Raw genomic sequence first — 922,746 nt, 5'->3', positions numbered from 1 at the left:
AACCCTTAACTATTCGGCGCCTGCATTTGGCAGTTGGGCTGATCACCAAGGCTTTTTCATTGTTCGCTTAAAAGATTGGAGTGAGCGCAGCCAAGACGCTGCCGAAGTGGTAGAGATGATCCGCGATGCAGCCCATGATGTCGCCGATGTTAAAGTGTATCCTTATCAACCTAGTTTTGGTGGGCGAATGGGCGAGCCGGTGCAGTTTGTATTGCAAGGTGACGACTACAGCCAGCTCTACCAATACGCCTTAGAATTAGAGCAGCAAGCCAAAGACAGCGGCCTAATGCACGGCGTGCAGTTGGACTACAACCCCACAACACCAGAAATTTTATTGCATGTTAATCGACTAGCAGCCAGAGAGTTAGGCATTAGCGTTAATGACATTGCCAGCACTTTAGAGGTGCTGCTAGGAGGACGTGCTCAAACCCGTTTTGAAGAGTTTGGTGAAGAGTACGACGTGTACTTAAAAGCCGATGAAAACCAATTTCAATCACCCAGTGATTTAAGCAAAGTGTATTTGCGCAGTGATAATGGCGCTTTGGTGTCTTTAGATACTTTGGTAGAAGCACAAGATGTTGCTTCGGCTCGCGGTTTGTTCCATTACCAGCGTAAAAAGTCGATTAACTTAAAAGCCAACTTAAGTGACAACGTAAGTTTAGGCGAAGCTCTGAGCTTTTTAAATCAAGCCTCTAGCGAGATTTTGCCCAGTGGTTATACGGTTGATTACGCGGGCGAATCAAAAGAGTTTTACGATAACCAACGCGAGATCTGGTTGTTATTCGCTTTGGCCTTGCTGGTTTGTTACTTGGTATTAGCGGCTCAATTTGAAAGCTTTATTAGCCCAGCCATTGTAATGCTTACGGTGCCCTTAGGTTTGCTGGGAGGTTTGTTGGGCTTACTGATTACCGGAGAGAGTTTTAACATCTACAGTCAACTTGGCTTGTTGATGTTAATTGGCATGGCAACCAAGAATGGTATTTTGATTGTAGAGTTTGCTAACCAGTTGCGTGACCAAGGTTTAGCGGTTAAAGAAGCCATTATTAAAGCTGCCACCAATCGCCTACGCCCGATTATTATGACTGCCATGACCACCTTGTTGGGTGCGGTGCCAATGTTACTAGCAACGGGAGCGGGCGCCGAAACACGCTTTGCTATTGGTATAGTGATATTTAGCGGCATGTTGCTGGCCACTTTAGTCACGCTATTTGTGGTACCGTGTTTGTATCATTTACTCGGCGGTTTAAGTGGTTCGCCAGAAGCCCGAGCCGACCAGCTTAATCAACAGCTTAAAGCGCCAAGTTTATTAACAAGTAATGACAACTAGTGGCAAATAATTTAAACGAGCAAGCAAACTAATGCGAAAGATGGACAAAAAACGCGATAAGGATATCGTAGCGGCATTAACCGAGGTATGTGAGGACGCCAAGCAACGCTGTGAGGGCTTTGCGTGGATTAGCCACAGTGTTAGCTTTCAGCGCTTTCCCGACAGCCTGCTAGTGAGCTGCGCCTATGCAAGCCAATCTTTGTTAAGTGAGGCGAATGAAAGTGGTGAACAACAGGAGCTTACTCAGCAAGTGGTGGCTGCGTTAGCTAACAAAGGGATAGTGATAGCAAAACCGCTACGGCAAATTAGGTTTATTAGCGAGTAACGGGCTTACTCGCTAATGGCTGAAGTTTATTCAGACTCTGGCCAAACAGTTTGTTGCTCAGATGGGCCTTTTTCTTCGGCAAACTTAACTCGTATTTTATTACCTGCTTGCTTGGTTGAATTTAGCGCGGCAATAGCTGCATTGGCTTCTGTTTCGTCAAGCATGCTGACAAAGCCAAAACCTTTAGATTTGCCTGTCTCATTATCCAATACCAAATCGCAGCTTTCTACAGCGCCATGGCTTTCGAATAAAGCGAGTAAGTCGGCTTCTGTAATGCTGCGAGCGAGGTTACGGACAAGTATTTTCATGGAACACCTATAATTGCGGGTGAATGTGTGCAAGTGAATATGGCGGCGGGAACCTCGCGTGTTGCAATAGCCCAAGCTTGGCGCAAATTCATGGTTTGTTTTATCTCACATATTGTTACGCAATTTTGTGTAAAAAGCTCGCGACATTTGCTTTGCTCTTACGACTAATTTGCTGCATTAGCGCAAAGCTTGGATTTATTAACGAATAGTGTTGCTCTAATTGCTCGAGTAAACACAGCCAAAGCTTGGCTGTCATTTCAGAATCGGCTAAGGCACGGTGAAAAACGCCGTCATTGTCGATGTTATTGTAAGCAACTAAGCTGCCCAATTTGTGGTTGGGTGCGTCTTGAAATAGGCGGCGTGACAATAACATCGAACAAGCAAAGTCGCCGTTAAGTCGTCGGCCTATTTTGTCAAACTCGGCTTCTAAAAAACGCTGATCAAAGGATGCGTTATGCGCCACCATATTGTGCTGGCCAACAAATTGATAAAAGCGTTCCATTACCTCATCGCAAGGAGCTGCCTCTTGTAGCATGGCATTAGTGATACCCGTGTAGTCTTCGATAAAAGAAGAGATGCGAAAGCCAGGGTTCATCAACTCTTGAAAGCGCGCTGTAGCTTGGCCATCTTCTAGTAATACGGCACCAATTTCTATGGCTCTGTCGCCTTGAGTTGGCGATAAACCTGTGGTTTCAAAATCGAGAACAACAACGGTATTGGCAGGGGCTTGAGCGGTCAATGGTGCGAGCTTCTAGTCATTAATTTGAGCCCACAATGGTAACTCCGCTCAGCGAAAAGGCAATGGTTAAGGGGGGCAATCCCAATTATTCTTTGTGGTCTTCGCTATTTTGGAATAGCGGTAGCTCTAGGGTAAATAAAGCGCCGCCTAAATGGCTATCGCTTACACTGGCTTTGCCGCAGTGGTTGGTGACAATTCGCTCGACAATAGATAAACCTAAGCCATGACCACCGCTCTGGCGGCTGCGGCTATCATCTACCCGAGCAAAGGGCAGGAAAATTGATTCGCGGTATTTCTCTGGTACACCGCTACCATCGTCATGTACTTCAAAAATTACCGATTTATTAACCACATAAGCACGGATAAGAATGAGCTTTTCGGCATACTTTTGCGCATTAACGATCAAGTTGTTTAAGGCGCGGCGCACTAGCTTTTCATCGGCCATTAAACTCAAACCCACCGGACATTCAATTTGAATCTTTAATTTGGGGCTAAGCTTAGAGAGGCGCTCACACATGTTGTAAAGCAGTGGGTAGGGGTTAATTGATTGCGGGTTTATTTCACGCGCTTTGGTTAACTGAGAAAAACTAATTAACTCGTGAGTTAAGTCTTCCAAGCTATCTAAGTCTTCATCCATTTCTTGTATATGCTCGTGCATGGTTTTCATGTCGGTAATTGAGCGAGTCATATCTAAGGCAAAACGCAGATTGTTAATCGGGGTTTTTAATTCGTGAGACGCCGCCATGGTCATTGAGTCTTGCTCTTGGATCAGCGACTTAAGTTTAGCGGCCATGCTATTTAGGCTGCGCGCCATGTGATTAATCGGCGAAGGCGCTTTCTCGTTGGCGCTTACGTCAAAATCTCCGTCACCTAAGGCTTTGGTCACTTTAGCTAGGCGATAAGTATGGCGAGTAATTGAGAAAGAGAACCACATTACGGTAGCGGCTAAACAGCCACCCATTAGCGCTACCATGTACCAAAATAGCCAATCACCGTAATCCACAAACTCTTCGTCTAAATCTAACTCGAGAACCTGTTGGTCGGGCCATTGGTAATAAAGAACGATGTCGTCGTCATCTAAAAAATTGCTTTTAACCGATATGTATTCACCGTTTCGCATTAGCTTTAAGCGGGCTTCTGCGTCTAGTTCGGTAATTGGAAAAATGCGGATAAAGAAAGGGAATTCTTCTTGGTAGCGAGTGAGTACTTTGTCTACATCTGGGTTCTCTGCTTGCAGCAGATCTCGGTCTAGCAGGTAGTAAATAGGCAGCACAATTTGGCGTATTTGTTCGCGCTCAATGTGCTGCACCTTTTCTTCAATAATCACGCCGTAAATAAAGGTGGCAGCAATAATTGATAACACCGAAGACAGAAACAGCTTTAGAAATAAAGTAATCAAGCGGGGTTAGCTCGCTATGCTGCTTTTACAAATAAATAGCCTTTACCACGCACCGACTTAATGTAGCGATAAGGTGGCGTATTGTCGTTTAGCTTTTTACGTATAGTTGATACTCGCATGTCTAGCGAGCGGTCGAGGCCGTCGTAATCAATGCCACGCATTTCTCTAAATAGTACATCGCGCGGCAATACGTGGCCTGCGTTGTCCATAAGAAAGTAGAGTAGGTCAAACTCGGCGTCGGTAAGCTCTAGCAGTTGCTCTCCTAGCCAAATACGGCGCTGAGTTTTGTCGGCAATCAGCTCTTGGCAGATAATTCGGTTGGGGTGGCGAACCGGTTCGCTATTGCTTAGCTGTAAAGCATCGATGGCACTGGCGCGTTCACTGCGGCGCAGTGCAGAGCGAAGCCTAGCGAGCAAAACATGTGGGCGCAATGGTTTACTTAAGAAGTCATCAACCCCCAAATTTAGGGCTGACACTTCGGTTACATCGTCGCCTTGGGCGGTAACCATTAAGATCGGCCCTGAATAAAAGTCACGAACCACTTGGCATACTTGAATGCCGTCCATGCCTGGTAGCATTAAATCTAGCAGCACTGCATCTGGAGAATGTTTGGCAATTAGCTCTGGCGCTTGATCGCCACGCTCTGAAGAAATAACCTCAAAGCCTTCGCTGCGCAAGAACGTAGCCACCAACTGTTGTTGGCGTGAATCATCTTCAATTAATACGATTTTTTTGTGTTCTTGGCTCAACTTGTTTCCCTGCATAGACAACTCCCTCAGCTGGCTCATTTTAGAGAGCCCTTAGGCCGATGCAATTACCACTTACAAAACTACGACAAATATCATTTAAATGTAAACTAATTCTCAATATCCAGTTTGGAATATCGGAAAACTGTGACTATCCCTGACATAAGACTGACTGAGTGAGAATTTGTCGCATTTTACAATGTGCTCAACAAGTGGTTGCTCGGCATGCAAAAGCATGCTTGAAAGTCTATTAAAGGGATAGGGAACAGGATGAAAAAATTTCACACTAAGCGTCTATTAACAAGCAGCGTACTAGCTACGTTTGCATCTGTTGGTGCTGCCAATGCTACTGGTTATGTAGACGATGAGGCTGGGTTTGGTTTTGAGTTATTGCTGGGTGGTATGGTGGGCCAGCAACAATCTCAGTTTGATACTGATGACGATAACGCTGTGACTCAGGATCTTAATAACTCAGGCAATAAAAGTAGCGGTGTAAGCCCAGCTGTTTTAGCGGAGCTAAACTACACCTTCGCTAACAAGAAAACTCAGATTTTCTTAGGTCAACAAGAAGAAAATATTGTGCGTGGCCAAGACCAAGTTGAACTGGGTATTACCCAAATGGTGGGTGAGTATTCACAGTTAGAACTGGCGTATTTCCCTAAGCTGCCAGGTTTTAGTGAGACCTGGCAAGATCCATATTTAACCGGCAGTGCGCGGCAAAAAACCGATGCTGATAGCAGTGGCTTTAGGGTGGCTTGGCGTTATTTATTTGATACGCCGCTAACCTTGCGTTACGGCTTTGCGGCGGCAGATATAGAAAATGAGCGTAGTGGTCAAGCCTTTGGTTTAGATGCTAACGAACAAAAGTTAATGCAACGTGACGGCAAGTATCACCGAATCTCTGCCGAGATCTTGGCTTACGATGAAGATGGATTTACCGTGACACCTCAGCTTACCTATACCAAGGCTGATACCGATGGTGATGCAATGGCCTTTGATGCTTATGCCTTTGGCTTAGAAACCACCTACAGCTTTGCCGAGCGCCATTTCACTAGCCTTTACATTAATTATGCTAAGCGTGATTACAAAGGCCGTAATCCGATATTTAACCAAACTCAGGGTGATGACGATTTTGGTATAAACGCCATTTATGGATATGCCCAACCTTTTGATTTTGAGAATACCTCGGTTTACCTGATGGCATCTTACGATAAAGGCGATAGCAACATTGAGTTCTATCAAAGCAAATCGTTAGGTTTGTTAATGGGTGTCGCTTACGAGTTTTAACAACTAGTAGGCTAAGGAGTAATTGTAATGTGGATAGCGCAACTTTCTAGGCTTAGTTTGATATTGGTGATGGTTGCTACATTTGGGGCTGGTATTGCAAACGCCGCCCACGAGTCTAGAACCATTATTTATCAAATTGCTGTGGAAGGTGATGTGGTTGGCGTTTACCAACGGAACCGAATCATCGATAACCAAATTCCTAATGGCTTAGTCATTGAAGAAGAGGTGGAGTTAGATTTTAGTTTTCTGTGGTTTAAGGAGTTTTACCAGCGCAGCGGAAAAGTGATGCTGGATAATGGAGCCTTGAAGCAGTTCGCTTTTAAGGTTGATGAAAATCAAGAAAGCTATTTAATTTTTGGTAATGATAAATTAGAGCAAGGTATCCATATTAATGCCTTAGAAAACCAAGCTAGCAGCAACTCCACATGGACCAATAAGCTGTTGCAGTTGATTGAGAATGAGCATAACTCTAATGGCATGGCTCTATTGCTAAACCGTTTTGAGCAAGCTCCTGATGCTATTTTACAACGCAGCGATTTTGATTCTGATTCCTTGAGTTTTCCTGATTACTTGATGGCATCCATTGATCATCAAAACACCCAGGTATTCAAAGTGCTAGACCTTGATGAGTTTGACATTATTCAGTATCAAGTTAAGTACTTAGGAGAGAAACCATTAAGTGCTGCAAACCGGGTGTATGTTAGCCATGGATTTGCTTTGAATACCGAAGGAGAGAGCAGCGAACTGTGGTTAAGCAAAGATAAACTGGGGGCATTTATTGTGCAGCAAAGTGGCGTAGATGATGGAGACCATTACTCGGTGAACATGCAACAATATCTATTCTGAGTTTGCATCAAGTGAACAAATATAAATGAAGCACCCACTTAGCGTGCTTCATTTTTCTATATAGAGTGTGATTGAAAACGTTTTAATCACACTATTTAATCTTAAATTTCCCCCTCTTTGATTTTTAATAACAAAAATCTGTTTTATTTAGATATTATTGTCATTAAAGTCTTTTGACTTATTAATTTTCAATTAGTTAAACATCAGGATTTCTTGGCATGGAAAGTCAGCACTTAAGTGAAAACCGTTTTAAATTTCATGGAAAAACCGACGAGTATTTTGGAATTTGGATCGTTAATGTATTGCTCAGCATTGTTACCTTGGGTATCTATTCAGCTTGGGCAAAAGTGCGAAATAAACAGTATTTTTACGGCAATAGTGAACTAGCGGGTGAGCGATTCGAGTATTTAGCAAAACCCTTACAAATCTTGCTGGGGCGGATAATTGCAGTGACTCTGGTGATTATTTGGGCTGTGTCGCCAATGATAAATGAATTGCTTCAAGTTGTTCTAATGCTGGCGTTTGTGGCAGTGATGCCAGTTTTAGTAGTGAAAAACTTACGTTTTGATTCTCGGGTAACCCGCTACAGAAATGTTCGATTTGATTTTGTAGGCAGCTATGGCGGAGCCTACATGGCGTTAATGGTGATGCCGTTTTTAGCTTCCGTCATTTTTGCTTTAACTGCTGGATTAGTTATTGGACTTGGTAGTGTTATTTCACCTTTAGTAGCAGGTGTACTAGGTGTAGTGGTTATTGGCGCTGGGTGTACTTACTTGTATGCCTTTATGGCTACTTACATGAGCCGCTATGTATTGAATAACTACCAATGGGGCAGCATGAAGTTTACTGCAGATATTGAGTCTGCGGCTATGTTTAAAATTTTCTTAAAAGCCGCAGCGGTTGGTTTGGGCGGTGTACTGGCTTTATGTCTAGTGGGAGCTTTGCTGGCGTTTGCTCTATTTAGCGCAGACTTTAGCCAACTCGGCGCTATGTTTGCTTCATTGGAGCAAGGCGGTACTGAAGACCTAGCAGCCGGCGGCGCGTTGGTTGGGATCTTCATGCTGATTTATCTCAGCTTCTTTTTGCTGGGCTGGTTTGTAACTGCCTACTTAAAAGCTTGTTTGCGAAACTATCAGTTTGGACAAACAGACATAGAAGGCCAATTGTTCATGGTGTCATCAGTAAAGCCTTTGGCATTTATGGGCGTAATGCTTAGCAATATGTTGATTATTGTATTCTCATTTGGTTTAGCGACGCCTGTTGCAAAAGTGCGTATGGCGAAGTTTTTGGCACAAGCCACGGCAGTACAGGGTGATATCGAAAGTATTGCAACTAACAACCAAGTAAGTGATAGCAAAACAGCCATTGCTGATGAGGTTGCTGATGCCTTTAGCGTAGAAATTGGCGTGATTTAAGCTCCATGATCATTACCGGAAAGGTTTTTGTAGAAAATAGCTCTGTGTCTAGAGCTGCCAAGTTGCATTGCTCTGATGAAGGCTGGCTTGAGCTAAGTGATGAATTTGGCGCTATTCGAGCGCCGGTATCTGAGCTAGATATTGCGATGTCGATTGGCTCGCAAGCACGTGCCATTGGTTTTAGCAATGGCAGTCGCTTTGTTGCCGATGAACCAAGCCGTTTGAATAGTTGGCTGGATAAACAAGGCCAAGGCTCTTGGCTAAAAACCTTAGAGCGCAATGTCTTGATGATTATCTTAGCCTTTGTAGTGAGTGCGGCGGCTATTTACGCGGCTGCTAGCCAAGGGCTTCCTTGGTTAAGCCATTATTTGGCCGGCAAAGTGCCGGTTTCCATTAGCCAAGAGCTAGGCGAAAGGACGCTGCAGCAATTTGAAACTTTAGGTTTTAGTGAAACTAAAATCAACCCAGAGCAACGCCAAGCAATAGAGCAAAACTTTAATAGTTTGGTAGAACAAATCGATAGCCTACCCATGCAGCCTAAGTTGTACTTCTACCGTATGGGCGAAGACGCAAATGCTTTTGCGTTGGCCGATGGCAGTATTGTGGTGACCGACCAATTAGTAAAACTGCTAGATAGCCCAGAACAACTCAATGGCATTTTATTACATGAGTTAGCCCATGTGGCTCATAACGATGTGATGGCAAGCTTAGTGCGTTCGGCATTGATCAGTACAGCTGTGGTGTTAGTTGTTGGCGATAGCAGCCTACTGGTAGATGGCCTAGTAAGCGCCGCAGTACTAGGGGTAAGCCTTGGTTACTCTAGAGAAGCTGAGCAACAAGCCGATTTGTTCGCCTGTCATTGGAGCAAGCAGCTAGATTTACCTAAAGAACAACTACTCACCGGCTACCAGCATTTATTCGAAGACCACGAGTCACACATTCCTACTTGGATAAGCAGCCACCCAGGAGATGAGGAGCGTTTAAAGCGTCTAATGGAGTGCGTTAATAGCTAAATAATTCCAACCTTAGTGATTACCAAATTTACATGGATTGTAATAAGGCGTTGTACAAAGGCCTATTTGTAGAAAGGAGATTAGATGTGAGTTCTTATAATCCAAAGAAGAACGTATTAGGGATATCCCATATTAATGTGGTTGTTGATGACATTGAAAAAGCTACAGAGTTTTACGCTCGAACTTTAGGCTTCGAGCCAGCGTTTAACGATGAAGGGGAAATGTATTATAGCGATGTAAATATGCCTTCGTTTGCTAATAACGCAGGCTTTGTGGGGCAAGAAGTCATTGTTGATGTACGTTTTCTGCAGCACAAAGATTCTGGTTTGTATCTAGAGCTAATGCATTATCAAAGTCCGCAAGGAAACCAGGAAATAGAAGTAAAAGCTACAAATGATCTAGGTGGACCGAGGCACATCGCTTTAGAAGTCTCCAATATCGATGAAGCATACAGATTTTTAAAAGCTCAAGCAGATGTTAGCTTGATTAACTCCTCTAAAGATTACGGACCACCTGAAGAGCTTACTCCTTTCCCAATTAAATTTTTCTATTGGATTGATCCTTGGGGCGTGCAATGGGAAATGGAACAAGGTAGACCGATGGGAACTGCTGTAGGTATTTGTGGCTAACATTGGGCATGAGTAATGAGCGTTATCCCCTAATTATAGATACTGATATTGGCTCTGATTGTGATGATACTTGGGCGATTAATTTGGCCTTAAAGTCACCCGAGATTGACCTACTAGCCCTAACAACCGTCGGTTATAAGCCGAAGGTAAGAGCTCGTATCGCTAAGAAGTTATCTTTGTTAGCAAAGCGGCCAGAGGTGCCCGTTTTTGCCGGTTTGGCGAAGCCGATTGGCAAAAGCCCAAGATTGTGGAGTCGGTTGTGTGGAGGTTTTCCTAGTTTTTTTGTTGAGAGGCTAAATTTGCGTATTCAACGCGCTAGCCTTCGAAAAGAGCTTGGACAAAAGAAGCTACCTACGAGCCTATTGCATGTAGGGGATGATTGTGCGGTTGAGAAAATAATAAAGCTAGCCAAGCAGCATCAGGCTATTGAGTTTGTCGCTATCGGGCCTTTGAGCAATTTGGCCACAGCCATTCAACGTGCTCCGGAACTAATAGAGAATATCAAGCGGGTTACGATAATGGGAGGGTACCTTGGCCAGCTTCCCACTTATCCGAATGTTCTTTGTGGAAGACGTGAGATGAGCGTAAAGCATGATTATAACATTCAAGCTGATCCCGAGGCTGCGGAAATCGTCTTTCTTTCTGGTTTGAATATTAGGCTGGTTACCGCCGATGTAACACTTAAGACGTGGCTGAACCCGAAAGATATTCAGATGTTGAGAGAGATAAAAAGCAATGCAATGAGTGCAGCATTAAAGCAATGTAAATGGTGGTCTTTTCTACAATCTTTGCTCCTTAAGACATGCTGTACTAACAACTTAGGTTTTATGCATGATCCCTTAACCATTTCGGCTTTGATTAATGAGAAACTGTGTGAATTTAAGCGGATTAAGGTAAGGCTTTATCAGGAACAGGGATTACTAAAGTTTGGCTTAATCCCTGAGAATGGCACCTCAAGTAAAGAAGTTAGTGTTGAGTGTGCCATTTCTGTAGATTGTAAAACCTTTAAGCGGTTTTTTATTTCGCGAATCTCAATGTTGGGAGAGCGTTAAAGTTAACGAGTAATCCGTTTAGCGGCAGCATTTAGGGCCTTATCTACGGCCTGTCTACCGGTGGTGATGTTAGTGAGGCTAGTGGCCATAGCGGCCCAAAACTTACCCATTGCTGCAGCATTTGGCATAGGTTCGCCTTGCGCTGCACTGGCATAAACGGCCTGTACTTTGGGGTCGTTAATTAACTCTTGCTGTAACTGCAAGTTTGCCATGGCACCAATGTCTCCGCTGCTAAACAGTAAGCGTTGGTTGTCTACATTCATTAAGTAGTAGTTTAGAAACTCGTCTACCAATGCGGGTTGGTTAGTTGCGCTATTCACCATGGCGCTCCAAATACCTACAAAGGCTTTGGCCGGCTTACCATTAATTTTAGGTAACGGCGCAACGCCAAAATCCATCCCTACACTTTCCAACTCATCCCAGTACCAAGGTCCATTAATTACCATGGCCACCTTGCCTTTAACAAACTGCATATCCATGATTGAATAATCCGCGTTACGCGGCATTATTTGTTGGTCGAGCATGTCTTTTAGTAGTTTGCCGGCATACATCGCGCTGGGGTGATTAACCCCGGTGTCTTTTACATCGTATTGCCCACCTTGCTTGCCGAATACATAAGCGCCATTTGCTGCAAGTAGTGGCCATGTATAGTAGGTATTGTTGTAGTCCCACAAAATGGCTTTGGTTTGTTGCTGCTCTTGAAGCTGCTTATCTAGAGCGAAAATTTCCTCAAAACTAGTAGGAACTTCCTTAATTAGCGCTTTGTTATAAATCAGGCTTATCGCTTCTACGCCTATCGGGTAGCCATAAATTTTGCCTTCAACTTTCACTGCGTCCCAGGCGTAGTCTACCGCGGAATCTTGTAGCGCTTGGCTGGGTTTTAACTGTTTAATAAGGCCAGCATTTGCCCAATCGCCCATTCTGTCGTGGGGCCAAAATACGATGTCTGGTCCTTCACCATTACGAGCTTGAATTTCAAAGTTTCCAGTGATGTCGACGGGTTGTTTCACCTCAACAATAATGCCGGTATCTGCGCTAAATTGTTTCGCAATAAGCTGCATTTGTTGGTGACTTTTGCCTGTCCATATAGTGAGCTCTGGCTGCTGAGTGTCGGCCAGAGCTAGGCTTGAAAACGCCGCTAAAGCACAGCTTAGCGTTATGCTGGTTATCCCTATTTTCATTATGTTTTTCCCGATAGCTTGCCAACTCAGCATTGAAAAAACATGAGTGATTTGCAAGAAAAAGCAAAGTGGCTATAGAGAAAGCTCACATTCAAGATTAACTTGTTGATAGATTTGCGATCTTAAGCTGCTTATTTAGAAACTGTTAACAATTGTGTCACTTTTCTTTACAAAAGCTGCGTTGTGGATTTTTGTTCAAAAATTAAACATGTTGATTTAACTAACTATGTCGCTCTAGGTACTAAATATGCATCAAGTCATTAGATAAAGTTATCATCAGTTTAAGAATTCACATGAGTGATAAGAGTCTTTCATCTGTTAAGCGGTTCTTTCGTTGGGTTGATTTACATCACGGCGTACTAGGGTTTATCGCTACAGTTGTCACAGTCATTGTTACGGTGGGTGTTGCATACAAATCTATTCAAACGTCGGCAGATCTTTTTTCTGAGGAGCTTAAGGCGCAAAAAGATGCTGCCCAAGTGGCAAACGTAGCAAATTATGTTTCCGCAATTAGCGAAGCGCTGTTGGTGTTTAAAGACTCTGATGAAGAAGCTTTAGATAGATTCGTAGTATCTCGTTCTGAGTTGCTTTTGGAGAGTTTAAGCACATCTACTTTATTAGCTCAGGTCATTCAGTTCATTTCAGATAATGACTTTGCCAAGTTGTTTGATACCACAAGGTATTTTCAAGAGAAGAAGTTTCTGTCTTTAGCAGGCAAGGATCTTTCTTATATCGAGTTAAACGACATCACATTTACAACAACCAGTTTGTATTGCGTGAACCTGACGGGTTCATATTTATCTAGAACGACCTTTAATTTCCCTGATTTTAGCTATGTAAATATGGAAAACTTAAATTTTAACGAAACTAAGCTTAATGGCGCTCGAGTCTATTGGAGCAACTTAAAAGACGTATCCATAGAACTTTCAGGTCAGGAAGAGAATCTACCACTAATATTTTCTCAAACCAGTTTTATATTTTCTAATTTACAAGGCTTACGTTTAGGTAAGTCTAATTCACAATCTGAATCGCTTGACCCAGACAAATTAAAGAAACAACAGCAGGAAGATCTAGAAGTGTTGGCTAAGATGCTATTCAACTCCAAGTCTCTCTATGGATCTCTTTTAGATAACGATTTAAAGCAGTCAATGATAGACATTGACGCTGAGAAGTATGAAAAGCTAGTGAGCTTGGAGTACTTCCTTAAAGTTGACTCTGTACCCGACGCTAGCCTAGAGGCTAGTCGAAAGACCTATAGCACTGAAGCGCAATTGATTGCGCAACAAGAGGGGTGGAGACAGCGATGGCAAGCTAAGATAGAAAGGTGGTGTAAAAAATGATGAAAATGATCTTTTATCTACTTCCCTTAAGTTTTGCTGTGAGTGCCAATTGCACCTTGCAAGGAGATGTATATCAAGAGGGAGCCCAGCTAGGTAATCTGAAATGTTTAAATGGAAATTTTACTTTAATAAATCCAGACCCCGAGCCTACGTTAATTACAACGATGGATTTGACTGAACGCAATGGTATTCACGTTGAAACTGCAGAACAACCGCCAACGGATAGTACCGAGGAGAAATAGCCATGAAAATACTTAAAATAGGGCTTGTGCTAGTGACACTATTACTTAGTTTGCCTAGCTTTGCTGATTGCGTACACGGCGGTAATGTGTATCCAGAAGGGGCGACCATAGGTAGCTATAAATGTGTAAATGGCTCGTGGGTGGGCAATTAATTTTACCTGTGTTTACCTACGTTCACAGGAAGTACAGCCGCGACAAGCCGAGCGGGTATGTTTGTCTAAACGCTCACGCTGAGTTTTGCAGTAAGCATTCTTTAAGGCTCGGCGTGCCGAAAACCAGTCATCTGCTTTACTTAAGATGAGGTTGCCGCCAAAACGTTTAACTAACAAGTCTCGGCATTCATCAATAAAACCCTTATCAAAGTCGATTTCGAAGTAGCACAATGCTTCTTCAATGCAAGTGAAGTTATCAATTGTCTTGTTGATTTTGGTATCAGTCATTAATGAGTCCTAAAGCTTGGGGAATAGGCTAGCAAAATCACCGAGATCTTTTTTTGATGTGACTTAATTAAGCTTCGATTCAGCGTCTTTCGAAAAAACAGGATGACTTTGAACTAAACTCAGACTAAGTTTGTTAAGCAAATGTTGCATTGGGACCAAGTGATGAAATCTGCAATTCCGGTAATATTCTGCGTACTTATTTCAGCCTGCTCTAGCCAAGCTACCATGAGCAGCGGCGACAATAGGGCAGAAGATAATCAAAACTATAATCAGGATTTGTTGGCCTCTATCAAGCAATCTAATACCAACAAGCAAGGCGCTTTTCTTACCGAAGAGCAAATTGATATGTGGCAGAACTCTGGCTGCGGAGGCGCTCATAAATAGTGTTAACTAAAGAAACTCGTCTTATCCTCACCCCATTTATTTTTCCTATAGTAAATATTTCTTGCCAGTTGATCAGGCTTCAAGTCTTAGTTAACGATTATTGATAGCGGGCACTATAAGTACTTCTTTCATAAACTTTATTTATCAGCTTAGCTAAGGCCTTACTTAGCTAACTCGGTGAGTTTGGTTATTTTGGAGGTGTAGATGCCCTTAAAGCCCGCGATTGACCCAGAACAATGGATTTTATCCAACCCAAATGACCTAATATCTCTTACTAAATGGCAGCGTACTGTTAACTTGCTAGCTAAATTATTTGATGCGCCTGCTGGCTTTTTAGTACAACACACACCAAGTGGTTACCAAATCACTATTGCTAGCGAGCAGAACACTAATCCCTACAGCGCGGGCATGGTGGTAGAGCCGCAGGCCAATATCTTCTGCCGCAAAATTGTTGAAACGCGTAAAAGCTTGTATGTGGCAAATGCGATGATAGATCCTTGCTGGGATAGCAATCCAGAGGTGCATGGCGATGGGTTTCGCTCATATTTAGGTGTACCGGTATTTTGGCCAAGCGGAAAAGCTTTTGGCACTTTTTGTGTGATGGATTATCGAGAAACCAATTACGATGATACTTACTTTGAACTTATCGAGCAGTTAAAAGATATTTTAGAAGCCGACTTGTCTTTGCTTGAGTTATACACTCATATGCAAAAGTTGGCGGTTACCGATCCTTTAACCGAGTTAAACAACCGCCGCGGATTTTGCTCTTTAGCTCAGCAGCGGATCCGCTTAGCAAAACGCATGGGCTCTCGCTTGGGCGTATTTTACCTAGATGTAGACAAGTTTAAGCAAATTAACGATAACTACGGGCATGCCGTAGGGGATGAAGTATTAATTGATGTGGCTAAAGCGATGCACAAATGCGTACGTAGCTCTGATGTGATTGGTCGCATGGGCGGGGACGAGTTTGTTGCTTTAGTGTTAATTGAGCACGATTCTGATTTTGATGCCATTGCCCAGCGTTTTACCGACCAGTTTGCTCAATACTCTGAGCAAGACTTGCCCTTGTACACGGTGGCTATCGGCTATATTGATGTTGACTTAAACATGGAGGTTGAGGGCATCCTGGCCTTGGCAGACCAAGATATGTATCAACATAAAGTTGAGTAATTATTTGATTGTATTTTGACCAGTTAGCGTTGCTGGTGTATCATCGCGCAGCTTTTGAATTACTCACTAATTTTTGCCTGCACTAATGGTATGACTGTTCGCCTCGGATGGCGCGTTTTGGCTATCGGAGATTTACTTGGAACAGTTTATTCAATTTTTGTATCCCTTCAGTTGGATCATTTCTATTTTGTCCTTCAGCCCGCAAATCATTCGCTTAATGCGGATAAAAGGCCCCGCTAAAGATATCTCGTTTTTAAGTTGGATTATGTTCCAATGTAATGCGGTATTAGCCTGGTCTTATACGGTGTTTGTAGTGGGCGATCCTCTGCTGTCAGTTACTACTACCTTGGTACTAACTGCCAACATTACCATGGTTATGGTATTGGTTTACAAGCGCATTAAATATCGAGAAGTAGTAGTGGAAGAAGCCTTAAGTGCCTGATTTTATTTGCCTCTCTAAAAAAATCTCAAAGTAAAAACTGCTTTTAAGTGGGAATGACGCTGGTCTTATCAGTCGTCATTCGCGACCTCGCGCAACATTTTGTATGAAACAAGCCTGATTTTTTCCTTTTCATTTCATCACAAAAATCTTTTCCTTGATTAGTTTCATATTTGTCAATAAAGGCCTTGAGAACTGCTTTTTGCTTGCTAGTTTCATTATTGAGTAAAACCTCAAAGTAAGGTTTGCCAAAAATGGTGTGAGGCCTAATGAGAGCGTTCATGAGTTAGCATGGCATGGTTAAGCTCTTCGTTTGCAGCGGTTTACACACCAGTGTGCTTCTTACCTTCACAAAGATGAAGAGGAAGAAAATAGCTAATTTTGCAAATATAGAGAGATACGCAATGATGTTAAGGAAAACACTTCTCGCTACGGCGATGGTAACCAGTGCGGTGTCGGCGCACGCAGCCAATTATGGTGAAGCGCTACAAAAATCCATTTATTTTTACGAAGCTCAACAATCGGGAGTTTTGCCCGAATGGAACCGAAATGAATGGCGTGGCGATTCGGCACTTGGTGACGGTAGCGACAACAATGTAGATCTAACCGGTGGTTGGTATGATGCAGGTGACCACGTTAAGTTTGGCTTCCCAATGGCGTCTACCGCCACAATGTTGGCTTGGGGGGTAGTGGAATACCCAGAAGCTTATGCGCAAACCAACCAACTAGAACACATTAAAAACAACCTACGTTTTGTGGCCGACTATTTTGTTAAAGCCCATACCGCGCCAAATGAATTATGGGGCCAAGTAGGTAAAGGCAGCGTAGACCATGCGTGGTGGGGTTCTGCCGAAGTAATGCAAATGGAGCGTCCATCATACAAAATTGATGCAGCTAATCCTGGTTCTGATTTAGCGGGGGAAACCGCAGCAGCGCTAGCAGCCATTTCCATGGTGTTTAAAGACAGTGATCCTAGTTACTCGGCGATGTTGTTGGAGCACGCCAAGCAGCTTTATTCCTTTGCCGATAATTATCGTGGCAAATACTCAGATGCTATTACCGATGCAAAAGCCTTTTATAACTCATGGAGTGGTTATCAAGACGAGTTGGTGTGGGGAGCAATTTGGTTGTATCAAGCCACTAACGATGTTGCTTACTTGGATAAAGCCAAACTCGAATATCCTAATTTAGGCACCGAGGGACAAACGGAGTATCGCGCTTATAAATGGGGCCAAGCGTGGGATGATAAGTCTTATGGCTCTTATGTTTTGTTAGCTAAAATTACTGGCGAGCAAGTTTATCAGGATGATGCAGAGCGCTGGTTAGACTATTGGACCACCGGCTTTAACGGTGAAAAGATCACTTACACGCCGGGTGGCTTAGCCTTTTTGGATGTTTGGGGCGCAGCGCGCTACACCTCTAATACGTCATTTTTAGCGCTGATTTATTCCGACTTTTTAAAAGCCAATAACCTTGCAGCAGGCAAGGCGGAAACCTATTACAACTTCGCGAAAAGCCAATTAGATTACATTTTGGGTGATAACCCACTGAACATTTCTTACCAAATTGGCTATGGCGATTACCATCCAACCAAACCTCATCACCGCACGGCCCATGGCGCTTGGGCTGATAGCTTATCAAGCCATCCAGAAGAAAACCGTCACTTGTTAGTGGGCGCATTGGTAGGCGGCCCTGGCGACGATGATTCTTATGCCGATGACCGTGGTGACTACTATAAGAACGAAGTTGCAACCGACTATAACGCCGGCTTTACTTCAGCCCTAGCGCGCTTATGGCTAGATCATGGTGGAGCGCCAATAGCTGAAGCCGATTTCCCGGCTAAAGAAGTGCGCGACACCGAATTATTTGTTGATGCAAAAGTAAACTCAGAAGGGCCGCGCCATATCGAAATTAGCGCCCGGGTCCACAACCACACAGCTTGGCCTTCTCGTGTTACTGATGACCTAAGTATTCGTTATTGGGTTGATTTAACCGAGGTGGTTGCTGCGGGTTACACCGTTGACGATGTAACTATCTCAACGGCTTACTCCCAAGGTACTGGTTATAGCGGCTTACATCCATGGGGGAATGATGGTGACAACATCTACTACGCAGATATTAGCTTTGCTGGTGTAGACATCTACCCAGGTGGTCAATCGCCATCGAAAAAAGAAGTACAGTTTCGACTAGCCTTGCCAACCAATACCAACGATCCAGATTGGGATAACGCAAACGATCCTTCTTGGGATAACTACACTAATGCACATGAACTGGCACCGAAAATCGCCATGTACGATGCAGGTGTTTTAGTGTGGGGCAGTGAGCCAAGTGCCGCGTGTGGAGGTGCTACCGGTATTAACTGTGCGCCAATTGCCCAAAACCAATCGGTAGATACAGCCTTTGATACTCCGGCGTCTGTCACCTTATCTGCTACCGACAGTGACGGTTCTATAGCAAGTTATGCCATTGCTAGCCAGCCAAGTCAGGGTACGGTAACACTAACAGGGAATGTTGCTAGCTACGTACCTAATGCAGGTTTCTTTGGTAGCGATAGCTTCACCTTTACCGCAACTGATGATCAAGGTGAAGTCTCTCAAACAGCGACGGTAACGGTTGAGGTTGCTGCGCCAATAATCCCAGCGGTAGCTATTAGCTCACCGGATAACGGCACAGAGGTTAGCCCTAGCAGTGACGTTGTGTTGCAGCTTGATGTTGCCAACGCTTATGGCGCTAATGTTTATCTTGATGGCGCATTAGCCGCCAACCGAGTTGGCAGTGGTGCGGTAACTATTAGCATGCCTGCTACAGAAGGTGCTGTGGCTATTTTAGTCATTGCCACTGATGAACAAGGAAGCGAGTTAAGCGCAGAAGCCAGCTTAAGCTTGGTGGTTAAGCAAGGTGCAGAGCCTCCAGTAGGTGATGGCTTAAGCTGTGAAGTAGGTAAAGCTGACACTTGGTCTACCGGCTTTGTGATTAACAGTATCACGGTAACCAATGCAGGCAGCGAAGCGGTAAGTGGCTGGAAAGTGAATCTAGTATTTACCGACCCAGTGAGCCTAGCTAACGGTTGGAATGCCCAGCTTAATGCCTCAAGTGATGGTTTAGGTATTAGCGCTAGTAACGAGGTATACAACGGTCAGCTTGCGCCTAATGCGAGTGCCTCGTTTGGTCTACAAGGCGAGCATTCAGGCACCTTTGTTGCCCCTACCTGTGAAATTTTACCTTAGAACTTAACACCCCAAAGCGGCCTTAATTGGCCGCTTTTCTCATTGGGAAATGTTATGGAGAACAAAATGAATACATCTAAAACACTACTCGCTAAATGTGTGGGTTTTGCTGCGGCCTCGTTATGCAGTGCAAGTTTATTGGCGGCACCGCTGCCTGGCGATGATTGGCTTCATGTAGAAGGCAATCAAATTAAAGATATGCAAGGCAATACGGTTTGGCTTACCGGGGCTAACTGGTTTGGCTTTAATACTACCGAGCGAGTGTTGCATGGTTTGTGGTCGGTGAATTTGGAGAGCACCATTCAGGATATTGCTACTCGCGGTGTCAACTTACTGCGGGTGCCTATTTCTACCGAGTTACTTAAAGAATGGAAAAATGGCCAGTTTGTGCCAATTCAAGTGAATGCTTCGGCTAACCCAGATTTAGCTACAGCTACTTCATTGGAAGTGTTTGATGCCTTAATTGCCGCTGCTAAAGCGAGTGGTATGAAGATCTTGCTTGATGTTCACGGTGCCGAAGCCGATAACATGGGGCATATTGCGCCGCTTTGGTACAAAGGCGATATTACTTCAGAAGATTTTTACTCCACTTGGGAGTGGGTAACCGAACGTTATAAAAATGATGACACCATCATCGCCTATGACCTAGAAAATGAACCTCATGGTAACCCTCAGCAAAGTGCCGCTGGTGAGTTTGCCAAGTGGGATGACAGTACCGATGAAAACAACTGGAAGCATGCCTGTGAAACAGTATCTAACCGTGTGTTAGATATTAACCCTCACATCTTAGTGATGTGTGAAGGCATTGAAGCGTATCCCGTGGAAGGTAAAAACTGGGAAAGCAAAGGTAAAGACGATTTTCACTTTAATTGGTGGGGCGGCAATTTACGTGGCGTACGCGAATTCCCGATTGATTTAGGCGCACGCCAACAGCAATTTATGTATTCACCACACGACTATGGGCCTTTGGTATTTGAGCAAGAGTGGTTCTATCCAGGGTTTAACAAAGACACCTTGTACCAAGATGTGTGGAAAGATAACTGGATGTTTATTCATGAAGAAGGTATTGCACCGCTGCTAATTGGTGAGTGGGGCGGCTTTATGGATGGTGGTCCAAATGAAGCGTGGATGGTAGCAATCCGTGATTTGATTATTGAGCATCAATTACACCACACCTTTTGGTGTATTAATCCTAACTCTGGCGATACCGGAGGCTTGCTAGGCCACGATTGGACTACCTGGGACGAAGATAAATATGCTTTGTTTAAGCCTTCTTTGTGGACTAACGATGCTGGCAAATTTATTAGTTTAGATCATGAGGTTGCACTAGGAGGAGAGGGCAGCACCACTGGTATTAGTTTGAATGATTACTACCAAGGGCTAAATCCTTCGGTAAGCATTAATTCTCCGGCTGCAAACAGCATTGTGCTTACAGGCTCACAAGTCGTGCTTGGTTACTCGGTGAACAAAGCGGCTTCGGTTAATATTTATCTTGATGGAAGTTTGGTGAAAAACGCACCTACTGCAGGTAGTGCTAGTATCACTGCTCCCGCGGCAGAAGGTGATTTCACCATCATGATTGTTGCCGTAGACAGCAACGGTACAGAGATGGCGGTAAGTGACAGCATTACTTTAAGTGCTCTGAATGAAGTACCGCTGCAGCCAGAGGTGAGCTTAAGTGCGCCTGCCAACAATACCAGTATTGAAGCCGGTAGTAGTTTTAGTGTGGTAGTAAGCTTAAAAGATGCCGCAGGGTTTGAAACTAACCTAGCCGGACAACTGCAATCGTTTAGTGGTACCAGCGGTGAGTTAACTGCGCCTGCAGAAGTAGGGGATTACACCTTAACGGTGACTGCGCAAGACGAGCAGGGGCAAAACCTTAATGCTACAGACAGTATTAGCTTAAAAGTGCTTGAACCGGCAGCAGCAAACTTGAGTTGTGAAGTTGGCGCGGCAGATTCTTGGGCTAGCGGTTTTGTGATTAACAGCATTACGGTTACAAATACCGGCTCAAATACTGTTTCAGCTTGGAACGCAGTGCTTGAATTCTCGCAAAGCGTAACGCTAGTGGGTGGATGGGGCGGCGTGTTTAATGCTTCTGCCCAAAGTATCGAAGTTACCAATGAAGCATACAATGGCCAATTAGCACCAGGGGCGAGTATCTCCTTTGGTTTGCAAGGTGGTCATTCTGGTAACTTTGCTGCACCGAGCTGTCGTATGCGTTAGTAAGACCTTCAATTTATTGACTAAATTAGCAGTATAGCTGTAAAGCCCTCATTACAATTTGAGGGCTTTTTTACTTTTTTAGTAAACGCTTTGTTTAACGCTAGTGTTATATGCTGTTTATTTTATTGTTGGCTTTGTTGTTTAGATAATAAAACTACCCTTCCTAAACTTTTCACAGTTTCAGCTGCTGAGTATTTTTTAGCACTGGAAATAAAAAACTCTGACCAACTAGGGTAAGCTCTTGCGGGTTTACTGATGAATAACATATTTGTTGGTCATTTAAGAAACCTAAGCTTCAATAGCTGTGCGGTGAACTTGCACAACACCAATGGTTATTGGGCAAAGAGTTTAGTTTTCGGTAAACGGCATTACTTCTTACCGCTACAAAGAATAGCTGAAGAAGGATTACGTTCTAAATTTTTGTGAGATAACTAAAGATGTTAAGGAAAACCTTACTAGCAAGCGCGATCATTTCCAGTGCAATGTCTGTTCAAGCAGCAAATTATGGTGAAGCGCTACAAAAATCGATTTATTTTTATGAAGCCCAGCAGTCAGGGGTATTACCTAGTTGGAATCGTACTGAATGGCGTGGTGATTCTGCGCTAAAAGACGGTAGCGATAACAACGTAGATCTTACCGGTGGTTGGTACGATGCAGGTGACCACGTAAAATTTGGTTTTCCTATGGCGGCCACTGCCACCATGCTTGCTTGGGGGGTAGTTGATTACCCACAAGCTTACGAGCAAACCAACCAGCTTAAACATATCAAAAACAATTTACGCTTTGTTGCCGACTACTTTGTTAAGGCTCACACTGCGCCTAATGAGTTTTATGGCCAAGTTGGCAAAGGTAGCGTGGATCACGCTTGGTGGGGCTCGGCCGAAGTGATGCAAATGGAGCGTCCTTCATACAAAATTGATGCAGCTAACCCTGGCTCTGATCTAGCGGGTGAAACCGCAGCGGCGTTAGCGTCTATTTCTATGGTGTTTAAAGATAGCGATCCAAGCTATGCCGCTATGTTGTTAGAGCACGCCAAGCAGCTGTATTCATTTGCCGATAACTACCGTGGCAAATACTCAGATGCAATTACCGATGCCACCGCTTTTTATAACTCTTGGAGTGGTTATCAAGATGAATTGGTCTGGGGTGCCATTTGGTTATACCGCGCAACTGGCGACGACAGTTACCTAAATAAAGCTAAAACGGAATACGGCTCTTTAGGTACTGAACCGCAAACAGATACGCGTTCTTACAAGTGGGGCCAAGCGTGGGATGATAAGTCTTACGGCGCCTATGTATTAATGGCAAGCCTAACTGGAGAAGCGCAATATCAAGCAGATGCTGAGCGTTGGTTAGATTATTGGACCGTTGGCTACAATGGCCAAAAAATTCGTTACACGCCAGGTGGTTTAGCGTTTCTAGATACTTGGGGGGCTGCACGTTATACCTCAAATACCTCATTCTTGGCTTTGGTGTATTCTGATTATCTTAAAGAAAACACCAACAAAACAGCTAAAGCCGATGTGTATTATAACTTTGCTAAAAGCCAGCTGGATTACATTTTAGGTGATAACCCACTTAATATTTCTTACCAAATTGGTTATGGCGATTACCACCCAACCAAGCCGCATCACCGTACTGCGCATGGTACCTGGAATGACAACTCTGGCGACCCAGTTGAAAACCGTCACTTATTAGTTGGTGCATTGGTTGGTGGCCCAGGTTTGGATGATTCGTGGGCTGATGATCGTGGCGACTACGTGAAAAACGAAGTGGCAACCGATTACAATGCTGGCTTTACTTCCGCGCTAGCGCGCCTGTGGCTTGACCATGGCGGTGATCCCATTGCAGAAGCAAACTTCCCAGCTAAAGAGGTTCGCGATACCGAGCTATATGTAGAAGCTAAAATTAACTCACAAGGCACTCGCCATATTGAGCTAGCGACTCGTGTACACAACCATACTGCGTGGCCTTCACGGGTAACCGATAAATTAAGCTATCGCTACTGGGTAGACCTAACAGAAGTGTTTGATGCTGGTTACTCGGTTGATGATGTACGTTTATCAACTGCTTACAGCCAAGGTTCTGGGTATAGCGGTTTACACGCTTGGGGTAATAACGAAGACAACATCTATTACGCTGAGATTAGCTTTGATGGCGTAGATATTTACCCCGGCGGTCAATCAGCTTCTAAGAAAGAAGTACAGTTCCGTTTATCGTTACCAACCAATACCAACAACCCAGATTGGGATAACAGTAATGACCCATCTTGGGAAAACTTTAGCAATGCATACAAGCTAGCAAATAACATTGCTTTGTATGATAACGGCGAGTTGGTATGGGGTAATGAACCATCGGCTGCTTGTGGCCCAACTACCGGCATCAACTGTGCGCCTATTGCGCAAAGCCAAAGTGTTAGCACTGAGTCTGACACTGCTGTGTCTGTTGAGCTAAGCGGCAGTGATTCTGATGGTGATGTTGTTAGTTACGAGATAGCCTCTCAGCCTGCAAACGGCTCGGTTAGTCTAAGTGGTAAATTTGCAACCTACACACCTAATACGGGTACTTTTGGTAGCGATAGCTTCACCTTCGTGGCGATTGATGACCAAGGTGCTAAGTCAGCAGAAGCTAAAGTCACAGTTACAGTTGCAGAACCGATTGTACCTGCAGTAGTGATTAGCTCTCCTAGCAATGGCAGTGAAGTTCGACCAGCCAGTGAAGTTCAGCTTCGTCTTGATTTAGCCAACGCTTATGGCGCGAATGTATACGTAGATGGCGCATTAGCAACTAGTCGAGTTGGCAGCGGTAACGTAACGCTGACAATGCCAGAAACAGAAGGGCAGGTAGTGATTGTTGTAATTGCTACCGACGAGCAAGGTGAAGAGTTATCAGCAGAAGCTAGCTTAAACTTGAATGTTAAAGCGGGTGAACAGCCTCCTGTAGGCGGTGGTGATTCTGAGCTTACTTGTACTGTTGGTGAAGCCAATGTTTGGAATACTGGCTTTGTATTAGGCAACCTTAAGGTGACTAATGCCGGCGGTGAAGAGGTAACCGGGTGGAAAGTTCACCTAAGCTTCCCTCAACCAATTAGTTTGGTAAATGGTTGGAATGCTAAATACCAAGCCTCAAGTGATGGTTTAGGTTTAACCGCTGTGAACGAAGTTTACAACGGTCGTTTAGCGCCTAGCCAAAGCACCTCATTTGGTCTTCAAGGTGGATACAACGGAAGCTTTGAAGCGCCAAGCTGTGAAGTGTTACCTTAGTATCATTACCTTTTGAACAAGGCGGCTCAGGCCGCCTTTTTTAATGCCAATTTGGTAGCCGCTTTATGACGCAACTAAATAATCACTATAAAGCACTCCGGCTTAAACATGGCATAATAAGCCGATTTTTAACTAGCTTAGGGTTAACAAGTAATGTTTCAACTGCGCGACTACCAGCAAGCCTCGGTAGATGCCGTTCTCGCTCACTTTCGAAAAAGTGACGATTCCGCTGTGTTGGTGCTGCCAACTGGTGCTGGGAAAAGCATCGTGATTGCCGAACTTGCGCGTTTAGCGCGTCACCCTATTCTGGTGTTAGCCCATGTAAAAGAGTTGGTCGAACAGAATCATCAAAAGTTTAAAGACTATGGTTTTGAGTCAGGCGTTTATGCCGCAGGTTTAGGCTTAAAACAAAGCCAACTTCCAGTTACCTTTGCCAGTGTGCAGTCTTTAAGTCGCAACCTTGAAGCTTTTTCCGGCTACTACTCTTTGCTAGTGATTGATGAATGTCACCGGGTAAGTGAAGACGATGACAGCCAGTATCAGCAAATTATTCAGCATTTAAAGCAACAAAACCCACAACTAAAAGTGCTAGGTTTAACGGCTACTCCGTACCGTTTAGATAGAGGCTGGATCTACCAACATCATTATCACGGTTATGTTCGTGGCAGCGGCCAAGCTTGGTTTAAAAAGTGTATTTACGAGCTGCCGATGCGCCATCTCATTGCTAAAGAATACTTAACTAAGCCGCTGGTGGTGGATGCTCCCGCGGCGCGTTATCAATTTGATGATTTACCGCAGCAATACAGCGAGGCACAGCTCGACCAGTTTTTAGCTGCTTGCCCGCGAGTTACTCAAGCCATATGCAAACAGTTGGTTAAATTGGCAGAGCAGCGTAAAGGCGTAATGGTGTTTGCTGCTTCTGTTAACCATGCCAAGGAAATTGCACACTATTTACCAGAAGGACAAACTGCGGTCATCACCGCTGCTACCGCCAATACTGAGCGAGACAGCTTAATTGAACAGTTTAAGCGCCAACAGCTTAAGTTTTTAGTGAATGTATCGGTGTTAACTACGGGTTTTGATGCGCCGCATGTGGACTTAATTGCTATTTTGCGGCGCACTGCTTCGGTAAGCTTGTATCAACAAATCGCCGGCCGAGGTTTGCGTTTATTCAAAGACAAAACCGATTGCCTAATTGTTGATTATGCAGGTAATAACTACGATCTCTATCAGCCAGAAATTGGCGAAGTGAAACCCAACCCTAACAGTACATTGGTACAGGTAAGTTGCCCGCAATGCCAATTTGCCAATATGTTTTGGGGCATTACCGATAAAGATGGTGATGTTATTGAACATTATGGTCGACGTTGCCAAGGGTTAGTGGCAGACCCAGATGAGCCAGCAAAACAAATCCAATGTACTTACCGCTATAAATACAAGCAATGCTCACAATGTAATGCCGAAAACGATATTGCAGCACGGCAATGTCAAAGCTGTGGCTTTCAATTAATTGACCCAGACAAGCAGCTTAAAGATGCGCTGCAGTTAAAAGACCGTAAAGTGCTAAGGTGCAGCGGCATCTCGGCTAGCTGCGATGGCAATAAACTTAAATTGGTTTATCACGATGAAGATGGCGCAGAGCTTAGCGAATCCTTTAACTTTGATTACGCCAAAGCCAAGCAACAATTTAACGCTGTGTTTAGTCGCCGAGTCTCTGAGCAAGCAGCTCTTATTGACGATGCAAAAGAAGCAGAAGCATTAGTAACAAAACTTGTAGCCCCCGACTTTGTTATCGCTAAAAAGCAAAAGCACTACTGGGTTATTGAGCACCGGATTTTTGATTACCAAGGCAATTATCGAAGAGCTAATCAGCAGTATTAGATTTCAAAATGCAAAGGGGAGAATATCCAATTTTAGCTTAGCCCCAGTGCGCAGAAAAAAGCGGCTTAGTAGCCGCTTTATTTTTATCTGAAGAATTTTACCCCAATAATTCTGGTTTAATCAGTGGTGCTACAAAGCCTTTGTGTTGCCGTATTTCTTCTAAGCTCAAGCCGGTTAATTCATAGGGGAAGACCAGCCATTGCTCGGTTTGGTGCAGGCAAAAATCGGGCTTTAACGATGTTTGGTTAAACTTAGGTCGCTCCCATAAGGTGGCTATTTTTACTTGGCGCGGCATATTGAGTTTTAACTTGGATTTTAAACGTTTAATCACTGCTTCTACATTGTGGCCACTGCTAAACACGTCATCCACTATCAACAAGCTATCATCAACGTTTAGGTTTTCCAGTAAGTACTGAATACCATGAACTCTTATCGACTCGGGCTCTTGGAGTATTTGATGATAATTGGCTTGCCCTTGGTAGGAGGTGCGTACCGAAATATGGTCGGTTTTAACTCCTAAGGTTTGCAAACATTCTTGCACGTAAATGCCTACAGCACTGCCTCCGCGCCACAGGCCAACGATAAAAGTAGGGCGAAAACCACTCTCGAAAATATGCACAGCTAAACGAAAGGAATCTTGAATTAAACTATCTTCATCTAAGTAGTGCTTTTGTAATTGGGCTGTCGGCTGGCTCATTGGCATGAAAAGTGTCCTTGAGTTTACGAGTTCTATAATGATAGTTTTATACTACACCTTTGACCAAAAGGTCAGTTTTAATCGTAGGTAATTATGAGCGACAAACTTTACATCACCGGGCAAGAGCTACTCGAAGATTCATTTCGCTTGGCCGAAAAAGTATTGGCAAGTGGTTTTAAACCTAGCTTTATTATTGCCGTGTGGCGCGGCGGTGCACCAATTGGTATCGCGGTTCAAGAGTTTTTGGCTTATCACGGTATTGCTAGCGATAATATTGCCATTCGCACATCTTCGTATGCTGCAGCTATAGATAATCAAGCAAAGCAGGTTAAGGTATTTGGACTAAACTACCTGGTGAAACATGTACAGCAGCATGACCGTTTGTTGATTGTTGATGATGTATTCGATACCGGCCGCTCTATTGAAGCGATTATTAATGAGCTGAGCCGCTTAGCGAGGTTAAATACCCCCAGTGATATTCGAGTTGCAGTTCCGTATTTTAAGCCAGAGCGCAATAGAACCGACCGAGTGCCAGATTACTATTTACATGAAACCAAGCAATGGTTGAAGTATCCGCATTCTCTTGAAGGCTTAAGCCCAAAGGAGATCGCCGAGCGTAGACCAGAGTTGTATCAAATAATAAAAGCGCATTTACCTAAGTAATGACCAATTCATAAATGCTAGATCTTGTGGGTAAAGCATTTGGCTACTAAGGCCGTATACCGCTTAAAGCTTGCTATAACTTTTGTCTAAAAACAAAATCATAAATCCGCAATAATAAAACTGCTAAATTGCACCATACTTGCTTAATGAGAGACTACTAATTAAGCGGAGCAAGCCATGGCGGTGAAATTTTCTGTAGCGACAGCGAATACTTTAAACCTCAATAGACCCAATTTACCGATGTATAGGGATCGACAAGGTTGGTTGCCAAACGAGTACGACAATAAGGTGCGTTGGTTAGTAAATCAGTTGCAAACTATTGGTGCGGATTTATGGGGTTTTCAAGAATTGTGGCATGCCGATGCTTTATTAGATTTGTTCCAAAATGCTGGGTTAGATTCTCAATATCACTTACTGGTGCCCGATGGGCATCAAGGTAAAATTGCTTGTGCAGCAGCAGTGCGTAATGAATTGCTGGTAGGGCAAGCGGAGTGGATTAGTCAGTTTCCGGCAAGCTTTAAGTTAGCCAGCCAAGGGGATGATGCGCAAACCGGCGCCTTAGACTTAGATATCAATAGCTTCTCTCGCCCGGTGCTGCATTTTCAAATAAAACCTCATGCCGATGAGGAGAATGTACATGTATATGTTTGCCATTTTAAATCGAAACGACCCACACGAATAGATAATGAAGATTGGTATGACGATGCGCAGCATAAACCGCATCGTAATGCCTTAGGTTATGCCATCTCTACTTTGCGCCGCACCGCGGAGGCTGTAGCGTTAAGAATGATCTTAACTGAGCAAATGAAACACACCGATACGCCAGTGATTGTGTTGGGCGACTTGAATGATGGTCAAGCCAGCAACACCTTGAATATTCTTACCGAGCAACCGCGCTTTTTATTAGACGGCGATGCGCGAGGAGGGGCCGATAACGCCTTGTATTCAGCGGGTACCATGCAGCAATATCGTAGTCAGCGTGATGTTTATTACACCCATGTGCATAACAACCAGCTTGAATCCTTAGACCATATATTACTCAGTGAGCAGTTTTACGATAAAAGCCGAGATAGAATTTGGGCCTTTAAAGGTTTAGAGGTATTTAACGATCATTTAAACGATGAGCATTACGAGCAACTAGGTGCTACAGACCACGGCATTATTAAAGCAAATTTTGTTTATAAGCCTTTAGATTAAACCAATTTTAGGGGGCTTAAGTGCAACGCTAAGCCCCCTAAAGCTCTATTGGGGGGCGTTGTGCTGGTAGCCAAACTGTTCAATAAACTCGGCCACCTTGGGAATGTGTGGTTGCAAGAATTGTTGGTAGTTAAGCCACTTGTAGCGTGACTCTGTATAAATCGGTTTAACTACTTGGTTACTTGAGGCAGACATAACAATTTTTTGTTGGGCGTGTTTCTCAAACTCTAAATAGCTACTGTTTGCAGACATCCCGAGGAACTCAAACACTTTGCTGGCTTCTTTCTCTAAATCTTCAACTAAGTCTTCGTAACGTACAAAATGAATATTTAAGGGTAATTCAGCTTGGTAGCGATTAAACAGCTTGAATACTTGCTGATAGCGCTTAAAGCAATCGCCTAGTTGGTTAAGCCAGGCTTGCTCTTGGTTATTGGCTGAGTTTTGCTGAAAGTTACTCAAGCATGTGTCGATTGGATGGCGTAAACAAAAGATAATCTTCGCTTTAGGGAAGAGCTGCAAGATGAATGGCAGATCTACCGTATAAAGCGGAAACTTGTCCACAATAAGACTATTGGCCTGCGGAGCCAAACCTAAGCTTTGGATGTAGCTAAAGTATTGCTCCCGCAATTGTTTTAACTCATCTTCTGTTAGTGTGGCTAGATCTTGCGGATAGCGTTTATTAAATTGGCTAGTGATGCTTTGAGTTAAATTATAAATAGAACGTGTTTCACTTAAGGCAACGATGTTCGGCTGAGTATCTAATATGTTCTCCAGCAGAGTAGTGCCAGAGCGATTAAAGCCCATCATAAACACCGGTTGTGGTTCATTGGCCTCAGCTTGTTGTTTGATGAAAGACAAGTCTAGCTTTTGAAATTCTGCCACTTTGTCTGTGCGCGTTTGCCCTTGAACGCGTTGGTGATTCAAACTCGCCATGGCCGAAAAATCGGCAAAGGCTGCTGAGTAGTCTTTCTGTTTATCGAAGGCCTCTGCCCGTAGTTTAAAAGCCGCCTTTTGGCGCATAAAGTCGAGACGGTCAATCAGTTCGTCGCTCAATAACTCTATAACGTGTTCGCTGTGACCGTTCCTTGCGCTTAGTTCTGCCTGGTAAAAACTTATCCAAGCTTTATTTACAAAATCAATTTGCGCTTGCTGCAACAATTGTTCGGCTTGTTGGTGCTCGCGAATGAACATTAGGGTGTCTATGGAAAATTCTAGCTGCCACTCTTCTACAAACTTGCTGTGGCTCAATAACTCTTCAATTAGGCGTAATATGAGCGCTCGTTGATTTTGACGTTTAGCGCTAGAGATGAGTAATGCTTGAGCTGGTGCAAATTGCCCTGGCCACGTTTTCATTTTTTCTGCCAAGCTGCTTAAATCTTGATATCTATCTTCTTCTAAGTAGCACTCGCCCAGAGCTGCAGCTACATCGGCATTATTTGCCTCACCAGTTAAGCTAAAGCTTTGTTCAAAATGCTCAATTGCCGATGAAAACAAGCCAAGTAGTTTTTCTGCCTTAGCCATGTTTTTGTAAGTGGCGCTTCGTTGTTGTTGGTGTTCGCATAGCGCTAATAAACTTTTATAGCTGGCTAAAGCACGCTCTAGTTTCTGCTGTTGAAAAAGTACATACGCCTCTAACTCTAGGCTTTTATAGTCTTGCTGAGACTTAAGCTTATTGATTTTGCCAATGGTAGATAAGGCTTGGCTATATTTACCCGCTTGTAAGGCCTTTACGGCTTTTTCCATAATGGCGTGGCGCATCTCAGGCTTCATTAGTGCTTCCTATCATGTCGAGCGTTTACTTGTTTGGCATTACTTTAAAGCAAAATAACAGTTTTTGATGCGTAGTTTATCGCAGTGCTAAAAGCCAATGGTGTTTCATGAAGAAGTGTTAGCTAGCGGTTAATTTCATCATTGAGCTGCCCAAGCTTGGGGAGTTGCGGCAGTAGCCTACTGCACCAACTTGTTGATTGTCCTTTATTGGTGCAATTATCAACATCTCGGTGCAAATCCAGTTAAATAAACACTTTTTGTTTTGCCACATTGTATTTGAAAATCAGGCTGCAGTTGCCGTGGTGTTAGGGTTTTGTGTGTTTTTTGTGGTGCTTGGCTTAACAATTGCAATTTCCCCTTTGTAGGTCAGGGACAGGCCCAAGCAGCAAGGAAGCAACGAAATCCGTTCTACTTGTAAAGGTGAACTCGCCAAGGGAAACCTAGGTGAACAGAACCAGCCAACAGTTTTTATCTACTACTTAAGCAATATAGGGAAATATTATGTCTTATTTAGCTCCTGCGGAGTTCGTAACCAAAATGGTTGACGCTGGTGAATCTAAAGTATTCATGTCAACACGAGATACTCTTATTCGAGCCTTTATGGCTGGCGCCATCTTGGCATTGGCAGCAATTTTTGCCATTACCATGGCAGTGAATACAGGCAACTTCCTCATTGGGGCTATTTTGTTCCCTGTTGGTTTCTGTATGCTTTATTTAATGGGTTTTGACCTTTTAACGGGTGTGTTTGTACTGGTGCCTTTGGCCTTGTTAGATAAGCGGCCTGGGGTTGATGTTAAAGGCATGCTAAGAAACTGGGGCTTTGTATTTTTAGGTAACTTTGCTGGTGCACTTACCGTTGCCTTCATGATGGCCTTTATCTTTACCTACGGGTTTAACATTGAAGCGGGCGCTGTAGGTGCTAAAGCTGCCGCCATTGGTGAAGCACGTACTGTAGGTTACGCAGAACATGGTGTTGCTGGTTGGTTTACTATTTTCATCCGTGGCATGTTGTGTAACTGGATGGTATCAATGGGCGTAGTAGGCGCAATGATTTCTACTAACGTTAGCGGTAAAGTAATCGCCATGTGGATGCCAATCTTCTTGTTCTTCTACATGGGCTTTGAGCACTCTGTAGTTAACATGTTCCTATTCCCATTTGGTTTGATTATGGGCGGTGATTTCTCAATCATGGATTACTTCCTATGGAACGAAATTCCAACTGCATTGGGTAACCTAGTAGGTGGTTTAGCCTTCACTGGTTTAACACTTTACACCACCCATGTAAGAACTGCGCCTAAACGCAAAGTAGCTAAAGCAGCAGTTGAAGCGCCAAGTAAAGCGGCTACCAGCAACGCTTAATTAAAGGACAGTAGATGACGAGCCAGCTGAGTATCTCCATCGGTCAGTGTTCTGATAAAGGTCGCAAAGACATTAATCAAGACAGTTATGGAAGCTATACTCCGCGTGGCTCTCTGCTCAATCATAAAGGCTTTGCTGCTGTGATGGCCGACGGCATAAGCAGCAGCGAAGTAAGTCAAATAGCCAGTGAAACTGCAGTAAAAACTTTTTTAGATGATTACTACTGCACCTCCGAGACTTGGTCTGTTCAACATGCTGCCGAAAAGGTCTTAGACGCCACCAACTCTTGGCTATATAGCCAATCGCAACAAAGCCCTTACCATTACGACAAAGACAAAGGTTATGTTTGTACGCTTAGTGCTTTAGTGATTAAAGGCAATAAGGCGCATATTTTTCATGTTGGTGATACCCGAGTGTATCGCCTCAATCAGCAGGGCTTAGAGTTACTCACTAAAGATCACCGACTATGGGTGAATGACAATAAAAGCTACCTAAGCCGTGCACTGGGTATTGAAGAATATTGTGAGTTTGATTACCACACGCTGCCTGTGAGCCCTGGTGATATTTTTTTGTTGGCTACCGATGGTGTGTACGAGTTTGTTGATGCAGAGCTTATCAACAATACTATTGCCCAATGTGCCAACGATTTAGAAGCAGCGGCAGCGCAAATTGTTGACAAAGCCTATCAGGCAGGCAGCGACGACAACTTAAGCTTACAAATAATAAAGGTAGAGCAACTAGCAGAACAAAGCTCTCAGCAGCTTAAAGAGCAAATAGAGACCTTACCTTTTCCCCCAGAGTTAAGTGCTCGTATGAGCATAGACAACTACACCATTGTTCGACAAATTCACGCCAGTAGTCGAAGCCACGTGTTTTTAGCATTGGATGAACAAAGCGGCGAGCAAGTGATACTAAAAACACCTTCGGTAGATTTGCGCGACGACCCCGATTATTTAGAGCGCTTTTATACTGAAGAGTGGATAGCGCGGCGTATTAACAGTGCCTATGTGTTAAAAGCAAGCCGCAACCCACGCCAACGTAACTACCTTTATACGGTATTTGAATACATAGATGGGCAAACCTTAGCCCAATGGATTACCGATAATCCCAAGCCAGAACTGGCTAAGGTGAGGGAGGTTGTAGAGCAAATTGCCAAAGGCCTACGTGCCTTTCATCGCATGGATATGCTCCATCAAGATCTTAAGCCAGACAACATTATGATTGATAGCTCTGGCACCATTAAAATTATCGACTTTGGCTCGGTATGGGCCGCAGGTCTTGCAGAGCAAACTCAAGATATTACCCAGCAACATTTGCTAGGCACTGCGTTATATTCGGCGCCGGAGTTGTTTTTGGGTATTGGCGGCAGCACCCGCGCAGAGCAGTTTTCGCTGGCAGTAATTACTTACTACATGATAAGCGGCCGCTATCCTTACGGTACTAAAGTGGCGGGTGCAAAAAGCCATGCAGCGCAAAAGCGCTTACGCTATCAATCGGTAATTGACAGTGACAGCGAAATCCCAGCTTGGATTGATGATGCCCTAGAAAAAGCGCTGCACATAAACCCCTTAAAACGTTACGAACAAATCACCGAATTTCTCTGTGATTTACGCCAACCCAACAAAGCTTTTTTGAATAAGGCTCGTGCTCCATTGGTAGAGCGCAATCCGGTGGCGGTATGGCAAGGGATCTCTGCAATTTTGGCGGCTATGGTGGTGTACCTATTACTTAGGTGAACACCGAGTTGTCTCGTTTTTCAATCAAAGGAAGGAAGCAAAAAATGATATCAAGTAGAGAAGAAGTAACTCAACAAATTGTATCAACCAAGGTGAGAAAAGGCATTAAGTGGAGTGAGGTTGCCAGCGCTATTGGTTTATCGAAAGAGTGGACAACTGCAGCGTGTTTAGGGCAAATGACTTTTGATAAAAGCCAAGCTGAAACCGTGGGCGATATTTTTGAGCTAAGTGACGAAGCCATCGCTTGGTTACAAATTGTGCCTTACAAAGGCTCACTGCCTACCGCTGTACCAACCGATCCGCTTATCTACCGCTGGTATGAAGTAGTAAATGTATACGGCAGTACTATTAAAGAGCTCATTCATGAAGAGTTTGGCGATGGCATTATGAGCGCTATTGATTTTTCGATGGACATTAAGCGTGAAGCCGATCCTAAAGGTGATAGGGTAAACGTAGTGTTGTCGGGTAAGTTTTTACCTTACAAAACCTACTAGATGCTAGCTTCATGAAGCATTAGAGCCAGCACCACGCTGGCTTTTTTTATGAACGACATGGCGAGATACTCGACCCGTAATCTACAAAGTTGTTGTTATGAGTACTGGTCAATTCCATACCTACAAAGCTAAACTGTCGCCTAATTTTATTTAGTCTAAAAGGTAATGTGATGAACCCAATTCTTACCATGTTGAGAGAGAACAATATTAGTGACCAGCAAATCAGTGAGCTTTTTGAAGTGCTTACTCAAAACCCCCTTGCTGCTATGGCGACTATTAGCCAATTAGGTTTGCCTCAAGAACAATTGCAATTGCTGATGGGACAGGTGATGCAGAACCCTGCTTTGATTAAAGAAGCAGTAGAAGAATTAGGTTTAGACTTTGCCAAAGTAGAGGCAGCTAAAGAACAGCTTAATAAATAAGACAAAAGCACTAAAACCGTCGGTTTTAGTGCTTGAAGATTAGCTGTTTGCTTAAAGTTTTGTTTACTTAAAGCTACTTTTGCTTCTAGGCTCGTTAGAACTTAGCGGCTATAGCGTTGGTTTTTGCTGCGTAAACGGCGTAACCACTGGAAGCGAGCTAATCGTTGCATGTCTTCAATGGCATCGGTTTCGTCGGTAATCTCTTGGCCTAACAGGGTTTCAATAATGTCTTCCATGGTAAGCAAGCCTTGTACTTCACCGTATTCGTTCACTACCGCTGCAATAAGCTCTCGAGCCTGTAACAAGCTTTGATAAGCATGCCTAACACTTACGCTAGCTGGCAGCATTAGCAACTTACGCGAGTAATCACTTATTTGTGTGTCGCCATTGCCGCTTGCAGCAGCGCCTAAAACATCTTGTTTATGCACGTAAGAGACAAAGTTGTCGCGCTCGCCTTGGTACACCGGAAAACGCGAAAACGGCTGGCTTAAGTGCTCTTCAACAAAGCTTGCCACGGTGCTGTTTAGTTCAACACGTTGCACTACCGCGCGCGGGGTCATCACTTCAGTAATCTTTAACTTTTCTAGTTGAAGTAGATTACGTAATACTTGCGATTCCCCTTGCTCAATCACACCTTGCTGGTGGCCAAGTTCGGCTAAGGCACTAATCTCGTCACGCAAGCTTGAAAAATCTTCTTGTTGTTTACCAATACGTGCAGTGATGCGATCACTTAACCACACAAAAGGGTAAAACACTTTAATCATCAAAGGCAGCAACCAAGAGGCAAACGGCGCAAGCTGGCGCCAGTAAGTTACTCCTAAGGTTTTAGGCACAATTTCAGACAATACTAATACCAGTACCGTCATAATTGCTGATGAAATGGCTAAGTATTGTGAGCCATAAAGCTCTGCTACTTGTGCTCCCACACCAGCGGCTCCGGCAGTGTGAGCAACAGTATTTAGGGTAAGAATCGCCGCCAGCGGCTTATCGATACTCGCTTTTAGCTTGGCGAGCCGCTCTGCAACTTTAGGATATTGCTGCTGTTGCAGCTGAATATAGCTAGGAGATACGCTAAGTAGCACCGCCTCTAGCACAGAACACAAAAATGAAACAATAATAGCAAGACACAAAAAACTTACTAAAAGAAACACTTAATCCACCATTTTATAAACCCAAATACACTGTTGGGCGTGCAGTAACGCTGCCACAAATAGTCTTGCCGCTGTCGTTAGCCGCAGTTTATCAAGTTATATCAACAAAAGGGCAGAAGAATATTTAGATTTACATAACTTGAGCGGTAAATATAAGGCACAAAAAAAGACGCCCTTAGGTGTCTTGGTTGACGGCACTTATGAATTAAAGGGGCTGAGTCACTTTATTTTCAGTTTGTTAGTGTTTAGGCCAGTTTAGCAGGCTGGTAGTAGCCTTGCTTGTTTAGCTTAACAGTGTAAATGGCAGCAAAAGTAAGGAATAAAAACTCGATTAATACCATTGCCCATTGCTGTATGCCTAAGTGTGCAAGTGCAGAGCGCATGTTAATGATGCTATGTAGGTTCATAACAACGCTGTAGCCGAAAATTGCAAAAATAAGCAAGCGGCTAATACCTATTCTAAGTATTAAGGTGAAGGCTGCCCCTAAGTAAAGAGAAGTAAAGCCTATATGGGGTAATAACAAGGGGATAGGTGCATTACCTAAGCCTGTTACAACATAAAACAGCTGTATTGTGCCTTGGTAAATAAAATAAGCAGCAATTAGCCAAACCAGTAGCGGTTTGTTATTAGTCATTATTTAATCATTCCTTGATATCTATTTTGAGTTGACGCTAAAGCAGCGAAGCGACTACCCAACTGTTAATTCAGTGAGGGGTAGGCGTTTTTAAGGCTCCCTAATTGTCTCATTGAGTTTTAGATCTATGAAAAGGTTTTGCGGCCAATCATACTCTAGGCTGCGGTCGTTGGGGGTAGGGTTGTAGTAGTAGGTGAATTCTACAAAGCCATTTGCTCTGCCTTGGGCTTTGTTTTGCTTTGTTCATGTAAGCGTGTACCGATACAAACCTGCGACGAAGTGCTTTTCTTCAAAGGCGTTCCCCTCGTCACGAAATCTCCTTAATGCGCGAGTAGCGCTTATTTCCGAATCGCTAGACAGCAGATTTTTCAGTTAATTATCGACTTCTTCAATACTATTGCGTTTACGCTTTGGGGACTGAACCATTTCAGGTAGTCCTCTTGTGTAAGTAGTAATTTTTTCTTTGACTACAGAAGCGCTTAGGGCCTGACGAAGTTCTAACAGTGCATGCCCAGCAAGACGAATATTGAGTGTGGTGTCGCCACCATCAAGCCAATGCTGGCTCATCTTTCGCTCGGCGCGGATGAGATATGGGGCAAAAGTGGCAGCCATAGTTGAATCCACTTTGCTTGTTACAATCAATAGCTGTTCTTGCGGTACTCGCAAGTGCTGGGTGGCTCTTAGCAGATCATGCTTCACGGCTCTCAAGTAGGGTATAGACCCCGCGATGACAAAAAAACTGTCTCGGTTGGCCTCGAACAAGGCGGTGAGAGAGTTAGGTTTTTGGGGCTTAAGTTTGGCCTTTCTTGCACATACTAACTCCCACCAACGCTGCTCTAATGTTGGTTTGTCCGAACAGCTATTCTTTTGTGTGGGTTTGTTTGAACGGTCGAACGTCGCTTGATAGCCAGGAATTTGCTCTGTTGAGTGCAACAGGCCTAATTCTGCAGACAAAACCCACAGTTCAGCGTCGGCATCTTCAGCAGACTTTTTGCGAAACTCCAGTGAGGCCCTTTATACATCTCTCCAGCAGGTAGGGATTCTTCGGCGCCTGCTTTCTCGGATGCTCTTATCCAGTCATCAGTCAACTGCTCCAAGTATTGATAGTCTTGGTACTCGTGAAGACATCCTCCAGCTTTCGCAGCTTTCGCAGCTTTTGCTTTGGCTTTGGTGCAGGTGGTGATTAGGTGAAGATTAGACATTGAAGCAATCGGTGATTAATAAATTCCAAATTCTGATTATTATGTAACAAATCTCCGCTATCAGCTACTCCAGATTGACTTGTTGTCGGTAGTATTTGTGAAAATGTCCAATAAATCGCAGTAAATGGTCAAGTTTGTAAGTAGCATAGTGGTTTTGAGATTCTGGATTGTACCACCATATTAGGAGTAGGCTGATTCGATGGGAGGCAAGGTGTCAATATTCGATCGGATTTCTCTCGGCGAGATTTGTGATGTGAGCGGCATTGCGGTTGAAGCAACCTACCGAGAGTTTTTGCAGAAAGTCGTCTCGGGGCAACTTTCTTTGAAAGATTCTGATTTAGATTGGTCCTCTTACTTACACCAAGTTATGGAGTCCTAACTCACAGAAGAAGTGTTGGATTACTTAGCTAATTGTTTTCCTGATGAGGAGTTATCAAAAGCTTGGACTCTATATATAAAGGTGTATGCAGGCTCGGATTCCACATAATAGTGTGCTCATCATAGAAGAAGACTTATTCAAGTTGGTTTGACGCCTATCAAAGATGTTTGGTCTTTGAGTTGTAAATATAACAGGTACACCGACTTGCTGTCCCGCTTGTCATAGTTTATTAGTTATCTCTATACGAAGTACTGTCCTTTTTTCTTTTTCTTTTTCTTTTTCTTTATGTGCTTTTATGTTTAATAAAAATGAGTTAGTTTTAGCGAGAAACGGACTTGGCATTGGTAAGATTCTTGCCTCAGAGACGGACTTTGTCACCGTTAGTTATTTCGACTCTCCGATGTCGATTAACGCTCACAGTGTTGAAGTATCTTTGGGTGATGTGAAACCTGCTGCGTTAAATCAAGAATCCCTTGTCTTTTATTTCAACCTGGAAAGCAGTGCGTGGGAGGTTGGACGAGTTATTGGACCTGCTCCATATCCCAAAGACTACCGGATTCAGTTTCCAAACGACGTTTTGAGGGATTTATCGGAGGCCGAGATTTATGTGCGGTGGGATAAACCCATCCAAAATGCTATGGAGTGGTTAGCTAATCAGCAAACGTACACACCTTTTTTTCAAGATTCGCGCTTGGAGTTTCAAAACCACATGCTCGCTCAGCGAGAAGCGTGTGCAGGGGTTACAGCGGCACTTTCTTCGTCGATTGCGCTTGAGGCTCATCAATTGGCAGTCGCGCGCCGGGTGTTATCTGATCCCATTCAGCGCTACCTTCTGGCTGACGAGGTTGGATTAGGCAAGACGATTGAAGCCGGGTTGATACTGCGCCAGCACGTCTTGGAAAACCCGCAGCTGCACCAGGTATTAGTATTAGTGCCGGATCCCTTACTGCAGCAGTGGCATACAGAACTAACTGAGCGTTTTCACTTGGCAGAGTTGTTGGACATTAGTATCCGGATCAGGACCTACGACCAGTTTGTAACCGATGACCAAGAGTTTGAACAGGCAAACTTGGTCGTTATCGATGAAGCGCACCAGGTCGGTGAATGGGCCTGGTCAGTGGAGCGCGTCGCGCACTACGAAGCCATTGCCGACCATGTCCACGCCAGTGAAAAGTTACTGTTGCTTTCGGCAACGCCGCTGGTGGGCAACGAACGTAATTTCCTGGCTATGCTGCACCTGCTCGATCCACTGAGCTACCAGTTGAGCCAAGAGGGGGTAGCAGAGTTTCGCCAGCGGGTCGAAATGCGTGAACCGTTGGGTGGTATCATCCAATCTTTCCGTACCAATAACGGTAACCTGCAGTTGAGAAACAGCTTGAACAACTTGCTGCAACTGTTCCCATCTGATGAATACCTTCAAGAGCAAGGCCAGGCGCTGTTGACGTACCTCACGGCCAATCCGTTCAGCAAAGAGCGTCCGGATGAAGCGAACCAACTGGTTCAACAGGTACGTCACCATATTGCCAACCGCCATGGCGTTCATCATCGCTTGCTGCGTAATCGCCGCTCGATGCCACAAGTTGGCAGTCTGCTACCTGGCTTGGATGGGCTTGAGCGCAGGGAATATCAAAGTGCCGACGTCGGTGAGAGCCTGTCTGCCTGGCGAGAGCACATGATGTTAAACGACGCCCATAGTGCTTGCTTCGCTTCGATTTATCACTTGTTTGTGGAAGCGAGCCTCGGTGCTCCTGCAGTTCTGTCTGAGTTTGCGTCCTCGCGCCTCGAGCAACGTAGTCTCGATGAGAATGATTTTTACCTGTCCCAACAGCAACGCATGGCTCTGTGCTCCCCGCTGTCAACGGGCGAGGCAGAATTGCTGCTAGAGTTGATTGGGCGTGCACAAACAGAGCAGCCGGCTCTTCAGCAGCAACTGAATCGACTGCTCGAAGAGTTACTACGAGAAGAACCGCTTGGCGTAGTGATTTTCTGTGACCATCCGTGGTCAGCTGACCAGTTGTTTATGAATATCGGCATTAAGTATTCAGGACAGATCCAACGACACAACCCGAGTAAGCCGTTACGGTTTGGCGACGATGAAAACTGTCGGATTTTGATTTGCGATCGCCGGGCGGAAGAGGGAATTAACCTTCACGGCAGTCACCGCGCAGCAATCCATTATGATGTGTTGTTTTCACCCAACCGGATGGAGCAGCGTAACGGGCGAATGAACCGTTACTACGCCGATCATCACGCAAAAGCTGTTCGCAACTTTGTCATTCTGGGCAATGATCCGCAGTCACTGGCTACCCATTGGATCAATATCCTCGAGCGCTCGTTTAAAGTATTCGACCGCTCTATCGCTGGTTTGCAGTTTATTATTGAAGAGCAAATGGAGCAGGTAGATCAGGAACTGTACTTGGAAGGTCTTGCTGCGTTACTTGCGCTGGATGAACGTTTAGTCGGTGAGCAAAATCTCCTGGTTACCGAACTGGAAAAGATCCACAACCTCGAAGCCTTGATGTCGGTTGATGCAGAAGTGATTGAAGCCAAACATTTTGTGCGCAAGTTGCAGACAACGGATGGGCAGGAAGAGGAGTTCCAGTCGGCTGCAATCAGTTGGATCAAGAAACAGCTTGGCTTTAAGGTTAGCGAAGGGGAAAGCCCGGGTATGATCCGATACCGTTTCGATCATGGCGGGGCCGCACGTGGCACCATGGTCAGCCTGCAGATGCTGATCAAGCATTGCCTTCTCGGCTTTGACTTCGAGAATGGGCACTGTGATGCACCGGTTACATATGAAGTGAGTTATCGCCGAGCGCTTGCTCAAAACAGTCGTCAACGGGTTGCTCGCTTGGGAGAGCCTTTCCACGACGCGATGTTCTCGATGCTGCCTTTCGAGTCACGTGGCATGGCCAGTGCCATGGTGCGTCAGTTACACGGCCTGCCAAATGACAGCATGCCACTGTTTTTTCGCTTGGATTACGTTATCTCCGCTGGCGTTGATGAAAACGCCGGCGCATTGCGCCGTTTGGCAGACCGTTTGATGCCGCCGAAGCAGTACACTGTATGGCTAGATGACAAGGGCAAGCAGGTCTCCAACCAGGATCTTCTGAATATCGTAGGGCGCCAGTACTTGAGCCATGAAAAAGGTGGAAGCGATAAGAACTTGGCCAAGCGTTGGCCGCTTGTCGAGGCGTTGTACAGCAAGGTCCAGTGGAAAGACATTTGTCTGTCTGTCGGACAGCAAGCGCAGCAGGTGGTTGCCGGTGATTACCAGGACATTCATCAGCAAGGTATACATAACCTTGGTAATTATCTGGCCTCCAGTGTTCAGATACCAGAAGGTTATTGTGCGCAACTGCGTCAGGCAATTGAGAGCCCGCAACACCAATGTTTGTCTGCGCGAGCAGTCTTCTTGGCTTCGTCTGAAGTCTTCAAAGCAATCTAGGCAGGGCAGGCAATGACGTGGAACAGATGCTGATACGCGCACTGGCTGAAGGCAGCAATGCTGGATTAGAAAAGCCACTGGACATGGTGGGTGTTGATAAACGGTTATGGCAATGCTTAGGTGAGGGAACAAAACCGCTGGATCGACGCAGCGCGGTCGCCCATTGGCTAAAACAGCAGGCGGCACAGGATGCTGGTTTCGAGATCCAGGTACCTATTGCAGGTACAGGTGCAGGCTCCTGGCTCACAAGAGAGCAATGGCTACAGTCGGGGATCCAATGCCAGCAACTGGGGCAGAGCTATTTGCTTCTGGCCGGTAGCCCTTGGAAACCGGACTGGTTAACTGATGCGCAGCGTCCTGTGTTTGCAGCCACGCTGGCTCAGGCAGAGCGACGCAAGTTCAGTTGGGTACCCATGGATGCCGGGGTAAGCAGCCTGCTGGGTAAGGGCTATAACCAGTACCAGGCGCCAGGCCAGCGAGAGGCCGTAAGGGCTGCACTGTTGAGTGAGCCCGGCAGTACATTGCTGGTTAATCTGCCAACCGGCACCGGCAAGACCCTGGTCGGCCAAGTCATGGCGATGGTGGCACCTCGCGAGAATGCGCTTAGCGTGGTTATAGTCCCAACTGTTGCGTTGGCCCTGGAGCAGGCTGAGCGCTACCGCGATGAGATTCTCAAGCAGGGCGGGGCGTTTGACGATGTCGTCGCCTGGCATTCTGGGTTGGATGTTGAAGAACGACGTGATGTTCGTAGCCGGATCCGCGAAGGGACCCAGCGTGTGATCGTGACCTCACCTGAGGCTGTTTGCAGTTCGTTGACCCCGGTGCTGTTTGATGCCGCCGAGAACGGTGGCCTGCGCAACTTGATCGTCGATGAAGCACACCTGGTGATTCAGTGGGGCACAGGCTTCCGGCCCGAGTTCCAGCAATTAGGGGGCCTGGTTAGAGGGCTGCGAACTGCGAGCGAAGCACAGGGGGTTACTCCCTGCACCACGATCCTGATGACAGCCACCTTGACCGAAGATACCCGCCAGGGTTTACTGGAAACGTTTGGCGCAAAAATGGCAGAAATCCATGCCTGTCACCTGCGACCCGAGCCTGCTTATTGGTGCGCCAAGGCTGAGAGCCAGGAAATCAAACAGCAATGGGTGATGGAAGCACTGGCCCATGCGCCAAGGCCGCTGATCCTCTATTGCACACGCCCGGCTGAAGCGAGGCAATGGCACAGCCTCCTGCAGGAGGCGGGCTACGGCCGCGTGGGAGTCTTCACGGGGTTAACCAAGACAGAGAGGCGTATCGAGTTACTCGACCAGTGGCGTGAAAACCAACTGGATATCATGGTGGCCACTTCGGCGTTCGGTGTCGGTATGGACAAGAACGACGTGCGTTGCGTGATACACGCCACAGTGCCGGAAAATATGGACCGCTATTACCAGGAAGTTGGTCGCGCCGGTCGCGACGGCCTGGCCGCGACGTCTATATTAATCTATACCAACGACGATATGAAACTCGCCGATCGCATTGGTGGGGAAACCGTTATCGGTGTCGACCTTGGTCATGAGCGCTGGTGCAGCATGTGGCAACGTGCTGAGTCCCTTCCTGGCGGTTACTTCAGGCTCAATCTAGCTAACCTGGTTCCTCGACTGCACCGTCTGTCGAAACAGAACAAGAGTTGGAACCTCAGGACTATTTTGCTGATGGTTCGTGCTGGCGTGATCCAGTTGGATGCGGTCAGGCAGCAGATACCACAGCAACAGGAGTCACAGTCTGATGTTGATTATGAGCGTGTTGTTCAGGCCGAAATGAAGAAGTACCAAGACTCGCTGGTTGTGCGGCCCCTGGTGACAAACCATACGGTTCCGGCATTTTGGCGGTCAAACGTGGAGCCGATTCGTAAAGTCATAGCCGAGTCAGCCAGTTCAAACTTGGCCGCCTTAAAAAACTGGTTGGCTACGCCGGATGAGGTATCGTTGTGCCGGACGCTGACATCGCTTTATACCTTGTCTGATGCATTCGCCGACAAGGCGTGTGGTGGCTGCCCTGCGTGTCGCAAGCGCTCGGTTGCGGTGCTTGGTTATGTGATGCCGAGTGCCAAGCTTAACCGTGAATTTGCCGTAGAGTCATCTGCTTTGCGTTGGCACGAACTGACCGGTCTAACGTCTACCCGATGCTTCATCATGTATCCACGCCTCGATGGCAGCACCAAGTCACAACGTGAATGGGCCAGAGCCACGGTGCAACTGATCAAAGCCTTGGCCCAGGCTGGGGTGATTTGCGCCATTCGCATCGCGGATAATGATTTTGCGCCGTTGCAAAAAGCAATTGCGCGCACAGGCGGCGTCAAACCGGAGCTGTTGACCCGTTATAGCAATCAGACTACTGAGCCTGCTGCGGCACCATGGCCGGAGTTGTTGATCCCTTCCAGCTCTGAGCATGAATCTGGGTATGCCTTTCCAAGACCGCTCAGACCCTTTAACGGTCCGCTGCAGTTGGCTCTGGTGCCAGAAGATATGGTGGATCGGAATCATCATGCCAGAGAGCTTTACGTTAAAATGGATCACAGCAACTGGGTGCGAAGAGACACACTGATGCAAGCGCTAGCGAAACGTTAACGGTAATAGCAACAGCGTGAGTACAGGGACCAAAGCTGCTCGGCTATCGGCCCTGTTCTTCTGTTAACAATGTGCATTGGCTCCCATTCTCAGAAGGTCTAGGTTGCATGAACGCCATCTTGGGCGTAGACTTACTTCGGTTACCTTGGCGTAGTCTACGTCGGCTTCCCTACTTACTGTGTCTGGCCCTATTTTCCTCAGCCAGAGCAAGAATAACAACTTTCCAAATTCAGACCAGCATCTCTAAGCAGGAATTCTGACTTAGCAACTGCGCCTGTTTATCCAGTTTGCCCAGAGCCGCACACAGCGCTTGAAGGGCAACTGGGAATAGGCTTTTGTTTTGCAGAGGAGATGGTGGACAGTGTCGATTGTCAATAATGATCACGGGGGCAGCCAGTTTGAAGTGCTGGCAGCCATCTACAGCGTGCTCAAGGGAAACAAAGAAAATCCCATGGAGCAGGAGGAACTCATCGCCTGGTGTCGCCCTCAAGCTCTGATACCCGAAGGCAAGAAGAGTGCTCGAAGCAAGCTTGACAAAGAAGTGAAAGCTTGGAGCGAGCTTGGGTTGCTGGAGACTGCAGATACCAGCATTAAGTTAAGCTCTAACTATTTCACTGACTCAAAGGTACGACTGACAACAGGTGCACGTCGTTGTTTGCTGGCCTCGGAAAACAATAAAGACTTGATTTCAAGAGATCAGCGTGCAGCCGATTTCACCGTCCTGCTCAGTATGCTGCTTGCCTTGGATGTCTACCGTTATCCGGAAATCAAGTCGAATAACCTGGCTGAGATCGTCGATCGTTATCTCAGTGATTTTCGAATCAACTCCAACGAAACGTCTGTTGTGCCGGGATACGCCCATTGGTTAGGGTTTATGGTCCGCACCGGAAACAGCGTCTACAGCATTGATCCGACGTTAGCCATTAGAGAAGAAATTGCGGCTAGCACCAGCGTTTTTAAGCCGGATACACAAATACCAATTGACACATTTATTGGGCAGTTGGCTAAGTTGATGCCTGTGCTTGATGGTGGTGCGTATCGTCAACAAGTCGAGCAACGCATTGAAGGACAGAGTTGGACAAAACCTAAAGACAATGAGTTGTCGACCTCTCTTTCCAGGGCTCTTTTGCGTTTGCACCATGGCGGTCAAATTCAATTGCAGAAACTGTCAGATGCTGGGCTACGCAATTTAAAGGGGCCTAAGGGCGAAATTCTGATGCCTGTAACGCATGTAACGGTACGTGGAGAGTAATGATGACAGCGTTAGCGACTTACTGGCCGGATAATAACCGGATCAATGACTGCATCATGACCGAGGCCGAGTCGCTCTCGGGCAGTTTGCTGATGGCCGTTCATGAGCCGATGCGCCTGATCAAGCGACAGCACACCACGGGCAACGAGGTGCGAGCAGACGAGCAGGCGCTGTTTGACTTTCTGCTGAAGCACAACCGACCGATACCTATTACGGGCGCAGCAGGGGTTGGTAAATCCCATATTATTCGCTGGTTGGGGGCGCAGTTAGAGCGGCTGCCAAACGCCAACAAATACAAGACTATCTATATTCCCAAGAGCTCTTCAATTGCTGATGTGCTGCGATTGATCACTGAAGGTCTCGAAGGCGAAGTTTACAATGACATTCGCCAGTCGATCGATGGAATCAGTCAAGCCATCGATGTCCAGCACATCGCTGAGCATTTGGCACTGAAACTGCGTCTGGCACTGAGCGAAGAGTTCGAGCAAGTTTGCGCGCACATCGAAGCAGGCAAGCCGGTAAATTCTGAAGATGAGCGGCGCTTCGAGTGTGTTTATCAACACGCAGAAGGTCTTCAGGCTCTATTGCAGGATAGCCACCTGACCAAGCACTTTACTCGCCCGGGGGCTTGTCTTTACAACATTGCCCAGAGGCTTTATCAAGGTGTCAAGGAGGAGCAAGGTTTTGAGCAGGACTACCAGATGTTCGCTCATGACTTTGAGATCCAGTTGGAAGTGGCTGCCGCGGCACATGACGCGCAGACGTATATTCAGAATGAGCAGATCCTGATGGTTCCAAGCGCACGAGAAAATGCCGCCTGGACCATTAACCAGGTGCTGTATAAAGCGTGCGGCAAGACCATTGAAGAGCTGCTGAAGATCAGCCCGACGAGCGTGCAGCAGGTCGTGCGCGGTATCCGTAAGCAGTTGCTGGCTGACGACAAAGACAACACTCTGGTGATCTTGATCGAAGACTTCACCACCACCTCGGCAATCCAGAAAGAGTTCATCGAATGTCTGATGGAAGAGGAGGTTCATCATGGTGAACAGCGCCTGTGTCCTCTGAAGTCGGTTATTGCTGTTACCGAAGGCTTTGCCGGTTACCTGCACGTTCGTGACGGTATCCTGGGCCGTACCGGCTATGAATGGCTGATTGAGTCAGCCAGTCAGAATGAGTCCGAGACCCTGGAGCGGATCTTCGATTTCTGCGGCCGCTACCTGAATGCAGCGCGCCATGGCGTCGAGGATCTGGAAAGTGCTTTCAAAAACGCCGGCGCTGAGCATGACTGGCTGACTACCTGGCACGATGGTGAAGTGCAGGAAAGTGAGTTTCGCTCGCGCCTAGATGCATTTGGCTTCAGCCGCCAGGGCGACCCGCTATTTCCATTTAATAAGCTGGCATTAGACAAGCTGGCACATGAACACTGCGTTGCCGACGGCCAGTTGATTTTTCATCCGCGCTCAATTTTGCACTATCTGCTGCGTACACCGCTCAAAGACGGGCGGAGCGCATACCTGGATGGGCAGTTCCCACCCGCCAAATGGGAAGGCTTTATCTGTAATCCGGCGATCGCAACTCAGTTCAGTGTATTGTCGGAGCAAGAGCGGGCCAAGGCACTGGCGGCTGTTTGGGGGGGCAATCCTAGCTCCTTGACCCAGCTGGCTGGCTCGTTGCCTCTCGGCGTATGCGAAGAGTTTGGCTTGGCTGAAATGAGTCAGGTACTTGGTGAATCACCAAAGTCCATGCCAAAGCCAACAATAGAAGACGAAACCAAGGATACAGCCAAGGGTGAAACCAAGCCCCAGGTAAAAGTGACCGTCGAGGACGAAACCGACCAAGTGACCGCTCCTGAAGCTCCCAAAGAGCTAATCGAATGGATCACCAAACTGAATTACTGGTATCAGGGGACCGCAGGTTTACCACAGCCGGATGCTGCTCAACTGCGTAAATGGATCTGTGAAGGTCTTAATGCCGTGATTGACTGGGGGCACTACCTGTGCCGTCCTCAGGCTGTACTGGGTAGCGCTAAGCTCCCGGCCGGTCGGATTCACTTGCCAGTGAAAACGGGTAACACGGGTGCTCCGCTGGTGGATTTGAGCGATCGCAAAGCTTTTGCCCGGCATGGTGAGCAATGGATCAATGCGTTTAACGCCATGGCTGCTTATAACCACTACGGAAAAAGCTGGGACTTTCCTGGTGGCGCAAGCGCATATCTGCATTATCACAACTTCTTCGACAGTATTGCGCCGCAGGTAGCGGACAATGTTGTTGCGCTGGAGCGTGAGCGACTTGGCGCGGTAGCTGCCAAGCTATTGCAGGGGGCGGGATTCCTGGGAGCAGAAGGCGCTAGTGCCAACGGGCTCGTCAAGCGGCTTAATGCATTGCTGTTTTCGGCCGACCAAAAACCAGAGTACGAGCTGCTGGGTGAACTTGATACCCAATGGGAGCTGGTGACCCAACGGCATAACGAACTGCGCAGTGAACTGCTGCAGTTGTCTGCTGCTAAAAAACCGGGCGCAGATCCTTACGCCATCGACGGTAGGTTGGTCGTCAAAGCCCTCAAGCAGCCAAAAGGTGCTGAGCCGGATGTGATTGACCAGGTACTGCGCGATTTGCCTAGTCTTCGGCAGAAAGTACAGCCAGTGACCAGCGCGTTGCAAGAGTTGTTCGCCGGCGATAAAACGGCCATTGTTGAAGCCAGCACCCAGATCAAAGACGTACTGACGTTGGCGGTAAAAGCCGATGTCGTACGGCCGATTGATATGACCTCAGCGCTTAAGCGTACGCTCAGGCGATGGGACAGCGAAGAGCGGGTTGAAGCCGTTAAGCTGCTGAGCCGCCTGCAATTGCCTGAAGAAAATTCTGTACGCCTGATGCAAGAGCTCATTTCTGTTGATGCTAAGCAATTGGATGATGTCCGAGAACTATTGGTCCAGTTCAGTAAATTCGACTCGGCGACGACTAAGCACTTGAAGAATAAAATCGAACAGCAGGGTGGTGCTGAGATTGAACAGGCTCAGCAGGATGTATTTGCACAGCTGGACGAAATTGAAAATCAATTACTGCAGCTCGAACCCGAGCAGCTTGAACCCGAGCAAAAAGAGGAGGTGAACTGATGAGTGAACTACCAATGGCGTCACCCGATGAAACCCTGGCTCCGGTTGAGAGTGGACTGAAAAAACGTTGTGCGGCGTTGAAAGAGCAGCTTGACCGGTATGGCCAATTGCAGCGCAAGACCCTGATCCGGGACACCTACATAGGTATTGCTAACAAACTGAGAAATGCGGGCACAAAGTTGCAAAGCCAAACCATCTGCTATCTGTTGCTACTGCAAAACGAGCGACTGGATGGTGATGGCGCAATCCTGCATACCATGGACAGTGAGCCTGTGAGCAAGGCGCGTGTATTGATTGGATTGTTTCGGCAGGCTTTTATCAACCAAAAAGAAAACGTTACCCAGTCTGACGATCAAGAGTGGCCGAATCTGCTCGATAGCATGGCGTCGCTGACCAAGGAACTGAAGCAGCATGTCGAGCCGGTGTGGTCTTCCTATACCGAAGATCTGCGGCGTAGTTGGCAGATCGACGAAAGCTTGCTGCATGGCCAGATGCTTATCGAAGAGCGCAAGAAAATCTTCGAAGCGTACCAGGTGGAGCGCGAACGCTTTGTGGAAGCAGCGCAAAATCCTCCGACGACGCAAGAAGAGTTGGATGCTTTTCACCAGTTGCAACGGCGTTTGGAAACCCTGCGCGGGAAGATGGATCTGAATATTCCTCCTGCTGTGAACCGCTTTCTCATGGCTTCTGGCCGCCGCGGTGCATCGTTGGATTTGCTTACTGACGAAGTCTTGGAGTGGTTAGATAACAATGACGATACTGCCCGCTACCGGATCACGCGACACTAAGGAATTGCATGAAGCAACTAATTTTACAACTCTTGGATCAACTCGAATCCCGGGAAGCTTCGTTGCTGACTTGGGGAAACAGCCAGGGGTATTTTTCAGAAGATGAAGTGGTTGAGGCCATCGAGCAGCTTCAACTGGCTGCTAACGGCGGTGCTGACCAACCACATGATCCGTATGATGTTATTGACACCATGCAGGAGCAGGGCTTGCTGGTAAGTTGGACAAATGCAGATCAAGAGATTTGTTACCGCAGCCGTATGGCCGAGTCGGTACGCTTGTTTAGGGCATTGCGCCAGCAGTTTCCCAAGCACGCCCGCGGTGACGCCTGGAAACAGGCACCAACCCTGGTTTCTGACTATCGATTCTTACGCCGCAAGCGTAATTATCCGCGTCGCGACCTGACTACAGTGCAGGTGCTTGATACGCTGAGCGAAGCGCCTGGTTTGTCAACGGTCGAGCGTCGGCTGCTTGGTGAGTTGCTCAAGCATGAGCATGGGTATTATGACCTGGCGACCTTCCAGCAGCGGGCTTGCGATACGGTGCTGCGTGGGGGGCGACGTAAGGGCGCGTCAGGCTCGATTGTCTGTGCGGGTACCGGTAGCGGTAAAACCCTGGCGTTCTATCTGCCTGCCTTGACGCACATAGCAGGCCACCTGATTGCCAATCGCGGTGGTCATGTGCAGGCGCTTGCCATTTATCCACGTAACGAACTGCTTAAGGATCAGTTTATCGAGACCTGGCGTCAGGCGCGCAAACTGGATGTTGTCTTGGCGGAGCATGGCAAGCCCAAACTGCGCATCGGCGCGTACTTCGGCATGGCACCAACTTCGAAGAACTCGATTTTCCAGTCCTACATGAAAAAGGCCTGGCAACGCCGCAAGACGGGCTTTGTCTGTCAGTACATTCCGTGCCCGGATGAGAAGTGCAAAGGCAGCATGGTCTGGCTCAACGATGATCACAGTAAAGGCATTGAGCGCTTGTGCTGTGATAGCTGCAACCAGCGCATCGAGTCCGATGAGGTGATTTTGACCCGCCGTCGCATGGAGAAACATGCCCCGGATCTGCTGTTCACCACCACCGAGATGCTGAACCGACAGATGGGTAACCCGCACAGTCGCCAACTGTTTGGCATTGGCAAGCACGTTATTCCGCCTGCTTTGATGCTGCTGGATGAAGTGCACACTTACAGCGGTGTGGGTGGAGCCCAAGCCGGCATGTTGCTGCGGCGCTGGCGGCACTTGGCTGACGCGAGTCCCCACTTTGTCGGCCTCTCGGCCACCTTGGAGCAGGCGCCGAGATTCTTGGCCACATTGGTAGGGGTCAAAGAGTACCTAGTGGCGGAAGTGAGCCCGCTGGAAGACGAAATGGAGCAGGAAGGAGCAGAGTACATGCTGGCACTGCGCGGCGATCCTGCCTCGCGCTCCAGTCTGTTGTCTACCACTATTCAGGCTTCCATGCTGGCCAAGCGGGTGATGGATAACGTGCAGAGCCCGGCGAGTGAAGGCTTGTACGGTACCCGTAGCTTTGTGTTTACTGACGATATCGATGTGATCAACCGCCTGTACTACCAGTTGTTGGATGCGGAAGGGCGCTATTCCAACGGTAACATCAACGCCAAGAAGAAGCCGTTGGCTTTGCTGCGCCAGCCGGTTTACGGCGATAGCGAGCGATTTGCTTATGGCCAAAGCTGGGATCTGCCATTGGCTATTGGTCATGACCTGGATAATAACGATCGAGCCAATATCAAACGCACTTCATCGCAAGATGCCGGGGTAGATCAACAAGCTGACGTGATCGTAGCTACAGCCTCGCTGGAGGTGGGCTTTAACGACCCAACCGTAGGGGCGGTGATCCAGCATAAGGCGCCGCGCGACAACGCACAGTTCTTGCAACGCAAGGGCCGGGCGGGCCGTCAGCGCCGCATGCGTCCGTGGACGGTTGTGGTGCTGTCTGATTATGGCCGTGACCGCATGGCGTTCCAGTGCTATGAAGATTTGTTTGATCCTGAACTGAAAGCACGCCGGCTGCCAGTACATAACAGTTATGTGCTGCGGATCCAGGCGGCATTTGCCACCATGGACTGGCTATCTCAGCTGCCAAGTGTCGCTAACGCTGGCGGATGGGGCGGGATATGGGAGGATCTCTCGTGCCCGCAAAGTGATGATGCCGCGCTGTCCGGGCGCCAGGAATCCCTCAAACGGGAGATTCAGCAATTACTGAATGACCCTGCCCGGGTTGCGAGCCTGACTAAGTATTTAACCGGTGCGCTTGGTCTGCAATCTGCCAACCCCGAGCATAATCGACTGATCCAGTCTCTTTTGTGGCAACCGCCGCGGGCAATTTTGACCGCGTTTCTGCCAACGGTGCTCAGGCGTCTAGCCACCAGTTGGGAAAAAGCCGGGGTTAAGCAAAGCGACAACTGCCGTCGTAACGCGCCGATGCCAGAGTTCGTGCCCGCGGCACTGTTTAGCGAACTGTGTTTGCCAGAGTTAACGGTGCGGTTACCAGAATTTGACTCGGAAGACGGCGCTCCGGCGCCGCAAATGCCAATCTTGCAGGGCATGCGTGATTTTTCTCCGGGACGCATCAGCAAGCGGTTTGCTACCGAGAGTATTCGTCAGCGGCACTGGGTGGTACCCCAGGACTTTGAGTTGGTAGCCGGAGATCGAGTGTTCCCTATTACCGACTACTGCCCACCAGAGCGACTTGAAGCGATGGGCAGTTGCCAAATAGACACCGGCGCTGGGGTTCAGACTATTCCTTGCTTCCGCCCCTACGAAGTGAATACTTCCACGCCTCCTGACGAATGGGACCTGCAGGATACTTCGCAGGCGTTTTTGCAGTGGCATACGGAGATTCGGCCACCTGCAGAGCGCAAAAATGCGGAACTACCTGAGCGTAACATTTGGCGCCGGGTGTTCACTGGTGTCGAGTTCTTTACCCATCAACAGCATCGCCCAGTGGAGGTAGTGCGCCTAGCCGCCGGATCCCGGGCAGAACTCAAGTTCAAAGGCGGCCAAGAGAGTGCGGCGGTTAATTTCGAATTTCAGCATGAGGGCCAACCGGCGAGCTTGGCATTTTCTCTGTGGGTTGATGCTGTGGCGTTTCGTTGTCGTATGCCGGAGTTCCACCTTGATACATTGATGCAGGATAAAGCGCTGCTTTCCGGTGTGCGAACGGCGCGATTTATCGATGAAGTTCGCACCGATAAAACTCTCACCGAAAACGTGTTCCTAGCAGGGTGGTTGGCTGAGTCATTGCTGGCTGGTATGTGTTGTGAGGCCCTACTGAGTCAGTGTTCGCTGGAGCAAGCCCTGGAGGCGTTACGTAATGGCAAGGCGCAGGTTGCGCTGAAAGATATCCCGGCTAAGATCTTCCAGACGCTGCCGGGGACTTCAGGCGATGAAGGCGAGCAGGATCTGCAGCAAAATCTACGCGACCTGCTGGGCCGAGGTGGCGTCGTTGCCAAACTCGCCCGTTGGGCAGAGTTGCTTTGGCAGCAGCCGGATGCCAGTTGGCTGGATTGGCTGAGAAAGGTCTTTCAGACCTCCTTGGGTGCAGCGTTGCAGCAAACGGCAATGCAACTGTGCCAGGATGCCGACGAACAAGATGTGGTATTGGATCTGGATCCGGGCCCTGCCCGGCGCCAGGTTCTGGCTGAGGATGAACTGGAGATATGGCTGTCGGAAACTACCGTGGGCGGCGGCGGGATAATCGAGCGCATTCAGCAGGTGTACCGGGAAGATCCGCGGCGATTTTTTGAGTTGTTAGACTTTAACCTGCGCGCTGGTGATTACGAGACGATGGACAGCCATGTTTATCAGTTGCTGAATACTCTGCAGCAAGACGCCGAAGTGGCGACGCGAGTAGAAGCTATGCGGACGGCAAACGACCATCAAAGCCAACTGCAGGCGCAGCGTGGCCTACTTGGCTTACTGCAGCAAAACGGGTTCATGACCAGCCACAATTTCATGTCGGCAGTGAACTCCCGCTTGTTGCGGCCGGGCAGTAGCCAACATAGCGATTTTTTGCTGCTGCAATTGCAACAGGGGTGGCGGGATGAAGAGAAGCGTTTGGGAATTGAACTGCCTCAGCGTGTTTATGCGTTTGCCTGTTCGTTAAACGATGAACTGGATCAGTTGTTACCGCAGGCTGCTGCAGGGCAACAGGACGTGCAAAGTTGGCGCTTCAATGTGTGCAACGGATTACTTTGGCCCCGGGGCTATGTGATTCGCGATGCCTGGCTGAGTTACTACAATCCTTTCGCCTTTGCCGGACCCACCGAACGATTGCTTGTGAGAGCGTCTATTGGTGCTGCCTGTGAACAAGTCGATCTGTCCGATGGTGACTGGATGGCACAATGCCATGCGCTGCTGGACAAGCATGGCAAATGTGAACTGGTGGCAAAACCGGAGTTGGACATTAACCAGGCGTTGGCCCAATTGCTGGTCAAGCCTGTGGACATGTATGGATTATTCTTCTATCCGCGGGTGGCATCGATTCGCCGTGAGCAGCACCTAGTCTGCGCCCAGGTAGAAATCGCGGAGGCTGTGCAATGACCACTCGTCGTATCTTCAAATCCCGTACTTCACGCCAGGCCGAGATCCAGGATGTGTTGTGCGGTTTGCTGACAGCCGAGGTGATTAGACCTAGTCACACGTTGTGGCTGGTATCACCCTGGGTGACAGATCTCGAGCTATTGGATAACCGCACGGGCAACTTTGATTACCTCGAGCCTGCCTGGGGGCAGCGTAAGGTGCAAATCACTGAACTGTTGACCCGCATGTTGGCCAACGGTGGTCGTTTGAAGTTGGTGACAAATCGCGATGCGCACAATGCGCGTTTCTTGCGTCACATAACAGACCGCGCCGAAGGCTATGGGGTTTCCGAGCGACTCAGCGTGCTGCAGAAAGATAAATTGCACACCAAGGGGATCTTAGGTGAGCACTACTATCTTCATGGTTCGATGAACCTGACCATCGGCGGCGTTGAAATCAATGATGAGCAGATAAACCTGAGTACCGATAAGCAATCCATTGCCGAAGCGAGACTGACGTTCCGCAAGCATTACGGCCCAGTTGACGTGAACACTGGAGGTACGGAATGAAACTGCCGCAACAGCATGAGTTTCTTGAGCGCTTTTTTGCTACTGGTAACCGGATAACCTGGCCGGAGATCGTCAACCGTACGCTCAACCCCAGTACCTTGGCGCGGCTTGAGCCGTGGCTGGAAGACGTGATCAACGAGCGTTTCCCGGTGATCCTGCCGAGAGTCTATCAAGGCGGTATTTGTTGGTATGCGCTAACCGATTCTGAAACGGCACGGGTTGAACTTGGTGAGTTACTGGCGGCACATGTCGGCGCATCTTATACCGACTTTGACAAACAGCCGTGTGAGCTTAATGCGCAAGATCCTATTGAGCGCGCCATTATTGATACTTTTGGCGACATTCGCACGTGTAAGGTGTTTCGTTTTTCTGCCAGCAGTAGACCACATATAGACGCGATATTCAGCGCGCTGGAAAGGCTACGCCAGCAATTGGCTCAACGACCGGCGTTGAAGCAACACCTGGTCCGACATCGTGGGCGCATCTTGCGTGATATCAACCAGGCGCTGTATCGTCATGACAGCCAACAGGCGATGAAATACCTAGCTGAGTTGCGCCGTGCTGGTGGCATAGGTGATCAGAATGAGTTGTTCCTGGAGTTGCGCTGCCACGCCATTGCCGGAGAGTGGCAGCAGATCATGGAGCACCCGGATCTGCGCATCGTGTTGGATCTGCCGCGGCCACGTGCCTTAACTGAAGCTTTAATGGAAGCCGTCTACGGCTCCGAGTTATCGAATTTCGAAGTGCATGATGACTTAGGCGGCCAGCGAGAGTTCTTCCAATCCTCTGTGGCAAAACGGCTCCTGGGATTGTTTTCTGCTAATCCCCGGGTCACTTCGGCCAATTCTGTCAAGAGCTGCTTGCTTTGGTTGTTGTCAGAAGGCGACGCAAAACCAGACGTTGTCCGCCGCCGTGCTGAGCAGTTGGCACAACACGCTGTTTGTCACACGGAAACTGATCGGCAGTGGATCGTTCAATTGCTTGCCGAGTTCCCTCCGCTTCCAACACCAAAAGATACTGCATTAGAGCGGCTTGTGGACGCTGAACATCAGGTGACGGCAGCTTCGTTTACAGACTTTGAGCGATTGCGCCTGGAAGCCGATGACGACCCTACGGCCGTGCTGGAGGCTTTGACTGAGTCACAATGGTCGGACACGCCTGCGATACAACTGGCTGCTTTGGCACTGAAGTGCGCGTGGGGAATTTCATCGACCAAGTCCGCGCAACAAGCAAATGAGCTAATTGGGCGTCTTGGCGAGGCCGAGCGCGGGCAACTCTTAGCCAAGCCTGCCTACGGAAAGTACTTCGAGGAAATCAGCGCTAAGTTGCCTGATCGAGCTGCTGATGTAGAGACATGGCATGAGTGGTTGCAGCAGTTGCTGGTGCAACCAACCTGGCATGGTGCAAAAGACGTTGCCGAGGAAGGAGCGCTGGATTGGCCTGACACTGCGCTACATAGTGAGTCGTTTACCGAGTTGGTCATGCAATGTGGTGATAGCGCCCATGAGCAGGCTGCCCTGGTCGTACGAGAATGCTTGCCCTATCTGGCGGCCTGGTTATACCGACATGAGTCGGCAACCCGTTGGCAAACCGTTTGGTTGGCGCTCATAGAGTTGTTGTCCTTGGACGAGCAAAGCTCATCAGAAGACATGATCTTTGCTATCGACCTAGCACGTGGTTATTTGCATGGCACGGTAACGGCTGACGGCTACAGTGACTTGATTGACTACCTTAGTGAGTTGCAAGCCAGTAGCGGATCGGGAGCTGATAGCGGTGACATTTGGTTGGATACGCTGGAGCTGCTGGTACTGAATCCATGCCCACAACAGCAAAAACGCGAAGAATTGTTCGCCAGTGTTTACGGAGCATTCTGCGCCAATGCCAGTCGCTATAAGGCAGTTCAGTGGGGGTATCTTGTGCTATTTGCCAAGGAAGTTGGTCTCGATTATTGCGAGCCGGAATCTGTGTCAGAAGGTGAACAGCAGCCCGATGGTAAGCTACAACCTGTTGCCTCACTGAATGGCAAAAAGATTGGCCTCTATACTTTGACCGAGTCTGTAGCTAAGCGAGTAAAATCTGAAGTACAGAAGCTTTACCCGCAAGCTGATGTTCGGATCAATAGTGACAAGGCCTCAACCGAGCCGCTAAAAGCTTTGGCCAAAGATGCCGATCTATTTGTATTTGCTTGGTTGAGTGCTGCGCATCAGGCGTATTACGCTATCAAAGATGCCCGTGGGGATAAGCCTCTGTTGCAACCGCAGGGAAAGGGAAGTTCTAGCATGATGCGGTGTTTACTAGAGTACATAGACCAGTAGGCTTCAGTGGGATTTATGAAGACGTGTATGAGCTGTTGGTTTTGCATTTATGCAAAATGGCTCAGCGTGCACCAACTGCATTCGCGCGGCACCGCTATCGGCTGCACTCCAAAATCCGTGGGAGCCTGCACTGCCAAGCAATTATAAATGCTCAACCAGCAATACTCCTCCCGTTATCGTCGAGGACTGTTTAATTTTTACTTCTAGAGACCAGGGCTATCTCGAATGAGCGAAGCTATTGCTTTGGGAGGTGACAGTTTTTGCAGGCTTTCGCGTGAGGCTGATAATCACACAGCAAATCCAGAGCTATTGGTATTGGTTATTGCTTCAAGGAGTTAAACGTATTGCTATTCACGTACAAGCCGGCGACATCCATCAAGCTCCCTCGATGTTCAGGGGAGCCGAGCACGTCAGCTGGTGCAGCATCTAAGTCGTGGTTAAACGAAGTGAACCAGTTAAAAGTAGCCCAATCTGACAATGGCTCCAAGTAGGCCAACAGCGTTGGTACACATTCATGAATTTGTCCGTGGGCGTTGAACTGAAACAAGGGAAACCGTGGATTAGAAGGTTGGCTAAAGTTAAAAGCGAGGAGTTGATGCTTATCCACCAAACCTTGAAGAATATCCAGTCGGTTAGCTGTGTCATTGATTCCCAATTTGTTCAGCATTTCCTCGACATTTAAGCAAGGGTACTCATCCTGTTTAGCTTCGATCGCTTTCAGACTGGCTAAGATTGAATCTCTTGTTGTTGTCTTCTTGGTATACATAAAAATCGGTAAATAGTTCCGCTCGCTTGGTGAAGGTTTACCTGCTTTGTTTGAAAGCTGGGCACCATCCTTCTTATAAAGTAGCCAGATTTACTGAGCGATTTCGCAGCGTAACTTTGCAGCTTTACTGCATAAATATAGTCTAGATTAGGGGCGTGAAAAAGACGAATAGTGGCATCTTTATCGCGACCAGCTGATTGATTAACTCGCGAAAATAAAAGAATCTCATCCGCAAATCTGAAGTAAGTGTTGCGCAAAAGTACCTGGCGTATTGCCTTTAAGTTTACCGCTTGGGCATTTTTTACTTCAGTGTGTGTTAAAGGTTTTACTACTCTTGCCATTTAGTGGTCCAAGTGCTGGTTGTTTTTTGATCGGTACGCTATAAGTAACACTAAAATAATGAGATGTCACGGAATCAAAAAGAATCAATTAGGACAATGTGGTGATTTATAAGGTGTTGAAACATATATAGTTATATATAATTTGGTGCTTTTTAGGCACAAAAAAAGACACCCTTAAGTGTCTTCGTTTGTAGAATTGGTGGAGCTGGCGGGTTTCGAACCCGCGTCCAAAACCATTCTAACCAATGGCGCTACATGCTTAGTTTGTCTTTATTCTCGTTAGCAAGCTGCGAACAAACACGCCACTTACTAACATACCAGAATTCTATTTCGCGGTTCAGCTCTCTAGTCAAAGCATCCCTCGCTATCTTGTTTGGGTTTGAACTTCTATGATTCCCCGTCTTACAAGCGGAAGCTAGGGTAGAAGTGCTCTAGCAGGTTATTAAGCTGCTAGTGCGTAGTTTTCGTCGTTTGCGACTATTTTTTTGCGGCTTTTTACGTGGCAAACCGCCCCACGACATGCTCCACAAGCCTTCCTGATCCTGTCGAATCCAATTCAGCCCCGGAATTTCTCAAGCATTGTAACACAAGCCAACGGCGTGCGGATATACAGTGCTGTTCAAACGCTGCTTATTTACCCAATAGGGTAAAACTATCTGAAGCTGTGCTTCATTACGCGGTCTTTAGTACGTTGCCATTCGCGATCTTTTTCATCTTCACGCTTGTCTTGATCTTTCTTACCTTTGGCTAAGCCCACTTCTAGTTTGGCCCAGGAGCCTTTCCAGTACAAAGCCGTTGCAACAATGGTATAGCCTTGGCGCTCAACCGCACCAATAAGCTTATCTAGCTCTCGGCGATTAAGAAGCAGTTTGCGAATGCGTGTTGGATCTGCCACAACATGGGTTGAGGCTGAAATTAGTGGTTGAATGTTTAAACCAGAAACAAAGGCTTCACCGTCGCGTACGTATACGTAGCTCTCGGCGATATTTACCTTTCCGGTTCGCATGGATTTTACTTCCCAGCCTTGTAGTTCCATACCCGCTTCAAATTTGTCTTCGATACGGTATTCATGACGCGCTTTTTTGTTTAGCGCAATGGTATTAGAACCAGCTTTTGATTTTGATTTTTTCTTACTCATGGCGGCTATTATACCGATGCGGCGGGGCTTTAAAACTGATAATGTGCGGATTAGCTCAGCTAATGATAAAATGTGTACAGATTTGATGAAAGAGTGGGTTCATGCCGCAAGTAAACCGTAGTGCCTTAGTGATGTTTAGCGCTAAGCAAATGTACCAATTAGTTAATGATATAAACGCCTACCCCGAGTTTTTACCTGGGTGTGTGAATAGTGAAATATTGGAAGAAAGTACTTCAAGTATGGTAGCCGAAGTTGGGGTTGCCAAAGCAGGCATAAAAAATAAGTTTGTGACTAAAAACACCCTCACTGAAGATCAGTCCATTCAAATGAAATTGGTGGATGGTCCGTTTAAATCGTTAACTGGGGTATGGAACTTTGTGGCCTTGGACGAGCAAGCTTGTAAAGTGATGTTGGATTTAGATTTTGAGTTTAGCAACAAACTAATAGCGGCGGCGTTTGGCCGTGTATTTAATGAATTAGCTGGCAATATGGTGCAAGCCTTTGTTGAGCGGGCCAAGCAGGTATATTAACGGTGTCGGATCTAATAAATGTAGAAGTGGTTTACGGCTTGCCAGAGCATCAAGTATTGTTGGCGCTAAAGGTTGAGCAGGGGTGCAGTATTTTGGAGGCCATTCATCAATCTGGCATAGTGCAGCATTTTCCTGAAATTGAGCCTGAGAAAGCCTCGGTTGGCATTTTTAGCCGAGCAGCAAAACTCGCTCAGGAGTTAAGAGATGGTGATAGAGTTGAAATATATCGCCCATTGATAGCTGACCCTAAAGAGTTGCGAAAAATTCGTGCTGAGAGGGCCAAAGCAGAAGGGCGAGCCAGTAAGGTAACTGGCGGTAGGCCAAAAACGAAAAAAGCAGATAGCTAGAAACAAAAAGGCCAGATGATTAATCTGGCTTTTTAATGATGTTTTGTTTTTAACCAGCGTCGAGTGGTTGCATAAAGTCTTCGCTGACTTCGTAGTCACCTTCGATGAAGGCTAAGTGGTCATTCACAAACTGAATCACTAAATCGCGCTTCTCAAAATCACCGTTGCCACTTTGATAGCTGTATAAGTAATACCAACGTTCTTTATCGAAGGCGTCAATTAACATTGGAGTACCTAGTACAAAACGCACTTGCTCCTTAGTCATGTTAATGCGGAGCTGTTCTACTTTGGCATCATCAATGTAGTTGCCTTGTGGAATATCAATTTTATATACCATCCAGTCGAAGGCAGAACAGCCACTTAGGCCAATGCTGGCTAGTAGAACAAAAATTTTGGCAGTAAAACGCATGTGAATCGAAGCTCCTTGTTAAGGCAAGCATCATAACGAAGCCTTGCCATAAAAAGAAGCTTGGAATGCTAAGAATTCAATCCTTAATCAATAATTCTTGCGCGTTTGCTAGCGCCGAAGCGGTAATTTCATCACCTGCAAGCAAGCGGGCTAGTTCTCCAAGGCGCTGTTCAGTATCCAAGGCTTGCATGTTTGTTATCGTTTCGTTTTTCTTTTGCTGTTTGCTTACCAGCATTTGTTGATGACCGTGGCCTGCAACTTGCGGTAAGTGAGTGACACACAATACTTGGCATTGTTTACCTAGCTGACGCAACATGCCGCCAACTACTGCAGCGGTTGGGCCGCTAATACCCACATCCACTTCATCAAAAATTAGTGTAGGGGTTAAGATACTGGCAGAACAAATCACCTGAATTGCTAAGCCTATGCGTGAGAGCTCGCCGCCGGATGCGACTTTTTCGATGGCCTGCATCGGTTGGCCTGGGTTAGTGCGCACCAGTAGTTCAACTCGGTCAATACCGTTGGCGTTGGTAAATTGCTCATCACTTTGTAAAGAAAACTCACACTGGGCTTTTGCCATGCTTAGTTTGTGAATTTCTTTGGTGATTTGTTTGCTTAAGCTATTAGCGGCGCGCTCACGACTTTTAGACAGCTTGTTAGCTTTAGCTAAATATTGTTGCCATGCCTTATCAATATCTTCGGCAAGGTGTTCAAAGCGTTCTGTTTGTTGGCTTAGTTGTTCTAGTTGATGTTGTAACTGTTGATGCAGCTCTGGCAGTTGTTCTGGGTTTGTTTGGTGTTTCCTTGCAAGCTCTAAGGCTTGGCTTAAACGCTCTTCTAATTCTGCAAATAACTCTGGGTCGTAATCCAATTGCTCACTGTAACTACTTAACTGCTGAGTGGCTTCTTCTACTTGGATTTGAGCTTCGTGCAATAGGTTATTGATTGCATCTAGTTTAGGGTCTAATTCGAGCAGTTGGCTGGTTGTTTTGCAGGCTTGGCCTAGCATATCTAATACGTTTACTTGCTCATCGTGGCCAAGTAGCTGAGTAAGTTGATAGCTAGATTGTTGTAGCTCGGTGCTATGAGACAAACATTGGTGCTGCTGCTCAATAGTTTGGTATTCACCCGGCTGTAGGGCGAATTCATCTAACTCTTTGACTTGGTATTCAAGTAACTGACGTTGTGCAGCCAATTCATTTTGCTGTTGTTCTGCTAGCTCTTTCTCGTTACATAAACTTTTCCAAGCTTGATAGGCTTGTTTTACATCTTGGATAAGTTGAGGGTGAGCTGCATATTGGTCAACAATGCTTAACTGCTGACTTGGTTTTAATAATAGTTGATGGGCGTGCTGGCCATGAATACTGACAAGGTATTGGCCCAAGCTTTTTAATTGCGCAGCGGGTACCGCTGTTCCATTAATATAGGCTTTCGAGCGTCCCTCTTTGGTGATCACTCGGCGCAGAATACACTCATCGTCACTTAGCAGTTCATTTTGTTGCAGCCAAAGTTGGGCACCTTGGTTATTGCTTAAATCAAATTGAGCACTAATTTCGGCTTTATCTGCGCCTTGCCTAACTACAGAGGCTTCGGCGCGATTGCCTAAACATAGGCCTAGCGCATCAATGGCAATAGATTTACCAGCACCAGTTTCACCGGTGATGGTGGTCATACCTTGGTGTAAGTCGAGTTCAAGAAACCGAACAATCGCAAAATTTTGTACGCTTAATTGAGTGAGCATATCCTTACCTGACTATTTATACAGTAACTGTATAAATATATAGTTCTATTTTTAAACATGCAAGCATCAAAGCTTAAATGTTGTTCGGCATTACTTTGAAGATATACTGCGTATCATTTTCTTTGAACAGATTTGAACTCTTACTCTTGTTGTTTAAAAACCTCCAAAGAGGGTAAGGCATTACCTTCAAAATCAAACAAGGCTTGGTTTTCCCATGAGTTCCCTAGGCCCCATTGATCGCCGCTGTATTCCATGCCTGCGTTTGTCGACCAAGTGGCCCCTTGAATAGGTAGCCACGCGGGCTCCCAGTAGTAGATGCCTAAGCCCATATTATTTGGAAGCTCGTTAACTAACGACATAATGTCTACTAGAAATTGTGCTTGCCCACTTACGTTTATTTGATAGCCTTCTATTGGATCTGCACTTGAGTAACTATTGGCTAATGAGTCGCCATTTTCATGTGTGAAAGGGAAGGCTGTTTCAACAAGTAACACTGGCTTGTTATAACGAGCAATTAGATCTTCCATGTTGGTTCTTACGTGTTCTACCGGGCCATGCCACCACGGGTAGTAAGACATGCCTATAATGTCGAAGTCGACACCTTGCGCACTTATTTCATCAAACCACCACCGAAAGGTTTGGTTGTTACCTGCTTCTGCTAGGTGCAATATGATTTGAATTTCTTTGCCACTGTTGTTGTCATGTACAGCTTGAATTCCTGCATTGAGTAGTTGCGATAAGCGCTCAAACTCTTTGCCATCTTGTCCCCAGCTTTTTCCATCTGGCCAAAGCATTCCTCCATTTAGTTCGTTACCAATTTGCACCATGTCTGGCATAACACCTGCGGCTTGGTGGGCTTGCATTATCTCGGCAGTATAGTCGTATACTTTCTGTTTTAGGTTATCAAAGGTAAGGGTTTCCCAGCCTTTGGGTTTACTTTGTTTTTTAGGATCTGCCCAAAAATCGCTGTAGTGGATATCTAGCAGGAATGACATATCTTGCTGATGAGCACGTATGCCAAGTTCTATGGAGTGCGCAAGGTCATTGTTGCCACCCCCAAATGGTTCACCGTTACTAGAGCTAGGGTCAACCCATAATCTTGCGCGAATAGAATTTACGTCATGGTTTTTTAGGATGGTCACTAGGTCTTGCTCGATACTGTTTTGGTAGTACTTTCCACCCAGCGCTTCAATCTCAGGCAGCATCGAGATATCCATTCCACGAATGAAATTATCTCTAAGATCTGGAGCAGTGATGCTGGCATTGTTATCACTGCTAGTAGGTTGGTTCGCAGACTGGCAGCCGGCAACAATAAACACCATAAACAAAAGCGCTGTATTTATTTTTGAGTTCATTGTTTGCCTCGTTTTATAGCCAATTGTTTGGCGATTACCGTGGGTATTTGTGCTCTGTTTTGCAGCTAAATAAGTAAAACACAGAGTTTTGTTTGTGAAAGATGCATTGGAGCGGTTTAACATCAATATAGCTACTGTTTTTAAGTGAGATTGCGAGCTGGAAAAAACTTTTCACAAAAACTGTTTGTTACCTCCAGGGCGCTATTTAATTTACCTTAATTTGCTGTGGTTAATTTTTTCTTTCAAGTTCTTTGCTGTTTAAAAATTTAGCGACTACGCTTTTGCTTGTCACATTAGTGTCATTAAATTGGTGCATGTTTATCAAATACTTGTTGTAAATAAGCCGCTTTTGTCGGTAAACCATTTAACCGTAGAACTACATGGAAGAGATTATGTTGAATAAACGTTTATCATTAAGTGCCTTGGCACTTAGCATGGGCGCAATGGTAAGTGCGCAGGCCAATGCTGAAACTTTACGTTTGCTTACTTGGGGCGGCTATGCACCACAAGAAGTTATCGAAATGTTTGAGAAAGAAACCGGCATTGAAGTAAAAGTGACTAAATCAAACAACGAAGACATGATCTCTAAACTTCGCGCTACTGGCGGCTCGGGGTTTGATTTAGCCCAACCTAGCCAAGACCGCATCACCGGTGTGCAACAACAGTTTGGCATTTACCAGCCTATTGATTTAGCCCGTATTGAGCAGGCCCAAATTATTACCTCAATGTTAGATGCTACCAAAAAGAATACCGCTGTAGGTGATCAAGTGTTTGGTGTTCCTCATGTGTGGGGAACCAGCGGCTTGGTAGTAAATGGTGAAATGGCAAAAGATGTGGCCGATTACACCGACCTATGTCAGCAGCAGTACCAGGGTAAAATTTCTTATCGCTTAAAGCGCCCTACCTTAATCGGTTTTGCTTTTGCATTGGGTGAAGATCCATTTGCTGCTTACGCTGATCCCGTTAAGTACCAAGAAATATTGAACAAAGTTGAAAAGACTCTGGTGGAATGTAAGCCTTTGGTTAAGACTTACTGGTCTGGCGGCGACGAGTTAATGAACTTGATGCGCTCTAATGAAGTAGTTGCCGCTATGGCTTGGGATGCTGGTGGTTGGAAGCTAAATCGCGATCAACAGAATATTCAGTTTGTAGCACCTAAATCTGGAGCTTTGGGTTGGATTGATACTTTTGCCATTCCTAAAAAATCTAAAGCAGTAGATGCTGCGTACAAGTGGATTAACTTTGTTATGCGCCCTGAAGTAGCAGCTAAAATTACCGAAGCTGCAGGTAACTTCACCGCTTCTAAAGGTTCAGACGCTTACGTAAACGAACTGGCGAAGTCGCAGTTTAACGCCAGCTTTAGTAGCGACGACATCGACAACATTAAGTGGTACCCCGCTGTTCCTGCTGGTTTAGAAGCAATGGAAGGCAAAGTACTGGATCGCGTACAAGCGGCCAACTAGTTTTATTGGGGCGCTCGCGCCCCTCTGCTTTATTTGGAAGTACTATGGCGGCAAACGCTAAATATGATCTTGAATGTAAACACCTTTCGAAGCATTTCTCAGAATTTACAGCAGTAGATAAGCTTAATTTTTCGGTTGAGGCTGGCTCGTTTTTCTCTATTTTAGGCCCTTCTGGCTGCGGTAAAACCACCTTATTAAGAATGTTGGCTGGCTTTGAATCACCCAGTGAAGGTGAGATTCAGATCCATCAAAAGCGGGTTAACGAGCTAGCGCCAAATAAGCGCCCAGTGAATATGGTGTTTCAGCACCTGGCTCTTTTTCCGAACATGAATGTGTCGGAGAACATTGCTTACGGCTTAAAGCGCCGCGGTATTAAAGCCAACGAGCGACAGCATAAGATTAAAGATGTGTTAGAGCGAGTGGGCTTAGATGGCAGTCAAAACAAGCAAATTACTCAGTTATCGGGCGGGCAAAAACAACGCATTGCGATTGCCCGCAGCTTAGTACTGGAGCCTCGATTACTGCTGCTTGATGAGCCGTTAGGCGCACTAGATTTAAAATTGCGTGAAAAAATGAAAGTTGAGCTAAAGCACTTGCAGCGTGAATTTGGCACAACCTTTATCTACATTACTCACGATCAATCTGAAGCCTTAGTGATGTCAGATAAGGTGGCGGTAATGAACAATGGCCGCTTTGAACAGGTGGCCAGTCCACAGCAGCTGTATTATCAACCGAATACGGCGTTTGTAGCCAAATTCGTTGGCCAAACCAACGCGCATTCAGCAGTGGTGTGTGAACAACGACAAGGTGTTGCTTTACTTAAAACCGCTCGAGGTCGCCACCTGATTGTAGCGACTACTATTGATCAAGCAGAAAAGTCGGTGGTGGATGTATTTGTACGGCCTGAAGCCATTGGAATTTGTGAAGCGGGAAGGGAAGTTCAAGCCGATAACCAGTTTGATGTAGAAGTTGAAGAATGCTTGTTTGATGGCGCCAGTTCCACATTGGTAGTTAAAGATACTCACCATCAAGACAGTTATCGAGTGGCTCCAGGTGCGAGTTTTTCTTTGCAGCACATCGTTCCGAGCAGTAAGTTGCGAATATTTTGGGATGCTAAGCAAGCAATCTGTATTAGCCAAGAGGTGAAGGGTGAAAGCTAAAGGGCTTGGGTTTTACTTATTACTGCTTCCTTTTGTGCTGTGGTTTGTTCTGCTTATTGTATTGCCACATTTGCAGATGCTAGAGCTGTCTTTCATCAAACGGGATTATGTGGCAGGGGACAGCGTAGGTTGGTACCAATACCAACAGTTTTTGGGCGAACCGCTCTATTGGCGAACCTTGTTGCGTACAGTGTGGATGTCGTTGTTAGCCACTTTTATAACCTTGTTAGTGAGCTTTCCAGTGGCATTTTTCATTGCAAAAGTGGCTCAAGGTAAAGTTAAACGTTTGCTGTTGTTAAGTTGCTTGCTGCCTTTCTGGGTAAGTGAGTTAGTGCGCACTTACGGTTGGATGATATTGCTACGTGAGTCGGGGGTGGTTAGCCAAGGTTTAATGGCTCTGGGTTTAACCGAGCAACCGATTGAGTTTTTGTACAACGATGTGAGCATGTTGGTAGGGTTGGTGTATACCTCAATGTTGTTCATGGTGGTGCCATTGGTAAGTACTTTAGAGGGCTTAGATCAAAGCTTAATAGAAGCGGGCTACGATTTGGGTGGCAATGGTTGGAACGTTACTACCTCAATAATTGTCCCTTATGCTATGCCCGGCATTGTATCGGGTTGTATTATGGTGTTTATGCTTTGCTTAGGAAACTATTTAACACCGCGTTTATTAGGTGGAAAAGATAGCCTTTGGTTTACCGAACAAATTTTCACTCAATTTATTACGCGTTTTAATTGGGAATTAGGCGCTGCCTTTGGGGTGATTTTATTGCTGGTTTCGTCTTTGGTTGTGGCGCTGGGTTTAAAGCTAAGTGGCCAATCATTTAGTCGTACTTTGGGACGTTAGGAGAGCCTTATGCTGCATCAATTACGTGGCCCTGCTAAATCCCTTTATCAGTTCTATATGGTGGGGTTCTTGGTCTTTTTGGCACTGCCATTAAGCATTGTGGCGGTGTTTGCTTTTAATGATAGTTTGTTTGCAGCACTACCTTGGCAAGGCTTCACCTTTGATTGGTTTATTGGTCAAACTGAACCTAAGCTGGGCATCCTTTATGATGATGGTTTGTTGTCTAGCATTGCAGTGAGTGCTTCGATAGCGTGTTTTGTTACCTTGTTTTCCTTACTGCTTGCCACGGCCAATGCGTGGCTGTTCATTCGTTTTGATTTCCCAGGGAAGAACTGGTTATACATTGGTTTATTGTTGCCTTTAGTGATACCTGGAGTGATTTTAGGGGTGGCGATTTTGGTAGCCAGTAGCAGCTTAGCGAACAGCATTGAGAACAGTTTTGCTTGGGAGTTAGAGTGGTTAAGACCGGGGTTTGTGTTGGTAGTGATTGGCCAAGTAGCGTTTATTACCACCATTGCTACCTTGGTGGTGTTAGCGCGCTTACGCAAGTTCGACTTTAGTTTGGAAGAGGCGGCGCTAAACCTAGGGGCTAATTCGTGGGTCGCTTTTGTTACTGTGGTATTGCCGTTTCTTAGCCCTGCATTAATTGGAGCTGCGGTGGTTAGCTTTTTAATGTCTTTCGAAAACTTTAATACTACCTTAATGCTGGTGGGGTCCGACGCGCCACTGACTATTGCTATGTATGACCGCTTGCGAGAAGGGTCAACACCAGTGCTCAATGCTGTGTCATTATTATTGATGCTTGGCTCTGCTTTTATTGCTTTGGTATCGATGTTATTTGATGGCAAAAGTAAACAGGATTAAGTTCTTAGTGTTTAAAAAATAACAACGTTTTGTTGTGGCTTATGCACTTAAGTTGACGATAAAAGTTAAAAATTAGCTGCGCTGTTATTGTTTATCGCTATTGCGATTTGAGCGTGATATAACCAACAGCTCACTGTTGTACTAGGGAGTAGTTGGTGAAACACAGCAGTACCCACTCTAAAGCCTTTATTATCTTACTTGCAGGTATGATGTCGTTGGTGGCCTTGTCGGTTGATGCGATGCTACCGGCGCTGGTAGCTATTGCCGAAGATTTCGAACTGGCTAATTCCGCGCATGCCCAATGGACCATCACATCACTGTTTATAGGCCTTTCGATTGGCCAACTTGTTTATGGGCCATGGTCAGATGCGGTTGGCCGAAAACCTCCAATCTATGTTGGTTACCTACTATTTATTGTAGGTAGCATTATCTGTGTATTGTCTAGCTCGTTTGCTTGGCTTATCGCCGGGCGAGTACTGCAAGGTATGGGCGCAGCTGCGCCAAGAATTATTACCATGGCCTTAGTGCGTGACAAGTTAAAAGGCGCTGAAATGGCGCGCATTATGTCTGTGGTGTTTTCGGTATTTATTGTGGTGCCGATTTTGGCCCCCGCGGTGGGCCAAGTTATTTTAGGTCTGGCCCACTGGCGTTGGATCTTCGGCATGTTATTGCTAATGGCTATTGCTACTGGTCTTGGGTTTTGGCGGGGACAAGAAGAAACCTTAACCTTAGATAAACGTCGCCCTCTAACATTACAGAGCTTTGTAGAAGGGCTTAAGTATTTACTGCAAAAGCGCAGTGCGCTGGTTTACACCATTGTATCTGGTTTTATTTTTGGCGCTTTTATGGGTTACTTAAATAGCGCGCCATTGTTGTTTATTCAACTCTACAATCAAGCAGACAACTTTGCGCTGCTATTTGCTTTAGCGGCAATTGCCGTAGGCGTTGCATCGTTAGTGAATGGTCGCTTTGTACTTAAGTTAGGCATGCGCTTAATGATTAAGGCTGCGTTGTGGGGCTTACTTGCCCTTACGAGCGTATTTTGTTTATTACTAATAGCTAGCAGCGGAGTGCCTCCTCTTTGGTGGTTAATGGCTTATTTAATCCCAGCATTTTTCTGCATTGGTATTTTGTTTGGTAATTTAAATTCTTTAGCCATGGAGCCTTTAGGAGCAATTGCAGGAATGGGCTCGGCGTTTGTCGCGAGTATTTCTACGCTGGTGGCTATTCCCATTGGTAGCCTTATCGGCCTTAGCTTTAACCAAACCTGTTATCCGGTGGTTATTGGATTTGGGTTAGTGGCAGCGAGTAGCTTGTTGCTAATCAAGTGCTTCGATAATCCAGATGTTGAAAGCAAGCAATTACCGGCTTCTTAAAGCACAAAATATCGTTTTTAATCTACATTAAATCAGCGACTTAAGGAAAAACCGGAGAGTTTTTCTTTAATTCGCTGACTAGTTGTTATGGTTTGGTGTTTTAAGTAAGTGTTGGGGGTATTTGTTGGTTTTAAATGTTGAATTTATGGTTTTTTGTGATTCTTAATACTGCTTGGTGTGGCGCTGGCGGCTGTTTATTATTAGTCTTTATGTTATCACTTTGTTAACCAGAGATTGAGCCATGAACACTCACGCAGATTGTTTACTACAGCTAAACCATTTAAGCGGTGCCGCAGTGCACGATTTATCGTCTTCATTTGATAATCTTCCTCATACTAAGCATGCCGATGGGCAATACCGTTTACGTCGCTATTCTGTTGTTCATATTAATGATGGAAAAGTGCAAGCTCTGCCAGGACGGAGCTTTGTGCAAAGTGAACAGGTGAATCACTTTCAAGGTGATGTTATTCGTCAGTTTGAGGATATTGAGCAGAGCATTATTGCTTCTAAAGGCATGTATGAAATGTGTGCCCTTTTCTTGGAAGCAAATAGCTTAAGTGAACAGCAAGAGATTGAAATTCATCAAATTAGAATTGCCGCACAGGCTTCCGATACACCAGTTGCCCCTGAAGGAGTGCATCAAGATGGATTTAGCCATATCGCCGTAGTGGGCATTCGTCGTCATAATATTGATGGTGGAGATTTCATGGTGTTTAAAGATAAACATCAAGCACCGATTATGACCTTAGCACTAGACAGTGGCGAGGTGGCCTTACTTGATGACAGTAAACTTTGGCACTATGCAAGGCCCATTCGTGCTCATCGCCCAAGTGAACCGGGCTTTATGGATGTATTTGTATTAACAGCAAAGGATGAAGCATGAGTTTTTCTGTAGAGGCTGCACGCAAGCTGTTTCCTGCCTTAAATGCTAAGGGGGATGAAGAGCCCTTAACTTATCTGGATGGGCCAGGGGGTGCGCAACTGCCTGCTTCGGTGCTGCAAGCCATGAACGATTATTTTATAAAAGGTAATTCCAATCTAGGCGGCGCTTTTGTTAGTAGTAGGCATACCGAACAAGTTTTAGAAAAAGGGAGGCAGCAGGCTAAAACCTTATTGAATGCCGCTAGCGCTAATAACATTGTGTTTGATGCCAATATGACATCCTTAACCTTTAAGTTGAGTAGGGCTATAAGCCGAGACTGGCAAGCTAATGATGAAATACTGGTGACCGCACTTGATCATTATTCCAATGTGTCGAGCTGGCAACAGGCAGCTGCCGACAAAGGGGCTAAGGTTCACCAAGTGAGAATTGACCCAGATAACTGTAATTTGGATTATGCGCACCTAGAGTCACTGATCAATTCTAATACCCGCCTTATTGCGCTTACTTATGCCTCCAATACCAGCGGTAGCATTGTTGATTTACAAAGAGTTATCCAAAAAGCGAAAAGCGTAGGTGCAATGGTATATGTGGATGCGGTGCATTATGTGCCACACCGTTTAGTGGATGTGCAACAACTGGGCTGCGACTTCTTGCTCTGTTCGGCTTACAAGTTTTTTGGCCCTCACCTTGGTATTGCCTATGTGGCCGATCCTTGGCTGGACTTGCTCAAACCTTATAAAGTTGAGCCAGCAACCAATATCGGCCCAGGTCGTTTTGAAACCGGGACCCAAAGCTTTGCGGCTATTGCAGGCATGAGTGCAGCAGTTGACTACTTGGCTGATTGGAACCCACAGCAAAATAAACGAGCAGCGTTAACCGCCAGCTTTGAGCAGTTTGCCGCGCATGAACAAGCTTTAAGTGAGCACTTTTTGGAGCGCTTGGCAGCCCATCCGCAAGCCACGCTTTATGGTGAGAGTAGCTTGCAGCGTAGCCATATGCGCACTGCAACGTTCTCGTTACGCTGGCCAAATACTCAGCCGCAGCAAATTGCCGCTATGTTGGGCGAGCATAATATTGCTACGTGGCATGGGCATTTTTATGCGCAAGGCATGATGGAGCAATTGGGATTAATGAATAAAGGCGGGGTGCTACGTGTGGGTTGTATGCATTACAACACTCATCAAGAAGTGGACCGCTTATGGGACCTTTTAGATAGCTACTGTGCCTAGTAACCTTTTTATACGTCCAATGCTAGGTGAGCAAATAGCTCATCTAGGTCGGTAGCACCTTCAAACTTTATACCCACTGCAATATGGTTATGACCATCTCGGCTTTGGCTTTTAATATTGCCTTCGATTACTGTGTCATTCTCTGGTTTGCCAGGAATTCGAATGTACACAAACACGCTATCCAGTAATAGTTTGCCATTGCTTTCTGGCCACGCCATTTTGAAGCGGCAACCACCGGCGGATAAATCGAGAATAATGCCGTCAAAGCTTAAATCGTTTTCGATTTGCTGGTCACTTACAGAGGAGCGGTGAGTAACGGTTGCTGGAATGCGTGTACTCGCGCGTTGCTGTTTGCGTAGGCTAAAACGCTCTACTTCAGATGGGTATTTAACAAACAATAAGTGCTTAGGGGATTTGATAATGTCGGTAATGATGCTGCGAAATGCAATACATTGACCGGCTTCTCCTTCAATGATTGAACGGATCACGCAAGCCATGCCTTCCACTAATACATCACCATGGCCTTGTTGAGCATATTTAGGCACAGCAAAGATAAGAAAGTTAGCGTCATCTAAGCCAATAAGCTTACATTTAATTCGTACATTACCTACTTTTACAAACTGCACATCTAAAACGTCGCCAAAGCGCAGTTGTCGCATTATTTCTACAACTTCTTGGCGTTGGTTAACGCGAGGGCTTGGTGTAGCTGGCAAAATAAAACTTCCTTATTACATGTTTGCTTAAAACAGGCGGCTTCCCCAGCCAAGCTTGGTCCGTAATATCTTAAAGTAATCATAGCTTTTAGGATGAACTAGGCGCAACGGGTGATTTTGCTTACGAATAATAACCTCGTCCCCAGGCATTACCGGTAGTGATACATGACTATCACAGCTAATGTTCATATGGTCGCTATTGTCGTGAGACAGCTTGAGCTTAATTTCACTGTCGCTGTCTACAACTATTGGCCGTGAACTAAGGGTGTGTGGAAACATCGGTACCAGTGCTATGGCATCCAAATTAGGAGTAAGGATCGGCCCGCCAGCAGATAAAGAGTAAGCAGTAGAGCCTGTTGGCGTGGTAACAATTAGGCCGTCGGCTCGCTGGCTAAGCATGAAATGGTCATCAATATATACTTCAAACTCTAGCATTGTGGCCACTTTGTCGAGGTGAAGTACCACTTCGTTCACAGCACTATTGCGGCTTTTTACTGCGTTATGACGCAGCACTTTGGCTTCTAATAAGCAGCGTTTCTCGGTAATAAACTCACCTTGCAACACTTCCTTTAAAGGGTGTTCAAAGTTGAAAGGGTCTAGATCGGTTAAAAAACCAAGGTTACCGCGGTTAACACCAAGCACTGCTATGTCGTAGCGCGACAATACTCGCGCGGCCCCCAACATATTGCCATCACCGCCAACCACAATCGCTAAATCAGCTTGTTCGCCTACTTGGTTAATGCTAACCAGATTAAGCCCATCAATGCTGAGTTGTTGGCCGGTCTGCTCTTCTACCAATACGCTGTATGATTGTTCAATCAACCAATGGTAGAGCGCTGTTAAGGTATTATTGGCTCCCTCGTGGTGGGGTTTGCCAATTAAACCAATAGTGTTGAAGGTTTGAGTCATAACTTGTTGATTTAACATTGTGTTGCTAGTGATTATAACGTGTGGTTTTACTACTCAGCCAGTTTTATCGTGACTATCACTTGAAAGCGGCGGTTTGATCCCCATAATATGCAACAGATTTAAGTTATTTGTGAAGAATTACGGAGACCCTGCATGAGCAGTGAGCAAAACAAACCACAAGCCGAAGAAGTGGTAGCGGAAAACGAAGTAGAGCAACAGGTTGAAGCGATAGACGCTGAGCTTGAAAGTGAAGTGGAAGAAGAAGCTGCAGAGTCTGCTGGTGAAGAAATTAGCGTAGCTGAGCTACTTGAGCGTTTAGCAACAGCCGAACAAACTGTGGCTGACCAAAAAGACGGTGTTATTCGCGCGAAAGCAGAAGTAGACAACATTCGCCGCCGCTCTGCTCAAGAAGTAGAGAAAGCACGTAAGTTTGCTTTAGAAAAGTTTGCTAATGAACTGCTACCGGTTATCGACAACATGGAAATGGCTTTGCAACACGCTAACCGTGAAGACGAAGCCTTAACTTCGATGATTGAAGGTGTTGAGCTAACCCTTAAAACCTTGATTGATGCCGTGAAGAAATTTGGTATCGAAGTTGTTTCACCGCAGGATGAAACCTTTGATCCTGAGAAGCACCAAGCGATGGGCATGCAAGAAGTTGAAGGTGTAGCGCCAAACACCGTGGTTGCAGTACTACAGAAAGGCTACGAATTAAATGGCCGTCTATTGCGTCCAGCAATGGTTATGATTTCTAAAGCTGCCTCGGTAGACACTAGCGCATAGTCATTATTGTTTAGAGAAAAAGGGCCTTATGGCCCTTTTTTTGTGGCTGAATTTTAGCGTGTTTTTGGATCGAGATTTGGCGAATTCTTTGACCTAAGTTGCTTGGCTATGCCATTGTAGAGGTATGAATAAAAATTATTCGTATTGCTCAAAAGGTAAGCATTGCAGCAAATGGAACAGTTAGAGATTTTCGACATCCCCAATCCTTGTCGTGGCATTTGTCAAACAAATAGCCGCGGTTTGTGTATGGGCTGTTTCCGAAATCGCGATGAACGTTTTGCTTGGCAAACCTTAGAGCCTGCGCAGCAGCAGAACATATTACGGCTAACCAAGCAGCGCAGGATGCGTTTTATTCGTATGCAGCGTAAGAAGTTAGCCGAACAACAGCAGCAAAACTCGGTGCAAGATGAACTGCCATTTGGTGAGTAAATGCTGCGCTAAATAGTGGTAGTTATCTATCACATCGGGCAATATATGCCTCTAGTAGTAGGGAAGTGTTGTTAACTAGAGGTCGTATGAGTGATTTAAATCAGCTGATAAGTAATAATCGTAGCTGGGCTAAAAATATAAAAGAACAGAATCCAACCTTCTTCTGTGATTTGTCTGAACAGCAAAACCCTGAATTTTTGTGGATTGGTTGCAGTGACAGCCGAGTACCTGCCAACCAGATTGCTGGATTACCCCCTGGTGAAGTATTTGTTCACCGCAATATTGCTAATGTGGTAGTGCATACCGATTTAAACTGCTTGTCGGTTATTCAATATGCTGTAGATGTACTTAAAGTTAAGCACATTATTGTTACCGGTCATTACGGTTGCGGTGGCGTGTTAGCGTCGATGGAAAACGAACAGTTTGGTTTGATTGATAACTGGCTACGCCATCTTAAAGATGTTTACCGTTACCATGAAGCGGAGCTGGATGCTATTGAAGACAAGAAGCAGCGTGCCGACCGTTTATGTGAGTTAAATGTGGTGGAGCAGGTTAAAAACGTATCGCAAACTTCTATCGTGCAAAATGCTTGGAGTAAAGGCCAAGACTTATCGGTACATGGTTGTATCTACTCTATTCAGAATGGCATTTTAAACAATCTAGATATCTCGATATCTGGCAACAGTTAGACTGTATTATTAATGATAAAAAAACGCGGCCATGGCCGCGTTTTTTGTTGGTGTGTTTGTAAGCCTAGGCTTTTTCGGCCGAGGCCAAGCTGGTATCTGATTCACCGTGAGGAAGATGTACTTCTTCTTCAGATAAGCCTGCTTGAGGATTGTTGTAAGTCTCTACGTTTAAATCGCCTTCCGATTTAGCTACAGCAACCGTCACCATGCTATCACCAGTAATGTTTACCGCTGTGCGCACCATATCTAACAAGCGGTCTACACCAATAATTAGCGCAATACCTTCTACCGGCAAACCAACTTGTTGCAATACCATTGCTAAGGTAATTAAACCAACACCAGGAACACCTGCGGTACCTACTGACGCAAGCGTTGCCGTAACAATAACCATTAAGAAATTGCCTGCGGTTAGGTCAATGCCATACACCGTTGCAATAAAGATAGTGGCAACACCCTGCATAATTGAGGTGCCATCCATGTTGATGGTAGCGCCTAAAGGTACGGTGAACGAAGCTGTTGAGTTACGTACGCCTAGCTTATGAGTAGCTGTTTCCATAGTGACTGGAATAGTTGCATTTGAAGAGGCAGTACTAAAAGCAAATACGATAGCTTCACGCATTTTCTTAATGAAAATAAGCGGGTTTAAGCCAGTCAGTACTTTTAATAGTGAAGGGTAAACCAACAAGGCATGCAGCAGTAATACAACCAATACCACCATGAAGTAGCTGAGTAAGCTAGCAATCGCGTCAAAACCAATTTCAAAGAACAGCTTCGCTAGTAACGCAAATACGCCGTAAGGGGCTAGGTTCATTAAAATGGTTACTAACTTCATGATTACTACATTGAAGTCTTCAAAGTGTTTACCAATGCGCTTGCCTGGCTCACCAGAAATGGCAATTGCGATACCAAATAACAATGCAAACACGATGATTTGCAACATGTTGCCTTGAGCCATCGAGGCAATAGGGTTATCGGGGAACATATCAATGATAACTTGGCTAATGCTTGGCGCTTCTTTCGCAACAAAGGCTGCTTCGGTAGTTAACTCTATGCCAGTACCTGGGCGAATAAGCAGTGCAACTGCCATGGCCAGTGAAATGGCTATCGCAGTAGTGGCCAAATAGAGTAGTACTGTTTTACCGCCAAGGCGGCCTAAGCGAGCAGTGTCTTTCATTGAAGAAACACCACACACTAAAGAAACAAATACCAATGGAACCACTAACATCTTCAAGCTTGATACGAAAATCGAGCCAGTGATATTGAGGATGCCGTCAACGATGTAATCTTTGACTAAGATAGACTCAGCAAAAAAGGTTTGTAAGAACACCCCTAAGCCAATACCGGTAATCATACCTATTAGTATTTTATGAGTAAGACTCAGTTTTGAATCGTTTTTCATTTCCCTTCTCTCTGTATTTTATGCAGGATTTAACTCTGCATATAACCTAAAGTTGCGCGCATAGTATCACAGGTTATAAAAATAGCCATTTTTAGCACTGCGACGGGTAATTTTGTTGGTTTTATGAGCTAAATGTGTGATCGCTTGCTCAATACCTAAGCACTCTTGGATAATTTGCGAGAATAGGTTTTTAGTGAGTTTTTTTTATTTTTTCCCTTGAAAAGCAATTTGCCGCCCCCACTTAGTTCTCAACAACGAAATATTAGTTACAACCAGAATTTGGAGAACACCATCATGGGTAGAATTATTGGTATCGATTTAGGAACCACTAACTCTTGTGTTGCAGTACTAGACGGCGACACCCCTAAAGTAATTGAAAACGCAGAAGGCGATCGCACAACGCCTTCAATTATTGCGTTTACCGACGACGGCGAAACTTTAGTAGGCCAACCTGCTAAGCGCCAAGCGGTTACTAACCCAAAGAACACTGTATTCGCTATTAAGCGTTTAATCGGCCGTCGTTTTACCGATGACGAAGTTCAACGCGATATCGAAATCATGCCTTTCAACATTGTTAATGCTGACAACGGTGATGCTTGGGTAGAAGCCAAAGGCGACAAAAAAGCGCCACCACAAATCTCTGCAGAAGTTTTGAAAAAAATGAAGAAAACTGCAGAAGACTACCTAGGTGAAGCGGTAACAGAAGCAGTTATTACTGTTCCTGCTTACTTCAACGATTCACAACGTCAAGCAACTAAAGATGCTGGCCGTATTGCTGGTCTAGATGTTAAACGTATTATCAACGAGCCTACTGCCGCTGCATTTGCTTACGGCGTAAACAACGCTAAAGGCGACAACGTAGTTGCTGTTTACGACTTAGGTGGTGGTACTTTCGATATCTCAATCATTGAGATTGACGAAGTTGATGGCGAGAAAACCTTCGAAGTATTAGCAACCAATGGTGATACTCACTTAGGTGGTGAAGACTTTGATAACCGCTTAATCAACTACTTAGTAGAAGAATTTAAGAAAGACCAAGGTTTCGACCTTAAGCAAGATCCACTGGCTATGCAGCGCTTAAAAGAAGCGGCAGAAAAAGCTAAGTGTGAGCTATCTTCAGCGCAACAAACAGATGTAAACCTACCTTACATCACAGCTGATGCTTCAGGTCCTAAGCACTTAAACATCAAAGTAACTCGCGCTAAGCTTGAGTCTTTGGTTGAAGAATTAGTTCAACGTTCACTAGAGCCATTACGTATTGCACTGCAAGATGCTGACCTTTCAGTTAGCGACATCAACGATGTAATTCTTGTTGGTGGTCAAACTCGTATGCCACTAGTACAAAGCGCTGTAACCGAGTTCTTTGGTAAAGAGCCACGTAAAGACGTTAACCCTGATGAAGCAGTTGCTATGGGTGCTGCTATTCAAGGTGCGGTATTGTCTGGCGACAAAACTGACGTACTACTACTAGACGTTACTCCATTATCTCTAGGTATTGAGACAATGGGCGGCGTAATGACTCGCGTTGTAGAAAAGAACACCACCATCCCAACTAAGGGTTCACAGGTATTCTCAACTGCCGACGATAACCAAAGTGCGGTAACCGTTCACGTAATTCAAGGTGAGCGTAAGCGTGCTGCAGACAACAAATCTTTAGGTCAATTCAACCTAGAAGGTATTCGTCCTGCACAGCGTGGCGTGCCACAAATTGAAGTAACCTTCGATTTGGATGCCGACGGTATTTTACACGTGTCTGCTAAAGACAAAGATACCGGTAAAGAGCAGAAAATTACCATTCAAGCATCATCTGGTTTGTCGGATGACGAAATCAACAAGATGGTAAACGAAGCTGAAGCAAACGCTGAAGAAGATAAGAAGTTTGAAGAATTAGTTCAGGCTCGTAACCAAGCTGATGCACTTGTACACGGTACTCGTAAGCAAATTGAAGAAGCTGGTGAAGCACTTCCTGCTGAAGATAAAGAGAAAATCGAAGCTGCAGTTAGCGAGTTAGAAACCGCTAGCAAAGGCGAAGATAAAGCAGAAATTGAAGCGAAAACTCAAGCTTTAATCGAAGCGTCTCAAAAACTAATGGAAGTAGCACAGCAACAAGCTCAAGCGAATGCTGGTGAAGCAGACGCAGAGCAAGCGGCTCCTGCCCAAGACGACGTTGTTGATGCTGAGTTTGAAGAAGTGAAAGACGACAAAAAATAATTTGTCTAAACACTTTTAGTAAGTAAATAACGGGCGTTGTGTGAACAACGCCCGTGTGTCTATCAAAAGCCATTACTTTCAACTGGTTTAGTTGCGAGAAAGTAGAACACCCATTATGTCAAAACGCGATTATTACGAAGTTCTTGGTCTAGGCAAAGATGCCGGCGAGCGAGAAATTAAAAAAGCCTACAAACGTCTGGCGATGAAGTTTCACCCTGACCGTACTAAAGGCGATAAAGCTTCTGAAGAGAAATTCAAAGAAGTTAAAGAAGCCTACGAAGTACTGAGTGATGCTCAAAAGAAAGAAGCTTACGATCACTATGGTCACGCTGGGGTTGATCCAAACCGTGGCGCTGGTGGTTTTGGTGGCGGACATGGCGACTTTGGCGATGCGTTTGGCGACATCTTTGGTGATATTTTTGGTGGTGGACGCGGTGGCGGCGGTGGCCGTCGTCAGCCTCAACGTGGCTCGGATCTTCGCTACAACTTAGAGTTGAGCTTAGAGCAAGCGGTTAAAGGCGTTAAGAAAGAAATCCGCGTACCTACTTTAGTACACTGTGAGCAGTGTAATGGTAGCGGCGCTAAAAAAGGTTCAACACCAAAAACTTGTGGTACCTGTCATGGCCAAGGCCAAGTGCAGATGCGTCAAGGCTTCTTTGCTGTTCAGCAAGCCTGTCCTACCTGTAAAGGTAAAGGCTCAATTATTTCAGATCCTTGCCATAAGTGTCATGGCGAAGGTCGTTACGAGCGCTCAAAAACACTATCAGTTAGCATCCCTGCTGGCGTTGATACTGGTGACCGCGTTCGTTTATCGGGTGAAGGTGAAGCGGGCGAGAGCGGTGCTCCAGCCGGTGATTTATATGTACAAGTACATGTTAAAGAACACCCAATCTTCCAACGTGAAGAAAACAACCTTTACTGCGAAGTACCGATTAGCTTCACCTTAGCTGCCTTAGGTGGCGAGATTGAAGTACCAACCTTAGATGGTCGAGTTAATCTAAAAGTACCTAACGAAACGCAAACTGGTCGTATGTTCAGAATGCGTGGCAAAGGAGTTAAATCGGTACGTGGTGGCCCAATTGGCGACTTAATCTGCAAAGTAATTGTAGAAACGCCGGTTAAGCTTAACGAAACGCAAAAGCAGCTACTTAAAGACTTTGAAGAAAGTTGTGGTGGTTCTGCGAGCAGCAAGCACAAGCCTAAGGCTGAAGGCTTTTTCGACGGTGTTAAGAAGTTCTTTGATGACTTAACCAGTTAATCAAAAAACTTAAAGAAAAGCGGCTATAAGCCGCTTTTTTTATGCTTATTGCTCACTGATATTGTCTCATTACCAACGTTCCAAGCAGCCCTTTGACTATGTTATTCTTTGTTAAAAATCATTAGGTAGCATGATGATAAGTCTTGTTTTAGGTGGCATTAGAAGTGGCAAAAGCGCTTGGGCTGAACAGCAGTTTCAAAGTAACAGTGAGCTTAAGCCTGTATATATCGCTACAGCGAAGGCGAGTGATGAAGAAATGAGCCAACGGATTGCTCATCATCGCTCTTTGCGTAAAGCTTCTTTTAAGACTCATGAATTGGATTATTCTAAAGAAGTGTTAAGCCAAGTGGTACTGAGTTACGCCGCTAAAAAGCAGCCAATATTGTTAGAATGCATGTCTACTTGGTTAGGGTGGTGGCTATGCACCAATAAATCTGTAGACCAGCAGTTACTCGATATTCAACAGCAATCTGCCGCATTACTGGCAAGCTTGGATCAACTGGATAGTGATGTTGTTATCGTGAGTAACGAAGTGGGTTTGGGTTTGGTATCAGACAATGCCTTGGGGCGTAGGTTTGCTGATGAACTTGGGCGACTAAACCAAGCCTTAGCAGCAAAAGCCGATAAAGTTGTATTTGTTAGTGCTGGCTTACCGCTAGTATTAAAGGAGTGATTGCCGATATAGGCAGTAATGAAATGGAATGCATGAATGAATAAGATCTTAAAAAACGCCATTATTGTTAGCTCAATTGCAGTTTTGCTTAGCTGCTCTGCTTCTCCTACTGGGCGCAAACGGGTGTTACTTTATGATGACTCAAAAATGAGTGCCTTAGGCGCTCAGTCTTTTGAAGAAATCAAAAAACAAGAAAAGATTTATACCGACAAAGCCACTAATGATTATGTTGCTTGTGTTTCAAACGCGGTTACTGCAGAAATCCCCGGTCATTACGGTGATGAAGACTGGGAAGTAGTGGTATTTGATTCTGACCAAGTAAATGCGTTTGCCTTGCCCGGTGCACATGTGGGCGTATATACCGGTCTAATCAAGGTGGCCGAAACTCCAGATCAGTTGGCAACGGTTATAGGCCATGAGATAGCACACGTATTGGCGGAGCATAGCAACGAGCGCTTATCACAAAATCAAATTGCTGGAATAGGCACCGCAGTAGCGGCAGTGGCGATTGGCGTAAGTGATGATGTAAAACATAAGGGCGCCGCTATGGCTGCACTTGGTTTAGGAGTGCAATACGGCGTGCTATTACCTTATGGTCGTACCCAAGAAAGCGAAGCAGATTTAATGGGCTTAGACTTAATGGCCAGTGCCGGTTTTGATCCTCGTGCAAGTGTTTCTCTTTGGCAAAATATGGCTAAAGCGGGTGGTGGTTCAGTACCAGAGTTTTTGTCAACTCACCCTTCAAATCAAACGCGTATCTCTGATTTAGAAGAGCGGATGCCACGTGCCATTCAACTAGAAAAGCAAGCCATTGCCCAGGGTAAATCACCGCAGTGTATTCGACCCGCGAGTTTTGATGCTAAAGAGACTTCTAAAGAGTCCGATGTCGATAAAACTAGCTAGTCTTAGTGATGCCGAAGACATCTGCCGGGTTCAGCGACGAAGCTGGCAGCATGTCTACTCTCAGCAACTCATTTCCGATATGTTCCAAGCCCTACCATTTGAACTGCATCAGCAACTGTGGTTGCAACGTCTTAGCAGTGAAGAAAACCAAATTTGGGTATTAAAAACGACTGGCATACAGGGCTTTTTAATGCTGGAAAAGCAAATGCCAGAGGTTGAATTGGCGGCACTGTATTTACAACCAGATATCATTGGCCATGGCTGGGGCAGAGCTTTATTGGAACAAGCTTGTCAGAGCACTGCGCAGAAGGATGTGTACTGCTGGGTGATGCAAGATAACCCGCGTGCAGAGGGCTTTTATCGCCATATGGGCTTTAAATTTACTGGTGAGCAACGCCAAGTAGAATTTGCCAGCAGTTACTTTGTTCAAAAAAAGGCGCATTTAGCCGCAGACCAACGGTTTTTCTAGTGACTTTGTGGTAACCTTTTGGCTCTTTTTAACGATCAGAATTAAGAGTTCAAATGAGCGATAAATATCAAGGCGCAGCAGCGCAAGCAAGTTACGGCTACGGCCTTCAAATTGGTGAGCAAATTGAGCGTGCAGCATTCGACGGCTTAGAAGTGAATGCAATGCTTGACGGTATTCGTGACGTAATGCAAGGCGCGCAACCACAGCTTGATGAAGCAGTTATTAGTGCGGCTTTCCAAGAAATTACTAAAGAAATTGAAGCAAAAAAAGCTGAGCAACATAAAGAAGCTATGGCTGAAGGCGAAAACTTCTTAGCTGATAACGGCAAACGCCCAGAAATCAATAAAACTGAATCTGGTCTTCAATACGAAGTATTAGTTGAAGGTGAAGGCGAATCGCCAAGTGCTAGCAGCAAAGTACAAGTTCACTATGAAGGTACCTTAATTTCTGGTGAAGTATTCGATAGCTCTGTACAGCGCGGTCAACCTGCAGAATTCCCAGTAAATGGTGTAATTAAAGGTTGGACTGAAGCACTACAACGTATGAAAGTGGGTGACAAATGGAAGCTATACATTCCTCAAGAGCTTGCTTACGGCTCTCAAGGTGCGGGTGCAGCAATTCCACCATTTGCAGCCCTAGTATTTGAAGTTGAGTTACTAGCTATTCTTGGTTAATAGAAAACTCAATTAAAAGAAGCCGGCTTTAAGCCGGTTTTTTTATGCGCCAAAATTGTGCGCGCCTGTTCTAAGTTAGTGAATTTTATGAAAAAACACGAATACTCCTTTAGGGGTAATAGTGTTTGTAAGTTAATGATTTTTGGTGTTAAAAAAATGTGATCTAGATCTTGGCACATCCTTAGCTACTCCCTAAGTGTTATCACAAATTAGTTACTTCCAAATGGGTATTAGGAGCAGGGAATGCAGAAATCAGCACCATTAAGCTTACAAAAAATCATTAAGACGACCATCGCCGCTGCAGTGGTATCAGCCAGTTTTATTGGCTTTAGTCACGCAGAAGTGGGAGAGCCAGAGAAGGAAGATCTTAAGTTTGGTTTTATTAAACTTACCGACATGGCTCCACTTGCAGTGGCGTATGAAAAAGGCTACTTCGAAGACGAAGGATTGTATGTTCAGTTAGAAGCACAAGCTAACTGGAAAGTATTATTGGACCGCGTAATTACCGGTGAGCTAGATGGCGCTCACATGTTGGCTGGCCAACCTCTAGGGGCAACCATTGGCTTTGGTACTAAGGCCGACATTATCACCGCGTTTAGCATGGACTTAAACGGTAACGCTATTACCGTATCAAACGACATTTGGGCACAGATGAAACCGCACGTGCCACATAAAGATGGCAAACCTGTTCACCCAATTAAAGCCGATGCGCTTAAGCCGGTAGTTGATAGTTACATCGACCAAGGTAAGCCATTTAACATGGGCATGGTATTCCCAGTGTCTACGCATAACTACGAGTTACGTTACTGGTTAGCTGCTGGCGGTATTCACCCTGGTTACTACGCGCCGCATAAAGGCGATACCTCAGGCAAAATTGATGCTGATGCGCTGTTGTCTGTAACGCCACCTCCGCAAATGCCATCAACCATGGAAGCAGGCACTATCTACGGTTACTGCGTGGGTGAACCTTGGAACCAACAGGCCGTATTTAAGGGTATTGGTGTTCCAGTTGTTACCGACTATGAGATTTGGAAAAACAACCCAGAGAAAGTATTTGGTGTAAGTAAGGGTTGGGCTGATGAATATCCAAATACTCACATTCGCGTAGTGAAAGCGATGATTCGTGCAGCCAAGTGGTTGGATGAAGAGAACAACAAAAACCGCCCAGAAGCCGTTAAGATTCTTTCTAAAAGCCAATATGTTGGTGCCGATTACGACGTAATTGCCAACAGTATGACGGGTACCTTTGAATACGAAAAAGGCGATAAGCGCGAAGTGCCAGACTTTAACGTGTTCTTCCGTTACAACGCGACTTACCCTTACTACAGTGATGCAATTTGGTACCTAACGCAGATGCGTCGTTGGGGACAAATTTCAGACAACAAACCAGACTCTTGGTACATGGATATTGCTAAGAAAGTATATCGCCCAGACATTTACGCAATTGCTGCTAAAGAGCTAATTGCTGATGGAGTGATTGATGCTAGCGAGTTTCCTGATTTTGCTACCGAGAGTGGCTTTAAACCGCCACAAAAACACTTCATTGATAACATTGTTTACGATGGTTCAAAACCCAATGCGTATCTTGATAAGTTTTCGATTGGCCTGAAAAAAGACGACAAGATCTAAGCCGAATCGTTATTGAGAGCAGCCGGGCTTAAGGGCCCGGCATCGAGATTTGCAAAAGGAGTTGTAGAGATGAAAGACAAGTTAATTCACTCTTTAGAAACTGTAGGATTAAGCCCTATGGTACCAGTGGTTCGCTTGGCCAGCGGTGAAAACCCAAAGCAGCAATGCACCGAAATATTTGAACGAATAGGGCTGCCTATTTTGGCCATTGCTTTGTTCTTGTTGTTGTGGAGTGTATCGGCGGCAAAAGTACAAACTAGCCTAGGTACCTTGCCTGGCCCAGCCCAAGTGTGGGAGCAATATCAAGGCTTAGTGGTTGAGCATAAAGAGGAGCGTGCGAAAGAAGAGGCCTTTTATGAACGCCAAGAGGCTCGCAATGCGAAGAAACTGGCTAAAAATCCTGATGCAAAAGTAAAAATACGACCTTACACCGGTAAAGAAACCTTTTTTGACCAGATACTTACCAGTTTATATACAGTGTTTACCGGCTTTATACTAGCCAGTTTAATCGCTATCCCAATTGGGGTTGCCTGTGGTTTGAATAAAAAACTCTATGGCGCAGTTAGCCCGATTATCCAGATTCTCAAACCGGTTTCGCCATTAGCGTGGTTACCAATAGTTACCATGGTGGTGAGTGCGGTTTATGTAAGCAGTGACCCAATGTTTTCTAAGTCATTCGTGACTTCGGCCATTACAGTAACTTTATGTTCGCTATGGCCAACACTAATTAACACCGCGACCGGCGTTGCATCTATTGATAAAGACTGGTTAAACGTTGGGCGAGTGATTCAGTTACATTGGTCTAAGCAAGTGACTAAAATTGCCATTCCAGCTTCTCTGCCAATGATATTCACCGGCTTGCGTATTTCACTCGGTATCGGTTGGATGGTACTTATTGCTGCAGAAATGCTCGCGCAAAACCCTGGTCTAGGTAAGTTTGTGTGGGATGAATTCCAAAACGGTAGCTCTAACTCACTGGGCCGTATCATGGTGGCAGTAGTAGTGATTGGTTTAATTGGTTATGTACTTGACTGGTTAATGGTAAGCCTACAAAAAATCATTTCTCATTCAAGCCCAGAAAGTGCTCGATAGGATAAGGAAAACATTATGTCTCAGTATTTAGAAATCGATCACGTTAGCATCGATTTTCCAACTAAAAATGGTCCTTTCCGAGCGTTAAATGGGGTGGACTTAAAAATTGCAAAGGGTGAGTTTGTATCCTTAATTGGCCACTCAGGTTGTGGTAAATCTACGGTGTTAAACATTGTTGCGGGTCTATATAACGCAACAGAAGGTGGTGTGGTATTAGAAGGTAAAGAGGTTTACCAACCGGGCCCGGACCGCGCTGTAGTGTTTCAGAACCACTCGTTGCTGCCTTGGCTTACTGCTTACCAAAATGTTGAGTTAGCTGTAAAAGAAGTGTTTAAGGGGCAAAAATCTAAGGCTGAAATGAAAGACTGGATTGAGCACAACCTAGAGCTTGTTCATATGAGCCACGCCTTGCATAAACGCCCTGATGAGATTTCGGGTGGTATGAAGCAGCGTGTAGGTATTGCCCGTGCATTAGCTATGCAACCAAAAGTGCTGTTAATGGATGAACCGTTTGGCGCGCTAGATGCGCTAACTCGTGCTCACTTGCAGGATTCTTTAATGGAAATCCAGCAAGAGTTAAACAACACAGTAATCATGATTACTCACGATGTAGATGAAGCGGTATTGTTGTCTGATAAAATCGTGATGATGACCAACGGGCCAGCGGCAACCATCGGCGAAGTGCTTGATGTTAAACTTGAGCGACCGCGTGACCGAGTTGCTCTCGCTGATGACCAAGAGTACAACCATTATCGCTCGCAAGTGCTTAAATTCCTTTATGAGCGTCAACGTAACCCGGCACAAGCTACAGAGAAAGCTAAACCAAAGTTGGTTAAATCAGGTGAAGCCGCGTAATTATTACTGTTTAAACCGCTGTTACTCAGTTTTTTCCTAACAAGAAAGGCCACTACTTGTAGATAGTGGCCTTTTTAGTGCGTGTGCTTCTCAATAGAACAAATAGGTTTTTAAGCACTTTAGGTTCATATTTAGGCTAAACCTCGTTTTATATAGCTTGCTTTGTTATAGTCGAGCCACAAATTAAGACGGGTGTGGCCGGTTTCAAAGGAGAATAAACATGTCGCAAGTTAGAGTGGCAATTGTTGGTTGTAATGGAAGAATGGGTAAGAATTTACTCGAAGCAGTAAATCAAAGTTCGGCCACAACCTTAGGTGCGGCAACAGAACGCCCTGGTTCAAGCTTAATCGGTGTTGATGCTGGTGAGCTAGCTGGTTTAGGCAAATTAGATATCGCCATTGTAGATAACATTGAGCAAGCAAAGGATGATATCGATGTAATCATTGATTTTACTGCACCTGTTGTTACTTTGGCTCATGTTGAGTGGGCACGCGCCAACAACAAGAAGATGGTTATTGGCACAACCGGATTTAGTGATGAACAAAAGCAGCAGTTAAAAGATGCAGCCGAAGATATAGCTATTATGTTTGCGCCTAACATGAGTGTTGGCGTTAACCTAGTATTTAAGCTTTTGGAAGTCGCCGCTAAAGTGATGGGCGATTACACTGATATCGAGATTATTGAAGGCCACCATCGCCATAAAGTAGATGCTCCTTCAGGAACGGCCCTGGGTATGGGAGAGGCGATTGCCGATACACTGGGGCGTGATCTTAAAAAAGTAGCTGTATATGGCCGCGAAGGCATTACTGGCGAGCGCGATCGAGACACTATTGGCTTTGCTACTATTCGCGCCGGTGACTTAGTAGGTGAGCATACCGCTATGTTTGCTGATATTGGTGAACGCGTAGAGATCACGCATAAAGCATCGAGTAGAATGACCTTTGCTAATGGAGCAGTACGTGCCGCATCTTGGTTACAAGACAAGCCAAAAGGTTTATTCAACATGCGAGATGTGCTCGATTTGAATGATTAATAAATAAGCTTTATTTATCTTTAATAGTGAACGTCGCTAAGCGGCGTTTTTTTATTCCCTAAATTTAATGGCAGTGCTTTATCCTGAAAAAGATCTTGAAAACGTTATCAAGGCTTTCTTTGAAATCGTTTTCAAGAATTATGTTCTTTGAGCAGTCTCACAAAGCCTATAAAAAACACACTAATGTAATATTGTGTTACTCAAAGTAACGTTGCCGTCACAGTCCTTTTGGTCGCGAAATCCTACCTTATGTGCATCTCGTCCAACGGAAGGCGAGAGTAATTAAAACCCAAACATAAAAACAGTAATTTACTGAATATCGGTTCAGTAAAAGGAAAGGAAAGGCTGACATGGATATAAAAATCAATAAGCTAGCCAAGCTTACCATGCCCATTCTAGCGACAGCTTTGCTGGCTGCTTGTGGTAGCGACGACGACAATGGTAACGGTGGCGGTGGTAACGTCATTGATGGACTGTACACTGCAGGCGAAAATGAAGTTGTAATTTATTATAAGCGAGATGAAGCTCATGAGCGTGTAGATGAGTCTGCTTATGAAGGCTGGGGCTTACACCTCTGGAATGGCGAAGGTTGTACTAGTACCGACCTAGAAGCTATGGGTATTGCTGATGGCGGTACTGATTGGGGATCTCCTCATCCTGCCACTGGTATTAGTGAAACTTACGGCGCTTATTACGTATTAACTGTTGACCCTGATGCCTCTGACCCACATGAATGTATGAACTTTATTTTGCACAATGGTGACGATAAAGCCTTTGGTAGTGCAAACTCAAAAGTTGAATTAACTAAACTTGAAGATGACAAAGGTATTTTTGGTTTCCACGGTAGCAGCGAGCTATTTTACGCACCAATTGCTGAGCGCCCAGTCGCCATTGATGGCGCAAAAGCGCATTGGGTTGATGCCAACACCATTGCTTGGGAAGCTGCGGGCAATGCTACTCAGCTAGAACTTCGTTACGACCCTGAAAATGGCATTGCCATGGACCCAGAGACTAAAGAAGTTACCGGTGGTACTGCGGTTGCACTTTCTACTGGCAGCTTAACTGATGAAGCTAAAGCGCGTTTCCCACACTTATCTGGTTTGAGTGCAGCAGAAATTGAAGTTGATGATGCAACTTTAAAAGCAATTCTTAAAAGCCAAATTGTTGTAGTTGCCATGGACGCTGAAGGCGTTGCAACTGCAGCCACTCAAGTTCAAAAACCTGGTGTAATTGATAAAGTATTCGTAGAAGGTGAAGGTGGTGCACTAGCTGAAGAGCTAGGTGCTATTGTTAGCGGTGATGACGTAAGCTTTAAAGTTTGGGCTCCTACAGCGCAAAGCGTTAAATTGTACTTGTACAACGAAGAAGACATGAGCTCAGCCGGTTCATTTGTTATGGAAGAGGCCGCAAATGGCGTTTGGTCTTCTGAGCAAACTGGTGCAGTGGGTAAATACTACCGCTACGAAGTGACTGTTTACCACCCAACCACAGAAACTGTTGAAACCCGTATGGTTACTGACCCATACTCACTAGCGCTTTCAACTAACTCTCTATACTCTTTAGTTGTTGACTTAGATGCCGATGAGCTTAAGCCTGCTGATTGGGACAGTTACACACGTCCTGAAATGGCTGAAGATGTAGACCACGTTTTATACGAATCACATCTACGTGATTTCAGTGTTAGTGATACTCAAGGTACTGCTGCAAACAGTGGTAAATACCTTGCATTAACAGAGCCAGAGCGTGAGTCGGTTACTCATCTGCAAGAGTTAAAAGATGCTGGTTTAACCACATTACACATTCTTCCTGCTTTTGATATAGCAACAGTAGATGAAGAAGGTGCTATTGATATTGACGCACCGTTGTCTGACCTATGTGACAAAATTCAGAAAACTGATGATTACTGTGCAGATGCTTCAGGTACTATTGAAGCTAAATTAGCAAGCTTCGACCCGACTACAGGTGATGCTCAATCACTTATGAATGATCTGCGCGGTTTAGATAGCTTTAACTGGGGGTACGACCCATTCCATTACACCGTGCCAGAAGGCAGCTATGCCACTGACGCTGAAGGCACTACACGTATCTTAGAATTCCGTGAAATGGTCAAAGCTACACATGACATGGGTCTTAAGATTGTTATGGATGTTGTATACAACCATACCAATGCTTCAGGTGTGAATGATAAGTCGGTTCTAGACAAAATTGTCCCTGGATATTACCACCGCCGTGATGCAAATACCGGTGGGGTAGAAACCTCAACTTGTTGTGATAATACCGCAACAGAAAACCTTATGATGGGTAAACTAATGACTGATTCATTGGTTACTTGGGCGAAGGAATACAAAGTTGATGGTTTCCGTTTTGACTTAATGGGTCACCAACCAAAAGATTTAATGGTAGATTCATTGGCCGCTGTTCGTGAAATTGATGAAGATACCTTGTTCTACGGTGAAGGTTGGGACTTTGGTGAAGTAGCCAACAACGCGCGTTTTGAACAAGCCACGCAGTGGAACATGGCTGGTACAGAGATTGGTACCTTCTCAGACCGTTTACGTGACGCAGTTCGTGGTGGTAGCCCATTCGATAGTGGAGAAGGCATTCGTAAAACTCAAGGTTTTGGTAATGCTGATACACTAAATGAGTTAAACACTGATGCAGATAATTACCGCACTGAAGCCCTTCATAACCAAGATTTGATTCGTGTTGGTATGGCGGGTAACTTGCAGAAGTTTGTATTACTTGATTCTCAAGGAAATACCAAACGCGGCCAAGATGTTAACTACAATGGTGCTAAAGCAGGCTATACCTTAAATCCATCAGAGAACATCTCTTATGTGTCCAAGCACGATAACCAAACTTTATGGGATAACAATGCCTATAAAGCTACTACGGGTACCACTGCTGCAGATCGCTCACGTATGCAAGTAGTGAGTTTGTCTACTGTTATGCTAGGCCAAGGTATTCCGTTCATTCACATGGGTTCAGAGTTACTTCGCTCAAAATCTATGCAACGTGATAGTTACGATTCTGGCGATTGGTTCAACCGTGTAAGATTTGATGGTTCAGACAATAACTGGAACGTTGGTCTACCACGTGAAGATAAAGATGGCGGTAACTGGGATTTAATCAAGACCATTATTGCTGACGAAACGGCTAAACCTACCCAAGCTGATATTAAGCTTGCTAAAGATCAGTTCTTAGAGTTGCTAACCATCCGCTCTAGCAGTGACTTATTCCGTTTAACTACCGCTGAAGAAGTACAAGCACGTGTTGACTTCCGCAACGTTGGTGAAGATCAAGTACAGGGCTTAATTGTAATGTCTATCGACAACGGCACTGGTGCCGGGGCTGATTTAGACGAAAACAATGACGCGATTGTAGTTGTACTAAATGCGACTGATGCAGAACAAGAGTTTGAAGTAACTGGTGCAACTGGTTTTGAATTGCATGAAGTTCAACAAAACTCTGCGGACTCAGTTGTAATGGGCGCAACCTTTGCTGATGCAACCTTTACAGTTCCAGCACGTACAACAGCCGTATTTGTTCAGCCACGAGATGGTGCTCGCGGAACGGGTCTTCCTGTAGACACCTCTAACAAAGACTTAAGTGCTATCCCACCTCTAGGTGATACCCAAGTATTTGTTCGTGGCTTAGGCGGTGAATGGGGAGCTGTTTATGAGTTGGAATTCACTAAAGATGGCTTGTACGAGTATACAACTACGCTAGAAGCGGGTAGTTACGGCTTCAAAGTAGCGGATGCTGACTGGGGAGATGTTAACTACGGTGCTACTGAGGGTGAACTTACTTTAGGTACAGCAAAAGCCCTTGAGTACAATGCTGGTGATTTAAGCTTCGCGATTGATACAAAATCAGTTGTGAAATTTGTCACGGATTTCTCAACGGTTGATGCTCCTACAGTTGTGGTAACTGCTGAAGAAGTAGCAAGTTGTGGTCTGCTAGACGATAGCGCAGACGCAGGGCCTTTGGCCACTCAATTAGCGGTTCGTGGTAGCCACTCTGGTTGGGGTTGGGACGAAATGTACGCACTATCATACAAGGGTGAAAATACCTATCAGGTATCACTTGCCGCTGGTGCATATGAGTTCAAGCTGGCTTCCGATGCAGATAACTGGGATCCTCAAATGATTGCCTACTCAGATGGCGCTCGCGTAGAGAACCTTGTTATGAATGTTGACTACCAAGCGTGGGCACGTGTTGGCGATAGCGCCATTGGCGACCCAGGCAACAATAAGATTACTTTAGCTAGTGATAGTATTCTTACTCTTACTGTGAACGGTGAGTTAACTGACAACGTAGACAACGGTACAATTAGTATTTGTGAAGTTGAATAATTAACGACTAAACCGTAATGTAAAAGCCAAGGCGTGTTGCCTTGGCTTTTTTATTTGGTCAAATTGCTTTATGGCAGCTAGGGTTGATACTCAAAAATGCTAGCTAATGCAACTTAGACAAAACATTCTATTTTGAGCCCTTTCTGCTTCAAAAAGACTATAAAGCTTATTTTTATAAGTTTGTATAAAAATTGATAGACCTTTCTCAATATCTCTTCTATAATCCGCGGAATTTGCCAAAATTTTATCGTATTGGGCTAAAGTTTACCCTTTAGTTCAACTTTGTCGTGTCGACAGTTCTTTGTTAGGAGGTTGCCTTGAGCAAATCAGCGCTGCTGGTATTAGAAGACGGTACCGTGTTCCGTGGAACCGCAATCGGAGCCAATGGTTCTGCCGTTGGAGAAGTTGTTTTTAATACTTCGATGACCGGATACCAAGAAATTTTAACTGACCCCTCATATGCTCGCCAAATTGTCACCCTCACTTACCCCCATATCGGAAACTACGGAACCACCCCAGAAGATGAAGAATCGAATGCTATCCACGCTTGTGGACTAGTTATTCGTGATTTGCCTTTAGTGGCGAGTAATTTCCGAAGCCAACAAAGCTTAAGTGAATATTTGGAAGCAAGAAACGTAGTAGGTATTGCGGACATAGACACCCGTAAACTAACGCGTATTCTTCGTGAAAAAGGTGCACAAGCGGGTTGTATTGTAGCGGGTGAAGATTTAGATGAAGCACAAGCTTTAGCTGAAGCGAAAGCCTTCCCTGGTTTAAAAGGGATGGATCTCGCCAAAGAAGTTACCACGGCTGATACTTACACTTGGGCACAGGGCTCTTGGGATCTTAAAGCTGGGCTTCCCGCCGATAGTGAAGATAGTAAGTTTCACGTAGTTGCTTATGATTTTGGTGTTAAACGCAATATTTTGCGTATGTTAGTGGACCGTGGTTGTAAACTAACCGTGGTTCCGGCTAAAACATCAGCTGAAGAGGTTCTTGCCTTAAACCCTGATGGCATCTTCTTGTCTAATGGCCCTGGTGACCCAGAGCCATGTGATTATGCAATCGCAGCTACCAAAACCTTCCTTGAAACAGATATCCCAGTATTTGGTATTTGTTTAGGTCACCAAATTCTCGCTTTAGCCAGTGGTGCTAAAACAGTGAAAATGAAATTTGGCCATCACGGCGGTAACCATCCGGTTAAAGATATCAAACATGACCGCGTAATGATTACTGCGCAAAACCATGGTTTTGCAGTAGATGAAAAAACCTTGCCAGAAAATCTAACAATGACTCACTTCTCTTTGTTCGATCAAAGCTTGCAAGGCATTCATCGCACAGATAAGCCAGCGTTTAGCTTCCAAGGTCACCCAGAAGCCAGCCCTGGTCCGCATGATGCAGCGCCATTGTTTGACCACTTCATTGAATTAATTGAGCAGCGCCTTAACGGCCAAGCGTAGGTAGAGAGCAGCAGAACTTATGCCAAAACGTAGTGATATAAAAAGTATTCTAATATTGGGCGCAGGCCCAATTGTTATCGGCCAGGCTTGTGAATTTGACTATTCTGGCGCTCAGGCTTGTAAAGCCTTGCGTGAAGAAGGTTACCGAGTCATCTTGGTTAACTCTAACCCCGCTACTATTATGACTGACCCAGAGATGGCTGATGCAACTTACATCGAGCCAATTCACTGGGAAGTGGTAGAGCGAATTATTGAAAAAGAACGCCCAGACGCAGTATTGCCAACCATGGGTGGCCAAACCGCATTGAACTGTGCGCTAGAGCTTGAAAGCAAAGGCGTGCTAGAGAAATACAATGTTGAAATGATAGGTGCGACTGCTGACGCGATTGATAAAGCAGAAGATCGTAATCGTTTCGACCAAGCGATGAAAAGCATTGGCTTAGCGTGTCCCAATGCGGGTATTGCTCACTCAATGGAAGAAGCCTACGGTGTATTAGAAGAAGTTGGTTTCCCATGTATTATCCGACCTTCTTTTACTATGGGCGGCACCGGTGGCGGTATTGCTTATAACAAAGAAGAGTTTGATGAGATTTGTGCCCGCGGCCTAGATCTTTCGCCAACCAGTGAGCTGTTGATTGATGAAAGCTTAATCGGTTGGAAAGAGTACGAAATGGAAGTGGTACGTGATAAAAACGATAACTGTATTATCGTTTGTGCCATTGAAAACTTCGACCCAATGGGTGTGCACACTGGTGACTCAATTACCGTAGCACCAGCACAAACGTTGTCAGATAAAGAATATCAATTGATGCGTAATGCGTCGCTTGCAGTTCTGCGTGAGATTGGTGTTGAAACGGGTGGTTCTAACGTACAGTTTGGTATTTGTCCAAATACTGGCCGTATGGTTATCATCGAGATGAACCCTCGAGTATCTCGTTCTTCTGCGCTAGCGTCTAAAGCAACTGGTTTCCCAATTGCTAAAATTGCAGCTAAATTGGCTGTAGGTTTTACGCTTGATGAATTGCAAAATGACATTACTGGCGGCCAAACACCTGCTTCGTTTGAGCCTTCAATCGACTATGTTGTAACAAAAATCCCTCGCTTTAACTTCGAGAAATTTGCTGGTGCTAACGATCGCCTAACCACTCAAATGAAGTCGGTGGGTGAAGTTATGGCGATTGGTCGTAACCAACAAGAATCGCTACAAAAAGCCTTGCGTGGCTTAGAAGTTGGCGTTGATGGTTTTGACCCAATTGTTGACTTAAATGCATCTGACGCAATGGAAACCATTCGTCACGAACTACAAAATGTCGGTGCTGACCGTATTTGGTATATCGCTGATGCTTTCCGCGCTGGCATGTCTGTCGAAGATGTATTCTCTCTTACTAACATCGATCGTTGGTTCTTGGTTCAAATCGAAGACATTGTATTACTAGAAAACCAAGTAGCTAAAGAAGGTGTAGCCAGTTTAGATGAAGCAACACTGCGTAAGCTAAAGCGTAAAGGTTTCGCCGATGCTCGTTTAGCTAAATTAACCGGTGTATCGGATAAAGAGATCCGTAAGTTACGCCATCGCTTAGAAGTGCTGCCAGTTTACAAACGAGTGGATACTTGTGCTGCTGAATTTGCTACCGACACGGCTTACATGTATTCAACTTATGATGAAGAGTGTGAAGCTCAGCCATCTGATAAGAAGAAAATCATGGTGTTGGGCGGCGGACCTAACCGCATTGGTCAAGGCATCGAATTTGACTACTGTTGTGTACATGCTGCGCTAGCGATGCGTGAAGACGGTTACGAAACCATTATGGTTAACTGTAACCCTGAAACGGTTTCAACTGACTACGACACCTCAGACCGTTTGTACTTTGAACCGGTAACGCTTGAAGACGTACTAGAGATTGTACGTGTAGAGCAGCCAACCGGTGTTATTGTTCAATATGGTGGTCAAACTCCACTAAAACTGGCGCGTGAATTAGAAGCGGCTGGCGTGCCAATTATTGGTACGTCTCCAGATGCGATTGACCGCGCTGAAGACCGTGAACGTTTCCAAGTTGCAGTTGATCGCTTGAAGCTTAAGCAACCAGAAAACGATACGGTTTCAACTACTGAAGAAGCTGTTATCTCAGCAGAGCGTATCGGTTATCCATTAGTTGTTCGCCCATCTTATGTACTAGGTGGCCGAGCAATGGAAATTGTTTACGATGAGCAAGATTTACGTCGCTACTTTAAAGAGGCTGTAAGTGTGTCTAACGACTCACCAGTTCTTTTAGATAGCTTCCTAAATGATGCGGTTGAAATTGACATCGATGCAATCTGTGATGGCAAAGATGTGGTTATCGGCGGCATTATGGAGCACATCGAGCAAGCGGGCGTTCACTCTGGTGATTCGGCCTGTTCATTGCCGGCTTATACGCTAAGCCCACAAATCCAAGACCGTATGCGTGAGCAAGTTCGTGCTCTAGCCCTAGAGTTAGGTGTAATTGGTTTAATGAACACCCAGTTTGCGGTTAAAGATGACGAGATTTACTTAATTGAAGTAAATCCACGTGCTGCGCGTACTGTACCGTTTGTATCTAAGGCAACTGGCGTACCTATTGCTAAAGTAGCAGCACGTGTAATGGCCGGTATTTCTTTAGCCGAGCAGGGAATAACTAAAGAGATTATTCCACCGTTCTACTCAGTTAAAGAAGTGGTATTGCCGTTTAACAAATTCCATGGCGTAGACCCAATCTTAGGCCCAGAAATGCGCTCTACTGGTGAAGTGATGGGAGTTGGTGCCACGTTTGCTGAAGCCTATGCAAAAGCTGAATTAGGTATTGGTAACGATGGCCCTAAAGGTGGTCGAGTATTGCTTTCGGTTCGTAACTCAGACAAGAAACGAGTTGCAGAGCTGGCTGCTAAACTGCTTGAACTTGGCTACGAATTAGATGCTACTCACGGCACTGCAGTTGCCTTGGGTGAAGCTGGCATTAACCCTCGCTTGGTGAACAAGGTTCATGAAGGTCGCCCGCATATTCTTGACCGTTTGAAAAACGGTGAATACAGCTACGTGATTAACACTACCGAAGGTCGTCAATCTATTGAAGATTCACGTCAATTGCGTAGAGCTGCGTTAGCGCAAAAAGTCAATTACACGACTACGCTTAACGGTGCCTTTGCGACTTGCCAGGCTCATAATGCTGATGATCGCGGCACTGTGACTTCTGTTCAAGATTTGCATAAACGTATCAGCTAATTGGCGAATATCGTTATAAGCAAAGCGGTGAAGATCTTCACCGCAGCGTAAAATAGCGTTACACTGCAATTATTAGTACAAGTAAATTTGGCTGTCATCGACAGCCAAATTTTTTTCTGTTTTTCTAGTTTTGTTGAGTTATTAAGTATGAAACCAGTTCCTATGACGGTGCGTGGCGAAACGCAATTACGTGAAGAGTTAGAGCATTTAAAAACAGTGGTTCGTCCAAAAATTATTGACGATATCGCGGTAGCTCGTGAGCATGGCGATCTTAAAGAAAACGCTGAATACCACGCTGCACGAGAGCAGCAAGGTTTTTGTGAAGGGCGTATTCAAGATATTGAAGGTAAGTTAAGTAACGTTCAAGTTATTGATGTGACCAAAATGACCAACAACGGTAAGGTGATTTTCGGTTGTACAGTTACCTTATTAAACCTTGATACAGATAAAGAGGTTACCTACGGCATTGTGGGAGATGATGAAGCTGATATTAAGCAGAATCGTATTTCTGTTAACTCGCCAATTGCCCGTGGACTTATTGGCAAAAATGTAGAAGACGAAGTCACCGTGGTTACACCAGGTGGTGAAGTTGAGTACGAAATTGTAGCGGTTGAATATATTTAGATTCAGAACTTGTTAAAAAACGCAGCGTTATGCTGCGTTTTTTATTGGAGAAGCACCTTGTTAGCAATAGATTACGCGAAGTATGACGCCTTCATTTTTGATATGGATGGCACCTTGGTTGACTCAATGCCAGCGCACCTAGCAGCTTGGGAAGACGCTTTAAACAAGCAAGGTTTACCTGTTCATATTAATTTTGTAGCTGAGCGCGGTGGTATGCCAACACTCAAAATTGCAGAGCAATATCAGCAACATTACCAAGTAAATATTGATGGCCCAAAGCTATTAAACGACAAACGCGCGGGGTTTGACGCTTTGTGGCATAAGGTCGAGAGGATACCTGCAAGCTGTAAAGTACTGGCTGAATTCGCAACCAGCAAAAAGCTGGGCTTAGGCACTGGCGCTGAGCGCGTTAACATGGACCGTATTACCAATAACCTTAAGCTTACTGACTATTTTCAGGCTATGGTGTGTGCTGAAGACGTGGCGGCGCACAAACCGGAGCCGGACACTTTCCTGCAAGTAGCGCAGCGTTTAAACGTTGAGCCAAAGCGCTGTTTAGTGTTTGAGGACACTCCTTTTGGTATTCAAGCAGCGCACAATGCGGGAATGGATTGTGTAGTTGTTAAAAATTTCCAATTGGCTGAGTTTTTACCTTTGGCTTAACCTTGGTTTAAACGTCTGCTAAAAAGTTATTTAGTTTAGTTATTCTGTTGGCTTATTTTAGATATGCAGATGATTAATTGTGTGCGAAGTTGATGTTTGTTATAGTATAAAAGTTCACCATGGATTGGTTGTTTATTAACTGATTTAGAGGTGGCTTAATGTCTATGCAAGTAAACTCCAATTCGATGTATGCTTATTCTCCCGCTGCTACATCGACCTCAACTGCTATATCTAGTACCTCAAATAAGCCAAGTTATGGCGATATTGTTGATAAAATCTCCGATGAATATGATCAATTATCCCCAGAAGAGCAACGTAATGCGCGGCTATATGTTGGTGGAGAAGTTGAGAGCTATCAGCAAAAGCAACAAGCCGAAATAGATGCTAAACGTAACACTGTTGTTGGTGTTTCAGCCGTTAATCATCAGCAAAACTTATTAGATATTTACTATACTAGCTCTACGGGTAACGAAACCAAAAGCAGTGAAAGCAATCCAGTAAGCTATAAAGCGTTAGAGAGCATTAACAGTAATTTAGAGCAGCAAAAGCAAGTTAATCAGCAATTAGCGATTGCTGAGTTTTATGCCAAGTATGGTGGTAGTTCTGGTTCAGACCCTCAGCCGGAGCCTTATCAGCCAGTCTCAATTGCAGTTTAGTTATAAAAAAAGCGGCTAAAGCCGCTTTTTTTATTTGCGTGGTAATTCAATCTTTTTATCTTCACTAGGGCGATAGATAATCAATATATGGCCAATCACCTGAACCTTCACTGCTGAAACTTTATCTGCAATGGTATCGGCAATAAGCTGCTTCATTTCACGATCGTCGGTAGCAATTTTTACCTTAATCAATTCATGATGAGCAATGGCGACTTCTATCTCTGCCAAAATTCCTTCGGTCAATCCATTTGAGCCAAGCATTACCACCGGCTTTAAGTTATGAGCCAAGGATTTCAGGTGCTGTTTTTGTTTGTTGGTTAGTTGCATGAAACTTTCTGCTTACTCGGGGTTGAAAAAAGCACATTCTAGCGCCATCTAATCACTAATACTATTTTATAATCATGATACCGTGCGGTTTTGTAACTATAGTGGAAACTATTTGTGACCAATAAAAAACATACTGCCAGCTCTAAACGCTGGTTAACTGAACATTTTGATGACCACTATGTGCAAAAAGCCCAAAAACTTGGCTTGCGTTCAAGAGCGGTATTTAAAATTGAAGAGATTCAAAATAAAGATAAGTTACTAAAACCGGGCATGACCGTAGTTGACCTTGGTGCTGCACCCGGTGGTTGGTCTCAATACTGCGTCGAGCAAGTCGGTTTAGACGGCCATGTAATAGCTTGTGACATTTTACCTATGGACCCAATTGCTGGCGTGGACTTTCTTTGTGGCGATTTTCGCGAAGAAGAGGTGCTAAACGCTTTGCTCGAACGAGTGGGTGAGAAGAAAGTGGATGTTGTGTTGTCAGACATGGCGCCCAATATGAGTGGCAACAATAATGTTGACCAATCACGTGCAATGTATTTAGTTGAACTAGCATTAGATATGTGTCGTGAAGTGCTTGGGCCAAAAGGCAGCTTCGCAGTAAAGGTATTCCAAGGCGAAGGCTTTGATCAATATCTCCAGCAAGTACGTTCTATGTTTACCAGTGTGAAAACTCGTAAGCCAGATTCCTCGAGGGCTCGCTCTCGAGAAGTCTATATAGTGGCTAGTGGCTTTAAACTATAGTACGCTAGATAATAATTCTTATTTAAAAATAACCGGTGAGGTTTTCGTCTTGAGTGACATGGCAAAAAATCTGATTCTGTGGCTGGTAATAGCTGTGGTTTTGATGTCTGTATTCCAAAGCTTTAGCCCTGATTCAAGCAGTGGTCGGCAAATGGACTATTCCACCTTTGTAAAGGAAGTGAATCAAGAACAGATCCGCGAAGTGCGTATTAGTGGGCAAGATGTTAAAGGCATCAAGCGTACTGGTGAGCAATTTAGCACTATTATTCCCTTGCACGATAAAGACCTACTTAATGATCTTATCAACCACAATGTAAAGGTATTGGGTGAGCAACCAGAAGAGCAGGGGCTATTAACCTCTATCTTCATTTCTTGGTTCCCGATGCTATTGCTAATCGGTGTATGGATATTCTTCATGCGTCAAATGCAAGGCGGTGGTGGTAAAGGCGCTATGTCTTTTGGTAAGAGTAAAGCACGCTTAATGAGCGAAGACCAAATTAAAACCACTTTTGCTGACGTAGCAGGTTGTGATGAAGCCAAAGAAGAAGTGGGTGAGTTAGTCGATTACTTACGTGATCCAACTAAGTTCCAAAAGCTTGGTGGTAAAATTCCTACTGGCGTATTGATGGTTGGTCCTCCAGGTACCGGTAAAACCTTACTTGCTAAAGCTATCGCTGGTGAAGCAAAAGTGCCTTTCTTTACTATTTCTGGTTCAGACTTTGTAGAAATGTTCGTAGGTGTTGGTGCTTCACGTGTTCGTGACATGTTTGAGCAAGCTAAAAAGTCTGCTCCGTGTATCATTTTTATTGATGAAATTGATGCCGTAGGTCGCCAGCGTGGTGCCGGTTTAGGTGGTGGGCACGATGAGCGTGAGCAAACACTAAACCAAATGCTAGTTGAAATGGATGGGTTCGAAGGTAATGAAGGCATTATTGTTATTGCTGCAACTAACCGCCCAGACGTATTAGACCCAGCGTTATTGCGCCCTGGTCGTTTCGATCGCCAAGTAACGGTAGGCTTGCCAGATATCCGTGGTCGTGAGCAAATTCTAAAAGTGCACATGCGTAAAGTACCTTTGGGAGATGGTGTAGATGCCGCGGTAATTGCTCGTGGTACTCCTGGCTTCTCTGGTGCAGATTTAGCAAACCTTGTAAACGAAGCTGCATTGTTTGCCGCTCGCGGTAGCAAGCGTACTGTTTCGATGGAAGAATTTGAAAAAGCTAAAGACAAGATCATGATGGGCGCTGAGCGTAAATCGATGGTTATGACCGAAGCTGAAAAAGAGATGACTGCTTATCACGAAGCAGGCCATGCAATTGTAGGTCGTTTAGTACCAGAGCATGATCCTGTATATAAAGTGAGTATTATTCCGCGTGGTCGCGCTTTAGGTGTAACAATGTACTTGCCTGAGCAAGACAGAGTGAGCCATAGCAAACAGCATTTAGAAAGCATGATCTCTAGCTTGTACGGTGGGCGCTTAGCTGAGCGTATTATCTACGGTGATGAGAAAGTATCGACCGGTGCTAGCAATGATATTGAACGAGCAACTGAAATTGCCCGTAAGATGGTTACTCAATGGGGTCTTTCAGAGTCTATGGGGCCACTGCTTTATGCTGATGAAGAAGGTGAAGTATTCTTAGGACGCAGTGCTGCTAAAACTAAGCATATGTCTGATGATACCGCTAAGGCCATCGACTTAGAGATTCGCTCTGTCATCGATCGTAACTATCAGCGCGCTGAATCTTTGTTGACCGAAAACATGGATATTCTGCATACCATGAAAGATGCGTTAATGAAGTACGAAACCATTGATGCTCGACAGATAGACGATTTGATGGAGCGTAAAACTCCTCGTCCACCGGCTGATTGGGATGACTCAGACAAGCCAACACCACCTGAATCTAATGACAAAGGTGATGAAGCTAAAGCTGACGACGCAAAAACTGATGCACCTGAGCCACCTAAAACCATAGGTGAAGATCCTGCTCAGTAAGGCTTAAATTAAGTTGTTAGCCCTGTAAGTCGCTTACAGGGCTTTTTTGTAAGTAAAGAAAAATGACTATTGCACTCAATATTGGTCCTCATCAATTCAAACGCCCGGTGATTATGGGCATTCTCAATGTTACGCCTGATTCCTTTTCCGATGGCGGCGCTTATGTTTCTCATGAGCAGGCACTAGCACGTGTAGAGCAAATGCTTAATGAAGGTGCTGATATAATTGATGTGGGCGGAGAGTCTACGCGACCAGGCGCTGAGGATGTTTCATTAACCGAGGAACTGCAACGAACCGTTGGTGTGATTAAGGCTATTAAGCAGCGTTTTGATTGCTTGGTTTCGATAGATACCAATAAAGCTCAAGTGATGCAGCAAGCCGTTGAAGCGGGCGCTGATATCATTAACGATGTTTGCGCCTTAACTAATCCAGGGGCGCTAGAGGTTGCGGCTGATTCAGGGGTGCCAGTGTGCATTATGCATATGCAAGGTAAACCTAGAAGTATGCAAGCTAACCCTCAATACGATAATGTCGTGAGCGAAGTAATTACTTACTTAAAGCAACGAGTTGAGAGCTGTGTAGCGGCAGGCATTGTTGAATCGAATATAATAGTTGACCCAGGTTTCGGTTTTGGTAAAACTCTTGACCACAATTTTCAGCTGCTTGCTCAATTAAATGAGTTTAAGCAGCTCGGCTTGCCGATTTTGGCAGGCGTCTCCCGCAAGAGCATGTTCGGTAAGCTGCTGGGTAAATCTCCAGATAGCTTAATGGCAGCTAGTGTAGCTGGTGCTGTATTAGCTGCTCAACAGGGAGCACACATATTTCGTGTACATGACGTTCAAGAAACGGCTGATGCACTAAAGGTTTATTCAAAAGTACAGATGAGTAAGTAATGACAAGACGATATTTTGGCACGGATGGTGTTCGCGGTAAGGTGGGTGAGTACCCAATTACCCCTGAATTCGCTTTAAAACTAGGATGGGCAGCCGGTAAGGTCTTGTCGAGCACGGGAACACGTAAGGTACTAATCGGTAAAGATACACGAATCTCTGGCTATATGCTGGAATCTGCTCTAGAAGCAGGCCTTTCCGCCGCGGGTGTTCAAGCAAGCTTTGTAGGCCCTATGCCTACACCAGCAGTTGCCTACCTAACTCGTACTTTTAGGGCTGAAGCGGGCATTGTGATTAGTGCTTCTCATAACCCTTACTACGACAATGGTATTAAGTTTTTCTCTGCTAATGGCACTAAGTTACCCGATGAAGTGGAGTTAGCGATTGAAGCTGAGTTGGATAATCCAATGACCTGTGTAGATTCGGCAGCGTTAGGTAAAGCTCGCCGTATTGAAGATGCAGCGGGTCGTTACATTGAGTTTTGTAAAAGTACTTTTCCTAATAAATACAACTTATCAGGCCTTAAGATTGTAGTGGATTGCGCACACGGTGCCACTTATCACATTGCACCAAAAGTATTTAGCGAGTTGGGTGCAGAAGTAGTTGCTATTGGTAACCAGCCTGACGGTCTGAATATCAATGAGAAATGTGGTGCTACCGATACCGGCTTATTAGCTGAAAAAGTTTTAGAACACAAAGCAGATCTTGGTATCGCGCTCGATGGCGATGGTGATCGTGTCATGATGATCGATCAACATGGTGTACAAGTTGATGGTGACGAGATTCTCTATATTTTGGCCAAAGACGCTAAGTTAAGTAATCACTTAAGTGGCGGTGTTGTTGGCACACTAATGAGCAATTTGGCTTTAGAGCAAGCCTTTGCCGAAATGGATATTCCGTTTAGCCGAGCTAAAGTTGGTGACCGCTACGTTATGGAGCAATTATCTGAGCGCGGCTGGACTTACGGCGGCGAAAACTCTGGTCATATTATTTGCTTGGGTCATACCACAACAGGTGATGGTACCGTTGCTGCACTGCAGGTTCTAGCTGCTATGTTGGCACAAAAACAGAGTTTGCGAGGTTTACTAAGTGACTTAACGCTTTATCCTCAATTACTGGTCAATGTGCGCTTTAAAGGTGATAGCGATCCATTAAGCAGTGACTTAGTGAAAAAAGCTCAAGCTAAAGCCGAGAATCAACTAGGTGACTCAGGCCGAGTATTGCTTCGCAAATCTGGTACAGAGCCATTACTGCGCGTAATGGTCGAAGGGGCGGATTCTGCTCTAGTAGAACAATGCGCTAACGATATCGCTGATGCTGTAAGAGCTGCTTGCAACTAAAGCGAACAATAATTAAACGGTTGAACACAGAGTAGAAGTTTTTTGAGCTTGGCGCTTGTATTAGTAGCAGAGGTTCGCTAATATTCGCCCGCTTTGGTGACTTGTGTTTCACTAAATGACGGTCGGAATGAAGACCGACCCACACTTAGGTGAAAGAGAATGTACGAAATTTTATTAGTAGTTTATTTAGTTGTTGCACTGGCTTTGATTGGTCTAGTGTTAATTCAGCAAGGCAAGGGTGCTGATATGGGCGCATCTTTTGGCTCTGGCGCATCTAACACAGTATTTGGTTCTTCTGGTTCAAGTAACTTCTTAACTAGAGCAACCGCTATTTGTGCAACGTTGTTTATTGTAATCAGCTTGGTGTTAGGCAACCTTTCAGCCAAACAAACCCAACAAGTTGATGAATGGAGCGATTTGTCTCAGCCTGCTGCTGAACAAGTGCTTCAAGATGCTGATGTTCCAGCATCACCAGCAAACCCTGGTAGCGACGTACCAAACTAATTTTAGCCGAGGTGGTGGAATTGGTAGACACGCTATCTTGAGGGGGTAGTGTCCTATGGACGTGCGGGTTCAAGTCCCGCTCTCGGCACCAATAGTTATTTTTGCATCCTGTCAGAGTGATTGATATAATCCTCGGCAATCGGACGCGGGATGGAGCAGTCTGGTAGCTCGTCGGGCTCATAACCCGAAGGTCGTCGGTTCAAATCCGGCTCCCGCAACCAACTATCAAATACTTAGGTAGTGATAGTGTTAAAGGCTCAGAAATTTTAAAGCCCCGCTTCATCGGGGCTTTTTGTTATTTTCTCGCCGCACCTTAGGTGCTAGAACTGGGCTTTACGCCCTTTTTTTGTTTCTGGAGGGGAACCTTGGCAACTGTAGAACAACGATTAACTGACATGCTTACTCCAGCGGTTGAAGCGCTGGGTTTTGAGCTTTTAGGTATCGAATATGTTAGTGCTGGCAAGCACTCGATCGTGCGTTTGTTTATTGACCACGAAAACGGCATTAATGTCGACAATTGCGCCGACGTAAGTCGACAAGCTAGCGCTATTTTGGATGTTGAAGATCCAATTAGCACTGAATACAACCTTGAGGTGTCATCTCCTGGTTTAGAACGCCCTCTTTTTAAAGCGGAACACTATCAACGTTTTATTGGTGAGATTGCTTTTCTACAGGTACGTATGCCTGTAAACAATCGCCGTAAATGGCAGGGTGAAATTATTGCTGTTGAAGACGACACTGTCGTTTTAGCAGTAGACAAAGAACAACATCGGATCGCGCTAGGTAATGTACAAAAAGCGCATCTGGTTCCCCAGTTTGACTAAAGAGGGTCAGGAATGAACAAAGAAGTCTTGTTGGTTGTTGATGCGGTATCGAACGAAAAAGCTCTACCGCGTGAAAAAATCTTTGAAGCTATGGAAATTGCTTTAGCAACGGCAACCAAGAAAAAGTATGAAGGCGATATTGAAGTTCGCGTTGATATCGATCGCAAAGACGGTAGTTTTGATACCTTCCGTCGCTGGATGGTTGTTGAAAATCAAGAAGCGATTGAAAATCCATACCGTGAAATTACTTTAGAAGCTGCCCAATACGAAGAGCCAGAAATTGAACTTGGTGATTATGTTGAAGAGCAAATCGAATCTGTAGTGTTTGACCGCATTACTACGCAAACTGCTAAGCAAGTTATCGTACAGAAAGTACGTGAAGCAGAGCGCGCTCAAGTTGTTGAACAATATTTTGACCAAGTGAATGAATTGGTAACAGGTGTTGTTAAAAAGGTAAGCCGTGAAAATATCATTGTTGACCTTGGTAACAATGCTGAAGCAGTTATTCATCGCGAAGAATCACTTCCTCGTGAAGCTTTCCGCCCGGGTGACCGTGTTCGTGGTTTGCTGTACGAAGTGAAACCAGAAGCTCGTGGCGCTCAATTGTTTATGAGCCGTACTCGCCCAGAAATGCTGATCGAGTTGTTCCGAATCGAAGTGCCAGAAATTGCTGAAGAGATGATTGATCTTAAAGCTGCTGCTCGCGATCCAGGTTCACGAGCAAAAATTGCTGTGAAAAGTAATGACCGCCGCATCGATCCGGTTGGTGCTTGTGTTGGTATGCGCGGCGCGCGTGTTCAAGCCGTTTCAGGTGAACTTGATAACGAGCGTGTAGATATTGTGTTGTGGGACGATAACCCAGCTCAATTCGCGATTAACGCCATGGCTCCAGCTGAAGTTGCTTCAATCATCGTAGACGAAGATAGCCACTCAATGGATATCGCTGTTGAAGCTGATAACCTTGCCCAAGCTATTGGTCGTAATGGTCAAAACGTACGTCTAGCGTCTCAACTTACTGGTTGGGAACTAAATGTAATGACTGTTGAAGATGCAAACAATAAACACCAAGCTGAAGCTCAAAAAGCTATCGATACGTTTGTTCAATACCTAGATATTGATGAAGAGTTCTCAACCGTTCTTGCTGAAGAAGGTTTCACTTCTTTAGAAGAGATTGCTTACGTACCAGTAAGCGAACTACTCAGCATTGACGGCCTAGATGAAGATATCGTTAACGAGTTGCGTGAGCGTGCTAAAGCGGCACTAGTCACCGAAGCTCTAGCTAAAGAAGAGTCTTTAGATAACGCCGAGCCAAGTGAAGAGCTACTTGCTCTTGAAGGTATGGAGCGTCACCTAGCGTTTGTACTGGCAAGTAAAGGCGTAATTAGCTTAGAAGATCTTGCAGAGCAAGGTGTAGATGAGCTGGAAGATATTGAAGAGTTGTCGGAAGAGAAAGCCGGCGAACTGATTATGGCCGCCAGACAGATTTGCTGGTTTGGCGACGAAGAATAAGGTCGACGGAGGACAATAGCCCGATGACAGAAGTTTCAATTAAACAACTCGCGACCGACGTGGGAACAAACGAAGATAAATTAATTCAGCAATTTGCAGATGCTGGTATTAAAAAGTCTTTAACCGACAATGTTACTCAAGAAGAGAAAACTAAGCTTCTTGAGCATCTAAAATTACAGCATGGTGAAGAAAGCTCGCCAAGCCGCATGACCTTAAAGCGTACAACCAAGAGCACCTTAAGTGTATCTGGTACTGGCGGTAAGTCTCGCGCAGTTCAAGTAGAAGTGCGTAAAAAGAAAACTTACGTTAAACGCAGCGCAGTTGAAGAGCAAGCGAAGCAAGAAGCCGAAGAAAAAGCACGCCTAGAAGCAGAAGAAGCAGCTCGTGTTGAAGCTGAAGCCGCTGCAAAGAAAGCCGCTGAAGATAAAGCTAAGCGTGAAGCAGAAGAGAAAGTGAAGCGCGAAGAAAAAGCGGCAGCTGCTGCAGCCGCTGCGGCTAAAGCTAAAGAAGCTGAAAAACAGTCTGACGCAGAAAAATCTCCTGAGCAATTAGCTGCAGAGAAAGAAGCTGCCGATATCTTGCGTAAGCAAGAAGAAGCTGCAATTGCGAAAGCTGAGGCCGAAGCTGAGAAAAAAGCAGAAGAAGCGAAGAAGCTAGCAGAAGAAAATGCCGCGCGTTGGGCCGAAGAAGAAAAAGCCCGTAAAAAGCGTGAAGAATCTGCCGATTACCACACAACTACATCTACTTATGCTCGTGCTGCAGAAGATGAGCAAGAGCAAAAAGCTGAAGCTCCTCGCCGCAAGAAGCGTAAAGCTAAGCAAAACGACGATAACAATAACAATCGTCGTGGTGGCCGCAAAGGTAATAAGCGTCAAGTTGCAACTCCAACTACTATGCAGCATGGCTTCAACAAGCCTGCGCAACCGGTTGAGCGTGAAGTACGCATTGGCGAAACCATTTCAGTTGGTGAATTAGCTAGCAAAATGGCAATCAAAGCCACTGAAGTGATTAAAGCCATGATGAAGATGGGCGCAATGGCGACCATCAACCAAGTTATCGACCAAGAAACTGCAACGTTGGTTGCTGAAGAACTTGGCCATAAAGTGGTTCTAGTTAAAGAAAACGCGCTTGAAGAACAAGTTATGCAAGAAGCGGAATCAACCGGTGAGCAAACAACTCGTGCACCCGTTGTAACTATTATGGGGCACGTTGACCATGGTAAAACCTCGCTACTAGATTACATTCGTCGCGCCAAAGTTGCCGATGGTGAAGCTGGCGGTATTACCCAGCACATTGGTGCTTACCATGTTGAAACTAACGACAACATGATCACCTTCTTAGATACTCCAGGACACGCTGCGTTTACCTCGATGCGTGCTCGTGGTGCTAAAGCAACCGATATTGTTGTATTGGTAGTGGCTGCAGATGATGGTGTAATGCCACAAACTATTGAAGCGATTCAGCACGCCCGTGCTGCTGAAGTGCCATTAGTTGTAGCGGTAAACAAAATCGATAAAGAAGCCGCCGACCCTGATCGCGTTAAAACTGAACTATCACAACACGATGTTATTCCAGAAGACTGGGGCGGCGACGTGCAATTTGTTCACGTATCAGCGAAAAGTGGTGAAGGTATTGATGACTTATTAGAAGCGATTGTGCTTCAGTCTGATGTACTAGAGCTTACAGCTAGCCATGTTGGCGCTGCATCGGGTGTAGTAATTGAATCTCGCCTTGATAAAGGTCGCGGTCCAATTGCATCTATCTTGGTACAACACGGTCAGTTAGAAAAAGGCGACATCATTCTTTGTGGTCTCGAATACGGTCGTATTCGTGCCATGAAAGATGAAAACGGTAAAGACATCGAAACTGCCGGCCCTTCAATCCCTGTTGAGATTCTAGGTCTATCTGGTGTGCCACAAGCTGGTGACGAAGCTACTGTGGTTCGTGATGAGAAGAAAGCTCGTGAAGTTGCACTTTACCGTCAGGGTAAATTCCGTGATGTTAAATTAGCGCGTCAGCAAAAATCTAAACTTGAAAACATGTTTGCCAACATGGAAGAAGGTGAAGTTCAAGAGCTTAACATTGTACTTAAATCTGATGTACAAGGTTCGCTTGAAGCGATTGCTGATTCTCTGTCTAAGCTTTCAACTGACGAAGTTAAAGTTAACATTATCGGCCGTGGTGTTGGTGGTATTACCGAAACTGATGCAACGCTAGCCGCTGCGTCTAACGCTATCGTACTTGGCTTTAACGTTCGTGCCGACGCAACTGCGCGGCGTATCATCGAAACTGAAAGTGTAGATCTACACTACTACAGCGTAATCTATGACTTAATCGATGAAGTTAAGAGTGCAATGACCGGCTTGCTTGCTCCAGAATTTAAACAACAAATTATGGGCTTAGCTGAAGTTCGTGACGTATTTAAGTCACCTAAGCTTGGTGCTATTGCAGGTTGTATGGTACTTGAAGGTCAGGTTAAGCGTTCTAACCCAATTCGTGTTTTACGTGAAAACGTGGTTATTTATGAAGGTGAGCTAGAGTCACTTCGCCGCTTTAAAGATGACGTAAACGAAGTACGTAACGGTATGGAATGTGGTATCGGCGTTAAGAACTATAATGACGTTCGTGCTGGTGACCAAATCGAAGTATTTGAGATTGTTGAAGTTAAGCGTAGCTTGTAAGCTCGCCACTTAATTAATCTCTAAGATGGGGGCTTGCGCCCCCATTTGTGTTTTCAATACTCCCTTGGGAGTGGTATCAGGAGAAATGTGATGCCTAGAGAATTTAGCCGCCCAGATCGGGTAGCCCAACAAATTCAAAAAGAAGTTGCGATGATTTTGCAACGAGAAGTACGAGACTCACGTTTGAGCTTAGTGACAGTATCTGCTGTTGAAGTAACCCGTGATCTTGCTTACGCTAAAGTGTTTGTGACCTTTTTAGACGATAGCGAAGAAGCGGTAAAAGCTAGCTTAGAAGCCCTAGAAGAGCACGTGGGCTACGTTCGTCATTTGTTAGCAAAAGCAATGCGCCTGCGTGCTGTACCAGAATTACGCTTTCAATATGATGGCTCACTACGTGAAGGTTTGCGAATGACTGAGCTGGCGACTAAAGCAGTTAAAGATGACCAACAAAAAGCCGAAGCATCAGGTCGTAGCTTGGGCAACGGTGAAGAGCAAGAGGGCGAGTAATGGGACAAGGACGCAGAAAAAAGGGTAGAGCTATTGACGGTATCCTTCTGCTGAATAAACCTACTGGCGTTTCTTCAAACGGAATTTTGCAGCGAGTTAAGCGAATTTATTTTGCTCAAAAAGCCGGACATACCGGGGCTCTAGATCCGCTTGCCACTGGTATGCTGCCAATTTGCTTAGGTGAAGCCACTAAGTTTTCACAGTTTTTGTTAGATTCAGATAAGCGTTATCAGGTTACTGCTCAACTCGGTGTTCGAACTAATACCTCTGATTCCGATGGGGAAGTGGTTGAACAGCGTGATGTGAATGTTAATCAAGCCGAGATTGAAGCTGCATTAGCATCATTTCGTGGTGCGATAAATCAAGTACCTTCTATGTTCTCTGCGCTAAAGCATAACGGCAAGCCTTTGTATTCTTACGCCCGTGAAGGCATTACGATTGAACGTGAAGCGCGGCCAATTACTGTTTATGAAAACAACTTTATTTCATTAGATGGCGATATGCTGACCTTAGATGTTCATTGCAGCAAAGGTACTTATATTCGCACCATTATTGATGATCTAGGTGAAATGCTAGGTTGTGGTGCGCATGTAGTTAAATTGCATCGCTCACAGGTAGCGACTTACCCAAGCGAACGAATGGTGACACCAGAACAGTTAGAGACGTTATTAGAACAAGCTAACGAGCAAGATATTGCTCCTAAAGAGTTGCTTGACCCTTTATTGTTGCCAATGGATTCAGCCGTCGCCCATTTGGCGGAAGTGAATATTCCCGAGGCATTAGGTGGATATTTAATGCAAGGCCAAGCGATGCAAGTCGCTGGCGCGCCGTTGAATGATGTGTTCAGGCTGACTATTGGCGAGCAACGTCGATTTGTTGGAATTGGCCAGCTAAACGATGATGGTTTAGTGGCACCTAAACGCTTGATTCAAAATAGCGATAGTTAGGCGAGTTGCTTGCAACTCATTAGGACGCACTATATAATGCGCGTCCTTCTTCGCTGAGTTAGTGATTGGCGGAGAGTAAATTTACATTTTTAGGAGTTAGTATGTCACTAAGTAGCACTGAAAAAGCAGCAATCGTTGCAGAATACGCACGTGAAGCAGGAGACACTGGTTCTTCTGAAGTTCAAGTTGCTTTGTTAACTGCACAGATCAACCACTTGCAAGGTCACTTCAAGAAGCACATCCACGATCACCACAGCCGTCGTGGTCTACTACGCATGGTTAGCCAGCGTCGTAAATTACTTGACTACTTGAAGCGTAAAAACCAAGCGAGCTACGCTGAATTGATCGCTAAATTGGGCCTACGTCGTTAATTTTAACGTCGCCAAGAAAGAATACCGAAAGGGAGCCGAATGGCTCCCTTTTTTGTTGCTTAAATAAAAGTCACAAAGTGGTGTGATAACAGTGGTTTTAGTAAGGATAAAGTTATCTTTTGACAAGCCATTGCTTTATACTTTAGCGCGAATTGAAAAGAGAACATAAATTAAAGGAAATTCACGTGAATCCTATCGTAAAAACGTTTAAATACGGTGAGAATACAGTCACCATTGAAACTGGCGCTATCGCTCGTCAAGCTACAGCTGCCGTAATGGTTACTATGGACGATACAACAGTATTTGTATCAGTAGTGGGTAAAAAAACTGCTACACCTGGCCAAGATTTCTTCCCGTTGACTGTGAACTACCAAGAACGTACTTACGCAGCAGGTAAAATTCCTGGTGGTTTCTTCAAGCGCGAAGGTCGTCCTTCGGAAGAAGAAACGTTAATCGCACGTTTGATTGACCGTCCAATCCGTCCATTGTTCCCAGATGGCTTCGTAAACGAAGTACAAGTTGTGGCAACAGTGGTTTCTGTAAATCCACAAGTTCAACCAGACATCGTGGCGTTAATCGGTACTTCTGCGGCGCTAAGCCTTTCAGGTATTCCATTTAACGGCCCAATTGGTGCTGCTCGTGTTGGTTACATCGATGGTAACTACATCCTTAACCCAACCACTGAAGAGCTACCAGAAAGCAAGCTAGACCTTGTTGTAGCAGGTACCGAAAGTGCCGTTCTTATGGTTGAGTCAGAAGCAGAATTACTTTCAGAAGAAGTAATGCTTGGCGCGGTTGTTTATGGTCATGAGCAATCAAATGCGGTAATTACTGCCATTAACGAACTGTGTGAAGAAGCTGCTAAACCTGCTTGGGAATGGGAAGCGCCAGAAGTTAACGTTGCACTTAAAGATAAAGTAGCAGCATTAGCAGAAGCTAAGTTAACTGAAGCTTACCAAATTACCGACAAAGCAGAGCGTTACGCTGAAGTTGGCGAAATCAAAAAAGCGGTTGTTGAAGCATTAACTGCTGAAGACGAAGCGCTAGACAGCCAAGAAATTGGTGACGAGCTAGGCAAGTTAGAGAAAAACGTAGTTCGTTCACGCATTATTGCTGGTGAGCCGCGTATCGATGGTCGTGAACCAGATATGATCCGTGCGCTAGACGTAATGACTGGCGTATTACCACGTACTCACGGTAGCTCTGTATTCACCCGTGGTGAAACTCAGGCTCTTGTAACATGTACACTAGGTACAGAACGTGATGCACAGATGATTGACTCGCTAGCTGGCTTGCAAACATCTCGCTTCATGCTTCACTACAACTTCCCTCCTTACTGTGTTGGCGAAACGGGCTTCATCGGTTCACCTAAGCGTCGTGAAATTGGCCACGGTCGTTTGGCTAAGCGTGGTGTTGCTGCGGTAATGCCAAGTGCTGAAGACTTCCCATACACTGTACGTGTAGTATCTGAAATCACTGAATCAAATGGTTCTAGCTCAATGGCTTCTGTTTGTGGTAGCTCACTAGCGCTTATGGATGCGGGTGTACCAATTAAAGCTTCTGTTGCGGGTATCGCAATGGGTCTAGTAAAAGAAGGCGACAAGTTCGTTGTTCTTTCTGACATTTTAGGTGATGAAGATCACTTAGGTGACATGGACTTTAAAGTGGCTGGTTCTTCTGAAGGTATCTCTGCATTGCAGATGGATATTAAGATTGAAGGTATCACTAAAGAAATTATGGAAATTGCCCTACGCCAAGCGCAAGGTGCACGTTTACATATTCTAGGTGTGATGGACCAAGCTATCGGTACTTCTCGTGAAGAGATTTCTGAGTTTGCTCCACGTATCCACACGCTTAAGATCAACCCAGAGAAGATCAAAGACGTAATTGGTAAAGGTGGTGCAACTATTCGTGCACTTACTGACGAAACTGGCACTACTATCGAAATCGAAGATGACGGTACAGTGAAAGTTGCAGCAACTGATAACGCGCAAGCTCAAGAAGCGATTAAACGTATTGAGCAGCTAACTGCTGAAGTTGAAGCGGGTCAATTCTACGAAGGTAAAGTTGTTCGTCTTGCAGACTTCGGTGCATTTGTTGAAATCTTGCCAGGTAAAGATGGCCTAGTACACATTTCGCAAATCTCTCAAGAGCGTGTTGCTAATGTTTCTGACCACCTAACTGTTGGCGACATAGTGAAAGTTAAAGTACTAGAAGTAGACCGCCAAGGCCGTGTACGTCTAAGTATTAAAGAAGCGGCTGCGCCTAGCGAAGCACCAGCAGAAAAGCCTGCTGAATAAACGTTTCAATAAATAGCTAAGCCGGCCTTGTGCCGGCTTTTTTGTTTTTGTTAAAGAGTAGGGGGCTTGTTGGGGGCTTTAGTCAGGCAGCTTTCAGGTTTACAATGTGGCGAGTAAAACAGGCAAGGATAAGTACTTGGACAATACCGATATTGACTGGATGAAACATGCACTGCTGTTAGCAGATAAAGCAGAAGCACAAGGAGAAGTGCCAGTTGGAGCAGTGGTTGTTTACCAAGGCGAAGTAGTGGGAGAAGGCTGGAATCAAACGATTACTCTTAACGATGCTACTGCCCATGCTGAGATACTAGCACTGCGAGAAGCAGGCAAGAATATCGGCAATTACCGGCTATTAGATACCACGCTTTACGTTACTTTAGAGCCCTGCTCTATGTGTGCGGGAGCCATGGTGCATGCACGCGTGAAACGATTGGTTTATGGTGCAAGCGATCTTAAAACAGGCGCTGCGGGAAGCGTGTTTAATATTATTGATTGTGAGCAGTTAAATCATCGAGCTGAGGTAGAAGCTGGAGTATTAGCGGAACAGTGCAGTGAGAACATTAGTCGTTTTTTTCGCAAGCGTCGTGAACAACACAAGCTGCGAAAAAAACAACAGAGCAGTGGTTTACTCAGCGACGCTGACTAAACCCATTTCAGTCAAAACAAAAGAACGTTGTCTTAACAAAACCTTACGGTGCTGACGAGCCAATTGAATTCGGCGACGTGGCGAGTGAAGGGTAACGCGTTTCTTTCTAATCATACTATCCTCTCCATTGCGTAGGCAGGACGCTTTACAGTTTTTAATCTCCATTACAGATTAAGCATAAAACATGACAGTTATGTGACAAATCGTCAAGATTATTCTTTAGTTAATGGTATCAACTTCTGTTTTATTTGGTTCACTAGCCTCGACGCTGGGATTATTCACTGGATAAGGTGCACGATTCTTCATTAACTCCTGACGGCGTTGCGACTCTTTTTTCTGAGCATCTAGCCACAAAAGGCTTTGATAATACTGCCTAATGTTGTTTACATAGTTGTAGGCTTCTTGCCCGCGAGCGTAACCATAACGAGTTTGTTGGTACCATTTTTTACGCATAAGCAGTGGCAGGTTTTCTTTAACATCTACCCAAGCATCTGGATCGCCGCCACGCATTCGAGTAATTCGCCTAGCATCTAACATATGGCCAAAACCTATGTTGTAAGAGACAAGAGCAAACCATATTTTGTCATCTTCACGGACGCTATCGGGCACTCGGTTTATTAGCTTTTGCAGATATTCAGCGCCGCCGCGAATGCTTTGTTCTGGATCTAAACGATTAGTGACTCCCACAGATTTAGCTGTTGGCAGAGTTAACATCATCATGCCGCGCACACCGGTGAAAGATTTAGCATGCGGGCGCCAGTGAGATTCTTGATAAGACACTGCTGCGATCAGGCGCCAGTCTAACTTACCTGCGTATTGCTTAAACCAATCTTCGTATTTAGGCAGGCGGGTGCTAGTAGAGCGCAAGAAGGCCCGAGTATCGACATAATCGAAACGTTGAATATGGCCAAAATAGCGTTCGTACAAACGAGTAATGTCACCATTGCTGTGTTTATCACCAATAAATTCGATTAGCGCGCTGTATAAACTGTCATCACGCAGGCGGTTTACCATCCAAACTACAGACGTAGATTCGCTTAAGGTAAAAGCTTCAGCTAGGTCTGGGTAAAAACGTTGATGCAAGGCGAGGGTGGTGTCATCCACCAAGGCGAAGCGGATGTCTTCATCAACAATGCTTTTGAGTAATTCGCTACTGTCTAGGCGGTCTGTGGCTTCAATGGCTAATTCTGGGTGTTCTTTGCGGTAGCTCTTAAGCAAAGGTTGATGATAGCTACCTGTGGTAATCCATAATGGAGAATCCACTTGGCTAATATCACGCGGTCGGCGCGTATTTTTTTTATAAACAACCTTGGCGTCTACTTTATATATCTCTGGAGAAAAGCGAAAGTTTTCGCGTAGCGCATTAGTTGGCGATAGCGCTGCAGCTAAAAGATCTACCTGATTGTTATGCAAACCTCGATAAAGCTCTGTTTGGTTATATAAAGGCACCATTTGCAACTCAACGCCTAAGTAGTTAGCAAAGTCTTCCAATAACTCGTATTCCATGCCCGTTGGTTGTTCATGTTGGTCGTAATAGAAGATTTGCTGGCTATACAAGGTGCCCACGCGCAGTTTTCCACGTTGGCGAATTTGCTCTAGCTCTGAGACAAAGGGGTTGGGTTCGCAGCCTTGTAATACAAACAAAGCGAGCAACGCTAGAAGCAGGGTGAAGCGTTGCTGTTTAATCATCAAATCTGGTTTCCACGCTATTATTTTTATTCGATTTTAGGGATATACGCTTGGCTGTCTAGCTTTAAGCGTTGTTTTCCTCGTCAAGCTAACGTTTTGTTTACCATTGTCGCAGTTTTTATCTATAATACGCGCAATTTTCCCCCTCCCACCTCCATCTGGAAAAGCGAGCACATAAATATGTTGGTACTACGTGGTGCACCTGCACTGTCTGAGTTTCGAATTGCGCAATTGTTAAAACGCTGCGCAGAGCAAGACCTTCCTGTTACAGCTATCTACGCTGAGTTTATGCATTTTGCTGATATCTCAAGTGATTTGACTGATGCTGAACAACAAGTATTAGATAAGTTATTGACCTACGGCCCTACTATTGCCGAGCATCAGCCTACTGGCCAGTTGCTTTTGGTAGCTCCCCGTCCAGGTACAATTTCTCCTTGGTCTTCTAAGGCAAGTGATATTGCACATAACTGTGGTTTAGCCAATGTAACGCGCTTAGAGCGTGGTATTGCTTACTATGTAGATACCAGTAGCGAACTAAACGAGCAACAAAGCAAACAGCTTAAAAGCTTAATTCACGACCGTATGATGGAAGTGGTATTTGCAGAAACCGAACAAGCTAGCGCATTGTTTGAACACGCAAGCCCTGCACCGTTTGAGTCGGTAGACATTCTATCTGGCGGTAAACAAGCCTTAGAACAAGCTAACCAAGAATTAGGTTTGGCCTTGGCCGATGACGAAATTGACTACCTAGTCGAAAATTTCGAAAAAATGAAGCGCAACCCTAATGACGTAGAGCTAATGATGTTTGCTCAAGCAAACTCAGAGCACTGCCGCCATAAAATCTTTAATGCTGATTGGACAATCGATGGGGTAAAACAGCCAAAATCATTGTTCAAAATGATTAAGAATACCTATGAATTGAACAGCGACTACGTACTGTCGGCGTATAAAGATAACGCAGCGGTAATGACAGGTTCAGTGGCTGGCCGCTTCTTCCCAAATGCTGAAACCAAGCAATACAACTACCATCAAGAAGATATTCATATCTTGATGAAGGTAGAAACGCATAACCACCCAACGGCTATCTCTCCTTACCCAGGCGCAGCAACTGGCTCTGGTGGCGAAATTCGTGATGAAGGTGCAACCGGTCGTGGTTCTAAACCTAAAGCTGGCATGGTTGGTTTTACCGTTAGTAACCTACGCATTCCAGGTTTTGAGCAGAGCTGGGAAAGTAACTTTGGTAAGCCAAGCCGTATTGTAGATGCTTTAGAAATCATGATTGAAGCCCCATTAGGCGGCGCGGCGTTTAACAACGAATTTGGTCGCCCTAATATTTTGGGTTATTTCCGTACCTACGAAGAGCAAGTAGAAAGCTTTAACGGTAGTGAAGTACGTGGTTACCACAAACCAATCATGTTGGCAGGTGGCCTAGGTAACATTCGTGAAGACCACGTTGAGAAAGGTGAGATTCCGGTTGGTGCTAAAATCATCGTACTTGGTGGCCCAGCCATGAACATTGGTTTAGGTGGTGGTGCTGCCTCTTCAATGGCTTCTGGTCAATCGAGTGAAGATCTAGATTTTGCCTCAGTACAGCGTGAAAACCCAGAAATGGAGCGTCGCTGTCAGGAAGTTATCGACCGTTGTTGGCAGCTAGGTGATGCTAACCCTATCGCATTCATTCACGATATTGGTGCTGGCGGTTTATCGAACGCTTGCCCTGAACTGGTCGATGACGGCGGCCGTGGTGGTATTTTTGATTTGCGCAGCGTGCCAAATGATGAACCAGGCATGTCACCACTAGAAATTTGGTGTAACGAATCTCAAGAGCGTTACATGCTGGCTGTTGCACCTGAGCATTTGGAAGTGTTCGACGCCATTTGTAAGCGCGAACGTGCCTTATATGCAGTTATTGGTGTAGCAACCGAAGAGCGTGATTTGATTCTTCACGATTCTCACTTTAACAACGATCCTATTCGTATGCCGCTAGAAGTACTTTTAGGTAAAGCACCTAAAATGCATCGCGACGTTAAAACTGCAACGTTTAATGGCCCGGCCTTTAATGGCGATAAGCTTGATTTAGCAGAAGCCGCAGAACGTTTGTTACGTTTACCAGCCATTGCAGAGAAAACCTTCTTAATCACTATTGGTGACCGTAGTGTTACCGGTTTAGTGGCGCGTGATCAAATGGTTGGTCCTTGGCAGGTTCCGGTTGCTAACTGTGCGGTAACAGCGGCAAGTTACGATACCTATCATGGCGAAGCTATGTCGGTGGGTGAGCGCACACCTGCAGCACTGATTGACCATGCAGCCTCGGCACGCTTAGCGGTAGCGGAAGCATTAACTAACATTGCAGCCACTAACATTGGTTCGTTAAACAACATTAAGTTGTCGGCTAACTGGATGTCAGCAGCTGGTCACCCAGGCGAAGACGCAGGTTTATACGCTGCTGTTAAAGCAGTAGGTGAAGAGCTTTGTCCAGCATTAGGTCTTACTATTCCGGTAGGTAAAGACTCGATGTCGATGAAGACTGCTTGGCAAGATGAAGGCCAAGACAAAGCGGTGACTTCACCACTTTCTTTAATTATTAGCGCCTTTGCTAAAGTTGAAGATATTCGCTTAACGGTTACCCCGCAATTACGAAATGATGCTGGCGATACCGACCTAATTCTTATCGACTTAGGCCAAGGAAAGAACCGCTTGGGCGCCTCTTGTTTAGCGCAGGTTTATAAACAGCTTGGTAACAAAGTACCGGATGTAGATTCACCTGAACTACTAAAAGGTTTCTTTAACGCGATTCAAGTACTTACTGCTGAGCAGAAACTGCTTGCTTACCACGATCGCAGCGACGGTGGCTTGTTCACAACTATTGCTGAAATGGCTTTTGCTGGCCATTGTGGTGTAGACGTAGCGCTAGACTTATTGGCTGGTGATACTTTAGACGTGCTCTTTAGTGAAGAGCTTGGTGCGGTGATTCAGGTTAAAACTGAAGAAAAAGAAGCCGTACTAAACGTTCTCGCTGGACACGGTTTAGCCTCTTGTAGCCATGTTATTGGCTCACTAAACGATGATGATGCGATTCGCTTCACCCGTAACGGTGAAGTTGTACTGGCGAACACACGCACTCATTACCGCGGTATTTGGGCTGAAACAACTTATCAAATGCAAGCGCTGCGTGATAACCCAGAATGTGCCAAGCAAGAATTTGATGCCAAATTTGATGCCGCAGATCCAGGCCTAAATATCGGTTTAAGTTTCGACATCAACGAAGATGTGGCCGCGCCTTACATTGTTAAGGGGCTAAAACCTGAAATGGCTATTTTACGTGAGCAGGGTGTTAACTCGCATCACGAAATGGCAGCCGCCTTTGACCGAGCTGGTTTCGCAGCAGTAGATGTGCATATGAGCGATATTTTGGCTGGCAGAGTGAGCCTAGATAAATTCGCAGGTTTAGTGGCTTGTGGTGGCTTCTCTTACGGTGACGTACTTGGTGCTGGTGAAGGTTGGGCGAAGTCGATTCTGTTTAACAGCCGAGCGCGTGAACAGTTCAGTGCATTCTTCGAACGTAACGATTCTTTTGCTCTTGGTGTATGTAATGGCTGTCAGATGCTATCAAACCTGAGCGAGCTAATCCCAGGAGCTGATTTATGGCCGCGTTTTGTACGCAACGAATCTGAGCGTTTTGAAGCTCGCTTTAGTTTGGTAGAAGTGCAGCAATCACCTTCTATCTTCCTAAATGGTATGGCAGGTTCTCAAATGCCTATCGCGGTTTCTCATGGTGAAGGCCGTGTGGAAGTGCGTGACCAAGCGCATCTAGATGCCTTGGCGAGCAGTGGTACCGTGGCGCTACGTTATGTAGATAACTATGGCGAAGCTACAACTCAATACCCAGCTAACCCTAATGGCTCGCCGCTAGGTATTACTGGCCTTTCTTCAAAAAATGGCCGAGTAACCATTATGATGCCTCACCCAGAGCGTGTATTCCGCACGGTAGCGCACTCTTGGCACCCTGATGACTGGCGCGAAGATAGCCCTTGGATGCGTATGTTCCGTAATGCACGGGTTAATGTTGGTTAAACAGCACTAAATAAAAAAGCCACCTTAGGGTGGCTTTTTTGTTATTAGAAAGGTTGTTTGAGCTTACAAAGTAAAACGTTTTACCAGCTCTTCTAGTTGCTCGGCACGTTCGTTAAGGTTCAGGCTGCCTGCGCGGTTTTCTTGAGCGAGGCTGGCTGATTGACTCGATTGATCGGCAATTTGCACAATACGCTGAGATATCTCTTGGCCAACGTGGCTTTGCTCTTCGGTAGCGGTGGCAATAAGCGCATTCATATCCATGATGTGTTGAATCGACTCTTTAATCAGCTGCAGCGCATCACTGGCGGCATTGGCGCCACTAACGGCTTCGCTACTGCGTTCTTGGCTCGTATCCATTGCCGTTACCGCTGCGTCAGAGCCACTTTTTAATCGTTCAATCATTTCATGAATTTCACCGGTGCTTTGTTGGGTGCGGCTGGCCAATTGGCGAACCTCGTCGGCAACAACTGCAAACCCTCGTCCTTGCTCACCAGCGCGCGCAGCTTCAATGGCAGCGTTCAGCGCTAATAGGTTGGTTTGTTCGGCAATGCCTTGAATTACCCCTAAAGCCGAGGAAATATTCTGTACATCGCCTTCTAACTTGCTAATCACTTCACTGGCTTGACCAATCTCATCGGCTAGATGTTGCACAGTGGTAACTGCGCTGCCTACCGTAGTCATAGCTTGACCTGCGTTGTTATCAACTTCTTGTGCCGAGTTGGCTGCTTGATTAGCGTTGTCGGATACGTCATGAGCCGAAGCGGTCATTTCAGTCATCGCCGTAGCCACTTGTTCAGTTTCTTCACGTTGTTCCACAAGCAGTTGGTCAACGCTGTTGGCGCGATCAGACATCGATGAGGTTTCTTTGGCTACATCAGAAGACACTTTACCTACCATGCTAATAATGTCGTGAAGAAGCGAGATGAAGGCATTAAAGTTATTGGCTAATTGACCAAACTCATGAACATAGTCGGTTCGCAGACGAGCGCTTAAGTCTGCATCGCCACTGGCGAGCTTTTCGAAGGACTGATTTAAATCTTGCAGTGGGGCCATAATGCTGCGGTTAATAAAGTAACTAATCACTACAGCTAAGCCGAGCAGGGCAATACCGGTAATAAAGATAAATAGCATTGACGACTCAAGGCTAGCTTGGGCTTCGGCTTCCAGTTTTGCAATTACAGCGTCAACATCATCGGTATAAAAACCAGTGCCGATGAATAAGTCCCATTTATCTAGGTAGATGGCGTAACCTAGTTTTGGTAATGCTTCACTACCACCTGGTTTAGGGAAGTAGTAAGTATAGAAATCACCGTTTTTTGATGCTTTTAGTAAATCACGAATTATGTATTGGTTGTGTTTGTCTTGCAGTGACCAAAAGTTATCGCCAATGCCTTTATCACTAGCGCCAAGTAGCTTTCGCACCCCGGTCTTGTCATAGCCAAATATGTAACCACTCTCGCCATACTTTAACCGTTTAAGCGTTGGCATCGCTTGCTCTAGGCTACCCCCACCTTCATAGATATCGGCTATCGATGAATAGGCCATATCTAAATAAGCCTTTAGCTCAGCTTTTTTCATCTCCATCATGTTTTCTTGTGTTTCTGATGATTGAGCCTGGCTCAGAGCTTTAGTTTCGGAGTAGCTTAAAAAAAGCATACTGGCTGCCAAAATAAGAACCGGCCCTAAGGCCAAAATAAGTAAACGTTGGCGTATAGTAAGAGACATAGTTCGCTCCCTGCGGTTGATATATTTTAGAGGTATTGTTGAGTTATTATCGGCAGACTAGCACAAGGATTTAAGCTTTTTTGTGAATTGATTCTGCTACTTAGCAATAGATATAAAAAAGCCCCTTTAATTTAAGGGGCTTTGCTAAAAACTCTTTATAGAGTGAAGCGTTTTACTAATTCTTCAAGTTGTTCTGCGCGTTCATTAAGGTTAACACTGCCACTACGATTTTCTTGTGCTAGACCGGCAGATTGACTAGATTGGTCAGCTATATGCACAATGCGCTGGGAGATCTCTTGGCCCACATGGCTTTGCTCCTCAGTTGCCGTTGCGATGAGGGCATTCATGTCCATGATGTGTTGAATAGATTCTTTAATCAGCTGCAGCGCATCACTGGCCGCGTTAGCACCGCTTACAGCTTCACCACTGCGCTCTTGGCTACTATTCATAGCTGACACAGCTGCATCGGAGCCGCTCTTGAGGCGTTCAATCATGCCATGAATTTCACCGGTGCTTTGTTGGGTACGACTGGCTAATTGACGAACTTCATCGGCCACCACTGCGAAGCCTCGGCCTTGTTCACCTGCTCGGGCCGCTTCAATGGCTGCGTTCAAGGCCAGCAGGTTTGTTTGTTCGGCAATGCCTTGAATCACCCCTAAAGCAGAAGAAATATTTTGCACATCCCCTTCAAGCTTACCTATCACCTCACTCGCTTGGCCTATTTCATCGGCCAGTTGCTGCACAGTTGTTACCGCGGTTCCCACGGTACTCATAGCTTGACCAGCGTTAGTATCAACTTGTTGGGCAGAGTTTGCCGCTTGATTTGCATTGTCAGAAACATCGTGAGCAGATGCGGTCATTTCTGTCATAGCAGTGGCCACTTGCTCGGTTTCTTCACGTTGTTCTACCAGCAATTGGTCAACGCTATTGGCGCGGTCAGACATTGAAGAGGTTTCTTTGGCAACGTCGTGGGCAACATTACCTACCATGCTGATGATTTCGTGGAGTAATTCGATGAAGGAATTAAAGTTAGTTGCAAGTTGCCCAAACTCATGCACGTAGTTGGTGTCGAGTCGGGCGCTTAAGTCTGCATCGCCACTGGCGAGTTTTTCAAAGGAATTATTTAAGTCTTGTAGCGGCGCCATTATGCTTCGATTAATAAAGTAACCGATGATAAGTGCAAAGCCGAGTAAGACAGCAGCTGTTAGCCCTAAGAACATTAGAGATGATTGCAGGCTGTCTTTTGCATGTTCTTCTAAGCTTGTAATTACCGCTTCTACATCATCGGTGTAAAAACCGGTGCCCATCATTAAATCCCAGCGGTCTAAGTAAATGGCGTAGCTGAGTTTCGGCAAGGCTTCGCTGCCGCCAGGTTTAGGGAAATAGTAGGTGTAAAACTCGCCTTTTTTCGAGGCTTTAATCAGGTCTTGAATTAAGTACTGGCCTTGTTTGTCTTGCAGTGACCAAAAATTATCGCCAATGCCTTTATCTAATGTGCCCATAAACACCCGAACACCTTTATTGGTATAACCGAACATATATCCTGTTTCGCCATATTCTAGGCGTTGTAATATGGGTAAGGCTTGCTCTAAGGTTCCACCATTTTCATAGATTTCGGCCACCGCAGAGTAGGCTAAACCCATATAGGCTTTTAGCTCATCCTTTTTCATATTAACCATGTTTTCTCGGGTTTCTTTAGATTGCCCTTGGGTGAGCTTTTGGGTCTCGGAGATGGTCAGGAGCAAAATACTAACGGCCAAAATAAGCACGGGCGCTAGTGATAAAAAGAGTAAGCGTTGGCGAATAGTTAGTGACATAGTCTACGTTCCGAATTGTTTATTTTTTTGGTTTTTTTAAGTGTAGACGGCTATGCGCTTTACAGGCTGTGAAGCGGTTTTAGTAGCTTGAAAACGTGATCAAGCCATTGTTTTAAATATGTTTGTTGTCAGCTTGCGGAGCCGGGTGCTGTTGGTGCCATATTTTAGCGGGCACGATGTTAATGGCAGTTTGATAACCGGTGTCGAATAAACGTAACTTTGCTTCATCGTTGAGGTGAAAATCGACCGGTGAGGTATTGCCAGTATTTACTACGATGGTTCTATGCCAAAACTTCTCGTTAACATACTCTCTTGAAATGGTGGTCATGAAAGTTCTAATTAATAATGAAATGTACGCGGCAAGGGGGAAAATTCCATTAGTTTGCAATGGCTTTATGTCATTGTCGCCTCGTAGTCTAAAGCAAATGACAGGGGTGCCATCTTCAGCCCAATCTTGATGAAGAGCATCTTCCGACAATATGCTGCCATCTACCATTAAGTGGTCTTGGTAGGGCTTAAAAGAAAAAATTAGTGGAATAGACATAGAAAAACGCACTGCTCGCGATACTTTTTCGTGAGGGGTGCGAATAGCATCAAATACAACTGGTGAGCCAGAGCGTACATCGGTGGCTACTACATGTAACTGCATTGGCAGCTGACTAAAGGTAACGCCATTAAGTAAGTCATCGATCCATTCTTCAAACTTGTCGCCTGAACAAAGCCCGCCATTTCGTAGTAAGCTGATCAGCGAAAAACCTTTGAACTGCTCGAAGTCGGTATCTAAGGCAATGGCTTTTATTTGCTCTACATCCATACCGCTAGCAAATAAGGAGCTGATAATACTGCCCCCAGAAACGCCCACAATATGTGAAAAATGAACATTTAGCTCTTTTAAGCCGGCTAGAATCCCAATATGGGCGGGTAGGCGGGTGCCACCGCCAGCAAATATGGGAACTAGTGTCCTTGGCTCTTGAGATTGCATTTGTTTATCCATTATTTGATGATAGCTCAAGTATGTCGCAAATTTGCCAAGCCGCTAGGCTTTGCCAAAATATCTTTCTATTTACGGGCTGTTTTATCGGTTTTGTTTTTGTATCTAAGTTTTGTATGAGGGCTTAATGTGCGAGTGATGCGTTGGTTTTTCCAAGCTATGTTAATAAGCACTTTATTTGTCTTATTAAGCTCTGCTGCTTATGCGCAGCTGCCAGTTTGTGAGAATCAAACGCTAGATTACCACCCTGCGAATATACAGAATATTCAAGCTTTGCCTGATACTGCAGACTTTTCTGTTTTAGTATGGAATAGCTATAAAGGCCAAAATCAAGGCTGGACAGAACAGCTAGAACAGTTCTCACAACAAGCCGATTTTATGCTGCTTCAAGAAGCCAGCAGAGAGCGCATGTTGGCTTGGTCTGAAGGACCTCAATGGCACCAGTATCAAGCTATCGCCTTTGAGTGGCTTGGTGATGGACTAGGAGTAATGAACTTGGCCAAGTTTGCTAGTGAGGAAAACTGTTTGGCTTTAAGTACCGAGCCGTGGATAAGAGTACCGAAATCAGCGTTATTGCAGTTATACCAATGGCAACAGCAGCAATTATTGCTGATCAATATGCATAGTATTAATTTCACTCTCAGTGAAGAAGATTATTTGCGGCAACTCCAGCTGCTTGGTCCGTGGCTGGCGGGGTACCATGGCGCTGTGATTTTAGCTGGTGATTTTAATACTTGGAGCAGTGCGCGTTTAGCAGTGCTAGAGCAGTTTATTACTGCGCACCAATTAAAAACGGTGAGGTTTAAGCCAGATAGGCGAACTCGCTTTTTTGGAAAAGCTTTAGATCACGTGTTTTATCGTGGATTACGGGTGAATCAGAGCGAGAGCATTGTGACCGAGAGTTCCGATCACAATGCCTTGTTGGTGCACTTCCGTTTTGCTAAGCGCTAACTTCAGCCACGTTGATATACAGCTTTAACTTCTGACCTGGCTGTAAATAGTGATTTTTGTTTAGGTCATTCCACTTCAATAAATCGGTCACTGACACTTTAAATTTTTGGGCGATGCGAGACAGTGAATCTCCGTTGCGTACTTTATAGGTAACGGTTTGAATATGGTTTTTATTGGCTTGAGATTTTTGCCAAATCACCAGCTTTTTACCCGGTTTTAAAGTGTCGGTTGGCGCCATGCTATTCCATTTTGCAATGTTGCGGTGCGACACCTTATATTTCTGCGCAATGCTCCAAAAGCTATCCCCTGACTTCACCGTGTAATTTAGCTTAATGTCGCCACGAGGTTTGTTTTGTTGGCTAGCTAAACGTTGGCTTTGGCTAAGGGTGTAAGCATTCTGATTACGCGAAGATACTGGTACCAACAAATGTTGACCAATGCGAATAGTATTGCTGGTTAGCTGGTTAAGCTCTCGGATCTGTTTGCTGGTAGTGTTATAACGCTTGGCGATGACACTAAGGCTGTCACCTGACTTCACTTTATAACGCGCCCATTGCATGCGCTCTTGTTTAGACAAAGAGGCAAGGGCTACTTCAAAATTAGGTACATTTTTCTTTGGCACTAACAAATAGTGCGGGCCATCAGGTGCTGTAGCCCAACGGTTAAAACCTGGGTTCAGTTTATGTAATTGATCAAGTTTAATATTGGCTAAATCGGCCGCTAGTGCTAAGTCGATTTGGCTATAAGTATCAACTTTTTCAAAATGCGCTTTGTTGGCGATTTCAGGGATATTTAGCTGGTACTCATCGCGATGTTGTAACATTTGGCTTAGTGCCAATAGTTTAGGCACATAAGCGCGAGTTTCTCTAGGTAGGTTTAGCGACCAAAAATCAGTAGCTTTGCCAGCGTTAGCGTTGGCGCGAATAGCACGTCGAACGCGACCTTCGCCAGAGTTATAGGCAGCAAGAGCATGTAACCAATCGCCATCAAAGTATTTATGTAGATACTCAAGGTAATCGAGTGCGGCATGAGTAGAGGCATATACATCGCGGCGTCCGTCGTACCACCAATTTTGCTCAAGACCAAAGCGTTTACCTGTACCAGGGATTATTTGCCAGATTCCCGCTGCACGCCCATGGGAGTATGCAAAGGGTTGAAAAGCACTTTCTACGATGGGTAAAAGCGCGAGCTCCAAAGGCATTTGCCGGCGTTCAATTTCTTCAACAATAAAAAACAAGTAAGGGTCGGCTCTAACTGATACACGGCGCATGTAGTCGGGGTGTTTTAAAAACCAGTTAAGTTGAGCTTGTAGGCGTTTGTTGTTCTCTGGCAGAGGAATGGCCAGTTGGTCCTCAATTCTAACCCAAACGTCGTGATAAACCGGAGCTTGAGGCTCTGGCTCTGCTTCCGGTTGTACCTGAACCTTCGCTTCTTCAACTTCCTTTACTTGTTCTGCTTTAGTTTGCTGCTCGCTAGCGTCTACAGCATTAGCATCTACTAATTGTTCAGTAACTTGAGGATTAGTGAGTTGGCAAGCGCCCAATAATAAAGAAAAAAGGCCAACAGTGAGCGCTTTCATGATTTATCCATTTACGTAAAATTCAGTGCTCAATGGTATTGAGCTAAAGCTAGTTTGGCAAGTCAGAAGCGGTCTTTCCATGATCTTAGGCCAGCGAATACTGCTATCTCATTGTTTAATGGTTGTAATTCAGCCAACTCAACCGCGGCTTTAATATTTGCATTGTTGCAGCGTAAAAAGGGATTTATTGCCAATTGCTGATTTAAGCTGGTTGGCAGGCTGGGTAGGCCCATTTGGCGTAGCTTACTTACTTGCTGCTGGTAACTCAGTAAGTCTGCATTATCTGGTTCTACACTAAGTGCAAATTGTAAGTTGGCTTGAGTATATTCATGCGCTGCATAAATTAGGGTGTCGTTTGGTAAGTCCTTAATTTTTTCTAAAGACTGGTGCATTTGTTGGGCGCTGCCTTCAAATAACCTTCCACAACCCGCCGAAAATAAAGTATCGCCAATAAACAAGTGACCCTTGCTTAGGTAGGCAATATGGTCAAGGGTGTGACCTGGCACTTCAAGCACCGAGAAAGGCTGGTTTAAACCTTCGGGAGTGAAGCTATCTGATTGTTTAACTGCTTGATGTTTAAACGTGTATCTAGCGTTTTTTGGGGCATAAACCTTAGCCTGCGGATAACTGGCCAATAGCCTTTCAACACCGCCAATATGATCGGCATGTTGATGAGTAATTAGTATGGCGCTTAACTGGCCGCCAATATCTTTAAGTCGCTGTTCTACTGGCGCAGCGTCTCCTGGGTCGACCACAACACAATCGTTTGAATTTGCCTCTTTTATTAACCAGATATAGTTATCATTAAAGGCGGGTATATGGATGATTTGCATTATGATATCTCTGTCGTTAAAGTCGATGACACATTATTGCCTTAACTGCAGTAGATTGGTACGGGGAATTGATGAAGCCGGCGAAAATTCGTGAAGTAATTGCAAGCCCTGACTTCTGGCAAGATCTGCCATTAGGCGATTGGTTAATGGAGCAGCAGCAAAGTTTGCTTGACCAGCACCTGCCTGTGGCCTTTGGTTATCACATGTTAAAACTGGGTAATTTAAGTGCTCAGTTAAACTGCCATGCCTCGATGATACGTCACCAATTAAATGTGGCAAAGCAAGGGCACTTAATTGGCTTACGTGCTCACCCGGAGCAACTACCTTTTCAAGAAAGCAGTATCGATTTATGCCTGCTAGCCCACAGTTTGGATTTTTCGAAAGATCCCCATCAAATATTGCGTGAGGTAGAGCGAGTACTCACAGCCGATGGTTACCTGATTATCAGCGGTTTTAATCCATTTAGCTTATTGGGTATGCGTCGTTACTTTCCCTTCAGAAAACGTGGAATGCCTTGGTCGTGTCGCATGTTTACCCCTGCGCGGGTGAAGGATTGGTTAAACCTATTAGGTTTTGAAGTGCTTAATGATGAGCGTTTTGCTTATACCTCGTTTGTTAATAGCCGGCCCGCGCCGCAATGGTTTGAGCGTTGGGGCAAGCGTTATTTTCGCGCTACGGCATCGGCGTATTTTATAGTGGCCCGTAAACGCCGCGCACCGCTAACCCCGGTCAAAAAGGCCTGGAGAGTGAAACAACGCATTCCGGTGCCTTCGTCAATTAGTGGCTAGGTTTGTTGCTCGTACACTTCGTCGATTAAGCAGGCGTTGTTAGTGGCCGCTTCGCGGGCGAGGTCGTCTACTCGTTCATTTTCTGGGTGTCCAGCGTGGCCTTTCACCCAGTGCCATTCAACTTGATGGCGTTGACAGGCTGCATCTAAGCGCTTCCATAAATCGGCATTTTTTACCTCGGCTTTTGCAGCGGTTTTCCAATCACGCTTTTTCCAGTTGTGGATCCATTGAGTTATTCCTTGGCGAACATATTGACTATCGGTAGTTAATATCACCTTGCAGGCTTGAGTTAGGCTTTCTAGGCCAATAATGGCCGCTAGCATTTCCATTCGGTTGTTGGTGGTGAGTCGGTAGCCTTGGCTAAGCTCTTTGCGATGAGCTTGGTAAACTAGCAATGCTCCATATCCTCCAGGACCTGGGTTACCTAAACATGAGCCATCGGTAAACAAGTGGACTTCTTTTGCCATATTTTTGTTAAACTTGCAGGATTATCTGCTTAGTGTCGCATAGGAGTTGTTGTGAACCAATCCAAGAGCCATCGCTTAATTGTATTTGATACTGAAACCACCGGTATGAATGATAGTGGCGGACCTATCTACCAAGGGCACCGCGTTATCGAAATTGGCTGTGTTGAAGTTATCGACCGAAAGCTAACCGGCAATACCTTTCATGTTTATATCAACCCCGAGCAGTTGATTGATGAAGAGGCGATTCAAGTTCACGGTATTACCGATGAATTTGTCGCAGATAAGCCTTTATTTAGAGATGTTGCCCATGATTTTGTTGAGTTTATTCGTGGCGGCGAGTTGGTGGCACATAACGCAAACTTCGATATTAGCTTCCTAGATCACGAGTTTGAAATGATGTCGCGAACCTTGGCTCAAGCGATGCCCAAATGTGCCGATATCTGTACTATCACCGATTCATTATTGGTGGCGCGGCGTGGTGAATACAATAAACGTGAAGTGCAAATGGCGGGCAATAAGCCTTTACCTTCACGTAAAAACTTAGACTCCTTAAGTGACTACTATGGTGTAGATCGCACATCACGGACTTACCACGGCGCATTATTGGATGCCGAATTGCTGGCCGACGTTTTCTTAAAAATGACCGGTGGCCAAAATAAGTTAAATTTAAAGCAAAAGGGCAGTGGGGATGGAGTTGGCGTTCGTTTGATTGATTCTAATCGTGCCCCTCTAAAAGTAGTATTTGCAACAGAACAAGAGCTCAGCGAGCACCAGGAGCGCTTAGACCTTGTCGAGAAAAAGGGAGGCCAGTGTCGCTGGCGCAACTGAACTTGATGATAAAAAAACTTTTGTGGCTGTTGTTGTGTATTGTGATTCCTGTACAAGCATCAACCATTTTCGAAAATCGAGATATTCCTTTAATCGATAATCGTTTTCGCCTCGATCAAACTATTGATAAGGCGACCTTTCTTTTATATCGCTCTCCCGGTTCTCCTGCCGCTATTTTGGTGCGCCCCGATGGCAGCAAAATTTATGCTTGGGATGTGCCGAAAAATGTCAGTTGGCTAGAAACCGACGAACTCGACATTGTAACCATTGAAAAACCGATGCGAGGCCCTTGGCAGGCGGTGGCTGAAAACAAAGGCCGTAACCGCATTCGTATTCTCAGTGATATCGACTTAACGGTTGATCCTATCCCTCATCAACTTTATCAAGGAGAGCGTTTGCGTGTAACGGCGCGCCTAAGCAGTAAAGGGGAGCGGATTGACTTAGAAGTCATGCTACAAGAAGCACTAATGAATGTTGCATTAATGCGCCAGCAATTGCTCGAAGACCAAACTGTGGAAGTGCGTCGCGACGAGTTAGGTAAGTTTTTTGACGATGGCAAAGATTATGATGAGTATGCCGACGATGGCGTGTTCACTACTTTTATCAAGTTAGAAGCTCGCCCCGGCAAGTACGAAATGATCGTTAGCACCTTAAACCAGATTTTTACTCGTGCTCAAATCTCTCCGGTGCTGATATATCCTAATCCTGTAGAAATAAAGGTTATGTCGCCAAAAGACGAAGAGCGTCAAGCGCGGATGGCCTTGGTGATAGATACCGACGAAATTAGGCCAGAGTCGGTAGTGATTAGCGGTAAGGTTTATAACAATGTAGGTTGGGAGCAAGACTTCCAAACTTATGCTGAAAGTGATGAGTTTACCGTAGACCTTCCCACTCCCACCGAGCAAGGGCGCTATCGTGTTATGGGCACCTTACTAGCGACCACTATTCAAAATCGCGAGATAGTTATCGACTTGCCTGAGGAAGACTTTGTGATCCTTCCTCCGCCGCCACCGCCTCCTGAGCCAGTGGTAATAGAAGAGGTGGTTGTTCCAGAGCCAGAAATGTCGCTGTGGCTAGTTATTTTACTTTATGTCTTTGGATTTTTGCTGTTAGCAGGCGCTGCTTTTGGGTTTATATGGTGGCGAAAACGCAAGGCCTTTGAGGCTGCATTAAAAGGCGCTAGAGAAGCTCCCGCAGCAGAGCCAAGCGCAGAACCAAAAATGGATGAAGCCAGTAGCTTAAAGATGCCATCGGAGTGATTTATAGGCTGGTTTGGCTAAAAGCTCGACGCTTTGGCTAAAACATCAGCGCTTGAACGAATTTTTAAAGAAATAAGACAATTCTTTGTTGACTCGTAATAGGCATAACCGTATTATCTGCGCCGCACCAGACGAGATGGTTCTGCGGAGTGGTAGTTCAGTTGGTTAGAATACCGGCCTGTCACGCCGGGGGTCGCGGGTTCGAGTCCCGTCCACTCCGCCAAGTCTGTTTAGTCTGTGTGTAATGTTTCGATGTAGCGGAGTGGTAGTTCAGTTGGTTAGAATACCGGCCTGTCACGCCGGGGGTCGCGGGTTCGAGTCCCGTCCACTCCGCCAACGACGAAACAATTTAATGCGTAGGAGTGGTAGTTCAGTTGGTTAGAATACCGGCCTGTCACGCCGGGGGTCGCGGGTTCGAGTCCCGTCCACTCCGCCAGCATTAAAGTAGTAATACAATCGTGACGTTAGTATATGCGGAGTGGTAGTTCAGTTGGTTAGAATACCGGCCTGTCACGCCGGGGGTCGCGGGTTCGAGTCCCGTCCACTCCGCCACTACTAAACAAGAGCCTCGTTAAGCGAGGTTTTTTTGTGCCTGAAATTTGAGGGGTTAGGCTTTAAGGTTTACTCAAAGCCTTAATTGGTAGGCTTAGTCTTGATACTTATCTCTAATTTTTACAAATCGCGCAAAGTTGTTGAGCAGCGCATCCACAAGCTGTGGATCAAACTGTTTACCGCGTTGTTGTTCTAAATACTCAATAATCTCTTGGTCATTCCAGGCATTTTTATAACAGCGTATGCTGCCTAGCGCATCAAACACATCAGCAATGGCGGTTAAACGCCCGCTAATTGGGATCTCTTCACCTTTTAAGCCTCTTGGGTAACCACTGCCATCCCATTTCTCGTGGTGCGAGCCAGCGATTTCTGAAGCAAGTTGCATTACTTCAATATTTGAGTCTTTAAGCATGTTTTCGCCAATGGCTGCATGGGTTTGCATTACTTCCCATTCCTCGGGAGTAAGCTTGCCCGGTTTGTGCAGTATTGCATCGGGAATCGCCACCTTGCCTACATCATGTAAGGGTGATGCCAGCTTTAACTGTTCAACTTTCATGGCTGGTAAATCAAGTAACTCGGCGAGTAGTGCGGTAAAAAGGGCAACTCGGCGAACGTGCATGCCCGATTCTTTAGAGCGGGTTTCAACTATTTCCCCAAGGCGATACAGTACTTCTTTTTGGTTGGTGCTAATCACTTCGTTAAGCCGAATGTTTTCTAACGCAACCACGATGTTTTCACTAAGCAAGTTAATAAAATGCTGATCTGCTTGGTTAAACGGCGTATTCCTAGTGATATAAAACAATAAATTGTAAGCGCTGTTTTCACAGTAAATTGCCAAGGCATTATCTTGGAATACATTGGTTTTTTGATCTATTGCTTGGCTGAATATTTGCTGTTGATTACTGGGGAATTCTGATAAATGTTGATGTGCTTTACTAGGGCGTTGTTGCCCTTGATAAGCTAATAACTGCAATTGAGTAGAGTTAACTTTATAAGCATATTGTTCTACTTGATAGATACAGCTGTCTTCTAAATTTAGTATTACGGCCAGTTGTTCTAAGGCGCCTTCCACAAAAGTAAACAAGGCATTTTTTTCAAATATGCCGCGCGAGGCCTTAACGACTTTTTCTAGACCCAGTTTATGTTTCTCAAGTGAACAAATATCTCGGTAGGAGCGCAAGCTAGCTCTAATAAGGGTACGTAGTTTTTGCGAGGTGAGCTCGGTTTTGTCTTTGTAGTCGTTAATGTCGTAGTTTTCTACTACTTCATCTTCGGGAGCTTGCCCAGGCTGGCCGGTGCGTAAAACGATTCGAACGCTTTGGTTATCCAGATCTTGGCGAATATGACGAACTAAACATAAGCCTGCATCGTCTGTTTCCATAACCACATCTAATAGGATTAGGGCTATGTCGTTGTGTTCGGCCAATATAAGTTTGGCCTCTTGGGCTGAGTTGGCATGTAGAAATAATATCGATTTGTTGTCAAAAACAAACTGCGACAACGTCATGCTAGTGATGTGGTGAACTTCCGGCTCATCGTCAACAACCAATAATTTCCATTGATCCTGTTGCTCTTGAGTTTCGGTGGCTGTGTCATCTAGTAAAAAGATGTCGTCGCTCATTCGCTATCCATTGCTTATGTTTTTCTTTTAGTTAAGTGTATTTTAGACTCAAATTCAATGCCTTGCTTCTGATACTGATAAAAAAAGCGAGCTATTGTTGCTCGCTTATTTTTGATTGATGAATTTTTGTATTAAGCGACGGAGTCTAAATCAGCTGCGTCTGTTTTGGCTAGGTTAGGGCGATTCTCTAATTGCTCATGGTCAAAGTCATCTACGTTAATTGCAGCCAACCTGCCTTGCTCTGTTCGGCGCATTAAGGCAGCTTCTTCAGCGTTAATTACACCAAGTTTTATACCTTCGTCGGCAAGTTTATCTAGCTGGGTGAAGGGGCGTTTCTCGCCAAGTGCTTTACATACTTTGTCGTATAGCGCTTCGCAAGCCAGTACATCCTCTAAAGTTTGCTCTAACTCACCATAAACATTGCCTTCTACTCGGCTATCAAAGCGGCCTTGTCCTACACGATTACGAGTTTCACTTGGCTCTTGTAGAATACGTGCAAGTTTATGGTCTAACACATCACTTGGTGCGTGGAAGGGCTTACCTAGCGGGAACATCACTAAGCGCATTGCTTTACCTACCCATTTATTCGGGAAGTTAAGCAGTAACTCATCTAAGGCGTTCTGTAATTGAAACAGAGAGTCTTGCATGCTCCAGTGCAATAAGGGTAAATCTTCTTGTTTGCGGCCGTCATCGTCAAAACGTTTTAAAGTGGCCGAGCACAAGTAAAGCTGGCTTAACATGTCGCCTAGGCGAGCTGATACGCGTTCTTTACGTTTTAAGTTACCGCCTAGCGTTCCCATAGCTACATCAGACAACAGCGCTAAATTGCTACTAAAACGAGTTAGTTGTTTGTAGTAGGTAGCCGTTTGGTCGGAGTAGGGAGTGCTAATTAAACTGTTGCTAGTTAGGCCAAACCAAAAACTGCGAACAAAGTTGCTGGTGGCAAAACCAAGGTGGCTAAATAGCGCTTTATCAAACTGCTGTAAGCCTTGGTTAAAATTGGGGTGTTGAGTAGCTTCCATTTCTGCAAGCACGTATGGATGACAACGAATAGCGCCTTGCCCGTAAATAATCATGCTACGAGTTAGAATGTTTGCGCCTTCAACGGTAATGGCAATTGGTGCACCTTGATACGAGCGAGCCAAAAAGTTTTTAGGACCTAAGCAAATCCCTTTACCGCCCACAACGTCCATTGCATCAATGCTAGCGCGCTGGCCTCGGTGGGTTAGGTGGTATTTTACTATGGCAGAAATAACCGATGGTTTTTCGCCAAGGTCGATGGCGGTTACGGTTAAGTCTGAAGCCGCTCCCATCATATAGGCGTTGCCTGCTAGTCGAGCTAAAGGCTCTTCCACACCTTCCATTTTACCAATAGGTAATTTGAATTGGCGACGGATACGGGCGTAAGCACCGGTAGCTAAAGCCGCATTTTTAATGCCGCCTGTTGCACTAGAAGGCAGGGTAATTCCGCGACCAACCGACAAACATTCCACTAGCATGCGCCAACCTTGGCCCGCCATTTCTTTACCACCAATGATAAAGTCGATAGGCACAAATAGGTCGTTAGCGCGGGTAGGGCCGTTCATGAAAGGAACGTTAAGTGGGAAGTGACGACGACCTACTTCAACCCCTTCAATGTCGGTTGGAATAAGTGCGCAGGTAATACCAAGCTCTTCTTGCTCGCCAATTAGTTTGTCGGGATCTGATAATTTGAATGCTAGGCCTAAAATAGTGGCCACTGGTGCTAAGGTGATATAGCGTTTATTCCAAGTAATTCGCATACCTAGTACTTGCTCACCTTGCCATTCACCCATGCAAACTACACCTGCATCAGGAATAGACCCGGCATCTGAGCCTGCTTCTGGGCTGGTTAAGGCAAAACATGGAATTTCTTTACCTTCAGCTAAGCGAGGAAGGTAGTGGTCTTGTTGTTCTTTTGTTCCGTAGTGTTGCAATAGTTCACCTGGGCCAAGTGAGTTAGGCACACCTACCGTGCTAGATAGTACTGCTGAAATACTGGCTAGTTTTTGTAGCACACAAGATTGCGCGTAGGCAGAGAACTCCAGGCCACCGTATTTCTTTTTGATGATCATGGCGAAGAATTTGTGCTCTTTCAAAAAGTCCCAGATTTCTTCGGGTAAGTCTGCTAATTCATGGGTTATTTCCCAGTCTCTAGTCATCGCACATACTTGCTCAACCGGACCATCTAAAAAGGCTTGTTCTTCTGCACTTAGGCGTGGCGCCGGGTAGCTATGAAGCTTTTTCCAGTCCGGCGCTCCGCGAAATAGCTCGCCTTCCCACCATGTGGTACCTGCCTCGATGGCTTCTTTTTCGGTACGTGACATTTCGGGCATGATTTTTTTGAAGGTTTTGAACAGCGGTTTAGAGATCAGTTGTTGACGCAAAGGCTTAAAATTCAACCCACCAACAATTAACAAATAGGCTAGCCAGAACAGCTCGCTAAATGGCGAGACAAAACTGTAAGCAGCCAGTGAGGCGGTAAGCACTAAGCTAAATGCCAGTAACGACGCTCTAAAATAAGCGAGCCCGCCCATTAAAAATAGGCCACCTATGGCAGCAAAAAGGGGTAAGTAACTTTGCATCAATCTCTCCTTGGACTTGTAAGAGGTCTGACCTCTTTGGGTATTTGTAACGCAGTGGTTAACAAACTTCAAGTCTTTTACAAAATTTCAACATAAGTTTAGTTGTATTTTTTAGTTAACAAATTGAGATATGCGCTGAATAGAACGCTGATCCTTACTAAAAAAAAAGTTATAGTGTGCAGCTAATAAGCCTTGCCCAGATAAGGGAACCTAGATGAAAAATTTGATAGTTGAAGAGTTACAAGAAGCTGTAACTGTTCTAAATGCTTTTATTGCCGATGAGAAAAACATTGATGCGATTGAACAAGCGGCTCGTTTGTTAGCCGACAGCTTTAAGCAACAAGGCAAAGTATTATCTTGTGGTAATGGTGGTTCTCATTGTGATGCCATGCATTTTGCCGAAGAGTTAACCGGCCGCTATCGTGAAAACCGCCCTGCTTACCCTGCTATTGCTATCTCAGATCCTAGCCACTTATCTTGCGTGAGCAATGATTACGGCTACGAGTATGTATTCTCGCGCTATATTGAAGGTTTAGGTCAAGCTGGTGATGTTCTCTTTGGCATTAGTACTAGTGGTAACTCAGGTAATATCATCAAGGCGATAGAAGCGGCTAAAGCCAAAGGCATGAAAGTGATTATTTTGTCTGGCAAAGATGGTGGCAAAATGGCTGGCCAAGCGGATGTAGAGATTAGAGTTCCGCACTTTGGTTTTGCTGACCGCATTCAAGAAATCCACATTAAAGTGATTCATATTTTGATTCAGTTAATCGAGAAATACATGGCCGAGTAAGCCTGTTTTTTCCGTAATGTAAGTAGCGAGTAGTTGTATGTGTGAGTTACTAGGAATGAGTGCCAATGTTCCTACTGATATTTGCTTTTCCTTTACCGGCTTGGTTCAGCGCGGCGGCGTTACTGGACCGCATGTAGACGGCTGGGGTATTACTTTTTATGAAGGTAAAGGCTGTCGCAGTTTTAAAGATCCTGCACCAAGTTGTAAGTCTAAAATTGCAGAGTTGGTTCAGGCTTTCCCGATTAAAAGCCAGGCAGTAGTAGGACATATTCGCCAAGCAAACCGCGGGTGTGTCTCTTTAGAGAACACCCATCCTTTTACCCGTGAGTTATGGGGACAAAATTGGACCTATGCTCACAATGGACAACTAAAAGGATACAAGCAGCTTGATACTGGCTTCTTTAGGCCAATTGGCGCAACCGATAGCGAGCGTGCTTTTTGTTGGATCCTCGAACAGCTGCGTATTAAGTACCCACGTAAACCCGCTAATATGAAAGCTATGTTTAAATTTGTGGCGAGCCTAGCCGATCAGCTGCGTGCAAAAGGCGTATTTAATATGCTGCTGAGCAACGGCGAGTTTGTGATGGCTTATTGTTCAACAAATTTACATTGGATTACTCGCCGTGCTCCTTTTGGAGAAGCTCAGCTGGCCGATGCCGATGTTACTATCGACTTTTATAAAGAAACTACGCCAAATGATGTAGTGACAATGATTGCAACTCAGCCTTTAACCAATAATGAGCAATGGCAAAAAATTGCTAGCGGCGCTTATGTATTGTTTAAAGACGGTGAAGTGCAATAAAGCTTTTAAGCTAACTAAGCTTTAAGCGAAAACAAATTGAAAAAAAGCGCCTTTAGGCGCTTTTTTTATGAGTTAGCGTAACCGCTACTCGGGAGTACATTACCGTCGAGTAGGGCGCTGTCATTTTCCATGCTCAAGCGCCCTTCAACAAACCAGTTAACGACCAATGGGTATATGGCATGTTCTTGCACTTGTACCCTTGCTGCTAGTGTTTCGGCATCATCATCGCTAAATACGGGAACTTTGGCCTGTAAAATTACCGGGCCACCGTCTAACTCGGGGGTGACGAAGTGAATGCTGCAACCGTGTTCTTGGTCTTGGGCATCAATGGCGCGCTGATGGGTATTTAAACCTTGGTACTTGGGTAGCAAAGAGGGATGAATGTTTAGCATCTTGCCGCTAAAACGTTCCACAAATGCTTGGCTAAGAATACGCATGAAGCCAGCCATCACTATTAAGTCAGCATTATACTGCTCAATCACCTCGGCCAAGGCCATATCATAGCTTTCGCGATCGCTATACTCTTTAGGGTTTACAAATACCGTGTTAATGGCTGCCTGCTTAGCGCGCTCAAGGCCATAAGCGTCGGCCTTGTTACTTACTACAGCAGAAATAGAGGCGTTGATACGCCCCTCTTTACAGGCATCAATAATGGCTTGCAGGTTAGTCCCTGAACCTGAAATCAATACAACAATGTTGCGTGCCATTATTTACCCTATTTAAATTCTACTTGGCCTTCGCCTTCAGCTACATCTTCAATGTGGCCAATTTTCCAAGCTGTTTCGCCGTGTTCTGCTAGTAAGGCTAGAGCAGCGTCTACTTCAGCTTCTGGTAAAGCGATAACCATGCCTACACCACAGTTGAAGGTGCGGTACATTTCTTCACGAGCCACGTTGCCATTCTCTTGCAACCAGTTGAATACTTCAGGCCATTGCCAGCTATTTTCATCAACCACAGCTTTTGCGCCAGCTGGTAATACGCGAGGAATGTTCTCCCAGAAACCACCACCAGTGATATGTGATAAAGCATGTACTTCACATTGCTTAAGCAGTGCAAGCACAGACTTAACGTAGATTTTTGTTGGGGTTAATAGGGTTTCACCTAGCGTGCTATCACCTAAAACTTGTTTAGGGTCGGCATTAGATACCTCTAGGATCTTGCGAATTAGCGAGTAACCGTTTGAGTGAGGGCCACTAGATGCTAAAGCGATTAACGCGTCACCGCTTGCTACTTTAGTGCCGTCGATAATTTCTGACTTTTCAACAACACCCACACAGAAACCTGCGATGTCGTAGTCGTCGCCATGGTACATGCCAGGCATTTCTGCAGTTTCACCACCAATTAAGGCACAGCCAGATTGCTCACAACCTTGACCAATCCCTTTAACTACGTCTGCTGCAGTATCAACTTCAAGCTTACCAGTTGCGTAGTAGTCTAAGAAAAATAGCGGTTCAGCACCTTGTACAATAAGGTCGTTTACACACATTGCTACCAAGTCGATACCAACGGTGTCGTGTTTTTCCAAATCTAACGCTAAGCGTAATTTAGTACCTACACCATCGGTGCCAGCAACTAATACAGGCTCTTTGTAACCAGTTGGCAATTGACACAATGCACCAAAGCCTCCTAGTCCACCCATTACTTCTGGGCGCTGGGTACGTTTACTAACACTTTTGATACGTTCTACTAATGCATTACCAGCTTCGATATCAACGCCAGCATCTTTATAACTCAGAGGGGTGTTTTGTTTGGTCACGGGATTACCTTGCAACGAACATGGAAAAAAATTTCGCGATATTTTAGCAGTGTTAGCTGTCCGGTAACAGTAATAAACGATAACTAAGACATTTTGTTGATATTTGCTAACATATCTCCATTGAGCCTGATTTAAACTAGCGGCTCACAATTCGGTAAATCAAAGGAATAGAGATGAAAGTTGTTGAAGTAAAGCATCCTTTAGTTCGTCATAAAATTGGCCTAATGCGCGAAGCAGACATTAGCACAAAGCGTTTTCGCGAATTAGCACGTGAAGTATCTGCATTACTTACCTACGAAGCGACAGCCAACTTAGAAATTGAAGAAGTGACTATTGCCGGTTGGAATGGCCCAGTAAAGGTTGAACAAATTAAAGGTAAAAAGGCTACGGTTGTGCCTATTTTGCGCGCGGGCCTTGGCATGATGGACGGTGTGTTAGAGCATATGCCTTCAGCAAAAACCAGCGTGGTGGGGATTTATCGTGATGAAGAGACTCTAGAGCCGGTTCCTTACTTTCACAAGCTAGTGAGCCAAATTGATGAGCGTTTGGCTCTTGTCGTAGACCCTATGCTAGCTACTGGTGGCTCAATGATTGCCACCATCGACCTACTTAAAGAGCAAGGCTGTAAAGACATTGTAGTATTAGTATTAGTTGCTGCTCCCGAAGGTTTAAAAGCTTTGGAGGCTGCACACCCCGATTTGGTCTTGTATACTGCGTCAATTGATGAAAAGCTAAATGAGCAAGGCTACATCCTTCCTGGTTTGGGTGATGCCGGCGATAAGATTTTTGGTACTAAATAGTACGCAAAAATAGTTAATTGAATCTCTAGGAGAGCGCAGTGATTAGAAAGTGGTTGTTGGTACTTAGTTTGGCAGTTGTGATGTTGCCGGTTCAAGCCTCGCTGCAAGAGGAACTTTACCGAGTTGAAGCACAAGCCACTGGCGATACCCAACAAGATCAGCAACAAGCTTTTGAGTTATTGGTACTGCGCTTAACTGGGGAGCAAGCTAGCAATGCTAACCCATTAGTTGCTAAAGCTAGAGCCAATATTAACCCGTATATTCAACAGTTTGCTTATCGCGACGATGCGATTTCGGTGCTGTTTAACGAAGCAAAAGTAAATCAACTGTTGATGCAAGCTCAATTGCGTTTATGGGGGAAACAACGCCCAGACATCGTATTGTGGTATGCCAATGAGCAGAATTTTAATCGAGAATTGTTAGCCGATAGTGCTCAACAAGGTTGGTTAGAGGCTGGCCGCCAGCAGGCGCAGTTATTAGGTTTGCCTGTTCGCCTTCCTGTTATGGATTTAGAAGATAGCATGGCGGTAAGTGTCAATGATGTATGGGGTGGTTTTGATGGCCCATTGTACGCAGCTAGCGAGCGTTACTCTGTGCCACTTATCCTGAGCTTTCGCCAATATCCTCAAGGTCAAAATTGGCAGATCCAATGGCGATTGTTAGACAGTGCAAGCCAAGTTCAACTTGATAGCGGCCAAGTACAAGCGCCATTAGCAGACGTTAGCGCAGCCGCTATGAGTGCGGTAAGTGCCAGTTTGGCCGAGCGTTATGGCGTGATATTAGGCGAGAATGCTGATGAAGCGATGTTAGTTAGTTTTGCCAACATAACCAGCATGAACAAATATGTTGAGTTGGAGCGCTTTCTTAACCAGCAACCTAGTGTGGCAAGAGTCACCTTACACAATGTAAAACAAGATACCTTTACTTTTGAGGTGCAATTGCTTAGCCCTTGGGAAGACCTTAAATCTTCACTTGATATCGCTCCGCGCTTGCAAGCGGATGAAACGCGAACAAAGTACTACTATTACCAGTAGCAAAAATTTTTCATCTTAATAACGAGCTGGTACAATGCCTCTAGACTTGTATCAGCTTTGATTTATCACTTTGAGTTTTTCCCCGCAATTATCACTTCCTGTACTGCTACCTGACGATGAAACCTTGGTAAGTTTTTACCCGGGCGACAATCAACAGTTACTAAGTGCACTGCGCAATCTTGCTTTAGATAAAGGCGAGAGGATGCTTTATTTATGGGGCAGTGAGGGATCGGGTAGAACCCATTTGTTGCATGCCAGCTGCACCGAAATGGCAGATGTGGGCGCGGCAAGTGCTTACTTACCGCTCGAGATGCACGCAGCAATGTCTCCTAAAATGCTCGAGGGTCTCGAGAGCATGGCCTTAGTTTGTTTAGACAATATTGATGCGATAGTGGGCATTTCGGCCTGGGAAGAAGCGATTTTTGATTTTTATAATCGTCGTAAAGAATTAGCGTCTACCACCCGTTTAATTGTTACCGCCAATGCGCCAGCCCCTCAGTTATCTTTTGCTTTGGCTGACTTACAGTCTCGCTTAAATTGGGGTGTTACCTATAAGTTGCACGAGCTAGATGATGAGCAAAAGCTAAGTGCTTTACAGTTACGCGCGGAACTACGTGGTTTGAAAATGCCGTTAGAAGTCGCCAGATTTTTATTGAAACGTTTATCTCGTGATATGCCTACTTTGTTGAACAAGCTTGATCTGCTCGACCAAGCCTCAATCACTGCTCAACGTAAGCTAACCGTTCCTTTTGTTAAAGAGATCTTAGAGCTTTAGTCTTTAGATTTATCTTTTAGCTTCTTTAAGCCTATCCCCAGCTCTTTACCGCGAAACTTCGCGTACTGTAATCCAAACCAAAACGCACTGAGTACTAATACTAGCTCTACTGCCGCTAACCAGCGTTCGGTGTCGGATACTACTAACAGCGTGGTGCTGTGAAGCACGTATAACAGCAGCACAAAACAACTCCAAGCATAGGTATAAGGTTTACCGGTCAAAATGCCTTTTAGCGGGAACAGCAATGGCACGACCCAAAAGGTCAACATTAAACCTAGGCTAATATCAATCGGTGGTGATAGCCATAAATGCCATAACAGCACCCAAGCAAGAAGCGCCAAGTAACTACTCTTGGCAATTAGCAATAGTTGAGATGTGCTTAGCTTAGACAATCTCTAACACCTGCTCTGGTGGTCGGCCAATGCGTGCTTTATCTTGATTAATCACAATTGGGCGCTCAATCAGTTTAGGGTTTGCGTGCATAGCGGCTACCAGTTGAGCAGGAGTGAGTGATGCATCGGCTAAATTCAATTCTTTGTAGAGCGCCTCTTTAGTGCGCATTAACTGGCGAGGCTCAAGTTGCATCATGTCGAGCATCTTGGTGATATCCGCTTCGCTTGGCGGAGTTTCTAGATAAAGCACGATCTCTGGCTCGATGCCTTTTTCTTGAAGAAGCTGCAAGGTTTGGCGACTTTTAGAGCAGCGCGGGTTATGAAGGATCTTAATAGTAGACATGCTTATTCCTTGTATACATCTAGTTGAGCGACTCGAGCTCTTGCTCAGCAGCTTTAAATTGTTCAATTCTAGCTTGGATGCGAGCTTGCTCAAGATTGTTTTCTGTTAGGTTGTAGGCGCTATGCAGTTCGTCAATGGCGCGGCGATAATCTGAATGCAATGAAAGGTACTCGGCTCGCGCAGTATGGCTAGCAGCCATGTTTTTGAGACGTCGTTGGCTGCGGCTAAGTTCTCCCCAAGCTAGAGCATCGTTGGGGCGCTCGCGTAGGTAACGATCAAGCAGTTTAGCACCTTCTTCAAATTGGCCATTTTCGCTAAATGCGTGTGCTAAGTTGAGCACAATTACTTGGTTATTGGGGTAGCGAGTCTGCGCCACTTGCAAACGCTTAATTGCAGGTTGGTAGTTCTTCATTGCCAAATCGATGTCAGTTTGGGTATCGATTACAAAAAGGTTGTCGGGATGGCGTGTGGCAAGACCATCAACGATTGTTTTCGACTCTTTGTATTTACCCATACCAAACAGTGCTAAGGCTTTGCCATAGAGAGCTGCATCTTCAATCCTGTATTCTTTGCGTTTTATTACTCGGTTGTAGTGCTCTAACGCTTCGGAAGGAGAAAGGGTGCCATGGCGTACAATAATCCGTGATTTGGCAAATTGGAACGAAAGGGAAGGCGCAACGTAACGATTAGGGTATTGATTTGCCCGAGCGCGCGCTTCACTAACCCGCGTTTCTGGCAATGGGTGAGTGATTAGCATTTGTGGAGGCTTGCTCGCGTAACGGTATTTCTCCGAAAGCTTACCAAAAAAGTTACCCATTCCTATTGGGTCATAACCGGCATTGGCCAAGGTGCGAAGACCAATTCGGTCTGCTTCAAATTCGTTGGCACGGGTGTAGTTAATTGAGTTTTGTACACCTGCCGCCATGGTAGCTTGTAATGCTGCGATACCTGCAACCGGGTTGGCAATGCCTAGCAATAAAGAGCCTAGCATACCGGCCATAGACAGGTTTTGCGCTGCAGCTTGGTTTTCAATACTTCGGGCAATATGACGTTGAGTAACGTGAGCAATTTCGTGAGCAATTACAGAAGCGAATTCACTTTCAGTATCGGCGTATAAAAATAAGCCCGTATGAATTTTTACGTAGCCACCGAGAAACGCTGCAGCATTAATTTCATTATCGGTCACTAAAAAGAAGTTAAAGGGAGTACGCACTAAATCAGCTTTGGCAACCAGGTGGTTGCCTAGCTCGGTGACATATTCAGATAACACTGGGTCATTGGTCATACGGCTACTAGCGCGAATAATTCGCATGTAGGCATTACCGTATATAATTTCTTTGTCGATGGATAAAGCCGACGCACCGGCGGTACCTATTTCAGGTAATTGATTATTGGCAGACATAAGAGGGGCGTAGCCAAACAGCAGGCCTGCTAAAACAAAATGTGCGAAACGCGTCATTGAAATCCGATAACTTTCCATTTGTATCGCGAGAATACCCCGATTTTGTTTGTTATTCAAAAGCTATAAATTGAGTCCTGATCAATAGCCTGTAATAATGTCATAGTTATTTTATGGTAATTATTACAAATGCTTTGCCTCGATTTACAAAAACACAACTGTCCTTACCCATTATTGGAAAGTAAGCTTTGGCTAAAACAAGCTAAAGTAGGTGATCAAATTCAGTTGCTGTTAGGGGACAGCGGATCACGTAGTGATATCCCCAAGTACTTTCGCCGATTAGGGCATGGCGTAAGTATTGAGCAAGGCGCCCGTGGTTTTTGCGTCACCATAACTGTCCACCCGCTAAAGGATTAAAGCTGTAACTATGTTTAAAGTCTTATCAAATTGGTACCGCCGCATGTTTTCTGATCCGGAAGCGGTGGCGATGGCTCTTGTGTTGGTTATTGGTTTTGTGCTGCTGTATTTCTTTGGCAATTTACTCGCACCATTACTTATTGCTTTAGTACTTGCTTACTTGTTGGATTGGCCAGTGAGCTTTTTAGCCAATCATGGGTTTCGCCGGGGCTTCGCCAGCGCCTTAGTGCTACTCATATTTTTCCTGATTGCCACATTTACTGTGTTACGCATTTTACCCACCGTGTGGGGGCAGGGGATGAACTTACTCAGTGAATACCCGGTGATGCTCAACAGTACTCAGCAATGGCTTGAGTCTCTGCCACAGCAATACCCAGAGTTTATCGACGGTGCCTTAGTAGAAAGTGTGGTAGACAATGTTAGAACCCGCTTAATGGGCGTGGGAGAGCAATTGTTGCAGTCTTCACTTTCGTCAATTATCAACTTAGCCACCGTGCTGGTGTATAGCGTGTTGGTGCCGTTGATGGTGTTTTTCATGCTAAGTGACAAACAAGTGTTACTGAATAGCGTGTCGCGCTTTTTGCCTAACGATCGTCGTTTGTTAACTCAAGTATGGTCAGAAATGAATGGCCAAGTGATTAATTATATTCGCGGCAAAGCGATTGAAATACTGCTCGTGGGCGGTGCTAGCTATATTGTGTTCGCAATTATGGATCTGCGTTACTCGGCATTACTTGGCGTGTTAGTGGGTTTGTCGGTACTTATTCCCTTCATTGGTGCCTTTGCAGTAACCCTACCGGTTGCTATGGTTGGCCTATTCCAGTGGGGGTTAAGCCCTCAATTTGGTTACCTTATCCTGGCTTACGGCATAATACAGGTGATTGATGGCAACGTATTGGTGCCCATTTTGTTCTCAGAAGCGGTTAACCTTCACCCCTTGGCAATTATTGTCGCGGTGTTGGTGTTTGGAGGTTTGTGGGGATTCTGGGGAGTATTCTTTGCAATCCCACTAGCCACTTTGGTGAAAGCGGTAATGAATGCCTGGCCGCACCATATAGAAAAGGTTGAGGACAGCGAGCCCTCAACCTCTGCTGAATAGTTATTGGTTTAAGTAATCGAGCACTACTTGATGGTGCTCTTTAGTTTTAAACTTATTAAACACATGCTCAATTTGGCCTTGCTCGTCGATTAAAAAGCTAATGCGGTGAATACCATCGTATTCTTTACCCATAAACTTCTTTAACCCCCAAACTCCGAATTGGTCGGCAACTGCATGATCTTCGTCAGACAGTAAATCAAAGTTAAGCTGATGTTTTTCTATAAATTTAGGTAGGCGTTTTACTGGGTCTGGGCTTACCCCAAATACTACAGTGTTTGCATCTTTGAGCTGTTCAATGCTGTCACGCAAGCCACAAGCTTGGGTAGTACAGCCTGGAGTTAGGGCTTTAGGGTAAAAATACACCAATACTTTTTTACCTGCGTAGTCGCTAAGTTTAATGCGCTTTTCATCTTGGTTTGGCAAATCAAATTGCGGAGCTGCAGCTCCGGCCGTCAATGTGTTCATTAAAGGTGTCCTTTATAGTGGTACTTAATTTGACAAAATTTGTAAATCGAACTGCTCGCTGCCTAACTCTTGGCATAGTTGTGCAAACGCCTGTTCAATTTGTTCTGGTTGATGGGTTTGGTTTAGCTTCACGTCAAATTCAGCGTGTAACATCTCAATATTATTCTTGGTGAACAGATTCGATTTTAAGCTCACCATATTCATTTGATGGTCGCTGATAAATTGGGTCACTTTGCTAATCACCCCGGTTGCATCAGGCAAAGTTAATTGCAAAACGGCGGCATGTGAGTAATCGATCAATTCGTGGCGCGAGGTTTTTTTCATTACCGTTAATAGTTGTAATTCTTGCGCGGTTGCGGGTAATCGAGTCTCGATTTGAATAATGGCATTATGAGTACCGGCCACTAGCATGATTAAGGTAAACTCAGAACCAAAGAGTGCCATTCGGCTATCTACAATGTTACAGCCGCAGCTAGAAACCAGTTGAGTTAATTGATTGACGATGCCTGGCCGATTACTGCCAACAGCGGTGACCACAAGATGTTGACTCATATTCCGTTTTACATATTTAGCTAGATTTAGTGTGTCAGGATACTTGCTTAAAGCTGGGAATTCTAGCGCATATAAATTTAGCAGAAAGTAAAAGGTGAGTTTGTATCAAGCCCTGAATGTTTTCGCCTTGTGTTTATGAAAGTGGCTAAGTAGTATAGCGCCCTTACTCTGGATTGTTTTCGTATGACGAAATCGCTTACCAGTAAATATTTTTGTTTGTAGATGTAGTGGGATATGCAACTAGTTTCTTTTCCAACGATGAAAGTCGTGTTTTTTGGCAGCCTAGTAGCGACTCTGGCAGCATGCTCTAGTAGCGGTGAGAAACACCGTCAGGCTGAGCGAGGCTTTGAGTATTTAGAAGCTACTCAAGTAGAGCCTTTAGTGATCCCAGAAGGGATAACACCACCTGAGCAAAGTAGTGAATTTGTTATTCCAACACCGCAAGCTAAAGAGGAAGTTTTAGTCGGGTCGGCGGTAGATGTTCGCGCACCTGTGCAAATTATACCGCTCATCGCGGGAAGCCGTATCGAAAATACCGAAGACGGTCTGATTTTTTGGTTTGATATTCTACAAGCCCAAACCGCTACCGAAACAACAGCTACGATGATGCAAACCATTAGTGACTATATTGCCTATCGTAACTCTTCTATTGCTCGCCGTGATGACCAGCAAGCTATAATCGAATCAAATTGGTTAGTTGATGCCGAAACAGTAGAAGGCAGTTGGTGGTTTTTCTCCAGCGACACGGTAATGGAGCAACGCCAAAAATTTACCTATCAGCTAGATGTTAAACCTCATGGTCGAACCGCTGGTCTAAAAGTAAGCTTTATCGACGGTGAGATTTATCGCGACGGTGGAGATTTAGCGATTGATTTAGATGAGTTCGACAAGCAGCGCCTTGCAGTGGTAGAGCTTAATCGCTTAATTGGTTATATAAGTGACCGACGTGAAGAGCTAGAAGAACAGCTTGCGGCGCAACGTGAAGAAGCGCGCTTGGCGGCCATGAGTGAAGCCGAGAAAGAACAGCTTTACGATGAGACGGTTAACTTAGTATTAGTAAACGATAGCGGTGCTGCTTACTACAAAGCGCGTGCTAACATGGAAAAAACCATGAAGCGTTTGCGTTTAGTATTACCTCTAGCGGGTTTCACTATTACTGATTACATTGCTAACTCTGGCAGCTTGTACTTAACCTACGAGCGCCCACCGGAGCAAGTTCTTGAAAACTATGGTTTAAGCACCATGGAGTTTGAAGAAAAAGACTACATCTTTACGGTGGGGTCAAATGGCAATGTTACTCAAATTACCTTAAGTGATAATGAAGGTGTTGTACTTAAGCCAAGTGAAGTACAAGCGCTGTATCCGTACTTAGCCATTCTGATGAAGATGGGTTTAGATACAAGCGATAGCTTGTCTCGATAATACTCGCTCGCACTTAGCTAGATTTATAAGGCCTCTTTAAGAGGCCTTTTTTATTAGCCTTTTATGTTTTTTCTTGCGCCTTTGCCCTTTAGGCAATTGACTATTACAGTGTGAAAAGCCATTTGTTTTTAGTTGAGAGTTCTTCCATAGCTTAAAGTGGGCTTATCTACTCTCTCTTGGCTAAACTTATTTTGGCTTGTATTCGTATTAAATAAGTAACTGATAGACTAAAAGGAAGATGTTATGAGATTTATACTAATTATTGGTGCTGTATTCGTTCTAAGCGCATGCAGTAGCCAAAATGTGGATACAGCTGAAAATAGCTCTACAGCAGTTGAACCCAGTCATTCTAGTGTGGAAAGTGTAGGCGCTAATTCTACAGAAACAACTGCTCCCACTGTTGCTGGGGAAGCAAGTAACTCTAGCGTAGATACTATTGGCGCAAATGAGGCGACAAGCGAAACGACAACGCCGGTCATTGATCCAGAGGTAGACGCAATGTTTGGGCAGCTAATTCGACAGTCTATCGCGAATGGAAATGAACAACAGGCCTTAAAGCTTGTAGAAGATGCCGAGCAAGCCGGTTCACTCAAGGCCAGAGATGTTTATTTACAGGCTTTAGAAAAGCAAAAGGAACAGCAGCAGTAAAGCTTGGGGAGTTTGTGATTAATGGGCGATTTAACGTTGCTCTGAGTCGTGCGACTTTTTTGATTTAGGCAGTTTTGTCTTGATGTTAAATCGGTCCATGTGCCTGAGCAGCATCAAATTGCCAAGGATAAACCCCAGTACCAGAGCAATGATAAGAATAACGTATCCGATGGCCATGGTAAGTCTCCAAATCCTGCTATGTGGGCATTCAAACTAGCTGTGCCAAAGCTAGTTTAGCTTGTTAAACGTTGAGTGCTTGAAGGTTAAGGCTAGAAATAAAGCTGATAAACGCCACGGCCAATAATAAAGGGGCTGGCGGGGCTGTTTTCTTTAGTTGCGGGAATAACCACAACAGAGTCGCTAGCAATAACAAGCTGCTCATTACTACAAAGTGCTTAACTGTATCAGCTTGTTCCAAGAGTGTTTGGTTTAAAACGAGATAAATACACACTGCCACAAGGCTACACATTGCCGCAGCAAGCCCAGCAAATGGCAGCAGTTTATCAAAGCTTGCTAAGCGGTGTTTAGCCTTAACCATTAGCCAGTGGGCAATTGCCGCCGCAGATGCAATAAAGCTAAAGATCCCAATACTATGTTGCAGCAAAACAACCGTAGCGGCTAATAACAGTGGCATACCCATTAACCACCAAAGGTTAATATTTAGGCTGCGTTTGTGTTTAAGCTTGTTAATTTTGAAAGTAAGCACCCAACCGATTAAGGCACTGGCGAAGACTAAGCCCACTAACCAAGTCGCTTGTTGGCTTTCAAATCCACTTAAACCTGCCAAGGTTATAAAGCTAACAAGTGTGCTTAATTGGCGTTGAATTCTGCCTGTTTGCCCAGGGCATAACTCTCCCTTATGTAAAACCAGCATCAATACAAGAAAGGCCAGTGCAGAACAACTAACAAGGCTAACAAACAAGGTGGCATACAAGCTTGGCATTAGGTCTCCGGTAAACAGATATTGGTAACGTATTGGCTAAAAATTTGTTCGATGTGCTGTTCAATACAAGCGAAGCCTGCCACCTGGTTATTTCTTAAGTGTTCTAGGGTTTGGCTAGCATCGAGTTTGCTCATCATTGTTTGGCTGGTGGCTAGGTGGCTCAAGTGCCATGGTTCAAACTCTACGCCGCCCTTAAAGCGCAGATAAGGGTAGAAAAAACCAAAATCTTGAGCATATTCATTTAACCATATCGATAAGGCGTGCTGGCAACCTTGCTCCGCATACTCTTGGGGGATGAGTTCTAAACGAGTTCCTGATGGTAGTAGTTTGGGGTCGTAAAAATCAAAATCGGTGCCCCAATGATGGCGGCTGGTGCCAGGCAAAGCAGACCAACGCAAAATAGCATGCAGCTTTTGCTCATCGCTTAGGCTTGAGATATCCAGTGGGCGACTATTGGCATCAAGAATTGGACGCAGACCATTCCATTTGTTATTCCAGATCGCCAGTTGGCGGTGAAAATCCCGATAACCACTAAAAATGCTTAGGTTAAACCCAGCCTGCGCAGCCGCTTTAATAAGCTTTTTGAGGTCAGATAAAACTAATTGATGAACCCAAGCAAGCTCGGGGTCATCAATTAGTTCGCTCTTGTCTAGCCCATAAAGGGCTAGAGGCTTGGCAAGTTTACTCATTGCCGCCAAGAACGTTTACTAACAGCTCGTAGTACATATCTGCTAACTGTTCTAAATCTGCCACTTTAACGCACTCATTCACTTTATGAATAGTAGCGTTAACTGGGCCAAGCTCGACCACCTGTGTCCCCATTTTTGCAATGAAACGACCGTCAGACGTGCCTCCAGTAGTGAGTAGCTCAGGAGCTTTCTTGGTTACCTTGCTTACCGCGTTGCTCACAGCAGACAAGAAGTCGCCTTCCTCAGTTAAGAATGGTTGGCCATTGTAGGTCCAATCTAATTGGTAATCTAAGCCGTGGCTATCAAAGATATTGTGTACCCGTTTTACAATCTCGCTATCGGTTAGCTCAGTTGAGTAGCGGAAGTTAAACTGAACATCTAACTCACCAGGAATCACATTCGAAGCACCTGTACCAGCGTGAATATTGGCAATTTGAAAGCTTGTTGGTGGGAAGAATTGATTACCGTTATCCCAATGCATTGCCGCAAGTTCTGCAAGAGCTGGTGCTGCATCATGAATAGGGTTTTTAGCTAGGTGGGGGTAAGCCACATGGCCTTGCACACCTTTTACTGTTAAATCTCCAGTTAATGAGCCGCGGCGACCATTTTTAACTACATCACCCACGTGATGAGTAGAGGATGGCTCACCCACCAAGCACATATCAATCAGTTCGTTACGTGCCATTAAGGTATCGACCACGCGGGTTGTACCATTAATAAAAGGACCTTCTTCATCAGAGGTGATTAAGTACGAGATAGAACCTTTGTGATTAGGGTAATCAGCCAAAAATCGCTCAGTAGCTACGACCATGGCAGCTAAAGAGCCTTTCATGTCAGCCGCTCCGCGCCCATGTAGAATGCCATCAATAACAGTGGGCTCAAAGGGTGGGGTATGCCATTTTTCTGCAGGCCCAGGAGGTACTACATCGGTATGTCCAGCAAAACAAAACAGTGGGCCGGTATCACCTTTACGCGCCCACATATTGGTGGTGTCTTCAAATACCATTTCTTCAATGTTAAAACCAACAGCAGTTAGTCGGTCGGCCATTAGTTTTTGGCAATCGCAGTCTTCTGGGGTCACCGACGGACGGCTGATAAGATCTTTTGCTAAGTGTAAAACTGGGCTATCTGACATGGATTTATGCTTCCGGAGAAAAGAGTTGTTGGTATTGGTCGGCTTTAAAACCAAGCGTAAAAGACTGGTCAACTTGAAGTAATGGGCGTTTAATCATTGCTGGGTGCTCGGCCAGCAGTTGAATGGCTGTATCTTTATTTAGGTCAGCTTTTTGCTGGTCGCTTAGCTGGCGATAAGTGGTTCCACGTTTGTTCAAAACGGCTTCCCAACCCAGCTGTTCACACCAATGGCTAATTTGTTCAACACTAACACCATCTTTACGATAGTCGTGGAAGCTAAATTCAATGTTGTGTTCGTTTAACCAACGGCGGGCTTTTTTAATAGTGTCGCAGTTGGGGATCCCGAACATTACTATGTTTGTTGCAGACATGTATGTTCCCTTTTTTATTTTGGCTAAGAATACCAGAGCTGAAGGCAAAGCTCATCGACCAATTAAGCTGGTAAAGGAAATATACCAATCGTACTAAGTAACTGTTCATTTTATCTGGTTAAAATACTCGATAACTGCGTTAGAATTTTTGATTGTAGAATAACTACTTATCGAAAAAATCCTGCCTTATTCTCGAGTATTTTTCCTACGTTATTTCTGATCACTTACTTAGTGTGATTGGTATTAAGGCTTTGAGTGAATTTAAGGCAAAAAAAACCACGCTAAATAGCGTGGTTTAATCACTTAGGCAAAAGCCCAATTTATTTAATAATGGTTAGTACCGGCGTTTCGCTAATGGTTACAGAACCTGATTTTTTCACTAATTCTTTAATCTCGTCCATGTTAGAGATAACCACGGGCGTTAGCGTTGATTTTGCTTTTTCTTCTAGCACGGCTAGATCAAACTCAATAATCACATCACCTTGTTTCACTTCTTGGCCTTCAGCCGCGATACGAGTGAAACCTTCACCTTTTAGCTCAACGGTATCAATACCGAAGTGAACAAACAGTTCTACGCCGTCGGTTGATTCTAGTGAAAACGCGTGGTTAGTTTCAAAAATCTTACCAATGGTACCGTCACATGGCGCTACCATTTTGTTACCGCTTGGCTTAATCGCGATACCATCGCCCACGATTTTCTCAGCAAATACTACATCAGGCACTTCTTCAATAGGAACGATTTCACCTGATAGTGGGGCGATAATATCGATCCCGCCTTTGCTTGAACTATCATCTGAAACCATTTTCTTGAATTTGTCGAATAGACCCATTATGGCGCTCCTAAATTCTTATGTATTGTGCAGTTGTAACTATCTTAACAGACGGAATTTTGTTTAACAAAAGTGTCAACTAACGTTTCAATTTCAGCGGCTGTTGGCAACGCTAAAGCTTGATCGGCTAATTTCTTCACATCAGCATAGTTTGAATTACGGATCAGTTTTTTGATCCTTGGTATAGAAATGGCACTCATTGAAAATTCATCTAAGCCCATTCCCATTAATAACAAGGTGGCAGTTTCATCACCAGCCAACTCACCACACATACCTGTCCACTTACCTTCAGCATGTGAAGCATCAATAACTTGCTTGATTAAAGTAAGGACAGCAGGTGACATTGGGTTATAGAGTGAAGAAATAAGCTCGTTGCCACGATCTACCGCTAGAGTGTACTGAGTTAAGTCGTTGGTTCCAATACTAAAGAAGTCTACTTCTTTAATTAAATGGTGAGCAATAGCTGCCGCTGCAGGTGTTTCAACCATTACGCCAACTTCAACTTTCTCATCAAAGGCGATGCCTTCAGCACGTAACTCGGCTTTTAGTGTATCTAGCACACCGTTTAACTTGCGAATCTCTTCAACCGAAACAATCATCGGGAACATGATGCGCACTTTACCAAAAGCAGACGCACGTAATAGCGCACGAAGTTGAGCATTCATGATTTCTTCGCGGTCGAAGAAGATACGAATTGCACGCCAACCCAAGAATGGGTTCATCTCTTTTGGCAAATCTAAGTAAGGTAAGTCTTTATCGCCACCGATATCCATAGTACGGATAATCACTGGGTGGCCTTGCATCGCTTCTACTACTGCTTTGTAAGCTTCGAACTGCTCGTCTTCGCTAGGTAGTGAGTCACGATCCATGAACAAAAACTCGGTACGGTATAAACCAACACCTTCTGAGCCGTTGCGGTGAGCGCCGTCTACATCTTTAATGGTGCCAATGTTGGCACATACTTCAATTTGATGGCCATCTAAAGAAACCGCAGGTAGGTCTTTTAACTTGGCAAGTTCAGCTTTTTCATCGATGTAGCTTTGTTGGCGCTGTTTATAGGTGGCTAGTTGCTCATCGCTTGGGTTGATAACAACTTCATTGTTTAGTGCATCTAACGCAATGATATCGCCATTTTTAACCTGTTGGGTTACGTCGTTGGTACCAACAACAGCTGGTAGCTCTAAAGAGCGAGCCATAATAGAAGTGTGAGAAGTACGACCGCCGATATCAGTAACAAAACCTAGTACTTTATCTAAGTTAATTTGAGCTGTTTCTGAAGGGGTTAAATCGTTGGCGACTAAAATTACTTCTTCAGTAATGGTACTTAAAGAAACAATCTCGATGCCTAGAATGTTTTTAACTAAACGAGAACCTATGTCGCGAAAGTCCGTTGCGCGTTCTTTTAGGTAAGGGTCGTCTAACTCGGCTAGCATCTGCGCGTTTTGCTCGATAATGGTATGAGCTGCATTGTCGGCGCTAAGCAAGTTATCTTTGATGCAGGCTAGAATTTCCTCTTCAAGCTCTTCATCTTCTAACAGCATGATATGTCCTTCGAAGATAGCTTCTTTCTCTTCACCGAAGGTTTTACCTGCCATTATTTTAATTTCTTCGAGCTGTGCAGAAGTTTTATTACGTCCATCGAAAAAGCGTTGTACTTCGCTTTCTACCTGCGCTGCGTCGATATTTGTTTGGTTAATCACTACTTCTTGTTCCGCAAGTAGCAGTGCTTTACCAATTGAAATTCCTGGAGATGCCAGAATACCTGAAATCATAACCTACACCTATTTAGTTGAACTGATTAACGGACTTATAAAAATGCTGACTTATTCAAGTTCATCCATTAACGCAACTAGTTTTTCTACAGCGGCAGTTTCGTCTTCGCCTTCAGCGCGAATCACCACACTAGTGCCTTTAGTTAGGCCAAGAGTTTGCAGTTTAAAAAGGCTTTTGGCACTGGCAGATTTGCCATTGCTCTCAACAGTGATATCGCTAGAAAATGCTTTTGCTTCTTTTACAAATTGTGCCGCAGGGCGAGTATGAAGACCATTTTCGGCGGTGATAACAACACTTTTCTCAAACATACAATCATTCCTCAAGTTAAATTATGTCGCCTATAGCTTGATATAAGCTTAGACGCTTATTAGTAAAACGTTTTCGAGAAAAAAATAACGTAAAAGCCTTTGGTAAAGTTTAATCTACGTCAAATTTTCCTATTTAGTTGTACAGTGTTACTTAATATTACATAGGGGTTTTGTGTGTAACTCTATGTAATTTAATAAATAATACTAATTTATCGAAGTGAACAATGTGTCAATTTTGATACCTTTTGTTACAAAGTGATACATTGTGAAGCGCATTATTTAGCGGTTTGGAGTATAGTTTTTGCAGTTTTGTTGCACAAGTCTTAATGGTTAATTTTCTTTGAAAATAAAGTCTTTGTCGCAAAAAAAAGCAACCTTCACAGGTTGCTTATTGATTACTTGCTTAAATTTACTTATTGAACGTTTTCTTGTTCAGTGAAAATGTTAGCAAATAAAGCACTTGATAAGTAACGCTCACCTGAGCTTGGCAGTATCACAACAATCGTTTTATCTGCAAATTCTGGCTTTTCAGCGATACGGTTAGCAGCTACAACAGCGGCGCCTGAAGAGATACCCGCTAAAATACCTTCTTCTTCCATTAAACGTTGAGCCATGGCTATAGCGTCTTCGTTAGTTACTTGCTCAACCGCGTCAACCATTTCTAAATCTAGGTTGCCAGGGATGAAGCCTGCACCAATACCTTGGATTTTGTGTGGACCAGGAGTTAGATCTTCACCCGCCTTAGCTTGAGCAATAACTGGAGAATCAACGGGCTCTACTGCAACAGAAGTGATGCTTTTGCCTTGTTCCAGTTTAATGTAACGGCTAACACCTGTAATTGTACCACCGGTACCCACACCCGCTACAAACACATCAATTTCACCGTCTGTATCTTCCCAAATCTCTGGGCCAGTTGTTTTCTCGTGAATTTCTGGGTTAGCTGGGTTATCAAATTGACCTAGTAATACGTATTTATCTGGGTTGCCATCACGAATTTCTTCCGCTTTACCGATAGCGCCTTTCATGCCTTTAGCGCCTTCAGTTAGTACTAAGTTAGCACCCAATGCTTTAAGCAATTTACGACGCTCTAAGCTCATGGTGTTTGGCATAGTAAGGGTGATTGGGTAACCGCGAGATGCTGCAACAAATGCTAAAGCAATACCGGTATTACCACTGGTAGGTTCAATGATTTCTTTACCTGGACCCAATAAGCCTTTCTTTTCTGCATCCCATACTAAGTTTGCACCAATACGACATTTAACACTGAAGCTTGGGTTACGGCTTTCTACTTTAGCCAGTACGTTACCTTTGCTTACGCGGTTAAGGCGAACTAGCGGAGTGCGACCGATAGTCAGGGAATTGTCTTCGTAAATCTTACTCATTGAAACGTCCTTTTTAAGGTTAATAGGCTTGCTACAATCAGTGGTTATTGGCACTTAGCAGCATTACTGTGTTACTAGCATAACGCGCTATTTGGGAAGGGGAAGTAACGTTTATTTATAACGTTATGTAATTAAGAGATAAATTGATATGCCATTAGGCGTAGTGTTGTTGGAAATTTGTGAAGAAGCATTGCTACAACAAGGTTTACTTCAACTAAGCTAAAGTTGATTAACTAATTCTTTGGTCACTAGTAGCGAGGACGCTATGTTTATGTGCGATTGTGTATTGCGATATAGCTCAAAAATTGTCTTTTTTATGCTGCTGGTTTTCGCATTGCTGGCGTGCAAGGATGTCGAACAAAGTTCAGATTTATTAAATAACTTTGAGCCAGAATTTGTTGCCCAGTGGCAAACTGTCGTTGAGGCCAGTGAGCCTCCTGCGGAGTTCTCATTACAAGCTGCATGTATCCCTCAGGTAATTGAAGCGAATCCTCAGCAAGCCTTAAAAGGCACCTTAATTGTCGTGCACGGCTTTACCGCATGTAACCAACAATTTTTTGATTGGGGCTTGCAGTTAGCGGCTGCCGGTTATCATGTTGTGTTGCCAGCTCTTCCTGGTCATGGTCTTGAGGCAGAACAGCAAGATTTGCTGTTGGAAGCTAGCGGTTTAGCCAATAATGCCCAAGTGTATTCAGATTTTGCTGACCAATTGGTATTGCTAGGGCAGCTGTCTCCGGGGCCTTCAAAAATCATTGCAGGTCTAAGTGTTGGCGGAGCTGTGGCGGCTGCAGTTGCAATACGCGGAGAACAGACCTTTGATAAAGCTTTGCTAATGGCTCCTTTTTTGGCCATACCAATGACTTACTCTACAGAACCGGGGCCGCAGCTAGCACCGCTTAGCCCACAAGAAGAGCTCGACTTGCTGGATTTGCTCAATGCTGAAACTGATAATTCCGAGCAACTAGAGCAGGTCTGGCACCAGTTTGCTCAGTTACTGGAGCAATTTCGCACCGGGGTGGCGCAATCCTTATTAGCACTTCTAAAACTTAGCACCTTTATTCCCCAATTGGATTATAGCTGGGGCCCTGCCTGTGAAGATGAACGAGCCGCTGGCCGAGCTGGTATATGTAATTTTAAAATAAGCAATTTGTTTGCGGTAGACAGTTTTGGTCGAGAAACCCTAGTAGCTTATCAGCAAGCTGAGAGTCTTGCTGTGCAAGTTCAATTGGTGGCAGTTGAAAATGATAGTGGTGCAGACCCACTGGCTATTCAAACGCTGGCGGAACGCTTAAACAGCTTAGTTGGAGAGCAAGCTTTAGGTTACTGTTTGTATGACGGTGAGATTGTGCCGCACTCCTTCATATCAAAATATGACAACATCGTATTGGCAGACGCAGGCGCTACTGATGTACTCAGTTCTGCTTTAGCTAATATGGAAGCGCTTTGGCTAAGCCGGTTTTATAGCGAAGCCTTAGAGTTTATTGATTCCGATACACCTAACTTTTTTGAGAATGAACAGGGCTTTTGTATACAGCAACCCAAGTAGCTTACAATTTGCTATCGCTAGGTAAAATCAATGTCTAGTGGCTGGCTATTAATTTTGTGGCTTGCACTTTGAGTTTAACGCACATCACTAATACCACTTTGATGGCTTTACTTATTTCAGTTTCATTGATTATTGTTTAGCAGTTTAAAATTACTAACAAACTGAGCCTTAACAACGGGAGAGCCTAATGGAGAAAGTTGCGCGTTTAGCAAGTAAACACTGGCTAATTGCCATGGTGTTGTTTTCTATTTATGGCGTTCAAGTTTGCCCGTTTTTGGAAGCTCAAACGCCTCTTCAATTATTACTCCCTATCATTATTAGTTTTCTTGTCACCTTGTTGGCGAGGCGCTTTGCCTGTTTGGCAATAGAGAAGAAGCCAAAAGAACAGCAAGTAAGCGCCCAGTTCACTCTCGATTTTTCACTGTTTTTAATCATGGCCTTAAGCGTCGTTAGTTATAACTTAATGATGTTTGAGCCGCCTTGGGAGTCAAACTTAAAGGTTATTTTAGGTTTGGCTGCTTTGGGCTTTTATGTAGCGGCAGATTTAGCCTTGTTTAAGGAGTGGCAAATTGCTCAAGACTTAGAGAGTGCTGGCCAACACTTACAGATTAAGCCGCAACCTTATTCTGTTAGTCAAAAGTTTTCAGCCTTCGCAGCGGCCAGCGCTTTCGTGCTAGCAGGTGTTATCTTTTTGGTGATTAATAAGGATTTAGATTGGTTGGTAAATGTTGGTTCAGATCTCTACCCGATTGAAGTGGCTCAGCGTTATATTGTTATCGAACTAAGCTTTGTATTGCTGGTGGTATTGGCCTACGTGCTAAGAGTAATAAGCAGTTACTCACGCAACCTAAAGCGTTTGCTAGAAAACGAAAATCATAGCTTGGCTAAGGTACAAGCCGGCCAATTAGATACTCAGGTCACCATTAGTAGTAGTGATGAATTTGGCTTGATAGCACAGCGCACTAATTCAATGATTGCTAGTTTACAACGCAGTACTTTGTCGCTTCAGCAAACGCGAGATATCGCCATTCACAGTTTGGCGACACTAGCAGAAACCCGTGACAATGAAACCGGCGCGCATATTCTACGTACCCAGTACTACGTTAAAGCCTTGGCTGAGGCGCTGCAAAATGAGCAAGGTTTTAGCAATTTATTAAGTCCTCAGATTATTGATTTAATCTATAAGTCAGCCCCCTTACATGACATAGGGAAAGTGGGGATCCCCGACGCTATTTTACTTAAGCCCGGCCAACTTGATGACGAGCAGTGGCAGATCATGCGCCAGCATCCTGAAATAGGAGCCGATGCCTTAGCCGAAGCTGAACGCCAGTTTGGCAGTGAGGATGCGGCCTTCCTGCAATACGCTAAAGAAATTGCTTTATCTCATCACGAGAAATGGGATGGAAGTGGTTACCCCGAAGGGTTAGCTGGAAATGACATTCCCTTAAGTGCGCGCTTAATGGCCTTGGCAGATGTTTATGATGCGCTCATTTCTAAGCGGGTATACAAACCTGCTTTTTCTCACGACAAAGCTAAGCAGATTATTTTAGAAGGGAAGGGCTCGCATTTTGACCCTGCAGTAGTTGAGGCATTTTGCCGATGCGAGCAGCAATTTGTCGAGATTGCTGCTCAATACAGTGATAAACCAGAGTGTGCAGCTTAGTTGCTGTAAACCACAATGGATACGCGGTAGCGATCTCTTTTCGGACTGCGCTCTACGGTGTAAACCGAGTAGTGGCTAGCGTTTTGGGTACTGGCCCATTCCACGGCTTCTTTTTCGGCTATGTCTAAATCTAAGTTGCTCAAAAAGGTTTTTTGGGCCACTTTGGTTAAGTTCATTTCCTGGGCTTCGCCGTAGTTTATCTTTTGTAGTGTACTGGCTGCTGCCATCACAGAGCCCGCACTCAGTAAGCTGAGGCTTAGTACTAAGCCCGATAATAGATGTTTGGTTTTCATTACTGCTTCTCCTCGACCAGCTTGTCTCGATAACTATCGACCCAAATTGCTGTGGCACCACATACCGCCACCGGCATGATAATTAAGTTTAATAGGGGTACGGTACTAAAAAATAAAACGATCGCCCCAAAGCCACTGTTGCGAATGCGGTCTTGCTTAAGTTGATCGCGCATAGTAGCAAATGGAATGCGATGATTGTCAAAAGGGTAATCAATGTACTGAATGCACATCATCCAAGCACAGAATAAAAACCACAGTACAGGCGCAATAGTTTGGCCAATGGCAGGGATTAAAAACAGCAGTAATAATCCCAAAGCTTTGGGTAGCCAGTACCACAGCTTTTGCAGTTCTCGAGAGAAAATGCGTGGTAAATCTTTGATGAGATCAACTATCGACATGTCGTCGACTTTTTTGCCACTAAGGTGCATTTCTACTTTTTCGGCTAATAAGCCGTTAAAAGGCGCTGCAATCCAATTTCCAATAATGCTAAAGGTAAAACCAAACACCATCAGAATAGCGATTATCGCCGTTGGCCAAATTAACCAGCTTAGCCAATCTAACCAGCTTGGTAGGTAATCAACAATCTGCTGAACCCAAGTGCCTAACTGTTGGTATAAAAAGAAGAATGCTGCACCAAACAACAAAATGTTAGCGATTAGAGGAATCATCACAAAAAGCCGAAGACCAGGTTGAGTAATTAAGCTAAAACCCTGGGCGATGTAAGAAATTCCGCTGCGAGAAGCAAGCGAATGCTGCGTCATTGTTGTGATCCCTCGTTTGTTTATGGACTCATATATTACAAAGCGTTGATAGCTCTGGTAAAGTCTTGCTTAACAATAGCAACAAATTAAGCAAAATCATTTATGCGCTTGAAACAAATCCGCCTCGCCGGGTTTAAATCTTTCGTTGACCGAACCACCATCCCTTTTCCCACCGATATGACAGCCATAGTAGGGCCAAACGGCTGTGGCAAGTCAAACGTAATCGACGCTGTTCGCTGGGTATTAGGAGAGAGCAATGCCCGCCATTTGCGCGGTGGCTCTATGACTGATGTTATTTTTAATGGTTCAACCAAGCGCGCCGCTGTATCTAAAGCCATGGTGGAATTGATTTTCGATAACCAGCAAGGGCGAATTGGCGGTGAGTTTGCTAGTTACGCCGAGATTGCCGTTCGCCGAGAAGTTAGTCGAGATGGTCAAAATAACTATCTGCTAAATGGCGCTAAATGCCGTAAACGCGATATTACCGATTTGTTTTTAGGAACGGGCCTTGGTCCGCGCAGTTACGCGATTATTGAACAAGGCATGATTAGCCGTTTAATCGAGTCAAAGCCACAAGAACTGCGGGTGTTTATTGAAGAAGCAGCTGGCGTGTCTAAGTATAAAGAACGCCGACGCGAAACGGAGTTACGCATTAAACACACCGATGAAAATATTCTGCGTCTGCGAGATATCGAATCAGAGCTTGCGCAACAAGTCAGTAAGCTTAAAACCCAAGCGCAAGCGGCTAAGCGTTATCGCCAGTATCGAGAGCGTCATCGTGAACTAAAGGCGCTTATTTGCCTTCAAGAGTTGCGCCAGTTGGACGCGAGCATTGATAAAGGCAATCAGGGGAATGATCAGGCCGAACAGCAGCAAAGGCACGAAGAACACCTGATAACTCAAACGGAAAACCAGCTTAGCTTGCTTAACCACCAAATTGCAGAGCAGCAAGAACAGATTCAAAATCTGCAGCAGCAAAGTTACCAACTTAAAACTGAGTTGGCGAAACTTGAGCAGCAACAATTACATACCAAGCAACAACAGAGTCAGTCGCAACAAAGCCGCGACCGCAACTTAACTCAGCAAGCTGAAATTAAGGCAAGCTCAGAGGTGCTAAGTGAGCAGTTAGCGCTGGAGCAAGAAGCCATCGCAGAACTAGAGTTGCAACAAGAAATGCAGCAGCAAGTGTTGTTAGAGTTAGAGCCACAGCTGGAAGACGCCGAGCAACAGCATGCCGATGCCTTAGCTGAGAGTAATGCCTTTTTAGCTGCGAGCCAACAGGCGCGTCACTCTGTGCAGCAGTGCGAAGCTCAATTGCGTCATTGTGAGCAAATGCAGCAGCGCCATAAGCAGCAGATTGCTCAATTAGAGCAAAGCTTAAGTCACACCGCCGATGGTGATGAAGCTGCCTTGCAGCGTTTAACTCAGCAGCTCGACGAAAGCGAACCCAAACAACAAGAGCTTGAGACGCAGTTGGCTCAGGCCGAGGTCTCTAAGCAGCACTTAGCCGACAAACTAGCGGCCTGCCAACAACAATTGCAACAAACGCAATTACAACAAACTGCTGAAGAAACCCGTTTGCAGGGTGTTGATAAATTGCTCGGGCAAGTTGAGCAGACAGCCCAGCAGCCACTGCTTGACGTTCTGGGTGTGAAGGAAGGTTGGGAACAGGCTGCAGATGTGGTTTTAAGTACATGGCTACAGGCGGAGTGGTGTGAGCAACTAGACGCCCAGTTTCCCTTAGCATTAAGCGCAGTTGCGCCTGCGGTAAGTCATCAGCTCGCCCCTCAGTTAGCAACGTTGAGCAGCTTAGCCGAGCAATTAGAGAATGTTGAGCTTGGATACTTATGTGGCCAAGTGCTAGTGGTCGATAATCTTGAGCAAGCGATAAGCTTGCGAGAGTATCTAAGTAATGAACAATCATTGATAACTGCCAGGGGCGAGTGGGTAGGAAGATACTGGCAGCAGTTGAGCCCACCGAACTACCAACATTCTTTGTTAAGTCTGCAACAAGAGCGCCAGCAGCTACACGAATTATTGGCTCAGTTGGAGGAAAGCGCTACTCAGCTAAAGCTTGAACAACAAGACCTACAGCAGCAATCTCAGCAACAGGCTGAACAGATAAAAGGGCTAAGCCAGAATTTAGTGACAGTGAAGGCCGAGATTGCCGACTGGCGCAGCCGCTTAGCCTTATTAGAGCAACAGCAAGCCTTTGCCAAGCAACAAACCGAGCAAATACAGCAGCAAATCGCCGAACTGCAGATTACGCTGGAGCAAGATCAAGAATTGCAGTTATTGCTCGAAGAGCAACTTGAACAGCATCAGGCTGAATTAAATCAGCAAAGCGAAAAGCAAAAATACTTGCAACAACAAACTGCACTGGCGACAGATGCTCTAAAGCAGCAACGCTTGAGCTTGCAGCAACAGCAACAAGCTAGTCATCAGCAGCAATTGTTATTGCAGCAACAGCAAGCAAAACTTCAAGCGCAACTGCAGCAGCAAAGCTATCAGCAGCAAAAGTTGGCAGAGCTTGAACAGCAGTTACAGGCGCAGCCCGAAGAGCACGATGAGCAACTAGCCCTGCTTGGTGAGCAAATAGAACAGTTGCTAGAGCAACACTTAGAATTGGAAGAGCAGCAAACAGGTGCTAGCGAAGCACACCATAAAAGTGTTGAACAACAGCAAGCTTTGGCTCAGCAGTTAAAAGATGCACAGCTACGTTTAAAAGAATTAATTGAGCAAGGTACGCAACAACGAATTGAGCAACAAAGTTTGTTAGCGCGTCGAACCGTATTGTTAGAGCAACTAGCGGAGCAAGGTGAAAACTTAACACACCTTGAGCTATCGTTGCCAGAAGCCAGCTTAGAAGACGACTATGCCAGTGAGCTAAGTCAGGTAGATGCGCGCTTGAAGCGATTAGGCGCGGTGAACTTAGCTGCGGAAGACGAATTTGAACAGCAGAATGCACGCTATCAAGAGTTAAGCACGCAACTTACTGATCTAGAAGCCGCCATTGAAGTGTTGCAAACGGCAATCGCCAAAATAGACCGTCAAACTCGTTCTAAATTTAGTGAAACTTTTGCTAAAGTAGATGCAGACTTACAACAGCTTTTCCCCAAGGTTTTTGGTGGGGGTAAGGCTTGGCTTGAACTGTCTTCCGACGACTTGCTCGAAACTGGCGTAACTATAATGGCGCGACCTCCGGGTAAAAAGAATGCTAGCATTAGTTTATTGTCGGGCGGAGAAAAAGCGCTGACTGCCTTGGCCTTGGTTTTTGCTATATTTCGCTTAAATCCTGCGCCATTTTGTATGCTTGATGAGGTAGATGCACCGCTAGATGAAGTAAATGTGGGACGTTTTGCCGATTTAGTGCATAGTATGTCTGATACGGTTCAATTTATATTTATCAGTCACAATAAAGTGACAATGGAAAAGGCCTCGCAACTTGCTGGGGTAACAATGCAGGAGCCAGGCGTATCACGCTTGGTAGCAGTGGATATCGCAGAAGCGATAGCCATGGTGGAATAATAGCTTTAGAGAACAGTTAAATGCAGGAATTACGCATCGTACTTATCGTTGTTGGAATCATTTTAATTATTGCTTTGCTCGCTCATGGTTTTTGGAGTAGTCGCAAACAACGACCTGAAAAACTGGTTAGTCCCAAAAAATCTTTAGGGGCTCAAGAATCTTCAGCAACACGTGATGAACAAGGTTTTGATGATCTAGGTGTAGGTCAAGCTCGGGTTATTGGTGACCCTATTGAAGACGCTATTACTCAGCAAGAAGTAGCTCCAGCCGCAAAACCTGCGGCCAAACCAGCAGAAATAAAAGCAAGCCCAGATTTTGCCGCTGAGCCAAGCGCGCCAGTGCAGCGAAAAGAGCCTGAATTTAGCTTTTCTGCAGTAGATGAAGCGCCAAGCATTAGTGATAGCCAAGGTTTAGAGGGCTTAGAACCTAAGGCCAATCCAGAGGCTGTGAGTGTTGAACCTGAGCCAAGTACTTTGTCTAGCGAACCAGAGTTTGCCTTTGATATGGACGAAGTAAAAGAAGAACTTGTAGAGCCTGTGGTTGAAGAACCACAAGAGCCGGTTAAAGATCCTAATGCACCCGATGATGTGTTTATCTTAAATGTTATGGCTCAGAGTGGCCGTTACTTAAAAGGTGCTGCGCTGTTAGCAAGTTTAGACAAAATTGGTTTGCGCCATGGTGACATGGATATTTTTCATCGTCACTTAGATAACAGCGGCACTGGTCCGGTGATATTTAGTTTGGCGAATATGGTTAACCCTGGCACTTTTGATATTAATGCCATGGACCAACTAGAAACCCGTGGTGTGAGCATCTTCATGACTGTGCCATGTAAGGGCGAACCAACTAAAAACTTTGCCTTAATGTATAACGCAGCCATGACCTTGGCTAAAGATTTAGACGCGATAATGTTAGATGACCAGCGTAATCCTTTGACCAAGCAAACCGTTAATCACTATGAGCAACGGGTGCGTGAATACGAGCGTAAGCAACTGCTCGTAAACTAATAAATTGTGTGTACTTTTAAGCCTTTCCAATACATGTATTTGGGAAGGCTTTTTTATTTGAAAGGTCTCTCATGGACAAGCCAGAACAACAAATTGAGCAGCTAAGAACTCAACTCGAGCAATATAACTATCAATATTACGTATTGGATGAGCCTTCGGTTCCTGATGCTGAATATGACCGCTTATTTCGAGAATTACAGAGTTTAGAAAAGCAGCATCCAGACTTATTGCGAAGTGACTCGCCTACCCAGCGTGTTAGCGGAACGCCGCTATCAGCCTTCGATCAAATTCAGCACGAAATGCCAATGTTGTCCTTAGACAACGTATTCAGTGAAGAAGACTTAAGTGCCTTTAATAAACGTTTGCAAGAGCGATTGGTGACTGCCGATGCAATTACCTATTGTGTCGAACCCAAGCTTGATGGCTTAGCGGTGAGCATCTTGTATGTTGATGGTGTGCTGCAGCAAGCTGCAACACGTGGAGATGGCAGCACAGGCGAAAATGTCACCGAGAATGTGAAAACCATTCGCTCTATTCCTCTGCGTTTACGGGGTAATAACTGGCCCGCCAGATTGGAAGTGCGCGGTGAAATATTTATGCCTAAGGCGGGTTTTGAAAAACTTAACCAGCAAGCAATCGAAAAGGGTGAAAAAGGCTTTGCCAACCCACGCAATGCAGCAGCAGGAAGTTTGCGACAGTTAGACTCGCAAATCACTGCTACGCGTCCTTTGGCATTTTATGCCTACTCCTTGGGCGTGGTGAGTGAAAGCTTAAGTCAAAGCCATTATCAGAACTTACAAAGCTTAAAAGACTATGGTTTACCGGTGTGTCCTGAAGTGCGCACTGTTAGCGGCAGTGAGGCGTGTTTTGCCTATTACCAAGAAATTGGTGAGCGCCGCAATAGCCTCGCCTATGAAATTGATGGCGTTGTTTACAAAGTAGATAGTTTGGAACTGCAGCAACAATTGGGTTTTGTTGCGCGAGCGCCTCGCTGGGCAACGGCCCATAAATATCCGGCTCAAGAAGAAATCACAATATTGCGAGATGTAGAATTTCAGGTTGGGCGAACTGGAGCGATAACTCCCGTGGCCCGTTTAGAGCCAGTTTTTGTTGGTGGCGTTACGGTGAGTAATGCCACCTTGCACAACGCTGATGAAATTGAGCGTTTAGCGGTGCGTATTGGCGATAGTGTGATTGTACGCAGAGCTGGTGATGTGATTCCGCAGGTAGCCGGAGTCATCCTTGAGCGTCGCCCAGAAGATGCAAAAGAGATAGTTTTTCCCGAAAGCTGCCCGGTGTGTGATAGCGCCATCGAGCGCATCGAAGGTGAGGCTGTTGCGCGTTGTGTAGCAGGCCTGCGTTGTGGTGCGCAGCGTAAAGAGGCACTAAAACACTTTGTTGCCCGTAAAGCTTTAGATATAGACGGTATTGGTGACAAGTTGGTAGAGCAGTTGGTCGAAGCGGAGTTATTGCAAACCCCCTTAGATTTATTTCACCTTGCGCAGCAACGAGACGCTTTGTTGGGCTTAGAGCGCATGGGCGAGAAGTCTGTCGATAAGTTGCTAGCAGGTATAGAAGCAGCACGAGAGACCACTTTGGCGCGCTTCATATACTCCCTAGGGATCCGTGAAGTAGGTGAGGCGACAGCTGGTAACCTTGCTCAACATTTTAAAAGCTTACCCGCAATAGCCGATGCCAGCCTTGAACAACTGCAAGATGTGCCCGATGTTGGTGAAATTGTTGCTAAGCACCTGCGTTTCTTCTTCACTCAAGAGCAAAATGCTGAACTAGTGAATGCGCTGGCCGAACAACTCAGTTGGCCTGCGATAGAAGATAAGGCGGAAGAAGACTTGGCCATGAACGGCAAGGTAATTGTACTTACCGGCACCTTAAGTCAACTTGGCAGAAGTGAAGCTAAACAAGCGCTGCAAGCCTTAGGCGCTAAAGTAACCGGCAGTGTTTCGAAGAAAACCGACATTGTGATTGCCGGTGATGCGGCAGGCTCTAAACTCACTAAAGCCCAAGATTTAGGCATTGATGTATGGAATGAACAGCAATTAGTTGATTTGCTGCAAAGCTAAGTGAAACTCTCTCACTACTATAAAGGCCCGCTAGTTTGCTAGCGGGCCTTTTTGTTGAATAGTCACTAACAACCACTTTGATTGCTTGGCTTAAATGGCTTGTTATATGTCGATTCAGCTACGCTTAATTAACCACCATCAATTAAGTGATCCCTATGAGTCAATTCGATTCCTTGCTTCCACCCCAAATGGCTGAACGCGCTGCCGACGTTGGAGTAAGTAAAGCCACCAAAGATCCGCTTAAAGCATTTTTACTGGCCCTTACTGCTGGCGCACATATCGGCATAGCCTTTGTTTTTTATACCACCGTAACCACTGGTGCGGGAGATTTTCCTTGGGGTTTTACCCGTTTAATCGGCGGTATGGCATTTAGCTTAGGCCTGATTTTTGTGATTATTACCGGTGGTGAATTGTTTACCAGCTCTGTATTGACGCTGGTGGCAAGAGCCAGCGGTAAAATCTCATGGAAAAGCTTATGTATTAACTGGTCATTGGTTTACTTAGGTAATTTGGCTGGTGCTTTTGTCTTAGTCTCGCTAATGCTAATGACCAAGCAATATACTTTTGCCGAAGGAGAGGTAGGTATCAATACCATGCGTATTGCCCAGCACAAGCTGCATCATGATTTTTTTCAAGCGGTAGCCCTGGGCATTATGTGTAATGTGTTGGTATGTATCGCAGTGTGGATGACGTTTAGCGCCCGAAGCTTAACAGACAAGGTAATGGTGATGATTCTGCCGGTAGCAATGTTTGTCTCGGCGGGCTTTGAGCACTGTATTGCCAATATGTTCCAAGTACCTATGGCTATTGGTATTAAAAATCTCGCAGGCCCCGAGTTTTGGCAAGCAACTGGCTTAAGCCCAGCAGACTTTGCCGATCTCACCTTTGGCAACTTCTTCATCAACAATTTAATTCCGGTCACTCTCGGTAACATCATTGGCGGAGGGGTATTTGTGGGACTAGGCTATTGGCTTATTTATCTACGAAAGCCCGATTAACCCGTTTGTTGCATCGTTTGGGTGCGATTGTTGAGCACTAAACTAAGCCTGCGACTAGCCAGTATTTACTGCGATTAACTTAGCCGTAGCTTAGATTTGCTGAGCATTGTGGTAAGAATATAGCGCTAATAGTGATTCCTCTGAATTATTACCTCTTTTGGTGTATATTTTGCTTCGTTAATTCTTGAGTTTAGTTGTTGTACTTGGTGATTTAGGTAGTTTATGTCGGTTCTTTCTCCAAATAGTGTTTTTACTTCGCTTCAGCAAGATGGCCCCTTTGCGGTAAGCCGTGATGCCTTTGTGGCGCACCCATTTTCTACTGGCGTTCGCAGCTGGGTAAAACGCTTGCAGCAAGATAGTAATAATGTGTCTAAATATCGGGCTCTGCGTAGCCAGATATTCGAGTTTTTGGGCATCGACAGTTTTTCACAAATTCAGAACTTGATTGACGACGTGAGCTTGCGTAAACAGCGCAGCGAACGAGCATTATCTCTATTGGGCAATATGTTTGGTATTGATGGCAACTTAAACGAAATTGAGAGCCGAGTTGATGAATATGCGCGTACTGCAGATGCGGTCATTCACTCAATTAAGGGAAAAATTCTTTCTCCTTATGCTTCGCATATTGAAAATACCAACGAAATTGAAGTGACCAATAATCCAGTAGAGTTATTGCTGATTATGTTCAATGATGACTACCACAAAAAAGCGCGCTTTGAAGCGCGACGTAAACTGATTTTGATGACCCTAGCTGGCAGCATCGAACAGCGTGAGCGAGAAACTGAAATCGAAAACAAGTTTTCAGCATTTCTTGAGTTTTTAAACGGCTACGTGTGGAGTAAAGAGCTCAAGATTGGGGAGCTAGACCCGGTTTATTTACACTCAAAACACCTTAACGACGATTACGCCTGTAGCGAGGTGAAAGTATTAAACCCTCAGCAGGCCAAGCTTATTCAACGTGGCGAGCGTGAAAAACTCACCTTGTTAAAGCGCCGAAGTTTTACTGTGGGCGAGCGTAAAATTCCAATCTACGTTTCTATTCGTAAAAAGCCGCCAGAAGCAAAAGTATTAAAGCTATTGCGCAAAAATCAGAAGAATCCTGCGGTGGCGGTAGATGACGAGCTTGGCTTAATGGCGGTTCTAGATTCGGTTAGCGATATTAAAGCCTTTCAAAAGCACCTCACGCGCAGTGCTTCTAGCGCAAATTCCTTAATGGTGCTAGAAGACATTTCCGATACCTTAACCGATAGATCTGAATATCGCGGTAGGGCAGTGGGCTCTAGTGAAAAAACGCCAATGATGAAGTTTTTTGCGCGTTTAGGCGGAATGCGGGTGGAGTTTATTATTCATACCAACCGTACTTGGCTTAATTATATGTATCAACAAGATGTTGCTCACAATGAGTATGAAGTGAAACGAATGTTCGATACCGGGGTCATTGAGCTACTATTCCCTATGGATATTTTCCATTTGAATCACCGAAAGACCCGCGATGAAATGATTCAATTTTTTAGGAAACAAATTGAGGCTTAAGCCTTAAAGTCTGCGGCAAGTCTAATAACGCCATCAAGCCAGCGAGCTGGCTTGCAATGGTATATTGGCGGCGCTAGAGTGTTGGTTAAATAAAGTTGTTGGTTTTGTGTTGTTGAATTTGGCGCGTTTTTCATTAGTGGTTTATACAGCTCTGGCATTTGCTTTAACTAGCATTTCTGCAAGTGCTGGCGCGCTCATCGAGCAGCAAAACACGGTTGAAGATATCTTGGTAATCGGCCACTCACCGATGCAAGATTGTCATGTAAATGCTAGTTCTTCTGCGGCAGTAAATATCGATGGACATGCACTAACACACACAATGCCTATTGGCGGCAGTTGTTGTAGCGTAAGCTGCATGGCTCCGCCGCTGATGAATTTGCTCAAACTCAATATTGCAGAATCCCCGAGCAGCCTTTTAGCTTTTTCTTCTACCCGCAGTATTGCCCTATTCAATACTGCTGAACCTCTATATCGCCCTCCAATTGGTTAAGTTCCCAAGATTATAAGCATTATCAGTTTTTGGATTGATAGTGGAAGCATTAAGCCCCTAGTTAGATGGGCCAAAAGTGGAACAACAATGAACATATCTTTTTATAGATTAGTAGCTGCGATACTGCTTACCGCCTATGCAAACTTAGTTTATGCGGAGCCGAATGAAACTGCACTTGGTGAAAACCTGTATTTAACTGTTGGCGGTTACGGATGCGCGGCCTGCCATGGCAAATACGCCAATGGGGCGGGGAACGTGGGAGGTAACATTCGTGGTGCCAGCTTAGAGCAGCTTAATCACGCCTTAGAAAATGAACCAACTATGCAGTTGTTAAGCGAAGTTATAGCGCCAAAGCAACGAGGATTGATTGTGCAATATCTCGCCAGTTTAGGTGCAATGCCGCTGTTGGAGTGGAGCATCGGTGAAGATACCGACATTAAAGCTCAGCAGCTTATACCTAAACAGTTGAGCCAGTTGGTTGTTAAAAATGACACCTTAGTTGCTATAGCGGTGGATCTTAGTCCCTTGGCAATAAATCAAACATTACATATAGAGCCTTTAGATACCCAAGCTGTGCAGTTTATTGCGCCTGCGTTTTCGGTAAGCCTACAAGTTAATGGGCAGGCTCTACATTTACTAGTGAATGAATAAGAGAATAATGATGAAAATACTAAACAAAATACTACTAAGCTTGTTGGTCTGCTTCAGCAGTTCGGTATTGGCTAAAACTAGCATTGAGCTATATAAGTCACCCACTTGTGGTTGTTGTACAAAGTGGGCGGAAATAATGGAGCAAAAAGGGTATCAGGTGAATGTGCATCACAAACAACAGTGGAATGTACTAAAACAAAGTTATGACATGCCTCCTCAGCTGCAGTCTTGCCATAGTGCAGTGATTGATGGCTATTTAATAGAAGGGCATGTACCGGAAAGTGACATTGCCCGCTTGTTAAAAGAACGCCCCAAAAACATCAAAGGCTTAGCTGCGCCTGGAATGCCACAGCATTCGCCGGGCATGGCTAAAGAAGGAGCTGCTTATAAAGACTTTAAAGTTATCGCTTTTTCAGAGGACGGCTTAAGTATTTATAAGCAGTATTAAGGTGTTGTAGGTGCTCTAAACTTAGGCCAGCTCGTTGCTGGCCTTTTCATTGTTAGTTGCTAACAATGAGAGTTCGCGTTTGACAGAGGAGTGAATTAAGCTTTATCTACGTAGATAACTGAAATTGAAGACATTCAAATGAAGCTATTATTAGTCATGGTTCTGTTGTTTTCTTGGTCAATACATGCCAAATCTCAATCCGAAACAACAACCATGTATTTCGCTAATATCCCCAATAATTTTACCGTAGCTATAGGCGCAGAGGTTATTAAGACTGCATACCAAAAACTGGGCATTGCGGTCGAGTTTGTTGATATGCCCACTAAACGCGCACTGAAACAATCTAATGAAGGAAAAGTTGATGGTGAAATTCACCGTGTTTGGAGTATCGTCGATAGTTATCCAAACCTGATTCGAGTACCCACTCCAATTAATTACATAGACCAGGTTGTATTTAGTTCGATACAGAATGTAGATATAAAGCAGTGCGAAGATTTAGCGCCTTATACTGTTGGGATAGTGAGAGGGGTGAAGCATGCTGAAGAATGCACTCGAGATCTTCCTCTTCAAAGGGTTTTTAATACATCTACCAAGATGATGACCATGTTAAGTGCACAAAAAATTGATTTTGCTATTTCATCTTGGGTCAACGGTATGTGGTTAAGAAAAACAATGGATATAGATAATGTACATGTGGTTGGCCCTCCGGTAAGTCGGCAATTGCTCTATCACTACGTGCATAAAAAACATGCCGATTTGGTCGAGAAAATCGACGCGGTGTTTATCGATATGCAAGAGAGTGGCGAGCTTGAGCTGCTTAGGAAGCAAGTGATAAATGATTTATTAAAAAATGCACCTTAAAATCTGAATACCTCGTTCTTGCACTAAGCCAAGTGTTCTTCTTTTAGCTGCAAAGTGAGCAATACGACCCAAGCAAATCCAGGTGAGTATAGTGAAACAGAATCCTCTTTTACCGCACCTTAGCAGTAAACTCTTTGCCTGTTATACCGGGTTGGAAACCGAGCTGGTTTATCGCCGTGGTTTTAATTTACCCGGTTTTGCCGCTTATCCGTTGTTAACCACTCCCAGTGATAAACTTTTGCTTGATGCTTATTACAAGCAGCTGATCGAGTTAGCGAGAGGGTTGGGCGTAGGGTGTATTCTTGATTCAGTGTCTTGGGCGGCAAATCGAGACCGAGCTTCAGCTCTCGGCATCACTATTGAGCAGCTGAAACGGTTCAACATAGAAGCAATAGATTTCATAGCGAGTATTAAGCGGGAAACCCCTGATGTGCCAATAGTATTATCAGCGCAAGTAGGCCCGCGTGATGATGGTTATGCCCCCCGCCATTTAATGAATGTGCAACAGGCTTTTGATTATCACTGTGAGCAAATATTGGTGTATTCCAGCACCGAAGCAGATTTTGTCAGCGCGTTTACCATTTGCTATGCCGAAGAAGCTATCGGTATCGTCAAAGCCGCGCAGAAGTACGCTATGCCTGTTGCCATCGCGTTCACCTTAGAAACCGATGGCTGTTTACCTACAGGTATGGCCTTGAGAGATGCTATTGCTATGGTGGATGCGGAAACAGATTCAGCAGCGCTTTATTACTTAATAAACTGTGCTCATCCTAGTCATTTTGCTCAGATTTTTGATGGTGGCGCTTGGATGCAGCGCTTGCGTGGCTTGGTTGTGAATGCCTCTTGCTGCAGCCATCAAGCACTTGAACAAGCCACTGACTTAGATGAAGGAAACCCGGTCGAATTAGGTAGCCAAGTTGCAGAATTCCATCGCCGGTATCCCCAACTCAATATTCTAGGCGGCTGTTGCGGTACCGATATGCGTCATATGAAATCAATATTTGAAGCGGTGAAAGCAATTGGCTAATTCGTGATTTGTAGAACTTTAGTAATAAGAATAATAACTCTTTATGGCTAAGCGATGAGTTCGGGTTTTCTGTTTGGCGGAAAGCAAAAAGGCCTGCAAATGATGCAGGCCTTTTTAATATGGTGGTCGCTACTGGGCTTGAACCAGTGACCCTCGCCTTGTAAAGAGGAGGGCGTTGTTCTCCCGCTCTTTATGGCTAAGCGATAGGTTTGAGCTTTCTGATTAGCAGAAAGCAAAAAGGCCTGCAAATGATGCAGGCCTTTTAAATATGGTGGTCGCAACGGTGCTTGAACCAGTGACTCTCGCCTAGCAAGAGGAGGGCGTTGCTCTCCCGCTCTTTATGGCTAAGCGATGAGTTCGAGTTTTCTGTTTGGCAGAAAGCAAAAAGGCCTGCAAATGATGCAGGCCTTTTTAATATGGTGGTCGCTACTGGGCTTGAACCAGTGACCCTCGCCTAGCAAAGAGGAGGGCGTTGTTCTCCCGCTCTTTATGGCTAAGCGATAGGTTTGAGCTTTCTGATTGGCGGAAAGCAAAAAGGCCTGCAAATGATGCAGGCCTTTTAAATATGGTGGTCGCTACTGGGCTTGAACCAGTGACCCTCGCCTAACAAAGAGGAGGGCATTGCTCTCCCGCTCTTTATGGCTAAGCGATAGGTTCGAGTTTTCTGTTTGGCAGAAAGCAAAAAGGCCTGCAAATGATGCAGGCCTTTTTAATATGGTGGTCGCTACTGGGCTTGAACCAGTGACCCTCGCCTAGCAAAGAGGAGGGCGTTGCTCTCCCGCTCTTTATGGTTAAGTGATGAGTTCGAGTTTTCTGTTTGGCGGAAAGCAAAAAGGCCTGCAAATGATGCAGGCCTTTTTAATATGGTGGTCGCTACTGGGCTTGAACCAGTGACCCTCGCCTTGTAAGGGCGATGCTCTCCCAACTGAGCTAAGCGACCGAATTTTGTGTTACTCGTAAACCGTTCAAAGAACCATTTACTTTAAATATGGTGGTCGCTACTGGGCTTGAACCAGTGACCCTCGCCTTGTAAGGGCGATGCTCTCCCAACTGAGCTAAGCGACCGAATTTTTTCTTACTAGTAAACCGTTCAGAGAACCATTTACTTTAAATATGGTGGTCGCTACTGGGCTTGAACCAGTGACCCTCGCCTTGTAAGGGCGATGCTCTCCCAACTGAGCTAAGCGACCAACGGGTTTCGTTGCTATGCAACTGGAGGCTAATTTACATTAACACCCAATAAATATGGTGGTTGCTACTGGGCTTGAATCGGTGATTCTCGCCATATAGAGAGTAGGGCGATGCCCTTACCAACCACTAACACTTCATGCTAAGTGTTTAAATATGGTGGTCGCTACTGGGCTTGAACCAGTGACCCTCGCCTTGTAAGGGCGATGCTCTCCCAACTGAGCTAAGCGACCGAATTTTGTGTTACTAGTAAACCGTTCAAAGAACTATTTACTTTAAATATGGTGGTCGCTACTGGGCTTGAACCAGTGACCCTCGCCTTGTAAGGGCGATGCTCTCCCAACTGAGCTAAGCGACCGTCTTGTGGGGGCGTATTATAGGGTGGTCTGCGTGTGTGTCAACGCAAATTTTAAGGAAACTGACTGCTTGCACAAATTCTCGTCAAAATGCCTATTTAGGCCGCTGTATTGGCCAGAATGTTAGCAAATTAAGCGTATTTTGAGTGTGGCTCTTAGCTAGCGAATTTTGTTGGGTGTGGTAAAATCCGCGCCATTCAACTCGGTCAACTATTTAACTAGAGAATAAACATGACAGTTCGTACTCGCGTAGCACCTTCACCAACGGGTGACCCACATGTAGGTACCGCCTATATCGCATTATTTAACTACTGTTTTGCCAAGCAACATGGTGGCGAATTTATTCTACGTATTGAAGATACCGACCAAGCACGTAGTTCGCGTGAATCTGAACAAGCCATCTACGACAGCCTAAGCTGGATAGGTTTGAACTGGGATGAAGGCCCAGATTGTGGCGGAGCCGCTGGCCCATACCGCCAGAGCGAGCGTAGTGACATATACAAGAAATACGCTCAACAGCTTATTGATGAAGGTAAAGCGTTCTACTGTTTTGCTACGTCGGAAGAGCTTGATGAAATGCGTAAGCAGCAAATGGCAGAAGGCCTACAGCCTAAATACGATGGCCGAGGCTTAAAACTTAGCGCTGAAGAAATTGCTGCTAACCTAGCAGAAGGTAAACCTTACGTAGTGCGTATGAAAATACCTGAGTCTGGTAGCTTTAGCTTTACAGACTATTTACGTGGTGAAGTTGAGATCCCTTGGGAGCAGGTAGATATGCAAGTGCTACTTAAAGCCGATGGTTTACCCACTTATTTCTTAGCTAATGTTGTAGACGATCACCTGATGGGCATTACTCACGTATTTCGTGGTGAAGAATGGCTAAACTCTGCGCCAAAACTGCTGAAGTTATATCAAGATTTGGGTTGGGAAGCGCCAGTGCTTGGCCACATGCCGTTGTTGCGTAACCCGGATAAGAGCAAGCTGAGTAAGCGTAAAAACCCAACCAGCGTTAATTACTATCGCAAAATGGGCTTCTTGCCAGAGGCAATGCTTAACTATTTAGGCCGCATGGGTTGGTCTATGCCTGATGAGCGTGAAAAATTCACCTTGGCAGAAATGATTGAGCATTTCGATATGAAGCGTGTATCGCTTGGCGGTCCAGTATTTGATGTAGAAAAACTCAAATGGTTAAACGGTTTGTGGATCCGTGAAGAGCTAAGCGATGAGCAGTTAGCTCAACGTTTAGTTGAGTGGGCTTACAACCAAGAAACCTTGATGAGCATTATTCCGCAAGCAAAAGCGCGTTTAGATGTATTAAGTGACTTAGCACCGCTTGCTGGGCACTTTGTATCGGGCATTCCAGAATATGCGCCAGAGCTGCTTACCGCAGGTAAACTTGAAGAAGAGCAAGTTCGTAGTTTGTTGCAGATGTTTATTTGGCAACTAGAAGAGCAGCGCCAATGGGACAAAGACACGGTATTTGCGGTAGCTAAGCAACTGTCTACTCATCTAGATGTTAAAATCCGTGATTTCTTAGAGCCTATTTTTGTGGCAATTACTGGCAAAACCAGTTCTACCTCGGTAGTTGATGCTATGGCTATTCTTGGTTCAGATATGAGCCGAGCACGTTTACGCTTTGCACTAAGCCATATTGGCGTAAGTAAGAAGCAAGCTAAGTCGTTAGATAAAGCATATCGCGCATACAAAGCTAGCTGGTAAACCGCCGTTAATACTTAAAAAGCCAACGCTAAGCGTTGGCTTTTTTATTTCTTAGCGTAAATAGTTTGTTTATACCAATAACATGCTGCCACAAGCCGCAAGCAGTAAACCTAGCGCCAGCAAGAACTGCAATTGAAGTCTAATACTCATCGTGTTCCTATATTATGCATCAGTAGATAACTCATCTTGCATCAAGCACTGCAGCGATTACCTTGAATTGCTTCACAGTTTGTTTTTTGACCAGTGCTTATACATTAAAAACCTTCTTTAGATCTCATTTATATTGCGTTTTAATGCCAATCTTGTAACCAAATTGACACAATGGCATAACATGCTGAAAGCCTAGTATGGAGCCAAAGCTGGTAAGCCTATTTGTAAGATGCTTATTCACAAATGACTTATTTATAAATAAAGTCTTGAGCATCTAGTATTTGGCTTTTTTTTTGCTATTGTTGTGGTTGCGATAAGCTTGATTGTGGATATTAAGCAATAAGTTATGACCGGGTGAACATGAATAAGTTTGAAGCAAGGAACGCTTTAGCACTTGGTTAAGTGAAATCAACTAAATTTGGTTTTTAGCATAAACCAATAGTGATCGTTACAAGGAGATTCGATGTCTATTAGTAGTCAGTTAGATCAAGATTCAGGTCAGCTTATTATTAGTGTGGCCGGTAGGTTTGATTATTCTTTGCACCGTGACTTCAGAGCTTGTTACGAGCACGTATCGGTAGAGGGGATTCAGCTTATTCTTGACTTAAGCAGTGCTGATTATATGGATAGTTCTGCATTAGGCATGATGTTATTGCTCAAAGAACATGCTGAGAAAAGCCAAGCTGAAGCCCTTACTATTCGTAAACCCTCACCGGCAATTTTGAAGATTTTAGAAATAGCCAACTTCGATAAACTACTTAAAATCGAAAATTAGTGTTTGAAGTTGATACGCTAAGTTTTCTTAACAAGGCGGTTAAAGGCACAGCCCTAGTGGTTGACGATACCCGCATAAACCGTTTGTTGTTGGGGAAAATACTCAGTGATATTGGCTATCAGGTGGTATTTGCTGAACATGGCCGAGAAGCGGTAGAGCTGTTTCAGCAGCAAGATATCGATATTGTGTTCATGGATGTCTTGATGCCAGTAATGGATGGTTATCAAGCAACCGCCGAAATTAAACGTTTAAGTACTCACAAATTTACCCCAGTTTTATTTGTTACCGCGCAAAATGAAGTGGATGCATTGGTTAAGTGCATTGCCTGTGGCGGAGACGACATTCTATTTAAGCCTGTTCATCAAGCGGTACTCAAAGCTAAAGCCCTTGGCTTTGAACGTACTAGAGCTATTTACAATGAAATAAGCCGACTGCATAACCAGCTTCAAGAGGAAGAAGAGCTAGCCGAGCGAGTATTTAGTAGCGCGGTGGCTAACTCACATTGTGCCGACCAAGAACTGCTTGTATCGCTCGATAGTGCGTCTACTTTTTCCGGGGATGTTGTTTTTGCAGAGTATCGCCCAAATGGTGATATTCATGTTTTACTGGGTGACTTTACCGGGCATGGGTTGCGAGCAGCAATAGGCGCAATGCCCGTTGCCGATATTTTTAGAGGCATGACTCGCAAAGGTTACACTGGTGAAGCCATTCTTCGGCAAATTAACCGTCGCCTGCATCGCTTATTACCCACCGGTATGTTTATGGCCGGTATATTTGTAGAGCTTTCGCTTCAGCAAAAATCCTTAACAGTGTGGAATGGCGGCATGCCAGAGCTACTTGTTTACAATACGCAACAACAAAGTATTCGTGAGCGCCTAAGATCTGAATCAATTCCTCTAGGTATTCAAAACGAAGTAGAACTCAACCTTAAAACGCTACCTTGGTTACCCTATGACCATGTGGTGTTATTAAGTGATGGCGTGACCGAAGCGCTTAGTGTTAGTGGCGAGATGTTTGGCGAACAGCGTTTAATAAATGCAATTACTGATAAGGCGAGCCATCCCTCTTTTATTGCCAGCATTCAGCATGCGCTAGAAGGGTTTTGTGAAGGTGCTGAGCAACTCGATGATATCAGCATGGTAGAAGTGCCCGATTTATTGAATAGGCCAAACCAACACGCAGCCGATACTTATAAGGCTGGTCCACTGGCTGCAGGGCAATGGAGCTGGCAATTAGAGTTAGACGCTATCAGTCTTAAAAAATTTACGCCTATCCCCCTATTAATGACCACCTTGCAAGAGCTGTCGGTACACCAAACCGACCGCAATATCTTATTTACCGTTGTCAGTGAATTGTTTAACAACGCTTTTGAACATGGCGTATTAGGGCTGGATTCGGCGATAAAAACTTCTGCTAGTGGTTTTGAGGAGTATTATCGCCAGCGTAAACGCAGAGCCAAAAAACTTACCGAAGGCTCGGTAGGCATTGCGATTGAATTTGATGGAAAGCAGACTCGACAATTCACTATTCAAGTTGCTGACAGCGGCAATGGGTTTGAAGCCTCACAAGTCGCTGAAAAAAGTGCTGAACAGCAATACTCGGGCAGAGGCTTGCGTTTGGTAGAGTCTCTTTGCGAAAGCATGACGTTTAATCCGCAAGGCAACTGCGTTACTGCGGTTTACCGCTGCCAACATTAAACAAAATTCTATAAATGGTCTTGAATTGTTGGCTAAATGAGCAAGTGGCTCGTTTCTTAGTAAAAACGGTTGACACTCTAGTTCCCGCTGCTTAGAATTCTGCTCGCTTTCGGCAGATATTGTGTTGAAAGCAGTGTGATTTTGGGGCTATAGCTCAGCTGGGAGAGCGCTTGCATGGCATGCAAGAGGTCCGCGGTTCGATCCCGCGTAGCTCCACCAATTCACACCCTACCGTATATCGGGGCTATAGCTCAGCTGGGAGAGCGCTTGCATGGCATGCAAGAGGTCCGCGGTTCGATCCCGCGTAGCTCCACCAATTTTCCTTCTTATTCTGTATCGAACAACTAACAGTAGTTGTAATTTTCTGTTTCTATCTATTGTTGCTTTAAGCCGCTACTTACTACACTCAAAGTCTGATGTATTACCTTGAGTACCGCTTATGTTTATCCGCAATCTTGGTTTACCGTGCTTATTGGCCGCTGGTTTAGCGACCTTTACGACAGCCTCTTTAGCCGAACCACTACCCACTCGAGACCAAGCTGCACAAGCTTTAGCAGCTAGTTATAACCAGCAGCAACGCCAGTTCATGCTTGAGTCGGTTAATGCTACCGCCAGCGCTCAAGGAGACTTGGTTCACTACCACCTTACCTTAGCTGAGCAAGGCTCTAGTGCTAAAGACATCGAACTGCTCGCCCAACAAGTAAGGGCCGATATTTGCAAAGTCGACCAGCAGTCTTTGTATCGCGGAGTAAGAGTTAAACTGGTGATAAACGCTAGCAATGGAGATTCGCTGTATCAAGCCATTCAAAGTGACAACGACTGCTCTCGTTTGCCCTATTAACACGCTATAAAAACAACCAAACAACACCATCGCTAAAACGGTTAATTCTTCTTTGCTGAGGAATTGACCGCTTACTTGTTTACTTATCGTCTATCCTCTTGATAAGACGTGTGAATTGAGGAGTGTTATGTATGTCTTTAACCAATACCATCGAGTCAATGTGTCCGATTGCTCGCGGGCCCGACCATCGAAACTCACCGATCCCAATGGAAGGAAAGTGGGTGAATGCCATTGAAGTTACCGACATCTCGGGTTTATCAAATGGGGTGGGTACTTGCGCGCCTCATCAGGGGGCAACCAAGGTTTCCATAAATGTTAAAAACGGCATCATTGAAGAATGTTTAATTGAAACTGTAGGCTGCTCTGGTATGACCCATTCAGCGGCAATGGCATCAGAGATCTTGACCGGGAAAACCTTGTTGGAGGCCCTGAATACCGATTTGGTCTGTGATGCAATTAATGTAGCTATGCGTTCTATTTTTGAAAATCTCGCTTATGGACGCAGTCAAACCGCTTTTTCTGAAGGGGGCCTGCCTGTTGGAGCGGGCTTAGATGATTTAGGTAAGGGTTTACGTTCGCAAGTAGGCACAGCCTATGGCACCAAAGCGAAGGGGGCACGTTATTTAGAACTAGCAGAAGGTTATGTTACACGTATGGCCTTAGACGAAGACAACGAAATCATCGGTTACGAGATAGTGCAAATGGGCAAAATGATGAGTGCAATTGCCGATGGTGTAGACGCAAATCAAGCCTTAAGCGACAGTAAATCTCATTATGGGCGCTTCGAAGATGGTGTTCAATACGTTGATCCGCGAAAGGTATAGGGAGCAGTATCATGGCAGAATTTGAAGGAAAAGAGCGCCGAATTGAGCGGATTGAGCAAACCTTAGCCCAGTATCAAATTGAATCGTTGGAAGCGGCTCGAGAGCTGTGTCAGTCTCGCGGGTTTGACCCACATGACATTACCTTGACCACTCAACCAATTGCTTTCGAAAATGCCGCCTGGGCTTATGTATTGGGCGGAGCCATTGCAATTAAAAAGCAAGATAAAACCGCTGAGCAAGCTGCTCTCTCTATAGGTGAGGCCTTGCAAAGTTTTTGTGTGCCAGGCTCGGTAGCCGACCAACGTAAGGTGGGGTTAGGGCATGGCCAACTTGCTTCTCGCTTGCTTTCTACTCAGTCAGATTGCTTTTGCTTCTTGGCTGGCCACGAGTCTTATGCCGCTGCAGAAGGGGCGATTAAAATCTCTGAATATGCAAACCAAGTAAGAAGCAAACCGCTGCGCCTGATTCTTAACGGCCTTGGTAAAGACGCCGCCTATATGATTGCGCGTATGAACGGTTTTACTTACGTGCAAACGCAGTTTGATTATCAAACCGGCGAGCTCAATATCACTCGTGAAAAAGTGTTTGGTAAAGGCCATCGAGCCACTATCCGCTGTTATGGCACCGACGACGTGGTTGAAGGTGTGGCAGTCATGCATCACGAAGGCGTGGATATATCCATTACTGGTAACTCTACCAACGCAGCGCGTTTTCAGCATCCCGTTGCGGGCACCTACAAAAAGGAGCGCTTGTTACTGGGCAAAGAATACTTCTCGGTAGCTTCTGGCGGTGGTACTGGGCGAACCATGCACCCAGATAACGTTGGTGCAGGGCCAGCTTCCTATGGTTTAACCGATACCATGGGCAGAATGCACTGCGATGCCCAATTTGCGGGCTCTTCTTCAGTACCGGCGCATGTTGAGATGATGGGCTTAGTCGGTATGGGTAACAACCCTATGGTGGGTGCCAGTGTTGCGGTGAGTGTGGCGGTAGAGCAATCGCAATAAAGTGCAGGTTCCGCAAAAATTATATTAAAGCTACCTATTGGGTAGCTTTTTAGTGTTAGTGAACTGCTAGTAAATGTTTTGTTTAGCTTGAGTGTGCATAAAAATTTTGAGCGTTAATAACAAAAGGCTAATTGAGCTAGTTTGGGGTATGCCATAATTGCTTGATTGGTTTTAATCCCTTCATGTTGCCGCTTGCTTAGCGATAGAGTTAAGGCTGTAAAATGATAATTGGAGAGTGAATGGGCGATAAAGTTGTAGAGCAAGCAATCGATAATGTCAGAAAGAAGTCTAAAGGGCACTCCACACCAGGTAACTACCGAGTAACCATAAACTTTCATCCCGATCGTTATACCATCACAGGTATCCCTTTACTGCTTGCAATCGCTCAAGATGGCTGTTTGAAATCTCAGTTTGAAACAGCAACTAGCAACGGCGGGCTTAGTGCTTATAAGGGCGGCGAGCGCTGGCTATGGGAGCAAAAGGCATTTGATGGCGCTTATAATAACGCCGATAATAGTCTTAGGCCTAAATATGGCGCACTTAACTTTCGAGAGTATCAAACAGGGGCTTCTTGCCGATTTGGCTCTGCCTATTTTGAGTTAAAGCCACAGGTACTAGAACGCACTACCTTTTGTTATCCCGACAGTTATTTTACTCCCGAAGACTTTGCTGTGTGTAGCCAGTTAAATAGTCTTATCGACAAAGCGAATGCCTCAAATGACGACTTGCTTGATGATTATATCGAAGCGCACATTCACGGAGTCCTATCGGTAAAAGATGATATTGAATGTTTGGTACTTGATCCCTGTTATCACTCTAGCGTTGTTGAAGAGCATGCTTTAAAGCTAGGTGTTCCAGTTAAATGGCATAAAGGCTATGAGCTGAGTCTTGAGAGTATGAGTCTTTATCCAGATTATCGAGGGCAACGGTTTATTGAGCTGGCTAAAGAGATTGCGCAGAACGGGTTTATTAACCCAAGATTGCTAGGGATAGCGATAACCCAGCAGGCTTACGATGAACAAGACATAAAGAAAATCTGGCACTACCTTGCTAGATTTGGGTATTCATCTATTTGAACCTTTATCGCTGCGTAGTAGTTAAACAAGCAAAAGGCTTAGCATCGCTGCTAAGCCTTTTTTGATAGCTATATTACGCTATTACTTACTCGTAATCAGAGGCATACGTGTCTTCGTAAGAGTGCGAGTAGAACTCAAATAGGTTACCAAACGGGTCTTCTAGGTAAACCATTTGTGCTTGCTTAGAATCATCTTCTGGGTGATAACGGTGAATGTCCATGCGAACTTTACCGCCAAACTCTTCAACACGTTTGATTGCTGATTCAAACTGCTCTTTGGGTAGCTGTAAACAGAAATGGAAGATACCAAGGCGAGAGAAGTCTACTTCGTGACGCTCATCGCGCTCTTTCATTTCAAACAGTTCTACTCCAATACCGTCAGAAGTTACAAGGTGTGCAATATTAAAGCCTTTGAAGCCTTCACCAAATACTGCGATACACATGCGACCAATTGCAGACTCGCGCTCTTCAATTACTTTAGTGTTATTCATTACAATGCGAAGGCCTAGCGCTTTAGTGTAGAACTCTACCGCTTTGTCCATATCGCCAACCATGATACCTACGTGATTCATTTTCATAATTCTTCTCCAAACCTTACTTGTTAACTGTTGCGTTGTTTTGCTTCGATGGAGAAAGTATATGCAGCTCGGTAAATTTTATGAAATTATTAAAAATTATTAATTTGATAATTTTTTGTTATCTAATTTGAAGCGGAAGACAAGCTGTGTTGTAGAGTTATTGGGGCCGAATCTAGCCGTGTTTAGCTTAGTTGAATAGCAGCTTTATCGCGGCAAACAAAATAAGCACTCTAATAGCCCAGGTCATTTGTTTTAAGTTTATCTTTTTGAGTATAAGAAAACCCAAGGCGCAACCAACTAGCAGACTAGGCAGAGCACTTAAACTGGTTTTTGCTGTTTCTATGTTGAGCAAGCCAATACTGATTAGCATAGGAACCTTGGCTACGTTAACTAAGCCTGCTACCCAGGCACGGGTGCTTACATAACTGGTTTTACCTAGTTGTTGCTGCATCATGTATAAACTTATTATTGGGCCAGCAGAATTGGCGGTCATGCTAATAAAGCCGGCAAATACGCCGCTGCCAGCAGCTACCGCAGGTGTTTTCATGCATTGCGAGTTGCTGCGTTCCAAGTAGATACTTAAAACCAGCATACCAAGAATGATAGAGCCAATGGCTAGGGTAAATTCGCCAGGATCCAAATAAGAGAGCAGCAGTGCACCAAGCCCACAGCCCAACACCATAAATACCAACAAACGCAGTAGAATTCGCCATGCAATTTTGTGGCGATATACCGCCATGGTGAGAATATCGGTGAGTAAAAACATTGGGATGAGTATCGCTAGCGCTTGCCCATCAGGATAGGCAATGAGTAACAGGGGCAAGATAAGTGCGCCCATTCCACCAATAGAGAATTTAGAAATTCCGGTTAATAAAGCGACCAGGTGCAAGATGATGATTGTGCTATCCACTTTACCTCTTTCAATGTAAGCCATTGAGCTTGTGAATGTGCTGCGCAGAATAGCAAATACTATGAAAGATAAATAATCACTTATTTGGATAATCTTGATTGTAATTATCTATATAGATTAAGCTGTTTGTAAGGGTATCTATATCGAGAGTGAGTATGAATCATGAGCAGCTACGCGCCTTTGTGAGTGTTGCCCAACTGGGAAGTTTTCGGGCAGCAGCGCAGCATTTAAATAAAACTCAACCTACCTTGAGCGCTTCGGTTAAAAGCTTAGAGCAGCACTTTTCTATTACTCTGTTTAATCGCTCTAGTTATCGCCCCACACTTACCGCAGAAGGGGAACGCTTTTTAGTTAAAGCCAAAAGTTTGCTTAAACAAGCTAATGAGTTAGAGCTGTTAGGCCATGAGCTTGCGCAAGGCGCCGATCCGCAGCTTGCTCTCACCTTAAGCCCTATGTGCTATTTGCCACCGCTGGTAAGCAAAATAGAGGCTTTTTCAAAACACTACAGTAAGTTGCAACTTAACTTAGACTCTGGCCATTTATCGGGCATTTTAGAAGCTCTGTTAAAGCAACAATCTGATCTAGCCTTGGCACCCAACATAGGCTTAGATGGGCGCTTTGATTTTGTAGAAGTAGGCAAAGTTCACATGATAACGGCAGCGGCGCCACATTTGTTTGAGCAGCACGAGCAAGTGCTTAAACAAAGCATGTTGCGTAACAAACCACATATTTTATTGGCTGATTCTGGCTCCGAGGCTCGCTCAGACAATATTAATGTGATTGCTGGTGGCCAACGCTGGTATGTAAATGACTATCATCTGAAAAAGGAATTGCTGTTAGCAGGCTTAGGTTGGGCAAGAATGCCCGAGCACATTGTGCAGCAAGAGCTAGAGCAGGGCTTATTGGTAAGCTTAAAAGTGGAGCAATTTGCTTATAGTAGCCAAGTACCCATTTATTTAATCAAGTTACGTGAGCGAGCTGATAAAGAAATTGTGCGGGCGTTTTGGCAGCAATTTGGTTGAAGATGTTGGTGTAACGCCTGCAAACAAAAAGGGAGCTTAAGCTCCCTTTTCTGTCGTGTAATTCAAGTTCACGTTAAAGAACCATCGACAAAAACTGCTGCAGCCTTGGGTGGCTAGGCTTGTCGAAAAACGCTTCTGGCGTAGCTTCTACTAAGAGCTCGCCATCTTCCATAAACAATACTCGGTCTGCCACTTCACGGGCAAAACCCATTTCGTGGGTAACTACCACCATAGTCATGCCGTCGGCAGCGAGGCCTTTCATTACATCTAAAACTTCGCCTACCATTTCTGGGTCAAGCGCCGAGGTGGGCTCGTCAAACAACATAATGTTGGGTTGCATCGCCAGTGCTCGTGCAATCGCCACGCGCTGCTGCTGACCGCCAGATAGGTGAGAAGGGTAGTTGCCCATTCTATCTGCTAAACCTACTTTAAGTAGCAAGGCTTTAGCTTCATCTTCGGCTTGTTGTTTGGGGCGTTTGGCCACTTTTAGTGGTGCCAGCATTACATTGCCTAAGGCTGTTTTGTGTGGGAACAAGTTGAAATTTTGGAACACCATACCTACTTCTTCACGCAGGCTATTAATGTTGGTGCCTTTAGCGTACATATCGGTACCATCAATATGAATGGTGCCGCTGCTTACGGTTTCTAGCTGGTTTAAGGTACGCAAAAACGTTGACTTACCCGAGCCAGAAGGCCCCACAATCACTACTACTTCGCCACGGTTTACTGTTGCCGATACGTCTTTTAATGCGTGGCAGCCATTGGGGTAAATTTTGTTTATGTTCTTTGCAACAATCATGTCGTTGCCTTGGTAATCTTTAGTCACTGGCAGCTAACCTCTTTTCTAAGCGTTGAATAGCCCAAGACAGGCTGCTGGTAAGTACCAAGTAAAGTAGGGCTACAGTAAACCATACTTCAAAAGGTGCAAAGCTACCGCTAACCACCTCACGACCGGCTTTGGTTAAGTCAGTAATGGATATCACCGATACCAATGAAGAATCTTTAATCAGGTTAATAAACTGGCCCGCCATTGGTGGCAAGGTTCGCTTAAAGGCCTGCGGCAAAATCACGTTCACCATGGCTTGTGGGTAGTTCATACCCAAAGAGCGGGCGGCTTCCATTTGGCCTTTAGGAATAGATTGAATACCTGAGCGGATGATCTCCGCTACGTAGGCAGCAGTAAACACCGATAAAGCAATCACACCTGCAGTAAAGCGTTCTAAGTCGAATACGGTGCCAATGAAGAAGTACACAATGAAGATTTGTACCAGCAGTGGTGTGCCGCGAATAATTTCAATATAGGTGATAGACAGCTTACGTAGCGCTGGGTTGTCGGCGATACGCATTAAACCAATCACTAAGCCAAGCAAAATGGCAAATACCAATGACCACAATGAAATTTTAATCGTAACAATTAAGCCTTCGGTGAGCGGGCCAATTCGCCACTCTTCAGAGGAGGCTAGTTGGTCGCCTTCAAATACTAGGTCACCTTCGTATACTGAGATGTTTTCAAACTCAGCGAGATTTACTAATACCTCGCCACCATCAGACACTAGTTGCAGTTGGCCTGCTGCATTACTTTCAATACTGCCGTCTTGCGGCGCAGTAATGCTAGCTGCTTCGTTATTTACGATGTAAGGAACAACACGTTGCCAGTTCCAGTTATAGTCAATTTTTTCGCCCGACAGATAAATGAGTCCGCATAGGCTAAGTAAAATGGCAACAAAAACACCATTCCACAGAATTTTGCTTGCTTGAGTTTGCATCTGAAGCTCTTTTATTAATATTTGGTTTTACTTTACTAAGCACGCCTAGGGCGCGCTTAGTAAAGAAAAGTGGCTGCTAAGGGCAGCCACTTAAGTCTTACTATTGAACTTGTTTTAACCAAGCGTCGTCTTTAAACCACTTGTCGTAAATGCGGTCGTAGGTGCCATCACCTTTAATTTGACGCAAGTAACCGTTCAAGAAGTTTAAGAAATCAGGATCGCCTTGGCGAACAGCCCAACCTAGTGGTTCAAAAGTGAACGGTTGATCTAGGTGAGTTAGTTGACCTTGGTTTTCTGCCGCATAAATCGCGTTAAACGGTAAGTCGTAAATGAAGGCATCGGCTTTGCCGTTAGTCACTTCTAGTACCGCTTCAGATTGGGTTTCAAATAGGTTTACTTTAGCTTTAGGAATGTAGCGCTTAATTGCACCTTCACCAGTAGTACCTAATTTAGTTACCACAGTGTATTGGTCGCTGTTTAGGTCACGGTAGCTGGTTACTTTGCCTTCTAATTTAGGGCTAAGTAGGATTGATTGGCCAATGACTACGTATGGGTCTGCAAAGTTAACTTGCATGTTACGTTGTGGCGTAATGGTCATGCCGCCCATAATTAGGTGACACTTACCAGTAAGTAGGGTAGGAATAATGCCGTCCCAAGCGGTGTTTACTGGTACGTATTTAACGCCCATTGCACGCGCCATTTGCTTACCTAAATCAATATCAAAACCAATGAACTGGCCGTTTTTGGCCTTCATTTCAAATGGCATGTAGCCCGCATCAAAACAAGCGCGTAGCTCGCCAGATTCGGTGATTTCTTGTAACAATGTTTGCTGAGCAAAAGCAGCACTTGATAACAGTGTAACTGCGGCAATCGCAGATTGAATGACACGTTTCATAATGGTCCTTGTTGTGTTTTTAATTCGTTATTTTTATTGAGTTCATATTCTGCTCTATCCTTGCAAAACAGCGTGAACCCTTAGTGTTTCAGGGAAGTTATAGCAGAATACACTAGAAAAAAATAGCGGCGGTTTTTTGCATCTTGTTTACAAAATAAACGATGCTTTCAAGTTTAGTTAGCCGCATGGACGTCTAAATGCCCGCAAATTAAGGCTTTAGTCGTGCTGCTTGTTTAACTGTTTTATTTGTTATTAATGATAAAAAAATTTTAGGCCACAAAGAAAATCTATGGTTATCAAGGCTAAATGTAGAATATTTAGGCAGTGCTAAATGAGCAGAGCGCTAAAAAATGGGTACTAATTGGTAGCGCTGTTACTTGCAGTTTTAAGCGACAGCCCCCATGCTGAGGTAAGATCTAAACTCTTGTATGGAAACAGGAATGGCCGATAGTTTTTTGTTATTTGAGCCCGATGCTAGCGACATGGTAAGTCAAAAACTCGTTCCGCTGTTCGACGATGTAATATTGCCAAAAATGTGGGATGCGAACCAACCGCCCGAATTTAAAGCTGAAAGCCTGGTTTATTGTTATCTCAGTGATGAAAGCTTAACTACTGCCATTGGGCTAGCTGTGGAGCAACAATGGGTGGTTGCAGTATTGCCTCACCCTAAAGCAAACCATGCCCGCCGGGCTTTTAGTTTGGCTAACTCTCCAGAGAAAGCATTGGCGGAGTTTCAGCAAGCCGAAGCCACAAAAATAGATGTGCTGCGTTGTAACCAGCAAGTGGTGTTAAATCACTTAGTGGTAGGGAATAGCTTTAACCTGCGACCTGGCGGGCACAATGCCTCGTGGCGACAGCGCATTGCCCAGACTTGGCAAAACATTCGAAAAATTAGCGATATTAAACCGCAAAAACTCAGTTTAACCACCGGTAGTGACACCTGTTTAGAAACCTCGTTGGTGGGGCTAGTAATTATTGAACATGCCCAAGGCTCGATGTTATCTAAACGAATACTTACCGATACCCACTGTAACGATGGCATGTTAGAAAGCATGCTGCTAGCCCCCCGTAGCATTATGGAAATGTTCCGCTTTTTAGTGCTTGCTATGTTTGGCAGAGTGGTTAAAAAGCCGCGCTTTCTTAGCTTAATTAAATCTAAATCGATACAGGTTAGCGGTGAGAGTGAACTGGAGTACTGGCACGATAGCATCCCCTCAAAAGCCAATAGCTTAACCATTGACTGCGAACACCGCGCCTTGAGTATTTTACCCTCTGCAGACATGCTCTGCCAAGACAGCGCCACTGCAGTAAAAGAGAGCCGCAAAATTGCCAACTTGCCGGAGGGCGAGGCGATAAATGCCTTAGCAGCCAAGCCATTGCCTTGGATTGCCCATGCCGCCAAAGAAGAATTTAAAGATCTCTACCAGCTGTTACGTGACAACGCCACTACCTCGCCAGCCTTTTTAACCCTAATGGTTTTGTCTACTTTATTAGCTACTATTGGCCTTTATGCCAGCTCGGCACCGGTGATAATTGGTGCGATGATTTTAGCGCCGTTAATGGCACCGATTATCTCACTTTCTATGGCGCTTACTCGCCAAGATCCCAGCTTAATGACCGCCAGCTTAGGTACTTTGTTTACTGGCTTGTGTGTAGCCCTGGGCTTTGCTGCAAGCGCCAGCTTTATTATCCCAATGGAAGTGATTACACCAGAAATCTCGGCGCGCCTAAGCCCCAATTTACTTGATTTAGGGGTGGCGATTATCTCCGGCATTGCCGGTGCTTATGCCCATGCGCGGATTGATGCAGCCAAAAGCTTGGCAGGCGTTGCTATTGCGGTGGCGTTGGTGCCGCCTTTAGCAGTAACTGGCATAGGCTTAGGCTGGCTTAATATTGGCGTGGCATCTGGCGCCTTTTTGCTGTTTTTAACTAACTTAGCCGGCATTGTATTTTCGGCCGCTTTAACTTTTTTGGCCTTAGGTTTTGCTCCGTTCACTCGCGCCAAAAAGGGACTCGGCATCGCATTAGTCGCAGTGACCCTTGTGAGCATTCCACTGGTATTTAGCTTTAACCGCCTATCAGAAGAGGCGAAAATAGTGCAGCGCCTGCAAGGTAAAACCTTTAACCAGGTATTACTGCGAACAGTTCGCGCACAAAGCACCAAGCCGCTCACTTTACATTTGCAGTTGGTTAGTGAGCATTCACTAAACGACCAACAATTAGATGGGCTTAAAGCGCGCATTGAACAAGAGCTTGGGCGTAGCTTTCAGTTAGAAGCTTCAATCATTATTCGGCGTTAATGTCTTTTGTTATTGCTCTGAATATATTTCTAAAAAGGCTATAAGTGATGCAACACATAGCCTCTTTCTTACTCCTACTTATAAAGCGCCTAAAGGTTTGTTGGTCAATCTGGTTTTACTATTAATTAGGCCATTGCAATTTACCTCGAACATAAAATCAAAATAAGCCTTGAATTACAGTTATGATATAACGTAACATTTTGTCGCGGGTTATTTTTAAACCAAGTAAAACAAAATGTGAGCAAACTTATGATGCAAATTGATAGCGTTATTCAACATGCCGAGCAACACTGCAAGCAAAGAGGTGTTCGCTTAACTACAAAACGCAAACAGGTGTTATCTGGCTTGGTGCAGTCAAACAAAGCGCTCTCTGCTTATGAACTCACCGATTATTGTAAGCAACTATTCGACCAAAGCATTCCTGCCATGTCGGTGTATCGCATCCTTGATTTTCTAGAAACCGAGCACCTTGTGCACAAACTTAGCTTGGCCAATAAATATGTCGCTTGTGCGCATATTTGCTGCAGCCATAGCCATGGGGTACCGCAATTTTTGATATGCGGTAAGTGCAGCAAAGTAAAAGAAATCAGCATCGCTGCTTCAACTATTAACGAGTTAAAACACAATGCCGAGCAGGCTGGTTTTACCTTAGTTAGTCAGCAATTGGAAATGAACTGCCTGTGCGAAGACTGTATTCAGCAAGCGGCTTAATTTAATCAACATTTAAAACAAGGAAAGTTAATGAAAGTCACTCAAGCAATCGGCGATAAGTTCGCCATTGGTTTATCATTTGCGTGCGCCATTCATTGTTTGGCGTTACCTCTGTTGGTTGTCTTAGTGCCCAGCATGGTTGCGCTACCTTTACACAACGAGGCTTTTCACCTTTGGATGGTAGTGGCGGTTATACCCATTAGCGCTTATGCACTCACCATGGGGTGTAAACAACACAAACGAACCAAAGTGTTGCTTTGGGGTGTTGCAGGTTTGGCTCTATTGATTTTGGCAGTCGCCCTTGGTGAAGACAGTATTGGGGAAATTGGCGAAAAATCGCTTACCTTGTTAGGCGCAACGTTGGTAGCTGTTGGCCACTGGATGAACTATCGTTTGTGTCACCAGCATGATCACAACAATTGCGATTGCCCAGAGCATTAAGGCTTTCAGCTTTTTTAACCTGTATTACTTGTTTAGCCCCATCATTAAACCAAGTCTTAAACTTAAAGGCTTGGTTGAGTTAGTCTAGTAATCAACGTTCTTTCCTCAGTTAAGTAATGCTATAACCAATACTTAGTTTTTGCAGCAATGCTTACCTTTTTTAATTAATTGGAACACAAACCATGAGCAGTAAGCGCCAACCCATTAGCGCCGTACCAACTAATATCATCACTGGCTTTTTAGGTGTAGGTAAAACCTCAGCTATTTTGCAGCTAATGCGCAATAAACCAGAAAACGAACGCTGGGCGGTACTCGTAAATGAGTTTGGCGAAATTGGTATAGATGGCGCCTTACTACAAGGCCAACATCAGCAGCAACAAGTGTATATTCGTGAAGTACCAGGAGGCTGCATGTGCTGCGCTGCGGGCTTGCCAATGCAAATCGCATTAAATCAATTGTTAAGTGAATCAACCCCAGACAGGCTACTCATCGAACCTACCGGATTAGGTCATCCCAAAGAAGTGTTACAAGTGCTCTCATCCAAGTATTACCAACAAGTGTTAGCACTAAACAAAACCATAACCTTAGTGGATGCCAGAAACCTTAGTGATGCCCGTTACACTAACCACGAAACTTTCAACCAACAAATCGCAATAGCCGATACAGTGATAGGCAATAAGTTAGACCTTTATCAAACAGATGAGCAGCAACAGCTACGTGAATATGTTGCTCAACACGGGCGCAAAGGTGCGCAAGTTCTGTTTAGCAAAAACGGCCAGATGGACATTAGCTGCCTGCAAGGCGTTACGGCGGGTAGCTATGCACCTGATGAACATCATCATCATGGGCACGATAAACCTCTAGCTTCCGAGCAAGTTATTCCAGAGAGTGGTTACTTAAAAGCCAGCAACCAAGGCGAAGGGTTTAACAGTATAGGATGGCGTTTTTCACCTAATAAAGTATTCGACCGCGAGAAGCTGTGTTTGCTGCTATTAAGCTTAAAAGTAGAGCGCATTAAAGCCGTATTTATCACTAGCAGCGGCGTATTTGGCTACAACTACACCAGCGATGGTCTAAGCGAAGCTGAGCTAGATGACTGCCTAGAAAGCCGCATAGAAGTGATCGCAGATCAGCTAGATGATGGTTTAGAAGCAAGGTTGCTGGAGTGTTTGTTAGAGTAGGTAAGGGGGGGCGAAGTTTAGCTATGCTAGGATACTATTCTTACATTCCTAGTTTAGTTGTTTGAAAGTAAATGTTACATCTTTGCATCCTTAAGTGATAAAAAAATTAATTGCTTGATAGTTTTAAATATATATCTATTATTTATGGCCTTTCGCTGGCCATATACAAGGATGTGTAATGAAGTTGATGAGTCAACTGCTACCAGGTTTTTTGCTTTTTTTATTTAGTTTATATCACTATCAAAGGAGCAACCTTCCAATTCCTAGCTTTAATCAACTCGAGCTTCATCAAGGTAAGGTTTTATCTACTCGTAAATCAAATTCAATTGGAAAGAAGAGCAGTTGTAGTTTTGGGGTGAAGCTAGACTCAGACACGTCAAACTACCTTAGTTTACCGTGCTTTAAAGGTTATAAAGAGGTACTTTCCTTGGTTGGAAAAAGTGCTGAGATAAGAACCCACTCCACAGAAATGTGGGGAGTTTTTTATGATGTAGAAGTTTGGGATGTAGTGGTTTCTGGAAAACATTACTATAAATATGCTAATAGAAGCTATAATCAGGCTACTTCTCGTTTGTGGGTGATTATATCAAATTTCGCTTTGTGGGCAGGATATATATATTGGCTGTATAAGAATAGAGAGTCTTCGGTAGGCCGGCTAAAAAAAAGGCATTATTTTTAATTAAAACCCCTTTTTATTCATGCTTTGAAATATAACTACTCAGTAGTTTTTACTTTTCGTGAAGCGTTAAGAATGAATAAAGCATCATGAATAAATTGAGTTTAAAGCAAATGCTAATTCGTTGATTAGAGCTTATACTCAAAAGCCATTTACTCGGAAAGTGAAGCCTATTTGTGAAGTTTTACAGGATTATGTTTAACTGCTGTACCTTCTCTACAAATGCAACGGCACCATTTCTCGCCAGTAACGTCCGCGGTGGGCGCGGCCTTGCCATTCAATCATTCGATGATTTAAGCCTTTGTGATTAAGAATATGGCTTAGGGTGTGGTTGTTTTGCAGGAAGGGATCTTGATTACCAATAATGAACAGTAAATCGGTATTGGCTAGCTCGGCTAAACGTTGAGGGCAGTTTAGGTTTACTAGGTAGTGGGTGGGTGTGTGAAAATAGACGTTGTCGTTGTAAAAGCCTTCGAATAAATCACTGAAAGATTCAACCTGCCAAGTAAGGTCGAAACGGCCAGAAAAAGCCGCCAACTTGCTAAATAGGTGAGGGTGGCGAAATACAATGTTAGCGGCGTGATAAGCACCTAAGGAGCATCCGTGAGAGATGGTGCAAGGGTGGTCATTTTTCTGCGCCATTAAGGGCAGCACTTCGCGTAGGATGTAGTCTTCGTATTGCTGGTGGCGCTGGATACGCCCAGCAGGGTGGGCCCAAAAACAATACATGCTTTCTATATCGATGCTATCTACACAATACAATTGCAGCTGTCCGGCATTTATTTTGTGAGCGATTGAGTTAACGAGTCCTAGGTTCTCGTATTCATAAAATCGCCCGCCGCGAGTAGGAAACACCAGCACTTTAGCCCCTGCGTGACCAAAAACCAACAGCTCCATATCGCGATGTAAATTAGGGCTCCACCAACGATGATATTCTCTATTCATGCTTAGTGAGCTCAGCAAAAAATGTAGCCAATTGTTGATTTACCTGCTGGCGCTGCTGTTGTTGTTCTGGGTAGTCGAAATGGCCTGCTTTTAGCACTGTAAGTTGTTTAGGCTGAGGAGCGTTGTTATATGCCGAAAACTGCCCAGGTGGCGCGACAAAAGGGTCAAATAAGGCCAAGGCCCAATGGCTAGGACACCTTAAGTAAGTGGCTGCGGTGGCTGAGTCAAAATAGCGTAATGTACTTAATGCGAGTTTGGGTTGCTGTTGGTAAAAGTCTTGTAATGCTTTGCCACTGCCGTGGGTAGCCATCTTTAAACGCAGTGCTACGTTACCAAAAGTGGGAACATGAAAGTGAGCACGCTGAATGCGTGGGTCAAAGGCGCTAGCAAATATGCCTAGTCCGCCACCAAAGCTGCTGCCCATTAAGCCTATTTTATTGGCAACTTGTGGGAATAGACGTAACAGGGCGCTAACTCCGCACCATAAGTCTTGAACACAACCGCCAATAATGTAGCGGTCTTTATCTTGAATGTTGTGCAGTACGTGCCACATAGGGTTGTCTGAAATAGGCGCTTTGGCACTTAAGCCAATGCCCCGTGAGCAGGGCATTAACACTGCTGTATTTTTAAGCGATACTGGGCAGTCTACTTGTTCGATTCCACCATAACCATGGGCACTAATGATAGCTTGTTTTACTACGCCCGAGTGGGGAAGTAGCAGCCAGCCGCCGCAGCGCATTTGCTTAGTAGAGTTGTAATAGCACTTGAAAATGCGCCAGTTGGGAGTGTCTTGGTGGCAATCTTGAATCGCGACGTCGGGTCTAATTTGCAGGGCATGCTGATATTTGTTTTGCCAAAAGCTTTTAAAACCTCTGGGTCGATCATCAGGGCATAGCGCTTTAAGTTGCTTTAAGGAGTATCCGTAGTCTGGCTCAAACTCAAAATCATGTTTAAGTTTGCTGGGCATATTTCGCTATCTTCATTTAGGTTTATGAAAACTATAACGCTTTTATGTTACAGATTTCTAATGTTAAATATTTTTGTCAGTGTGGTCGAATCAGTTGTTGTTTAAAAATGCTAAACAACAGGCTTTAGTCAATAGTGCTAAGCGGTATAGAATAATTCTCACTTAGGCATCTCTGATTTAACAAATAAGGATTGATTGTGGTTGAAGACTTTTCTTCTATTTGGCAACGAGCCGCGGAGCGTAAAGGTGGCGATGCTGCGTTACAACATTTATTGACTACCCCTTTAAGTAGTGAACATTTAGCTGGCATTAGTGATGACCGCTGGTTGTCGGCCATGACTAAAACCATATTTCAGTCTGGCTTTGTGTGGCGAGTGGTTGAAAATAAGTGGCCAGATTTTGAGCGGGCCTTTTTCGACTTTGACCCAGAAAAAATGCTGATGCTGGACGACAGCCATATTGAACGTTTATGTAACGATGCCAGCATTATTCGTAATCGCCAAAAAATCATCACCGTGCCACATAACGCCCAGATGATTTTAGACCTTGCCAGCGAGCATGGCAGCTTTGCCAAGTTTGTTGCGCAGTGGCCTTGTGATGACATTGTAGGTTTATGGTTATTGCTTAAGAAACAAGGTGCGCGCCTTGGCGGTAATTCCGCCTCTTATACCTTACGTCGCATGGGTAAAGATACCTTTATGTTGTCGAATGATGTGGTGGCTTACTTGGTTAACCGAGGGGTGATTAATAAAGCGCCTACCAGTATTAAAGGGCTAAAAGCAGTGCAAGAGGTGTTTAATAGTTGGCAGTTACAAAGCAGCTTACCTTTAGCAGCTATTAGCCAAACCGTGGCCTACTCTATCGGTGAAAACAACTTATAAAGCCTAGGGCAATTTGCTGCTGACAGAATCAACACAAACTCTGCTGAACTAAGCGCGTTGCCATCAGTCTATTGGTTTTTGTGGGTAATAGGCTTTCAGGGATGGCAAAGCGTGGCAACAGCTTTTGGAATTCGGCGCTGGTGGTTTCTACCTTGGCGCATGTGGGGCTGTTATATGTATTGGTGAATCAATTGTATCAATTTCGCGAGAGTAAGCCTGCCAGAGCCTCTCGCCCGATTATTCAAGCCAGTTTGTATAAAGTACCAAGTCTGGCATTGACTACGCAGCAAGACTCTAAGCAGGTCCAAACACTTGAAGCCCCTAAAGATGCCAACCTGTTGGCGGAGCCCAAACGGCACACGAGTAAACTCACCGATAAACCAAGTAACCTGCAAAGCAACTCTGGCAATCAGCTACCAGTTAACAAGCCTAGCAGTGCAGAGCCAGCAGAAAGCCCCACTGCAAACTTAAAACCAACTAAACAGTCCGATATAGTCACCCAAGCTTTCAAAAGTAAAAGTGTTGTTCAAGCGCCAGTTTCACGAACTGCTCCCCCGCAACAACCGCGCTCAGCAGCGTCATATCTAGAGGGTTACCAACAGCAGCAACTGGATAAACTTGCCACAAAGCGGGCTAAGCGCTTTGAGCAACAAAAAAACGCTCCGGCTTTAGCTAATCCCAAAAAGCACAAATCCAGCTTGAGCGCAGAGCAGCAGTTTAAGCAAAGCCTAGAAGTTAAGGTGGATTGCAGCAATTCGGCTAAGCGGGCTGCGACTATCGCCGCGGGTTTATTTGGCGGCACTTTACGTTGTGAGCCTGAAGCCGAGTTGCAGCAGTTCCTTGATGCAAAGCGCCAACAAATGTTTGATGAAAAGCAGAAAAGGCCGTTGCGCTCGGTAGTGATTGAGCCCTAGACGTTGTTAGCGGCGCAGCAGTATTTCTTTGAAGGCATGGTCTAGCTCTTTGTAGCGAAAGTTAAAGCCTTCTCCGCTTAGCCGTTTCGGCAGTACCTTTTGCCCGCCAGTAATTAAGCTGGCCATTTCGCCCATTGCGGTATTTAACACCCAAGCTGGTGCCCGAAATAAGCATGGGCGTTTAAGTTGCTTACTTAGCGCTTGGCTAAATTGTTGGTTAGTGACTGGGTTAGGAGAGGTTAAGTTGTAAGCGCCATGGCATTGCTGATTGTTGAGCAGAAATATTATGGCGTCTACCATGTCACTAATGTGGATCCACGACATTTGCTGTTGGCCATCGGCCACTGGGCCGCCTAAACCTAAACGAAAGGCTGGCAACATTTTTGCCAATGCTCCACCTTCTATGCCAATTACCACGCCAGTGCGCAAAACACATACGCGGGTATGCTCGTTAGCCGCTTTTAATGCGATTTGCTCCCAGGTTTTGCATACTTGATGGGGGAAGGAGTCGTCTTCTATGATGCTGGTTTCGTCTAAGGCTTGTTGGCCTTGCTCGCCGTAATAGCCAATGGCACTGCCACTAATAAAGGTTTCTGGTGCTTGCTCACTTTGTTCAAATAGCTCTACTAGGCGCTCGGTGAGTGCCCAGCGGCTATCGCAAATACGCTTCTTTTGTTGCTCGGTCCAACGTTTGTTGGCGATGGGTTCGCCTGCTAGGTTAATAACGGCATCGTATTCGTTAAGGTTATTGAGATCTTTAAGAGAAGGAATGGCCAGTAAGTTATGCCCTAGCTTTTGATAGGCGCGAATAGGGTTGCGTGACAATATCGTCAGTTCATGACTAAATTGTAAATGTTTTACTAAGCGGCTGCCGATGAAGCCAGTTCCACCGGTAAGTAGTATTTTCATAATGTTGAGCAGTCCTTGTCAGGGCTAGCCATGTTACTCTTTGATTTAGTTAACAATAGCAGAGATTTATAGGATGGAAAGCAAGATGAAGACTGTTTTGATTACCGGGGTTGGTCGACGTTTAGGTTTTTTTCTTGCGCATCAGTTTGTTGGCTTAGGTTATCGGGTTATTGGTCAATATCGAAGTGAGCGCGCAGAGCTAGACGAACTAAGAGGCTTAGGGGTCACATTAGTACAAGCCGATTTTAGTCAACGCACTCAGCTATTAGGCTTTGTGGAGCAGCTACCACAGCTTTGCGACAGCTTGGACGTACTCATACATAACGCTTCGTTATTTGTTAGCGATGAGCCAAATCACAGCCCTGCCGAGCAAGCTGAGTTCTTTGATGCAATGTATGCAGTGCACATGTTAGCCCCAAAGCTAATTAACGAGACTATGCATAGTGCATTATGCAGGGCCAAAGGTTGCGTAGTAATGATGACCGATATTTATGCTCAGCAACCACATGCTAAGTTTCGCTCTTACTGCGCTTCTAAAGCGGGCTTAGCTAATATGCTAAAAGCTTATGCTAGCCATTGGGCACCAGAGGTGAGAGTTAACGGCATAGAGCCAGGGCCGATGTTATTTTTGGATGAGCATGATCAACAGCATCGAGAGCGGGTACTGGCGCAAACCCCCTTAGCTAAAGAAGGCGGTATAGCGCCGGTTTGGCAAACCATTGAGTTGCTGATTAACAATGAGTTCCTAACCGGATGCTCGATTAAAGTGGATGGTGGTAGGTCGCTTACCCAGTGGTAGGCACTGCTGTGGGCTTAGTTGCAGGTTTATATCTAGCGCTTGAGGAAGCGTTTTTGCTGCGGTGGTAAATAGTTGCTGTTGTAGCGTGTGCAAAAAAGGGTCTATTGCTAAATAGGCGAGGGCGGCTGGCTGTTCTACCGGCCCAATTAAATCTATGTCTAAGCTTCTATCTTTAGCGCTAGATAGTGGATCGTTGCGATTGCGACCGTGCCTAGCTTCAAGTTGATTAAAAAACTGTTTAAGTTGGCTGGGGCTTTGCCTCGATTCAAACCAGCCTAAGGCATTCACAAATTTATGTTCAGTTTTAATATCAAAAGGTGTGGTTTCGATAAACGAGCTAATGGTGAGTGTATGCAAGCGTTCACTAAGTTGGCATAGCGCAGCAGGAAGGTGCTCGAGTGGCTGAATGTTGCTCCCAAGGCTACATAAGTAAAACATCTGGTTACTCCCGTTTGCTATTGGATTTTATTTAGCCTTTTCGCCAGCGCTTATGCAAGCTAAACTGCTGAGCATAATCAGTTATTTCTAGGAGTGAGTGGTGAATCAACCCACCTCGATGCGCCATGGCTTAGTCACAGCCGCTGCCTTAGTGGTTTTACTGGCAGGGCTTAAAGCTGCAACACCGGTATTAATTCCATTTTTGATGTCGATGTTTATCGCCATTATTGCCAGTCCCATTGTTAACTTTTTAACCCGATTAAAAATTCCACGGGTATTGTCAGTAATGATGGTGCTGTTGCTAATTGTATTTTTAATCATGCTGTTAGCAGGCGTTGTAGGTAGCTCGATTAGTGACTTTAGAGCCTCTATTCCGGTTTATCGAGAGCAGTTGCTGGTGCAGTTGGCCGGTTTAAGCGCATTTGCTGCGCGCTTTGATATCGACCTGTCGATGAGCATTGTGACTGATTACTTCGACCCAGGCATTATTCTGGGGCTATTTGCTAATACTTTAACTGGCTTAAGCGGGGCAGCAGCTAACATCTTCATTATTTTGCTAGTGACGATTTTCATGTTGCTAGAAGCCGATACCATGCCTCAACGAATGCACGATGCGATTCATAATCCTGGTGTGCGTATGTCTCAGGTGAATAAGTTTTTAAAAGCGGTTAACAGCTACATTGCAGTTAAAACGTTGATCAGCTTATTTACCGCAATTCCTATCACCATTGTGCTGACCTTGCTGGATCTAGACTATGCGATTTTGTGGGGTATTTTGGCCTTCTTGCTTAACTATATTCCTAATGTGGGTTCGCTTATTGCCGCCATTCCACCGGTATTATTAGCCTTATTGCAATTAGGGCCTAGCCAAGCTTTGGCTGTGGCGGGTTTATATGTGGGCGTAAATTTGGTGATGGGCAACATAGTTGAACCACGTATTATGGGCAAAGGTTTAGGTTTGTCTTCGCTGGTGGTGGTGCTGTCGTTAATATTCTGGGGCTGGTTGTTTGGCAGTGTTGGCATGTTGTTATCGGTGCCCTTGACCATGATTATCAAAATTGGCTTGGAATCTAGTAACAGTGGCCACTGGTTCTCGCGTATCCTTAGCCACCCAGACGATTTAAAGAAAGAGAGTGAACCGGTAGATGAAGCTTAAACTTCCGCAGCTAAGTGATAATGCATTACGTGTTGTGCATGGTCGAGGCCACTGCCTAGAAGGTGCTGAATCCTTCAATATTGAATGGCTGCCACCAATCATGCTGATTGTGGCTTATGCGCCTCTCAGTGAAGAGTTGGTGAGTCGGTTAGTGGAACAATTAACTGCCGAGCCTTTGGTTGAGGGCGTATTTTTGCAACAGCGTGACCAAGCCATGGCCCCAGTAAGCCACTTATGGGGTTGTGAGCAAACGCCGAGTGAAGTGAGTGAACAAGGTTTACGCTACAAGGTTGAAGTTGGCACTCATCAAAACTTTGGGATCTTTTTAGATATGGCCAAAGGACGAGAATGGGTAAAGCAGCAAGCCGAAGGCAAACAAGTACTTAACTTGTTCTCTTATACCTGTGGCTTTGCCGTAGCGGCGATTGCTGGTGGCGCTAATTCGGTTGTTAATATCGATATGAGTAAAGCAGCGTTAAGTGTTGGCCGCGACAACTTGCGGCTAAACCAGCTGGATGACAAAAAAGCCCGTTTCTTTGGCCACGATTTGTTTAAATCTTGGGGTAAGTTGCGCAAACATGGCCCTTATGAATTGGTGATTGCTGATCCGCCATCAATGCAAAAGGGCAGTTTCTTGGTTGAAAAAGATTACCCGCGGATTATTCGTCAGCTGCCTAGTTTGCTCACAGAAAACGGCATAGCCATGTTGTGTTTAAACGCGCCGTGGTTAAGGCGTAACTTTTTGCTCGATGCCATTGCCACAGAAGCTCCCCAATTAAAGCTTATTGAAACGCTAGCAAGGCCTGATGCGGTAATGGAAAAAAGCCCAGATGATGGCTTAAAAGTGCTTATCTTCCAAAATAAGCCTTAGCTACAAATATCACAAATTGGCGCTTTACTGGCCCTCTCTACTCTGCCTTAGCTAACGCTCTGCTAAGCTTGTATTAAGCCTTTAATTCAAAGGTTTAATTCAAAGGTTTAATACAAGGAGCGTATATGGGGTTTCGTTTTTCTCACCTATTTTCCTCTCTGCTTAAAAGCCTTCGCGATATCTCGCCGATTGTTGTGGTTGTTTTGTTTTTCCAATGGGGAGTGCTAGACAGCAGCTTACCTAATGTTTTAAGCATCTTAAGTGGTGCTGTGATGGTTGTTGTTGGTTTAAGCTTTTTTGTGATGGGCTTAGAGCTAGGGCTGTTTCCTATAGGCGAAAACCTTGCCCATGCCTTTGCCAATAAAGGTAGTTTGGTAGCCCTGCTTAGCTTTGCTTTTTGTTTGGGCTTTGGCACTACCATCGCCGAACCGGCCTTAGTAGCTGTAGCAAAAGAGGCCGCAGAGGTAGCCGCACAAGCCAAGCATATTGAAAATACCGAAACCAGTATGCAGGAGTATGCTGCTGGGCTGCGTTTAAGTGTAGCCTTTGCCGTTGGCCTAGCAATTGTGATTGGCGTTATTCGCATCATAAAAGGTTGGCCGCTGTATCTAATTATCATTGGCGGTTATCTATTGATTGTGTTGCTTACCATGTTTGCCCCTCAAGAAATCATTGGTATTGCCTACGACTCTGGCGGAGTGACAACCTCTACTATCACCGTACCTTTAGTCACCGCCCTTGGAGTTGGTTTAGCTTCGGCCATTAAAGGCCGTAACCCCTTGCTTGATGGCTTTGGTTTAATTGCTTTAGCCTCGTTAACCCCCATGATGTTTGTGATGCTCTACGGGATAGTCTATTGATTAGCGCAAGCCTAAATTTTTTAGAGACGCTGTTTGGCACTTTGGGGGACATTTTCCCCATTGTTGTGACCATATTGGTCTTTCAGTATTTGGTGATTAAACGGCCGATTAGCCAGCCAAAGCAGCTGTTACTGGGCACGCTATTTGTTGTGTTGGGCATGGTGTTATTTTTGTTGGGCTTAGAGCAGGCACTATTTCCACTGGGCGAGTCTATGGCAAAACAACTCACCAGCGCAGAATTTTTGGGCTTAGATGAGTCTGCGGTTTATGTGGTGTCGGAACACTGGGCGGCTTACGCTTGGATTTACCTGTTTTCTGCAGCTATTGGCTTTAGCACTACGATTGCCGAACCTTCTCTGTTAGCGGTAGCCATTAAAGCTAATGGCGTGTCGGGCGGAGCTGTATCAATAGGTGGTTTGCGGATCTCTGTAGCCATAGGTGTGGCTTTAGGCTTGGCCTTAGGCAGTTATCGAATTGTGGTAGGCGACCCGCTGCATTACTACATTATTGCAGGTTATATTTTGGTGGTGATACAGACCCTGTTTGCTCCTAAAGCGATTGTACCCTTGGCATACGACAGTGGAGGCGTGACCACATCTACGGTTACTGTGCCTTTAGTGACCGCACTGGGTTTAGGTTTAGCTGAGTCGGTGCCTGGGCGTAGCCCCTTGCTTGACGGCTTTGGTTTAATTGCGTTTGCCAGCTTATTCCCCATCATTTCGGTGCTTGCCTATGCGCAAGTTACTAGTTTCTTAGCAAGTTCTAGTTTGTCAGGAGATGACGATGAAATTTAAATTGATTCTTGCCTTTGTTGATGATCAAAAAACTACTTTGGTGCTCGATTCCGCACGTGCTGCTGGTGCTACCGGTGCAACGGTAATAAACAACGCGCGGGGTGAAGGGGTACATCGCAAAAAAACCTTCTTTGGATTGAATTTAGAGGCACAGCGAGACGTGTTGCTGTTTGTTGTGGAAAGCCACCTTGCCAAACCGATCTTAAATACCATTAGTGCGGTGGCAGAGTTTGACCAAGAAGAAGGCCAGGGAATTGCTGTATTGCTAGACGTAGAAGAAGCCGTTGGGGTGGCCCATCAAATTCAGGCCTTAATTCACAAAGTACCTACAGATGAAGAGTAAGTGGGGATAATGTGAATAAATAGTTATGTAGAGCTCAATAATTGCCTTCTTCTGTGTATAACTATTATCTTTTTATTTTTTTATCCACACATTCTGTGGATTAAAGTGTGTATGAAACCGCTGTTTGTAAATATCTTATTGTTTTATATGACTTTTTAATGTTGTCTAAAAAAGAAGCGATGCTTTATGGTGCCATTTTAGTAGTTGCATTTTTTAGAAAACTGTAGACGAATTCCCGAGTTGTAATGTGGTAGTGGCTATTCCGTCCTGTCTATTTAGTTTAAAGCTACCTCTATTCTTAATGATAAATAAAAAAAATCTCAAAAGCTGCAATCAAACGTGGCGTTGATTCGTTACTGCTAAGTAAAGTCATTAATGGAATAGAGAATAAGATGGAACAAAAACAATTAGACAACGTAGCATTATGGTTGCGTATAGGCCTTGGGTTGGTGTTTATTATTGGTGGTACATCGAAACTAAGCTTGTTATTAGACTCCAGCACCGAAGCGGCAATGGTTGCCAACTACATGGGGACTACCGGTTATATTAATGAGTTATTTCAAGACTATCTGTTTTCTGCAGGATTACTTAGCCCTTGGGCATTTTTAACTACTTTATCGGTTTTTGAGCTATTGTCGGGTGTGGCTTTGGCTGCAGGTTTTTTGGTTAGGCCTTTAAGTTTATTCTACGGGTTTTTACTATGGACTTTTGTGGTATCACTGCCTGTTGATACCGTACCAGGGGCATCGGTAGGCGTGAGTACTTATACTTCACCGGCGATATTTGTGCAGATTAGAGACATTACCCTGTCGGGTATGATGTTTGTGTTGTTTAACCTAGGCGGCGGTGCGCTGAGCATTGATGAACGGCTGCGCAGTAAACGTGGGGTAGCCAGCAAAAACTCTCAAGACTGGCAAACGCTAGGTCTGTTGTTACGCTTTTCTTTAGGTATGACCTTTATCGTCGCAGGCTTTTTCTCAGGCTATGCAAAAATCCCTAGTTTTGCTACTCATCAGCTAGTTTTAATGGTTTTGGGTCTAATTTTTATTTTTGCTCATGGTAAAACTCTAAAAATGGGAGCTGTAGCCTGCGTATTAGTGATGATTTGGTTTATGCTTCAGAAGTTCTCTATCGATAAGTCACTGATTAAGAACTTAAATGGAGTTAAACGAGAGTTCGCTTTAGCAGCGGCAGCCATAGTGTTGGCAAAACTGGGTGGGGGAAACCGCTTTAGTTTGCAAGACATGTTGCTAAGAGTGAAATCTTACTACTTGTTTAACCGCGCAGTGAGTAAGTGATAGCTTGTTCGGCGTGAAAGCGCCGTGTTACTTGAATAACAAAGGAATGTCTGCTGGATAGTTAGCAGTAAGATAGCATGCTGAAATTGTTTAAACGTAAAGCCCGACCGGTATTTTCGGACGCGCTGCTTAACCAGTTATATCGCTATAGTTTTTCACTATGTCACAATAGTGAGCAGGCTTATGACCTATTGCAAAGTTGCTGCGAAAAAGTGCTGCAGAAAGATCCTCCTCCAGAACCTCTTAAACCCTTTATGATGCGAGTTATTCGCAACGAATTCATTGACAACTTTCGCCGTAAAAAGCTGGAGTTGGTGGTGGATGAGGACCAATACATTGATGCCAGTATTGTTGAAGAGAGTCTACAAGACATGGAGTTGCTACTTATAGACCAGCAACATGTTGGCTTAGTGATGGAGCGTTTGTCTGAAGACGAACGCGAACTTTTATACTTATGGGCGGTAGAAGGTTTTAGTATTCAAGAAATTGCCACCACTAGCGGAGTTGCTCGAGGCACCTTGTTATCACGCGTTTCCCGCTTGAAAAAGCGTTTAAGTGATGAGTTTGGTCACTTAATTGAGGAGGTGTCTTAAGATGAGCTTTAGTGCGCAAGATGGCAGCTTCAAACAACTTACTCGAGATTACTTTCAAGAGCTGCAGCTTTCTAAGAAGCAAGTTAACAAATTGCAGGGTTTAGCCAAAAGCAAGCAAATGGATGCTAGCCAATGGGCTTGGGCAAGCGCGGTCTCTTGTGTGCTGGCCGTAACTATCTATTTGGCCTTCTTTGCCGGCATCAACTATTCCGCTATTTCAAAAGAGATTGCCTATAACCATAACAGCCAAATGCAAATGGAAGTTATGTCATCATCAATTAATGATATTCAAAAGCATCTTAACCGTTTGGATTTTAAGCTCATTCAATCTCAATTATTAGATAAAGATAAATGGGAGCTAATGGGGGGGCGCTACTGCAGTATTGATGGCCGTATTGCCGCTCAGCTAAAAGTAAGAAACCGTCAAAGCCTGCAAGTACATACCTTTTATCAAGCCAAGTTGCCCGAAGAGTGGCTAAACATTACTAAGCAAAAAGAATTAGAAGTGGATGGTGTTAAGGTAAAAGTTTGGCAAGAAAAGGGCTTGCTTATTGGCCTAGCTATTTAGAAAACTAACAAAGAGACACAAAAAAGCCGATCTTACGATCGGCTTTTTTATTGCTTAGCAATAACTTACTTGCTTTGGCCTGCTTGAATTGCGGTTAGTGCAATGGTGTAAACAATGTCGTCTACTAATGCACCACGTGACAAATCGTTTACAGGTTTAGCCATGCCTTGCAGCATAGGACCAATACTGATTAGGTCGGCACTACGTTGAACGGCTTTGTAGGTAGTATTACCGGTGTTCAAATCTGGGAAGATAAACACAGTAGCCTTACCTGCTACAGGGCTGTTAGGTGCTTTGCTCTTAGCAACGTTTTCCATAATTGCGGCATCGTATTGAAGCGGGCCATCAATGATTAACTCAGGGCGGCGCTCTTTAGCAATTTTGGTCGCTTCACGTACTTTTTCTACGTCTGAGCCAGAGCCAGAACTACCGGTAGAGTATGAAATCATTGCAACACGTGGCTCAATGCCAAAGGCAACAGCAGACTCTGCAGATTGAATGGCGATATCTGCCAATTGTTCTGCACTTGGGTCTGGGTTAATTGCACAGTCGCCATATACCAATACTTGATCTGGTAGCAGCATGAAGAAGATAGAACTCACCAAGTTGTAACCTGGCGCAGTTTTAATTAACTGTAGCGGCGGGCGAATGGTGTTGGCTGTGGTGTTAACTGCACCAGATACCAAACCGTCTACTTCATCGTTAGCTAACATCATAGTACCTAGTACTACGTTGTCTTCTAATTGCTCTTTGGCTACTACTTCAGTAAGGCCTTTGCCTTTACGCAACTCAACCATTGGTGCAACGTATTTGCCTTGAATTTCAACCGGGTTGAAAATCTCAACACTTTCGCCAAGCACTACGCCTTGTTGGCTAGCAATGCGCTGAATAACCTCTGGGTTACCTAGCAATACTGGGCGAGCAATACCACGTTCGGCACAAATAGCTGCAGCTGCGATAGTGCGTGGCTCTTCGCCTTCTGGCAATACGATACGCTTGTTAGCGTTGCGTGCCATTTCGGTTAACTGATAACGGAAAGCTGGTGGCGATAAGCGACGAGCACGCGCTGAGATAGCGGTAAGTGACTCAATCCAATGTTTATCAATGTGACCAGCAACGTAGTCTTGTACTAACTCGATGCGTTGAGAATCATCTACTGGAATTTCTGCATTAAAGCTCTGTAGCGCTAATGAAGTTTGCCAAGTATTTGAATTGATAAGCATAACAGGTAAACCTGTCGCGAATGCACCTTCACATAACTTAAGTACTTGTGGCTCAGGTTGGTAACCACCAGTAAGCAGCAGGGCTCCAATCTTAACGCCGTTCATGGCAGCTAAACAGGCTGATACAATTACGTCTGAGCGATCGCCAGATGTTACCAACAAGCTGCCTGCGTTAAAGTGTTCAACCATGTTTGGAATGCTGCGCGCGCAGAAGGTCACACGACCTAGGCGAGTATCCATGTCACCTTCGTTAATAATGGTGGCATTTAAGTGGTTAGCTAAGTCGCGAGCACGTGGCGCAACGAGCGGTGCATTCCAAGGCACGCAACCTAAGATACGCAGTGGGCTCTTGCCAAACATTTGCAGTACTTCAAGGTTGGTAGAGTGATCTGATTTGTTATCGAACATTTCAGTCAGATCTGGACGAGTGATTTCGTGCTCGTCGATTGGCGCGCCAACTTTGTTAATAATGCAGCCGATAATGCGTTTGTTCTTCAAGCCGCCAAAGTTGTTACAGGCAATTTCCATACGCTCTTTTAGCTGCTGAGAAGTATCGCTACCAGGGTTAGTAACAAACACCATGTCTGCGTCTAGCGCTTTAGCAATACCGTAGTTTACGTTGGTTGCGTAAGGCGACTCTGAGGTAGGCACTAAGCCTTCCACTACGACAATTTCGGCACCAGAAGTTGCAGAATTAAAGCGCGCTACAATGCCTTCGAGTAAATCGTCGATTTGGTTAGCACTGATGAGGTTTTCTGCGTAAGCCTGAGTGAATGGCTCTGGAGGAATAATGTTTGATGCTTGACGGATAATAGCGGTAGAACGTTCTGCACCTTTCTCACGGGTTTTAGGCTGTGCGATAGGTTTGAAAAAGTTTACGTTTACGCCATTACGTTCCATAGCGCGAACCATACCAAGGCTGACGGATGTTACACCAACACCAACGCCAACTGGAATTAACATAATTGTACGAGCCACGGCTGTACCTCTTAAGTTAAGTGATAGAACAAGGCTGAGTATTACTCAGCCTTGATAAGAATCTGCATTAAGCTTGAGTTAATGCCACTGCATCTTGTGCGATTACCATTTCTTCGTTAGTTGGAATAACTAAGATTGGGCGACTTGAGCTAGTGCCAATATTACCTGAATTACCAAAACGTGCATCCAAGTTTGCTTGCTCGTCCAAGCTAAAGCCTAACAGGGCTAGTTTTTCGATGGTTAGTTTACGAACTAGCGCTGAGTTCTCACCAATACCGCCAGTAAATACTAAGGCGTCTAGCTTACCGTCCATTGAGGCAGCGTAAGACATAATGCTTTTCGCTAAGCGGTAAGTGAATACGTTCATGGCGCGAATGGCTGGTTCTTTACCTTCGCCATAACCTTCTTCGGTGTAGCGACAATCACTGCTTGCTTCAGTTAGGCCCATTAATCCAGACTGCTTGTGCAGCATGTTGTTAACTTCTTTTAGGGTGTAACCTTCGCGATCAACAAGGTGGAAGATAATGGCTGGGTCAATGTCGCCGCTGCGAGTACCCATTACCAAGCCTTCTAACGGAGTTAAGCCCATGCTGGTATCAAAGCTCTTACCGTTTTTAACTGCACAAATTGATGCGCCATTACCTAGGTGAGCGGTAATAACGTTAGTTTGTTCGATTGGCTGTTCTAACATTGCAGCAGCTTCACGCGATACGAATAGGTGGCTGGTACCGTGCATGCCATAACGGCGAATACCTTTTTCGCGGTATAACTTGTAAGGCAGTGCGTACAAGTAAGAGCTTTCTGGCATAGTTTGGTGGAAAGCTGTGTCAAATACCGCAACGTGTGGGCGCTTAGGGAAACAAGCTTGTGCTGCGCGAATACCAATTAGAGCCGCTGGATTATGCAAGGGTGCAAGTCCAGAACATTCTTCGATACCTTCTACAACCGCTTCATCGATGATAGCTGATTTGGTGAATTTTTCTCCACCATGAACAACGCGGTGACCAATAGCAACAATGTCGTTTAGGATTTCAGGGTTAGCTTCTAGAATATTTTTTACGATGAATTCGATGGCTTCGCGGTGAGCTGCGTAAGCGCCTAGGCTTGATTCGTTTTTCTCACCTTGCGCTTTCCATTTAAGGCGCGCATCTTCTAAATTAAAACATTCCGCTAAACCAGAAATAATCTCTTCGCCACTTAACGCATTAAGAACTGCAAATTTAAGTGAAGAGCTACCACAGTTAAGAACGAGTACCAGCTTGTTGCTCATTTATAGACACCTGTTGTTGAATTTGTTCAATTATAGACAGTGAAAGAAAAAACGTCGGGCATTGCGAGACACGTTTTTTGTTTCAGATTTTCAGTCTCTGACTAAGGCAAATTAGATTTGACCTAGTGCCTTGGTCTCAATCAAGCTACACTTAACAAATAAGCTGATTTATATGAAACCGTTTGCCGGACCAATGATAACCGAAAGCAAATTTTATTCATATATGTCATACTAATAACTAGCCAAAAATGTAAAAAAATTACTAGTTTATTGGTTTAAGTCAATTTTGAGTGTTGAGGTGCCCATGGGCAAATTCTCTGAAATGTTAAATGATGGTCGTGAATACATGAAACGCTGGCCTAATCAGCGTGTACTGGCCCCTATCTTTCCTGAGAATCGCGTTATTTTTGCTACTTCACTGGCGATGAAAACCATGCCTGCGATTGCAGTTGTTACGGTAATGATGCCGTACATGGCTAATTTGACTGAAATATTACCACAATCAGTAATGATGGCGATGGTGATATTTTTAATGCCTTTGCACGGATTATATTGGCTAGGTAAACGTGCTAACTCACAACTGCCGCCGAGCCTTGCGACCTGGTATCGTGACCTGCATCACAAGTTGGCCGAAGCGGGTGAAAGTATTGCACCGGCTGTTACTCAGCCCCGTTATGCAGAATTAGCAGATTTACTACGAAAAGCCTTTAAACGTTTTGATAAAAGCTTTGTGTTAGCCGACGACTTTAACGATTATTCCTAGTCTTTATTTGTAATACAATTAATCGAGCTTATTGAGCAAGATCGCTAGTGTATTTTGTTCTTGTTCAGTTGGTTTTTTGTCGCTAATTTCAGAGCCTATTTCCTTTGTATGTTTTTTCTTCCTTGATTGTGTTTTTATATTCATTCCTCTCGTTCATTTTCTTCCTAAATCCCGTTAGCTAGCTATACAATAATATCAACAACTTACGTATATCGCTAAACACCAAGAAACTGCCTTTTGGACAATTCATTAGTCGCTATTTGTAAATATTTATTCGGCTGTCGAATTATTTAATCTAGCTCCCATCTCTTGCGTTGAGTTAACAAATTATATTGATGTTTTTGTCATTTTTGCTTTAGGTGAATCTAGGTGCTGCTTAGGCTAATCAACATTCACTTTATTACTTGTTAATGTTTTTAACATTGTATGACATATCAATAAATACTGATGAGGCTGGCCAATAAGCAGAGGGTAACTACAACTACAATAGCGGAGCGCTATAACAATGAAAGCCAAATTCGTCGGTGCTTTTTCTCAATCAATCACACTTATTGGTGCACTATTAGTGTCTAGTAACGTGATAGCTGAACCTGCACCAGCTAGTCCTTCAGTCGAACCACCTGCTGGATACAAGTGGGAAATGGTAGAGGCGTTAACAGATAACTTTAATGGAAACTCCTTAGATTCTAATAAGTGGTATGACTATCATCCAGTTTGGTCTGGCCGATATCCTTCAAGGTTTAAAAAGGGGAATGCCTTTGTGCAAGACGGCGTGTTGTTTTTGCGCAGCACTAGTCAAATAGATACCCCATTAGCCGATCCTGAATCTAGGGTTTGGGTTGATGCGGCAGCGGTGGTATCAAAAGAGAAATTGGCAGAGCCTGGTTGGTACTATGAAACCTCTATGAAAGCTTCTGACACAGCAATGAGTTCGTCATTTTGGTTTCGCATAGGTAAATACTCAGAAATTGATGTGATTGAACATATTGGTCGCGCAACCAAAGGCAATGTTGATGCGACTAAATCCTTTTTATATGAAGCTAATACCCACGTTTATGGTGAGCAATCTGGCGCTTCTATTCCTGAGTCTTACAAAATGGCGACTCGAGGTAGAGATGAGTTTCATCGCTATGGCTTATGGTGGAAAGATGCCAATAATCTTTGGTTCTACCATAACGGGGTAAAAGTGTTTGAGATCCAGCCATCGGTGGCTTTTAAAGAAAAGCTACACATGATTTTTGATACTGAAACGCTAGCGTCTCAATGGGTGGGCTACCCAACAATTGAATCGCTTAAAGATGACTCTCGTAATGCGATGAAAGTTGATTGGGTTAAAACATGGAAGTTGGTACCTGGGGAACCAGAGCCGCCAGTTGCTACCGAACATTCGATTCCTGGGAAAATAGAAGCAGAGCAGTTTTCTAACCAAAGTGGAATTCAAGTCGAGCCCACTTCAGACAGTGGCGGTGGTGACAATATTGGATATATCGAAAATGGTGATGTTGCCGAATATAAAGTTAATGTTGCCCAAGCTGGGAAGTATAAGCTTAGTTTTCGAGTTGCCTCGGCGACCAACGGTGGAAACTTAGTGATTAAAACCAACAGTTCCACATTGGCTTCACTGGCAGTGCCGGGCACTGGGGCTTGGCAAAACTGGCAAACCATTGAGCAGGAAGTGACTTTAGCCAAGGGAGTGCAAACGCTGTCTTTAGATTTCACTGGAGGAAGCGGCTACCTATTTAATCTAAATTGGCTAAGCGCAGAGTTACTCGAGAGCAATACCGGAACAGCCTACAAAACGCATGTTATTCCAGGCCTTATTCAAGCCGAAGATTATGATAATGGCGGCGAAGGGGTAGGGTACTCTGATAGTAATACCAGTAATTTGGGTGGCCAATACCGTAGTGACGGTGTTGATATTGGCAATGCTGCAGATATTGGTGGCGGACAATTTGTTGGTTGGGTAGAAGCTGGAGAGTGGCTGCAATACACCATTAGCAATGTTACTCAAGGCAATTACGATGTGAATCTTAGACTTGCAGCGGCCGGCACAAGCGATAAATCGGTTAGCCTAAACATAGACGGCAACACCTTAGGTAGTGTGAACTTTAAAGCTACCGACGGTTGGCAGAATTGGCAAACGCAAACCTTGAAGAATATATATTTTTCTGGGGAGCCAAATCAGCAGCTACGAGTACACATGGAAACGGGTGCCCTTAACCTAAATTGGATTGAGTTTGTGCCAGTAAGCAACGTGAGTGTTGATCAGTGCAATAACACTCAACAGTGTCGAAACGAATTTGGCAGTCAGGCGACTGATTGTTTAAACAGCCAGTCGGCAACGAGCATATGCATGTGTGGCACAAGCCAGTGTTTGTAGTGTAGGTAATTGCACCCATCTGGCTTGTAACTCGGGTGGGTGCTTTAGTTTACTTTGTATCGATATTATTGCCGTTGATAAACTTGCAGCACAAATTCAAAATTCATTTCGAAATCATCCTGCGAATTAAGGTGCTGTTCTAACTCTTTATTTTTCTTCCACGCGAAGGGAGTCATCATGCACAGGGCGTTCATATCTGGACGGTTTAAGGTAGCTAGCTGCGCAATTTTTTGTTGTTCTAACAATTGCCATCCGGGCATGTCTTCTGCTTGTTCAGAGTGAGCTTGTAGGTCTTTGTATAACAGCGTGCGTAGCTTAGATAAGTGCATCGCGCCTGGGACTACTTTTAGTAGGTAAGCCTTGGGCTTACTGATACGCAATAGCTCTTGATTATCGCTGGGGGCAAACACCCTTACGGTAAAGTCGATGCTGTTATCTGCAATAGGAAGTCGATGGTTACTAGCCACAAAAAACTGTGCTTGCTTGCAGCGTTTGGCTGCCATGCGAATACCATCTTTTGCTATATCAATACCGATAACACTGTTGGCATTACTTTGTTGTTTGCTAATAGTTTGCGTGTAATAGCCTTCTCCGCAGCCTAAATCCACAATGTTTTGGGCAGAATACTGGCTAAGCATCTTATTGATGGCTGTTGCCAAAAACGCAAAGTGCCCTTGATTAAGAAAGTGCTGCCTAGCCTGCAGCATGGCTTTACTATCTCCTGGCTGTTTAGAGTGTTTATGCTGAACCGCCAGTAAATTGGTATAACCTTCTTTAGCTTGATCAAAACAATGGCCCTTATCACAGGACCATTGTTTATTTTGAAGGCTCAACGCGCTTTGACATATAGGGCAAATAATCATGTATAGCTTATTCTCGAGAGGCTATTAGTAAATCACTTTATCGTGATACTGCTTTAAGATGCCGCTAATGGTTTCCATGGTGTCTTTGCTAGGTGGTTTAACGCCAGCAAGTGGGTAATCTTCGCCCATGGCCGTCCATTTGTGCTTGCCTAACTCGTGATAGGGTAATAATTCAATTTTTTCTACATTATCAAAAGGCGCTAAAAATTCACCTAAGTCATGTGCTGATTGTTCGTCGTCGGTAAAGCCAGGAACAACAACATAACGTATCCAAGTTTTTTGACCTACCTTGTGCAAGTAGCGAGCAAAATCTAAGGTACGTTTATTACTTACGCCCACCAAATCTTGGTGCACATCATCATGTATTTGTTTAATGTCGAGCATCACTAAGTCTGACACTTCCAGCAGCTCGTCAATGACCTCGGTATGTTTACGCACATAACCGTTGGTATCTAAGCAGGTATGAATACCTTGAGCCTGACATTCTCGAAATAGGTCTCGCACAAACTCAGCTTGAAGTATCGCTTCTCCACCACTGGCTGTTACACCACCACCACTGGCATTCATAAAACGTCTATAAGGGGTAAGGTCACTCATTAGCTCACTAACGCTAACTTCTTTACCGTCGTGTAAATCCCAAGTATCGCGGTTGTGGCAGTATTGGCAACGCATTAAGCAACCTTGCATAAATACAATAAACCGGATCCCTGGTCCATCAACGGTTCCGCAAGACTCAGTAGAGTGAATTCGCCCAATCTTTGACATTTGTTTCTCCAAAAAAAAACCTTGCCCAAAAACTTGGGCAAGGTTAATTATAACCGTAGTCTCTGCTAAGCAGAACTACTTAACGTTCAATTACATACTTTGTGTGAAAGTACGAGTGATTACGTCTTGTTGTTGTTCTGGCGTTAGCGAGTTAAAGCGCACTGCATAACCAGATACACGGATGGTAAGCTGAGGGTATTTCTCAGGATTTTCCATCGCATCAACTAACATTTCACGGTTCATAACGTTAACGTTCAAGTGTTGACCACCTTCTACGTCAGCGTTGTGGTAGAAGTAACCGTCCATTAAGCCAGCTAAGTTAGACTTCTGAGTATCGTCATCTTTACCTAGTGCGTTTGGCACGATAGAGAAGGTGTAAGAGATACCGTCTTGTGCGTTAGCAAATGGTAGTTTAGCTACTGATGTTAAAGACGCTACCGCACCTTTTTCATCACGGCCGTGCATTGGGTTAGCACCAGGAGCAAAAGGAGCGCCTGCTTTACGACCATCTGGAGTAGTACCTGTTTTCTTACCGTATACAACGTTAGAAGTAATAGTAAGAACTGACTGAGTAGGGATCGCGTTACGGTAAGTTTTAAGCTTACGGATCTTAGTCATGAAGCGGTTTACTAGGTCAACGGCAATATCATCTACGCTGTCGTCGTTGTTACCAAATTTAGGGTAATCACCTTCAATTTCAAAGTCGGTAGCAATACCGTCTTCGTCACGAATTGGCTTAACTTTAGCAAATTTGATAGCAGACAATGAGTCAGCTGCAACTGATAGACCAGCAATACCACAAGCCATTGTACGGCGAACGTCACGATCGTGAAGTGCCATTAATGAAGCTTCGTAGCTGTACTTGTCGTGCATGTAGTGAATACAGTTAAGTGCGGTCACGTATTGCTCTGCTAGCCAATCCATAAAGGTGTCTAGGCGACCCATTACGTCGTCAAAGCTTAGAACTTCGTCAGTGATCTTGTCAGAAACAGGACCTACTTGGATCTTAAGCTTCTCATCCATACCACCGTTAATTGCGTAAAGCAGTGTTTTAGCTAAGTTAGCGCGAGCACCGAAGAACTGCATGTGCTTACCAACAACCATTGGTGATACACAACAAGCAATTGCGTAGTCATCGTTGTCGAAGTCAGTACGCATTAGGTCATCGTTTTCATACTGGATAGATGAAGTATCGATAGATACCTTGGCACAGTATTTCTTGAAGTTAATAGGTAGTTGCTCAGACCATAGAACAGTAATGTTCGGCTCTGGAGAAGGACCCATTGTGTATAGCGTGTTCAAGAAACGGAAAGCTGTACGGCTTACTAGCGTACGACCGTCAGTACCCATACCACCGATAGACTCAGTTGCCCAGATTGGGTCACCAGAGAACAAATCATCGTATTCAGGCGTACGTAGGAAACGAACCATACGTAGCTTCATTACTAAGTGGTCTACTAATTCTTGCGCTTCGCTTTCTGTTAGTGTGCCAGCAGCGATATCACGCTCAATGTACACGTCTAAGAAAGTAGTAGTACGACCAAACGACATTGCAGCGCCGTTTTGTGATTTAACAGCAGCTAGGTAGCCGAAGTAAGTCCACTGTACTGCTTCTTTTGCGTTTTCTGCTGGGCGAGAAATATCACAGCCGTATTTAGCTGCCATTTCTTTAATTTGGCCTAGTGCACGGTGCTGTTCGCTGATTTCTTCGCGAAGCTGCATGGTAGAAGCTAGGTCAGAACCGTTTACAAAGTCACCTTCCAAAGAACGGTGTTGCTTAACTTTGTCAGCCATTAAGAAGTCGATACCGTAAAGTGCTACGCGACGGTAGTCACCAATAATACGGCCACGGCCGTAAGCGTCTGGCAAACCAGTTAGTACACCTGACTTACGACACTTCATGATAGCGCCAGTGTAAACGTCAAATACACCTTGGTTATGGGTTTTACGGTAGTCAGTGTAAATCTTGCTTACCATTGGATCTAATTCGCGATCGTAAGCTTTACAAGAACCTTCAATCATACGAATACCGCCGTTAGGGATAATCGCACGTTTTAGTGGCGCTTCAGTTTGTAGGCCAACAATTTGCTCTAGATCTTGGTTGATGTAACCAGCATCGTGAGCAGTAATGGTTGAGATTACTGAAGTATCGAAGTCTACCGGCGCGTGAGTGCGGTTTTCTTCTTTAATGCCTTCCATAACTTTGTCCCAAAGCTTATCCGTAGCTTCGGTTGCTCCAGCTAGAAAGCTCTCATCGCCTTCATATGGAGTGTAGTTAGTTTGAATAAAGTCACGAACGTTAACTTCATTTTGCCATTCGCCGGTTTTAAAACCTGACCAGGCACTAGCAAAAACATCGTTCTTCTCTGCCATTTCTTGTCCCACCTATAAGTTGGTATACAAATAAATATTCTATGGTTTATCAGATAGCTAAAGAGCCACTATCTTAAGCCCTTGGAACAAGTATAGTGCTAGTTCCAAGGGGTAAAAATTTAAATTACAACAGTGCTGGAATTCCGTATTTACCTTCCAGCATACCTACAGCCATCATGGCTACAAAACAAATCAATAATACGGTAGCAGGGATAATAATGCGGTCTGCAAAAGACAGCTTCTTCGGACGTTCTTTATCACCAATTAAGCCATTGTTATCTAACAACATAGTTAGTGCCCAAGCTAACACTGGGTTAGTTACCGCTGCAGCAAAGATACAGATACCAGCAGATTGTGAATCTTTAGTGTCTTTAATCATTTGCATGCCTGCTTCTAGTAACGGTAAGAACACACCTACTAGTAGAGCAATTTTCATTACTGGAGGCCAAACCGCAACGTCCATTGGGAAGCCTAAAATTGCAATGATGATACATAGTGAACCAAGCAAAATTGCACCGCCAGGAATTGGGCGTTTAGCAATAGCGGCTGGAATCATGTAAGTACCCCAGCTAGAAGTAATGTTACCACCACCTACAGCTGTACCTACAATCTGGCGAACTGAACAAGTAGTCATGGTGTCATCAACATCCATTAATACTTTGTCTGTACCGCGTGGGTAGTTCAGTTCTTGGAAAATACGATGACCTAGGAAGTCTGGTGACCACATCGCTACAGCTAAAATTGCAAACGGTAGTGAAGCGATAAAGTGTTCCATATTAGGTAAACCTAACTGCCAACCTTGCTCAGTAGAGCCCCACCAGTAAACTGGGTTTAGATTAGGTAGGCCCATCTCGGTTTTAAAGGTAAGGTCAAAACCTGCGCCAAATGCTAAGGCAATTGCTAGACCCATAACCGCACAGGCTGGAATCGCTAACCAACGTTTACCGATTTTTGCTAAGAATGCATACAATACAATGGTAGCGGCTAAAACAACTAAGCCTACATAGCCCATCTCGCCTGCAGCAATACCTGCATCAACAGATTCAAGACCTTTAGACCAAGATTGAATGTCACCAATCATTGACATGGTGCCGCCAAAGCCAAGGAACACCAGCAAGCCGCCAGCAACACCTTCACTGGTTAAGTTCACCAGTTTAGAGCCACCTTTAAAGAAGCTAAGAAGTAAACCAAACACACCAAGTAAGATTGCTAATGCAAGCGGGTGAGCACCTGCTAAAGCGATGGCGCCAATCAATGGAATCATTGGACCATGGTTACCTGCAAGGTTAGCGCGCGGGTTAAATATCCCCGAAGCTAATACACAGAAAAGTAACGCAGGGATAAGCATTTCTACACGAGCTACCTCAATAGCAAACTCGGTACCTAGATTAATGTGGTCCCAACGTTCGGTTAGGCCATCTGCCCATGCCATCATTACTGCTGAGTACATTGCAATAATGCCAATAGTACCGGCAATGGCTGGCACCAAATCTTCCCATTCGAAGCGGAAGTCACGACCTGGCAAATTTAAGCCCCAGCGGCGAGGCTTCATGATTTTTAGTTCGTGGTCTAAGTAGTCGGAACGAGTTTCAAACTCAGAAGCAGGGCGGTGTGCTTCTGAATAGCTCAGTTCTTCGTCTTGAGACTGGTGGTTGTTACTAGACATAGTTTCCTCAAAAAACAAATATAAAAACCGGTAAATCGCAGGTGCTTATTAGGTGTTACTAAGCCTGAGATCCTTCTCACTCGCGATAATCGTCTCAATGGGACGAACAACATATAAGGATAGTGAGTATAAAACGTGAATTAACAGTATGCAGCTAAAGTTAGAAAGTGTTGTGATTAACTGTATTAAAGAAATATGAAAGAAACACAAAATTCGGCAATTTTGAATATTGTTGTTAGTAATACTTAGGCCGCTTGTTTTGTAGTTCTTAACCACAACTTCTACCTGCTACTTTTGATAGCAAAATTGTATCAAAGTAAGCAAGATCCGGAATTTGATCTGTGTCAAAAAAGCCCATAATTTGTGTAATTTTACTACTTATTTGCAGGGTAAAGCGAAACATAGTCGAAGTTATGGGCCTTATTCTGTAATTTACTTACTAAAATAGTGGGCTTAGTAATGAGAGCTGGCTCACTTATTTATGCTTAATCTTTGAGTGCTATTTTACAATTACGCAACAGCAAATGCGGCGCTAACCGCAAACTGAACTAAAAGGCCTATTATTGATGTATATCGAGCTAAAATTCTAAAACTGAAATTAAATTCGTTGCTCGGGCGTTATATAGCGTATCTATGCAGACTGGTTGAATATAAAGATGCTAATAAAATCGCTTAATAGGGTGTTTTGTAATCATAAGAGCGCCAATTGCCCCATAAAATGTTGAGTTTTGTCTTTCGCGATGATACTTTTCGTTGGGTTGAACGTGTAACAAATTATTTAACAATAACTACGCGCCTTAGGAAACAAGGCTGGTTGCTTAGGCAGTCATTAACAAGGTAAACATAAAATATGAGTGATGTGGCTGCACTAGAAGCATCAAATATCCACAAGGTGTTTGGCGATAACGAAGTACTTAAAGGTATTGACCTTACCGCTAACAAAGGCGATGTGATTTCTATCATCGGTTCTTCTGGTTCGGGCAAAAGCACTTTTTTACGCTGCATGAATCTACTTGAGATCCCAACTCAAGGCGATATCGCACTTCACAGTGAAAAAATTGGCTTTAAGCACCTACGCAATGGTGAGCGTTTACCCTCTGACAATAAGCAAGTTGAACGAATTCGCTCTAAACTCTCGATGGTGTTTCAAGGCTTTAATCTCTGGTCACACATGACCGTATTAGAAAACATCATTGAAGCGCCGGTTCATGTATTGGGTATCCCCAAGAAAGAAGCCATCGAGCAAGCTGAAGGCTTGTTGGAGCGCGTAGGTTTACACGACCGAAAAGATTACTACCCAGCCCATATGTCGGGCGGACAGCAGCAACGGGCTGCAATTGCGCGCGCCTTGGCAATGAACCCTGAAGTGATGTTATTTGATGAGCCAACTTCCGCACTTGACCCTGAATTGGTGGGAGAAGTGCTTAAAGTAATGCGTAGTTTGGCTGAAGAAGGACGCACGATGTTGGTTGTGACTCACGAAATGGCCTTTGCGCGTGACGTATCCAATCAGGTGTTATTCCTCCATCAAGGCATAGTGGAAGAGCGTGGTTCCCCACAAAAAGTATTCGAAAATCCAGATTCTGAGCGCATGAAACAATTTCTAGCCCCAAAATACTAAAATTATAACTATGGAAGACAAGCGTTAACTCGCTTAAAGCAAACAACACGGAGTAAAAAATGAAAAAAACATTAGTCGCGATGATTGGTGCAATTGCACTAAGTACTACAGCAGTTGAAGCAAAAGACTGGGAAGTAGTTCGTTTAGCTGTAGATGTGCCTTACGAACCGTTTGAGTACAAAGCTCCTGATGGCTCACTAACTGGTTTTGAAATTGACCTAGGTAACGCGGTTTGTGAAGAAATGAAAGTTAAGTGTGAGTGGGTTATTCAAGCATGGGATGGCATCATTCCTGGCCTACTAGCACGTAAGTACGATGCAATTTTCTCTTCTATGTCTATTAACGAAGACCGTGCGAAAAAGGTATTGTTCTCAGAACCTTACTACAACACACCTACCGGTTTCTTTGGCCCTAAAGCAAGCGAAGTTGACCCAGCTAAACCAGAAACCTTAAAAGGCCTACGTGTGGGTGTTCAGCGCGGTACTATTCAAGATACTTACGCAACAGACAACTACTCAAAAGTAGCTGATATTAAACGTTACACTACCGGTGATGATCTAGTGGTTGATCTACACGGCGGCCGTTTAGACGTTGTAGTTATCGATTTCCCTGTAGGCGTTAGCACGATTATTGAAGTTGAGAAAGGCGCAGACTTTAAAGTGTTAGGCGACAACGTACAGCTAGGTGAAGGTGTAGGTGTTGCTGCACGTAAGCGCGATGGCGAACTAATTGAAATGTTCAACAAAGCCTTAGCTACCGTTAAAACAAACGGTGTATACGACAAAATCAACGAAAAATACTTCGATTACAGTATTAAGAAGTAAGCCTTGCACTACCATTAACCCGAGCCCAGCTCGGGTTAACTTTCTAAGAGACTCATTATGTTAGATCTTCATGGTTACGGCCCTTCAATATTTATGGGGGCGATTGTCACTATCGAAGTTGCCTTCTTATCATTGGCTGTAGCGCTAATTTTAGGCATGTTGGCAGCGGTGGCGCGTTTATCAAAAAACCGTATTGCTAATGGCGTTGCTGTGGTTTACACCACCGTTATTCGCGGTGTGCCCGACTTAGTGTTAATGCTGCTTATTTTCTTTGGCGCTCAAATCATGATGAATGTGTTTTCTGATTGGTTATACGACAACTTTGACATCGATTATTACATCAATATCAATGAGTTTGTGGCGGGTGTAACCACCATTGGATTTATTTTTGGTGCCTACATGGCGGAAACCTTTCGCGGTGCTTTTCTCGCTGTAGATAACGGCCAAATTGAAGCAGGCAAAGCTTATGGTATGAGTAGCTTGCAGGTATTTCGTCGTATTACGGTACCGCAAATGATGCGTCACGCTATTCCGGGCATTGGAAATAATTGGTTGGTATTAGTGAAAACGACAGCGCTGGTTTCGGTAATTGGTCTAGCGGATATGGTACGCCTAGCCAAAGAAGCTGCAGGCGCGGTACACGAACCATTTTTGTTCTTTATTCCAGTGGCCTTTGTATACCTTGCACTTACTAGTGTTTCTGAAATTTTCCTAAAACGATTAGAAATTCGTTTTAGTGCTGGCACGGTGAGGTAAGCGCTTAATTATGTATGAAACTATCGAGAACTTACTCGCCAATAATGACATTTTTACTTTAACCACCGTGTTAGGGTACTGGGACGGTTTAGTGATGACCGTTCAATTGGTATTTTTGTCGCTAATATTAGGCCTAATTCTGGCAATTCCCCTTGCCATTATGCGTGCCTCCGACAACTTTTTAATTAGCCGCAGTGTTTGGGTATTTACCTATATATTTCGTGGTACTCCCTTACTGATTCAGCTATACATCATCTACTATGGCGTGACCTATATTGAGGGTATTCAAGATTCAATGTTTTGGCCGATAGTGCGAGAAGCGTTTTATCCTTGTTTATTGGCCTTTGTATTGAACACCGCGGCATATACCACCGAGATTTTTCGAGGTGCGATTGTTGCAACGCCACGTGGTGAGATCGAAGCTGCCAAAGCTTACGGTATGTCTAATGGTAGAGCGATGCGCAGGATTATTTTGCCAAGTGCGCTTCGCCGAGCATTGCCCGCTTACAGCAACGAAGTAATTTTTATGCTGCATGCTAGTTCGATTGCGAGTGTGGTAACAATTATTGACCTTACCGGTGCTGCCCGTGATGTATATGCTAAATACTACGCGCCATTTGAAGCCTTTACTTTTGCAGCGCTTATCTACTTATCGGTGACCTTTTTGCTGGTATATGGCTTTAAGCATTGGGAAAAACGCTGGCATCGTCATTTACGGCCGCTAAGTTAAGTTTTACAAAGGGGCCTAGGCCCCTTTTTTGTTTGGGATTAAGAAGATAGCTATGCTCACTTTACTTAAAAATGCACAGGTGTACGCACCAGAAGCTCTAGGCTTAATGGATGTTTTGTTGGCTAATGGTAGCATTTTGCAGCTTGCACCGAATATTGAGCTTAAGGCCAGTCATGGCTTAGTAGACAGTATTGATTTATCAGGTAGCATCCTAGCCCCTGGTTTTGTTGATGCCTTAGTCCACTTTACCGGCGGCGGTGGTGAAGGGGGCTTTGCTCATCGCACTGCAGAGCTTAGTTTTGAAAATGCCGCACCCACTGGTGTTACTACTTTAGTAGGCGCATTAGGTACCGATAGTGTTACCCGCACTCCAGCGCAAGTATTAGGTAAAGCACGAGAATTAAGTGCAATGGGCTTAAGCTGCTATTGCTACACCGGCTCCTATCATCTGCCGGTTAAAACCATCACCGGAAGCATCGAGCAAGACATTGTATTAATTCCTGAGATGATAGGTGTAGGTGAGCTAGCCATTGCTGATCATCGAGCCAGTCAGGCCTCGGTACAAGCTTTTACCGCAGTGGCCGCCGAGGCGCGCGTAGCCGGACTATTGTCGGGTAAAAAGGGTATTAGCTTTTTCCACGTTGGTGATGGAAAAGGAAAATTAAATCTACTGCGAGAGATTGTTAAGCAATCTGATTTATTAATCACCCAGCTCTATCCAACCCATTGTAATCGTAATCAGGCCTTGTTTAACGATGCCCTCGCGTTTTTGAGTGAGGGCGGTGTTATCGATTTCACCACTAGCACTATTCCGCAGTTTATCGAAGAAGGCGAGGTAAGCTGCCCTAAAGCGCTTAAAACCATTGTTGATAAGGGCTTAGATTGGCAACGAGTGAGCTTTAGCTCAGATGCTAACGCGAGTTTACCGCTATTTGATGATGCTGGTGAGTTAGTGGGTATGCAAGCGGGAAAACTAGAGAGTTTATATCTGGCTGCTAAAGAAGCTGTTCAGTCTTATCAAGTGCCTCTAGACATTGCGCTGTCGGTGATTAGTCGTAACCCTGCTAAGATTTTGGGCTTAAGAAATAAAGGTCAATTAGCAGTAGGCTTTGACGCCGATTTAGTAGTTCTTGACCAGCAATCTTTAGCGATCAAGCAAGTGTTTGCCAAAGGCCAAAGTATTTGGGCTGAGTAGAATTTGCTAGAGCCACTGGCTGAGGGCTGCTCGTTTTTAGACCTTGGCTAAGGCATAATAGCGGCACTTGGTTTTTACTAGAAGTAGCCCTATGAGCTTTAAAGGATTCACAACACAGCTGGTTCACTGCGACCGTTTAGCTGGCGTAGAGGAAGGCGCTGTTCACGCGCCAATTCATAACTCGGTACCTTATGGATACGCTGCCACTCAAGACTTGGTGGATGTATTTCAAGGCAAGCAAGTTGGCCATGCCTATGCACGCCAATCAACTCCTACTCTCGATTACTTACAACGCAAAATAGCCATGCTTGATGAAAGTGTTGCTAGCTTAGTATTTGGTACCGGTATGGCGGCCATTGGTACGGTGTTTTTAACCTTGCTAAAGGCTGGCGACCACATCGTAGCGAGTCGTTTTTTATTTGGTAACACCAGCAGCATATTTGGCACGCTAAAAGGCTATGGCATTGAGGTGACCTTAGTGGATGCCACAAGCTGTGACGCAGTAGAGCAGGCTTGCCAAGCCAACACCAAAATGGTATTTGTCGAAACCATTGCTAACCCTGCCACCCAGATAGTTGATTTAGCGGGGATTGGAAAGTTATGTGAGCAACGAGGTTTGGTTTACGTAGTGGATAATACCTTAACCTCTTCTTACCTTTTTCAGCCTAAGTCGGTAGGCGCGAGCTTAATCATTACCTCTTTATCAAAGTATGTTGGCGGCCATGGTAATGCCTTGGGTGGCTCGGTAAGTGATACAGGCTTATTTGATTGGAGTGCTTATCCCAATATTTTTGAAGGTTATCGCAGTGGCGATCCTAAGATGTGGGGCATTAACCAAATTAAGAAAAAAGGCCTGCGAGACTTTGGCGGCGCTTTGAGCTCGCAAGCTGCGCATTTATTGTCGGTAGGGGCAGAGACCATGGCCCTGCGTATGGAACGCCAATGTGCGAATGCCTTGGCCTTAGCCAAGATGTTAGATGAGCACCCTAAAGTGGCTAAGGTGTATTACCCAGGCTTGGCTTCTCACCCTCAGCATCAACGAGCCAGTGACTTGTTTAAGCACTATGGCGCTTTGGTGAGCTTTGATTTAGTTGATGGGATCAACAGCACAGAGTTTTTGGATAAAACCAATATCGTAATTAACGCGACCCATTTAGGGGATAACCGAACTTTGGCCTTGCCTGTTGCCCAAACCATTTACTTTGAAATGGGCTTAGAGGCACGCCAAGCCTCGGGAATTAGTGAAACAATGATCCGCTGCTCAATTGGTATTGAAGATACTGAAGACTTGCTCAATGACTTTGAGCAAGCATTAGCCAGTTCTTAGTAAAGAAAGCTGATACAAAAAAGCCTTGGTCATGCCAAGGCTTTTTACATTTACCCGAAATATCCGATAAGTTTACTTACTATCTATTGATAGCAATTCCACTTCAAAAATTAAGGTAGAGCCAGCTGGAATGGATGACACACTGCGGTCGCCGTAAGCTAATTGGCTAGGAATAAAGAAACGGAATTTCTCGCCCACACTCATATATTGTAAGCCTTCGGTCCAGCCCGCGATAACTTGCCCTAGCGGGAACTGAGCAGGGCGTTGACGTTCTACCGAACTATCAAACACTAAGCCGCTTAACAAAGTTCCATGGTAATGAACGGTTACTGTGCTGTTTGCTGAAGGTTTCTCAGCGCCTTCTACAACATCTTCAATGATTAGGTACTGCAATCCAGATTCTGTGGTTATTACACCGTCTTTTTGAGCGTTTTCAGCAAGAAAGTCGTGGCCTAACTGACGGTTTTGTTTAACCGCTTTGGCGTTATTATTGGCGCGGAGAATAAATACAATCACAAAAATAGCGAGTAGAGCGAGAACCACAAATTTCAAAGTCGATTCCTTACTAGGGTGTTGAGTAAAAGATAAATGTTAATCTAACTTTACGAAAGTGCTAGTTAAAAAGCACTGCTTATCTAAGAAAACTCGCTTCAAAAGCGCTAGCGGGTCATTTTTTTTACAAATACCACAACAAACAAGGCAATAATAAAGCTGCCACTAAAGGCCTCTATGGCTGCGAACATGCGGGAAAGTCCAACCGGGGTAAAGTCGCCATAACCAAGAGTAGTAAAAGTGACCACGCTGTAATACAAGCATTCAAAAAACGCTACAACGTTTTGTCCAAGGCTTTGATTAACACTGAGAGAAACAATATTTCCGTTGAAATGAATCCCGGTAAACGAGTAAATAATAGCGCAACTCAAAATGATTAACAGAGAGGTGTATACCACGCGGATCGGCAGTTCTCCGTAGCCGCATACCAAATCAACCAGCTTGGATATTCCGCGCCGATAAGAGAATTTGGGCATTTGATAGCGTCGCATGGTGAGCTCTTTACGCAAAAACACACCTGCAGTAGTAAACAAGCCTTCCGATTCGGCTGTTTTACGGAGACCGCGATACACTTCCTCGGCTTGTTGGTAGTAGTCGGCCATGGCTTCTTTATCTTGCTGTTGCTCAGCGGCACTGCCTAATTGCTCTTGAAGCACTCTTTCGCCAACGCACAGACTATCGCATTTACATTGGTCCATTTTGGCACCAAGCAAATTGGTTTTTGTTAGATCGGCATGATTTAAATTAGCTCCTCGCAAATCGGCTTTCATTAAGCTACCGCTTTGCAGGTTGATATTAAAAAGGTGTGCCCCTCTCAAGTCACTTCGATAGAGGTCGGCGCCAGAAAGGTCGTAACCTTGCTTGCTGTTGTAGTGAACTAAATCAATACCAGCTAGTTTGGCTTTTTTTAGGCTGATACCTTGAAGCATGCCGCCGCTTTTAGCATGGTTTTCTAGCTTCTCTTTGATTTCTTCACCGCATTTGTCCTCGTCTGGATCATGCCAAAAACACAACCCGCTTTCTAAAGCAGGTTCCTTGCAGTTGGCTCCAGAACTATCTTGGTACAGACATTGACCGCACTTCTCCATATTTGGCTAACGCTCCAGCTATTAATCAACAATTTGATTATTAGCCAGTTTTATTCACTGGCTTTAAGCTAAGTGTATTTCAAATGGAGGATTTTGCGAGCAGCCTTAAAATGTGGGGCTAACAAGACTTGCTTGCTATTTTTTGTTGCCGCTACCGAGTTGCTGGAACTCACTTTTTAAGGTTGAGTAACGCTCGGCGTGGTTGTCGTTTAATTTAAGACCATCGAGTAACTTAATGGTAATTTTGCAGTCACTTAAAAGCTGCCCACTGAGCCCTTTTTCCGATTGATTAAGTTGTTTTAGAATGGCTTGGATTTTATTCAAGATTGCGCCGGTGTTTCCAGGGGCCACTTGCAAAGCCTTGTCGAAATAGCTCGTCGCCTCGTGAAAGCGATTTTCTTCATAGGCTTCGATGCCCATTTTGTTGTATTCACGAAACTGGCCAAGTTTGAGTTCAAAATCTTCAGCTTTTAATACTTTGTGCGCAGAGGATAAAGACATGGGGTCGATGTCATCGCGTTTTTCTAGCTCTTCGGCAAAGGGCATTGCGTATTCAAACTCGCCTACAGAGTTTAGGGTTAAGAAGGTGTCGGGTAATAGTTCACCACTTACTTTGCTGGGGGCATCTAACAAACCGTCGTGGCTATCAAACAGCAATCGTTTGGCTTTGTTTAGCTCACCTTTGGTGGCGTGCACGCGAGCTTGGCTTATGCCTTCAAAGGCATCAAAATTAAAGTCATCGTCTTTGCCTTCTTCACGCCTAGCATGAAATAGCACAGAGTTAACTTCTTGCAGTAAGCGATTTTTTCGATACAAATCATCTTCACTTTGCGCTTCGTCTATTAGGCTGCGTACATAGTTACACAGGTGATGAGGGCCACGATGTATAGACCGCCTAGCAAGCTGCAAAATGGTAGAAAAGGTTTCTTTGGCTAGGGTTAAATCGCCAGCTTCCATAGCAAGCTCGGCTAACAGCTGTTGGCGCTCAATACTATTTACCGCCAACTTAGAGGCTTTAAGCACAGTTTCTAGGGCTTTGTCTAACTCACCGTCTGCTCGGTAAGCACGAGCTAGCCAGTCATAGCCGGTGAGCAGCAATGGGCTCTCAGCAATAGAGCGATTAAGTGTTTCAATCGCGCTTTTATTGTCTTTTAGTAACAGGTGAACACGGCCTAAGGTAGCTTTTGCCCAGGTTTGTTTCCGCTCTTCTAGAATGGCTTCTAGTGCTTCTTTAGCTGCCACGTATTCGCCTAAGGCTATTTGCGCTTCAACGCGTAAGTTACGGCAATAGTTGCTGTAACGGCTTTCGGCTTCAATCTGTTTGTCACACAGTTCAATAACTTGCTGATACTGTTTTTTTGATAATGCGTGATAAACCTCGCGTAAACTTTGACGCTTTACATGGGCTCTTGCTAGGCGGTTGTGTAACTGAAACTGAGAAAATGGTTTGGTTATGAACTCGTCTGGCTCCATTTCTAGAGCACTAAGCACCATACTTTTATTATTGTCACCACTAATAATAAAAAACAGAGCATCAACTTCTAACAACTCGCTAACACGAAGCTCTTCTAAAAGCTGGCCACCATTCTTGCCAGTGCCAAGGTTATAATCCACTAGAAGGATGTCGAATTTTCGTTTTTTGCACGCCCTTACAGCGGCTTCGCCAGTGTTTGCAAAATAAACGTCGGTTGCGCCAAAGTTTTGCAACATGGCCTTAAGCATAACCTGAAAGGCTCGCTGGTCATCAACGATGAGTATTTGCTTGTCGCTGTAATTGTATTGCGTTGCCATTACTGAGTGTTCTAATCCTTTTGGCTTATCCTAGCATAAGTTACCAAGCGATAAAGTAGTGTAAGTATAGACAGTTAGCGCAGTAGTAGTATCTGCTATTAAACCTTGCAAAAACAGCTAAGCTTGATTTAATATTGAGGTGTTGATGAGTCTTTTGGTCTCATCAGCGCTGAGTCAAAGCCAAACTTGGAGTGATCCAAGGTCGGAAAGTTACAGGTCTTTAGGGCAACCTTAAGATGGCTGGACCGCCTTAGTTGAGTGGTTAGATTTGCACAATGTACATCTTTCTACTTAGTAAGTTAGTCTATTTACCGTTTATTACTTTCCGTATTTGGTTGGAACGCCAAGCTAAAATTAGCTTGGCGTATTTGTTTCCGCTGCCTTATCTTGTTAAGCATTTGTTTCTAAATGCTGTTACTCCTAAGACTTTTAAATCTATTGGTTATTGCTCAACTTAATATTTTTGTTGTGCGCTAATTGCATACTTAAGGCAAATTTCGGGTATAAAAAAAGACATCCTAAGATGTCTTTTTTTATCAATATGGTGGAGGGAGGTGGATTCGAACCACCGAAGCTTTCGCGACAGATTTACAATCTGTTCCCTTTGGCCACTCGGGAACCCCTCCTGCTTGTGGAGCGGCATATTACCAGAACTTGGTGGGCTGTAAAGCAAAAACAGCGACATTTTTATTGGTAGATAACTGTTTGCTTATTATCTGTGCATTTGGCCGAAATTTGCTAAAGTTTTAGCCTGCTTTTCCGATAGCTATAAAGGTAATGGAGGAGCAATATGTTAGTTGAGCAAATTAGACAAAGTAGCTTGTGTGATGAACTGCAGTTGGGCGATACGCTTAACCAAAGTGCCTTGCAGGGTGATCAGGCTCATTTTCATTTATTGCTTAGCATGCTTAGCCAAAACGTGTGCGATCAAGCTCAGTTTTCAATGCAAAAGCAACAGCATGAACAAGTTCAGCAAGATTTACGTGATAAGTTTCAACTGGCTCAAACTCGCGCTCTTAAAGCGCTAGATGATGAGTTTCCAGTGCAAGCTAATTGGAGTAAGCACCTACATGCTGGTGAGCCGTCGCGAATTCGTTTAGAACAGGCTCTAGGCGGCTATGCGGCGTGTGCAGAAGACAGTGTCGACGGTTTACCTCACGAGGTAATGAACAACGTGGATTTGTTAAGCCGGGTAAAACACCAAGTGGCTAAGCCAGATCAGCAACAAGAAATAGATAAGGAAGTGAAGGGTACTGACATGTACAAGCTACTAAGTGACTTCGATTACTCAAAGCCACTTAGCGTTAAGTACTTTAATTAACGAAACACCACGGTACGGTTTCCGTATACAAATACTTTTTCATCAAGCACTTGCTGCAGTGCTTTACTTAATACTGCTTTTTCTACATCACGGCCAGCTTTGGCCATTTCTTCGGCGCTGTAAGTATGATCAACATGGATTACATGTTGCTCTACTATTGGCCCTTCGTCTAAATCGTTGTTTACAAAGTGGGCGGTGGCACCAATAATTTTTACGCCTCGGTCGTAAGCTTGTTTATAAGGCTTAGCACCAATAAATGCTGGCAAAAACGAGTGATGAATGTTTAAGATTTTGTTGCTAAAGGCTTCAACAAAAGCTGGCGTAAGAATACGCATGTACTTGGCAAGTACTACGTAGTCTGGTTGGTACTGCTGCACTACCTTAATAACTTGTTGCTCATGCTCTTCGCGGCTTAAATCTACATGGCTAATATGATGGAAAGGAATATCAAATTTTTCCGTCAAGGTACGTAGGCTATCGTAGTTACCAACAACTGCAGCAATTTCTACATCCATATCACCGTAAACGGCTTTCATGAGTAGATCGCCCAAACAATGTGCTTCTTTGGTTACCATGATAACAATACGTTTGCGCCCAGCACTTTCTAGCCGACGGGTGCTTCCAGCTGGAAGTGCGCCATCTAAATCGGCAAGTAAAGTTTGGTCGTTAAAGTAGCCTTCTAATACTGTACGCATAAAAAAGCGATTGGCATCGTTATCAACAAACTCGTTGTTTTTAATAATGTTAAGCTGGTGCTTAGCACATATATTGGTAATGCTTGAGATTAAACCTTTTGCGTCTGGGCATTCGGTTAATAGAATTTTTCTTTCCATTGTGTTTTCGATTTATTCAGTTTTAAAGTTAAGATTTATTACAGCACTGTTTAAACTTTTTGCCGCTTCCGCAGGGGCAAGCTGAATTACGCGCCAAGGCTTTTGGGGCGAACTCTCCATCAGTATAAAACCAACGCTCATTAACTTTCTTAAAGTTAGAGCGCTCGTGCAAAATTTGTCGTTGACCCTGTTCGCGATAATGAGCTTTAAACTCCACTATGCCTGTTTGGCCATCTTTAAAGTCACAGCTAAAAATTATTTGTAGCTTTTCCCATTGCCCTAAATCTTCTTTAGTTGAAGGTTGTGGGGCATCGCCTTGTCGATAGTCCGAGTGGTGCGTTTGCCATAAATAACTAGCATCGCCCAGCGTAAACGCGGTGTAGCGAGAACGCATTAACTGCTCACAACTTGTTGGTAAGCAATCACCGGTGATGATGGGCTGACAGCACTGAAGAAAATCGTTGCCGCTACCGCAGGGGCAAACTAACACAGGGAAACCTCAAATTTGACTAAGGGCGAAGTGTAGCAAGAAGCTGCCGATAAGGCAGCTGAAACTTGGTGATAGTTTGGCCAAATTGGCCTTATTAATCAGGATTTAACATGTGCTTAACCGTAAATGTGGTTAATTGAGGATCAAAGTGTGGGTTGTTGGCTAAATCAAGCTGAGCCAAACTTGCTTGCTGGTCTGTTTGTTCACTTAAAAATACCGCTAAAGCGACAATACGGGCGTAGACATGAATGGCTTCACCACTTAGGCCTAGTGGTCGGCCACTGCCATCCCAATGTTCTTGGCTTTGATTAGCTACGATAAGGGCTGCATCTATTTGCTGTTGCACTGCGGGATCTTTAAGTGTATCTGGTAGCTCGCAATGTTCGGCAATGCGCTGCCAACTCCCTTGGCTTAACATGTTACAGCTAAGCAGCACGTCGGGTAAGCCGTGGTTAGCTAGGTCATAAAAGCTAGCGGCTTGGTTTAATGCTTCACACTGTTGGTCGCTGAGCGAATAAGCCACAGCAAGTTCAGCGCAATAACGCTCTATAGTGCTAAGCTGCTCGGTATTATATTGTTTGGTTTGAATGGCTTGATGAATTAATTCCACCAGGCGCAATTGACCGTGAGCTAGTTGTTTTTGCAAGTGTTGGTTTTCTAGGCGCACAGCCGTAGTTTGGATCAAATAGTTAAGTGGTTCTAGCTGCAACTGCTGGGTGTCGCTCCATCCTTCTAGATAGAACATCAAAGGTTCGCTATCAGTATTTTGCAAATAAAATACCGCATTGTTCTCGCCAAAACTGTGCTGTTGATTTTGCTGCGCTTGGTTAAGCAATGACTGAACTCGGCTTGGTAGCTCATGTAAGCTGCGAACTTCTTCTAAATAGGCCAGCTTCCCTTCGCTATGCAGTACTTTAAGCTTGGAGCGGTAAACACTTAAGGCTAAGCCACTGAGCGTAAGTTTGGCATCTTGCTGTGTTAACAAGTCAATTAGCTCATGAAACACGCCTATAGCCAAGTTTTGCTCGTTTTTACAGTTTTCAATATGGCTAGAGGAATTGATGACCGCACGCAGGTTATTACGTTGTGAATGCAGTTCGGTAATTTCTTGGTAGGCACGAAGGGAGGCGCACATTAAAGTGTCTAAATTTACATCGCTTAACTCGGTTTTGTTTTTGTAGTCACTCACATCGTAGCGGCGAATCACCTCTCTAATGGGCGCTAAGCCGGGTTGCCCGGTGCGCAAAATTAATCGTATTTTGTGGTTGTTAAGGCGTTGGCGAATATCATCGATAAGCAATAGGCCCGCATCGTCACTTTCCATGACAACATCTACTAAGGCAATCGCAACATCGCCGTGTTCACTGAGTAATTGATAAGCCTCGGCAGCGTTATAGGCGTCAATAAAGCTGAGTTTTCGATCTTGATAAGAAAAGTTGTTTAATACTAATTTTGTGACGGTATGCATTTCGCTGTCGTCATCAACAATTAGCACCTTCCAGGGAGCTGGCTCTAGGGTTTCGGTAGCGGTATCGTCTTCTTCATCAAACAGGAATAGTTCAGCACTATCATCCATTGCTACTGTCCTCACTCGTTAATAAGGCCTCTATCATCAGTATAGGAAATTACTAGCGATTCTTAGGATATTTTTCTTAAAACTGGATATTAAACACGCTAAGCTTAAGCAAATGCACTTATGTTGCTAGGAAATTGATTTTGCATAATAAATTCGTCATTGAAGCGCTAGACCAAGGCTTAGCTGAAGCCTTAATCAATAAGATTGATTTAAAAACTAAGCCACAAGGTTCTCTTGGCCAACTGGAAAGTTTAGCCTGCCAAATAGGGCAAATTCAACAGACCTTAGAGCCTGAAATTCGCCAGCCTAAAATGATTGTATTTGCCGCTGACCATGGTATTGCGCTTGAGGGTGTGAGCGCCTTCCCACAAGAAGTTACTGCTCAAATGGTACAAAATTTTGTTAATGGTGGAGCCGCCGTTAATGTATTTTGCCGTCAACATGGTTTGGGCTTCGAGATCGTTGATGTTGGGGTGGGCCAGCTTTTGTCTGAGCAAGGGGTACAACGGTGTAAGGTAGCAAACGGCACCAAGAGTTTTTTGAATGCCGATGCAATGAGCAAAGAGCAATGCCTTCAAGCAATCGACGTTGGCGCTGAGCGAGTTGCCCAAGCTGCACGTGAAGGTTCGAACTTGCTGGCTTTTGGCGAGATGGGCATTGCTAACACGGCTAGTGCTGCTGCCATTATGGCGGGCTGCTTGGGTCTGGAAGTTAGCGACTGTGTTGGTCGCGGAACTGGCTTAGATGATCAAGGCTTACAGCATAAAACGGCAGTGTTACAGCAAGCGATGCAATACCATCAAGGTGAATACAGCGCGCAGCAATGGCTAGCCAAAGTAGGCGGATTTGAAATTGCTGCCATGGTGGGAGCGATGCTAGAAGCCGCTCATCGGCGCATCGTTATTTTGGTAGATGGCTTTATCTGCTCAGCGGCTGCCTTGGTGGCCAGCCAGATAAACCCCTTGGTAACACAATACATGATTTTTTGTCACCAAGGTGCAGAGCATGCTCACAAAAGGTTACTTGAAGCGCTAGAGGCCAAGCCTTTGCTGGATTTAGCACTGCGCTTGGGTGAAGGAAGTGGCGCAGTGCTGGCTTATCCACTGGTTGAGTCTGCCCTGGTGTTCTTAAAAGAAATGGCCTCGTTTGACTCAGCTGGCGTGAGTCGTGAGCGTGATTGAACGCGCCAAACATGAGCTGAACTTAGTGTTTAATGCACTCAGTTTCTTTAGCCGGATCCCGGTCCCGAAAAATGTAAGATACAGCGGCCAAAGTCTCAGCCAGTGTGTGGCGTATTTCCCCTTGGTGGGCTGGATTGTTGGTTTAGTTAGCGCCGGGCTCATTGTATTGCTTATGCCCATACTTGGCGCGCCCTTAGCTATATTACTCTCGATGGCCGCTAGCTGCTGGCTTACCGGTGCATTTCACGAAGATGGCTTTGCTGATTGCTGTGATGGCTTTGGCGGTGGCTACACTCCAGAGCAAATGCTGCGAATTATGAAAGACTCCCGCCTAGGCACCTACGGAGTGCTAGGTTTGTGCAGCATATTGGCGATTAAATTTAGTGCCTTATTGAGCCTTAGTCAGATGCTCATTAGCACCGATCTCTTATTGGTGCTGTGGTTAGCGCATAGCTTAAGTCGTTTTAGCGCGGTGCTTATTATCTGGAAACTTGATTACGTTCGTGAACCGTCTGAGCCGAGTAAAGCCAAAGCTGTTGCTCAGTCGATTGGTTCTAAAGAGCTTCTTTTAGCCTTGTTTTGGGTTGCGGTGCCAGCAGTTTTATTAGAGCTAAATATGTTAGCTTTTGCGGTGTTAAGTTGCTTGCTAGTCACGCTATTGTGGGCTCGCTACCTAAAGCTTAAATTAGCCGGCTATACAGGGGATACCTTAGGGGCACAGCAGCAGTTGAGCGAAGTGGCCATTTATATCAGTTTGCTTGCAGCTATTAATGCAGGCCTGATTCCGTGAATCGAGTGCTATTGGTGCGCCACAGCCAACCAGATATTGCCAGCAACCGCTGTTACGGCCAACTAGATATGCCAGCAATACCAGAACAACTACAACAAGCCACAGTACGATTACAAAAATTATTGGCCGAGTACTCGGTAGCAGAAGTGTATGCTAGCCCTTTGTTACGTTGTCGCCAGTTGGCCGAAAGTCTTTTTGTTCCGGACGATATTGCGTACCAAGACTCTCTGAAGGAAATAAGTTTTGGTCAATGGGAAGGCTGTAAGTGGGATGACATTCCTCGCAATCAACTGGACGCTTGGGCTGATAATTTAGAGGGTTATCGCCTTGGTCAATCTGGCGAAACAGTTGCAGAGTTTAGCCAGCGCGTACTAGGCTTTTGGCAAACCCGCTTATCTACAATTAGCGAAGCGAATACCACCCAAGTGTGGTTCACTCATGCTGGAGTTATTCGTACCATTGTTGGTGATATTCAAGCTTTACCTGTGGCTGAGTCCAGCAAAATAGCACTAAAATTTGGATCTTTAACTTGTATAACATTTGCCTCTAATGGAGCCGCCATTGAATACCTTAATCGCTAAACTTGTTATCTTATGTGTGCCTTTAACATTTGCTCTGGGGCAAGTTCAAGCCAGTGAAGAAAGTACCTCGGCCAATAAACCTAAAGTAAACATTATTGGTAAGTGCTGGCAGCGTGCTACTAAACCAGAAGTAAATACATGTTTAGAGAACAGCCTAGCCCAACTTGACCACCAAGTAAGGCAGCGTTTGGTCGTTCTGCATAAGCAAGCTATGGACTTAGAGTCTATTAGTGAAGGGGCTCAAGGCGCAGTTCAAGCTTTAGAAAAAGCCAAAATAGAGTTTAGTGAGTTTCGACAATCTTTGTGTGCTTGGGAAAGCTTAATGATGGCTGGCGGCAGCGGTTCGGGTAGCCAGTATTTAAGTTGTGAGATAGAGCTTACCCAGCATTGGTTAAGCCGTTTGCACCAGTGGTAAGGTTGAATTTTAGATAGCAAACAGCCCGCTTTTAGCGGGCTGTTTGTTGGTAAGCTTCCACGAAAGATAAACAGCCTCTGGGCAATTACGCTTCTGCTGCGCGTGCTTCTTGGCAACCTTTAATGGCGGGGGCCAAAATCTCCAAAGCGGTTTGCTCACAAGGGCTTAAACTAGCATCTGATTCGGCGATAGGTGTAACACGCTGACCCCAGCGAATCGCAGCCGCTCCCCATGTTAGTCCAGCACCAAAAGCGGCTAGCAATACATTGTCACCAGGCTTGATTCGGCCTTGCTCTAAGGCTTCACATAAGGCTACTGGAACAGTGGCCGCTGAAGTGTTCCCGTATTTTTCAATGTTCACCATAATATTGTCATAAGGAGCATCAATACGTTTGGCTAGGGCATCAATAATGCGTAAGTTGGCTTGGTGGGGCACGATGAAGTTGAGCTCATTGTTGGCGATGTTAGCCTGCTCTAATACGTTACTTGCTGCTTCACCCATGCCTTTTACCGCACGTTTAAAAATCTCAGGTCCTTCGAACTGAAAATTGTAAAGCGTATCTACGCCTGAAAAACGTTTACGGTTAGTGCCAAAATCTGAAATAAACAGGATCTCTCGTTTCTCGCTATCGCAGCCTAGTTTTGCGGCAAGAAATCCTACTTTTTCCGCTTGGTCGTTTGCTTCTAGAATCACTGCGCCAGCACCGTCGCCAAACAATACTGCAGTATCGCGTTTAGTCCAGTCGAGTAATTGGGTTAATCGCTCGGCGCCAATCAACAGAATGCGCTTCATCGCTCCGGTTTGAATTAAGGCAGAGGCTGTTTGCATGCCGTAAACAAAACCTGAGCAAGCGGCATTCATATCAAATACGGCGGCTTGTTCTGCTTTAAGTAATTGTTGTACACGGCTGGCACTGCTAGGTACCGATGTACCAGGGGTGCAGGTACACAAAATAATCGCATCGAGTTGTTCTGCTTTTAGCCCTGCAGCAGCTAAAGCTTGTAAGCCAGCGGTAGCTGCGAGTTCAGCAATATCTACATGAGAAACACAGCGCTCTTTTATGCCTGTTCGGCTACTAATCCACTCATCCGATGTGTCGAGAAAAGTACTTAAGTCGTGGTTAGTGAGTCGTGCTGGTGGCATACATTTGCCCCAACCGGTAATTTCAGCATTGTACATAGCGTGCTTAAAACTCTGGCTAATTGAAGTTGCCAAGGATTATGCCTTATGCATTGCAAATAACCAAACTAGAACAAGAATTAGTCTCAAACAGTGGCTTTTTGTGGCTAAAGCTCACATTTTAGCTTTAGCTGGTGTTTTATTGGTCAAGTTGTGCCATAATCAGCCCATATTGATGGACTAGACCTAATAATATGTAGGTCAATTTATGTAACAGGGACGCTCAATTACTCTCTGAATTACGTAAATGGGGTCTGTTATGACTGCGCAACAACACAATTCTGTATTGTCTCCACCTGGTGATGATAATACTCAAATATCTAGTTTTACTGATAATACGCGTTTTTTTGAATTAACCGTTGATTTCTACGCAGATTCACTAAGCCTACTAGCTTTTGGTGGCGATGTTATTGGCAACCTACCACCTAAAAAACTGGTGGCTGTAAATGGCCAAATAGATAATGAAGAAGCCTTTTTCAAATCTATGTTTATTTGGACATTTTCTGCTATCGATGAAGTAGAAGCCCCATTAGATCCTAAGCCACAAGACTGGTTATTGCTGAACGCAAACGAGCAGTAAAGCCTTAGAAATAAGGCTTAGCCAAGGCACATTGGGCAAAGCCTTATTGGTTTAAGCTTATAAAAACATTCCTCCCGAAGCTTCTATCCGCTGGCCATTTACCCAAGAAGCTTGGTCGCTGAGTAACATGGAGAGGGCGTCGCCAATGTCTTCTGCAATACCTACTCGGCCTAGCGCAGTGTGTTGGGCTAGTTGCTGATTAAGTGTGACATTGTCACGTACAACTCCGCCACCAAAGTCAGTTTCTATCGCTCCTGGCGCGAGCGTATTTGCCCTAATCTGCTTGTAGCCTAGTTCTGCTGCCAAGTAGCGAGTCATTACCTCTAATCCTCCCTTCATCATGGCATAAGCACAAAAGCCTGGCATGCTAAAGCGCGTCAATCCGGTAGAGATATTGACTATTCGTCCTGCTGTTTCAATCATTGGCAGCAGGGCTTGAGTAAGAAAGAAAGTGCCTTTTAAATGCACATTCATTAATTGATCAAACTGTTGCTCGGTAGTTTCAGCAAAGCTGTTATTAATGCCGATTCCTGCGTTATTAACCAGGTAGTTGATTGAGTCTCGTTCAAATTGTTGCTGTAAGGCCGTTCTTAATCTACTGATAAAGCTAGGGAAGCTGCTGCTGTCTGCCAGATCAAGTTGAATGGCCGCGGCGTTTACTCCAAATTGGCGAATTTCACTCACTAGCTGCTCGGCTTTGTCTTGTTGGCTATGGTAAGTGAAGACTATATCCACTCCACTTTTAGCTAAGGCTAAAGCAGCGCTGCGCCCTAAGCCTCGGCTTCCACCTGTCACCAATAATAAGTTGTTCATAAAGTCTCTCCTGTTTGTATCGACATGCAGGATAGAAAAAATACTGTTAGTGAAAAACACACTAAAATAGATATCATTGTTTCTTTTAGGCGAACAGTAGCGACTTATGGATAAATTTGAGGCAATGCAACGTTTTGTGGCGGTTGCACAAAGTGGCAGTTTTACGCGAGCAGCAGAATTACTTGATTTACCTAAGTCGAGCATTTCCAATGCGGTGCAATTCTTGGAAAAAAAGCTAGCAACTCGCTTACTTCATCGCAGCACGCGCAGCGTTACGCTTACTCAGGATGGTGAAGTTTACCTTCAGCAGTGTAGGTCTATTTTGCGGGAGTTAGACGCTGTAGAAAGCCAATTTCGTCAAGCGGATGAAATACGCGGTGTCCTTCGGGTGGATATGCCTAGCCGGTTTGCTAGCACCATTGTGCTGCCTCACTTAGCCGAATGGCTAGAGCGTTACCCACAAGTTAAAATCAAAATAAGCAGTGCTGATTACCAAATCGATCCGGTGAAAGAGGGCGTTGATTGTTTAATTAGAGTGGGAGAGCTGCAAGACAGCCAACTCATTGCAAAACCCTTATGTAACTATCAAATCTACAGCTGTGCTAGTCCCAGTTATTTGCAGCGTTATGGCGAACCAAAGCAGCTTAGCGAACTAGCTAAGCATTATTTAATCGATTATGCGCCTAAAATGGGCAATAGCGCTGCCGAGTTTGAATACCTTGATAAAGGGCAGCGCCGAGTATTAGAAATGCCCAGTAGGTTGGCAGTAAATGGCACCGATGCTTATATGGCAGCATGTGAGGCTGGCTTAGGCATTATTCAAGTTCCGGCTATGGGAGCGGCGTTACAGCTTAAAAGTGGAGCCATACAACGTATTTTGCCAGATATTGAGGTTCCATCGATGCCGGTCTCAATTCTCTATTCGTCACGTCGACAGTTGCCGCAGCGATTAAGTTTGTTTATGGAATGGCTACAAGATTTGATGAAGCGTCTAGCAGCAAGCAGTTTGATATGAAAAAGAGAGAACTGCCTGACGGTTGTCAGGCAGTCATATAGAGCTTATAGGTAACGCTGGCGCAAGTGTTGCTCGAAGTAACGGGTGTTTAAGGTTTCTCCGGTAGCACGGCTTACCAGCTCATCGGTGTCGTAGATACTGGCTTGTGACCAAATATTTTGTTGCAGCCAAGCAAATACCTCATTGTAGTTGCCCTCTGCCACCGCTTTGGGGGTGTTGGGTTTGGCTTTAACTAAAGCCGCATGAAATTGTGCGGCGTACATTGCGCCTAGCGAGTAAGAAGGGAAGTATCCAATTAACCCTGCTGGCCAATGCACGTCTTGCATGCAGCCATCGCGATAATTTCCTTTGGTAGACAAACCTAAATATTGCTGCATTTTTTGATCCCACAACTCGGGGATATCTGCCACTTTAATATCTTGATTGATTAGGTCGCGTTCTAGCTCATACCGCAGCATCACATGGGCAGGATAAGTCAGCTCATCGGCATCTACTCGAATATAACCCGGCTTAACACTTAAATAGTGCTGCTTAAGTTCTTCAAGTTGCATTGGCTGCTGCTGGCATAAGTGCTGATTAACTAAGGGTAATAGTTGCTCAACAAAGGCTTGGCTGCGGCCTAATTGCATTTCAAAGAATAAACTCTGGCTCTCGTGTATACCCATAGAACGGGCTTGTCCCACCGGTAAATCAAGGTAATCTAGCGGTAAGTTTTGTTCATACCTTGCGTGACCTGTTTCGTGCACAATGCCCATTAATGAACGGGTGAAATCTTCATCTTCGTAACGCGTGGTTATACGTACATCACTGGGCACTCCGCCACAAAATGGATGAGCGCTTACATCTAGTCGGCCATGCTTAAAGTCAAATTGCAGTTTTTCCATCACTGCTAAACCAAGTTTTTTTTGTTGTTCACTAGGGAAGGGGCCATTTAACGTTAATTCCGGCCAATTAGCTTGTTTGTCGACCACTTGAGTTATCAAGTCTGGCAGCCAAGATTGCAGCTCACCAAATACTTTATCTAAGCGCTGCATTTGCATGCCTGGTTCGTATAAATCGAGCATGGCATCGTAAGGGTTTAAGCCGGTTTTATCTGCCCGGATTTGCGCCTCTTCAATGGCTAGCTGCATTACTGCTTGCAAGTTAACTTGGAAGGCTTTCCAATCATTAGCACCGCGCTGCTCACGCCAAGCATGCTCACAGTGGGCAGTGGCGAGTGATTTAGCTTTAACCAAATCGGCGGGAAGGGCGGTTTGATTGCGCCAGCTACGAGACATTTCTCGCAGCGAAGCTTGTTGCATTGGGTTAAGGTTTTCCTGATGTGCTTGTTCTAGCCATTGCTCCATTTCTGGGCGGGTGGACTTTTCATGAATAATCACCGCTAGTTCTGCTAAGGCTTCGGCGCGAGCTTGGTTACCGCCATCTGGCATCATGGTGGCCTGATCCCAGCCACAAATTGAATTTAAGTGAGAGAGTTTTGACAGGTGTTTAAAGTGCTCACAGAGCTGTTGATAAGCAGTTTGCTTAGTCATAGTTGTTCCTAGCTTAGGCTAAACGGCGAGCATGACGCTCACGGTTATCGAGTTTTTGTAACTCACTTTTTTTGAGTAGTACGTAAATGGCGCCAGTACCACCGTGCATTGTTTGGGCGCTGTGAATGGCCAACACCGCGTCTATTTGTGGTAACCACTGGCTCACATAGCTTTTTAATAGTGCTGGTGGGTCACTGTTATGGCCTTTACCCGGAATAATTAGTGCGCTACGGATATTGAGCTTTTGGCATTGCTTAATAAAACTAATTATTTCGCTGCGGGCTTTTTCTAAGCGAAATTTATGTAAATCCAATTTGGCTTGAATTTCATATTTGCCTAAGCGTAGTTTTTTAAATACGCCTTGTTGTAAGCCTGACTTTTTGAAAGACACCACATCGTCGGGGTGCAGTAACGTAACATTCTCTAAAGAAAGGTAATCTTGAGATGTAGCAAGGTGCTCTGCAGCGGCCTGTTGTCTAGCTTTTTTGGCCGCTTCGTTAAGGCTGTCGCCAGCCGACACTACGGCATCTTGCTTTAAGGGTTTTATTCCAGCCACTTCCTGCTGGAACAGATCAAATTCATCAGACATAAAAGAACTCCTGAACAACGAAGTTCCTTCTTTATAGATGAGAGCAGACAGCGGTGCAACCGCTGCGTAAGCTTATTTTTGCTGAGGGTCGCTTTGGCGGATTTTTTTCAAGAAATAAAATGTATAAAATCCCATCAAAGCAATGGTGGTGGCAATCACCGTCACCGACATTAATCCAATGCTATTACCAAAGAGTAAGTCTAACCAAAGTTCCATTGCTAATACTCCTTTTAAGTAGGAGTAATTAGCATAAATTGCTCAAGTAAAGGTCAAATTGATGCTGGTCAATTTGTCGCCGGATCAACTTCACGGATTGAGTAACCCAGTTTTTTTAGCTCATCGAGTAAACCTTGTTCTCCGTATAAGTGCATAGCACCAACTACCACAAAACTGGTATTGCTTAAGTTGGTAAGTTGTTGCATCCATTTGTGGTTGCGCTCAAATAGCAATTTTTCCAATACGTATTCTGCATCGTGTTGGAACATCGGGTCGTCCTCAAGTAATGCCAGTAGCTTTTGGTTCTCACCGTTATTCCAGTGGCTTACGAGTTGATTGAACAAGCTAGGTACTTGCTCAAAGTCATCCAAGGTTTGCTCTAATAAAGCTACTTGAATTCTGGCTAGGCTGCTTAAAGCTTCTATTTGCTCGGCAAAGCTTTCTAATTGATGGATCGAAAGCTGACTTTGTTGCGCCCGCTGAATGAAATGTAGATCAAGCCCTAACTCAGGCTCAAAGCCGAGGGCTTGCATTTGCAACTGGCTAAGTACCACAGCTACATACCAGGGCTGCATGTTATCGAAAATAGAAGGTGAGATCCCAAGCTGTTGGCTGCGTTGCTTAAGTTGGTCTAAATAATCAGCACTTATTTTGTCCGCTAATTTTTCACCGCCCGGCAATTGGCTAGCGTGCTGCAATAGCTGTTGGTCGCTGCCGGAAACAGACGATACGTCCATTTCTATCACTAGGCGCTCACTGCGCTCAAAGGCATCAATAAAGGGTTTAGGTAAGGGATAAAATGTTTCGCTGCCTAGATGAATAGAGCCAAACAAGTAGAGCTGTTGCTGGTCTTTACTGGCTAGCCAAAGAGAGGGTTCTGCAGCTATTTGGCTGCTAGAGAACAGCAGCAATAAAGTGCTTAAGCGATTAAGCCAAGGTTTCATAGTTTATCCATGCTTAGGAACAGAAAACCACTTTAGCATGAGTCGCTTAAGTGGTGACAAGAGACTGTTAACCTTTCGAGCTGGCTTTTGCAGCAATTTGTGGCTTATTTATACAAGGCAGAGGTTTTAAAGTGTAGCTAGCCTACACATGCCTTGCCGCGCCTAAAGCGATTTTTCCTCGAACAAAATTTAACCGCGAAAGTTCAACAGCCCCTGGCTTTAGCCTTTTTTAAGGATATTATCGAGCAAAGAAACCGGTAATATTCGACGAAGCCAAGCAAACAAGTGGGTAGGGAAGGTAACGTAGTAACGCGCTTTAGGTGTTGGCTTTTCAAGTGCGTGCAATAGGGCTTTATACACCGCGCTAGCGGGTAGCGTAAATTTACTGCTTGGGCCTTCTTGCTCTAGGCGTTCTAGCGTTTTCTGGTAAGCGCTTTGGTGGCGAGTATTGTTGGCATCAATGTTTTGTTCAAAGGCGGCTTTAGCATTTTGCCTAAACAAGCTGGTAATAGGGCCTGGTTCAATGAGCGAAACATGTAACGGGGTATTGGCTAATTCTAAACGTAGGGTATCGGTGTAGCCTTCTAGGGCGAACTTACTGGCGTTGTAGGCTCCGCGATACTTCATCGCTACTAAGCCAAGTACCGAACTGTTTTGAATAATCCGCCCGTGTTGCTGCTGTAACATATGGGCTACTGCTAAACGGCTTAAGTGATGCCAGCCAAATAGATTGGTTTCGAACTGTTGGCGAAGCGCTTGAGTGGGCAGATCCTCTAGCGCCCCGGGTTGACCATAGGCACCATTATTAAACAAAGCATCTATTTTACCGTTAGCTAAGGCTAGGGCTTGTTGCCAGCCTTGCTCAATAGAGCTTTCGCTATCTAGATCAAGTGTTACACATTGCAAACCACTTGTTTGTAGCGTTTTCACATCGTCGTCTTTACGGCAAGAGGCGATAACATTGTAGCCGCGCTGTTGTAATTCTTTGGCGCAATAAAGGCCAATGCCACTACTACACCCGGTGATTAAAATGCTGTTGATTGGTTTGCTCAAGCAATGCCCTGTATTTTCTTTTCGTAGGCTTTATCAACAAGTTGGTATTCAATTTGTTGATTAACAAGTTCGTAATCTTGAACAAATTGACAGCCCAGTGCAAATTCATTTCGCTCGTTAGGGGTATTTTTTATTTGGCAGGTAAGAATTACTGGCTCGTCGCGCTTAGGAAAGCGGGTTTGTAGCTGTAAGTTCTTGTCTTTTAATACATTGATATTGAACTTGTTGGCAGCGCTTGGCACAAACTTACAACCACGTTCAGAGATATCTTTTAGTACTCCACGCAACACGTGTTTTGAATCAAGGTGCAGGGTTGCTGGCTGATAACACTCATAACGGTCATATTTACGCAGTGGCATAGACATAACGTTTTGAGGATATTGCAAAATCATCCAACGAGCGGGCTCATTAATCAATGCCACAATTTCAGAGCGGAAGGCGATGAGTTTACCGTCCCAATGAAAGCGCGCATTTACTTCACAGCCTTCACTAATAAGGTTGATGCCAGTACTTGAATCGGCACCATTAAGGCGGCAAATAATGTAGCTCTTTTTGTCTACGCCTATCCAGTAACCTTTGTAATCGGCTGCTTTTTTAAAGCGAGTGGTAATATTAAGGCTTAGTCCGCAGTTGGGCGGCACTTTGTGAAACTGTACTTGATCCATAAGGGTAAAACTTCAAATCCGTTTGTGCGATCATTCAGGTTCGACCACTTCGATATGTGATCAGTTGGGCTGATTCTAGCGGATTCATTGTCAAAAAAACATCTTGAAAATTCATTGAAGCGTGCAAGTTTTATTCGCTTAAAAGTCAATAGTTGAAAGGCCTAGATAAAGCTTAGTTACATCAACACCTTAGTATTAGTAGAAGCTCGAAAGGTATTTCGCGTAGTTAGTAAGCAAGCTATTCTTCATCAAAAAGAATAGTTAGAACGAGCTTAGAATAGGGGCTATTGCTTGCTTCAAGTCGCGCTAACAATTTAAAGCTAGGGCTAGTCAAGCTTTGGCAATACCCCCCTATTGATCGATTTAAGTGGCGCTAAGACTGCCAAAATGATTTCTCGGCTTCTCGTAATGCATCTGCTCTACTCACACCAATGTCTTTTAGCAAATAGTCGGGAAGCTTTGCTAACTCTCGACGGCTTTTTCGGCGCGCCAATAGCATATCCAATTTACTAAGCATGTTGCGTAAGTTTAGTTTAGGTGATGTGAAGCCTTGGCGTTGTAGGCTTGTTTTTGTTTGGCTAATGATATTCATAACAAAACTCCTTTTAGCTGCTGACGGTTAAAAAGTACGCTATATTGGAGGTCAATGACAAACGACTTAAATTGACTCTTAGTTAAGGAAAACTTAAGTGAGTGACCGAATGCCTCCCTTGCAAGGGCTTTATTACTTCTATTTGGCTGCAGAAATGGGCAGCTTTAAAGCAGCTGCAGAAAAGTTATTTGTGAGTGCGGCGGCTATGAGCCAGCAGATCCGTCAGTTAGAAGAGAGAATAGATGTACAGCTGTTTGAGCGTCAGCATCGTAGAGTAGTGTTAACCGCTGAGGGTGAAACCTTACATCATTACGCTAAACAAGCATTTAGAACCCTACAGGACGGCGTTCGTCAAGTAAGTCTTGATCCCGATCCAAACAGCATGTCTTTGTCGGTGTTGCCGTCTTTTGCCCAGCATTGGCTAGTGCCTCGGTTAGGTGAGTTTAGCCAACTACACCCAAATCTATCGGTAATGCTAATGCCAAAAAATAGTTTGATAGATTTTCGCCAAGATAGGGTCGATTTATGTGTGCGTTATGGCTTGGGAGATTACCCAGGCTTACATGCCGCTAAGCTAATGGATGATCATCTATATCCTGTTTGTCATCCATTGTATTTAGAACAGCATCCAGAGGTGTGTTTAAACGATTTGAGTAAACACACGCTGATTGATGATGCGAGGCCTGATATGAATTGGCAGTACTGGTTAGAGCTAGCTGGTTTTAACTCTAGTGTGCCCAAGGCCAACTTATTGTACCAAGGGGCTCATGTGGTGATTGAAGGCGCGCTAGCTGTTCAAGGTATCGCTTTAGTAAGGCACAGCTTGGCGTGGAAGTATATCCAACAAGGTTTACTGGTTAAGTTGGGCAATGTAGAGGTAAAACCTCGTTATCGTTATTACTTGGTTGCCCCTCAACCTTATTTTAAACGAGAGAAAATAAAGCAATTTAGTGAGTGGATTAATCAGCAAGCTCAGCAGTTTTGGCTAGAGGGGGAGGCGCAGCGAAGTAAAAGCAAAATTGTTAACGCGCCACTAATAAAAAATTGAATACAGCTCTATCTGCAGCAACAAGCCTTGTGATTAACAAGGCTTTATAATTGCAAACGCAAGGTTGGTTAGTTGCTAAGCTCTGCTTCGTTGTTAGCGGCTTGCTTAGCTAACATTGGTTTTTCTGGTTCAACAATATCAATGCGGGTGGCCTCTAGGGTAGCCCAGCTTTTACCGTTGCGGATAATTTCTGCTTTAACCAAGTGATAATCTAATTCAGGCGCTAACCATAGCCAGGTGCTGCGGCCTTCTCGTTTTTTCTGCTCCACTTTTAACGCTTCAAAAGTACCGAGTATGGTCTCTACGGTTTCTTCGGCGACGACGGTGAAGCGATAGTTATCCACTTCATCAATCACATTGTAGTGGTAGTCTAAATCTTTTAAGCCTTTCTTTAAGTCGTTTTGTAATTGCACCGAGAAGCCTGCTGCATCCATTAATTGGTGAACGTTGTCTGGTGCTTCAAAGTGGTGCCTTTCACCATCAACATCAACGATTAAGCCGCCTTTACGATCTGGGTGGCCGGTAACTCGTGTGGTGGAAAATAGGTTACTTTGTTTGAGTACAAAGCCTAAGGTTTTTACATCTTGTTGGTGATAGGTAAAACGAGATGTATCGTCGTATTTCAGGCCGCCGGCGAGGGCTGTACCAATACTTTTAATTTGAAAGGTATCGTTACCCAAATCAATCAGTTGGCGATAGCCTTTGGCAATGGGGATGCCTTTAAAATCTGCGCGGTATTCGGCCTCAAAGGGCAGTACCTCAGCAATACTGGTGGTGGCAACTAACAAAGCTGAAAGTGCTATAGCTTTTGAATACGACATAACATTAACCCCAAACATCTTCGACTAATTATAGCCGCCATAGTATGACAAAGCTTAGCGCGAAAATGAAAATAAAAAAAAAGGCTCCGTAAAGGAGCCTTAGTATTCAGTGCTGTTTAGTGATTAAGCTTTTGCTTTAGTCGCTTTTTTAGCAGCTGGTTTTTTAGCTTTTTGAGACTCAGCTTCTGCACTATCTGCTGCTTCGGTGTATGGACGACCGTAGTAAGAATCAAGTAGAACTTGTTTCAATTCAGCAATTAGTGGGTAACGAGGGTTTGCACCAGTACATTGGTCATCAAACGCGTCTACCGCTAGTTCGTCAACTTTAGCTAGGAAGTCAGCCTCGTTCACGCCTGCATCTTTAATAGATAGAGGAATGTTCAATTCAACTTTCAACTCGTCTAACCAAGTTAGAAGGGCGTTAAGCTTAGTTTCAGTGTTACCTTCACGGAAGCCTAAGTGCTCAGCAACTTCTGCGTAACGAGCACGTGCCTTAGGACGGTCGTACTGAGAGAACGCAGTTTGTTTAGTTGGCGTGTTAGTCGCGTTGAAACGAATTGTGTTAGTTAGCAACAATGCGTTAGCCAAACCGTGTGGTACGTGGAACTCTGCACCTAGTTTGTGAGCCATTGAGTGACACACACCTAAGAAAGAGTTAGCAAACGCGATACCAGCGATAGTAGCGGCATTGTGTACTTTCTCACGAGCTACTGGGTCAGCTTTACCGTTTTGGTAAGAGCTTGGTAAGTATTCTTTAAGCATCTTAAGTGCTTGCAGAGCTTGACCGTCTGAGTATTCGTTAGCTAGTACAGAAACGTAAGCTTCCATAGCGTGAGTAACCGCATCGTAACCACCGAAGGCACATAGTGACTTAGGCATATCCATTACTAGGTTAGCATCTACAACAGCCATGTTAGGCGTTAGTTCGTAGTCAGCTAGTGGGTATTTCTGACCAGTAGTGTCGTCAGTTACAACCGCAAACGGAGTTACTTCTGAACCAGTACCTGAAGTAGTAGTAATACATACTAGTTCAGCTTTTGAACCCATTTTAGGGAACTTGTAAATACGTTTACGGATGTCCATAAAGCGCATTGATAGGTCTTCGAAGTCAGTTTCTGGGTGCTCGTACATTACCCACATGATCTTCGCAGCATCCATTGGTGAACCACCACCAACAGCAAGAATTACGTCTGGCTGGTAGTTGTGACAAGCTTCAGCGCCTTTCTTCACAATAGACAGAGTAGGATCTGCTTCTACATCGTGGAATACTTCAACTTCCATGCCTTTCTCTTTAAGGATGGCACGTAGGTCGTCGATGTAACCGTTGTTGAATAGGAAGTTATCAGTAACAACCATTGCACGTTTCTTGCCGTCTAGGTCGTCCATTGCGATTGGTAATGAACCACGACGGAAGTAGATTGACTTAGGTAGTTTATGCCACAACATGTTCTCAGCTCGCTTCGCAACAATTTTCTTATTGATAAGGTGTTTTGGACCCACGTTTTCAGAAATCGCGTTACCACCCCAAGAACCACAACCTAGCGTTAGAGAAGGTGCTAGTTCGAAGTTGTAAAGGTCACCAATACCACCGTGAGAAGAAGGCGTATTGATAAGAATACGTGCAGTCTTCATTTTGTCGCCAAAGTAAGCGATACGGTCAGCGTTAGCGTCTTGGTCTGTGTAAAGAACAGACGTGTGACCAACACCACCGATGTCTAATACGATACCAGCTTGGCGAACAGCGTCTTCAAAGTCTGTCGCTTTGTAAACACCTAGAGTTGGAGATAGTTTCTCGTGTGAGAACTCGTCATCGTAAGATGCTTCTAGGCCTTCACCGATTAAGATCTTAGTTGCTTTTGGTACAGTTACGCCAGCTAGCTCAGCAATTTTGTATGCTGGTTGGCCAACGATTTTAGCGTTAAGCGCGCCGTTAATCATAAGTACTTTACGTACTTTATCTGCGTCTGCTTTGCTTAGTACTGCTGCGCCGTATTTAGCGAAACGAGCAATTACTTCGTCGTACTTAGATTCAACAATGATAGCTGCTTGCTCAGAAGCACAGATAACACCGTTATCAAAAGTCTTAGACATAAGAATAGAAGAAACAGCACGTTTAACGTCTGCAGTTTCGTCAATTACTACTGGCGTGTTACCAGCACCAACACCAATAGCAGGCTTACCTGAAGAGTAAGCAGCTTTAACCATACCTGGACCACCAGTTGCAAGAATTAGCGCGATGTCTTCGTGCTTCATTAGTGCGTTAGATAGTTCTACAGAAGGAGTATCGATCCAGCCAATAATGTCTTTTGGCGCGCCAGCAGCGATAGCAGCATCAAGTACTAATTTAGCCGCAAAGTTAGTTGCGTTTTTAGCACGTGGGTGTGGAGAGAAGATACAACCGTTACGCGTTTTAAGGCTGATTAGCGCTTTAAAGATAGCGGTAGAAGTTGGGTTAGTGGTTGGTACGATGGCACAAACAATACCTACTGGCTCAGCGATAGTAATAGTACCGCCTTCGTCGTTACGTTCGATAACGCCACAAGTTAGAGTATCTTTGTATTTGTTGTAGATGAACTCAGAAGCGAAGTGGTTTTTGATCACTTTATCTTCCATTATGCCCATGCCAGACTCTTCAGCCGCCATACGAGCTAGTTCAATACGTGCTGTAGAAGCAGCGAGTGACGCAGCGCGGAAAATCTTGTCCACTTGTTCTTGGCTGTAAGATGCGAATTCAGCTTGCGCCGCCTTCACTCGAGCAACCATTGCGTTTAACTCATCAATATTACCTACAGGCATCCTGTTCTCCTCATTTAAACTAAAACTAATTAGTAAACCAACACTGATAGTTCAATCCGCCTCAGTATAGACCGTAAATCACCGTTCTAGTGGTTTAGTAATTAACTTTCACCAGCAATTATAGGTAGCCCTTTAGTGGTACAACTTGATCCAGATCATGTGTTGCTAAGTTACAAATGTAAAAAAATCACGAAATATTTTCGGCTAATTTTACAGAATCAATCAGTATTCAGGCAAAAAGTGTAAATTTTTTACCAATTTTGCTACTCCGATCAAATTTGTAGTTTCTTCTCAACTTATCTACGTTAACAGTAAGTTTTGACGTTTTTTTTAGATGCTAGCTTAACCTAGTGAATTAACAATAAAAACCTAATAATTCTTGAGAATAATCAGGAATCTTCACTAATAAAAGGCAACTTATTATTTGTTGTTTCTTTGATTCGGGTGTAGCATCTGGCGTTGATGTGCGTTTTATTAGAATATTGTACTGATTTAATATTCATGTAAAGTGAATGGAAATTTCACAAACGGCCTAGTTATAGCCAAATGTGTCAATATGGAGATGAAAATGAAAACTGCTAAAACTTTAGCTGCCAGCCTCGTTAGTGCTGCGATCCTAAGTTCTTTCACCACTGCCTCTTTTGCTGCTGATGTTCCTGCTGGCGTTAAACTTGCCCCAGTACAGGAACTAGTACGTGGTAACGGCACCGAGCCTGCTTCCCTAGACCCTCACAAAACCGAAGGTGTGCCTGAATCCAATGTGATTCGTGAGCTACTTGAAGGTTTAGTAAATCAAGATGGCGACGGAAACCTGGTACCTGGCGTAGCAGAATCTTGGGAAACTGAAGATAACCTTACCTTCGTATTTCACCTTCGCAAAGATGCAAAATGGTCTAATGGCGATGCATTAACCGCCCACGATTTTGAATATAGTTTCAAACGCGCGGTTGATCCAAAAACCGCAGCGCCTTATTCGTGGTACCTAGAAATGACCACCATGGTAAATGCTGCAGACATTATCAATGGTAAGAAAGACGCCTCTGAATTAGCAGTTAAAGCTCTTGATGACTACACCTTAGAAATTAAACTAGAGCAAGCTCTACCATACTTTGTTGCGATGACGTCGCACACTACGCTGAAGCCAGTGCACAAGGCTACTGTTGAAAAGTTCGGTGATAAGTGGACTTTACCAGCTAACTTTGTGGGTAACGGTGCATACAAAGTATCTGAATGGGTAGTGAATGAAAAAATCGTTATGGAGCGTAACGAAAACTACTGGGATAACGACAAAACGGTTATCAACAAAGTGACTTACCTGCCGATTGAAAACCAAGTTACTGACATGAACCGCTTCCTAGCGGGCGAAATTGACATGACTTACGAAATGGCTAACGAGCACTTTAAGCGCATGCAAAAAGAGCAGCCAGATTCGTTAAAAGTAACGCCTTACTTATGCTCTTACTACTACGGCTTTAACAACAAAAAAGCACCATTTGATGATGTTCGCGTACGTAAAGCGTTGTCTTACGCCATTGACCGTGACGCAGTAGCTAAGTTTATCGTGGGCAAAGGTGAGCTACCTGCTTACAACTTTGCACACCAAAAAGTGGCTGGCCTACAAGTAGATACGCCAGATTACGCTACTTGGTCGCAAAAAGAGCGTAATGCAAAAGCTGCTGAGCTACTAGCCGAAGTAGGTTACGGTAAAGATAAGCCTCTAGAGTTTACCTTGTTGTACAACACCAGCGAAAACCACAAGAAGATCGCTATTGCAGTAGCTTCTATGTGGAAGAAAACCCTTGGTGTTAAAGTAAACCTAGAGAACCAAGAGTGGAAAACCTTCCTAGATAACCGTCGTAACGGTAACTACGATGTAACCCGTGCCGGCTGGTGTGGTGACTACAACGAAGCGTCAACCTTCCTATCGTTAATGCAAAGCAATAACGGTAACAACGATCAGTTCTACAACAGCCCAGCTTACGATGGCTTTATGAATGCCGCTATGTCAGCGGTTGATGATGCTGTTCGTGGCGATAACTACCGCCAAGCAGAGGCACAACTTGCTCAAGATATGCCACTTGCTCCAATCTACCACTACGTAAATGCGCGTTTGGTTAAGCCAACAGTTGGTGGCTACCCTATGAACAACGCCGAAGACAAAATTTACACTAAAGATCTATACATTATTGCCAAATAGTTGATGGTCTTTTGTAAGGCACCTTATGCTTAAGGTGCCTTATTTTGTTGTTAGCTACGCTAATTCAATTACAGCAATAAACATAAGCTGGAAAATCGAATGATTAAGTTCATCTTAAAACGAATGCTAGAAGCAATACCTACGCTATTGGTATTGATTACTATCACCTTCTTTATGATGCGTTTTGCCCCGGGAAGCCCATTCTCTGGTGAGCGCTCACTTCCGCCTGAAGTATTAGCCAATATCGAGGCTAAGTACGGTTTGGATAAACCGGTACTGGAGCAATACTTCTCCTACTTAGGCAACTTGGCACAAGGCGATCTTGGGCCATCATTTAAATACAAAGACTACACCGTGAATGAACTTGTGGCGCAAGCCCTGCCGGTGTCAGCAAAAATCGGCTCTATTGCCTTTATCTTTACAGTGTTGATGGGGGTGTCTGTAGGCACGCTGGCAGCATTAAAACAAAATACCTGGATGGACTTTAGCATTATGTCTACGGCAATGGCCGGGGTGGTGATGCCCTCCTTTGTGTTAGCGCCCACCTTGGTTTATATCTTTGCAATTAAGTTGCAATGGTTACCCGCAGGGGGCTGGAATGGGGGGCAGTGGCAATACATTATTCTACCCATGTTGGGTATGTCGTTGCTTTACGTGGCCTCGTTTGCCCGGATTATGCGCGGCAGCATGATTGAAGTATTAAGCTCTAACTTTATCCGCACCGCCAAAGCGAAAGGTTTGCCATATCGTTACATTATTGTGCGCCACGCGCTGCGCCCAGCTTTGTTACCAGTAGTGTCTTACATGGGCCCAGCTTTTGTTGGCATTATTACTGGCTCGGTAGTGATTGAGACCATTTTTGGCTTGCCTGGTTTTGGTAAGTTGTTTGTGAATGGAGCGCTTAACCGAGACTACTCCTTAGTGTTAGGTCTCACCATTTTAATTGGTACCTTTACCATTGTTTTCAACGCGATTGTAGACATCTTGTATGCCTTCATCGATCCAAAAATTCGCTACTAGGAGGCTGCAATGTTAGATAACAAACAAAACAGCGACGCTATTAGTGAATTCGCAGATAAGTTAGAAATTGAAGGCCGCAGTTTGTGGCAAGATGCGCGTATGCGTTTCATGCGTAACCGCGCTGCGATGGTAAGTTTAGGCATATTGGTATTCATCACTTTGCTAGTGATGTTTGGCTCTCACCTTAGTGAGTTTGCTTTTGACGATACCGACTGGGGCGCCATGCACCATGGACCATCTATTGAAAGTGGCCATTATTTTGGTACCGACTCGTTAGGCCGAGATATGTTTGTTCGTACCTTGTTGGGCGGACAAATCTCGTTGCTGGTAGGTGTGATGGGCGCTTTTGTCGCGGTACTCATTGGTACACTTTATGGCGCTACTTCTGGCTTTTTAGGCGGCACAGTAGATCGAGTAATGATGCGTTTGCTAGAGATCCTCTACGGCATTCCATTCATGTTCTTTGTAATTTTGCTGGTGACCTTTTTTGGCCGCAATATTTTCTTGGTGTTTGTTGCCATTGGCGCAGTGTCTTGGTTAGACATGGCGCGTATTGTTCGTGGCCAAACCTTAAGTCTTAAAAACAAAGAGTTTATTGAAGCTGCCGAAGTGTGTGGTGTATCCAAATGGAAAATTATTACCCGCCACATTGTGCCTAATGTATTAGGCATTGTTGCGGTATATGCCACGCTGCTAGTGCCACAAATGATTCTTACTGAATCGTTTTTAAGCTTCTTAGGTTTGGGTGTACAAGAGCCAATGACCTCGTGGGGAGCTTTGTTGCAAGACGGCTCACAAACCATGGAAATTGCCATTTGGCAGCTATTATATCCAGCTGCATTTATGGTGGTCACGCTGTTTAGTTTTAACTATGTAGGCGACGGTTTACGTGATGCCTTAGATCCAAAAGATCGCTAAGGCAGGGGCAGAGTAATGAGTTTATTAAATGTGAAAGACCTTCGTGTAGAGTTTTCTACCCCCGAAGGCAGCGTAACCGCAGTGAACGATTTAACTTTTTCACTGGAAGCTGGGCAAACCTTGGGTATTGTTGGTGAGTCAGGTTCAGGTAAAAGCCAAACCGCTTTTGCCTTAATGGGCTTACTGGCAAAAAACGGTACTATTAGCGGCGAAGCCTTGTTTAACGGCCAGCAAGTTCTTAACTTGCCAGAACAGCAGTTAAACGCCATACGCGCCGAGAAAATCTCGATGATTTTCCAAGACCCCATGACCTCGCTAAACCCTTATATGAAAGTGGGTGAGCAGCTAAAAGAGGTGCTTCGCTTACATAAGGGCATGAGTAATCGCGAAGCCCACGTGGAAGCCGTTCGTATGCTTGACGCAGTTAAAATGCCAGAAGCTGAAAAGCGCATGGCCATGTACCCCCACGAGTTCTCGGGTGGTATGCGCCAGCGAGTCATGATTGCTATGGCTTTGCTGTGTAAGCCTCAGCTGTTAATTGCCGACGAGCCAACAACGGCCTTAGATGTAACGGTTCAAGCGCAAATAATGACACTGTTAAACGAACTGAAGAGTGAGTTTAATACTGCGATTATTATGATTACTCACGATCTAGGTGTAGTTGCTGGTATCTGTGACAAAGTGTTGGTTATGTACGCTGGCCGCACCATGGAATATGGCACGGCTAAAGAAGTGTTTTATCAACCTAGTCATCCGTATACTGAAGGTCTGTTAAAAGCAATCCCACGCTTGGATACCGAAGGCGAAATATTGCCGACTATTCCGGGTAATCCACCTAACTTACTTAAACTTCCACAGGGCTGTCCGTTCCAAGAACGTTGCCATAGAGTGAGCGATCACTGTCGTCAGCAAAGCCCTGAACTAAGCACTTTTGCTAACCAGCGTCAGCGTGCTTGCCACAATGATTTCCACTTAAGCGGAGGCCAATAAGATGAGTGATAAAGCCTTATTGCTAGATGTAGTGGATTTAAAAGTCTATTTCAAAATTAAGAATGCCAAAGCCTTACCTTGGACACCTGCTGCCACCTTAAAAGCGGTAGACGGCGTGTCGCTTAAGCTTTACCAAGGTGAAACTTTAGGGGTAGTAGGTGAGTCGGGCTGTGGTAAGTCTACCTTCGCCCGTGCGGTGATTGGTTTGGTGCCAGCCGAAGCAGGCAAGGTGGTGTGGTTAGGGCAAGACTTAACCGAGCTCGATCAAAAGAATCTGCGCGAAAAGCGCAAAGAGATTCAAATGATCTTCCAAGACCCGCTAGCATCACTAAACCCAAGAATGACGGTTGGCGATATTATTGCCGAACCGTTACGTACTTTTTACCCAAACCTCAGCAGGGCTGAAGTAAAACAAAAAGTGCAAAAAATGATGATGCGGGTGGGCTTGTTACCAAACGTAATCAACCGTTATCCGCATGAATTCTCGGGTGGTCAGTGTCAGCGTATCGGTATCGCGCGAGCGTTAATCCTAGAGCCTAAGATGATCATTTGTGATGAACCTGTATCAGCACTAGATGTATCGATTCAGGCGCAGGTAGTTAATCTGCTTAAAGAGCTGCAAGCAGAAATGGGCTTAAGCCTTATCTTCATCGCTCACGATCTTTCGGTAGTGAAGCACATCTCTGACCGCGTATTGGTAATGTACTTGGGTAACTCGGTTGAATTAGGCACGGCTAAGGCCCTGTTTGATAAACCCACGCACCCTTATACCAAAGCGTTGATGTCGGCAGTGCCTATTCCCGATCCGGATTTAGAACGCGGTAAAACCATTGAACTGCTAGAGGGCGATTTACCCTCGCCAATTAGTCCACCTTCGGGTTGCGTATTTCGCACGCGCTGCCCCATAGCCACCGAGCAATGTGCTAAAACTAAACCCGCTTTAGTGGGGAGTGATGAGCACTCGGTAAGCTGTTTACACACCTCGGTGTAGCAGTATTGTTGTGATTAAAAAGCCAGGTTAAACCTGGCTTTTTTGTAGCAGTTTTCGGCCTTACTCTAAATCGAATTGTGCTACCAATAAGTTTACTATCAAGATTTCTTTATTAGTTACAGGGTGAATGTCGCCTGCATTACTTTCTTCACACCGTTGGTAGCGCTGAAGTACTCAGAGAAGCAGTCATTGGATAGCTTACTTTGTTGAGTTAGTTGTTATTATGGTTGGTTTTGTTAGGGTATGATTTCCCAAGCATTTGGTCTTAAGTGCTGCACAGTACTGTTAAGTGACCATTACCAAACAAACTAGATAAGGTTTGAGTTATGGGGAAGTTTATTGTCGTGCTGTTACTCTCGTTGTCAGCTAACTCAGCCTTAGCTAAGGAATGTGTTGTATTGCTACATGGAATGGCACGTTCAGAAGACTCTATGGAAAAAATGTCCAAACAACTTAAAAGTGACGGATACAAAGTTTCAAATTATGGTTACCCATCAACTAGCTTAGAAATAGAAGACATAGCCTCGAAACATGTACCTCAAGCAATAGCGGATTGTGGTAATGCAAAGGTGGTACATTTTGTCACTCATTCGCTAGGCGGTATTGTGCTGCGAAAATATTTAAGTGAAAACAGCATAATACCACTTGGCCGGGTTGTAATGTTGGGTCCTCCTAACCGGGGTAGTGAGGTAGTCGATGCGCTAAGGCATGTCCCGGGATTTGAGTTTATAAATGGTCCCGCCGGCTCGCAGCTTGGCACCGAGGAAGATAGTGTTCCTAATTCGCTTGGACCTGTCACTTATCCGGTTGGCATTATTGCGGGGAGTTCCACTTTCAATCCGTTACTGTCGCAAATGTTGCCCAACCCCGATGATGGAAAGGTGTCCGTTGAACGAACCAAAGTAGCGGGTATGACTGACCACGTGGTTTTACCTGTCACGCATACATTTATGATGCGTAATGATGAAGTTATAAGCCAAGTAAAGCGCTTCCTAAAAACGGGAGAATTCGAGCACTAGTGTCGCAGAAGCTAAGTTCTGACTGGTAGGTATTAAACACCAAGTAAGTTTTAAGTTCTAAAGCCCCAGCATGCATCAATTAGTTTGATCATCAGTTCTTTAGAAACGCCATCATGATCAAGTTCTGGTAAATACTCGACAAAATCAGCGCCAATAAATTTACTGCTGGAAGCTAGAGTATGAACAAGGTGAATGGCTTCTCTAGCGCTTAAACCCCCTACATTTGGAGTAGCGCAGGCTCTAAAAGTACTTCCCTCTAAGGCATCGTAGTCAAAAGATAAATAGAGGTGATCATAATGGCTTTCGATGTGTGAGCTTAGTTCCTTTAAAACTGTGTTGATGCCTAGGCGGTCAATACTCGCCATATCATAATTGGTGATCCCATGGTCATTGATAAGCTGGTGCTCATTTGGCATTAAGTCTCGTATCGCCACATAAAAAACGTCTTCTGGCTTTATTGCAATGTCGGGGTTAATTGACCAACCATTGTGCGGATATTTATCCATTAACATGGCTAATGGTTTGCCATGCAAATTACTGGCAAGGCTATTGTTACAATCGGCATGGGCATCAACCCAAATCACAGCCACCTTCTTGCCTTGCTGTTTTTGATAATACTCCATTGTTGCTTGCAGCGTACCTACTGCAATCGAGTGGTCGCCGCCTATAGTGATAGGTGTGCGTCCAACGCTATAACTGGCCAGCAGTTTGGCTTTCAACTCAGCACTATAGGCTGATAAAGCTGCTTCTTTCTTACCAGCAGCGATTAAAGACAATACTTCTGCCGATACTGCTACATCACCAAGATCTTGAATATCACAATTCCAACGGGTATTTCTAACGCTTATCCACTCGCTTAACCCAATCCAAGTCTGCTGATTTAAGCAACGAAGCCCGTCCACCGTATTTTGTTTAGTGGTGACGTAGCCCAGTTGATTAAAAGGCGCACCAATTATATCGAAACATCTACTCATGAACTGCCTTGTATAAATGAAAATGTATTCTCATTACAATCAATAATGTGAGTCATCAACCCACCCCAACATTGCTTTTCTGGGGGGCCGGTAAATACAACACCGCGTTTAGATAATGCGCTGTAAAGTTGAAGAATGTTGGATACTTCAATACTGAATCCTAAAAATCTAGCACTTTCAAATTCGCCTTTTTCTTCAAGCTCTAGCAATAGTTGAGCATTATCTAACTGGTACCCAATGTAGCCTTCTGATACAGCACCAAACACTTTGGTTAACCCGAGTTTTTCTGTATAGAATTTTTCTGATTCTATGAGGCATCGGCAAGGGATCCGCAAGGTACTCACTTTCATTTTCTGCTCTCCGAGTGTTAACTCTTAGAATCATTTTGTTGGTTTAAATGGCTTGATTCATATAACCACACCATACGATCTAAAAACCACATTTTAGTGAGGTAGATATAGACAACACCTTGCAATGTAACGCTTATATTTAGGCTCCACAAGCCATAGATAAGGACTAAACAACTGATCCCTTGTAGGATGTTTAGTATGTTTATAGCTGTTGCGTGAGAATCTGGAATGGGCTTAGATTTACGGTTGATTAATATGCGCTCACCCAACACAGCTTTGGCTGCCCAGCTGCTGTAATCCTTTGGTTTAGATAACAAAGTTGGGTTTATCCAAAGCCAAAAAATAAGTATCGAAATAGGGACAAGGCAGTACCAGCCGATCCAAACTCGTGACCAAATGCCTAATACAATAAATGGCAATGTGGCAAATCTTGTCCACACAGACCAAGGGTTAGCATGTTTTAGCCAACTCTCGTCTTTGGGAAGAAACAGTTTGGATAAGGCTTTATCTAGTTTCAAGTAAGACTCCGGTTAATGCTTCAGCATTATATAAGCATCCTTTTAATACTCAAATTGGCTTTATGTTATCGGCAAGCATGTCTAAGTATTTGGTAAAGCGCTTTTGTCTGGTTTCGGGCCTTTTGGCGCTAAGTAATCCATTAGCTATAACATAGCGACTTGATTTAGTGAGTGATTCATAAAACTGTTGCGCCTGTGGTTTTAGCGCTAATGCCGTTAAAAAGTCTGCGGGGACTTCCATTTCACTTACCGCGTAGGCATTCTCCCACCTTCCGTCAGCTTTAGCTGCCTCTACTTGCAATAGGCCGGGTTTGGTCATTCGCCCCTCGTTTATTAACCGCTCTACGTGTTTTCTGTTTCTTTTCGACCAAGTGCTACGGGGTTTTCTGGGAGAAATTCGCTGTAAGTATGCATGCTCGTCAATCGACTTTTTTACTCCGTCAATCCAACCCCAGCAGAGAGCTTCAATTACCACTTCATCCCAAGTTACGCTTGCTAGGTTTGTTTTCTTCTTGAATATTTTTATCCACAGTTCAGTTTGGGTTGCGTGATTAATTTCGAGCCAACGACCAAGCTCTTGCGGCGTTGTAAAGGTAATAACTTTGCTTAAATCTGGTTTAGGCATGATGGTTGGCTCTCTTCAACGACATGATCGTTAGTGCAATTTGTGCTGTGCTCAAATTGCACTAACGTGATTTTTTATAACAACAAAACAATCAATGTAGCATAAGGTAATTGCCTAAATAGCGTGTTTTTGTAAGTAAGCTATTGGTATTAGCTGTGTTGGAATTTTTGTTTTTCTGAACAGCAATTGTTGTTACGTTTTTGTTTTATCGAGTTTTTACAGCACGCTTTATGGCTATGCTTTTTTGAATGTTGTAGGGAAGGGCGAGCAAGCTCTAGCGATTTAAGTTCTATCATTGGGCTTTGGCTTACCGTATTCAACGCCACGCTAGCGTTGGTTTTAAACACTTTAATCCCCATTGCAAGCAATCTATTTAGAGCTTTCTCTCCAATATTTTTAACAATCACAGCGTCTACGTTTAGCTGGCATAGCTGTTCAAAGATGGCTATTTTGCTGTTGCATGACAGCTCATGGTTAGCTTGGTGAGTAATTTCATCGAGTAGCTCGGTATCGCTAAATACGCTAAAGCTTGGTGCTTTCATAAAATGGTTAGCTACTTGGCCTTGGTTATTTGGAACGGCATAAATCATAGTTCAGATTCCTCATCGGCAAAAACAAGGGCTTTTCCTTCTACCAAACATGTCGCTATTTTAAAGCGTGCTTGGCTAACTATATTGCCAAAGGTTTGTCGGGAAACGCCCATTTCTGTGGCTGCTTCTAATTGGCTCATCTTGAGTTGGTCGGCAAGTCGTAGGGCTTCAAACTCTTCCGGTAGAATTTCTAGCTGACTTAAACGATTCATAGGTACGCCATTGGGTTTAAAGCAGTTATGTGCTGGTCGCCCGCAAATGCGGCGGCATTTTTTGGGTCTGGCCATGTTATCTCCTAAGCTTAAGTTCATTTTCACTATAGATAAATTATTAGCATATGCCAATAATTTATTGATGTTTATTTTTGGCATATGCTATAAATAAACAGGTTTTTACACTTGAGAATTGATGATGGACATTGCTATTCCTTATTCACATAAGCACTGTTTTGCCTGCGGAACGAGTGACTCTTCTAATACAGCTTTAAACTTACGCTTTATTCGCAGCAAAGCTGGGGGTGTAGAAGCAGCGGTTAGTTTAAATAAGCTTTATCAGGGATATAGCGGGGTGTTGCATGGTGGTATTATTTCTACTCTGCTCGATGCCGCAATGACACATCGTTTATTCGCCGAGGGTGTGGAAGCAATGACTGCTGATTTACATATTCGGTTTGCTAAACCAGTTCCGGTTAATCATGAAGTCATACTGAGCGCAGATATAGATAGCACTATAAGAGGGGTGTTTACGCTATCAAGCAAACTGTATTGCGAACAAAGCATTTATGCCTCAGCGAAGGCAAAGTTTATGCGAGCCAACGCTAGTGCATCGAGTTCATTTCTTTCAAGTGATTGTTGAAGAGAGAAGTACCATTAACAGCTGATTATGCATCACTAAATTGCTGGTTGAGTTTAAGGGCTAAAATCTGCTTGGCTAAGGTGGCATTGCTGGCATACAACACGCCTTTTTGATTCATAAAGCTGCTAGTTGGGTTATTTAGCTTTAAGGCTCGGCCGTTGCTGTCGCTTACCCAAGCATTGCAGCCTTGGGCGATGCATGAGCTGGCGGCGAAATCCCAAATGCTGCCGCCACCTTGTGTTCGTTTGGCGAGTTTTAAATAAAAGGCGTTCGATTCATCAATTACTGAGCAAGCGTTTACTACGGCTCCAGCGCTACTGTTAATTAGCAGTTCAGAATAACCTAAGTGTTTGGCAAGCTGTTCTAATTGCGCCTTAAGTTGCTCAAAATAAGGCAATTTAAGGCTGCTTCTATCACAATAAAATGTTAGCGAAGTAGAGCCTAAGTCGCATATATTGCTTGGTGTTTTTTGCTCAAACGCAAGCTGTTGCTTAAAACTGTGGTGTTGTTGGGAGTCAGGGTTAAAGTAGCTGTGGTAGAGCGTGTTACTAAAGGGTAGGTAACATACCCCCAGAAGTGCTTGACCGGCTTTATTTACTAAAGCAATTGATACTGCGCAACCATCGCCTTCTTCGATAAAGGGCAGGGTGCCATCTAAGGGGTCGATTGCCCAAAAAGCTTTACTGCTAAACCGCGGGTGTTGCGTTAAATCGAAGCCTTCGGTGTTTTCTTCGGCTAGAGTGGCTAGTTGGTTCAACTGAGTGATTGGCTTAAGCGTGTTTAAAATTATCCTTTCACAATGTCGGTCTACTTCGGTAACCACCTGCGCGCTTAAACTCAAATCTTGGGATTTATGTTCTACCTTTAGTTGCTCTCTTGGGTAAGCGGCAATGTATTCGCCAGCTTGTTTGGCGGCAGTTATTGCAAGGCCTACAAACTGTTGCAGTTGAGCTGAACTAAAGTGGCAATTTATCTTAGACTTAGTCATTGCTATTTTCTGCCAAAATTTGGAGAGCCAGCTGGGTTTGTTGGTGGCTGTAACTATTTAGCTTCCAATGACCTGGGCTCCAGCCTTCAAGAAAACGTTCAAAGTCAGCCCAAGCAAAAGGATACAAATCTCGCCATTGTTGCTCCAGCTCTGTAAAGTTAACTTCAGGAACAGCATAGTGTTCAAGGGCTTGTTGTAGCATTCCAAAGTAGTAGTCAAGAATGTTTTGTTGTTGCTCAAAGCACTGTTGTTCACTGAGGCAACTACCTACAAGCAGGGCCAAATCTTGGATACCACAACCCCTACCAACGTACTGAAAATCTACTGCTGCTACTTGGCTTAGTGTTTGATTAAAGCAAAAGTTGGCAAGTTTGGCATCGCCATGAATAAGGCAAAAGTAATCGCTAGATTGTAGGTGTTGGTCTATCGCCGACGCTGCTTGTTTAAGAGGTGACTCGGCCATAGCGGCGAGTTCGTCGGGGCGAGTCGCTAAGTGCCAATAGCCGCCTTGAGGCCAAAGTGAAGAGGCTGAGCGTTGCATAAAACGGGCATGAAAATAGGCTAACCATCGGATACAAACCAAAGCTTGCTTGAAGTCTACTTGTTGTCTTACTTCGCTGTAACCCAAGGTATGTAGGTCTTCCAATACAATACTTTGCTGGTCATCATGCTGGCTTGAATCGATAAGTTGGGGCATATAACAGTGCTGGTCACAATCTTGGGCGAACTGTTGGTACCATGCCAACTCAACTTGGTATGAATGAACTTTGCGTTGGTGTGAGAGAGCGGTATTCCATCCTCGCGGATGTTTCGTTTGCTCTGGAAAAGCTATGTTTTTCACTACCATGCTTGGGCGAATACCATGCTTAAACTTCACTCTAACTAGTTCGCCATAGCCTCCCCAGAGGGATTGAATCGTCATTACCTCAGAAATGCTGCCAGCTTGATTTAGTTGCTTAAGTTTTGCTTGTTGTCGTTCAGATAAAGACATTAAAATAGTGCTGTTTGGTATGAATGGTCATGGTACGACAAGCGAGTTGACGTATCGAGTTTTTCACTAAGATTTTTGAGCGAGATAATCTTGCCTAATTACGCTTTGTTAGTATTTATAGTATAAGAATATTGACCAACTTATCAGATTTTGCCTTATCCCTGTTTATTAACAATTTTCCAGCCATTTTATGTGACCATCTTGGCATCGAAATCTAGGCAAATAAATTAGTATATTAGCGGTAAATTTAGCCTAGGAGGGCGATTTCAACCATGCCCCAAATGGACAGTTTTGCGAAGCGTTTGTCGATTGATTGGCAGCGTACTTTAGGGGGAGCAACCAGCTTTAGTTTTTTTCAAAGCTCGGATCCCGACAATTTGGCCCGTTGCACCTCTGATTTTGCAGAACAACAGGGCGCTCCTCTATACATGATAAGCCTCAACAATTTGAGTGCTTACTCCCCCTATAGCTCGCTATTTGCCTTGCTTATCCGCCGTTTTGAACAATCCAGCTTAAGTGCAGAAGAGCTTGCTGCCAGCGTGACCGACTTTGTACCGCTGCAACAAAATTTATGCGCAATGCTTAAAGGCGAACGTTTTGAACGCAGTGAGCTGGTGTTGGTTGATGATCTTTATTTCGAGCAACAGTCTATTGAAAAAGCGATTATTGCTTTAGTTGCTAAGTTATTTGTAGAGCCCGCTATTGTGGTAGTAAGTGGTTGGCACTTTGCTTCTGCTTCGGCGATTAAAATGCTGCAAGCCTTGGTGTCTAGTGAACTTAGTATTCCTGTTTTAGTGCTTACTTCTGTTGATACCCAATATGCTCTGGCTAATCGCCAAGACGATGAAGCCTGGGAAGGTTTCTTAGATTGGCTTGATGACACGACATTGTTGCATAACGTGCCTACTAGCCAATCACCATTAAAAGTACATTGGCAATATCGAGACTGTGTAAAAAGTGCAGAGTTGTTAGTTGCTGAAAATATAGCATTTATGGCGTGGCCAGAGGCCGAAGTTGCCGCCCGTTTAATGCTAGAAACCACAGATTTAGAAAGCAGTTTAAAAGTAAGACTACAGTTATTCTTGGCAGAAGCGCTGTTGTATCAAGGCGAACTAAATACGGCGGTAACCGAATTAGAACTTCTTCAAGTTTTCCAAGAGTCTTTAAACAACACTTACGACAAGGTGCGCTTGTTAAATCTGCTCAGCGTTACCTTGGTGCAACAGCAAAGTTTTGAAGAAGCGATGCAATGCTCAGAAGCTGCCTTAGAGCTTGCAGGCCAAGCTACAAATGGTCATTTGGTGGCGCAATCCTTGTTCGTAAACTTTTATGCTCACGATAAATCGTCTACACCGCTAAAATTGGCTGAATTTGCCCATTTAGACAGTGAGCTGCAGCAATACAACATGGACTGCTCACGGCTTTATGCCTTGCGTAACTATTACACTTATTTGCGTTTTTACGAAGATTTAGATTCAAGCATTGCTTTAGATTTTACTCAAAAAGCGGTGAAGCTTGCGCGCAGAATTGGTCATCGACAAGGTATTGCAGCTAGTTACCATAGCAAGGGCATTATTTATTCTTATATCAGCCGTTACCACGCCACCTTCCGCTGTTTTGGTATTAGCTCGCGTATTCGAGAAGAGCTAGGGGAAGCCAGTGAGCGGGTACGCATGTATAACGGCACCGGCTACTTTAATACTCTCTTAGAGAAATACCCAGAAGCCCAAGAGCAGTACTTGGCTGCTTACGATATTGCTCGGCATACTGGTGATTACTCGGAGCTGGTAGTGACCTTGTACAACTTTGCCTGGTTATATTTTTGCACCCGCGATTACCAACAAGCCTGTGATGTATTGGAGCAATTGGTAAGAATTTGTCGAATTAGACAAATGACTCACTTCCCCTTTAGAAACCTCTACGACGTATTTAGCTTAAAGGGTTTTTGTCATTCTAAACTCGGCGAGCGTGCTCGTGCTCAGCAATGTTTAGAGCGTATGCAAGGTTTGCCTTTTAAGCCCTCTGGTACCGGCGCATTTTTAAAAGCCTTGTTGCAAGGTGCGCTTGAGGTAGTAGATGGTCGCTTAAATAAAGCTGAAGAGATATTTGAAGCAGCGCCGGCCTTACTTGGTGAAGTGGTCGACATGGACAGCCGTTTGTTGCCGCAGTGCAGCACCGAGTTATTAGAAGTGTATAGCCGCCGCGGTAAATGGGAAGCCTGTGATAGCTTGCTAAACCACAGCTTAGCCATGTGTGAAGTGCTTATTTTGCCGCGATTCACCGAGATCTTTAATAGTATTAAAAGCATCATTGATAAGCGCCAAGTATTTTACGCTAAAGATATTGATAGCTATAAGCTTGCACCAATTCATCTTAACCTTGATGATTTAGTGCGTAGTGCCAAACAAGACACACAGCTTCGCCAAGTTCAGCAGCGCTTGCGTGAAATGCAATTAATTAGCCGCATGCAATCGTTGCCTGAGCGATTTGATAGTACCGTAGATTTAGCTGTTGAAAGCTTAAAGCTGGTTTGTGGTAACTTCACTGTGCAAGTGGGAATGGTGCACCACTTAGCTAGTGACGCATGGGAAGAATGGGCGCATGTAGGTAAATTGCTAAGCAAAGAACAAGTTGATCAATACCTAGCGCATGTTAAAGATAACCAGAGCACTTGGATAAACAATAGCTTTAGTTCAAAAGGTGAAGATGGCAAACGAGCGACCTATAACTCGGTTGCCTGCTTACCAATATTTGTAGATGAACATTTATATGGCGCCTTAACCCTTTGTAACTTTAACAGTAATCGTTATTTTGACCGCCAAGACCAAGACACACTTAATTTAATTAGTCGCCAGTTAGGTAGCCAGTTACAGCAGCTTAAACACCGAGAAAACCTGCTTAAGATGTCTACCACCGACTCGCTTACCGGGCTGCTAAATAGACAAGCATTGTTAGCGCGTTTAGAGCAAGAGCTGGTGATGTTTGAGCAACAAGCTGGTACTTATCACTGTTCCTTGGCTTATATTGATTTAGATAACTTTAAAATTGTAAACGATTTGCTAGGCCATGATGTTGGTGACAAAGTGCTTTCGGCTTTCTCTGCTTTATTAGTGGACACCATGCGCGCTGGCGATATTGTTGCTCGTTGGGGCGGTGATGAATTTGTCGTGGTTTTCCCAAGTGCCAAACACGACCAAGCCAAGCTCACTGCTGAACGCTTGTTGGCCAACCTGCACAAGAAACATTATTTTAAAGAGCAGTTACGTGCTTGGGCAGAAAAACCAGAGTTGGTGGACAACTTACCCGATCTTAGTTGCTCAATCGGTATTACCGATTGCGGTGGTGTAGAGCACAATGATTTAAGTGAGGATTGGTTACTTAAACAAGCTGACCGAGCCCTATATCGCGCGAAAGCAGAGGGCAAAGGGCGGGTGAGTGTTATGAGTTTAAGCAAAGAGTTTGAGCTGGACTAAATAAAACAGTATTGCGAGAAAGCGCTGGTAAACCTCAGCGCTTTTTTATTGCCTAATATCACTCACACCAAATAAGTGATCAGAAATAACGCAGGAAAAATACTCGAGAATAAGGCATGATTTTTCGATAAGTAGTTATTCTACAATCAAAAATTTTAACGCAGTTATCGAGTATTTTAACCAGATAGAATGAACAGTTACTTGCTACGATTGGTATAACGACTTGCCAAAGCTTGTGACTAGACACTAGAGTGGACTTTCTTGGAAAAGATTTAAGGGATGTAAAGCGTGAAGTTAATTGTAAAGCTGTTGATTTTGGCCGCTGTGGGCTTAGTCATCGCCTGTAGTTCATCAGATAAAGAATACCAAAATAACCATCTTGAGCCGATCGCTAAAAACCCTTTTAAGTTTCTTTATGTTCGATTTTTTGGTGATACTCGTTGGTCTGATCAAGCGGCCGAAGCTTACCGCGTACCACGCCAAGATGTTGATCTAGAGCTACTTAAAGATGAGCACGCAGGTACAAAGGTGACTTGGTTAGGTCATTCTAGTTTCTTAGTGCAACTGCCAGAGCTGACCTTTCTTACAGATCCGGTTTTTAGTGAACGGGTATCGCCTGTGAGTTTTGCCGGGCCAAAACGCTTAGTTCCACTTACCTTTAAACCAGAAGACCTACCCAGTGTCGATTTTGTAGTGATTTCCCATAATCACTATGATCACTTGGATAAAAAAGCCATTAAGCACTTTGGTAATTCTACTCATTACTTTGTGCCAGAAGGCTTGGGTATTTGGTTTGAAAAAATGGATATTAAACCAAGCAATATTACTGAACTGCCTTGGTGGGGCTCGCAGCAAAAAGGCGATGCCTTAATCACTGCTACGCCTAGCCAACATTGGTCGGCACGTGGCTTGTTTGATCGCAATAAAAGCCACTGGGCGAGTTGGTTAATTGAGTTTAAAGGCAAGCGCTATTGGTTTGCAGGAGATACGGGTTATAACCCCTATGACTTTAAAGAAATAGGTGAGCGAGCGGAAGAAATCGATTTGGCCTTTATTCCTATAGGTGCATACTCACCACGTGGCTTCATGAAAGATCAACACGTTAACGTGCCTGAGGCTATAAAGGTGCACAACGACGTGCGTGCTAAGTTATCAATTGGTATGCATTGGGGCACTTATCCTCTTACTGCTGAACCAGTGATGGAACCCGCGGAGCACTTGGAGCAGCTAAGTTTGAAAGATCTTAAACAAGGTGAATTTGTCACCATGGCAATTGGTGAAACCCGAATTGTTTTTTAGCCTTTAGTTATATGCATTTAAGGCATACTGATTAGCACTTTCCAAGTCTCAGCTTTAGATCGTGCTAGTCGCTAAAAGAGGTAATCATAACGGAAGCTATATTCTCTTAAAGCTTCAGTTGGAACCGACTTGCATCAACATCCTTCCAATATAGTAAACGCTTAAGAAGCAAGGGGAAATTTAACCAGATTGTGAGCTGGATTCACACTGTCCTGAGGTATTTATTGTTTTTGTGCGGACTTAACAGAGTTTGCAATCATTTTATTCATCAAGGTGTTAACGAAGAATTAACAATGAATTCGCTTTATTCTTTCTTTTTTGGGTGTTTATTTACACCTTCTTTTTATTTACAAATAAATCACTAAAATTGTTTTTGTTTTAATTTTATTGCTTATTGCTTATTTTTTTTCACTTTAATGATTAAACTATAAATTGAGGTGGGGATGTTTTTTCAATGTTTTGGTTTTATTTAACTTGTTGTTTTAAAATGATATTTTAACGATTTTTATGTTTGCATCCTATTCCGGAATATTTTCTTATAAATGTGTTGTTTTATATTTTAATTTCTTTTTTTTGCGTAAAAATTAAGTGAACTCCCAACTTTTTGCAGAAGTTATCTGATTAAACTGTAACTTTTATCCATTTGTTTTTATGTTTAAATCCTTTCTCGAAATTTTTTAAAATATCCATATTAATAAGTCGTTTAGCTTAATTGCTGACAAAAATATTTCTTTATCTATAGGGTGGTTTAGGTGCTTTATCACGGTTATCGTCATTTTCTTTCATTTACGATTATGGGGGTTTTACTTAGTGGTTGTAGCTCTGTGATTACACAGCCTGTAGCGAGTCATCATTTAGTTAGTGAATCTGCCAGTATAACAGGTGAGCGTGTTGCTCAACATTATTGGCCTGTTTTCGATAATCCTCTTTCATCAGACATTGACGTTGATGGCTCCTTTATTCTGCTACAGAGTCACTATCGAGCCGCTAGTGGTAGACAGTGCAGAATGTTCTTAGTTGTCGATGTAGGCCAACAAATACAACAGGAAAGAGTAGCTTGTAAAACTGCACAAGGGAGTTGGTATGTTACTCAGGCTATTTTTGTAGATTCGTTAAACTCCGAGCAGGTATTACCTAAGGGCTTATTTGAGGCTGAACAATGAGTTGTAAAGCAGCAAATAAGCGCTTTAAGCTGGCAGCTATGTTTGTGCTGTTGTTTAGCTCTCCCACTTACAGTGATGAAAACCTGCTACTTAGCGAAGCTGCCAGTAAGCATGTTTCATCAAGAGACCAATTAAACAAAGTGGCGGAAACATCGGGCAAAGTATTTACGGTTTTTGGAGAAAACCTGTTTAAAGGTGGTTATGAAGCTGAGCGCTTTGATGGTTTGAATGAGGACTATGTGATTGCGCCAGGGGACAAAGTTTCTATTGAAGTTTGGGGGACTAAAAGTCTTTCAACTGTAGCTACGGTTGATAATCAAGGAAATGTGTTTATTCCTGATGTTGGTCCGGTGCGTTTACAGGGGGTTAAGGCCTCAGACATCAACGTAGTTGTTACCTCCCAAATTCGTACAGTGTACAAAGATGCAGCCCGAATTTATGTGAATTTGTTAAATGCTACTCCTGTTAGTGTATTTGTTACGGGAGGTGTTGATAGGCCTGGACAATATGCAGGCATGGCTTCAGATAGCCTTTTATATTTTCTTAATCGTGCCGGCGGCATCGATAGCCTGCGAGGCAGTTATCGAAGCATAAAGGTGTTGCGTGACAGTAAGGTGGTGTTTGAGGCTGATCTTTATGAGTTTTTGCGAGCAGGCAAAATTGCTCATCAAACTTTTAAGGACCGAGACGTTATTTTAGTTTCACGGCGTGGAGCCGTTGTTGCGGTAGAAGGCAGTGCTCGTTACCCATTTGAGTTTGAGTTGAATAATGATGCAAAGGTGGGCGCTGATATCATTGAACTTGCAATGCCGGTGCCTAGTGTTAGCCACGCAAAAATTGATGGCACAAGAGACAAGAAACCTTTGCGCGAATACTTGTCGCTGCAAGCTTTTAGTCACAAGGCTTTGTCTAATGGCGATAAGGTTACCTTCGTGCCTGACCAACAAGCTCAAATGATTGATATTACGCTCAAGGGTAGCTACTTAGGGCCCTCTCATTATGTGGTTAAGCAGCACACTACCCTTCAAGAGTTACTTGACAATGTCGCGATTGATCAACGCTTGGCTGATGCTTCTAGCATTTACATCCAACGGATTAGTGTTGCTAAACAACAGCAGCAGTTATTGAATGATTCTTTAGATCGTTTGGAGCGAAGTTTGTTTACGGCTCCAGCTTCTTCTGATGGAGAGGCTTCTATTCGGGCTAAAGAAGCCGAGTTAGTGATGCAGTTTGTTAATAAAGCCCGCTCGATAAAACCATTAGGAAAAGTCATCGTTTCTTCAAATCAAATAGTTGGTGATTTACGACTTGAAGATGGAGATCAAATTGTTATTCCCGAACGGTCTCAACTGGTTCAAATTGGCGGCGAAGTCGTCATGCCACAAGCTGTATTGCATAACGCAAACATCGACGCTGAACCAAGCGACTATGTAGCATGGGCTGGTGGTTTTACGGAACGAGCAGATGTTAATCGAATTGGCATTATCAGAGCCAGTGGCGAGATTGACTTTGGGTCTTCAACGGTAAATCCGGGCGACCAGATTTTAGTCATGCCACGAGTAGATGCCAAAACCATGCAAAATGTGAAAGACATTACTCAAATTATTTATCAAGTCGCCGTTGCTGCGAATGTAGTTTTGTAATCATGCTTATTGAAACTGTTCAATCTCGTTCTCCCATAAAAGTGCAATTTGACGTGATTGTAGCTCTCTATAAGCGCGAGCTAAAAACTCGCTTTGGTGTTTACCGCTTAGGGTGGCTTTGGGCGATATTAGAGCCTCTATTGTTTGTGTCGGTATTAAGCATAATGTTTGATCTTAGGGGCAAAACTAATGGCTTAGGTAATGCTGAGTTTCCGGTTTTTGTTATGACTGGAATTGTTCCGCTATTGTTGTTTAGAAACGGAGTTAAGAGTGGCTTAGGAGCTGTTCAAGCTAATAAAGGCCTATTCAGCTATCCAATGGTTAGGCCGTTTTCATCTATTTTAGCTCGGCTAATTTTAGAGTTTTCAATTTACCTTTCGGTTTTAGTGATTCTTTCCAGTGGGTTTACATGGCTTGGTTATCAGGCGGTGCCAACAGATTTACCAAAAGTAACGGCATCGTTGTTGAGTGTGACTTTCTTAGCTTGGGGAGTAGGACTAATTTTATGCGCAGTGCGTTGTTACATGGAATCGATCACTAAGGTGTGGGCAGTAGTGACTATGCCGTTGATGATAATAAGTGGAGCCGTAGTGCCTATATTACAGATTGTGCCGAGCAATTATCATCACTGGTTGACATGGAACCCGGTGCTGCATGCTTTAGAGTTGCTTCGTCAAGGGTGGATTGAGCAATACCCAATATACGTAGATGGTTTTTCGTTTCTATTGTTGTCAGCCCTTTCAGTAATGTTTGTTGGCATGGTTTTGTACCGACTTAACTGGCAAAAAATGGTGTCATCGTAATGGCTGTGTCTAGCATAGAGCTGCTTAATGTGACTAAGTGGTACCCAAGTAAGTTAGGGCGTCGTTATGTGCTAAACAATGTCAGTCTTAGGCTACCTAAAGGTAGAGATATTGCGATTATGGGGGCCAATGGTGCGGGCAAATCCACCTTGCTACGTATGTTAGGGCGCACCGACTTTCCAAATCGCGGAACCATTAATAATCCATTTAAAACATCTTGGCCTTTAGGTTTAAGTGGCGGCACGCAAGGTAGTATGAGTGGTAGAGAAAACACTCAATTTGTATGTCGTATTTACGGAGTTAAAAGATCTGAAGTTATTGAGGCGTTTGTGCAAGAGTTTTCTGGAATTGGGGATAATTTCGAACTGCCGGTGAAGTCTTACTCCTCGGGGATGCGTTCTAAGTTTTCTTTTGCTTTGTCAATGGCGTTTGATTTTGAGGTCTATCTTATTGATGAAGTGCTTGCGGTGGGAGACCAAAGTTTCCAACGTAAGTGTCGCGAAGCGTTAGAAGAAAAACGCGAATTAGCCAATATATTGTTGGTTGCTCATAGTGCTAAAAAAATGAAGCAGCACTGTGATTATGGCTTGGTGATTCATCAAGGAAAAATTTCTACGTATGAAGATATAGATGAAGCAATTCATATATATAAGCGATTATGACGATCACGGTTTCCCCTACACCTAAAAGTGGTTGGCAGCGTAAACTAACTAAGCTAAGGAAGAATCCAAAGCTGTTTATTATTGACTCTAAAGCCGCCAAAACTGCCAACTTAGCAGTAGCAGAAACACGTTACAGATGGCAGCAAATGGGTGGGTTTTCTTTTGTTATATTAGCTTTTTTTAGTGCTGTGGTTTATTTCACAATGATCGCTTCTGTGCGCTATGAAACTGAATCCCGAGTGCAAGTGCGCGATGCTGATAAACCTGCTACGCCTAACGATTTTATTCCTGTGTTAAGTGGAAGCAATAGCCTAGGGAAAGCAGATGCTTTGCTTATCAGGGATTACCTATATTCCAATGGACTTATTGTTGAGCTAGATGAACTATTAGATTTACGAGGTCATTATCAAGCGAACGACTGGGACCTCATTAGTCGGCTAAGCTCCAGTGCAAGTCAGGAAGAATTTTTTGACTTTTATCGTGAGCATATAGATGTTCAGTTTGACGATATGGCTGCTGTGTTAAGCATTAAGGCACAAGGCTTTACTCCTGAATTCTCTATGGCTTTGGTATTGGCAATGCAAGCAGCCAGTGAAGAGTTTATCAATCGGATTGGTCATGCCATGGCGCAAGAACAAATTGCTTTTGTTGAGCAAGAGCTAGATAAATCCAAGCAAACTATGAAGCAGGCTGAGCTGGCATTACTTGCATTTCAAAATCAACACCAGTTATTGGATCCGGAAGCTCAAGGTGCTGCGCTTCAAGCGCTAATTAATCAACTTGAAATGGATATCGTTAAGGTGAAAACCGACTTAGCGGTTAAACATAGTTATTTGAAGCCATACTCAGTAGAAATCACTCAACTAGATAATCAGTTACGTGCACTAACTAGCCAGTTGCAAGAACAAAAAGAAAAACTGGTTTCAGATGACCCAAAAGCAATTAATGAGACAAGTATTGCGTTTAGGCAAGTTGAACTGGATGTGCAATTTGCTTTAGATGCTTACCAAGCAGGCTTAATAGGCTTAGAGCAAGTGCGCACTGAAGCGTACCGAAAGCTGAAACATATAGTTGTTATTCAGCCGCCAATGCTAGCAGAAGATCCCACATACCCTTTAAAAATAAGAAATTTAATTACAATCTTTATTGTATTGAGCATGTTGTATGGCGTCTTCTCGATGGTAATAAAAACGATTAAAGAAAATTATTAGCAATTATAAAAAATAACTTAAGGCGTGGTTATTAACTATGCCAAGTATAAAGAAACTGAGGTAAAAATGAGTCCAACTGCACTAACCAATTTAGATTTAAAGAGCTTTTATGATGATATACCTTTTGAAGGTTCGATTTTAGAGAGTATAAAAACTACATTCAGTGAGCAGGCTTTGGCGTTAAATAAGATTGCTGATAACTTCAATGATATTCAATATCAAAAGTCATTAAGCTTCATGGTCCAGTGTAAAGGGCATGTGATTGTATCAGGCATGGGGAAGTCTGGTCTCATAGGACGAAAGTTAGCGGCGACTTTGGCATCAACTGGAACACCTAGTTTCTTTCTACATCCTGGAGAAGCCTTTCATGGTGACTTAGGAATGATAACAAAAGATGATGTTGTGATTCTTATTTCTAATAGTGGAGAAACAGATGAAGTATTGCAGCTTATTCCTTCACTAAAAAGTTTTGGAAATCCAATTATTTCTATCTGTAATAACACTGAGTCGACAATGGCCCTTAATTCAGACTCGGTATTAGACCTCATGATGGAAAAGGAAACGTGCCCTAACAACTTGGCCCCAACTACTTCTACCACTTTAACTCTTGTTGTTGGAGATGCCTTAGCTGTAGCGTTGATGCATAAACGCGGTTTCCAGCCAAATGATTTTGCAAAGTACCACCCCGGAGGAAGCTTAGGTCGTAGGCTACTGACTCGGGTGAAAGATCAAATGGTGTCAGAAAACTTACCGTTTGTTTCTGCTGATTCTCCTATGTCTGAAGTGGTTTTGACAATGACTCAAACTAGCATAACTGGCTTGGCTATTGTTGTTGATAAGCAAAATAAACTATTAGGCGTTATAAGTGATGGAGACATTCGCCGATTATTAGCTGAAGGTGAAAATCTTACCCAATATTCTGCTAAACAATTAATGACAGAAAATCCATATACCGTATTACCAGATACTATGTTGGGTAAAGCAATTGAAGATGTAGCAGAAAAAAACTTCACAAAAGTATTGGTTGTAAATAAAACTGAATTAGTTTTGGGTGTTTTGGCAATCGGCCCTAATGTGTAGAACTTTTAATATGTTAAATATTAATCATATAAATATTAGAAATTTTAAAGGAATACCGTGTGGTTAAGTTAGCAAGCAATCTTATTGTTAAGAGAGTAGGTCGATTGGCTAAGCGCGCTGTTGGTTACTATTTTTTTCGCAATTTAATCCGAAAGATGTTTAAGGTTGGCAATGTTAATGTGAAACCCTTGGCTCATGCAATTCGTATTAACGACTGGAAAAGAGAATATATTAGAGAGCGCTATAAGGAGTATGAATGGAAGTTCTATTCTTTTAAGTCAAGCAGTAATGATGTTTTTAGTGAAATAAAGTGTAATTCTGATAGAGACAATATCATTATTGTTTGGGGCTATAATGAGCCAGCAGGTATGGCAGATATCGCTTTTTCTAAGAAGATCCCAATTTATCGAATGGAAGATGGTTTTGTTCGTTCTGTAGAATTGGGAGCCAATCACAATCTTCCTCTCTCTTTAGTTATTGATAAATCTGGCTACCTGTATTTTGATTCTAGAAACGAGTCGTATTTAGAAAAGCTATTAAACAACTATGATTTTGACAGCCATCAAAGTTTAATGCTTGAAGCTAAGCAAAAGATAGAAAAGATTGTGTCTTTAGGCGTGAGTAAATATAACCATGTTCAGCAGAGATCTGGGCTGGATGTCTACAATCAACTCTGTCAGCCAGAAGAAGGTAAAAAACGAATACTGGTTATTGGCCAAGTTGAAAGTGATGCTTCAATTACATTTGGCTGCGAAAAACCTTTAACTAACGGCGGTTTGGTTTGGCAAGCGCGGAGAGAAAACCCTGAAGCTCAAATATTTTTTAAGCCACACCCTGATACATTAGCTGGAAAGCGAAAGCTTGTTTCTTCTCTCGATGATATAGCCAAAATAGCTTTTGTAGTTTCAGAGCCCCTAGCATTGGTCAACGCTTTTGAGTCTATCGATGAGGTTTATACAATCACTTCACTAGGTGGCTTTGAAGCCTTATTACATGGATTAAAAGTGACCACACTGGGCAGTCCTTTCTATTCCGGTTGGGGGCTAACAAGAGATCTACAAACCAATCATCGAAGAAAAAGAACTCTTACTGTAGAACAAGTATTTGCGGCTGCCTATATTTTGTATCCAGACTATTTTGACCCTTATACGCCAGAGCGTTCTTGTTTAGATAACATCATCGACGTGTTGAGTCTTAACAATAAGCATGCGAAACCTGACCTTAAAGATAAAAAGCAAAAAACTGCAGTTACAAAAATAAAACCTGTCGACCCTCGTCCGATAGCTCATGGCTTAAGAGTTAATGATTGGAAACGCGACTTTATTAAACAACGCTATCCTCAATACGATTGGGTATTTTATCGATTTAAAACAACCACGGCCTCGTTGCTTAAGGAAATAGAGAAACAGGATAAACGTGAGCACCGAATTATCGTTTGGGGATATAACGAACCTGCTGATTTAGTTGAGCAAGCTAAAGAACTGGCTATCCCTTTGTATCGTATGGAAGATGGCTTTGTTCGGTCGGTAGGCCTTGGAGCCAACCATGAATTGCCAATGTCTTTAGTTTTAGATAAATCCGGATCTCTGTACTTTGATGCTAGGCAGGCGTCTCATTTGGAAAACATTCTGAATACTTATGATTTTGCAAATGACCAAGCGCTAATCAATCAAGCTAGCGACGCTATTAAGGTCATTAAGTCAAAAGGCATTAGCAAGTACAACCATGTTGGACGGTCGTCTGCCTTAAGTGTGTACGCTAAATACTGCAGTTACGACGAGAATACCAAGCGTATCTTAGTTATTGGTCAAGTTGAAAGCGATGCTTCGATTAAGTATGGCAGTGATAGGCCTTTAAATAATGGCGCTTTGGTATGGCAGGCCAAACGAGAAAACCCAGATGCGCAGATATTCTTTAAGCCACATCCAGATACGTTAGCAGGTAAACGGGAGTTGGTTACTCCCTTAGAGGAAATTGCAAAAATAGCACATGTAGTCACTGAGAATTTAGCGCTGTCAGATTCATTTGAAACGATTGATGAAGTTTACACTATTACTTCGCTAAGTGGTTTTGAAGCGCTACTCCGCGGCCTGAAGGTAACTACATTAGGGTGTCCATTCTATTCTGGATGGGGATTAACGAGGGACTTACAAATCAATGAGCGAAGAGGGAGAAAGCTGAGCATCGAAGAAGTTTTTGCTGGCGCTTACATTCTCTACCCTGATTACTTTGATCCCTACATGCCAGAGAAAACTAGTCTTAACAATGTTATCGATGCTTTGAGTTTAAACACTGCAAGTCCTAGAGCTTTGGGAGATAAACAGGCCGAAAACCAGTCAAATTTAATCGCTGTTAATACTCCAACTAAACCAATTGCTCATGGGCTAAGAGTTAATGAGTGGAAGCGTTCGTATATTGAGCAACGCTATCCTGAATACGATTGGGTGTTTTATCCATTTAAAACAAAGTCATTAGATATAGTGAAGGAAATCCAAAAACAAGCTGACCGCGAGCACAGGATTATTATTTGGGGTTATAAAGAGCCAGCTGATTTGGTTGAACAAGCTAAACAACTAAGTATTCCGATTTATCGCATGGAAGATGGTTTTGTTCGCTCGGTTGGTTTGGGCTCTAATCATGAGTTGCCTTTATCACTAGTACTAGATAAAAGTGGCACCTTGTATTTTGATGCAAGAACTCCGTCATCTTTAGAGACTATCTTAAATAGTTACAAATTTGCTGAGGATAAAGCCTTATTAGAGCAAGCAGAAATTGCAATGAATGCGCTAACTGCGAAAGGTGTGAGTAAATACAATCATGTTCAAAAATCTTCCGCATTAACAACGTACGGAAAATACGCTAGTTATAGCCCTCTACGCAAGCGCATTTTGGTAATTGGCCAAGTAGAAAGTGATGCCTCGATTAAGTATGGCGCAGACCGCCCACTTAACAATGGTGCCTTAGTGTGGGAGGCCAGAAAGAACAATCCTGACGCTGATATTTTCTTTAAGCCTCACCCTGATACCCTAGAAGGTAATCGAGACATTTCAACACCTTTAGAGCTTATCCGTAAGTTTGCTTATGTGGTGGCTGACCCACTATCGATAAGTGATGCTTTTGACACCATTGATGAGGTATACACCATTAGCTCATTAGCGGGCTTTGAAGCCTTGTTGAGGGGGAAGAAAGTCACCACTTTAGGCTGCCCATTCTACTCGGGATGGGGCTTAACAAATGATATTCAAAAGAATCCAAGAAGAAGTAGAACACTAACTTTAACAGAGTTATTTGCTGGTGCTTACATTCTTTATCCGGACTATTTTGAACCATTTTCTACTGGTAAGTCAGACGTGTTATCGACTATCACATTAGTTAATTTGGTGGCTAATGATGCCTTAACCAAAGAACCTGAGGTTGTAGATAAAAAGGTATACGACCATCGGAAGAATACCCCTTATTCATCTTTTAATGAGTTTAACTCAGTAGCGTAAAATTCAACAAATATAATAGGTTATCTATGTTTTTAATTGCTGGTCCATGTGTTATCGAGTCCGAAGGTTTAGTGATGGACACCTTTGGTAAGCTACAGGAAATTACAAATAAATTAGGCATTGAATATATTGCCAAGTCTTCATTTACTAAAGCTAACCGTTCAAGTGCTACAGCTTTTACCGGCCCTGGTATTGAAGATGGTTTAAGAATATTGGAAAAAGCCAAGAAGGAGCTCGGAGTAAAAGTATTAACGGATGTTCATGATGACACTCCGTTAGAAGAAGTGGCGTCGGTTGTTGACGTATTACAAACCCCTGCGTTTTTGGTTCGTCAAACTAGCTTTATTCAACGAGTTGCAGCTCAAGGTTTGCCAGTCAATATCAAAAAGGGTCAATGGATGGCTCCTGGCGATATGGCTCCGGTTGTTGAAAAGTGTAAAGCGGTAGGCAATAGCGATATTTGGTTATGCGATCGTGGCACTAGCTTTGGTTTTGGTGCGTTGATCAACTACATGCCAGGTTTGGCTATTATGCGAGAAACTGGTTGTAAAGTTGTTATTGACGCTACTCACAGCGTACAAATGCCAGGAGCTCTTAATGGTTCTACGGGCGGTAATCGAGTGTATGTTCCATCTATTGCGCGTGCTGCTGTTGCAGTTGGTGTAGATGGAGTTTTCATGGAAACTCACCCAGATCCGAATAATGCTCTATGTGATGGTCCAAACATGTTGCCGTTAGACAAAATGGAAGAAATGCTTCAAGTATTGGTGGATATAAACCAAGCGGTAAAAGCACGACCATATCTAGAAGATTCCTTATCGTGAAAGAAGTAAAACTAGTTGCCTTTGATATCGATGGCGTGCTTACAGATGGGCGTTTGTACTATGGTCAAAATGGCGAAGAATCGGGCTTAAAAGTATTTAATGCTCAAGACGGTTTGGGGATTACGTTGCTTCGAAATGCAGGTTTTAAGGTTGCGGTTATTTCCGGCCGCTCAACCACTTCATCTCGTCGTCGTATGGAAGACTTGAAGGTCGATTTCATTGTATTGGGTGAGACCGATAAAGCCGCCGCCTTACGCAAGATTCACCAGCAAATGCATATTGGTTTTGAGCATACGGTCTACATGGGAGATGATCTTATTGACATAGCTGCTATGCAGCTAGCAGCTATTGCCTATGCTCCTCAAAATGCAGTAAAGCAAGTTAAGCGACATGCAGATTACGTATGTGCACATTCTGGTGGAGAAGGTGCTGTGCGAGAGGCCATTGAGCATTTGCTTGCTGGTTTAGGTATTGACTCCTTGACACTGTTAAGCAAAAGGGTGGTTCAGTGAGTAAAGTTCATATTGTTATTCCCGCAAGATACGGCTCTAGTCGGTTACCTGGTAAACCACTGCGTGATATTGCTGGAAAGCCCATGATTTGGCACGTTTGGCAACGAGCAGCGGAATCTGGTTATTCGAGCATTGTAGTTGCCACCGACGACCAACAAATTGTAGATGCTGTTGAACGATTTGGAGGTAAGGCTGTAATGACTTCTCGCGAGCATGCGTCTGGGTCTGATCGTCTAGCTGAAGTAGCCACTAAATTTGCTTGGGATGATCAAGATATTGTGGTGAACTTACAAGGCGATGAACCGTTGTTAGATCCTGCTTTACTTGTGAGGGTTGCTCAGTTGGCCGAGTCTGCGACTAATGCTGGTTTGGCTACGCTAGTAAGCCCAATTTATGCAGTGGATGACTTAGTTAATCCTAATGTGGTAAAAGCGGTATTTGATCAAAATAAGACCGCACATTACTTTAGCCGGGCACCCATCCCTTGGCCTCGAGATGCGTTTGCTATTAGCAAAAATGCTATGCCAGAAGGTGACTATTTTAGGCATATCGGCTTATATGCTTATCGAGTTGGTGTACTAAAATCTATCCCGCAGATGCCTGCTTCACCCTTGGAGTCAATCGAGTGTTTGGAACAGTTGCGTCCTCTTCAACATGGTGTGGAAATTAAAGTTGCTGTCGTAGATAAAGCGCCTGAGCATGGCGTTGATACCGAGCAAGACTTGGCTAGAGTCATTGAACGTGTTGAGCGCCAGCTTATTAGTGCATGAGATTTAATACTGAGAAAACATGTTTATGTAGCTCCAGAAAAATAGCTGAATCTGCCGAGATTCGGCTATTTTTGGGTTCTCCTACAATGCGCTATCATTCTCGTATTAAAGACTTTGTTGCTCCTAAAACGGCACAATGCCTAGCCGTAGGATGGGGTAAGAAACCAAATACAAAAATGCTCAACACTTATGCTAAGCAACATGGCATTGATTATTTTCGACTGGAAGACGGATTTATTAGTTATCTGAAGCATCCATCTGAAAATGACTCTAGGTTATCCTTAGTTATAGATTCTACTGGGATTTATTACGATGCCACCGCTCCCTCTGATCTGGAGAATTTACTTAATGATAAGCAAGAACTGCCTGATGATTTGATTTCTCGTAGTCAGCGTACTATGACAGCTATAACATCTAATAAGCTCAGCAAGTACAACCATCACTTAAATCAGCATTTGTCGGATAGTTTACATAAAACGCTTACTAATGTTTCGGGAGACAAGGTCCTGCTTGTTGATCAGACGTACGGAGATATGTCGGTTGAGTATGGACTTGCAGGTGAACATTCTTTTACTCAAATGCTTACCGCTGCTTTACAGGAATATCCCGAAACTAACATTTTTGTGAAAACTCATCCTGATGTACTTAAAGGCCTAAAGCAAGGGTATTTAGCGCACTTAAAAGAAACTAGAATCACACTGATTACCGAAGATTGTAACCCCATAGTTTTGCTTGAGAAATTTACCCATGTGTATGTAGTGACATCTCAGCTGGGGTTTGAAGCGTTAATGTTGGGGAAGCGAGTGAGTTGTTTCGGTATGCCTTTCTATGCAGGCTGGGGCTTAACTGATGATCGAGTAAAGTGTAAACGGCGAGTACGAAAACGCACTTTGCTTGAAGTTTTTGCCGTTAGCTATTTGCTCTATTGTAAGTATATAGATCCGCGCACAATGAGATTAACTGAACTAGAAAGCATTCTCGATTACTTAGTTGATGAGACAAATGATTGAAGTAGTTGCGAATCGAAAGTATCGCACGCTTTACTGTGTAGGTTTTTCTCTATGGAAGCGCTCGTTTGTTTATAAATATGTGCGTGACCGTGCTAATTGTGTGCGGTTTATCCGTTGTGCTTCATTGTTGACCAACCTTGAGCCGACTGATGCTATTTTAGTTTGGGGGAGAAAGTCGGATCTTTTCGTAGATTCAACTTTTAATGGCGTAGATGTTTTGCGAATGGAAGATGGATTTCTTAGGTCTGTTGGTCTTGGGTCAAATTTACGTAGACCTAATTCTTTGGTGATTGATGAGCAAGGTATTTATTACGACCCAACTAAGCCTAGTAAGCTAGAAACACTATTATCCACTCATTGCTTTAGCGAGCAGGAAATAGCCAGAAGTCGTGCATTGATAGAAACTATCCGTCGCTCAAAACTTAGTAAGTACAATGTAGGACAAACGGGTGAAGTAGACTTTCGTAAAATTGCTAAGGGAAAAGTGCTAATTCTGATACCTGGTCAGGTTGAAGATGATGCCTCTGTAACACTTGGTTGTGTTAACGTAAAAACAAATACTCAGCTAATTCAATCCGTTAAAACTAGTCATCCTGATGCATTTATTATTTATAAGCCTCATCCAGATGTACTATGTGGTAACCGTAAAGGGGGAGTAGCAGAGGCGACGTTAAGTAAATACTGTGACTTAGTGGTAACGGATATCGATGTTATCAGTTGCATCAACGCCGTTGATGAGCTGCACACAATGACTTCATTATCTGGGTTTGAAGCCTTACTCCATAAAAAGAAAGTAACCTGTTACGGCTTACCTTTTTATGCTGGTTGGGGTTTAACCAAGGATATAATTAAACACCCCTATCGTAATAGAATTCTCAGCTTGTATGAGCTTGTATTTGCTTCTCTCGTGCTCTACCCGAGTTACTACCACTGGAAGAAAGACCAATTAACAACGCCCGAATTGACTATTGATTCATTAGAAAGCGAGCGCTTACTTAAAGGCGCATATAAAGCTGACAGCGCATTCTCAAGCAAAATAAACACATTTATTGAGAAAACTAAACGGCTTATTGAAACGGTAATGACATAATTTATGATGCTCCAAAATGTCTCTTCTAATGTACTTTTTTTACAAGGCCCTCTAGGGGGCTTTTTTGCTCGCTTAGCCCGTTTTTTAAGTTGTAATGGTATGGTCACATACAAAATTAACTTTAATGGAGGTGATCGTTTATATGCTTACGCGGACCAATTAGATGATTTTGTCGGGAAGCCTGAGGAATGGTCTCGTTACCTAGAGAGTTACCTACGTGATTACGATATTTCACAAGTGTTTATGTATGGCGATTGTAGAATGTATCACAGGGTTGCTATTGAGGTGGCAAATCAGTTAAGTGTGAAAATTTGGGTATTTGAAGAGGGCTATTTAAGGCCAGACTACATCAGTTTAGAAGCAGATAACGTAAACGCGGCAAGCCGTTTGCCACGAGCTCCAAGTACAATTCTCAACGATGGATCCTCTAAACCCCAAAGAGATAGTTCTGTTGGTCAAACCTTTTTTCACAAGGCGTTTTTCGCGTTAAGCTATTATTTCATCTTCTTCCTCAGGCAAGCACAATACCCTTATTATCAGCACCACAGGTCAGGAACACAGTGGTTTGAGCTTTGTTGTTGGGCAAGAAGTTGTTACCGAAAAGTTAAGGCATACTTGTTTCATCGTAGGAAAGTGGCAGGTTTTGCAGAGCAGCATAAAAACAATTTTTATTTTGTTCCTCTGCAAGTGCATAACGATTCTCAAATTCATCACCACTCCAAATATCAATCCAATGAGTCTTTTATTGAGGAGGTATTAGTATCTTTTGCTGCTTGTGCTCCAAGAGACAGTGCAATTGTTATCAAACATCATCCAATGGATAGAGGGTTTACTCACTATGCCAATTATATTGAAGACTTAATAAAGGAGCTCAATCTAAAGAAGCGAGTGATGTACTGCCATGATGCACATTTACCTACACTGCTTCGTCAAGCGAAAGGAACAGTTACAATTAATAGCACCGTTGGGTTATCTTCAGTTATTCACCTAACTCCGACAAAAGTCATGGGACAAGCTATTTATGACATTGAGGGGCTTACTTCACAGTTATCCTTAGACGAATTCTGGCATTCACGATGTGCTGTTTCAGAAACACTAATGCGAAAGTTTTATTGTTATTTAAGAAACAAAACTCAAATAAATGGCAGCTTTTATAAGAATGTAACGGGCTGCTTTGAAGAAATTTATCGCTTAATAAGTCCTTCATCGAAAGAAAAGTAACGTTTTGTATTTCCTTGGATAATCAGTGCTGAGTTAAATTTTATTAAATGGAGTTTTCTTGGTTGGTTAATGAGTGATCGAAAATATATAATTAATGAGTAAAAAAAATATTTATCCATATTTAATTATAAATAAATGTTGTGGTTAGCTAGTAGACGTCACGTTATTTGTTTTTAGTGTTTTATTATTGATTCGCGCCTGTTAACTTGTTGTTATTAAATGGTTTTGTTAGATCGTTAATGCAACAGCGTTTCGAGGTTTGATCATGGATGATGTTTTTCGAAGTATTAATAAGTTAGTTTTAATTGCTATGGTTTTTTATTCTAAGGCATGTCACCCGTCTTATTGGTTTGATGAGGTGGCTATGACGATTGGAAAAGAGACAGATTCCAGAGTGGAAATGCAACAGTATTCTTTGGATTTTAAATGGAACAAGAACGAGCCTTTGCATTATTCTGACACTTATTCAATTGATTATGCCACCGAACTTAATCTCCTTTATCTAGATAGCACTATAGGTTCTGATCAAGCGCGCTCTAAATCCGGTTCAGATCACGCTTATGGCTTGGCTCTGGTTCCTATATTGAGTGTTCATTCGTCAAACACTGTATTGGGTGTTACTCCTTATACTGAAATAGGCTTGGGGGCAGGTTGGTTATCAACTGATACCTTAGAAAAGAAGACTAATTCTGCTATAGATTTAGGTTCAAATGTACAGTTTAGGATCCTCGCTGGTGCGGGCTTTAAGTTTGGTATAGACAATAGATTTACTCTGAGATATCGCTTTATTCACCACTCCAACGGAAATCTCGCTTCAATTAATGAAGCACTTAATTTTCATACATTAGGGTTTAGTTACCGATATTAGCGTTGAGTTCGTTGTTACTTTTTTTAGTTGAGATTAGGTAAGAAAGGGCCAAGCATATCGCTGACCCTATTATTAACATTTAGTTTAATGCTGGTTTATAGGTGTTTCCGGTTAGAGTTAGTGCGTATAGAGCCGAAAGGGCCATTCCGTAGTAATCGTTATTGGCATTTTCATAACCGTTAGCGCCAATGTTCCAAGGCAGGCTGCCATTTAAGGTTTCATCAACCCAATGCTCGGTGTAATTGTTAGCATTGTCTGGATACCAGTTATAGAGCATTGCCGCTACTGCAAATCCTCCAGAGAAAGAACGGCCGTTATAGCCAGCGGAGTCACCGGTCGCTTGGGAAATATCTGCGTTAATATCGGCAATGCCGCCATTATTGGAGTTGTTTACCAAGTCGTTGATTAAACGACGAGTCCAGTTTTGCGATTCACTGGTTCCATACCAGGCATAATCCATGGTTACCCGCCAAGGAATGCGTGAGGCATCTGAGCCATAGTTAGTGCTTCTGCCAGTTACCGCGCTTCCATCTAACTTCATCCAATCGGGAACAAAGGTTTTATCACCATTTGGGCCTGCTTTTTGTTTGTCGAGTAACTTGCTGTATAGATCTCGTGCGGCCGAATTCCAGCGGTCATTGGCATTTTTTACCGAGCTGTCTACCGAAGCCACCTCAGCAAAGTAGCGGAAAAATGCGGGTATAGAATAAGAAGCATCGATTTCATCTTTACACGGGTCGAAATTAGATTTTCGGTAAGGTTTTACCACCCACGTGCCGCCGTCATCGGCGCACCAATGTAACCAGTTATCGTGCAGCTCATTAACTATGTGAATTGCCTCTGCGCGATAATCAATATCTGGGTTGTCCCATTTATCAGCGGCAACAAACAGTGCCATGGCGATATCAATATCACCATCGGTGGCTGGGCCACCGCCACCTGCACCAAAACAGGTTTGGTTTTGGCCAACAATGCCATAACAAATTTGGTTGGTTACTGGAGAGGCATTACCCCAAACTAACCAAGGCATTAGATCAGCATTGTTATCATCCAAGGCTTTACGATAAAATCGGAAAAGTTTGTCGAAACGAGTTTTGTCGTCACCGTAGGCGGTAACTAGCATACCGTAACCCATTCCTTCAGAGGCCGTTGCGTAGGCATCTTTACTTACATTGCCGCTACCATCGCGCAGTGCTCCGCCCGAACCCCACTTTACACGCGCCATATTGGTACCGGCATCAACGATGTAGTTATCTACAAAGCGGTTATATATGGTGTTTAGCTCTGATGCGTTAATGGCTGTGTTGTTGGGGAGCAAAATACCGCCCCAATATCCAGAGTTCGCTAAATTCTGTTTAGTTAATGCCGCACTGGCCGAAAAACTGGCGCAACTTAACATTAATGCCGAACTGATTAATGCACAGCTGAGCATGGGGCGCGTAGTTGAAAAAACTGTCATTGTTCATCCTTACAATTGATCATTATTATTTTTGTTAGCGCTAACAGTCATAGTTTATATTTTGTGCTGATCAAAAAGTGTTCAGAATGAGCTTTGGTCTTAGTGAATGTGATCTAGATGTGTGATATTGGTTGATAGTAATTTGTTAAGTTGTTGATAAAAAAGGATTGATTTATTTCATGGCGTTTGCTGCTTTTGAGAGGCTGGAAGCTATTTGCTAAAAAATAGTTACTTAGCTTGTGAAATAAAATAATTGTTTGCTTCGATTTATAAGGGATTTTTTACTTAAAAATCGGTTTATATCACAGCCATCTTTATACCTAATCATAATGATTGCCTATACCTGAACTGCTTGTTAGTATTTGTTTTTCAAGATGAACAGAGCGAAGTGAAAATGGATTTGAACGAACTGAACCATGGACAAAGAAGCCGACTAGCTTTTATTGATTTTAGCCTAGAGTACTTTGGCGAAGTGAGCCGTGCCGACTTAATTAGTCGATTTAAAACAGGCCTTGCAGCTGCAACTCGTGATTTAGCCAGCTATAAGCAACTTGCACCTAATAATGCTTTTTTAGACCATAAGGCGCGCAGGTATTTACGCAGAGATAAATTCTCTCCTTTGTTTTCTCATAATCCAGAAGCGATCTTAACGGGGCTGTCTCATGGCTTTGGTGATGGCTTGTCGTTTCCTCTAGAGCCCAGCGATACCTGCTTTGATGCGGTGAGGTTGGTGCACCCAAAGGCCGATTATATTGCCTCGATTATGCGCGCTATTCATCACCGCGTGCCGCTAAAATGCAGCTACCTGTCTATATCGTCTGGCGAAAGCAGCCGAGAAATAGTGCCTCACAGTTTAGTGAACAATGGTCACCGTTGGCATGTTAGAGCTTTTGACAGAGTAAGTGGGAGCTTTAGAGACTTTGTATGTACTCGCTTTACCCAACTCGAAGTGCTCGATCAGTCAATTGCTACGCTAGAAGCTCGTGATTATGACAAGCAGTGGAATCACATTGTGGAGTTGGAGCTGGTGGCTCATCCAAGTTTGCAGTACCCGCAGGCTATTGAACTTGATTATGCGATGCATGAAGGGGCACTTAAACTTGAAGTACGCGCCGCGCTGGCGGGGTATTTGTTACGCCAATGGAATGTTGATTGTTCAAAACAACACAGTTTGAGTGGTGGTGAATATCAATTAGCCTTAAAAGACAGCAAGGTATTGGCAAATGTATCTGGCTTAAGTATTGCGCCAGGTTGGCAGTCAGAGGATTAACAAGAACGATGAGAGCAAGCTTACGCAGCCATGTTATTAAGGTTTGCCAAAGCAAAATTGACGCTAAGGGCAGTAATGTAGGTTTGTCTTTCTATGCGTTTTTTGCCAATAAAAATGATAATCCCGAGCTGCTGATGGAAGCAGCCAGGTGGTGGATTGAAACTCATCAGCTCGATCATTTCGAAAAAGCGCATAAAATTAAAGCATTAGTTGAGTCTGAAAATTAACGCTCACTTGTAGGCTTGTGTTGCTGCTCTCTACTGCTGGTTTTGCAGTGGAAGCTTCGGCTTGTATGTGGATTATTTAACCACTACAATAGCGAACTTTTATTGTTTGATAGAAGGTTGTGGTGCCAAAAGGTGTCATAAGTAGTTAAATGTTTCGCTCCGCTGTAACAGAAAAAACGCTGTTAAGTTTTTCTAGTTTTTCCTCCTTTTTGTTCGCTTTACTCGGTATCAGCCTTGGTTTATGGGCCGGTTCTTTAGTGATTGTATTTGATGGTGCCTATTCATTGGTGAGCCTAGCTTTAACGCTAGTTTCACTGGGCTCCCTAGCGCTTAGAAAACACCCTGTATTTGAAGAGCAGCCCAATAAAGCATTAATGATAGAGCCGGCGGTGGTAGCCTTCAAAGGCTTGGCTATTAGTGCTATGTGTTTGTTTTCATTTGGGTCTGCGGTTTTGGCTATAGTAAATGGGGGCCGCGATGTGGATACCGGTTTAGCTTTGGTGTTTGGGCTGCTTAATGTTGTTGGTTGTGTCGCGACTTACCTGATACTAACAAAAGCCAGTAAACAGTCTTTGTTACTGGACGCAGAGGCGAAACAATGGTTAATGGACAGTGTGATAAGCGGGGCGGTATTGGTCGGTTTTGTGGTGGCTATGTTAGTAAGCAAAAGCGCCTATGCTGCATTTGCTGTTTATGCTGATCCGGCAATGGTGATTATTGCCTCAGCATATTTCGTTTGGGTTCCGCTTAAAATGACCTTACGAGCGCTAAATCAGCTAAACAGTATTAGAAAGCTTGAATTTAGTTATTAGCTGGAAGCGAGCTGTTAATATTTGGCGAATCGAGAGCAAAAAGGCGTAAAGTAAAAACTTACGCCTTTTTTGTTTGACTTAGTTGCTGTAGCAGCTATCCCAATCGCCGTAGTTTGCGTCACCGGCAAGAACTTGCAACTCAACGTCACCTAGTACTTTAACAATGGCGGCATTGGCCAGCTCGATCACCGCATCTAACTCTGCTTGCTCGGTGAAAAAGTTAATGGCTACATGGTACTGTTCGTTAAAGTAGGCGATAAACAGCTCCCAGCCTTGCTGTTGTTGGGTATTGGCTAGCTCAGCATCTACTTCATCAAATTTTTCAATGTCTGCTACAAAACGGATTTCGGCACAGGTTTGTGCGAAAGGCCCAATCGCCATCTTTTTTAGGTGGCGGGCTTTATGGTGGCTTTTAACTTGTGGTTTGGCTAAATCAGGAACAGAGATAACAGTCATTTTAAGTACCTAGTGGAAAATAGTAATTGGATTCAGCTAGGCAACATTTTTATGCCAAGCTGTTTGAGCGCGAGCTTAGTCTAGCTGCCGCATTGGCGCAAGCTAAAGCTGAGAGTCTAGCTATTTTTGTACTAGCATAAATCACTGTACATCAAAGCTTACAGTCAAGTTTTGCCAATTGAGCTTGCTTTGCCTGAGATGGGTTAATATTAGACGGTGCTAGCGAAAAAGTTGTCAGTTTGAGCCGCTGCGCTAGGCAAGACAGATGCAAGCATACTGGTAGCTACCAAACATACTTTTTGGTGTTGTTGCGGGTATGAGTTGTCGCGCTCTTTTTCGTTTTTTTGAACTTCTATTGTTTTTAAGTATTCACGTTCTCGCGTGACTCCCACCTAAGGCCACTGGCCTTAGGTTTTTTTTGTCTGCAGTTTGCTGCTTAATGATAAGCAGCGAAAGGGCAGCTAGCGCTGCTCATCATCGAACTGTTTGATCAGTACTGACGTGTCGGCGCGAGAATAGCCACGTTGTTGTAACTTGGCATATTCATTATCAACTTGTTTGGCTAATGGTAAGGCAACGCCCAGTTTGTCGGCTTCATCAAAACATATTGCTAAGTCTTTTCTCATCCAATCAATGGCAAAGCCAAAGTCAAACTCATTGGCGGTCATGCTGCTAGCTCGATTGCTCAGTTGCCAGCTTCCTGCTGCGCCATGCTGCAGCACTTCCACTACTTTGTTTATATCTAGCTTAGTGGCTTCTGCCAGTTTTAAGGCCTCGGATAAACCTTGCAAGATTCCAGTGATACAAAGTTGATTAACCATTTTGCAGCGCTGGCCATAGCCTACCGGCCCTATCAAATTAACGGCCTTGGCATAGCAATCAAAAACAGCTGCTACTTTGCTTAAAGTGGACTGCTCTCCACCTACCATTACTGTTAGGCAGCCGTTAACGGCGCCGGCCTCGCCACCAGATACTGGTGCATCAAGAAATTCAAGTTGATGGGCTTTGGCCGCGCCATCTAGCTCGCAGGCAATTTCTGCCGAGGCAGTGGTATGGTCAACTAAAATGCTGCCTGGTTTTGCTGCGCCAATAATGCCCTGTTCACCAAGATAAACCTGCTGCAGATCTTGATCGTTACCTACACAGCTTAAAATAACATTTGCTTGGCTAGCGGCTTCTGCCGGGGTAAATGCTTGTTTACCTTGATTCTTGGCTAGCCACTTTTTAGCGGTGGTATCGGTGCGGTTATAAACCACCACTTGGTAGCCTTGTTGGCTTAAGTGACCAGCCATAGGAAAGCCCATTGTTCCTAAGCCTATAAACGCAACGGTAATTGAAGATGATGTCATAACGGTTGTCCTTAACAAGTCAAACTAAGTGCAGCAACCCGTGCTGATTCATTAACGATAGTTGCATTGAACTAGTTCATTGGCAAATACTTGAGTGTATATTTAACCATTACCCAATAATTGACTTGTTTTGCTAGTTCAATTGGTTTGCTTAGCTGCTAAAACCACATGAGGCTGTAAATCATCTAGGCATTCGGTGATACCATTCTTGTAAATGGTTATTCTATAAATATCATGCAGATAGCTATATTCAGCTAATTGTAAACAAGTGAGTGAGCGCAGAGTTGCTAGACACAATATTGCTAGGTTTTAACCCAAAATCTCGACCTCTATATCTTGAGATTGCTCGGTGCATCGAGAACGCCATCTTGAAGGGGCAGATAGCCTATCAAGATAAACTGCCATCGCATCGAACCCTCGCCAGCGAAATTGGCAGTAGTGCCGTAACGGTGCGGCAGGCTTACCAAGAATTAGAAAACAAAGCTTTGTTAAGTTCTGGGGTGGGTAAAGGCACCTTTGTTTCTTTTAATGTAAACCTTAGTGCTGGCATTAAAGGACGTACTCAAAACGAGCTTAACCTTTCGTTGGTAGCGCCATTAAATGGCCCCTTACTTAAACCTTTAAGCGTTCAGCTAAGCGCGCTTGCCAATGCTGATTTAAGTGCCTATTGCGATTATGAGGCAGATGCCGGTAACCCAGAGCAGTTGGCCGTTCTGCATCAATGGCTGAAAACTCAAGGCATTGATTGTGAACAGAGCCAAGTAATTGCCTGCCATGGTGCGCAGCATGCTTTATTGGTTGCAGCATTGGCCTGTACTCAAGTAGGGGATAGGGTTGCAGTAGAAAGCTTGTGTTATCCGGGGATCCTCTCGGTGCTCCGCCAAACTGGCAGAATACCTGTGCCAGTGGCGCTTGATGAGCAGGGTTTAGTGCCTAATTCTTTAGAACGGCTGCATGAGCAACAAACTATACGGGCGTTAATGCTGGTGGCTTCGTGTCAAAACCCAACTGGAACGGTAATGCCGAATCAGCGGCGTAAGCAACTGGCGAAGGTGGTTAAGCGTTGCGCTATTCAAGTGATAGATGACGATATTTATGGTTTTTTGGCTGCAGAAGAGATCAAACCCTTTTATCATTTTGCCCCGCAGCAAAGCATCTATCTAACGAGTTTGTCTAAGTGTGTATCGCCGAGTTTGCGGTTAGGGCTGTTGGTGGTACCTAAAAGTAGTCGTGACGATTATATAAATTTGGTGAGAACAACTGTTTGGTTGCCATCGCCCTTACTTATGCAACTAGCTTGTCAGTTAATTAGCAGTGGAGCTGTAGCCAAAATAACCCAATGGCAAAAGCGCCAAGCGTTGGCGCGACAGAATTTGGCAAAAACAATGCTCAATGAATTGGAGTTTGTTAATCAGCATCTGGCTGACCATTGTGCCTACCACCTGTGGTTATATCTGCCACTGGGCTGGACCAGCCAAGCCTTTGTAGAGGTAATGCTCGGCCATCATATCCATGTAAGTGGTGAGCAGCATTTTAGCTTCGAGGGTAAACAGCGACCGGCAGTGCGCATTAGCCTCATGGCCACGCAAAATCTATCCGATCTAAAACATGCGCTGGGTTTAATTCGTGATGTTTTGCTACGGCGAATTTAAGCTACTCGTGGGCCTTTTGATAGGCTTTTCCCCAGTCACAAAGCAAATCTAAGGCCGGATTTAATTGTTCGGCTAAAGCGGTTGGGGTGTACTCAACCCTTGGTGGCACTTCGGCAAATACTTTGCGTTCTATCAGCTTATCTTTTTCTAAATCACGCAGTTGTTGGGTTAAGGTTTTTTGAGTGATTTTTGGGATCTCTCGTTTTAGTTCACCAAAACGTAGCGTTTTACCACGTAGTTGATACAAGATAATCACCTTCCATTTACCACCAATTACTTCAATGGCCGTCGAAACAGGGCATTCATGCTTTTGCTCTGTCAAAGAAACTTCACAATTTTTTTCTGGGCTAGAAGCCGCTGAATCCAACATTAGGCACCTCGAGGAAACTAAATATCTAATTAGTGCGTACTTGTAGTTCGCTAAAAGCGTTCTTATAGTTACCAAAAGATACTATGTTTCGTTTGGATACAAAAGTTATATCGATTGGCCAAGCGCATATTTGTTAATTTATACAAGGAATCACTCGATGTCAGCCATTTATAAGCCGAACCAAACCATTGAACTGATAAGTTTTAAGCTTTGCCCCTTTGTGCAACGCTCGGTGATTACTTTATTACACAAAGGTATCGATTTTGAGATTAAGTACATTGATTTGGCCAACAAACCAGACTGGTTTTTAGCGCTGTCTCCTTTAGGCAAAGTGCCGGTGCTTAAGTACGGCGACGATGTCTTGTTTGAGTCTGCGGTGATAAACGAATTCTTGGATGAAATTACCGAAGGTTCTTTAATGCCAAGTGACCCTCTACAAAAAGCCAAAGATCGCGCATGGATAGAGTTTTCAAGCCAAGTATTAATGGCGCAGTATCAAACTTCATTAGCTAAAAATCAGGATGACTTTGCTCAAGCAGAAGCTGGGCTAAACGACAAGCTCTCGCGTCTAGAAGCTTTAACCAGTGATAAGGGCTTTTTTAATGGCGAAGACTTAGCCTTAATCGACACCGCATTAGCGCCATTGTTTACCCGTTTTGCGGCGATAGAAAGCTTGTTTGAGCGCGACTTACTTGCAAACTTTCCCAAGCTAAAGGCGCTAGGGCAACGCTTGCTAGCCTTGCCGGAAGTATCGGGCTCGGTAGTTGAGAACTTTAACTCACTGTTTGCCGATTACTTAGGTAATGCCGAGAGTTGGCTTACTAAGTAGCTCGCTAAAACGTTTGTTTATTACTTTTAATGATCTTAAAGGATAAAGATATGTCTCTAAGCCAACTGTTTACACCAATCAAACTGGGCGATATAGAACTGAAACATCGTGTTGTTATGGCGCCGCTTACCCGTTCTCGTTCTGCCCAACCGGGCGACTACCCTCATGAGCTTAATGTGGAATACTATTCACAGCGAGCGAGTGCTGCTCTTATTATTAGTGAAGCTACGCAAGTGTCACCTCAGGCCAAGGGTTATGCTTTTACGCCAGGTATTCACAGCGAGCAACAAATTGCCGGTTGGAAAATAATTACTGACGCTGTGCACGCCAAGGGCGGAAAAATTGTGCTGCAACTTTGGCATGTTGGCCGTATTTCTCATTCGGTTATTCAAGAAAATGGTGAATTGCCGGTTGCGCCGTCGGCGATAGCCGCAGAAGGACAAGCCTTTACTGAACAGGGATTTTTAGATTTTGAAACGCCACGAGCGCTTGAAACCGAAGAAATAGCGTCAATAGTTGAGCAGTTTAAACAAGGCGCTATTAATGCTAAAAAGGCCGGATTCGACGGTGTAGAAATTCATGCTGCCAATGGCTATTTACTGGATCAGTTTCTCAAAGACGGAACCAACCAGCGTGACGACATCTATGGTGGTTCAATCGAAAATCGAGCGCGCTTAAGCTTGGAAGTTACCCAAGCTGTGACCGAGGTATGGGGAGCGGGTAGAGTGGGGATTAGAATCTCGCCAACCGGCACCTTTAACTCGATGTCTGATAGTAATCCTCAAGCTTTGTTCAACTACTTGGTTGAGCAGCTTAGCCCCATGAAGCTTGCTTATCTTCACGTTGTAGAGAATTTTGCTGGAGCAAGCAGCGAAGGTTTCGACTTCACTCAGTTACGCAGCCGCTTCGCGGGCGCATATATGGCAAATGGTGGTTATAGCGCGAACAGTGCAGAACAAGCCATTGCAGAAGACAGCGCCGACCTCGTCTCGTTTGGCTCCCCGTTCATTGCCAACCCTGATTTACCCGAGCGCTTTAAACAAGGTGCGGAGTTGAATGAGTTAGACCAAGACACTTTATATGGTGGTGGAGCGAAAGGTTATACCGATTACCCCTTTCTAATGAGTGTAAGCTCTTAAGTTTTCATTTCTTTGCGAAAAAGCTGAAGCAAGAAATGTTTGTGCAAGTCCACAATTCCCTGTGGTGTTTGGCCTCGCGTGCGAGGCCTTTTTTTGTATTATTGAATCGAGCGATAGGCTTGTTGAAAACCATTAAGAATCACTGGAAATGCAGTTTGTTGTTGGCTGCTTTTAACAATGTAAGCCACCGACATAACTTGGCTACTTTGTAAATCTTCTATTAGTTTCTTATCCGCTACAACATTTACCTCACACAGTTTTTTATCGCAGTTTGTAATGGGCAGATGTAATGGTTTTTGTTCATCTATTTTTAAACCAATTCCCTTTTTGGGGTCTGCTTTGGCACTAATTCTAATTTTTAGAATAGGTTGTTCACTGTGATCAAAATAGCTTATGCCTGCGATTACATCAGCTGCATCTCCTTGCTGCTTCATCACCATTTGGGTAATAACACAAGGCTTTCCTACTGGGCATTTTACTGTCCAAGCTTCAAAGTCTTCAGCATAGCTAGAAAAAGATATTAAAGCAGAGCACAGAATTAAGATTAGATATTTCATCAGTTTTCCATAACAAAAAAAGGGAGCAATATGCTCCCTTGTTTAGAACATCAATCTTATGCTGGCAATAGAGTTGATGGCGCAGATTTGCTGCGCTTGCGAGAGCTTAGCAACAATACTACTGCGACTAACACCAATAACCAAGTGCTAGGCTCTGGTACTGAAGCACCCGGCCCAGGAACAAATTCTACAATTGGCAGTTGGCGCATTGTTACATTGCCGTCTTCGGTAAAGGTTAGCCCTGTAACAAAAGCGGCGGTGTCTGTTGGATCTACTTCATTACTAATATCGATACCAGTAACGCGGAAACGGTCAACGCCATCAATACCAAAGTCATAGGCGGTTCCTGCTGCAACATTAGCAACTTGCTCCCATTCAACACCATTCCAAAGCCAAATAAAGAACATATCGTCATCAAAACCAATCGGTAAGGTAACTGTACGGATGTTTGGACCTTGGTCAACGATGTAGTCGTAACCCACGGCAACGTCTGGATCAATAAACACTTGTTCATTAGCATTTACATTGAAATCGAATGACCAACCGCCATCTACAACTACTGGCATAATTGGGTTCTCTGGCGTAGCGCCAGGTAATGCGCCTTCGCGTATCGCAAAGCGCCAAACACCGTCTTCGCCAGTATTTGAGCTAGATACTAAGTCTAAAATGTCTTCACTGAATGAGCCCGGCAATGCAAAAAAGTTTTCGCCGTCTCCTGCGTCATAGCCAGCTTGAGCGGGTGTGCCGCCTAAGCCATTTTCACCGTCAGACGCATCACCGGTGGTCCACTCTAGCTTGTCGTAACGAAACTCTACGTCAAAGTTGCCTGCGCCAGTGTCAGAGCGGTCAATCAGTACAGCCTGAAAGCTGTTCGATTTGTCGCTATTCTCGTCGTAGTAACCAACGTTATCCCAAGTCACTGCAACTACACCGTCACTAGGACTACCTACGTATACTTCACCACAGCTGTCACAACCAGTATCTACATCTGCCCAAAATGGCGCGATTATTGGTTGTTCAGCGATAGGGAACGGGATTGGGGTATAACCAGATAACGAACTTTCAAAAGTAATGTTGCCGTTATTGTTTATGAAAAACTGATCATAGCTATTACCGAAATAATTGATTTCGAATGGTAGGTCTAGTTGATTAGAAGAACCATCATCGTTTCTGTCCATTGCCAGTTCGCCGTAGCCGGCATCGCCGCCAAATCCACTTAACATAGTGGCTTGAGCTGCAAAGGAGCCTAGCAGTAGGCTGGCTGTTGTAAATAACGCCAAAGATGTCTTTTGCACAAGTATATTCCTTTAAAGTGGTACAAAGATGTTTAGTTAAGCTAATGTTTTATAATAATATTTTCGGAACGACTAATTGCAAAAATCAAGCCTATCCAAACTAGTCTTTGTAATTCATAAACTTATGCTAGATTGGTTGGACCTCTATAGTAGGAGTTGTAAAGTTTATCGACATAAAAGTTTATAAATACAATGCTTGATAAACCTCGGTAAGGTATCAGTTGCTTGTAAACCGCTTTGTTGCTAAATTCGCCAGCCAATTTTCTACCGTTTGGTGCTATGCGTTTATTAAAGTCTACTGTTCACCCTGATCTAAGTTCCCTTGATGGGAAGGCTTTGGAGCGAGTTGCTGCAAGAGCAATTGTGCTGAAGGGGGAAGAGATTTTGTTAATGTATACCGAGCGTTATCATGATTACACCTTGCCTGGCGGCGGTGTTGACCAAGGCGAAAACCTGATTGAAGGCTTAAAGCGGGAGCTGAGTGAAGAAACTGGTGCACAAAATGTGCGCGATATTCAGCCCTTTGGCTGCTATGAAGAATATCGCCCCTGGTATAAAGATGATGCTGATTACATGCATATGCTGTCCTATTGCTACTTGTGCAAAATTGATGATGAACTTGCCGAAAATGCCTTAGAAGACTACGAAATCAACAATGGAATGAAGCCCGTCTGGTTGAACATTCATAGCGCTATCGCCCATAACCTAGAGACTATCGCCAGTAATCCTAAAGCGGGTATGTCGGTTGAGCGCGAGACCTTTTTACTGCAAAAAGTGGTGGCGGAATGTTTGATAAACTCGCCACTTAAACAGGCGGTTTAAGTTCGCGCCACCAAAAATACTGATAGGGCTTTCTCTGGTCGCCACTTGGTGTCGATGCTAAAGCCTTGCTGTTGAATGCTATCCAGCAGCTCTTGCTCGGTAAACACTCTTACTAGAGGCATCAGGCCGAGTGCTTTACCAATTGGGCCAATTAGCTTAAAAAATTTCATTCTGTCGCCTAAACAAGGGGTGCTACTGATTAGTACTCCACCTGGTTTTAGCCAACTCTTTATGGTTGCTATAGCGGTTTCTTTGTCTTCCAATAGATGAATCAGGTTAAGTGCAAAGACGATGTCTACCGGTTCATCTACCACTAGCTCTTCGACCGTTGCTTGTTGAAAACTTAGATTGTCTATTTGCTGTTCTTGGCGTTTTCGCTCTGCAATATCTAACATTGCGGCTGAGATATCGGTGGCGAGTATGTGCTTTAGATAAGGGGCATGCAGTAATGCGGTTGAGCCGGTACCACAGCCCACTTCAATGGCCGTAGCTTCTTTAGAAAAGTACTCGCGGCTAAGTGCCAGTTTTTTCTCATAGCTGGGAATATCTGAAATAGCGCGCTTAGCGTAAGAGCTAGCATGTTTGTCCCAAAACTTATTGCGAGTATCCATCAATAATTTCCCTAATGAGTTGCGTTTAGCGCTGATTGAGTGAATAGTAATCATGCTTAAAACAGGTAGCAATAATCAATAATGCATCTTAGGTATACGTATTTGTATGGATAGGCGTTCTATAAATTTTGATTGGAATAGGGCTCGGGCTTTTTTGGTCACCGCTGAAGAAGGCTCTTTATCCGCAGCTGCACGAGCATTAGCGATGACTCAGCCTACTTTAAGTCGCCAAGTGGCGGCCTTAGAGCAAGAGCTAGGGGTTTCCTTGTTCGAGCGAGTGGGGGGCAGGCTAAGCCTCACCACCAGTGGTGTAGAGTTATTGGCACACGTTCAAGCCATGGGCCAAGCGGCTAATAATTTGTCTTTATCCGCTTCTGGTAGGGCAGAAGCCATTGAAGGTGACGTATGCATTTCGGCTTCGGAGGCCGTGGCAGCTTTTGTTTTGCCGAGTATTGTTGAGAAGCTACGGTTACACGCCCCAGGTGTGCGGGTAGAGATTATTGCCAGCAATGATTCTAGTGACCTATTACGCCGAGAAGCAGATATTGCCATTCGGGCATATCAACCTACCGAATTGGAGTTAATCGCCCGTCGCGTTGCGGATATTGATGTGCATTTATATGCGGCTAAAAGCTACTTAGCTAAGTGGCCACAGCCTCGCACTATTCAAAGTCTTGCTGATGCAAAATTTCTCGCTTTCGATAAAAACGATGAATTGATTAATGAGCTGGCTAAGCTAGGTTTCTCGCTTAAACAAAGTAACTTTCCGGCGGTAGTGAGCAACCATTTAGTGCAGTGGGAGCTGGTGAAACAGGGCGTTGGTATTGGCTTTATGTTAGAGCAAGTAGGCGACAGCGAGCCTTTGGTCGAGCGCGCCTTTCCTTCTCTAGCTGCAATCCCTACACAATCTTGGCTGGTGGTTCATCGAGAGCTAAATACCAGCCGACGACTGCGTATGGTGTATGACTTTTTGGCCGAGCAGCTAAGCTAGCTGTAATTCTATACTTTCACTTAGTTGCTGTTCTACACAATTGGCTTCTTCGCCGCTTCGGTCAATCACCAAAAAGTCGCTAGTTTGCTGCAAGCTAATCAAGGGGTGATGCCATACCCCGCTGTGGTAGTTAACCCCTTGGTCAGGCTGTGCCCAAAAGGCGCAAATGCTATCTTCATCCAGCTCACCAGGTTTTGCCACCACTACCACGTAGGGGCGTTGGGACAAGGGCATAAATAGCTGGCTGCCATATGGATGGTGTTCCAGCATATCTATGGCTAATGGCAGCTGAAAGGCTTGGCCGCGAAATATCGAGACAATCAGCTTGGCTTGGCTGCCACTGGCTTGTAATTCGGCCAAGTCGTGGAAGCGACTGGTGGTTCCACCATTGATTGCAAAAGGTGAAACTCTGTCGCAGGCCACTACATCACCAAAGGGTGCAAAGGCCGCTTGAGTAAGCGGCTGTAAGCTGAGTTTTTTCATTGCCATTCCTTAAGCTGATTTACCCCATAAGCGCAGGCGACTGATGCCGCCATCGGGATAAATATTCACTCGCATATGCGTGATGGTGCCAAGCGAGTTTAGCTCGTTAAAGTGATGGTCATTGTCGGCGCTAAGTGACTTAGCGGGCAATAACTCCTGCCAAAACATACTTTGGCTGATCAAGCTTAAATCGTTAGGATCTTGAATATTGGCTGCCTGTATCGACAGTTTGTCGGGGAAGTTACCTTTAAAGTGAGTGGTGGCCACTTCAATTTTATCAACCTCGCCAGCTTGGCCTAAAGCGATAATGCACCAATCGTTACCCGGCTCTCGGCGGCGGCGGGTTTCCCAGCCATCGCCCATATTAACGCCTTTGCCTGGAGCAAGTAGATTGCTGGGTGTACCGTAATGCGCATCATTGTATCCAATGACTCTGCCACCATTTTTAAGGGCAACTAGATCAATGCTTTGCTCACTTGAGTGTTGTGGGATGGGGTGGCCAAATACCCGTAAACGGGCAATGCCACCATCGGGGAAAATATTAATTTTTAGATGACTAATCGGCTGCTCAGTGTCTACTGCAAAAAAGTGATGGTTATCGGCACTTAAAGCACTGGCAGAGAGAATACTGTGCCATTGGGTATTACTTGGTGGTGTATCTTGCTCACAGTAGCAGGCTTCAACACTGGCCGCTGGAGCAAAATTACCGGTAAAAAAGCTAGTGTCTAATTGTAGTCCTTTAACCTTGCCTGCAACCCCTAGTTTTACAATGCACCAGTCGTGGCCTGCATCACGACGGCGGCGGCTTTCCCACCCGTCCATCCATTTGCCGTTATCATCATATTTGTCTGGGTAAAACAGAGCGGGCAAGTGGTTAAGCATGCGTTCGGCTTTGGCAAAAAAATCGTCACTTACTGCGATGATTTGACTGCCTAAACGGTTGTCGGCTAAGTTTACACACTGTTGGCTAAAGGCTGGCGCATCGGTGGCAGCTGGGGCAGTTATAGCTTGGCTCATAGTTATCCTTAAATTTGTTGAGAGAATGCGCTAATTGGCTCATCGTCTACTTGTTTGGTTCAATTGTTTCACTGCTGCTTAGTGCTTCCCCTTGTTGGGATCTGTAAGTAACAGTGAGGTAAATGTTTAGTGGTGAGCTTCTAGCTCATCAAGTAATTGATAATTATTGCTGACTTGGTTGCTATGGGTTTGGGCTGAATGCGCTAAGTAATCGTAGACCTTGTTGCTTAAATGGGCGAGCAAGCTCATCGGTGCGGCATAGCTGTCTAAGGCTGAGTGATTGCTCATTGGGCAGACCAATAACTGGCTCACTTGAGTGCGATAGCACTGGCCACTTTGGTCGGTAATTAGCAGGCAATTAAGGTTTTGTAATTGCTCTATAAGCGCCGTAAACAATTTGGGTCTGCGGCGGATACCTATCACTATTACTAAGTCTTTATCGTCAAGTTGCGCTAGTTCCTCACCAATGCTTTGACCCGGAACCGGCAATAAATACACCTGTTTACGGCATTGCATTAATTGCTGGCGAAAGTGCAAAGCCAGTGGATAGCTGTTGCGATAGCCAATAATGGTTATCCGTTTGGCTTGGCTAATTTGCTTAACTAAAGCCTCACAATCAATCTGTTCTAGCTGCTTAAATACCTGGCTAATGGCGGCTAAATCGCTGTGTTCACTAGTATCGCTCGCTTCACTGGTTAACAGTGGTTGTCCCCATTCGCGCTCTTGGCGAAGCTCGTCACAGACTTGTTGATGATCTTGGTAACCCAGTTGACGGAAAAAACGGCTCACACTGGCTTTGGAGACTTGGCAAGCGCTAGCAATTTCGGCGGTTGATTGAATCAATACTTTATCGGGATGATGCTGCAAGTAATCTGCAACTACCCGTGCTTTGGCCGAAAGCTGCGGATAGTGTTCAACAATACGTTGGTTAAATGCACAGGCCGATTTTGTCATGATTACTTAAGGTCCTTTTAATTTCATTATTGCTTACAGCTTATAACACTGCAGAAATAAAGCTTTGTAACTCGGTGGTTTGGGGCTGAGCAAACACCTGTTTGCTGTCGCCGGTTTCCCACACCTTTCCTTGGTGCATAAAGACCACTCTATCACCAACGTCGCGAGCAAAGTTCATTTCGTGGGTGACTAAAACTAGCGTCATGCCTTCGGCGGCTAGTTGTTCAAGTACTTTGAGTACTTCACCTACCAGCTCAGGGTCGAGAGCCGAGGTGATTTCGTCACACAGCAATACTTTAGGCGACATAGCCAAAGAGCGGGCAATCGCCACGCGTTGTTGCTGGCCGCCCGACATACTAGTGGGGTATTGATCAAACTTGTCGGCTAAACCCACTTTTTCCAGCACTTCTTTTGCTAGCTTGCGACATTCTTGCTGGCTTTTCCCCAGTACTAGCTTGGGCGCTAACATAATGTTTTCGCCAGCGGTCATATGGGGGAAGAGGTTAAAGTTTTGAAACACCATACCTACACTACGGCTAAGTAGCCTAAGCTGTTTTTCGTCTTCGCTTACCGCTTGTTTATCTACAATAATGGCACCACTTTGAAAGGGTTCTAAGCCATTAATGCAGCGCAATAGGGTGCTTTTTCCAGAACCGCTGCGGCCAATAATAGAGATAACTTCGCCAGCCTTTATTTTTAAGTCTATGCCTTTTAGCACATGGTGTTGGCCGTAATACTTATGAATTTGTTCAATACTAACCAGTGACATTGAGCTTCTTCTCCAAATGCTTGCTGTATAAAGACAGCGGGAAACACAACAAAAAGTACAGCGCTGCCACTAAGGCAAACACTTTAAAGGGTTGGAAAGTGGCATTGTTAAGCATGGTGCCGGCTTTAGTTAACTCTACAAAACCAATAATGGATGTGAGTGCAGTGCCTTTCACCACTTGCACCGAAAAGCCTACGGTAGGAGCAATGGCCACGGTGAGTGCTTGCGGCAAAATAACGTAGCGCATGGTTTGAAAGAAGCTCAAACCCAAGGTGCGAGATGCTTCCCATTGTCCCTTGGGTAAAGATTCAATACAGCCGCGCCAAATCTCACATAAAAAGGCACTGGTGAACAAAGTTAAACCAATGATGGCAGCGCTCCAAGCGCTCACATCAATGCCAATTAGCGATAAACCAAAGAAGGTAACAAACAACTGCATTAACAGAGGTGTGCCTTGAAACAGTTCTACATAGCCTTTAACGAAGGCGCTTAACACTGGGTTTTTGCTTATGCGCATAAAGGTTAGTAGTAGGGCAACCAAGCCACCGCTGGCAAAGGCAATGAGTGATAACAAGACCGTCCAACGCGCTGCCAGTAGCAGGTTGCGTAAGATGTCCCAATCGGTAAATTGCATCATATTAAACTACTCCTACAATGCAGGGTTTTTGAAAAGGCGACGAGCGGCCAGCTCAAACAGTTGGCGCATGGCTATGGCTAGCAGCAAATAAATCAGTGCGGTGAGCAAGTAAGATTCAAAGCTTAAAAAGTTACGCGACTGAATAAAGTTGGCTGAGAACGTGAGCTCTTCGACAGAGATTTGCGAGACCACCGCCGAGCCCAGCATCACGATAATGCATTGGCTAACTAAGGCCGGATAGATACGTTGAAACGCAGTGGGTAATACAATGCGGCTAAAAATGTGCCAGTGGCTTAAGCCTAAGGTTTTACCCGCTTCCCACTGGCCTTTAGGCGTGGCTTCTATACCTGCACGAATAATCTCGGTGAGGTAGGCGCCTAGGTTAATCACCATGGCCAAGCAGCCTGCTTGCCAAGCACTTAGTTTTACCCCCAAGGCTGGCAAGCCAAAAAAGATGAAGAATAACTGCACAATAAACGGTGTATTGCGAATCACTTCTACATAGGCGCTTATGAGCCAGCGCAACCAAGCTTTATTACTTATTTTACCTGCAGCCCCCGCAGTACCGAGCAAGATCCCAGCAAAGGTTGAATACAAGGTGAGCTCGGCAGTGGTGAGTAAACCCTTGGCAAGCTCAGGCATGTAGGGCAGTAAGCCACTAAAGTCTAGTTGGTAGCTCATGGCGCGCTCCTTTAGTACAACTCTTTAGGTAACGATGTTTTAAACCATGCAAGCGAGAGTTTCTCTAACTCACCACTTTGTTTTGCTTTAGCAATTAGCTCGTTTACTTTGGCAACCAGTGCAGGCTCGCCTTTAAGTACACCTACATAACATGGTGAGTTTTTAAGTAAGAACTTAGTCTCTGGCTTACGGTTTGGAACGCGTTTGGCAATTTCTGTGGCAACTAAATTACCAGTGGCAATAAGCTCTACTTGGCCTGATAAGTAAGCTGACAGGGTGGTGTTATTGTCTTCAAAACGTTTAATGGTGGTAGAACTATCCACCAATTTGCTTAACTCTATGTCTTCTACCGCGCCACGGGTAACACCAACGGTTTTACCTGCCAGTTGCTCCGCAGAATCAACGCTTACCTCTGCGGCACCAAATACACCAAGGAAAAATGGTGCATATGCATCACTAAAGTCGATGGCTTTTTCACGCTCGGCGTTTTTACCTAGGCTAGAAATAACCAAATCAACCTTGCGGGTTTGTAAGTAGGGAATGCGGTTAGCGCTAGTTACTGGCACTAATTCTAGTTTTACATCCAGCTGCTCAGCTAGGTAGCGAGCCATATCAATGTCGTAACCCATGGGTTGTAAATCACTCCCCACCGAGCCAAACGGAGGGAAGTCTTGTGGCACGGCTACTTTTAATACGCCGCGCTCCATTAAAGTAGCTAGTTGGTCGGCATGGCTTACGGTGCTGCTTAGAGCGCAAAGTAAAATGGCTGCGCTAGCAAATAGTTTTTTGAAGGTATACATAAAGCTTCCTTAGCGAGTTTACTTGTTGTGAAACGAATGAATCTTTTGTTTTTTATTTGCAACGCACGAGCCATCAAGCCGGAAGTGAAGTAAGTATTTAATAATTCCTTTAAATACATATGGTTATAGCTTTTAGTTTGATGGATAAGTGAAGGTGCTCTAGCGGATGGTGTTTAATATTTACCCATCTTGGTGCTGTTTGGGATCTGTTTGGTGCATAAATTACTACTAAAGTGGTATTTATGAGTTTATTTAAAACAAATCGCAAATATTTGTCTAAATCTCGCTTTTTCAAACAATTTTTTAAGTTTAACTATTTGTTTTAAATGGGCTTTAATGCCTGTGATAGAAAAGTGATAAGTTCGTGAATTGGTTGGGACATGTGCTTCTTATACTGGATTTGACTGTTAAATAAGGACCGCAAAAGGAGCGAACCATGGATCTCAAGTCATCTCTGTTAGCAATGCCGTTTATTGCTGTAAGTACATTAAGCCAAGCCGCGGTAGTAGACGTTAAAATTACTAACTTAACGCAAGGTATTTACTACACCCCTTTACTAGTAACTGCACACACTTCTGACGCCCACCTATTTGAAGTAGGTTCTGCGGCATCGCCAGCCCTACAGATGATGGCAGAGGGTGGAGACATCTCTGGTTTAGTCACTATTGCTGATGGTATTGGCGCAGTGTCGTCAGCAAATCCAGCGGCTGGTTTATTAGCACCAACCGATTACGTGATGGTGAGTGACCTAGATACTGGCAGCAACACCCATTTGAGTATTGTGGCCATGTTATTGCCAACCAATGATGGTTTTGTAGGTAAAGACAGCTGGGAAATTCCAAGTGAAGAAGGCACTTATACCTTCTACATGAATGGTTACGACGCTGGCACCGAAGCCAACGATGAGATTGTAAACGGCGGCGGAGCTTCTGGTACTCCTGGTATTCCTGCAAACCCTGGCATGAATGGTGGAACTGGCGGCAGTGGCGTAGCTACAGCATCAAGCAATACCAACATTCATATTCACCCTGGTAATGTGGGTGACCAAGATGCAACGGGCGGCATGAGTGACCTAGACAGCCGTATTCACCGCTGGTTAAACCCAGTTGCAAAAGTGGTTGTTACCGTTAAGTAATTAAGGAGGATCTATGGCTATCTCAAGTTTTAGTAAGAGAGCCTTGGCCGTAGCGGTAATGGCGGCAGGACTAAGTGCATGTGGCAGTGATGATGAACAAATCGTTATTCTTCCGCCAGATACGCTAGAGTATGAAGTAACCATTTACAACGACACCTCGGCGCAGCCCTTATCACCAGCTGTAGTGGGTATTCATAGTGCAACCATGAGTTTATGGACATTGGGAACTTCTGCCAGCGTGCCCTTAGAAACCATGGCCGAAGGTGGTGACGCCTCTGACATTGCAGCTATGTTTACCGATGACAATGTAGCAGTAACTGGTGCTGGCGCTATTGGCCCAGGTGCTTATGAAACCTTAATGATAAGTGCTTCTGAGCGTAGCGATATGCAGTTGTCACTAGCCACTATGATGGTAAATACTAACGATGCATTTACTGGGCTAAATGGTATTGATATTGGTGGCTTAATGGTGGGTGATAGCATGACCTATAGCTTGCCAGCCTATGATGCAGGAACCGAGCAAAACAGCGAAGCGGTGGGAACGATTCCTGGCCCAGCTGATGGCGGTGAAGGGTTTAACGCGGCACGTGATGATGTAATGAATAAAGTTTCGCGTCATCCCGGTCTAGTTACACAAGCCGACGACCCTGCGTCAGTATTGCTGCCAGATCATCGATTGTCTGGCACAGTGGGAAGAGTAGTGATTACTCGTACCAACTAGCGCAGAGAACACTACACCCGTACTTAGGTGCGGGTGAGTGCCTTACTCATTGTGGTCGTTCATTACAAGGAAAGGAGCCTATATGTCCCCGCGGATCCTGGTCATTGAAGACGACCACGATATTAATAACCTGATCACCATGAATCTAAACGACATGATGTATCAAGTAGAAAGCTGCGAGAATGGCGCGCAAGGTTACGCCAAAGCCAGCAGCTATAACTTCGACTTAATTGTGCTTGATTTAATGCTACCCGGCATGGACGGTTTAGACATTTGTCGGCAACTTCGCGCCCAACAACACAACACGCCAATTTTAATGCTCACCGCACGCGACTCAGAGGCCGACAGGGTAGTAGGTTTAGAAATGGGCGCAGATGACTACCTCACTAAACCCTTTAGCGTGCGCGAGCTGCAAGCAAGAGTGAAAGCCATGTTGCGCCGCGTTGATATGCTAGTGCAAAGCCAGCAACAAACCGACGCCACTACCATGCAGTGGAAGGACTTATCCATCGATATTGGTCGCCGCCAAGTATCGGTGCGCAATCAGGCGGTGGAGCTTACCTCTACCGAGTTTGATTTACTACTGCATCTGGCGAAATCACCGGGTTTAGTATTCAGCCGAGCTCAGCTATTAGACCAAGTTTGGGGCTATAAACACAGCGGCTACGAGCACACCGTAAATTCGCATATCAATCGACTACGCACCAAGTTAGAAAGCGACCCTTCTAATCCTGAATACGTGCTAACTGTGTGGGGAGTAGGGTACAAGTTTAATGATGTTTAGATTTATCAGTTCTTTTTACAGCAAGTTAATGCTGGCTGTGGTGGTGTGTTTTATTTTAGCGGGTGGCTTATTACTGGGCTTGGCCCATCAAAGCTCGCAGCAGTATCAAAACGAAATTGAACAAAAACTGCATTTACAATTAGCCGAACATTTAGTTTACGAAAGCCAATTGTTTAAAGATGGAGAGCTTGATCCTAAAGCGATTAAGCAGGCTTTTCATTCGATGATGATCTTAGGCCCAAGTTTTGAGTTCTACATTCTTGATACCGCTGGCAAGGTGGTGACTTACTCAGCCGATCCCAGCAAAATCAAACGCAGGCAATTAGATCTAAAGCCAATTCGAGATTTTATCGACGGGTCTAGAGCCATGCCGATTATTGGCGACGACCCTCGTTCTCCCTCAAGAAGTAAGATTTTTTCGGTGGCCGAAATTCGCGAAGGCAATAGCTTAAAAGGATATTTGTACATCATCATTGGTGGCGAGATCTACGACAGCGTTGCCGAGCTGCTGCAAAGCAGTCACATTATGAAATTAAGCATGCTGGGGCTTTTGTTCATTTTAGGTTTTAGCTTGTTAGTGGTATTTCTTATCTTCGGTTTGCTTACCAAACCACTGCGTCGCTTAGCCAAGGATATTGATCAGTTTCAGCATGTTGGCTTGGAGCAAACCGCCAACATTGCAGGGCATTGGCAAAATAACTCTCACGATGAAGTGCAAAAGCTAGGCGCTGCCTTTAGTGATATGGCCACCACCATTAAGGGCCAATATCAAAAGGTTAAAGACACCGACCAACTGCGTCGAGAGCTTATTTCTTATGTTTCTCACGATCTGAGAACACCGCTAGCATCACTGCAAGGTTACTTAGAAACTTGGCAGTTAAAACACCGAGACTTATCTCCAGAAGAAGGTGAGCAGTTAATTAAAGTAGCTTTAAGCAGCGCACGTAAAACCTCTAGCTTAGTGGAGCAGCTATTTGAGCTGGCTCACCTTGATAGCGACCAAGCTACGATTAATGAAGAGTCAGTCGCAATTGCTGAATTAGCCCAGGACGTAATTCAAAAGCTCGAGTTAGCTGCCCAGAAAAAGCAGGTGGTAATGAGCGTAGAGCCGCAAGACCCATCCTTAGTCGCCTGCGCCGATATTCAACGTATTGAGCGAGTGTTTACCAACTTGTTGGAGAACTCGATCCGTCATTGCAGCGAAGGCGACGAGATAAAAGTAACAATCGACCAAGAAGAGCAGGGCAACAAATTAGCCATTACCGTAAGTGATACTGGCACTGGGATCCCTGCCGATGATTTACCGCATATCTTCGACGCCCACTATCGAGCAGCTAATCGAGCGAAAGATAAAAGCTCACATGGTGGCTTAGGTTTGGCCATTGCTAAACGAATAGTGCAACTGCATCGTTCATCAATTAGTGTTGAGTCCACTTTAGGCGAAGGCACCCGTTTTTGTTTTACCTTAGATAAACCTATGTAATTTTGCATTTTTCACTGGGCTGGCGCTTATCGGTGTAGCCCAGTGAATGTTGATAGATAGGCGCTGGTTTGTGCAGTTTCTAACTTCTTGTTGTGGCTGCTTCTTGCTCTATATAACTACTGATTAAGCTATGCGTTCTGTGCATATATCTCCTGAGTTAAATTCATTAGTTTGAGGAAACAGAACTGCGTACACTCCGCGCTTCTTTTGGTTATCAGCAAATAAATTACCCTATGTTTTCGCAATCTATTCTGGCTCAAATGCTGAGAATACTGCAGTTATTAAGCTTAACGCTGCTAGTTGTGCATCACTCACCAGGCTTATTAAAGCTGTTGGCTGAACAGGCTATGAATAGCGGCTGCCACCAAATTAATGACGATGCATCGCAGCATCACTCTCACCACCATTCTCATCATTAAGTAAGAGGCTTACATGAGTATTTTTCGCTTTCCTGCATTGGTTTGGCTAGGCATTGGCATTTTGGTTATCTCGCTCGGTATTCGCCAGTCCTTTGGTATTTTCATGATGCCAGTATCAGAGCACTTTCAGTTAGGCAGAGAGTTTTTTAGCTTTGCCATTGCCTTGCAAAACCTGTTGTTTGGCATGTTCCAACCTTTTGTGGGTATGGCCGCAGACAAGTGGGGAGCAAAACGAGTGATAGTACTGGGAGCGGCTGCCTATGCACTGGGTTTATATTTAAGCTCAATCGCCACGCTGTCTAGCATGTTGTATCTATCCTTGGGTGCATTGGTAGGGTTAGGGCTTAGTGCCACGAGTTATGTGATTGTATTAGGTGCAGTGGCTAAAGTTGTACCTGCTAAACATGCCGCAAAGGCTTTTGGCTTAACTACCGCAGCAGGCTCCTTTGGTATGTTTGCAATGATTCCAGGTGCGCAACTTATGCTAAGCCAAATGGGCTGGCAGCAAGCCCTGCAAGCTTTTGCTTTGTTATGCGCCTTAATGGTGGCGTTTGCCATGTTTATGAAAACCGCTAAACCTAGTACTGAACATCAAGCGGTAGTAGATGATAAGCAAACCCTTAAAGAGTCCTTACAAGAGGCGTTTTCTCATAAAGGTTATTGGCTTATTCATGCCGGCTTTTTTGTCTGTGGTTTTCATGTGATGTTTATAGCTACGCACTTGCCTAGTTACCTCGCTGATAAAAACTTAAGTGCCACAACCGGGGCCATGGCTTTGGCCTATGTGGGGATATTTAATATCTTTGGCTCGTATTTTTGGGGCGTAATGGGCGACAGATTTAGCAAGCGCCATGTTATGTCTGCCTTGTATCTTATGAGAACTATCGTGATCGCAGGTTTTGTGAGTTTGCCGGTGACCGAGAGCACAGCGGCATTATTTGGTGGCGCTATTGGCTTTTGTTGGTTAGGTACTGTGCCGCTTACCTCGGGTTTGGTTAGGCAAATATTTGGCGCTCGCTACTTATCTACCTTGTATGGCTTGGTGTTTTTTACGCATCAAATCGGTAGCTTTTTAGGAGCCTGGGTGGGTGGGCGTATTTATGATTACTGCGGCTCTTACGAACCTATCTGGTGGTCAACTGTGGCACTGGCTTTTATTGCAGCACTGATTCATTTGCCGATTAATGATAAACCGGTAATGCGTTTGGCAGCTGCGAGTTGATCCTATCAGGGTGATATAGGTTTACCTCTTCTTAACACGTCTTTGGACAAAAGCGTGTTTGGGTGATGACTTATTCAATGGTGTTTCGGATTAGCGAAAGTATGGAACAGTTGGTGTTAACGCCGCATTAAGGCTTGGAGTAACGTGCGCTACACTTGAGCGAAGCGAAACCAGCGCACGTTACGAAATCGCTCTTGAATGCATTGTTATGAAGCTTTTCTATCCGCTGGGTGATTTACCCCATCTTTAGTCACCACATCGCCAAGGTCAAACGGGTTAACGCCTTCCAAGCAACCTATGTTAAAGCCGTATTCGTTAGGATTTGAACGCCTTTGGTGATGAGTGTAAATACCACAATTTGAACAAAAATAGTGGTTCGCTGTATTTGTATTGAACTGATAGAGCTTGAGAAATTCTTTACCTTTGAGGATTTGGATACCACTAAGGTCAACAGAACCTACAATAGCACCCTTTCTTCTGCAAATTGAACAGTCACAGCGTCTTGGGTTTTCTATACCATTAGGCAACGTAAGCTCTAAAACTATCGAACCACAATGGCAAGTCGCCTTATGTTTGGGCAAAATTTTCGTATTGCCAACCTTTTTGATCATGTTGAAGCCTCCTCGTTTCATAACGCTTCAATCAGCCGGAGCGTCAGCGATCGGCTGAATTGGCTTGTTAGGGCTGAACATTGCCATAATCCTGCATTTTATCCAAGAATGGCTGAGTTAAGTCTGCTCGCCCAGCCATACCGACTAACTGCCCAGCTGCGATAAATCCAAGGGCTCCGGCAACGCCCAATGCATGATTTAGTTCTGTTGCATCGTAGTCAGCTGAAATTTTTCCTGGTAGATGCCTGCGACTGACCTGCATAAAGCCGGTATGAGTAAAATCATTCATTGACTTCCAAGCGACACCTTTGAACTTAGAGAGAACAAAATCTTTGTCATCAATCTTACTTTCGTACTCCGACACCAATGTACCAAAGGATTTATCTATTTTTCCCTTCTTAAACTTCTTCAATTCTATGTCTCTAGCACAGTACAGGATCCATAACCCTCTTACGACTGACTCTGTTAGTACTCTCAAAATCGACATGACAGAACCATATAGCTGAGATGAGTACAACAGACCAATTGCTGCCTGATGCTCTAGAGCCACATCAAAACAGCCAGAAGCCAACAACGACCTTTCATCGGCAGGTATAACAAGACCTGACGTTGTTTCGTCTATCCAGAACACAGCGTCCATGTATTTTTCGTATTCAGTTGACATATCTTGTGGCCCTAACGCCGCGTTAAGGTGTGAGCATCGTTTGGCTAAACTTGAGCGAAGCGAAAATGGCAAGCGTTGCGAATCACTCTTAAATGCTTTGTTATTTTTGTTTACCTTGGTGCTACCCAAGACTTTGTTTCATAGTCATATACCGTACAATTAGCGAAAGTCTTATCGATATCACTCAGGTGCCTATAGTTTACACTTGGCATAAAATGAACAATGTATGTTTCGACTATCGAGCTATAACCCTCACCATAATCGTCAATATCATCAAAATAAGCCTCTAAAAACGCTTCGTCACTCTCAGCAGTACCTAGAATCAGAGAGCTATTATTCGAGTAACGTATGAGTTTGACCTCAAGCTTTTGTTTTTTTAGATCAAAATATAGCTCTTCCCCTATTGGAAACACTTCCATGCTTCCAATTTTACTCACTTTTTGAGGTGATCCTCCGAGAGAGGATAAATGAAATTTAAGCAATACATCCACTTGCTGTCGTGCTAATTTTGAATGCTGACTAAAAACATCTTCTTGAATTGAACGAGGGTCAATCGTAGTGTTTTTTAGCAACAAATAGCTAAGCGTACCCTTTATATTTATCTCAAAAAGGTGAAACTCATTGATTACTGTTTTACGTACCAAATTTGCCTCCCATGAGGATAAACATAACGTCCCAACCATGGGCGGATTGAGCAGGTTAAACTAAGAGCGGAACAACGAAAGCCTGCGAAAATCCGTCCGCGTGGGTTGGTTTGTTATGTGGATAGTTCACGAGTGATTACGTTCCATATAGGTTCAAAGAACGCAATTTCATCAGCATTCTTTGGCATCCTTTTCCACACACTATCAATTGGATAAGCAACAGCTCCATTGTCGAACAGTACTGCCAGCTCAAAGTCTTGATCATCTGTAGCTGCCATCCACTTACCACCCGCCTGTTTGAGCATATAGTCACCAAACAAGACTCCCAATCCATAGCCTACAACAATTTCTGGCGGTTTTTTATCACTTGCGGACTCAGACCAGTTGTTAAAAGCTATATCTAAGTTCTCTGGTGTAACCACATCAGTAGATGCATAATTCCGTAGCAATTTCATGCCATTGCTACGGGGAGTAGCAAACCAATCTTCTTTTTCTGGAGATATATTTATTAAGCCATTTTGCATGAATCACCTCGTACCACATAACAGTTTATTAAGAGGAAAAATTCCTTGTTTAAACAAGGAACTTTTCCTCTTATCATACATTTGATATAACCAAGGTTATCACCTTTCCTAAGCTGCATCAGCCACCTAGCTCGAAAAATAACAAAAGCATCAGCAATAAAGAATGCAAGCCTTTGTGGAAAGAAGGAATCACAATTTACATGTGTATATTCACAGTGCTTTGTCCACAAAAGTAGAGAGATTAAAGGTACATAAGTTTACTAATAGTAATTTTGAGGGAGCGGTAACACGTAACGGGGCAAAATGTTTCACACACTCGATAGCCAAGATTGTGCTTTTCAATCCCATCATCTTCGCCGAGTAGCGCAAATAAACAAGGGAGCAGAGTTGAAGTCTGTTTGAGTGTAGCGAGTTACTTCAACTCCCTTGTGAATGCGCAACGGAGGATCTAAGAAGATGCAGGGCGAGTTTTCTTTTTGCTTAGCTAAGCTTTGCTCGTTAAAGCTTAATGACGTCGCCGAGAGGCGAAATTCGGCACAACGGCCAAGGGAAAACAGCAACATCTTAACTAGCTTTGAGACAAAAACATTGAAGAAAAATTAAGTTTTTCCAACTTTATTGTCCTTCGAAAAAAGACTCTAATACTAAAAAGGCCGCTTAACTAGCGGCCTTTGTCTGCTTGTTAGATACTCTGAAAGCTCAACTTATGGGTTGTAGTTATCGTGAGTATTGGTCAATTTGTAGAACGTTACTTTTGCGTAGTCGCTATCGTTACTGCTGTTGTCTTGCAGGTAGATACCGGCTTTAAAGTACATGTAGTTGCTGGAATCATCGTAACCACTGCCAGACATGTTGATAGTTTTGCTGGCGAGTTGGCTGCCATTTTGGCTGATCTTGGCAGTAAGTGAGTCGCCATTCACCGTAATGGTATAAGAGAACTCTTCGTTCAAGGCGATACCGCTTGATGGGTTAGAGGTGCTGTTTAAATCACCGTTTGAACTCACCATGCTGCCTAGTAGGTTGTACCACGTTTCGTTACCACCGTCTGATTTCGACGTTTCGTGGGCAAAGTAAATAGCGCCATTACTGTTACCCGGTAGTTTGTGGTAGTAAAGGCGGATAGGTTCGTTCCCTTCTGCATGAATTTGCCCAATTACAATTCGGCCCACTTGCTCATTGTTTGAGCTTGTTGTGGTGACGTGATTTACCGCAAGGGTGGCGTCTAGTACACCGTCGATGCCGCCAAAGGCGCTTTGGCTGCTGCTTGGTATGCTTGAAAATGCCCAGTTGTTGTCTTTACCGCTAGTTGAATACGAGGTATCTCCGCGGCGTAGCATTTCGCGTAATTCGGTGCGTACATATTTGGTACCACTAGAGGTTGTTACCCCTTTAACTGGCGTGTAAAACACCATACCGCCGTCGCTACCGGTGTAGAAGTAGCTATCTTCGTAACTTGCCGCTAGCTCTACTTCTTTAATTGAAGTGGCGTAACCGTCGCCTTCATCTACAGGAATGCTTAGGTACCAGTCCAATAGATCAAAATTGCCAGAAGGTGCTTTAGACGCATCAAGATTGTGGTCACCGCCGCCGCTACCGCCACCTGAACCGCCGCCAGATGTATCATCGGTTCTGGTTAGCTCCCATTGCTGGTTAATGTTGCCGCTGCTTGATGTCCAAAGGTAGAGTGATTGGCGCAGTGCGGCGCCTCCATTGCCATCGATAGAAAAGCCTGGTGCATTGCGTTTTTCAAAACGGTAGATCTCGGTGCCACTGGTTACTTTAACTTTCTTCCAGTGTTGGTCGTAGTTGCTGGAATCACATACCTCTAGGGTAACGGCTTGACGCTTAGCACCACCCGTTCCACCATCCCAACAAAGGCTAGTACCCTCTTTCTTGTAAGAGTAGTAACCACTTCCATGACTAATTTGTACCCAGTTTTGATTTACATTGGTGGTTTTGGTTGTCCATAGGTAAAGCTGCTGTCCTTGAACAGCGCCGCCGTTACCGTCCATTGAGTAGCCCGTTTCCATCTTTTGCATGTTGAAAGTTGCAGCAGTCGCCAACGAAGAAGATAGCGCTAGAACAACAAAGCAAAGTGATTTTTTTAGTGCTTTACCATTAACGAGTGTCTTGTTCGAATCAGTGCATTTATCAATAGGTTTCATTACTCATTTCCTTATTTTTAAAACCTTGTTGCTTATTGTGAAGTTACATTAAGGCAGACTAAGACGAGCGGGTTTATCCTTAGTTGCCCAGCCTTCTGCAGGCCACGGCTTACCAACTGCTTAAAAGTAAATGACCAACAGTGTTCATAAACGTGATGATTTGTTTATGAAATTTGATGTTAGCTTTGTTGATGATGAAAAAATCAGCGATGCACTGCAATAATGTGTTTTTATAATACAATTGTTGTTATTTTGTGAACTAGTCATACAAATATGAAATTAAATGTTGCTTTGCTTGTTTTTTAAGCTAAAGCAAGGTTTACCATTTTTAGCCTTATTTGGTGGGTTTTTAGCCTTTTTGAGCTGGATTACTGGTTAAGTTTGAGCTGAAGGCTCTTTTGTCACCTATACAAAAACCTAAAATTGTATGATTTATATGGGCTTTAAGTTTGTTGAATGCTGGTCGATGTGCTTAGCGGGTAATAAGCAAGTTACTTTGCTTTATGTAACTTATATGGGTTACATTTTACAAAGTAACTAATTTGGGTTACTTTGTTCTCAATGAAGAGGATAATACTATGCAGCAGGTAGCCGTTCTTACTGGGGACTTAGTTGGCTCTAGTGAGTTAAACAGCCAAGATTTTGCAAAAATTTTGCAGCGATTAAGTGCTAGTTTGGCTTTAGCCAGCGAACGCTACCAATGTCGCTACGAAATTTTTCGCGGTGATGCTTTTCAGCTGGTGCTCAATGATCCACGCCAAGCATTAGAATGTGCCTTAGCAATTCGTTTAGATTTAAAAGCGTCTGGCGATAAACACTTAGCCTTTGATGCACGTATTGGAATTGGTATTGGCGAGATAGATCCTTTGGCAGAATTTGTGTCACGCTCAAATGGTGAAGCCTTTGTATTGTCTGGGCGCGGGCTAGATAGTCTTAAACGTCACTATTTGGGAATATTTAGCAACGACACTAAGTTTACGCAACGTATTGAATTGCTCACCAAATTTGCCGACCATCAAGTGCAAGAACTTACCATTAAACAAGCGCAAGCCTTGTCGTTATACTGGCAGCTAACTGAGCCAAGCCACGCAGCACTGGCGGCGCAACTTAATAGTTCACGGGTTAATGCTACCAAGTTGCTCAATCAGTCTCAGTACCAATTGCTAGAAGAATATAAACTGTTTTTTATCCAACTTATGGAAGAGTTTTATTATGGAAACACTGGCGCAATTCGCTCTTAGTATTGGCTTAGCTTATCTGTTGTTAGAGTTTTATTGTTTACCAAACTCTTGGCTAGAAGCCATTCAGCAAAGCAAGTTTGCAGCTGGTGGTTTGTATTTTCGCGCGCTGCTTATCACGGTGTTGTTTGCAGGTATAAGCATGTTGTTTGTATCAGCACTTGGCCCTTTGTTAGCAGCTATAGCGGCATTGTTTATCGCCAGTGTGTTAATTGCTGGGGTAAGTGCTTACTTGCCCGATAGAAGCCGTTATTACCTTGGCCAGCAACTAGCCCAGCTTGCAGTATTGTTGCTATTGGTTGTGGAGTTAAGCCAAGCCTGGCCGCTAGTGAGTGTGCTCTTCGAGCAAGCGATGCAGGCCAAAGTATTAGTAATTATTTTTGCTTATTTACTTATTTGGGGGCCATGTTCAAAGGTGCTTGGTTTAATCTTGCAGCGCTGGAGCCCACTTACTGAACAGCCAAAGCAAAATTTACCGATGGCTGGGCAGGCGATTGGCATGGTTGAGCGTAGCTTGGTGCTCACTTGTGTATTGCTCAATCAATTTGCCGCAATTGGCTTTATTGTTACCGCCAAATCGATTTTTCGTTTTGGCGACCTAAAAGATCATAGCGACCGAAAACTTACCGAATATGTAATGCTGGGTACTTTGCTTAGTGTTGCCGCCAGCGTGTTTATTGGCTTGGCTGCACATGCCTTATACCACGCCCTATAGTTTAATTTATTTAACCACTAAGAGCTTACCTACATGCCTCAAAATTTATCTGCTCAGTTAAAACAACATTTTGGATTTGACGGTTTTCGTCAAGGGCAAGCACCGGTGGTGGAGCGCTTATTGGCTCAGCGTTCTTGTTTAGCGATTTTTCCCACAGGGTCGGGTAAATCGCTATGTTATCAATTTACCGCCTTGCAACTGCCGCATCTTACTTTGGTGGTGTCTCCGTTATTGGCTTTGATTAAAGATCAGCTGGCTTTTTTACAGGCTAAAGGCATTGCTGCAGCCAGTTTAGATTCCACCTTAACTGCTGAACAAAGTAAGCAGGTAATGAGTGAGGTGCGCAGCGGCAAAACTAAAATATTAATGGTCTCGGTAGAGCGTTTTAAAAACGAGCGTTTTCGTCAGTTTATTGAATCGGTAGCTGTGTCTATGTTGGTGGTAGACGAGGCGCACTGTATCTCTGAGTGGGGCCATAACTTTCGCCCCGACTACTTAAAGCTGCCGCAATATCGTCAAGAACTTAACATTCCTTTAGTGCTGCTATTAACCGCCACGGCCACCAAAAAAGTAAAACTCGATATGGCTGCGCGCTTCGCTATAGCAGAAGATGACATCGTGCAAACAGGCTTTTATCGAAACAACTTAGATCTGAGTGTGCAAGCCTGCAGTAGCAACGATAAGCAGCAACAGCTATTAGCATTTATTCGCCAACAAACGGGTGCTGGCATCGTTTACGTTACTTTGCAAAACAGCGCTGAACAGGTGGCAAGCTTTTTACAGCAACAAGGCATAAATGCAGTTGCCTATCATGCAGGTTTTGCCAATGAGCAACGCCAGCAAACGCAAGATGATTTTATGGCGGGTAAGGTGCAGGTGGTGGTAGCCACCATAGCTTTTGGTATGGGAGTAGATAAAAGTGACATTCGCTTTGTAGTGCATTTTGATTTGCCTAAGTCTATCGAAAACTATAGCCAAGAAATTGGCCGAGCAGGGCGCGATGGTCAGCTTTCGCACTGTTTAACCTTGGCGAATTTAGACGGTTTAACCACGGTGGAGAACTTTGTATACGGCGATACGCCCGAGCAAAGTGGCATAGAAGCCTTGTTGGCAAACATTCAGGCTGAATCTCAAGGTGAGCAATGGGAAGTGCAAATCAACAGCCTGTCTAGCCTTACTAATATTCGCCAACTGCCACTTAAAACGCTATTGGTGCAATTAGAGATTCAAGGTCTTATTAAGCCTTTATATGCCTATTATGCTGATTTTAAGTACAAGTTCTTAGTAGACAAAAGCGCAGTGCTAGCGCGCTTTTCTGGCGAACGCTTACAGTTTATTGAAGCGATTTTCTCTCATACCCAAATGAAAAAAATATGGGGAAGCCTTAACTTTGATGGCCTGTATCAGCAGTATCAAGCAGAGCGCTCCAGAGTAGTGGCCGCCCTAGAGTATTTGGCAGAGCAGGGCTTAATCGAGTTAGAAACCAAGAAGACTACCGAGGTATATCAAGTAAACGCAGCGGGTTTGGCCGACCCTCAACTTGCCAGCCGTTTAAGCCAGTACTTCAACGATACGCAAACTAAAGAGATTAAACGGATTGCCCAGTTGGTTCGTTTCTTTGAACTAGATTCTTGCTTAAGTTACCAGTTAGCGCATTACTTTGATGACCACAACGCGCCTGCACAATGTGGCCATTGTAGTGTATGCCGCGGGCAAGTGGCTAAGTTGAGTTATTCTGCGCCGCTTAAGCAGCTAGACGATGCTCAAGTGTTTAATTACTTACAAGAGCTTAAACAACATTTAAGTGCCAGCCAACAAGCGCTGCTTAGCCCCATAATGGCCTGTCGATTTTTAACTGGGGTGACCAGTCCGTGGTCTACAAAATTTAAACTTCGCCAGCTGGCTGGGTTTGCCTGCTGTGAAAAACAGCCATACGCAAATACCTTGCAGCAAGTAGAGAGATTGTGGGAGCAGCTTGGTTAATAAGCTTGCTTAACAGCGGAGCGCTAAGACAAAGATGGTGCTTTAGCTCGAGGCGTTTTAGCGTTACTCACTAGGAATAGGAAGCTTATGTGCTTTAAGAAAACTAAGCTTGTCCCAGTAGCCGCGTTGTAACACGATTATGCCGTTTTCAAATTGAAAGAAGCCGCATCCTCGTAAACCGATGGGATCTTTCCATTCCAGTATTGCCCACTCACCATCTTGGAATATGTTTTACTAATGGGTAATTGCAATGGAAGTTAGCTTCTAGGCCGGTGCGTTTGGCTAACCCTCTACATTCAAGCTCTAATATTCAGCAGAGTGCTTAATGGTGGTCTCTCCCTGTTAATTGGTATTGTTTAGGGGTCATACCATATTCCTTTTTAAACAGGCGGATGAAGTGTGAAATATTATCGTACCCTGTTTCAAAAGCGGTATCTGTAACCGACATGTTCTTAAGGTGAAGCTTGGATCTTTTTAGTCGCAGCTTAGTCATATACTCCTTCGGAGTATAGTTTGTCGTTTGCTTAAATTTTTGACTGAAGTTAGACAAAGACATTCCTACTTCTTCGGCCACCTGTGACACCGATATACCGGCGTTATCATTAGAGCCAAAGATACGAATAGCGATATTTATTGGATGGTTTTTGTGGTGCTGAATAATCTCGTTACAGCTTTCAAGTTTCATCAACTCGTAGACCATTTCCTGGCAGGTTAGGTCGATAAGAAAACGCATGTTCTTATCCTTATCCTGCAAAATCTCTTGAATTCGCTGGTGCAGTACCGCTGTTCTTTCTGAGTAAGCGCTAAGTGCAAAGGTCGAATCACTAAATTGTTGGGGAGGATCTAATTGCAGGTTGTCAGCGACTCTTTGGCCCACATAGTCAATGATTTGATCGCCAAACTCGTATACCAATGCTTTAGTCGATTCTGGCATTGTCATGTGTACGCTAGCGTGTGGAGGAATGAGGATAAACTGGTCTTTTGTGTAAACAAAATTCTCTGATTGGTTCACACTCACCTTTTTCTCTCCGTCTAAAATTGTACACAAACGGGGTGCATCGTAAGAGCGGTACTGGTCAGAAAAGTGTTTGGGCAAGGCATAAAACAACATGTTTAGGCTATCTGTTGAGAGCGCATATTCGTGTTCGGCGATCCGACTAAAATTGTTGATTCTGTGCATAGTTCGCGTCTGCCTCGGTTAATAGAGTACGAAATATATACCGATCGTTGAATTGGCTTTTTGATCCTAGCCAGATTGCGGGCGTAAAGTAGCAGTATGGGGTGGGGGATTAACCTAAAAAGCGGCGAAGTTACCAAGAAATTCGCCGCTTATTGTTTTTGCTGATGCCTAAGCATCAAGCTAATTTTGCGTTACATTGCTGAAGCAAGAATCTCTACGATTTCACTATGGCTAGCTTGTTTAGGGTTAGTAAAACCACAAGCATCATTGAGTGCGTTCTCAGCCAGTACTTTAAAGTCATCAGCCTTAACGCCTAAACCTTCAAGTCCTGCTGGTATGTTTACGTCTTTTGATAATTGACGAATCGCTTCAAGCCCTGCTTCTGCAGCTTGCTCGGCACTTAGCTCAGCGATGTCTACGCCCATTGCTTTGGCTACGTCGGCAAGGCGCTCTGGTACTACTTGCGCGTTATATTGCTGAACGTGTGGCAATAAAATAGCGTTACATACACCATGTGGCAGGTCGTAAAAACCACCTAGTTGGTGAGCAATAGCGTGTACATAGCCTAGAGAAGCATTGTTAAATGCCATGCCTGCCATAAATTGCGCATAGGCCATGTTGTCACGTGCCGATAGATCACTACCGTTTGCAACTGCAGTACGTAGGTTAGCTTGAATCATTTCAATGGCTTTAATGGCAACAGCGTCAGTTACTGGAGTAGCAGCAGTTGAAACATAGGCTTCAATAGCGTGGGTTAGGGCATCCATACCGGTTGCAGCTGTTAAAGAAGCGGGTTTTGCTAACATTAATTCTGGGTCATTTACCGATAGTAATGGGGTTACATTTTTATCAACGATGGCCATCTTAATGTAGCGGGCTTCATCAGTAATGATACAAAAACGCGTCATTTCTGAAGCGGTGCCCGCTGTAGTATTGATCGCAATCAGCGGAAGCTGCGGTTTTTCTGATTGGTCTACGCCTTCGTAGTCTTTGATTTCGCCGCCGTTAGCCGCAAGCAGTGCAATGCCTTTTGCGCAATCGTGTGGAGAACCACCGCCAAGAGAGATAACGCAGTCGCAGTTGGCTTGCTTTAGTAGCGCTAAACCTTCATTAACGTTGGTAATTGTTGGGTTTGGCTTGGTTTGATCGTAAACCACTGCAGAAACGCCAGCATCAGCAAGCATGGTTTCTACTTTGCCTACAATGCCTATCTTATTAAGAACTTCATCGGTAACGATTAACGCACTCTTAAAACCAGATGCTTTAATATTAACAACTGCTTCAGAAAGGCAGCCTGCACCCATTAGGTTTATTGCTGGAATATAGAAAGTACTTGGCATGATATAGCTCCACAAAAGTTATTGGATTGTTTTATGATCTTCTGGAAATGGATGCTAACAACAGGCCGAATTTGCAACTAGCTCAGCTTTTAAAAAAGTAGCTCGTTTTTTAGTAAGGGCTTCGAGTGCAGGTTTGCGAGCAACAAAACCTTTGTAAAATGTGATGGGCGTCTTCACTTAGGGTTTTGTATGCTCAGTAGTGACTCTTCATATTTTCATCATATATATACTGCTAATTTAATAATATATTTGAATTTTTATTCTACTAAATCTTATTAATATTTTTGTTCATAAAATAAATAATTGTTGGTAAAAAGGTCACTGCTGGTGATTTGATATCGCTTTCAAGTGGTGTTTATTAAGCTCAGCGTAAAATAAAAATAACATAGTAACAGGTCAACTAGCTTTTCAATCTGGGTGGATATTCACCAAGCTTGCATAGTTCTTCCTAAATACATCGTTCTTCGGTGGCTACCTATTGAGCTACCGGTTTAGTGCTAACTGATCTCACTTTCGGGTGAGCTAATCGGTGCTGCGTAAGTGTGCACTATTCATTTATACCGCATAAAAGAAGCGGTGATATTTAAGGACGAAAATCATGTCTACACAATGGCCTAAGTCGCCAATTGCACTGGCTATGTCGAGCGCGCTAGCACTGGCTTTTAGCAGTGCACCGGTACAGGCAATTTATACACCTTGGGAAGGCTCTTTCCATCAATACCCCGATAGCTACTATGATGTTGATGGCCAGCTAGTAGAAGAAGCTTATGAAGAACCCGAACAAGTGCCAGGGAACGGCCTATCGCCTTGGGATCCAGCTGATGCAATTAAGCGCACCAGCCCAGAACATCAAAACTACCCATTATCTGATTTAGCTAACCAAGGTGGCTGGACGATGGTTGAAGAACTCAGCGATGAGTTTGATAGCCCGCAGTTCAATGAATACAACTTGATGGGGAAAGAAAATGGCAAATGGTTGCCTAACAACCATATTTGGGGAGGCCGAGCGCCTGCTGTTTTTGCTCCTAAAAATGTGAAGCAAGAAGGCGGTAAACTGCACCTAAGTATTGCCAATGATGAGTCTTATACTCCGCATGGATTTTGGAACGAATGGTACTACGGCTGGACTTCGGCCAGCGTTCAAAACGTAAACCCTATTCGTTATGGCTACTTTGAAGTTAAATCTAAAGTAGGCATTGGCTCTAGTGGCTTTTGGTTATATGCCGAAACCTTAGAAGATAAAGAGTACCTATCGCAGTTTAATGAGCCCGGACATGTAAAAAGCAAGCTTGAGCTAGATGTTTACGAGCAGTCGGGTCGTCGCTCAGAGTGGGCACCTTACTACAACATGAACTCTTGGGTATTTATTCACCAAGGCGAAGAAATGTCTTACGTGAATGAAGAGGGTAACGAGTACACCGCTTATCAAAACGGTGGTCACTGGAAAGCCGACATTGATTTTGCAGACGATTTCCATGTGTACGGTTTTTACTGGGGGCCTGAAGAAATTATTTGGTACTTTGACGGTAAACCGATTCGTTCAATGAAAAACCGTTACTACCACACGCCACTATATTTGTTGTTAGATACCGAAACCATGCCCGATTGGTTTGGCATGCCTAGCGCAAATGAGCTCGATTTTGCTCACCAAATTGAGTACGTGAGGGTATGGACCAACGATGAAACAGAGCAAAACTGGCGCGGTCGTTACTTTATGGACCCAACCATCAAAACCGGTGATGGCCTAAATGGTAAACCCGGTGAAAACCGAGTTGCAGCCGAATATGGTGGCACTGAAGCTTATCGCGAGAAGTGGGGGAATCCGGTAAGTGGCTCACCTGAAGTGGTAACGCTGCAAGGTATCGCCGCTAAGCAAAGCCATATCGAGATTCAAAGCGATATTCCTTATGTATTGGTGCCGCAGTTTACCCCAAGCAACGTTACCGACAAGCAAATGAACTGGCTGTCTAGCGACCCTAGTATTGCTGATATCAATCGCTCAGGCATGGTTAGTGCGAAAGCCGCAGGCAGTGTAACCTTCACGGGTTCACATGCAGACCTTCCTAATCAAACCATTAGTGTTACCGCAGATATTCTGCAAATTGGTAAGCGTTTTGACCTAGAGCTGGTCAACTATGGCGCTACTGGTAAAGAAGGGGACGAAGTAGAGAACGATAACGTTTATGGCTGGGGTGTTGGTAATGGTGTGGTTACCTTTAATACCCGCGGCGATTATGGCGACTTCTTTGATGTAGACTTTGGCAGTGGTGGCACTTACATGGCAGGTATTTCTGCTGGTACCGACATCGCCAGCGGCATCGGCGCTACCATATTCATTGATGGTGTTGAGGTGCTAAGTGGTGATATTGCTTCCTCTGGAAATTGGAACGTTAATAAACGAACCGATTTAGCTGGGTCTTTCGAAGTAGAGCCTGGTACGCATACCGTGCGGATTATGAGCTCGGGCAGCTCAGGTTGGCAGTGGAATGGTGCGCGCGCCCACTTTGTTCAAGTATTAGAAGGCGATGTTGATCCCGGCGACGGCGGTACAGACCCAGGTGACGGTGGCACTGACCCAGGCGACGGTGGCACAGACCCAGGTGATGGCGGCACTGATCCAGGCGACGGTGGCACCGACCCAGGTGACGGTGGTACAGACCCAGGCGACGGCGGCACAGACCCAGGCAACGGCGGCACAGACCCAGGTGATGGCGGCACCGATCCTGGTGACGGCAGCACCGACCCAACAGCTGTAACGCTGCAAGCTCAAAGCTTTGTTGCTACTGGCGGGGCAAATGGTGGTTTTGAAGTTTATGATATTGCCGGTGGGCAAGGCATTAACTTTAACCAAACCGGTGATTATGCTGATTACACAGTAAATCTTGCAGCAGGCAGCTATAGCGTAAGTTTGTACGCAGCTACACCGATGAATGATGCTGGCGTAGAGCTAATACTAAATGGTGAGTCTATTGCGGTAAGCAGCATTAGCCCAACCGGTGGATGGGATAATTTCCAAAGCCGTGTGATTGCTGCCAATTTAGTGGTAGCCACTGGTGGTGAGCAAGCCTTACGCTTAATCAGTGTGGGGGCAGATAATGCTTGGCAATGGAATGCCGACAAGCTGGTATTTACCCCTAATTCCGACAACGGTTCTACTAACCCAGACCCTACACCCGGTGAGGTAGTTATTTCTGTTGAAGCCGAAAGCTTTGCTGATACTGGCGGCAGCTACGATGGTTTTCAGGTATATGCTATTAACGGTGGCTCGGCGATTAACTTTAATCAGGCCGGAGATTATGCCGATTATCTGGTAGCTATTGAGCAAGCCGGTACTTATAGCATGAGCATTGAAGCGGGTACTAACTTAGCTAATACTGGCATTGAAGTATGGGTGGATGGTGAGTCACAAGCCAGCTCAGCCATTACCAATACCGGTTCTTGGGATGTATTTGCGAGTAACTTGGTGAGCAACAACATTAGCTTGAGTGAAGGCCAACACACTATTCGTATTATGGGAGTAGGAGAAGCAGGTTCTTGGCAGTGGAATGCTGACAAATTCACCCTAACCAAGCAATAATCTGGTTAGCTTAAACCTTAAAAAGCCACGGCGTTATGCTGTGGCTTTGTTATTTAAAGCTCTGCATCAAAACGGGCTAGCCGGGCTTCGGCTAATGAGCAATCGGTTTGCTCAAGTAGCTCCGCCAAGGTGATATTAGGCTTTTCCTTTATTAATCGGGCGAGACGTTCGCTTTTAGGTTCTACTTGCTCTTGGTAGGCTGCTAAACGCAGCTCAAGTTTAGTGAGTAAATAAGTAAAATTGTTACTTTCTAGATTTTTAATATGTGTTGATAAAGCACTAAGGGCAGAAGCTTCGCCGATTAGCTGCCAGTTTCTAGAGCGGCGTATTCGTTTTAACTGGCAAGCCGATTCCAATGCCAGCAGTTTAGCTTGTTTGGTATTGTCACCACCAATGCGATGAATCAGCGAAGGCAGAGCGACAGTGATTGCGAAGTCTTTGTTTTTCATAGGCGAATTTTGCATTCAAAGCTATCTAAATACAATCGCCAAGTGAAGCGCTGCTTATTGGCCCTAAAACTGCTCATATAGGCTTGAGAGTGGGCAAATCTCAACCATACTGGTAAGGCAAGTTTGGACTAACAAGGAACTCAATATGACGATTCGCAGACACGGCATTACCGTGGGCATCGAGCGTGTAGAAACGCGCTTATTAGTCTCGTTTAAAGCCTGCGGTACACTCACTCATCAAGACTATCAAACCATTACACCGATCCTCGAATCAGCCTTAGCAGAGGTTGAACATCCGCAAATACGCGCTTTTTTTGATGCTAGCGAGCTAGAGGGTTGGGAGCTAAGGGCAGCGTGGGACGACTTAAAACTCGGCTTAAAACACGGTCAGGATTTTGAAAGAGTGGCTATTTTAGGCCATCAACAGTGGTTAGAGTGGGCTTCAAAAGTGGGTAATTGGTTTATCGCAGGTGAAGTACAGGTATTTGAAGACGAGCAAAGCGCGTTGGCTTGGTTAGAAAGCTAAACACACTAGGCTAACAGCCAGAGTATAGCTCTGGCTGTTAGGTTTATAGGCTTAAGCGATTAGGTGTTTTGCTGTTGTGCCTGTTGCATAGGGCTAGCCTCTTCTTCCAATATTTCTGAACTGGCTAAATACAAGAAATGTAAGTGGCGCTCGTATTGGCTAATTACGTCGGCAATGATCTGGTCTTCGGTATAGCCAAACACATCGTATTGCTGGCCGCCTTGCAACAAAAACACCTCAGCTCGGTAATAGTTGTTGTGTTGTTCGTCGGCATAACTTGGCATCACAAAGTGGCGTAAACGGATCCCATAAGCGAAGTTTTCAGCTTCTTCTTTGTAAATCGTTAGCCTAATTTTATCGCTGTCTTCTATCAGTTTGGCGCTTAAGCCATTGGCTGAGAATTGCTCCACTAATTGAGTGAGTGCTGGGCGAGCTACTTGGCTTAAAAAGCTTTCTGCTTCTGGCTTTAAAGGGTGAACCAGCAAAGCATCTAAGCGCTCTTTCCAAGATATGTTGGCTTTAGAAAACTGCACCGAGGTATTGTGAGTTTGCACGCTGTTTTGCAGCATGTAGTCGTGTTTAAGCGCTTTAAACAAACCATAACAAAAGCAAAGCAATACAAACATAAATGGAAAAGCAGAAGCAATGGTTAAGGTTTGTAGTGCCGATAAGCCGCCTGCAAACAGTAGTGCAGCGGCGATAAAACCTATCATTGAGGTCCAAAAAATACGTTGCCACAAGGGTGTATTACTCTCGCCGCCGGCCGTGATGGTATCAATAACCAAAGCGCCAGAATCGGCAGAAGTAATGAAAAATGTGGTAATTAGCAGAGCAGCAATCAGTGATAGTACCGACGATAAAGGCAGTTGCTCAAAGAATACAAAAATTGCCGTTGCTACATCGTTATTAACTGCCACAGCTAGTGAGCTCATGGCATCACCGGCAATCATGTGTATTGCGGTGTTGCCAAAAATGGTCATCCATAGGAAGGTAAAGCCAGCTGGAATAAACAATACGCCAACAATAAATTCACGGATCGAACGACCCCGCGATACGCGGGCAATAAAGGTGCCCACAAATGGCGACCAAGATACCCACCACCCCCAGTAGAGTAAGGTCCAACCGCCAATCCAATCTTCTTTTCTATCGTAGGCGTAAAGGTTAAAGGTGCTACTTACCAACTCGCTCATGTAGGTGCCGGTATTCTGCACATAGGATTGCAGTAATAACTCAGTTGGGCCAAATAGCAATACAGCTACCATTAGCACTAAAGCCAAAATTACATTTAGGTTTGAAAGGCGCTTAATGCCGCCGTTTAAACCAAGTACCACCGATACTGTAGCAAGTGCAATAACAATCACCACAAGGGCTAGTTGAATCCACTCAGTTTGTGGCAAGCCAAATAAGTAATGAAGGCCCGCGTTAAGTTGCTGTACCCCAAAACCTAGAGAAGTAGCCACGCCGAATATGGTTCCCACTACTGCAAAGGTGTCGGTAGCATGGCCAATAGGGCCATGGATCTTGTCACCAATTAAGGGGTAAAGGGCTGAGCGTGGTAGCAAGGGCAATTTGTGGCGATAGCTAAAGTAAGCTAGCGATAGCGCAACTACTGCATATACCCCCCAAGCGTGTAAGCCCCAATGGAAAAAGCTAATACGCATGGCATCTTTGGCTGCTTCTATGCTCATGGCATCACCTAAAGGCGGTGACATGTAGTGCATAACTGGCTCGGCTACGCCAAAGAACATTAAGCCAATTCCCATACCGGCAGAAAACAGCATGGAAAACCACGATAAGTTGCTGTAATCGGGTTCTGAATGGTCTGGCCCAAGTTTAATATCGCCTAAGCGACTTACCATCACACACACTACAAATATTAGGAATATGGCGACTGATAGCACGTAAATCCAACTTACATTGGTGCTAAGCCAAGTTTGTATTTGGTTAAAGTTGCTTGCAGAAATATCTGGAAACATTGCTGAAAATAGTGCGATGGACAAGGCTATAACTAAAGAAGAATAAAAAACAGGAGGGTTTATCTTGCTAGTGATATTCATAAAAACTCTGTGTTAGTTCGCGTGTTCAGCCCAACTGACGCGCGATGACTGCTTAGTCATTGCAAGGTGTTAGCCTGCAAATGTGTAAGCTGGGCATGTTACAAACTATGCCAAGTAAACAGCCAAAAAAGCACCTTGGTATTTAGCCACAGCAAAACACCAAACTTACATGTGCGTTGGAGGCCAGCACACTAACACAGTGTTGCTATATTATGCTTTGATCTACCTACTTGTAGATATCTTAAAGTGGTTACCACTGGCTAGTGGTTAATGAATAAAGAAAAACACTGCCATACTCACCACGGTAGTTATTAGAGCATTACGGGTGAAGTAGGCTAATAGCGCAGCTAGCACGGCGGCGAGCAGATAGGGATTGTCTAAGGATAATGCCAATTGTTGATCGCGAATAAATACAATTGGAGCAAATATGGCCGTTAGCACTGCAGGGGCTGAGTAGCTTAAAAACTGCAACGTTGTCTTGTTCAACCTAAGCGGAATTTTTGGCTCTAAGAACAGGTAACGGCTGGCAAACACAATTGCGGCCATAGCTAAAATAGTAAACCAAATCATTGCTCTTCTCCGCGCCACTTAGCGTAAGCTGTGGCTAAACCCATTGCCAGCAGAGCCGAAATGAGTAGGCCTCCAGGCACTGCATAAAGTTCACACGCTACCGAACTTACTAAAGCGATAAGCACACACAGTAAGCCCGAGCCATGTTTTATGTTTGGCACAACAATGGCAATAAAAGTAGCCGCAATGGCGAAGTCTAGCCCCCAGCTGTCTAGGTTTTCGATATTTGCGCCAGCCACAATGCCCACCGCAGAAGCGATATTCCAACCAAGATAAAAACTTAAGCCGCCCCCTAATGCGTACCAGCGATCAAAGCGTTCAGCTTTGTCTTGATTGGCAATGGCAAACAATTCATCGGTAAGCAAATAACCCAGTAATAGGCGCCACTTTAGCGGTAAGCCACTAATTTTTGGGCGCATAGCCATGCTGTACAGAAAGTGGCGCGAAGTAATTAGCATGGTGGTAACCAGCATACTTAACAGGCCTGCTCCCAGCTTAAACATGCCGGTAGCTACCAATTGGGCTGAACCCGCGAATAAAATGGCCGACATAGCTTGGCTTTGCAAAGGGCTAAGGCCTGCTTCCATTGCATAAGAGCCCGCTAATATTCCCCAAGGTACAACGGCAATGGTGAGCGGTAATACCGCTAAGGTGCCTTTGGCAAATGCGGTGAGTTTATTAGACCAAGTTAGATGGTTTATATAGTCTGTACTGTTCACAATTTTCCTTGAGAGGGTAAAGCGACAGGCAGCAGCTAAGCTGCAAGTTCCTTGGCATAACGGCCAGGAGAAACACCCAAAGCGCGTTTAAAGTGGCGGCTGAAATGGCTTTGATCATGAAAGCCACAATCTAAAGCGACATCCAATTGCTTGTTACCTTGGCGCAACAGTTGTTTAGCTAAGCGTAATCTCGCTTGAATTTGGTAAGCATGTGGCGGAAGACCGTAGCGCTTTACAAACTGCTTCACTAAATAACAAGGGCTCAAATTCACTAACTTAGCCAGTTCGCTGAGAGAGACATTAGCTTGAGGCTGCTCATCCAAAAACTGCTTCACTAAACTAAGGTGATTGCGCTCATTAAAGGTAGATGTGGTTGTTGGGCGAGTTTTAGCGTGCCGAGTCATCAGTAAGCTCAAGCTCGCGTAAACCATACTCTCACGTTGTAAGCGATTATTAGAGTTAGCCAGTAATGCAAGGGTAGCGCGTAAAGAGCCAGCAACCACCGAGTCTTGCACCACTGCTTGGCTAAAATAGGGAGCGCCTTGTTGCTTAATACCTAAGTCTTGGCTGAGTTGTTCAAATTGTTCAGGAGTGGGGTACATGGCCTGATAAGACCAGCCTCCTTCCGAGGCCGAGCAGCCAGTATGTACTTCATCTGCGTTCACCAAGATAATACTGTCTTGTGGGGCTATATGGTTGCCACCGGTGCGGTAAAACTGTTGCGCGCCACTTTCAATCACACCAATGGTGTAGCCTTCGTGACTATGTCGCGAAAAGTTTTGCTGTTGATAGCGGGCATTCAGTATTTCTATACCGCCTAACTCGTCGGCAAGCTGATAACGTGCTTGTTCTTTTGTCATTGGCTTGCCTCCTTACTGGCCGGAATAATACCAATCGTACCAAGTAACTGATCATTCTAACTGGTTAAAATGCTCGATAACTGCGTTAGAATTTTGATTGTAGAATAACTACTTATCGAAAAATCCTGCCTTATTCTCGAGCATTTTTCTTGCGCTATTTCTGACCACTTACTTAGTGTGATTGGTATAAGCTGTCATCATAGCGCAGAATTAGCAGAAGGTTTTGTACAAAATTGTTCGCTTTGGGCTTAATTTGCTGAGTTAGTGCTAGGGCCTGTTGATCTTTGGTGTTGAAATTTTATTCAAGATAAGCGGGCTTTAATCGCGGCGAGCACTTTGAAACCTAGTGGGCTAAGTGAAAAGTGTTCAACGAAGAGTAAAGTTCGCTTATCTGAACCCTTCGGGCAGCATTTCTTAGCCATTTATTCGGCGTTAGCGAGTGATTATTAAGCCCAAACTTCACACTCACTGCCTTGCCTAAATTGCTGTAAAAACCATCAGCAAAGATCAACAGGCCCTAGTTACTCTGCTGGTCGTGGAAAACTGTGCTCTGGATGAGGTAATTGTCTAAACTAAGGCGAGCTCATCGGCGGGTTCACTTAGTGCTTGAGTATCGATGCTGCTCTCAACCTCCATGCATAACTGGCTAAGCTCGGCGCATAACCAATAGTGTTTGTATTTTGCTGCCTTATAACTCTGTTCACAAATGAACATATATTGCGAGGGTTGAATAGTGGGGGAGAAGTCCAGTACGCCGCCATTCCAGCCTTCGATAAACTCAGCCAAGTTAGGGTATTTAGGATCTGGTAGGCTAATGTTTTTCGCTTCAATGGCTAAACGCTTAGTTTCTAAGGCGCACAAGTTTGTTTGCGCTAATAGTCGAGAATGAATTTTTGATTGCCATTCATCGTCTAGGTTGATTAGCGTATCGAGGATAAAGTGAAAACGCTCTAAGTTATTGATAATAGGCTCCAGCTTAGCCATGCCTTGGAGAGCGTTTAATAAGCTATCTAGCCGGGCACTTTGTTGGCTCGACATCAACGAACGACACAGCATAATGCGGTGATGTAACAGCTTATCAAAGGGTTTAAATTCATTTTGATGTTGCTTTATTGCCGCCGTAGATTCGGTGATTAAATTACCTACATCAACTCGATTACTCGCAGGCAGGTCAAACTCTTCCGGCGCTATATTTAAGTTAGCTTCATAATAAAGCTTTACTAAAGAGGCGACACGCAAGGTGTCTAGCTGCTTAAAGTAGAGCTGTTCCTGATTGTTGATTTGTAGATGTTGGGCATTAATCTGCGCGATACAGTCGCTTAAACCGCTGGGTTTATTGTCCACAAGGTTGGAGAGATGGAAAAAGCGTCCGCTGTAGATCTCTCCAAAAAACTGCTTTAGGTACTCGGCAGTTTGTTGTTTTTGTTGTTCATTCTCAATTAAGCTGTCGTTACTCACTGTAAATTTGCTGGGCTGCTTTATGCCTTGCTGAGTATAGAAAAAAGCACTTACCGACTCGCTTAAGGTGTCAATATCACCAATTAGTAAAGCTGCAGGTAATTCAGATTTAAAAATACCTTGGTCGCCTCGTGATGTAACAAAAGCAATACGATCTTTATCTGCTGGGTGACTATCCCAAGTTGAGCTGTCTGTGCGCTGCATTTGCTGTTCTATTTTGTTCATTTGCGCTTTGCTGGCTTGCTTGGCCAAATTAGCAACCGCCAACGGTATATTTGCCAGTAGTTTGTTGTCATTCCAGGCTAGTTTATTGATGTCTGCTACTTTTTGCGCGGCTAAGGCCAGCTTACGCAGTTCAATGGCGGTGTTCTCAAACTGATCGCTACCCACAAAGCGGCTTTCGTAGCTGTCGGCGTCAAACTCCATTGCGCGAGACATATATTGAGTGAGCTTAAAGTTGAGATTAAACAAACCTTTAAAAATGAATCGAGTAAAGCCTATAGAAAGCTGAGCAGCAATAATTGCGATATTCATAACAAAGGGCATGTGTTCTTGTTTAGCCCAGTTTTGCAGGCGTAAATCCCATTCGTCGGGCTGGTAGGCTCGGCTATAAAACCAATGGTTAACGGTTTGCACAATATAGCGGGTTTGCATCGCCTGGGTTTGAGCAAAATGGCCAAACTCGTGCGCCAAAATGCCACTTAACTGGCGCATATTCATGCCGGTTAGTAAGGGCATGCCTATGGTTAGGCGTAACTCGCCTTTACGTAGGCTAAGCCAGCCGTTTAGGCCTCCGGCAGAGGCATTTACTTGGGTATCTAAGCAAATTTCTGTTGGGCGAGGAACCGCTAGTTTGTCGCACATTACATCAACTAGATTGAATAATGCCGGGGCTCTTTTGGTTTGTAGGCGATATAGTTTGGGTTGCTGGTAGGTGGCAAATAAAGGTTTAAGCAAAAACAGAAACAGCACAATAACAATAAAATAAGGAACAACGAGGAGAAATTGCTTAGCAATGCCACCAGAAAAATCACCGATGTTTTCAACTAACACCGAGAAGTAAAACACCGAAAAACTGATTAAACCCACTAACATAAGCAAGTAAATAAGCGGAGCAATTAGGCTAATAAGTAGCGTGCATATCATGCCAATTCGGTACTCTCGGCTTACGCTAGAGCGAGGGAACTCTCCACTAAGCAGTTTAATAAAGTCTGCTTTTAGTTTAGGTGCACTATTTTGTTGAGCTTTGCTATGAGAGGCAGTAGGTGCAGCGCTGTTTGTTTCAAGCACTGCCATTTCTCTTAGCTCTACTCGTAGGCCATGCTCGCTAAATACTGCGGCAAGGCTTTTTGCCAAACTTAGTGAAAGGCTCTCTTTAAGGACATGTCCTTCAACCAAGTATTTTTGAGCTGTAGCGGGTGTGATATCTAAGGCTTTACACAGACTATGTACCACATGGTTATCGCGATTATTTCCATTTTGAGCGCCTAAACTCACTAACTCATATTTAGCCACTCACATTTCCTTGTGTTTATAGTGATAAATTTGTCGCCAGAATTTTTGCAAATAAGCTAATCAGATTCAATAGCTTGGCTTTAGGGTATCAAAGCTAATTGCAAACTATTCGAGCTAGCGCAGAATACTGGTCACAAAATAAAACGCTGCTACTGAAACCCTACTGACAGGTAGTTGTCAGTAGGGGGGGACTATAGTTATCTCACTGGCTGGCCATGGGGGCTAGCCGGTAACAGCAAGGAGATAGTTATGTTAGCAGTTGCACCTTTAGTATGGGCAGAGATCGCCGTTGCCAATATGGACCGCGCGTTAGCGTTTTACGCCGAGCACTTTGATCTAACCTTTCGCCGCGAGAATATGGGCGATATGGATATGGCCATTTTAGAAACCGAAGATCCAGAGGCTGCTAGTTTTGGTTTATGTCAGCATGAAATGATGAAGCCAAGCATGGATGGCAGCACCGTTTATCTGCATTTAAGCGAAAAACTTAGCCCATTGGTGGATAAAATTACTCAATCGGGCGTGCAAATCTTAATGCCTGTTACTGCCATTCAAGATGGCGAGCATGGTTACTTCGCCTTATTTGTGGATAGTGAAGGTAATAAAATAGGTCTGTGGTCTAAGTTCCAGTAATATCGACGTTGTTATGCAAGCAAATTTAGCTAGCTCAGCCTTTAAAGCTGGGCTAGTGTTTGCTCTGCACTTTGGCAGGGATGATTTATGAGACGGGCAGACAGGCTTTTTCAGATAGTACAAATTTTGCGTATGCGGCGACTCACCACTGCCCAAGATTTAGCCGACCGTTTAGAAGTATCAACTCGCACCATCTACCGTGACGTACAAGATCTTTGTTTAAGTGGCATTCCCATTGAAGGAGAAGCTGGCGTAGGTTATTTGTTGCGCCAAGAAGTTAGCGTACCACCGCTAATGTTTAATGAAGCGGAGCTAGAGGCCATTCAAATTGGCATGCGTATGGTGCAAACCTGGGCAGGCAAAGAACTGTCTTCGGCTGCCAAGCAAGCAATGATTAAAGTAGAAGCGGTATTGCCACAACGCCTACAAGCCTATCAATCTTTAATGTTTGCCCCCGATTTTTATATCGACAGCGACCAATTCAAATATTTAGATCCTTTGCGTATTGCTTCGCAACAGCGTGAATACCTAGAGATTTGCTACCAAGATGCCAAAGCTGACTGCACCAAACGAGAAATTCGTCCACTGGCCATTTATTTTTGGCGAGGCACCTGGACCTTGCTAGCGTGGTGCGAGTTGCGCGATGATTTTCGTAGCTTTCGGGTTGATCGAATTACCGAGCTTAAGCACCAAGAACGGGTGTTTAGCCATAGTCCTGGAAAAGAGCTTGATGACTTTGTAGAGAAAATGGAGCAAGAAGGGCACTAAATTTGTGCCTTATTGTTTATTCGTTTCTTGATATTTCAGAGCTCGAATCAGATTTTTCGCAGCTAGCTTAACCTTCATCAAACTATCATTTAGCTGACATGCCCTTTCTCTGTTTGTTTGCGGTATCATTGTTTAACTTGTCACTAATATCGCATTCACAATGATCCGACCTTATCAATCAGGTGATACTGAAACAGTATTGAATATATGGCTGGCCGCTTCGATAAAAGCGCATGATTTTGTAGATGCCAGCTTTTGGCATTCGCAAGTAGATAATATGCGTAATCTCTATCTACCTAATGCCGAGACTTACGTATATCAGCAAGACAACCAAGTACTTGGGTTTTATGCGCTTGACGAAAAGCATATTGCGGCTATTTTTGTGGCACCCGATTCACAAGGGCAGGGTATTGGAAAACAGCTCATTGCTCATGCCAAGCAACAGCGCAGTGTTTTAACTTTGTCGGTGTATAAGCAAAACACCGCTAGTTATCAGTTCTATTTGTCTCAGGGTTTTAGTCTAGTGAAAGAACAAATAGACCCACATACTGGTTTGCCAGAATACACCATGAGTACCGGTATCTAGAGCTGCAGAAAGTAAAAGGCAGAAAGCAAAAAGCTTGGCCAATTGAGCCAAGCTTTTTTGTTATTTGCTTACTTAGTTAAGTCTAGCTTTGGTTCAAGTCTTTATCTTTCCAAAACTTGGTGCCTTTTACGGTCGCTTCTAACGATAAGCCAGCTTCGGTCATTTGATAGATATCTACGTCACCGATAGCACCTTCGCCTTCTGCAGAGCCGCCTTTATCGCCAGCTTTAGCTGAGGCATCCGCTTGTGCGCCAAACAACCAGCCAGATTCAACAAATTTGTCATAAGACTCGCGAGTATTAAACACCATTAAGGCTCTAAAATCTTTAACACCAGCACCAAAGCCTACACCCGCTTCACCCATATTCATGTAAGTGCGCTTGCCAGTTGCATTATCGATGGCTACACCATGGCCGCCGCCAGCAGAGATAACAAACAAGTTGATACCGGCATTGCTAAATACTGCGTAACCTACAGCGCCGTTGATTTTACCGGCAATGTCGCTATTTTCTTTCTTAAAGTCTACCAAGGTTTCTTGAACCATTTGGTCTGATTCTGCACGTTCTTCTGCTGCGCTTTTACTAAATGCAGGCATGCTAATAGTCATGTTTAATAGTGCGATGGCGAAAATAGCTTTAAGTGATTTTGTCATTATTGATCCTAAATATGTGCTGGGTATGGCCAGCAAAAATTAACAATCTGAAATACAACTCGGCCTTTCAACTTGCTGCTATTTTAATCAAACCATGGCGGTAAATTGACATTTTGCGAACAAGTGCAAAAATGATGATTATGGTTCATAGGGAAGTGGCGGCGAGATGCAGGAATATCAATTTCAGTTACCAGCCTTGAAGTGGGTTGTAGACATATTGGAGCAGCAAGGTTTAGACAGGCACCGACTGTTAGCTGCTGCAGATATCTCGCCGAGTTTATTGCGTCAAACCAGCGGCTTAATTAGCCAGCTTAAAGTGGCAAAGTTAATGACAGCTGCAGATCGCGCTAGTCAACAGCCTTTGGCCAGCGCACGTTGTGGCTTGTCGATGCCTTTGCGTAAGCAAGGGGTACTAGCCATTGCGGTTCAAAGCATGCCTAATCTAGAAGCGATGATCCAAATGTTGAAGGCATTCTTGAATGCTCAGTCGAGCGGAACTGACCTAGATTTAGTGAAGGAAGGGGACTTAGTTAGAGCCGAATTTAGTTTACGTTTTGCTGATCAACTTAGTTGTGACTCTATGCATAGGGCAATGCTGTGTAACTTATTTAAAACCTTCCAAACATTGTTTGGTGAGTCGTGGCGAGCGACCGAAGTATGGTTAATGCATAGTTTTAGTCACACTAAAGAGCTATCCCAACTTCTTAATTGCCCGGTAAAAGACAATAAAGCTATTAATGCGATTGTGTTTGAACAGCGTTGGGCCCACGTTACTGGCGCGCAAGTTTACCCTGCAGAAGCACTGCGTAAACAAAGTAGCGAAACCTTACAGCGGCTTGAAGACTTGGATGATCTTATTTATCAAATTTTGCCGCCATTAATCTACGATGGAAACACCAGTATTGAGCATGTAGCGGAGTTATTTGGAGTGCATGTTCGAGTGTTGCAAAAGCGCTTAAAAGCCAAAGGAACTAGCTATTCAACCTTGTTAGAAGACGCCAGAAAAACCATGGCAGTGGACTTTTTAGTTGATAGCCAGCTATCAATTGCAGATATCTCTTTGCAACTGGGTTTTAAAGAACCGGCCATTTTTATCCGCAGCTTTAAAAAGTGGTTCAAGCAAACGCCACTGCAATGGCGTAAATCGGCGAAAGGCTATTAATAAATATATTTTCTTTATTATTGTATTTCATAATTACTGATTTGGTGACTCAACTTGGTGATTATTGCTTCATTATGGTGTGATTTGGAATTTAGATTCTGTCATTGCTTTGAAATATATGGTTTTTATATTTGGCATACAAAATGCGACTTAGATCACAAGGGAGTAGGTTTAACTCCTAAGTTGTCGTAATAAGCCAAGGATGAAAATCATGAAAAAATTACTTATTTGGTGTGTGGCCGGGCTAAGCCTAGCTTTGAGTAATAGCTTTGTGGCTTCTGCAAAGCCAAACGCTACTAATGAAGATCAGCGTTTAAGTGCTTGGTGCACCCAGCTTAAAAAACAGCAGAGCTGTTATAACTTACACCAGCAGTTAGCAGAGCAAGGCAGACCAGAGTCGGCTTATTGGATAGGTAAAGCTAGTGCAAGAGGCATGTTTGAAGCAGCCGATTTAACTAAGGCACTTGGTTATTATCAAGTGGCTAGCCAAGAAATGCACCCAGCAGCCAGCCGTGAATTGGGTTTGCTCTACTACCATGGAATAAGTGGTGAGCGAGATTTCGCAAAAGCGCAGCGCTTATTTGAACAGGCTATCGAGCAGGGTAACCCACAAGCTATTTGGTCACTGGCCCGCATGTACCATTACGGTCGTGGAGTTGAGCAAGATTATAACAAAGCCTTTGAACTGTTTAGTTTAGCCGCTGATAAAGGCTCTAAACCTGCTGCTAGTACTTTGGCTTACTACTATAAAGTAGGCTTGGCCACCGAGCCTAACCCGCGCTTAGCCAGTTATTGGCGCAACAAAGCTAATGATAAAAAGTTAGTGACCTGGAATCGCAGCATTCCTGATTATCGCTAGTTACTAGGGTCTGTTGATCTTTGGTGCAAAAACCATCAGCAAAGATCAACAGACCCTAGAATCAACTAAAATCAACAAAGCCAGCATAGTTATTGCTGGCTTTGTTGCTTTTACAAGCCGTTCATCTTTGTGACATAAATCTAACATCAATTTTTCATCACTTTGTCACCCGGTGAATCTTTACTGGTTAGCTCTTAAATCGATGTTATTCACCAACAATAAGGACGTTAACCAATGAAATTCTCTCAGCTAGGGCTATTTCTCTGCCCACTTGTACTATTAAGCGCCTGTAGCGACGACGACAATCCTATTCAAGCGGCCAACACTGGGGCTATATCAAAAGTGCAATTAGGGCCTCGTCCAGCATTCTTAGTTGATCAGCTCGCCGACGGAGAGCTAAAAACAAGCTTGCAAGCGTGTGTAGATGACATGACAACTTACAGTGTAAGTGACTTCTCCATTGGTCACCGAGGCGCGCCACTCATGTTCCCAGAGCATACTAAAGAAAGCTATATGGCTGCAGCGCGTATGGGAGCAGGTGTGCTTGAGTGTGATGTAGCCTTTACTAAAGATGGCGAACTAGTTTGTCGCCACTCACATGCTGATTTACACACCACCACCAACGTACTGGCAGTGCCAGAGTTAGCTGCTAAATGTTCAGTTCCCTTCACTCCGGCAGACGCTGCTAATGGCGTAGAGGCCACTGCCGAGTGTCGTACTTCAGACTTTACCTTGGCTGAATATAAAAGCCTTACCGGTAAAATGGACGCGGCTAATAAACAAGCAACCACAGTTGAAGAATACATGGACGCAACGCCAAGTTTCCGTACCGATCTTTACGCTGAGGTTGGCACATTAATGTCGCATAAAGAGAGTATCGCCTTGTTTAAGGAGCTAGGCGTAAAAATGACCCCAGAGCTTAAAACACCCGCTGCGCAAGACCTAGCAGCAGCAGGGATTACCCAGCAAGAATTTGCCCAAAAAATGATTGATGAATACATTGAGGCAGGCATTGAGCCTAGCGAGGTTTATGCTCAATCTTTCTCAATTGACGATGTTGAATACTGGGTCGCCAACACCCCAGAGTTTGGGGAGCAAGCCGTTTACCTTATTTACTTGCTTGATGGTGTGCCTAGCCCAACAGAAATTGCCGCTAAAAACATCAATATTGTTGCGCCCATTTATACTGCGCTTGTTGAAGAGCAAGATGGAGCAGTAGTTGCTACCGACTATGCCAAGCAGCTAAAAGAAGCGGGTTTAGATTTAATTACTTGGACCATCGAGCGCAAGTACACCTCTATGCATGAATTTGAAGTACTTAATGTACTTAAAAAAGATCTTGAGTTAGTTGGCGTATTTTCTGATTGGCCAGCCACTGTGACCTTCTTCGATAACTGCATAAAATAGTCACTATATTCATCGAACTGTTGCTGTTAATGCGTATTAGCAGCAACTTTGTGATCGCAATAGCACTTTTTTCTGTATTTCCCCTGCAATTGATTAATCGCAACAAAATAATTATTCACTATTTTCTTCGAGCGATTGTGTGGTAGCGTTGCTGCCGCTGCCTTCTTTGGTCATTAGGCAGTGGTCAACAAAGGAATAATAATGAAAAAATCAGTTTATTGTTTAGCAAGTTGTATTGCCGCCGCGTTTATCGTTGGCTGTAGCAGCAACAATCAAACTAGTACTAGTGAAACACCAGCTGCAGTTGTATGTAGCGGCGTGTGTGGCGAGCAAGAGTTTACTCGTGCTCAGCAACTACACCACGGTGACGGCGTAGAGCAAAACTACGATGCAGCCTTGGCAGAATATTTAAAAGCTGCCAAAGCAGGCAATGTAGCTGCCATGACGCAAGCTGCGGTGTTATACCAAGAGGGCTTAACTAGCCAAGGCAGTAAGCCTGAATTGGCGGTTGAGTGGCTAATGGTTGCTGCTAAGCAGCAAGATGCAGAAGCGCAATTTCTGTTAGCAGAAAACTTTTGGAATGGCGTAGGCACCGAGCAAGATTTCGGCAAAGCCGAGTTTTGGTATAACCAAGCTGCATTAAACAAACACCAAGAAGCTGCTTACCTATTAGGTTTGTATTACTTCGAAGGCGAAAACATGGATGAAGATCCAGAGCAAGCCTATGTGTGGATGTCGATTGCTGCGCTGTTAGGCCATGGTAATGCACCTGGCGATCGCGACTTCTTAATCGGCGAAGAGCTAGACATGACGCAAAAAAAAGCGGCTTGGAAAGAAGTAGATCGATTAATTAAAGAAATGGGCATCGAGGTGCCTTGGTAGGCGTAATGCGCTACTAAATCTTAGATGAACTTACTGTCATCACAATAATAGTGAGTTGGTATTGATTGAAGGTTAAGTCGGTCAAATATTCGTCAATACTAACTCCTTTTTACAGTGCTTTATTGTATAGTTGAACTACCCCTTAAGTGGAGGAATGACGATGCTATATTTAATAGAGTTTTTGTTATTTTTACTGCTAGTGGCAGCCCTTGCCTTACCCTTTTATCGCAATCAAGAAGTGTTTGAAATTGCCGATATTGACGCCGACGACCTTCCCGGAAAACACGTACAACTTAGTCATGGTTTAGTTCACTTTCATCGAGAGGGGCAACGCACTGCGCCTGTTGTTGTGCTAATTCATGGATTTTCTGCATTTTCTTATGTTTGGGAACGTAACGTAAATAGTCTACTTAAGCAGGGTTACCAAGTGATTAGCGTTGATCTATATGGCCGAGGTTATTCGGCTAGGCCAAATACTGCTTATACTCGGCAGCTGTTTGTGGAGCAAATAAAGGAGTTGCTCGATGACCAGCAAATAGATGAACCGGTGTATTTAGCAGGTTTATCTATGGGCGGGGCGATTAGCGTAAGGTTTGCTGAATTGTACCCCGATAGTGTCGCAGGGCTTATCTTACTTGCACCTTTAACTACCACTCCCAAAATTGCGCCTTTGCCTATACCGATTATCGGTGAATATGTGGCCTATAGCTTTGTGATACCTAGTTTGCCTAAACGACAGTTAGACGATTTATCTAACCTAGAAAAAGCACTCGACTGGGTGGCACAGTTCGAGCCTCAAATGCGCTACAAGGGCTACCGAAAAGCAATGCTGGCAACCGTAAGAGGTTTGATGCAAGAGCCAATGCTAGATGCTTATTTTGCAGTGGCTAAAACTAATATACCTAGCTTGGTTGTGTGGGGAGATGCCGACAAAGTATTGCCATATCGCCAAGCGCAGGGTGTTCAAAAAGCCTTAGGCGAGCATTGTCAGCTAGTCACCGTTGAAGGGGCAGGACACGCTTTGCAGTATGAATATAGCGAGCAAGTTAATCAGCACATTGCCACATTTTTAGCATCTATCAATAAGCTTAAATAGCCACCAAGCTGGTTTATTTATCTCGTTATAGAAGGCGCTGTCAGAGCGCCTTCTCTTATACTTTTGTTATCGAATAAAGATACATTTGTTATTTATAAACTTGCCATTTACAGCATTGCCATAGATACTAAATTTGAACATTTGTTAACGGCAACAAAGTTTCTAGAGCGTTGATTTATCAACTTATAGTTTACTTTTTGCCCTACTAGAAGTTAGCTATGCAAGCACCAAGTACACCTATTGGCGAAGCAAGTCGCCTTAAAGCTTTAAAAGATCTCGATATTTTGGATACGATGCCAGAAGAGCGTTTTGATCGGATTACTCGAATGGCCAAACGGCTATTTGATGTGCCAATTGCTTTAGTGAGTTTGGTTGATGAAAACCGCCAATGGTTTAAATCATGTTTTGGTGTTGATGCCAGTGAAACGCCTCGTGACATCTCTTTTTGCGGTCACGCCATTTTAGGTGACGATACCTTTCAAATTGAAGATGCCCTAGCAGATCCGCGCTTTGCCGATAACCCACTGGTAACTGGCTACCCGCACATTCGCTTTTATGCCGGGCACCCACTTACTACTCCAGATGGAGAGAAGCTAGGTACCTTATGCATTATCGATACTAAGCCAAAAAGCCTAACTAAAGATGACCTCATTGCATTGGATGATTTAGCGGTAATGGTGGAGCAAGAACTGGCTGCACTGCAAATGGCGATTACCGATGAATTAACCAACATCTCTAATCGTCGTGGCTTTATGAAGCTAGCACATTACTCGTTCGCCATGTGCCGCAGGCAAGTTATTCCGCTTACTATTGCCTATATGGATTTAGACCAGTTTAAACCCATTAACGATCAATACGGTCATGCTGAAGGTGACAATGCCTTGCGTTTATTCGCCGAGCAAATGCGTGTTTCATTTCGAGAGTCTGATCTGTTTGCCCGCATGGGCGGAGACGAGTTTGTAGTAATGTTTACCGATACCAACGAAGCGGATGCAACCGAAATACTACAACGATTCGCCAGCGATCTTAGTGCAGCTGCCAAGCAGCATAAGCTCGCTTACCCTCTATGTTTTAGTTACGGTTTGTTGGAAGTAGACTTTACTCAATATCCTTCTATCGACAGCGCGTTAGAGCAAGCTGATCAGTTAATGTATCGTCATAAAAGTTGCCAGCGCTAGAAATATCCTCGCGGTTAACCAATTTCTTGTTTGATTGTTAAATATTCGGTTTTTATTAAATCAATATGTTTGAATGTTTTGTCGATCTCTAACGCGACTCTTCTGGTATTACCTCTTAAAAATGTAAAGTGTTATTGTTTTAAAGCTGGCTGAGTGCAGCTTTAATCGCCAAAGAAAGGCTTTTCTTGGCATTGTTTTTAGATTTTTATAGTGATCCTTGTCTCAGATTTTTTAATGCAATAGACAAATAAAAATTTATGCAGACAGGTTAACAAAAGATCAAATTGGTAATCCAATTGTGTTTTATTTGTTGATGTGTGGTGTTAGCTTTGCCTTGAATTTAACTCAAGGAGATGCAGTTCATGTTAAAGCGCCACCAAGCTTCAAGGAAGGTTTCATCATCATTAGTGGCTTTGTTAAAGCCTTCGGCCATTGCGGTTCTAGCAACCGTTGCTTTGGCTAGCGGTGCAAATGCCGCTAACTATACTGCCAGCAATGCCAGCCAGTTAAGTGCGCGTTTGCAAGATGCAGCCAACAACGGCACCGGCGTAGATGTGATTACCATTCAAGGCAGCATATTTACCGACCAGCAAATTGATATTCAAACTCCGGTAACTATTCAAGGTGCAGCTGGGTTTCGCGTAAGCCGTATCATTCGTACTTCTGACGACGGTTTTCAACCTTTGTTTAATATTCAAAGTTCGAATGTGACTATTCGTAATTTGCTGCTAATTGACGAGAAGGGCCAAAATACTAATACCCAAGTGGCCAGTGAAGCAGGTAACGACCACTCTAATGCGCGCTTAATTAACATTCCTTACGAAGATGCTTACCAGCAAATTGCTAACATCACTATCGAAAACAATACCTTTGAAAACACCGCTGTTGGTGTGGCGTCTTCGGGTTTAATTCCACGTAATTTGTCGATTACCAACAATGACTTTATTAAAGTGAATCGCAGTGTAGAACTGCTACGAGATGTTGGCCGGGTATACAACGTGTGGAATGTAAGTGCCAACAACGTAGTGCTTAACGGCGGAACACTAAACATTTCAAATAACCGTATTCGTGGTAATCGAGTGCGTTTAGGGATCTCTGTAGATGCGGGTAACGACGGGGTATACGTGCCGCCAAGCTTTACCAATATTCCGTTTTTTGATGCAGCAGCCCGCGCTCAGTTTAGTGATAAACCGGTCGTGTTTGCCAATGGCTCGCAAGTTAACTCAAACACTGTAGAGGGGGCCAACGAGTTTGGCATTGCTTTGGCTACTGTGGCTAACGTAACTGTTGCGGGTAACACAGTGAGTACAACGGAAGATGATATTAACTCGTCTGACGATATCGAGAACAACTTTACAGCAGGCATCAATGTTGAACATAACAGCCGCGATATTGTGGTAGATAGCAATACCATTACCGTGGGTGCTTCAGGCAACTTTGCTACGGGTATTAACGTATTGGCCTTTCAAGATCACCACGCCCCGTTAAACCATGCTCAAGCTAGCAGTAACATTACTTTGGTTAGAAACATCTTTAAAGGAACGGGTGAGAACACCATTTTAGCCTTTGGCTTCTCTAACTTAGTGGTTGAAGACAATAATGCCTCGCAGTTTACAACGCGTAACCCTTACCAAGTAACGGCGTCTTTTTACAACGTGCCTTGTGGTTTAAGTACTAGCACTGCACGCGGTACTAACAACAATATTCGTTACAACCAAAGCTCGTTTAACGGCACCGGCAATGCGCCGCAGTACTACGACAAAAACGGTAACGTTGTATCAGGTTATACTTGCCAATAGGCGTAGCTAAAATAAAAAAGCAGCACCTAGGTGCTGCTTTTTAGGTTCTATTTTGCAGTTAGTCTTCGCGACTCATTAATCGAATGTCATCAAAAAAAGCTTCGCTAGCAGCATCTGGCGCTGCTGAGTAGCTAAGTTTGAACTCATCTATCCGCACTTCTAATTCGTCGTCAGTAAATTGTTCATGCGCATAAATTGCAGCATCGTTGTAGCTTGCCGTGTCAATTTGCATATAAGCAAATACCTCTACGCTACTATGTGCAGCAGAGTTAAAGCTTAACGTTACTTGTTTAAAACAGCTTTTAACGCTGCCCTGCGGGGCATTGCTTAAGTCTTTCACATGGGCAAAGGCTTGGGCGATTATTGCGCCAGTGCTGTCTTTTGCGCCGTAATGTAAGGTACTTAAAGAGCTATCACCTTTGTTGTCACAGTAATACAGCGAGTACTCTAACTCGGTGTTTAGTGGAATATTAGCAACGGTTTGGCTCAAACCTGGGGTGGCAGTAAAATCGTGATTGCTGGCCGAATTTTTGAAGCGGATCCGCGCCGAGCCACTACTAGTAGAGCCGCTGTCGCTAAATGCGCTGTCGCCAGAGCTACCAACATCGCCTAAACCGGCACCACTATCTTCGTGTTGTACCCAAGCATCACTCGAGCCACTATTGCTGCGAAATTCACCTAAGTTTCCATCAACCAAATCGGTATCGGTGGTTACTGCGTCGGGTAGGCTTAAAGTAAGTAGCGCTTCGGTAGCATCGCCAGAGTTAAACTCGCTACTTACCCAACTATAGTCATCGTCGGTAACTACGCCTGCTTGTTTCGCTATCTCACCCAAGGCCAGCTGATAAGTGCCTTTTACAAAAGCCGACAGAGCGTATGGAGTATTAGCCTTTAACTGAACTGTTTGGCTTAAGCTGCTACTGCCACTAAGTTGGGCGCTAGCACTTCTCGAGAACGATTCACTTGCCTCGGCGATTTGAGCACCGTTGTTAGTCCAAGCGTCTAGCTCATCGTCAAAGGCAGGGTTAATGATCTCTGCTTCTAACATGGTGGCTTGAGGCTTGCTGATTTGATAACTGCTTGGCCCTACATCAGCAAAACTCAGCGCTTTTAAACTAACACTGCTTGTTAGCGGTTGATCTGCGCCAACGCTGCTTGGCTCGGTGCGGGTTTGCCCATCCATATCTAGATTAACCTCAGCAAAATCTCCTTTGTTGTAGTCACTTACTGCATCTAAGTTAGGTGAGCTATCCGAAGGGCGATATAGCTCATCAGTTCCTCTTTGTAAGTTTGCAGAGTAAAACTCAATGCCGGCAGTGCCTAACGGCACCGCGTCGTCATCAGAAAAGGCCTGCCCGTGGAAGATGTTTCCTACCACGGTTGAATCAGGCAGCATGCCGCGCTCAGCTTGGGTAATCACCGGCCCAATGGCTTTATCGATAAGGTTATTGGCCAAATAAACCGTTTTAGGCTGCTGCGGTTTGCCGCCGCCGTCAATATTTAAGCTGTTTACGCTATCAACAATGGTGTTGTTAGCTACGTGCACATTCTCTACCTGTTGGTAGCCGTTATCACCATCGCCCGCGCCGTCGTATCCTAATAATACTATGCCGCCGTGGTGGCTAGTATTTTGGTAGCGTGCGCCTTCAATGTAGTTATTCACTACCGAGTGGCCGTCGTCGGCAATTCGAATACCGCCAGCTAGTGGGTAGTCTTCACTTAAAATAAAGTTGTGTTCAATTTTGTTGCTGTTGCCGTGGCGGTTGGTTAACGAGCCATAGCTATTGCGAATGGTATTGTAAGCAATAACGTTATTAGAACCTTTGTTAGAGATAACCTCGGCTTCACCTTGGATCCGCTCAAATACATTGCGCACAATAAATGAATTACCAGGGTAATGGTGGGTAAAGCTTAAGCCGGTGCGAATGGCCTCATAATCGTTGTCGCTGCTTCCCGCATACATTTTGTTGTTGGCGGGCGGGCGATTAGCAATGTAGTTGTTGTACACCACAATGCCTTGAGCAAGTTCGGCCAGTTTAGTGGCTTCATCCCAGCTATCATCTACCCAACGGTTAAAAGAAATCATCGGGTTTTGCACGGTTTTACCGCTAATTACGCTATGGTCTAGCCATACATCTTTGCCGTATATATGTACCAAAATGCCGTAGTCGTCTTGTGCTTTGGCATCAATAATCGCAATTTCACTAATTCGGCAATTGTGGCATAAATCGTTAGTGCCAAAACGGGTAGCAATTAAGTTGCTTCCGTATTCCACGCCATCAAAAATTAGCCCTTGCAATTGGGCAAAACTGCCGCCCATGTTTATCGCTACTTCACCGCCTTTTAAGATGGCCTTGCCAGGATGTTCGGCAGCTACTTTAATAGGCTGCTCCAAGGTGCCATTGCCACCAAAACTAAGTTGAAAATCACCACTGTATTCACCATCGGCTAAACAAAGCGTGGTACCTGCGTCCATTTCTTTAGAAGCTGCATCTACTAAGGCTGAAGTGGAAGAAAACACCTGAGTACAGTTTACGCTAGCAACGGTTAACACACCTTCCGGTAAGCCAAAGCTAGGCTCATTAGGGGTGGGCTCTGGGTCAACTGGCGGGTCAACAATCACCGGCGGGTCCACGGGTTTTGTTGGGTCTAGTGGGGTGGCAGGGGAGTCGCTACTGCTATTACATCCAACAACTATTAAGCCAAGAACAACTGGCAGGTACTTCTTAAAGTACATGGGATCTCCTTTTCACTGTTTGTTAATGGTAAGCGGGTAAAGCAATAAGCGACATTTTACTCAATAGTTATCAACAAAAAGTGATCGTATTAATATATTTTAATAATACATATAAAGATTTGGTGATTGAGCTCGGGTTATAAAGCCTTTAGATGAAAGCTTTGTTCATGCTTAGTTGCAAGATTACTCAAATATCTCTCTTTATAAGTAGTACAAAATAGGTGAGGCTTGAGTTGAAAGACTAAGGCGGTGGGTAGTTATAAGCGCTTGAGACTTAAGCTATTCAGACCTCTGTAATTCAATTCCTTCTTTCTACAAGGGCTTGCATCTTTTTATGCTGACTTTTTTATCAATTTTTGTTCTAGATTACTAATTGGTCATATAAATGCTGTTAGGCTGGCTTTTTGCAATAGGTCAAAGGAAGAGCACTTCTTTATTTAAACAAGGAAATATTCTTCTTAATAAGCGGTTACGAGTCACCTAACATCAACTTTTACATTCAATACTCGAGAAGCAGCATGAAGCTAGAGAAGTTAATAATAGAAAATTTCCGTGGTTATCAAGGAAGAACAGAAATCATTCTTGATGACTTAACTGCATTAATTGGAAGGAACGATGTAGGTAAAACAACTGTTCTTGATGCTTTGGGTGTCTTCTTTGGACATAAATTATGCAAGTATGATATTAGTGATAAATGCGTTTACGCTGAAGAAAATGATGATGTGAAAATCGGTTGTGTATTCTCAGGTGTTCCCGAAAACCTTGTCATAGACGCAACTTCCGAAACAACATTAAACGATGAATATCTTCTTAATGATGATGGTCTATTAGAGCTACACAAAATATTCAGAAAAGGTAGGGGGACGGGCGCAATTCATGCTTACTGTAGCCACCCTTCAGTAAGGGATGCAAAAGGAATTCTTTTAAAGAAAAATGATGAACTAAAAGCAATTGCGGAACGCTTGGCCATTGAAGTTGAAGACCGAAGATCTAATGTTGTTTTACGCCAAGCTATTTATCGTGAAAAAGGTGAACTTCGACTGACCCTCCAATATATTTCATTGGCAAAAGAGGACGGAAAAACTATCTGGGAGCAGATTCAAACATATCTTCCACACTTTGCTCTTTTCAGAGCAGATCGTCCAAGTACAGATGAAGAATCTGAAGTTCAAGACCCGATGAAAGCAGCTGTTGTAAATGCACTTAATGAAATTGAAAGCGATCTCAATGAGATAAAGGTTAAAGTAAAAGAAAAAGCTCTTGCGGTAGCGACTAATACGATAAGCCATTTGAATGATATCGACTCAGATTTAGCTCAGCAACTTCAACCTGAATTTAAAGCCGAACCCAAATGGGATAGCATTTTCAAACTTTCATTAGTTGGCGATGATGGCATTTATATCAACAAACGTGGCAGTGGTGTAAGAAGACTTGTACTAATCAGTTTTTTTAAGGCAGAAGCAGAAAGAATTAAAAATGAGAACTCTGGGCGAGGTGTCATTTATGCAATCGAAGAACCGGAAACTTCACAGCACCCAAATAATCAAAGACTATTATTAGAAGCATTTAGTGAGCTTTCGAGTCTCGAAAACTGCCAAGTGGTTCTTACTACTCATGTACCTGCACTTGCTGGTCAGCTGCCCCTAGAGAGCATCAGGCATATTTCACGAAATGAAAGTAGTGAGCTAGTCGTTGCTCAGAGTTCTAACAGTGTATATGACGTTATAGCAAAAGATTTAGGTGTTTTACCGGACAGTCGAGTACAAGTATTTCTTTGTGTTGAAGGTCCAAATGACGTTAACTTCTTCAAAGGCATGTCAACAATACTCATAAGAGATGGGGTAGATGTGCCTGACCTAAATAATGATCCAAGAGTTGTATTACTACCACTCGGAGGCTCAACATTAAAAGACTGGGTAAATTCACACTACTTAAAGCATACCGGTAGACCAGAAGTTCATATATATGATCGTGATACAGAGCAGCCACCAAAGTATCTACAAACTCGCGACACAGTAAATGGTCGAGATGATGATTCTATTGCATTCCTGACCAGTAAACGTGAGGCAGAGAATTATCTCCATGTTGATGCAATCAAGGACGCATTTCAGCTCGACATGGAGTTAGAAATTGATGCTCAAACGGATATACCAAGTTTACTTGTAGACCTTACCCCCTACAAAGAAAGCAATGTAAAGAAAAAGCTAAATACCCGTGCTGTAGCAAGAATGAGCTATGCCCACCTTCAAGAAGTAGATGTAAATGGTGAAGTCCTTGAATGGTTCAATGCTATTAGCTCAAGGCTCACATGAACTAAGCACCATAAGTCACTTCAATATATAGGATAAATTTGAAATGGATGTCATTAACGAAATTGAACATTTGGTAATTAAAGAAATGGAATCGGCTCATTCCTTTTATGATTCACATGTCAAAGGCCCCAGATTAAGCTTTAGAATATTAGGGGTAACAACATTAGCTTTAAGTGTGATTATCCCGTTTATCTCACAAGACAGCTTAGAAATTCCAAATAAATTATTATGGATAACAGGGCTATCGTTATCGATTACTTTAGTTACAGGTATTTCTACTTTTTTTAAACCTGATGAAATATGGAAGCTCAATATGGGAGCTAAGTTGAATCTGGAAGCGCTATTTGCGCTGTGGAGGTTGGAGTACTTAGAAGCAAAATCTTCTAAAGATCCAGATGAAGCAGTCAAAAAATGCCTTATAGTGTCAAAGAGATTTTTGCAATCAGCACAGAAAATTACAGCCGCGAATACCGAAGGTTTTTTTGCAAATATTAGTCTTCCTGAAACCAAATGATAAATAAATCTTTGGTAGTCAAAAACGGAGTGACTCGTTTTAGGCGCTTGCTAACCAATCGCATTGTTATAAAAAAGCCGCTTACCCTTGGGTAAACGGCTTTTTGTTTAGCTGTATTTAACTGCCTTGTGGTTAAGGGCTTAGTCTAATTCAACCAGCTGTTTTTCGTATTTAGCGTGAATGCTATGAATTGCTGGTGTTGCGCCACCTGTGGCTTTGCTCACTGCAATAATGGCAATGCTGGCGAACAGGAAGCCAGGAACAATTTCATAAATGTCGAACAAGCCGCCACTTAGTTGTTTCCACACTACTACGGTTACGCCACCTAACACTACGCCAGCTAGTGCGCCGTTGCGGTTCATGTCTTTCCAGAACAAGCTAAGTAGTAGGGCAGGGCCAAAGGCTGCGCCAAATCCTGCCCATGCATAAGACACCAAACCTAGTACCGAGCTTTCTGGATTCATGGCCAGAATTAAAGCCACTATCGACAATGCGACTACGGCGATACGACCAACCTTAACAATTTCTTGTTGGCTGGCTTGCGGGCGAAAAACTTGTTTGTAGAAGTCTTCGGCTAAGGCAGACGACGATACTAATAATTGCGAGTCGGCGGTACTCATAATCGCGGCCAAAATAGCGGCTAATAGTATGCCGGCAATTACAGGGTGGAAAATGGCATTTACTAACAGCATGAAGATGGTTTCGCCATCTTTAATATTGCCACCTAGGTGAGAATCTACATACACAATGCCCACTACACCAATGAGTAGCGCGCCAGCCATAGAAAGAGCTGTCCAGCTTACTGCAATGCGACGGGCAGTGCCGATGTCTTTGTTGCTTCGAGTGGCCTGAAAACGCGCCAAAATATGTGGCTGACCAAAGTAACCTAAACCCCAAGCCACTAGCGAGATAATGGCAATGGCCGATAAAGGCTCGCCTTTTACGTCGGTCCATAGGTTAAGTAGTTCTGGGTTTTTAAGGGTGAGGGCTTGGCTTAAGTCTCCAAAAGAGCCTTCCATTGCGGCAATTGGCACGATCATTAAGGCGGCGGCCATTAATAAACCTTGCACTAAATCGGTCCAAGATACTGCTAAAAAGCCACCAAATAGAGTGTAAGACACCACACAAATGGTGCCGACAATAACTGCGGTGGTGTAGTCTAAACCAAATACTGTTTCAAACAGTTTGCCGCCAGCCACTAAGCCAGAGCTGGTATAGAACAAGAAAAACAGCAAGATAAAGAAGGCAGAGATTGATTGCAGTAATTTAGATTTATCTTCAAAACGGCGCGCAAAAAACTCAGGAATGGTTAAGGCGTTATCCATCACGATGGAGTAGGTGCGTAGGCGTTTGGCGCAAATCAGCCAGTTTAACCAGGTGCCAACGAGTAAGCCGCCGGCCAACCAAATGGCCTCGATACCGGCTGCGTAAGCATATCCAGGTAAACCAAGCAGTAACCAACCACTCATATCTGATGCACCAGCCGATAAGGCTGCGGGCCATGGGCCTAGTGAACGACCACCTAAGAAGTAGTCTTCTGAGTTGGCGGTGCGTTTATAGGCGTAAATGCCAATTGATAGCATAACGATTAGATAGGCTATAAATGTAGCACTGATAGCAAAGCTATTTTCAATCATTCCTTTTTCCTTTTATTGCTGAGTTCAGCATGTTGGTTTATTTGGGTTGTCGCTGCTAATGGCTAACCAGGCCTTTAGGTTTATTCGCCGCAGCCTAGCTCAAGCAAGCTGGCGTTACCACCAACGGCGGTAATGTTTATGGTTCGTGTGCGCTCGGTAATAAAGCGCAAACAAAGTGTTGGTTCACTGAGTTGGCTAAGGTTGCGCATATCAGTCTCATAGACGAACTGCGCAAGTTGGCCATCTCGCTCTGCTGCCAACTGGTTGTAGTGGATGCAATTTTGCTTGGTGCCTGCTAATGCAATGCCCGCTACCAGACTGTTTTGTGCAAGTTGCGGCCCCAAGGTGTAAGCCAAGGGCTGTGCCACCCTATCCGGGCAGCCTGCACGCAGTAGGTCGCTCAGTAACTCATCTACAGGGCTATTTGCAGCACAACAAATAACGGTATTACCAGCCACTAACGCTGCGGCCATTAAACCTACTAGTGCTTCGTTGCTGGCTGTTTCATCGGCCACCAACAAAAAGCAGCCACGGCCAGCGGTGTATAGCTGGTTGCTTTCGCCCGTAGGCCCTTGTAGCTCATGCTCGTTAGCAATAAGCGCTAGGGCTTGTTGGCATTGAAAACGGATCATTGCTGCACATTCGTGGTAGCTCTGGTCTCGTTGGCCAAGCAATTGTGCCCAAGTAAGCAGTAACTCGCTACGTTGAGCCACCGTGTTTTGCTGCCAAGCATCTTGCACAGCAAGACTTTGTTTTAGAACTTTGTTAGTCGTGGTCATATTAGTGCTCCTGCTGGGCAAGGGTGGTGCTTATGTTCGCCTTAGCAAAACGGTACAAATAGTGCGGGCCACCCGCTTTAGGACCAGTGCCTGAAAGACCCTGACCACCAAAAGGCTGTACCCCTACAACGGCACCTACTTGATCTCGATTTACGTAGCAATTACCCACTCGAGCACGCCGCTCGATATGCCGATAGGTACTTTCATTACGACTATGTACGCCCAAGGTTAAACCAAATCCACTTTGATTTATTTGATCGATCACCCTATCAAGTTGATTTGATTGATATTTAATCACATGCAAAATAGGGCCAAAGTGTTCTTGTGTTAGTTGAGCAATGTCTTCGATTTGATAAGCGCACGGCGCAACAAAGCTGCCTTTGCTGCAATTTTCAGGAAGCGCTACTTGGTAAATGAGCTGAGCGTTCTTTTCTAACCAGCTAATATGAGCCTGCAGTTTTGTTTGAGCTTGTGGGTCGATCACCGGGCCTACATCGGTACTTAGTTTTTCTGGGTTACCAATGGCCAGTTCTTGCATAGCACCAGCAATCAGCGAATAGACGCGTTCGGCAATATCTTCTTGAACAAATAGTACCCGCAGCGCCGAGCAGCGCTGGCCTGCCGAGGCAAAGGCTGAGCGTAGTACATCTCTTACTACTTGCTCGGGCAGGGCGGTGCTGTCTACGATCATGGCGTTTTGGCCACCGGTTTCGGCGATAAACGGCACTGGCAAGGCATCGCGTTTAGCCAGCTGTTTGTTAATGGCTTGCGCAGTTGGCGTTGAGCCGGTGAAGGCAACACCTGCGATTCGTTTATCGCTGCATAAGGTTTGCCCTAGCAACGCGCCATTGCCCAGTATGAGTTGGATAACCTGCTTAGGAATACCTGTTTCTAGTAGCAACTCGATACAGCGAGCAGCAATAAGGCTGGTTTGCTCGGCAGGTTTGGCGATGACGCAATTGCCGGCAACCAAGGCGGCAGATACTTGGCCGATAAAAATGGCTAAGGGGAAATTCCACGGGCTAATGCACACAAATATGCCGCGTCCTTGGTAACTGACTTGCTGCGCTTCACCGCGAAACGAGTGTTGCTGCATAGGCGAGCTAAAGTGTTGAATGGCTTGCTGCGGGTAGTAGCGTAAAAAATCTACTGCTTCGCGAATTTCGTCAATGCTATCTAATACGGTTTTGCCCGCTTCGCGGTGGCACAAGGCCACTAACTCTGGCATGTTTTGTTCAAGCTTATCGGCTAATTGCAGCAAGTAACTGGCACGCTGGCTTACTGGTGTTTGTTGCCATAATAGGCAGCCTTGTTCTGCTACATTAATTGCTTGCAAGGCCTGCTCTGCATTGGCCCACCTTACCTCTCCAACCTGCTGAGGTCGCTGGTAAGGCGCTGTTATAAGATGGTGTTCACCACTTTGAGTTTGCCCTTCAATAAGTGAGCTGGCTTGCCATTGGTGATTGCCTAAAAACTGGCTGACTTGCTGTTCAAAGGGCTGCCATTCACTTTCTATGTCGGTGGCGATACCTTGGGAGTTTTGTCTTTGCTCACCAAACAAGTGTGGAGGCAGGGCTATTTTGGGGTTATGTAAGCAGCTGCGTGATTGCAATAAATCTACTGGATGCACGGTTAAATCGGTGACCGGACAACGGGCATCTACTAAGCGATGAACAAACGAGCTATTAGCGCCATTTTCTAATAAGCGGCGCACCAAATAAGGCAGCAAATCTTTATGGCTGCCTACAGGGGCGTAAATACGTACTTCGCTATTTAGCAGTTGTTTGGCATGGCTATATAGCGCATCGCCCATGCCGTGTAAGCGCTGAAACTCAAAGTCTTGGTGAGTCGCCATCGCCGACACCGCCGCAATTGTTTGTGCGTTATGGCTGGCAAACTGCGGGTAAATAAGCCCACGAATATGTTCGCTAAGTAATAAACGCGCACAGGCCAAATAGCTCACGTCGGTGGCTTCTTTGCGCGTAAATACCGGATAGCCGTGATGGCCATGTTGTTGAGACAACTTTAACTCGCTGTCCCAATAAGCACCTTTTACTAAGCGCATGGGAATGACATCGCCTTGCTGCTTAGCCAGTGTAGCTAACCAAGCAATTACTGCTAATGCTCGCTTTGAGTAGGCCTGCACCACTAAACCAAATTTGCCCCAGCCTTTAACTGCTTGGTGCTGGTAGAGTTTGGCAAATAGCTTTAAGGATATTTCTAGGCGGTCGGCTTCTTCGGCATCAATGGTAATGGCAACATCCTGTGCTCGGGCATGTTTTAGCAGTGCTAAAACCGTATCAAACAACTCTTGTAGTACCTTTTCGTGGTTGGCTGCTTCGTAGCGAGGATGTAAAGCCGAGAGCTTGATTGATACTGAGGCCGCAGGATGAGCTTCACTAGTACTTGAACGTTGCTTAGCCACAACGCTAATAGCTTGGTGATAGTCGTTAAAATACTTTTGAGCATCTTGGCGGGTAAGGGCCGATTCGCCCAGCATATCAAAAGAATAAGCAAAGCCTTGTTGTTGCAAAGGCTCGCCATTGTTTAAGGCTTCTTGAATATTGCGGCCTAGTACAAACTGATGCCCCATTATTTTCATGGCTTGATGCATGGCTTGGCGGATCACTGGCTCGGAGAATTTGTTTACTAGCTTGTTGAGCACCTTGCTGGCTTGGCCATCTTGCGGGGTATCTAAACTCACTACTTTGCCAGTTAGCATTAGGCCCCAGGTAGAAGCATTTACAAACAGTGAGTCTGAGTTTTTGAGGTGAGACTTCCAGTCTGCCACGCTCATTTTGTCACGAATTAACGCGTCGGCGGTGGCACTATCGGGAATTCGCATTAGCGCTTCTGCCAAGCACATCAGCAGAATACCTTCGCGGGTATCTAGGCTGTATTCAAGCAGTAAGGCGTCGATCATTTGCACGGCATTTTTGTCGGCGCGAACCCGCTCGATAAGTTGAGTGGCCAATACCGTAGTTTGGGTTAATTCACTTGGGCTAGGTTTAGCGAGTGGGATAAGTTGGCTTAACCAGCTTGATTCGTTTACAGCGTAAAGCGGCGAAATGTATTGCCAAACCTTGGTTAAAGGCTGCTCGATAAACGAAGCTTGGGTCATGGCCTTAGCATCGAGTTGCATAGTGTTGTGCATGCTGGGTCCTCGTGTTGCCATCCTCTGCGAGGGGACAGAGGATGTTACGGCTTTGTTATTTAGAGGCCGATTGTAGAGCGCTTTGGGCGTCGCGTATTTCGAAAAACTCCGCGTTTTTTTCGAAATTCTCTGTTGATGAACAAAAAGCGAAGCAAGCGTTTAACAATCTATTTAACCTGAACTCGCGATAAAGGAGTGACAATAACTCTCCTACCCAGTGCTTAATTTAGCTTTATGTTTCTGGCGAGATAGTTTTACTTAGTTCTAGGCGAAGCTGCGCGCCAATAGTTAGCTTATTGCAAGTGGCTTCAACACTGAAATAAGTAAAAATAGCCCTTCGAAATCGGTTTGTTATCCCGAGCTCAGGTTATTGATGTTGCTTATTTATAGTGTAGTCAGCCTAGGCGGGGCGAGCGAAGGCGACGTGGATGTTTTAGCTTTAGCTGGCTTGTTTGCGGTAGCGAGCAGGCGTGATGCCATAAAAAGTGCTAAAGGCACTGGTAAAGCTACTTTGGCTAGCAAAACCACAGCGATGCGATATTTGCTCAATGCTTAATTGCTGTGTAGCTAAAAGCTGTTTAGCCGCGATAAAGCGTTTGCGTAGCAAATATTGATGTGGGGTTAATCCGGTTTGCTGGCGAAACAATAAATGAAATTGGCTTTCGGCTAAAAACACACAACCCGCAAGTTGCGCCACGGTAATTTTTTGCTGCAAGTGTTGTTGAATGTAGCGGTCGATATGCTCCATTTGCAGGCGGGTGACCTTAGCTTGGTGTTGTTTGCTTTGAGCTAAGTGATTTTGCAGTACACACAACAGGGTATTGGCGCAGGCCTCGGCTAGCATGGTGTCTTGCGGCTTAGTTAGCATTTCCTGACAAAGTGCATTGACGAGAACTTGCGACTGGTTGGCTAGCTTGAAGTAGGATTGATGTTCGAACAATTGCTCGATTTTGGTCTGCAAACTAGCGTGTTGAGTATCGGCCAGATTAATAACCAAGATTTGATTTCTGCCTACCCCGGTAAAAGCATGATCCGCAGAGGCTGGCACTAAACAACCTTGACCTGGCCCAACCAAATTAGCTTGACCTTGAATGTCAAACTCGGTTTGTCCTTGCAAGCCAATCACCACCTGAAAATACCTGTGGCTATGGTGGTGAGAGTGGCTGGGTAATGCCAGCACTTGAGCTAAGTTGGCTGATTCATTCATATCTGTTTGTTTAAAAAGTAATAAATAGATTTAAATGACAACATATACAGCAATGCTGAAATCATGAGCTAGATTAACGCTCACCGATAGTGAATTAGTTTTGTATTTGTGTCAATTTTGTTAATGAATATGTTGAGGCTTATTCGCAGGCTTAAATAAAAACTTACGAAAAAAGAAAAACTTCGATTATTTGCTAGGCTTATCAATAACTCATCGCAGTGTTTATTGAGAAAGGAAGCCAGCTAAATGAGGTATGCGTTAAGCTTATTGTTTCGAAACCGGTCAGCAATCGATGTATTGCTCTCTTCTACATTTATAAACTTACTCTCGCTCGCTTTGCCTTTTGCCATGTTGCAGATTTACGACCGCATATTACCCAACCAAGGCTACGGCACGGCTACGGTTCTTATGCTCGGTGTAGCGGTGGCTATTTTACTAGAGCTAGTGTTGCGATACATACGTAGCTGGTTATTGGCTTCGGCAGCCGCTAACTTTGAGTTGCATACCACTATTGATGCGGTGAAAACGCTACTCGCCAGCAGTTTTGATCCTATCGCGAAACTTGGCAGGGGCGGGGTATTTAATGGCTTAAGTTCAATAGCAGGTATGCGAGACCTATATTCTGGTCAAGCGGCCTTAGCCCTGATTGATTTCCCATTTGTTGTTATTTTCTTAGCTTTAGTGGCTTACATTGGTGGGCCCTTAGTTTTTATTCCGATTGCCGTATGGGGATTAATTAGCTTACTTGTATTGCTGCTTGGCAAGCAGCTAGCCCAAGCCACTAAAGATTTAGCGCTTAGCGAGGCTGAACGTTCACGATTGTTGATTAACGTATTGTCTGGGCTAACCACCACTAAAGCCTTAGCTCTAGAAAGTGGCATTGCCGCAAATTACCGAAAAATTAACTATAAGCGTTTGCAACAACAACAGCGGGTTGATTGGTTATCAGCCAAGCTGCAAGAGTTTATTCAAGGCGCCTCTCAGGGAACTACCTTAGTATTGGTATTGTTGGGGTGTTTAATGGTGTTAGATGGACAGTTAACCACTGGTGGCTTAGCGGCTTGTTCTATATTAGCGGGTCGAGCGGTTGCTCCTTTAAGCGCCATTATTAGCCTGCGCTCTCGAATGGTTACCGCTAAGTCTGCGATGCAACAAGTAAAGCAGTTGACAAGTTTAGAGGGAGAACGCTTTAGCGCCGAACATTGCTATCAGCAAAAGTTACCAGCAGGGCCCATTGAATACAGCCATCTAAGTGCTAAAACTTCGGTGGCCTGTATTGAAAACGCGAGTTTTAGCTTGCCCGCTGGCAGCATGGTGGTAGTGCAATCTAATCCTCTTAGCCACGCCAGTTTAGTATTAAGTACGCTGGCTGGCTTTCATCAGTTGCAACAAGGCAGCATTAATATTGCTGGTGTTGAACTTGGCCAGCATGACGCAAATGAGTATCGCCAATCCGTGGTGTATTTAGCGCCGTGGCCTACCTTGTTTGCCGGCAGTTTGATGGAAAACATGACCTTGTTTCGGCCTGAATTAGAAGCTAATGCCATGGTGTTAGCAGAAGAGTTGGGTTTGAGTGCTGCCATTTCCTTGTTACCAGCCGGTTATCAAACCCGCGTGGGAGACAGCGGTAATCAAATGCTTAACAAAGGAGCGATTAAACTTATCGCTTTGGTGCGCGCGTTAGCGCAGCAACCGTCGATATTGCTGCTAGACGAGCCTATGTTGTCTCTAGATGCTGATGCTCAGCAGCGTTTACTGACCTTGCTAAGTAAGCAAGGCGATGACATGACGGTGATGATCGCTTCGCATTTTGACGAAGTAAAAGCCCATTGCGACATACAACTGCAAATTGCAGAAGATGGCTTAGTCAAGCTGTTAAAACAACAGAGGGGGGCTTAACATGGAGCAGCAAAATCCTGATTTAAAACCCACCTTAATTAGTTTGTTGCAGCAACTTGGTTTGTACTCTCAAGCAACCAATATAGAACAAGACCAGCGCATAGATTCGCTAGATGTTATGGGTTTTGTGGGGCTGCTTAAAAAACACCATATTGCCTATTCGGTGCATCGTCACTTGCCTTCCTTAGTTTCTCAAGCGGCTCATCCTTTTGTACTGATATCTGATCATCATGCTCCTAAGTTGTTGCGTCGCCATGGTGAGCAACTGGAACAGTTTGAGCAGCAGTGGCAAGCCTGTGACCCCGCAACTATCGGTGAAGACGCGCATCTAATTATGATTGAGCGCTTGCCTCAGCAGGGATCTTCTGCGAAAGCTTTTGCCGAGCAAGTGAGCAAGCGAAGTAAATGGTATCGGCCGGTATTTTGGCTCAGTTTATTGTCTAGCTTGACGGGATTAGCCGTGCCGCTATTTACAATGGCAGTTTATGACCGTGTAATTGGCGGTCAAACACCTGAGGTATTGCCCAGTATTGCTTTAGGTGCGGCATTGGCCTTAAGCATTTTAGTTGCATCTCGCTTGATTAGAGCAAGAGTGATGTCCTCAGCGAGTAATCGCATGGCGAGAGATTTGTCTGAACTTACCTTTCACCGTTTGCTGAACATGCCGTTAATGGTGTTATCGCGAGTGGGCATTGCCAATCATGTGGCGCGTATGCGTAATGCAGAAAAAGTTCGCACTGTGTTATCTGGTCCTGCTGCAGGTGGCTTAATCGATTTACCTTTTACCTTCATCGCCTTAGCGACCATTACTTTGTTAAGTGGTTGGTTGGTGCTGGTTCCACTGCTGATGTTACTGGTGTTTTACCTACTTATGCGACTAATGCGCAGCTACATTCAAAGCGCTTCTCCTACGGTATCTGGTGAGTATCAAAATGCGCTTAACGAGTTGGCTAAAAATCTCACCCAATTAAAAGCGGCCGGGCAAGTCGATGCTTGGACCACTAAGTTTGCCCGTTTATGCCGTGAGAATAGCCGGCAGAACTTTCGTTATGCGGCGCGCAATGGGCTAATGGCTGCCGTTGCTCATGCTTTAAGTCTATCCACTGCCTTGGTCACTGTTTTCTGTGGCATTTTCTTGGTGCTTAACCAGTCAATATCTGCTGGGGCGTTGATTGCCTGTGTCATGCTGATTTGGCGAATTACCGGCCCAGCGCAACTAGCGTTTAGCTCCACCCAAAAGTTCACCTTGCTAAAGGGGGCCGCTGAGCAGTTTGACCGATTTATGCAGGTGAAAACCGAAAATAGCGAACTGCGTTTAGATGTACCCGATATGAGCTGCGCACCTAGTGTGTCTTTTCAACATTTAACCTTGCGTTATGGAGCCGAAATGGAGCCGGCATTATCGGCCGTTAATGCTGAAATAGACGCTGGAGAAATAGTAGCAGTCATTGGCCCTAATGGCTGTGGTAAAACCTCATTGTTGCTATCAGCTTTAGGGGTAATTGAACCTCAAGTCGGTTATGTAGCAATAAACAACAAAAACATTCGCCAGTACGATCCGGAGCTATTGCGCTCATGGGCGGCTTATTGCCCGGCAGAGCCAGATTTATTTCCGGGCACTTTGGCTGAAAACCTACGAGTAGCAGATCCTGATGCCAGTGATGAACAATTAATTGATGCGTTGTTGGCTGCTGGTGGGCAAGCGTTATTTAGCGCGTTAAATGAACAGTTAGATGCGCCAATTGCAGGTGATGACAGTGCCATGCTATCGGCGGTAGAAGGTGGCTACATTTCTTTAGCAAGAGCACTACTAAAAGGGGCTCAGTACTTGCTGTTAGACGAGCCTTTAGCAAACCGAAATCCAGATGCTAAACGCCAATTTATTCGCACCTTAGAAAGCTTGCGAGGCAAAGCCACAATTATCTTCACCAGTCATGATCAAGAGCTAATTCAACTAGCCGACAAGGTAATAATTTTAGACAAAGGTACAGCCGCTTATGTTGGACCTATTCCTTCACAGCAGCCTCAAACCAACAGTGATACGGAGCAGTAAATATGGAACAGCGTCAATTGTCTAATCGTATTTGGCCAGAACATGAATTTACTGATGCCATCGAAGCCCCCGCGGAGAGAACGCTGATTAGGCGTATTGCGTGGTTTATCGCGTTGTCGGTATTGGGGATGCTGTTGTGGTCGATTTTTACCACTGTGGAAGAAATTGCTAAAGCCAAAGGGCAGGTGGTGCCACTGGGTCACCGGCAAGTTATTCAAAGCCAGCTGGGTGGAACTTTAGCCTCTGTGAGTGTAGAGGAAGGTGACGTGGTTAAGCAGGGCGATGTACTGGCAAATTTTGTGGCCATTGATAGCCAGTCTTTAGAGGAAGAATTAGCCAGCAAACAAGCCAACTTAGAATTACGTATAGAGCGTTATAACGCCTTTGTTGAGCAGCGCCAAGCTAACTTCTCGGCATTTGAAGCAGAGTATCCTAAATTGGTGGCGCAGCATGTTTCAGCACTTAAAAGGATGAATGCTGAGTTAGCTGCAACCTCGGCATTAACAGAATCGGAGATAGCTAAAGCTAAGGCAGAATTAGCAGCAGTAGAGAATGAAGTGCCAGCATTAAGTGATCAAATAGCGGCTTCGCGTAAAACTATCAACATGATGAAATCACCTGGTGGCATCCAGGTGGTTTCTAAATTACAGGTACTTGAAGCTCAACAAAAGCTCGACTCTTACATAAGAGAGCTAAAATCTTTAGAGGGTAAAGAACAAGTTTTAAGTAAAAGTCTAACTAACCTCAGTAAGCAACTAGATCAGAAAAATGCTGCTTTGTTCAATCAAGTAGGTGAAAAGCGAGCTGAGGCTCAAGCCGAACTGTTAGGGGTTGAGGCGCGTTTAAAGTCTTCCGGTTCACAAGTTTCTCAAACTACTGTTTTGGCGCCGGTTGATGGGATTGTGCAATCTATTCCGACTACCTCCTCAGGCAGCGTAATTGCACCAGGCGGAACTGTCGCAGTAATTGTTCCCACTACCAAGGAAGCGCTAATCGAAGCCAAACTATCTCCACGTGATATTGGTTTTGTTACTGAAGGACAGCCTGCAAGGGTGAAAATAGACGCCTTTGATTACAGCCGATATGGGGCATTAGATGGAATTGTTCAGCGGATTTCTCCTTCTACAGATACCGATGAGAAAGGAGGTGTTTTCTATAAGGTGAAAATCAGCATTGAGAGACCGTTTTTTAACAATGATCCCGAGCGCTTTGGTTTAATTCCAGGGATGACTGGTGAGGTAGATATTGTGACGGGTGATAAAACGGTATTTCAATACTTATGGAAGCCAGTATTTACCAACATAACCACTGCCTTTGGCGAACGTTAAGAGAGGTTTGTTATGACTAAGCCGCAAGATAAATCAGCCTCAAATGCCAAAGGCAAACTCTCTAAAAGCAGTAACAGCGTCAACAAAGATAAAGGCATAAAAAAAGCCAAGCGTATCGATGAAGATGTAGCACGGCTTAAGGCAAAAGAGTTACGGGATGTAAAAACCGCAGGTTTAAGCAATCAAGATTTGGTTGCTGATAAATCCCATCAGCAACAGCTAAGTGAGCAGCAGGCTTTACCAGACGAGGGATTATTGTCAGAAGCCACAAACCCGTCAGAGACAATTTCGAAAACTGGTAAAGGTGGGGAATCTGCTAATGCTAAATCCTCCGAATCCGACGACACTTCAAAAGCCGTTGCTGGCGCTGCCTTGGTGGAAGCTGCCTTAATTGATGATAGCAAAGCGACAGCAAGAGTGGGTAAAGGAGGGGGTAGCAGTGCCAACTCTCATTGGTTTGCTGCACATTCACTTCTTAATCATGTTGGGGTTAAGGGTTTAACGAGCAACCAGTTGGTAAATGTTGAGGGTAATCATTATAAGCCCAGTGTGACAGTACAACAGCTTACTAAAGTTAATCACTCTCAAACTGACCAGCAGCAAGCACCGGTTATTCATGCTGAAGGGGCACAGCAACAAAGCGGATCAGTAAAAGAAGATAAAGTGAGCGAGGTGAGCGGTCAGTTGCATGTTGCTGGTGTTGACGCTAACCAAGTAAGCTGGTCAGTTGAGTCTGGAAGTGGGGTATATGGCCAGCTGGTTGTAGACTCTCATACTGGGCAGTGGCGTTATCAGTTGGATAATGTACTAGCTACGACCAATGCTTTGGCTGAAGGAGAGCACCATAGTGAGCAATTTGTTGTTTTAGTTAAAGACAATCTGCAGCATCAAATCAAAATGGTGGTTTCAATAGAGGTGGAGGGCAGTAATGATAAACCCCAAATCTCTGGTTTGCACCATGCCAACGTTACTGAGATGGCTGCACTTTCTGAAGTTGATGGTCAGTTATTCGCTAAAGATCCAGACCACAATGAGCAACTACAATGGGCAGTTAGCCACTCTCAAGGTCAATATGGCCGATTAACTATTAACCCTGATAATGGGCAGTGGCAATATCAGCTTGATAATAAGCAACCTGCAACCCTTGCGTTAATCGAAGGGCAAAAGGGGGTTGAGCATTTTGTTGTTAGTGTAACCGACAGTGCTGGTGAAGTAGTTAAGCAAGACTTAACTATTCAAGTTCTTGGCACTAATGAACAGGCGATCATTGGCGGAGGGTATAGTGGCTTACTCAGCGAAGATAAAGATGTTCATCAAGGGCAACTGCGCGCAGATGGTGTATTAACAGTTACGGATCTGGATAGCGGTCAAAACCAGTTCCAAGCCAATGTGCTACAAGGGCAGTTTGGTAGCTTATCTATTGACGAACTTGGCCATTGGACATACACAGCTGACAATTCTCAGACCGCCATTCAAGGCCTTAACAGTGGCGAGTCACTCACCGACACATTGTTGGTGCATTCAGTTGATGGCACTGAACAGAAAATCACTGTCACTATTAACGGCACCGATGACAAAGCTGTGATAGGAGGTACTGCAACCGCCACATTAACCGAAGGCAAAGACCTTCATAGCGGACAGCTTCGCGTTGATGGCGCGTTAACAATTACTGACGCAGACAATGGCGAAGCCCAGTTCCAAGCAACGGCTTTGCAAGGGCAGTTCGGTACGCTGACTATCAATAATCTCGGCCATTGGACCTACACAGCGGATAACTCACAAGCCACGATTCAAGGTCTAAAAACGGGTGATTCGGTTACGGATACGTTATTGGTTCACAGCGTCGATGGCACTGAACAAAAAATCACTGTCGCGATTAACGGTACTGATGACAAAGCAGTGATTGCAGGCACCAGTACAGCTACGCTCACCGAAGATAAAGACGTGCATGGTGGTCAACTGCGTGTTGATGGCGCACTTAACATCACCGATGCTGACAACGGCCAAGCCCAGTTCAATGCCGAGAGCCTGCAAGGCCAATTCGGTACGCTTTCTATCAATAATTTGGGTCACTGGACCTACACAGCTGATAATGCGCAAGCGGCGATTCAAGGGCTTAAAACAGGTGAGTCACTGACTGAGACCCTAATCGTTCACTCAATTGATGGCACTGAGCAACAAGTGACTATCAAAATCAATGGCACAGACGATAAGGCTGTCATTGCAGGTACCGCAACAGCCACAGTAGCCGAGGACAAAGATGTTCAGCAAGGTCTACTACAAACCCAAGGCCAGCTAACAGCTACAGATGCAGACTCGGGACAAGGGTATTTTTTGGCTCAAACGAGTACAACCCAATATGGCCAATTTCAAATCGATGTCAATGGTCATTGGCATTATCATGCCGACAATAGCCAATTAGCCATTCAATCTCTCGCCCAAGGGCAAAAGCTCACCGATTCCGTCATTATAAAAACGGCTGACGGTACAGAACAAACCTTATCGGTAGATATCCTTGGCAGTAACGATAACGCTGTAATCAGTGGCAATCATAGCGCTACCATTACCGATGCAGCCAATGCGCCGAATATCTTACTCGCTAACGGGCAATTAACGGTTACCGACACTGACGTTGGAGAAAATCACTTCCAAGCTCAATTGATAGCTGGCAGTCATGGTAGTTTCTTAACAATTGATGCAGACGGTGCTTGGATATACAGTGTCGATAGATACAACACCGATATAGTCAGTTTAAAAGCAGGCGAAAAGCTCAATGAGAGCTTCACTGTAACCAGTGTCGATGGGACTTCTCAAGTTATCACGGCGACCGTATTAGGCAGTAATTCTCCAGCAATTATTACTGGCCAAAACGTTGCGCTGCTAAAAGAAGATACGGCGCAATTATCGGCTAATGGGCAGCTCAATATATTCGACCCAGATAAAGGTGACATGCAGTTCACAGCTGAAACACTGCAGGGAAAATATGGTCAACTGCTGGTCAATGATAAAGGAGAGTGGCACTACCAACTCAACAACAGCTCGCAAGCGGTTCAGTCATTACAAGAAAACCAGCTCGGATTGGAAACCTTTTTTGTAAAATCTACTGATGGCACTCCTCATGGCATACAAATTCAAGTCCTTGGCAGTAATGACAGAGCCGATATTCAAGGTGTTGATACCGGGACAGTGACCGAAGATAAACTCACTTCAGGATTATTAACGACCTCAGGGCAACTGACGATTACCGATGTAGACGCCGGGCAGAACATTTTCCCGTCAGGGACTCAAGATGGCCTATTTGGGCAGCTTGTCATCAGTAATGATGGTCATTGGCAATATCTCGCAAATAATCAACAAAATGCCATTCAACAACTCCCAAAAGGTGCCACCCTTCAAGAAACATTTATTGTTCACTCAATTGATGGGACCGAGCATAAAATTCAGGTTAATGTCGCCGGGGAAAACGATATTGCCACAATTAGTGGTGATAAAACTGGTTCAGTGTCGGAAGATTTACACGTTAATCATGGCTACCTGCAAACCGATGGGCAATTAACGGCTTTAGATGTAGACAGCGGGGAGTCGCAATTTATTGCCGCCTCTTACACTGGTACTTATGGCACAGTAAGCATAAATACTTCAGGCCATTGGCAATACACAGCTGACAACGCACAATCTGCTATTCAAGAGTTAAAAGCCGGTGAATCACTAACAGAAAACATTTTGGTTAAATCAGCTGACGGAACCGAGTCCGGTCTTAGCATTACCATTAACGGCACAGAAGATAAAGCAACCGTCACCGATGCTCAAACGGACATGAATTTACGCGGCGTTACTGAAGATCGCGGCTACATAGATACCCATTACGATCTGCACTATGACGGTCAATTAAACATTCAAGATCCCGACAAAGGCGATAACAGTTTTGACCCTAATATAGGTCCACAAACTTACCAAGGTATTGGTTACGATACTAAACTCGGTGGGCATATCTTACTCATGCAAGATGGCCACTACACCTATACGCTGGACAACCGTCATATTCAAGACCTTGCCGCCGGCGAAACAAAAACAGATTCGGCGATTATCCGCACCGCTGACGGCACTGAGCATACCATCAAACTTAGTGTACACGGCACCAATGATACTCCCACAGTGAGTGCACAGTCACAGTCTGTCACTGAAGGTGGCGCCATCCTAAATGGGCAGATGATAGGCCATGATATTGATACTGGTGCACAACTACGTTACTCAGCACCACAGATAGATGGACTCACATTAAACCCCGACGGCAGCTACAGCTTTGACCCTAGCCATGCAAGTTATCAATCACTAGCCTCAGGGGTAACAAAAACGCTAACGATTCCAGTCACCGTCACTGATGAGCATAATGCCAGCGCCACACAAAACCTTTCTATTAGCATAACCGGCACCAATAATGCTGCCGTTATTGGTGGAGTTGATACTGGCGATGTCAGCGAGGGAACTGCTGGACAAGATATGTCGCCAGATTATGCTCAGCCAGGCATGGCTAAGTTCGGGCAAGCAGCATTAACAGCTGATGGCAAGTTAGATATTGTTGACCCCGATACAGCAGAATCTCAGTTTGATCCTAAAGGCGGTGCCTGGAATAACTCTTACCACGGACAATATGGACACTTACTCTTAAACACAGATGGTACTTGGCATTACGACGTGACGGTTGGAAGCGTTGATTGGGTCGGAAATCGTAAGACAACAATCGGCACTGCCATTGATAAATTAGGTGAGCATCAAACGTTAACTGATACCATTACTGTATACGCTAAAGATGGCACATCTCACGATATTATTATTACTATTCATGGTGATAATGACCGCCCATATTGCTCTTCAGAAGTGCTGCTTGCTAGTGGCAAAGAAGATCTAGCTCAAACCATCTCTGTCGTTGATCTTTTAGCAAACACCATAGACGTGGATGCCAATGATGCAGGCAAACTCACCATTGCCAATCTACATGCTGATCATGGCTCTATTCTCACTAACCAAGATGGAACCTTTACCTTTACTCCAGACAAAGACTACAACGGTCAAGTCCATTTCACCTATGACGTCTTAGATGCTCACGGTGGTATCACCCACACCGGAGCGACAACAACACTTAGCGCGGTGAGAGACAGTGCTGTCATCACAGAGGTCAGTAGTGGCAGTATTACTGAAGATGGGGCCCACAGTAGTAATGTTAATGGCACCGTCACCGAGATTGCTAATGGTACCCTCAATGTCGTTGATCCCGATAGCGGTGAAAATGCATTTAGATATAGTCAATTTGGCGAAACAAAAATTCATGACCCGTTTGGTGGTCAGCTACGCATTGACAGTGCTGGTAGCTGGGCCTATAGCGTTGATAACGCCAACCTGCAGCATCTAGCACAAGGTCAAACTGAAATCGTAGTATATCGTGTGCATAGTAAAGACGGTACGCCTTACGATCTGCATATTAATGTTACCGGAACCAATGATGCACCAACGATCAATCAGGTACATTTAACCAACGGTACTGAAGATGTCAGTTACCAGATGCAAGCAAGTCAGTTTGGCTTTACTGATATTGATACTGGCGACACCTTACAGGCTATTACCTTAACTAACTTGCCAAGCTTAGCAGCAGGTAAATTTGTACTTGATGGACGTGATGTGTCTGTAAATCAGATTATCGATGCCGGAGATATCAGTAAGCTGCAGTTTGTTCCAGCGAAAGACTTTAATGGTGATGTTCATTTCAGTTATACCGTGAATGATGGCCATGCCGATTCCGCTCCCGCTCAGGCATCCATCAATATCGCAGCAGTGAATGACCCATTAACTGACAGTGGTGCCCGCAATTTAGGCACAACGGATGAAGACCATTCGATTCATATTACACAGGCGCAGCTACTTGAACATTTGTCAGACCCTGACGGTTCACTGCAGATTGTTGGTACCCCAACTTCATCCCACGGAACCTTTAATGGCGACGCAATTCACGGCTACACGTTTACGCCTACTGCCAACTTTCATGGCGACAATGTCGATATTATTTACCAAGTTACCGATGGCACCAACCAGAGCACGGCGCATGCAAATATTGACATTACCTCTGTGACCGATAGCGCTCATGCAACACTAAGCTTTACCACTGAACAACAGGTAATGAAGTTTGATAGTAGTGGTCAAGGTTCGGTAATGAACAATGGCGAACTACAAACAGGCGACACGATCTCCAATATTGCCGTGGAGTTCAACGTCATCGGTGGCAATCAGGTTGCTACACAAGGTATACATGGGGCAACGTTTATTAGTTATGGGAACAGCCATTCCACCAACGAACTTTACGCTTGGAAACCATCAAATCTAACCGTATCGATTTGTGGCACTGAGTATGCGACAGGTATTGACACTACTGCTGACAATTTAACCCACCGTTACACACTATTGTGGGACTCCCACTCTGGCATCTTACAAGTATTGCAAGATGGTAAAGTAAAATTCACCCAAGATAATGTCCATCAAGGTGATACGATGCCAGGTAAGGGGATGCTGTCGCTAGCGCAGGATCAAGATGGCAACTTAGTCCATGAGGATGGCCACCATCAAAATCATGGTTTTCAGCCCAAAGATGCATTCCATGGGCAAATATTCAGTGCTGCAATGGTCACTAATCATCCCGTTGATGCCAGCTTATTATCACAAGCCCCGTTAAATAGCGTTGTGGATAAAAATAATGGCTTGGTTATTGATATTAGGATGGCAAATGGGGTCGCGAGCGATCTTACTGGCCATCATCAAATCACAACAACAGCTACTGGAGTGATATCAGAAGTCGTGCAAGTCGACAGCACCTTGGTCCCACCAAATCCTGATGCGCTCATTCGCTTAAATCCTGTCATCACTCCCCCTACCGATACTGACGACAAAATTGTCAAAACAGAGATTACTGGATTACTAAAAGGTACTGTTATCAGTGATGGACATGGGCATAGTCACACTATTAATGGAATGACAGATAAAGTCGATGTTAAAGATTGGTCGTTAGCCGATTTAACTGCACAATTGCCTGGTGGCGATAGTCACAATATGAATATAGGACTCATTGTCACCACCCAAGGACCAGACAATACTCAAGCGATAGACAGCCATTTTCAGGCATTAGTTCTGGATCCAACCAAACCAGTTCCCAATGCCCAAATTGGTGGTGATGATCTTGCCAATACTGATGAAGATACCAGCATCTCTGGCGTGCTAAGTGTGCAAGATACAGATACCGCGCAAATGCACTTTAATGTTGCTGCTCTAGATGGCACCTATGGCCACCTCGATATGTCAAGCAATGGTCATTGGACTTTCACACCGAATGCCACCGCTAATGCGTTAACCAAAAATGATCAGGTACACGAAACCTATACCGTTTCTAGTATTGATGGCACCCAACACCAAATCACCATCAACATTGATGGCCGTGACGATAACCCAATCGTTACTGAACTCGCAGCACCTAAAACCGTTATTGAAGACGGCGGACACGACCACGTTCGCACTTCAGGCATGCTAAGTATCAGCGATCCAGATACTGGAGACACCCATAGCATTACCGAACAAACCGATGTGTTGGGTACATATGGACACTTTACAATTGCAGCCAATGGCGGCTGGCATTACGAACTTGATAATGCTTTAGCTGCTACTCAAGCCTTAACCGAAGGGCAACACGTTACCGAAACATTTAATGTAGTCGTTACCGATAATGAAGGTGGTCAAACAACTCACACCATGCACTTTGACGTACAAGGTAGCAATGAAGCACCAACGATTGCGACACAAGTCATCCATGCTATTGAAGATGTTAGTTATCACTTTACTGATGTTGACTTTGGTTTTACTGACAGCGATGGCGGCAGTTTAAGCAGTATCACCATTACGGAATTACCCGCTGCCAGTTTAGGTGTGCTGCATCTAAATGGTGCTGCCGTAACGGTTAACCAAGTCATTAGCCAAACGGATATTGCTAACCTGATATTTACCCCTGAACAAGACGTTAACGGTAGAGTTAACTTTAAGTACTCAGTTAATGATGGCCATGACAACTCATCGGTAGCAACGGCTGAAATTGATATTGCAGCAAGAAATGATGCACCGACCTCAGTTCATCTAAGTGTTAGGGATATTGAAGACCATAGCCATACTTTCAGTAAAAATGAATTCAGTTTTGCTGATGTTGATACGGGCGATACATTGCAGCACATTACCATCACTCACCTGCCCAACCCTGCACACGGTAGTTTATTATTAGATGGTCGAGCAGTGGTTGCTGGCCAGCAAATTGATGCTGATAACATTGATAAATTGGTCTTTACGCCAGTAACAGATTTTAATGGCGAGTCTGCGTTTAAGTACTCAGTAAGCGATGGCAGCCTAGACTCGAAAGAGTACACTGGCGCAATCCACATTTCAGCAGATAACGATGCGCCAACTTTCTTAGCAGGTGGGCAATTTGCATCACTGCCCATCTCGGCGGCTTACGAATTTTCGGGTAATCAAGGCACCGATCTATCAGGCCGAAATAATCATGCCGTGCTAAGTGGCACCATCACTGCCACCACAGGTGCTGATGGCACGCCAGATTCAGCAGTGCAATTTCATGGTGATAGCGGTGCCAAAATCGAAGTCCCGGATTTACAATATGGCCAAGGTATTACGGTATCCGCCACGGTAAAATTTGACTCAATAGCTGACAGTTATTCCAGAGTGTTTGATTTTGGTAATGGCCAAGCCAAAGACAACATTTTGCTCACCCATAGTGGCACCACCGATACACTACAGCTCGAATTCATCGACGCTGCGGGTCAAAAGCATGACCTAATGGTGCCTCATGGGGTCACCCCGGGCCAATGGATGAAACTGACCGCGACCATTAGTCATGATGGTCATATGGCACTGTATAATAATGGCCAGCTATTAGGGGAAACCGATAGCGGCGCAGAGCTTCCCGCTACCGCTAGAAGTCAAAATTTCATTGGCAAGAGCCACTGGTCACAAGATGGTAACCTGCATGGTGCTTTTGATAATTTTGCGGTGTTTGATCAGGTCATTTCTCCTGCACAAATTAAAGCACTTGCTGCAGCAAGTAACTTGAATGATCTGCTACATAAGTACGATCAAATAGACCACGACCAATTTCACGCAACAGTTAACGTCAATCAAAGCTTTACCATCAATCAAGATGATATTTTAAACCAAGCCACTGATATTGATGGTGACACCTTATCGGTATCCCACGTATCCATTGCTGGGAATCACGGCACGATTCACGATAATGGTGATGGCACTTGGACCGTTACCCCTCAATCCAACTATCGCGGTGAATTGAAAATCGAAGTCGACGTGACCGATGGGCAAGAAACACTACCTGCGCACCTTACAGTTCAAGTAGGGAATGCCAGCATCACAGGCGATAGCAAGCTAACTACCGACGAAACCCATGCCGTTTCGGGTCAACTTACGGTGACCGACCCCGATACCAACCAAGATCACTTCATCGCTCAAGTGCTGCCTAGCAGCCACGGGGAATTTAGTATCGATACCACTGGTCATTGGCAATATACGCCTAACAAAGCCGCACAAGCGCTGTCACAGGGCCAAAGTGCCACCGATATCGTTACAGTTAAGACTGCCGATGGCACCCAACATCAAATCAGCGTCGACCTCACTGGTAGCGACACCGCGCCAACCACCGTCACCACCGATTTAGGCAAGGTTGAATCTGGCCACACCCACGACTTTCAAGCAACTGATTTACTTGCGAATGTTACCGATGTTGATACCAGCACCGCGGGATTATCGATTGTGGCAGGTTCACTGCTCTCTCCCCATGGAACGGTAGTAACCAATCCTGACGGCAGCTATAGCTTTACTGCAACCCCAGGCTTTGTTGGTAACGATTTAGCCATTAGTTTCCAAATCAGCGATGGTCATAACACTATTGATGCCAACGCAATAATTGATGTCACGCCGCCTCTGGCAATTACCAGATTAGAATATGATACCGGTGTCAGTGACAGTGACTTTGTTACTAGCGACGGCCACATAATCTTATACGGAACTGGCGAGCCCGGTAGCACTATCATGGGCAGTGGGATTCTCAGCGGTCCTAAAGCAATTGTCGATGCAAATGGTCATTGGAAAATGGATGTCAGCGCAACAGATCGCGCCGATGGTACCTATACGCTGACCGTATTTGAAGTAAAAGCTGATGGCAGCTATGCCCAAGCCCATCATAAAATCACTATAGATACTGCTAAACCAACGCTGTCTATCGACCCTATCTCCAATGACGATTGGGTAAATCATCATGACCATCAGCAGGATTTAACTATTACAGGTGCCACAACCCATGTGGCTGATGGCAATTCGGTTGATGTGATTGTGGCTGGTACACACTATAGCGCCAGCGTTAACAATAACCATTGGCAATTGACCATTCCTGCCAACCAAGTTGCCAATATTGGCGACAACGCCTATCAAGTTCATGCTGAGGTTGTCGCTACAGCAACTGGCGATAGCGCTCATGAACAGAGGCAACTGGTGGTTTCAGCTGATCTCAGTACGCTGGTACAAACTCAAGCTGTCGAGGAGGACAGTAAGACTACTGCGACAGGAACTTTATTTGCTGTTGGCGCTAGTGAAACCGTAACCACTACCGGAGTGCTACAAGGCAACTATGGCACCTTACACATGAACGCCGATGGTAGCTATCACTACACATTGGACAACCAAGCTGCCGCGATTCAGCAAATGGGGCAAACAGATAGCCATGCAGATAACTTTTTCATCAGTTATACCAATAACCATGGCGACACCAAGCATGCCGTGGTCAATATTGGTATTCATGGCACCAACGACGCGCCTCTACTAACAGGAACCTTTGAAATATCCCGTTCAATTACCACGGGCTCAATGACCAACACCCACTCTTACGGCTATATCAATATTGATGACATTGATAACGCTGACAACCTCAACGTCGAGTACATAGATAATCAAGGCGGCCACCATCAATTGGATTTCACTCCAGGCAACCGCAATATAATTGATGTACAGGGCATTGGTTACTTTAATATTGATGCCGACGGTCGCTGGGACTTTACCTTTAGCCACAGTGGTCCGGAGCGAGACAAACTCAATCAGGAGGTGGCTGCAGGTAAAATTCATACCGAAACCGTTACCCTCAAAGTTACCGATGGCAGCGGTGAGAGCCGAGAAGAACATCTAACAGTACACATTGGTGACGGTAAAACCGGGCCGCAAATTTTCGGCGCGTCCGAGTCTGTGGTTACCGAAGATAAAGTCACACGCTCGCACGGTTTACTCGATTTATTAGTTGGTGATGTCAAAGTCGCCAGCGGTGTCACCTGGGCATTGCAAGCCGGAACACGTCCGCAATACGGTGACCTAACCTTAAGTAGCGATGGCAGTTGGCAATATCAGGCCCACAACGATTCGGCTCGTGTGCAGGCCTTGGCTCAGGGTGAGCGACTTGAAGAAACAATAATGGTGACCGCTACCGACTCTCTTGGTCACAGCGTAGACCAAGCCATGAAGTTAGTGATCATCGGTACCAATGATGTACCTGTTGTTGGTCATGCCCTTGCTAATACGGTTGTTGAAGATCATCTGCTCACTCTGAGTAAAGCTGATTTACTTGCTAACGTTCACGATACAGACGCTAAAGATGTGCTTGATGTAAGCCATTTATCAATAGTCGGTGGTGGTACTATCACCCAACAAGGTGACCATTGGGTTATTAATCCAGGGGTAAATTATAATGGGGAATTACGCTTAAATTATACGGTGACCGATGGTCATGTAGCGATAGATAACACTATGGCGATTCATGTGTCGCCTGATGCCGATACTCCTACCATGATATTTACTAAGCATGTCGGTGATTTAGCTTCGCCACTCGATACTATGGCGATTTCGGGGAATGAAAATTCTGATTTAGCACTTAATATTAACGTATCCAGTCCAGATACAAATGAAACGCTCACAGTTGAAATCACAGGCGTTCCACCAGGGGCTTCGCTATCTGCGGGGACTGAAAATAACGGCATATGGACACTGCAACAAAGCGAATTAACTAACCTCAAAGTTATTCCTGAAGCTGACTTTCATGGCCATTTTGATTTAAATGTTTCAGCAATTAGTCATGATGGCAGTGAACAGGCTTCGGTTAGTCAAACTATTGGAGTTGATGTACTAGCGGCACCTGTACTCGCCGGAATAGGGCAATCAGATGCTCCACAAAGTGACACTGAAACAGATACGCTGACCTTTAGTTCAAATGTTGATGCCGATTTATCCAACGTGGCAAGCACTGGAGTTCTCAATGATCCTATTGCTCCGGTAGACCACTACTTTCAAATGTTGGGAATGACCAGAGATAACACGCCATTGGAGTCTTCTGATGGCGACCAAACAGATCTACTACCTGAATTTAACGTAGACAACCCTTTAGCTGATGCAGATGATTTAGCATTACAATCGTCGGATCCGTTTGACAATCCATTGGCTGAAGGTGAGGACCAACATCATCAACTTGATGATGCCCAAGACAATAATCATAGCCAACTTGTTGATGATAATACGGTTGTGGATAGTCATGATGATGAGCTGTTGCATTCGGCGCTCAACAATATGCATAATCAATGGTAAATATATCGAATGTTGTTTGAGCTAAATGAATATCAAATATTGCACTAAAATAAGGCGATATGTTAATTTTTAGCAAAATAAACTAAAAGGGGATGGTGAGGTAGTTTTTTCTCTTGGTGTTCACTAAGTGGCGTGGCAAAATGCCGCCTTACCCTCATATGAAGTTGTTTAGTTAAAGGACTCAACATGAAATTACGCCTCGCTGTTGTTGGCGCTGCTATGTTCGCTGCTCTTCCTGCTCAAGCCGATCTACTAGGTTTAACACTGGCTAGCCATATCGCTCAAACCAATACTGACCCAAAAGCCTCGTCGGCTTGGCAAGGTGATTTAGAGCTGCGTTTTAAGCATCCTATCCCGCTAATTCCAAATGTGGCAGTAGGTGCTAACAAACGTAAGCAAGGTGATGCGGCAGATGGTTCTAGCTACCAAGGTGAGTTGTATTACAACTTGTTTGATACTGCAGGCCTTTATCTAGATGTGGGTGCGGGTTACGAGCGTTGGGACAGTGCCAACACTGCCTTAGCTGGCTCTGATGACGGTGAGCAAGTATACGCTGTAGGGCGTGTGGCTTGGCGTTTCCCTGGTTCTGGCTTAGGTTTGGAAAGTGATTTAAAACTGTCGCTTACCGATGAAGATTACAAAGCTAACCGTTTCCGCGCGGGTGTTAACTACGAACTGTTTGATTTAGTGGCGAGCACTATTGATATCTCTGCCGGTTACCAGTACGAAGATATTGCAACACGTAGCTACAGCACCAGTAATAGCGGCGCTTACTTAGGTTTAGCTGTTAACTTCTGATAGCGAGTTATTTTGGCAGTTTGTTGCAAACAACAGGCTGCCATTGCCATAAACCCTAGGCCTGCACTAAGGCTGACTAAACCAAAAATACCCTGCTGCTGATTTAACTGCCAAGCAAAAGCACCAAGAAATGGGGCACTTGCGCTGGCGAGTAAATAGGGCACGGCCAACATTCCCGATATCGCTCCAAAGCCTTGTTCACCGAGTAATTGTTTGGTTAACACTGGCCGCAAAATACTGGTCACACCATAAGCACTCCCTTGTAATACGACAAACAGCCAAATAAGGTGCTGGAGATGATCGAGCTGCCACAATAAACCGGCGGCAACGAGCAAACTGCCAAAACACAGCATGGTTATAAGGGTATTCGATAGCCGTTTATCTACACTGATCATTGCGATGCGCCCAAGCACTTGCATTGGGCCAATCATCGCCATGACTAACACGGCATTATCTGCGCTAAAGTTGAGAGCGTGCATGCTTGGTAGTAAAAAGTTGACCAATACCGTGTGGTTAAGTGCGCTAAGAGAAAAGGCTAAGGCAATAAACCAGAACACTGCGTTTTTAAGCTGAGCATTTGGCGCGCTCGATTGCTTAATGTTTGCGATGGCTTTCGTTTTGCCAAGCTCTGAGCTTTGGGCCCCTTGAATTAACTTGGCGCTAATAAACAGCAATGGTGTAGCGATGAGCAAAACAATCAAGGCCAAACTCATGGATGTCATTCGCCAGCCTAAGAGGTCGATAAGGTAATGGCAAAGTGGAAAGCTTAGGGTACCTGCAAAGCCAGCATATAAGGTGACTTTGGTGATCGCCGATTTAGCGTTGTCCCCGCGATAACGGGTAAGAAAAGCAAAACAAGGTTCGTATAAACACCCAGCGCTAGCGCAGCCTAGCACTAACCAAGCAGCATAAAACTGCCATAAGCTCTGCACTTGGCTAACGGCCAGCAAAGCCATTCCGCCCAGCATAGCGCTGCAGCTTAAAACCCGTGGGCCAAACCCTTTGTCGATTAAACGGCCAATAAATGGCGAGCAAAGCGCAGAGGCGACTAAGCAAATCGTGAATGCTAACGAGACATCGGCAATCGACCAAGCAAGCTGCTGATGCCAAGTGAGCAGCGTGGCAGGAAAGCTATAGTAAAGGCATGCCCAAAGCAGTGTTTGGGCAATGGCCATTCCATGAGTGGCTAAGCGAACTTTCGTTGGGGTTAGTGCCACTAAACGCTTTCGCTTAACAGTTGTTTCTCATAATGCTCTAGAAAGCTTAAGCAGTCTTCTTGGAATAATGGCAGGGCCTCGGCAAGTTTTTCATGCGACCAATCCCACCAGGCGAGTTTTTCTAGGCGCTCGCCAGTGTTTGGTTCATCAAAGCGCGGCCTCAATACCTTGGCAGGATTACCCACCACGATGTGCCAAGCGGGTACATCTTTAGTAACAATACTGCCAGAGCCTACAATGGCGCCATTACCGATGTTTACACCCGGCATAATAATCGCACCGTGGCCAATCCATACATCGTGACCAATCTTCACTTTGTTATCTGCGCGCCAATCAAATACCTGTTCGTCTACTTTTGCTGCCATTCCATACTTTTGCGGGCGGTAGCTAAAGTGGTGCAGGCTTGGTCGCCACCACGGGTGGTTGCTGGGATTTACCCTTACGCTTGAAGCAATAGAGACAAACTTTCCTACTTCGCATAAAGCAATATCTACGTCATTTTGAGCGTAGCTGTAATCACCAAATTGCACGTTGTCTAATAGGCAGCGCTCGCCAATTTCAGTCCAGCTACCTAGTTTAGAGCTAGTTATCTTACTGTTATTAGCTACGCTGGGCTGGCTGTTTAAATTTGCGCCGGGATCTACTATCGCCATGGTTATTCCTTTGAAGTTATAGGCTTAGGCATAATTCATCATGCCCAACCAGCACATTGCTGGGAAAGCAGTTGGGGTGTTGCATGAGGTATTCGTCTAAATCGTGGCCAATGTGGGTGAGCACCCAAGTGCTGTCGGGCAGTGCATGTGCTAACTCAAGCACATCGCTAAGATTATTGTGATTGCCTGAACGATGCAGAGGAGAGTTACTGCAATCAATCACTACATACTTTGGCGGCTGGCGCAGCAATTGTTGCCAGCTTTGGTCTGGGATCCCTAGGGTATCGGTTAGGTAGGCAATCCGGCCATTTTCGCTGGTAAACAAGTAGCCTAGAGTAGGTTTTGAATGATTTAACGCTAGCGGAGTTATGTTGATATCGGCTAACGAAAAGCTATGCAAGGCCTGCCTAGCTGGCTGAAAATCTAGTAAACCAGGGTGCTTAAATAGGTCATCACACCCTAAGGGATCATCCGGGTGATAAACCGGAATTGGCTCGGCCACTCCCCAGCGTAATTCAAATAAAGCTTGTACATGATCCATGTGAAAGTGGGTGAGTAACATGGCACCAATAGACCCAGCCGGAAAGCGGGTTTGTAACTGCGGATGGTTGGCATCGATGAGTATTCGTTGGCCGTTTACTTCTAGCACCGCTGAGCAAAGTAATCTTGCTTTGCTGGGGTCTAAGCTTGCTCGCTGGCAGGCGAGGCAATCGCAGCCGTACACTGGACAGCCTGTTACATTGCCGGTGCCAAGTAGGGTTAGTTTCATTGGATATATAACTCGGTCGTTTCGGTTTCAATGTATTTGAGCAGCTTGCTCACGGTGCAGTCTAGATTGCGGTTGTTGTCTAAGCGCCAACACTCTTCTGGTAGAGAAGCCTGATATTGTTCGCTGCGGCGCAGCCGTGCTGAGATATCGTGTTCAGATTCACGACCGCGCTTGCGCAGGCGTTCGGCCAATATGCTGGGGTCTACATCCAAGGCGATTATTCGCAAGCGCTCCCCAAATAACTCTTCAGCTAAGGGGATCTGTTGGCGAGAGCCGTTGAAAAGCACCGAGAACCCCATGCTCAACCAAGTATTTACTTCATTACCCACTGCGTAATTGCAGCCATTGGCCTGCCAGTCCATCGCAAATAAGCCGCTGTGTTTACGATGGGTGAACTCTGGCACGCTTAAGGCAATGTGATTTTCACCGCTATCATCTACCGCGCGGGTGATGTAGCGATGAGCAATCAGCAGGTTGCTGTCCGCTTGCAACTGGCTACGTAAGCCATTAATTATGCTGTCTTTACCTGAGCCAGAAGGCCCCACCAAGTAAAACAACTTGGCTTCGCCGTTTAGTTCACTGGCAGTTAGCGAAGTCATCAAAATACTCGCTCTCCTTCGCGCCATACTTGCATTACTTGCAAGCGCTCATCATTGGGTTTGGCTAATACCAAGTCGGCCCGTTTACCCTCGCAAATACTGCCTCGGTCGTCCATGCCTAAGGTATGTGCTGGAGTTAGGCTAACCATTTGAATGGCCTGACAAAGATCGTAGTTGTTATCTTCCATGTTAGCCACCATATATGCGGCATCGAGTAAACTGGCTGGGTAGTAATCAGACGACAAAATATCCAGCACGCCTTCGCGAGCCAGCTCTGCCGCGGCTACATTGCCAGAGTGAGAGCCGCCACGCACAATATTTGGCCCGCCCATCATTACCTGCAAACCCGCTTCGTGCGAGGCTTTAGCCGCAGCAACAGTGGTAGGGAACTCGGCAACAGCACAACCTAATGATGCAGACTCTAGGGCGTGTTCAAGTGTGGCGTCGTCATGGCTGGCCAAGGCAATGCCTCGCTCGCGAGCAGAGGCTGCAATGTGTTTACGATTTGCGTCTGACCACTGCTCGGACGCGGCAGTTTGCTCGGCTTCAAAAGCTGCCATTTCTTTATCGTTTAAGCCGTATTTGCCCATGTAGTAAGTGCGATACTTTTCGCTGTCTACAAATTGGCGTTGGCCTGGTGTGTGGTCCATTAACGACACCATGGCTACTGGCCCTTGCTCAACCAAGGTTTCGAATATGTTGGCGGTATCAGCATTCGGTAGTTCGCAGCGTAAGTGCAGCATGTGCTCTGCGCGATTAACGCCGCGTTGCTGGCTATTCACAATGGTGTGTAGCATCCGCTCAAGGTTGGCAAGGCGAGTGCCGTGGTCGTTAATGTAGCCCAGTGCAATGGCATCAAGCACGGTAGTGATACCGCTGGAAATCATTAAGGCATCGTGGCTGGCCATGGCCGAACCGCTGGGCCAGCTCACCTTAGGCCGTGGGGTGAAAAACTTCTCTAAGTTGTCGGTATGCAATTCAATAAGGCCTGGCAGCAGGTAAGCGCCGTCGCCGTTTATGGCACTGCTGTGTTGGCTTTGAGTATCACTAAGCGCCACGATGCGGCCTTCACGAACTTCTAGTGACCCTGTTACTACTTCATGTTCCAGAACCATATTTACATTGGTAATAATCATCACACTATCCTGCTAATTGTGCTGGTTGTTGCATGTTGTGTAAGCGGTCTGCGACTAAATCGCGCACCCAAACATCGTGAAATATGCCAACAATGGCTGCGCCGCGTTGTTTGGCGGCCAAAATTAATTCAACCACTTGCTGGGCATTGTGTTTGTCTAATGAGGCGGTTGGTTCGTCTAGCAACAATATTGGGTAATCGAGGGCGAAGCCGCGGGCAATGTTGACCCGTTGTTGTTCGCCACCAGAGAAGGTAGCGGGTGCTAGGCTCCATAAGCGCTCAGGCACGTTTAGATGGCTTAATAAGGTTTCGGCTTTAGCTTTAGCTTGGCTATCGCTAATGCCATTTTCTAACATCGGTTGCATTACGATATCTAAGGCCGATAAACGTGGAATAACCCTTAAAAACTGGCTTACCCAACCAATGGTATTGCGGCGTAAAGCAATAATTTCTCTTGCTTGAGCGGTAGCTAAATCTAGCCACTGTTCACCTTGGCTAATCAGCAATTCACCTTCATCAACTTGATAGTTGCCGTAAAGGGAACGTAATAGGCTAGATTTACCAGAGCCAGAGCTGCCGTTAAGCACCACACACTCTCCGGCAAAAATCTCTAGATTTTGCTGGCGTAAAACCGGTAAACGCGCAGCACCTTGATTGTGTAATACAAAGGTTTTGTTGATGTTTTTAGCGATCATGACGGGTTTCATGATGAATCCTTGTAAGCTAGGCGTTTATTGTTGAAGAACCGATGAAACCAACAATTGCGTGTAGGGGTGACTAGGGTCATCCAATACTCGATCGGTAAGGCCGCTTTCTACTACTTGGCCTTGTTTCATCACCATGATTCGGTGCGCCAACAACCTTGCTACCGCTAGGTCGTGAGTAACAATAACCACTGCGAGTTGCAGTTCGGTGACGAGATTACGAATTAAATCTAATAAGCGCGCTTGCACCGATACATCTAAGCCGCCAGTGGGTTCATCCATAAATACCAAACGCGGATGGGTAACCAAATTGCGCGCGATTTGCAGGCGTTGCTGCATGCCACCGGAGAAGGTGAGGGGCATGTCGTCAATTCGGCTTTGATCTATTTCTACCGCTTTTAGCCAAGTGAGTGCTTGCTGGCGGATCTCGGCGTAATTGCGCCAACCGTTTTCCATTAAACGCTCGCCGATATTGCCGCCCGCCGACACCCTTGGGCGCAGCCCATCTAGCGGGTGCTGATGTACAATGCCAAAGTTTTGCCTGATTAAGCTGCGACGTTCCGCTTCACTAATTTGGTATAGCTCTGCAGTGTTGCTATCGCTTTGAAAACTAATGCTACCGGTTTGTGGAGCAAGGCGACCCGATAAGGTTTTGAGCAAGGTAGTTTTACCAGAGCCCGATTCACCCACAATGGCCAATACTTCACCGGGATAAAGGCTTAAGTTAACGTCTTCAAAGCCTTTGCCTGGCGCGTACAGCATGCTCAAGTTTTGGGCTTGGAGTAGGGCTGGCTCGGCTTGGTTCGCGGCGTTTGCGCGAGGTTCTTCAAGTTGCTTAGCTAACTGAGTCATGTTCAGCTCCTAGTTGCGCGGCTTGTTGCTTTTGGCAGTAGTCGGTGTCTGAGCAAATGAACATGCGTTGCCCTTGGTCATCGATCAGCACTTCATCAAGAAAGGTGTCGTGACTACCACATAGGCTGCAAGGCTCATCCCACTGCTGAATGCTAAAGGGGTGGTCGTCGAAATCGAGGCTGTGCACATCGGTGTAGGGAGGAATGCAGTAAATGCGTTTTTCTCGACCCGCACCAAAAATCATTAAGGCTTCCGATTGATGTAGCTTTGGATTGTCGAATTTAGGAATTGGCGATGGGTCTATAAGGTAGCGCCCATGCACCGTTACCGGATAAGCGTAGCTGGTGGCGATGTAGCCATACTTCACAATGTCTTCGTACAGTTTTACCTGCATCGAACCGTACTCTTCCAAAGCGTGCATTTTTTTTGTCTCGGTTTCACGCGGTTCAATAAAGCGCAGCGGCTCGGGAATAGGCACCTGAAAAACCAGAATTTGGTTGTTGCTTAGGGCTTGCTCTGGAATGCGGTGGCGGGTTTGAATAACACTGGCTTGTTCGGTTTTTTCGGTAGTGGCAATGTCGCAAACTTTGCTGAAAAAATGACGAATAGATACCGCATTGGTAGTGTCGTCGGCGCCTTGGTCAATCACTTTAAGTACGTCTTGCTGGCCGAGAATCGAGGCACTAAGCATAATGCCGCCGGTTCCCCAGCCATAAGGCATTGGCATTTCGCGTCCACCAAAGGGCACTTGATAACCAGGAATGGCGACACCTTTTAAGATGGCGCGGCGGATCATCCGTTTGGTTTGCTCGTCTAAGTAAGCAAAATTGTATTGCTGGCTACTATCATCTAGTGCAGTAGCCTGTTGGCTAAAGCTGGTCATGGCTGGCTCCTTGCTGGCGCATTTTTCGTAGCAGTTCTAGTTCGGATTGGAAGTCGACGTAATGGGGCAATTTAAGGTGAGAAACAAAGCCGGCGGCTTCTACGTTGTCGGCATGGGCTAGCACAAACTCTTCATCCTGCGCTGGGCTGCTTACTGGCTCGTTATAGCGCTCGGTTTGCAAAGAGCGGTCGAGTAGGGCAACCGCCATAGCTTTGCGTTCGCTAAAGCCAAAGGCTAAGCCATAACCTCGAGTGAAGTGAGCGTCTTTATCTTGTGGGCTAACAAAGCCATTGACCATTTCACATTCGGTGAGGGTAATGCTGCCTATCTCAACCTCAAACCCCAACTCTTCTGGGCAGATTGCGATGGCTACTTCGCCGCTACGAATCTCGCCAGCAAAGGGGTGGTTACGCCCATATCCACGTTGGGTGGAGTAGGCCATTGATAGTAAAAATCCTTCGTCGCCGCGGCTTAGCTGTTGTAAACGTGCAGCCCGTGAGCAAGGGTAACTAATCGCTTGCTGGGTTATGTCGGCGGGCTCTGCGCCACTGTCTGATTCAGGCTCGGCTAAACCTTGTTGTTCTAGCAACGAAAACACCTTGCTAAACGCTTGCTGCTTGTTGCTAGTTAAGGCTTCATCTTCGCTTGGTGTTGGTTGCGAGATTGAGTGTTGGCTTGGTTGACTGTGCTCCGCTTGCTGCTCGGCCAATAAGCTGAAATCTAATAGGCGGTGGCTATAGTCGTAGGTGGGGCCTAACTGCTGCCCGCCCGGTAGATCTTTATAGGTGGCCGAAATTCGCCGTTGCACCTGCATGTTGCCGGTGTTTAAAGGGAGACAAGTGGCTAACAGCGGCAGCGTAGTGCGATAGGCGCGAAGTAAGAAAATGGCTTCTATTTGATCACCGCTGGCTTGTTTGATTGCCAGAGCCGCCAACTCACGATCGAAAATGCCGCCTTCGGTCATAACTCGCTCTACCGCTAAGCTAAGTTGTTGGCTAATTTGCTCAACGCTAAGCTCGGCAACATTGGTGTCGCCGCGGCGACGTTTAGCTTGCAGTTTATGTGCTGCGGCAATGGCTTTTTCGCCACCTTTTACTGCTACATACATTAGCGTAACTCCAGCTTGGTGGTGCGACTAATTGCCACCAGTGATTGTTGATGACAAAACATAAAATCGAGACCCAGTGGAAAGCGGTGGCTCGGCTTTAGCAGGTAATCAACGATGCTGGTGCTTAGGTTGCCTAACTGCAGGTCAAGCTTATGTTTTATGCCTGGCCCAGATAGTTGAAAGACCGGCCCAGTGCGCAAACCGTTGGTTTGAATTAACACGGTTGCGCTTTGTTCTGGGCTGGAATCTGTACCGGCTTTTAGCTGGCTTAAATCCAGCTCTTCTTGGGCGTCTAGCACAACAAAATCGGCTTGATTAATGGGCGCCGGGCTAAGGCCGTTATGAAAGGCTAAGTTTTGTAAGGCTTGCTCAATTGGCTGCTCTGAGTTTTTTGCTAAAGCTGGGCTTAGGTAAAGCGCAGTTTGCTGGTCACATAAACTCATAATAACTTGGCTAGCTGCGGCATTAAGCGGCGCAAAACCTAAGTGATGTTCAAGTGTTACTTGGCTGCCTGGTTCACTAAGCGCTTTGAGTATTTGTCTAAAGCACTGTTGAGCGTTGTGTACGCTGTTAGGAAAGCCCGCTTCAATTGTGTGCATTAGTCTTCTCCTCGAACCACGGTGAAGAAATCTACTTTTGATTCTGCTGCTTGAGCGGCAGTTTTTGCTTGTTCCGCTTGTTGTTGCTCAGCCAAAGGTTGAATCACAGCTTCGTGTAAACTGGGCGCATGCTCGCCGTTTTGCATTAAGGCATCAATTAAGGCTGAAAGCAGGGCGTGTTGTTTGGCCCGACCGCGTAAATAGCCGTAACCTAAAGTGCCATCGCTTAAGCGCACAGCAGCGCGAGTGATGGTGGTATCGCCTAGGTTAAAGCGTTCGCCCTTGCCACCGACTCGGCCTTGCAATTTGGCTAAACCGATCTCTGGTTGGCGAATAATTTCACATTCTGGGTCTAGCTTTAGCTGTTGCCAGCGACTAGATAAGTCTTGATAAGAAGCCTTGGCGAGTACTGCCATCCAGTGTTGGCGCGCGGCTACATCTGCCGCTTGGGTAGATTGTTGGGTAGTCATTGGGGGTGCTCCAAGCTTAGCTCTACGAGCTCGGCTCTAATATGGGAGATTGAAAATTCGAAAGGCTGTTGCTGTTGGTCTACGTTAACCGTTTGTAGGGTTAACAAGGGCGTGCTGCCATCAATTTGCAAACAGGCGCAGTCTTCTCGATTAGCCATTTGCGCACCCACTACTGTGTGGTGTCGGCGTAATTCAAGCTGGCAATGCTGTTGTAAAAAACCGTGCAGTGAGCCCTGCTGATATTGGCTTAAATGATTTTCATGCTCGCCCATGCGCAAGTGGTGAAAAACAATGCTAATGGGCATTTGGTCGATAAAACGCAATGTTTTGAGCTGCAAAATGGGGCTGGCTAATTCAATGTTTAATCCTTTAGCCACCTGCTGATTGGCGTTGGCGCGGCCAAAGCTTAGTACTCGGCTAATCGGTTTTGCCCCGGCATTTAGCAAGTTGTCGGTGAACTTGGACCCGGCATGAAGTGGGTAGCGAACCGGTTTGCTTAATACCATTACCCCTTTACCTTGCTGGCGCAGTAACCAACCTTTAAGCACTAGTTCGTCGATGGCGCGACGCAAGGTGTGGCGATTTACTTGGTAGCGTTCTGCCAAGCGTTGCTCGGGCGGCAAGTATTGGCCTGCTTGGTAAGCGTGGCTAATTTCTTTTTCTAGGCTTAGCGCGATTTCTTGGTAACGGGGCATCTTAAGCTCGCTTAAATAAACAGTTTTCTAACGCGTTGAGAGATAAAGTCGAGCAGACTTACAGTGACTACAATGATGATCATCACTGCGCAGGTTTGCGGAAACATAAAACCGCGAATACTTTCCCACAGAATTACCCCAATGCCGCCAGCGCCTACCATGCCTACAACGGTGGCTGAGCGAACGTTCGATTCGAAGCGGTATAAGGAGAATGAAATCCACAGTGGCAGTACTTGCGGAATGACCCCATAAACAATTTCTTCCAGCTTGTTTGCGCCAGTAGCTCTTACCCCTTCTACTTGGCCGGGATCGATGGCTTCTACTGCTTCGGAAAACAATTTAGCCAGCACGCCGGTGGTATGGATAAACAAAGCCATTACACCTGCAAACGGGCCTAAGCCAACGGTAACCACAAACAGCATGGCAAATACCATTTCGTTAATTGCTCTGGCTGCATCCATTAGTCGACGCATAGGCTGATACACCCATGCTGGAACCATGTTTTCGGCACACATCAAACCAAAAGGAACGGATAAAAAAATTGAGAAAATGGTGCCCCAAATGGCGATGTGCAGGGTCACTAACATTTCTTCGAGGTAGTAATTGATGTCGGTAAAATCTGGTGGAAAGAAGTCACTGGCTAACTCGGCCATGTTGCCGGCATCGTTATAGATCTTCATCGGGGCAATTTCAGCACCTTGCCAGCTCCAAGTTAAACCAGCGATGGCGATGGCCCAAAAAAGTAGGCTTAACCAAGATGGTTTGGAATTTTGGTTAAGAATTACAGCTTCGGTAGTCATTTAAAGTTCTCAACATGTCTAGATAAGTTGCCTAAAGAAAAGCTGGGTTTGCACCCAGCTTGTCGTTCGCTATTGGGCCATTGCGGTAATAGCGCTTTGCTGGCGATTTAAATCAGCAAGTTGGGCGTCAATTACTGCTAGCTCAGCGGCTTTTTCGGCTTTCGACAACTTGGTGTCGTTTTCTGTAACAATGCGGTTTTTGAACAATACCAATTGACGAATAGGTAGTAGTTGAAGGTCGCTAGAGGCTTTGAACGGGGCCCACTGTAGCGCTTCTAATACTGCTAGCTCTTGAGCATCACCAGTGGTGCCGTACTCCATGAAGAAGTCATATACTTCGCCTTTCACACTTTCTGGTAGGTTTTTACGCCATACAATTGGGTCTGAAGGAATAAGTGGTGACTTCCAAATAACTTTTAACTGCTCAAACTTTTTAGGTGCAGTAATTTTTAAGCGGTCCATGTTTTCGGTGTTGCCAGTTGCTACATCTACTTGTTTCGCTGCAGCGGCTAAAGCGTTCGCTTCGTGGCCAGAGTTCATGCTGCGTTTGAAGTCAGACACTGAAATGTTGTTTTGCGCAAATACGTAGTACGAAGGTACTAAGAAGCCAGACGTTGAGTTTGGATCGCCGTTACCAAAAGTAAGGTCACCACGTTTGGCGATAACATCTTCAAGGCTGTTAAGCGGGCTATCTTTATGAGTAACTAATACACTCCAGTAACCTGGGTTACCTGTAGCATCAACTGTCTGTGCGAAGATTTCGCCACCGGCGCGGTCTACTGCTTCCATGGCTGATTTGTTGCCATACCAAGCTACGTCTACTTTATCGAAACGCATGCCTTGAATGATGCCTGCGTAATCTGGAGCAAAGAATGCTTTTACCTTGTAACCAGTTTTCTCTTCCATCGCTTTTAAAAACGGTGTCCAAGTGGTTTTTAAGTTTTGCTGAGACTCAGTAGAAATAATCCCAAAGTTGATGGTGTCCATCGCTTTTTCAGCAGCTGAAACCATGGTTGAACTTAACGCTGTCGCAACAACTGCGGTTGCAAAGGCTGTCTGCTTGATTAGCTTTAACATGCCATCTATCTCCTTATTAATTGGGTTTAGGCCATCTGTGGCCAAAGTTGTGGTACTGCTTGGTCTTGATTTTCGGTGGTTGTTAGTTGAGCTCGCGAGCCGTATAACGCTGCAAGTTTTGCTTCGTTTAATTGCTCGCTAGGTCCGTCGTAAAATACTTCGCCAAGTTTTAGAGCCACAACTCGTGGGCAATAACGTTTGGCGTAGTCAACTTGGTGTAAGGTCACCACTACTGCGATGCCTTCTTGTTTATTGATGTCGGTGAGTATTTCCATCACGATGCGCGACGACTCTGGATCTAAGGAAGCAATCGGCTCATCGGCTAAAATGATCTTAGCGCGTTGCATTAAGGCGCGAGCAATCGCTACGCGTTGTTGTTGTCCGCCAGATAGTGTTGAAACGCGCTGTAAAGCAAATTGCTCAAGGCCTACGCGTTTTAAAGCTGCTAAAGCTTGGCGCTTTTGCTCAAAAGTAAAACGGCCAGTAAGGCTGCGCCAGCTAGGAGTAGCGCTTAGTGCGCCAATCAAAACATTTTGCAAAACGCTAAGGCGTGAAACCAAATTAAACTGCTGGAAGATATAACCTGTTTGGCTGCGGCTTTTGCGTACGGTGTTACAAAACTTGCCGTCACGTTGCACTGGCATGCCAAGAACTTCGATGTAGCCTTTGCTGTTTTTGTCACTGCTAACCAAGCCATTTAAGTGGCGTAATAGAGTTGATTTTCCTGAGCCTGACGGCCCAAGTAATGCCACCATTTCACCTTGCTGAACACTTAAATCTACGCTTTTAAGGGCGTGGTTGTTTTCAAAGTGTTTGTTCAGCTGCTTGACTGTGATTACTTGATTGTTCATTACAGGATCCTGCCGTTGTTTTGAACAATAACTTAGGCTTGTAATGTGACAGTTAGCTTATCTAGACATGTCAGTTGGGTGACTTATTTGTGGCGATTTGGTTACAAAGTGTTCAGGATTTAGTTGGCTAAGTAGACTGGAAGATTTTTCTTAGAACTTGCTTATGAGCAATAAAAACCCGTTTTGTGGTGTTAAACCAAAGAGGAAGTTGCAGTTTGAGGGTTAAACAATGACGAGTTAGTTCCTAAATGCTTCTACTAAATATCGAGGGCTTGTTTATAAGGACCAACAGAAAGGTCTTTCTTGAGTTTATTGAATAATCCGAGTGGGCTTAGTCACTCGGATTTTTTATTGAGTTTACTTAATCGAATGCTCTCTATATAAACGGAATTAAGTGAGCATTGTTGATTTAAATTAAGCTGCTTTGGTGTTTTCTTCAGTGGCGGTTTTTAGCATGTAAACACCACCTACAATGGCTGCTATACCAAATACAATAAACCCATAAGCTTTGTTTTTTTGTGCTTCTAATGCCGCATCTAAACCTAGCCCGCCCAGTAAATCATTCCCAGCACCACCAAATAAACCGCCTAAGGCTTGTGCTTGTTGCTCTGCGACTGCGATGTCATTAAGGCTAAAGCCACCAATAGCAATTAGAATTACACCAATTACTGCCACAACGATACCTACGGTTTTCTTAGTGCTCATTTTAGAATTTCCTTATTAATCAGTTATCTGAGCGCGAAATATAGCATCGGTAAATCTAATGGCAATATGCCGAGAATCGGATGCTTGTTTGCTGTTCGTATAACTAAAATAGCTAAAAAAATTCGTTGGATTTTGTAAGGGTTGTGACTTATTTGTCTTGTGTGATGGTGTTTGTTTGCTGTTGTTTTTATAAAACTTGTAAATTAGTCAAACAGATTTTAAATGGAAGGTTTAGGACTTGTTTATGCTAGGAATGAGAACGGTACATAATAGATAAAGGCGAAACTAAGGGTTTTAGTTTCGCCTTGATTACTGTTTGCTTACCGTTTAGCTTAACTGGTTGGGCAAAGCGTATTTAGTACATTTTCTTCAATGGCTACAGCAACACCATCTTCTTTATTGCTTGGGGCTATGTAATTAGCCATTGCTTTAATTTCAGGATCTGCGTTTGCCATCGCAACTGCTAAACCTGCGTATTGCAGCATGTGGCGGTCGTTGTCGGCGTCACCGGCACACATTACCTGAGACGCATTTAAACCTAAAATATTGGCTAGCTGTTCTACACCTACACCTTTGTTGCTGTCACGGTGTAAAAACTCTAAGAAAAACGGCGCACTGCGCACTACTGTGTATTGCTCGCGTAACTCAGCAGGCAAGTTGGCAATAGCTTTGTCGAGTATGCTTTCTTCAGCTACAAACATAATTTTGGTAAGTGCATCGTTTGCTTGCAGTGAGGCAAAGTTAACTTCACTTACATCCATGCCGTTAATAGAAGATTCTATATCAGTCCAAGGGTTGTGCTGTTGAGTAATAAGGCCATGCTCTGCAGAGAAAGCATGGATAAAAACACCTAATTGCTCCGCTACTTTGGCTAGCTGTGTACCATCGCTGCCATTGAGCGTGGTTTTATGAATAATTTCTCCACTGCCTACACGCTGTACTAAGGAGCCGTTGTAGGAAATAACAAAATCTTGGTCGCTGGTTAGCTCAAGTTGCTCTAAATAAGGACGTAAACCTTCTAGCGGACGACCCGATGCAAGTACTACTTTTACACCCGCTTGCTTAGCTTGCTGAATGGCTTGATAAGTGCGCGGAGTGATTTTTTTCTCGTCATTGAGAAGTGTGCCGTCCATATCTAGGGCGATAAGTTTAATCATATATGGGCAAACCTTTAGTGAGAGCTAAACAAGCCGAAGTAGGCTAACAGCTAACGTTGTTCAAATGAGCGGCGATTCTACCTTAAAACTGTGACATTGGTGCAATTTAGATCAATCTATCCTTAGCTTTGTGTTTTTGCTGCTGCTTGGTAGGCCTTGGTTCTCATGCTAGGGTGCGCTTAGGATAATTAAGCGGCGGTTAATCGTGGCTATATATGTTGAAAAAAGGAGGTAGAGTGTTTCATCAGGTAAGTAATCAACATGATATTCAACAGCTTACAGAGTTGGCCAGAGAGATATGGCTAGAGCATTATACGCCGATTATTGGTGTTGAGCAGGTGGAATACATGCTTAGGACATTCCATTCTGCTACCCGCGTAGCTGAGCAAATGGAGACCGAGCAGTATTATTACTATCTGTTGCAGAGTGAAGGTGAAAACCTTGGTTACCTAGGGGTTCAGCGACAAGAACAGCAGCTATTTTTAAGTAAGATTTACGTACATTCTCGTTTTCGAGGTCGAGGTTTTGCTAAACAAGCAATGAACTTTGCCAAACAACTCGCCAATGAATTTGGCTTGCAGCAAATAACGCTGACAGTAAACCGACATAATCATGACTCTATAGCTGCATATCAAAAAATGGGTTTTGTTAAAGTAGCTGAGCAATGCACCGATATTGGCCAAGGTTATGTTATGGACGATTGGGTAATGGCATTGGCGTTGTAGCTAGAAAGCTTATTAGGTGGGTATTGTTTTAGGAATCGGGTTATGGAAAAAGCTCAGTTTACAGTTCAACAAGGCTGGCCAGAACATCACAGGAAGACGGTGGCAGCCTTGTACGAACAAGCCTTTGGCCAAAAGTTTCACTTGGCGGTTCCCAATCAACAGCTGCGTATCGCGCTGTTGGCCCAGTCTTTTAAGCCTGAATATGCACTGTCGGTAATCGACCAAGGATGTTTAGTTGCGGTGGCGGGTTTTCAAACCCCCAAAGCAGGGTTTACCAGCGGAATTGGCTGGCAAGGTTTGGTTGATTTGTTGGGCTACGTAAAAGGCGCTTGGGCAGCTTTAGTATTTAGCTTGTTTGAACGTAAACCAAGTCAGCACACTATGGTGATGGACGGCATCGCGGTGGCAGAAGAATACCGGGGTAAGGGTTTAGGTTCTATGCTGTTAGACGGCATTATTCACCAAGCGCAAGAGCAAGGGTTTTCTAAGGTGCGCTTAGATGTCATCGACAGTAATCCAAGAGCTAAAAAGCTTTACCTTGCTAAAGGTTTTAAGCAAGTAAAACGAGAATATTATCCCTATCTAAACTGGTTGTTGGGCTTTAGTGGCTCAAGCACTTTAGAATATTCAATTCACCCACAGCTTTCTCAGCTTCAAGGCGCTAACTTAAAGGCTAAATCGATGCCTCAAAAACCTGCTATGTATTCCACTTATGCCAAAGAATACGATGTGGCTATTCAAGACAACATTTACAACGCGCATTACGAACGCCCCTCTTTGCAAGCCATGTTAGGTGAAATGGCGGGTAAAACAGTGCTCGATTTAGGCTGTGGCTCAGGCGTGTATGCAGAGTATTTATTGGCTAAGGGCGCTAAAGTAACGGCGATTGACAGTTCAAGTGAAATGGTGGCCTTGGTAAAGCAAAAATTGGCTACTCAGTTAAAGGTTTATCAGCAAGATTTAGCCTCGGGATTGCCAGAGGAAGCTGATGCCAGTTATGACTTAGTGATCTGCCCTTTAATGCTGCATTATCTGCAAGATCTAAATCCGCTATTTGCCGATGTGAAGCGCGTACTAAAGGTTGGTGGTAGTTTTGTGTTTTCTACTCATCATCCGATGGTTGACATTGAAGCGAGCCCCAGTGGTAACTACTTCGCAACCGAGCGAGTAACAGAAATGTGGGATACGGTTGGCAAACCGGTTGAGGTGAGCTTTTACCGCAGGCCGCTCTCTGCTTTGATAACTGCGCTTACCGATCATGAAATGGTGATTACCGAGTTAAGCGAAGGTAAACCTAGTGAAGCACTAAAAACAATCTCGCCCGAGCATTACCAACGTTTAAGTGAGCACCCACAGTTTTTGTTTATTAAGGCGCTAAGTTAATCACAGAAAACATAATAAGTGGCGGTGCTAGATTGCATCCTGTTGTTTTAAATGGCTTTTCTATATAGATTGAAAGAATAAAAAAGCTTATAAATTTACAACAGCAAGGAAAGGTATCGTGAAAAACTGCATACTCGGCTTTTTGTTGGCGGCCTTGGTGGCTGCCTGCTCTTCGACCCCTCAACCAAAATCTGGGTCTGTCACTGCTAATAAGTTGGCAGATCCTAAAGCCTATAAAGAACAGATTGAAGTTATACCTGCAAGTAGCAGTCTGCCAGAGCGTTGGTGGGAAAGCGCTGTGTTCTATGAAGTGTTTGTGCGTGCTTACTATGACTCCTCCGGTGACGGGCACGGAGATATCCAAGGATTAATTGCTAAGCTGGATTATTTACAAGACTTAGGGGTAACAGGGCTTTGGTTAATGCCAGTGACTGAAAGCGAATTTAACAGCAACGGCTACGATGTGAAAAACATTAGAGACATCGAGCAAGTTTATGGAAGCATGGAAGATTTTCAGCAATTGATTGATGAAGCCCACCAACGTGGCATTGGCGTCATCATGGATTTTGTGGTTAACCATAGCAGTAGCGCAAACCCCATCTTTCAAGACGCAGTGCGTAATCCAGAAAGTAAATACCGAGATTGGTTTATATGGGCTGATTCTGATCTAGGCTGGGGCCGACCTTGGGACCGTTCTGCTAGCGTTTGGCATCCATCTGAACATGGCTATTACTATGGTTTGTTTTTTGATTTCTTACCCGACTGGAATTTCCGCAACCCTGAAGTTGTTGCCTACATGAAAGACAGCGCAAAGTTTTGGCTTAATATGGGAGTGGATGGGTTTCGGGTAGATGCTGCGAGCCACCTTATTGAAAACGGTGATGGAGCTCAGGAAAACCAGCCCGACAACCACCTTTTTTATGCTGAGTTTAGACAGTTAATCAACCAATACCCCAATGCATTTATCGTAGCTGAAGCACCATTCACCGGCGATATGTACATGGGGGATGGCAGCAATGAGTTTCACTCTGCCTTTTGTTTTAAATGCAGCCAAAAGCTAATTTATGGTGTAAAAAATAGTAGTAAGCGAGCGGTGCAGTCGTACCTTTCTATGGTGAATAGCGCACCAGAAGGGGCTAATTTTGCAACTTTGTTGTCTAATCACGACCCCTTTGCTGGGGAGCGAACCGCCACCGCGATGAAGGGAAATCTTGATAAGGCCAAGTTCGCTGCTAGCCTAATGCTCACAGGACCTGGCATCCCTTTTGTGTATTATGGTGAAGAGATAGGTATGACGCTGATTGATCGCTCCTTAGTGCCTTGGGATGACGCGGTAGCACGTATTCCAATGCAATGGGACGCCAGTGACAATGCCGGATTTACCGCTGGCAACTCTTGGCGAAACGTAAATCCCAATTACCCGCAAATCAATGTTGCTCAGCAAGTCGAAGATCCTGATTCGATGTTAAGCCACTATCAAAAGTTAATCTCACTGAGAAACCAGCATCCAGCATTGGCTAGTGGAGAATTCGAATTGCTTAAGACTACTGGGAGTAGCAGCCGTCACTCGATTGCATTTTTACGTAAACACAGCGATGAAACCCTGTTAGTGGCTGTAAACCTTAGTGATGAAGAAATAGTGGCTGGGGTAAAACTGGCGGGAGCCAGTTTGGCTAATAAGCAAATTAAACTAGGCAAGGAGTTGCTTAGTGGCATTAGCTCAAACGAACACGTTGCTAACCAAGAGCTCAAGCTCAACATTCCAGCTTATAGCATCAAGGTTTTCTCTTTATCCTTTAATTAGCCAAGTGGTTAAGTGATTAAGTTTGAGAAGTTAACTCTAGGCCATTTAGCTAAGTAAATGGCCTATTGAAGACTGCGTTCTTAGCCTTTTAGCTTCTGTTTCACTTTGTCTAACAGTATGCCTTTTAGCTGTTGAGTCTTGGGTTTGTTGTTGAGTGTCCAAGGTATCGGCCTAACTTGCTCCATGGTTTTGAAACCAAGGCGGGCAGTAAGTAACCCAGCACCAATGCCCTGTGCTGCTTTAGCAGATAACTTGGCAGTCAGTTCTGCGCCCAATAAGTCACTACCTACATCGGCTACAACTTCGCTCGCTGCAGCGTAAATCATGTTAGCAAATACTTGTTTGATAAGCCGAATTCGGCTTAAGTAACCCAGTTCTATGCCATAAATTTTGGCGACGGCTTCAATCATTTTAATGTTGCGCCAAAAGATAATCAGCATATCGACTAGCGCTAAGGGGCTTATTGCAACCAATACTGCCGCTTCGCTAGACCATTTGCTAATCACTTGTTTGGCGCGATTATCTAAAGGACTTAATACCGTTTCGCTGTATAAGCTTACGATCTCTTTGTTGGTATGACTGTCACTTAGCCAATTCTTCCAGCTCAAGTATTCTTGGCTGTCGGTTAAGCCTTGTAGTTTGGCCAGCTTTTCACAGTAGGCTTTAGCTTTTGAACCATCACTGCTTTCTTGGTCAAGTAAGGCTGCGCCTAATTGGTGTTCTTTTTGATAGTGTTTTAGGCGGCGTAGTTTGGCGAATTCTCGAAAGCTTATTGCTCCTAAACCCATCACAATGCTGGCTAATACTGCGCTATATATTGCCGCGCGAGTTGGCGAGCTTTGCCAAAGTTCACTAAGGCTTAGCGCCATTTCTCCAAAGGCGATAACTAAGGCGGCGCTAAAACCGTATTTTAACCAAGGGCTGGCTTTTTTCGGATGCAGTTCAATGTCTAGAGGTTCTAATTGCTCTTGAGTGTCGTCTTCTTGCCAATTGAGTTCTTCATCGAGCACTTGTTTACTGGCCAATGGGGCAGGCTTGCCTTGGGTCTCTGTAACTTGTTCATTTAGGATTTCATCGGTATGCAGCACTTGGCGCTGCTTTATTGGGGTGTTCATTTAAATTTATCTCCTAGCAAAAACTCAATCGCTTGGTCGATACGGTGATGAGGTAGAGCCTGATAAGGGCTAGTGATTGGCGCTTGAAAAGGACTAAACTCGAAGCCTTGTTGCTGCCAAAAATCTTGCTGGGGTAACTGGCTAGGCACTTCACCAGGAAACAAGGTGGTTTGTTGCTGACTTTCTACATCACTTTGCAATATACCTTTAATGGCAGAAATACTTTCTCCATTCAGCTGGGCTTTTCCGCTTTGTGTGGCTTTAATAGAGGCTAAGGCCATAGTGTCGGTGGTAATACCTTCAAATTTCACATGGCGTTTGCCTTCAGCGACGACTTCACTTAGCAGTTGCACCAAGTTGTTGTGTTGATCGATGCTTACATGGTCGGCTTTAGTAGCAGCAAACAGCAGTTTGTCGATTTTGGGAGCAAACAAGCGTCGCAGTAAACTGGTTTTCCCATAGTTAAAGCTGTGCAGTATTTGGTTTACTGCTAACTGCATATCGCAAAAACTATCGTGGCCGCTATTGAGAGGGCTTAAACAATCCACCAGCACGATTTGTCGATCAAACTTGATAAAGTGCTGCTGGTAAAACTGCTTTACTACATGCTCTTTGTAGTATTCAAAACGTTGTTCTAACAAGCCCAGATATGATTGTTTATGTTGTTTTTTGTCTTTGCTAGGACTATTTGCCAGCGCTGCTGGTAGCGGAAAAAATGCCAGCACTGGCGCACCCGCCAACTCACCGGGTAGTACAAATCGACCCGGTTGAATGTGGTGCATGCCTAGTTGTTGTTTGCATTGGTGCAAGTAGTCGGTGTAAGTATTAGCAATGTCGGCCATGCGATTTTCGTCGGCAGTGCTATGAATATCGAGGTCCTGCACCATAGTTTGCCAAACGCTGGCGAGTTCGGTTTTACGCGAGTCCTGCAAACTGTTTTCTATATGTTCGCACCATTGAGCATAACTTTGCTCAAGTAAGGGCAGATCAAGTAGCCACTCGCCAGGGTAGTCAACAATGTCTAGGTTGAGTGTGGCAGTGTTGTTGAGCTTTCTCCACAGCATTGATTGTGGGGTATATCGCAACTTGAGGCGTATTTCACTCACCCCATGAGTGGGCGAAGGCCAGCGTGGTGGCTGGCTTTGTAGCGCGTCCATTCCGCCTTGGTAATCAAAACTGGCTACATGCAAGTGCGGCTGCTGGGTGCGTTTAGCCCCTAAAAAACGGTGTTCACGGGCTAACTTCCATAAGGGCAGTTGGTGGTTCTCTGCACCCAATAGCAACTGATTGACTAGGGAGGTGATAAAGGCGGTTTTGCCTGCGCCACTTAAGCCCGTTACCGCTAAACGCATGTGTTTATCCATAGTTAGCTTAGCTAGGTCATCGGCTTTCGTTTTAACGCTAGTTAGTCGAGAAAAATTCATGAATACAGCTGCAACCTTTTATGGGTGATTACTAGGGTCTATTGACCGCTCGCGGCAAAATTGAGTTCGAGACAGCATCATTTTCAGCGCACTTCTAATCTGTTACTGGCTTCTTATTTAGGCTAACCGCACACCAAGCTTCTGCCTTGGATAAACAACTCTGCTTACTGCCGAAAATAACAGCTCGAATGATCAACAAGCTCTAATTAATATCAGGGCTTATCACCCAAGATTCAAGTTAGGGGGCTAACCTCAGCTGGTTTTCGCCTAGGCCCTAATGTACCAAAGTTTGGCTGGTGGCAAGATTAAACTTTGTTCATCTAAGGGCTGGCTAGCTGCAAGTGTTGTTTCCTTGCAAGCTTTTCACAACATCCCATTGAGGTAATTTGATAGTAACGATAAATAAAGAAGGGAATAATATTTTTAAGTGTAAAAAATAAATGTAATTAAAAATTTCAATATTTATAGATGTTTTAAATATTGTATGTTGAGCTCGATTTTATTAGCAGTAAAAGCTTTGCTTTAATTGTTTGATTACTTTCTTCTTAGGTAATATTAAATAATTCCTCGCTGTAATAGGCACTTGCTTCACACTTTAGAATATCTCCTTTGCTCTTCGTTGACACACACCGATATGTCAGTAAATTACCTGAAGTTGATGTTTTGTTGATGTTATCGGCGTCGATAAGGCAGTAAACGAAAGAGTTATGAACTCTCTATTAGCCACAAGGACCAGTGATGCAGCGTTAAAATAGTGGAGATCTCCACAATGCAGATATTATGGCTTAGCTTGCAAGCAAGATTACAGAGCAGTTTTGTACAGCTCACTTAAAGTAAAAGAAAACAATAGCACTAAGAAATAATGTATTGAATGCTTCTGCTGTTTTAAACGTTGTCGTAACAATATAATTTAATTCTATAAATTGGTCTTTGTGTTCATTAAATATAGTAATCATGGGAAAGGATTTACTAATAATGAAATACAAAACTAAAGCGAATGCAATAAATACGTGTCTATTGGGTACTTCATTGGCTGTGTTTTCACAGCTGGCTAGTGCCGATGTTATTTTACATGCCTTTGATTGGCGATATTCAGAGGTAGCCGAAAAGGCAGCTGAAATCGCAGATATAGGTTACAAGAATGTCTTAGTCGCGCCGCCATTGAAGTCTGATAGTAGCAACACCCAATGGTGGGCACGCTATCAGCCACAAGATTATCGAGTCATCGATAACAACCGCGGTAACAAAGAAGATTTCCAAAACATGATTAATGCCTTGAAAGCACACGGAGTAAATACCTATGCTGACATCGTGATTAATCAGATGGCCAATGAGCGCGGAAACTCTACCTACTTCCCAGGCAGCGATACTCTTAATGACTATGCAAGTAACAGTGATTACTGGAATAGACAAAAACTGTTTGGTGATTTAAATAATAACCTGTTTTCTCCTGGTGATTTCCACGCCGGATTCTGTATCACCAACTGGACAGATGTTTGGGAATCAATGAACGGCCGTATTTGTGGTGGTAATGGCGACCCAGGTTTACCAGATTTAGATCCTAATGACTGGGTTCGTGCGCAGCAAAAGAACTATGTTCAAGCAATTAAGAACATGGGGGTTACTGGTTTTCGTATTGATGCTGCCAAACACATGACTACTTGGCATATCAACCAAGTGTTCGACGCTAACATCAAGCAAGACATGTATTTATTTGGTGAAATTATCACTGGTGCTGGTGCAGGTAACGCCGATTACGATACCTTCTTAGAACCTTACTTACGTGAAACCTCGCATAGTGCTTACGACTTCCCACTATTAAAAACATTACGTGATGCCTTTGATGTTAACGGTAGCTTAGAAGCCTTAGCTAACCCTAAGTCTTGGGGCGGAGCGATTGATGGTATTCGAGCTCTTACCTTTACCATTACCCACGACATCCCAAGCAATGACGGCTTCCGCTACCAGATTATGAGCGAAGCTAATGAACACCTTGCTTACGCTTATATTATGGGTCGCCAAGAAGGTGTGCCAATGGTATTTAGTGATGCGACCGGTGTTGATAATGGCCGTTGGGTAAATGATTACAAACAAGACAACCTTAAAGCCATGGTTAAATTCCACAATGGCGTTCAAGGTGCTGACGAAGAAGTATTGTATACCGATCAATGTGCCATTGTTTTGCGCCGTGGCGATGCTGGCGTAATGGGTATTAACAAATGTGGTTATGCTAAAGACATTAGCATTAACGCGAGTAATTTAAACAGCGCTAAAAACTATGTTGATGTATTCAGTGGTTCAAGCTTTAAGGTTAACAGTTCTTACCACACCGTTAATGTGCCTGCTGGCTCAGCAAGAATGTGGCTGGCAGAAACCGGTGGCGTAATTGACCCAACAGATGAAGTTGACGTTAGCTTCACTTGTAACAACGGCAATACCAACATGGGCGATAGCGTTTATGCGGTTGGTAACAACGCTGCATTGGGTAACTGGCAAGCTGCTAGCGCAGTGTTATTAAGCCCAACAAGCTACCCAACTTGGACTGGCACCATCAAGCTTCCTAAAGCGACGGATATCGAATGGAAATGTATTATTCGTAACGAAACAGATCCTAGCAATGTTATTCAATGGCAATCGGGTGCTAATAACGCGGTGAACACCGGTAATGGTGCTTCAACTGCAGGTAGCTTTTAAACCAAGGCTTGCTTTGTAGTACTACTGTATCGCGAGTCAAAGCTATGGCTAGGCAGTAGCTAAAAAACAAATCCGAGTGTAATGATTTACACTCGGATTTTTTGTTACTCACCATTGCTATTTTGTAGCTGGTGCTCAATCACGAGTTGCTGGCTTTGGCTGATTTAGCGTTTAGCAACAATAGCGGAATTGCCAGTGCAGACAAGCCGCCCATGATTAGAAAAATCCCCGAACCCATTGGTTCATATAAGGCACTACTGAGGAATGTGAGTAGGGCGGTTCCCATATTTAGCGCAATAGCCGAGTACAATGCCTGCAGTGGGATAGCTTGAGAGCTTGGTGCTTCTGATGCGATGTACTTAATCGCAGCGAGTTGGGTAAGTGCAAAAGTTAAGGCGTGCAAGCCTTGCGATAGCATCATCAGTGGCAATGCTTCGGTGCTACCAAAAATACCCCAGCGGATAACTCCGCCCATTGCCGCGAGCAAAAACATTTTGTTGGCATTCCAGCTTTTAAACCATTTACTGCCAAAGATAAGAATGCTCATTTCTAATGCCACACCGATAGACCATAGGTAACCGATGGTTGATTCTGCATAGCCAATGCTTTTCCAGTAAAGCGTGCTGTAGGCATAGTAAGCAGCGTGTGAGCCTTGAATTAATGCCGTTACAGCCACAAATTTAAGCGCGTGTGTTTGTTTAAGTACTGGCCATAGTTTGCTGCTTACCGATTCACCATCACTCTCATCGTCGACTAACGGGCTGGCGGGCGATAGCAAGCTTAAGCCCCACATCACAACCAAAGAAGCAAGCGTTGCATATAAGATTAATGAGTGAGAAAAATAAGTGAGGCCAAGCCCTAAAAGGGTAGAAGAGACAATAAATGCAATAGAGCCAAATACCCGAACGCGGCCGTAGTCTAGTTGCAGCTGGCTTACCCATTTAGTGGCGACAGCATCACCGAGGGGAATTAAGGTGGCAATAAAAAAGTTAGCGGCAAGCGTGAGCACAGTTAGCCAAAAGTAGCCGTTTAACCAGCATAGGCTAGCCACTACCAATATGCTGGCAAAGCTCACCCAGCGAACGCCTGGCAAAAGGTGTTTAGCAGATTTAATTCGCGGCATAAGTAGCACATTGCCAAGAAAACGTGCCAGCATGCTAAAGCCAAGTAAAATACCAATTTGGCTAGGGTCTAAGCCTTCGCTTTCGAGCCACAGCGCCCAAAACGGCAAAAAGATCCCCCAGGCAAAGAACAATCCTGAAAAATATAAACTTATCCAACTGGCTGCTTTAGGTTTAAACACACTACCGAACCTTGTACTGCAATATGGCGGCATTATAGCCTTTATCTCCAAATAACAAAGCGAATACTAAAGTGAAATTTGTCTTAGGGTGGATTGGTTGGGTGATGTTTATTTGATGCTTTTGTGTGGTCTGCTCAGTGTAGGCTAGGCGTGCCTTGCAAGCTAGTTCGTAACGCTATTTAGCCAACAAATGTAAAACAATCATGCTAAAAATACTTTATTTATCAATTAATAAAACTGAAACCTGCGGTCTCTATGGTGTAGTCGATTTTTACACTACCTTAACTTAGAGATTGAAATGGATAATCATTTTCCGCTGAATAAACTGCTGCTTGCATCAGCCATTACCGTGAGCTTGACTGCATGTTGGGACAACTCCAGCAACAATTCTTACAATGAATTGGAGATGGAGCTTCGTTTGATGGAAACCACCGATTTGCACTCAAACATGAAGCCTTATAATTACTTCGCTTCTCCAAAAGACAATGCCTTGAGCCCTCAAGATTATGGCTTAGCTCGTACAGCGGTATTGATTAAGGAAGCGCGAGCAGAAGCGCTAAACAGCATGTTGTTTGACAACGGTGACTTGATTCAAGGTAGCCCGATGGGTGATTACGTTGCCAACTTAGGAGTCGCTTATCTCGAGCGAAACGTTCACCCGGTTTATAAGGCCATGAACTATCTAGGCTACGATGTGGGTAACATTGGTAATCATGAATTTAACTATGGGCTAGATTACTTAGCCGCAGCAACTTCAGGCGCTAATTTTCCTTACATTAACGCTAACGTTTATCAGTTTGAAGGCAAACAACCAACCAATAATGTTGCTGTCGATGAAGAGACTTGTGCGGTAGATATCGATAAACACTTTGCGGGTAACTACGCTGCATTTTTCGACCAATTTGAACCTTACTTTACGCCTTATGAAATTCTTGAGCGTGACTTTACTGCTACAGATGGCGGCACTTACACGGTCAAAGTTGGGGTTATTGGTTTCACTCCGCCTAATATTTTGAATTGGGATAAGCGCTACCTTGAATGTAAAGTAATGCTTGCTGATATTAAGATGACTGCTGAGCACTATGTGCCAAAAATGAAAGCTGAAGGCGCTGATATCATTGTTGCTATTCCGCATTCTGGTTTGTCTGGTGGCGATCGAGATGAAGACTTTATGGACAACGCTTCTTGGCAGTTAGCGCAAGTTGACGGTATTGATGCCTTGATGTTTGGCCATGACCACAACAATTTCCCAACAACTAGCAATACCTACGACGGTATGGAAGGTGTTGATGCGCCTAATGGTAAAATTTTTGGTAAACCCGCCGTAATGCCAGGCTTTTGGGGGAATCACCTTGGGGTGATTGATTTAACCTTAAGAAGCTCTGACAGAGGTGAAACTTGGGCCGTTAAATCGAGCAGCGCGAGTTTACGTTCATTAAAAGAGGACCCTTATCTGCAAGATGAAATGGTCAACTATTTAGTGAGTTCAGACCATGAAGGAACCATGGACTTCATGGCTGAAGAAATAGGCAATATTGATGAGCCAATTAACAGCTACTTTTCGGCCGTTGAGTCAGACATTTCTGTGCAAATCGTGAATGAAGCGCAATATTCTCAAGGCTTGTCTTGGCAAGATGATGGCGTGTTAGATTCAAGTATTACTATGTTGTCGGTATCTGCTCCCTTTAAAGGTGGTCGCGGAGGTCGCGAAGACTATACCAACATCGACGGTGATGCTTTAACTCGCGCGAGTGTGGCAGATCTTTACGTATTTGATAACAACACCCCTGCTGTACTTGAGTTAACAGTGGCTGATCTTATCGAGTGGATGGAAGTGATTGTTGCTCAGCAATACCAAACCGTTGCTGAAGAGGGTGACCGCTTATTGCATCAACAGTTCCGTAGCTACAACTTTGATGTGTTCTTTGGCGGTTTTGACACCGATGGCGAGAGTCTTCTCACTTATAGCATTGATGTTAGCCAAGCTCCTCGCTACCAAGTTAACGAAATAGGCGAGTTAGTCTACGATGCAAATGGTAACTTAATTCAAACGGACAGCCGCAGAATTAGTAACATTATGTATGCTGGTGAAGCGTTAGAAAATGACTTAACTAAAAAGCTTTATGTTGTAACAAATAACTACCGCGCATCGCAAAGTTGGATGCCTGGTGTGGCAAACGCGCGCATTGCTCATGAAGATGAAGTGGATTCTAATCGTGACCTAGTGAACAACTACTTGAACGCAAAATCTGATGATCTTGCCGACCCTAATGACATATTAGAGTTTCCCAATGCGCATAACTTTACGCTGATAGGTCCAAGTGGAGTTACCGTTGAGTTTCTGTCTTCGCACCTAGAGGCGGCAGAGAGTTTTGCAAATACCTATTTGCCTCGGGTTACGCCGACTCAAGAGTTTGACAACGTGGCAGACAATGAAGGCTTTAGGGTATTTACCTATACCTTCGATTAAGTTGATGTAAGCACTCAAAAGCTTGCTTGCAGTAATGACACAAGGCGCACAACGGTGCGTCTTTTTTTGTCGGTCGGTTAACCAAGCTTAGTCTAATATTAGTGGAGAACTTATTGGTTAATCTTGATAAGTTCGCTAATCATAAGGAGTGGGGTATTCGTCAAATTGCGCTTGTTTTCTGTTTTCTATTTTGTTCTTCGGTCTTTGCCGAGGGCCCTTATAAGTACGCCGCTATTGAGCACCTATTTGAGCAAAAAGTTGGAATTGTTGTATTAACTGCGATCTACAAAAAATTGGGTTTAAGCATAGAGGTGAACCCTTTACCGGCTAAACGAGCCCAGTTAGAAGCATCAAATGGCATGCTCGATGGTGAAGTGATGCGAATATGGAGTTATGGAGAGCAGAACCCGCAATTGGTTCGTGTACCAACTCCTTATTATTCACTGAACACCACCGCGTTTTACTTGAGCGAACGAGCGCTAGCAATATCTACCTTGTCTGACTTAGAGCGATATAAATTGGTAGTAGTGAGAGGGGTTAAACATACTGCCGATGTTACTGCTAATCACAAGTATGTTGAGCAATTAAGTAGTACTGACAAACTCCTAAGCTTTGTTCACCGAGGGCGAGCAGATGTGGCACTCACTAATAAAGTTGATGGTTTAGTCGCTTCGAAGCGATTAAAACTTAACGAACACATCGCTTATTCGGCGCCGTTGGCGGTGTTCCCGCTTTATCATTATATTCATGAACGAGAGCGCCACTTAGTCGCGAAAGTGGATGAGGTGATTCAAGCGATGCTTAGGTCTGGCGAGTTAGCCCAAGTTATCGAACAAGCTGAACAACAGGCGTTGAATTCTGGCTACTAACCAAAAGGTGCTTGCTAATTTTACTGCTCAACATTTCCTAAACTCTTATTTTGCAATTATCGGGTCGAGCCTATGATTCAATTAGGTTAAAGTTGCGATTAAAGGCTAGTGAGGAAACGTTATGGAGCAAAGTCCATTGCAATCGCATCGAGAGTATCAGCAAATAAGCCAAGCAATGGCCTATTTAGTTGAACACCAACAGCAGCAACCAGAACTTAAAGATTTGGCCGAAGACTTAGGGTTGAGCGAGTCTCACTTGCAGCGTTTATTTAGCCAATGGGCTGGGGTATCGCCAAAGCGCTTTTTACAGTATCTCACTTTGCAAAAAGCGCGCGAGCAGTTGTTTGAATCACGCTCGGTATTAGAGCTTGCTTACGATGTTGGCTTATCAAGCGGTGCCCGTTTATACGACTTATTTGTAAACATTGAAGCGGTAACACCTGGTGAGGCTAAGGCTCAAGGTGAAGGTTTAACTATTCATTATGGCTGGGGAATCACGCCCTTTGGTTGTGCATTTATTGCGACTACGCATAGAGGGATTTGCCAGTTAAGTTTCTGTGAAGCAGAGCAGCAGCAAATACCAGTGGATGAGCTCACTAAGGCGTGGCCTAAAGCCAAATGTATTCATGATGATGATGCGATAAGGCCCTTGTTAACTCAGATATTTAGCCAAAAAGCGCCTCCGAAACAAGCTTTATCGTTATGGCTAAAAGGAACAAACTTTCAGTTGCAAGTGTGGCAAGCTTTGTTAAAAGTGCCTAGCGGCAGTTTGTGTTCTTACCAGTTTTTGGCGCAGCAGGTGAGCTCGGCCAATGCAACTCGCGCAGTTGCCAGCGCCGTCGCAAAAAATCCCATCGCATTTATTATCCCTTGTCACCGAGTGATTCGCAGCAGTGGTGCTTTGGGTGGCTATCGCTGGGGGCTAGATAGAAAACAACTAATGATGGGCCGCGAAGCGGTATTAGCTGAGCAAAGTAATCAATATGGGGAGAGTGCATGAGGCCAGAGATGAATTTACAGCCTTTTGCAGAACAATATGTAGCGAAGGTTTTGGCGCTACAAGTTGCTCCGGAGCAGCAAAACTACGTAAAAAACATCACAGATATTTTGCAGCTGCTTAGTGAGCAACAATCGGCACATTTGATGATGGTAGATAAACAATTAGTCGGTTTTTTTGTGATTGATCAGCATTATCCATATCACCAAAATTTGCCACTGAATAAGGCTGTATTGTTGAGGTCATTTTTCATCGACCATGGTCACCAAGGAAGAGGTTACGGATATCAAGCGGGTTTGCTGCTTAAGGATTATGTCTCTCGGTTACATTCAGGTTTTGAATTTTTATGCTTAACGGTCAATTGCCGCAATCACGCTGCGCAGGGTTTATATAAAAAGTGTGGATTTAAAGACAGTGAAGTATTGTATCGGGGAGGGCCTGCGGGGCCACAGCATATTTATACAATGAAGCTAAAGTAGGGCAGTAAAGAAATAGGAAGCATAACCTAATCCCAAGGTTATGCTTCTAGAAGTTGTTTATACAACCTCAACGTTGGCCGCTTGTGGGCCTTTTTGACCGTCTTCAACGTCAAATGCTACTTTCTGGCCTTCTTCAAGTGATTTAAAGCCATCTCCTAAAATTGCACGGAAGTGTACAAACACATCTGCGCCAGATTGTTGAGAAATGAAACCAAAACCTTTCTTTTCGTTAAACCACTTAACGGTACCAGTGCTCTTAGACATTATGTCTCCTGAAACAATTGAAATAATACTCTATATTTTTAAGTTTGCTTGCTCTGCAGGGCTTAGTAATTTTGTTCAAATTATGCGCTGTCTTATCAAGCGACAACATCATAACAACAACTAAAGGCCTAGGCATAGTGACAAAACGTGGCAAAAGCACTTTTGCTTGATAACGTTTTCAATGCGTGATGTATCTCACGAAAGTAGTAGTTTAATTCGCTGTTAAATTGAGTAAAAACTGGTGGTTAACACTAGGGGCCGTTTACCCTTGCTGGTTAAGTTTTGTTCGAGGTGACGTCGTTTAATGCATGGCAAGGAGTGTGCAGTCCAGCTACTTATCAAAGCCGCGATCTTGTATTAAATACCCGACAAACTGCTGTATAAGTTAGCTTAGAAGATTAACCGACTCGGTTAGCTGTTTCTACCTGCGAGAGTTTGCTGAGTAAATTGACTAAAACGCTGCGCAAGTTGTTTGCCATTACTTTCTTCACCGCTCATCGCTAACAACTGAGCCGCCACTTCAGCGGTGGCCCATTGACCCTTTATTGGCCGAGAACGCAGCCCATAGCTGGAAGCTTGTTCAGGGTTAATTGAAATCACAGGAAACTTGTCTAACCAAGGACTTTGGTGAAACATTTTTCTGGCCTCGCGCCAGCTGCCATCGAGCATAATGAATAGCGGCTTTTGGCCTGCTTTAAGCTCTACCTTGTAATGAACTCTCTCTGGTTGGCTAAACGCGGCAGGGAATACCACATAGGGTTGCCATTGTTGTTGCTGGCAAAGTGCTAATAAATCTTCACAAGGTTCGGTTCGTTGCCAGATGAATGCGTAGGTGTCTGGGATTAGGTCCGCAATAAATCGGCCAGTATTACTGGGGCGCAAAACCTCCATGTTGTGCATGAGTAGCACAAAACCACAATCACTATCTTGTAAAATAGCTTGCTCACAAAAGCAGTGCTGCTGAGGCATTTGACAGGTTTGGCAACGCACTCGGCGTGCCCCTCGGCCTTTAAATTGGGTAGTGGCAGCAGCTTTGCGCTGAGCGTAGAGCTCTAGAAAGCGATTCACAAGATTGGGTAAGTAGCTGGAGTGGCCGATTAGTATAACTGAGAGTGATCTTTAACTCTATTTATGCTTAGCGAAACAAGAACTGCCTGGGGTAACCAAAGTAGCGGCGAATTTTGTAATGCTGGAACAATAAGGCTGTGGCGAGGTGCAACAAAGAAACAGCACCTAGTATCAATGCCATGCGTAACCAAGGTTGGTCATAGGCGCTGCGAACAACATAGATTTCTGCGATGGTATTAATCCACTCGGCAGTGAGTAGCAACATGGCACATTGGTTTAGTCGTAAGCAAATTGGGTGGCGAATCAAAATACTACACAGTCCCATAATACATAGCGCAACGTAAATTTGCTGGTGAGCGTGGTAGAAGTGGGCAGCACTAAGCAGAAAACAGATACAACAAGGGGCGAGAAACCAACGAATTGAAGATTGCATACTGTGCTGCTTAGTGGTTAAAAATGATGCAGCGAGTGTGGCAAGCTCTATAAAGCAAGATACTGATTTAAATCAAAATAACCGTTTTATACTTAGTTCAATGGTTGAAACTAAGAGTTAGATCGCACTAGCTAGTACTCTAAATAGCGCAATCTAACTGGGGTATTTTCAGACTAACTTAATGTTTGATAGTCGAAGTAATCAAAGTCGGCTTCAATCTGCTTACCTGTTAGGTCACAAGCAAATAAACCGACAAATGAGCCTGTGAAGCGAAACACATCGTTGCTGCCTTCATCTGATAAGTGAGTGGCATTTAAAGGCTCACCAATGGTTTGCCAAACTTTTCCGTCTAAAGAATAACTAAATTGATACCACTGAGTACGTTGTTCTAGGCGCATGTAAACCCGTTTACTGCGGCCAATAACGATTTCGTCAGTGTATTCTTGGTACTTATTATCAATGTCGCCCACAACTTGAATGATTTGTTCGCCAGCATCGTTAGCAGAGGTTTTTAAAAAGTAGTGTCCGCCACGTGAGTAGTAAGCTACCAAACCTGCCATTTGCCGTGGTGAGCGGGGATCAAACTCTACAGCGGTTTCGCTGTTGCAGTTAAATGCGGTAACTCGCTGCGCCAACATGCTTTGGTTGTAGCGTGAGAACAAGTAGTCACGGCCAGCTAGGCGCAGATAACCCGGTCGCTTGCTTAAAGATATCCATGATTCTTCAAATGGGTCTTTTAGTGATTGGTATTTTACCGCTAAGGTGTTGCCATCAAAGTCATCACGGCTCGCTTCAACCGGCCAAGGTTGAGCCGCTAGTTTTGGCGCTTGGATCTCCAGCCTTGGGGTTGTACCGCCTACAACATATGGCCAGTTATCACGCCACTCTACGTTTTGCAGGGCGGTTTCTCGACCTAAGGTACAGCGACCTTGGGCATATTTTGATGTCTCTTTAGGATTTTCTGGGTCGCTAATTGGGCGGCCACAAAGATGCGATAAATACCATTCGCCATTTTGGGTTTCTACTAAGAAGCCATGCCCCGCACGTTGCAATTCGGCGTCATCTTGGTGGCGAGACGTTAGAATGGGGTTTTCTGGGTGCAGCTCATAGGGGCCCCAAACATTTTTGGCGCGGCAAACAGTGACTGCATGGTCGTATGATGTACCGCCTTCTGCGGTGATAAGGTAATACCAGCCATCTTTTTTAAGAATTTGTGGCCCTTCAGTACAGCCCAGTTTGGTACCGTTAAATACTATTTTTTCTTCGCCAACTAGTTGGCCTAACTCGGCATCAAATTCTTGCAGAACAATGCCACCAAAAAAGTCAGTTTTTTTACGGCCATCCCACACCATGTTTACCATGTATTTTTTGCCATCGTCATCATGAAACAGTGATGGGTCGAAGCCATAATTACCTATAGATACAGGTTTACTCCATGGGCCGCGAATGTCTTCGGCGCTAACCACATAGCTGGGAGTAGACATCCAAGTACCGCCACGACAAGAATGCACGTTAGAGAAGCAGCACCAAAACTTGCCATCGGCATAACTTAAGGCTGGGGCATATACACCTTCGGAGTTATCCATGCCTCGCATATCTAGGTGGTCAACGGTGTTAAGTACATGGCCGATAATTCGCCAGTTCACTAGATCTTTAGAGTGGTGGAGCATGATGCCCGGAAACCATTCGAAAGTAGAGGTAGCAACGTAGTAATCGTCTTCTACGCGGATAATCGATGGGTCGGGACGAAAACCAGTAAGAATAGGGTTAGTAATAGTAGCCATAGTTACTCCTAAAGTTTGTACTGGTAATTTATTGCTTTAAATTGTGCTTATATGTAAGTTATAGGCTTTAAAGTATAAAAATATTGCTATTATGGCTGCGCATCCTCTCAGTTTTGAAAACATCCACCTTCCTCAGGGAAAATCCTACTATTTGCGCCGCTTTCACTTCATTGATGAACCTAGTTTAGAGATCCCAACTCACTTTCACATGCTATGCGAGGTTATGCTGTTTAAAAAGATCAAAGGGCAGGTGGGGATCGACGGGCAATCAATAGAGTTAAATGATAATTCACTGGTATTTGTTCCTTCATTGGCGATGCACGAAATGGAGATGCAAGGTGAGGAGCGAGAGTTTAGTCTGCTGCAGTTTCAGCGATATTTATATAGCGAGTTAGCCTTATTGGATGTGGCCTCTCAATTAGAGAAGCCTTTAGTGCTGCAACTTAATGACCAGCAAGCAGGGTACTTACATAGCCAATTTGCTTGGTTAGAGAACGTAGATAACAACAATGATGGACGGAATTTGGCGCATAGCTTATTGCGCACTATATTTTTGTTTTTGGCCGGGCAGCAATCTCGCTGCCAATTTAGTACCGAAAAAAATGCTACTGTATTAAAAGAAAACAAAGGCTTGGCAAAAATCATCCCCTTGCTTCACCACCTAGAGAACCACCAAACACTTAACTTAAGCTTGCAACAAGCCGCTGATATTTGTGGTATGTCGAGATACCATTTTTCACGGGTATTTAAGTCTTTGTTTGCCCAAAACTATAAAGATTATTTACTTAAACGAAAAATTAATACCGCAGTTGCTATGCTCAGCGACAGTAAACAAAGCATTACCCAAATAGCTTATGCTTGTGAGTTTTCCGATAGCGCTTATTTTTGTGCCAAGTTTAAGCAAGTAATGGGCATGTCACCGGGTCAGTTTCGCCAATCCACTCAAACTGTGTTGTCTTTTGGCTAGGTAACCTGAGCTCGAGATAATTAACCGGTTTCTAGCGGCTACTTTTACTTATTTCAGTGTTGAAGCTACTTGCAATAGGCTAGCTATTGGCGTGCAGCTTCGCCTTGAACTAAGCAAAACTATTTCGCTAGAAACATGAAGCTAGATTAAGTACTGGGTTGCAGAGTTATCGTCACTTCTTTATCCAGAGCTCAGGTTAAGTAAGACGGAATAGCTAATCCGCTATAATTTTGGTGTGCATCAATAAGCATTAAACTGTTGCAAGTTGCAGCCTCCAAGCCTTGTTAGTTAACCTTCATAATCCAGCTAGAAAATACTGTTATTTTAGTTGCTTAGAAAAACTTCTCTTAAATTGTGAGAAAATTCAGCTAGGCTGTAGTTAACAAATTTATACCAATCACACTAAGTAAGGGATCAGAAATATCGCAGGAAAAATGCTCGAGAATAAGGCATAATTTTTCGATAAGTAGTTATTCTACAATCAAAAATTCTAACGCAGTTATCGAGTATTTTAACCAGATAGAATGAACAGTTACTTAGTACGATTGGTATTAACAGTAGATTAGGGTTGTTTAATGCGAATACTGGTTATTGGAGCATTGGGTACTATTGGCCGAAAGCTGGTGCCGGCTTTGGTTGGTGCTGGTCATCATGTGAGTGTTAGTTCGCGCGATCCTAATAAACCAGTGCCTTGGCCAGAGTTAAGTTGTCCGCGATTTACCTTAGATTTGCTGGAGCCTAGTAGCCTGCCAGATGCACTGGAAGACATTGATCTTGTGTATTACCTAATGCATGGCATGAGTGATGGTCAGGCACATAGCGAACTAGAAGCTATTGCCGCCAAAAACCTGGCAGATGCAGCAGCTACGGCCAAGGTCCAGCGTATTATTTATATGGGCAGCTTAGTGTCGGTTAAGCCTAAGTCTGAGCACATGCTCGCACGTATAGCGACTGGTGAAGCTTTGGCCTCAAGCGGCGTTGCAGTTACCGAGCTGCGCGCTGGCATTATTATTACACCGGGTTCAGCAGCTTTTGAGGTGATGCGCGACTTGGTGGGGCATATGCCTTTAGCATTTGTACCTAAAGCCATTGAAACGAAAGCCCCGCCAATAGCCTTAGAAAACGTGCTCCATTACTTGGTTAAACTCGCCAATATGCCAGAAACGGCCGGGATGGTTTTAGATGCTGCAGGCCCAGAATGGTTAAGCTATCGACAGCTTATGTTACGCATAGCTAAGCATTTAAATAAGTCGATAAAAATCATGGTGCTACCAGGTCTTCCAATTAAGCTTGCTTGCACCGTTTTAGGTTTAATAACCTCTGTGCCACAAAGTTTGGCTAAGGCTTTAATTGCTGGATTAGCTGAGCAGCTAGAGGCAAAACCAGACGTGTTACGTGGCTTAATTCCTCAAAAATTAATGCCGATTGATGATGCCATTGCGCAGGTATTTGAAGAGGAGCAAGTACATACTTACCCTAAGCGCTGGCAAGATGGCGTGCCCACGTTCAGAAACTTTTCCTCGTTGCATGGCTTTTATGCCAAAGCGGCAAAAAAAACCGTCACGGTGAATGCCTCTGCAGCAAATATCTGGCGAGTAATAAATCTACTAGGTGGTAAGCATCGTTACTTTTATCTCGATGTGCTGTGGGCTATGCGCGAATGGATGGATTTTGCAGTTGGAGGAAAAGGCAGAGAACACGGGCGCAGTGATTATCGAACACTACGGGTAGGAGAGCGAGTCGATTCTTGGACCATCTTGAGTGTTGAAGAAAATGAATGCTTAGTGATGCGTTTTGGTATGAAGGCGCCCGGCGGCGGCGGTATGCAAATTAGTATCGAGCCTTTGAGCGAAAATAAACATCAACTGGAAGTGGCTTTGTATTGGCATCCGGCCGGTTTTTGGGGCTTAGTATATTGGTACTTTTTTGCGCCTTGGCATGGCTGGTTGCTCTGGGGTATGACTAAAAACATGGCCAAGTTGGCAGAGCAAAATCAGCAAGCTGAAGAACAAAAGTAATCCACCATTAATCACGAAAAATGGTGGACTTAAACCCTAGTAAGGTGCTGGGTAGCGTTTAAATACTTCGCCTATGTCGGCCATTGCCTTCTCACTTAAAGGCATAGCAAATGCGGCAATGTCTTCTTCTAACTGCTGCATGCTGGTGGCACCAATAATGGTAGAGCTCACTCCGTCTACTTGGTCACACCAAGCTAAGGCCAATTGCGCAGGCGTATAGCCATAATGGGCTGCTAAGTCGGCATAGGCTGCAACCGCTTGGTGAGCAAGTTCGGTATCACGGAAAATTCCGTTGCGTTGCATAAAGGTCCAGCGGCTGCCTTCCGGGCGAGCGCCGTTGGCATATTTACCACTAAGCATCCCCCCTGCCAGCGGAGACCAAGGCAAATAGGCAATATCCTCTTGCACACAATTCTCAATTAAATAAGGCCAATCTTTAGCGTGCAACAAGCTAAACTCGTTTTGAATTGACACCATACGCGGTAAGTTATGTTGTTCACTCAGCTTTAGGTAGGTATTAATACCCCAAGGGGTATCATCAGATAAACCGCAGTGACGAATTTTTCCGGCTTCTACACAGCGTTGCAAACCTTGCAGAATATCTAGCATCTGCGCTTGATGGTCGGCTGCATCTATTGCGGTTGGTTGAATATGGTTCGGCCAGTGTTTACCAAAGTGTGGAGTGGAGCGATTAGGCCAGTGCAGTTGGTACAAATCAATATAGTCGGTTTGTAAACGCTTTAATGAGGCATCTACTGCAGCTACCACTTCTTCACCATTAATAGGGCCGCCATTACGCACCCAAGGCAAGCCAGCACCGGCAATTTTAGTCGCAATAATTACATCGTTACGTTTCTGCTTGTTGGCCGCAAGCCAATTGCCAATAATGGCTTCGGTTTTGCCGTAGGTATCTGGAGAAGGTGGAACGGCGTACATTTCTGCTGTATCAATAAAATTAACCCCTTGGCTTAGGGCGTAATCAATCTGTTGATTAGCGTCTTGCTGATTATTTTGTAGGCCCCAGGTCATACTGCCTAAGCACACTCGCGAAACTGATAAGTTACTGCTGCCAAGTTTAGAAAAATTCATGTTAGGTCCATTAATCGGGTTAGCGCACAAGCAGTTAGCTTAGGTGATGGCTAATTGTGAAAGCAAGTACAAATAATTCTTGATGGTAGATAAGCTGATTCACATGGCTAGTATTCGCGATAAAGTTTGCTTAAGGGTAATATGCCAACGTTTCAAATGAGCTATCGGATATTACGTGAGCAACTACAAACCCTCGTCATTACCTATTGATTCCCTGCAAACGCGTTTTGTTGAGCAACTTGCTCATGATCATTTGGTGGTAGAAGCTGCCACCGGCTCGGGCAAGTCCACCCGTTTGCCGGTGTGGGCGGTTAACTTAGGTAGAGTGCTGGTGGTGCAACCACGGCGGATAGCGTGTGAGGCCTTATCCACTTATGTCTCTGAGCAGCTGGCTTTAAGCGGCTCGCCACATAAGGTGGGTTATTCAATTCGCTTCCACTCAAGTGTTAATGAAAATACTGATATTGCTTTTGTCACTCCCGGGATCGCCCTGCGTTGGTTAGCGGAAAATAAACTTGCTGACTATGCGGTGCTGATTATTGATGAGTTTCATGAGCGCCGTTGGGATTCTGATTTGTTGCTAGCTTTAGCTAAGTCTTTACCGCTTAAAGTGGTGGTCACTTCTGCTACCTTGCAAGGCAACAAGTTGAGTGAATATTTAGCTGCGAAGGTGCTCAAAACTACAGGGAGAGAGTTCCCAGTTAGTGTGAGTTATGAAGCGCGAGAGTCTCATCACCTACCAGATAGCCGACGGGTTACCGAATCAGTTAAGCAGGCTGTTGAGAAGGCTTTGCTAAAGGATGAGGGCGATATATTGGTGTTCTTGCCAGGCCGAGCAGAGATTCAAGCTTGCCAAGCTAGTTTGAGTGGGCTTGAAGCAGAGGTATTGCCACTGCACGCAAGTATTAGCGCGCAAGAACGTAAAACCCTATTAGACAACAGCAGCGAACAGCGGATAAGGCGAATTATTCTTGCAACAAACGTTGCCGAAACCAGTTTAACCATTCCAAGAATTACCAGTGTAATTGATTCTGGCCTAGAGCGGCGAACCAAACAACGCGCCGGCAGAACGGTATTGAGTTTAGAGCGGGTGTCGCGCGCCAGTGCCGAGCAGCGACGCGGCCGAGCAGGGCGAGTATGTGCAGGCCATTGTTACCGTTTATGGGGGGAGTTTGCGCCGCTAGAAAGTGTAACGCCGCCACAATTGCAGCGTGAAGAGTTGTTAGAGCCGATGCTTTTTGCGGCAAGCTGTCATCACGCTTTAGCAAAGCTTCAATTTCTTGAAGTATTGCCTGAAAAGTCATTAAGCATTGCTAGTGAACGGCTCAATCGAATGCAGGCATTGCAAACCGAAGACTGTTTAAGTGAACATGGCCAACGCTTATTAAACTTACCAATTGACAGTTATTTTTCGCATCTGGTCAACCTTGTCCCCAAGGGGCCGGAGCGCGAGGCTATGCTCGACTTGGCTGCGGCCTTAAGTATTAATCGTAGCCTTTATCAAAAGCCAAAATCGGAACATGCTTTAAAAGTATTGAGCCAGTGGCAACCTTTACATTGTGATATGAGCATTACACTAGATCTGCTACGCGGGAAAACTTGGCCAGATGAACTAACAGTAAACCAAGACGCTTTAAGTCAAGCGCAGGAGTTAGCCGATCAATTGCGTTCAGTAATGGCTTTAGATGATCTTGCTTATGCGAAAAACTATAGCCGCGAAAAACTGCTAGAAGCCTTGTTAGTCGGGGCTAAAGAACTGGTATATGTGAGGCGAGAAAAGCGCACCAATGCGATGGGAAATGGAATTGCAGAGTTGCAAGTTGGCAGAGAAAGCTTATTTGATGATGCTCAATTGGCTGCAGTGGTGTTTGACCTCTACAGTTTACCCGGGCGAGGAGTAAAGCAGCTAAACAACATTGGTTTGTGCTTAGCGCCGGTGAGTGTAGAGCTGTTAGCAAAACACAGCTTTGGCGAGCTACAAAGCAAAACCAGTGTTGCTGCTGATGGCTCTCAGCTCATGCAACGAGTGTATGCAGGCAGGGTGATAGGCAGTGAGAAAGTGGCCTTAAGTGCTGAAGACTATCGCCAAGCGCTGGCTAAGCGGATCCTCGCCAATCAACAGTCTGGCTTTAGCCAACTAGGTTGTATTCAAGATATTGCAGCTTGGAACTTATGGGTAAGCCTTGGTGAGAAACACGGCGGTGGAGAAGGTGACCAAGTAGATTCTCTAGAGTGGTTGAGTTCTCAATTGGCTTTATTAGGCGTAGAAAATGCCGAGGACTTTAGTTTAATCGAAGCTACAGATTTTGTCTTTGAGGGGATCCCCCAATGGCAACGCGAAGACTTTGAGCAACGTTACCCGCGACAGTTAGTATTGGCAGACTTAAAACTGGATGTTGAGTATAAAGCAGGCTCAAAACAAGTGATTGTTCACTATGCTTCTGGCGGTCGTAAGGCGGGGCCTAAACGTTGGGAGCTGCCTACATGGGCAGGCTGGCGAGTGTTTTATGTTAAAGCAAGTAAGCGAGTGGCACTTACTTAGTGTGATTGGTATTAGTTGACGCTCGCAGCAAGCTGTTTGGCTTAACTGCGAGTCGCTAATAAAGGTGTTTTCTATTTAGAGGTCATTCGTTTTAGCGTGTCGTCTTTTAGAATGAAGTGGTGATATAAAGCTGCGAGTACATGCACTGCAAGCACCACATAGAGAAGCTGGCCGCCGTAATGGTGAATAGCCGAGCCAATCTCGTTAAGCGATTCATTTTTTTCTGCAAAACCCGCTATCGTGAACAAGCCAAAAAATTTCACATCATGACCGCCAGACAACGACATAATCAAGCCAGAAATAGGCATTGCTAACATCAGCAGATATAAAGCAATGTGGCCTAGATGCGCCATCTTAAGCTTGATCCCTTCACCGATAGGAGCGGGTACTTTGCTTACGCGATGCCAAACAATTCGTATTGCTATCGCTGCTATGGCAAGTAAGCCTAAACCTTTATGAAGGTCATATAGTTCAAACTTCTCTGGCCCTCTAGGCAAGGTATCCATATAAAGTGCAATGGCAATTAAGCTTAAGATAAGTAGTGCCATCAACCAGTGAATGAGTTTACTGAAAAGTCCAAAGCGCTGCGGGCTATTTGTTAAGTTCATATGTTAAATACCATTACTTTAATTGTGGCTTAAGTTAGCAAATTATCTGTTTATGTAAACTATTTTTACGCTTCTTTACGAAGCCTTTGAAACTTGCCAAGGTATTGTTGATAAAACTTTTTTCTAACAAAAACCTTCCTAGTCACTGGGTTGCCAAGTTTGGCTATGCTAGCATGGCTTTAATTGTAGATTATGGTCGGAGTACATGCAGTGAAACGATTCCTTGGCGTGGTGTTGCTGATGGTTATCGTAGTGCTGTCTTGCCTAGTGGCTGTAGACCGTTACATTTCTCGCCAAGTTTCCGGGCAGTGGTTTCGCGATATGCAACAACTGCCGCCTCAGCCTGTTGCTTTAGTATTGGGCACAAGTAAGTATGTGGGTAAGCGACTAAATACTTATTATACCTTTAGAGTTGAAGCTGCAGCTAAGCTATACCACACCAATAAGGTTCAAGCGCTAATCTTAAGTGGCGACAATGCTACCCGCTATTATAATGAACCTATAACCATGTTAAACGACGTGCTACGTTTGAACGTGCCACGTGAGCATATTGCTTTGGATTATGCAGGGTTTCGTACTTTCGATTCTATTGTGAGAGCTAAAGAAGTGTTTGGCCAACAGGCTATAATTATTGTGTCGCAGCAATTTCATGTGGAGCGGGCTTTATACATCGCTAATCAATATGGCATAGAAGCTTATGGTTATGTGGTAGACGATGCACCGCAAGCTTTTCATTGGCGGGTGAGGTTACGAGAGGTATTAGCGAGAACTAAGGCCTTAATTGATTTACATGTATTGCAAGCTGAACCGCATTTTTTGGGTGATCCTGAACACGTCACAATTCGTGAAAACAACGAAGAATAAGCAAATGAAGATTACAAAAGTGTGGCTAGTGGTTTTGTCCTTTTTGTTGGGTGTAAGTACTTCGCTTAAAGCTGAATCCGATATTGTCCCATTTATTGTTGGTGGTAATGATGCACCAGCTAATTATCCTTGGATGGCTCAAGTGTTTCTTGGCTCATCACGCTGTGGTGGAGTGTTAATTGGCGAGCGCTGGGTGTTAACAGCCGCTCATTGTACCTATGACTCCAGCAGACTAAATCGAACGATTGCTGCCTCAGAAGTCAAAGTGTTGTTGGGCAATTATCAGTTTGCCAATAGTGCTCATCCCGATGCCTTGCAAGTGAGTGAGGTATATCAGCACCCAAGCTATGTTAATCCTTCCGATTCTGGTCCTGCTTTTGATTATGATGTTAGCCTATTACGATTAACTGAAGCACAAAGCGTAACGCCGGTTATTCTCAATGCGAATAAGGTAACCGATGCGCTCAATATTGGTGGCTTTATGCAGGTGGTTGGCTTTGGGCGAACCAATACTGACCCTTTGAACCCAATTTATCCAGATGTGTTACAACAAGGTAACCTGAGTTTAATAAGCGAGAGCCGTTGTGAAGATGAGTGGTCCGCTTCTTCAATTACCGATCAAATGTTTTGCGCCTATGGTACTAACCAAGATGCCTGTTCTGGTGATAGCGGTGGTCCGGTTTTTATTGAAGAGCAAGAGCAACATCGTTTATTAGGTTTGGTGAGTTGGGGGAATCTATCTTGCCAAGGCAGTGCAGGTGTCTATGCCGATATAGGCACAGTTTGTACTTGGATCACCGATACAGCCAGTATTGCCGGCGATAGCAGCTTAAATTGCAGTATAGCGGATACTCCCGCGTCAAGCGGTGGTGGCGCCAGTTGGTGGCTATTGATTTTGAGCTTGCCTTTGTGGCTATTGCGACGGTCTAGCAAAGCACAGCATTTCAAGCGCTAATCCTTGCTATTACAGGCCGCAATCACTAAAATTGCGGCCTTGTTTATTATTGAATAGCCCACAGAGTTTTTAGCCTAATGCGTGTTGCCGATTTTTCTTTTGAACTCCCTGATGAGTTAATCGCTCGTTATCCAAAACAGCAACGTCGTGATAGTCGTTTATTGTGTCTTAATGGTAATACTGGTGAGCTACAACATCAGCAGTTTCCAGACCTACTAAACCATATTCAAGCTAACGATTTATTGGTTTTTAACAATACTCGGGTTATTCCTGCGCGTTTGTTCGGTCAAAAAGCCAGCGGCGGAAAACTTGAAGTGCTGATTGAGCGTGTTTTAGATGAACATCGAGTGCTTGCGCATGTTCGTTGCTCCAAATCGCCTAAACCCGGTTCGGCCCTGCGCTTGGCTGATGCATTTGACGCTACTATGCTAGCTCGCCATGATGCCTTGTTCGAATTACGTTTTGATGACCAGCGAACAGTGCTAGAACTACTTGAAGCCTACGGCCACATGCCATTACCTCCCTATATTGACAGACCCGATGAAGATGCAGATAAGGAGCGTTACCAAACGGTTTACAATGAAAAGCCCGGTGCTGTTGCAGCGCCAACGGCGGGCTTGCACTTTGATGACGCCTTGATGCAACAAATCCAAGACAAGGGTGCGGATATTGCCTTTGTTACCTTGCATGTTGGTGCTGGTACTTTTCAGCCAGTAAAAGTTGAGTCGGTAGATGAGCATGTGATGCATTCTGAATACGCCGAAGTTGGCGAGGATGTTGTGGCTAAAATCGCTAAAGCTAAAGCCGCTGGTGGCAGGGTGATTGCGGTGGGTACAACTTCAGTTCGTTCGTTAGAAAGCGCGGCTAAAGATGCCAAAGCCAAGGGGCAAGCTTTACAAGCCTACGCGGCAGAAACCGATATTTTTATTTATCCTGGTTATCAATTTGAGTTGGTTGATGCCATGGTCACCAACTTCCACCTGCCTGAGTCTACATTGATCATGCTGATTTCGGCGTTTGCCGGTAAAGATAATGTGACGAAGGCTTATCAAGCGGCTATAGAGCAGCGTTACCGGTTTTTTAGTTATGGCGATGCCATGTTTATTGAGCGAAAAGACGCTTAGTTAATCCTATTTTGGCGATTAGACAATTATCTAAGCGCTTATTTGAAGCAATCTGAATCGGACTGTTTTTCCGATCTGAGGTAAGTTATGAAATATGAATTATTGGCGCAAGACGGTAAAGCACGTCGCGGCCGTTTAGTGTTTGAACGTGGCACAGTAGAAACCCCTGCATTTATGCCTGTGGGTACTTACGGCACTGTAAAAGGCATGACGCCAGAAGAAGTAAGTGCCACGGGTGCAGAGATATTACTGGGTAATACCTTCCACCTGTGGCTTCGCCCTGGCCAAGAAGTGATGAAAGCCCACGGCGATTTGCATGATTTTATGAATTGGCAAGGTCCTATTCTTACCGACTCAGGCGGTTTCCAAGTATTTAGCCTGGGCGATATTCGCAATATTACTGAGGAAGGCGTACATTTTCGCAACCCAGTAAACGGCGATAAAATCTTCTTAACACCAGAAAAATCTATGGAGATCCAAAATGATTTGGGCTCCGACGTAGTGATGATTTTTGATGAGTGTACGCCTTACCCTGCAACTGAAGAAGAAGCGGATAAGTCGATGCAAATGTCCTTGCGTTGGGCAGCGCGCTCGCGCCAGCGTCACGACGAGTTGGAAAACAAAAATGCCTTGTTTGGCATTATCCAAGGCGGTGTTTACGAGCACTTGCGTGATGTTTCGTTGGAAGGGCTAACTAATATTGGTTTTGATGGTTATGCGATTGGCGGCTTAGCAGTTGGCGAACCTAAAGAAGATATGCACCGCATACTTGATTATGTGGCGTATAAAGTACCTGAAGATAAACCAAGGTACTTAATGGGTGTTGGTAAACCTGAAGATCTGGTTGAAGGTGTGCGTCGAGGCGTGGATATGTTCGATTGTGTAATGCCAACTCGAAATGCGCGAAATGGTCACCTATTTACTAGTGAAGGGGTGATTAAAATTCGCAATGCGCGCCACCGTGAAGATACAAATACACTGGATAAAGAGTGTGATTGTTATACCTGTCAAAATTATTCTCGTTCCTACTTGCATCATTTAGACAAGTGTAATGAAATCCTTGGCGCTCGTTTGAATACCATTCATAACCTGCGTCACTATCAGCGCTTGATGGAAGGGTTACGTGGTGCAATTGCAGCCGGTAAGTTAGACGATTTTGTAGCAGAGTTTTACGCAAAGTTGGGGCGTGAAGTCCCACCTTTGGCGGAATAATGCCCGATTGAGCAAGCAAAGCCTTGTTTTTGCTTGCTCTGTCTCCATTTAATAAGGTAGTTGTATAGATTATCTTAAGTTTTTAATTTTTTTAATGAGGGTAACAATGAGCTTATTTATTTCTCCAGCATACGCAGAAGGCGGTGCAGCGGCACCTGCAGGTGGCGGCATGGAATTAATTTTCATGATGGTGATTTTCGCGGTAATTTTCTACTTCATGATTTACCGCCCGCAATCTAAGCGTGTTAAAGAGCATAAGAATTTGATGTCTTCATTGTCTAAGGGTGATGAAGTACTCACCACTGGTGGCTTGGTAGGTAAAATCATCAAGATTTCTGATGAAAATGACTACTTCCAATTAAGCCTAAGCGATGACACCACTGTTACGCTTAAGAAGGACTTTGTATCAGCGGTATTGCCAAAGGGCACGCTGAAGTCGCTATAGTAGCTATTCGGTCACTAGGGATAAGATTTTGTTAAATAGATACCCTTGGTGGAAGAACGTGATGGTAATCGCTGTGATTGCCATCGGCTTTCTTTACGCCACGCCAAACTTGTACGGTGAGGATCCTGCAGTACAAGTGTCTGGCACTCGGGGCGCTCAAGTAGAGCTGGCCCAATTAGACGAGATTCGCAACTTCCTCACAGAGCAGTCTATCGACTTTCGCTCTGTTGCCTTTGAAGATGGTTTAGCCTTAGTACGTTTACGTAACGATGCTGACCAACTTAAAGTAAAAAGCCTCTTACACGATTTATTGGGTGACGATTACATCGTTGCGTTAAACCTTGCTCCAGCAACGCCTGGTTGGTTAGACGCCATCGGTGCAGGTCCGCTTAAACTTGGTTTGGACTTACGTGGTGGTGTGCACTTCTTAATGGAAGTGGATATGGATGCCGCAATCAGTAAAGCCCAAGAAGGCATGATTCAAGATTTTCGAAGCGATTTACGTGAAGAAAAACTGCGTTATGCTGGGGTAAGAGCGCAAGGCGATTCTGTGGTAGTTCGTTTTCGTGACGAAGCCACCCTAGATAAAGCCATTAGCTTTTTAGACCGCAAATACAATGAATACCAATTCAGTGATGCTAGCCAAGGCGACCAATTCCGTCTTAGCGCTAAAATGACTGATGAGAAGCTAAAAGAAACTCGCGAGTATGCGCTGCAGCAAAACATTACCATTATCCGTAACCGGGTAAATGAATTAGGTGTTGCTGAGCCACAGGTACAGCGACAAGGTTCTGAGCGTATTGTGGTGCAATTACCAGGTGTTCAAGACACCGCACGTGCCAAAGAAATTTTAGGTGCAACCGCTACTCTTGAATTTAGAATGGTAAATACCGACGCTGATGTGCGTGATGCGGCCGCTGGCCGAGTGCCTCCTGGTTCTCAACTCGCAAAACGTGTTGATGGCTCGCCAGTAGTATTGCGTAACCAAGTTATCTTAACTGGTGACCACATCGTTGGTGCACAGTCGGGTTTTGATGAGTACAGCCGTCCGCAGGTTAACATTAGTCTTGATAGTCAAGGTGGTAGCAAAATGGCTGCCTTCACTAAAGATAATGTTGGCCAATCTATGGCGACTTTATTCATTGAGTACAAACCTACTGGCAATAAAGACGCTGAAGGTAAAACTATTCTAGAGCGTCAAGAGGAAGTAATTAACGTTGCTACTATTCAATCGCGCCTTGGCCGTAGTTTCCGAATTACTGGTATTGACTCCCCTGCAGAAGCACAGAACCTAGCACTACTGTTACGTGCTGGTGCGCTGATTGCGCCGATTCAAATTGTTGAAGAACGAACTGTTGGCCCAAGCCTTGGTCAAGACAACATTGATAAAGGCTTCATGGCGATTGTGGTTGGCTTATTAGCATTATTAGTATTTATGCCTATTTACTACCGTAAGTTTGGCTTGGTGGCTAACTTTGCTTTGATTGCAAACGTAGGGGTAATTATTGGCGTAATGTCGATGATTCCTGGTGCTACCTTAACCTTACCGGGTATGGCGGGTATTGTACTAACCGTTGGTATGGCGGTTGATGCTAATGTGCTTATCTTTGAGCGTATTCGTGAAGAGCTAAACGACGGCCGCAGCCCTCAACAAGCAATTCACTACGGTTATAGCAACGCACTTTCAACGATTTCTGATGCTAACATCACTACCTTTATCACTGCGTTGATTCTTTTCGCGATTGGTACTGGCGCTGTAAAAGGCTTTGCTGTGACGCTGGCGATTGGTATTGCAACATCTATGTTCACTGCCATTGTAGGTACCCGTGTAATTGTTAACTGGGTATGGGGCGGTAAGAAAATAGACAAGTTGTCTATCTAGGAGCTACGACGTGTTTTATTTATTTAGACCAAAAGGCACCGTGCGCTTCATGTCGCACCGCAAACCATTTATTTGGTTTACTGTTTTGCTGATGGTGGCTTCGGTAGCTAGCTTAGCGATTAACAAAATCAATTGGGGGCTCGACTTTACTGGCGGTACCTTGATTGAAGTTGAATTCTCTCAAGCGGCTGATCTTACAGAAGTGCGCGAAGTGATGGGCAACAATGGTTACCCTGATATCGTTGCACAATACTTTGGTTCTCAAACCCAAGTATTGTTGCGCATGATGCCGCGTGAAGGAATTGATAGCCAACATTTAGGTGACAGCATCATGGGTTTGCTTCGTAGTGAAGTAGATTCTGATGTAGAAATGCGCCGTATTGAGTACGTAGGCCCAACGGTAGGTAAAGAGTTAGCAGAGCAGGGTGGCTTAGCTATTATAGCTGCTTTGGGCTGTATCTTGCTGTATGTGGCAATGCGCTTTGAATGGCGAATGGCTTTGGGTGCGGTGCTAGCTTTGGCTCACGACGTAGTGGCAACCTTAGGTTTGTTCTCACTATTACAGTTAGAGTTTGATCTTACGGTTATTGCTGCGCTGTTAACCGTAGTAGGTTACTCCTTGAACGATACCATTGTTGTATCTGATAGGATCAGGGAAAACTTCCGTAAGTTACGTAAAGGTGACCCTGAAGAGATTATCGATGTTTCTTTAACTCAAACCTTTAACCGTACAATTGTGACCTCGTTAACCACCATCATGGTACTTGTATCTTTGTTCATGTTGGGTGGTGAGTTGATTCACAACTTTGCTACGGCTTTATTGTTTGGTGTATTCATTGGTACTCACTCTTCTATTTACGTTGCTAGTACGCTGGCATTGTACTTAGGCATTAAGAAAGAAGACTTTATGCCCAAAGAAATCGAAGAGAAAGAAGGTGCCGACCAGGACCCTATCGCATAATTATCTAAACCCGCTTCGGCGGGTTTTTTGTTGTTAAGGAGAAAACAAAATGGCCCATAACCCTCGATTCTTAGCGTTGGTTGATGATTGTCGCAGCCGTATTAAAGAGTGCGATGTGCACCAGGTTAATCAATGGTTAGAACAAGGTTTAGCATTCACCTTGATTGATAATCGTGAACAAGATGAATGGCAAAAAAGCCGTATTCCAAATGCCAAGTATATGGGGCGTGGGGTAATGGAGCGTGATGTTGAAACGCTTATCCCAGATTTAGACACTATGATAGTGATCTACTGTGGTGGTGGTTTTCGCTCTGCATTAAGCGCCGATAATTTAGTGAAGATGGGGTACACCAATGTGATTTCTATGGATGGTGGGATCCGTGGCTGGAAGGAAGCTGGCTACCCCTTAGAAGGCGCATAAAAAGATGACTGACCAGGTTAACCCAACTATTTACGCTTTTGATATTGCCGAAAATACCTATTACTTTTTTGACCAGCTTGAGGCCGAACAGGCTTTTCAGCAAGCCGAAGCTAAAGGCGACTATCCAGAGTGGCGAGAGCCCACGCCAATGCTTGAGTTACTAAAAATAAAGGATGCGCTGTTAGGCGAGTTTGCCAAGCGCATCGCATTTTTAGAGCTGCAACTAGAGCGGGCTGAATTAGGTTCAGATAGCTTTGATTTGGGTGCTAATTAGTATCAAATTCCCAGCCTAGTTCTTGGCTAATTTTTGATACTTGAGGCGCTATAAGATCTATGTCACTTTGTGGCACAGATTGCAGTTGGGTAAACCATTGGTCGCCGATTTCGAATGATTCCAACAGTTGTTGTTTCTGTTCAGCAGATAGCTCGGGGTTATCTAACAACTGTTGCTTCATGTTCTCGTAGACTTCAAGCTGCGGTTTATATTCTTCTAAATTAACGGCCAAGATAGCAAATATTACTTGCTCGGTAGTTGCTGCCCAGTTCTCTAAGTCTAAGTTGTATTTATCTAATACTTGTTTCACTTCGTTAGCATAAGCACTTTGATTGAGCTGAAGAACCATCTGTTCGGCTAACTCGCTAGGGTTTTCTACTTCTTCTAATGTGTTTTCTTCTTCGATTTTTTCAACAATTGGTTTAAGCATTTTGCTCGCTTCAAACCAGTTGTCTATTGTCTGTTGGGTTAAGTTAGCGGCGTTTGCATAAGCGCCTATCAGCAGAAGCAGTAGAGGTAGCAATCTCATAAATACATCCTAAATATGGTGTCTATTTATAAAATAGTGGTCTTAAAGACAAAAATAAAGCGGGCAGTGCCCGCTTTAAGTTGTTTCTGCTTAATTTTATTAAGCTTTAATTGCATCCGTTAAATGCGGACGAATTGTAGATAACATATGTTTTAGTACTTTAGGGTTTGCACATACAACATTTCCACTTTGGTAGAAATCTGTGTTGCCGCTAAAGTCTGTAACAATGGCACCTGCTTCGCGAGCAATTAGTTCACCTGCTGCGATGTCCCAAGGCTTCAAGTTTAATTCAAAGAAACCGTCTAAACGACCAGCGGCTACATAGGCTAAATCTAAAGCGGCAGAACCAGCACGGCGCATGTCTCCACACTCGGCAAAGATTGCTCCGAACATGGCTAAATAGCTGTCCATGTAGTGTTTGCGTTTGAATGGGAAGCCGGTGCCAATTAGTGTGCCTTCTAAATCTTTAGCTTTAGTAACACGTAAACGGTAACCGTTTAATTGCGCGCCTTTGCCGCGTGAAGCAGCAAATAACTCATTGCGAAGAGGATCGTAAATCACACCATGCTCTGTTTTCCCTCGAACGCGTAATGCGATAGAGATAGAGAAGTGAGGAATACCTTTGATAAAATTGGTGGTTCCATCCAATGGGTCTATCACCCATTGATATTCATCATCCTTGCCAGCTGTTAAGCCACTTTCTTCACCAATAAAAGAGTGATCTGGGAAAGCGTTTTGAATGGTGTCGATAATGCTTTTCTCAGCGGCTTTATCAACATTAGTTACGTAGTCGTTAGCGCCTTTTGTTGTCGCTTCAACTTTATCTAACTGTTCGTAAGCTTGAGTTACGACCTTACCTGCGTTTCGCGCAGCGCGAATCGCAATGTTTAGCATAGCATGCATGAATTACCACCAATTTGTAGAAAGAACATAAAATAACCGCCGGATTATAGGGAAAACCAAAAACAAACACAATTGATTATAGGCACTCCATATAAACTTTTTCCAATCTAGCTGCTAAGGCTATGGCTATGTTACAATCCCGCGCATCAAATTTAGGGTGAAGTAAAAGTAATGTTGGAAAATGTTCGAGTGGTTTTAGTTGGCACTAGTCATAGTGGCAATATTGGCTCTGCAGCCAGAGCAATGAAAACCATGGGAATTAGCGATTTGTGCTTGGTAGCTCCAGAAGCTGAGATTGATGGTAAGTCAGTTGCGTTATCTGCAGGTGCATCGGATGTGCTTGGTGGTACCACAATTGTCTCAGAGTTATCAGAAGCAGTTGCAGACTGTCAGCTAGTTATTGGCGCCAGTGCCCGTTCTCGAACTTTAGATTGGCCGATGGTTGATGGGCGAGAAGCCGGCGTTAAACTCGCCGCAGAGGCCCAACAGGGTAAAGTAGCTATTGTGTTCGGTCGTGAGAGCAGTGGTTTAAACAACCCAGAGTTACAGCAATGCCATTATCACGTTTGTGTACCCGCTAACCCCGAATATAGTTCGCTAAACTTAGCAATGGCTGTTCAGCTATTATGCTACGAAGTGCGTATGGCATTTTTAGACCAGCAAAACACACACCCAGAAGCTGCTCCCGAAGATTACCCTCATGCCGATGATTTAGAGCGTTTTTATGAGCATTTTGAACAGTCTATTGCTGACTCAGGTTTTATCATCAAGCCACACCCGGGCAAAGTAATGGAAAAAGTACGACGAATGTTCAACCGTATTCGTATGGAAAAACAAGAGCTTAATGTAATGCGTGGTATTTTAACTTCTTTTGATAAGCATATTTCCAAACCTGAAAAATAAACCTGACTAATTTAGTAGGTTTTATACTTGACTAAATTACTAGGGTATGGAAAGATTGTGACCAAGTTCACGGGAAAAAATAGGTTTGATATGCGCTTAACTTCTAAGGGACGCTACGCAGTTACAGCGATGTTAGATGTTGCTCTTCATATGGAAGAAGGGCCGGTCTCTTTAGCTGACATTTCTGAGCGACAGGGTATTTCTTTGTCTTATTTAGAGCAGCTGTTTTCAAAATTACGTAAACATGGCTTGGTAACCAGCGTGCGTGGCCCTGGTGGCGGATATCGCCTAGGTATGGACGCTGATGATATTGCAGTAGGCATGGTGATTCACGCTGTTGATGAGTCGATTGATGCAACACGTTGTCATGGTTCTGCAGACTGTCAAGGCGGCAAACCTTGTCTTACCCACTCATTGTGGAATGACTTAAGTGAAAGAATCGCCGACTTCTTAGATAACATAAGCTTGGGTGGCTTAATGCGTGAGCGACAAATTGTTAATGTAGCGCATAATCAAGACCAACTTCAGCACGTTGATAACAACACGATACAAATTAGTTTATGACGCTCGCTTTCGCCGAGTAGTAACGGAGAACTTTAATGAAATTACCAATTTATCTTGATTATTCAGCAACCACTCCTGTTGACCCTCGGGTTGCTGAAAAGATGATGCAATACCTTAGCGTAGATGGTATTTACGGTAACCCTGCTTCACGTTCACACCGTTTTGGCTGGCAAGCAGAAGAAGCTGTAGATATTGCCCGCAACCAAATTGCTGACCTAGTAAATGCTGACCCACGTGAAATCGTATTTACCTCGGGTGCTACAGAATCAAACAACCTTGCTATTAAGGGTGCTGCTCACTTTTACAATAAAAAAGGTAAGCACATCATCACGTGTAAAACTGAGCACAAAGCTGTGCTAGATACTTGTCGCCAATTAGAGCGAGAAGGTTACGAAGTGACTTATTTAGACCCAGAAAGCAACGGTGTTATAAGCCTTGAGATCTTAACCGAAGCATTACGTGAAGATACGGTTCTTGTGTCTATCATGCACGTGAACAACGAAATTGGCGTAATCCAGGACATTAAAGCGATTGGCGAGTTATGTCGCTCTCGTAAAATTTTGTTCCACGTTGATGCGGCACAAAGCGCAGGTAAAGTTGAGATCGATCTTCAAGAGCTTCCTGTAGATATGATGTCTTTCTCAGCACACAAGGTTTACGGGCCAAAAGGTATTGGTGCTTTGTACGTGCAACGTAAGCCACGTATTCGCCTAGAAGCGCAAGTACATGGCGGTGGCCATGAGCGTGGAATGCGTTCTGGTACCTTACCTACCCACCAAATTGTTGGAATGGGTGAAGCCTTTGCTATTGCTAAACAAGATATGGCAAAAGATAACGAGCACATTCGCGCTTTACGTGACCGCTTTTGGGCAGGCATTAAAGATATTGAAGAAACCTATGTAAACGGTGACTTTGAGCAACGTGTAGTGGCTAACTTAAATGTGAGCTTTGCGTATGTTGAAGGTGAGTCATTGATAATGGCGCTTAAAGATTTAGCCGTTTCATCAGGTTCTGCGTGTACGTCTGCAAGCTTAGAACCGTCGTATGTTCTGCGCGCACTAGGCTTAGATGACGAACTCGCACACAGTTCTATTCGTTTCTCTTTTGGCCGTTTCACTACTGAAGAAGAAATCGATTACGCAGTTAAAGTGATTAACGAAGGTATTGGCCGACTCCGCGAAATGTCCCCACTTTGGGACATGTTTAAAGACGGCGTAGACCTCAGCCAGGTTGAGTGGGCACACCACTAAGTATTAAAAATAACGGATTTGGAGAGATATCATGGCTTATAGTGAAAAAGTAATTGATCATTACGAAAACCCGCGTAACGTTGGCGCTTTCGAAGATAAAGATGATAGCCACATTGGCACCGGTATGGTGGGAGCACCAGCTTGTGGTGATGTGATGAAGTTACAACTTAAAGTAAGCGACGAAGGCGTGATTGAAGACGCTCGTTTCAAAACTTACGGTTGTGGTTCAGCAATTGCGTCTAGCTCATTGGTTACCGAGTGGGTTAAAGGTAAGAGTTTAGATGAAGCCCAAGCGCTTAAAAATACCGATATTGCTGAAGAATTAGCCTTGCCGCCAGTGAAGATTCACTGTTCAATTTTGGCAGAAGATGCCATTAAAGCCGCCATTGCTGATTACAAAAAGAAAAACGCGTAGTAGATTTAAGGAGCCATCATGGCTGTATCACTAACTGAAGCTGCAGCAACACATGTAAGTCAATTTTTGAACAACCGAGGCGCGGGCACTGGCGTGCGCCTAGGGGTAAAAACCTCTGGCTGTTCGGGCATGGCTTATATTTTGGAGTTTGTAGACCAATTAGCTGAAGACGACAAAGTATTTGAAAGCCACGGTGTAAATGTCATCGTTGATGAGAAAAGCTTACTTTACATCGATGGCACTGAATTAGACTTTGTTAAAGAAGGTTTGAACGAAGGCTTTGTATTTAACAACCCTAACGTAAATGGCGAATGTGGTTGTGGAGAGAGCTTTAGCGTTTAAATGGAACACGCTATGAATCATTTTGAGTTATTCTCTCTACTTCCGTCTTATCAGCTAGACCTAAATGGTTTAGCTGATAGCTACAGAGAGCTGCAACAACAATACCATCCCGATAATTTTGCTGCTGAGTCTAGCGAACGCCAGGCTAAAGTGATGCAAAAAGCTGCGCAAATCAACGACGCTTATCAAACGCTGAAAGACCCTCTTAGCCGAGCGCAATACTTATTAAGTTTGCAAGGTTTAGAGCTTGGAGGCGAACAGCAAACTATCAACGACGTTGCCTTCTTGATGAGTCAAATGGAGTTAAGGGAGCAATTGGCTGAAATAGAGCATGCAGCCGATCCTGAAGACGCTATTGATAACTTCTCAAGGTTATTGAAGCGGCAACGAAGCGACTTGAGCTCAAGCTTTGAAAAAGCCTACAATGAACAAAATTTTGAGCAAGCTGCAGACGATGTTCGCAAACTCAAATTCTATGCACGCCTGCAACAGCAGCTGCTTCAACTTGAAGAGAAAATTTTAGATTACTAATCTATATGGCATTACTACAAATAGCAGAGCCTGGGCAATCGGCTGTTCCTCACCAACATAAACTGGCTGTAGGTATCGATTTAGGTACCACTAACTCTTTGGTTGCAACTGTACGTAGCGGCAAAGCCGTTACTTTGGCCGACCATAGTGGTGATACCTTGCTTCCTTCGGTGGTTCGCTATCACAAAGGTGGCGTAGAAGTTGGCAAGTTAGCAAAAGCACAAGCGGTTACTGATCCTCATAACACCATTACCTCGGTTAAACGTTTATTAGGCAAAGATAGCGCAGATATAGACCGTGAACTGTTTCCCTATAACTTTAGCGATGCTAAAACCCCGCATATTCAAACAGTAGCGGGCGATGTTAATCCTATTCAAGTTTCTGCTGAAATTTTAAAAAGTTTAGCAGCGAGAGCTGAAGAGTCATTACAAGGTGAACCCGATGGCGTGGTTATTACTGTGCCTGCATACTTTGATGACGCACAGCGCCAAGGCACCAAAGATGCTGCTCAGCTCGCCGGTTTACATGTACTGCGTTTACTTAATGAACCGACAGCCGCGGCTATTGCTTATGGATTAGATAGTGGTGACGAAGGCGTAATCGCGATTTATGATTTAGGTGGTGGTACCTTTGATATCTCCATCCTGCGTTTATCTAAAGGTGTATTTCAAGTACTAGCCACGGGTGGAGATTCTGCTCTAGGTGGTGATGACTTTGATGATGCTTTAGTTGAGTGGATAGCCGAACAAGCGCAAGTCAGTGGTATTCGTTCTGCCCAGTTACAGCGCGAATTATCACGCATAGCCAATCAAGTTAAAGTAGCCTTGACTGATCAAGACAGTGCCAATATCAATTTGGATATTGACGGTATTAATTGGCAGGGCAGCATTAGCCGCGAGTCATTCGATAGCCTCATTGAAAGTTTGGTTAAGCGCACTATTCGCGCTTGTCGCCGCGCTTTACGTGACGCTGAAGTAGAGCTAGAAGATGTTAACAATGTAGTTATGGTTGGCGGCTCTACCAGAGTGCCAAAAGTGCGTAGCGACGTAGCGAACTTTTTTGATAAGCAGCCTTTAACTAACATTGATCCTGACCAAGTTGTTGCGATTGGTGCAGCCATTCAGGCAGACACTTTGGTGGGGAACAAAAAAGATGGTGAGCTGTTACTGCTTGATGTTACGCCTCTTTCTCTAGGTATTGAGACAATGGGAGGCTTGGTCGAAAAAGTTATTCCACGCAATACCACTATTCCGGTTGCTCGAGCCCAAGAATTTACGACGTTTAAAGATGGCCAAACAGCAATGGCGATTCATGCGGTACAAGGTGAACGCGAGTTAGTAGATGATTGCCGCTCTTTGGCAAAATTTGCGCTAAAAGGTATTCCTCCTTTAGCAGCTGGTGCCGCTCATATTCGAGTTACCTTCCAAGTGGATGCCGATGGTTTGTTATCAGTTACAGCGATGGAAAAATCAACTGGGGTGCAATCGTCTGTTGAGGTCAAACCTTCTTATGGCTTAGCCGATGAAGAAGTGGCAAGAATGCTTAAAGACTCCATCACCAATGCTAAACATGATGTCACTATGCGCATGTTGCGTGAGCAACAAGTTGAAGCCGCTCGATTCATTGAAGATATGAGTGCTGCATTAGTCGAAAGTGGCGAACGTTTGCTGCAAGATGAAGAGCGTCTTGGCATTGAACAAGCCATGCAGCAATTACAAGCTATTGCCGAAGGTGACTCTGTTTCAGAGATAGAGCAAGCCATTAAATATTTAGACAGTATCAGTCAAGATTTTGCCGCAAGGCGAATGGATGATTCCATTAAACAAGCCCTAAGGGGCCAGCAAGTAGATAGGATTTAAGATGCCTAAAGTGATTTTCTTGCCTAATGAGGACTTATGTCCTGAAGGCTCAGTAGTAGAAGCAAAACAAGGTGAGAGCGTATTGGATGTTGCCTTGCGCGAAGGTATCGACATTGAGCACGCTTGTGAAAAATCTTGTGCTTGTACTACCTGTCACGTAATTGTTCGCGAAGGCTTTGATTCGCTTGAAGAAAGCGATGAGCTAGAAGACGATATGCTAGACAAAGCCTGGGGTTTGGAACCCGAGTCTCGTTTAGGTTGCCAAGCAATGGTAAGCGATGAAGACTTAGTGGTAGAAATTCCTAAATACACTATTAATATGGTGTCTGAACAACATTAAGGAATAGGCTGATGGGGTTGCGTTGGATAGATGTTGAGCAAATAGCAATAGAACTGGCCGAGCAATTTCCAGAGCAAGATCCTAAGCAAGTTCGGTTTACCGACTTACACCAATGGGTTTGTCAGTTAGATGATTTTGACGATGACCCACAGCACAGCAACGAGCGCATTTTGGAAGCAATTATTTTAGCCTGGATGGATGAACTAGACTAAGTTCCAAGGGCTCGTTGTCGATTACTCAAATGAGGAAGTATTGATGACCGCCGTTATGGATCTAGTTTTATGCGCCAAACCTGCCGCTGCTCAATGGGGCCAAAATGCCTTAGTTAGCTTTGAAGCTAACCAAGTTAATATTCATATCAATTCTGAAGGCGTAGCCCGCCTTCAAGATATTCAAAAAGCCGGCCGAAAATTAGATGCGCAAGGCCTAAAGCACCTTTCTTTTATTGGCGATAGCTGGGATTTAGAAGCATGCTGGGCTTTCTATCAAGGTTATTACAACGCTAAACAAGATAACCAATTAGATGTAGTGGTACTAAGTGATGCTGACCAGCAGCGTTTTGACGCTCTTAAGTCTGCTGCTGATTGGACACGTAAAACGATTAATCTTGGTCCGGCCGCTATTTACCCCCAAACTTTATGTGAATCTGCTGCGAGCTTCTTAAGTGGTTTATCTCCGGAACATGTTTCTTATGAGATTATCTCTGGAGAAGACTTACTGGAACAAGGCTGGGTAGGGACTTATCAGGTGGGCAAGGGGAGCAGCCAAGCACCAGCGATGTTGCAGTTAGATTTTAATCCTAGTGGAAACCCAGACGAGCCAGTGGCCGTAGCCCTAGTAGGTAAAGGTATTACCTTTGACTCAGGCGGTTATAGCCTTAAGCCTTCCGACGGCATGTCAATCATGAAAAGCGACATGGGGGGCGCTGCCACGGTTACTGGAGGTTTAGGTTTAGCAATTGCTAACGGCTTAAACAAACGTGTGAAACTGTATTTGTGTTGCGCCGAGAACATGGTTTCGGGAGAAGCTTACAAGCTGGGCGACGTCATTACTTACAAAAATGGTGTTACGGTAGAAGTGCTTAACACTGATGCAGAAGGTCGCTTGGTATTAGCTGATGGTTTAATTGCCGCTAGTGAGCAGAAGCCTCAAGTTATTATCGATGCAGCTACCTTAACGGGTGCAGCTAAAATGGCTTTAGGTCGCGACTACAATGCAGTGTTTGGCTTTGATGATGAGTTGGTTCACCAAGCCTTACAAGCTGCTAAACAGGAGCAGGAAAAAGCTTGGCCTCTGCCCTTAGAACCTTTCCACAAAGGGCAAATTGGCTCTAGCTTTGCTGATATTGCCAATGTTTCTTCAGGCGAGGGCATGGCCGGCGCATCTACTGCTGCAGCTTTCTTAGCTCACTTTGTTGATAACGCAGAAAAAAACTGGCTGCATTTCGATATGTCTGGCTCTTATCAAAAATCTGGTAATGCACTTTGGGCAACTGGGGCAAAGGGACATGGTATTCGCACCATTTCACGGTTGTTAACTGAGTTGAGCTAACTTATCATTCACTTACAATATCAAAGAGTGGTATTCACCAAATTTTAGATGGAGCTAGTTAATGGCCTTAGAACGTACTTTTTCTATACTTAAACCCGATGTAGTGGCGAAAGACGCAATTGGTGCAATTTATGCGCGTATGGAGTCTGCCGGTTTACGTATTGTTGCAGCCAAAATGGTGCATTTGTCGCAAGAACAAGCTGCAGGCTTTTATGCAGAACATGAGGGTAAACCGTTTTACCCACCGCTGATTGAGTTTATGACATCTGGACCAATCATGGTGCAAGTGCTTGAAGCTGAGAATGCGGTGCAGCGTTACCGTGAACTATTGGGTGCAACTAATCCGGCAGAAGCCGCTGCCGGTACCTTACGTCATGACTTTGGCTCGGGCATGCCACCAAATGGCACCCACGGCTCTGATTCACCAGAGTCAGCGTCGAGAGAAATCGCCTATTTCTTTGAAGACAATGAGATTTGTCCTAGATAAGTCAAACGGGGCAAAAGCTTCTTTGGCAAATGCAGCTTAATAGTTAAAAACTTATTAGCTGCCAATTGGCGCCGAGTACAGAGATTAACTGGCTTTCTGCTGTTATTATTTGTACAATTCGGCGCTTTTTTTATTTGGTCGATCGTGGAGTTAAGCGATGAGTGAAACAAAAACAAATTTACTTGATTTTAATCGAGCGGGTTTACGTCTGTTTTTTGCCGAGATAGGCGAAAAACCATTTCGTGCCGATCAGGTAATGAAGTGGATTTATCACTTTGGTGTTGATGACTTCGACCAAATGAACAATATCAATAAAGCCTTACGCGAAAAGCTTAAGCGTTTGGCTGAAGTGCGTGCACCAGAAATTAGCACTGAGCAACGCAGTGCAGATGGCACCATTAAATGGGCGATGTTAGTGGCTGGCCAAGAGATCGAAACCGTTTATATTCCTGAGGGTGACCGCGCGACATTGTGTGTGTCTTCACAAGTTGGCTGCGCGCTGGAATGTACCTTCTGCTCTACTGGCCAACAGGGGTTCAACCGTAACTTAAAAGTGTCTGATATCATTGGTCAAGTTTGGCGAGCAGCTCAAGTGATTGGCCACAAAGGCATCGAAGGAAAACGTCCAATTACCAATGTGGTAATGATGGGTATGGGTGAACCGTTGCTAAACCTAAACAACCTGATCCCAGCCTTAGAGTTAATGTTAGACGATAACGGCTATGGCCTGAGCAAGCGTCGGGTAACAGTAAGTACCTCTGGTGTGGTGCCTGCTTTAGATAAATTAGGTGATAAGCTCGATGTTGCGCTGGCTATTTCGCTGCACGCTCCTAACGATAAGCTGCGTAGTGAAATCATGCCGATCAACGATAAATACAACATCGAAGCATTTTTGGCTGGTGTAAAACGTTATATCGATAAATCAAACGCTAATAGAGGCAAGGTAACTGTTGAGTATGTATTACTCAATGGCGTTAATGACTCTATGGAGCAAGCGCATGAATTAGCGGAAGTTTTACGCGATACTCCATGTAAAATTAACTTAATTCCATTTAATCCATACCCTGGTTCGCCGTTTACCAAACCGAGTAATAGCCGCGTAGATCGTTTTAGTAAGGTCTTGATGGAATATGGCTCAACTGTAGTGGTTCGTAAAACCCGTGGCGATGACATTGATGCGGCTTGTGGACAGCTAGCAGGTGACGTTGTCGACAGAACCAAAAGAACCATGAAAAAACGGATGCAACAGCAAGAAATTTCAGTCACAATTCAATAACTAACCTTATCGAAGGACGGATATGAAACGCTGGTTGTACTTGTTTTTGGTGGTATTTTTGGTTTCTGGTTGTGTAACTGAAACCCGTGTAAATGGCCAAGAAGTAAACAATAAAGATAAACAGCTTAATAAAGACGCTGCCGCTAAAACCCGAATTAGCTTGGCGTTACGTTATTTAGAAGCTGGCGATGCAGAACAAGCAAAACGTAATTTGGAGCTAGCGCAAGAGTTAGCGCCTAATCTAGTTGATGTTTACATCGCCCAAGCCCACTTCTACCAAAGTGTTCGTCAGCCTGAGCGAGCCCTAGATGCCTATAAACGTGCTAAGTCTATCGCGCCACGCAATGGTGATGTACTTAATAACTACGGCGTGATGCTGTGTAAGCAGAAAGAGTATGACCAAGCCGAGGAGTTATTTAAGCAAGCTTTAGCTAATCCTGAATATGTTCAAGTAGCGGGAACCAATGAGAACGCGGGTTTATGTGCTTTAACTGCTGGCGACTTGGATAAAGCCTTAGATTACTTTACCAGTGCTTTAGCCTATAACATTCGCCGCCCTGCTTCTTTGCTTGGAGCCACCGAGGTTTACCTACAAAAAAATAAACCCGAGCAAGCCCGATTATATCTGCAACGGTATGATAGTATGGCTGAAACTACGGCGGAAAGCGCCTTCGCTTGGGTTCGCTTAGAAAGTGCAGCCGACAACTTTGCTGAAGAAGCACGTTGGGGCTTAACCTTACAACAGCAGTTCCCTAAATCAGAACAAACTAAACGATACATCGCTAATGACTACTAAAGCCGAATCAGAGCAAACAGAGCTAAGTGAAGACATTGAAGTGGTTAGCCCTGGGCAAATGCTGCAAGAAGCACGTGTTGCCGCCAAGCTAAGTCAAGCTCAAGTTGCCGAACGTTTGAAACTGCGTTTGCAAGTAATCAAAGATATAGAAGGCGATAGCTTCGATAGTGGTTTATCGAGTACTTTTATTAAAGGTTACTTACGTGCTTATGCGCGTTTACTAAATCTTTCTGAAGATCTAGTGCTTTCTAGCTACACGCATTTGCACGATGCCCATGAACAACGCACAGAGATGCAGAGTTTTTCTGGGCGGATAAAGCAAGAGACTCATGACAGTCGCTTGATGAAGTTTACCTACTTAGTGGGCCTTGGCATTGTTGTTTTGCTGGTGATTTGGTGGTGGCAAGAGAAGAGCCAACAAGTAGATTTTAGTCAGGCTAGCACCGCTAGTTCAGAAAGCCGAATTCTAGAGCCGACCAGCGAGCCCGAAGTTGATGTAATTCCAGAACCTAGTGCTGAAAATGTTCAAGCGCTAAACACTGTTGAAACTCCTGAGGTGCCATCGGCACAATCAGTAGAGCCTGTTTCAGAGCCTGTGGTAGAAGTTAACAATGAAATTGATGCTGAACCAAAAGTTAAGTCTCAAACGGTTCTAGAGCCAGTCGTCGAGCCCGCTACTGAATCTGCGTCAAATGAGCCTGCTTCGCAAGCATCTGAGCCCAATGTAATAAACAGCCCAGATCCTGAGCCAGAAGTAGAAGCGAACCAAGCGGCAGCTTTAACTGCCTTAAACATGAGTTTTGAAAATGAGTGTTGGGTAGAGATTAGAGATGCCACTGGCAAACGCTTGGTGGCAGACATTAAACAGCCTGGTCAATCACTCTCTGTAACTGGTCCTTCTCCTTATAGTATCGTGCTTGGCACTAATGCAGGCGTGAGCGTAAGTTACGGACAAGAATCAATCGACTTATCGTCATTTACGCGCGGTAAAGTTGTGCGAATGCAAATACCAAACAATTAAGATCTTTCGATTATTATGAATCAACCAACTCCAATTAAACGCCGTAAATCAACACAAATTATGGTGGGTAATGTGCCAGTGGGCGGAGACGCGCCCATCACTGTGCAGTCTATGACCAATACACGTACGACTGATGTTGCTGCAACGGTTGAGCAAATAAACCGAATTGCTGCAGTGGGTGGCGATATTGTGCGCGTTTCAGTTCCAACCATGGATGCTGCCGAAGCCTTCAAACAAATTAAGCAGCAGGTATCAATTCCTGTAGTGGCTGATATTCATTTCGATTACCGCATTGCCTTAAAAGTGGCGGAGTATGGCGCAGATTGTCTACGTATTAACCCGGGTAATATTGGTAACGAGCAGCGCATTCGCTCGGTAGTGGATGCTGCACGTGAGCGCAACATCCCCATTCGTATTGGTGTGAATGGCGGTTCCTTAGAAAAATATTTGCAAGAGAAGTACGGCGAACCCACTCCAGAAGCCTTAGTTGAGTCTGCGATGCGTCATGTGGATATACTCGATCGCTTGAACTTCGACCAGTTTAAAGTGAGTGTGAAAGCCTCTGATGTTTTCCTTGCCGTAGGCGCTTATCAAGGATTGGCCGGCCGAATTGACCAACCTTTACATCTTGGTATTACAGAGGCCGGTGGCTTACGCAGCGGCTCGGTTAAATCGGCAGTTGGCTTAGGTATGTTGTTATCACAAGGTATCGGCGATACCTTGCGAGTCTCTTTAGCAGCCGATCCCGTTGAAGAAATCAAAGTAGGTTTTGATATTCTTAAATCTCTGCGCATTCGCTCTCGCGGTATTAACTTTATTGCTTGCCCAAGCTGTTCTCGCCAAGAGTTTGATGTTATTTCAACGGTTAACGCTCTCGAGCAGCGTTTAGAAGACATTGTAGAGCCAATGGATGTTTCCATTATCGGCTGTGTGGTAAATGGCCCAGGTGAAGCGCTTATCTCTGATTTAGGCATTACAGGTGGCAACAAAAAAAGCGGCTTTTATCAAGATGGCGTGCGCCAAAAAGAGCGCTTCGACAATGACGACTTAGTAGATGCTTTAGAAGCGAAAATCCGCTCGCGTATCGCGATTAAAGACATTACCGAAAGCTAATCTGCATTTAAATTTACCTCTTTGCTTAAAGGCCCTATAATCGAGGGCCTTTAATAATTATTGACCTGTTTTATTCGAGATTAATGTGGCTAAACAAATACAAGCAATACGTGGCATGAATGATTGCCTACCAAGTGATACACCCGCTTGGCAGAAGGTAGAATCAGTAATTCGAGAGGTGGTGGCAGCCTACGGTTACAACGAAATAAGAATGCCGATTGTAGAAAGCACTGATTTGTTTAAGCGCTCTATCGGTGAAGTAACCGATATCGTAGAAAAAGAAATGTATACCTTTGAAGATCGTAATGGTGATAGCTTAACCTTGCGACCTGAAGGCACAGCCTGTTGTGTACGTGCAGGCAACCAAGCAGGTTTGTTGTACAACCAAGAGCAGCGTTTGTGGTACATGGGACCAATGTTCCGCCATGAACGCCCACAAAAAGGTCGTTATCGCCAGTTTCATCAAGTAGGCGTTGAGTCTTTTGGTATTGCCAGCGCCGATATCGATGCTGAAGTAATTATTTTGTCTGCGCGCTTTTGGAAAGCCTTTGGCTTAGAGAACCACGTTACTTTGCAGCTTAACAGCTTAGGTTCGAATGAAGCTCGCGCTAACTACCGTGATGCTTTAATTGCTTACTTAGAGCAACATAAAGAAGCCTTAGACGAAGACGCAAAACGTCGCATGTACAATAACCCTTTGCGTGTTCTCGACAGTAAAAATCCTGAGGTGCAAGCGGTGTTAGTCGACGCACCTAGCCTTAGTGAATACCTAGACCAAGAAAGTAAAGATCATTTCGAACAACTATGTGCGCTGCTAGATAACGCAGGCATCGCTTATGAACTAAACCCGCGTTTGGTTCGAGGTCTTGATTACTATAACCGCACTGTGTTTGAGTGGGTAACATCAAGCTTAGGTTCTCAAGGTACTGTATGTGCTGGCGGCCGTTACGATGGTTTGGTAGAGCAATTGGGCGGCAAAGCAACGCCTGCTGTTGGTTTTGCCATGGGCATGGAACGTTTAGTTCTATTGCTGGAAACACTCGAGTTACTGGGTGATTTACCATCAAGTGCCGATGTTTATGTGATCAATGCTGGAGAAGGAACACTTGGCGCAGCATTTTCGTTAGCCGAACAATTGCGAGATGCGTTACCCTCTGTTCGGGTTATGAGCCACTGTGGTGGTGGAAACTTTAAGAAACAATTTAAGCGAGCTGATAAGTCAGGCGCTAAAGTGGCATTGATCATCGGTGAAGATGAGTTAGCCAACCAGCAGGTTACTGTAAAGTACCTACGCGAAGATATTCAACAGCAGTGCATCGCTCAATCAGAGTTAGTTGCTTTGCTTAATACCGTATTAGTTTAGTTAAGGAGACGCTGTGGACATTTATTCCACTGAGGAACAGCAAGTTCAAGCCATCAAAGACTGGTGGAAGAAAAACGGAACATCAGTTATTGGCGGTTCGGTACTAGGTTTAGCTGCTGTATTTGGCTGGCGCTATTTTGGCGAATACCAAATTGAGCAAAAAGAAGCGGCTTCAGATGCTTTTCAACAAGTGGTTAGTCAACTAGCCACAAATAATGAAGAGTTAACTCCTTTAGCAAATTTTGTAGCAGCTAACCAAGGTGACAAAAACTATTCAGTGTTTGCATCATTGTTGTTAGCAAAAGAACTAGTGGTTAAAGAAGATTATGCTCAGGCGCAAACTCAGCTTAACCTAGCGCTTGAAGGTGCACCCGAAGAGCTTAAAGGCATGATCTATACTCGACTCGCTCGTGTACAAGCTCAATTAGCCGAGTTTGATAATGCCTTAGCCAGCCTAGATAAAGTTACTGAGCCTGCTTTAGTGGCAACCGTTGAACTGATTAAAGGTGATATCTACTTACAACAGGGTGAGCAAGCATTAGCTCGTCAAGCATATCAAGCGGCTGTTGCTGCTGGTGCAGCAGAGCAAGATCCTAGTGTAAACCTAAAACTTAATGATTTAACTGAAGTTGAGGCTGCTAATGGTTAAAGCTTGGCGTGCTGCTAGCTTAGCTTGTTTGCTCGTTGGCTTGTCGGCGTGTTCTTTGTTTAACTCTGAAGAAGATGTTGTGCAAATGGCCCCGGTGCCTGAGTTTGAAAACCAGTTTACAGTAGGCAAACAGTGGGAAACCCGCGTAGGTAAAGGAGTTGATGATTACTTCTCGGCGCTGTCGCCAGTTGTCGCTTACGATTCAGTGTTTGCCGCTGCCCGCTATGGTCAAGTGCGTGCCTTTGATTTAGAAGGTAAACGCTTATGGGACCAAGATTTATCTCGAGTTGAAAGTAACAATCGCTTCTCGGGTAATACCCCTAATGCGCGTGTTTCTGGTGGCTTAACTGCTGCGTATCGCCGCATATATTTAGGCACCGAAAACGCCGACGTATTTGCGTTAAATGCAGAAACCGGTGAAATAGTTTGGCAGGCAGAAGTGGCTGGTGAAGTGCTAGCGGCTCCTGCTGTAGAAGACAGTTTGGTGGTAGTTATCACCAGTAACGGCCATTTAGTTGCACTAGATGCTCACTCTGGTGAGCAAAAGTGGGATATTAAAATTGACCAGCCAGCACTGTCGTTGCGCAGCAAAGCGCCACCTATTATTTCTAACGGCGCGATAATTTTAGGTCGTAGTGACGGTAAGATTGGCCTGTATCTTTTAGAAAGTGGTCAATTGCTGTTTGAAACAAAGTTAGCCCAGCCTAAAGGGTCTACTGAGATTGACCGAATTGTAGATGTGGATAGTAAGCCAGCCTTGATTGGCTCCCAGCTCTATGCGGTTGCTTACAACGGAAACCTTATTTCGGTTAATTTACGCAGTGGTGAAGAAGACTGGAAACGTAGTTACTCTGCCTACCAGAATATTGCTTCTTCGGGTTTAAACCTATTTGTTACTGACGTTAGCGACAATGTATACAGCATTGAGCGCAACAACGGCATAGAGAAATGGACCCAAGGTGCTTTGTCTTACCGTATCGTTACTGCCCCCGCAGTAGACGGAAATAAGGTATTAGTGGGTGACAGTGAGGGCTACTTATATTGGCTTGATCGTGAAACCGGCGAGTTTGCTAGCAAAATGTTAGTAGATAAAAGCGGCTTATATGTTGCGCCTGTGGTAACCTCCGACAAAATTATCCTTCAAACACGAAGTGGTAAGTTAATTGCGCTAGATCGCAGTTAAGTTGTTATAATTGTGTACAAAAGGCTCATGGTGAATTAACCATGAGCCTTTGTCATGTCATGTATTCTAGAAAATGAGGCCCTTATGCTTCCTGTTGTCGCCTTAGTGGGACGCCCAAATGTTGGCAAATCTACTTTATTTAACCGCCTTACACGCAGCAGGGATGCCTTAGTCGCTGATTTCCCAGGACTGACTCGTGACCGTAAATATGGTCAAGCTAAAGTCGCGGAGCAAGAATTTATTGTTATTGATACCGGCGGTATTGATGGCGATGAAGAGGGTATCGACGCAATGATGGCGCAGCAGTCTTTGCAAGCTATTGAAGAAGCTGATGCTGTTCTGTTTTTGGTAGATGCGCGTGCTGGAATGACCATTGCTGATGAGGCGATTGCTCATCATTTGCGTAAACAAGAAAAGAAAGTTTTCTTGGTGGCCAATAAAACTGACGGCATTGATGCCGATACAGCTTGTGGCGAGTTTTATGCCTTGGCGATAGGTGAAGTTCATCAAATTGCTGCTGCCCATGGCCGCGGCGTAAACATGTTATTAGAAGAAGCTCTGCGTCCCTTTGTTACTGAGCAGGCTGAGAATCAAGCGGATGAGCCAGAGTTAGAGCAAGCTGATACGCAAGAAATGACCGAGTCAGAGCTTGATGAGTTAGCGCAGAAGTTTGCAGACCTTCCAATTAAACTGGCCATTGTTGGCCGCCCCAACGTGGGTAAATCTACGCTGACTAACCGGATTCTGGGTGAAGACCGAGTGGTAGTGTACGACATGCCAGGTACTACCAGAGACAGTATTTACATTCCGATGCAGCGAGAAGATCAAGATTACATCTTGATTGATACAGCAGGGGTACGTAAGCGCGGTAAGGTGACAGAAACAGTAGAAAAATTCTCGGTTATTAAAACCCTTAAAGCGATTGAAGACGCTAATGTGGTGATGCTGGTAATCGACGCAAAAGATGGCATTTCAGATCAAGATTTAAGTCTGCTTGGTTTTGTGTTGAATGCCGGTCGCGCCTTAGTGCTTGCCGTTAATAAATGGGATGGTTTAGACAACGAACATAAAGAGCGGATTAAAACTGAACTGGATAGACGTTTGGGCTTTATCGACTTTGCGCGCGTTCACTTTATTTCAGCGCTACATGGTACTGGCGTTGGCCACCTTTATGAATCGGTTCAGGAGGCTTACGCAAGCGCCACTAAGCGCGTTTCTACCTCTATGTTGACCAAGATTATGCAGATGGCTCAAGACGACCACCAGCCGCCGTTAGTGCGCGGTCGTAGGGTTAAATTACGTTATGCCCACGCTGGCGGCTATAATCCACCTCGCATCGTTGTACATGGTAATCAGGTTAATTCTTTACCAGACTCTTATAAGCGCTATTTAATGAATTATTACCGCAAAGCGCTAGAGATTATGGGGACGCCAATTCGCGTAGAGTTTAAAGAAGGTGAGAATCCATTCTCAGATAAGAAGTCAAAACTTACCATGGCTCAAGAACGCCGTCGGAAAAAAATGCAAAATGTAAGTAAGTACAAAAAATCGTAGAGGGATACTATGACTATTGAAGTTGCTTGCCCAGAGTGTGATGGACAGTTACAACACGAACATGACCATTGGTTGTGTGGCGCTTGCCACCATAAGTTCTCGCAGCGTGTGCATTGCGATAAATGCGATGCCGAGCTTGAAAAGCTAAAGGCCTGCGGTGCAGTAGATTATTTTTGTAATAGCTGCAACGAGTTAAAATCTAAGCGAGCTGTTATTCGGCGTTTCGAGCGCTTAGACAGTTAATTAAAAAGGCGGCCATTGGCCGCCTTTTTTGAGAGTAGAGCTAGCAACTTAGTTACTTGCAACACTTTTTAGTATTTCAGGCCACTGTCGATAAATCATGTAATGACCTTGTTCAGGAACGACAGTGAGCTTAGCGTTGGCTGCGCGCTCGATAAAGCGCTCGGCAAGCACTAATGGAATATGCCTGTCTTGCTCGCCATGAAATAGCTGCGTAGCAACTTTAACATCTTCAATGTTAAAGCCCCAAGGTGACATTACTTGACGAACCTCATCAGAAAAAGCATTACCGCCTTGGATCTTTGATTCTTTTAAATAGCGGCCAAACTTTTCCCTAAATTGTGGGCTCTCAAATAACTCAACATCGGCACCTTCTAGATCGCGGGCTAATACCTTAAATAATTTGTTAGGGTCTTTGTGCAAGCCCTTATCAAGAATATTAGTAAACAGGCGATGCATACTCGGGAAGTCACGAGCCAGCTTCATGTGCATGCGATATAGCTTGGCAGTGGCCTCGTAATCACTGTCGTAAGTGAGGGCATCACCTGAGCTCACAATTGTCATGTTGCTGATCCGCTCAGGAATGGTGGCTGCGCAGCAGGCTGCGTAAACGCCTCCTGTGGCATAGCCAAGTAACTGGACCTGCTCTAGCTCTAAATGGTCGAGTAGCGCCGCTAAGTCTTTTGACCAATTTACAAAGCCGTAGTTTTCGCAGTAGTCAGAACCACCAAACCCGGGCCGGTCGATGCTGATTAAGCGCAATCCTAGGTGTTTTGCTAAATCAACATCATCAAAAAAGTTTTCTAAGCGACTACCTAAAATACTGTGGCAATAAACCACCGGTTTGCCCTTTGGACTACCGTATTCTTGGTAACACAGCTTACGTTGGTCGGGCAAAGTAAAGTAGCGTGCGTTAAGGTCGTGGGCTTCGGTAAAGTCAAAGTGGCGGCTACTTTGCGATAGCATTCCCCAAGGTCCAGTTAGCACCAAACTAGCTAATTCGCTTTGGCTACTAACGTTGGTTTTCTTGAATACTGATTTAAGCTGGGTACGCACGGTGTTGTAACTAACAAAAATTTTGTCAGCAATGTCAGGTGGAGACATACCTTGCGCAATATAATTAACGATGCGCGCTTCTTTTGGGGTTAAGTTGTAACCGTCGGCAAAGGCGGCTAAATCAAGCTCTACATCGGGGCGAGAAGGGGAGATAAACACCACCACACTGGCATTTCGCTCTAAACTGGGGTTTTGCAGATGGTTTACCGGGCTAAGAATTACCATGGTTTGTACATCTGTTTCTTGACCAATTTGGATCGGTAAACCCCGGCTGCTGGATTCGTTAGGTCCCAGTGAAGACAGCTCTTCTACATATTGATTAAGTAAGTCAGTTGATTCACTTTGCTGAGTTACCAAGTTCTTATTACGTTGGTATAGTCCTTGGCCGAGCTGCAGTGTTTCTTCTGCTAGTTCGTTGGTGAGCAAAATTTCACTTTTAGCATTCACCAAAATTACCCCAACCGGAATGTGGTCGAGCAAAGAGTTAAGCGAATGGTTTTTTTCTTCAAGCTGGTAAATACGCTTTGCGATATTTAATGCTTGGTTAAAGTGTTCAAGTAAAATCTGGTTCCGTTCGGAGTATTGGTTCTTAGCCATCGATAGTTGCGGAGATACCGCATCGAGCATTTGGCTTAATTGTGCCGAAGAGGAGTCTGAGTGGCCATGATCTTCTGTGCTTTGAAGTTCTGGCATCATGTATAGGTGCTCAAGCAAATCGGGCCAATATTCAGGTTCTGCCGCCGCACGGTAAATCATACCGATTAACTGTTCCCTGTTATCGACACTGGTTAGCTCTCGCTCCTTGGTGCTATCCAATGAATTCATAGTATTGCTGCTAATTTACTTTTTATATTGATATCTAGTTAGTTACCCGAATGTTCGCTTTACCTCTTTGTGGGTTTAGTCGACATTCTAGCTAAACTGCGAACCAACTAGGTATTCGGTTTAGTCCAGTCAATCTTATGTCAGAATTAACTAAAATCCCATCAATTTTGATGACTAACTCACTAGATGTGACCTTGGCGTTTAAAACGCTAGGGGCTGTTAGTCTTTCGTGGTTGAGTTTTGTTCGCGAAAAAAATCGTTTTAGGCGCGGCAAGGCGTGTGTAGCCTAGCATTCTAAGTGAATACGCCTTAACAAAGCATAAAACGATTTTAGCCGAACCCTTCGGGCAGCGTTTGTGGCTTATTTCTACTGCGTTATCAGCTTCTCATGTAGGCTCACTACACATTAAAGCTTCTGCCTTGCATAAATAAGCCACAAACTGCTGCAAAAAACAGCTCGAAAGATAAACAGCCCCTAGAGCTTATTCAATAATTGTTGCGTTATGGTTTCCATCGGCAAACTTGATATTGACTTGGTCACCAACGCTCAAATCTGCAGCTGATTTAACGATTTTCTGTTGCTGAGTCACTAAGCTAAAACCTCGTTCCAATACACGCAGTGGGCTCAAACTGTCCATTTGTCGACAAACATTTACTAAGGCATTTTGCTGGTGTTGAAGGTTCTTATCACTGGCTAGGTTTAGCCGCTGCTTAAGCTGAACTAACAGTTGCTGATGACGGCTTAGCTTTTGTTCTAAAAGTGAGTGTTTTAAACGTGAGTGCGCTTCTAGATGGCGCTGCTTGCAGCGGTTTAAGCTTTGTTGATGAGCAAAGCTTAAACGGTGGCTAAGCTCGTCAAAGCGTTGCTGTTGCTGTTCTAATAAATGGATAGGGGATTGGGTTTCTACTTGGTGATGAAGCTGCTTGAGGCGGATCTGTTGCCGACTAAGCATATGTAAGTAGCTTTGCTCTAACTGTTGGCTTAGTTTGTTTAAGCTTAACGCAAGGTGGCTAGCTTGCTGGCTAACAATTTCTGCGGCAGCTGAGGGGGTTGCGGCGCGAATGTCGGCAACTAAATCACAAATGCTGTCGTCCACTTCGTGGCCTACCGCAGATATAATTGGAATGTTTGAATTAAATACACAGCGAGCGAGGGCTTCGTCATTAAAGGCGGATAAATCTTCTTTTGAGCCTCCACCGCGGCCAACAATAAGTAGATCTACTTCTTCTCGTTGGTTCGCAAGCTCAATCATCTTGCTAAGTTGGCTTGCAGCGGCATCTCCCTGAACGGCTGCAGCATAAACAATCACTTTAATAGCGGGTGCGCGGCGTTGAAGCACTGATAAAATATCTTGTAAAGCAGCCCCAGAGGCGGAGCTTACCACACCAATGGTGCTAGGGTATTCGGGCAGGGATTGCTTGTCAGCTTGGCCAAATAAGCCTTCGCTGGCCAACTTCATTTTTAGTTGCTCAAATGCTTGCTGCTGGGCGCCGTCTCCAGCTGGGTGAATGGCTTCTGCAATAAGCTGATAATCACCGCGTGGTTCATACATGGTGATTTTGGCTTTCACTAATACTTGCATGCCGTTTTCTGGTGTGAAGACCGCCTTGCGATTAGCGCCCTTAAACATGGCACAGCGGACTTGGGCGCCATCGTCCTTTAAACTGAAGTACCAGTGCCCTGAAAATGGCGTAGCAAAATTAGATATTTCACCTGCTAACCAAACTGTGCCTAGAGAGTTCTCTAGCAATCGCCTAACTTGCTGGTTTAATTGACTTACGCTGAGGATATTTTGGGCGATTTGATTGCTTTGCATTAGCCAACTCGAAGCTAAATTGAAAATAATGTAAGAAAATAACATTTTTCAATTTACCTTGGCCAGCTTTATACCTATAATCCGACCGCAATATTTTATCCCTTTATTAACTGATTTAGGCGAATGTTGCTATGTTGAGAATTTCCAAAGAAGCCTTAACCTTCGATGATGTACTACTACTTCCTGCTCACTCAGAAGTACTTCCTAATACTGCCAATTTGGCGACACGTCTAACCAAAGATATCCCGCTTAGTATTCCAATGGTGTCTGCTGCCATGGATACGGTAACCGAAGCTAATTTTGCTATTGCACTAGCGCAAGAGGGCGGTGTTGGTTTTATTCACAAAAACATGAGCATTGAGCAGCAAGCAGCTGAAGTGCGTAAAGTGAAGAAGTTTGAAGCCGGTATTGTTCTAGAGCCAATTACTGTAACGCCTGAGTTAACCTTGGGCCAAATTGCAGAATTGCGTCAAATCCACGGTTTTGCTGGCTTCCCTGTTGTGACTGAAGCGAATGACCTAGTGGGTATCGTAACTGGCCGTGATTTACGTTTTGAAACCGATTTTTCTAAAACTGTTTCTCAAGTAATGACACCTAAAGAGCGTTTAGTTACAACTACCGATACATCGCGTGACGTTGTTGAAAAACTGATGCACGAACACCGCATTGAAAAAATGCTAGTGGTAGATGAGGCTTTCAAACTGACCGGTTTGATTACCGTAAAAGATTTCAAAAAAGCGGAACGTAAACCTAATGCTTGTAAAGATAGCTTTGGTCGTTTGCGTGTTGGCGCTGCTGTAGGTGCTGGTGCCGGTAACGAAGAGCGTATTGATGCCTTAGTTGAAGCTGGCGTAGATGTATTGTTGATTGACTCGTCTCACGGTCATTCTCAAGGCGTTCTTGATCGCATTAAAGCCACCCACGAAAAATACCCAGACCTACCAATTGTTGGTGGCAATGTGGCAACTGGCGCAGGCGCTTTAGCCCTAGCTGACGCAGGTGTAAGTGCGGTAAAAGTAGGTATTGGCCCTGGTTCAATTTGTACTACGCGTATTGTAACGGGTGTGGGTGTACCGCAAATTACCGCAGTAGCTGATGCTGTTGAAGCGTTGAAAGGCCGTGATATTCCGGTTATTGCAGACGGCGGTATTCGCTTCTCTGGCGATATTGCAAAAGCCTTAGTTGCTGGCGCTTCTTGTGTAATGGTTGGTAGCATGTTTGCTGGTACCGAAGAAGCGCCAGGTGAAATTGAACTTTATCAAGGACGTTCGTTTAAGTCTTACCGCGGTATGGGCTCGCTTGGCGCAATGTCTCAAGGTTCGTCAGATCGTTACTTCCAAACAGACAATGCTGCCGACAAATTAGTTCCTGAAGGTATTGAAGGCCGCGTAGCTTACAAAGGCCCAGTAAAAGCGATTATTCACCAGCAAATGGGCGGTTTACGTTCGTGCATGGGCTTAACCGGTTGCGCTACAATTAACGAGTTAAATACCAAAGCAGAATTTGTGCGGGTAACAAGTGCAGGTATGGGTGAAAGTCACGTACATGACGTAACCATTACCAAAGAAGCCCCTAACTACCGTATGGGCTAAGCCTAATAAGTTTGTTTTTCTTCTCTAAGCGCCGAAAGGCGCTTAGTTCTATCAGCCTATTTTAAGTAAGTGATTATGAGCAGAGATATCCACGAACATCGTATTCTAATTTTAGATTTTGGATCGCAATATACCCAACTTATCGCGCGTCGAATCCGCGAAATCGGTGTGTATTGTGAATTGTGGGGCTGGGATGTAGAAGAAGCCGATATCCGCGAGTTTGCGCCTAACGGTATTATTTTGGCCGGTGGCCCAGAAAGTGTTACGGAGAATGATTCTCCGAGGGCTCCTGAGTACGTATTTAATGCTGGCGTTCCTGTTCTAGGTATTTGTTACGGCATGCAAACTATGTCTGAGCAACTAGGTGGAGCGGTTATTCAAGGCGAGGGCGAGCGTGAGTTTGGTTACGCTCAAGTTGAAGTGGTTGCGCAATCTCCATTATTTAAAGCAATCGAAGATGCAGTAGCACCAAATGGCAATGCCTTGCTAGATGTTTGGATGAGCCATGGCGATAAAGTGTCGGCCATTCCTGAAGGTTTCACCACCGTTGCGCAAACTCCAAGTTGTGAGTTTGCTGCCATGATGAATCAAGATAAGCATTTCTACGGTGTGCAGTTCCACCCTGAGGTGACTCATACTCGTCAAGGCTTGCGCATGCTAGAGCACTTTGTAAAAGACATTTGTGCTTGTGAAGCTTTATGGACTTCTGAATCAATCATCGAGAACGCCATTGCTCAAATTAAAGAGCAAGTGGGCGATGACGAAGTTATTCTTGGTCTAAGTGGCGGCGTTGACTCCTCGGTTGTGGCAATGTTGGTTCAACGCGCAATCGGTGACAAACTTACCTGTGTATTTGTAGATAACGGTTTGCTGCGTTTGAATGAAGGCCAGCAAGTGATGGATATGTTTGGCAACCACTTTGGTTTAAACATCGTTCACGTAAATGCTGAAAACCGCTTTCTAGATGCAATGGCTGGCGAAAGTGACCCGGAGAAGAAGCGTAAGATTATTGGCCATGTGTTCATTGACGTGTTCGATGAAGAGGCTAAAAAGCTGAAAAATGCTAAATGGCTTGCGCAGGGCACGATTTACCCTGACGTTATCGAATCAGCGGCATCTAAGACCGGCAAAGCGCATGTGATTAAATCTCACCATAACGTAGGTGGCTTGCCTGATGATATGGAAATGGGCTTAGTAGAGCCGCTTAAAGAACTGTTTAAAGATGAGGTGCGTAAAATTGGCTTAGAACTAGGCCTACCTTACGATATGTTATACCGCCATCCCTTCCCTGGGCCTGGTTTAGGTGTACGCGTATTGGGCGAAGTGAAGAAAGAATACTGTGATTTACTACGCCGTGCAGACGCTATCTTCATTGAAGAATTACACAAAGCAGATCTTTACCATAAAGTAAGCCAAGCTTTCACCGTATTCTTGCCAGTTCGCTCGGTAGGTGTAATGGGCGATGCGCGTAAGTATGACTGGGTTGTATCATTGCGCGCAGTTGAAACTATCGACTTTATGACTGCACATTGGGCGCACTTACCTTACGACTTCTTAGGTAATGTGAGCAACCGTATAATCAACGAGATTGATGGTATTTCTCGTGTTGTTTACGACATCTCTGGTAAACCGCCTGCAACCATTGAGTGGGAATAAATTTCCCTTCGTTGAATAAAGCGCCGTAATGGCGCTTTTTTTTGCCTCACATTCAGCAAAAGGCTTTCTCTGGGGGGCTCCTTGCTATTTAAAGCTGAACAACTAATTCACGTTCTCTATTTTTAAGATCTGCTCTATGATGATGTTTTAATACCAATCACACTAAGTAAGTGAGCAGAAGTAACGCAGGGAAAAGGCTCGAGAATAAGGCAGGATTTTTCGATAAGTAGTTATTCTACAATCAAAAATTCTAACGCAGTTATCGAGTATTTTTAATCAGTTAGAATGATTAGTTATTTAGTACGATTGGTATAACAGGGAGAGTTATGGCGTGAATGTTTTTGTATGGATGCTGGCTATTTGCCAAGCCTTATTAACCACCGGAAATATTTTGCTCGTGGCAGTCACCGGCTTAATTGGCCAGCAGCTCGCTCCTTCCGCTGCTTGGGTTACCTTTCCTGTTGCTATGCAATTTTTAGGGCTAATGTTAGCCACCATTCCTGCGTCTCTTATTATGGGGGTAACTGGGCGCAAGAAAGGGTTTGTACTTGGTAACTTGGTTGGCATTAGTGGTGCACTATTAGCTACTTATGCGCTATACCACCAGCAATTTATGCTGTTTAGTTGCGCAACCTTTTTATTAGGAATAGGCATTGGTTTTGGCATGTTGTATCGCTTTGCGGCGGTAGAGCTTTGCTCCGAAGGGCAACAACCCCGAGCCATTTCAGCCATTATGGCTGGCGGGGTGATCGCCGCGGTGATTGGGCCAAGCCTAGCGGTGTATAGTCAGGCATGGTGGCCTAATCAGCCTTTTATTGGCGCATTTGTTGGTTTACTTGCTCTGTATATTATCGCCTTAATATTGCTGCTGATGATTCGCTTCAATGATACTGAAGTAAGCAGCCAGCCGACAATCGATGCTCGACCCCTAAGGGAAATAGTTAGTTCGGCCAATTACATCGTTGCAGTGGTGGCTGGCGTTGTTAGTTACTTTGTAATGAATCTCTTAATGACCGCAACGCCTTTAGCGATGCATCAACATGGCTATCACTTTGCTCAATCTGCTTCGGTCATTGAATGGCATGTATTAGGCATGTTTGCCCCTTCGTTTATTACCGGCAGGCTAATATTGAAAATGGGGCTTTTCCCAACCATGCTGCTTGGTTTAGCGCTAATGTTTGCTTGTGTTGTTGTTAATTTAATGGGCACTAGCTTTATTCATTTTGCAGTTGCATTAACCTTGCTTGGAGTAGGGTGGAACTTTATGTTTATTGGTGCGACCCAAATGCTAACTCAATCTTATCGTTTAAATGAGAAGGCTAAAGCTCAAGCTGTTAATGAGTTTGTGGTGTTCTCTTTAGTGGCTATTTCTGCGCTGTCTGCTGGCTGGTTAGAGCAAAGTTTGGGGTGGCGAGTGGTAAATGTTAGCGCCTTACCCATATTGATGCTTGGTTTGATTTGCTTGTTGTTTTATCAGCGTCAACATAAAAGGCAACTATCTGTATGAGGCTAATTAAAGCCTGGATTTTTGTGCGTAACATCAAAGATTAATTTTTTTAATGCTAAAACCATGAGGTTTTTATTGATTAATACCACTGATGTGTTTGCTGATAGGTCTATCTCTATGAATTTCAGGTAAAAAAAAGCCACTGCATAAGCAGTGGCTCAAAATTCTTTTTGACAGACAGGGTCAAAATAAGAAACAGGGAAGTCAGCAAAAGGGCTGACAAATGCAAACACAACATAGCAATCAAAGTAATTACAAATCCGGTAACTACTCAAAGAGGCCTGACATAACACCTTGATTTTAGGTGCTGCGTCAGACCCCTTCGCCTGATTGCGGGTGCATAGTAATCTGCAACTGGTCCTACAACAACAGATAAATTATAATGACCATAGATTAGAAAAACTTATCCGTTAATAGGATGTAAAAATGGCGCGTCGTTTGCCTCCACTTAATGCCTTAAAAGCCTTTGAAGCGGCAGCAAGGCATCTTAGTTTTACCCGAGCAGCAGAAGAGCTTTTTGTGACTCAAGCCGCTGTTAGTCACCAAATTAAAGCCTTAGAAGAGTTCTTAGGTTTAAAGCTTTTTAGAAGGAAAAACAGAGCCTTACTGCTAACCGAAGAAGGCCAAGGTTATTTTCTCGATATTAAAGATATTTTTATTTCGTTAACCGAGGCTACCGACCGTTTGCTCGCTCGTGGCGCCAAAGGAACGATAACGGTTAGTTTACAACCCAGTTTTGCCATCCAATGGCTAGTACCACGTTTATCTCAATTTAGTGAGATGCATCCCGATATTGATGTTCGTATTAAAGCGGTTGATTTATACGAAGGTTCATTAACGGAAGATGTTGACGTTGCAATTTATTACGGCAGAGGTAATTGGTCTGGCCTGCGAGCCGACAAGTTGCACACAGAGTATTTGGTTCCGGTATGCGCCCCCAGTTTGTTAGTGGGTGATAAAGCTTTAACTAAGCCCGAGGATTTGCAATATCACACCCTATTGCATGATACCGCTCGCCACGATTGGAAAGCGTGGTTTAAATTGGTGGGGCTGCGACAAATGAATGTGAATCATGGGCCTATATTTTCGCATTCAACCATGGTGCTACAAGCGGCGGTGTATGGGCAGGGTGTGGCACTAGGTCATAGCGTATTGGCTAAACCCGAAATTGAAGCCGGCCGTTTAGTGTGCCCCTTTGAGCAAGTTTTACTGAGTAAAAATGCTTATTACATGGTGTGTAAACCCAGCCAAGCTGAACAAGGTAAGTTGGTTGCCTTCCGTGAGTGGATGATTTCTTTGGTTGAGCAAGAGCAGCAAGAGTTTGTGAATGAAGGTTTGGTAGACGCGGAGTGAATATGTTGAATCAAACGGCTTGGCCCATAAGGCTGCTGTTGGCTGTAAGTGGCGCTGTTACTGTGATTATGGGCGCGGGCGCTGCGCATGGTTTCAGCCGTTTTTTGGGTGAGGCGCAATTATCGTGGATTGAAACCGGCGTGTTTTATCAAATCATTCATTTAGTGGCTGCTTTGGTAGTGATAGATAAACGCCGAACAACTGCTTTACTTTGGATTTTGGGTGGTTGGTTATTTGCCGGTAGCTTATACTGCTTAGCTTTTTTTGGTTCAAAGCTGTTTGGGCCAATAACCCCAATTGGTGGGTTTATTTTGATTATTGCTTGGCTGAGCCTAGCTTTGCCGACAAAGAGAAGTGTAAATGAGTAGTATAATTTTGTATTGTCGCACTGGCTTTGAGAGCGACTGTGCTGCAGAGATCCAATTTCATGCTGAGCAGCTAGGCTTTTTTGGTTTTGCCAAAGCGAGCAGTGGTACCGGTTTTGTGGAGTTTAGCTGCTATCAAGCTGAGCATTCACAAGCCTTGTATCAAGCGATAGATTTTCGTCATTTAGTGTTTGCTAGGCATTGGTTTTTAGCGCTTGCAGAATTACAACTCGATGAGGCAAACCGCGTCGCATCTATACTTGCCATTGAGCAAAAGCTACCCAAGTGTGGCAGCCTACGTTTGGAGTACCCTGACACTAATGACGGTAAAGCTTTATCTAGCTTTTGCAAAAAATTTACTCGCCCCCTAGAAAATGCATTGGTGAAGCATCAATGGTTGACTAAAAAAGCGAATCCTAAGTTGCCTGCCATGCAGTTATTTTTTGTAAGTGGAACCCATTGCTGGATAGGTTACTCGGATACCCGCAACGGTAATGCTCAGCATAATGGTATATTACGTCTTAAGTTTCCAGCAGAGGCTCCAAGTCGCTCAACCCTTAAACTAGATGAAGCATTTATGGTGTTGTTGAATGACGAAGAGCGAGAGCAGTATATTCAAAATGGCCAGCATGCTGTTGATTTGGGAGCATGCCCGGGTGGTTGGACTTACCAACTGGTAAGGCGAAACATGTTTGTGGCTGCTATTGATAATGGCCCTATGGCGCAATCGCTAATGGATACTGGCCAAGTGCAGCACTTTCGAGAAGATGGTTTTAAATATCAGCCAGAGCGCAGCAATGTAAGCTGGTTAGTTTGCGACATGGTAGAGCGTCCTGCTAAGGTAAGTCGTTTAATGTTGAAGTGGTTGGCAAATGGCTGGTGCCAATATGCAATGTTTAATTTGAAGTTGCCAATGAAGCAACGCTTTGCTGAGGTGAATCAGGATCTTAATTTGCTTAAAGAGGGCTTGAGTGAGTTAGGATTTGAGCATGAAGTAAGGGCAAAGCACTTGTACCATGACCGAGAAGAAATTACCGTTTTTGCGCGTGTTTATTAGGGCAGCAAGACCGAGCATTAAAAAGGCAGCCTGGGCTGCCTTTTTTGGTATTTATGCTGCTATCAGCTTTATAGGCGATCTAGAATTGCTTGTGTAAACTCTTTAGTACCGGCTGTGCCACCTAAATCGCGAGTGGTTCTGTCACCGCTGGCAATAACGTCTTTCACTGCGTTTAGAATATTGGCCGCTTTGTCTTCCATACCTAAATATTCAAGCATTTGAATACTGGCTAGAATAACCGACGTTGGGTTTGCAATATCTTGGCCTGCGATATCTGGCGCGCTGCCGTGCACGGCTTCAAAAATTGCTGCTCGTTCACCAATATTAGCGCCTGGCGCCATACCAAGGCCGCCCACCAAACCAGCACACAAGTCTGACAAAATATCGCCAAACAAGTTAGTGGTAACCATTACGTCGAAGCGCTCTGGGTACATCACTAAGTTCATACATGCTGCGTCAACAATCATTTCTTCAGATTCGATATCTGGGTATTGTTTAGCGATTTCACGAGCCACTTCTAGGAACAGGCCTGAAGTTGACTTCATGATGTTTGCTTTGTGAACTGCCGTTACTTTTTTTCGGCCTTCGCGGCGGGCAAGCTCGTAGGCAAACTTTACAATACGCTCTGCGCCGTCTCGAGTGATTACACTCATTGCTTCTGCGCTAGTGCCATCTTCACTACGTTTTTGGCCAACACCTGAGTACATGCCTTCGGTGTTTTCACGAACGGTAATAATATCTACGTCTTCGTAACGCGCTTTAGTACCAACAAAAGAGCGCACAGGGCGTAAGTTGGCGTAAAGGTCAAAGTGTTTACGCATAGACACGTTGATTGATGTAAAGCCAGTGCCAACCGGTGTGGTTAGCGGGCCTTTTAAGGCGATGCCATTTTGCTCGATAAGTTGCAGTGATTTTTCAGGCAACAGGCTGCCATCGCTTTCTAGGGCTGCTAGACCTGCGTTGGCAAAATCATATTCGAAACCACAACCCGCTTTATCCATAATCGCGATTGCACTTTCGATAATACTAGGGCCAATACCATCTCCAGGTATGACGGTGATTCGTCTTGTTGACATATCTCTTCCTAATTCGTAGGCATTTTTATTATTTAAGGGGGAGGAGGTAACACTCCGTGTTAATGCCCGAAGTTTGAGGTGTTCGGGCAACACAGAGTTTACAATTTTTTAACGCAATACTCAAAAGGAAATAGCTAATACTAAGGTATTAGCTTGATTACAATACAAAAATCTATTAGCGCTATTGAGCCTAGTTAAAACTTGAATACTTCTACTGATTTATTCAAACGCGTGGCAATATTGCTTAATTCTTCAACCATTTTGCTATTGTTTTCTGAGCTATCAAAAGTGGTTTTCGCTAAGTCATTTATGCCTACTATGCTGCTGTTTATTTCTGCTGCTACTAGGGTTTGCTGCTCTGCTGCTGTCGCTATTTGAGCGTTCATATCGTGGATTACCGAAATTGAATCGCTAATAGCATTAAGCGCTTGATTGGCTAGCTCAGATTTTTCTGAAGTTTGTTGGGCATCTTTTGCATTTGTCTCCATCAGAGACACGGAGTTCTTAGCTTCAGTTTGCAGATTAGTGATCATTTCTTGAATTTCATTGGTGCTGTCTTGAGTTCTATTGGCTAAGTTTCTTACTTCATCGGCCACTACCGCAAACCCTCGGCCTTGTTCTCCAGCTCGAGCAGCTTCAATTGCAGCATTAAGCGCCAGCAAGTTGGTTTGTTCAGCAATACCTCTAATTACTTCCAAAATCCGACCAATGCCTTCAGTTTCCATTTCAAGTTTACCAATTACTTGCTGTACTTCTTCGATGCCTGACACTAATAAGCTTATGTTACTGTTCATTTCATTGACTACGCTGATACCTTGGCTTGACTGCTCATTTGCTTCTGTTGCTGCGCTAGAGGCCTGTAGAGCGTTGCGAGCGACTTCATCAACGGTCACGGTCATTTGGTTCATTGCAGTAGAGGTTTGCTCTAGTTGCATCATTTGTGATTCTGAGCTGGTATTTACAGACGTCGCTGATTCATGAATGCGTGAAGAGGATTGATTGAGCTGTTCGGTTGCAGTGTTTATTCCGGTAACAATGTTGGTTAGGCTATTTACCATCGATAATACCGCTTGGTAAATGCCTGTTTCCTGGCCAGATTGCTGGGAAGAGTAACGCAGATCTCCTTTTGCAATATTTTGGACTACGGTTTCGATGGTGGCAGGCTCTCCACCAATAGGGCCATACATAAGCTTCATTACCACCCAATAACACACGGCTAATGCGAGCAGCAGCAGGAAGATTGCAATCGAGATAGTAAGCACAAGGTTCTCATTGGATGCGCGATTAATATTTTCCCATTTGTCCCACGCCCATACCGTCCAATTTAGGTTAGCAACTTTTGCTGACACAACAGAGTACTCATTTCCATCAAATTCGTAGTCATGCTGGCTGGAAGCTTGATCGTTGTATTGACGATAGGATGGACGTAATTCAAATAGGTTTTTGCCGATGTAGTCGGTGTACTTCGAAGCGATAACAAAGCCGTCTTCTCGGCTCACAAACAATTGGTTATTTTCCGATAGACCGTCAATGAAGCTAGTGATCTGATTAAGTGCAAGGTTGACTGACAATATGGCTACCGGCTTACCATTTCGAATAACTGGCACTGCCACCGCCATCACTACATCACCGGTACTACTTGTATAGGGAGTGGTCACGATCTTAGGCTCATTGGCCATGCCTCTTCGATACCATTCCCTATTTAGTTGCTTTGCGTTGAAGTTAGGAATGATACCGTCATTACTTGCAGCGTAAGTGTCGCCATTTTCCAAACCTACATAAGCATTAAGTACTTCTAAGGCGTCTTGTATTTTGTGCAGGCTAGCGACTAGCGGCTTTTCATCAATTTTTCCGCTAGCACTTAAAGGGAGCTCAGAAGCTTTGAGCTTAAGCGTATCGAAGTAACGATTCATTTTTTGTTCAATGGCTTTAGAAATTAAAAACGCCTGGTTGTTTAGTTGGCTGCTGTAATTAACTTCTGATGCAGACTTAAAATTTAAAAAACCGATGACAGAAATGAAAATGATGATGGCTGAAATGAGTAAACCCATTAGTGAAAGGATTTTGGCCTTAGCGCTCATAGAGTTAGTCCCTTAATTTTTACAAGAGAAATAGCAGTAATAAATAAAAACTGTTCTTACACTATAGTCCACAAAAACGGGTGTTAAGTAGCTTGATAGTTTTTAAGGCGTTAAATTAAAAACGCCGCTAAAAGGACTGCCACTTAATGAGCCTGGGGATTTAATTGCTGGGCACCTGTTGATAGCGCAGTTGTTTGAGAGAAAAGCCTAGTTGTAAATCAGTTCGCAGGCTTAATAGCTGCTTAGCTAAGTTGAGCTGTTCGGCATTGGTTTGTACTTTCTTGGCGAGCTTGTCGGAGGTAGGGGCATCTAATATAGCTTGTGCATCGGAATAGTTGTTTAACAGAGTTTTAGCGCTTTTAGCGCCTATTCCTGCAACGCCAGCAACATTAACGCTGCTAATACCAACAAGGGCCCAGTAGTCGGTAAGTTGGGAGATGGTAATGCCAAATTTGTTTTCTACTTCATCTATGGATATATATTCACGGCGAAAATAGTCGTACAGATTAACCCCGTTGTTGAGCAGGCTGTAATAGCCTCTGTCAGTAGACACTATGGTTACCGGGTAACTAGCCGCAGCTGCTTTGCTGGCAATAGTGGCACAGATATCGTCGGCTTCTTCATCTGGAGCTGATACTGAATCAATGCCGAGATCTAATAGATGGTCTTTTAAGCTTTCTAACTGTTTGGCAAGTTGCTCCGGCATGGGCGAACGGTTTTGTTTGTAATCGGGAAAAAGCTGTTCACGCCAAGCGCAGCGTTCTCCATCGAATACCGCAATAATGTGTGAAGGTTTCAGGGTAGCAATAATGCGCTTACAGGCGCTGCTTAAGGCCATGGTGGTGGCATTATCTAAAGCCCCATTAGGCGTTCTTTGCTGCTGCACAGCATAGATACGTCTAATGAGGTTTAATGCGTCGATGATGACAAGTTGCTTAGCCAATTTCGAACTCGCCTATGGCAAATGTCATTTAGCTTTTCCAACCCTGTAGCAGGGCTCGTAATTGCTTCCTGGTAGCTTCATACGGTGTTGAGAAACAAAGTCTTTTAAGAGTTTATCTAACATTTTCATTATTTTAGGGTCACCGTCAATAATAAAAGGACCGTGTTTTTCTATTTGTTTGATGCCTTCATCTTTTACATTGCCACTTACAATGGCAGAAAATGCTCTACGTAAGTTAGCCGCTAGATCTTGCGGTGCTTGGTCGAAGTGCAAATTAAGCTTCTCTACATTCTCGTGTAGCGGCTCAAATGGGTGTTGAAAGTCACTATCAATTTTTAGGCTCCAGTTAAATGAATAGGCGTCACCAATTGCGCGGCGGTAGTCTTTCACTTTCGGCATCATCTGTTTAATAACTTGTGCAGCTCGAGCCGAATCATCAATGATTATTTGATAACGTTGTTGAGCTTCGTGCCCTAATGTTGCACCAATAAATTCATCGATGCTTCTAAAGTACTCCTCGCTGGATTTTGGGCCGGTAAGTACAATAGGCAAAGGCTGGCGGGCATTTTCTGGGTGGAGCATAATGCCAAGAATATATAACAGTTCTTCAGCCGTTCCGGCACCACCCGGGAAGATAACGATAGCGTGTCCCATTCGAACAAAGGCTTCTAAGCGCTTTTCAATATCGGGTAGAATGATCAGTTCATTAACTATTGGATTGGGTGGCTCGGCCGCAATAATACTGGGTTCGGTTAAGCCAATATAGCGACCGTCGTTTACCCGCTGTTTGGCATGGCCTACTGCTGCTCCTTTCATTGGACCTTCCATAGCGCCTGGGCCACAACCAGTGCATATGTTCAGCTCTCGTAATCCCAGTTGGCTGCCTACTTCTCGTGTGTACTGGTATTCAACATCATTGATAGAATGGCCGCCCCAGCACACGACCAAATTTGGCTCGGTTCTAGGGTGAATAACTCGGGCATTTCGCAGCATCGAAAAGACTAGGTTAGTAATGTGCGATGATTGATTGAGATCGAGGTGGGCTTGCTCTTTAATTTCGTTAGAAACATATAAAATGTCGCGAAGTACGCTAAACAGGTGTTCTTGAATACCGCGAATAATTTCGCCATCAACAAAGGCATCTTCAGGGGCATTGGCGAGTTCGAGCTTTACTCCTCGCTCTCGGCTTAATACATTTATCTCAAAGTTTTTGTAACGTTCTAGAATTTCACGGCTGCTATCAGTTTTACTGCCGGAGTTGAGCACTGCCAAGCTGCAGTTTCGGTACAATAGATAAATATCTTCTGAGGCACTTAAGGTGAGTTGATCTACTTCGAGCTTTGACAGTAAGTTCATACTGCCCACAGGGTTTATATGGGTAATCATCGACACCTCACGGTTAATTTGCGGATCGCAACTTAGAGTATAGCGTGAGGCGTCAAGTTAGCGTTGAGTTTCTCAACCCAACGCTAAACTAACTAGCTGATTATGTTAACTTTGTCACGACCACTGCTCTTCGATTCATACAGAGCTTGGTCGGCGCGTTCAAAAGCATCTAGTGGTTTGTCGCTTTCTTTAAATAAGGTTGCACCAATAGACACAGTGATAGATACCTGTTGGTCTTTAAACCTAAACGGCAAGGCTTTTATCTGCTCTCGGATATTGTCCAGTGGCACCATTACCGCGTCGGGTGAAATATTTGGCATAAGTAGCACAAACTCTTCGCCGCCAAAACGTGCCAAGAAGTCGGTGTCTCTTAGGTTGTTTTGCAAAGCACGGGCAATCACTTTAAGTGCTTTGTCTCCTGCCATATGGCCAAATTTATCGTTAATTGATTTGAAGTGGTCAATATCAATAACGGCCATGCCTAGGTTGTAGCCGTAACGCTTCCAGCGTTTGTACTCAAGCTCAAGTCGTTCATCTAAAGCCGCGCGGTTATACACTTGGGTTAGGCTATCAATAAACAATTTGTGCTTGTGAGCATTAAGGCGTTTTTTGTACTCGTGAGTTTCTTCACGAACCAGACGAAGTTTTAGCTCTACATTGCCTAGTTCATCTAACAATTCGCTAGTACGTTGCTCAAGTTGTTCTTTCTCTTTGAACACGTCGGCAATTTGAATCAAGCGATTTTGAATAGAGCTTTTTAGGGTATCTAGGTCGTTGCTTGAACGAACTTCGGCACCTAACTCTAACAATCGATTCTTAAGTAGGCCGTCACTTTGCTTTTGGTCTTTATGAATAGACTTCGATTGACTCAAGGAGTCATTAAATTGGTCGTGAACACCGCCTAAGCTCTCATTAAGGGAATATAAGAACTCTTGTGAAGCTTTACGTTCTTCACGGCTACCTTCAATAACTAGTTGAATAACTTTAATGCACAAACTTGGCAGTTCTTCGGGCTCAATGCCTACTAATAGGTCTGAGCGAACTTGGCCAAGTTTGGTTCCTACATCACCGGTATAATCTAGTTCGGTAATTAGCCGCTGAAGGTCATCGCAAATTCGCTTGTGAAGGCGATTATTGAGAATGCTTTCTTTAGGTTTTACAGCTGGTGTTGCGTCATTTGATAAGGGAGCACCACCAAGAGCAGGTTTGTTGATTAATGCTTGGTAGTAATAATTTAGCAGCTGTTCAAGGCGTTGCTGATTGTCATTGTGAGAATAAGCAGGCTCTTGTTCTAAAAAATCGGTTAGTTTACGACGTAATTGTGGTGGCAAACCGTTAATACGTTTAAGTGATTCGCCCGACGTTTTAATGATTCGTTGATTGTGCGCCAGTAGTGTTTTTAGTGTTTCGCTGTGTTGCTTGAACAGCCCATCTAATTCGTTTTGGTATTGAGAAATAGCCGACAGGTCTTCATTACTTTCAACTTCTTGGATAAGTTGTTCAAGTTTTTGATCGAGCTGTTCGTCTAGACCATAACAAATTTTTGACAGGCGAGAAATTAGCTGGCTTATTGCTTTTTTTTCCATTCTAACCTTTGCATCTTGGTTTGAAGGATTTTTGTTGGAACTGTCAATTTCGTTTCTCACCAACGCAAGTCGCTTCTTAATAGTGATGATATCGCTCATCGTTTAAACCAATACTTCCTAGCGTGCCTAACATAATAAAATTAGCATAACATGAGATCTTTGATAACTACAGCAGCTCAAGTGTCATAGTTTTTGGCTGCTGTTTGCATAAGTTTACCAATTTATTAAGCTCTTATCGCTGGAAGCGTTTACTTTCACCAAGCCTTTGGCAATCGCTTGTTTTACATCTTGGGTAACGTCACTACAGAAAAATGCAGCATGTGAACCACTCATTGCTGTAAGTTCAACCCATTGGTTTTGATTAGTGTGTTTACAAAGCTGTTGAGCGCCTTCAAGAGCTAACCATACAACTTCGGTCATTCCTTTATCGTCAATTGCATCTTTAGCTTTAGCTAAAAATGGCAAGCTACAACATCCAATGGCCATAATTAGTTTTATTTTTTGTTGTTCTGCACATATTTTGGCTCGACCACTAAGCTGCTCGCCTAATTCTTGTGGACTTAAATCTGCTTGTTCTATGCATAACACCAACTGCTTGTCGCTAATATGACCTAAGTGGAAATCACCTTCTATGTCTTCAATCAATTCTTCAATAAAGCGTTTAATTAGCTCGCGCTGAGCTTTAAAGCCAAGTGTTTGCTGGCTGGCAAGGCTAATGCTCTCTATAGAAAGCATTAATAAAATACGAGCTTGTTGTTTGTTGGACAGTTTGTCACGTAAACATACTAATGGTGCGTCGCTGTTCGCTAGCTGTTGTAGCCCAGTTACCGGGTGGTGATTGAGTTGATGGCTTATGTCGTTAAGCGAAGCGTTTCGACTCAGTAGCTTTTGACGGGTTACTAAGAATAGGAACAGCAGCATGATGCCAAATACGCAAACCAGCACAAGTACCAATTGCTGAAAGTTACTTTGCTGCAAAATAATCGCTTTTTCACGAGTAAGGTCAGATAGCTGCTGGGCTTGCTCGATGTATTGATAGTGTTGTTTAAACTGCTCGCGTTTAAGTTCATTACGAATTTGCTGATACTGCTGATTTAGGCTGTGGTAAACCTTAAACTGCTCTAGTGCTAACGCGTAGTTGCCATTTTTCTCATAAGCTTGAGTAAGCAGTTTATACACTTTACTATGGCTGCTACTTAGCCCCATGGTGTTAGCCAATTCTTCTGCTTTTTCTAGCTGCAAAATAGCTAAGCCGTTTTCATTATTGTTGATGTGCAATTCACCTAACAACAATAAGCTGCGCAGTAATTTGCCAGGCTGATTTAAGCTAATAAAAAGCTGTCGAGAAATTTGTAAGTGAACCAGTGCCGGTGTGTAGTCTGACAACTCCATATAGGTTTTGCCTAGTTGCAGCTCAATGTCTGCTAGCAGAGGGAGGTTGTTATTGGCTTTGGCTATCTCTTTCGCATTGAGGTAGTGCACTAGAGCTGCGTCTATATCTCCGGCTAACTCAGACATATTGCCTAAGGTGGCAATCTCTTCGGCTTGTAAATCAAAATTTCCTAAGTCAACCGCATTGGCTATAGCATCTTGTTGAATTTGTTGGGCTATTGCCAACTCTCCTTGCCCAAGGTACACCCGAGCGATATTGGCTTGTAGCATGCTGGTGAGCAACAGTGCTTCATTACTATTAATGTCTTGTTGGTCTAATTCGGCTTCACTTAAATGGCTAAGTGCTAATTCAGGTTGACTGTTCGCTAGGTAATAATTAGCGAGTAGTGCCTCGGACCAGGCGCGTAATATGGGTGACTTACTGGCGTACGCTTCTTCTTTTGCTTTAAGTAGGTAGGTTTTTGCTTCGTTGCTTTTACCTTGGTTTAGATGATAAAGCGCCAATACTTTTTGAAGTTGAAAGCGCATGTTAGGCAAGGGGAAGATTTTGAGTTTGTCTAAATTAGTTTGTGCCAGATTGAGGTAAGTTTCTGTTTCACTTGCTCGGTTAGGATCATTGCTCAACACTAATGCGGCAATGATGTAGGCTTGAGTTAAGTGAGCTTGATGTTGCTGTTGTTTCGCTAGCTCGATAGCTTTATCAATGTATTGCTGAGCCTGTCGGGTATCTTTGATTCGATAGGCGCATAGCGCACCGAGTTGATAACTTAGTAAGGTAACGCTTTGCGACTCTGCATTTTGAGGGGATTGTTGCTGATTACTTAGCTGCTGCTCGGTTTGCCTTATGCATTCTCTAGGGTTGGCAATTAGTAGCTGGCGCAGTGGCTCTAGTGCTTTGGGTACATGAACAAAACCGTGCTCGTAAGCAGAACTATTGAAGCTTACTAAGCACGTAATTAAGGCCAACAATCCAGTTAAATAAGCTTGAACTCTCAAGAAATAATTACCTTTTATTGGCGTAATAAACGCCAGTTACCTAATTTTTCGTCAACCTCAGGGTCATTAGAGCGCATAGGGTTTATGTCTAACCCTCCGCGGCGGGTATAACGAGCATATACAGTTAAGGTACTGGGTTTACAAAACTGCATAATGTCACAAAAGATCCGCTCGACACACTGCTCATGAAACTCGTTGTGTTGACGAAAAGATACCAAATAACGAAGTAGTGCTTCTTGGTTTATTTTTGAGCCCTGATAATCAATGTAAACACTGGCCCAATCTGGCTGATTAGTGATTAGGCAGTTTGATTTTAATAGATGGCTATTTAGCGTTTCATTGACTACTTGCTGCGGGTCAGCTGCATTTTCTAAGAGGCTAGGGTCTAGCTCATAGTTGCTAATGCTAATCTCTTGTTGGTCAATATTAATGCCGGGAATAGGCCTAGAGTCCATTTCACTGGAGATAGGTAACAGTTTTACTTCTACATCGCCTTCAGCACAATGTTGTAAATCTTTCTCAAGGGTTGCAGCAACCTCATCAAAGTTTTTAAAATGGCTTTGGTTAAAGCTATTTAAGTATAACTTAAATGATTTTGATTCGATTAAGCAGCGCGAACTAGCAGCCACTTTTACCTCGGCTACCGCTACAACGGGTAAACCCGATGGGGTTAACCAAGATAGCTCATACAAGTTCCACAAGTCGTAGCCGGTAAAAGGCAAGGCTTGGCTTTCATCCAAATTTATTTGCTGGCGATTTAAGGTTCTAGGTACGCCTTGTAATAACTCGGGAGAGTAGTGACTAATGTAATCGGTAGGTTTACCGAGACTCAAACTGTCTTTTAACTGTTGCGAAGTGTTTAAAGGCTGCTTTTTCATGGTGTTGTTACATGGAATTAGTTAGGCTTAGTCTATCTTAATTCTTAGTGAAACACATCCATGAGCAGCGTCATATCACAACCATTATCTCTCGTTTTTAATAAGTTTGAACGGCATTGGCAAAGCAGCTCCTATCCGAAGGTTGAGTATGATGAGCAATGGTTGTCTCCTTGCATCATTGGAGAGCCCGAGCAACAAGAGGTGAGTTGGAAACCGGTGTTACGTGAGGATAAAGGAGATTTCTCTGGCATTGAGCGCGCCTTAGAAATAACTTTACACCCCAGTATTAAAGCATTTTACGGTGATTACTTTTCTGAAACCCTAGCGGTAGACTTTCAAAACAATCGCATTGAGTTGGTTCAAGCCTGGAATGAGCAAGACTTTGAGATGCTACTAGAGAACATTATCGGTCATGTATTAATGCAACGTCGTTTGAAGCAAAAAGAAACGGTGTTTATTGCTAGTACAGAAGACGAGATGCAAGTCGTTAGCATCGATAATGATTCCGGAGAGGTTGTATTGGAGCAGTTAGGAAAAGGAATTGATCGAGTGCTGGCAAAAACACTGGAAGAGTTTGTTGCAAAATTTGAGCTGTGTGACTAAGCCAATTAACCTTTCGCGGTTAAATTTTGTTGGAGGTAAAATCGTTTTGGCTGTGGCTAATAGAGCGTAGCCTAGCTACTTTAAGTATTCACTTATTAACTAAGAATAAGCATAACCAAAAGCATAAAACGATTTTAGCCAAACCCTTCGCGCAGCACTTGTGGCTGTTCTAATACCTTAGAGGCTTTTTGTTCTGGTTCAAAACCTCTAACTTGTATAAACAACCGCAAATTGTTGCAAAGAGTTGCTCGAAAGAGCAACAAATTTTAGCGCTTAAAATCCCAAGAAATATTGGACACCAAACGGCAGTTATCACATTTGAAGTCAAAAATATCATGAACGGTGTTTTCTAATAACCAATCGCCACCGCAATTTGGGCAGCATCGTTCTTTTTCTGTTTCAAGGCTTTCGCCACCAACCCTATAGAGATACAAATAAGTAGGTACTTTACTTAAGTATTCCAAACGTTTAGTTAGGTCTGAGCCTCTGCGATAAAGGCGACTAGTGATATCACTCATCTCTTTTAATGCAGAATGTTCTAATATGCTGCCATTCATTTGCAATTGGTCGCAGGCTGACCAATCTTCTTGCCACTTAATTAGCTGCTTATGATCGCCATTGGCTACTGCGGGCAAGTGGTAAAGCGGAATGGGGGTAAAGTGGTCACCACAGCGAACTGGAGAACAACTTTGCAGATAATTAGTATACAAGACCTGCCAGCTAGGTGTTTCGCAAGTATCACTGTCATCTGAGTTGATGTCTCGGCCAAGGTTTTTAAGTTTTGGGCTGAGTAAACCTGCCTCACTTAATGCTAGTTTGGCGCATTTTACTTGCTTACTTTGAAAACTGTCTAATAGGCTATTTTCTTCGGGGCAAACAACTCGCACTGAAAAAGTGGCGTCTTTTAATACAATAGGGAACTCGCGGCCAATGATTTGCCCATGGTAACGCCAACTATCTAACAATAGGTTTATCGCTTTTTCAGCGCGGGTAATAGTTGTGTCGGTATAGCATTCAAAGGTTACTTCGCTTAAGTACATCGTTAGTTCTTCGCTTCTAGTTGTTCGATGCGTTGCAATAGTAGCTGAACTTGGCTTTCTAGCTCCATCACGCGTTGTTCAATAGCCTTTGGTGCCTCTTTAACTGGAGGCGCTTCAGCCACAAGGTTTTCAACGATAGAGGGATCTTTCTTATAAGCATTTAGCGCTGCAATTACCGTAGGCATTGGTAGCCTGGTGGTGAGCTTACCTTTTACTAAAGCAAGAGTAGGTTGTTTGTTTTCATCCAATAAGGCTTTTATCGCGATCAATGCAATTTGCTGAGACATAACTAATCCTTAGTGGTGTTTAGGTGATTGATACAGTTTAATCAACTGCGCAATGGATAGCTGCAGAGCTTCTGAGTTATTGGGGTCACGAAGCTGGGCTAATACAAAACTACGTAAGCTTGGAATGAATACTAAATCAGCGAAAATCTGTTGAAACAGCTCCGGGTCGTTTTGGTCCGCAATCGTTTCTAAGAAATATTTGAGTAAATGTGGATCACTCAAGGATTGCCACAACCTTCCTGCCACCGCGATAAAGCTATGAATCGAGTTTGCATTTGCAAGCTGTTGCTTAATTGCTTGATGGGTCAGCGGCTTAACAGAAGCCCCGGCTAAAGCTCGAAGGTACAAGCTTGCAAGCTCTTCATTGCTTAATAATTGCTGCTGATGCAAAGATGCAATTACATGACTAAGCTGCTGATCTAACTTAGCATGTTCTAGTAATTCTAGGGTTTTGTTGGCAACTTCTAGTGGCAGATGTGGGAAGGCTTGACTAAGCAGTTTACTATTATCATCTCTATCTAACCTTGCCACTAAGTCTGCAATGCCTTGCAGTGCTAGGTTCTGCCAATTTTCCCATTCACCATCGTTTTGCAAATAGCGACGAACAGCCAAGTAATGCTCCGATGGCGCTAACTGAGTATCTCTTTTATATAAGGCATTAAAAAAAGCGAGCTTTTCTTCAATGGGTTTATAGATATATTGATTGTTGGCTAATGCCTGTTGTTGCTCTTCACTCGGTTTCAGATTTAGTTCTTGGCCTAGTGCTTCAATAACCAGTTGGATGAACTGATCGCGCGCAGCAAGATTGATAAAACCTTGCTCGTTAACAGGTAATTGCAAAAACCATATATAAGGTGTTGTAGATTGTTGCTTTTGCCAAAAACAAACTGCAAATCTAGCGTGTTGTTGAATGGGGGCAGGGTAGGGCTGCTTTGCTACTTCCATTTGGTAGAAGTCTTGGTTACTGATGTGATGGATCTGTCGACCCATTTCATACACCCTTAGGTCACTGCCCGAAGCCTGAAGGATTTCGCTTAATGTGCTTAGTTTATTCATTGTTACTGTTCGATCCACAACATTTGGCGTCAGTATCCACATTTATAGTGGAGAGGGCAATTATCTCAGTTTGGTAGGTAATGTTAGAGTGGAATGTTACACTGCGATTTTTGCTTTAATGAATACGATGCCGCAACAAATCATGCCATTGCTTTTGGAACTTGAGCAGTGCTTAAAACAAGCTAATAGTTGGCAAAACACCCTACTAAGTAACGAGCTACTTGCTAGTACTCAGCCATTTTGTATCGACACCTTAAGTTTGCCGCAATGGTTACAGTTTATTTTTATCCCTAAAATGCGTGAACTCATTGAACTAGGTGCCCCGTTACCTCAAAAAGTTGAGATAAGCCCTTATGCAGAAGAGGCGGCAAAGCAATTGGCATTTGACGCTAAGCCCTTGTTGGACGTTATAAAAACAATCGATGAGAGTTTTAAGTAATGACTGACGACTTTAAGCCTAATGAAGAGCTTGTTGAAGCTATTCCAGAACAACTTCAGATCTTGTTTGAAGATGACCATTATGTAGCGGTATATAAACCGGTTGGATTGTTAGTTCACCGAAGTTGGATAGCTAAAGACGCCACCCAATTTGCTTTACAGATTTTGCGTGATCAAATTGGCCAATATGTTTACCCAGTGCACCGCTTAGACAGACCAACCAGTGGTGTACTTATCATGGCTAAGTCATCTGAAGCTGCCCGCAGGCTTTCCGAACAATTTGCTGCACAACATATAGATAAGCAATATCTTGCTTTGGTTAGAGGTTATATAGAGGGGGAACACCAGCTAGATTATCCATTGAAGGAAAAGCTAGATAAAATAGTGGATGCTAAGGCACAGCAGGATAAACCTGCCCAGTCAGCCCTTACTTTTTACACTGGATTACAAAAAGCAGAGTTACCTTATCCATCAGGTAAATTTGCAACTTCTCGGTATAGTTTGGTGTCACTTAAACCTAAAACTGGAAGAAAGCACCAATTACGCCGTCACATGCATCACCTAAGTCATCATATTATTGGTGACACTACTTATGGTGATGGTCGTCACAACCGCTTATTTCGTGAGCTGGGGCTACCTGGGCTTTGGTTGTTTTCTAAGCAATTAAGCTTCGCTCATCCTTATATTGACAACGAAATCATCATCGATTGCCCCATGCCCGAGCGCTGGAAACAGCTATTTAAGCGAATGTCTTGGAAATAGTTCCCTTTTTATTGGTGATCTACATCACACTTGTGAAAGGTAATTGGAACTTTGAAAAGGCTTTCATGGTCGTGAAAAAAAATTACTTTTTTTAGGTCTTAACCTTAAATATTAGTTCAAATTTTGGTTTTTTTTAGTAATTAACCTACTGAAAGCCTTTTCTTTGTGATTGAAAGCATTTTCAAGGCTTTTCTTATGGTCATTGGATGATGTGATCCACACCTTGTTTTCACCCATGAAACCCTTGTTTTCAAGCGATTTTCAGAAAAATCATTCTGTGAGCTAGTTCAAAGTTGTCTGGAAATAGGCTCCCTATAATCCATCTCAGTTAGCGGATATAAGCACACTTACAAATGCACCGCTGGCTCTTACTAAATAAGGTAAGGGACTTAGTAGTTCTAAAGGAAAAGGAAAGGATTATGAAACTGAAAACACTTGCTGTTGCAGTTACTGCGGCAACAATTTCTTCAAGCGCATTCGCTCTTGATTTCAACGGTTACTTCCGTGCTGGCTTCGGCTTGAACGCTGATGGTGGTTCACAGTACTGTTATGGTGATGGTGGCCCTAACGCTCACGTTGTTGGTCGTTTAGGTGATGAGTGTGATACTTACGCAGAGTTAGCATTGAGCCAAAACGTTGTAGAACGTAACACTGGTGAAAAGTTCTCTATTCACACTTTAGTTGCTTACGGTACTCAAGAAGGTAACACTGACCAACGTGGTAACTCTTGGCAGGGCGTAGGCGAAGCTTCAGACCCATGGTCTGGTCAGCGTCTATCTTTCCGTGAAGCTTACGCTAAGTACACTATGGCTAGTGGCACAGAAATCTGGGCTGGTAACCGTTACTACGGTCGTAAAGATGTACACATCAACGACTGGTACTACGTAAACGGTTCTGGTTACGGTGCTGGTGTTGATAGCATTGACCTAGGCTTCGCTCGTTTGGGTGTAGCTGTACGTCATAACAAATGGCATGATGTAGGTGGTGACGATAGCCAACCTTACACTTCAACTCCTCAATTAGACGTTCGTTTAAGCGGTATTGATATTGGTTTAGGTTCTATTGATTTAATCGCTATGGGTGGTAAAGCTAACCTAAGTGATGCTCAAGAAGATGCTCAAACTGATGGCAGCTACAACGACAAAACTGGTGTTCAGTTAACTGCTGAGTGGGCTGTTGGTCTACCTGGTGGCTTCAACAAGTTAGTTGCTCAGTACTCTACTGAAGGCTACGGTTGGTCTGGTTACGGTATGAACAACCATTTAGGTGATTCATACAACATCGGTGGTGGCGGTGACTTAGGTCGTAAATCATGGCGTATCATTGACCACGGTGTGGTTAAATTTGGTAGCAATGTAGATATGGGTTGGTCTGCTTTTTACTCGCAACTTGATCAAGACGACGCGGGTGATAACAACAAGAGCGATGGTACTCGTTACGGCGTAACAATACGTCCTCGTTACTTGTGGAACAACACCATGAGCACAATCCTTGAAGCTGCATACTACAATGCAGAAGACCCATGGATGAGCGAAAGTGCTGACCTTAACAAGGTTGCATTAGCTCAAGCTTGGTCTCCTCTTCAAGAGAAAGGTGGTTTCTGGGCACGTCCTGAAATCCGTATCTTCGTAGCGAAGTTCGGTGGCGACATGGCTCAAGAGAAAAATGACCTTATGTACGGCGCTCAAGTTGAAGCTTGGTGGTAAACACTGCTTTTTAACTTAAATAGTTAGAACGCTAGTCAAGACCCTTAAAATAGAATATTTTAAGGGTCTTTTAGTTTTGAGGAGGTAGTAATGAGAACGAAACTTGGTGTAGTAGTTCTAACTTCAATGATAGGTTTGACAGCGTGTAGCTCTGGCTCAGATAGCTCTATGCTAAGCGGAGGAGCTGATACTCGGTACCTATACGCCGATACCCTTGTTACAGGGCGTACATTAGACTCGGCACCAGTTTGTTGTAATAGTTTTCAAGATATCAGCTATAAAGCCACTAGTTATAACTACCAAGCTGAAGAAGCAATAGACCAAAATCGTCAAGCATTTCAGTTCAATACGGGAAAAAGTTTTGTATTAGCTTATAAGTTGCCTGATCTGGGCGAAGACATTCCTATTACGCTAGAAGCGCAGATTGGTGAAACTGTATTTGCTCCCACAGTTGCTTTATTAAATGAGAATTTTGAAGTATTAAGAGTATTGCCCGCTGATTTTTTTAAGTATGTAGAGGCTAAGCACTTTAAGCCCAATATGTTAGCGGCTACTTTTAAGATCCGCTTGGCGTCGGGCTTACCAGAAGAGCGTGAGCGCTACATGATTGTATATACAACAGATCAATCATTGAGCGATGAGACTCAAATTGTGCACCCAGCTAGGACATATGCTAAAGCTCAGGCTAAAGCTGATCCAGGTCTACCTGATCCACTAATTCCACATTCTGCTATGGGAATGGTGAATATGACATTCAACTCTGCCAACTCTTCGGTTTTTTCTGATCAAGCTTGGTTTGGTGGGAATAAAGAAGAGCCTCTTCCTTCTCCCTCTAGTCAGGGAACCGTGGCAGCAGCAAGCTCCGCTGGAGCAGCCGTGGCCGTTTCATCAACAAATTCAAGCGGCACTGATAATAGAACCCTTAAAAAAGCGATGCTTCCTGAAACAGAGGCTTTTTACAATAAGTTAATTGAAGACATGATTAACAATGATGAAGTAGAGAAAGCGCTTAAATTGGTTGAAGAAGCAGAATACGCAGGCTCACGCTCCGCAAGAAATACTTTTATTGAAGCTGTGAAAAACAAATAAGGTTTCTTTTCGTTTGATATTAAGCCAGCGTTAAGCTGGCTTTTTTGTTGCTAGCTATCCAGTATAAACGGTGTGTGCTAGATATGTTTAGTTGTTGTGGCCTTAGTAAAACATTTTGTGCGGTGAGTAGAGTGGGGAAAGGCTTATCTGGGCTCAGTCAAAAAGGCAGTTCGCATAATTCTTTGCGTTAATCAGTGTTGCTATTTTACGAGGCTTATCGATGAGAGCATTTTTTGGGGGGGAGTGAGGGTGAGAGACTTACTAGCAATAAAAAAGCCCTCTTTACGAGGGCTAAAAATAGGCATTTTTATTGTTTGGTGTTTACCACCAAGCTTCGGCTTGGAAACCAAAGGTTACTTCATCTTTCGAGCTAGAGTCACGAGAGATGTATTGGTCTGATTTTGCGTAAGTAGCAAATGCACGAAGAGCTGGGCGTGCAAATACATTTGGACCAGCTTGCCACTGCTGGGCAATAGTTACTTTAGCTAGCTTGTTATCTTCGCTACCATTAGCTTTAGCAGCATCTTGGAATTCAACTACATCGTAGCCTAGGTCTAAGATAGTAGATAGGTTATTGCTCCAGTTGTACTGAGGACGAACACCAACAGTGAACAAGGTAGAGCCTTTGTTATCATCTTTATCGTAGTTTTCGTAGTTAACTACGTAAGACATGGCTGTTGACTCACCTAAATCAACCACACCCCAGTTTAATAAGCGGTACCAGCTGCCTTCATTGCTGTCGGTGCGGTAAACCGGATCATCACCTTCGTCAGCCATATTTTCGTAGCCAAATCCGCGAAGTTGTCCACTTGCGCCGATACCCGCCATAGCGTCTGTTGCGTAAGATACAGAGAACTTGTTAAAGCCACCAAAGAAATCACCTTGAGTGTGCTCAGCCATCACGAACACGCCGTTGTCTTTTTGGTTTTCGATGTTGAAATCTTGGTCGGCCGCTTCAGAGTACATGCCGTAAATACCTACTAAGCTCAACTCGCCGTTTGAGTTGGTAGAGATGCCGTCTAGGCGTAAATCTAAGTTGTTACCAGAGAAATCAGCCATAGTTTGGCCAGAGCCGGCAATGTTGGCATCAAATAATGCTTCAGAAGTATTACGAACCCATGCAGCAGAAAGCTTAGCAAAGCCAACATCGATATTTTCGATACCAGCACCTGCACCAGCATTTGCTAAGTAGTAGTAATCAATTTGGTGAACGTCACGACGTTGGTAAAAACGCTTACCAGCCCAAAGGTTTGAACCTTCGAAAGATTCAACCATGTTTTGGCCAGAAACGTACATTTCGCGCACTGCAGAAGGGCTTTCTTCCCAATCGTTACGTTGATCTACAGAGTGAGCAAGTAGGGTATGTACACCCATTGCTTTGTTGCCTTCTTCATACAAAGGCGCAGATAATGCGATTTCAGCATAGGTTTCACATTCGTTACCCAAACGGTGCTTATATGGTGAGCCGTCGGCTTGGAAGCACATTTGCTCGCCGCCTGAACCGGTGGCGCCAATTCCTGAACGCATGTAACCGTTAAATTCTGGTGTTGCGGCAATTGCTTGAGTTGACATCGCGGCTGATGCTACTGCGATCGAAAGTGTTTTTAATTTCATTACATAAACCTTATGTGTATTAATTTCCAAATTAGGACATAAATAAGCACCCTGTTCTGTAAATTCCAATTCCTGCGGAACATTATGTCGAAGGCATTGTCTCAGTAGTTTTGTAGTTTGTCGTGTGAGGAAACTCACAGTTGCAGTGTGAAAACCCTTTCTTGTGCTTTTTGCTGTTTGTTTGGTGGTTTTTTATTCTTGCATTGGCTGAGAGTTTGGTTTTATATGCTTTTGGTGTGCATCTTGGGAGAAGCTAGTAGCTTGTTAATTTATGGGGAGCTAGAAGGTGAATAAAACGAAATGGTTACTCGATGCGGCATTTTTATCTGAATTGAAATTAAGTGTTACAAAGTGTTACAAAAAGTGAGGTTTAACTTGTGCCAAATCGCATTTTTCTATTCCGTACCCGCCTAAACTAAGGCCCTGAAATCGTAAGAAAACGAATTTAGCGGCAACATCAAAATAATTATATTTAAGCCGCTTAAAAATTGGCCTTTTGAAGGAAAATGGCTAAGGCTTTATTTAGTTTACTATCAGCCCCTAGGAGCTCACTATGTTTGGAAATTTGTTTGCACAAGCGCAAAAGGTAGGTAAGGCACTGATGCTACCAGTATCAGTACTACCTGTTGCGGGTATTTTATTGGGAGTCGGCGCTGCAGACTTCAGTTGGATGCCGCATATCGTATCTCAATTGATGATGAACGCAGGTGATGCTGTATTCAGTAACATGGCATTGTTGTTTGCCGTAGGTGTTGCCTTAGGTTTTACCAACAACGATGGTGTCGCAGCATTAGCGGCTATTGTTGGCTTCACCATTATGGAAAAAACATTGACCGTTATGGCGCCTATAATGGACGTTGAAACGATCAATACTGGTGTGCTTGGTGGGATTTTAGCGGGTGCTGTTGCCGGTTGGGCATTCAATCGCTTCTTCCGCATTCAACTGCCTGCCTATCTAGGTTTCTTTGCGGGTAAGCGCAGTGTGCCAATTATCACTGGCTTCCTAACTATTTTCTTAGGTGTGCTACTAGCGTTTATTTGGCCTCCTATTGGTAGTGGTATCGCAGCATTCTCTCACTGGGCAGCAGAGCAAAACCCAACGCTAGCCTTTGGTATTTATGGCATTGTTGAACGTTCATTAATTCCATTTGGTTTACACCATGTATGGAATGTACCGTTCTTCTTTGAAGCTGGTCAGTGTAAAACGGCTGCTGGCGAAGTGGCTAACGGCGTTTTAACCTGTTACCTACAAGCAGATGAAGCTACTCGCGCTGCGGGTAATGGCTTTGGTCAACTAGCTGGTGGCTACATGTTTAAGATGTACGGCTTACCTGCTGCGGCAATTGCCATTTGGCATGCTGCTAAACCTGAGAACCGCGCTAAAGTTGGCGGTATCATGATCTCGGCTGCGCTTACTTCATTCCTAACAGGTATTACCGAACCTATTGAATTTGCATTCCTATTTGTTGCTCCTGTTCTTTACGTAATTCACGCACTACTTGCTGGTTTAGCATTTGTTATTACAAACTCTTTGGGTATGGTTCACGGTACATCATTCTCTCACGGTTTAATTGACTTCATCGTTCTATCTACTAATGCTCAGAAGTTCTGGTTATTCCCTGTAATTGGTTTAGGTTATGCAGCTGTTTACTACACTGTATTCCGTGTGGTTATTGCTAAATTAGACCTTAAAACCCCAGGCCGTGAAGACGAAGACGAGTCTGCTAGTGCTGCAGCTCCGGTATCTGAAGACGAAATGTCTAAGAACCTAGTAGAAGCGTTTGGCGGTAAAGCTAACATTGTTAGCCTAGATGCTTGTATCACTCGCTTACGTATTCAGGTTAAGTCGGTAGAATCTGTTGACCAACCAAAGCTTAAGAGCTTAGGTGCAGCTGGTGTAGTAGTTGCTGGCCAAGGTGTTCAAGCTATCTTTGGTACTAAGTCAGACAACTTGAAAACTGATATGGAATCTTACCTAGCAACCGTTTAGGTTTAGTGTAAGTGTTAAAAAGGAGGCTTAAGCCTCCTTTTTTGTGTCTGCTTTTAGCTTTATAAACGTTCTAGTTTAGCCTCAATTTCTGCAATTTTATTAGATACTACCTTTTCCAAATGTCTTAACTCAGAAAGCACTTGTTGTTTGGTATCTTTTTCTTGTTGGTCTCTGCGAGTAATTTTATCCAGTTCTTCTACGATAAAGCGTAGGTTAGCATTTATTTCAGTAGTGTCTTTGTAAGTGCCGCGACCACCATCAATGAGTACCGTTTTTTTCTGCCTTGGATATTTGAATTTTACACTGCGGGTGAGAAAGTCACCTTTTTCCTTATGGAAGTAAATCTTGAGCGTATCAGAATTGGCTTCTTGGCGGAGGCTGTAACGTTCAATGTCGCTTGGATTGGTAATGCCAATGCTTTTTAGATTTTTGTACATACAATTTCCTTCATAACGAATTGTCATTCTAGTGCTAGAAACAGTCGCCGCCGCATTGTTCTGCAGAGCCTGTATATTGCAGCATAGCTCATTACGCCTAGAAGGAGTGTGAACTAGTGGGCTTTTTATGTGGAGGAATTAAAGAGGGAAAGTAGGCCCAAGCTACCGTAGTAACTTGAGCCGTTTTAGCTTAGTTGTGTGCGTGTAGCTCTTCGTTTAAGGCAATCGCTGTTTTGTTGGTTAAACATTCGATTGCGCCAGTAAGGCTATTACGGCGGAATAGCAGATCTGATTTACCTGCAAGCTCACGGGCTTTAATGGTGCCTGCTTGTTGCTTGTTTTCGTCTATTAGTACTACTTTGGTACCCGAGGTTATGTATAGGCCAGACTCAATGGTACAGCGGTCTCCTAGTGGGATGCCAGTACCAGCGTTTGCACCAATTAGCGATTCTTCACCTACTGCGATAACAATGTTACCACCGCCTGACAGAGTACCCATGGTTGAACAACCACCACCTAAATCAGAGCCTTTACCTACAAATACTCCAGCAGAGATACGGCCTTCGATCATGCTAGTGCCTGCAGTACCTGCATTAAAGTTACAGAAACCTTCGTGCATAATTGTAGTGCCTTCGCCGATGTAAGCACCTAGACGCACGCGTGAAGTTGCTGCAATGCGCACGCCACTTGGTACCACGTAGTCAGCCATTTTCGGAAACTTATCTACAGAAGTAACTTGTAGTAATTCACCTTTAGCGCGGGCTTCTAACTGGCGGGCTGGTAACTCGGCTAGATCAATAGCACCTTGGTTCGTCCACGCGACGTTAGGGAGTACTGCAAAGATGCCACTTAAATCGGTACCGTGAGGTTTAACTAAACGGTGAGAGAGTAGGTGCAGTTTAAGGTAAGCTTCGGGAGTTGAGGCTGCTGCATCATCTTGGCTTAGTAAACATAAAACGCGAGGCTGTTTGCTGCCTAATAAAGCGTTAAGCGCTGTTACTTGCGCTGTTAAACCTAGAGCTTCAGCATTAGCGATTAGCACGTTCAATGCTGCATCGTCTAGTTCAATGTCTTGTTTTCCATTGTTGTAATCTAAACCTTTAGTTAGGCCTGATACTTCTGCTTCGCTTGGGTTTAAAACCGGAGCAGGGTAAAAAACTTCTAGCCATTGGCCATTTGCGTTTTTACTTCCCACACCAACGGCGTAACTAAAAAAGTCTTTAGACATAGTTGTCTCCAAAATAGTGGTTGAGCTTGCTAAATATTATTGTTTGAGTGCTTGTTCCAAAATGCTCTTAAGCTGCTGCTTTTGCTCTGGACTTAGCTTTTCACGTTCACAGTTACTAATACTGAAGAAATCTTCTGCTTTCTCACCAATGGTGGTGACTTTAGCTGCGTGAATCGTGTAATTAAAGGATTGAAATACGGCGCTAATTTTAGCCAATAAACCAGGCTTATCCAAGGCGACAACTTCAATCAAGGTTCGATTACCTTTAGTGGGCAAAAACTCTACACGAGGTGCGATAGAGAACTGCTGCACTTGGCGTGGCACACGGCGCTGTTTTAAATCAATTGGCGCAGCAACATGGAGCTTTTCGGCCAATGTTTGTTGCAGTAAAATACCGCGCTCTAGTGAGAGAGGTTCGCCCTCATGATCGAGCACCACAAAGGTATCAAGTACAAAACCATCACGGCTCGACATGATCTGCGCATCATGAATATTCAAATTCTTTTGATCTAGTTCAGCGGCTACTGATGCAAATAAATGCGGTATGTCTTGGCAATGGATAAATATCTCTGTGCCGCCGCGAGTTGCGCGGCGACTAACCAATACTAAAGGCTGGTCTTCACTGTGGCCCCATAAGTGGTCGCTGTGCCAAGCAATTTGCTGAGGAGTGTGGCGCAGAAAGTAGTCGGCCCTAAAACGCTGCCATAAGCCGCGCACTTGCTCTTCTGAATAGCCTTTAAGTTCTAATTGCTGAATGGCTTTCTTCTGCTTATCTCTAATCACCCCACGAATATCGACCGGGTTTTCCAAGCCTCTTCGTAAGGCTTTTTGTGTCGAATTATAAAGTTCGCTTAATAAGGTTCGCTTCCAGCTGTTCCAGGTATCGTCATTGGTTGCGCAAATATCTGCTACCGTTAAACAAAGCAACATGTCTAGGTGGCGTTGATCACGTACAACCTTAGCAAATTCGGTTATCACTTCAGGATCATAAATATCGCGGCGTTGAGCGGTTACCGACATCAATAAGTGGTGCTTAACTAGCCACGCTACGGTGCGAGCGGAGGGTTTACTAAATCCATGAGCCAAACAGAACTCTTCGGCATCTACCGCACCCAAGGTTGAGTGATCGCCTTTGCGTCCTTTAGCAATATCATGAAAAATGGCTGCTAAAGCCAGTAAATCAGGTCTCTCTAAACGCGGGTATACTTGGCAACAAAGAGGGTGAACCTCTTTGGTTTTTTCATCATTAAACGAATGAATTTTGTTAATCAGGCGATGGGTATGTTCATCAACTGTGAAAGCATGGAATAAATCAAATTGCATCTGACCAACAATGCGGCTCCAAGCAGGAAAATAGGTTGATAAAACCCCATAGCGGTGCATTAAGGTCAGCGGTAGCCCAGTCACGTTAGGATGTTTAATAAGGCGTCTAAAGTAGCGGCGACACTCTGGTATATCTTGCAACCAATGGGTTAGTCGGCGTCTTGCTTCGCGTAACTGGCGCAAGGTTGCTGAGTAAATACCGGTAATCTTCGGATTATCGGCAATGTGTAAAAACATCACCAAAATTTGTTCAGGTTGCTCTAAAAACAGCTGGCCATTCGCGCTATCAATTAGGTTGCCACGTAGCATGAAGTTTTCATCGACTGGCTGAACATCCATGGCGGTGTTACCAAGGATCGCCTCATCGAAGAGCTGCAGTAGCATTTCATTTAATTCAGAAATTCGACGCACCGTTTGGAAGAAGTGCTTCATTAAGCGCTCAACGGGCGCATTGTGCTCACCGCTATAACCCAGTGATTGAGCGACTGCTAACTGGCGATCAAATAACAAACGGTCATCACTTTTAGGCAAGTGAATATGCAGCGCAAAACGCACTCGCCACAAAAAATCTCGACAATCTTGAAGTTCTCTACACTCTGCTAGAGTAAGGAAGTTTTGTTTGGTGAGTTCATCTAAATCGCTGCTGCCAAAATGGCGGCCGGCTACCCAACAAATCGTTTGAATATCTCGTAAGCCGCCAGGGTTGGCTTTAATGTCTGGCTCTAAGGAGTACGCATTACCTTTGTATTGGCGGTGACGACTTAGTTGCTCGTCCTTTTTGGCGCGGAAAAAAGCTTCGCTAGGCCAAAAACTGTCGGCGCAAACGGCCATACAGAGCTCTTGATATAGCGCTTTATCACCAAACAGCAAACGTGACTCTTGCAAGTTGGTGGCAATAGTAATGTCTTCTAGACCTAGCTCTAAACACTCTTTGAGCGTGCGAACACTTTGGCCTACATCTAAGCGTATATCCCACAGTAAGGTAATAAATGCTGATATTTTGTCTGCTATTGCTGGTTTAACTTGCTCTCGAGTGAGAATAAGAATGTCGATATCTGAACGAGGGTGTAGTTCGCCACGGCCATAACCACCTACGGCAAGCAACGAGAGCTCTGGGTGATCGGCTAAACCAAAATGCTTCCACAAACAGTTAAGTAACAAGTCCATTTGTTGAGAGCGCAACTGCACTAACTCAACGACATGCACGCCCTGATTGAACTGATCTGCTAAGTACTCTTGCAGTTCGTCTAGATATCGCTTACTACTTTTAAGCGATATCTCTTCTACGCAGGGCAAAGGCGGTGCTGCTAACGTCGTTTCCATGACTATACCTCTAAGACCCGTTGGTTAGTGTTTAATAATACGTGGTAAGTCTTCTTCGTCACGAAGTGTTAACACCTCAACACCGTCATTAGTGACTAACAGCGTGTGCTCCCACTGAGCAGAGTTTTTGCCGTCATTGGTGCGCGCTGTCCAGCCATCTTCTTCGTCAACCCAGTTGCCTTTTTTGCCCTGGTTGATCATCGGTTCAATGGTAAAGCACATGCCTGCTTTTAATACTGTTCGGTCGTTGTTGCGGTAATGCATGATTTGTGGATCTTCATGGAAACCTTCGCCAATACCATGGCCACAAAAGTTGTCGACAATGCCGTAGCGATAGTTGCCTTTTTTCAAGTATTTTTGAATTGCATTACCAATGTCGCTGACTTTATTGCCAGGTTTTACCACTTTAATGGCTTGGTAGAGCGCTTGTTGAGTCACGCGGCATAACAGTTTATCGGCAGGTGAGGCATTGCCGACTAAAAACATTTTGGAGGTATCGCCGTGATAACCGTCTTTTATTACGGTGATATCGATATTGATTACATCGCCATCTTGCAAAATATGGGTGCTAGATGGAATGCCATGACATACCACATCGTTTACCGAGGTACAGATTGATTTAGGAAAGCCATGGTAATCTAGTGGCGCAGGAATAGCACCTTGCTCGTTTACTATGTAGTCATGGCAGCGTTGATTAAGTTCATCGGTGCTAATGCCAACCTTAACATAAGGGGCGATCATGGTGAGAACGTCAGCCGCTAGACGACCAGCAACGCGCATCTTTTCAATTTGTTCAGGGGTTTTTATTACTATGCTCATGAGTACTAATAGTTGAGTGTTTACCTTGGTTTTGCCGCTAGTTTACCGTAAGGGCGAGGGGAGTTGTAGTAGCTAGAAAAATTAACGAAAAGTTTAGCCTTAGCTTTATCAATATTGCTATTTATGGTATAAAGCGCGCCGTAAGTCATTACTCTAGTTTTCGAATTAGCGTGGATGCTTACATAAATTAAATATTTATATTTTAAACACACACACACATCGTCACGTTTTCCGGGGTGCTGGGCAATTTAGTCTGGTCGGTAAAATGGGATGTGTGGAGGCCTAACCCCATTTGAGGAAATTATAATGGCAAACGTTTCAATGCGCGATATGCTTCAAGCAGGCGTACACTTTGGTCACCAAACTCGTTACTGGAACCCAAAAATGAAGCCTTTCATTTTTGGTGCTCGTAACAAAGTTCATATCATTAACTTAGAAAAAACTGTACCTATGTTTAATGATGCAATGTCTGTTCTTAAGAAAGTTGCATCTAAGAAAGGTAAAGTTCTTTTTGTTGGTACTAAGCGCGCTGCTGGTGACACCATCAAAACTGAAGCACTTCGTTCAGATCAATTCTACGTAAACCACCGTTGGTTAGGTGGTATGTTGACTAACTGGAAAACAGTTCGTCAATCTATCAAGCGTCTAAAAGATCTAGAAGCTCAAAGCCAAGACGGTACTTTCGAAAAGCTAACCAAGAAAGAGGCGCTTATGCGTACTCGCGAAATGGAAAAGCTTGAGAAAAGCCTTGGCGGTATCAAAAACATGGGCGGTTTACCAGACGTATTGTTTGTAATCGATGCTGAACACGAGCACATCGCTATTCGCGAAGCAAACAACCTAGGTATCCCAGTTATCTCTGTAGTTGATACTAACTCTGCACCAGACGGTGTTGATTACATCATTCCTGGTAACGACGATGCTATCCGTGCAATTAAATTGTACCTTGGCGCAGCTGCTGATACTGTTATCGAAGGTCGTCAAGACGACATCGTAGTACAAGCTGAAGAAGATGGTTTCGTAGAGGAAGCTGCTGAGTAATTAAATGCAATAAACTGCATTTATACTGAGTAAGCTTGATGATTAGCAGGGGACAAGCTTGTCCCCTGAGTTTTATCCGATAAACAGTCGAGGATCAAACAAATGGCAATTACTGCTGCCCTAGTAAAAGAACTGCGCGACCGTACCGGCGCAGGCATGATGGATTGTAAAAAAGCGTTGACTGAAACTGATGGTGACATCGAGTTAGCGATTGATAATATGCGTAAGAGCGGTGCTGCTAAAGCGGCTAAAAAAGCGGGCAACATTGCAGCTGACGGCGCGATTATTATTAAAGAAGGCGCTGGTTTTGCAGCCCTACTAGAAGTTAACTGTCAAACTGACTTTGTAGCTAAAGATGGCAACTTTACAGCGTTCGCTGAAAAAGTAGCTGAAGCTGCAGCTGCAGAAAAAACTGACATCGAAACTTTGAAAGCAAACTTCGAAGAAGAGCGTGTTCAACTGGTTGCTAAAATCGGTGAAAATATCTCAATTCGTCGCGTTGAGTACTTAGACGGTGCTCCAATTGCTTCTTACCGTCACGGTGAGCGCATTGGTGTTGCTGTAACAGGTGAAGCTGATGTTGAAACTCTTAAGCACGTTGCAATGCACGTTGCTGCTTCTAAGCCAGAGTTTTTATCTCCTGAAGACGTACCAGCCGACGTTGTAGAAAAAGAGAAAAAGCTACAAATCGAAATTGCTATGAACGAAGGCAAACCAGCTGAGATCGCCGAGAAAATGGTGACTGGCCGTATGAAGAAATTCACCGGTGAAATCTCATTAACTGGTCAAGCATTCATCATGGAGCCTAAGAAAACTGTTGGCGCTATCTTGAAAGAGAAAGGTGCTTCTGTTGCTGGTTTCATTCGCCTAGAAGTTGGCGAAGGCATTGAGAAGAAAGAAGAAGATTTTGCTGCAGAAGTTGCTGCACAAATCGCCGCAGCTAAAAAGTAATTTTAGTTGTTCTTCAGGTTGCGGTATCATGCCGCAACCTTCTTGTATTTCTAGATAAGAGAGATCATCATCGCTATGAGCACCAATCCTAAACCTGCATATCGTCGCATTCTTTTAAAACTTTCAGGTGAAGCCCTAATGGGTGATGAAGGTTTTGGTATTGACCCTAAAGTATTGGACCGTATGGCTCTTGAAATTAAAGAGTTAGTAGAATTAGGTATCCAAGTTGGGCTAGTTATTGGTGGTGGTAACCTGTTTCGAGGCGAAGGCCTTGCAAAAGCAGGTATGAACCGTGTAGTGGGCGACCACATGGGCATGCTAGCAACCGTGATGAACGGCTTAGCTATGCGTGATGCATTACATAGAAATTTTGTGAACGCGCGCTTGATGTCGGCCATTGAGCTAAATGGCGTGTGTGATTCTTACAACTGGGCAGATGCTATTAGCAATCTTAAAGCCGGTAAAGTTGTTATTTTTTCAGCGGGTACGGGTAATCCTTTCTTCACAACAGACTCTGCAGCGTGTTTACGTGGCATTGAGATTGAAGCTGAAGCAGTGCTTAAAGGCACTAAAGTAGACGGCGTATTTACCGCTGACCCTGTAAAAGACCCTGCAGCCACTTTATACAGTGAGCTGGATTACGCTGAAGTACTAGACAAAGAATTAAAAGTGATGGATTTAGCTGCATTCACTTTAGCGCGAGACCATAACTTGCCAATTCGTGTATTTAACATGAACAAACCTGGCAGTTTAAAGAATGTTGTTATGGGCGCAGATGAAGGCACCACTATCTGTCACGTATCAAATAAAACAGAAACAGAGTAGGGATAGTTATCGTGATTAACGAAATCAAACAAGATGCTCAAACACGCATGGGTAAAAGCATTGAGTCTTTGAAGTCTCAAATGTCTAAGGTTCGAACAGGCCGCGCCCACACAAGTCTGCTAGACGGGATTATGGTGCCATATTACGGCGTAGACACGCCGTTAAAGCAAGTTGGTAATGTATCAACTGAAGACTCGCGTACGCTAACCGTAACCGTTTTTGATGCTAGCCTCATTAGCGCAGTTGAAAAAGCCATTATGAGTTCAGATTTGGGCCTAAACCCTTCTTCTGCTGGTACGCTAATTCGCATTCCATTACCAATGTTAACTGAAGAGCGCCGTCGCGACTTAATTAAGATTGTTCGCGCGGAAGCAGAACAAGCACGTGTGGCTATTCGTAACATTCGTCGTGATGCCAACAGCGATGTAAAAGAACTGCTTAAAGAAAAAGAAATTGGTGAAGATGATGATCGTCGTGCACAAGACGAAATTCAAAAAATCACTGATGCAGCCGTTAAGCAAGTTGATGAAGCATTAGCCGCAAAAGAAGCTGAATTGCTGGAAGTTTAATCGATTCAACGATTGAAAATAGCCGTGTCTTGTTACACGGTTTTTTTTTGTAAGTAAGAGTAGTGAATTATGACCTTACCTGAAGCGCAGCAGTTAGCCGTAAAAGATGCTATGCCAAAGCACGTTGCCATCATTATGGATGGCAACGGGCGTTGGGCTCAGCAACGCGGTAAATTGCGCATGTTTGGCCATCAAGCAGGGGTGAAGTCTGTAAGGCGGGCTGTAAGTTTTGCCACCCAGCTTGGCGTAAAGTCATTAACCTTGTTCGCCTTTAGCAGCGAGAACTGGCGACGTCCAGAAGAAGAAGTGTCAAGCTTAATGAACTTGTTTTTGACAGTTTTGCAACGAGAAGTTAAAAAACTGAAAAACAATAATGTACAACTAAGAATAATTGGTGATACTTCTCGCTTTAGCGAAAAATTGCAAAAGCGTATTGCCATTGCTCAAAATGAAACTGCGACAAATGATGGTTTGGTGCTAAATATTGCGGCTAACTACGGCGGTCGTTGGGACATTGTAAACGCTAGCCAACAACTTGCAGAGCAAGTTAAAAAAGGACACTTAGATGCGCAAGATATTAGCGAAGAGCATATCTCGGCATTAATGGACAGTGATACGGTTGGCGATGTGGATTTATTAATCCGTACCGGTGGCGATCACCGAATTAGTAACTTTTTGCTATGGCAAACCGCTTATGCAGAGCTTTACTTTAGTGATGTGTTGTGGCCAGATTTTGACGAAGATGCATTTGGCGAGGCCATTGCTGCATTTGTTAGCCGCGAGCGTCGCTTTGGTTGTACTGGGGAACAGGTACAAGCTTTGTTGATAGATAATCAAAAAAATGAGGATCATTTTGCTTAAGCAAAGAATCATAACGGCGCTGATATTAGCGCCTTTGGCCCTAGCTGCAATTTTCATGTTACCACTGTTTGGCTTAGCGGTGGTGTTTGCATTAGTGCTGGTGTTAGCAGCCAGAGAGTGGGCGAGAGTGGTGTCTGACCAAGGTTCAAAGCGTTTGAGCTTTTTTGTTGTTTTTGCTTTGGTTTTTGGTTTTAGCTTGTGGCAACTCCCGCTAGACAGTTTGGCACATTCAATTTGGTTTAGCGCCATGCTGGGCCTTGCTGTAGCTGCGTGGCTAAGTAGTTTGTATTTGCTCTCCAGCTATCCTCATTCGGCGACGTTTTGGCACAACAGCAGCGTTTTTAAGCTGTTGGTTGGGCTGGTAGTGCTACTTCCATTCTTTTGGTCTTTAGTCTTTTTACGCTCAGTAGACCCGAATAATCCAACCGTTGGTGGTGCTTGGGTGCTTTACGTATTGCTGCTAGTTTGGGCCGCAGATACCGGGGCATACTTTGCCGGTAAACGTTTTGGTAAACGTAAGTTGGCTAAAAATGTTAGCCCGAAGAAAACCATTGAAGGTTTGCTAGGTGGCTTTGCGGTTGCGGCGTTGGTTACTTTGGGCGCATTTATCTTTTTAGACATACCACAAGGCAAAGAGTGGGTATTGGTGATAGCCAGTGGATTTACCGTTTTAGCCTCGGTAGTGGGTGATTTGGTTGAAAGCATGTTTAAGCGTCAAGCCGGAATAAAAGACAGTGGTAGTTTGCTTCCTGGCCATGGCGGCCTGCTTGATCGCATTGACAGCATGACTGCAGCGATGCCGGTATTTGCTTTTTTCTTCCTTCATTGGATGTAGCCCTTGATGAGCAAGCAATTGGTTATTCTTGGCGCCACCGGATCGATTGGTAGCAGTACCCTTAAAGTTATCCGTGAAAACCCTGAGAGCTTTGCTTTATTTGGTGTGACTGGTGGCAAAAACCTAAGCGCTATGTTGGATATTTGTCGTGAGTTCTCACCTCAATATGCACTAATGGCCGATGAATCTAGTAATCAAAAATTACGTGAAGCGATTGAAGCGGAGTCTCTTAAAGTAGAGGTACCTAGCGGCAGCAACGCCATTACTGATCTGGTTAAAGCCACTGAAGTTGAATTGGTGATGGCTGCAATTGTTGGCGCTGCTGGATTATTACCTACGTTAGCTGCTGTAGAGGCTGGTAAAACAGTGTTGTTGGCTAATAAAGAGGCTTTGGTAATGAGCGGCGCTATCTTTATGGAAGCAGCGCAAAGAAGCGGTGCTCAAATACTACCGGTTGATAGTGAACATAATGCTATATTCCAATGTATGCCGGAACAAGTTCAACAGCAACTTGGTTATTGTAATTTGTCTGAGGCTGGCGTAAGTAAAATTTTGCTTACCGGTTCTGGTGGGCCTTTTAGATACACCGAGTTGGCCAGCTTGTCGTCGGTAACCCCTGCGCAAGCTTGCGCACATCCAAATTGGTCGATGGGGCAAAAGATCTCGGTAGATTCAGCCACCATGATGAACAAAGGTTTAGAGTATATTGAAGCTAAGCGCTTATTTAATACTCAGCCTAATCAAATTGATGTAATCATCCATCCTCAGTCAATTATTCACTCTATGGTGCAGTACTGTGATGGGTCAGTGTTGGCGCAAATGGGCCAACCGGATATGGCTACACCAATCGCCCATGTGATGGCATACCCACAACGGCAGGTTTCTGGGGTAGAGGCTTTGGATTTCTTCAGCATTGGCGAATTGAGCTTTATTCCACCTGATTACGCCAAATACCCTTGTTTGAAATTGGCTATCGATGCCTGTTATGACAGCCAAACTGCTACAACTTGCTTAAATGCGGCTAACGAAGTTGCCGTACAGGCTTTTTTGGCGGAACGGATAAAATTTACTCAGATTGCCGAAGTTGTCGCCACTTGCTTGGATAAACAGAGTTATATGGGCGCCGAAACTGAACTTTCAGTTTTACTAGAGGTCGACCAAAGGGCGCGAATGCATGCTGATGCAGCGGTTAAAAGGATCTGTGCATGAACGAAGTGATTTGGAACACCAGCTTTTTTATTATTGCCCTAGGCATCTTGGTAACGGTGCATGAGTTTGGCCACTTTTGGGTTGCCCGTCGTTGTGGCGTTAAAGTAGAGCGTTTCTCAATAGGTTTTGGTAAAGCGCTTTGGCGTAGAACTGCCAAAGATGGTACTGAATATGTAGTGGCAATGATCCCGCTTGGTGGCTACGTAAAAATGCTCGATGAACGAGTTGCCGAAGTGCCTGCCGAGCTTCGCTCTCAAGCCTTTAATAATAAAACATTGGGTCAGCGCAGTGCGGTTGTCGCGGCTGGTCCTATTGCTAACTTCTTGTTGGCTATATTAGCTTTCTGGCTGATGTTTATTATTGGCGTTCCTTCGGTCAAACCGGTTCTAGGTGGCGTTGCACCTAACAGCATTGCTGAGCAAGCGGGCCTTCGTTCGGGTCACGAGATTATCATGATTGACGGCCAGAAAACGCTGGATTGGGAAAGCGTTAACTTAGCCTTGGTTAGCCAGCTTGGTAATGAGTCGATGGCCGTGGAAGTGCAAGACACCGAGACCCAACAAACTCAAATAGCTTATTTAGACATTCGTCAATGGCAGTTGGACAGTGAGCAGCAAAGCCCGATTATTAGTTTAGGCCTACAACCATTCAGCCCAAGCATCTCGATGAACGTTGCCAAGGTAGTTGCTGGTAAACCTGCTGCAGAGGCCGGTTTGTTAGAAGGCGATAAGCTGGTAGCACTAGATGGCGTTAGTCTCGCTTCTTGGCAAGATTTTGTTACTTATGTTCAGGCTAGGCCGCATCAGTCAATTGTTGTTGATGTGGAGCGTTCTGGTAGCCCTGTACAGCTAACCATGACTCCTGAAGCCAGAGAATACCAAGGGAAAGAAAGCGGTTATGTGGGCTTAGCGCCTGAAGTATCCGAGTTCCCAGAAAAGTATAGAATTGATTTGCATTACGGTTTTTTTGATGCGTTTGGCAAATCTCTCGAACGAACTTGGCATTTAAGCAAATTGACCGTATCTATGATCGGTAAATTGGTGACAGGCGTGGTTTCATTAGATAACCTTAGCGGTCCAATATCTATCGCTAAAGGTGCTGGAGCTACCGCCGACTACGGCTTGGTTTATTTTTTAGGTTTTGTTGCCTTGGTGAGTATTAACTTAGGCATTATTAATTTGTTTCCCTTGCCAGTGCTAGATGGTGGCCACCTAGTATTTTTTGCCATTGAGGGCATAACTGGTAAACCCGTGTCAGAGCGTGTGCAGGAAATTGGATTTAGGATTGGTGCAGTGTTAGTGATGGCTTTGATGAGCCTTGCTATTTTTAATGATTTTATGCGCTTATAACAATTAAATAGGACGTTCTTTTTTCTTATGTTCAAAAAGCAGTTGGTTGTTGGACTTTTACTAGCCTGCATCTCCGGAACGACTCTCGCCGCTGGAAATTCGGCGTTTACTGTTGCAGATATTCGGATCGAGGGATTACAACGGGTATCGTTGGGTGCCGCGTTATTGCAAATACCTTTACGTATTGGCGATGAGGTAGACAGTTCTCAAGTTAGTGACAGCATTAAGCGCTTGTATCGCAGTGGTAACTTCGAAGACGTTCAAGTTTTCCGCGACGGCGATGCATTGGTATTCAAAGTTCTTGAAAGGCCTACCGTTAGCAATATCGAGTATTCTGGCAATAAAGACATCAAGACCGAACAACTCGAAGAGTCTTTACGTTCATCGGGCATCAAAATAGGCGAGCCCTTAGATAAAACTAATCTTCGTAATATTGAAAAAAGTCTTGAAGACTTCTATTACAGCGTGGGTAAGTACAGTGCGCGGGTTAAAGCGATTGTAACGCCCTTGCCGCGCAATCGAGTTGATTTGAAGTTTAATTTCCAAGAAGGTTTGTCTGCAGAAATTGAACAAATTAACATTATCGGTAACCAAAAGTTTTCATCTGGTGAGCTAATTAAACGTATGACGCTCACCGATAGTGCCCCTTGGTGGAATGTACTCGCTGACCAAAAGTATCAAAAACAAAAGCTAGCCGGTGACTTGGAAACCATTAATAGCTTTTACTATGATCGCGGTTATATCCGCTTTAAAGTTGATTCCACTCAAGTTGCTTTAACGCCCGATAAGAAAGGTATTTACATCACCATTAACGTTGATGAAGGTGAGATCTACACAGTAGAGAAAGTCGAGTTAGCGGGTAACTTGCTGGATAAGAGCGCTGAGTTAAATGGCTTAGTGAGCATTAATCAAGGAGACACTTATAGCGGTGCTGAAGTCACTAAAACTGAAGAATTGCTGTCCAAATTCTTGGGGCGCTATGGCTACGCCTATCCTCAAGTTAATGTTTTCCCAGTAATTAATGATGAAGATAAAACAGTAGTTCTTAACATCAATATAGATCCTGGTAATCGAGTTTACGTTCGCCGAATCAACGTGAGCGGCAACACTATCACCAAAGACGAAGTACTGCGTCGAGAGATGCGCCAAATGGAAGGTACTTGGTTATCAAGCCGCTTAGTTGAGCAATCAAGAGCCCGCTTAAGCCGTTTGGGTTTCTTTGAAACGGTTGATGTAGAGACAGTGAAAATTCCTGGCTCTGATGATCAAGTGGATGTCAATTTTACTGTTAAAGAGCAACCTTCGGGTTCGTTTAATGCTGGCGTGGGCTTTGGTACCGAATCAGGCTTAAGCTTGTCAGCTGGTGTACAGCAAGACAACTTCTTGGGCACCGGTAACCGAGCAGGTATTAATGTAAGCACCAACAAATACTCTAAGAATTTTGATGTGAACTTTACTGACCCTTACTTTACTAAAGACGGGGTGAGTTTTGGTGGCCGTTTCTACTACACCGACTTTGAAGCGTCAAAAGCCGATATTGTAGACTATAACAACGAAACAATTGGTTTACGCGGCACCCTTGGTTTCCCTGTTAACGAGTACAACCGTTTGAGCGTAAGCTTAGGCCTAGAGCAAAACAAAATTTCGCAGTTAAATGCTTATGCACAGATCCAACAGTTTTGGGATATTTATGCCCCACACCGAAATGATGATGGATCTTTAACCTTTGGTTCTTTAGATACAACCTTGGGTTGGAGCCGCAACACTCTAAACAATGGTTCTATGCCAACAGCGGGTTCTTCGCAGAAGTTCGATACTAAGATAACCATTCCTGGCTCAGATATTCAGTATTTTAAGATGAGCTTTGACACGCGTCACTTCTTCCCTATTACCACCAACCACGATTGGGCTTTTGCAGTAAGAGGTAAAGTTGGCTACGGCAACGGTTATGGTCAGCTTGAAGGTAATGACCAAATTCTGCCTTTCTTCGAAAACTTTTATGCCGGTGGTTATTCTACCTTACGTGGTTTCCGTTCAAATACCGTCGGCCCACGAGCGCTTTATTTAGTAGATAATAATGGTAGTTCGTATGTTACTGCGTCTGACGACTCTGTGGGCGGTAACGCTTTGGCGGTAGGTTCAGCAGAGCTTATCTTCCCAACACCATTTCTTGATGAAGCCTATATTCGTCAAGTTCGTACTACTGCCTTTATAGACTTCGGTACTGTTTGGGATACCGAGTTTGATTATGAACGTTATAGTCAAATGCAATGTATTAGGTATTGTGACCGTTTTGGTGATTATTCATCACCGGACCGAATTCGAGCCTCAGTAGGTGTGTCTATTCAATGGTTCTCTCCTATGGGACCGCTGGTATTCTCATTTGCTAAGCCAATTAAGAGTTATGAAGGGGATCGATCTGAAGCCTTCTCATTTAACATTGGCCAAACTTTTTAACTTTTGATTTTAGGAGTAAATCTTTTGAAAAAACTAATTGCTGCTGTTGCCCTTGCTGCAACTATCGTAACCCCTAGTTTTAGTGCGCTAGCAGAAACCAAAATTGCTGTGATTAATATTGCTGAAGTTTTTCAACAATTGCCTCAGCGTGACACTTTACAAAAAACGCTAAAAGACGAATTTGAAGTGCGCGTGCAAGAAGTTCGTGGCTTGGAAGCTGAAATGCAACGTCTTTATGACAAACGTGAGAAGGATGGCGAGCTGCTAGGTCAGCAGGAAGTCACTAAGATTACCCGTCAGCTTGAAACTATGCAGGCTGAATACAAACTTAAGCGTAAAAACTTAGAAGAAGACCAACGCCGTCGCGGCGCTGAAGAGCAACAAAAATTGATGATTAAAGTTCAAGACGCAATTGTTGAAGTATCTAAAGCACAGGGCTACGATTTAGTATTACCCTTAGATGCAACAGCGTATGCATCTGACTCTTTGGATATTACCAAGCAGGTTGTTCAACAAGTGAGTAAGAGTAAGTAAATATGACACTAAGCCTTGGCCAAATCGCTGAGCAACTCGGGCTTACCCTTCAGGGTGATCCCGAGCTAGTTATTTCAAACATCGCTCCCTTTGAAAAAGCAGGGGCGCAAGAGATAAGCTTTTTAACAAACGCAAAGTATAAGCCTATGCTGGCCACTAGTAAGGCCGGTGCGCTTATTTTGTCTAAAAGCCATGCTGATGCTTTTTCTGGCAATACCTTAATTAGCGAAGATCCTTATGTTAGTTATGCCCAATTAGCGCAGTTACTAGATACTACCCCAGCTTGCGCAAGCGGTATTCACCCCTCCGCTATTATCGAAGATGGCGCGAAAATTGGTAACAATGTCTCTATTGGTGCTAATGCAGTTATTGAATGCGGTGCTGTTTTAGGTGATAACGTGCAAATTGGAGCGGGTTGCTTTGTCGGTAAAAATGCAAAGATTGGTGCAGAGACAAAATTATGGGCCAATTGCAGCATTTACCATGAGGTTCAAATTGGCCAACAGTGTTTGCTTCAAAGCAACACGGTGGTTGGTTGTGACGGTTTTGGCTATGCCAATAAGCAAGGCCAATGGGTGAAAATTCCACAATTGGGCACGGTGATTATTGGCGATAAAGTTGAAATCGGCGCTTCGGTCTCTATCGACCGAGGAGCGTTAGACAATACTGAAATTGCGTCAAACGTGATTATCGATAATCAAGTGCATATCGCTCACAATGTAACGATTGGCACCGGAACTGCCATTGCAGGTACTACTGGTATTGCTGGTAGTACTAATATTGGCCGCTATTGCATTATTGGTGGTGGAGTTGGCATTAACGGCCATATCGATATATGCGACCAAGTGACTATCACCGGTTACTCAATGGTCACTAAATCAATTAGTGAGCCAGGCACTTATTCTTCAGGTATGCCAACGCAAGCGAATCGTCAGTGGCGAAAATCAATGGCTCGCCTATCTCAAATAGATGAGATGCATAAACGCATTGTAAGCTTGGAGCGCAAAAACAGCGCTGAAGCTGACTAAACTAGGAACAGATTTTGACTAAACAACTTAACCGCTTAGAAATTCAAGATATCATGGAGCTTTTGCCCCACCGTTACCCATTTTTGTTGGTAGACCGGGTATTGGATTTTGAAGAAGGTAAAACCCTACACGCCATTAAAAATGTAACTTTTAACGAACCGTTTTTTACCGGTCACTTTCCGCAACAACCCGTTTTCCCAGGCGTATTGATTCTTGAAGCTCTAGCTCAATGTACCGGAATACTAGCGTTTAAATCTACCACTAAGCCAGCCGACAACGAGCTTTACTATTTCGCCGGTATCGATAATGCGCGCTTTAAGAAGCCGGTTGGTCCTGGCGATGTATTGCATCTCGAAGTTGAATTATTACGCGACCGTCGCGGCATCGGTAAATTTAACTGTGTTGCCAAGGTAGAAGGCGAAGTAGTATGTAGCGGCGAAATCATGTGCGCACGTAGGGCCTACAAATAAGTGGAGCTGAATATGATAGATAGCACTGCAAGTATACATCCAAGCGCCATCATCGAAGGTAATGTAAAAATTGGTGCCAACACTACAGTTGGTGCTTTTACCATTATTCGTGGTGACGTAGAGATTGGTGAGAACTGTCAAATCGCTTCACATGTAGTGATTAAAGGCCACTCTAAAATTGGCAATAATAACCGCATTTTTCAATTTGCCTCGGTAGGTGAAGATTGCCAAGACTTAAAATATGCCGGTGAAGAAACCTATTTAGAAATTGGCGATAACAATACTATCCGCGAGAGTGTGACGATTCACCGAGGCACTACCCAAGACCAGAGCATTACTAAGATTGGCAGTAACTGCTTGTTTATGATTAATGCCCACGTTGCCCACGATTGTGTTGTAGGTAACGGCTGTATTTTTGCTAACAACGCGACTTTAGCAGGTCACGTCACTATTGGTGATAACGTTATTTTTGGCGGTCAAGCGGCGATTCATCAGTTTGGTAAAGTTGGCTCTTACGCCTTTGTAGGTGGCTGCGCAGCTGTTAACAAAGATGTTCCTCCCTATGTGATGGCTGTAGGTAACTATGCTCGCCCAGTAGCAGTTAATACCGAGGGTTTATTGCGTAGAGGTTTTAGTAAAGATGCTATTAAGGCGATTCGCCAAGCTTACAAAACGCTTTACCGTAGTGGCAATACTTTAGAGGAAGCCCTAGGCCAGATAGAGTTATCTGCTGAGCAATACCCAGAGGTTAAGTTGTTCGCCGATTTTCTAAAAGAAAATGGTCGAGGCATTGTTCGCTAATGGCTCAGGCGGATTTGCATATCGCTATCGTCGCCGGGGAAGTCTCCGGCGATATTTTAGGTGCCGGTTTAATTTCAGCACTTAAACAACAATACCCCAATGCGCGCTTTTCCGGCATAGCTGGACCACTAATGCAAGAGCAAGGCTGTGAGGCCTTGTTTGATATGGAAGAGCTGTCGGTAATGGGGCTAGTGGAAGTGCTAGGGCGCTTACCGCGTATACTCAAAATCCGCAAACAACTGCTCCAACAATATATTCAATCTCCACCAGACATCTACATTGGCATTGATGCTCCAGATTTTAACTTAGGCGTAGAACATAAACTGCACGCTAAAGGTGTTAAAACTGTTCATTACGTTAGCCCCTCCGTTTGGGCATGGAAACAAAAGCGAGTTTTCAAAATTAAAGAGGGCTGCAATAAAATTCTGGTTTTCTTGCCATTTGAAAAAGCCTTTTATGATCGCTTCGAAGTGCCTTGTGAGTTTGTTGGACACACCTTGGCTGACCAAGTTCCTCTTGAAAGCCCCCAATTGCCTGCCATTGAACAGCTTGGCTTAGATAGCTCCAGAAAGGTGTTGGCAATTTTGCCTGGTAGTCGAAATGCCGAAGTGGGCTTGCTTACACCAGTCTTCCTTGAGTCAGCTAAAAAATTACTTGAGCAGTACCCAGATCTACAGCTGGTTGCTCCTTTAGTTAATCAGCGCCGTCGAGAACAATTTGAAGCTTTAGTCAATGAGCATGCGCCAGAGCTAGATATTAAAGTTATCGACGGACAAGCTCGCACCGTAATGACTGCCGCCGACGCTATTTTATTGGCTTCTGGCACGGCAACGCTGGAAGCGATGTTAGTAAAACGGCCTATGGTAGTGGCTTATCGTTTTAAGCCTTTGACTTATCGAATTGCAAAGTTAATTGTTAATGCCAAGTTTGCTGCCTTGCCTAATTTGCTTGCCGACAAAATGATTGTGCAAGAATATGTACAAGAAGACTGTACCAGCGACAATATTGTGGTCGAGTTAAGTCGCCTACTTGAAAGTGATAACAGCAAACTCATCGATAAGTTTACTGAATTGCACCAACAAATCCGTTGCGATGCTGACCACAAAGCAGCGCAAGCGGTTATTGAAGTAATAAATAGTTAGTTTTCCTTATACGCGTTTTTTGGAGTTGTCATGACGCCTTTTGTTTATCCTTCTGGTTATTCTGTTTTTGCTGGCGTCGATGAAGTAGGGCGGGGCCCTTTAGTGGGTGATGTGGTAACCGCAGCGGTTATCCTTGATCCTAAGCAGGCAATTGCAGGACTAAACGATTCCAAAAAGCTCTCTGAGAAAAAACGTTTGGTACTAGCCGAAGAGATTAAGCAGCATGCAATAGCCTGGGCGATAGGCCGGGCAACTCCTCAAGAAATAGATAAGTTGAATATTTTGCACGCAACCATGCTGGCTATGTCTAGAGCCGTTGCGGCTTTGAGCGTTACACCTGAGTTTGCGTTGATCGACGGCAACCGAGAGCCTCAGTTAAGCATCCCATGCCAAGCGGTGATAAAAGGTGATGGTTTGGTGGCCGAAATAAGTGCTGCTTCAATTATCGCAAAAGTGGCACGAGACCAAGAAATGGTCGAATTAGATGCCCGTTACCCAGATTATCAGTTTGCCAAGCATAAAGGCTACCCAACGGCCTTACACCTTGAAATGTTGGAGAAACACGGTGCTATTGCCGAGCACCGGCGCAGTTTTAAACCCGTACAGCGGGTACTAGGAGAGCTGTAGTTTTGTCAGAACCTACACCAAATCCATCTTTCATTCACCTTCGGGTCCATTCAGACTTTTCGATGGTTGATGGCTTAAAAAAAGTAAAACCCATTGTTGCAAAAGCGGCCGAGTTAAACATGCCGGCCATTGCTTTAACCGATCAAACTAACCTCTGTGGTTTAGTTAAGTTTTACGGCGAAGCTCATAACCAAGGGATTAAGCCCATTGTCGGTTGTGATTTTTTTGTTCAGTCAGATGAATTGGGTGATGATCAGTTTCGATTAACCTTATTAGCTACTAATAACAAAGGTTATCAGAACATCACTATGCTTATCTCACGGGCTTATTTGCGAGGGCAGCTGCAGGGTAAGCCGGTTATTGATAAACAATGGCTGAGTGAACATGCCGAAGGTGTGATTGTTCTCTCTGGCGGTCGCCAAGGTGATGTGGGCAAAGCCTTACTTAAAGGTAACCACGATATCGTTGAGCGAAGTCTTGCATTTTACCAACAGTATTTCCCAAATCATTACTTTTTAGAGTTAATTCGCACCGGCCGCCCCGACGAAGAAAACTACCTGCACATGGCCGTTGCGTTAGCGGGCGATAAGGGCTTGCCAGTAGTCGCTACCAACGAAGTCGTTTTTTTAGAAGAAGACCAGTTTCAGCCTCATGAAGTGCGGGTTGCCATTCACGATGGTTTTGCTATTGATGATAGCCGCAGACCTAAGAAATATAGTGCGCAGCAATATCTTCGCAGCGAGCAAGAAATGCAGGAGTTGTTTGCAGATATTCCCGAAGCACTGCAAAACTCAGTAGAAATCGCCAAACGCTGTAATGTGACGGTGCGCTTAGGTGAGTACTTCTTGCCTGACTTTCCCACCGAAGGCCTGCCCATTGAAGAGTTCTTCTGTAAAGTATCTTGGGACGGTTTAGAAGAGCGCTTAGAGTTTTTGTTTCCCGACCCTGAAGAGCGAGCAAAACGTCGTCCGGAATACGATGAACGTTTACAAATTGAACTTGATGTAATTAACCAAATGGGTTTCCCAGGTTACTTCCTCATCGTAATGGAGTTCATTCAGTGGAGTAAGGATAACAATATTCCGGTTGGACCCGGCCGGGGCTCGGGCGCTGGTTCGTTGGTAGCTTATGCGCAAAAAATTACCGATTTAGATCCGCTTGAATTCGACTTACTATTCGAGCGATTTTTGAACCCCGAGCGGGTATCTATGCCCGACTTCGATGTCGATTTTTGCATGGATCGTCGTGATGAGGTAATCGACCACGTAGCTGAGCTATATGGACGAGATGCGGTATCGCAGATTATCACCTTTGGTACTATGGCTGCTAAAGCAGTAGTGCGTGATGTAGGTCGGGTATTGGGTCATCCTTTTGGTTTTGTTGACCGGATCTCCAAGTTGATTCCACCTGATCCGGGAATGACCCTAGAAAAAGCCTTTGAGGCTGAACCGCGTTTGCCAGAGCTGTATAACGCTGACCAAGAAGTTCGCGAGCTAATCGATATGGCTCGTATTCTTGAAGGGGTTACGCGTAACGCGGGTAAACACGCCGGTGGCGTAGTAATTTCGCCCACCACTATTACTGACTTTGCACCCTTGTATTGTGATGCAGAGGGTAAAAACCCAGTTACCCAGTTTGATAAGAATGATGTTGAATATGCCGGCTTAGTGAAGTTTGACTTCTTAGGCTTGCGTACACTGACCATTATTCAATGGGCTTTGGATATGCTCAACCCAGTGTTAGAAGCTAAGGGTGAGCAGCCGATCGATATTGCGGCAATTTCTACCACTGACCCAAAGTCATTTAGATTACTGCAAGATTGCAAAACAACCGCGGTATTCCAGTTGGAATCTCGTGGTATGAAGGATTTGATTAAGCGTCTTAAGCCCGACTGTTTTGAAGATATGATTGCACTGGTGGCCCTGTTCCGCCCTGGCCCGTTGCAGTCAGGCATGGTAGATAACTTTATCGAGCGTAAACATGGTCGAGAAGCAATTTCTTACCCTGATGAAACTTGGCAACACGACAGCCTGCAACCTATTCTAGAGCCTACCTACGGTATTATTCTTTACCAAGAACAGGTAATGCAGATTGCTCAGGTTCTAGCAGGTTATACCCTAGGTGGCGCTGATATGTTACGCCGGGCTATGGGTAAGAAAAAACCTGAGGAAATGGCCAAGCAGCGGGCAGTATTTGAAGAAGGCTCTATTAAGAATGGGGTTGATGGCGAACTGTCCATGAAGATCTTTGACTTGGTAGAAAAGTTCGCTGGCTATGGTTTTAACAAGTCTCACTCCGCTGCTTACGCCTTAGTTTCTTATCAAACCTTATGGATGAAGGCGCATTACCCTGCTTACTTTATGGCTGCGGTGATGTCGGCCGATATGGATAACACCGACAAAATTGTTACTTTGGTAGATGAATGTAACAACATGGGGCTTAAGCTGGTGCCGCCCGATGTAAACACTGGCTTGTTTAAGTTCTCGGTGAATGCCGATGAGGAAATTGTTTACGGTATTGGCGCGATTAAAGGGGTAGGTGAAGGCCCCATTGAAGCGATTTTAGAGGCCAGACAAAGTGGACCATTTATTGATTTGTTTGATTTTTGTTGTCGCTTAGATCTCAAGAAAATCAATAAAAGGGTGATTGAAAAGCTGATTATGGCTGGAGCCATGGACAAGCTAGGCCCGCATCGTGCCGCAATGATGGTGACATTGCCAACAGCTATGCAAGCCGCTTCACAACATGCAAAAGCTTCAGCTCGGGGTCAAGAAGACTTATTCGGTATAATTGCTGAAGAAGAGGATGAACGCCCAGAGTTTATCGATGAACCAGTTTGGACAGAAAAAGTCTGGTTAGAAGGGGAAAAAGAAACCCTTGGTTTATACTTAACCGGTCACCCAGTTAATCGCTACTTAAAAGAGTTTCGTCAATATACAACGGGACGCTTAGTTGATATACGCCCCACCGGCCGAGGTACTACATCAACGGTAGCGGGCTTAGTGTTATCTACACGGGTAATGCTTACCAAGCGGGGCTCAAAAATGGGCATCATTCAACTCGATGATCGCAGTGCCCGTTTGGATGTGATGTTCTTTAGTGAAGCATTCGATACCTACCAAGAATTATTAGAAAAAGATCGCATGTTGGTGATTCAAGGAGAGGTCAGCGTTGATGATTTCTCCGGAGGCATTAAAATGACTGCTCGTGAAGTCATGGATTTGTCGATGGCCCGTGAACGCTGGATGAAAAAACTGCGTTTGCGAATGTGTCGCGACCAGCTAGATGAACTATTTTGGCAAAGATTTTACGAAGTATTAGAGCCTTATCGAGCGGGAACCTGCCCAATAGCAATAAGTTATGAGGGCGATAATGCCAGTGGCATGTTAAGCTTAGGCACCGATTGGCGAATTACGCCGAGTGAAGATTTAATAGAGGCGTTGACCCAACTGCTGGGACAACAGCAAGTCACCCTAGAATTTAATTAAGAAAAAGATTATATGAATCCGAATTTTCTAGAGTTTGAGCAGCCGATTGCTGAGCTGCAAGCGCAAATTGAAGAGTTGTGCATTGTAAATGAAGAATCTGGCGTAGATGTAGATTTACAGGAAGAAATCTCTCGTTTGCAACAAAAGCAAAACGATTTAACCCAAAAAATATTCTCAGACTTAGGTGCTTGGCAAGTCGCCCAGCTAGCGCGTCATCCTAATCGCCCTTATGTGTTGGATTACATCGAGCACATTTTCACTGACTTTGATGAGTTAGCTGGTGATAGAGCTTACGCTAACGATGAAGCTATTGTTGGTGGTATGGCACGTCTAGATGGCAAGCCAGTAATGGTTATTGGTCAACAAAAAGGTCGCGAAACCAAAGAAAAAATCCGTCGTAACTTTGGTATGCCAAAACCAGAAGGCTACCGTAAAGCGCTGCGTTTGATGGAAATGGCAGAGCGTTTTAACATGCCAATCATTACCTTCATCGATACCCCTGGAGCATATCCAGGCGTAGGCGCTGAAGAGCGTGGACAAAGTGAGGCAATTGCTAAAAACTTGTTGGTTATGGCTGGCTTAAAGGTGCCAACTATTTGTACAGTTATTGGTGAGGGTGGCTCTGGCGGCGCCTTAGCAATTGGTGTAGGCGACCGCGTTAACATGCTTCAGTACAGCACTTACTCGGTGATTTCTCCAGAAGGTTGTGCTTCGATTTTATGGAAGAGTGCTGATAAAGCGCCTGTTGCAGCCGACGCTATGGGCATTACTTCAGAGCGCCTTAAAGAGTTAGATTTAATTAATGACATTGTTCCAGAGCCATTAGGTGGTGCGCACCGTGATGTTGCAGCTATGGCGCTTAATCTAAAAACTAAGCTAGTGAGCGATTTAGAAAGCCTATCAGCATTAGACACTGAAACCTTGTTAGAGCAGCGCTATCAGCGCTTAATGTCCTACGGATATTGCTAAAAATGATCTAGGGCATTGGTATTTCCAGTGCCCTATTAAGAGGTTAATTTGTCCCTTCAATCTCGCTTTTCTCACTCCCTAGTTTCACTTCCTTCAACAACTCAACGTATTGTTATTGCCCTTAGTGGCGGCTTAGATTCAAGCGTTCTACTGCACTTAGCAGCCCAGTATCATAAATCTCACCGGCACTTAGAGTTGCTAGTTGTGCACGTAAACCATGGCTTGCAAGAGCAAGCAAATAGCTGGCAACTTAGCTGTCAGCAGCAAGCTGAGGCTTTGGGTTTACCCTTTGTGGCTGAGATGGTTGATGTTGAAGTAAAAGCACGCTCTAGCTTGGAAGCAGTGGCGAGAGAAAAGCGTTATCAAGCTTTAGCTAAACATATGGATGCACATAGCTGTTTGCTAACTGGACACCATGCCGACGACCAGTTCGAGACCTTTATGCTAGCGCTAAAGCGGGGAAGTGGCCTCCAAGGCTTAGCTGCCATGCCGCCAATGCGTAATTTTGCTGCTGGATGCTTGTTAAGGCCTCTGTTATTGGTAACACGAGCAGAGTTAGAAGGCTATGCTAGGCAACAGCAACTCAGCTGGATAGAGGACCCAAGTAACCAGTCTTTAGAGTTTGATCGTAACTTTTTGCGGCATAAGGTATTGCCAGAGCTAACACTGCGCTGGCCACAATGGTTAGCTTCCACTCAACGTAGCGTTCAACTACTACAAGAATCAGTCGATTTGCTGGAAGAGCTGGCTGAGTCTGATTACCAAAAGCTTGATCGTGAGCAAACGCTGTGTTGCAAAAGCTTGTTACTGCTTTCGCCAAAGCGCCAAAGAAATGTGCTCCGTTACTGGTTTAAACGTATGAATTGGGCTTACCCAAGCCAAGCGCAATTAGCGCAGATCATCACTCAAGCCTCTGCACAACAAGATGCCAAGGTAGCTGTTACATTAGCAGAAGGGGAGTGTCGCCGCTTTCAAGCTTGTTTGTATTTGGTGAGAAAAGTTGAATTGCTTGAGTCAAACTTAGTGACTAGCTGGAAGCTTGCTAGCACACCAATATTAACCTTGGATAATGGCAGTCAATTAGCTTGGCAAAATGGTGGCAAGTTATTGCCGCCTTCAAGTTCCCAACAAGTTAGCGTTAAATTTAGAACTCATCTAGGGCAAAAAGAGTTTAAAGCGTTTGGGCGCTTGGGTAGTAGAAGCATTAAGAAGCTACTGCAGGAATGCAAGTTACCGCCATGGCAGCGCAATCGCTTACCTTTTGTATTTTATGATGAGGTACTAGTGGCAATAGCTGACATTTACATTCAGCAAGATTATGCATGCCCAAATAATACGGGCATTGCTCTTAACTGGTTGCCGACTTGTTAGCGTAAAGCTGTTCGTCGGCGCTTTGGATTAGGCTTTCGCTATTGCTGCCAGGTGTCCATTCGCTTACTCCAATACTCGCTGAAATATCGTATTGAGCTAGTAATGGAGACTCTTCAAGTTTAGCGTGTAAGCGTTTAATCACTTTTTGCGCAGAGTACTCGGTGGCCGGGCGCAATAACATGGCAAACTCATCACCACCTACTCTAAAGGCTTGATCGCCGCTTCTAATTACCGACTCGAGTACTTTGGCAAAGCTAATCAATACTTGGTCGCCAACCGGATGACCAAGCGAATCATTCACTTGCTTAAACTTGTTCAAGTCTAACAGCATAAGTACTAAGCCACCTTGTTGCTGGCTTTGACGGGTTTGCTGTTCGATAGACGTATGTAAAGATTCATCGAAATGAGCTCGATTACCGATACCGGTTAAGTAGTCATTACGCACCCGTTCTTGTAATCGCGCTATCTGCAGGGCATGTTTTAATGGAGCCTGCAGCAGTTGCGTTAGCTGGCGGAGTTGATGAATTTCATTACGCTGAAACGGCGTATCGCGGGTAAAGGTAACAATCGCTAAGGGTTGGCTTTTATTGTTGAGATTAAAACTACGGTAGTAGCGCTGGCCTTCAAATAGGCTAACTTCGGTTTGCAGGCTATCACTAACTAAACGCATGGCCGAAAACTCAACGTAATTCGTTGCCATAGCGGCAAAGTTTTGCAGTAACTCATCTAACTGTAAGCTTTCTTGCAAAGACTCAAGAATACTCAGCTTCTGAACAGCACTAAGTTTAGCGTCATTAGAAAAATGTGATATTTTTCTTGGGCTTACAATATTGTTCTGCGCTAATTGTAGAGAATCCATAGTTACTTTACTCTTATCTAATCTTGCTGTTTAGCGTCAAAAAACGCCGCTAGTTAAGAATAAAGCAATTTGTAGGCCAGCTAATCTTCCAAAAAAGCCAAAATTTTGTCAATTTGCTGCAGAGTGTTTTGGTATCCCTCTCTTATCAAATAGTTAGTGTAATCTTGCTCGAACATTAAAAAGCTGGTGATTGCCGAAGGTTTGTCTTTTTTAATGCCTAAGGTAGCCAGCATCAGCCGAACCGAAAGAGGCAATATACTAAAGTGGTTGTGTGCGGTTTGTTCGAAATCGATATTTGGTTTGATACTTAAAGAGTTAATAGGGCGCAAATCTAATTGTTTTTGCTGTTGTGGTGTTAATAACTCAATAGTTCGATTAATACGTTGTAAGCGCTCTAAATCTGAATTGAGGGTATCGGAAAACACCGAGTCGAGAAGATGACCTGCAATGGTTGCGCTATTCGGCGGAGGACAATCTATCGCGCAGTTGGGTTTGCGAGCTTGTTCTAAATGAATCGCCAATATTTTATCAGCACCTAAATGGATTGCTGGGCTAAGTGGGCAAAGCTGATGAATGGAGCCATCGCCGTAGTAATCTTGACCTACTTTCTCCGCCGGAAATATTAGAGGTATGGCTGTTGAAGCAAGTAGGTGGCTGGTATGGATTTGGGTTTTTCGCCCCAGCCGCCTGGCGCGTTGCCAGTTTTGTTGATGCTGCTTGGCTTGAAAAAAAGATAAAGACTGACCGTCTTGGTAATTTGAAGCGGTAACCGATAAGGCATGCAAATAGCCGGTGGCAATGTTCTGATCGATTCGCTTGTAATTAAGGTAATCGTTTAATAAGGCTTGTAAGGGCTGGTTATTGAGTAGGGAAAAGCCTTGTTGCTGGCTATAGTCTGCATGCAGGCTTTTGCACACCATTGATGATAATTGCTTGGCTATGGCTAAACTGTCGGTTCTAAAAACCTGCTTACATTTAAAGTTACGCCAAATGTATTCAAGCTTTTTAACCCCTAATCGAAAACAGGACGCATAGACGCCTAGCGCGGTAGCGTTTATCGCCCCCGCGGATGTACCACAAAGTATTGAAAAGGGACTGGCATGGTTTCTTGGGTATTGCTCTGCAATTGCTTTTAGAACCCCAACTTGGTAGGCCGCTCGCGCGCCGCCGCCGGTAAGAACAAGAGCGACTTTGGGTTTGTTTTTAGTGCTAGCCTTTTGATTCATAATAATATCTTAGCACAGCGTTTTATCACTGCTTGCTGGTGATATCACACTCCCAAAAACAAAAAAAACCGGCGAAGGCCGGTTTTTTAATCAATCTACAGATATCAGAATTGGTCGAAGATTTGCTCTACAGCCACTTCAACTTTTTCTCCGCTGCGACGATTTTTGTATTCAATCACACCTTTGTCTAGGCTGCGGTCACCAATAACGATAACGTGTGGAATGCCAATTAATTCTATGTCGGCAAACATGACACCTGGACGCTCTTTACGGTCGTCAAACAATACATCAATACCACGCCGCTTGGCTTCTTCGTAAAGCTTGTTAGCCACTTCTTGAACGCGATGAGATTTGTGCATGTTCATCGGTACAATGGCTAGCTTGAATGGCGCAATTGCATCTGGCCAGGTAATACCGTATTTGTCGTTGTTTTGTTCAATGGCTGCAGCAACGATACGAGATACACCCACGCCGTAACAACCCATGGTTAAGGTTTGGTTTTTACCTTGCTCATTAAGCACCGCTGCGTTCATTGATTTAGCGTAGGCATCACCTAGTTGGAAAATATGGCCAACTTCGATACCACGTTTTATTGACAAATTACCTGAACCGCAAGGGCTTGGATCGCCTTCTACCACATTGCGTAGATCTGCCACTTCGCCAAGTGCTACATCTCGCTCCCAGTTGATACCGAAGAAGTGTTTATCATCTACGTTAGCACCTGCACCAAAGTCACTACAGTGCGCGGCAGCGCGGTCTACAATAACTGGCATTGGTAAATTAACTGGTCCTAAAGAGCCTGGGCCTGCGCCAACTGCAGCGCGAATTTCTTCTTCACTAGCAAACTCAAGCGGTGAAGCTATCTCAGTTAAGTTTTCTGCTTTAATTTCATTGAGCTCGTGGTCGCCACGCAAAATTAATGCAATAAGTGAATGCTCAGATTCTTCACTGGCTTTCACAATCAAGGTTTTAACTGTTTGTTCAACCTTAATGTTGAACTGTTCAACGAGCTCTGCAATGGTTTTAGCATTTGGCGTAGCCACTTCTTGCATCTCTTGGCTAGGTGCTGGGCGCTCACCTGTAGGGGCTAAGGCCTCTGCTTTTTCAATGTTTGCCGCGTAGTCGCTGTTATCAGAGAATACGATCGCATCTTCGCCAGACTCGGCGAGAACGTGGAACTCATGGGATACGCTACCACCAATACTGCCAGTGTCGGCCAATACTGGGCGGTACTCTAAACCTAAACGCTCAAAGATACGGCAGTAAGCTACGTACATTTCATCATAAGTGCTTTGTAAGCATTCATCAGATAAGTGGAAAGAGTAGGCATCTTTCATTAAAAATTCGCGAGAGCGCATAACGCCAAAACGCGGGCGAACTTCATCACGGAACTTGGCTTGAATTTGGAACAAGTTAAGTGGAAGTTGCTTATAGCTATTCACTTCTCTGCGGACTAATTCGGTAACCACTTCTTCGTGGGTAGGGCCTAGTACAAAATCGCGCGAGTGGCGGTCTTTAAAGCGAAGCAGCTCTGGGCCAAACTTATCCCAGCGGCCGGTTTCTTGCCATAAATCTGAAGGTTGAACAGTAGGCATGTGGATCTCAATAGAGCCACTGGCGTTCATTTCTTCACGAACAATTTGTTCTACTTTTGAAAGAACACGCAAACCATTGGGCAGCCAAGTATATAAACCTGAGGCTAATTTTCTTACCATGCCAGCGCGCAGCATTAACTGGTGAGATACAATCTCTGCATCGCTCGGAGTTTCTTTCTGAGTTGCCAGAAGATATTTGCTAGAACGCATATCTGTCCTTTCATTTAGCTATTAAATTGCGGCGATTGTAACAGGCTAATTTAGCTCTGTCAGGCCTTGTCACGGCGGTCGCCGATGATTTTTGCAGGGTTACCGGCAACGATAGCCCATTTAGCCACATTTTTAGTGACTACAGTCCCCATTCCCACCACCGCATGGTCGCCAATTTCAATGCCATCTACAATACAAGCGTTAGCACCAATCCACACATCTTCGCCAATTATGACGCCTTTGGATCGGCTGTTTTGCCGCCAAATATCTTGCTCTGGTTGCATGCCATGGTTGAAGGCATAAATTTTAACGCCGTTGGCAATACGGCTGTTGTTGCCAATGCTTACGCCTTTTTGTCCGCCGTCGATGGAGCATCCGTGGTTTATGGCTACATGGTCGCCAATGGTTATTGGGCCATGCAAGAAACTTTGGGCTGCCACAAATGAGCTGTTGCCTAGCGAGACTAAACGCCCTGGCTCGGCAAATATATTGGCGTCTGGAGCAATGAAACAGTTCTCACCAACTTGTACGGTTTCTAGTGCTTGCAAATGTTGTTGGATATCTTTTTGCCAGGGCTTGGCCCATTGCAGGTGTTTAGCTTTTAAACGGTAATAAAGCCATGGCATCCAAGCAAGGCGCTGTTTATGTTGTTGCTGATAGTCCTGAGGTTCAAGCTGCATGGGTCACCGAAACAATTTCTACTTGTGACTCACTTGCATTAACTTCTAGGATTCGCCAGCGGATATTGAATTGATATAAGGCCACACCGTACTCTCGGTCGTCAGTTTTGTTTTGTTTGTATGCTGGGCGTGGATCTTGGGCTAATACCTGCTCTATCACCAGCCGTTGAGTTTGTTCTATGTTTAGTTGCTGAGCTTGTTGCAAGGCTTGCTGAGACCAAATCACTAGTAACTGTTGCTGTGGTGCTTGCTGTGCGTAACCAGCCTGCGCTTCTGGAATGCTGTCAGCGTAAGGTAAGTAGGGTTTTACATCATAAATAGGAGTGCCGTTAACTAAATCGCCACCTTTGAAATGCATGGCCAACTTACTTGGGCTGCGTTCAACGTGACTAAGTTCAAGTAAGGATAAACCTAAGTGATTAGGGCGAAACGACGAACGAGATGCTAATACGCCCACTTTTTTGTTTCCGCCTAAACGTGGTGGGCGTACCTTTGCTTTCCAGCCAGATTTAATATTTTGATGAAAGGCAAACACTAACCAAAAGTGACTAAACTGCTCCACACTGTCTAGTAAATCAGGATCATTAAAGTCGGAGTTGAAGACTAAGCTGCTGGTTGTTGCATTAACCAAGCCGGGTTGACGTGGCACCGAAAACTTCTCTTGATAAGGGGAGTGGATAAGGCCCAAAGGAGATAGCTGGATATTCATTACTTTTCAATTCTGTAGGCTTTGCCAAAACAACTTAACATGGCAATGCATGCTGCAGGTTCTTCAATTGGGTAGCATTGTTGAATAGTGACTACATTGGCCCCAATTCCGGCAGCTTGCTCGCGAAGATTATTGCGTGCATCCACTTTTTGCGGTGGTGCTTGATTGGCTTTTTCTTGGCAACTTAGCCCTTCTACAATGCCTAAGTATTCTGCTTGCAGGGGATCGATTTGTTCATCGTTCACAATTTCCACTTCGGTGGCAGGTAAATAGTTTTCAAAGTTTTCTTTATCTACGTTGGTATTAAAACTGTAGTTGCCACTACAAGCTATTAGGCTGCTGCTAAGCGCCATTATTAGAAAAACACGCATACACTTCCCTTGAATCAAATACTTGAAGCTGGTCATTAGCTGGTAAAATTGACATGTACTTATTGATAATACTGGGTTTATTATAACATCACTTAGTTTCGCTTGTTGTTTCAAGTTAATGCTGAATAGCGAAAAAGTTTTTAGGATGTTTTACCAAGGATATAGGTAATGTCTAAACCTAACATCAGCATGTTTCGCAATTTAGATTTAGCATGGCGGCACAGCATTGGCTTGCTATTTTCGCTGGTGTTGGTGGTAGCGCTGGCCTTTTGGGGGCGCCAGTCTTCAGCGTCAGTCGCTCCCTTAGTTACTGTTATGGTGGCGATGCTTAGCATTATTCTGCCGCTTTTTGTTGGCTTAATGTGCCGCAGTTTTTACCGTAAGAAATACAGTTACACTATGTTGGTTTTTGGCGCCGCCTTTTTCTCGGTGTCGGGTTTAGAGCTTTGCTACTTTATTCTCAACTATCCCTCCTTTTTAAGTGTTCAGCCACTATCTTCGAATACTGTAGCGATATGGTCTGGGCTGATTACACGTGGCTTTTTAGCTGCTGTGTTGCTCATTTGCGGGGTGCTGCTTAGCCGTTACGAGCGCTTAGCCAACGGTGGGAAAATGAGCATTGCAGTGCTGGCTATCGGTAGTGTGATATTTTCTTTTTTAAGTGTCGCCTTTCTTTATGTAGTGTCATTACCTTTTATGCAGGTTGCTTTAGCCCATCTTCATTCAGTGTTGGAATTATTGGTTACTGCGGTATTTGCCATTGCTATCGCTTATTTTGGCTGGCGTGGCCGTTGGCTAAATTGCACCCTTGAGTGTGGCGTATTTGCGTGTGTGTGCATTCAATTTATTTTGTACTTTTGGCCGGTGTCAGAAGACTTAGGTGTTAACAGCTTTGCTGTGTTTTCTTTGTCGTTAATTAAGCTAAGCAGTTACCTGGTGGTTGCCGTTGCTAGCTACTTGGAGTTAAGAGCGCCTGCGCCAGTCACTACTATAGAGCGGGAGCGACGCCGCGAAGACCGGCTGATTCGCTTAATGGAGCGAGCTAGGGGGAAGCAGTACTCGTGGTTTAAACGCAGTAAAAGCTCCATTAGTACTTACGTTACCTTGCTCAGCGGTTGCTTGGTGATAGCCGGGGTTACGGTAACTTACCTTATTTTTTATTTTTCTTTTGTTGCCAGTTTAGAGAGCGAGCGTGAACAGCAACTAAGTTTACGAAATGCAATTCAAGTTGAGCGCCTAGATCGAGAAATATCTCATGCTTATGAAGAGCTCAGCCATCTAGCTGAGCAATCCTTACTTGATGGGTTTATTCAGCAGCAATTTGTAGACGAACGCTTCATCAATGTTGAACCCGATTTTTGGCATTCGCGCTTGAGTAGCGATATTCGTCAGTTACTTAAACGGGAAAAAGCTTTACTGGCCGCGCATCTTATTGTGGTTAGCCAAGGCCAACAATTTGAATATCTCTCAGTAGGAAAGCGAATTGGTCAAACGCCGCCGAAGGCATTGCTATTAGACGCAGAAAAGTTGCCAGACAGAGTGCATGCTCAAACAATTAGACAAAATAGCCAAGGCGTATGGTACTTGGCAACCAGTGTGCAACATAGCGATGGCGGTGTTGCCGCTATATGGCTTTTTGAGTATCGCCTTGATGATTTATTTAAAGTATCGCAGCAAGCGTCATCAAATCGTTCTAGTCAACATGCTGAAACCACCATTGGGCCTTTGTTGGTGTTCGACATTAATGGAGAGCGATTGTGGCGCAGTGAGCATGGCAGAGGGCAGTCTACGAGCTTTCAAGCCTCAGAATATCAACGCATCAAGCAGCTAATCAATTCTCCCGTTAGAGATTTGCCAGAACAAGTGGTTAAGTTTGGCTCTTACATACTAAGTATTCAGCGCCTGCCTTATTTGCCGTCGAACGATCAAGAGTATTTGGATTTAGTGCAAATAACTGATTACGAGGAAACTATCGCAGCCTCACAAATGGCGGCTAAGCAAGCTTTGTTAGCGGCAGCTGTAGTCATCGGCTTAATGGTGCTAGTAGGTTGGTTTTTTGCTCACACTATAGTTGCGCCATTGCGCTACATAACCAACGCAACGTTGTTGTTTGGTGAGCGCAATATACAGGTGACCTTGCCAGATAAATCTAATGATGAAGTGGGCGTATTAGCCCGAGCCATAGGCCAAATGACGGCAAAAGTAGATGCGCGTACTGAACAGCTCAATGATGAGATTGCCGAACACCAGCGTAGCCAGCAGCAGTTAAGCATTGCTAGGCGAGATGCAGAAACAGCTTCGCAAGCAAAAAGCGACTTTTTGGCAATGATGAGTCACGAGATCCGTACCCCGCTAAACGGTATTTTAGGAATGACTCAGTTACTTAGTGCTTCCTCGTTGTCTGAAGAGCAAATTGAGCACGTAAATACTATTCGCCTTTCTGGCAAAGCTTTATTGGTGATTGTTAATGACGTATTGGATTTCTCTAAGGTAGAAGCCGGTAAAATGGAGTTACGCTTGGATGCATTTAGCTTGCATTTAACCTTGCTTGAGGTGGTTAAGTTATTCTCTCCTCAAGCTAAAGCCAAGCATTTGAGTTTGCATCTCGATTACCCAGAACATTTACCTAAGGTGTTCATTGGTGATCAGGGCAGGGTGCAGCAAATATTCATTAACCTCGTCAATAATGCGATTAAGTTTACCGAGGTGGGCACGGTGAATTTAAGTGTTGAATACAGTCAACAGCCAGGTGCCGAGGAAGCTGTATTAGTAAGAGTAACCGACAGCGGCATTGGTATTGCCGAAGAGTCTATCAACAATTTATTCATGCCTTTTGCTCAGGCAGATAGCTCAACAACCCGTCGTTATGGCGGCACTGGTTTAGGGTTGGCCATTTGTCAGCGCATTGTTACCTTAATGGATGGCGATATATCGGTGACATCGGGTTTAGGGGTTGGCTCAGAGTTTAGTGTGAGCTTACCTTTGCAAAGTGTTGAAGATGATGTCCTAAGCGTAAGTGTTACCGACAGTCGTGAACAGGCTGTATTAAGCAAGTTATCTGGCCACGTATTGTTGGTTGAAGACACTGTGGTTAATCAACGTGTTGCTAGCCATATGTTAGACAGTTTTGGCCTTAAAGTTATGATCGCTCGTGATGGCCATGAAGCCATAGATCTGTTTAAGCGTTGGGGCTCAAAACTTTCTCTCATTTTAATGGATTGCTTGATGCCTGACATGGATGGTTATGAAGCCACTATGGTTATTCGGGAACTTGAAAACCTCGCTCAGCGAATTCCCATTATTGCGTTAACAGCAAGCGTTAGCTTAGAAGCAAAACAGGCTTGTTTTGATGCTGGAATGGATGACTATGTGACTAAACCATTTGACCGAGTAGGCTTATATGTTTGCCTACGTAAATGGTTGAATACAAAAAATGCTAGTGTTGAGCAAACGTTGCTAACAAGCAGCGATGAGCTTTCTAACGTTCAATATCAACGTATTTCACCAACTGAGCTTACTAAGCTGTCAGAAAGTATGGGGGATGAGTTTGATGCCTTATTGCAGGAATATCAAAAGGGCGCAGAGGCAATGATTGAAGAGCTATTGCAAGCTTTAAAGGTTAAGCGTTACCAAGATGCAGTACGTTTAGCGCATGGCCTTAAATCTAGTAGTAGTTATTTCGGTGCAAGCAGTTTACAAGCTCAGTGTTTAGCGCTTGAAGAGGGCTTGAAAAAACAACCGGTTTTGGATGAGCATATAGCACTTGCTGCTGGTTTATTTGAAACTCTTAGTGAAACTATGCTGGAAATCGAACAGCATATCCGCTTATATTCTAAATAGATTGGTATTTTTAGGTTTGCTGGATGTAAACCACGATGCGTTGTAGCTTTAGGCAAATAGACTAGCCTTAAACAACAGCATCGTTTTTTTGTGGAAAGGAGTTCTCTTCGTGTCTATCTCGAATAAGCTGTTATCGGCTTTTGGTTTCGTTGCTATTTTGATGTTTTGTTCCGCCGTTATCGTGTTTATTCAACTAGATAAAATTGCTCAAAAAGAGCGGCAAATAGTTGAAGTTAGTGTTCCTGTAGTTGCCCAAAGCAAAGAAATTGAGCGACACCTTCAGCAATCGCTTAGTGCTCTTCGAGCCTACCTCATCCATGGCGCAGATAAACAACGCGCCGAGCATTTTCAAAGCCTATTTGAACAGTCTTGGCTAAACATTGACTTGGCCGTAGAGCAAATCCAACTGTTAAGCGATATAGCGGTTCCAGAGCAAACCTTAACTAGCTTTTTAGCCTTAAAAGAACTGCAGCAACAAATTATTAAAATTTCCAATAGCGAAGATAACCTACCTGCCCACGCTTTATTGCTGTTTGATATTGCTCCCTTAGCTGAAGAAGCGATGAACCAGGTTTCTAGTGCAGTCACCGAAGAAATTTCTCAACCCGGCTTATATAGCCCCAAAAAACGGGTACGCTTGTTAGCAGATATGAGCGAAGCGCGTAATGAACTGGCCAATGCCCTTACTAGCTTGCGTAGTTTTATTATTACTGGCGATAAATATGAACAAGAGAAATACCAAGAGTATTTTGCCAGGCATAAACAGCGGGTAGCCGACGTAGAGGCCGCAAATAATTTATTTACGGAAGAGCAAGCTCGGCTGTGGCAACAATTTGTCGAGTTAGTTGATATTTTTGTTCCCCTAGTCGATGAGATGTTTGTGATACGAGCTGCACCTGACTGGAATATTGCCAACCACCGTATGGCCAACGAAGTTATTCCCTTAGTGGCCGATATTGAATTGCAACTTAATGACTGGAATATGCAGCAGCAAAATGTGTTAGTTAGCCACCAACAGGAACTAGAGCGTTTAGGCGAGCAAGTTGTGCTGGTGGTATTTGCTGGTGCTGCTATTGCCGCGTTATTGGGTGGCTTGGTGGTGCTTTGGTTAACTCGTCAAATTAAATCCAACCTGGCTCTAGTCAATCAACGAGCAATGCAAATAGCCAACGGAAACCTTTCGCAACCGGCGTTAAAGGTTAGCGCTAAAGATGAGGTGGGGCAGCTTACTGGCTCCATCAATGCGATGGCAGAACAGCTAAAAGGATTAATAACAGAGGTTAATCAAACTGCTGCAGATGTGAGTCAAAGCAGTGTGAAGGCCTTTGATAAGAGCTCGGGCATTGGCACAGCTCTTGATGAACAGCGTTCGAAAGTTGACTCAGCGGCTACTGCTATTGAAGAGATGTCTGTAGCAGCTAGGGAAATAGCGCAAAACACTTCTCAAGCTGCTGACCATGCAAGAGATTGCGGAGACGTCGCAAGCCAAGGTGGGCAAGTGGTGACAGATACCATTTCCATTATGCAAAAAATCGAAGGTTCTGTAAGTGATAGTAATCAGCACATCGCTAAGTTAAACCTGGCCGGTGAAGAGGTAGAAAAGATTACCGATGTTATCGCTGGTATCGCTGAACAAACCAACTTGTTAGCGCTAAATGCAGCCATTGAAGCAGCTCGTGCTGGCGAGCAAGGGCGTGGTTTTGCTGTAGTTGCTGACGAGGTGCGTAGCTTGGCTAGCCGAACTAGCCAATCCACAGAAGAGATTGCTCGAATTATCAACCAAATTCGTAGCCTAACTGAAGCGGCTAACCAGAGTATGTCAAAGAGTACCGAACTGGTTTCTAGCGGCCGCAATGTAGTTAATAAGGCAGGAGATGCGTTGCATCAAGTTATCGACACTACTCAGGGTGTTACCGAAATGGTTACCGCGATTGCAGCAGCCACCGAGGAACAATCTGCAGTGGCCTCCGATGTAGCCGCAACACTGGAAACAATTGCTCTTATTGCTCAAGATTCAGTGAGCGAAGCTCAATCTAGTGTAAATGATGCAAAGTCGTTAGAAGAAAAATCCAATCAACTCAAGCAACAAATTCAACGCTTTGTATTGTAGAATGAGCCCTTAATTGACCTAGCAAAGAAAAAATTAATGAAACAAGCCGCAGTGTTTTTGGACCGAGATGGAGTTATCAACCACGATCGGGCCTATGTATCCCAAGTTGATGACTTTGAGTTTATCGACGGCGCTATTGAGGCGATGCAAAAACTCAAAGAAGCAGGTTGGTTGCTTGTGGTTGTAACTAATCAAGCGGGTATTGCGCGTGGCTACTTTAGTGAAGAGCAGTTCTTAAGCCTAACCGAATGGATGGATTGGTCGCTTGCTGATCGCGGCGTCGATTTAGATGGTATCTACTACTGTCCTCATCATAGCGAATACGGTGATAAAAATTACCGCCAAGATTGTAACTGTCGTAAACCTAAACCAGGTATGTTGCTAGAAGCCGCAGCAGAACTAGATATTGATCTAGAAAAGTCTTGGTTAGTCGGGGATAAAGCTTCAGATATCTTGGCTGCCCAAAATGCCGGAGTGCCAAATAGATTGTTGGTAAGCGGTCAGTACGATGTGAGCGAACAAGATAAAGCTTTAGCGACTGCTACGATTTCGTCTCTAGCTGAAGCGACTAAGTATATTCTAAAGGGCTAGATCAATTTTCTTCCTTTTATCTTTACTTTCTAGTAACTCTTAGGGGATAGATTTATGCAAATAAGCTATCCTTTTAAAGCTTTCTTGTTCACTATCTGAACACTTAACCGTGTTTCTGTGATTTTCTTCAAAAAACGCTTGCGCCGCGGGAATCGATCCCTATAATGCACCTCCACTGACACGGCACGCAGCGCACTAAAGCGAAGCAAGGCTACGTCAGGGTTAGCAAGGCCTAGGGCTGAGTTAACCGGCTCTCAAACTTCTTTTTAAAATGTTTTAAAAAGCGGTTGACAGCCACAGAGGAAAGCGTAGAATGCGCACCTCGCTTCGGCAAGAAGCAACGCTCTTTAACAATTTATCAAGCAATCTGTGTGAGCACTCACAGGGCCTTAAGCGAAAAAATTAAGCTTAAGTGAACTGGAGTCTTGCACTGTAAAACACAGTAATAATTTCAGTTTTTAACTTTGAGCGAAAAAACTTTTGATTGAAGAGTTTGATCATGGCTCAGATTGAACGCTGGCGGCAGGCTTAACACATGCAAGTCGAGCGGTAACATTTCTAGCTTGCTAGAAGATGACGAGCGGCGGACGGGTGAGTAATGCTTGGGAATATGCCTTTACGTGGGGGACAACAGTTGGAAACGACTGCTAATACCGCATAATGTCTTCGGACCAAAGGAGGGGACTCTTCGGAGCCTTTCGCGTAAAGATTAGCCCAAGTGGGATTAGCTAGTTGGTAAGGTAATGGCTTACCAAGGCGACGATCCCTAGCTGGTTTGAGAGGATGATCAGCCACACTGGGACTGAGACACGGCCCAGACTCCTACGGGAGGCAGCAGTGGGGAATATTGCACAATGGGCGAAAGCCTGATGCAGCCATGCCGCGTGTGTGAAGAAGGCCTTCGGGTTGTAAAGCACTTTCAGTCGTGAGGAAGGGGTATAGCTTAATACGTTATATCTTTGACGTTAGCGACAGAAGAAGGACCGGCTAACTCCGTGCCAGCAGCCGCGGTAATACGGAGGGTCCGAGCGTTAATCGGAATTACTGGGCGTAAAGCGTACGCAGGCGGCTTGTTAAGCCAGATGTGAAATCCCCGGGCTCAACCTGGGAATGGCATTTGGAACTGGCAAGCTAGAGTTTTGTAGAGGGTGGTAGAATTTCAGGTGTAGCGGTGAAATGCGTAGAGATCTGAAGGAATACCAGTGGCGAAGGCGGCCACCTGGACAAAAACTGACGCTCATGTACGAAAGCGTGGGGAGCAAACAGGATTAGATACCCTGGTAGTCCACGCCGTAAACGATGTCTACTAGTTGTCTGTGAGTTTAACTCGTGGGTAACGCAGCTAACGCATTAAGTAGACCGCCTGGGGAGTACGGCCGCAAGGTTAAAACTCAAATGAATTGACGGGGGCCCGCACAAGCGGTGGAGCATGTGGTTTAATTCGATGCAACGCGAAGAACCTTACCTGCCCTTGACATACTGAGAATTTACCAGAGATGGTTTAGTGCCTTCGGGAACTCAGATACAGGTGCTGCATGGCTGTCGTCAGCTCGTGTCGTGAGATGTTGGGTTAAGTCCCGCAACGAGCGCAACCCCTATCCTTATTTGCCAGCACGTAATGGTGGGAACTCTAGGGAGACTGCCGGTGATAAACCGGAGGAAGGTGGGGACGACGTCAAGTCATCATGGCCCTTACGGGCAGGGCTACACACGTGCTACAATGGCATGTACAGAGGGATGCGAACTCGCGAGAGCAAGCGGACCCCAAAAAGCATGTCGTAGTCCGGATCGGAGTCTGCAACTCGACTCCGTGAAGTCGGAATCGCTAGTAATCGTAGATCAGAATGCTACGGTGAATACGTTCCCGGGCCTTGTACACACCGCCCGTCACACCATGGGAGTGGGCTGCAAAAGAAGTGGGTAGTTTAACCTTCGGGAGGACGCTCACCACTTTGTGGTTCATGACTGGGGTGAAGTCGTAACAAGGTAGCCCTAGGGGAACCTGGGGCTGGATCACCTCCTTATTATGATGCTTAGGTTTTGTGACGTGTTCACACAGATTGCTTGATGAAAAAGAAAAGAGAGAAGTTCTAGTGTGGTGTAGAACCAACGAGAACAGCTACTGCAGTGTCCCGTTCGTCTAGAGGCCTAGGACACCGCCCTTTCACGGCGGTAACAGGGGTTCAAATCCCCTACGGGATACCATTTTCTCTCACTGGTTTGAGAATACAAAGCTAAGCATTTGTTTATATAGTGCTTAGCTTTGGTTTCTAAGGAACCAATTGCTCTTTAACAATTTGGAAAAGCTGATAAAAAAATATCTCAAGAATATGAGTTTAATAACAAGTGTTCTTGGTATTCAAAAATAAGGTGATCGTACTCGAATGGCAGGAATTATACAGCCTGACCATTCAAGTGATTTAAGCGACAACATTTAGGTGTTGTATGGTTAAGTGACTAAGCGTATACGGTGGATGCCTTGGCAGTCAGAGGCGATGAAGGACGTGTTAATCTGCGATAAGCCATGTTAAGTCGATAAAAGACGTTATAGACATGGATTTCCGAATGGGGAAACCCACTGCATTTTATGCAGTATCGTAACGTGAATACATAGCGTTGCGAGGCGAACCCGGGGAACTGAAACATCTAAGTACCCGGAGGAAAAGAAATCAACCGAGATTCTGGTAGTAGCGGCGAGCGAACCCGGATTAGCCCTTAAGCTTTTAGGTGATTAGTGGAACATTCTGGAAAGGATGGCGATACAGGGTGATAGCCCCGTACATGAAAATCTACTTTAAGTGAAATCGAGTAGGACGGCACACGTGATATGTTGTCTGAATATGGGGGGACCATCCTCCAAGGCTAAATACTCCTGACTGACCGATAGTGAACCAGTACCGTGAGGGAAAGGCGAAAAGAACCCCTGTGAGGGGAGTGAAATAGAACCTGAAACCGTATACGTACAAGCAGTGGGAGCCCCTTCGTGGGGTGACTGCGTACCTTTTGTATAATGGGTCAACGACTTAATTTCAGTAGCAAGGTTAAGCGAATAGCGGAGCCGTAGGGAAACCGAGTGTTAACTGCGCGCATAGTTGCTGGGATTAGACCCGAAACCCGGTGATCTAGCCATGGGCAGGTTGAAGATTGGGTAACACCAATTGGAGGACCGAACCGACTAATGTTGAAAAATTAGCGGATGACTTGTGGCTGGGGGTGAAAGGCCAATCAAACCGGGAGATAGCTGGTTCTCCTCGAAAGCTATTTAGGTAGCGCCTCGAGCGAATACTGATGGGGGTAGAGCACTGTTAAGGCTAGGGGGTCATCCCGACTTACCAACCCTTTGCAAACTCCGAATACCATCAAGTACTACTCGGGAGACACACGGCGGGTGCTAACGTCCGTCGTGGAAAGGGAAACAACCCAGACCGTCAGCTAAGGTCCCAAAGTGTATGTTAAGTGGGAAACGATGTGGGAAGGCTTAGACAGCCAGGATGTTGGCTTAGAAGCAGCCATCATTTAAAGAAAGCGTAATAGCTCACTGGTCGAGTCGGCCTGCGCGGAAGATGTAACGGGGCTAAACATACCACCGAAGCTACGGGAGCATGCTTGCATGCTCGGTAGAGGAGCGTTCTGTAAGCCGTTGAAGGTGAATCGTAAGGTTTGCTGGAGGTATCAGAAGTGCGAATGTTGACATGAGTAACGATAAAGGGGGTGAAAAGCCCCCTCGCCGAAAGACCAAGGTTTCCTGTCCAATGTTAATCAGGGCAGGGTGAGTCGGCCCCTAAGGCGAGACTGAAAAGTGTAGTCGATGGGAAACAGGTTAATATTCCTGTACTTCGTATAATTGCGATGGGAGGACGGAGAAGGCTAGGCCAGCGTGGCGATGGTTGTCCACGTGAAAGGCAGTAGGCGGTAAACTTAGGCAAATCCGGGTTTACATTACGCTGAGAGTTGATGACGAGTGTCTACGGACACGAAGTGGTTGATGCCCTGCTTCCAGGAAAAGTCTCTAAGCTTCAGATTATACGAAACCGTACCCCAAACCGACACAGGTGGTTGGGTAGAGAATACCAAGGCGCTTGAGAGAACTCGGGTGAAGGAACTAGGCAAAATGGTACCGTAACTTCGGGAGAAGGTACGCTCTTGATGGTGATGGGACTTGCTCCCTAAGCTGCTGAGAGTCGCAGATACCAGTTGGCTGCAACTGTTTATTAAAAACACAGCACTGTGCTAAATCGAAAGATGACGTATACGGTGTGACGCCTGCCCGGTGCCGGAAGGTTAATTGATGTGGTTAGCGTTCGCGCGAAGCTATTGATCGAAGCCCCGGTAAACGGCGGCCGTAACTATAACGGTCCTAAGGTAGCGAAATTCCTTGTCGGGTAAGTTCCGACCTGCACGAATGGCGTAATGATGGCCAAGCTGTCTCCACCCGAGACTCAGTGAAATTGAAATTGCCGTGAAGATGCGGTGTACCCGCGGCTAGACGGAAAGACCCCGTGAACCTTTACTACAGCTTGACACTGAACATTGACCCTACATGTGTAGGATAGGTGGGAGGCTTTGAAGCGTTGTCGCTAGATGACGTGGAGCCGACCTTGAAATACCACCCTTGTAGTGTTGATGTTCTAACGTTGGTCCCTTATCGGGATTGCGGACAGTGTCTGGTGGGTAGTTTGACTGGGGCGGTCTCCTCCCAAAGAGTAACGGAGGAGCACGAAGGTTGGCTAAGTATGGTCGGACATCATACGGTTAGTGCAATGGCATAAGCCAGCTTAACTGCGAGACAGACACGTCGAGCAGGTACGAAAGTAGGTCATAGTGATCCGGTGGTTCTGTATGGAAGGGCCATCGCTCAACGGATAAAAGGTACTCCGGGGATAACAGGCTGATACCGCCCAAGAGTTCATATCGACGGCGGTGTTTGGCACCTCGATGTCGGCTCATCACATCCTGGGGCTGAAGTCGGTCCCAAGGGTATGGCTGTTCGCCATTTAAAGTGGTACGCGAGCTGGGTTTAGAACGTCGTGAGACAGTTCGGTCCCTATCTGCCGTGGGCGTTTGAGAATTGAGGGGAGCTGCTCCTAGTACGAGAGGACCGGAGTGGACGAACCGCTGGTGTTTGGGTTGTTATGCCAATAGCATTGCCCAGTAGCTACGTTCGGAACTGATAACCGCTGAAAGCATCTAAGCGGGAAGCAGGCCTCGAGATTAATTCTCACTAGGACTTTAAGTCCTCTGAAGGGCCGTTGGAGACTACAACGTTGATAGGCAAGGTGTGTAAGTGCTGTGAGGCATTGAGCTAACTTGTACTAATTACCCGTGAGGCTTAACCATACAACACCTAAAGGGTGTTGCTTATAGATACTTTATTTTAGAAACCATGAATACTTGTTAGTGCTCATGAGATGTTTCAGCTTTTTCGAATGTTAAAGACAACAGTTTTTGCCTGGTGGCAATAGCGTTGTGGACCCACCTGACTCCATGCCGAACTCAGAAGTGAAACGCAACTGCGCCGATGATAGTGTGGGGCTTCCCCATGTGAAAGTAGGTCACCGCCAGGCTCTCATACTAAGCCCTCGTCTTACGACGAGGGCTTTTTTATTGCCTGCGATTTAGTCTCTCAGGCATATCAATCATTCAATCCTCAGTCATTTCATTAACAGCACTAACCTAGCGCATCACAGACATCACCCTCTTGCACATACAAGGTCGACCAGTGATTACGCTTGGCTGTTTCTAAGCAAGGCTAGCCCGCTTAAGTGGAAGAAAATATTTCTATCAATTAGGAGGTTGTCGATTAAAAAAGCCTGTTTGTTAAACAGGCTTTTTTAATCGAGAAAGTGATTGTGGATTTACTAGAGCTTCAGCTCAGACAAGTATTTCTTGAATCGGTCTCTTAGTTCTGGGTGGCGTAAGCCAAATTCAACGATGGCTTTCATATAGCCAAACTTACTACCACAGTCATGGCTTTTTCCTACCATGTAGTAAGCCTGAGTAGTTTCTTTCTTCATTAAACTAGCGATGGCATCTGTTAATTGAATTTCATCTCCAGTCCCAGGAGGGGTTCTTGCGAGCTCCTTCCAGATTTTAGCTGATAATACATAACGGCCCACAACAGCAAGATTAGAAGGAGCATCCTCAACAGCGGGTTTTTCTACAGAACCAACCATGTCTGCTGAATTTCCGGGTTTAAGCTCGCTGCCGTTGATGTCTACAATACCAAACTTGCTAACATCTTCCTGAGCTACTGCTTCAACCATTACTTGGCTAGAGCTTGTTTGATTAAACTTCGCTACCATGTCTGCCAAGTTTTCAGCGCGAAGGTCTGAGGTTGAGTCATCCAGCACTACATCTGGTAGAAGTACGGCAAAAGGTTCGTCGCCAATAAGTGGGTGAGCGCATAGAATTGCGTGTCCAAGACCTTTTGCAACGCCTTGTCGTACATGCATGATAGTAACGTCTTTTGGGCAAATAGAACGTACTTCATTAAGCAATTGACGCTTTACCCGTTTCTCTAATGTAGCTTCTAGTTCGAAGCTGGTGTCAAAATGGTTTTCTATTGAGTTCTTACTAGAGTGGGTTACTAAAATGATCTCTTTAATGCCTGCAGATATTGCTTCTTGAACAACATATTGAATTAGCGGCTTGTCTACAATGGGTAACATCTCTTTAGGGATGGCCTTGGTGGCGGGTAGCATTCTTGTTCCTAGTCCTGCTACCGGTAGTACCGCTTTTCGTACTTGTTGGGTCATTTTCAGTCTCTTGAAAAAGTAAGGTTAAATGCCCGTGCACTGTAACATGCCAAAATGACATTTTAAATTGAGATATTTGCGAATAGATATCCCCGTGATAATTTTTTGAAGTGGAAAAGCCATCGCCCTCGCAGTGGTAGCGAGCTACGGACGATGTTGTGTGGGTAACTTAGTCTACGTAGATTCGGTCTTTGTTATCGAGGTAAATCTTTTCACCAATGCCTGGCACTAGCACAATTTGTTCAATGTTCTTGAAGTTACCATGTTGCTGGCGGTACTGAACAATTGCTGTTGATTTCGACTCACCTACGCCTTTTAAAGAATCTAGTTGTTCTGCGCTGGCAGTATTTAAGTTGATTGGTGTTAAATTTTCATTAGCTAAGGCTGATTGCATATTAATTAAACTAAATACGAGCACCAATGCCAGCTTAAGTAATTTCATGGTTCATTCTCCTTTTTGATAAAACCATGAATAACAGTAGAGGATATGTTTTATATGCGAATCACTCATTTGGGCTAAATTGTGACACTAAAATGACAAATGGGCGATAGCTCGCCCAATTAGATTAAGGAAGTACTTTTTTGAAGGGCTTTACACTTACCTTTGCGTAAACGCCTGCAGCCACATAAGGGTCTGCGTCTGCCCATGCTTTTGCATCTTCTAAGCTTGAAAACTCTGCTATTACTGTAGAGCCTGTGAAGCCTGCTTCTGCTGGGTCATCAGCATCAATAGCGGGCATTGGGCCAGCAACTAATAATCGTCCTTCGTTGAGTAAAGCGTTTAAACGCTCTAAGTGAGCTGGTCGCGCTTGTTTGCGTTTATCTAAGCTATTAGCCACATCTTCCGCATAAATTACATACCACATGCTATTAATCCTTTTTCTCTGTGAGTGATTCTTTTTGTTCTTTAGGTAAGTGTTTGTATAAGTAAACGACAGTGCCTACTGTAAACACCAAGGTTAAGCCGAGTAGGCCAAACACCTTAAAATTAACCCAAAATTCTTCTGAGAAACTGAATGCAATATAGAGGTTTAGTGTTCCGCAAGCGATGAAAAAAAGTGCCCATGAGACATTCACTTTTGACCAAACGTTATCAGGTAAGGTCATTTCTTTGCCTAGCATCTTTTTGATCAGTGGGCTGCCAAATACAAACTGACTCACTAACAGCACCAAACCAAAGATCCAGTTAATAACCGTAGGTTTCCACTTAATGAAATCGTCATCGCGTAGGATTAGGGTTAAGCCACCAAAAACCAATATTAGAACAAAAGAGATGAGATGCATTTTCTCAACTTTTTTGTTTTTTAAGTAGGAAATAGCTAATAGAACCGCCGTAGAAATAATTAATGCAAGGGTTGCTGCGTAGATATCCTGCATTTTATATATAGCGAAAAATATAATTAAAGGGATAAACTCGAAAAATTGTTTCATAGTTCCTCAGCGTAAGCTGTTAATAAAAAAGCCGCTAAAAAGCGGCTTTTGATAGTAGCAAGATCTTTAACTAAACGGTAGCCGCTTTCATGTCACTGGCAAATTGCTTGAGTGTTACAAGCATTTGCGCTTTGTCATCAAGGTTGTTTTCGATGATCTTAACTACGGCTGAACCCGATATCGCACCAGCTGCGCCAGCTTCAATGGTTTCTTTAACCTGTTGAGGAGTTGCGATGCCAAAACCCAGTAAAGCTGGCGGCGCATTATGTTGCTTAAGTTTGTTTAACAACTCTCCCACTGGCGCGCCTGCTTTGGTTTCTGTACCGGTTACGCCTGCTCGGCTAACAAGGTAAGTGTAACCTTGTCCATACTCAGCAACTTTAGCCAATGTAGCTTCATCGGCGTTTGGTGGCGCAATAAAGATACTTTGCAAGCCATGTTTATCAGCCGCTTTTCTAAAAGGCGCTGATTCACGAATTGGCACATCTGCAACCAGCACCGAGTCTACGCCTGCTGCTGCCAGCTTTTGATAGAAAGAATCAATACCGGTTGAATACACGAGATTAGCGTATAACAAAAGACCAATAGGTACCTCTGGATGTTTTTCACGAATAGCACTTAGCATTTCTAAACATTTAGGAGGGGTAACATCAGCTGCTAATGCGCGAACGTTAGCTCCTTGAATGGTAGGGCCGTCAGCTACTGGATCAGAGAAAGGGATACCCAACTCTAAAGCATCCGCACCACCTTCAACTAAGGCATCAACAATGGCTAGAGATTGCTCTAAATTGGGATCGCCAAGTGTTACAAAGGGAACGAAGGCGCCTTGTTTTTCGCTTGTTAGACGTTCAAATAGATTAGCGTAACGTTGCGTCATTATAAGCTTCCTCTTTGTTCGAATATTTCGGCTACGGTAAAGATGTCTTTGTCGCCACGCCCCGATAGGTTTACCAACAATATCTGTTCTTTGTCTTTATCTTGCTTAGCGAGTTTTAGCGCGTAAGCCAGCGCGTGAGCAGACTCTAGAGCGGGAATAATACCTTCACTCTCAGCTAGAGTTTGGAATGCGTCCAAGGCTTCTTCATCGGTAGCTGATTCATAATCTGCTCTGCCGATTGAATTCAAATAAGCATGCTGCGGGCCTACTGATGGAAAATCTAAGCCAGCTGAAATTGAATAAGACTCTTCAATTTGACCATTTTGGTCTTGCATCAATAACGAATGCATACCAAAAAACATACCTTTGCGGCCATGTTTAAGTGGAGCGCCATGTTGGTCGGTATCAATACCTTTACCCGCAGGTTCTACGCCAATTAGTTTTACATCTTCTTCTTTGATGAAGTCTGCAAACATGCCGATTGCGTTAGAGCCACCGCCCACACATGCAATTACCGCATCAGGCAAGCGACCTTCGGTCTCAAGAATCTGCTGTTTGGCTTCTTCGCCAATCATTTTCTGGAATTCGCGAACAATGGTTGGGAATGGGTGAGGGCCGGCTGCTGTACCTAATAAGTAGTGAGCGCTGTCATAACTGGCTGCCCAGTCACGCAAGGCTTCGTTACAGGCGTCTTTTAGGGTAGAAGAGCCGCTGTGTACTGGGATAACTTCTGCACCCATTAGCTTCATTCTGAACACGTTAGGCTTTTGGCGTTCACAGTCAATTGCGCCCATGTAAACACGGCACTTTAGACCAAGTAAGGCACACGCTAAGGCGGTCGCTACTCCATGTTGGCCAGCACCGGTTTCAGCAATAATTTCTTTCTTACCCATGCGTTTTGCTAATAGGGCTTGGCCTAACACTTGGTTGGTTTTATGTGCACCACCATGTAATAAGTCTTCACGCTTTAGGTAAATTTTGGTTTTAGTACCCGCAGTTAAATTGCGGCACAAGGTTAGAGGTGTTGGTCTGCCAGCATATTCGCTTAATAGCCCGTTGAACTCTTCAATAAAGCTAGGGTCTTCTTGGGCGTCGATAAAGGCTTGTTCTAGTTGATCGAGCGCTGGCACTAAAATTTGTGGAACAAACTGCCCGCCAAACTCGCCGAAATATGAATTTAGTTTACTCATTGTTGACTCTTATTCGTTAAAAATGGTTAACGCTTACTAATCTGCTTGAAACTAGTACTGTCTAATCTGTTCAAACGCAGCATTAATTTTTGCTGGGTCTTTTACCCCTGGCGCTTGTTCTACACCGGAGTTTAAATCTAAGCCTGCAGCGGCGTAGGCTAGTGCATCTTGAATGTTACTTGGGCTTATACCACCTGCTAGCATCGCACCATGACTGTGCTCACCTAACAGTTGCCAATCGAAGGTTTGCCCTGTACCACCGCATTGTCCGGCGACTTTGCTATCAAATAATACTTTGTCTGCGTTGCTTGGCGCTTCTGGTAGCGCTTCACTCACGCCAAGCGCTTTCCAAACTAGGCTGTTGTTAAGTTTTTCTTTTAGCTGCTCGATGAATTGCTCGTCTTCATCACCATGCAATTGCACTGCATGAAGTTTAAGCTGATTGGCAATATTGGCCACTTCTTCAACCGAGCTATTTACAAATACACCCACAAAATTAAGTGGTGCCGCTTGGCTGAGTTTTTCTGCTTGCGCTAGGTTTACGCAGCGCGGCGATTTTTCGGCGAAAATTAATCCGCCGTATACTGCGCCCGCTTGATAAACCGTTTTAACATCTTGTTCGCGTGTTAAGCCACATACTTTGTTTTCACCAAGTATGAGTTTACGACAAGCCATGTCTACATCATCTTGGCTCATTAGCGAGCTACCGACTAAAAAGCCGTTGGCGTATTTGGCTAGCTCACGCACTTGTTGGTGCTGATAAATGCCTGATTCTGAAATGATGATGCGATCTTCAGGAATTTGTTTGGCCAGCTCCGGTGTTCTATCTAAGGTAATCGACAAGTCACGCAAGTTACGATTGTTAATACCTATAACTTTGGCATTTAGATCAATGGCACGCTCAAGCTCTTGTTGATTACTCACTTCAGTAAGTACGCCCATATTTAGCTTGTGGGCTACTTCAGCCAGCAAGCGATACTCGTTGTCATCGAGAACCGATAACATCAGTAAGATGGCATCTGCTTTGTGATAACGTGCTAGATAGATTTGGTACTCGTCAATGAAGAAGTCTTTACATAACACAGGCTGCTCAACTTGCTCTCTAACCTGAGTTACATAGTCAAACTCACCTTGAAAATACTTAGTATCAGTAAGCACCGAAATGGCTGCAGCATAGTTTTTATATACGCCAGCAATTAGGTCCAAGTCGAACTCTGGGCGAATCAAGCCTTTAGATGGAGAAGCCTTTTTACACTCAAGAATAAACTTAGCGGGTGAGCCTGATAGCGCATCATAAAAACTGCGCTCTGTGGGCTTAACCTGATCTATAAAGCTTGCTAGTGCTTGGCTTTGCATACGCTCTGCTAACCAAATTTCTTTGTCAGCCACAATTTTATCTAGAATGGTGGCTTGTTTTGTTTCTACTTGGCTCACTGACTCATCTCCGCCAATTGGTTTGCTAGGGTTAATGGACGACCAGAGGCCATTTCATCTAAGGCCATTTTAACGCCTTGAGCAACATCATCAGCTTTACCTGCAAGCTTAAGTAACAAGGCAACATTAACTGCAACAGCTGCTTGTTGTGCAGGTGTCGCGGTGCCTTGCAATAACTGTAAAGTGATGGCTTTGTTTTCTTCAGGAGTGCCACCTTTAATGGCATCTAGATCGGCTTGCTCAACACCAAAATCAGAAGGGGTTAAGCTATATTCGGTAATCTTGTCGCCGTTAATTTCGGCAATTTGAGTTTCACCATGAATGGCTACTTCGTCTAAGCCTGCACCGTGAACCACCATGGCTTTTTTCATACCTAATTGTTGCAAGGTATGCGCGATGGGCGAAATAAGCGCGGGGTCATAAACGCCCATCACTTCCATACTTGGATGAGCTGGGTTAATTAGCGGACCTAGTACATTAAAGATGGTGCGGGTTTTTAAGGTTTGGCGCACCGGCATGGCGTGGCGTACACCTGCGTGATATTGCGGTGCAAACAAAAAGCACAGGCCCAATTTATCTAAACATTTGCGCGCGGTCTCTGGGGGCATTTGAATGTTAATTCCCAAAGCGGCCAATAGGTCTGAAGAGCCTGACTTACTTGATACACTGCGGTTACCGTGCTTGGCTACCTTAACCCCTAAGCTTGCTGCAACAAACGCAGAGGTGGTCGAGATATTAATGGTGTTGTGGCCATCACCGCCGGTGCCAACAATATCCGCAAAATCATAATCGGGGCTTGGAAAAGGCGCCGCATTCGCTAATAAAGCCTTGGCTGCTCCAGCAATTTCTTGGGGTTGTTCACCTTTAATCTTTAGTGCGGTTAGCAATGAAGATAAAACGATAGGCTCAACTTCACCCTGAATCACCTGACTAAACACCTGCTGTGCTTGTTCAATGCTTAAGTCTTTTCCTTGATATAGCTGCTCTAAAATAGCCTGCATTACGCTTGCTCCTTTTGGGTGGCCCAGTCTAGGCTGCGGGCTAATAGTGTTGCCCCTTCGCTGGTTAAAATGGATTCGGGGTGGAATTGAAACCCAACAATCTTGTCTTGTTCGTTGATTATCGCCATTGGCATGTTTTGATAATGAGCATTCACCACAACCCCATCTGGCATTGTAGTGGCTACTAACGAGTGGTAGCGCGCTACTGGCAGAGGATTGCTTAAACCTTCAAACATAAGGCGGTTGTCGTGCTCAATTGCCGACGATTTACCATGAACAATTTCATCTGCTTTACCCACCACACCACCATAACTTTCTACTAGTGCTTGGTGGCCAAGGCAGATTCCAATAATAGGTACTTCGCCTTTACATAAATCGATAAGCTCTAACATACAGCCCGCTTGTTGGGGGTTACCAGGACCTGGTGATAAAACCAATACTGGCGGAGTAGGGCTATTATCAATATGTTGCTTAATTTCTTTAGCGCTTAAGTGGTTACGGTAAATACTAACCTCTAAGCCTTGACTACGAAACTGATCAACAAGGTTGTAAGTGAACGAGTCAAAGTTGTCTAACAAAAATACACTATGCGTCATCACTAACATCCTTCAAAGTAGAACCGTGAGCGCGGGCAATGGCATTTAGCACCGCAGCTGCTTTGTTGCGAGTTTCATCGGCTTCGGCTTGAGGCTGTGAATCATACACCACACCAGCTCCAGCTTGAACATGCGCGACCTTTTCTTTAACAAAAGCAGAACGAATAACGATACAGCTATCCATGTCGCCGTTACCTGCAAGGTAACCAACTGCGCCTCCATAACTGCCTCGGCGCTGCTGTTCTACTTGGCGAATTAACTCTGAAGCACGAATTTTTGGTGCGCCAACAAGGGTGCCCATGTTCATGCAGGCTTGGTAAGCGTGAAGTGCGTCTAGGTCATTACGTAAGGTACCTACTACGCGCGATACTAAGTGCATTACGTGGCTGTAGCGGTCTACTTTTAGTAAATCAGCTACATGGCGAGTGCCTGGCTCACTGATGCGAGCGACATCATTACGGGCTAAATCAACCAACATAATATGTTCAGCGGTTTCTTTTTTATCTAGGCGCAGCTCAAGCTCTAGGCGACCGTCTAAATCTTGGTTAATTGAACCATCGGCGTTAAAGCCACGTTTGCGCGTGCCGGCAATTGGGTAAATTTCTACATCTCGGCTATCAGAGGAGTATTTAATTGCACTTTCAGGAGAGGCGCCAAACAATACAAATTCACTGTCTTGCAGGTAGAACATGTAAGGGCTTGGGTTGGTAATTTTTAATTCGCGGTAAGCGGCGAGGCTGTCAGGGCAAGAGAGTTTAAAACTGCGAGATGGAACTACTTGAAAAATGTCACCTTGGCGAATGTAGTCTTTCATGGTTTCTACATTCTGGCAGAAGTCTCGGTCGCTAATGTCAGCTTCAATCTTCCCTTGGTAATCACTAAAATCTGGCTGCGCTTGTTGGTGATTTTTATGCTCACATAATTCTACTAAGTGGGCTAAACGCTGATTTATTCTAGCTTGCTCACTTTCGTTATATACCGAGCCAATTAAGTGAGTCACTTGTTCTTGGTGGTCTATTAGTAGCAATGTTTCGGCGAGGTAGAACTGGTAGTCGGGGCAAATGTTGGTGCTTTCAGCGACGTCTTGTAGTTGCTCAAAGCTGGCGATGAAATCATAGGCAAATACACCGCCGATAAAAACGCCTTTATCATGAGAGGCTAGCTCACCGTAAAGTGTGGTTATTAACCGTAAGGCATCAACAGGAGAGCTCGCTTTTAAACGAGAATCCTCATCCAAATTAGCGGCTGGGAGTGGGTAATCTAAAACCAGTTGAGTTGCACTATGTTCGGTGATTAAGCTGTTGTCACTGTGTTCTACAACCGCCGAGATAACCGCTTCACCATTGAGTGATACCGCAGTAAACGTCACTTGACGACCTTTACAAGTGATCTTTAAGGCTGCATCGGCCAAAATTAAACTTTGTAGATTTTCTTTGCTGTCTATTTCGCAAGACTCTAGCAAAACATTGTGTTGACTCTCTTTGCAAAGCTCTTGATATAAGCTTAGTGGGTCAAGCACGTAGCTAGCATCAATTAAGTTGTTGCTTAGCTGCACCCTAGGGTGATTACTCATGGTTCGTTACTCCTCGTTAAGGCCGTAGCGCAAATATAAAAAAAGCCCGCATTAAGCGGGCTTTTTGTTGTTCTGTTCAATGTATTGGAAATACAACAACTCACACCCGTTTATTTCGGAGTGCGCCACCACCAAGATTTGTTGGTAAGAAGAAAAGTTGTCATGCTTATTCCTAGTCATTTTGATAGACTAAGTTAACTGTAAATGACATCACCAAGTCAAGAAAAAATTTAGGAAATTTAATGCGATTTGATTTGCATTGCCATACTACTGCCTCGGATGGTGGCTTAAGCCCAACTGAAATAGTAATGCGTGCCGAAAACATGCAAGTCGACGTGTTGGCTATTACCGACCACGACACCACAGCTGGCATTGCAGAAGCAAAAGCTAATGCGAAGCATGTGCAAATTATCACTGGCACTGAAATTTCTACTGCTTGGCATGCTTTTGATATTCATATTGTAGGCTTGAATATTGACGTGACGTCTACAGAATTACAAAGACACTTAGCTGAGCAACGAGACAAGCGAGAAGTTCGCGCTCAAGAAATGAACCTCCGTTTAGCAAAAGCCGGTATCCATGATGTTTACAGTGATGCGAAACAATTGGCAGGCAATGCCCCGATTACCCGTTCTCACTTTGCCAAGGTATTGGTGGAACGTGGTATAGCAGCTAACTTTAATAAAGTATTTGATAAGTATTTAAGCCGTGGTAATACCGGTTATGTGCCTAATAATTGGATGAGCATGGGCGATGCTATAGAGATTATTCACCAAGCCGGCGGCGTTGCTGTATTGGCTCACCCAACTCATTATGATTTGTCGAATAAATGGGTGCGTAAGTTGTTGGCCGAGTTTGCCGAATTGGGCGGCGACGGCGTAGAAGTGGCAATGCCGCAAATGTCTAAAGACCAATTACTGTGGCTAGCCGATTTAGCCGAACAAAATGGATTACGTGCTTCTCAAGGCTCTGATTTTCATCATCCCTCTCCTTGGCGTGAATTAGGTAGAGGCTTACAATTACCAGAAAAGTGCCAAGCTATTTGGCAGTTGTGGCCTGGCTTCTCTCCTGAATCCAATCGCTAGGCCCATTAATCGCAGGGACAGTTATGAGTCAGTTTTTCTATGTACACCCCGACAACCCTCAACAGCGCTTGATGAACCAAGCGGCTAATCATATTCAACAGGGCGGGGTGGTGATCTACCCAACCGATTCAGGTTATGCCATTGGTTGCCATATTGGTGATAAAGCCGCATTAGAGCGCATTTGCCGTATTCGTCAGCTAGATAAAAACCACCATTTTACTTTAATGTGTCGCGATTTATCTGAGCTCTCGGAATATGCGCGAGTGGGTAACCAAGCTTATCGCTTGTTACGCAACAATACCCCAGGACCATATACCTTTATTTTTAAAGGTACCAAGGAAGTGCCACGTCGTTTACTCAACCCTAAACGTAAAACCATAGGTATTCGAGTTCCCGACAACAAAATTGCATTGGCGATGCTGGAAGCTCTTGGTGAGCCACTAATGTCATCGAGCTTAATTTTGCCGGGCAATGACTACACCGAATCTGATCCGGAACAAATACGCGACCTATTGGAACACCAAGTAGATTTAATTGTTAACGGTGGCTATTTAGGCGAGCAGCCTACTACTGTTATTGATCTTTCAGAAGATGAGCCAGAGATATTGCGCAGTGGCTCCGGTGATACGAGCCCATTTGAATAATGTCTGAACAGGCTTCTCCTACTCAGCAATTAACCCTAGCCAGCGTAAATGGTGAGCCTTGGCTAGATATGCCGGAGGATTTGTTTATTCCGCCGGATGCCATGGAAGTGATTCTGGAGCAGTTTGAGGGGCCTTTGGATTTATTGCTGTATTTAATCCGTAAGCAGAAGTTGGATATTGAGCACTTACCAGTATTAGCCATCACCCAGCAATATATGGAATATATTGAAGCAATGCGAATGCTCAAATTAGAGCTCGCAGCAGAGTATTTGGTAATGGCAGCGCTGTTAACCGAAATTAAATCGCGTAGCTTGCTACCAGTACAAGAGCACGAACAAGTTGAGGAAGATCCAAGGGCTGAGCTTATTCGGCGTCTTCAAGAGTATGAATTATATAAAGATGCCACCGAAAAAGTAGATAGTTTACCAAGACAGCAACGAGATACTTACACGGCTATCATTGACCGCCCTCAAGATATGCCAATTAATGTTATTTACCCAGAAGTGACGATGGATGAGTTAATCCAAGCTATGCGGGGTATTGCTCAGCGAGTGGCTAACTTTGAACATCATGAAATTAAGCGTGAAAAACTGTCTACTCGGCAAAGGATGAGCGATATATTGGCCAGGTTACAACAACACCAGTTTGTCGAATTTAGTCAGTTGTTTTCCTTATCTGAAGGTCGTAGCGGTTTAGTGGTAAGTTTTTTGGCAATACTTGAGTTAGTCAAAGAAGGTTATATCAAGTGTGTGCAAAGTCAGCCTCTGCAGCCTATTCAAGTATTATTGGTTGATGCGGAGATCTCTGAGCATGGCTAAACCCAATTTAGTTAAGTTAGTTGAAGCCGCTTTGTTTGTTGCTGGCAGACCGCTCAGCGTTAAAGAGCTGCAAGCCACGGTGTTGGCAGATGTAGGCTTAGCTAAAGCACAAGTGAATATGGTGCTTGAAGAGTTGTCGTTGCGTTATCAAGATTCGGGTATTGAGTTGGCCGAAACCGCATCCGGGTTTCAATTTAGAGCGCGCCAAGAATATGCGCCACAATTAGCCAACTTATGGGCTGAAAAAGCCCCGAAATTTAGCCGAGCAATGTTAGAAACACTCACTTTAATTGCTTATCGCCAGCCAATTACTCGCGGTGAGATTGAAGCGATTAGAGGAGTGGCCGTGAGCAGCCATATCATAAGTGTATTGAGAGAGCGCAATTGGATCCGTAGCGTCGGACATAAAGAAATTCCCGGCCGTCCTACCTTATTTGCAACAACAACAAGCTTCTTAGATTACTTTGGTTTGAAAGATCTGGCCGATTTGCCAGAATTAGATCAATCTTTACTTGAAAAACTGCCGCAAGACTTTCAGACTTAGCGCACTTTACCACCCGGATAAGAAATATGAGTGAAAAACTTCAAAAAGTCCTGGCCCGCAGCGGTTTAGGCTCACGTCGTGAGATGGAAGCTGTAATTGACGCAGGGAGAGTAAGCGTAGATGGGAGTATTGCCACTTTAGGTGATCGCATCGAAGAAGGGGTTGAAGTAAGGGTGGATGGCCGTATCATCGATATTCAAAAAGTCGAAGATACCATTTGTCGTGTATTGGCTTACCATAAGTCAGAGGGTGAAATCTGTTCTCGCAATGATCCAGAAGGGCGAGAAACCGTATTTGACCGTTTACCACGCTTGCAACATGGTCGCTGGATTGCGGTAGGTCGATTAGATATCAATACCTCTGGTTTATTGTTATTTACTACCGATGGCGAGTTGGCTAACCGTTTAATGCATCCAAGTTTCGAAGTTGAGCGCGAATATGCAGTACGGGTATTTGGTGATGTAGATGACGAAGTAATTCGTAACTTGCGCACCGGTGTTGAATTAGAAGATGGCCGAGCAGCATTTACCACGGTTAAGCGCCAAGGCGGCGAGGGTATTAATCAGTGGTACTCCGTGACACTAAGCGAGGGTCGTAATCGCGAAGTGCGCAGAATGTGGGAATCTCAAGGCATGCAAGTGAGCCGTTTGATTCGGGTTCGTTATGGGCTTATTCCTTTACCTAAAGGTTTACCACGCAGCGGCTGGCAAGAAATGCCCTTAGATCAGGTAAACTACTTGCGTAAGTTGGTGCAGCTAAATAAAGAAGAGAATACGATTATCAAGGTGGAGGATCGCGTTCGCAGTACTCAGCGTATTAGAAAGTCGGTGCGTAAACATCGCTCTCGCACGCAAAGCCAAGCGGCAAAAAGAAGGCGTTTAAAATAGCCCTTTAGCCAATAAAAAAGCTCGCTTAGTTGCGAGCTTTTTTGTTTTGGTCTTGCGTCAATTCGCAAAGATGGGGCCTGCTCCACTAGACCATAAAATAACAGTTGAGATGAGCACGGTCACTAACATCACCAAGCCCACAGTGACTAGACTACTGGCAAAGATGAAGCCTCGCTCTTCAGGGATGTGCATAATGATAGGCACACCCGTGTACAGCAAATATACGGCGTAAGTGACACCAACTAAGCCGGCAACCATAACAAACCAAGGTTCTGGATAAAGCGCGGCAAAACCTACCATATAAATTGGCGTGGCTACGTAAGCAGATAGTTCTAGGGTTTGCTGGTAGGTGGTATCGGTGTTAAACGTTTTTGCCATCCAAAGCGCTGCATAAGCTAAGCACAACACTACGGTAACCATGGCAGCATACATAGCCACAGACATGAAAATGGCACTGTCGCTGGTTAATGAAAAGCTGTTTGCTCCCACCTTCCAACCAATGTGTACGGTAGAAAAGTAACCACAAATGGCAGGAATAAGTGCCATAAGTAATAAGTGCGACAAGCTCGCTCCGATCCCTTCGTGGTGCTTGTCAATGTCTTGCCATTCTTCTTTTGTATGTGAAGCTAGTCCCCAAACATGACTAAATAACATAGGCGCGTCCTCGCTAAAATTAACATTAATGCAACATTAATGATTAAGTTATGCGCGATGTCTATGAAATCGTCAAGTAGTTTATTAATTAAACGATTCTGCTGAGAATCTGGGTAAGAGTAGAGTATTCAAGTGCTTGGCTTGGTTTATTAACAATTTACCTAAGCAAAGTGCTAGTACTTAATGTTTAAATTATTGACCAAGCTCAAGCTTCTGTAGCTGACCTTTAGCGCTAAGTTCTAAGCCGTTTCGATCAATTTTTAACACACTCATTTGTTGGTACCAATCTCCAAGTACTACCCGATACTTGATTGCATTATTGGTTTGCTTAATAGGATGAATATCTGGCCGGTGGGTATGACCGTGGATCATGTAGTCGATAGCCTGACCTTCAAAGCGTTGTTCAACGGCTTGTTGGTTAACATCCATAATGCCAAGCGATTTGCTGGTATTGGCTTGTTTGCTTTTACTGCGGATTTTGTTGGCAATTTTTTGCCGAACAAATAGAGGCAGCAATAAAAATAAGCGCCTAAGCCAAAGCTTTTGAGTTACCTCGCGGTATTCTTGATAACCTACGTCGTCAGTGCACAAGGTATCGCCATGCAAAATTAAGACTTTATGACCGTAAAGATCTACCAATTTTTCTTCTTCAAGCAAGGTCATGCCGCAGCGTTTTGCGTAAGCCTTGCCTACCATAAAGTCTCGGTTGCCATGAATAAAGTAACTTGGCACACCCTTATCAGATAAAGCTTTTAACGCTTGCTCTACTTGCTTGGCCACCGGTGTTTTATCGTCATCACCAATCCAAAACTCGAATAAATCGCCCAAAATGTAGAGGGCATCGGCCTTAGGGGCTTGTTGTTGCAAAAAGTCGAGAAAGGCCTGAATAATGTCAGGCCGATCTTCACTTAGATGTAAATCTGAAATGAAATAGGTGTGCACGTAAGCTTATTCCGCAACACTTACAGAAGTGATTAGTACTTCTTCTAAAGGAACGTCTGAGTGAACGTAACCAAAGTTACCAGTGTCTACGCCTTTGATTTTGTTGACTACATCCATGCCTTCAATCACTTCACCAAACACGCAGTAACCCCAGCCTTCGGTGGTCTCTGCTTTAAAGTCTAGGAAGGTGTTGTCATTCACGTTAATGAAAAACTGGGCAGATGCTGAGTGAGGATCCATGGTGCGAGCCATTGCCAAGGTGCCAGTTTTGTTAGATAAACCGTTGTTCGCCTCGTTTTTAATTGGCGCTTTGGTTTCTTTCTCTTCCATGCCAGATGCAAAGCCACCGCCTTGAACCATAAAGCCATCGATTACGCGGTGGAAGATAGTGTCGTTGTAAAAACCGTCTTTTGCATAAGCAAGGAAGTTAGCAGCTGTTTCAGGCGCTTCAGCGGTGTTTAGTTTAACCACGATGTCGCCAAAATTTGTATGTAAAGTAACCATTGTTTCACCCTTTTTTGGTAAGTGCACCGATTCTAAACTTTCCCATGTCTACTGACTAGTCACAGCGCTTAATTCGGCTGTTTTTCCTCAAGCGCAGTGTTAGAATAGCCAACCTTAGCAATAGTCAGTAAATGGAACAGGAAACCAATTAGATGTTACAGATATACAATACTTTAACCCGCAAGAAACAAGCGTTTAAGCCCTTAGTCGAAGGGAAAGTGGGTATGTATGTTTGTGGAGTTACCATTTACGACTACTGTCACATTGGCCACGCGCGTACGTTTGTTGCTTTTGATACGGTTGCTCGCTACTTACGTTGGTCGGGGTACGAGCTAAATTTTGTTCGCAACATTACCGACGTAGACGACAAAATTATTAAACGTGCTGCTGAAAACGGCGAAAGCTGTGATGCCTTAACCGAGCGTTTTACTAAAGCAATGCATGCTGACTTTGATGCACTGAATATGCTGCGCCCAGATATTGAGCCTCGGGTAACAACGCATATGCCAGAAATCATTGAGGTGATAGAAAAGCTTATTGCTAATGGCCATGCCTATGTTGCCGACAGCGGTGATGTACTGTTTGAAGTAAGCACCTTCGCCGATTACGGCAAGCTGAGCTTACAAAACTTAGAAATGCTACAAGCAGGCGCGCGAGTAGAAGTAGAAGAAGACAAGCGTAATCCTCTTGATTTTGTATTGTGGAAAAGTGCCAAACCTGGTGAGCCTATGTGGGATTCTCCATGGGGTAAAGGTCGCCCTGGCTGGCACATTGAATGCTCAGCAATGAATATGAAGCACTTAGGTGATGTATTTGATATTCACGGTGGTGGTTCAGATTTAGCTTTCCCACACCATGAAAACGAAATTGCTCAATCTTGCTGCGCCCATAAAACCAATTACGTGAACTACTGGATGCACTCTGGCATGGTTCAAGTAAACAAAGAGAAAATGTCTAAGTCTTTAGGTAACTTCTTCACCATCAAAGATGTGTTAGAAGTGTATGATCCTGAAACGGTGCGTTACTTCTTGTTGTCTGGCCATTACCGCAGCCAGTTAAATTACTCTGAAGACAACTTAAAGCAATCTCGCTCGGCACTTGAGCGTTTGTATACTGCCTTGCGTGGTATTGAGCTGGTAGCTGTAGACGAACAAGTAGCAGCTGCTTATCGTGAACCGTTTAAGGCCGCGATGGATGACGATTTTAATACGCCAGAAGCCTTGCCTGTTTTATTCGAGTTAGCAAAAGAAATTAACCGGGTTAAAGACAGCAATGCAATGTTAGCCGGCCAGTATGCTAGCTTGTTGTTAGAACTTAGCGCGGTGCTTGGCATTTTGACTCAAGATGTAGAAACCTTTTTGCAAGGTGAGCACGATAGTGAAGTGGCTGAGATTGAGGCTTTGATTGCTGCGCGTAATCAAGCACGAGCTGATAAAGATTGGGCTGCAGCAGACATTGCGCGTAATCGCTTAACCGAAATGGGTATTGTGTTGGAAGACGGTGCAGCAGGCACCACTTGGCGTAAAGCCTAAGCAAGGTTTACGGATAACAAAAAGGCAGCCTAGGCTGCCTTTTTTACATCTTGTATTTCTTTAACAAGCCCTGATATTGCTCGCCAGAGGTCACTTTGCTTAGTGCGGCTCTAAAGCGTTGCAAATAATCTGGGTCAGTCCCTTGGCTAAATGCATAACAACCCTCTAACTTACCCAGCTGATGAACAGGTTCAAATAGTTCACTTTCAAATCCTAAGGCTTTAGCCGTTTGCTCGACGACCTCGGGTTCAGAAGCAATAACATCAACACGCTCGCGCTTTAACATGCGTAAGGCTTTTTCTAAGTCTTCGGTAAGTGATATCTGCTCAAACTCAACGCCTTTATAGAGCAAGAGTTGTTCGCCAACGCCGGCCTTCATAGCGCCAAATAGGAGTTTTGAATTTGGTCCAATTTGGTCAATTTTGATAGCGCGTGACTTTAAAGCGATGAGCTTAATATTGGAGGTGGTTATGGGGCAGGCCCAGTGAAACATGTGTTCTCTACGGGGGCTACGCATGGTAAGAAACAATGCCATATTGGGGCGATGCTGTAGCAAATAGTAGGCTTTTTCCCAGGTTTGCACTTTAATAGGTTGAGGATCTTCGCCCATCTCTTGCCACACTAAACGCAGTAGTTCTACAGAAATACCGGTTAGGTGAGCATCTTCTACATAGTTAAAAGGGCGCAGGTTTTCCGTTACAAAGCTAATGTTTTCTGCACGAGCGGCAAAAGGTAAGGTTAAACACAGCAATAATAAGTAACGGTGGAGCATAAGTAATCCTAATCTAGTCCCTTTGTTAAAATTAGCTTACTTTTGATTAAGTTGCAGTGAAAATGGCGAATACTTGATCTGAGTATTCGCCCAGCCAACTATTTGTCGTGGAACTCTTCACAGGCTTCTAAGGTGTTTTGAATAAGTGTTGCTACTGTCATTGGGCCAACTCCACCAGGTACTGGCGTAATAAACGCGGCATTTTGACGAGCAACTTCATATTCAACATCACCAGCTAGTTTACCGTTGTCTAAGCGGTTAATGCCTACATCGATCACCATTGCGCCGGGTTTAATCCATTCGCCAGGAATAAATTGCGGTTTACCTACAGCAACAACTACTAAATCGGCGCGACGCACATGCGCTTCTAGGTCTTTAGTAAAACGGTGACAAGTGGTGGTAGTGCAGCCAGCTAGCAATAACTCTAAGGTCATTGGTCGGCCAACAATGTTCGAGGCACCAACAACCACGGCTTCTAGGCCGTAAGGGCTGACACCGGTTGATTCAATAAGGGTAATAATGCCTTTGGGAGTACATGGGCGCAGTGCTGGAATACGTTGAGCTAATCGACCAATGTTATAAGGATGAAAACCATCTACATCTTTGTCTGGGCGAATACGCTCAACCACTTTGGTTTCATCGATACCTTCGGGTAAAGGCAATTGCACTAAGATTCCGTCGATTAGTGGGTCATCGTTAAGTTTGTCAATTTCGGCTAATAGCGTTTGCTCATCAGTGTTGTCATCTAAGTCGATAGACTTCGAAATAAAGCCAACGGCTTCACATACGCGGCGTTTGCTGCCTACATAAACTTGAGAGGCTGGGTTATCGCCTACTAAAATCACGGCTAAACCTGGAGCACGTTTCCCTTCAGCGACTCTTTGCTTAACACGCTCAGCAACTTGATCTTGAACTTGTTGAGCGATTTTTTTTCCATCAATTATTTGTGCAGACATTGATTCTTCTTTAACGAGTGATTGACCATGCTAGAGGGCGCTATTTTGGCATGATAGGCGAATAAATGTCAGATCTTTTTTTTAGCAAAAAGGATGGTTTTAAAAAGAAGTTGAGCGAAACGGGGGAATTTATAAGGCGGATAAAGAAAAAGCCTGCTTGCACAGGCCTTTATATAACTAAGCAGCAACCCAGAGTAATACAGCGATTACTTGCGGTGATAAAATCCGTAAACACATTACCAAAGGGTACACCGTAGCGTAGGCTAAGGCCGAGGCACCGCTGGTACTGTGGATAGAGTTAGCAAATGCCAACGCTGGTGGATCGGTCATCGAACCTGCCATCAAACCACATAGGCTTAAGTAATTCACTTTTAGAACGTAACGCCCAATAAAGCCGATAATAAGCAGGGGAATAAGGGTTATAAAAGCGCCATAGAACATCCAGCTAAGGCCATCGCCCTCGACTAAAGTTTCAATGAAGTTAGCACCCGAGTTAATACCTACAACCGCCAAAAATAGCACAATTCCTATCTCTCTAAGTGCTAAGTTAGCACTTGGTGGCATAAACCAGTAAAGGCGGCCAATACTGCCAATTCTCGCAAGAATAATTGCCACAATAAGTGGGCCTCCAGCCAATCCTAGCTTAAGAGGAGCCGGCAAGCTTGGAATTGCTAAAGGCAAAGAACCCAGTAAAACACCTAAGCCAATACCGATGAAAATAGGCAGCATTTGTACATGCTGTAACTTGCTACGCACGTTGCCTAGGCTTTTGGCTACTTTTTCAATGTCTTGGCTAGGACCTACGATATTAAGAATGTCGCCAAACTGCAAAATGGTGTCTTTATTAGCAACCAGCTCAACACCGGCACGGTTTAGGCGCGAGATAATTACGTCAAAGCTATGTTTTAAATCTAACTCACTGAGTTTTTTACCTAAAATCCGCTCTTCGGTGACTACAACCCGCTCGCTGCGAAGCAAGGTCCCTTTAGTAGAAAGAGATTCATTAATCTCTTGGCCAATGATTAAGGTGGCTTGTTCTAGTTTATTGCGGTCGGGACCAACTAAGTGCAGGTAGTCGCCTAGGTGCATCAGCATATCGGCACCAGGTACTTTTAGCTCGCCATCTGATTTTACTCGCGAACAAATTACATCTTCGCCAATTAGTTTACTTAACTCAGAGAAAGCAATGCCATTTAGGTTGGGGTTTTCAATAATAACGTTTATATCGAGTAGGCTTTGTTTCTTTTTACCTTTGGCATTATCGAAGTCTTCTGCTTCTTGTTCGATATCAACGCGAAAGGCAAGGCGGATGATCCACATAGTGAGCAAGATGCCCAAAATACCAAAGGGGTAGGCCATGGCATAACCTAAACCGAGTACGGTGGTTTCTTCGGTAGCCATACCTAGTTCTTGCAAAATTTGCTGACCAGCTGCTAGAGAGGGGGTATTGGTAACCGCGCCGCTATATATGCCTAAAAATACGTTTAAAGGCAGGTCGAAAATAAAATGAAGTGCAACTGCAGTAACGCCGCCCAATACGACTATGCCAACGGCTAGTAGGTTTAATCGTAAGCCGCTTGCTTTAAGGGAGGCAAAAAAACCAGGACCTACTTGGATACCAATGGTGTAAACAAATAGGATAAGGCCAAACTCTTTAATAAAATGTAGTGCGTGTGGATCAAGGTGCCAGCCAAATTGTTTGATGAAATGGCCAACAAATAGGCCTCCAAACAATACACCGCCTATGCCCAAGCCAACACCACGAACCTTTATTCCACCAAACCATAAGCCTATAACAGCCACTGCTGATAGCACCAAGATGGATAACGCAACTTCACTCATGAGATTCCATTCCAATCGTAAAAAACATTTTGTGTTTAAATAACCAGCACGAGACTACTACTTTAGTCGTAGTTAACTATTGATTTGGATTAATAAATAACAATGATCTAAATAAACAGTGCCTACGTAAAAAATGTGGAAGTGCAAAGCTTGTTGATTGGTACATGACGTTTGTTTGCTGATAAATAGCGCTAGATATTGTTGAAATTCACCCATTTTGGCTATGCTGTAACCAATCGGTAAATATCAGTAAAAAACTGTTTGACGCTGACCAATCAAGTGGGTAGTATTCGCCTCCGTTGAAGGGCACAATCAGTGCTTTAAACAAATCGGTGAATAGCGTAGTTTGATAGCGCATCGCCGCGAAGCTCATAAAGAGCGGGACCAGAGGGTATAGCCTTCTAAAATATCAAAGCAATCGGTGATTAGCGCAGCTTGGTAGCGCATCTGGTTTGGGACCAGAGGGTCGGGAGTTCGAATCTCTCATCACCGACCAAATTTTTGAAGCCTAGTGTTTACACTGGGTTATTTGACGCTAAAGATGCGCCCTTAGCTCATCTGGATAGAGCAACGGCCTTCTAAGCCGTAGGTAGTAGGTTCGAGTCCTACAGGGTGCGCCAAATACATGCTCTAGTAGCATAAAAGTTTGTGGTGGGTATAGCTCAGTTGGTAGAGCCCCGGATTGTGATTCCGGTTGTCGTGGGTTCAAATCCCATTACTCACCCCATTATTCGACTACATTGCCATAGCAATGTTGCGAAAATAGTTTTGCGGAAGTGGCGGAATTGGTAGACGCGCTAGATTTAGGTTCTAGTATCGCAAGGTGTGAGAGTTCAAGTCTCTCCTTCCGCACCATTATTGGTGTAAGCGTAGGTAACGCTAAAAAAATACCAACAAGTTTTCGGTGATTAGCGCAACTTGGTAGTGCATCGTCGCGAAGCTCATAAAGAGTGGGACCAGTGAAGGTCTGGTAAACATACCAAGTCAAATTTCGGTGATTAGCGCAGCTTGGTAGCGCATCTGGTTTGGGACCAGAGGGTCGGGAGTTCGAATCTCTCATCACCGACCAATACATGAAGCCTCGTCAGCAATGACGGGGCTTTTTTGTATTTGGTGTTTATTGAATTTTGAGTGTTGGTGTCGGGAGTTCGCCTATTAAGCTTGGCTTATCATCGACTATTATCTAAAGCCTTGCCCACAGTGGTAAGGCTTTCTGTATTTTACGTTTATTAAAATCTGAATGTTTGTGTTGGTGGTGTGCTCGACTTAACACACCTACAAATACAAAAGAGGGCCGTAGCTCTCTTCTGAGGTAAAGTTTAAAGTTATTGCTAGTGATGCTTTTTCATTGCTTCAACCAAGGCATCGCGGGCTGAGATTGAACCTGCACGCTCTGCTTCTTCCACAAAGCTTAACGCTTTATCAAAGTCACTGGCTTTTACCGCATTTTCGATAAGTTGATTAAACATTGCTTCGGTTTCTGGTTGTATAGGACTCGTCTTGGTTTTTGCTGAACTTACCGCAACAGCGGTTGTAGTGCTGACTGCTGCTGGCTCTGAAATTAATGCGTCTGCAGAGTTTTGCTGTTCAACCATGTCATTAGCTGAGCTAGCTGCCCCTGGTGCGTAATCGAAGGCTAAGCGGAATACACCGGTAGCTGTGTGTGCAATGGGCTGGTTACTGTACATTTTTACTACATCGGCCTCTCTACCTAACTCCACTGCTTTTGGATCGGGTGGGTCGAGTTTAGTGGTTTGTTGCATCGCTTGGTCTGTTGTAAGCACCACTAGGTACTTAGCTTGTCTCCCATCTCGAAACACTGCGGGTAATTCCACATTGCCAAAAAAACGGTCAATACTTAATAGCGAGCCGTTCTCGTAATTGATAGTTTCTTCCCCGTAAACATCAATGGGATCGAAGTTTTTGTCGAGTACTAATAGGGTAGGAGCAAAAACACTGGTAACAATGGGGGAAGATACCGCAACCTTAATGGGGCCATTTACTTCTGGTAATTCAACGGCTTTAACAAAGGATTTACCTGTTCTGAACTGAAAAGCGGGATCTTGAGTAGTGAGGGTAAAGTCAACTTTACCTGGCGCCGATATTTTTTGGTAATTGAGCTGTGACAAGTTAGAGCAACACACAGGCGCTTGCTCTAAGGCTTGGTAACCAATGCTGGGATCTATTTTCTGTACGGATTTTGCGTCGGCAGCACCATAATCAATAATCATACTCTTATTACTACTACAGGCCGCTGTTAACGCAACCATAGTTATTACTAGTAACTTTTTCATCATATCTTCCTTGTTGCTAAGCAAAGATCATTGCCTTCACCTTTATTTGTTGTTTTTGTTTTATCTTGTTGCTGTTTGTTGACTAAGTTATTGCTAATTCACAAAGGCTTAGCGTAAAGTAGGCAAGGTGAGTATTCGCCACAAATATTTCACCTTGCCTATTAGGGTTAGTAAAGCTTCGTCATCACCCGAAGTTTTACCGGAGTGTTTGAAGTTGGTGCCACACTAACTCCAATCACTTCTTCCTAAGGGCTCGTTTCTACCACCACATGTCCGCTTGAACACCGTAAACAAACTCACCTTTTTGCTCACCATTTGCATTGGTATTATCTTGGCCATTTGTCTTACCGTCGATGTAACTTGCTAACAAGCGGATCTCAGGAGCAGGGCCAGTACCAGTACCAATTACCCAAGTAGGAGCTATGGTTGCTTTGTACTGTGAAGATTCAAACAAAGTGTTACCGCCTGAGCCTTCTACGTCTGTTTCTGTGTAACCAAATTCAGTAGCAATGGTGAAATTGTCGATAGAGTTAATTAAGAACACCGGGCGAGCCATTGCTGACCACCATAAGCTCTTGTTGCCATTATCTAAATCGTCATACTGCATTTGTACAGACGGGAAGATCATAACGCTGCTGCCAAACCAGCCACCATAAGCTAAAGCGCGGTAAGATTTATCGCCTTTATCTACGTGAGCCATGCCAACAGGGCCTTTACCAGCGCTGCCTGGCGCATAGCCGTTGTAGTTAGTGAATGACTTACCAAGCATGCTACTAGCACCTAGGCCTGAACCGGCTTGAACAGAGATTTTTGAGAAACCATTGCCCAACCAGAAGAAGTCTTTTGGTGTGTATTGAACATGCGCTTCAATACCATTAGTGGCAAACTCAGAAACAGTAATATTGCCATTTCCGTCATCACTGCGAGACACGTTGTCAGCCATGTATTTACCCACTAACTCTACGCGCCAGTTGCCGTAATCAGCACGAGCGTGACCTAAGTGAAGTGGGGCGCTTTCGTCGCTGCCATAGCCGTTGTCATCGGGGCGGTTACTTGCTAAGTAAGCAAAATCCCACTTTCCGCCGCCTAGTTCCATTTGCTGAACACCTAAACCCGTGCCCGACCAATCTGTGTAGAAAAAGTCAGTCATGAAGATGTAGTTATCACGGCCGTAGTAACGCTGACCACCCCACATTTTGCCGGTGTTTGTTAAGCCTTCAAACTCTACAAATCCCTCTAGTAAGCCAGTAGCTGAACCGTTAATCGAGTAGTTCTGCTGAGCTTCAAATGCATCTTCGCCAGTGTTGTGCTGACCTAAACGCGTTTTGATAGCAATTTTTTGACCGTTGTCTAGGGCCCATGTTTTGTTAAACGCTAGCTCGTAGAAGTCATCACTTTCAATACCTAAGCGACCTAAGCTTTCTTTAGATGCAGGGTAAAGTGCTTGGTTGCCGCCAGTTGAGCCAGTAAATAGCGCGCCAGAGCGAAAGTATCCGTGGAATTCGAATCCTTCTTCAGCTGCAACAGTTGTGCTAACTGCGCTAGCTGCAAGTGCCATTGAACATGCAACAGATAGTGCTTTAATTTTCATTTTAATTTAACTCCCTAAATATATTTCCGTATGTCTTCATTGGGCTTCCTTAAACATCGCTGTTTTGCCAAAAGACGATTCGATTATAGGGATCTGAAACCGGTTTTATTTTGAACTTCGTCACAATGATACCGGTTTCAATGGTGTGTGGATCACAGTTCTATTTCGATTTTTAAAATTCATAAGCAAAAGTAAATTTTTGTTAACGCTGCGGAGCGTTAGGGCAAAAATAAGCGATTTTGAATGGTAGCGTTAACATGTGATGTAGGGCGGTTTTTAGCTTGCTAATTAGATTATGCATCACCTTTACAGTGTTTTATTGGATATCTTAATTAATATAATCAATTACTTACGGTTAATTATTTATTGTGGGGGCTTATTCATTACCACGTTATTCCAAATTGCTTGTAACAACCACGAGCAAATATGATTTTTAAAAGCTTGAATAACAAAATATTAACGTCGTGTTTGGTGCGAGTGCAAATGAATAGTAGAGCGATGATATTTTAGGCCTAGTGGCTAAGCGTTCGGCTTTAGAGTGTTGCTCGAAATGACCTTGTTTGTTTGCTACCTATGGCATTGCCGAGTGGTGCTTATTCTGTGTTTTTAATATAAGTATTTGTTTTATAATTATTAAATTTCCAATGACAATCTGAAATTAGCAACTACCTTCTCACTTTCAGCCACAAAAGCTCGCTCCTTTATTTATAGTTCGATGATTTTACTTTTAAGCAACATTTTGATGAAACCGGTTTCATTTGTGTGTTTGAGTTCACGGTTTTAATTAGTTTGAGTGGTAAAGTAAAAGCGTTATTACGAGAACTTTATGGAAGAGCGATATATGAAGAAAAGGACAACTACCTCGGCAATACTGGGTGTTTCTCTAGCGGCGTTGTTAGGTGGGTGCGGAGCAACCAGTAAGGTTGAGCCTAATCTAGATGTAACATCGTACAAGCGTCATCAGTTTTTGCCTCCGCAGGGTAAAACCTTAATGTTTATTGGCCAAGACATACAAACTATTAATGAGTTTGTTGCTGACACAGGAGTGCAGCCTGCTGCAGTTACAGCTTACGCCTCGGCCGACTTAACTGGTGTGCTTAATGCTTTTCCTGAGTCGCATGGGTCTTTGGATATTCCTGGTTATGCCGAGGATTACCCAAACGCTACGTTGGCGATAGGTTTGTGGCTAAAAAACACCTATAAGAAGTTAGCAGAGGGGCACCCACGTAGCGTCAATAATGTAGACCGTTTAGTAAAACATCTAAAGGGTTTGAATAGGCCAATTATGCTCAGAATTGGCTATGAAGTAGATGGTTACTGGAATAACTACCACCCAGAGGAGTTTAAAGCCGCTTGGAAGGTTATCACTGCTGCTATTGCCAAGAATGACGCGCAAAATATTACTACTGTTTGGCAAATTGCTGGCTATTGTGCATCTATGGACAACTCGGTGTTTACCGAAACTCAGAACAGTTTTAAGGGCTTAGATTATGACGCCTGGTACCCAGGCGATGAGCATGTTGATTGGCTGGGGCTTTCATATTTTTCCCAACCTCGTGATTGCCTAAGTGATACAGCTAAAAATGCCGCTGGTGGTTTGCCGAGTGCTTTTGGCTCCTTGAGTGATGTTGACGAGCAAGGCAATAGTTTAGCTTTGGACAACATCATCGCTTACTTAAATGCAAAAGATAAACCTATCTTTGTTGCTGAAGCTAGCCCTAAATACTATTGGATTGAACGTGGCGAGTACAAACCCGATGCAGATACCACGGTGAATAACTTACAAAAAGTTAGTGGCGAGCAAATTTGGCAAGATTGGTATGAGCCGTTCTTTGATTTTCTGAAACGTCATCAGCAATCAATTCGCGCAGTGTCTTACATCAACATGCATTGGGAGTCATTTGCTGGCTGGAGTTGCGACATTAAAAACACCCGCGCAGTTAAGCTTGGCTTAACCTGTAAAGATGGCATATGGGGTGATGCCAGAGTGCAAGTTAATCCATATATTAAGCAGCAGTTCTTTAATCGCCTAGACAACGGTAAGTATATTTATCGCCAAGAAGACGGCGGCTTTGATCAATTGAGTGGTTGGACTGAAGCCAGTGTTGCAATAACGGCAGTAACAGCCGCTAAGTCAGAAATAGCCAAGGTGGTTAAATCAAGCCCATTTCACGATAAACCTGCTGCAATTCCTAGTCGTATTCAAGCACAAGAGTACGATAAAGGAGGCGAGGGCGTAGCTTATAAAGATAGTTCGGGCATAAACCACGGTGCGAACGAATGGGGGATCCGCTTCCGTGAAAATGAACTTGTTGATATTGGCAAAGATCCCGAGACCGAAAGCTTCGTAGTTGGCTGGACAGCCAAAGGTGAGTGGTTGAATTACTCGGTTAGCGTGGCCGAAACAGGCACTTATACCGCTAACTTTAGGCTGGGACATGGTGGGAGAAAAGCCGGCTCTTTCAAAGTGCTGTTAAATGGCGAAACACTCATCGAACAAGTAAACATTCCGGCAACTAAGAGCTGGGAAACCTACCAAGTAGTGAGTCTTGAGGAAATAACGTTAACTCAAGGTGAGCACTTACTTACCATCGAATTTACTGCAAGTGGTGACTATAACACGCCAGGAAACATCGACTGGTTCGAATTTGTTCAACAATAGGAGGTGCCTTAGTCGGATCTATTTCATTCCTCTTCCTTGGCTATATTAGCAATTGCATAGCCTTTGTTTGCCCGCATTGACTGCGGGCTTTTTTTTGCCTTAATCAGCTTCAAATAAATGTTAATGCTTAGTTAATTATTACTGATCAAGATCTCATTTCTCTTTTAGATTACTTGTTTGTTTTCATAATCAATAATATTCTGAAACCAGTTTCAGGAACCGGTTTCATTTTGTGTTTTTTAATCGGATTCTGGGTTAAGGGAATAAGGTAAACTGGAGAAGAAATGGATCTTAAGGCACTTAGTGATCAGTTCTGGCGAGATGGCTACTTACTTATTGAAGACTTCTTTTCAATGCAGCTAATGGACCAAATGACCAATGCTATAAATGAGCACTATGGTGTAGATCCAGAATTTTGGCACACCAATGAATTTTTAGATCGTGCCAAAACCGAAGTGATTCCTTGGTTTCCGCAAAATGAAGGTTGCTTGTTGTTTAACGAGGTTGATCAGCACCCTTACTTCAAAGCACTTTCAAAAGCCGTGCTAGGCGAAGACAGCCAAACACTTTACTGCATGGTGATGTTTTCTAAACAAGGTACGGTAGGGCAGGCTTGGCATCAAGACTGCGACCCCGATGACCCTAAGCGTTTCAATATTAATCGCCTCATCTACACCTCGGACATTCGCCAAGACATAGGTGGTGAGGTGGTGGTTGTACCTCGCTCTCATCTGCGTGGCGAAATCCCGATTGGAGACCCAGAGGGTGAGTTACCAGGGCAATTAGTGCTGCGCCCCAAAAAAGGCAGCCTGATTTTCTTACATGGCCATACTTGGCACCGAGTACTGCCCATCCATGGTGGAAACCGTATATCGACTAATTATCGCGCAGTTCCTAAAGGCACGCCTTTAGATATTACTGACATTTGTGTCTACCGGAATATGCGTTACCACTTTGGCAGCAACAAAGTGGTAGAAGAGCGACAGTGATAGCGTTAACATTTTTCACGACAAAACCCATAGAAATTGGTTCTGCAATTGCTAGTGACTGAAAATAAAGGTCTTATTAGAGCTAGCTGTGAAACCGCTTACGGAGAGCGTTGTGAATAACAAGAAAGTTACCATTAAAGATGTAGCCGCGAGGGCGAAGGTATCTCGTGCGTCAGTATCACGGGTATTAAACGATTACCCAGGCGTGAAACCAGAGTTGCGAGAGCGAGTTAATCAAGCCATGGATGAGTTGGGTTTTGCGCCCAACTATTTCTCTCAAGCCTTGGCAAAAGGGCGTTCGCAAAGTGTTGGTTTAATGGTTCGCTCTTTAGGCGGTTTCTTTTTTGGCAGCATCATGTGCGAGGTAGAAGAAGTTCTCACCAAAGCTGGTTATCAATGCATGGTAACTAGCGGGCATGGCACTTATGAGTCTGAGCGTGCAGCCATGGAATTTATGGTCTCGCGCCAATGTGACGCGATTATTGTGTATTCCGATTGTTTATCGGACGAAGAAATTATCAAGATTAACCAAGCAGGAAGCCCAGTAGTATTGATTTCCCGCTTTATTGAAGAATTGGACAGCCAGTGTATACGCTTCGACGACACCAGTGGAGCTTACCAGGCTACCAAGCACCTGATTGCTAACGGGCATAGTGATATTGCCACCATCACCGGACCTTTAAGTAATCAAGACGCGAGAGATAGGTTAACCGGTTACCGCAAGGCTTTAGAGGAATTCGCAATTCCTTATCGTCCTGAGTTGGTATTGGAATCTAACTTTCAAGTCCCTGGCGGAAAGCTAGCAACTGAAAAGTTGTTAGCGGCTAAACATCACTTTAGCGCCGTCTTTTATGGTAACGACGAAATGGCGATTGGCGGTATTCAAGCGCTTAATCATGCTGGGTTGTCGGTACCAGAAGATGTCTCAGTGATTGGTTTTGAGGATGTGCCACTGAATGAATTCCTTAAACCCAAAATGAGCTCAATGAGGATACCTGTTGCAAGCATTGGTAATTTGGCCGCTAAACGCGCGTTAAGTTTGATTGCACAGGAAGAACTGGATTTAGCCCTTGAGGTTGATGTTCAACTGATGGAGCGCGAATCCGTTAAAACAATCTAGTTGTTCACTCCTACTGTGCAAATTAAGCAGTTTGAGTGACGCCCATAAGGATTTGAATAATGGAACTCAAAAAGCTTAGTTTAGCGCTAGTTATAGCAGGCACAGCCGTGGCGGCACAGGCAGAAACAACCATTCGTTATGATTGTTGGCCAAACCACGATAAAACCGCCGTAGAAAAGATTGACGATTTTTACAAAGCCAACCCTGGCATTAAAGTTGAAGTACTGTCTAACAACTGGGTTGACCACCACAACAAACTGACCACGGCTCTAGCTACCGGCGATGGTGCTGGCGACGTGGTATGTATCGATGTAGAAAAGATTGGCGCCATTGTTAACCAAGGCGGTTTTGCCAACATGAGCAAAGCTTTTAACGCTGATCAGGATGAAAACAAATTTGCTCCATTTGCATGGGCACAAGGTAAAGGCGCTGATGGCGAGCAATATGCACTGCCGCTAAACGTTGGCCCAGGTGTTATGTACTACCGCCGTGAGCACATGCAAGATAAAGGCTTCAACCCTGAAGCCGTGACTAAAGATTGGGATGCATTAATGGCTTGGGGCGAAGAGCTAAAAGCTAAAGGTGTTCCGTTAGTGGGTCATGCTGGCTCTATCGCTCAAGCAATCATCAATACCGAAGTAGAAGCGGGTAATAGTATTTACTTCGATAAAGACGATAACCCAATTGTAACTAACGAACGTTTTGTTAAAGCCTTTACTTACGCCAAAATGGCGCGTGAAAAAGGCCTTGATGCGCGTATTGGTGACTGGAGTTCTGAGTGGTTTGAAGGCTTGAAAAACGCCAATTTCGCTATTCAATTTTCGGGAGCTTGGTTAGCGGGTTTCCTAGAATCTTGGATTGCGCCTGATACAGGCGGTAAGTGGGGCGTAAGTGGTTTACCTGCGGGTAACTATGGTTCTTGGGGTGGGACATTCCTTGCGATCCCTGAGCAAAGCAAGAATAAAGAAGAAGCCTACAAATTAGTTGAATACTTAACTAAAAACCGCGACATCGTGTTGTACGAATTTAAAACCAATGCTGCTTTCCCTGCATTAAAAAGTTCTTACGACGCGCCAATGTTCCAAGAAGAAATGCCTTTCTTAGGTGGCCAAAAAGCTCGCCTATTGTGGACAGAAATTGCTGAAAACATTAAGCCAATTAAACCTTCTAAAGCCGATAACATCGCACGCGCGATTATTTTAGAGCAAGCGTTACCAGCGGTAGTAGAAGAAGGCAAAGATGTGAAAGAAGCCTTGGCTGATGCCGAGAAGCAAATAAAACGCCGCATGCGTAGTTTGTAAGCTTCACCGTCTCTTTCTAATTACTGGGCGACTGTCGTCGCTCAGTTCACCACAATATGAGTAAGTAACATGAGCAGTTCTCACGCATCCGCACCTCTTTCCGAGGTAGAGGGCGATAAGAAGGCTAAGTCTGCACGCAAACGTTCGTTTGCCAAGTTAGGCCAAGTGTTCGCCCCTTACGGTTTTTTAATGCCGTTCATCATTCTATTCTTGGTTTTTCAGGTTTTTGGTTTCGCCTTTTCTTTGTATTTGTCGTTTCACCAATGGAACCCGGTTGCTGGATTAGATTCAATGCGCTTTGTCGGCATCGAAAACTACACTTTTTCTTTAGAAGACGAAGACTTTTACCGTTCTCTATATAACACCATTTGGCTGGGATTAGCCTCTGGGATAAGCCAACACTTAGTGGCAATTCCAATGGCTTATTTGCTGGTGAACCTTGGCAGCAAGTTTCGCCACTTTATGACCTCAGCCTTCTTTTTACCGTTTATCACCTCTACCGTTGCGGTGAGCCTGATTTTTGTAAACCTGTACTCTGCAAATGTAGGGATTATTAACAAGGCTTTGGTAGCACTAGCTAATGCGCCTGGTTTGGGGTACATCTTTGGCTGGTTAAACGACTTAATGCCCTTGCGCTGGCTAGAAGATCGTTTGTTGATTAAACCTGCCATTGCCTTTTTACAATTTTGGAAATACACCGGTTTTCACTTAGTAATCTATATTTCCGGCATATTGACTATCTCAAAGGAAGTGGAAGAAGCAGCTTTGCTAGATGGTGCAAACTTCCGCCAACGTTTCTGGTATATCGCCTTGCCTCATTTACGCCCATTTATCTTCTTTGGGGTCACTTTAACCATTATCGGTAGCCTACAAATGTTCGAAGAACCGTTCATTCTAACTAACGGTACCGGTGGTATTGGTAACTCTGGCTTAACGATTTCTATGTTCCTCTATAAAGTCGCTTGGGAATGGCTAGACATGGGCTGGGCATCGGCAATGTCGTGGTTACTGTTTTTAATCATTGCAGCGGTAACGGCGGTGCAGTTCTTATTCTTTGGCCGCAAAGGATTAGGGAGCCATTCATGAATATATTCGCAAATTCTACTCTGCCTCGTCGTCGTAGACAGCAAACCAAGGGCGGAGAATTAGCCGCCCAAATTTTTGGGGTAGTGGGCACTATTGGTTTTTATGTCTTTTTAGTGTTGTGTGCTTTTTTAAGTATATTCCCGTTTATATGGTCGAGCATTTTATCTACTCGTACCCGAACTGAGATTTTTTCCTCAGAGCTTAGCTTGGCGCTAGGCAATGCACTGTTTGAGAACTATCAGTCTTTGGTTGATACCTTGCCGTTCTGGACTTCAATGCTGAATAGCTTATATGTCACTGGCTTGGGGACGGTGGTGTCTATCTTGTTTTGCTCTATGGGCGGTTATGCCTTTGCAATCTACAAGTTTAGAGGGAAGAATTTTATATTTGGAACCATGGTAGCCTCCATGATGGTACCGCCTATCTTAGGTTTGATTCCTTACTACATGATTGTGCAGTTTTTGGGTTTATTAAATACTCACGTTGCCTTGTGGTTGCCGTTTACCGCTACCCCTTTTGCGATATTTTTGGTGCGTCAATATGTGGTGAGCTCAATCCCTCGAGAGTTGATTGAATCCGCACGAATTGATGGAGCGGGCGAGTGGTCAATTTATTTTCGCATTGCATTACCGCTGATGAAACCAGTATTGGGAACCGTTGCCATTGTGCAATTTGTTTTCTTCTGGAATAACTTCCTAGGACCTTTGGTGATTTTGTCTAGCCAAGATAAGTATGTGGTAACACTTGCTCTGCGAACCGTTCAAGGTTTGCCAAATACTCCATGGGGCGCGGTGATGTTGGGAACTACCATTTCCATTTTGCCGATTGTGACCTTTTACTTGTTTGCCTCTAGGCAAATGATTTCTGGGCTCACCAGTGGTGCGGTAAAAGGTTAAATCAACAATGCAAAGAAAAACCTTTAACTGGGGCATTATTGCTCCAGGCCGTATTGCTCGGCGTTTTGCCGAGGGCTTAAGCGCCATTGAAGACGCCAAACTGTATGCAGTGGCAAGCTCTAATGAGCAGCGTGGCAAAGCCTTTGCTAAAGATTTTGGCGCCGCTACTAGCTATTTACGATACGACGAATTACTCGCCGACCCAAAGGTTGATGCAGTATATATTGCCAACCCCCATCGTTTTCATTACGAAACGATTCGGGCTTGTATTCTAGCGGGTAAGCCAGTGCTGTGTGAAAAGCCCTTAACGGTGAATGCCGCGCAAGCTGAACAACTTATGGCGTTGGCCGAACAGCACCAAGTGTTTTTAATGGAAGCTATGTGGAGCCGTTATTTGCCTGTATGGCAGCAGGTAAAGCGTTGGCTAAATCAAAACATGATTGGTGACATTAAGTTGCTGCAATCTAGCTTTGCGTTTCCCATTCCAAGAGATGAAAGTGATCGCTTACTTAATATAGATTTAGCGGGCGGGGTGCTACTTGATTACGGAGTGTATAACGTTGCTTTATCGCAGTTTGTGATGGGCAGACACCCTAGTAAGGTTTTAGCCGATGGCCTGGTTGGCCCTACAGGTGTTGACGAGCGTTGTAGCGTTATTCTTAACTATGGTGGTGCAGTTAGCCAATTCACCTGTTCTTTCCAAAGTTATACCGAAAACAGTTTTTGCATTTACGGTGATAAAGGCAAAATTGTGGTACCAGCGTATTTTTGGGATAGCAACAAAGTAGAGCTTCATTTATTCGACAAGCGCCCAGAGCTATTAGAGCTGCCGTACTTAGCCAGCGGTTTCGAATATCAATCAAGTGAAGCGATGAGTTGCATTCGTCAGGGGAAGTTGCAAAGCCAGTTAAATACTTGGCAAGACACCCTAGGCACCCAGCGAGTAATGGATGAGATTCTGGCTCAAGTAGGCGTTAGTTACCCATTTCTTTAGTCGGTCGTTAATGCATTTAGCAAAAGCCCCGTCTTAGGGGCTTTTTAGCAACCGTCGTCAACTAGCTCGTACTGCGGAGGCGTAGTTGCGTTACTGGCTTGGGTATATTGAAAATAGCAGTTGTCGTCAGTGACTTGGCCATTACCGTTTCTGTCGTAGCCCAGATAAGTGAAAGCAATGCCTTGCTCTTGTAAAACAAAAACATCATCAATGTCGATGCGTTTAGTAATGTCGGTATTATCAAGGTATCGCCATTTTAGTCTTACGTCAGGACTATCGGGGTTAAATACATCAAAAGTGCCATCTCCATCCATGTCTACGTCGATTAAGTCATCGCGATTAGGCACCTGTTGCGACACATAACTTGGCATGTAGGATTTAAGGGTGAGGAGGTCGTTGGCGGCTTTTACACTAACGCTGATTTGTTCAATGGTTTTTATTCGGGCATCACTGGATAGATTTAGTAGCTTAGGTGCAGCAGTAACCGCAAGAATACCGATCACGATAATCACTACAACCAGTTCTATTAAGGTAAAGCCTTGGTTTTTCATTAATCCCTAAACATTTTTACCGCATCCGTTTTCGGCGAAGTATAAAAGTTTGCTTATCGCTTGCCTAGCTTTGTAGAGTCATTGGTCTAATTTTGTGCGGGTGCGCTAATTATAAGCAAGCGTTATATCAACAAAGACCTGTTTTTTGAGCGGGAGCTTTGAGCTTAATGTAGTGAAAATCGCCAAACAGGTATGCGTAGCAGCAAATATTTACGCGATATCTGCGATTATCTAGCAATCAGTCTCGACCTTGGCGAAAACCATGGCTATAATGCGGCGTTTTGAAATTATGGGTCCTTAACTAAGGACAGCTAGTTCGCCAATGCGAACCGCTAAATTCCCATTGTTTACGTAAGTAAATTGTCAGCAGGGTGCTGACTATAGCCGAGGTAATAAAATGCAGGTTTCAGTAGAAACAACTCAGGGCTTGGAGCGTCGTGTTACGATTTCGATTGACGCTACGCAAATCGAACAGCAAATTGAGCAAGCGCTTAAGCAAGAATCACGTCGCGCTCGCATCGACGGTTTCCGCCCTGGTAAAGTGCCAGTAAGCGTAATCAAGAAACGTTACGGTGCAGCTATTCGCCACGATGTAACTGGTCAAGCAATGCAGCGTTCATTCTACGAAGCTATCATGCAAGAGAAGCTAAACCCAGCAGGTGCTCCAGCACTTCAGCCTGGTGATACTAAAGATGGCGAGTTCAGCTTTAGCGCTACTTTCGAAATCTTCCCAGAAGTAGAAGTTGCTGGTCTAGACGCAATCGAAGTAGAAAAGAAAACTGCTACCGTTAACGACAAAGACGTTGACAACATGATCGACACGTTGCGCAAGCAGCAAGCTACTTGGAAAGAAACCAAGGGCATGATCAAAAACGAATTCCGCGTAAACCTAGACTTCTTAGGTAAAATCGACGGTGAAGAATTTGAAGGCGGCAAAGCTGAAGGTTTCGACCTAGCTATGGGCGCTGGCCGTATGATTCCTGGTTTTGAAGACGGCATCATGGGTAAGAAAACTGGCGAAGAGTTCACTATTGAAGTTAACTTCCCAGAAGATTACCACGCAGAAAACCTAAAAGGTAAAGCTGCAACTTTTGATATCAAAATCAACAAAGTTGAAAAGCCTGAACTAGCTGAAGTTAACGAAGAATTCGTTAAATTGTTCGGTGTAGAGTCTGGTGAACTAGACGCACTTAAAGCTGAAATCCGTAAGAACATGGAACGTGAACTTGAGCAAACGCTAAAAGCGGGTGTTAAAGAGCAAGTTTTAGCTGGTCTTATCGAGCAAAACGAAATTGACGTACCAGCTGCTCTAGTTTCTCAAGAAGTTGAGCAACTTCGTAAGCAAGCAATGCAACGTTTTGGCGAAAACGCACAAAATGCTCCAGAGCTTCCAGATGAGCTATTCACTGAGCAAGCGCAGCGTCGCGTTCGCACCGGTCTTCTATTAGGTGAGTTAATCAAAGTTAACGAACTAGAAGCTGATGATGAGAAAGTTAAAGAGCACATTGCTTCTTTCGCTTCTGCTTACGAAGATCCAACTGAAGTTCTTGACTACTACGCGAAAAACGAAGAGTTGATGAACAACGTTCGTAACGTAGTTTTAGAAGAGCAAGCGATTGAATTTGTGCTTGGTAAAGCAAAAGTGACTGAAAAAGAAGTAGCTTTTGATGAAATTATGAACAAGCAAGGTGCAAACTAAGGTCTAATTTGACTTAGCCACCTTTATCTCGCATATAATGGCTCGTATGTACTACATACGAGCCATTTTTTTTAAGGAAGAGCGCATCAATGTCTAAAGAAGTTAATCAGTCTGCATTCGACCCCATGGCGGCTTTGGTGCCAATGGTTATTGAGCAAACCTCTAAAGGGGAACGCTCTTATGATATTTACTCTCGTCTATTAAAAGACCGAGTTATTTTCTTAACTGGTCAAGTGGAAGACCACATGGCCAACCTAGTGGTTGCTCAGTTGTTATTTTTAGAATCTGAGAACCCAGAGAAAGACATCTTCATTTACATTAACTCGCCAGGTGGCTCAATTAGTGCTGGTATGGCGATTTACGACACCATGCAGTTTATTAAGCCTAAAATTAGTACCGTGTGTATGGGTATGGCAGCAAGCATGGGCGCATTTTTATTGGCTGGTGGCGCTAAAGGCAAACGTTATTGTTTACCAAACGCCAAAGTGATGATTCACCAGCCACTAGGCGGTTATCAAGGTCAAGCATCTGACATTGAAATCCACGCCAACGAAATTATTAAAACAAAACGTCGCATGAACGAGTTGTTGGCCGAGCATACTGGCCAAAGTTTTGATACTATCGCTGCAGACACTGATCGCGATAACTATATGACAGCTGAACAGGCTAAAGAATACGGTATCGTCGATGATATCTTTGCGCGTCGTGAATAATTAGTTCCAATTCACGGTCTGTACAGATAGAGCATAGAGAAAATAGCATTCTTCGCGGTTTGATTTACACTGTAGATAAAAGCGTAGAATGCTACATAGTTTGAGGTTAGCGAATGACAGATAAGCGCAAGGGTGATGGAGATAGCAGTAAGCTGTTGTATTGCTCCTTCTGCGGTAAAAGCCAGCATGAAGTGAGAAAGCTGATTGCCGGTCCCTCCGTCTATATTTGTGACGAATGTGTTGAGTTATGTAACGACATCATTCGAGAAGAAATAAAAGAAATATCGCCAAATAAAAAAGAAGGCAACGCCTTACCGGTTCCTAAGGAAATTAGAGAACACCTTGATGACTACGTAATTGGTCAAGATCACGCCAAGAAAGTATTAGCAGTAGCGGTTTATAACCACTACAAGCGCCTTCGTAACGGTGATGTGGCTGATGGCATTGAGCTTGGTAAGAGTAATATCCTTCTTATTGGCCCAACTGGTAGTGGTAAAACGCTACTGGCGGAAACGCTTGCTCGTTTACTCGATGTACCGTTTACCATGGCTGATGCTACCACCTTAACCGAAGCAGGTTATGTGGGTGAAGATGTTGAAAACATCATCCAGAAGTTACTGCAGAAATGTGATTACGACGTTGATAAAGCGCAACGCGGTATTGTTTACATTGATGAAATTGACAAAATTTCTCGTAAATCAGATAACCCGTCAATTACTCGTGATGTTTCTGGTGAAGGTGTACAGCAAGCCTTACTTAAGTTAATTGAAGGTACTGTAGCTTCTGTTCCTCCTCAAGGCGGACGTAAGCATCCTCAGCAAGAGTTTTTACAGGTTGATACCTCTAAAATCCTATTCATCTGTGGTGGTGCATTTGCTGGCTTAGATAAGGTTATCGAGCAACGAGCTTCTACCGGAACCGGTATTGGTTTCGGGGCTGAAGTGAAGGGCGAAGCAGATAAAAACTCGCTAAGCGAAACCTTCTCTAAAGTTGAGCCAGAAGATCTAGTTAAGTACGGTCTTATTCCTGAGTTTATTGGCCGTTTGCCTGTAGTGGCTACGCTAACTGAGCTTGATGAAGACGCATTAATCCAGATTTTAAGCGAACCTAAAAATGCCCTTACTAAACAGTACGGTGCTTTGTTCAAGCTTGAAGATGTTGAGCTAGAGTTCCGCGAAGATGCACTTCGTGCTATCGCTCACAAAGCGATGGAGCGTAAAACCGGTGCTCGTGGCTTGCGTTCAATTGTAGAAGCAGTATTGCTTAATACAATGTACGACTTACCATCGATTGATAATATTTCAAAAGTAGTTATCGACCAAACGGTGATTCAAGGTGAGAGTGACCCAATCTTGATTTACACCAATGAAGATAAAGCTGCTAGCGCAGAGTAAACTGTGCGAGTATAAAAAAAGCCAGTCTTATGACTGGCTTTTTTGTTAGTTAGGCTTTTTGCCAAACTAACAATAGGTTGTTAGCTGGCATAGCTATTGTTTCTTTGAGATGTAAATCATGTTTGGCTGCCCAAGACTGCAATTGCTCAATGTCTCGAAGGCCTCCGTAGCCTTGAGCTTGCAGCATCAAATCGAACTCGCGATTACTCTCGCTACTGTATTGGCCAGCTTGCTTAAACGGACCGTAGTGAAACAGTTGTCCTTTAGATGGTAAATTGTCACCGATGTTCGAATACATTAGCTCTACGAGCTCTTTAGGCATTATGTGTGCGGTATTGGCGGTATATACTGTGTCGCAATCACATGGCCATAGATCTGTACCTACTTGATAGTTAAGCGGCGGCGGTTGCTCACTGAGTATCATGTACTCTTGCCAATATCTAATGGCTGGGTCATTGGTTTGTTGGTCTGAGGTCTGCCAACGAAGTTGAGGTAGGGCTTTAGCAAAAAAAGCAGCGTGTTGTCCGGTGCCTGAACCAATCTCAAGTAGGCACCGCGATGATGTTAGCCTTGGGGCAAGCTGCTCTAAGATTGCCTGTTTGTTATTATCGGCGGCGCGGTTAAAAAACGCCGCCGGATGTTGATTACTCGTCATTCGGGTTTTGATGCAAATAAGCTTTGTTGGTTAAGTGTTGCTTATGAGTGTTGTCCTTAAGCTTCACTTTGTAGTGCAAACCGGCTTTAGCTAGCATGTGCGCTGCAATAGGCGCAGTAATTAGCAAAAACATGGTAATCAGTATTTCTTTTAAATTAACCCTGCCTAACTCAAAGCTAAAATAAACCATTGAGGCAATTAAAATGCAGCCGACACCCAATGTGCTCGCCTTGGTAGGGGCGTGCAAGCGGGTGAAAAAATCTGGCAACTTGGCTAAACCAACTGAGCCAATCAACATAACTACTGCGCCAAGTACAAGCAGAATACTTACAACAATTTCTAATAAACTGGTCATCTGCTAATCCTATTCGATGATGTCGCCGCGAAGTAAGTATTTACAAAATGCAGCAGTACTAACAAAGCCCAATAGGGCAATTAGCAATGCACTTTCGTAGTAACTTACCGAGCCTTGGTACAAGCCTAACAATATAATTAAGGCGATGCTGTTGATATACATAGTGTCTACCGCAACAATGCGATCAGGTGCGGTAGGCCCAATAATTAAGCGCCAAGCATTAAGCGCTAAGGCTATACAAATTAAGCCGCTGGCAAAGAGAGTGGCATAAGCTAACATTTGAAAATCTCCTTCAGTGGGGCTTCATAGCGCTGTTTAATTTGTGTAATTAGCGCTTGCTCATCCTCTAGGTGAAGCACGTGTACATACAGCCATTGTTTGTCGTCAGATAACTCGACACTGCAGGTTCCTGGGGTTAACGACACACTGCTTGTAAAAATGGTTAATGGCAAAGGTTCGCTAAAAGAGATGGGCACTGCGATAAACGCAGGGTTAAGTTTTTTGTTACTTTGTAAAACTCTTTTCGCAACATCAAAGTTCGAAACTACAATATCGATAATTAGACGAAAAGTGTAAGAGATTACTTTAAGTGGGTTTTTAGCAACCGGTTCTTTTTCACTTAGAGGCGCAACGATCCAAGGGATTACAATAGCGAAGATTGCACCTAGTACCATATGTCCGCGGCTAAACTCATGTAAGATTTGCCACACTAACCACAACAGTAAGCTGTGGTAAGGGGTTGGAAACCAAACAAATTTCTTTTGAGTTTTAATCATTTGGCTACCTCGTTAAGATGTTGCAGGCTTAAACCTGCATTGAGTTGCTCTGCGGCAAGCTGAGCGTAATCGGTTAATGGACCACCAAAGACCACCATTAAAGGTAGTAAGCCCACTAAAATAGCGATGGCTAAATATTGAATAGGGTGCCCTTGTAAGGCAGTGGTGTTTTCGCCACTGGTACGCCAAAACAAAGAGGTTCCGGCGCGAGATAAGGCAATTAGCGAAATCAAACCTGCACCTAAAATTAAAGACCATATCCACGCCATTTGATTGGTATCGGTTACCGATTGCAAGATAAGGGCTTTGCCAACAAAACCAGACAACGGTGGCATGCCGATGAGACCAATTGCAAGCAGCGCAAATACAAAGCCTAATTTAGCTGATTGAGGCATCGCTCTTGCTGTTACAAAGCGGTCTTCTGCTTTTCCTCGCTGTTGCTGAATGAGTCCCGCCAGCAAAAACATCGCAGCACAAGCGATGGTACTGTGTACTAAGTAATAAATACCGGCAGTGCTAGCTTGTACGCTATTTAGGCTAATTGTAACCAACAAAGTACCAACCGAAACTATCACCAAGTTGCTACATAATACTCTTAGGCTTTGGCTCGCTAATACTGATATCGCGCCAATGGCGATGGTCAATAAGGCAATTGGCCAAAGCCACGGAAGTGCGATATTGGCCAGCTCACCCGCTTGTTCACCAAACATTACTCCGTGGATCCGCCAAATACTGTAGATACCAACTTTGGTCATAATGGCAAATAGCGCGGCTACTGGGGTGCTGGTGCTTGAGTATGCTTTAGGCAACCAAAAGTGCAGCGGAAGCATTGCTGCTTTCAAGCCAAACACGGCAAGTAACAGTAATGCACCAGACTTAGTAATTAGCTGTTCACTGTGTGACAGTTGCGGAATTTTGTCAGCCATATCGGCAAAGTTGAGGGTACCTAAGGTGCCGTATAAGGTGCCTAGGGCAAACAAGAATAACGATGAGCCAATTAAGTTTAAAAATACATAATGGATGTTGGCCTGAATTTTTTGTTTACCGCCTCCGTGGATCATCAAGGAGTAGGAAGCAATCAGTAATACCTCAAAAAATACAAACAGGTTGAACGCATCGCCAGTTAGAAAGGCGCCGTTAATGCCCATTAGTTGGAACATAATTAATGGATGAAAAAATGCTCCATTTTTATCTTCACCGGCACTGGCATACAAAATGACAGTTAGGCCTAATACGGCGCTCAAGGCAATCATTAATGCAGAAAAGGCATCAGCCACTAATACAATACCAAAGGGCGCCGACCAATCACCTAAGGCATACATTTGAATACCTTGATTTTGCACTTTTAAAAGTAAGGCTATTGCCACAACAACCATTAATAAATTGGCTGCAATCGTGAAAATACGTTGCTTACTTAACGATGCGCTTAGGCTTGGAAATAGCAAAATCACGCCCACAAAAAACGGGATTAGAACGGGGAAAACAACTAAATGATCAAACAAACTCATTAGGCTTTATCCTCCCGCGCTAAACGGTCTATAGGTTCTTCTCCATCAACATGGTCATTACCCAAATCGGCACGTCCGCGCATGGCCAAAATAACGGCAAAAGCGGTCATTGCAAATCCAATAACAATCGCTGTTAGTACTAAAGCTTGAGGGAGTGGGTCGGCGTAATTGTCTCCGCCATTTAGCACCGCTGGCGCGCCAATGGTTAACCCGCCACTGGCAAACAAAAATAAATTAACAGCGTAAGACAACAAGGTTAATCCTATAACAAGGGTAAAAGTGTGGCCACGTAGCATTAAAAAGATGCCACAAGCGGTCATAAAGCCGACACACACTGAGTAGACTACTTCCATTATCTTTCTCCTACGGTGAGTCGTTCTTTGGTAGTGAGTTTGCCTAGATTAGCCAAAATCAATAAGGTTGCGCCGATTACCGTTAAGTACACGCCTAAATCAAATACCAAGGCGCTGGTAAGCTCAAACTTGCCTATCCAAGGTAGTGAGAAGTAATCAAACCAAGAGGTTAAGAATGGGCGACCAAAGGCCCAGCTACCTAAACCGGTGATTGCTGCGGTGACTAAACCAATGGCAATAAAGTAGTGGTAACTAACGCTTACCCGCTTGCTCATCCAATCTACGCCGTGAGCCAAATACTGCTGAATTAGTGCAATCGAGGTAATTAAGCCTGCAATAAAGCCACCACCGGGTAAGTTATGTCCTCGCATGAAAATGTAAGCCGATACCAATAGGAATAAGGGCAGTAAGCTTTGTGATACTACCGACAGCAGAATTGGGTATTTGTCTTTAGCCCATAAGCGGCCATCGTGATCTTTAGTACGCATCGATAAACGCATTCTTGCGATCAGCTTATAAATACCTAGTGCCGCAATACCCAAAACGGTAATTTCGCCAAAGGTATCAAAACCACGGAAATCAACCAGAATAACGTTAACCACATTGGTACCACCGCCGCCAGTTTTAGCATTAGCAATAAAGAAATCTGAAATGCTATCTAGCGGATGAGTCAGTAAGGCAAAACAAATACTGCCAACGATACAACCAATTGCCGAAGCTACCGCTAAGTCACGAACAAAGTGGCTGGGGCGGCTTTTGCTGGTAGGAGTATGTTGAGGGAAAAAGTACAAAGCTAACAACAGCAGGATTACCGTTACTACTTCTACAGATAACTGCGTTAAGGCTAAATCTGGCGCAGAGAAGTAGGCGAAGGTAATAGATACCACCAAACCCACTAGCGATAGCATCAGCAATGCTATCATCCGGTAGTGGCTCCAGATAATGGTAGCGAGTGAGCCTGCAATTAACAGTATCGCAGCAATCACAACTGCGCCATTAAGCGGCGTGTTTGGCAAGCTTCCTTGAGTTGTCTCTAAATCCAGTAGCGGTGGTGCCGTTAGGGCTAGTGCAAAAAAGCACAGCCAAAATGCGTAGCGCTGTAACGATCCAGACTCTAAATAACCATTCACTTTTTGCGCCCATACTACGCAGCGTTGAATGGCGCCTTCAAATATCAGCTTGGCATCTAGTGCGGGGAATAAGCCTTCAAACCTAAACAATGGTTTGCGATTTAAATAAATGGCTAATCCGCCAGCAATAGCGAGACCGCTCATCAGCAATGGAATGTTAAAGCCGTGCCAAAGAGCTAAACTAAATTCGGGTAAGGGGTGGTTCAGTACTGCCAGCGAGGCACTGTCTAACAAAGGGCCAATGGTGAAATTAGGGAAGATTCCAACAATCAAACATAGGGCTACCAAGATTTCGACGGGCACTCGCATGTAGCGCGGCGGCTCGTGCGGTGTTTTGGTTAAACCTTTCGGTTCCCCGTTGAAAAATACATCGTGAATAAAGCGTAATGAATAGGCTACTGCAAACGCACCACCAATGGTGGCAAGAACAGGAATAAGCCAAGATAGTGAGCCTAAAATGCTTTGGTCGAGAGTTTCGGCAAAAAACATTTCTTTGGAAAGAAAACCATTTAACAGCGGCACACCGGCCATCGAGGCTGAGGCCACCATCGCCAGCGTGGCGGTGATTGGCATGTACTTCCATAAACCATTAAGTTTGCGCATATCACGCGAACCGGACTCATGGTCAATAATGCCAGCTGCCATAAATAGTGAAGCTTTAAAAATGGCGTGGTTAATAATATGAAATACTGCTGCAATTGCCGCCAGTTGGGTATTTAAGCCAAGCAGCAATACAATTAAACCCAAGTGACTAATGGTTGAATAAGCCAGTAAGCCTTTTAAATCGTGCTTAAATAGTGCTGTGTAAGCACCCAATAACAACGTAAACAAGCCAGTAAGAGAAACCACCGCAAACCAGGTTTCGGTTCCTGCTAGCACTGGGTAAAAACGTGCTAATAGGAAGATACCCGCTTTAACCATGGTAGCAGAGTGTAAATAAGCACTTACCGGTGTAGGGGCTGCCATGGCATGTGGTAGCCAAAAGTGGAACGGAAACTGTGCTGATTTAGTGAACGCGCCTAATAGAAACAAGGCCAAAATGGCAAAGTAATAAGGGTGTTGCTGCACTAATTCGCCGCTGTTTAATACCACATCAAGTTCGTAGCTACCGACAACTTGGCCCAGTAACACAATGCCACCTAACAGGGCTAAGCCGCCAGCGCCAGTAATGGTAAGCGCCATGCGAGCGCCTTTTCTTGCGTCACTGCTATGAGACCAAAAACTAATAAGCAGGAAGGAGCTGATACTGGTTAACTCCCAGAAAAACCAAAGCTGCAACATGTTATTCGACATCACAATGCCTAGCATTGCTGTCATAAACATAATTAGGTAGCAATAAAAGCGGCCCATGTGGTCTTTTTCGCTCAAGTAGTAGCGAGCATACAAAATGACCAACAAGCCTATGCCCAAAATCAGTAAGCTGAACAGCACTGACAAGCCATCAAGGCGAAAAGAGAGGTTAAGCCCTAGCTGTGGGATCCAAGCGATACTTTGGGTGAAAAATTGGCCCCCCAATACCGCAGGCATGTCGAACAAAATCAAGGCCAGTGCAAGCGCAGGTAGCAAGGCGGTGGCCAGTGCACAAGTACTTCGGCTGAATTTGTTGGTTAGCAAAGGAACAATAATTCCTAGCATGGGTAAAAACGGTACCCAGAAATAGTGCATTTAACGCAGCTCCATCAGCTAATTGTTTGGTATTTATGAAAAATCATAGTCATTATTCGAATGAATATCCACGCTTAGTTTACACTACTTGGCTAAAGTTACTCAGCGATTAACAACAGTTATTTTGTTTCTTGAGCTTAAGGGAAATGAGTCATAGACTAGGCGCAAACCCCTACAATAAAAGGTGTTTTTGATGGTGCTATTTAAACGCGGTGTTAGTTTACTGTTGTTAAGTTTGTGCATGTTTAGTCAGTTTGCCTTAGCTGAAACAGCAAGCGACTCAAATTGGTTACAACAGCAGCAACGAATTGAAGTCCTTTTACAAGCCATTGAACAAGCCGATCTCACTTTTGTTCGCAATGGATCTGAACACAATCCTCAGCAAGCAGGCGAACATTTAAGAATGAAGCTAAAGCGCGCGCAAAACAGTTGGTTTGCGCCAGATAAAGAGAGCTGGACCGCCGAAATGTTCATCGACAAGCTTGCTAGCAAGTCTTCTTTGAGTGGCAAACCTTATCAAATCCGGTTTGCCAATGGCGAGCAAGTGGACTCATCTATTTGGCTTTATCAACAGCTCGCCCTATATGATCAGCAGCAGGGAGCACAATGAGTAAAACTAATTATCACCGTAAGTTTGTACCGGTGATTCGTTACTTAGAAAAAAACTACGATAAAAACCTTAATTTGAATGAAGTGGCGGAGATGGCCCATTTATCTCCTTACTATTTTCACCGTGTGTTTAAGGCGGTAACGGGAGAGACTCCCGCCGATTTCATTCGCCGCTTAAAACTTGAGAAAGCCGCCACCCAGCTATTTTTTCATAAAGAAGCGGTCACCAAAGTGGCTTTAGATTTTGGTTTTTCTAGCTCGCAAGCCTTAGCTAAGGCTTTTCGAGGCTACTTTGCACTAAGCCCTAGCGAAGTTAAAAATTGTGAAAGCATGGAGCATTACACTCAATTGCTAAGAGACAGCAAGATTGGACACCTGTTACGCAACAATGGACACGCTTTAGCAAACGGCACGCAATATGATGACTCTGCAAATCAAACAAGGAGTGAAATCATGAAAACTGAACATTTTGAAGAAAAGAACTTGGCTTATATTCGGGTAACTGGGCCTTATGGCGAAGGTTACGATGTTGCCAGTGAACGCCTTTATGGCTGGGCGGGACCAATGGGTTTAGCTGAGGGTGAGAGTATTTTTATTTATCACGATAACCCAGAGTTAACTCCAGCTGATAAATGCCGTACCGACGTTTGCTTGGCTATACCTGCAGGGGTTACTCCACCTGCAGGCATCGAGTTGCAAACCTTACCTGCGGGGAGTTATGCCAACTTGCGTAAATTGGTAACGGATAAATCGCAATATGCGCTCTACTGGCAGCAGCTGATGACCCAAGTGGTAGACGCAGAGTTAACGGTTGATAACCGCCCATGTTTCGAGCTTTACCATAGCTACGATTTAAAGACTCACCATGCCGATGTAAGTTTTTGCACCTCTATTAAGTTGTAAGTAGTTCAAGCAACTAAAGTTGCTTACCGTGTTTTTGAGTTCATTTTGTTTTGCAGCCCGTTCGGGCTGCCTTTTTTGTTCCCCAAAATAAAAAATGCTTATAAAGCTCAAGGCTATAGGCTCTGCTATGCTCTGGTAACTGCATGTTTAAATTGCTTATCTATTAGTGAAGGAATGTTATGGATACCAGTAACTTTATTAAATCTCGAGCCGCTATTGCTTGGGCACCCAATCAGCCGCTTTCTATCGAAACCGTAGATGTTATGCCACCAAAGAAAGGAGAAGTGCTGGTTAAAATTATTGCTACAGGGGTATGTCATACCGATGCTTACACCTTGTCGGGCGCCGATTCAGAGGGGGTATTCCCTTGTATTCTTGGCCATGAAGGTGGCGGCATCGTTGAGCAAGTGGGTGAGGGGGTTAACTCGGTTAAAGTGGGTGATCACGTGATTCCGCTTTATACCCCAGAATGTGGCGAGTGTAAGTTTTGCTTGTCGGGCAAAACCAATCTTTGCCAAAAAATTCGCTCAACTCAAGGGCAAGGTTTAATGCCAGACGGCACTACCCGCTTTTATAAAGACGGTAAACCCATCTTTCATTACATGGGCTGTTCTACATTTAGTGAATACACCGTGCTGCCAGAAATATCACTGGCCAAAATAAACCCAAGTGCCGACTTAAAAGAAGTCTGTTTGCTGGGCTGCGGCGTTACCACCGGCATGGGCGCGGTGACAAAAACAGCCAAGGTGCAAGCTGGAGATACGGTGGCAATATTTGGTTTAGGCGGCATTGGCTTATCAGCAGTGATTGGCGCAGAAATGGCTAAGGCTTCACGCATTCTAGCCATTGATATTAACGAATCTAAGTTCGACTTAGCCAAACAGCTTGGCGCTACTGACTGCATAAACCCACAAACCATCGATAAACCTATTCAAGATTACATCGTAGAACTTACCGATGGTGGTGTGGATTTTTCATTTGAATGTATTGGTAACGTAAACGTAATGCGCTCAGCCTTAGAGTGTTGCCATAAAGGTTGGGGTGAATCGGTCATTATTGGGGTTGCTGGTGCGGGCGAAGAGATAAGCACTAGGCCGTTTCAATTAGTTACCGGCAGGGTTTGGCGCGGTTCGGCATTTGGAGGAGTAAAAGGGCGCAGTGAGTTACCAGAATATGTAGAACGTTACATGGCAGGCGAGTTTAAACTTAGTGACTTTATTACCCATACCATGGCTTTAGAAAAAATTAATGAGGCATTTGATTTAATGCATCAAGGTAAGAGTATTCGCAGCGTAATTCACTATTAAGGTAGCGTGCAATGACGATTAAATTACTTGCCAGCAACAAAGTGTTTGGTGGTATCCATCAGCGTTATTCTCATCAATCAGAATCCACGCAATGTGAAATGACTTTTGCTGTGTATATGCCGCCGCAAGCTGCCGAGGATACACCGGTACCCTTGTTGTATTGGTTGTCTGGTTTAACCTGTAGCGACGAAAATTTCATGCAAAAAGCCGGAGCCTTTAAAGTAGCTGCCGAGCTAGGTATGGCGATTGTAGCCCCCGATACTAGCCCACGAGGTGAAGGCGTTGCTGATGACCCAGAAGGTGCTTACGATTTAGGCTTAGGTGCTGGCTTTTATGTTAATGCCAGCCAAGCGCCTTGGGCTAAACACTATCAAATGTATAGCTATATTTGTGAAGAGTTACCGGCATTGTTAGAGCAGCATTTTCCCATTACCCAACAGCGAGCTATTGCCGGGCACTCGATGGGCGGGCATGGCGCTTTGTCTATAGCCTTTAAAAATCCCCAGCGTTATTCGTCGGTTTCAGCATTTAGCCCAATCTGTCAGCCTACTAATTGCCCTTGGGGACAAAAGGCTTTTGCGGCTTATTTAGGTGATGACCAACTGCGTTGGCAAGAGCACGACAGTAGTTTGTTGATTAAACAATTAAAACCCGAGCAGCAATTGCCGCTGCTGATTGACCAAGGCAGCGATGACAATTTTCTTGCTGAGCAGCTCAAGCCCGAAACCCTTGTTGATGCCGCCAAGCAACTTGATTACCCAATAAACTTTAGAATGCAGCAAGGCTACGACCATAGCTATTTCTTCATAGCTAGCTTTATCGAAGATCATCTGCGCTTCCACTTTAAGTACTTTTAGTTAACTAGGGTCTGTTGATCTTTGCTGATGGTTTTTGCAGCAATTTATTAGCTATTTAGGCAAGGCAGTGAGTGTGCAGTTAAGTGGGCTTAATAATTACTCGCTAACGCTGAATAAATGGCTAAGAAATGCTGCCCAAAGGGTTCGGATAAGCGAGCTTTACTCTTTGTTAAGCACTTCTTGCTTAGCCCACTAGGCTTCTAAGTGCTCGCTGCGATTAAAGCCCGCTTTTCTCGAACAAAGTTTCAACACCAAAGATCAACAGACCCTAGCTACTATCTTTTACGCTAAACCCGCAACTAACACTGCGGGTTTGTTGTTTTTTCACATTCTTTGATGTTTTGTTTGAAACAAATTTGAGCATATTTTCATTGGTGCTTTATTAATGTGAGAACCTACAAATTCTGATTACTGAACAAAGCTTTAGCCTAGGTCAGCCCGGGCTAATCAGTTAGCCTGCTTAGTAGTAATAGGTAGTTGTTTAGAAGGTAAAGCATGGAAGTGATTAAGAAATGTCTTCAAGGTGGTGTGTTGCTCAGTAGTTGTATTCTACTTGCGGCATGTGGCGGCGGTAGCTCTGTGGGCGCGCCAAGCGATGCAGAAGTTGAACTGGATAGCGCCTACTATACCGACCTGTATGGTTGGAATGCCAGCGGCGGACTTAGCCAAACCCAACTTGGCCGAGGACTTAACTTAGGTAACTACCTAGAAGCGCCGAATGAAGGAGAGTGGACGGGTGGAAGACTGCTGGTTCAAGAAGATCTACAAATTATTGCTGACGCTGGTTTTAAAACAGTACGCATACCAGTGCGTTGGTCAAATCATGCTGGTGAAACAACACCTTATCAAATAGATGCAAGCTTCATGGCTCGGGTTAAGCAAGTGGTAGACTGGAGTTTAGCTGAGGATCTGCAAGTCGTGCTAAACGTTCATCACTACGAAGAAATGATGAACGACGGCGAGAACATGCAAGAAAACCATATACGTCGCTTAGTGGGGATCTGGCAACAAATCAGTGAAGAGTTCACGTTAAGTGAGTATGGCCAAGAGCAAGTAGTATTTGAGCTACTTAATGAGCCAAATGGCACCATTGATTACGATGATTGGAATGACATCATTGCTCGCCTAACTCAGTTGATTTGGACCACTATGGCCGATCAGCAAAACAATGGTAGTGAGCAGCGTACTATTATGATTGGTACCGCCAATTGGGGACATCCCGATGGCTTAACGCAATTGCAATTACCTAGCAGTGTTAATTCAGATAACACCATTATTACCGTTCACTATTACGAACCGTTCCACTTTACTCACCAAGGCGCTGATTGGGTATCGGGCTCTAACGATTGGATTGGCACACCATGGTTAGGTACTGCTTCAGACCAGCAACCTTTGATTGATTTGTTCGATAGGGTAACGGCTTGGAATGAACAAGCTGGGCGAGGCTTTGAGATCTTCATGGGAGAATATGGCGTGTATTCACTGCATTCTGATCCCGACCATCAACGTGCCTGGACAGCGTTTATTTCTCGCGAGGCAGAAAAGCGCAACATAAGCTGGGCCTACTGGGAGTACGCCTCTGGCTTTGGTGCTTACGATCCAGAAGCTGGCGCGTGGCGACCAGCGCTAATTGAAGGATTGATACCTACCTCGCTTTAAGCATTACCCTCAGGCGTTAGTCAGTCTTGGCTAGCGCTAAATATTTCTCTTCTAACTATTATCTTATTGCTAATCAAACACTATAGTTTGTTAGTAGGTTTACAATATCAACATTAAATTCAAGCTATTAGCCGGTGTGCTAGTGGCTTTTTCTGTTATTTAAACGTGACTGTAGTGATGAAAATGAAGCCCTGGCTAAAACGAAGCTTAATTGGTTTAACTGTATTGTTGCTTATTGTCCTGCTACCCATTGCAGCTTTAATGGTGGGTGTGAAGGTAGAGATTGGTGATAGCCGTCAATTGGTTACCAAGCTACTTAGCGAGCAACTGCAGCGAGATGTTCGTATTAACGGAAATATCCAACTAGAGCTGTCTTTTCGTCCAGCGATTACCGTAGAAGATATTCATATTGCCAATCCTAGCGGCTTTGGTGAACAAAGCTTTGCTCAAGTGCGCAAAACCAGTGCTCAGGTTCAAGTATTGCCATTACTAAGGCAGCATCTAGAGATCGAGCAAGTACTGCTAGATGGCTTTTATTTAGAGTTAATAAGAACCGAGGAAGGGGATAACAATTGGCAATTTGCTAGTTCTGCAACCGCGCCAAGCAATACAGCCTCTCATCCAGAGCTTAGCAAATCAGAGAGTAACAATGATTTCACTTGGCAAGGTATTAACTATAGCTTTGAAATCAAAGAGCAAATTTTAATTAGTGATGCCAGAATTAGCTACACAGACCAAGCTGCTGAAGCAGTGCTAAGCTGGCAGCTCGAAGAGCTAAAACTAACCTCCTTAGATAGCGAGACCTTGGCGATGACAGCCAAAGGCAGCATGCTAGATGAGCGTTACTCCTTAGATTCAACCTGGCAGTTAGAGCCCTTATTGCAGGGGCGAGCTGGCGACGTTCAACTGAATATGCAGGTGGCAGATGCTAGTTTGGGCCTATCGGGCCAGTTGGCGCCGCAAAAAGAAATAAACAGCTATTTGGAGCTGAAACTTGATTGGCAAAATGCCGATTCGATTGCCCGTTTGTTAGGTGCAAATTTATCGCATATTGCACCCATTAAATTAGCGACCCGTTTTGATGGTAAGCCTGGTAGCTATAGTTTATCGCCAATTTCGGCCACTTTAGGGAGTAGCCAATTTTCTGGTGAGTTAGCGCTTACCGGGCACCAGCCAGTCGCTATTAATGGCAACGTAGATATAAACCAAATTGATTTAGGCGTTTGGCTTCCCAGCGTTGAGCCTAATCAGTCTTCAGAAGAACCTTTAGTTGATACTCGCACACAGCCTAAGCCAAATAAGTCCGCTGTCGCGCAAGTTCAAGAAGCAGAAACACAAGCTGAAGCTTTACCGCTGTTGCAGATTATTCGTTACTGGTTAAATCAAGCAGATGCAGATTTGTCGTTAAGCATTGGTGAGATAATCGGGCTACCGCAAGAAATATCATCCATTAGCCTAGGTTTAAAAGTAGAAGGTGAACAGTTAAAAGCACCGCTGCGCGCAGTAGTCGACGACATTCGCTTTCGCGGTAACTTAAAAGCGAATGTGCAGGACGACCGCTTAACAACGTCAATGCGTTTGGTCGCGCAAAAATCTCCGCTAGATAAACTAGCCAGCCGCATTCCAATGTTGGCGGGAAGTACTGGAAGCATTGGCCGCTCGGTATTACGCATTAATGCGGCGGGTAGTGATGTTGCTGAGCTACTAGAAAGTAGCCAGTTTAACTACAAAATTGAAGACAGCCGTATGACCTTACCCGCTGGCACCAGTTTTGATATTGCCAGTGCTAACATGAGTGCCGGATTAGCGAGTGAAGTAGCCGTTAATCTTGATGGTGTGTTGCTAGATATTCCGGTTAGCGCGGTAATTCATACCAGCCCTCTAAGAGCCATGCTCAATCAACAAGCGTGGCAAGTGCGCATGCAGTTAGACTCGCCCGCAATAGAGCTAAACCTAAATGGAGAGCTACCTAGTGGCGTGTGGCAGCAGGGAGCAAGTCTGCAGTTAAATGCAGATTCGCCACGTATTGGTTTGCTCGCGCCATGGCTAGGCGTAGATAAAGAAGCGCAGGGGGTTTTTAAGCTCGATCTTGCATTGCAGGCAGCAAAAGGGCGCTCATCACTTAATATTAATCAGCTTCAATTAGCCGACAGCCAAGGCAAGTTACAAGCAAGTTGGGATAAAAGCAAAACTGAGCAAGGTTTAGTGAGCATTAGTTCCGATTGGCAACGCATTAACGTAGCCCAGTTAATGGCATTTATGCCTAGCGATTCTGCACTGCCAGGATTAAAAGAAGATAAAGCTGCTACCCAACCGGCTAGTGAAAAAAAGGCAATAGATATTAGTGTGCCTATCTTGCCGCAAGGTGTGGCTATTCATGATGCTGATCTTGATATTTCGGTAGCGCAACTTTTGTTAGGTGAACATCAATTTAATCGAATAGCACTGCAAGCTTCTGCGCGTGATGGCTGGTTGCAGCAAGCGCCATTTAGTGGCGAGTTTGCTCAAAGTAAAATAGCGGGGAACGCAGTATTAGATTTACGCGGTTCACCACTAAAACTAGATTTTACTATTGCTAGTGAGCAGCCAAATATCCCTCAATTGCTTAAACAACTCAATATTGCAGAACAAGCTAATTTAGCTTTGGAACGTGCAGAACTAGATTTGTCTTTAAAGGGCGACAATATAGCCCAGCTATTAGCGAGTACCACGCTCTCGGCTAAGCTGATTGGCGGCTATTGGGACTTAATTGATCCCAATACTCAAGCGAGCGCAAGAGTAGAGCTTAATCAAGGTAGCTTAACTGCTAGCCCGCAGCAGCCCTTGGCTTTGGCCCTAACAGGTCACTTAAAGCAGCTTCCGTTAAGTGTAGAGCTAAGCACTCTCAGTTTGGCCGAGTTTAGCCAACAACCTCGTGAGCTACCAATTCAGCTTAATTTAGATATAAACCAGGTTAATTTAGAGGCAGAGGCGACACTTCCACGTCCCGTTTCAAGCAATAACTTAAGCCTTGCTATGCGCTTAAAAAGCCCTAGTTTAAGTCAGTTAGACAGCTTGCATGGTATTCAACTGCCACCGTTTGGCCCGATAGAGCTTGCTGGTGAGTTGCAGATAAACGAGCAAGGCTACGCTATTAATAACATGCTATTAGCGGTAGCAAATAGCGAGCTCACAGGCTTAGCTAACTTAAGTACCGTAAACGTAAAACCCCAACTCGATATTGCGATTAGTGCCAATAATATTCAGTTAGATGATTTTAAAACGGGAGATTGGCAAGGGCTTGAGCAACGCACTGATTTACCAGCTGAACAAACGCAAAGTAATGCTGAGGAGAAAAATCAAGTTGATTCAAACGAAGTCGCTCAGCCTTTGTTGAGTCAAGCTGTGTTCCAGCGTTTAAACGCTAATTTTTCTTTAGATGTTGAGCGGGTTAAATCTGGTGAAGATTGGTTAGGCGAGGGCAAATTGCATTGGCAGTTACACGATGGCAGCTTACGTTTAGCGCCTCTATGGTTGGCCCTGCCAGGCGGTGAAATTAACCTTAGTGGCGAGTTAAGCGCTTTAGAAAATGGTTTTTATAGTCAGCTTAAGGCGGATATCGAAAATTTTGATTATGGCTTGTTGGCAAGGCGGATAAAACCCGATACCGAGATGCGTGGTAGTTTTAGTCTACATCTAGATGTAAACAGCGAGTTTGAACAGCTTGAGCAATGGTTAGAGAGTGCCAACGGTAAGGTAGGCTTTGCGGTTTGGCCTAAAGAATTTGAAGCCGGAATTATGGACTTATGGGCGGTAAGCCTGGCCAGTGCTGTGGTTCCCGAGCTAGATGATTCCGACAAATCGGTACTTAATTGTGTGGTTGCTGCCTTTGATAGTAACGATGGTGAACTAGTTCAAAATGTCTTGTTGGCAGACACTTCCCGCATGAGAGTGCTAGGTGAAACCGAAGTGGATTTTAAGCAACAACAAGTAAAAATGGTGTTGCGACCAAAAGCGAAACGCGCCCAAATCTTTGGTTTGTCTACACCGGTACAAGTTACTGGAAGTTTTGAAGATTTCAAAATAGGCATCGCAAGTGGTGGTTTAATTGGCACCACCATTCGCTTTGTAACCAGCCCGGTTGTTTCACCTTTGCGCTGGATAGTGGAAGCGCCGCTGGATGCAGATGGCAGTGAGCTTTGCCGTCAAGCTTGGCAGCAAGCCAAACAGGTGAATACCGATACGCAAGCGGATTAGTTTGGCAGGCTCACTACATCCTTAGCTAGTTTATAAAGCGGATGCTGACAATGAGCCTTAAGCTAAATTGGAGTCTGGTCACTAAATACAAATTTTTCAGTTGCTTAGCATTAAGCAAGCTTGCTAACTAAGTACTTAGCGCTAACCTTAAGTACAGGTTGTATTTAAGGAAGCTACGCAATGTCCGCGTTTACCAAAACCTTATTCTTAATTGTTGCACTCAGCAGCTCTCAGTGGGTGTCAGCCTCCGAGCTAACTATTTGTAATCGATTAGTGGTAACCGGTAATGCCGAATATCCCCCCATATTATGGCGAGACCAAAATCATCCCGGCAAGCTTACTGGCCTAGCCATAGAACTACTTGAGTTAGCGTTAATGGACACTGAAATCAGTGTTGACGCTCGGGATCGAGGCGTATGGGCAAGAGCATTGCAAGAAGCCAAACATGGTGAAATAGATATGTTAGCGGGCGCCTTTCTAACCAATGAGCGACAAGAATACATGGACTACATTGTGCCGCAGTTTACTGACGTTCCCAGTGTTGTTTGGACCAAAAAAGGTAACGAATTTAATTATCAAAAATGGGAAGACTTGTTAGACCGCCGTGGAGGCACCTTAGTAAATAACAGCTTTGGTCAAGACTTTGATGCTTACGCCAAAAAGAACCTGAAAATACTTAGCAGTGCATCGGCAGAGCGCTCTTTTGCCATGTTGTTGGCCGACCGTTTCGATTATGTTCTGTATGAGTTATACCAGGGTTTAACCATCTTGGAGTCGGCGGGCTTAAAATCAAAGGTTGTTGCTTTAGATAACCCAATCTCAATTGAAGGCTTGTATTTCACTTTTTCAAAAAAATCAGGTTGTAATAGCGAAGCATTAAGGCGCCATTTAAGTGAACGAGTCACTCAGCTTACTAAGTTTAATACCTTTGAACGTTTATTCGATAAACACATGCAAGCATGGTTATTGCAGCAATCTAATTTTGGCGTGGTGCAGCGAGATTAAGTACTCAATTGGGCTTAGTGACTAAGCGTCCCCCACCTTAGCTTTTCACATTCTCTGCACTGACTGCGGTGTTGGCTTCTTGCCAACCGCGGGTTTCATTAATAAGCTGTTCAACCATCTCGGCATTACCAACAACAACCCCTTCTTCTAAGACCACCAAGCTATTGTTCTGCTCTTCAATCTGAAAACTTGTGCGGATGATTTCGTTGTCACGATATCCGGCAGAATTGAAAAAACTAATTTTGTAAGTATTCATGCCTTCACCTCTATTTGAAGAGCAAAGAATTGCCTTTCATCATTAACTGAGAGTTTTGTTGTATTTTATGAGAGAAAATTGCTATTAAGCAATCGGAGTGAAGAGTATTGTTCAGTTACTTTGATGTTCATCTGTCTTACCTAGTGAGTAACTGAAATGATATTGCTGTTAGCGATTATTTACCTTGCGTTTATTAGCCTTGGTTTGCCCGACTCACTATTGGGGTCATCGTGGCCAATCATGCGGGGCGACCTAGACGCCAGCCTCGAATTTGCCGGCGTAATTTCTATTGTTGTTAGCGCGGGAACAGTGGTGTCGAGTCTATTGTCTACTCGGCTTACTCATTACTGTGGCACCGGTAAAGTGGTAGCTGTAAGCGTACTAATGACTGCGATTGCTTTATTTGGCTTTAGCTTAACTTACAACGTTTGGTTACTGGTGCTTTTAGCTGTGCCTTTGGGTTTAGGTGCGGGCGCAGTTGATGCCGCTTTAAATAACTTTGTCGCGATAAACTACAAAGCCAAACATATGAATTACCTGCATTCTTTCTGGGGTGTTGGTGCCACTGCTGGTCCTTTGATTATGGCGCTTTATCTGAGTCAGCAACAAGGTTGGCGCAACGGTTACGCCAGTATTTCTTATATTCAGTTTGCCTTAGTTGCTGTATTGCTGTTGGCTTTGCCCCTGTGGCGACGCGCAACCAGCGAGAATTTAGCAGCAAGCGGCGAGCAGCATACACCGCTAAGCAATGCTACAGCCTTTAAAATGAAGGGCGTTAAGCTGCAATTGCTTACTTTTTTTTGTTATTGCTCCTTAGAAGCAGGGACTGGCTTGTGGGCCGCTAGTTACTTAATTAGTCAGCAGCAAGTAAGTGCTGCCAATGCTGCTTTTTGGACCGCTATGTACTTTTTGGGGATTACGCTGGGGCGCTTTATATGTGGATTTGTTTCTGAGCGAATTGCAGAAGATAAACTAGTTCGTGGTGGAGTATTAACTATATTTGTAGGTGTAGTGTTCTTGCTGATACCAGGTTGGCCAATGCTGGCTAAAATCGGCTTAATGTTTATCGGCTTTGGTTGTGCGCCTATCTATCCAAATACTATTCATCTAACGCCACAAAGGTTTGGCAAGCAAGCATCGCAGACCATTATTGGTTTATCGATGGCTTGCGCCTATGTTGGCACTACCTTAATGCCTCCGTTTATCGGCTTATTGGCTGCATCAAGTTCTTTTGTGGTCCTGCCAATCGCATTGCTAGTGTTTAGTGGTTTAATGATGTTTAGCACTGAGCGACTGAAACTCTGGCCGCAGTCGCAGGCAACAAAAAGCGATCAGCCAGCCATCACTTAGTTCAAGTACAAAGGGTTTTTATGGGAAACGAACACATCGGCGAGCTGGTGTTAAGCCAGCAACAAATTAGCCAAGGAGTAAGCACGGTAGCTAAGCAACTCAATCACTTGTATGCAGGCAAAACGGTTGTGCTGATTACGGTAGTTCCGGGGGGAATTTTATTTACCGCTGATCTGGTGCGCCAGTTAAACTTTCAAGTTGAAATGGATTACATCTCTTGCCCACATACACCTGGCGATCGGCAGAACAACTCCACCATTGTTTATCATCAAAATATCGAAATTAACAATAAGCCAGTGATTGTAATTGATGATGCCATAGAGTCTGGCGGCACAATGCAGCGGCTTATTGACCATCTAAGTACTCAGTTCTCACCCTCATCTTTGGCTATAGCTAGTTTGTTGGTAAAGCCCGGTCGAGTGGATATTCCAGTAAAGCAACATTTTGCGCATTTAATGGACAGCGACGATATGCTGGTGGGTTATGGTTTACCTTGGAACAATTTAAACCGCAACCTTCCTTATATCTCTAAACTAAACACGGTAGTTGATAAGCAATAATTCTAACTACCCAAAGGAGTTAAAGACTTAGGGTAAGCTAACAGATAGCTTGAAATGTTCGTGGGGAGTGGGGAAACCACTAAGTATTTTGCTCATGGTTTTATACAATAAAGGTGCATTCACAAAAGGATTTTGCCAGCATGTCAGGAATTACAGATTTAGATGAGCTCTTAAGGTCTATGCACCCTAAGTTGATAGATGCAGAATTTGTATTTTGCACGGTTCCCGGTGGTATTAGCGAATACTTGGAACTAGAACCTGTAGCCACTTTTATAGAATCTGAAGGTTTAACACTTGTTGTTAAAAAGGCAGCGGCTAAAGCAGCGGGTTTGGAATATGAGGGCTCATTCAGCCAGATTACCTTAACAGTGCACTCTAGCTTAGAGGCTGTTGGGCTAACCGCAACTGTTGCCAACAAGCTCGCATCAAAAGGTATTAGTGCGAACGTAATTGCTGCCTATTATCACGATCATGTATTTGTGCAAACCGACAAAGCAAAAGCAGCAATGCAGGCCTTACAAGAGTTTGGCGTTTAGGGTTGCTAAGTGCGGTTTAAAGTCTGCAGTCATTGCCGAGTAGTGCTACTTTTTGAGAGGGCTCTGAGAAGCGGTGGAGATGATACTAGCGAAGTAAAAAACCGCATTAAGCGGCTTTTTACGTTTTAAGCTTTAAGGCTTAAGGCAGGTTGGCTGAAGCTAATGCCATCCCAACCGTTTTTAATAAACTGGCGAATATTTTGGTGGTCGTCACTGTATGGCGTAGACAATACATCTTGGTAGTATTGGCCAAACAAGGCTAGGGTTTGTTGTTTACTTAATCCGTTTAATTGACCAAAAGCAAATACTTTGCATGAACCTGAATTTTCACCTTCGGCATTATGTTGCTTGCCGTTGCTAAATGCACTTGGCGTGAACTCGTAGTTTGCATCAATAATTTTCATACTATCTTCAAAGCGAATTTGATCGGGATCTTTAGTAAGAACTTCAACAAAGTTAGCGATATCTGCCTGTGCCATGAGTTACGTCCTGTAGTATTGGTTTATTCGCGCTTACCTTATTTGAGAATATTGCCTCGGGTCAAGAAAAAATCATCTGTTTTAACTATTGTCATTTTGAATAATTAGCATTGCAAAGAACACCAGTATTGCGCCAGGCAATAATCGCCATGATAGTTGCTCAAACCCCATGCTTACCGTAAGCACTAAAACCAATAGAGGCGTTAAGTAACTGTAGGCTGCCACTTTGGTGGGGCCAAGGCGCACCGTACCTATTTGCAGCAAGAAGAAGGTAGTTAGGGTGGTGAACAAGGCTAAATAGCCAATGCCAGCATAAGCTTTTAGGGGGACTGCTAACCAATTAATCTCATTTAAGCTGGTGAGTGAAAGTAGCATCAAAAACAGGCTGCCAAACGCTAAGACCCAAAATGTCATTAGCTCTTGTGGCTCGCCTTGGTAAAGCTTTTTCATTAAGGGGTTATAAATACTTAAAGCAACACAGCCGAGCAAAAACAGCAAGTCTCCTTGATTTAGCGTTAATGCAAATAGCGCATTAACATCACCGCGAAATACAATCCATAAAGCACCCAGAGTACCCATTGTTAAACCTACCGCTCTCTGTAGTTTTATGGCTTGGCCTAGGATAAAAAAGCTAGTAAGGGCGGTAATGGCAGGCAATGTTGTATATAAAGCACCGGTGTTTAACGCGCTGGTATGGCGCAGCGCTTCAAACATACACCAAAAAAATATCACCAAGGGTACGCTTAGCAATGCATATCCCATTAAGGCTTTACCTGAAGGTAGCGTTAATCCGTTTCTGTACAACACATAGGGGGCAAATAACAAAGCCGCAGTGAGAAAGCGCAAAAACATCATCACTACTGGAGGTAATGCGTGGGTAATCGCGGCTCCGACTGGGAAAGAGCTAGCGACTAGCGTAACCATTAGCAGCATCAAGCCATGAGTCGCTAAATGGCTGTTATTTAAGCTTGACTTAGTGTGAGTGTAGCTTGGGTTTAGCATGGAAAATACCGCGTTATTCAGTCATGTCGTTAGTGTAATAATATTTATATTGACTGATAATCCGTCTATTTTGATAATAACTGTTGAGATTAAGTTGACAGTGGTGAGTTCATGGACGGATTTGCAGCAATTCCTGTATTTGTAGCAGTAGTTGAACATGGCGGGTTTTCGCCTGCAGCGCGTAGTTTGGGGATCTCTAAGTCGGCAGTAAGTAAGCGGATTAATTTACTCGAACAGCAACTTGGGGTTAAATTACTGCACCGTACTACCCGTAAACTGAGTTTAACCGAAGCGGGTAAGCATTATTTTGAGCATGCGGCAAAAGCTAATAATGCTGCAAAAGATGCCCAAGATGCGGTTGCCCAATTGCAGGGGGAGCCACAAGGTTTGCTGCGCATCAATACGCCTATGTCTTTTGGCCGTTTACATATAGCACCACTGATAGCCAAGTTTTTGCAGCGTTATCCCAAAATTACTATTGATATGGTGATGGACGACAAAGTTGTCGACTTGGTCGCCGAAGGTTTTGACGTAGCAATAAGAGCTGGAAACTTGCCCGATTCATCATTAATTGTGCGTAAACTTGCCCCATTAAAAAGCGTGTTATGCGCCTCTCCAGAGTATTTAAAGCAACAGGGTATACCGCAAACTATTGAACAATTAGCCGCCCACAATTGTCTGCAGTTTAGCTATTCTCGTGATGTAAAAGAATGGACATTTATGCGTGATGGGCAATCACAATCAATAGACGTAAAAGGCAATTATCGAGTGAATAATAGTGAAGCTTTGCACGAAGCCATGTTGCAAGGATTAGGCATTGGCCGTTTACCCACTTTTGTGGCTGGGCCAGATATTGTAGCGGGGCGTTTAATTAAGCTGTTAGACCAATACCAAATGCCAAATCAGAGCATTTACGCAGTGTTTTCAGAGCGTCAATTTTTGCCTGCCAAGGTGAGAGCTTTTGTCGATTTTGCCATAGAGCACTTAGCCGCAGAACAGCCATATTGGGAGCTTAACCCCAGCTAGCGGCTAAGTGTATTGCTATCGTTTTACGTGAATACTGAGCTAATTACTATTCGCCGTTACTAGCCCCAGCTATCGCTTTTTCTAACCAAGATTGTGCATGTTTAATTGGGCCTTGTATGCCTTTTAGTGGGGCGTCGGGGCGGTCGGCTCTAACTTTTGGATGGTTGTTGAGTTTAAGTAAAACTTGCTGAGCATAAGCTAAGGTTTGTTGATCCGGCATCGGTGCTACACCATCGCGAATACAGGCAATTAGCGTACGATGTAAGCCGCTGGTCAAGGTCCAAATGGTGTTTAGCCTAAACCCTCCTAGCTGGCTGTCACTCGCGAGTTCATCTAAAAAACGGATCAGCTCTGGCAACAGGGATACTGGTCTTTTCTCCCTAATGCTTATAGCAGCAACGTAAAGCTCTTTTGCTGAAGCATTTAAGTGAAGGTAATCTGCTAGGGAATCAGTTTCTGATAAATTGCGTGCTTCGGCGATGATTGCTTGTCTAGCTTCAGCTAATTGGCTAACCGGGGCATGAGGGTCAAAATTTTGCAGAATATCGTCGAACTGGCGCCTATCATTTTCGATCTCCGCCTCTAGTTCCACAATCTTTTCCTTACCTTTCTCCACTTCTTGTTTTAGGCTTTGTAGCTCTAGTTCAAATTCGCCAAACTTGAGCTTAGTGATCCGCTTACGAAGCTCTGGCTGAGTCGCAATGTAAATCACTGCCGCTAGTACCATAAGCTCCCAAAGAGAGGTATTACTTAAAATATTGCTAATGATGCTCATGCTAAAACCTAGTTATTTATAAGGCTCTCTAGATCTTAGACCAAGCTGGATAAATACTGGTGTTTTCAGTGCTTGTGCGGTTTATTCACTTCGCCATTTAGGATTAATAATCGCCCAGCGTTCGTGGTCTTTCCATCCTTTACCACCAATGTTTAAGTAGTTTTTTGATAGACCTTCTTTCACGAATCCTGCTTTTGCTACTAATGCTATTGAAGCTTTATTGGCAGGTTGGATATTGGCTTCTAAGCGATGCAGGTTGAGTTCTTCGAAGGCTTCTTTTAATACTAAGCGGATGCCTGCTCGCATATAGCCTTGGGCTTGGTGAGGATGAAAGACTTCGTAACTAAGGTAAGCTGATTGAAAATGGCCGCGAATGATAGCCGAGATATTAAAAGTACCCACTATTTCACCCGTTGCTTGTAGGCAAACAAAATAGCGGTGTTCTTCTTCTAAGTAAGCACGCACATTTTTTGGCGGATAGCTCCAAGGGCGGTGAAATATCTCACTGTTTTGATAGCACTCGCTTAGCTCTTCTAAATCGCTACGCTCGGGTTTTCTTATATACAGTTCTTGGCTCACACCTTATACCTTAGCTTGCTAAAACGTCGCTAGAAACTTAAGTATTTTAGCGAATTATTTTTGCTAAAGGCTAATCAATATTCCTGTTATTGCTCACAATTTTTGTTGAATATAAAGGACGCTAAAAGCACTTTTCTAAGACAATTGTATAGTTTTTCTCAACAGTTTCTTTTGCAAAAGCAGGATTATCATTTAAACCCTGTGGAATTAAGCTGGTGGCAACTTAAGTCAAGGTCTTAAGTTTCACCAAATTACTTACAAAGCTTAAGGAACAACCATGGAACTATTTACAGCCATTGAGCAACGTCGCGCCGTTAAGCATTTCGATTCAGGCGAACAAATGAGTGAGCGAGATTTCCAGAAAATGATGGAAGCTGTGTTGTTATCGCCCACCTCTTACAACATTCAGCATTGGCGATTTGTAAGAGTGAGCAATGCCGAGGTGCGAGAGCTAGTTGGTGAAGCTGCTTGGGGCCAACCACAAGTGACAGAGGCTTCGGAGCTATTGGTGTTATGTGCTGACACTCAAGCTTGGGCTAAGCAACCAGAGCGCTATTGGCAAAATGTAGACGCTAAAGCGCAGGGTGTTTTGGTAGATATGCTAGCTAGTTTTTATCACGGCAAAGATCAGTTGCAACGTGATGAAGCGATGCGCTCGTGCGGCATGGCAGCGCAAACTTTGATGCTAGCAGCGAAAGGCTTGGGTTACGATACTTGCCCAATGATAGGTTTTGATGCTGGCCAATTGGCTGAGGTTATTAACCTGCCTCAAGATCATGTGATTGGTATGATCATCGCTATTGGCAAAGCGGCTAAACCGGCAGGTGTTCGCGGGGGACAATTAGCGATACACCAGGTGTTGATGCAAAACCATTTTGTTTAAATATAAAGATAGAGATAAACCCAGGCTGTATTTGTAACAGCTTGGGTTATATATTCCGTTGAGATCAGCTTTAGTTGCTTAAATGTTGATTAAGTAATTTTCGTTCGCTATCAGTCATTTGGGTTTTGTTCAAAAACGGCATATCTTGGCTAACAAATGAGCGTTCTACAATCCGTGCTTTCCAGCGCTCTACATCTTGCCAAGTATCTAAATTTACCCCGCCTGGTGCTGCGGTGAAGGTGTCGTCTGTAGGCATGCGGCTGTGACAAGTGGTACAGCGCTGCTGAATAATTGCCATTACTTGGCCCTGCTCGGCGTTTAGCTCATTGTTGTTTTGATCTTGAACCTGCACTGAGCGATTAGCGTTACTCCAGCTTAAAAACACCGCCAGTAACAGCAAACCTGCAGCGCCGCTGACAATAATGCTGGGCTTTTGAACGCCCTGGTGCTTTAGGTTGAAGTAGTGGCGTATCCAAGCGCTTAAGCCGATCAGCGCACAGAGGATTAACCAACTATGGCTGTGCTGATAAATCATTGGATAGTGGTTACTAATCATCAAGAAAATGACTGGCAAGGTGAGGTAGTTATTGTGCACCGAGCGCTTTTTAGCTTCTAGACCTGGCGCAGGGTCAACGGGTTCGCCAGCGCTAACTTGCGCCACCATTTGTCGCTGTCCTGGGATGATCTTGATCCACACATTAGCCACCATAATGGTGCCAATTAATGCGCCCATATGGATAAAGGCACCACGGCCGCTAAATACTTGAGTAAAACCAAAACAAAACAGTGCACCTATAACGATTAAACAAAGGCTTAAGGGCAAAGGTTTGTTAGCAATGGGTGAGCGTAGTAAACCCTCATAAATGGCAAAACCAAGCGCAATGCCGCCAATACCCAAACCAATGGCTTGATAGCTGCTTAAAGCCATAACTTGTGGATCAATTAGGTAGGCATCGGCGCGAAGGTAGTACATCCAAAACAGCAGCAATGTGCCACTAAGCCAGGTGCTATAGGCTTCCCATTTAAACCAATGGAGTTTTTCTGGCATTTTTTCTGGGCCCACTTGGTACTTGGCTACTTCGTAAAAACCGCCGCCATGCACCGCCCACAAATCGCCTTTAATGCCTTTTTGCTTTTTCCATTCTGGCGGCGTTTTTAGGTTGTTATCTAACCAAACAAAATAAAAGCTAGCGCCTATCCATGCAATGCCTGCAATGACATGAAACCATTTAATAAAGAGGGCTAACCATTCATACAGCTGTGGCCACATAGTGTTGTCCTTTTTTGTAAACTTGCTTACCTGCTACATAGGTGGCGTTTATAACGCGGTCATCACCTAGGGTATTAATGGCAAATAATTTCTCACTTAAGCTGCTGGCTTTATTTAAGCGCTGGCTAAGCATCGGAGTAGGGTGCATATCTAGTTCAATAAAATCGGCTTCGCTGCCTACATTTAAATTGCCCACTTGCCTTTCAATACCCATTGCCACTGCTGCGCCTTGAGTACATAAATACAACGAATCGAAAGGGCTTAAGCTGGCTTGTTGCAGTTGGCAAACTTTGTAGGCATCGGCTTGGTTAGCAAACATACTTAAGCTGGTGCCACCGCCTACATCACTAGCAAGCGCTACAGCCACGCCATTGGCTTGGGCGCGTTGGTAGTTAAATAAACCGCTACCTAAAAACAAGTTAGATGAGGGGCAAAAGTTGATGGTTGCACCTGAGCTTGCCAAGGCTAAATATTCACGGTCGGTAAGATGAATGCCATGGCCAAATAGTGAACGCTCTCGCACCAAGTCATGCGCTTCGTATACTGCCAGGTAGTCAGAGTAATCGGGGAATAGCTCGTTAATCCACTGTACTTCGGTGGGGTTTTCCGACAAGTGGGTTTGAATAAAGCTATCTGGGTGTTCCTTGGCTAACTGCCCCGCTTTAGCTAACTGCGCTTCGCTACTGGTAGGCGCAAAACGCGGCGTTATCGCGTAGAGTTGCCGGCCATTTTTGTGCCATTGCTCCAGCAGTTGTTTGCTCTCTCGGTAGCCTGATTCAGCGCTATCTTGCAGCGCGGTGGGGCAGTTTCTGTCCATTAATACCTTGCCGCAAATCATTCGTGCATTGTAGCTTTCTGCCGCTTCGAAAAAGCTGCTTACCGATTGCGGGTGAACGGTTGCATACACACTGGCGGTAGTGGTGCCGTGGGCAAACAGTTGTTGCAAAAAGAACTCGGCTTGGGCACGAGCATAGGCAGCTTCAACAAATTGTTGCTCAGCAGGAAAGGTGTAAGTGTTTAACCAATCCAATAATTGCTTGCCATAGCTGGCAATAATCTCTACCTGGGGGTAGTGCACATGGCTGTCGATAAGCCCCGGAATAATAAGGCCGTGATGCTGAATAACAGCCGCTTGTACTTCGGGGTTGTTGCGTAAGTAATCTTGCGCATCCCCAAGGTGTTGAACAAGACCATCCTCAACAACCAACATGCCATCATGTAAATATTGGTAGTTATCGCTCGGTGCAATAGTGGCCTTAGGAAAGTGTAAAATACTCCCGCGGTGGAACTGTCGCGTCATCTTAGCTGCCTCGATAAGTGGAATAGCTAAAGGTGCTTAACAACAGCGGGATGTGGTAATGGGCTTGTTGCTCATCACTAATAAACACCACATCGGCTAAAGGAAAAAAGCATTGCTGGAAGTGCGCTAGGCAGTATTCTTCGGTAATAAAGCGTAGGCAGTAGCAATCGCTAGGCAAGTCTAATTGTTCAAACTTATAACGCCCGTCTAGATCGGTTAAGCCTTTGGCTAAGCTTTGGCTTTCACCAAAGCGATAAATTTCTACCGCAATACCTGCTGCGGGCTGGCCACACGTGGTATCGAGTACATGACAGCTTAAGGTGCTCAAAATAAGTTCTCCATTCTACGCAGGCTAATGCGTTGTTGTTGTTCGGCTGCATTGCGTAATTCTTGCTCGCGACTATTACCGTAACGCTGCTCCAATATGTGCAGCATTTCCTCGGCGGATTTACCACTAGCAAATACGATGAAAATGAAGCCATAACGGCTTAAATAGCGCTGATTAAGGTCGAGTAAAGCACTAAGAGTGGCTTGCTGAGCATGGTTAACTTGTGCTTGCTCTGCTTCGCTTAAATGCTTGGCTTGGCTGTATTTTTTTTGCAGGCTGGTTAAATCACCAATCATTGGATGACCCGCAAAAGCCTCCAGCCAATCGTTCTCTGTTAGCTGACTAAAGGCTTGTTTCGCCATAGACATAAACTGCTCAACCGACTGAAAAGGGCGCAATGTTGCCATGGTGCTTTGCCATGTTTTGCTACTGCAAATACTGGCCATTTCACTGACGAATTGACTGTGCGGAAGATTGTTTAACTGCTTAAGATGTTTTTCGTCATCATTCATTGAGCTGTTCTCCCGCAAGTTGTTTTCGCAGAGTATTGCTAGATTCCCATTGGTGTTTTTGCTGGTCCCTGTCACTGGTTTTAGCGTGTTTTTCTAGCAGCGTGATCAGCTGGGCACTAATCGATACCGCGACTTGCATGGGTAATTTCCCACTCACGTCGGCTAGGCCAATAGGGCAAGTTAGTTGATCACACTGTGCCGGATTTTCAAGTTGTTCGGCTAAGCGATACCTAAAACGTTGGGCTTTAGTTTGAGAGCCAATCACGCCTACAAAGGCTAAATCTCCTCGGCGCAGCGCAGCTAAGCTGAGGGCGAAATCTAAGCTGTGGTCTTGGCTTAGAATGACAACATAAGAGTTGGCTTTTAGTTCTGCTACGCTATTTTCTGGCTGTGCGTGATAGTGGGTGTTCACACCAAATTGGCCAATTGAATCTAGCCATTGCTGGCGATTATCAATGACTTGTACTTGTACCGGCAGTTTCGCCAGTATTTCACATAAACAATGGCTTACATGTCCCGCCCCATAAATGGTGATAAGTGGCTGATCAACCAAGAAGTATTCGAACAATACTTGTACTGCACCCCCGCAACATTGGGCTAGATCCGCTGCTAAGGAGAAGCGCTCAATGTGATTAGACTTTGCACCCTTTTCCAGTTGCTCGCGGGCGTGCTTGATCACCGAGAACTCTAAATTTCCACCGCCTAAGGTATCAAATTGTTGTTGCTGACTTATCACCATTTTAGCGCCTGTTGCTCGCGGCACAGAACCAGCCTCGGCCACAATGGTCGCAATACAAAATGGCTGCTGTTGCTGCTTAAGATAACTGCAGGCATCTAACCAGTTATTAGGTAAAAAGCGAGATTGCCAATCACTCATCTTGCGTCTCCATAAACTCATATTGCTTTTGGCAAGCCATTAAAATGCGCTCGCTGGTGGCTGGAGAATCTAACTGCGCTGGCAGCTTATGTTGGCTGATTGACGTCACTGCATCGTAAATGGCACACCAAGCGCTAATGGCTAACATAAAAGGTGGCTCGCCCACTGCTTTAGAGCGGTAGATGCTGTGCTCAGGGTTGGCTTGGTCGAACAAGGTAATGTTCATTTGTTCGGGGTAGTCGCCAATGGTGGGGATTTTGTAGTTTGCCGGGCTATTACTCAGTAATTTACCTTTTTTGTCCCATACCAGCTCTTCGTTAGTAAGCCAGCCTAGGCCTTGAATAAAGGCGCCTTCTATTTGGCCAATGTCGATGGCCGGATTAAGGCTGGTGCCTACATCATGCAGTATGTCTACTCGATCTACGCTCATTTCCCCAGTTAGTGTATCAATGCTCACTTCGCTAACGGAGGCGCCCAGTGCAAAGTAGAAAAACGGCCGCCCCTGCGCTTGTTCACGGTCGTACCAAATTTTAGGTGTTTTATAAAATCCAGTCGCTGAGAGTGACACTCGCTGCATATAAGCTTGTTGCACTAACTCCGCCCAGCTAATGGTTTGCTCGGCAAGTTTAACTTGGCCTTGGTTTATGGTGATTTGTTCTGCTGCAAGCTGGTAATGTTGCTGGGCAAATTCAAGCAGACGTTGTTTGATTTCTTTTGCTGCATTATGCGCAGCCATCCCGTTTAAATCACTGCCTGAAGAAGCCGCCGTGGGTGAGGTATTAGGTACTTTGTCGGTGCGGGTAGACGTAATCAGCACATAACTAAAAGGAATGCCTAAAGTTTGCGCCACAATCTGCTGAACCTTGGTATGCAGGCCTTGGCCCATTTCGGTGCCGCCATGATTCAACTGAACACTGCCGTCGGTATATACATGCAGCAGTGCGCCTGCTTGGTTAAGGTGTTTGGCGGTAAATGAAATACCAAATTTTACTGGGCTTAAGGCAAGGCCTTTTTTGATCAGCGAGTTAGAGTTGTTCCATTGAATTATTTGCTGACGACGCGCGCGGTAATCTGCGTTCACTTCTAATTGTTTAATTAAGTTAAGCTGGTCTTGATATTGCTCTACCGGCATGCCGTAGTGGGTGGTGGCATGTCCATCGCGATAGAGGTTTTTGTAACGCACATCTAAGGCATCTTGGCCGGTAGCAATTGCGATGTCTTGCATAGCCTGTTCAATTAACATCATGCCTTGCGGGCCACCAAAGCCGCGGAAGGCAGTATGTGAAACGGTATCGGTTTTTAATCGATTACCTACGACTTCGGCTTCACCTAAGCTGTAGGCGTTGTCGCTATGAAACATCGCTCTATCCACAATCGCATCGGATAAATCAGGCGAGTGGCCACACAAGCCATTCACTTCTAACTTAGCACTTTCAATGATTCCCTCGGCGCTTAAACCTAGTTGGTATCGGTTGTAAAAAGGATGGCGCTTGCCGGTTACAGCCATATCTATACTGCGCGGTAGGCGTATTTTCACAGGTTTATTGCAATGCCAGGCAGCAAGGCTGGCTAAGCACGCCCATTGAGCGGCTTGGGTTTCTTTACCGCCAAAGCCGCCACCCATGCGGCGCATGTCTACAGTTACTTGGTGAAACGCAATGCCTAATACTTCGGCTATTAGTTTTTGTACTTCGCTAGGGTGCTGTGAAGAGGTATAAAGCATAATACCGCCATCTTCGGTTGGCTGGGCGAGGCTGACTTGTCCTTCTAAATAAAAGTGTTCTTGTCCGCCAATATGTTGTTCACCACTTAGTTGCAGTTCACTGCGATCTAGCTCGGCAACGGCTATTTGCTTACCCATGCAATGGCTTGGGCGCACCGTTGCATTGGGCTGGTTGAAGTCGCCAATATCTTGCTTATTTAGCGCTGGCGTATCGGCGCTTTGGTATTGCACTAGCTCTTGATTGGCTTGGTGGGCAATTTGCCATGCGAGCTGGTGACTATGAGCAAGAACTAGGGCCACAGGCTGCTGAAAGTAGCTAATCTCGTTCTCGCTCAACAGTGGGTCGCCTTTAAATATCGGACCAATATCTTGGTGTCCAGGGATATCCCGGCAGCGAATTACCGCAACTACATCGGGTTGTTGTTGCAGCGAATCTAATTGCTGAGCAAGTACTTTACCTTTGGCTACTTGGCTAGTGATTACTGCAGCATGCAAGCAACCACTTGGCAGGTTGTAGTCGTCGATGAACTGCGCTTCGCCAGCGACTTGTTTGGCTGCACTCTCATGGGGAATCGATTTACCCACTACTTGGCTTGGCGCAGTTTGCTCGAGGTGCTGAGTCGTTAATTTACGCATGGGCGGCTAACCTCGTGGGTAATTGTTGGCTATAGAGGTAGAAGCGTTTTAATAGATTCTGTACTAGCAATACCCTGTAAGCTGCGCTGGCTCGCACGTCATCAATGGGTTTTACATATTGCGGCACTAGGGCTTGTAGCTGCTTGAGTTTGTTGTTGTTGAAGACTTCACCCAACAAACAATTTTCAAGTTCAGTTAAGCGCACCGACTTAGCCGCCACGCCACCTGCTGAGATCACGCAGTGGCTTACTCTGCCTTGGTTATCGCACTCCATAGCTACCGCCAATACCACGGTGGCGATGTCGTCTTCATAACGTTTACTCACCTTGTAGATTTGATGCTTAAGTGTTGGAGACAAATCTGGCAGGTGAATGGCGCTAATCCATTGTTGCGGTTTTAAGCGCGTTTCGCGGTAGCCAGTGATGTAGTCTTCTGGTGCGTAAAGCTCGGTAGTGGTGCCATCATCTACTTCAATTTTGCCGTTTAGGCTAATTAGCAATGGAGCTATGTCACCAATGGGTGAGGCATTGCCTAAACTGCCACCAAGGGTGGCGCGGTGACGAATAGTAATACTGCCCAAGCGAGCAAAAATTTCGTCGGTAGTGGGGTAGTGCTGCGCCATAAATGCATGAACTTTATCTAAGCTTACCGCTGCCCCTATGCGCCAGCCATTGTTGGTGCGCTCGATGCCTGTGAGCTCAGGAAGGGCGGTTAAGTCGATAATTTCATCAATGCGTTGATACTGTTGAGTAACTTCTAATGCTAAATCGGTACCGCCGCCTATCCATTTGGCGTGAGGGTGTTTTGCGCGAATGCTGGCTAACTCACTGCGACTCGTAGGTTGCCAGTAGTGGTCACTTTCTAGCTTGTCGCATTGCCCCATCCAGTACTGCACGGCGGACTCATTTTCTTGGATATGATCCTTGGCCGCTGGCGCTGCTGCTACTTGCTTAGCCGCTTCGATAAGTGGCCCATAGCCAGTGCAACGGCACAAGTTGCCAGCTAAAAATTCCTCGGGATGTTCGGGTTTAGTTGTTTGACGAGATAAGGCATATAAAGACATTACAAAACCAGGCGTACAAAAACCGCATTGGCTGCCATGTTTATCTACTATGGCTTGTTGAACGGGATGTAGCTCTTGGCCTTGCTTTAGGTACTCAACGGTAATGATTTGTTTACCGTGCAAAGAATGTAAGGGCGTAATGCAGCTGTTTATTTGTTTGTAACTAAGTTGTTGTTGCTGATCTTGGCTCACCATTACTACGGTGCATGCACCGCAATCGCCACTGGCGCAACCTTCTTTACTGCCCACTAAACCTTGTCGCTCGCGTAAAAAGTTAAGCAGCATGGTATCTGCCGCTTGCTGGCTTAAGGTGATGGCTTGGTCGTTAATCATAAGTTGTAACATGATTGCTCCGGAAAATTCGCAGCTATCAAGCTGACTGATTGGTCAGCTTTTTAGCCAAATTTTTTTATTCTTGCTGGTCGTTTCTATAAGCGTAAGTATCGGCAAAGCGAGATAGTATCCATTCACCAGCCGTTATTTCGGGATACTGACTTTGTTCCCCAGGAGCTAAACAGCTCGCGAGAGTATTCACTGGAGTATCAAAGTCTGGCTCTACAAAAAAAGGCATTGAAAAGCGAGTGGTTTGCTGTTTTGGACTAAGCACTCTATGCGGCGTCGATTTGTATCGCCCGTTAGTCCAACGTTGCATTAAGTCGCCAATATTCACCACAAAACTATTCTCCACCGGTGGCGCATCTAACCATTGTAGATTGCGATCTTGTACCTGAAGGCCGCCGGTTTGATCCTGATACAGCAAGGTAATGCAGCCATAGTCTGTGTGTGCGCCAGCGCCGTTATCATTTTGTTGCTGAGGTGGATAATGAATTAAGCGCAGCACACTAATCGGGCAGCTAAAATGCTTGCTAAAGAAGTCTTCGCTTTGGCCCAAGGCTAAAGCCATGGCTTTAAGTATTTTGAGGCCAACTTGCAAGGTGAGTTCGTAATGCTGCTGCAAAAGTTGGATAAAGCCGTCAAGATTTGGGTACTGGTTTGGCCCGTACAACTGTGGGTAACGCGCAACTTGTGGATGATAAGGGCTAAGATCTAAAGCCATATCAAAGGTCTCTTTGCAGTCTTTAGGGCCGCTTGGGTCGAGTTGCTCTGCACTTACTTGTCCCCAACCTCTATGGTTGGCCGAGTGCTGAATATTGATCTTTTGTTTTTCTTGTTCACTAAGCGCAAAGAACTTCGCAGCCATGGCTTGCATAGCGCCAAATTGCTCGCTAGGAATGCCATGACCGGTCACATAAAAAAAGCCCTTGTCACGACATGCAGAATCAATGGCTTGAATGGTTTCTTGCCAGTGCTGACTATCGCTACTATCTAGCGTAGAAATATCAATAATAGGTAGGGCTAAGTTCATCTTACTCTCGCTGTAAAGGCCCAGTTAAGCTGGGCACTCATTAAGAACATCGGTTTATTTGGGATTTAGGTTTACTTAGGAATCGTTGCGTCGATGCCTTCTACGTACCACATCACACCAGCTAGCTCTTGGTCGTTAAGCGTTTTACCTGCTGGGATCACCTCTTTACCGCTGTTGTCTTTCATTGGGCCGGTAAATGGATGAAATTCGCCCGATTTAATCTTGGCTTCAGCTTCGCTAATGGCGGTTTTTACGTCGTCGGGTAGGGCTGGGTTAACCGACACAATTTGCAGAATGTTTTCTGCAAAACCACCCCAGTAATCTTCTGGCTTCCAGGAGTTAGAAAGAACTTCCTCAACGGTGCGAATGTAATGCGGTGCCCAAACATCACGTACCGAGAACATATGTGCAGTAGGGGCAAATTGGCTCATGTCTGATGCTTGACCAATGCCCATTACGCCGCGCTTCTCGGCTGCAATAAGTGGTGCAGGGCTATCAGTGTGCTGCAGAATAATGTCTACGCCTTGGTCCATAAGGGCGTTGGCGGCATCTGCTTCTTTACCTGGATCGTACCAAGTATTTACCCACACAATTTTAATTTGCACGTCTGGGTTTACGCTTTTTGCGCCTAAGTACACCGAGTTAATGTCACGGATTACTTCCGGAATGGGGAACGAGGCAATGTAACCAATCACATTGGTTTTGGTGGTCATGCCAGCGGCTACGCCTGATACATAACGGCCCTCGTAGGTACGCAATACATAAGTAGATACGTTTTTGCTGCGTTTGTAGCCGGTAGCGTGTTCAAAGGTAACTTTAGGAAAGCGTTTTGCGGCCTTGATTGTTGGGTTCATAAAACCAAAAGACGTAGTGAAGATAACGTCGTGACCTGATTTGGCCAACTGGGTAATAACGCGCTCTGCATCTGCGCCTTCAGGAACGTTTTCTACAAAGGTGGTACTAACTTTTCCGCCAAAGTGCTGCTCCATCTCAATTCGACCTTGGTCGTGTTCATAACTCCAACCGTGGTCTCCTACAGGGCCAACATATACAAAGCCTACTTTTAGAGGCTCGTCGGCAGCCATGCTAACTGGTGCTATTAAGGTGGTTACAGCAAAGGCTGCAGCACTTATCCATTTATTTAGTTTCATTTAGAACTCCGTTTCTTGGAATGGCGGTTAGTTAAAAAATTGAAGTAGCAAAAAGCTGGCCACTTGGTCATGTTTTTTGATTTAAGTCAATAAATCCCAATTTCACAAGCTTTGTTGAGTTTAGTTGAAGGAATTGTTAATGCGACGGTTTTAAATGAATGATTGTTTGTGGTGCAGCAAACGCTAGCTACGCACCAATGTTAGGCGATTTTGCTTGGTAAATGATTAAGGGTAGGCGAGGTGTAAAAAGAAAAAAGAGCCGCGCAAAGCGGCTCTTAAACCTTACTGGTTTATTCTATAAAGCGGAGAAGTTGGTTAGCTTGGTTACCACAATTCCATTGCTGAATGCTGGCTTGGTTAGTGCTAGCGGCATTTTTTACATCAATACATTTTGCGGAAGGTTTAGCACGTAGCTCAAACCAACCATCTTGTTGTTCAACTAACTGCCAAACTTGGTTTGGGTTGTTGTTATTACAAGAGTACTGCTGCAATTTTCCACCATTGGCGGTGGTGCCACTGGCTAGGTCGACACATTTGTTGCTCACCTTAGCCTTAATTGTGTACCAGTTGTCTCCTAGAGGCGTAAACAAAAAACGTTGGTTGTCGTTTTGAGTGTTACAGGTCCATTGGTGATATTGACTACCGTTAGTGGTTTTGCCGCCTGCTACGTCCATACATTTGGCGCTGTGTTTAAATTGCAGGTTAGTCCAAGTGCTCGGTGCAATAAGTGCGTCGCTTATAACGCTTACATTGTTTACTTGGTTAGTGGCTAAGTTACTGTGCCAATCGGTCCCTAAAGGGCGGATACTGTTTTTAACCGTATAGGTGTTGGCGGCCTGTGCCACCTCATCAAGTTCAACGGTAAGTTGTACGCTGCCTTCACCTGCTTCTACTTGCTCGGTAGCTTGAGCCAACCATTGATTATTCAGCCATAGCTCAACCACTACGTCACGCTGTTGAGTCGCGCTGTAGTCAACAGTAAATTGATAGCTTTGAGCCTGCAGCAACTCGGTAGAAGGCATCACCAGCTTGGTAGCGTCTTCACTAGGAAGGTCGCTAACAATTTCAATATTGCTGATCTGCTCGAAATCGAGATTATCTTGCCACGATGTACCGCTTGGGCGAATAGAGCCTTTAAGCTTGTAGCCTTGGCTACCTGCGGCCGGTGCGGTGCTAAGGTCAATAGTGACTGAGGTAGTGCCCGAACCCGGAGGCACGCTAGTTTTGCCAGAGGCTAACCAGTTTTGTTCATCCCATAACTCTACAACCAAGTCACGCTGTTGCATGGCCGAGTAATCAAGCTTAATGGTGTATTGCAGAGCGCTAGTGAGTTCTTGGTAGCTTTCTACAAACACGATTTGGTCGTAGTTTGCGCCGCTGTCAGTTTCAATCACTATATCGTTGATTTGGGTTTGTTTGATAATGCTAGCAACATCGCCACCTTGAGGGCGAATATTGGCCTTTATAATGTAGCCAGTTTCACCAGATACCGTTTCATTTGCCAAGGTAACATCTATGGTTTTAGTACCTTCTCCGGCAGCTACGTTTACAGTTGTGCCCGCTAGGTAGCTTTGGTCTTTCCAAATGGATACGGTTAAGTCGCGGCTTTGGCTGGCGCTGTAATCCAGTGTAACGGCATAGTTTTTACCTGGTGCTAGGCTGTCGATAGTGTTGGCAAAGCTTACTGCATCTTGGGTTACGGCAGCGTTACTTTGGTTGTTCACCTCTAAGACTACCGAGCTTACGCGACCGTCTGAGTCGGGGAAGGTTATGCTAACAACGTTGTTTTTACTCAGTAAATTGTTGGGTACTGGGATATGCAGGGCGCCAAAAAAGTCATCGCGTGAGCTTTGATCGCCACCTTTCCAGTTATTCGGAACCGTTAGCGCAGTGCCGTTTATTTTCACGACTGGCTTCTTCGATTTGTTGTGTTTACGACCAATACTCACTTTTAGGTTTGAGGTACCTTGGCCGGCACTAACGTTGTTAATCGCAAAGTTAAGCGCTTTGTTGGCAGAAATGGTTTGTAAATTAGTGGTGCTGTAATAGCTGTTTACATGTAGCGTGTTGTCTAAGTTGATGTTTTGATTAAAACTGTATTGCAAAACAACTGTTTCGCCAGCAATTAAGCTCAAGCTACTTGGGGCATTTACATTACTGTTGTCTTGATAAACTGGCGCAGCATTTGGGTAAATCTTTAACGATTTCTTAGCTACCTTATTAATGCTACCTAAGCTGCTTACAAAATCTAAACTAACTTGCTCGGTATTCTCAGACAAACTATTAAGCGCAACATACGCTTTGTTGCCGTCTACAAACGCTTGTACTTGAACATCTGGATTGGAACTTTGGCTTTTAACTCGAACCCCTTTTACGTCTGACCATAGTTGGTAGAAGTGAATACGTGGGGTCCAGAAGAAGCGGGTAGGTTTGCCGTTAACAATGCTGCTTGGGTCGGGGCGAGTAATTACCGCGCCGTATGGTTCCCAGTTGTTTGCGGCATTGTAATGCCAGCTAGCTTTGCCGGTAATAAAAGGAATAGAAGTTAGTAAGCGGTCTTGGCGGTCTAACAGCTGGAATAACATGTTGTTGATAGAACGAACCGATTGCACGCTAGCAATGTCGCTGTAGGTGTCGCCGTAACCTTTTTCAATGCCACCATATTCGGTAATGGCAAGCGGTTTAACCTGTGCCCATTTGTGGTAGCTGTAGCTTTCAACTAAATCTAAGATCGCGTCTAAGTTGCTACCAGAGCGTTGGCTATTTGCGCCAGTTACGTTTACTCCATCGTATAAATGTACCGAAAATGCATCCATGTATGGGCCTGCGCTATCCATGAACATTTTCATGCGGGTATCAAAGTGTCTAAAATCCCACAATTCCATCGACGGCCAAGCACCGGCATAACCGATCACTTTGGTATCTATGTTTTCTTGGTCAAACTTTTTACCAATTTGCTTGAACAGCTCTGTGATTTTTGAGCGTGCTAGATCGGCATCGATCCCAAACTCACCGGCATGTACAAAGGGCTCGTTAATTGGCTCATAAAAAATCGGGCGAGTGCTGTCATCGAAGTAGTGTTTAAAGTAGTTGGCTGCCCACTCGGCGGCTTTTACAGGGTCTTGATTGGCTGCAAATGCGTTTCGCGGATGGTCGGTAACAATGTAGCGATTCGAGAAATAAGCATAGTTGTTGTGGTTTTTGGTGCTACTAATGTTTTTGGCGCCATTGGTTTTAGCGGTGGCTTCGTTAGGGTAGGCGTCATGCCCTTTATGGGCCGAAAACGGGCTCCAAAAGCCGCGACCAAAGCCTGCGTTTAGCTCGTTAGTTAAATATTCAAGCTCATCATTGGTGACTTGGTTTTCTGAGTGGGTGGTATGTAGGTTAAAGTATTTTTCGCGATCTAACTGAGATTCGCCGCCAATAAATTTTTGGGTGTTTAAGTCGATGCTTACGCTAGTGGCTGCGTAGGCGCTGCTAATAAATAGACTAAAGCATGCACCAACTAGCGCAGAGGCTGTGGATAATCGCATTTATTTCTCCATGATAGTGTTTTAAAAACATGTGGCATGGGTGTTAGTTAAATGCTTTGCTGATGCCTTAGCTTAGTTAGCTAATTATTGGCGGCAGCAAATCTAGTTTGCGCAATGTAACACTCATATCATCCTGATATTGCTAAGCTTTGTCCCTTCACTTTATTACTTGCTTGTTTATTAAGGGGCACTTAAACCAAAACTGGTTGGGCAAGATACTAGAGCAGCATCAATTGACATTTAAATTAAGAATTAAATTTATCATTAAGCTGTGAGCCTTATCACGTTAATATCCAGAATTAGCGCGAGCCTGTCGCTAATGAAAGACAGTTATCTCACTGTTATTTAAGGATTTTGATTCGCACTACCGGTCAAGGTGAAAACGCTAAATCGGCGCATTCTATGTGCTGCTCGGCATTGACAGTTGCTGGTGCACGTATTGGTGAGAGCGCACCAATTAAACGCGTAAGGATATCAATGTTGCTAGCTCGTTGAGCGATGGTTTATTGGCAAGATTTCTCGTCTAAGTGATTGAATAAATGATACTTGTTGTAGGGTGTTTGTTGCTAAAAGGTAAATTGGCAAGTTCCTTGCGTTATTAATCTGACCTAGTGGTCAGATATCTGCTTGTGATATAGCGAAATAACAGGGAGTAAAGCATGAGTGCAAATACGGAAAAAGCCGTACCAAAGGAGTTGTTGTACCAACTAGAGGAGAGACCAGCGGTAGCAGAAGCTTTTTTTGCTGGGCTACAACATGTATTGGCATGTTTTGTTGGCGTGATAACCCCAACCTTGATTATTGGGGGCGTATTAGGCTTAGGCTCGCACATTCCCTACCTGATTAGTATGGCGCTCATTGTATCTGGCGTTGGAACCTTCATTCAGGCAAAAAGGTTAGGCCCTATTGGCGCAGGCATGATTTGTGTGCAAGGTACCAGCTTCGCTTTCTTAGGCTCGATATTGGCGGCAGGCTTTATCGCTAAAAGCCAAGGCGGCGGTCCCGAAGAGATATTGTCGCTAATATTTGGCGTTTGCTTTTTGGGCGCTTTTATCGAGATTTTCTTATCGCAAATGCTGGTTAATATGAAGAAAATCATCACGCCATTGGTGACCGGAATAGTGATTACCATCATTGGTATTTCGCTGATAAAAGTAGGTATGACCGATTTGGCGGGGGGCTTTAAAGCTGCCGATTTTGGTAGCTTACAAAACCTAGGCTTAGGCTTCACTGTGTTGGCAATTATTATTGCTTTAAACCGTTCGGCAAACCCTTGGCTGCGCCTCTCATCAATTGTTATTGGCTTGCTTGCTGGTATGTTAATCGCGCTATTTATGGGGAAAGTAGACTTTTCTTCGCTAGGCTCACAACCTTGGGTGAGTATCCCTGTTCCCTTTAAATATGGTTTTAGTTTTGACTGGGTGGCCTTTTTTCCTATTGCGCTTATCTACTTTATTACGGCAATAGAATCGGCTGGCGATATTACCGCTAACTGCGCTATCTCACAGCAAGAGATTAAGGGAGACAGCTACTTAAAACGGGTGCGTGGCGGAGTGCTAGCCGACGGCGTTAACTCCTTAATTGCCGCTGTTTTTAATACTTTTCCAAACACTACCTTTAGCCAAAATAATGGAGTGATTCAACTAACCGGCGTAGCCAGTCGGTATATTGGTTATTACATTGCACTAATACTCGTGGTACTGGGGCTATTCCCCATATTAGGCGCTGTTTTACAGCAAATTCCTAAACCGGTGCTAGGCGGAGCCACCTTGGTGATGTTTGGTACAGTGGCGGCAGCGGGGATTAAAATTATTGCTAGCGAAACACTGAATCGCCGTAAACTACTTATTATGGCAGTGTCTTTTGGCGTAGGTTTAGGCGTGACAATGGTACCCGACCTATTACAACACGCGCCTAAATTGGTTCAAAACATCTTTGGTTCAGCAGTTACCTCCGGTGGTTTAGTGGCTATCTTGCTTAGTTTATTATTACCTGAGCAGCCATCTTCTGTTGCGGCTCAACTCAAACCGAGTACGCAACAATCGTAGAATTAATGAGCCTTAGAGTTTGCTTGTATAATTAACTTAGCTTTGGCAGAATGCGGGCAGGTGCTAAGGGGCGCCTGCCCGCCAAGAGGAACTCACCCTTAAGCACATGCTTAGTTACACATCATTACGACACTGTATGTCATTCTGAATATTGTTTTGCGGGGAACAACTTAAGTATTTAGGAGCATAGAGATGTTATCTGCCGTTGAAGAACTTAAAATTCGCAGTAAAATTTTGCTTAAACAGCGTCATACTGCCGATTCCCCATTAGCAAGTTTAGCTAAAGACAAATCACCACAACTAAAACATGCCTTGTTGTATGTAGCGCGAGAAGCGGGCTTTAAAGACTGGCAACACGCCCAAAGTGTATTGTCGTGTCAGCACAAGCAAACCATGCAACAAGATAGCGGCAAGTTTTGGTACTCGCCTGCTTGTATGGCTTTGCTTAATCATTGGTGCGCCAATTATCCAGAGGCTCTGGCTCTACAAGCCAAGCAGGGAGGGGTAATCCTTCCCTATAAAAGCCAATATGTAGTGGCCAACCCAAGTTATATTGAGGCTTTGGGTTTATCACCTAAAGATCCACTTTGGGAACCGCTGGAATACAACTGGTGTGAAGGCTCGTCTTCGCTACGCCAAGAGTTAGCTTACAAGCGCTTGTTGGCAATGCAAACACAGCGCTATAAAGCCTGTTAATAGCCAATTAGTTGCAGCGTTTGCCCGCACAAAGGCTTATTATTGATATTTTTAAGAATGGCGAGCTCAGCTCGCCGCTTTATTAAGGAAGCCTTATGTCTAAAAAGATCTATTGTATTGCCATGTTTAAACCTAAAGCTGGTAAGCAAAACGAGCTGTTTAAAGTATTGCAAGCGTTAGAGCCAAACACCTTGCGCGAAGATGGCTGTATTCAATACACGGTTACACGCCAAATTGACAACCCTTTTGCTCAGGGCACAGGTTACCCCATCGCGTTTCAAGAGATTTGGGCGGATAAAGAAAGCTTTGAAGCGCACTGCCAACGCAAAGAAATTAGCGAGTTTTTTCAAACCCATTGTGTTGCAGAAACAGGCTTAGTAGAAGATTCAAATGTTTGTGTATACAGCGACGAAGCAGAAGATTTTGACGCGCCAGTATTTGCTTAGTCTTAAGTAGATAAGAGCGCCGATAGGGCGCTCTTTTTTGCTCAACGATAGGTTTCTTCATCAGCGAGAAGTGAAGCTATAAGTTAACTCGTGTTTGCCCCGAAATAAGCTGGCGTAGCTGAGCTGATTGAACGTTAAAGATGCTCAAAGAGGACATTGTGAGCGATAACAGGAAATGTGTTGATGGCGGCCCATACCTGCGTGTGCTAGGCTTTTGTTTATGAAGAATTATTCAACAGCAAAAGCATGGAGCATAAAGCATGAATACCTTTCTTAGCCGCGTATTATTAACCGTTGGTATCGCTGTTACGTTTAATACTTCCGCTTCAGAAAGCGATGGCGGAATTCCTTACAAGTGGGCTCCTTGGAAAGATCCTGAAAATCCGATGATACTCAAGATGACTGACGAGAAAGATGTCTTGTTTCAACGCCGGGATCAGTCAATGGGTGCCAAGCGTGAGCCCGGGCTCTTCTATCCAAATCGCTATAACTTCGGCCCGAACTGGACGGCAATACCGACCTTTTTGGGTGCGCCGATTGCCCAGACTCCAGAAGACCTGAAAGCGGCTAAAGTTGACATAGCCATGTTCGGTATGTCGATTGGTGATCAGGTGTTACCAGGCGGCAGATTTGCTGCCCAGCAGATGCGCTCACTGATTGATTACATGTCGTACCCTCCTCAGGGCGAAGATCAGTTTATTGGTGTTGATATCGGCAAGCTGGTCATGGCTGATTACGGTAACGCAACCGCCAACTGGATGGCGGATAATCAGGTCAATCTTGACGAGGTGCATAAAATCGTCAGTGAAATTTTAGGTACTGATGCGATTCCTGTTGGTATTGGCGGCACCCATATTCAAAGTTACGGATTTATGACCGCGCTAGCTGAGAAGTATGGTCCCGGTGAAGTGGCTATCGTTCACGTAGATGCACACTACGACGCCTATAAAGCGGGCGCAGGTCGTTTCGTTCACAATGGGTCTTTTTTCAAACTGGCTGTCGACTCAGGAGTTATAAAGGGCAGTGACATCTATCAAGTTGGCCTGCGCGGCACAACGCCTGGGGCTTACGATTTAAACTGGATGCGTGAAAACAAGTTGAATTTTCACTTCCAGGCTGAAATCGAGAAATATGGGTGGGATGCGGTGCTAGTTAAGCTGCTTTCAGAGGTCAAAGGCCGCAAAGTATACCTCACCTTTGATATGGACGGGGTTGACCCAGCATATGCACCTGGTGTGGGCTCGCAGGATCCTGACGGCCTAACGGCTGGCCAGGCGATCCAACTGGTGCGGGCATTGGGCATTCAAAACGAAATCGTCGCTGCTGAATTTAATGAGTACAACCCACTTTTGGACGATGCTCATCAAACAACAGGCATTCTGATGGATCGCCTAATCCGTTCGCTACTCGGCGGAATTCAGGGGCGTAGAGAAGGAATAACAGACCCAATGTATTACGACCCTGAACGCCTAGTGCACGCCAACCAATAACACCTCTCCCAACAAGAGGCCGGGTATCCGGCCTCGTAAACGCTGAATGGATTCAGGGCTATAAATGGACACGAAGTACGCTTTCCTGAAAGAACCATTGTTACATTTCCTCCTTATGGGAGGGTTGATTTTTCTCGCCGATGCATTGTTGGCAAGTGATCGCAAAGAACAAATCTTCGTTGACCAAAGCAGTATCGACTATTTGGTCAAGCAGCAAGAAAGGCTATCGCTACGAACTTACAGCGATGAAGACATTGATCAGTTAATTGCGGCCTACATTGAAGACGAAATCCTTTATAGAGAGGCGTACAAACGTGGATTGAACCAAGGAGATACACGCATGCGCCGCAATATGATCCTCAAGCTAAGGGGATTGATGATTGCTAAGGTGAAGGAGCCCTCCGAAGATCAACTAAAAGATTTCTACCAAAATAATCTCGAACGCTACACCCGCCCTGAGCAGTTTCAGGTTGACCATGTTTATTTTAAAGATGAAAGCAGTGTTTCACCTGGTTTGCTCGATGAGCTCAATCAAGGGGCAGATTTTCGATCGTTGTCTGAGTCTTATTTTCAGACCTATGGCCAGTCTTCAATTAATAGTCCCCGCAGTGAACTGGCGTCTTTGTTCGGTGAACAAGCTTCTCGTTACATCGTAGAGACTGACTCTGACCATTGGATGGGACCATTCTCATCAGTTCAAGGGATCCACTTTGTTAAACGATCCGGGATAGCCCCGCCAAAAGTTGCGGCTTTTGAACAGGTAGCACCTTATCTGCCAATGGACTGGCAGGCGGCTGAAGCCCGCAAGTTAATTGATGCTGAGCTTGATAGTGTGCGTGAGAACTACAGCATCGTGGTGGAGCGCACTCAATGACACAGGCGGTTCAGTCATGGATGCTAGCTATTGCGCTTTCTTTTGTTACCGTAAGTGTATTTGCGCACGATATTGGCGTGTCCAAGGCTGAACTCGTCGAGGGTTCTAACAACCAGTACCAGCTTCGAGTTCATGCTCCAGCAATGATGGCCGCCCGCTTTTCGTCACCGCAGCTGCCGGAAGGCTTTGAATTTACTGCAAACCCACGAGGCAGTCAGCAGGGCCAGTGGAAGGTCTTTGAGTTTTCAGCGGAGCGTGCACTGAGAGCAGGGGATGAGATTAGGCTTGCTTGGGAACGAGATGGTCTGATGGTGACCACTTATTGGGGAGATGGTAGCCAAGTCAGTCGATTGTTTAAAAATCAAGCCGGTGCGATCACCTTGTCTATGGCGCAATTAAAGGCCACCTCTGGTAGTTGGCAAGATGCAGCACAGCGCTATTTGTTTTTGGGAGTTGAGCACATCCTACTAGGAGTAGATCATCTGTTGTTTGTACTGGGTTTGCTCTGGATCGTTCGAGGATCTGCAGCCCTGGTTAAAACCATTACAGCTTTTACTCTGGCTCACAGTATCACCCTTGGATTAGCCACCTTTGATTATTTAACCCTTCGTTCGGCACCCGTTGAAACCTGTATCGCGCTAAGTATCGTATTTCTCGCGGTCGAGATCATGCGGGCGCGTGAGGGGCAAACAGGCTTGACTCATCGATATCCATGGGTCGTCGCATTTGCTTTTGGTCTGCTGCATGGTCTGGGCTTTGCGGGGGCCTTATCAGAGATTGGACTAGCGCAGAGTGAGATCCCGCTGGCATTGTTATTTTTCAATGTGGGTGTCGAGCTCGGCCAGCTAATCTTTGTCTTTACCGTCTTGGTGGTGGCATTATTCGGTCGAAAGCTAAACCTAGCCATACCAAGCCATATTCGAGTGTTACCCGTGTATTGCCTTGGAGGGCTCTCAGCCTATTGGCTCTTGACGCGGGTAGCGCTGCTTGGTTCATCAGTTTAACTTTCTTAGCTTTGCCAAACAGAATTGTTGTAACCTAGCTAAAAAAACACAAACCAATCAAAATCCGTTTCAAAGAATAAAAGGAATTACATGAAAAGGAATCAATTGCTATCCATACTCGCGGCTATGTTGCTGCTGTCATTTAATGCCAGTGCACATGAAGTAACCGGCTTTGGGGGCGGATTTGTAAGCGGTTTTGTGCACCCCGTTCTTGGTGTAGATCATGTCGTGGCTATGATTGCCGTTGGGCTTTGGGGAGCATTGCTCGGTGCCCCTGCTATTTGGGTATTGCCTGTGGTATTCCCGTTAGTGATGGCTTTTGGTGGCGTTTTAGGGATCATCGGCCTTCCAATCCCCGCAGTGGAGACTGGCATCGCAACTTCAGCAGTTGTGTTGGGGGGGATGATAGCTTTTGCCTTGAAGCCTCACTTGCTGGTTGCGGCCATCGTCGTTGCCATATTTGCTATTTTTCATGGGCATGCTCATGGTACAGAGCTGCCACAATCAGCGACTCCCTTGGCGTATAGCATAGGATTTGTATTATCCACGGGATTGTTGCACCTGTGCGGTATTGTGTTTGGCCAGCTTGTACGTGCACCAGCCGGAAGGGTGCTCATTCAGGCGACGGGCGGCGTGATTGCTACTGCCGGTGTTTGGATCCTCGTTGGGTGAGCGTAACCACAATGGGAAGGGGTGTATTACTTTTACTTTCCTTGCCAAGGCCAGCCTTAGCGCATAGTCCTTTTGAGGGCGCAGGCGCTTTTTATGGTGGGTTATTGCATCCCCTTGGCGTACCAGCGCATCTGCTACTTATCATTGCGCTTGGCTTGTATGCAGGTCAATCAGGAATCGAAAAAAGCAAAGCGAGCGTCTTAGCTTTTGTGCTTGCTTTGATATCGGGCTTAGTTGGTGCCAGCTTTTTTGTGCAACCAGGGCTCGAGCCTACGCTTTTAGCTGCGGGCGCGATTGTGGGACTCTTCGTTGCCAGTAAGCTAACTGCTATACGGTATTTGAGCGTAATTACGGCTGCAATCGCGGGTTTTCTTGTAGCATATGACTCACCACAGGAAAGCTTGGTTGGTATCGCTAAATTGGTAGCGATGATTGGTACTGGGCTTGGTATATTTATTGCGTTTTGCATTGCCACTTTGATTTCTGAATACTTCAACAGCTTAACATGGCAAAAAATTGCGGTGAGAGTCCTGGGATCTTGGATCGCGGCTGCTTCACTTTTGGTATTGGCCCTATCTCTTAGTTACCCAGTTTAGTGGGTAACTAAGGGAACCGGCCCGTCGTCGCTGCCTCTGCTTTTTCAGAAAACCCTCGGCTAAAGCGACGACGGGTAGCACGTAAAGTCCTCATTAAACATAGCAATAAACGTGATGATGGCGGTCTTGTCAAGGCTATATCGCCGGTGTACCTCTAACTAGGTGTCGCTTCAAAAAGGGGCACAAGCACTATACTGAACGCGTTGACAACGCGCAGGCACATCGAGATTGAAGACCGGCTTGAAACTGAAACCCTAGCACTTATCTAGCGACAATTGATTCATACATGGTGTCGAAGCTATGAATGTTTAAGGCTGAATTCCTAACTCATTTGTGTCCAAAAATAAGCTAGTTAAAACTGATAACTCTAGCTCCTTGCTATTCGCCGTATAACACTAATGACTCTTCCGGTAGGCACTCACTAGCCGCTTGATTGAAAGCATCGATAAAACCTGGGTTTTCACTTAAGTAGGTGTTGCCAAAATAAACTGCGATGGGCTTGCTTACTACCACTTGGCGGTCGATATAGGCGCTGCGATTAGTTTTCTCGGTAAGCTTTAGCATCGCCGCCTCGTTAGCCAAAATGATGTCGGCTCGATCGCGTATTAACCCTTCTAGCAACATTTCTGGTTCAACGGGTCGATAGGCTACTTTTACGCCTTTTGCTTTTAGCCATTGCGCCATGTTTGACCCTAAGTAAGCCCCCACGCGTGCGTTCTTTAAGTATTCGTCATCAATCGGTTGGTTAATAACATCTGCTAAATAAAAATACGCCCAGTTTTGTTTGCCAATAAAGCGGCTGGCTGCAGCGTAACTGTCACGCTCAGCATTTTGGGAACCCGCATAAAAGCCATCTAATTGGCCTCGCTGGGTCATTGATTGGGCTCTCGCCCAAGGCAAAAAGTCGATGCTATATTCCACGCCCAGGCTCTCTAATGCGCAGACCACCACTTTATCGAAGGGGCCTGCGGGTTTACCGTCTTGTGGCCAGGTATAAGGGGGACGATCTTGCGTGCCTAAGTGAATGGCTTGAAAAGCCAAACTGGGTAGGGATATAAAAACTAGGCTAAAGAGAATGTTGCGTATCATGAGGAACCATTTGTATTAACTATTACCTCAAAAGCATAGTGCAGCTCGGTGAGCTTTTCATAAATTTTAAGCGGGTAGGCATGTGACGTAAACTTAAGGCTACCCAGATAGCTTTGTTATTGATTTTACCTACCCAGTTTCCTAGGGGTTAAAAAGTAAAACGCCACTGTGTTAGTGGCGTTTTAAAGGCGCTTAAGCTGCTTTAATTATTAGATGAGTGTTTCAATTAACTCAACAACTTGGCCTGATTTTTGGGCGTTTAGCGCGTCGGGGTGGGGTGAGGCAAATTGGCCGATGTCGTTGTCAAAATATAGGCCGGCTGCATCATTAAATTCTTCCGACAAGCTGGCTCTTACTAGTATATCTGCCCCAATGCTTAAATCGCCGCCAGCAATACCGTAGGCGTCTTTCACCATTTTGCTGCCAAGTAGTGATTTAGGGTTAACCGATACGACTATTGGGCCACTGTCTTTTAGTGCTAAGCCCAATTCGCGAGACCACATGGTTAGTGCGAGCTTGCTTTGCGCATAAGCAGAGTTGTCACTAAGCTGACGATTGCCTTTTAGCGCGTCTAAATCTACAGTGGCTTGGGCTGCAGACGATAGGTTCACAACACGACCACTTTTACCCATTAAAGGCAGCAGTGCTTTGGTGAGCTTGTATGGTGCGAGGGTGTTTACTATAAAGCGTAAATCTTGCCCTTGAGCATTGCGCGGCTCGGGGAAGTTAAATACCCCGGCATTGTTAATCACTACATCTAAACTGCTGTACTTGCTCGTTACTTGTTTGGCTAGCTCATCAACTTGCTCAAGCTTGGATAGGTCGGCTACAAAGGTATCTACTTGTGCACCATTCACGCTTAATTGATTTTTAACAGACTCGAGTTTGGCTGGGTTACGGCCATGAAGCAGCACCTTATGACCCTGCTCTAGCAATTGCTTGGCGGTAACTAATCCAATGCCGTCGGTTGCACCGGTAATTAAAATGGTTTTGCTCATGTGCTTGATACCTATCTTAAAGTTTGAAAGCCTAAAAGCGAATGCCTTAAGTTGCTTTAAATAGTAGATGTTGAACCTAGCAACTACAACGGCTGTTAATGAGAAACAGTTTTTAGATTTTGTTAATAATTACCTAGGGTCTGTTGATCTTTGGTGTTGAAATTTTGTTCGAGATAAGCAGGCTTTAATCGCGGCGAGCACTTAGAAGCCTAGTGGGCTAAGCAAGAAGTGCTTAACAAAGAGTAAAGTTCGCTTATCCGAACCCTTCGGGCAGCATTTCTTAGCCATTTATTCAGCGTTAGCGAGTGATTATTAAGCCCACTTAACTGCACACTCACTGCCTTGCCTAAATGGCTAATAAATTGCTGCAAAAACCATCAGCAACGATCAACAGACCCTAGTTAAATAAACCACTAACAAGCGCTGGTGGTGGTTATCTGGCAAACAATATTCAAGTATATGCAGATGAATTTAGCTTACTTGTATAACCGAGAGCGTTACACTTACTCGCTGAATAAATAGTGGTGTTGGTTCAGTTTAAAGCTGGGGGAAGTAATGGCTAAATTTGAGTTTTCGACAGGGGAATTAGCACCGATGCTTAACTCCGCCTTGGCTGCAGGGTTTGAAGAGCATAGTCAATCACAACAAGCGCCGGCTTATCACAAGCAGCGCTTAAATTGGACGCTGCAAAATGCAGAGGGAAAACTTATTGCCGCGCTTACCGCAGACTTACTGTGGGATTGGTTATACATAGACGAGCTGTGGGTAGACGATAGTTGCCGCGGCCAAGGCATGGGCCAGCAGCTTATGCAGCAAGCCGAAGACTATGCCAGAGACAAAGGCCTTAGTGGTTTATGGTTGTGGACTCAAAGCTGGCAAGCACCCGCGTTTTATGAGCGCTTAGGGTTTAGCGAGTTTACCTGTTTCGATAACTTTCCTGTTGGGCACTGCAGAATAGGTTTAAGAAAGGCAATTGCTAAAGATTAAGCTACCAAAAAACTGCAAGGTTTAAGCAGGCAGGCTATGGGTGCCTCAATCCAGATTTAATCACTTAATTGTTTGTGCATGATTAAGCTGTCTACATAACCTAACTTAGGGTGTAAGTAGGCCTTTGGAATGGTGCCAATAGTAGCAAAGCCAAGCTTGTGCCAAAGCGCAATAGCAACGGTATTAGTGGCAACTACAGAGTTAAACTGCATAGCTTTAAAGCCTAGCTCTAAGGCAATACCTTGAGAGTGTTCGCACAGTTTACGCGCTATGCCTTTTCCACGAGCTGCTTCGCTGACCATGTAACCACAGTTACAAATATGTTTGCTGGGGCCCATGGCATTGGGTTTGATGTAATAAGTCCCTAAAATTTGCTGGTTGTGTTCAAACACAAAGCTTTTTAGCGGCAACTCGCACCAAAGCTGAAAGGCTTGTTGTTCGTTCATGTCTGGATCAAAAGCGTAACTTTGCTGAGCCTGTATTACTGCCTTAAAGCTTGGCCAAAAAGCACTAAAGTCGGCTTGGGTCATGGCTCTAATCACTGGCGCTATCCTTTTCACTTAATCAATTTTGCGTGTTATCTAGGCCTATTAGACCAAATATTGTTTGCTACTGGCAAAGGTAACAAAGCTGTCGCTCATGCTGAGTTCTAAATCGTGATGATCCCAGCTGTTTAACAGTGCGTGGTAGCCTTCTTTTCCTGCCAAGGTGTAGGCAGAAGACACTCCACGATAAACTCGCTGTGGCTGCAAAGCTTGCCAGCCTTGCTCATCTTCAAGTTTTATTTGGCTAACGCGCTGGCCCGGAGGCTTGTGGGCTTGGTAGCTATAACGCAGTTTGTAAAAGTAGGGAAAACTGCCATCTCCAGTGCCCATTAAGCCATTGTTAGTGGCATTGTTAATGGCACCTTCAATGGCCATGGCTAAATCTTCGCCCTTAATTAAATAACTCATTAAGGTTATTTCGAAGGGCAGTAAGCGTCCACAAATATCAGCCTTACTCAACGGGCCTGCTTTTAGCGATACGCGAACGCCGCCTGCATTGTGCATGGCAAAGTCGGTTGGATGCTTGGCAGCAGAGGCTTGGTAAAACCCTTGGCAAATCAGCGGCGCAATTTCACTGCCATTGGGTAGATCTTTATTAGGCATTCTACTATGGCGTAAAGGCTGGCTGAGTTTGGTCACTATTTGGCTTTTCATTTGTTCAACCGCTGGACGATATTGCTGATTGATGATCTCGCTGATTTGCTGATCATTAGAGCACTTTAATAGCCCTGGTGCGGTAGCCAAATAGTCGCTAATGAGACGGCGAGTTTCATTGCAAACTATCTGCCCGTTTTGTTTGGCTTGCCAGTTATCATCGATAAGAAACTGGGTCCCGCCTTCAAGCTTAATAACCTTGCCATTCTTATCAAAGTGTAAGCAGCTTAAACCTATGGATTCTGCATGTTTGCCAGCTTGTAGTACCAAGCAGCCATTCTGCCATTGTCCGTTATTGCCGGTACTTGCTAGCCCCAAATGGCCAAACTCACCGGTTAATGTGTGTGAGTGGCCACCAACAATCACACTTATGCCAGTTACGGCTTTGGCTAAGGCAATGTCGCCGTCATAGCCCAAATGGCTAAGTATGACGATGTGATTTATGCCTTGTTGCTTTAAGTGCTTAACCGTGGCTTGGGTGGTTTCGACGGCGCTCAAAAAATGGCAGTCGGCATCGGGGCAACCAATGTTGTGCATCTGGTCGTGAGTGATGCCTACAATGGCCAATTGCTGGTCGCCTAAGGGCTTAAGCAGGTAGTTAGCAATGGCCAGTTCATTGTTGTAGTAATACAGATTGTTATGGGGTGCTAAAGGCAAGTGCTTTTGTTGATCTTCTTGGCTTAAATCCATGTTGCCGGCAAGACAGGGGAAGTTAACCTGATCAACAAATTTAGACACCGGAGCGTTGCCAAGATCAAACTCATGATTGCCAATGGTCATGGCATCTACCGACATCAAATTGAGTAAATGAGCGTTAGCTTCACCTTTAAACTGGCTAAAATATAAACTGCCTTGAAAGCTATCGCCAGCGTGTAAAAACAGGCTTGAGCTATTATTTTGTGTTGCCAAGGCGTGGTGTTGTTTTACTGCTGTAGCTAACCTTGCATACCCGCCGCAGTATGCGTCTAGTTGGTAAACCTCTTGGTTTATGGTTACTTCAAAATGAACCAAAGTAGGCTCAAAATGAGAGTGGGTATCGTTGATGTGAGCAAGGTACAGCGAATAAGTCATGACTACTCCAAACTAGCGGGCAAGCATAATACGTTAGTTTGCTGGCTAGCTTGAAGTATTTGCTTCAATAATTTGGCCTGCTTGTTAATGGCGGCGAGCGTCAAAAGGTTTAGCTAGGCTCATTGGGGCCGCCAATTTCTGGCGAATTGGGTTGGCACTAATCATAACCATTACCACAATAGTTGCCACGTAAGGCATCATTGCTAGCAAGTTAGGCGATATGGTAAAGCCTATGCCTTGCATCACTAAGTGCAAAATAGAGGCTGCGCCAAACAGGTAAGCGCCTACCATTAAATAACCTACACGCCATGACGCAAACACCACTAACGATAGCGCAATCCAGCCGCGGCCAGCGGTCATGTTTTCCATCCACATTGGGGTATAAGAAAGCGACATATAAGCGCCCGCTAAGCCTGCCATTGCGCCGCCAAAAAGCACCGCAATATAACGAACTTTTATTACCTTAATGCCAAGAGCATTAGCCGAATAGGGGTTTTCGCCAACAGCGCGCAAGGTTAAACCTGCGCGTGTTTTATTCACAACCCACCAAGTTATTGCCACTAAAGCAAAACTGCCATATACCAAAATGTCATGCTGAAATAGCAAGGCCCCAAGCATTGGAATATCACTTAATAGAGGAATTGAAATCGCTTTAAAACCGTTAATGGTAGAGCCAACCAAGCTTGCACCCAAGAAAGCACTTAAACCGGTGCCAAAAATAGTAAGCGCTAGGCCAGTTGCCACTTGGTTGGTATTAAGGTTTAACGAGAGTAGCCCAAATATGCCCGCCATTAACATGCCTGCAATCACCGCTAGCAATAAACCCAAGGCTAAGTTGCCAGTAAAGTAGGCGCCGGCAAAGCCTGCCATAGCACCCATTAACATCATGCCTTCTTGGCCTAAGTTAAGTACGCCTGATTTTTCACAAATTAGCTCGCCTAGCGCTACTAGTAACAAGGGTGTTCCGGTTTTAATTGCTGCTACCAATATTTGTTGTAGTAGTTCCATGTCCATTATGCAGCTCCTTGCTTAGCACTAGATGAAGAGGGTTGCGCTACGCCCGCGCTGGGCTGCCAGACTATTTTGTAATGAATGAGAAAGTCACAAGCGAGTAAGAAAAACAGCAGTACACCCTGGAATAAACCTGTGATGGCAGTGGGCATACCTAGTTCTATTTGGGCTAGATCGCTGCCCATATATAAAGTACCCATGAAGAATGCCGCGAAAATAATGCCAAAGGGATTGAGCCTGCCAAGGTAGGCCACAATAATGGCGGCGTAACCATAGCCCGGAGACACTTGCGGAATGAGCTGACCAATTGGGCCAGTTACTTCTGCCACGCCAGCAAAACCTGCCAGTGCGCCTGCGCTTAGCATTACGCTCCACACAATAAACTTGCTGCTGTAACCTGCGTAACGTGCAGCGGGTTGGTCGGAGCCAAATACTCGCAGCTGAAACCCAGGTAAGGTGCGATACAAAATGATCCCAGAGCCAATAGCAAATACCACTGCCAAGAGAATACTAATGGAGGCGCGACCATCCTCCATTATGGTCGGCAGCAATACACTGTCGGCAAAAATGGCTGACTCTGGGAAACCAAATCCGTCTGGGTCAATTAAGGGGCCATGTACGCCCCACAGCAGCAAATACAAGCCAATGTAGTTGAGCATGATGGTGGTAAGAATAAGGTTGGTATGAAATAGCTGATGCAGCAGAGTGGGGATGGCCGCCCAAAGCATGCCGGCTAATGCCCCAGCAGCGAGGGTAACCAATAACCACCCATAGCTACTTTGCTCATTGGCTTGCAGTGCAAAATAGCTGCCCACTAACGCGCCAACCAGCAACTGGCCCTCTGCGCCAATGTTCCAAATATTGGCCTTGTAACACAAGGCTAAACCTGTGGCACAAAGCAGTAAGGGAGTGGTTTTTACCATTAACTCGCCTAGGTTGTAGCTATCACTAAGCGGGTCGATGATAAACACTTTAAAGGCGGTGGCTGGGTTAATATCTAGGGCCCAAAACATCACACTAGACACCAACATGGTGAGAACAATGGCGATAAGAGGTGAGAGCCAAGACATCAACTTTGATGACTCTAAACGGGCTTGAGTTTTAAGCATACGCTTGGCCTCCTTGCTCGCTATCGCTATGGACAAATCCACCGGCAATCCATTTGCCAATTTCTTCGATATTGGTTTGCTCGGTATGCACCGCCTCAGAAAGTTGCCCCTCATATAAGGCGGCAATGCGATCGGAGATCATAAACAGCTCATCGATATCCTCTGACACCACCAAAATAGCAGCGCCTTTATCGCGAAGTTCAATCAGTTGGCGGTGGATTGCACTAGCTGCGCCAATGTCCACGCCCCAGGTCGGGTGAGCACAAATCAATATTTCTGGATTTTGGTCTACTTCTCTACCAATAATAAACTTTTGTAGGTTGCCGCCCGATAAGCTCTTAGCTTGGGCGTGGGCGTTATGACATTTAACGTCATTTCGATGAATAATGGTTTTGGCGAGCTCCACCACTTTGTGCGGCAAAATTAGCCCTTTGCTTACCAAGCCCTTGCGCGCACTGGTAAGCAAGGTATTGTCGGCCAAACTCATCTCTGGCACCGCTCCTTGGCCTAAACGGTCGGTGGGTACATAGCTCATACCTAGCAAGCGGCGCTCGCCAGCATGTAATTTACCCACTTTGCGTTTGCCAATTAAAATGCTGTCGGCTGCCGCGCGAGTATCTTCGCCGCTAAGTGCTTCAAGTAAATCTTCTTGACCATTACCAGCAACTCCAGCAATACCCAAAATTTCGCCGCGATGCAGACTTAAGTTCACCTTATTTAGGCCTGTGCCGAAAGGATTGGTGGGCGGCACGCTTAAATTACTCACTACCATTAATTCGTCTGAGCCAATGCGTTTTTGGTAGCGTTCCGATAGTTGGGTGTCGCTACCTACCATCATGCCAGCAATTGATTCTGGCGTTTCTTGTGAAGGAATACATTCTCCACTCACTTTACCGCCACGTAATATAACTGCGCGATCACACAGCTCGGTGACTTCTTTTAGCTTGTGGCTAATAAACAAAATACTACAGCCCTGGCTTGCCAAGGTGCGTAATACCTTAAACAAACCGGCTACTTCTTGAGGAGTGAGTACCGAAGTGGGCTCATCTAAAATCAGCAGTTTTACGTCTTGTATTAAGCAGCGCAAAATTTCAAGCCGCTGGCGTTCGCCAATGCTTAGATTATGCACGTAGCGGTCGGGTTCAACCTTTAGCTCGTAGGCATTGCTTAGCTCAACGATCTTTGCTCGTAGCGCTGCGGCATCTTTAACTACACCAGCATCTAAGCTTAACGCTATGTTCTCTTGCACGGTGAGAGTTTCAAATACCGAGAAATGCTGAAAAACCATGCCGATGCCCATGGCTCTGGCCATGTTAGGCGAGCGTATTAATTGCTCTTTCCCTTTCCATAGCAGGCCGCCTTCATCTGGCTGAATCACTCCGTAGATCATTTTGACCAGGGTGGATTTCCCTGCGCCATTTTCACCTAGTAGCGCTAAGATTTCTCCTTCGGCTAGGTCTAGGCTTACTTTGTCGTTGGCTATTACGCCTGGGTAGCGTTTTGTCACTCGCCATAACGACAACAAGCTTTGCTCTGGTTTCATTTTGCGTCCATTCGTTTATGCATTCTATCCGCTTGGCTGGTCTTACTGCATAAATCTGACCAACTGTTCAAGTTAAGCGCTGTAGCTAATAAGTTGCAATTGTTGGTTTTTTGTTGTGCTTTGATGGTGCGAAGTATGGCAAGTTTTGGCGCGTTATGGTGCGTTTATCGCTATTTTTAGTAAAGCAAACTTAGTGCTAGTGATTTATAAATTAATCATTAATAATACTTTGGTATAAAGTTTCGGCATTAAAGTTCAACAGGGAGAGTGGGTTAGCATGGCTAAAGCTACGGCAGGTCAAAGTGGCGCAATTAGAAAAAAGAATGAACGGCTTATTCTTAAAGCGGCAACCAATGAATTTGTAAAACACGGTTACCAAGGCACCTCCTTACAAGCCATTGCCGACAGAGCCGAGTTGCCCAAGGCTAACATTCTGTATTACTTCAAATCTAAACAAGGCCTATACAAAACCTTGCTCGAAGATATTGTAGATATGTGGAACGATGCCTTTGAAAACACCACCGCTAACGACGACCCTGAGCAAGCAATTAGTGCTTATATTCGCTCTAAAATGCGTTACAGCCGTAGCCACCCCAAAAGCTCTCGGATCTTTGCTATGGAAATTATCCAAGGTGCTCCTAACCTAAAGGGAAACTTACAATTTCCTGTTGTAGATTGGACTAAAAACAAATGTAGCTTGATTCAAGCTTGGGTCGACCAAGGCAAAATTGCAGCTATAGAACCTTTATACCTGTTGTTTTTGATTTGGGGAGCTACTCAATTTTACGCCGACTTTGATACCGAAATTAGAATGATTAACGGTAAAACCTTAAGTGCAGAAGAGTTTGTCAAAGCCGAGCAAAACGTGATTGATATAGTTATTCGCGGGATTGGCTTAAAAAGCTAAAGCAAAAAGCTGAGTGCTTGGTCAGATTTTTGCTTATGCTTTAGCTACTATGCTAACAGGACAAGCACTAAGTCATGTCGCCACTCTCTAATCAAGCTCAAACTAGTTCAGCTCTACCAGCAAGCCAAACAACTTGGATTAAAAATCCTTTAGCCGTATTTAGCGGAGCTATCAGCGGCCCCGATGCTGAGCGCGATTTGCGTGGTGGCATTGTGATTCAAGGAAGCCAAATAATTGAATGTATTGCAGCAGGGCAGCAGCCTGCTGCTGCAGTAAACCAACAGCTCGACGCCAGTGATACGGTGTTGCTGCCTGGCTTAATTAATACTCATCACCACTTTTATCAAACCCTTACGCGCTGCTTGCCGGCTGCAATTAATCAGCCGTTATTTCCTTGGTTACAAACGCTTTACCCTGTTTGGGCTGGCCTTACTGCTAAGCACATCGAGGTTGCTACAGAGATTGCTTGTTGGGAGCTAATGTTGAGCGGCGCGACAACGGTGGCCGATCATCACTATGTATTTAATCATGCCTTAAGCGAGGCGATAGATATTCAAGCCGAGGTAGTAGGGCGCTTGGGAGTGCGGGCAACCTTAACCCGCGGCAGTATGAGTTTGTCACAAAAAGACGGCGGCTTGCCGCCAGACTCTGTGGTGCAAACCGAGCAGCAAATTCTTGATGATAGCCTGCGTTTAATTAAGCGCTATCACTGTGCAGAAGAAGGCAGCATGCTTAACTTGGCGCTTGCGCCATGCTCACCTTTTTCGGTGACCAAATCGCTAATGTGCGACACCGCTACTTTAGCCAAAGAGCAAGGTGTACGACTGCATACTCACCTTGGTGAAACCATTGATGAAAACGACTTTTGCTTGAGAACGCTAGGCATGCGACCGGTAGACTATTTGGAGCATTGCGGGTGGCTAGGGCCACAAACGTGGTTAGCGCATGGCATTCACTTTGACCAAGCTGAAATTCAGCGTTTAGGTGCTGCACAAGTTGGAATAGCACACTGCCCAACGTCTAACATGGTATTGGCATCGGGCATTTGCCCAACTTTAGACTTAGCCAAAGCCGGTTGTAAGCTAGGCATCGCGGTAGATGGCTCAGCTTCTAACGACAGCTCTAATATTATTCAAGAGTTACGCCATTCATTAATGCAGCAGCGCTTGCGTTATCGCGCCGATCAAATCACTCACCAGCAAGTGCTTAATTGGGCAACACAAGGCAGCGCGGCGGTATTGGGGCGCGATGATATTGGCGTTTTGGCGCCAGGTAAGCAGGCAGACATTGGTTTGTATAAGCTAGATGGACTTAATTTTTCGGGTGCTCACGACCCATTAGCCGCTTTGATTTTATGTGGTGCAAGCCAAGTGAGCAAACTAATGGTAGCGGGTAAGTGGATTATTGAAGACGCCGATGAAACCCGCGCCCAGCTAGAACAACTAAAATTGCAGCATCACCAACTAGCTATTCAACTGGTGAACTAAGGAAAACTATGAGCAACAATAACTACCCTCGAGATCTAGTCGGCTACGGCCAAAACCCGCCTAAAGCCAACTGGCCAAACAAAGCCAAAGTTGCCCTGCAATTTGTGGTTAATTATGAAGAGGGGGGCGAAAACTGTGTATTACATGGTGATAGTCATTCCGAGAAGTTTTTATCGGAAATTGTTGGAGCAGAGGCATATCCTGATCGCCATATGAGTATGGAGTCAATATACGAATATGGTAGCCGAGCGGGTTTTTGGCGCTTGCATCGTTTGTTTGTGAGCCAAGGGATCCCAGTAACCGTGTTTGCCGTTGCGATGGCCCTGCAGCGCAATCCAGAAGCGGTAAAAGCTATGTTAGATGCCAACTGGGAAATTGCCAGCCATGGTTTAAGGTGGATTCACTATCAAGATTTTAGCGAGCAGCAAGAGCGTGAACATTTAGAGCAAGCCATAACGATTCATCAACAAACCACTGGCAGCAAACCTAAAGGCTGGTATACCGGCCGCACCAGTCCACATACCTTAAAGTTAATTGCCGAGCGTGACGATATTCTCTATTGCGCTGATAGCTACGCCGACGACTTACCTTATTGGGACAACAACTACAGTAAACCCTTGTTAATGGTGCCCTATACCCTAGACACCAATGATATGCGCTTTGCTACTCCACAGGGTTTTAACAGCGGCGAGCAGTTTTACCAATATTTAAAAGATGCTTTTGATGTGTTGTATTTTGAAGGTGAAACTACGCCCAAAATGCTTAGCATTGGCTTGCACTGCCGCATAATAGGCCGTCCAGCAAGGTTTGCTGCTTTGCAGCGTTTTATTCAATATACCCAGCAGTTTGAAGGTGTTTGGTATGCCACCAGAGAGCAAATTGCAGAGCATTGGGTGAAAGAACAGGGCTGATAGTAGAGTGAAGGTAATAGTTGATAACTACTAGAAAGAGCTATTAGATTAGGCTAGTTACTTGTGTGAGATATTGGTTAGCTTTAAGCTAAATTTTTGCTGCTGAAACCGCTTTGACGCATGTTTGAACCGTCCCGTTTTTATTCTTCATTTCTATAGTTGTGTCATTCAAGAAGATAACCTCTTGTTCTGAGTGTTTCATTGATGAGTTATTGAGTGATTTTTTGACATTGTTAAGGTGTTTATCAGACGTGGCATTTTTGGGTAAAACATCAACATAGCCAATATCAGTCAACAAACTATGGCCATCTAATATCCAAGAACCGCTGACATATAGGTCGAACTCAAGGCTGCTTGCATCCACAGCTGAAATGGTAACCGAGTTAGCAAACCCAGTGAAACTGCCGTCTGGTCCATATATCGTTACTGAATCTAACTTCGACACTGGTAACACTGACTCACATTGCCAAGCCCCTTGAAACTGTTCTTTAGTTAGCTTCAGATCTTCGGTGGCAAAACCTTTACTACAGGCTGCTAGAACGATAACAATACCAAACTTTCTAATGTTCATTTTTCTTCCTTGATGAAACGATAATGACCAAAAAATCTTACGTCTTAGCCTAATTTGTAGCGCGACCTTTAGTATTGGTAAGTAAGTGCTTGATCAACGATTTCCTCGTTCTCTTACCACCATTGGACCAAAAAATTCGAAGCTTATGATGCAAGTACAATACGAAAATACCACCAAAACGCCTGCCCAGTAATTTAAATGTTCGAAGAAGCTAAAGACTCCAATTACATATAACGGAGTAATGATTAGGTAGAACAGAAAACTTAAGAATTGGTTAATTGCTAGTTTAGTTCCACATGACTTACAGCGAGTAGCCCAAAGCATCAGCGGTAAAACTGAGACTGACTTTTCATTGCAGCTAGGACACTTTCTTTTCATAAGACTTCTTAGGTACTTAACCTTATATATCTAAATCGATGATTATAAGATAAAAATGTAATAGTGATGGGGCGCTGAATGTGGATGTTTTAAGCAAGGGATAGCTAACCGTGGATAATTAAAAAGCAGCACTAAGTGCTGCTTTTTTGTGGATCACTTTTGTACTAACCGTCTAAAAGTTCGTGGTCTTTAGGCAGTTGGTTAGCTAACCACAGTACCAGTTTGTGGCGCATTTCCGGGCCAGTAGTTTTGTCTTTAGGCAGTGGTGTTAGTCGTTTGTCTTCGGCTAACAGCATGTATAGCGCTTCTACTTTGTCTTTCTCTGATATGCCAGGTGGAAACTTGGCAAAACCGCGTTGCAGTGCGTATACCTCACCAATTTGTAAGGCTTTTTTTAGTAACTGAGCTTCATGTTTATATTTTTTCACTAATCATCTCGCTGCGTAGCCGTTTTCTTCAACATACGGTAAAGCGCTGGCTATTAACAGTGTTTAGCTCACTAATTGTTAGTCATACCAAAAACAATAGTTCAGTTGCTTTTAAAAAGGCCATGTAAGCGAGAAAGAAAGCAATTGTTGCGACCATTAATCAGCGCTTCTTCATCAATTCTTTTTCATCAGCTCAGCAAATCGAGTAGACGCAAAGTTAAGTCCGGCGCTGCCACCTCCCAAAAGACCGCCGGTAATGAGTACGTCGGCAATTCGTATTAGGTGGCCGTGTAAGCCGGATATTTCAGTTAGGTTCATCATTACATCACTAAGAATGCTAAGCCCTAGTGAAGCCAGTACAATACCCGAGATAAACACAAAAAAGGTTACGTCTCGGTTGCAGGTTGATTGATGCCTAGCCAGCGAAAACTCATAGCTGTGTTTAATGCATAGTAGCGCGGCTCGGTATTCATCGGCGGTGTCTTCTGGTGGGATAAGCAAATCAACCATTTGTTTATCTAACACTTTTTGCGCGACTTGGATCTCTCGTTCAAACACCATTTTTAGCACGTTTAAGTGTTGGCTTTCATCGGATAGGGTTTCTTTAATTCTGGATATTCTTAAGGTCCAATCGGCTACTTTTCGATTTCGGTAGTTACTTACAAATACTGCAGCGGCTCGCTCTACCGCAACCACAATAAATAGGTATTTTAGGAAAATGTCACTGCCTTTATCTGATAACTCGGGATTCACTACCAAAAAGTGAATGTCTTTGTAGCCCCAGTAGAACGCAGCTATCAGGCTGGTGACAAAGATGATAACTGCCACCACTACTTGCCAGGTGCCCGTGGATTTTTTGCTAGGGAGTGAGTTGGTATTAGCCATAAGCTTTAGTCCTGATTGTTCGAGCAATCGGTCATTTGCTACTTAGCGCCCACTCTATGCTGTGGGGTCTAATTATAGTTTAGGTTGTTATTACAAATTTGTCGGGGGAAACAGCAAACTAGCAGTTGCTGTTTCTAGCAGTTGTTTAGCTGCCACTTGCCAAGTTGGCCTATTTTAGAAAGTACTGCTAGATGAGGTTAGTTAACTGTAGCAATAGTGTTCTGTTGCCGTTAAAATCGCGCCCAGCAAAAATAAGGCGGTTAGCCTAAGTAAAGTGAGTTTAAACAATGACTAGAAAGATTGAATTACTTGCCCCCGGTGGTGATGTAGAAGCCATAAAGGCGGCGGTAATTGCTGGTGCCAATGCGGTGTATTGTGGTTTAGATACCTTTAATGCCCGTAACCGTGCCTCAAACCTTTCTTTTGATGATTTGAATGGCATTTTACGCTTGGCGCATAAGTATGATTGTGAAGTGTTTCTAACCCTAAACGTGGTTATTCTTGAACAAGAAATTCCTGCCATGGTTAAGTTGCTTAACAAACTGGTAAATACCAGCCTTAATGGGATTATTGTGCAAGACTTGGGCATGTTTAACTTAGTTAAGAAGCATTTCCCTAGCTTAGATATTCACGCTTCTACCCAGCTAACTACCCACAACGAAGGGCAGGTAGAGTTTTTGGCGAAGCTTGGCGCTTCTAGGCTTAATCTGTCACGCGAGTTAAATTTAGCTGAGATACAAACGCTAACGGCTTTAGCACATAAACATGATGTATTGACCGAGGTGTTTGTACATGGCTCGTTGTGTATCGCCTTTTCTGGTCAGTGTTATTCAAGCTCGGTAAGTGTGGGTAACTCAGGTAATCGCGGCCGTTGTAGCCAAGCATGCAGAGACGAATACGAAATCACCAACGCTGGTAATCGTTTCCCACTTAACCTTAAAGACAATTCTGCTTATTTTGATTTGCCAGAGCTGGTGGATGCACAAGTAGACTCACTTAAAATTGAGGGCCGCATTAAAGGTGCTCACTATGTTTACACCGTGGTAGATAGCTGGCGTAAACATATCGATAAGTTTGTTGAGACCGGAAAAATTCTAGCCGACGATTCAAACCTATACCGAGTATTTAACCGAGATTTCACCAACTCCTTTTTGAAGGGCAACCTTACCAAGGATATGTTTATCGATAACCCGCGTGATAACAGTGTGCAGCATGCGGTGCAAAAATATAACGCTATATCAGTGGTAGAAATTAAAGAAGCCAGAAAAGGGCTGCACGCAGAGCGCAACCAAATTGGTGATGAGCTAGCCGAAAAAGTTAAGTACTTGAGCATTGCCAAGCAGCCTTTAAAGGTTCAGTTTTCTGGTGAGTTAAATCAACCCTTGCGTTTAATTCTCACTGTTGGTGATAACGATAAAGTGTATCAATTGGCGACTGAAGAGTTGCTTAGCCAAGCCGGTAAACAATCTTTAGACCAAGCCCTGCTTGAGAAGCGTTTTAAAAACTTCGCTAACCGAGATTACGATTACGCTGAGTTTGATTGCTCAGATTTAGCAGCCAACTTAAGTTTGCCGCTTAAGCAAATTAGTGAGCTGAAAAACCAAGCTATATTGGCCTTAAACAATTCTGTGCCTCATGTGCCAGCGGTAGAGGTGCCAGCCTTGCCTAGGCATCCTCGCAAAGAAGGTCGGCCAAGCATGTCGCTGCTTGTTGCAGATGAAAAAGACTTACACCTATGTGATTTAACCGAATCAGATGTTTATTTTAAGCTGCCAGAAAGCTTTAAAACTGGCAATAATAAGTACATTGATATTTTCTTGCGTAATCCGCGATTAATCCCATGGTTCCCAGCGGTGTTAATTGGTAAAGATTATCTAGAAGCGGTGCGTTTACTGGAAGAAGTTCGCCCAGCACGTATTGTAAGTAACAATACCGGTGTGGCTTTTAAGGCTTACCAAATGGGCATTGAGTGGATAGCCGGACCATTCTTAAATACCACCAATTCACACGCTTTAGTCACTTTAAAAGAAGAGCTTAATTGTGCTGGTGCGTTTATTTCTAACGAAATTAATCGCATGCAAATTCGAAATATTACCAAGCCCGATAACTTCAAATTGCTCTACAGCATTTATCACCCTATTTTGATGATGACTAGCCGCCAGTGTTTCTTCCAACAAACTGTAGGCTGTAATAAGCCTGCGATTGAAGATGGCTGCATGCTTAAGTGTACTAAGGCCACCACTATTACTAATGTGAAAGGTGTGTCGTTTGCGGTAGACAAACAAAAGGGCGGTTACCCAAGCATTTACAACCACGAGCAATTCTTGAACTTTGATATTGTGAATGATCTAGCAGGCCAGTTTGACGAGTTTTTTATCGACCTAACCAACATAGGAGCGGGCTCTAAAGCCGAGTTAGATAAAACGGTGTTGGTCACTCAGTTTGAAGCATTTCTGCAAGGGGATGAACAAGCACAGCAACTACTTAGCAGTATGGTTACAGTGGCAACAAACGCCCAATACAGCCAAGGTTTGTAATCCTCTAACAAGCACTGCTGGTATTTTACTAGCAGTGTTTCTATCAGTGTTACTTAGTATGGTGTTACCTTGCTAAAAGGCACTGCTTCCGTTGTTTTTGAGCATTCAGTTCGCTTAGCTTCACGCGCCAATACGTGCGCTGGTTGATGATTTATTACGCGCTAAGTATGCTGTACGCCCTCTCAATATTGACTCATCCCTCATTAGCCTGATAGCATCGCCACTTTATTGATTTTAAAGTTAATACCTAGCAACTAAAACAGGCAAGGAACCGCATGTTTAAGGCAGCAAACCAAGGCGGCGTAGAGCGAGGCAAGTATGCAAGCAAACGCTAATCCTATCGAGCAATCTAAGTTCAACCAAACACTGCTAGTAGATCCATTTGGCCAGTCTTACTTCTTCTTGTCTGCACAAGCTAATACTCATGACGTATCTGCAGAGCAAGTTCAAAATAGTATTGAGAAGTACAACATTGATGCCTTGTTACAAAACCATAGCGTTTCATGGGGCCAGCAATTTGATATTGATAGGCTTTATCAGCAAGTTTCTAATGACTACTTAGCACACCACAAATCTCGCCAAGATAAACTCAGCTGGTTAAGCCGCAGCATAATGAGCGGAGAGGTAAGTGTATTTAAGGGCGAAAACTTTGCGCCGTTGCCACCAACAGATGCAGAAGGTGGAATTCCTGTAGCAAGTGTGCCGGAAAAAGTTATTTCGCGTGTTGTCGCTGCAAAAGAATCTTTAGGGCATGGTGGTCAGTCTTCAGAAGATATTCGTGAAGCTTTAGATCTTTATTGTGCACTACCAGATGGCTCTCCTGCTGCAAACTTACCTTACAAAGCGACCTTAGCGGATGGCACAGTATTGCAAGGACAGCTAGATGCCAGTGGCCAAGCTAACTTACCAAACCTTAAACCAAATAACGTTGATGTTGAGTTTGGCGAGCAACCCAATGATGCCGCTATTGCCGCAACCAGAGCAGAGATTGCCGGAGTGCTTAGCAGCATTATTGCGGCGGAGAGAGTAGAGGGAGCTAAAATTGCAGCCGAGTATGGTGAGTTAAATGCTCTTCAGAAGGGCGCGTCGAGCATTGGCTCTTTGTTAACCGGGATTGGTGGTGCGCTTGGTGACGCAGCTGAATTTTCCTATGACCTTATAGAACTTGGCTCTATGCAAGGGCAACTTAAGAGAGCCCTTAACGCTGGATGGGATGCCTACAAAGTAGATGACGATAAAGGGTGGGCAAAGAGTTTTGCCAGTAATTGGAGCAGTAGCCAACACCAAGCTTATGTAAAAGCACTAGGGTTTGACCCCGCCTCTATTACCAAAGAAAACCTCACCGAAGCTTACGAAATCGCCAGCTTTATTAGCGATGACGACGAAACTCAAACGGCCTTACTGCAGTTTGTAAAAGACTTTGCCGACGCACAACATCATACCGAACTTACCGAAATGGGCGGCGCAGCCATATTTGATATTGTGCTAGGTGCAACTTTGGTGGCACTTACTGGAGGCGCCGGTACCGCCGCTGTGGCGGCTAACAAGGTACGCCATTTAGATAAACTAGGCGGCTTGTTCAAAACACTCGCTAAGCAGCTCAAAAAGAAAGCTCAGTTTAAGACTAAATCGGGCCGCACTGGCAGTATGGTAGAACAGAAAATTGCTAAGCCAGCTGGGGCAGAGGTGCCTACTGATGCGGGGAAACAAAAAAGCGTCGTAGCTCCACCTGATTCAACTAAGTATCACAATATTGAGTCAAGCCAAGTTGAGGCGAAAAACTTTAAGACTGTGAGACAAGTCGACTTAGATAACTTATCGGATGCAGATGCTAATGCAGCTAACCTGTTAGAAAAACAAGGTTGGCCAGAAGATAAAATCGAGGAAGTGCTTAGTTCCGGCGATAATTTCCGAATTAAAGAAATAAGAGCAGGTGATAAGCTCTATGGCTTTAATACTAAGGGCTTTGAGAAAGACTTAAAAACCTCTGCTTATTGGATGGATGAAGCTGGTTTACAACAAATGAAGTCGAAGCACTATGATGGAACTAACTGGGACCATGAAGGAGTGAAAAACAGTATGGCATTGCCATGCTTTAACCGAGCAAATACTATTGAAGAAGTTATGGTGACTAAAGACCAGAGCATTGTTGAATCTACAATTGGTAAAGCAACGGAGCTTATTCAGTATTCTGAAGCCAATAAGTATGACACTGGCTTGCTAGGTAAAATTATGCCAGGTGGCGGCACTCAGATTGCCGCAGACCCTACAACTTTAATAAAATCTAAATAAACTTGGATCTAATTGTGACTATTTCACCAGAACAAAAAAATGACGTTATCTCAATTTCTAACTATTTGCTTGACAGGTTTAGAGAATATGCGGTGGTTGATGCAAGCCCAGAAGGACGTTTGCAAGCGCAGTTACTTTGGGTATTGGATAAACTAAAGGATCCTAACTTTAGTTTACCCCTACCTGCAGAGCAATTAAGTACCCTTCGCTATATTTATACAGATGGAACCTTAAGCTTTCGTGCTAGTAATCCTGACGACATAAATTCTATATTTAAAGAAATTGAACTTCCGTTAGTGCAGCTCATCAACGTTCTGAAAAAAGGGCATCTATTAATTAAACCAGACTATTACCCACATATTTCAACCGTGATTGGGCAGCTGATTATTTGTCTTAAAAAGTCTCACCGTGCACTGACGAAAGATGAAACAAAGTTTCTTGCTGAATTAGAAGCACTCAAGTTAGACATCGATAGCGGTAAGCAAGAATTGCCATTCCAAAGCCACTTACCTAGATTTCCTGGTTACACTGAAGTTAAAAGCTTTAGAGGGAATACCATTGATGACATACCTAGAGCTAAGAATCTGTTTAAAGTATTTAAGAATGCCGTGTTTAACGGTGTGAGACCAGAAACTTGGGTAGACGAAGTTACTGCTAAACAGGCAGTAGAGGCACTTGTTAATTCATAGCATGACCAACAACCCCCCTGTCTTTGATGCATCTACTTTTGTACCAGTGCCTCGCCAGCCAGAATGGCCTGTATACCAGCCCGAGAATTTACCTAGCGCTCGGAAAAAAGTTGCTGAAATCAGTGATGTTAGGTTTAAAGATACAATTTATGACTGGCAGCTTTATTTTGATGGCACTATGCTGATTTTTTACCGTTCAAAAGACACCATTAATCGATTTAGCGGTAAACCGATTAGGCACATTAACCAATACGAGTTCCCCATTGGTGCAGCCGCATGGTTTGTAGAAAACCTACCGCGCTTTTTTAACGCTGGAGACCCAACCAAGCCGCAAACCAGTGAAGGTTTTCATCATTACGGGCATTGTGGTGACGAGGAGTTAGGGATATCCAGGCTCATTAACTCTATAGGTAGAGATATTCCCGGTTACAGTTTAGATAATTGTAGTCGCTGCGATCACCCTGATATGGACTTATGCCAAAGCTTTAAGATGAGTGATGATTTTTTGTTTAACCAAGGAATGTTAGATCTGTTTAAAGACATTGCCAAACGCCATAAAATGGGGACCTTATAAGTTTCATACAGTCAGGGAGTTAATCCGCTAGCGTGTCTACATTACCTATATTGTACTCTCTGCAAAACTGTCCTTATGCGATGAGGGCTCGATTGGCTATTTTGCTAGCTGGGCAAGCTGTGCATTTGCGGCCAATAGTGATGAAAAATAAGCCTGAAGAAATGCTAGCCTTGTCGCCAAAAGGAACGGTACCGGTATTGGTTTTAGCTGATACCCCTATAGCTGAAGCAACTCAATATCAGGTGATTGATGAGAGCCTAGATATTATGCTGTGGGCGCTAAGGCGTAACGACCCTAATGATTTATTGTATTCAGCGCGAGGCGATGCGCTAGATGAAATGCTGCAAATTATTGAGCATAACGATCAGCAATTTAAGCCGGATTTAGAGCGCTATAAAGACGCAAAACGCTACCATCATCAAGACGTAGAAGCTTGCAGGCTAAAGTGTGAGACTTTTGTGCAAGACTTGGAGCAACGTTTAACTAAACACAGGTTTCTAATAGGCGATAAACCCAGCCTTCTTGATTATGCTTTACTGCCGTTTATTCGACAGTTTTCTAAGGTTAACCGACAGCTTTACCTAAATGGCCCATATACCCATATACAAGCTTGGTTAAACCTGCATTTGCAAAGTCGTCTTTTTTCTAAAGCGATGTTTAAACATCCTCTATGGTTGGACACTCAGCAAGACATTGTATTTGGAGAGAGTTACTAGCTTATGGCATTCACGTTGCCATTTGTAGTAGCTTGTTAGCTGTATTAATAGCTCCAGCAAATGCTAGAGCTATTTTTAATCGATTAACCCTTTTCTGGCTAAGCGATACCCTGAACAGTTGCAGTGGTTTGTTGATTTCTTATTTTAAAGTACAAATACGCTGGTAATGCACAGCTTAGACCTATGGATAAGTTGATCACAATAAACCAGTACGGCTTTGGACGGTCTGCTTGCTTATCGCTAAACATGAACAACCAAAACACCAGTGAGCTAATCAGTAAATCAGCACTAAAGCCACCTGCAGCACCATTGGCAAAAAGGGCAGGAATAAATAGCCCTAAGTTAACGCCATGCGCCGTAATAAACTCAATAAAAAACACATAGGGCACAATGGCTCCTGCTATAGCCAAAAACAGATAGAGATGTTTCATAGTTGCTCCTTATGTATACTTGGTTGACATAAGCGTAGTGACTAGGAGTAATTATGTCAACAAGGTTGACACTAAAGGGCGTTGCGATGGTTGATAGCCACGCTTTACAGCTGGTTATGGCAACTAGCAAAATTCAAGATTTAGCAGGTAATTACTTATCTAAGGCTCTCTCTAACAAGGGCTATAGTTCGATTAGCCCTGCCACCTTAAGTTTTTTAAGTGCGTTAGATTGCGGGATTAATTTTGGTTCGGAAATCGCGAGAAATTTAGGTGTGAGTCGCCAGATGGTGGCTAAAACAGTAAAAGATCTAAGTAACAAAGGGTACTTGGAACAGCGAGAGGGAGTAGGTAAACAAAAGCAAATTTTGTTTACTCATCAAGGTGAGTTGTTAATGGCCGATGCGAGGTTGTTGTTGGCTGAATTAGATCAACATATAGCGAGTGCCATTGGCAAAGAGCACTTAGGTGATTTGGTTAATGGTTTTAGCCAATTAGAAGCGGTGCTTAGCACTAAGCTGATTAACCAGGCTTAAGGTTGTTTTAAGTAAGTGTGCCAGCTTTGGTTAGTTTGCTGGTACTGGTGAATGCAAAACTCTTGGCGCTCTGCCAAATAGCTGGTGTCAATCTCGTTTAGCAGTTTTGGGTAGCGTTTAGGGTTAGAGCCATACACTAAACACAGGGTTGAAAAATAGCGTTGTAAATCAAAACTGTGTTCATTTATATATTCACTTAACTCGTAAAAATTGGGTTTATCTTCAGATTCAAACGCAAACATGTCGGCGGCACTAATTGCTACTTCGTCACCCAGTTCAACGTAGTTGAGTAATACAATGGTGGCTAAATTGTCTGCCGCATCTTCTTCTTTGCCAAGGATTGGTATTTGCTGGTCGGTAATGTAAGCGTGGCCTAACTCATGTAACAGGGTGTGCAATAGAGTGTCTATGGCCGCATCTTCTGCGCTTATGCCATAGCGTTTTTGGTAATTGTTATTGGCGAAAAACTCTAAGGTCTCTGCAACAAAGGCATAAGGAATGTAAATACCATGAGCGTCTGGGTCGTACAGTGGGCCATCATTAATGCCATATTCTAAAGTTACTGCTCGTCTAAAGTTGAACAGTTGAGCGACTAACTGGCTAAAGTGCTGGTTTACATTACTGCGTTTTATAAGCGCACGGCTTTCTTTATCGGCTTGGCTTACCGCTGGTTGCATTACTATTTGAATGTTTGTTGCGTGTTGGTTTGCTAATGTTGGATAAGCAATAAGCCCCAATAAAATGGCAAGTATCTTAATAAGCTTCAATAGCAGGCCTCTAGGTATTTAGCGACAGGTGCTTTTAGCTTAGCTGTTATTTGGCTTGCTAGCCTTAGCTTGTGATGGCCTTATGTGAAGTTAAGTAAACCCAGAAATGAGCCAGCAAATCTGGGTTTAAAATTAAAGCTTGGGCAAGGCTAAAGCTTACTCAGGTATTGCGTAAGTACTAATGTTCATAAACACAGCTTGTTCCCTAAGTGGCAAAAGCGCTTGGTAATTAGGGCTGTCGTACCAGCTTTGCAAATTGCTCATACTGGGAAACTTAATTACTCCCACAGCATCATGCTCATTTGCACCACTAAGGTTGCCAGAAAATTTCCCTTTTATTACCAGCTCACCGCCAAATTCGCCCAGTGTAGCGGCTGCTTGTTGGCCATATTGCGCAAATTTTTCTGGGTCTTTTACTTGGCTTGTTGCAACAAAAAATGCAGTCATGTCTCGGTCTTCCTTTTAGTTGGCTTGCATTAAATCAAGATGTAACAGGGCATGTTTACTGCGCCCAACAAGGTACAATACTTATTGTACATGTATGTACAATTTAGTTTCATAAATTGTTTTTGTCCATAGATGTACAAAAATAAATCACAAATAGTCGTTTCATCTAAAGAGCAAGCTTAGATGGCTAACTTCTGGAGCAGGGAATTAGGCAGCTAAGTACAATTATGCTAATTTGTACACATGTGAACATATTGAGCAGTATCAGAAGAACATGGGCAGAGCAGCGAAGTTTGATCGTTCAGCAGCAATAGAAGATTGCATGAATGAGTTTTGGTTACATGGTTACGAGGCTTGTTCGGTTAAAGCCTTATCCGAAAAACTTGGCATAACGCGTTCCAGTTTTTATAACGCATTTGGTAGCCGCCAAGCGCTGTTTTTAGAAACCCTAGATCTATACGCCACCATTACCCCGGATCAAGTTTTAAACCAGCCAGAACAACATACCAGCGTATTAGCGCTAATTAATGCGTTTTTCGCAGATGTATGCCGTTTTAGAGCAAGCGATCCGGAGGCGCGCGGATGTTTGGTGATTAACTCGATCTCTGAGTTAGTGGCTGTAGACGAAGAATTGGGTGAAAACCTAAGCAATATGGTGCACGCCAACATTGCCCGCTTCGAGCAGCTACTGCAACTTGCAGTGGCTAAAGGGGAGCTAGAAGAACAGCAAACCAGAGAGAAAGCTTTAGCGCTACAAAGTTTGCTAATGGGAATTAGCGTGTTGTCAAAAGTTGTTACCAGCGAGGCGGAATTATTAGTGATAGTTAAGCAAACGTTAACTGGGCTTGGATTAGCTAAATAATCAAATTGGCTTATTTAGGGGGCGTAATAGTTATGGACAATCTATTTGCTAAGTTGCCTAGGGATAAGAGCCAAGAGCATTTTAGTGACTTATTACAAGCCGATGGATTAAGGGTTGAGCGGATCGTTTCTTATGGACAAGCCTCACCTGAACAGGGTTGGTATGACCAAGAAGAAAATGAATGGGTAAGTGTTTTAGAAGGCTCGGCAGTTATAGAGTTTGATAATGGCCAGCGTGTTGTTTTAGGCAAGGGTGATTACTTAAACATCCCCGTTCATCAAAAGCATCGAGTCGCAGAAACCGCAGAAAATGTGGCGACTATTTGGTTGGTGATTTTCTACAAATAAACAACGAGCCTATGCGCTCTTAAGGCGTTTTAAAACACGATCTAGCGCAATATCAGTTTATTGGGTTTGGCATACAGTGAGGTAAATCATCTGAAGTTACCTTATGGAGCACCAACATGTTTAACGTAACAAAAGTGGCTGACAACCGTTTAGATATTGAATTTGGCGGGAAGCTGGATGCGGACGAAATGAAACTAGCCTTAGATGAACTTAGCAGCAAGGCACAAGGTATAGAGCAGGGGCTAATGCTTTACCGAATCGAAGACTTTGCATTACCCACCTTAAGTGCCTTAGCTGTAGAATTTGCGCGTATTCCTGAGATGTTTAAAGTGATCCGCCAGTTTAACCGCGCCGCAGTGTTGTGCGACAAGCAATGGGTGCAAACCATTAGCGAGCTTGAAGGCAAGCTTATTCCAGGCTTAAGCATTAAAGCATTTGATATGGATCAGGCTGACCAAGCCGAGCAATGGCTCAACAGTTAATAGAACACTTACAAAACAAAGCTACGCAATAGTTTCCTTTGCTGCTAGGGTGTAAATACATTCCTAGCAGCCAATAGGGTACTGGTATGCCATTTTCCTTACTTAAAGTTTCGCGAAGTTTTCTAGCCAGTTGCTTAGCTCTTAGCTTTTACTCCATTTCGGCCTCAGCTAACGATGTCACAATAGTGGCCGCAGAGTTTACTCAAGATGGCCAACGAACCTGGAAGGTTGATGTATCACTTATGCATAGCGATACAGGTTGGGATCACTATGCCAATATGTGGCGAGTAGTGGATGTAAATGGCACGGTTTTGGGAGAGCGCGAATTATTACACCCCCATGTTAATGAGCAGCCCTTTACTCGCAGCTTAAGCAAAGTGCCACATCCAGCTGTTGGTTCCATTGTTTATATCGAAGCGCGCGATAAAGTACATGGATGGTCACCACAGCGTTTTGAAGTTGATTTAAGCCAAGCACAACAAGGACATTTGTTGGTGGAAATGCCTAAGTAATCGTTTTAAGTGACGCTTAAGTTCGCTGCTTTAGTTCGTGTATTAGGGCTTTAATGGAATGAGTCGTTAAAGCCCACTAGTTGGATTATTGGCATAGTTAAATTTTAATTGCTTGGCAGCAGCGTTAGCCGTTAGCATTTTTGTCACTTAACGCTGCAAATGTATTCGCCTTTACCTTAACTTGCTGTTAATTAAAAAATAATGAATTTTACTGACTTTTAGCTCTATTATTGCCGACGTTTGCAACTAAAGCTTAATGTTAGAAAATGCGAATTTGAAGCAATTTGTTACCAGTTTGTATGTTAGTCTGTACTTGGAAAGGGAAGTCTCAGATAACAATATGCAAATTAAAAAACTAATAAACTTAGGGGCCGAAGGGCACTCTTTTGCTGCCGTTAGCCGCATAAAGCTAACCAATATCATCGCCTTAATAACCACCGTTATATCCGGCTTATACTCACTCAACTATTGGCTACTGCTTGATAATAGCGGTGTTGCTTCAATTAATCTTGGCTTTACAGTGGCTTACTTTGCCACCTTAGCATTTATGCACCGGGGTCATGTATCTGGTGCAAAAACCTGGTTTTTCTCGGTGTTAATGGTGCATTTACTGGTTTGTACCAATGTGTATGTGACCAATCAAAGCGGTTTTCACTTGTACTATTTCTTGGTGCCTACTGGCGCATTTTTGCTGTTTGAGCTTCATCAGCGACGAGAGATGCTGGCATTAAGCGCAGCCTCGGTAGGCTTGTTCCTTTATTGCGAAAACACCCTTAATTTAAATCCGCTTATAGAGCTAGATGCTGCCACCAATCACTTGCTTTATCAGTCGGTGGTATTGGTGAATATGATTGAAGTGGTTTTTGTGCTGACCATTTTTGCGCGACAAATTGAAGCCAACGAAAAGCAACTTACCATACAAGCGTCGACTGATTCGCTAACCGGTTTGGCTAATCGCCATTGCTTTTTTGCTGAAGGTAACGACATGCTCGAGCATGCCAACAAGTTGCACCAAACAATGAGCTTGGTCTTGCTCGATTTTGATTATTTTAAAAGCATTAATGATCGTTATGGTCATGTGGTTGGTGACTTGTGCTTAGTTGAAATAAGCAAAGAAATTAATGCGATTTGTCGCGAGCAAGACCTGTTTGCCCGTATTGGTGGCGAGGAGTTTGTTATCGCCATGCCTAAAACCAACTTAGAGCAAGCACAACAAGTAGCTGAGCGAATGCGCGAGCGGGTGTCTAAACACATTATTCCTATCGTGGGTGAAGCTAACTTTACCTGCACCGCCAGCTTTGGAGTGGCAAGTAGCAGCGATGTGAAGTCATTAAAGACTTTGCTGCAACAAGCAGACAAAGCCTTGTATATGGCTAAGGAACAGGGGCGAAACTGCGTTCAGTTGTATAGTGCTTAAGCGTGCCGTTATTGTTTGACTCGTCGTTTTAGACAAGCTAAATCTGCTTGTTTATAACGATGATTTAGCCTGCCTAGCCTCAGGGCATGTTTACCTGCTGCTCTTTGCCTAATACCTCAATCACAAGCTGTTAGTTGACCTTAAAGGTGCTGATTAATTAGTTTAGTTTCGTCATGTTTTAATTGTCATCACTCGAACCGGAAAGCACTTTTATTTGTGCTTTTTTGTTCACTATTCGCCAAGGAGTGGGCAATTAATAACGAGAGAATGACTATGAAAAAATCGATGATTGCTTTAACCATTGCTGCGGTAACGTTTGGCGCTGTACAAACTGCTAATGCATGTTCTCGCATTACCTTAGATACTCCACACGGCGTTTCGCAAGTACGCACGTTAGATTGGGGTGTACAGCTTGGAACAGTTGCTATTCTTCATCCAGTAGGTACAGAAGTAACAACTAAAGATGTACCTTCATATAAAACTGCGGCAACTTGGACAGTAAAGTACCCAACGCTCGCTTTAGAAGAGCGTGAAGTATTTGTTGATACAATAGGAGAGGCTATTAATGCCGCGGGCTTATCGGCGTCTACCTTGTATTTATATGACTCAGCAGAGTTTATTAAAGACTATAAAGATAACGGCGCACCGGCGGTAAACTGGGGAGATGCTGCAAGCTTTATGGCTGAAAATTTCGCTACAGTAGAAGAAGCTGTAAAAGCGTTTGAAGCCAAGCAATTCCAGTTTGCTTGGGTAGATGGTATTCATGGCGACCAGCATGGTTTACATATTTCGGTTCAAGACAAAAGCGGCGATATTGCGTTATTTGAGCTAAATAAAGGCGGGGAAATGCGGGTACACCGCGGTAGTGTGAATGATCAAATGCGGGTAATGGCTAATGCGCCACTACAGCAATATCATGAAGCAAACGCTCAAGCTGCAGGTGATATGAGCCTTACTGAAACTGGCCACAAAATTGGTTCTAGTATTTCATCGGCAGATCGTATGCTGCGGGGTTTGTATCACTCAGCAAATGTTGAATTTAAGCAAGATGCAAACTGGGCACAAACCGAAGGTAAGCTGCAGTCTACCTTTGACGCAGGCAACCTAGTACCACAAGACATTATTGATCCCGCTAACGGCGAAACTTACGCTACTTGGATTCAATATACATACAACTTTGACAATGGCTCATTCAAAATGCGTAATTTAGATACCTACGCAGAAATTCGCATCGATTTAGCAGAAGCCTTTAGCGCAACAGAGGTTTCGTGTGCAAACTTGGTTGAGCAAGCAGAAACGCAATCTACAGCTGTATTTGGTAGCTGCGGTTAGTGATTAACCCAATCAATGAAGGCGGCTTTTAGTCGCCTTTTTTGTGGGCCGTGTCCAGAGTCTGGAGTCCAGTGTAGAAGCTTAAAGTGTATGCGGTTTTTAACAAAATTATGTTGGAATGAGAGGGTACTTCATACAACACCGCTTAGAACAATGATGACTTAGGATAAGCGTGATAGTCTACTAGGGTCTGTTGATCTTTGCTGATGGTTTTTGCAGCAATTTCAACACCAAAGATCAACAGACCCTAATCATTAGCTTGAAAATAAGAGTTCGCAGATGCAAGCCAAACATGAATGGAGAAAAAAGGAGAAGAGTTTCTATCTCCCGAAAAACAAACCAGAAACCCTTACTGTTCCTGAGTTTTCCTTTATAAGTATTCAAGGCGAGGGGAGCCCTGCAAGCAGTGCTTTTACCAAAAAGGTAGAGGCCTTATATGCGCTCGCTTACACCATTAAAATGATACCTAAAAAAATGGATAAGCCACCGCAAGGCTATTTTGATTTTACCGTTTATCCTTTAGAAGGTGTTTGGGATATTAACGAAAAAGCAAAAGCCAATTTTGATGGCACCATTAATAAAGATGAGCTGGTATATCGTTTAATGATCCGCCAGCCAGACTTTGTAGACCAAGCGTTTTACCGGGATATGCTTGAGCTAGCAAAACAGAAAAAAGCTAATCCCCTTTTCGAACAACTTAGTTTTGAGCAAATAGAAGAAGGGAAAGCGGTACAAATGCTTCATGTAGGCCCGTTCGATGATGAGCCGCAAAGCTTCGAAAAAATGGAAGCCTTTGCCGTCGCCGAAGGCCTCGAGCGACTATCTAAAGTTCATCGAGAAATTTACCTGTCAGACCCTCGTAAAGTAACACCAGACAAGCTTAAAACCGTACTCAGGTTCCAAGTAAAATAACCCGCAACAAACAATAGATTTACCGGTGTTTGAAGCGGCTTAAATTTGAGCATAGTTTGCCAAATTTTGTTTTACTTTTATTGGTGTAAATAGTCTTTTCTGCTTAGGGCTTTGTACAAACTCCATGCTAATCTGAGATCTTTCGCGCACAAAGCAAAACACTAATGGAGTAGTAGCAATGTTAGGTATTAATGAGTTCTGGCTATTTGTTGTTTCGGGTATTTTGCTAAATTTAATCCCAGGACCAGACTCTTTATATATAATGGCGCGCAGTGCTAGCCAAGGTTTTAAAGCTGGCTCGGTGGCCGCGTTAGGCATTGGTGCGGGTACCTTTGTACATATAGCTGCTGCGGCGTTTGGTCTTTCTGCTATTTTGGCAAGTTCGGCTGCGGCTTTTACCGTGATCAAGGTTATTGGCTGTATTTATTTGTTGTATATGGGTTTTTCGATGGCCCTTTCAAAAAACACCCCCGATGCTACTTTGCATTTAAGCAACAATAAGGGCGCTGGAGCTAGCTATTCCAAAATATTTAGCCAGGGCTTTCTTACCAATAGCTTAAACCCTAAAGTGGCGTTGTTTTTCTTAGCATTTGTTCCCCAGTTTATCGATGCCGCCGAGCCAAACAAAGCCTTAGCATTTGTGGTGTTAGGTTTGGTGTTTAATCTTAACGCTATGATTTGGGGCCATATTTTAGCTTGGTTAAGTGCTTCTATTTCTCATCGCGTACAAGCAAGTGACAAAATTAAGTGTTGGTTAAATCGTGGTTTAGGCGGCTTATTTGCTGCCTTTGGTATTCGCCTAGCTTTTTCTGAACTGAGCTAAAGCTCGGTTACTTTCATCAAGGATTATGATGCAGCGTTCTAAGAAACAACTTCTGTTAATGATGGCATTTCTAATGCCCTTTAGTTTTTCCATATGGATGGTTTTACTCAACAATTTTGCCATTGAAGTCGCGCAATTTACCGGTCGCGAAATTGGTATTTTGCAAAGCTTGCGTGAGATCCCTGGCTTTTTAGCCTTTACTGCAATTTTTGTACTGTTAGTGCTCAAAGAGCAAACTTTCGCTCTGCTAAGCCTATTAGTGCTGGCGATTGGTATTACGCTTACCGGATTCTTTCCCAGTATTTACGGTTTGTACTTTACTACGGTACTTATGTCGGTGGGGTTTCATTACTTTGAAACAGTTAACCAATCACTCACCTTACAATGGATCCCAAAAGACGAAACGCCGGCATTTATGGGTAAAGCCTTAGCGGTGAAAGGCGCTGCTGCGGTGTTAGCCTATAGCTCTTTATGGGCGCTACTCGAGTACACCGAGTTTGAATATGTATCGCTTTACGCCATGTTTGGTGGAGCAACCATAATAGCGGTGTTGTTTATTGCCTTAAGGTTTCCGCATTACACCGCAGAACACGAACAACACAAACGACTAATACTGCGCCAGCGTTATTGGCTGTTTTATACCTTGGTATTTTTAAGTGGTGCGCGTAGGCAAATCTTCGTGGTGTTTGCCGGCTTTTTAATGGTAGAGAAGTTCGGCTATTCAGTATCAGACATCGCCTTACTTTATCTTGCTAACCAAGTACTAAACATTCTGTTTGCCGGAAAAATTGGCCAGTTGATTGGGCGTATTGGTGAACGTAGAGCGTTAATTATTGAGTACACAGGGCTAATTTTTGTATTTGCTGGATATGCTTTGGTGGACACCGCAGAGTGGGCCGCGGGCTTATATATTATCGATCATCTGTTTTTTGCTATGGCGATAGCGATAAAAAGTTACTTCCAAAAAATTGCCGATCCTGCCGACATTGCCAGCTCGGCGGGGGTGAGCTTTACCATTAACCATATTGCCGCGGTGGTATTGCCCGCGTTGTTGGGATTTGTTTGGCTGTATTCTTCATCTTTAGTATTTTGGATAGGGGCGGGCATTGCAGTGGCTTCATTGGCCTTTTCGTTTTTGGTGCCACGTCATCCTGATCAACATCAAGAAACGACTTGGGCGGTTAACGCTCGTTAGTTCACACCATAATGGCGATGATGCTGCCAACCGTGCCAATGGCTTTTAATACTTGCCCTGCGGTGTAGGCGCCATCATCGTTATCTTTAACCTCATTGGGTTTGTCCATACCTAAGGCACCGTAAGCAAAAGATTTAACGGCGCTGTCTTCTGGCTCGTTTGGTTTTTGGGTTGCGGTTTGCTCTGTAGTGTTTGTTGGCGGCTGTGGGGCTTTAATTGCTTGAGCTTGCTGCGCAGCTGCTTGCGCCATGTAGGCGTTACTTGCCGAGCCATTAATCGATGATAAAGACATTGCGTCATTCCCAATAAATTCCCTTTACAGTCATTTTATCGGCAGAGCTTGCGAGGAGTTAAGCAATAGTTTTAGCTTTTATAGTATCCGCAGCTGTTTATTTTTAACCAGTAATATCAAAAGCTTAAAACCAACAGGTAAACCCAATGTCAATTGAGAAACAATTGTTGATCCTATCCATAAAATAGCCGAATTGTTATTGCTGAAAATGTTTACCCTCGTTAACGTCAATAACCACTACGGAAAGTATTGTTGGTTATGGGGTACAACATGGTAGAACGATTTAACTATTTCAATCGCTTGAGAAAAATGTCGATTTCGCGGCAAGTGGTTACGGTGGTAGCGGTTATCGCTAGTACTTTTGTTACAGCAATTCTTATTGCCATTGTGGGCTTAAATAATATTCAAAGCCGTAACCAAACCTTAGCAACACAATCGCTGGTGGCATTACAAAATGCTTCTGAGGTAGAAGCCGCATACTTACAAATGAACCATTTGGTTCTGGCTATTCTCACCTCGAATAATCAACAACAACTGGATGACCTGTACCAAGGCTGGCAACAACAGCGCGATGCTACAGAGTCTTTATTAGAGCGAGCTATTGCTGGTTCAACTGCTCAACAACAAACGTCTATTATCGCTAGTTTCTCTGCTTCTAAGTCTATGGTGCACCAGTTAGACAACGAGTTGGTGGCGGTATACCAAGCGTTATCACAAAGCTATAGCGAAGCCGACGAACTGACTAAATTGTTTAATCAGTTTATTTTGCAATCTACCGAGCTGTATAACGACATGGGGTATCAGGTTGAACCTTACGCCCTGGAAGATCAGTATATTCGCGATATCTACCGAACGTATATGGCCGCCTCGCAGCGTGTTCAGCTTAAGGCATTTGAGTTGGTGTCGGTAAACGATCCTAATGCGGTGAACAAAATACTCGCGACTATTCGCTCCAGCACTACTCGCTTAAGCACTAGTTTCGAAGATTTAAGCTTTGAAGTGGAATCGATTAACAGCCACGCCGATATTCAAAGTAACTGGGCATTCTTTATTAAGCATGTGCAGCAACCTCAAGGTTTGTTATCACGGATACTTGAAAACAAACGAAACATTCAGCAAGTCGGCTTAAAACGTACCGAGTTAGAAAGCGAAATCGAAAAACAAATTACCGCACTTAGGCAGTTAGTAAACACTATTGATAGCCAAACCGATACGATGGTTAACGAGGCCGAAAGCCTAGTGACAAAGGTAAGTATTAGCGCCAGCGTTGCAGGTTTCATAGCCTTATTGGTTGCTGTTGCTGCGTGTATTTCGATTAGTCGTTTAATCAAACGACCGATAGATGATTTGGCTAAGGTTACCCAGGCAATGGCCAAAGGTGACTTTACTCTACATATGCAACATCACTGGAGTGGTGAATTTGCTAAAGTAGCAGGCTGGGTGAATGAAGTTGCCGAGAATACCAACCGTTCTTTAAGCGAAATTGCTCAAGTGACTAACGAACTAGAAACCATGGCTAATAGCAATGCCAATATAACTGGTGAAATTAAAGGCAAAAACGACCATCAGAATACCAGTTTAGCTAGCGTTGGTAGCGCCATTACGCAAATGGCGAATGCCAGCCAAGAGATTGCCACCATTGCTAGTGATTCCTTCCATCAAACCGAAAGTGCAGACAATCGTTTAAAAAGCGGTACCAGCGTTATGCAGCAAAACCAGCAAACTATTCAAGCCTTGCAGCAGCATATTTACAGTACTCATGGGGCTATGGAGAGTTTGTTAAGCGATGTGCAAGACGTTAAGTCGGTATTAGAAGTTATCCAGTCCATTGCTGATGCCACCAACTTGCTGGCGTTAAACGCAGCGATTGAAGCGGCAAGGGCTGGCGAGTATGGCCGCGGGTTTTCGGTAGTAGCCGACGAAGTAAGGTTGTTGTCTATGCGCACTGGTGAGCAAACGAAGCAAATTGCCAAAGTAATGGCCCGCCTAGAAGAGCAAGCAAGCACGTCTATGGAATTGATGGACGAAAGCCGTAGCAAGATGGGTGACACCGTAAGCTTAAATAATCAACTATCTGAGGCGATTTCAGAGGTAGGTGAGGATATTCAGCAGCTTAGAGATATGTCTCACAGCATTAGTACTGCTACCGAGCAGCAGCGCGAAGGTGTTAGCAGTATCACCAAGGAAATGGCTTTATTAGCTCAGCAAGCAAAAGAAAACAGCCAAACATTAGATACCTTAGCTGCTGAAGGCCAGCGCTTAAACGCGCTGTCAAATCAGCAAGAAAGTAATGTTGGTCGCTTTAAGCTAGCAAGCTAAAAATGCTCGCTAAGCTCTTCATCACTTAAATTAGATACATCCCATTGGCATAAGCTCAGCATCGATTGCAGTGCAGCTTGAGCCAATGGGCTATGGCTATGCAGCGCCTGTTGTTTTGTGTGTTTGGCCATGGTGGCTGGTGAGGCTGCAGCCACTAGCTTATCACTGGCTTTGTCTTTAACTTGCGCGCTGTTCAAATGGTTTATGTTTTTGCGATAGTGCATAAGCTGCTGATTGGCTTTAAGTTCTAAACTAGTCATCGTTTTCCTCTAAGATCTGTTGTTAAACACAAGGCTATTTTGCGCCCATTAAGAGGAATTAAAAACAGATGAACTTTGGGTTTTTGCTTCCCTAAATTGTCTTTACATGTAGTTTTTCTGCCATTTTTCTGAGGTTTTTTCTAAATAAAGCTAAAATGAGGAAGTTGTTGCGATAAATGAGGTAGGGTTTTGCAGGCGATTAAACTACTAAGGTACTACTTAAAGCTTACTAAGTTTGGCACCAAAGAACCGGTTAAGCTGGCTTTGGCCGATATTGCAGAAGCGGTAAGCACTAGCCCACGATATGCCCGAACTTTGTTAAAACACATGGCCCAGCTTGGGTGGCTTAATTGGCAGCCAAGTGTTGGTCGCAACCAGCGCTCACATTTGAGCTTGTTGTTTAGTGAAGCCGATCTAAAGCAACATTTGGCTAAGGCACAAATTGATTCTGGAGATTATAGCGCTGCGTTAGCCCTGCTAGACGATGACCAACAATGGTTCGGCCGGCTACTTATTGCTACCTCTGGTGCTAGCCATCGAGATGGTTCTCTTAATCTGCAGCTAACCTATTCGCGGCCTTTCTCGGCCGTGCTACCCCACTTGTTGCTACGTAATAGTGAGCGATTTTTACTGCGGCAGCTGTATGCTAATTTGGTTAGGTGCGACGCCGAGGGGAACATTCATGCAGACTTAGCCCATCATTGGCAGTGTGATGAGTCCTTCAAGGTTTATCGCTTTTACTTGCGACCACAGCTGCAATTTCACGATGGCAGTGTAATCGATGCCCATGCTGTTGCCGCCTTGTTTAATACGCTGCAAACTAATGCCCAATATCAACATGAACTAAGCCATGTCACTGGTGTTAAGGCGGCTAACGCCTTAACGGTAGAATTTACCTTAGCCAGCAGTGACCAGGGCTTTGCTGGCCTATTGGCAGACCCAAAGTATGCCATTCAACCTGCGTTGCAACTTAGCCAAACAGGGGAGAGCAGCAAGCAAGTGATTGGTTCTGGCCCCTTCACCTTAATTGCCCACAATAGTCAGCGGATCCATTTGCAGGCAAATTCTAGCTACCACGGTTATCGCGCCTTGCCCGACGAAGTGAGCATTTGGTTTGTCGCCAAAAGCTCTGTGGCAAAAGAGGGCCAATACGCTTTTACCAGCAACGATCAAAGCCAGCCTCAACATCTACAACAACGTTTAGAATTTGGCTGCCAATATCTGCTGTTTAATCAACAACGGCAAACGCTTAACTACAGCCAAAGGCGCTGGCTATCAAGCTATTTGCAGCCCGAAGCACTTTTGCTTACGGCAGAAAAAAGTTTACAAAGCATGGCCGTAGAGCCTGCTTTTAGTTTGTTAGATATTTGGCCAGACTGTTTTAGTTTGGCTGCAGAGAGCGTCCCGCTACCCAACCAGCTTAGCATTGGCTTTTACCAACATGATGATTTGCAGCTGTACGCCGAAACCATTGCCAAGTTGCTTAATCAAGTAGGCGTAAGCACTCAACTAACAGCGTATTCCTATGCCGATTTAAACCATGCTGCTAGCCAAAATACGTTAAGCCAAGACCTGATAGTGACAAGTTACAACTTAGACGATAACCGACCAGCATCGGCGTTTCGGTGGTTGTTTAACGACCCGATTATTAAGCATTGTGTCGGCAGCGATAATTGGCGATGGATGCAAGCCCAGCTTAGTGACGTTCGTGAAACCTCCGCGCTGCAAGACTACTTCAGCAAGATGACGCCATTGGCCAATACCTTAGTAAGTGAATATTGGTGTTTGCCCTTGTTTCACCATTGGCAATCGTTGCGTTTTCAAAACGTGTTGCAAGGGGTTGCGATGACAGATTGGGGCTGGCCACAAATTAAAGATGTATGGACCTCACAACAGTTTTCTAAGGCTGAGTCGCTCAAATTTAGTTGTTAATTCAGCCATGCCTAGGTGGCAGTTGCAAAATGCAAGTTCACCACCTTTCTCAAAGTAAAGTTTAATGTAACTTACTGATTATTAATAAATAAAAATCTTGGTATGAAATTCGCTTTTCAACACTTGAATCAAATGGAGAATGTAATGGGCGAATTATTACCAAGAGTTTATTTAATCGTTGATGCGCTATGGCGCAGACGTTATCTAATTGTCTTGCCAATACTTCTGATGCCAGTGGCGGGAGCACTCGTATCAATGTTTACCGACAAACAGTATGCCTCGCATACCAGTATGTTGGTGCAAGAAACCGCCAGCTTAAACCCATTTCTAGAAGACTTAGCCGTGTCGGCCAACGTGGAAGGGCGCATGGAAGCGTTAACCACGCTACTGCACAGCCGCCACGTATTGAGCGAAGTGGCGATTGAACAAGGTTTGATGTTTGAAACCGACAGCGCCAGCAAAAAAGAGCAAGTGATTAATCGATTGTCGGCTTCGTTAAGCGTTCGTCAGGTTGGTAAAGATCTCATTCGCATCGACTATAAATCGCCAAATCCTCAGGGAATGAGCCAGTTATTAGAAACCGTTTCTAAGCACTTTGTAGAGCAATTACTAGCGCCAGAGCGTTCGTCAATTAAAGAGTCTGAGCGCTTTTTGCGAGAGCACTTAAGCCTAAGCAGCATGGAGCTAGAAGAAGCCGAAGAAGCACTGGCAATTTACCGCACCCAACATGCCGATGCATTACCAGAGCAGCATTCGGCAAACATTGAGCGTTTATCGCAAGTTCGTCAACGCCTTATCGAACGAGAAGCAGAGCTAGCGGGTGCAAAGCAAAGTTTAGGTAGCATCGACCAACAACTGTCACGCACCAACCCAGTATTAACCCGTTTAGAAGAACAAATAGTGCTTAACCGCGCCGAGTTGGCCACTTTGATGTCACGCTACACCGAAGGTCACTCAAAAGTTCTCGCAGTTAAACGAGTATTGCGCCATTTAGAAGAAGAACGAGCTCAAGTATTAGCGCAGCCCGAATCGGCAGTAAGCAACCACGACAGCTCGGCTTTATTGCAGCAGCAAATTTCTATTACCGAATCTAATGGCGAAATGCTGATTGTGCAGGTTGAAGCCTTAATGATTGCCCGCCAACGCGTCGATGCACTGGCCGAAGAAGTCTCGCAATTACGCAGTTTAGCGTCTTCTTTACAGCGCCAAGTGGGATCGGTGGGTGAGCAAGAGAAGCAGTTACGCATTCTAAATCGTAACCTGCGGGTTAAGCGTAGCCTTTATGAAAATTTGCTCACACGCTATGAGATGGCGCAAGTAACCGGTGCGCTTGGCGTATTCGAACAGTCTGATCGGATCAAAATTATTGACCGCCCTTACACACCCAGTGGCCCTTCAACTTTGCCTTTATGGATGTTTGTTGTTGCCGGTTTAGTGGGAGGCATAGCCTTAGGAGTTAGCTTAGCGGTGATTGCCGAGCTTACAGACTCAAGCTTACGCACCATTAAAGAAATTGAAGACATCGCAGGCGTATCGGTATTAAGCCGAATTCCGCCGCTTAAAGAATCGCATTAAAGAGGATGACCCAATGAGTATTTGGATCCAAGTAGTACAACACTTACAACCTGGCGGCATCGAAACTATGGCGCTTGACTTACAACGTATGGAAGAAGCGCATGAACAAGGCATAATTATTTCTTTAGAAGGTACTAAAGAAGAAGCCTTAGCCGCATGGCCTCGTTTGATTCCTTTTGCCGACCGCCTAATGTTTTTAAACAAGCCAGCTGGCTTTAGCTGGAAAACCTTGTGGAAACTTACCAACTTGTTTCGCCGCTGGGCGGTGCCAGTGGTGCACACTCATCACATTGGGCCGCTCATCTATGGTGGTATTGCTGCACGTTTAGCCAGGGTTAAGGTGGTTATTCATACCGAGCACGACGCCTGGCATTTGCGCCAGCAGCGTCGTCGCATTTTGCAAGGTGCAATTCTTAAATGGGTTAAACCGATGCTAGTGGCCGATGCCAATTTGGTAGCTGGTGAACTAAAAACTGCCTTAGGTGTAACCGACGAAAATGTACAAGTGATTAAAAACGGCATCGACACTCACAGTTTTACCCCCGGCAATAAACTCACCGCTCGCGAGGACTTAGGATTACCTAATAACTGCCAAATAATTGGATGTGCAGGGCGTTTAGAAGTAGAGAAAGGCCAAGCCGTATTAATTGAGGCGCTGCCATTTTTACCTGCCGATGTGCATTTGGCCTTTGCCGGAGACGGAAGCCAACGCCAAGGTTTAGAGCAGTTGGTAGAGAGTTTGCACCTTAGCCATCGGGTACATTTTTTAGGCGCTCTAGATTGTATGCCGCGCTTTTACCAAAGTTTAGATTTGTTTTGTTTACCGTCTTATTTTGAAGGTTTGTCGCTGGTTATTTTAGAAGCACAAGCCTGTGAAGTACCAGCAGTGGTGACTAATGTAGGTGCCTCTACCGAAGCCTTGTGCCCGCGCACTGGCACTGTGGTAGAGCCAGGTTCTGCGTTTGCTATGGCGCAAGCTTTAGAGACAAAGCTCGAAAAACCGAGTAGCGGAAATCCACGCCAATTTGTTAAGCAGTCGGGCGATTTACGCACTACTGCACGCAATTACGCGGCCTTACGCCACCGTTTCTTATAGGGGATAATCATGAACGCATTAATTTATGTAACCTTAATCGCAATGTTCTTGGTGGTTTATCATCACGCTTTATACCCCTTGTTGTTAAAGCTTTTGAGCAAAGACAAAACGCAAAATACCGAGGATGAAATTCAAAGTGTTGCGCGCAAATATCACCAACGCGAGCAAGACCAGCAATTGCCCAGCATAGAGTTACTTATACCTGCTTATAACGAGCAAGATTACATTGCGGCAAAGCTGATTAACCTAGCTACTTTAGATTACCCCGAAGACCGCTTAAGCATTAAAGTGATATGCGATGGCTGTAGCGACGATACCGCCAGCGTGGCAAGAGCGTGTTTAGAAGACTTAGCATTTTGCAGCTTTTCCATAGAGATATGCGAACAGCTGCAAAACCAAGGCAAAGTGGCTGTGCTTAACCAGTACATTTCGCAAAGCAAAGCGGATATTGTGGCATTGTCTGACGTATCAGCGCTTATTTCGGTAGACGCAATGTTAATTGCAGCGCAGCATTTTGGCCAACCACAAGTTGGCGTAGTGTGTGGTTACTATCATCTACTAAGCCCTGGTTCGGTAGGTGAGCAGGCTTACTGGAATTACCAACGCGAAGTGAAACGTTGTGAGGCGAATATGGGCGCACCCTTAGGCGCACATGGCGCATTCTATTTGATTAAAAAGTCTCTATTTAGAGTAATGCCAGACGACACCATTAACGATGACTTTGTTATTCCCATGGATATAGTTGCCCAAGGCTACAAGGCTGTTTACGAACCAAACATTCGCGCCTTAGAGCTTGAACACGCCGCCGACAGCCAAGACCGCAGCCGCAGAAAGCGCATTGGAGCGGGCAACTTACAGCAACTCATTCGTCTTCGTCATATGTTGCTACCACGTTTCAAGGGTGTGGCCTTTACCTTCTTCTCTGGCAAAGCCTTACGAGTAACCATCCCTGTATTTATGCTCACCAGCTTTTTTGGGGCCATGGTGTTAGCTGTGCAATCTGCAGTATTTGCAGTGTTATTTGCTTTGCAGGTTGTGGCTTACAGCTTAGCGATGTTGCCGCGCTTTATGCCTAATGCAAAACTACCAAACGCAATAGGCAGCCTAAATTATTTAGTAGAAGGGCACTTCTCTAGCATGATGGGCTGTGTAGATTACCTTCTTAAAAAGCTACAGCGTCGCTACTTAAGTGGCTTTGTAAGCCCCTTAGTTGCAGTAGGTAAAAGGCTATTTGACGTGCTGGGGGCAACATTATTGCTGTTGGTATTTAGTCCCTTATTTCCCTTGGTGGCATTAGCCATAAAGCTGGATAGTAAAGGGCCGGTTTTCTACCAGCAAACCCGAGTAGGCTTAATGTCTGACAATGTAGTGCAGTTGTTCGACATCTTTAAGTTTAGAAGTATGCGGGCCGATGCCGAATCTGGCATTGGTGCTGTTTGGGCGGCAAAGCAAGACAAACGCATTACTCGAGTGGGGCGGTTTTTACGTAAAACCCGAATTGATGAATTACCCCAACTCATCAATGTACTTAAAGGCGAAATGTCTTTGGTTGGGCCACGACCAGAGCGCCCGGTTTTCTATCAAACGCTAGAAAACTCCATCCCTTTTTATAGTGAACGCACAGTGGGCGTAAAACCCGGTATTACCGGTTTAGCGCAGGTAAACTTGGCCTACGATTGTTCAATCGAAGACGTTAAACAAAAACTCGCTTACGATCATTGCTACGCATTAAGCCTTAGCCAATGCAGCTCTTGGCTCTACCAAGACATAAGCGTACTGCTTAAAACGGTTTGGGTGGTACTAGCGGGAAAAGGGCAATAAAGGCTGGCTCTTATTGCTAAGCAGCAAGTTTGCTTGACTGTTGCTTTTTGCGCCGATAAGCAACTTCCTATTTTTGCTAAATAAAAAGTTTACTCTTTGTGCGTTTAGCCTTCAGGTGGAAAAATTTCCGGCTTAGTATCAGTTACTTAGCTTAGTGTTGAATTAGATAATAGGTTTGTTAACTGTGCATACGCGTTTTCACTGGTTTCAATGAGGTATACGCGCATGCGCACTATACAAATGTTATATAGCAAACAAGAATAACGAACAATGAAGTTATCAATTGACTCTGAATCTACCGAGGAACAGCAAGAAATTCTTGTTGGCGAGATTATCGCGAACATCGCAGAACAGCTAGAAGAAGTTGGTTTACAAGGTGATGTGCTTAAAGAAACCACCGGCAAAATTGCTTTTAAGGTTGCCTGCATGCTTGATGGCGTATCGGAAGTAAGCTTTGATGGAAGTGAAGCGTTACAATATGTTTGCTTTCAAGGCGGCGACGATACATTGGTGCATCTAGGAGGCAACACATACATGCATGAGTTGGTATACGGCATCCTCGGTGCCATGTTCAAAGATGCCTCATAGCTGAACTGCAGCACATTGACCGTAGCTGCCGCATAGCTTCATTGGTGTGGCTTGTCCCACTTTATCATTTTTCCATTTTGCTACAATGGACAGCCGATAATAGCTATTGGAAGTGCAATGAGCGAGTTTGAGAATATGTGCTTAGGGAAGGAGTATGATGTTGATAGTCCTGAACTTGCACAAATTAGAAATAAAGCATTTGAGTTACTCCAACAGATAAATCAACGACAGTTTGAAGCTGCCAAACCTTATGTGGCTCAGCTATTAGCGCATCTAGGTAAGGGCAGTATTATTTGCCCGCCTTTTTTATGTGAATACGGCAAGACCATTTCTGTGGGTGATAATACCTACATTAATATGGGGGTTACGATGCTAGACAACGCTCCTGTTAAAATTGGTAACAATGTACTTATTGGCCCAAATTCGCAGTTTTATACTCCAACTCACCCCTTAGACTATCAGCGTCGTAGGACATGGGAGGTTAAGTCTTTGCCAATTACGGTGGAAGATGATGTGTGGATTGGTGGCAATGTTGTTGTTTGCCAAGGCGTAACTATTGGGGCTCGTTCTGTTGTGGCAGCAGGCTCGGTTGTTACAAAAAACGTTGAACCAGATTCACTTGTTGGGGGCATGCCTGCAAAACGCATTAGAGCTCTAGTTTAGTCACGAACAAGCAATTAACTGTTTAAGAGTACTAAGGGCTCGTCGAGTTTTTTATAATGTGTTTGTTGCTTATTGCGCTCGTTTAAAGGTTAAAATATACCCTTTAAACACTTCATCAATGTAGTCGGTATGAACGGGTTTGGCATGGCTTGATGTGTAGCCAAATTCGACCATTTTTGCGCTTAGCTTACTTTTTCTGCCACGTCCTGGATCTACAATAATTACTTCGCTGGAAGGCTTTGAGTGGTCGTTAATGAAGTTAGCTAGTTGGTCTATATGTTCATTCTCGTATAGTAAATCGCTACCAATTATCACATCGAACAGCCCTAGGGTGTCGTGTTCATCTGCCCAGCCAACTCTTTCATAGTTTATGCTTTTGTCGCCATTTAGCTTGGTATTTCTGTTGAGAAAGGTTTCAACTTCGGGGTGATAATCGGTGGCGGTAATATCGGCAAGTTGTTTGTTTAACAATAAACTGCTGAGCCCGATACCGCAGCCTACTTCTAATATTCTTTTGGTGCCTGTGTCATAGTCGGCCATGTAGTGGGCGAGCACAAAGCTTGATGGCCAAACTACACCAAATATTGGCCAAGAGGCAGAGCTTATACCGAGTTTTTCGGCAATGCCTGCTGGGTCGTGAAACTCTTGTCTATTGCGTAAGGTGCACAGGTGTATATCGGTTTTTCCAAACTCAACCGTTTGGTAGGATAGGCGTAATTTTGTCATTAGGCTGTCTCAACAAATAAATGAGCGCTAAGCCAGGTATCGGTGATAAATGACAAAACGAAATGTTTTCTCTAGGGTATAGCAGTTTGCCTAAATGGCAATGTATTTAACAAAGTAATCAATATTTTAGTGTTGTTGCGCAATGAAGTTCCGATAAAATTGGTAGTACTTACTCGCTCTTGGCGCGCACGATCAGTATCATGTTTGCTAAGTAAAATTTAAGAAGTTTAAAGAGATGTCACTTCCCGCTTGCCCCAATTGCCAGTCTGAATATGTTTATCAAGATCAAAGCCAGCTTATATGCCCAGAATGCGCCTTTGAATGGAACCCCGATGAAGTTGCAGAAGCAGAGAAGGTGATTGTTAAGGATGCCAATGGCACGTTGTTGGCCGAAGGGGATAAAGTTACTTTGGCTAAAGATCTTAAAGTAAAAGGCAGTTCTTTGGTGCTAAAGATTGGCACTAAAGCGGTGATTAAACGCATGGCTAATGGCAAAGATCACCAGTTAGATTGCAAAGTAGATGGTGCTGGCGACATGATGGTAACCGCTCAGTTTGTTAAAAAATCTTCATAGCTTTAGCTAGGGTCTGTTGATCTTTGCTGATGGTTTTTGCAGCAATTTATTAGCCGTTTAGGCAAGGCAGTGAGTGTGCAGTTAAGTGGGCTTAATAATCACTCGCTAACGCTGAATAAATGGCTAAGAAATGCTGCCCGAAGGGTTCGGATAAGCGAACTTTACTCTTTGTTAAGCACTTCTTGCTTAGCCCACTAGGCTTCTAAGTGCTCGCCGCGATTAAAGCCCGCTTATCTCGAACAAAATTTCAACACCAAAGATCAACAGATCCTAATAGTTCGCTTAGATAAAGGCGCTGTAGGATACTGAAATAATTTATACGCTCACTTTATCGGCTGGGCGTTCATTTCCTAGTTTTTGTGTTTTTGTGTTTTTGTGCCTTAAGGCTCTTAAGTTGGTAGTGCTATTAAAGCAGTACTTTGAGTTTATTTTGTTCAGTTAACCTAATGCAATTTGGTGACATACGCGTTTTTTTTGAAGCCTTTTGGTACTCGCTAAGCGAAGTTTAATTTTGTTGAAGTACCTAACATTAATCGTTGCCTATTTGTAATACATTAAGCTATAAAATATTACAAAAGGTGAAAAGGATGAATCGCTTTGGCTTTAAATCAAGCTTGTTGTCGGCAATGGCATCTATGCTTGTTTTATCTCTACTTGTAACAAGTTACCTCTCATACACACTGATCAAAGATCAAATAACCGATAGTTTACTTCGTGATATTCATCATACTATTGACCAGAAAACTCAAGAGATTGAAACCTCTTTTCAGCGTACAACCGACGCAGTAACTCAGTTAGCAAAGCTCTATCAGGAAAAGGATATTGGCGATAACCATGTAGCCATGACCGAATATACCGCCCGCTTAGGTGGAGTGTATAAAGTAATTATTGGTTTTGATGATGGGTCGTCGTTTGTTTCTAGGGCTTCTGAGTCGTTTCCTAATGGTGTTGGTCGCTTAGACAAATACGACCCACGTACACGGCCTTGGTACCAAGCTGCTAAACGTAATAGTGGCTTGTCGCTAAGCGACGTGTTTTTTACTCGTAGTGATGGTGTGCCAATGATGGGGGTAATGCATCCGATTAAAGATGGCATCATTATGGCCGATTTACGTTTTGACCACTTACAAGAACAGTTGAACTCGTTAGGCGAAATAGCTGGAGCAACGGGCTTGGTATTAGATAAAAGTGGCTTAGTGTTGGCCTCTACCAATGAGCAAGTAAAACAGAAAGACAACATTGCCGATGTTGAAGTGTTTGCCGGCGTTTACCAAAGCCTTATAGGCAAAGAGCAAGCAATACAAACCGCCGAGGTGGGTGGACAAACTACCTTGTTTGTTAGCCAGCAAGTGAAGCTGCTGGGTGACGATGAATGGTACGTAATGATTACGGTAGACGAGGCAATAGCCTTTGCGCCGCTTAAAGCCACAAGCTACAAAATGGCCAGCATTATTGCAGCCGCAACATTGGTGTCGGTGATTATTTTGCTGTTTGTGTTAAACCAGCTTTATCAACCGATTATTAAGTTACGCAACTTAGTAACCGAGCTCGGCCAAGGTAGTGGCGACTTAACTCAGCGCTTGGAAGTTAAAACTGATGATGACATTGGCATTATTGCCAAGGGGATCAACGGCTTTATTGCTCAATTGCAAACCATGTTGTTAGAAATAAACGCTGCCCGCTCTAAGCTATCTTCAGGCATAGATACTTTAGACCAGCATAGCAAAAGTAGCAGTGACATTCTGCAGCAGCATACCAACGAGACTACACAAATTGTTGCAGCCATTGAAGAGTTGTCGAATACTGCAGAGTTAGTGGCTGGCAATACTTCAGCTGCGGCTAAATACACCACCGAGGCAAATCAAAGCGGCGAAGACTCGGTACAAACCATTAAGTCTACTCAACAAAAAATTGAAGCCTTAGCCAGTGAAATTCATGAAACCTCTAGCAATGTAGAGAACATGAATAACGAAACTTCGAGTATTCAAAATATTGTTGAGGTGATTGGTAGCATTGCTGAGCAAACCAACTTGCTTGCACTAAATGCTTCTATTGAAGCGGCAAGAGCAGGGGATCAAGGTCGCGGCTTTGCGGTAGTGGCCGACGAGGTGAGAGCCTTAGCAAGCCGTACTCAAAGTAGTACCAGCGAAATAGAGCAGGCCTTAGCCAAGCTTAAGCAAGAAGCCAGCTTGGTGGTATCGTCGATAGGCAGCACCGAACATACTTGTTCAGATACTGTAGAAGAGGCGGATAAAACCTCAACCAGCTTGCAAAAATTGGGTGATTTTATTCATCAAATTAATGAGCTTAATAGCCAGGTTTCTACCTCTGCCAGCGAGCAGAACATTGTTATTCAAGAAATAAACCGGAGCATGCATCAAATTCACGACATGGTTGAAAAGCTAAACAGTGAAGGGCAAAGCCAGCGCAGTGAAACTCAGAACATTGCGGCAATTAACCATGAGTTAGGCACTATGATTAGCCAATTTAAACTCTAGCTTGTTTGTGCCATTAAACGCCCAAGCCAAGTGCTTGGGCGTTTAACTACTAGGCTGGCAGTCACCCGCAAATTGCAATTTGCGAAATCAGAATACTTCTTAATTTTAAAACCCTCCTTGTCACTCCTTTTTATCTCTATCTTTTTGTATTTATTGAGTATTTTTAGTTTGGCATAAAACTCGCTTTATCAGTCTTGAAATCAAGAATTGTGGAGCGAATTATGAAAATGCAACTAACTACTTCAAACCAAGGAAACCTTACCGCTTCTATTGTTGGCGCATTTGATGCTGAGTCTTGCGCCGAGCATAAAGCAGCCTTCGAAGGTATTTGCGCCGATGCAGCCAGCAAATTGGTGATTGTGAATATGAGCCAAGTAGAGTTTTTAGATGCATCTGGCATTGGCGCCTTGGTATTTATGTTTAAACGCATTAATGCGGCAGGCGGTCAACTAGTGTTACTTGGCGCTCAACAACAGCCTCGAGATTTGCTGGTTATGCTTCGTGTAGACCACATCATTACCATGATTGATACGCTACCTAGCCAAAATCATACCACTGATACTTTACCTTCAATCGCCGCTTAAGCTGAGCCTCAGGAGCCTATTATGCGTAGCATTATCATCCCCGTATTGTTAACCATGACCACAGCTTGTACCGCCTGGCCAGAACAAGGACGCGGTGGTTTTGCCGAGCATCAACACGCTATCTTGGCTTGGATGGACGGTGACACTGGCACTACCGATCTTCGCGAGCTAGGCCCTGAACATGGCCTGCAGTTTGAAGCTGTATTAGTAAAACACCAGTTAGATTTATTAGTGCTTGAAGGTGCAGAGTTATGTTTCCCTGCATCGGTTACACAAGCACGTATGCAGCAGCAGCGCATTTTGCGCGAACTAGAAGGCGGGCTAACTTTTGATGCCGCCAACGATATTGAAATTCAGCAGCACTTTTTAAATATGTTGGAAAAACGTTTGGACCGCGTAACCGAGAGTGGCGCTTGCCAAACCGACCGTTTAGGACATATTCAGTCTTCACAATTAATGGTAAGCATTAGCGATGCATTAAACAGCAATAATCAATTTGCTTTTGACTCTAGCGAGCTTACGCCTGCTTACCAAGACCAGCTTCGTAATCTAACGCCAATTATCGCAGCCAGTAAGGTATCGCTAATTATCACTGGGCATAGCGATAGCAAGGGCGATGACAACTACAAACAGCGTTTATCTTTAGCCCGCGCACAGACCGTAGCTGAGTTTATGACCGAACTTGGCATGAATGAAGAATTAATCGAAGTGGCTGCCGTAGCCGACTCACAACCCTATTTAGAAGGTAACAGCGATGCTGTTCGCCATTCTAACCGCCGCGTTACCATCAGTGTTATTGATGCTGACAGCAACATCCTCGCTCAGCACGCTTTGCGTGTTAAATAAGGAGCTTGTCATGAAATTCTTTAAATTGTGTAAGTACATAGTGGCAGCATGGATGTTGTTTGGTTTTGTATTAAGTATTGTATTTAGCGCACAAGCTCATGCAGCTAAACCACAAGTGCAAGCGGGTGATGTAGTAAGAATTATTCTCCCTGGAGAAGCCTCGCTTGATAAGAACTTTGAAGTAGGGCGCAACGGCCGTTTAATTTTGCCAGAAGTTGGCCCAATCATGGTGTCGGGCTTCACCGAAGCGCAAATGCAAGAAAAGATTAAGCGCGAATTGTCGAAAGCTTACCGTGACCTTGCTGGACTAAAAGTATTGTTAGAAGAGCGCCGTATTCGCATTAGTGTGTTGGGCTTTGTGGGCCAACCGGGTGAAGTAGTACTGGCACAAGGTGCGGGTGTGCAAATGGCGATTCAAGCTGCAGGTGGCTTACGCTCTGGTGCGCAATTAGACCGCATGCAACTGCGCCGCGAGAGCTTAGATGAAACTCAAGTATTTAACTATAAACGCTACTTAGATTCTGGCGATTTAAGTGTTCTGCCAGAGCTTGAATCTTTAGATGTATTGTTTGTTCCTGCCTCACCTAAAATTGGCAATGTAGCAGTAGATTTTGACCCAAAAGCCTTAAACGATAAAGGCGATGCCGCTGAAGATCGCACCGCAGTAAAAGTATTTGGTGAAGTATACAACCCTGGTAGCTTTTCCTTTAAAGAGTCTGCCTCGTTAGTTGATATGCTCATGCGAGCAGGCGGTGTGACTCGCTACGCCAGTGTTGAACAGATCCGCGTAATCATCAACGGTGACCCGCAACTATTTAATTTAAAACGCTATTTAGATACTGGCGATAGCCAGATGATGCCCCGTTTAAGCGCTGGCACCACCATTTTTGTACCTAAGCAAGAAGAAGAGATTAAAGCGGGTGCCAACACCGTGTATGTAATGGGCGAAGTATTTAAGCCCGGTGCTTACGAAGGTAATAAATCTGCTGGCTTTTTAGATGTGCTAGCTAACTCTGGTGGCCCAACCCGTTTTGCCGAAACTCGCCAAATTCGTGTGATTCGCAGTAATGGTTCGGTAGAGCGTTTTGACTTGCAATCATTTACCGAAGGCCGAATTTCTCAGTTACCAGAAATAGCCGCTGGTGATGCGATTTTTATCCCAGAGAAAACCGATTTAAATGAAAAGTCGTGGACTAAAGTATCGCCTAATCGCGCAGTGAAGGTTATGGGTGAAGTTAATCGTCCTGGTCGTTTTGAATGGGCGAACGAGATGAACCTTATGGATTTGTTAGCTCATGCAGGTGGCCCTAAACCGAATGCCGATATGGCTAAAATAACCGTGTTGTTTAGCGATTCAAACGGCAATACTCGCTCGGTTAACTTTGACTTAAACGCTTACCTAAATGGCGAAATTAGCAATAACAGCATGCCACGCATCGTAGCGGGTACCACTATCATGGTGCCGCAATTGCCAGATGACCCAAGCGACAACAAATCACAGTGGGTGCGTCAGCGTTCAGAAGATTCCATCTACGTATTTGGTCAAGTAGTTGCACCTGGTCGCTACCGTTTTGACCCTAGCATGCACTTCCTAGACATTTTGGCTGCGGCCGATGGCCCAGCGGAGCAAGCAGACATTAGCAATGTGCGAATTAGCCACCGCAACGGCAAACACTCTCGCGTGTCTAAATTAGATTTAGCGATGTACTTTGAAACCGGTGATGAGTCCTTACTGCCAAACGTGGTACCTGGTGATTCTATCTACATTCCTGAAAAAGACCGTAACTGGTTGTCGGAGAAAAAAGAGCGCACCGTGCGGGTACTTGGCTCGGTGAACAAGCCAGGTCGTTACCGCTTTAACGATGACATGACGCTATTAGACTTGTTAGCCGAAGCGGGCGGTGTTGATAACGATGGCTTCCCAGAAAAGATTACCGTAGTGAACTTGTCTTGCTGTAAAGACCAAGCCCGCACCTTCAACTTACTTGAGTTCTCTAAAACCGGTGACTTTGGCATGTTGCCAGTGATTCGCGCTGGCGACACTGTGTATATTCCTTCACGTGAAGAGAGCGGCTGGCATAAGGCCCGCCAAGGCATGGAAGATGTGTTCCGCATTGTCACCATTAGCGCGCTGTTAGGTTTTCTATAAGCCTTTGCATCACTGAATTAGCCGATTACTGGAGTTTTATATGATTAGCTTACCGTCAACTTATCAAGAACTAGAGCGAGTGTATCAACGCTTACCGGTGAAACAGCATTCTTGCATTGGTGTGAGTGCTAGCCAGCCAGAAGAGGGCGTTTCTACTTTAGTTGATGCCATTGCAAGGCGTGCAGCTGGAGCAGGACGAAGTGTACTAGTGGTGGATTTTAACTTACATCACCCCCGCCATTTTGATGTGCCAGTGTTCGACTTAGGCTGGGATCGCGGCAAAGTGCTTGGGGTGATTAAAGACCAACAGTCTGGCGTGGATTATCTGCCAGTGCCAATGGACAAAGTGAGCTTAGTGCAGCTAAGAGAACCTGGTGCCATTGAGCAGTGGGTAGAGCAATGGAAGGAAAGTTATCAGCTGGTGTTGTTTGATACTTCGGCGATCAATCAAACCAATAGCGGCAACCTTCATGCCGCTCGTGCTTTATCGGCGTGTGACGCCAGCATTATCACCATGATGGCAGGTGTTACTTCTCGGCCTGCTTTTGAATCGGCCATTAACGATCTTAGCCTTGAAGATATTCGCTTACTCGGGGTTGTGATGAACGATCGTTTTAATCCAAGTTTAAAAAACGAGTTATTGAGAGAAACTTCACGAATTACCGACATGTTTCCTCGTTTCAAGGGGTATCTGCAAAGAATTCTCGTTAACTCTCAACTACTTTCAATAAGGATATGATATGTTTTTCATAATACAAACGGCGAAAGGAAGTCGCGTTCCATTGAGTAAACAGCAACAAGAATTGTTTGAGCTAAAAAACAAGCAATATAAGGCCAAACGCCGTATGCAAATAAAAGTTACGGTGTTGTTAGTATGTTTATTGCTGGTGATTTTTGCCGCTCTTATGTCAAAGGCTGAGGCAAAAACCTATACCTTTGGCATTGTGCCGCAGCAATCAGCTACCCGTTTGGCGCTGCAATGGAGTCCGCTTTTGGAGGCCGTTAGCCAGCATAGTGGTCATCTCTTAGAGTTTAAAACTGCACCAAGTATTGCTGAGTTTGAAAAGCGCTTAGCTCAAGGGCAATACGACTTTGCCTATATGAATCCTTATCATTACCAGGTTTATTCAGAGCAACCTGGTTACCGAGCTTTCGCAAAATCAAAAGATAAAAAACTTAGTGGTATTATTGTGGTAAGTAAAGAATCTGATACTACTATCAATAATGTGCGTGACTTGGATTCTCAATCAATGGCTTTTCCTGCACCCAATGCATTTGCCGCTAGTGTGGTGCTTAGAGGTTACTTAGCTCAACAAGAAATTGATTTTAATCCGTTTTATGTTGGGTCGCATGACTCGGTTTATCGAGCTGTAGCTGCGGGTTTATATCCTGCCGGCGGGGGGATTCCGCGCACTTTTCAAAGTAGCACGGTTAAAGACCAATTACGCATATTATGGGAGTCGCCAGGGTTTACCCCTCATGCCATCGCGGCACACCCAAATGTGGAAGCGCCTGTGTTAGCCGCTGTGCAGCAAGCGTTTCTTAGTATGGGGCAAGATGAAGCGCAACAAAGCTTACTTAAAGCCTTAAATATGAAAGGTTTTGTTGCCGCCGAAGATGCCGAGTGGGATGATGTGAGAGAGCTTGGGATAGGCGATACCCACCACTAATATACCTTAGCAACAAGGATGAAACGACGCGATGACATTTAGCTTTAAGGCAAAAACAGTTCTGGGCGTCGCTTTAATTGAAGCCGTGCTGTTAGGCGTGTTGGTATATAGCAGTATTGGCTGGCTGTATGATTCTAACGAACTGCAAGTTGAGCAGCACAGTAGGATGATGTCTTCTCTGTTCGCCTCTACCACTAAAAACGCCATTATCACTACCGATTTAGCCACCCTCGATAGCCTCACCAGCGAATTCTCTGCACAAAAAGACATTGCCTACGTCATCATCAAAGACCAAAACGATCGTTTGTTATCAAAGGCAGGCGTAGATCCCTTATCTAACCCAAGAGATAACCCCGACTTAGGAGACCATGAACACAGCGTATTTGTTACCGAAAATGTCGTAGAGATTGGTGGGCGAATATACGGAAACATAGAAATTGGCGTTTATGATCATGGTTTGCATGGCCTAATTTCAGAAGCGAGCTCTTTTGGGGTGAGTATTGCTTTGTTGGAAATAGCTTTAGTGGCGCTGTTTTCGTTTTTGTTGGGTTCATACCTTACTCGCCAGCTGGGCGACTTAAGAGATGCCGCCAAAACTATTACTCAGGTTGGGCCGGGCATTCAACTTAAAGTGAAAGGCAAGGATGAGATATCCGAGGTATCAAACGCGTTTAACACCATGTCGGCTGCGCTGGAAAAGTCCCATATTGAATTTAAGCAAGCCATTGAAACGCAAGAAAAGCTAGCCTTAGAACTTAAGCAAAATCAATCAATTTTAAAGGCAACCATCGCTTCAGCAATGGATGCCGTTATTACCACCGATAGACACGGCCATGTATTAGAATTTAGCCAAAGTGCTGAGCGAATCTTTGGTTATAGCCGAGATGAAATCGTGGGTGAAGAACTTGCGAGCTTTCTGGTACCAGAAGCGTTTCGTGAAGCGCACCGCCAAGGCCTTAAGCACTTTAGAAAAACCGGTGAAGCGCCAGTATTAGGCCAGCGCTTAGAGTTACCCGCTATGCATAAAGAAGGACATGAGTTTCTTTCAGAGCTAACGATTAGTTCTGTAGAAGTGGGTGACGATACTGTATTTACCGCGTTTATGCGTGATATCTCAGACAAAAAACGCACTGAACAAGAGCTGCAATTGGCCGCCGAAGCCTTTGATGCTAACGAAGCCATTTTTATTACTAATCATCACGCCGAGATTGTGCGGGTTAACCAAGCTTTTACCCGTATTACGGGTTATAGCGCTGAGGAAGCCTTAGGCCAAACCCCTTCAATATTAAGTTCTGGCGAGCACGATAAGGCGTTTTTCGACAATATGTGGCAACACCTAAAACAAGATGGTGTGTGGTCGGGCGAAATTGTTAACCTTCGAAAAAATGGCGAACGTTTACCAGAGTGGTTAAGTATCTCGTCAGTTAAAAATCCAGAAGGCGAAATTACTCATTATGTGGCTCATTTTACTGATTTAAGTGAACAAAAAGCAGTGGAGCAATCACTAGAGCGAGCCAAGCATGATGCAGAAGCCGCAAGCTTAGCTAAAAGTCGTTTTCTAGCTAGCATGAGCCACGAGATCCGCACCCCGCTAAATGCCATTATCAACATGTATCAAATACTTAAAGAAACCGATTTGAGCTTGGAGCAACAGGGTTTTGTAGATACTGGAAATGAGGCCGGACATACACTAATGGCCTTGGTGAACAACGTATTAGATTTCTCTAAAATCGAGGCTGGTCAGTTAGAGTTTAACAACGAATGGTTCTCGGCCACCGATACCTTAGAAAGCATTGTTAAGTTATTTAATACCACGGCTCAGCAAAAGGCCCTGAAGTTTGAGTTAGATGTGGCGGATGAAATCCTGCCTGAGTATTTTGGTGAGCCACTGCGCTTTAGGCAAATTGTATTCAACCTAATGGGGAACGCGGTTAAATTTACCTCCAAGGGCGGAGTGAGCTTGGGGTTAAAAGCAACCCAACCTTATGGTGTAGAGCTTACTGTTAGTGACACTGGCATTGGCATTAGTAAAGAAGACAAAGAGCGCTTATTTGAAGAGTTTTATCAAGTGGATAGTGGTGCTACCAAACGTTATTCCGGTACCGGGTTAGGCTTAGCAATTACCCGCCAATTAGTTGAGAAGATGGGCGGTGAGGTGAGCGTAGAAAGCGAAGTAGGACGCGGCACTACATTTACTGTGAACCTGCCCTTTAGAGGTCGCCATGCACCAGTGATTCAATTAGATGATATGGCGGAACAAACAGAGCCTGAGCAATCCGTAGTAGAAGATGCCAGAGTACTGTTGGTTGAAGATAGCGCAATGAACCGTGCTGTAGTGACCCAAGTACTTAAAGATTTTGTTAAAGAGTTAAGCTGTGCTGAAAATGGTCAAGTTGCTGTTGAGCTGTGCGAGCACAATGAGTACGACGTGATTCTTATGGATATGGCAATGCCCGTAATGGATGGCTTAGCTGCAACTCGTGCCATTCGAGCAGCCAGTGGGCCTAATCAAGAAACCCCGATTTTGGCGATGACTGCCAATGCCTTTGCCGAAGATAAACAAGCCTGTTTTTCTGCAGGTATGAACGATTTTATCACTAAGCCTATCGACATCCCCTTGTTAAGGGCTAAACTGGTTCAGTGGTATAGCGAAGCACCAATTCGCTCGCAGCTCAGTGAGCCACTTATATCAACGATACCAGAGCAAACAACAGTTAGTACTCAACCTGATAAACCTAAGGTGAACTTGCAGTTTGTTTCAGAGACAAAAACAGCAGCGGTGCTAGAACAAGACTTAAGTGTGTTGGTTGATAAAAAAGTGCTCGAGCAGTTGGTAAAAGATGCCGGAACAGAAGCGCTACCGTTGATGCTTTCTTTGTTGTATCAAGAAACTGAGCAGCAGAGGATAACCATAAAACAAGCTTTTGAAGAGCAGCTTTTTGACGACGTAGCATTAGCCGCTCATACCCTAAAGGGCAATGTAGCCACTTTTGGTGGCGAGCGTTTGAGGCAACTAGCATTAGCGATTGAAATAGCCGGTAAAGCTTCGGACGCAGAAGCATTAGCCAATACTGTGCCGCAGTTAGACAATGCCGTAGAGCAAACAATTAACGCCATTAAACAGTTTGAAAAAACAGTGTGCGCTTAAGGAGAAGCCATGGGAAGTGAGTTAACAGCCTCCGTATTGTTGGTCGAAGACAGCGAAACGCTTGCCGCCACCTATCAGGCTTATTTAAGCAAAGAAAACCTAAAATTAGCGCGCGTTGCCACCGGTGGTGCCGCGATTGAGTTCTTGTCTAAGCAATCTCCGCAAGTGATGTTATTGGATTTAAACCTGCCAGATATGGGCGGGATGCAAGTATTAGAGTGGATGGTAGAACGTAGCTTGCCCACCTCGGTAATTATTATTACTGCTTATGGCTCGGTAGATATTGCTGTTGACTCGATGCGTTTGGGGGTGGTGGATTTTATTGAAAAACCTTTTGATGCCAGTCGTTTAAAAGTGACCGTGAATAATGCACTTAATCTTCATAAGCTAAAATCTTTAGTCGAAAACTACCAAGCGGATGCAGGGCGCGATAGCTTCCATGGCTTTATTGGCAGTAGCCTAGCCATGCAAAATGTATATCGCATGATTGAAGCGGTGGCACCAAGTAAAGCCACAGTGTTTATCACCGGTGAAAGTGGTACCGGCAAGGAAGTATGTGCCGAAGCCATTCATAAGCAAGGTACCCGTGCCGACAAACCATTTGTGGCGATTAACTGTGGCGCTATTCCTAAAGATCTTATGGAGAGCGAGATTTTTGGTCATGTTAAAGGCGCATTTACTGGTGCCTCGTCGATGCGTGCCGGCGCAGCTTCACAAGCCCACGGTGGAACCTTATTTCTTGATGAAATAGGCGAAATGGACATGGAGCTACAAACTAAGCTACTGCGCTTTGTACAAACAGGCCGTTTTCAAAAAGTGGGTGGCAGCCAAGAAGAACAAGTGGATGTTAGGTTTTTGTGTGCCACCAACCGCGATCCATGGGAAGAGGTGCAAGCAGGCCGATTTAGAGAAGATCTTTATTATCGCTTGTATGTAGTGCCAATTCATTTGCCGCCATTACGTGAAAGGGGATTAGACGTTCCTGGTATTGCGCAAAAGTTTCTACGTCGTTACGCCAAGGAAGAGGGGAAGCAATTTCGCCGCTTCTCAAGTTTAACCGCTACGGTAATGAGTAATTATGATTGGCCGGGGAATGTACGTCAGTTGCAAAACGTTATTCGCAATATTTGTGTATTACACGATGGCAAAGAAGTGCTCGCTAGCCAGTTACCACCTCCGATTAACCAATTGGTACCAGAAGGTGCAATCGGTAAAGATGGTCGACACCCAGAAGAAGTCGTTACTGAGGAACAAAGTGATACTGGCTTAAACGGCGCTAGCCAATATCAAATTCAACCGCTGTGGATTACTGAGAAGGAAGCCATCGAACATGCGATAGACCATTGCGATGGTAATATTCCTAAAGCTGCAGAATTGCTGGATGTAAGTCCTTCTACTATTTATCGCAAAAAGCAATCATGGGAAGAAGCCGAAGCAAGTTAGGTTTGCTTTTTTCCAAGATGCAAAAGGCCCTGTTTAGCAGGGCTTTTTACTTTAGGCTTGTTTAAGTTTGTTATTAGGTTTGCTCGATTTTTTACTGGCGATGTTAAGTAAACGGCGAAAGGTAGGGCATTCGAAATGATTGGCTGCTTTGCATTTTGCACTGTGTCTTAAGCCATCACGCATAGTAGTGAGAGCTTTGATCGTTTTGTCTAATTCATCGGCTTTGGCATTTAGCTTGGCCCGGTCTACTTGCGCTCCAGTTGATGTGAGCATCGGTTTTATTTCAAGTAACGAAAATCCAGCTTGGCTAGCTAAGCTAATAAAGGCCAGCTGTTCCACTACCTTGCTATTAAACTGGCGTCGCAATCCTTTTCTTGAACTAGATTTAATCAAGCCTTGTTGTTCATAGTAGCGCAGTGTGGAAGCGCTAAGCCCCGAGGCCTTTACTACTTCTGCAATATCCATCTTTTTTACTCTTGACTTAAAGTCGACTTTAACTTGTAAACTAGTGGATAAGCTTGCTTAGCACAACGCTTTTTGCAGATTAGAAAGATTTTAGGGGGTAAACGTGCACGAACAATTTTGGCATCAAAAATGGGAAAAAGACGAAATCGGTTTTCATGAAGGAGAGGTGAACCGCTTTTTATATGAGTACTTTAATGTTCTTAAACTAGCAGCAGGTGCGCGAGTGTTTGTCCCTTTGTGTGGGAAAACACGAGACATCGCCTGGTTGTTAGACAAGGGGATGAAAGTAGTGGGCGTAGAGCTTAGTGAGCATGCCATAAAACAGCTTTTTGCAGAGTTAAACTTAGAGCCAAAAGTAGAGAGCTTAGCTGACGGCCTACATTACACGAGCGCAAATATAGATATTTTTGTCGCTAATTTCTTTAGCCTAAACAGTGAGTTATTAGGGGAAGTGGACGCAATTTATGATCGTGGTGCTTTAGTGGCATTACCGGAAGACATTCGCACGCGCTACGCTCAAATGCTACCAACTATCACCAACAATGCACCGCAACTAGTGGTTACCTACAACTACGATCAAAGCCAGTATTCCGGTCCTCCTTTTGCGTTACCAGAGCCTGAAATAGAGCGTTTATATGCATCCATTTATGCTTTAAAGAAACTCGCGAGCAGACAGGAAACAGAAGGGTTTGCCAAGGGAATAGATGTTGAAAACGCAGTTTGGTTGCTAGGGAGTTAGATTGCTTTAGTTCTTCAGCTATTCTAACTGATTTGCAAGATGCAAAAGTGTCATTCTATTCAATGGGAGTGAGAGCTTAAATTCATATAAATCATATCATTACAAATCTGGCTTGGCTCTTGCTGATAAGCAATTACTAGCCTCACAAAGTAAACGATAGGATTGAATATGAAACCTTGGAAACCTCTCGCTTTCGCCATACTTTGCTCGCCATTGAGCTCTTATGGTGCTGCGTTCTCAAGTTGCCCTACACAAGCTTTTTTGGTTCAGCAAAATGTGGCGCAATTGTTCGGTGTTAATTTGGCCACAGGCTTTTACCAAACCTTGGCCGATGATATGGGCACTACCGGAAAACTCAACGCTTTGGGTTTTAACCTCCACGACGATTACCTTTATGCTTGGAGTTACCAGCATGGCACCTTGGCAAGAATTGGTGATGACTACCAAATTGAGCCACTCAGCCTAGATTGGAATGGCATTGACAGTAATGTGAGTTTTTATGTGGGCGATGTGGCTGTTAGCCATAACGCACACTACCTCTATCGCAGCGGTTCATCGCGCGGCTTATACCGTGTGTCACTAGATGAAACTGATAGTGACTACCTACAAATGCAGCGAGTAATTGATGGCAGTGCCTTAAACTTGCGCATTTTTGATATGGCCTTCCATCCCGATAACAACATGCTTTACAGCGTTGATAACAACGGTAACTTATGGAGCATTGACGCTAGCAACGGCAATAGCCAAAACCTCGCAAATGTTGGTCAAACTGGCACCTTTGGCGCGGTTTACTTTGATGTTGATGGCAACCTATATATTAGCCGGAACAGCGATGGTTCAGTATTCAAAATTGATGTTTCAGAAAGTAACCCACAAGCACAGTTTTACGCTCAAGGACCAGCCTCTGGCAATAACGATGGCGCCCGATGTGCAATCGCCCCGATTGTTGCCGAAGATGAAGCCAATATCGATTTTGGTGACGCACCAGATAGCTTTGGTACTTCTTTAGCCAACAATGGTGCTCGCCATCAGTTAGTAGAAGGTGGAATTCACTTAGGCACCTATGTAGACGGCGAGGCCGATGCTTATGTGTATCCGAAAAGTGATGACAGTTCTCGTTTATTAGACGATGAAGATGGCATCGCCTTTGTGACCGATGTGCAAGTAGGCCTAGATTTTGTGGTGCAAGTCGATAGCTCTGCTAATGGCTACTTAAGTGCTTGGATCGATTTAAACGGCAACGGCGTATTCGATTCACAAGAGCAAGTGCTAACCGACCAAGCTGTTGTTAGTGGGGTGCAATCACTACTAGTGAGTGTGCCAGAGGGCTACGAAAGTGGTGACCGCTGGGCGCGTTTTCGGATTAGCTCGGCAGGTGGTAACGCCGCCACGGGTGGTGCGCCGGACGGTGAAGTTGAAGACATGCAAATCTACGTGGGCGACTCGGCCACTCAGGTTAGTTATTACCCAAGTGCTGATGGCTACGCCACGGTGGCCTTTGAAGATAACTGGCCTGCAGAAGGCGACTACGACCTTAATGACCTAGTGGTTAACCTGCAAACTAAGGTATTAAGTTTTGCCGATGGTAATGTTGCAAGGGTAGAGCTGCAAGGCGAAGTAAGAGCGGTTGGCGCAAGTTTTCATAATGGCTTTGCGATCCGTATTCCAGGTATTGATAAATCGTTGGTGGATGTTGCAGCCATTCGATATGAAATAAATGGGCAGTTATTAGATAGCCCTGTACTGGATGCAAGCACTAGTGACATTACAGCGATTATTGCCAGTAACGTGCGCGATTATATAAATAATCAAAACCAGTGTGACTTTTACAAAACACAGAGCGATTGCCGTGGCGAAGGTCAACTTCACTTCAAAGTATTGTTGCCAATGCTTGAAGGGGTTGCGGCCAGTAGTTTACCTAGCGCACCGTTTGACCCATTTATCTACGCAACCGAGCATGCGCGTAATCCCTATTTTGAAAACTCGCCAGGTCGTGGCTTAGAGATCCACGCTAAAAATCAAAGCCCAAGCTCGCAAGCTGACGATACCTTGTGGGGAAGCATGGATGATGTATCCAACCCAGCGGCTAGTTCTTACTACCAAACTGGCAACGGCCTGCCTTGGGCAATCATTGTGCCTTACAACTGGCAGTATCCATTTGAGCGAATCAAAGTAAGCGATGCCTACCCAAACTTTATTGAATACGCCCAAAGTGAAGGCCAACAAGCCAGTGACTGGTACTTGCTGGAAAATGCCCGCAGCGAACTTATTTATCAAGATCAGGAGTAAGACCATGAACAAGTTAACGAATGTAAACCGCATCTTAAGTAGTGGGCTATTGGTGTTAAGCAGCAGCTTGTTAGTAGCTTGTGGCGGGGGCGGTGGTGGAAGTGGCCAAACCGAAGTAATTGAAACTGTAGAAACTGAACCAAGCCCAGAGCCAACAACACCGGTGGAAACAGTGCCAGAGCCAAGCCCTGAACCAACACCTATTGCAACCAGCTTAGAAGACGTACAGGTTGCAGAGAGTTTTATTTTTAGTAATCAGCAAGATATAGAGTTGCAGGTATCTTATCCAATGCTGGGAGACGAACGAGCTTACTTAAACATTTGCACCCAATGGAAAGACATAGAGCAGCAAAGCATAGAGTACAGTTCTTGTGTATGGCGTGGTCAAATTAGCCAATCACAAATGGCACTAGATATAACCTTACCAGCTCATGCCAGCACTTTAGTTGCCGAGGTTTGGCAGCTATCTTCTGGCAACGTGACTCGGGTTCATCAAGAGTTAAGTTTGGTAGAGTTAGGTGTTACCTCACCGAGCTTTTCGTTTTAAGAGGTCAATGTGATGCAGGCATATCATCATGGTGAGATGGTTCCTCAAGCGCATTCTGTTTGGTTGTTTATCGACAGCCAAACAGTGGGCGGTATAGAGAGCCACGTGTTCAATTTGGCCTTAGCGCTTCATCAACGAGGCCATGCTGTATCTGTTGTGTTTTGGAAGGCTTATATCAAGCCTCATCCTATGCTCAGTCAGTTAGAGCAAGCTCAAGTACCTTGGTTAATACTCGACGGCGCGATAGCTAGTTTGTTGCATGCGGTGAATAACTTCTCTCCAAGGCTAGTACATAGCCATGGTTACAAAGCGAGTTTAGTTGGGCGCGTGTTACGCTGTATTAAACCTATCAAGTTGGTTTCTAGCTATCATGCAGGCGAAATTAGCCAAGGGCGTTTAGCCTGCTACGACTGGTTAGATCGTTATACTGCGTGTTTGTCGCAGGCCAGAATTGCTATTAGTAGAGATATAGCCAAGCGCGTTGCAGCGTCTAGCAAGATAGTGAACAACTTCGTGCAAGTCCCCCCGTTTGTATCGACCTTAAAGTCGCGGCGATATAAGCGCCGTCTAACCATTGGCTTTGTTGGTCGGCTAACAGAAGTAAAGGGGCCTGATCGTTTTTACCAATTGGCTAAGGCCATGCCTGAGCTTAACTTTGTGGTGTTTGGTGAGGGGGCTTTATTGCCAAGTGATGAGCACAAAAACTTAAGTAATCTAAGACTACGCGGCAAACAAAACAGCATGGATAGTTGCTGGCAAGAACTGGATTTACTGTGTATGCCTTCACGAAATGAGGGCTTGCCGTTGGCTGCTTTAGAGGCCATGAGCAGAGGGATCCCGGTTATCGCCAGTAACGTTGGGGCGTTGAGTGATCTCATTAAGCACCAACAAAATGGTTTTATACTAGAAAGCTTTGAAGTGGAGCCGTGGTGTAAAGTCATTAAACGCTGGCAACAAGATGCTAACTTTCAGCAACAGCTTGCTAAGCAGGCCAGGCAAACCATTATCGAGCGTTATTCTCCAGAAGCAATTATCCCGCAGTTTGAAAAGGTGTATAGCCAGCTGGCTTAACGGGAGCTTGATTGTGCTTGTTTCCTGTTGCAATTTGCATTAATTCAAAATGCTTATCTGATGGATCTTAGGAAGGATAAGTATTTGCCGTTCTAAAAAACTAGCTGCATTCTCAGCTGAAAATGCAGCTCTAAGAGACCTGAAGTTAACGATTGTGGAATTACTTTTTAGTCTTCATTTTGCAATCATCTATAACCGCTTTGGTTATAGGGCCGCGAGACTGCTCGGTTTTCAATACTTTTGAACAGTCAAAATTATCGTTAAAAACATATATGCCCATGGCTTGAACAGAGCTTGCTGCAAAGCTAAGAGCTAAAGCTAAACTTAAAACTTTCATAGTGATTCCTTTTACAAAAAAGTTTTTATTACTGTAATGAGTGCAATGGCTGTCGACTTATTAACAGAGTTACGGAAGACGATTTGGTATTAACGATCACTAGTCATATTGTTAACTGCGTCACAAATCAGCTTCTAGGTAAAGGTTAGGTCAATGTTATAAAATTGTGAAGTTAAATAAAGGTCATTTTTTAATCAGATGTTGGTTATGAAATGTTTTTAATTTTTTGTGTTTACAATCAATTTATTATTGTATTTATCTGTTATTTATTTGCTTTTTAATTGACTTTATTGCAACGAAATTTCGTAAAGTCTTGCGTGACTGACTGCGTGAAGAAATCTTTAGCGGCTGGTTTTATTCAATTTTTATTGGCTTGCTTACATTTGGCATGAGCTCTGTTTTAGAAAACTTCTTTGTTGCGTGCTTAGGCCCTATATCGTTTTATTTGTTAATTACTATCTTGGCTGTGATTTGCAATTGAAATGATATAACATCACATTTATTCGTATCCCACCGTTGCTACTGTGTTTTATTTCAGCCGCTTCCAATTTAATAAATTGCTAATACTGGCGATGCTCATTATCCCTGTGGGGTTGAGTAGCCTTTCGCTCGTTCATGCGATGGAGGTGGAGCAGCATGTTCATGAACAGCACCAGTGTGAAATTTATGATGCGATACTTAATGCAATAAGCTATCCAGTTAGTTCAGTCACTTTAGTCGCTCTTATTAAGTGCTCTCTTAGCTTTAGTACATTAGAAGAAACGGCTTGTTTTACTGCACTTCCAAGAACGCGTTCTCCGCCTCTGCGGTTTTAAATTTTCTACCGAGTATCTTTTCAAAATCTCTTTTTTATAGCGTTAAATGGAATACGTTAGGAACCCTTATGACTGAAATATCTTATAAACCCAAGAACAAACTCAAGCGTGGTGTTTTGCTTAGCATATTGGCCGCTTCGGCAATAACTTCTACCTACATCTTTTTTAGTGGGGCTGAGAAAGCATCAGGTACAATATTACCGAGCAAAGCCAATACTTTATCTATTAGTGGTCCTTGGGAAATGACCAGTTTAGACCCCTCTAAACAGGGCTACATATTAACCCGTATGCAAGTGATTGAGACGCTGTTAAACGTGGACGAACGTGGCGCTATTACAGCGGGACTAGCAACGAAGTGGCAGGTGAGTGAAGATGGGCTGAACTGGCAATTTACGTTGCGAGATGGAGTGACCTTCCACGATGGTTCAAAGCTTGACGCAAATGTAGCCGTTCACTCTCTTAAGGTTGCTCAAAGTAAGCACGGTACTTTAAGCAAAGCAGAAGTAGTGAACATTTCTGCACTTAGCGACAATCAAATTAGTATCGAGTTAGCTAAACCGTATGTGGCGTTCGCTGCGCTGCTAACCAACTATTCAAATGCCATTTTGGCAGAAAAATCCTACCAAGAAGATGGTGCGGTACTAGAGCTATATGGCAGCGGCCCATACCAAATGGAGAGCTTTTCGCCGCCTCACAAATTAACCGTGAGAAAATTTGATGAGTACTGGGGAGAAAAGGCTCAAATCAGCTTTGCAACTTACTTAACTGGTCACCGAGCCGAAAGCCGTATTTTGCAGGCTAAATCTGGCGAAGCTGACATAGTGTTTACCCTAGACCCAGCTATGCTTAGCCAACTTGAATCAAGCACCGAGTTAGCTGTTCACAGCAATCTAATTCCACGAACAATGTTTGTGAAGTTAAATGCTGGTCACCCCTTCCTTAGTGACGTTAAAGCTCGCCAAGCCTTGAGTATGGCTTTAGATAGAGCCGCCATTAGCAAAAATGTACTGGGCGCTGAAGGGTCTGAAACCGCACAACTTATGCCTAGCTCTATGTCGCAATGGTTTATTGAAGGAGTTGATAATAATCCTTACAACTTAGAACAGGCGCAGCAAATACTCAGCGGTTTAGGTTGGCAAAAAGGTACGTCGGGGTTGTTAGAGCGCGATGGTAAGCCATTTAAAATTACTATGATGACATACGCAGACCGTCCTGAACTGGCTACAGTAGCAACGGCCATTCAAGCGCAGTGGGCCAAACTTGGCGTAGATCTAAAGGTAGATGTAACTAACTCAAGCATGATCCCAGCAGGCCATACCGATGGTTCTTTAGAAATGGCACTTATTGCCCGCAACTTTGGCTTTAGCGCCGATCCTTTACCCATTATTAGTAGTGATTTTGCCAACGGTGGTGGCGACTGGGGAACTATGAACTGGGTTAATCCGCAGGTAGATACTGCCATTGCTGAGTTGCTAAATCCCAGCCAAGCTGAGCAGTCTTTTGCCTTAAGCCAAGAGGTGGCGCAAGAGATCTATCAAGATACGCCAGTGCTACCTATTTCTAGCTATAGCCAACATACGTCGGTTAATGCACGAGTGAAGAATTTTAAGTTCGACCCATTTGAGCGTGATTACTTCATCAATCAGATGTATTTCGAACAGTAGGAACGTAAACGATGTTGTGGGATCTAGCTAAAAAGCGCTTATACCAACTTATTTTGGTTGCTTGGGGAGTGGGTACGCTGACTTTTGTATTGATGCGTAGCCTACCAGGAGACATGGCTTATAGAATTGCGGCCAGTCGCTACGGGCAGGATAACGTTGATTCAGCAGCGGCAGAACTTGTTCGCCAAGAATTAAACTTAGACCAAGGTTGGTTGAGTAGCTACGTTAGTTGGTTGTTAGACCTACTGCAGCTTAACTTAGGTAATTCACTGGTAAGTGGATTACCGGTTAGTGAAATGGTTTTGCATCAACTTGGCCATTCATTGCTGCTAGCAGGGGTTGGCATTGCCTTATCGATATTGATTGCACTGCCTTTAGGTACCATAACAGCTAAAGAAGTATTGAAGAAAAAAGGCGGCGTGATTAATTCGCTGGTGGTGTGGTTTTCTACCTTCACTCGGGCAATGCCAGTATTTGTATTGGGTTTGATACTAATTTTGCTGTTCGCCATTGAGTGGCAATGGTTCCCGGTAGCAGGTTACGGTACTTGGCAGCACCTTGTTTTGCCAAGTGTAACCTTAGCGATTAGTTTGGCGGCGGTATCAAATCGGGTGGTTCACAATAGCGTAGGCAGGGTGCTTCGCTCACCCTTTTATCTATTCTCCCGAGTAAAAGGCTTAACCGAGAATCAAACTTTTTTTCGCCATGGTGTGAGAAATATGGCTGTGCCCATTGTTGCTTTTATTGGTATTCAACTGGTGAGCGTGATTGAGGGGATAGTGATGATTGAGTCTCTCTTCTCTTGGCCTGGTGTTGGCCACGGCCTTGCGCACGCAATTTTTGCCCGCGATATTCCAGTTATTCAAGGCTGTGCCCTTACCATGGGGGTGTTGTTTGTATTGCTAAATAGCCTGATAGATGTGTTGTGTTACTGGATTGATCCAAGAGGTCAGCTAGAGAAATGATGAAGCAATTAAATTTAAATCAAAAGCTTGGCTTAACTATTTTGCTTGGGCTGCTGGCATTTTCGTTACTTGTGGCTTGGCTATCTCCACATAGTATTGATGAACAAAACTTAGCACAGCGTTTATTACTGCCAAGTGCCAACAATTGGTTGGGTACCGATCATTTTGGTCGAGATATGATGACCCGTTTAGCCAGTGCTATCGGCTTGTCATTTAGCTTAGGCGTGCTTTGTGTTGTTAGTGCCTCTGTACTAGGTGTAACGCTTGGCGTTTGTTCTGCTTGGGCGGGAGGCAGAGTTGAGCAAGCTCTAGGTGTGGTGGTGAATATACTACTCGCGCTACCTGGTTTGGTGTTGGTGTTATTACTTTCTGCACTGGCGCCGGGTTCATTTTTGGTGATGTACCTCGCTATCTCATTGGTGCAATGGGTTGAGTACTATCGGGTAACCCGCGCAATTACGCGAACCATTGTCGATAGCCCCGAGCGGCAAGTTTCCGCCATGATGGGCTTTGGAAAATGGTATCAGTTTAAGCGTCACATTTGGCCAGCAGTCGCTCCTTCGGTATTTACCATGGCAGCCTTTGGTGCTGCGAATGCCATTTTAATGATGGCTTCACTTGGTTTTATTGCGGTAGGTATTCAACCACCATTAGCTGAGCTGGGCTTAATGAGTGTGGAGCTATTTCCATTTTATATTGAAGCACCCTGGGTACTCGCTCAACCCTTACTCGTGGTTGCTCTATTGGTGTTAGGTTTTCATTTATTAGCAGGAGCGAGCCGTGAATCTCTTAATTCAGCTGACTGATCTTTCGATTAACGCCAAAGAGCTTGAGTTACTTCAACCCTTATCGCTTCAGTTATACCAAGACAAACCTTTAACTATTCTTGGCCAAACTGGCTCGGGTAAAAGCTTGTTGGCTCAAGCCATTGTGGGTTTGTTACCTAGCGAATTATCGCAACAAGGTAAGGTAGAAGTATTTGGTAAAGTTCATGAGCGGAAGTCACTCACCAGCCTTTGGGGCAAACAGGTAATAATGTTACCTCAAGAGCCTTGGCGCGCGCTTGACCCGTTAATGCCCGCTTATCAGCAAGTGTCTGAAGTTTACGAGTGTTTACACAATCTCGACGAAGAAACTGCATTCAATCGCGCGATAGAAGGTCTAGACCGAGTGGGCTTGAAAAGCAGCGCCTTAAAACGTCCAGGGCAGCTATCCGGTGGCATGGCACAGCGTTTAGCGGTATCTGCGGCAACAGCTGGTGGAGCAAAATTGGTGCTAGCCGATGAGCCAACCAAAGGGCTTGATGTAAGCCGCAGAGACGACATCATTCAATTGCTAATCAACAGTGCCAAGGGGGGAGGGTTGCTAACCATTACTCATGACATAGAAGTTGCACGCCAGATTGGCGGTGAGATTATTGTGATGAAAGAAGGGGAAGTGGTTGAACGGGGTAGTGCTGAGCAAGTATTGGAAAATCCTCAACACGCTTATACTCAGTTGTTGATTGCCGCGGATCCACGCCATTGGCAACAGCGAGAGAAAAGCCAAATTGCTAAAACCCCAGTGCTCGAAACGAAAAGTTTAGCGATAGGTCGCAATGGTACAGCGCTGTCGAAGAACATCGACTTCACTATTCACACTGGCGAAGTGGTGGGGGTGGTAGGTGATAGTGGCTGTGGCAAAAGCACCTTAGGCGATACTTTACTGGGTTTACTTAAGCCGGTTGATGGCCAGGTAAACAAGTTAAAGAACGACGCCAAACCTTATCAATGGTTGAAGCTTTACCAAGACCCTCCTGCGGCAATTACCTCTAGTGTTTCACTTGGAGTATTGTTAGAAGACTTGCTCAAGCTGCATAAGGTAGAGCGCCAGCGTGTGCCGGATTTAATGAACAAACTCAACTTGGCACCAGAGCTTCTCGCGCGCAGAAGCACCGAGGTGTCTGGGGGAGAATTGCAGCGCTTTGCAATTTTGCGCGCTTTGTTACTGGATCCGGTATTTTTGTTTGCCGATGAACCCACCTCTCGCTTAGATCCGATCATTGCAAAAGAGGTGACCGACCTACTAGTGGATTTGGCGAAACAACAAGGTTGTGCGCTGTTATTGGTAAGCCACGATCCCTACATGATTGAGAAGCGCTGTGATACCGTAGTGCGCTTGTAAGGTGAGCTAATTTACTGTTAAGCGTATAAAGGCGGTTTAGCTAAGCTGGGCCGCTTTTATGCGTTTTAGCGCTTCACGATTAAATTACTCAATTTTATTGGCCTAGAAGAGAGAGCTAATCACCTGATTAGCTAATGAGAGAGGCTAAGTTTGCAGAAGATACTCGATGTGTTTTAAGTGTTGAACGTAGTTTCTTTAGGCCAGTATTTAGCTGATAGTATGTACCAATAACAAGGGATAAGCATGAAAGTACATTACCTTGAGGTCGTAACTCTAGATGTTGAATCTGTGTGTAATGCTTACGAGCTTTGCGATTTGTATACTTGGCTCAATTGAGCACGGTTTTTGGCAACTATAAATAATTGGCTGATTAGCTGTTTTGCACTTAACAAGCTAATTTAAATTTTGCCTATTTGATCTTATATTTCTCTCATAGAATAGACATAAAAGGATGTTAAAAATGGCTAGGCTAATTATAGTTTGCGGCGCAACAGGAGCAGGTAAGACAACCTATTCTCTCTCTATTTGTGAAGACATTGGCGCAGTTAAATTCTCGATAGATCCTTGGATGCAGACGCTGTTTGCTAAGGATATGGTGGAGCTCGATTTCTCGTGGATGATGGAGCGGGTAGAGCGTTGCTACCAACAAATATGGGAAGTGAGTGAGCAAATTTTGGCACTAGACGGAAACGTTGTTCTCGATTTAGGTTTTACTACCAAAGCGCTACGAGACATTTTTGTAAATCATGCTAAGGCTTTGCATATAAATGCTGAAGTTCATTATATAGAAGCAACGTCGGAAACACGCAAGCAGCGAGTCGCTAAACGCAATATGGAAAAAGACCCTAAAGTATATTCCTTTGAAGTGACCGACATGATGTTTGACTTTATGGAAGGCAAGTTCGAGGTGCCTGATGACAAGGAGTTAGAGCATGGCTGCAAGGTGAGCTTATAACTAGGTTTTTTGGTTTTGCCGCGCGGCGAAGCTTACCCTAAAACGGTATTAGCGTAATCTAAGGATATTAATGAAATCTGCAGTATTAGTTATTGATGTTCAGTCGATTTTATTCGACCCAGAACCTCAACCATATGAGTCTCAAGTGGTACTTAACAACATCAATCAAGTTACCAGTTTGGCGCGCGCAAAGTCTGTCCCGGTAATCTTTATTCAGCACGAACATGCCAATTCTGTCATTGAGTATGGAACCGAGGGCTGGGAATTGCAGTCTAGCCTAGTAACTCAAACGGGTGATCATTTTGTTCGCAAAACCACTCCCGATTCGTTTCTAAATACCAACCTTGAAGAGTTATTGAAAGAGCTAGCTGTTGATAGCCTAATTGTGTGTGGCTATGCCTCTGAGTTTTGTGTGGATACCACTGTTCGCAGAGCGGCTGGTTTGGGTTATCCGGTAGTGTTGGTATCTGATGCCCACACAACTCATGATAAAGAGCACGCAAGTGGCGCTCAGATTCGAGCCCACCATAACGCTACCTTAGCTAATATCTCTAGTTTTGGTGTAAAGATAGAAGCAATAGAAACTGCTAAGCTTTGGCCGTAACCGCAAGGTTTACGCTTTAAAACTGTTTTTAATTTAAATGCCTTAATAACAATAAAACCCTAGGCTATCTCAGCATTAACAAATTACGGGTGTCCGCTAAGGTCTCTATAACGCGTCGGCGATTTGGGGAATAGTAAAGAGCTTGAACTCTTGAGAATATTGCTGATAGTCGCAGGCTTTTTTCATTGTATAGCTCCGCTTCTGCGGTGGCGATGCGAGCTTTGGCTTGGGCTAAAGCTTTTGGTGATTGCTGTTTTACTGCTTGCGCATAGCGCTGATAGATAATGTGCATGGCTTTAATGCGTAGCTGACTTTTACTGCTTTCAGAACCATCGCGCATTAGGTATTCGCAATCAACATGGTTGCTAATGCCAACTGGGCCTAGTAGTGCCAACTTTAGCCACAAGTCCCAATCTTCTGCCGAGGGCAGTTGCTCATCAAAGGCGAAGCATTTTAGTAAGGCTGTGCGTGATGCCATTACCGTAGAGGTGCCAACCACGTTTTCTGCAAACAAACTTGCTGCGGCATCGGGTTTAAGTTGGTAGCCCTTTTGTTGTTGGCTTAAGCCTTGGTAGTTTGGCCAAAACTCGAAGCAAGTGCCTCGGTCTTCGCCATTTTCTCCCACATGACGGTAATCTGTAAAACTAAAGCTTAACTCAGGCTTTGCTTGATGAAATTCGATTTGGCGTTGTAGTTTGCCTGCCAACCAAATGTCATCGGCATCTAAAAAAGCAATAAGTGGCGCTTTAGCTTGTTGAATGGCGATATTGCGAGCCACTGCTGGGCCTTTGCCGCTTAGTTTAATGCTGCGTAGATGCGGTGTTTTTTGTTGTTGGTTTTGCAGCCATTGCCAGGTGCCATCGCTAGAGTTGTCGTCTACTACAATAACTTCCAGCTCATCTACGTTTTGTTGTTCAACGCTTGCTAAGGCTTGTTTTAAGTAGCTTAAACAATTGTAAGTAGGGATCACTACACTGCATGCGGGTTGGTTATTCACTAAGTTAGGCATATCAATCTCCTGGGTAGTAGCTGGCATTCAGCTTGCTTATACAGCTACATAAGCAAGCTGAATGCCAGAGAGTGATGTAGATGAAAGCAGCCTTAAAAAATCAAGACCATAGCGGAATGCGACTCAAGCCTTTAGCTTGGTCATTATTGGTTGTGGCGTTGGTAGCTTTAATTTGGTTAAAGCTATCTAATCCCTTGATTCCACTAGCCTTAGGCGTTCTTCCTTTGCTTGTTGTAATGGTGATGAAACAACCGTTCTGGGTAGTGCTTGGCTTTGTTTGTTTCTCATTTTTTCGTTTACACGAAGCTTTTCCTGCCTTGTATGTTTTACGCATTCCGCAATTATTGGCCCTTGCATCCTTAGCTTGTTTGGCTTGGCATTTATTCATTTCTCGCAAAATGCAAATCTACTGGAGTAAAGAATTAAGCTGCTTAATGTTGTTTGTGGCTTTGTGTGCGGTTGGGGTGATATTTGCCAGTAGTAGACCGACAGCAATGGCTTATTTTAATGGGGTATTTAGCAAGATTGCATTAATGACTGTGGCGATTGCTTGGTTAATGCGTCGCCCCGAAGATTTTGAGAGAGCAGCCGTTGCCTTTTTTGTTTGTGGCTTAATGATTGCGACTGTTGCCTTACAAAATGCCGCCGCCGGTATAGAGATGGTAGAGGGTACCCGAGTAACCATTGGCCGCTCGATGGGTTCGGTACTTGGAGACCCAAACGATCTCGCCTTAACCTTGCAGTTTCCCTTAGGTTTTGCCTTAGCCTTTAGCTTAAAGCGAGGTTTTTCGTTTACTCGCTTGCTGGCCATTGTATGTGCTGGAGCGATTATCTTGGCCATTTTGGCCACTCAAAGCCGAGGTGGATTGTTAGGCATTGCCACCATTTGTGCAGTGCTAGCATGGCGAAGAGTGGAAAATAAAGCGCTGCTAATTAGCGCCGGCGCCTTGGCATTACCGATATTGTTTATTCTGGCGGGGGTGTCGGAGCGTAGCTCGGGTGGGGCGGCCGAGTCGGGAATTGATGAGTCTTCAATGGGCCGAATTTATGCATGGCAGGCTGCCTTTAAGATGGCTTTATATAACCCCATTACCGGGGTTGGGATTGATAACTTTTATGCGAACTACTATTTCTTCTCGTCTCACTGGGATGGTAAAAACCATGCCGTTCATAGTACTTGGTTTGGGGTGCTAGCAGAAACAGGCTTTGTGGGGTTTATTGTATTTTGCGTGCTGCTATTTAAAGTTTGTCGGCTCGCCCATCAAAATCTACAGACCCTTGCACAACATGCCACAAGCAAGCATGCAGGCTTGTTCTCCTGCGCTGAAGGGGTGTTTGCAGGTATGTTAGGCACTATTGTTTCGGGCACCTTCCTTACTCAAGGCTTCACTTGGCCTATCTATATTTTTACTGCTTTAGTGGTGGCAATTGCTCAACTACTTCGTCAACCCATTGCAGAATGCAAAAGCCGCTAAACTAGCATTTGTTGTTACAGTTTTTTCGTTCTCATCTTATTGAATTTAAATAACTAATGATGAATGGCCTAGCTTTTGCTCTAGTGTTGCTATGACCTGAATTCGAACTCGAAATAACGGGTCGAAGAATAGCAAAAGAGGGCATCGCCATGTTTAACGTATCTATTATTGTTCCTGTCTATAAATCTGAGCAGTACCTAGCAAGTTGTTTGAACTCACTGGCCAAGCAAACGCTCGAACATGTTGAGGTAATAGTAGTTATTGATGCCTCTCCAGACAACTGCGCAGCGATTGCTGGCGAGTTTTGTATTCAGTATCCAGAGCGCTTTCGCAAAATTGTATTGGAAAAAAATGTGGGTGTGTCGATGGCTCGCAACATTGCCATGCAGTCGGCGCAGGGTGAATACATTGGTTTTGTAGACAGTGATGATTATGCAGAGCCAAATATGTTTGAACTGATGTTTTGCAAAGCGCTCACAACCAATGCCGACGTGGTGAGTTGCCAAATGCGCTCTTTTGAAACGCATGCCTCAAGTGTGGAATACCACAACATTCCTACTAAAGAGTATTACGACGATACCTTTGTGACTAACAAGCTATTTCGTCGTGTTTATCTACTTTCCAAGCAAATAAATTTTTATAGCAATGTGATTTTTGAAGATGAACCTTTTGCGTATACCGCACGCTTTGCCACCGAGAATGTAGCTGAGGTTAATCAAGTGCTTTACAACTACCGAATGAGCCCAGAAGGCTTGTGCCGTGGAGATAACCACGGTCGATTCAACCTCTATGATAAGCAGTTGATGCTGGCAAGGTTTTTAGCCGATATGGAGCGCAGGGGCGCTATTGAAGATCATGCGGTGGAGCTGCTGCAGTGTTTAGCTAATCACGCTTTAAGCGCACTTTATTATCATATTTCGGCTGTTGATTTGTTGGGCTTCTTTAGTTTTATCGACCATCTAGTGGGTAAGTACCGTTTGCTTGAGCGCTGCGCAGTTGTTCCCCAAGACTACAAAGTAAGCCGTTATTTAAAATTTAGAGGCTCGGCCACACAAATTGTATTGCTGAGTTATTGGGTAAAGGCGCGCCAGTACAAACAACAGCTTTCTGCAGGGCTGTTATCGCCCAGTTTGAGTAGTGAAGGAGTTAAATAATGGAAAGTGTATTTGCTTCTCAGGTCAGTGTTTCGGTGGTGGTTCCGGTGTTTAATACCGAGCAATACTTGTGGGAATGTTTAACTAGCCTAGAAAACCAGCAACTAAGCTCACTGGAAGTTATTGTGGTGATTGATGCTTCACCAGATAAGTCTTATCAACTAGCGACGCGTTTTGCTCATCAATCCCATTTGGCTATTCGCATTGTTAAGCTAGATAAAAACGTAGGTTTAGCACAAGCACGAAACATAGGGATGAGCCACGCTAAGGGCCAGTATCTAGGGTTTTTAGACAGTGATGATTACGTAGATGAAAACATGTATCAGCATTTGTTTAATGAGGCCAGCCAGCAGCAAGCGGATTGGGTAAGTTGTGGTTTTAGTAAGTTTTCTGCACTGGGTGTAGAGTGCTACGCCCATCAAAATATTAGCGAGAATACTTCGGTATGTAACAAGCTATTTCGTCGAGAGTTTATTTTTGAGCATCAAATAGTATTTCCCCAAGGAGAGTTATTTGAAGATGAAATTTTCTCTTACATGGCCGAATTGTTCGCAGATACCGTGGTGCATATCGAGCAAGCTTACTACTTTTATCGGCATAATCCGCAGGGCATTTGTCGACGCGCTGGTGCTGATAAACATCGTTTGTATGCACGTATGTCATCTATTGGCGATTTTATGCAGCGCATGGAGCAAAGTAAGTTGTTGCCTAATGCTGCGCCGCTGTGTTTGGAAATGCTTTGTCGGCATGCTTATTTGCAGTTAAGAACCCAAGTGAGTTGGTTCGACTTACTCTGTTACTGGCGCTTTACCCAGCACCTCATCGAAAAATATCAGCTAAACAACAGTGACTCGCAAACCCAAGATAATTATTTTGTAAGCAGCTTTAGTAAATGGCAAAGCCGAGAGTGGGCACTTTGGTTGATTCGCATTCGAGCGGGGAGAGCCAATTATGCTGTGGAATAAGCTTAAGCAAGCTCGCCAGTCCTTACAGGAAATGGGTATATACGGCGTACTCATGATTCTGCAAAAAGGCATTGGCTTAATGATGCTGCCAGTCACCACGCGCTATTTGAGTTTGCAAGAATACGGCGTGTTAGAAAGTCTTGTGGTGATTTTTTCTTTGTGTTCGTTGTTAGAAATAAGTGCAGGTGCTTTGCCACGTTTTTACCCAGAGTGTAAAGATGCCGCGGCTAAAGCGAACCTTATTTCGTCGTCTGTTTTATTAAGTTTGAGTTACGGCCTGGTGTTAGCTGTATTGGCAGGAACAGCACTAGCCCTAGTGCCGCTAGAGGTGTTCTCTCAGTTAAGTCTTATTCAGTTAGCTGGCGTTTCTGCGGTTATTGCTTTATCCATTTCTTTGCAGCCTATTATGATGTGGCTGCGCATTGAGCGCCGTGCTGACAGTTATTTTTATTTAGTTGTGGCGCAAGCGAGTTGCCAAGTAGTGATGACTCTATTTGGTTTGCAGCAAGGCTGGGGAATGGATGCGGTGATTGTTGCTAGCGTTTGTGCCAATGCTTTAGGTTTAAGTATTGGTTTGTGGTTTTGCCGTAAACAGCTGAAGTTGAAGTTAGATCTTGCCCTTGCCAAGTTAACCTTAAGTTATCAACGTTGCTTAATTGGCGCTTCGCTCGCGCTATTCATTATGCATGGTTTAGATCGGCTGCTACTAGCAGAGTGGTTAGGCGCAGAAACGTTAGCCCAGTACGCCATTATGATTAAAGTGGTAGAGGCTACGGCCATGGCATTTGGTGTATTAGAAAGCTGGTGGTTACCACGTCGGTTTACGGTGTTACAACAAAGCAATGGCGTAAATGTAGTGAGTGTGATTCATCAGCGTTTGCTGTTCGCGGTGATGTTATTGATTTTGTCTGCTGCGTTGTTTGTCCCCATAGTGCTTAAGTGGGTGCTGCCAGTAGAATACTTAGGTGGCATTGAATGGTTGCCTTTAATGCTATTGGCGCTAGGTTTTAAACTAGCTACCGCAGTAACCGATATTGGTTGCTACTTACCAAATAGCCCTGTTTGGCTGCCGCGGATTAATGCTTTGTCGGCGTTGATGGCGATAGGTTTGTATTACCTACTTATCCCCGTGTGGGGTGTTTGGGGGCTGATTGTGGCTACCAACAGTGTATTTGCTTTGCGCTTTATACTATTCACCGCACTGAGCTTACGCTTACAGGCCTTGCCTTATAAAGTAGCTGTGCTACTCAGCGCTTTACTCCCTCCTTTAGGTTTGCTTCTAATCGTTCCGTTTATGGCGGCTTCTATCTGGACCTCTCTATTACCGGCCGTTGGTTTAAGTTGGTTGCTGCTATGGGCATTGCCATTGGTAAAGCCAAAAATGCATTTTAAGAAGGCTTATGCTTGAGCCCCAAAGAGCGAATTGCAAACTGCAATTCGCTCTTTGTTTTTCTTTGTAAGTTATTGAATAAATTGATTTTAGTTTATTGGCATAAATGCTGCTACCTACAGTTTAAGACAACACATCTACCTGTTATAGGGGAATTATATGAGCAGCATGTTTTTTCATCATACTAAGCATTGGCTAAAAAGTAGTGACTCTGCCGTAGCAAAAAATCTATTTAGGTTTTTGAAGGCGCTAAGGTTATGTCAGCTACCTAAAGTGCCATTGTTGTTCTCGGTGCTTTACCGCCTTCATACCAGTTTATCTAATGCTTTAAGCAGTGTGCTGCGCATATTGTGGTGGACGCCTTTGTTTAGAAGTAAAACCAGCGGCCCTTCTCAGGCCTTGTATCTATACGGAGGAATGCCACTTATTAGTGAAGGCCTAAACATTGAATTAGGCAATCGCTGCCGAATTTCTGGGGCAACCACCTTTAGTGGACGAAGCAGTGCAGCTGAGCCCGCGTTATTAAAGATTGGCGATAACGTGGATGTAGGCTGGCAAACCACCATCGCCGTTGGCAGACAAGTTATCTTGGGAAACAACGTACGTTTAGCTGGGCGCTGTTTTATTGCTGGCTACCCAGGTCATCCTTTAAACGCAGAGCAACGAGCTGCTGGCTTGCCCGAGCTAGATGAGCAGGTTGGCGACGTAATTCTTGAAGACGACGTGTGGTTAGCTACCGGTGTATCAGTTATGGCCGGGGTAACGATTGGTAAAGGTACAGTGGTTGCTGCAGGTAGCATTGTGACGAAAAGTTTGCCGGCAGGTGTTTTGGCCGCAGGCGTGCCCGCCAAAGTCATTAAATCGATTGAGGAGAAATAACATGAAACACGATCTCATAGTATTTGGTGAAGATTGGCAACGCCACCCAAGTAGCAGCCAACACGTGATAACCGAACTGGCTAAAAACCACCGTATTCTTTGGATTAATTCTATTGGTTTACGTAGGCCACGTTTGAGCCTGCGAGATGCTAAAAGAGTACTAGAAAAAATGAAGTCGATGTTTGGTGCGACCAAAGCTAACGCGAATGCTCAAGATTCTACAGAAAAAGCATCAGCTAAAAAGCCGGCCAATATTCATGTATTGTCGCCAATTGCCTTACCCGCGCCACGCAGTCGTTTTTTTCGCTGGCTTAACCGCTGCTTGTTAAAAGCTCAGGTAAATAAACAAGTTAAGCGCCTTAAGTTAACTAACCCTGATCTTTGGATTGCCTTACCAACGGCGGTAGATATGTTGGGCCATCTAAACGAGCGGCAGGTCATTTATTACTGTGGCGATGATTTTAATGCGCTAGCTGGCGTAGACCACCAACATGTTACTGAGTGTGAAAAGCAGTTAGTTGAAAAGGCTGACCACGTGCTAGTGGCTAGCGATATGCTGTTACGTAAGTTCTCTAAGCAACCGCATCTAGCTTTGAAAACCCGTATTTTACCGCACGGGGTAGACTATAACTTGTTTGTTCGCCCCTCGAGCCCAGCGCCATCTATTTTACAAGGCGGTCCAGTTGCTGGTTTTTATGGCTCTATAGCAGCTTGGTTAGATATCCCTTTAATCGTTAAAGTTGCTAAGGCCTTACCCGAATGGCGTTTTGTATTTATTGGCCAAGTGCAAACCGATATTTCTGCTTTTAAACAAGTAGACAATATAGAAGTGTACCCGGCAGTAGCCCATAGTGAGCTACCCCGTTATGTACAGCATTGGCAGGTATCTTGGTTACCCTTTAAAAGCTGTAAGCAAATAGCTTCTTGTGACCCACTTAAATTACGTGAGTATTTGGCCGCGGGGCGCCCCATTGTAAGCACGCCTTTCCCTGCGCTTAAACCTTACGCAGGCATGGTGACGCAAGTTGAAGAGCCGTTTCAAATGGTTCAAGCGCTGCAAGACAGCTTAGATACACCTTCGGCATTGCAACATCGTAGAACCTCTTTTCAACGAATGAGTGTGCGTTCAGAAAGCTGGGGCGAGCGAGCTAAGCAGGTGCATCAATTGCTGTCTTGTTAATTTAAAAAGTGTTGCCTTAGGCAACACTTTGTTGGCCTTGTTTATGAGGGGTTGCTGTGGGGAGTGGATTTAATGAAGTGGCGGTCGCATGTTTACCCGCTACTTTTGAATTGGAACGTGCGACAAACTCGCCGCCACAACCGGGATGAGTTAACCCAGTGGCGACTTCATTGTGTTGATTGTGCTGCCAAAATTGCTCAACAATATTTAATGAAGAATCTATAACCTCTACATCTAAAGAGTCGCAGCAAACACACCTAGCTTTATTTGCCCGTTGTCTGGCAACATCAAGTTCTGCGCCTAGGGTTAGTAAGTTTTCTACAGAGCGACGGCGCACTCTGCGAAGCTTGCGATTAAGTAGCCGTTGCCAGTAGTTAGTTTTCAGGGTTTTCTCTAAGGCAGATACTTGCCTAACCAGTTCGCCCATTTCTTTGATTATGAGGTTTATATCTCTAAATTCTTCGGCAGTTACTAGCGCTTCACATTGTTTGCACCAACCCAAGGTTCTGCGCAGTGGCAGTTCTAAACCGTTATACAAAAATACCCGCCAACCGTTTACTTTGTCGGTGGTGGTGCTGCATTCACAACGATTACAGTGTACTTGAGTTAACGATCTATCCATGGCTGATCCCTTAGCGCAACTAAGTTTAGTGTGGTTTATTTTTGATAAATATGAAAGCGCTTACCCAAGTTTCTGTTGCTGAACAAAACAAGCCCGCTTAGTTGCGTGTTTTAGCTGTGCTGATGTTATAGTATTTGGCAAAAATAGCTGGAGCAGAGAATGGCTAATATTCCAAATAATTACGCAAGCCTTGAACAAGGTTACCGCGAGAAAGCGTTGAAACTATTCCCTTGGGTTTGTGGGCGATGTGCACGTGAATTTCCTTACTCTAATTTGCGCGAATTAACCGTGCACCATATCGACCACGACCATACCAATAACCCAAACGATGGGTCTAACTGGGAGCTGTTATGTTTGTACTGTCATGACCATGAGCATTCTAAATATACCGAAGCTGCTCAATACGGCTCAACAGTAGAAGCCGGTAGTGATTTAAAGCAAGAAGTGGCAACCTCAAACCCGTTTGCTGATCTTAAAGCAATGATGGATAAAAAGAAGTAATGCTAGCCTAAGCTACCGCTAACAAAGGTGGTGGTAATAAGGGCAATAATCCGGTTGCGCTAACGATTAAGCCAACTATGCTGATTATTGGGTAGGGGAGTTATACTTTTTTTGTTGAGTGAGCAGAAAATACTAATTTAAGTGAAAACCCGTGGTTAACAGGCTTGCGGCTAGTTGTTGACACTAATTAAAGACACTTTTTTAAAGAAATTTCGCAATAAATCGCTCAAATACAGTTCACCCTCTCGCCTTGTGCGACAGTAGTGGTATACTCCCCGCGAATTTGAAAAACAATTGAATTAGAGTTGAACAATGGCTGATTTATCAAAATATAGAAATATTGGTATTTTTGCTCACGTTGATGCAGGTAAAACTACCACAACTGAGCGTATCCTAAAACTTACTGGTCAGATCCACAAAACTGGTGAAGTACATGACGGTGAGTCTACTACTGACTTCATGGAACAGGAAGCTGAGCGTGGTATTACTATTCAGTCTGCAGCAGTAAGCTGTTTCTGGAACGACCACCGCTTCAACGTTATTGATACTCCTGGACACGTTGACTTCACTGTTGAAGTATACCGTTCACTTAAAGTACTTGATGGCGGTATCGGTGTATTCTGTGGTTCTGGTGGTGTTGAACCTCAGTCAGAAACTAACTGGCGTTACGCTAACGAATCAGAAGTTGCTCGTATCATCTTCGTAAACAAATTAGACCGTATGGGTGCTGACTTCTACCGCGTAGTTAAGCAAACTCAAGACGTACTAGCTGCTAACCCACTAGTTATGGTTCTACCTATCGGTATCGAAGACGACTTCGTTGGTGTTGTTGACCTTCTATCTGAAAAAGCTTACATCTGGGATGACACAGGTCTTCCTGAGAACTACGAAGTTACCGATATCCCAGAAGATATGGTAGAGAAGGCAGCTGAATACCGCGAAATGTTGGTTGAAACTGCAGTTGAGCAAGACGAAGACTTAATGATGGCTTACATGGAAGGTGAAGAACCTACTATTGAGCAACTTAAAGCGTGTATCCGTAAAGGTACTCGCGATATGTCTTTCTTCCCAACTTACTGTGGTTCTGCATTTAAAAACAAAGGTATTCAATTAGTACTTGATGCTGTTGTTGATTACTTGCCAAACCCAACTGAAGTTGATCCTCAACCTCTTATGGATGACGAAGGCGAAGAAACTGGCAACCACGCTATTGTTTCTGCTGACGAACCACTACGCGCGTTAGCATTCAAAATTATGGATGACCGCTTTGGTGCGCTTACCTTCGTACGTATCTACTCGGGTGTGTTGAACAAAGGTGACACCATCCTTAACGCGTTTACTGGTAAAACAGAGCGTGTTGGCCGTATGGTAGAAATGCAAGCTGACGACCGTAATGAATTAACTAGCGCTCAAGCTGGTGACATTATTGCTATCGTAGGTATGAAGAACGTTCAAACTGGTCACACTTTATGTGATCCTAAGAGCCCTTGTACCCTAGAGCCTATGGTATTCCCAACGCCAGTAATCTCGATTGCTGTTGCACCTAAAGATAAAGGTTCAACTGAGAAAATGGGTATTGCTATCGGTAAAATGGTTGCAGAAGATCCTTCTTTCCAAGTTGAAACTGACGAAGATTCAGGCGAAACCATCCTTAAAGGTATGGGCGAACTTCACCTAGACATTAAAGTTGATATCTTGAAGCGTACTTACGGTGTAGACCTAGTTGTTGGTCAACCTCAGGTTGCTTACCGTGAAACTATTACTCAAGCGATTGAAGATAGCTACACGCACAAGAAACAGTCTGGTGGTTCTGGTCAATTCGGTAAGATTGATTACCGCATCAAGCCTGGTGAGCCTAACTCTGGTTTCACGTTCTCTTCAACCGTTGTTGGTGGTAACGTACCTAAAGAATTCTGGCCTGCAGTTCAAAAAGGCTTCGAAGTGATGATGGAAACTGGTCCACTAGCTGGCTTCCCATTACTAGATATGGAAGTAGAATTGTACGATGGTGCTTTCCACGCAGTGGATTCATCAGCAATTGCTTTTGAAATTGCAGCTAAAGGCGCTTACCGTCAATCTGTACCAAAAGCGGGCCCACAACTTCTTGAGCCAATCATGAAGGTTGACGTATTCTCTCCAGAAGATCACGTTGGTGATGTTATTGGTGACTTGAACCGTCGTCGTGGCATGATTAAAGACCAAGAAGCTGGCGTAACTGGCGTACGTATTAAAGCTGATGTACCACTAGCAGAAATGTTCGGTTACATTGGTTCTCTACGTACTATGACTTCTGGTCGTGGTCAGTTCTCTATGGAATTCTCGCACTACGCTGCTACTCCACAAAACGTGGCTGAAGCGGTAATCGCAGAAGAAAAAGAACGTCAAGCTAAGAAGTAAGCATACTACTTAGTAAAAAAGCCGCTCATTGAGCGGCTTTTTTTATGTTTGTGTTTATTAAAAAGCAGCCTTTGGCTGCCTTTTTATTTCTGGGCACTTAGCTACTAGAACTTGATTGAGTGGCGACCTGTTTTAGCATTTCGCTGAGCTTGCTTTTCGTTAGGCTGCTTGGCAGTTGTTGGTTTTTGACTAGGCTTGCTTGCTTTATTTCCCTTGTTTTTCTGCTTGTTTGAACCTTTCTTCACTGCGCTTTTAGGCTCTGGCTCAGTAATAGGCTGATCACAAACAACATATAAAAACTGACCGTTAAACTCGATGATGTCATCAGCATACACCTTCTTGCGTTTACGCTGTTCGAGTTCACCGTTAAGCCCAACATAACCTTCTGCTATAGCCATTTTGGCTTCGCCGCCGCCATTCACCAAATTGCCTATCTTTAATACTTTGTAAAGCTCGATAGGTTGTTCATCCACATATACTTCGGTGGCTTCTACTTCAATTTCTTCTGGTGAATCTTCTGGGTTATTCATTTTTAATGCCATGGGGAGGAAGAGCCCAGATTATGGCTATGTGCTGGGAATGGGTCAAGTTTGAGCTAGTGTAATCGAATGTGAAATTTACTTGGTGGTTTCACTTTCTAGTGTTTTAGTGACTGTTTATTGCTTTGGTGTTGCCTGATTATGGATTTTAGCTTCTTAATGAAGAGAGTGATGTTGTGTTTGGGTCTAGCGGCTGGACTGTGCACATTGCTAGCCTGTAGCCCAATGCCTAGTGCGATAAAGCAACAACAGCAGTTTATTCAAAGTGATTTGTTAACTAATCCGGATATCGAACACTATCAACTTACTGCGGATAATTTTTCTTTGAACGTACATGCTAATGGGCGTGCAGAGCAAGCGGTTATGGTGTGGATCCACGGCACGCCTGGGTCTTGGCAAGACAGTGCTTACTTGATTACAGAGCCTTCTTTAACGAGCAAAATACGCGTGGTTAGTTTTGATAGGCCGGGCTGGGGATTGTCGCAATATCAAGACCAAGCTAAACCTGTTGCTAACATGCAGGCTCAAGCGAAGCTGATTTCACCTCTCATTCAACACTTAAAGCAAAAGTACCCCGAGCTGCCGCTAATTCTTGTAGGGCATTCTTGGGGCGCGTCCTTAGCGCCTATTATTGCCGAGCATAACCCCCAGCAAGTTGATGGTTTGTTATTGTTGGCTGGTGGAATGAGTAAACAGCTTACTCAAGCGCGTTGGTATAACAAGTTTGCTAGAAGTGGTGTAGGGCACTATTTATTGTCTTTATCTGATATGGGGAAACAACTAAACCAAGCTAATTTAGATATGTTTGCCCTGCAAGATGGCTTAGCTGATTCGCCCGAGCGTTTAGCTTCGCTTAAAATACCTGTGGTGTTAGTACAAGGTGGTAAAGACCATTTGGTTGATCCCAAAAATGCTGATTTTGCCGAGCAATACTTACCAGCCCAACACTCCAAAGTTATTCGCCTAGTTGAGCAGGGGCACTTTATGCAAGTTGAGCAAGTTGCATTAATTAGCCGCTGTACTTATGCCTTGGTAAATAACAAGCTGAATGACTGTGGTTAAGCCCGCTAGTTTGTAGCAAATTGCTTGATGCCAAAATCGGCAAGCTTAAATAAAGCCTGCCGATAGCTGAGTTTATTTGGGTGTGTATTCTAGGTAATCGTAGTAGGCCCAGTTGTTTTGATAGAAGTACTCTTGCGGAAAGTACATTGCATCTGCAGAGTTATCGCCGTGCCAGTGGTTGATCATTATGCGGGTTGGATCCACAGGCCATGCGTATTGTGGAACTTCATTTGCGGCAATATAGCCATCCCCATTGTCCTTGTACAGACTACGAATGATGCGAGTATTTCCTGAAGAATCTATCAAGTACCAATCGATTTTCCAGCTAGACCAATCGAAGCCGATATGGATTAGGTCTTGATGTATGTTTAGACCATATTGGCCTAAATCAATATCCAGTTCCCAGCTTTGGTATTGGCCACCTTGGGGTTGGTAGATAAGGTTAGTATGTACAACGTTTCCAAGACTAGGTAAAAACTCGATGTCTATTTCTTGCCAAGCTCGACCAGGCACATCGTGCCATGAAGTGTAGGTAAATATAGAGGATACAGTGCCTTTGGCATTTCCTGTTTTGAGGCTAGATTGAACCTTGCCATAACTTAGTAAGGATTTGGTTCTAAGCTCGGCACATTGATTTGGCGCTACGTTTAGGGTGATACCATGGGAGCTTGGTGAGATTTTAGACGGAGTAAATTTACAACCAAAAGGGCTGCCATTACTGCCATCACGGGCTTGCCAAATACCAGAATTGTATCCCCAGCTAAAATCATCCTTAAAATAATTAGCGTGGGAAGGCGTTATTGTTGCTACGGCAATTGCTACTGCAAATATAGAACTAACTTTCATTTTCATCATATTCCTTATGTGGAGTTCATTGTTTTTATTAACAATTTTGCTTCTGTCTAAGTGACGTCAAAATGTATAAGCATCTCGATTTAACAGCACTTGGGACTTGGGTTGGCAATACCTAAACTGAGTTGGAAAACTCAAGTTGATTGATGAAGCATCTATTTGGGTATCGCTTGTAAATGTTGGGCGGATAAGCCTTATTGCCATTAACACTAGAGCGCTAAACTGATGAAGTTTTAGCGTGTTAAAAAGCCAAATAGCTAACTTAGTGGGCAAACAGGTGAGAATAGAAACTACCCACTTAATAGGGTTAAATTCTGTAAATAAGCTCATTAGCTGTCCTTAGCTATTCATAAATCCTTAACAATTGATTAATACTTTTATCTTGAACGCCTGGTAATACAATTGTTGTTTTATTAGGCTGTGACAGTTTTAACGATTAAGTCGGCTTGTCTGAAATACCATCAAAAAATTTAGTTTTTACTGTGCATTAAAGATGCAGCGACGCAGGCAAAGGCGTGAAGAGTTGGCTTAAATAGCAGTTGGGTAGCAAAACCTGAGCAGAACTAATTAGTGAGTTAGTTGGGGTTATTAGCCAATGTGTGGATTAATGTTCTTAGGCCTTATGATTTATTAGATTTACTTGCTATTTATTTCGCAAATTGATGTGAATCAATTTCATCATTAAGTGGTCAGAGTAGTCTAAAGCTTCAGCTATAACTCAAATTTCGTTTAGCTTTATAATTCTAATAATAGTGATTTGTAGTTTGTGTAACTAAACCTTGTCGTTTCTGTTTTGCAGTTAGTTAAGGCTTATTATATGCATTTATCGACTCCACAGCTGTTGGAGATTGTTGCAGCATTTCCCGATTCCACATTGGTATTTACCGAAGATGGTTATTGTATTGCTCATTTGGGTGATCAAGAGGCCCATGAGTTCTCAAGCAGCCGGTTATTAACCGGTCGCTTTGTATCTGATGTATTTAGCGAAGAAAAAGCTAAATGGTTCTTACAACAAATCCGCAATAGTATTTTTGAGCAGCGCTTGCGTGTTTCGGAGTACGCCATTTCACCAGACGATATTCGTTTACCCAACTGTGAAAGCGCCAAACTAGAAAGAGAGCATTGGTTTGAAGCTCGCATTCTACCCTTAAACTCTTTTATAGATGGTCAGCGAGCGGTGGTTTGGGCGGCGCGCAATATTAATGAGCGCTACAAGCTAGAGCAACAACTGCGTAGACTTAGTGAAACCGATGATTTAACCGGTGCGTTTAACCGGCGTCGTTTCTTTGAAAGTTTAGCGAATCATTACCAAACCTTTCACCGTCACTTTCTTGATTGCAGCTTAATCATGTTAGACATTGATAACTTTAAGAGAATCAACGATCAATATGGTCACCCTTGTGGTGACAGAGTGCTTAAGCAAGTGTATCAGCAGATTTGTACCCAACTCCGTGAGGTGGATATTTGCGCGCGAATGGGCGGTGAAGAGTTTGCCATTTTACTTCCCAATACTAAAACATCAGAAGCTCTGCGCAGCGCCGAGCGAATAAGAATAGCAATTGAAGAATACACTTTCACCACACTAAATCATCAGGTTGATGTTACGGTTAGTTTGGGAGTGAGTAGCATAGAAGTGACCGACAGTAATTGCGATAGTGTATTACAGCGTGCCGACGATGCTTTATATCACGCCAAGAAAACTGGACGAAATCAAGCTGTTCAGTTCCTAGAAGAATTTAGTATTTAAGCTATAAATCAGAGATTTAGTTAATCCTAAGACGAATACTTAAGATCAGTTTGTAGTTTACCTCGCCTGTTTTCTATGAGATAAATGTCACTAATTTTTGCTGAAGAATTGCTCAGAGTTTTATTCTGTTCTCACGCCCAATTTCGTGTCGAGCTTTTTGTTTCAGTTATCAAGGATAGATTAAAAGCCTAAGGAGTGGTGTAGTTGAAGTATTCAGCTGGTGTTTTGTGGTCGCTATGTATGGCTAATTACAGCTTTGCAGCAGCTGAACCCTTGCCTAATTTGGATTTAGAATCGTTAATGGCTACAGATGTGCAAGCAACATCTGCGATGAAACGTGCTCAATCAGCGTTCACCACCGCGGCGTCATTATATGTACTAAGCAAGGAAGACATTCGGGCATCGGGTGCGGTATCGGTGGCAGAAACATTAAAGTTGGTACCAGGTTTAGAAGTACGGCAGCTAGACAGTAATCAGTGGGCTATCACTGCGCGTGGTGTTGCTGGGCGTTATACCAGTAAACTGTTGGTTATGGTGGATGGGCAAAGTGTTTATAACCCATCTTTTGCCGGAGTTTATTGGGAAACCTTAGATGTACCTCTGTATGACATTGAGCGTATTGAAGTTATTCGAGGTCAAGGTGGTTTGTTGTGGGGCAGCAATGCCACCAATGGGGTGATTAATATTATCACCAAAAATAGTTTAGACACGCGCGAAACCTTGGTGCAAGTAAGCAGTGGTGACCAACTAAATTATGATGTAGGGCTGCGCCACGGTGGAAATATTGGCTCCAACGGTAGCTACCGCATCTATGGTAGCGTGCGAGATTCTGACGCGGCCAAAACGGGCAAGTCGCTACCTGCTAATGATGAAGCCAAACAACAAAGCATTGGTGCACGTTTTGATTTTGCGCCCAATGATGATTTGTCTATTCTTACCCAGCTCAGTTATACCCATACAGATATGGGGCAAAATCTTAAAGCTCTATCACTAGCCACAAACCAAAACACCCTATATGCCGAGCGCTTTGAGCGTGATGACGGGCGTATTATGGCGCGGGCAGAGCACCGATTATCTGGCTCTTCCAATCAAATGTTGCAAGCTTCGTGGGCTGTTCAAAATGGTAAACAGCTATATTTGGAAGAACGATTTCAAACATTGGATATTGATTATCAAATGAATAGCTTGTGGGGGTCTACCCAACTTGATTGGGGTTTAAACTACCGTAATAGCTATTTACCTTTTGAAGAAAACTACATTATTAGTAGTGACGAAGATATCGACCGTTTAGAACAATATGGCGCTTTTTTACAGCTGCAATTTGCGCTTATTCCTGAGCAGTTAAATTTAAGTTTTGGTAACAAGTCTGAACACAACAGTTTTACCGGTTGGGAGCATCAGCCGGTCGCACGTATAACTTGGCAGCCCAATAACGAGCATGTACTTTGGAGTGCCATATCGCAAGGCGTGCGGATCCCATCCTTGGCAGAGTTTGATTACGATTCTGCTATTAATGGCACGCGTGTTGGCGAGTATTTTCAAACCGGTATCGACGCTATTGATAGCTATCACGTGCGCACGGTATTGAACGGCAATCAACAAGTTGAGCCAGAAAAGTCCCTCTCTTACGAACTGGGTTACCGTTTTAGCAAACAAGATTGGTCATTCGACCTAGCCTTATTTCATACGCAATCTAAAGATGTTTTTGCCGTTCAGCCTAATCCAGACAGTGCAAACTTGGATCAAATCGCAGCTTTGTTAGCACAGGGTAAAATCATCGAGGCGCAACAAGCTTTACAAAGTACAGTGCTTGAATTTGACGTTGCATCTAATGCTGATTTAAACGTGAAAGGTGGTGAAGCACTAGTTGCTTGGCGACCAAGTGCCAATTTTCGCGCCGAACTAGGATACAGCCAAATGGCTTATCGTTATCGCTTACAAGAAAATACTCAGCCTGCTATAGGATATGACTCTGACAGCAAACAGATTTTTGCTAAGACTGGCTGGCAACCTTTTAAGAAGCATTCCTTTTTTGCTTTGTTCCGCTCCATTAACAGCGATGCTTATTCAGTAGATGATTATAACGCGCTAGATCTAAGTTGGGCTTGGCAGCTAATGCCGCATAGTTCGCTTTCATTAACAGGCAAAAATTTATTAGCCGGTAGCCACCTAGAATACAACAACACCTCCGAAACCTTTACCGTTCCAAACTATATCGAGCAAAGTGTCGTGCTACGATTTATGGCAGAGTTTTAGCCAGTGTTGGCAATAAGGCGCTTTGTTAAGCTACTCATTACCTTGGCTATATTGGGCCTTGCTAGTGAGGTGAGTGCTGCTGATAAAGAAGCAGCCTTAAAGGCTGGATTTATGTTTAATTTTGCGCGTTATAGTGAATGGCAAGGTTTAGCTAAACCATTGGGTTATTTTAAGCTGTGTAGCCCAGACATTGAGTTTGTCGATACTGCTAGCTGGGTGCTCCATAAGCAGCGCATTCATGAATTAGAAATACGGGTGAGCCTAGTTGAATTGGATTCGTTATCGATAAATCAATGTAACTTACTGTTTGTCCCTGCCGCCTATAGAAAAACCTGGCTAACTGTAGACAGAGCCTTATTGCCTCACACTATGTTGGTTGGGGAAACTCCTGATTTTATTCATCAAGGAGGGCACATTCGCTTTTTCTTATTAGCTGGAAAAATCCGTTTCGAAGTTGCCCCCGAAGAACTCAAAAAGGCTGATATAACCATGAGCTCAAAGGTATTGAGATTGAGTCGCGTTGTTAAGGAGGAACAGTAAAGATGTCTTTTCTTAGCATTAATACCATGAGTAAAAAGCTGCTAGTCATTTTGATGAGTATGGCGATTTTTTCTGCTGCCATGGTAACGGTGGTGTTAAGTGCCTACGAGTTTGTAAGTGCCAAGCGAGAGCAGACTCAAAGCTTGCAAAACATAGCCGATACCTTGTCGCCCAACATCACCGCCGCTTTGTTGTTTGATGACAGAGATGCCATGCAGGAGATGATTTCTTCATTGTTATTACGTGAAGGCGTAATCAGAGCAGCCATTACCGATACCGAGCAGCAAAATTTGGCGGTGGTAGAAAGTGATAACTACCAAGAAGAGTTAGCGGAAGAAGCCGACGAACTGATAGAGGTAAGCAGTTTGCTTATTCTTGATGAGCAAGTTTATGGTGCGCTTACAGTACTGGCAAATGACAGCTACATAGACCAACGAATTGGTTTTTATGGGCAATTCTTAGCGGTGCTGTTGGTGATTACGTTTGGCTTAAGTTTGTCTTTTTCACTGTTTCTAAAACGTGGTTTTTTGCGTCCCTTATTACACTTGTCGGATGTTGCAGAGCGTGTAACGGCATCCAATGATTATAGTTTGCGCGCTCAGCAGTCTAGCGACGATGAGGTAGCCAACCTTACCGAGTGCTTTAACGGCATGTTAGAGACGATTGAACTGCGTGAGCGTATGCTGGAGAAGCAAGTAAGGCTGCGAACTCAAGAGCTTGAGGGAGCAAATCAGCAGCTATTGCAATATGCCTATACCGACGGTCTTACTGGGTTGCCTAACCGCCACTTTTTCTACGAAAAACTACATACATTAGTTAAAGAGAAAATTGAATTTGCGCTGATCTTTATTGATTTAGACGGCTTTAAAGAGATTAACGATACCTTAGGTCATGATTATGGTGACGTATTGTTAAGTCAAGCTGGGCAGCGGATCCTACGCTGTGTGCGCGAGCAAGATACCGTGGCCCGCCTTGGTGGTGATGAGTTTACCATTGTGATTGAAGGGGTAAACGAACAAGCGCGAGTTGCCAATATTGCCGAAACCGTATTACAAGGTTTAGCGAAACGTTTCACAATTAAACAAGAAGCCGCTCATGTTAGTGGCAGTATAGGAATCGCTTTTTCCCCACTAGACGGTGATAGCGTGGAAGCCGTGGTAAAACATGCTGATCAAGCGATGTATGTATCTAAAAGTCGCGGTCGAAACTGCTATCAGTTCTTTTCTTCAGACATGCAGGTGGAAGCTCAGCAGAAACGGCGTTTGTTAGAAGAGCTGCGTACCGCATTGGAAGAAGAACAGTTCGAACTCTATTATCAGCCCATAACCTCACTTAAGTTCGAGACAGAAGAGGGCGGGGTGAAAAAGGCCGAAGCACTGTTACGTTGGAACCATCCACAGCGCGGAGTGGTGGGGCCAGAAGAATTTATTCATGTTGCGGAAGAAGCAGGGCTAATTCGCGAGCTTAGCCAATGGGTAATGCAGCAAACTGTTGCCACCGTGTCACAATGGTATAAGCAGGGGCTGGATGATATTCAAATTAGTGTAAATACCTCGCCTTCGCAGTTTAATGATGGTGGTAAGTGGATAGATGATTGGATCCATGCCATTGCGCTACACGAATTACCGGCCCACAGCATTATGATTGAGATTACCGAAAATGTTTTGATGACCACTGATGACTCCATTAAAGACCAGCTCTCTCGTCTGCAACAACGCGGGTTTGATGTAGCAATTGATGACTTTGGTGTTGGCTACTCTTCTTTGTCTTATTTACAGCAATTAGATATCGATTTGTTAAAAATAGATCGCTCGTTTATTCAACACTTAACCACCGATAACGACAGTGTAGCGTTGGTTAAAGCCATTGTGACTATGGCTCATCATTTGGGGCTAAAAGTAGTTGCAGAAGGGGTGGAAACTGAACAACAGCGTCAGCATGTGTTAAACGTCGCCTGTGATTACTTGCAGGGGTATATCTTTGCGAAGCCGGTACCTAAAGATGAGTTTTATCATCGTTATTTGTTAGGCAATGCGGAAATCACTTAAGCTTATCGAGGCCTATTAAGTAGGCCTCGTTCAGTTTAGCTTTAGCGCTCCCAATAAGCTTCTTCTAAGCTCTCTTCGCGCTCTGGTAGCCCACGTGAAAGGCGAGGGCTATGCTGAGCCAATACTTCGTAACTTACGCGGTTTGCGTATTTACAAATTTGCGCAAACGAAGAGTAACTAAGCGCTTCAAAGCGGTGTTTGCTCGATTGTTCAACATTACTACGATGAAATACATTGGCAGCCATATCATGGAGTAGGGCAGATAAAGCCCCATCTCCAGCGCCGTTGGTATTGGTGATTTTTTCTGGCCCACCCATAAATGGTGCAATATGCGAGTAAACTTTCAGCGCTTGCTCACAATCGGTTTTTAACATTGGGCGTGAGAATTCATATTGGTTGAACTCTGGGATGGCTCCTGGCAGCAGCGTATGACTGGTGGTTCGTTTGAAGGCTTCATCGGTGTAACCGGCCATAAATAAGCCCCGTGAGCCAGCCGTACACAAAATAAGATCACACCATTCTAGAGCCTTTTCGCAGGCGAGTAATACGTCACTTTCACCGGTTAAGGCTTCTGCTTCTTCTTCGTTCATTGCTAAAACAGTGACATGTTCGCTAATGAATTGTTGCCACCATTTAGGATCATCTTCGATTAAAAAGCGGGTGCCCAACGTAAGCACTACGGGTACTTTCGCTTGGTGTGCATACTCTATGGCTTGCATAGCGGCTTGAGTAATGGGGTCGTCTCCGGCTCGCATAAGGTAAGCCGTGAGCGTGAGGGCCGCGCCAGTTTTTACTAATTCTTCGTCTATAAACTCTGGAGTAAGTTTATCCATATGGCCTTTCGAGATAGCAAAAGTACGTTCACCACAATCGCTAATTAGGGTAAAGCATCGGCCTACCGGGCCGTCTACCGCTTGCAGGTAATTGAGATCTACGCGTGAAGAGGTATTGCATAAGTAACGATAGGCGTAATCACCAATGGTGATGTTTTGACTCATTACTCCAAACATCACCGAGCGACCATCGGCTAGGGTGGAGTAGTTGTGCAAAGTATTGCCGATAGTACCACCGGCAAACTCGGCAGTAATAAGCTGTTTATCTTGTAGTTCTTGATATAGCGTTTGAGCCGCTAAGTCATCAATGAGCAAGGAATTGCCTTTAACAAGTTGGTGGCGGTCTATAAATGCCTGGTCAACGTGCGCTTCGATATCCACCAAGGTTTGATCAATGCCAGTTATGTGAGTGTGCTTGGGGCTAATCACTGGGTTGAGCTCGTTGGTTAAGGGGTCTCGAGATTCAACAGGAAAATAGTGCTTGGATTTACGTTGGCCAGGAAATTTCATGCAATGATCGCTTGTTCTATTTAAGGCTTACTGTAGCAGTGAACGGATAGCACTGCACAAAAGCGAGCGATTCTAGCATAGGCGACTCAAAATGTTGCTTTATAGATCAATATTAGATTTAAATATTTTATCTTTATTAAATGGCGTGTTGATTTAGCTGTTATCTAGTGCGTTTTGTTCTTGCAACGTTTCATAGGCTCGCAGAGCTGGATGAACAGTGTTTCCGCCCATACGACGGTAATGTGCAATGGTTTTATTCAAGTAGGCTCGATGTTCGGACTTAGAAAAGTCCCACATTGCGTCACCAACAAGGCTGATCGGTGAATTGACGGTGGTAGAAAGATGCAGTATTTCGTAATAGCGGCGGTTCTCTTCTATTAGCTGTTCATCAATTAAACCAAAGCCATTGCTCTGCAAAAACTGTCGAAGTTCATATTGATAATGCACTGGGCAAATAATCAATTCAAAGTCCACCGCATGGTTGTGTTCTAGTATCCCCTTTAACAATTGAATGCATAGCTCGCCACCAACTCCCGCGATTATAACCAGTTGGCTGTCATTTTTACTGAGTTTTAGTTTGGCTACGTCTTGGCAATGTACTTGCCATGGGCTGGTTAAGCTAGATGATGAATAGGCAAGGTGCTGCTGCAATTGTTGCTCTAGTTGCTGGCATATTTGTGGCACGCAATCCACAAAGTGCACACAGTTGGCACTGTTGCGTTTTACCAGCTCTGCGCCCAATAACCCGTGATCGCAACAGCAATCCCATATATCTTGGTAATGCTTTATCACACGTTGGTTAATTGCTGTCAAACGTTTACTCGTTTTCACCCATCCCTCCTCAGTAAGGCTATGAATATTAGTTAATTGTTAATAAGTGGCAAGAATTTTTTCCAGGAACTTTAGGGCTTAATAGGGGGAATTAGCTCAAACCTGTTAGTAAATATTGTTTTTTGACGTTTTTGTTACTTTAGTTGCTGATATTAACGACTAATAACTATTCCGCTATTTTATGCTTCCAATTAGTTAACTGGTTATTTTTTGGTTTGTTACTACGCTGAATTTTGGGGGCTTTAACTGTTAGCACACTTTTGTTCCCCAATTGTTAAGAGTTAATGAAAAAACTCAAACCAAGGAGTAAACCATGAATAAGGTAATTGCAGGGCTTGCACTTAGTGCAATGGCAGGTAGCGTTTCGGCCGCTACTATTTATGAAAATGGTAAAACTAACGTAAGTATAGGTGGTTACTTAGGGATAGAGGCATTTTATCAAGCGGGCTACGGAGATAAAGACAAGTCATTTGAGTTACAAGACAGGGCCTCACGGATCCGTTTTGCTTTTGAACATGAAATGGTGCAAAACTGGATTGCTGGTGCCCAATTAGAGTGGGGGTTTAATCCCGTTGAAAAAGCGGATCCACTATTCACCAATCGTTTAGGCAACATCTACTTTAATAATGATAGCTTTGGTTCAATTCGAGTCGGTAAGCAGTGGTCTGCTTACTACGATATAGCTGTGTGGACCGATCAGTTTTGGAAGTTTGGCGGTGATGCGTCGGGTACGTATGATGGTCGAAATGGTGGTGATGAGTCGGGTATGGGGCGCGCTGATGATGCATTAACCTACCGAAAGTCTTTTGGCGGCTTTGGCTTAGCGGCTCAATATCAGTTTGAAAATGATTCATCAGCTAGAGATTATGGTTATCAATTGAGTGGTACCTATGACTTTGATTTTGGTTTATCAATAGGTGCGGCATATGCAGCCAATGGTTACGATGTTAAAAATGTAAATTACGTTGGAGCTGATGATCAGGATAAAGCAACATCGTGGCTAGCTGGCGCGGTGTATGAGTCTGATATGTTTTATGCTTCAGGTGTCTATGGTGAGTATGAAAATTTAAGCGGTAAATTTAGTACATTAGCTGATAAAGCTAATGGCTTAGAGTTAATTGGCGTTTACAAAATCGATGGCGGCCTTTACCACGTTTATGCGGGTTATAACGGTTTAGAAGATAAAACCAGTGGTAGCCAAGGCGAGTTGAGCTACGCTTTAGCTGGAGTGGGGTGGAAGCCCGGCCAAGTTCTTTTGGCTCTAGAGTATAAGTTTGGTCTAGAAAATAAAGACGCATTAGGTGCAGATAAAAAACAAGACGAAATGTCGATACAAGCCCGATACTACTTCTAGCCAAGTAACAGCAATTAGCGCTCTAAGTTATTCATAGCTTTTTACAAAACTAGAAGTTTTGCAGTAATCAGAAGTCGCTTGTTGTAGCCAACAAAAGGCATTGCACTTTTCCTCGCAATGCCTTTTTTATTATCGAAATACCACTAATTATTCTTGGTCAACTCGCCACAGAGTGCAGACCTGCTACAATCCTTTCTTTTTTGCACGAGACTTAAGATGAAGTGGGTAACCATATCCTTTTTGGTAATTATTGCCTTAGTTAATTTTGGCCCTAGAGTTAACGCCATTTTCTATTCTAAACCGGATACTACGGTTGTATTTAACAGTGGTTGCTTTCTGCAAGGGGAGTTGCGTGTCGATCCAGTGAGTCTTTCATACTTTATTGTATTAGATGATGGTCAAGAACTATCGTTTGCCGACGATAGTTACGCTGAAATTTCTTCTGAAGAGAATCCGGTTGATATTTCTGAATTGGATTTTTGTGTGTAGTTAACAAACTGTTAACTAAAACTTGCCTAGCCTGTCTATTCAGGCTTTTTTCTGCTTAGCTTTGTTTTCTTTAGCCCTCTTTTATTATTCACCGCATCCTTCTATTGCTTCTTTTTGTGTTTATTTTCTGCGTCTAGATCTCAATTTTTACTTGTATTCAGGGACTTTAGACTAAAGATTAATACCTAGTCTGTTAATCGTTTGTTAACTTTTTCTTCGATAGGCTTGAATTGAGTTTATATGTGCATCTATTCCACTAGCCGCAGATAAAAACTTAATGATTTGTTCGGCCGTTAACATGTTGTTTACATATTTATTGGCACAAAATTGCGAGGCTTTTATAGCTTGCTTGGAGAAATATCATGGAAGAACAGACTACATATTGGCAAGAAAACTTGCGCCTAATATTTACCTGTCTCGTCATATGGTTTGTGGTTTCATTTGGTTTTGGCTTACTTCTCGTTGAGCCGCTAAATGAAATTCGCTTAGGCGGATATAAACTGGGCTTTTGGTTTGCACAACAGGGCTCTATTTATACCTTTGTGGCTTTGATTTTTTGGTATACCGCCAAAATGAATAAGCTCGACAAAAAATACCATGTTGAGGAGTCATAAATGGACGAGTTAAAACTCTATACTTATATCGCTGTATTTGGCTCCTTTGGCCTGTACTTCGCCATTGCTTGGTGGGCTAGAGCAGGCTCAACCAGTGACTTCTACGTTGCTGGTGGTGGTGTTACACCTATCCAAAATGGTATGGCAATTGGTGCTGATTGGATGAGTGCAGCTTCGTTCATTTCTATGGCGGGTTTAATTGCCTTCCTAGGATATGGTGGTTCTGTTTTTCTAATGGGCTGGACCGGCGGCTATGTGCTGCTAGCAATGTTACTAGCTCCTTATATGCGTAAGCATGGTAAGTTTACGGTGCCTGAGTTTATCTCCGATAGATACTACTCAAAAGGTGCGCGTATTGTTGCGGTGTTGTGTTTGATTATCGCATCGCTTACTTACATTATCGGCCAAATGAAAGGTGTTGGTGTTGCCTTCTCTCGCTTCTTAGAAGTTGAGTACGATATGGGCTTATACATTGGCATGTTTGTAGTTTGGGTTTACGCTGTATTAGGCGGCATGAAGGGGATTACTTACACCCAGATTGCTCAATACTGTGTACTAATTTTTGCATACACCATTCCTGCCGTGTTCATTTCACTGCAGCTAACCGGTAATCCAATTCCGCAGATTGGTTTGGGTAGTACCCTGGCTGATGGCAGCGGTGTTTACTTACTCGATAAGCTAGATATGGTAGTTACCGATCTTGGCTTTAAAGAGTACACCACTGACAACCTAGGCGGCACTCTAAACATGTTCGCTTATACCTTGTCACTAATGATTGGTACTGCAGGCTTACCTCACGTAATCATGCGCTTCTTTACTGTACCTACCGTTCAAGCGGCCCGCTCTTCTGCTGGTTATGCTCTAGTATTCATTGCTATTTTGTACACTGTAGCACCAGCTGTAGGTGCCATGGCTCGTTTCAACTTAATGAACACTATTGTTCCTGAAGCCGGTGATAACTTGGTATATGACGAACGTCCACAGTGGTTCAAAGATTGGGAAAACACAGGTCTGCTGAAGTTTGAAGACAAGAACGGTGACGGCAAAATCCAATATGTTGCTGATAAAGAAACCAATGAAATGGTGAAAGTAGACCGCGACATTATGGTACTTGCTAACCCAGCTATTGCTAACCTACCTAACTGGGTAATTGCATTAGTAGCTGCTGGTGGTTTGGCGGCTGCGCTCTCAACCGCTGCTGGTTTGTTGTTGGCTATTTCATCCTCGATATCTCACGACTTAATGAAAGGGGTGCTCACGCCTAACCTCTCAGATAAGAATGAGTTGCTGGCAGGGCGAATAGTGATGACACTTGCCATCTTGGTGTCCGGTTATCTCGGTTTAAATCCGCCTGGATTTGCCGCAGGTACCGTTGCACTGGCCTTTGGTCTAGCCGCTTCGTCTATCTTCCCAGCGTTGATGATGGGTATCTTTGCTAAGAAAATGAGTGGTACCGCTGCGGTAGCCGGTATGTGCTCAGGTATTGGTGTAACAATGCTTTACGTATTCCAACATAAAGGCATTATGTTTATCCCAGGTACTTCATTCTTAGGTGATATGGGACCAAACTGGTTCTTGGGTATTTCGCCAAATGCCTTTGGTGTAGTAGGTGCTTTGGTTAACTTTGGTGTTGCCTTTGCAGTATGTAAAGTAACCGGTCCTGCTCCACAGCATATTCAAGATATGGTTGATAACTTCCGTGTACCACATGGTGCAGGCGCAGCTCACGATCATTAAGCTTGAATTGAACTAATCCCTAGTAAGCAAAAGGCTCCCTAGAGGGAGCCTTTTTTTGCGGTGGAGCTTGGTAAAAATAACTAAATTTCAATATGATAGTGTTAAAGAGTGAACTTGGTTAGCATCACTCAATAAGGTTGATTACAGGAAGTAACAATGAACAGACACACTAAGTTAGCTATGTTAGTGATGCCGTTTTTGGCAATTGGCGGGTATATCGCATCGGATATTTATTTGGAGCATGATGCAGAAAAAGAGCGCGTTTTCCAGCTAAGTACCTATGGTCACTGCGACATCATTAACCAAAAGTGTATTCTTGAATCCGGTGATTTTCAGCTCAATATTAGTGATGAAGCAGGAACAACCACGGTTAATTCTACCTTTCCTTTAGATAGTGCCACCTTCTTTATTGTAAGTAGTGCAAATGTAGTGACCGCTTACCCACTAGGCATGAGTGATAGCCCTTATTATTGGCGAAGTCCCACCGAATTACGCGAATTGATCCCTAACCAGGGAGATAGCTATAAGTTACGTATTATTGCCAATATTAAAGGCGGAAAATACATTAGTGAGTTTTATAGCCAAACAATTAAGTAGTTGACCGCTGGGAAAAGCAAACTGCTAGTGCTAACATTTAATCAATAAAAACAAAGCATTGTTCCTAGGTACTGCATGCATATTACTCCCGAACGTTTAGTTTATTTGGTGACAGTAGCTGAGACGCGCTCTTTCTCAGCTGCCGCACGTAAACTGGGTGTAAGCCCTTCAGCAGTGAGCCAATTGATTCAAAACATGGAGTTGGATTTAAATATTCGACTTTTTGACCGTGTTTCAGGCCAAGCGCCAACCTTAACCGACGTAGGGCGCACGCTTTACGTTCAGGCTTTGGAGATTGTTCCACGCTTACAAGCTATGGAGAAAAAAGCTCAGTCTTACCATGAGGGGATTGAAGACAAATTAACCATTGGTGTATCGGGTTATAGCTTTTTTCCAGAGTATGGAGAGGCGATAAAGAGCTTGTTAGCTAAGTTTCCGCAATTAAATGTGAAGATCATTGATGTAGATGAGTTCGACTCCCATAATTTTGGTGATGAAGGGGAGGTAGACATTCTTATTACTCCTGCAGAGCTTATCCCGCGTCGCGGAGTAGAGAGTGTTATGATTGGTCGAATTAAATGGTTGTGTGTTTGCGCGCCAAGCCATCCGCTTGCCAAGATAAAACATGCTTTATCTATTCAAGATCTCCTTTCGCAAATTCAAATAACTCCCGCAGTGTCTAACTTTATTACTGAAGATTTAGCTGAGTCAGTGCGCCTTAGTTCTCAGGTGGTTAATTGTTCAAGAATGTATCAATTTAAGCAGCTGTTGCTTAATGGCGTTGGCTTTGGTTTGTTCCCCGAGCCTTTAGCTAGAACCTACATTGCCAATAATCAACTGGTTGAGTTAGAACGAGATTTTATTGTGGATGACTTTGAGTGGCCAATTGAAGTGGTTTGGAGTCAAGCTCTTGGGCCTGCTGGAGAATGGTTTATTGAGCACCTGACGGAGCAAAACATCGAATAAACTAGCGATAAATCTAAGTAAATAGCTAACCGGATCATTAAATGTTTAATTTGTTGTGATTAATTGCAGATGATCAAATACACTTAAGCGATAAACTAAATTTCCCATAGAAAGAAATAGGAACCAGTAGTGAGCTCTAATCAAAAATGTCCATCTTGCGGTGGCCATAAACCAGCATTAATGGCCTGTCGTGATTGTGGATTTACCTATAGTGTAACGAGCCGTCCACCTGCAGCCACCAAGCCAGTACCTCAAGCTAAACCAGTACCTAGAAGTGAATACAGGGCGGTGGTGGAAGAAGGCGGTGCTAAATCAAAAGTTGTGATAAAAACCAAAAAACGCCGCACTTATACTATTCCTAGCGAAGAGTAACCGCTTAGCTCAACTTTGCGATTGTCTGCAATATCGCCGTTATTCCATTGTTTCTCGATTCACTTAAATGATGCGCTAAGCCAAGCTTTTCTAAAGTTTGGCTAAATGTTATTTGAGTGTTTTCAGCATCCTGCGCGAAGCTGGCTAGCATGATTACAAGTAAACCCTTGATGATTTTCGCATTACTATCAACTAGTAGCTGCGTATTGGCATAATACAGCCATACATCACTTTCGCAGCCTTGCACTAAGTTTTCTTGTGTTTGGTATTGAGACTCCATCGGGCCCAGTACTTTGCTTAACAGCAGCAGTTGGCGGTAACGCTCTTCCCAAGACTTACAATTAACAAAGCGCTGTTCAATCTGTTCTATGTTTAGTTCAACTTGCGGTGCTCTATTCACCAAACAACTCCATAATTTTATCAATTGCTTCTATCGCTTGGTCAATATCTTGTTGATTGTTATATAAGCCAAGTGACAAACGAATACTGCCTTCTGGAGACAAACGACTGCTCAAGGGCATTGCGCAATGATGGCCACAGCGCAAAGCAACATTGTATTGGTCAAATAGGGTGGCAGCATCTTGAGGGTGAACACCTTGCAAGTTGAAGGCAATTGAGCCAACTCTCATCATCGGTTCACCAACCAGTTCAACCTTGGGGTGCTGTTTAAGCTGCTGTAGCGCATAAGCTAATAATTGGCGCTCGTGACTAAGACGCTCTTTTAAAGGGAACTGTGCTAAGAATTTAATGGCTGAGGCCAAACCTATTGCCCCAGTTATGTTTGGAGTCCCCGCTTCTAGGCGATAAGGAAGACTGTTCCAGGTGCTGGCTTCAAAAGACACCTTACTTATCATCTCTCCACCAAACATGCTGGGCTCGAGCAGCTCCAAGGCTTCTTCGCTTCCATATAGCACGCCTATGCCAGTTGGCCCATATAACTTGTGTCCAGAAAACAAGTAATAGTCACAAGCTAAGCGATTAACATCGACATCTAAGTGGGCTACAGCTTGTGCGCCATCCACCACTATTTTTGCGCCGAACTGGTGAGCTAGCCTAGATAATTCAGGAATTGGTTGCATAGCACCAATACTGTTTGATACGTGGGCAACGGCAACAATTTTACATTTGTTGCTAAGTTGCTGGCGAAAGTAAGCTAAATCTATATCGCCATTGTCTAGTACAGGAATTACTTTTAGATTCGCCTTACGCTTAAAGGCTAGTTGCTGCCAAGGTACTAAGTTTGAGTGATGCTCGAGCTCGCTAACCCAAATTTCGTCGCCTTCATCAACCAAATGGGCGAGACCATCTGCCAATAGGTTGGCTGCTTGAGTTGTTCCGCTAGTCCAAATAATGTTTTGCGCCTTAGCACCAATAAATTCTGCAAGTGTTTTCCTTGCTAATTCAAAGGCATTGGTGGCATGTCGAGCAAAGCTATGACTTGCTCTATGTACATTGGCATGACCTTGGCGGTAATATTGTTCAATGTCTTTTAAGACAACTTCAGGGACTTGAGTTGAAGCTGCGCTATCAAGGTATGCAAATGGCTGATTAGTACCGTTTAATGACGGGAAAAACTGTCGATAGCGAGTATGCTTAAGTGAAGTCACAATGATTCTTTGTTTGGCAATTAAAGCCGATATTGTAGCCCTAGGCGCAAATCTAAACTAGCTTATATCGGTGTTCTCTTTGATTTAACAACAGGAGTTAAAGGAAAGATGCAACAGCCACAAGTTATGCAAGCGTGGAAAAGCGTATTTATGGGCTTTTCTTCCTCTAGCCAAGAGCGGCAATTTGCTAACTGGCAGTGGCAACAACAGCGCCAACATCTCTTTTGGGTTCAATCGCTCTATTGCTTGTGTGTTATTTCCTATCTTTTTCAATCGGGTGTACTTGCTGCTTGGTGGCAACAAGCCAATATAGGCGCATCTTTAGCATTAAGTGTTTGGTTTTGTTATCAAATGTTGCTTACTTGGCGTGGTTTAAAGTTGGTGACGGCTCGCTCAGCCCATGCCTTGTTAGCTGGCCATGCAGTGATTCATTTCGCTTTAGTCTTCGCGTTAATGCATGGTGGAGCGGAGCTGCAGTTTAGTGCCGTTCCTGATTGGTTAGTGTACAGCCTACCGGTACTGTTTATTTGTTTCTATTTGCCTATCTTGCTAGCAATTATGTTGATAGTTGTTGCTACTCTGCTCACTTTGAGTGGTGTTGAGCCCTTAAACACAAGCCAAGTACAAAATTGGCCTTATGTCGAGCTGCCAAATGCCTTAGTGAACTGTTTATTGGTATGTATCATCGTTTGTCTTTGTCATGCTTTGTGGCGTCATCGCTATACTCATGAACAAGGCTTAGATTTATTTCAAGAGAAAGAGCAGCCAAGTAGCGAAAACCTACCTTTGTTTAAGCAATCTATCGATACCGATGAGCTTACTGGCTGTGCTAACTTTGCACGCTTTAAACAGTTTTCTGAGATAGAAATTGAACGTACCTCTCGTTATCAGAATGCCTATTCTATTGTTTTGATTAACGTCAATCATTTTAGTCGATACCGTGATAAATTAGGCGCTGATGAAGCTGATAAGCTATTGGTTAAACTAGCGAATTTTTTACAATCGAAGGTACGCAAAGTTGACTTGTTAGCGCGTTGCGAAAAAGATCAGTTTGTTATTGGTTTACCTGAATCTAGCTTGTACCAAGCTTTGGATACTGCAGAACGGATCCACGATGCTTTAGGTAGCGAATTTTGGCTCAACTATCTTGATGAGTTAGAACTTGGCTCTCGGTTGGGGGTGGCTTGCGTAGATGGCACTGCCAACAATATTGAGGCACTAATAAGCAAAGCTGAAAATGCAATGAACAATCATCGAAGTGCCAGCGCCCTAAGCTACGGACGCTAGAACGAAATCTTTATCAATCTAAAACAAATGAGCATTCGCCTAAGGAGTGGGATTTAATGCGTATATTGTTGCCTCTGCTATTGTTGTTTTTTTCTTCTGCTAGTTATGCCGCTGATGGCTTGAGCTTAACCTCGTCTTGGGTGGGCTATAGCGCCTTAGTCATTTTTGCCATTGCTTACTTATTGGTGATGAGTGAAGAGGTTATTCATCTAAGAAAGTCGAAACCCGTGCTGGTCGCCGCAGGCTTAATTTGGTTTTTGATTGCTATTTATTATCGCGGCTCTGGTCACGAAGAGCTGGTAACTGATGCCTTTCGCCATAACTTATTGGAGTTTTCAGAATTAATGCTGTTCTTGCTGGTGGCGATGACATACATCAATGCCATGGAGGAACGACGCTTATTCGATGCATTGCGAGCTTGGCTGGTTAGTAAAAAGCTGAGTTATCGTAAGTTGTTTTGGTTAACGGGCTGCTTAGCCTTTGTTATTTCGCCGGTGGCCGATAACCTTACCACTGCGTTACTTATGTGTGCGGTGGTAACTAAAGTAGCACAAGGAAACAGTCGATTTATTAACCTAGCGTGTATCAATATTGTTGTTGGCGCTAATGCTGGTGGAGCATTTAGTCCTTTTGGTGATATTACTACCTTGATGGTTTGGCAAAAAGGTTTGGTTACTTTTGGTCAGTTCTTCGATTTGTTAATCCCTTCATTTGTTAATTTTGTTATTCCTGCCTTTATCATGTCGATGTTTGTTTCTGCTGAAGCAGTAGAAGCAGAACACGAAGAAGTTGAATTAAAACGCGGTGCAAGACGAATTGTTGGTTTGTTTTTAATAACAATTGCTACAGCTGTAATGGGGCATAGCTTGTTCCACATGCCACCGGTAATGGGCATGATGATGGGCTTAGGTTACTTACAGTTCTTTGGTTTCTTCTTGCGCAAAACACTTGCGTCTAGCTTGCATAAAAAAGCCGTTGATGCGATTTCTCATCGTGATGATGCCCGATTAAAAGCCTTAGGCAGTGTCGTGCCCTTTGATATTTTTAACCGGGTAGCGCGGGCCGAGTGGGACACCTTATTGTTCTTCTACGGCGTGGTTGTTTGTGTTGGTGGCCTTGGATTTATTGGTTACCTAGAAATGGCATCTAACACCATGTACTTAAATTGGGACCCAACCTACGCCAATATTGCCGTTGGGGTATTAAGTGCCATCGTAGATAACATCCCAGTTATGTTTGCCGTTCTCACCATGGAGCCAGCAATGTCCTTAGGCCAATGGTTATTGGTAACGCTAACCGCAGGGGTTGGAGGTAGCATGTTATCAATTGGCTCTGCGGCGGGGGTAGCGTTAATGGGGCAAGCTAGAGGCCACTATACCTTTATTAGCCACCTGCGCTGGGCACCAGTTATTGCCTTAGGTTATGCCGCATCTATTGTTTGCCACTTAATGCTTAATAAAGCGCTGTTCTAAATTCACTCTGAATAGTATAAGGCCACCATATGGTGGCCTTTTTTTTATAAACAGCATTGTTATTCTTGCGCTGGGCAGCGGGCTATTTCTTGTACGCCGCCTTTATCGTCACTTTGCTCGAGAATCACATCGAAGCCCCATAAGCGATGAAGGTGTTTAATCACCTCATCTTTGCTTTTGCCTAGTTGAATGCCTTGATGAGGGACGTAGCGTAAGGTAAGTGAACGGTCCCCACGAAGGTTTACGTTATGAACTTGAATATTAGGTTCAATGTTACTTAGATTGTATTGGGCACTGAGCGCTTCACGCACTTGTTGGTAGCCATGGTCATCATGAATGGCTTTAACTTTTAAGTAGGGCTTGTTTTCGTCATCATCGAGGGTGAATAGTTTTAAGTCACGAATTACTTTAGGCGATAAGTACTGGCTAATAAAACTTTCATCCTTAAAGTTTTGCATAGCAAAGTGTAGGGTTTGAAGCCAATCACTGCCCGCGATATCGGGGAACCACTTGCGGTCTTCATCGGTGGGCGATTCACATATTCTACGGATATCGGTCATCATAGCGAAACCCAGCGCGTAAGGGTTTATCCCGTTAAAATATGGACTGTTATAAGCCGGTTGCATTACTACGCTGGTGTGGCTGTGTAAAATTTCAAGAATAAAACGCTCGCTCACTTGTCCATGGTCGAACATATGATTAGTGATGGTGTAATGCCAGAACGTAGCCCATCCTTCATTCATCACTTGAGTTTGTTTTTGAGGGTAAAAATACTGACTAATTTTTCTTACTATGCGAACAATTTCTCGCTGCCAAGTCTCCAATAAGGGGGCATGTTTTTCGATGAAGTAGAGAATGTTTTCTTCTGGAGAAGCGGGAAAACGCTGACGTTTTTCTACGTTTGGATCTTCTTTGGTAGGAATGGTTTTCCACAGTTCATTGATTTGGCTCTGTAAGTATTCTGCTCGAGCGTCTTGGCGAGATTTTTCCTCTTCCATTGAAATTGGGCTAGGGCGCTTGTAACGGTCGACACCGTAATTCATTAGAGCGTGGCAAGAGTCGAGTAAGTCTTCTACTGCTTGTACGCCATGGCGAGCTTCGCACTTGCTAATGTAGTTTTTGGCAAATACCAGATAATCGATAATTGAGCTGGCATCGGTCCAAGTTTTAAACAGGTAGTTGTTTTTGAAAAAACTATTGTGGCCAAAGCAAGCATGGGCGATAACTAAAGCCTGCATTGGCATGGTGTTTTCTTCCATTAAGTAAGCAATACAAGGGTCTGAATTAATAACAATTTCGTAGGCCAAGCCCATTTGGCCGCGTTTGTAGGTTTGTTCAGTTTGGATGAATTTTTTGCCATAGGACCAGTGGTGATAACCAATCGGCATACCTACGCTGGAATAGGCATCCATCATTTGCTCGGCGGTAATTACTTCAATTTGATTAGGATAGGTATCTAATTGATAGTGTTGTGCAACCTTCTCAATTTCTTGATGATAAAGCTCAAGCATTTCAAAGGTCCAATCTGGTCCATCGGGCAACATCTTTGTTTTGCTCATAAGGGCCTCACACAGTGGCTTTTTTGAAGAGGTCTCTAAATGTCGGCAATATTTCCTCGGCATTTTTCACATGACGAATAGAGAAGTTAGGGAAAATTTCACTGAGTTGTTCGTATTCGTGCCACAAGCTTTGGTGGGCACGGCTGGTTATTTCTATGTAAGCGTAATGACGACTTAGAGGTAGCAGGGTCTTCTCCAGTAATGCGCGACACTTGGGTGAATCATCAGCCCAGTTATCGCCGTCGGAAGCTTGTGCTGCGTATATGTTCCATTGGTTTTGCGGGTAGCGCTCTTCAATAATTTTATCCATTAAGTTAAGTGCGCTAGAAACAATGGTGCCACCGGTTTCTTGAGAGTAGAAAAATTCATGCTCATCAACTTCTTTAGCTTGAGTATGGTGACGAATAAACACTACCTCGATTTTCTCGTAACTGCGGGTCAAAAATAGATAGAGCAGTAAGTAGAAACGCTTGGCAATGTCTTTGGTTGCTTGGTCCATAGAGCCAGAGACATCCATTAAACAAAACATCACCGCCTGGCTGCTTGGTACTGGGTGTTTAGCGAAGTTATTAAATTTAAGATCGAAGGTATCGATAAATGGGATGTTCGAAAGCTTGCGCTTTAGTACTTCAATTTCTGCTTTTATCGCTTCAATCTCACTATGTGGAACTTGCGAGTCTGATTGGCTTTGTTCAAGTTGTTGTTCCAATGCACGTAAGCGTTTGCGCTTGTCTCCTCCCATCGCCATTCGTCGCGCTAGCGAGTTTTGTAAAGAGCGCACAATATTTATATTGGCTGGCACCCCGTCGTTGGTAAAGCCGGCGCGGGCGGTGCGATATTCAACAATGCTATCTACGTCTGTTTCTTGAAGATTGGGTAGCTCCAAATCGTCAAATAGAATATCAAGGTATTCGTCTTTGGAAATGTTAAATTGAAATTCTTCAGTACCTTCGCCTTGGTCACTGGCCTCACCATCACCTGGTCCTCCCGCTCCTTCTCCTCCGGGAGGACGTTCTATTTTGTCGCCTGTTCCAAACTGATCGTTACCTGGTAAGGTGCGTTGGCGATGCCCCCCTTCACCTTGGTGAAAAAAGGGCTCGGTAATATCTTTATGAGGAATGCTTATGCTTTCGCTGTTCTCCAAGTCTTGGATACTGCGCTGATTAACCGCATCGTTTACTGCGCGTTTAATTTGGCTTTTATAGCGGCGAATAAAGCGCTGGCGGTTCACCGCGCTTTTATTCTTACCATTTAAACGTCGATCGATAAAATGAGCCATAGGCGCCCTCCATCAAATCTAAGACGATTTACGAACGCGTAAATACCATTCCGACAACAAGCGCACTTGTTTGCGGGTGTATCCTTTCTCCATCATTCGGGCAACAAAATCATCGTGTTTCTGTTGGTCGTCGGCGGAGGTTTTAGTATTGAATGAAATAACAGGTAGCAAGTCTTCGGTATTCGAGAACATTTTCTTCTCGATAACTGTGCGAAGTTTTTCGTAGCTAGTCCAGTTAGGGTTTTTGCCGTCATTGCCTGCGCGAGCGCGGAGTACAAAGTTGACGATTTCATTACGAAAATCTTTAGGGTTACTAATACCCGCGGGTTTCTCTATTTTTTCTAGCTCGGCATTGAGTGCTGCGCGGTCAAATAGTTGGCCAGTATCAGGATCTCGATATTCCTGGTCTTGAATCCAAAAGTCGGCGTAAATAACGTAGCGGTCAAATATGTTTTGTCCGTATTCTGAGTACGACTCTAAATAAGCGGTTTGAATTTCTTTGCCGATAAAGTCGACGTACTTAGGAATTAAGTAGCCTTTTAAGTGTTCTAAGTAGCGGTCTGCCACTTCTTGGCTATATTGCTCGCGCTCTATTTGTTGTTCAAGCACATAGAACAGATGTACTGCGTTAGCCGCCACCTCGGTGGTATCAAAATTAAATACCCGCGATAGTATCTTAAAGGCGAAACGAGTAGACAACCCCTCCATGCCTTCATTTACCCCAGCAAAATCACGATACTCCTGGTAAGACTTGGCTTTAGGATCGGTGTCTTTAAGTGTTTCACCGTCGTAAACTCGCATTTTTGAATAGATGCTTGAGTTCTCTGGGTCTTTAAGCCTCGATAAGACTGAAAACTGCGATAATAACTCCAAGGTGCTAGGAGCACATTTGGCTGTGTTTAACTCACTATTATCCAGTAGTTTTTGATAAATTTTTATCTCTTCGCTTACTCGTAAGCAATAAGGTACTTTTACAATATAAACCCGGTCTAAAAAGGCCTCGTTGTTTTTGTTGTTTTTAAAGCTTTGCCACTCGGATTCATTTGAGTGAGCCAAAATAATGCCTTCGAAGGGAATTGCGGAGAGCCCTTCGGTACCGTTAAAGTTACCTTCTTGGGTGGCGGTGAGTAGAGGGTGTAGCACCTTAATAGGCGCTTTAAACATCTCAACAAACTCCATTAAACCTTGGTTAGCTCTACATAGTGCGCCTGAGTAGCTGTAGGCATCGGGGTCATTTTGCGCAAAGTGTTCTAATTGACGAATGTCTACTTTACCCACTAAAGATGAAATATCTTGATTGTTTTCATCGCCGGGCTCTGTTTTAGCTATCGCAATTTGGTTTATGATAGATGGGTAGCATTTTACCACCTTGAACTTAGTAATATCCCCACCGTATTCATTTAAACGTTTGGCTGCCCAAGGAGACATAATGGTTTTTAAATGGCGCTTACTAATGCCGTATTCTTTTTCTAGAATGTTGCCATCTTCGTTAGCATCAAACAGACAGAATGGATGGTCGTTTACTGGCGAACCTTTTAAGCGGTATATAGGTACTTGTTGCATAAGGGCTTTCAGCTTTTCGGCTAAGGAGGATTTACCACCGCCTACTGGACCCAACAAGTAAAGAATTTGCTTGCGCTCTTCAAGGCCTTGAGAAGAGTGTTTTAAATAAGAGACAATTTGTTCAATGCTGTCTTCCATCCCGTAAAACTCTCTAAAAGCGGGATAACGAGCAATAATACGGTTGGAAAAAAGCCGGCTTAGGCGTGGGTCTTTAGAGGTGTCTACCATTTCTGGCTCGCCAATGGCGAGCAAAAGGCGCTCTGCTGCACTGGCGTAAGTGCTTGGTTGTTCTTTACAAAGTGTTAAAAACTGGTCGAGGGATAACTCTTCTTCTTGAGCCTGCTCGTAACGCTGTTGATAGTGGTCAAAAATACTCATGGCCTAGGCCTCCTAAATACAAGCTATCTCTATAAAAGATAGAATTTGGAAACAAAAGATTTCATGAAGCGCTAAAATAAGTTTATACCATGGCAAAAATAAATTTCTAAAAAATAAGCATTTTTTTAAAAACCTTTAGTCATTAATTGTTGCCATCCTGTCCGTTCAAGAGTTCCCGCGCAAGGCTCTTTGAGTATTACAAACAGGCGTGATTTGCTTCGCTCTATTTAAGTAAAGTACGTTTAAAGAAATAAAAGAGATCGAAAAATGCATCGTTTCTTCAGCGTGTTAGGCTGCTCACATAAAGTTAATGAATTGTAAAATTTATAGTTGACCTACAAAATCAGCATGCTAATTTAGTTTAGTAGCTTGAACCTTCTAGCTTTGGTCGGCGAGCACTACATCGAGGGGAGTAGTGTTGAAGGTTTCCAAAAAGCACGTTTCCATTGGCTCTTGCTTTGCAAGAGCTCTTTTTTTGTCTTTTTTATAGAAACATCGCCCTGTTTATCATTGTTTAGACTAAAGGATGATAGAAGGGCTTTGGTCTTCTTTTTATTTATATTCAATTGCTTACGTGTGAATCTGTAAATTAATAAAGCACCTTTGCTATTGAGTGTCTCATCTATACCAAAGTATAAGTTTCAAGTGGCTAAATGCGCCCTAAGTTAATGTGTAACAATTTGTTAACTTTTGGTCTGTTTTGTTGGTGTCTCTTTTCGATTATCAGCATCTCAGCTCCAGTAGGATAAGTATCGCTAGATATGGACATTCAAACTTGGACTTCTTTATTCGTTGCGGCTAGTTTCACGCTGTATATGGTGATAGCCATTTGGGCTAAAGCCAACAACACCCAAGACTTCTACGTTGCTCATGCCTGCATTCACCCGCTTACTAATGGCATGGCTACTGCTGCTACTTGGATGTCGGCAGCTTCTTTTATTTCTTTGGCGGGGGCTATCTCCTTTCTTGGCTATGATGGGGCCGTTTATTTAATGGGCTGGACGGGCGGGTACGTGCTGCTAGCAGTATGTTTAGTGCCCTACTTACATCGTTTTGGCCAATACTCTGTCGCCGATTTTTTTGGTCAGCGTTATTACTCTAAGCGGGCGAGAGTGCTAGCGGTAATATGCACGGTGTTCATTTCTTTTGTTTATGTTGCTGGGCAAATGCGCGGCGTTGGTGTTGTGTTTGCGCGCTTTTTAGAAGTGAACGTAAATTTAGGCATATTATTGGGCATGGCAATCGTGTTCTTTTACGCAGTATGGGGAGGAATGAAGGGCATTACCTATACCCAGGTTGCGCAATATTGCGTACTGGTTTTTGCCTTTTTGGTTCCCGCTATTTTTACATCAATAGCCTTAACAGGACAGGTGTTCCCGCAGTTTGGCTTGGGTAGCAATCTTAGTGGAGCTTCAAATGTTTATTTGTTAGATAAGCTCGATGGCTTATCTGAAGAGTTAGGTTTTGCCAAGTTTACCAATGGTAGTCGAGACCTGAGTGACCAAGTGTTTATCACTGCTGCTTTGATGATGGGAACTGCTGGATTACCGCATATTATCGTGCGGTTTTTTACAGTCGCTAAAGTAGCGGAAGCCAGAGCATCTGCTGGTTATGCCTTAGCATTTATTGCTGTATTGTACACCGCAGCACCGGCGGTGGGGGCCTTTGCAAAAGTAAACATTATTGAGTCTATCAACGGCTTGGATTCAAACGGCATTGCTGAAGAACAACAACCCAGCTGGTTAGCTCATTGGCAGCAAGCTGGCCTGGTGGAGTGGCGAGATGAAAATGGTGATGGCCGTTTGTTTTACTCGGGAGACCAGCGCAATGAAGTCACCATTAATCAAGATATTGTGGTGCTGGCCTCACCGGAGTTAGCGCAGTTGCCAAACTGGGTCGTGGCCTTGGTTGCTGCGGGAGGTTTAGCGGCGGCACTTTCTACCGCTGCAGGCTTGTTGCTGGTGATTGCTAGTTCGATATCACATGATTTAGTGAAGCAAACTTGGCAAAAAAAGCTTAGTGATAAACAGGAACTGAAATTAGCGCGCAGCTGCGCAATTGTAGCAATTTGCGCGGCTGGCTATTTAGGCATTAACCCTCCGGCCTTAGTTGCGGAAGTGGTTGCTATTGCTTTTGGTTTGGCAGCTAGCTCGCTGTTTCCAGCCATTGTTTTAGGTATATTTGTTAAGTCCATTGGGCGTACAGCGGTAATAAGCGGCATGCTGAGCGGCATGAGTATCACCTTGGCATACGTGGGTTTCTTTAAGTTTGTATCTCCAGGCCTAAATCATTCGGAGTACTGGCTTTGGGGGATTTCTCCAGAAGGAATTGGCGCCCTGGGAATGCTAGTAAATTTCGCGATTGTGTTTATTGTCCAGCGCTATACTCAGCCAGCGCCCGTTAGTGTTCAAAACTTAGTACTTAGATTGCGTAAGCCATAGCTCTACCGCGTTTTTGCTGTCCACTATCTACTACAGCCTCATCGCGCCTTTTCTCGTTAGTTACATCGCACTTTGCTATTGGCTTACCTAGGCTATGCAATAGTGTAAAAGGGTGATTGCTTTTTTTTAACTTACGGTTAACAATCGTTTGCGAAAAAAACTAAGCTTTTGAATTAGCTATTTAAATTACATGGACGTAATACGATGAAATTGATTTTTGTGCATGGCTGGAGTGTGACTAATACCTCCACATACGGCGAGTTACCACAATCTTTAGTGGCTAAAGCTAGCGCTGCAGGTTTGCAGCTAGATTTAGAACACATCTATTTGGGTAAATACATTAGCTTCCATGATGAAGTATCGATGGATGATATCGCGCGAGCTATGCAGCAAGCCTTATTGGATTTACCCGGTAACGAAACAGGCATTCAAGAATTCTCTTGTATTACCCATTCTACTGGTGGGCCTGTTGTGCGTTCTTGGGTTGATAAGTATTACGGTGCGGCAGGTTTAGCTTCGTTACCGCTTAAGCATTTAGTGATGCTAGCACCAGCTAACCATGGCTCTAGTTTAGCGGTGTTAGGCAAACAGCGAGTTGGGCGTATCAAATCTTGGTTTGCGGGTGTTGAGCCAGGCCAAAGAGTATTAGATTGGCTGTGCCTGGGTAGCCAAGGTCAGTGGCAGCTAAATGAAAATGGCATGGCTTATGATTATGTTGGCAACAGCTTTTATCCCTTTGTATTAAGTGGACAGGGGATTGATACTAAGTTCTATGATTTTTTAAATGGCTACTTGGTAGAGTCTGGCTCAGATGGCGTGGTACGCGTAGCGGGTGCCAATATGAATTACCGTTATTTTGCTCTAGAGCAGTCTGAAGAGCAGCTGACGGGTTTTCAAGGTAAAGCATATCGACTAAACCCTAGCGAAGTTGAGCCTGTTCGGCGCCCTGCAGAAGTGCCTATTGGGATACTAAGTGAATTTAGTCATTCAGGGACAAAAATGGGCATTATGGCAAATAAAGCAAGCTCTGCTAATCATCATATCGTTGTTGACCAAGTGCTTGCATGTTTGCAAGTAAACAGTGCCAGCGATTACCAACAACGCAGTACTGAGCTAACGCAGTTAAGCCAAGCCGAACAAGCTAAAGTGCCGCTCGGTAAAAAGCGAAGCATTGGTAAATATTGCATGTTGGTTGTGCGGGTTAGAGACCAAACTGGCGAGCACATCCACAATGAAAACTACGATGTTTTGCTACTAGCAGGTAAAGGTTATAAACCTCATCAATTACCGGATGGCTTCTTTGTCGATAAGCAAATGAATAAAGCGACACACAGCTTGGTGTATTACATTGATGCCGACAAAATGTCGCAAATTAAAGATAACTGTTTTGGACTGCAAGTGATGGCTAGACCAAACAAGGGCTTTTCTTTTTACACCAACACCCAGTTTCGCTCTGAGGGTTTAGCCATCGATGAGGTGTGTGCTGCTAATCAAACCACCTATATCGATATCACCATTCATCGCGATGTCGATAAAAATGTGTTTAGGTTTGCGTCTGCTAAAGCGCCACGAGAAAGCTTTAAGAACATAAAACCCTCTGGTGATACTATTTCTTGAAACTGTCGGGAGAAAACTAGTTGTTTAAACTTATCGCAATAGCTTTAGCACTGTTTTATTGCATCTCAGCGAATGCAGGCTGTGGAAGAGATGTGTTTGAGTGCCGAGTTTATCAAGGTGATGAGATAACGCTTATGCCTTGTGAGATAAAAATCTGTGCCAGCGCTAACGATTCAACCATCTATTGGGAACTGCAAGATGGCACCGAAATTTATGATCATGCGGAGCAAGGCTTTAATGAAGTCACCATTAATAAGGAAGCGGCGCAGCAGCTTCCGAGTGACATCTTAAAAGACCCAGTAACTTGTTACAGTGCACTGGGTAAGGCGATGATTATATGTGCTGACAACGTATCGTTATAGGCACTACAGCATATAGCGAAGTCGTAAGCCAAAAATGGTATCTCCAGCTGTGTTTACGCCTTTGGTGGCTGCTTTGGTAAAGTAGTATTGAATATCAGGCGCAATGCTTAAGCGATTAGTCAGTTTTATATCGTAGTAAATCTCGACTGACTTTTCGTTACCGTGTTGTTTGCGGATCCTATCAACGGGTTCTACTTCGGCGTATCCAATGCCTAAAACATCTTGGTTATCTATCAAATCAATTATCACTAGGCCGGCCACGGCAACCGCTTTAGTTTTTGCAGCATAACGTTGATAAGAGCGATTGTAGCGAGCAAATATACCTAGTTTGCCAAAGTCTTGGCTTATACTCACCGATAAAGTTTGACCGGCCTTATTTGCCTCTAACTCATTTGCTGAGGTATGTGAGCTAGTTGTATCGTCAATGTCTGCAAGACTGATTTTGTACTCACCTTCACCAAAGTCAAAGCTTGGTGTTAGCCCTAGCTCGAGGTGGCGTACAAATTTCCCATCACTAAAGCTACGAATGTCGATATCTTTGCCGTTAGGTTTCGCATCGTTAAACCCCACCTGCACATAGGCCCATTGGTTTTGAACTGACAATGTCGCGCCTAGTGCACGTTGACCACTAGTCCAACTTAAGCCTTGGTGTGAAAATGGCGAGGCCATAAAGGTGCTACGGTCATCACTTAGATATTTGTTGGTTGCCCATAGTCGGGTGGTGTAAAGGTGTCCTAGGCGATAGGTGAGTCCATGGTTTAGTAAGCTATGTTCCCACCATAAGCCGTTAATTGCGGTGATGTTTTGGTCTGGTCCTGTCATTCCACCATTTGGTTGACTTGGCCCTAATCCGACATCTTCGGCAAATTTTCGGGTATAGCTGTTGTTAAGCATGTTAACCATCACGCCGGCAAACACTAGCTTGCCGTAACCTTGTTGGTCTTCCCAAAATCGCTTGGTAATAATCAGGTCGGTTTCGTTATCAAGGTAGTTATGTCCATGGCCGTCGGTTTGGGCAATAGGCGCAATTTGGATTTGATAGTCTAAGCCATGATTTACCGACAAGTAACGTTTCATGCTTTGATAATTGCTTAGTTCATCGACATCACTCAGCAAGGGTTTGTGGTTGTAAGGGGAAACCTGTTTGGACAAATCTGCAAATTGTTGCGCTTGCAAACCCTTACTTAGTCCTAATGCTAACAGTGATAAACAAATCAGAATTTGTACGCTTTGCATGATGATGTCTCAGTAAATATTGGGTGACATATTCTCTTATGCAAACATCTAACTGTTGAGTAAATTACGGTTTACTCCCGTTAATACAATAAGTTAACGCTTCTTACCTGGCTGTTTGTTACCTAAAGTTACCTAGCTCCGGTTTTGCGTTCTGCTTAACGCTCCAGTGTGTAACTGCTTAGCCAGTTAGCCTTGATTTACTGTTACTTTAGTTTTGTTAATACAGGAGCAAACTTATGTGGGTGTGTTTATGTGAACAGATTAACGAACAAGCATTGACAGTTAGTTATGTGCAAGGTTTAAAAACGGTTAAGCAGTTAAAACAAGCAAAGCAGTTGGGTAGCACCTGTGGTAAGTGCATTCGATTAGCAAAACAGAAGCTTGCACAATTAGATAGCTCGCTTATTCAAGTAAGCCTGCTAACTGAGGAGCGCTAAGTAGCGAAGCGACTAAACTTTAGTCGTTATGAGTGTTGTACATGTATTAAATGATAAAAATTCATTTAATACATAGAGCTAGAGCGGCTACACTGATATCTGTAAATTTTGCTTACTAACTCGGAGCTCTACTATGTTTAAGGCACTCGTTCTCGATCAAGTTGAGAAACAAACCACTTCTAGCATTCGCCAACTTAATGATACCGACTTGCCCGAGAGTGACGTAATTGTAAAAGTTGATTATTCCTCACTTAACTATAAAGACGGCCTAGCCATTACTGGTAAAGGCAAAATTGTTCGCAATTTCCCCATGGTACCCGGAATTGATTTGACCGGTACCGTTGAGCAATCTCATGACCCTCGTTACGCTGCTGGTGACAAAGTGGTGTTGACCGGTTGGGGAGTTGGTGAAGGCCATTGGGGTGGAATGGCAGAAAAAGCAAGTTTAAAAGCAGATTGGCTAGTTCCTCTGCCTGAGGGCTTAAGTGGTAAGCAAGCCATGATGGTAGGTACTGCTGGTTTTACTGCTATGTTATGTGTACAAGCCTTGGTTGATGCCGGTATTACGCCTGAATCGGGCGAGATCCTAGTTACAGGTGCTAGTGGTGGCGTTGGCTCAGTAGCCGTTACCTTACTTGCTAAGCTAGGATATAAAGTGGCTGCTGTTAGCGGTCGAATAGAACAAAATGGTGCTTTATTAGAAGAACTAGGTGCTAGTAGAGTTATCGACCGTAGTGTGTTTGAAGAGCCTGCGCGCGCCTTAGAAAAACAAGTTTGGGCCGGTGCAGTTGATACCGTGGGTAGCAAGGTATTGGCTAAAGTACTGGCTCAAATGGATTACAATGGTGCCGTTGCCGCATGTGGCTTAGCTGGCGGCTTCGATTTACCAACCACGGTAATGCCGTTTATTCTGCGTAATGTTAGCTTGTTAGGCATAGATTCAGTGAGTTGCCCAAGTGCTAAACGGATTAAAGCGTGGCAGCGTTTAGCTGAGTTGCTTCCAGATAGTTACTACCAGCAAGCGTGCACCGAAGTGGAATTAGAGCAAGTCGCGGAATACGCTGAAGCTATAACGAATGGCCAAGTCACTGGGCGGGTGGTTATCAAGCTATAAAACTTAGTAACTTACGTCAAAGCCGACCAATAAGGTCGGCTTTTTTGTTGCTCTGCTTTTGATTGCTTAGCACTTATTCTACTAATCCCATGTCTTGCACTCGTTTGCTTATTAAGCGGCTACATTCTTGTTTAATTACATTGCGTAGCCAAATTTGCGGAGCAGAGTGCTCGCAGCGTGGGTGCCATAACAGTGAGTAGTCAAAAGGCTTAAATTCAAAAGGCAGCGGTTTAACTACCAGTTGATTCTTTTCCGCGACTAGATAGGCTAAATCAGCGGGAACCGTAATAATCACCGGGACTTGTTCACTAATTGCTAGGGCCGCTTCTAAGTGGTAAGCGCGAAGCAGCAGTTGTGGTTTATCTTGACCAGATAATGCTTCATCCAGCAAGCTTTTAACGCCATCGCTAATGGCTATCATCGCGTGTGGATAAGCTAAATACTCTTTTAGAGTGAGCTCTTTGTTTGCCAATGGGTGATGCTTGGCAAGTAAACAAAATACACTCACTAAACCCAAACTGTCTTTAGCAAGCGGGGCTACTGGTTTGGTTGGTCGACAAATGGCCATATCGCAGCCATCTGCAGATAACTGTTGGGCGAGTTGTTCATGCTGCAAAGGAGCAAATTCGAGAGAGATATTCGGTGCTTCTTGGTAAATCCTTGCTAGGGCAAAGGGCAGAATAGTTTGCATTGCATAGTCAGTAGTGGCGATGGTGAAATGTTGACTACATTCTGCAGGGTTAAACACATTTGGGCTAAGTACCTGACGCAGGTTTTCTAAGGGGCCTTGTAAGGCTTGATTCAATTCTAAGGCTCGCTCAGTAGGCACCAAACCTTGGCCTTGGCGAATAAACAAAGGGTCATTGAGTAAGTCACGTAGGCGGGTTAATACTCTACTCATCGCCGATTGACTAAGACTCAAGCGGATAGCCGCTTTACTTACGCTACCTTCCTCGATGAGCACCTTTAAAGCTATGAGTAAGTTTAGGTCACGACGATAGATTTCTTCTAAGTCCATAATACTAAATACTGTCTAAACAATTGCTTAAGTATGCGTTATTTGCACAGGAGTCGGTATAAATCTTTGGCTTGTAGAAAGCTTTTTAAGAATTAATAACGAAGATGATTCAGAGTTGGTAGGGGAGTTTAGCGCTTGGTTAAGTATTCTAACCGACAAACTGCGTCGGTTAGAACGTTAGTCTTATTCATGTTTTTTATCTTAATGGTGACTTTTTAGTATGGCAGCTACGTCCATTATTACTAAGTAAGAGGCGACTAATGCCAGGAATATTCCTACAAAAATCATAATGTTGTCCTTATTCTCGCGTTTAATTATTAAAACCAACAGTTCCGACAACAGTGCAATGAAGGTTTTAACGATGTATATCTTTCTTATTATTTTTTGCAGCGTATTTAGCTTATAACAGCTAGTACCCTGCATTGCTATTAAAGCTACAAGCTTAAATAGTCATACAATTAAAGCCTATTTTTTGAACAGCTGTCTGTGAGATTGATCTTGTTTTGCTTAAGCAATGGCGCTTTTCAATCAGATTAGTGAAGCTAAACGCCTTAAGTAACAAAATTTGTTAGCGTTAAACCAGTAATAGCAATATGGCTTCTGCCGAAAAACCTGAACGGGAAAATAAGCTATTTGTATTACCAATTTCGGTTTAGAGTGGAACTAAGCCAGAGTGTTTCTCTTGGCTAGCGATACAAAACTAGGCGCAGTTAGCTGGTTAACAAGCCTACTAGTTTTAACCTGTGTTCACTGATACCTGGTGCAACTGGAGAATTTAGCCGCAGGGTTAGTGGTGTTCAAGATCAATACTTAATAAGTTATTAAACAGTTATTTTGCTTTATAGTTTGCCTATAAGTTCGCTCCTCGCAATATCAATATTTTCATTGCTCACTCTGCTTTTATCTAGATTCTACGACTTGTGAAGCCAAAAAGATTAATCGCAAATAGTGCGAAGTCGGTCACTTTACAATCACGATCTTTTGCCACATTATAGTTTTGTATTACTAATACAATATGATCATTTTTACCGTAGTTAGGAGGTTTAAATGGGAACTTATCGCCGGCTAATCATTTAAGAGAGCGAATAGTCTGGAAAGGAAAAGTCATCTGGTTGTATTTCGTTAAATAGGTTTCGGACTATTTAACTACGGATGACCTTAGCAATATTAGTATTTTAACTATTACAATAATATTATTTATACCTACAAGGAGGTTTAAATGAAACCGTCTAAGCTGCTGCTAATCCCTATGAGCACAACTTTTATGTTTGGTTGTTTTGAGGCGCCAGAAGTATACGTTCCGCCACCAGAGCCTACTTACGCCATTGAAGAAGTTACTTGGAACATTACCAGTGCAACGTCTCTTATAGCACCTACATCTGCAGAGTATCCAGAAGTTTACTATTTCGAAAACGATATTCTAAAAATCTATACTTATAACGAAACAGACGATCTCTACACGTACAGCCAGCAGGCTTACACTGTCTCTGAAACAACAATTACTTATGGCGACGTCGATGGTACTTATGAAGTAGTTGATGGCGCCTTATCAATTACTTATACAAAAGACTCTGTAGAGTATACGGACGACGGCACAGAGGTTACCGATCAAGCGGTACTTGATTCTATTGCTGCTGCCGAAGAAGAAGATGGTTCTGGAGTTGAAATTCCTGATGCTGTGAATGAATACCAGTTCTCAAATGGGGATTTTGAATCAGATAGCGGAACTGCAGCGAATGATATCTATGCCTCGTCTGAAGACGTAAACTTTTCTGCTGCTGCCGGTATGGGTGGTGTAGACGCAACAGCGATTACTTTCGATCAGTTTAATGCTGGTTCAGGTGCTTATGGTTATTTGAAGTATGATTCTTCAGAAATTGTTGAAGGTGTAACTTATGGTTCAGATACGCTGTCTACAGAAGAGTCACCTTCGTTCTCTTTAGAAGCTGTAATCAATGCCAACACTGCTGCTGCTGAAAACATGCAAATCGTTCAATTTGCTGAAACCAGCAATAATGATAAAGGCTTTAACTTTTACATTGCTTCAGACCAAACTATTCGCTTTAAGCTTTATGGTGCTGGTGGCAATACTGTTGAAGTGACCGCCGCAACAGCTTTCGAAACAGACAATTGGTATCACTTAGCTGCTGTGTATGACGCAGATGACGGTGATACAGGAACTATCAAGATTTATGTTAATGGTGAACTAGATAATTCTCGCGATGTTTCTGTTGATTACGGCTTTAACACCGAAGATGATTTTTACATTCTGGGTGGTGCAAACAGTAAAGACCGAAACTTCAAAGGTACTGTAGATAACATTGCCACTTGGAGCGAAGCTTTGGATGCGCTGCAAGTTGCTCAGCGTGCATCTCAGTTTGCTAATGGAGAAGAGCCTGTAGATCCACCTGTTGATCCAGATGTACCAGCTGCTAACTATCAGTGGGAATTTTCTACCATTGACGGCGATGCTGCCATCGGTGATTACACCTTAAGTATGAGCAAATCTAGTGATAACCCACGTGAGGTTGTAACCGGTGCATTTGGTACGGGAAGCGCTGTTCAAATTACTCAAGCTGAAGGTGGAAACTTTGGTTACCACTACATTGATGATGTAGATATGTCAACGAGCCCACTAGCAGCAGCTGATGGTGTTATTTCTTTTGAAATACTGTTTAAGTCAACTGACGCTGCATTTAACTCTGATGCTGGTCAAGATTTACAGTTGATTGAAAATGTTGATAGTAGCCGAGGTTATAAATTAGTTATCGACCAGACTACTTTACTTCCTCGATTGAGAATTTATAACGGCTCAAGCTCTACTTCAGTAATTGGTGCAACACCTTTACAAGATGATGAATGGACACACATTGTTGCAACTTACGATGGTACAACTGCAACCGTATATGTAAATGGTGTGCAAGATGCTACTCAAGAGGTTACTGACTTCTTACCGAACGAAAGTACAAGCGACAAGCTTTACATCGGTGGTGGCGCCAACAGTTCACAGAAAAACCTTGAAGGCGCTATCGATAACGTTGCGTTCTGGTTAGACACCTTAACTGCTGAAGAAGTGGCTGCACGCGCTGAAGCATTAGGTTTTACTGTTAACTAATAACATAAAGCTAAACCCTCACCGCTATAGGTGAGGGTTTTGTTTATTTAGCGAGTTCATCTTTTATTGCTCAATTAGATATAAATGGAAACATCGCCGACCAGCAAGCTAGTTGTGATGCAATAGTCGTGAATTTGTAAATCGCCAACAATAGCAGTTCTAAAATGCACCTTATATGGTGCATTTTTCTTTTCAGTAAACGCTCCTCTAAAAGTAAATGTGTCGCCTTCGAAGGTTTACATGCTATCAAGACGTTCTAACACTTCGTAAAGCAATATAGCTGCACCCTAAGTTAGCAATGTCGCCTACCTGCTCACTTGCCATATTATATTTTGTATTTAATTCAATTATCGAATCAATGGACTGAAAAAGGTGATCTGTTAGACGTTTTGTTTCAACAGTAATGCTGATGATCACATTTTGAACGGTTTAGTCTACAAAATGCATTAAAATGATATTGTAATACAATTAATTGTGTTCAATGTAGAGTTATAAACATGAAATCATGCAGTCTAGCAATGTTACTTATTGGTGGTTGTTTACTGAGTGCGAACGTTCTCGCGACTTCAGTAGACTTTCGCCATGAGTACAAAAGTGATACCAAGCAGCATGCTAGCCGAGTAAAGATGGCCCATACCTTCGAAAATAATTTCTCTATGGCTTTAGAGCTTAAATTTAAAGGAGAAGAGGGAAAATTCATGGAAGACTTACAATCAAACGGATCTGAAATCGACCTTGGCTACCGCTATAAAATTAACGATCAATGGGCGCTAATTCCTGGTATGCCTATAGAGTTTGGACAATCAGGAACCACCTATAAACCTCAATTGCGCCTTACTTATACCCCGGAAAAACTGAAAGGTTTCTCTTTAAGTGGTCGTTATCGCCTTGATGTGAAACCGGGTGAAGATGTTAAAAAGTATCGCCATCGCTATACCGCCAACATTGGGTATAAATATCAGCAATGGACATTTGGTCTAGAGGGTAACTATTACTACTCCGACAATTCTGAATATCACCTCTATAACAATGGCCGAACTAATTATGAAAACAACTTTACCATTCATTACAGCATGGGCAGCTGGACGCCTTGGTTAGAGTTTGGTGATGTTTCTGTTTCAAACCAATCTAGTCAGCGAGAGTTAAGAAGCCGCATAGGCCTACGCTATAACTTCTAAAATGTGATCTGTGTATTTGTATTACAAATTATCTCCATGTAGTCTATTTGTATTACTAAAGAGGCCGTTGGCTCTCTAACATTACTTAACCTTTAATTGAGAGTGTAGATATGTCTAATAAAGTTGCATTAATTACCGGAGCAACCGGTGGAATTGGTTTTCAAGTGGCAAAACGCTTAGGTGAAGACGGCTATACCGTTGTTTTGAACGGTATCGAAGATGAAGCCGGCGCAGCGCGCGTTGCTCAATTACAAGAACTGGGTATTGAAGCTGAATACTATAGCTTTGACGTTACTGATGAAGTTGCAGTTACTAGCAATGTGACCAAAATTGGTGAAAAGTTCGGCAAAATTGACGTGCTGGTAAACAACGCCGGTGGCTTAGGCGGTCGAAGCCCTATGGAAGAAATGACCACTGAGTTCTACCGTTTTGTAATGGCGCTAAATTTAGATAGTGCATTTTTTGTATCGCGTGCTGCAATTCCATTCTTGAAGAAAGGTGAAAATGCTTCAATCATTAATTTCACCTCAAATGCTGGTTGGAATGCCGGTGGTCCGGGTGCTGGCATATATGGAGTTTCTAAGGGTGCGGTACATACCTTAACTCGCGCGTTAGCAAAAGAACTCGCGCCAGCTGGTATTCGAGTTAACGCAGTATCTCCTGGTACTATTGATACGCCATTCCATGCTCAAATCAAAGAAACCAAGCCTGAAGTATTTGCTTCTTGGAAAGATAGCATTCTACTAGGCCGCTTAGGTCAACCTGAAGAAGTTGCTTCAACTATCTCTTTCTTGGTCAGCAAAGACGCCTCATTCATCACCGCTGAAACTGTACAGATTGGTGGTGGACAAGCCTTAGGTATCTAATTGCTGCGTTTAGCGCTTTAGAATAGCAAAGCCACACTTACATTAAGTGTGGCTTTTTTAATAGCTGAAAGCACTCAGCGGGTGTTCTTTCTTTGGCAATGAGCTAAGACTTTAGTATTTAAGTGTTACAAATATAGCGATCAAGCCTACATTTGACGGCTTTTTTTGTATCTGGTCTATTACAAATAGGGTAGTATTAGTCATACTAAATGTAGAATGAGTTGTGTTAGCAATGATAAATCCGGCGGATTGGTTATTGCTAACACAATATTTGATTAAGGTTATTTTATGTCTAACGAATTCATGCAAATAGAAGGTGCGTCTCGCAGCCTACATTTGCAAGTTGCGAGAGAGATTGCCCGGGGCATCTTGTCGGGAAGCTTGCCACAGGGCAGCATTATTCCTGGCGAACTCGACTTATGCGAACAATTTGGTGTAAGCCGCACTGCATTACGTGAAGCGATTAAGTTGCTTAACTCTAAAGGTTTATTAGAGTCTCGCCCTAAAATTGGTACGCGTGTGCGTGACCGCGAATACTGGAACTTTTTAGACTCCCAATTACTTGATTGGATGATGGGTTTAAGCAATACAGAACAAGCTTATCAAGAGTTTTTGGCTTTACGCCGTGCTATCGAGCCAGAAGCAGCTGCCTTAGCGGCAAGAAATGCTACTGCCGAACAGCGTATGGGCTTGTCGGCTGTTTTTCAACAGATGTTCGATGTTGCTACCGGGGTTGATGAAGACACTTCGTGGACAGACGTAGATATGGAGTTCCACCGTTTGGTATTCCTATCAACTGGTAATAGCTTTTACATTCCTTTTGCTAACGTACTACGCACCATGTTTATCGGTTTTATTGATCACTCTTCTAAAGAAGGTGGCACCTGTATTGATGAGCATAAAGCAATTTATGATGCGATTATGGCTGGCAATGCAGAAAAAGCGCGTGAAGCTAACCTAGCCTTGCTAAATAACAGTAATCACCGTTTGCCTTCTGATAACGCTGCTTAGTATTACCTCTCTGATAATTGCTAAATGCCGACAGTTATACTGTCGGCATTTTTGTTTCTACTTCCTCTATAACTTGCTCTCTAATTCTTCTTTAAATGACTTTCTTGATTTTTATTTCATGCTTTCAAGAACTTATTTGTTTAGAAGAGGACAAACTATAGAGATAGTGCGTAGTGAAAGGGAGTACAATGCAACAACTTGCCGAGAATGTTTGGGTTGTAGAGGGGCCTAGTGTTCACTTTTTCGGTTTACCGTATTCTACCCGTATGACTATTATCCGCCTGGATAATCAGCAGCTGTGGGTCCATAGTCCAATAGCCTTAAACGATAACTTGCTAACAAATATAGCCTCGCTAGGAGAGGTTAAGTATTTGGTCGCGCCAAATCATCTGCATCATCTGTTTATTGAGCCTTGGCAACAGCAGTTCCCTGATGCTCGCTTGTATGGCACAGAACAACTAATTATTAAGCGTAATGATTTGGATTTTGATGGCGCTTTAACCAACAGTTCAAGTGAAGTTTGGCCTTGGCATCAACAGATAAAACAAGTGCTTTTTACCGGTTCTCCATTGATGCAAGAATGCATTTTTTACCACCCTTCATCAGGTGTACTAATTGTTACCGACTTACTTGAGAACTTTAACCCTGCTGGTTTTAACTGGTGGCAACGTTTATTGGCAAGAATGACCGGTATAGTAGCGCCGAATGGAAAAATGCCGCTAGATTGGCGGCTAAGTTTTATGTTTGGTAAAGCCAAAGCACGCCAACATTTAACCCAGATACTCAACTGGCAAGCTAATACCTTAGTGATGTCGCATGGTGAAATTATTCACGAAGATGCGACTAACTTTTTAAAACGCTCTTTTCGGTGGTTGCTGTAAAGCCACTAGTTGTTAATGGCAAAACCAATACCCAAGCTTTGATTATGTTTGTTGTAATCAATTAAGGATTCACCATAGCCGTTAAAGTACTTAAGGTAGAGCGCTAACTCTTGGCTTATACCGTAGGACCAGCGTAGGTCTAAAGCGCCTTTGTTTTCCTTTTTAAAGTTATTGCGTCCTAAAAAGCTTAAACGCTGGCGCTCATTTATTTGCCATTTGGCCGTTAGCTCACCGTATCCGTAGTAGTCTTCCATGTTAGGGTTATCGTCTTCAGACTCGTCTTCTGGTATTCGATACCATGGCTTAATCGCGATGCTTACCGGGTCTGCATCAAAGCCAAATTCTGCGTACACTCGGTTCCATGAGCGCGAGCGTATTTGTGTTTGTCCGTTTGATTCATGTACTAAGCCAAGGCGCAGCCATTCAGGCGACCATTGTGATTTTTGGTCAGCTTGGCTGTTCCATTGGTAGAAAAACTCGGGTTCATAGTTGGTTTCTCGAATCGAATCTCCCGAGCGCTCATAAGGCTGCCAAAAGGTTTGTTGAGTGTAAGCAAAGCTTAAATTATCACTATCGGTAAATAGCGTGAAAGGAAGCGTGAGGCGGAAACTAAACTGAAATTCTACTTCCATTTTTTCTGGCTGTTGACCGGGCACACCTCCAGCTAAATCAGGGATAGCAGGGGAGGGGTTATATTTAAATGGCAGAATATAGTTATCTCTAAACATGCTCATGCCGGCAAACGTCCATTGGCTACTGGTAGACATCATTTCACGACGGTCGCCGATCCGGTTGAGGGCAACCCCTAAGCCAAAAGACTGGTTGTGGATGTTGTAGTCAAGCATTGACTCGCCATAGCCATTAAAATACTTGGCGTAGAGAGAAAATGCAGGGCTAATGCAGTAAGCAAAACGCAAATCTAAAGCGCCCTTATTATCTGATTGTAGATTATTGCGGCCCATTGCTGTGATGCGGTGGTTACATTGATTGTCACCAAATAAATACCCTACAGTCAGTTCTCCGTAACCATAATAATCGGTGAAGTCACCACCGTTGTTCACTTCGGGACCTACTGGGATCCACGGTTTAAAGGTGATTAACCAATCGTTATAAGAGGTATCAAATTGGGCGTATATTCTCTCCCATGAGCGATCAAAATCACCGTAAGAACCATTTGCTTGATGGCTAAATCCAAGGCTAGCTGCGCGCAACAACCAGCGATTTTTGGCAATGCTAAATTGATCGGGGCGCCAAGTGTAAATGAGCTCGGGCTCGTAATTGGTATCACGAAATGGGGACGAGAAGGGTTTGTTATATACCTGCCAAAAACTTTGCTGAGTATAGGCAATGCTAAAGTAGTCTCTTTCACTTAATAGGTTTTCAGCTACGATGAGCTTGCCACTAATTTGAAACTCAGTTTCTAGGTTGTCGATACCTCTGCCATTTTCGCCTTCTTTAGTGGCTAATACTGAGGAGTAATCACCTAAACTTGGTGGGTTAGGGTTGTATTTCCCTAGCAAAATATAGGTATCGCGATAGGCAACTATCCGAGGACCACCGTCTTGCTCTGCCAAGCTAGTACTTGATAGCGATAGCAGCAAGATACTAAGTACTGTTTTCTTCATTCCGTCCCTGAAAATCTTTGTTAACTAGCAAGCTAGCGTTAGATCAATGATTTAACATTTTTATGTTAGCGGGGAAAAGAAAAAGAAGCGAGCAAACCTAGTAGAAATTCTTTGTGGGTGAATTTAGTTTGGCGCAAGTAAAAGGACGCGAAAGCGCCCTTTGGGTGAATAAGGGGGTTAGTTAAGAGATGCTATAAGCAATAACAACGCCTAAGGCCACAAGCCCTAGAGCAAAAGCAAACTGTATTGCGGTAGACAATAGCGCTAATACAAAACCCGCTACTGCTGTGGTTCGAAAGACCAAAGAGAATAGAATGCTAGTGATAACTAAAGCAACTAAAGAAGGGAAGAGTCCCTCGCCAATAACCATTTCGGTAAACGCTGTAGCTGCTATGGCAGCAATTACAGCAACAAAACAAACATCTATTCCTGAGCGCTCAATCTTGAGCACTTGAGTGCCCAATTTAATCGGTGCAAGCATAATTAGTGTTAGTAGAGAAAGCGTTAATACTATCGTCATTCCTTTAACCTCTATTCGTTGATAACAATCCTTGTTAAACAGTTACCTAAATCAAGTATGTTACTAATTAGGTATGACGAAAGAGTAACCTAAGCTGATAATTCACGACCATTCCCCATTTGGGTTAAATTACTTGTTTGTTAATTAATCAACTTTGGCAAGCTTGTCAGAGCAGGAGATAGCGATAGATGAATATTTTGTTACAGCAGAATGTTGGTAGAGCAGTATGAGCTTGACGCGCGGCAATAAAAAAGCCCCGCTTAGCGAGGCTTTTATAAGAATCAAGAGTATTAAGCTATGTAAACCGCGCCACTCCAGCGTAGGGTTTCGCCATTAATCTCTAATTGATGTTGAGTATCTGATTTCACGTTTGCTTGGTTAGAAACACAAACGGTAATCTGTTTGCCAGACACCAAGTGAATCGCCACTGCTGACGCCACTTTGTTGTGAGCCAATACTTCAACCGAAACAACTTGTCCACGAGCCTCGGTGCTCGCTTCAATCGCTTCATTAAAGTAGCCATGAGTTTCGAACACATTGGCGAATAAATGATCTTTACCTTGCTGACGTAACAGTAATACTGGTTCGCTGCGCAAGTTGAAATCTGGATCGTTTGCACCGGTACGCGCCATAATAACTTGGCTATTTGCTACCGCAGAACTAACCATTGTGTAATAGCTGTTGCCTTGCAACCAAGTGATTAGGCTTGAACCTTCAACTTCTGCTGTTGCTTGATGCCATAGGTGCTGGTAACCATTGTTTTCACCTAAAGGCTTAAGGCGTGCATTGCATTCGTAGTTAAAGTCGCTGCGAATAAACTGGCCAGAGTAGTGAAGGGCGTAATCATAGTTATGCTCTTGCTCGCTTACTAGGCGGAACAAATCCAATACCAAAGGCTTAGCGAAGCCTTCTGCTTCAAACATGATTACACTGCGTTGTTGATCAACTCCAGGGTAGTAGTTGCGTACAAACGCACTCATTGCTTGTAACTGGTTGTCTCCACTTACAAAGAAGTGCTGCTCGCCCCATTTTTCTTCTGCGGTGGCGGTATCACCTTGGTTTTGGCTTTGGTAGTCAACAACCACAGTGTTGTGAGCAATGGTTTGCTTCGCGTAGCTTTTGTTCTCTGGAATGTAACGGCCGCCAAATTTTGGCTCTACATTTACCCAGCGGCCAAAGCCGTAGTCGTGCAATACTTCTTGGCCACGATTAAATAGGTTGAAGTGCAAGCCGTCAAAATGGCCATGGTCTAAGGCCGAGTGAAGTTTGTGGTCACTACCATGCTGGCCGAACCAAAGTAGCGCCATGCTGTCGTCTTGCTGAGCATCACGGTGGCGCAAAATTGCTACGCCGCCTCGGTCGCCTTCAGCGCCGTCGGTTAATACTAAGCTGCCCCAGTTAAAGCCACCAATACTTGCAGCATTTTCACTAGCATCCGATAGGCTGGCACCAGAACCATGCACCCAAACTTTAGCTTGGTGTTTGGCCATAGCCACTAAGTTGGCATCACGTTGGTAACGGCTAAAGCACATGCTGGTAGCAATCAAAATACCTTCGTCGTTAATGTCCATGGTTTTTGATGAATCATTAAGTGCAGGTAATACACCATTAGGGAAGGCAGTAGCCATTACTGCGTAGGTTGTAGTTTTAATAACCTGATCTTTTAGTTGGTAAATACCAATCTCTGGTTGGCGACGCTCAATAGCTTCGGCAAACAAGAAGATTGGACGCAACGAAAAGCGGTGGTAGTAAGGACCTTCCATGTAGTAACCGTCAGGAGAAAACAGCTGAGTAAGCTGAGCAATAAAGCCGCCGCTTACGCTATCACCTTTAAGGCCATACAAGGCTTTATCTACGCTGGCTTGGTCTTGAATTGCGTAACCACAAATACCAACACCTGCTACTGCCCACAAACCGTGGTTGTGCACAATATCAAAGTCGTGGGCGTACACGTCTACAAACAGCTCAATCATCAACTTAAATAAGTCATTTTCGATCAGTGTTTGCTCGTCTTCTGCCAACTTATGACGAATGCAAGAATAAGCACATGAGGCGTACAGCATCCACATGTTCTCGTTCAATGTTTGATGGAATAAACGCCCTGGTGGGTTTGAGTCTCGGCTAGTGTTTAGCTCTAAAGTAGGGTACACCTTGGCGTATTCAACCAGCATGCTACGTGCATAATCTAGGTAGCGTTGGTCTTCAGTAATTAGGTACAAGCGGCCCGCTAAATCCAAGTGGATGTAGTTTTGCTTGTGGCGGTTATGCTCATAACCGCCTGCTTCACCGTGGCCTGGGATCTCAATGCCTAAAGGCATGTAGGCTTCTAGTGCGGCAACTTCTGCCGCGATAGATTGACCAATCAGCGAATCGGTATTTAGATGCTTAGCGAGCTCTTTTGCTTCTTCAAAGCTTATCAATAATGGTTGGTAAGTCATGGTTAACCTCGGTTCTTTTCTAACGCCAGAGATCCCTGCCAGCAATAAGTTTGTTGATTATGTTCAATAGTGTGCTGAGTTTCAGCGCTTACATCGCGTTGGTTGCTAAGCATTACGGTGAAATCAATGCCTTCACCTTTAACTTCAATAACGCTGCCAATGTCGTTGCTTACAACTACAGTAACTTGGTTTACTTTGCCGCGAGCATTAGTACTGGCTTCTACAGCTTCGTTAAAGTAGCCGTGCGTTTCTAATACGTTAGCAAATACCGTAGATTTAGCTTGGCGGCGTAAAATAAAGCTGGTTTCGCTGCGCAGGTTAAACTCTGGGTCGTTAGCGCCTACGCGAGTGAAGAACAGCTCGTCGTTTGCTTCGCTGGCACTAATCCAAGAATAGTAGCTATTGCCTTGTAGCCAGCTTACTAAATTGTTTTCAGAGGCTTTGCCCTGCGCTTCGTTCCACAAATGTTGGTAACCAAAGCTGTCACCCATTGGTGCCAATTCTTTATGTGTATGGTAATCGCTTGTACAACGTACAATTTGACCTTGGTATTGTAGGGCGTAGTCGTAGCTATGTTCGGTGTCGCTAGATAAACGGAAAACGTCAAGTAATAGCGGTGCTTCTAGTGCGTCATCGTTAATGAGTACTGCACTGCGTTGTTGGTCAACGCCAGGGTAAAACTCTTCAGCAAAGGCACTTACCGCTTGTAGATCTTGGTTGCTACTTTCGAAGAAGTGCGGAATGCCGTGTTTGCTGTCTGCCAATTCTACATCGAAGTTGTTTTGACAAGCTTGGTCTACAGCAACTGCGTTGTGAGCAACGGTTTGGCGTGCATAAGATTTGTTTTCATCTAAATAACGTCCACCAAATTTTGGCTCTACATTTACCCAGCGGCCAAATCCGTACTCTTTAAGTACCTCTTGTCCACGGTTGAAGAAGCTAATGCCTAAGGTGTCGAAGTGACCATGTCCCATGCCGTGTTGGCCATAGTTCATTACCAATTGGCTTACGTCACCGTCTTTGCTTTGCATACGAACAAAGCCTTGTGCGCCGCGATCACCATTTGGACCTTCGTTTAACTCAACACTTGGCCAGTGAGGAAGGGCTGTGTTGGTTGACTCTTGGTAAGCTTTTGACAAGGCCGCGCCGCAGCCATGTAACCAAACTTGCTGCTGAATTTTAGCCATGCCAAGCAGTTTTTCATCGTGGCCGTAGTGTTTGTAAGCTAAGCTCACTGCCACTACTACACCTTGATCTTTAATGTCCATCGTTAACGAGGCATCGTTTAGCGCCGGGAACACACCGTTAGGGTAGGCAGTAGCTAACATCGCTTTAATGGTTTTACCAATCACTTGGTCTTTGTAGTTAAAGATGTCTAGCTCTGGACGATGGCGGTGCAATACTTCGGCAAATAAACACAGTGGGCGAATCGCATAGCGATGGTAGTAAGGCCCTTCCATGTAGTAGCCTGATGGCGCAAACAGTTGGCTAATTTGCGCTAAGAACCCACCCGTAACATCGTCACCTTTTAGGCCATGTACCGACATTTCTACATATTCTGGTTTGCCAATGGCTAGACCACAAATACCTACCGCTGCCACTGCCCAAAGGCCGTGGTTGTGAATGCGGTCAAAATCAAAACCGTATTTGTCGGTAAACATATCCAACATAGGTTGAAATAGTTGGCTTTCGATATGTTTAACTTGCTCTTCGTTTAACCAGTGCTTAATACAGCTGTAGCCTAAACTTGAATACAAAAGCCACACGTGTTCGTTAAGAATCTGGTGAAACAAACGCCCTGGTGGGTTGGTATTGCGTTGAATATGAAAGCCAAAGCCTAGGTACTTGTCGGCATACTCGGTCAGTATGTCTGCGGTGTATTGGGCGTATTGCTCTTCACCGGTAATAAGAAATAAGCGACCCGCTTGATTAATGTACTGGTAGTTCTGCTTGTGACGGTTGTGCTCGTAACCACCCGCTTCGCCATGGCCAGGTACTTCAATAGGCTTAGCCATATAAGCCTGAGTTTCGCTAATCATTTTGGCTAAGCTTAAACCCATTAAGCTTTTGGTGTTTAGCTGTTGGCTAATTTCAGCAATTTCCTGCTGGTCTAGTAACACTGCATTTAAATTCGCAAGCATTTGAAACCTCATACACATAATTTATTGATATAAAGTAATACAAATAAAAAATGAATTCAGCATAATCAGGTAAAAAAGTGAACTTACTCACAATATATCTTTTTGCTGTTTATTCGTTCTACAGCATTGTAGCTTAGTTGTTGAAGCTATGTAGCATGAGGCTGGATTTGCCTTAAAATTAATCAAAACAAGCTAAGCAAAAAATAATTGGATCTTCATCACACATAAAGTGTTTTTGTATTACAATATAATTAATTTGTAATACACTTAGCTGGCTTTAATTATTTCACACTTAACTTTTGACCTTCAGAGGCGGCTATGAGTATTGATATCGTTGTTGTACTAGCCTACTTCGTATTTTTAATTGCGATAGGTTGGATGTTTCGTACTTTTACATCTTCCACCAGTGACTACTTTAGAGGCGGCGGTAAAATGCTGTGGTGGATGGTAGGTGCGACAGCATTTATGACTCAATTTTCAGCATGGACCTTTACTGGAGCAGCAGGGAAAGCATTTAGCGACGGTTTTGCCATCGTTATCTTGTTCTTAGCCAACGCGTTTGGCTACTTTATGAATTACATATATTTCGCTCCGAAGTTTCGACAACTTCGTGTAGTTACTGCAATCGAAGCGATTAAAAAACGTTTCGGCCGTACCTCTGAGCAATTTTTTACTTGGCTAGGCATGCCCGACAGTTTGATTTCTGCCGGTGTATGGTTAAACGGTTTGGCAATTTTTGTTGCTGCTGTTTTCAACATTCCTATGGAAACCACGATTATTTTCACCGGTGTAGTATTGGTGATAATGGCTGTAACCGGTGGTTCTTGGGCGGTTGTTGCGTCTGATTTCATGCAAATGTTAGTGATAATGGCGGTAACAATTACCTGTGCTATTGCTGCTTACTTCCATGGTGGCGGTCTAACCAACATCATTGGTAACTTCCATGGCGACTTTGTGATGGGCAGTAACCTTAACTATGTAAGCATTTTCTTATTGTGGATTGTATTCATCTTCGTGAAGCAATTCGGGGTAATGAATAACAGCATTAATGCATACCGCTACTTATGTGCCAAAGACAGTGATAACGCACGTAAAGCTGCTGGTTTAGCTTGTGTGTTGATGATTGTTGGTCCGCTTATTTGGTTCTTACCACCTTGGTATGTAAATGCCTTTATGCCTGACTTTGCGGAAGCTTATAGCACCGTAGGTGGCAGCGATGCAGCGTACTTAGCCTTTGTTCAAAACGTTATGCCAGCAGGTATGGTGGGTTTGTTAATGTCGGCAATGTTTGCCGCTACGATGAGCTCTATGGACTCGGGTCTTAACCGTAATGCAGGTATCTTTATTCGTAACTTCTATTCACCGATTTTACGTAAAGAAGCAGCCAGCGAAAAAGAGCTTATTGTTGCAAGTAAAGCCGCAACGATATTCATGGGCTTTGTGATTATCTCGATTGGCCTATTTATTAACTCGCTACGTCATCTAAGCCTGTTTGACATTGTATTGAACATTGGCGCGTTGATTGGCTTCCCAATGCTGATTCCTGTGCTACTTGGTATGTGGATCCGCAATACGCCTGATTGGGCAGGGTGGGCAACCTTAGTAGTTGGTGGTGTGGTGTCTTATGTATTTGGTATCGCGTTAACTTCCGACGACATTCAAAACTGGTTTGGCTTAGAGCAAGCGTTAACTGGTCGTGAATGGGCTGACCTGAAAGTAGGACTTAGCCTAGCTGCACACGTGATATTTACCGGTGGTTTCTTTATTGGCTCAACCTTGTTCTTTAAAGGGCGTACGCCAGAGCGTGAAGCTGAAGTAGCTGAGCTGTTCCGCGATTGGAATACTCCAGTACATGCAAACACTGAAGAGCAACACAACCTAGATACTAAACAGCGTTCAATGTTGGGTAACTTAATTAGTGTTGCTGGTTTCGGCATCATCACCATGGCATTGATTCCAAATGACATTTCCGGTCGAGCACTGTTTGTTCTGTGCGGAACCATAGTATTGGTAGCTGGGATCTTGTTGGTACAAGCTTCTAGAAAACCAAATAAAAACTTAGACACAGAAGCGATAACGGAATAAACGCGAGAGGCTTAAGCCAAGGCGAGTGAGTCTCGCCTTGGTAAAAGAAGGATTTACCTTAAGCACAACTGAAAACTAACCATAACGAGAAACATTATGACAGCATTTTTTAATTCAGCAGAAACTCCTTGGGATGACCTTGGCGATGGCGTTACCCGTAAAATTGTGGGTCACACCGACCAGTTAATGGTTGTTCACGTACGTTTTGAAAAGGGCGCTATTGGTGCTCCACATGCCCACGAATTTCACGACCAAATTGGTTACGTAGCTGAAGGTAGCTTTGAAGCTGAAATCAACGGCGAAAAAAGAATTGTTAAGAAAGGTGATGCTTACATCGCCCCGCGTACTTTCATGCATGGTGCAGTTGCGCTGGAAGAAGGTAGCGTATTAGTAGATTGTTTCTCACCACCGCGTGAGGACTTCTTGTCTTAAGAGGAAACATTCATGACTGAGTTAAAAGTCGCCTTTATTGGCGAATGCATGGTAGAACTGCAGCAACAAGAAAATGGCCTGCGTCAGAGCTTTGGTGGCGACACGCTAAATACAGCGGTTTATTTTTCGCGTATTAGCCAAAATGCCAAAGCTAGCTATGTTACCGCACTTGGCCGCGATGCCTTAAGCGAGCAAATGATCGCAACATGGCATGCCGACAATATTGATACCCACTTGGTACAACGTTTAGAAGACAAGTTACCTGGTATTTATATGGTTCAGGTAGACGAGACTGGCGAGCGCAGCTTTTTGTATTGGCGCAACGATTCCGCTGCTAAATTTTGGTTAGAGCGTGCTAGTGACGCTTTAATTGAAGAGCTGACTAATTACGATGTAATTTACTTGTCGGGAATTAGCATTGCAGTGTTGCCAGAAGCATCTCAAGAGAAGCTTTTCCAAGTTTTAGCTCAGTGTAAAAACAACGGGGCGAAAGTTGTATTTGATAACAATTTCCGCCCAGCTTTATGGCAAAGTAAACAACAAGCTATCGACGCATATGCCAAAGTTCTAGCCTGCACTCATACTGCTATGCTCACCTTTGATGATGAGCAAGAGATTTATGATGATGCACATATAGAGCAATGCATAGAGCGTACTTTAGCGCTAGGTGTTAGCGAATTAGTGATTAAGCGCGGTAGTAAAGATTGTTTAATCGTTACTGAAGACGGCGCAATTAGTGTTCCAGCTACAAAAGTTGCTAATGTGGTTGATACCAATGCTGCGGGCGACTCATTTGCTGCAGGTTACTTGGTTGCTCGTTTACACGGTGCAAATACCGAACAAGCAGCATTAACTGGCCATAAAGTGGCTGGTACAGTTATTCAGCATAAAGGCGCAGTAATTGACGCCGCACATATGCCAAAGATTCAGCTATTATTTACCGCAGATGCGGTGTAAGAACTAGGAACAAAACATGAACTTAAATGAACAACTTCAAGCGCTTAAAGTAATTCCTGTTATCGCTATTGATAACGCAGATGATGCTGTGCCATTGGCAAAAGTATTGGTAGATAATGGTTTACCTTGTGCTGAAATTACTTTCCGCACGCCAGCTGCGGCTCAAGCAATTGCTAACATGCGCGAAGCCTACCCAGACATGCTAATTGGTGCGGGCACAGTATTAAACAGTGGCCAAGTTGATCAGGCTATCGAAGCAGGTGTTGATTTTGTGGTTAGCCCTGGTTTCAACCCAACAACCGTGCGTTACTGTCAGCAGCGTAACATGCCGATTATTCCTGGTGTTAATAACCCTTCATTGGTTGAGCAAGCGATGGAAATGGGTTTAGACACCTTGAAGTTTTTCCCAGCAGAGCCTTCAGGCGGCGTAGGCATGTTAAAAGCGTTAACAGCGGTTTACCCAGTTAAATTTATGCCAACGGGTGGTGTATCGGTTAAGAACATTAACGATTACCTAAGCATTAATGCTGTACTTGCTTGTGGCGGTACTTGGATGGTTCCAGCGAATCTAATCAAAGAACAAAACTGGGATGCTATCGCTGAGCTAGTTAAAGCTATCGATTTAAACTAGTATTTAGTTTTGTATAAAAAGCCCTTGCAGAGCAATCTGCAAGGGCTTTTTTGTGTTGTATCAATATTGCATTTATTGGGGCTGGTAGAGTAAAGCTATGCATTGACTCGGAGTGCAAAGCACATGGATTATATTCAGCTTAATCATGACAACATCGAGAATGAGCATATTTGCTGCGGCTTTTCTGATAAGAAATGTGCCAACAGTTACCAAGCAAAAAAACAATGGATGAGTCAGCAGTTTGAACAAGGGTTTGTATTTCAGCGCTTAGATGAAAGAGCCAAGGTCTTTATTGAGTATCAAGCTGCCGAGCAAGCATGGTTACCCATTGTTGCGCCACAGTATTTGGCACTTGGTTGTTTTTGGGTATCTGGTAAGTATAAGAAGCAAGGTCATGGCAAAGCCCTGTTGGCGAAGGCGCTTGGTGCAGCTAAAGAAAACAACAAGCTAGGTTTGGTTACCGTTGTAGGCAAGAAAAAATACCACTTTATGAGCGATACCAAGTGGCTGATTAGGCAAGGCTTTGTAGTGGTTGATGAGGCGCCAAATGGCTTTTTGCTCTTAGCGTATCAATTCCCCAATTCTGCAGACGAGCAAAACCCGCGTTTTGCAGACTCGGTGCTTAAAGCGGATCTTAGCAATGCTCAGCGAGGTTGCCTTGTATATTATTCTAATCGCTGTCCATTTGCTGAGTATCATGTCTTAGAATCTCTGCAGCAAAGTTGTGTTAAGCGGAACATCCCGTTAAGCATTGTTAAATTAGATAGTGTAGAAAAAGCGCAAAATTGCCCTTGTCCACAAACTATCTTTAGCCTGTATTATCAGGGGCAATTTATTACCACTGATATAAGCGCTTGTATGGATAGTCGTTTTGATAAGTTTATTACGCCTTAGGCGTAATTTTGAGGAGAGTAATGGCTAAAGTCATTTTTCTGTGTGGTTTTATTGGTTCAGGTAAAACTACTTACGCAAAAAAGCTAGCGGCGGAGCTTCCGGCATTTCGTTTCACCATGGATGAGTGGATGATCCCTTTGTTTGGTGAGCATATGGAGCGCGAGATATTTGATGCGCGACAAGCTACTCTTTATGGCTTGTTTCAACAATCTGCAATATCGTTATTGAAGTTGGGAAACTCAGTTGTGTTTGATTGCGGCCTTTGGCAAAAAACAGAGCGAATAGAAATGGCTCAGTGGGCCCAAGCCGAAGGCTTTGAGTTTGAGATTCACTATCTAGACGTAACTTTTGAGCAATGTTGTGACCGGGCTTATTCTCGCAATAAGCAGCGCGGTGAGAACGCTTACGAAATGACACCCGAGATGATGGAGATGTTTTGGCAACAATTTGAGAAGCCGAGTGCAGAAGAAGTTGTTATTAGAGTTTGCTCTTAGCGCTTTGCGAAATGGGACCGATGTCTCTTACCTAACTACTTTTTTGTATCTCAATCATAGGTTCTTTCACGGCTCGCTTATTGTTCCGTAGGTATAAACGAGCCCAATTGTAGCTAGTAACAACGCTTCTCACTGCGTTACGCTATCGGCATAATCAATCATTTACCGAAGTAGCCGAATATCTATTTTTTAGGTAGCGCAGTGACAAAACGATATGCATTAAACTCTTGCCCATTGTAGCGGCCGCGAACCTGTACCGACGTCATCGTCATTACACTTGCTACAGATTTTGCGGTTACGGTATGCGACATCGTATTCTCGAAAACACCGAATGATTCTTGATTAACAATCACTCCAGGGCCAGGTGCAATTTTTATAGCTAAGTCTTCTATCTCGCCATCGGATTCAATAATAACCTGATAGCTAAATTCACGATCGACCAAGTCCAATATCTTCGGTGTTACAACTCTAACGCCATCGGGCAGCTTTATTGGTCTATTCAATATTGGGTCATAGCTTCCATGAAATCGTCCGTCCTCGCAGGCTGAGCTTATACTTGGTGTAAGCAAGCAGAACAAACTCAATAGTATTAATAGTGGTCCATTTTTTACATTAAACATCAGTAACTTGCCTTTTGTGAAACTTCTTACCTATCTGCTTTTTAAAATCCTAAGTTAGGTGGAAGTAAATATTTTTAATGATTAATCATTGCAGTAATTCCAATTGTTATCAGTATGTTTAAGGTCAAACATCGATCTACTCCACAATAATGGTTAACCAATATGGATCACTATCGCACAAAATGTGAACCAATATTGAATCATGGTTTACCAATGAATTAGCTTAAGGGGGAATTTGGTTCCAGTCATAATCTGAATAAAAAGGATTTAATATGCCCCACATGGTTGAACGCTTTAATAAGCGTCTTTGTTTGACCTTGCTAGCCGCCTCTCTAACTACGTTATACGGATGTGGTAGCAGCTCTGACGATGGTACTCCCCCCCCAGTTGATGAAAGTTTTACAGTTGGTATTTTTGAGCCAGTTACCTTAGAGAAAAATTTGAGTGGCGATTCGCTACAACGAATTGACTTTGAAGTTTCTATCGACAGTGACTTTGCCAATTTATCGCTATACATCGATGACAAGCTTGCAATAGACAATATTGATATTCCTGCCTCTGGTATCAATACTATTAATGCATTAGTGGATATTGGTGAGGTGGGGCAAAAAAGTATTAAGTTAATGGCCCGTGGTAGTGATATCACTGTTAATAAAATGGAATTTAGTGAACGCCCCGATTTATTACTGCCTAAGTTTGTTGATATTGCCGAAGAGGTGGGGATCACAGACCAACTAAATCTACCTAAATATGGTGGGCCAACCGTTGCCGATATTAATAATAATGGTTACTACGATCTTATTCTTAATAACCATAACTGGCGTCCAACCAACCAGCTTTATTGGAATAACCAAGACGGCACGTTTACCTTAAACACTGGTGACTGGGATGGTTCTTTATCATGGGGTGACATGCATGGTACCGCCGCAGCTGATTATGACAAATCGGGTGATTTGGGCATTATCGTAACGCGAGGTGGCGGCAACGGAACAACACCTTCATACCCAGACTTTTTCGTTAACGAGGACACTACACTAACAGAGTCTTACCAGGAGGTAGGCATCACTGAAAGTGCCCGTGGCCGTGGTGCTCGTTTCATCGATATGAATGGCAATGGTTTCCTTGACCTAGTATTCATTAATGCTGAAGGCATTAATGGTGACAGTGGAGCGCAGCATCTATTTTACAAAAACAACCTAGACGGAACCTTTAGTCGAATTGATGTACCCGGCATCGAAAAAGCCAATACTGAACGGGTGTTAGTGTTGGATTACGATGGTGATGGCGTAGATGACTTATTATTCCTCACTCCGATGACCTTGTGGAAAAATAATGGCGATTTCACTTTTACTGACGTAACAGACACGGCTTTACCTGAGAATGTACGCCAAACATGGCAAGTTCAAGCGGCTGCTGATGTGGATGTGACAGGAAATGGTTTTGCAGATATCTACTTATCAAAAGGCCTTCCGCATTACCAACTTTCAAATCGTTCTTTAGACTTTAACCCGACCTCACAAACACTTGATCTTAACGATGATGGTAATCAGGGGCGCAGAACCATGCAGCTCACGGTTGAAGATTCGTTTACACTAAAAAATCTTCACCTGACTTATCGTCAATATGACGGTGGTTTCCCGATAATGCTGGGCGAGAACAAAGTTGCCCATGAAGTGGTTAAAGTTGAGGATTACTACACACTTCCTGAAGACTTAACTATTGCCCAAGATGCAGCAATGGGGTGGCCAGAAAATCGCGAAGAAAATGGTATTTACATCGGCTACGTTGGCGACAATCAGTGGAATGTGGAATGGGTTAAAAATGACAACGTGTTTTGGCAGGTAGCGTTCTCACTCGATAACATTCAAAATGTGAATACTGCATGGGAGCCTCAGAACCGAAATCAGCAAGATATACTGTTGGTTAACAAAGGCGGTGTATTTGTTGATGAAACCAGCGAATGGAATCTTCCTCCAGGTGGTAACCACTGGGGTGTTACTTACGGAGACTTTAACAACAACGGTTACAATGACATCTTTGTTCATCGCTATGGTTTCTTAAAGGAACGTGTTACCGATTATCTATTGCTAAATACTGGTGAAGGTAAATTTGAATTAACTCAAATGCATGGCGCTCATGATCCAAAAGACCCTGGTCATGGTGACATGGGACAAGCCTTTGCACTAACTCGTGATGGTAAAGTTGACTTACTTAATGGCAGTGAAGACGGCATTTGGTATCTCTACAAAAACCAAACAGAAATTACCGACAGCCATAGTTTAGTGCACGTTGGTTATAGCCCAGTGCATAATGTCGACCCAATGTCTGCAGTTGTTAAAGTGTCAGTTGAAGGTAAGTCTTATACAAGACGTGTAGGCTCTTCTGGTGAAAACTTTTCACAAAGTTTACTTAACACAATACATTTTGGTTTAGGTAAATCTACAGCTATCGAACAAGTCCAGATTACGTGGCGTAATGGTGAGACAGTTTATTTAAATGCTCCGGCCATTAATGAACGAATCACCAGTGATGATGCTGAAATGCCAGCGCCAACTGATATCGATTTAGGGCGCGAAGAGCGTAAACTGCGCCCGGGTGATAGCTACCAGATCACGCCAAGTTTTACGCCGGTTAATGCGATTAATGGCGTGACTTACACTTCAAGCGCTCCAGATCTAGTGTCAGTTAGTGACACTGGCTTAGTCACTGCAATAGAGCTAGGCGAGGCAACAATCACTGTACAATCCACTGCTGCTGAAAGTGTCTCTGCTTCATTGCTGGTGAAGTCAGGCGAGTTTGATCCTATCTATGCAACAGGCATTAGCATCGACTGGGAAGAACAAGCTGTTTACATTGGTCAAAACTACCAATTAACCGCGCAACTTACTTCCAGTGAACCTGGAGAACTACCTGATGATCCTTCAATTCTATGGTCTTCATCTGATGTGAGTGTTGCAACCGTATCAACCAGTGGTCAAGTTAACCCTGTTGCTGCGGGTAATGTTGTAATTACTGCAACTGCTGTAGGTTCTGAAGTAGCTGATCAAGTAAAAGATACCGTTTCATTGGATGTAGAGGCATTTGTAGAAGCGAGTGTTGTATTTGATGACAACAGTAAATATCTCGGACCAGAGCTATGTACAAATCAACCTCTTGATGTGGTGGCAAATTATCATGCCGGTTCGGGGTCAGAAGTTAACAGCAATGGTTTAACCTTCCGCTTACGACACATGGATGCTGGTTGGGGGCTTGTTAATGATTACATCGTTGAGCATCCGGAGTCGGCTAACAGTGAATCAGGTACGGCAACTGCTGAATTTGACCTAAGTGATCCATTAGTTATCCCAACTGCAGATCTTCCAGACGGGCACTTCCACTTCCTATTTGTTGAATTTATTACTGACGAAGGTAAGAAATTCGAGAGGGGGATCGGTTGGGCACCTGGAGATATTAAAATCGTAGACTGTATTTAAGTTTACTTTGCAAGAGCCGACTTATCGGCTCTTGCTTTCTGCTGTTATCCTACCGTTGAGCTTAGCGAACTTGCGCTTATCATTCGCTCTTCGTCTAACAAGCCTTAGGTTTTGAACCGCGCTAGGGCAACCAACTTGTGTTGTAATCAGTTTACTCTTTCAAATCGAGAAAATACTTTTGGCTCAGCGCCTGAGTTTTGATTGGTATGTCAAACAATACTCTGTTTTTTATCAATTTTATTTAATGTTATTACTCAATAGTTATTGTAAGGAAGTACGCAAAGCAATAGACTAAATTTCATAAAATATGATGGTAATACAACCTTGATACTGGTGACTTAACGATATTAACCAGCGCAAAGGCTTTAAACTCCAGGGATTGGGTTTGATTAGCAAAGCAAAACGTTCTAACAAGTGTATCGTTGCAGAATCTCTTGCAGCGTTATTGGCCACCTTATTATTGGGATTTGTTCTCGCTCACCTCGAAGCGTTTGAAACCCTATATTCCTTTTCTCGCAACCATGAAAGTTGGGAACTGGACGAAATTATCTTAATGGTGCTGTTATCTCCGATTTTTTTGTTGTGGCTTGCGGTACGCAGATGGGCCGAAGCTCAATACGAAGCAAAAATGAGAGAAGAGCGCGAATCTCAGTTGGCTTATCAAGCGACTCACGACCCGCTCACCGGCTTGGCTAACCGAATATCTTTGGAAGACCGCTTAAGCCAAGCTGTGGCACGCTGCAATCGAAACAACTCTCGTATCGCTGTCTTGATGATAGATCTTGATGATTTTAAAAAGGTAAATGACTATTTAGGGCATGATGCGGGTGACCGCTTATTGCGGGAGATTGCCCAAAAAATCGCCTCAGGCATTCGAGCCGAAGATACCATCGCGCGGTTTGGTGGAGATGAGTTGGTTGCGGTATTAAATTGCGACAAAGGCCAATCAGCATGCTTGTTAACTGTAGAGCGCATCATAAAGGCCTGCAATTTTACCACTGTTATCGACGGCCTAAAGATTGAAACTTCGGCCAGTATTGGGGTGACATTTTATCCGGAACAGGATCAAGAAAGCTTGGCTCCGGAACAATTAATCCGCCAAGCTGATCAAGCCTTATATCGCGCAAAACTGGCTGGTAAAAATCGCTATGAGCTATTTGATGGAGAAAGCGCTCGAACGATCAAGTCTCTATTTGCTCAACGCGAAGAGTTTAAAGCAGCCTTGGCAAATCAGGAGTTACAACTCTACTATCAAGCTCAAGTGAATACCAAAACCGGACTAGTGATTGGTGCTGAAGCGCTATTGCGCTGGCTGCATCCTAACTTGGGAATACGTTCCCCAGTGAGTTTTTTGCAGGCCATTGAAGATCACCCGCTTATTATTGACTTAGGCGAGTGGGTAATAAACCAAGCTTTGGCTCAATTAGAGCGTTGGCAACAACAAGGCGTGCATCTTAAAGTAAGTGTCAATATATCTGCTTTTCATATCCAACAAGATAATTTTGCCGAACGCTTAGATCACCTTTCTAAGCAATATCCAACAGTAAAGCCTGGCTGCTTAGAGCTAGAGATTACCGAGACGGGAGTATTAGATGACTTTGCTCAAGTCGCAAAAGTGATGGCACAATGCCAAGGCTTAGGTTTTAGCTTTGCCTTGGATGACTTTGGAACTGGTTATGCGTCTTTAAGCTATTTGCAAAGCTTGCCTGCCGAACTCATTAAAATTGATAGAAGTTTTGTTCGCGATGTACTGGACGACCCTAAGGATCTCCGGATGATAAAAGGCATTATCAGTTTGGCAAAAGTATTTTCATTGCCGGTTATTGCAGAGGGAGTTGAAAGCAAAGCACAACAAGACAAATTGTTGAGCTTAGGCTGTGAACTTGCCCAAGGGTATTTTTATGCAAAGGCCTTACCCGAGCAAGAGTTTCTGGAATGGCTCTGCAACAGGCAACGAGGTGCAGCTAGCAACCAAGTTTTGCCACCGCTGCCTTGCTCTAGCGTCGGTGATTTAGCTACTTAAGGCTTATTTATATTAAGTTGCAATGAGCATGTTTTGTAAAAGCGGCCAACAGACTCAATAAATAGTATTGTTATGCGTCGCTTTGTTGTAATTTGGTTGTATCAATGTAACGAAATGTGATTTTGTGACTTCCAGTAAAAACGCGTTAACTAACAACTGCAGTTATTTATTGCACTCTAATATTAACCATAGTGAAATTACGCTTAATGCTAGCTCCCCATTTCACAACCCATTGTTCTTAAAAGCCTTAGAGCAACAAGCATGTGTGGGCGCTAATAGCGGCTGGCAGCCTCATCATATAGAGTTGCCCGATCATCAATTATTGTTTCCCAGCTATTTAAAGTCACATAGCTATGGTGAGTATGTGTTTGATTGGGCATGGGCCGACGCTTATCAGCGTTACGGTATACAGTACTACCCCAAGCTTGTAACCATGCAACCCTTTACGCCTATCGCTGGGCACAAGCACTTTGGTAGCTCCCTCACTGATAACGCCGTTTCTCAACTGACTGATAGTGTGGTAGATATTTGCCAACACCAGAATTTAAGCTCTTGGCACTGCAATTTTATTGAGCATTCTTTTGCCGAGCAATTGCAAAGCAATGGCATGATGACGCGTCACGGGGTGCAGTTTGAATGGCATAATCAGGGCTATGCTAGCTTTGAAGATTATGTATCACGTTTTACCTCCCGCAAAAGAAAAACCACTAACAAAGAGCGCAGAGTCGCGATATCCAGCGTGGACGAGATAGTTTGGCGAACGGGCGACGATATCGACTATCAAGCCTTAGAGGCATTTTATCTTTGTTATCAAACTACTTATATGAAGCGTGGACAAAAAGGCTATTTGTCGTTTGGCTTTTTTCAGCAACTCGCTAAGCAAATGGGCGATAACATGCTGCTAGTGACAGCAGAAAAAGACCAGAAAATTGTGGCTAGTGCTTTATTCTTTTTCGACCAAGATAACTTATATGGCCGCTACTGGGGATGTTTGCAAGAGCTAGATATGCTGCACTTTGAGTTGTGCTTTTATCAAGGCATTGAGTTTGCGATTGCCAAGGGAATACAGCGGTTTAACCCCGGAACGCAAGGTGAGCATAAACTTTACCGAGGCTTCGAACCGGTGACTACGTATTCTTCTCACTATGTTGCTCGTAGTGACTTTTCCGCTGCAATAAAAGATTTTTGCCTCGAAGAACAGCGTCAAATTGCCCAATATGCCGAACAGTGTAAGAAACTGCTTCCTTATAAAATACAAGCCTGAGTAAAATGGAGTTAGTCATGGATGTCGATTTACAGTGCCGTTGTGGGAAAATAAAAGGGCAGATAAAGCAAGTAAGCCCAAGCGCTGTTAAGCAGCTAGCCTGTTACTGTGAAGATTGCCGCAAGTTCGCTCTACATTTGCAGAGTGAGGGAGGCTCAATAAACGAATATGGTGGCTCCGAGCTATATTTAGCGGCGCCCGCTAAGGTTGAAATAGTTGAAGGTAAACAGCAGTTAGCCTGTTTGCGTTTAACGCGTAAAGGCATTTATCGCTGGTATAGCCAATGTTGTAATACACCTATTGCAAATACCGTGGGCATTAAACTGCCCTTAGTTACGGTTTATCAAGATTTTGTGGCTGCAGAGCAAACTAGCGCTTTACAGAGTCACGTAGAAGACTTGGGAGCCGTAAATGAGGATGAAGCCTTAAAGCCACTACCCAAGGCACTGTTGGGAGCATCCCCACGGATAACCAAATTTAAACTGATTGTTAAATTACTAAGCTGGAAACTGACCGGAAAAGGAAAACCCAATCCTTTCTTTGAAAACTCAGGCAGGGCAAAAGTAAAACCCTTGATACTTAAAAGCTAGTTTCCAAAGTTAACTCGCTACTTCTATAACTGATTTAATTAGCCCTCACGAGCAGTGAAGGCTGTTACACATTATCTGCTCGTCTTTTTCGAGCTCTTGTAATGTCCATTACCCTTTTTAGATTTAGGTTTGTAGTTGAGAATTGAAATGGGCACTTCCTTCTTTGGCTCAAACCCTTCTACTACCTTGCGCTCAATAAGGTGGCCAATTCGGCTTTCTATTGCACATAGGTTTCTAAAGTCATCTTTTGATACAAAGGATATCGCTTCGCCGCTTGCGCCTGCGCGGCCGGTTCGGCCAATGCGGTGCACATAGTCATCGGCTTGGTCGGGTAAATCGTAGTTAACCACTCGATTTAACTCTTCAATATCAATACCGCGAGCGGCAATACCGGTGGCTACCACAAACTTTACCTCACCGGCTTTGAAGCTTTCTAACAACTTAGTTCTAGATGCTTGGCTACGACCGCTGTGAAAGGCTTCTGCAGCTATTCCGCGTTTTTCCAATTGGCTAACTAATTTGGCCGAGCCATGTTTGGTTTGAATAAAAATAAGCGCTTGCTGCCAATCATTCTCGTTAATCATGTGACTAAGTAACGACGATTTTTTGTCTTTGTCTACGGTGACTAACCATTGATCAATATCAGGCGCGTTGTTGGCATCGTGGGTAAGCGATATTTCAACCGCATCACCAATCGTGGTCTTAGCAAGTTGTTTAACTTGTTTAGATAGTGTGGCTGAAAATAGTAGGCTTTGACGCTGCTCAGGTAGGCGATCAACAATTTTGCTTATGTCGTCGATAAAGCCCATATCCAACATACGGTCAGCTTCGTCGAGCACTAAGGTATCTAGCTGGTCAAAGTGCACCGCACGTTGATACATCATGTCCAATAATCTACCGGGAGTTGCCACCAAAACATCTACACCGTAAATTAAGGCCTGCTTTTGCGGTTCTGAGTCTACTCCGCCAACCATTGCTAGTGAGCTTATTTCAAGGTGTTTTGCATAGTCCTTTATACTTTGCTCAACTTGCTGAGCTAGCTCTCTAGTGGGGGCTAATATCAAGGCTCGTACTCTTTTACCGCGCAGTGCTTCGGTTTGCCGGGAAATACTTTGCAAAATGGGTAAGACAAAACTGGCAGTTTTACCTGTGCCTGTTTGTGCGGCTGCAATAAGGTTCTTGCCTTTTAATACCAATGGAATGGCTTTAGCCTGAATAGGAGTAGGCTGTTGGTAGTTTTGTTCTTGTATGGCTTGAATAAGCGGTGTGCTTAAACCAAGTTTTGTAAAAGGCATTGGAGTACTCTGCTAAATAAGCGGCAACAGCTAGTATAGTATCTAGCCTATAAGTTAACGAGCGCGGAGTGTAGCACCTTATTTACTTGCAAGCTTGGGAATTAATAGCTTTCTTCGCAGGTCTATAGTTGGCGATATATGGTGTAGTGGGGTGCCTATGATTTCTTGCAACGAATATGATTATATTGAAATAGCCTGCATGTTTCGCTACTCCGTTAAGCTGTTATTGAGAGACGCTACCGTGCTTGAAGGGATAGCAGTTGATACCTGTACTAATCAACAGAAACAAGAATGTATCAAGTTACAACAGGAAGAAGGTGAACGCCTTGTACTGCTAGATAGTCTTAAGCAGTTACAAGTATTAAGTGACAACTCGCGTTTTACTCTAGTGGACTTCGCTTAAAGCCTTTTATCGTTGGTTTTAATTAGAAAAGGCGAGCCATGCTCGCCTTTTTTAGTTTACACCTGCGTTAGTGTTACTGGCGCTGGTGTAAACGCACATTCAGCATGCGTAAGGTAGCTTGAATACCAGCAAACACCTGGTTGGAGTTAACCCCACGGGTATGAAATTGCTTAGCATCATCGGCCCATTGAATCACACACTCGGTAAGTGCATTTGCTTGGCCACCTGGAGGAATACGAACTTCGTAATCAATCAGTTCTGGCATGGTTAGCTTAGAATCGCTTAAAGGATGATCGAGCGCTTTCATGAAGGCATCAAAACCACCGTTACCGTGTCCAGAGCTCTTATAAACCTTATCACCAATGCGTAGGCGAATGTTGGCGGAAGACTCTAGATCCAATCCACTGGTAATTGAGCAGTTAAGTAACTCAATATGGGCGAAGTCATTGCTCTCCATGATATCGGCGATAATGAACGGTAAATCGTTAGGTGTGATAGTGGCTTTTTGGTCACCTAACTTCACGATTTTGTCGAGGAGCTTTTTCTGATTCTCTGGAGATATTTCTATCTCCATCGCTTCTAGGTTTTTAATAATTGAGGCTTTACCTGCCATTTTACCTAAGGCATAACTGCGTTCACGGCCAAAGCGCTCCGGGCTTAGCTCGGTAATGTACAAACCACCTTTATGGTCACCATCGGCATGAATACCAGCGGTTTGAGTAAATACATCTGCACCAACAATCGGGGTATTAGCGGCTAGTCGTTTACCAGAAAAGCTTTCAACTAGCTTGGCAATATTGTGAATTTCTTTTTCATCGATGTTTAGCTGAAAACCGAGCTTGTCTTTAAGTACTACCGACACTTCGGCTAACGAAGCATTACCAGCGCGTTCACCCAAACAGTTCATGGTGCAATGCAACGCTGCTACGCCGGCCTCTGCCGCTGCCATGCTATTGGCTGTGGCTAAACCATAATCGTTATGTGGGTGAAAGTTAAACTTAATACTTGGGAAGCGCTCAATCATGTCAGTTAAACTGTCAAACACTTCTTTTGGTGCCATTACCCCTAGGGTATCCGGCAACATAAAGTGTTCTATGCCTAAGTCTTTAAGTGCGTCGACCAGCTGGTATACGTAGTCTGGGCTATCAGCATAGCCATTTGACCAGTCTTCCAAATATACGTTTACGCTTAAGCCTTGGGCTTGGGCATAACTCACCGTTTGTTTAATGTCGGCGATATGCTGCTCAATGGTTTTACCTAGCTGATTAGTACAGTGGTTTAAGCTGCCTTTGGTCAGCAGGTTAATGATTTTAGCGCCCGATTCTACAATCCAATCAACGCTTTTGGTGTGATCAACAAAACCAAGAATTTCGATTTGATGCAGGTGTCCTGCGTTTCTAGCCCAGTCGGTAAGCTGTTGTACCGCAGATTTTTCGCCATCTGAAACACGTGCAGAGGCTACTTCGATACGATCAACTTTTAAGGATTGGAGTAGGGCTTTACCTACACTGACTTTTTCTTGGGGGAAGTAAGACACACCTTGGGTTTGTTCGCCATCGCGAAGGGTAGTGTCCATGAGTTGTATTGAGCGGTTTTGCTCCATAAACCATGTCTCGCAGTAAAGAAGTTAGCTAAAGAGTAGGCGCTACCTTAGTAGCGCCTAGCTGCAACTATGCGCTTGGCCACAACCAAGGTAGTTGTTGTTTGTGTTTGGCTTCAAATTCAGAGATCTTGTCTTCAAATTTTAAAGTCCAGCCAATGTCGTCAAGGCCTTTAGATAAAGTCTCTTTACGGAATGGGTCTACATCAAACGCTACTTCTTTACCGGCTGGAGTTTGAATTACTTGATTCTCTAAATCGATAGTAATTGAAATTCCAGGTGCGGCTTCTACTTCATCCATTAATGCTTGTAATGTTTCTGCATCAACAATGATTGGCAAGATGCCATTTTTAAAGCAGTTGCTGAAGAAAATGTCAGCGTAGCTAGTTGAAATAATTGTATTAAAACCGTAATCGGCAATTGACCAAGGTGCGTGCTCACGTGAGCTACCACAGCCAAAGTTATCACCGGCAATTAGGATTTTAGAACCCTTAAACTCAGGGCGGTTTAATTCAAACTCTGGATTGTCAGAGCCATCTTCTAGGTAGCGCCAATCGTGAAAAAGGTGAACACCAAAACCGGTACGTTCTACTTTTTTCAAAAACTGCTTAGCAATGATTTGGTCGGTATCTACGTTACTACGATTCATTACCGCAGCAACTGAGCTGTGTTTTTTATATGGTTGCATAATAAACTCCAAAAATTTCACTCACATTGATTAATCAACGTGTTTACATTATTTCCAATTACGTAAATCGACGAACTTACCTTCAACGGCCGCTGCTGCTGCCATTGCTGGTGATACAAGGTGGGTACGACCCCCTTTGCCTTGTCGTCCTTCGAAGTTTCGGTTTGAAGTTGATGCACAACGCTGTTCAGGTTGAAGGTAATCACCGTTCATCGCTAAACACATAGAACAACCCGGCTCACGCCATTCCCAGCCAGCTTCGATAAGCACTTTATCAATGCCTTCTTTTTCAGCTTGCTCTTTAACTGGGTAAGAACCCGGTACAGCGATAGCTTGAACACCAGGTGCTACTTTTTTGCCTTTAGACACTTCTGCAATAGCGCGGAAGTCTTCAATACGGCCATTGGTACATGAACCAACAAATACCACGTCTACGGGGAAGTCGGTCATTTTCTTACCTGCTTCTAGACCCATGTAGTTTAGGGCGCTTTTAGCAGCTAATGATTTAATTGAGTCTTCAATCTTGGCTGGGTCAGGAATAGGCTGGTCTACAGGCAGTACTTGCTCTGGTGAAGTACCCCAAGTTACTTGAGGTGCAATGTCTGCTGCGTCTAATTCAACTACAGCGTCGTACTCGGCGCCTTCGTCGGTGGTTAGAGACTTCCAGTATTCTACAGCTTGTTCCCAATGTTCGCCTTTAGGTGCAAACTCTTTGCCTTCTAAGAAATCGAAGGTTTTTTGGTCTGGTGCAATAAGACCTGCACGTGCACCGCCTTCAATCGCCATGTTACATACGGTCATACGACCTTCCATGCTTAAGGCTTCAATTGCACTACCGGCAAATTCAATCACGTAACCGGTGCCGCCAGCAGTACCGATTTTACCAATGATGGCTAGTACAATGTCTTTAGCAGTTGCAAACTGAGTTAGCTCGCCGTCTACTTTAACCAACATGGTTTTAGATTTTTTCTGTTGGATGGTCTGAGTTGCCATAATATGTTCAACTTCAGAGGTACCAATACCAAACGCAAGGGCACCAAATGCACCGTGTGTAGCAGTGTGGCTATCACCACAACAAACCACCATACCTGGGTGAACAAAACCGTGCTCAGGTACAACAATGTGAATTACACCGTTATTGGCGTTGTTCATATCGTATAAGTTGATGCTGTTGTCGGCACAGTTTTGCGCCATAACTTCAATTTGTTTTTTGCCGATTGGGTCTGGCAAAGAAGCGCGGTCGGCAGCTTTAGTAGGAACACAGTGGTCCATAGTGGCCAAAATGCTGTGTGGATTGCGAACCGGGCGGTTAGCCATACGCAGACCTTCAAAGGCTTGCGGGCTTGTTACTTCGTGCATGAGGTGACGGTCAACAAAAAGGATAGATGCGCTACCTTTTGGTTCGTGGACTACATGCGCGTCCCAGATCTTTTCGTACATTGTTTTTTTCATGGCTTCCTTTACACCCTGTCTGTTGCTCTCACTCGCGCTATTCTTATTTATTTAGTCAAGCTTTAAGCGAATACTACTAACTTAAACTGTTTCTTTTATCTGTCTGCTAATTGTGTTTTTTAAGCGAATTATTCTGCAAAAATAACCACAATAAAGACCCGACATCATAAAACAACATCACAGGTGCAGCAAGGGGCACGCGCCAATGAATGTGTATATGACGGCGAACGTGCTGTTTTGCCAAATGAAAGCGCTGTCAGTCATAAAATTCGCAAATAATCATGCTTTGTTAGTGAAAACTTAAGTAGCTTTTGTTTTCATCACTTCAAATAGTTGAACGAGGTGTTTGCGCGCAGTTTGCGATAGGTAAATACCATGGAGGTTGAATGAAAGGTTTTAAACTAGGTTTATTGAGTGCGGCTCTTGTTATGGCGGGTGGTTCGGCGAACTTGTCGGCAGCGATGATCAAAACGCCTCTTTACATGAATTATGCCGATAGCGGTGTAAATGTTGAGCAGCGCTTAAAATTTGCAGGAAAAAGTAAATATAAAATTACTGTTCCACTAGAGAAGGGGACTTATAAAGTTCAGATCTCTGACGAAGGCTTGCAGTGTGGCTTGCGTTTTGGTCCTGCTGAAGAAAGTAAACTTCGTTTTTCAAAACCTCACGACTTGAGTAATTGTGCTGAAGAACAGTATTACGAGTTGAAAATATTGTTTGCGGGTAACTACGAGTTAATTTTAGATAACTCAGACGCCGACAAACCGACCTTACAAGTTTCACGTAAAGCACAAGCTTCAACCTTTAAACGTAAACCGCCAGCGGTTGATTGTATTGCATGGGATGGGCAGCCGGTAACGGTTGACGTAAGCTCCACCTTTAAAAATGGTCAAACCGTTAAAGACTTTTATTCTGGCCAAACCCAGAAAGTGGCTAACGGTAAAGTTACCATGCAGCCAGACCCTGCTAGCGGCGGTATTTTGTTGCTGGAAGCTGCAGATGCCAAAGCCAGTGAGTTTTCTTGGGATAACGCTAGCGTTTACTTCATCATGACTGACCGTTTTAATAATGGAGACACCAGTAATGATTACCCGCTGAATCGTAAAGCCGATGGTAAACAGGAAATTGGTACCTTCCAAGGTGGTGACTTTAGTGGTATTACCGCTAAATTGGATTACATCAAAGACTTAGGCATGAACGCCATTTGGGTTACGCCTATTGTTGAGCAAATTCATGGTTTCGTGGGCGGCGGCGATAAAGGCAGCTTCCCATTCTATGGTTACCATGGCTACTGGGCTTTAGATTTTACTAAAATCGATCCAAACCTAGGTAGTGAAGAAGACTTTGGTCGCTTTGTTGACGAAGCACATAAACGCGGCATTCGAGTGCTGGTTGACGTGGTAGTTAACCACGTGGGTTATCCAACCATGGATGACATGCAAACCTTCGGCATTAACGCGATGGCGCCTGGTGCTCCTGTTCCAGAAAAGTGGACCGATTGGCAGCCTGATTTTGATAAAGGACATAACTGGCACCGCTATAACAACTTTATTCGCTGGAGCTCTAGCGAATGGGTAGACAATTGGTGGGGACCTGATTGGGTTCGCAGTGGCATGGCTGGTTATACCGCTCCTGGTGGTGATGATATCACCATGAATCTAGCAGGTTTACCTGACTTATTGACTGAGAGCACTAAACACGTAGGTTTGCCGCCGATTCTTAAAAACAAAAAAGATACCAAAGCAGTAGAGCGCGAAGGCTACACTGTGCTGGATTACTTAGTTGAATGGCATACTAATTGGGTACGAGATTACGGTATTGATGGCTTTAGGGCTGATACTGTTAAGCACGTAGAACCTGAAGTGTGGGGCAAGTTGAAAGATGCAGCTACCGACGCTTTAGCAGAATGGAAGAGTAAAAACCCAGAGAAAGCCATTGATGACAAACCATTTTGGATGGTGGGTGAAGTATGGCACCACGGCGCTTACCGCGACTTTTACTTCGACAACGGTATGGATAGCCTAATTAACTTTGAGTACGCTGGCGATAGTGCAGCACTTAAAGGATCGCAGTGTTTGGCTCAAAATGAAAAGATGTATGCCACCTATGCCAAAGATATAAACAGCGACCCAACGTTTAACTTGCTTACTTACATTAGTTCGCACGATACCAAGTTGTTCTACTCAAACTATGAAGACTTACCGCTGCAAGCGGGTGCCGGTACCGCATTACTTATGATGCCTGGTGGCGTGCAATTGTACTATGGTGATGAGAGCGGCAGACCGCGTGGGCCACAATCGGATGCCTTTGACTCTCCAACCCGTTCGTTTATGAACTGGGAGCAAATTGCTAAAGAAGCGGATCGCCAAGCGCTAGTAAAACACTGGCAAACGGTGGGTCAGTTCCGCGACCGCCATGTTGCCATTGGTGCAGGTGAACATAACAAGATAAGCGATCAACCTTACGCTTTTAGTCGCACCAAAGGTGACGACAAAGTGGTTGTGGTATTTGCTGGCATTAAGCAATAACAACAAGAAATAAGCGGTAATAGCAAAGCGACAGCGTAAACTATGCTGTCGCTTTTTTTTGCTTTAAACCTGACCGCGCTTCATCTTCAGCGCGACTAAGCTCAATAGCACCAGCCAAATACTGCTTGGCTCAGGTACTTGACTAGCCAGTAAATGTTCTCCGTTAACGATAATCTCCCTAAAGGCGAATGCCTCAGTCCCACCATTTTGATTTGCGTTAAAGTACAAGCTAAGTATTGAACCACTACCAATTAGGCTCTGGCTAAGTTGCTGGAATTGGTTGTTTAGCACCTGACCGTTTATAGATAGAGGGTCGTTTAGTAGGTATTGGTTCCCGTTGGCCATGGTGTAGCTCTGGTTGGCTTGTTCATCAACAGCACTAGCAAACAGTATCTGAATGGGGGAAGCATCAATTGCGTAGCTAAAGCTAAAGTGATCAAATGTTTCAAAATCACCCATAGCAGCCATGGAAATAGAAATTGAACTTAAGGCAAAACCACCAATATCAAACTGCCAAGTTGCTTGCGCATCACCGCTTGGGTTGTTTGGATTTTGCGTATCACTTACGCCAAAAAAGCTGTCTTGGTCAGTTTGAGAATTAACAATACCAAGGCTATCACTTGGGTTACTTAAGCTTGAATCAATCAAGCTATTTGGAATGCTGGCACTTGGAACTGCTTGGTATTTATCGAAGCCGTCCTGATCACTAACAAATTGTTGGCTAAATGGGTTTTGATAATCGACTACATTAAGGCTACTGCTGTTTACCATGTCGTAGGCGATGATAGTTGCTTGAACAGGTGCGGTGAGTAGCAACAAGCTTACGGTGAGTATATTTCTAGTGATTAGCATTAGGCATTCCTTTGTAAAGTGAACACCCTGTAAATCAATAATTGCGCCAAGATGTAAAAGTTATAAAAATCAGTACTTAAGAAAGCATGGACTAGTACACCTAGGTATTGTGTAAACATTAATGACACTTTTGTTACCAATAACAGGGTGCTGTACTTATTATATTAATTAATGTTTTTGTAAATAAACTCCCTTGTAGCTTGAGAGGATGGTTTTTCATTTTGATATTAGCCACTTACAAAGACCCAGTTATTGCTGTAAAAAATCCTGACCAGCAGGCTATTTATAAAGTGGCGAAAAATTGAACTTTATCCCCTAAGGCTTCGTTCTAATTAGCAGAGAATGGGGGAATTGTTATGAAACAAGTAATCGCAGCTATGTTGTTATCCATTAGTGGCGTTGCTATGTCTTATCCTTTAGACAGCGACTATTGGGCACACCGAAGTGTGTTGTTTTTTGCGCCACAACAAGACCACGCAGTTGAAAAATTTCTGTCAGATGAAATGCGTTACCGTTGCCAGATCCAAGAACGAGATCTTGTTGTTGTAGTGATGACACCGCAACAAGCTTTAGGCAAAACTGGCCCAGTAGCAAGCCATGGGGTCTCTTATTTACGCGACAAATATAAGGTAGAAGATAACAAGCACATAGCAGTGTTAATTGGTAAAGATGGTCACGAAAAACACCGCTGGGGCGCGACTACCAATTGGCAGGAAGTATTTGAAATTATTGATGCAATGCCGATGCGCAAACAAGAAATGCTAAATAATACTAGTGTGTGCTCTGCATAAAAAAAAGAACCAAGCAGAAAACCTGCTTGGCTTTAAAGAAGGAAAGCTAAATATTTACGAAATGCTTAAAATTTGTATTTAACACCAACACGGGTTTTAAGTTGGCGTTGGTCAGTTTTAGAGCTAACGCTTGAGTTCCAAAACTCTACGTACGGACGCCATTTTTCAATTTGGTAACCGATGAAGATACCAGCGTCCCAGTTGTCATCACCATTGTTGAATTGTGGATCCTTTGCTGTGCCAGAAATAGGGTCCCACTCGTATTCATGGCTTTTCCAGTAGTTCGCTTCGTAATCTAATTTTAGATTAGGCATGCTTTTAACTTTGTAACCACCAGTTAGAGTGACTTTAGATTTAGTCCATGTCTCGCCGTTTTCTTTACCATCGGCATATTGGCGAATTTCATAGCGGTAGCGTAATGCAGTTTTTAAACCGAAATCTGAAGTATAACCTACACGAAACTGCGGCTTATATGTTACGCGCTCATCACCAAAGGTAATTGGCATACCAGGTTGGATATACCACTTCTTGTTCAACTTGTGTTTGTAGCTTAGGTCAAACTCTGAGTCACCACGTTGTAAGTTTTCAAGAAAACCGCCGTACTCGCCGTCTTCTTTCTTACCACTAAAGAACTTCATCTCTACGCTGTAGTTCCATTGACCAGCATCGCTTACTTTAGTTGAATCACCGATTTTAATTCGGTAGGCGTGAGCTTCTGTTTCGTGTTTGTATTCACTACGAAAATCTAATTGACCCGCAGCTACAGGTGCTGCGATTAATAGTGCACCAATTGCAATTGAAAGGCTTTTCATTTTTGTCATGATAAATTCCATTTCCAGTTAAGGCCCTTTAACAGGCCTAGTTTTTATTTAGGGATTTAGGGTAGTTGTTATTGTTTTCGGTATAACAGTTCTATATCTCGTTCAGCCCAAATTTCGGCGAGATTCTTTTTAACAGTAAACTGAGAAAAATCACCCGATTTTGAGAGAGCCAATAAGGTTTGGTCACTCATGCCTAGGGCCGCTTTACGATAAATTGGCATCATGCGCATTACTCGCGGAGTTTTTTTATGCGGGTAAGGCCAGTCTTCTGCTTTGTCTTGATATTGAGCTAACAGCTCGATACCTTTTTTTAATGAACCCCCATTAGGAGATTCATAATTCCATAGGTCTATGCCAATTTTTTCGCCCACTTGAGCAACACCAGATAAAGCATCTAAATTAAAGTAGCTGTAATGGTATGAGCGAGTGCGCGCTAATTCATGTGGTTGAGTGCCGTCGGCTCTAAACTGACTGTCTATACGCATTTTGCCTTTCTCTACCGCGTTCATGGCAATTGATTCTTTGCCTAAAAAGTAGGAAATGCCTGCAACTTGCAAGTCATACCAAGAGCCATGATTGTTTTCAGCATAGGCTTCACCTTTAGGACCACCGCCCAATTCACTGGTGAGCAGCCAATCTAAGTATTCGCCATACCATTGTTTAATGCCGTTCTCGTCTGCTTCTGTCCAAGCGGGAGACTGAGACACCATCGCAATTGCGTCTAACATTCTGTCTGCAAAGGAACGTGAATCAATAATTCCTCCGCGGCGTCCTTCAGCTCGGCCTGGCACACCTTGGGCATAATTCATGTTTGGGTTCATTCGTGTTTCAGGGTTTAAAAACCAAGTACGAATATAATCTATAGCCGTTTCTGCATATTGCTCGTCTTGACTAAAATAGTAGGCTATAGCTAAGGCTCTTACAGAGCGGGTAAACTTACCTAAGCGTTTGGAATCCGTTTCGCTAGTTTTTGATGCTGGATTTACCTTGCCATCAATACGATTCCAAGGAAGGCCATCAGCTTTATTTTTGTCAGGCCACCAATAAGGACTAATGCTTAAATAGTCGTTTTTGTTACCGCTAGGAGGAGTCATCCCTTTATCGGTCACCGAAAATCGACCTGCTTTGGTGGCGTATTTTGCTTCTTCTAACAAACGCTCATAGCTTTGAGTCATAGTTGCTGGAGCATTCTCAGAGTGCAGCAAGACTCGGTTGTTTTTTAATACTTCTTCTTTCACAAATACAAATTCGGCTGCAATAGCGCTTGAGCTGGTTGCGATACAAATTGCAAAAGCTAAAGGTTTATAACTTGTCATCATTAGTCCTTAGAGGTGACTTCGCTACTAGTATTAATGTAATACAAATATGCTATTGGGATTTTGGATTTGTATCTGTGAACCTGATCAGATTATTAAATATTTTTGTATGATTAAAAGGAAAAGGTTAAAAACTGTGGGCTAGATGAGGTTTAGCGTAAAGAAATGTGAGCTTAAACAGCTAATCAACCCTGTTTAAGGGAGAATTGAAACAACAAATTGGTGTTGAGCGCAAAGTAGAAACTTAGCTGAAAAAACACTTTTTCGTAAGAAGGTAAGTTATTGAATAGTTTGTTTATTGGATTGGAATAAGAGTAAAAGCTAATAAAGGCATCGATATAAGTGACTGATTTTCGTAATGCTTATCTAGGCTAAATCTTGTTGATGACTAAAACTAAAAACGGTTTTGTATGGATTTATTAATAGTGTTGATTAGATAGTGACAAAGGCTTTGTAAGCCTAAAAGCAGACTCTGTTTCTCTATTTTGTACTACATATCAAAGGGCTGTCGAAGCAACAACCCTAAAAATATGAAAGACTAGTTTTGATTTAGCGGCAACCAATCAACAGCAACACCTGCTTGGCTAAACATATCTTCACTAACTTTAATTTTGTCTCCCCAGCGCGATAAAAAGTCTTCAGATTGTTCTGGGCAATGCACGGTTGCAATCCCTGTTTGAATAATTTTTGCGGCGCAGTTAGGGCAGGGGAAGTGAGTAACCCAAATCTCGCAGCCAGACAAATCTCGTTTGGCAAACAGAATTGCATTTTCTTCAGCATGCAAGGTTTTAAGCAGTTTCATTTCTCTGTTGTCTGTTTCCGCGCTGTCAGATATGCCGTGTGGGTAGCCATTAAAGCCTAAAGAAACAATGCGGTTACTCTCGGTGATGACGGCCCCCACTTGAGTAGAGGGGTCTTTACTCCAAGAAGCCACGAGTTCTGCCATTTGAAAAAAGCGCTTAGCCCATTTAGAAACCATTTGTTTTACTCCTTCGTTAACGCGGCTATTGTGCGGTTGAACGCCTTGGCTTGCAAGTATTGATAAACATTACAAAAAACAGCTCAAGCAATACAGCCAATCTTTACTCGCTAAATTTGTTAATGGCCTGTGGTTTGCCATAGAGCCAACCTTGGTGCAAATAAACGCCTTTAGAAATAAGGTAATTTGCTTGTTGCTGATTCTCTACGCCTTCGGCCACTATTTGTAGATTTAGGTTTAAGGCTAAGTCGATTACGCCATCTAGTACTTTGGCTTGTGGAGAATTGGTATTAATGGCTACTACAAAACTGCGGTCTATTTTTAAGGCATCTAATGGCAGTTGTTGTAAATATTGTAGGCCGGCATAACCAGTACCAAAATCGTCGATAGCCAATTTAACGCCTTGCTCTTTTAGGCTCTGTAATGATTGTTGTACCTGAGGAGAATCTATTTCTACTAGTTCGGTTTCGGTTACTTCTAAACACAAGTTAGGGAAATCGGCATGTGCGCTTAGCACCTGTTTAATAAAAGACGCGTCTTTTAAATGCTGCCCGGTGATGTTGATATTCACTTTTAGCTGAGGACATTTGGCTAACAAGGAGTGAAGGTCATTCTTTAAGTTACTGATCACTTGTTCTGTAAGAGCTACTTGCAAACGATAGCGGTCAATATCGGGCAAAAAAGCATCAGGGTAACGCAGGCCATCTACCGGGTGCATCCAGCGAACAAGCGCTTCTACCGCGACTAACTGGCTGTTCCTTGTATCAAAAATAGCTTGGTAGTAGTTTATAAACTCGTGGTTTTTAAGTGCTAACTTAAGCCGAGAGCGCTGGCTAAGACGCTGGCTGCGATGTCGGTATACCAAGAACACGGTGCAGCATAGCAGTAGGGTATACATGCTTAACTGCACTAGGCTTAAACAATAGACACCTTTGTATAGTTCAGAAGTTGGGCGGCTGGCAACGAGGACTAGCCCTGGCAGTGCAGGAAAAACTTCGCTAACAAAATATTTATTGCTGTCATCATCAAATTGCGCAAAACCGCTGGTTTTACTTTGTTGTAATGGGAACAAAGGGCTATTTAAGTTTAGCGGCAAGCTGTAACTACCACTTACAAAAAGGGGAGTGCCATTTTGGCTGTCGCTTAAAGCGACGATGTCACTAGATTGGCTGGTATCTTCGATAAATGAACGGAATACCTCTAGCGGTATTGCTGCGTTAACTTCGCTGCCATCGGGGCGGGTTTTGGCAACAACCATGGCTGGTTCTTTGGTGTACTCTAGAACGAGAGGCCCAAAGTAGCGCAACACTTTAGAATTAATTGGCTTAAGTACGTCGGTGGGAGGATCTAGCTTCCCCCAGCTGGAGCACAGCAATTTGCCGTGTTGGCTTACCAAGCCCATTTCTGCAATGTAAGAGATCTTAAAGTGAACTTTGCGCAAGGCGATTAAAGTATCTTCTTGGCACTGTTCGCTTACATGAGAGAGTTGCTCAAACTGCTGGTCAATGGCCTTTAGGTTATGACTAATGTTGTTGAAGGTTATCTGATAGTCGTGATTAAAAGCTTCTCGCCTTTGTTGTTTGCTGGTTTCAACAATCCAAAAATAACTAATGATGATGGGAAACAGGCTGCAAAGTAGCGCAAATAACGCAGGCTTAAGTTGTAGCTGTTTAATCCGACAAAACATCAATAAAGTACCTTGGCCTGCAACAGAAATTAAGCGCTTAGCTATTGTGCTGCTTAGTTCAAAAATAATTTCGAGTGGCAAATTTACTTCATTTTTATGAAAGAAATGTTACAGCTGTTGGTAAGAAGGGATTGATAGTAGAAAAGGCAAATAAAAGGCTACAAAAGAAGGACTTGTAGCCTTGTAACTTAGTTATTTCATGCTTGCGATGAATTTGTCAGATTCGGCTATCGCTTTGCTCATTTGTTTAATTACGTCGGCAACTTCTTGCTCTAATCGAGAAAACTCTTTGCCAACCGCGCCAATGGCTCGAGCATTGAGATTATGTTTTAAGTAAAGCTGATTATCGTTTAAACGACTAAGAACGGGATCCATTTGCGCTTCAGCTATGCGCATGGCTTTAAGCATGGCGGCGTAACGTTTACGCGTATCTGAAAGCTGCTGCTTACTTTCTGCTTTTAAGCTGGCTGACTGGTATTGCTCTAACTCATCTTGCCATTCATCAAAAAGTGCTTCTGCAACACTGTCTACTTCATCTATCCGTTCACTTACGGTTTCGGCTGCTGCTTTAGAGTCTTTATATTGGGCATTTACTTCATCGTAAACATCTTCTAAATCGCCGCCATCAAAATTAGTTAAGGTTTTTAGTTGTTCAAGAGCCGAGGTGAATTGTTGCTGCGCATCTTGTTGGCTTTCTTGTGCTTCTTCCACTCGGTCAACTAATATCTCGCGTTTGTGGTAGCCCACCTTTTCCATTGCGGAGTAATAGGTGGATTCACAAGCAACAAGGCCTGTAAGCAATAATAATATGCTAAAAATTCTCATTAGTTACTCCCTGGTGTAAATCTCGCTGCGTCAATAATTGCCCAAATATGAACGATCACCGCAATCACAATGGGCACAATTAACCACCAAAGCGCGTAGCCTGCAGCAGTTATTACAAAAAACATCAAAGCCGACAAAATTCTGCCTTGAACTAATTGGCCTAGACCGGGGATAAAAAAACTACAAATAGCGGCAAGCACGTTGCCAGTAGAACCTTGATCAGACACTGTTCTTCCTTGAATTAACTCGAAACAATAATTGTATGTTGCCAGAGTCTAAGGCGCTATGCGAGTTTCACTGACGAATTCATTTCTTTGACAGCTTGCTTGGTGCCAAATGCGTATATTCGTTGCCTTAAAAGCATGGCTTGGCGATAATGCTGGCTCTGCAATTAGTAAAGCACTTGTGCTGGTTTCTGGTTTAACTTACGGATATTGAATGAAATTTCTCCACACTTCTGATTGGCACCTTGGGCGCCAGTTACACAATCAGTCTTTATTAGAAGATCAAGAGTATGTGTTAGAGCAAATTATTCAAATTGCCCAACAGCAACAAGTGGATGTGTTAATCGTCGCTGGTGATGTATTTGATCGCTCTGTGCCACCCAGTAATGCTGTTAAGCTGCTTGATGACACCCTAGATAAACTCGTTAATCAGCTAAACATTCCTGTGATACTGATTGCCGGAAATCACGATGGCGCGCAGCGCCTAGCTTTTGCATCGAGACAAATGCGTGAAAGTGGCCTTTATATTAGTGGCACTTTAGGTCAACAGATTCCTGCCATTAAGCTTGCCGCCAAAGATGGTGAATCAGTGGTGTTTTATCCGCTCCCTTATGCTGAACCAGCTACCGTGCGCGAAGTGTTTGAATGCCAAGCAACTAGCCATCAAGAAGCAATGCAAGTGCTGGTTGAACAAGTTAAACAGCATGATAGCGAAGGCTTAAAAAAGGTGGTGATTGCTCACTGCTTTTTAGATGGCGGTGATGAATCCGAATCAGAACGGCCCCTTAGTATTGGCGGGGCCGACAAGATTTCTCCAAAGCTATTTAGCGACTTTGATTATGTTGCACTAGGCCATTTACATGGGCCCCAATACAAGGGCTCACAGCAGATCCGTTATTCCGGTTCTCCATTAAAGTATTCCTTTAGCGAGCAGCATCAGGCTAAGTCTGTGACTTTGGTTGAGCTCACTGAAGACGACAGCAAAATAGAGCTGATTGCTCTAAACGCTAAGCGAGACGTACGCATTATAGAAGGTTATCTTGACGAGTTATTAGCTAGCGGAAGCGCCGATAGTCATCGAGATGATTACCTAATGGTGCGTTTGTTAGATAAGTCGGCCATTTTAGATGCCATGGGTAAGTTACGCGAAGTATACCCAAATGTTCTGCACCTTGAACGAACCGGCCTGATGGCGAATACAGACAAGCTTGAGCTTAATCGAGAGCACATAAAAAAAGGTGAATACGACATGTTCACCGACTTTTTTGCCCAAGTGTCTGGCGACGAGCTAAGCACTGAGCAGCAAGCCTTGTTAAAGCAAACTATCGACCAACTGCACCGCGGAGACCAATAATGCGCCCAATTTCTTTATGCATGAGCGCCTTTGGCCCCTTTGCTGGAACAGAGTTGATAGATTTTCGCCAACTCGGTCAAAACCCGCTGTTTCTGCTCAATGGCCCTACGGGCGCGGGTAAAACCACCATTTTAGATGCCATGTGTTTCGCCTTGTATGGAAAGAGCACAGGTGACGAGCGCGAAGCTTCACAAATGCGTTGCGATTTGGCAGATGAAGCCCTACTAACTGAAGTGATTTTTGAGTTTGAACTAGGGGCGAAACGCTACAAAATTCGTCGCGTGCCCGAACAAGCACGCCTTAAAAAATCAGGTGATGGTTATACCCAGCAAAAGCCCGAAGCACAGTTAAGTTTAGTTAATGATGATGGTAGTGAAGAGCTGTTGGTGCCCGCCAAAGTGTCTGAAGCCAATAGTCAGATAGAAGCACTTACCGGCTTAGATGCCGACCAGTTTCGCCAAGTGATGGTCTTGCCACAGGGCAAGTTTCGTCAGCTATTAATGGCTGACTCGAAAGAGCGGGAAAAAATATTTTCTCAATTGTTTCAAACGCATATATACAGAAAAATTGAAGATAGCCTTAAAAACCAAGCGGCTAGCATTCGTACAAAAGCCCTAGAGCAAAAAAATATTCGCGAAGGTATTTTACAAAGTGCAGATCTAAATGAGCAAAGCGATTTAAGCGAAGAGCTAGCCCAGTTAAGCCCGCAACTTGAGCAAGCCTTAGCGCAAAAACAGCAAACTGAGTCTCAGTACTCAGCAGCAAATAAAGACTATGAAGCGGCCAAACTACTCGACGAAGACTTTAATCTACAGGCTACTCTCAAAACATCTTTAAGTGCTTTGAACAAACAAAAAGCCAATATTAGCGAAAAGCAAACTCGCTTAGACCAAGCCAAAGCTGCTCAGGCTATTGAGGCCTTTGATACGGCAAAAGTGCAGCGTTTTAACGAGGCTAAACAAGCCAGTTTGGCACAAAGCCAGGGTGAAGCGGCATTAAGTTTGGCTCAACAACACTTGCAGCAAGCTCTGCAGCAAGTGGAGCAAATGCCAGAGAAAGAAGCGCAATTAGCGCAAGCTCAAGAAGGCTTACTTTCGCTACAAAACTTTAAGCCACTGATTCAAGAGCTAGAAAAGCTTAAGCATCAGCAAACTGCTGCTCAAGCAAAACTAGATAGCCAAGTAGAACAAGGCAAGGGGTTAAAGCAGCAGCTGGTAGATTTAGTTAGCAGTAAAGCCGCTTTGAGCGAGCAACTTACCAGCAGTCGCCAGTTGGCGGAAACCCAAGCTGAAAAACAGCGGCTTTTAGGTTTAGCTCAACAGTATGTTGAGCAGGCTGATTCTTTGGCTAAACTCAATCAACAGCTAAGTGAGAATAAACGGGAAGTTGAACAATCTGCTGAGCAAGGTAAGCAGCTTAAAGCTCATTACGAGCAAGCTCAGCAGCAGGCAAATCAGGTTCAACTAACTTGGCACCAAGGCCAAGCAGCTATCATGGCGCAACGACTTAAGGCTGGTGATGCTTGCCCAGTATGCGGCAGTACTGCGCATCCTCAACTTGCGGCGAGTCAGCAAGCATTGCCCAGCGAAAATGATGTAGAGCAGGCACGTAACAATGAGCAAATCGCGCGCGATAAACTAGAAGAAGCGCGTCAGCACTACAAAACCTTAAAAACTAAGCAAAGCGAATGGCTAAATCAACAACAGAAAGTTAGCCAGCAACTGGGCGATAAAGCGGCAACCTCATTGCAACAGTTTCGCGCAGAACAGGATGCTGCTCAGCAAGCTTTGGCCGCCACTCAACAGGCTCAGTTACATGCTAAACAACAGCAAAAACAACTAGAGCAGACAGAGCAAACAGAGAAGCAGCTGCAAGTTCAGGTAGAGCAAGCGCGTGAGTTATATCAGCAAACCAAAAGCCAGTTAGATGTGTTGCAAGGGCAGCGGGAGAGTGCTGAGCAAAATCTACCCGAGAAGTTTCAGCAGCCGTCAATTCTTGATGAAGCAATAAACTTACAACAGCAGCAAATTGAGCAACTTAAGACATCTATTGCAGTGATAAACGAGCAACACAATGTTGCTCGTGAAGACTTAAGTGCTAAACAATCGGCAGCTACAGCGGAAAAACAGGCGCTGCAGCTCGCTCAGCAAGCTTTAAGTGAAGCGCAAGCTACGTTTTCTGAACAATTAGCAAAATCCAGTTTTGCCAATGAAAGTGCCTTTAACATGGCTTTGATTAGTGATGATGAAATGGCAGCACTTGCAAAGGAGCTAGAAGAATATCATAGCGACTTAACAACAGTGTCTGCGCAATTAGAGCAATTAAAGGTCAAACTAAAGGGTAAAAAGCAGCAAAATCTTCAAGACTTAGCGCAAGCGCTTAACAAGCTGCTAGAACAAAAAGATTTAGCAGATGCGGAGTGGAACAAGCTCAATAATCGTCAGTTAAGTTTGTTAGAGATTCAAAATAAGTTAAATCAAGCCGATAAGAATGCCCAATCTCTCGCTGACCAATACCAAGTAGTAGGCACTTTAGCCGATGTGGCTAACGGCCAAACCGGTAACAAAGTGAGTTTGCAGCGCTTTGTATTGAGTGTTTTGCTGGATGACGTATTGCTGCAGGCCAGCCAGCGGCTAAGCGTTATGAGTAAAGGGCGTTACCAGCTTATTCGCAAAGAGCAACGGGCGAAAGGCAACAAAGCCTCTGGCTTAGAGCTAGAAGTGGAAGATAGCTACACTTCTAAAGTACGCCCTGTCGCAACCCTAAGTGGTGGCGAGAGCTTTATGGCTGCGTTAGCCATGGCGTTAGGGCTGTCTGATGTGGTACAAGCCTATGCGGGTGGCATAAAGCTAGATACTCTGTTTATTGATGAAGGTTTCGGTAGCTTGGATCAAGAGTCATTAGATTTGGCGATTCGAACTTTGGTGGATTTGCAAAGTGCAGGCCGGATGGTGGGGGTGATTTCCCATGTGTCTGAAATGAAGGAACAAATTACCAGCCGTATAGATGTGCTTAAGCATTCATCTGGCAGCACTACTCAGTTACACCTTCCTTAAACAAAAAAGCCAGGCAATGCCTGGCTTTTCGCTCAACTACATACAAACTTAGAAGTTGTAACGTAGTGAGTAGATGAAGGCGTTTTGGTTGCCTACAGTACCTAGCTTGTTGTAAGCGTAACGGTATTGGATACCGGTAGTTACGTGCTCGGTGGCATCCCACCAAAATGCTAATGCACCATTCATTGATACATCATCAGTTTCGCCAGAAACGTCGGTGTAATCTGACTTACGTGCAAATTCAGATTCGTGCCAGTTAGAGATCCAGAATTTTTGGTCCCAAGCGGTAAAGTTGTAAACCGCGGTCCAACCGAACATACCACCGTTAAAACCAGTGAAACCGTCGTTCCAAGAAGGGTTTGTGATAGTCATGTGAGCACCAACCCAAGGAGTAACAAACCAACCATCACCTTGGAAGCGGTATTGACCACCTAGTACAGTGTTGTTTGCAGCAAAACCTTTTGAGTCAGTTGCGTAGTGTTGGCCGTATAAACGGAAATCAGTATCAGCGATTTTGTAAGCAATAGTTCCTTTATATGCTGTACGTAGTTCATCGCTTCCATCTTGAACGTTTTCTAGATCGAAGAAGCCGTATACTTCACCCCAATCAAAACCTGCGCCACCTTCTAATTCAAGGTAAGCAAAATCTTCTTGGAAACCAGTACGGTCTTGAGTGTTTTTAGACCAATCTAAGTAGTTTACGCTGATGTTACCAAAACCGTAAAGATACTCGGCGCTGGCAGGCGCGCTGGCTAAAAGAGCGGCAGCTGAAAGTAGTGCAATTTTTTTCATAGGGTAGTTCCTTGTTCACGTTTAAGTGAATTACCGTGTGTGTTTTGTTTTGAGTTCGGCAGAAAGTTTATAGTGGAAGGGAACTAAAGTTCTGATTTGGATCACAAAAAACCGCTCACTTATTGGTCAATTAAATCTTATTAACCAAATATGTTTATGGTATTTAGCTTTTCACAAAAAAATAATAAAAATATATAAGTTACAAATATCTAAAATTCAGGCTCTTAGGCTAATTGTTGAGCACTAAGTTAAATTTGTGAGGATATTTTGAGTTTAATCTTCTGGTTTTGCTTGTTCTGCAAGTTTTTTTTGGCAGTCTTGGCTCACTATTTCTAGTGCTTTAAGCGCGAGCTCTGGCTCAATGTGGTTTTCTTCAAGTAATTGAATTAAATCTACAGCCAACTGAATGTGTTTTGGAGCGGAGTTAAGAGACATAGAGATCCGGGAGAGCTAAAGCTATGGGAAAATGACCTGAGTTGACACAACTCAGGCCAGTATTCGTTAGGATTTTATTGTTGTTGGATTACCCAAATTTGAAACTGCTTGCGAGTAGCTGCATCAGCACGCTGATACCAAAATTGCAGCATTTGTAATTCGGTATTGTCACCTGCAGGAACTGCTACATCGTTACTCGCTGCAGCTGCGTTATTGTTTGAGGCTGCTACTGCTGTAGCTGCAACAGCGGTTGTTGCTACTGCGGCAGTGGCATTGCTGTTGCTATTTGTTGAGCTTGCCGCTGGAGTGTCTGTTTTAGCTACCACGGCAGTGGTTGTGGCGGCAGCTGCTGCCGGAGCCGCTGTACCTTGTTTAGCCTCAATGGCTGCAATCTCTTCTAAATAATCACGAGAAAACTGCATACCTGGTTTTAAAGGCAGAAGATAATAACTTGAGTCTACAGAACCACCGTTTTCATCTTTTAAACTAAAGCTTGGCTTATCAGCAAATTTTTTGGCTTTGCTAATACTGCGGGGTTGTTGAGCTTTTAAAACGATGTCTTGGCCATCTTTAACATTTAAGTTGATAACGATGGGCGTTGACTTAATTATTTCTGAATTGCTGTTAGAGCCTACGTTGTCTGCGTAGCGAACCACAACTTGATGAGGACCAGCATTTAAGTCGGCGCTAGTTTTGCTAAGGCTAAGTACACCAGTAGACTGTTTATCTACATACATAATCTCAAAGTGACTAGGTGTAGAAAAGCTCGCGGCAAAGGCGTTGAAGCTTGCAATACAAGCAAATGTTAAGCTTACAGTCTTCCCAAAGAATCGCATGAATTACTCCTTAAAGCGTGATTCTAACTGATTTATTTTCTGTTCCAGTTTCCAAGTGGTTTTTTGACACTCACCTAAACGACTTTTTAAGCTGAGGATCTCCGCGCTTAGTCTAGCAGTATCTGTCTTGATATTACTACGATTAAGTACTTGGTTTTTTTCCGCAATTTTTTGTTCTAATTGCGCTTCAAATTGCTTTTGTTGATTGAGCTTTTCGCGCAGTTGATTTTGATCGCCAGAGTTCATTACTTTATTTAAGCGATTTTGCCAACTCTGGATCCGCTGTTGCTGGGGAATGGAGCGTTGTTTCTGTTTGCGAGTTATCTGGTTAATTTTACCTTGCAGCATGGCAAATTTACCTACAAAACGGTCGCAGTATAGTTTGAGCAAGTCTATGTCTTTGGTTTTTTCACCTAAGCGACTTATTTGAAGGAGGTCTTGTTCAAGTTCGCTAACATAGTCACTAAACAGATCACTACGACAGCTAAATCGCTCATCAAGTACTGCGGTTTTTGCGTACGCGCTGCGCTCACCTTGCAAATCTCGGTGTTCGGCTTGCTCCTTTAGTTGGCGAAGCTTTTGCGCCAACGTTTCAAGTTCTAACTCAACCATGCTTGCCAAGCCAGTTTACCGGCAATAACCATTACCACAGTAATAAACACCGGACGAATGAACTTAGCACCAAAGTGAATGGCAGAATGCGCGCCAACTACTGCACCAAGCATAATACTTACGCCCATGGTTAAACCAATTGTCCAATTTACGTGGCCTAAGTATACAAAGGTAATAAAGGAAACAAAGTTACTGGTGAAGTTCATCGCTTTTGCTAAGCCAGAGGACAATAAAATGTTCATCTTATATAGGGCCATGGACGATACCGTCCAGAAAGCTCCGGTACCAGGACCGGCAACACCATCGTAAAAGCCTAAGCTTAAACCTTGGCCAAGCATTTGTTTGGTTAGTTTTTTGTCTGCTTTGGGAAGCACTGCTTGGCCGTCGGCTTGTTTACGATTAAGGATGGTATAAACCGCGGTTGCCATAATCACTAGAGGTAACAGCTTTTCTAACCACTCGGTACTAATAAAGTCTACGATAAAGGTGCCGGCAAAGGCGCCAATTGCAGTAGCAACAAAGCTCCAAAGCCAGAACACCGGGTTAAATAGTTGTTTGCGATAAAATGTCCATGCAGCGGTGCTTGAACCAAAACTCGCAGCAAGCTTGTTAGTACCTAAGGCAATGTGAGGAGGTAAGCCAATGCTTAGTAAGGCGGGAATGGTTAATAGGCCTCCGCCTCCTGCAATAGCATCAATAAAACCGGCTGTAAGGCCTATGCCTACGATAAGGATTAAAACAGAAGGGTCGAGTCCCAGTTCTAACATCAATGGTCACTTCTTTTATAAGGTGGTAATGCAGCTAATAGTTGCTTGCCGTATCGACGAGTAGTGAGTCGACTATCGAGCAGCACGATTCTACCTGAATCACTTTCTTTTCTCATTAGTCTTCCGCAGCTCTGTACTAGTTTTCTGCTGGCGCTAGGTAAAGTTAGCAACATGAACGGATTTTGGTTGCGACTTTCAAGCAGCTCAGCATGGCTAGCCATTACTGGTTCTGTAGGAACTGCAAAGGGGAGGCGAGCAATGATAAGGTCGGTTAATAGATCACCGGGTAAGTCGATGCCTTCGCTAAAGCCGATAGTTGCTAGAATAGTGCTGGTTTGATTTTGTTGGCGGCTTTGTCGGTGTTTTGCCAGTATTTGCTGATTGGTTAATTGACCTTGAATCCAAAGGTTATCTAGTTTCTGCTTTTCTAATTGCTCTGCAACTTTATCCACTAAACGATAAGAGTTACAAAGTACCAATATACCGCCTTGATTGTGCTGAGCTTCGATGATCTTTTGAGCAACATTATTGGCAAATTCAGGATGGTCAGGCTCAGCGATATTATTCGGAACCTCTAAAATAACCTGTTGGTAGTTAAAAGGAGAAGGCAGCTTTATGAGCTGTTCGCTGGCTAACTTAGGTAAGCCAATTTGGTTTACATAATAGGAGAAGTTATCTAGAGCACTAAGTGTTGCTGAAACGGCTATAACCGAAAAAGCGTCTTGCCACAGCAGCTGTTGCAGCAAACCACCAATTTCTATTGGTGAACTACAAAGCTGTATTTCTTTATCTTTACGAGTAAACCAAAAGGCATAGTTTTTTTGGTTGTTTTCGTTCGCATAACTAAACAACACCTCCAACCAAGACTCAGCTAAACTTTGCATGATGCTTAATCTACTCAGTAAGGCTTCAGCCTGGGCAGACTTCATTTGATTGTTGGCAACGTTCTCTTGGATAACCCCTGCGTAATGTTGCAAACTATTGCTAAGCTTATTGGCTTCTTTATGGTAGTTACTGGCTAGGTTAATAATTGCCGATGGAGTTTTTCCTAAAGCGAAGCGCCAATGCTGGCTATTATCAAATGATTCTTTATTCGCATTTGCAACATCCTTAAGTTTGTTAAAGCAGCGGTTTAGTTCTGCGCAAGCTTCCTTTAGCTTTAGGCTGCTTCCTGCAATGGCATTTGGGTTTAGTATGTTAGCTAATTCTTTGTCGAACAGCTTTAGGTTCTCTAGCTCCTTCAATGCGTGATTTAGCATTAATTGTTTAGCGCTGGCTTCTCTTGCTATCTCTGGAAACTGATGAGCTTCGTCCAATATATAGATGCAATCTTCTGCTGCCGGTAGAATATGGCCACTGCCAGCATGAAGGTCGGCGAGCAACAAACTGTGGTTTGCCACAATAACATCAGCTTTTTTTAAACCTTTGCGTGCTTTATGAAAAGGACAACTTCTATGCCTAGCTGATTGAGCCGAGCAACTTAGCGTATCAACTACAACATGTTGCCAAATTTGCCAAGGTACTTGCCCTGGCCAGCTATCTCTGTCGCCATCCCATTTACCTTGCTGTAAAGCAATCGCCATTCTTTTGGTGAGATCTAATTGTTTAGGGGTGAGGCCTAAATCGGTGCTTGTAGCTGCTACAAGTTTATGGGCGCAACAATAACGCTGCCTTCCTTTTGCTAAGGCAAATTCAAACTCGCCGTGCGCTGCTCTATGCACAGTGGGTAAATCGCTTTCTATTAGTTGTTGCTGTAGGGCAACGGTTGCAGTGGAAATGACAACTTTTTTGTTTAGGGCTTTAGCTAATGGAATAGAGGCAAGTAAATAAGCAAGTGATTTACCAGTTCCCGTGCCAGCTTCTGCTAAAAGTACCCGTTGTTTACGATTAATGTCCCCAGCAATTGTTTTGGCTATTTGTGCAATAAGAGAACTTTGTGCAGCCCTCTTAATAAATGTTGGGTTTTGCTCCTGAAGAGTATTATACCAATGGCGAATTCGTTGTTTGTTTTTTTCTGTTAACATGAATTCCTCAATGTTGTTAACAACTTATAAGTAAGCGCTTATTCCATGCCTAGATATTATAGATGACTAGAGCGACATAAAATACTGTAAAAAAATCAAATTATTGGCTTAAATACTGTTAGAGCTAGATCACGTTTTTATCTCTAATACATTCTTTTATTGTGCCTGATTATAGTTTGACCACTCTAAAAGCGCGTAGATACAGGGTTTTACGTGATTTTATAAAAGTTCAATTTTTTATTGCAAAAATTTTTCAGCTTGATAATGTATTGACCAGACAGTGAGAAATCACTGTCGCACAGGGAATTTAAGGAACAAGTGTTTAATTGCTAAGAAGGCACAGGAAAAATGAAAAAGACAATTCTAGCGGTAGCAATACCAGCTCTATTCGCAGCATCTGCACAAGCTGCAACAGTATATGACGCTGACGGCGTAACAGCTGAACTTTACGGTCGTATGCAATTTGATATCAGTGATGCTGGTGGCGATGATTCAGACCTTGATGGTGTTGGTTCTGCTCGCATGGGCTTTAAAGCAAAATCTGAAATTGCATCAGGCGTTTACGGTTTAGCTCGTGGTGAATGGCAAATTCGTGCTGAAAACAGCGGCGAATCAGCTAAACAGCTTTCAGCTCGTCACATCTACGCTGGTTTCGAATTCGATGATGCTGGTTCAGTAGTATTTGGTCAAACTGATACTGCTTTCTACCAAGCTGTAGCTGCAACAGATATCTTCAATACCTACGGTTACGAAGCTTTCACAGCAATCGAAGATGGTCGCCAAGAAGGTCAAATCGTATACTCTGGTGAGTTTGGTGGTTTTTACGTTGGTGCTTCTTACCAGTTCCGTGATGAGAACTTCAAACTAGGTTTTGGCAACCCTGACTCAGGCATCCCTGCTGAACCTACTCAAGCTTCTTTAGATCAAGGTTACGCTGCTACTTTAGGTTACAACTTTGACTTCGGTTTAGGTCTATACGGTGGTTACCACGTAGAAAAATTTGATTCTTTCGAAAACGGTACAGTAAATGGTGCTGATAAGAAGAACATGGCACTTTCTGCTACTTACTCATGGGAAGACCTGTATTTAGGCGCTGTATACGCTACTACTGATTTAGATGGTGCAGAACTTGAAGGCTATGACTTAGTTGCTTCATACGATATTAACGCTGTATCTCTATATACTGGTTACGCTGCGCAAGAAGGTAAAGGTGACGCTAGTGGTTTAGGCGATACTGCTAAAGCATTCAAACTTGGTGCTGCTTACAAGTTCAACAGCAACATGAAAGCATGGGCTGAATACTTGAACAATGGCCTAGAAGGCGCTGACAACGAGTGGACTATCGCAGTACAATACAACTTCTAAGTTTATTGTTGCGATGAGCGCTAGTTAAGCGCTCTACAGCCATTAAAAAGCTCACTTCGGTGGGCTTTTTTGTTTTACCTGATTCTAAATTTTCCTTGTCTAACTTGTAAGCTCTGTTCCTTCACTTTCCCTAAAAAGCTTTTTAAATCTTAAGCTTGCCTAAATGTTTGCTATTAAATAGACATTATTTAGATTTTTATTTTGTTGATATGCCTATTGCACTTTCAATTAACCATAAAAGTTCATAAAAACTTCAAAAAAATGTTGATTTCACTCTCATTATCAGCAAATATGTCGGCCGTGAGAGGGAATTTACTGCTCAAGGAAACCATTCCAAGGACGAATGAATGGGTCAAGGAAGAGATAAATTATTAATCTCAAAATAGGCAGTGGAACTTTGAAAAAGACTATTCTAGCAATCGCAATCCCAGCATTATTTGCAACTGGTGCAACTAACGCTCAAGAAATTTACAACGACGGCGAAAACGCATTTTCTATCGGTGGTCGTCTTAACCTTATGGTTGAGTCTGCTAACAACGAAGGTGAGCGCGATCTTCGTTCAGAAAACAACTCTTCACGTATTAACCTAAACTTCTCTCGCAAAATGAGTGAAAATGTTACTGCTCGCGCTACTATGGAATATGGTCTAGACAACCCAAGTGGCAACAGTAACTCACCTTTCTTCAACCGTTTAGGTTTCATCGCAGTTGACCACGCAGACTACGGTTCTGTTTCTTACGGTAAGCAATGGTCTACTTACTACACTATCACTGGCGTAACCGATGTATTCTGGGTATACGGTGGCTCTGCTATGGGTATCTACGACAACGGTGATAAAGTAGGTACTGCACGTGCTAACGACGCACTTCAATACAACGGTAGCTTTGGCGGCGTTAACTTAAGCGGTCAGTACCAATTCGCTGATGAAGATGAAGGTCGTAAAGATAGCTACTCTGGTGCTGTTTCTTATGACTTCGATTTCGGTCTAAATGTTGGTGCAACTTACCACCAAATGAACCGTACTGATGCTGAAAAATCAGACGTATTCAACGATGGCGATGCTAAGCTTACTGCGTTAGCAGCTAGCTACAACCAAGGCCCAATCTACGCTGCTGTATCTTACGGTGAGTTCAAAAACCACGTACAGTTTGAAGGCGCTACTGGCGTATCTGACAAAGCTATCGGCCACGAAGGTGTATTCGCTTACACGCTAGACATGGGTCTACAGCTTTACACTGGTTGGAACGTTCAAGAAGACAAAAACTCTTCAGCTGACCTAAAAACTGCTTTAGTTGGTGCAATGTACGATTGGAACAACGTTCTTTTGTACACCGAGTACCAAGACGAGACTACTAAGTCTGTATCTGGTGCTAAAGAAGACGACAACCGCTTAGCTGTGGGTGTACGTTACAACTTCTAATTCTTTTAAGAAGATGGAAGTAAAAAGGCCACCTAAGGGTGGCCTTTTTGTATTTACTGATTTCAGTATTATTTAAAGTGCGAAACTTTCGCGCCGCTTAAACATACGGTGTTTGTCACTACAGCGTTGACAGCGTTGGGTGCTTGGGTCGTTTTCTAAACGGCCAATTTCAATCTCTTCTTCACAGTCGCTACACAATCCATATAAACCTAAGTCTATTTGGCAAAGTGCTGCGTCAACCCTTTGTAATTGTTTTAACTGAGTCGTTAGCTCTGAGAGCTGCAGTTTCAGGGCCTGGTCAATAAGTTCTTCGTTAGTTAAAGACTGTAGTTTGTCAGCTGTTAGCTTCAAGCTGGTTTTTTCTGAGGCAGTTAAAATTGAGATTATTTCAGACTTTAACTGCTCTAATTGTTGCGTGAGTCGCAACTGATAATCTCTAAATTCCACGTTTAAGCCCAATTATTAAATGAGCTAGCAGTATAAACACCGGGTCTAACCCCGAGATATGATGTGAATCAAAACGAAACACTAAAAAGCTATATAACTACTTTTATTAGGGTTTTGTTGATCTAATACAGAATATGAGCAAATAGTGCGAAGAAACGTAAAGCCAAGCTTAACGAAAGGTCAATCTTTGCATTGCTGTAAGCGGATTTGCTTAACAATAGAATTGGTATCTTTTAATACTCTGATGTTGCGAAAGAGATCGTCGGCTTCGGTGTAGTAGCCAGAAAGGTATCTTAACCACTGTTTCACCCGGCTTTGGTAGTACTTGGCTTTTTCACTGGTGATTTCGTGCTGAGAGTAGCGAATTAGCAGCTCAATTACTGCAGACCAAGCTAATGGCTCTTCTTCACCTCGTACTACTTTAGCAAGGTTCGGAATAGTAAGTGCGCCACGGCCAATCATTACATCTTCACAATCGCTGGCTTCTTTGCACTGTAAGTAGTTTTCTCGGTTCCAAACTTCTCCATTAGCAATAATAGGAATAGAGAACTGTTGTTTAACTTGCTTTATATAGTGCCAATGCGCTGGCGCTTTGTAACCGTCGAGCTTGGTCCTCGCATGAATGGTTAGCTCATTGGCGCCTGCTTCTTGCACAGCTTGTACAATATCAAAACAGTCATCTTTGTTTTCCCAACCTAAGCGAATTTTGGCAGATACAATATGGTGCTTTGGTACCGCTTTTCTTACTTCACTGACAACATCAAAAATTGATTGAGGGGCTTTTAGCATAGAGGCACCACCACAGCTACCAGTAACAGTATTGCTGGGACAGCCAAAGTTTAGATCTAAACCATGAGAGCCAAGTTCGATAGCTCTTACCGCATTTGCTGCCATGGGGCCAGGATGCTGGCCTAACAGCTGTACTCTAACCGGAGTGTGGCCTGCGATTAAACCTTGCTCATATAACTCCGGGCAGTACTTGTAAAATACTTTGTCGGGCAGGGCTACGTCAGTAACACGAATGAACTCTGTTACACACCAGTCGTAGCCACCACAACTAGACAAAAGCTGGCGCATGGAAGCGTCTGCAACGCCTTCCATTGGGGCTAAAACTACGCGCATAGTAAACCTTGGTTTGAAAAAACGGCCATTCTAACGGTTTGTGGTGTCTGCTGCTAGCAAATTAGCTACGCAAATTATTAGCCTGAATAAGCTGGATGCTCAGTTTATTTCCATGTTTTTGTTGGGTGTTTGTAGAGATGATGCTCAAGTATAATTGATCTAGATCAATGTTGATTGAATTTAGTTTAAAGGTGAAGTTTAGATGGACCAGCAGTTTAAAGAAGATTATAACGTATTCTATTTCCTAGGTTTTGTAGTGGCGCTGCTGTTACCAACCCTACCTTTGAGCTTGTCTCTGCTAAAAATATTTGGCTAATTTTTGGCTACTATCTAGGTTAGCACTTCGTTGCTTTATCGTCATAAACTGAGATAATTAAAGATTGTAAATACGCCCATCCTGTTTGGGCGTTTTTTTTGGAAAATGGAAGCCGGTATGAGCAGCGCTAATCTTGAGTATATAAAGAACGCAATTAAAACTATCCCTAACTATCCAAAAGAGGGGATATTGTTTAGGGATGTTACCAGTTTAATTGAAGATCCAAAGGCTTTTGCCTTGGTTATTCATGAATGGCAACAGCGTTTCGAAAACCTTGGTATTACCAAGATCGTTGGTACCGAAGCAAGAGGTTTTATTTTTGGTGCACCACTAGCGCTGGCATTAGGGGTTGGTTTTATTCCGGTTCGCAAACCTGGCAAGTTACCTCGCGAAGTCATTGGCGAAAGCTATGAGCTTGAATATGGTATGGATACTTTGGAAATACATACTGATGCTATTCAGCCTGGCGACAAAGTGTTGTTGGTTGATGATTTAATCGCAACTGGCGGTACCGCCGAGGCGTCTGTGAAGTTAATTCGCCAGTTAGGCGGTGAAATCAACTATGCGGCCTTTGTCATTAATTTGGTAGACTTACCTGGCGCACAGAAATTAACGACACTCGGAGTAGAATCAACTTATCTAGTTGAGTTCGAAGGCGAATAGGACAACAGCATTTAATGAATTATCAAGCCCTAGCGAGAAAATGGCGACCCAGAACATTCCAGCAAGTTGTTGCCCAGCAACATGTACTAGCTGGCTTGATAAACTCATTAGACCAACAGCGTTTGCATCACGCATATTTGTTTAGTGGCACCCGCGGTGTGGGTAAAACAACCATTGCGCGCTTGTTTGCTAAAAGCCTCAATTGTGAGCAAGGAGTGTCTTCTAACCCTTGTGGCAAGTGCAGTAATTGCCTAGAGGTCGATCAAGGTAACTTTGTTGACTTGTTAGAAATTGATGCTGCCTCGCGCACTAAAGTGGAAGATACTCGAGAGCTTCTAGACAACGTGCAGTATAGCCCCGCCAAAGGCCGCTATAAGGTGTACTTAATTGACGAAGTACATATGTTGTCACGCCATAGCTTTAACGCACTACTAAAAACGCTAGAAGAGCCACCAGAGCACGTTAAATTTTTACTTGCTACCACTGATCCGCAAAAACTGCCGATTACGGTGTTGTCACGCTGTTTACAATTTCAGTTGAAAGCGCTGAGTGAAGAACAAATATCTCAGCAGTTAGCGCATATTTTAGATGCTGAACAGCGTCAATATCAGCCTGCAGCGCTCAACGCATTAGCCCATGCAGCCGATGGCAGTATGCGAGACGCTTTGAGCTTAACTGATCAAGCGTTAGCCTTGTCTAACCAAGAGCTAGCTTACCAGCAAGTACTTAATATGTTGGGTGTGTTAGATCCTCATCAGTTGCGTCAGCTTCTTTGTCATGTCGTTGCCGGGCAAACAGAATCGGTATTCAGCAAAATTTCAGAGTTAGCGAGTATGTCGCCTGATTACGAGCACTTACATCAACAACTCGCTGAGATTATTCATAAAGTTGCGATGGCGCAGGTGCTACCAGCAAGCCAACATGATGAAACGATTCAAATGCTTGCAGAGCAAGTTGACGCTCAACTGGTGCAGTTACTTTATCAAATAGTGATTACTGGAAAGCGAGATTTTGCTTACGCTCCAAGCCCACGTAGCGGTTTCGAAATGACCGTGTTACGAATGTTGGCATTTCAGCCGGCAGAGCAGGGTGAAGTAGCAAGCCCGATTACTAAAGAAAATAGCCCGAGCAATGCAGATTTAGCGGATAAAAGCTTAGTAAAAGAGCAACAAGAAATTCTAGAACAGGCGACGCAGCAAGGTTACGAAATGCCTACCGCTCCTGCAGTTTCCCGTATTAGCGATAATGCGCCGGCTCCTGTTGATAAAGATGAGCGAGTTGTGCAGCGAGAGCAGAGCATTGCCAAGCTGAAAAATCAGTTACGTGGTGATAATTCTGAGCAACAGCAACAGCAACAGCAACAGCAACAGCAACAGCAACAGCAACAGCAAGTTGAACAAGCTGCATCACCTGCTGTCAGCCCTGTAGAGCCAGCAGCAGAAGCGGGTATAGGGAATAGGCCACCAGTGGTAAGCCATCCGGCGCCTTCCCAAACACCATCTTCATCAGCTCAAGCTGTTCCTCAGGTAAACACCAAGCAAGCCGCTGTTAGTGCCGATCAAGCAACGGTTGATGATAGTTATTATGCCCAGTTTGCCGACATGAATGCTGAGGCTGAATATGAAGAGCCTAATTACGCTGCCGAATATCAAGCTCAAGACTTGCCTGCTGCAATGCCCGAGGCTACTCCAGTAGATATTCCTCAAGCACCGGCTAAAGAAGAAACTGCATCTTTGCTGCAGTTAAGAAGCCAGCTACGTGGGCGAGGAAAGTCCGGAAAAAAGTCTGAAGAGGCGGGCGCCTCTACCAATCTAAAGCCAAACTTAGCACCAGCAAATGCTTCGGAGCCATCCTCTAATAATCTTTCACAGGTGCAGCCAGAAACGGTTGAACCAGTTGAGGAAGTAGAAACGGTAAGTTTTGTCGCCACTACAAACGACAATGATGAAGCTTGGTCCGAGATGGTGAAGTTTATGGAATTAGGGCCAATTGCTCGACAAATAGCCATTAACTCTTTGTATCAACTTTCTGAAAGCACCGTAAAGTTGCTATTAAAACCCGAGTTATCTCACTTGCCTAAAGCAAGCTCGGTGGAAGAGTTAAATCAGCAATTGAGCGTGTGCTTGCAGCAGGAAATTGAATTAGAAATAACTGTAGGTGAAAACTCAAATGGCAAAACACCTTTAGAGTTGGCGCAGTTACTTCATCAAAAAAATACCAATGCAGCCATTGATAGGTTATTGGGTGATCCTAATATCCAAGTATTGCAGCAACGCTTTGGCGCAGAATTAGATAACGACAGTGTGAAATACCACTGAACAACTTGATTTTCGACATTAATCTAGATGTAATGTCGCAGTTATAACTAATAGAAGAGAAGAGAATAGTTATGTTTAAAGGCGGAATGGGTAACCTAATGAAGCAAGCGCAGCAAATGCAAGATAAAATGCAGCGCGCTCAAGAAGAAATCGCCAAAATGGAAGTTACTGGTGAATCAGGCGCAGGCTTGGTGAAAGTTGTTATGCTTGGTAACCACAACGTTCGTCGTGTTGAGCTAGATGAAAGCTTAATGGACGATGACAAAGACATGATTGAAGATCTATTGGCTGCTGCAGTTAATGACGCAGTTCGCCGTGTAGAAGAAACCAGCAAAGAAAAAATGGCTGATGTAACTGGTGGAATGCAAATGCCTCCAGGTATGAAAATGCCATTCTAAGCTAGCTTAGAGCAGCAAATTGATTAGGCCGCATAGCGGCCTTTTTTGTGCAACACTTACTTTGCATGAACGTAGATTAAAATAGGTAGCAAGATGAAAGTATGCGGTGTCGAAATAAAAAGTAATGAAGTTATTGTTAGCTTGCTAACACTGGAAGATGGATTGTTTCAAATTCCAGATTGTCGTGTGCGCCGTCTTACTTTAAGCGACATAAACAGCACTCAGCACTTACGTGATTTTCAGTTCGCCTTTGCTAAATTGATGAGTGATTACAAGGTTGAGAAAGTGGCGATTAAGCAGCGCCCAATGAAAGGTAAATTTGCCGGTGGTGCGGTAGGCTTTAAATTAGAAGCGGCTATCGAGTTAATTAGCGAGCTAAATGTAGACTTAGTTTCAGCCACTAAATCTAAGCAAGTACTAAAAGATAACCCAATGCCGGTAGAGTTTTCTGCAACGGGCCTTAAAGCCTTTCAAGAGGCATCGTTTACCACTGCTTATGTAGCTTGTATGGCTTGATTAACGTTTAGATTCTAGCCTTAGGGCTGGATTTACGCGCAATAAAAAACCGATGCTAAAGCATCGGTTTTTTGTTTAAAGCGTAAAGCTTTAGTAACTAGTATGCTTCGTTGTGTACAGATAGTACTGCGCGACCAGAAGGATCTGCGTTGTTTGCAAAGCTCTCATCCCAAGCAATCGCTTCAGGGGTTGAACAAGCTACAGACTTACCGTGAGGTACACATTCTGCTGCAGAGTCTTGTGGGAAATGTTCTTCAAACATGCTGCGGTAGAAGTACGCTTCTTTAGTATCTGGCGTATTAATTGGGAAGCGGAAGGCCGCATTCGACAATTCTTGATCAGAGACTTCCAACTCAACCAACTCTTTTAAGCTGTCAATCCATGAGTAACCAACACCATCTGAGAATTGCTCTTTTTGACGCCAAGCCACTTCAGCAGGTAAGTAACCTTCAAAAGCTTCACGTACAATGTGCTTCTCAATTTTATCGCCGGCACACATCTTAGCTTCTGGGTTTATGCGCATTGCAACATCCATGAACTCTTTGTCTAAGAATGGTACACGGCCTTCAATGCCCCAAGCAGCAAGAGATTTGTTAGCACGGTTACAATCGAACATGTGCAGTTTCTCAAGCTTACGTAGGGTTTCTTCGTGGAATTCTTTAGCATTTGGCGCTTTGTGGAAGTACAAGTAACCACCGAAGATTTCATCAGCACCTTCTCCAGAAAGTACCATTTTAATGCCCATCGCTTTAATCTTACGGGCCATTAGATACATAGGAGTAGACGCACGAATGGTGGTTACGTCGTAGGTTTCAAGGTGGTAAATAACGTCTTTAATGGCGTCAATACCTTCTTGAACGGTAAAGTGAATTTCGTGGTGCACGGTACCTAAATGGTCAGCAACTTTTTGTGCAGCAATTAGGTCTGGCGAGCCTACTAGGCCAACTGCAAATGAGTGCAGTTGAGGCCACCAAGCTTCAGAGTTGTCATTATCTTCAACACGCTTATCTGCATACATTTTAGTGATTGCAGAAATAACCGAAGAATCCAAACCACCAGAGAGTAATACACCGTAAGGTACGTCACACATTAACTGGCGTTTTACCGCAGCTTCTAAAGCTACTTTTAAATCTTCTACACTAGCGTCGTTGTTTTCTACGTTTTTGTAGTCCATCCAATCGCGCTTGTAGTATTTAACAGGTTCGCCGTTCTTGCTGTATAAGTAGTGACCAGGAGGGAATTCGCTCACTGTTTTACAAATAGGCGTCAATGCTTTCATTTCTGAGGCAACGTAGAAGTTACCGTGCTCATCGTAGCCAGTGTAAAGAGGAATAATACCAATATGGTCACGACCAATTAGGTAGGCGTCTTCTTCAGAGTCGTATAAGCAGAAACCGAAGATACCGTTTAGGTCGTCTAAGAACTCAATGCCTTTTTCTTTGTACAAGGCCAAGATGATTTCACAGTCAGACTCTGTCTGAAATTCAAAATCAACATTAAGCTGTGCTTTAAGATCTTTGTGGTTGTAGATCTCACCATTAACCGCAAGAGCGTGAGTTTTTTCGGGATTATAAAGAGGTTGTGCGCCGGTATTTACGTCTACGATAGATAAACGCTCATGCACTAAGATGGCATTTTTTGAAGTGTAAATACCTGACCAATCCGGGCCACGGTGGCGTAAACGTTTTGACATCTCAAGTGCTTGCTTACGCAATACACTGAGGTCAGATTTAATGTCTAGAACTCCAAATATGGAACACATACTCTTCCCTTAACTACTTTGTGTTTACTCTCGAACAAATGGTACTTCGCCATTTGTTCCAATATTGCCCTCAATTTGCCAAGATCAGAAATTATTGCAAGTCCTGAATGACATTTTTTGCTAAAAAAAGCCAGAAAACTAAGAATTATTAACAAACTGGCTATTTTTGTAAGTCTTTTTGCAAATTTTAAGCTTTATTCATGTGGTTTATTGCTATCAATGAGTTGCGAGTGTACGTGGTCGGCAAAACCCGCACCGGCCTCATTGTAGAGGTTGAAGACTTCGTCTGCACCAAGGCGTTTTAGCTTTTCAACATCATCCGCGAACTGCGCAATGGCGGCAATTTTGGCATTAAACTCACCTTTCTTAAGTTGCTTTAATGCGTATTGGTTACCATGGTGATGGGGCATTGCCAGTAATACCAGTTTTAAATCTTTTGAGGGGGCTAACTTTTCCCAAAAATCGGAGTCAGTAGCGTCACCTTGAATTACTGCTCGGCCACTTTCAATTTGGTGCTGAATTTTCTCAAGGTCGGTATCAATACCGATAACCAAATCGGGATAGTGTTGCTGCAGCATATCGTAGGCACCTTCACCAATTCGGCCCATGCCTAATATTACTACCTGCATTTGCCCAAGCTCGATAGGTTGGTCTTCTAAGTGCAACTTAGAGCGCTGTAAGCGTTTTAGGCTTGGGCGAATAAACTGGTAAATGATATCGGCGTTTTTGTGGATAGGAGCCGCCACCAAAAAGCTAATACTTACAGCCATTGCTAAGGTTGCCATCCAGTCGCCATGTAGCCAGCCAAGTTGCACTGCAACAGCCGTTACAATCAAGCCAAATTCGCTGTAGTTTGCCAAGCTCACAGCACCTAGAAATGCGGTTCGCGAACGTAATCTAAATTGCAGTAAATACAGCAAATAAAATGCTGTTTTTATCACTAGAATGCCCACTAAGAATAGTGCGATATAGATAGATTCGAAGCTTAACTCACTGGATAAACCAATCGATAGGAAGAAGGCAACTAAAAAGAGTTCTTTAAAGCTAAATAAGGCCTTTGCCATGCCACTTGCAGCGGGATGGCCTGCTAGCAACATGCCTATAATTAGCGCACCTAAATCTGATTTAAGGCCAACGCTGTCGAATAGTTGCGCGCCTAGAACAAAAGTTAAAAAGAAGCCTAAAACTAGCTGCAATTCGCCGTGGCCTACGCGGTTTAGCAAACGATACAACACTGGCCGTAGCGGCAATAACAGCAATAGTAGTGGCGCATACATGGTTGGAACTTTGCCAGTGGTAGCAGCCAGGAATACTACCGCAAAGATGTCCTGCATAATCAATACACCAATAGCCACGCGGCCATACAGTGCATTCATTTCACTCTTGTCTTCTAATACTTTTACTGCAAATACTGTACTGGAAAAACACAATGCAAAAGACAATACAACAATACCAGTGGTAGACAGCTCACCAATGCTGCTTATACCAAACCATTTAACGGCTGATAGCGTGCCTACAAACAGCAGCATATTGGTACCCATATGCGCGGTAGCGGTTCCCCAAACTTCGCGCTTAAACAAGGTACGTATATCTAGTTTTAACCCAACGGTAAACAGCAGTAATGTTACACCTAAATCTGCTGCCGTAGAGATCAATTCATTTTGTTCATAACCCATTTCGCGTAAGGCAAAACCGGCGGCCAAAAATCCAATTAGAGGGGGTAAGTGCGCTAAATGAGCAAGAAATCCTGCCAAAAACGTCACTGTTATTAGTATAGAAATATCCATTAAGTGCTAAATCTTTATCGTTATATTATGTCGATTGCTGCCACGTTAGGGAAAACATAGTTCGGTCTAAAGGGTACCATTTCAATGTCGGCTTCACTGCTCACACCAGATAGTACTAAAATTGTTTCTAAACCAGCTTGAAAGCCAGCCAGTATATCAGTGCGTAGGTTATCACCAATAATCACGGTGTCGTCTGCATGTGCGCCAATTTTATTGAGAGCCGCACGTACAATCCAAGCAGAGGGTTTACCAACGACAAAGGGTTCGCGCCCGGTAATTCGTTCGATAGGGGCACACAGTGACCCACAAGCTGGGCTCATGTTTGGTCCGTGAGTGTCTGGGTTGGTGGCAATAAACTGCGCGCCTTGTGCAACAAATTTTGCCGCATGTTGAATCATATTCCAATTGTAGTTTTTGGTTTCGCCCACCACTACAAAGTCGGGGTTAATGTCGGTGATGGTAAATCCAGCGCTATAAAGTTCATGAATTAACGCGCCTTCGCCAATAACATAGGCTTTGTTACCTTCTTGGCGTTTAAGAAAATCTGCGGTAGCCATCGCTGAGGTATAAAAACAGCTTTCTGGAATATCAACTCCAGCAGTTTGAAAGCGGTTCTGTAAATCTTGCGGAGTTTGAGCAGGATAGTTAGTTAAAATTACTAGCTTGGTATCGTTAGCCAGTAAACGTTCAATAAATGCTTTGGCTCCGTCTATCAGTTGGTTGTCGTGTAGTAGTACACCATCAATGTCACAAATAACTGCTTTGCTCATTCTTTTTCCTTAGAACCCTATAATCCGTAGTTCAGAGTAACGTAGTGTGACTAAAAAGCGCTAGAGAAAAATAACCTAACGGCAACAAATAGCTTATATTCATTAGTATCCAAGCAGTTGAAGGGAAAGATTGATGTTTAATCAACAAGATTTTATTAGAAAAATAGCAAAGGTTGAGCTGCATTTGCACATTGAAGGTAGCTTAGAACCTGAGTTGATGTTCAAGCTAGCTAAACGAAACAATATTACTTTGCCTTATGCCAGCGTCGAAGACTTAAGAAAAGCTTACCAGTTTAATAACCTTCAAGAGTTTCTAGATTTGTACTATCAAGGTGCAGAAGTGTTGCAAACAGAACAAGACTTTTTCGATTTAGCTTGGGCTTACTTTGAAACCTGCCACCGCGATAATGTATTACATACGGAAATATTCTTTGACCCGCAAACTCACACTGAACGCGGTATCGCAATAAGCACAGTGATTAATGGGCTGGTGAGGGCTAAGCAACAAGCTTTTACCCAGTTTGGAATAACCAGCGAATATATATTGTGTTTTCTGCGCCACTTATCGCAGGACTCTGCAATAGAGACTTTAGAAGCGGCTAAACCTTACCTTAAACATATAATTGGTGTGGGCTTAGATTCTAGTGAACAAGGTCATCCTCCTGAGAAGTTCCAACAAGTGTTTGCGATGGCCAAGCAACTGGGGCTGCAAAGAGTGGCTCATGCTGGAGAAGAAGGCCCAGCAGCCAATGTGGCAAACGCTTGGCAGTTGTTGGGTGTTAGCCGAATTGACCATGGCGTTCGCTGTTTAGAAGATGAAACTTTAGTTAAAGAACTTGCCGCCGCTCAAATGCCTTTAACCGTTTGTCCGTTTAGTAACGTAAAACTAAAGGTGGTTGAGTACTTAAGTGAGCACCCATTACCGAAAATGTTGCAAAAAGGCTTAGCGGTTACTATTAACTCAGACGATCCTGCATATTTTGGTGGATATTTACTGGATAACTTGCAGGCCTGCAGTGAAACTTTTGCCTGGAGCCCGCGACAGATTGCCCAGCTTTGCCAAAACGCTGTTGCCGCAAGTTATGCCAGTGAGCAAAGAAAAAGTGAGTTAAGTCAACTAATTGATAACCGTTTAGCAGAGTTTAGCTAGAGACCTTGTGTTTTAAGGCAGGCTACAGCCATAGTTATGTTAAGCGAGAATAATAAGGAGATTGTCGATGTTTGTTGTGTTGTTTCGTTGGAAGTTAAATGAAGAGCATATTCAGTCCTTTAAAGAAGGCTGGTCAGAGATTATTCATTTTAATATTGATAAGTGTGCCGCATTGGGATCGCGTTTGCATAAAGCCTCCGACGGCACGTGGATTTCTTACTCTCAGTGGCCTAGTAAAGACCATTGGTTACGCTCAAAAGAATCTGAATCTATGGTATTAGATGCACGCCAAAAAATGCGTAAAGCGATTATTTGGCAAGACGAACCCTTATTAATGGCGCCACAGCTTGATCATTTCGTATCGAGTAACTTGGACGCTACACACTCTATTTTGTAACTCACCGCCTTGAGTAAACTTGCTTTAGCGCCACTGCAGAGTAAACTGGCGCGCAGTTTTATCAATTTCTTAAGGTAGTGTTGTTAGACTATGTCGAAGTTTGAGTCTCAAGCATTTTCTATATCGTTTTCCAAAACATGGTTAGCCCCTAAGCATTGGGGCACCTGGTTGGTGGGCGGACTCATCATTCTGCTGGCCTATGTGCCGGTAAAGCTACGAGATAAAATTGCCGTAGCTATTGCCAACCGTATCTTTAACCTTAAAGCCTTGAAGAAGCGCCGTGCAATTGCCGACACTAATTTAAAGCTGTGTTTCCCCGATATGACCGCGCAACAGCGCGAGCAATTAATGCAAAAAAATATGCAGATTTTTGCTCAGCTTATTTTGGGAGCGGGCGAGATGTCTGTGCGCTCAAAACGCTATCTGCAAAACCGTATTGTGGTTGATGGTGAAGAGAATATTCAAAGTATTCTCGATAACAATGAAAACTTTATAATTCTGTTGCCACATACCTACCCAGTGGATTTTTTAGGGACTTATTTTTGTACCCGCGGCCATGATATGTGCACCATGTTTAAAAAAACTGGTGACCCCATTGTTGATTGGGCGATGGCAAAACAACGTACTCGTTTTGGCGGCGTTATTTTTGAACGTAATGCAGGTATTAAAACGCTGATCAAAGCAGTAAGAGCCGGTTTTGGGTGTATCTATTTACCAGATGAGGACTTTGGTCCAGAAGCCAGTTTAATGACGCCATTATTTGCTACTAAAAAAGCCACTTTGCCGGTATTGGGTAAAATGACCAAATTAAGTGGCGCAAAGGTGGTGCCTATCTATGCGGGTTACGACAGCGAATTACATAAAGTGAAGTTGTTCATTCATCCAGCTATGCAAGACTTCCCCAGCAAAGATGTTGCGCAAGATACCTTGCGAATGAATCAAGAGGTAGAGAAGTTAATTTCTCGCTCGCCAGAGCAATACATGTGGACCTTAAAGTTATTGCGTACCGTCGAAGGTAGCGATCAGCCGCGTTATTAACCTGTATTGGTTTTTGGTAATCGCGCTCTAAGTGAGCTTGTGGGTGATTAGGCGTTATGCTCGCGCAGAGTTTGGTTTTTGTAGTTACGCACTAAGCTAATGAAATCTTCTGGTTCTCGGTCAAGAATATCTTGCTCAATTAATAGGTCATAGCCAGTGAGCTCTCGAAGCTTTTTCATTCTGTTTGCGAACATGCCGGTGAGTCCGGTGTAAATTTTCCCACTGCTCGATTTAAAATAATCGTCTTCAATTAAATGGTCACTCACTTTACTGTCTTGGCAATGTTTACAACTTCTTCGCAAGGATGCGAGCAAAGCCGCTCTTTGCTCTGTGAGTAAATGTGCAGATAGGCGAGGGGACAGACTGTCGAGCAAATAATCTGGGTCACTCAAACGTAAGCCAACGTAGTTCATATCGTGCCAATTAAGTCCGTCGCTTAACCTAGGCACATCGATACGTTGTAGTTTATCCCAGGGCAAACACCAACCGCCGTAACGATGGTGAAATTGAATGTGGTCATAGCACAATACAACTGAATACACCGGTTGCATCCATTTTTCTACGCCAACTCTAATCCCTAAGTATGCTAAAAAGAAAATCACCGAAGCAATAAGCGACACCAATACCGCAGGAACGTAGAGGGTACTTATTCCAATAAATACTAGCAGGGAGCCAGCAAGAACTAAGGTTTTGGCGTTGTTGCTGGCCTTGCTTTTTATCCATACTGATTTTGGCATTGTGTTACCTCAATCATTTACCGTGATACTTAGATATACGGACCGGATTGGCTAAATGTTCATTACAATGGTTAGTGAAAGAAGAAAGCTCACTTCACCTTAGCGTATTACTTTTTAGCAGCTTGTTTAGCGTTGAAAATGGCCATTTGCTCATCGGTAGCTGGCAGTTGGTGGCGCTCTTTCCACTCTGAATATGGCATGCCATACACTTTTTCTCTTGCTTCATCATAGTTAAGGCTTTCACCTTGCTCTTCAGCTGCTGCCATCATCCACTTGGCTAAACAGTTTCGACAAAAATCAGCTAAGTTCATCAGCTCAATGTTTTGTACTTCTTTGTGTTGGTCTAGGTGTTCCAGCAAACGGCGAAAAGTGGCAGCTTCAATTGCTTGTTGTTTGTCCATGTTACTTATCCTTGGTAAAAGTTAAGCCAGTGTAAATGCACAAAAGCAGCGAATCAACGCTGCTTTTGGTAATGCCTGGTAGCTAAATTAGCCTTTGGTAAGCAAATTATTCAAATTAATAATGGCCGCATTGGCACGTGATACATAGTTAGCCATTACTAGAGAGTGGTTAGCCATCAGGCCAAAACCTGTGCCGTTTAAGATCATTGGGCTCCATACGGTTTCTTGGGTCGCTTCTAACTCGCGAACAATTTGGCGAACTGCTACTGTAGCGTTCTTCTTCTCTAATACGCCTTTAAAGTCTACTTCTACTGCTTGGAAAAAGTGCAACAATGCCCACGCTTCGCCGCGAGCTTCGTAGAACACGTCATCAATTTTCCACCAAGAGGTTTTCACCATGCTTTCAGATGGAGCAAAGGTAGATTGCGCAGCACCTTCATCGCCCACTAAGCTAGTGTTAATTCGTTCTCGGCCTACCGAGGCTGAAAGCTTCTGCGACATGCTTCCCAGGCGTGATTGTACTTCGTTAAGCCAAGTAACTAAGTTGTCGGCACGAGCATAAAACTGCGCATTTGGGTCTTTAGGATCGGCTAATTGGGCGCGATAAATTGCAAGGGCATCTATAGCATCTTGATATTCGCGCTCTGCACTTGGAAGCTGCCATGAAGTATGGTCAATATTGAACTTAGGCTGGGCGACTTTAAGCTGGGCATGTTCTACCGATTGCGCTTGAGAGCGGCTAAAATCTTTACGCATAATCAGCGATAAATCTCGAACTTGGTTTAATGCACCAAGCTCCCAACTTGGCATGTTGTCCATAAATACGCTGGGAGGCATTTTATCGTTACTTAAGTAACCGCCCGATTTGTTTAGCAGGGTTTCAGCCACAAACATCAATGCAGTGGTGGTGGCATATCCGGTTACCGCTTCTTCACCGTTTGCCACTGCTTGCTCAAGTACATATTCTTTGACTTCGATTCGGTCTGGTTCAATGCTCCAAAACACTGCAATGATGTAGTTAATGATGAAAAACACCAAAAAGAAAACAACAACCTTACGGCCAGTAAGCTGAAACATAAATACATCCTCAACAAGATTTATGTTCTCAGCATAGTCAAGTAAGCAATTTAATCAATAGCTTATGCAAAATCTAATTGCGGTGAGACAAGAGAGCCTCAACTGTCATACCTTGCTTTTCTAGCTAGGTTACGAGCAGCAAACTCAAGGCGCTCTCAAGTATTTAGCAAATTATCCTAATAATTTGAGCAAAAGCAGTGCTTACGGTTTTTTTAAGGACTAATAACTGCCATTATCTGCCGCAGATTATTGGTTTACAGGGAGGTAAGGTTTAAAAGGTTGAGAATTTCGTGCACATCTCCAAGTTAGTAAAACCCAGTATTACAGTATTTGCTATCACAATGTCTGCTCAGGCTGTTGCCCAACAGCAACAAGAAAACACCAACGCTTATCCGTGGGCTGCGGTATTTCTCGATTACCAACATCCCGACCAACCTATGTTGGGCTTGACCGTTGCGGTAAATCATTACGACAAAAGCTACCCTAATTGGGGTTACTACCTCGGTTATGGCAGATCAAAAGAAGAAGACTTAGGCTTTGAAGCACCTGCAGAAGGTAAAAGAGACTTAACCATGTTAAGGCTAGGGGTGAGTTACAGCCTCTCCAATAATTTGAGTGTTTATGGCGGTGGAGCAATGTTAGAAGACACCACCGAATACACTGACGGTATTACCCAGTTTTGCACCGACTGTAAGCCAGAATGGTATACCGATACCAAGCGAAACTGGGGCGGCGAAGTTGGGCTTCGTTATGCTTTAACTCGGCATTTAGTGTTTGGCATTGGTTATAATTCTGTGACAGAGGGTGGGGTATTTAGTATTGGTTATCGCGGTTAACAATCACGCTTTGAATGCTGTCTCTAGTGCTCAAAGGTTGCCCGCGACAGAGTAGTCGCGGGAAGTATAAAATAGTGGGTTTTAGTTGCGCTACTTACAGGCCGCATTGATTCGGCTGCTGTCATTACTGCTGTACTCACAAGAGCCTTGAATAATGCACTGATAAAGGTTGTTGTTGTAGGCATTGGTGCGGTGATCATAGATCATAAACCAACCTCCATCGTCCCACACAGAAGTGGGAATGCCTGCTGCTTTTGCATGTTTAGAGTCCAGTAACTCATACCAAGCTCTAATATTGTTGCAATCCATTTGGCTTTTATATTTTTGCCAATTAGTACCCCATTCACTGATGTAGATTGGCATACCTTGACCCACACCGTTTGCCCATTGTTGCATGGTTCTAATTGGGTCACTAATGTCAGATTCAGTCCACTTAGTCGATAAGTTACCTTCACCGTGGTAAGACCAAGGATTGTAATGGTGGAATGCGGCCATCACATAGGGGTCATTGCCTCCTCCAACAGCGTCTAAGTTTGGCCAGGTTCGTGCCATCTCATGAGCGCCAAACCATTGGTTTCCACCAATTACAACAATCCGATTTGGACTTTGTTCTCTGATCTTGTTATATGCCAAACCTGTCATGTGGCGTAGCTTTGACGGAAGCATGGCTTCGCTATTACTTAAGTGCGGTTCGTTTAAAATTTGAAAAATGAGGCGGTTACTGCGGTCTTTAAATAGAGCACTAATATCAGTCCATAGGGTTTCTAACATCACCGCATCACTATTGTCTTTGATTACGGCTTCATGGTGAGCATTAATAACTACGAACATATCATCATAAGCTAGGGCATGGTCGACAGTTTTTATTATCTCTTTAAGGCGAGCATTGTTAAGGTCTATTTTTCCTGTTTCGTCAGCAATGGTTGAACCTGATATCTCTATGGTCCAACTAATCGGAATTCTAACATTACGATAACCTTGCTCGTAATAAGCATCTATTTTTCCTGAAGCTTCGGTTAGGGTAGCCGCATGTTGTTGGTTGTCGAACATTTGCCCTAAGTTAAAGCCGGTGCCCATTGCTGCCGCAGCGTCTATAGCGGTTATAGCAGGCTTCTCACTGGGAGGTGGTGGAGTTTGGTTAGAGCAAACATCGCCAGTAAGCGTTGGTTGTTCCGCACTGTTGCCGTTCATGGTGCCTTGAATACCAAATTCAACCGACTCCCCTGGCTTTATAGTCGCGTTCCACGAAAGGTTACTTGCGCTGTAAGGGTTATTTCCGCTTAAAACCGTATTCCAGCTAGAGCTAAGTTGAGAGCCTTGTTGATATTGCCAATTAACTTGCCAACGCTCGATGTTAGTTGAATCGGTATTTGTTATGGTCACTTGTGCCTGAAAGCCTTGGTCCCATTGATTGGTTATGGAGTACTCGCAGTCGGCCGCAACTGCAAGAGGCGAGATGAAACCAAGCAAAATCAGCTTAGCTGCGAAGCGATGGTTTGTTCGACGTTCGGTCATTTTAGGCTCTCACATTTAAGGGTGAAGTTAACAACTTACTTAAAGATGATGCTACCCGAGTTAGCCGAGTAAAAAAGTTGGAAAGCCGCATAACTGGCTGAAATAGATAGGTAAATTTCTTGTTGTTTCATGGTCAGCATGAGCTTGCTCACAAAGCCGCTGATTAAATAAGAGAAACTAGCTGTGTAGCACTTAACAGTAATTATCTACTTGTCAAAAAAAGGGAGGCTAAACCATGAATGCTTATAAGCGAGCGGCTATGTTGGTTTTTGTTGCCTCTGATACCTTGTTTTGCTGCTAATAATGACCAAGCTCAAGTTAGCTTCAAATATTCCCTTGGCATGTGCGCCAAGTCCGTCTAAGGCGTATTTCCACTGCTAAGCTTAAAGTGATTAAATAAATTACGAGGAGCACATCATGAGCTATCGTCACATTTTAGTCGCCGTCGACCTCTCTGAAAACAGCAGACGAATAATCGACAAAGTCATCCTGCTAGCGAAACCACTCGATGCAAAAGTATCACTGATTTTTGTTGATGAAAGCGCTAACGATTCAGCATTCAGTGGGCTAATTGATCTTGATTTAGCAGCCATAGAACCGATGCATCCTAGCCTTAAAGAGTTTGCTAACAAGCTTAACGCCTTGGTGGTGGATACTAATTACACCATTGAGAACCAGTTTGTTATGCAAGGTGATTTAAGTGCCCGCTTAGATGAAACAGTGGCCGAGGTAGGCGCTGACTTAATCGTATGTGGTCATGATAATGGGTTCTGGCATCGTTTAGCATCTAAACATCATGAGCTGGTAAATAACGTCTCGATAGATCTGCTGGTTATACCTATCGATCAGTGAGCGGTTAGGCATAATACACATCGGGTGTAACCAGAGCCCGATGAGTATTTCTTTGTTTAACGCCTCATCTCTACTGCGCTTTTTGGCCTTCTATTGTTGATGAAGGCTTAAGTGTTATAGCTTTACTTGTGATTAAAAAGCCCTTGGCATTTTCATGCCAAGGGCTTGTGTTTATAAACGGAGTTGTTAGCTTATTTAGCCTTATTGGATAAGGTTAAGTTTATAGAAGCTTACTTGTGTGTAATCACCAGCATCTAAGCCATTATTACTACAGCCCGAGCTCCAAGTATTGGTTTTAGGTTTGATATTGCACTGGTTGTAAGCACCTGCTTTAAAGTACATCCAATCTTGCGCGTAGCTGGTATCTAAGTCAGAAGCAGAGTTAGGTTCAGCTAAGTTAACCCTATACGTGACAACTTGCTCATTGGCTTCACCTGGGTTTTTGGTAAAGGTGAGGTTCATTATGTTGTCAACAATATCAACGTCATAAGAGAACAATTCACCCAGCTTGATGCCGCCAACTGGATCTTTATCTTCTTTGGTCAAGTTGTACTGGCCGAAGATGTTATGAGGAATATCGAAACGGTCTTTCTTGTCTTTAGGATTAATTTCATAGTTCCAGAATAGTGAACCATGCTCATGGTTTGGCAATTTGCGGAAGAAGATCTTTAAAGGTTCATTATTTGAACCATGGATCTGGCCAATAACCACCGAGTGAGCACCCATTTTTGCATCGTTACCACTTAGGCTTACATGGTCAACACTTAAGGCTGCGCTCATGCGTCCGCCAATAGAGCCGTAAGCTGCCGCATTGTCGTGAGAAGCCAATACAAAATTGGTGCTTGGATCTTTATACCCAGTAGGTAAGTTCACGTTTAACATTGCGCGTAATTCACTACGAGCGTTTTTGCTGTTAGGAGTGGTCACCGCTTCATTAGGTACTTTAAATACCATGGCGCCAGTTTCTGCGTTGGTGTAAAACCATTCTGGATGTGAGAATGGATTTTCTGCATCGTTTAGCTGAGATGCATACACTTCCATGGTTTTACCTTCGCGCTCAGGCTTGGTATCAGGGTAGGGTAAGTTAATTTTCCACTTACGCATTTCGAAGTTTTGCGCCGGGGCTTTAGAGGCATCCAGCTTCGACATTAATTCAAGCTGGTAATCGGTCGGTGTATTCGCTGCGCCAGCTGTACCTGTAAACAGTGCAGCTACGGCACAAGCGACATAAATCTTTTTCATGATAGTTCCCTGTTAGTTAAATGTAACTCGTAGACGGAGTTTTCGTGAACAGGGAAACGTTATAATACTATTGTATTATTAAATATGATGACCTTGGCAATTATTCATATTGCTTTCTGTTTTTGAGAGTTTCATTTATAAATTTTGCTGTACATCACAGTTTGTGGTGGGAACAGCTTGTATCACATGCGCAATGTTCGCCGGTAAGCACGGCGATTTTAACTAATAAGTCAAAGCAAATTAGTGCTAACAGAGGCTGGCTCTGCTAGTTGTTAGTTTAGTTTTTATCTAAAGGGCAGCTCAGTAGCTTTTGGTGATCAACAAGACTACATACTTGTATTTGCTGTTCAGTGATTAAAGCGTAACTGGCTTGCCAGTCTAGTCGAGGCATTGATACCGAGCCGGGATTAAGCACAAAGTGCCCGTCTTGTTGTTGGGCTTGCGGAATATGGCTGTGGCCGCTCACCAATATGTCTCCAGGGCTTAAAGGCGGCAGTTTGTTTGGTCCATAATTATGGCCATGACACAAAAATATTTTGCGTGTTCCTAAAAGCATTTGGTTGTATTCAGCTAATAGTGGAAAGTGACACAGGGCTTGATCTACTTCGCTATCGCAATTCCCTCTAACCGCAATAATTTTATCAGCGATGTTGTTTAAGTCTTCCGCTACCTTTAAAGGTGCATAGTGAGCGGGTACGGAGTTACGAGGCCCGTGGTTAAGCACATCTCCCAAGCTAATTAAATGCGAAGCTCCGCTGCGTTTAAAAGCGGCTAAAGTGAGTGTTAGGGCTTGGTGGTCGCCATGAATATCAGAACATACAAACAGCATAAGTTGTCCTTTGAGTGAAGCTGAGAAGAGTTGCTAAAGCTTTTTTAGCACCTTGGGTGTTTATTTTAGCGCTTTAAATAGGAAACTGAACAGACAAGAACAACTAATAGTGAGAACTCCCTTCGCCAAGCCCTAAGATTCCGGTAATGCAGAATCATCCTGTCCAGTTAACAATTCATCGAGCTAGTTCTAACTCATTACTTTTGAGCCTTGGTGCACACTATCGTGTTAAGTGGCTTTTATTGTTGTTCGAATATGCTAAATATTTATTAGTATGATGATACTACATTAATGAGGCCTTATGAAAAACCATCTACTCGCTCTATCTGCTTTACTTGCTGTTTCCACATTGGCCTCAGCCAATGTTCAGTTTTCTGATAACAATGGTAGCTTGGGCGAGCCGGTTAACTATCCTCAGTTTCAACATGTTTTAAGCGAATCTGAGCTGCAAATTTCAGATGCTGAAGGTAAGAAAGGCAATAAGGAATACTTTGCGCTAGATGGAGATTTTACTGGCATCGTAAATCCTTACTTTTATGTAGATAAAACAAGCGAAGCGCTGGTCTTCAAAATGAAGAACGATCATTTACGTAATGAAGTTCGAGTGCATAAAAACTTCCGTACCGATTTACCTGATCATTTTTACTCATTACGCGCCTCTGTTGAAATGATTGACCCTGAAGCTTCAATGAAAGACTCAGATTCAAAACAAGATGAGATTACTTTTCTACAAGTGCATAACAAAGGCTTAGATGACGAAGGCACACACAATGTACCGCACCCCTTATTGAGGGTGGTATGGAAGCGTGATGCTAATGGCGTGAAAGGTCATTTTTGGGCAATCATCAAAAACAATGCAGTCATTTGCAAAGGGTCCTTTGGTAAAAAAAATAAAGACAAAAATATGTGTAAGCCTGATGTTGCTTATAGCCACATTGATTTGGGTAAGGCGCCGACAGGCAAAACTACCGCTTTTGATATTACCGTAGGCAACAAAACGCTATCGGTTGACGTAGACGGTACCAACCTCGTTAAGCACGACATTGATTATTGGCGTCACCTGTTAAGTTACTTTAAAGCCGGCGTATACAACCAATTTACCCATGGTATGAGTGAAGCACATTTCTACAAGCTTGAGTATTCAGCGGCTGAGCCTAAATAGAAGCCTGCACCTGGTGAGCTCTCGCGTGCCACCACGCGAGAGCCCTTAGCCTGCTAGCAGCTATTTGCTTGAGTATCTTCACTTTACACCGCACCAAACCATGAGGTAACTATGTCCCTTTTTTCCATTAAACTCGCTAATCTTAAAAATGCTGTTGTCGCAGGATTAGCGGTAAGCATGTTGTCTGTAAACGCACAAGCGGTAGCCAGCCAAGCGCCCCCGCAAAGCGTGATGGCGCTTATCGAAAGCAAATCTGAACTGCTTGCCTCCGAGGCATTAAACAGTAACAAACATTGGTTTACAGCCTATACCAATGAAGCCGGAAAATGGCAGCATGAGTACTCTAAAAACTGGTGTAGCGGATTTATACCGGGCATCTTTTGGTATCTAAATGCACTAAGTGATAATGGCCAATGGCAGCAACATGCTGAGCATTGGACAGAAGGGGTAAGGTCGCGCGCTTATGCCACTGACAATGATACTGGCTTTCAAATTTTTAACAGCTTTGGTTTAGGCTACACCATAGGTGAAAAGCCTAGCGATGATTACAAGCAAGTATTGATAGACGGTGCCTCTACCTTAGTGAAACAGCGTTACAACGAAGATATCGGCGCATTTCGGTCTTGGCGGCAGGGGATTAGTAATCCCACTCGGCTACCTTTTGAAGTCAATATTGATCAGTTGATGAATATGGAATTGGTGCTTTGGGTAGGCAAGCATGCCAACAAGCCCGAGTTCACCAAGATGGCGATCTCTCATGCCGATAAAACTTGGGAGCACGGCGTAAGAGAAAATGGCAGTACCTACCATGTAGTGAGTTATAGCCCTAGTGGTGAAGTAGTTAAGAAAAGAACCCATCAAGGCTGGAAAACAGAATCAACCTGGTCAAGAGGCCAGGCTTGGTCGGTTTATGCTTATGCTATGTATTATCGTTACACGGGTTTAGAACGGATGCTAGAGCGCTCAATCAAGTCTTATGAATACTTTATTGAAAGCACCAAACAACAAACTGAAGATTGGGTGCCGTATTCAGACTTTGACGCTCCAATAGATGAAGATAACCCTCGAGATAGTTCTGCTACGGCGATTGTGGCATCAGCACTGATCGAGCTTTATAAGATTACTCAACAAGAGAAGTACATAAACGACGCACAACAAATGCTAGCGTCACTTTCTACACCTAAATACTTAGCAATGGACAGTAACTACCAAAGTATTTTGTTGAAAGGCTCAGAAAAGTGGGGCGAGCCAGAAGTCGGCACTATTTTTGGCGATTACTTTTTCATAGAGGCTTTATATCGTTGGCAACAATGGGCGCCTCGCAAGCTGCCTAAGCATTTTGGTTTGTAATGATTAAAAGCCTCTACCTGAGGCTTTAGTTACGCTTGCTGGCAGATAAACGCCAGCTTTTCCGCAAGCGCTTCAGCAAGTTGTTTATGTTGCTCAGGGCTTAAATGAACGCCGTCTTGTTGTTCAAGTTTAATAATGCTGTTTACATCAAAAAACGCGCAGCTAAGCCTTTTTGCTTTAGCTTTGAGTAAGCCAGCAAGTTGCTGAGACTTAGCTTGCGAGCCTTTAAAGTGCTGACCGAAAGGGCCTGTTTCATCTATTGCTGGTGGAGCAAGTAACAACACTTTTGGGCTTGTTATTCCTCGCTTTACACAGTGCTGGTTTAGCTCAACAAGCATTCGCTCAAGGTTGTCACTTATCTGCTCTGCCGCAAGTTGAAATTCTGGATAAAAATCATTAGTGCCTAACATCAATACTAAGCAGTCTGGCTGGTGCTTTTGGGTGTCTTGCAATAAGGCATCTATGCCGCTGCTTAAACCAAAGCTTGATGAGCTGGGAAAGGTGGTTCTGCCGGGTTGTCCAGCTTCAATCATTTGGTAAGTCTCGCCAAGCAAGTTTCCCATAATGACCGGCCAACGGCGGCTGGCTGGCATACGTTGCCCAGTAGTCGGGGAGTAACCCCAAGTATTAGAGTCGCCAAAACACAGTACTTTATTGATTGCCAAAGTGTGTTCCTTATTGTTGTGTGGCTAAAGAGTATAAAAAAACCTGCTAGTGCAGGTTTTTATTTAGCGATAGAACTGAGTTCACCTAGTTTTGTTTTCTAACAAATTTAGATTTAAGCATCATGTGGCCGTGACCATCTACCTTACAGTCGATGTCATGATCAGCATCTACAAAGCGTTTAATTACCGCTTTAGTACCAACTTTTAGCACTAACGACGACCCTTTCACTTTTAGGTCTTTAATCAGGGTAACTTTGTCGTCTTCTGCCAGTAAATTGCCTACAGCGTCTTTAAGTACAATGGCATCAGGGTCAACAACTACTTCGTTAGGGTTCCACTCATGCGCGCATTCAGGGCAAATAAGTAGTGAACCATCTTGGTATACATAGGCTGATTCACATTCTGGGCATGGAGGCAGATCGCTCATGATATTTTCTCTTTAATCTTTAGTTTATGGTGGCAAAGCGAAGGTACGCTTTAAGCCATAGCAGTACTAATAAACTAGTACCTAATATTTGTAGGGGCATTATAAGTAAGAATGACTCTGCCAGCTAGCGCTTAGCTAAGATTGCTGCGGGTAATGAGTGTATCCGAGTAAATTTTCACCCTTGGATGGCCTTTCAACATATTCTAAATATGTAGTTTAAAACTGTCGCACTTAGCACAAAGCTTACATTTACTTGTTTGCTTCATTTCATCTCTCTTTAGTTTGAACGAAATATCAGCCACTTAAGTTATGTTTTTCACTGGCTTTGATATTGCAGCCTAGCTTTCAATAAGCAGAATATGTGGAGAAGCTATGTTACGCGAGATAATAGAAATAGATGAAGCGCTATGCGACGGATGTGGTCAATGTGTGCCTGCTTGCCATGAAGGTGCCTTGCAAATCATCGACCAAAAAGCTCGCTTAATTAGCGACTTAATGTGTGATGGCCTAGGTGCTTGCTTGGGACATTGTCCCACAGGCGCAATGACTGTGGTAAAGCGTGAAGCTAGCGCTTATGACGAACGAAAAGTCATGGAAAACATCATACAAGGTGGGCCAAATGTAATTAAAGCCCATTTAGAGCATATGCTAGAGCATCAAGAGTTTGATTATTACCAAATCGCTTTACAGGTATTGGCGGAGCAGGGTATCGAGGTGCCCTCGCACAAACAAGTATCCAAACAAACCTCAACTACAGGCTGCCCCGGTAAAAAAGAGCAGGTACTTGTTCGAGATAAAGGTGAGCCAAACCAAGTATCAAGTGATGGTAGTACGCCAATTAGCGCCTTAAGCCATTGGCCTATTCAATTGCATCTTATTAACAGCGCCAATCCCGTTTTTGTGGGCGCGGACTTATTACTCGCTGCCGATTGTAGCGCGTTTGCCGCAGCCGATTTTCACAGCAGCTATTTAGACGGAAAAAAGCTACTTATTGCTTGCCCTAAACTAGATGAAAACCAAGACGCTTATGTGGAAAAACTCAATATGCTTATTCGCTATGGTCAACTTAAAAGCCTAACAATTTTGAGAATGGAAGTGCCTTGCTGTGGTGGGCTCTCTAAGTGGGTGAAAAATGCCTTAGCTAAGCTAAAGCAACCCATAGAGAGTGTTGAAATAACCATCAATAAGGTAGGAGAGGTGGTCGCCACGAAAGCACTTTAATTTAGCGTGAGCTGTATACTTAACAAGCCAGACCCGCAATAAATCGGGTCTCTGGCTTTGTTATGCGCGAACGCGAAGGTACCACCACACCAATGGCGCTAACAATACTAACTCTAAGCCTACATATAACCATTGTTTTGTTACCGAACCGTCTAGCATTATTCCTATAAGTCTTGCCACAAGTAGGCCAAACATTAGTGATGCGCTAGTAGCAGCAAGGCTTGTCACCCAAGGCTGAAATTGATGATGAAACATCAGTAAACAACCAAAACCAATTAACAGGCCCCACCAAATTCTTCGTTCAATCGCATCAAAGGTATTGTCGGGAATTGCCTTGTTACTGACTAATTCTGGATTAGATACCAGTACAATGCCGGCAATGATCAATACGATGCCAATGCCTCGTAACAATAAGCTAGTTTCTATCATTTTTTGCTCCTTTGGGGCTAAGTATGACTTTAAACTTGGTCGATTTTAGCCAAGCTTATAGCTTCCAGTTAAACGAGGTGTTTTCTTCAGATAACTGCCAAAGTTGCTGAGCCATTTTTTGGTCAAGTGCTACCTCATCTAATAAGCATTCACCCACCGGGCCAACGGTATCGGCGCGTTTGGTTGGGCCATAGAGTTTGTTTATCGCTAAGCCTTGTTTGGTGGCACACATTACTTCTGGCCATGCGCCTTTTTCGGCAGATTGTGCGATTAGTCTAGACAGTACTGCCCAGAGTGTTTTGTTAAACGTGCTAGCTGTGTCTTTTAATAAGTTAGTTCTCGACGCGCCTGGGTGACAAACATGTACTTGTACATGCTTACCTGAGGCTTTAATTCGTCGCTGCAGTTCATAGCCAAACATCATTTGCGCGAGTTTACTTTGGGCATAAGAGTTCCATGCCGTGTAATTAGCATCGAAGTTAAGATCGTTAAATTGAATTTTCTTCAAGCCCATTTTGTAGGCATTACTGCCTACTATCACAATGCGCCCTTGAGATGCCTCTATTCGTTCGAATAACAAGCCACACAGAAGAAAGTGGCCAAAATGATTAACACCTAATTGGCTTTCGAAGCCGTCTTTTGTGAATTGTTGTTTGGCAACTTGCGCAATCGCGCCGTTACAAATAAGCGCTTCAATGCTGCTGGTGCACTCTAGTAATTGTTTTGCTGCGCGCCTAACCGAGTCAAGCTCAGACAAATCCATTTGAATATAGCTAAGGTCAATATCGCTACCCAGCTGGGCTTTTAACTCTTCTATGGCCGCGACAGATTTAACAGGGTTTCGATTTAACATTACTACCTTTGCGCCTTTAGACAGCAAGATGCGAGAGGCTTCAAATCCTGCACCGCTGTTGGCGCCAGTTATTACGTAGGTTTTCCCTGCTAGTGAGCCAATCTGCTCTGGCGTCCAAGCTTTAGTGGTAAGTTGCTTTGTTGTCATTTTCTAATCTCTTGATTCAGCCTTCGGACAGTGCAACGAAGTTAATTGCACTACCTTATTTGTCGTAGTATCTTTGCTTGGGAATGACTTTAACTCTCACTATGTGTATTTAATAGGCGTATTTGGCGCTAAAAATTGCCTATTTGTATCGAGCGTGGTTCTTGGGGGATGATATGTTTAGGCAAAAAATAAAACAGCTGATAGAAAGTCGCATCAGCGATGAAGGAATGGTTGAGACAGGAGTAAAAGGGGTTCATCTGTTTAAAGTAACCACTGCTATCCCTTGTGCTCCTGCGGTTTATGAGCCGACAGTTGTGGTTATTGTCAGTGGTAAAAAAGAGGCGTTAATCGAGGGGCATCATTATGTCTACGATAATAGCCAATACCTGTGTTGCACCATGTCTATGCCAGTAGAAGCGGGTACACCAGAAGCCTCGCCAGAAGAGCCTTTGCTCGGTGTGTACATCTCTCTCGATACCAAAGTAATGACCGAGCTAGCCATTGAAATGGAAAGCTCAGCAGCGGTGATAAAGCATCCTAAAAATAGCGCGCAAGGCCTATCGCTAGCAAATTGGGATGACACCTTCTCTGATGCCCTATTAAGGCTGCTGCAATTGGGCGATAACCCAAGGGATAGTGCTATTTTAGGCGCTAGCCGTTTACGTGAGTTTTATTATGCGGTGTTAAAAGGTGAAGCGGGCATCTCGGCGCGGCGCGCCTTTGGAGTTGGTAACGAAATTGCTCGCTCAATTGAGTACTTATCTAAGCGTCTTAGCGAAAATGTCACCATAGACCAGCTTGCTTCTCAAGTTAGCATGAGCAGAGCGGTATTTCACCGTAAGTTTAAACAAGCAACGATGATGTCGCCGATTCAATTTATGAAGTCGATGCGCTTGAATCAAGCCGCTATGAAAATTGCCGCAGGTAATAATGTCAGTGAAGCGGCAATGGCGGTTGGTTATGTTAGCTCATCTCAATTTAGTCGGGAGTTTAAAAGGATGTATGGGCAATCTCCTAAACAGTGGAGCCAGTCCAAAGGCCTTTTAGAGAACATTGCTTAAGGACGATAAAAATATGCACAAAGTGTTTGTGTTTGGCACGCTAAAACAAGGCTTCCCAAATTTTAAATTTAACCAAGGCATTCGCCATGGCTCTGATTATGTAAGCAAAGAAAGTTACCCTTTGTATTTGGTGGGTAGCCGTTACTCGCCGTGGCTAGTGCTTGATAAGGGCAAAGGCCAGCCGGTGAAGGGGCAAGTTTTCTTAGTCTCGGACCAAGTACTAGCAGAAATGGACAACTTAGAGCGTGTACAAGAGCCAGATGGATATCGAAAATTCAGCATTCAAGTGGAATGTGTGACATCAGGAAAAGAGTTCGCCGCTATTGTATATGGCAAGCCGCCAGAGATGGCGGCAACAGCAGACATTAGGCTTGAATTAGCTGGCGAATACCTACTAGAGCATGCCGATTTATATCGAAGCAGAGAGAAATTAGTAAGCTGTTAGGCGCTTTCTTTATTGGGAAGATGACTCGTTCTAGTTTTTATCATTTGGTGTTTGTAGGTTTTGGCTGTGATGCAAACTGCTGTAGTCGCCGGTTTTAATGCTAATCCACCGCTTAGTATCAGTAAGGCGTAAGAGAAATAATTAATAACCGCACTATATTCAGTGTTTTAATTCCAAAAGAATTCAATACAATTGGGGCGTCCAAGCAAAAGGAGTAGCGGTTTGGTTAAGGGTAAGTTTGAATCAATGAACATTAAGGGCGATTTGTTTGGTGGTGTTACCACTGCTATCGTCTCACTACCAATGGCTTTAGCGTTTGGTGTTGCATCGGGAGCTGGGCCTCAAGCTGGTCTTTGGGGCGCCATTTTAGTAGGCTTGTTTGCCGCGTTATTTGGCGGTTCGCGCACCTTGATCTCGGAGCCAACCGGTCCGATGACCGTAGTAATGGCGGCGGTACTTACCACCATGATAGCCAAGCACCCTGAAAACGGGCCCGCCATGGCATTTACCGTGGTGATGATGGCCGGGCTATTCCAAATTGCTCTTGGCGCCCTTAAGCTAGGTAAATACATTACCTTGATGCCTTATAGTGTTATTTCTGGCTTTATGTCAGGCGTGGGTGTCATTCTGGTCATCCTCCAATTGGCGCCCTTTTTAGGCCAGTCTACTCCCGCAGGGGGAGCCTTAGGTACCTTACAGGCGATTCCCGACTTAATTCGAAACATGCACTTTGGCGAGTTCCTATTAGGGCTGATGACCTTGGGTGCACTCTTGTTCATGCCTAACAAATATAAAAAAATAATCCCCCCACAATTGGTCGCGCTGGTGGCGGTGACTTTAGTGTCGATGCTGCTCTTTAGTGACGAGGGTATTCGCCGTATTGGAGAGATCCCAAGTGGCCTACCATCGATTATTTGGCCCACTTTTACTTGGGGCCTGCTTAGCGAAATGCTGGTTGATGCCTTAGTACTAGGAACATTAGGTTGTATCGATACTCTACTTACCGCAGTAATTGCCGATAGCTTAACCCGCAAAGAACATGACTCTAACCGAGAGTTAATGGGGCAGGGCATAGCAAATACGGTTTCAGGCCTGTTTGGGGGCTTGCCTGGCGCAGGCGCGACTATGGGAACTGTGGTGAATGTTCAGGTGGGCGGAAGCTCTCCGCTCTCTGGCATTGTGCGCGCGGTAATTCTGCTCTTGGTTGTGCTGTGGTTAGCCCCGCTTACCCAGCCTATTCCATTGGCCGTTCTCGCGGGTATCGCTATGTATGTTGGCCTTAATATTCTCGATTGGAGCTTCATTAAACGCGCCCACCGAGTATCTTTAGTGCCTACTTGCATCATGTATGGTGTGCTATTTCTTACCGTTTTTGTCGATTTAATCTACGCCGTAGGCATTGGAGTATTCCTCGCCAACGTAATTACTATTGAAAAGCTGAGCCGAGTTCAGGAAAAAAATGTTAAAGCGATATCTGATGCCGACGACGGTGTGCCACTTGAAGATTCAGAACGGCAGTTGTTAGACCAAGCCAAAGGTCAGCTATTGTTTTTCTACCTCTCAGGGCCAATGATTTTTGGAGTATCAAAAGCCATTGCCAGACAACACGCAGCGGTTGAGCAGTACAAAGTAATGGTGCTAGATCTTAGTGCAGTGCCGATGATTGATGTGACCGTGGCGCTAGCGCTGGAAAACGCCATGCGTGATGCCTTAGATGCTGGATGTGAAGTGTTCCTTTACAGCCCTAACGAGCAAACAATGCACCAGTTAGAGAAAATCCAAATCCGCGATTGGATAGATGAAGATCATATTGTAGATAGCCGCACTGAAGCCTTAGAAAAAGGGCTAGCAGTGGTGCAGCGTATAAATGCTGAGTCTGAAGTTGTTCAACAAGGCTCTGCTATTTAAAGACTAATATAGGTGTATATCTTAAAAAGCTGCGCTGGAATTGATTTTTCCAACGCGGCTTTTTGTTTGGTAGTTGCGCAACTTACCGATTTTTTATTCAGATTGGACGACTCTTGGCTAAATTAGCTTTGAGACATTAAGCTTGTTGATATCGAAGCTCCAAGGCGTTTCTGCACCTTTATGTGTTAGCTATTGTGTTAAAGCTTTCGCCTGCGGCGACGTCATTAAGCTTCAACGAGTAAAGCTTAGCTAAGCAAAAAGAAAACTCGCTCTGCATCTTCTTAGGTCCTCCGTTGCGCATTCACAAAGGAGTTGAAGTAACTCGTTACGCTCAAACAAACTTCAACTCTGCTCCCTTGTTCATTTGCGCTACTCGGCGAAGATGATGGGATTGAAAAGCATAGTCTTGGCTATCGAGTGTATGAAATGTTTTTTCCCCTTTATGTGTTAGCTATGGAGTAAAGGCTTTCGCCTGCGGCGACGTCATTTTTCTTTGACGAGCAAAGAAAAACGAAGCAAAAAGAAAACTCGCCCTGCATCTTCTTAGACCCTCCGTTGCGCATTCACAAGGGAGTTGAAGTAACTCGCTACGCTCAAACAGACTTCAACTCTGATCCCTTGTTCATTTGCGCTACTCGGCGAAGATGATGGGATTGAAAGCACAGTCTTGGCTATCGAGTGTGTGAAACGTTTTTGCCCCGTAACGTGTTAACGCTCCCTCAAAACTACTCTTAATAAACCTATGTACCCTTAATTTTTCTAGTTTTAGTGAACAAAGTTCTGTGATTTTATACAGTGCTGTTGTAATTCCTACTTTCTGCATGTGATTGCATACTTTCATGCTGATGTTTTTGTTATTTTTCGAGCTAGGTGGCTGATTTTGCTTAGGAAAGGTGATAACCTTGATTTTATAAAATGTATGATAAGAGGAAAAATTCCGTGTTTAAACAAGGAATTTTTCCTCTTAATAAGTTGTTAGCAGGCCTCTTATATGGATATGCAGCACTTCAAAAAAGTAATTTACGACCTAGCCCAACGGGCTGGTTTCACTGTTGTTGAGTTTCATGGTCCACTGGCTACACCGAACTTTTTTGCTGCTTTAATGGAACAAAGGGGAAAGGAGTTTGCTGTTCTCGCTTCCATAAATTCAGATTGGGCCGTTGTCTCAGAGTTTGAACCGTCGGTTTGCGAGCTCGACTTCATCGATAGCGCAGACGTCGCACGAGAGCTTAAGTATTGCCACGGTATCGATGTCACTTCGAGCAAAGTGCTTAATGGTCCATTTGTAACGAGGTCCTATTTAAGCCATAACGATGTTAAGTACTGGAAGCCTCAATCGTTGGGCGAGGCATTGTTCAACTGGTGGGACTAGCTGCTAACAAGCAAAATAATCAAGTACTTGTCGCTGCGCTCCTCGCGGGGACAGGTGCCACGACGCGGCGGAGCCGCTGCACCTGCCCATTTTTTGGGCGTTATGTGTCACATCTAACACGGAGAGTGGTTTGAAAAATCCTACAGGGACAAAAAAGAATCATCGTGGTACTTTTTTAATGAATGGTGGTTTAACCCATGTGAGGTATGATCACAAAAGTCGTCCATCCAAAATTGATATTAAATGCCCTAACTGTAGTTCTTTAGCAATTGCTAAAGATGAAGAGGTAGGTGACTCTTTATTTGTCGGTGATATGTCACCAAGCTTTAAAGGCTCACCATTTTCAATTACATGCACATCATGTATGTACCGCAAAAAGAGGTTAGCCTATGAAGAGCTAACTGAACCTTACTTTCAGTTTGAAGGGCGCGGTGGGATTCTTTGGGCATGGAATCGTGAACATTTAGATATGATTTATAAATATTTAAATGGCATACCGATCAAAGAACATGACTATAAGTTTTATCACACATACATTCATGGTGATTGGAAAAAATATAAAACAACTTATTTAAAAACAATTAGTAAAGGTTTAAGTGACACATAACAAGTCATTAAAGCAGGACAAAAAACAGTTGGTTTTTGCTCGTGCCTCGCTTATTTTAACCAACTATTTTTAGCCTCTTAATGAGGCGTTAATTCCTGTCTCCTTACCTTTTATCTGTCCAAAAATGAGTTAGTCGTTATTTTTAGATGTCGTAAAAAAACCAGCATTACGCTGGTTTTTTTATTTGATAAGAAGGACAATTCTTACTTATGTCTTGCTTGCAAACAAGCCACTACTTCGTCAAAGCCGACTTCTTGTTTCTCTAGCAGTACCAGTAGGTGATACAACAAGTCTGAGCTTTCATTCACTAACTCTTCGCGGTCGTTAGCCATGGCTGCTAGGGCTACTTCTACACCTTCTTCTCCCACTTTTTGGCAAATGCGCTTGGTGCCGCGGGCGAATAGGCTAGCGGTGTAGCTTTCTTCTGGATCGGCTAACTTACGCTCGGCTAATACTGCTTGCAGTTGGGCGATAAAGGTTAGCTTAGGCTCTTGGTGGCCGTCGAAGCAGCTTGGGTTGCCAAGGTGGCAAGTTGGGCCAATAGGGTCAACAGCTACTAGTAGCGTGTCTTGGTCGCAATCAAGCGTAATGCCTTTAAGCTTTAGTACGTTGCCTGAGGTTTCACCTTTGGTCCATAGGCGCTGCTTAGTGCGGCTAAAGAAGGTTACTTGCTCGGTGTCTAGGGTTTTAGCTAGCGCATCACTGTTCATGTAACCCAGCATAAGCACTTGGCCGCTGTGGTCGTTTTGAACTACGGCAGGGATTAAGCCTTCGACTTTGTCCCAGTTAATCTTTTGGTTTAGTTCTTCAAACTGGCTCATAGTCGAATTGCCACCTCTTGTTGTTTGAGATATTGCTTCAATTCGCCAATATCAATAATGCTTTTATGGAATACGCTAGCCGCCAATGCGCCGTCTACGTCGGAAATCTTAAAGGCGTCTTTAAAGTGCTGCATTTCGCCTGCGCCGCCAGAGGCAATTAAAGGCACATTACAAATCTCGCGTACTCGGCTTAGTTGTTCTAAATCGTAACCTTGACGTACACCATCTTGGTTCATAACGTTTAGTACTATTTCACCTGCGCCACGAGCTTGCACTTCTTTCACCCAGTCAAAGGTATTCCAAGCAGTAGTTACCGTGCGTTTTTCGTCGCCGGTAAACTGCTTAACTTGGTATTGGCTGGTTTCGTCACAGTAGTAGGAATCGATGCCTACTACGATGCACTGCACGCCAAATTTGTCGGCTAGCTTAGTAATTAAACTAGGATCGGCTAAAGCAGGGGAGTTGATAGAGATTTTATCAGCGCCATTTTGCAAAGTGCGGTTGGCATCCTCAATGGTTTTAATGCCACCAGCTACACAAAAGGGAATATCGATGACTTCCGCTACGCGGCTTACCCAGCTTTTATCTACTACGCGCTCGTCTGAGCTAGCGGTAATATCGTAAAAAACTAGTTCGTCTGCGCCTTCTTCAGCGTAGCGTTTGGCAAGTGGAACTATGTCGCCAATAATTTCGTGGTTACGAAACTTAACGCCTTTTACTACCATGCCGTCTTTTACGTCTAGGCAGGGGATAATTCGTTTAGCTAGCATTGTTGCCTCCTTGCTGCCAGCAGGCGATGGCTTGCTCTACGTTGAATTTACCTTCTAACAATGCGCGGCCAACAATTACGCCAGCTACGCCGGTATCGGTAAGCGCTGCGATGTCATTTAAGTCACCAATGCCACCAGAGCTTTGCCAGTGAATATCTGGGTATTGCGCACATAACTCGCGGTACAAACTTACGTTTGAGCCCTCAAGCGTGCCGTCTTTAGAAATGTCGGTACACAATACGTGCTTAAGGCCAACAGGTGCGTAAATAGCCATTAGCTCTTCAATGGTTACGCCACTGTCTTCTTGCCAGCCAGATACCGCTACTACCTTATTGCCTTGCTCGTCGATGTTAATATCAAGCGCTAATACAATGTGCTCGGCGCCGTACTTTTCCATCCACTTGGCAACCACTTCTGGCTTCTTTACTGCGGTAGAGCCAATTACTACACGCTCTGCACCTGCGTCGAGCAAGTCTTTTACATCTTGCTCGCTGCGCACGCCACCACCAATTTGAATTTTAGCTGGAGTGTTTTTCAGTAGCTGGGCGATAACGTCGAGTTGGCGAGCACTGGTATCTTTGGCGCCGTCTAAATCAACCAAGTGTAACCAATCAGCTCCTTGGCTGTGGTACTCAGAAAACTGCGCTTGTGGGTCGTCACCATAAATGGTTTTTTGTGCGTAATCACCTTGGAACAAACGCACAATCTTTCCGTCGATTAAATCTAAAGCAGGAATGATCATGTGTTACATCTCCAAGAAGTTTTTGATTAGTTGTGCACCGGCTTGGCCGCTACGTTCTGGGTGAAATTGCACCCCGTAAAAATTGTCTTTGTTTACTGCGGCGGTAAAGGCGTTGCCATAATCACATTCGGCAATTGTGGCAGCGTTTACTGGCAGGGCATAGCTGTGTACAAAGTAGAAGTAGCTGCCGGCTTCAATGCCTTTAAACAGTGGGTGACCGGCTTTAGGTTGAATTTGATTCCAACCCATGTGCGGCAGGCGTTGCCCTTGTTGCGGTTGCATTAAGCTTACAGTGCCAGGCACTAAACCTAAGCAGGGGACTGGCTCGTCGGCTTGTTTAGCGCCGCCTTCGATAGAGAATTCGGCCAGCATTTGCATGCCTAAACAAATACCTAACAGCGGCTTTTTAACTTGTTTTACTAAGTCGATAAGCTCGCGGTCCGCTAGGTTTTGCATCGCCTCGGTGGCGGTGCCCACGCCGGGTAGAAACAGTTTATCGGCCGCTAAAATCACCTGTGGATCGCGGCTCACTGTTACTGGAAAGCCCAAACGCTCTACGGCAAATTTTACCGAAGATAAGTTGGCACATCCTGTATCAATAATTACGTTCATGTTTGCTCTTATCCTTTAAAGCAGGCGCTTATAGTGTGCCTTTACTGCTAGGCATTGCATCGCCCGATTTAACAATGGCTTGACCTAGTGCACGACCAAATACTTTAAACAGGGCTTCTACCATGTGGTGAGTATTTTTGCCGGTGGTTTCTAGGTGTAAGGTGCAGGCCATTGCGTCGCTTAGTGAGCGGAAGAAGTGCGGCACCATTTCGGTAGCAAAGTCGCCAATGTTGTCGCGGGTAAAGTCGGCTTTAAACTCTAGGTGAGCACGGCCGCTTAAATCTAGTGCACATTGGGCCAGGCATTCGTCCATCGGCAGTACAAAACCAAAACGGCCAATACCACGTTTGTCGCCAAGCGCTTCTTTAAGGGCTTGGCCAAGGGCAATGGCGGTGTCTTCTACGCTGTGGTGGTCGTCGATATGGTAATCGCCAACAACTTTACAGTTGAGCTGAAAACCGCCGTGGGTAGCGATTTGATCCAACATGTGGTCAAAAAAGCCAAGGCCAGTATCAATTTGGCTGCCGCCTGCGTTGTCTAAATCAACCGCGATACTAATTTGGGTTTCTTTAGTATTGCGCTCAACCTTGGCTTTGCGGCCTTGTTGAGTAAGCTGCTTTTCAATCGCTATCCAGTTAAGGCCGTCGCGTTGATATTGTAAGCCTTCTAGCCCCATGTTTTCAGCTAGCTGCATGTCGGTGTGGCGATCGCCAATCACATAAGAGTTGGCAAAATCAATCACGCCACTTTTTAGGTAGTCTTTAACCAAGCCAAGCTTGGGTTTGCGACAGCTACAGTTATCTTCGTCGAAGTGCGGGCATACCAGTACGTCGTCAAACTTAATGCCTTGTGATTCGAAGATATCCATCATGTAGTTTTGAGCTAGGTGAAAATCAGCTTCGGGGAAGCTGTCGGTGCCTAAACCATCCTGGTTGGTTACCATAACTAAGCGGTAGCCATTGGCTTGTAGCTTAAGCAATACCGGGATCACTTGTGGCTCTAACTTTACCTTTTCTACGCTATCAACCTGTTTGTCGGTGATAGGTTCGTCGATCATGGTGCCATCACGGTCGATAAATAAGATTTTTTGTTTTACTTGGCTCACTTAAGTTCGCTCCAATCCTTGAATTGCTGATACGGTGGCGGCCACTTCTTGCTGGTTGCCAATGCTAATGCGGATGCAGTTTTCTAACCGCGGCTTATTGGCAAAATCACGCAGTACAATGCCTTGCTCGCCCAATGTTTTAAATACTCGGGCTGAATCGTCGAAACGTACCAGTATGTAGTTACCGGTAGCTGGGAAGATCTCTTGCACAATATTAAGTTGGCTTAAATCTTCAACCGCTTGGCTACGAATAGCGTTTAAGCGTGCAACACGCTCGCGCATAATTTTTAGGCCATCTTCGGTTAATGCTTTTGCTGCGATTTCGGCAACTGGACGGGCGATAGGGTAAGGGGCAATCACTTTGCTCATTACTTCGATCACCTCACGACCTGCAACAGTAAAGCCACAACGTAAGCCAGCCAAAGCGAAGGCTTTAGATAAGGTACGAGTAATCACTAAGTTGTCGTAGTCGCCGAGCAGTTTCACTACGCTAAGTTCTTCGCAAAACTCAATATAGGCCTCGTCTACTACAACTAGCGCTTTATCTTTTTGTGCCTGCAACAACTCACACAATTTTGCTTCATCTAGCATGTTGCCTGTTGGGTTGTTGGGTGCACATAAGAAAATAATTTTGCTATCTATTTTTGCCAGTGCCGCGTAGTCGGGATCAAAGTTCGCATCTAGAGCAACGGTTTTTATCTCAACACCAATGGTTTCGGCGCTTACCGCATACATACCGTAAGTAGGGGCACAAATGGTAATGCTGTCTTCGTTAGGTTCACAAAATGCGCGAATCAGTACTTCAATCGCCTCATCGGCGCCGCGGCTAGCCAACACTTGATTTGGCTCTACGCCTGCATAAGCAGCGTAACCGTTAATTAAAGCTTCTGGTTGAAACTCTGGGTAGCGGTTTAGCTCTTCGCCTTCGTAACTAAAGTCACTGACATCTGGGCTTTCATTGGCGTTTAGCCACACCTCACCACTGCCGCCAATGCGACGAGCACTTTGGTAGGGCACCAGCGCCTGAATCTTTTTGCGGGCTAATAATGTAACCGACATATTATTGCTCCTCGCCTAAGCGCAGAGTAACTGCTCTGCGGTGGGCGTCTAGCCCTTCTGCGTTAGCTATAGGCACTACTGCACGGCTTAAGTCTTTTAGACCTTGCTGGCTTAACTCTTGAACTGTGAAACGTTTCATAAAGTCTAGAGTGCCAAGGCTAGAGTAGGTGCGTGTATACCCGTAAGTAGGCAAGGTGTGGTTGGTGCCACTGGCGTAATCGCCAACTGATTCTGGCGTCCATTCACCTAAAAATACGCTACCCGCGTTTTCAATCTCTGGCAATAAATCACGCGCTTGTTCGGTTTGAACAATGAGGTGTTCTGGGCCGTAAAGATTACTTACTTGCACTGCTTGGGCTAAGTCGTTTACTACAATGGCAGTACTGTGCGACAAAGCTTGATCGGCAATGTTATTACGACTAAGCAGCGCTAACTGACGTGCCAATTCTTGATTAACTGCTTCAGCTTGTTGCTCTGAAGTTGTCACCAAGATTACTTGTGAATCTGGGCCGTGTTCGGCTTGCGAGAGTAAATCGGCAGCAACAAAAGCTGGATTGGCTTTATCATCGGCGATAACTAACACCTCAGACGGGCCTGCTGGCATATCAATGGCGGCACCAGCATGGTCGCCGCTAACTTGCTGTTTGGCTTGCGTTACAAAAGCATTACCCGGACCAAATATTTTGTCTGCCTTGCTAACACTCTCGGTACCATAGGCCATGGCTGCAATCGCTTGTGCGCCACCTGCTGCATATACTTCGTCTACACCACATAAGTTAGCGGTATAAAGGATTTCTGGCGCAATGGGTGGTGGAGAGCTTAATACCACTTTTTTGCAGCCAGCAATGCGGGCTGGAATGGCTAACATTAATACCGTTGAAGGTAGTGGGGCAGTGCCACCAGGCACATATAAACCCACATTACCAATGGCAGCGTAGTGCATTTCGCAACGCACCCCCGGTTGGGTTTCTAGGCTAATTGGTTGTGGCTTTTGTGCTTGGTGAAAAACTTCAATGTTAGCTTTGGCTTGCGCTACAGCTTGTTTAAATTCTTCACTTAAACCTTGCTCTGCTGCTTCTATCTCTTGTTGAGATATTCTTACAGCGCTAAGTTCGGTGTTATCAAACTTGGCAGCTAAAGCGATTAGGGCTTTATCGCCTTGTTCACGAACTTGGCTTACTACATCGGCAACAATTCCGGCAATGTCGGTTGAGCTATTAACCGCAGGGCGGGACAGCACCTGTAGTTGTTGCTCTGAATTAAGTTGCTTCCAAATTACCGTTTGCATGGTGGTTATCTCAACATCTTCTCGATTGGCATCACTAGGATAGAGCTAGCACCTAAGGTTTTTAGCTTCTCCATGGTTTCCCAGAACAGGTTCTCGGTACTTACTACATGCAGGGCTACTTTATCTTCGTCGCCGGCAAGCGCTAATACCGTTGGGTGCTCACTGCCTGGCAGTAAGTCAACGATCTGGTCAAGATGTGTTTTTGGCGCATGTAGCATGATGTATTTGCTTTCTTTCGCTTCCATGGTGCCTTGCATACGCATTAGTAAGCGATCTAACAGCTCTTGGTGCTCGTCACTAAGCTTGTTTTTAGATTTAATTAAAACTGCTTGTGAGCGATAAATTACTTCTACTTCTTTAAGGCCGTTTGCTTCTAAAGTTGCGCCGGTAGATACCAAGTCACAAATTGCATCAGCTAAGCCAGCGCGAGTGGCTACTTCAACCGAGCCTGCCAACATACAAGTTGAAAACGGTACGCCTTGCTCGTCTAGGTAGCGCTTAAGAATGCCTGGGTAGCTAGTGGCAATGCGTTTGTTGGCTAAACATTGTGGGCCGGTGTAATCGAACTCTTCTGCTACTGCTAGAGAGAAGCGGCAATCACCAAAGTCTAAGCGTTTTAGAATGTCACATTCGGTAGGTTCATTTTGCGCGGTGCGCAACATAGTTTCTTCTTCTAATACGTTTTCGCCAACGATACCGAAATCAACCACGCCGTCCATTACTAGGCCTGGGATATCGTCATCGCGCACACGTAGTAGATCTACTGGCATGTTTTCTGAGTGGGCAATTAGGCGTTGTTGGCGGAGGTTGATTTTCATTCCGCAGCTTTTTAATAGTGCCTGTGAGTCATCGCTTAGACGTCCTGATTTTTGGATGGCGATGCGTAGTCGTTTTTGCTCTGTCATGTTTATGTCCCTAATTATAATACTAAAAAACCCCCGGGAGGATTACCTTCCGGGGGTTTGCAATATTGTTATATTCTACCACCGGAAGCGTCTTACAAGCTTCCAGCAGATAACCGCCTGAAGCTTATTCTGGATGATGGTGGTGATGATGCTTCAGTTGGTTAAAAATCATGTAACGTTCCTGTCAACGTGAGTTTTGCCTTGATGGCAATAATGGGCATAAAGTTACCAAGCTAGCGCTAAATTGCAACCTTTTTTAACGCCTTTTTATGAATAGATTAAAGTTGTTTAAAATTTAACCGATAATATAGTGGAGGAAGCCATAAAAGGAGCTGTAGTTGTGAGCCAAGATGCGATACTACCTATTTTGCCTAGGGCACCTGCAAAGCCTGACGGTAAGGCGCCGCCTATTAAAACGACGAAAGTGGTTAAAAAGGGCAAAACTAGCGCGCACAATGACATACAAGTGCGGCCTAAATCCGCTCAAGACCAACAGCAAGCGCAGAAAAGAAAGCCAGATCCCGACGACCCACATAACATTGACTTGTTTGTTTAGTTTTAAGTTTGGTCTCGGCTAATTCGGCTGGTATAGTTGCGGCGACTTTTGCTTGCCGGAATTTAGATTGAAACAGCAATATTTCGCCAAAGATGGATTACTCTCAAAGGCCATTGATGGCTTCTCTCCTCGTCCTCAACAAGGTGAAATGGCCAACGCAGTAGCGCAGGCTATAGATGACCGCGGTAGTTTGCTGGTAGAAGCGGGGACCGGCACCGGTAAAACCTTTGCTTACCTTGTTCCAGCTATGGATAGCGGCAAAAAAATAGTAATCAGTACAGGTAGTAAAGCCTTGCAAGACCAGCTGTTTACTAAAGACCTACCACGCATGCAAAAAGCCCTTAAGTACAATCAATCGATTGCCTTACTAAAAGGGCGCGCTAACTATCTATGTATTGAAAGGTTAAACAGCTTTTCACACTACAGCAGTGGCCAAGACCGAGCTACCTTGGCTGAGCTGGTCAAAATCAAAAGTTGGGCACAAGGTGAAGAAAGTGGCGACATTAGCGACTTAGGCCCGGTGGCTGAGCGGGCAGATGTATTCCCCCTTATAACTAGCACCAACGACAATTGCCTTGGCCGCGATTGCCCATCTTACAAAGAGTGCTATTTGGTTAAAGCGCGTAATCGCGCCATGGAAGCTGATTTAGTGGTGGTGAATCACCATCTATTTTTTGCCGACATGGTGGTTAAAGAAACGGGCTTTGGTGAGCTGATTCCAGAAGCTGATGCCTTTATTTTTGATGAAGCACACCAGTTGCCGGACATTGCAGCCAGCTATTTTGGCCAGCACTTCTCTAGCCGACAGATCCTCGATTTATGTAACGATATTGAGTTGAGTTATAAAACTGACCTTCGCGATATGGCGCAATTGCAAAAAGCCTCACAAAAGCTAGAGCGTCGCATTCGGCAATGCCGACTTGCTTTTGAAGGTTTGCGAGACCGTGGTGAGTGGCGTCCGCTTGCTAAACAAAAACGCTTTGGCGAGATGATGCAAGATTTACGTGAAGACATGGACTTTGTTTATCAAGTGCTAAAGTTAGCACTTTCACGCAGTGAATTAGCAGATGCTTGTTTTGAGCGTTTAGCTAAAATGCGCAGCTTATTCGACAAGGTAATGGACGTAGATAAAACCGGCTTTAGTTATTGGTACGAGACTACGCGTCAGCATTTCACCTTAAACATTACGCCCTTAAATATTGCAGAGCGCTTTAATAGTGAAGTGGAAGATCGTAACGCAGCTTGGGTATTTACTTCAGCTACTTTGGCGGTTGACGGCAACTTTCAGCATTTCCAAACCCAAATGGGTTTAAAAGATGCCAGCAGCATGCTGCTCGACAGTCCGTTTGATTATCAAAAACAAGCCTTACTCTGTGTGCCGCGCTACTTGCCAGAAACTAAGCAGCATAATGCCGAACAGCTGATGCTAGACCAGCTTGCCCCAGTAATAGAAGCCAACGGCGGCCGTTGTTTCTTTTTATGTACCAGTCATCGCATGATTCAAAAAGTTGCCGCTGAGCTAAGGCAACGCACTGAGTTATTGGTATTGGTGCAAGGGGAAGCTGGCAAACAAGAGCTGCTTAGCGAGTTTGTTGAAGATGGCAACGCCGTGTTAGTGGCAACAAGTACTTTCTGGGAAGGTGTAGACGTACCCGGTAAGGCCTTGTCGTGTGTAATCATCGATAAGTTACCGTTTGCTGCACCCGATGATCCCTTACTAAAAGCAAAAAGTGAAGATTGCCGTTTGCGTGGCGGAGATCCTTTTCGTCAGGTATATTTGCCGCAAGCTGTAATAAGCTTGAAGCAAGGAGTGGGGCGTTTGATTCGAACTCAGGCCGATCACGGCGTGGTGATTATTTGTGACAATCGCCTAGTAAACCGCGAATACGGCTCTTTATTTATCAGTAGCTTACCGGCTATGCCCCGCACAAGAGAGCTATCAAAAGTTCTAGAATTTGTTAAAAAAGACGCTGAGGAAACATGACAGCCAATATATTAGCTTTAGATACTTCTACCGAAAACTGCTCTGTTGCCTTGCAATGGAAGGGTGAAGTGATCAGCAAGCAAGAATACAGTCCGCGCGACCACACTCAAAAGATCTTGCCGTTTGTGGAGCAAGTATTAGCGGAAGCAGGCGTAAGCTTAACTCAACTGGATGCCATTGCTTTTGGCCGCGGACCAGGCAGTTTTACCGGTGTACGTATTGGCGTAGCTACCGCGCAAGGTTTGGCATTTGGGGCTGATAAACCGATGGTTGCAGTGTCAACGTTGCAAGCTATGGCACAGCAAGCTTATGTTAATCATGCCTCAGAGCGTTGCTTGGCTGCCATAGATGCACGCATGGGCGAAGTATACTGGGGTGAATATCGCTTAGAACAAGGTTTGATGCGCTTGGTTGGCCAAGAGTTAGTGATTAAGCCTGAGCTACTCGAAGCAAGTGCCAATAAGGCCGCAGCTGTTGGCACTGGTTGGCAAACCTATAAAGAATTATTAAGTGGTCAATTTTCTGGCGTAAGCGTGCTAGATTCGGTGCTATACCCGGCGGCACGAGATATGCTTAGTTATGCTCAATATGCTTTTGAACGTGGCGACCTTGTTGCTGCCGAAAACGCAGAACCGGTGTATCTTCGAGATAAAGTTACTTGGAAAAAGCTTCCAGGTAGAGAATAGTTAAAGGATAAATAACTTGAAAATTCAGGGCCTTGGCCAGCCCATACCGCAACAGCCTAAAGTTAAGCAGGCAAGTAGTAGTACCGAGTTAAGTACCGCTACTCAAGCGCCAAAAGGCGTCGTGCCATGGGCGGTTATGGATGAAAAAAGTGTAGAAAAGCTCCGCTATGACCAAAATATTGGCAGTGGCGGAGAGGCTGTGTCTCACTATCAAGATGTTGCTAATCAGCTTAAGCGCCAACAGGTGAATGAAATGTTCGGCATCGACTTGTTTGCCTAACTCGGCTTTTCCCTTATCCATGCTCAGTGAATCCAGCCTTCCGAAAAGCAAACTTGCTTACCTAGAACAAACAACCGACAGCCCATACTGTTTGTTAATGTTGCACGGTTGGATGGACAACGCTGCTAGTTTCATTCCTGTTATTCACGAGCTACCTAATAGTCACTGCATTGCTTTAGACCTTCCTGGACATGGCCTTTCGCCACACCGACAAGATTATTATCACTTTGTTGACTACATAGATGACGTGTTTGTTGCATTAAATGAGCTCAACCTTAGTAAACCAGTTATCTTAGTTGGCCACTCTTTGGGAGCGCTTGTAGCCAGTTGCTTTGCTGCGGCATTTCCTGAGCAGCTTAGTGGTTTAGTATGTATTGATGGCATTGGACCTTTAAGTTTAGCAAGCCATGAAACGTCTACGCATTTAGCTAACGCGATTCGTCAAAGACAGCAACTAAAACCCGCCAAAAGTTTTGCAGAGCTAGATTATGTCGTGGCCCTGCGAGCTAAAACTAACGCTATTAGCACTGAAAATAGCCGCTTACTCGTAGAGCGCGCTACTATTCAGCGTGAAGGGTTGTGGTATTGGCGGCATGACGAAAAATTAAAACTTAGCTCACCTTTACGTTTTAGTGAAGAACAAGCCAAACAGATTTGCCAAGCAGTTGTAACGCCTTGTTTATTGCTGGCAGCAAATGAGTACCCCTTACTTAAGCCAGATTACATTGCCTTGCGCCAGCAATGGTTTAACAATATTCAAACACAACTACTAAGTGGTGGTCACCACCTGCATATGCAAAATCCGCATGCTACAGCTCAGTTACTTCACGACTTTATTAAAACAATTGTTTGAAGCACTTCACTGTTTTTGAACTTACACTCTACGCTTAATGTTAATATATTGTTATTTTAAACGCCGTATGAAACAATCGTTTGAAATCTTAGAGCTAAAGCTCTAAGGCCAGTCATGTCGCCAAGTGCATAATAAAATTCACAATAAACTTGGTGGGCAATTTATACTTAATGTAATTGAATTGTTTAGGAGAACTGCGTGGATAAGGTTTGGCTTAATCGATACCCTAAGGATGTTCCTGCAGAGATAGACTCAGCACGTTATCAAACATTGCTTGATGTCTTCGAAGAAGGCGCAGCCAAACATGCCGACAGAGTAGCATTTATTAACATGGGCCAGGTGATGACCTATCGCCGCCTCGAAGAACAATCTCGAGCCTTTGCTGCTTATCTTCAAAACGAATTAAAGCTAAAAGCGGGTGACCGCGTTGCTTTAATGATGCCCAATTTGCTGCAGTATCCCATCTGTTTGTTTGGTGCTTTACGTGCCGGCATGGTTGTGGTGAATGTAAACCCGTTGTATACCCCACGCGAGCTTAAGCATCAGCTAAATGATAGTGGTGCAAAGGCCATTGTAATTGTCTCTAACTTTGCTCACATACTAGAAGAAATTGTTGAAGAAACCGGGGTAGAGCATGTAGTGCTAACTCGCTTAGGCGATCAGCTCTCTGCCACTAAACGTACCTTAGTTAACTTTGTGGTTAAGTACGTGAAAAAAATGGTGCCTAAGTATCATTTGCCACATGCACAATCCTTACGTTATGTATTGTCGAAAGGTCAGCATTTACAATATGTTCGTCCAGAGATCCAAAGTGAAGATTTAGCCTTTTTACAATACACGGGTGGCACAACTGGTGTGGCTAAAGGCGCCATGTTGTCACATAAGAATATGGTGGCTAATTTACTGCAAGCACTAGGCATTGTTGGCCCTTGTTTGCGCGAAGGCAAAGAGGTAGTGGTAACCGCTTTGCCGCTGTATCATATCTTTGCTTTAACGGCTAACTGCATGGTGTTTTTCGCAATGGGTTGTCAGAACCTTCTCATTACCAATCCTCGCGATATTCCTACATTTACTAAAGAGTTGGCTAAAACCCCATTTACCGCCATTACAGGGGTGAATACTTTGTTTAACGCGCTGCTTAATCATGAAGATTTTGCCAAGCTCGATTTCTCACGTTTACGCCTTTCATTAGGTGGTGGCATGTCGGTGCAGCGTGCGGTTGCAGAGCGTTGGCAGGAAGTCACCGGCTCTCGATTGATCGAAGGTTACGGTTTAACCGAATGTGCGCCGTTGGTAACCGTATGTCCTTATGACTTAGAAGCTTATAACGGCAGTATTGGCCTTCCGGCTCCTTCTACCGATATCAAGCTAGTGGGCGAAGATGGAGAGGAAGTGGCTGATGGAGAATCAGGTGAGATCTTGGTTAAAGGCCCGCAGGTTATGCAGGGCTATTGGCAGCGCCCTGAAGCTACTGAAGAATCAATGCCTGGAGGCTGGTTTGCCACAGGTGATATTGCCACAGTAGATGAACAAGGTTTCTTCCACATTGTGGACCGTAAAAAAGATATGATTTTGGTATCGGGCTTTAACGTATTCCCTAATGAAGTGGAAGAAGTGGTGGCCAGTAATGCCAAAGTATTGGAAGTTGCAGCGGTAGGTGTTCCAAACGATGTTAGCGGCGAAACGGTAAAAGTTTTTGTGGTTAAGAAAGATGAGTCGCTTACCGAGAAACAAGTTATCGAGCATTGCCGTGAGTTTCTTACTGCTTATAAGGTGCCTAAGTTGGTGGAGTTTAGAGATGAACTTCCTAAAACAAATGTGGGTAAGATCTTACGTAGAGCCTTGCGTGAAGAGGCATAAACCGTAAAATGGTGATTATTAAGATGCTTTCCACTAGGACGCCGTAATTTTGGCAGACGTAAACTTCGATATGATAGAAACAGAGGCGCAACTTGCGCCTCTGTTGCGTTTTTTAAATGAGCAAGAAGCAATGGTACTTGCCATTGATACAGAGTTTGTTCGTACTCGTACCTACTACGCTCAGCTTGGTTTACTGCAAATCTTTGATGGCCAACAATGCTATTTGATTGATCCTCTAAAAGTAGAAATGGCGCCGTTGTGGGAAGCATTAGCTAAGCACCATTGGGTACTTCACGCCTTTAGTGAGGATCTCGAAATCATTCAGCGAGTGAGTGGCAAGTTTGGTCTTAGTGTATTTGATACGCAAGTTGGGGCCGCTTTTCTAGGTCACGGTATTAGCTTAGGTTATCAGCGCTTTATTGATACAGAGTTGGATATTCAATTAGACAAAGGTGAATCACGTACCGACTGGTTAGCACGCCCCTTACGTTCTTCTCAATTAGAATATGCGGCTTTGGATGTTATTTACCTCTTACCTGCGTATTTAAAGATTCAACAACAGCTTAAAGATGAAGGGCGTTTTGATGCCGCGCTTGAAGAAAGTGCGCGTTTAGCTGCGCTTAAAAAGCGGGTGTTTAATCAAGACGAAGCCTATAAAGACATTAAGAATGCTTGGAAGCTAAACCCGCAGCAACTTGCTGTTTTGCAAGTATTAGCGCGTTGGCGTGCCCAACAAGCTGCTAGTCGAGACTTAGCCATTAACAATGTTGTTCATGGTGATAGTTTATGGGCCTTGGCGCGTTATCAGCCAAGTACTATGGATCAACTTCAGCGCCTTGGTTTGCCACCGCAAGAATTGCGGATACATGGGCAGCGCTTATTAAAGTTAGTTAAACAAGGGCAGCAGACTAAAACCGTAGATTTTCCACAGGCCATTAAACGTATCGTTGATTACCCAGATTACAAGAAAAGTATTCAAGAGCTTAAAAAAGTAGTGGCTAAAGTTGCCGAAGAGTCAGGGTTACCAGAAGATGTATTGGCGAGTAAGAAAATGCTTAATCAGTATTTGTCTTGGCTTTGGAAAGAAGACCGGCAAGCAGCTGAGTTACCTCTTTTACTTACCGGTTGGCGTCAGCCTTTATTTGCTAATCACGTTGCTCAGGAAGCGTAATATTTAGTTCAAGTACGCTTATATCTTCGCTCTTGTTGTCCAAGCTAACATTCACTTGGTCTGAGTTAATATCTACGTACTTTTTAATTACTTCTATAATGTCTTGCTTCATCGCAGGCAAGTAATCAGGCCCACTGCGTTGTCCACGTTCGTGGGCAACAATAATTTGCAGTCGTTCTTTGGCGGTTGCCGCCGTTTTAGACTGTTTTGACGTTCGAAAGTAGTCTAAAAGAGACATTGTTATCCTCCAAATATGCGGCTAAATAGGCCTTTCTTTTGTTCTTCTAAAAAGCGGAAATCTACACTTTCACCAATTAAACGGCTTACCGCATCGTCGTAAGCTAAACCTGCATCGCTTTCGCTGTCTAAAATCACTGGTTCACCCGAGTTTGACGCTTTTAGCACAGCTGGAGATTCAGGAATCACTCCAAGCAATGGAATAGCCAGAATGTCTTGCACGTCTTCAACACTTAACATATCGCCACGATTTACCCTTTCTGGGTTGTAGCGGGTTAATAGTAGGTGTTCTTTAACCGGCTCTTTGCCTTGCTCGGCACGTTTTGACTTGCTGGCTAGCATGCCCAAAATTCGGTCTGAATCTCGCACCGAAGAAACTTCTGGGTTAGTTGTTACAATCGCTTCGTCGGCGAAGTACAAGGCCATGATTGCACCAGTTTCGATACCAGCTGGCGAATCACAAACAATGTAGTCGAAACCTTGTTCGGCTAAATCGTCTAATACTTTTTGCACGCCTTCTTTGGTTAACGCGTCTTTATCGCGAGTTTGCGATGCAGGTAAAATGTATAGGTTGTCGGTACGCTTATCCTTAATCAATGATTGATTAAGGTTAGATTCGCCCTTAATTACGTTAACAAAATCGTAAACGACTCGACGTTCACAACCCATAATTAAATCGAGGTTACGTAAGCCAATATCGAAATCAATGATTACTGTTTTAAAACCTTTGATGGCGAGACCAGTACCAATAGCAGCACTGGAGGTTGTTTTACCTACGCCACCTTTTCCTGAGGTTACAACGATAATCTTAGCCATTATCTTTCCTTTATAAAATCGTTAACGGGGTTAACTTAAATTACCAAATACGATTTGCTGGTCTTCTATCTGAATGCATTGCGGAGAATCGGCATGCTCGCCGATTTGCTCATGCAGCATATAAACACCAGCAATTGAAATAAGTTCTGCTTGCAAGTTTTGGCAGAAAATCTTGCTGTCTTTTCTACCACTTGCGCCTGCGATGGCTCGGCCTCTTAACGCGCCGTATATATGTATGTTGCCATCGGCGATTACTTCGGCTCCATTTCCTACGGAGCCAATCACTACTAAGTCGGTATTTTGTGCATAAATTTGTTGGCCAGAGCGAATTTGACCACGAACTATTTTGCTGGGAACTACCGAAGGAGCAGCGGGAGGTGTGGGGGCTTTTTCTTCTGTTGGTTTGCTTGGTTTAGCAGTAGCTTGTTGTGAGCCACTGGTCATCACTGCCAAGCCGGCAGCACGAGCTGCGGTTTTTTGCTCAGCGGTTTTACAGCCAGTTACACCCACTAATACAAAGTCTTGAGCTTCAACTACTTCTTTAAGTTGGTCGAAGTCAAACGCATCATCCACTTCACTAATATTTACTACGATAGGTGCACAATTGAAGAACTGCGGGGCTTGTGCCACCTTCTCCATAAGTTTGTTATTTAATGACGTTAAATCATTTTTTCCTAAGTAAACGACTGAAAGGGTAAAGTTTGTCCCTTTAAACTCTATTTCCTGTCCGGACATGAACAGCGGATTCCTTTTTACATTTGTATACGAGCGATGACGCTACACCATATATTCTGATATAGTCTGCGTTTTAGCATAACCTGATCAGTGCCTAGGATACTAACATTTTCATGTTCTGTGCAGTCTATAAAAGTCTCAAAAAACAGCAAACTTATCTCTATATTGAGAAGAAAGACGATTTTTCGAAAGTTCCGGCCTCGTTAATTGAATTAATGGGCGCTAAGGAGCTAGTTATGTTGGTGCCTAAACGACCAACAAAAGATTTTGCTAGTGTAAAAATCGACGCCATAGAAGCCGCGTTTAAAGAACAAGGCTACTATTTACAACTACCACCACCTCCAGAGAATTATCTTAAACAGCATTTGGCCGCCCAGGCTAAAGCTAAAAATAAACAATAAGGGGACGTTAGTGAAAAAAATTATCAGTGCGGTGCTCTTCTCGGCTGCCTTCTCGTTACACGCTGAACCGGGCTTTGATAACTACGTTGAACAACTTAAATTAGAAGCGGCAGAGCAGGGGATATCTCAGCAAACCATTGATGCAGCTTTTGCTAATACTAAATTTTACCAACGTGCGGTAAAGGCAGATAAGCAGCAACCTGAGTTTAAACTTACCTTAGACACTTACTTACCGCGAGCCGTTCCCGATTGGAAGGTGCAACAAGCGCGGGCTTTATACAAAAAGCATTACCCTTTGTTAAAAGAGATAGAAAAAAAGTATAAGGTACAGCCTCGATTTATCATTGCCTTATGGGGCGTAGAATCTAATTTTGGTAAGTTTACTGGCAACTACAATGTAGTGTCTGCGCTTTCAACCATGTCTTTTGAAGGGCGCCGCGAAGCGTTTTTCAAAAAAGAACTAATGAATGCGCTTCGTATTTTAGATGCCGGACATATTGAGCCCAACAAAATGAAGGGCTCTTGGGCCGGGGCAATGGGCCAAGTGCAGTTTATGCCAAGCTCGTTTCTCGCTTACGCGCAAGATTTTGACGGCGATGGTAATAGCGATATTTGGAACAATACCGCCGACGCCTTAGCCTCTGCTGCAAATTATTTGGCGCAAAGCGGCTGGAGTGATGATCTAACCTGGGGTCGCCAAGTTCAGCTTCCTAAAGATTATGATGTCAGCAATTCTGGATTGAAAATCACTAAAACTTTAGCCGAATGGCAAGCTCTAGGCGTTCGCCGTTACGATGGAAGTGATTTACCTACACGTGATATTAGCGCTTCTATTGTTCAACCTGATGATGCGCAAGGTCGTGCCTACCTCGCTTATGATAACTATCGGGTGCTAATGAAATGGAATCGTTCACACTATTTCGTGGCTGCGGTTGGCACCTTGGCTGACCGTATTTCTTACCCACCGGTGTTTTGATATGTATCAGCATGTTGATCACGAAGGCAATGTAATAGCGCTAAGGCCTAGCAAAGCCGTATGTGTTGGGCAAAATTATGTTGCGCACATGCAAGAGATGGGTGGCGCTCCGGTTAAACAAGCAGTGCTATTTAACAAGCCACCTAGTGCCTTTGTAAGTTTTGATAATGGTGTTGCTATTCCCAAAGGTTTGGGAGCTGTGCACTATGAATTAGAGCTAGCATTGTTAATTAGCAAACCGCTAAAAAATGCCTCTAAAGCTGAGCTAAATGATGCAGTTTGGGGTTACGCTGCGGCCTTAGATTTAACCCTTCGTGATATTCAACTAGAGCTAAAGCAACGTGGTCATCCTTGGGAGCGAGCCAAAGCTTTCGATCACAGCTGTGTGCTTAGCGCTTTTAAGCCAATTACTTGCTTAAGTGAATTAGATGACGTTAGCTTGCAGCTAAAACAAAATGGTGCAGTAAAACAGCAGGGCAGTAGTCAACAAATGATCCGCACCATTGAGATGTTGTTAATTGAAGCCTCTCAGTGCTTTAGTCTACAAGCGGGGGATGTGCTACTTACTGGCACTCCTGCTGGTGTTGGGCCTTTAGAAGCTGGAGATAAACTAGCATTAACCGTTGCCGATATAGAGCTAGAAACAGAGGTTGTAATAAGTGAGTGAAGTAAGATTTTGGGAAACCAAAACCTTGGCGCAGATGAATGCCCAAGAATGGGAGTCATTGTGTGACGGCTGCGGAAAATGTTGTTTGTCGAAGTTGATAGACGAAGACACCGATGAGCTTTATTACACCAACATCGCATGTGTATTGCTTAATAGTAAAAGCTGTCGATGCAGTGATTATGAAAACCGTTTTGCTAAAGTGCCCGACTGCGTAAAAATAAGCTTAGATGATATTGATGCCTTTCATTGGCTGCCGCCAAGTTGCGCTTATAAGCGTTTGATTGAAGGTAAACCTTTGCCACAATGGCATCCGCTGCTTAATAAAGGCAAAGCCTCTGAAATGCATAAACGAGGGGCATCGGTACGCGGTAAGATTGTTTGCGAAACACAATTAACCGGCCCTTCTCAAGATTATATTGTGCGTTGGCCTTTAGATGAATGTGAGTAGTTCTGGTTATTGGCACAAATAAAAAGCCCGCTTAAAGCGGGCTTTTTAATGTGAGCTATTTTTTGCGCCATTGTAGGCCAAAAAACAACACACCTGCAGCCAAGAACACCGCAAATATCAAGATGAGCCACTGTGGCATAGACCAACCCAAGAACATCCATGAAATTTTGTCACAGAAGCCTGTTGGGTTAAATAACCAAGGTACCCACTTATCTAATGGCGCCCATTCCGGAAAGTTAGCGAAGAAGTCACACGTCGCGAATGGGTTAGGGTTCATTTGATAATCGGTGTGAGTAATAGCCAGCTGCAAGCCCCAAGCTGCGCTTACTATCCACATTCCAAATGCTGTTAAGCGAATAATAAGGTTTTGCGGGGCTATCCATCCAATGAGACCAGCGAACATTAAGCCAAACATGGCAACACGCTCATAAATACACATAACACAAGGGTCGAGCTTCATTACGTGTTGGAAGAATAGGGCACACAATTCTAGTGATAAGCTACCAATAAAAAGCAGAAACCAAGGTTTACGTTGGTACGGCATGCTGCTTAAAAAGTTGAGCATAATCAGAAACTCCGATAAAAAAAGGCGATGCAAGCATCGCCGTTTTTATTTTTAATGTCCAGCAGAAACCGCTGATGCGGCTCCCGCAACGTGATGGCTGATCCAACCCATATCGTAGAAGTATTGAGTCGCAGGAATAAGCGCGTATTCCACACACAGTAAACCAACACCAGCAAGTACAAAGGTATAAGGCAGCGCCATCCAAACCATGCGGCCGTAAGATAAGCGTAATAATGGTGCTAACGACGACGTAAGTAAGAATAAGAAGGCCGCTTGACCGTTTGGCGTGGCAACCGACGGTAGGTTAGTACCGGTGTTAATCGCTACCGCTAACATGTCGAACTGATCTCGGGTGATTTGTCCTTCCAACCAAGCTGTTTTTACTTCGTTGATATAAACCGTGCCCACAAACACATTGTCACTGACCATCGATAGCAAACCGTTTGCTATATAGAAAGCAACTAGTTGTCCTTCGTTTTCAATCGACAATACCCAGTGAATCACTGGTTTAAATAGTTCTAAGTCAATAATTACCGCAACAATAGAGAAAAACACTGCTAACAAGGCAGTAAATGGCAGGGCCTCTTCAAAGGCTTTGCCTAGCTGATGCTCTTCAGTTATGCCAGTAAATGAAGTAGCAAGAATAATTACCGATAAACCAATTAAGCCCACAGCGGCTAAGTGCAGTGCAAGACCAATGATTAACCATACAGCAATAACTGCTTGAACAATTAGCTTAGCGCGGTCACGGTTAGTGCGTTTTTGATCTTCATGTTTATCGTAGTCGGTAAGAATTTGGCGAACATTTACTGGTAGCTGGCTACCGTAGCCAAACTTGCCAATTTTTTCTAACGCAAAACACGTAATTAAACCACATACTAAAACAGGTAGAGATACCGGTGCCATTCTCAGGAAGAACTCGAAGAACTGCCAGCTAGACTGGTCTGCAATGATCAGGTTTTGCGGTTCACCTACCATGGTACATACGCCACCTAATGCGGTACCTACACCCGCATGCATCATTAAGCTACGTAAGAATGCGCGAAAGCCTTCTAAGTCATCACTGCTTAAATCATCGCCAGTGTGGTCATGTTTTTGGTGAAAATCTTTGCCAGATGCCACTTTGTGATAAATGCTGTAGAAGCCAATCGCTACGCTAATGACTACAGCAATTACGGTTAAGGCATCTAAGAAAGCTGATAAAAAGGCGCCGGCTGCACAAAAGGCTAAAGACAAAATGGCTTTGTCTTTAATTTTGATAAGCATCTTGGTGAAAACAAACAACAGCAGTTGTTTCATGAAGAAAATACCGGCCACCATGAAGATCAATAGCAGCACTACTTCGAAGTTGGCGACTAATTCATGTTTAACGGTTTCAGAGGATGTCATGCCTATTGCTACTGCTTCAATGGCTAGCAAGCCGCCCGGCTGAAGCGGGTAACATTTTAACGCCATCGCAAGAGTAAAAATGAATTCGATAACGAGTAACCAACCTGCAGCAAACGGGTTGATATAGAAAACGATGGGGTTAATGATTAGAAATAAAACAATGGCTTTTTTATACCACAAAGGTGCATTGCCAAGAAAATTCTTAGCAAAAGCACTAGAAAGACTAGTATTCATCCTGAAATCTCATTGTTGTTCAAATGGCAGGTCGAGTTTCCCCTACGAAAACTCGTGCGCGATTGTATGTGATCTCACGCGGCTTTGGTAGTTGAACAACCGAAAATATCAAATTTATTCAAGTGTCGATAAAAATAGTCAAGAGATTTTCAAATTTGGAGGTTTGAGCTCAAACCACTTGCTTTAGCTTTAGTTAATGGTTTGTTATTATCGATACAATAAAAACGAAAATAGACTGAGTAAATAATGGTAATTAAAGCAAAAAGTCCAGCGGGATTCGCAGAACAATACATCATTGAATCTATCTGGAATAACCGTTTTGCTCCTGGCACAATTTTACCCGCCGAAAGAGAATTATCTGAGTTAATAGGTGTAACCCGCACCACTTTGCGTGAAGTGCTTCAGCGATTAGCGCGTGATGGTTGGTTAACTATTCAGCACGGCAAACCCACTAAGGTGAACAACTTTTGGGAAACCGCAGGGCTTAATATTTTGGAAACCTTAGCCCGATTAGATACCGATGGTGTGCCAGAGTTGTTTGAGCAACTGCTATCAGCAAGAACCAACATTAGTGTGATTTTTATTCGTGGTGCCCTAAAAAACAATCCCGAGAAAAGTCGCCAACTTATCGAGCAATACAAACAACTTGAACAAACTGGCGAAGCTTACGCTGAGTTTGATTATCAAGTGTTACACGGCTTATCTTTTGCGTCGGGCAATCCTTTATACGCGCTTATTTTAAATGGCTTTAGAGGCATGTATCAAAGCGTTGGTAAATACTACTTTGACGACCCTCAAGCTCGTACTTTAGTTGATAATTTCTATCAAGAGCTCATCACCTTGGCCGATAGCGGCGAACACGATAAAGCGCTGCAAGTAGTGCGTAGTTACGGTATTGCTACTAGTGAAGTGTGGAAGCGCCTGCGTGAAACCATGCCAAGTGATATTATGGAAGCAGACTAAGTTTTAGCTGCTAATAGTAAAAAGCTCCGCATTGCGGAGCTTTTTGGTTTTAAGCTACCTTGGCTTCTAGGTAGTTTATGATGTCGTTAGACTCGTATAACCATTCTACTTTGTCGCCATTTTCAATGCGTAGACAAGGCACTTTTCTTGAACCGCCTTGGGCCACCAACTCTTCAAGATATTCTGGCTGCGCCTTAATATCGCGTAAGCCAATACTTAAACCATTACGTTTCATCGAGCGACGTACTTTTACGCAAAATGGGCAAGCCGGCAACTGATAAAGGTGTAAACCTTGGGTTTTTTGATCAATTACCGCCTGCTCCTCAGCACTTCTTTTTACGCCCTTAGGAGAAAATACTGCGTTAAGTAACAATATAATGCGGCCTAAAATCCAACGAACTAGTTTCATTATTACAACCTTGCTAACAATTTGCGGCTGAGTTTAACACAATCAGTGCTCAGCAAAAGCCTTACTAAAACACCAATGTAGTAATGCCCAGCACCAAAAACAAAATAGCAGTAACACGATGAATTAGAGTCATAGGCAATTTCTCTACGCCAAGCTTACCCAGCAGCACTACTGGCACGTTGGCTAGGCACATTCCGATGGTAGTGCCGGTAATTACCATAAACATTGAGTCATACTTGGCTGCTAAAATCACAGTCGCAACCTGGGTTTTGTCGCCAATCTCGGCAATAAAAAACAAGATGAGCGAGGCCAAAAAGGGGCCGTATTTGAGTAGTTTGTTATCGTCTTCATCTATTTTGTCTGGCACTAATACCCAAAGTGCCATGGCAATAAATGAGAAGCCAACTAACCAACGCAAAATCTCAGGGTTTAGCCATTGCTGCACTAACGAGCCAAACCAAGCTGCGGCTGCATGGTTAAGTAGAGTTGCGATAATAATGCCGGCAATAATTGGCAGAGGTTTTTTGAATTTGCAGGCGAGCAGAAGAGCAAGCAGTTGAGTTTTATCGCCTATCTCGGCAATGGCTACGGCAGTAATTGAAGTGAATAAAGCTTCCATTGGATTTCTTGTATGAGGCGAGCAGATAAACCAATGCACACAACGCAGCTCACCTCTTTATGGCGTTAATGTGCATTTGGTCTTGCTAGGCCAATAAAGGCTGCATTTACCATAGTGATGAGCACTAAGTATGTTGATAAATGCCCCATACCTTATTGATATGAGCAGCTACTCCCCAAAAGCGCGCTGAATATACCCAAAAGCCCCACTAAAGGCAATGGTTTAGCCACCGATGCGTTTAGTTTTATAATCTTTCTGCTTAAGCCAAACCTCTAGCTTGTCGCGTTGGTCACCTTGGATCTCGATAACGTAATCTTTAACGCTGCCACCTACGCCGCAATGTTTTTTCATGTCTTTACATAAGGTTTTTAATTCTGCTTCGGCTAAACCAAAACCTGTTAAGCAGGTAACCCCTTTGCCTTTTCTGCCTTTAGTTTCTCTACGCAGCTTAATAGTACCGTCTGTTTCAGGCACTTGTTCAGCTTGCTGCTCTGGTTCAATGCGGCCTTGGTCTGTTGAGTAAACCAGTTGCGAAAGTTGGTCTTTGAATGACATCTTCAATCTACCTTATACGTAAGTTGTGCTGATGGTAGCGTATTTATTCAGACGGTTTCAAAAAATAGCGATAAATATTTCTCACAAAAATACAAAGCTATCTATAAGCGTTTGATTTAGATCAACACGGAACAGTGATGTGTGTCGCACAATGAAATCAAATGAAAATCATTATTATTTAGACTTAGGTATGGAGGTTCCATGTCATTGGATGAAATAGCCACTGGTCAAAAGGCGCAAATATTGAGCTTAAATGGCTTACCGCGCGCAATGCGCAAAAAGCTTATGTCGTTGGGTATTTTACCTAACACGACCTTAACCATTGTAAGGCGCGCTCCACTTGGGGATCCTATCCAAGTATCTGCACCTGGAATCAACCTTGCGCTAAGTAATGGCCAAGCAAAAGCGATTGAGGTGGATAGTCTATGAACAAACATATGATAGCCACCGTAGGTAATCCTAATAGCGGTAAAAGTACCTTGTTTAACGCTTTAACGGGCAGTAAACAAAAAGTAGGTAACTTTAGCGGGATAACTGTAGACAAAAAGTCTGGCTGGATCCGCCTAGCCGACTGGCAAGCAGAAGTCGTAGACTTACCCGGTGTGTACAACATTGATCCGCAGCTTGATAAAAGCTCACTAGATGAGCGGATTGCTTGCGAGTTTTTGCAGTCTGAGCCCCTCGACCTAGTAATTAACGTGATTGATGCTAGCGCTGTGGAGCGTAGCCTATATTTAAGCATTCAACTTAAAGAGCTTGGCTTACCAGTGGTGTTGGTGCTAAATAAAATGGACACAGCTAAAGCCAAGCTACTTAATATTAAGGTGAAGCAGTTTAGCGAACAGTTTAATTTGCCTGTGGTGTGCTTGTCAGCCACCTCTAAAAAGCAAGTGAATGATTTTAAGCGCAACTTGCCTAAATTAATGCAGCAAGCCCAGCAAGCTCCCGCTTTAAGCTTGGAATACCCATCGGAAATTGAAGCCTTTACCACCGAGTGGCAGCAAAAGCTTGGCTTAAACAAAGGGCAAGTTCTGCGCTTAATTGAGCATGATCCATGGTTAAACGAGCAACTAGACCCTGATTTACAGCTAGATGTGGGCCAAGCGCTAGGCCAATTTACAACAACTGACGTTGATTTAGAGCTCGCTGACAGCCGCTATAGCTTTATCTACCAACTTACCCAAAGCTGTATCAGTAAGAAAGGCCAGCTTAGCCGAGATTATTCTGAGCAACTGGACAAAGTATTGCTTAACCGTTGGGTAGGTATCCCGGCCTTTTTAGGTGTTATGTACCTAATGTTCATGTTTGCCATTAACGGTGGTGCGGTGTTTATCGATTTTTTCGATATTACAGTGGGTACTATTTTTGTTGATGGCGTGAGCGAACTGTTGGCCAGTATTGGCGCGCCAGAATGGGCGAGCATTGTATTGGCGAGCGGAGTAGGGGTAGGCATACAAACCGTAGCAACCTTTATTCCTGTAATTGCTTGTTTGTATCTGTTTTTAGCCTTGTTAGAAAGCTCAGGTTACTTAGCGCGTGCAGCGTTTGTTGTAGACCGCGCTATGCAAGTTATCGGCTTACCCGGTAAAGCATTTGTGCCAATGCTAATGGGCTTTGGTTGTACCGTGCCGGCCATTATGGCTACTCGAGTATTAGAAAAACACCGTGAACGGGTGCTTACCTCAGCAATGAGTCCGTTTATGTCTTGTGGTGCACGCTTACCAGTATATGCCTTGTTTGTTGCTGCGTTTTTCCCCGAGCAAGGGCAGAACATGGTGTTTGCTCTTTATATTGTGGGCATTATCGCCGCGATTATTACCGGTTTGCTGCTTAAGTACACTCTGCTACCTGGCACAGCTCAAGACTCGGTATTAGAGCTGCCAGACTATCAGTTCCCAACAGTGTTTGGGGTACTATTGCTTACTTGGCAAAAAGTGCGAGGCTTTATTGTTGGCGCCGGTAAAACCATTGTTTTAGTGGTAGCGATATTAAGTGTTCTTAATCACGTTGGTACCGGCGGTGAGTTGGATGCTGAAGGTCAAGAGCACTCCATATTAGCCCGCGCTAGCCAGTTTGTTACGCCGGTATTTGGCCCCATGGGCATCGAGCAAGATAACTGGCCAGCCACTGTAGGAATTGTAACCGGCCTGTTTGCTAAAGAAGCGGTAATTGGCACCTTAAACAGTCTATATGCAGATCCTGAAGAAGAGGCTGAAGCATGGACTTACTTAGGCCGTTTCCAAGAAGCCGGTCAAAGCATTGTTGATAACTTTAACGACCTTAATTATGGCGATCCGCTGGGCATTGCTATTGAAGAAGCTGAAGATGTAGCTAGCGCTGCAGAAATCAATGAAGTAGATCTAGGCACTATGTCACAGTTGTCTCAACACTTTAGCCAAGCTTCAGCTGTATCGTTTATGTTGTTTATTTTGTTGTACATGCCTTGTGCAGCGGCGATGGGCGCTTTGGTCAAAGAGCTTGGATTAAAATGGGCAAGATTGATTGGTGTATGGTCGACCTTGTTAGCTTATTGCACCGCAACTATTTATTACCAAGCGGCAACATGGCAACAAACACCCATTTCAGCCAGTGTATTGTTATTGGCAATGGTTATTGTACTAAGTGTTTGGGTACTGTTTTTAAAGCGTCAAAAGGCTGAGCACTATGATACTACAAGCGCTTAAAAGCTATATTGAAGAGACCCCCGGTGTGTTGTTAAACCAAGTCGCTAAGCATTTTTCGCTTAGCGATGACGCCGCGCTAGCTATGCTACAGCCATGGGTTAAGCGCCATAAGTTGCGAATTGTTAAACTCGGCTCATGTAATAAAGGCTGCGGTTGTAGCGCTAGTGAAGAGCAGTGGCAGCTTTACTGGCAAAACGACAATAGCATTGGCGTAACCTGCTAAATCTATACCTAAACTTAGACCAAAAAAGGACAACAGTGAGTTGTCCTTTTTTTGTGGTTTTGTGACTATTTTAATTGCTCCACCAAAGCCACTAAGTTGAAGTTATCTATCTTAGCCGGCTATATAGGTTAAGCGCTTATTCTGGCTTGTTGGTGCGTTGATAAGCTTCGACAAACTGCTTCACAGGCATTGGTTTGCCAAACATCCAGCCTTGACCATATTCAACACCTAAATCTTCTAACACTTTGCTCTGCATAATATTTTCTATGCCTTCGGCAATTACTTTTAAGTCGGACTTATGAGCAATATCTACCATGTGTGGCACTAGCGAAGAGCGGATAGAGCCGGCTTCTAAATCAAATACAAAGCTTTTGTCTATTTTTAAGTATTGGCAGCGAAAGTTTTTTAGTTGAGCAAGGTTAGAGTAGCCGGTACCAAAGTCGTCAATGGCAACTTCAAAACCTTGTTTAATGACTTGGTTTATATTTTGGTTTGCTACCAGGCTGTCTAGTTGCAAGTCTTCGGTTATCTCTAAGGTTATGTTGCCTGCGAAGTCTTTTACCTCTTGTAAGTTTTTTAACTCGTTGATGTTGTTGTTTTCAACGTCATTAGGGAAAATATTAAAACTAATTTTGCAATCACTTTGGATTACACCGCTGGCTTGCAAGTCCTTTAGCGCATTTTTCATCACCAATAAAGTAAACGGCCAAGTGAGTTTTAAGGCTCGGATCTCACCAATAAATTGGTCTGGATAAAGCTCGCCGAGCGGGTCCTTAAAGCGCGCCAATACCTCACCGCCAATCACTCGTTTGGTTTTTAAGTCCACCAAAGGTTGAATTTGGTAATAAAAATGCTTTTTACGTAAACCTCGACGAAGTCGAGCGTTGGTGCTGCTGTGACGCTTAAATAATGTTTCGGAGCAGATGCTTGCTAAAATCCCAAAGGCAAGGCTGAACATTAACGAGAAGAATAAAAACCAAGTTTTGTTTTTAATAAGCGTGTAATTGTAAAGGCTTAGGGCGATACAAAAATCGTAGTTTTCACTACAGCTGTGAAAATAGTGATAGTTGTCGGTGACTTCCTCATAAACCAAGGTGTCGGTGTCTTTATATATACCTTGGGTGCCGGTGAGGTGAATGGCATTTTCTCTCCTGTTCGATACTAACTCCCATTGATTATCACCATATTCGAGCGGCGCAAAGGTACTGTTATCGATCACCACATTAAAGTCGCCCCTGCGAATCACCACTCCAGAATGCAGATAATCAAATATGATGAGCTGTGTATTAAGCCAAATATCAAAACCTAGTGAGGTAGAAAAAGACGGAGGATCTAAAGCTACTGGCGCTTCGAGTAAGCCGCCAACACTAGTACAAAGAAGGCGATCGTCTTCTAGTAAGCCTACATCGCGAATATAACTACTTAAGTATACAGTTTGGCGCATCTTAGTGAGGGAAGCTTCACTACAATCATTTATATCTAGCTTTTCTAGGTCGTCTAAAGCTTGAAGGGAATCATAAATGACTGTTTGAGTGAGGGAAATAGTATTGTGGGCGTAGCGGCGTTGGCTTTCACTAATATCTGCTGAAAGTAGCATTAAGGCAATGTAAACCATCAGAGCGCAGGTGAAAAATCCGCTGCTGATTACAACAGCTCGAGGTGAGAATATCCGCATTAACCAATCCTTTTGCATAGACCTCACAAGTAAAGCATAAAAACATCAATCATTCCTATGCTTTACAGTGTTTTAAGTTCCATTTTCTAGATTAGTTATTGGGCTATATTTGAATGCTTATTCCGGCTTTTGATTGATTAAACGGATTAACAAGCTGCCGTCGAGTAGGGCACGCTTCACGAGTGCTAGGCCACCAATGGTTGGGTTATTTTGAAAGTGTGCCGCTTGCACTGGCAAGGCATCAGCAAAAGAGCTTAAGGCTTGATGTTGAATGCATTGCTTGATGGTGGGTAATAAAATTTCTTCAGCGGCCATTATTTCACCCGCTAATACAATTTTTTGTGGGTGAAACAGGTTAATGGAAATCGCAATGCTGCTACCCAATACTGTGGCAACACGTTGCAGTACTTGTCGGCATAACATGTCGCCTTGTTTAGCTGCAAAACATACGTCTTCTATGGTAAAGCCAGTTTCCAGAATACTTGGGCTGCCTTGTTTAATAAGCGCTTGCAAACGAGCGACAATGGCGGTGTTAGATACAATAGTTTCCAGGCAACCAACATTACCACACTGGCATTTCTGACCTAATGGATCGACTTGAATATGACCAATTTCGCCAACATCGCGGTGTTGGCTCATAAATACCTGACCATTAACAATGATGCCCGCGCTAGTACCGCTGTGCACGGTAATAAGTATCGAGTCTAAACAGTCTTTGGTCGCGCCAAAGTAATGTTCGGCTAAAGCCATCGCGCGAGTGTCGTTACCGATATAAGCGGGTAAACCAAAACGGCTCTCTATCATTTCACCTAATGGGCAATCGCGTAGTTGGTAATGTGGGGTATAAACCACAATGCCTTCACCAGGATTAACTAAGCCTGACAAGGTTACGGCTACCGCAATAAGCTGATTTTGTTCACTAACATGCTGTTCAATAAAGCTGGCAATTTTGTCGAGTAACTCGTTGGTTAACGGATCTTGCTCAAGTTCCTTTACTGAGAGTTTGTCGTGGGCATGAGATACACCGCTTAAATCAAACAGTGAAATATCTAAAGCTCCGCGACCCAATCGTACCGAGATAAAGTAATAACTGCCTTGCTCAGCCATTAAAGAAATAGCGCGACGCCCCCCGGTGGAGGCTTGTTGGGCAACTTCTTTAATTAAGCCTGTTGCTAGCAGTTGGCGGGTAATTTTTGTCACACTGGCCGGAGCTAGTTGGCTCTGCTCCGCAATCTTTACCCGCGAGATTGGCCCTTGTTGGTCAATCATGCCATATACTGCAGCAGTATTTACCTGCTTAACTTTATCTACATTTACGATTAATTTGTCATTCATCTTTTTGATTAAAACTGAGTCAATTGGCCATCGCTAATTGCAAGGGTGACATTAAAGTCTTGATCAAATGCGGTTAAGTTTGCGGCGTAACCTGCCTTGATTCTGCCTAAGTCGTGATCCCTGTTAATTGCGGTTGCTGGGTACAAAGAAGCCATTCTTAAACTGTCTCGAAGAGATAAACCTACTGATTGTACGCAGTTTTTTACTGCTTCAATCATGGTTAAAGCAGAACCGCCGAGTGTACCATCATCGCCAAAGCAAATCCCATCTTGAACTGTGATCTTACGTCCAACAAAATCAAAGCTGCTTATATCGGCACCAGCTGCAGCGGTTGCATCACTAACTAAACATAGCTTGTGGCGCAATAGTCGTTTTGCGATGCGCACATTGGCGTTTGATACATGGTGGCCATCTACGATGATGCCTGCGTAGAGGTTGTGGTCAAATATAGCGCCAAGCACACCTGGCTCTCGCCCGGTCATTGGGCTCATGGCATTAAACAAATGAGTGGCAAAGCCAGCCCCAGCATTAATGGCGTCACTTGCTTGCTGGTAGTTTGCGTTGGTATGACCTAAAGAGACTAATATGCCTGCTTCTTTAAGTGCGGAGATGCTAGCTAGCTCAACCTGCTCAGGCGCAAGGGTAACCTTTTTAACCGCGTCATGATTGTCGAGCAAAAAGCGCAATCGTTGTTGGTTAAGTTGGCGGATCAGCTTCTCGCTATGAATGCCTTTTTTATCAACACTTAAGTAGGGTCCTTCTAGGTGAAGCCCTAAGTTAACTGTGCCGCTATTTTTGCTATGTTCTCTAGAAACGGTAACTGCTTGCTCCATTTCCTCATCATTGGTGGTGATAAGGGTAGGCATGAAGTTAGTCGCACCACTTTTTAAATTAGTTTGATGCATACGCTCTAAGTTGGTGCTAGAGAAGTCGCCATTAAGCATTACTCCGCCACAACCGTTTAGCTGTAGGTCGATAAAACCTGGGCAAAGTACCGAGCCATTTAAGTCTATGCTGCTAATCTGTGGCGATACTTGTTGGTTAGGCACCACTGAACTGATTTTGTTGTTATCAACAAGCACCGAATAGCCGTTTAGCAATTCACAACCATCAAACACTAGTGCATTGGTTAGGGCGTACATCATTGGCTTATCCTAAATATTCTTGATGTTTTCGGCTTCCAGCTCATGAAAGTAACGTACTGTTTTTACTTTCAATTCCATAGTGGAAGGTTGGTCACATACTATCATCGCTTTAGGATGAAGTTGTAGGGCAGAAATAGTCCAAAGGTGGTTAACGCTGCCTTCTACCGCGGCTTCTAGCGCTTGGGCTTTGTTGTGTCCGGTCACCAATATAAGAATTTCTTCTGAATCAAGGAGAGTTCCTACTCCTACCGTGAGCGCCAGTTTTGGCACTTGTTCTAAGCTGTCGAAGAAGCGTGAATTTACCATACGGGTATCTTCGGTAAGGGTTTTAACCCGCGTTCTAGAGGCCAAAGACGATGCCGGTTCGTTAAAAGCGATATGTCCGTCAACACCTACGCCACCCATAAACAAGTTTATTTTTCCGTATTGTTTAATTTTGGCTTCGTATCTGGCGCATTCTGCTTCTAAGTCTTCGGCGTTACCGTCGAGCAAGTTAATGTTCTCTGCTGGTATGTCTACCTGCGAGAAAAAATTGTTGTGCATAAAGCTGTAGTAGCTTTCTGGATGGTCACTTGGGATCCCAACATATTCATCCATGTTAAACGTTACAACGTGCTCAAAACTTAGTTCACCTTGTTTATGCAGTTCTATTAAGTGTTGATAAGTAGCTAGCGGCGTACCTCCAGTAGGGCAACCTAATACAAATGGGCGCTCAGCTGTGGGCTTATAGGACTTAATTTTCTCCGCGATATAAAGGGCAGACCATCGTCCTACTTGGTTTTTGTCGAGTAATGGTATTAATCTCATGATCGTTCTCCACTAAATTTAGGCTTAGTTTAGCAATATAATTCTCTTTGAAAAATAAGTTTTCGATATTTTGTGATAAATAGCCTGTTTTAGTCTCTATTGTTCGTGTCTGCGTCACATTTTTGCGGTTCTTTATTTGCGTGTGAATTTTTATTATTTACACTGCGAATTAAGTTCTTGGCGGATCATTAATCAACCAAATAACCAATGATGCACCAAGCTCGAATAGGCAAACGCTACTGGAAAATTGAACTTGGTTATTAATAACCATAACGAGGGATACTATGTTTAGCTATTTACAAAAAATTGGTCGAGCCTTAATGGTGCCCGTTGCTGTGCTACCAGCAGCAGCCATTTTAATGGGAATAGGTTATTGGATTGATCCGAACGGCTGGGGCGGTAATAGCGCGCTGGCTGCATTTTTGATTAAATCTGGCGCTGCTATTATCGACAACATGTCGGTACTGTTTGCTATTGGTATTGCCTATGGTATGTCTCGTGACAAAGACGGTGCTGCTGCGCTAGCCGGTTTTGTTGGCTACATGGTAATAACCACTTTGCTTTCTCCGGGAGCCGTAGAACAAATTGGCTTGGTAACGCTAAATGACGCAAGCACACTGGCGTTTTCTAAAATCGAAAACCAGTTTGTAGGTATTATCAGCGGTATTATGGCGGCCGAGCTGTATAACCGTTTTTATCAAGTTGAGCTGCATAAAGCGTTGTCCTTCTTCAGTGGTAAGCGTTTAGTTCCTATTCTTACCTCGGTAGCCGGTATTGTGGTGGCCTTTGTATTAATGTACCTGTGGCCGTTAATTTTTGGTGGCCTAGTTACTTTTGGTGAGAGTATTACCGGTATGGGCTCGGTAGGCGCGGGTATCTACGGCTTCTTTAACCGCTTACTCATTCCAATTGGCCTTCACCATGCACTAAATGCTGTGTTCTGGTTCGATATGGCCGGCATCAACGACCTAGGCAAGTTCTTGAGTGTTGCTTCTGATGCTGTGCCAGGGGAAACAGGCCGTTACATGGCGGGCTTCTTCCCGATTATGATGTTTGGATTACCAGGGGCGGCGCTAGCTATCTATCACACCGCTAAAGCTGAGAACAAAACTAAAGTTGCATCAATTATGATTGCCGCAGCTACTGCTTCGTTCTTTACCGGTGTAACAGAGCCGCTCGAGTTCGCCTTTATGTTTGTAGCTCCAGTACTTTACGTTGTACACGCCTTACTTACTGGTATCTCGGTGTTTATTGCTGCGTCTATGCAATGGATGGCGGGCTTTGGCTTTAGTGCTGGTTTGGTTGATATGGTGTTGTCATCACGCAATCCGCTTGCTACCAACTGGTACATGTTGATTCCACAAGGCTTAGTATTCTTCGCAGTTTACTACTTTGTTTTCAAAACTATGATCATCAAAATGAACCTAAAAACGCCGGGGCGTGAAGATGCCACTGAAGAGGAAGCTAGCTTAAGTGTAGGTGGTTCGCACAGTGATACAGCTGATTTAGTACTAACCATGTTAGGTGGTACCGACAATGTAGTACTAGTAGATAACTGCGCAACGCGTCTTCGCTTAGAAGTGAAAGACAGTGACCAAGTAAATGTAAATGAACTTAAAAAACATGTACCTGGCGTTATTATTCCAAGTAAAACGGCGGTACAAGTGGTGATTGGTCCACACGTAGAATTTGTTGCCAATGAGCTGAAGTTATTGGCGGCCAAATAAAAGAACAAAGAAAAGAGCAAAAAAAAGCAGTCGTCCTTAACTGCTATTGTGGTGATAGTGTTTGGCCCTCATTAGAGGGCCTTTTTTGTTACTACTTTGTATTGATTTTGATATTGGTTACTGAGTTATTGCAGCAGGTTCGGCAAAGGCTTTGGTTCCCCATAGCGGTACTGTAGACAAGCTATGTTTGTAACTGCCCGATGTTTCTTTGGTTGAGTAAGACAAATACATTAGGGTTTGTGATTCTTCATCAAAAATTCGACGTATTTTGAGTGATTTAAACAAAATGCTTTTCGACTTTTTAAACACCACTTCACCAGATTTGCTTTTATCAATGTTAGCTAACATCGCTGGAGTGATTTCGCCAGTTTGGCGACAGGATATAGACATATCGCTGGGGTCTGCAAAGTCTAGATCGGCTTCTACATTAGCGATGTGACAGGTCACTCCGTCGATTAACGGATCCTTCAATACACTGATTTTAATGTCTTTGGTGGTAAGTAAGCCTAAAGATACATCGGCGACTTCATTGCTATCACAAGCAGTGAGTAGGGCGCAGGCCAGAATGGTACTAAGGATCTTTTTCATAAAATCACTTCTTTAATTTATGTCTCGTTACAGTATCTTAGTACGCTACTAAGCTTGGACGCATTTAGCAAATAACGTTAATTGCTATTAACTTACAGTAGCTGCAAATTTCATGATGTTATGCACTTTCTAGCGAAGTTTGATTTGGCAGCTTTTCAAGGAATAATTATGCCTATAAAAGTGATTACCTTATCGGAAGCATTTAAACAACTTCGTTTTGTAAGTGAGCGTCGGCCGGAGTCTACAGCAGAAGAGTTAGCAGGCGCATTTTCTGAGTTATCTGCATATCGCAATGGCGGCATCTACATTGGCCATTATGCTGGCAATAGCGAATGGGAGCGACATTCAGAAGGTGATGAAATTGTTCAAATTATCGAAGGCTCTACCTCGCTTATTTTGTTACAGGAAGAGGGAGAACAGCGTATCTCGCTAAGTGCAGGGCAATTAGTGGTGGTTCCGCAAAATCAATGGCACCGCTTTGAAACACCCGAAGCGGTAAAAGTAATGACGGTAACGCCTCAACCAACCGTTCACCAAGTAACTAAGCCAACTTTCAGCCAATAAGCTTGCTTGCTAGTTCATTAATCAAGGATGCCAGCAATGGATAAGCTGCTTTTTAGTATTAGAAAAGCGATGCAACAATCGAGTGATTTGCCTTTTTCGGTTTATTCCTCGGTGTTAGAACAGCAATTGCACAATGTACCTATTAGCAAACCCTTGTTGATTGTGGTGTTAAGCGGAGACAAGCAACTTGGGGGCGACAATAAAATTAACTGTCCGGCCGACCATTTTATTTTTCTGTCGGACAGCCCAGCCATAAACATGCGAAATATTCCGAAGGCTAAGTTGTATTTCGCTTTGTTAATTGAATTTGATTACCAAGATTTTGAAGAATTGCCGATTGGAGAGCAGCCGGATAAAGAATATTTTGCAGACAAAATACCAGTCCCATTAAGGCAAAGTTTACAACAGTTTGTTGAATGCAGTAGTTGGGCAAATCAGCAGATATTGTCTTTAAGGAAGCGAGAAATATTGACCTTACTTTATCACCTTGGTTATCAACAAGTGGCTATGATGCGAAGCAAAAACAAAGTATCGCATCGGCTGCACGAGTTGTTTACGCAAAGTGGTTTTAAAGATCTATCAACCACAGCCATTTGCGAAAAGCTGGCGATGAGCGAATCTACATTGCGCCGTAAGCTCAAGCTTGAAGGTAGCAGTGTACAAGCAATTAAAGATCGTTCTCGTATGAGCTTGGCTCTGCATTTATTACAAACCAGTGTCGAGCCGATAGGTTTAATAGCAGAGCAGTGTGGGTACCACTCGCAATCTCGATTTACCGACAAATTTAAAGCACACTTCGGCCTAACCCCTCGAGAATTAAGAAAAACCCGAATGAACGAATAAGGCGATAACTTGACGGTTTTTGCGCTAATTATGTAATTAGGTAAGTTCTATGATGACTCCTCATTATTTGTTTAAGGGATTTATTATGAGAGCGTTATCTGCCGCAACTGTTTTCTTTTCACTAATCGGGTGCAACATAGCTATGGCTGAGAGTCTAAGCTTGTCGAGTAATGACGTTAGCCATGGAGAGCTAATGAGCAAGCAGCACGAGTTTGTTGGGTTTGGTTGTTCTGGGGGGAATATGTCACCGCAGCTTTCCTGGAAAAATCCACCTAAAGGCACCAAAAGCTTTGCCATTACTGCCTATGATCCAGATGCACCTACCGGAAGTGGCTGGTGGCATTGGCAGGTAGTTAATATCCCCTTAAGTACCCGTTCCTTGGCAAGTAATGCCGGTAGCGTCGAATCAGAGATACTACCGAGTGGTAGCCGTCAGATTGAGAATGACTATGGTGTTGAGGCATTTGGCGGAGCTTGCCCTCCCAAAGGACATGGTATTCATCGCTACCGATTTACCTTGCATGCCTTATCGGTTGAAAAATTAGATTTACCAGCAAGAGCATCGGGGGCTTTGGCCGGGTATATGATTAATGCCAATACCTTAGAGTCGAGCACCATTGAAGCTTTATACCAGCGTGAATAATCGAGTTTGTTTGCTGCACTGTTGCTCTTAGCGATGAATCTAAGAGCAACGATTAATGCGACCCTCGCTAACAGGCGGTAAGACCCACAGGTTCCTCCTTAGCTTTGCTTTTGGTATAGCCAGCTAGATAAGTATTAGTAAGATAAAAGTCGCTAAATTGCTCTTCAAAATCCTGCGCGACACTTGCCACAGCAATGCCTGTAGCTAACAAGTTGAGTTGCCAAGCTTGGACTTTGGGTAAGCCTTCTAATAAGTCGAAGCCTGTTTTTCGTTTGATAATGTCTGCGCGGTGCAACAGCGGTAGCCAAGCGATATCAACTTTACTTACATGGTTAGACTTAAAGAACACCGTTGTTCCAGACAACTTTTCTTCTACTTTGGTAAAGGCTTTAACTAATTTCTCACTGCGTTCTTCAAAGGTGGTTTTGTCTTTGCTGCTCATTGTGCCGCACTGGAGTATATAGTGCTTTGAACCTAAGTAACTCCATGCACGATCCATGGCTAGCTGCTCGTTAGTAACATCAGCTTCAATGGAACCAAATTCATCTTCGATGTATTCAATAATGGCGTCTGACTCAAATAACGCAATATTGTTCTCTGTTACTAGAACGGGAACTTGCCCATTAGGTGAAATATCTAAAAACCACTGCGGTTTGTCTTTCAAACTAATGTATTCAATCTCGTAAGCTATGTTTTTAGTTTCTAAAGCTGCGGTGACGCGCTGAACAAATGGGCAAATTTTAAAGCTAACAATTTTAATCATGATGTTCTCATCGTATTGGTGAATTACTTATAAGACGAACCTGATGAGAAAAAGACGAATTTTATTCGCTATCTATTTAGGTACACCAAAAGACTAGTTTTAAACTGATGCCATCCATTGCTGATTTTTGCTTCGAATCAACACTTAAGAACTATAAACGAGCCATCTGCTTAACACAGGGTAAGTTTAAACCTTAATAAAATTAGGGGTTTATAGCCTATATGAGTTTGAAATAACGACTTGCTCAACAGTCTTTTTAGTTTAGTATGTCGGGCTGAAATGGAAGTCGTACCCTGTTAAATGGACCTTATATGCTGAATAGAATGAAATATACGCTACTCGTTTTTGCTGCTGTGCTCGGATTAACGCAGCAAGCCCATGCTGGGTTTATTGTTTATACCGATCGAGCTGCATTTGAAAATGCTGCTGGTGCCGAGTTAGCCTTTGAAGGATTCAATGATCCAGCTTTACTGAACGAAGACTTAACGATTAGTGCGAACCGTTACAGAAGGACTAGTAGTTTAGTTAGTGAAGGCGAAAAAGCCCTTAGTATTTATGAATCAAATACTTTCACCATTGATTTTGAACACGATGTGTTTGCACTTGGCTTTGATTTGAACGAGCTTAACTCATCTCATTTGGATTATTTGGATAGTGCAGGCCACATAATCGATGAAGCGCTAAAGATTACCGATGTGTGGTATGAAAGTACCTTTTTCGGCTTGATTAGTGATACAGCGTTAAGATCCTTTTCATTGGTTGGTTCAGGGAGTAGTTCAGCGGTTTACGGTTTTGACGCGCTTTCTTATACCGCAGCAACACCTGTACCGGCTCCGCCTACCTGGCCATTAATGTTGGTTGGTTTAAGTTTGGTGTTGTTACGTTGTTATAAACGTACTTAATTGATTGCTTCTCTCGCTTAGAATAAAAAAAGACGCTTCATAGCGTCTTTTTTATTGTTTGGCGTACATACTAACTAGCGTTCTACGCGAGCCAGCGCAATGCCCATCATTACAAACAGCGAGCCAAATACACGATTTTGCAAGGCTACAAACTTCGCCTTTCCTAACCAAGGCTTTACCGCTGAAGCCAAGGTGGCATAACTAAACATCACGGCACAATCAATCATAACCACTGTTACCCCTAAAAGCAGGTACTGGCTTGTCATATCTTGGGTTGGATTAACAAACTGCGGTAAAAATGCCGCAAGAAAAATAATTGATTTTGGGTTCATTAAGTTAACGATAAACCCTTGTTTGATAAGCTGTGAACTGGTTTTATTTGCCACTTCTTTTCCAGTTAGTGCTACTGATTTCTCAAAGAATTTACTAATGCCTAAATAAAGAAGGTAGGCTGCGCCTAGATACTTTACTACGGTGAACGCTATCGCCGAAGACGCTAACAATGCGCCTAAGCCAATAGACACAATAAGTAGATGAGTAACCAAAGCTAGTTGTAAGCCAGCTATGTTTTTACATGCCTGTTTAAAACCACCACTTAATGAATGGCTAATCGTCGCTACTGTGCCAGCTCCTGGTGAAATACTAAATACAATACAAGCGGCTACAAAGGTGAGCCATACACTGAGCAACATGGGGAAATCCTTGTAAAGAAGCCCTAAACATTGCTGCAATATCGCAGAATAGCCTAAGGGCGTCTAGAGCTTGCCGTAAAATGTTTAGCTTTGGCGTTTAGAAGACAATATTGGCAAATATACCGCCAAGAAAATCAAACTCGTGATAATCCAAAGTCCGGCGCTTAAGTTCCAAGCTAACAAAGCATCAGCAAGGGGTAAAAAAGTGCGTATTAAAGTAGCCGCTACTAAGAGGATAAACGCAATGCTAATAATCGGCTTGATGATCAATGTTCTGCCGGTATGGCCAAGCGATACACGGCTCATCATGGCAAAAATCATTAAGCCAATGGCTCCAATGGTAATGATATGCAGCGCATTGCTAAAGCTTAGTGAAGTTAGGTAATAGCTCGCGCCAAGAGCAATTAACCCCAAGGCCATAAGCAAATACGATATGTGTAGCGACCATAACAGCGGTACTTTTAGGGTGTTAATACTGCGCCAGTAAGCTAAGCGTAATAAGTGAAACAGCCCAAGTAACATTAAACTTAGTGGTACAAGTTGATAGGTATTTACAAAATAGCTAGCAATAAAAGCCGCAGTGGTTGCAATTGCTAATGGACCAACCAAGCGATTGATCCACGCAGGGCATTCGATGGGAGCAGTTTGCGCGCCGCGAACGGTAAAGAAGGGAATAACTCTGCCACCCACTAAAGTCATCATAATAGTAAACAATAAAACCATGGCTCGGCTTAAATGCAGCGCCAGACCGCTGTTTGCTGTTAAATCACTGCCTAATATAAGCAAGTTGACTAAACCCATTACCGAAAGCAGTGCGATAAATATGTAGTTACGTCGATTTTGGGCAGCAAATACCAACTTACTATAGATGATTACAACAGCTAGCCACCATAGACCTTGTAAGATGGTAGCCAGTACCGCACTTTCGGCAGTGTTTATGTAAAAGGCAATACGAGTTAAACACCAAAGTGCGACTAAAGCAGCTAGCGCTTTTCCTTTAATGCTGGGCTGGCCAGTCCAGGTTTGTACCGCAGTTAAAATGAAGCCAACTGCTACGGTAGTGCCAAAGCCAATTAGCATTTCATGAGCATGCCACACATGCGGACTTAACCCACTATGGCCAATTAGCATATGGCCGTTTAGTAACAATATCCAAAGCGCCAAGCTAAGTGCCGAGCTAAAGGCTGCTAGCAAGAAGAAAGGGCGAAAGGCTAATTCGAAAATTGGGTGTTGATGCCAATGTTGTGCAGTATCGTTTGTATCTGGCTCAGCAATTTTAATCACTATATAACCTCTTGACCGAGTTCGTTAAATCCTACACAGCGTAACACGTAACCCACTTTTAATACGCCAGCAAAGACAATGGTAGATATGTGTGCAGTAATTTGCATTGGAATAGAAAAAGCCTGTGCTAAGGGGTAGGAAATGATAATGGATGAAATGATCACAAGCAGTGAGACTAGCATTAACCAGTTTCCACCCACTATGCAACGCATGTATTGGCGAAAAGCACTTGGTTTGTTTGAATCTACGAATAAAGGAAAGTGTTTCATGGAATTCTCCTGATACTAGCTATTTGATATTCATTTCTCGTTTACATATGTACTTCGCAATCTTCATACCAACTATTTAAAGCCGCTAAGACCAGTTAATTCGCCGACTCTTGATGTGATGATGTCATAATGACACGTAGATATTCCTTGTCATTTTGACTACTATGGGTATAAATGAGGAGTTGTAATGTCAGATATATCTTCAAAAGCCTTAATCGAGTTAGCTTTAGACTTAGCGCAAAATCTTAGTAGTAAAGATCGCTTTGACCGGTTACTGGATACCGTGCGAAAAACCATTGCTTGTGATGCAGTGGCTCTGCTTGCAGTAAGAGGTGAGCAACTCACTCCTCTTACGCTGCAAGGGCTTAGCCGAGATACTCTAGGTAGGCGTTTTTACCTGTCGGAACATCCGCGCTTTCAACAAATTTGTGCTTCCAGTATGCCGGTGCGTTTTCCGGCTAACTGTGAGTTACCCGATCCCTATGATGGATTGTTGATCGATCGAGAAGGTGATTTGCCTGTTCATGCCTGTATGGGGTTACCCTTGTATTTTGATCAAAGCTTAATTGGCGTACTTACCTTAGATAGCTTTACTCCGGAAGTATTTGATGACATTCCCAATAGAACACTTGAAGTAATTTCCGCCATGGCGGCTGCTAGCCTTAATACAGGCTTAACCTTAGACCTACTGGAACAGCAGGCTCATCATTCGCAACAAGTATTGGAAGAACTAAATCAAGCAGCTTGGCATCACAACAGTGATGAAATGGTAGGTGAAAGCCCGGTGATGAAGCGCCTCAAACAAGAAATTGCCTTGGTGGCACCATCTGATTTTACTATTCTGATCCAAGGGGAAACCGGGGTGGGTAAGGAGCTAGTCGCCCGCTCATTGCACCTTCAATCGTCTCGTTATAAAGCGCCAATAGTACATGTGAACTGCGCGGCCTTACCTGACAATTTGATTGAAAGTGAACTATTTGGCCATGTTAAAGGCGCGTTTACTGGTGCCGATAAAAACCGCGCTGGCAAATTTAGCATTGCTGATGGCGGCACTATTTTCCTCGACGAAATAGGTGAGTTGCCTTTGGCTGCCCAAAGTAAGCTATTGCGAGTATTGCAAAACCAAGAGGTGCAGGCGCTTGGGCAAGACAAAATTCAAAAAGTAGATGTCCGGGTGATTGCCGCCACGAACCGGGATTTAGTAAAGGAAGTTGAGCAAGGCCGGTTTCGCGCCGATTTGTATCATCGCTTATCGGTCTACCCTGTGTTGGTTCCACCTTTAAGAGGGAGAGTGGGGGATGTTCAATTATTAGCGGGCTTTTTTGTGGAGCTGGTTAAACGCAAGTTGGGGATTCCACAAATAAAACTTCAAAGTGATTTGGTGGCTTATCTAAATGCCTACGATTGGCCTGGCAATGTTCGGGAATTAGAGCATCTAATTAGCCGCGCAGCGCTAAAAGCGCGAGCTCACCAAAGTGCTAAAGCTATTGTACGAATTAGCGTTGCTGATTGCGGTGAGCTTAAATCAGCAGATATTGTAGAAGCTTCCTCGTATCAATCGACTGCACCCACAAGCATTGTTGCTGGCTTTAACTTACGCCAAGCAACAGACGCGTATCAAAAAAGCTTGGTAGCAGCGAGTTTAGAAAAACACCAAGGAAGCTGGTCGGCGGCAGCTAAAGAGCTAGGGGTTGATAGAGCCAATCTAAGCCGCTTGGCAAAACGTTTGGGTTTAAGTGTGGACAAAGTGGTTAAACGCTAAACTATAGTTTGCTTGTGTACGTAGTTACTGAGACACCTAACATCAAGGACGAACTGTGAATTACATATTATCGACAGGCTTCGCGCTTTTACTACTCTCAAGCCCAGCGACTGCTGAGCAAACCAGCCAGTTTGCGTTAATTGACCGTGAAGGGGTAAAAACCTGGGTTAAACGCGATGGTGATAAGCTACTTCACTTAAATGCTTCTCCTTTAGAGGAAGGCCAAGTTAATGGTCAAACATCGGCTGAGGCATCAGCTAAGTACTTAATGCCGATAAAACCGGCCACAGTATTTGCTGTGGGTTTAAACTATCGCAGCCATGCTGGAGATGCAGGTGCCAGCAAGCCAGAAATTTTCTACAAGTCATATAGTTCTCTCAGTATTGGAGGACCGTTGCAGCTCCCAAAGGATGCGCGAAATGTGCATTTTGAGGGAGAGCTGGTGGTTGTGATTGGTCAAAACTGCTCAAAGGTATCTAAGCAAAATGCTAGAGAGTGTATATTTGGTTACACAGTAGGGAATGATCTCACCGAGCGCTCTTGGCAAGGTCGAGATTTGCAATGGTGGCGGGCTAAAGGTGCCGATGGTTTTGCTCCCATTTCTCCTTGGATAACTCAAGCTACAGCTGAAAACCAGTTCACTGTGACCACTAAGCTAAACGGCGATATCGTTCAACAAGAATCGTCGGCGAACATGATTCACTCTGTAGAGGATATTGTTAGTTACATTAGCCAATATGTAAGCTTGCAAGCTTATGATGTGATCTTTACTGGTACGCCGGGAAGAACTAAAGCACTAAAAAGTGGAGACCAAGTAGAAGTGAGCATTGGAGGCCTAGGCAAGGTGTCTACTCAAATAGAGTAAACACCTTGGTTACATGGTTTTATTTTACTGGGGTTAAGCCCTTATTGCGATTATCTACAGCGCCGTCTAGATCAAAGTCGGCAGACTTCCAGGCGCTGGCTTCTTGGTGAGTGAACTTTTTAGCGGCCCATGCAGTGGCTGAAGAAAGATCAAAGCCTGAATCTATCCAACCTCGGGCGTCAACAGCGGTGAAGGCTTGGGCCCAAGCGGTGATTTGGTTTGGGTCAGTAAAGTTTTGGTCTATAAATTCTTTAACTTGTGGTTGGCTCATGCCTGCTCGTACATAAGTTTGTACTTGTTCAACATTTACCCCGATTTCTTTCCAAGATGCAATTTCAGACTCTGACATACCATCCCAGGTGGGTTGGCTAGAACAAGCAACCAATAGCAGGATGCTAAAAGTAACACTAAGTAGACGCATGACATATTCCCTTAATTATCAACAGTAACCATTAATCACTATAAACCATGACTACAAATTCGCCATTTCCTTAACAAAACCATAAGTAAGAAAATTAGGGGGGAATGACTTTTATACCAGTCTTATTGGTAAAAGTTACAGCAAGGCCCTGGTTGAGTTTAGCCAAAAGGAACGCACTGTTTAATCGCAAGGCAAGGATGCAGAACAGATGCATAAGGCGATCTTTTCATCGCTTGTTCGATGGTTGCTTGTACTAAGGCTAAGAATCAGGGATTATACGGCTTTAATTAGCGTTTCATTATTTATAGGTAGGCTGGTATGAGTGAGGCGGAAAATCGCCCTAGCAATTTCATTCGTCACATCATTGATGAAGATCTTAAATCCGGAAAGCATGACACAGTGCATACACGTTTCCCACCGGAGCCAAATGGTTATCTGCACATCGGCCATGCTAAGTCGATTTGTTTGAATTTTGGTATTGCTCAAGACTACCAGGGCGCATGTAACTTGCGCTTCGATGATACCAACCCTGAAAAGGAAGATATCGACTACGTTAACTCAATTCAGCAAGACGTTAAGTGGCTTGGTTTCGATTGGGATGGTGAGGTATGTTATTCATCAAACTATTTTGATCAGTTATACGCTTATGCTGAAGAGTTGATTCAAAAGGGTTTGGCATTCGTTTGTTTCTTAAATGCCGACGAAGCGCGTGAGTACCGTGGCACTTTAAGCCAACCAGGTAAAAACAGCCCTTACCGCGATACTCCTGTTGAAGAAAACTTGGCGTTATTTAGAAAAATGCGCGCGGGTGAATTTAAAGAAGGGGAGTGTTCGTTACGTGCAAAAATCGACATGAGCTCTTCGTTCATGTGTATGCGTGACCCGGTTATTTATCGAGTTCGATTTGCTCATCACCACCAAACCGGTGATAAGTGGTGCATTTACCCAATGTACGATTTTACCCATTGTATTTCGGATGCGATCGAGGGCATTACTCACTCTTTGTGTACGTTAGAATTCCAAGATAACCGTCGTTTATACGATTGGGTACTGGATAACATTACCATTGAGACAGTACCACATCAGTATGAGTTCTCACGTTTAAACCTTGAATACACGGTAATGTCTAAGCGTAAGCTAAATACTTTAGTTACCGATGGTCATGTAAACGGTTGGAATGATCCACGCATGTTAACTATTGCTGGTTTACGTCGCCGAGGTTATACCGCTGCATCAATCGTCGAGTTTTGTAAGCGCATTGGCGTGACCAAGATGGAAAACATGGTAGAAATGCCAATGTTAGAAGCATGCATACGTGACGACTTAAATGCCAATGCACCTCGTGCAATGGCAGTGTTAGATCCAATTAAAGTGGTAATCGAAAATTACCCTGAAGACAAAGTAGAACAGCTATCTGCACCTAATCACCCTAGCGAAGATATGGGCGAACGAATAGTGCCATTTAGTCGCGAGCTGTACATTGAAGCCGAAGACTTCCGTGAAGAAGCTAACAAGAAGTTCAAGCGCTTAGTGATCGGTAAGGAAGTGCGTTTACGTAATGCTTACATGATTAAAGCCGAACGTTGCGATAAAGACGAAAACGGTAATGTTACTACTGTTTATTGTACTTATGACGATACCACCTTAGGTAAAAACCCTGAAGATGGACGTAAACCAAAAGGCGTTATTCATTGGGTGTCTGCTGAACATGCCAAGCCTGCGGAAATCCGTTTGTACGACCGTTTGTTTACCGTTGCTAACCCAGCTGCAGAAGAAGATTTCACCGCAGTGCTTAACCCTGAGTCATTGGTAGTTAAACAAGGGTTTGTTGAACCAAGCTTAGTTAAGGCAGAAGCGGAACATGCTTATCAGTTTGAACGCCAAGGTTATTTTTGTGCCGACAGCGTAGATTCTAGCCCAGAAGCGTTAGTGTTTAACCGTACAGTAGGTTTGCGTGATACTTGGGCTAAAATTGGTGGTTAGGTGCCAGTAATTAAACGTTTGCCAACAGAGATGGAGTTGTATCGATGAGCAAAACGACTTTGGTTAGCCAAGCTGATGCCTTACCAGGGCGCTTGGAGGCGATAGAGTTAGACGGAATTCATGCAGTAAACGGCAGCAATTACCTAGAGCAAGCTAGCGCTGATCAGGAAACTGCTTATTTTGGTTTAGGCTGTTTCTGGGGCGCTGAGCGTCTGTTTTGGCAACAACAAGGCGTAATTACAACGGCAGTAGGTTATGCCGGTGGTTTTACACCTAACCCAAATTACGATGAAGTGTGTACTGGCTTAACTGGGCATACTGAGGTTGTTAAAGTAATTTACGACCCAAGTGTGATTAGCTATCAACAATTGTTGACCTGCTTTTTTGAGCAGCACGACCCTACTCAGGGCATGCGCCAAGGTGGGGATGTTGGAACTCAGTATCGCTCGATGATATTTTCGACCAGCAGTAAACAGCTAGAGTTAGCTAAGCAAGCTCAGCAGGCTTATCAAAAAGCCCTGCAAGGTGAAGGCCTAGCTCATGCTATTAGCACTGAGATAGTTAGTTTTGATACTTTCTATTACGCAGAGCTTTACCATCAGCAGTATCTACACAAGAACCCCAATGGATACTGTGGTTTAGGTGGCTTAGGGGTATGTTTACCGCCTTGGCTTCAAGACTAAGTAAAAAGCAGCCTACTGGCTGCTTTTTTAACTCTGTTGATAATCGCTAGCTACCATCTTAATAGCATTTTCATTGGCTGGTTGGTGCTTTGTAAGCCGCACATTTCATCGTAGGCCGAGTGTTGAACTAGCCACACCTTATCGATGGTTTGGTCTTGGTAGTGTTGTTTGATGCTAGAAATACTGGAGAACCTAACAGCGGGGTGACTGTTCTCGCAAAGCGCTTGTTCAGAATTGTCTTGTTGCTCGTTAACTAGGTAGATGTCACCTTCATGAGAATTAATTATCAGATCCATATAAGCCTCCTTAGTTTGTGTATTAGATACGCAACAAACTAACGAGAAGATGACTAAGACTAAAAATTAATGGAAAGAGTTGGGGGAGGAGATCCGCCCCCACTGTCTTATAAACTAGCGACGCAGTTTTAAGATACTAATAGGGCAGGTAATGCCTAGTTTCTCTGCGGCTTGTTTAAATCCAGCCTCTAAACTTTCGAAGCTCATATTTGAAGTGAACTCCATGCAGAGCATGTCACGCTCTTTTTCGATGTTCCAAAGTACGGCTTCATCGGCGGTGGCAGATTGGACTAGCGGTAGTGCTTGTGTAATTGCTGCGCTTATTTTTGCTTTATATCTCATGAATCACCTTTAAGACAGAAAGGGTCGCAGATCTCTTACTGTCTAACTACTAGATATTTATCGTTCCAAGGTTATTAGGGCAATAGCATATTGGATTCTATGTCCAATGCGAAGCCATTACTTCTTCTCATCATCCATGACTCAATCATCTTAAAGCACTTTTGATTACAAGACTGTGTAAAAGTTCGCATATTACGATAAATATGACATTTTTTAGTTAAATATAAGTTTTAAATGCTAAATATTATATATCAATTAAGATAAATAGCTTAATTGATAATCACTTTTAATTTCAGCTACCTATGGCCTATTGTTATTTCTGACACTAATTGATGGACCAGGTTATCTAAGGTTGAGAAGTCATCTTCAAAAAGAATTTGGTTTTTTGCTTTGCTGGAGAAAGGTAATAGTTCTAGCCAACGCAACACTACCCAATATTCGTCGTCGTAAGCGAAAAAATCAGGATGTTGCTCGTAAAGCTCATGCTGAGTTAATACCTGTTGTAGTTTTTCACTTAAGTCATCTTCAACTGCGGGAGGCTCTTCAAGCTGCCAATTGGGTTTAGCTTGAGCAAAAGCGCTATAAAGCTTATCGTCGGCCTGGCTGGTATCACTTAAGTCGACGCGTTTGATGCCGCGAATAGTAATGCCCAGCATGCCGTCTTCAAGTTGCTCAAAGTCCTCTATTTGGCAATGAACGCCTATGTTGAACTCTGTATGGCCTTCTGCCAATGGCTGGCATAAGACAAAGCCCTTAGCTTCTTCGCTAGCTATAGAGACCAAGCGCAAATAACGCGGTTCGAATATGCGTAGTTTGCTCAGCCCTCCGGGCAAAACAAAAAGCTCTAATGGAAACAAGGGTAAGCGCATAGTCCACCATATCCAATCTAATTAACTTCACAAATTACTACGTGGTTTACTGCTTGGGTGATCAATTCTCTCTATATTAATTATATTAGCTCAAGGGTATTCCACTGTGAAAACGAAACACCTTATCTTGCTGAGAAATTAACTGTGCTTCTTGTTGGCCAATGTTGTTGACTCTTTGTTGGAGCTCTTGTTCATCGATGATCATATTGGCTAAGCTCAAATAGTCTTGATAGTGGCGGGCTTCAGAGCGCAATAATGATATATAGAATTGGCCAATGGCCTCGGGTAAAAGTGGCGAAAGCATAGCGAAACGCTCACAGGAGCGCGCTTCGATATAAGCCCCAACAATCAGTTTGTCGGCTAGGGCTTGAGGCTCAAAATGACGAACTTGCGACATTAGGCCCTTGGCATAATTACCTGCAGGGAGATTTTGGTAGTGAATGTTAAACTGATGCATGATAGAAAAAACCTGTTCAAAGTGGTGCAGCTCCTCTTTAATTAGCAGCCGCATTTTTTCAATCAATGCTATTTGAAAATCAGATAGTTGCCCCTCTGATCTAGTTTCTGCTTTAGCACTTAATGTTGATGTTCTGTGTGCAGAGTTATCGTTATGACTACCTACTAGATCTTGCAGCTGAGACAATAGCTGTTGGTCAAACTTGCATCGCTGCATTAAAGCCAAGGTTGTAAGAGCTGCGTTTAGTTGCTTGTTATTGGCTTTGTCTATGCCTAACGGAAAGAACCAATCTATAAAAACCTGAACAGACCAGCGACCCGCCCGAAAAATAATGAATTCATAGGGAGCTAGCAATGCTTTTATTTCTTGTTGAATCAATGGCTGATTAGCGCCGGCATACTTGAGCATCAGTTTGCTTGCAGTGGCGGCCGCTTTCCACTCTGCATTTGCGTGATCGATTAACAAAACCTTTAAGTTTTCGGGCTCTTTAGCCGTAGCCAGCCATTGCTTAGGTGTAGAGCAGTATAAAAAATTGTTAATTGGTTCGAGCAGCGCGGAGTAAGGCATTGGCAAATTTAGTGTATTCACTTCAAGTTAATGAAGTTTCACCCATTTGGAGTCTTGTTTTCAAGTACTTGATCAGTACACTTAATGGCGGTTTTAACTGGGACAGTGAAAATGGAACAAATTAACCAGCATTTCGATAAACTATTAGACCCTTTAGCACGCTTAGATGAGCTTTGTGCCAAGCTACCTTGTGGTGATAAGAAGACTCGCCTGCTAGACCAAATTGCCGCTATTAAAGAACAAAACGAACAGGCAAAGCGTGAGTTAAAGGCTTTCTTATCTAATTAGTTGTCGTGTTTGCAGCGCTAACATCGAGACTTTCTAAAAGCACTGCTCTCGGTTCCCCGTCTAAATCTACCTCTTCTATTTGTTGCTCTTCCGTTTGTTGAGCTTTAGTCGAGTTTTCTTCGATAGAGCTTTTATCAGTTGCACTTTCATCAATGACCGCTTCGTTATCAATTAGGGGTGGTATTTCTATATGTTGTTGTAACAAAAACTGCTGCTGTGCTTGGTTGAGTGCTTTGGCGGAATGCTGATTGAGCAAGGCACGAATTAGCGTCAAACTCATATCAAAATCAGACTCAAGGTATTGTTGGCGAGCACTGCTTAAACGTAGCTTTTGTTTTAACTCCCATGTTTTGGCTAAGTTTTCTTGGCTTAGTGCAGGCATTGTGGGTTTTGCAGGCTTATTGCTGTTATTAATGGTTGTAGTCAGCTGTTTGCTTACTTTGTCTAATTGCTGGTTAGACTGATACCAGCCATTGGCTAGAACTACCGCCACTACGCCAAGTATCCCAACAAGCGCTGGCATTAATATCTTTTTTAATCGTTTGGTTTCTTTAATTTGAGCCTGTTTGGCAATCGCTACGCTAAGTTTTTGAATATAGAATTGCTGTTGATGAATGGTTTTCTTTAAGGCAAGGACTTGCTTGTTTGAATCATCCAAAGATTGCTCTATGGTAATCGCGCCTTCGCCTAACAACAATTTTTGATAACTGTTTTTAATTAGAATCATCAACTGGGCTGAGCCGCCTTTGTCGGGGTGGCAGCGGCTGGCGAGTTGTTTGTAGCGAGTTTTTATTTGCTCCTCGGTAGCATTTTCCGGGAGATCAAATAATTGAAAGTGCGTGGTCATGGTTTAGTGTTACGTTTACTGTCCCTGTTAGCTGGCCTAAGCATACAAAGTTTTTTGAGTTTTGTCCTTTGAATAAAGCGACGGTTTGGCTAAAAGCCTGCATGGAAATCAGTTACACTTTGCCGATACTACAAAAGGTAAGCTGTATGACATATCAAACCGCATTCAACCAACAAGATTTTATGGCTAATTACTGGCAACAGCGTCCCTGTTTGTTAAAACAAGGCATGCTTGATTTTGTTGACCCACTTAGCCCGGAAGAACTTGCTGGCTTAGCGATGGAGGCTGATATTCAAAGCCGATTGGTAACATGTCACGAGCAGCAGTGGGAAGCTCACCTAGGTCCATTTGAAGACTTTGCATTGCTGGGTGAATCACATAGTTCTCTGTTGGTTCAAGGTGTCGACCATTGGCATAGCGAAGTGGCAAAACTAGCTGCGGCGTTTCAGTTTATCCCTAACTGGCGATTTGACGATGTTATGATTTCTTACTCCACCGTTAAGGGCGGTGTAGGGCCACATATTGATCAATATTGCGTATTCATCATCCAAGGACAAGGTAGCCGACATTGGCGTGTTGGCCAGAAGCAAATTCTTAAAGAGTTTGCCTCTCACGATAAGTTAAAACACTGCGAAGACTTTGTGGCTGAGATTGATGTGGTGCTCGAAGCTGGTGATGTATTGTATATCCCACCGGGCTGCCCGCATGAAGGTTATGCGATAGAACCATCGATGAATTATTCGGTGGGCTTTAGAGCGCCAAATGCTAAAGATTTGGTAACTGGTTTTGCTGATTATCTTCTGCAACACGAAACTAGCTCACAACGTTTTGCTGATCCGCAGCGCCAAGAAACTAATGAGTTTGGTCGCGTAGCCGAGAACGATACATTAGCACTTAATAAACTGATGCAGTCTTTAATCAATTCTCCTCAAGCCAGTGCGCATTTCTTAGGTGAGTACCTTAGTGATTCATCACATAGTTCTGACATTGTTGTGCTAAGTGGCAGCGATCAAGAGTTAGCAATGAGTGATCTACGCCAATTGATGGAGCAGGGCGCTGAGTTAAAACGAACCGCGGGCATTAAGGCCTTGTACCTTGATGTATTGCCTTATGAGCTGTTTGTTGATGGGCAAAGTTATGCTGTGCCCAATTGTTCTTGGGCTTTAGCAAAAAACATGTGTGATAGTACCGTTTTAGACACTCACTCGTTGCGGGCATTTAACGAAGATGAACACCAGCTTGATTGGCTGTTAGAGCTACTCAATGCCGGCTATTGGTATTTTGACGAGCAATAGCTTTTAGCCAAATTATATTCGTTCTTTAGTTAAGTTTGACCAAAGCGTATCTGAGAATGAAAGTTGTTTAGAGCTCGCGAATCGCTAGCAGTTAGCGAGCTTTCTGGTAAAATCCCTCAGCAAATTAATGTTCCCCGTAAAAATCAGTGTGTAAGCCAGCTTGTTCGTTGATTTTTCGCTCTTAAATAGAGGACTGTTTACCATGAGTCTTGCTGATAAAGTATTAGCAGTGAATAACGATTTACCCATTCGCACCGACGCGCCCGTTCATAGCGGTAAAGTACGTTCGGTATATTGGCTAACCGAAGCTGATAGTAAACGACTCATTAAAGAAAAAGCTTATGATGTTGCTGCCGACACACCACTAGCAATTATGGTAATCAGCGACCGAATTTCAGCCTTTGATTGCATATGGCACGGCGAAGAAGGCCTTAAAGGTGTACCTGGCAAAGGTGCTGCACTTAACGCAATTTCTAACCATTGGTTTAAGCTTTTCAAAGAGCAAGGCTTGGCCGACAGCCATATTCTGGATATTCCTCATCCCTTTGTTTGGATTGTTCAAAAAGCACGCCCGGTAATGATCGAAGCGATTTGTCGACAATATATTACTGGCTCTATGTGGCGTGCTTATGAGAAAGGTGAGCGTAACTTCTGTGGTATTGATTTACCGGAAGGGCTACAGCGAGATCAAAAACTGCCAGAGATTCTCATTACCCCGTCTACTAAAGGTATTCTTACAGGGATCCCCGGCGTGCCAGAAGCCGATGACGTAAATGTAACGCGTAAAAATATCGAAGATAACTTCGCAGCATTTAACTTTAAATCTGCTAACGATATCGATGTTTACGAAAACCTACTTAAACAAGGTTTTGGTGTAATTAGTCAGGCCTTAAGCGATATCGACCAAGTATTTGTTGATACCAAATTTGAATTTGGCTACGTGACCGATGCTCAAGGCCAGGACAAGTTGATATACATGGATGAAGTGGGGACACCTGACTCATCACGTATTTGGGATGGCCCAAGTTATCTTGAAGGTAAGGTTGTCGAGAACTCTAAAGAAGACTTCCGCCAAACCTTACTTAGCTACTTCCCGGATCCAGATATTCTGTTAAACAAAAACCGCATGCCAGAGCGTGAAGCCTTAGCGCGAGATAACAATTTGCCGGTTGAAGTATTAATGAAAATATCTGAAACCTATACAGGCATTGCCGAAAAGATCACTGGTGCGCCAATCACTATTGGCGACAATCCAAAACAAGAAGTGATTGATATTCTTCGTAAAGATTACGATTTAATCGTTGATTAGAACGATAGTGCAAAGTTAAAGAGCAGGGCAATGCCTTGCTCTTTTTTATTGTCTTTTCTTAACCAAGCTGTTCTAGTGCGTTAGTTAAGGCTGTTTCATCTTGCTTAAATACTGCTTCAGAAATCTCGCTTACCTGCTGGTTTAGTTTATCCGATGCGAACTTCTCAGCTCCAAATGCGAGCTGTTGTACTTGCTCTTGAGCTTCTTTCCAGCGTTGCTGTTTGGCAAACTCTACAATGAGAGAAGAGCGGTTTTTGTTTTCGATACTGAATACATTTTTTAGCGCAAGTAAGTAGGGTTCATTATCTGCTTTTGTGGGCGAAGCCACAGCTTGGTTATCCGGCTTGGGTTTTGGTTCGCTAGGGCTTAAGCCGCTAAGGCTTTCAATTAAGCGAAGGTAGCTATATTCCGAAAGAGCATGAGATGATAATAGCTGCTCATCTGCACACAAGCCTTCTAATGCCTGCCCAAAGTGTTGATTTAATACCAACACATCGCGGATATCGCTTTCAGTATTGGATTCGCTTATCAAATAGTAATGTAAGCCCGCTAAATCTGTGGCATCAAAATTCTTAGCGTTGTTCATTAATAGCAGTAAGCGAAGCTCAGGTTTGTACTGTTGTATTTGTTGAATACGGATTGGCGTGAGTTCGCTGCTTTCTAGTAACAAGTAATCAACTGTGCCGAGATTCTTAATCTGGTTATAAGCTTCTTGCCAAGCACGATGCTGCCATTTAATGGCAATGTCACCTATGTGAGTACTTAAGTGCTCAAAACGGTGCTTTGATTGACTAAATGAGGCAATAGAGAAGTTGCTTGGCGTGTTTGGCTCATCTTCGGCCGATGCTGCAATGGCTACTTCAGCAAGGTCTTCGATGGTTTGCTGCTCTTCTTTATCGGAATGTCGCTGGAAGAAACTCGCCATTAAAAAGCTGCACAGTTGATGCTTCAAACATAATAGTGGCTTAAGTGAAGAGTCGACTTGCGTTGGTGAAGGCAGTTGTTCTGCTACCAGCAATACCTTTAGCTTAATGCCTTGGTCTTCTAACTCAAGGCATCGCTCAGGTTTGTCAGTTATCACTGTTACCTTGTGATTGGCAGCCACATCTTCGATCTGATTGAGCTCTACAAGCTCGGCAGATAAAAGTTGCAGTTGAATGCTGATACAACGCTGGAAAAACTCATCGGCAAAATCTACTGCGAAGTATTGCACCTCATCACTAGGGCTTTCTACCAATTGGTCCGATGCTACTGTTTCATAGTTTAAGCAAATACTTAAGGAATCTTGGTTTTGTTGCTGACGGCCATTGATTTGTTTTACTAAGGCTGCGCTAAGGGCAATGATTGATTGCTGTAATGCACTTAATTGGCCGGCGTTTTCGCTATCCACAGAAAAGACTAATTGTTTATCTTCAACTTGTAACTGAATAAGCACTTGGCTGCTGGCGGGGTACAATGAGACCAAGTAAAGCTGTAGATCTAATATCGCAGTTAGGTGAGCGCGATTAAGCATGTATTGCGAGCTAATCTCTGGGCTAACTACCAATGCCCAATGCAATTCTTTTGCTTGGTAAAGCGCCGAAAATTGACCGAGCCTCTGCTCAAGTACTTCTAGTACAGACTCCGCTTTAAGCTTTATGCTGGCTTCTTGCTGCTGCCAAGGCAAGCTGCGAATCAAGGTGCTTAAGCGCAACTGCGCGTCCAAGCGTTCTCTATCCGAATGCTCATTAGGTGCTAGAAGCGAGGCCTTGTTAAGCTGGTTCAAGGCATCTAAACACCCTGCTTTAAGCGGGCTGTATAAATCGCTAGGCGTTAAGTTTTGTAAAATTTGTTTAGGGTTTTGTTTAGCTTGCTGAGCTTGATTATTTTGGCTAATGGGATTGATGCTCACTAAGTACAAGCTGTCTTCACTAAAGGGCAGGGCAAGGTGGGTAGCCGCGTAGGTTTTTCCCGTTTTGTTTGCTTTAACTAATAGGCAAAACTCCTCAGGGTAAGAGACCAATAACTCCATAAACTCACCATCTTGAGTATTATCAAGGCTTGGTACTGAGTAGTGTTTATTTAAGTTAATGTTGATGAGCTTGGCTTTGCTTACGTTTAGGTAGTTAAGCCCAATGTTGCTAGCTTCGATAACGTGGTTGTGTTCATCCACGATAAATGCGGCGTTATTAGCATGTTCTAGCAACGCTTTTTTCAAACTGTTAGCGCGGTTAGATAACTCAACCAGCTGCTTCACTTTTTGTTTGTCTTTTTTGTGTTGTGCTTTAGCTGTTTGTAACTCTTTGCTTAGCTTGGCATTGGTTATATCCACCGCCGTTTTTGAGCTAGAGATAACAGGATCTTGTGTTGCCTGTTGCTTGTTGCTTACTGGCTTATTCGATGTTGGTTTTGCAGGGGCAGTGGTAAACATTCTGCTTACAAAAACACTGAGTAAGATTTGCAGCAACAAGATCCCGGCCAATAGTCGGAATACGACTAAGCGATGTGGCAGCAACCAATGGTAAACATTGGTGGGGCTGGAAAACTCTATCTCGACCCAAGCGATAGGGTTAATTTGGGTCGATGAACGCTTTTGGTTATCAACTTTAGCAGCCAGTTTGTTGGTTTGTTTGCCATCATTTTGTTGCTTTTTACGTGGCGTTCCAGCTTCTGCCATTACTGTGCGACTGCTTTGGTCGGTAACTTTTACATAGTTAACGCTGGGTGATTTTAACAGTTCTTCAGCCAACTCTTTAAGCACTGCTTTATTTTGAATATTAACCGCGCGCCGGGCACTAATTTCAAACAAACTTAGTGCGGTTGTCACTTCCTTCTCGGTGTTGGCTTTTTGCTGCTGATAAAGAAACGGCAACGCTAAGGCGGTGACACTGGCTACCACCAACAAGCAGATTAGGTTGATTAGTAAAGCTGACTTTAAACGAGTACTCACGGGCTTCCTTGCAAGTAAAAGGTATTAAAACAAAAAGGCGCAACCTGCGCCTTTAGTATTAAAATGCATAACCTAAACGTAGATAAATGCTGTCGAACTCAATTTTTCTAAAGGTTTTAGCATTGTCTTGATCACGCTTGTAGTAGTTGTATCCACCACCAATATCCCAACGCTTATTAAACGCATAGTTGATGCCTAGGTCTGTCATAAGCACTTCACCGTCGCCATTATTACCGTATTCACCGGTAAATGCGAGGTTCATTTTAGGTGTGAAATTGTAGCCGAAGGTAGCGTTTGCTAAAGGGTAAAATAACCACTCTTCTTCACCTTCTAACTCGTTGCTAAAGCTTGAGTCGGGGTAAAGTGAAGCTTGCGCATATTGAATTAATAAACCTAAACCTGCTTTACCTATCCATTGTTTACCAAGCTGTAAATCGTACTGCCAATTTACTAAGTTATCCCAAACTTGGTATTGCGCGTAAACATCACCGCCGCCTTCAACTTTGCCTTGATCACGGGCTTCATAGGGCTGGGTAAGGTAACTAAAGCTATGTTGGTCGCTAGCAAACCACGTCCATCTTGCAGCTGCAGTAGTTAGGGTATCCTCTTGGCCAAATTCTATATTCTGCTCAGAAGCAAAGCTGCCAATATCATTAGATTTTAGGCGAGTTGGTCCCAGTAAAAAATCAAATTTAAACTTAGGGTCAAACGTTGTTGGTGGTTTTTTAGAGCGCGTTCCACCTTCAAAAAAGCCATTTGATAAAGAGATTTGTAAACCTTTGGCATCGCCATCAACCATTGGGCTTACTTTAATGTCTTCATCGATGGGGTTAACAAAAAACAGGTTGCTCAAAGTAGCTATACTGGCACCTGCAATTACGTCATCCCAGTAGTGTTTATCACCGTGTACTCGGCTCCAACCGGTGTATGCGGCAAGTGCGTAAGCGGGCACGCCCCAAGCTGAGCCATAACGAGTTTGGAAGAAAGATGCTCCACTAAATGCAGCAGCGGTGTGACCAGAGGGAAACGAATTGTTAGTGGTAAAGTTAGGCCGGCGTTTGTCTACGGCAAACTTAATACCATGGGTGAATATCATAGTAGTGGCGAATGACTTGGTTAATTGCCAGCTACCTGCGGTATCACCTTTGGCTAAACTCACACCTAGGCCACCAAGGGGCAGTAGAATCTGAGTATAGTCACCAATTTGTACATAGGTATCTTCGGCGAGTGTATTGGTACTAAATGCAGATAGAATAGCGGCCGAGATTAAGCTGGTTTTTAGCTTCATTACTTTTTCCTTGTTCAAGTTAACGATAAATCCTTTATCGCTAATACATCTTCATTAATATCATACGCACAGGAGTGCTGTTTGGTCTACTTGTAACAACTATTTGGTTACTAATATTAAGGGACAAAATCTGTCGCTTTTAGTGAATTTTGTTTATCACGCTGTTACATTAGCGTCGCGTAAATTGAGTTTAGTGGAAGTTTAATGAAATACAGCCCCAGCATAGAACAATTGATTAAGTCGCTACAGGTATTACCCGGTGTAGGCCCACGTAGTGCCCAGCGTATGGCTTTTCATTTGTTAGAGCGCAAACGTAAAGATGGCTTACAGCTTGCTGCTAGCATTAGCAATGCAATGGACGTAATTGGCCACTGCAAGGTGTGTCGCAATTTTGCTGAGGAAGAATTGTGTCCTATTTGCCAATCGCCCAAGCGGATGAGTAAAGGGGTAATCTGTGTGGTTGAAACCCCAGCCGACGTTGCTGCTATTGAGCAAACCGCACAATTTTTTGGTAGTTACTTTGTATTAATGGGCCATCTTTCACCACTCGACGGCATTGGCCCTGGCGAGCTGCACTTAGATAAACTGGAACAGCGCTTCGCCCAAGAAGAGGTTGCTGAATTGATCCTTGCAACTAATCCCACTGTAGAAGGCGAGGCTACCGCTTATTACATCGCCGATATGGCCAAACGTTATCAAATTAAAGTATCAAGAATTGCTCATGGCGTGCCACTAGGCGGTGAGCTAGACAGCGTAGATGGCACTACACTGTCTCACTCCCTGATTGGTCGCCAACAACTCGATTAATAATTCCTTTTTTTAAGCTGTTAACCTTTGGAAATGAAATGGTACTGACTTCTTCGTTAGTAAGTGATACCGTGCTGATGTTTAACCTTAATTGTAATATGGTTAGACAGCATTAAATGGAAATATTCTAACTAGAAGGAACTATGAAGATGTTAAATAAGATAATTCTTATTGCAGTAGCATTAATGTTATCAGCTTGTGGCAGCTCCCCGTATAAATACTATGTTGAACCAACCCCAATAGTAAAAGGCAACACCCGATACCACGTTGGAGAAGTCAAAGTTAAGTTAAACTTAGGCCATGGCGCGCCTGAAGAGGGGACGTCGTTTGTATCTGAAGAAGAATTGAATCTACAATTTATAGAAGCTATTAATAAGCACTTAGCTGAAAATAACTTGATAGCAAACAGTGATTCGAAGGACTCATTTAAGCTGAACATAGACATCGACTACACTCGCACTTTTAATTACGGCGGCAGATCTTTGAACAAACCCCAAGTTTCTCATATGGTTCAAATTGTTGGTGAGCAAGGTCAGCTGGCAAGTTTTAGTCAATCTAAATACACAACAAACTATGGCGGTTTTAAGGATGCTGCGGTAAATCTAGAAATTACTGCCGGTAACTGGGATGCTGAAGATGAACCCAAAGACATAGATCTTGTTTCAGCCATTATTGTGGAAGATTTAGCGGGCTTAGGTGAATAGTATCTAGGAGCATTCTTCTTCGCTATAACTCTCATCAAAGCTGGCTTAAATTAGCCAGCTTTTCAATCATACCTCAAACCGAATATCGTAATTAATCGCCTCCTTGTTACTTAAGCTTTTTAGCGTGAGGTCTCATAGCTACTAGTTTCTCGCTACATCCTAGAATATTTTTTTCTCATCTGCTTGAAATCAAAATTGGCTACCCCCATATCGTTTAGCAACTAACGAAGTATGTGTAAAAGCAAGGAAACAATAAGATGACTGATGCAGCTCATGCAGAAACTCATGGCTTTCAAACTGAAGTAAAACAATTACTCCAGTTGATGATCCACTCTCTATATTCAAACAAAGAAATTTTCTTACGCGAATTAGTCTCTAATGCAGCCGATGCTGCCGACAAACTGCGTTTTAAAGCTTTAGAAAATAACGCTTTATTTGAAAACGATGGTGACTTACGTGTACGTGTAAGCTTCGACCAAGAAGCTAAAACTATTACTTTGTCGGATAACGGCATTGGTATGACCCGCGATGAAGTTGTTGAGCATCTTGGTACTATTGCTAAGTCTGGCACTAAAGAGTTTTTTGGTCAGTTAAGTGGCGACAGCGCAAAAGACTCGCAACTAATTGGTCAATTTGGTGTTGGTTTTTACTCAGCATTTATCGTAGCCGATAAAGTAACCGTTGAAACTCGTGCAGCAGGTGCAGAAGCTAGCCAAGGCGTACGTTGGGAAAGTGCTGGTGAAGGTGATTACACCGTAGCCGACATTGCCAAAGAAGGCCGCGGTACCGACATTATTCTTCACTTGCGTGAAGATGAGCATGAGTTCCTAGATAGCTGGAAAGTTCGCTCTATCATCACTAAGTACTCAGATCATATTTCGATACCAGTTCAGATGTGGAAAGACGAAACGCCTGAATCTGAAGGTCCAGACGGTGAAAAAGTTGCAGCTGTTCCAGGTGAATGGGAAGCCATTAACAAAGCAACTGCTTTGTGGACGCGTGGTAAAAACGACATCTCTAAAGATGAGTACAACGAGTTTTACAAGCACATTTCTCATGACTTCGCTGATCCATTAACTTGGGCGCACAACAAAGTTGAAGGTAAGCAGGATTACACCAGCTTGCTTTACATCCCTAGCAAAGCCCCATTTGATATGTGGAACCGCGAGCGTCAACATGGCTTGAAGCTGTATGTTCAACGCGTGTTCATCATGGACGACGCTGATGAGTTTATGCCAGGTTACCTACGCTTTGTGAAGGGTGTGTTAGATTCAAACGACCTGCCACTAAACGTATCACGTGAGATCCTTCAAGATACTAAAACAACCGCTAACTTACGTAGCGCTTGTACTAAGCGTGTTCTTACTATGCTTGAGCGCATGGCGAAGAACGATGCAGAGAAATACCAAACGTTTTGGGCTGAATTTGGCCAAGTGCTAAAAGAAGGTCCAGCAGAAGATTTCGCTAACAAAGAACAAATCGCTAAGCTACTGCGCTTTGCTTCTACTAATAGCGACAGTGCTGAGCAAAATGTTTCATTCGCCGATTACATCGAGCGCATGAAAGAAGGCCAAGACAAGATTTACTACGTAACGGCCGATGGTTACGCAGCCGCTGCTAACAGCCCGCATTTAGAAATTTTCAAGCGTAAAGGCATTGAAGTATTGTTAATGCACGACCGCGTAGACGAGTGGTTAATTAGTCACTTGCCAGAAGCTGAAGGCAAAACCCTTGTTTCGGTAACTAAAGGTGATTTAGACCTTGGCGACTTAGATGACGAAGAAACTAAGAAGCAGAAAGAGCAAGACGAAAGCGAATACGCAAGCTTTGTTGAGCGCATGAAAGAAAGCTTAGGTGACAAGGTTAAAGATGTTCGTTTAACTTACCGTTTAACCGATACGCCTTCTTGTATCGTTGTTGATGACAACGACATGAGCACGCAAATGCAGAAGTTGATGCAAGCGGTTGGTCAAGATGTACCTGATCAAAAGTACATTTTTGAATTAAACCCTCAGCACGCCTTAGTTAAGCGCGTTGCCGATGAGCAAGACGAAGCTAAATTTGCAGAGTGGGCGAGCTTACTATTGGATCAAGCAACCCTTGCTGAGCGTGGTAGCTTAGAAAACCCTTCTGAGTTCATTAAGCGAGTTAACCAACTTTTAGCTTAAACATACTCTAAAGAATAAAAGGCAGCACTCGGTGCTGCCTTTTTTGTTGCTTGCTGATTTGGGCGTTTTACCAAAAATAAAACGATTATTCATAGACTTGATTGTGGATTTACAGGTCAGATGACTTATAAGCAATTGCAGAGGATGAGTTCACAGATAAAGCACTGAATCGTTGCTACACTAAACAAAAAAATAATAACGGAAAGGTAGCTAACATGCGCAAGGTAGTGCTGATTTTAGGCTTAATGTGTACGCTTTCTCAAGCTAACGCAAAAATCACATTGTGGAATGCCCATAACCCATCTCAATACCTCGATAATGCCATTGCTGAATTTGAAAAACAGTCCGGCGTAACCGTTGAAAAAAATAACTTTTTGTCAGAACGATTACGCGAAGAGGTGCTTAACCAAGCCCGCACTAATACCTTGCCAGATATTCTTTACGTACCTAGTGATTTTGTTGGCATGCATGATTTAATTTCTTTAGCACCGGTGCCCAAAGACTGGATTATTCCGCAAACAGAACCGCGGGTGCTTAAAGCGGGTTTTACAGACAACGAACAATATGGTGTGCCGTTATTTCAAGGCAATCACTTGGTGCTTTATTACAACAAAGACTTAGTGAAACAACCCGTAAGCTCTTGGGCCGAGTTATTAGAGCAGCAATCAGCGCTTAGCCAAGGTGAGCAACAAGCTATTGTTTGGAACTACTCCGAGATGTATTGGTTCATTCCATTCTTAACTGCGTTTCAAGGTTGGCCACTTAACGATGGAAAAATAACCCTAGATACCAAAGAAATGCAGCAAGCCTTAACGTTCTATAAACAGCTCAAAGATATCGGCTTGGTTGATCCAAAATGTAATCACGATTGCAGTGTAGAACGATTTAAGAGCGGTCAGTCCGCTTATATGATTAACGGCGATTGGATATATAAGGAATTGAAACAAAGTATGGATGAGCGGCTAGGTGTAAGCACCTTGCCTGATATTGAGGGAAGCCCAATGCTGCCGATGTTTTCTGGTTATGTGTTAGCTTTTCCTCGTCTCTCAACGTCAGATGACAATTACCAACAAATTAAGCAATTTAGTGCATTTATGCAGCAGCAAGAAGCACAAAGCATCATTTATCATCAAGGTGGTTTAATCCCTGCTAATGTTGAATTGGTTTCGAAAATAATCAGTGACAACAACCCCAACGAACAAAACATGTTGAAGCAAATGGAAGATACTAGAGCGATGCCCGGGGATGCCGAAATGACCGTGGTATGGTTAGCTCTAGAGCGTGGCTTTAACCGATATATGGATCATAACTATTCAGTCGAACAAGCTACCCAGCTAATGCAAACCATTGCTGACAAAGAAACTCGCAAACGCGGACGCAAAAAATGACAATAAGACTTCGGTCTATCACATTTTTGTTATTGATCTTCGTAGCCATTATCCCGGTTTCGGTGCTCTCTTTTACCTTATATAAACAGATGTACAATTTTGTTTATCAATCGGTTAATAGCCGTTTGGCGGCTTCTGCAAGCCAGATAACAGCGGAGCTTCAACATAGTAATGAGATTCTCACCAATGGTTTACGTTTGCTTTCTGAGCAAGAGAGTGTAGTAAACGGCATTGATGACCTACTTTATTCGATCCACCTTCCCGATATACTGGGTAACTTTGTGCTCGATGCGCCGCTCATTGAGTCTTTGTACCTGGTAGAAGCAGATGGTTTTGTAGTGGAGTCTTATGGTGGAAACATATTGGCGCTCGAGCAATCCAATATTCTGCAGCAACGTTTTACTAGTCCCTTCGAAATAAAAGATCTTGAATCAAAAAGTAAGGTCTATTTGGTTGATAACTACTCCTTGGTTGGCAAAAGCGGCCAGCACCATAGTTTGGTACATGTGGTACCTATTTACTCTGATCGTGCCATCGACCGTATCGTTGTAAAAGGCTACCTAATAGCGGTGGTTCCTATATATAAATTAGCGGAAGTTGCTGCCAACCGGCTTGACGATCAAGAGAGTTTGGCAGTGTTCTATCGCGAAGAACAATTGCTTGGGAACCTGATCGGTGATGACGCCTACGATGTTACTCACGCCAGCCGCTTGATTATATCGGGGCGAAATTATCAAAACTCTGTATGGATTAAAATTAAAGTTGGTCAGCGCTTAGAGAGCCTGGCTAATCAAGTTAAAGAAGCAATGGCGCCGGGCATGGCCAGTAGCATAATTGTTATTGGTCTTATTATTGTGGTGGTGATGCTGTTTGCTCATTTAGTGGCAAAAGCATTTGGGCGTTTGTACGGCCTAATTCGAGACTTTGAAAAAGGCCGAAATGCCGAAGCACTGAACAACGGAAAGCTAGTGATTCGAGAGTTTGCCGATGTAGCAAACTTGCTCACCGAAATGAAAGGTACCATTGGAGAGCAGTTAAGAACGGTAAATGAGAAAAATGTTGAGTTAGCACGTATCGACAAACTACGGGCAGGCTACCTAGAAGAAGTTCAAAACTTGAATAGCCAACTTGAGTACAAAGTAGAAGAGCGCACCCGAGACTTAGAACTGTCGATGGATAACCTGGCGCAAAGTAACTTCTTTTTTCAACAGCTTGTGCAATTTAGGCGAGTATTGGAGGCCAGTGAGGGTAACCGACAGATTGCTAATGATGCACTTCGTATATTGTCTATGTGTTTTCCAAATACAGGTTTGGTTATTCACCTACCACAATCGCGTGGTCACCGTATGGTGAACGACAGCTTGTCTGTCGAAGTAGAAAGCTTTGAACAGCTTTCTAATCGTGTGTCAGAGAAATCTCGACAGCGTTGGGACCGATTTAGTATCGAGTTTAAACAACAGTTGGTGAATGTTTTTGGTATTCGCTGCGGTGGCGGAAAAATGGGGTGGCTACTCATTAATGAACCTAAGTTAAGTGAAGAAAACAGTAACCGAATTCTACTGTTTATCACCGAACTCAGTGCATTTTTAGAAAACCGAACCCTAAACGAAGAGCTGGACCATGTTGCTAGAACCGATTCTTTAACTGGCATTAAAAACCGCCAAGCTTTTGATGAATTGCAATTCTCATTAGAAACGCAACTAGATGCTGAAGTCGGCTTATTTATTATTGACGTGAACGGCCTAAAGCAAATGAACGATGAGAAAGGCCATGAGAAAGGTGACCAGCTGATTATTTCTGTGGCGAGGGTGCTATCTGATTGTTGCGAAGGCTTAACGGGAGATTTCTACCGTATTGGTGGTGATGAATTCGCAGCAGTATTGTCTGGTGAGCAATTAGCTTCAGCTAGCGAGCTAAAAGAGCGTTTAGCGGCAAGGCAAAATAATCAAGTGGGTATTGACCTAAATAGCTTTGGTGGAGAGCCTTTGGTGAGTTTCTCTGTAGGCTACGCGTCAACCACCGACGTAGACTTTAGTGGTTTGTACAAGCTAGCAGATCAGAACATGTATAGTAACAAACAGCGTTATTATGCAGAGCTTCGTCAAACTGAACTTTAGTCGAGCTTCCCTTGTAGTTCTGGCCTCATCAGTGTAAATTCACGTCTCTTGTAAAAGCACTAAAAACTAGACCAAGGAACAGCAAATTATGCGCATTATTCTTTTAGGCGCTCCAGGTGCGGGTAAAGGTACCCAAGCACAATTTATTATGGAGCGTTACGGCATCCCTCAAATCTCTACTGGCGATATGCTTCGCGCCGCTGTAAAAGCAGGCACAGCTTTAGGCATCAAAGCAAAAGAAGTAATGGATGCAGGGCAATTAGTTTCCGATGAGTTGATTATTGGCCTAGTAAAAGAACGTATTCTTGAAGACGATTGCGAAAAAGGCTTTTTGTTAGATGGTTTCCCTCGTACCATCCCTCAAGCTGACGCAATGAAAGAAGCCGGCATTAACATTGATGCGGTATTAGAATTTGACGTAGCCGACGAAGAAATCGTTAAACGCATGAGTGGACGTCGAGTTCACCCAGGCAGCGGCCGTGTTTACCACATTGTTTACAACCCACCTAAGGTTGAAGGTAAAGACGACGTAAGTGGCGAAGACTTAGTTATTCGCCCAGACGACGAAGAAAGCATCGTACGTGACCGACTAGCTATTTACCACGAGCAAACTAAACCATTAGTAAGCTACTACGGTAAAGAAGCTGAGCTAGGCAACAGCAAATACTTCAAACTAGACGGTACTCAGTCTGTTGAAGCAATTAGCAATCAATTAGTTGAATTACTTGATTAATTGCTAATTACGATTTGCAAAAAAAGCGGCAATTGTCGCTTTTTTTTATGCCTAAAAATGCCGTACACTGTGTTGTCCACTTTTAGGGAATAGTTGAATGTCACAACATGACAACGAGTTAAAATGTGCCGTAGTATTGGTGAACCTAGGAACACCAGATGAAGCGACACCTAACGCCGTAGCGAAGTTTCTGGGGCGTTTTTTATCAGATAAGCGAGTGGTAAACCTGCCTAAGTTATTATGGTTACCACTGTTATATTGCGTTATTTTGCCTTTGCGCTCACGACGTGTTGCCAAGCTTTACCAACAAATTTGGCTAAAGAATGGCTCGCCCCTTAAAGTTATTAGCGAACAAATCCGCAATAAAGTGTCAGCCAAACTTAGCGATAAGTACGAAGTACATTTAGCCATGACTTATAGCTCACCCGATATTAAAGAGGTGGTTAATCAGGTGCTAGATGCGGGGCATCAAAAAGTACTGTTATTGCCAATGTATCCTCAGTATTCGGTATCAACTACTGCTCCGGTTTTTGATGCTTACGCCAAAGCACTTAAAAATACTTACAACTTGCCTGAATTACGCATGGTTAAAGATTACTATGCCGAGCCAGCTTATATTCAAGCTTTAGCAAATTCGATTAAACAGCACTGGGAGTTAACCGCCCGTGGTGAAGTGTTATTGTTTTCTTTTCATGGTATTCCAGAGCGTTACGCGCGAAATGGCGACCCTTACCCGCAGCAGTGTGAAGATACGGCAGCTAAAGTGGCCGCAGTATTAGGGCTAAAGCAAAATCAGTGGCGCTTATGTTATCAGTCGCGCTTTGGTAAAGATCCATGGGTTAAACCCTATACCGACCAGTTACTGCATCAACTTGCAGAGCAGGGCGTTAAATCGGTAGATGTAATTTCTCCGGCTTTTTCAGCCGATTGCTTAGAGACAATTGAAGAAGTGTCTTGCGAGTTACGTGATGAGTTTTTAGAAGCGGGCGGGGAGCAATATCATTACATTTCAGCGTTAAATGACAATCCCGAACAAGTTGAGTTGTATTGCCAGTTAATTGAGAAACATACTCAAGGCTGGTAGTCACTCGTATAAGTGTTTAAAAAGCCCCGATAGATTAAGGCCTTAATCTATCGGGGCTTTTTTGTTAACGGCCTTTACCTAAGGCATCTTCAAACTCGTAAGGCGACAAAATTAGGCCTTCTTCTTGCTCGTTAGGAAAAACCGCAACATACAGTTCGTCACCGGTTAGGCCTTCGGTCCAGCGGCTGCGCCATTTATTTAGCGAGATTGCTTCGGCTTTACAGTGCTGCCAATCTCCAGTGGCCCAAGCGTCAGCAAATTCTTTACTTGGCCAAACGGGTACGCAGTCTTCATCTTCAGAGTTAAGCATTACGCAGCCATCATCGTCGATTAAGATCCACAATTGATTTTGAGCTTTGCTTTCTTTAATTAAGTATTGCATGCGCGAATGGCTATCGGCTTTAGCAATGTTATTAGCGTCAGACATGGTTCGTCCTCGTTACGATGATAGGTGGTTAGAATAATCCAAATAAACTAAGCCGTCATATAAAAGCGCTAAGCTAGCTCTTGAGTGCTTAGTTTTACGGCGTATTCGCGGAAAGTGGCTAAGCTTATGTGATCTTTGTCTTAATATGTGCGTTGTTTGAGCAAGTTGTGGCATAATGCGCGACCAAACAATTTAGCCATCAGATTACCCAGCAAAATGCTGGTGTAACGTAACCAAGCGGAATATTTACATTGCTTACTTCTTCTAATATCACCATGCAATTTGGCGCAAAGCCATTGTTCGAAAATGTCTCAGTTAAATTTGGCGAAGGTAACCGTTATGGTCTTATCGGCGCTAATGGCTGTGGTAAATCTACCTTTATGAAAATATTGGGTGGCGATTTAGAGCCAAGTGCCGGCAATGTATCTAAAGATCCAAACGAGCGCATTGGTAAGCTAAAGCAGGACCAATTTGCTTACGAAGATAAAGCGGTTATCGATACCGTGATTATGGGCTACGAAGAACTGTGGGCAGTTAAATCTGAGCGCGACGCAATTTATGCTAACCCAGAGATGAGTGAAGAAGACGGCATTCGCGCTGCTGAGCTAGAAGCCGAGTTTGCAGAAATGGATGGTTATACCGCCGAAGCTCGCGCTGGTGAGTTATTGCTAGGTGTTGGCATTCCTATCGAGCAGCATTACGGCCCAATGAGCGAAGTAGCTCCTGGCTGGAAACTGCGTGTATTGCTAGCCCAAGTATTGTTTGGTGACCCTGATATTATGCTTTTAGATGAGCCTACCAACAACTTGGATATTAATACCATTCGTTGGTTAGAAGGGGTGCTCAACGAGCGTAACTGCACCATGATCATCATCTCGCACGACCGCCATTTCTTAAACAGCGTATGTACCCACATGGCCGATTTGGATTACGGTGAGCTGCGTACTTTCCCTGGTTCTTACGACGAATATATGACCGCGGCGACCCAAGCGCGCGAGCAAATGTTGTCGGACAACGCCAAGAAAAAAGCCCAAATTGCCGAGCTTAAAACCTTTGTTAGCCGTTTCTCTGCTAACGCTTCAAAATCTAAGCAAGCTACCTCTCGTGCTAAGCAAATTGATAAAATTCAATTGGCCGAAGTTAAGCCTTCAAGCCGCCAAAACCCTTACATTCGTTTTGAAGAAGAGAAAAAGCTGCACCGCTTAGCCTTACAAATTGAAGGTTTGGAAAAGAGTTACGAAGAAACCCTGTTCAAAGATTTGGACTTAATGGTTGAAGTAGGCGAGCGCATTGCGGTAATTGGCCCCAACGGTATTGGTAAAACCACCTTCCTTAAATGTTTAGTGGGTGATACTGATTTTGGTGGCAGCATTAAATGGTCTGAAAATGCTCAGCTAGGTTACTATGCACAGGATCATGCAGCCGACTTTGAAGAAGATAAAAACCTGATTGACTGGATGTGGCAATGGGGTAAAGAAGGCGACGACGAGCAAGTGATCCGTGGCACCTTAGGTCGCTTGTTGTTCTCACAGCAAGACATTAACAAATCCGTTAAAGTAATCTCTGGTGGTGAACAAGGCCGTATGCTGTTTGGCAAAATGATTTTGCAAAAGCCAAACATTATGGTGATGGACGAGCCAACCAACCACTTGGATATGGAATCTATTGAGTCACTTAACTTAGCCTTAGAAAACTACCCAGGCACCTTGGTATTTGTAAGCCATGACCGAGAGTTTGTATCAAGCCTTGCTACGCGCATCATCGAAATGACGCCACAAGGTATTGTAGACTTCCACGGCACTTACGAAGAATACCTAAAAAGCCAAGGCTTAAACGCCTAGCAGCTTAAATCGTAGTTAGAAAAAGCAGCCATTGGCTGCTTTTTTGTTTTAGAGTTAAGGCGCGGAATAATGTGCGCTAAACTTGAGCCAAGCGAAACTAGCGCACGGTATGGAGTCGCTTTTAAACGCTTTGTTAGCTGCAACCAAGTGCTCTGAGGGCTAACTAAATAGACCCGACAACGCTCGAACAATCGCACCAAGTGCAGGCAACATCAAAAGCAGAACTGCAACGATCGCTAGAAAGGCTATTCGTTTCCAAGATTTTGCCGCTTCCTGAGCAAAGCGCACTTCGAATAAAGAGCCAGATGCATTGAGCATTGAATCTTCATCATTACGTTTGCGCTGATCTCTTTCGTATATACCCATAGTTAGATGCTCCGCTAAACAATAGAAAAAACGACACGCTCATTTTGGATATGAGCGTCACAGTCTAAAATTACACCCTCTAATGCAGATTCACTTACCGCTGCTTTGAGAGTTGCTGCGTTGGTCGCGCTGAGATTGTTAACGAAAGACTTCAAGACAAGTTTGGCAAGTACTATTGGGACTTGAATTGTATCTTTTCTAGCATTGTTTTCGAACGTTTCGATTTTCAACTTTTTCATCTAAGCCATCTTTCATGAATAGTGATAATAGAAACTGCATAACAATAACCCAATATGCAACCGGCTTTTTAGTTCGCAATATTAGTGACCGATCGCACCTACCATTTGTATATTGCGCATTCACAGCTAATGAACTTATTATCAGAGTTAACAATAGTCAATTTCCCGATACTACGCTTGTATTTTTTTCAGCTCAAGGCTAAACGCGCACAATCTATCTAATTTATTAGCTCTAAAACGCTAAAAATTAATAATGCTGTATGCATAGCCAGTAAATTGCCAGCGTTATGTTGCTCATAATTTTGTCTGTAACTGGGTCGGATAGAGAGATTTAATTATGTGAGGCAAATAAAAAAGCCACAAAATCTGTTGTGGCTTTTGGCATTAACTAGGCCTTAAGCGAGAGGCTTCAGGCAGCAGTTATTACAGCTGGTCTACTAGCTTAACCGCATCACCAATGTAGTTGGCTGGGGTCATTTTTTTCAGCTCGTCTTTGGCTGATTCTGGCATGTCTAAGCCATCGATAAACTCACGCATGGCTTGTGCGTCTACACGCTTACCACGAGTGAGTTCTTTTAACTTCTCGTAAGGCTTTTCGATGCCGTAGCGGCGCATGACGGTTTGCACTGGCTCGGCCAATACTTCCCAGTTGCTATCTAAATCGCTAAGTAAGTTTTCTTCGTTTACTTGTAACTTGCTCACACCTTTAAGGGTGGCTTGGTAGGCGATTAACGAGTAACCCATGGCTACACCAAGGTTACGTAATACCGTTGAGTCGGTAAGGTCACGCTGCCAGCGAGAAACCGGTAGTTTAGCCGCTAGGTGGCCAAACAAGGCGTTAGCGATACCCAAGTTGCCTTCTGAGTTTTCGAAATCGATTGGATTAACTTTGTGCGGCATAGTTGATGAGCCAATTTCACCGGCAATGGTTTTTTGCTTAAAGTGACCTAGGCAAATGTAACCCCAAATGTCACGGTCAAAGTCTAGCAAAATGGTGTTGAAGCGAGCGATGGCATCGTATAGCTCGGCGATGTAATCGTGCGGCTCAATCTGCGTAGTGTATGGGTTCCATTGCACACCTAGGCTGGTAACAAACTCTTCTGAGAACTGGTGCCAGTCTACTTCTGGGTAAGCAGAGATGTGGGCGTTGTAGTTACCTACGGCGCCGTTAATTTTACCCAGTACTTCTACCGCTTCAATTTGTTTAAGCTGGCGACGTAAACGAGCAACTACGTTGGCCATTTCTTTGCCCATGGTGCTTGGCGAAGCTGGTTGGCCGTGAGTGCGTGAAAGTAGCGGAGTTGCACGTAGCTCTTTTGCTAGCTCGGTGATTGAATCAATAAGCTTTTGCAAGTAAGGCACTAATACTTCGTTACGCGCTTCGTTAAGCATTAACGCGTGCGAAAGGTTGTTAATGTCTTCAGAGGTACAAGCAAAGTGGATGAACTCCGATACTGCATCAAGCTCAGCATTTGCCGCTACTTTTTCTTTTAAGAAGTACTCAACCGCTTTTACGTCGTGGTTGGTGGTACGTTCAATTTCTTTAACGCGCGCAGCGTCTGCTTCGCTAAAGTTGTCATTAATGCTATCTAGAAACGCGATAGCTTCAGGAGAGAAGCTTGGTACTTCAGCAATGTTTTGCTGTTGAGCAAGTTTTTGTAACCAACGAATTTCTACTCGTACGCGGTATTTAATTAAGCCAAACTCGCTAAAAATACTACGTAGTTCAGAAGTTTTATCCCCGTAGCGTCCGTCTATCGGGGAAATGGCTGTCAAGGCCGACAGTTCCATGGTGATCTCCTAAATTAACTAATCAATGGTGTGTAAAAGTTGTGTTGTTTGCTGCAAGTAGTTTTTACGTGAAAACAGTAGCTGGCGTCGTTGGCCGCCTAACTGGCGCCACAATACGCTGGCGCGAATACCGGCTAACAGTAGCGCGCGAACTTTATGTTGTACTACTGGTTGCTGTAAGTAACTCACGTTTCCGGCTACTTGAATACGCGGACCAAGCGGGCTAATAATGTCGCTGTAAATGTCGGCAATTCCGCCCAGAACTTGCTGGTCTAGCAAATCAAAATGCTGTAGTTGTCTATCTAGTTGGCCAATACGTTCGCCCATCATGTTCATTAAGTCTGGGCGTTTATTTAAACGGCGTTCTAGGGCTAACAAGCTAACTAGGTAACGCGTGATTTCGGCGTTACGTTTTTCTTGTTGGTTGCTCAGTTGGCCGCTCATTACACCTAGGCCTAGCTTAAGTTGTTCTAACGAGCCAAATACCTCAACCGTTTCGTTGGGGTTGGTAATTAGAATACTACCTAAGCTGGTTTTTAAACCTGCTTCGTCGCAGTTGCTGGTTCTGGCTACGTCTTGCACCAGTTTAGCGGCTTGGCAGATCCCAGCAAAAGCGATAACGCGGTCGTTGATTGCATTGCTCATAGGCTATAGGCCAATCTTTTGTTCAATGATACCGCCGCCTAAACATACTTCATTTAGATAAAATACTGCTGATTGTCCTGGTGTAACCGCTATTTGCGGCTCATCGAATACCACTTCAATTTCGTCGTTTTCACGCGGGATAATGGTGCAGGCAACATCTTGCTGGCGGTAACGAATTTTAACGCTACAACGCAGTTCTTCGATGATGGTTTTGCGGTCTACCCAATGTAATTGGCTTGCAATAAGTGCACGCGATTTTAGGCGAGGGTGATCGTGCCCTTGGCCAACAATCAGCACGTTGCGCTCAATGTCTTTATCTACGGTGTACCAAGGCGTCTCGTCACCGTCTTTGGTGCCGCCAATGCCTAAACCTTTACGTTGGCCCAGGGTGTGGTACATCAAACCTTGGTGCTTACCAATTACTTTGCCTTCGCAGGTTTCAATATCACCCGGTTGAGCTGGTAGGTATTGGGCTAGGAAGTCAGTAAACTTACGCTCGCCAATAAAGCAGATCCCGGTGGAGTCTTTTTTGTTGGCGGTGATAAGGCCTTGTTCTTCGGCAATGCGGCGCACTTCTGGCTTTTCTATTTCACCTACTGGGAAGAGTGTTTGCGCAATATGCTTTTCTTCTAGTGTATACAAGAAGTAGCTTTGATCTTTATTGCTGTCTAGGCCGCGTAGCATTTGCCAGTGTCCGTCTTGAAAACGGCGCTGCACATAGTGGCCAGTGGCGATGTAGTCGGCAGACAATTCTTCTGCGGCAAATTCCAAAAATGCCTTAAACTTAATTTCCTTGTTACACATAATGTCTGGATTTGGCGTGCGACCCGCTTTGTACTCTTCGAGGAAGTGTTCAAATACGTTATCCCAGTATTCTGCTGAGAAGTTAATGGTATGTAGCTTAATACCTAATTTGTCACACACAGCTTGAGCGTCGGCTAAATCTTCTGCCGCTGCACAGTATTCGCTGTTGTCGTCTTCTTCCCAGTTCTTCATAAAAAGACCTTCAACCTGATAGCCTTGCTGAATAAGCAAGTAGGCTGAAACGGAAGAGTCAACGCCGCCGGACATACCGACAATCACTTTTTTAGTGTTGTTTGAGTTCATGCTAACTTGTTGGGAAAAATTTGCGGCGAATTCTACCAGAAAAACCGTGACGAAAACAGCATTTCAGCATGTAGTTCTAAGAGAGCTCTTCACCCACTAATTGTTGGTAACTGCCGTTGTCTATTCCATCTAAGGTATAGCGGCCAATTTGATAGCGAACCAAGCGCAGGGTGGGGAAGCCAATAGCTGCTGTCATGCGGCGAACCTGCCTATTTCGGCCTTCTTTAATGCTAATGCTTAACCAAGTTGTTGGAATGGATTTACGCTCTCGAACCGGTGGATTGCGTGGCCATAAATTTGGTTCATCCATAAGCGCTACTTTGGCCGGTAAACAGGGACCGTCTTTTAACACTATGCCTTTACGCAAGGGCTCCAAATCAGCATCTTTAGGTGCGCCTTCAACTTGCACCCAGTAGGTTTTTGCGGTTTTAGCTTTAGGGTTGGCAAGTTTATGTTGCAGTTTCCCGTCGTTTGTTAACAGCAATAAGCCTTCACTATCTCTGTCTAACCTGCCGGCGGCATATACATCGGGAATGTCGACATAGTCTTGTAAGGTGGCTCTACCTTGCCCATCGGTAAACTGGCTAAGTACATCAAAGGGTTTGTTGAACAGAACTAAACGGCGCGGGCCATTGAACGGTTTAACTGATTTGGTCTCAGCCTTTCGTTTAAAACGACGCGACTGTTGGGGTTTTGCAAACTTATTCATGGCGCCAATTGTAACATCTAATGGATGTACCACTAGTAAAACAATGTTAAAGCGTTTGTAAATGGTTTATTATTTTGGCCGAATTATTGGACGGTGAGTAGATAAGTAAACAAACTTTGTAGTTTTTTATTGCTTGCTAACCACCTCGCAGACTCGATCATTTGTATAAAAATGGCAGCCATTGCGAGAGCAACCACAACTTTTAGGGACCGACATGACGTCAAAGATTATTTATACCTTAACGGACGAAGCGCCAGCCTTAGCCACGTATTCACTGCTACCTATTGTACAAGCGTTTACTAATGCTGCTGGTGTTGATGTAGAAACCCGTGATATTTCTTTAGCCGGCCGAATTATTGCTAGCTTTCCTGAATGTTTAACCGAGCAACAACAGATTTCTGATGCCTTAGCTGAGCTAGGCGAATTGGCTAAAAAGCCAGAAGCTAACATTATCAAGCTACCTAATATCAGTGCTTCGGTTCCGCAATTAAAAGCGGCCATTAAAGAGTTGCAAGCTCAAGGTTACGCGCTGCCAGATTATCCAGAAGAGCCAAGCAATGACCAAGAGCGTGACGCTAAAGCCAAATACGACAAAGTAAAAGGTAGTGCAGTAAACCCTGTATTGCGTGAAGGTAACTCTGACCGCCGTGCCCCCGGTTCTGTTAAGCAATACGCGCGTAACAATCCGCATTCAATGGGAGCATGGTCGAAAGATTCGTTAAGCCATGTTGCTAGCATGAGCCAAGGAGATTTTTACGGCAGCGAAGTTTCTGCCACTATCCAAGAAGCTGGCTCTGTAGCTATTCAGTTAAAAACTGAAGCTGGTGAAACCATCACGTTAAAAGAAGCTTTTCCAGTATTAGCAGGCGAAGTTATTGATGCTGCTGCACTAAACGTTGCGGAGCTTTCTTCTTTTATTGAAGCTGAAATCGAAGATGCTAAAGCTAAAGGCATTTTGTTCTCGCTACACATGAAAGCAACCATGATGAAGGTATCAGACCCAATCATCTTTGGTCATGTTGTTAAAGTATTCTTTAAAGATGTATTTGCTAAATACGGCGAGCTGTTTGAAGAGCTAGGTGTTGATGTAAGCAATGGCTTAGGTGATGTTTATGCAAAAATTCAACAGTTAGACGCAGCTAAGCAAGAAGATATTAAAGCCGCTATTGACGCGGTATACGCGCAGCGCCCTGGTCTAGCAATGGTTGATTCAGATAAAGGCATCACTAACTTACACGTACCAAGCGATGTAATTATTGATGCGTCGATGCCTGCGATGATCCGCGCATCTGGTCAAATGTGGAACGCAGAAGGCAAGCAACAAGATACTAAAGCGGTTATCCCAGATCGCAGCTACGCAAGTGTTTACCAGCAAACCATCGATTTCTGTAAAGAAAATGGTGCATTCAACCCAACTACCATGGGCTCTGTAGCTAACGTTGGTTTAATGGCGCAAAAAGCTGAAGAGTACGGTTCACACGATAAAACCTTCACTGCACCAGCTGCTGGTACCGTTGAAGTTGTTGACCAAAATGGCCAAGTTGTACTTAGCCAAGCGGTTAAGCAAGGCGACATTTTCAGAATGTGCCAAGTTAAAGACGCACCAATCCGTGATTGGGTGAAACTGGCTGTTAACCGCGCTCGCTTAACTAATACTCCAGCAGTATTCTGGTTAGACGCAAATCGTGCTCACGATGCACAGCTCATTAGCAAAGTTGAGCAGTACTTGACCGAACACGATACTAGCGGTTTAGAAATTAAAGTACTTGCCCCAAGCGAAGCGACACAATTCTCGTTAGAGCGAGTGAAGCGGGGCTTAGATACTATTTCTGTAACGGGTAACGTACTACGTGACTATCTAACCGATTTATTCCCAATTCTAGAGCTAGGTACTTCAGCTAAAATGCTGTCGATTGTACCGCTTATGAACGGCGGTGGTTTGTTCGAAACCGGTGCTGGCGGTTCTGCGCCTAAGCACGTGCAGCAGTTTGAAAAAGAAAACCACCTACGTTGGGATTCTTTAGGTGAGTTCTTAGCTCTATCTGCATCTTTAGAGCACCTAGGGCAAGTAACTAACAATGCTAAAGCGGCAGTGCTTGCAAGTACGCTTGATAAAGCTACTGGTACTTTCTTGGATGAAAACAAATCGCCTTCACGTAAGGTGAAAGAGTTGGATAACCGTGGTAGTCATTTCTACTTATGTTTGTACTGGGCTCAGTGCTTAGCAGAGCAAAATGATGACCAAGAGTTGAAAGCTATATTTGCTGAAGTAGCGCAAAAGTTGGTAAGCCAAGAAGCTGAAATTGTTGAGCAGCTAAACGCCGCTCAAGGGCCTGCAGTAGACCTAAACGGTTACTACCAGCCTGATAGCACTAAAGCGGCTGCAGCAATGCGCCCAAGTGCCTTGTTTAACGATGTTATTGATAGCTTACGTTAGGCTAAGCTTTATTTGAGAAAAGCCGATGCTTAGCCATCGGCTTTTTTGTGTTTGGAAAATTTACAAACACGCAATAAAAAACCAGTCGTTAAGACTGGTTTTTTGTTTAGCTGCTGCAGCGAGTGCTAGTTTTGACTGTCGTCGAAAACAATGCTTACCGCGTGGCTACCTTTGGGGCCTTGCTGAGTTTCAAATTGTACTGGCTGGCCAGCTTTAAGGGTACGATACCCTTCCATTTGAATCGTCGAATAGTGAGCGAAGATATCTTCTCCACCTGTATCCGGGCAAATAAAACCAAATCCTTTTGCGTTGTTAAACCACTTAACTGTTCCGCTTGGCATACGACATATCCCTATTAAATTTATCTACCAAACTGACCGAGTTGGTCACTTTTGACGCAACTTTGAGTCAGCTGTTTAACAATTTAGTAAAATATTTACTACAGTCAAGTTTTCAGAGTACTTTTCTACTAGCCTTGTTAACTCAAAGCGGTTATGTTGAGAACAGAGACGCGTTTTTACTACTATAGTTTTTATGAGCAAATTATCTGATTGGTTAGATGTAGAAGAAATAACCAAACAAGCAAAAAGTGAGACGGCACCCCCACCAATGTATAAGGTGGTTTTAAATAATGACGACTATACTCCTATGGAGTTCGTTATTGAGGTGTTGCAGTTGTATTTTAATATGGATTTGGACAAAGCAACCCAAATAATGCTTACCATTCATTACAAAGGTAAAGGAGTTTGTGGGGTTTTCACGGCCGAAGTAGCTGAAACCAAAGCTGCACAAGTAAATAGTTATGCCAAACAAAATGACCATCCCTTGATGTGCACTATGGAGAAAGCATAGCTAAGTAGTATTGATTGTCTTTAGGGGGCCTATGCATGCTAAATAAAGAGTTGGAACAAACTTTAAACCAGGCGTTTAAAGAAGCAAGACAGCAACAACACGAATTCATGACGGTAGAGCACTTGTTGTTGGGTTTATTAGAAAACTCTGCCGCCAAGGAAGCCCTAGTGGCTTGTGGGGCTAACCTCAACCAACTTAACCAAGAGTTAAGCAGTTTCATTGAACAAACTACCCCAGTAATTCCTGAGGACGATGGAGAGCGCGAGACGCAACCAACCCTTGGTTTTCAGCGGGTTCTCCAACGGGCCGTTTTTCATGTTCAATCTTCTGGTAATAGTGAAGTAAGTGGTGCCAATGTTTTGGTTGCCATATTTAGCGAACAAGAGAGCCAAGCCGTTTATTTCCTTAAGAAGGCCGATATTAGCCGTTTAGACGTGGTTAACTTTATCTCTCATGGCATTCGTAAAGATGAAGAACCTAGCGCTGAACAAAGCCCTGCCGATACCGAAGCTCAGTCTGAAGAAACTAAGCAGCTAGAAAGCTTTGCCAGCAACCTTAATCATTTAGTGCTTAAAGGCAAAATCGATCCACTGATTGGCCGTGATAAAGAATTGTCTCGCACCATTCAAGTATTGTGTCGTCGCCGTAAAAATAACCCACTACTAGTGGGGGAAGCCGGAGTAGGTAAAACCGCTATTGCCGAAGGCTTAGCTTATCGGATTGTTCACGAAGATGTGCCAGATGTGATCAAAGACGCCACTATCTATTCCTTAGATATTGGATCGCTGCTAGCTGGGACGAAATACCGTGGCGATTTTGAAAAACGTTTTAAAGCACTATTAAAGCAGCTTGAAAATGCCGAAAACGCGATTTTGTTTATCGATGAAATTCATACCATTATTGGTGCGGGTGCAGCATCGGGTGGTCAACTAGATGCAGCAAACTTAATTAAACCTTTGTTAAGCAATGGTTTATTGCGTTGTGTCGGCTCAACCACTTACCAAGAGTACAATCAGATTTTTGAGAAAGATCGTGCACTTGCACGTCGCTTCCAAAAAGTTGATGTAGTAGAGCCAACAATTGAAGATACCACTAAGATTTTGTTGGGCTTGAAAAGCCGTTACGAAGCTCACCACGATGTACGTTACACCAAGCAAGCAATGCGCAGTGCTGCTGAACTTGCCGCTAAGTACATTAACGAACGTCATTTGCCAGATAAGGCGATTGACGTGATTGATGAAGCCGGTGCAAGCATGCGGATGTTGCCGGTTAGCCGCCGCAAGAAAACCATTGGGGCAGGGGATATTGAAGCCATTGTTGCTAAGATTGCTCGTATTCCTGAAGCAAAGGTATCTTCTTCTGATAGAGAAACACTGCGTAGCTTAAATGAAACTTTGAAAATGGTGGTGTTTGGTCAAGACCCAGCCATCGACGTGTTAGTTGATGCCATTCGCTTGAATCGTTCGGGTTTAGGGGCAGAGCAAAAACCTGTGGGTTCATTCTTGTTTGCCGGCCCTACCGGTGTAGGTAAAACTGAGGTGACTCAGCAACTTGCCAAGGCCTTAGGCGTAGAGTTAATTCGTTTTGATATGTCTGAGTACATGGAGCGCCATGCGGTTTCTCGCTTGATTGGTGCGCCTCCTGGCTACGTGGGTTACGACCAAGGTGGCTTACTTACTGATGCAGTGTTAAAGCACCCGCATTGTGTGGTGTTGCTGGATGAAATTGAAAAAGCGCACGAAGATGTATTTAACTTGTTATTACAAGTAATGGATCACGGTACGCTAACCGATAATAATGGCCGCCACGCCGATTTCCGTAATGTGATCTTGGTAATGACTAGTAACGCAGGGGTTAAAGAAACTCAACGCTCTGCTATTGGTTTTAAAGAGCAAGACATGAGTTTTGATGCCATGGATGAAATTAATCGCATCTTCGCTCCCGAATTTAGAAACCGCTTAGATAACATTATTTGGTTCAATCACTTAGATGAAACAATTATCGAGCAAGTAGTGGATAAATTTATTGTTGAACTGCAAGCTCAGCTCGACGCTAACGGCGTATCAATGGAAGTAAATGCCGAAGCACGCTTGTGGTTGTCTGAACAAGGTTACGACAAAGCTATGGGTGCAAGACCAATGTCTCGAGTTATTCGAGAACAACTTCGTAAACCATTAGCGAACGAGATATTGTTTGGGCGCTTGAATGATGGTGGACATGTAGATGTTGGTATCAAAGACGGCAAGCTAGATTTTCAATATGAAGATGAAGTTGCTGAAGTTTAATTAGTACTGCAACTACAATCAAAAAAGCCAGCTATTAGCTGGCTTTTTAATTGTTGTATACAACAATTGCGGATTAGCGCGCGCGGAAAACAATGCGCCCTTTTGACAAGTCGTACGGTGTTAATTGAACCGTAACTTTATCTCCGGTCAAAATGCGGATGTAGTTTTTACGCATTTTTCCAGAAATGTGGGCAGTAACAACATGTCCGTTTTCTAGTTCTACACGGAACATTGTGTTAGGCAAGGTGTCTAACACTGTGCCTTGCATTTCAATATTGTCTTCTTTCGCCATTGAGTCCTCTGTTTGACACGCACTTATAAAAACGCAGGGAGGATGCCAGATTTACTGCCTTGTGTAAAGTTTATCCTCTAAATCTATTGCCATTTACTGTTAATAAATCGTTGATGTGGCAAATAGTTCCGTTTGTAGTTCATTTTTCTGCACTCATCCACCTGGTAACCTAAATATAACCAGTCTTTGCCTTGTTGTTTAGCTTGGTGAATTTGCATTAAAACCGCTAGATTCCCTAACGAAAGTTTATCTAAGTCTGGATCGAAGAATGTATAAACAGCACTTAATGCCTTTGAGAAAACATCAGTAACACACACCGCGACTAATTGTTCATCTTGAAATAATTTTAGGTATTGAGTGCGCGACCAATCGCATTGTAAAAATTCGAAAAAGGCTTTTTCATTTGGTGGGTACATGCTGCCTTCTCTATGCCTTGCTTCGATATAGCGAGCATAAAGTTGATAGTCATCTTGATCGAGTTGGTGCTGCCAACGATGTGTAAGTTGCTTGGCTTTGTTTAGAATTCGTTTTTGAGATTTGCTAGGGCTAAAGTCTGCCACTTTAACTCTTAATGATTGGCATTGATTACAGGCGCTGCAAGCTGGGCGGTATATCTCATTGCCGCTGCGTCGAAAGCCGAGCTCCAACAATTGTGAGTAGTAGGCTGATTTTTGTTCATCATCGCACAATAAAAAGCACAACTGCTCTTGTTGTTCATCTAAATAAGGGCAATTGTTTATTTGGCTCAAACCCACTGGCAGTTGCATTAAAAGATTTCCTGTTGGTGCCAGCAGCTTACATTTAACTGGTCATCTTTGTGCTTACAAAGTAAATCTAAAAAGTTTTCTCTTTCGATAGTTTCCATACCTAAACTCAACAGGTGGGGATTCTCAACTTGCCCATCGACGTATACGCCGCCATGTTGTTTAAAGTGGTGGCAAAAACTGTGAAAAGCCAGCTTAGATGCGTTAGTTTCAGTATGAAACATTGACTCACCACAAAATATTTTTCCAACGAGAACGCCGTATAATCCACCCACTAACTCACCATTTTTCCAAACCTCTACAGAATGAGCTCGACCCAGTTGATGTAAGGCAATATAGGCCTTAATCATGTCTGAATTTATCCATGTTTCATCTGTGCGTAAGGCCGCACAACGTTTAATAACCTGTGAAAAGTCTCGATTTACACTAACTTTTAACGAGGTTTTACGCATGAATTTTTGCATGCTTTTGTTTACGGTATGCGCGGATAGGTCTAGGCCGATTCGAGGATTAGGGCTCCACCATAAAACGGGTTGGTCATCACTAAACCAAGGAAAAATCCCATTATCGTAGGCTGCGATTAATCTTCGTGGACTAAGATCTGCGCCAATGGCTAACAAACCATTAGGATCGTCTAAGGCATTATTTGGAGAAGGGAAGGGGCGATTTAGCTCTAGGAATACTGGTTGCACAGGCACTTATAGCTTTTACAATGTCTCTACTAAGTATATCAATATTAAAACGATTATTGATATAAAAAAGCCGGTTTTACAACCGGCTCATCTATTACTTAGGCGTTTAGGCTGTCTAAGTATCGCTCAGCATCTAAGGCCGCCATACAACCTGCTCCAGCAGAGGTAATGGCTTGACGGTAGATGTGGTCGGCCACATCGCCTGCAGCGTAAATGCCTGGGATGCTGGTTTGAGTTGCATTGCCTTCGGTACCAGACTGGATAGTTAGATAACCATCTTTCATCTCTAATTGGCCTTCAAATATACCGGTGTTTGGTTGGTGACCAATAGCAATAAAGGCACCCATAACTTCGATATCTTGGCTTGTGCCATCTTGTACGTTCTTAGTACGTACACCGGTTACACCCATTTCATCGCCTAACACTTCATCCAGTGTTTGGTTTAAGTGCAATACGATGTTGCCGTTAGCTACTTTATCCATTAAACGTTTAGTGAGGATTTTTTCGCTGCGGAACTCTTCACGACGGTGAATTAAGTGCACTTCAGACGCAATGTTTGATAAGTACAAGGCTTCTTCAACAGCCGTGTTACCACCGCCAACAACTGCTACTTTTTGGTTACGGTAGAAGAAACCATCACAAGTAGCACAAGCAGAAACCCCTTTACCTTTAAACGCTTCTTCTGAAGGTAGGCCTAAGTATTTGGCTGATGCACCAGTTGCAATAATCAACGCATCACAAGTGTATTCGCCACTATCACCTTTAAGCTTGTATGGCTTCTCTTTGAAGTCAACTTCGTTGATATGGTCAAATACAATCTCGGTTTCAAATTTCTCAGCGTGAGCTTGCATACGCTCCATTAGGGCAGGGCCTGTTAAACCTTCTGCATCACCTGGCCAGTTTTCAACTTCAGTTGTTGTGGTCAGCTGACCGCCTTGCTGAATGCCGGTAATAAGCACTGGGTTTAAGTTGGCGCGTGCCGCATATACAGCTGCAGTATAACCTGCAGGGCCAGAGCCTAGGATAATTAGTTTGTGGTGTTTTGCATTGCTCATGATTGCTACAATTCCTTAAAGTTCTTGCTTGATATATGAGGGTACAAAATCCGAAATCAAGCGTAATAAAGCGAAAAAAGTGCGCTTTATACAAAGTAGAAGTTTGTTGGACACAGCATAATAGGCTTCGTTATTCCTACCAAATAATAAAACTTTATATGGATATGCGTATTTATCTAGCCTTTAATTCGGCTTTTTACTTGATAGTCCGTGCATTTTGTGGAATAAATAATGCTCAGGGATAAGACAAAAGTTTAAAAAAGTCTATTGGCTTGGGTTTTAGCTCTGCATCTCGCTTGGAATGACTTATTTATGTGTGAAAGGATATTCACATAATTTATGCAATTACCTCAAGTATTAATGCATAAAAAGTCAGCACAACTAGGTGTGCTTAGGGACAACAATCGTATCACCATTAATGGAAGCAAAAGGTCGACCAATGAAGGAACTGGATCGTATTGATCGCAACATACTTAATGAGTTGCAAAAAGATGGCCGCATATCGAATGTGGAACTTTCAAAACGTGTAGGCCTTAGCCCTACACCTTGTCTAGAAAGGGTTAGACGTTTAGAGCGCCAAGGTTACATTACTGGTTACACTGCTATTCTAAACCCTCAATACTTAGACGCTTCGCTACTGGTTTTTGTTGAAATCACGTTGAATCGCGGTGCTCCTGACGTATTCGAACAATTTAATCATGCTGTGCAACAGCTTGAAGAAATTCAAGAATGTCACTTAGTGTCAGGTGATTTTGATTATCTATTAAAGACCCGCGTAGCAGATATGTCTGCTTACCGTAAGTTGTTAGGTGAAACCTTGTTGCGCCTACCTGGTGTTAACGACACCCGTACTTACGTAGTGATGGAAGAAGTGAAGCAGAGTAATCGACTAGTTATCAAAAACTAACGGAGTCGTTTCCCCCTCCAATTCATTTTTGATAAAGTTAAACAAGCGGCTATAGCCGCTTGTTTTGTTTTTAGACAAACAGAATAATTATTGGATATTTTTAGTTCAAGGGAACGCTTGTGACAGATACTACAGACAGCAAATTGTCTGGCTTTGCTCGAATTGCGGAAGTGTGTGCCATCGCAATGGGCGCTTTAGGTGTTTACCTAATGGTGGCCTTATTAAGTTTTAATCCGAGCGATCCTAGTTGGTCGCAAACTGCTGGTCAGCAAAGTATTGCTAATGCTGCGGGAAGTTCTGGTGCTTGGTTTGCCGACTTACTGTTGTTTAGTTTTGGTTTTATGGCTTATAGCATGCCGTTTATTTGTGGTTTGTTGGCTTGGGCCTTGTTTTGGCGCCCTTGTCCTGTAGCCCAAGTAAACTTCTTCACCTTAGGTCTTAGGCTTATTGGCTTTGTATTCACCTTCGTTAGCTTAACCACGCTAGCGAGCATTCATATTGATGATTTTCATTTCTTTTCTTCAGGAGGCTTAGTGGGAGATATCTTCACTCAGCTAATGATTCCAGTGTTTGGCTTGCTTGGCACTAGCATTATTTTATTAGCCGTTTTTGCCGGTGGTATTACCTTGTTTACCGGCCAGTCTTGGGTTCACTTTGTAGAACAACTTGGTGGGGGCCTTAACTCAACTTACCGTGCAATAGTGAGTTTTCCTGAACGTTTACGTAATAAAAAACAGCGCGAGTTAGAGAAAGATGTTCTTATGAGGGATTTTGCTACAGAGTCTTCTTCACTAGAACCAGCTCAAAGTGATTTATCTGTAGGTGATGCTGAACTTCAACAGGATTTTGTTGAAGAGCAAAATACATATCAAGAGCCAACGCTCGAGCAAACTGTTTACTCAGAGCCAGAAACCTCTGTTGCTGTTGAGCCTAGTTTCTCCATGGACAGTGACTTTGAAGCAGAGTTGTCACAGGCAAAAGAAGATATTGAATTTGCTTACGAAGATGAAGCGATTGATCCACCAAGTGTGATTATCGATGATACCGCTCCTGAGCCCATGCCTGATATTCCGTTTGACGGTGAAACTGTCGCTGTGGCTAAACCGCCTGCAGCTAAACCCGCAGCGCCGGTAAAACCTGCTCAACCAAGGTTAAGCCGTTTACCTGATATGAATTTATTGGATAGACCCGACAAAAAAGCTAACCCAATTTCACCAGAAGAATTAGAGCAAGTTTCTCGTTTGGTTGAAGCAAAGCTGCTTGATTTTAATATTCAAGCATCAGTAGTTGCCGTTCATCCTGGCCCAGTAATTACCCGTTTTGAGCTCGATTTAGCGCCAGGGGTCAAAGTCAGCAAAATTACTAACTTGTCTAAAGATTTAGCGCGTGCGTTGTCTGCTATTAGTGTGCGGGTAGTGGAAGTGATACCTGGTAAGTCGGTGATTGGATTGGAATTACCTAACCGTTATCGTGAGATTGTTTATCTTAGCGAAGTTATTGATAGCAGTACCTTCCATCAGTCAAAGTCGCCCCTTGCTATGGTGTTAGGCAAAGATATCGCTGGTCAACCGGTGGTCGCTGATTTGGCAAAAATGCCTCACTTGTTAGTTGCAGGTACTACAGGTTCTGGTAAGTCGGTGGGCGTAAACGTAATGATTGTGAGTCTTCTGTATAAATCAACACCAGAAGATGTTCGGATGATTATGATCGACCCCAAAATGTTGGAGCTTTCAGTTTACGAGGGTATTCCTCATTTGTTGTCTGAAGTTGTTACCGACATGAAAGAAGCGGCGAATGCTTTACGTTGGTGTGTCGGCGAAATGGAAAGACGCTACAAGTTAATGTCTGCAATGGGTGTGCGAAACCTTAAAGGCTTCAACCAAAAAGTGGTGGATGCTATTGAGTCCGGCAACCCAATTGTTGATCCATTGTGGAAGCCCGAAGACAGTATGGCTGAAACTGCGCCAACCTTAGAAAAACTGCCTCATATTGTGGTTATCATTGACGAGTTTGCCGACATGATGATGATTGTGGGTAAAAAAGTTGAAGAGTTAATTGCACGTATTGCACAAAAAGCCCGTGCGGCAGGTATTCATTTGGTGTTGGCTACTCAGCGACCATCGGTAGATGTTATTACCGGTCTAATTAAAGCGAATATTCCAACTCGTATGGCCTTCCAAGTTTCTAGCCGTATTGATTCACGTACCATTTTAGACCAGCAAGGCGCTGAAACCTTGCTAGGCATGGGAGATATGCTTTATTTACCGGCAGGCACCGGTGTGCCAACCCGTGTTCACGGCGCATTTGTGGATGATCACGAAGTACATGCTGTGGTATCGGCTTGGAAAGAACGTGGCGAGCCAGATTACATTGATGAGATATTAAATGGTGAAGCAGGCCCTGATGCTATGCTGCCAGGTGAAGTAGCAGAGTCTGATGAAGAGTTAGATGCTTTGTTTGATCAAGCTGTTATGCACGTTACAGAAACGCGCCGTGGCTCGGTCTCTGGCGTACAACGTAAGTTTAAAATTGGTTATAACCGCGCCGCTCGAATCGTTGAGCAAATGGAAGCTCAGGGCATTGTTAGTGCACCAGGTCATAACGGTAACCGGGAAGTTATCGCGCCGCCTCCAGTGAGAATTGATTAAGAGAAAAGATGAAAAAATTATTAAGTATAAGTTTTGCGGCTTTGTTATCTGCTCAAGCATTTGCCAATGACGCAGCTAACGAGCTAAGAACGCATCTTGCCGACTTAAAAGGGTTTCAAGCGCAGTTTAAACAAACCGTGATAGATGCCGACGGCGTAAGCATTCATGAAGCCGAAGGCAAACTAAGTTTAGCTCGTCCTGCTAAGTTAAACTGGCAACAAGTGATGCCCGAGCAAGATATGATTGTGTCTGATGGCTCAACTATTTGGTATTACAGCCCGTTTGTTGAGCAAGTAACGATTATGGATGCGAGTGAAGCGATCAATCAATCACCATTCATCTTGTTGGCAGATGACCGCAGCGAAAGCTGGCAAAATTATCAGGTAGAAAAACAGCAACAAGGGTTTTTAGTTAAGTCAAAAGATGATCCACTACAAGCTGCTTTTTGGGTAAAGCTAAATGCTGATAATAGTATTTCTCGCTTTGATATTATTGAAAGTACCGGACAGCGTAGTCAATTTGATCTTCAAGGGTTTAAAGCCAACCCAAGCTTTAGTGAAAAACTGTTTAAGTTTGAGATCCCTAAAAACACTATGATTGATGATCAACGCTAATGAGCTTAGAGCTGAATTTTGAGGCCGACTTTAGGCCTCTTGCTGCGAGAATGCGGCCCAGCAAACTAGAGCATTATGTCGGCCAGCAACATATTTTGGCTGCAGATAAACCTCTGCATAAAGCCATTTCATCTGGGCAGTTGCACTCGATGATTCTTTGGGGGCCTCCTGGTACAGGAAAAACCACCATTGCAGAATTAGCCGCCTTGTATGCCGATGCGGAAGTAGAAAAGATCTCAGCCGTAACCGGGGGGATAAAAGAAGTACGCGCCGCTATTGACCGCGCTCTGCAAAACAAACAGGTTAGTCGTCGCACCATTTTGTTTGTTGATGAGGTTCATCGCTTTAACAAAAGCCAACAAGATGCGTTTTTACCGTATGTTGAGAACGGCACTGTTATCTTTATTGGCGCAACTACCGAAAATCCGTCTTTCGAACTTAATAACGCCTTATTATCACGGGCCAAAACTTATGTATTACGCGCTTTAGACTGCGAGGCTATTCAACAACTGTTGAATCGGGCAATTAACGAAGATGAGTTGCTAAAGCAACACACACTAAATTTTGAAGAAGGTGTATTAGAAGCGCTTTCCACATTAGTGAGTGGGGATGCACGCCGCGCCTTAAACTTGTTAGAGATGATGAGTGAATTGGCTGAGGGCGAAGGCCAGCAGAAACAACTAAGTTTTGATCTTCTCAAGCAAGTTGCCGGAGAGCGCTATAGTCATATAGATAAAGGCGGTGATAAGTTTTATGATTTGTTGTCAGCCCTACATAAATCTATCCGTGGTTCATCGCCCGATGCTGCATTGTTTTGGTACTGTCGAATTTTGGAAGCTAGTGGTGACCCTCTATCGGTAGCGCGACGATGTTTAGCTATTGCCTCTGAAGACGTGGGTAATGCCGATCCCCGCGCGATGCAAATTGCTGTAAGCGCTTGGGACTGCTTTACCCGAGTAGGCGCAGCCGAAGGGGAGCGGGCGATAGCTCAAGCTGTGGTTTACTTGGCATGTGCGCCTAAAAGTAACGCGGTGTATACCGCTTTTAAAGCAGCTAGGCTTGCAGCAAAAGAGTTCGGCGATGCCGAGGTGCCGGTGCACTTGAGAAATGCGCCTACCAAGCTAATGGCGGAACTAGGTTATGGCGCAGAGTACCGCTATTCTCACGATGAACCTAATGCATATTCCGCTGGTCAACAATATCTTCCAGACCCTTTATTAGGCCATCAGTTCTACCATCCTGAGCCCCGTGGTTTAGAAAAGCAGATTGCTGAAAAGCTTGAATACTTGCGTAACTTAGACCAACAAGCGCAATAGCCAGCAATAAACAACACTATTTTCAGTTTATTACTCAATCCAGCCTACAGCCCGATTGTGTCTGTAAGTAGTTGCTTTATAATAAGCGAGTTTTGGAAACCAAATAATTAGCAAAGCTTATTTTGCCTTCACTACAGTAGGTTAAATTGGAGCTTTGCCTTTAATTAACGACAAGAATTGGAAGTAGGTTATTGAATGTTAGACGCTAATTTGTTGCGCGGCGAAATAGAAACCACCGCAGAGCGCTTAAAGACTCGTGGATTTGAACTAGATGTCGCACGATTGACAGAGCTAGAGAGTCGTCGTAAAGAGCTGCAAGTTCGTACCCAAGAACTACAAAATGAGCGTAATACCCGTTCCAAATCTATCGGACAAGCTAAAGGTCGTGGTGAAGATATAGCGCCACTTTTGGCAGAGGTAGGGCAGCTTGGTGAAAAGCTCGACGCTGCTAAAGCCGAGCTAAATGACCTATTAGAGGAAATTAAAGATTACGCTTTAACTTTACCTAATCTTCCTCATCCGAGTGCGCCTATTGGTAAAGACGAAGAAGAAAACGTTGAATTACATACTTGGGGAGAGCTGCCAAGCTTTGATTTTGAGGTTAAAGATCACGTTGATGTAGGTAGTGACTTACAAGGGCTAGATTTTGCTAATGCAGTTAAAATTAGTGGTTCACGCTTCATTGTAATGAAAGGTAAGATTGCCAAGTTACACCGTGCTATCGCTCAGTTTATGTTAGATACGCATACCGAGGAGCATGGTTACCAAGAAATGTACGTTCCTTACTTGGTTAACTCAGACTCTTTATATGGTACCGGTCAAATGCCTAAATTTGGCAAGGATTTGTTCCATACTCAGCCAGCGACCGAAGAAGGCATTGGCATGAGCTTAATCCCAACTGCAGAAGTACCGCTCACTAACATGTTACGTGACAGCATTGTGGAAGAGGCTGAATTGCCGATTCGAATGACTGCCCATACGCCGTGTTTTCGCAGTGAAGCGGGCTCTTATGGCCGTGATACGCGTGGTTTAATCCGCCAACACCAGTTCGACAAAGTTGAAATGGTGCAACTGGTTCACCCAGAGAAGTCTTACGAAGCATTAGAAGAGATGCGCCAACACGCCGAAAACATCCTTCAAAAGCTTAAACTTCCTTACCGCGTTGTAACGCTGTGTACAGGTGACATGGGCTTTGGTGCAACAAAAACCTACGATTTGGAAGTGTGGGTTCCGGCTCAGAACGCTTACCGCGAAATCTCTTCAGTATCTAACTGCGAAGATTTCCAGGCTCGTCGCATGCAAGCACGTTTTCGTGCTGCTGGCGCTAAGAAGCCTGAATTACTGCACTCATTAAATGGCTCTGGTTTGGCAGTTGGCCGTACTTTGGTGGCTATATTAGAGAACTACCAAAACGCCGATGGCAGCATCAAAGTTCCAGAAGTATTGCAGCCTTATATGGGCGGTTTAGAAACCATTACGGTTTAAATAATGGTTAAAAGAAAAAAGCGCCTTTAGGCGCTTTTTTTATATGCAAATCAAGTGCTAAATGCATTTTACTGGTTTAGGCAACCCGGCAACTTTAGTGGCTTGTTTTGCTGGGCCTTGCGGAAATAGCTTATACAAGTAACGGCTATTACCTTTTTCTGGACCAAACTTTTTAGCCATTGCTTTAACTAAGGCTCGCATGGCCGGGGAAGTATTAAATTCTAAGTAGAAGTTGCGAACAAACCTCACCACTTCCCAATGGGCTTCGCTCATTTCTATTTCTTCTAGCTGGGCTATATGCGCTGCTAGGTCTTCCGACCAACTGTTTAAGTCGACTAAATAACCATTTTTATCGGTTTCAAATCGTTGACCGTTAAATTCAATCATTGTGTACTTTGTGCCTTTTTTATCTTGCGGCTAGTTTACCACTTACCATTTACTAGTAGTTGGCGAATTTTCTTTAAGTCTTTGCCGATTAATTGCAGTTGATAAGCAATCAACAGTTCGTTGCCGACTAACTGGGGAAGAAGTTGGTTAATTGCTCGGGTAAATGCTTCGTTGTTTGCTTGCACAAAGGGTCGATGTGGCCCCTTTAGTAACAAGTAATCATGCATCAATTGTAATTCGCTTTGTATCAATTCACCCAAACAGGCCAAACGCTCGGCCGCTTGATTGGATTGTAGTTGAGTGCGGTGTGTTGATAACGCAGATAAATGCGATAACAAGTGATGGCTTAAGCCAACTAGCTGATATAAGTCTGGCGATAAACGCTGCTTGTGGCTAGGTTCTGCTAGCATATATTGCCAATGTCTAACTAGCTCAGCTTCGCTTTGATAAGCGTGGTAGCGACTTAATCGAAAATCGGTGGTTTCTTCAACATCGCCATTAAAGTACTGGTTAAAAATAGCAGTTTGATAATTGGCAGTGTTGGCAAACAATTGGCTAATTATTTTTCTGCTTTGTTTATGTTGCCAATCGGGCCACAGGTAACGAAGTGCCGCCATTGCCATTAAGGCACCAATTACTGTTACTAAGGTACGCACTATCAATGCTTCGTTAGCGGGGTAGCCTTGAAGATCGAGAGAGATGGCAACAAACACCGTAATCATGGCGACCGAAATGGCGTAATTAAGGTGAAAGAACAAAAAGAATAACAGCACTAAACCGGGGATTAATGATGTTAGTGCTATGTCGGGTAGACGTAAGTAGCTCAAGGCTGCTGCAAAGCCAACTCCAACTATGGTGCCGTATACTCTTTTATCTACGCGTTTTTTAGTATCGTGATAATTAGGTTTTACCACTAGTAAACAACTAAGCATTAGCCAGTAGGCATGTTCATCGCCAGATAACTGGATTAATCCATAGGCAAGTAGCATTAGCGTGGCCATTCGCAAGGCATGGCGATTGATACTTAGGCTTATATCCGTAGCCTGAGACAGGTATTGTTTTACCGATATTTGAGTAAATGGTGAGAAGCTTTGTTCTGGCTCGGGGAAATGCTGTTCGTTAAAGCATAAGGCGATCACCTTATGCAAATTTTTAAGCATATAGGCAAAACGGGGAGGAACGTCTTTTAGATTTGCCCGTGCCGTTTCTAAATCATCGACAGCGGATATTAATTCTTTCTCAGCGCTTGCATCGAGGTGCTTTGCTCCAATAACCCGTGCGATTTTAACTAGCACTGTTCTAGTGTCGGCTAGTAAGGTTCTTGGCAATACTCGTTGTAAACGTTGATAGTCTAAGTGTGAGGAGCTTAAGCGTTCATGCAGTAGCTGTGCTTTAAAAAATCGGTCCATTTGGCTGGAGCCCACATGCTGTTTGTTACGCTGCTGGTAAACATATAATCCATGGCGAATAACGCCCAATTGCTCTGCAATGTCGGCGCTCTGAGCAGTTAGCTTTACTTGTATATCTGTGATGTTTGCTTCGCGTTGAAATAAACGGGTCTTAGTTAATTGATAAAGACTAATCTGTTTAAATATTTGGTCTAGCTGTCTGTCTAACCAGCGGGTTGGATATAGCGCATTGATAAGCAATGAGAGCAGGGCGTAACTCAAAGCGCCTATCACTAGCCAGAAGGGTTGCAGCCAAGGGTTTTCGTAGGTGTTGTAACCAAGCATCGTATATATAGCGATGATTAACGAACACAGGGAAATAGCACCGTATTTTTGCCCAAGCACTGGCATGCGCATAAATAGATAGCTAGAACAAAATAAGCCAATGGCAAATAGCCAGGGAAGGGGAAACAGTAAAGTAACTGAGATGCTGGCTAGGGAAAAGCTCGCCATCATCAACAAGGTGCTTTGCAGGCGATGTTGATAAAAGTCTGGGCTGTCTGCAAGTCCTGCCGCAACCACGCCAAGTGTTGCTGTTAAAGCAAAGTCTAAATTAAATACCAAACCTAGGCTGAGAATAAACATAGCCAAACCAGCGGCTTTACAGGCTATGGTCCAATTAAGTTTGGAAGCATCTAGTTTAAAATTAAGTACCATAAATAAAAACGCCCTGTGAGAACAGGGCGTAATAGTCCTTTAGCTGTATAGCTTAGTCGTCGTTTAGGAAACCTAAAATACTTAGCAAATGAACAAAAATGTTGAATACATTTAAGTACATTGAAATTGTTGCACGTATGTAGTTGGTTTCATTACCGTTTAGAATGTTGCTGGTATCATAAAGAATGAAGCCAGAAAACAACAGTACTGCTGCACCACTAATGGCTAGGCTAAGCATTGGGATTTGCAAAAACAAGTTAAGCAACATGCTAACTACAACAACGATTAGGCCTGCCATTAAGAAGCCGCTCATAAAAGAGAAGTCTTTCTTAGTAGTTAGCACGTAACCAGACAAACCAAAGAAAATTAAGCCTGTCATGCCAAGGGCTTGCATTACAATAGCAGGACCTTGTGGGAATTGGAGGTAAGCACTAAGCAACGGACCTAAAGAGGCACCCATTAATGAAGTGAATACAAAAGTCCAAACCAAACCCATAGAAGAGTTGATACTTTTAGGTAGAACGAAGAATACGATTACCATGGCGGCAACCATCATACCAATAGATGCCAGGCTACCAATTCCGGCGACTACTGCAAAGAATGCTGCAATGGCACTGGTAAACAAGGTCATCGAAAGTAAGGCGTAGGTGTTACGCAATACCTTATTTGTTTCCAGTTTCGATGCAGCGCTATAGTTTATCGTGCTCGGCTGATTCATTTTTTCACTCCGTTATGACTGAGTTAGTTCGTTAAGTTATGTAAAACGAAATTGTAGTATAACGAGTTTTTTTACAAATAAAATCAAATCCGCCATCTAAAAGTGGGCTTAGCCTCACCAAATTATCATCGAATAATTTCCTAAAACGCTCAACTACTTAACAAAATTGCCTTGATTCAGCGAAATAATCAACAAGCTTAAACCTTCCTTAGTATTGCACTCGCCATCACATAGCCCTATGATCAGCGCATTAACAGGGCAGTTTGCCTAAACCATTCAACGATTAAGAGAGACGGATAACAGATGTTAGTTTTAGGACATACTAATCCAGACTGTGACAGTATTGCCGGTGCAATATCGTTAGCAGAGTTATTAACCAAGCAAGGCACATCAGCAACAGCGATTGCTCAAGGTGAACCTAATCCTGAAGCCAAATTTCTCTTAGACAAAATTGGTTTTGCAGCGCCAGAAGTGCGCACAGAGATCGCTGGCGAAGATGTTTGGCTAATTGATTACTCTGATTGGGGGCAAGCGCCAAAGGACGCTAAAAAAGCTAACATTCGCGGTATCGTTGATCACCATAAACTTGGTGATATCACTACTGCTGAACCTTTAGAGTGTTGGATCCGCCCTGTAGGTTGTAGCTGCACGATTGTTTATAGCATGTATCAAGCAGCTAATATTACGCCTAGTAAAGAAGCCGCTACCCTAATGTTAGGCGCTATCTTAAGCGATACAGTTAAATTTAACTCTCCAACATTTACACCAGTAGATCGTGAAGCTGCAGAAGCCTTAGCTTTACTGGCTGGTGTTGAAGATATTGATGCATTTGCAGACGAGCAATTTGCAGCAAAATCTGATGTGGCTTCAGTGCCTGCGGATGAGTTAGTACTAAGAGATCAAAAAGTTTATGAGATTAATGGTAAACAATTTGCCATTGCTCAATTAGAACTTACTTCAGTAAAACCGGTACTAGCCCGTTTAGATGAGTTAGAAACGGCCTTAGTTGCGCTTAAACAAGCAAACAACTACCACACCGCTCTTGTGTTGTTAACTGACATTACTACCCTAAACTCTACTGGCTTAATTTGTAGTGATGAAGCTGCACTGGTTGCTTCTACTTTAGGTGGAACTATCGAAGGTTCAGTTATCGACCTACCTGGCGTAGTTAGCCGTAAGAAACAAGTTATGCCGCCGCTACAACGTGAGTTTGATGTAGCTTAAAGGGCAAACCTTTCGCTAAAAGCCAGCGTCTATCGCTGGCTTTTTTGTAGGTAAATGTTAGATCGCTTTCTTTTGTAACTCTCGGTAGCGTTTTCAGCAACATGATGCTTTAAAATGGTTTACAAATTACGTTATTTTATTACGTTGAGATGCCTTTAACGCAAAATTATCAAGTGATAGTGAATTTTTCTGCACTATTTGTGAGAAAAAACTCGCTTTTTTAGTCTCTTACGCATTTTTGTAAAAAAAAATCGTGTTTAATTTCAAGTCAAGTCTGAAATTCAAATTATATCTGTGGTAGCATTTCGTTTACTTTCGTGACGAATGGACTAGCTCCTGCGTTATTGAATGCTGTTGTTTTGGAGGTTTTTAGAATAATTATCTGTGAAAGGTAGTTGTTCACACATCATCGATAGATGGTGGGGCTCCTCTTTAAATGAAAATACTATTGATGTCTAAGGTCCTGTCGGTCTGAATAACATTAATATAGCAGTAAATAGGAATTACTGGATGACAAACATAACTCAACACAATAAGAGCCTTTATAGGCCAGAATTCGAACACGATAGCTGTGGTATCGGATTCGTTGCCCACTTAAAAGGGCGTAAAAGTCATGATGTGATCGAAAACGCATTAACCATGCTTACTTGCATGGAGCATCGTGGTGGTACTGGTTGTGACGTAGATAGTGGAGACGGCGCCGGTATTCTCATTCAGCTTCCTCATGAGTTTTTTAACGAAGAAGTAACAAAATTGGGCTTCAGCTTACCTAAACCAGGTGAGTACGGCGTGGGTATGGTTTACTTCCCTGCTGGTGAAGCTATTCGTCGCGAATGTCGCGAGATACTAAACCGTAACATTGAAAAACTAGGCCTAACCTTATTAGGTTACCGCGTAGTTCCAAAAGACAACTCTAGCCTAGGTCAAGCATCTCTAGATAATGAGCCGCAAATTGAACAAGTGTTCATTGCGCGTCCTGCTGACTTAGACCAGCAAGTTTTCGAACGTAAGCTATTTGTTTTACGTAAATACACCTTGCACATCGCTGATGCGACAGTTGCCGGTGTAGACGAAGACTTCTACATGGCTTCGATGTCTTCTCGTACTATTGTGTACAAGGGGCAGTTAACTACGGCTCAAGTACGCAAGTATTACTTAGACCTTCAAGACTCTCGTGTGGTTTCGGCAATTGCCATGTTCCACTCGCGTTTTTCTACTAACACATTCCCAGCATGGCGCTTAGCACAGCCGTTCCGTTACATTGCACATAATGGTGAAATTAACACTGTTAAAGGTAACGTAAACTGGATGCGCGCACGTGAGTCTTTGCTTGCAAGTGTAAACTTCAGCAAAGAAGAACTGGATATGATTAATCCAGTTTGTGATATCTCTCGCTCAGACTCTGCAAACTTAGACATGTGTGTAGAGCTACTTGTATTAAGTGGTCGTCCGCTTGAACAAGTAATGATGATGGTTGTGCCAGAAGCATGGCAAACTCAAGATGACATGGACCCGGTGAAGCGTGCCTTCTACGAGTACTACTCTTGCATCATGGAACCATGGGATGGCCCAGCTTCAATTTCATTTACCGATGGTAAAGTAATTGGCGCAACTCTTGACCGTAACGGCTTACGTCCTTCTCGTTACCTAGTAACCGATGATGGTTTAGTAGTAATGGGCTCTGAAACTGGTGCATTGGTTGTAGATCAATCTAAAGTGGTTCAAAAAGGCCGCTTGCAACCAGGTAAAATCTTCATTGCCGACCTAGAACAAGGCCGCATTGTTGCTGATGATGAAGTTAAACACACAGTGTGTTCTAGCCAGCCTTATGGCAAATGGGTAGAAGAAAACAAGATTGTTTTAGATGATCTTCCATTACCAGAAGGTTACGACCGTTTTGCTACGCAGCACAGCCTAGAGAAACGTCAAAAAGCATTTGGCTACAGCCAAGAAGATATTAACGCGGTATTAAAGCCGATGGTTGGTACTTCTAAAGAACCACTTGGTGCAATGGGAACAGATACGCCGCTAGCGATTTTATCTGATAAAAACCCGCACTTATCGCATTACTTTAAACAGTTGTTTGCCCAGGTAACTAACCCGCCAATCGACCCAATTCGTGAAGAAATGGTAATGTCACTACGTACATACGTAGGTGCGGACTTAAACTTACTTGAAGAAACGCCGCTGCATTGTCGTAAAGTTGAGATTAAGCAACCAGTATTAACTAACGACCAGTTAGCTAAGCTACGTAGCATTGATCACAATCACTTCCAAGCTGCGACTATTCATACCACTTTCCACGCCTCTGGTGCAGAAAATGAGTTAGAAAAAGCGCTTGAGCGTATTTGTCGTCATGCTAAAGATGCGGTAGATGATGGTTTCTCAATTCTAATCTTGAGTGACCGTAAAGTAGATAGTGACCACGCAGCAGTGCCTTCAGTACTAGCTACAGCAGCAGTTCACCACTACTTAATTCGTGAAGGCATTCGTGCTCACGCAGACCTAATTGTTGAGTCTGGTGATATTCGCGAAACCCACCATTTAGCAACTGTATTAGGTTATGGCGCAGCAGCGGTTAACCCATACTTAGCAATTGAAACGCTTCTTGATATGCGCGACCAAGCAATTATCGAAAGCAGCCTAAGCAACGATGAAGTTGTTGAGCGCTACACTAAAGCAGTAAATAGCGGCTTGCTAAAAATCTTCTCGAAGATGGGTATTTCTACACTTCAGTCTTACCAAGGCGCTCAAATCTTTGAAGCGCTTGGTATTAACTCTGAAGTAGTGAAAAAATACTTCACCGGTACAGTGACCCGTATCGAAGGTTTAAGCTTAGACGGTATCGCTACAGAAGCACTAAACCGTCACCGTGAAGGTTTCCCTGCAGACGACAACCCATTCAGTGATCTAATCCTGAAAACGGGTGGTGAGTACGCATGGCGTAAAGACGGTGAACGTCACCTATTTAACCCAACAACGATTCGTTTGCTACAAAATGCTTCGTCGACTAACGACTACAAAGTGTTTAAAGAATATGCTGCAAACGTAGATAACCAAGCTAAAGAAGCTTTCACGCTACGTGGTTTATTGAAGTTTAAATCAGACCGTGAAAGTGTACCGCTAAGCGAAGTTGAATCAGCAGAAACAATTCTTAAGCGTTTTGCTACTGGTGCAATGAGCTTTGGTTCTATTTCTTGGGAAGCACATACCACACTAGCAATTGCTATGAACCGCATTGGTGGTAAGAGTAACTCTGGTGAGGGCGGTGAAGACCCAATTCGCTTTAAGCCTATGGAAAATGGCGACTCAATGATCTCTAAGATCAAACAGGTTGCTTCTGGTCGCTTTGGTGTAACTAGCCATTACTTGGCAAATGCTGAAGAACTACAGATCAAGATGGCGCAGGGTGCTAAACCAGGCGAGGGTGGTCAGTTACCAGGTGATAAAGTTGATGCTTGGATCGGTAAAACTCGTGGCTCAACGCCAGGTGTTGGTCTAATTTCACCACCTCCGCACCACGACATCTACTCAATCGAAGATTTAGCCCAGCTGATCTACGATTTGAAAAATGCTAACCGCGATGCACGTATTAACGTTAAGTTAGTATCAGAAGCGGGTGTAGGTACAATTGCTTCTGGTGTATGTAAAGGTTACGCCGACGTAGTACTTATCGCAGGTTATGACGGTGGTACTGGTGCTTCTCCACTTAGCTCAATTAAACACGCGGGTCTACCGTGGGAGTTAGGTCTAGCAGAAACGCATCAAACGCTAATTCAAAATAAACTACGTAGCCGTATTACTGTACAGGCCGATGGTCAACTTAAAACACCACGCGATTTAGCTGTAGCAACTTTGCTAGGTGCTGAAGAATGGGGCGTAGCAACTGCAGCCCTAGTAGTTGAAGGTTGTACCATGATGCGTAAGTGTCACTTGAACACTTGTCCAGTGGGTATTGCTACTCAGGACCGTCGTTTGCGTGAGCGTTACGCAGGTCAAGTTGACCACGTTGTTAACTTCTTCAAGATGATGGTTGAAGGTTTACGCGAAATTATGGCTGAACTAGGCTTCCGCTCAATTAATGAGATGGTTGGCCAAAGCCAGTGTCTAACACCACGTACCGATGTTGATCACTGGAAATACAAAGGCGTGGATTTATCTCCAATCCTTTACAAAGCTGATGACAGTGGTAACGAAACACTTTACTGCAGCCAAGAGCAAAAACACTTAATTCACGACATCGTGGATCGCCAGTTAATCAAAGATGCCGCTAAGGCGCTTGAGAGTGGCGAAGAAGTATCTCTGAAATCAGAGATCATCAACACCAACCGTAGTGTTGGTACTATGTTGTCGAATGAAATATCTAAGCGTTATGGCGCTGAAGGCCTACCAGAAGACACGATTAAAGTGAAATTCAACGGTAGTGCAGGTCAAAGCTTTGGTACTTTTGCCGCTAAAGGTATTAAGTTTGAACTTGAAGGCGATGCCAACGATTACTTCGGTAAAGGCTTATCTGGCGCCAAATTAGTGGTTTACCCAGATGCAAGCGCACCGTTCGAAGCACGCAAAAACATCATTGTAGGTAACGTAGCCTTCTTTGGTGGTACTTCTGGTGAAGCTTATATTCGCGGTATAGCTGGTGAGCGTTTCTGTGTTCGTAACTCTGGTGTAACAGCCATTGTTGAAGGCGTAGGTGACCACGGTTGTGAATACATGACCGGCGGTAAAGCGGTAATTCTTGGAGAAACGGGTCGTAACTTCGCAGCTGGTATGTCTGGCGGTGTAGCGTACGTATTAGACCGTAACAAGCAATTTGCCTCACGTTGTAACATGGAAATGGTTAAGTTAGGCGGCATTGATGATGCAGCTGAAGCAGCCGAGCTAAAAGCATTAATCGAAAATCACTTAGAGCAAACTGGCTCTGATGTAGCAAAAGAATTGCTAGCTGATTGGGATAGCGCACTTAGCATGTTCGTTCGTGTAATGCCTACCGACTACGAGCGTATGCAAAACTACATGAAAGAAGCTAAAGCTACGGGTGAGCATGAAACGGATTACGATGTAGCTGTAGCTGCATTCGATATGCACCTTGATAGCGTAGCGCAAGCGAAAAAAGCCAAGGCTGAACAAGCCAAACAAAAAGCTGAAGCGGTTTAGGAGAGAGACATGGCAAATCCAACGGGATTTATGGAAATAGACAGGAAGCTATCGACAGACCGCGACCCAGCAGAGCGTTTGATAGATTGGCTAGAAGTTAAAACGCCTATGAGCGAAGAAGCGGTTAAAGACCAAGCTTCTCGCTGTATGGATTGTGGTATTCCTTTTTGTCATTCTGGTGACTCAGACTACGCACCACGCGTAGCTGGGTGTCCAATTAACAACTTGATTCCAGAGTGGAATGACCTGGTATACCGTGGTCGCTGGAAGGATGCGATTGACCGTTTACACAAAACCAATAACTTCCCGGAGTTTACTGGGCGCGTATGTCCAGCTCCTTGTGAAGATTCTTGTGTTCTAGGTATTAATGCTCCACCAGTAACCATTAAGAGCCAAGAAGTTAACATTATCGAGCGTGCATTTAAGGAAGGTTGGGTTAAACCTAACATTCCAGCTAAACGCAGCGGCAAAACAGTCGCCATTGTAGGCTCTGGTCCTGCTGGTTTAGCAGCAGCTGCTCAGTTAAATTCCGCTGGTCATAAAGTAACAGTGTTTGAACGTGCTGACCGAGTTGGTGGCTTATTAATGTACGGTATTCCGAACATGAAGCTGCAAAAAGAGATCGTTGAGCGTCGTATCGAAATCATGCGTGAAGAAGGCATCGTATTTAAAACCTCAGTAGAAGTGGGTAAAGACATTTCTATTAACCGTTTGAACGAAGACTTCGATGCATTATTGCTAGCCACTGGCGCAACGGTTCCGCGTGACTTACCAGTAGAAGGTCGCCAGTTAAACGGCGTTCATTTTGCGATGGAGTTCTTAGGTAAAAATACTAAGAGCTTGCTAGATAGCAACCTAGAAGACGGCCGTTACATTAGCGCCAAAGATAAGCACGTTGTGGTTATTGGTGGTGGTGATACAGGTACTGACTGTGTGGGTACTTCACTGCGTCACGGTTGTAAGAACGTCATGCAGCTTGAGATTATGCCTCAGCCTCCGCAAGAACGTGCTCAAGACAACCCTTGGCCAGAATTTAAGCGCACTTTAAAGCGTGACTACGGTCAAGACGAAGCGATTGCCATTCAAGGTGAAGATCCGCGTCGTTACCTAGTTATGACCCAGAAAATGGTGGGTGATGAGCAAGGTAACGTGACGGAAGTTCATACTACCAAGATCAACTGGACGAAAAACGCTAACGGCCAAATGATTCCTGAGCCAGTAAAAGGCAGTGAAGAAGTCATCAAAGCTGACTTAGTATTGCTAGCTATGGGCTTCATGGGTCCAGAAGCGGGTATTATTGACGAACTAGGTGTTGAAAAAGACGCTCGTTCAAATGCTAAAGCAACCTACGGTGAATACGCCACAAATGTGAAAGGTGTGTTTGCAGCTGGTGATGCGCGTCGTGGTCAAAGTTTGATTGTTTGGGCAATCAACGAAGGTCGTGGTGCAGCACAAGCCGTTGATACCTTCTTAATGGGTAAGAGCTACTTACCTAAGTAAGTTAACGACAAACTGCTAAAAAGCCCGGCTTATGCTGGGCTTTTTTATGGCCAAAATTTGCCTAGCATTTAGTCAATTGTTAGACATTTCCAAAAAATTCAAAGATGACGGTTTACAAGCTGAAAAATGCTAGGTAATATGCGCCCCGTTGCTGCGGAGGGGTGGCAGAGTGGTCGAATGCACCGGTCTTGAAAACCGGCAAGGGTTAATAGCCCTTCGAGAGTTCAAATCTCTCCTCCTCCGCCATTATTCAGGAAAAACGCCAGCATTACGCTGGCGTTTTTCGTTTCTGCACTACCTCATATCCAATGTGGATAAATTGCCAGTTTATTGCGCAAACTGCCAATAATCTCAGTTCTACTCTAAACTTATATCGCTTAAGCCTTTAAATTATTATCCTGATGGGATATAAAGTTTGCTGCGCAGACGATGCAAGGTCTGGCAACCCGCCCAATTAGTAGATTGATGTTTTAGTTACAGCGGAGAAAACGCTTGATAAACGTATTTCTGGTTGACGATCATGAGCTAGTGCGTACAGGGATCCGTCGCATTTTAGAAGACGTTCGAGGATTTAAAGTGGTTGGTGAAGCCGAGAGCGGAGAGAAAGCCGTTCAATGGTGCAGAAGCAACCAAGCCAACGTAATCTTAATGGATATGAATATGCCTGGAATTGGTGGCTTAGAGGCTACCCGCAAGATATTGCGTTACGATCCAGATGCCAAGATTATCGTGTTAACTATTCATACTGAAAACCCATTTCCTACCAAGGTAATGCAAGCTGGCGCATGTGGTTACTTAACCAAAAGTGCCGGCCCAGATGAAATGCTACAAGCTATTCGTGCGGTTAACGTAGGGCAGCGTTATCTGTCACCCGAGATCGCTCAGCAAATGGCTCTCAGTCAGTTTAATCCGGCAGAAGACAATCCATTTCAAAGCTTATCTGAACGCGAGTTGCAGATAATGCTAATGATTACCAAAGGCGAAAAGGTTACCGATATTTCTGACCAGCTCAGCCTAAGCCCCAAAACGGTTAATTCTTACCGTTACCGCTTGTTTAGCAAGTTAAACATTAGTGGCGATGTAGAGTTAACTCATTTAGCCATTCGCCACGGCATGATAGACACAGACAAGCTGTAATTTTGCTCGAAAATAGCGCTCCATTTGATAGTAAGGCATTTCTAAGCCAAGTCACCGAAGCTAGCGGCATATACATGATGTATAACGCCGCTAATGAAGTAATCTATGTAGGTAAAGCTAAATCGCTTAAGAAGCGTTTAAGTAGCTATTTTAGAAAAAACGTCGATAGCAATAAAACCCGTGCCTTGGTCTCAAACATAGCAAGGGTTGAAGTTACGGTTACGCATACCGAAACCGAAGCGCTTATTCTCGAACACAACCTGATTAAAAAGCACTTACCCAAATACAATGTGCTGTTGAGAGACGATAAGTCTTACCCCTATATTCTTTTAAGTAAACACAAGCATCCGCGGATATCGATGCATCGAGGCGCTAAACGTAATAAAGGCGACTATTTTGGCCCTTATCCTAACGGTAATGCGGTAAGAGAAAGCCTGCATTTGATGCAGAAGCTATTTCCTATTCGCCAGTGTAGCGATAGTGAATACGCCAACCGCCAACGTCCTTGTCTTCAGTATCAACTTAAACGTTGTTCTGGACCCTGTGTAAACTTAATTAGCGAAGAAGACTATCAACAGCAAGTAGATCTTGCGAGTATGTTCTTAAAGGGCAAAAGCCAACAGGTAATTAATCAACTAGCCGAAAAGATGACCAAGGCCAGCGATAGCCTAGATTTCGAAGCCGCCGCGGGTTTTCGAGACCAAATTCAAGCTTTACGCAAAGTTCAAGAACAACAGTTTGTGAGTGGCAATACCGAGCATAGTGACGTATTGGGTTTTGCCTTTAGAAATGGCATTGCCGTTATTCATTTGTTGCTGATCCGTGATGGTCAAGTACTAGGTAGTCGTTCGTATTACCCTAAAGTGCCTAAACAGGCCGATTTACCTGAAGTACTGCGCAGTTTTGTAATGCAGTATTACCTGTCTGAACAACGTAAGGGCAACCAACCTAATGAAGTGCTGTTGCCCGATATCGAAGGCGATTGGCCAGAGATAGAAGCAGCAATCGAAAGTGAACTCGATTGCAAAGTGAAGCTTTCTCAACCAAAACGTGGAGAGAAGCTTCGGTTTGTTGCGCTTGCCAATACTAATGCTGAGAATGCGTTGTTAACCAAGTTAAACCAAGAAGCTACCATCCACCATCGGGTAACAGAACTTGAAGCGCTGCTCAAACAAGAACAGCCAATTAAACGCATGGAATGTTTTGATATCAGCCATACCCAAGGCGAGCGCACGGTGGCTTCATGCGTGGTGTTTGACAGGCAAGGTCCAAACAAATCTGAGTATCGTCGCTTTAACATCGACGGCATTACTGGTGGCGATGACTATGCCGCAATGGCGCAGGCATTAACTCGTCGTTACCAAAAAGCTCAGTTAGCAGAAAAGATCCCCGACGTATTGTTTATTGATGGTGGTAAAGGGCAGCTGTCTGCAGCTTTTGCCAGCATTGAGCCACTAAATCTCGATCCCATGCCTTTGTTGGTGGGAGTCGCTAAAGGCACAACCCGCAAACCAGGCTTAGAGACCCTGCTGATTGGTAAAGCGATGACAGAAATTCACTTACCCAGTGATTCCGCTGCATTGCATCTTATTCAACATATTCGAGACGAAAGCCATCGTTTTGCGATAACCGGTCATCGTAATCGCCGAGACAAAGCGCGCAAGACTAGTGTGTTGGAAGATATTGATGGAGTAGGGGCCAAACGGCGTCAAGCATTGCTAACGCATTTAGGTGGAATGCAACAGCTCAAAAGCGCTAGTGTTGACGAAATTAAAAAAGTTCCCGGAATTAGCCCTACTTTAGCGCAAAAAATTTATGATTCGTTGCATCACTAGACAAGATTAGGCAACATAGCGGCAGTAGTTTTATAAATGAAAAATAATGATAAATATTCCAAATATACTAACCGCGTTTAGAATTGTATTAATTCCGTTTTTCTTAATAGCTTTTTACCTTCCCGTAGAGTGGGGCATGTTGGCCGCTGCATTTATCTTTGGCTTAGCGGCTGCTACAGATTATTTAGATGGATACTTAGCGCGACGCCTAGGGCAAACCACACCTTTTGGTGCATTTCTCGATCCAGTGGCCGATAAGGCTATGGTAGTTGCAGCCTTAGTGGTATTGGTAGAGCATTATCAGACTTTTTGGATTACTGTTCCTGCGGTTATCATGATATCCCGCGAAATTATTATTTCCGCCCTACGAGAGTGGATGGCAGAACTTGGTAAGCGTTCAAGCGTTGCGGTATCTTGGATAGGGAAATATAAAACAGCTGCTCAAATGGCAGCTATTACCGGCTTAACCGCACAAATAGACCCTTTAGTTACGCAAGCCAGTTACGTACTATTTTATGTGGCAACTGTTCTTACGCTTTGGTCAATGGTGAGTTATTTAATGCTGGCGTGGCCAGAATTAAAGCAAAATGATTAATAAATCGTAGCTTTAGCCTAAAAATCCAACGAACAGTAAGAAACTTACTAAAAGACAGTTGACGTAAAGATTTAGGTCGCTAAAATGCACAGCACATTCAGCGGCAACGCTGGAGTGTTAAAGGCGAATTACTTAGGTAATTCGCAAGAAGCAGCACTAGCTCAGTGTGGATATAAAATGTAGCGCAACCTAAGTTGTCTATTAATTCATACTAGCAAGTAAAGCAGATGAAGCGGCACTAGCTCAGTTGGTAGAGCGCAACCTTGCCAAGGTTGAGGTCATCGGTTCGAACCCGATGTGCCGCTCCAATTTAACACACATAGTATGGCGGGTTGGCAGAGTGGCTATGCAGCGGATTGCAAATCCGTGGACCTCGGTTCGACTCCGGGACCCGCCTCCATACTATAAATTTGTGTCGCCCGGGTGGTGAAATTGGTAGACACAAGGGATTTAAAATCCCTCGTCTGAAAGGACGTGCCGGTTCAAGTCCGGCCCCGGGCACCAACTCTTCTATCTGTTCTATATCTCAAGCTTCCCAAGTTTTTCCTCATCTTGTCAGTTACTCTCATTGTTGCAATTAATCAGCGCATCAAATCATTTGTTTATCGATATCTGTTTTACTTTGGTAGTGTGCAAAGGCCGCTTATTTTCGCAACGTAAATACAGGAATGGTGTGAAAAGGCAGCGCCTAGATCGCTTTTTAAGCACTTGAATCAACTCCCTTAAAAAATCCGTTGACTCATTTCTGTAATACGTTAAAGTACAACTCGTTTTCAGGGGCTAGCTCCTAGTTAACAGCAAAACGTGTCGCCCGGGTGGTGAAATTGGTAGACACAAGGGATTTAAAATCCCTCGTCTGAAAGGACGTGCCGGTTCAAGTCCGGCCCCGGGCACCAATTTGTTTAAAGATTAAAGCGGCACTAGCTCAGTGTGGGTATAAAGAGTAGCGCAACCTAGTTGTTAGCTCACTTGCACTAAATAGTGATAAAGAATAAAGCGGCACTAGCTCAGTGTGGGTATATAGAGTAGCGCAACCTAGTTGTTTACTCTCATGCACTAAATAGTGATAAAGAATAAAGCGGCACTAGCTCAGTTGGTAGAGCGCAACCTTGCCAAGGTTGAGGTCATCGGTTCGAACCCGATGTGCCGCTCCAAAATTTGTAACGCTGTTTGGCGGGTTGGCAGAGTGGCTATGCAGCGGATTGCAAATCCGTGGACCTCGGTTCGACTCCGGGACCCGCCTCCATTACAAAGAAGAGTTTTGCCCGGGTGGTGAAATTGGTAGACACAAGGGATTTAAAATCCCTCGTCTGAAAGGACGTGCCGGTTCAAGTCCGGCCCCGGGCACCAATTAGAAAAGCCAGTAGCTAACGCTACTGGCTTTTTTGTTTGAACAAAACTAATGCACCTAATTGATCAGCCATACTGCTAGAGAAATTGTCGGAATGTGAATTCACATGGTGCATTGCCTTGCGCTATTCATAGAGTTACTTAGCTTGGCTTACAGTTGATACTTATTAACTATCTGCTGCAGCTTATCTACTTCTTGTCCAATGCTGCCACTGGCTTGGCTCGCTTCATCTGCAAGAAGCAGCGCGGCATTGGCACCATCAGATATTTGTACGATATTGAGTTCCACTTCGTCCATTACTTTACTTTGCTCTTCAATCGCGCTGGCGATGTTAGTGTTCAAATCAACAACTTCGTCTACACGTTGAGTAATATTGGTAAAAGAGCCACCGGCTTCTTCGGCTTGTTCAACACCGCTAAGTGCGCGGCTGCTAGCATTTGCCATGGCATTAACTGAACTCGATGATCCAGATTGTAAACCTTCAATCATTTTCTGAATTTCATCGGTTGAGGTTTGGGTTCTGTTGGCAAGGGTTCTCACTTCATCAGCAACTACCGCAAAGCCACGACCTTGTTCTCCAGCTCGAGCCGCTTCAATAGCTGCGTTTAATGCTAAAAGATTCGTTTGTTCGGCGATGTTCCTAATGACATCGATAACTCCACCTATTGCGCTTGTTTGCTCTTGTAACTGATTGAGTGAGGTAGAGGTGGTAAGTACTTCTTCATTTATCAAACCAATCGTTGAAATGGTTTCGCTGACAATCGTTTGGCCATTAACAACTGCTTGTTGGGAGGCCAAGGTAGAGTCTGCGGCTTTATTCGCATCTTCAGCCATGTTGTTAACAGTGGCATTCATCTCAGCAACTGCAGTAGCTACTTGCTGCGTTTCTAGTTGCTGCTGATTAATCGCATCTCTCACCTCTTGCGATTTGCCATCAATTTGTTGGGTAGCAATTAACATTTCTTCGGAGCCGCTCTTAACTTGCTCTAACAAAGATCGTAATGCTTCTAAGGTAGTTTTATAGTCATGGGCAATGTCAGCAAGTTCGTCAGAACCATATACCGTTAAATCTTGGCTTAGGTCACCTTGATTAACCCTACCTGCTACATAGCGAATTTGTTTAACGGTGCGTCTAATGGATAGATAAGCACCAATCATGAAATAGCAACATGCTAGTAGCACCCCGAGTAGGGCAAACAGCATAACGGCTCGTTTTTGTTCTGCACTGGCTTTACGCTTACCTAACTCTTCGCCAAAGTAGCTAAGCGAAGCAGCAGTAAAATCTTCGATTTGACTTAAGCTGTCATTAGCAAGCTGAAAAACAGTATCGGTATTGGTTTTAACTTGTTGGTCTTTAAGAATTTCATCGCGAATCAAATTAACGATTTGTTTTATGCTTTCGGTAGTTTGCTGGGCTTGTTTACCCAGTTTATTTTCAAATTGCTTATCGTAAGATACCAGTTGTGCCAAGGCTTTATCCATGTCGTTAAGTACTTCGATAGCATTATCGGTTCTAAACTGAAGATCAGCATTACCTTCAGCGTCGAGAATGCCAAAGTCAGCAATGTCGCCTCCTTTATCTCTTAGCCTAGCTATGTTGCTTTGTAATATCGGTAAACGGGCGGTGGCTATGTCTATTAGGTAATAACTGCTGACTTCTGGATCTCTAGTTAATCCACTATTCGCGGCTACGCTATAGGTGATGGCTCTAATTTGTCTAAGAAAGGCTTCATGTTCAATAAGTAGTTTACCTAAAGAGCTTTTACTTTCAGCCAGGGCCTGCCAGCTCTGTTGGGCTTGTTCCATCGACGTTTTATTATCGCCAGAAAGTTGTGAGCTTAGTTGTTGCAGGGTGCTGTTTAAATCTTGCTGAATAGCGCTGAGTTCATCTTTGTCGTAATCTGCGCCCATCGTTCTTAGCGTGTTTAGATGCTGGTGCCTCACTACCGAGTTGGATATACCGGGTAGTTGGTTAACAATCTCGTATCCTGCTAACTCATTCTCGGTAAATGTAATCTCTTTATTCATGGTGAGGATAATTGACCCAAAACCATAAACGATTGGCAATAAAAACAAGCAAGTCCACATTATGAACTTGTATTTAAAACCTACTCTGTCACTTAAATAAACGGCAGGGGAAAAAATACTACTCATGCATAACTCCTTTTTGCTGAGTGCCAATCAAGAACGCTTAATTCATCACGCTAATGTAATTAGTTATTCGAGTATAAATATAAAAAATCAAATAGGTATAGCTAAAAGCAATAAGTGATTTACTTAAGGCTCGCTAGTTTCACTTGTTAACTTAAGTTGTTGATGAATATAAGCCTTTGAAACATCTCAGTAGATTGCGCGTTGCTTATCTTTATATTGTAGCCACAATACTGTTTTCTTCTCACACAGCGTAACACGCCCTTGTTTTATTAAGTTTTGGTGCAAAAATTACATATTTGCACCGTTATGGTGCCTTTGGGGGGCAATTACAGGAGCTTCATTTGGTGATTTATACCTAGATAGAGGGATGCGTTAGCGTTGGCATATCCATTGCTACTTAATACTTGCGACATGAGAGATGTATGGCTCTGCCTCATCAAGAGCCGCTTAAAATTTGCAATAGACATCTAGGGTTCCGGCTGCAACGCAGTGTCTGGACCGAGAGTTGTCAACCTCATAGAGGTTACACGGAGGGATAAAAGCCCGGGAGATGACAATAAATACGTCTCTCATGTTTTTATTTTAAAGTGCATAACCACATTGAGGTGACCATGATAAATCTAATTAAATCTCCACTCCGTACCCTGGCAGTAGCAGCCACCATCGTTAGCGCAAGTGCGCTTAGTGTTGTGTCTGCCCAAGCCGCCGATAAACCTACTTATAAACTCGCTTGGACTATCTATGTTGGTTGGATGCCGTGGGACTATGGTGCAGCCTCAGGCATTGTTGATAAGTGGGCCGACAAATACGATATCAATATCGAAGTCGTGCAGGTGAACGACTACATCGAGTCAATTAACCAATACACCGCCGGTGGTTTTGATGCCACAGTAATGACCAACATGGACGCACTAACTATTCCTGCTGCCAGTGGCGTGGATTCGACAGCGCTAATTGTTGGCGACTTCTCAAATGGTAACGACGGAGTAGTACTTAAAGGTGATAAAAGCCTTGCCGACATAAAAGGCGAAAAAGTTAACTTAGTAGAGTTAAGTGTTTCGCATTATTTGTTAGCTCGCGCTTTAGAGTCAGTAGACTTAAAAGAGCGTGATATCAAAGTTGAAAACACCTCCGACGCCGATTTAGTTGCGGCATTCACTACCAAAGATGTAACAGCTGTTACCACTTGGAATCCGCTACTAAGCGAGATTGTGGCAATGCCAGATACTAACATGGTGTTCGATTCATCTAAGATCCCTGGTGAGATCATCGACTTGCTAGTAGTGAACACCGATACGCTTAAGCAAGATCCTAAGCTTGGTAAAGCTCTAACTGGCGCGTGGTACGAGATTATGGCCACTATGTCGGGTGATGATGAAGCAGCAATGAAAGCTCGTGCATTTATGGCTGAAGCATCAGGAACCGATTTAGCCGGTTATGATGCGCAATTAGCCTCTACTAAAATGTTCTACCAGCCTCAAGAAGCTGTTGATTTTACCAATAGTGCAACCCTAAAAAGCACCATGGCTAAAGTAGCCGAGTTTTCGCACCATCACGGTTTGTTAGGTGAAGGCGCACCAGATGCTAGCTTTATCGGCATCGAAACTCCATCAGGTGTTTATGGCGATTCAAGTAACGTAAAACTTCGCTTTACAGCCGAGTACATGGATATGGCTGCCGAAGGCAAACTATAAGGCTCTGCCTATGACTCGCATAATAAATAAAAAACCTAGCCGCTTCGTGCGGCTGATGTTGGGCCTACTACCGTTTTTGCTGCTAATTGCTTTATACATGGCTGCATCACAGGCGCGCTTAGCAGACAATCCAAACGATAAGTTATTGCCTGCTATGTCGAGTTTTGTGGAAGCAATTAACCGCATGGCGTTTGAGCCTAGCAAGCGTAGCGGCGAATACTTAATGCTGGCAGATACGCTTGCTAGTTTAACTCGTTTGGCACTTGGGGTAGGGATCAGTGCCTTAGTGGCTTTAATGGTAGGTGTTGCTAATGGCATGGTGCCATTTGTACGCGCACCTCTATCGCCATTGGTTACTGCCATCTCGCTTATTCCACCCATGGCAATCTTGCCTATTCTGTTCATTGTGTTTGGCTTGGGAGAGCTATCTAAAGTGATGCTGATCATCATTGGGATCTGCCCGATTATGATTAGAGACCTGCAGCTGCGTACCGATGCACTGCCTAATGAACAGATCTTAAAAGCGCAAACTTTAGGTGCGTCTAGTTGGCAAACCATTATTGCGGTAGTTATTCCGCAAATTCTGCCAAAGCTAATCGAAGCGGTTCGTTTAACCTTGGGCAGTGCTTGGCTATTTTTGATTGCTGCCGAGGCAATTGCTGCCACAGAGGGCTTGGGTTATCGCATCTTCCTTATTCGCCGTTACTTAGCGATGGACGTAATTTTACCTTACGTGCTGTGGATTAGTGTGTTGGCCTTTGTAATGGATTGGCTGCTGCGCAAGTTGTCGGTGCATGCTTTTTCTTGGTATCACAAAACACAAGGAGACGCATAATGAGCACTCCAATCATTCAAGCCATAGACGTTTGGAAAGAGTACGGCGACAACGTAGTGCTAGAGCGCTTAAACCTAAGTGTTGAAGAAGGCGAGTTTGTTAGCATTGTAGGCGCCTCTGGCTGCGGTAAATCTACTTTTCTCAACTTGCTACTAGGAAATGAAACTGCCAGTCGTGGCAAGCTTTTGTTAAATGGCGAACCGTTGCCTAATGAACCAGGGCCAGAGCGTGGCATTGTGTTTCAAAAGTACTCCGTGTTTCCCCACTTAACGGCTGTGCAAAACGTGATGCTAAGTGATGTATTTGCTAAAGCGCCAGTGCTTGCGAGTCTATTTGGTAAAGCAAAACAACAGGCATACAGCCAAGCAATGGCAATGTTAGATAAAGTAGGTTTAACAGAAGCCGCGCATAAATACCCGACAGAGATGTCTGGGGGGATGCAGCAACGCTTGGCAATTGCTCAAGCCTTGATGAAAAAGCCAAAGATATTGCTACTAGACGAACCCTTTGGCGCGCTTGATCCCGGCATTCGTAAAGACATGCACAAGCTAGTTCATCAGTTGTGGCAAGAGCACAAACTTACCATATTTATGATTACCCACGATCTCTCCGAAGGTTTTAGCTTAGGCAACCGCCTATGGGTGTTTGACAAGCATCGTCATGATGCACAGCACCCCGAGCGCTTTGGGGCGCAAGTCACCTTCGATATTCCTATTAGCAAAGACAGCGATGCTGCTCGCTTTAGTGAAGAGATGAAGCCGATTATTGATAAGTCGGTGGCCTAATAAGGACAATCTATGAACTCTACTATTTCCCAAGAACCTATTTACCAAGAAGTGATAAACGGTGCCGCGCATTGGTCGGTAACGGTACCCGCCGGTAAAACCTTGCGTTTTACCAACCCAGAAGGGGCTTCTAATGTAAGCCTATTGTTTTATAACCCAAAGGATTTGTTAGAGCGTTATAACGCGCCCGATACCCTTAAATGTCAGCACACCTTTAAACTAACCAAAGGTAATTGTTTGTACTCCGATATGGGGCGAGTGTTTTGCTCGATTACCCGTGACGATACCGGATGGATAGACAGCGTAGGTGGCTTAGCAAACAAACATAAGGTCGCTCAGAAATGGGGCGAGCGTAGCTATCAAACTCAAGGTAATTTGTGGTTACAAAATGGCTACGACGCCATGCTGGTTGAATTAGCTAAATATGGTTTAGGCAAGCGAGATATGGCAGCTAACATTAATCTATTTAGTAAAGTAGCCGCCGATGCTGAAGGCAATTTACAGTTTGAGCAAAACGCCAGTAAAGCAGGAGATGTAATCGAACTGCGTTTTGAAATGGACACTTTAGTTCTGATGACAACCTGTCCACATCCAATGAACCCTGCTAGTGAATATCCCAACCATGGTGTTGAAGTTGCGATGCTGGAAGCTGATCCCGTAAGAGAAGACGACTACTGTCGAAACTTTAGACCAGAGAATGGTCGTGGCTTCGAAAATACCGAACGCTACCGCTGTGTTAGCCAAGCTAGCACTTGTTGTGAAGCTTAGTTGTAAGCGCTAAACAAGGAATAATATTCATGATCAAAGAAAGTGATTTACAAGCAGAACAAGCCAGCCAGCGAAAAGTGGTTCCAGCCGGTGACTACTACATGCAGGAGCTAAAAGCCGGTCAAACGCTGCGAATTTTAGACTTAGAAGGCAACCAAGCTGCAGACACTTTGTTTTACAGTGCAGCCGATCCCAGCGAGCGATACAGCGCTATGGATACCATTCGTGAACAAGGCAATGTTTACTTAACCGCTGGTACAAAGCTGTTATCCAACCTAGGTCGCGAAATGCTCACCATTACTGCCGATACCTGTGGTCGCCACGATACTTTAGGCGGTGCCTGTGCCACCGAAAGCAACACAGTGCGTTATTCTCTGGATAAAAAATGCATGCACGCCTGTCGTGATAGTTGGTTGTTAGCGGTTGCCGAGAACGAACAGTACGGCTTAACCAAGCGCGATATTACCCACAACATTAACTTCTTTATGAACGTGCCAATTACCGCAGCCGGTGGTTTAACCTTTGAAGATGGCATTAGCGGTGCTGGAAAATACGTAGAAATGCGCGCCGAGATGGACGTAATTGTTTTAATGTCTAACTGCCCGCAGTTAAACAACCCTTGTAATGGCTACAACCCAACCCCAGTAGAAATGTTGATTTGGGATGCAGCTTAAGCACAAGTAATAACTCTTTAGATTAAGGCTAGGGACGACCCTAAACACGCCTTGTTATTAGCCGGGACGACCCGCAGCTCTCAGGTGACACTATGTTCGATAAAGTATTGATAGCCAACCGTGGCGCGATAGCTTGCCGGATCATTCGAACCCTTAACAAAATGAACATTGCCAGCGTGGCTATTTACAGCGACGCCGACGCAGACAGCCTGCACATTAGCCAAGCCAGCGAAGCTTATAGCTTGGGTGAAGGTTCAGCCAGTCAAACTTACCTAAACATCGACAAGATCTTTGCCATTGCCAAACAAACTGGCGCGCAAGCCATTCATCCTGGTTATGGTTTTTTAAGTGAAAACCAAGACTTTGCCAAACGTTGTGAGCAACAAGGTTTAGTATTTTTAGGCCCCACGGCAGAACAGATGAATGCCTTTGGCCTTAAACATTGTGCTCGCGAATTAGCCGAACAAGCGCAAGTGCCTTTATTACCGGGCAGCGGACTATTAGAAGATCAACAACAAGCATTAAGCTGCGCCGAACAGCTGGGTTACCCGGTTATGCTAAAAAGCACTGCTGGCGGCGGCGGTATTGGTATGCAACGTTGCGACACCGCAGAGCAATTAAGCCAAGCCTTTGATAGCGTAAAACGCCTTAGTGAAAACAACTTTAGCAATGCGGGCTTATTCCTCGAGAAGTTTATTACCCAAGCTCGCCATATTGAAGTACAAGTATTTGGTAACGGTGCTGGTGAGGTATTAACCTTAGGCGAGCGTGATTGTTCTGCGCAGCGCCGCAATCAAAAGGTGATTGAAGAAACCCCAGCTCCCAACTTAAGCCCAGCTATTCGCCAGCAATTACAACAAACTGCCAAGCAGCTTACCGAAAGTGTTAATTACCGCAGTGCAGGCACCGTAGAGTTTGTATTTGATCAGCAAAGCCAAGATTTTTACTTTTTAGAAGTGAATACCCGTTTACAGGTGGAGCACGGCGTAACCGAGATGGTGTTTGGCGTCGATTTAGTGCAATGGATGGTAGAGCTGGGCTATGCACAGTTCTCTCAACAAACGTATCCATTGGTTGATAAAGCCAGCAATTTACTGGCTTCTGGTCACGCTATTCAAGTCCGTTTATATGCCGAAGATCCTAACAAAGATTTCCAACCAAACGCTGGCTTACTTAGTCATGTTGCATGGCCAACCGAAGCAGAACTGGGTTTGCCAACTGCTGAACATTTACGTATCGATCATTGGATAGAAAGTGGGGTAGAAGTCTCACCATTTTTTGACCCAATGCTGGCTAAAGTGCAATACCACGCAGCAGATAGAGACTCTGCCATTGCTGGTTTAGCCAAGGCGCTGCAGGCTTGCCAAGTGTATGGTATTGAGCACAACTTAGCCTACCTTAAACAGCTGTTAACGCTACCTGCCTTAGAGCAAGGTACCTTGCTTACTTCAAGCTTAAACAGTTTTGCTTATCGCCCAAGTACTATGGATGTACTAAGCGCTGGCACACAAACTACTATTCAAGATTACCCAGCGCGGAAGGGCTACTGGGATATTGGCGTTCCACCATCAGGGCCAATGGACGCACAGAGCTTTCAGCTTCTTAATCAGCTATTAGGTAATCCAAGTGATGCTGCTGGTTTAGAGATTACCCTGCAAGGGCCAACGCTAAAGTTTAATCAAGACAGCTTGGTAGCAGTAGGTGGCGCAGATATAGAGATTAACTTAGATGGCCAAAGCCGCGCGATGTGGCAAGTATTTAAAGTAAGCGCTGGCCAAAGCTTAGCATTAGGCAAAGTGAGCGATGCTGGTGCTCGCGCCTATTTAGCGGTAGGTGGTGGCATTCAATGTCCTGAGTATTTAGGCAGTAAATCTACCTTCACTTTAGGTCAGTTTGGCGGCCACGCAGGGCGTGCGCTAAGAACCGGTGATGTATTGCAACTGCCAGATGCTAAGCAAGTCAAAGCCATTGACGATTTCTTACTAGGCCGAGAGTTACAGCAAAAGCCGCAAATTACTCAAGAGTGGAATATTCACGTTATTTACGGCCCGCATGGTGCGCCAGACTTTTTTACCGACCAAGACATCGAGCAGTTTTTTGCAGCAACTTGGAAAGTGCATTTCAATTCTAGCCGAACCGGCGTGCGCCTTATTGGGCCAAAGCCTGAGTGGGCACGTAGTGATGGCGGCGAAGCGGGTTTGCACCCATCTAACATTCACGATAACGCTTACGCTGTAGGCAGTATCGATTTTACTGGCGATATGCCAGTTATCCTTGGCCCAGACGGCCCAAGCTTAGGCGGCTTTGTTTGCCCGGCAACCATTATTAAAGCCGACCTATGGAAAATGGGACAGCTTAAAGCGGGCGATGAAATTAACTTTATTCCAGTAAGCATTAAGCAAGCAGAGCAGGCAGAGCGAGAGCAATTAGCAAGTTTAGCGCTAGGCAACGCCTACAATAGCGAAATTAGCGCAGCGCCCATTACCACGCCAATTGTAAAAACCTTAGCCAGTGATGTTTATGGTGAAAAGGTGGTATATCGCCCAGCGGGTGAAGACTATTTGCTGATTGAGTATGGTCCGCAGCGTTTAGACATTGCGCTGCGCTTTAGAGTGCATGCCTTAATGCTTAACTTGCAAGCGCAAAACATTGTCGGCATAGAAGAGCTTACTCCTGGTATTCGTTCACTGCAGGTCCACTACAACAACCTAGAGCTACCGCTAGAGCGTTTGTTGGCAATACTAGAGCAAGCAGAAGCAAGCCTTGGTGATATTGACCAACTTAGTGTGCCAGCACGAGTCGTGCATCTACCGCTATCTTGGGACGACGAAGCCACTCGCTTAGCTATTCAAAAGTATAACGATGTAGTGCGCAAAGACGCGCCATGGTGCCCGGATAACATCGAGTTTATTCGCCGCATTAACGGCTTAGACACCGTTGAACAAGTGAAAGACATTGTGTTTAACGCTAACTATTTAGTGATGGGCTTAGGGGATGTGTACTTAGGCGCACCAGTTGCTACTCCTATCGATCCTCGCCATCGTTTAGTCACCACTAAATACAACCCAGCACGTACCTGGACACCAGAAAATGCTGTAGGCATTGGCGGCGCTTATTTATGTGTGTATGGCATGGAAGGGCCGGGTGGTTATCAGTTTGTGGGACGCACTCTACAGATGTGGAATCGCTACCGCAGCACTACTGAGTTTACTAAACCTTGGTTATTGCGCTTTTTTGATCAAATTAAATTTTACCCAGTGAGTGCGGATGAGCTTAAGCAAATTCGGAAAGATTTCCCACGTGGAGATTACCCGCTAAAAATTGAGCAAACAGAATTCAGCTTAAAAGGCTATCAAGCACTATTAGACGAGCAACAAGAGAGCATTCAAGCTTTTAAGCTTAAACAACAACAAGCCTTCGAAGCCGAACGCCAACGCTGGGAAGAAAGCGGCCAAGCCCACTTCTCGGTAGAAGAACAAAGCCAACAAAGCGCTACTGAAGACGCTTTAGCAGACTCAGAACTGGCGATAGAAAGTCACGTAGCCGGCAACCTTTGGCAAGTGATGGTAGAGCCGGGGCAAAGCGTTAAATCTGGCCAGGTGGTGGCAGTGTTAGAAGCAATGAAAATGGAACTAGAAGTGATTGCGCCTTCAAACGGAGTAATAAAACAGTTGAACCAAATTCAAGGTTCCCAAGTTCACGCAGGGCAGCGCCTAATGGTTATGGAGACCGAATAACATGACAACAAGTACCTACACTATTTCGCAGTTGCGCGAAGCTTACCTAAGCAAACAGTTTAGCGCTAAGCAATATTTGGAGCAGCAGTTAGCAGCAGTGAAAAGCGACATTAACAACTGCTGGATATCTACCATAAGTGAGCAACAATTAGCCGACTATTTGGCCGCGCTAGAGCAGCAAGATATTGCCGAGTTACCTTTATATGGCGTGCCGTTTGCGATTAAAGACAATATTGATCTAGCAGCCTTGCCAACTACCGCAGGCTGTAAGGAATACAGCTACCAACCCAGTGACAGCGCCTTTGTGGTGAAACAACTTATTGCAGCTGGTGCGGTGCCTTTGGGTAAAACTAACTTAGACCAGTTTGCTACAGGTTTAGTGGGTACTCGCAGCCCTTGGGGAGCAGTTAAAAACAGCTTTGATCCAAGCATGATTTCTGGTGGCTCTAGCTCAGGCAGTGCGGTAAGTGTTGCGTTGGGCCAAGTATGTTTCTCTTTGGGTACCGATACCGCAGGCTCTGGCCGAGTGCCCGCAGCGCTCAATAATATTCTTGGCTTAAAAGCCACCAAAGGTTTGCTTAGTTGCAGCGGTGTAGTGCCGGCTTGTAAAAGCCTCGATTGTGTCACCTTGTTCGCCCATACCAGTGATGATTTAAACTTGCTGCTGGACGTAGCTGGCCAGTACGACGCCGATGATTGCTACGCAAGGCCCAACCAACAAGCTAATCAACGCCAGTATTATCAGCCTTTGCAGGAGTTAACTTCACTTAAAATTGGTGTGCCCAAAGCAAGCAACCTAGCGTTTTTCGATAACCAAGAAACAGAAAAGTTGTTTGGGCAAAGCCTCAAACAGCTACAGCGCTTAGGCGCAGAGTTAGTAGAAATTGATTTTGAACCATTCTTAGCAGCCGCTAAATTACTTTACGAAGGCCCATGGGTGGCCGAGCGTTATGCTGCTATTCAAGAATTTTTTGAAAAAGATCCAAGCCAATGTTTACCAGTTATTCAAACCATTATTGGCGGCGCTACAAAACACAATGCGGTAGATGCCTTTAAGGCCTTTTATCAACTGCAAGCCTATAAAGTGGTCTGTGACAAGCTAGTTAAACAAGTAGATGCAATTGTTACCCCAACAGCGGGCAGTAGTTATAGCATTGCCCAATTACAAGATGATCCTATTCAACTTAACTCAAATATGGGCTACTACACCAACTTTATGAACTTGCTGGACTACAGCGCGATATCGGTACCTGCCGGTTTCTACCAAAACAAGCAAGGAAATACTCAAAGCTTTGGTATTACCCTGTTTAGCGATGCTTATTGCGACAGAAAGATCCTCAGCATGGCTGCGCTTGTCCAACAAGATAATGGCTTTAACTTAGGTGCAAGCAAACAAGCGTTACCGGCACTGCAAACCCCAGAAAGCATAGAGGATGATTACATGGACCTAGCAGTGTGTGGTGCTCACTTGTCAGGTTTACCCCTTAACTTTCAGCTTACCGAGCGAGCAGGGCAATTAGTTAACGCTACTCAAAGCGCCAGCGCCTACAAGTTATATGCCTTGGCTGGTGGGCCACCAGCGCGCCCCGGTATGATTCGTGATGAGGAACATGGCGTAGCGATAGAAGTAGAAGTATGGCGCTTACCCAAACAACACCTTGGCAGTTTTTTGCTAGGCATTCCGCACCCTCTAGGTTTAGGCAAAATTGAGTTAGCTGATGGAAGCTGGGTAAATAGCTTTATCTGCGAAGGCTACGCAACGACCACAGCCAAAGATGTTAGCGAATTTGGCGGCTGGCGAGCGTACATGGCTAGCTTGTAATTAGCAGCAGTTAAAACGCTCAACCAACAAAAAAGCACTGGGTATTCACCCAGTGTTTTTTACTTTCCCTCTTTCCCCAACTGCTTGCATACTTTCTTCATAAGTTTTTTATCAATGTGTTGGCTAGTTTGCTGAATTAAGTAGGGTTTATTGATAACCTTCATTGCAATAAATGTGTGATAAAAAGAAAAATTCATTGTTTAATCAAGGAGTTTTTCCTTTTAATAAGTTGTTAGGCGAGTGAGTTTGCAATGAGCAAGGAAAAATTTGAATCCCTTATTGGTCTAGTTGTACAGGATAGACCTCTCGCCGAGAAGCTTTTAGCAGAGGACCCAGAGATCATTAATGCTAAGAATGGAATCGGAGAGACAGTATTGCATTATCTGGCAGTAGAGGATCGCCAAGAAGAAGTTTCTTGGCTGCTTGAAAAGGGCGCTGAAATAAATACGACCAATGAGTTTGGCAACACACCATTATCTGACGCAGCAAGCTTAGGATATTATGATCTGTGTGAATTTTTACTTAATCAGGGTGCCGACCCCAGAATTAAAACATCGGAAGGTGATGCTGCATTGAGTGAAGCAGCTACAAACAATGAGTATAAAGTGGTGGAGCTGCTACTAAATCACGTCAACCCCGAAGAGTCATTGCAGGGTTATTTCTCACAAGTATCATACGAAGTACTTTTAGACAAAGAAAGTCAGTCCGCGAAACTTATCAAAGTTAAGGGGTTGAAGTGGTGAATCGACTACGCACGTAGGTTGCAGACAAAATAGTGCGTCATCCGCTTTGCAAAAGACCCGCAAAGCGGGCGCCACTCCATTTACTTTAGGGGCAGTTTTTATTGCGGTCACGGCTATAGGGTTAATTCTGTTGTTCTACGGGGTAAGTTTCTACGTTGAGTATATTAATGCTGCAAGTAAACGCGCAAATGGTGAATTGATGGTTGGGGTTTCTTTGGTATCGTTGTATTCAGTACCAACTTGGTTTGTTGCGGCATGCTTATCTTTGGCGCTTAAGCATCATCAGCCAAAATTTCTGAAGTATTGTACCTATGCCATGGCTGCTTTAAGTTTAATAGTTTTGGTGTATTTATTCATTGTTGAATAGTCTGGCACTTAACAAACCATGTAAGGGCCGCCTCCATGCTAGTGGGAAATTTGAGGATAGAAGAATGAAACATGCCCCAATTAAAGACGAAATTACATTTGATGATTTCTCTAAAATAGATATTCGAGTGGGTTTAATCGAAAAAGTGTCAGAAGTAGCCAAATCAGACAAACTCATGAAGTTAACAGTCGATTTTGGTGACCATAAGCGTTCGATATTGGCAGGTATAAAACAAGAACGCGAAGACCCAAACGAGATTGAGGGTAAGCAAGCTTTGTTCGTGGTGAATCTACCCGAAAGAAAAATGGCAGGTGAAGTATCTCAAGGTATGCTGTTCGACATTGGCTATGATGATAAGCTACAACCCTGTCTTGCCTGTCCAGAAACAGAAATGCCTAATGGCGCTAGAGCAGGGTAACGCACATAACAATGTACATGGGGGATTGAAAAATGGGCATGATAATAGGTTTGGTTATTCTGGCTGCTATAGATTGGTATCTTGTTCGCAAGACTGGGCTACATATTCCTCAATTGATTACTAAGTATCTGTCGGATAAAGAAAACAATAAATAGTATTCGCTTAAGTCATCGGCATAACAAGGCATTAGCCTCTTAGAGGAATGCTCAGTGAACATTGAGTTTTGGTTTGATTACGCTAGTACATACTCCTATCCTGCGGCAATGCGTATTGAGTCTCTGGCGGCCGATAACAATGTAAGTATTGTGTGGCGGCCTTTTCTGTTGGGGGTAATCTTCAATAAGCAGGATATGAATGATTCACCTTTTAATGTCTATCCCGCTAAAGGTGAATACATGTGGAAAGATATGGCGAGAATTTGTAGTGATTCCAATCTTCCGTTTAGCCGCCCCAAAACATTCCCGCAAAATGGTTTGCTAGCAGCCCGCGTTACAACTAGGTTTTTTGATGCACCTTGGATCCCCAAATTCGTAAGGTTAGTTTACTCTGCTAATTTTGAGCATAACCAAGATATCTCATCTCCAAGCGTAATCGAATCTTGTCTTGATGCTGTTGGAGTAGATGTTTCCTTAGTGATGAGGGAAGCGGTGACTGCAGAGGCTAAGTTAATGCTGAGAGAACAAACCGAACAGGCGATTTCGCGTGGAATTTTTGGTGCGCCTTCTTTTTATGTCGGTAGCGAGCTTTTTTGGGGAAATGACCGCTTAGAAAGAGCGATAAAGTGGGCAGTTGAGGCCAATATCTAAGGCTTAAGCTTTCCGTTACTTTGGGTGAAATTACAAGGTTAAAAATGAAATCTACACAAGAGCAAGACGAGCAAATAGCCAACATGGTCTTTTCAAAAATCTATCCTCTTTACCTTACCAAGGTTGAGAAGAAAGCGCGTACAAGTAACGAACTTAATCAGGCTATTTGCTGGCTTACTGGATATAGCGAGGCTGTTCTTCAAAAGCATATTAATGGCTCTGCCTCATTCAAAGAGTTCTTCGCTGATGCCACTATTAACCCAAACGCTAAGTTAATAACCGGAAAGATTTGTGGTTATAAAGTGGAAGAAATTGAAAACCCTATTACTCAACAAGTTCGCTACCTTGATAAGTTAGTTGATGAACTTGCAAAAGGGCATGAATTGAAAAAGATCTTTAGAGGTGCTTAAGCCAAACAGATAACAAGCTAAAAATGCTTTTAAAGAAGCTGAAAGCGTGGTGACTAAAAGGCCAAAGCAAGGTTTGCTTTGGCCTTTTAGTTTCTTGGTTCTAGGCTTTAGGGTTTAAGCCTTAAGCCTTAGTGGCTTGTTTGTCGGCAGCGATTTGCTGATTAAGTTGCTCGCCAACATGGCCTGGAGAATGAGTTGAGCGTGCTAGTAGCTGATACATTGCCGGTATCACCAGTAAGCTTACAATCGAGGCAAAGGCCATTCCGAACAACACCACCGTACCTACTGAGATACGGCTTTCTGCTCCCGCTCCAGTAGAGACAATTAAAGGGATTGCACCGGCTACCGTAGTAAAGGCTGTCATGGTAATTGGGCGTAAGCGCCTTGATGCTGCTTGCACAATTGCTTGGTTAAACTCAATGCCTCGGTCACGAAGTTGGTTGGCGTACTCAACAATGAGAATGCCATTTTTGGTTACCATGCCTATGAGCATGATCATGGCAATTTGGCTGTAAATATTGAGGCTTTCACCCATTAAGTACATACCTGCTAAGCCACCAAATATTCCCATCGGTACGGTAAGCATTACCACCATAGGGTTGATAAAGCTTTCAAATTGGGCGGCAAGCACTAAATAGGCAACTAATATGGCTAAGCAGAAAATAATAAAGGTACTACTTTGATTTTCTTTGTAGTCTTTAGATTCTCCGCTGTAGGCAATAGATATGTCGCTAGGCAGTTGCTCAATGGCGAACTGTTCTAGGTAGTCTAGTGCTTCGCCCAGAGTATGACCTTGATTAAGCGTACCCGAAACAGTCACTGCTCGCTGTTTGTCTAAGCGGCTTAGTCGGCTGGCAGAGGCTATTTCTTCTAGCTGGGTTACGCTATCTAGCGTTACCAAACTACCATTTGCTGCGCGTAGGTAAATTTTGCTTAAATCGCTGGCGCTGTTAAAGCCTTCTTCGCCTCCGCGCAGGTAAACGTCGTATTCTTCGCCTCGGTCTACAAAGGTTGTTTCGCTGCGGCCTCCTAACATTACCTCTAATGTGTCGGAAATGTCGCTAACACTTACGCCTAATTCAGCGGCGCGTTGGCGGTCAATTTTTACAATAAGCTCTGGGGTTTTTTCAGAATAGTTAATATCTACCGTACTAATCGCAGGGTGTGCTTCAGCGGCTTGCATAACTACTTGGCCCCAATGGTTTAGCTCTTCAAAGCTTGAACCCGCCAATACAAATTGAATAGGGTCGTTTGATTTTCCTCTAAAGCCTGGCTGCATGGGTCGAATAGAAATGTCGGCAATATTAGACAGTGTTTTACGCAGTAGGTTAACTACGTCACCAGCGTTTTGTTCGCGTTCTGCCCAGTCTTCTAGTTGAACGATGATAAAGGCGGTGTTGTCGCCGGCGCGGCCACCAAATGCTGGCGTTTGCATGTTGAATGACTTAATCACGCCATTGCCAACCAAGGGCATAATTTGCTGCTCTACTTGGTCCATGTTGGTGGTCATACGATCGTAACTGGTACCTTCTGCTCCCTTGATCATGATGAATACCACACCTCTGTCTTCAACCGGCGCAAGTTGCGAGGGGATAGCTTGCATAAACGCAACACTGCCAAGCACACACAATACAATGGCGGTAGGCCCCGCAGTGCGAGTAGCAATAATCTTGTTTAACAGAGCTTGATAAGCAGGGATCAGTTTTGTGAATGCTGCATCCATCATTTTGCTTATACGGCTAGGTTTAGCATTGTGACGCAACAGTTTACTGCTGAGCACGGGGGTAAGAGTTAGTGCAATAAACGAAGAGAAAATAACGGCTACCGATAGCAATACCGAAAACTCGGTAAACATTTTACCTACCATGCCGTCCATGTAGGCAATCGGCAAAAACACCATAACCAAAACCAGAGTGGTAGCAATAACGGCAAAACCAACTTCACGGGTACCGCGATAAGCTGCTAGCAAGGGCGGGGTGCCTTGCTCGATGTGGTGGTAAATATTCTCTACTACCACAATTGCATCATCCACCACTAAACCAATGGCAAGAATAAGCGCCATTAAAGTGATTAGGTTGATGGAAAAGCCAAAGCTTTGTGCGGCGATAAAGGTGGCAATTAGCGATACCGGTACGGTAATCGCCGGAATAATGGTTACTCGTGCTTGGCCTAGGAAAATATATAGCACTAACACTACCAAGCCACCGGTGATCATTAAGGTTTGGTAAACCTCGTCGATGGCTTGGTCGATGAACACTGTGGCATCGTAATCTACTTTTAGCTCGGTGCCCTCGGGTACGAAACGTTGTAAACGCTCAACCTCGTTTGCAACCTTAGTGGCTACATTAAGTGGGTTAGCATCTAATTGCGTTACAATGCCTAGGCTTAGGTTTAAGATGCCATCACTTTTAAAGGTGGAGTTTTCGTTTTCGGCACCAACAAATACGCTGGCGACATCTTTTAGATAAACGTGAGTGCCATCTTCACTGGTTCGAATTCGCAGGTAGTCAAAATCTTCAGGCTCGGCATAGAGTCGCTCGGTGCGTACCGACATTACCGTGGTATCGTTTCTTATTTCACCGCCGGGTAGCTCGAGGTTTTCGCTTTTTAATGCAGTAACAATGTCGCTAGGAGTGACTTGTCGACCGGCCATTAAGGTGGGGTCGAGTTTTACATACATTACTTTGTACAATGCACCGGTAAGTTCTACCGAGCTTACTCCACTAATAAGATTAAAACGATCTACCAATACGCGCTCTGCGTAGTCGGTTAGCTCGGTGCGATCCATCTTATTAGAGTTTAGGTTGATATAGATAGAAGCTTCGCCGCTGCCGTTATCTTTAGACACCACTGGATCAGTAATATCATCTGGCAAACTACGCTTCGCTCGCTCAACGGCGTCTCGTACATCGCTCACACCCTCGGTTAAGGGCCAACCCAGTAAAAAGGTTACGGTTACCCGCGACATACCATTTCGGGACACAGAATCAATTTGATCAATGCCACTAATGCCCGATAATTGGTCTTCAATTACCGAGGTTATTTGGCTGTCGATAATGGTGGCAGACACGCCTTCGTAACGGGTGCTTATGGTAACAACTGGGTTTTCTACATCTGGCATTTCTCGCACAGCCAATTGGCTAAACG

General features: G+C 44.2%; 810 protein-coding genes, 28 tRNA genes, 3 rRNA genes, 1 other RNA gene, 1 pseudogene, 3 riboswitches and 1 other annotated feature (2 of these 847 cut by a window edge). Of the genes and pseudogenes, 503 read left to right on the top strand and 340 right to left on the bottom strand.

Annotated elements, in window-relative coordinates:
• A protein-coding gene (locus OAG1_RS15875) for an efflux RND transporter permease subunit (RefSeq protein WP_338621950.1) crosses the window boundary here: on the top strand, positions 1-1,327 show its 3' end. 1,787 nt of this gene lie to the left of the window's left edge; 1,327 of the gene's 3,114 nt are visible here — the last part of the coding sequence; the start codon falls outside the window, past its left edge; it ends in the stop codon at positions 1,325-1,327.
• 31 nt (positions 1,328-1,358) lie between these two features.
• Positions 1,359-1,652 (top strand): hypothetical protein, encoded by a 294-nt coding sequence (locus OAG1_RS15870; RefSeq protein WP_338621949.1) that lies wholly within the window; start codon positions 1,359-1,361, stop codon positions 1,650-1,652.
• 26 nt (positions 1,653-1,678) lie between these two features.
• Here the strand turns inward: OAG1_RS15870 and OAG1_RS15865 are convergent, their stop codons facing one another.
• The 4 genes from OAG1_RS15865 to OAG1_RS15850 form a co-directional block, all read right to left on the bottom strand.
• Positions 1,679-1,960 (bottom strand): RNA-binding protein, encoded by a 282-nt coding sequence (locus OAG1_RS15865; RefSeq protein WP_016400976.1) that lies wholly within the window; start codon positions 1,958-1,960, stop codon positions 1,679-1,681.
• 115 nt (positions 1,961-2,075) lie between these two features.
• Positions 2,076-2,699 carry a 3'-5' exonuclease gene (locus OAG1_RS15860; RefSeq protein WP_338621948.1) on the bottom strand — a complete coding sequence of 208 codons (624 nt, stop codon included), beginning with the start codon at positions 2,697-2,699 and terminating at the stop codon, positions 2,076-2,078.
• A gap of 85 nt (positions 2,700-2,784) precedes the next feature.
• Entirely contained in the window at positions 2,785-4,098 is a 1,314-nt protein-coding gene (locus OAG1_RS15855; protein WP_152779869.1) for an ATP-binding protein, read from the bottom strand.
• 14 nt (positions 4,099-4,112) lie between these two features.
• Positions 4,113-4,862 (bottom strand): response regulator transcription factor, encoded by a 750-nt coding sequence (locus OAG1_RS15850; protein ID WP_016400979.1) that lies wholly within the window; start codon positions 4,860-4,862, stop codon positions 4,113-4,115.
• Positions 4,863-5,114: 252 nt separating this feature from the next.
• On the opposite strand from OAG1_RS15850, the gene OAG1_RS15845 reads away from it, so the two are divergent.
• From OAG1_RS15845 to OAG1_RS15820, 6 genes are all read left to right on the top strand, one after another.
• Positions 5,115-6,131, top strand: coding sequence for a DUF2860 family protein (locus OAG1_RS15845; protein ID WP_152779867.1), 1,017 nt, complete (start codon positions 5,115-5,117; stop codon positions 6,129-6,131).
• Positions 6,132-6,158: 27 nt separating this feature from the next.
• A complete protein-coding gene (locus tag OAG1_RS15840) occupies positions 6,159-6,977 on the top strand; it encodes a hypothetical protein (RefSeq protein ID WP_338621947.1) in 819 nt (272 codons plus the stop codon).
• Positions 6,978-7,195: 218 nt separating this feature from the next.
• On the top strand, positions 7,196-8,392 hold the full coding sequence (locus OAG1_RS15835; RefSeq protein WP_338621946.1) for a YjgN family protein: 1,197 nt from the start codon (positions 7,196-7,198) through the stop codon (positions 8,390-8,392).
• 5 nt (positions 8,393-8,397) lie between these two features.
• A complete protein-coding gene (locus tag OAG1_RS15830; RefSeq protein ID WP_338621945.1) occupies positions 8,398-9,405 on the top strand; it encodes a M48 family metallopeptidase in 1,008 nt (335 codons plus the stop codon).
• Positions 9,406-9,491: 86 nt separating this feature from the next.
• Entirely contained in the window at positions 9,492-10,034 is a 543-nt protein-coding gene (locus tag OAG1_RS15825; protein WP_338621944.1) for a VOC family protein, read from the top strand.
• Between the two features lie 8 nt (positions 10,035-10,042).
• The gene (locus OAG1_RS15820) at positions 10,043-11,086 is read left to right on the top strand and encodes a nucleoside hydrolase (RefSeq protein WP_338621943.1); all 1,044 of its coding nucleotides are present in this window, start codon (positions 10,043-10,045) and stop codon (positions 11,084-11,086) included.
• A gap of 2 nt (positions 11,087-11,088) precedes the next feature.
• Here OAG1_RS15820 and malE read toward each other — a convergent pair whose 3' ends face one another.
• Positions 11,089-12,267: a maltose/maltodextrin ABC transporter substrate-binding protein MalE gene (gene malE, locus OAG1_RS15815; RefSeq protein ID WP_338621942.1), complete on the bottom strand. Its 1,179-nt coding sequence runs from the start codon at positions 12,265-12,267 to the stop codon at positions 11,089-11,091.
• Positions 12,268-12,560: 293 nt separating this feature from the next.
• On the opposite strand from malE, the gene OAG1_RS15810 reads away from it, so the two are divergent.
• From OAG1_RS15810 to OAG1_RS15800, 3 genes are read left to right on the top strand one after another with little or no spacing between them, the layout of a single operon-like run.
• Positions 12,561-13,607: a pentapeptide repeat-containing protein gene (locus OAG1_RS15810; RefSeq protein ID WP_016400985.1), complete on the top strand. Its 1,047-nt coding sequence runs from the start codon at positions 12,561-12,563 to the stop codon at positions 13,605-13,607.
• A complete protein-coding gene (locus OAG1_RS15805; RefSeq protein WP_338621941.1) occupies positions 13,604-13,849 on the top strand; it encodes a hypothetical protein in 246 nt (81 codons plus the stop codon). The genes OAG1_RS15810 and OAG1_RS15805 overlap by 4 nt, the downstream gene beginning before the upstream one ends.
• Positions 13,850-13,851: 2 nt before the next feature.
• The gene (locus OAG1_RS15800; protein WP_016400986.1) at positions 13,852-14,001 is read left to right on the top strand and encodes a hypothetical protein; all 150 of its coding nucleotides are present in this window, start codon (positions 13,852-13,854) and stop codon (positions 13,999-14,001) included.
• A gap of 12 nt (positions 14,002-14,013) precedes the next feature.
• Here the strand turns inward: OAG1_RS15800 and OAG1_RS15795 are convergent, their stop codons facing one another.
• Positions 14,014-14,289 carry a nitrogen fixation protein NifW gene (locus tag OAG1_RS15795; protein WP_338621940.1) on the bottom strand — a complete coding sequence of 92 codons (276 nt, stop codon included), beginning with the start codon at positions 14,287-14,289 and terminating at the stop codon, positions 14,014-14,016.
• Between the two features lie 162 nt (positions 14,290-14,451).
• On the opposite strand from OAG1_RS15795, the gene OAG1_RS15790 reads away from it, so the two are divergent.
• The 7 genes from OAG1_RS15790 to OAG1_RS15760 all read left to right on the top strand — a co-directional run bounded on the left by OAG1_RS15790 (position 14,452) and on the right by OAG1_RS15760 (position 26,879).
• Positions 14,452-14,673, top strand: coding sequence for a hypothetical protein (locus OAG1_RS15790; protein ID WP_338621939.1), 222 nt, complete (start codon positions 14,452-14,454; stop codon positions 14,671-14,673).
• Positions 14,674-14,877: 204 nt separating this feature from the next.
• The gene (locus OAG1_RS15785) at positions 14,878-15,843 is read left to right on the top strand and encodes a sensor domain-containing diguanylate cyclase (RefSeq protein ID WP_338621938.1); all 966 of its coding nucleotides are present in this window, start codon (positions 14,878-14,880) and stop codon (positions 15,841-15,843) included.
• A 136-nt stretch (positions 15,844-15,979) separates the two neighbouring features.
• Positions 15,980-16,285, top strand: coding sequence for a hypothetical protein (locus OAG1_RS15780; RefSeq protein WP_016400990.1), 306 nt, complete (start codon positions 15,980-15,982; stop codon positions 16,283-16,285).
• Positions 16,286-16,686: 401 nt separating this feature from the next.
• Entirely contained in the window at positions 16,687-19,509 is a 2,823-nt protein-coding gene (locus OAG1_RS15775; RefSeq protein WP_338621937.1) for a glycoside hydrolase family 9 protein, read from the top strand.
• Positions 19,510-19,575: 66 nt separating this feature from the next.
• The gene (locus tag OAG1_RS15770) at positions 19,576-21,735 is read left to right on the top strand and encodes a cellulase family glycosylhydrolase (protein WP_338621936.1); all 2,160 of its coding nucleotides are present in this window, start codon (positions 19,576-19,578) and stop codon (positions 21,733-21,735) included.
• Positions 21,736-22,172: 437 nt separating this feature from the next.
• Positions 22,173-24,998: a glycoside hydrolase family 9 protein gene (locus OAG1_RS15765; protein WP_338621935.1), complete on the top strand. Its 2,826-nt coding sequence runs from the start codon at positions 22,173-22,175 to the stop codon at positions 24,996-24,998.
• 153 nt (positions 24,999-25,151) lie between these two features.
• Positions 25,152-26,879, top strand: coding sequence for a DEAD/DEAH box helicase (locus OAG1_RS15760; RefSeq protein WP_338621934.1), 1,728 nt, complete (start codon positions 25,152-25,154; stop codon positions 26,877-26,879).
• Positions 26,880-26,976: 97 nt separating this feature from the next.
• Here the strand turns inward: OAG1_RS15760 and OAG1_RS15755 are convergent, their stop codons facing one another.
• Positions 26,977-27,576 (bottom strand): phosphoribosyltransferase family protein, encoded by a 600-nt coding sequence (locus tag OAG1_RS15755; RefSeq protein ID WP_338621933.1) that lies wholly within the window; start codon positions 27,574-27,576, stop codon positions 26,977-26,979.
• A gap of 93 nt (positions 27,577-27,669) precedes the next feature.
• Here OAG1_RS15755 and OAG1_RS15750 point away from each other — a divergent pair, with 93 nt between their 5' ends.
• Complete coding sequence (locus OAG1_RS15750; protein WP_338621932.1) at positions 27,670-28,239, top strand: phosphoribosyltransferase family protein; 570 nt, start codon at positions 27,670-27,672, stop codon at positions 28,237-28,239.
• Between the two features lie 177 nt (positions 28,240-28,416).
• A complete protein-coding gene (locus OAG1_RS15745; RefSeq protein WP_338621931.1) occupies positions 28,417-29,436 on the top strand; it encodes an endonuclease/exonuclease/phosphatase family protein in 1,020 nt (339 codons plus the stop codon).
• A gap of 45 nt (positions 29,437-29,481) precedes the next feature.
• Here the strand turns inward: OAG1_RS15745 and OAG1_RS15740 are convergent, their stop codons facing one another.
• Complete coding sequence (locus OAG1_RS15740; protein ID WP_338621930.1) at positions 29,482-31,206, bottom strand: sulfotransferase; 1,725 nt, start codon at positions 31,204-31,206, stop codon at positions 29,482-29,484.
• A 501-nt stretch (positions 31,207-31,707) separates the two neighbouring features.
• On the opposite strand from OAG1_RS15740, the gene OAG1_RS15735 reads away from it, so the two are divergent.
• The 4 genes from OAG1_RS15735 to OAG1_RS15720 all read left to right on the top strand — a co-directional run bounded on the left by OAG1_RS15735 (position 31,708) and on the right by OAG1_RS15720 (position 35,217).
• A complete protein-coding gene (locus OAG1_RS15735; protein ID WP_016401003.1) occupies positions 31,708-32,565 on the top strand; it encodes a formate/nitrite transporter family protein in 858 nt (285 codons plus the stop codon).
• A 14-nt stretch (positions 32,566-32,579) separates the two neighbouring features.
• A complete protein-coding gene (locus OAG1_RS15730) occupies positions 32,580-34,301 on the top strand; it encodes a bifunctional protein-serine/threonine kinase/phosphatase (protein ID WP_338621929.1) in 1,722 nt (573 codons plus the stop codon).
• Between the two features lie 44 nt (positions 34,302-34,345).
• Positions 34,346-34,795: a cyanase gene (gene cynS, locus OAG1_RS15725; protein ID WP_152779823.1), complete on the top strand. Its 450-nt coding sequence runs from the start codon at positions 34,346-34,348 to the stop codon at positions 34,793-34,795.
• Between the two features lie 170 nt (positions 34,796-34,965).
• Positions 34,966-35,217, top strand: a complete 252-nt coding sequence (locus OAG1_RS15720) for a DUF2999 family protein (protein ID WP_338621928.1) — start codon at positions 34,966-34,968, stop codon at positions 35,215-35,217.
• 101 nt (positions 35,218-35,318) lie between these two features.
• On the opposite strand, the gene OAG1_RS15715 is transcribed toward OAG1_RS15720, so the two are convergent.
• The 3 genes from OAG1_RS15715 to OAG1_RS15705 form a co-directional block, all read right to left on the bottom strand.
• Positions 35,319-36,368, bottom strand: a complete 1,050-nt coding sequence (locus tag OAG1_RS15715; RefSeq protein ID WP_040306974.1) for a hemolysin family protein — start codon at positions 36,366-36,368, stop codon at positions 35,319-35,321.
• 245 nt (positions 36,369-36,613) lie between these two features.
• Positions 36,614-37,003, bottom strand: coding sequence for a hypothetical protein (locus OAG1_RS15710; RefSeq protein ID WP_338621927.1), 390 nt, complete (start codon positions 37,001-37,003; stop codon positions 36,614-36,616).
• Positions 37,004-37,375: 372 nt separating this feature from the next.
• Positions 37,376-37,957, bottom strand: coding sequence for a hypothetical protein (locus OAG1_RS15705; RefSeq protein ID WP_338621926.1), 582 nt, complete (start codon positions 37,955-37,957; stop codon positions 37,376-37,378).
• Positions 37,958-38,416: 459 nt separating this feature from the next.
• Here OAG1_RS15705 and OAG1_RS15700 point away from each other — a divergent pair, with 459 nt between their 5' ends.
• The 9 genes from OAG1_RS15700 (at position 38,417) to dpdD (ending at position 57,219) form a co-directional block, all read left to right on the top strand.
• Positions 38,417-38,584, top strand: a complete 168-nt coding sequence (locus tag OAG1_RS15700) for a hypothetical protein (RefSeq protein WP_338621925.1) — start codon at positions 38,417-38,419, stop codon at positions 38,582-38,584.
• A 295-nt stretch (positions 38,585-38,879) separates the two neighbouring features.
• Positions 38,880-42,032, top strand: a complete 3,153-nt coding sequence (gene dpdE / locus OAG1_RS15695; RefSeq protein ID WP_338621924.1) for a protein DpdE — start codon at positions 38,880-38,882, stop codon at positions 42,030-42,032.
• A 26-nt stretch (positions 42,033-42,058) separates the two neighbouring features.
• Positions 42,059-44,641 (top strand): protein DpdF, encoded by a 2,583-nt coding sequence (gene dpdF / locus OAG1_RS15690; protein ID WP_338626431.1) that lies wholly within the window; start codon positions 42,059-42,061, stop codon positions 44,639-44,641.
• Between the two features lie 361 nt (positions 44,642-45,002).
• Positions 45,003-45,893 carry a protein DpdG gene (gene dpdG, locus OAG1_RS15685; protein ID WP_338621923.1) on the top strand — a complete coding sequence of 297 codons (891 nt, stop codon included), beginning with the start codon at positions 45,003-45,005 and terminating at the stop codon, positions 45,891-45,893.
• Positions 45,893-49,009 carry a protein DpdH gene (gene dpdH / locus OAG1_RS15680; protein WP_338621922.1) on the top strand — a complete coding sequence of 1,039 codons (3,117 nt, stop codon included), beginning with the start codon at positions 45,893-45,895 and terminating at the stop codon, positions 49,007-49,009. Before dpdG ends, dpdH begins: the two co-directional genes overlap by 1 nt.
• Positions 49,009-49,797, top strand: a complete 789-nt coding sequence (locus tag OAG1_RS15675) for a hypothetical protein (RefSeq protein WP_338621921.1) — start codon at positions 49,009-49,011, stop codon at positions 49,795-49,797. The genes dpdH and OAG1_RS15675 overlap by 1 nt, the downstream gene beginning before the upstream one ends.
• A gap of 8 nt (positions 49,798-49,805) precedes the next feature.
• Positions 49,806-54,356 (top strand): protein DpdJ, encoded by a 4,551-nt coding sequence (gene dpdJ, locus OAG1_RS15670; protein WP_338621920.1) that lies wholly within the window; start codon positions 49,806-49,808, stop codon positions 54,354-54,356.
• Complete coding sequence (gene dpdK, locus OAG1_RS15665; protein ID WP_338621919.1) at positions 54,353-54,904, top strand: phospholipase D-like domain-containing protein DpdK; 552 nt, start codon at positions 54,353-54,355, stop codon at positions 54,902-54,904. Before dpdJ ends, dpdK begins: the two co-directional genes overlap by 4 nt.
• On the top strand, positions 54,901-57,219 hold the full coding sequence (gene dpdD, locus OAG1_RS15660) for a protein DpdD (protein ID WP_338621918.1): 2,319 nt from the start codon (positions 54,901-54,903) through the stop codon (positions 57,217-57,219). Before dpdK ends, dpdD begins: the two co-directional genes overlap by 4 nt.
• Before the next feature lie 319 nt (positions 57,220-57,538).
• Here dpdD and OAG1_RS15655 read toward each other — a convergent pair whose 3' ends face one another.
• The 4 genes from OAG1_RS15655 to smpB form a co-directional block, all read right to left on the bottom strand.
• A complete protein-coding gene (locus OAG1_RS15655) occupies positions 57,539-57,886 on the bottom strand; it encodes a hypothetical protein (RefSeq protein WP_338621917.1) in 348 nt (115 codons plus the stop codon).
• A gap of 59 nt (positions 57,887-57,945) precedes the next feature.
• Positions 57,946-58,326 (bottom strand): hypothetical protein, encoded by a 381-nt coding sequence (locus OAG1_RS15650; protein ID WP_338621916.1) that lies wholly within the window; start codon positions 58,324-58,326, stop codon positions 57,946-57,948.
• Positions 58,327-58,523: 197 nt separating this feature from the next.
• Positions 58,524-58,890: a transfer-messenger RNA gene (gene ssrA / locus OAG1_RS15645) on the bottom strand.
• A gap of 88 nt (positions 58,891-58,978) precedes the next feature.
• Positions 58,979-59,464 (bottom strand): SsrA-binding protein SmpB, encoded by a 486-nt coding sequence (gene smpB / locus OAG1_RS15640; protein WP_016401009.1) that lies wholly within the window; start codon positions 59,462-59,464, stop codon positions 58,979-58,981.
• A gap of 101 nt (positions 59,465-59,565) precedes the next feature.
• Here smpB and OAG1_RS15635 point away from each other — a divergent pair, with 101 nt between their 5' ends.
• Positions 59,566-59,994, top strand: a complete 429-nt coding sequence (locus OAG1_RS15635; protein WP_016401010.1) for an SRPBCC family protein — start codon at positions 59,566-59,568, stop codon at positions 59,992-59,994.
• 2 nt (positions 59,995-59,996) lie between these two features.
• Complete coding sequence (locus tag OAG1_RS15630; RefSeq protein WP_221077455.1) at positions 59,997-60,341, top strand: RnfH family protein; 345 nt, start codon at positions 59,997-59,999, stop codon at positions 60,339-60,341.
• 49 nt (positions 60,342-60,390) lie between these two features.
• On the opposite strand, the gene bamE is transcribed toward OAG1_RS15630, so the two are convergent.
• The 3 genes from bamE to OAG1_RS15615 all read right to left on the bottom strand — a co-directional run bounded on the left by bamE (position 60,391) and on the right by OAG1_RS15615 (position 63,846).
• A complete protein-coding gene (gene bamE, locus OAG1_RS15625; RefSeq protein ID WP_152779817.1) occupies positions 60,391-60,750 on the bottom strand; it encodes an outer membrane protein assembly factor BamE in 360 nt (119 codons plus the stop codon).
• A 76-nt stretch (positions 60,751-60,826) separates the two neighbouring features.
• Positions 60,827-62,491 carry a DNA repair protein RecN gene (gene recN / locus OAG1_RS15620; protein WP_338621915.1) on the bottom strand — a complete coding sequence of 555 codons (1,665 nt, stop codon included), beginning with the start codon at positions 62,489-62,491 and terminating at the stop codon, positions 60,827-60,829.
• A gap of 140 nt (positions 62,492-62,631) precedes the next feature.
• On the bottom strand, positions 62,632-63,846 hold the full coding sequence (locus OAG1_RS15615; protein ID WP_338621914.1) for a glycosyl hydrolase 53 family protein: 1,215 nt from the start codon (positions 63,844-63,846) through the stop codon (positions 62,632-62,634).
• 392 nt (positions 63,847-64,238) lie between these two features.
• Here OAG1_RS15615 and OAG1_RS15610 point away from each other — a divergent pair, with 392 nt between their 5' ends.
• The 7 genes from OAG1_RS15610 (at position 64,239) to OAG1_RS15580 (ending at position 71,668) form a co-directional block, all read left to right on the top strand.
• Complete coding sequence (locus tag OAG1_RS15610; protein ID WP_338621913.1) at positions 64,239-65,309, top strand: extracellular solute-binding protein; 1,071 nt, start codon at positions 64,239-64,241, stop codon at positions 65,307-65,309.
• A 44-nt stretch (positions 65,310-65,353) separates the two neighbouring features.
• Complete coding sequence (locus tag OAG1_RS15605; protein WP_338621912.1) at positions 65,354-66,469, top strand: ABC transporter ATP-binding protein; 1,116 nt, start codon at positions 65,354-65,356, stop codon at positions 66,467-66,469.
• Positions 66,459-67,316, top strand: coding sequence for an ABC transporter permease (locus tag OAG1_RS15600; RefSeq protein ID WP_338621911.1), 858 nt, complete (start codon positions 66,459-66,461; stop codon positions 67,314-67,316). Before OAG1_RS15605 ends, OAG1_RS15600 begins: the two co-directional genes overlap by 11 nt.
• Before the next feature lie 9 nt (positions 67,317-67,325).
• A complete protein-coding gene (locus tag OAG1_RS15595) occupies positions 67,326-68,180 on the top strand; it encodes an ABC transporter permease subunit (RefSeq protein WP_338621910.1) in 855 nt (284 codons plus the stop codon).
• Positions 68,181-68,335: 155 nt separating this feature from the next.
• Complete coding sequence (locus OAG1_RS15590) at positions 68,336-69,556, top strand: multidrug effflux MFS transporter (RefSeq protein WP_338621909.1); 1,221 nt, start codon at positions 68,336-68,338, stop codon at positions 69,554-69,556.
• 241 nt (positions 69,557-69,797) lie between these two features.
• Positions 69,798-70,439 (top strand): 2OG-Fe dioxygenase family protein, encoded by a 642-nt coding sequence (locus tag OAG1_RS15585; RefSeq protein ID WP_338621908.1) that lies wholly within the window; start codon positions 69,798-69,800, stop codon positions 70,437-70,439.
• Entirely contained in the window at positions 70,436-71,668 is a 1,233-nt protein-coding gene (locus tag OAG1_RS15580) for a cysteine desulfurase-like protein (RefSeq protein ID WP_338621907.1), read from the top strand. The genes OAG1_RS15585 and OAG1_RS15580 overlap by 4 nt, the downstream gene beginning before the upstream one ends.
• Positions 71,669-71,676: 8 nt before the next feature.
• On the opposite strand, the gene OAG1_RS15575 is transcribed toward OAG1_RS15580, so the two are convergent.
• Positions 71,677-72,381, bottom strand: a complete 705-nt coding sequence (locus OAG1_RS15575) for a flagellar brake protein (RefSeq protein WP_016402405.1) — start codon at positions 72,379-72,381, stop codon at positions 71,677-71,679.
• A 27-nt stretch (positions 72,382-72,408) separates the two neighbouring features.
• On the bottom strand, positions 72,409-73,290 hold the full coding sequence (gene nadK, locus OAG1_RS15570) for an NAD(+) kinase (RefSeq protein WP_040307335.1): 882 nt from the start codon (positions 73,288-73,290) through the stop codon (positions 72,409-72,411).
• Positions 73,291-73,443: 153 nt separating this feature from the next.
• Here nadK and grpE point away from each other — a divergent pair, with 153 nt between their 5' ends.
• The 3 genes from grpE (at position 73,444) to can (ending at position 75,191) form a co-directional block, all read left to right on the top strand.
• Positions 73,444-74,073 (top strand): nucleotide exchange factor GrpE, encoded by a 630-nt coding sequence (grpE, locus tag OAG1_RS15565; RefSeq protein WP_338621906.1) that lies wholly within the window; start codon positions 73,444-73,446, stop codon positions 74,071-74,073.
• A gap of 171 nt (positions 74,074-74,244) precedes the next feature.
• On the top strand, positions 74,245-74,502 hold the full coding sequence (locus OAG1_RS15560) for a DUF1289 domain-containing protein (RefSeq protein WP_016402402.1): 258 nt from the start codon (positions 74,245-74,247) through the stop codon (positions 74,500-74,502).
• Between the two features lie 86 nt (positions 74,503-74,588).
• Positions 74,589-75,191: a carbonate dehydratase gene (can, locus tag OAG1_RS15555; protein ID WP_016402401.1), complete on the top strand. Its 603-nt coding sequence runs from the start codon at positions 74,589-74,591 to the stop codon at positions 75,189-75,191.
• Between the two features lie 64 nt (positions 75,192-75,255).
• Here the strand turns inward: can and OAG1_RS15550 are convergent, their stop codons facing one another.
• The gene (locus tag OAG1_RS15550; protein ID WP_040307321.1) at positions 75,256-76,590 is read right to left on the bottom strand and encodes a dicarboxylate/amino acid:cation symporter; all 1,335 of its coding nucleotides are present in this window, start codon (positions 76,588-76,590) and stop codon (positions 75,256-75,258) included.
• A gap of 294 nt (positions 76,591-76,884) precedes the next feature.
• Between OAG1_RS15550 and dnaK the strand changes: the two genes are divergently transcribed.
• The 16 genes from dnaK to OAG1_RS15470 all read left to right on the top strand — a co-directional run bounded on the left by dnaK (position 76,885) and on the right by OAG1_RS15470 (position 98,383).
• Positions 76,885-78,801, top strand: coding sequence for a molecular chaperone DnaK (dnaK, locus tag OAG1_RS15545; RefSeq protein ID WP_016402399.1), 1,917 nt, complete (start codon positions 76,885-76,887; stop codon positions 78,799-78,801).
• 115 nt (positions 78,802-78,916) lie between these two features.
• On the top strand, positions 78,917-80,059 hold the full coding sequence (gene dnaJ, locus OAG1_RS15540; protein WP_016402398.1) for a molecular chaperone DnaJ: 1,143 nt from the start codon (positions 78,917-78,919) through the stop codon (positions 80,057-80,059).
• Positions 80,060-80,192: 133 nt separating this feature from the next.
• Complete coding sequence (cobU, locus tag OAG1_RS15535; RefSeq protein WP_338621905.1) at positions 80,193-80,732, top strand: bifunctional adenosylcobinamide kinase/adenosylcobinamide-phosphate guanylyltransferase; 540 nt, start codon at positions 80,193-80,195, stop codon at positions 80,730-80,732.
• A 36-nt stretch (positions 80,733-80,768) separates the two neighbouring features.
• Complete coding sequence (locus tag OAG1_RS15530) at positions 80,769-81,635, top strand: M48 family metallopeptidase (protein ID WP_338621904.1); 867 nt, start codon at positions 80,769-80,771, stop codon at positions 81,633-81,635.
• Complete coding sequence (locus OAG1_RS15525) at positions 81,616-82,104, top strand: GNAT family N-acetyltransferase (RefSeq protein ID WP_338621903.1); 489 nt, start codon at positions 81,616-81,618, stop codon at positions 82,102-82,104. Before OAG1_RS15530 ends, OAG1_RS15525 begins: the two co-directional genes overlap by 20 nt.
• A gap of 53 nt (positions 82,105-82,157) precedes the next feature.
• Complete coding sequence (locus OAG1_RS15520; protein ID WP_016402394.1) at positions 82,158-82,778, top strand: FKBP-type peptidyl-prolyl cis-trans isomerase; 621 nt, start codon at positions 82,158-82,160, stop codon at positions 82,776-82,778.
• Positions 82,779-83,021: 243 nt separating this feature from the next.
• Positions 83,022-84,407, top strand: coding sequence for a CmpA/NrtA family ABC transporter substrate-binding protein (locus OAG1_RS15515; protein WP_016402393.1), 1,386 nt, complete (start codon positions 83,022-83,024; stop codon positions 84,405-84,407).
• 69 nt (positions 84,408-84,476) lie between these two features.
• Positions 84,477-85,499: an ABC transporter permease gene (locus OAG1_RS15510; RefSeq protein WP_016402392.1), complete on the top strand. Its 1,023-nt coding sequence runs from the start codon at positions 84,477-84,479 to the stop codon at positions 85,497-85,499.
• Positions 85,500-85,511: 12 nt separating this feature from the next.
• Positions 85,512-86,354, top strand: a complete 843-nt coding sequence (locus tag OAG1_RS15505; RefSeq protein ID WP_215426431.1) for an ABC transporter ATP-binding protein — start codon at positions 85,512-85,514, stop codon at positions 86,352-86,354.
• Positions 86,355-86,574: 220 nt separating this feature from the next.
• A complete protein-coding gene (gene dapB / locus OAG1_RS15500) occupies positions 86,575-87,387 on the top strand; it encodes a 4-hydroxy-tetrahydrodipicolinate reductase (protein ID WP_221076409.1) in 813 nt (270 codons plus the stop codon).
• A 350-nt stretch (positions 87,388-87,737) separates the two neighbouring features.
• On the top strand, positions 87,738-91,742 hold the full coding sequence (gene pulA / locus OAG1_RS15495; protein WP_338621902.1) for a pullulanase-type alpha-1,6-glucosidase: 4,005 nt from the start codon (positions 87,738-87,740) through the stop codon (positions 91,740-91,742).
• A 317-nt stretch (positions 91,743-92,059) separates the two neighbouring features.
• Positions 92,060-93,202 (top strand): glutamine-hydrolyzing carbamoyl-phosphate synthase small subunit, encoded by a 1,143-nt coding sequence (gene carA, locus OAG1_RS15490; protein ID WP_016402388.1) that lies wholly within the window; start codon positions 92,060-92,062, stop codon positions 93,200-93,202.
• A gap of 19 nt (positions 93,203-93,221) precedes the next feature.
• On the top strand, positions 93,222-96,440 hold the full coding sequence (gene carB, locus OAG1_RS15485; protein ID WP_016402387.1) for a carbamoyl-phosphate synthase large subunit: 3,219 nt from the start codon (positions 93,222-93,224) through the stop codon (positions 96,438-96,440).
• Between the two features lie 147 nt (positions 96,441-96,587).
• The gene (greA, locus tag OAG1_RS15480; protein WP_040307331.1) at positions 96,588-97,064 is read left to right on the top strand and encodes a transcription elongation factor GreA; all 477 of its coding nucleotides are present in this window, start codon (positions 96,588-96,590) and stop codon (positions 97,062-97,064) included.
• A gap of 57 nt (positions 97,065-97,121) precedes the next feature.
• Complete coding sequence (locus OAG1_RS15475) at positions 97,122-97,727, top strand: beta-phosphoglucomutase family hydrolase (protein WP_338621901.1); 606 nt, start codon at positions 97,122-97,124, stop codon at positions 97,725-97,727.
• 158 nt (positions 97,728-97,885) lie between these two features.
• The gene (locus tag OAG1_RS15470; protein WP_338621900.1) at positions 97,886-98,383 is read left to right on the top strand and encodes a hypothetical protein; all 498 of its coding nucleotides are present in this window, start codon (positions 97,886-97,888) and stop codon (positions 98,381-98,383) included.
• A gap of 30 nt (positions 98,384-98,413) precedes the next feature.
• Here the strand turns inward: OAG1_RS15470 and yhbY are convergent, their stop codons facing one another.
• Positions 98,414-98,710 carry a ribosome assembly RNA-binding protein YhbY gene (gene yhbY, locus OAG1_RS15465; protein ID WP_163132304.1) on the bottom strand — a complete coding sequence of 99 codons (297 nt, stop codon included), beginning with the start codon at positions 98,708-98,710 and terminating at the stop codon, positions 98,414-98,416.
• Positions 98,711-98,824: 114 nt separating this feature from the next.
• Between yhbY and rlmE the strand changes: the two genes are divergently transcribed.
• The 15 genes from rlmE (at position 98,825) to tadA (ending at position 113,966) form a co-directional block, all read left to right on the top strand.
• A complete protein-coding gene (gene rlmE, locus OAG1_RS15460; protein ID WP_338621899.1) occupies positions 98,825-99,454 on the top strand; it encodes a 23S rRNA (uridine(2552)-2'-O)-methyltransferase RlmE in 630 nt (209 codons plus the stop codon).
• A gap of 49 nt (positions 99,455-99,503) precedes the next feature.
• Positions 99,504-101,447: an ATP-dependent zinc metalloprotease FtsH gene (gene ftsH / locus OAG1_RS15455; RefSeq protein WP_152779749.1), complete on the top strand. Its 1,944-nt coding sequence runs from the start codon at positions 99,504-99,506 to the stop codon at positions 101,445-101,447.
• A gap of 62 nt (positions 101,448-101,509) precedes the next feature.
• Entirely contained in the window at positions 101,510-102,340 is an 831-nt protein-coding gene (gene folP / locus OAG1_RS15450) for a dihydropteroate synthase (RefSeq protein WP_338621898.1), read from the top strand.
• Positions 102,340-103,677 (top strand): phosphoglucosamine mutase, encoded by a 1,338-nt coding sequence (gene glmM, locus OAG1_RS15445; protein WP_338621897.1) that lies wholly within the window; start codon positions 102,340-102,342, stop codon positions 103,675-103,677. The genes folP and glmM overlap by 1 nt, the downstream gene beginning before the upstream one ends.
• A 159-nt stretch (positions 103,678-103,836) precedes the next feature.
• On the top strand, positions 103,837-104,181 hold the full coding sequence (gene secG / locus OAG1_RS15440) for a preprotein translocase subunit SecG (RefSeq protein ID WP_016402378.1): 345 nt from the start codon (positions 103,837-103,839) through the stop codon (positions 104,179-104,181).
• Between the two features lie 5 nt (positions 104,182-104,186).
• Positions 104,187-104,272 (top strand) — tRNA-Leu (locus OAG1_RS15435).
• Positions 104,273-104,325: 53 nt separating this feature from the next.
• Positions 104,326-104,402, top strand: a tRNA-Met gene (locus OAG1_RS15430).
• Positions 104,403-104,546: 144 nt separating this feature from the next.
• On the top strand, positions 104,547-105,005 hold the full coding sequence (gene rimP, locus OAG1_RS15425) for a ribosome maturation factor RimP (RefSeq protein WP_016402377.1): 459 nt from the start codon (positions 104,547-104,549) through the stop codon (positions 105,003-105,005).
• A 12-nt stretch (positions 105,006-105,017) separates the two neighbouring features.
• A complete protein-coding gene (gene nusA / locus OAG1_RS15420) occupies positions 105,018-106,514 on the top strand; it encodes a transcription termination factor NusA (RefSeq protein WP_016402376.1) in 1,497 nt (498 codons plus the stop codon).
• A 23-nt stretch (positions 106,515-106,537) separates the two neighbouring features.
• Positions 106,538-109,195: a translation initiation factor IF-2 gene (gene infB, locus OAG1_RS15415; RefSeq protein ID WP_016402375.1), complete on the top strand. Its 2,658-nt coding sequence runs from the start codon at positions 106,538-106,540 to the stop codon at positions 109,193-109,195.
• Positions 109,196-109,285: 90 nt separating this feature from the next.
• On the top strand, positions 109,286-109,702 hold the full coding sequence (gene rbfA / locus OAG1_RS15410; RefSeq protein WP_338621896.1) for a 30S ribosome-binding factor RbfA: 417 nt from the start codon (positions 109,286-109,288) through the stop codon (positions 109,700-109,702).
• Positions 109,702-110,649: a tRNA pseudouridine(55) synthase TruB gene (gene truB, locus OAG1_RS15405; protein WP_338621895.1), complete on the top strand. Its 948-nt coding sequence runs from the start codon at positions 109,702-109,704 to the stop codon at positions 110,647-110,649. Before rbfA ends, truB begins: the two co-directional genes overlap by 1 nt.
• A gap of 101 nt (positions 110,650-110,750) precedes the next feature.
• On the top strand, positions 110,751-111,020 hold the full coding sequence (gene rpsO, locus OAG1_RS15400) for a 30S ribosomal protein S15 (protein WP_016402372.1): 270 nt from the start codon (positions 110,751-110,753) through the stop codon (positions 111,018-111,020).
• 185 nt (positions 111,021-111,205) lie between these two features.
• The gene (gene pnp / locus OAG1_RS15395; RefSeq protein WP_016402371.1) at positions 111,206-113,320 is read left to right on the top strand and encodes a polyribonucleotide nucleotidyltransferase; all 2,115 of its coding nucleotides are present in this window, start codon (positions 111,206-111,208) and stop codon (positions 113,318-113,320) included.
• Positions 113,321-113,426: 106 nt separating this feature from the next.
• On the top strand, positions 113,427-113,966 hold the full coding sequence (gene tadA / locus OAG1_RS15390) for a tRNA adenosine(34) deaminase TadA (RefSeq protein ID WP_338621894.1): 540 nt from the start codon (positions 113,427-113,429) through the stop codon (positions 113,964-113,966).
• 219 nt (positions 113,967-114,185) lie between these two features.
• Here the strand turns inward: tadA and mltF are convergent, their stop codons facing one another.
• On the bottom strand, positions 114,186-115,655 hold the full coding sequence (gene mltF, locus OAG1_RS15385; RefSeq protein WP_016402368.1) for a membrane-bound lytic murein transglycosylase MltF: 1,470 nt from the start codon (positions 115,653-115,655) through the stop codon (positions 114,186-114,188).
• 180 nt (positions 115,656-115,835) lie between these two features.
• On the opposite strand from mltF, the gene purL reads away from it, so the two are divergent.
• Positions 115,836-119,729, top strand: a complete 3,894-nt coding sequence (gene purL, locus OAG1_RS15380) for a phosphoribosylformylglycinamidine synthase (RefSeq protein WP_338621893.1) — start codon at positions 115,836-115,838, stop codon at positions 119,727-119,729.
• A gap of 63 nt (positions 119,730-119,792) precedes the next feature.
• Here purL and OAG1_RS15375 read toward each other — a convergent pair whose 3' ends face one another.
• The 3 genes from OAG1_RS15375 to OAG1_RS15365 all read right to left on the bottom strand — a co-directional run bounded on the left by OAG1_RS15375 (position 119,793) and on the right by OAG1_RS15365 (position 124,253).
• The gene (locus OAG1_RS15375; RefSeq protein WP_338621892.1) at positions 119,793-121,454 is read right to left on the bottom strand and encodes a methyl-accepting chemotaxis protein; all 1,662 of its coding nucleotides are present in this window, start codon (positions 121,452-121,454) and stop codon (positions 119,793-119,795) included.
• 155 nt (positions 121,455-121,609) lie between these two features.
• Positions 121,610-123,271, bottom strand: coding sequence for a methyl-accepting chemotaxis protein (locus tag OAG1_RS15370; protein ID WP_016402365.1), 1,662 nt, complete (start codon positions 123,269-123,271; stop codon positions 121,610-121,612).
• 112 nt (positions 123,272-123,383) lie between these two features.
• Positions 123,384-124,253, bottom strand: a complete 870-nt coding sequence (locus OAG1_RS15365; RefSeq protein ID WP_152779731.1) for a patatin-like phospholipase family protein — start codon at positions 124,251-124,253, stop codon at positions 123,384-123,386.
• Positions 124,254-124,400: 147 nt separating this feature from the next.
• Here OAG1_RS15365 and OAG1_RS15360 point away from each other — a divergent pair, with 147 nt between their 5' ends.
• Positions 124,401-125,213 (top strand): endonuclease/exonuclease/phosphatase family protein, encoded by an 813-nt coding sequence (locus OAG1_RS15360; RefSeq protein WP_338621891.1) that lies wholly within the window; start codon positions 124,401-124,403, stop codon positions 125,211-125,213.
• Here the strand turns inward: OAG1_RS15360 and OAG1_RS15355 are convergent.
• Positions 125,203-126,792 carry a LysM peptidoglycan-binding domain-containing protein gene (locus tag OAG1_RS15355; RefSeq protein ID WP_338621890.1) on the bottom strand — a complete coding sequence of 530 codons (1,590 nt, stop codon included), beginning with the start codon at positions 126,790-126,792 and terminating at the stop codon, positions 125,203-125,205. The two genes, OAG1_RS15360 and OAG1_RS15355, sit on opposite strands and share 11 nt — an antisense overlap.
• 62 nt (positions 126,793-126,854) lie before the next feature.
• The gene (gene gloB, locus OAG1_RS15350; protein WP_338621889.1) at positions 126,855-127,625 is read right to left on the bottom strand and encodes a hydroxyacylglutathione hydrolase; all 771 of its coding nucleotides are present in this window, start codon (positions 127,623-127,625) and stop codon (positions 126,855-126,857) included.
• Positions 127,626-127,696: 71 nt separating this feature from the next.
• Between gloB and OAG1_RS15345 the strand changes: the two genes are divergently transcribed.
• Positions 127,697-128,413: a methyltransferase domain-containing protein gene (locus tag OAG1_RS15345; protein WP_016402360.1), complete on the top strand. Its 717-nt coding sequence runs from the start codon at positions 127,697-127,699 to the stop codon at positions 128,411-128,413.
• Here the strand turns inward: OAG1_RS15345 and rnhA are convergent.
• Positions 128,410-128,880 (bottom strand): ribonuclease HI, encoded by a 471-nt coding sequence (gene rnhA / locus OAG1_RS15340; RefSeq protein ID WP_338621888.1) that lies wholly within the window; start codon positions 128,878-128,880, stop codon positions 128,410-128,412. The genes OAG1_RS15345 and rnhA overlap by 4 nt on opposite strands.
• Positions 128,881-128,931: 51 nt before the next feature.
• Here rnhA and dnaQ point away from each other — a divergent pair, with 51 nt between their 5' ends.
• The 6 genes from dnaQ (at position 128,932) to OAG1_RS15310 (ending at position 131,519) form a co-directional block, all read left to right on the top strand.
• On the top strand, positions 128,932-129,708 hold the full coding sequence (gene dnaQ / locus OAG1_RS15335) for a DNA polymerase III subunit epsilon (RefSeq protein ID WP_256471378.1): 777 nt from the start codon (positions 128,932-128,934) through the stop codon (positions 129,706-129,708).
• A 5-nt stretch (positions 129,709-129,713) separates the two neighbouring features.
• Positions 129,714-130,967: a TIGR03503 family protein gene (locus OAG1_RS15330; RefSeq protein WP_040307326.1), complete on the top strand. Its 1,254-nt coding sequence runs from the start codon at positions 129,714-129,716 to the stop codon at positions 130,965-130,967.
• 146 nt (positions 130,968-131,113) lie between these two features.
• Positions 131,114-131,190, top strand: a tRNA-Asp gene (locus tag OAG1_RS15325).
• 36 nt (positions 131,191-131,226) lie between these two features.
• Positions 131,227-131,303, top strand: a tRNA-Asp gene (locus OAG1_RS15320).
• Positions 131,304-131,326: 23 nt separating this feature from the next.
• A tRNA-Asp gene (locus OAG1_RS15315) sits at positions 131,327-131,403 on the top strand.
• A 39-nt stretch (positions 131,404-131,442) separates the two neighbouring features.
• Positions 131,443-131,519, top strand: a tRNA-Asp gene (locus OAG1_RS15310).
• A gap of 94 nt (positions 131,520-131,613) precedes the next feature.
• Here the strand turns inward: OAG1_RS15310 and OAG1_RS15305 are convergent.
• Both OAG1_RS15305 and fadE read right to left on the bottom strand, forming a co-directional pair.
• Positions 131,614-133,140 (bottom strand): HD domain-containing phosphohydrolase, encoded by a 1,527-nt coding sequence (locus tag OAG1_RS15305; RefSeq protein WP_016403662.1) that lies wholly within the window; start codon positions 133,138-133,140, stop codon positions 131,614-131,616.
• Positions 133,141-133,271: 131 nt separating this feature from the next.
• Entirely contained in the window at positions 133,272-135,743 is a 2,472-nt protein-coding gene (gene fadE / locus OAG1_RS15300; RefSeq protein WP_338621887.1) for an acyl-CoA dehydrogenase FadE, read from the bottom strand.
• Positions 135,744-135,957: 214 nt separating this feature from the next.
• On the opposite strand from fadE, the gene lpcA reads away from it, so the two are divergent.
• Together lpcA and OAG1_RS15290 are read left to right on the top strand one after the other, a co-directional pair.
• Complete coding sequence (lpcA, locus tag OAG1_RS15295) at positions 135,958-136,533, top strand: D-sedoheptulose 7-phosphate isomerase (protein ID WP_152779719.1); 576 nt, start codon at positions 135,958-135,960, stop codon at positions 136,531-136,533.
• Positions 136,534-136,570: 37 nt separating this feature from the next.
• Entirely contained in the window at positions 136,571-137,335 is a 765-nt protein-coding gene (locus OAG1_RS15290) for a class II glutamine amidotransferase (RefSeq protein ID WP_152779717.1), read from the top strand.
• Positions 137,336-137,400: 65 nt separating this feature from the next.
• Here the strand turns inward: OAG1_RS15290 and purN are convergent, their stop codons facing one another.
• A complete protein-coding gene (gene purN / locus OAG1_RS15285) occupies positions 137,401-138,042 on the bottom strand; it encodes a phosphoribosylglycinamide formyltransferase (RefSeq protein ID WP_338621886.1) in 642 nt (213 codons plus the stop codon).
• Between the two features lie 8 nt (positions 138,043-138,050).
• Positions 138,051-139,091, bottom strand: coding sequence for a phosphoribosylformylglycinamidine cyclo-ligase (gene purM, locus OAG1_RS15280; RefSeq protein ID WP_016403657.1), 1,041 nt, complete (start codon positions 139,089-139,091; stop codon positions 138,051-138,053).
• Between the two features lie 173 nt (positions 139,092-139,264).
• On the opposite strand from purM, the gene upp reads away from it, so the two are divergent.
• The 3 genes from upp to hda all read left to right on the top strand — a co-directional run bounded on the left by upp (position 139,265) and on the right by hda (position 141,700).
• On the top strand, positions 139,265-139,891 hold the full coding sequence (gene upp / locus OAG1_RS15275; RefSeq protein ID WP_016403656.1) for a uracil phosphoribosyltransferase: 627 nt from the start codon (positions 139,265-139,267) through the stop codon (positions 139,889-139,891).
• Between the two features lie 38 nt (positions 139,892-139,929).
• Positions 139,930-140,925, top strand: coding sequence for a DUF2066 domain-containing protein (locus OAG1_RS15270; RefSeq protein ID WP_338621885.1), 996 nt, complete (start codon positions 139,930-139,932; stop codon positions 140,923-140,925).
• Between the two features lie 70 nt (positions 140,926-140,995).
• The gene (gene hda / locus OAG1_RS15265; protein WP_016403654.1) at positions 140,996-141,700 is read left to right on the top strand and encodes a DnaA inactivator Hda; all 705 of its coding nucleotides are present in this window, start codon (positions 140,996-140,998) and stop codon (positions 141,698-141,700) included.
• Here the strand turns inward: hda and OAG1_RS15260 are convergent.
• From OAG1_RS15260 to OAG1_RS15250, 3 genes are read right to left on the bottom strand one after another with little or no spacing between them, the layout of a single operon-like run.
• On the bottom strand, positions 141,697-142,092 hold the full coding sequence (locus OAG1_RS15260) for a DUF2069 domain-containing protein (protein ID WP_338621884.1): 396 nt from the start codon (positions 142,090-142,092) through the stop codon (positions 141,697-141,699). The two genes, hda and OAG1_RS15260, sit on opposite strands and share 4 nt — an antisense overlap.
• Positions 142,085-142,435 (bottom strand): arsenate reductase (glutaredoxin), encoded by a 351-nt coding sequence (gene arsC / locus OAG1_RS15255; protein ID WP_338621883.1) that lies wholly within the window; start codon positions 142,433-142,435, stop codon positions 142,085-142,087. The genes OAG1_RS15260 and arsC overlap by 8 nt, the downstream gene beginning before the upstream one ends.
• Positions 142,436-142,454: 19 nt before the next feature.
• Positions 142,455-143,894 (bottom strand): M48 family metalloprotease, encoded by a 1,440-nt coding sequence (locus tag OAG1_RS15250; RefSeq protein WP_016403651.1) that lies wholly within the window; start codon positions 143,892-143,894, stop codon positions 142,455-142,457.
• A 367-nt stretch (positions 143,895-144,261) separates the two neighbouring features.
• On the opposite strand from OAG1_RS15250, the gene OAG1_RS15245 reads away from it, so the two are divergent.
• Positions 144,262-145,350: an AI-2E family transporter gene (locus OAG1_RS15245; protein WP_152779707.1), complete on the top strand. Its 1,089-nt coding sequence runs from the start codon at positions 144,262-144,264 to the stop codon at positions 145,348-145,350.
• Here OAG1_RS15245 and bcp read toward each other — a convergent pair whose 3' ends face one another.
• Together bcp and OAG1_RS15235 are read right to left on the bottom strand one after the other, a co-directional pair.
• Complete coding sequence (gene bcp / locus OAG1_RS15240; protein ID WP_016403648.1) at positions 145,351-145,815, bottom strand: thioredoxin-dependent thiol peroxidase; 465 nt, start codon at positions 145,813-145,815, stop codon at positions 145,351-145,353.
• 24 nt (positions 145,816-145,839) lie between these two features.
• Complete coding sequence (locus OAG1_RS15235; protein WP_338621882.1) at positions 145,840-146,367, bottom strand: ACT domain-containing protein; 528 nt, start codon at positions 146,365-146,367, stop codon at positions 145,840-145,842.
• A 234-nt stretch (positions 146,368-146,601) separates the two neighbouring features.
• Here OAG1_RS15235 and bamC point away from each other — a divergent pair, with 234 nt between their 5' ends.
• Positions 146,602-147,789 carry an outer membrane protein assembly factor BamC gene (gene bamC / locus OAG1_RS15230; RefSeq protein WP_338621881.1) on the top strand — a complete coding sequence of 396 codons (1,188 nt, stop codon included), beginning with the start codon at positions 146,602-146,604 and terminating at the stop codon, positions 147,787-147,789.
• A gap of 243 nt (positions 147,790-148,032) precedes the next feature.
• Positions 148,033-148,437 carry a hypothetical protein gene (locus tag OAG1_RS15225; RefSeq protein WP_338621880.1) on the top strand — a complete coding sequence of 135 codons (405 nt, stop codon included), beginning with the start codon at positions 148,033-148,035 and terminating at the stop codon, positions 148,435-148,437.
• A 30-nt stretch (positions 148,438-148,467) separates the two neighbouring features.
• Here the strand turns inward: OAG1_RS15225 and OAG1_RS15220 are convergent, their stop codons facing one another.
• The 9 genes from OAG1_RS15220 to cysK all read right to left on the bottom strand — a co-directional run bounded on the left by OAG1_RS15220 (position 148,468) and on the right by cysK (position 155,867).
• Positions 148,468-148,614: a DUF2897 family protein gene (locus tag OAG1_RS15220; protein ID WP_152779664.1), complete on the bottom strand. Its 147-nt coding sequence runs from the start codon at positions 148,612-148,614 to the stop codon at positions 148,468-148,470.
• Between the two features lie 64 nt (positions 148,615-148,678).
• A complete protein-coding gene (locus OAG1_RS15215; RefSeq protein WP_338621879.1) occupies positions 148,679-149,380 on the bottom strand; it encodes a hypothetical protein in 702 nt (233 codons plus the stop codon).
• Positions 149,380-150,069: a M15 family metallopeptidase gene (locus OAG1_RS15210; protein WP_338621878.1), complete on the bottom strand. Its 690-nt coding sequence runs from the start codon at positions 150,067-150,069 to the stop codon at positions 149,380-149,382. The genes OAG1_RS15215 and OAG1_RS15210 overlap by 1 nt, the downstream gene beginning before the upstream one ends.
• Positions 150,062-151,204, bottom strand: a complete 1,143-nt coding sequence (gene dapE, locus OAG1_RS15205) for a succinyl-diaminopimelate desuccinylase (RefSeq protein ID WP_220720721.1) — start codon at positions 151,202-151,204, stop codon at positions 150,062-150,064. Before dapE ends, OAG1_RS15210 begins: the two co-directional genes overlap by 8 nt.
• A 4-nt stretch (positions 151,205-151,208) precedes the next feature.
• The gene (locus tag OAG1_RS15200) at positions 151,209-151,574 is read right to left on the bottom strand and encodes an ArsC family reductase (RefSeq protein ID WP_152779656.1); all 366 of its coding nucleotides are present in this window, start codon (positions 151,572-151,574) and stop codon (positions 151,209-151,211) included.
• A 320-nt stretch (positions 151,575-151,894) separates the two neighbouring features.
• Positions 151,895-152,404 carry a PTS glucose transporter subunit IIA gene (crr, locus tag OAG1_RS15195; RefSeq protein ID WP_016403639.1) on the bottom strand — a complete coding sequence of 170 codons (510 nt, stop codon included), beginning with the start codon at positions 152,402-152,404 and terminating at the stop codon, positions 151,895-151,897.
• 44 nt (positions 152,405-152,448) lie between these two features.
• Positions 152,449-154,176, bottom strand: coding sequence for a phosphoenolpyruvate-protein phosphotransferase PtsI (gene ptsI, locus OAG1_RS15190; RefSeq protein WP_338621877.1), 1,728 nt, complete (start codon positions 154,174-154,176; stop codon positions 152,449-152,451).
• A gap of 51 nt (positions 154,177-154,227) precedes the next feature.
• Complete coding sequence (locus OAG1_RS15185; RefSeq protein ID WP_016403637.1) at positions 154,228-154,485, bottom strand: HPr family phosphocarrier protein; 258 nt, start codon at positions 154,483-154,485, stop codon at positions 154,228-154,230.
• A 413-nt stretch (positions 154,486-154,898) separates the two neighbouring features.
• Positions 154,899-155,867 (bottom strand): cysteine synthase A, encoded by a 969-nt coding sequence (gene cysK, locus OAG1_RS15180; protein WP_338621876.1) that lies wholly within the window; start codon positions 155,865-155,867, stop codon positions 154,899-154,901.
• 334 nt (positions 155,868-156,201) lie between these two features.
• On the opposite strand from cysK, the gene OAG1_RS15175 reads away from it, so the two are divergent.
• A complete protein-coding gene (locus OAG1_RS15175) occupies positions 156,202-157,413 on the top strand; it encodes an alpha/beta fold hydrolase (protein ID WP_338621875.1) in 1,212 nt (403 codons plus the stop codon).
• A 187-nt stretch (positions 157,414-157,600) separates the two neighbouring features.
• Positions 157,601-159,076, top strand: coding sequence for an HD domain-containing phosphohydrolase (locus OAG1_RS15170; RefSeq protein ID WP_338621874.1), 1,476 nt, complete (start codon positions 157,601-157,603; stop codon positions 159,074-159,076).
• On the opposite strand, the gene OAG1_RS15165 is transcribed toward OAG1_RS15170, so the two are convergent.
• Both OAG1_RS15165 and cysZ read right to left on the bottom strand, forming a co-directional pair.
• On the bottom strand, positions 159,073-159,369 hold the full coding sequence (locus OAG1_RS15165) for a hypothetical protein (RefSeq protein WP_338621873.1): 297 nt from the start codon (positions 159,367-159,369) through the stop codon (positions 159,073-159,075). The two genes, OAG1_RS15170 and OAG1_RS15165, sit on opposite strands and share 4 nt — an antisense overlap.
• Positions 159,369-160,130 carry a sulfate transporter CysZ gene (gene cysZ / locus OAG1_RS15160; RefSeq protein WP_338621872.1) on the bottom strand — a complete coding sequence of 254 codons (762 nt, stop codon included), beginning with the start codon at positions 160,128-160,130 and terminating at the stop codon, positions 159,369-159,371. Before cysZ ends, OAG1_RS15165 begins: the two co-directional genes overlap by 1 nt.
• A 102-nt stretch (positions 160,131-160,232) precedes the next feature.
• Between cysZ and smc the strand changes: the two genes are divergently transcribed.
• The 10 genes from smc to OAG1_RS15110 all read left to right on the top strand — a co-directional run bounded on the left by smc (position 160,233) and on the right by OAG1_RS15110 (position 172,754).
• Complete coding sequence (gene smc, locus OAG1_RS15155) at positions 160,233-163,658, top strand: chromosome segregation protein SMC (RefSeq protein ID WP_338621871.1); 3,426 nt, start codon at positions 160,233-160,235, stop codon at positions 163,656-163,658.
• Positions 163,659-163,678: 20 nt separating this feature from the next.
• On the top strand, positions 163,679-164,665 hold the full coding sequence (gene zipA, locus OAG1_RS15150; protein ID WP_338621870.1) for a cell division protein ZipA: 987 nt from the start codon (positions 163,679-163,681) through the stop codon (positions 164,663-164,665).
• A gap of 71 nt (positions 164,666-164,736) precedes the next feature.
• Positions 164,737-166,746, top strand: coding sequence for an NAD-dependent DNA ligase LigA (gene ligA / locus OAG1_RS15145; RefSeq protein WP_338621869.1), 2,010 nt, complete (start codon positions 164,737-164,739; stop codon positions 166,744-166,746).
• Between the two features lie 155 nt (positions 166,747-166,901).
• Positions 166,902-167,744, top strand: a complete 843-nt coding sequence (gene focA / locus OAG1_RS15140; protein ID WP_338621868.1) for a formate transporter FocA — start codon at positions 166,902-166,904, stop codon at positions 167,742-167,744.
• Between the two features lie 222 nt (positions 167,745-167,966).
• Positions 167,967-169,277, top strand: coding sequence for a hypothetical protein (locus OAG1_RS15135; protein ID WP_016403628.1), 1,311 nt, complete (start codon positions 167,967-167,969; stop codon positions 169,275-169,277).
• Positions 169,278-169,383: 106 nt separating this feature from the next.
• Positions 169,384-169,767 (top strand): hypothetical protein, encoded by a 384-nt coding sequence (locus tag OAG1_RS15130; RefSeq protein ID WP_338621866.1) that lies wholly within the window; start codon positions 169,384-169,386, stop codon positions 169,765-169,767.
• Positions 169,768-169,854: 87 nt separating this feature from the next.
• Positions 169,855-170,418: a cytochrome c gene (locus OAG1_RS15125; RefSeq protein WP_338621865.1), complete on the top strand. Its 564-nt coding sequence runs from the start codon at positions 169,855-169,857 to the stop codon at positions 170,416-170,418.
• A 7-nt stretch (positions 170,419-170,425) separates the two neighbouring features.
• The gene (locus OAG1_RS15120) at positions 170,426-170,866 is read left to right on the top strand and encodes a DUF411 domain-containing protein (protein ID WP_246612314.1); all 441 of its coding nucleotides are present in this window, start codon (positions 170,426-170,428) and stop codon (positions 170,864-170,866) included.
• A gap of 138 nt (positions 170,867-171,004) precedes the next feature.
• Positions 171,005-171,727 (top strand): transporter substrate-binding domain-containing protein, encoded by a 723-nt coding sequence (locus OAG1_RS15115; protein ID WP_084682006.1) that lies wholly within the window; start codon positions 171,005-171,007, stop codon positions 171,725-171,727.
• 91 nt (positions 171,728-171,818) lie between these two features.
• Positions 171,819-172,754: a homocysteine S-methyltransferase family protein gene (locus OAG1_RS15110; protein WP_338621864.1), complete on the top strand. Its 936-nt coding sequence runs from the start codon at positions 171,819-171,821 to the stop codon at positions 172,752-172,754.
• Positions 172,755-173,618: 864 nt separating this feature from the next.
• Here OAG1_RS15110 and OAG1_RS15105 read toward each other — a convergent pair.
• From OAG1_RS15105 to OAG1_RS15085, 5 genes are all read right to left on the bottom strand, one after another.
• Positions 173,619-173,694: transfer RNA gene (locus OAG1_RS15105), tRNA-Val, on the bottom strand.
• A 49-nt stretch (positions 173,695-173,743) separates the two neighbouring features.
• A tRNA-Val gene (locus tag OAG1_RS15100) sits at positions 173,744-173,819 on the bottom strand.
• Between the two features lie 49 nt (positions 173,820-173,868).
• A tRNA-Val gene (locus tag OAG1_RS15095) sits at positions 173,869-173,944 on the bottom strand.
• A 155-nt stretch (positions 173,945-174,099) separates the two neighbouring features.
• Positions 174,100-174,175, bottom strand: a tRNA-Val gene (locus tag OAG1_RS15090).
• Between the two features lie 49 nt (positions 174,176-174,224).
• A tRNA-Val gene (locus OAG1_RS15085) sits at positions 174,225-174,300 on the bottom strand.
• 229 nt (positions 174,301-174,529) lie between these two features.
• Between OAG1_RS15085 and gltX the strand changes: the two genes are divergently transcribed.
• From gltX to OAG1_RS15040, 9 genes are all read left to right on the top strand, one after another.
• On the top strand, positions 174,530-176,017 hold the full coding sequence (gltX, locus tag OAG1_RS15080; RefSeq protein WP_338621863.1) for a glutamate--tRNA ligase: 1,488 nt from the start codon (positions 174,530-174,532) through the stop codon (positions 176,015-176,017).
• Between the two features lie 613 nt (positions 176,018-176,630).
• Positions 176,631-176,942, top strand: a complete 312-nt coding sequence (locus OAG1_RS15075; protein WP_016403941.1) for an STAS domain-containing protein — start codon at positions 176,631-176,633, stop codon at positions 176,940-176,942.
• Positions 176,942-178,639 carry a fused response regulator/phosphatase gene (locus OAG1_RS15070; protein WP_338621862.1) on the top strand — a complete coding sequence of 566 codons (1,698 nt, stop codon included), beginning with the start codon at positions 176,942-176,944 and terminating at the stop codon, positions 178,637-178,639. The genes OAG1_RS15075 and OAG1_RS15070 overlap by 1 nt, the downstream gene beginning before the upstream one ends.
• Before the next feature lie 143 nt (positions 178,640-178,782).
• Positions 178,783-178,858, top strand: a tRNA-Ala gene (locus OAG1_RS15065).
• A 21-nt stretch (positions 178,859-178,879) separates the two neighbouring features.
• A tRNA-Ala gene (locus OAG1_RS15060) sits at positions 178,880-178,955 on the top strand.
• Between the two features lie 123 nt (positions 178,956-179,078).
• Positions 179,079-179,480 (top strand): hypothetical protein, encoded by a 402-nt coding sequence (locus OAG1_RS15055; RefSeq protein WP_338621861.1) that lies wholly within the window; start codon positions 179,079-179,081, stop codon positions 179,478-179,480.
• A gap of 131 nt (positions 179,481-179,611) precedes the next feature.
• Positions 179,612-180,304, top strand: a complete 693-nt coding sequence (locus OAG1_RS15050; protein WP_338621860.1) for a hypothetical protein — start codon at positions 179,612-179,614, stop codon at positions 180,302-180,304.
• An 11-nt stretch (positions 180,305-180,315) separates the two neighbouring features.
• Complete coding sequence (locus OAG1_RS15045; RefSeq protein WP_152779619.1) at positions 180,316-181,311, top strand: GGGtGRT protein; 996 nt, start codon at positions 180,316-180,318, stop codon at positions 181,309-181,311.
• A gap of 239 nt (positions 181,312-181,550) precedes the next feature.
• Positions 181,551-182,387, top strand: coding sequence for a DUF3626 domain-containing protein (locus tag OAG1_RS15040; protein ID WP_338621859.1), 837 nt, complete (start codon positions 181,551-181,553; stop codon positions 182,385-182,387).
• 85 nt (positions 182,388-182,472) lie between these two features.
• Here the strand turns inward: OAG1_RS15040 and OAG1_RS15035 are convergent, their stop codons facing one another.
• Together OAG1_RS15035 and OAG1_RS15030 are read right to left on the bottom strand one after the other, a co-directional pair.
• Positions 182,473-182,964: a VOC family protein gene (locus OAG1_RS15035; protein WP_016403935.1), complete on the bottom strand. Its 492-nt coding sequence runs from the start codon at positions 182,962-182,964 to the stop codon at positions 182,473-182,475.
• A 187-nt stretch (positions 182,965-183,151) separates the two neighbouring features.
• Positions 183,152-183,874 (bottom strand): sulfite exporter TauE/SafE family protein, encoded by a 723-nt coding sequence (locus OAG1_RS15030; RefSeq protein ID WP_249483604.1) that lies wholly within the window; start codon positions 183,872-183,874, stop codon positions 183,152-183,154.
• A 155-nt stretch (positions 183,875-184,029) separates the two neighbouring features.
• Between OAG1_RS15030 and OAG1_RS15025 the strand changes: the two genes are divergently transcribed.
• Positions 184,030-184,896, top strand: coding sequence for a LysR family transcriptional regulator (locus tag OAG1_RS15025; RefSeq protein ID WP_338621858.1), 867 nt, complete (start codon positions 184,030-184,032; stop codon positions 184,894-184,896).
• A 73-nt stretch (positions 184,897-184,969) separates the two neighbouring features.
• Here the strand turns inward: OAG1_RS15025 and OAG1_RS15020 are convergent, their stop codons facing one another.
• The 3 genes from OAG1_RS15020 to OAG1_RS15010 all read right to left on the bottom strand — a co-directional run bounded on the left by OAG1_RS15020 (position 184,970) and on the right by OAG1_RS15010 (position 187,557).
• A complete protein-coding gene (locus OAG1_RS15020) occupies positions 184,970-185,695 on the bottom strand; it encodes an amino acid ABC transporter ATP-binding protein (protein ID WP_040307693.1) in 726 nt (241 codons plus the stop codon).
• 19 nt (positions 185,696-185,714) lie between these two features.
• Positions 185,715-186,662: an amino acid ABC transporter permease gene (locus OAG1_RS15015; protein ID WP_152779609.1), complete on the bottom strand. Its 948-nt coding sequence runs from the start codon at positions 186,660-186,662 to the stop codon at positions 185,715-185,717.
• Positions 186,663-186,762: 100 nt separating this feature from the next.
• Complete coding sequence (locus OAG1_RS15010) at positions 186,763-187,557, bottom strand: transporter substrate-binding domain-containing protein (protein ID WP_016403930.1); 795 nt, start codon at positions 187,555-187,557, stop codon at positions 186,763-186,765.
• A 440-nt stretch (positions 187,558-187,997) separates the two neighbouring features.
• Between OAG1_RS15010 and OAG1_RS15005 the strand changes: the two genes are divergently transcribed.
• The 5 genes from OAG1_RS15005 to OAG1_RS14985 all read left to right on the top strand — a co-directional run bounded on the left by OAG1_RS15005 (position 187,998) and on the right by OAG1_RS14985 (position 192,869).
• Positions 187,998-189,857, top strand: a complete 1,860-nt coding sequence (locus OAG1_RS15005) for a TIGR00341 family protein (protein WP_338621857.1) — start codon at positions 187,998-188,000, stop codon at positions 189,855-189,857.
• A gap of 237 nt (positions 189,858-190,094) precedes the next feature.
• On the top strand, positions 190,095-190,568 hold the full coding sequence (locus OAG1_RS15000; RefSeq protein WP_338621856.1) for a Fur family transcriptional regulator: 474 nt from the start codon (positions 190,095-190,097) through the stop codon (positions 190,566-190,568).
• A gap of 30 nt (positions 190,569-190,598) precedes the next feature.
• Positions 190,599-191,009, top strand: a complete 411-nt coding sequence (locus tag OAG1_RS14995; RefSeq protein WP_338621855.1) for a MerC domain-containing protein — start codon at positions 190,599-190,601, stop codon at positions 191,007-191,009.
• 182 nt (positions 191,010-191,191) lie between these two features.
• Complete coding sequence (locus tag OAG1_RS14990; protein WP_338621854.1) at positions 191,192-192,190, top strand: GTP-binding protein; 999 nt, start codon at positions 191,192-191,194, stop codon at positions 192,188-192,190.
• A 178-nt stretch (positions 192,191-192,368) separates the two neighbouring features.
• Positions 192,369-192,869 (top strand): hypothetical protein, encoded by a 501-nt coding sequence (locus OAG1_RS14985; RefSeq protein WP_338621853.1) that lies wholly within the window; start codon positions 192,369-192,371, stop codon positions 192,867-192,869.
• 213 nt (positions 192,870-193,082) lie between these two features.
• On the opposite strand, the gene OAG1_RS14980 is transcribed toward OAG1_RS14985, so the two are convergent.
• Both OAG1_RS14980 and OAG1_RS14975 read right to left on the bottom strand, forming a co-directional pair.
• Positions 193,083-193,811 carry an alpha/beta hydrolase-fold protein gene (locus OAG1_RS14980; RefSeq protein ID WP_338621852.1) on the bottom strand — a complete coding sequence of 243 codons (729 nt, stop codon included), beginning with the start codon at positions 193,809-193,811 and terminating at the stop codon, positions 193,083-193,085.
• Positions 193,804-194,778, bottom strand: coding sequence for an acetylxylan esterase (locus OAG1_RS14975; RefSeq protein ID WP_338621851.1), 975 nt, complete (start codon positions 194,776-194,778; stop codon positions 193,804-193,806). The genes OAG1_RS14980 and OAG1_RS14975 overlap by 8 nt, the downstream gene beginning before the upstream one ends.
• A 197-nt stretch (positions 194,779-194,975) precedes the next feature.
• Here OAG1_RS14975 and OAG1_RS14970 point away from each other — a divergent pair, with 197 nt between their 5' ends.
• Positions 194,976-195,659: a DNA-3-methyladenine glycosylase I gene (locus OAG1_RS14970; protein WP_016403920.1), complete on the top strand. Its 684-nt coding sequence runs from the start codon at positions 194,976-194,978 to the stop codon at positions 195,657-195,659.
• 101 nt (positions 195,660-195,760) lie between these two features.
• Positions 195,761-196,573: a hypothetical protein gene (locus OAG1_RS14965; protein ID WP_338621850.1), complete on the top strand. Its 813-nt coding sequence runs from the start codon at positions 195,761-195,763 to the stop codon at positions 196,571-196,573.
• A gap of 6 nt (positions 196,574-196,579) precedes the next feature.
• Here the strand turns inward: OAG1_RS14965 and OAG1_RS14960 are convergent, their stop codons facing one another.
• A complete protein-coding gene (locus OAG1_RS14960) occupies positions 196,580-197,482 on the bottom strand; it encodes a TIGR01777 family oxidoreductase (protein ID WP_016403918.1) in 903 nt (300 codons plus the stop codon).
• 85 nt (positions 197,483-197,567) lie between these two features.
• On the opposite strand from OAG1_RS14960, the gene OAG1_RS14955 reads away from it, so the two are divergent.
• Positions 197,568-198,281, top strand: a complete 714-nt coding sequence (locus OAG1_RS14955; RefSeq protein WP_338621849.1) for an SDR family NAD(P)-dependent oxidoreductase — start codon at positions 197,568-197,570, stop codon at positions 198,279-198,281.
• On the opposite strand, the gene OAG1_RS14950 is transcribed toward OAG1_RS14955, so the two are convergent.
• On the bottom strand, positions 198,228-198,719 hold the full coding sequence (locus tag OAG1_RS14950; protein ID WP_338621848.1) for a 2-amino-4-hydroxy-6-hydroxymethyldihydropteridine diphosphokinase: 492 nt from the start codon (positions 198,717-198,719) through the stop codon (positions 198,228-198,230). The genes OAG1_RS14955 and OAG1_RS14950 overlap by 54 nt on opposite strands.
• Before the next feature lie 100 nt (positions 198,720-198,819).
• On the opposite strand from OAG1_RS14950, the gene OAG1_RS14945 reads away from it, so the two are divergent.
• The 8 genes from OAG1_RS14945 (at position 198,820) to OAG1_RS14910 (ending at position 205,202) form a co-directional block, all read left to right on the top strand.
• Entirely contained in the window at positions 198,820-199,875 is a 1,056-nt protein-coding gene (locus OAG1_RS14945) for an AI-2E family transporter (protein WP_338621847.1), read from the top strand.
• A complete protein-coding gene (locus OAG1_RS14940; RefSeq protein ID WP_338621846.1) occupies positions 199,865-200,746 on the top strand; it encodes a class I SAM-dependent methyltransferase in 882 nt (293 codons plus the stop codon). The genes OAG1_RS14945 and OAG1_RS14940 overlap by 11 nt, the downstream gene beginning before the upstream one ends.
• A 125-nt stretch (positions 200,747-200,871) precedes the next feature.
• Positions 200,872-201,606, top strand: a complete 735-nt coding sequence (locus OAG1_RS14935) for a DUF1538 domain-containing protein (RefSeq protein WP_338621845.1) — start codon at positions 200,872-200,874, stop codon at positions 201,604-201,606.
• The gene (locus tag OAG1_RS14930) at positions 201,603-202,400 is read left to right on the top strand and encodes a DUF1538 domain-containing protein (RefSeq protein ID WP_152779585.1); all 798 of its coding nucleotides are present in this window, start codon (positions 201,603-201,605) and stop codon (positions 202,398-202,400) included. Before OAG1_RS14935 ends, OAG1_RS14930 begins: the two co-directional genes overlap by 4 nt.
• Positions 202,390-202,743 (top strand): P-II family nitrogen regulator, encoded by a 354-nt coding sequence (locus OAG1_RS14925; RefSeq protein WP_016403688.1) that lies wholly within the window; start codon positions 202,390-202,392, stop codon positions 202,741-202,743. Before OAG1_RS14930 ends, OAG1_RS14925 begins: the two co-directional genes overlap by 11 nt.
• Before the next feature lie 392 nt (positions 202,744-203,135).
• Positions 203,136-204,041, top strand: a complete 906-nt coding sequence (locus OAG1_RS14920) for a DoxX family protein (RefSeq protein ID WP_338621844.1) — start codon at positions 203,136-203,138, stop codon at positions 204,039-204,041.
• 77 nt (positions 204,042-204,118) lie between these two features.
• On the top strand, positions 204,119-204,634 hold the full coding sequence (locus OAG1_RS14915; RefSeq protein ID WP_016403691.1) for an RNA polymerase sigma factor: 516 nt from the start codon (positions 204,119-204,121) through the stop codon (positions 204,632-204,634).
• Position 204,635: 1 nt separating this feature from the next.
• Positions 204,636-205,202: a hypothetical protein gene (locus OAG1_RS14910; protein ID WP_016403692.1), complete on the top strand. Its 567-nt coding sequence runs from the start codon at positions 204,636-204,638 to the stop codon at positions 205,200-205,202.
• Positions 205,203-205,267: 65 nt separating this feature from the next.
• Here OAG1_RS14910 and pta read toward each other — a convergent pair whose 3' ends face one another.
• Complete coding sequence (pta, locus tag OAG1_RS14905; protein WP_040307631.1) at positions 205,268-207,403, bottom strand: phosphate acetyltransferase; 2,136 nt, start codon at positions 207,401-207,403, stop codon at positions 205,268-205,270.
• Between the two features lie 67 nt (positions 207,404-207,470).
• Complete coding sequence (locus OAG1_RS14900; RefSeq protein WP_338621843.1) at positions 207,471-208,673, bottom strand: acetate kinase; 1,203 nt, start codon at positions 208,671-208,673, stop codon at positions 207,471-207,473.
• 304 nt (positions 208,674-208,977) lie between these two features.
• Between OAG1_RS14900 and yfbV the strand changes: the two genes are divergently transcribed.
• Positions 208,978-209,436, top strand: coding sequence for a terminus macrodomain insulation protein YfbV (gene yfbV, locus OAG1_RS14895; protein ID WP_016403695.1), 459 nt, complete (start codon positions 208,978-208,980; stop codon positions 209,434-209,436).
• Positions 209,437-209,941: 505 nt separating this feature from the next.
• On the top strand, positions 209,942-211,816 hold the full coding sequence (locus tag OAG1_RS14890) for a carbohydrate-binding protein (protein WP_338621842.1): 1,875 nt from the start codon (positions 209,942-209,944) through the stop codon (positions 211,814-211,816).
• A 65-nt stretch (positions 211,817-211,881) separates the two neighbouring features.
• On the opposite strand, the gene OAG1_RS14885 is transcribed toward OAG1_RS14890, so the two are convergent.
• The 4 genes from OAG1_RS14885 to OAG1_RS14870 all read right to left on the bottom strand — a co-directional run bounded on the left by OAG1_RS14885 (position 211,882) and on the right by OAG1_RS14870 (position 217,483).
• On the bottom strand, positions 211,882-212,523 hold the full coding sequence (locus OAG1_RS14885; protein ID WP_338621841.1) for a methyltransferase domain-containing protein: 642 nt from the start codon (positions 212,521-212,523) through the stop codon (positions 211,882-211,884).
• A 180-nt stretch (positions 212,524-212,703) separates the two neighbouring features.
• Positions 212,704-213,444, bottom strand: coding sequence for a pyruvate formate lyase 1-activating protein (pflA, locus tag OAG1_RS14880; RefSeq protein WP_040307632.1), 741 nt, complete (start codon positions 213,442-213,444; stop codon positions 212,704-212,706).
• A gap of 90 nt (positions 213,445-213,534) precedes the next feature.
• Positions 213,535-215,817, bottom strand: coding sequence for a formate C-acetyltransferase (gene pflB / locus OAG1_RS14875; protein ID WP_016403701.1), 2,283 nt, complete (start codon positions 215,815-215,817; stop codon positions 213,535-213,537).
• A gap of 124 nt (positions 215,818-215,941) precedes the next feature.
• Complete coding sequence (locus tag OAG1_RS14870) at positions 215,942-217,483, bottom strand: DUF3360 family protein (protein ID WP_338621840.1); 1,542 nt, start codon at positions 217,481-217,483, stop codon at positions 215,942-215,944.
• 859 nt (positions 217,484-218,342) lie between these two features.
• Between OAG1_RS14870 and OAG1_RS14865 the strand changes: the two genes are divergently transcribed.
• From OAG1_RS14865 to OAG1_RS14840, 6 genes are all read left to right on the top strand, one after another.
• On the top strand, positions 218,343-219,104 hold the full coding sequence (locus tag OAG1_RS14865) for an ATP-binding cassette domain-containing protein (RefSeq protein ID WP_304503125.1): 762 nt from the start codon (positions 218,343-218,345) through the stop codon (positions 219,102-219,104).
• Positions 219,105-219,163: 59 nt separating this feature from the next.
• A complete protein-coding gene (locus OAG1_RS14860) occupies positions 219,164-219,928 on the top strand; it encodes a transporter substrate-binding domain-containing protein (RefSeq protein ID WP_016403705.1) in 765 nt (254 codons plus the stop codon).
• Between the two features lie 57 nt (positions 219,929-219,985).
• The gene (locus OAG1_RS14855; RefSeq protein WP_016403706.1) at positions 219,986-220,684 is read left to right on the top strand and encodes an ABC transporter permease; all 699 of its coding nucleotides are present in this window, start codon (positions 219,986-219,988) and stop codon (positions 220,682-220,684) included.
• Positions 220,685-220,694: 10 nt separating this feature from the next.
• Positions 220,695-221,414 carry an ABC transporter permease gene (locus OAG1_RS14850; RefSeq protein WP_338621839.1) on the top strand — a complete coding sequence of 240 codons (720 nt, stop codon included), beginning with the start codon at positions 220,695-220,697 and terminating at the stop codon, positions 221,412-221,414.
• A 52-nt stretch (positions 221,415-221,466) separates the two neighbouring features.
• Positions 221,467-222,609, top strand: coding sequence for a beta-aspartyl-peptidase (gene iadA / locus OAG1_RS14845; RefSeq protein ID WP_338621838.1), 1,143 nt, complete (start codon positions 221,467-221,469; stop codon positions 222,607-222,609).
• Positions 222,610-222,700: 91 nt separating this feature from the next.
• Positions 222,701-223,936, top strand: coding sequence for a cystathionine gamma-synthase family protein (locus OAG1_RS14840; protein WP_338621837.1), 1,236 nt, complete (start codon positions 222,701-222,703; stop codon positions 223,934-223,936).
• Between the two features lie 72 nt (positions 223,937-224,008).
• On the opposite strand, the gene OAG1_RS14835 is transcribed toward OAG1_RS14840, so the two are convergent.
• The 4 genes from OAG1_RS14835 to OAG1_RS14820 all read right to left on the bottom strand — a co-directional run bounded on the left by OAG1_RS14835 (position 224,009) and on the right by OAG1_RS14820 (position 227,993).
• Positions 224,009-224,488, bottom strand: coding sequence for an FKBP-type peptidyl-prolyl cis-trans isomerase (locus OAG1_RS14835; protein ID WP_338621836.1), 480 nt, complete (start codon positions 224,486-224,488; stop codon positions 224,009-224,011).
• A 107-nt stretch (positions 224,489-224,595) separates the two neighbouring features.
• Positions 224,596-225,576: an ion channel gene (locus tag OAG1_RS14830; protein ID WP_338621835.1), complete on the bottom strand. Its 981-nt coding sequence runs from the start codon at positions 225,574-225,576 to the stop codon at positions 224,596-224,598.
• A 135-nt stretch (positions 225,577-225,711) separates the two neighbouring features.
• A complete protein-coding gene (locus OAG1_RS14825; RefSeq protein WP_016403712.1) occupies positions 225,712-227,367 on the bottom strand; it encodes a response regulator in 1,656 nt (551 codons plus the stop codon).
• A 169-nt stretch (positions 227,368-227,536) separates the two neighbouring features.
• Positions 227,537-227,620, top strand: a riboswitch (cyclic di-GMP riboswitch).
• Positions 227,621-227,909: 289 nt separating this feature from the next.
• Positions 227,910-227,993 (bottom strand) — tRNA-Tyr (locus OAG1_RS14820).
• 164 nt (positions 227,994-228,157) lie between these two features.
• On the opposite strand from OAG1_RS14820, the gene OAG1_RS14815 reads away from it, so the two are divergent.
• The gene (locus OAG1_RS14815; protein WP_338621834.1) at positions 228,158-228,688 is read left to right on the top strand and encodes a VC2046/SO_2500 family protein; all 531 of its coding nucleotides are present in this window, start codon (positions 228,158-228,160) and stop codon (positions 228,686-228,688) included.
• Here OAG1_RS14815 and purU read toward each other — a convergent pair.
• The 3 genes from purU to OAG1_RS14800 form a co-directional block, all read right to left on the bottom strand.
• Entirely contained in the window at positions 228,685-229,521 is an 837-nt protein-coding gene (gene purU / locus OAG1_RS14810; protein ID WP_016403715.1) for a formyltetrahydrofolate deformylase, read from the bottom strand. The two genes, OAG1_RS14815 and purU, sit on opposite strands and share 4 nt — an antisense overlap.
• Positions 229,522-229,549: 28 nt before the next feature.
• Positions 229,550-230,011 carry a YchJ family metal-binding protein gene (locus OAG1_RS14805; protein ID WP_249483608.1) on the bottom strand — a complete coding sequence of 154 codons (462 nt, stop codon included), beginning with the start codon at positions 230,009-230,011 and terminating at the stop codon, positions 229,550-229,552.
• Between the two features lie 94 nt (positions 230,012-230,105).
• Positions 230,106-231,587 (bottom strand): DUF3369 domain-containing protein, encoded by a 1,482-nt coding sequence (locus OAG1_RS14800; RefSeq protein ID WP_338621833.1) that lies wholly within the window; start codon positions 231,585-231,587, stop codon positions 230,106-230,108.
• Positions 231,588-231,727: 140 nt separating this feature from the next.
• On the opposite strand from OAG1_RS14800, the gene cobT reads away from it, so the two are divergent.
• Genes cobT through OAG1_RS14780 form a run of 4 tightly spaced genes read left to right on the top strand, consistent with a single transcriptional unit; the run spans position 231,728 to position 234,554 of the window.
• Positions 231,728-232,768: a nicotinate-nucleotide--dimethylbenzimidazole phosphoribosyltransferase gene (gene cobT, locus OAG1_RS14795; RefSeq protein ID WP_338621832.1), complete on the top strand. Its 1,041-nt coding sequence runs from the start codon at positions 231,728-231,730 to the stop codon at positions 232,766-232,768.
• Positions 232,755-233,558, top strand: coding sequence for an adenosylcobinamide-GDP ribazoletransferase (locus tag OAG1_RS14790; protein ID WP_338621831.1), 804 nt, complete (start codon positions 232,755-232,757; stop codon positions 233,556-233,558). Before cobT ends, OAG1_RS14790 begins: the two co-directional genes overlap by 14 nt.
• Entirely contained in the window at positions 233,555-234,139 is a 585-nt protein-coding gene (locus OAG1_RS14785; RefSeq protein ID WP_338621830.1) for a histidine phosphatase family protein, read from the top strand. The genes OAG1_RS14790 and OAG1_RS14785 overlap by 4 nt, the downstream gene beginning before the upstream one ends.
• Complete coding sequence (locus OAG1_RS14780) at positions 234,120-234,554, top strand: lysozyme inhibitor LprI family protein (RefSeq protein ID WP_338621829.1); 435 nt, start codon at positions 234,120-234,122, stop codon at positions 234,552-234,554. Before OAG1_RS14785 ends, OAG1_RS14780 begins: the two co-directional genes overlap by 20 nt.
• Positions 234,555-234,639: 85 nt before the next feature.
• On the opposite strand, the gene OAG1_RS14775 is transcribed toward OAG1_RS14780, so the two are convergent.
• Entirely contained in the window at positions 234,640-235,734 is a 1,095-nt protein-coding gene (locus tag OAG1_RS14775) for a ketoacyl-ACP synthase III (protein WP_220721540.1), read from the bottom strand.
• A gap of 259 nt (positions 235,735-235,993) precedes the next feature.
• Between OAG1_RS14775 and OAG1_RS14770 the strand changes: the two genes are divergently transcribed.
• Positions 235,994-236,314 carry a hypothetical protein gene (locus OAG1_RS14770; RefSeq protein ID WP_338621828.1) on the top strand — a complete coding sequence of 107 codons (321 nt, stop codon included), beginning with the start codon at positions 235,994-235,996 and terminating at the stop codon, positions 236,312-236,314.
• Positions 236,315-236,371: 57 nt separating this feature from the next.
• On the opposite strand, the gene OAG1_RS14765 is transcribed toward OAG1_RS14770, so the two are convergent.
• Positions 236,372-237,127 (bottom strand): SDR family oxidoreductase, encoded by a 756-nt coding sequence (locus OAG1_RS14765; RefSeq protein ID WP_338621827.1) that lies wholly within the window; start codon positions 237,125-237,127, stop codon positions 236,372-236,374.
• Positions 237,128-237,233: 106 nt separating this feature from the next.
• Here OAG1_RS14765 and OAG1_RS14760 point away from each other — a divergent pair, with 106 nt between their 5' ends.
• Entirely contained in the window at positions 237,234-238,142 is a 909-nt protein-coding gene (locus tag OAG1_RS14760; protein WP_338621826.1) for a LysR substrate-binding domain-containing protein, read from the top strand.
• A 44-nt stretch (positions 238,143-238,186) separates the two neighbouring features.
• On the opposite strand, the gene OAG1_RS14755 is transcribed toward OAG1_RS14760, so the two are convergent.
• The 7 genes from OAG1_RS14755 to OAG1_RS14725 all read right to left on the bottom strand — a co-directional run bounded on the left by OAG1_RS14755 (position 238,187) and on the right by OAG1_RS14725 (position 243,733).
• Entirely contained in the window at positions 238,187-239,674 is a 1,488-nt protein-coding gene (locus OAG1_RS14755; RefSeq protein WP_338621825.1) for a carboxypeptidase M32, read from the bottom strand.
• A gap of 13 nt (positions 239,675-239,687) precedes the next feature.
• Positions 239,688-240,263 (bottom strand): DNA endonuclease SmrA, encoded by a 576-nt coding sequence (smrA, locus tag OAG1_RS14750; RefSeq protein ID WP_016404055.1) that lies wholly within the window; start codon positions 240,261-240,263, stop codon positions 239,688-239,690.
• A 72-nt stretch (positions 240,264-240,335) separates the two neighbouring features.
• The gene (locus tag OAG1_RS14745; protein ID WP_152779542.1) at positions 240,336-240,479 is read right to left on the bottom strand and encodes a DUF3149 domain-containing protein; all 144 of its coding nucleotides are present in this window, start codon (positions 240,477-240,479) and stop codon (positions 240,336-240,338) included.
• 68 nt (positions 240,480-240,547) lie between these two features.
• Complete coding sequence (locus OAG1_RS14740) at positions 240,548-241,423, bottom strand: TraB/GumN family protein (RefSeq protein ID WP_338621824.1); 876 nt, start codon at positions 241,421-241,423, stop codon at positions 240,548-240,550.
• A gap of 219 nt (positions 241,424-241,642) precedes the next feature.
• On the bottom strand, positions 241,643-242,476 hold the full coding sequence (locus tag OAG1_RS14735) for an SDR family oxidoreductase (protein ID WP_338621823.1): 834 nt from the start codon (positions 242,474-242,476) through the stop codon (positions 241,643-241,645).
• On the bottom strand, positions 242,473-243,141 hold the full coding sequence (locus OAG1_RS14730; protein WP_016404059.1) for a PilZ domain-containing protein: 669 nt from the start codon (positions 243,139-243,141) through the stop codon (positions 242,473-242,475). The genes OAG1_RS14735 and OAG1_RS14730 overlap by 4 nt, the downstream gene beginning before the upstream one ends.
• A gap of 373 nt (positions 243,142-243,514) precedes the next feature.
• Positions 243,515-243,733: a DUF1127 domain-containing protein gene (locus OAG1_RS14725; protein WP_338621822.1), complete on the bottom strand. Its 219-nt coding sequence runs from the start codon at positions 243,731-243,733 to the stop codon at positions 243,515-243,517.
• 97 nt (positions 243,734-243,830) lie between these two features.
• Here OAG1_RS14725 and OAG1_RS14720 point away from each other — a divergent pair, with 97 nt between their 5' ends.
• The gene (locus OAG1_RS14720; RefSeq protein ID WP_338621821.1) at positions 243,831-244,781 is read left to right on the top strand and encodes a LysR substrate-binding domain-containing protein; all 951 of its coding nucleotides are present in this window, start codon (positions 243,831-243,833) and stop codon (positions 244,779-244,781) included.
• Between the two features lie 68 nt (positions 244,782-244,849).
• Here OAG1_RS14720 and OAG1_RS14715 read toward each other — a convergent pair whose 3' ends face one another.
• Both OAG1_RS14715 and adhE read right to left on the bottom strand, forming a co-directional pair.
• The gene (locus tag OAG1_RS14715) at positions 244,850-245,602 is read right to left on the bottom strand and encodes a DUF3108 domain-containing protein (protein ID WP_194164050.1); all 753 of its coding nucleotides are present in this window, start codon (positions 245,600-245,602) and stop codon (positions 244,850-244,852) included.
• Between the two features lie 123 nt (positions 245,603-245,725).
• Positions 245,726-248,398, bottom strand: a complete 2,673-nt coding sequence (adhE, locus tag OAG1_RS14710; RefSeq protein ID WP_016402736.1) for a bifunctional acetaldehyde-CoA/alcohol dehydrogenase — start codon at positions 248,396-248,398, stop codon at positions 245,726-245,728.
• Between the two features lie 568 nt (positions 248,399-248,966).
• Between adhE and OAG1_RS14705 the strand changes: the two genes are divergently transcribed.
• From OAG1_RS14705 to OAG1_RS14680, 6 genes are all read left to right on the top strand, one after another.
• Entirely contained in the window at positions 248,967-250,595 is a 1,629-nt protein-coding gene (locus OAG1_RS14705; protein WP_220720795.1) for an ABC transporter substrate-binding protein, read from the top strand.
• A 99-nt stretch (positions 250,596-250,694) separates the two neighbouring features.
• Positions 250,695-251,615, top strand: coding sequence for an oligopeptide ABC transporter permease OppB (gene oppB, locus OAG1_RS14700; RefSeq protein ID WP_016402738.1), 921 nt, complete (start codon positions 250,695-250,697; stop codon positions 251,613-251,615).
• A gap of 9 nt (positions 251,616-251,624) precedes the next feature.
• Positions 251,625-252,533, top strand: a complete 909-nt coding sequence (gene oppC, locus OAG1_RS14695) for an oligopeptide ABC transporter permease OppC (protein ID WP_016402739.1) — start codon at positions 251,625-251,627, stop codon at positions 252,531-252,533.
• A gap of 15 nt (positions 252,534-252,548) precedes the next feature.
• Positions 252,549-253,523, top strand: a complete 975-nt coding sequence (gene oppD / locus OAG1_RS14690) for an oligopeptide ABC transporter ATP-binding protein OppD (protein WP_016402740.1) — start codon at positions 252,549-252,551, stop codon at positions 253,521-253,523.
• Between the two features lies 1 nt (position 253,524).
• The gene (gene oppF, locus OAG1_RS14685) at positions 253,525-254,514 is read left to right on the top strand and encodes a murein tripeptide/oligopeptide ABC transporter ATP binding protein OppF (RefSeq protein ID WP_338621820.1); all 990 of its coding nucleotides are present in this window, start codon (positions 253,525-253,527) and stop codon (positions 254,512-254,514) included.
• Between the two features lie 326 nt (positions 254,515-254,840).
• Positions 254,841-255,533, top strand: a complete 693-nt coding sequence (locus OAG1_RS14680; protein WP_338621819.1) for an alpha/beta hydrolase — start codon at positions 254,841-254,843, stop codon at positions 255,531-255,533.
• A 50-nt stretch (positions 255,534-255,583) separates the two neighbouring features.
• Here the strand turns inward: OAG1_RS14680 and OAG1_RS14675 are convergent, their stop codons facing one another.
• The 6 genes from OAG1_RS14675 to OAG1_RS14650 form a co-directional block, all read right to left on the bottom strand.
• Positions 255,584-256,507: an arginase family protein gene (locus tag OAG1_RS14675; RefSeq protein ID WP_338621818.1), complete on the bottom strand. Its 924-nt coding sequence runs from the start codon at positions 256,505-256,507 to the stop codon at positions 255,584-255,586.
• Positions 256,504-256,857, bottom strand: coding sequence for a VOC family protein (locus OAG1_RS14670; RefSeq protein WP_338621817.1), 354 nt, complete (start codon positions 256,855-256,857; stop codon positions 256,504-256,506). Before OAG1_RS14670 ends, OAG1_RS14675 begins: the two co-directional genes overlap by 4 nt.
• Positions 256,858-256,874: 17 nt before the next feature.
• A complete protein-coding gene (locus OAG1_RS14665) occupies positions 256,875-257,375 on the bottom strand; it encodes a DUF6653 family protein (protein WP_338621816.1) in 501 nt (166 codons plus the stop codon).
• Between the two features lie 49 nt (positions 257,376-257,424).
• The gene (locus OAG1_RS14660; RefSeq protein WP_338621815.1) at positions 257,425-258,000 is read right to left on the bottom strand and encodes a YdeI/OmpD-associated family protein; all 576 of its coding nucleotides are present in this window, start codon (positions 257,998-258,000) and stop codon (positions 257,425-257,427) included.
• A gap of 149 nt (positions 258,001-258,149) precedes the next feature.
• Positions 258,150-258,590 carry a NifB/NifX family molybdenum-iron cluster-binding protein gene (locus OAG1_RS14655; protein WP_016402747.1) on the bottom strand — a complete coding sequence of 147 codons (441 nt, stop codon included), beginning with the start codon at positions 258,588-258,590 and terminating at the stop codon, positions 258,150-258,152.
• On the bottom strand, positions 258,587-258,877 hold the full coding sequence (locus OAG1_RS14650) for a DUF134 domain-containing protein (RefSeq protein WP_040307412.1): 291 nt from the start codon (positions 258,875-258,877) through the stop codon (positions 258,587-258,589). The genes OAG1_RS14655 and OAG1_RS14650 overlap by 4 nt, the downstream gene beginning before the upstream one ends.
• Before the next feature lie 121 nt (positions 258,878-258,998).
• Between OAG1_RS14650 and OAG1_RS14645 the strand changes: the two genes are divergently transcribed.
• Positions 258,999-259,445, top strand: a complete 447-nt coding sequence (locus OAG1_RS14645; RefSeq protein WP_338621814.1) for a PaaI family thioesterase — start codon at positions 258,999-259,001, stop codon at positions 259,443-259,445.
• Between the two features lie 25 nt (positions 259,446-259,470).
• Here the strand turns inward: OAG1_RS14645 and OAG1_RS14640 are convergent, their stop codons facing one another.
• Complete coding sequence (locus OAG1_RS14640) at positions 259,471-260,433, bottom strand: inositol monophosphatase family protein (RefSeq protein WP_338621813.1); 963 nt, start codon at positions 260,431-260,433, stop codon at positions 259,471-259,473.
• The gene (locus tag OAG1_RS14635; protein ID WP_338621812.1) at positions 260,426-261,424 is read right to left on the bottom strand and encodes an oxidoreductase family protein; all 999 of its coding nucleotides are present in this window, start codon (positions 261,422-261,424) and stop codon (positions 260,426-260,428) included. Before OAG1_RS14635 ends, OAG1_RS14640 begins: the two co-directional genes overlap by 8 nt.
• A gap of 272 nt (positions 261,425-261,696) precedes the next feature.
• Here OAG1_RS14635 and OAG1_RS14630 point away from each other — a divergent pair, with 272 nt between their 5' ends.
• The 16 genes and pseudogenes from OAG1_RS14630 to OAG1_RS14555 all read left to right on the top strand — a co-directional run bounded on the left by OAG1_RS14630 (position 261,697) and on the right by OAG1_RS14555 (position 282,544).
• The gene (locus tag OAG1_RS14630) at positions 261,697-264,897 is read left to right on the top strand and encodes a diguanylate cyclase (protein ID WP_338621811.1); all 3,201 of its coding nucleotides are present in this window, start codon (positions 261,697-261,699) and stop codon (positions 264,895-264,897) included.
• A 288-nt stretch (positions 264,898-265,185) separates the two neighbouring features.
• Positions 265,186-266,196: an MBL fold metallo-hydrolase gene (locus tag OAG1_RS14625; protein ID WP_338621810.1), complete on the top strand. Its 1,011-nt coding sequence runs from the start codon at positions 265,186-265,188 to the stop codon at positions 266,194-266,196.
• A gap of 824 nt (positions 266,197-267,020) precedes the next feature.
• Positions 267,021-267,359, top strand: a complete 339-nt coding sequence (locus OAG1_RS14620) for a DVU3141 family protein (protein ID WP_338621809.1) — start codon at positions 267,021-267,023, stop codon at positions 267,357-267,359.
• Positions 267,356-269,002, top strand: a complete 1,647-nt coding sequence (locus OAG1_RS14615; RefSeq protein WP_338621808.1) for a polysaccharide biosynthesis/export family protein — start codon at positions 267,356-267,358, stop codon at positions 269,000-269,002. The genes OAG1_RS14620 and OAG1_RS14615 overlap by 4 nt, the downstream gene beginning before the upstream one ends.
• Before the next feature lie 2 nt (positions 269,003-269,004).
• Entirely contained in the window at positions 269,005-269,805 is an 801-nt protein-coding gene (locus OAG1_RS14610) for an ABC transporter permease (protein WP_338621807.1), read from the top strand.
• On the top strand, positions 269,805-270,467 hold the full coding sequence (locus OAG1_RS14605; RefSeq protein WP_338621806.1) for an ABC transporter ATP-binding protein: 663 nt from the start codon (positions 269,805-269,807) through the stop codon (positions 270,465-270,467). The genes OAG1_RS14610 and OAG1_RS14605 overlap by 1 nt, the downstream gene beginning before the upstream one ends.
• Positions 270,464-271,678: a hypothetical protein gene (locus OAG1_RS14600; RefSeq protein ID WP_338621805.1), complete on the top strand. Its 1,215-nt coding sequence runs from the start codon at positions 270,464-270,466 to the stop codon at positions 271,676-271,678. The genes OAG1_RS14605 and OAG1_RS14600 overlap by 4 nt, the downstream gene beginning before the upstream one ends.
• A 66-nt stretch (positions 271,679-271,744) precedes the next feature.
• The gene (locus OAG1_RS14595) at positions 271,745-272,758 is read left to right on the top strand and encodes a KpsF/GutQ family sugar-phosphate isomerase (protein ID WP_338621804.1); all 1,014 of its coding nucleotides are present in this window, start codon (positions 271,745-271,747) and stop codon (positions 272,756-272,758) included.
• Positions 272,759-272,817: 59 nt separating this feature from the next.
• Complete coding sequence (locus OAG1_RS14590) at positions 272,818-276,249, top strand: hypothetical protein (protein WP_338621803.1); 3,432 nt, start codon at positions 272,818-272,820, stop codon at positions 276,247-276,249.
• 11 nt (positions 276,250-276,260) lie between these two features.
• Positions 276,261-277,073 (top strand): annotated as a pseudogene (gene kdsA / locus OAG1_RS14585) (3-deoxy-8-phosphooctulonate synthase); the annotation flags it as partial.
• The gene (locus tag OAG1_RS14580; RefSeq protein WP_338621802.1) at positions 277,070-277,585 is read left to right on the top strand and encodes an HAD hydrolase family protein; all 516 of its coding nucleotides are present in this window, start codon (positions 277,070-277,072) and stop codon (positions 277,583-277,585) included. The pseudogene kdsA and the gene OAG1_RS14580, both read left to right, overlap by 4 nt.
• Entirely contained in the window at positions 277,582-278,355 is a 774-nt protein-coding gene (gene kdsB, locus OAG1_RS14575; RefSeq protein WP_338621801.1) for a 3-deoxy-manno-octulosonate cytidylyltransferase, read from the top strand. Before OAG1_RS14580 ends, kdsB begins: the two co-directional genes overlap by 4 nt.
• On the top strand, positions 278,352-279,365 hold the full coding sequence (locus tag OAG1_RS14570) for a polysialyltransferase family glycosyltransferase (RefSeq protein ID WP_338621800.1): 1,014 nt from the start codon (positions 278,352-278,354) through the stop codon (positions 279,363-279,365). The genes kdsB and OAG1_RS14570 overlap by 4 nt, the downstream gene beginning before the upstream one ends.
• Positions 279,358-280,455, top strand: coding sequence for a hypothetical protein (locus OAG1_RS14565; RefSeq protein ID WP_338621799.1), 1,098 nt, complete (start codon positions 279,358-279,360; stop codon positions 280,453-280,455). The genes OAG1_RS14570 and OAG1_RS14565 overlap by 8 nt, the downstream gene beginning before the upstream one ends.
• A gap of 3 nt (positions 280,456-280,458) precedes the next feature.
• Positions 280,459-281,676: a capsular biosynthesis protein gene (locus OAG1_RS14560; protein WP_338621798.1), complete on the top strand. Its 1,218-nt coding sequence runs from the start codon at positions 280,459-280,461 to the stop codon at positions 281,674-281,676.
• 265 nt (positions 281,677-281,941) lie between these two features.
• Positions 281,942-282,544 carry an acyloxyacyl hydrolase gene (locus tag OAG1_RS14555; RefSeq protein ID WP_338621797.1) on the top strand — a complete coding sequence of 201 codons (603 nt, stop codon included), beginning with the start codon at positions 281,942-281,944 and terminating at the stop codon, positions 282,542-282,544.
• A 79-nt stretch (positions 282,545-282,623) separates the two neighbouring features.
• Here the strand turns inward: OAG1_RS14555 and OAG1_RS14550 are convergent, their stop codons facing one another.
• Positions 282,624-284,003, bottom strand: a complete 1,380-nt coding sequence (locus OAG1_RS14550; RefSeq protein ID WP_338621796.1) for a glycosyl hydrolase family 8 — start codon at positions 284,001-284,003, stop codon at positions 282,624-282,626.
• A 394-nt stretch (positions 284,004-284,397) separates the two neighbouring features.
• Between OAG1_RS14550 and OAG1_RS14545 the strand changes: the two genes are divergently transcribed.
• The 3 genes from OAG1_RS14545 (at position 284,398) to OAG1_RS14535 (ending at position 286,312) form a co-directional block, all read left to right on the top strand.
• Positions 284,398-285,273 carry a WYL domain-containing protein gene (locus OAG1_RS14545; protein ID WP_051147640.1) on the top strand — a complete coding sequence of 292 codons (876 nt, stop codon included), beginning with the start codon at positions 284,398-284,400 and terminating at the stop codon, positions 285,271-285,273.
• Positions 285,274-285,281: 8 nt separating this feature from the next.
• The gene (locus OAG1_RS14540; protein WP_221076539.1) at positions 285,282-285,500 is read left to right on the top strand and encodes a DUF6500 family protein; all 219 of its coding nucleotides are present in this window, start codon (positions 285,282-285,284) and stop codon (positions 285,498-285,500) included.
• A 149-nt stretch (positions 285,501-285,649) separates the two neighbouring features.
• Positions 285,650-286,312, top strand: coding sequence for a cation transporter (locus OAG1_RS14535; RefSeq protein ID WP_338621795.1), 663 nt, complete (start codon positions 285,650-285,652; stop codon positions 286,310-286,312).
• A 78-nt stretch (positions 286,313-286,390) separates the two neighbouring features.
• Here the strand turns inward: OAG1_RS14535 and OAG1_RS14530 are convergent, their stop codons facing one another.
• Positions 286,391-286,768, bottom strand: a complete 378-nt coding sequence (locus OAG1_RS14530; protein ID WP_016402760.1) for a hypothetical protein — start codon at positions 286,766-286,768, stop codon at positions 286,391-286,393.
• A 461-nt stretch (positions 286,769-287,229) separates the two neighbouring features.
• Positions 287,230-288,117 carry an NAD(P)-dependent oxidoreductase gene (locus tag OAG1_RS14525; protein ID WP_338621794.1) on the bottom strand — a complete coding sequence of 296 codons (888 nt, stop codon included), beginning with the start codon at positions 288,115-288,117 and terminating at the stop codon, positions 287,230-287,232.
• Between the two features lie 272 nt (positions 288,118-288,389).
• Here OAG1_RS14525 and OAG1_RS14520 point away from each other — a divergent pair, with 272 nt between their 5' ends.
• Positions 288,390-289,769, top strand: coding sequence for a PLP-dependent aminotransferase family protein (locus tag OAG1_RS14520; RefSeq protein ID WP_338621793.1), 1,380 nt, complete (start codon positions 288,390-288,392; stop codon positions 289,767-289,769).
• Between the two features lies 1 nt (position 289,770).
• On the opposite strand, the gene OAG1_RS14515 is transcribed toward OAG1_RS14520, so the two are convergent.
• The gene (locus OAG1_RS14515; RefSeq protein ID WP_016402764.1) at positions 289,771-290,139 is read right to left on the bottom strand and encodes a helix-turn-helix domain-containing protein; all 369 of its coding nucleotides are present in this window, start codon (positions 290,137-290,139) and stop codon (positions 289,771-289,773) included.
• Positions 290,140-290,296: 157 nt separating this feature from the next.
• On the opposite strand from OAG1_RS14515, the gene OAG1_RS14510 reads away from it, so the two are divergent.
• Both OAG1_RS14510 and OAG1_RS14505 read left to right on the top strand, forming a co-directional pair.
• The gene (locus OAG1_RS14510) at positions 290,297-290,968 is read left to right on the top strand and encodes a glutathione S-transferase family protein (protein ID WP_338621792.1); all 672 of its coding nucleotides are present in this window, start codon (positions 290,297-290,299) and stop codon (positions 290,966-290,968) included.
• Positions 290,969-291,018: 50 nt separating this feature from the next.
• Positions 291,019-292,107, top strand: a complete 1,089-nt coding sequence (locus OAG1_RS14505) for an alkene reductase (RefSeq protein WP_338621791.1) — start codon at positions 291,019-291,021, stop codon at positions 292,105-292,107.
• Between the two features lie 98 nt (positions 292,108-292,205).
• On the opposite strand, the gene OAG1_RS14500 is transcribed toward OAG1_RS14505, so the two are convergent.
• Together OAG1_RS14500 and OAG1_RS14495 are read right to left on the bottom strand one after the other, a co-directional pair.
• On the bottom strand, positions 292,206-292,664 hold the full coding sequence (locus OAG1_RS14500; RefSeq protein ID WP_152779487.1) for an invasion associated locus B family protein: 459 nt from the start codon (positions 292,662-292,664) through the stop codon (positions 292,206-292,208).
• 56 nt (positions 292,665-292,720) lie between these two features.
• Positions 292,721-293,959 carry a nidogen-like domain-containing protein gene (locus OAG1_RS14495; RefSeq protein ID WP_338621790.1) on the bottom strand — a complete coding sequence of 413 codons (1,239 nt, stop codon included), beginning with the start codon at positions 293,957-293,959 and terminating at the stop codon, positions 292,721-292,723.
• 279 nt (positions 293,960-294,238) lie between these two features.
• On the opposite strand from OAG1_RS14495, the gene OAG1_RS14490 reads away from it, so the two are divergent.
• The gene (locus OAG1_RS14490; RefSeq protein WP_338621789.1) at positions 294,239-294,781 is read left to right on the top strand and encodes an NUDIX hydrolase; all 543 of its coding nucleotides are present in this window, start codon (positions 294,239-294,241) and stop codon (positions 294,779-294,781) included.
• Here the strand turns inward: OAG1_RS14490 and OAG1_RS14485 are convergent.
• Positions 294,778-295,392: a class I SAM-dependent methyltransferase gene (locus OAG1_RS14485; RefSeq protein ID WP_338621788.1), complete on the bottom strand. Its 615-nt coding sequence runs from the start codon at positions 295,390-295,392 to the stop codon at positions 294,778-294,780. The genes OAG1_RS14490 and OAG1_RS14485 overlap by 4 nt on opposite strands.
• Positions 295,393-295,498: 106 nt before the next feature.
• Between OAG1_RS14485 and OAG1_RS14480 the strand changes: the two genes are divergently transcribed.
• The gene (locus OAG1_RS14480) at positions 295,499-296,383 is read left to right on the top strand and encodes a LysR family transcriptional regulator (RefSeq protein ID WP_338621787.1); all 885 of its coding nucleotides are present in this window, start codon (positions 295,499-295,501) and stop codon (positions 296,381-296,383) included.
• Here OAG1_RS14480 and OAG1_RS14475 read toward each other — a convergent pair.
• The 7 genes from OAG1_RS14475 to OAG1_RS14445 form a co-directional block, all read right to left on the bottom strand.
• Positions 296,375-296,866, bottom strand: a complete 492-nt coding sequence (locus OAG1_RS14475) for an ureidoglycolate lyase (RefSeq protein ID WP_220720820.1) — start codon at positions 296,864-296,866, stop codon at positions 296,375-296,377. The two genes, OAG1_RS14480 and OAG1_RS14475, sit on opposite strands and share 9 nt — an antisense overlap.
• 9 nt (positions 296,867-296,875) lie before the next feature.
• Complete coding sequence (gene alc / locus OAG1_RS14470; RefSeq protein ID WP_338621786.1) at positions 296,876-297,883, bottom strand: allantoicase; 1,008 nt, start codon at positions 297,881-297,883, stop codon at positions 296,876-296,878.
• Between the two features lie 126 nt (positions 297,884-298,009).
• Entirely contained in the window at positions 298,010-298,837 is an 828-nt protein-coding gene (locus OAG1_RS14465) for a MurR/RpiR family transcriptional regulator (RefSeq protein ID WP_338621785.1), read from the bottom strand.
• Positions 298,838-298,877: 40 nt separating this feature from the next.
• Positions 298,878-299,606, bottom strand: coding sequence for an amino acid ABC transporter ATP-binding protein (locus tag OAG1_RS14460; RefSeq protein WP_338621784.1), 729 nt, complete (start codon positions 299,604-299,606; stop codon positions 298,878-298,880).
• Positions 299,593-300,243 carry an amino acid ABC transporter permease gene (locus OAG1_RS14455; protein WP_016402774.1) on the bottom strand — a complete coding sequence of 217 codons (651 nt, stop codon included), beginning with the start codon at positions 300,241-300,243 and terminating at the stop codon, positions 299,593-299,595. Before OAG1_RS14455 ends, OAG1_RS14460 begins: the two co-directional genes overlap by 14 nt.
• 12 nt (positions 300,244-300,255) lie before the next feature.
• Positions 300,256-300,924 carry an amino acid ABC transporter permease gene (locus OAG1_RS14450; RefSeq protein ID WP_016402775.1) on the bottom strand — a complete coding sequence of 223 codons (669 nt, stop codon included), beginning with the start codon at positions 300,922-300,924 and terminating at the stop codon, positions 300,256-300,258.
• 11 nt (positions 300,925-300,935) lie between these two features.
• Entirely contained in the window at positions 300,936-301,724 is a 789-nt protein-coding gene (locus OAG1_RS14445; protein ID WP_016402776.1) for a transporter substrate-binding domain-containing protein, read from the bottom strand.
• Between the two features lie 436 nt (positions 301,725-302,160).
• On the opposite strand from OAG1_RS14445, the gene OAG1_RS14440 reads away from it, so the two are divergent.
• The 6 genes from OAG1_RS14440 (at position 302,161) to OAG1_RS14415 (ending at position 307,488) form a co-directional block, all read left to right on the top strand.
• Positions 302,161-302,859 carry a spondin domain-containing protein gene (locus OAG1_RS14440; RefSeq protein ID WP_338621783.1) on the top strand — a complete coding sequence of 233 codons (699 nt, stop codon included), beginning with the start codon at positions 302,161-302,163 and terminating at the stop codon, positions 302,857-302,859.
• A 13-nt stretch (positions 302,860-302,872) separates the two neighbouring features.
• Complete coding sequence (locus tag OAG1_RS14435) at positions 302,873-303,580, top strand: spondin domain-containing protein (RefSeq protein WP_338621782.1); 708 nt, start codon at positions 302,873-302,875, stop codon at positions 303,578-303,580.
• Between the two features lie 82 nt (positions 303,581-303,662).
• Positions 303,663-304,364: a response regulator transcription factor gene (locus OAG1_RS14430; protein WP_338621781.1), complete on the top strand. Its 702-nt coding sequence runs from the start codon at positions 303,663-303,665 to the stop codon at positions 304,362-304,364.
• Entirely contained in the window at positions 304,354-305,847 is a 1,494-nt protein-coding gene (locus OAG1_RS14425) for a HAMP domain-containing sensor histidine kinase (protein WP_338621780.1), read from the top strand. Before OAG1_RS14430 ends, OAG1_RS14425 begins: the two co-directional genes overlap by 11 nt.
• A gap of 233 nt (positions 305,848-306,080) precedes the next feature.
• Positions 306,081-306,266 (top strand): hypothetical protein, encoded by a 186-nt coding sequence (locus tag OAG1_RS14420; protein ID WP_338621779.1) that lies wholly within the window; start codon positions 306,081-306,083, stop codon positions 306,264-306,266.
• Between the two features lie 13 nt (positions 306,267-306,279).
• Complete coding sequence (locus OAG1_RS14415; RefSeq protein ID WP_338621778.1) at positions 306,280-307,488, top strand: MFS transporter; 1,209 nt, start codon at positions 306,280-306,282, stop codon at positions 307,486-307,488.
• Positions 307,489-307,694: 206 nt separating this feature from the next.
• On the opposite strand, the gene OAG1_RS14410 is transcribed toward OAG1_RS14415, so the two are convergent.
• From OAG1_RS14410 to OAG1_RS14385, 6 genes are all read right to left on the bottom strand, one after another.
• Entirely contained in the window at positions 307,695-308,099 is a 405-nt protein-coding gene (locus OAG1_RS14410; protein ID WP_338621777.1) for a GFA family protein, read from the bottom strand.
• Between the two features lie 67 nt (positions 308,100-308,166).
• The gene (locus OAG1_RS14405) at positions 308,167-308,763 is read right to left on the bottom strand and encodes a hypothetical protein (RefSeq protein ID WP_338621776.1); all 597 of its coding nucleotides are present in this window, start codon (positions 308,761-308,763) and stop codon (positions 308,167-308,169) included.
• A 110-nt stretch (positions 308,764-308,873) separates the two neighbouring features.
• Positions 308,874-309,407 (bottom strand): hypothetical protein, encoded by a 534-nt coding sequence (locus tag OAG1_RS14400; RefSeq protein WP_338621775.1) that lies wholly within the window; start codon positions 309,405-309,407, stop codon positions 308,874-308,876.
• Between the two features lie 113 nt (positions 309,408-309,520).
• Positions 309,521-309,931: a DUF3806 domain-containing protein gene (locus OAG1_RS14395; RefSeq protein WP_338621774.1), complete on the bottom strand. Its 411-nt coding sequence runs from the start codon at positions 309,929-309,931 to the stop codon at positions 309,521-309,523.
• A gap of 347 nt (positions 309,932-310,278) precedes the next feature.
• Positions 310,279-310,494, bottom strand: coding sequence for a hypothetical protein (locus tag OAG1_RS14390; RefSeq protein WP_338621773.1), 216 nt, complete (start codon positions 310,492-310,494; stop codon positions 310,279-310,281).
• Positions 310,495-310,635: 141 nt separating this feature from the next.
• Positions 310,636-312,096 carry a polysaccharide lyase family 7 protein gene (locus tag OAG1_RS14385; RefSeq protein ID WP_338621772.1) on the bottom strand — a complete coding sequence of 487 codons (1,461 nt, stop codon included), beginning with the start codon at positions 312,094-312,096 and terminating at the stop codon, positions 310,636-310,638.
• Positions 312,097-312,674: 578 nt separating this feature from the next.
• On the opposite strand from OAG1_RS14385, the gene OAG1_RS14380 reads away from it, so the two are divergent.
• The 3 genes from OAG1_RS14380 to OAG1_RS14370 are packed head-to-tail and all read left to right on the top strand — an operon-like array spanning position 312,675 to position 316,032.
• Positions 312,675-313,337 (top strand): hypothetical protein, encoded by a 663-nt coding sequence (locus tag OAG1_RS14380; protein WP_338621771.1) that lies wholly within the window; start codon positions 312,675-312,677, stop codon positions 313,335-313,337.
• Entirely contained in the window at positions 313,309-314,049 is a 741-nt protein-coding gene (locus OAG1_RS14375; RefSeq protein WP_338621770.1) for a hypothetical protein, read from the top strand. Before OAG1_RS14380 ends, OAG1_RS14375 begins: the two co-directional genes overlap by 29 nt.
• Positions 314,050-314,082: 33 nt before the next feature.
• The gene (locus OAG1_RS14370) at positions 314,083-316,032 is read left to right on the top strand and encodes a RecQ family ATP-dependent DNA helicase (RefSeq protein WP_338621769.1); all 1,950 of its coding nucleotides are present in this window, start codon (positions 314,083-314,085) and stop codon (positions 316,030-316,032) included.
• A gap of 322 nt (positions 316,033-316,354) precedes the next feature.
• On the opposite strand, the gene OAG1_RS14365 is transcribed toward OAG1_RS14370, so the two are convergent.
• Both OAG1_RS14365 and yiaY read right to left on the bottom strand, forming a co-directional pair.
• Entirely contained in the window at positions 316,355-317,212 is an 858-nt protein-coding gene (locus OAG1_RS14365; protein ID WP_338621768.1) for a helix-turn-helix transcriptional regulator, read from the bottom strand.
• A gap of 191 nt (positions 317,213-317,403) precedes the next feature.
• Positions 317,404-318,552 (bottom strand): L-threonine dehydrogenase, encoded by a 1,149-nt coding sequence (gene yiaY, locus OAG1_RS14360; protein ID WP_152779442.1) that lies wholly within the window; start codon positions 318,550-318,552, stop codon positions 317,404-317,406.
• 598 nt (positions 318,553-319,150) lie between these two features.
• Here yiaY and OAG1_RS14355 point away from each other — a divergent pair.
• Positions 319,151-322,129: a carbohydrate-binding protein gene (locus OAG1_RS14355; RefSeq protein WP_338621767.1), complete on the top strand. Its 2,979-nt coding sequence runs from the start codon at positions 319,151-319,153 to the stop codon at positions 322,127-322,129.
• A gap of 53 nt (positions 322,130-322,182) precedes the next feature.
• On the opposite strand, the gene OAG1_RS14350 is transcribed toward OAG1_RS14355, so the two are convergent.
• On the bottom strand, positions 322,183-322,593 hold the full coding sequence (locus OAG1_RS14350) for a ribosome recycling factor family protein (protein ID WP_338621766.1): 411 nt from the start codon (positions 322,591-322,593) through the stop codon (positions 322,183-322,185).
• A 130-nt stretch (positions 322,594-322,723) separates the two neighbouring features.
• Here OAG1_RS14350 and OAG1_RS14345 point away from each other — a divergent pair, with 130 nt between their 5' ends.
• Positions 322,724-323,104 carry an STAS/SEC14 domain-containing protein gene (locus OAG1_RS14345; RefSeq protein WP_338621765.1) on the top strand — a complete coding sequence of 127 codons (381 nt, stop codon included), beginning with the start codon at positions 322,724-322,726 and terminating at the stop codon, positions 323,102-323,104.
• A gap of 59 nt (positions 323,105-323,163) precedes the next feature.
• Here the strand turns inward: OAG1_RS14345 and OAG1_RS14340 are convergent, their stop codons facing one another.
• The 5 genes from OAG1_RS14340 to OAG1_RS14320 form a co-directional block, all read right to left on the bottom strand.
• Positions 323,164-325,161 carry a BCCT family transporter gene (locus OAG1_RS14340; protein WP_016402799.1) on the bottom strand — a complete coding sequence of 666 codons (1,998 nt, stop codon included), beginning with the start codon at positions 325,159-325,161 and terminating at the stop codon, positions 323,164-323,166.
• A 267-nt stretch (positions 325,162-325,428) separates the two neighbouring features.
• Complete coding sequence (locus OAG1_RS14335; protein WP_338621764.1) at positions 325,429-325,731, bottom strand: AzlD domain-containing protein; 303 nt, start codon at positions 325,729-325,731, stop codon at positions 325,429-325,431.
• Positions 325,728-326,450 carry an AzlC family ABC transporter permease gene (locus OAG1_RS14330; protein ID WP_338621763.1) on the bottom strand — a complete coding sequence of 241 codons (723 nt, stop codon included), beginning with the start codon at positions 326,448-326,450 and terminating at the stop codon, positions 325,728-325,730. Before OAG1_RS14330 ends, OAG1_RS14335 begins: the two co-directional genes overlap by 4 nt.
• Before the next feature lie 35 nt (positions 326,451-326,485).
• Entirely contained in the window at positions 326,486-327,310 is an 825-nt protein-coding gene (locus OAG1_RS14325; RefSeq protein ID WP_016402802.1) for an AraC family transcriptional regulator, read from the bottom strand.
• A 567-nt stretch (positions 327,311-327,877) separates the two neighbouring features.
• Entirely contained in the window at positions 327,878-330,283 is a 2,406-nt protein-coding gene (locus OAG1_RS14320; RefSeq protein ID WP_338621762.1) for a M48 family metallopeptidase, read from the bottom strand.
• 249 nt (positions 330,284-330,532) lie between these two features.
• Between OAG1_RS14320 and OAG1_RS14315 the strand changes: the two genes are divergently transcribed.
• The 3 genes from OAG1_RS14315 (at position 330,533) to OAG1_RS14305 (ending at position 332,270) form a co-directional block, all read left to right on the top strand.
• Positions 330,533-330,916, top strand: a complete 384-nt coding sequence (locus OAG1_RS14315) for a VOC family protein (protein ID WP_016402805.1) — start codon at positions 330,533-330,535, stop codon at positions 330,914-330,916.
• Positions 330,917-331,003: 87 nt separating this feature from the next.
• A complete protein-coding gene (locus tag OAG1_RS14310; RefSeq protein WP_338621761.1) occupies positions 331,004-331,684 on the top strand; it encodes a YafY family protein in 681 nt (226 codons plus the stop codon).
• A gap of 160 nt (positions 331,685-331,844) precedes the next feature.
• A complete protein-coding gene (locus OAG1_RS14305; RefSeq protein WP_152779427.1) occupies positions 331,845-332,270 on the top strand; it encodes an N-acetyltransferase in 426 nt (141 codons plus the stop codon).
• Positions 332,271-332,352: 82 nt separating this feature from the next.
• On the opposite strand, the gene OAG1_RS14300 is transcribed toward OAG1_RS14305, so the two are convergent.
• Positions 332,353-332,922 (bottom strand): YSC84-related protein, encoded by a 570-nt coding sequence (locus OAG1_RS14300; protein WP_016402808.1) that lies wholly within the window; start codon positions 332,920-332,922, stop codon positions 332,353-332,355.
• 166 nt (positions 332,923-333,088) lie between these two features.
• Between OAG1_RS14300 and OAG1_RS14295 the strand changes: the two genes are divergently transcribed.
• The 7 genes from OAG1_RS14295 to OAG1_RS14265 all read left to right on the top strand — a co-directional run bounded on the left by OAG1_RS14295 (position 333,089) and on the right by OAG1_RS14265 (position 341,305).
• Positions 333,089-334,084: an AraC family transcriptional regulator ligand-binding domain-containing protein gene (locus OAG1_RS14295; RefSeq protein ID WP_338621760.1), complete on the top strand. Its 996-nt coding sequence runs from the start codon at positions 333,089-333,091 to the stop codon at positions 334,082-334,084.
• A gap of 211 nt (positions 334,085-334,295) precedes the next feature.
• Positions 334,296-334,943 carry a tetratricopeptide repeat protein gene (locus OAG1_RS14290; protein ID WP_338621759.1) on the top strand — a complete coding sequence of 216 codons (648 nt, stop codon included), beginning with the start codon at positions 334,296-334,298 and terminating at the stop codon, positions 334,941-334,943.
• 234 nt (positions 334,944-335,177) lie between these two features.
• Complete coding sequence (locus OAG1_RS14285) at positions 335,178-336,350, top strand: glycerophosphodiester phosphodiesterase family protein (RefSeq protein WP_338621758.1); 1,173 nt, start codon at positions 335,178-335,180, stop codon at positions 336,348-336,350.
• A gap of 201 nt (positions 336,351-336,551) precedes the next feature.
• Complete coding sequence (locus OAG1_RS14280) at positions 336,552-337,232, top strand: tetratricopeptide repeat protein (protein WP_016402813.1); 681 nt, start codon at positions 336,552-336,554, stop codon at positions 337,230-337,232.
• A gap of 160 nt (positions 337,233-337,392) precedes the next feature.
• Entirely contained in the window at positions 337,393-338,328 is a 936-nt protein-coding gene (locus OAG1_RS14275; RefSeq protein WP_338621757.1) for an alpha/beta hydrolase, read from the top strand.
• Between the two features lie 218 nt (positions 338,329-338,546).
• Positions 338,547-339,506: a sensor domain-containing diguanylate cyclase gene (locus tag OAG1_RS14270; protein WP_152779416.1), complete on the top strand. Its 960-nt coding sequence runs from the start codon at positions 338,547-338,549 to the stop codon at positions 339,504-339,506.
• A gap of 362 nt (positions 339,507-339,868) precedes the next feature.
• Positions 339,869-341,305: a hypothetical protein gene (locus OAG1_RS14265; RefSeq protein WP_016402816.1), complete on the top strand. Its 1,437-nt coding sequence runs from the start codon at positions 339,869-339,871 to the stop codon at positions 341,303-341,305.
• Positions 341,306-341,363: 58 nt separating this feature from the next.
• On the opposite strand, the gene OAG1_RS14260 is transcribed toward OAG1_RS14265, so the two are convergent.
• Positions 341,364-344,042: a polysaccharide lyase 6 family protein gene (locus tag OAG1_RS14260; RefSeq protein WP_338621756.1), complete on the bottom strand. Its 2,679-nt coding sequence runs from the start codon at positions 344,040-344,042 to the stop codon at positions 341,364-341,366.
• 518 nt (positions 344,043-344,560) lie between these two features.
• Between OAG1_RS14260 and OAG1_RS14255 the strand changes: the two genes are divergently transcribed.
• Together OAG1_RS14255 and OAG1_RS14250 are read left to right on the top strand one after the other, a co-directional pair.
• A complete protein-coding gene (locus tag OAG1_RS14255; RefSeq protein WP_338621755.1) occupies positions 344,561-346,354 on the top strand; it encodes an ATP-binding protein in 1,794 nt (597 codons plus the stop codon).
• 43 nt (positions 346,355-346,397) lie between these two features.
• The gene (locus OAG1_RS14250) at positions 346,398-346,868 is read left to right on the top strand and encodes a hypothetical protein (protein WP_338621754.1); all 471 of its coding nucleotides are present in this window, start codon (positions 346,398-346,400) and stop codon (positions 346,866-346,868) included.
• A gap of 140 nt (positions 346,869-347,008) precedes the next feature.
• Here the strand turns inward: OAG1_RS14250 and putP are convergent, their stop codons facing one another.
• The 4 genes from putP to OAG1_RS14230 form a co-directional block, all read right to left on the bottom strand.
• Positions 347,009-348,505: a sodium/proline symporter PutP gene (gene putP, locus OAG1_RS14245; protein ID WP_338621753.1), complete on the bottom strand. Its 1,497-nt coding sequence runs from the start codon at positions 348,503-348,505 to the stop codon at positions 347,009-347,011.
• Between the two features lie 80 nt (positions 348,506-348,585).
• Positions 348,586-349,284, bottom strand: a complete 699-nt coding sequence (locus tag OAG1_RS14240) for a hypothetical protein (RefSeq protein WP_338621752.1) — start codon at positions 349,282-349,284, stop codon at positions 348,586-348,588.
• Between the two features lies 1 nt (position 349,285).
• On the bottom strand, positions 349,286-352,438 hold the full coding sequence (putA, locus tag OAG1_RS14235; protein WP_338621751.1) for a bifunctional proline dehydrogenase/L-glutamate gamma-semialdehyde dehydrogenase PutA: 3,153 nt from the start codon (positions 352,436-352,438) through the stop codon (positions 349,286-349,288).
• 439 nt (positions 352,439-352,877) lie between these two features.
• A complete protein-coding gene (locus tag OAG1_RS14230; RefSeq protein ID WP_338621750.1) occupies positions 352,878-353,645 on the bottom strand; it encodes an AraC family transcriptional regulator in 768 nt (255 codons plus the stop codon).
• A 246-nt stretch (positions 353,646-353,891) separates the two neighbouring features.
• Here OAG1_RS14230 and OAG1_RS14225 point away from each other — a divergent pair, with 246 nt between their 5' ends.
• From OAG1_RS14225 to OAG1_RS14205, 5 genes are all read left to right on the top strand, one after another.
• Positions 353,892-355,544, top strand: a complete 1,653-nt coding sequence (locus tag OAG1_RS14225; protein WP_338621749.1) for an ABC transporter transmembrane domain-containing protein — start codon at positions 353,892-353,894, stop codon at positions 355,542-355,544.
• Position 355,545: 1 nt separating this feature from the next.
• Positions 355,546-357,597, top strand: coding sequence for an ATP-binding cassette domain-containing protein (locus OAG1_RS14220; protein ID WP_338621748.1), 2,052 nt, complete (start codon positions 355,546-355,548; stop codon positions 357,595-357,597).
• A 2-nt stretch (positions 357,598-357,599) separates the two neighbouring features.
• Complete coding sequence (locus OAG1_RS14215) at positions 357,600-358,925, top strand: HlyD family type I secretion periplasmic adaptor subunit (protein ID WP_338621747.1); 1,326 nt, start codon at positions 357,600-357,602, stop codon at positions 358,923-358,925.
• A gap of 12 nt (positions 358,926-358,937) precedes the next feature.
• Entirely contained in the window at positions 358,938-371,654 is a 12,717-nt protein-coding gene (locus OAG1_RS14210; RefSeq protein WP_338621746.1) for a VCBS domain-containing protein, read from the top strand.
• Between the two features lie 186 nt (positions 371,655-371,840).
• Positions 371,841-372,452: a hypothetical protein gene (locus OAG1_RS14205; protein ID WP_016401291.1), complete on the top strand. Its 612-nt coding sequence runs from the start codon at positions 371,841-371,843 to the stop codon at positions 372,450-372,452.
• Here the strand turns inward: OAG1_RS14205 and OAG1_RS14200 are convergent.
• The 17 genes from OAG1_RS14200 to yidA all read right to left on the bottom strand — a co-directional run bounded on the left by OAG1_RS14200 (position 372,425) and on the right by yidA (position 386,726).
• On the bottom strand, positions 372,425-373,669 hold the full coding sequence (locus OAG1_RS14200; RefSeq protein WP_338621745.1) for an MFS transporter: 1,245 nt from the start codon (positions 373,667-373,669) through the stop codon (positions 372,425-372,427). The genes OAG1_RS14205 and OAG1_RS14200 overlap by 28 nt on opposite strands.
• Positions 373,669-374,322, bottom strand: coding sequence for a DapH/DapD/GlmU-related protein (locus OAG1_RS14195; RefSeq protein WP_338621744.1), 654 nt, complete (start codon positions 374,320-374,322; stop codon positions 373,669-373,671). The genes OAG1_RS14200 and OAG1_RS14195 overlap by 1 nt, the downstream gene beginning before the upstream one ends.
• Before the next feature lie 16 nt (positions 374,323-374,338).
• On the bottom strand, positions 374,339-375,091 hold the full coding sequence (phnP, locus tag OAG1_RS14190) for a phosphonate metabolism protein PhnP (RefSeq protein WP_338621743.1): 753 nt from the start codon (positions 375,089-375,091) through the stop codon (positions 374,339-374,341).
• The gene (gene phnN / locus OAG1_RS14185) at positions 375,088-375,690 is read right to left on the bottom strand and encodes a ribose 1,5-bisphosphokinase (protein ID WP_338621742.1); all 603 of its coding nucleotides are present in this window, start codon (positions 375,688-375,690) and stop codon (positions 375,088-375,090) included. The genes phnP and phnN overlap by 4 nt, the downstream gene beginning before the upstream one ends.
• Complete coding sequence (phnM, locus tag OAG1_RS14180) at positions 375,690-376,826, bottom strand: alpha-D-ribose 1-methylphosphonate 5-triphosphate diphosphatase (RefSeq protein WP_338621741.1); 1,137 nt, start codon at positions 376,824-376,826, stop codon at positions 375,690-375,692. The genes phnN and phnM overlap by 1 nt, the downstream gene beginning before the upstream one ends.
• Positions 376,827-376,830: 4 nt before the next feature.
• A complete protein-coding gene (gene phnL, locus OAG1_RS14175; protein WP_338621740.1) occupies positions 376,831-377,532 on the bottom strand; it encodes a phosphonate C-P lyase system protein PhnL in 702 nt (233 codons plus the stop codon).
• Between the two features lie 24 nt (positions 377,533-377,556).
• Positions 377,557-378,381 (bottom strand): phosphonate C-P lyase system protein PhnK, encoded by an 825-nt coding sequence (gene phnK / locus OAG1_RS14170; protein WP_220720865.1) that lies wholly within the window; start codon positions 378,379-378,381, stop codon positions 377,557-377,559.
• Positions 378,365-379,264, bottom strand: a complete 900-nt coding sequence (locus OAG1_RS14165; protein WP_338621739.1) for an alpha-D-ribose 1-methylphosphonate 5-phosphate C-P-lyase PhnJ — start codon at positions 379,262-379,264, stop codon at positions 378,365-378,367. The genes phnK and OAG1_RS14165 overlap by 17 nt, the downstream gene beginning before the upstream one ends.
• The gene (locus OAG1_RS14160) at positions 379,251-380,372 is read right to left on the bottom strand and encodes a carbon-phosphorus lyase complex subunit PhnI (RefSeq protein ID WP_338621738.1); all 1,122 of its coding nucleotides are present in this window, start codon (positions 380,370-380,372) and stop codon (positions 379,251-379,253) included. The genes OAG1_RS14165 and OAG1_RS14160 overlap by 14 nt, the downstream gene beginning before the upstream one ends.
• On the bottom strand, positions 380,372-380,971 hold the full coding sequence (phnH, locus tag OAG1_RS14155; protein ID WP_338621737.1) for a phosphonate C-P lyase system protein PhnH: 600 nt from the start codon (positions 380,969-380,971) through the stop codon (positions 380,372-380,374). Before phnH ends, OAG1_RS14160 begins: the two co-directional genes overlap by 1 nt.
• Entirely contained in the window at positions 380,971-381,441 is a 471-nt protein-coding gene (phnG, locus tag OAG1_RS14150; RefSeq protein WP_338621736.1) for a phosphonate C-P lyase system protein PhnG, read from the bottom strand. The genes phnH and phnG overlap by 1 nt, the downstream gene beginning before the upstream one ends.
• The gene (gene phnF, locus OAG1_RS14145; protein WP_220720870.1) at positions 381,438-382,136 is read right to left on the bottom strand and encodes a phosphonate metabolism transcriptional regulator PhnF; all 699 of its coding nucleotides are present in this window, start codon (positions 382,134-382,136) and stop codon (positions 381,438-381,440) included. The genes phnG and phnF overlap by 4 nt, the downstream gene beginning before the upstream one ends.
• Positions 382,137-382,147: 11 nt before the next feature.
• Positions 382,148-382,936 carry a phosphonate ABC transporter, permease protein PhnE gene (gene phnE, locus OAG1_RS14140; protein WP_338621735.1) on the bottom strand — a complete coding sequence of 263 codons (789 nt, stop codon included), beginning with the start codon at positions 382,934-382,936 and terminating at the stop codon, positions 382,148-382,150.
• 69 nt (positions 382,937-383,005) lie between these two features.
• Positions 383,006-384,013 (bottom strand): phosphonate ABC transporter substrate-binding protein, encoded by a 1,008-nt coding sequence (gene phnD / locus OAG1_RS14135; RefSeq protein ID WP_016401277.1) that lies wholly within the window; start codon positions 384,011-384,013, stop codon positions 383,006-383,008.
• Between the two features lie 26 nt (positions 384,014-384,039).
• The gene (gene phnC / locus OAG1_RS14130) at positions 384,040-384,864 is read right to left on the bottom strand and encodes a phosphonate ABC transporter ATP-binding protein (RefSeq protein ID WP_338621734.1); all 825 of its coding nucleotides are present in this window, start codon (positions 384,862-384,864) and stop codon (positions 384,040-384,042) included.
• Between the two features lie 414 nt (positions 384,865-385,278).
• Positions 385,279-385,569: a hypothetical protein gene (locus tag OAG1_RS14125; protein WP_016401275.1), complete on the bottom strand. Its 291-nt coding sequence runs from the start codon at positions 385,567-385,569 to the stop codon at positions 385,279-385,281.
• 332 nt (positions 385,570-385,901) lie between these two features.
• Entirely contained in the window at positions 385,902-386,726 is an 825-nt protein-coding gene (gene yidA, locus OAG1_RS14120) for a sugar-phosphatase (RefSeq protein ID WP_338621733.1), read from the bottom strand.
• Between the two features lie 236 nt (positions 386,727-386,962).
• On the opposite strand from yidA, the gene OAG1_RS14115 reads away from it, so the two are divergent.
• The 3 genes from OAG1_RS14115 to OAG1_RS14105 all read left to right on the top strand — a co-directional run bounded on the left by OAG1_RS14115 (position 386,963) and on the right by OAG1_RS14105 (position 390,638).
• Complete coding sequence (locus tag OAG1_RS14115; RefSeq protein ID WP_338621732.1) at positions 386,963-387,451, top strand: GNAT family N-acetyltransferase; 489 nt, start codon at positions 386,963-386,965, stop codon at positions 387,449-387,451.
• 42 nt (positions 387,452-387,493) lie between these two features.
• Positions 387,494-388,834: a GNAT family N-acetyltransferase gene (locus tag OAG1_RS14110; RefSeq protein WP_338621731.1), complete on the top strand. Its 1,341-nt coding sequence runs from the start codon at positions 387,494-387,496 to the stop codon at positions 388,832-388,834.
• A 118-nt stretch (positions 388,835-388,952) separates the two neighbouring features.
• Entirely contained in the window at positions 388,953-390,638 is a 1,686-nt protein-coding gene (locus OAG1_RS14105; protein ID WP_338621730.1) for an alpha-amylase family glycosyl hydrolase, read from the top strand.
• Between the two features lie 80 nt (positions 390,639-390,718).
• Here OAG1_RS14105 and OAG1_RS14100 read toward each other — a convergent pair whose 3' ends face one another.
• Together OAG1_RS14100 and OAG1_RS14095 are read right to left on the bottom strand one after the other, a co-directional pair.
• Positions 390,719-391,753 (bottom strand): TIGR01620 family protein, encoded by a 1,035-nt coding sequence (locus OAG1_RS14100; protein ID WP_338621729.1) that lies wholly within the window; start codon positions 391,751-391,753, stop codon positions 390,719-390,721.
• Positions 391,750-393,177: a YcjX family protein gene (locus OAG1_RS14095; protein WP_338621728.1), complete on the bottom strand. Its 1,428-nt coding sequence runs from the start codon at positions 393,175-393,177 to the stop codon at positions 391,750-391,752. The genes OAG1_RS14100 and OAG1_RS14095 overlap by 4 nt, the downstream gene beginning before the upstream one ends.
• A 975-nt stretch (positions 393,178-394,152) precedes the next feature.
• Here OAG1_RS14095 and OAG1_RS14090 point away from each other — a divergent pair.
• Positions 394,153-395,871, top strand: a complete 1,719-nt coding sequence (locus OAG1_RS14090; protein ID WP_338621727.1) for a carbohydrate-binding module family 20 domain-containing protein — start codon at positions 394,153-394,155, stop codon at positions 395,869-395,871.
• A gap of 139 nt (positions 395,872-396,010) precedes the next feature.
• On the opposite strand, the gene OAG1_RS14085 is transcribed toward OAG1_RS14090, so the two are convergent.
• On the bottom strand, positions 396,011-397,174 hold the full coding sequence (locus OAG1_RS14085; protein WP_338621726.1) for a 3-phenylpropionate MFS transporter: 1,164 nt from the start codon (positions 397,172-397,174) through the stop codon (positions 396,011-396,013).
• Between the two features lie 298 nt (positions 397,175-397,472).
• Here OAG1_RS14085 and OAG1_RS14080 point away from each other — a divergent pair, with 298 nt between their 5' ends.
• The 4 genes from OAG1_RS14080 to OAG1_RS14065 all read left to right on the top strand — a co-directional run bounded on the left by OAG1_RS14080 (position 397,473) and on the right by OAG1_RS14065 (position 401,989).
• Entirely contained in the window at positions 397,473-399,644 is a 2,172-nt protein-coding gene (locus OAG1_RS14080) for a bifunctional 2',3'-cyclic-nucleotide 2'-phosphodiesterase/3'-nucleotidase (RefSeq protein WP_338621725.1), read from the top strand.
• Positions 399,645-399,757: 113 nt separating this feature from the next.
• On the top strand, positions 399,758-400,513 hold the full coding sequence (locus tag OAG1_RS14075) for a transporter substrate-binding domain-containing protein (protein WP_338621724.1): 756 nt from the start codon (positions 399,758-399,760) through the stop codon (positions 400,511-400,513).
• A 121-nt stretch (positions 400,514-400,634) separates the two neighbouring features.
• A complete protein-coding gene (locus OAG1_RS14070; protein WP_338621723.1) occupies positions 400,635-401,513 on the top strand; it encodes a methylated-DNA--[protein]-cysteine S-methyltransferase in 879 nt (292 codons plus the stop codon).
• Positions 401,510-401,989, top strand: coding sequence for a GNAT family N-acetyltransferase (locus tag OAG1_RS14065; protein WP_338621722.1), 480 nt, complete (start codon positions 401,510-401,512; stop codon positions 401,987-401,989). The genes OAG1_RS14070 and OAG1_RS14065 overlap by 4 nt, the downstream gene beginning before the upstream one ends.
• A gap of 57 nt (positions 401,990-402,046) precedes the next feature.
• On the opposite strand, the gene OAG1_RS14060 is transcribed toward OAG1_RS14065, so the two are convergent.
• From OAG1_RS14060 to OAG1_RS14045, 4 genes are all read right to left on the bottom strand, one after another.
• Positions 402,047-402,253, bottom strand: coding sequence for a cold-shock protein (locus tag OAG1_RS14060; RefSeq protein WP_016401263.1), 207 nt, complete (start codon positions 402,251-402,253; stop codon positions 402,047-402,049).
• A 411-nt stretch (positions 402,254-402,664) separates the two neighbouring features.
• Positions 402,665-403,321 carry a DTW domain-containing protein gene (locus OAG1_RS14055; RefSeq protein ID WP_338621721.1) on the bottom strand — a complete coding sequence of 219 codons (657 nt, stop codon included), beginning with the start codon at positions 403,319-403,321 and terminating at the stop codon, positions 402,665-402,667.
• A 67-nt stretch (positions 403,322-403,388) separates the two neighbouring features.
• Entirely contained in the window at positions 403,389-403,754 is a 366-nt protein-coding gene (locus OAG1_RS14050) for a hypothetical protein (RefSeq protein WP_016401259.1), read from the bottom strand.
• A 173-nt stretch (positions 403,755-403,927) separates the two neighbouring features.
• Positions 403,928-405,538, bottom strand: coding sequence for a glycoside hydrolase family 43 protein (locus OAG1_RS14045; RefSeq protein ID WP_338621720.1), 1,611 nt, complete (start codon positions 405,536-405,538; stop codon positions 403,928-403,930).
• Between the two features lie 91 nt (positions 405,539-405,629).
• On the opposite strand from OAG1_RS14045, the gene OAG1_RS14040 reads away from it, so the two are divergent.
• Both OAG1_RS14040 and OAG1_RS14035 read left to right on the top strand, forming a co-directional pair.
• Entirely contained in the window at positions 405,630-406,505 is an 876-nt protein-coding gene (locus OAG1_RS14040; RefSeq protein ID WP_338621719.1) for an AraC family transcriptional regulator, read from the top strand.
• Positions 406,506-407,080: 575 nt separating this feature from the next.
• A complete protein-coding gene (locus tag OAG1_RS14035) occupies positions 407,081-408,523 on the top strand; it encodes a DUF2867 domain-containing protein (protein ID WP_338621718.1) in 1,443 nt (480 codons plus the stop codon).
• A 36-nt stretch (positions 408,524-408,559) separates the two neighbouring features.
• On the opposite strand, the gene OAG1_RS14030 is transcribed toward OAG1_RS14035, so the two are convergent.
• Entirely contained in the window at positions 408,560-409,612 is a 1,053-nt protein-coding gene (locus tag OAG1_RS14030) for an aldo/keto reductase (RefSeq protein ID WP_040307039.1), read from the bottom strand.
• 175 nt (positions 409,613-409,787) lie between these two features.
• Here OAG1_RS14030 and OAG1_RS14025 point away from each other — a divergent pair, with 175 nt between their 5' ends.
• Positions 409,788-412,154 carry a helicase-related protein gene (locus tag OAG1_RS14025; RefSeq protein ID WP_338621717.1) on the top strand — a complete coding sequence of 789 codons (2,367 nt, stop codon included), beginning with the start codon at positions 409,788-409,790 and terminating at the stop codon, positions 412,152-412,154.
• 71 nt (positions 412,155-412,225) lie between these two features.
• Here the strand turns inward: OAG1_RS14025 and OAG1_RS14020 are convergent, their stop codons facing one another.
• On the bottom strand, positions 412,226-412,762 hold the full coding sequence (locus tag OAG1_RS14020) for a cytochrome b (protein WP_338621716.1): 537 nt from the start codon (positions 412,760-412,762) through the stop codon (positions 412,226-412,228).
• Between the two features lie 210 nt (positions 412,763-412,972).
• Between OAG1_RS14020 and OAG1_RS14015 the strand changes: the two genes are divergently transcribed.
• The 9 genes from OAG1_RS14015 to OAG1_RS13975 all read left to right on the top strand — a co-directional run bounded on the left by OAG1_RS14015 (position 412,973) and on the right by OAG1_RS13975 (position 420,900).
• Positions 412,973-413,626: an ElyC/SanA/YdcF family protein gene (locus tag OAG1_RS14015; protein ID WP_249483617.1), complete on the top strand. Its 654-nt coding sequence runs from the start codon at positions 412,973-412,975 to the stop codon at positions 413,624-413,626.
• Between the two features lie 4 nt (positions 413,627-413,630).
• Complete coding sequence (locus OAG1_RS14010; protein WP_338621715.1) at positions 413,631-414,581, top strand: serine protease; 951 nt, start codon at positions 413,631-413,633, stop codon at positions 414,579-414,581.
• Positions 414,582-414,658: 77 nt separating this feature from the next.
• The gene (gene queA / locus OAG1_RS14005; protein WP_338621714.1) at positions 414,659-415,705 is read left to right on the top strand and encodes a tRNA preQ1(34) S-adenosylmethionine ribosyltransferase-isomerase QueA; all 1,047 of its coding nucleotides are present in this window, start codon (positions 414,659-414,661) and stop codon (positions 415,703-415,705) included.
• An 87-nt stretch (positions 415,706-415,792) separates the two neighbouring features.
• Entirely contained in the window at positions 415,793-416,917 is a 1,125-nt protein-coding gene (gene tgt, locus OAG1_RS14000; RefSeq protein ID WP_338621713.1) for a tRNA guanosine(34) transglycosylase Tgt, read from the top strand.
• A 106-nt stretch (positions 416,918-417,023) separates the two neighbouring features.
• On the top strand, positions 417,024-417,362 hold the full coding sequence (gene yajC, locus OAG1_RS13995) for a preprotein translocase subunit YajC (protein ID WP_016401246.1): 339 nt from the start codon (positions 417,024-417,026) through the stop codon (positions 417,360-417,362).
• 28 nt (positions 417,363-417,390) lie between these two features.
• A complete protein-coding gene (secD, locus tag OAG1_RS13990) occupies positions 417,391-419,244 on the top strand; it encodes a protein translocase subunit SecD (protein ID WP_338621712.1) in 1,854 nt (617 codons plus the stop codon).
• 49 nt (positions 419,245-419,293) lie between these two features.
• Complete coding sequence (gene secF, locus OAG1_RS13985; protein WP_051147590.1) at positions 419,294-420,205, top strand: protein translocase subunit SecF; 912 nt, start codon at positions 419,294-419,296, stop codon at positions 420,203-420,205.
• 49 nt (positions 420,206-420,254) lie between these two features.
• Positions 420,255-420,626 carry a rhodanese-like domain-containing protein gene (locus tag OAG1_RS13980; protein WP_338621711.1) on the top strand — a complete coding sequence of 124 codons (372 nt, stop codon included), beginning with the start codon at positions 420,255-420,257 and terminating at the stop codon, positions 420,624-420,626.
• 4 nt (positions 420,627-420,630) lie between these two features.
• Entirely contained in the window at positions 420,631-420,900 is a 270-nt protein-coding gene (locus tag OAG1_RS13975) for a hypothetical protein (protein ID WP_016401242.1), read from the top strand.
• Here OAG1_RS13975 and OAG1_RS13970 read toward each other — a convergent pair.
• Together OAG1_RS13970 and suhB are read right to left on the bottom strand one after the other, a co-directional pair.
• Positions 420,893-421,429 (bottom strand): hypothetical protein, encoded by a 537-nt coding sequence (locus tag OAG1_RS13970; RefSeq protein WP_338621710.1) that lies wholly within the window; start codon positions 421,427-421,429, stop codon positions 420,893-420,895. The genes OAG1_RS13975 and OAG1_RS13970 overlap by 8 nt on opposite strands.
• A 99-nt stretch (positions 421,430-421,528) precedes the next feature.
• Entirely contained in the window at positions 421,529-422,332 is an 804-nt protein-coding gene (gene suhB / locus OAG1_RS13965; RefSeq protein ID WP_016401240.1) for an inositol-1-monophosphatase, read from the bottom strand.
• Positions 422,333-422,503: 171 nt separating this feature from the next.
• Here suhB and trmJ point away from each other — a divergent pair, with 171 nt between their 5' ends.
• The 20 genes from trmJ (at position 422,504) to OAG1_RS13865 (ending at position 439,772) form a co-directional block, all read left to right on the top strand.
• The gene (gene trmJ / locus OAG1_RS13960) at positions 422,504-423,235 is read left to right on the top strand and encodes a tRNA (cytosine(32)/uridine(32)-2'-O)-methyltransferase TrmJ (RefSeq protein WP_338621709.1); all 732 of its coding nucleotides are present in this window, start codon (positions 422,504-422,506) and stop codon (positions 423,233-423,235) included.
• A gap of 90 nt (positions 423,236-423,325) precedes the next feature.
• The gene (gene iscR, locus OAG1_RS13955; RefSeq protein ID WP_016401238.1) at positions 423,326-423,799 is read left to right on the top strand and encodes a Fe-S cluster assembly transcriptional regulator IscR; all 474 of its coding nucleotides are present in this window, start codon (positions 423,326-423,328) and stop codon (positions 423,797-423,799) included.
• Between the two features lie 35 nt (positions 423,800-423,834).
• Positions 423,835-425,049 (top strand): IscS subfamily cysteine desulfurase, encoded by a 1,215-nt coding sequence (locus tag OAG1_RS13950; RefSeq protein WP_338621708.1) that lies wholly within the window; start codon positions 423,835-423,837, stop codon positions 425,047-425,049.
• A 31-nt stretch (positions 425,050-425,080) separates the two neighbouring features.
• Entirely contained in the window at positions 425,081-425,464 is a 384-nt protein-coding gene (iscU, locus tag OAG1_RS13945; protein ID WP_016401236.1) for a Fe-S cluster assembly scaffold IscU, read from the top strand.
• 18 nt (positions 425,465-425,482) lie between these two features.
• A complete protein-coding gene (gene iscA / locus OAG1_RS13940) occupies positions 425,483-425,806 on the top strand; it encodes an iron-sulfur cluster assembly protein IscA (RefSeq protein ID WP_016401235.1) in 324 nt (107 codons plus the stop codon).
• Positions 425,807-425,818: 12 nt separating this feature from the next.
• Positions 425,819-426,337 carry a co-chaperone HscB gene (gene hscB / locus OAG1_RS13935; protein ID WP_338621707.1) on the top strand — a complete coding sequence of 173 codons (519 nt, stop codon included), beginning with the start codon at positions 425,819-425,821 and terminating at the stop codon, positions 426,335-426,337.
• 5 nt (positions 426,338-426,342) lie between these two features.
• Positions 426,343-428,196: a Fe-S protein assembly chaperone HscA gene (gene hscA, locus OAG1_RS13930; RefSeq protein ID WP_338621706.1), complete on the top strand. Its 1,854-nt coding sequence runs from the start codon at positions 426,343-426,345 to the stop codon at positions 428,194-428,196.
• Between the two features lies 1 nt (position 428,197).
• Complete coding sequence (fdx, locus tag OAG1_RS13925) at positions 428,198-428,536, top strand: ISC system 2Fe-2S type ferredoxin (RefSeq protein ID WP_016401232.1); 339 nt, start codon at positions 428,198-428,200, stop codon at positions 428,534-428,536.
• 11 nt (positions 428,537-428,547) lie between these two features.
• Positions 428,548-428,748 carry a Fe-S cluster assembly protein IscX gene (gene iscX / locus OAG1_RS13920; RefSeq protein ID WP_016401231.1) on the top strand — a complete coding sequence of 67 codons (201 nt, stop codon included), beginning with the start codon at positions 428,548-428,550 and terminating at the stop codon, positions 428,746-428,748.
• Positions 428,749-428,791: 43 nt separating this feature from the next.
• Entirely contained in the window at positions 428,792-430,087 is a 1,296-nt protein-coding gene (pepB, locus tag OAG1_RS13915; RefSeq protein WP_152779313.1) for an aminopeptidase PepB, read from the top strand.
• 61 nt (positions 430,088-430,148) lie between these two features.
• Positions 430,149-430,574, top strand: coding sequence for a nucleoside-diphosphate kinase (gene ndk / locus OAG1_RS13910; RefSeq protein WP_016401229.1), 426 nt, complete (start codon positions 430,149-430,151; stop codon positions 430,572-430,574).
• 157 nt (positions 430,575-430,731) lie between these two features.
• Positions 430,732-431,850 (top strand): bifunctional tRNA (adenosine(37)-C2)-methyltransferase TrmG/ribosomal RNA large subunit methyltransferase RlmN, encoded by a 1,119-nt coding sequence (locus OAG1_RS13905; RefSeq protein ID WP_338621705.1) that lies wholly within the window; start codon positions 430,732-430,734, stop codon positions 431,848-431,850.
• Between the two features lie 22 nt (positions 431,851-431,872).
• Positions 431,873-432,646, top strand: a complete 774-nt coding sequence (pilW, locus tag OAG1_RS13900; RefSeq protein WP_016401227.1) for a type IV pilus biogenesis/stability protein PilW — start codon at positions 431,873-431,875, stop codon at positions 432,644-432,646.
• Positions 432,636-433,667 (top strand): RodZ domain-containing protein, encoded by a 1,032-nt coding sequence (locus OAG1_RS13895; RefSeq protein ID WP_338621704.1) that lies wholly within the window; start codon positions 432,636-432,638, stop codon positions 433,665-433,667. Before pilW ends, OAG1_RS13895 begins: the two co-directional genes overlap by 11 nt.
• A 15-nt stretch (positions 433,668-433,682) precedes the next feature.
• On the top strand, positions 433,683-434,780 hold the full coding sequence (gene ispG, locus OAG1_RS13890) for a flavodoxin-dependent (E)-4-hydroxy-3-methylbut-2-enyl-diphosphate synthase (protein WP_338621703.1): 1,098 nt from the start codon (positions 433,683-433,685) through the stop codon (positions 434,778-434,780).
• Positions 434,781-434,865: 85 nt separating this feature from the next.
• Complete coding sequence (gene hisS, locus OAG1_RS13885) at positions 434,866-436,143, top strand: histidine--tRNA ligase (protein WP_221077465.1); 1,278 nt, start codon at positions 434,866-434,868, stop codon at positions 436,141-436,143.
• A gap of 13 nt (positions 436,144-436,156) precedes the next feature.
• Positions 436,157-436,792, top strand: a complete 636-nt coding sequence (locus OAG1_RS13880) for a tetratricopeptide repeat protein (RefSeq protein ID WP_016401222.1) — start codon at positions 436,157-436,159, stop codon at positions 436,790-436,792.
• A complete protein-coding gene (bamB, locus tag OAG1_RS13875; protein ID WP_016401221.1) occupies positions 436,785-437,975 on the top strand; it encodes an outer membrane protein assembly factor BamB in 1,191 nt (396 codons plus the stop codon). The genes OAG1_RS13880 and bamB overlap by 8 nt, the downstream gene beginning before the upstream one ends.
• An 84-nt stretch (positions 437,976-438,059) precedes the next feature.
• Positions 438,060-439,529 carry a ribosome biogenesis GTPase Der gene (gene der, locus OAG1_RS13870; protein WP_338621702.1) on the top strand — a complete coding sequence of 490 codons (1,470 nt, stop codon included), beginning with the start codon at positions 438,060-438,062 and terminating at the stop codon, positions 439,527-439,529.
• A 9-nt stretch (positions 439,530-439,538) separates the two neighbouring features.
• On the top strand, positions 439,539-439,772 hold the full coding sequence (locus tag OAG1_RS13865) for a zinc ribbon domain-containing protein (protein ID WP_016401219.1): 234 nt from the start codon (positions 439,539-439,541) through the stop codon (positions 439,770-439,772).
• A 48-nt stretch (positions 439,773-439,820) separates the two neighbouring features.
• On the opposite strand, the gene OAG1_RS13860 is transcribed toward OAG1_RS13865, so the two are convergent.
• Together OAG1_RS13860 and xseA are read right to left on the bottom strand one after the other, a co-directional pair.
• The gene (locus OAG1_RS13860; protein WP_338621701.1) at positions 439,821-441,650 is read right to left on the bottom strand and encodes an alpha/beta fold hydrolase; all 1,830 of its coding nucleotides are present in this window, start codon (positions 441,648-441,650) and stop codon (positions 439,821-439,823) included.
• A gap of 482 nt (positions 441,651-442,132) precedes the next feature.
• The gene (gene xseA / locus OAG1_RS13855) at positions 442,133-443,467 is read right to left on the bottom strand and encodes an exodeoxyribonuclease VII large subunit (protein ID WP_338621700.1); all 1,335 of its coding nucleotides are present in this window, start codon (positions 443,465-443,467) and stop codon (positions 442,133-442,135) included.
• A gap of 131 nt (positions 443,468-443,598) precedes the next feature.
• Between xseA and guaB the strand changes: the two genes are divergently transcribed.
• The 6 genes from guaB (at position 443,599) to rlmM (ending at position 450,997) form a co-directional block, all read left to right on the top strand.
• A complete protein-coding gene (gene guaB / locus OAG1_RS13850) occupies positions 443,599-445,059 on the top strand; it encodes an IMP dehydrogenase (RefSeq protein WP_016401215.1) in 1,461 nt (486 codons plus the stop codon).
• Between the two features lie 75 nt (positions 445,060-445,134).
• On the top strand, positions 445,135-446,715 hold the full coding sequence (gene guaA / locus OAG1_RS13845; protein WP_152779295.1) for a glutamine-hydrolyzing GMP synthase: 1,581 nt from the start codon (positions 445,135-445,137) through the stop codon (positions 446,713-446,715).
• A gap of 331 nt (positions 446,716-447,046) precedes the next feature.
• Positions 447,047-448,222 carry an MFS transporter gene (locus OAG1_RS13840; protein WP_338621699.1) on the top strand — a complete coding sequence of 392 codons (1,176 nt, stop codon included), beginning with the start codon at positions 447,047-447,049 and terminating at the stop codon, positions 448,220-448,222.
• Between the two features lie 426 nt (positions 448,223-448,648).
• Positions 448,649-449,575, top strand: coding sequence for a transcriptional regulator GcvA (locus OAG1_RS13835; protein WP_016401212.1), 927 nt, complete (start codon positions 448,649-448,651; stop codon positions 449,573-449,575).
• Between the two features lie 2 nt (positions 449,576-449,577).
• Complete coding sequence (locus OAG1_RS13830; RefSeq protein WP_338621698.1) at positions 449,578-449,943, top strand: DUF423 domain-containing protein; 366 nt, start codon at positions 449,578-449,580, stop codon at positions 449,941-449,943.
• Positions 449,936-450,997 carry a 23S rRNA (cytidine(2498)-2'-O)-methyltransferase RlmM gene (gene rlmM / locus OAG1_RS13825; protein WP_338621697.1) on the top strand — a complete coding sequence of 354 codons (1,062 nt, stop codon included), beginning with the start codon at positions 449,936-449,938 and terminating at the stop codon, positions 450,995-450,997. Before OAG1_RS13830 ends, rlmM begins: the two co-directional genes overlap by 8 nt.
• Before the next feature lie 68 nt (positions 450,998-451,065).
• Here the strand turns inward: rlmM and OAG1_RS13820 are convergent, their stop codons facing one another.
• The 7 genes from OAG1_RS13820 to queF all read right to left on the bottom strand — a co-directional run bounded on the left by OAG1_RS13820 (position 451,066) and on the right by queF (position 461,335).
• Positions 451,066-452,073: an isocitrate dehydrogenase gene (locus OAG1_RS13820; protein WP_016401209.1), complete on the bottom strand. Its 1,008-nt coding sequence runs from the start codon at positions 452,071-452,073 to the stop codon at positions 451,066-451,068.
• A 194-nt stretch (positions 452,074-452,267) separates the two neighbouring features.
• Positions 452,268-454,154: a methyl-accepting chemotaxis protein gene (locus OAG1_RS13815; protein ID WP_338621696.1), complete on the bottom strand. Its 1,887-nt coding sequence runs from the start codon at positions 454,152-454,154 to the stop codon at positions 452,268-452,270.
• A 160-nt stretch (positions 454,155-454,314) separates the two neighbouring features.
• Entirely contained in the window at positions 454,315-455,097 is a 783-nt protein-coding gene (gene xni, locus OAG1_RS13810) for a flap endonuclease Xni (RefSeq protein ID WP_338621695.1), read from the bottom strand.
• A gap of 24 nt (positions 455,098-455,121) precedes the next feature.
• Positions 455,122-456,483: a nucleotide 5'-monophosphate nucleosidase PpnN gene (gene ppnN / locus OAG1_RS13805; protein WP_338621694.1), complete on the bottom strand. Its 1,362-nt coding sequence runs from the start codon at positions 456,481-456,483 to the stop codon at positions 455,122-455,124.
• Between the two features lie 92 nt (positions 456,484-456,575).
• Complete coding sequence (locus tag OAG1_RS13800) at positions 456,576-458,168, bottom strand: GGDEF domain-containing protein (RefSeq protein WP_338621693.1); 1,593 nt, start codon at positions 458,166-458,168, stop codon at positions 456,576-456,578.
• 114 nt (positions 458,169-458,282) lie between these two features.
• A complete protein-coding gene (locus OAG1_RS13795) occupies positions 458,283-460,457 on the bottom strand; it encodes a hypothetical protein (protein ID WP_338621692.1) in 2,175 nt (724 codons plus the stop codon).
• A gap of 14 nt (positions 460,458-460,471) precedes the next feature.
• Entirely contained in the window at positions 460,472-461,335 is an 864-nt protein-coding gene (gene queF, locus OAG1_RS13790) for an NADPH-dependent 7-cyano-7-deazaguanine reductase QueF (protein WP_338621691.1), read from the bottom strand.
• Positions 461,336-461,395: 60 nt separating this feature from the next.
• On the opposite strand from queF, the gene syd reads away from it, so the two are divergent.
• The gene (gene syd, locus OAG1_RS13785; RefSeq protein ID WP_338621690.1) at positions 461,396-461,938 is read left to right on the top strand and encodes a SecY-interacting protein; all 543 of its coding nucleotides are present in this window, start codon (positions 461,396-461,398) and stop codon (positions 461,936-461,938) included.
• 266 nt (positions 461,939-462,204) lie between these two features.
• Here the strand turns inward: syd and OAG1_RS13780 are convergent, their stop codons facing one another.
• Genes OAG1_RS13780 through OAG1_RS13770 form a run of 3 tightly spaced genes read right to left on the bottom strand, consistent with a single transcriptional unit; the run spans position 462,205 to position 464,321 of the window.
• On the bottom strand, positions 462,205-462,978 hold the full coding sequence (locus tag OAG1_RS13780) for a Zn-ribbon-containing protein (RefSeq protein WP_338621689.1): 774 nt from the start codon (positions 462,976-462,978) through the stop codon (positions 462,205-462,207).
• 2 nt (positions 462,979-462,980) lie between these two features.
• Positions 462,981-463,265 (bottom strand): hypothetical protein, encoded by a 285-nt coding sequence (locus tag OAG1_RS13775; RefSeq protein WP_016401199.1) that lies wholly within the window; start codon positions 463,263-463,265, stop codon positions 462,981-462,983.
• A 9-nt stretch (positions 463,266-463,274) separates the two neighbouring features.
• The gene (locus tag OAG1_RS13770) at positions 463,275-464,321 is read right to left on the bottom strand and encodes a DUF3549 family protein (RefSeq protein ID WP_338621688.1); all 1,047 of its coding nucleotides are present in this window, start codon (positions 464,319-464,321) and stop codon (positions 463,275-463,277) included.
• Between the two features lie 127 nt (positions 464,322-464,448).
• Here OAG1_RS13770 and OAG1_RS13765 point away from each other — a divergent pair, with 127 nt between their 5' ends.
• The 4 genes from OAG1_RS13765 (at position 464,449) to OAG1_RS13750 (ending at position 468,316) form a co-directional block, all read left to right on the top strand.
• Complete coding sequence (locus OAG1_RS13765; protein WP_338621687.1) at positions 464,449-464,760, top strand: YqcC family protein; 312 nt, start codon at positions 464,449-464,451, stop codon at positions 464,758-464,760.
• Positions 464,760-465,521: a tRNA pseudouridine(65) synthase TruC gene (truC, locus tag OAG1_RS13760; protein ID WP_338621686.1), complete on the top strand. Its 762-nt coding sequence runs from the start codon at positions 464,760-464,762 to the stop codon at positions 465,519-465,521. The genes OAG1_RS13765 and truC overlap by 1 nt, the downstream gene beginning before the upstream one ends.
• Before the next feature lie 419 nt (positions 465,522-465,940).
• Complete coding sequence (locus OAG1_RS13755) at positions 465,941-467,227, top strand: carbohydrate porin (RefSeq protein ID WP_016401195.1); 1,287 nt, start codon at positions 465,941-465,943, stop codon at positions 467,225-467,227.
• 90 nt (positions 467,228-467,317) lie between these two features.
• Positions 467,318-468,316, top strand: a complete 999-nt coding sequence (locus tag OAG1_RS13750; RefSeq protein WP_338621685.1) for a MalM family protein — start codon at positions 467,318-467,320, stop codon at positions 468,314-468,316.
• A gap of 321 nt (positions 468,317-468,637) precedes the next feature.
• Here the strand turns inward: OAG1_RS13750 and lamB are convergent, their stop codons facing one another.
• On the bottom strand, positions 468,638-469,930 hold the full coding sequence (gene lamB / locus OAG1_RS13745) for a maltoporin LamB (RefSeq protein WP_040307021.1): 1,293 nt from the start codon (positions 469,928-469,930) through the stop codon (positions 468,638-468,640).
• A 553-nt stretch (positions 469,931-470,483) separates the two neighbouring features.
• Here lamB and ptsG point away from each other — a divergent pair.
• Positions 470,484-471,920 (top strand): PTS glucose transporter subunit IIBC, encoded by a 1,437-nt coding sequence (gene ptsG / locus OAG1_RS13740; protein ID WP_152779264.1) that lies wholly within the window; start codon positions 470,484-470,486, stop codon positions 471,918-471,920.
• 59 nt (positions 471,921-471,979) lie between these two features.
• Here ptsG and OAG1_RS13735 read toward each other — a convergent pair whose 3' ends face one another.
• The 4 genes from OAG1_RS13735 to map all read right to left on the bottom strand — a co-directional run bounded on the left by OAG1_RS13735 (position 471,980) and on the right by map (position 477,050).
• Positions 471,980-472,357, bottom strand: coding sequence for a DUF3461 family protein (locus tag OAG1_RS13735; protein WP_016401191.1), 378 nt, complete (start codon positions 472,355-472,357; stop codon positions 471,980-471,982).
• A gap of 190 nt (positions 472,358-472,547) precedes the next feature.
• Positions 472,548-473,585, bottom strand: a complete 1,038-nt coding sequence (gene dapD, locus OAG1_RS13730; protein ID WP_338621684.1) for a 2,3,4,5-tetrahydropyridine-2,6-dicarboxylate N-succinyltransferase — start codon at positions 473,583-473,585, stop codon at positions 472,548-472,550.
• 36 nt (positions 473,586-473,621) lie between these two features.
• Positions 473,622-476,231 (bottom strand): bifunctional uridylyltransferase/uridylyl-removing protein GlnD, encoded by a 2,610-nt coding sequence (gene glnD, locus OAG1_RS13725; protein WP_016401189.1) that lies wholly within the window; start codon positions 476,229-476,231, stop codon positions 473,622-473,624.
• Positions 476,232-476,255: 24 nt separating this feature from the next.
• On the bottom strand, positions 476,256-477,050 hold the full coding sequence (gene map / locus OAG1_RS13720) for a type I methionyl aminopeptidase (RefSeq protein WP_338621683.1): 795 nt from the start codon (positions 477,048-477,050) through the stop codon (positions 476,256-476,258).
• Between the two features lie 306 nt (positions 477,051-477,356).
• Between map and rpsB the strand changes: the two genes are divergently transcribed.
• From rpsB to tilS, 18 genes are all read left to right on the top strand, one after another.
• Entirely contained in the window at positions 477,357-478,091 is a 735-nt protein-coding gene (gene rpsB, locus OAG1_RS13715; RefSeq protein ID WP_016401186.1) for a 30S ribosomal protein S2, read from the top strand.
• Positions 478,092-478,193: 102 nt separating this feature from the next.
• Complete coding sequence (tsf, locus tag OAG1_RS13710; RefSeq protein ID WP_016401185.1) at positions 478,194-479,042, top strand: translation elongation factor Ts; 849 nt, start codon at positions 478,194-478,196, stop codon at positions 479,040-479,042.
• A 75-nt stretch (positions 479,043-479,117) separates the two neighbouring features.
• The gene (gene pyrH / locus OAG1_RS13705) at positions 479,118-479,867 is read left to right on the top strand and encodes a UMP kinase (RefSeq protein ID WP_040307020.1); all 750 of its coding nucleotides are present in this window, start codon (positions 479,118-479,120) and stop codon (positions 479,865-479,867) included.
• A gap of 11 nt (positions 479,868-479,878) precedes the next feature.
• Positions 479,879-480,436: a ribosome recycling factor gene (frr, locus tag OAG1_RS13700; RefSeq protein WP_016401183.1), complete on the top strand. Its 558-nt coding sequence runs from the start codon at positions 479,879-479,881 to the stop codon at positions 480,434-480,436.
• 69 nt (positions 480,437-480,505) lie between these two features.
• Positions 480,506-481,297, top strand: coding sequence for a polyprenyl diphosphate synthase (gene uppS, locus OAG1_RS13695; RefSeq protein ID WP_338621682.1), 792 nt, complete (start codon positions 480,506-480,508; stop codon positions 481,295-481,297).
• A complete protein-coding gene (locus tag OAG1_RS13690) occupies positions 481,290-482,132 on the top strand; it encodes a phosphatidate cytidylyltransferase (protein ID WP_338621681.1) in 843 nt (280 codons plus the stop codon). The genes uppS and OAG1_RS13690 overlap by 8 nt, the downstream gene beginning before the upstream one ends.
• A gap of 6 nt (positions 482,133-482,138) precedes the next feature.
• On the top strand, positions 482,139-483,341 hold the full coding sequence (gene ispC, locus OAG1_RS13685; protein WP_338621680.1) for a 1-deoxy-D-xylulose-5-phosphate reductoisomerase: 1,203 nt from the start codon (positions 482,139-482,141) through the stop codon (positions 483,339-483,341).
• Complete coding sequence (gene rseP / locus OAG1_RS13680) at positions 483,338-484,690, top strand: sigma E protease regulator RseP (protein WP_338621679.1); 1,353 nt, start codon at positions 483,338-483,340, stop codon at positions 484,688-484,690. Before ispC ends, rseP begins: the two co-directional genes overlap by 4 nt.
• A gap of 27 nt (positions 484,691-484,717) precedes the next feature.
• Positions 484,718-487,147, top strand: coding sequence for an outer membrane protein assembly factor BamA (gene bamA, locus OAG1_RS13675; RefSeq protein WP_016401178.1), 2,430 nt, complete (start codon positions 484,718-484,720; stop codon positions 487,145-487,147).
• 24 nt (positions 487,148-487,171) lie between these two features.
• Positions 487,172-487,681: an OmpH family outer membrane protein gene (locus OAG1_RS13670; RefSeq protein WP_016401177.1), complete on the top strand. Its 510-nt coding sequence runs from the start codon at positions 487,172-487,174 to the stop codon at positions 487,679-487,681.
• Positions 487,682-487,683: 2 nt separating this feature from the next.
• Positions 487,684-488,709 carry a UDP-3-O-(3-hydroxymyristoyl)glucosamine N-acyltransferase gene (gene lpxD / locus OAG1_RS13665; protein ID WP_338621678.1) on the top strand — a complete coding sequence of 342 codons (1,026 nt, stop codon included), beginning with the start codon at positions 487,684-487,686 and terminating at the stop codon, positions 488,707-488,709.
• Positions 488,710-488,723: 14 nt separating this feature from the next.
• A complete protein-coding gene (fabZ, locus tag OAG1_RS13660; protein WP_016401175.1) occupies positions 488,724-489,179 on the top strand; it encodes a 3-hydroxyacyl-ACP dehydratase FabZ in 456 nt (151 codons plus the stop codon).
• A gap of 12 nt (positions 489,180-489,191) precedes the next feature.
• Complete coding sequence (lpxA, locus tag OAG1_RS13655; protein WP_338621677.1) at positions 489,192-489,980, top strand: acyl-ACP--UDP-N-acetylglucosamine O-acyltransferase; 789 nt, start codon at positions 489,192-489,194, stop codon at positions 489,978-489,980.
• Positions 489,980-491,122 carry a lipid-A-disaccharide synthase gene (gene lpxB, locus OAG1_RS13650; protein ID WP_338621676.1) on the top strand — a complete coding sequence of 381 codons (1,143 nt, stop codon included), beginning with the start codon at positions 489,980-489,982 and terminating at the stop codon, positions 491,120-491,122. The genes lpxA and lpxB overlap by 1 nt, the downstream gene beginning before the upstream one ends.
• A gap of 30 nt (positions 491,123-491,152) precedes the next feature.
• Complete coding sequence (gene rnhB, locus OAG1_RS13645; protein WP_338621675.1) at positions 491,153-491,749, top strand: ribonuclease HII; 597 nt, start codon at positions 491,153-491,155, stop codon at positions 491,747-491,749.
• A gap of 2 nt (positions 491,750-491,751) precedes the next feature.
• Complete coding sequence (gene dnaE, locus OAG1_RS13640; RefSeq protein ID WP_338621674.1) at positions 491,752-495,237, top strand: DNA polymerase III subunit alpha; 3,486 nt, start codon at positions 491,752-491,754, stop codon at positions 495,235-495,237.
• Between the two features lie 12 nt (positions 495,238-495,249).
• Positions 495,250-496,206 carry an acetyl-CoA carboxylase carboxyl transferase subunit alpha gene (accA, locus tag OAG1_RS13635; protein ID WP_338621673.1) on the top strand — a complete coding sequence of 319 codons (957 nt, stop codon included), beginning with the start codon at positions 495,250-495,252 and terminating at the stop codon, positions 496,204-496,206.
• A gap of 48 nt (positions 496,207-496,254) precedes the next feature.
• Positions 496,255-497,577: a tRNA lysidine(34) synthetase TilS gene (gene tilS / locus OAG1_RS13630; protein WP_338621672.1), complete on the top strand. Its 1,323-nt coding sequence runs from the start codon at positions 496,255-496,257 to the stop codon at positions 497,575-497,577.
• On the opposite strand, the gene OAG1_RS13625 is transcribed toward tilS, so the two are convergent.
• The 6 genes from OAG1_RS13625 to rcsF form a co-directional block, all read right to left on the bottom strand.
• Complete coding sequence (locus OAG1_RS13625; protein ID WP_016401168.1) at positions 497,555-498,436, bottom strand: GGDEF domain-containing protein; 882 nt, start codon at positions 498,434-498,436, stop codon at positions 497,555-497,557. The two genes, tilS and OAG1_RS13625, sit on opposite strands and share 23 nt — an antisense overlap.
• A gap of 80 nt (positions 498,437-498,516) precedes the next feature.
• Positions 498,517-499,662, bottom strand: coding sequence for a patatin-like phospholipase family protein (locus OAG1_RS13620; RefSeq protein WP_338621671.1), 1,146 nt, complete (start codon positions 499,660-499,662; stop codon positions 498,517-498,519).
• Between the two features lie 104 nt (positions 499,663-499,766).
• Positions 499,767-501,467 (bottom strand): proline--tRNA ligase, encoded by a 1,701-nt coding sequence (locus OAG1_RS13615; protein WP_338621670.1) that lies wholly within the window; start codon positions 501,465-501,467, stop codon positions 499,767-499,769.
• A 59-nt stretch (positions 501,468-501,526) separates the two neighbouring features.
• Positions 501,527-502,147, bottom strand: coding sequence for an acyltransferase (locus tag OAG1_RS13610; RefSeq protein ID WP_338621669.1), 621 nt, complete (start codon positions 502,145-502,147; stop codon positions 501,527-501,529).
• Positions 502,137-502,856 carry a tRNA (N6-threonylcarbamoyladenosine(37)-N6)-methyltransferase TrmO gene (gene tsaA, locus OAG1_RS13605; protein WP_338621668.1) on the bottom strand — a complete coding sequence of 240 codons (720 nt, stop codon included), beginning with the start codon at positions 502,854-502,856 and terminating at the stop codon, positions 502,137-502,139. The genes OAG1_RS13610 and tsaA overlap by 11 nt, the downstream gene beginning before the upstream one ends.
• Entirely contained in the window at positions 502,856-503,227 is a 372-nt protein-coding gene (rcsF, locus tag OAG1_RS13600) for an Rcs stress response system protein RcsF (protein ID WP_194164041.1), read from the bottom strand. Before rcsF ends, tsaA begins: the two co-directional genes overlap by 1 nt.
• A gap of 168 nt (positions 503,228-503,395) precedes the next feature.
• Here rcsF and OAG1_RS13595 point away from each other — a divergent pair, with 168 nt between their 5' ends.
• The 7 genes from OAG1_RS13595 (at position 503,396) to rrf (ending at position 515,332) form a co-directional block, all read left to right on the top strand.
• Positions 503,396-507,067 (top strand): ATP-binding protein, encoded by a 3,672-nt coding sequence (locus OAG1_RS13595; protein WP_338621667.1) that lies wholly within the window; start codon positions 503,396-503,398, stop codon positions 507,065-507,067.
• 109 nt (positions 507,068-507,176) lie between these two features.
• Positions 507,177-509,177 (top strand): methyl-accepting chemotaxis protein, encoded by a 2,001-nt coding sequence (locus OAG1_RS13590; protein ID WP_338621666.1) that lies wholly within the window; start codon positions 507,177-507,179, stop codon positions 509,175-509,177.
• Positions 509,178-509,213: 36 nt separating this feature from the next.
• Positions 509,214-509,768, top strand: a complete 555-nt coding sequence (gmhB, locus tag OAG1_RS13585) for a D-glycero-beta-D-manno-heptose 1,7-bisphosphate 7-phosphatase (RefSeq protein ID WP_338621665.1) — start codon at positions 509,214-509,216, stop codon at positions 509,766-509,768.
• Positions 509,769-510,249: 481 nt separating this feature from the next.
• Positions 510,250-511,792: ribosomal RNA gene (locus tag OAG1_RS13580) — 16S ribosomal RNA — on the top strand.
• 105 nt (positions 511,793-511,897) lie between these two features.
• Positions 511,898-511,973: transfer RNA gene (locus OAG1_RS13575), tRNA-Glu, on the top strand.
• Positions 511,974-512,215: 242 nt separating this feature from the next.
• Positions 512,216-515,105, top strand: a 23S ribosomal RNA gene (locus OAG1_RS13570).
• A gap of 111 nt (positions 515,106-515,216) precedes the next feature.
• Positions 515,217-515,332 (top strand): 5S ribosomal RNA (gene rrf, locus OAG1_RS13565).
• Together the 16S, 23S and 5S rRNA genes with 1 tRNA gene alongside form the textbook arrangement of a ribosomal RNA operon.
• A 294-nt stretch (positions 515,333-515,626) precedes the next feature.
• On the opposite strand, the gene galU is transcribed toward rrf, so the two are convergent.
• The 10 genes from galU to OAG1_RS13515 all read right to left on the bottom strand — a co-directional run bounded on the left by galU (position 515,627) and on the right by OAG1_RS13515 (position 524,625).
• The gene (galU, locus tag OAG1_RS13560; RefSeq protein WP_338621664.1) at positions 515,627-516,523 is read right to left on the bottom strand and encodes a UTP--glucose-1-phosphate uridylyltransferase GalU; all 897 of its coding nucleotides are present in this window, start codon (positions 516,521-516,523) and stop codon (positions 515,627-515,629) included.
• 169 nt (positions 516,524-516,692) lie between these two features.
• A complete protein-coding gene (locus OAG1_RS13555) occupies positions 516,693-516,965 on the bottom strand; it encodes a ComEA family DNA-binding protein (RefSeq protein ID WP_152785987.1) in 273 nt (90 codons plus the stop codon).
• Between the two features lie 124 nt (positions 516,966-517,089).
• Positions 517,090-517,389: a YciI family protein gene (locus OAG1_RS13550; protein WP_152785989.1), complete on the bottom strand. Its 300-nt coding sequence runs from the start codon at positions 517,387-517,389 to the stop codon at positions 517,090-517,092.
• Positions 517,390-517,393: 4 nt separating this feature from the next.
• Positions 517,394-517,954 carry a septation protein A gene (locus OAG1_RS13545; RefSeq protein WP_338621663.1) on the bottom strand — a complete coding sequence of 187 codons (561 nt, stop codon included), beginning with the start codon at positions 517,952-517,954 and terminating at the stop codon, positions 517,394-517,396.
• Between the two features lie 70 nt (positions 517,955-518,024).
• The gene (gene trpA, locus OAG1_RS13540) at positions 518,025-518,831 is read right to left on the bottom strand and encodes a tryptophan synthase subunit alpha (protein ID WP_338621662.1); all 807 of its coding nucleotides are present in this window, start codon (positions 518,829-518,831) and stop codon (positions 518,025-518,027) included.
• Entirely contained in the window at positions 518,831-520,021 is a 1,191-nt protein-coding gene (gene trpB, locus OAG1_RS13535; RefSeq protein WP_016400694.1) for a tryptophan synthase subunit beta, read from the bottom strand. The genes trpA and trpB overlap by 1 nt, the downstream gene beginning before the upstream one ends.
• A 51-nt stretch (positions 520,022-520,072) precedes the next feature.
• A complete protein-coding gene (gene trpCF, locus OAG1_RS13530; protein ID WP_338621661.1) occupies positions 520,073-521,455 on the bottom strand; it encodes a bifunctional indole-3-glycerol-phosphate synthase TrpC/phosphoribosylanthranilate isomerase TrpF in 1,383 nt (460 codons plus the stop codon).
• Positions 521,452-522,456, bottom strand: coding sequence for an anthranilate phosphoribosyltransferase (gene trpD / locus OAG1_RS13525; RefSeq protein WP_338621660.1), 1,005 nt, complete (start codon positions 522,454-522,456; stop codon positions 521,452-521,454). Before trpD ends, trpCF begins: the two co-directional genes overlap by 4 nt.
• Complete coding sequence (locus tag OAG1_RS13520) at positions 522,456-523,052, bottom strand: aminodeoxychorismate/anthranilate synthase component II (protein WP_016400691.1); 597 nt, start codon at positions 523,050-523,052, stop codon at positions 522,456-522,458. Before OAG1_RS13520 ends, trpD begins: the two co-directional genes overlap by 1 nt.
• Complete coding sequence (locus OAG1_RS13515) at positions 523,042-524,625, bottom strand: anthranilate synthase component 1 (RefSeq protein ID WP_152785997.1); 1,584 nt, start codon at positions 524,623-524,625, stop codon at positions 523,042-523,044. Before OAG1_RS13515 ends, OAG1_RS13520 begins: the two co-directional genes overlap by 11 nt.
• 242 nt (positions 524,626-524,867) lie before the next feature.
• Here OAG1_RS13515 and OAG1_RS13510 point away from each other — a divergent pair, with 242 nt between their 5' ends.
• The 5 genes from OAG1_RS13510 to rluB are packed head-to-tail and all read left to right on the top strand — an operon-like array spanning position 524,868 to position 528,603.
• Positions 524,868-525,710: a PHP domain-containing protein gene (locus OAG1_RS13510; RefSeq protein ID WP_338621659.1), complete on the top strand. Its 843-nt coding sequence runs from the start codon at positions 524,868-524,870 to the stop codon at positions 525,708-525,710.
• 23 nt (positions 525,711-525,733) lie between these two features.
• The gene (locus OAG1_RS13505; RefSeq protein WP_016400687.1) at positions 525,734-526,354 is read left to right on the top strand and encodes an L-threonylcarbamoyladenylate synthase; all 621 of its coding nucleotides are present in this window, start codon (positions 525,734-525,736) and stop codon (positions 526,352-526,354) included.
• Entirely contained in the window at positions 526,354-527,172 is an 819-nt protein-coding gene (locus OAG1_RS13500; protein WP_338621658.1) for a ScpA family protein, read from the top strand. Before OAG1_RS13505 ends, OAG1_RS13500 begins: the two co-directional genes overlap by 1 nt.
• Positions 527,165-527,716: an SMC-Scp complex subunit ScpB gene (gene scpB, locus OAG1_RS13495; RefSeq protein ID WP_016400685.1), complete on the top strand. Its 552-nt coding sequence runs from the start codon at positions 527,165-527,167 to the stop codon at positions 527,714-527,716. Before OAG1_RS13500 ends, scpB begins: the two co-directional genes overlap by 8 nt.
• Before the next feature lie 26 nt (positions 527,717-527,742).
• Positions 527,743-528,603: a 23S rRNA pseudouridine(2605) synthase RluB gene (rluB, locus tag OAG1_RS13490; protein WP_040306893.1), complete on the top strand. Its 861-nt coding sequence runs from the start codon at positions 527,743-527,745 to the stop codon at positions 528,601-528,603.
• Positions 528,604-528,660: 57 nt separating this feature from the next.
• Here the strand turns inward: rluB and OAG1_RS13485 are convergent, their stop codons facing one another.
• The 3 genes from OAG1_RS13485 to OAG1_RS13475 all read right to left on the bottom strand — a co-directional run bounded on the left by OAG1_RS13485 (position 528,661) and on the right by OAG1_RS13475 (position 530,703).
• A complete protein-coding gene (locus tag OAG1_RS13485; RefSeq protein WP_016400683.1) occupies positions 528,661-529,257 on the bottom strand; it encodes a Yip1 family protein in 597 nt (198 codons plus the stop codon).
• A gap of 192 nt (positions 529,258-529,449) precedes the next feature.
• Positions 529,450-530,199 carry a UDP-2,3-diacylglucosamine diphosphatase gene (locus OAG1_RS13480; RefSeq protein ID WP_338621657.1) on the bottom strand — a complete coding sequence of 250 codons (750 nt, stop codon included), beginning with the start codon at positions 530,197-530,199 and terminating at the stop codon, positions 529,450-529,452.
• Between the two features lie 6 nt (positions 530,200-530,205).
• The gene (locus tag OAG1_RS13475) at positions 530,206-530,703 is read right to left on the bottom strand and encodes a peptidylprolyl isomerase (protein ID WP_338621656.1); all 498 of its coding nucleotides are present in this window, start codon (positions 530,701-530,703) and stop codon (positions 530,206-530,208) included.
• A 152-nt stretch (positions 530,704-530,855) separates the two neighbouring features.
• Here OAG1_RS13475 and cysS point away from each other — a divergent pair, with 152 nt between their 5' ends.
• A complete protein-coding gene (cysS, locus tag OAG1_RS13470; RefSeq protein WP_338621655.1) occupies positions 530,856-532,235 on the top strand; it encodes a cysteine--tRNA ligase in 1,380 nt (459 codons plus the stop codon).
• A 43-nt stretch (positions 532,236-532,278) separates the two neighbouring features.
• Here cysS and OAG1_RS13465 read toward each other — a convergent pair whose 3' ends face one another.
• The 4 genes from OAG1_RS13465 to OAG1_RS13450 form a co-directional block, all read right to left on the bottom strand.
• Positions 532,279-533,007, bottom strand: a complete 729-nt coding sequence (locus tag OAG1_RS13465; RefSeq protein ID WP_338621654.1) for an ABC transporter substrate-binding protein — start codon at positions 533,005-533,007, stop codon at positions 532,279-532,281.
• A gap of 98 nt (positions 533,008-533,105) precedes the next feature.
• Entirely contained in the window at positions 533,106-533,963 is an 858-nt protein-coding gene (gene folD / locus OAG1_RS13460) for a bifunctional methylenetetrahydrofolate dehydrogenase/methenyltetrahydrofolate cyclohydrolase FolD (RefSeq protein WP_016400678.1), read from the bottom strand.
• 177 nt (positions 533,964-534,140) lie between these two features.
• Positions 534,141-535,805, bottom strand: coding sequence for a putative transporter (locus OAG1_RS13455; protein WP_338621653.1), 1,665 nt, complete (start codon positions 535,803-535,805; stop codon positions 534,141-534,143).
• 208 nt (positions 535,806-536,013) lie between these two features.
• Positions 536,014-536,178, bottom strand: a complete 165-nt coding sequence (locus OAG1_RS13450; protein WP_215426346.1) for a hypothetical protein — start codon at positions 536,176-536,178, stop codon at positions 536,014-536,016.
• 46 nt (positions 536,179-536,224) lie between these two features.
• Here OAG1_RS13450 and OAG1_RS13445 point away from each other — a divergent pair.
• From OAG1_RS13445 to OAG1_RS13425, 5 genes are all read left to right on the top strand, one after another.
• Positions 536,225-536,301, top strand: a tRNA-Pro gene (locus OAG1_RS13445).
• 47 nt (positions 536,302-536,348) lie between these two features.
• A tRNA-Arg gene (locus OAG1_RS13440) sits at positions 536,349-536,425 on the top strand.
• Positions 536,426-536,456: 31 nt separating this feature from the next.
• A tRNA-His gene (locus OAG1_RS13435) sits at positions 536,457-536,532 on the top strand.
• Positions 536,533-536,575: 43 nt separating this feature from the next.
• Positions 536,576-536,660 (top strand) — tRNA-Leu (locus OAG1_RS13430).
• Between the two features lie 137 nt (positions 536,661-536,797).
• Positions 536,798-536,874, top strand: a tRNA-Pro gene (locus OAG1_RS13425).
• Positions 536,875-537,136: 262 nt separating this feature from the next.
• Here the strand turns inward: OAG1_RS13425 and OAG1_RS13420 are convergent.
• Together OAG1_RS13420 and OAG1_RS13415 are read right to left on the bottom strand one after the other, a co-directional pair.
• Positions 537,137-538,099, bottom strand: a complete 963-nt coding sequence (locus tag OAG1_RS13420) for a MalM family protein (protein ID WP_338621652.1) — start codon at positions 538,097-538,099, stop codon at positions 537,137-537,139.
• A 259-nt stretch (positions 538,100-538,358) separates the two neighbouring features.
• A complete protein-coding gene (locus OAG1_RS13415; protein WP_016400674.1) occupies positions 538,359-539,690 on the bottom strand; it encodes a carbohydrate porin in 1,332 nt (443 codons plus the stop codon).
• Positions 539,691-540,531: 841 nt separating this feature from the next.
• Between OAG1_RS13415 and OAG1_RS13410 the strand changes: the two genes are divergently transcribed.
• From OAG1_RS13410 to OAG1_RS13380, 7 genes are all read left to right on the top strand, one after another.
• Positions 540,532-542,352: a carbohydrate-binding protein gene (locus OAG1_RS13410; protein WP_338621651.1), complete on the top strand. Its 1,821-nt coding sequence runs from the start codon at positions 540,532-540,534 to the stop codon at positions 542,350-542,352.
• Positions 542,353-542,636: 284 nt separating this feature from the next.
• Positions 542,637-543,341: a phytanoyl-CoA dioxygenase family protein gene (locus OAG1_RS13405; protein WP_016400671.1), complete on the top strand. Its 705-nt coding sequence runs from the start codon at positions 542,637-542,639 to the stop codon at positions 543,339-543,341.
• A gap of 112 nt (positions 543,342-543,453) precedes the next feature.
• Positions 543,454-544,461 (top strand): LacI family DNA-binding transcriptional regulator, encoded by a 1,008-nt coding sequence (locus OAG1_RS13400; protein WP_016400670.1) that lies wholly within the window; start codon positions 543,454-543,456, stop codon positions 544,459-544,461.
• A gap of 59 nt (positions 544,462-544,520) precedes the next feature.
• Positions 544,521-545,762, top strand: coding sequence for an extracellular solute-binding protein (locus OAG1_RS13395; protein WP_338621650.1), 1,242 nt, complete (start codon positions 544,521-544,523; stop codon positions 545,760-545,762).
• Positions 545,763-545,831: 69 nt separating this feature from the next.
• A complete protein-coding gene (locus OAG1_RS13390) occupies positions 545,832-546,848 on the top strand; it encodes a sugar ABC transporter permease (RefSeq protein WP_338621649.1) in 1,017 nt (338 codons plus the stop codon).
• Complete coding sequence (locus tag OAG1_RS13385; RefSeq protein WP_338621648.1) at positions 546,845-547,744, top strand: carbohydrate ABC transporter permease; 900 nt, start codon at positions 546,845-546,847, stop codon at positions 547,742-547,744. Before OAG1_RS13390 ends, OAG1_RS13385 begins: the two co-directional genes overlap by 4 nt.
• Before the next feature lie 7 nt (positions 547,745-547,751).
• Entirely contained in the window at positions 547,752-548,738 is a 987-nt protein-coding gene (locus tag OAG1_RS13380; protein WP_338621647.1) for a Gfo/Idh/MocA family oxidoreductase, read from the top strand.
• Positions 548,739-548,782: 44 nt separating this feature from the next.
• Here OAG1_RS13380 and OAG1_RS13375 read toward each other — a convergent pair whose 3' ends face one another.
• Positions 548,783-549,289: a prepilin-type N-terminal cleavage/methylation domain-containing protein gene (locus tag OAG1_RS13375; RefSeq protein ID WP_016400665.1), complete on the bottom strand. Its 507-nt coding sequence runs from the start codon at positions 549,287-549,289 to the stop codon at positions 548,783-548,785.
• A 397-nt stretch (positions 549,290-549,686) separates the two neighbouring features.
• Between OAG1_RS13375 and tig the strand changes: the two genes are divergently transcribed.
• From tig to clpX, 3 genes are all read left to right on the top strand, one after another.
• Positions 549,687-550,988 (top strand): trigger factor, encoded by a 1,302-nt coding sequence (tig, locus tag OAG1_RS13370; protein ID WP_016400664.1) that lies wholly within the window; start codon positions 549,687-549,689, stop codon positions 550,986-550,988.
• 89 nt (positions 550,989-551,077) lie between these two features.
• The gene (clpP, locus tag OAG1_RS13365; protein WP_016400663.1) at positions 551,078-551,701 is read left to right on the top strand and encodes an ATP-dependent Clp endopeptidase proteolytic subunit ClpP; all 624 of its coding nucleotides are present in this window, start codon (positions 551,078-551,080) and stop codon (positions 551,699-551,701) included.
• Between the two features lie 113 nt (positions 551,702-551,814).
• Positions 551,815-553,095 carry an ATP-dependent protease ATP-binding subunit ClpX gene (gene clpX, locus OAG1_RS13360; protein WP_016400662.1) on the top strand — a complete coding sequence of 427 codons (1,281 nt, stop codon included), beginning with the start codon at positions 551,815-551,817 and terminating at the stop codon, positions 553,093-553,095.
• 49 nt (positions 553,096-553,144) lie between these two features.
• Here clpX and OAG1_RS13355 read toward each other — a convergent pair whose 3' ends face one another.
• Genes OAG1_RS13355 through OAG1_RS13325 form a run of 7 tightly spaced genes read right to left on the bottom strand, consistent with a single transcriptional unit; the run spans position 553,145 to position 559,537 of the window.
• Positions 553,145-553,750, bottom strand: a complete 606-nt coding sequence (locus OAG1_RS13355) for a DUF938 domain-containing protein (RefSeq protein WP_338621646.1) — start codon at positions 553,748-553,750, stop codon at positions 553,145-553,147.
• Positions 553,740-554,105, bottom strand: a complete 366-nt coding sequence (locus OAG1_RS13350) for a Na+/H+ antiporter subunit G (RefSeq protein ID WP_220718332.1) — start codon at positions 554,103-554,105, stop codon at positions 553,740-553,742. Before OAG1_RS13350 ends, OAG1_RS13355 begins: the two co-directional genes overlap by 11 nt.
• Before the next feature lie 9 nt (positions 554,106-554,114).
• A complete protein-coding gene (locus OAG1_RS13345; protein ID WP_016400659.1) occupies positions 554,115-554,384 on the bottom strand; it encodes a K+/H+ antiporter subunit F in 270 nt (89 codons plus the stop codon).
• Complete coding sequence (locus OAG1_RS13340; RefSeq protein ID WP_338621645.1) at positions 554,378-554,881, bottom strand: Na+/H+ antiporter subunit E; 504 nt, start codon at positions 554,879-554,881, stop codon at positions 554,378-554,380. Before OAG1_RS13340 ends, OAG1_RS13345 begins: the two co-directional genes overlap by 7 nt.
• Complete coding sequence (locus tag OAG1_RS13335) at positions 554,878-556,389, bottom strand: monovalent cation/H+ antiporter subunit D (RefSeq protein WP_338621644.1); 1,512 nt, start codon at positions 556,387-556,389, stop codon at positions 554,878-554,880. The genes OAG1_RS13340 and OAG1_RS13335 overlap by 4 nt, the downstream gene beginning before the upstream one ends.
• Positions 556,389-556,742: a Na+/H+ antiporter subunit C gene (locus OAG1_RS13330; protein WP_016400656.1), complete on the bottom strand. Its 354-nt coding sequence runs from the start codon at positions 556,740-556,742 to the stop codon at positions 556,389-556,391. Before OAG1_RS13330 ends, OAG1_RS13335 begins: the two co-directional genes overlap by 1 nt.
• Entirely contained in the window at positions 556,742-559,537 is a 2,796-nt protein-coding gene (locus OAG1_RS13325; RefSeq protein WP_338621643.1) for a monovalent cation/H+ antiporter subunit A, read from the bottom strand. Before OAG1_RS13325 ends, OAG1_RS13330 begins: the two co-directional genes overlap by 1 nt.
• Positions 559,538-559,730: 193 nt before the next feature.
• On the opposite strand from OAG1_RS13325, the gene OAG1_RS13320 reads away from it, so the two are divergent.
• From OAG1_RS13320 to OAG1_RS13290, 7 genes are all read left to right on the top strand, one after another.
• The gene (locus OAG1_RS13320) at positions 559,731-560,147 is read left to right on the top strand and encodes a DUF5329 family protein (protein WP_338621642.1); all 417 of its coding nucleotides are present in this window, start codon (positions 559,731-559,733) and stop codon (positions 560,145-560,147) included.
• Positions 560,144-561,049: an AraC family transcriptional regulator gene (locus OAG1_RS13315; RefSeq protein ID WP_338621641.1), complete on the top strand. Its 906-nt coding sequence runs from the start codon at positions 560,144-560,146 to the stop codon at positions 561,047-561,049. Before OAG1_RS13320 ends, OAG1_RS13315 begins: the two co-directional genes overlap by 4 nt.
• A gap of 179 nt (positions 561,050-561,228) precedes the next feature.
• The gene (locus tag OAG1_RS13310) at positions 561,229-562,356 is read left to right on the top strand and encodes an S-(hydroxymethyl)glutathione dehydrogenase/class III alcohol dehydrogenase (RefSeq protein ID WP_338621640.1); all 1,128 of its coding nucleotides are present in this window, start codon (positions 561,229-561,231) and stop codon (positions 562,354-562,356) included.
• Positions 562,357-562,373: 17 nt separating this feature from the next.
• Positions 562,374-563,213, top strand: coding sequence for an S-formylglutathione hydrolase (gene fghA, locus OAG1_RS13305; RefSeq protein WP_338626429.1), 840 nt, complete (start codon positions 562,374-562,376; stop codon positions 563,211-563,213).
• 495 nt (positions 563,214-563,708) lie between these two features.
• Complete coding sequence (locus tag OAG1_RS13300) at positions 563,709-564,872, top strand: glycoside hydrolase family 5 protein (RefSeq protein WP_338621639.1); 1,164 nt, start codon at positions 563,709-563,711, stop codon at positions 564,870-564,872.
• A gap of 177 nt (positions 564,873-565,049) precedes the next feature.
• Positions 565,050-569,108: an AsmA family protein gene (locus OAG1_RS13295; RefSeq protein ID WP_338621638.1), complete on the top strand. Its 4,059-nt coding sequence runs from the start codon at positions 565,050-565,052 to the stop codon at positions 569,106-569,108.
• A 180-nt stretch (positions 569,109-569,288) separates the two neighbouring features.
• Entirely contained in the window at positions 569,289-570,113 is an 825-nt protein-coding gene (locus OAG1_RS13290) for a transporter substrate-binding domain-containing protein (protein ID WP_338621637.1), read from the top strand.
• Positions 570,114-570,150: 37 nt separating this feature from the next.
• Here the strand turns inward: OAG1_RS13290 and OAG1_RS13285 are convergent, their stop codons facing one another.
• Positions 570,151-570,369, bottom strand: a complete 219-nt coding sequence (locus OAG1_RS13285) for a hypothetical protein (RefSeq protein ID WP_338621636.1) — start codon at positions 570,367-570,369, stop codon at positions 570,151-570,153.
• A gap of 156 nt (positions 570,370-570,525) precedes the next feature.
• Between OAG1_RS13285 and OAG1_RS13280 the strand changes: the two genes are divergently transcribed.
• The 3 genes from OAG1_RS13280 (at position 570,526) to OAG1_RS13270 (ending at position 572,815) form a co-directional block, all read left to right on the top strand.
• Positions 570,526-571,719 (top strand): MFS transporter, encoded by a 1,194-nt coding sequence (locus OAG1_RS13280; RefSeq protein WP_338621635.1) that lies wholly within the window; start codon positions 570,526-570,528, stop codon positions 571,717-571,719.
• A 20-nt stretch (positions 571,720-571,739) separates the two neighbouring features.
• On the top strand, positions 571,740-572,279 hold the full coding sequence (locus OAG1_RS13275) for a phosphoribosyltransferase family protein (RefSeq protein WP_338621634.1): 540 nt from the start codon (positions 571,740-571,742) through the stop codon (positions 572,277-572,279).
• 140 nt (positions 572,280-572,419) lie between these two features.
• Positions 572,420-572,815, top strand: a complete 396-nt coding sequence (locus tag OAG1_RS13270; RefSeq protein WP_338621633.1) for an ACT domain-containing protein — start codon at positions 572,420-572,422, stop codon at positions 572,813-572,815.
• Between the two features lie 125 nt (positions 572,816-572,940).
• Here the strand turns inward: OAG1_RS13270 and OAG1_RS13265 are convergent, their stop codons facing one another.
• Positions 572,941-573,294 carry a HopJ type III effector protein gene (locus tag OAG1_RS13265; protein WP_016400642.1) on the bottom strand — a complete coding sequence of 118 codons (354 nt, stop codon included), beginning with the start codon at positions 573,292-573,294 and terminating at the stop codon, positions 572,941-572,943.
• 81 nt (positions 573,295-573,375) lie between these two features.
• A complete protein-coding gene (locus OAG1_RS13260) occupies positions 573,376-574,296 on the bottom strand; it encodes a DMT family transporter (RefSeq protein WP_338621632.1) in 921 nt (306 codons plus the stop codon).
• Positions 574,297-574,407: 111 nt separating this feature from the next.
• On the opposite strand from OAG1_RS13260, the gene OAG1_RS13255 reads away from it, so the two are divergent.
• A complete protein-coding gene (locus OAG1_RS13255) occupies positions 574,408-575,322 on the top strand; it encodes a LysR family transcriptional regulator (RefSeq protein WP_338621631.1) in 915 nt (304 codons plus the stop codon).
• Positions 575,323-575,368: 46 nt separating this feature from the next.
• Here OAG1_RS13255 and OAG1_RS13250 read toward each other — a convergent pair whose 3' ends face one another.
• Complete coding sequence (locus OAG1_RS13250; RefSeq protein WP_338621630.1) at positions 575,369-576,097, bottom strand: hypothetical protein; 729 nt, start codon at positions 576,095-576,097, stop codon at positions 575,369-575,371.
• 81 nt (positions 576,098-576,178) lie between these two features.
• Positions 576,179-576,676 carry a GNAT family N-acetyltransferase gene (locus tag OAG1_RS13245; RefSeq protein ID WP_338621629.1) on the bottom strand — a complete coding sequence of 166 codons (498 nt, stop codon included), beginning with the start codon at positions 576,674-576,676 and terminating at the stop codon, positions 576,179-576,181.
• Between the two features lie 277 nt (positions 576,677-576,953).
• On the opposite strand from OAG1_RS13245, the gene OAG1_RS13240 reads away from it, so the two are divergent.
• Entirely contained in the window at positions 576,954-577,559 is a 606-nt protein-coding gene (locus OAG1_RS13240) for a nitroreductase family protein (protein ID WP_338621628.1), read from the top strand.
• Positions 577,560-577,629: 70 nt separating this feature from the next.
• On the opposite strand, the gene OAG1_RS13235 is transcribed toward OAG1_RS13240, so the two are convergent.
• From OAG1_RS13235 to OAG1_RS13190, 10 genes are all read right to left on the bottom strand, one after another.
• Positions 577,630-578,829, bottom strand: a complete 1,200-nt coding sequence (locus OAG1_RS13235; protein WP_338621627.1) for a urate hydroxylase PuuD — start codon at positions 578,827-578,829, stop codon at positions 577,630-577,632.
• The gene (gene guaD / locus OAG1_RS13230) at positions 578,810-580,129 is read right to left on the bottom strand and encodes a guanine deaminase (RefSeq protein WP_338621626.1); all 1,320 of its coding nucleotides are present in this window, start codon (positions 580,127-580,129) and stop codon (positions 578,810-578,812) included. Before guaD ends, OAG1_RS13235 begins: the two co-directional genes overlap by 20 nt.
• 1 nt (position 580,130) lies before the next feature.
• The gene (uraH, locus tag OAG1_RS13225; RefSeq protein WP_338621625.1) at positions 580,131-580,457 is read right to left on the bottom strand and encodes a hydroxyisourate hydrolase; all 327 of its coding nucleotides are present in this window, start codon (positions 580,455-580,457) and stop codon (positions 580,131-580,133) included.
• On the bottom strand, positions 580,454-580,969 hold the full coding sequence (uraD, locus tag OAG1_RS13220; RefSeq protein WP_338621624.1) for a 2-oxo-4-hydroxy-4-carboxy-5-ureidoimidazoline decarboxylase: 516 nt from the start codon (positions 580,967-580,969) through the stop codon (positions 580,454-580,456). The genes uraH and uraD overlap by 4 nt, the downstream gene beginning before the upstream one ends.
• Positions 580,962-581,846, bottom strand: a complete 885-nt coding sequence (gene xdhC / locus OAG1_RS13215; protein WP_338621623.1) for a xanthine dehydrogenase accessory protein XdhC — start codon at positions 581,844-581,846, stop codon at positions 580,962-580,964. The genes uraD and xdhC overlap by 8 nt, the downstream gene beginning before the upstream one ends.
• Entirely contained in the window at positions 581,839-584,205 is a 2,367-nt protein-coding gene (gene xdhB / locus OAG1_RS13210) for a xanthine dehydrogenase molybdopterin binding subunit (RefSeq protein WP_338621622.1), read from the bottom strand. The genes xdhC and xdhB overlap by 8 nt, the downstream gene beginning before the upstream one ends.
• On the bottom strand, positions 584,198-585,613 hold the full coding sequence (gene xdhA, locus OAG1_RS13205) for a xanthine dehydrogenase small subunit (protein WP_338621621.1): 1,416 nt from the start codon (positions 585,611-585,613) through the stop codon (positions 584,198-584,200). Before xdhA ends, xdhB begins: the two co-directional genes overlap by 8 nt.
• Positions 585,614-585,677: 64 nt before the next feature.
• Positions 585,678-586,634 carry a 2-oxoglutarate and iron-dependent oxygenase domain-containing protein gene (locus OAG1_RS13200; protein WP_338621620.1) on the bottom strand — a complete coding sequence of 319 codons (957 nt, stop codon included), beginning with the start codon at positions 586,632-586,634 and terminating at the stop codon, positions 585,678-585,680.
• 71 nt (positions 586,635-586,705) lie between these two features.
• A complete protein-coding gene (locus OAG1_RS13195) occupies positions 586,706-587,785 on the bottom strand; it encodes a BMP family ABC transporter substrate-binding protein (RefSeq protein WP_338621619.1) in 1,080 nt (359 codons plus the stop codon).
• A 290-nt stretch (positions 587,786-588,075) separates the two neighbouring features.
• The gene (locus OAG1_RS13190) at positions 588,076-591,318 is read right to left on the bottom strand and encodes an RICIN domain-containing protein (protein WP_338621618.1); all 3,243 of its coding nucleotides are present in this window, start codon (positions 591,316-591,318) and stop codon (positions 588,076-588,078) included.
• A gap of 659 nt (positions 591,319-591,977) precedes the next feature.
• On the opposite strand from OAG1_RS13190, the gene OAG1_RS13185 reads away from it, so the two are divergent.
• The 8 genes from OAG1_RS13185 (at position 591,978) to OAG1_RS13150 (ending at position 599,144) form a co-directional block, all read left to right on the top strand.
• Positions 591,978-593,366: a nucleobase:cation symporter-2 family protein gene (locus OAG1_RS13185; protein WP_338621617.1), complete on the top strand. Its 1,389-nt coding sequence runs from the start codon at positions 591,978-591,980 to the stop codon at positions 593,364-593,366.
• A gap of 192 nt (positions 593,367-593,558) precedes the next feature.
• On the top strand, positions 593,559-594,062 hold the full coding sequence (locus tag OAG1_RS13180) for a hypothetical protein (RefSeq protein ID WP_338621616.1): 504 nt from the start codon (positions 593,559-593,561) through the stop codon (positions 594,060-594,062).
• 95 nt (positions 594,063-594,157) lie between these two features.
• Entirely contained in the window at positions 594,158-594,508 is a 351-nt protein-coding gene (locus OAG1_RS13175) for an antibiotic biosynthesis monooxygenase (RefSeq protein WP_016400621.1), read from the top strand.
• A 260-nt stretch (positions 594,509-594,768) separates the two neighbouring features.
• Positions 594,769-595,998 carry an arginase family protein gene (locus OAG1_RS13170; protein WP_338621615.1) on the top strand — a complete coding sequence of 410 codons (1,230 nt, stop codon included), beginning with the start codon at positions 594,769-594,771 and terminating at the stop codon, positions 595,996-595,998.
• A gap of 97 nt (positions 595,999-596,095) precedes the next feature.
• Positions 596,096-596,872, top strand: a complete 777-nt coding sequence (locus tag OAG1_RS13165) for a peptidylprolyl isomerase (RefSeq protein ID WP_338621614.1) — start codon at positions 596,096-596,098, stop codon at positions 596,870-596,872.
• Entirely contained in the window at positions 596,869-597,876 is a 1,008-nt protein-coding gene (locus OAG1_RS13160) for a HupE/UreJ family protein (RefSeq protein WP_338621612.1), read from the top strand. Before OAG1_RS13165 ends, OAG1_RS13160 begins: the two co-directional genes overlap by 4 nt.
• A gap of 105 nt (positions 597,877-597,981) precedes the next feature.
• Complete coding sequence (locus OAG1_RS13155; RefSeq protein WP_338621611.1) at positions 597,982-598,548, top strand: HupE/UreJ family protein; 567 nt, start codon at positions 597,982-597,984, stop codon at positions 598,546-598,548.
• Complete coding sequence (locus OAG1_RS13150; protein WP_338621610.1) at positions 598,545-599,144, top strand: HupE/UreJ family protein; 600 nt, start codon at positions 598,545-598,547, stop codon at positions 599,142-599,144. The genes OAG1_RS13155 and OAG1_RS13150 overlap by 4 nt, the downstream gene beginning before the upstream one ends.
• Before the next feature lie 378 nt (positions 599,145-599,522).
• On the opposite strand, the gene OAG1_RS13145 is transcribed toward OAG1_RS13150, so the two are convergent.
• Together OAG1_RS13145 and OAG1_RS13140 are read right to left on the bottom strand one after the other, a co-directional pair.
• Complete coding sequence (locus OAG1_RS13145) at positions 599,523-600,233, bottom strand: transporter substrate-binding domain-containing protein (protein WP_338621609.1); 711 nt, start codon at positions 600,231-600,233, stop codon at positions 599,523-599,525.
• A 209-nt stretch (positions 600,234-600,442) separates the two neighbouring features.
• On the bottom strand, positions 600,443-601,231 hold the full coding sequence (locus OAG1_RS13140; protein ID WP_338621608.1) for an SDR family NAD(P)-dependent oxidoreductase: 789 nt from the start codon (positions 601,229-601,231) through the stop codon (positions 600,443-600,445).
• 555 nt (positions 601,232-601,786) lie between these two features.
• Between OAG1_RS13140 and OAG1_RS13135 the strand changes: the two genes are divergently transcribed.
• A complete protein-coding gene (locus tag OAG1_RS13135; RefSeq protein WP_338621607.1) occupies positions 601,787-602,218 on the top strand; it encodes a GNAT family N-acetyltransferase in 432 nt (143 codons plus the stop codon).
• A gap of 56 nt (positions 602,219-602,274) precedes the next feature.
• On the opposite strand, the gene OAG1_RS13130 is transcribed toward OAG1_RS13135, so the two are convergent.
• From OAG1_RS13130 to OAG1_RS13110, 5 genes are all read right to left on the bottom strand, one after another.
• Positions 602,275-602,760: a GNAT family N-acetyltransferase gene (locus tag OAG1_RS13130; RefSeq protein WP_338621606.1), complete on the bottom strand. Its 486-nt coding sequence runs from the start codon at positions 602,758-602,760 to the stop codon at positions 602,275-602,277.
• A 48-nt stretch (positions 602,761-602,808) separates the two neighbouring features.
• On the bottom strand, positions 602,809-604,488 hold the full coding sequence (locus OAG1_RS13125) for a bifunctional UDP-sugar hydrolase/5'-nucleotidase (RefSeq protein ID WP_338621605.1): 1,680 nt from the start codon (positions 604,486-604,488) through the stop codon (positions 602,809-602,811).
• 84 nt (positions 604,489-604,572) lie between these two features.
• A complete protein-coding gene (locus OAG1_RS13120) occupies positions 604,573-605,502 on the bottom strand; it encodes an ABC transporter permease (RefSeq protein WP_016400612.1) in 930 nt (309 codons plus the stop codon).
• Entirely contained in the window at positions 605,502-606,608 is a 1,107-nt protein-coding gene (locus tag OAG1_RS13115; protein ID WP_338621604.1) for an ABC transporter permease, read from the bottom strand. The genes OAG1_RS13120 and OAG1_RS13115 overlap by 1 nt, the downstream gene beginning before the upstream one ends.
• Entirely contained in the window at positions 606,601-608,151 is a 1,551-nt protein-coding gene (locus OAG1_RS13110; RefSeq protein WP_220718299.1) for an ABC transporter ATP-binding protein, read from the bottom strand. Before OAG1_RS13110 ends, OAG1_RS13115 begins: the two co-directional genes overlap by 8 nt.
• A 277-nt stretch (positions 608,152-608,428) precedes the next feature.
• Between OAG1_RS13110 and OAG1_RS13105 the strand changes: the two genes are divergently transcribed.
• The 3 genes from OAG1_RS13105 (at position 608,429) to puuE (ending at position 611,456) form a co-directional block, all read left to right on the top strand.
• Positions 608,429-609,058, top strand: coding sequence for a TetR/AcrR family transcriptional regulator (locus tag OAG1_RS13105; RefSeq protein WP_338621603.1), 630 nt, complete (start codon positions 608,429-608,431; stop codon positions 609,056-609,058).
• A gap of 74 nt (positions 609,059-609,132) precedes the next feature.
• Positions 609,133-610,545 carry an 8-oxoguanine deaminase gene (locus OAG1_RS13100; RefSeq protein ID WP_338621602.1) on the top strand — a complete coding sequence of 471 codons (1,413 nt, stop codon included), beginning with the start codon at positions 609,133-609,135 and terminating at the stop codon, positions 610,543-610,545.
• Positions 610,546-610,553: 8 nt separating this feature from the next.
• Entirely contained in the window at positions 610,554-611,456 is a 903-nt protein-coding gene (gene puuE / locus OAG1_RS13095) for an allantoinase PuuE (RefSeq protein WP_338621601.1), read from the top strand.
• Positions 611,457-611,544: 88 nt separating this feature from the next.
• Here puuE and OAG1_RS13090 read toward each other — a convergent pair whose 3' ends face one another.
• The 3 genes from OAG1_RS13090 to OAG1_RS13080 form a co-directional block, all read right to left on the bottom strand.
• Entirely contained in the window at positions 611,545-612,027 is a 483-nt protein-coding gene (locus OAG1_RS13090; RefSeq protein WP_338621600.1) for a hypothetical protein, read from the bottom strand.
• 542 nt (positions 612,028-612,569) lie between these two features.
• Positions 612,570-612,833, bottom strand: a complete 264-nt coding sequence (locus OAG1_RS13085) for a DUF5062 family protein (RefSeq protein ID WP_163132895.1) — start codon at positions 612,831-612,833, stop codon at positions 612,570-612,572.
• 174 nt (positions 612,834-613,007) lie between these two features.
• Complete coding sequence (locus OAG1_RS13080; RefSeq protein WP_338621599.1) at positions 613,008-613,718, bottom strand: hypothetical protein; 711 nt, start codon at positions 613,716-613,718, stop codon at positions 613,008-613,010.
• A 287-nt stretch (positions 613,719-614,005) separates the two neighbouring features.
• Between OAG1_RS13080 and OAG1_RS13075 the strand changes: the two genes are divergently transcribed.
• The 5 genes from OAG1_RS13075 (at position 614,006) to OAG1_RS13055 (ending at position 620,526) form a co-directional block, all read left to right on the top strand.
• Positions 614,006-616,255 (top strand): peptidase U32 family protein, encoded by a 2,250-nt coding sequence (locus OAG1_RS13075; protein ID WP_338621598.1) that lies wholly within the window; start codon positions 614,006-614,008, stop codon positions 616,253-616,255.
• Between the two features lie 318 nt (positions 616,256-616,573).
• Positions 616,574-618,547: a hypothetical protein gene (locus OAG1_RS13070; protein ID WP_338621597.1), complete on the top strand. Its 1,974-nt coding sequence runs from the start codon at positions 616,574-616,576 to the stop codon at positions 618,545-618,547.
• A gap of 14 nt (positions 618,548-618,561) precedes the next feature.
• The gene (locus tag OAG1_RS13065) at positions 618,562-619,236 is read left to right on the top strand and encodes a hypothetical protein (RefSeq protein ID WP_338621596.1); all 675 of its coding nucleotides are present in this window, start codon (positions 618,562-618,564) and stop codon (positions 619,234-619,236) included.
• A complete protein-coding gene (locus tag OAG1_RS13060; RefSeq protein ID WP_338621595.1) occupies positions 619,223-619,810 on the top strand; it encodes a hypothetical protein in 588 nt (195 codons plus the stop codon). Before OAG1_RS13065 ends, OAG1_RS13060 begins: the two co-directional genes overlap by 14 nt.
• A gap of 32 nt (positions 619,811-619,842) precedes the next feature.
• The gene (locus OAG1_RS13055; protein ID WP_338621594.1) at positions 619,843-620,526 is read left to right on the top strand and encodes a glutathione S-transferase; all 684 of its coding nucleotides are present in this window, start codon (positions 619,843-619,845) and stop codon (positions 620,524-620,526) included.
• 98 nt (positions 620,527-620,624) lie between these two features.
• Here OAG1_RS13055 and OAG1_RS13050 read toward each other — a convergent pair whose 3' ends face one another.
• Positions 620,625-620,957, bottom strand: a complete 333-nt coding sequence (locus tag OAG1_RS13050) for a DUF2834 domain-containing protein (RefSeq protein ID WP_338621593.1) — start codon at positions 620,955-620,957, stop codon at positions 620,625-620,627.
• Positions 620,958-621,010: 53 nt separating this feature from the next.
• Here OAG1_RS13050 and OAG1_RS13045 point away from each other — a divergent pair, with 53 nt between their 5' ends.
• A complete protein-coding gene (locus OAG1_RS13045; RefSeq protein WP_338621592.1) occupies positions 621,011-621,490 on the top strand; it encodes an HTH domain-containing protein in 480 nt (159 codons plus the stop codon).
• Here the strand turns inward: OAG1_RS13045 and OAG1_RS13040 are convergent.
• Positions 621,487-622,257 (bottom strand): DUF4344 domain-containing metallopeptidase, encoded by a 771-nt coding sequence (locus OAG1_RS13040; protein ID WP_249483640.1) that lies wholly within the window; start codon positions 622,255-622,257, stop codon positions 621,487-621,489. The genes OAG1_RS13045 and OAG1_RS13040 overlap by 4 nt on opposite strands.
• A gap of 156 nt (positions 622,258-622,413) precedes the next feature.
• Entirely contained in the window at positions 622,414-622,704 is a 291-nt protein-coding gene (locus tag OAG1_RS13035) for a DUF1330 domain-containing protein (RefSeq protein ID WP_338621591.1), read from the bottom strand.
• A 274-nt stretch (positions 622,705-622,978) separates the two neighbouring features.
• On the opposite strand from OAG1_RS13035, the gene OAG1_RS13030 reads away from it, so the two are divergent.
• The 9 genes from OAG1_RS13030 (at position 622,979) to OAG1_RS12990 (ending at position 630,586) form a co-directional block, all read left to right on the top strand.
• On the top strand, positions 622,979-623,566 hold the full coding sequence (locus tag OAG1_RS13030; protein ID WP_338621590.1) for a TetR/AcrR family transcriptional regulator: 588 nt from the start codon (positions 622,979-622,981) through the stop codon (positions 623,564-623,566).
• A gap of 32 nt (positions 623,567-623,598) precedes the next feature.
• Positions 623,599-623,913, top strand: a complete 315-nt coding sequence (locus tag OAG1_RS13025) for a cupin domain-containing protein (RefSeq protein WP_338621589.1) — start codon at positions 623,599-623,601, stop codon at positions 623,911-623,913.
• A 116-nt stretch (positions 623,914-624,029) separates the two neighbouring features.
• On the top strand, positions 624,030-624,395 hold the full coding sequence (locus OAG1_RS13020; RefSeq protein ID WP_338621588.1) for an STAS/SEC14 domain-containing protein: 366 nt from the start codon (positions 624,030-624,032) through the stop codon (positions 624,393-624,395).
• 86 nt (positions 624,396-624,481) lie between these two features.
• Positions 624,482-624,907, top strand: a complete 426-nt coding sequence (locus OAG1_RS13015) for a hypothetical protein (protein WP_338621587.1) — start codon at positions 624,482-624,484, stop codon at positions 624,905-624,907.
• A gap of 340 nt (positions 624,908-625,247) precedes the next feature.
• Positions 625,248-626,324, top strand: coding sequence for a GGDEF domain-containing protein (locus OAG1_RS13010; RefSeq protein ID WP_338621586.1), 1,077 nt, complete (start codon positions 625,248-625,250; stop codon positions 626,322-626,324).
• Positions 626,325-626,597: 273 nt separating this feature from the next.
• Positions 626,598-627,656: a linear amide C-N hydrolase gene (locus OAG1_RS13005; protein WP_338621585.1), complete on the top strand. Its 1,059-nt coding sequence runs from the start codon at positions 626,598-626,600 to the stop codon at positions 627,654-627,656.
• A gap of 279 nt (positions 627,657-627,935) precedes the next feature.
• The gene (locus OAG1_RS13000) at positions 627,936-628,568 is read left to right on the top strand and encodes a GyrI-like domain-containing protein (protein ID WP_338621584.1); all 633 of its coding nucleotides are present in this window, start codon (positions 627,936-627,938) and stop codon (positions 628,566-628,568) included.
• Between the two features lie 178 nt (positions 628,569-628,746).
• The gene (locus OAG1_RS12995) at positions 628,747-629,391 is read left to right on the top strand and encodes a LysE family translocator (RefSeq protein WP_338621583.1); all 645 of its coding nucleotides are present in this window, start codon (positions 628,747-628,749) and stop codon (positions 629,389-629,391) included.
• 28 nt (positions 629,392-629,419) lie between these two features.
• Positions 629,420-630,586, top strand: a complete 1,167-nt coding sequence (locus OAG1_RS12990; protein ID WP_338621582.1) for an MFS transporter — start codon at positions 629,420-629,422, stop codon at positions 630,584-630,586.
• 1 nt (position 630,587) lies between these two features.
• Here the strand turns inward: OAG1_RS12990 and OAG1_RS12985 are convergent, their stop codons facing one another.
• The gene (locus OAG1_RS12985) at positions 630,588-630,878 is read right to left on the bottom strand and encodes a hypothetical protein (RefSeq protein ID WP_338621581.1); all 291 of its coding nucleotides are present in this window, start codon (positions 630,876-630,878) and stop codon (positions 630,588-630,590) included.
• 270 nt (positions 630,879-631,148) lie between these two features.
• Here OAG1_RS12985 and OAG1_RS12980 point away from each other — a divergent pair, with 270 nt between their 5' ends.
• Positions 631,149-633,197, top strand: a complete 2,049-nt coding sequence (locus OAG1_RS12980; protein ID WP_338621580.1) for a methyl-accepting chemotaxis protein — start codon at positions 631,149-631,151, stop codon at positions 633,195-633,197.
• Here OAG1_RS12980 and OAG1_RS12975 read toward each other — a convergent pair.
• Positions 633,194-633,457: a hypothetical protein gene (locus OAG1_RS12975; RefSeq protein WP_016400576.1), complete on the bottom strand. Its 264-nt coding sequence runs from the start codon at positions 633,455-633,457 to the stop codon at positions 633,194-633,196. The two genes, OAG1_RS12980 and OAG1_RS12975, sit on opposite strands and share 4 nt — an antisense overlap.
• 189 nt (positions 633,458-633,646) lie before the next feature.
• Here OAG1_RS12975 and OAG1_RS12970 point away from each other — a divergent pair, with 189 nt between their 5' ends.
• The 6 genes from OAG1_RS12970 to OAG1_RS12945 all read left to right on the top strand — a co-directional run bounded on the left by OAG1_RS12970 (position 633,647) and on the right by OAG1_RS12945 (position 641,132).
• Positions 633,647-635,389, top strand: a complete 1,743-nt coding sequence (locus OAG1_RS12970; protein WP_338621579.1) for an SgrR family transcriptional regulator — start codon at positions 633,647-633,649, stop codon at positions 635,387-635,389.
• 144 nt (positions 635,390-635,533) lie between these two features.
• Positions 635,534-636,964 (top strand): Wzz/FepE/Etk N-terminal domain-containing protein, encoded by a 1,431-nt coding sequence (locus tag OAG1_RS12965; protein ID WP_338621578.1) that lies wholly within the window; start codon positions 635,534-635,536, stop codon positions 636,962-636,964.
• Positions 636,965-636,977: 13 nt separating this feature from the next.
• Positions 636,978-638,060 (top strand): glycosyltransferase, encoded by a 1,083-nt coding sequence (locus OAG1_RS12960; RefSeq protein ID WP_338621577.1) that lies wholly within the window; start codon positions 636,978-636,980, stop codon positions 638,058-638,060.
• Between the two features lie 9 nt (positions 638,061-638,069).
• A complete protein-coding gene (locus tag OAG1_RS12955) occupies positions 638,070-639,881 on the top strand; it encodes a sugar transferase (RefSeq protein WP_338621575.1) in 1,812 nt (603 codons plus the stop codon).
• Positions 639,882-640,151: 270 nt separating this feature from the next.
• Entirely contained in the window at positions 640,152-640,469 is a 318-nt protein-coding gene (locus OAG1_RS12950; protein WP_338621574.1) for a hypothetical protein, read from the top strand.
• Positions 640,470-640,586: 117 nt separating this feature from the next.
• Positions 640,587-641,132, top strand: a complete 546-nt coding sequence (locus OAG1_RS12945) for a sugar O-acetyltransferase (RefSeq protein WP_338621573.1) — start codon at positions 640,587-640,589, stop codon at positions 641,130-641,132.
• A gap of 69 nt (positions 641,133-641,201) precedes the next feature.
• Here the strand turns inward: OAG1_RS12945 and OAG1_RS12940 are convergent, their stop codons facing one another.
• On the bottom strand, positions 641,202-641,858 hold the full coding sequence (locus OAG1_RS12940; RefSeq protein WP_338621572.1) for a methyltransferase domain-containing protein: 657 nt from the start codon (positions 641,856-641,858) through the stop codon (positions 641,202-641,204).
• 235 nt (positions 641,859-642,093) lie between these two features.
• On the opposite strand from OAG1_RS12940, the gene OAG1_RS12935 reads away from it, so the two are divergent.
• From OAG1_RS12935 to OAG1_RS12895, 9 genes are all read left to right on the top strand, one after another.
• Positions 642,094-642,432: a zinc ribbon domain-containing protein YjdM gene (locus OAG1_RS12935; protein ID WP_338621571.1), complete on the top strand. Its 339-nt coding sequence runs from the start codon at positions 642,094-642,096 to the stop codon at positions 642,430-642,432.
• 587 nt (positions 642,433-643,019) lie between these two features.
• Entirely contained in the window at positions 643,020-644,930 is a 1,911-nt protein-coding gene (locus OAG1_RS12930) for a methyl-accepting chemotaxis protein (protein ID WP_338621570.1), read from the top strand.
• Positions 644,931-645,151: 221 nt separating this feature from the next.
• The gene (locus OAG1_RS12925; protein ID WP_016400564.1) at positions 645,152-645,514 is read left to right on the top strand and encodes an STAS domain-containing protein; all 363 of its coding nucleotides are present in this window, start codon (positions 645,152-645,154) and stop codon (positions 645,512-645,514) included.
• 21 nt (positions 645,515-645,535) lie between these two features.
• Positions 645,536-646,360, top strand: coding sequence for an OmpA family protein (locus OAG1_RS12920; protein ID WP_338621569.1), 825 nt, complete (start codon positions 645,536-645,538; stop codon positions 646,358-646,360).
• 10 nt (positions 646,361-646,370) lie between these two features.
• Complete coding sequence (locus OAG1_RS12915; RefSeq protein ID WP_016400562.1) at positions 646,371-648,509, top strand: SLBB domain-containing protein; 2,139 nt, start codon at positions 646,371-646,373, stop codon at positions 648,507-648,509.
• 40 nt (positions 648,510-648,549) lie between these two features.
• Positions 648,550-649,248, top strand: coding sequence for a protein SypD (locus OAG1_RS12910; RefSeq protein ID WP_016400561.1), 699 nt, complete (start codon positions 648,550-648,552; stop codon positions 649,246-649,248).
• Position 649,249: 1 nt separating this feature from the next.
• On the top strand, positions 649,250-650,179 hold the full coding sequence (locus OAG1_RS12905) for a phosphate/phosphite/phosphonate ABC transporter substrate-binding protein (protein ID WP_338621568.1): 930 nt from the start codon (positions 649,250-649,252) through the stop codon (positions 650,177-650,179).
• Between the two features lie 31 nt (positions 650,180-650,210).
• Entirely contained in the window at positions 650,211-653,327 is a 3,117-nt protein-coding gene (locus tag OAG1_RS12900) for a PAS domain S-box protein (RefSeq protein WP_338621567.1), read from the top strand.
• Positions 653,328-653,336: 9 nt separating this feature from the next.
• Entirely contained in the window at positions 653,337-654,770 is a 1,434-nt protein-coding gene (locus tag OAG1_RS12895; RefSeq protein ID WP_152782278.1) for a sigma-54 dependent transcriptional regulator, read from the top strand.
• A 51-nt stretch (positions 654,771-654,821) separates the two neighbouring features.
• Here the strand turns inward: OAG1_RS12895 and OAG1_RS12890 are convergent, their stop codons facing one another.
• Positions 654,822-655,235, bottom strand: a complete 414-nt coding sequence (locus OAG1_RS12890; RefSeq protein WP_221076804.1) for a helix-turn-helix domain-containing protein — start codon at positions 655,233-655,235, stop codon at positions 654,822-654,824.
• Between the two features lie 103 nt (positions 655,236-655,338).
• Between OAG1_RS12890 and tmpT the strand changes: the two genes are divergently transcribed.
• The 4 genes from tmpT (at position 655,339) to OAG1_RS12870 (ending at position 659,881) form a co-directional block, all read left to right on the top strand.
• Entirely contained in the window at positions 655,339-655,974 is a 636-nt protein-coding gene (gene tmpT / locus OAG1_RS12885) for a thiopurine S-methyltransferase (RefSeq protein WP_338621566.1), read from the top strand.
• Positions 655,975-656,142: 168 nt separating this feature from the next.
• Positions 656,143-658,263 carry an LruC domain-containing protein gene (locus tag OAG1_RS12880; protein ID WP_338621565.1) on the top strand — a complete coding sequence of 707 codons (2,121 nt, stop codon included), beginning with the start codon at positions 656,143-656,145 and terminating at the stop codon, positions 658,261-658,263.
• A 4-nt stretch (positions 658,264-658,267) separates the two neighbouring features.
• Positions 658,268-658,810, top strand: a complete 543-nt coding sequence (locus tag OAG1_RS12875; protein ID WP_338621564.1) for a hypothetical protein — start codon at positions 658,268-658,270, stop codon at positions 658,808-658,810.
• 12 nt (positions 658,811-658,822) lie between these two features.
• Positions 658,823-659,881 (top strand): glycosyltransferase family 4 protein, encoded by a 1,059-nt coding sequence (locus OAG1_RS12870; protein ID WP_338626428.1) that lies wholly within the window; start codon positions 658,823-658,825, stop codon positions 659,879-659,881.
• Between the two features lie 160 nt (positions 659,882-660,041).
• Here the strand turns inward: OAG1_RS12870 and OAG1_RS12865 are convergent, their stop codons facing one another.
• Positions 660,042-660,218, bottom strand: a complete 177-nt coding sequence (locus OAG1_RS12865) for a hypothetical protein (protein WP_016400551.1) — start codon at positions 660,216-660,218, stop codon at positions 660,042-660,044.
• An 883-nt stretch (positions 660,219-661,101) separates the two neighbouring features.
• Here OAG1_RS12865 and OAG1_RS12860 point away from each other — a divergent pair.
• The 6 genes from OAG1_RS12860 (at position 661,102) to OAG1_RS12835 (ending at position 667,384) form a co-directional block, all read left to right on the top strand.
• Positions 661,102-662,697 carry an ABC transporter substrate-binding protein gene (locus tag OAG1_RS12860; protein ID WP_338621563.1) on the top strand — a complete coding sequence of 532 codons (1,596 nt, stop codon included), beginning with the start codon at positions 661,102-661,104 and terminating at the stop codon, positions 662,695-662,697.
• Positions 662,698-662,708: 11 nt separating this feature from the next.
• The gene (locus tag OAG1_RS12855) at positions 662,709-663,662 is read left to right on the top strand and encodes an ABC transporter permease (RefSeq protein WP_338621562.1); all 954 of its coding nucleotides are present in this window, start codon (positions 662,709-662,711) and stop codon (positions 663,660-663,662) included.
• Positions 663,659-664,468, top strand: coding sequence for an ABC transporter permease (locus OAG1_RS12850; protein WP_338621561.1), 810 nt, complete (start codon positions 663,659-663,661; stop codon positions 664,466-664,468). The genes OAG1_RS12855 and OAG1_RS12850 overlap by 4 nt, the downstream gene beginning before the upstream one ends.
• On the top strand, positions 664,443-665,825 hold the full coding sequence (locus OAG1_RS12845) for an ATP-binding cassette domain-containing protein (protein ID WP_338621560.1): 1,383 nt from the start codon (positions 664,443-664,445) through the stop codon (positions 665,823-665,825). The genes OAG1_RS12850 and OAG1_RS12845 overlap by 26 nt, the downstream gene beginning before the upstream one ends.
• A gap of 460 nt (positions 665,826-666,285) precedes the next feature.
• Positions 666,286-666,780 (top strand): ATP-binding protein, encoded by a 495-nt coding sequence (locus OAG1_RS12840; RefSeq protein WP_338621559.1) that lies wholly within the window; start codon positions 666,286-666,288, stop codon positions 666,778-666,780.
• A 70-nt stretch (positions 666,781-666,850) separates the two neighbouring features.
• Positions 666,851-667,384 (top strand): cysteine hydrolase family protein, encoded by a 534-nt coding sequence (locus OAG1_RS12835; protein WP_338621558.1) that lies wholly within the window; start codon positions 666,851-666,853, stop codon positions 667,382-667,384.
• 64 nt (positions 667,385-667,448) lie between these two features.
• On the opposite strand, the gene OAG1_RS12830 is transcribed toward OAG1_RS12835, so the two are convergent.
• Positions 667,449-668,420 (bottom strand): glycosyltransferase family 2 protein, encoded by a 972-nt coding sequence (locus OAG1_RS12830; protein WP_338621557.1) that lies wholly within the window; start codon positions 668,418-668,420, stop codon positions 667,449-667,451.
• Positions 668,421-668,473: 53 nt separating this feature from the next.
• On the opposite strand from OAG1_RS12830, the gene OAG1_RS12825 reads away from it, so the two are divergent.
• The 6 genes from OAG1_RS12825 to OAG1_RS12800 all read left to right on the top strand — a co-directional run bounded on the left by OAG1_RS12825 (position 668,474) and on the right by OAG1_RS12800 (position 675,436).
• Positions 668,474-669,868: an O-antigen ligase family protein gene (locus tag OAG1_RS12825; protein ID WP_338621556.1), complete on the top strand. Its 1,395-nt coding sequence runs from the start codon at positions 668,474-668,476 to the stop codon at positions 669,866-669,868.
• A 149-nt stretch (positions 669,869-670,017) separates the two neighbouring features.
• Positions 670,018-671,022, top strand: coding sequence for a glycosyltransferase family 2 protein (locus OAG1_RS12820; RefSeq protein ID WP_338621555.1), 1,005 nt, complete (start codon positions 670,018-670,020; stop codon positions 671,020-671,022).
• Positions 671,022-671,987, top strand: coding sequence for a glycosyltransferase family 2 protein (locus tag OAG1_RS12815; protein WP_338621554.1), 966 nt, complete (start codon positions 671,022-671,024; stop codon positions 671,985-671,987). Before OAG1_RS12820 ends, OAG1_RS12815 begins: the two co-directional genes overlap by 1 nt.
• Positions 671,974-673,395, top strand: coding sequence for an oligosaccharide flippase family protein (locus tag OAG1_RS12810; protein WP_338621553.1), 1,422 nt, complete (start codon positions 671,974-671,976; stop codon positions 673,393-673,395). Before OAG1_RS12815 ends, OAG1_RS12810 begins: the two co-directional genes overlap by 14 nt.
• Before the next feature lie 141 nt (positions 673,396-673,536).
• Positions 673,537-674,256 carry an acyltransferase gene (locus OAG1_RS12805; protein WP_338621552.1) on the top strand — a complete coding sequence of 240 codons (720 nt, stop codon included), beginning with the start codon at positions 673,537-673,539 and terminating at the stop codon, positions 674,254-674,256.
• A 1-nt stretch (position 674,257) separates the two neighbouring features.
• Entirely contained in the window at positions 674,258-675,436 is a 1,179-nt protein-coding gene (locus tag OAG1_RS12800) for a glycosyltransferase (protein ID WP_338621551.1), read from the top strand.
• A 16-nt stretch (positions 675,437-675,452) separates the two neighbouring features.
• Here OAG1_RS12800 and OAG1_RS12795 read toward each other — a convergent pair whose 3' ends face one another.
• Entirely contained in the window at positions 675,453-676,058 is a 606-nt protein-coding gene (locus tag OAG1_RS12795) for a hypothetical protein (protein ID WP_338621550.1), read from the bottom strand.
• Positions 676,059-676,217: 159 nt separating this feature from the next.
• Here OAG1_RS12795 and OAG1_RS12790 point away from each other — a divergent pair, with 159 nt between their 5' ends.
• Positions 676,218-676,559 carry a YajD family HNH nuclease gene (locus tag OAG1_RS12790; RefSeq protein ID WP_152782311.1) on the top strand — a complete coding sequence of 114 codons (342 nt, stop codon included), beginning with the start codon at positions 676,218-676,220 and terminating at the stop codon, positions 676,557-676,559.
• Between the two features lie 312 nt (positions 676,560-676,871).
• On the top strand, positions 676,872-678,956 hold the full coding sequence (gene fusA / locus OAG1_RS12785) for an elongation factor G (protein WP_016400532.1): 2,085 nt from the start codon (positions 676,872-676,874) through the stop codon (positions 678,954-678,956).
• A 104-nt stretch (positions 678,957-679,060) separates the two neighbouring features.
• Here the strand turns inward: fusA and OAG1_RS12780 are convergent, their stop codons facing one another.
• Positions 679,061-679,486, bottom strand: a complete 426-nt coding sequence (locus OAG1_RS12780; RefSeq protein WP_338621549.1) for an RNA-binding S4 domain-containing protein — start codon at positions 679,484-679,486, stop codon at positions 679,061-679,063.
• A 150-nt stretch (positions 679,487-679,636) separates the two neighbouring features.
• On the opposite strand from OAG1_RS12780, the gene OAG1_RS12775 reads away from it, so the two are divergent.
• Positions 679,637-680,557, top strand: coding sequence for an alpha/beta hydrolase (locus OAG1_RS12775; RefSeq protein WP_338621548.1), 921 nt, complete (start codon positions 679,637-679,639; stop codon positions 680,555-680,557).
• A gap of 72 nt (positions 680,558-680,629) precedes the next feature.
• Here OAG1_RS12775 and OAG1_RS12770 read toward each other — a convergent pair whose 3' ends face one another.
• Complete coding sequence (locus OAG1_RS12770) at positions 680,630-681,403, bottom strand: family 16 glycosylhydrolase (RefSeq protein ID WP_338621547.1); 774 nt, start codon at positions 681,401-681,403, stop codon at positions 680,630-680,632.
• 823 nt (positions 681,404-682,226) lie between these two features.
• On the opposite strand from OAG1_RS12770, the gene OAG1_RS12765 reads away from it, so the two are divergent.
• The 4 genes from OAG1_RS12765 to OAG1_RS12750 all read left to right on the top strand — a co-directional run bounded on the left by OAG1_RS12765 (position 682,227) and on the right by OAG1_RS12750 (position 688,000).
• Positions 682,227-683,156 (top strand): GGDEF domain-containing protein, encoded by a 930-nt coding sequence (locus OAG1_RS12765; RefSeq protein ID WP_338621546.1) that lies wholly within the window; start codon positions 682,227-682,229, stop codon positions 683,154-683,156.
• 204 nt (positions 683,157-683,360) lie between these two features.
• A complete protein-coding gene (locus OAG1_RS12760) occupies positions 683,361-685,412 on the top strand; it encodes a TonB-dependent receptor (RefSeq protein WP_338621545.1) in 2,052 nt (683 codons plus the stop codon).
• A gap of 3 nt (positions 685,413-685,415) precedes the next feature.
• Positions 685,416-685,952, top strand: a complete 537-nt coding sequence (locus tag OAG1_RS12755) for a YfiR family protein (RefSeq protein ID WP_338621544.1) — start codon at positions 685,416-685,418, stop codon at positions 685,950-685,952.
• A 2-nt stretch (positions 685,953-685,954) separates the two neighbouring features.
• Positions 685,955-688,000 carry an EAL domain-containing protein gene (locus OAG1_RS12750; RefSeq protein WP_016400523.1) on the top strand — a complete coding sequence of 682 codons (2,046 nt, stop codon included), beginning with the start codon at positions 685,955-685,957 and terminating at the stop codon, positions 687,998-688,000.
• A 41-nt stretch (positions 688,001-688,041) separates the two neighbouring features.
• Here OAG1_RS12750 and OAG1_RS12745 read toward each other — a convergent pair whose 3' ends face one another.
• Together OAG1_RS12745 and OAG1_RS12740 are read right to left on the bottom strand one after the other, a co-directional pair.
• On the bottom strand, positions 688,042-689,343 hold the full coding sequence (locus tag OAG1_RS12745) for an inosine/guanosine kinase (protein ID WP_338621543.1): 1,302 nt from the start codon (positions 689,341-689,343) through the stop codon (positions 688,042-688,044).
• Between the two features lie 153 nt (positions 689,344-689,496).
• Positions 689,497-690,174, bottom strand: a complete 678-nt coding sequence (locus OAG1_RS12740) for a tRNA (adenine(22)-N(1))-methyltransferase TrmK (protein ID WP_338621542.1) — start codon at positions 690,172-690,174, stop codon at positions 689,497-689,499.
• Positions 690,175-690,487: 313 nt separating this feature from the next.
• Here OAG1_RS12740 and OAG1_RS12735 point away from each other — a divergent pair, with 313 nt between their 5' ends.
• The 7 genes from OAG1_RS12735 to OAG1_RS12705 all read left to right on the top strand — a co-directional run bounded on the left by OAG1_RS12735 (position 690,488) and on the right by OAG1_RS12705 (position 696,303).
• The gene (locus tag OAG1_RS12735) at positions 690,488-691,528 is read left to right on the top strand and encodes a porin (RefSeq protein ID WP_152782331.1); all 1,041 of its coding nucleotides are present in this window, start codon (positions 690,488-690,490) and stop codon (positions 691,526-691,528) included.
• Between the two features lie 216 nt (positions 691,529-691,744).
• Positions 691,745-692,017 carry a hypothetical protein gene (locus tag OAG1_RS12730; RefSeq protein ID WP_152782333.1) on the top strand — a complete coding sequence of 91 codons (273 nt, stop codon included), beginning with the start codon at positions 691,745-691,747 and terminating at the stop codon, positions 692,015-692,017.
• A 362-nt stretch (positions 692,018-692,379) separates the two neighbouring features.
• A complete protein-coding gene (locus OAG1_RS12725; protein ID WP_040306877.1) occupies positions 692,380-692,631 on the top strand; it encodes a DUF4212 domain-containing protein in 252 nt (83 codons plus the stop codon).
• Positions 692,632-694,368 carry a sodium:solute symporter family protein gene (locus tag OAG1_RS12720; RefSeq protein WP_016400517.1) on the top strand — a complete coding sequence of 579 codons (1,737 nt, stop codon included), beginning with the start codon at positions 692,632-692,634 and terminating at the stop codon, positions 694,366-694,368.
• A 156-nt stretch (positions 694,369-694,524) separates the two neighbouring features.
• Positions 694,525-694,965 carry a hypothetical protein gene (locus OAG1_RS12715; RefSeq protein WP_016400516.1) on the top strand — a complete coding sequence of 147 codons (441 nt, stop codon included), beginning with the start codon at positions 694,525-694,527 and terminating at the stop codon, positions 694,963-694,965.
• A 75-nt stretch (positions 694,966-695,040) separates the two neighbouring features.
• A complete protein-coding gene (locus OAG1_RS12710) occupies positions 695,041-695,931 on the top strand; it encodes a LysR family transcriptional regulator (RefSeq protein ID WP_338621541.1) in 891 nt (296 codons plus the stop codon).
• A 129-nt stretch (positions 695,932-696,060) separates the two neighbouring features.
• Positions 696,061-696,303 (top strand): hypothetical protein, encoded by a 243-nt coding sequence (locus tag OAG1_RS12705; protein ID WP_338621540.1) that lies wholly within the window; start codon positions 696,061-696,063, stop codon positions 696,301-696,303.
• Positions 696,304-696,307: 4 nt separating this feature from the next.
• On the opposite strand, the gene OAG1_RS12700 is transcribed toward OAG1_RS12705, so the two are convergent.
• Together OAG1_RS12700 and OAG1_RS12695 are read right to left on the bottom strand one after the other, a co-directional pair.
• Positions 696,308-696,703 carry a SufE family protein gene (locus OAG1_RS12700; protein ID WP_338621539.1) on the bottom strand — a complete coding sequence of 132 codons (396 nt, stop codon included), beginning with the start codon at positions 696,701-696,703 and terminating at the stop codon, positions 696,308-696,310.
• Positions 696,696-697,910: a cysteine desulfurase gene (locus tag OAG1_RS12695; protein ID WP_338621538.1), complete on the bottom strand. Its 1,215-nt coding sequence runs from the start codon at positions 697,908-697,910 to the stop codon at positions 696,696-696,698. Before OAG1_RS12695 ends, OAG1_RS12700 begins: the two co-directional genes overlap by 8 nt.
• Positions 697,911-698,018: 108 nt before the next feature.
• Between OAG1_RS12695 and OAG1_RS12690 the strand changes: the two genes are divergently transcribed.
• Together OAG1_RS12690 and nhaD are read left to right on the top strand one after the other, a co-directional pair.
• Entirely contained in the window at positions 698,019-699,197 is a 1,179-nt protein-coding gene (locus OAG1_RS12690) for a GGDEF domain-containing protein (RefSeq protein ID WP_338621537.1), read from the top strand.
• A gap of 56 nt (positions 699,198-699,253) precedes the next feature.
• Positions 699,254-700,669 carry a sodium:proton antiporter NhaD gene (gene nhaD, locus OAG1_RS12685; RefSeq protein ID WP_016400510.1) on the top strand — a complete coding sequence of 472 codons (1,416 nt, stop codon included), beginning with the start codon at positions 699,254-699,256 and terminating at the stop codon, positions 700,667-700,669.
• A 59-nt stretch (positions 700,670-700,728) separates the two neighbouring features.
• Here the strand turns inward: nhaD and OAG1_RS12680 are convergent, their stop codons facing one another.
• From OAG1_RS12680 to OAG1_RS12670, 3 genes are read right to left on the bottom strand one after another with little or no spacing between them, the layout of a single operon-like run.
• Positions 700,729-702,228, bottom strand: a complete 1,500-nt coding sequence (locus tag OAG1_RS12680) for a SpoVR family protein (RefSeq protein WP_338621536.1) — start codon at positions 702,226-702,228, stop codon at positions 700,729-700,731.
• 7 nt (positions 702,229-702,235) lie between these two features.
• Complete coding sequence (locus tag OAG1_RS12675) at positions 702,236-703,507, bottom strand: YeaH/YhbH family protein (protein WP_152782342.1); 1,272 nt, start codon at positions 703,505-703,507, stop codon at positions 702,236-702,238.
• A gap of 18 nt (positions 703,508-703,525) precedes the next feature.
• Positions 703,526-705,448 carry a PrkA family serine protein kinase gene (locus OAG1_RS12670; RefSeq protein ID WP_338621535.1) on the bottom strand — a complete coding sequence of 641 codons (1,923 nt, stop codon included), beginning with the start codon at positions 705,446-705,448 and terminating at the stop codon, positions 703,526-703,528.
• A 761-nt stretch (positions 705,449-706,209) separates the two neighbouring features.
• Here OAG1_RS12670 and OAG1_RS12665 point away from each other — a divergent pair.
• The 3 genes from OAG1_RS12665 to OAG1_RS12655 all read left to right on the top strand — a co-directional run bounded on the left by OAG1_RS12665 (position 706,210) and on the right by OAG1_RS12655 (position 709,868).
• Positions 706,210-707,889: a sodium:solute symporter family protein gene (locus OAG1_RS12665; RefSeq protein ID WP_338621534.1), complete on the top strand. Its 1,680-nt coding sequence runs from the start codon at positions 706,210-706,212 to the stop codon at positions 707,887-707,889.
• A 204-nt stretch (positions 707,890-708,093) separates the two neighbouring features.
• A complete protein-coding gene (locus OAG1_RS12660; protein ID WP_338621533.1) occupies positions 708,094-709,506 on the top strand; it encodes a phospholipase in 1,413 nt (470 codons plus the stop codon).
• 20 nt (positions 709,507-709,526) lie between these two features.
• Positions 709,527-709,868, top strand: a complete 342-nt coding sequence (locus OAG1_RS12655; RefSeq protein ID WP_338621532.1) for a hypothetical protein — start codon at positions 709,527-709,529, stop codon at positions 709,866-709,868.
• A gap of 3 nt (positions 709,869-709,871) precedes the next feature.
• On the opposite strand, the gene OAG1_RS12650 is transcribed toward OAG1_RS12655, so the two are convergent.
• Positions 709,872-711,104 (bottom strand): carbohydrate porin, encoded by a 1,233-nt coding sequence (locus tag OAG1_RS12650; protein WP_338621531.1) that lies wholly within the window; start codon positions 711,102-711,104, stop codon positions 709,872-709,874.
• Between the two features lie 236 nt (positions 711,105-711,340).
• Here OAG1_RS12650 and OAG1_RS12645 point away from each other — a divergent pair, with 236 nt between their 5' ends.
• Together OAG1_RS12645 and OAG1_RS12640 are read left to right on the top strand one after the other, a co-directional pair.
• A complete protein-coding gene (locus OAG1_RS12645) occupies positions 711,341-711,541 on the top strand; it encodes a (2Fe-2S)-binding protein (protein WP_338621530.1) in 201 nt (66 codons plus the stop codon).
• 133 nt (positions 711,542-711,674) lie between these two features.
• Positions 711,675-712,655, top strand: coding sequence for an MDR family oxidoreductase (locus OAG1_RS12640; protein WP_338621529.1), 981 nt, complete (start codon positions 711,675-711,677; stop codon positions 712,653-712,655).
• A 73-nt stretch (positions 712,656-712,728) separates the two neighbouring features.
• Here OAG1_RS12640 and OAG1_RS12635 read toward each other — a convergent pair whose 3' ends face one another.
• Complete coding sequence (locus OAG1_RS12635) at positions 712,729-713,673, bottom strand: LysR family transcriptional regulator (RefSeq protein WP_338621528.1); 945 nt, start codon at positions 713,671-713,673, stop codon at positions 712,729-712,731.
• A 1,219-nt stretch (positions 713,674-714,892) separates the two neighbouring features.
• Between OAG1_RS12635 and OAG1_RS12630 the strand changes: the two genes are divergently transcribed.
• The 5 genes from OAG1_RS12630 to OAG1_RS12610 all read left to right on the top strand — a co-directional run bounded on the left by OAG1_RS12630 (position 714,893) and on the right by OAG1_RS12610 (position 720,724).
• Positions 714,893-716,788: a LamG domain-containing protein gene (locus OAG1_RS12630; RefSeq protein ID WP_338621527.1), complete on the top strand. Its 1,896-nt coding sequence runs from the start codon at positions 714,893-714,895 to the stop codon at positions 716,786-716,788.
• 497 nt (positions 716,789-717,285) lie between these two features.
• The gene (locus OAG1_RS12625) at positions 717,286-717,966 is read left to right on the top strand and encodes an oligogalacturonate-specific porin KdgM family protein (RefSeq protein WP_338621526.1); all 681 of its coding nucleotides are present in this window, start codon (positions 717,286-717,288) and stop codon (positions 717,964-717,966) included.
• Positions 717,967-718,076: 110 nt separating this feature from the next.
• The gene (locus OAG1_RS12620; protein WP_016404002.1) at positions 718,077-718,832 is read left to right on the top strand and encodes an SDR family NAD(P)-dependent oxidoreductase; all 756 of its coding nucleotides are present in this window, start codon (positions 718,077-718,079) and stop codon (positions 718,830-718,832) included.
• Between the two features lie 288 nt (positions 718,833-719,120).
• On the top strand, positions 719,121-719,843 hold the full coding sequence (locus tag OAG1_RS12615) for a FadR/GntR family transcriptional regulator (protein ID WP_016404001.1): 723 nt from the start codon (positions 719,121-719,123) through the stop codon (positions 719,841-719,843).
• Between the two features lie 188 nt (positions 719,844-720,031).
• Positions 720,032-720,724 carry a DUF4336 domain-containing protein gene (locus tag OAG1_RS12610; RefSeq protein WP_338621525.1) on the top strand — a complete coding sequence of 231 codons (693 nt, stop codon included), beginning with the start codon at positions 720,032-720,034 and terminating at the stop codon, positions 720,722-720,724.
• 5 nt (positions 720,725-720,729) lie between these two features.
• Here the strand turns inward: OAG1_RS12610 and OAG1_RS12605 are convergent, their stop codons facing one another.
• The 4 genes from OAG1_RS12605 to OAG1_RS12590 form a co-directional block, all read right to left on the bottom strand.
• The gene (locus OAG1_RS12605) at positions 720,730-722,349 is read right to left on the bottom strand and encodes a phospholipase A (protein WP_338621524.1); all 1,620 of its coding nucleotides are present in this window, start codon (positions 722,347-722,349) and stop codon (positions 720,730-720,732) included.
• A 181-nt stretch (positions 722,350-722,530) separates the two neighbouring features.
• On the bottom strand, positions 722,531-722,869 hold the full coding sequence (locus OAG1_RS12600; protein ID WP_016403997.1) for a hypothetical protein: 339 nt from the start codon (positions 722,867-722,869) through the stop codon (positions 722,531-722,533).
• A 290-nt stretch (positions 722,870-723,159) separates the two neighbouring features.
• Positions 723,160-725,307 carry a heparinase II/III family protein gene (locus OAG1_RS12595; RefSeq protein ID WP_338621523.1) on the bottom strand — a complete coding sequence of 716 codons (2,148 nt, stop codon included), beginning with the start codon at positions 725,305-725,307 and terminating at the stop codon, positions 723,160-723,162.
• Positions 725,308-725,309: 2 nt separating this feature from the next.
• A complete protein-coding gene (locus tag OAG1_RS12590; RefSeq protein ID WP_338621522.1) occupies positions 725,310-727,448 on the bottom strand; it encodes a heparinase II/III family protein in 2,139 nt (712 codons plus the stop codon).
• A 318-nt stretch (positions 727,449-727,766) separates the two neighbouring features.
• Here OAG1_RS12590 and OAG1_RS12585 point away from each other — a divergent pair, with 318 nt between their 5' ends.
• The 6 genes from OAG1_RS12585 to OAG1_RS12560 all read left to right on the top strand — a co-directional run bounded on the left by OAG1_RS12585 (position 727,767) and on the right by OAG1_RS12560 (position 732,941).
• On the top strand, positions 727,767-729,533 hold the full coding sequence (locus tag OAG1_RS12585; protein WP_016403994.1) for a sodium:solute symporter: 1,767 nt from the start codon (positions 727,767-727,769) through the stop codon (positions 729,531-729,533).
• Positions 729,534-729,629: 96 nt separating this feature from the next.
• Positions 729,630-729,965: a cupin domain-containing protein gene (locus OAG1_RS12580; protein ID WP_016403993.1), complete on the top strand. Its 336-nt coding sequence runs from the start codon at positions 729,630-729,632 to the stop codon at positions 729,963-729,965.
• A gap of 12 nt (positions 729,966-729,977) precedes the next feature.
• A complete protein-coding gene (locus tag OAG1_RS12575; protein ID WP_338621521.1) occupies positions 729,978-730,922 on the top strand; it encodes a sugar kinase in 945 nt (314 codons plus the stop codon).
• Between the two features lie 16 nt (positions 730,923-730,938).
• Entirely contained in the window at positions 730,939-731,553 is a 615-nt protein-coding gene (locus OAG1_RS12570; protein ID WP_016403991.1) for a bifunctional 4-hydroxy-2-oxoglutarate aldolase/2-dehydro-3-deoxy-phosphogluconate aldolase, read from the top strand.
• A gap of 123 nt (positions 731,554-731,676) precedes the next feature.
• Positions 731,677-732,447, top strand: coding sequence for a GNAT family N-acetyltransferase (locus tag OAG1_RS12565; RefSeq protein ID WP_338621520.1), 771 nt, complete (start codon positions 731,677-731,679; stop codon positions 732,445-732,447).
• Positions 732,448-732,467: 20 nt separating this feature from the next.
• On the top strand, positions 732,468-732,941 hold the full coding sequence (locus OAG1_RS12560; RefSeq protein WP_338621519.1) for an ATP-binding protein: 474 nt from the start codon (positions 732,468-732,470) through the stop codon (positions 732,939-732,941).
• 182 nt (positions 732,942-733,123) lie between these two features.
• On the opposite strand, the gene OAG1_RS12555 is transcribed toward OAG1_RS12560, so the two are convergent.
• Positions 733,124-733,444 (bottom strand): hypothetical protein, encoded by a 321-nt coding sequence (locus OAG1_RS12555; protein WP_215426499.1) that lies wholly within the window; start codon positions 733,442-733,444, stop codon positions 733,124-733,126.
• Between the two features lie 389 nt (positions 733,445-733,833).
• Here OAG1_RS12555 and OAG1_RS12550 point away from each other — a divergent pair, with 389 nt between their 5' ends.
• The 4 genes from OAG1_RS12550 to OAG1_RS12535 all read left to right on the top strand — a co-directional run bounded on the left by OAG1_RS12550 (position 733,834) and on the right by OAG1_RS12535 (position 740,911).
• A complete protein-coding gene (locus OAG1_RS12550; protein WP_338621518.1) occupies positions 733,834-737,034 on the top strand; it encodes an FG-GAP-like repeat-containing protein in 3,201 nt (1,066 codons plus the stop codon).
• Positions 737,035-737,419: 385 nt separating this feature from the next.
• Positions 737,420-739,057: an EAL domain-containing protein gene (locus tag OAG1_RS12545; RefSeq protein WP_338621517.1), complete on the top strand. Its 1,638-nt coding sequence runs from the start codon at positions 737,420-737,422 to the stop codon at positions 739,055-739,057.
• A gap of 124 nt (positions 739,058-739,181) precedes the next feature.
• The gene (locus OAG1_RS12540) at positions 739,182-740,321 is read left to right on the top strand and encodes a GNAT family N-acetyltransferase (RefSeq protein WP_338621516.1); all 1,140 of its coding nucleotides are present in this window, start codon (positions 739,182-739,184) and stop codon (positions 740,319-740,321) included.
• A gap of 17 nt (positions 740,322-740,338) precedes the next feature.
• The gene (locus OAG1_RS12535) at positions 740,339-740,911 is read left to right on the top strand and encodes a DUF6151 family protein (RefSeq protein WP_338621515.1); all 573 of its coding nucleotides are present in this window, start codon (positions 740,339-740,341) and stop codon (positions 740,909-740,911) included.
• Between the two features lie 71 nt (positions 740,912-740,982).
• On the opposite strand, the gene OAG1_RS12530 is transcribed toward OAG1_RS12535, so the two are convergent.
• The gene (locus tag OAG1_RS12530; protein WP_338621514.1) at positions 740,983-742,206 is read right to left on the bottom strand and encodes a DEAD/DEAH box helicase; all 1,224 of its coding nucleotides are present in this window, start codon (positions 742,204-742,206) and stop codon (positions 740,983-740,985) included.
• Between the two features lie 157 nt (positions 742,207-742,363).
• On the opposite strand from OAG1_RS12530, the gene OAG1_RS12525 reads away from it, so the two are divergent.
• A complete protein-coding gene (locus OAG1_RS12525; protein WP_338621513.1) occupies positions 742,364-742,609 on the top strand; it encodes a Rho-binding antiterminator in 246 nt (81 codons plus the stop codon).
• 73 nt (positions 742,610-742,682) lie between these two features.
• Here the strand turns inward: OAG1_RS12525 and OAG1_RS12520 are convergent, their stop codons facing one another.
• The 3 genes from OAG1_RS12520 to leuC form a co-directional block, all read right to left on the bottom strand.
• Positions 742,683-744,185, bottom strand: a complete 1,503-nt coding sequence (locus OAG1_RS12520) for an alpha-isopropylmalate synthase regulatory domain-containing protein (RefSeq protein WP_338621512.1) — start codon at positions 744,183-744,185, stop codon at positions 742,683-742,685.
• Positions 744,186-744,279: 94 nt separating this feature from the next.
• On the bottom strand, positions 744,280-744,897 hold the full coding sequence (gene leuD / locus OAG1_RS12515; RefSeq protein WP_016403980.1) for a 3-isopropylmalate dehydratase small subunit: 618 nt from the start codon (positions 744,895-744,897) through the stop codon (positions 744,280-744,282).
• A gap of 48 nt (positions 744,898-744,945) precedes the next feature.
• Positions 744,946-746,349: a 3-isopropylmalate dehydratase large subunit gene (leuC, locus tag OAG1_RS12510; RefSeq protein WP_152782397.1), complete on the bottom strand. Its 1,404-nt coding sequence runs from the start codon at positions 746,347-746,349 to the stop codon at positions 744,946-744,948.
• Between the two features lie 386 nt (positions 746,350-746,735).
• Between leuC and OAG1_RS12505 the strand changes: the two genes are divergently transcribed.
• Positions 746,736-748,877, top strand: coding sequence for an alpha-amylase (locus tag OAG1_RS12505; RefSeq protein ID WP_338621511.1), 2,142 nt, complete (start codon positions 746,736-746,738; stop codon positions 748,875-748,877).
• A 63-nt stretch (positions 748,878-748,940) separates the two neighbouring features.
• Here OAG1_RS12505 and OAG1_RS12500 read toward each other — a convergent pair whose 3' ends face one another.
• Positions 748,941-749,729, bottom strand: a complete 789-nt coding sequence (locus OAG1_RS12500; protein ID WP_338621510.1) for a PEP-CTERM sorting domain-containing protein — start codon at positions 749,727-749,729, stop codon at positions 748,941-748,943.
• Positions 749,730-750,085: 356 nt separating this feature from the next.
• Between OAG1_RS12500 and OAG1_RS12495 the strand changes: the two genes are divergently transcribed.
• Positions 750,086-750,520, top strand: a complete 435-nt coding sequence (locus tag OAG1_RS12495; protein ID WP_338621509.1) for a DUF4174 domain-containing protein — start codon at positions 750,086-750,088, stop codon at positions 750,518-750,520.
• Between the two features lie 65 nt (positions 750,521-750,585).
• Here OAG1_RS12495 and OAG1_RS12490 read toward each other — a convergent pair whose 3' ends face one another.
• From OAG1_RS12490 to OAG1_RS12465, 6 genes are all read right to left on the bottom strand, one after another.
• Complete coding sequence (locus tag OAG1_RS12490; protein ID WP_338621508.1) at positions 750,586-751,341, bottom strand: oligogalacturonate-specific porin KdgM family protein; 756 nt, start codon at positions 751,339-751,341, stop codon at positions 750,586-750,588.
• A 68-nt stretch (positions 751,342-751,409) separates the two neighbouring features.
• A complete protein-coding gene (locus OAG1_RS12485) occupies positions 751,410-752,657 on the bottom strand; it encodes an alginate lyase family protein (RefSeq protein ID WP_338621507.1) in 1,248 nt (415 codons plus the stop codon).
• A 538-nt stretch (positions 752,658-753,195) separates the two neighbouring features.
• Complete coding sequence (locus OAG1_RS12480) at positions 753,196-753,636, bottom strand: cytidine/deoxycytidylate deaminase family protein (protein ID WP_016404080.1); 441 nt, start codon at positions 753,634-753,636, stop codon at positions 753,196-753,198.
• Positions 753,637-753,739: 103 nt separating this feature from the next.
• On the bottom strand, positions 753,740-755,404 hold the full coding sequence (locus OAG1_RS12475) for an EAL domain-containing protein (RefSeq protein WP_338621506.1): 1,665 nt from the start codon (positions 755,402-755,404) through the stop codon (positions 753,740-753,742).
• Between the two features lie 111 nt (positions 755,405-755,515).
• Positions 755,516-756,148: a DUF2959 domain-containing protein gene (locus OAG1_RS12470; protein WP_338621505.1), complete on the bottom strand. Its 633-nt coding sequence runs from the start codon at positions 756,146-756,148 to the stop codon at positions 755,516-755,518.
• Positions 756,148-756,375: a hypothetical protein gene (locus OAG1_RS12465; RefSeq protein ID WP_220718200.1), complete on the bottom strand. Its 228-nt coding sequence runs from the start codon at positions 756,373-756,375 to the stop codon at positions 756,148-756,150. Before OAG1_RS12465 ends, OAG1_RS12470 begins: the two co-directional genes overlap by 1 nt.
• Positions 756,376-756,586: 211 nt before the next feature.
• On the opposite strand from OAG1_RS12465, the gene OAG1_RS12460 reads away from it, so the two are divergent.
• Both OAG1_RS12460 and OAG1_RS12455 read left to right on the top strand, forming a co-directional pair.
• Positions 756,587-757,726 (top strand): exonuclease SbcCD subunit D, encoded by a 1,140-nt coding sequence (locus OAG1_RS12460; protein ID WP_338621504.1) that lies wholly within the window; start codon positions 756,587-756,589, stop codon positions 757,724-757,726.
• Positions 757,726-760,782, top strand: a complete 3,057-nt coding sequence (locus OAG1_RS12455) for an SMC family ATPase (protein ID WP_338621503.1) — start codon at positions 757,726-757,728, stop codon at positions 760,780-760,782. Before OAG1_RS12460 ends, OAG1_RS12455 begins: the two co-directional genes overlap by 1 nt.
• 48 nt (positions 760,783-760,830) lie before the next feature.
• Here the strand turns inward: OAG1_RS12455 and OAG1_RS12450 are convergent, their stop codons facing one another.
• The 6 genes from OAG1_RS12450 to dinG all read right to left on the bottom strand — a co-directional run bounded on the left by OAG1_RS12450 (position 760,831) and on the right by dinG (position 766,248).
• The gene (locus OAG1_RS12450; RefSeq protein ID WP_016401154.1) at positions 760,831-761,574 is read right to left on the bottom strand and encodes an outer membrane protein OmpK; all 744 of its coding nucleotides are present in this window, start codon (positions 761,572-761,574) and stop codon (positions 760,831-760,833) included.
• A 273-nt stretch (positions 761,575-761,847) separates the two neighbouring features.
• The gene (gene rsmS / locus OAG1_RS12445; RefSeq protein ID WP_016401153.1) at positions 761,848-762,009 is read right to left on the bottom strand and encodes a pleiotropic regulatory protein RsmS; all 162 of its coding nucleotides are present in this window, start codon (positions 762,007-762,009) and stop codon (positions 761,848-761,850) included.
• Positions 762,010-762,083: 74 nt separating this feature from the next.
• Positions 762,084-762,845, bottom strand: a complete 762-nt coding sequence (locus tag OAG1_RS12440) for a DUF2057 domain-containing protein (protein ID WP_338621502.1) — start codon at positions 762,843-762,845, stop codon at positions 762,084-762,086.
• Positions 762,846-762,848: 3 nt separating this feature from the next.
• Positions 762,849-763,457, bottom strand: coding sequence for a primosomal replication protein PriC (gene priC, locus OAG1_RS12435; protein WP_338621501.1), 609 nt, complete (start codon positions 763,455-763,457; stop codon positions 762,849-762,851).
• Positions 763,445-764,224, bottom strand: coding sequence for a TSUP family transporter (locus tag OAG1_RS12430; protein ID WP_338621500.1), 780 nt, complete (start codon positions 764,222-764,224; stop codon positions 763,445-763,447). Before OAG1_RS12430 ends, priC begins: the two co-directional genes overlap by 13 nt.
• Positions 764,224-766,248 carry an ATP-dependent DNA helicase DinG gene (dinG, locus tag OAG1_RS12425; protein ID WP_338621499.1) on the bottom strand — a complete coding sequence of 675 codons (2,025 nt, stop codon included), beginning with the start codon at positions 766,246-766,248 and terminating at the stop codon, positions 764,224-764,226. Before dinG ends, OAG1_RS12430 begins: the two co-directional genes overlap by 1 nt.
• A gap of 348 nt (positions 766,249-766,596) precedes the next feature.
• Between dinG and OAG1_RS12420 the strand changes: the two genes are divergently transcribed.
• Together OAG1_RS12420 and OAG1_RS12415 are read left to right on the top strand one after the other, a co-directional pair.
• On the top strand, positions 766,597-767,613 hold the full coding sequence (locus tag OAG1_RS12420; RefSeq protein WP_338621498.1) for a porin: 1,017 nt from the start codon (positions 766,597-766,599) through the stop codon (positions 767,611-767,613).
• A gap of 397 nt (positions 767,614-768,010) precedes the next feature.
• Complete coding sequence (locus OAG1_RS12415; protein WP_338621496.1) at positions 768,011-769,033, top strand: porin; 1,023 nt, start codon at positions 768,011-768,013, stop codon at positions 769,031-769,033.
• Positions 769,034-769,105: 72 nt separating this feature from the next.
• On the opposite strand, the gene OAG1_RS12410 is transcribed toward OAG1_RS12415, so the two are convergent.
• Together OAG1_RS12410 and OAG1_RS12405 are read right to left on the bottom strand one after the other, a co-directional pair.
• On the bottom strand, positions 769,106-769,480 hold the full coding sequence (locus OAG1_RS12410; RefSeq protein ID WP_016401144.1) for a TraR/DksA C4-type zinc finger protein: 375 nt from the start codon (positions 769,478-769,480) through the stop codon (positions 769,106-769,108).
• A gap of 180 nt (positions 769,481-769,660) precedes the next feature.
• Positions 769,661-770,602 (bottom strand): tRNA-dihydrouridine synthase, encoded by a 942-nt coding sequence (locus tag OAG1_RS12405; RefSeq protein WP_338621495.1) that lies wholly within the window; start codon positions 770,600-770,602, stop codon positions 769,661-769,663.
• Positions 770,603-771,035: 433 nt separating this feature from the next.
• Here OAG1_RS12405 and apt point away from each other — a divergent pair, with 433 nt between their 5' ends.
• From apt to OAG1_RS12385, 4 genes are all read left to right on the top strand, one after another.
• The gene (apt, locus tag OAG1_RS12400) at positions 771,036-771,581 is read left to right on the top strand and encodes an adenine phosphoribosyltransferase (protein WP_016401140.1); all 546 of its coding nucleotides are present in this window, start codon (positions 771,036-771,038) and stop codon (positions 771,579-771,581) included.
• Between the two features lie 14 nt (positions 771,582-771,595).
• A complete protein-coding gene (gene dnaX, locus OAG1_RS12395) occupies positions 771,596-773,899 on the top strand; it encodes a DNA polymerase III subunit gamma/tau (RefSeq protein WP_338621494.1) in 2,304 nt (767 codons plus the stop codon).
• A 71-nt stretch (positions 773,900-773,970) separates the two neighbouring features.
• The gene (locus OAG1_RS12390) at positions 773,971-774,297 is read left to right on the top strand and encodes a YbaB/EbfC family nucleoid-associated protein (RefSeq protein ID WP_016401138.1); all 327 of its coding nucleotides are present in this window, start codon (positions 773,971-773,973) and stop codon (positions 774,295-774,297) included.
• Between the two features lie 93 nt (positions 774,298-774,390).
• Positions 774,391-774,813: a DUF3010 family protein gene (locus OAG1_RS12385; RefSeq protein WP_338621493.1), complete on the top strand. Its 423-nt coding sequence runs from the start codon at positions 774,391-774,393 to the stop codon at positions 774,811-774,813.
• Positions 774,814-774,910: 97 nt separating this feature from the next.
• Here the strand turns inward: OAG1_RS12385 and asnB are convergent, their stop codons facing one another.
• The 3 genes from asnB to OAG1_RS12370 all read right to left on the bottom strand — a co-directional run bounded on the left by asnB (position 774,911) and on the right by OAG1_RS12370 (position 779,132).
• Entirely contained in the window at positions 774,911-776,575 is a 1,665-nt protein-coding gene (asnB, locus tag OAG1_RS12380; protein WP_016401136.1) for an asparagine synthase B, read from the bottom strand.
• Positions 776,576-776,769: 194 nt separating this feature from the next.
• Complete coding sequence (locus tag OAG1_RS12375) at positions 776,770-778,362, bottom strand: cation:proton antiporter family protein (RefSeq protein ID WP_338621492.1); 1,593 nt, start codon at positions 778,360-778,362, stop codon at positions 776,770-776,772.
• A 20-nt stretch (positions 778,363-778,382) separates the two neighbouring features.
• Entirely contained in the window at positions 778,383-779,132 is a 750-nt protein-coding gene (locus tag OAG1_RS12370) for an HAD-IIA family hydrolase (protein WP_016401134.1), read from the bottom strand.
• A 133-nt stretch (positions 779,133-779,265) separates the two neighbouring features.
• Here OAG1_RS12370 and OAG1_RS12365 point away from each other — a divergent pair, with 133 nt between their 5' ends.
• The 3 genes from OAG1_RS12365 to lpxM all read left to right on the top strand — a co-directional run bounded on the left by OAG1_RS12365 (position 779,266) and on the right by lpxM (position 781,717).
• Positions 779,266-780,282 (top strand): adenosine deaminase, encoded by a 1,017-nt coding sequence (locus OAG1_RS12365; protein ID WP_338621491.1) that lies wholly within the window; start codon positions 779,266-779,268, stop codon positions 780,280-780,282.
• A gap of 67 nt (positions 780,283-780,349) precedes the next feature.
• Positions 780,350-780,679 carry a hypothetical protein gene (locus tag OAG1_RS12360; protein WP_220718180.1) on the top strand — a complete coding sequence of 110 codons (330 nt, stop codon included), beginning with the start codon at positions 780,350-780,352 and terminating at the stop codon, positions 780,677-780,679.
• A gap of 90 nt (positions 780,680-780,769) precedes the next feature.
• Positions 780,770-781,717: a lauroyl-Kdo(2)-lipid IV(A) myristoyltransferase gene (gene lpxM / locus OAG1_RS12355; RefSeq protein WP_338621490.1), complete on the top strand. Its 948-nt coding sequence runs from the start codon at positions 780,770-780,772 to the stop codon at positions 781,715-781,717.
• Between the two features lie 47 nt (positions 781,718-781,764).
• On the opposite strand, the gene OAG1_RS12350 is transcribed toward lpxM, so the two are convergent.
• The 3 genes from OAG1_RS12350 to OAG1_RS12340 all read right to left on the bottom strand — a co-directional run bounded on the left by OAG1_RS12350 (position 781,765) and on the right by OAG1_RS12340 (position 783,932).
• Complete coding sequence (locus OAG1_RS12350; RefSeq protein WP_338621489.1) at positions 781,765-782,454, bottom strand: DUF2982 domain-containing protein; 690 nt, start codon at positions 782,452-782,454, stop codon at positions 781,765-781,767.
• Positions 782,455-782,561: 107 nt separating this feature from the next.
• Entirely contained in the window at positions 782,562-782,855 is a 294-nt protein-coding gene (locus OAG1_RS12345; RefSeq protein WP_338621488.1) for a DUF1244 domain-containing protein, read from the bottom strand.
• Positions 782,856-782,942: 87 nt separating this feature from the next.
• Positions 782,943-783,932, bottom strand: a complete 990-nt coding sequence (locus OAG1_RS12340; RefSeq protein ID WP_338621487.1) for a DUF2333 family protein — start codon at positions 783,930-783,932, stop codon at positions 782,943-782,945.
• Positions 783,933-784,222: 290 nt separating this feature from the next.
• Between OAG1_RS12340 and OAG1_RS12335 the strand changes: the two genes are divergently transcribed.
• Complete coding sequence (locus OAG1_RS12335; protein WP_338621486.1) at positions 784,223-784,768, top strand: outer membrane beta-barrel protein; 546 nt, start codon at positions 784,223-784,225, stop codon at positions 784,766-784,768.
• Between the two features lie 90 nt (positions 784,769-784,858).
• On the opposite strand, the gene OAG1_RS12330 is transcribed toward OAG1_RS12335, so the two are convergent.
• Entirely contained in the window at positions 784,859-786,283 is a 1,425-nt protein-coding gene (locus OAG1_RS12330; RefSeq protein ID WP_338621485.1) for a cellulase family glycosylhydrolase, read from the bottom strand.
• Between the two features lie 417 nt (positions 786,284-786,700).
• Between OAG1_RS12330 and OAG1_RS12325 the strand changes: the two genes are divergently transcribed.
• A complete protein-coding gene (locus OAG1_RS12325) occupies positions 786,701-787,135 on the top strand; it encodes a universal stress protein (RefSeq protein WP_016401123.1) in 435 nt (144 codons plus the stop codon).
• Between the two features lie 201 nt (positions 787,136-787,336).
• On the opposite strand, the gene OAG1_RS12320 is transcribed toward OAG1_RS12325, so the two are convergent.
• Positions 787,337-788,377 carry a polysaccharide lyase family 7 protein gene (locus OAG1_RS12320; RefSeq protein WP_338621484.1) on the bottom strand — a complete coding sequence of 347 codons (1,041 nt, stop codon included), beginning with the start codon at positions 788,375-788,377 and terminating at the stop codon, positions 787,337-787,339.
• 277 nt (positions 788,378-788,654) lie between these two features.
• Positions 788,655-789,206: a phosphodiesterase gene (gene yfcE, locus OAG1_RS12315; RefSeq protein WP_338621483.1), complete on the bottom strand. Its 552-nt coding sequence runs from the start codon at positions 789,204-789,206 to the stop codon at positions 788,655-788,657.
• Between the two features lie 301 nt (positions 789,207-789,507).
• On the opposite strand from yfcE, the gene OAG1_RS12310 reads away from it, so the two are divergent.
• Entirely contained in the window at positions 789,508-790,368 is an 861-nt protein-coding gene (locus tag OAG1_RS12310) for a polysaccharide lyase family 7 protein (RefSeq protein WP_338621482.1), read from the top strand.
• 111 nt (positions 790,369-790,479) lie between these two features.
• Entirely contained in the window at positions 790,480-791,718 is a 1,239-nt protein-coding gene (locus OAG1_RS12305) for a glycoside hydrolase family 88 protein (protein ID WP_338621481.1), read from the top strand.
• Between the two features lie 29 nt (positions 791,719-791,747).
• Here the strand turns inward: OAG1_RS12305 and OAG1_RS12300 are convergent, their stop codons facing one another.
• The gene (locus OAG1_RS12300) at positions 791,748-792,383 is read right to left on the bottom strand and encodes a GDSL-type esterase/lipase family protein (protein ID WP_338621480.1); all 636 of its coding nucleotides are present in this window, start codon (positions 792,381-792,383) and stop codon (positions 791,748-791,750) included.
• Positions 792,384-792,468: 85 nt separating this feature from the next.
• On the bottom strand, positions 792,469-792,810 hold the full coding sequence (locus tag OAG1_RS12295) for a zinc ribbon domain-containing protein YjdM (RefSeq protein WP_016401117.1): 342 nt from the start codon (positions 792,808-792,810) through the stop codon (positions 792,469-792,471).
• Between the two features lie 372 nt (positions 792,811-793,182).
• Here OAG1_RS12295 and OAG1_RS12290 point away from each other — a divergent pair, with 372 nt between their 5' ends.
• Positions 793,183-794,031 carry a 4Fe-4S binding protein gene (locus tag OAG1_RS12290; protein ID WP_338621479.1) on the top strand — a complete coding sequence of 283 codons (849 nt, stop codon included), beginning with the start codon at positions 793,183-793,185 and terminating at the stop codon, positions 794,029-794,031.
• Positions 794,032-794,091: 60 nt separating this feature from the next.
• On the opposite strand, the gene OAG1_RS12285 is transcribed toward OAG1_RS12290, so the two are convergent.
• Together OAG1_RS12285 and OAG1_RS12280 are read right to left on the bottom strand one after the other, a co-directional pair.
• A complete protein-coding gene (locus OAG1_RS12285; protein ID WP_152782463.1) occupies positions 794,092-794,460 on the bottom strand; it encodes a DUF4345 family protein in 369 nt (122 codons plus the stop codon).
• 55 nt (positions 794,461-794,515) lie between these two features.
• Complete coding sequence (locus OAG1_RS12280; protein WP_338621478.1) at positions 794,516-795,460, bottom strand: SDR family oxidoreductase; 945 nt, start codon at positions 795,458-795,460, stop codon at positions 794,516-794,518.
• A gap of 173 nt (positions 795,461-795,633) precedes the next feature.
• On the opposite strand from OAG1_RS12280, the gene OAG1_RS12275 reads away from it, so the two are divergent.
• The 5 genes from OAG1_RS12275 (at position 795,634) to OAG1_RS12255 (ending at position 800,853) form a co-directional block, all read left to right on the top strand.
• On the top strand, positions 795,634-796,521 hold the full coding sequence (locus tag OAG1_RS12275; RefSeq protein ID WP_338621477.1) for an AraC family transcriptional regulator: 888 nt from the start codon (positions 795,634-795,636) through the stop codon (positions 796,519-796,521).
• 13 nt (positions 796,522-796,534) lie between these two features.
• Positions 796,535-796,966 carry a gamma-glutamylcyclotransferase family protein gene (locus OAG1_RS12270; protein ID WP_338621476.1) on the top strand — a complete coding sequence of 144 codons (432 nt, stop codon included), beginning with the start codon at positions 796,535-796,537 and terminating at the stop codon, positions 796,964-796,966.
• Positions 796,967-797,212: 246 nt separating this feature from the next.
• Positions 797,213-798,874: a SulP family inorganic anion transporter gene (locus OAG1_RS12265; protein ID WP_040307006.1), complete on the top strand. Its 1,662-nt coding sequence runs from the start codon at positions 797,213-797,215 to the stop codon at positions 798,872-798,874.
• A 991-nt stretch (positions 798,875-799,865) separates the two neighbouring features.
• On the top strand, positions 799,866-800,246 hold the full coding sequence (locus OAG1_RS12260) for a hypothetical protein (RefSeq protein WP_338621475.1): 381 nt from the start codon (positions 799,866-799,868) through the stop codon (positions 800,244-800,246).
• Between the two features lie 130 nt (positions 800,247-800,376).
• Positions 800,377-800,853: a hypothetical protein gene (locus tag OAG1_RS12255; RefSeq protein WP_338621474.1), complete on the top strand. Its 477-nt coding sequence runs from the start codon at positions 800,377-800,379 to the stop codon at positions 800,851-800,853.
• 203 nt (positions 800,854-801,056) lie between these two features.
• Here OAG1_RS12255 and hisIE read toward each other — a convergent pair whose 3' ends face one another.
• From hisIE to hisG, 8 genes are read right to left on the bottom strand one after another with little or no spacing between them, the layout of a single operon-like run.
• Positions 801,057-801,674, bottom strand: a complete 618-nt coding sequence (gene hisIE / locus OAG1_RS12250) for a bifunctional phosphoribosyl-AMP cyclohydrolase/phosphoribosyl-ATP diphosphatase HisIE (protein WP_152782475.1) — start codon at positions 801,672-801,674, stop codon at positions 801,057-801,059.
• Positions 801,671-802,444, bottom strand: coding sequence for an imidazole glycerol phosphate synthase subunit HisF (gene hisF / locus OAG1_RS12245; protein WP_338621473.1), 774 nt, complete (start codon positions 802,442-802,444; stop codon positions 801,671-801,673). The genes hisIE and hisF overlap by 4 nt, the downstream gene beginning before the upstream one ends.
• Positions 802,434-803,186: a 1-(5-phosphoribosyl)-5-[(5-phosphoribosylamino)methylideneamino]imidazole-4-carboxamide isomerase gene (gene hisA / locus OAG1_RS12240; protein ID WP_338621472.1), complete on the bottom strand. Its 753-nt coding sequence runs from the start codon at positions 803,184-803,186 to the stop codon at positions 802,434-802,436. The genes hisF and hisA overlap by 11 nt, the downstream gene beginning before the upstream one ends.
• 3 nt (positions 803,187-803,189) lie before the next feature.
• Positions 803,190-803,798: an imidazole glycerol phosphate synthase subunit HisH gene (gene hisH / locus OAG1_RS12235; protein ID WP_220721182.1), complete on the bottom strand. Its 609-nt coding sequence runs from the start codon at positions 803,796-803,798 to the stop codon at positions 803,190-803,192.
• 28 nt (positions 803,799-803,826) lie between these two features.
• Positions 803,827-804,903, bottom strand: coding sequence for a bifunctional histidinol-phosphatase/imidazoleglycerol-phosphate dehydratase HisB (hisB, locus tag OAG1_RS12230; protein WP_338621471.1), 1,077 nt, complete (start codon positions 804,901-804,903; stop codon positions 803,827-803,829).
• The gene (gene hisC, locus OAG1_RS12225) at positions 804,904-805,962 is read right to left on the bottom strand and encodes a histidinol-phosphate transaminase (protein ID WP_338621470.1); all 1,059 of its coding nucleotides are present in this window, start codon (positions 805,960-805,962) and stop codon (positions 804,904-804,906) included.
• Position 805,963: 1 nt separating this feature from the next.
• The gene (hisD, locus tag OAG1_RS12220) at positions 805,964-807,250 is read right to left on the bottom strand and encodes a histidinol dehydrogenase (protein ID WP_338621469.1); all 1,287 of its coding nucleotides are present in this window, start codon (positions 807,248-807,250) and stop codon (positions 805,964-805,966) included.
• 5 nt (positions 807,251-807,255) lie between these two features.
• Complete coding sequence (gene hisG / locus OAG1_RS12215) at positions 807,256-808,155, bottom strand: ATP phosphoribosyltransferase (RefSeq protein ID WP_040307005.1); 900 nt, start codon at positions 808,153-808,155, stop codon at positions 807,256-807,258.
• Between the two features lie 21 nt (positions 808,156-808,176).
• Positions 808,177-808,304 (bottom strand) — a sequence feature (His leader region).
• 191 nt (positions 808,305-808,495) lie between these two features.
• On the opposite strand from hisG, the gene OAG1_RS12210 reads away from it, so the two are divergent.
• From OAG1_RS12210 to rnd, 7 genes are all read left to right on the top strand, one after another.
• The gene (locus OAG1_RS12210; protein ID WP_338621468.1) at positions 808,496-808,711 is read left to right on the top strand and encodes a hypothetical protein; all 216 of its coding nucleotides are present in this window, start codon (positions 808,496-808,498) and stop codon (positions 808,709-808,711) included.
• A gap of 67 nt (positions 808,712-808,778) precedes the next feature.
• On the top strand, positions 808,779-810,695 hold the full coding sequence (locus tag OAG1_RS12205) for an ATP-dependent DNA helicase (RefSeq protein WP_338621467.1): 1,917 nt from the start codon (positions 808,779-808,781) through the stop codon (positions 810,693-810,695).
• Positions 810,692-811,381, top strand: coding sequence for a tRNA (adenosine(37)-N6)-threonylcarbamoyltransferase complex dimerization subunit type 1 TsaB (tsaB, locus tag OAG1_RS12200; RefSeq protein ID WP_338621466.1), 690 nt, complete (start codon positions 810,692-810,694; stop codon positions 811,379-811,381). The genes OAG1_RS12205 and tsaB overlap by 4 nt, the downstream gene beginning before the upstream one ends.
• Positions 811,382-811,397: 16 nt before the next feature.
• Positions 811,398-811,661: a hypothetical protein gene (locus OAG1_RS12195; RefSeq protein ID WP_016401096.1), complete on the top strand. Its 264-nt coding sequence runs from the start codon at positions 811,398-811,400 to the stop codon at positions 811,659-811,661.
• On the top strand, positions 811,630-812,514 hold the full coding sequence (locus OAG1_RS12190; RefSeq protein ID WP_338621465.1) for an alpha/beta hydrolase: 885 nt from the start codon (positions 811,630-811,632) through the stop codon (positions 812,512-812,514). The genes OAG1_RS12195 and OAG1_RS12190 overlap by 32 nt, the downstream gene beginning before the upstream one ends.
• A gap of 198 nt (positions 812,515-812,712) precedes the next feature.
• Positions 812,713-814,374 carry a long-chain-fatty-acid--CoA ligase FadD gene (gene fadD / locus OAG1_RS12185; RefSeq protein ID WP_221076929.1) on the top strand — a complete coding sequence of 554 codons (1,662 nt, stop codon included), beginning with the start codon at positions 812,713-812,715 and terminating at the stop codon, positions 814,372-814,374.
• A gap of 49 nt (positions 814,375-814,423) precedes the next feature.
• Positions 814,424-815,545 carry a ribonuclease D gene (gene rnd, locus OAG1_RS12180; RefSeq protein ID WP_338621464.1) on the top strand — a complete coding sequence of 374 codons (1,122 nt, stop codon included), beginning with the start codon at positions 814,424-814,426 and terminating at the stop codon, positions 815,543-815,545.
• Here the strand turns inward: rnd and minE are convergent.
• The 3 genes from minE to minC are packed head-to-tail and all read right to left on the bottom strand — an operon-like array spanning position 815,520 to position 817,333.
• A complete protein-coding gene (minE, locus tag OAG1_RS12175) occupies positions 815,520-815,783 on the bottom strand; it encodes a cell division topological specificity factor MinE (RefSeq protein ID WP_016401092.1) in 264 nt (87 codons plus the stop codon). The genes rnd and minE overlap by 26 nt on opposite strands.
• A 2-nt stretch (positions 815,784-815,785) precedes the next feature.
• On the bottom strand, positions 815,786-816,598 hold the full coding sequence (minD, locus tag OAG1_RS12170) for a septum site-determining protein MinD (protein ID WP_152782497.1): 813 nt from the start codon (positions 816,596-816,598) through the stop codon (positions 815,786-815,788).
• A gap of 30 nt (positions 816,599-816,628) precedes the next feature.
• Positions 816,629-817,333, bottom strand: coding sequence for a septum site-determining protein MinC (gene minC / locus OAG1_RS12165; protein ID WP_016401090.1), 705 nt, complete (start codon positions 817,331-817,333; stop codon positions 816,629-816,631).
• Between the two features lie 113 nt (positions 817,334-817,446).
• Between minC and OAG1_RS12160 the strand changes: the two genes are divergently transcribed.
• Genes OAG1_RS12160 through OAG1_RS12145 form a run of 4 tightly spaced genes read left to right on the top strand, consistent with a single transcriptional unit; the run spans position 817,447 to position 819,825 of the window.
• Positions 817,447-817,734 carry a YcgL domain-containing protein gene (locus OAG1_RS12160; RefSeq protein ID WP_040307002.1) on the top strand — a complete coding sequence of 96 codons (288 nt, stop codon included), beginning with the start codon at positions 817,447-817,449 and terminating at the stop codon, positions 817,732-817,734.
• Between the two features lie 10 nt (positions 817,735-817,744).
• The gene (locus OAG1_RS12155; RefSeq protein WP_016401088.1) at positions 817,745-818,710 is read left to right on the top strand and encodes a lytic murein transglycosylase; all 966 of its coding nucleotides are present in this window, start codon (positions 817,745-817,747) and stop codon (positions 818,708-818,710) included.
• A 1-nt stretch (position 818,711) separates the two neighbouring features.
• Positions 818,712-819,377, top strand: coding sequence for a fumarylacetoacetate hydrolase family protein (locus OAG1_RS12150; RefSeq protein ID WP_338621463.1), 666 nt, complete (start codon positions 818,712-818,714; stop codon positions 819,375-819,377).
• Positions 819,370-819,825 (top strand): YcgN family cysteine cluster protein, encoded by a 456-nt coding sequence (locus OAG1_RS12145; protein ID WP_016401086.1) that lies wholly within the window; start codon positions 819,370-819,372, stop codon positions 819,823-819,825. The genes OAG1_RS12150 and OAG1_RS12145 overlap by 8 nt, the downstream gene beginning before the upstream one ends.
• A gap of 55 nt (positions 819,826-819,880) precedes the next feature.
• Here OAG1_RS12145 and dsbB read toward each other — a convergent pair whose 3' ends face one another.
• Positions 819,881-820,390: a disulfide bond formation protein DsbB gene (gene dsbB / locus OAG1_RS12140; RefSeq protein ID WP_338621462.1), complete on the bottom strand. Its 510-nt coding sequence runs from the start codon at positions 820,388-820,390 to the stop codon at positions 819,881-819,883.
• A 51-nt stretch (positions 820,391-820,441) separates the two neighbouring features.
• A complete protein-coding gene (nhaB, locus tag OAG1_RS12135) occupies positions 820,442-822,013 on the bottom strand; it encodes a Na(+)/H(+) antiporter NhaB (RefSeq protein ID WP_016401084.1) in 1,572 nt (523 codons plus the stop codon).
• A gap of 246 nt (positions 822,014-822,259) precedes the next feature.
• On the opposite strand from nhaB, the gene fadR reads away from it, so the two are divergent.
• Positions 822,260-822,976, top strand: a complete 717-nt coding sequence (fadR, locus tag OAG1_RS12130; RefSeq protein WP_016401083.1) for a fatty acid metabolism transcriptional regulator FadR — start codon at positions 822,260-822,262, stop codon at positions 822,974-822,976.
• A 49-nt stretch (positions 822,977-823,025) separates the two neighbouring features.
• Here fadR and OAG1_RS12125 read toward each other — a convergent pair whose 3' ends face one another.
• The 3 genes from OAG1_RS12125 to OAG1_RS12115 form a co-directional block, all read right to left on the bottom strand.
• The gene (locus tag OAG1_RS12125; RefSeq protein ID WP_152782505.1) at positions 823,026-823,385 is read right to left on the bottom strand and encodes a glutaredoxin; all 360 of its coding nucleotides are present in this window, start codon (positions 823,383-823,385) and stop codon (positions 823,026-823,028) included.
• Between the two features lie 64 nt (positions 823,386-823,449).
• The gene (locus OAG1_RS12120; protein ID WP_016401081.1) at positions 823,450-824,004 is read right to left on the bottom strand and encodes a TMEM165/GDT1 family protein; all 555 of its coding nucleotides are present in this window, start codon (positions 824,002-824,004) and stop codon (positions 823,450-823,452) included.
• Between the two features lie 13 nt (positions 824,005-824,017).
• A riboswitch (yybP-ykoY riboswitch) is annotated at positions 824,018-824,193 on the bottom strand.
• A gap of 33 nt (positions 824,194-824,226) precedes the next feature.
• The gene (locus tag OAG1_RS12115) at positions 824,227-824,559 is read right to left on the bottom strand and encodes a translation initiation factor (RefSeq protein WP_016401080.1); all 333 of its coding nucleotides are present in this window, start codon (positions 824,557-824,559) and stop codon (positions 824,227-824,229) included.
• A gap of 201 nt (positions 824,560-824,760) precedes the next feature.
• On the opposite strand from OAG1_RS12115, the gene OAG1_RS12110 reads away from it, so the two are divergent.
• The 3 genes from OAG1_RS12110 to OAG1_RS12100 are packed head-to-tail and all read left to right on the top strand — an operon-like array spanning position 824,761 to position 827,466.
• Entirely contained in the window at positions 824,761-824,988 is a 228-nt protein-coding gene (locus OAG1_RS12110) for a FeoA family protein (RefSeq protein ID WP_152782511.1), read from the top strand.
• Positions 824,985-827,243, top strand: a complete 2,259-nt coding sequence (feoB, locus tag OAG1_RS12105) for a Fe(2+) transporter permease subunit FeoB (protein WP_338621461.1) — start codon at positions 824,985-824,987, stop codon at positions 827,241-827,243. Before OAG1_RS12110 ends, feoB begins: the two co-directional genes overlap by 4 nt.
• Positions 827,224-827,466 (top strand): FeoC-like transcriptional regulator, encoded by a 243-nt coding sequence (locus tag OAG1_RS12100; RefSeq protein ID WP_338621460.1) that lies wholly within the window; start codon positions 827,224-827,226, stop codon positions 827,464-827,466. The genes feoB and OAG1_RS12100 overlap by 20 nt, the downstream gene beginning before the upstream one ends.
• Before the next feature lie 136 nt (positions 827,467-827,602).
• On the opposite strand, the gene OAG1_RS12095 is transcribed toward OAG1_RS12100, so the two are convergent.
• The 4 genes from OAG1_RS12095 to nagB form a co-directional block, all read right to left on the bottom strand.
• Complete coding sequence (locus OAG1_RS12095) at positions 827,603-829,141, bottom strand: EAL domain-containing protein (protein ID WP_338621459.1); 1,539 nt, start codon at positions 829,139-829,141, stop codon at positions 827,603-827,605.
• A gap of 117 nt (positions 829,142-829,258) precedes the next feature.
• On the bottom strand, positions 829,259-830,476 hold the full coding sequence (locus OAG1_RS12090; RefSeq protein ID WP_338621458.1) for an ROK family protein: 1,218 nt from the start codon (positions 830,474-830,476) through the stop codon (positions 829,259-829,261).
• An 8-nt stretch (positions 830,477-830,484) separates the two neighbouring features.
• Positions 830,485-831,621: an N-acetylglucosamine-6-phosphate deacetylase gene (nagA, locus tag OAG1_RS12085; RefSeq protein ID WP_338621457.1), complete on the bottom strand. Its 1,137-nt coding sequence runs from the start codon at positions 831,619-831,621 to the stop codon at positions 830,485-830,487.
• Positions 831,622-831,630: 9 nt separating this feature from the next.
• A complete protein-coding gene (gene nagB, locus OAG1_RS12080; RefSeq protein WP_338621456.1) occupies positions 831,631-832,428 on the bottom strand; it encodes a glucosamine-6-phosphate deaminase in 798 nt (265 codons plus the stop codon).
• 284 nt (positions 832,429-832,712) lie between these two features.
• Here nagB and nagE point away from each other — a divergent pair, with 284 nt between their 5' ends.
• Positions 832,713-834,155, top strand: a complete 1,443-nt coding sequence (nagE, locus tag OAG1_RS12075; RefSeq protein ID WP_338621455.1) for an N-acetylglucosamine-specific PTS transporter subunit IIBC — start codon at positions 832,713-832,715, stop codon at positions 834,153-834,155.
• Between the two features lie 117 nt (positions 834,156-834,272).
• Here nagE and OAG1_RS12070 read toward each other — a convergent pair whose 3' ends face one another.
• Positions 834,273-834,743: a CreA family protein gene (locus OAG1_RS12070; RefSeq protein WP_338621454.1), complete on the bottom strand. Its 471-nt coding sequence runs from the start codon at positions 834,741-834,743 to the stop codon at positions 834,273-834,275.
• A 168-nt stretch (positions 834,744-834,911) separates the two neighbouring features.
• Here OAG1_RS12070 and OAG1_RS12065 point away from each other — a divergent pair, with 168 nt between their 5' ends.
• The 3 genes from OAG1_RS12065 (at position 834,912) to OAG1_RS12055 (ending at position 836,793) form a co-directional block, all read left to right on the top strand.
• The gene (locus OAG1_RS12065; RefSeq protein WP_338621453.1) at positions 834,912-835,307 is read left to right on the top strand and encodes a cupin domain-containing protein; all 396 of its coding nucleotides are present in this window, start codon (positions 834,912-834,914) and stop codon (positions 835,305-835,307) included.
• A 36-nt stretch (positions 835,308-835,343) separates the two neighbouring features.
• Positions 835,344-836,150, top strand: coding sequence for a helix-turn-helix transcriptional regulator (locus OAG1_RS12060; protein WP_338621452.1), 807 nt, complete (start codon positions 835,344-835,346; stop codon positions 836,148-836,150).
• A gap of 142 nt (positions 836,151-836,292) precedes the next feature.
• A complete protein-coding gene (locus OAG1_RS12055; protein ID WP_338621451.1) occupies positions 836,293-836,793 on the top strand; it encodes a YbhB/YbcL family Raf kinase inhibitor-like protein in 501 nt (166 codons plus the stop codon).
• A 67-nt stretch (positions 836,794-836,860) separates the two neighbouring features.
• Here OAG1_RS12055 and OAG1_RS12050 read toward each other — a convergent pair whose 3' ends face one another.
• Complete coding sequence (locus tag OAG1_RS12050) at positions 836,861-837,556, bottom strand: glutathione S-transferase family protein (RefSeq protein ID WP_338621450.1); 696 nt, start codon at positions 837,554-837,556, stop codon at positions 836,861-836,863.
• 311 nt (positions 837,557-837,867) lie between these two features.
• Here OAG1_RS12050 and OAG1_RS12045 point away from each other — a divergent pair, with 311 nt between their 5' ends.
• Positions 837,868-838,458, top strand: a complete 591-nt coding sequence (locus tag OAG1_RS12045; RefSeq protein WP_338621449.1) for a hypothetical protein — start codon at positions 837,868-837,870, stop codon at positions 838,456-838,458.
• Positions 838,459-838,532: 74 nt separating this feature from the next.
• Here OAG1_RS12045 and rhtB read toward each other — a convergent pair whose 3' ends face one another.
• From rhtB to OAG1_RS12030, 3 genes are all read right to left on the bottom strand, one after another.
• Positions 838,533-839,150 carry a homoserine/homoserine lactone efflux protein gene (gene rhtB / locus OAG1_RS12040; protein ID WP_338621448.1) on the bottom strand — a complete coding sequence of 206 codons (618 nt, stop codon included), beginning with the start codon at positions 839,148-839,150 and terminating at the stop codon, positions 838,533-838,535.
• An 84-nt stretch (positions 839,151-839,234) separates the two neighbouring features.
• Positions 839,235-840,434: an NnrS family protein gene (locus OAG1_RS12035; protein WP_338621447.1), complete on the bottom strand. Its 1,200-nt coding sequence runs from the start codon at positions 840,432-840,434 to the stop codon at positions 839,235-839,237.
• Positions 840,434-840,703 carry a hypothetical protein gene (locus tag OAG1_RS12030; RefSeq protein WP_016401063.1) on the bottom strand — a complete coding sequence of 90 codons (270 nt, stop codon included), beginning with the start codon at positions 840,701-840,703 and terminating at the stop codon, positions 840,434-840,436. The genes OAG1_RS12035 and OAG1_RS12030 overlap by 1 nt, the downstream gene beginning before the upstream one ends.
• Before the next feature lie 187 nt (positions 840,704-840,890).
• Here OAG1_RS12030 and norR point away from each other — a divergent pair, with 187 nt between their 5' ends.
• Complete coding sequence (gene norR, locus OAG1_RS12025) at positions 840,891-842,465, top strand: nitric oxide reductase transcriptional regulator NorR (RefSeq protein WP_338621446.1); 1,575 nt, start codon at positions 840,891-840,893, stop codon at positions 842,463-842,465.
• A gap of 55 nt (positions 842,466-842,520) precedes the next feature.
• Positions 842,521-843,330 (top strand): fumarylacetoacetate hydrolase family protein, encoded by an 810-nt coding sequence (locus tag OAG1_RS12020; RefSeq protein WP_338621445.1) that lies wholly within the window; start codon positions 842,521-842,523, stop codon positions 843,328-843,330.
• 19 nt (positions 843,331-843,349) lie between these two features.
• Here OAG1_RS12020 and OAG1_RS12015 read toward each other — a convergent pair whose 3' ends face one another.
• Positions 843,350-843,751, bottom strand: a complete 402-nt coding sequence (locus OAG1_RS12015) for a hypothetical protein (protein ID WP_338621444.1) — start codon at positions 843,749-843,751, stop codon at positions 843,350-843,352.
• 318 nt (positions 843,752-844,069) lie between these two features.
• On the opposite strand from OAG1_RS12015, the gene glnS reads away from it, so the two are divergent.
• Complete coding sequence (glnS, locus tag OAG1_RS12010; protein ID WP_338621443.1) at positions 844,070-845,734, top strand: glutamine--tRNA ligase; 1,665 nt, start codon at positions 844,070-844,072, stop codon at positions 845,732-845,734.
• Between the two features lie 44 nt (positions 845,735-845,778).
• Positions 845,779-846,417, top strand: coding sequence for a peptide-methionine (S)-S-oxide reductase MsrA (gene msrA / locus OAG1_RS12005; RefSeq protein ID WP_338621442.1), 639 nt, complete (start codon positions 845,779-845,781; stop codon positions 846,415-846,417).
• 50 nt (positions 846,418-846,467) lie between these two features.
• On the opposite strand, the gene OAG1_RS12000 is transcribed toward msrA, so the two are convergent.
• From OAG1_RS12000 to miaE, 4 genes are all read right to left on the bottom strand, one after another.
• Positions 846,468-846,764, bottom strand: a complete 297-nt coding sequence (locus OAG1_RS12000; RefSeq protein WP_338626427.1) for a DUF6482 family protein — start codon at positions 846,762-846,764, stop codon at positions 846,468-846,470.
• 63 nt (positions 846,765-846,827) lie between these two features.
• On the bottom strand, positions 846,828-847,055 hold the full coding sequence (locus OAG1_RS11995) for a hypothetical protein (protein ID WP_016401056.1): 228 nt from the start codon (positions 847,053-847,055) through the stop codon (positions 846,828-846,830).
• A gap of 296 nt (positions 847,056-847,351) precedes the next feature.
• A complete protein-coding gene (locus OAG1_RS11990; protein ID WP_016401055.1) occupies positions 847,352-847,924 on the bottom strand; it encodes an LON peptidase substrate-binding domain-containing protein in 573 nt (190 codons plus the stop codon).
• A gap of 85 nt (positions 847,925-848,009) precedes the next feature.
• The gene (miaE, locus tag OAG1_RS11985) at positions 848,010-848,969 is read right to left on the bottom strand and encodes a tRNA isopentenyl-2-thiomethyl-A-37 hydroxylase MiaE (protein WP_338621441.1); all 960 of its coding nucleotides are present in this window, start codon (positions 848,967-848,969) and stop codon (positions 848,010-848,012) included.
• A gap of 90 nt (positions 848,970-849,059) precedes the next feature.
• On the opposite strand from miaE, the gene OAG1_RS11980 reads away from it, so the two are divergent.
• A complete protein-coding gene (locus tag OAG1_RS11980) occupies positions 849,060-849,236 on the top strand; it encodes a hypothetical protein (RefSeq protein ID WP_016401053.1) in 177 nt (58 codons plus the stop codon).
• Here the strand turns inward: OAG1_RS11980 and OAG1_RS11975 are convergent.
• Entirely contained in the window at positions 849,229-850,083 is an 855-nt protein-coding gene (locus OAG1_RS11975) for a J domain-containing protein (protein WP_338621440.1), read from the bottom strand. The two genes, OAG1_RS11980 and OAG1_RS11975, sit on opposite strands and share 8 nt — an antisense overlap.
• Before the next feature lie 146 nt (positions 850,084-850,229).
• Between OAG1_RS11975 and OAG1_RS11970 the strand changes: the two genes are divergently transcribed.
• Both OAG1_RS11970 and OAG1_RS11965 read left to right on the top strand, forming a co-directional pair.
• A complete protein-coding gene (locus tag OAG1_RS11970) occupies positions 850,230-851,378 on the top strand; it encodes a cupin domain-containing protein (RefSeq protein WP_338621439.1) in 1,149 nt (382 codons plus the stop codon).
• A 202-nt stretch (positions 851,379-851,580) separates the two neighbouring features.
• Positions 851,581-852,687: a phosphoribosylaminoimidazolesuccinocarboxamide synthase gene (locus OAG1_RS11965; protein ID WP_338621438.1), complete on the top strand. Its 1,107-nt coding sequence runs from the start codon at positions 851,581-851,583 to the stop codon at positions 852,685-852,687.
• 58 nt (positions 852,688-852,745) lie between these two features.
• On the opposite strand, the gene OAG1_RS11960 is transcribed toward OAG1_RS11965, so the two are convergent.
• Positions 852,746-855,616 (bottom strand): hypothetical protein, encoded by a 2,871-nt coding sequence (locus tag OAG1_RS11960; protein WP_338621437.1) that lies wholly within the window; start codon positions 855,614-855,616, stop codon positions 852,746-852,748.
• A 58-nt stretch (positions 855,617-855,674) separates the two neighbouring features.
• Positions 855,675-856,904 (bottom strand): phosphatase PAP2 family protein, encoded by a 1,230-nt coding sequence (locus tag OAG1_RS11955; RefSeq protein ID WP_338621436.1) that lies wholly within the window; start codon positions 856,902-856,904, stop codon positions 855,675-855,677.
• Positions 856,905-857,108: 204 nt separating this feature from the next.
• Here OAG1_RS11955 and recR point away from each other — a divergent pair, with 204 nt between their 5' ends.
• The 7 genes from recR (at position 857,109) to hemH (ending at position 865,905) form a co-directional block, all read left to right on the top strand.
• Positions 857,109-857,711, top strand: coding sequence for a recombination mediator RecR (gene recR, locus OAG1_RS11950; RefSeq protein ID WP_152782557.1), 603 nt, complete (start codon positions 857,109-857,111; stop codon positions 857,709-857,711).
• 149 nt (positions 857,712-857,860) lie between these two features.
• Positions 857,861-858,415: a hypothetical protein gene (locus OAG1_RS11945; protein WP_338621435.1), complete on the top strand. Its 555-nt coding sequence runs from the start codon at positions 857,861-857,863 to the stop codon at positions 858,413-858,415.
• A gap of 257 nt (positions 858,416-858,672) precedes the next feature.
• Complete coding sequence (gene htpG, locus OAG1_RS11940; RefSeq protein ID WP_338621434.1) at positions 858,673-860,583, top strand: molecular chaperone HtpG; 1,911 nt, start codon at positions 858,673-858,675, stop codon at positions 860,581-860,583.
• Positions 860,584-860,798: 215 nt separating this feature from the next.
• Complete coding sequence (locus tag OAG1_RS11935; RefSeq protein ID WP_338621432.1) at positions 860,799-861,971, top strand: extracellular solute-binding protein; 1,173 nt, start codon at positions 860,799-860,801, stop codon at positions 861,969-861,971.
• Complete coding sequence (locus OAG1_RS11930) at positions 861,968-864,088, top strand: diguanylate cyclase (protein WP_338621431.1); 2,121 nt, start codon at positions 861,968-861,970, stop codon at positions 864,086-864,088. Before OAG1_RS11935 ends, OAG1_RS11930 begins: the two co-directional genes overlap by 4 nt.
• Positions 864,089-864,176: 88 nt before the next feature.
• Positions 864,177-864,821, top strand: coding sequence for an adenylate kinase (adk, locus tag OAG1_RS11925; protein ID WP_016401043.1), 645 nt, complete (start codon positions 864,177-864,179; stop codon positions 864,819-864,821).
• A gap of 97 nt (positions 864,822-864,918) precedes the next feature.
• Positions 864,919-865,905 (top strand): ferrochelatase, encoded by a 987-nt coding sequence (gene hemH / locus OAG1_RS11920; protein ID WP_221076971.1) that lies wholly within the window; start codon positions 864,919-864,921, stop codon positions 865,903-865,905.
• Positions 865,906-865,969: 64 nt separating this feature from the next.
• Here the strand turns inward: hemH and OAG1_RS11915 are convergent, their stop codons facing one another.
• Positions 865,970-866,332, bottom strand: a complete 363-nt coding sequence (locus OAG1_RS11915) for a DUF2750 domain-containing protein (protein WP_152782567.1) — start codon at positions 866,330-866,332, stop codon at positions 865,970-865,972.
• 251 nt (positions 866,333-866,583) lie between these two features.
• Here OAG1_RS11915 and OAG1_RS11910 point away from each other — a divergent pair, with 251 nt between their 5' ends.
• The gene (locus OAG1_RS11910) at positions 866,584-868,173 is read left to right on the top strand and encodes an ABC-F family ATPase (protein WP_084681754.1); all 1,590 of its coding nucleotides are present in this window, start codon (positions 866,584-866,586) and stop codon (positions 868,171-868,173) included.
• A 159-nt stretch (positions 868,174-868,332) separates the two neighbouring features.
• Here OAG1_RS11910 and OAG1_RS11905 read toward each other — a convergent pair whose 3' ends face one another.
• The 6 genes from OAG1_RS11905 to OAG1_RS11880 all read right to left on the bottom strand — a co-directional run bounded on the left by OAG1_RS11905 (position 868,333) and on the right by OAG1_RS11880 (position 873,030).
• On the bottom strand, positions 868,333-868,539 hold the full coding sequence (locus tag OAG1_RS11905) for a hypothetical protein (protein WP_338621430.1): 207 nt from the start codon (positions 868,537-868,539) through the stop codon (positions 868,333-868,335).
• Between the two features lie 14 nt (positions 868,540-868,553).
• Positions 868,554-868,778: a hypothetical protein gene (locus OAG1_RS11900; RefSeq protein ID WP_338621429.1), complete on the bottom strand. Its 225-nt coding sequence runs from the start codon at positions 868,776-868,778 to the stop codon at positions 868,554-868,556.
• 423 nt (positions 868,779-869,201) lie between these two features.
• Positions 869,202-870,569 carry an adenylosuccinate lyase gene (gene purB / locus OAG1_RS11895; RefSeq protein WP_338621428.1) on the bottom strand — a complete coding sequence of 456 codons (1,368 nt, stop codon included), beginning with the start codon at positions 870,567-870,569 and terminating at the stop codon, positions 869,202-869,204.
• 18 nt (positions 870,570-870,587) lie between these two features.
• Positions 870,588-871,214, bottom strand: coding sequence for a high frequency lysogenization protein HflD (gene hflD, locus OAG1_RS11890; RefSeq protein ID WP_016401037.1), 627 nt, complete (start codon positions 871,212-871,214; stop codon positions 870,588-870,590).
• A 3-nt stretch (positions 871,215-871,217) separates the two neighbouring features.
• The gene (gene mnmA / locus OAG1_RS11885) at positions 871,218-872,321 is read right to left on the bottom strand and encodes a tRNA 2-thiouridine(34) synthase MnmA (protein ID WP_338621427.1); all 1,104 of its coding nucleotides are present in this window, start codon (positions 872,319-872,321) and stop codon (positions 871,218-871,220) included.
• 76 nt (positions 872,322-872,397) lie between these two features.
• Complete coding sequence (locus tag OAG1_RS11880) at positions 872,398-873,030, bottom strand: pseudouridine synthase (protein WP_338621426.1); 633 nt, start codon at positions 873,028-873,030, stop codon at positions 872,398-872,400.
• Between the two features lie 214 nt (positions 873,031-873,244).
• Between OAG1_RS11880 and OAG1_RS11875 the strand changes: the two genes are divergently transcribed.
• Positions 873,245-875,467, top strand: coding sequence for an NADP-dependent isocitrate dehydrogenase (locus OAG1_RS11875; RefSeq protein ID WP_338621425.1), 2,223 nt, complete (start codon positions 873,245-873,247; stop codon positions 875,465-875,467).
• A 125-nt stretch (positions 875,468-875,592) separates the two neighbouring features.
• Here the strand turns inward: OAG1_RS11875 and cspD are convergent, their stop codons facing one another.
• A complete protein-coding gene (gene cspD / locus OAG1_RS11870) occupies positions 875,593-875,808 on the bottom strand; it encodes a cold shock domain-containing protein CspD (protein ID WP_016401033.1) in 216 nt (71 codons plus the stop codon).
• A gap of 193 nt (positions 875,809-876,001) precedes the next feature.
• Here cspD and clpS point away from each other — a divergent pair, with 193 nt between their 5' ends.
• Both clpS and clpA read left to right on the top strand, forming a co-directional pair.
• Entirely contained in the window at positions 876,002-876,319 is a 318-nt protein-coding gene (gene clpS, locus OAG1_RS11865; protein WP_016401032.1) for an ATP-dependent Clp protease adapter ClpS, read from the top strand.
• A gap of 35 nt (positions 876,320-876,354) precedes the next feature.
• Complete coding sequence (clpA, locus tag OAG1_RS11860; RefSeq protein WP_016401031.1) at positions 876,355-878,604, top strand: ATP-dependent Clp protease ATP-binding subunit ClpA; 2,250 nt, start codon at positions 876,355-876,357, stop codon at positions 878,602-878,604.
• A 73-nt stretch (positions 878,605-878,677) separates the two neighbouring features.
• Here clpA and infA read toward each other — a convergent pair whose 3' ends face one another.
• The 4 genes from infA to trxB all read right to left on the bottom strand — a co-directional run bounded on the left by infA (position 878,678) and on the right by trxB (position 881,407).
• Entirely contained in the window at positions 878,678-878,896 is a 219-nt protein-coding gene (infA, locus tag OAG1_RS11855; protein WP_016401030.1) for a translation initiation factor IF-1, read from the bottom strand.
• 83 nt (positions 878,897-878,979) lie between these two features.
• Entirely contained in the window at positions 878,980-879,663 is a 684-nt protein-coding gene (locus OAG1_RS11850) for an arginyltransferase (RefSeq protein WP_338621424.1), read from the bottom strand.
• The gene (gene aat / locus OAG1_RS11845; protein ID WP_338621423.1) at positions 879,663-880,352 is read right to left on the bottom strand and encodes a leucyl/phenylalanyl-tRNA--protein transferase; all 690 of its coding nucleotides are present in this window, start codon (positions 880,350-880,352) and stop codon (positions 879,663-879,665) included. Before aat ends, OAG1_RS11850 begins: the two co-directional genes overlap by 1 nt.
• Positions 880,353-880,450: 98 nt before the next feature.
• Entirely contained in the window at positions 880,451-881,407 is a 957-nt protein-coding gene (gene trxB / locus OAG1_RS11840) for a thioredoxin-disulfide reductase (RefSeq protein ID WP_338621422.1), read from the bottom strand.
• A gap of 418 nt (positions 881,408-881,825) precedes the next feature.
• Here trxB and lrp point away from each other — a divergent pair, with 418 nt between their 5' ends.
• From lrp to serS, 5 genes are all read left to right on the top strand, one after another.
• The gene (gene lrp, locus OAG1_RS11835; RefSeq protein WP_040306996.1) at positions 881,826-882,314 is read left to right on the top strand and encodes a leucine-responsive transcriptional regulator Lrp; all 489 of its coding nucleotides are present in this window, start codon (positions 881,826-881,828) and stop codon (positions 882,312-882,314) included.
• A gap of 119 nt (positions 882,315-882,433) precedes the next feature.
• The gene (locus OAG1_RS11830; RefSeq protein WP_338621421.1) at positions 882,434-884,962 is read left to right on the top strand and encodes a DNA translocase FtsK 4TM domain-containing protein; all 2,529 of its coding nucleotides are present in this window, start codon (positions 882,434-882,436) and stop codon (positions 884,960-884,962) included.
• An 8-nt stretch (positions 884,963-884,970) separates the two neighbouring features.
• Positions 884,971-885,576 carry an outer membrane lipoprotein chaperone LolA gene (gene lolA, locus OAG1_RS11825; RefSeq protein WP_016401024.1) on the top strand — a complete coding sequence of 202 codons (606 nt, stop codon included), beginning with the start codon at positions 884,971-884,973 and terminating at the stop codon, positions 885,574-885,576.
• Entirely contained in the window at positions 885,576-886,892 is a 1,317-nt protein-coding gene (locus OAG1_RS11820; RefSeq protein WP_338621420.1) for a replication-associated recombination protein A, read from the top strand. Before lolA ends, OAG1_RS11820 begins: the two co-directional genes overlap by 1 nt.
• A 195-nt stretch (positions 886,893-887,087) precedes the next feature.
• The gene (serS, locus tag OAG1_RS11815) at positions 887,088-888,377 is read left to right on the top strand and encodes a serine--tRNA ligase (RefSeq protein ID WP_338621419.1); all 1,290 of its coding nucleotides are present in this window, start codon (positions 887,088-887,090) and stop codon (positions 888,375-888,377) included.
• Positions 888,378-888,434: 57 nt separating this feature from the next.
• On the opposite strand, the gene OAG1_RS11810 is transcribed toward serS, so the two are convergent.
• From OAG1_RS11810 to OAG1_RS11800, 3 genes are read right to left on the bottom strand one after another with little or no spacing between them, the layout of a single operon-like run.
• Positions 888,435-888,764: a TusE/DsrC/DsvC family sulfur relay protein gene (locus tag OAG1_RS11810; protein ID WP_338621418.1), complete on the bottom strand. Its 330-nt coding sequence runs from the start codon at positions 888,762-888,764 to the stop codon at positions 888,435-888,437.
• A 35-nt stretch (positions 888,765-888,799) separates the two neighbouring features.
• Complete coding sequence (locus OAG1_RS11805) at positions 888,800-890,869, bottom strand: FUSC family membrane protein (protein WP_338621417.1); 2,070 nt, start codon at positions 890,867-890,869, stop codon at positions 888,800-888,802.
• Positions 890,870-890,921: 52 nt separating this feature from the next.
• Positions 890,922-891,587 (bottom strand): Bax inhibitor-1/YccA family protein, encoded by a 666-nt coding sequence (locus OAG1_RS11800; RefSeq protein ID WP_016401019.1) that lies wholly within the window; start codon positions 891,585-891,587, stop codon positions 890,922-890,924.
• Positions 891,588-891,890: 303 nt separating this feature from the next.
• On the opposite strand from OAG1_RS11800, the gene OAG1_RS11795 reads away from it, so the two are divergent.
• From OAG1_RS11795 to OAG1_RS11730, 14 genes are all read left to right on the top strand, one after another.
• The gene (locus OAG1_RS11795) at positions 891,891-892,811 is read left to right on the top strand and encodes a manganese-dependent inorganic pyrophosphatase (RefSeq protein WP_338621416.1); all 921 of its coding nucleotides are present in this window, start codon (positions 891,891-891,893) and stop codon (positions 892,809-892,811) included.
• 510 nt (positions 892,812-893,321) lie between these two features.
• Complete coding sequence (gene gltB, locus OAG1_RS11790; RefSeq protein WP_338621415.1) at positions 893,322-897,968, top strand: glutamate synthase large subunit; 4,647 nt, start codon at positions 893,322-893,324, stop codon at positions 897,966-897,968.
• A 9-nt stretch (positions 897,969-897,977) separates the two neighbouring features.
• Entirely contained in the window at positions 897,978-899,468 is a 1,491-nt protein-coding gene (locus tag OAG1_RS11785) for a glutamate synthase subunit beta (protein ID WP_152782604.1), read from the top strand.
• Positions 899,469-899,623: 155 nt separating this feature from the next.
• Positions 899,624-899,714: transfer RNA gene (locus OAG1_RS11780), tRNA-Ser, on the top strand.
• 246 nt (positions 899,715-899,960) lie between these two features.
• Entirely contained in the window at positions 899,961-900,605 is a 645-nt protein-coding gene (gene uvrY, locus OAG1_RS11775; RefSeq protein WP_016401014.1) for a UvrY/SirA/GacA family response regulator transcription factor, read from the top strand.
• 2 nt (positions 900,606-900,607) lie between these two features.
• Positions 900,608-902,440, top strand: a complete 1,833-nt coding sequence (gene uvrC, locus OAG1_RS11770; RefSeq protein ID WP_338621414.1) for an excinuclease ABC subunit UvrC — start codon at positions 900,608-900,610, stop codon at positions 902,438-902,440.
• Between the two features lie 43 nt (positions 902,441-902,483).
• Entirely contained in the window at positions 902,484-903,035 is a 552-nt protein-coding gene (pgsA, locus tag OAG1_RS11765) for a CDP-diacylglycerol--glycerol-3-phosphate 3-phosphatidyltransferase (RefSeq protein ID WP_338626426.1), read from the top strand.
• A 232-nt stretch (positions 903,036-903,267) separates the two neighbouring features.
• Positions 903,268-903,343 (top strand) — tRNA-Gly (locus tag OAG1_RS11760).
• Positions 903,344-903,361: 18 nt separating this feature from the next.
• Positions 903,362-903,435, top strand: a tRNA-Cys gene (locus OAG1_RS11755).
• A gap of 17 nt (positions 903,436-903,452) precedes the next feature.
• A tRNA-Leu gene (locus tag OAG1_RS11750) sits at positions 903,453-903,539 on the top strand.
• Between the two features lie 305 nt (positions 903,540-903,844).
• Positions 903,845-903,931, top strand: a tRNA-Leu gene (locus OAG1_RS11745).
• A gap of 182 nt (positions 903,932-904,113) precedes the next feature.
• Positions 904,114-904,189: transfer RNA gene (locus tag OAG1_RS11740), tRNA-Gly, on the top strand.
• Between the two features lie 18 nt (positions 904,190-904,207).
• Positions 904,208-904,281, top strand: a tRNA-Cys gene (locus tag OAG1_RS11735).
• A 17-nt stretch (positions 904,282-904,298) separates the two neighbouring features.
• Positions 904,299-904,385 (top strand) — tRNA-Leu (locus OAG1_RS11730).
• 151 nt (positions 904,386-904,536) lie between these two features.
• On the opposite strand, the gene OAG1_RS11725 is transcribed toward OAG1_RS11730, so the two are convergent.
• Positions 904,537-906,540: a methyl-accepting chemotaxis protein gene (locus OAG1_RS11725; RefSeq protein ID WP_338621413.1), complete on the bottom strand. Its 2,004-nt coding sequence runs from the start codon at positions 906,538-906,540 to the stop codon at positions 904,537-904,539.
• A 456-nt stretch (positions 906,541-906,996) separates the two neighbouring features.
• A riboswitch (guanidine-I (ykkC/yxkD leader) is annotated at positions 906,997-907,092 on the top strand.
• A 59-nt stretch (positions 907,093-907,151) separates the two neighbouring features.
• Here OAG1_RS11725 and OAG1_RS11720 point away from each other — a divergent pair.
• The 11 genes from OAG1_RS11720 (at position 907,152) to OAG1_RS11670 (ending at position 919,599) form a co-directional block, all read left to right on the top strand.
• A complete protein-coding gene (locus OAG1_RS11720) occupies positions 907,152-908,234 on the top strand; it encodes a putative urea ABC transporter substrate-binding protein (RefSeq protein WP_016403085.1) in 1,083 nt (360 codons plus the stop codon).
• Between the two features lie 10 nt (positions 908,235-908,244).
• On the top strand, positions 908,245-909,069 hold the full coding sequence (locus OAG1_RS11715; RefSeq protein ID WP_040307480.1) for an ABC transporter permease subunit: 825 nt from the start codon (positions 908,245-908,247) through the stop codon (positions 909,067-909,069).
• Positions 909,069-909,854: an ABC transporter ATP-binding protein gene (locus OAG1_RS11710; protein WP_016403083.1), complete on the top strand. Its 786-nt coding sequence runs from the start codon at positions 909,069-909,071 to the stop codon at positions 909,852-909,854. The genes OAG1_RS11715 and OAG1_RS11710 overlap by 1 nt, the downstream gene beginning before the upstream one ends.
• A gap of 12 nt (positions 909,855-909,866) precedes the next feature.
• The gene (locus OAG1_RS11705; RefSeq protein WP_338621412.1) at positions 909,867-910,622 is read left to right on the top strand and encodes an urea amidolyase associated protein UAAP1; all 756 of its coding nucleotides are present in this window, start codon (positions 909,867-909,869) and stop codon (positions 910,620-910,622) included.
• A 29-nt stretch (positions 910,623-910,651) separates the two neighbouring features.
• Positions 910,652-911,296, top strand: coding sequence for an urea amidolyase associated protein UAAP2 (locus OAG1_RS11700; RefSeq protein ID WP_338621411.1), 645 nt, complete (start codon positions 910,652-910,654; stop codon positions 911,294-911,296).
• Between the two features lie 92 nt (positions 911,297-911,388).
• Complete coding sequence (uca, locus tag OAG1_RS11695) at positions 911,389-915,033, top strand: urea carboxylase (protein ID WP_338621410.1); 3,645 nt, start codon at positions 911,389-911,391, stop codon at positions 915,031-915,033.
• Between the two features lies 1 nt (position 915,034).
• Positions 915,035-916,855, top strand: a complete 1,821-nt coding sequence (gene atzF, locus OAG1_RS11690) for an allophanate hydrolase (protein ID WP_338621409.1) — start codon at positions 915,035-915,037, stop codon at positions 916,853-916,855.
• A 251-nt stretch (positions 916,856-917,106) separates the two neighbouring features.
• Positions 917,107-917,598, top strand: coding sequence for an ankyrin repeat domain-containing protein (locus tag OAG1_RS11685; protein ID WP_338621408.1), 492 nt, complete (start codon positions 917,107-917,109; stop codon positions 917,596-917,598).
• 431 nt (positions 917,599-918,029) lie between these two features.
• Entirely contained in the window at positions 918,030-918,383 is a 354-nt protein-coding gene (locus tag OAG1_RS11680; protein ID WP_338621407.1) for a tRNA-binding protein, read from the top strand.
• Between the two features lie 209 nt (positions 918,384-918,592).
• Positions 918,593-919,189, top strand: coding sequence for a 2-hydroxychromene-2-carboxylate isomerase (locus OAG1_RS11675; RefSeq protein ID WP_338621406.1), 597 nt, complete (start codon positions 918,593-918,595; stop codon positions 919,187-919,189).
• A 44-nt stretch (positions 919,190-919,233) separates the two neighbouring features.
• Entirely contained in the window at positions 919,234-919,599 is a 366-nt protein-coding gene (locus OAG1_RS11670; RefSeq protein WP_338621405.1) for a DUF2200 domain-containing protein, read from the top strand.
• A gap of 121 nt (positions 919,600-919,720) precedes the next feature.
• Here OAG1_RS11670 and OAG1_RS11665 read toward each other — a convergent pair whose 3' ends face one another.
• Positions 919,721-922,746, bottom strand: the 3' portion of a protein-coding gene (locus OAG1_RS11665) for an efflux RND transporter permease subunit (RefSeq protein WP_338621404.1). The gene runs 82 nt beyond the window's last position; the window shows 3,026 of its 3,108 coding nt (coding positions 83-3,108); its start codon lies beyond the right edge, outside the window; the stop codon is at positions 919,721-919,723.

It is taken from the genome of Agarivorans sp. OAG1, from assembly GCF_037076485.1.
GTDB classification, from domain to species: Bacteria; Pseudomonadota; Gammaproteobacteria; order Enterobacterales; family Celerinatantimonadaceae; genus Agarivorans; species Agarivorans albus.
The sequence above is the reverse complement of the archived record's forward strand: the minus strand, read 5'-3'. Positions and strand labels throughout refer to the sequence as shown.

Bases quoted from the DNA above. Each gene is read 5' to 3' on its own strand.
- OAG1_RS15870 (WP_338621949.1), top strand. From the start codon at position 1,359: ATGCGAAAGATGGACAAAAAACGCGATAAGGATATCGTAGCGGCATTA.
- OAG1_RS15865 (WP_016400976.1), bottom strand. From the start codon at position 1,960: ATGAAAATACTTGTCCGTAACCTCGCTCGCAGCATTACAGAAGCCGAC.
- OAG1_RS15850 (WP_016400979.1), bottom strand. From the start codon at position 4,862: ATGCAGGGAAACAAGTTGAGCCAAGAACACAAAAAAATCGTATTAATT.
- OAG1_RS15845 (WP_152779867.1), top strand. From the start codon at position 5,115: ATGAAAAAATTTCACACTAAGCGTCTATTAACAAGCAGCGTACTAGCT.
- OAG1_RS15840 (WP_338621947.1), top strand. From the start codon at position 6,159: ATGTGGATAGCGCAACTTTCTAGGCTTAGTTTGATATTGGTGATGGTT.
- OAG1_RS15835 (WP_338621946.1), top strand. From the start codon at position 7,196: ATGGAAAGTCAGCACTTAAGTGAAAACCGTTTTAAATTTCATGGAAAA.
- OAG1_RS15830 (WP_338621945.1), top strand. From the start codon at position 8,398: ATGATCATTACCGGAAAGGTTTTTGTAGAAAATAGCTCTGTGTCTAGA.
- OAG1_RS15820 (WP_338621943.1), top strand. From the start codon at position 10,043: ATGAGTAATGAGCGTTATCCCCTAATTATAGATACTGATATTGGCTCT.
- malE (WP_338621942.1), bottom strand. From the start codon at position 12,267: ATGAAAATAGGGATAACCAGCATAACGCTAAGCTGTGCTTTAGCGGCG.
- OAG1_RS15810 (WP_016400985.1), top strand. From the start codon at position 12,561: ATGAGTGATAAGAGTCTTTCATCTGTTAAGCGGTTCTTTCGTTGGGTT.
- OAG1_RS15805 (WP_338621941.1), top strand. From the start codon at position 13,604: ATGATGAAAATGATCTTTTATCTACTTCCCTTAAGTTTTGCTGTGAGT.
- OAG1_RS15800 (WP_016400986.1), top strand. From the start codon at position 13,852: ATGAAAATACTTAAAATAGGGCTTGTGCTAGTGACACTATTACTTAGT.
- OAG1_RS15795 (WP_338621940.1), bottom strand. From the start codon at position 14,289: ATGACTGATACCAAAATCAACAAGACAATTGATAACTTCACTTGCATT.
- OAG1_RS15790 (WP_338621939.1), top strand. From the start codon at position 14,452: ATGAAATCTGCAATTCCGGTAATATTCTGCGTACTTATTTCAGCCTGC.
- OAG1_RS15785 (WP_338621938.1), top strand. From the start codon at position 14,878: ATGCCCTTAAAGCCCGCGATTGACCCAGAACAATGGATTTTATCCAAC.
- OAG1_RS15775 (WP_338621937.1), top strand. From the start codon at position 16,687: ATGATGTTAAGGAAAACACTTCTCGCTACGGCGATGGTAACCAGTGCG.
- OAG1_RS15770 (WP_338621936.1), top strand. From the start codon at position 19,576: ATGAATACATCTAAAACACTACTCGCTAAATGTGTGGGTTTTGCTGCG.
- OAG1_RS15765 (WP_338621935.1), top strand. From the start codon at position 22,173: ATGTTAAGGAAAACCTTACTAGCAAGCGCGATCATTTCCAGTGCAATG.
- OAG1_RS15760 (WP_338621934.1), top strand. From the start codon at position 25,152: ATGTTTCAACTGCGCGACTACCAGCAAGCCTCGGTAGATGCCGTTCTC.
- OAG1_RS15755 (WP_338621933.1), bottom strand. From the start codon at position 27,576: ATGAGCCAGCCGACAGCCCAATTACAAAAGCACTACTTAGATGAAGAT.
- OAG1_RS15750 (WP_338621932.1), top strand. From the start codon at position 27,670: ATGAGCGACAAACTTTACATCACCGGGCAAGAGCTACTCGAAGATTCA.
- OAG1_RS15745 (WP_338621931.1), top strand. From the start codon at position 28,417: ATGGCGGTGAAATTTTCTGTAGCGACAGCGAATACTTTAAACCTCAAT.
- OAG1_RS15740 (WP_338621930.1), bottom strand. From the start codon at position 31,206: ATGAAGCCTGAGATGCGCCACGCCATTATGGAAAAAGCCGTAAAGGCC.
- OAG1_RS15735 (WP_016401003.1), top strand. From the start codon at position 31,708: ATGTCTTATTTAGCTCCTGCGGAGTTCGTAACCAAAATGGTTGACGCT.
- OAG1_RS15730 (WP_338621929.1), top strand. From the start codon at position 32,580: ATGACGAGCCAGCTGAGTATCTCCATCGGTCAGTGTTCTGATAAAGGT.
- cynS (WP_152779823.1), top strand. From the start codon at position 34,346: ATGATATCAAGTAGAGAAGAAGTAACTCAACAAATTGTATCAACCAAG.
- OAG1_RS15720 (WP_338621928.1), top strand. From the start codon at position 34,966: ATGAACCCAATTCTTACCATGTTGAGAGAGAACAATATTAGTGACCAG.
- OAG1_RS15710 (WP_338621927.1), bottom strand. From the start codon at position 37,003: ATGACTAATAACAAACCGCTACTGGTTTGGCTAATTGCTGCTTATTTT.
- dpdE (WP_338621924.1), top strand. From the start codon at position 38,880: ATGTTTAATAAAAATGAGTTAGTTTTAGCGAGAAACGGACTTGGCATT.
- dpdF (WP_338626431.1), top strand. From the start codon at position 42,059: ATGCTGATACGCGCACTGGCTGAAGGCAGCAATGCTGGATTAGAAAAG.
- dpdH (WP_338621922.1), top strand. From the start codon at position 45,893: ATGATGACAGCGTTAGCGACTTACTGGCCGGATAATAACCGGATCAAT.
- OAG1_RS15675 (WP_338621921.1), top strand. From the start codon at position 49,009: ATGAGTGAACTACCAATGGCGTCACCCGATGAAACCCTGGCTCCGGTT.
- dpdJ (WP_338621920.1), top strand. From the start codon at position 49,806: ATGAAGCAACTAATTTTACAACTCTTGGATCAACTCGAATCCCGGGAA.
- dpdK (WP_338621919.1), top strand. From the start codon at position 54,353: ATGACCACTCGTCGTATCTTCAAATCCCGTACTTCACGCCAGGCCGAG.
- dpdD (WP_338621918.1), top strand. From the start codon at position 54,901: ATGAAACTGCCGCAACAGCATGAGTTTCTTGAGCGCTTTTTTGCTACT.
- OAG1_RS15655 (WP_338621917.1), bottom strand. From the start codon at position 57,886: ATGCTGAACAAATTGGGAATCAATGACACAGCTAACCGACTGGATATT.
- OAG1_RS15650 (WP_338621916.1), bottom strand. From the start codon at position 58,326: ATGGCAAGAGTAGTAAAACCTTTAACACACACTGAAGTAAAAAATGCC.
- smpB (WP_016401009.1), bottom strand. From the start codon at position 59,464: ATGAGTAAGAAAAAATCAAAATCAAAAGCTGGTTCTAATACCATTGCG.
- OAG1_RS15635 (WP_016401010.1), top strand. From the start codon at position 59,566: ATGCCGCAAGTAAACCGTAGTGCCTTAGTGATGTTTAGCGCTAAGCAA.
- bamE (WP_152779817.1), bottom strand. From the start codon at position 60,750: ATGCGTTTTACTGCCAAAATTTTTGTTCTACTAGCCAGCATTGGCCTA.
- recN (WP_338621915.1), bottom strand. From the start codon at position 62,491: ATGCTCACTCAATTAAGCGTACAAAATTTTGCGATTGTTCGGTTTCTT.
- OAG1_RS15615 (WP_338621914.1), bottom strand. From the start codon at position 63,846: ATGAACTCAAAAATAAATACAGCGCTTTTGTTTATGGTGTTTATTGTT.
- OAG1_RS15610 (WP_338621913.1), top strand. From the start codon at position 64,239: ATGTTGAATAAACGTTTATCATTAAGTGCCTTGGCACTTAGCATGGGC.
- OAG1_RS15605 (WP_338621912.1), top strand. From the start codon at position 65,354: ATGGCGGCAAACGCTAAATATGATCTTGAATGTAAACACCTTTCGAAG.
- OAG1_RS15595 (WP_338621910.1), top strand. From the start codon at position 67,326: ATGCTGCATCAATTACGTGGCCCTGCTAAATCCCTTTATCAGTTCTAT.
- OAG1_RS15585 (WP_338621908.1), top strand. From the start codon at position 69,798: ATGAACACTCACGCAGATTGTTTACTACAGCTAAACCATTTAAGCGGT.
- OAG1_RS15580 (WP_338621907.1), top strand. From the start codon at position 70,436: ATGAGTTTTTCTGTAGAGGCTGCACGCAAGCTGTTTCCTGCCTTAAAT.
- nadK (WP_040307335.1), bottom strand. From the start codon at position 73,290: ATGACTCAAACCTTCAACACTATTGGTTTAATTGGCAAACCCCACCAC.
- grpE (WP_338621906.1), top strand. From the start codon at position 73,444: ATGAGCAGTGAGCAAAACAAACCACAAGCCGAAGAAGTGGTAGCGGAA.
- OAG1_RS15560 (WP_016402402.1), top strand. From the start codon at position 74,245: ATGGAACAGTTAGAGATTTTCGACATCCCCAATCCTTGTCGTGGCATT.
- can (WP_016402401.1), top strand. From the start codon at position 74,589: ATGAGTGATTTAAATCAGCTGATAAGTAATAATCGTAGCTGGGCTAAA.
- OAG1_RS15550 (WP_040307321.1), bottom strand. From the start codon at position 76,590: ATGAAAAACGATTCAAAACTGAGTCTTACTCATAAAATACTAATAGGT.
- dnaK (WP_016402399.1), top strand. From the start codon at position 76,885: ATGGGTAGAATTATTGGTATCGATTTAGGAACCACTAACTCTTGTGTT.
- dnaJ (WP_016402398.1), top strand. From the start codon at position 78,917: ATGTCAAAACGCGATTATTACGAAGTTCTTGGTCTAGGCAAAGATGCC.
- cobU (WP_338621905.1), top strand. From the start codon at position 80,193: ATGATAAGTCTTGTTTTAGGTGGCATTAGAAGTGGCAAAAGCGCTTGG.
- OAG1_RS15530 (WP_338621904.1), top strand. From the start codon at position 80,769: ATGAATAAGATCTTAAAAAACGCCATTATTGTTAGCTCAATTGCAGTT.
- OAG1_RS15525 (WP_338621903.1), top strand. From the start codon at position 81,616: ATGTCGATAAAACTAGCTAGTCTTAGTGATGCCGAAGACATCTGCCGG.
- OAG1_RS15520 (WP_016402394.1), top strand. From the start codon at position 82,158: ATGAGCGATAAATATCAAGGCGCAGCAGCGCAAGCAAGTTACGGCTAC.
- OAG1_RS15515 (WP_016402393.1), top strand. From the start codon at position 83,022: ATGCAGAAATCAGCACCATTAAGCTTACAAAAAATCATTAAGACGACC.
- OAG1_RS15510 (WP_016402392.1), top strand. From the start codon at position 84,477: ATGAAAGACAAGTTAATTCACTCTTTAGAAACTGTAGGATTAAGCCCT.
- dapB (WP_221076409.1), top strand. From the start codon at position 86,575: ATGTCGCAAGTTAGAGTGGCAATTGTTGGTTGTAATGGAAGAATGGGT.
- pulA (WP_338621902.1), top strand. From the start codon at position 87,738: ATGGATATAAAAATCAATAAGCTAGCCAAGCTTACCATGCCCATTCTA.
- carB (WP_016402387.1), top strand. From the start codon at position 93,222: ATGCCAAAACGTAGTGATATAAAAAGTATTCTAATATTGGGCGCAGGC.
- greA (WP_040307331.1), top strand. From the start codon at position 96,588: ATGAAACCAGTTCCTATGACGGTGCGTGGCGAAACGCAATTACGTGAA.
- OAG1_RS15470 (WP_338621900.1), top strand. From the start codon at position 97,886: ATGTCTATGCAAGTAAACTCCAATTCGATGTATGCTTATTCTCCCGCT.
- yhbY (WP_163132304.1), bottom strand. From the start codon at position 98,710: ATGCAACTAACCAACAAACAAAAACAGCACCTGAAATCCTTGGCTCAT.
- folP (WP_338621898.1), top strand. From the start codon at position 101,510: ATGACTATTGCACTCAATATTGGTCCTCATCAATTCAAACGCCCGGTG.
- glmM (WP_338621897.1), top strand. From the start codon at position 102,340: ATGACAAGACGATATTTTGGCACGGATGGTGTTCGCGGTAAGGTGGGT.
- secG (WP_016402378.1), top strand. From the start codon at position 103,837: ATGTACGAAATTTTATTAGTAGTTTATTTAGTTGTTGCACTGGCTTTG.
- nusA (WP_016402376.1), top strand. From the start codon at position 105,018: ATGAACAAAGAAGTCTTGTTGGTTGTTGATGCGGTATCGAACGAAAAA.
- infB (WP_016402375.1), top strand. From the start codon at position 106,538: ATGACAGAAGTTTCAATTAAACAACTCGCGACCGACGTGGGAACAAAC.
- rbfA (WP_338621896.1), top strand. From the start codon at position 109,286: ATGCCTAGAGAATTTAGCCGCCCAGATCGGGTAGCCCAACAAATTCAA.
- truB (WP_338621895.1), top strand. From the start codon at position 109,702: ATGGGACAAGGACGCAGAAAAAAGGGTAGAGCTATTGACGGTATCCTT.
- rpsO (WP_016402372.1), top strand. From the start codon at position 110,751: ATGTCACTAAGTAGCACTGAAAAAGCAGCAATCGTTGCAGAATACGCA.
- mltF (WP_016402368.1), bottom strand. From the start codon at position 115,655: ATGATTAAACAGCAACGCTTCACCCTGCTTCTAGCGTTGCTCGCTTTG.
- purL (WP_338621893.1), top strand. From the start codon at position 115,836: ATGTTGGTACTACGTGGTGCACCTGCACTGTCTGAGTTTCGAATTGCG.
- OAG1_RS15375 (WP_338621892.1), bottom strand. From the start codon at position 121,454: ATGTCTCTTACTATACGCCAACGTTTACTTATTTTGGCCTTAGGGCCG.
- OAG1_RS15370 (WP_016402365.1), bottom strand. From the start codon at position 123,271: ATGTCACTAACTATTCGCCAACGCTTACTCTTTTTATCACTAGCGCCC.
- OAG1_RS15365 (WP_152779731.1), bottom strand. From the start codon at position 124,253: ATGCAATCTCAAGAGCCAAGGACACTAGTTCCCATATTTGCTGGCGGT.
- OAG1_RS15360 (WP_338621891.1), top strand. From the start codon at position 124,401: ATGCGTTGGTTTTTCCAAGCTATGTTAATAAGCACTTTATTTGTCTTA.
- OAG1_RS15355 (WP_338621890.1), bottom strand. From the start codon at position 126,792: ATGAAAGCGCTCACTGTTGGCCTTTTTTCTTTATTATTGGGCGCTTGC.
- gloB (WP_338621889.1), bottom strand. From the start codon at position 127,625: ATGCAAATCATCCATATACCCGCCTTTAATGATAACTATATCTGGTTA.
- OAG1_RS15345 (WP_016402360.1), top strand. From the start codon at position 127,697: ATGAAGCCGGCGAAAATTCGTGAAGTAATTGCAAGCCCTGACTTCTGG.
- rnhA (WP_338621888.1), bottom strand. From the start codon at position 128,880: ATGGCAAAAGAAGTCCACTTGTTTACCGATGGCTCATGTTTAGGTAAC.
- OAG1_RS15330 (WP_040307326.1), top strand. From the start codon at position 129,714: ATGATAAAAAAACTTTTGTGGCTGTTGTTGTGTATTGTGATTCCTGTA.
- OAG1_RS15305 (WP_016403662.1), bottom strand. From the start codon at position 133,140: ATGAGCGACGACATCTTTTTACTAGATGACACAGCCACCGAAACTCAA.
- fadE (WP_338621887.1), bottom strand. From the start codon at position 135,743: ATGCAAAGTTACTTACCCCTTTTTGCTGCCATAGGTGGCCTATTTTTA.
- lpcA (WP_152779719.1), top strand. From the start codon at position 135,958: ATGAAAAATTTGATAGTTGAAGAGTTACAAGAAGCTGTAACTGTTCTA.
- OAG1_RS15290 (WP_152779717.1), top strand. From the start codon at position 136,571: ATGTGTGAGTTACTAGGAATGAGTGCCAATGTTCCTACTGATATTTGC.
- purN (WP_338621886.1), bottom strand. From the start codon at position 138,042: ATGGCACGCAACATTGTTGTATTGATTTCAGGTTCAGGGACTAACCTG.
- upp (WP_016403656.1), top strand. From the start codon at position 139,265: ATGAAAGTTGTTGAAGTAAAGCATCCTTTAGTTCGTCATAAAATTGGC.
- arsC (WP_338621883.1), bottom strand. From the start codon at position 142,435: ATGTCTACTATTAAGATCCTTCATAACCCGCGCTGCTCTAAAAGTCGC.
- OAG1_RS15250 (WP_016403651.1), bottom strand. From the start codon at position 143,894: ATGACGCGTTTCGCACATTTTGTTTTAGCAGGCCTGCTGTTTGGCTAC.
- OAG1_RS15245 (WP_152779707.1), top strand. From the start codon at position 144,262: ATGTTTAAAGTCTTATCAAATTGGTACCGCCGCATGTTTTCTGATCCG.
- bcp (WP_016403648.1), bottom strand. From the start codon at position 145,815: ATGAACACATTGACGGCCGGAGCTGCAGCTCCGCAATTTGATTTGCCA.
- OAG1_RS15235 (WP_338621882.1), bottom strand. From the start codon at position 146,367: ATGAGTCAACATCTTGTGGTCACCGCTGTTGGCAGTAATCGGCCAGGC.
- bamC (WP_338621881.1), top strand. From the start codon at position 146,602: ATGCAACTAGTTTCTTTTCCAACGATGAAAGTCGTGTTTTTTGGCAGC.
- OAG1_RS15225 (WP_338621880.1), top strand. From the start codon at position 148,033: ATGAGATTTATACTAATTATTGGTGCTGTATTCGTTCTAAGCGCATGC.
- OAG1_RS15220 (WP_152779664.1), bottom strand. From the start codon at position 148,614: ATGGCCATCGGATACGTTATTCTTATCATTGCTCTGGTACTGGGGTTT.
- OAG1_RS15215 (WP_338621879.1), bottom strand. From the start codon at position 149,380: ATGCCAAGCTTGTATGCCACCTTGTTTGTTAGCCTTGTTAGTTGTTCT.
- OAG1_RS15210 (WP_338621878.1), bottom strand. From the start codon at position 150,069: ATGAGTAAACTTGCCAAGCCTCTAGCCCTTTATGGGCTAGACAAGAGC.
- dapE (WP_220720721.1), bottom strand. From the start codon at position 151,204: ATGTCAGATAGCCCAGTTTTACACTTAGCAAAAGATCTTATCAGCCGT.
- OAG1_RS15200 (WP_152779656.1), bottom strand. From the start codon at position 151,574: ATGTCTGCAACAAACATAGTAATGTTCGGGATCCCCAACTGCGACACT.
- crr (WP_016403639.1), bottom strand. From the start codon at position 152,404: ATGGGTCTATTCGACAAATTCAAGAAAATGGTTTCAGATGATAGTTCA.
- ptsI (WP_338621877.1), bottom strand. From the start codon at position 154,176: ATGATTTCAGGTATTCTGGCATCTCCAGGAATTTCAATTGGTAAAGCA.
- OAG1_RS15185 (WP_016403637.1), bottom strand. From the start codon at position 154,485: ATGTTTGAGAAAAGTGTTGTTATCACCGCCGAAAATGGTCTTCATACT.
- cysK (WP_338621876.1), bottom strand. From the start codon at position 155,867: ATGAGTAAGATTTACGAAGACAATTCCCTGACTATCGGTCGCACTCCG.
- OAG1_RS15170 (WP_338621874.1), top strand. From the start codon at position 157,601: ATGGAGAAAGTTGCGCGTTTAGCAAGTAAACACTGGCTAATTGCCATG.
- OAG1_RS15165 (WP_338621873.1), bottom strand. From the start codon at position 159,369: ATGAAAACCAAACATCTATTATCGGGCTTAGTACTAAGCCTCAGCTTA.
- cysZ (WP_338621872.1), bottom strand. From the start codon at position 160,130: ATGACGCAGCATTCGCTTGCTTCTCGCAGCGGAATTTCTTACATCGCC.
- smc (WP_338621871.1), top strand. From the start codon at position 160,233: ATGCGCTTGAAACAAATCCGCCTCGCCGGGTTTAAATCTTTCGTTGAC.
- zipA (WP_338621870.1), top strand. From the start codon at position 163,679: ATGCAGGAATTACGCATCGTACTTATCGTTGTTGGAATCATTTTAATT.
- ligA (WP_338621869.1), top strand. From the start codon at position 164,737: ATGGACAAGCCAGAACAACAAATTGAGCAGCTAAGAACTCAACTCGAG.
- focA (WP_338621868.1), top strand. From the start codon at position 166,902: ATGAGTCAATTCGATTCCTTGCTTCCACCCCAAATGGCTGAACGCGCT.
- OAG1_RS15135 (WP_016403628.1), top strand. From the start codon at position 167,967: ATGTCGGTTCTTTCTCCAAATAGTGTTTTTACTTCGCTTCAGCAAGAT.
- OAG1_RS15125 (WP_338621865.1), top strand. From the start codon at position 169,855: ATGAACATATCTTTTTATAGATTAGTAGCTGCGATACTGCTTACCGCC.
- OAG1_RS15120 (WP_246612314.1), top strand. From the start codon at position 170,426: ATGATGAAAATACTAAACAAAATACTACTAAGCTTGTTGGTCTGCTTC.
- OAG1_RS15115 (WP_084682006.1), top strand. From the start codon at position 171,005: ATGAAGCTATTATTAGTCATGGTTCTGTTGTTTTCTTGGTCAATACAT.
- gltX (WP_338621863.1), top strand. From the start codon at position 174,530: ATGACAGTTCGTACTCGCGTAGCACCTTCACCAACGGGTGACCCACAT.
- OAG1_RS15075 (WP_016403941.1), top strand. From the start codon at position 176,631: ATGTCTATTAGTAGTCAGTTAGATCAAGATTCAGGTCAGCTTATTATT.
- OAG1_RS15055 (WP_338621861.1), top strand. From the start codon at position 179,079: ATGTTTATCCGCAATCTTGGTTTACCGTGCTTATTGGCCGCTGGTTTA.
- OAG1_RS15050 (WP_338621860.1), top strand. From the start codon at position 179,612: ATGTCTTTAACCAATACCATCGAGTCAATGTGTCCGATTGCTCGCGGG.
- OAG1_RS15045 (WP_152779619.1), top strand. From the start codon at position 180,316: ATGGCAGAATTTGAAGGAAAAGAGCGCCGAATTGAGCGGATTGAGCAA.
- OAG1_RS15040 (WP_338621859.1), top strand. From the start codon at position 181,551: ATGGGCGATAAAGTTGTAGAGCAAGCAATCGATAATGTCAGAAAGAAG.
- OAG1_RS15035 (WP_016403935.1), bottom strand. From the start codon at position 182,964: ATGAAAATGAATCACGTAGGTATCATGGTTGGCGATATGGACAAAGCG.
- OAG1_RS15025 (WP_338621858.1), top strand. From the start codon at position 184,030: ATGAATCATGAGCAGCTACGCGCCTTTGTGAGTGTTGCCCAACTGGGA.
- OAG1_RS15020 (WP_040307693.1), bottom strand. From the start codon at position 185,695: ATGATTGTTGCAAAGAACATAAACAAAATTTACCCCAATGGCTGCCAC.
- OAG1_RS15015 (WP_152779609.1), bottom strand. From the start codon at position 186,662: ATGCAAACTCAAGCAAGCAAAATTCTGTGGAATGGTGTTTTTGTTGCC.
- OAG1_RS15010 (WP_016403930.1), bottom strand. From the start codon at position 187,557: ATGAAACGTGTCATTCAATCTGCGATTGCCGCAGTTACACTGTTATCA.
- OAG1_RS15005 (WP_338621857.1), top strand. From the start codon at position 187,998: ATGGCCGATAGTTTTTTGTTATTTGAGCCCGATGCTAGCGACATGGTA.
- OAG1_RS14995 (WP_338621855.1), top strand. From the start codon at position 190,599: ATGAAAGTCACTCAAGCAATCGGCGATAAGTTCGCCATTGGTTTATCA.
- OAG1_RS14990 (WP_338621854.1), top strand. From the start codon at position 191,192: ATGAGCAGTAAGCGCCAACCCATTAGCGCCGTACCAACTAATATCATC.
- OAG1_RS14985 (WP_338621853.1), top strand. From the start codon at position 192,369: ATGAAGTTGATGAGTCAACTGCTACCAGGTTTTTTGCTTTTTTTATTT.
- OAG1_RS14980 (WP_338621852.1), bottom strand. From the start codon at position 193,811: ATGAATAGAGAATATCATCGTTGGTGGAGCCCTAATTTACATCGCGAT.
- OAG1_RS14975 (WP_338621851.1), bottom strand. From the start codon at position 194,778: ATGCCCAGCAAACTTAAACATGATTTTGAGTTTGAGCCAGACTACGGA.
- OAG1_RS14965 (WP_338621850.1), top strand. From the start codon at position 195,761: ATGGCAAAGCGTGGCAACAGCTTTTGGAATTCGGCGCTGGTGGTTTCT.
- OAG1_RS14960 (WP_016403918.1), bottom strand. From the start codon at position 197,482: ATGAAAATACTACTTACCGGTGGAACTGGCTTCATCGGCAGCCGCTTA.
- OAG1_RS14955 (WP_338621849.1), top strand. From the start codon at position 197,568: ATGAAGACTGTTTTGATTACCGGGGTTGGTCGACGTTTAGGTTTTTTT.
- OAG1_RS14950 (WP_338621848.1), bottom strand. From the start codon at position 198,719: ATGTTTTACTTATGTAGCCTTGGGAGCAACATTCAGCCACTCGAGCAC.
- OAG1_RS14940 (WP_338621846.1), top strand. From the start codon at position 199,865: ATGAAGCTTAAACTTCCGCAGCTAAGTGATAATGCATTACGTGTTGTG.
- OAG1_RS14935 (WP_338621845.1), top strand. From the start codon at position 200,872: ATGGGGTTTCGTTTTTCTCACCTATTTTCCTCTCTGCTTAAAAGCCTT.
- OAG1_RS14925 (WP_016403688.1), top strand. From the start codon at position 202,390: ATGAAATTTAAATTGATTCTTGCCTTTGTTGATGATCAAAAAACTACT.
- OAG1_RS14920 (WP_338621844.1), top strand. From the start codon at position 203,136: ATGGAACAAAAACAATTAGACAACGTAGCATTATGGTTGCGTATAGGC.
- OAG1_RS14915 (WP_016403691.1), top strand. From the start codon at position 204,119: ATGCTGAAATTGTTTAAACGTAAAGCCCGACCGGTATTTTCGGACGCG.
- OAG1_RS14910 (WP_016403692.1), top strand. From the start codon at position 204,636: ATGAGCTTTAGTGCGCAAGATGGCAGCTTCAAACAACTTACTCGAGAT.
- OAG1_RS14900 (WP_338621843.1), bottom strand. From the start codon at position 208,673: ATGAGCAACAAGCTGGTACTCGTTCTTAACTGTGGTAGCTCTTCACTT.
- yfbV (WP_016403695.1), top strand. From the start codon at position 208,978: ATGGGCAAATTCTCTGAAATGTTAAATGATGGTCGTGAATACATGAAA.
- OAG1_RS14890 (WP_338621842.1), top strand. From the start codon at position 209,942: ATGAAAGCCAAATTCGTCGGTGCTTTTTCTCAATCAATCACACTTATT.
- OAG1_RS14885 (WP_338621841.1), bottom strand. From the start codon at position 212,523: ATGCTGCAGGCTAGGCAGCACTTTCTTAATCAAGGGCACTTTGCGTTT.
- pflA (WP_040307632.1), bottom strand. From the start codon at position 213,444: ATGTCAAAGATTGGGCGAATTCACTCTACTGAGTCTTGCGGAACCGTT.
- pflB (WP_016403701.1), bottom strand. From the start codon at position 215,817: ATGGCAGAGAAGAACGATGTTTTTGCTAGTGCCTGGTCAGGTTTTAAA.
- OAG1_RS14870 (WP_338621840.1), bottom strand. From the start codon at position 217,483: ATGTCTAGTAACAACCACCAGTCTCAAGACGAAGAACTGAGCTATTCA.
- OAG1_RS14860 (WP_016403705.1), top strand. From the start codon at position 219,164: ATGAAAAAAACATTAGTCGCGATGATTGGTGCAATTGCACTAAGTACT.
- OAG1_RS14855 (WP_016403706.1), top strand. From the start codon at position 219,986: ATGTTAGATCTTCATGGTTACGGCCCTTCAATATTTATGGGGGCGATT.
- OAG1_RS14850 (WP_338621839.1), top strand. From the start codon at position 220,695: ATGTATGAAACTATCGAGAACTTACTCGCCAATAATGACATTTTTACT.
- iadA (WP_338621838.1), top strand. From the start codon at position 221,467: ATGCTCACTTTACTTAAAAATGCACAGGTGTACGCACCAGAAGCTCTA.
- OAG1_RS14840 (WP_338621837.1), top strand. From the start codon at position 222,701: ATGAGCTTTAAAGGATTCACAACACAGCTGGTTCACTGCGACCGTTTA.
- OAG1_RS14830 (WP_338621835.1), bottom strand. From the start codon at position 225,576: ATGGAGAAGTGCGGTCAATGTCTGTACCAAGATAGTTCTGGAGCCAAC.
- OAG1_RS14825 (WP_016403712.1), bottom strand. From the start codon at position 227,367: ATGGCAACGCAATACAATTACAGCGACAAGCAAATACTCATCGTTGAT.
- OAG1_RS14815 (WP_338621834.1), top strand. From the start codon at position 228,158: ATGTTAGTTGAGCAAATTAGACAAAGTAGCTTGTGTGATGAACTGCAG.
- purU (WP_016403715.1), bottom strand. From the start codon at position 229,521: ATGGAAAGAAAAATTCTATTAACCGAATGCCCAGACGCAAAAGGTTTA.
- OAG1_RS14800 (WP_338621833.1), bottom strand. From the start codon at position 231,587: ATGGATGATAGTGCTGAACTATTCCTGTTTGATGAAGAAGACGATACC.
- OAG1_RS14775 (WP_220721540.1), bottom strand. From the start codon at position 235,734: ATGTACAATGCTGAAATTACCGGTTGGGGCAAATGTATGCCACCAGCA.
- OAG1_RS14770 (WP_338621828.1), top strand. From the start codon at position 235,994: ATGACTGCGCAACAACACAATTCTGTATTGTCTCCACCTGGTGATGAT.
- OAG1_RS14765 (WP_338621827.1), bottom strand. From the start codon at position 237,127: ATGAACAACTTATTATTGGTGACAGGTGGAAGCCGAGGCTTAGGGCGC.
- OAG1_RS14760 (WP_338621826.1), top strand. From the start codon at position 237,234: ATGGATAAATTTGAGGCAATGCAACGTTTTGTGGCGGTTGCACAAAGT.
- OAG1_RS14755 (WP_338621825.1), bottom strand. From the start codon at position 239,674: ATGACTAAGCAAACTGCTTATCAACAGCTCTGTGAGCACTTTAAACAC.
- smrA (WP_016404055.1), bottom strand. From the start codon at position 240,263: ATGTCTGATGAATTTGATCTGTTCCAGCAGGAAGTGGCTGGAATAAAA.
- OAG1_RS14745 (WP_152779542.1), bottom strand. From the start codon at position 240,479: ATGGAACTTTGGTTAGACTTACTCTTTGGTAATAGCATTGGATTAATG.
- OAG1_RS14740 (WP_338621824.1), bottom strand. From the start codon at position 241,423: ATGAAACCTTGGCTTAATCGCTTAAGCACTTTATTGCTGCTGTTCTCT.
- OAG1_RS14730 (WP_016404059.1), bottom strand. From the start codon at position 243,141: ATGGATCAAGTACAGTTTCACAAAGTGCCGCCCAACTGCGGACTAAGC.
- OAG1_RS14725 (WP_338621822.1), bottom strand. From the start codon at position 243,733: ATGAATATCATTAGCCAAACAAAAACAAGCCTACAACGCCAAGGCTTC.
- OAG1_RS14715 (WP_194164050.1), bottom strand. From the start codon at position 245,602: ATGTCGTATTCAAAAGCTATAGCACTTTCAGCTTTGTTAGTTGCCACC.
- adhE (WP_016402736.1), bottom strand. From the start codon at position 248,398: ATGCCTGTAGGTAATATTGATGAGTTAAACGCAATGGTTGCTCGAGTG.
- OAG1_RS14705 (WP_220720795.1), top strand. From the start codon at position 248,967: ATGAAAACTGCTAAAACTTTAGCTGCCAGCCTCGTTAGTGCTGCGATC.
- oppB (WP_016402738.1), top strand. From the start codon at position 250,695: ATGATTAAGTTCATCTTAAAACGAATGCTAGAAGCAATACCTACGCTA.
- oppC (WP_016402739.1), top strand. From the start codon at position 251,625: ATGTTAGATAACAAACAAAACAGCGACGCTATTAGTGAATTCGCAGAT.
- oppD (WP_016402740.1), top strand. From the start codon at position 252,549: ATGAGTTTATTAAATGTGAAAGACCTTCGTGTAGAGTTTTCTACCCCC.
- oppF (WP_338621820.1), top strand. From the start codon at position 253,525: ATGAGTGATAAAGCCTTATTGCTAGATGTAGTGGATTTAAAAGTCTAT.
- OAG1_RS14680 (WP_338621819.1), top strand. From the start codon at position 254,841: ATGGGGAAGTTTATTGTCGTGCTGTTACTCTCGTTGTCAGCTAACTCA.
- OAG1_RS14675 (WP_338621818.1), bottom strand. From the start codon at position 256,507: ATGAGTAGATGTTTCGATATAATTGGTGCGCCTTTTAATCAACTGGGC.
- OAG1_RS14670 (WP_338621817.1), bottom strand. From the start codon at position 256,857: ATGAAAGTGAGTACCTTGCGGATCCCTTGCCGATGCCTCATAGAATCA.
- OAG1_RS14660 (WP_338621815.1), bottom strand. From the start codon at position 258,000: ATGCCTAAACCAGATTTAAGCAAAGTTATTACCTTTACAACGCCGCAA.
- OAG1_RS14655 (WP_016402747.1), bottom strand. From the start codon at position 258,590: ATGATTTATGCCGTTCCAAATAACCAAGGCCAAGTAGCTAACCATTTT.
- OAG1_RS14650 (WP_040307412.1), bottom strand. From the start codon at position 258,877: ATGGCCAGACCCAAAAAATGCCGCCGCATTTGCGGGCGACCAGCACAT.
- OAG1_RS14645 (WP_338621814.1), top strand. From the start codon at position 258,999: ATGATGGACATTGCTATTCCTTATTCACATAAGCACTGTTTTGCCTGC.
- OAG1_RS14640 (WP_338621813.1), bottom strand. From the start codon at position 260,433: ATGACTAAGTCTAAGATAAATTGCCACTTTAGTTCAGCTCAACTGCAA.
- OAG1_RS14635 (WP_338621812.1), bottom strand. From the start codon at position 261,424: ATGTCTTTATCTGAACGACAACAAGCAAAACTTAAGCAACTAAATCAA.
- OAG1_RS14630 (WP_338621811.1), top strand. From the start codon at position 261,697: ATGCCCCAAATGGACAGTTTTGCGAAGCGTTTGTCGATTGATTGGCAG.
- OAG1_RS14615 (WP_338621808.1), top strand. From the start codon at position 267,356: ATGAGTTGTAAAGCAGCAAATAAGCGCTTTAAGCTGGCAGCTATGTTT.
- OAG1_RS14610 (WP_338621807.1), top strand. From the start codon at position 269,005: ATGCTTATTGAAACTGTTCAATCTCGTTCTCCCATAAAAGTGCAATTT.
- OAG1_RS14605 (WP_338621806.1), top strand. From the start codon at position 269,805: ATGGCTGTGTCTAGCATAGAGCTGCTTAATGTGACTAAGTGGTACCCA.
- OAG1_RS14600 (WP_338621805.1), top strand. From the start codon at position 270,464: ATGACGATCACGGTTTCCCCTACACCTAAAAGTGGTTGGCAGCGTAAA.
- OAG1_RS14595 (WP_338621804.1), top strand. From the start codon at position 271,745: ATGAGTCCAACTGCACTAACCAATTTAGATTTAAAGAGCTTTTATGAT.
- OAG1_RS14570 (WP_338621800.1), top strand. From the start codon at position 278,352: ATGAGATTTAATACTGAGAAAACATGTTTATGTAGCTCCAGAAAAATA.
- OAG1_RS14565 (WP_338621799.1), top strand. From the start codon at position 279,358: ATGATTGAAGTAGTTGCGAATCGAAAGTATCGCACGCTTTACTGTGTA.
- OAG1_RS14560 (WP_338621798.1), top strand. From the start codon at position 280,459: ATGATGCTCCAAAATGTCTCTTCTAATGTACTTTTTTTACAAGGCCCT.
- OAG1_RS14555 (WP_338621797.1), top strand. From the start codon at position 281,942: ATGGATGATGTTTTTCGAAGTATTAATAAGTTAGTTTTAATTGCTATG.
- OAG1_RS14550 (WP_338621796.1), bottom strand. From the start codon at position 284,003: ATGACAGTTTTTTCAACTACGCGCCCCATGCTCAGCTGTGCATTAATC.
- OAG1_RS14545 (WP_051147640.1), top strand. From the start codon at position 284,398: ATGGATTTGAACGAACTGAACCATGGACAAAGAAGCCGACTAGCTTTT.
- OAG1_RS14540 (WP_221076539.1), top strand. From the start codon at position 285,282: ATGAGAGCAAGCTTACGCAGCCATGTTATTAAGGTTTGCCAAAGCAAA.
- OAG1_RS14535 (WP_338621795.1), top strand. From the start codon at position 285,650: ATGTTTCGCTCCGCTGTAACAGAAAAAACGCTGTTAAGTTTTTCTAGT.
- OAG1_RS14530 (WP_016402760.1), bottom strand. From the start codon at position 286,768: ATGACTGTTATCTCTGTTCCTGATTTAGCCAAACCACAAGTTAAAAGC.
- OAG1_RS14525 (WP_338621794.1), bottom strand. From the start codon at position 288,117: ATGACATCATCTTCAATTACCGTTGCGTTTATAGGCTTAGGAACAATG.
- OAG1_RS14515 (WP_016402764.1), bottom strand. From the start codon at position 290,139: ATGTTGGATTCAGCGGCTTCTAGCCCAGAAAAAAATTGTGAAGTTTCT.
- OAG1_RS14510 (WP_338621792.1), top strand. From the start codon at position 290,297: ATGTCAGCCATTTATAAGCCGAACCAAACCATTGAACTGATAAGTTTT.
- OAG1_RS14505 (WP_338621791.1), top strand. From the start codon at position 291,019: ATGTCTCTAAGCCAACTGTTTACACCAATCAAACTGGGCGATATAGAA.
- OAG1_RS14500 (WP_152779487.1), bottom strand. From the start codon at position 292,664: ATGAAATATCTAATCTTAATTCTGTGCTCTGCTTTAATATCTTTTTCT.
- OAG1_RS14490 (WP_338621789.1), top strand. From the start codon at position 294,239: ATGCGTTTATTAAAGTCTACTGTTCACCCTGATCTAAGTTCCCTTGAT.
- OAG1_RS14485 (WP_338621788.1), bottom strand. From the start codon at position 295,392: ATGGATACTCGCAATAAGTTTTGGGACAAACATGCTAGCTCTTACGCT.
- OAG1_RS14480 (WP_338621787.1), top strand. From the start codon at position 295,499: ATGGATAGGCGTTCTATAAATTTTGATTGGAATAGGGCTCGGGCTTTT.
- OAG1_RS14475 (WP_220720820.1), bottom strand. From the start codon at position 296,866: ATGAAAAAACTCAGCTTACAGCCGCTTACTCAAGCGGCCTTTGCACCC.
- alc (WP_338621786.1), bottom strand. From the start codon at position 297,883: ATGAGCCAAGCTATAACTGCCCCAGCTGCCACCGATGCGCCAGCCTTT.
- OAG1_RS14465 (WP_338621785.1), bottom strand. From the start codon at position 298,837: ATGACAAAATCGGCCTGTGCATTTAACCAACGTATTGTTGAACACTAT.
- OAG1_RS14460 (WP_338621784.1), bottom strand. From the start codon at position 299,606: ATGTCACTGGTTAGTATTGAACAAATTCATAAGTATTACGGCCAACAC.
- OAG1_RS14455 (WP_016402774.1), bottom strand. From the start codon at position 300,243: ATGATGCAATTTACCGATTGGGACATCTTACGCAACCTGCTACTGGCA.
- OAG1_RS14450 (WP_016402775.1), bottom strand. From the start codon at position 300,924: ATGAGCTACCAACTAGACTTTAGTGGCTTACTGCCCTACATGCCTGAG.
- OAG1_RS14445 (WP_016402776.1), bottom strand. From the start codon at position 301,724: ATGTATACCTTCAAAAAACTATTTGCTAGCGCAGCCATTTTACTTTGC.
- OAG1_RS14440 (WP_338621783.1), top strand. From the start codon at position 302,161: ATGGATCTCAAGTCATCTCTGTTAGCAATGCCGTTTATTGCTGTAAGT.
- OAG1_RS14435 (WP_338621782.1), top strand. From the start codon at position 302,873: ATGGCTATCTCAAGTTTTAGTAAGAGAGCCTTGGCCGTAGCGGTAATG.
- OAG1_RS14430 (WP_338621781.1), top strand. From the start codon at position 303,663: ATGTCCCCGCGGATCCTGGTCATTGAAGACGACCACGATATTAATAAC.
- OAG1_RS14425 (WP_338621780.1), top strand. From the start codon at position 304,354: ATGATGTTTAGATTTATCAGTTCTTTTTACAGCAAGTTAATGCTGGCT.
- OAG1_RS14420 (WP_338621779.1), top strand. From the start codon at position 306,081: ATGTTTTCGCAATCTATTCTGGCTCAAATGCTGAGAATACTGCAGTTA.
- OAG1_RS14415 (WP_338621778.1), top strand. From the start codon at position 306,280: ATGAGTATTTTTCGCTTTCCTGCATTGGTTTGGCTAGGCATTGGCATT.
- OAG1_RS14410 (WP_338621777.1), bottom strand. From the start codon at position 308,099: ATGATCAAAAAGGTTGGCAATACGAAAATTTTGCCCAAACATAAGGCG.
- OAG1_RS14405 (WP_338621776.1), bottom strand. From the start codon at position 308,763: ATGTCAACTGAATACGAAAAATACATGGACGCTGTGTTCTGGATAGAC.
- OAG1_RS14395 (WP_338621774.1), bottom strand. From the start codon at position 309,931: ATGCAAAATGGCTTAATAAATATATCTCCAGAAAAAGAAGATTGGTTT.
- OAG1_RS14390 (WP_338621773.1), bottom strand. From the start codon at position 310,494: ATGTTGCTGTTTTCCCTTGGCCGTTGTGCCGAATTTCGCCTCTCGGCG.
- OAG1_RS14385 (WP_338621772.1), bottom strand. From the start codon at position 312,096: ATGAAACCTATTGATAAATGCACTGATTCGAACAAGACACTCGTTAAT.
- OAG1_RS14380 (WP_338621771.1), top strand. From the start codon at position 312,675: ATGCAGCAGGTAGCCGTTCTTACTGGGGACTTAGTTGGCTCTAGTGAG.
- OAG1_RS14375 (WP_338621770.1), top strand. From the start codon at position 313,309: ATGGAAACACTGGCGCAATTCGCTCTTAGTATTGGCTTAGCTTATCTG.
- OAG1_RS14370 (WP_338621769.1), top strand. From the start codon at position 314,083: ATGCCTCAAAATTTATCTGCTCAGTTAAAACAACATTTTGGATTTGAC.
- OAG1_RS14365 (WP_338621768.1), bottom strand. From the start codon at position 317,212: ATGCACAGAATCAACAATTTTAGTCGGATCGCCGAACACGAATATGCG.
- yiaY (WP_152779442.1), bottom strand. From the start codon at position 318,552: ATGCCAAGTACTTTCTATATTCCAGCAATAAACCTAATGGGTGCAGGC.
- OAG1_RS14355 (WP_338621767.1), top strand. From the start codon at position 319,151: ATGTCTACACAATGGCCTAAGTCGCCAATTGCACTGGCTATGTCGAGC.
- OAG1_RS14350 (WP_338621766.1), bottom strand. From the start codon at position 322,593: ATGCAAAATTCGCCTATGAAAAACAAAGACTTCGCAATCACTGTCGCT.
- OAG1_RS14345 (WP_338621765.1), top strand. From the start codon at position 322,724: ATGACGATTCGCAGACACGGCATTACCGTGGGCATCGAGCGTGTAGAA.
- OAG1_RS14340 (WP_016402799.1), bottom strand. From the start codon at position 325,161: ATGAATATCACTAGCAAGATAAACCCTCCTGTTTTTTATTCTTCTTTA.
- OAG1_RS14335 (WP_338621764.1), bottom strand. From the start codon at position 325,731: ATGATTTGGTTTACTATTTTAGCTATGGCCGCAATTGTGTTTGCCAGC.
- OAG1_RS14325 (WP_016402802.1), bottom strand. From the start codon at position 327,310: ATGACAAAAGAACAAGCACGTTATCAGCTTGCCGACGAGTTAGGCGGT.
- OAG1_RS14315 (WP_016402805.1), top strand. From the start codon at position 330,533: ATGTTAGCAGTTGCACCTTTAGTATGGGCAGAGATCGCCGTTGCCAAT.
- OAG1_RS14310 (WP_338621761.1), top strand. From the start codon at position 331,004: ATGAGACGGGCAGACAGGCTTTTTCAGATAGTACAAATTTTGCGTATG.
- OAG1_RS14305 (WP_152779427.1), top strand. From the start codon at position 331,845: ATGATCCGACCTTATCAATCAGGTGATACTGAAACAGTATTGAATATA.
- OAG1_RS14300 (WP_016402808.1), bottom strand. From the start codon at position 332,922: ATGACAAAATCACTTAAAGCTATTTTCGCCATCGCACTATTAAACATG.
- OAG1_RS14295 (WP_338621760.1), top strand. From the start codon at position 333,089: ATGCAGGAATATCAATTTCAGTTACCAGCCTTGAAGTGGGTTGTAGAC.
- OAG1_RS14290 (WP_338621759.1), top strand. From the start codon at position 334,296: ATGAAAAAATTACTTATTTGGTGTGTGGCCGGGCTAAGCCTAGCTTTG.
- OAG1_RS14285 (WP_338621758.1), top strand. From the start codon at position 335,178: ATGAAATTCTCTCAGCTAGGGCTATTTCTCTGCCCACTTGTACTATTA.
- OAG1_RS14280 (WP_016402813.1), top strand. From the start codon at position 336,552: ATGAAAAAATCAGTTTATTGTTTAGCAAGTTGTATTGCCGCCGCGTTT.
- OAG1_RS14275 (WP_338621757.1), top strand. From the start codon at position 337,393: ATGCTATATTTAATAGAGTTTTTGTTATTTTTACTGCTAGTGGCAGCC.
- OAG1_RS14270 (WP_152779416.1), top strand. From the start codon at position 338,547: ATGCAAGCACCAAGTACACCTATTGGCGAAGCAAGTCGCCTTAAAGCT.
- OAG1_RS14265 (WP_016402816.1), top strand. From the start codon at position 339,869: ATGTTAAAGCGCCACCAAGCTTCAAGGAAGGTTTCATCATCATTAGTG.
- OAG1_RS14260 (WP_338621756.1), bottom strand. From the start codon at position 344,042: ATGTACTTTAAGAAGTACCTGCCAGTTGTTCTTGGCTTAATAGTTGTT.
- OAG1_RS14255 (WP_338621755.1), top strand. From the start codon at position 344,561: ATGAAGCTAGAGAAGTTAATAATAGAAAATTTCCGTGGTTATCAAGGA.
- OAG1_RS14250 (WP_338621754.1), top strand. From the start codon at position 346,398: ATGGATGTCATTAACGAAATTGAACATTTGGTAATTAAAGAAATGGAA.
- putP (WP_338621753.1), bottom strand. From the start codon at position 348,505: ATGATTGAAAATAGCTTTGCTATCAGTGCTACATTTATAGCCTATCTA.
- OAG1_RS14240 (WP_338621752.1), bottom strand. From the start codon at position 349,284: ATGACCACGACTAACAAAGTTCTAAAACAAAGTCTTGCTGTGCAAGAT.
- putA (WP_338621751.1), bottom strand. From the start codon at position 352,438: ATGCACAACACTATGCAACTCGATGCTAAGGCCATGACCCAAGCTTCG.
- OAG1_RS14230 (WP_338621750.1), bottom strand. From the start codon at position 353,645: ATGAATGAATCAGCCAACTTAGCTCAAGTGCTGGCATTACCCAGCCAC.
- OAG1_RS14225 (WP_338621749.1), top strand. From the start codon at position 353,892: ATGAGGTATGCGTTAAGCTTATTGTTTCGAAACCGGTCAGCAATCGAT.
- OAG1_RS14220 (WP_338621748.1), top strand. From the start codon at position 355,546: ATGGAGCAGCAAAATCCTGATTTAAAACCCACCTTAATTAGTTTGTTG.
- OAG1_RS14215 (WP_338621747.1), top strand. From the start codon at position 357,600: ATGGAACAGCGTCAATTGTCTAATCGTATTTGGCCAGAACATGAATTT.
- OAG1_RS14210 (WP_338621746.1), top strand. From the start codon at position 358,938: ATGACTAAGCCGCAAGATAAATCAGCCTCAAATGCCAAAGGCAAACTC.
- OAG1_RS14205 (WP_016401291.1), top strand. From the start codon at position 371,841: ATGAAATTACGCCTCGCTGTTGTTGGCGCTGCTATGTTCGCTGCTCTT.
- OAG1_RS14195 (WP_338621744.1), bottom strand. From the start codon at position 374,322: ATGGCGATAGTAGATCCCGGCGCAAATTTAAACAGCCAGCCCAGCGTA.
- phnP (WP_338621743.1), bottom strand. From the start codon at position 375,091: ATGAAACTAACCCTACTTGGCACCGGCAATGTAACAGGCTGTCCAGTG.
- phnN (WP_338621742.1), bottom strand. From the start codon at position 375,690: ATGACTTCGCTAACTGCCAGTGAACTAAACGGCGAAGCCAAGTTGTTT.
- phnM (WP_338621741.1), bottom strand. From the start codon at position 376,826: ATGATTATTACCAATGTAAATATGGTTCTGGAACATGAAGTAGTAACA.
- phnL (WP_338621740.1), bottom strand. From the start codon at position 377,532: ATGAAACCCGTCATGATCGCTAAAAACATCAACAAAACCTTTGTATTA.
- phnK (WP_220720865.1), bottom strand. From the start codon at position 378,381: ATGACTCAGTTAGCTAAGCAACTTGAAGAACCTCGCGCAAACGCCGCG.
- OAG1_RS14165 (WP_338621739.1), bottom strand. From the start codon at position 379,264: ATGACCAGCTTTAGCCAACAGGCTACTGCACTAGATGATAGTAGCCAG.
- OAG1_RS14160 (WP_338621738.1), bottom strand. From the start codon at position 380,372: ATGTATGTAGCAGTAAAAGGTGGCGAAAAAGCCATTGCCGCAGCACAT.
- phnH (WP_338621737.1), bottom strand. From the start codon at position 380,971: ATGCACACAATTGAAGCGGGCTTTCCTAACAGCGTACACAACGCTCAA.
- phnG (WP_338621736.1), bottom strand. From the start codon at position 381,441: ATGACTACCCAACAATCTACCCAAGCGGCAGATGTAGCCGCGCGCCAA.
- phnF (WP_220720870.1), bottom strand. From the start codon at position 382,136: ATGCCCCGTTACCAAGAAATCGCGCTAAGCCTAGAAAAAGAAATTAGC.
- phnE (WP_338621735.1), bottom strand. From the start codon at position 382,936: ATGACTACCGAAGCTGTAATTCTTAACCAAAATTCCAAACCATCTTGG.
- phnD (WP_016401277.1), bottom strand. From the start codon at position 384,013: ATGTTAAAGCTAATCAAGCAGACAGCCTTTGCAACCGCAGTTGTTGCG.
- phnC (WP_338621734.1), bottom strand. From the start codon at position 384,864: ATGAACAATCAAGTAATCACAGTCAAGCAGCTGAACAAACACTTTGAA.
- OAG1_RS14125 (WP_016401275.1), bottom strand. From the start codon at position 385,569: ATGAGCACTAAGAAAACCGTAGGTATCGTTGTGGCAGTAATTGGTGTA.
- yidA (WP_338621733.1), bottom strand. From the start codon at position 386,726: ATGATTAAACTTATCGCCCTAGATATGGACGGCACACTTCTCAATGAC.
- OAG1_RS14110 (WP_338621731.1), top strand. From the start codon at position 387,494: ATGGAAAAAGCTCAGTTTACAGTTCAACAAGGCTGGCCAGAACATCAC.
- OAG1_RS14100 (WP_338621729.1), bottom strand. From the start codon at position 391,753: ATGAACACCCCAATAAAGCAGCGCCAAGTGCTGCATACCGATGAAATC.
- OAG1_RS14095 (WP_338621728.1), bottom strand. From the start codon at position 393,177: ATGAATTTTTCTCGACTAACTAGCGTTAAAACGAAAGCCGATGACCTA.
- OAG1_RS14090 (WP_338621727.1), top strand. From the start codon at position 394,153: ATGAAATACAAAACTAAAGCGAATGCAATAAATACGTGTCTATTGGGT.
- OAG1_RS14080 (WP_338621725.1), top strand. From the start codon at position 397,473: ATGGATAATCATTTTCCGCTGAATAAACTGCTGCTTGCATCAGCCATT.
- OAG1_RS14070 (WP_338621723.1), top strand. From the start codon at position 400,635: ATGGAGCAAAGTCCATTGCAATCGCATCGAGAGTATCAGCAAATAAGC.
- OAG1_RS14065 (WP_338621722.1), top strand. From the start codon at position 401,510: ATGAGGCCAGAGATGAATTTACAGCCTTTTGCAGAACAATATGTAGCG.
- OAG1_RS14060 (WP_016401263.1), bottom strand. From the start codon at position 402,253: ATGTCTAAGAGCACTGGTACCGTTAAGTGGTTTAACGAAAAGAAAGGT.
- OAG1_RS14050 (WP_016401259.1), bottom strand. From the start codon at position 403,754: ATGCAATCTTCAATTCGTTGGTTTCTCGCCCCTTGTTGTATCTGTTTT.
- OAG1_RS14045 (WP_338621720.1), bottom strand. From the start codon at position 405,538: ATGGCTACTATTACTAACCCTATTCTTACTGGTTTTCGTCCCGACCCA.
- OAG1_RS14040 (WP_338621719.1), top strand. From the start codon at position 405,630: ATGGCTGCGCATCCTCTCAGTTTTGAAAACATCCACCTTCCTCAGGGA.
- OAG1_RS14035 (WP_338621718.1), top strand. From the start codon at position 407,081: ATGCGAATACTGGTTATTGGAGCATTGGGTACTATTGGCCGAAAGCTG.
- OAG1_RS14030 (WP_040307039.1), bottom strand. From the start codon at position 409,612: ATGAATTTTTCTAAACTTGGCAGCAGTAACTTATCAGTTTCGCGAGTG.
- OAG1_RS14020 (WP_338621716.1), bottom strand. From the start codon at position 412,762: ATGAACTTAACAAATAGCCCGCAGCGCTTTGGACTTTTCAGTAAACTC.
- OAG1_RS14010 (WP_338621715.1), top strand. From the start codon at position 413,631: ATGAAGATTACAAAAGTGTGGCTAGTGGTTTTGTCCTTTTTGTTGGGT.
- queA (WP_338621714.1), top strand. From the start codon at position 414,659: ATGCGTGTTGCCGATTTTTCTTTTGAACTCCCTGATGAGTTAATCGCT.
- tgt (WP_338621713.1), top strand. From the start codon at position 415,793: ATGAAATATGAATTATTGGCGCAAGACGGTAAAGCACGTCGCGGCCGT.
- yajC (WP_016401246.1), top strand. From the start codon at position 417,024: ATGAGCTTATTTATTTCTCCAGCATACGCAGAAGGCGGTGCAGCGGCA.
- secF (WP_051147590.1), top strand. From the start codon at position 419,294: ATGTCGCACCGCAAACCATTTATTTGGTTTACTGTTTTGCTGATGGTG.
- OAG1_RS13980 (WP_338621711.1), top strand. From the start codon at position 420,255: ATGGCCCATAACCCTCGATTCTTAGCGTTGGTTGATGATTGTCGCAGC.
- OAG1_RS13975 (WP_016401242.1), top strand. From the start codon at position 420,631: ATGACTGACCAGGTTAACCCAACTATTTACGCTTTTGATATTGCCGAA.
- OAG1_RS13970 (WP_338621710.1), bottom strand. From the start codon at position 421,429: ATGAGATTGCTACCTCTACTGCTTCTGCTGATAGGCGCTTATGCAAAC.
- suhB (WP_016401240.1), bottom strand. From the start codon at position 422,332: ATGCATGCTATGCTAAACATTGCGATTCGCGCTGCGCGAAACGCAGGT.
- trmJ (WP_338621709.1), top strand. From the start codon at position 422,504: ATGTTGGAAAATGTTCGAGTGGTTTTAGTTGGCACTAGTCATAGTGGC.
- iscR (WP_016401238.1), top strand. From the start codon at position 423,326: ATGCGCTTAACTTCTAAGGGACGCTACGCAGTTACAGCGATGTTAGAT.
- OAG1_RS13950 (WP_338621708.1), top strand. From the start codon at position 423,835: ATGAAATTACCAATTTATCTTGATTATTCAGCAACCACTCCTGTTGAC.
- iscU (WP_016401236.1), top strand. From the start codon at position 425,081: ATGGCTTATAGTGAAAAAGTAATTGATCATTACGAAAACCCGCGTAAC.
- iscA (WP_016401235.1), top strand. From the start codon at position 425,483: ATGGCTGTATCACTAACTGAAGCTGCAGCAACACATGTAAGTCAATTT.
- hscB (WP_338621707.1), top strand. From the start codon at position 425,819: ATGAATCATTTTGAGTTATTCTCTCTACTTCCGTCTTATCAGCTAGAC.
- hscA (WP_338621706.1), top strand. From the start codon at position 426,343: ATGGCATTACTACAAATAGCAGAGCCTGGGCAATCGGCTGTTCCTCAC.
- fdx (WP_016401232.1), top strand. From the start codon at position 428,198: ATGCCTAAAGTGATTTTCTTGCCTAATGAGGACTTATGTCCTGAAGGC.
- iscX (WP_016401231.1), top strand. From the start codon at position 428,548: ATGGGGTTGCGTTGGATAGATGTTGAGCAAATAGCAATAGAACTGGCC.
- pepB (WP_152779313.1), top strand. From the start codon at position 428,792: ATGACCGCCGTTATGGATCTAGTTTTATGCGCCAAACCTGCCGCTGCT.
- ndk (WP_016401229.1), top strand. From the start codon at position 430,149: ATGGCCTTAGAACGTACTTTTTCTATACTTAAACCCGATGTAGTGGCG.
- OAG1_RS13905 (WP_338621705.1), top strand. From the start codon at position 430,732: ATGAGTGAAACAAAAACAAATTTACTTGATTTTAATCGAGCGGGTTTA.
- pilW (WP_016401227.1), top strand. From the start codon at position 431,873: ATGAAACGCTGGTTGTACTTGTTTTTGGTGGTATTTTTGGTTTCTGGT.
- OAG1_RS13895 (WP_338621704.1), top strand. From the start codon at position 432,636: ATGACTACTAAAGCCGAATCAGAGCAAACAGAGCTAAGTGAAGACATT.
- ispG (WP_338621703.1), top strand. From the start codon at position 433,683: ATGAATCAACCAACTCCAATTAAACGCCGTAAATCAACACAAATTATG.
- bamB (WP_016401221.1), top strand. From the start codon at position 436,785: ATGGTTAAAGCTTGGCGTGCTGCTAGCTTAGCTTGTTTGCTCGTTGGC.
- der (WP_338621702.1), top strand. From the start codon at position 438,060: ATGCTTCCTGTTGTCGCCTTAGTGGGACGCCCAAATGTTGGCAAATCT.
- OAG1_RS13865 (WP_016401219.1), top strand. From the start codon at position 439,539: ATGACTATTGAAGTTGCTTGCCCAGAGTGTGATGGACAGTTACAACAC.
- OAG1_RS13860 (WP_338621701.1), bottom strand. From the start codon at position 441,650: ATGAATTCATTGGATAGCACCAAGGAGCGAGAGCTAACCAGTGTCGAT.
- xseA (WP_338621700.1), bottom strand. From the start codon at position 443,467: ATGCAAAGCAATCAAATCGCCCAAAATATCCTCAGCGTAAGTCAATTA.
- guaB (WP_016401215.1), top strand. From the start codon at position 443,599: ATGTTGAGAATTTCCAAAGAAGCCTTAACCTTCGATGATGTACTACTA.
- guaA (WP_152779295.1), top strand. From the start codon at position 445,135: ATGAGCAGAGATATCCACGAACATCGTATTCTAATTTTAGATTTTGGA.
- OAG1_RS13835 (WP_016401212.1), top strand. From the start codon at position 448,649: ATGGCGCGTCGTTTGCCTCCACTTAATGCCTTAAAAGCCTTTGAAGCG.
- OAG1_RS13830 (WP_338621698.1), top strand. From the start codon at position 449,578: ATGTTGAATCAAACGGCTTGGCCCATAAGGCTGCTGTTGGCTGTAAGT.
- rlmM (WP_338621697.1), top strand. From the start codon at position 449,936: ATGAGTAGTATAATTTTGTATTGTCGCACTGGCTTTGAGAGCGACTGT.
- OAG1_RS13820 (WP_016401209.1), bottom strand. From the start codon at position 452,073: ATGTCAACAAGACGAATCACCGTCATACCTGGAGATGGTATTGGCCCT.
- OAG1_RS13815 (WP_338621696.1), bottom strand. From the start codon at position 454,154: ATGAGCGCTAAGGCCAAAATCCTTTCACTAATGGGTTTACTCATTTCA.
- ppnN (WP_338621694.1), bottom strand. From the start codon at position 456,483: ATGATTACCCATATAAACCCTGTGGGCAGTATGAACTTACTGTCAAAG.
- OAG1_RS13800 (WP_338621693.1), bottom strand. From the start codon at position 458,168: ATGAGCGATATCATCACTATTAAGAAGCGACTTGCGTTGGTGAGAAAC.
- queF (WP_338621691.1), bottom strand. From the start codon at position 461,335: ATGAAAAAGCAGCCTTTAAACACTTCGCAACAGTTAAAAGACAGTTTG.
- syd (WP_338621690.1), top strand. From the start codon at position 461,396: ATGAGCAGCGTCATATCACAACCATTATCTCTCGTTTTTAATAAGTTT.
- OAG1_RS13780 (WP_338621689.1), bottom strand. From the start codon at position 462,978: ATGTACTTAAGCGAAGTAACCTTTGAATGCTATACCGACACAACTATT.
- OAG1_RS13775 (WP_016401199.1), bottom strand. From the start codon at position 463,265: ATGTCTCAGCAAATTGCATTGATCGCGATAAAAGCCTTATTGGATGAA.
- OAG1_RS13770 (WP_338621688.1), bottom strand. From the start codon at position 464,321: ATGAATAAACTAAGCACATTAAGCGAAATCCTTCAGGCTTCGGGCAGT.
- OAG1_RS13765 (WP_338621687.1), top strand. From the start codon at position 464,449: ATGCCGCAACAAATCATGCCATTGCTTTTGGAACTTGAGCAGTGCTTA.
- truC (WP_338621686.1), top strand. From the start codon at position 464,760: ATGACTGACGACTTTAAGCCTAATGAAGAGCTTGTTGAAGCTATTCCA.
- OAG1_RS13755 (WP_016401195.1), top strand. From the start codon at position 465,941: ATGAAACTGAAAACACTTGCTGTTGCAGTTACTGCGGCAACAATTTCT.
- OAG1_RS13750 (WP_338621685.1), top strand. From the start codon at position 467,318: ATGAGAACGAAACTTGGTGTAGTAGTTCTAACTTCAATGATAGGTTTG.
- lamB (WP_040307021.1), bottom strand. From the start codon at position 469,930: ATGAAATTAAAAACACTTTCGATCGCAGTAGCATCAGCCGCGATGTCA.
- ptsG (WP_152779264.1), top strand. From the start codon at position 470,484: ATGTTTGGAAATTTGTTTGCACAAGCGCAAAAGGTAGGTAAGGCACTG.
- OAG1_RS13735 (WP_016401191.1), bottom strand. From the start codon at position 472,357: ATGTACAAAAATCTAAAAAGCATTGGCATTACCAATCCAAGCGACATT.
- dapD (WP_338621684.1), bottom strand. From the start codon at position 473,585: ATGTCTAAAGACTTTTTTAGTTACGCCGTTGGTGTGGGAAGTAAAAAC.
- glnD (WP_016401189.1), bottom strand. From the start codon at position 476,231: ATGGAAACGACGTTAGCAGCACCGCCTTTGCCCTGCGTAGAAGAGATA.
- map (WP_338621683.1), bottom strand. From the start codon at position 477,050: ATGAGCATAGTAATAAAAACCCCTGAACAAATTGAAAAGATGCGCGTT.
- rpsB (WP_016401186.1), top strand. From the start codon at position 477,357: ATGGCAAACGTTTCAATGCGCGATATGCTTCAAGCAGGCGTACACTTT.
- tsf (WP_016401185.1), top strand. From the start codon at position 478,194: ATGGCAATTACTGCTGCCCTAGTAAAAGAACTGCGCGACCGTACCGGC.
- pyrH (WP_040307020.1), top strand. From the start codon at position 479,118: ATGAGCACCAATCCTAAACCTGCATATCGTCGCATTCTTTTAAAACTT.
- uppS (WP_338621682.1), top strand. From the start codon at position 480,506: ATGACCTTACCTGAAGCGCAGCAGTTAGCCGTAAAAGATGCTATGCCA.
- ispC (WP_338621680.1), top strand. From the start codon at position 482,139: ATGAGCAAGCAATTGGTTATTCTTGGCGCCACCGGATCGATTGGTAGC.
- rseP (WP_338621679.1), top strand. From the start codon at position 483,338: ATGAACGAAGTGATTTGGAACACCAGCTTTTTTATTATTGCCCTAGGC.
- bamA (WP_016401178.1), top strand. From the start codon at position 484,718: ATGTTCAAAAAGCAGTTGGTTGTTGGACTTTTACTAGCCTGCATCTCC.
- lpxD (WP_338621678.1), top strand. From the start codon at position 487,684: ATGACACTAAGCCTTGGCCAAATCGCTGAGCAACTCGGGCTTACCCTT.
- lpxA (WP_338621677.1), top strand. From the start codon at position 489,192: ATGATAGATAGCACTGCAAGTATACATCCAAGCGCCATCATCGAAGGT.
- lpxB (WP_338621676.1), top strand. From the start codon at position 489,980: ATGGCTCAGGCGGATTTGCATATCGCTATCGTCGCCGGGGAAGTCTCC.
- rnhB (WP_338621675.1), top strand. From the start codon at position 491,153: ATGACGCCTTTTGTTTATCCTTCTGGTTATTCTGTTTTTGCTGGCGTC.
- accA (WP_338621673.1), top strand. From the start codon at position 495,250: ATGAATCCGAATTTTCTAGAGTTTGAGCAGCCGATTGCTGAGCTGCAA.
- OAG1_RS13625 (WP_016401168.1), bottom strand. From the start codon at position 498,436: ATGGATTCTCTACAATTAGCGCAGAACAATATTGTAAGCCCAAGAAAA.
- OAG1_RS13620 (WP_338621671.1), bottom strand. From the start codon at position 499,662: ATGAATCAAAAGGCTAGCACTAAAAACAAACCCAAAGTCGCTCTTGTT.
- OAG1_RS13615 (WP_338621670.1), bottom strand. From the start codon at position 501,467: ATGCGTTCTAGCAAATATCTTCTGGCAACTCAGAAAGAAACTCCGAGC.
- OAG1_RS13610 (WP_338621669.1), bottom strand. From the start codon at position 502,147: ATGCAGCTTGAACCTCAGGACTATCAGCAACAACATAAACAGCGCCTT.
- tsaA (WP_338621668.1), bottom strand. From the start codon at position 502,856: ATGAATATCCAGCTATCTCCTTTGGGCCTTATCCACTCCCCTTATCAA.
- rcsF (WP_194164041.1), bottom strand. From the start codon at position 503,227: ATGCGTGTTTTTCTAATAATGGCGCTTAGCAGCAGCCTAATAGCTTGT.
- OAG1_RS13595 (WP_338621667.1), top strand. From the start codon at position 503,396: ATGTCTAAACCTAACATCAGCATGTTTCGCAATTTAGATTTAGCATGG.
- gmhB (WP_338621665.1), top strand. From the start codon at position 509,214: ATGAAACAAGCCGCAGTGTTTTTGGACCGAGATGGAGTTATCAACCAC.
- galU (WP_338621664.1), bottom strand. From the start codon at position 516,523: ATGACCCAACAAGTACGAAAAGCGGTACTACCGGTAGCAGGACTAGGA.
- OAG1_RS13555 (WP_152785987.1), bottom strand. From the start codon at position 516,965: ATGAAATTACTTAAGCTGGCATTGGTGCTCGTATTTAGTTTAATTAAT.
- OAG1_RS13550 (WP_152785989.1), bottom strand. From the start codon at position 517,389: ATGTGGTATGTAATTTATGCGGAAGATGTGGCTAATAGCTTAGATAAA.
- OAG1_RS13545 (WP_338621663.1), bottom strand. From the start codon at position 517,954: ATGAAACAATTTTTCGAGTTTATCCCTTTAATTATATTTTTCGCTATA.
- trpA (WP_338621662.1), bottom strand. From the start codon at position 518,831: ATGACGCAACGTTACGCTAATCTATTTGAACGTCTAACAAGCGAAAAA.
- trpB (WP_016400694.1), bottom strand. From the start codon at position 520,021: ATGAGTAAACTAAATTCATATTTCGGCGAGTTTGGCGGGCAGTTTGTT.
- trpD (WP_338621660.1), bottom strand. From the start codon at position 522,456: ATGCAGGCTATTTTAGAGCAGCTATATCAAGGAAAAGACTTAAGCATT.
- OAG1_RS13520 (WP_016400691.1), bottom strand. From the start codon at position 523,052: ATGACGCATAGTGTATTTTTGTTAGACAACTTTGACTCGTTCACTTAC.
- OAG1_RS13515 (WP_152785997.1), bottom strand. From the start codon at position 524,625: ATGAGTAATCACCCTAGGGTGCAGCTAAGCAACAACTTAATTGATGCT.
- OAG1_RS13510 (WP_338621659.1), top strand. From the start codon at position 524,868: ATGCGATTTGATTTGCATTGCCATACTACTGCCTCGGATGGTGGCTTA.
- OAG1_RS13505 (WP_016400687.1), top strand. From the start codon at position 525,734: ATGAGTCAGTTTTTCTATGTACACCCCGACAACCCTCAACAGCGCTTG.
- OAG1_RS13500 (WP_338621658.1), top strand. From the start codon at position 526,354: ATGTCTGAACAGGCTTCTCCTACTCAGCAATTAACCCTAGCCAGCGTA.
- scpB (WP_016400685.1), top strand. From the start codon at position 527,165: ATGGCTAAACCCAATTTAGTTAAGTTAGTTGAAGCCGCTTTGTTTGTT.
- rluB (WP_040306893.1), top strand. From the start codon at position 527,743: ATGAGTGAAAAACTTCAAAAAGTCCTGGCCCGCAGCGGTTTAGGCTCA.
- OAG1_RS13485 (WP_016400683.1), bottom strand. From the start codon at position 529,257: ATGTTATTTAGTCATGTTTGGGGACTAGCTTCACATACAAAAGAAGAA.
- OAG1_RS13475 (WP_338621656.1), bottom strand. From the start codon at position 530,703: ATGGTTACTTTACATACAAATTTTGGCGACATCGTGGTTAAACTAAAC.
- cysS (WP_338621655.1), top strand. From the start codon at position 530,856: ATGTTACAGATATACAATACTTTAACCCGCAAGAAACAAGCGTTTAAG.
- OAG1_RS13465 (WP_338621654.1), bottom strand. From the start codon at position 533,007: ATGCTCCACCGTTACTTATTATTGCTGTGTTTAACCTTACCTTTTGCC.
- folD (WP_016400678.1), bottom strand. From the start codon at position 533,963: ATGTCTGCACAAATAATTGATGGAAAAAAAATCGCTCAACAAGTTCAA.
- OAG1_RS13455 (WP_338621653.1), bottom strand. From the start codon at position 535,805: ATGAGTGAAGTTGCGTTATCCATCTTGGTGCTATCAGCAGTGGCTGTT.
- OAG1_RS13450 (WP_215426346.1), bottom strand. From the start codon at position 536,178: ATGAGCTTCGCGGCGATGCGCTATCAAACTACGCTATTCACCGATTTG.
- OAG1_RS13420 (WP_338621652.1), bottom strand. From the start codon at position 538,099: ATGAAAAAGTTACTAGTAATAACTATGGTTGCGTTAACAGCGGCCTGT.
- OAG1_RS13415 (WP_016400674.1), bottom strand. From the start codon at position 539,690: ATGAAAATTAAAGCACTATCTGTTGCATGTTCAATGGCACTTGCAGCT.
- OAG1_RS13410 (WP_338621651.1), top strand. From the start codon at position 540,532: ATGAAGAAAAGGACAACTACCTCGGCAATACTGGGTGTTTCTCTAGCG.
- OAG1_RS13405 (WP_016400671.1), top strand. From the start codon at position 542,637: ATGGATCTTAAGGCACTTAGTGATCAGTTCTGGCGAGATGGCTACTTA.
- OAG1_RS13395 (WP_338621650.1), top strand. From the start codon at position 544,521: ATGGAACTCAAAAAGCTTAGTTTAGCGCTAGTTATAGCAGGCACAGCC.
- OAG1_RS13390 (WP_338621649.1), top strand. From the start codon at position 545,832: ATGAGCAGTTCTCACGCATCCGCACCTCTTTCCGAGGTAGAGGGCGAT.
- OAG1_RS13385 (WP_338621648.1), top strand. From the start codon at position 546,845: ATGAATATATTCGCAAATTCTACTCTGCCTCGTCGTCGTAGACAGCAA.
- OAG1_RS13380 (WP_338621647.1), top strand. From the start codon at position 547,752: ATGCAAAGAAAAACCTTTAACTGGGGCATTATTGCTCCAGGCCGTATT.
- OAG1_RS13375 (WP_016400665.1), bottom strand. From the start codon at position 549,289: ATGAAAAACCAAGGCTTTACCTTAATAGAACTGGTTGTAGTGATTATC.
- tig (WP_016400664.1), top strand. From the start codon at position 549,687: ATGCAGGTTTCAGTAGAAACAACTCAGGGCTTGGAGCGTCGTGTTACG.
- clpP (WP_016400663.1), top strand. From the start codon at position 551,078: ATGTCTAAAGAAGTTAATCAGTCTGCATTCGACCCCATGGCGGCTTTG.
- clpX (WP_016400662.1), top strand. From the start codon at position 551,815: ATGACAGATAAGCGCAAGGGTGATGGAGATAGCAGTAAGCTGTTGTAT.
- OAG1_RS13355 (WP_338621646.1), bottom strand. From the start codon at position 553,750: ATGACGAGTAATCAACATCCGGCGGCGTTTTTTAACCGCGCCGCCGAT.
- OAG1_RS13350 (WP_220718332.1), bottom strand. From the start codon at position 554,105: ATGACCAGTTTATTAGAAATTGTTGTAAGTATTCTGCTTGTACTTGGC.
- OAG1_RS13345 (WP_016400659.1), bottom strand. From the start codon at position 554,384: ATGTTAGCTTATGCCACTCTCTTTGCCAGCGGCTTAATTTGTATAGCC.
- OAG1_RS13340 (WP_338621645.1), bottom strand. From the start codon at position 554,881: ATGATTAAAACTCAAAAGAAATTTGTTTGGTTTCCAACCCCTTACCAC.
- OAG1_RS13335 (WP_338621644.1), bottom strand. From the start codon at position 556,389: ATGAGTTTGTTTGATCATTTAGTTGTTTTCCCCGTTCTAATCCCGTTT.
- OAG1_RS13330 (WP_016400656.1), bottom strand. From the start codon at position 556,742: ATGGAAGTAGTCTACTCAGTGTGTGTCGGCTTTATGACCGCTTGTGGC.
- OAG1_RS13325 (WP_338621643.1), bottom strand. From the start codon at position 559,537: ATGCACTATTTCTGGGTACCGTTTTTACCCATGCTAGGAATTATTGTT.
- OAG1_RS13320 (WP_338621642.1), top strand. From the start codon at position 559,731: ATGGTGCTATTTAAACGCGGTGTTAGTTTACTGTTGTTAAGTTTGTGC.
- OAG1_RS13315 (WP_338621641.1), top strand. From the start codon at position 560,144: ATGAGTAAAACTAATTATCACCGTAAGTTTGTACCGGTGATTCGTTAC.
- OAG1_RS13310 (WP_338621640.1), top strand. From the start codon at position 561,229: ATGGATACCAGTAACTTTATTAAATCTCGAGCCGCTATTGCTTGGGCA.
- OAG1_RS13300 (WP_338621639.1), top strand. From the start codon at position 563,709: ATGGAAGTGATTAAGAAATGTCTTCAAGGTGGTGTGTTGCTCAGTAGT.
- OAG1_RS13295 (WP_338621638.1), top strand. From the start codon at position 565,050: ATGAAAATGAAGCCCTGGCTAAAACGAAGCTTAATTGGTTTAACTGTA.
- OAG1_RS13290 (WP_338621637.1), top strand. From the start codon at position 569,289: ATGTCCGCGTTTACCAAAACCTTATTCTTAATTGTTGCACTCAGCAGC.
- OAG1_RS13285 (WP_338621636.1), bottom strand. From the start codon at position 570,369: ATGAATACTTACAAAATTAGTTTTTTCAATTCTGCCGGATATCGTGAC.
- OAG1_RS13280 (WP_338621635.1), top strand. From the start codon at position 570,526: ATGATATTGCTGTTAGCGATTATTTACCTTGCGTTTATTAGCCTTGGT.
- OAG1_RS13275 (WP_338621634.1), top strand. From the start codon at position 571,740: ATGGGAAACGAACACATCGGCGAGCTGGTGTTAAGCCAGCAACAAATT.
- OAG1_RS13270 (WP_338621633.1), top strand. From the start codon at position 572,420: ATGTCAGGAATTACAGATTTAGATGAGCTCTTAAGGTCTATGCACCCT.
- OAG1_RS13265 (WP_016400642.1), bottom strand. From the start codon at position 573,294: ATGGCACAGGCAGATATCGCTAACTTTGTTGAAGTTCTTACTAAAGAT.
- OAG1_RS13260 (WP_338621632.1), bottom strand. From the start codon at position 574,296: ATGCTAAACCCAAGCTACACTCACACTAAGTCAAGCTTAAATAACAGC.
- OAG1_RS13255 (WP_338621631.1), top strand. From the start codon at position 574,408: ATGGACGGATTTGCAGCAATTCCTGTATTTGTAGCAGTAGTTGAACAT.
- OAG1_RS13250 (WP_338621630.1), bottom strand. From the start codon at position 576,097: ATGAGCATCATTAGCAATATTTTAAGTAATACCTCTCTTTGGGAGCTT.
- OAG1_RS13240 (WP_338621628.1), top strand. From the start codon at position 576,954: ATGGAACTATTTACAGCCATTGAGCAACGTCGCGCCGTTAAGCATTTC.
- OAG1_RS13235 (WP_338621627.1), bottom strand. From the start codon at position 578,829: ATGTGGCCACAGCTGTATGAATGGTTAGCCCTCTTTATTAAATGGTTT.
- guaD (WP_338621626.1), bottom strand. From the start codon at position 580,129: ATGACGCGACAGTTCCACCGCGGGAGTATTTTACACTTTCCTAAGGCC.
- uraD (WP_338621624.1), bottom strand. From the start codon at position 580,969: ATGAATGATGACGAAAAACATCTTAAGCAGTTAAACAATCTTCCGCAC.
- xdhC (WP_338621623.1), bottom strand. From the start codon at position 581,846: ATGAGTGATTGGCAATCTCGCTTTTTACCTAATAACTGGTTAGATGCC.
- xdhB (WP_338621622.1), bottom strand. From the start codon at position 584,205: ATGCGTAAATTAACGACTCAGCACCTCGAGCAAACTGCGCCAAGCCAA.
- xdhA (WP_338621621.1), bottom strand. From the start codon at position 585,613: ATGTTACAACTTATGATTAACGACCAAGCCATCACCTTAAGCCAGCAA.
- OAG1_RS13200 (WP_338621620.1), bottom strand. From the start codon at position 586,634: ATGAACTTAGCCCTACCTATTATTGATATTTCTACGCTAGATAGTAGC.
- OAG1_RS13195 (WP_338621619.1), bottom strand. From the start codon at position 587,785: ATGAAACTAAATAAATGGATAAGTGCTGCAGCCTTTGCTGTAACCACC.
- OAG1_RS13190 (WP_338621618.1), bottom strand. From the start codon at position 591,318: ATGCGATTATCCACAGCCTCTGCGCTAGTTGGTGCATGCTTTAGTCTA.
- OAG1_RS13185 (WP_338621617.1), top strand. From the start codon at position 591,978: ATGAGTGCAAATACGGAAAAAGCCGTACCAAAGGAGTTGTTGTACCAA.
- OAG1_RS13180 (WP_338621616.1), top strand. From the start codon at position 593,559: ATGTTATCTGCCGTTGAAGAACTTAAAATTCGCAGTAAAATTTTGCTT.
- OAG1_RS13175 (WP_016400621.1), top strand. From the start codon at position 594,158: ATGTCTAAAAAGATCTATTGTATTGCCATGTTTAAACCTAAAGCTGGT.
- OAG1_RS13170 (WP_338621615.1), top strand. From the start codon at position 594,769: ATGAATACCTTTCTTAGCCGCGTATTATTAACCGTTGGTATCGCTGTT.
- OAG1_RS13160 (WP_338621612.1), top strand. From the start codon at position 596,869: ATGACACAGGCGGTTCAGTCATGGATGCTAGCTATTGCGCTTTCTTTT.
- OAG1_RS13145 (WP_338621609.1), bottom strand. From the start codon at position 600,233: ATGATACGCAACATTCTCTTTAGCCTAGTTTTTATATCCCTACCCAGT.
- OAG1_RS13140 (WP_338621608.1), bottom strand. From the start codon at position 601,231: ATGAGCAAAACCATTTTAATTACCGGTGCAACCGACGGCATTGGATTA.
- OAG1_RS13135 (WP_338621607.1), top strand. From the start codon at position 601,787: ATGGCTAAATTTGAGTTTTCGACAGGGGAATTAGCACCGATGCTTAAC.
- OAG1_RS13125 (WP_338621605.1), bottom strand. From the start codon at position 604,488: ATGACTTATTCGCTGTACCTTGCTCACATCAACGATACCCACTCTCAT.
- OAG1_RS13120 (WP_016400612.1), bottom strand. From the start codon at position 605,502: ATGGACATGGAACTACTACAACAAATATTGGTAGCAGCAATTAAAACC.
- OAG1_RS13115 (WP_338621604.1), bottom strand. From the start codon at position 606,608: ATGCTTAAAACTCAAGCCCGTTTAGAGTCATCAAAGTTGATGTCTTGG.
- OAG1_RS13110 (WP_220718299.1), bottom strand. From the start codon at position 608,151: ATGAAACCAGAGCAAAGCTTGTTGTCGTTATGGCGAGTGACAAAACGC.
- OAG1_RS13105 (WP_338621603.1), top strand. From the start codon at position 608,429: ATGGCTAAAGCTACGGCAGGTCAAAGTGGCGCAATTAGAAAAAAGAAT.
- OAG1_RS13100 (WP_338621602.1), top strand. From the start codon at position 609,133: ATGTCGCCACTCTCTAATCAAGCTCAAACTAGTTCAGCTCTACCAGCA.
- puuE (WP_338621601.1), top strand. From the start codon at position 610,554: ATGAGCAACAATAACTACCCTCGAGATCTAGTCGGCTACGGCCAAAAC.
- OAG1_RS13090 (WP_338621600.1), bottom strand. From the start codon at position 612,027: ATGAACATTAGAAAGTTTGGTATTGTTATCGTTCTAGCAGCCTGTAGT.
- OAG1_RS13080 (WP_338621599.1), bottom strand. From the start codon at position 613,718: ATGGCTAATACCAACTCACTCCCTAGCAAAAAATCCACGGGCACCTGG.
- OAG1_RS13075 (WP_338621598.1), top strand. From the start codon at position 614,006: ATGACTAGAAAGATTGAATTACTTGCCCCCGGTGGTGATGTAGAAGCC.
- OAG1_RS13070 (WP_338621597.1), top strand. From the start codon at position 616,574: ATGCAAGCAAACGCTAATCCTATCGAGCAATCTAAGTTCAACCAAACA.
- OAG1_RS13050 (WP_338621593.1), bottom strand. From the start codon at position 620,957: ATGAAACATCTCTATCTGTTTTTGGCTATAGCAGGAGCCATTGTGCCC.
- OAG1_RS13045 (WP_338621592.1), top strand. From the start codon at position 621,011: ATGTCAACAAGGTTGACACTAAAGGGCGTTGCGATGGTTGATAGCCAC.
- OAG1_RS13035 (WP_338621591.1), bottom strand. From the start codon at position 622,704: ATGACTGCATTTTTTGTTGCAACAAGCCAAGTAAAAGACCCAGAAAAA.
- OAG1_RS13030 (WP_338621590.1), top strand. From the start codon at position 622,979: ATGGGCAGAGCAGCGAAGTTTGATCGTTCAGCAGCAATAGAAGATTGC.
- OAG1_RS13025 (WP_338621589.1), top strand. From the start codon at position 623,599: ATGGACAATCTATTTGCTAAGTTGCCTAGGGATAAGAGCCAAGAGCAT.
- OAG1_RS13020 (WP_338621588.1), top strand. From the start codon at position 624,030: ATGTTTAACGTAACAAAAGTGGCTGACAACCGTTTAGATATTGAATTT.
- OAG1_RS13015 (WP_338621587.1), top strand. From the start codon at position 624,482: ATGCCATTTTCCTTACTTAAAGTTTCGCGAAGTTTTCTAGCCAGTTGC.
- OAG1_RS13010 (WP_338621586.1), top strand. From the start codon at position 625,248: ATGCAAATTAAAAAACTAATAAACTTAGGGGCCGAAGGGCACTCTTTT.
- OAG1_RS13005 (WP_338621585.1), top strand. From the start codon at position 626,598: ATGAAAAAATCGATGATTGCTTTAACCATTGCTGCGGTAACGTTTGGC.
- OAG1_RS13000 (WP_338621584.1), top strand. From the start codon at position 627,936: ATGCAAGCCAAACATGAATGGAGAAAAAAGGAGAAGAGTTTCTATCTC.
- OAG1_RS12995 (WP_338621583.1), top strand. From the start codon at position 628,747: ATGTTAGGTATTAATGAGTTCTGGCTATTTGTTGTTTCGGGTATTTTG.
- OAG1_RS12990 (WP_338621582.1), top strand. From the start codon at position 629,420: ATGCAGCGTTCTAAGAAACAACTTCTGTTAATGATGGCATTTCTAATG.
- OAG1_RS12985 (WP_338621581.1), bottom strand. From the start codon at position 630,878: ATGTCTTTATCATCGATTAATGGCTCGGCAAGTAACGCCTACATGGCG.
- OAG1_RS12980 (WP_338621580.1), top strand. From the start codon at position 631,149: ATGGTAGAACGATTTAACTATTTCAATCGCTTGAGAAAAATGTCGATT.
- OAG1_RS12975 (WP_016400576.1), bottom strand. From the start codon at position 633,457: ATGACTAGTTTAGAACTTAAAGCCAATCAGCAGCTTATGCACTATCGC.
- OAG1_RS12965 (WP_338621578.1), top strand. From the start codon at position 635,534: ATGGGCGAATTATTACCAAGAGTTTATTTAATCGTTGATGCGCTATGG.
- OAG1_RS12960 (WP_338621577.1), top strand. From the start codon at position 636,978: ATGAGTATTTGGATCCAAGTAGTACAACACTTACAACCTGGCGGCATC.
- OAG1_RS12955 (WP_338621575.1), top strand. From the start codon at position 638,070: ATGAACGCATTAATTTATGTAACCTTAATCGCAATGTTCTTGGTGGTT.
- OAG1_RS12950 (WP_338621574.1), top strand. From the start codon at position 640,152: ATGAAGTTATCAATTGACTCTGAATCTACCGAGGAACAGCAAGAAATT.
- OAG1_RS12945 (WP_338621573.1), top strand. From the start codon at position 640,587: ATGAGCGAGTTTGAGAATATGTGCTTAGGGAAGGAGTATGATGTTGAT.
- OAG1_RS12940 (WP_338621572.1), bottom strand. From the start codon at position 641,858: ATGACAAAATTACGCCTATCCTACCAAACGGTTGAGTTTGGAAAAACC.
- OAG1_RS12935 (WP_338621571.1), top strand. From the start codon at position 642,094: ATGTCACTTCCCGCTTGCCCCAATTGCCAGTCTGAATATGTTTATCAA.
- OAG1_RS12930 (WP_338621570.1), top strand. From the start codon at position 643,020: ATGAATCGCTTTGGCTTTAAATCAAGCTTGTTGTCGGCAATGGCATCT.
- OAG1_RS12925 (WP_016400564.1), top strand. From the start codon at position 645,152: ATGAAAATGCAACTAACTACTTCAAACCAAGGAAACCTTACCGCTTCT.
- OAG1_RS12920 (WP_338621569.1), top strand. From the start codon at position 645,536: ATGCGTAGCATTATCATCCCCGTATTGTTAACCATGACCACAGCTTGT.
- OAG1_RS12915 (WP_016400562.1), top strand. From the start codon at position 646,371: ATGAAATTCTTTAAATTGTGTAAGTACATAGTGGCAGCATGGATGTTG.
- OAG1_RS12910 (WP_016400561.1), top strand. From the start codon at position 648,550: ATGATTAGCTTACCGTCAACTTATCAAGAACTAGAGCGAGTGTATCAA.
- OAG1_RS12905 (WP_338621568.1), top strand. From the start codon at position 649,250: ATGTTTTTCATAATACAAACGGCGAAAGGAAGTCGCGTTCCATTGAGT.
- OAG1_RS12900 (WP_338621567.1), top strand. From the start codon at position 650,211: ATGACATTTAGCTTTAAGGCAAAAACAGTTCTGGGCGTCGCTTTAATT.
- OAG1_RS12895 (WP_152782278.1), top strand. From the start codon at position 653,337: ATGGGAAGTGAGTTAACAGCCTCCGTATTGTTGGTCGAAGACAGCGAA.
- OAG1_RS12890 (WP_221076804.1), bottom strand. From the start codon at position 655,235: ATGGATATTGCAGAAGTAGTAAAGGCCTCGGGGCTTAGCGCTTCCACA.
- OAG1_RS12880 (WP_338621565.1), top strand. From the start codon at position 656,143: ATGAAACCTTGGAAACCTCTCGCTTTCGCCATACTTTGCTCGCCATTG.
- OAG1_RS12875 (WP_338621564.1), top strand. From the start codon at position 658,268: ATGAACAAGTTAACGAATGTAAACCGCATCTTAAGTAGTGGGCTATTG.
- OAG1_RS12870 (WP_338626428.1), top strand. From the start codon at position 658,823: ATGCAGGCATATCATCATGGTGAGATGGTTCCTCAAGCGCATTCTGTT.
- OAG1_RS12865 (WP_016400551.1), bottom strand. From the start codon at position 660,218: ATGAAAGTTTTAAGTTTAGCTTTAGCTCTTAGCTTTGCAGCAAGCTCT.
- OAG1_RS12860 (WP_338621563.1), top strand. From the start codon at position 661,102: ATGACTGAAATATCTTATAAACCCAAGAACAAACTCAAGCGTGGTGTT.
- OAG1_RS12855 (WP_338621562.1), top strand. From the start codon at position 662,709: ATGTTGTGGGATCTAGCTAAAAAGCGCTTATACCAACTTATTTTGGTT.
- OAG1_RS12850 (WP_338621561.1), top strand. From the start codon at position 663,659: ATGATGAAGCAATTAAATTTAAATCAAAAGCTTGGCTTAACTATTTTG.
- OAG1_RS12840 (WP_338621559.1), top strand. From the start codon at position 666,286: ATGGCTAGGCTAATTATAGTTTGCGGCGCAACAGGAGCAGGTAAGACA.
- OAG1_RS12835 (WP_338621558.1), top strand. From the start codon at position 666,851: ATGAAATCTGCAGTATTAGTTATTGATGTTCAGTCGATTTTATTCGAC.
- OAG1_RS12830 (WP_338621557.1), bottom strand. From the start codon at position 668,420: ATGCCAGCTACTACCCAGGAGATTGATATGCCTAACTTAGTGAATAAC.
- OAG1_RS12825 (WP_338621556.1), top strand. From the start codon at position 668,474: ATGAAAGCAGCCTTAAAAAATCAAGACCATAGCGGAATGCGACTCAAG.
- OAG1_RS12820 (WP_338621555.1), top strand. From the start codon at position 670,018: ATGTTTAACGTATCTATTATTGTTCCTGTCTATAAATCTGAGCAGTAC.
- OAG1_RS12815 (WP_338621554.1), top strand. From the start codon at position 671,022: ATGGAAAGTGTATTTGCTTCTCAGGTCAGTGTTTCGGTGGTGGTTCCG.
- OAG1_RS12810 (WP_338621553.1), top strand. From the start codon at position 671,974: ATGCTGTGGAATAAGCTTAAGCAAGCTCGCCAGTCCTTACAGGAAATG.
- OAG1_RS12805 (WP_338621552.1), top strand. From the start codon at position 673,537: ATGAGCAGCATGTTTTTTCATCATACTAAGCATTGGCTAAAAAGTAGT.
- OAG1_RS12800 (WP_338621551.1), top strand. From the start codon at position 674,258: ATGAAACACGATCTCATAGTATTTGGTGAAGATTGGCAACGCCACCCA.
- OAG1_RS12795 (WP_338621550.1), bottom strand. From the start codon at position 676,058: ATGGATAGATCGTTAACTCAAGTACACTGTAATCGTTGTGAATGCAGC.
- OAG1_RS12790 (WP_152782311.1), top strand. From the start codon at position 676,218: ATGGCTAATATTCCAAATAATTACGCAAGCCTTGAACAAGGTTACCGC.
- fusA (WP_016400532.1), top strand. From the start codon at position 676,872: ATGGCTGATTTATCAAAATATAGAAATATTGGTATTTTTGCTCACGTT.
- OAG1_RS12780 (WP_338621549.1), bottom strand. From the start codon at position 679,486: ATGAATAACCCAGAAGATTCACCAGAAGAAATTGAAGTAGAAGCCACC.
- OAG1_RS12775 (WP_338621548.1), top strand. From the start codon at position 679,637: ATGGATTTTAGCTTCTTAATGAAGAGAGTGATGTTGTGTTTGGGTCTA.
- OAG1_RS12770 (WP_338621547.1), bottom strand. From the start codon at position 681,403: ATGAAAGTTAGTTCTATATTTGCAGTAGCAATTGCCGTAGCAACAATA.
- OAG1_RS12765 (WP_338621546.1), top strand. From the start codon at position 682,227: ATGCATTTATCGACTCCACAGCTGTTGGAGATTGTTGCAGCATTTCCC.
- OAG1_RS12750 (WP_016400523.1), top strand. From the start codon at position 685,955: ATGTCTTTTCTTAGCATTAATACCATGAGTAAAAAGCTGCTAGTCATT.
- OAG1_RS12745 (WP_338621543.1), bottom strand. From the start codon at position 689,343: ATGAAATTTCCTGGCCAACGTAAATCCAAGCACTATTTTCCTGTTGAA.
- OAG1_RS12735 (WP_152782331.1), top strand. From the start codon at position 690,488: ATGAATAAGGTAATTGCAGGGCTTGCACTTAGTGCAATGGCAGGTAGC.
- OAG1_RS12730 (WP_152782333.1), top strand. From the start codon at position 691,745: ATGAAGTGGGTAACCATATCCTTTTTGGTAATTATTGCCTTAGTTAAT.
- OAG1_RS12725 (WP_040306877.1), top strand. From the start codon at position 692,380: ATGGAAGAACAGACTACATATTGGCAAGAAAACTTGCGCCTAATATTT.
- OAG1_RS12720 (WP_016400517.1), top strand. From the start codon at position 692,632: ATGGACGAGTTAAAACTCTATACTTATATCGCTGTATTTGGCTCCTTT.
- OAG1_RS12715 (WP_016400516.1), top strand. From the start codon at position 694,525: ATGAACAGACACACTAAGTTAGCTATGTTAGTGATGCCGTTTTTGGCA.
- OAG1_RS12710 (WP_338621541.1), top strand. From the start codon at position 695,041: ATGCATATTACTCCCGAACGTTTAGTTTATTTGGTGACAGTAGCTGAG.
- OAG1_RS12690 (WP_338621537.1), top strand. From the start codon at position 698,019: ATGCAACAGCCACAAGTTATGCAAGCGTGGAAAAGCGTATTTATGGGC.
- nhaD (WP_016400510.1), top strand. From the start codon at position 699,254: ATGCGTATATTGTTGCCTCTGCTATTGTTGTTTTTTTCTTCTGCTAGT.
- OAG1_RS12680 (WP_338621536.1), bottom strand. From the start codon at position 702,228: ATGAGCAAAACAAAGATGTTGCCCGATGGACCAGATTGGACCTTTGAA.
- OAG1_RS12675 (WP_152782342.1), bottom strand. From the start codon at position 703,507: ATGGCTCATTTTATCGATCGACGTTTAAATGGTAAGAATAAAAGCGCG.
- OAG1_RS12670 (WP_338621535.1), bottom strand. From the start codon at position 705,448: ATGAGTATTTTTGACCACTATCAACAGCGTTACGAGCAGGCTCAAGAA.
- OAG1_RS12665 (WP_338621534.1), top strand. From the start codon at position 706,210: ATGGACATTCAAACTTGGACTTCTTTATTCGTTGCGGCTAGTTTCACG.
- OAG1_RS12660 (WP_338621533.1), top strand. From the start codon at position 708,094: ATGAAATTGATTTTTGTGCATGGCTGGAGTGTGACTAATACCTCCACA.
- OAG1_RS12650 (WP_338621531.1), bottom strand. From the start codon at position 711,104: ATGCAAAGCGTACAAATTCTGATTTGTTTATCACTGTTAGCATTAGGA.
- OAG1_RS12645 (WP_338621530.1), top strand. From the start codon at position 711,341: ATGTGGGTGTGTTTATGTGAACAGATTAACGAACAAGCATTGACAGTT.
- OAG1_RS12640 (WP_338621529.1), top strand. From the start codon at position 711,675: ATGTTTAAGGCACTCGTTCTCGATCAAGTTGAGAAACAAACCACTTCT.
- OAG1_RS12635 (WP_338621528.1), bottom strand. From the start codon at position 713,673: ATGGACTTAGAAGAAATCTATCGTCGTGACCTAAACTTACTCATAGCT.
- OAG1_RS12630 (WP_338621527.1), top strand. From the start codon at position 714,893: ATGAAACCGTCTAAGCTGCTGCTAATCCCTATGAGCACAACTTTTATG.
- OAG1_RS12625 (WP_338621526.1), top strand. From the start codon at position 717,286: ATGAAATCATGCAGTCTAGCAATGTTACTTATTGGTGGTTGTTTACTG.
- OAG1_RS12620 (WP_016404002.1), top strand. From the start codon at position 718,077: ATGTCTAATAAAGTTGCATTAATTACCGGAGCAACCGGTGGAATTGGT.
- OAG1_RS12615 (WP_016404001.1), top strand. From the start codon at position 719,121: ATGTCTAACGAATTCATGCAAATAGAAGGTGCGTCTCGCAGCCTACAT.
- OAG1_RS12610 (WP_338621525.1), top strand. From the start codon at position 720,032: ATGCAACAACTTGCCGAGAATGTTTGGGTTGTAGAGGGGCCTAGTGTT.
- OAG1_RS12605 (WP_338621524.1), bottom strand. From the start codon at position 722,349: ATGAAGAAAACAGTACTTAGTATCTTGCTGCTATCGCTATCAAGTACT.
- OAG1_RS12600 (WP_016403997.1), bottom strand. From the start codon at position 722,869: ATGACGATAGTATTAACGCTTTCTCTACTAACACTAATTATGCTTGCA.
- OAG1_RS12595 (WP_338621523.1), bottom strand. From the start codon at position 725,307: ATGACTTACCAACCATTATTGATAAGCTTTGAAGAAGCAAAAGAGCTC.
- OAG1_RS12590 (WP_338621522.1), bottom strand. From the start codon at position 727,448: ATGCTTGCGAATTTAAATGCAGTGTTACTAGACCAGCAGGAAATTGCT.
- OAG1_RS12585 (WP_016403994.1), top strand. From the start codon at position 727,767: ATGAGTATTGATATCGTTGTTGTACTAGCCTACTTCGTATTTTTAATT.
- OAG1_RS12580 (WP_016403993.1), top strand. From the start codon at position 729,630: ATGACAGCATTTTTTAATTCAGCAGAAACTCCTTGGGATGACCTTGGC.
- OAG1_RS12575 (WP_338621521.1), top strand. From the start codon at position 729,978: ATGACTGAGTTAAAAGTCGCCTTTATTGGCGAATGCATGGTAGAACTG.
- OAG1_RS12570 (WP_016403991.1), top strand. From the start codon at position 730,939: ATGAACTTAAATGAACAACTTCAAGCGCTTAAAGTAATTCCTGTTATC.
- OAG1_RS12565 (WP_338621520.1), top strand. From the start codon at position 731,677: ATGGATTATATTCAGCTTAATCATGACAACATCGAGAATGAGCATATT.
- OAG1_RS12560 (WP_338621519.1), top strand. From the start codon at position 732,468: ATGGCTAAAGTCATTTTTCTGTGTGGTTTTATTGGTTCAGGTAAAACT.
- OAG1_RS12550 (WP_338621518.1), top strand. From the start codon at position 733,834: ATGCCCCACATGGTTGAACGCTTTAATAAGCGTCTTTGTTTGACCTTG.
- OAG1_RS12535 (WP_338621515.1), top strand. From the start codon at position 740,339: ATGGATGTCGATTTACAGTGCCGTTGTGGGAAAATAAAAGGGCAGATA.
- OAG1_RS12530 (WP_338621514.1), bottom strand. From the start codon at position 742,206: ATGCCTTTTACAAAACTTGGTTTAAGCACACCGCTTATTCAAGCCATA.
- OAG1_RS12525 (WP_338621513.1), top strand. From the start codon at position 742,364: ATGATTTCTTGCAACGAATATGATTATATTGAAATAGCCTGCATGTTT.
- OAG1_RS12520 (WP_338621512.1), bottom strand. From the start codon at position 744,185: ATGGACACTACCCTTCGCGATGGCGAACAAACCCAAGGTGTGTCTTAC.
- leuD (WP_016403980.1), bottom strand. From the start codon at position 744,897: ATGCAACCATATAAAAAACACAGCTCAGTTGCTGCGGTAATGAATCGT.
- leuC (WP_152782397.1), bottom strand. From the start codon at position 746,349: ATGAAAAAAACAATGTACGAAAAGATCTGGGACGCGCATGTAGTCCAC.
- OAG1_RS12505 (WP_338621511.1), top strand. From the start codon at position 746,736: ATGAAAGGTTTTAAACTAGGTTTATTGAGTGCGGCTCTTGTTATGGCG.
- OAG1_RS12500 (WP_338621510.1), bottom strand. From the start codon at position 749,729: ATGCTAATCACTAGAAATATACTCACCGTAAGCTTGTTGCTACTCACC.
- OAG1_RS12495 (WP_338621509.1), top strand. From the start codon at position 750,086: ATGAAACAAGTAATCGCAGCTATGTTGTTATCCATTAGTGGCGTTGCT.
- OAG1_RS12490 (WP_338621508.1), bottom strand. From the start codon at position 751,341: ATGACAAAAATGAAAAGCCTTTCAATTGCAATTGGTGCACTATTAATC.
- OAG1_RS12485 (WP_338621507.1), bottom strand. From the start codon at position 752,657: ATGACAAGTTATAAACCTTTAGCTTTTGCAATTTGTATCGCAACCAGC.
- OAG1_RS12480 (WP_016404080.1), bottom strand. From the start codon at position 753,636: ATGGTTTCTAAATGGGCTAAGCGCTTTTTTCAAATGGCAGAACTCGTG.
- OAG1_RS12470 (WP_338621505.1), bottom strand. From the start codon at position 756,148: ATGAGAATTTTTAGCATATTATTATTGCTTACAGGCCTTGTTGCTTGT.
- OAG1_RS12460 (WP_338621504.1), top strand. From the start codon at position 756,587: ATGAAATTTCTCCACACTTCTGATTGGCACCTTGGGCGCCAGTTACAC.
- OAG1_RS12455 (WP_338621503.1), top strand. From the start codon at position 757,726: ATGCGCCCAATTTCTTTATGCATGAGCGCCTTTGGCCCCTTTGCTGGA.
- OAG1_RS12450 (WP_016401154.1), bottom strand. From the start codon at position 761,574: ATGAAAAAAATTGCACTACTTTCAGCTGCCGCTCTTTTAGCCAGCGCG.
- rsmS (WP_016401153.1), bottom strand. From the start codon at position 762,009: ATGTCTCTTAACTCCGCTCCAAAACACATTCAGTTGGCTGTAGATTTA.
- OAG1_RS12440 (WP_338621502.1), bottom strand. From the start codon at position 762,845: ATGCGATTCTTTGGGAAGACTGTAAGCTTAACATTTGCTTGTATTGCA.
- priC (WP_338621501.1), bottom strand. From the start codon at position 763,457: ATGGTTGAGTTAGAACTTGAAACGTTGGCGCAAAAGCTTCGCCAACTA.
- OAG1_RS12430 (WP_338621500.1), bottom strand. From the start codon at position 764,224: ATGTTAGAACTGGGACTCGACCCTTCTGTTTTAATCCTTATCGTAGGC.
- dinG (WP_338621499.1), bottom strand. From the start codon at position 766,248: ATGTTAACAGAAAAAAACAAACAACGAATTCGCCATTGGTATAATACT.
- OAG1_RS12420 (WP_338621498.1), top strand. From the start codon at position 766,597: ATGAAAAAGACAATTCTAGCGGTAGCAATACCAGCTCTATTCGCAGCA.
- OAG1_RS12405 (WP_338621495.1), bottom strand. From the start codon at position 770,602: ATGCGCGTAGTTTTAGCCCCAATGGAAGGCGTTGCAGACGCTTCCATG.
- apt (WP_016401140.1), top strand. From the start codon at position 771,036: ATGAGCAGCGCTAATCTTGAGTATATAAAGAACGCAATTAAAACTATC.
- dnaX (WP_338621494.1), top strand. From the start codon at position 771,596: ATGAATTATCAAGCCCTAGCGAGAAAATGGCGACCCAGAACATTCCAG.
- OAG1_RS12390 (WP_016401138.1), top strand. From the start codon at position 773,971: ATGTTTAAAGGCGGAATGGGTAACCTAATGAAGCAAGCGCAGCAAATG.
- OAG1_RS12385 (WP_338621493.1), top strand. From the start codon at position 774,391: ATGAAAGTATGCGGTGTCGAAATAAAAAGTAATGAAGTTATTGTTAGC.
- asnB (WP_016401136.1), bottom strand. From the start codon at position 776,575: ATGTGTTCCATATTTGGAGTTCTAGACATTAAATCTGACCTCAGTGTA.
- OAG1_RS12375 (WP_338621492.1), bottom strand. From the start codon at position 778,362: ATGGATATTTCTATACTAATAACAGTGACGTTTTTGGCAGGATTTCTT.
- OAG1_RS12370 (WP_016401134.1), bottom strand. From the start codon at position 779,132: ATGAGCAAAGCAGTTATTTGTGACATTGATGGTGTACTACTACACGAC.
- OAG1_RS12365 (WP_338621491.1), top strand. From the start codon at position 779,266: ATGTTTAATCAACAAGATTTTATTAGAAAAATAGCAAAGGTTGAGCTG.
- OAG1_RS12360 (WP_220718180.1), top strand. From the start codon at position 780,350: ATGTTTGTTGTGTTGTTTCGTTGGAAGTTAAATGAAGAGCATATTCAG.
- lpxM (WP_338621490.1), top strand. From the start codon at position 780,770: ATGTCGAAGTTTGAGTCTCAAGCATTTTCTATATCGTTTTCCAAAACA.
- OAG1_RS12350 (WP_338621489.1), bottom strand. From the start codon at position 782,454: ATGCCAAAATCAGTATGGATAAAAAGCAAGGCCAGCAACAACGCCAAA.
- OAG1_RS12345 (WP_338621488.1), bottom strand. From the start codon at position 782,855: ATGGACAAACAACAAGCAATTGAAGCTGCCACTTTTCGCCGTTTGCTG.
- OAG1_RS12340 (WP_338621487.1), bottom strand. From the start codon at position 783,932: ATGTTTCAGCTTACTGGCCGTAAGGTTGTTGTTTTCTTTTTGGTGTTT.
- OAG1_RS12330 (WP_338621485.1), bottom strand. From the start codon at position 786,283: ATGACCGAACGTCGAACAAACCATCGCTTCGCAGCTAAGCTGATTTTG.
- OAG1_RS12325 (WP_016401123.1), top strand. From the start codon at position 786,701: ATGAGCTATCGTCACATTTTAGTCGCCGTCGACCTCTCTGAAAACAGC.
- OAG1_RS12320 (WP_338621484.1), bottom strand. From the start codon at position 788,377: ATGAAAAAGATTTATGTCGCTTGTGCCGTAGCTGCACTGTTTACAGGT.
- yfcE (WP_338621483.1), bottom strand. From the start codon at position 789,206: ATGCTGTTTGTATGTTCTGATATTCATGGCGACCACCAAGCCCTAACA.
- OAG1_RS12310 (WP_338621482.1), top strand. From the start codon at position 789,508: ATGAAAAACCATCTACTCGCTCTATCTGCTTTACTTGCTGTTTCCACA.
- OAG1_RS12305 (WP_338621481.1), top strand. From the start codon at position 790,480: ATGTCCCTTTTTTCCATTAAACTCGCTAATCTTAAAAATGCTGTTGTC.
- OAG1_RS12295 (WP_016401117.1), bottom strand. From the start codon at position 792,810: ATGAGCGATCTGCCTCCATGCCCAGAATGTGAATCAGCCTATGTATAC.
- OAG1_RS12290 (WP_338621479.1), top strand. From the start codon at position 793,183: ATGTTACGCGAGATAATAGAAATAGATGAAGCGCTATGCGACGGATGT.
- OAG1_RS12285 (WP_152782463.1), bottom strand. From the start codon at position 794,460: ATGATAGAAACTAGCTTATTGTTACGAGGCATTGGCATCGTATTGATC.
- OAG1_RS12280 (WP_338621478.1), bottom strand. From the start codon at position 795,460: ATGACAACAAAGCAACTTACCACTAAAGCTTGGACGCCAGAGCAGATT.
- OAG1_RS12275 (WP_338621477.1), top strand. From the start codon at position 795,634: ATGTTTAGGCAAAAAATAAAACAGCTGATAGAAAGTCGCATCAGCGAT.
- OAG1_RS12270 (WP_338621476.1), top strand. From the start codon at position 796,535: ATGCACAAAGTGTTTGTGTTTGGCACGCTAAAACAAGGCTTCCCAAAT.
- OAG1_RS12265 (WP_040307006.1), top strand. From the start codon at position 797,213: ATGAACATTAAGGGCGATTTGTTTGGTGGTGTTACCACTGCTATCGTC.
- OAG1_RS12260 (WP_338621475.1), top strand. From the start codon at position 799,866: ATGGATATGCAGCACTTCAAAAAAGTAATTTACGACCTAGCCCAACGG.
- hisIE (WP_152782475.1), bottom strand. From the start codon at position 801,674: ATGAGCCAGTTTGAAGAACTAAACCAAAAGATTAACTGGGACAAAGTC.
- hisF (WP_338621473.1), bottom strand. From the start codon at position 802,444: ATGCTAGCTAAACGAATTATCCCCTGCCTAGACGTAAAAGACGGCATG.
- hisA (WP_338621472.1), bottom strand. From the start codon at position 803,186: ATGATCATTCCTGCTTTAGATTTAATCGACGGAAAGATTGTGCGTTTG.
- hisH (WP_220721182.1), bottom strand. From the start codon at position 803,798: ATGAACGTAATTATTGATACAGGATGTGCCAACTTATCTTCGGTAAAA.
- hisC (WP_338621470.1), bottom strand. From the start codon at position 805,962: ATGTCGGTTACATTATTAGCCCGCAAAAAGATTCAGGCGCTGGTGCCC.
- hisD (WP_338621469.1), bottom strand. From the start codon at position 807,250: ATGCAAACGGTAATTTGGAAGCAACTTAATTCAGAGCAACAACTACAG.
- hisG (WP_040307005.1), bottom strand. From the start codon at position 808,155: ATGACAGAGCAAAAACGACTACGCATCGCCATCCAAAAATCAGGACGT.
- tsaB (WP_338621466.1), top strand. From the start codon at position 810,692: ATGACAGCCAATATATTAGCTTTAGATACTTCTACCGAAAACTGCTCT.
- OAG1_RS12190 (WP_338621465.1), top strand. From the start codon at position 811,630: ATGAAATGTTCGGCATCGACTTGTTTGCCTAACTCGGCTTTTCCCTTA.
- minE (WP_016401092.1), bottom strand. From the start codon at position 815,783: ATGTCTCTTTTAGACTACTTTCGAACGTCAAAACAGTCTAAAACGGCG.
- minD (WP_152782497.1), bottom strand. From the start codon at position 816,598: ATGGCTAAGATTATCGTTGTAACCTCAGGAAAAGGTGGCGTAGGTAAA.
- minC (WP_016401090.1), bottom strand. From the start codon at position 817,333: ATGTCCGGACAGGAAATAGAGTTTAAAGGGACAAACTTTACCCTTTCA.
- OAG1_RS12160 (WP_040307002.1), top strand. From the start codon at position 817,447: ATGTTCTGTGCAGTCTATAAAAGTCTCAAAAAACAGCAAACTTATCTC.
- OAG1_RS12150 (WP_338621463.1), top strand. From the start codon at position 818,712: ATGTATCAGCATGTTGATCACGAAGGCAATGTAATAGCGCTAAGGCCT.
- dsbB (WP_338621462.1), bottom strand. From the start codon at position 820,390: ATGCTCAACTTTTTAAGCAGCATGCCGTACCAACGTAAACCTTGGTTT.
- nhaB (WP_016401084.1), bottom strand. From the start codon at position 822,013: ATGAATACTAGTCTTTCTAGTGCTTTTGCTAAGAATTTTCTTGGCAAT.
- fadR (WP_016401083.1), top strand. From the start codon at position 822,260: ATGGTAATTAAAGCAAAAAGTCCAGCGGGATTCGCAGAACAATACATC.
- OAG1_RS12125 (WP_152782505.1), bottom strand. From the start codon at position 823,385: ATGAAACTAGTTCGTTGGATTTTAGGCCGCATTATATTGTTACTTAAC.
- OAG1_RS12120 (WP_016401081.1), bottom strand. From the start codon at position 824,004: ATGGAAGCTTTATTCACTTCAATTACTGCCGTAGCCATTGCCGAGATA.
- OAG1_RS12115 (WP_016401080.1), bottom strand. From the start codon at position 824,559: ATGTCATTCAAAGACCAACTTTCGCAACTGGTTTACTCAACAGACCAA.
- OAG1_RS12110 (WP_152782511.1), top strand. From the start codon at position 824,761: ATGTCATTGGATGAAATAGCCACTGGTCAAAAGGCGCAAATATTGAGC.
- feoB (WP_338621461.1), top strand. From the start codon at position 824,985: ATGAACAAACATATGATAGCCACCGTAGGTAATCCTAATAGCGGTAAA.
- OAG1_RS12100 (WP_338621460.1), top strand. From the start codon at position 827,224: ATGATACTACAAGCGCTTAAAAGCTATATTGAAGAGACCCCCGGTGTG.
- OAG1_RS12095 (WP_338621459.1), bottom strand. From the start codon at position 829,141: ATGCGGATATTCTCACCTCGAGCTGTTGTAATCAGCAGCGGATTTTTC.
- OAG1_RS12090 (WP_338621458.1), bottom strand. From the start codon at position 830,476: ATGAATGACAAATTAATCGTAAATGTAGATAAAGTTAAGCAGGTAAAT.
- nagA (WP_338621457.1), bottom strand. From the start codon at position 831,621: ATGATGTACGCCCTAACCAATGCACTAGTGTTTGATGGTTGTGAATTG.
- nagB (WP_338621456.1), bottom strand. From the start codon at position 832,428: ATGAGATTAATACCATTACTCGACAAAAACCAAGTAGGACGATGGTCT.
- nagE (WP_338621455.1), top strand. From the start codon at position 832,713: ATGTTTAGCTATTTACAAAAAATTGGTCGAGCCTTAATGGTGCCCGTT.
- OAG1_RS12070 (WP_338621454.1), bottom strand. From the start codon at position 834,743: ATGAAAAAGATCCTTAGTACCATTCTGGCCTGCGCCCTACTCACTGCT.
- OAG1_RS12065 (WP_338621453.1), top strand. From the start codon at position 834,912: ATGCCTATAAAAGTGATTACCTTATCGGAAGCATTTAAACAACTTCGT.
- OAG1_RS12060 (WP_338621452.1), top strand. From the start codon at position 835,344: ATGGATAAGCTGCTTTTTAGTATTAGAAAAGCGATGCAACAATCGAGT.
- OAG1_RS12055 (WP_338621451.1), top strand. From the start codon at position 836,293: ATGGCTGAGAGTCTAAGCTTGTCGAGTAATGACGTTAGCCATGGAGAG.
- OAG1_RS12050 (WP_338621450.1), bottom strand. From the start codon at position 837,556: ATGATTAAAATTGTTAGCTTTAAAATTTGCCCATTTGTTCAGCGCGTC.
- OAG1_RS12045 (WP_338621449.1), top strand. From the start codon at position 837,868: ATGCTGAATAGAATGAAATATACGCTACTCGTTTTTGCTGCTGTGCTC.
- rhtB (WP_338621448.1), bottom strand. From the start codon at position 839,150: ATGTTGCTCAGTGTATGGCTCACCTTTGTAGCCGCTTGTATTGTATTT.
- OAG1_RS12030 (WP_016401063.1), bottom strand. From the start codon at position 840,703: ATGAAACACTTTCCTTTATTCGTAGATTCAAACAAACCAAGTGCTTTT.
- norR (WP_338621446.1), top strand. From the start codon at position 840,891: ATGTCAGATATATCTTCAAAAGCCTTAATCGAGTTAGCTTTAGACTTA.
- OAG1_RS12015 (WP_338621444.1), bottom strand. From the start codon at position 843,751: ATGCGTCTACTTAGTGTTACTTTTAGCATCCTGCTATTGGTTGCTTGT.
- glnS (WP_338621443.1), top strand. From the start codon at position 844,070: ATGAGTGAGGCGGAAAATCGCCCTAGCAATTTCATTCGTCACATCATT.
- msrA (WP_338621442.1), top strand. From the start codon at position 845,779: ATGAGCAAAACGACTTTGGTTAGCCAAGCTGATGCCTTACCAGGGCGC.
- OAG1_RS11995 (WP_016401056.1), bottom strand. From the start codon at position 847,055: ATGAGATATAAAGCAAAAATAAGCGCAGCAATTACACAAGCACTACCG.
- OAG1_RS11990 (WP_016401055.1), bottom strand. From the start codon at position 847,924: ATGCGCTTACCCTTGTTTCCATTAGAGCTTTTTGTTTTGCCCGGAGGG.
- OAG1_RS11980 (WP_016401053.1), top strand. From the start codon at position 849,060: ATGGAACAAATTAACCAGCATTTCGATAAACTATTAGACCCTTTAGCA.
- OAG1_RS11975 (WP_338621440.1), bottom strand. From the start codon at position 850,083: ATGACCACGCACTTTCAATTATTTGATCTCCCGGAAAATGCTACCGAG.
- OAG1_RS11970 (WP_338621439.1), top strand. From the start codon at position 850,230: ATGACATATCAAACCGCATTCAACCAACAAGATTTTATGGCTAATTAC.
- OAG1_RS11965 (WP_338621438.1), top strand. From the start codon at position 851,581: ATGAGTCTTGCTGATAAAGTATTAGCAGTGAATAACGATTTACCCATT.
- OAG1_RS11955 (WP_338621436.1), bottom strand. From the start codon at position 856,904: ATGAAGCTAAAAACCAGCTTAATCTCGGCCGCTATTCTATCTGCATTT.
- recR (WP_152782557.1), top strand. From the start codon at position 857,109: ATGAAATACAGCCCCAGCATAGAACAATTGATTAAGTCGCTACAGGTA.
- OAG1_RS11945 (WP_338621435.1), top strand. From the start codon at position 857,861: ATGTTAAATAAGATAATTCTTATTGCAGTAGCATTAATGTTATCAGCT.
- htpG (WP_338621434.1), top strand. From the start codon at position 858,673: ATGACTGATGCAGCTCATGCAGAAACTCATGGCTTTCAAACTGAAGTA.
- OAG1_RS11935 (WP_338621432.1), top strand. From the start codon at position 860,799: ATGCGCAAGGTAGTGCTGATTTTAGGCTTAATGTGTACGCTTTCTCAA.
- OAG1_RS11930 (WP_338621431.1), top strand. From the start codon at position 861,968: ATGACAATAAGACTTCGGTCTATCACATTTTTGTTATTGATCTTCGTA.
- adk (WP_016401043.1), top strand. From the start codon at position 864,177: ATGCGCATTATTCTTTTAGGCGCTCCAGGTGCGGGTAAAGGTACCCAA.
- hemH (WP_221076971.1), top strand. From the start codon at position 864,919: ATGTCACAACATGACAACGAGTTAAAATGTGCCGTAGTATTGGTGAAC.
- OAG1_RS11915 (WP_152782567.1), bottom strand. From the start codon at position 866,332: ATGTCTGACGCTAATAACATTGCTAAAGCCGATAGCCATTCGCGCATG.
- OAG1_RS11905 (WP_338621430.1), bottom strand. From the start codon at position 868,539: ATGGGTATATACGAAAGAGATCAGCGCAAACGTAATGATGAAGATTCA.
- OAG1_RS11900 (WP_338621429.1), bottom strand. From the start codon at position 868,778: ATGAAAAAGTTGAAAATCGAAACGTTCGAAAACAATGCTAGAAAAGAT.
- purB (WP_338621428.1), bottom strand. From the start codon at position 870,569: ATGGAACTGTCGGCCTTGACAGCCATTTCCCCGATAGACGGACGCTAC.
- hflD (WP_016401037.1), bottom strand. From the start codon at position 871,214: ATGAGCAATGCAATCAACGACCGCGTTATCGCTTTTGCTGGGATCTGC.
- mnmA (WP_338621427.1), bottom strand. From the start codon at position 872,321: ATGAACTCAAACAACACTAAAAAAGTGATTGTCGGTATGTCCGGCGGC.
- OAG1_RS11880 (WP_338621426.1), bottom strand. From the start codon at position 873,030: ATGAATAAGTTTGCAAAACCCCAACAGTCGCGTCGTTTTAAACGAAAG.
- OAG1_RS11875 (WP_338621425.1), top strand. From the start codon at position 873,245: ATGACGTCAAAGATTATTTATACCTTAACGGACGAAGCGCCAGCCTTA.
- cspD (WP_016401033.1), bottom strand. From the start codon at position 875,808: ATGCCAAGCGGAACAGTTAAGTGGTTTAACAACGCAAAAGGATTTGGT.
- clpS (WP_016401032.1), top strand. From the start codon at position 876,002: ATGAGCAAATTATCTGATTGGTTAGATGTAGAAGAAATAACCAAACAA.
- clpA (WP_016401031.1), top strand. From the start codon at position 876,355: ATGCTAAATAAAGAGTTGGAACAAACTTTAAACCAGGCGTTTAAAGAA.
- infA (WP_016401030.1), bottom strand. From the start codon at position 878,896: ATGGCGAAAGAAGACAATATTGAAATGCAAGGCACAGTGTTAGACACC.
- OAG1_RS11850 (WP_338621424.1), bottom strand. From the start codon at position 879,663: ATGCAACTGCCAGTGGGTTTGAGCCAAATAAACAATTGCCCTTATTTA.
- trxB (WP_338621422.1), bottom strand. From the start codon at position 881,407: ATGAGCAATGCAAAACACCACAAACTAATTATCCTAGGCTCTGGCCCT.
- lrp (WP_040306996.1), top strand. From the start codon at position 881,826: ATGGAAGCAAAAGGTCGACCAATGAAGGAACTGGATCGTATTGATCGC.
- lolA (WP_016401024.1), top strand. From the start codon at position 884,971: ATGAAAAAATTATTAAGTATAAGTTTTGCGGCTTTGTTATCTGCTCAA.
- OAG1_RS11820 (WP_338621420.1), top strand. From the start codon at position 885,576: ATGAGCTTAGAGCTGAATTTTGAGGCCGACTTTAGGCCTCTTGCTGCG.
- serS (WP_338621419.1), top strand. From the start codon at position 887,088: ATGTTAGACGCTAATTTGTTGCGCGGCGAAATAGAAACCACCGCAGAG.
- OAG1_RS11810 (WP_338621418.1), bottom strand. From the start codon at position 888,764: ATGATTGAATTTAACGGTCAACGATTTGAAACCGATAAAAATGGTTAT.
- OAG1_RS11805 (WP_338621417.1), bottom strand. From the start codon at position 890,869: ATGGTACTTAATTTTAAACTAGATGCTTCCAAACTTAATTGGACCATA.
- OAG1_RS11800 (WP_016401019.1), bottom strand. From the start codon at position 891,587: ATGAATCAGCCGAGCACGATAAACTATAGCGCTGCATCGAAACTGGAA.
- OAG1_RS11795 (WP_338621416.1), top strand. From the start codon at position 891,891: ATGTTAGTTTTAGGACATACTAATCCAGACTGTGACAGTATTGCCGGT.
- gltB (WP_338621415.1), top strand. From the start codon at position 893,322: ATGACAAACATAACTCAACACAATAAGAGCCTTTATAGGCCAGAATTC.
- OAG1_RS11785 (WP_152782604.1), top strand. From the start codon at position 897,978: ATGGCAAATCCAACGGGATTTATGGAAATAGACAGGAAGCTATCGACA.
- OAG1_RS11725 (WP_338621413.1), bottom strand. From the start codon at position 906,540: ATGAGTAGTATTTTTTCCCCTGCCGTTTATTTAAGTGACAGAGTAGGT.
- OAG1_RS11720 (WP_016403085.1), top strand. From the start codon at position 907,152: ATGATAAATCTAATTAAATCTCCACTCCGTACCCTGGCAGTAGCAGCC.
- OAG1_RS11715 (WP_040307480.1), top strand. From the start codon at position 908,245: ATGACTCGCATAATAAATAAAAAACCTAGCCGCTTCGTGCGGCTGATG.
- OAG1_RS11710 (WP_016403083.1), top strand. From the start codon at position 909,069: ATGAGCACTCCAATCATTCAAGCCATAGACGTTTGGAAAGAGTACGGC.
- OAG1_RS11705 (WP_338621412.1), top strand. From the start codon at position 909,867: ATGAACTCTACTATTTCCCAAGAACCTATTTACCAAGAAGTGATAAAC.
- OAG1_RS11700 (WP_338621411.1), top strand. From the start codon at position 910,652: ATGATCAAAGAAAGTGATTTACAAGCAGAACAAGCCAGCCAGCGAAAA.
- uca (WP_338621410.1), top strand. From the start codon at position 911,389: ATGTTCGATAAAGTATTGATAGCCAACCGTGGCGCGATAGCTTGCCGG.
- atzF (WP_338621409.1), top strand. From the start codon at position 915,035: ATGACAACAAGTACCTACACTATTTCGCAGTTGCGCGAAGCTTACCTA.
- OAG1_RS11685 (WP_338621408.1), top strand. From the start codon at position 917,107: ATGAGCAAGGAAAAATTTGAATCCCTTATTGGTCTAGTTGTACAGGAT.
- OAG1_RS11680 (WP_338621407.1), top strand. From the start codon at position 918,030: ATGAAACATGCCCCAATTAAAGACGAAATTACATTTGATGATTTCTCT.
- OAG1_RS11670 (WP_338621405.1), top strand. From the start codon at position 919,234: ATGAAATCTACACAAGAGCAAGACGAGCAAATAGCCAACATGGTCTTT.